Consider the following 922,746-nt stretch of genomic DNA (forward strand, 5'->3'; position numbering starts at 1 on the left):
CGAAACGCGATAAGCAACCGGATTGTCGAAAACGACCTGATGCTCAGGCCACTTGACCTTCCATCATCAAAGCCAGGAGCGCTCGCATTGCAGCCCTGGACTGCTGACCGACCGGCGGCACCTGCGCCATAATCCGCCACCAGCCCTGGGAGGTCACCATGATCCGCCTATGCGCCTCGGACGAACTGGCCGAAAGCCGGAGCCGGGGCTTCAACCTCGATGATCTGCATCTGTTCGTGGTGCGCAAGGACGGCCAGGTGCATGCCTACCGCAACCGCTGCCCGCATCGTGGCGTGTCCTTGCAATGGCAGCCGGACGACTTTCTCGACGACAGCGCCAGCCTGATTCGTTGCGCCACCCATGGTGCACTGTTTCTCATCGACTCCGGTGAATGCGTGGCCGGCCCCTGTGCCGGGCAGGCACTGCAGGCCCTGCCCTGCCGCGAGGAAGCCGGCAGCATCTGGCTGCTGGGCAGCGAATCTTGATCCCTGTCAGGCTCGGGCCCAGCCAAGCGACTAGACTGCAATCAGGGTCATCGCGCGGGAGACGGGCAATGGATCACTATCATCTGATGTTGGCACTGCTGATTGGCGGCTTTCTGCTGCTGGGGGTGGGTTTCAACTTTCGCGAGCACGAGTGGGGCGTGCGCCTGCTGGGTTTCGGCGTACTGATCATGCTGGTGCCCATTGCCCTGCGGGTGCACCTGGCGTTGGCATAGGGCTCTGACCACCGTAGGGTGCGCCATGCGCACCGATCGCTATTCATGCAGGCATGGCGTTACGAAGAGCCGGTGCGCGCAGCGCACCCTACGGCCGTTGCCAGCGCTCGGCAGCGGCCTGATCGCTGTCGCGCCCTTCCACCCAACGCGGGCCCTCGGCGGTATCTTCCTTCTTCCAGAAGGGCGCCCGGGTCTTGAGATAATCCATGACGAAGTTGCAGGCATCGAACGCGGCCTGTCGGTGAGCGCTGCTGACGCCGACGAAGACGATGGGCTCGCCCGGCTCCAGGCGACCGATGCGGTGAATGATCTCGGTACCCAGCAACGGCCAGCGCTCGCGCGCTTGCTCGGCAATCTTGGCCAGGGCCTTTTCGGTCATGCCGGGGAAGTGTTCGAGAAACATGCCGCCGACTTCGCGCCCCTCGTTGAAGTCGCGCACGTAGCCGACGAAGCTGACCACCGCGCCGATGCCGAGGTTGGCGGCATGCAGAGCATTGAGTTCGCTGCCGGGATCGAAGGGTTGGGCTTGGACGCGGACGGTCATGCGCTGGTTCTCTCGAGGGTAGCGATGGTCAGGGGCGGCATCAGCCACCGGTAACGGTGGGAAAGAAGGCCACCTCGTCGCCTTCGGCCAGCGGCTCGTCGAGGCTGCACAGTTCCTGATTGCGCGCGCACATCAGGTTCTGCTCGCTGAGCACCTCCCACTCGCCGCCACGGGCCAGCAGGTGCAGGCGCAGGTCGTCGAGGGTGACGAAGTCGCCGCTGACCTGTTCCTCGTCACGGCCCAGGGCTTCACGGTAACGGGCGAAATACTGCACGCGGATCATGCTTGCTCCTCCAGCTTGTAGTGACCGCTCTTGCCGCCGAGTTTTTCCAGCAAGCGTACTTGCTCGATGACCATGCCGCGATCCACCGCCTTGCACATGTCGTAGATGGTCAGCGCGGCGACGCTGGCAGCCGTCAGCGCTTCCATTTCGACCCCGGTCTGGCCGGACAGTTTGCAGCGCGCGACGATGCGCACCGCGTCGTCACCCTCGGCGCTCAACTCGACCTTGACCCCGGTAAGCATCAGCGGGTGGCACAGAGGGATCAGATCGCTGGTTTTCTTCGCCGCCTGGATGCCGGCGATGCGCGCCACGGCGAACACATCGCCCTTGGGGTGCTCACCGGCGACGATCATCTGCAGGGTGGCGGGCAGCATGCGCACGCGCGCTTCGGCGCTGGCCTCACGGAAGGTGGTCGCCTTGTCGGTGACATCGACCATGTGCGCACGGCCTTGGGAATCGAGGTGGGTCAGCACGGCAAAACTCCTGACGGGAATCGACCGATTGTAGCAATAGCAGGCGGCAAGTACCGTAGCCCGGATGCAATCCGGGGATTGGGGTGCCAAACGTCCCCGGATTGCATACGGGCTACAGGCTGAAAACGAAGACCCGGAGCCTGCGAAGGCTCCGGGTCTTTTACTTGCAGCTTGTAGCTACATGTGGCTTTCGGCGTACTCCGCCAGGATCGAGCGCGGTACGCCTTGCAGGGTGATGTGAACGCCGTGGGGGAAGTCCTTGAAGCGTTCGGTGAGGTAGGTCAGGCCCGAGCTGGGCGCCGACAGGTAGGGGGTGTCGATCTGCGCCAGGTTACCCAGGCACACCACCTTCGAGCCGCTGCCGGCGCGGGTGATGATGGTCTTCATCTGGTGTGGGGTGAGGTTCTGGCACTCGTCGATGAGGATCAGGCTCTGTTGGAAGCTGCGCCCGCGGATGTAGTTGAGGGATTTAAATTGCAGCGGCACCTTCTGCAGGATGTAGTCGACGCTGCCATGGGTGCTCTCGTCGTCCATGTGCAGCGCTTCGAGGTTGTCGGTGATGGCGCCGAGCCAGGGCTCCATCTTCTCCGCCTCGGTGCCGGGCAGAAAGCCGATCTCCTGATCCAGCCCCTGCACGCTGCGGGTGGCGATGATGCGCCGGTAACGCTTGCTGACCATGGTCTGCTCGATGGCCGCAGCCAGCGCCAGGATGGTCTTGCCGGAGCCGGCGGCGCCGGACAGGTTGACCAGATGGATGTCCGGGTCGAGCAGCGCGAACAGCGCCAGCGCCTGGTGGATGTCGCGCGGTTTCAGGCCCCAGGCTTCCTGATGCAGCAGCGGCTCCTGGTGCATGTCGAGGATGACCAGTTCGTCACCCTTGATCGCCTTGATCCAGCCGACGAAGCCTTGCTCATCGAGGATGAACTCGTTGACGTGCACCGCCGGCAGGTTGTCGGTGAGCTGCACGCGATGCCAGGTGCGGCCGTGATCCTGGCGCGTCTCCACCTTGCTCACGCGATCCCAGAACGAGCCGGGCAGATCGTGATAGCCCTTGGATAGCAGCGAGACGTCATCCACCAACTGGTCGGTGTGGTAGTCCTCGGCATCGATGCCACAGGCACGAGCCTTGAGGCGCATGTTGATGTCCTTGGTCACCAGCACCACGGACAGACCGGGATTGCGCGTCTTCAGCTCGACGAGCTGGTTGATGATCTTGTTGTCGTTGAGGTTCTCCGGCAGCCAGGTCACCGGCGAGGCACTCTTGCTCATGAGGATCGACAGGCTGCCGCATGGGCCGCTCTTGCCGCGCTGGATGGGTACACCGAACTCGACGTCTTCGGGTTCGGCCCCGGCGAGGATCTGATCGATCAGGCGGATCGCCTGGCGGCATTCGGCGGCGACGCCATGTTTGCCGGATTTCAGTTTGTCGAGTTCCTCCAGCACCGTCATCGGAATGGCGACGTGGTGTTCCTCGAAGTTCAGCAGGGCATTGGGGTCGTGGATCAGGACGTTGGTGTCGAGGGCGTAGAGGGTTGGAGCGGTGGGCTTGGAGCGTCCGTGGTCATCCATACGTCGGTCACCTTCTTGTCGTAGCCGGGCGACGCAATACCTAGGGCGGTGCTGCGCCGGACAGAGACCGCCGATTTTTCAGATCGGGGCCGAAAGGTGGCAAGCAAGGTGAGGGCCAATGGCCGCCACCTGTCTGCAGGTTTCGGCGGTCTTGCTTTTTAGATACTCCAAAAAAGATGACAGGCAAAAGAACTTTTCAGCTTTTTGAACTTTATTTTTCTTCTCGACGAAAAGCGCTTGGCGACCCCAGGTGACAGGGTTACAGTCCGAAGTCCTACCTGCTGCGATTCGTTTCACCCACCCGCCCCCATTTGCAGCACGCCGCGCCAATCGGGTGCAGGGCACCTCTAAAAACTACCTGCGTTGCCATCGCGGCGTTAAAAACAGGCTCGTGCGCGAGTCCGATCAAAATGCTCATTTACAGCGCGTAAACTGCGCTTTTTCGCCTGTTTTTGCCTTGCGCTGGCTGTCTCGCCTACGTTTTTAGAGGTGCCCTGCAGAGGGTGCTCCACCCGAATCCTTGCCAGCCCCTTCGCGAGCAGAGCTCGCTCCTACAACGCCTTGCTCAATCGCACCGATAGGTGGCCTTGCCTATCGCCATGCTTCTAGAATCGCCGTCACGTTTTCTGGAGACCTGCACATGCTGATGGTGATTTCACCGGCCAAGACCCTCGACTACGAGACACCGCCGGCAACCCCGCGCTTCACCCAACCCGAATACCTCGACCACGCCCAGGAACTGATCGCTCAACTACGCGACTTCAGCCCGGCGCAGATTGCCGAGCTGATGGGCCTGTCGGATAAGCTCGCCGGCCTCAATGCCGCACGCTTCGGTAGCTGGCACCCCGAATTCACCCCAGAGAACGCCAAGCAGGCCTTGCTGGCATTCAAGGGCGACGTCTATACCGGCTTGAATGCCGAGGATTTCTCCGAGGCAGATTTCGACTTCGCCCAGGCGCACCTGCGCATGCTCTCCGGCTTGTATGGCGTGTTGCGCCCGCTGGATCTGATGCAGCCCTACCGCCTGGAAATGGGCACCAAGTTGGCCAACCCACGCGGCAAGGATCTCTACGCTTTCTGGGGCGAGCGCATCAGCACCTGGCTGAACGAGGCACTGGCCGCACAGGGCGATGACGTGCTGCTCAACCTGGCGTCCAACGAGTACTTCAGCGCGGTCAAGCGCAAGGCGCTCAATGCACGCATCATCGACACCGAGTTCAAGGATCTGAAGAACGGCCAGTACAAGATCATCAGCTTCTACGCAAAGAAGGCCCGCGGCCTGATGGCGCGCTACGTGATCAAGGAACGCCTGCGCGACCCTGCTGGCCTCAAGGACTTTACCTATCAGGGCTATCGCTACTCGGCCGAACACTCGAAAGCCGACAGCCTGGTGTTCCTGCGCGATCATCCCGAGGGCTGATCGCTCACACCTCCCCCCGTGCCGCGTCCTTGCGGCACGCCCCTCCCCGCTCAAACCCCGCACTACTTCACACTTTCAGCTTTAACTTCCCAAACATAGAACTTATCCGCACGGGTTTTATCCCATAACAGCCAAGGCATTAATACGGCGCGTGCCATCATGCAACTTGCAAAGTTGCCATCATGCAAGCTGCAATAATGCCATTATTTTAATAGCCACTACCGTTCAGCTCCGGTTCAGCATTTTGACGAACGGTCGGAACTATCAAGGAAGCCCCGAACTCATACAGCGCACACCATGATCGCTCGTAACTTCTCGTTACGCCTGATAAGCCAAGCGCTATTAAGGTGATATCGAAAGTTCCAACCGAGCCAACTTCAACTGCGCATAAGGGAGAGACCGAAGCACTGCAGACCATTGATATAGAGCCCTCCATCAGGGCAATCGAAACAATATCCAAGGGCCATCACCCAATATAAAGGCCCCATTCTGGTGCTCCATCCAGCACCACACTCTACTTATGCCTAAACGAACTCGCTGACTGCCGTACAGCAAGTTCAAGGACTCGCTTGGCCTAAATAAAGTGGCCAGGTTTTAAATTGCATCAAACGGACGAGGTGAAAACCATGCGTATCAGTATCTTCGGTTTGGGTTATGTGGGCGCAGTTTGTGCCGGCTGTTTGTCGGCTCGCGGCCATGACGTAATCGGTGTGGATATATCCGCGAACAAGATCGACCTGATCAACAATGGCAAATCGCCCATCGTCGAGCCGGGCCTGGAAGAACTGCTGCAACAGGGTCTGCGCCAGGGTCGCCTGCGTGGTACGACCGATGTCATCGCAGCCGTACTGGAAAGTGATGTGTCGTTCATCTGCGTCGGCACGCCGAGCAAGAAGAACGGCGACCTGGAGCTGAACTACATCGAAGGCGTGTGCCGCGAGATCGGCCTCGCTCTGCGCGACAAGGCCGAGCGCCACACCGTGGTGGTACGCAGCACCGTACTGCCGGGCACCGCGAAGAACGTGGTACTGCCGATTCTCGAAGACTGCTCGGGCAAGAAGGCCGGCGTCGACTTCGGCCTGGCGGTGAACCCCGAGTTTCTCCGCGAAAGCACCGCGATCAAGGACTACGACTTCCCGCCGATGACCGTCATCGGTGAGCTGGACAAGGCCTCCGGCGACCTGCTGGAAAGCATCTACAGCGAGCTGGACGCGCCAATCATCCGCAAGGACATCGAAGTCGCGGAGATGATCAAGTACACCTGCAACGTCTGGCATGCGGCCAAGGTCACCTTCGCCAACGAGATCGGCAACATCGCCAAGGCAGTCGGCGTCGACGGCCGCGAGGTGATGGACGTGGTCTGCCAGGACCACAAGCTCAACCTGTCCAAGTACTACATGAAGCCTGGCTTCGCCTTCGGCGGCTCCTGCCTGCCCAAGGACGTACGTGCCCTGAACTACCGCGCCAGCAGCCTGGACGTGGAAGCCCCGCTGATCGGCTCGCTGATGCGCAGCAACGCCGCCCAGGTGCAGAAGGCCTTCGACATCATCGCCAGCCACCATTCGCGCAAGGTCGCCCTGCTCGGCCTGAGCTTCAAGGCCGGCACCGATGACCTGCGCGAAAGCCCGCAGGTGGAACTGGCGGAAATGCTCATCGGCAAGGGGTTCGACCTGAGCATCTATGACCGCAACGTCGAATACGCCCGTGTCCACGGCGCCAACAAGGACTACATCGAGTCGAAGATCCCGCACGTTTCCTCGCTGCTCAACAGTGATCTGGACGACGTGGTGGCGAAGGCCGACATCATCGTCCTGGGCAACAGCGACGAGCGCTTCGCCAAGCTCGCCGAGCAGGCACCGAGCGGCAAGCGGGTGATCGACCTGGTGGGCTTCATGCCTCACGCCAGCAATGGCGTGGCCGAAGGCATCTGCTGGTAACGAGGCCGCGAGCTACCGCCTGGTCAATCCCGGGCGGTAGCCGGAGACGCATATGGACAAGCTCAAGAACGGCCTCAATCAGGCCAGCGGCTGGATACTCTATCTCAGCCTGCTGATGCTCCTGGCACTGGCTCTGCCCCGTACGGTGTTCGACCCCGATTCGCGGAATTTCCTCCTGCTCATCGGCATCGTCGGCATCTGGCGTTATTCCATGGGCGCCATGCACTTCGTGCGCGGCTGCCTGTTCCTTTACCTGGTGTACCCCTGGTATCGCCGCAAGGTGCAAAAACTCGGCAAGGACGCCGACCCCTCTCATGTATTTCTGATGGTCACCAGCTTCCGCATCGAGGCGCTGACCACCGCCATGGTCTACCGCTCGGTGATCCGCGAAGCGATCGACTGCGGCTACCCCTGCACCGTGGTCTGCTCGATCGTCGAGCTCTCCGACGAGCTGCTGATCAAGAACCTCTGGGCCCAGGCCCAGCCGCCAGCACGGGTCAAGCTGGACATCGTACGCATTCCCGGTACCGGCAAGCGTGACGGCCTGGCCCACGGCTTCCGCGCCATCTCCCGGCAGATGCCGGATCGCGATGCGGTGGTGGCGGTGATCGATGGCGACACCGTGCTCGAAGCCGATGTGGTGAAGAAGACCGTGCCCTGGTTCAAGCTCTTCCCCAACGTCGGCGGCCTGACCACCAACGAGTTCTGCGAGGTACGCGGCAGCTACATCATGAGCGAGTGGCACAAGCTGCGCTTCGCCCAGCGTCACCTCAACATGTGCTCCATGGCGCTTTCCAAACGCGTGCTGACCATGACCGGGCGCATGTCGGTGTTCCGCGCCAGCGTGGTGACCGACCCCGAATTCATCCGCGACGTCGAAGCCGACCACCTGGAGCACTGGCGCCTGGGCCGCTTCCAGTTCCTCACCGGTGACGACAAATCTAGCTGGTACAGCCTGATGCGCCTGGGCTACGACACCTTCTACGTGCCGGACGCCGCCATCAACACGGTGGAACACCCGCCGGAGAAGAGCTTCATCAAGGCCAGCCGCAAGCTGATGTTCCGCTGGTACGGCAACAACCTGCGGCAGAACTCGCGCGCCCTGCGTCTGGGCATGGGCCGCCTCGGTGCCTTCACCAGCCTGGTGCTGTTCGATCAGCGCGTGTCGATGTGGACCTGCATCCTCGGCCTGTGCGTGGCGATCATCGCCAGCATCAAGTACAGCGTGATGTACCTGCTGGTCTATCTGCTGTGGATCGGCCTGACCCGCCTGATCCTGACCCTGCTGCTGATGCTGTCCGGCCACCGTATCGGCCCGGCCTACCCGGTGCTGCTCTATTACAACCAGATCGTCGGCGCCCTGGTGAAGATCTACGTGTTCTTCCGCCTCGATCAGCAGTCCTGGACGCGCCAGAACACCAAGCTCAACCGCGGCCTGTCCAGCTTCGCCAACTGGTTCAACAGTTGGTCGTCACGCGCCATGACCTTCTCTGCTGCCTCTGTATTCATCGCCGCGCTGCTGGCGCTGGTATGACCGAACTCGAATAGGAATTAGCCACCATGAACTCCGTCGCCAATCTCAACGTCGTCCATGAGTCCGAAGCCCAGCGCCAGCACGCCCGTGTCAAGCTGCCCGGGCGCCTGCGCTACACCACCGCCAAGGGCGAACGCGTCGATGCACGCCTGCAGGATGTCTCTGCCGGCGGTTTCAGCTTCACCAGCGAGAAAACCACACACAAGGTCGGTGACTATCACCGTGGCCAATTGCAGTTCCAGCTCGACGGCCTGGTGCTGGGGCTGGATGTGGAATTCCAGGTCAACGCCGTGCAGGCCGAACACAACCGTGTCGGCTGCCAGTTCCATAACCTTGGCGCACGTGAAGCGGCGGCCCTGCGCCACCTGATCAGCGCGCATCTGGGTGGTGAGCTGATCAACGTCGGCGAGGTGCTGCACATCCTGCAGCGCGACAACTTCACCAAGGCACGCAAGAACGGTACGGGCGGCGGCATGAGCATGCTCGGTCGCCTGCGCGCCGTGACCTTCAGTGGCGCCATCTTCCTCGTCGGCCTGGCGGCCTTCGGCTACATCGGCAAGTCGGTGTATGGCCTGTACTTCGTCACCCATGCCAAGTCGGCGCAGATCAGCCTGCCCGCGCTGCAGGTCACCATGCCGCGTGAAGGCAGCGTGCAGGCCCTGGTACAGCCAGACGCCGTGGTGGAAAAAGGTGCGCCCATCGCCACCTTCACCACCAGCATGCTGGAGATGCTCAAGGGCCACCTGGGTGAAGACCAGCTCGAACCGAGCCAGATCGAGGCCCTGTTCGCCCGCGAGATGCAGGGCACCCTGACCAGCCCGTGCAACTGCAAGGTTGCTCGCCAACTGGTGGCCGACGGTCAGTTCGCCAGCAAGGGCGACGTGATCTTCGAGCTGGTGCCACAGGACGGCGTCGCCACCGTCGCCGCCAGCTTCCCCTATCGCAACCTGGAACAGGCACGCCCCGGCACCCCGGTGACCTTCAAGGTGGCCGGTGAGGACGAAGCCCGTCATGGCCAGATCATCAGCACCAGCCTGCACGACGGCGGCCTGAGTTCGGACATCCGCGTGGTGATCAAACCGCAGGACGTACTGCCGGCCAGCCTCGCCGGCCAGCCGGTGGACGTGGTCATCGACCGTGGCCCGTCCCTCGGCGGTCTGGTCGACCACGCCGTAGCCGCCGGCCGCTGAGGAGATCGCCGTGAGCATGCCTCTACTTCGCCCTGCCCTGCTCGGCCTGGCCGTCAGCGCCACGCTGGTCGGCTGCGCCGGCCTGCCGGACGAGCGCCTGGCCCGCGAAGCCCTGCAAAGCGGCGATCAGCAGACTGCCGAATGGCATTTCCGCCAACTCGCCGAGATGGGCTACAGCAACGCGCAGATCGGCCTGGCCGATATCTACGCGGCCAGCGGCCAGAACCAGGACATGCAGGAAGCCGAGCGCATCTATCGCCAGGCCCTGGATGGCTCACCGCGCGCCGAAGCGCGCCTGGGCAAGCTGCTGGCGCGCAAGCCCGGCAGCACCCTGGTCGAGCGCCGCGAGGCCGCCGAACTGCTGGAACGTGCCAACCGCGCTGGCGAGCCCAGCGCGCTGCTGCCCCTGACCGAACTCTACCTGTTCTACCCACAGGACTTTCCCACCATGAACGTTGCCCAGCGTATCCATGACTGGCGCCAGCAGGGCCTGCCGCAGGCCGAACTGGCGCAGATTCTCCTGTACCGCAGCGAAGGTTCCTACGATCAGCACCTCGGCGAGATCGAACGCATCTGCCAGGCGCGCCTGACTCAGGAAGAAGCCTGCTATGCCGAACTGGCCACGGTCTATCAGAAGCAGGATCGCGCCGATGCCCGCGATGCCCTGACCGAGCGGCTGCTGGCCGGCTACCGCGCCGGTCGCGTCTCGCCCAACCAGGTCGAGGCCGTGGCCGGGGTGCTGAGCGACCCCGAACTGGGCCAGCCGCAACCACAACGCGCGCAGGAGCTGCTGGAAGCCATCGCCCCGGATTACCCCGCCGCCTGGGTCAGCCTGGCCCGCCTGCTCTACGACTACCCGCAGCAGGGCGATACCGAAACCCTGCTCGGCTACCTGGACAAGGGCCGCGAAGCCGCCCTGCCGCGCGCCGAACTGCTGCTCGGACGCCTGTACTACGAGGGCAAGCTGCTGCCCAAGCAGCCGCACAAGGCCGAGGAACACCTGCGCAAGGCCGCCCCCAGCGAGCCCAGCGCCAACTACTACCTGGGGCAGATCTACCTGCGCGGCTACCTCGGTGAGGTCTATGCGCAGAAGGCCCTCGACCACCTGCTCAGCGCCGCCCGCGCCGGCCAGCTCAGCGCCGACTTCGCCCTGGCGCAGATGTACAGCCAGAAACGCGGCATCAAGCCGGATCCGGTCAATGCCTACGTCTTCAGCCAACTGGCCCTGCCCCGCCAGACGCCGCAGACCCAGGAGCTGGCCGACGCCATCGCCGCCAGCCTGACCCCAGCCCAACTGGCCGAAGGCCAGCGCCTGCTGCGCGAAGAGCGCGAGGTGCGCGGCAACGTCCTGCAGCAGCAGGCCGCCCTGCAGGTCAGCCAGCCATGAACAAGGATTTCTGCATGCAGTTAAACAGGATCGTCAGCCAACTGGGCCTGAGTGCCAGCCTGCTGGTCGCCAGTGCCGCCAGCACCGCCTGGGCGGCGGAGGTACCGAGGAATTTCGGCCTGGACGTGAAGATCACCGCACAATCGGAAGACGACCGTGACCTCGGCACCCGCGAGGGTGGCGACGTCAGCGGTCTCGGCCTCGACCTGCGCCCCTGGGTCTATGGCGAACGTGGCGACTGGAGCGCCTTCGCCATGGGTCAGGCGGTCACCGCCACCGACACCATCGAAACCGACCCGTTGCAGGACGACGGCGAAGACAGCACACAGCGCGGCGACGCGCGCCAGCCGGACAAGAGCTACCTGGCCATGCGCGAGTTCTGGGTCGACTACGCCGGCCTCACCGCCTATCCCGGCGAACACCTGCGCGTGGGCCGCCAGCGCCTGCGCAGCGATGACGGGGCCTGGATGGACACCAATATCGAAGCTGTGCAATGGCAATTCGATACCACCCTGTTGCGCGCCAAGGCCGGCGTCGCCGAGCGTTTCTCCGAATACCGCACCGACCTCGATGACCTGGCGCCCGAGGACGAGGATCGCCGCCACTACTTCGCCAGCCTCGACTACCAGTGGACGCCCGGCCACCGCATCGGCGCCAACCTCCATCACAGCCGCGACGACGGCCATCTGGCGCGGCCCGGCGAGCGTCTCGACGAACTGAGCAAGCGCTACACCGGCGACCTGACCTGGTACGGCTTGCATGCCGATGGCGGTTTCTTCGAGCGCAACTCGCGCAACCGTCTCAACTACTGGGCGCAGTTCACCTGGCTCAAGGGCGACACCGATCAGTTGCAACAGCAGGTGGTCGGCAACGAACGCCAGGCCACCGGCTCGCGCAGCCAGGACGTGGATGCCTGGGCCGTGGATCTGGGCCTGCGCTACGACCTCGACGACAACTGGAAGGTCGGCGCCGCCTACTCCCGCGGCAGCGGCGGTGGCGACGAGGACAAGTCGCGGCAGTTCATGCAGACCGGCCTGCACAGCAACCGCGCCAATTTCACCGGCGTCGAATCGCGCCTGCACCGTTATGGCGAGGCCTTCCGTGGCGAGCTGTCCAACCTGCAGGTGGCCAGCGCCTTCAGCTCCTGGGAGCTGAACGAGGACTACGACGCCAGCCTGGTCTACCACCGCTTCTGGCGCGTCGACGGCGATCAGGACGTCGGCGACAGCGGCATCACCGCGCCCCTGGTGGCCGGCGAGAAAGACCTCGGCCAGGAGGTCGACCTGGTGCTGACCCGCTACTTCAAGCAGGGCCTGTTGCCGGCGGCCGTGGCCGAACAACTGGACGAGCGCTCGGCCCTGGTACGCCTGCGTGCCGGCGTGTTCCGCCCGGGCGATGCCTACGGCAGCGGCACCGACTCGGTGATGCACCGCGCCTTCGTCGATTTCATCTGGCGCTTCTGAGGGATCGGATCATGCAACCCAATGGCTTAGCCCTACCCCTGCTGCTCAGCGCACTGTGCCTCACGGCGCCGCTGGCCCAGGCCAACCCCGAGCAGCAACAGTTCGACTACCGCGTGCGCAGCGCCCCGGCCGACGAGCTGCACATGGAAGCGCCCAAGCTGCCGGATCTGTCCGGCTACACCAAGGAGGCCGTGCTGGCGAAGATCCCGCACGGCGCCAAAGGCAAGGTGGTGGTACGGCGCATGCTGCGCCAGGACGCCCTCAAGGACTTCACCGGCGGCAACGAGCGTCTGCGCGAATGGATCAAGCGCCAGCAGGGCATGCCCCAGGCGATCTTCATCGAAGGCGGCCTGGTCACCGCGCAGGATCTGGCCAAGGCCCTGCCCGACAGCCAGTTCGCCGAGCAGGCGCCGGGGGTGTACATCGCCCGCCTGCCCATAGTCGTGGCCGAGGGCGCGGCGCTGCACATCGGCCAGGACACCCGCGAACTGCGCCTGTCACAGGAGCGCGGTGCGTTCCTGATCAACGACGGCCTGATGTTCATTACCGATACCCGCGTCACTGCCTGGCGCGAGGCCGACAACGGCCCGGCCACCTTCCGCGATCCCAAGGAGTTCCGCCCCTTCCTGGTGTCCTGGGGCGGTAGCGAGCTGTACATCGCCAGCAGCGTGATCACCAGCCTGGGTTACGACAACTCCAAGTCCTATGGCGTGTCGATCACCCAGTACACGCCGAACATGCATGCACGCCTGCAACGCCCGGAACCGACCGGCTGGTTGATCGACTCGGAATTCGTCGACCACTGGTACGGCTTCTACTGCTACGAGGCGCAGAACGTGGTGATCAAGGGCAACACCTACCGCGACAACATCGTCTACGGCATCGACCCGCACGACCGCTCGCACGGCCTGATCATCGCCGAGAACGAGGTGTTCGGTACCAAGAAGAAGCACGGCATCATCATCTCGCGCGAGGTCAACGATAGCTGGATCATCAACAACCAGAGCTACGACAACAAGCTCTCGGGCATCGTCATCGACCGTAACAGCGTGCGCAACCTGATCGCCCACAACCGCGTGCACGGCAACCACTCCGACGGCATCACCCTGTACGAGAGCGGCGACAACCTGCTGTGGGGCAATCAGGTGCTGGGCAACCAGCGCCACGGCATACGCATCCGCAACAGCGAGAACATCCGCCTGTACGAGAACGTCGCGGCGCTCAACCAGCTCACCGGCGTCTACGGCCACATCAAGGATCTGTCCGACACCGACCGCAACCTGAAGCTCGACCCGTTCGACACCAAGGTGTCGATGATCATCGTCGGCGGCACCCTGGCCGGTAACGGCTCCAGCCCCATCAACATCGACTCGCCGCTGTCGGTCGAGCTGTACCGCGTGAAGATGCTCGCCCCGAGCAAGAGCACCGGCATCCAGCTGGCCGGCATTCTCGGCGAGAAACAGGACGAAATCCTCGACCTGCTGCTGCGCAAGCGCCAACCCGTGCTGATCGACCCGGTCGGCCCTGCGCAGATGACCAACTGACGAGGCCCAAGCATGAGCGTATCCAAACTCAAGACCCTCGCCCTGGCGGTGACCTGCGCCGCCTACGGCAGCCTGCTGCAGGCCGCCGAACGCCCCGCTCCAGAGTATCAGGTGCAGGACTGCTGCTCGCTGTGCCCGGCCGCGCACGATGCCAGCAACTACACCACCAACTACATGAAGAACTTCGTCACCCTGCTCGACGCCCGCGATGGCTGGCTGTTCCGCAGCGTGGAAGACCTGCGCACCGAGTTCGGCACCAACGAGACCGGCTACCGCTACCTCAAGGAACTGCGCGACGGCCTCAAGCAACGTGGCGTGGAACTGGTGGTGGTCTACCAACCCACGCGCGGCCTGGTCAATCGGGAAAAGCTCGCCCCCGAGGAGTACCAGCGCTTCGATTACGACAAGGCCCTGCGCAACTACCGCCAGACCCTGGCGCGCTTCGAGCAACTGGGCATCTGGGTGCCGGATCTGACGCCGCTGACCGACGAGAAGGACGCCAAGGAGTTCTACTTCCGCCGCGACCAGCACTGGACCCCCTACGGCGCCGAACGCACCGCGCGCCTGGTGGCCGAGACGATCAAGCGCATCCCCGGCTTCAGCGATCTGCCGCAGAAGGAGTTCGTCACCGAGCGCATCGGCCTGATGGGCAAGACCGGCACCATGCAGAATGTCGCCAGCCAGCTCTGCGGCACCGGCTATGCCGTGCAGTACGTCGACCAGTTCCTCACCGAACCCAAGGATGCCAGTGGCGGCGATGCCCTGTTCGGCGACGAAAGCAGCCCGCAGATCGCTCTGATCGGTACCAGCCACAGCGGCAAGAACTACAACTTCGGCGGTTTTCTCGAACAGTACCTGGGCACCGACGTGCTCAACGCCGCCTTCCCCGGCGGCGGCCTGGAAGGGGCGATGCTCGAATACCTGGCCAGCGATGCGTTCCAGAATGACCCGCCGAAAATCATCGTGTGGGAATTCTCACCGCTCTACGACCTGGCCTCGGACAAGACCCACCGCCAGCTCATGGCGGCGCTGAACAATGGCTGCAGCGGCCAGACCGCGTTGCTGAGCAGCGAGAAACGCCTGCGCCCCGGCAGCAACGAGGTGCTGGTCAATGGCCAGAACAAGTTGCTGACCCTGCCCGGCAACCGCCACCAGCTTGACCTGCGTTTCAGCGACACCTCGATCAAGCGCATCGACGCGACCATCTGGTACCTCAATGGCCAGCGCGAACAGCTCAAGCTGGAAAAGCCCAACACCGTCGACACCGACGGGCGTTTCACCTTCGAGCTGCGCGACGGGCCGGGCTGGGGCGAGGAGAACTTCTTCGCCCTGGAACTCCAGAAGCCCGAGGACAGCGCCGACGACGTCAAGGTGCAGGCCAGCCTGTGCCAACGTCCCTCCGGCCCTGCCCAGCAGGTCGCCCACAACGCCACCGAAAGCTGAGGTTCGCCATGCACAGACTCTCGCCACTTGCCCTGCTCAGCGCCCTGCTGCTCAGCAGTGCGGCGCATGCCGCCCTGCAACCACCCGCCGGTTACCGCGCCCCCGTGGAGCAGCGCCAGGGACATGCCGCGCCCTGCTCGGCAGCGCCGCAGCCGTACATCGGCGAGATGCACTTCACCAGCAAGTACGCCGGCTCCGACAGCGCGCGCGCCACGCTCAATGCCCGTGCGGAGAAGAGCTTCCGCCAGCAGACCTCCGACATCACCCGCCTGGAGAAGGAAGCCGGGCGGCTGATCACCGGCTACATGCGCACCGGCCAGCGCGAGCGCCTGGACTGCGCTATCCAGTGGCTGGATCGCTGGGCCAGTGCCGATGCCCTGGAATCCGAGCGTTTCAATCACACCGGCAAGTCGATCCGCAAATGGGCGCTGGGCAGCCTCGCCGGCGCCTGGCTACGCCTGAAGTTCTCCGAGTCGCAGCCGCTGAAGGACTACCCCGAGCAGAGCGAGCGCATCGAGCGCTGGTTCCTCAACCTGGCCGAACACACCGTGCGCGAGTGGAGCGACCTGCCGCTGAAGAAGATCAACAACCACAGCTACTGGGCCGCCTGGTCGGTGATGGCGGTGGCGGTGGTCAGTGACCGGCGCGACCTGTTCGACTGGTCCGTGGAGCAGTTCCGCGTCGCCGCCAACCAGGTGGACGACGAAGGCTTTCTGCCCAACGAGATACGTCGCCGCCAGCGCGCCCTGGCCTACCACAACTACGCCCTGCCACCGCTGGCGATGATCGCCGCCTTCGCCCAGGCCAACGGCGTCGATCTGCGCGGCGAGAACCATGGCGCCCTGCAGCGCCTGGCCGAGCGAGTGCTGGAGGGGGCGCAGAACCCGAAGATCTTCGCCCAGCGCAGCGGCGCCAAGCAGGACATGGGCGAACTGCGCAAGGACTACAAGTACGCCTGGCTGGCACCCTACTGCAGCCTTTACGACTGCGGCCCGCAAGCCCGCGAACTGAACAAGGACATGGGGCCGTTCAACAGCTTCCGCTTAGGTGGCGAGGTGACCCAGGTGTTCGGCAAACCGTAGGAGCCGGCTTGCCGGCGATCTGCCTTGCACAGCGTCGCCGGCAAGCCAGCTCCTACAGGAAGTAGCAAAAACAAGCCCCTCGCAGGCGGGGGGAAAGGGGGGCGCTGCCCCGAGTCTTCACGGAGAAGCAAGGATGGTCTTTTCATCCAACGTCTTTTTGTTCCTGTTCCTGCCGATCTTCCTCGGCCTGTACTACCTGTGCCCGAACCGCGGGCGCAACCTGCTGATCCTGATCGGCAGCTACATCTTCTACGCCTGGTGGCGGGTGGACTTCCTCCTGCTGTTCGCCGCCGTGACGCTGTGGAACTACGTCTTCGGCCTGCGCATCCAGGCCAACGCCGGCACCGAGGCGGCGCGGCGCTGGGTGGTGGCCGGGGTGGTCGGCAACCTGGCCACGCTGGGCTACTTCAAGTACGCCAACTTCGGGGTGGCCAACATCAATGCCGTACTCGAATCCATGGGTTTCGAGCCCTTCGTGCTGACCTCGGTGATCCTGCCAATCGGCATCTCCTTCTACATCTTCCAGTCCATCAGCTACCTGATCGACGTGTACCGCAAGGACACCGAGCCGACCCGCAACCTGATCAACTTCGCTGCCTTCATCGCCCTGTTCCCGCAACTGATCGCCGGCCCCGTGCTGCGCTACAAGGATCTGGCCGACCAGTTCACCGACCGCACCCACAGCCTGGACAAGTTCAGCGAAGGCGCCACACGTTTCATGCAGGGTTTCGTCAAGAAGGTGTTCATCGCCGACAGCCTGGCGCCGCTGGTGGATCACTGCTTCGCCCTGCAGAACCCCAGCACCGGCGATGCCTGGCTGGGCATGATCGCCTACACCGCGCAGCTATATTTCGACTTCTCCGGCTACAGCGACATGGCCATCGGCCTGGGCCTGATGATGGGCTTCCGTTTCATGGAGAACTTCAACCAGCCCTATATCAGCCAGTCGATCACCGAGTTCTGGCGGCGCTGGCACATCAGCCTGTCCACCTGGCTGCGCGATTACCTCTACGTGCCCCTGGGCGGCAACCGTCACGGCACCTTCAACACCTACCGCAACCTGTTCCTGACCATGCTGCTCGGTGGTTTCTGGCACGGCGCGAACTGGACCTTCCTGATCTGGGGCGCCTGGCACGGCACCTGGCTGGCCATCGAGCGCGCCCTGGGAGTGAAGGCCGCACCGACCGTCTTCAACCCGCTGAAATGGGCCTTCACCCTGCTGCTGGTGATGCTTGGCTGGGTGATCTTCCGCGCCGAGAACCTTGAGGTGGCCGGGCGCATGTACGCCGCACTGCTGCCCTTCGGCGACTGGCACCTGAGCGAGCTGACCGTGGCACAGATCAGCAGCCTGCAGATGGTCACCCTGGCCCTGGCCTGGGGGGTGATCGCCGTCAACGGTGCACGCCAGTTCCTCGGCCAACGCCAGGGCACGGCCGAGCAATGGCTGCCCAGCGGCGTCGGGGTGATGAGCCGCGTGCACCACCGCACCCTGGTGCTGCAAGGCGCCCTGCTCCTGCTGTTCTGCGTCTCGCTGCTCAAGCTCTCGGCGCAGAGCTACTCCCCCTTCCTCTACTTCCAGTTCTGAGCGGAGGCCCTGTCATGACACGTTCATTCAAGACCCTTTACGTCGCCCTGTTCCTTCTGGCCTTGCTGCCCACCAGCCTGCTGGCCCTGTCCAGCCTGGCCAGCTACGACATGCCGGCAGACCCCAAGGTGCTCGACGGCGAACTGGCCAGAAGCATCGAGCACCACTACGACGAGGAGTTTCCCCTCAAGCAGTTCGGCATCAACCTCTGGGCCGCCCTGGAGTACCTGGCCTTCGGCGAGGGCCGCGCCGGCCTGGTGATCGGTGAGGACGGCTGGCTGTACTCGGACGAGGAATTCGATGCGGTGGCAGACGGTCAACGCCAGATCCGCGACAACCTGGCGCTGATCCGCGGTGTGCAGCGTCAGCTCGAACAGCGCGACATCCACCTGCTGCTGGCCATCGTCCCGGCCAAGACCCGTCTGTACCCGGAGCACACCGGCAGCCATAGCCCCAGCGCTCTGCAACGCAACCTCTACCCGAGCTTCCATCAGGCCGTGCAGGCTGCCGGCATCGCCGCACCGGATCTACTCGGCCCGCTGCAGGCGGCCAAACGGGACGAACAGGTGTTCCTGCGTACCGACACGCACTGGACACCGGAAGGCGCCGAGGTGGCCGCCCGCACCCTCAGCGAGGTGATCCGCAGCGCCGTACCGCTGCGCGGCGAGCCGCAGCAGTTCGTCACCGAAACCGTGGAAACCCGCGATCACCAGGGCGACCTGACCCGCTTCCTGCCACTGGCGCCGCTGTTCGACAGCCTGATGCCGCGCGCCGACCGTCTGCAGCAGCGCGAAACCCACGCCGCCCAGGCCGGCGGTGGCGATCTGTTCGGCGACAGCGACATACCGGTGGCCCTGGTCGGCACCAGCTACAGCGCCAATCCCTCGTGGAACTTCGTCGGCGCCCTGCGCCAGTACCTCGAGCGCGATGTGGTCAACCACGCCGAGGAAGGCCAGGGCCCGCTGGTGCCGATGCTCAAGTACCTGCAGAGCGATGAACTGAAGAACAACCCGCCGCAGGTGGTGATCTGGGAATTCCCCGAGCGCTACCTGCCGATGGCCGGTGACCTGAACGATTTCGACCCGAACTGGCTCGCCGCCCTCAAGGCAGACGGCGAGCAGCAAAAACTGGCTGCGGCCAATCGCTGATCCATCCCAAGGAGGACTACCCATGAAGACTCAAACCACCCTTCGTCGCTTCACCCTCGGTGCCTGCGCCCTGGCTCTCGGTCTGGGCATGCTCCAGGCTCACGCTGGTGACGCGGCCCTGTACGGGCCGAAAGCGCCCAAGGGCTCGGCCTTCGTCCGCGCCTACAACGCTGGCAATGCCGAGCTGGACGTCAAGGTCGGCGAGGTGCAGCTCAAGCAGGTCGCGCCGCTGGGCTCCAGCGACTTCAAGTTCCTGCCCGCGGGTAGCTACCAGGCTCAGGTCGGCAGCAACGCCCTGCCGGTGAAACTGGAAGCCGCGCACTACTACACCCTGGTCAACCAGACCGGCAGCGCGCCGCGCCTGGTGGAGGAGCCGGCCTTCAGCAACAAGCAGAAGGCCATGCTGCGCGTGCAGAACCTCAGCGACAGCAAGCTCAGCGTGAAGACCGCCGACGGCAAGACGCCGGTGGTCGCCGACGTGGCGCCGAACGGTCGCGGTGAGCGCGAGATCAACCCGGTCAAGGTCGGCCTGGCGCTGTTTGCCGGCGACAAGAAGATCACCGACCTCAAGCCGGTCACCCTCGAGCGCGGCGAAGTGGTCAGCCTGTTCGTCACCGGCGGCCAGGGCAAGTTGTCGCCAGTGTGGGTCAAGCGCCCCATCGACGGTTGAAGCAACAGGTTTCTAGAACAAGGAAAACGGCGGGCACACGCCGCACCGACACGACACGGGCATCCATCTCGCAATGAACGTTAAGGAGAGACACATCATGACCCCCATCATCCTTTCCGGTGGCAGCGGCTCCCGACTCTGGCCTCTTTCGCGCAAGCTGTATCCCAAGCAGTTCCTCGCCCTGACCGGCGAGCAAACCCTGTTCCAGCAGACTCTGCAGCGCCTCGCGTTCGACGGCATGCAGCCGCCGGTACTGGTGGCCAACCAGGAACACCGTTTCATCGTCCAGGAGCAACTGGAGCAGATCGGCCAGCAGGCGCAGTTGCTGCTGCTCGAACCCTTCGGCCGCAACACCGCACCAGCGGTGGCCATGGCCGCCCTGCAACTGCTGGCCGAAGGCCGTGACGAGCTGATGCTGGTACTGCCGGCCGACCACGTGCTGGATGACCAGCAGGCCTTCCGCCAGGCCCTGGCCCTGGCCACCGTGGCCGCCGAGAAAGGTGAAATGGTGCTGTTCGGCGTGCCGGCCAACCGCCCGGAAACCGGCTACGGCTACATCCGCGGCCAGGCCGACGAGGAACTGCCCGAAGGCGTGGCGCGGGTCGCCAGCTTCGTCGAGAAACCCGACGCCCAGCGCGCCACCGAATACGTGAAGAGCGGCGACTACTTCTGGAACAGCGGCATGTTCCTGTTCCGCGCCAGCCGTTTCCTGGAAGAACTCAAGCATCACGACGTGGACATCTACGACACCTGCCTGCTGGCCCTGGAGCGCAGCCAGCGCAAGGACGTCGAGATCGCCATCGACCCGGCCACCTTCGCCTGCTGCCCGGACAACTCCATCGACTACGCGGTGATGGAGAAGACCAGCCGCGCCTGCGTGGTGCCGCTGGCCGCCGGCTGGAACGACGTCGGTAGCTGGTCGTCGATCTGGGAAGTGCACGACAAGGACGACGCTGGCAACGTCACCAAGGGCGACGTGGTGGTCGAGGACAGCCGCAACTGCCTGATCCACGGCAACGGCAAGCTGGTCTCGGTGCTCGGCCTGGACGACATCGTCGTGGTGGAAACCAAGGACGCCATGATGGTGGCGCACAAGGATCGCGTGCAGGACGTCAAGAAGCTGGTGAGCAGGCTCGACAAGCAGGGCCGCAGCGAAACCCAGAACCATTGCGAGGTGTACCGCCCCTGGGGCTCGTACGACTCGGTGGACATGGGCGGGCGCTTCCAGGTCAAGCACATCACCGTCAAACCGGGTGCGCAGCTCTCCTTGCAGATGCACCACCACCGCGCCGAGCACTGGATCGTGGTCTCCGGCACGGCCAAGGTGACCTGCGACGACCGTGAGTTCCTGCTCACCGAGAACCAGTCCTGCTACATCCCGATGACCTCGGTGCACCGCCTGGCCAACCCGGGCAAGATCCCGCTGGAAATCATCGAAGTGCAATCGGGCACCTACCTGGGTGAGGACGACATCGAGCGCCTGGAGGATGTCTATGGGCGCAGCGATGCGCTAGCCGTCGGCGCCGCCCATTGAGCTGTTCGTAGCCCGGATGCAATCCGGGTCGATCCCGGCCCCGGATTGCATCCGGGCTACGCCTCTCCCACCGTTCATGCCCACCTCCGGGCCTGTCACACCCTGCGACAGCCCATGCGGTTACCCTGACCTGACAGCTTGTGTAGGATGAAGGCAGACTTTGCAAAAGGTTGCTCTCATGCTGTTCGGTGCCGTACTCGTCATCACCTGGCTGATCCTGCTGATCCGCTACCCGAGCAAGGCCCTGCCCGTCTCGGCAGCGGCGCTCATCGGCCTGGGCCTGGTGGCGACCTGGGTGATCTGGCAGGAAAGCCGCGAGGCCCGCGATCTCGCCCATCTCGAACTGCGCATCCAGTACGCACCACAACAATGCCCGGCTGACCGACCATTGGCCGTGGAGCTGAAGAACGGCAGCGACGCGGCTCTGCAGGAACTGCATTGGCAAGTGGCCGCCTACCGCCCCGGCACCAGTACCAACCTGGCTCAACGCCTGTACGAATCGCCGCGCTACGACGGCCCTGGCGAGCTGTTACCCGGCGAAACCTGGGAAGACTGCCTGCCCCTACCCGACTTGCGCAGCGGCTACCGCCCGCAAACCCTGGAGTTCCGCGCCGAACGCCTGCAGGGCAGGTTCGTCCGCTGATCCGCGCCGAACGTCTGCCGAGCCGGTCCGAACACTCGCTCCTACCTGCACAGGGGCTAGCCAATGCCGGGCATGCCCGAGGCCTGCCAGCTAAAGTTGAGTCTGCTCTCATTTTTCCCTTTGCGACCCAAGCGGCCTGCTAAGCTGATCGTCCATCACTTTTTCAGGGAGTCTTGCGCATGGCTGATCAACCCAACGTCCTTATCACCGGCTGCTCCAGCGGCATAGGTCGCGCTCTGGCCGATGCCTTCCAGGCGGCCGGCTACGCTGTCTGGGCCACCGCACGCAAGGAGGCGGATTTGGCCAATCTGCAACAGGCCGGCTTCCATGCGCTGCACCTGGACGTCAACGATGCCGAGGCCGCGCAAGCCCTGGCCAAGCGCCTGGAAGGTGAAATCGGCGGCCTCGACGTGCTGATCAACAATGCCGGCTACGGCGCCATGGGGCCGCTGCTCGATGGCGGCGTGGAAGCCATGCGTCAGCAATTCGAGACCAACGTCTTCGCCATCGTCGGCGTGACCCGCGCCTTCTTCCCGCTGCTGCGTCGCAGCCGTGGTCTGGTGGTCAACATCGGCAGCGTCTCGGCAGTACTGGTCACACCATTCGCCGGCGCCTACTGCGCCTCCAAGGCCGCCGTGCATGCCTTGAGCGACGCCCTGCGCATGGAGCTGGCGCCTTTCTCCATCGATGTCATGGAAGTGCAGCCGGGCGCTATCGCCTCCAGCTTCGGCAGCAACGCCACCCAGCAGGCCGAGGCGCTGATCCGCCAGGACTCACCCTGGTGGCCGCTGCGCGAAGGCATCCGCGCCCGCGCCAACGCCTCGCAGGACAAACCTACGCCGGCCAGCGATTTCGCCACGCAGCTTCTGGCCGCCGTGCAGCGTGACAAACGCCCGCGCCTGCTACGCCTGGGCAATGGCAGCCGTGCCCTGCCGCTGACCGCCACCCTGGTGCCCAAGGCACTGCTGGAACGGATACTGCGCAAACGCTTCGGCCTGGCTCGCGCGCTATGACCCCCGCGGTGCAGGTGCGCCATTACGCCCTGGCCGGGGTGATCGCGGCCGTGCTGCTGAACCTGCTGCTGCGCACCTTCGTGCGTCTGGGCGGGGTGTTCACCACCCTGCTGATCGCCGCCGCCATCGCCACTGGCCTGGCCCTGGTGTTCCACTGGCGCCAGGGCCGCGCGCCGAGCGCTGCCGAACGCTGGCGCTTGACCCTGCTCTACGGCGGCATGCTGGGTTTGCTCTATCTGGGTCTGCTGGGCATGATGGCCCTGCAGGACACGCCCAGCCCCATGGGCCTGCTTCTGTTCAGCCTGCATTACCTGTGCTACCCGCTGCTGGCCTGGCTGGCGTTCTCGCCACGTTACGGCCGCTGACTCCTGGTCAGGACGACACTCATGCTGCACACCCTTGCCGTTGCCAACTACCGCTCGATCAACAACCTGATCCTGCCGCTGGGCCGGCTCAACCTGATCACCGGCGCCAACGGCAGCGGCAAGTCCAACCTCTATCGCGCCCTGCGTCTGCTGGCGGAAACCGCCCAGGGCGGCGTGGTCAACGCCCTGGCCCGCGAAGGCGGGCTGGAGTCGAGTTTCTGGGCCGGGCCGGAGAAGATTTCCCGACGCATGCTCAAGGGCGAGGTACCCGTGCAGGGCGGCCCGCGGCAGAACGTGATGCGCCTGCGCCTGGGTTTTGCCGGTGAGGATTTCGGCTATGCCATCGCGCTGGGTCTGCCCGAGCCGAGCAACTCGGCCTTCTCCCTCGACCCGGAGATCAAGCGCGAGTGCATCTGGGCCGGCGCCAACTACCGCCCCGCCTCGCTGCTGGTGGATCGGGGCGGGCCTCTGGTGCGCATGCGCGAAGGACGCAGTTGGCAGGTACTGGCCCAGCACGTGCCGAACTACGACAGCCTGTTCGACCAGATCGGCAACGACCCCAATTGCCCGGAAGTCTTCCAGCTACGGGAAACCATTCGCCGCTGGCGCTTCTACGATCACTTTCGCAGCGACGCCGAGGCACCCGCGCGCCAGCCGCAACTGGGCACGCGCACGCCAGTGTTGCACCACGATGGCCGCGACCTGGCCGCCGCGCTGCAGACCATCCGCGAAATAGGCGACCGCGCCGCGCTGGACGCCGCCATCGACGACGCCTTTCCTGGCAGCCGTCTGCACATCGATTTCCAGGCCGGTGGGCGCTTCGCCGTCGAGCTGCGCCAGGAAGGTCTGCTACGCCCCTTGAGCGCCGCCGAGCTGTCCGACGGCACCCTGCGCTATCTGCTGCTGATCGCCGCCCTGCTAACACCCAGGCCACCGTCGCTGATGGTGCTCAACGAACCCGAAACCAGCCTGCACCCGGATCTGCTACCGGCGCTCGGGCGCCTGATCATCGCCGCCTCGCACCACACGCAGGTGTGGGTGGTATCTCACGCCAGCCGCCTGATCGCCACGCTGAAAGAAAGCCCCGCCTGCAACACCCTGGAGCTGGACAAGCAACTCGGTCAGACCTGCATCCGCGGCCAGGGCATGCTGGATGAGCCGGTCTGGCGCTGGCCGGACTAGCAGGCCGTTGAAAGCCACCTAGGTTGCCATTGCTGCGTTAAAAACAGGTTCTTGGCATTTTCAGGGGGAATGCTTGGTTGATACCGGACTGGCAATAAGGTGTTGGTTGTTCTTGTGTCTGTTCCGGCTTGCCGCGTTTTTGTTGATGTTTCTGGTTTCGCCCTCCCGGGCGAGTCACTTTTGACGGGCAAAAGTAACCAAAACCCTCCGCCCGGTCATCCGGCCCTGGCTTCGCCAGGGTTCGCTCACTCCATCGCCGCTCCAGAGGCCCGCCACGGTGGGCCATCCATGGCCCATCGTGGCTCTCGCGACATCCATGTAGCTCGACCTCTTCCACGACGACTCCGTTCGCCCTCCTGGGCGGGCTCTGCAGGCGCCTGAACCCGAGGTAACCCAGAATTAGCACGGAGTTTTGAGTACAGGGTCAGCCTTAGGGCTGACCTGAATGCCGGCTGCAAGCCGGCAAGCCGTTCAATACATGAAACTGCGCGAATGAAACTATTGGTTTAATTCGACAGCCACGTCGTGCTTCCACTGCTACCAGAACACGCCGCGCATGCTCGGAACAACTGTACGTTCAGGCGCGCTAACTCCCCCTTCAGGAGGCCGAACGTAGGCATTGCGCAGGGGGCGAGCGGCATGGATGCCGCGAGAGGCTTAAAGGGCCAGGGATGGCCCTTGTAAGCCGACCCCGGAGCGATGCCGGAGTGAGGGAAGTCGAGCGAAGCGAGACCCGGATGGCGGGGGTGCGTTTCTTTTGCTTACTTTTCTTTGCGCAGTTCAAAGAAAAGTGAGTCGCCCGAGGGGGCGAAACCCGGAATATCTGGACACACCCAAGGCGGCGTCCAGAAGACCAACACAGACCAACAAGACAACACACAAACTTGCCAGTCCGGTATCAAGCAAACGATCCCACGCAAAATAAAAATAGGCTCGTGTGCGAGCCCAAGCTAGGCGCCCCCGTCAAAAATGCTCATTTACAGCTCGTAAAGTCGAGCGCGACTCCGACCGTTTTGACTCACTGCGTTCGCCCTTCGGCTGTTACTCCCGTTGGTCGTTTCGCCTGTTTTTGCGGGGCCGCCATCGGTATTGCACTGGCGGCCTCGGCTCGGACTTCCTGCTTCGCTCCCTGCATCCATGCAGTCGTCGCCTACGTTTTCAGCAGCCTGCCAGGCTCAGCGCATCCAGGGCGGCGTGGGCTCGGCATCCTTGGGCGCGTCCTCGGCTTCCAGCAACGCCTTGCGCCGCGCCTCCTCGGCCAGCGCAGCCTTGATCTCGCGCATCACCGCATCAATGTCGGCGGCATCTTCTGGCTCGGCGAACTCGCCGGTGAGCTGGCTATCGGGCTGCAGCTTGCCGGCCTCGTAGAGCGCCCACATCTCCTTGGCGTACTTGGTGTACCTGAGCTCCGGAGCGAACTGGCCGAAATACTCGGCCATGTTGCGCACGTCGCGCTCGAGCATGGCGAAGGCATGGTTGTTGGCAGCGGCATCCACCGCCTGGGGCAGGTCGATGATCACCGGGCCTTCGGCGCCGAGCAGCACGTTGAATTCGGAGAGGTCGCCATGCACCAGGCCGGCGCAGAGCATCTTGACGATCTCCTGGATCATGAAGGCATGGAATTCGCGGGCGTCGTCCGGGTGCAGCTCGACATCGTTGAGGCGTGGCGCCACATCGCCCTCGCCATCGTCGACCAGCTCCATCAGCAGCACGCCGTCGAGAAAATCGTAGGGCTTGGGCACGCGCACACCGGCACTGGCCAAGCGGAACAGTGCAGCCACCTCGGCGTTCTGCCAGGCCTGTTCCTGTTCCTTGCGCCCGTACTTGCTGCCCTTGGCCATGGCGCGCGCCTGGCGGCTGCCACGTACCTTGCGGCCTTCCTGATACTCGGCGGCCTGGCGGAAGCTGCGTTTGTTGGCCTCCTTGTAAACCTTGGCGCAGCGCAGCTCGTCACCACAGCGCACCACATAGACCGCGGCTTCCTTGCCGCTCATCAGCGGGCGTAGCACTTCATCCACCAGTCCATCCTCGACCAGGGGTTCGATTCGTTTGGGCGTCTTCATCGGTGTGAATCGTGGCTCCTGCGTGGCGAAAAGCGTAAAGGCTGGTTGCCATCGTCTCACAGCCTGGAGGCGATGCCGACCCTCGATCTGCATGAGCATCCCGACGATGGTCGGAGCCGCGCGGCGGAACATCCACGCCGACAGCTACGGGCAGAAACGCAAACGCCCACACGAGGTGGGCGTCGCTGACCTGCAAGGCGTTACAGGTAGTAGGACTTCAGCGGCGGAAAGCCATTGAACTCCACGGCGCTGTAGCTGGTGGTGTAGGCACCGGTGGACAGCCAGTACAGGCGGTCACCGCTGGCCAGGTTCAGCGGCAGACCATACTTGTAGTTCTCGTACATGATGTCGGCGCTGTCGCAGGTGGGACCCGCGATCACCACTTCTTCCATCTCGCCCTTCTTCTCGGTCCAGATGGGGAACTTGATGGCCTCGTCCATGGTTTCGATCAGGCCGCTGAACTTGCCGACGTCGGCATACACCCAGCGCTCCACGGCGGTACGCGACTTGCGCGCCACCAGCACCACTTCCGATACCAGCACACCGGCGTTGGCGATCAGCGAACGGCCCGGCTCGAGGATGATTTCCGGCAGCTCGTCGCCGAAGTCTTCCTTGAGGAAGCGGGTGATTTCCGCCGCGTAGGTTTCCAGGTCGTTGGTGCGCTGGATGTAGTTGGCCGGGAAGCCACCACCCATGTTGATCATCTGCAGGGTGATGCCGTCTTCTTCCTTGAGGCGCTCGAAGATCACCTTGACCTTGGCGATGGCCGCGTCCCACACGTCGATGTCGCGCTGCTGGCTGCCAACATGGAAGGAGATGCCGTAGGGCACCAGGCCCAGTTGCTTGGCCAGGATCAGCAGATCCAGGGCCATGTCCGGCTGGCAGCCGAACTTGCGCGACAGCGGCCAGTCGGCGCTGGTGGAGCCTTCGGTGAGGATACGCACGTAGACCTTAGACCCCGGTGCGGCCTTGGCGATGTTGCGCAGGTCGGCTTCGGAATCGGTGGCGAACAGGCGCACACCCTTTTCATAGAAGTAGCGAATGTCGCGCGCCTTCTTGATGGTGTTGCCGTAGCTGATACGCTCGGGGCCGACGCCGGCGCCCATCACCTTGTCCAGCTCGTAGATCGAGGCGATGTCGAAGCTCGAGCCCTTGTCGCGCAGCAGTTCGATGATCTCGATGGCCGGGTTGGCCTTGACCGCGTAATAGGTCTTGGCGAAGGGGAAGCAGGTGCCCAGTTGGTCATAGGCATCGGCGATGATCTGCCGGTCGATCACCACGAAAGGGGTGTCGTGCTGATCGGCGAACGCCTTCATGCGCTGGAAAGTGGCGGGTGCGTAGTAGTCTTCGACCTTGATCGACATGCGGGACTCCATTGGCTAAACCGGGAACACATGGATTCGGGCAGCGAAACACCTGACAGGTTCCGCTACGTGTAGGGGGTGGCCGCGCAACGCGCGTGCCTGAACGTCTGACAGTTTCCCCACTTTGGTTCGCCTACTTCCCAAGGCATGTCGCCGAGCATCGCCGATCGCGGTGAGCCACCTGCGATCTCTCGTCGTCAGTACTTGAGCCGGATGGATCGTTTCCAGCATGGACGTTCGGGCGCGGACTTTAAGACCATGCGCCCCTCCAGATCAACCGGAAATTCCCGCTAATTTCACATCGTTCCGGATATCGCACGAAATGCCCTGGAATGCTGAACAGGCGCGGCTTTCAGCCAGTTTGGCGCAGCCGTGTTTCAATGCCATTGCAGTGCCGTTTCAACCAGCGCATCGACCCGCCCGAAACACAGGCCAGACCAGCGGGATCAATACACGTCGCGGCGATAACGCCCGTCCTCGACCAGCTCCTGCACAACCTGCTCACCGAGCAACTCGCGTAGCGTCGTATCGACGCCGCCGGCCATGCCCTGCAGGCTGCCACAGACGTAGATGGCCGCCCCTTCGGCCAGCCAGGTGTGCAGGCGCTCGTGCTGTTCGCGCAGCAAATCCTGCACGTAGCGCCTTTCGGCCTGGTCGCGGGAGAAGGCCAGATCCAGATGCTGCAACTCACCCGCGACCAGCGCCGCCTGCAGTTCGTCGCCACAGAAGAAGTCGCAAGCGCGGTTGCGCTCGCCGAACAGCAGCCAATTGCGCCCCTGCCCGGCCAGGGCGCGTGCCCGCAGCAGCGAACGCAGCCCGGCCAGACCGGTGCCACTGCCAATCAGGATCAGCGGGCAGTCGTCCTCCGGCAGATGGAAGCCACGGTTACGCCGCACCCGCGCCAGCAACTGGCCGCCCTCGGGCAGGTGCTGGCTCAGCCAGCCGGAACCGAGGCCCAGGCTGCCGTCGGCTAGCCGGGTCTGGCGCACGATCAGTTGCAACACGCCGTCGGCCACCACCGAAGCGATGGAATATTCCCGTGTGCTCAGCGGCACCAAGGCATCAACCAGAGCCTGGGCATGCAGCCCGACCAGATGGGCGAAGCTGTCCGGCAACTGCCGTTCGGCCAGAGCCTCGCGCAGCTCGAGATGCTGCCCATCCAGCGTCACCGCCTCGCCACCGGCTAAACCGGAATGCTGCAGCCAGGCCTGCACCCGCGCTGACGCATGGCGCGGGCGTATCTCGAGAATGTCGCCGGCCTGCCAGGTGCTTTGTGCCGGCGGCGTCAAGCCGATGAAATACACCGGCGCGCCCTGGCTACCGGGGTTGAGCAAACGGCGCTCGGCCAGCGTCCAGCGCTGCCAGGGCGCCTGCTCGAAGTGTACCGGCGCGGCACCGGTCAACTCGCTGAGGTGCTGCTGCCAACGCTGCAGCGCGGCCTGATCGGCACCATCGACCTCGACACTGTCGAACAGCCGCTGCGCGCCCTGCAGCCCCAGCCAGTGGTTGATACGCCGGGCGAAGCCGCAGAAGTGCTGATACTGCCGATCCCCCAGGGCCAGCACGGCGTAGCTCAGTTGCTCCAGCGGCAGCGAAGCGCCGAGTACCTTGCGCTCGAAGCCCTGGGCGGCGTCCGGCGCCTCGCCATCGCCGAAGGTGCTGACCACGAACAGCGCCTTGCGCGTCTTGCGCAAACTGTCGGCATCGACCCGCGACAGCGGCTCGACCCGTACCGGGATGCCGGCGGCCTGCAACTGCCCGGCGCTCTGCCAGGCCAGTTGTTCGGCGAAGCCGCTCTGACTGGCGAAGCCCACCAGCCAGCCTTCACCTGAATCGTCAGCCTGCAGCCCGGCGCGAGCCGCCAGCGCCGCACGTTTCTTGCGTCGCCGATCCAGGTACAGCAGCCAACCGGTGATGAAGAACAGCGGCATGCTTGCCGAGGCCAGCAGCATCAGGATGCGCCCCGGCATGCCGAAATATTCGCCGACGTGCAGCGAATACAGACTGACCAGCAACTGTGCCTTGAGGCTCTTGTCGGCATAACGCTCGTGGCCGCTGACCTCGCCGCTCTTCGGGTCGATGTGCAACTGGTTGAAGGCCCGTGGGTGCTCGGCGTCATCAAGCAGGTAGAAGACTGTCGCTGGCTCCCCGGCAGCGGCCGGCAGACGCAGGTTCCAGGCCACCAGATGAGGCCCGGCCGCCTGCTGGATGCCCTGCCACATGGCCTCGTAGTCAACCTCGGGCACCGGGCCATTGGAGACTTTATGGGCACCCCGACCGCCACCCTGCTGTTGCGGCGTATCGGCGAGCAGTCGCGTCAGCCCTTCGCGGTACCAGTCATAGGACCAATAGAGGCCAGTGAGGCCGGCACAGAGGTAGAACAGCAGCGCCCAGGTGCCCGCGACGGCATGCAGATCCCAGTTGAAGCTGCGGCCTTTCTTCTTCCAGTCCAGGGTCAGCCAGACGCGCCAGTTCAACGCCTGGCGCGGCCAGCGCAGGTACAACCCGGACAGACAGAAGAACAGCAGCGCCAGGGTGCTGGCGGCAGTGATCTGCTTGCCCACCTCGCCCATGGCGAGAAAGCGATGCAGGTTCAGCATCAGGCGGAAGAAACCCTGACCGACGGGCTCGGCCAGCACCTCGCCAGTGTAGGGGTCGAAGACGATACGCGGGCCGCGCCGCTCGCCCGGCGGTGGCGACAGGAAGGCCGTGCCGGGCCCGTCATGCCGGCCATCGACCCACAGGCTGGTAACACGGTCGGCGGTGGCGGCCTCGATCCGTGCCGCCAGTTCGGCAGGTGTGAGGTAGCCCTGCGCACTGGGTCGGCTCTGCTCGGCGTTCAGCGCTCGGGTGATCTCGCCCTCGAAGCTGTAGAGCGCGCCGGTGATACCCATGATGGCCAGCACCAGCCCCGCGCTGATGCCGAAGAACCAGTGCAACTGGAAGACGATTTTCTTGAACACGACGGAGCCACCCCTACCTGACCCTCACGACGGGCGGCTACTCTATATAAGAATAATTTTCATAACCATTCATTTACGTGTTTTTTACGCATCGCGAGTCGCCTGCCAATGCCCGCACCGCAGGCCTATCCACGCCCCTCGGCCAGAGCCTGCAGTTATCGGTATAATCGCCAGTTTTCCGGGCGCCAGGTTCCATGCTAGGGCGTCCTCAACGATTCAACCCAGGCACGCATCCATGACCACCCAGGCCGCCGAAGTCGCCAAGCGCCGTACTTTCGCCATCATTTCCCACCCCGACGCCGGTAAGACCACCATCACCGAGAAGCTGCTGCTGATGGGCAAGGCCATCGAAGTGGCCGGCACCGTGAAGTCGCGCAAGTCCGACCGCCACGCCACCTCCGACTGGATGGAGATGGAGAAGCAGCGCGGCATCTCCATCACCACCTCGGTGATGCAGTTCCCCTACCGCGAGCACATCATCAACCTGCTCGATACCCCCGGCCACGAAGACTTCTCCGAGGACACCTACCGCACCCTGACCGCTGTGGACAGCGCGCTGATGGTGCTCGACGGCGGCAAGGGCGTGGAGCCACGCACCATTGCCCTGATGGACGTGTGCCGCCTGCGCGACACGCCCATCGTGAGCTTCATCAACAAGCTCGACCGCGACATCCGCGACCCCATCGAGCTGCTCGACGAGATCGAGGCGGTGCTGAAGATCAAGGCCGCGCCGATCACCTGGCCAATTGGCTGCTACAAGGACTTCAAGGGCGTCTACCACCTGAGCGGCGACTACATCGTGGTCTACACTCCAGGCCATGGTCACGAGCGCACCGAAGCCAAGATCATCCAGAAGCTGGACTCCGACGAAGCCCGCGCGCACCTCGGCGACATGTACGAGCGCTTCGTCGAAGAGCTGGAGCTGGTGCAGGGCGCCTGCCACGAATTCGAGCCTGACGCCTTCCTCAAGGGCGAGATGACCCCGGTGTTCTTCGGCACCGCACTGGGCAACTTCGGCGTCGACCACGTACTCGACGCCGTGGTCGACTGGGCGCCGCGCCCGCTGGCGCGCGCCGCCAACGAGCGCAGCGTGGAGCCGACCGAGGAGAAGTTCACAGGCTTCGTGTTCAAGATCCAGGCGAACATGGACCCGAAACACCGCGACCGCATCGCCTTCATGCGCATCTGCTCAGGCAAGTACACCCAGGGCATGAAGATGCGCCACGCCCGTCTGGGCAAGGACGTGCGCGTCGGCGACGCCCTGACCTTCTTCTCCAGCGAGCGTGAGCACCTGGAAGAGGCCTATGCCGGCGACATCATCGGCCTGCACAACCACGGCACCATCCAGATCGGCGACACCTTCACCGAAGGCGAGAACCTCGGTTTCACCGGTATCCCGCACTTCGCCCCGGAGCTGTTCCGCCGCGTGCGCCTGAAGGATCCGCTGAAATCCAAGCAGTTGCGCCAGGGCTTGCAGGAACTGGCCGAAGAAGGCGCCACTCAGGTGTTCTTCCCCGAGCGCAACAACGACATCATCCTCGGCGCCGTCGGTGTGCTGCAGTTCGACGTGGTGGCCAGCCGCCTGAAGGAGGAATACAAGGTGGAGTGCGCCTACGAGGCGATCAACGTCTGGTCGGCGCGCTGGATCGAATGCAGCGACGAGAAGAAGCTCAAGGAATTCAAGGACAAGGCCCATGAGAACCTGGCCGTCGACGGCGGTGGCCACCTCACCTACCTGGCGCCGACCCGGGTCAACCTCAGCCTGATGGAAGAGCGCTGGCCGGACGTGAAATTCCGCGCCACCCGCGAGCATCACTGATCAAGCCAGCGAACAAGGCCCGCGCTGCGGGCCTTGTGCCGCTCACTCCTTCTCCAGCGTCCAGGCCACCAGCGAATCGCCCATGCGGGTGCCGAACGAGCCGTGGCCGCCCGCCATCACCACCACGTACTGCTTGCCGGTCTTGCCTGACACGTAGCTGATCGGCGTGGCCTGGCCGCCGGCTGGCAGGCGGTCTTTCCACAGTTCCTCGCCAGTGCGCATGTCGTAGGCGCGCAAGTAGTAGTCCAGGGTGCCGCAGAGAAAGCCCAGGCCACCGCCGGTGATCAACGGCCCGCCGAGGTTCGGCACGCCGACGGTCAGGGGGATACCCAGCGGCGCGCTGTCACGGCTGGTGCCGTTCTTGTGCTGCCAGACCTTGTCCATGCTGCGCAGATCCACCGCCGTCACGTAACCCCATGGCGGTGCCTGGCAAGGCAGACTCAGGGGCGACAGGAAGGGCTTCAGGCTGACCATATAGGGCGCCCCGCGATTGGGTTGCAGGCCGTGTTCGCTGCCACCGGCAACGGCCTGTTCATCGCCCCCCTCACGCTTGACCAGACGCGAGACGAACGCCAGGTAGTTGGGCGCGCCGAAGAGGATCTGCCGCTGCGGATCGACCGCCACCGACGGCCAGTTGAATACGCCGACGTTGCCCGGGTAGATCAGCGAGCCCTGTTCCGACGGCGGGGTGAAATCGCCCTCGTAGCGCAGGCGGTGGAACTGGATACGGCAGGCCAATTGATCAAACGGAGTGCCGCCCCACATGTCGCGCTCGCGCAATGGCTCCTGCGGGGCATAGCTGAGCTTGGACGCCGGCTGGGTCGGCGCGGTGAAATCGCCCTCCACCGTGCCCTGCGGCACCGGATGCTCGCTCACCGGCACGATGGGCTGGCCGTTGCGCCGGTCGAGCACGTAGAGGTCGCCGCGCTTGGTCGGCTGGATGATCGCCGGCACCGGGCCGTCGGGTCCTTGGATATCGACCAGGGTGGGCTGCGACGGCAGGTCGCGATCCCAGAGGTCATGGTTGACCGTGCGCAGCTCCCAACGCACCTTGCCGGTGGCCAGGTCGAGGGCCACCAGCGTCGCGGTGAAGCGCTCGGCCTCGGGGCTGCGCTGCACTGCCCACTGGTCGGGCGTCTGGTTGCCCATGGGGATGTACACCAGGCCCAGCGCCTCATCCGCCGTGGCGATGGTCCAGGAATTGGGCGTGCTGCGCACGTAGGTTTCACCGGCCGGCAGCGGCTCGGTGGCGTCTGGACGGCCGGGATCGAAGTTCCACACCAGCTCGCCGCTGTTCACGTCGTAGGCACGGATCACCCCGCCAGGAGAATCCACCGAACCATTGTCGGTGATCGAACCACCGACTATGACCAGGTGCTCGGTTACCACCGGCGGCGAGGTGGGCAGGTAGACGCCGAGGGCATCGTCGCCCAGCCCCACCTTGAGGTCGACCTTGCCACCCTCGCCGAAGTCCTCGCAGGGCTTGCCGTCGTACAAGTCGAGGGCATAGAGGGTAGCGTCGTTGGTTGGCAGGAACAGGCGCTGGGTGCAGCGTGGCGGTGCCGCGCTGCCAGCGGCGGCCACGGCGTCAGGCTTATCCGCAGCGTAGGCGGCGGCATCGTGGTAGGCCAGGCCACGACAGGTCATGTGCTGGTAATACTCGGCCTGGCGGTTGATCGCCGGGTCGAAACGCCAGCGCTCCTTGCCAGTATCGGCATCCACGGCGATGGCGATGCTGTGCGGGGTGCAGATGAACAGGTTGTCACCGATCTTCAGCGGCGTCACCTCGTTGGTCAGCTCGGAGGGGTCGCCCTCACCGGGCAGATCGCCGGTATGGAACTCCCAGGCCTTCTTCAGGCGGCCGACATTGTCCGGGGTGATCTGCGCGGCGCTGCTGTAGCGGTCACCCTGCGCCGAGCCGCCGTAGGCCGTCCAGTCTCGGGCCGAGGGCTCGCCTGGAGGCGCGGCCATGCGCTCCGCCTCGAAGCTGCCCGCCAGGCGATGGTAGTCCTGCGTCAGCGAATAGCCCGCCATGCCTGCCCCTGCCAGTAGGCCGAGGCCCAGCAGAACGCTGGCACCATCGCGCCAGGAACGTCCCGGTGCGATATGCCGGTTGATCCACGGCAGCAGCAACCACAACCCCAGCACGCACCACAGGTCGATGCGCGGTGCCAGTTGCCACCAGTCGAAACGGACTTCGTAAATGGCCCAGGCCAGGCTAGCCAGTAGCAACAGGGCGTATAGCCATAGTCCTGCGCGGCGACCCTGGAGGATCAGCACCGCCACCGCCAGCAGGCCGAGACCAGCGAGCAGGTAATACCAGGAGCCACCCAGCCACGCCAGATAAGCGCCACCGAGCGCCATCAGCACACCCAGGATACCGGCCACCCAGGCCGTGACTCTTACCCGCAGGGGCTGCGTCATCTTGTTTTCAGTCATTCTCCATTCCCCTTGCCGCTTCCCCGCCGACAGTCGGGGACACATGGTCAATGGATACGGAGCTGGGATGAGAGTTCAGCGATTCTGAACGATTGGCGAGGGTTACAGGCCGTTGAAAGGATTCTTTGCGGGAACTCGGGAATTTCAGTGTTGATACCGGACTGGCAAGTTTGTGTGAGTGTTCGGTTGCTTTCGGTGTTCAAGCTGCTTATCGGCGTTCTGCTGAGGTTTCCCGTTTCGCCCTCCCGGGCGAGTCACTTTTGGGGCAAAAGTAACCAAAACCTCCGCCCTTTCATCCGGCCCTCGCTGCGCGAGGGTTCGCTCACTCCATCGCCGTTCCAGAGGCCCGCCGCGGTGGGCCATCCCAGGCCCATCGCGGCTTTCGCGACATCCATGCCGCTCAACCTCCTCCACGACGATTCCGTTCGCCCTCCTGGGCGGGCTCTGCACGCGCCTGAACCCTAGGTAACCCAGAAGTAGCACGGAGTGCTTGAACATGGGTCAGCCTTAGGGCTGACCTAAATGCCGGCTGCAAGCCGGCAAGCGATCCAAGCGCATGAAACTGCGCGAATGAAAGTTTTGGTTTAACCCGGCGGTCACGTCGTGGTTCCACTTTTACCAGACACGCCGGGCAGCCCATGGCATGCCAGTTCGTTCAGGCGGGCGAATGGCCCCTTCAGGAGGGTGAGTGGAATCGTTGCGTAGAGGGGCGAGCCGCAGGGACGCGGCGAGAGGCGTAATGGGCCAGGGATGGCCCATGTACGCCGACCCTCGGAGCGACGATAGAGCGAACGAACCCTGGCGAAGCCAGGGCCGGATGGCGGGGCCATGCCTTTTTGCCTTCTTTTGTGGCGTTTGACAAAAGAAGGTCGCCGGGGGGCGAAACGGGAGATATCAACTAAACACCGATAAGCAGCTTGAACACCGAAAACAACCGAAACCAACACAAACTCGCCAATCAAGTATCAACCCAACACTCCCCCCAAAAATACGAAGACCATTGAAAACCACAGACGATTGCACGAATGCAGACATCAGTGCGGCGCAGGATGCCAAAGCCGAGGTAGTTTTCAACGGCCTACCGAGGCACAGGCCCTCAATGCCCATCGAGATAACGCTCCACATCCAGCGCCGCCATGCAGCCGGCCCCCGCGGAGGTAATGGCCTGGCGGTACACCGAGTCGGCCACGTCACCAGCCGCGAATACGCCGGGGATATTGGTGGCCGTAGCGTTGCCGTCGCGCCCGCCGTTGACCACCAGATAGCCGTCCTTGAGAGTCAGTTGCCCCTCGAACAAGGCGGTGTTGGGCGTATGGCCGATGGCCACGAACAGCCCTTCCACCGCCAGCTCGCTGCGGGCGCCATCCTGGTGTTTCAGGCGTACGCCGGTGACACCGCGGGCATCGCCCAGCACCTCCTCGACCTCGGCATTCAGGCGCAGCTCGATCTTGCCCTCGGCGACACGCGCCTGCAGCTTATTCTGCAGGATCTTCTCGGCACGGAAGGCGTTGCGGCGATGGATCAGGGTCACCTTGCTGGCGATGTTGGCCAGGTATAGCGCCTCTTCCACCGCCGTGTTACCCCCACCCACCACAGCCACTTCACGGCCCCGGTAGAAGAAGCCATCGCAGGTGGCGCAGGCCGACACACCACGCCCCATGAAGGCTTCCTCGCTGGGCAAGCCCAGGTAGCGCGCGCTGGCGCCGGTGGCGATGATCAGGGCATCGCAACTGTAACGCCCACTGTCGCCGATCAGCGTGAAGGGCTTGCCCGCCAGATCCACGGCATTGATATGGTCGAAGACGATCTCGGTGTCGAAGCGTTCGGCATGTGCCTGCATGCGCTGCATCAGCGCCGGGCCGGTCAGGCCATGGGGGTCACCCGGCCAGTTGTCCACTTCGGTGGTGGTGGTCAACTGGCCACCGGCCTGGATACCGGTGATCAACAGGGGCTTGAGGTTGGCTCGCGCGGCATAGACCGCCGCGCTGTAACCGGCCGGGCCGGAACCGAGGATGATGACCTGGGCGTGACGAAGGTTGCTCATGCAGTGACTCCTGGCTGGCGCGAACGGCCAGCACGTAATAAAAAGGGGACTCTCGAAGCACTTGGGGAAGGCTTGCGGGGGTGAGAGCCCCCGGAAAGCGAGGCTGCGCCCAAGGCTACCGAGCCGCTCTGGCGCCAGGAAATTTGCATTGCCAATTTCCGGCATAGAGCGGCCCTATCGCCGCCCGCTGGCGCGCTGAACTTTCGCCGCAACGATGAAGTCGGTATGGTCGCGCCAAACCATCATCAGGAGGCCATCATGCCCGCCGCTCCCGTCCTGTCCGGCCCGCAATACCTGCGCGAAGGTCTGAAGCTGGTGCTCAGCCCTGGCTTGCGCCTGTTCGTGCTGCTGCCCTTGGCGGTCAACTTGCTGCTGTTCAGCCTGCTGATCGGTTTTGCCGTGCGCGAATTCGGCGGCTGGGTGGATACCTTCATGCCCACCCTGCCGAGCTGGCTGAGCTTCCTGCAGTACATCCTCTGGCCCCTGTTCGTGGTGTTGGTACTGCTGATGGTGTTCTTCACCTTCACTCTGCTGGCCAACATCATCGCCGCGCCGTTCAACGGTTTTCTCGCCGAGAAGGTGGAAGTGGTGGTACGCGGCGAGGATCACTTCCCGCCGTTCAGCCTTGCCGAGCTGACGGCCATGGTGCCCCGCACCCTGGGCCGGGAGATGCGCAAGCTGGCCTACTTCCTGCCGCGCGCCATCGCCCTCTTGATCCTCAGTTTCATCCCGGTGGTGAACCTGGTGGCCGCGCCCCTATGGCTGTTGTTCGGCGTGTGGATGATGGCCGTGCAGTACATCGACTACCCGGCCGACAACAACAAGATGAGCTGGCAGGACATGCTCGCCTGGCTGCGCGAGAAGCGCTGGCAGAGCCTGAGCTTCGGCGGCATCACCTACCTGGCCTTGCTGGTGCCGGGGCTGAATATCCTGATGATGCCGGCAGCGGTGGCCGGTGCCACGCTGTTCTGGGTGCGCGAGCGCGGCTAGCCGGCGTCGTCACAAAAGCGCCACGACAACGACACATTGGTTACATCGGCCAGGCAGAGACTGCTCCCATGAACGCATCCTCTCTGCATATTGCGCTGATCAGCGAAACCTTCCCGCCGGAAATCAACGGCGTCGCCAATACCCTCGGCCGCCTGGTCGAGGGGCTGCGCGGGCGCGGCCATCGTGTGCAACTGGTGCGCCCGCGCCAGGCGGACGACGCAGGCACGCAAAGCGATGCCGAACTGCTGCTGACACGCGGCTGGCCATTGCCCGGTTACCCCGGCCTGCAGTGGGGCCAGTCGTCCTTGCACAAGCTCCTGCGTCGCTGGCAGCGGCAGCGCCCGGATGTGCTCTACATCGCCACCGAAGGCCCGCTCGGTCTTTCCGCCCTGCGCGCTGCGCGGCGTCTGGGGGTGCCGGTGGTCAGCGGTTTCCACACCAACTTCCAGCAATACACCGGGCACTACGGGGTCGGCCTGCTGACCCGCGCGCTGACCAATTACCTGCGCTGGTTCCACAACCGCACGCAATTGACCCTGGTGCCCAGCGTCGGCCAGAAGGTGGAACTGGAACGGCGTGACTTCGAGCGCCTGGCCCTGCTCGCCCGTGGCGTCGACAGCCAGTTGTTCAACCCCGGCCGGCGCAGTGATGCGCTACGCACAAGCTGGGGTCTGGGGCCGGATGAGCTGGCCGTGGTGCATGTCGGCCGCCTGGCGGCGGAGAAGAATCTCGGCCTGCTGGTCAAGGCCTACGAGCGCCTGCAGGCAGCCTATCCGCAGCGGCGCATGCGCCTGATTCTGGTCGGTGACGGCCCGCTGCGCAGCAGCCTCCAGGCGCAACTGCCGGAAGCCCTGTTCTGTGGCCTGCAACGGGGCGAAACCCTGGCGGCACACTATGCCTCGGGCGACCTGTTTCTCTTCCCCAGCCTGTCGGAGACTTTCGGCAACGTGGTGCTCGAAGCCCTGGCCTCGGGGCTGGCGGTGGTCGCCTTCGATCAGGCCGCAGCGGCCCAGCACATCCACCACGGTCACAATGGCGCCCTGGCCCGGCCCAGCGACGAGCAGGGTTTCTGCGAGGCCGCCATCTGGCTGCTGCACGATGCTGAAATGCTGCGCCGAGTACGCCTCAATGCCAGGCGGCATGCCAGCCACCTGAGCTGGGATGGCATCGTCAGCCAGTTCGAGCAGCACCTGCACAGCGCCCTGCAGGCGCCTGCACAGGCCAACGGCAACGCGGCCATCGGCAGCCGTGTCTCCCGAGGCTGAAGGCCGGCTCAGTCGATACCGAGTTTCTTCAGGCGATAGCGCATCGAGCGGAAGGTCAGCCCCAGGCGCTGGGCCGCCGCCGTGCGATTCCAGCGGGTTTCCTCCAGCGCCTGCATGATCAGCTTGCGCTCGATGTCCTCTAGGTAGTCCTCGAGGTTGTCGATCTGCGCCAGGCTGGCCTCCCCGGCCTCCCCCGCGGGGCTGCAGGCATCGGCCAGGCGCAGGTCAGCGGCGCTGATCTGGTCGTCCTCGCAGAGGGTGTAGGCGCGCTCGAGCATGTTCTCCAGCTCCCGCACGTTGCCAGGGAAGCGGTAGTTCTTCAGCTTTTCCAGGGCCTCGGCTTGCAGCCTGGCTGGCTCCAGGCCGCTGCCTTCGGCCAGCCGCGCCAGCATCACTTCGGCCAGTTGGGCGATGTCCTCGCGGCGCTCGCGCAGGGGCGGCACGCGCAGCTCGATGACATTGAGGCGGTAGTAGAGATCCTGACGAAAACGCCCCGCCGCCACCTCGGCTGCCAGATCCTTGTGCGTGGCGCAGAGGATGCGCACGTCGACCACCACTTCCTGCTGCCCGCCCACCGCGCGCACGGCCTTCTCCTGGATGGCACGCAGCAGCTTGACCTGCATCGGCAATGGCAGGTCGGCCACCTCATCGAGGAACAGGGTGCCGCCGTTGGCCGCCTGGAACAGGCCCTGCTTATCTTCGATAGCGCCGGTGAAGCTGCCTTTCTTGTGGCCGAAGAATTCGCTTTCCATCAGCTCGGTGGGAATCGCCCCGCAGTTGACCGGGACGAAGGGCCGCTCGGCGCGCGGGCCCTGCTCGTGAATCAGGCGCGCCACCAGTTCCTTGCCGCTGCCCGACTCGCCGCTGATGTACACCGGCGCCTGACTGCGCGCGAGCTTGTGGATCTGCTTGCGCAGTGCCTTCATCGGCGGCGACTCGCCGAGCAGGCGGCTGTCGACGGGTGCCTCCTGATCCTCCGGGGTGCGCAGGCGCATGGCAGCGGCCACCAGTTCGCGCAGCCGGCCCAGCTCCACCGGTTTGGTGACGAAGTCGAAGGCGCCAGCCTTGAGCGCATTGATCGCGGTATCGAGGCTGCCGTAGGCGGTGATCATCGCCACCGGCACCTGTGGGTGACGCTGCTGGATGTGCTGCACCAGATCCAGACCGGTGCCATCGGGCAGGCGCATGTCGGTCAGGCACAGGTCGAAGGGCTCGCGGGCCAGCCACTCGCGCGCTTCCTTGACGTTGCGTGCGCTACGGGTGTCCAGCTTCATGCGGCCCAGGGTGATTTCCAGCAATTCGCGGATATCCGGTTCGTCGTCGACGATCAAGGCTCTCTGGCGGGTCATGGTCAGCTCAGTTTGCGCGGATGGGCGAAGGTGATGCGGAAACAGCTACCGCCCTCTTCGCGGGGTTTGTAATCGAGGCGGGCCTGGTTGCTTTCGCACAGCTCGCGGGAGATGTACAGGCCCAGGCCGGTGCCCTTGTTCTCCGTGGTGTAGAACGGCTCGAAGATATGTTGCTTCTGCTCGGGCGGCACGCCTGGGCCGTCATCGAGTATCTCCAGCACCGGCAGGTCGCTGGCCTCGTCGCGGAACAGGCGCAGCCAGACCTGGCCGAGCCGGTGCTTCTGCGCGCTGTAGCGCAGGCCGTTCTGCACCAGGTTGGTCAGCACCTGGTTCAGTTGTTGGGGATCCATGCGCGTCTGCAGGCTGCCGCTCTGGGTCTGCAGGTGAAGCTGCCGGTCGGCCGGCGCCGAGCTGCGGAACTCGCTGGCGAAGCGATGCAGCCAGTACTTGAGGTCGAGCAGTTGCGGCTCGGCCTGGCGCCGCCGGGAAAGCTGCAGCACGTTCTCGATCACCAGGTTCATGCGCTTGGAATGATCCTGAATGATCTGCGCCAGACGCTGATCCGGCCCCTGCAGATCCTCGGACTCCTGCAGCAATTGCGCGGCATGGCTGATGGCGCCGAGCGGGTTGCGGATCTCATGGGCAATACCGGCGGTCAGGCGCCCGAGCGAGGCCAGCTTGAGTTGCTGCGCCTGCTGGGCGATCTGCGAGATATCGTCGAGAAACACCAGGGTGTGCTGCTGCATGCCGCGCTGCAAGGAGATGAAGCTGGGTTGCAGCACCGGGCCGTCGATCTGGGCCTGCAGGCTTGCCGGGCGCAGGGTGGGGTTGTGCTGCCATTGCTGCAGGCGTTTGACCAGCTCAGGGCAATGCGGGTCGAGGATCTTGCCGGCCAGTTCGCCCTGCCCCAGCAACTGTGTGGCGCCCTGATTGGCCAGCAGCACACGATGCTGGGTATCGAGCACCAGGATGCCGGTGCGCATGCGCTGGATGATCTGGGTGTTGAGCTCTTCGAGGTTGGCCACATCCGCTGCGCGCTGTTCGGCCAGGGTCTCGCTCAGGCGCAGGCGCCGGGTGATGCCCTGAATGAACAGGGCGCCGGCGAAACACAGCGAGCCCAGGGCCCCCGCCTGCACGTACTGGGACGAAGCGGCGGGGTAGCGCAGACTCAGGTAGAAGGTGGTGAAGATCAGCGCCAGCGCGGCGATGGCGGCGATCAGCAGACCGATACGGCCGCGCAGAAGGATATTGGCAATGGCCACCGCCACCACCAGCAGGTTGCCGATACCGCTGGGCGTGCCACCGGCGGCGTAGAACAGGGCCGAGAGGAAGATCACATCCACCAGCGCCAGGCTGAACAGTTGCAGCATGTGCCGGGGTTTGTGCACCAGCACGGCGATGAAGATATTGGTGATCAGGTAGATCCAGCTACCGGTGCGAAACAGCTCGATATGCACCAGATCGAGCAACTGCTCGTCGAGCTTGCTGGAAATCAGCAGCACCAGCGCCAGGCCGATGCTCAGCCGATAGAAATGGTAAAGCCTGAGAATCCGCCGGGCCGGTACGCTGTCCAGGCCTGCGAAGCTCTCAGCGATCACCGGCATGCGGGCCTTGCTCGAGGTGTGCCTGGCTGCAGAACCACTGCTGATCCTGGCTCAGCGCCTCGCTCTGGGGGACGTGCACGCCACAATGAGCGCAGCGCACCATGGGCGCGGCGGCATCGGCCGGCGGCGCCTGCCGGCTAGGTTTGGGCGCGCTGATGTAACGGCGCCAGACCCAGACCGCCGCGCAGATGATGGCGATCCAGAACAACAGGCGAAACAGTCCCATGGTGCATGCTTTCCTTTGGTCGAGGCTAGCAGTTTAGCCAAGCGCAGGCCGTCGGCACAGAGGCCAAATGGCAAGCCGTGCGCAGTTCGGCAAAGGCAGCGCGCCACTGGCGCTTCATCACGCCCATGAAAAAGGAGGCCGAAGCCTCCTTTGTCTGCGGTGATGCCTGAATCAGTCGAACAGGCCGAAGGTCAGGTAGCTCCAGAAGGAACGCTTCTTCTCGGTCTGGCCGGTCTTGGCATCCTGCTGCAGCTCACGCGGAATCTGCTGCACAGCGTCTTCGTACTGACGGATCACGTCCTGGCTGGCGCGGGTCTCGCCCGGCGGCAACGGCGCTTCGGAATCGAGCAACCCGAGGGTGGCCTTGGCCAGCCAGGAGTGCTCGTCGTCACCCTCTTCCAGCGGTACGAACTGGCCGTCCTGCAGGCTGGGGTGATCCGGGTAGTTGAGCTTGAGGGTTTCCAGGCTGGTGGCAGCCAGGTCATCCAGGGAAAGGTGCTGGTAGGCCTCGGTCATGATCGCCAGGCCATCACCGACCGACGGCGTTTCCTGGAAGTTCTCCACCACGTAGCGACCACGGTTGGCAGCTGCTACGTAGGCCTGTCGCTTGAGGTAATAGTGAGCGACATGCACTTCATAGGCCGCCAGCAGGTTACGCAGGTAGATCATGCGCTGCTTGGCGTCCGGCGCGTAGCGGCTAGTCGGGTAGCGGCTGGTGAGCTGGGCGAACTCGTTGAAAGAGTCGCGCGCCGCGCCCGGGTCACGCTTGGTCATGTCCAACGGCAGGAAGCGCGCCAGCAGGCCGCGATCCTGGTCGAACGAGGCCAGGCCCTTGAGGTAGTAGGCGTAGTCGACATTGGGGTGCTGCGGATGCAAGCGGATGAAACGCTCGGCCGAGGACTTGGTGGCCTCCGGCTCGACGTTCTTGTAGTAGGCGTAGATCAGCTCCAGTTGCGCCTGCTCGGCATAACGGCCGAAGGGGTAGCGCGACTCCAGCGCCTTGAGTTTGGCGATAGCCTGGGTATAGCTGCGGCTGTCCAGGTCGGCCTGGGCCTGCTGGTACAGCTCCGCCTCGCTGAGGTTTTCATCGACCTCCGGCTGCTTGGAAGAGCAGGCGGCGGTAAGGGCGAGGATGGCGATCAGCAGCAGGTGTTTCACTTGCATAGCGGCTTGCGTCCCTGTGACGGCTGCAGGGCCGTCCTGTTATGATGAGCGCCCCCTGGAAACCCCTGGGGCAAAGACGCCGTATTTAACCACAAGCCTATCGCCGAAACCAAAGGCCGGGCGCCCGCCGTTGCCGAAGATGACTTCCACGATCAAACAGCCCATCCAACTCCAGGCCGAAGTGCCCTTCGAACTGGGCGGCCAGCGCCTCGATCAGGTCGCCGCACAACTGTTCGACGAGTTCTCCCGCTCGCGCCTCTCCTCCTGGATCAAGGACGGCCGCCTGACCGTCGACGGCGCCGTGGCGCGCCCACGCGACACCGTGCATGCAGGCTCCAAGCTGGTGCTCGATGCCGAGCAGGAAGCCCAGGGTGAGTGGCTGGCGCAGGACATCGAGCTGAACATCGTCTATGAGGACGAACACCTGCTGGTGATCGACAAGCCGGCCGGCCTGGTAGTGCATCCGGCCGCCGGGCATGCCGACGGCACCCTGCTCAACGCCCTGCTGCATCACGTGCCGGACATCGTCAACGTGCCGCGCGCCGGCATCGTTCACCGCCTGGACAAGGACACCACCGGCCTGATGGTGGTGGCCAAGACCCTGCAGGCGCAGACCAACCTGGTCGAGCAGTTGCAGAAACGCAGCGTCAGCCGCATCTATGAATGCATCTGCATCGGCGTGATCACCGCCGGCGGCACCATCGACGCGCCCATCGGCCGTAGCTCCAGCCAGCGCCAACGCATGGCGGTGACCGATGGTGGCAAACCGGCGATCAGTCATTACCGCGTGCTGGAACGCTACCGTTCGCACACCCATGCACGGGTCAAGCTGGAAACCGGGCGTACCCACCAGATCCGCGTGCACATGAGCCATGTCGGCTATCCGTTGGTGGGCGACCCGGTGTACGCCGGGCGCTTCCGCATTCCCCCAGCAGCCAGTCAGAGCCTGGTGCAGAGCCTCAAGGAGTTTCCGCGCCAGGCCCTGCATGCACGCTTCCTCGAACTCGATCACCCGGCCACCGGCCAGCGCATGAAGTGGGAGTCACCGTTGCCGGACGACCTGGTCTGGCTGCTCACCCTGCTGCGTCAGGATCGCGAGGCCTTCGTCGGGTGAGCGCCCACGACTGGCTGCTACCCGACTGGCCCGCGCCGGCCAATGTGCGCGCCTGCGTGACAACGCGCAGCGGCGGGGTCAGTGCGGCGCCGTTCGACAGTTTCAACCTCGGTGACCATGTCGACGACGACCCGGCTGCCGTCGCCGCCAATCGCGTGCATCTGGTCGACACCCTCGGCTGCCAGCCGGCCTGGCTGCGTCAGGTGCATGGCATCCTGGTGGCCGAGGCCGATCCCGCCACAGTGATCGAAGCCGACGGCAACTGGACAACCACGCCCGGTATCGCCTGCACGGCGATGACTGCCGACTGTCTGCCAGCCCTGTTCTGCGACCGCGCCGGCAGCCGTGTGGCAGCGGCCCATGCCGGCTGGCGCGGGCTGGCCGGGGGCGTGCTGGAAGCCACCGTGCAGGCGCTGAACGTTGCGCCGCAGGAACTGCTGGTCTGGCTCGGCCCGGCCATCGGCCCGGCTGCTTTCGAGGTGGGTGGCGAGGTGCGCGAAGCCTTCCTGCGCCAGCATGCCGAGGCCGAGCAGGCGTTCGTGCCAGGAGCGGTCGCAGGCAAGTTCATGGCCAATATCTACCAGTTGGCACGCATCCGCCTGGCGTCTATCGGCGTCACGGCCGTCAGCGGTGGCGGGCTGTGCACCTATCACGACCCGCGCTTCTATTCCTACCGCCGCAGCGCCCGCACCGGGCGCTTCGCCTCGCTGGTCTGGCTGCAGCCCTGAGCCCTGGGGCTCAGGGCCCACGATACGCCTCACATGCACTGAGCCTTAATCACTCCCATCAATAGTGCTGTGCCAAGCGCAGCGACTGACCTTATTCTCGCCGGCATCCAGCACATCCGATCCGCGCAGCCAGACCAGTAAGAGGAAAGATGATGAGCGCCCCCGTACAAGCCCTGTTCACCCCCTTTCAGCTCGGTAAGCTGGAACTGCCGACCCGTGTGGTCATGGCACCGATGACCCGCTCCTTCTCGCCCGGTGGCGTGCCCAATGCCAAGGTCGTCGAGTACTACCGTCGCCGCGCTGCTGCGGGTGTGGGCCTGATCGTCACCGAGGGCACCACCGTCGACCACAAGGCCGCCAACGGTTACCCGAACGTGCCGCGCTTCTACGGCGAGGATGCCCTGGCCGGCTGGAAGCAGGTGGTCGAGGCGGTGCACGCCGAAGGCGGCAAGATCGTCCCGCAACTCTGGCACGTCGGTAACGTACGCCGCCTGGGCACCGAACCCGATGCCAGCGTGCCCGGCTATGGTCCCATGGAAAAGCTCAAGGACGGCCAGGTGGTGGTGCACGGCATGACCCAGGCCGACATCGACGAAGTGATCGCCGCCTTCGCCAAGGCCGCGCGCGATGCCCAGGCCATCGGCATGGACGGCGTGGAGATTCACGGTGCCCACGGCTACCTGATCGACCAGTTCTTCTGGGAAGGCAGCAACCAGCGCACCGACCAGTACGGTGGTGACCTGGCTGCACGTTCGCGTTTCGCCATCGAACTGATCCAGGCCGTGCGTGCGGCGGTCGGCCCGGACTTTCCGATCATCCTGCGTTACTCGCAGTGGAAGCAGCAGGACTACAGCGCGCGCCTGGTGCAGACCCCACAAGAGCTGGAAGCCTTCCTCAAGCCGCTGTCCGAGGCCGGCGTGGACATCTTCCACTGCTCGACCCGGCGCTTCTGGGAGCCGGAGTTCGAGGGCAGCGACCTCAATCTGGCCGGCTGGACGCGCAAGCTCACCGGCAAGCCGACCATTACCGTCGGCAGTGTCGGCCTGGATGGCGAGTTCCTGCAGTTCATGGTCAAGACCGACAAGGTGGCCGAACCGGCCAGCCTGGAAAACCTGCTGGAGCGCCTGAACAAGCAGGAATTCGACCTGGTGGCCGTGGGCCGTGCCCTGCTGGTGGATCCGGACTGGGCACTGAAAGTGCGTGAAGGTCGCGAGCAGGACATTCAGCCCTTCAGCCGCGAAGCCCTGAATACCCTGGTGTAAAAGCAAAGAACGCCGCGCCCATGCGCATGGGCACGGCGTTCTTTCATGCGTCAGGCCAGGCGGCCATCGACTGCATAAGGACGCGGATCGATGATCGGCCTGTTGCCCAGCATCAGATCGGTCAGCAGTCGACAGGACGCCGGCGCCAGCACCAGTCCGTTGCGGAAATGCCCGCAGTTGAGCCACAGTCCCGGGTGCGACACCAACTCGCCAATGAAGGGAACCCCGGCTGGCGAGCCGGGCCGTAGCCCCGCCCAATGCCCGACCACCTCGGCATCCGCCAGCGCCGGCAACAACCCTTCGGCGGAAGCCTTGAGGCTTGCCAACGCGCTATCGGTCGGGGTCTTGTCGAAGCCTTCATATTCCAGAGTGCTGCCCACCAACACATGACCATCGCGCCGTGGGATGGCGTAGCGCCCCTTGGCCAGTACCATGCTCGGCAGGAAATCCTCGGCGCATTTGTAAAGAATCATCTGTCCCTTCACCGGCTCGACCGGCAGCGCCAGGCCCAGCGTCTTGAGCAGCTCGCCGCTCCAGGCCCCGGCAGCCAGCACCACACGCTCGGCGCGCATATCACCGCTGTCGGTGAGCACTCCGCATACACGCCCCCACTCCTGGATGAAGCCACGCACCGGGCAGTGTTCATGCACCTGCACGTTGGGCAAGGCCGCCAACGCCGCGCGCAGTGCCCTGACCAGACGCGGGTTGCGCACATTGGCCACGCCCGGCATATGAATGGCGCGCTCAAATCCAGGGCCCAGCACCGGCACCTGCCGATACACCTGCGCCATCGCCACAGAATCCAACGCCCTCCCCTGCTGCCGCGCCCAGGCCAACGCCTCGGCCTCGTCGTCCAGATCGAGCCAATACAGGCCCGTGACATGCACCTGCGGATCGATGCCCGTCATGGCCAGCAACTCATCGGCCAGATGCGGGTAGAAATCCTGCGACCAATGCGCCAACGCCGTTACCGGCGCGCTGTAGCGCCAAGGATAGAGCGGCGAAACGATCCCGCCACCAGCCCAGGAGGACTCACGGCCGATTTCGCCGGCTTCGAGCACGGTCACTGACACACCCTGGCGCGCCAGGATCACGGCAGACAGCAGACCGATGGCACCTGCGCCGACCAAAATCACATCTCTAAGCAACGCCTACCCCCGAAAAAAATTGACAGCACCCGGCCAGGGTGTAAAACAAAAGAGCGGTCAGGAAGACCGTGGATCATACGCGCAGAGGAAGCCACCCATGAAAATGCATTTGCAGAACGCCCTTAGCCTGCACGAGTTACTGGTCACCATTTCGATCCTAGGCATTCTGATCAGCCTGGTTCCACCTTCTTACAGTTATTTCATCGAACACAATCGGGCTCACAGCATTCGCAATGAATTGGTCGCCTTCGTCAACCTTACGCGCATGAAAGCCATCACCGAGCGACAGGCACACATGCTCTGTGGCTCCAGTGATGGGCAGACCTGCGATGGAGATTGGCAACATCATTGGCTTGTGATCCGCCTGAGAGATGACCAACTGCTCAAACGCTTCACTCTGGATCATCAATACAATCTCTGCTGGCGTGGCTTTGGTGGCGAAAACGTCACTTTCAGAGCCAACGGCATGACCAGCGCCAGCAATGGTCGCTTCACCTTTTGCAACCACGATACCCAGTGGCAACTGGTGATCAATCGGCAAGGCCGGCTGAAAATCGAGGATGTCGCACCTGATTCAGGTTGCTGTCAGACCGATCATACCGATAGCTGAACCAGTCATCTCGATAGAGCGGACATGTGCAACTGAGAGCGGCAGTATTTCGCTGCCCTTACCTAACCAGAAGCCATGCCATGCCTATCTTCCTGGCGAATCCGTGCAAGCGGTTCACATGCCGACCTCTACTCCAGAGAGGATTCACCCTGGTCGAACTCATGATCATCGTGACCCTGATCGGTGTCTTCGCGATGATCGCAGTACCCAGCTTCACCCAATTCATTGCCAACAACCGCACACAGTCGGTCAACAATGAAATGCTCGCCCTGCTGCAATTTGCTCGCAGCGAGGCGGTTGCACGACGCACGCTGGTCAAGGCTTGCCAAGAGGATGGGCAATGGAGCGTAAAGACCGATTGCACGGATGACGAAGCACTCAGAAGCATGAGCGTACCTGCTGACACCACCATCAGTGCCAGCACGAGCGAGCTGACCTTTCGTTACAACGGCAGCGGCACAGAGGCCAGCCTGATCACCTGCAAAGGTAACGATGCCGTCAATGGTTACACCATCGAAGTCAGATCGAGCGGGGGCATACGCACCTGGCCCCGTGGCAAGAACGGCCCTCAGGCCAGCAATAGCATGAGTAGCTGCACTCAACCGGAGCCAGAGGAATCCAACGATGATACGTAGAGCTGAACGTGGCTTTAGCATGATCGAGGTTCTGGTGACGCTGCTGCTCATCAGTGTCGGCGTTCTCGGTATGGTCGCCCTGCAAACACGCACCATCCAGTACACGCAGGACTCGGCTCAACGTAACGTCGCCATCATGCTCGCCAATGATCTGGTTGAAATGATGCGAGCGATGCCAGGGTCCTCTGACTTCTACAAGGACGCAGTAAAGGACTTCCCCGATAAACCCGACACTTGCACACCGCTGCCCAGTAACGCTTCCGGACAACTCGGCTGCTGGGCAGACAAGGTTGCCAAGACGCTTCCGGTGGGGGCACTCAGCGAAGAAGGTGAGAGTTTGCTGGAAAGCGACTTTCACATCTGCCGCACGAGCGTGGCCGGCACCTGCGATAACAGTGGCAGTACCGTTGAAATCCAGATCGCCTGGCACGCCAAATCAGGCGAGTGCATAAACGCCGATGGTACAAGCTCGGCGGTCTGCTACTACCGCCTGCGGACTCAGATATAAGGTGCCGAGATGAATCAGCAACGCACACAAGCAGGCTTGTCGCTGGTCGAGCTCATGGTCGCGCTCGCGATCAGCAGCTTCCTCATTCTGGGCGTCACCCAGATTTATATCGATAACAAGCGCAGCTACTCCTTCCAACAGAATCAGGCGGAAAACTTGGAAACTGGCCGCTATGCGTTGTTGATGCTGCAACAGGAACTGACCAAGGCCGGCTATCGTCGCCGACCAGACGAGCAACCTGCATTCGCATTTCCGGCTGCAGGTAACTTGGCCGGCTGCGGCGCTTTCCCTGCCGGGGAAACCGTCAAACGAACCGCACTGGACTCGGTTTGCATCCGCTACCAACCCAAGGATCATCTTGAGCGCAACTGCCTTGGTGAACGCCCGGTAACAGTCGCTGCATTGGAAACAGGCCCTTACCGGAATGCAGATGAAATCATCATCGAGCGGCTGTTCTTCGAGAAAGACACCGGCAACCTTTCAGGCGCACTCAAATGCACTAGGGTTCATACCAATCTTGCAGGCACTACTCTCAGCGGCCGTGAGGCTCAGACTGGCGAACTTGTTTCCGGGATTGTCGACCTGCGCTACGAATTCGGCGTGGGTAATGCTGCAGATCCGCGCAGCATCAGCCAGTACACCACAGGAGCAACGACGAGTCCCATCCTGGCAGTCCGCTACACCGCTCTATTACGCAGTGCTGGGGTGAACCTCAGAGAATCGGTTGCCGTGGGCGATGCCCTCGGAAATTGGCAAGCACTGACCGGCCTGGCGAACAGCGACAGCCTGGTGGCGGCATTGAAAGCAGATGACAAAGGCCAGCTTTATCAAGTGTCACAAAGCACTGTGATGTTGAGGAACCTAATGCCATGAAAACCCAACACTTTCCTGAGAAAGAACGCGGTGCAGCGCTGTTCATCGCCTTGATTATGCTCTTGGTCATTACTCTACTGGCACTTTCAGGCGCGCGCGAAACCGCTCTGGAAAGCCGCATCACCGGCAATCTGGCAGATCAACAAAAGCTTGTGAACTATGGAGAAGCAGCACTTCGACAAGGAGAGCGGCTTCTGACCTCGCCAATGAAACCTCGCGAACAAAATGACTGCACAGGCAATTATTGCTTCCTGAATCAACAACCCGCCTACCTTCAAGACTTTGACACTTCCCTGAGCTACTCACCTGTGACTGGAGAAAGCAACCAACAAGTGCAATGGTATGCAGTCCCAGCCCCCTCAGGAGCAGCACAAGGCCAAGCAGAAAATCCTGAATACGGCAACATGATGCTGGGTATCGGTACCTTCCGCTATGAGATCAATACGAAAGCAACGAACACCGATACCGAGCAAAAAGCCAGCCTTCGCTCCACCACAGCCAAAGTATTCAACTGAAGGTAAAAAACCATGCGAACTCATGCACTCCTTCAGGCCAGCGCCTTGGCAATGGCAACGCTGGCAACTCAGGCCTTCGCGGGCGCAAACAACCCTGCACAGACGCCGCTGTTTGTAAGCCGGGCTACCCCCCCCCTGAACATGTTGGTCATGGGGCGAGATCACAAGCTTTATTACGAAGCCTATAATGACGCCTCCGACCTCAATGGCGACGGCATCATTGATGTTGGCTACAAAGGCTATCTTAGTGCGGCCCAGGGTGGTATCGACTACTTCGGCTACTTCAACTCCCAAGTCTGCTACACCTATACCGATGGCACCTTCGTTCCGACAGCCCTGGCCACGAACAAACGCTGCAGCGGCCAATGGAGCGGTGACTACCTCAACTATCTGACCACCTCACGCATGGATGCACTGCGTAAAGTGCTCTATGGTGGTTTCCGTGTCACCGACACGGAAAGCAAAACCTTGCTCCAGGGCGCATATATTCCTCGCGATGCACACGCATGGGGTAAGGAATACAAAGCCACAGATGGCTACAACATCACGGATTTTACCCCGCTATCCCAGCCTGCATCTGGCTTCCATCATATGTTCGCGGTGGTTTCCAAGACACAGGATACAGGTATTCCACAACTACGCGTTCTCACCAATACAACGTTCCGAGTCTGGAACTGGGTGTCAAAAGAGCGCCCAGTTGCTATGGACGAGTGCGTAACCAGTACAGGTGGCACGGCGAGCTGTACATCCGGCGGCCCATCTCCAGCAGGCTGGACACTGGTTCCAGCCGAGGTACTCAGTAATGTCACTGTAACCACCTGGAAAGATAACGTTGGTAGTCCTAGCAACAGATCCGGGATGAACTCACTATTTGATAATAATAGTGGCAACTCCGCACGATGTGGAAGCGGCCCGGCCGCCCAGATATTCAAGGATAGAGACGGAAACCCGTTCAAGGGTAACGGTTGTACCGATGATAATTATCACACTCTGATTACCGCAACCCTTACACCCCCAAGCACAGCCACCTATACATTTGCCGTGGATGGTGACGATGCTGTCGATCTGCAGATCGGCAGCACTTATGTCGCCTCCTGGTATGGCGGGCATGGAAACGACAAATCTGACAATGGGCTTAACCAGCACTCGGGCAGTATTGCCCTGACAGGTGGCCAAAGTTATCAAATAACTTTTCGCCATGAAGAAGGTAGTGGAGGCGATAACTGGGGACTTTACTGGAAGCTACCAAATGCGGCGGCCAGCACACTGACGGATTACAACGTCCGCGTTGAGGTTTGCCCATCCGGCAATTCAGCGCTGCGAGACAGTACCTGCAAGGTTTACGGCAGCGGAGCAGTAAAACCCACCGGCATCCTTCATGATTTCGGCGAAACCAACAGGATGCACTTTGGCTTGCTGACCGGCTCTTACGAAAAGAGCATGAGCGGCGGCATATTGCGCGCCAATATGGGCAGTTTCACTCGCGAGGTCGATCCTTACACTGGGCAGTTCTGCTCATCTGACGCCAACTATTGCTCGAACCCGATAAATAATCCCTCGCCTGAGCGCAACGGTATAGTCGCGACCATCAATAAATTACGCATCTATGACTTTCGCTATGGCGACAATACCTATGGCTGCTGGATTACTGATAGAACGATCACACAAGACGATCATTGCTATATGTGGGGCAACCCTGTAGGCGAAATGATGTATGAGACGCTACGCTACTTCTCTGGTGCAAGCGCCCCCACGTCTCTATACAACTACACAGGTAACAGTGGCGCAGACCAAACACTAGGCCTGGCCAAGCCTTCATGGGTTTCGCCATATAGCCAAAGTGGCGGAAATTACCCTGCCTGCTCCCTTCCGGCAATGACTGTCATTAGCGACATCAACCCGTCTTATGACTACAAACTGCCCGGAGGAAAATCTAGCTGGCAAGCCAATGGCGAAGCGTTCTCCAACTCAAATGACCCAGCCGCCATACAAAATCTGAATGTATCTACTGAAACCAATGCGATTGGCGTAGCAGAAGGGCTGGTTGGCAAGAGCGTCTTTATTGGTGAGTCCAATGGTACTGCCGATAATGCCCCAACGGCCAAGACAATCGCTGACCTGGCGACCGCTCGTGGGCTTGCCCCCGAAGAACCGAGCAAGCAAGGGACTTATTACTCGGCTGGTGTTGCGCGCTTTGCTGCCAAAAATGCAATCGGCGGGAATCGCATGTTGCAAACCTACGCGGTCGCCCTAGCCTCACCATTACCGCAGATAAACTTCCCCGTGGGAAACAGCCGCATCACCCTGGTTCCTTTTGCTAAATCTGTTGGCAATAATAATTTTCAACCAACCAACCAGATCGTCGACTTCTACGTACAGAGAATTGCCAATACCGATCCAGATGGCAGCGATCGAGACATGTCGGTCAATGGCGGACGCCCCTATGCGGTTTTCCGTATCAATTATGAAGACGTCGAGCAAGGCGCTGACCATGACATGGATGCCATTGCGCTCTATACCCTGTCAGTCACTGCCGATAATCAACTTCAGGTCAACCTGCTCTCGGAATATGCCGCTGGTGGTATGCAGCAACATATGGGCTATGTCATCTCCGGCACCGGAGCGCAGACAGATGGCATCTACCTGGAGATATGCGACCTGAGAGACGGAACTGCCAACAACGGCAACAGAGCCAGTTGCGACGGACAAACCCGCTATCGCCTCAATACCCCACCTGGCCGCCCGGCTGGCTGGTGCGTTACCAATACCAGCAGCTCGGAATGTGAGGGGCTGCCGCCTACCGCATCGCGAACCTTCACCCCGTCCGCCAGCGCCAGCAATGCCGTGCTGCTGAAGAGCCCGCTGTGGTACGCCGCCAAATACGGCATGCCGGATCGCGATACGACCACGATCACTGGCGACCCGGACAACTACTTCCTGGTCACCAATGCCTTGACCCTGAAAGAACAATTGACCAAGGCCTTCAACAACCTTGAACAGTCAAACAACTCGGTAACCAGCCCTGCCGTTTCCGTGGCTGGCAACGAAGCCTCCGACGATCTTTACATCTACCGCACCGATTACAGAATCAATACTTGGAGCGGTGACCTGATCAAGGAGCAGCTCAATAAAGTCGACGGAACCAGAACCCGCCTGTGGAGTGCCAGCTCCGCGCTTACGGCATCTGGACGTACGATCCGCATACCGGCTGCAAACGGTACAAGCCTTCAGGAAATGACCTGGAACAATCTCGCCAACCGAGAGGCATTCAACAATGCCGGTCAACGGGTCAACCTGCAAGCAGCGATGGCCACGGATCTGGCAACGGGTACCCCGGCGCCAATGGTCAATGGCACGATGAGCAGCGAGAATCAAACGCTTGGTCAGAACAGACTCAACTTCGTCAAAGGCGAAGCGAACGCCAATTTCCGCGCACGCGACTCGTTACTCGGCGACATCATCAACTCCAACCCTACAGTCGTCGCCGGGGCGCAGTACCTGGCCTACCTGGCAGACAGCATCGAGCCAGGCGGCAACTATGGCAACTTCGTGACCGCCCAGGCGAATCGCAGCAAGCGTATTTATGTGGGTGCCAACGATGGTATGTTGCATGCCTTCAATGACAGTGGCACGGAACAGTTTGCCTTCGTGCCTACAGCAGTCATTCCCGAGCTCTATCGGTTGACTGACCCGCGTTACAACGAACAGGGCGGCGCCCACAAGTTCTATGTCGACGGCTCACCGGTGGTGCGTGACGTCTACATCAACAATCAGTGGAGAACCGTTCTGGTCGGCACCCTACGTGCTGGTGGGCGGGCGCTCTTCGCCCTGGACATCACTGACCCGGCCAATATCTCACTGCTCTGGGAGTTCAACGTCGGCAAGGACATCCCTGACAATGCGCCTGCCAATACCCCCAGCGACATGGGTTACAGCTTCCCGACGCCCACCATTGCCAAGCTGCACAGTGGTCAATGGGCAGTGGTCACGGGCAATGGTTATGACAGTGACAGCGGCCGCGCCGTGCTGATGTTGATCGATATCGCCACGGGCAATCTGATCAAGAAGATCCCGACCGCTGCAGCGGATGCCAACAATGGGCTGTCCACTGTTCGGGTAGCCGATAACAACAGCGATGGCTACGCCGACTATGTCTATGCAGGGGACCTGAAAGGCAATCTGTGGCGCTTCGATCTGATCGACAATGCGGGCACCAATGCAGACGGTACGGAGCGTAATCCTCTGCGTCACACTAGCAACATCAATGTGAGCAACTTCAAGGTCTCTTACGGGGGAACTCCGCTGTTCACGGCCCGCAACGGCAATGATGAGGTTCAGCCCATCACAGCCCCTCCCTCCCTCGTTCGTCATCCCAGCATGAACGGCTATATCGTCATGTTTGGTACAGGCCGTTACTTCCGGGAGGCGGATAAATCCAGACAGGAGAATGCTGTCATCCAGACCCTCTACGGCATCTGGGATCGGAAAACGACCGGGCAAGCAACGGCCAGCGGTGATGTTCCCAGCAGCTCACGCTCAGATCTGCAACAGCAGACCCTGACGAATGCTACCGCTACCTTCCAGAATGGCCAAACGACCACCAGCCTTACAGTCAGAACGCTGAGCGCTAATGCCGTAGCCTGGCGCAATGGAAGTACCGGAAAATATGGCTGGTATCTGGATCTGGTCGTCGGTAGCTCAGCGGAGGGGGAGCGCATTGTCAATGAGATGGCAGCCAGAGGCCAGGTGCTCTTCCTCAGTACACTGACCCCCTCCAGCGACCCCTGCAAGGCAGGCCTGATAGGTCGAAACTATGGCATTGACCCCTTTACTGGAGGACGCACCAGTTTTGCGGTTTTCGACCTCAACAACGATGGCGTTGTAAACGCCAGCGACAACTACAACAGCCAGAGCGTTTCGGGCTTCGAGAGCCCAGCGGGTGGCTTTACCCTCAGCGGTGACAAGTTCTTCACCACCGATGGGGCTTCTGTAAATATCAACTTTGGCCCGACCGTATCAGGTCGGCAAAGCTGGCAAATTCTCCCGGAGAACGATTGATGAAGGTTAGAACTGCAGCAGGCTTTACCTTGCTGGAAGTCATGATCACCGTGGTGATCATCGGCATCCTTGCGGCCATCGCCTATCCCAGCTATCAGGATTATGTGCTGCGCAGCAATCGTGCCGAAGGCATGGCCCTGCTGAATGACGCTGCTGCTCGCCAGGAACGCTATTACGCCCAGACCAATGCCTATGTCACTGCAACCGCTGACATAGGCAAGCTCGGGCTCTCCAGTGCCAACTCGCAAACAGGCAAATACAGCCTGAGCATCGGAAGCGGTGGAGGCGGCTATGTATTGACCGCCACGCCGCAAGGCGTGCAAACAAACGATACCAAGTGCGGGAACCTGACGCTCAACGCGCAAGGTACAAAAGGCAAGAGTGGTAGCAGTAGCGTGAGTGACTGCTGGCGCTGATTGAGCGAAACCGACTGCACGCTGAAAAGAAACGCCGCACTCCTGAGGAGTAGCGGCGTTTTTATTGAGTTCATGATCATAACCGTGCTGGCATGTCCCGGAAAGATCAGCCCGCCCAGCGTTTTATATTCAAACCGCCCTCACCCGCAACTCCTTGGGCATGGAAAACGTGATGTTCTCCGGCCTGCCATCGAGCTCGGTCTCACCCGTCGCGCCCCAGGCGCGCAGGCGTTCGACCACGCCGCGCACCAGCACTTCCGGGGCAGAGGCGCCGGCGGTGATCCCTACTCCGCCGACACCCTCGAACCACTCGAGCTGGAGATCCTCGGCGCCATCGATCAGATAGGCCGGGGTGCCCATGCGCTCGGCCAGCTCGCGCAGGCGGTTGGAGTTGGAGCTGTTGGGGCTGCCCACTACCAGCAGCACGTCGCATTCGCTGGCGAGCTGTTTGACGGCATCCTGGCGGTTCTGCGTGGCGTAGCAGATATCGTCCTTGCGTGGCCCGCCGATGGCGGGGAACTTGGCACGCAAGGCGTCGATCACCTTGCTGGTGTCATCCATGGACAGGGTGGTCTGGGTGACGAACGCCAGGTTCTGCGGGTTGCGCACCTGTAGCTCGGCAACATCCGACTCGTCCTCCACCAGGTAGATGGCGCCGCCGTTGCTGGCGTCGTACTGGCCCATGGTGCCTTCCACTTCCGGGTGGCCTTCATGGCCGATCAGGATGCATTCGCGCCCTTCGCGGCTGTAGCGCACCACTTCCATGTGCACCTTGGTCACCAGCGGACAGGTGGCGTCGAAGACCTTGAGGCCACGGCGCGCGGCCTCGTCGCGCACGGCCTTGGAGACGCCATGGGCGCTGAAGATGACGATGACGTCGTCCGGCACCTGATCCAGCTCCTCGACGAACACGGCACCACGGGCGCGCAGGTCTTCCACCACGAACTTGTTGTGCACCACTTCGTGACGCACGTAGATCGGTGGGCCGAAGACTTCCAGGGCGCGATTGACGATTTCGATGGCGCGGTCGACACCGGCACAGAAGCCGCGGGGGTTGGCGAGTTTGATATGCATGATGACTCTCGGCACGCGGTCGTTGCAGGAGGAGGCAAGTGTAACGCGGGAGCGAACATCGTTCCCGCTTGGCATGGCCCGGACGCATCCGAGGTATCGATGGCAGCACCCGGATTGCATCCGGGCTACTGACGCTTACAGCGCTTTGACTTCGATGATCTCCACCTCGAAGTCCAGCACCTTGCCGGCCAGCGGGTGGTTGAAGTCGATGGTCACCTGCTGGTCGTCGAAAGCCTTGACCACGCCCGGCAGCTCGGCATTGGCGGCGTCATTGAAGATCACCAGCAGGCCTTCGGAGAGCTCCATGCCCTCGAACTGGCTGCGCGGCATGACCTGCACATTCTGCGGGTTCGGCTGGCCGAAGCCCTGCTCGGGCTGCACCTGCACGCTGCGCTTGTCACCGGCCTTGAAGCCGTACAGCGCCTGCTCGAAGCCAGGCAGCAAGTTGCCATCGCCGACCTTGAAGGTAGCCGGCTGCTTATCGAAGGTGCTGTCCACCACGTCGCCGTTTTCCAGCTTGAGGGCAAAATGCAGGGTCACCTGCCGATCCGGGCCGATGCGTACCTCGCTCATTGCGCCACCTCCTTCTTCGCCGACTTGTCGCTCTTGAACATGTCCAGCGCCAGCAGGATGGCGCCAATGGTGATGAAGCTGTCGGCCAGGTTGAAGGCCGGGAAATACCAGCGGTTCTGCCAGTGCACCAGGATGAAGTCGACCACATGGCCCAGTACCACGCGGTCATAGAGATTGCCCAAAGCACCGCCAAGCACCATGGCCAGGGCCACGGCCAGCAGGGTTTCGCTGGGTTTGAGGCGCTTGAGCCAGATCACCAGCACGGCGCTGACCAGCACGGCGATGCCGGCGAAGAACCAGCGCTGCCAGCCAGCGGCATCGGCCAGGAAGCTGAAGGCGGCGCCGGTGTTATAGGCCAGCGTCCAGTCCAGATAACCGGGGATCACTTCGATGCGCTGATACATACTCAGGCCGCCCTCGAAGATATCCTTGGTGATGCGGTCACCGATCAGGATCAGCAGGCTCAGCAGCAACCAGGGCAATTTGCCGAAACGGGCTTCACGCATGCTTGCGCACCTCGCCGCTGCCTTCGATGTTGCTCACGCAACGCCCACACAGCTCCGGGTGCTCGGCATGGCTGCCGACATCGGCGCGGAAGTGCCAGCAACGACCACACTTGGCGTGAGCCGACTTGACGATCTTCAGCTTCAGCCCCGGCGCCTCGGTGACCACGGCATCGGCCGGCGCCTCGGCTAGCGGTGCAGCCTCGGCAGCGGAGGTGATCAGCACGAAGCGCAGCTCGTCACCCAGCTTGGCCAGGTCGGCACGCAGGGCGTCATCGCCATACAGGGTGACTTCGGCCTGCAGGTTGCCGCCAATCGCCTTGGCCGCGCGCAGGTTCTCCAGCTCCTTGTTCACCGCCCCCTTGACCGCCATGACGCGCTGCCAGTAGGCCTGATCCAGCTCGAAGCCCTGCGGCAGGCGGGGGAGGTTCTCGTACCAGGTGGCCAGCATCACCGACTCGGCGCGCTCGCCCGGCAGGAACTGCCAGATTTCCTCGGCGGTGAAGGCCAGGATCGGCGCGACCCAACGCACCAGCGCCTCGCAGATATGGAACAGTGCGCTCTGGCAGGAGCGACGCGCCACGCTGTCGGCCGCGGTGGTGTACTGACGATCCTTGATGATGTCCAGGTAGAAGCCGCCCAGCTCCTGCACACAAAAGTTGTGCACCTTGGAGTAGACGTTCCAGAAGCGGTACTCGGCGTAGGCCTCGGTCAGTTCGTCCTGCAGCCGTGCGGTGGCGTCCACCGCCCAGCGGTCGAGGTCGAGCATCTGCTCGGGTTGCAGCAGATCCCGGGCCGGCTCGAAGCCGTTGAGGTTGGCCAGCATGAAGCGTGCGGTATTACGGATGCGCCGGTAGGCATCGGCGCTGCGCTGCAGGATCTGGTCGGAGACGGCCATCTCGCCGGAGTAGTCGGTGGAGGCTACCCACAGGCGCAGGATGTCGGCGCCCATGCTGTCGATCACCTTCTGCGGGGCGACCACGTTGCCGAGGGACTTGGACTGCTTGCGGCCCTGCTCGTCGACGGTGAAGCCGTGGGTCAGCAGTTCCTTGTAGGGCGCGTGGCCGTCGATGGCGCAGCCGGTCAGCAGCGAGGAATGGAACCAGCCGCGGTGCTGGTCGGAGCCCTCCAGATAGAGGTCGGCAACCGGGCCCTGGGCATGCGCCAGTTCGGCATGGGAGCCACGCAGCACATGCCAGTGGGTGGTGCCGGAGTCGAACCACACGTCCAGAGTGTCGCGGCTCTTGTCGTACTGCTCGGCCTCGGCGCCGAGCAGCTCGGCGGGATCCAGCTTGAACCAGGCCTCGATGCCCTCCTGCTCGACGCGCCCCGCCACCTCTTCCATCAGTTCGACGGTGCGCGGGTGCAGTTCGCCGCTTTCCTTGTGGGTGAAGAACGGGATCGGCACGCCCCAGTTGCGCTGACGCGAGATGCACCAGTCCGGGCGGTCGGCGATCATGCTGTGCAGACGCGCCTGGCCCCAGGCCGGGACGAACTTGGTCTGCTCGATGGCCGCCAGGGAGCGCTCACGCAGGGTGCCGCCCGCTTTCGGCTGGGTGTCCATGCCCACGAACCACTGCGCCGTGGCGCGGTAGATCAGCGGCGTCTTGTGGCGCCAGCAGTGCATGTAGCTGTGATTGATGGTCTCGTGCTTGAGCAGCGCGCCGACTTCCTCGAGCTTGGCGACGATGGCCGGGTTGGCCTTCCAGATGAACTGGCCACCAAAGAACGGCAGCGAGTCGACGTACACGCCGTTGCTCTGCACCGGGTTGAGAATCTCGTCATTGCTCATGCCATAGCGCTTGCAGCTATGGAAGTCGTCCTCGCCATAGGCCGGCGCCGAGTGGACGATGCCGGTACCGGCGCCCAGCTCGACATAGTCGGCCAGGTACAGCGGCGACAGGCGGTCATAGAACGGGTGGCGGAAGTTGATCAGTTCCAGTGCCGCGCCCTGAGCGGTGGCAACCACCTGGCCTTCGAGGCCATAGCGCTGCAGGCAGCTTTCGACCATTTCCTCGGCCAGCAGCAGCAGGCGGTCGCCCACGTCCACCAGCGCGTAGGTGAATTCCGGGTGCACGTTCAGCGCCTGGTTGGCCGGGATGGTCCAGGGCGTGGTGGTCCAGATGACGATGGCGGCTGGTTTGCTCAGGCTGGCCAGGCCGAAGGCGGCGGCCAGCTTGTCGGCATCCGCGACCGGGAAGGCCACGTCGATGGCTTCGGACTTCTTGTCCATGTACTCGACCTCGGCCTCGGCCAGTGCCGAACCGCAATCGAAGCAGAAGTTGACCGGCTTGAGGCCCTTGAACACGAAACCGTTCTTGACCATCTCGGCCAGGGCACGGATCTCGCCGGCCTCGTTGGCGAAGTTCATGGTCAGGTAGGGATTGTTCCAGTCCCCCAGCACACCGAGGCGGACGAAACCGGCCTTCTGCTCTTCCACCTGTTCGGCGGCATAGGCACGGCAACGCTCGCGGGTCAGGTCGGCCGGCTGGTTCTTGCCGAAGGTGGTTTCCACCTTGTGCTCGATGGGCAGACCATGGCAGTCCCAGCCCGGCACGTAGGGCGCGTCGAAACCGGCCAGGGTCTTGGAGCGGGTGATGATGTCCTTGAGGATCTTGTTCAGCGCGTGGCCGATATGGATGCTGCCGTTGGCGTAAGGAGGGCCATCGTGCAGGATGAATTTCGGGCGACCTTCACCCGCCTTGCGCAGCTTCTCGTACAGGCCAATGTCAATCCAGCGCTGCAGGGTCTGCGGCTCGCGTTGCGGCAGGCCAGCCTTCATCGGGAAGGGGGTGTCGGGCAGGTTCAGCGTGGCTTTGTAATCGGTCATGTCGGGCTCTTCATCAGCGGGTGGCTCTGCCAATATTCACGGGCAGCGGCAATATCGGCGGCAATCGCCGCCTTCAGGGCCTCCAGCGAGGCGAAACGCTGCTCATCACGCAGCTTGTGGTGGAAAGCCACCGAGAGGCGCCGGCCATAGAGGTCGCCGGCGAAATCCAGAAGGTGCACTTCCAGATGGGCGCTGCCGTCGCCGGCAACGCTGGGGCGCACGCCGATATTGGCGACGCCTGGTTGAATCACGCCATCGATTTCACAGCTCACCAGATAAACGCCGGTCAGCGGCACCTTGCGCCGCTTGAGCTGGATGTTGGCCGTTGGTGCATCAAGCTGGCGGCCGAGCTTCTGCCCGTGCAGCACTCGCCCGGCGATGCGAAACGGCCGCCCCAGCAGGGCTTCGGCCAGGTCGAAATCGCCAGCGGCCAGCGCCTCGCGTACGCGGGTGCTGCTGACGCGGCCACCGCGCACCTCGATGGTGGTCGAGGCATCGACGCTGAAGCCATGGCGCTTGCCAGCGGCCTTGAGAAACTCGAAATCCCCGGCACGGTCGCAGCCGAAGCGGAAGTCGTCGCCGATCTCCAGATCCTTCACCCGCAACCCGTCCACCAGCACGCGCTGGACGAACTCAGCCGCCGATAGCTCGCGCAGGCGGCGGTTGAAGGCCAGGCACAGCACCAGGTCGACGCCCTCGGCCGCCAGCAAGGCCAGCTTGTCACGCAGCCGGGTCAAGCGCGCCGGCGCGGTGTCGGGGCCGAAGTACTCACGTGGCTGTGGCTCGAAGATCACCACGCAACTGGGCACGGCCAACTCCGCCGCACGCTCACGCAGACGCGCCAGGATGGCCTGGTGCCCACGATGAACGCCGTCGAAATTACCGATGGTGACCACACAGCCCCGCTCGGGCGGCTGCAGGTTATGAAGACCTCGAACCAGCTGCATAACAGGCTTCTTGTTCACAAAGTGGCCGATTATACGCACAGCGCGTGGCGTACAACAGGCATCACAGCGCCTTGCGGGCAAAGTCGCGCGGGCGAAAACCCAGCAGCAACAACATGCCGAAGTATACCGCCGCGCCCACCGTCACCAGCGCGCCGAGGCGCAACAGGCGCACAGGCATCTCGCCCTCGGCCCAGGCCGGCATGACCTGCAGCAACCCCAGCAGCGCGGCGACCATCACCGCCACCGCCAGCAGCAGCTTGAGCAGGAACGCCCCCCAACCCGGCAACGGCTGGAAGATGCCCGCGCGGCGCAGTTGCCAGAACAGCAAGCCCGCATTGAGACAGGCCGCCAGGCTGATGGATAGCGCCAGACCGACGTGCGCCAGTTCCAGGCCGAAGACGAACAGCGCATTCATCGCCTGGGTCGCCAACAGGCTGATCACGGCGATGCGCACCGGCGTCTTGATGTTCTGTTGGGCATAGAAGCCAGGGGCGAGGATCTTGATCAGGATCAGCGCCAGCAGGCCCACCGCATAGGCCATCAGCGCCTGCTGGGTCATCAGCGCATCCTCGGCGCCGAACTTGCCGTACTGGAACAGCGACACCACCAGGGGTTCGGCGAGGATCGCCAGCGCCAGGGTGCAAGGCAGCACCAGCAGAAAACATAGGCGCAGCCCCCAGTCGAGCAGGCGGCAGTACTCGTCGCGATTCTGGCTGGCGTAGGTCTTCGACAGGGCCGGCAGCAGGATGGTGCCGAGGGCCACGCCGAGCACCCCCGAGGGCAACTCCATCAGGCGGTCGGCGTAATACATCCAGGACACCGAGCCGGCCACCAGAAAGGAGGCGAATACGGTATTGATGATCAGCGAGATCTGGCTCACAGAGACGCCGAAGATCGCCGGTCCCATCTGCTTGAGCACACGCCACACCCCTGTGTCGCGCAGGTTCAGGCGCGGCAGCACGAGCATGCCGATGCGCCTGAGGTGCGGCAGTTGCCACAGCAGTTGCGCCAGGCCACCGGCCAGCACCGCCCAGCCCAGGGCCATGATCGGCGGGTCGAAATAAGGGGCGAGAAACAGCATGAAGAGGATCATGCTGAGGTTGAGCAGAGTCGGCACGAAGGCCGGCACGGAGAAGCGGTTCCAGGTATTGAGGATGGCCCCGGCCAGCGAGGACAGCGAGATCAGCAGGATGTAAGGAAAGGTCACCCGCAACAGGTCGACGGTCAGCGCGAAACGCTCGGCATCCTCGGCGAACCCCGGCGCGCTCACCCACACCACCCAGGGCGCGGCCAGCACGCCGAGGGCGGTGACCAGCGCCAGGGCCAGGGTCAGCAGGCCGCTGACATAGGCGACGAAGGTGCGCGTAGCCTCCTCACCCTTTTGCATCTTGTACTCGGCGAGAATCGGCACGAAGGCCTGAGAAAATGCACCTTCAGCGAAGATCCGCCGCAGCAGGTTGGGCAGCTTGAAGGCGACCACGAAGGCGTCGGAGGCCACGCCGGCGCCGAAGGTACGGGCGATGAGGGTGTCGCGCACGAAACCCAGCACGCGCGAGACCATGGTCAGGGAACTGACGGCAGCCAGGGATTTGAGCAGATTCATGAACGTGGGGCTTTCCCGATCGAGCGCGAGAGCGGAGAATCCCCTGTTCGCGCAAAAGCGTCGAGTGTAGCGAGCCGCCATTGGTCAGGCCAGCGGCGAAAACTGCCAGCGGACTTGACATCGGCCCGGCAGCCCGGCAAGATTCGCGGCCTTAATTTGTGTAACCCCCCAGTTTTCGAGGAGCTTGACGGTGGCCAACTCACCTTCTGCCAAAAAACGCGCCAAACAGGCTGAGAAGCGCCGTAGTCATAACGCCAGCCTGCGCTCGATGGTTCGTACCTACATCAAGAACGTGGTCAAGGCTATTGCTGCCAAGGATCTCGAGCTTGCCAAGACCGCCTACACCGCTGCCGTTCCGGTCATCGACCGCATGGCTGACAAAGGCATCATCCACAAGAACAAAGCCGCTCGTCACAAGAGCCGCCTGAACGCGCACATCAAAGCGCTGGGCGAAGCTGCTGCCGCCTAAGTCGCGCGCAGGTTCTTGAAAAACCGGCCCTCGCGGCCGGTTTTTTATTGGCCGTAGTAAACCCCGTGCAGGCGCGAAATTATTCGAGCTCCCGACGGGCGCGGTGCCAGCCCTTTCACGGATAAATCCGCTCCTACCAACCGCGCCCCCAGGCACCCACGGGCGGGAAACCCTGTAGGAGCGAATTTATTCGCGATCCCGACGAGCGCGGCGGCATCGCAGATCGTTTCTAGAGAGCCCCTTCAGCGGCGCGCCGCCTCGATCACCTCGATATAAGGCTCGGCATTGCGCTGATCCTGAATCAGGGCGACGAAGTCGTTGCCCTGCGCATCGCGCGCCGAGAGATCGTAGCCGGCCTCGACGAAAAAGCCGACGAAACGCTCGAAGTCATCGACGCGCAGGCCACGATAGGCCTTGATCAGCTTGTGCAGGGACGCGGGCGTGGCATCGGCCGGCTCCACGTCGAGGAACAGCTTGATGGCGTCGTCGCTGATCTCTTCGCCAATCACCTGCTTCTTGTCTTTACGCATCGCCCACTCCGCCAACTGTAGAAAAGGGGCGGCAGTGTAACGCCGCCGCCCGCCACGCTCAACGCACCCACATGCCACAACGCCCGTGACAGAGGCGATCCAGGTCAATGCAGGTTATAGGGCCACTGGCTTTATAATGTCGGCGAGCTTTCAGGGGGCCCTCATGTCGCGCCGATCCTTACCGCTGTTCTCCGCCTGGCGCCAGGTTCTGCGCGTCGGCTATTCCTGGCCGGCCCTGCGCGGCGATCTCAGCGCCGGGCTGACGGTGGGCATCATCGCCATCCCTCTGGCCATGGCGCTGGCCATTGCCGTTGGCGCCCCGCCGCAGCATGGGCTGTATACCGTGCTGATCGCCGCCCCTCTGATCGCCCTGTGCGGCGGTTCGCGCTTCAATATCTCCGGCCCCACCGCAGCCTTCGTGGTGATCCTGCTGCCCATCACCCAGCAGCACGGGCTTGGCGGTCTGTTGCTGTGCACGCTAATGGCCGGGCTTATCCTCATTGCCATGGGCCTGCTGCGCGCCGGGCGCCTGATCGAATTCGTACCCTACCCGGTCACCCTGGGCTTCACTGCCGGCATCGGCATCGTCATCGCCGTGTTGCAGGTCAAGGATCTGCTGGGCCTGACCCTGCCCGGCAGTGCCACCCACCTGACCGACACCCTGGTGCTGCTGGTGCGCGGCCTGCCTAGCCTGAGCCTGGGCGATAGCCTGGTGGCACTGTGCAGCCTGGCCGTTCTGCTGCTCTGGCCGCGCCTGGTGCCCAGGGTGCCGGCACATCTGGTCGCCCTCACCCTGGGCGCCTTGCTGGCGCTGCTGCTGGAATATTTCGGCCTGCATGTGGCCACGCTGGGCGAGCGTTTCAGTTACAACCTCGATGGCATCGAACATCCCGGCATCCCACCTTTCCTGCCCAGCCTGGCACTGCCCTGGACACTGCCGGGCGCCGATGGCCAACAGCTAGTGGTGAGCTTCGAGCTGATCCGCCAGCTTATCGCGCCGGCGTTCGCCATCGCCATGCTCGGTGCCATCGAGTCACTGCTGTGCGCCGTGGTGGCCGATGGCATGACCGGCAGCAAGCACGACCCCAATGCCGAACTGATCGGCCAGGGCCTGGGCAACCTGGCCGCGCCCTTCTTCGGCGGCATCACCGCCACTGCTGCCATCGCTCGCACCGCTGCTAACGTGCGCGCCGGGGCCTTCTCACCACTGGCGGCCATCGTCCATGCCGGCGTGGTGCTGGCCGCCATCCTGCTGCTGGCGCCCTTGTTCAGCTACCTGCCGATGGCAGCCTTGGCAGCCTTGCTGCTGCGGGTGGCGTGGAACATGAGCGAACCCCAACACGTGGTCCACACCCTGCGCATCGCACCACGGGGCGACGTGCTGGTGCTGCTCACCTGCCTGGTGCTGACGGTGCTGTTCGACATGGTGCTGGCGGTGGGCGTCGGCCTGTTGCTGGCCGCCGGCCTGTTCATCAAGCGCATGAGCGAGCTGACCGACACCGCCGCGCTGGATCGCCAACAACGCCAGGCACTGCTCGACATGCCCGAGCAGGTGCTGGCCTACAGCATTCGCGGCCCGCTGTTCTTCGGCGCGGCGGAAAAGGCGCTGAGCGTGCTGCGCCGCTTCAGCCCCGGGGTGAAGGTAGTGATCGTCGACATCAGCGCCGTGCCGCTGCTGGACATGACCGCCATCGCCGCCCTGGACAACGTGCTACGGGACTATCGCCAGCAGGGCGTGGCGCTGATTCTCAGCGGCTCCACCGCGCAGGTGCGCCTGCAACTGCGGCGCGCCGGGGTGCAGCGCCACGAGGGCGAGCTGGCCTACGTGCGCAACCTGGCACAAGCGCGGGAGAAGGCCCTGCGCTGGTTGGGCGAGCGGCAGCCGGCATAGCCCAGCGGCAGCCGGCCCCGGATTGCATCCGGGCTACGCGCTGGGTGAGCAGCAGCGCTGCGGCAAGCGTAGGGGGGCACCGTGCGCACGCTCCCCTTGCGAGCGCCCGGTGCGCGCAGCGCACCCTACTGCCTTACAGGCCCTTGACCGCGTAGATGCCGGCGGCGTTGCGCCAGTAGCCCTTGTAGTCCATGCCATAACCAAAGATGTAACGGTCGATGCACTTGAGCCCGACGTAATCGGCCTTCAGATCCGGGCGCGCCTTGCGCTCGTGCTCCTTGTCGATCAGTACCGCCGTGTGCACGGCACGCGCGCCGGCATGGCGGCAGAAGTCGATGATGGCGCCAAGGGTGTGCCCCTCGTCGAGAATGTCGTCGATGATCAGCACATCACGGTCGATGAACGAGACCTCCGGTTTGGCCTTCCAGAACAACTCGCCGCCGCTGGTTTCATTGCGATAACGGGTGGCGTGCAGGTAGGAGGCTTCCAGCGGGAAATCCAGTTTGGTCAGCAGCTTGCCGGCAAAAATCAACCCACCGTTCATCACGCAGAACACCACGGGGTTGCACTCGGCCAGCTCGGCATTGATACGTGTCGCCACCTGGTCGATGGCAGCCTCCACCTGGGCTTCGCTGAACAGGCAATCGGCTTGTTCCATGACTTGGCGTATGTGCGCGAGATCGGCGGACATGAGGTTTTCTCTCTTCGGCTGGCAATGGCGGCGGCCGAGCAGCATGAAAGCTGATCGAGCCGTCAGATAAAAGCGGGCAAAGGTACAGACCCGCGCGGCCCTGAACAAGCCCGGACGGACAAGCGTAGCGCCTTGCCCGAGTTTTGCCGTGTGCCGGGCCTGTCGGTCAACACTTGGCCGCAGCAATGCTTTACTCTATCGCGATTTTTTCAAAATCCACCCACCACCTCCCTCCTGCCCGAACGCCCGGTACGAACAGGTGAGGCCGTGGGTGGACGTTCAGCCAGCCGGAGAGATGCCCCCATGCCCATTCGCGAGATTCGCCACCCGCTGATCCGCCACAAGATCGGTCTCATGCGCCGCGCCGACATCAGCACCAAGAACTTCCGCGAGCTGGCTCAGGAAGTCGGTGCCCTGCTCACCTACGAGGCCACCAACGATCTGCCCCTGGAGCATTACGAGATCCAGGGCTGGGCCGGACCGGTACAAGTGGAGAAGATCGCTGGCAAGAAGATCACCGTGGTACCGATCCTGCGTGCCGGCATTGGCATGCTCGACGGCGTGCTCAGCCTGATTCCCGGCGCCAAGGTCAGCGCCGTGGGCGTGGCGCGCAACGAAGAAACCCTGCAGGCGCACACCTACCTGGAGAAGCTGGCACCGGAGATCGACTCGCGCCTGGCGCTGATCATCGACCCGATGCTGGCCACCGGCGGCTCCATGGTCGCCACCATCGACCTGCTGAAGAAGGCCGGCTGCAAGGAAATCCGTGCCATGGTGCTGGTCGCTGCCCCAGAGGGCATCAAGGCGGTGAACGACGCGCACCCGGACGTGGTGATCTACACCGCCTCCATCGACCAGCGTCTCAACGAACAGGGCTACATCATCCCCGGCCTGGGCGATGCCGGCGACAAGATCTTCGGCACCAAGCAGAAGGACGCCTGAGCATGAGCGAGTACAACGATCCGCTGCCACGGCAGATCATCTCCGGCGCGCAGATGCTCTTCGTGGCCTTCGGCGCCCTGGTGCTGATGCCGCTGATCACGGGCATGGATCCCAACGTGGCGCTGTTCACCGCCGGTATCGGCACCCTGCTGTTCCAACTGGTGACCAGGCGCCAGGTGCCGGTATTCCTGGCCTCCAGCTTCGCCTTCATCGCGCCGATCCTGGCGGCCAAGGGCCAGTTCGGCCTGCCGGCGGTAATGGGCGGCATCGTCGCCGCTGGCCTGGTGTACATCCTGCTCTCGGCCTTGGTGAAACTGCGCGGGCCGAGCTTCATCGACCGCCTGCTGCCGCCGGTGGTGATCGCCCCGGTGATCATCTCCATCGGCCTGGCGCTGTCGCCGGTGGCGGTGAACATGGCCATGGGCAAGGCCGGTGACGGCAGCGTGGCGCTGGTGCCCTACGCCACGGCGATGATGATTTCCATGCCGGCACTGATCACCACCCTGCTGGTGGCCGTGCTCGGCCGTGGCATCTTCCGCCTGGTGCCGATCCTCGCCGGTATCGCCGTGGGCTGCGCCATCGCCGCCTTGCTCGGGGTGATCGATACCAAGGCCGTGGCGGCAGCCTCCTGGCTCGCCATGCCCAACTTCATCGCCCCCGAACTGCACTGGGGCGCCATCCTGTACATGGTGCCGGTGGCACTGGCGCCGGCCATCGAGCACATCGGCGGCGTGGTGGCCATCGGCAACGTCACCGGCAAGAACTTCATCAAGCAGCCCGGCCTACACCGCACCCTGCTCGGTGACGGCCTGGCCACCTCGGCAGCCGGTCTGTTCGGCGGCCCGCCCAATACCACCTATGCCGAAGTGACCGGCGCGGTGATGCTGACCAGGAGCTACAACCCCAAGATCATGACCTGGGCGGCGCTGTTCGCCATTGCCCTGGCCTTCATCGGCAAGTTCGGCGTGGCCCTGCAGAGCATCCCGGTGCCAGTGATGGGGGGCATTCTCTGCCTGCTGTTCGGTTCCATCGCCGTGGTCGGCCTCAACACCCTGATCCGCCATCAGGTGGATCTGTCCGAGGCGCGCAACCTGATCATCGTTTCGGTGACGTTGGTGTTCGGCATCGGCGGCATGGTCATCGGCGGCGAGGAGTTCGCCCTCTCGGGCATTTCCCTGTGCGCCATCAGCGCGCTGCTGCTCAACCTGCTGTTGCCCGGCGGCAAGGGCTGGAACAAACGCCAGCCGGAAGAAGATCGAGGCTGAAAACGCAAAGGCCCGCGAACAACTCGCGGGCCTTTTGCATTACAGACGACATGACGCTTACCAACCAACCCCGAACCCCAGGGTGTAGCGTGTCTCGTCCAGATCGCCCTCGGCACCACTGACCACGTCCTTCTCGGCCTTCATGTTCAGCGATGCCCAGTCGGTGACCTTGTAGCGCAGGCCCACCTCGGCATCTAGGCTGAAATCGGCAGCGCCACTCAGCGGCCTACCCACCTCGCCAGTGCTGAACAACTCCACCGTCTTGCCGATCAGATAACGGTTGTAGTCCCACTTCACACTGAGCTCGTAGAAGCGATTCTGCTCGCCGTTGCTGAAGCTGTAGTCGCTGCGGTTGACCAGCGTGGCCACCGACAGCGCGCCCAGCTCGTCATCCCAGAACTGGTAACCCGGGCCGGTACCCAGGGTGCGCTGGCGCTCCAGCTCCTCGACCCGGTCACGCTTGTATTCGGCACGCCCCTGCCAGAAGAGCTTTTCCCCCAGGAAGCGATCGAGGGCATATTCGGTCGACCAGTTGTCGGTACTGACCACCTCGTTCTTCAGCTCGCGGTTGTATTCGACCTGCGCGTTGTGCCGCCACAGCCCATGGCGCGCCTTGGTGTTGATATCGACGTTGTAATCGTCGGTATCGCTCTCGGCCCGCTTGTAATCCAGTGCCAGGTCGATATTGCCCTTCCAGACGAAGTCCTCGACCAGTGGCTTGGGCTTCATGATCTGCTCGATCTGCGCCAGTTCCACGGTCTTCGGCGCCTCGCCGTTGGCCAGGGTGACCTTGCCCGGTTCCGCCGCAAGCAGTGACTTGGCACGCTCACCATCGATCGGCCCCATCTTGACCAGCAGTTCATGGTCGCTTTCCAAGGTGGCGACCTTCTTCCAATCCAGAGGGATGGAGCCACCATAGTCGGTCTGCAGCAGCAGCTTGCTGCCATCGAAGACACGGATGGTGCCGCTGAGGCGGTCACCGTTCTTCATCCAGACGGTATCGGCAAGGACGGGGGCGCTGAACAGGACGATGCTCAGACTGAGCAGGGATAACGAAGTTGGGCGCGACATAAGAGACAATCAGCTCGGTTGGGCGAAAAGCCGGGGATTATGCGGATACCCGGCAGCAGAGCAAGAGCTGACCGACGTAGCGCAGCAGAGTTCAGCACCGCCCGCCCAATGGCAGTGTCGAATGCGCGGCACCGTGCAGAGTATGATCGAAGCGCAATCCCTCCGAGACGAGCGCATCTGCGCCCTGTGAGCGCCCCACATGACAGGACGAGAACACATCCAGGAGTTGGGCATCGCCAACCCCGACACTCGCCGCGAAGCCCTGTACCTGGCACTGGCGCAGATTCCCCCTGGACGAGTGATCAGCTATGGCGAACTGGCGGCGCTGGCAGGGCTCGGGCGCGCCGCGCGCTGGGTCGGACGCACCCTCAGCCAACTGCCGGAAGGCACACGCCTGCCCTGGCACCGCGTGATCGCTGCTGGCGGGCGCCTCAGCCTACCGGCCGGCAGCGCCTCCGGCGCCGAACAACGCGCCCGCCTGCGCGCCGAGGGCATCAGCATACTGAACGAACGGGTGGATATGCGTCGTCATGGCTGGCGCCCGATGGAGCACAGCAGTTAGAGTGCGCTACCGATCCGCTGACCCAGCCCTGATTCGAGTCTGATGCCACGCAAATCCTGGCGAGAAGCTCTCGCTACCTATGCCAACCCCGCCACGCTGGCGTTATTGCTCCTGGGCTTCGCCGCCGGCCTGCCCTACATGCTGGTGTTCTCCACCCTTTCGGTCTGGCTGCGCGAGGCCGGCGTGGCGCGCGAGACCATCGGCTTCGCCAGCCTGATCGGCCTGGCCTATGCCTTCAAGTGGGTGTGGGCGCCGATGCTCGACCAATGGCGCCTGCCGCTGCTCGGCAAACTCGGCCGCCGCCGCTCCTGGCTGGTACTGTCGCAGGGCCTGGTCGCCATCGGCCTGGTCGGCATGGCCAACTTCGACCCGCAGACGCACCTGTCCTGGCTGATCGCACTGGCCGTGCTGGTGGCCTTCGCCTCGGCCACTCAGGACATCGCCGTCGACGCCTACCGTCTGGAAATTCTCGGCGACGAGCATCAGGCCGCCCTGGCCGCCGCCTACATGACCGGCTACCGGGTCGCCGCCCTGCTGGCCACGGCCGGCGCCCTGTACTTCGCCGAAGGCTTCGGCTCCACCGCGCAGAGCTACCAATTCAGCGCCTGGACCGGCACCTACCTGATGTTCGCCCTGCTCATGCTACCGGGCCTGCTGACCTCGATCTGGATGCGCGAGCCAGCGGCTCCGCCTCATATCCACGCAGCGCCACCCAAGCACGGTTTCTTCCACCAGTTGCTGTCGATCCTGGCAGTGATCGTACTGGTGATTTCCGTGCCGACCCTGTTCATCCAGTTCTACCAGAGCGACTTGGTGCCGATGCTGCTGGGCGACGTCAGCGCCCAGGAGCTGCTGTACAACGACCGCGCCTTCCTGCGCGCCATGCTCTACACCACCCTGGCCTGCGTCTGCGCCTCGGGGTTGTTCTGGGGTGGTCTGGCGCCGGTGCTGAAGACGGCGGCGGCCAAATACGGCTTCTTCCACCAGTTGCTCTCGGTGCTGCTGCTGATCATCCTGCTGATCTCGGTGCCGGCGATGCTCACGCAGTTCTACGAAAGTGATCTGGGCCTGGTGTTCCAGGGCCAGATGAGCCTGCAGGAGCTGCTGTACTACGACCGCGCCTTCCTCCGTGCCCTGCTCTATACCCTGCTCACCGGGCTGTCGATTTCCAGCCTGTTCTGGGGCGGCATGGCGCCGGTGCTGACGCCGGTCAACGACTTCATCCTGCGCTACCGCTGGCAGGCCCTGCTGCTGCTGACGCTGATCGCCACCTATCGCCTGTCGGATACGGTGATGGGGGTGATGGCCAACGTGTTCTACATTGACCAGGGCTTCACCAAGGAGCAGATCGCCAGCGTCAGCAAGGTCTTCGGCCTGATCATGACCCTGCTCGGCGCCGGCGCCGGAGGCCTGTTGATCGTGCGCTTCGGCATCATGCCGATCCTCTTCCTCGGCGCCCTGGCCTCGGCGGCGACCAACCTGCTGTTCATGGCCCTGGTGGGCATGGGCGCCCACCTGCAGATGCTGGTGGTGACCATCAGTTGCGACAACTTCAGTGCCGGCCTGGCCACCTCGGCCTTCGTCGCCTACCTGTCGAGCCTGACCAACCTCAAGTTCTCCGCCACCCAGTACGCCCTGCTCAGCTCCATCATGCTGCTGCTGCCCAGGTTGATCGGCGGCTACTCGGGGGTCATGGTGGAGAAACTGGGTTATGCCCACTTCTTCCTGGCCACTGCGCTGTTGGGTATTCCCACGCTCATCCTCATCGTCCTGCAGTGGCGCCGCGACCAGCAGGCGCCCAGCCAGCCGAGCGACACGCCCGACCTTGTAGAGAAAACCTGAGCTCGAAATGACAAGCGTCAGATGAAGCCCCTTGGAAGATTTGTGCGTTGTCTTGCTTTGGTGTTCTTGACGCTACTTCGTTTTTTTTAGGTATTCCGGGTTTCGCCCCCTCGGGCGCCTGAAATTATCGGTTTGATTCGACGACCACAGTCGTTCGCTGTTGCTCTTGCCAGAGTATTCCGAGCTCCACCTGAGTTACCGCAGGTTCAGGCGCGTGCAGAGCCCGCCCAGGAGGGTGAACGGAGTCGTCGTGGAAGAGGTTGAGCGACATGGATGTCGCGAGAGCCACGATGGCCGGGGCCGCCTAGGTAGGGATGGCCCACCGTGGCGGGCCTCTGGAGCGGCGATGGAGTGAACGAACCCTCGCGCAGCGAGGATGATCGGGCGGAGGGTTTTGGTTACTTTTGCCCGTCAAAAGTGACTCGCCTGGGAGGGCGAAACGAGAGCCATCAGCGAAACGCCGATAAACAGCTTAAAGGCTAAAACAACCAGTCACACAACCTTGCCCACCCCGAAAACAAAAAATCCGATGCCAGAACCTGACATCGGATTTTCGAGGAAGCCCCAGCAGGGTCTTCAGTCGGCCTTGGCCATATGCACCACACGCTGCGGGAAGGGAATACCGATACCGGCAGCGCTCAGGCGCTCCTTGGCCAGTTCGATGAACTCGAAGGTCACCGGCCAGAAGTCACCGGTGTTGACCCACACGCGCAGCGACAGGTTCACCGCGTTGTCGCCCAGTCCGGTGACGAACACCACCGGGGCCGGATCGCGGTGCACGCGCGGGTCGTTGGCGATCTCCAGCAGCACTTCGCGGGCACGCTTGATGTCGCTGGAGTAATCGATACCGACGACGATCTCGGCACGGCGTGTGGCCTCGCGCGAGTAGTTGGTGATGTGGCCATTGGACAGCGAGCCATTGGGCACGATCACCACCTTGTTGTCGGCGGTCTTCAGCGTGGTGTGGAAGATATGGATGCTGTCGACGCTGCCCGACACACCCTGGGCCTCGATCCAGTCACCAGCGCGGAACGGGCGGAACAGCATGATCAGAACGCCACCGGCGAAGTTCGCCAGGCTGCCCTGCAAGGCCAGACCGATGGCCAGACCGGCCGCACCGATCATGGCGATGAAGGAGGTGGTCTCCACGCCGATCATCGAAGCCACGCTGATCAGCAGCAGAATGCGCAGGATGATACTGACCAGGCTACCGATGAAACTGCTCAGGGCGCGGTCGACCTTGCGCGCCTCGAGCAGGCGGCCGACGTTGCTGGTCAGTTTGCCGATCAGCCACCAGCCGATCAGCAGGGTGAACAGTGCCAGGGTCAGCTTGCCGCTGTACTCCAGCACCACGGGCAGCCAGGCTTCGGACAGCTTGACCAGTTCATCGACGTTCATCTCCATGGGGTGCTCCTGTTTCCCGTACATGAAACGAAACCGCCATGGCAGGCCATGGCGGTCAAAGTGCTATCAACCTAGAGTGCGATAGCGAAGCGGCGCAAAGGTTCAATCGCGGAAGTTGTTGTACTGCAGCGGCATGCCGAATTCGTGACCACGCAACAAGGCGATGGCTTCCTGCAGATCGTCACGCTTCTTGCCGGTGACACGCACCTGCTCGCCCTGAATGGCGGCCTGCACCTTGAGCTTGGCATCCTTGATGTGAGCGACGATCTTCTTCGCCAGCTCCTTGTCGATGCCTTCGCGGAAAGTGACTTCCTGCTTCATCACCTTGCCCGAGGCATAGGGCTCCTTGGTCTCCATGCACTGGCAGTCGATCTTGCGCTTGATCAGGCTGCTGCGCACGATGTCGAGCATCTGCTCGAGCATGAATTCGGCTTCGGCGGTCAAGGTCAGCGCCTTGTCCTTGCTCTCGATGCTGCACTTGCCGCGCAGATCGAAACGACGGTCGAGTTCCTTGATGGCGTTGTCGACCGCATTGGTCAGTTCGTGTTTGTCCAGTTCCGACACCACGTCGAACGAAGGCATGAGTAAGCTCCTGATGGACGGCGCGATCCGCTTCACGGAGGGAGCACGCCTGACTTGACGATAACTGTAGCCGGCTCATTATACCCGGACTGATTATCGCCGTTTGGCGTCCTTCCTTCTGCCGTGAGCCAGCCCCATGCCCAACCCCCATCTCAGCATTCTGGTGGTGGACGACGCCAAGTTTTCCAGTGCCATGATCGGTCGCGCGCTCGCCCAGGCCGGTTATCAGGACGTGCGCTTCGCCAGCAGCGCCGCCGAAGCCCTGCAGCAACTGGAGCAGCGCCCGGCCAGTGTGCTCCTGGCCGATTGGCTGATGCCGGAAATGGACGGCCTGGCGCTGACCACCCGGGTACGCCAACTGGACGAAACCGCCGATCACTACACCTACGTCATCCTGCTCACCGGCAAGGAAGGCGAGAACGTGCTCGGCGAAGCCTTCGACCGTGGTGTCGACGATTTCATCAGCAAGGCGGCGATGAACGAGCAACTGGTGCCGCGCGTGTATGCCGCTGACCGTCTGTGCAATACCCTGCAGCGCCTGCTGCAGGAAAACCGCATGCTCACCCAGAGCGTCGCCAGCCTGGAACGGCGCAATCTGGTGGATCCGCTTACCGGCCTGGGTAACCTGCGCTATCTGCGCCAGAAGATGACCGACAGCCTGCGCCAGATCGAATCGCGCGGCGGCGCCCTGTGCTACCTGCTGATCGGTCTGCAGGAGGTGGAGCAACTGCGCAGCAAGCATGGCGAGCGCTTCTACAACGAACTGATCCACGGCGTAGCCCGACGCCTGCAGCAACTGGTGCGCCCGCTCGACGTATTGAGCCGCCTGGACGGCAACCACTTCGGCCTGCTGACCCTGCTCGAAGACCTCCACGAGTGCTCACCGAGCAGCTTCAAGCGCTTGCACGAGGGACTCAACCTCAAGGCCTTCAAGACCAGCGAGGGCTTCATCACGCTGAAGGCCGGCATCAGCCTGGTAGGCCTGGATGCCAAGGCACTGCCACTGGAGGCCGACAACCTGATGCAACATGCCGAGAAGGCGCTGCCCGACGCCTATGCCAGCGGCCGGGTCGCCGCCACGCGCCTGCCGCTGGCATGAGCTGGCACGTACTCGGCGCCGGCAGCCTGGGCACCCTGTGGGCCACCCGCCTGGCCCGCGTCGGCCTGCCCGTACGCCTGATCCTGCGCGACCGCCAACGCCTCACCGCGTTCGCGCAGGCCGGTGGCCTGACCCTGGTCGAGCAAGGCCAGGTGCAACGCCATGCCATAGGCGCCGAGCTGGCCGATGCCGAGACGCCAATCCAGCGCCTGCTGTTGGCCTGCAAGGCTTACGATGCCGAAGCGGCGATCCTCGAAGTACTGCCGCGCCTGCAGCCTGACGCCGAGATCCTCCTGCTGCAGAACGGCCTCGGCAGTCAGGACGCCGTGGCGCGCCATCTGCCGACTCAACGCTGCCTGTTCCTCTCCAGTACCGAAGGCGCCTTTCGCCAGGCAGATTTCCAGGTGGTGTTCGCCGGCGCCGGGCATACCTGGCTGGGCGACCCGCAGGATGCCAGTCCGCCCGCCTGCCTGGCCGATCTGCAGGCCGCCGACATCCCCCATCAGTGGAGCCCGGACATCCTCGGCCGGCTGTGGCGCAAGCTGGCACTGAACTGCGCGCTCAACCCGCTGACCGTGCTGCATGATTGCCGCAACGGCGGCCTGCACGAGCATGCCGACGAAGTCGCCGGCCTGTGCCAGGAACTCAGCGAGCTGCTGCAGCAATGCGGCCAGGCAGCCGCCGCCGAGCAGTTGCACGAAGAGGTGCTGCGCGTCATCGACGCCACCGCCGCCAACTACTCATCCATGCATCAGGACGTGACGCAGGGGCGCCGTACCGAGATCAGCTACCTGCTCGGCTACGCCTGCACCGCAGCCCGGCAGCAGGATCTGCACCTGCCACGGCTCGAAGCCCTGCTGCAACGGCTGCGTGCCCACCTGGCCAAACGCGGCCTGCCCCTGGATTAGGGGCTGTTGCCGTTTCGACGCGAGCCGCATTGCTGCGCCAAATGGCAACAGACCCTAGATGGCAATGACGACGCGAGCGCGCTAACCTGCCAGTTCGCCCGACGACGCCCCCAGCCATGACCCTGCGCCAGCACCTCGAAAACCTGCCCGTCGGCCGCAAGCTGCTCGCGGCCTTGCTCGTACTGCTCAGTGCGGTGCTGCTGATCGCCAACCTGGCCTTCATCAGCGCGGCCTACTGGATCACCCAGCAGAGCATGGCACCACAAGCCCTGCACACCCTCGGCCGGCTGATCGCCAGCCCGGCGCTAAGCGGTGAGGCGCTGCACTCGGCAAACTCGGCGCAAGCCGTGCTGCGTCGCCTGGACGACTATGCGCCGCTGCGCGCGGCGGTGATCTACGACAGCAATGGCGACAGCCTGGCGCAACTGCAACGCGGCGAGAAACTGAAACTGCCACAACACCTCGGCGAACTGGAAAGCTGGCGGGAAACGGCCTTTCGCACCAACCTGCTGGTAGAGCTGCCGCACCCCAGCGGCCGCCCGGGCGCCCTGCTGCTGGTGGCCTCCAGCGAGCTGCCCGGCGCCTTCTACACCGGCACCCTGACCGCCAGCCTGGCGATCCTGGCGCTGAGCGTGGCGCTGTGGTTCCTGGTAGCGCGGCAGATCCGCCGCCTGGTGACCAAACCCATCCGTCGCCTGGAAGAACTCTCGCGCCAGGTCACCCGCGAGGAAAACTACGCCCTGCGCGCCCAGCGTGGCCACAAGGACGAGATCGGCAGCCTGGCCGACGCCTTCAATACCATGCTGATGCGCATGGAGGCGCGCGAACAACAGCTCAAGCGCGCGCGCGACGATGCCCAGCAGGCCTTCGATCAGGCGCAGAGCCTGGCCGAGGAAACCCGCCACTCCAACCGCAAGCTGGAACTGGAAGTGCAGGTGCGCAGCAAGATCGAGAAGAAACTCACCGGCTTCCAGAACTACCTCAACAGCATCATCGACTCCATGCCCTCGGCGCTCATCGCCCTCGACGAGCAGCTCTACGTCACCCAATGGAACCAGGAGGCCAGCGCGCTTTCCGGCACCCCCATGAACGAGGCGCTGAATCAGCCGGTGTTCCTCGCCTTCCCCCTGCTCAAGCCCTTTTTGCCGCAACTCAAGCGCACCGCCGAGCAGCTACGAGTGGAAAAGATCGAGCGCATCACCTGGCCCAAGGACGATGAACCACGCTACTACGCCCTGACGTTCTACCCGCTGATGGGCGGCATTGGCCATGGTGTGGTCATTCGCATCGACGACATCACCCAGCGCCTGTCCCTGGAAGAAATGATGGTGCAATCGGAAAAGATGCTTTCGGTCGGCGGCCTGGCCGCCGGCATGGCGCACGAGATCAACAACCCGCTCGGCGCCATCCTGCACAACGTGCAGAACATCCGCAGGCGCCTGTCGCCGGAGCTGGAAAAGAACCTGGAGCAAGCCGAACAGACGGGCGTGAGTCTGCAGGCCATCGACCAGTATCTGCAGGCGCGGGACATCCCGAGACTGCTCGACGGTATCCAGCAGGCAGGCCAGCGTGCGGCCAAGATCGTCAGCCACATGCTCAGTTTCAGCCGTCGCAGCGACCGGCAACTAGCCCCTTGCGATCTGCCCGGATTGATCGACCAGGCCCTGGAGATCGCCGGCAACGACTTCGACCTGGCCGATCGCTTCGACTTCAAGACCCTGCAGATCGTCCGCGACTTCGACCCGCACCTGGGCCCGGTACCGGCCACCGCCAACGAACTGGAACAGGTGCTGCTCAACCTGTTGAAGAACGCCGCCCAGGCCATTCACCAGGTCGAGCAGCGCAGCGAACCGGGGCGCATCACCCTGCGTACACGTCAGGTCGGGCATTGGGCGGAGATACAGGTAGAAGACAACGGTACCGGCATGAGCGAGGCCACCCGCAAGCGCATCTTCGAGCCCTTCTTCACCACCAAGGAGGTCGGCCAGGGCACCGGCCTGGGCCTGGCCGTGTCGTATTTCATCATCACCAACAACCACAAGGGGCAGATGGAAGTGCACTCGCGCCAGGGCCAGGGTACCTGCTTCACCCTGCGCCTGCCCCTGAATGCTCCTCACGACAGCAGTACAGGACTCTGAACCATGGGTTACCGCCTTTCCAAGATCTACACACGTACAGGCGACAAGGGCGAAACCGGCCTCGCCGACGGCCGCCGGGTCGGCAAGGATCACCCACGCATCGAAGCCATCGGCGAGCTGGATACCCTCAACAGCCAGTTGGGGCTGTTGCTGGCCGAGCTGGCCGAGGCGACAGCGCAATACCCGGCGCTGAATGAGCTGATCGAGGTGCTCGGCCCCTGCCAGCACCGCCTGTTCGACCTCGGTGGCGAACTGGCGATGCCCGAGTACCAGGCATTGCAACCTAGCGAAGTGGAGCGCCTGGAGGCGGTGATCGACCGCTGGAACGAAGAGGTCGGGCCGCTGGAGAACTTCATTCTGCCAGGTGGCTCGCGACTGATTGCTCAGGCCCACGTCTGCCGCAGTTTCGCCCGCAGCGCCGAGCGCCGCTGCCAGCACCTCAACGCCGTCGAGCCGCTGCGCGCCGCAGGCCTGGCTTACGTCAACCGGCTCTCCGACCTGCTGTTCGTCGCCGCACGCCTGATTGCCAGGCGCCAGGGCATCGACGAAGTCCTATGGAAAGCCGCAGACAAACCGTAGAAGCGATTACGCCCGGCACGCCAGGCCTGTAGGAGCGAATTCATTCGCGATCATCACGGCCTCGGCGCCAACCGCTCTTCGCGGATAAATCCGCTCCTACCGAGCGTGCGGCCAGAACGCGCGGATGCCCGCCACCCCCTGGGCGCCAACCTGCCAGGCACGCTCGATATCCGTCGGGCCGACGCCACCGAGCAGGTATGTCGGCAGATTGCAGGCCAACAGCATCTCGCGGGCTGCCTCCCAGCCCAAAGGCTGCGCCTCGGGGTGAGTGGCGGTCGCCTGCAACGGGGAGAGGGTGACGAAGTCCACCCCCATCTGCGCCGCCAGGGCCAGCTCCTCGGCGCTGTGGCAGGACGCAGCCAGCCAACGCTGCTCAGGGAAGGGTCGGCCACCGGCGGCATACTTGCGCAACTGCTCGGCTGTCAGATGCCAGCCGGCTGCCGGGAAATCCCCCAGCCACTCCAGCGGCCCCTTGAGCATCAGTTGCGCCTTGCCGGCACACAGGCCCTGCACGTCCACCGCCAGGTCACGGTACTGCGCATCGAACATCTTCGGCGCGCGCAACTGGATCAGCCGCACGCCTTCTGCCAGGGCACTGCGCACCCCGGTCAGCAACTCGCCCGGCTCCAGCCCATCGGGGGTGATCAGGTAGCGCTCGGGCAAGCGTGCCGCTGCCACTATGGGTTTGTTGGCCGCGGGAAATTCGTACTCCAGCAACTGCCGCTCGCTGACCCAGGCCAGCGGCTGACCTTCGGCGCCGTGCGGTTCGCCGGTGAAGGCCGTGACTTCCCAGACATCCAGCAATACCTGCTTGTCGGGGTAGTCATGGCGAATCTGGATCAGCGGACGCGCCGCCGCGGGGCGAATGGCCAGCTCCTCCTCCAGCTCACGGGCCAGAGCGAGGCTCACCGCCTCGCCCTCCTCCACCTTGCCGCCGGGAAACTCCCACAGGCCGCCCTGGTGTTTGTTCTGCGGACGTTTGGCGATCAGGATGCGACCATCGACACCCCGAATCACCGCCGCTGCGACATGTACACGCTTCACCCCTTTATCTCCTGCAACGCCGCCTGGTGCCAGCGTTGGAAGGCCGGCCAGCGGTAGATGGTTTCGACATAGGCCGCTGCTGTCTCCGGCAGCGCCACCCGATAGCTGCGCAAACGCGCCGCAACCGGCGCGTAGAAGGCATCGGCGATGCTGGCCTGGCCGAACAGGTAGTCACCCTGATCGGCGAAACGTTCGCGGCAGTCAGCCCAGATCGCACACACGCGCTCGATATCGGCCTTGGCATCCGCCGGAATCTCGGCCAATGCCTGGTCACGGGCCAGATCCATCGGCAGGTGGCTGCGCAAGGCGACGAAACCGCTGTGCATTTCCGCACAGACGCTGCGTGCCAAGGCCCTGGCAGCAACGTCCCGGGGCCACAGCCCGGCCTCGGGAAAATGTTCGGCCAGGTACTCGGCAATCGCCAGTGAGTCCCACACCGGGCCATGCTCGGTGAGCAGCACCGGCACCTTGCCCGCCGGCGAATGGCTGAGCAGGCGGGCGCGACTGTCAGGCTGGTAAAGCCGCACCCGCACCTCATCGCAGGCAGCCCCCGCCAGCTCGACGACCAGCGCCGCACGCAACGACCAGGAAGAGTAATTCTTGTCGCCCACCACCAATTGCAAAGCCATTTCGCGCCCCTGTCAGATGAAAGTCCTGATTCGACGTTAAAAGTCCGCCGCCGCAATAGCAAATTCCCGCGCCTCATGGGGTCATGAGGCGCGGGAATGGCAGAGTAGCTGCAAGCTGCAAGCTGCAAGCTGCAAGCTGCAAGCTGCAAGCTGCAAGCTGCAAGCTGCAAGCTGCAAGCTGCAAGCGAAGGGCGACTCCGACTTCAGTGTCAAGTATCCAGGCCTTTACTTGCAGCTTATGGCTTGCAGCTTGTAGCTGCTTTTAAGTCCGGTATTCGGCGTTGATCTTGACGTATTCGTGAGACAGGTCGGTGGTCCAGATGGTTTCGCTGCAGTCGCCACGGCCCAGCTCGATGCGGATGGTGATTTCCTCGCGGGCCATTACCGCCGCGCCCTGCTCCTCGGTGTAGGTGATGGCACGGCAGCCCTTGCTGGCGATGCAGACCTCGCCGAGGAAGACGTCGATCTTGCTCACGTCCAGTTGCGGCACGCCGGCATAGCCCACAGCGGCGAGGATGCGCCCCCAGTTAGGGTCAGAGGCGAATAGCGCGGTCTTGATCAGCGGCGAGTGGGCCACGGCGTAGGCCACGTCCAGGCACTCCTGATGAGTGCTGCCGCCATTGACCTGCACGGTGACGAACTTGGTCGCGCCTTCACCATCGCGGACGATGGCCTGCGCCACTTCCATGAACACCTCGAACACCGCCTGCTTGAGCTTGGCGAACAGCTCGCCACTGGCCTCGGCGATTTCCGGCAGTGCGGCCTGACCGGTGGCGATCAACATGCAGCAGTCGTTGGTGGAGGTGTCGCCGTCGATGGTGATGCGGTTGAACGACTTGTTCGCCGCGTCGCGCACCAGATCCTGCAGCACACCCTGGGCGACCTTGGCGTCGGTGGCGATGTAGCCGAGCATGGTGGCCATGTTCGGGCGGATCATCCCGGCACCCTTGCTGATACCGGTGACGGTGATGGTGATGCCATCGTGCTGGAACTGACGGCTGGCGCCCTTGGGCAGGGTGTCGGTGGTCATGATGCCGGTGGCGGCCGCTTCCCAGTTGTCGGTTCTGAGATCATCCAGCGCCGCTTGCAGAGCGGACTCGATCTTCTCCACCGGCAGCGGCTCGCCGATCACCCCAGTGGAGAACGGCAGCACGGCGCTCTCCGCCACGCCGGTCAGCTCGGCCAGGCGCGCGCAGGCACGGCGCGCACGGGCCAGGCCATCGTCGCCAGTACCGGCGTTGGCGTTGCCGGTGTTGGTCAGCAGGTAACGCACCTCACCACCCAGGCGCTCACGAGTGAGCAGCACGGGCGCGGCGCAGAAGGCATTGGTGGTGGTCACCCCGGCGATGCGCGAACCTTCGGCGCAGCGCATCACTACCACATCCTTGCGCCCGGGACGCTTGATGCCGGCCGAGGCGATGCCCAGCTCGAAACCGGGAACCGGGTGCAGGGTAGACAGCGGGCCAAGACCAACAGCCATGAGATGCGCTCCTTCAAGTATGCGGTGATCGCCTCGGCGACCGGATGAGATGGTAAAACGCCGCGAGCGGCAAAGCCGTCGCGGCGTTGTCAGGGCGCTGGCAGCATAGCCGAAGCGCCCGCTACTGCAAGTGGCGCGATCAGCCGATCTGACCGTGGCAGTGCTTGTACTTCTTGCCCGAGCCACAGGGGCAGGGCTCGTTGCGGCCGACCTTCTGCTCGGCGCGCACCGGGGCGGTAGCGACTGCGACATCGCCCTCCTCGGCGGCACCTTCGGCAGCGGCCAGGGCCGAGGCGTCGGCGTGCTGGAACTGCATGCGCTCGGCCATGGCCTCGGCTTCGCGGCGCAGACGTGCCTCTTCCTCGGCCGGATCTTCGCGGCGTACCTGCACGTGGCAGAGCACGCGGATGGTGTCGCGCTTGATGGAATCCAGCAGTTCCTGGAACAGGGTGAAGGACTCGCGCTTGTATTCCTGCTTGGGGTTCTTCTGCGCATAACCACGCAGGTGAATGCCGTGACGCAGGTGATCCATGGTGGACAGGTGATCCTTCCACAGGTCATCCAGCACGCGCAGCAGGATCTGCTTCTCGAAGGTACGCAGGGCTTCGGCGCTGGCCTGGGTCTCCTTCTCGTTGTAGGCGGCGATCAGCTCGGCGAGGATGCGCTCGCGCAGAGTCTCTTCGTACAGCTTGTCGTCTTCGTCCAGCCACTGCTGGATCGGCAGCTTGAGACCGAAGTCGCTCTGCAGGGTGGATTCCAGGCCAGCGACATCCCACTGCTCGGGCATCGACTGCGGCGGAATGTGGCCGTTGATGGCAGCGGTCAGCACTTCCTCGCGGAACTCGGCGATGGTGTCACCCACGTTCTCGGCCGCCAGCAGGCTGTTGCGCATGTGATAGATCACCTTGCGCTGCTCGTTGGCCACATCGTCGAACTCGAGCAGTTGCTTGCGCATGTCGAAGTTGCGGCCCTCGACCTTGCGTTGCGCCTTCTCGATGGCGTTGGTCACCATGCGGTGTTCGATGGCCTCGCCGGACTGCATGCCAAGGGCCTTCATGAAGTTCTTCACCCGGTCGGAGGCGAAGATGCGCATCAGGTTGTCTTCCAGCGACAGATAGAAGCGGCTGGAACCCGGGTCACCCTGGCGGCCGGCACGACCGCGCAACTGGTTGTCGATACGCCGCGATTCATGACGCTCGGAGGCAATCACATGCAGGCCGCCGGCCTCGATCACCTGCTGGTGACGCTTCTGCCATTCGGCCTTGATCTGCGCGATCTGCTCGTCGGTGGGGTTTTCCAACGCGGCGACTTCCACTTCCCAGTTACCACCGAGGAGGATGTCGGTACCACGACCGGCCATGTTGGTGGCGATGGTCAGTGCCCCCGGACGACCGGCCTGGGCGATGATCTCGGCTTCCTTGTCGTGGAACTTGGCGTTGAGCACCTTGTGCTCGATGCCTTCCTTGTTCAGCAACTGGCTGACGTACTCGGAAGTCTCGATGGTCGCGGTGCCGACCAGAATTGGCCGGCCCTGGGCCTGGCAGTCCTTGATGTCGGCGATGATGGCTTGGTACTTCTCTTCCTGGGTCAGGTAGACCAGGTCATTGAAATCCTTGCGCGCGACCGGCTTGTTGGTCGGAATCACCATCACGTCCAGACCGTAGATCTGGCGGAACTCGAAGGCCTCGGTATCGGCGGTGCCGGTCATGCCGGAGAGCTTGGTGTACAGACGGAAGTAGTTCTGGAAGGTGGTCGAGGCCAGGGTCTGGCTCTCGGCCTGGATGTTCACCCCTTCCTTGGCCTCGATGGCCTGGTGCAGGCCCTCGGACAGGCGGCGGCCCGGCATGGTACGGCCGGTGTGCTCGTCGATCAGGATGACCTGGCCGTTCTGCACGATGTACTCGACGTTGCGGTGGAACAGCGTGTGCGCACGCAGGCCCGCATAGACGTGAGTCAGCAGACCGAGGTTGTGCGCCGAGTAGAGGCTCTCCCCCTCGGCCAGCAGACCGACTGCGGTGAGCATTTCTTCGACCTGCTGGTGGCCGGCTTCGTTGAGCTCGACCTGACGCGATTTCTCATCGACCTTGTAGTGCCCTTCCTGGGTCACCACGCCTTCCTCCTCCTCGATGTGCTGCTTGAGGCGCGGAATCAGCTTGTTGATCTCGATGTACAGCTTGGAGCTGTCTTCGGCCTGACCGGAGATGATCAGCGGAGTACGGGCTTCGTCGATGAGGATGGAGTCGACTTCGTCGATCACGGCGAAATTCAGCTCGCGCTGGAACTTGTCTTCCAGACTGAAGGCCATGTTGTCGCGCAGGTAGTCGAAACCGAACTCGTTGTTGGTGCCGTAGGTAATATCGGCAGCGTAGGCAGCGCGTTTCTCTTCCGGCGGCTGGAAGGGAGTGACGATGCCCACGGAGAGGCCGAGGAACTCGTACAAGGGACGCATCCAGTTGGCGTCGCGGCGTGCCAGGTATTCGTTGACCGTGACCACGTGCACGCCCTTGCCGGAGAGTGCGTTGAGGTAGACGGCCAGAGTGCCCACCAGGGTCTTGCCCTCGCCGGTGCGCATCTCGGCGATCTTGCCTTCGTGCAGGGTCATGCCACCGATTAGCTGCACATCGAAGTGGCGCATGCCCATCACCCGCTTGCCAGCCTCACGAGCCACGGCGAAGGCTTCGGGCAACAATTGATCGAGGGTTTCGCCCTTGGCCAGACGGGCCTTGAACTCTTCGGTCTTGCCCCGCAGTTGCTCGTCCGAGAGCGCGATCATCTGCTCTTCCAGGGCGTTCACGGACTGCACCGCTTTGAGCATGCGTTTGACTTCACGCTCATTCTTGCTTCCGAAAAGTTTTTTCAACAAAGGCGCAAACATATCGGCAGGGTCTTCCGGCGAAATGGATGGAGGTCGGCGCAAATCGCGACCTGGCAGCCAGCATGGCTGCTGGACGAAGGGAGCATTCTACCCGGAAAAACCCGGGAGGAAAGTGACGTTCTCAGCTCGCTACAGGCATCGACCGAGGTACGCCACACCGCCTCGGTAGCGCCGAGGCGAGTGATCACGGGGTTCTAGATGGGGGCGCGCAAGGAGAATTCAAGGTCGTGACAGGGCAAGGCATCACTCGACGCCGCTGTTACGGGCGATGTACAGCGCCGGGTTGACCGCACGGCCGTTCTTGGTCACCTCGAAATGCACGTGCGAGCCAGTGGAACGCCCGGTGCTGCCCACCTTGGCGATGGTCTGGCCACGCTGCACCAGATCGCCAACCTGCACGACGTTGCCGCGGTTGTGCGCGTAGAGAGTGGTGTAGCCGTCGGAGTGGCTGATCTCCACGACATTGCCGTAACCCGATTTGCGCCCGGCGAAGGTCACCACGCCTGCTGCCACGGCCACCACATCGCTGCCGGGCTTGGCGGCGAAGTCGATGCCCTTGTGCACGCTGACCCGTCCGGTCAACGGATGCACCCGCCGGCCGAAGGGCGAAGAGATGTAGCCCTGCAGCACGGGCCGCCCGGAGAGGGTTTCCGCCTCATTCAGGCGACGCTCGCCAAGCAGTTGTTCAAGTACTTCCAGTTGTTGTTCGCGGCTATCCACGCGCAGCGCCAGTTCATCGAGTGCAGTCATGAAAGGCGGCGGCGCATAAACCGAAGCGCCGAGCGAATCCTCGGCACCACCCTGACCGACATCGAGAGAGAAGTCGAACTCGCTGGAGTCGAGGTCGGCCAGCTCGGTGAGACGCTCACCCAGGGCATCGAGACGGGTCAGGCGGGCCTGCAGCTCGGCCACGTGCGCGGCGAAGGCGTCCAGTTGGCGCTGAGCATCCTCGCGCACCGCACCAACCTGCTGGCGCTGCTGATCGAGCGCCGCGGCCAAGCGGCTGTCGGACAGCGGCTCGGCGGTCAGCCACTTGGCGCCCAACGCGGCACCTGCCGCCAGGCTCGACAGCACCGCCAATACGGCAGCCAGCGCCAGCCAGCGCAGATTGATATGAATGGATCTGGCCGAACCCTGTCGACCATTGAGCAAGATGATGTGCATGGCTTCCCCTAATGACGGAGGATCAGCCGATGGAGGGTTCTGCTACCATGGCGACTCCGTAACTCAAGGCTTCCTGCCATGTCGTTCCGTCCCTTGCCGGCCCAGGCACCCGCTACGCTGTTACGCGAAGCCAAGCCCCTGAAAGCGCTGTTCGATGAGGCCCAACGCCTCGCGCATCTGCAGCGTCTTGTCGAAAGCCAGCTACAACCTGCCGCCCGGGAACACTGTCATGTCGCGTCCTGGCGAGGCGGTTGTCTGTTGTTGATCGTGACCGATGGCCACTGGGCAACACGATTGCGCTACCAGCAACGCCGACTGCAGAGGCAGCTACAGCTACTGGAAGAGTTCGCGACCTTAACGAAAATACTGTTCAAGGTGCAACCACAAAGCGGACATAATCGTGGAACTCGTCACGCCCCTTACCTGTCAAAGGGCGCCGCGCAAGGTATCCAGACCAGCGCCGAAGGCATCAGTGACCCCAGACTGCGCGCGGCTCTCGAGCGGCTGGCCAGTCATGTTCGTGAAGACGAATGAGGCTGTTGCCGCTCGTCGGCAAATTTGACGTCAAATCGCCATCAGGCACCGGATTGATCTGATTGAGGCCGACTGGCCATGGCTAGTGGCCTGATTTCGTTATGGTCAGGGGTCGGTTCATGCTGGGCTGGCGAGCTTGTGTTGGTTGTTCTTGTGCCTGTTCCGGATTGCCGCGTTTTCGTTGATGTTTTTGGTTTCGCCCTCCCGGGCGAGTCACTTTTGGGGCAAAAGTAACCAAAACCTCCGCCCTTTCATCCGGCCCTCGCTACGCGAGGGTTCGCTCACTCCATCGCCGTTCCAGAGGCCCGACCGGATGCGGCCCACCGACGAAGGGCCATCCCTGGCCCATCGCGGCTCTCGGCTTTGGCATCCTGCGTCGCTCTACCTCCTGCATCCATGCAGTCGTCGCGGCATCCATGCCGCTCAACCTCTTCCACGACGATTCCGTTCGCCCTCCTGGGCGGGCTCTGCACGCGCCTGAACCCGAGGTAACCCAGAATTAGCGTGGAGTGCTTGAACCTGGGTCAGCCTTAAGCCTGACCAGGATGCCGGCTGGAAGCCGGCAAGCTGTTCACTGCATGAAATTGCGCGAATGAAACTATTGGTTTAATTCGACAGCCACGTCGTGGTTCCACTGTTACCAGAACACGCCGAGCATTCTTTGGAATGCCGGTTCGTTCAGGCGCGCGAATGGCCCCTTCAGGAGGGTGAGTGGAATCGTTGCGCAGAGGGGCGAGCGGCATGGATGCCGCGACGACTGCATGGATGCAGGAGGTAGAGCGACGCAGGATGCCAAAGCCGAGAGCCGCGATGGGCCAGGGACGGCCCTTGTAAGCCGACCCTCGGAGCAACGATGGAGCGAAACGTAGCGAAGCGGAGTAACAGCCGGAGGCTGGCCCGAAGGGCGAGCGAAGCGAGTAACGAACCCCGGCGCAGCAGGGCGGGGGCGCCTAGCTCGGATGGCGGGGCCAAGCCTTTTTGCCTTCTTTTGTGGCGTTTGACAAAAGAAGGTCGCCGGGGGGCGAAACGGGATATATCAGCTAAACGCCGATAAGCAGCTTGAACACCAAAACACACAATTGCCAGTCCGATGTAAAGACTGCCCTTCCCGAAACTCCGCGAAGAATCATAAAAAAAGGCCACCCGAAGGTGGCCTCAAATAAAGCTGGAAAGAGAGTTTTCTACACCGCCGCAGCCGGGCGCATGTAGGAGATCGGCGCGAGTGTGGCGTCCTCGAAGGTCACCATTTCCCAGGCATCGGTCTGCTCGATCAACGTACGCAGCAAACGGTTGTTCAGTGCGTGACCGGACTTGAAGCCCTTGAACTCGCCGATCAGGCTGTTACCCAACAGGTACAGGTCACCGATGGCATCGAGAATCTTGTGTTTGACGAATTCGTCCTCGTACCGCAGGCCGTCTTCGTTCAATACGCGATACTCGTCGACCACGATAGCGTTTTCCACACTGCCACCGAGTGCCAGGTTCTGCGAACGCAGGAACTCGATGTCACGCATGAAGCCGAAGGTGCGGGCCCGGCTGACTTCCTTGACGAAAGAGGTGCTGGAGAAATCCACACTGGCGCTCTGCGTGCGATTGCGGAACACAGGGTGATCGAAGTCGATCTCGAAGCTCACCTTGAAGCCATCGAAAGGCACGAAGGTGGCGCGCTTGTCGCCCTCCTCCACCGTGACCTCACGCAGGATGCGGATGAACTTCTTCGGCGCGTCCTGCTCCTGCAGGCCAGCCGATTGAATCAGGAATACGAAGGGACCAGCGCTACCATCCATGATCGGCACTTCGGATGCGGAGAGCTCGACGTAGGCGTTATCGATGCCCAGGCCTGCCATGGCCGAAAGCAGGTGCTCTACCGTATCTACCTTGACATCACCGTTGATCAATGTGGTCGACATGGTGGTTTCGCCGACGTTTCCGGCCAGTGCGCGGATTTCCACGACAGGGTCGAGATCGGTGCGACGAAACACGATGCCGGTATCCACAGGAGCCGGCTTCAGGGTCAGGTAAACCTTTTCCCCCGAATGCAGGCCAACGCCGGTGGCACGGATGATGTTCTTCAGGGTGCGTTGTCTGATCATGGCTTGGCCGCTATATCGCTAGTTGCGAACTGTTTTCAACAATGGTCGGGGATGATAGCAGAACCGACCTTTGCTGAACACCAATCACCTTCATACTCCTGATACATTCCATCAATCAGCCTGACGACGCAGGAAAGCCGGAATATCCAGGTAATCGAGATCGTCCTGGGTATTGAGCTTGGCTGCAGTGGCCGCACCACTATGACTCTGACGCTGTACGGTCGGGCGCTCGTAGTCCTTGTAGTTGACCGACTGCTCGCCGCGCGGCTGGGTCACGGGCTGCTGGGCAACCGGCTGGCTGGCAGCGACCTGCACGGTATTGTCGACCACCTTGACCGGCTTCTCCATGCGCGCACCGAGGCCGGTAGCGACCACGGTGACGTGCAGCTCGTCGCGCATGTCGGCGTCGATCACGGTACCCACCTTGACGGTGGCGTGCTCGGAGGCGAACTGCTCGATGATGTTACCCACGTCGGAGTATTCACCCAAGGACAGATCCGGGCCGGCGGTGATGTTCACCAGGATGCCACGGGCGCCCTGCAGGTTGACGTCTTCCAGCAGCGGGTTGCGGATGGCCGCTTCGGTGGCTTCACGCGCACGGTTCGGACCGCTGGCGCAGCCGGTGCCCATCATGGCCATGCCCATCTCGCTCATCACGGTCTTCACGTCGGCGAAGTCGACGTTGATCATGCCCGGACGCTTGATGATGTCGGAGATACCGCGCACGGCACCAGCCAGTACGTCGTCAGCCTTGGCGAAGGCGGACAGCAGGCTGGCGTCCTTGCCGAGGATGGTCAGCAGCTTCTCGTTGGGAATGGTGATCAGCGAGTCGACGCTCTCGGCCAGCGCGCGGATGCCTTCATCGGCGATCTGCATGCGCTTGCGCCCCTCGAAGGGGAACGGACGGGTCACCACCGCAACAGTGAGGATGCCCAGCTCCTTGGCCACTTCGGCGATCACCGGGGCAGCGCCGGTGCCGGTACCGCCGCCCATGCCGGTGGTGATGAACACCATGTCGGTGCCCTGCAGGACTTCGGCGATGCGCTCACGGTCTTCCAGCGCGGCCTGACGACCGACCTCCGGATTGGCGCCAGCGCCCAGGCCCTTGGTCACGCCTGGGCCGAGCTGCAGCACGGTGCGCGCACCGATGTTCTTCAGGGCCTGCGCATCGGTGTTGGCGCAGATGAACTCAACGCCCTCGATGTTGCTGACCGCCATGTGATTGACCGCGTTACCGCCGCCACCACCGACACCGATGACCTTGATCACCGCGCTTTGTGGAACGTTATCTACCAGTTCAAACATGATCTCTCTCCTTCCCTTCTAGTTGTGTAACGCCTACTGCAAAAATCAGAAATTGCCTTGTACCCAGCGCTTGATGCGCTCGAATACCGGGGTCTTGCCTTCGTCCTGATAAGGACTGCCAACCGACATGGAAATGCCGTCGTGCTGCTTCTGCAGCCCGTACAACAGCAAGCCCACACCAGTGGAATAGATCGGGTTGCGCACCACATCGGCCATGCCCTTGACGCTATGTGGCACGCCTAAGCGCACCGGCATGTGGAAGATCTCCTCGGCCAGCTCTACTGCGCCTTCCATCTTCGCCGTGCCACCGGTCATGACGATGCCGGCGGGAATCAGGTCTTCGTAACCGCTGCGACGCAGCTCGGCCTGGATCAGGGTGAACAGCTCGTCGTAACGCGGCTCGACCACCTCGGCCAGGGACTGACGCGAGAGGTCGCGCGGCGGACGATCACCGACGCTGGGCACCTTGATGGTTTCGCCAGCACCGGCCAGCTTGGCCAGGGCGCAGGCATAGCGGATCTTGATTTCCTCGGCGTACTGGGTCGGCGTACGCAGGGCCATGGCGATGTCGTTGGTCACCTGATCACCTGCGATCGGGATCACCGCGGTGTGACGAATGGCGCCCTCGGTGAAGATGGCGATGTCGGTGGTACCACCGCCAATGTCCACCAGGCACACGCCCAGTTCCTTCTCGTCCTCGGTCAGTACCGAGTAGGCCGAGGCGAGCTGCTCGAGGATGATGTCGTCAACTTCCAGGCCGCAGCGGCGCACGCATTTTTCGATGTTCTGCGCGGCGTTCACCGCGCAGGTGACCACATGCACCTTGGCCTCCAGGCGCACGCCGGACATGCCAAGCGGCTCGCGCACGCCTTCCTGGTTGTCGATCACGTAGTCCTGCGCCAGGGTGTGCAGCACCCGCTGGTCGGCCGGAATGGCAACGGCCTGGGCGGCGTCGAGCACGCGCTCGATATCCGCGCCACTGACCTCACGGTCGCGAATGGCGACGATGCCATGACTGTTGAGGCTACGGATATGGTTGCCAGCCACGCCGACGAAGGCCGAGTGGATACGGCAGCCGGCCATCAGTTGCGCCTCTTCCACGGCGCGCTGGATCGATGCCACGGTGGACTCGATATTGACCACCACGCCCTTCTTCAGCCCGCGCGACGGATGAGTGCCGATGCCGACGATTTCCAGTTGGCCATCGGCCGTCACCTCGCCCACCAGCGCCACTACCTTGGAGGTGCCGATGTCCAGGCCGACGATCATCTTGCCGCTTTGCGCGCTACTCATAGTGTCCTGCCTCTTCTCAATTCACTTTCTGCTCGGCCGTGGCCGGCTCCACCGGCTCACGCCAGGCCACGGCCAGGCCGTTGGCATAACGCAGGTCGATGCGCGCGATGTTCGCGCTCTGTTCCTTCAATTCACGCTCGTAGATGGCGGCGAACCGACGCATCTTCTCCACCACATGGTCGCGCCCCAGGAGTATCTCGATGCGCTGCCCGCTGGCATTCTCGGTGGCCGAGAGGTACCAGCTACCACGCTCGCGCAACTGCAGCCCGACCACGGTGAACCCCATGGGGCGCAGCAACTGGCTGAGCATCTGGTACTGCTGCATCACCTGCGGCTGCGCCCGCTTGGGACCGGACAGTTGCGGCAGGTGCTGATAGTTGTTCAGCTCCTGCGGGGCGAAGGCCTGGCCCTGGTTGTTGAGCAGCGCCTCGTCGCCCCAGCGGGCGATGGGTAGTTGTTCTTCCAGGCGCACATCGATCTGATCCGGCCATACCCGGCGCACTTCGGCATGGGCGATCCAGGGCATGCGCTCCAGTTCCTCGCGCATGCTGCGCAGATCGACGCTGAAGAAGCTGCCCTGGGTAAAAGGCGCGATGCGCCGCTGCACCGCGTCCTGGCTGACATAAGCCAGATCGCCCTGCACACTGATGCGCGCGATCGGCCGATCCATGTAAGGCAGCAAACGTTGTGCGCCTTCGTAGGCACCGAAGCCGAGGCCAACCAGCAACAACGGCCAGGCCAGACGGGTAACCCAGGAGAAGTCCGCCTTGGGCAGGCGCAGACGCACCGGCTCCTTGGCCACCAGACGGCTGGCGCCACGCGGCACGGGCTTGCCGCGTAGCGGAGCCCTCAGCGAATCCTGATGACGCACGGCGGTGACCATGGCTTAACCCCTCGCCTCGACGCTGTCGGCCAGGATCGCCAGCACCAGTTGCTGGAAATCCAGTCCGGCGGCGCGCGCGGCCATCGGCACCAGGCTGTGATCGGTCATGCCCGGAACGGTATTCACTTCCAGCAGCCAGAACTGGCCATTGGCGTCCTGCATCACGTCGGCGCGCGCCCAGCCCTGGGTACCCACGGCTTCGCAGGCACGCGCGGTGAGGTCTTTCAGCTCGGCTTCCTTCTCCGCAGACAGGCCGCAGGGAATGCGGTACTGGGTGTCATCGGCCAGGTACTTGGCGTCGTAGTCATAGAAAGTGTGCGGTGTACCCAGGCCGATGGGTGGCAGCACCTGGCCACGCAGCACAGCGATGGTGTACTCGGGGCCGGCGATCCACTGCTCCACCAGCACCTGGCTGTCATAGCGCGCGGCGTCCTGCCAGGCCGCGATGAGCGCCTCGATGCTGTCGACCTTGGCCATGCCGATACTGGAACCTTCATGGGTCGGTTTGACGATCAGCGGGAAGCCAAGTTCGAGCGCAGCGGCCTTGCAATCGGCCTGCGAGCTCAGCACGGCATGGCGCGGTGTCGGCAGACCGAGGCTGTGCCAGACCTGCTTGGTACGCAGCTTGTCCATGGCCAACGCCGAAGCGAGGATGCCGCTGCCGGTGTAGGGAATACCGGCGCATTCGAGCAGGCCCTGCATGGAGCCATCCTCGCCACCACGGCCATGCAGCACGATGAAGGCACGGTCGATCTTCTCGCTGGCAAGGCGAGCCAGGAAGTCATCGCCCACGTCGATGCCGAAGGCGTCCACGCCGGCCGCCTGCAGGGCACTGAGCACGGCATTGCCGGATTTCAGCGACACCTCGCGCTCGGCGCTCTTGCCGCCGAACAGCACGGCGACGCGACCGAAGGCCTTGGGATCGAGGGTACTGTGCAGGCTCATTTCGACTCCCCGACGAACAGTGGGTGCTTGATCAGTTGCGGCGCCACCGCGCCGATATCGCCGGCGCCCTGGCACAGCAGGATGTCGCCGGCACGCAGCAGCGGTTTGAGCAGCGGCGCCAGATCCACGCCGCGCTCGACGTAGATCGGGTCGAGCTGGCCACGCTGGCGAATGCTGTGACACATCTGCCGGCTGTCGGCACCGGGGATCGGCTCTTCGCCGGCCGGGTAGACCTCCACCAGCAGCAACACGTTGGCCTCGCCCAGCACCTGCACGAAGTCGTCGTACAGATCACGGGTGCGGCTGTAGCGGTGCGGCTGGTAGACCATCACCAGGCGGCGCTCCGGCCAGCCACCACGCACGGCCTTGATCACCGCCGCCACTTCACGCGGGTGATGGCCATAGTCGTCCACCAGCATCACGCTGCCGCCGTCCACCGGCAGTTCACCGTAGACCTGGAAGCGCCTGCCGACACCCTGGAAGCCCGACAGCCCGGCGACGATGGCGCTGTCGTCGATACCCTCGTCGGTGGCGATGGCGATGGTGGCCAGGGCATTGAGCACGTTGTGGTTACCCGGCATGTTCACCGACACATCGAGCGGCTCGCAGTCCGGGCGCAGCACGGTGAAATGGGTGCGCATGCCTTCCTGGCGCACGTTGATCGCGCGCACGTCGGCGTCCTCGGAGAAACCGTAGGTGACGGTGGGGCGGCCCACCTGCGGCAGCAACTCGCGTACCACAGGGTCGTCCACGCAGAGCACGGCCAGGCCATAGAACGGCAGGTTGTGGAGGAACTCGATGAAGGTTTTCTTCAATACATTGAAGTCGCCGCCATAGGTGCTCATGTGGTCGGCGTCGATATTGGTGACTACCGAAACCATCGGCTGCAGGTGCAGGAAGCTGGCGTCGCTCTCGTCGGCCTCGGCGATCAGGAAGCGGCTGGAACCGAGCTGTGCGTTGGTGCCAGCGGCGTTCAGCCGGCCACCGATGACGAAGGTCGGATCCAGGCCACCGGCAGCGAACACCGAAGCCAGCAGGCTGGTGGTGGTGGTCTTGCCATGGGTGCCGGCCACGGCGATGCCGTGGCGGTAGCGCATCAGCTCGGCGAGCATCTCGGCGCGGCGCACCACCGGGATACGGCGTTCCAGAGCAGTGGCCACTTCCGGGTTGGCGGTGTTGATGGCGCTGGACACCACCAGCACGTCGGCCTGCTCGGCGTTTTCCGCACGGTGGCCGATGAAAATGGTGGCGCCGAAGTTCGCCAGGCGCTCGGTCACGGCCGAGGCCTTGAGGTCGGAGCCGGACACTTCGTAGCCCAGGTTCATCAGCACTTCGGCGATGCCGCACATGCCGGCGCCGCCGATGCCGACGAAGTGAATGCGGCGGATGCGGCGCATGCGCCGGACTTCGGCCTTGACCGCAGCGGGAGACTTAGCCACGGGCCACCTCCAGGCAGATGTCGACCACCGTGCGGGTGGCATCGGGCTTGGCCAGGCGACGCGCGGTGGCGCCCATGACAGTGAGTTTTTCCAGGTGCATCAGAACCTCGGTGAGCTGCGCGGCGAGCTTGGCCGCGTCAGTGGCATGTTGCGCAAGCAGGACGGCAGCGCCCTCCTTCGCCAGGTATTCGGCATTGCGGCTCTGGTGATCGTCGATGGCGTGCGGCAGCGGTACGAGCAGCGAGGGCAGGCCGGCGGCGGCCAGTTCGCTGACGGTCAGCGCACCGGCGCGGCAGATCACCAGATCGGCCCAGCCATAGGCCCGCGCCATGTCCTTGATGAAGGGCGCGACCTCGGCTTCGACCGCAGCATCGCGATAACGCTCCGCGGTGATCTCGGCGTGTTGCTTGCCGGCCTGGTGGAAGACCTGCGGACGAATCTCGCCAGGCAGTTTTTCCAGCGCGGCGGGCAACAGCTTGTTCAGCGGCTCGGCGCCCAGGCTGCCGCCCAGCACCAGCAGCTTGGGCTTGCGCCCGGCCAGCGGCTCGCGCGGCGTTTCCAAAAACAGCTCCTCGCGCACCGGATTGCCGGTGGTGCGACGCTTGGCGGAGGCCGCGAAGGTGTCGGGGAAGGCCTCGCAGATGCGCGTGGCGATACGCGACAGCAAACGGTTGGCGGTACCGGCCACAGCGTTCTGCTCATGGATGATCAGCGGCACACCGGCCATGCGCGCGGCCAGGCCGCCCGGCCCGGTGACATAACCGCCCATGCCGAGCACGCACACCGGCTGCAGCTCACGCACGATGCGCCGCGCCTGCAGCAGCGAGCGCAGTAGCTGGAACGGTGCCTTGAGCAGGGACAGCTTGCCCTTGCCACGCAGGCCGCTGACATTGATCAGGTGCAACGGCAGACCGGCCTGCGGCACCAGCTCGTTCTCGATGCCGCGCGGCGTGCCCAGCCAGTGCACGGCATAGCCACGGGTCTGGAATTCGCGCGCGCAGGCCAGCGCCGGGAACACGTGCCCGCCGGTGCCGCCGGCCATGATCAGGACGTTACCGCGCATGACGAGGCTCCTCCAGGACGAAGGAAGGCGGCTCGATGGCGAAATCCGATTCGTCGAACTCCACATCCTCATTGCCCAGCACGTGACGGCTTTCCCACTCGATACGCAGCAGGATCGCCAGGCTGATGCAGCAGATCACCAGGGACGAACCGCCATAGCTGAGGAACGGCAGGGTCAGGCCCTTGGTCGGCAGCAGGCCGGTGTTCACCCCGATATTGATGAGGAACTGGCCGATCCACAGGAACGACAGGCCATAGGCGACATAGGCGGAGAACAACTGCTTGGCCTTCTCGGCCCACAGACCGATGTACAGGCCGCGCACGCAAACGAAGACGAACAGCACCAGGGTCGCCAGCGAGCCGATCAGCCCCAGCTCTTCGGCCAACACCGAAAACACGAAGTCGGTATGCGCTTCGGGCAGGTAGAACTGCTTCTGCACGCTGTTGCCCAGGCCGACGCCGAACCATTCGCCACGGCCGAAGGCGATCAGCGCCTGGGTCAACTGGTAGCCGGCGCCGTACTGATCGGCCCAGGGATCGGTGAAAGTGATCAGACGCTGCAGGCGGTATTCCTGGGTCTGCACCAGCACGAACACCGCGCCCACGGCCAACACCACCATCAGGCCGAAGCGCAGCATACCGACGCCGCCGAGGAACAGCATGGCCATGGCCGAGCCCATCATCACTACGGTGGCACCGAAGTCCGGCTCCAGCAGCAGCAGCCCCGCCATCGGCAGCAGCACGATGAAGGGCTTGAAGAAGCCCATCCAGCTCTCGCGCACTTCTTCCTGGCGTCGCACCAGATAACCGGCCAGATAGACCACCACGAACACCTTGGCGATTTCCGAGGGCTGCACGTTGAACGCACCGAAGCCGATCCAGCGCCGCGCACCGTTGACCTCGCGGCCGATGCCGGGAATCAGCACCAGCACCAGCAGAGCAAAGGCGGCCAGCAGCATCATCCAGCCATAGCGCTGCCAGAAGCTCATGGGGATCATCAGCACCACGCCGGCTGCCCCCAGCCCGATCAGCAGGTAAACGATATGGCGGATCATGTAGTACAGCGGATTGCCGGACAGCGCCGCCGCCACTTCCGAAGAAGCCGAGGTGATCATCACCAGACCCAGGCCGAGCAGGCCGAGGCAGCCGGCCAGCATGGGGAAGTCGACATCGAAGCCACGACCCAGCAAAGGTGAAGGACGAACACGCAGGAAGCTCAACATCAGGCGAGCCCTCCCACGGCCTGGGCGAACAGGCGCCCGCGTTCCTCGAAATTCTTGAACATGTCCAGGCTGGCGCAGGCCGGCGACAGCAGCACGGCGTCGCCATGCTCGGCCAGCTCGCTGCAGCGCTGCACGGCTTCGTCCAGGGTTTTCACCCGCACCAGCGGCGTGGCGTCACCCAGCGCCTCGGCAAGGCGCTCGGCATCGCGGCCCAGCAACACCACGGCGCGGCAGAAGCGCGCGGCCGGCTGCTTCAGCGCGGAGAAATCGGCGCCCTTGCCGTCGCCACCGGCGATCAGTACCAGCTTGCCGGCGATATCCGCACCGAGGCCTTCGATGGCTGCCAGCGCCGCGCCGACATTGGTGGCCTTGGAGTCGTCGTAGTAGTTCACGCCGGCGCGTTCACCGACCCACTGGCAGCGGTGCGGTAGCCCGGCGAACTGGCGCAGGGTGGCCAACATGGCCTCCATCGGCAGGCCGACGGCATGGCCGAGGGCCAGCGCCGCCAGGGCATTGGACTGGTTGTGCGCGCCGCGGATCTTCAGTTCGCTCACCGGCAGCAGGGCCTCGAAGCGGAACGCCAGGCACTTTTCGCCGTTCTCTTCCAGCAGGCCGAAACGTTTGAAGTCGGGTTTGCCCAGGCCAAATTCCCAGCAGCTCACCTGGTCGGCGATCAGCGGCCGCGACAAGGCGTCGTCACGATTCACCACCACCTGACGCGCACCACGGAAGATGCGGTGCTTGGCCTGATGGTAGGCCGGCAGGCCAGTGTAGCGATCCATGTGGTCTTCGCTGAGGTTCAGGCAGGTGGCCACTTCCGCGTTGAGCTGATCGGTGGTTTCCAGTTGGAAGCTGGACAGCTCCAGCACGTACAGCTCGACATCGTCGGCCAACAGATCCAGCGCCGGCGTACCCAGGTTGCCGCCGACGGCGACACGCTTGCCAGCGGCGGCGGCCATCTCGCCCACCAAGGTGGTGACGGTGCTCTTGGCGTTGGAGCCGGTGATGGCGACGATCGGCGCCTTGGCGTGGCGGGCGAACAGGTCGATATCACCAGACAGTTTGACCCCGCGCGCAGCCGCTTCGGCCAACGCTGGAGTCGCCACAGCCAGGCCCGGGCTCACGTACAGTTCCGAGGCGCGGCAGAGGAAGTCCACGTCCAGCTCGCCGCAACGTACTTCCACCTGCGGGTAGTCACGCTTGAGCGCTTCCAGCTCCGGCGGATTCGCGCGCGTATCGGCCACGGCAAAGCGCACGCCCTGACGCGCCAGGAAGCGCACCAGGGACATGCCGCTCTTGCCGAGGCCGACAACGATGCGGAATTGGTCGGAAGCGATCAACGACACGCGTAATTACCTCAGTTTCAGGGTGGCCAGGCCGATCAGCACGAGAATCACGGTGATGATCCAGAAACGGACGATCACACGTGGCTCGGGCCAGCCCTTGAGTTCGAAATGGTGATGGATCGGCGCCATGCGGAACACGCGCTTGCCGGTCAGCTTGAAGCTGGCGACCTGGATGATCACCGACAGGGTTTCCATGACGAAGACGCCGCCCATGATGAACAGCACGATTTCCTGACGCACGATCACGGCAATGGTGCCCAGTGCTGCACCCAGCGCCAGCGCGCCGACGTCGCCCATGAACACCTGCGCCGGATAGGTGTTGAACCACAGAAAGCCCAAGCCGGCCCCCACCAGCGCGGCGCAGAACACGATCAGCTCACCGGCACCCGGTACGTAGGGAATCAGCAGATACTGGGAGAAATTCACGTTACCCGACAGGTAGCAGAAGATGCCCAGGGCACCACCGACCATCACCGTGGGCAGGATGGCCAGACCGTCGAGGCCATCGGTGAGGTTCACCGCGTTGCTCGAGCCGACGATGACGAAGTAGGTCAGGACCACGAAGCCGATGCCCAGCGGGATGCTCACGTCTTTCAGCAGCGGCAGGATCAGGGTGGTTTCCACCGGGCTCTGCGCAGTCATATAAAGGAAGGCAGCAGCGCTCAGGCCAAATACCGACTGCCAGAAATATTTCCAGCGGCTCGGCAGGCCACGCGAGTTCTTCTCGATCACCTTGCGGTAGTCGTCGACCCAGCCGATGGCGCCGAACGCCAGGGTCACGGCCAGCACCACCCAGACGTAGCGGTTGGACAGGTCGGCCCAGAGCAGGGTGCTGACGGCAATGGCAGTGAGAATCAGCGCCCCGCCCATGGTCGGCGTGCCCTTCTTCGACAGGTGCGATTGCGGGCCATCGTTGCGCACGGCCTGGCCGATCTGGCGCACCTGCAGGGTGCGGATCATCCAAGGGCCAAGCCACAGCGAAAGCGCCAGGGCGGTGAGCACGCCGAGGATGCCGCGCAGGGTCAGGTACTGAAAGACCGAGAAGCCCTTGTGGAACTGTTGCAGGTACTCCGCCAGCAGCAGCAGCATTTATTGATTCTCCCCAGCTACGTCGCACAGCGCCGCCACTACTTTTTCCATGGCAGCGCTGCGAGATCCCTTGATTAGTAATGTGCTGCCGGCCTGCTCGGCGCGAAGCGCTTCGATCAGCTCGGCCTGGTCGGCGAAGTGGCGGCCTGCGGCGCCAAATGCCTCGACTGCGTGACGCATCAGTGGGCCAACCGCATACAGCGCGTCGACCTTGCCCACGGCATGGCGGCCGACATCGCGATGGCCCTGTTCGGCCCACTCGCCCAGCTCGCCCATGTCCCCCAGCACCAGAACGGTGCGCCCGGAAAAGCCGGCGAGTATGTCCACCGCCGCGCACATCGACACCGGGTTGGCGTTGTAACTGTCGTCGATCACCCGCACACCGCTCGGCGCCAGTTGCGCGACGGCGCGGCCCTTGACCGGCTGCAAACCCTGCAGACCTTCAACCATCGCCGTCAGCGGCATGCCCAGGGCATGGGCTGCGGCGCAGGCGGCCAGGGCGTTGGCGACGTTGTGCTCACCCAGCAGATTGAGCTGGATACGCGCGCTGCCAGCCGGGCTGCGCAAGGTGAAACCCTGGCAGCCGCGCTCGTCACGGGCCAGATCGACGCCGTGGAAATCGGCGCGGCTGTCGTGCAGGGCGAAACTCAGCACCTGGTGCCCAGCGACACGGCGTTGCCAGATGGCGAAAGCCTTGTCATCGAGATTGAGCACAGCCACGCCCTGTTCGGAAAGCCCATCGAGAATCTCGCCCTTGGCTTCGACTATCTTCTCCGGCCCACCGAACTCGCCGACATGGGCATTGCCGGCATTGGTGAGGATGGCCACCTGCGGCCGGGTCAGGCTGACGGTGTAGGCGATCTCGCCGACATGGTTGGCGCCCAGTTCGATCACCCCGGCGCGATGCTCAGGCGCCAGCTCCAGCAGAGTCAGCGGTGCACCGAGGTCGTTGTTGAGGTTGCCACGGGTGGCCAGCACGGCGCCGCCCAGGCCAGCACGCAAGATGGCGGCGAGCATTTCCTTGACGCTGGTCTTGCCGCTGGAGCCGGTGACGGCGGCCAGCGGGCCGGTGAAGGCCTGGCGATTCAAGGCACCGAGCTGGCCGAGGGCCAGGCGGGTATCGGCAACAACCAATTGCGGCAACGCCACGCCTGCGACCTCGCGCTCGACCAGCGCGGCAACGGCGCCCTTGGCGGCTACGTCGGCGAGGTAATCGTGACCGTCGAAACGCGGCCCGGTGAGCGCCACGAACAGTTGCCCGGCAGCGATGGTACGGCTGTCGGTGCCGACGGCGGAAAAGGCCACATCGGCACCGACCAGGCGCGCACTGAGGTCGGCGGCGACGTCGCTGAGCAGCCAGGATTTAAGCATGAGCAGCCTCCCAGGCCGCCAGGGCCTTGTTCGCTTCGATCAGATCGGAGAACGGCTGACGCACGCCCATGATTTCCTGGTAGTCCTCATGCCCCTTGCCCGCCAGCACCAGCACGTCGCTGGCTTCAGCCTGGGCGACCAGACGGGCAATGGCATCGCCACGGCCGTGAATGAACTGCACCTTGTCCGGCGCACCGAAGCCGGCACGGATGTCCGCGATGATCTGCGCCGGATCCTCGCTGCGCGGGTTGTCATCGGTCACCCACACCCCATCGGCCAAGCGTTCGGCCACCGCCGCCATCAGCGGGCGCTTGCCGCGATCACGGTCGCCGCCGCAGCCGAACAGGCAGAGCAGACGGCCTTCGACATGCGGGCGCATGGCTTCGAGTACTTTTTCCAGGGCATCCGGGGTGTGCGCGTAATCCACCACCAGCAGCGGCTTGTCGCCGCCACCGAGGCGCTGCATGCGGCCAGCCGGCCCCTGCAATTGCGGCAGCACCTTGAGAATTTCGTCGAGGGGGTAATCCATGCCCAGCAGTGCGCCGACCACGGCCAGCAGGTTGCTCAGGTTGAAGCGGCCGAGCAGATTGCTGCGCAGCACGCCCTCGCCACGCGGCGTGACCAGGTGGGCACGTACGCCGTGATCATCGAACTGCGCATCGCGGCAATAAAGGAAGGCGCTGGCATCGCTGAGGCTATAGCCGATCAGGCGTGACTCGTGCGTTTGCGCGGCGAGCTCACAACCAAAGGCGTCATCGAGGTTGATCACTCGACAATGCAGGTTCGGCCAGGCGAACAGCTTGGCCTTGGCTGCGCCATAGGCCTGCATGCTGCCGTGGTAATCGAGGTGATCGCGCGACAGGTTGGTGAACACCGCCACGTCGAACTCCAGCGCCGCGACGCGGCCCTGATCCAGACCATGGGAGGAAACCTCCATCGCCACGGCGCGTGCGCCGGCCTGCTTGAGCGAGGCCAGGGTGGCCTGCACCCCGACCGGATCGGGGGTGGTGTGCTTGCCCTGCTCCAGCGCGCCATGGAAACCGGTGCCCAGGGTACCGACGATGCCACAACGCTGACCGAGCAGATCCAGTGCCTGCGCCAGCAACTGGCTGACGCTGGTCTTGCCGTTGGTACCCGTAACACCGATCAGATGCAAAGCGCGGCTCGGCTCACCGTAGAAGCGCCCGGCGATGGCCGAGAGCTGGCCAGCCAGGCCCTTGACCGGCACCAGCACGGCACTATCGGCATGCATGGGCGCAGCCCCTTCGGCCTCGAAGGCCACCGCAGCGGCACCGCGGGCGATAGCATCGGCGATATGCACACGACCATCCTGCTGGGTGCCGGGCACAGCCAGGAACAGATCGCCCGGGCGCACCTTGCGGCTGTCCAGAGTCAGCTCACGCACCAGCACACTGCTCTCGGCAACAGGCAACAATTGATTGAGCGGCATGGGCATCAGTTGCGCCCTCCCTGACTAGCTGCGGCCACTTTCTGCTCGTCCGACGGCAGGTTATCCGGAGCGATGTTCATCAGACGCAGGGAACCAGCCATGACCTTGCTGAATACCGGCGCCGAAATCAGACCACCGAAGTAGGCGCCCTTGCCCGGCTCGTCGATCACCACCACCAGGGCGATGCGCGGATCCTGCGCCGGGGCGAAACCAGCGAACAGCGAGCGGTAGGCGTTCTCACGATATCCTCGGGTGCCGACGCTGCTCTTGCGCGCAGTACCACTCTTGCCGGCCACGTGATAACCCGGCACCTGAGCACGGAACACGCCGCGCGGCGCCTCGATCACCTGCTGCAGCATGCCTTGCAGGGTGGTCGCGACATCCTTGGGCACCACCTGCATCGAGCTCGGCTTGCCATCCATGCGAATCATCGACAGCGGCACCATGGCGCCGCCATTGGCCAGGGTCGCGTAGGCATGAGCCAGTTGCACCGCAGTAACCGACAGGCCATAGCCGTAGGACAGCGTGGCCGTTTCCGCCTCGCGCCACTTGCGATGGTTGGGCAGGTTGCCAACTCGCTCACCAGGGAAGCCCAGGCCGGTATCACGGCCGAAGCCCAGCTTGCTCATGGTGTCGTAGATGCGCTCACCGCCGACATCGAAGGCCACCTTGCTCATGCCGACGTTACTGGAGTTGATCAGGATGCCGGTCAGATCCAGCGCCGGCCCTTCGGTGCGGGATACGTCACGGATGGTGTAACGACCGATGCGCAGCGTGCCGTTGCCGACCTGCACCACATCGCTGGGCTTCCAGCGCCCGGTTTCCAGGGCTGCAGCCATCGACAGCGGCTTCATGGTGGAGCCCGGCTCGAACACATCGATCATGGCGCGGTTGCGCATCGCCGCCGGCGTCAGGCTGCGACGGTTGTTGGGGTTGTAGGTGGGATGGTTGACCATCGCCAGCACTTCGCCAGTCTTCACGTCGACCATCACCAGGCTGCCGGCCTTGGCGTCGTTCTCCAGCAGCGCGTTACGCAGTTCGCGATGGGCCAGATACTGCAGGCGCAGGTCGATGGACAGCGCCAGGGACTTGCCGGCCTTGGCGTTCTGCGCCACCTGCACATCTTTGATCAGCTTGCCGCGACGATCCTTGAGCACCTGGCGCTTGCCCGGCACGCCGGCCAGCCAGTCTTCGTAGGCCAGCTCCATGCCTTCGCGGCCACGGTCGTCGATGTCGGTGAAGCCGACGACATGGGCGGCCACTTCGCCTGCCGGATAGAAACGGCGGAACTCTTCGATGGAATAGACGCCCGGCACTTTGAGATCGAGCACGCGCTGACCGTTCTCCGGGGTCAGACCACGCACCAGGTACATGAACTCGCGTTCCTTGTTCTGCTCCAGGCGCTCGGCGAAGCTGGCCGGATCCTGACCCAGCGCGGCAGCCAGCACCGGCCATTTGTCGCGCGCGCTCTGCAGCTCCTTGCCATTGGCCCAGAGGGTGATGACCGGTGTGCTGACCGCCAGCGGCTCGCCGTTGCGGTCGGTGATCAGGCCGCGGTGCGCCGGAATCGGAATGTGTCGCACGCTGCGCGCATCGCCATGGGCCTTGAGGAAGTCATGGTCGAGCACCTGCAGATCGAGCATGCGCCAGGCGATGGCGCCCACCATCAAGGCGAGCAGCGCCAGCACCAGGCGGAAACGCCAGGGATAGAGCGCGCCTTCGAGACCGATCATGGCTGCACCATGCGCACGGCGGCGGGATCGGGAATGTGCATCTTGAGCTGCTCGCTGGCCAGCGTCTCGATGCGGTTGTGCGCCGTCCAGGTGCTCTGCTCGAGAATCAGGCGCCCCCATTCGGCCTGCGCCTTGTCACGCACGCTCAGCTCGCCATAAAGGTCATTGAGCAACTGGCGACTCCAGTGGGCGCTGTAGGACACGGCCACCGCCGATACCAGAATGGCGAGAAACAGCGCCAGCAACAGCAGGCTGCCGCCGGGCATGGACTTGCCGAAACGCCGGCTCATCGCAGCTTCTCCGCGATGCGCATGACTGCGCTACGCGAACGCGGGTTGGCCTTGAGTTCGGCCTCGCTGGCGAATACCGGCTTGCCGATCAGCTTCAGGCGTGGCTCGAAGGCCTTGGGGATGATCGGCAGATCACGCGGCAGCTTGTCCGCCTCGCCTTTGGCCTGACGCTTCATGAACTGCTTGACGATGCGGTCTTCCAGGGAATGGAAGCTGATCACCACCAGGCGGCCACCGATTTCCAGGGCGTCCAGCGCCGCATCGAGGCCGCGCTCGAGATCGCCCAGCTCGTTGTTGACGTGAATGCGAATGCCCTGGAAGGCGCGGGTTGCCGGGTTCTTGCCTTTCTCCCAGGCTGGGTTGGCATCGGTCAGCACCTTGGCCAGATCGGCGGTGCGTGTGAACGGCTGTTCGGCACGGCGCTGCACCACGGCGCGGGCCATGCGCTTGGCGAAACGCTCCTCGCCGTACTCCTTGAGCACGCGGGCGATTTCGTCCTCGTCGGCGCTGGCGATCCAGTCGGCAGCACTGACCCCGACCTGCGGATTCATGCGCATGTCCAGCGGGCCGTCATTGAGGAAGCTGAAGCCACGCTCAGGGTCATCCAGTTGCGGCGAGGAAACCCCCAGATCCAACAGAATGCCCGAGATAGAGCCGGCCAGCCCACGGACAGCAACTTCCTCGGCAAGTTCCGCAAAACTGCGCTGTACAACGACAAAGCGGCCGTCATCGGCCGCCAATGCTTTCCCGGTGGCTATTGCCAGGGGATCCTTGTCGAACCCCAGCAGCCGTCCTCCCGGGCCAAGCTTGTGCAAGATGAGCCGGCTGTGCCCTCCACGACCGAAGGTGCCATCGATGTAGCAGCCATCGGCGCGCACCGCCAGCCCCTCGACGGCTTCGTCGAGCAGCACGGTGATATGGCGGAGGTCGCTATCGGTCATGGTCACAGGATCAGGTCACGGAGGTCATCGGAAAGAGCACCTGGTTCCTTGATGGCAGCCAGGTCGGCTTCAGCTACGGCATTCCAGGCATCTTCATCCCAGAGTTGAAACTTGTTCAGCTGGCCAACGAGCATCGCTCGCTTGTCCAGCTTGGCGTAGCCGCGCAAGCGCGGCGGAACGAGAAAACGGCCACTGCCGTCGAGTTCGAGGTCGACGGCATTACCGATCAGCAGACGTTGCAGGCGGCGGTTCTCTTCACGAAAGGAAGCCAGCTCACGCAGCTTGCTCTCGATCAGTTCCCATTCGGGCAGGGGATAGACGCAAAGACAGGGATCGACGGCATCGATGGTCACGATGAGCTGCCCAGCACAACGCGCAACGAGCTCATCGCGATACCGACTCGGCATCGCAAGGCGCCCCTTGGCGTCAAGACTGATGGCGTTAGCTCCGCGAAACACGGCTGCGCTTCCCCTGTAATTAGCTTCCCATGCCCATAAATACCCACTTCGTACCACTTTTCACCACTCGCGCACACTATAGGAACGCAGCCGCCCCACAGTCAAGGCGCGCCAGAACGGAAAAATCCTTACAGGACGGAGATTTAGCGAATAAAAGCGAGGAAGAAAGCGATGCCAGAACAGGCAAGACTGTACAAAATCCAGCCAATCCATAGAGCTGAATTTCAAACTTAAAGTAATTTGTTAAGAGTAAGATTTTTTCGGTATCAAACCGACGAGAACTAGAAGCGCATCACAAAGGAAGGAGGGAGGAGAGTCGATCTGTAAGCCGGGTTCTGTCGAGGACAGCCATTCCTCTACGGCGTACATCACTGCACGCCTTTAGCAACCTACCCGGTTCCAGCGCGGGCCACGCCGATGGAACCCTATTTGGTCTTGCTCCGAGTGGGGTTTACCTAGCCACGGACTGTTGCCAGCCGTGCGGTGCGCTCTTACCGCACCTTTTCACCCTTACCGGCACTTGCGTGCTTAGGCGGTTGTTTTCTGTGGCACTTTCCGTAGGCTCGCGCCTCCCAGGCGTTACCTGGCACTCTGCCCTATGGAGCCCGGACTTTCCTCCCCCTTCTTGCGAAGGCAGCGACTGTCCGATCGACTCTCCGCTGCCAAGGGTAACAAAGCCGCAAGCCGCAAGCCACAAGCTTCAAGTGGAACGCGTGCCGACCTCTGCTCTTTCTTGCAGCTTGAAGCTTGCCGCTTGTGGCTTAATTCTGGCGCTCCAGCGCCACCTGATAGAGCAGGTTCTTGCGCACACCGGTGATCTGCGCAGCCAGCGCGGCGGCGCGCTTGAGCGGCATCTCCGCCAGGAGCAGGTCAAGCACGCGCAGAGCTTCTGCGCTGACTGTTTCTTCACCTTCCGGCGCCTGCCAGCCGGCCACCAGCACCACGCACTCGCCGCGCTGTTGATTGCTGTCAGCAGCCACCCAGGCGCACAGCTCATCCAATGGCAGCCCCTTGAGCGTCTCGAAGGTCTTGGTCAGCTCACGCGCCAACAAGGCCGGGCGCTCACCACCGAACACCGCGCGCATGTCTTCCAGGCATTCGAGGATACGGTGCGGCGCTTCGTAGAAGATCAGCGTGCGCGGCTCCTCGCGCACCTGCTCCAGGCGCGCGCGACGCCCCGCCGCCTTGGCCGGCAGAAAGCCCTCGAAGATGAAGCGATCCGAAGGCAGCCCCGCCGCCGACAGCGCGGCGATCAGCGCACAGGCGCCGGGCACCGGCACTACCGGCATACCCGCGGCGCGTACCTGGCGCACCAGGTGGTAACCCGGATCAGAGATCAGCGGTGTGCCGGCATCGGAAATCAATGCGACATCCTCGCCGGCCTGCAACCTGGCGAGGAAACGCCCCCCCTGCTCACGCTCGTTGTGCTCATGACAGGCCGCCAGCGGCGTCTGAATGCCGAAGTGCTGCAGCAATCGCGCCGAATGACGGGTGTCTTCGGCGGCGATCAGCGCCACCTCGCGCAGGATCCGCAATGCCCGCGCGCTGATATCGTCGAGATTGCCAATGGGCGTGGCGACCACATAGAGGGTGCCGGGCTGGGCACTGGTAATGGCGCTCTGACTCATGGGGCCTGCAGCCCCGCTAACTGATACATGTCTTTCTCCGCTATGAAGCCGCAGCTTACCTGATCCAGGCGTCCGGCCTCGTTCATCAGGGCGACAGCTTGCCTGCCAATCCAGGCGATTGCGACCCGACCACTGCCTATTATGCGCGCTCATTCATGGCAAACGAGCCTGGGCTCATCGAGGCCTGCATGCGAGCACCGAGCGTGGCCTCGTAGCAAGCGGCCTCATTCTCTCCTGACGCGGCCATACCGGCAGTCATCATGACTGTGCCGGCGTCTGGAGCAACGCTTCGACCGCCCAGATCCATTGGCCGATCAGTCTCTGGTCGTGCTCAGGATGGCTGACCAGGACGCTCGAGAGAGACAAGCCGCGCAGGAAAGCGATGCTCAAGGCCTTGACTGCCGCGTAGTTGGGATTGTCAACAATGGCCGAGAACAGGCTGTCGACCACTCGCTCGCGCTCGATTCGGGCATCGCGCTCCGCGCTTCTGACTGCGGCCTGCAGATCAGGGTCGGTTCTGGCCGCTCCCCAGAGCTCCAGCTCCGCCAGATAGGCGGGCTGCACGCTCATGCTGGCCAGGGTGCGGACGGCCCGCTCCACAGGATTCTCGATATGGCTCATGGCCGACTCTGCCCGGCGCACCGCCTCGTCGTTGCGCCGCACCAGTTCGGCGATGGTGGCCGACAGCAACGCTGCATGGGTCGGGAAGTGGTGCAACAACGCACCACGACTGGCTCCGCAGCGGCGCTGCACTTCCAGCGTGGTGGTGCGCGCAACGCCGCATTCGATCAATGAAGCGACCGCCGCATCCAGAAATCGCTGGCGCGTGGCCTGTGCCTTGGTAGTGAGGGGTGTGGTGTTCTGCATGAAGACTCATCAAAGAAGTGAATGAGACAAACAGTCAGCATTGACTGTTTGCCGGCGGACTCCTACAGTCAATTCTGACTGTTCCATCCCCGAACGAACAACACTGGAGCCTCCGATGCCCGTCTTCACTACCGTCACCATCGAGCAAGACCCGCAGTCGCCCCGCGTAGCCCGCCTCCTGCTCAACCGCCCCGAACGCCTGAACGCGATCACCGAGCAGACGCCCGGCGATATCCGGGCGGCGGTGGAATGGGCGGAGGCCAAAGAGGAGGTTCATGTCATCATCGTCGAAGGCGCCGGCAAGGGTTTCTGTGGCGGCTATGACCTGAGCGACTACGCCGAACAGCTCACCGACCACCCGTGCCAGCAGGAAGGTCATCCGTGGGATCCGATGGTCGATTACGCCGCCATGAAGCGAAACACCGAAGATTTCATGAGCCTGTGGCGCTGCAGCAAGCCGACCATCGCCAAGGTTCATGGCCATGCGGTGGCCGGCGGCAGCGATATCGCGCTGTGCTGCGACCTGCTGGTGATGGCCGAGGATGCCAGGATCGGTTACATGCCCACCCGTGTCTGGGGCTGCCCGACAACCGCGATGTGGACGTACCGCCTCGGCTTCGCCCAGGCCAAGCAACTGATGTTCACTGGCGATGTGATCGATGGCAGGCAAGCGGCGCAATGGGGGCTGGCCAACGAGGTGGTGCCATACAGCGAGCTGGAATCAGCCACCATGGCCCTGGCCAATCGCATCGCCGGAGTGCCCAAGTCCCACCTGGCGATGCACAAGCTGGTGGTGAACCAGGTGATGCTGAACATGGGAATCGAACAGAGCCAGATGATGGCCACCCTGTTCGACGGTATCACCCGCCACAACCCGGAGGGCCTCTGGTTCCGCCGCTACGCCCAGGCCGAAGGCTTCAAGGCTGCCGTCGAATGGCGCGATAGCGGCCGACCGATTCCCGAGCGCGACGAAGCCCGTGAACGCATCCGCGAACTCGACCAGCGCCGGGGCCAATAACCCGGTAATTGGCCTGCCCGCCCTGAGCGATGCCGTACCCCGGCAGGTTCGACCACTCCACGCAGCGCTGCGGGCTGACCAAGGCTCGCTCGCAGCCTGCCTGCACGGCCCGCAGCGCGCCTTGCGCAACGAAGGAGACTTCTGTGTCAACGACCCTCCCGAACACCAGCGTCTGCCTGCAACAGCGCATGCAGTCGTGCCCTACTCCCTTCGACCTGCTTGCCTGCTCGGCGGCGCAGCATCCCCATCACCCAGCTCTCGAGTACCTGTGTGTCGACGGCATGGGAGCCGGCGCAACGCTCGACTATGCTGCACTGCTTGCCGAGGTTCGGGCGGTCGCCCAGGCGCTGGCGGCACGCGGCATCCAGCGCCACGATTGCGTGGCGATCCTGCTGCCCTTCGTGCCCCAGGCGGTAACGGCCCTGATTGCCGCCACCTGCTTAGCCGTCGCGTTCCCGGTCAACCTGTTGCTGTCGGCAGAGGCTCTGCGCAGTCAATTGGCACTCTCGGGTTGTCGTGTGGTGATCAGCATGGGGCCGCATCCGGCGCTGGATGTGTGGGAGCGCCTGCAGATGGCCCTCGACGGCATGCGCAACCCGCCTGAGGTCATTGCAGTCTCCGTTGGCGGCGGCAGCGGCACGGCGCAACCCTGGGATGAACTGCTCGCACCATCGACAGCGCCCCTGCCGGCCAACGACCCCGAGCGCGTGGGGTTGCTGATTCATACCGGCGGCACGACAGGCCTGCCGAAGCTGGCCCGGCTCTCCCTGCGCAACATCGCCTCAGCCTCGCTCATGGCTGCTTCAGGCCTGGGCCTGGGCGCTAGCGAGAGGTTGCTCAGTGGCCTGCCGCTGTTTCACGTCGGCGGCGCCATCGACGCGCTGCTCGCCACCTTGTCGACAGGTGCGACCCTGGTATTCCCCTCGCTGCTCGGCATGCGCAGCCGCAAGGTCATCGATGACATATGGAAGATCGTGGATGCCCAGCGCATCACCTTGCTCGCCGGAGTGCCCACGACCCTCGCAGCCATCGCCGAAACCTCAACCGAAGGGGCCGATCTCCATGAGCTGAGGGCGCTCATGACAGGCGGCTCACCTTTACCCCAGGAGCTTTTCCTGCGTCTGCAGGAAAAGACCGGCAAGCCGGTTTGCCAGCTTTACGGCATGACCGAATCCAGCGGCATCGCAACGGCGCAACGCACCGATGGCAGTCCCGTTTCACACAGCACGGGCAAGCCCGTGCCGAACGTCGAGATCTGTCTGGGGAGCCCCGACAGCGGTTTTCACCCAGGGGCCAGAGGGGAAATCCTGGTGCGTGGCCCCAATGTGTTCAAAGGCTATCTGACCGCCGAAGGGATCATGGGGGATCCCAACGGGAGTTGGCTGTACTCGGGGGATCTGGGCGAAGTCACAGCGGCAGGTGAACTGCGAGTGGTAGGCCGCGCCAAGGACGTGATCATACGCAGCGGCCATAACATCGACCCGCAGATGATCGAGGACGCCGCCCTGGCGCATCCGGGTGTGCTACAGGCAGCCGCCGTCGGCATGCCGGATGACTATGCCGGTGAAGTGCCAGTGCTGTACCTCGTGCCCCGAGCAGAGGCTGCGCTCGCGCTGGATGAGCTGATGACCTTCATCGCTGCCCGGATCGCAGAACCGCCTGCGCGCCCCCGCCATGTGTTCATGCTCGATGAACTCCCCCTGACCCCGTTCGCCAAGGTGGCAAGATTTCGCCTGCGCCAATTGGCCGTGGAATATCGCGCGAACGAGATCATCGCAGGCCTGGCGGCAGGTATTGGCGTTAGCTGCGACGACCCGGCAGCGAAAGAGATTCAGCTCTATGGCGGCTCGAGCATCGCACCGCAACGACTTGAGGAGATCAGGCGGGCACTGGCCAGGTTCGACCTTCGGATAAAGGCCTGCGACAAGGGCTGCGCGGGAGGCGATGAACCGAGAGAGCGCTGAGGGCAAGGCTCTGCGCTCGAAACACCCATGGCGCCCGGCGCCATCGGCGAACCACCCTGCTTCCTCGATGGCTTCGGCATATACGATCGGATAGCCGCCAGCACCTTCGGCACGCAAGGCCTCGGCCATTCGCAGGTCGCACATCAGGGCGCGTCCAGCCCGCCCGCGACCGCGAAACAACTCGTTGCTTGAATGGGTGCTCATTCTGATGGCTTGCACACCCAGCGACATCGCGCCGATCTCAGCCCTTGGGTACAATCGCCGCTCGTTTTGCTCAAGTATCAGGATGACCCGATGATCGCTAGCCTGCGCCCTCTCTCAGCACTCTTCCTAGCGGGCTTGCTCGCCGCCTGCGCCAGCTCGCCCTCCAACAACCTGGGCCAGCTACCGCGTACGCCACAAGCCAGCATCGAGCAGATGCTGCAACAGGCTGCCGAGAGCAAGCCGGAACAAGCCGCCCTGCTGCGTCTGTCGGCTGCCGACCAGGCCTACCAGCAGAAAGACATCGCGCGTGCCTCGCGCATTCTCGAGCAACTCGACCTCAATGGCCTGCAACCGGCGCAGCAGATCTTCGCCAGCACCCTGAGCGCCGAGCTGGCCATGGCCCGCAAGCAGCCCAAGAGCGCCCTGCAGGCCCTGCAGCACCCCAGCCTGGAGCGTCTGGCAGAACTGCCGGTGGAGCAGCAGGTGCGCACGCAACTGGTTCGCGCCCGTGCCCTGGAGGCCGACGGCCAGATACTGGCCGCAGCCCGCGAGCGCGTGTTCATCGCGCCGCTGCTGAGCGGCCAGGTCGCCAGTGATAACCAGGAGAAAATCTGGGAACTGGTTTCCAGCCTGCCCCCGCAGACCAGTGCCGGTACCGACAACGACCTGGCCGGCTGGCTGGAGCTGGCCCGCCTGATCAAGGAAACGCCGACCCTGGAGCAACAGCAGGCCGCCATCGACGACTGGGTGGCGAAAAACCCGCAACACCCGGCCGCCGAGCAATTGCCGCAAGCCCTGGTCAAGCTGCGTGAGCTGGCCAGCCAGCCGCTGACTCGCGTCGCCCTGCTGCTGCCACAGGAAGGTCAGTTGGCCGGCGTCGCCCGCGCCCTGCGTGACGGCTTCCTGGCTGCGCACTTCCAGGCCGAGCAAGCCGGGCAGAACCCACCGCAGATCAAGCTGTACGACAGCTCGCGCATCGGTTCGCTGGACGCCTTCTACCAACAGGCGCAGGCCGATGGCGTGCAACTGGTGGTCGGCCCGCTGGAGAAGCCGCTGGTCAAGCAGCTCAGTGAACGCGAGAAGCTGCCGATCACCACCCTGGCGCTCAACTACAGCGATGCCGGTCAGGAAGGCCCGGCGCAACTGTTCCAGTTCGGCCTGGCCGCCGAGGACGAAGCCCGTGAGGTTTCCCGCCGCGCCTGGGCCGATGGCATGCGCCGCGCCGTGGCCCTGGTGCCGCGTGGCGAATGGGGCGACCGCGTGCTGGATGCCTTCCGCCAGAGCTGGCAGGCCCAGGGCGGCACCCTGATCGCCGCCGAGCACGTCGACCAACCCGTCGAGCTGGCCCGGCAGATCGCCGACCTGTTCCAATTGCGTGAAAGCGAAGCCCGCGCCCGTCGCCTGCAGAATACCCTCGGCACCAGCCTCGACGCGCAGCCGGCACGGCGCCAGGACATCGACTTCATCTTCCTTGCTGCCACTCCGCAGCAGGCCCAGCAGATCAAGCCCACACTGGCCTTCCAGTACGCCGGCGACGTGCCGGTGTACGCCACCTCGCACCTGTTCACCGGCGCCCACAGCCAGGCGCAGTACCAGGATCTGGAGGGTATCCGCTTCTGTGAAACGCCCTGGCTGCTGGATGCGCAGGACCCGCTGCGTCAGCAGGTCGCCGAACAGTGGCCGCAAGCCGGTGGCAGCCTGGGCCGCCTGTACGCCATGGGCGTCGATGCTTACCGCCTGGCACCGCGCCTGGGCCAGCTCAAGGCCCTGCCGGAATCCCGCGTCGACGGCCTCTCCGGCACCCTCAGCCTGAGTGCCACGCAACGCATCGAGCGTCAGTTGCCCTGGGCCGAGTTCCACGACGGTCAGGTGCAACGCCTGCCCGACAGCCTCAATTGAGCGCCCATAACGAGCTGGGTCGAGCCGCCGAACAGGCGGCTCGGCAGCATCTGGAACGTAATGGCCTGCGCCTGATCGAACAGAACTGGAGCTGTCGCTGTGGCGAGCTCGATCTGGTCATGCTCGATGGCGATACAGTAGTATTCGTCGAAGTCCGCGCCCGTCGTCACAGCGCCTGGGGCGGCGCCCTGGAAAGCATCGATGCCCGCAAACGCAACAAGCTGATCAGCGCGGCCGAACTGTTTCTCCAGCAACACGTTCGCTGGACTCGCCACCCCTGCCGCTTCGACGTGGTCGCCATCAGCACTGGCGATACCGCGCACCTCGACTGGATCAAGAACGCCTTCGACGCCTGACGGCCGCACACTCAAGGTTTTAACCGATGGACATGCAATCGCGAATCCGCCAACTCTTCCAAGCCAGCATCGACACCAAGCAGCAGGCCATGGACGTTCTGGTGCCTTACATCGAACATGCCAGCCTGATCATGGTTCAGGCGCTGCTCAACGAAGGCAAGATTCTTTCCTGCGGCAACGGCGGCTCGGCCGGCGATGCCCAGCACTTCTCCTCCGAGCTGCTCAACCGCTTCGAGCGTGAGCGCCCCAGCCTGCCGGCCATCGCCTTGACCACCGACAGCTCGACCATCACCTCGATCGCCAACGACTACAGCTACAACGAGGTGTTTTCCAAACAGATTCGTGCACTGGGCCAGCCCGGAGACGTTCTGCTGGCCATTTCCACCAGCGGCAACTCAGCGAATGTCATCCAGGCCATCCAAGCTGCCCATGATCGCGAGATGACCGTCGTGGCCCTGACCGGCCGCGACGGTGGCGGCATGGCCTCGCTGCTGCTGCCGGAAGACGTGGAAATCCGCGTACCGGCGAAAGTCACTGCACGAATCCAGGAGGTTCACCTGCTGGCCATCCATTGCCTCTGCGACCTGATCGACAGTCAATTATTCGGGAGTGAAGAATGAAGCGTTCCGCAGTTATCCTCGCCACCCTGGCCGTTGTCCTGACCCTGGCCGGCTGTGGCAGCCGCAGCATCGGCAACAAGATCGACGACCAGTTCCTCGGCCCCGACGTGGCCACCAGCATCAGCAACGCCAACCCCGACCTGAGCAGCCCCACCTCGCGCATCGTGGTCACCGCCTACAACGGCGTGATCCTGCTGGCCGGGCAGACGCCGCGCGCCGAGCTCAAGGATCTCGCCGCGCAGCGTGCACGCAGCGTGCAGGGCGTGAAGAAGGTCTATAACGAACTGCAGGTGCAACAGCCCGCCTCGCTGCTGGCACGCAGCAACGACTCGCTGCTGACCACCCGCATCAAGGCGCAGATGCTGACCGACAGCAGCGTCCCCAGTGCCGACATCAAGGTGATCACCGAGAACGGCATCGTCTACCTGATGGGCGTGGTCAACCGCGCCGAAGCCAACGCCGCCACCAACGTGGTACAGGGCGTCTCCGGGGTGCAGAAGGTGGTGCGACTGTTCGAGTACACCAACTGATAGCTACAAGCTGCAAGCCTCAAGCTGCAAGCAAGAGCAAGAGCAAGAGCAAGAGCAAGAGCAAGAGCAAGAGCAAGAGCAAGAGCAAGAGCAAGAGCAAAAACAACGGGCGCCTAAGGGCGCCCGTTTTACTTGCAGCTTGAAGCTTGCCGCTTATTTGACCACTTTCAGGCTCGGCCGCCCGCTCGGGCGTGGCGGTTCGCCGCCATCATCCGGGCCATCGTCTTCCGGGCCCTGCTCCTCGGCCTGAGGCGCGGTATGTGGCTCGGCATCGAAGACCATGCCCTGGCCGTTCTCCCGCGCATAGATCGCCAGGATCGCCTGGGACGGCAGGTAGAGGCTGTGCGCCACACCACCGAAACGCCCCTCGAAGCTCACCGCCTGGTTGTCCATGTGCAGGTCGCGCACCGCAGTGGGCGATGCATTGAGCACGATCTGCCCATCATTGGCGAAACCTGGCGGCACACGCACGCCGGGGTATTCGGCATTGACCAGCAGGTGCGGGGTACAGTCGTTATCGACGATCCATTCGTACAGGGCACGGATCAGGTAGGGACGACTGGAATTCATGGTGTCTCCTCCTCGCGCGTCAGCGCATGTCTCGTTCGACGCTGGAAAGGCTGGCCCGGAAGCTTTCACGGGCGAACTGGCGCTCCATGTAGTCGAGCAACGGCTTGGCCGGCCGTGGCAGTTCGATGCCCAGCACGGGCAAGCGCCACAGTATCGGTAACAGGCAGCAATCGACCAGGCTCAGTTCTTCACTGAGAAAGAAAGGTTTGTCGGCGAACAGCGCCGATACACCGGTCAGACTCTCGCGTAGCTCCTTGCGCGCCAGGGCCTTGTCGGCCTCCTTGCTGCGCGCATCGAGAATCCGGTCGACCAGCGAACACCAGTCGCGCTGGATGCGATGCATGAGCAGACGGCTGTTGGCCCGCGCCACCGGATAGACGGGCAACAGTGGCGGGTGTGGATAACGCTCGTCCAGATACTCCATCACCACGGAGGATTCGTACAGCGCCAGATCACGATCGACCAGAGTGGGCACGGTGCCGTAGGGGTTGGCTTCGGCCAGCTTGGGCGGGCAACGCCCGGACTCGACCTCGATGATCTCGACGCTGACGCCCTTCTCGGCGAGCACCAGACGCACCCGATGACAATAATGGTCGGCGGGGTCGGAGTAGCAGGTCAACCTATTGGTCACCGCCATGGCGATCCTCCTCGCTTTTATATTCCAGAAACACGAAAAATGATCAGAAGCGGTTTTGCCATCGCCCGCCACGGCAAGCGATGAGAGACGCAAACGCTTCGAGCAACTCCTGACTCGCAGGCACTTGCCATGCTAGGCAGCACCAGGATCCTCAAGCACAAAAACCTGCGCGCCCATCAGGGCGCGCAGGTTTCGGGCAGAGTCGCAACGACTTAGTGAACGTCCTTCCAGTACTCGCGCTTGAGCAGGTAGGCGAACACGAAGAAGAACGCCAGGTACAGCAGCACGTAGGTGCCGATGCGCTGGGACTTCAGCTTGACCGGGTTGGCCGAGTAGGCCAGGAAGGTCACCAGGTTCTTGATCTTGTCGTCGAACTCGGCCTCGCTCAGGGTGCCGGTGTTGGGCTCGACGACGAGTTGATCGCAGGCCTCATGGGTGATCGGCGTGCCGGTCAGCGGGTCGAACTGCTTCTTGCCGTCGGTGACCACCTGAACCTGCTTGCAACCGATGACCTGGTTGCCCTGCAGACCAGCCAGCACGTTGGGCATGCCCACGTTCGGGAATACCGTGTTGTTGACGCCCAGCGGACGGGTCGGGTCGGCGTAGAAGCTGCGCAGGTAGGTGTACAGCCAGTCGTTGCCACGTACACGAGCCACCAGGGTCAGGTCGGGCGGAGCGGCACCGAACCAGACCTTGGCATCTTCCGGATGCATGCCGTTCTTCATATGGTCGCCGATCTTGGCGCCGGTGAAGACCAGGTTTTTCATCATCACTTCTTCGGGGATGCCAAGATCCTTGGCAACCCGCTCGTAACGCTGAAACTTGGCCGAGTGGCAACCCATGCAGTAGTTGGCGAAGGTACGTGCGCCGTCCTGCATGGCAGCCTTGTCGGTCAGGTCGATATCGACCTTGTCCAGATGCACATCCTCACCACCAGCAGCGAACGCCAGAACAGGCATCGCAGCGAATACAAATGCAGCAAATAGCTTTTTCATCAGCCAGTCACCCTTTCCGGAACCGGTTTGGTCTTCTCCATCCTGGTGTAGAACGGCATCAGGATGAAGTACGCGAAGTACAGGACGGTGCACACCTGCGACAGCAGGGTACGGCCCGGAGTCGGAGCCAGCACACCCAGTACGCCGAGGATGACGAAGGAGACGCAGAAGATCAGCAGCCAGATCTTGCTCAGCCAGCCCTTGTAGCGCATCGACTTGACCGGGCTACGATCCAGCCAGGGCAGGACGAACAGCACGGCAATGGCCGCGCCCATGGCGATGACGCCGAGCAACTTGTCCGGCACCGCGCGCAGAATCGCGTAGAACGGGGTGAAGTACCAGACCGGGGCGATGTGAGCCGGGGTCTTGAACGGGTTGGCCTGCTCGAAGTTCGGCTTCTCGAGGAAGTAACCGCCCATCTCCGGGAAGAAGAACACCACGGCGCAGAACACGAAGAGGAAGACCACGACACCGACGATGTCCTTCACGGTGTAGTACGGATGGAACGCGATGCCATCGAGGGGCACGCCGTTCTCGTCCTTCTTCTTCTTGATGTCGACGCCGTCCGGGTTGTTCGAGCCGACTTCATGTAGCGCCAGGATGTGCAGCACCACCAGGCCGAGCAGGACGATCGGCAGTGCGATCACGTGCAGGGCGAAGAAGCGGTTCAGGGTGATGCCGGAGATCAGATAGTCACCACGGATCCACTGGGTCAGGTCGTCGCCGATGACCGGGATGGCACCGAACAGCGAGATGATCACCTGGGCACCCCAGTAGGACATCTGGCCCCAGGGCAGCAGGTAACCCATGAAGGCTTCGGCCATCAGGCACAGGTAGATCAGCATGCCGAAGATCCACACCAGCTCGCGCGGCTTCTGGTAGGAGCCGTAGAGCAGACCGCGGAACATATGCAGGTAGACAACCACGAAGAACGCCGAAGCGCCGGTGGAGTGCAGATAGCGGATGATCCAGCCGTACTCGACATCACGCATGATGTATTCGACGGAGGCGAAGGCCTCTTCGGCGGACGGGGTGAAGCTCATGGTCAGCCAGATGCCGGTGAGGATCTGGTTGACCAGCACCAGCAGTGCCAGGGAGCCGAAGAAGTAGAAGAAGTTGAAGTTCTTCGGTGCGTAGTATTTGGAGAGATGGTCTTCCCACATCTTGGTGGCGGGGAAGCGCGCATCCACCCATTCCATGAATTTGCTCATCAGGCCTTCTCCTGGTCCACACCGATGACGATGACGTCATCCGTCTCGTAGCTATACGGCGGCACCGGCAGGTTCAACGGCGCCGGCTGGGCCTTGTAGACGCGCCCGGCGAGGTCGTAACGGGAACCGTGACACGGGCAGAAGTAACCACCCACCCAGTCAGGCCCCAGATCGGCGGGCGCCACTTCCGGACGGAAGGACGGCGAGCAGCCCAGGTGGGTGCACAGGCCAACCAGCACCAGCAGCTCGGGCTTGATCGAACGGGTCTTCTTGTCGACGTAGGGGGGCTGTACGGAAGCCTCGGAGTCCGGATCGGCCACGCGATCTTCGATCTTGTTCAGGTTGTTCAGAATCTCCTCGGTACGGCGCACGATGAACACCGGCTGACCGCGCCACTCAGCAACCATCTGCTGACCCGCCTCGATCTTGGCGACGTTCACCTTCACCGGTGCCCCGGCCGCCTTGGCCTTGGCACTGGGGAACCATGACCCCACGAACGGAGTCGCAGCACCTACCGCCCCTGCAGCGCCCACCACGGAGGTGGCCGCTACCAGGAAGCGACGCCGGCCTGCATTCACGCCGTCATTGCTCATTCAGTCGTCTCCCATCAGCTTTGTGGCCTGTTGTTCAGGCCTCTACTAAGTAAAAATCGGGCCGCGCAAAAAATTCGCCAAATGGTAAAGAAAACCCCCTTTTCTGACAAGGTAATTACCTAGCACAAGGCCAGCGAAAGCCTTGTCGGGCGCGGCCTGCGCATATGCGGCACGTTGTCGCAGGATTTTTCCAGCCCCATAAAAAACGCCCAGCTCCGTAAGGAAACTGGGCGCTTCTGACAAGCGTAGTCGCGATTAACGCTTGGAGTACTGCGGACGCTTACGCGCTTTGCGCAGACCGACCTTCTTACGCTCGACCTCACGGGCGTCACGAGTGACGTAACCGGCTTTACGCAACGGGCTGCGCAGGGTCTCGTCGTACTCGATCAGAGCGCGGGTGATACCGTGACGGATCGCACCAGCCTGACCACTGACACCACCACCGGCGACGGTGACGAAGATGTCGAACTTCTCGACGGTCTCGGTCAGCTCCAGCGGCTGACGCACGACCATGCGAGCGGTCTCACGGCCGAAGAAGGTATCCAGGCTGCGGTTGTTGATGGAGATGTTGCCAGTACCCGGACGCAGGAAAACGCGTGCGGTTGCGGTCTTGCGACGGCCAGTGCCGTAGTTTTGAGTCGCCGACATAGTGAACTATTCCGTTAAATCTTCAGTTCTTGGGGCTGCTGAGCGGTATGCGGGTGAGCGGCACCCTTGTACACCTTCAGCTTGCGGTACATGTCGCGACCCAGCGGGTTCTTCGGCAGCATGCCTTTGACCGCGGTCTCGATCACACGCTCAGGGGCACGAGCGATCAACTTCTCGAAGTTGATCTCTTTGATGCCGCCCGGGAAACCGGAGTGGGAGTAGTACTTCTTGTCGCTCGCCTTGGCACCGGTTACACGAACCTGCTCGGCGTTGATCACGACGATGTAGTCGCCGGTGTCAACGTGCGGGGTGTACTCGGGCTTGTGCTTGCCGCGCAGACGGCTGGCGATTTCGGTGGCCAGACGACCCAGGGTCTGACCTGCAGCGTCGACGACGTACCAGTCGCGCTTAACAGTTTCCGGTTTTGCAGTAAAAGTCTTCATTCGCTATAGCCTCAGGGGCCGCCCTGAAAATAAGACGGCGGATCTTACTGAATAGTGCTTGCTTTGACAAGTCAAAGACAGCCGGAAACAGACGCTATCGGGGGCTCGGGTCAGCGCGTCCGCCACGGCAGGGGGTTCGGTGGGCTAGGCATCCCCACCTTCTCTGTCGGCGAGCTAGGCGTTCCCGCGTCGAGAGCCGCGGAATTATGCCGATTGCAGCGAAAATAGCAACCTGCTTTGATGGATCCTTTTTTCCATGAGCAAAAAACGAGGAGATCGCCATGCAATACCGTCAGCTCGGCCGCACCGACCTCAAGGTCAGCGCCATCTGCCTGGGCACCATGACCTGGGGTGAGCAGAACAGCGAAGCCGAGGGCCATGCTCAGATCGAACGCGCCAAGGCCTGCGGCATCAACTTCATCGATACCGCCGAGATGTACCCGGTACCGCCTCGCGCCGAAACCTACAGCAAGACCGAGCAGATCATCGGCAGCTATTTCAAGCAACGCGGTGACCGCGTCGATTGGATCCTGGCCAGCAAGATCGCCGGCCCCGGCAACGGCATCACGCACATTCGCGACGGCCAGCTCAAATTCAATCGCCAGCACATAGTGGCAGCGCTGGACGCCAGCCTGAAACGCTTGCAGACCGACTGGATCGACCTCTACCAGTTGCATTGGCCAGAGCGCCCCACCAACTTCTTCGGCCAACTCGGCTACACGCACCGGGACGCCGACTTCACCCCGCTGGAAGAAACCCTGGAAGTGCTCGACGAGCAGATTAAGGCAGGCAAGATCCGCCATATCGGCCTGTCCAACGAAACGCCCTGGGGCACCATGAAGTTCCTGCAACTGGCCGAGAGCCGTGGCTGGCCGCGTGCGGTGTCGATCCAGAACCCCTACAACCTGCTCAATCGCAGCTTCGAGGTGGGTCTGGCGGAAGTGGCGATTCGCGAACAGTGCGGCTTGCTGGCCTATTCACCGCTAGCCTTCGGCATGCTCAGTGGCAAGTACGAAGGCGGCGCCCGCCCCGCCGGTGCACGCATCAGCCTGTTCAGCCGCTTCGCCCGCTACACCAACCCGCAGGCGGAGGCGGCCTGCTCGCGCTACGTGGCCCTGGCCCGCGAGCATGGGCTGGACCCGGCGCAGATGGCGCTGGCCTTCGTCACCGCGCAACCCTTCGTCACCAGCAACATTATCGGCGCCACCAGCCTGGAGCAACTGGACAGCAACCTGGCCAGCGCCGAGCTGAAGCTATCCGAGGAAGTGCTGGCCGGCATCGAAGCGATTCACAAGGAGCAACCCAACCCGGCTCCCTAAAGAAGTGAAGGCTGATCGCTGCTGGCATCGCGTCGCGACGCCAGGCGATCGGCCAGGCGGGTCGGTTCGGGCAGGCGATGACGTCTGACACAGGCCATCACCAGCTCAGGCGCACGCTCGAGGCTGACCCGATTACCCGGCGAGACGATCAGCGGCCGTACACGATCCTTGCTGCGCAACACCCAGCCGATTCGCTCGCCCCTCCTGCTCAGCAGCTCGACGCATGCACCCTGCGTCTCATCCAGCTCGGCGTGATGCCCCGTAAGAATCTTCTTGGCCACGCCAATGGTCGGCAAGCCGCTGACCACACCCAGGTGCGCAGCGATGCCCAGGCCGCGCGGGTGGGCGACGCCATGGCCGTCGACGAAGATCAGATCCGGCTCCTGCGACAAGCCGGCCAATGCCTGCAGCAAGGCCGGCAGCTCACGAAAGGATAACAGCCCAGGCACGTAGGGCATGCGAGTGGGGATACGCGCCACGCATTCGGCCAGCGGTTCCAGCGTTGTGGCGTCGAGCAGTACCGCCGCCGCGCGGGTGATGGCACCGCCCTCCTCGAAGCCGACATCAACGCCCGCCAGGCGCCGCAGCGGCGGATAATCGTCCTCCAGCCGCACTTGCTGGGCCAGGCGCGCCTGCAGTTCACGGGCAGCCGCCGGGCTGCCGTCCCAGCCCGCGAAGGGGGACGCTGCCAGTTCACTCAATCGGGTCATGAGGTTCTCCAGGCCTTTATGCCTTGGAGCCCTGCGCCGATGGCCGAGTTCGCCACGTGACGTGCAGGCTCAAAGAGCGCGGGCGATGATCTCTTTCATGATCTCGTTGGTGCCGGCGTAGATGCGTTGCACCCGCGCATCGGCCCAGGCGCGTGCCACTGGATATTCCCACATGAAGCCGTAGCCACCATGCAGTTGCACGCATTCGTCGAGCACCTTGCATTGCAGATCGGTGCTCCAGTACTTGAGCATCGCCGCAGTGGGTACGTCGAGCTTGCCCTCAAGGTGCAACTCCAGACAGCGGTCGATGAACACCCGGCCAACCTGAAGCTCGGTGGCCATCTCGGCCAGCTTGAAGCGGGTGTTCTGAAAATCCGCCACGGCTTTGCCGAACGCCTTGCGCTCGCGGGTGTAGTCCAGTGTCCATTGCAGCGCTGCCTCGGCCGATGCCAGCGCGCCGACACCCACGGTCAGGCGTTCCTGCGGCAACTCCTGCATCAGGTAGGCGAAGCCCATGCCCGCCTGACCCAGCAGATTCTCCTTGGGCACACGCACGTCCTGGAAGAACAGCTCCGAGGTGTCCTGCGCCTTCATGCCCACCTTCTCCAGGCGCTTGCCCTTGGAAAAGCCCGGCGTGCTGGCCTCGACCAGAAACAGGCTGGTGCCCTTGGCGCCAGCCTTGGGATCGGTCTTGGCCACGACTATCACCAGATCGGCCAGCCAGCCATTGGTGATGAAGGTCTTCGAGCCGTTGATCACGTACTCGTCACCATCGAGCACAGCGCTGGTCTTCACGCCCTGCAGGTCGGAGCCGGCCCCCGGCTCGGTCATGGCGATGGCGGTGACCATCTCGCCGCTCACCAGCTTGGGCAGGTAGTGCTGCTTCTGCGCCTCGCTGCCGTAATGCAGGATGTAGGGCGCAACGATATCCGAGTGCAGGGAGAAGCCGATGCCGGTCAGCCCCAGACGACCGATCTCCTCGATCACCACGGCGCTGTAGAGAAAATCCGCGGCCATGCCGCCATATTCCTCGGGGAGGTGCGAGCAGAGCAGGCCGGCCTCGCCCGCCTTGTTCCACAGGGTTCGATCGACATGGCCGTCCTTCTCCCACTGCGAGTGATAAGGCACGGCTTCGCGCTCGAGAAACTTGCGCACGCTATCGCGGAACAGTTCATGGTCGGAGCTGAATATCGTTCTGGGAATCATGGCGCTACCTGAAATCCGGGGGCAGAGAAGGGTTGCTCGACTTTAGCCAAGCAAACGCTTGGTCACACTGGACACATGCGCCAAAAAATAAGACGATCCAGCCAGTGTATGACCACTTAGCCTTCAACAAGAATAAAAAACATGGTTACCCCAGCCCCCCACGCGACCTTGCGCTGTGTCAGCATTCTCGCCACCGACGGTGTATTCGCTTCAGCCATGCTGCAGGCCAAGGACTTCTTCCACATGGCCGGCATCCGCTACGCCAGGCAGCAAGGCCTGGGCTTTGAACCGCCCTTCGAGATCCGCCTGGTCAGCCCGGACGCCCTGCCCATGAACAGTTTCAGCAAGGTTCAGGTGCCCGTGGACGGCGGCCTGGATAGCTGCGACGTGATCATCCTGCCAGCCTTCTGGGACGACTTCGACGCCCTGCGTCAGCGTTATCCACAGGTATTGGACTGGCTCAGGCGCCAGCATGCGGCCGGCACGGCGATCTGTGGCGAAGCCACGGGGGTGTTCTGGATGGCCGAGGCCGGCCTGCTCGACGGCAAGGAAGCGGCCACCTACTGGCGCTTCTTCGGCGAATTCGCCGAACGCTTCCCGAAAGTGCAACTGAATCGGGACAAGCACCTGTCCGATGCCGACAACCTCTACTGCGCCAGCGGCGCCACCTCGGCCTGCGACCTGTACATCTACCTGATCGAACGCTATTGCGGTGTCAGCGTGGCACAAGGCGTGGCCCGCGACATCCTCTACGAGGTGCAGCGCAGCTACACGCCGGGGCGCATCGGTTTCGGCGGTCAGAAGCTGCATCAGGACGTCGCCATCCTGCAGATCCAGCACTGGCTGGAAGAGCACTACGCCGACAAGTTCCGCTTCGAGGACGTGGCCCGCGAGCACGGCATGAGCATCCGCAATTTCATGCGCCGCTTCCAGGCTGCCACCGGCGACAAGCCCCTGCACTACCTGCAGCGTCTGCGCATCGAGACCGCCAAGAGCCTGCTGTCCTCCACCCGCAAGAGCATCAAGACCGTCAGCTACGAGATCGGTTACGACGATGCCAGCTTCTTCGCCCGCCTGTTCCGCCAACATACCGGGTTGTCTCCCAACCACTATCGCCGGCAGTTCCAGCAGCAACCGTGAAGATGCAGCGCGGCAGTCCATCTCGCCGCGCTCGTTCGGCTCGGTAACGCCTGCTACTAGACAGCCTGTCTACCGACAGGCCACACCCACCAGAAGATTGGGTATCAGCCCAACCCGCTGCCAGTAGAGTGATTGCCGTAAGTCGCCCGCCGCCGCGTGGTAGACACATGCGACTGTGCGCTTGGATGCGCGCTCACAACAACAATAAAGAAGGAGAGTGTCATGGGAGTTTCTCGTGCGCTGCGCCTGGGTGCCATCGTATCCCTGGTGCTACTGACAGCCTGTACCCCGATCAAACGTTTTGGTGCCAACCAATCGTTGCGCTTCGTGGAGAACAATCTGGTCGGCCCCATGCTGGAAAGTCATGATGCCGACATGGCCTGTTATTCCGGCGCGGCAGTCGCCCCTCTGATCCAGTCCACCAGCGGCCTGGGGGCAGACAACCATCAACTGCTCACCCTGCTCTACCTCACCGCCGGTAGCTGTGCCGAGCAGACCGCCTTCGAGCAGGAACTGCGCTACCTGCGCGCCTCGCGCAGCAAGCAGGTCGAAGAGGCGCAGGACGCACGCATCACCCAGAAGCGCTATGCCGAACTGGCAGCACGGCGCCAGTACCAGTCCTATCAGAATTTCGTCCGTTACTACGAGCAGCGCTTCGACATCAGCATCGGCGCCGGCTGCCCGGCCTTCGACAAGGACATCGACGAACTCGTCTACCTGCTCGGCCTGATCCAGGGGCTGCAGGCCATCCAGAACGACATCAACTCGCAGAACACCGTCGGTGTGCCCAAGGACATCGCGGCCAAGACCGAACGCGCCATGGCCTGCCTGGACAACGAAAAGTGGTGGGGTGCGCCGATGGCAGCCCGTGCCCTGGTCTGGAACATGCTGCCGGGCAGCGGCGATGGGCAGGATCCCTGGCAGGTACTCGAACAGTCGCGGCAGATCGCCGAGCGCCATGGCGTGCGCCTGGCTCACGCACTGTATGCGATCTCCGCCACGGCGAAGAACGATGAACAGCACCTGCGCACCGTCCTGCGCGCCTTCGGCGCCACCGAAGCGCCGAGCAGCAGCTTCAAGCTAGACCAGACCTATGCCCAGGTCGACGCCATCAGCAGCAGCATCGTCATGAACAATGCCGATCGCTACTGGACGGCCAACACCGGCACCCGCACGCCGATCGGTGGCCTGCTGCGTTTCTGGGACGAGAAGCAGCCGGTCGATACCGGCATCGAGATCGACGACCTGCTCTAAGGCAGGTCGTCACAAGCCATCCGCCTCAGCGGCATGACCCGGAGTATCTGCCATGAAGTTTGCCAACCTAGTCGCCCCCGCCCTGCTCAGCCTGGCGCTGGGCGCCGCCCCGCAGGCCTTCGCTCAGAAGATTTGCGTGTTCGACATCCTCGGTGCCCAGGGCGATATCTACAGCATCATGAAGGACTACCAGCTAGCGGCCAATAATTTCGGCGCCAGCATAGAGCTCAAGCCCTACACCGACGAGAAGATCGCTGCAGAGGACTTCAAGGCCGGGCAATGCGACGGTGTGATGATCATGGGCCTGCGCGCCCGCCAGTTCAACACGTTCACCGGCAGCCTGGAGGCCCTGGGCGCCCTGCCCAGCTACGCGGCACTGAAGACGGTGATCACCACCCTGAGCGCGCCCAAGGCCAGCAAGTTCATGATCAACGGCCCCTACGAAGTGGCGGGCATCGTCCCCATGGGCGCGGCCTACCTGTTCGTCAACGACCGCACCATCGACAACATCAGCAAACTGTCGGGCAAGAAGTTCGCGATCATGGACTACGACAATGCCCAGGCGAAGATGGTGCAGCGCATCGGCGCCCAGCCAGTCGCCTCCGACGTCACCAACTTCGCCGGCAAGTTCAACAACGGCTCGGTGGATGTGGTCGGCGCACCGGCAGCCGCCTACAAACCGCTGGAATTGCAGAAGGGCATGGGTGAACGCGGCGGTGTGGCGCGCTTCCCGGTATTGCAACTGACCTACCAATTGGTCATCCGCCCGGATCGCTTCCCCGAGGGTTTCGGGCAGAAGTCCCGCGAATATGCCCTCGGCCAGTACGACCGCGCCATGAGCATCATCAAGCAGTCGGAAAGCGAGATCGACAACCGCTACTGGATCGACATTCCGCCCGAGGACATGGAGAAGTACACCGTGATGCTGCGTGAAGCACGTATTTCGCTGACCGAAGAAGGCATCTATGACAAGCGCATGATGGCCGTGATGAAGCGCGTGCGCTGCCAGCTCAACCCGGCCGATGCCGAGTGCGCGCAGAACCTCGAATAACGACAACGAAACGGGGCGCTCGCGCCCCTCTGCCTTGACCGTAGAGCCCGCCATGTCCATTGCCTCGACCATGACCAGTCATGACCAACCTGCACCGCCCCAGGCCCTGGAGCGTCCTCGGCTTGGCCGATGGCTTTCCACCCTGCCAGTGTTCCTTCTGCTGACCCTCACCCTGGTTATCGGCACCGGGGAAATGCTCCATGGCCAACTGTTGCGCATGGGTGAGCGCCTGTTCGGTGATCCGGCTGCCGGCGTGCAGTACTTCATGCTGCGCGCCGACCCGGTGGCGCCGACCTGCGACCCCAACCCCGACATCGATGCCCTGATGGCCAAGCAACCCGCCCAGGCCAGCAGCGATATCGACGACCTGTTCGGTGATACCCAGGTCGATCCGCAAGCGCAGCGCAGCGCCCTGCAGCGCGCCGCTCAGCTCTGTGCCCAACGCCATGAAATGTACGGCACCGTCGTCGCCCACATCACCCCCGAGCTGAAGCTGTACCGGGGCCTGGAAACTTCGTTCTTCGGCATATTCCGCTTCGGCACCGACAATCGCGCGCTGCTCCTGCTGCTGCTCATTTCCATCGCCGGTATCACCACCACCCTGCGTCATCACCATATCTCGCTGCGCCCAGCCAGAACCCGGCTCGACCACCGTGTTTCGTCCGCTGGCATGGTCATCGCCAACGCCTTGCTGGTGTTTTCCTGCAGCCACTACCTGCATACCCTGCTCAACGCCGACCTGCCGCTGAGCAAACCCTATCTCAATGGTTTGTGGATCGCCCTGTTCAGTTGCCTGTTCCTGATCAGCGTCTATCACTTCCTGAAACCACCGGCAGATGCCGAGCCTGGCGGCAATTTGGGGCTGGCGCTGCTCTCCACGCCGCTTTACGCCGTCATGGCAATCAGTTCCTTCACCTCATTCTCGATGAAGGGCCACTATGGCGGCATCGCCATCTACCTGGGCCAGCTCGTCGAGCTCTCGGGCATCTTCCTCAATCTGGCGCTGTTCATCTGGTCCGGTATGCTGCTCAAGCAGACCAACGTGGTCGATCGTTTTCTCGATCTGGTTCGTCCCTGGCGTCTGTCGCCGGAACTGCTGACCTGGATCCTGCTGATCGGCGCAGCGGTGCCGACGGCCTACACTGGCGCGTCGGGTATCTTCGTCATCGCCGCCGGGGCCATCATCTACCGCGAAGTGCTGCTCTCAGGCGGTCGTCGTCAGTTTGCCCTGGCGGTGTCGGCGATGTCCGGCTCGCTCGGCGTGGTGCTGCGCCCCTGCCTGCTGATCGTGGTGGTCGCGGCCCTGAACAAGCAGGTGACTACGGCCGAACTGTACAACTGGGGCATCGCCGTTTTCGTCCTGACCTCGACGCTGTTCTTCATCGCCTCGCAGGTGTTGCGTCAACAGCCCATCAACATCGCCCACCCACGTGACGCCATGCCCGCCATGGCCCGCGCCCTGGTGCCAGTAGCGCCGTACCTGCTCATCGCCATCGTGGTGATCTGGATCTACGGCTACATGCTCGACACACGCCTGAACGAATTCACCGCCCCGGTGATGCTGCCAGTGATCCTGCTGGTGGTGCTGATCTTCGACAAACTGCGTGGCGAAAAGCTGGTGGAAGCCCCCAGCGCCGTCGAGAACGACCAGGGCAACAGCCAACGCAACTTCACCCAGGCCGTGGGCGCAGCGACCTACGACACCGTCGGCCATATCGGTGCGCTGACCCTGCTGATGGCCTTGTCGGTCTCCACCGGCGGGGTAATCGAACGCTCCGGCCTCATGGAACTGATGCCGCAGGACTTCCAGAGCATCTGGCTGGCACTCACCGCATTGATGCTGGTGCTGTTCCTCATCGGCATGGTGATGGACGCCTTTGGCGTGGTGATCCTGGTGTCGGCCACCATCGCACCGATCGCCTATGCCAACGGTATTCACCCGGTGCATTTCTGGATGATCACCCTGACCGCCATGGAGCTGGCCTACCTCTCACCACCCGTGGCACTCAACCACCTACTGGCCCGGCAGGTGGTGGGCGAGGCGGAGATAGACGCCGCCAACGCGGAGGTGCGCGACAAGAGCTTCTACTACCGCTATGAGCGCTGGATCCTGCCGATGGCGGTGATGGTCGTGGCGCTGCTGATCGTCACCTACGGTGGTGAACTGATCGTCCAGCACGGCGCGCAGGCGCTGGAACTGGGGCGAAGCTTGCTGCCCCAGTGATCGCACTACGCCCGCACTGGACAGTGCGGGCGTTTTCCTTCAGGGCGCCTCTAAAAACGTAGGCGAGGCAGCCAGCGCAAGGCAGAAACAGGCGAAGAAGCGCAGTTTACGTGTTGTAAATGAGCATTCTGAGCCTGTTTTTAACGCCGCGATGGCAACGTAGGTAGTTTTTAGAGGTGCCCTTCAGGGACGGTGCGGACGGGTGAGGAACTCGTGCGACTGCATCTCCAGCAGACGGCTCAGCGTGCGCTGGAACTCGAAGCTCAGACGACCGCCGGTATAAAGATCCTTGAGCTCCACCTCGGCAGAGATGATCAGCTTGACGTTGCGGTCGTAGAACTCGTCCACCAGATTGATGAAGCGCCGCGCCATGTCCTCCTTGGCCACCCCCATCTGCTCGACGTTGGCCAGGATCACCGCATGGAAGATCTTGCCCAGCTCGATGTAGTCGTTCTGGCTGCGGGGCCCGTCGCACAGCTCGCGAAACTCGAACCAGGCCACGTCCTCGCACACACGCACGGCATTGATCGTGCGGTTTTCGATCATCAGCGCCTCGTTCTCCACCATATGGGTGCAGTCCGGCAGCAGGCTCTGGAAGCTCTTGCGCAAGCTCTCCTCGGCCTCCGGGCCGAGCGGGAAGTGGAACAGCTCGGCCTGCTCCAGCGCACGCAAGCGGTAATCGACGCCGCTGTCGACATTGACGATGTCGGTGTGCTGCTTGAGCAGGGCGATGGCCGGCAGGAAACGCGCGCGCTGCAGGCCGTCCTTGTACAGGCCGTCCGGCACGATGTTGGAGGTGGCTACCAGCGACACACCGTTCTTGAACAGTTCTTCGAGCAGCGTGGCGAGGATCATCGCGTCGGTGATGTCGCTGACGAAGAATTCGTCGAAGCAGATCACCCGCGCCTCGTCGGCGAAGCGCTTGCCGATGATGGTCAGCGGATTCTTCTCGCCCTTGAGGGTCTTCATCTCCTCGTGCACGCGCTTCATGAAGCGGTGGAAGTGGGTGCGCATCTTCTGCTCGAAGGGCAGCGCATCGAAGAAGGTGTCGACCAGATAGGTCTTGCCACGCCCCACGCCGCCCCAGAAATACAGCCCCTTGACCGGCCCCTGCGGCTTCTTGCCGAACAGTTTGCCGAGCAGACCGGATTTGTCCTGGTCACGCGCGATCAGATCGTCGTACAGACGCTGCAAATGGCGGACGGCATTTTCCTGAGCCGCATCATGGAAGAAGTCGGGCCGCTTGAGGTCGGCCTGATAACGCTCGAGGGGAGTCATGATTCGTTAGAGCCTGTTCAAAGTCTGCTGCGCGTCGGGCCTGCTGCGTTAGAAACAGGCTCGGAGTGCTCATGTACACCAGTACACTCCGCCTCCTCACCTGTCTCTGCCTTGCATGCCTCTAGCTCGCGAGCCTTTCAACAGGCTCTCGGCCGGCAAGTAAAAACGGGGGCGTCACTTTAGCGACGCCCCCGCTGCTTGGCAATCTGCCCGTAGCCCGGATGCAATCCGGGGAATGCTGGCGATGCTCGTCCCGGATTGCATCCGGGCTACTTCATTCCTGCGGCACCAACGCCTCGCGCAGGCGGGCAATGGCCGCTTCCAACGCCTGGCCATCGGCGAACTCGGGGCTGCTCGCCACGCTTTCACCATCAACCCACACCGAGAACGCCAGGCCTTCGGCGCGCACATCCAGTGGCTCGCCAGACTGCAGGCGCTTGTTGACCAGACCCGCCGACTTGCCATCGGCGAAGGCTTTCGACAGCAGCAACTGCTCACCATCGGCATCCAGCAGACGGAAGCGGAAGCTGCCATCCTCGTCGCGGAAGCTGACGAAGCGCGCACTCTTGACCACTTTCTTCTTCTCGCCAGCGAAAACCTGCACCTGCTTGCGGAACGAACGCAGGCCTACGGCCTCGCGCAGTTCGCCGAGGAACGGCGTGGCGATCTTGCGCGCCTTGGCCGCACCAGCGAGGAGGATATCCTCCAGGTCGGCCGGCCTGGCGATCAGCGCGTTGTAGCGCTCGCGCGCCTCGCCCAGGGTGTCTTCGAGTAGTTGATACAGGCGATTCTTCGCCTCGCCCCAGGCCAGACCACCTTCCAGCTCGGCGCGGAATTCGGCCTGCTGCTCCTGGCTGGCGAAAGCCTGGTACAGGGTGAACAGGTGCGAGCCTTCGGCATCCTTGGGCTCGCCCGGCAGCCTGGAGTCGGTGACGATGCGCGCCACGGCCTCTTTGAGCTGCTTGGCCGTGCCGAACAGCGGGATGGTGTTGTCGTAGCTCTTGCTCATCTTGCGCCCGTCGAGACCGGGCAGCGTGGCCACTTCTTCCTCTATCACCACCTCCGGCAGGACGAACAGATCCTTGCCCTGGCCGAACAGGTGGTTGAAGCGCTGGCCGATGTCGCGGGCCATCTCCACGTGCTGGATCTGGTCACGACCGACCGGCACCTTCTGCGCGTTGAACATCAGGATATCCGCTGCCATCAGCACCGGGTAGCTGAACAGGCCCATGGTCACGCCGGCATCCGGGTCTTCACCGGCTTCGACGTTCTTGTCCACCGAGGCCTTGTAAGCGTGGGCACGGTTGAGCAGGCCCTTGCCGGTAACGCAGGTGAGCAGCCAGCACAGCTCGGGAATCTCGGGGATGTCGGACTGGCGGTAGAAGGTCGCCTTGTCGGTATCCAGGCCCAGTGCCAGCCAGGTCGCGGCAATCTCCAGACGCGAGCGCTGGATGCGCGCCGGGTCATCGCACTTGATCAAGGCGTGGTAGTCGGCGAGAAAGTAGAAGGAGTCCATCTGCGGATCGCGGCTGGCGGCGATGGCCGGGCGGATGGCACCGGCATAGTTGCCCAGGTGCGGCGTGCCGGTGGTGGTGATGCCGGTAAGGATACGGGTGGTCATGATCAGATTCGCTTTGCTTGAACTGTTTCGGCGCTCGCGCGGGTCGCCTCGCGGAATGCCTCGAATGCCAGGTTGGTCGTAGGGTGCGCCATGCGCACCACACGAATGCAGGTGCGCGCAGCGCACCCTACGCCAGGCTCACAGACGCGGCAGAAGAAGTTCCTTCAGATCCGTCAGCTTGCCGTGAAAGAAGTGACCGCATTCTGCCACTTTCAGCAGCTCATGGGCACGCTCGAGATTGGCCGACCAGTCATACACGGCCTGGGGCTCGACCACTTCGTCCGCTTCGGGCTGGATCACCACCAACGGGCACTGACTGGCCGGCGGCGTCTCGGCGGTCAGGCGATGCACGGCGGGGGCGACCATGAACAGCTTGCTCGGCACCCGGCCTTGCGCCTCCAGGCGCGCGCCCAGTGCAGCAGCGACGAAGCCGCCAAAGGAAAAGCCCAGCAAGGTGATGGGCAGGTTCGGGTAGTGTGCCTGCAGCCAGGCGGCGACGGCTTCGGCATCATCCACTTCGCCGGTGCCCATATCATGGCTGCCAGCGCTGGCACCCACGCCACGATAATTGAAACGCAGGGTGTTGTAGCCGCAATCGCGCGCGGTACGCTGCAGCGTGGAGACCACCTTGTTGAGCATGGTACCGCCCTGCACCGGGTTGGGATGGCAAACCAGCGCCACGCCTCGGGCGTTCGGCACTTCCAGTTGAAGGGCTTCGAGTTGGCCCACAGGGCCTTGAATGAAAAGAGGGGTTTCGCGACTGAGCAACACTGAACTCCGTGACCCCGCAACGGGTCGACTCGTCTAGCAAACTGCCTGCGCGGTAAACATATACAGCACAGGCTCAAGCCGCTAACGTAAAGCAAAGCCGTTTTGAGAGGAAGGACTCGTGGAACAGACCGTTACAGCCTGGTTGATACCTGCCCTGACCCTGGTGGTCGGCATTGCCGTGGGCTTTGTGCTCGCCCGTCTGGCGCCCAATGCCGCGCCGAGCCGGACGCAGCGGCAGATGGATGAAATGCAGGCGCGCTTCGAGGCCTACCAGAACGAAGTGGTGACTCACTTCAACACCACCGCCAACTTGGTGAAGAAACTCACCCAGAGCTACCAGGACGTGCAGGAGCACCTGTCCGACGGCGCCAACCGCCTGGCCCTGGACGAGCTGACCCGGCAACGCCTGCTGGCCAGCCTCAACAATGCCGAAAGCGGTGAGAAGCGCGAGCGACTGACCCCGCCGAAGAATTATGAAATGCCCAAGGACTATGCGCCCAAGAGCGATGGCCCAGGCATGCTCGATGAAAGCTATGGCCTGAAGAAGCCCTGATCATATCTGCATGACCAACAACGCCCCGCTCTGCCGGGGCGTTGTTTTTGGTTCTTCGAGGAATCTCGGGAATTCAGGCTTGATACCGGACTGGCAATACGGTGTTGGTTGTTCTTGTGCCTGTTCCGAATTGCCGCGTTTTTGCTGATGTTCTTTGTTTCGCCCTCCCGGGCGAGTCACTTTTGACGGGCAAAAGTAACCAAAACCCTCCGCCCGATCATCCGGCCCTGGCTTCGCCAGGGTTCGCTCACTCCATCGCCGTTCCAGAGGCCCGACCGGATGCGGCCCACCGACGGTGGGCCATCCCTGGCCCATCGCAGCTCTCGCGACATCCATGTCGCTCGACCTCTTCCACGACGATTCCGTTCGCCCTCCTGGGCGGGCTCTGCACGCGCCTGAGGCCGAGGTAACCCAGAAGTAGCGCGGAGTGCTGGTCAGCCGTAGGGCGGACTCAGGAGCGCCAGCAAACAGTCCGCCGGGCCATGCCAAGTTCGGCACCACGGCTCACGCCCAATACTCCTCAACGGCGTACTGCTTCGCGAGTACGCGGATGAAACTATTGGTTTAACCCGACGGCCACATCGCGACCTTACAGCCTCCAGAGCACGTAAAACTAACCTGGCATACCTCTCCGTTCAGGCGCGCAAATGGCCCCTTCAGGAGGGTGAGTGGAATCGTTGTGTAGAGGGTTGAGCGGCATGGATGCCGCGAGAGCTGCGATGGGCCATGGATGGCCCTTCGCAGCGTGCCCTCGGAGCAACGATGGAATGAACGAACCGCGGCGAAGCCGGGGCCGGATGGCGGGGCAAGCCTTTTTGCCTTCTTTTGTGGCGTTTGACAAAAGAAGGTCGCCGGGGGGCGAAACGGGAGACGTCAGCTAAACACCGATAAGCAGCTTGAGTACCAAAAACAATACACAAAATTGCCAGTCCGGAGTCAACCAGCTATTCCCCTGAAATTGCGAAGAACCTTATTTTTGCTCCATACATGCTCTGCAGGACAAGGCCGGCTATGATCGGAAGCGTTTCCCTTCCCAAGGACACCTCATGTCGCGCTGGCAATGGCTCCTGACAAGACTGACCCGGCAGCTCTGGTTTCGCGCCACGCTGATCGGTGCACTGGGCATCGCCGCCGCCGGCCTGGCCGCGCTGACCGAACACCTGGCGCCCTGGGACTTACCCACTACCATCGGCTCCGATGCGGTCGACGGCATTCTCAATATCATCGCCTCGAGCATGCTCGCGGTAACCACCTTCAGCCTCAGCGTGATGACCTCGGCCTACAGCGCTGCCACCAGCAACGTCACGCCCCGCGCGATCAAGCTGCTGATCGAAGACCGCCTGACGCAGAACGTACTGTCCAGCTTCATCGGCTCCTTCCTGTTCAGCATCGTCGGCATCGTCGTGCTCAAGACCGGCGCCTATGGCGACAAGGGTCGCTTCGTCCTGTTCATCGTGACCATCGTCGTGATCGCCCTGGTGGTGGTCAGCCTGCTGCGCTGGATCGATCATCTGACCCGCCTGGGCCGCGTCGGCGAAACCACCGAGCGCGTCGAGGAGACCACCCAACGCGCCATCGACTGGCGCTGTGCCAATCCCTACCTGGGCGGCAGCCCGGCGCCCGCCAACCAGGCGATCCCAGAAAGTGCCCTGTGCCTGACGGCTGATACGGTCGGCTATGTGCAGCATGTCGACATGGCCGCTCTGGCCGAACAAGCCGATTGCCTGGACAGCGATATCCACCTGCTGGCAGCGCCCGGCACCTTCGTCTATCCCGATACGCCGCTGGCCTGGATCCCAAGCCCGTGCCAGGACGACGAAGCCCCGCACGCGCTGAAATGCATCCGCGAGGCGTTCACTATCGGCAAGGAACGCAGTTTCGAGCAAGACCCGCGCTTCGGCCTGGCAGTATTGAGCGAAATCGCCTCCCGCGCCCTGTCACCGGCGATCAACGATCCGGGCACAGCAATCGACGTGCTGGGCCGCCAGGCGCGCATTCTCTGCACCTGGGCACGGGATCAGAAAACCGGCCAGGAACCACGCTTTCCCAGGGTCTGGGTGGAGGCGCTGCACACGCAGAGCCTGTTCGAGGATGCCTTCAATCCCATCGCCCGCGACGGCGCCGCCCTGATCGAGGTGCAGATGAAGTTGCGCAGAACGCTCCTGGCGCTCAGCCAGATGGGCGATACGGTTTTCCGCCAGGCCGCCTTCGAGCAAGCGCAGCGCGCGCTCGAGCGAGCCGAGCAGGCCCTGAGCCATGAGGCGGACAGACAACGCCTGCGTGACCTTCGTTAGCGGCTGGCAGATAGCACAACGCCAGGCATGAGCCCGGCGTTATGAAGGTACAGCGGCGAGTCAGATCGCGCCGCGGCTGCGCAGCAACTCCAGCACCGCCTTGACGCCCTCCTCGACCGACTGCGTCTGGGTGTCGATCACCAGATCGGCATCCAGCGGCACATCGTAGGGGAAGCCCTCGCCCGGGATATTGTCACCGCCGGCGGCATACAGGCCTTGCGGGTCGCGCTCGGCGCAAATCTGCGGCGACGCCTGAACGTAGACAGTGACCAGACGTTCGCTACCGATCAGCGCCTTGGCCTGCTCACGCCCCTCGGCATCCGGGGCGACGAAGGCCGCCAGAGCGATCAAGCCGGCCTCGTTGAACTGCCGCGCCACGTGAGCGGCGCGGCGCCAGTTCTCGGCACGCCCGGCGCGATCCTGCGGCAGGCCCTTGTTCAGGTCGTGACGCAAATTCTGGCCATCGAGCACGTAAACGGCACGGCCCATGTCGAACAGCTTGCGCTCCACGGCATAGGCCAGGGTGCTCTTGCCGGCGCCGGACAACCCGCTGAACAGCACGGTGGCCGGCTGCTGGCCAAAGCGCGAGGCGCGCTCCTCGGTGGACACGTGGGCCAGACGACCATGCTGACCACCGCCATGGCCGACCGGGTCGGCGATGATCATGCCGGCACCGACGGTGCCATTGGTCAGGCGGTCGATGACGATGAAGGCGCCAGTGGTGCGGTTGTGCTCGTAGCCATCGAGGGCGATCGAGGCATCCAGCGCCACCTTGACCCGGCCGATCTCGTTGAGCTTGAGCTCGCTGGCCGCGCCCTGCTCCAGGGTGTTGACGTCGACGCGATGAACGATGCTGGGGATCGAGCCCGGCACATAGCTGGTGGCGCGCTTGATGTCGTATTTCTTGCCCGGCAGCATCGGCTCTTCGCCCATCCACACCAACATGGCCTCGAAGCTGTCGGTGACCTGCGGGCGATTGTCGGCATGCACCAGCATGTCGCCACGGGACACGTCGATCTCGTCCTCCAGGGTCAGGGTGATGGCCTGGCCCGGGCCGGCGTGCTCCAGCTCGCCCTCGAAGGTGACGATGGACTTGACCCGACTGCTCTTGCCCGAGGGCAGCGCCATCACCTCGTCGCCCTTGCGCACGATGCCGCTGGCCAGCGTGCCGGCGAAGCCACGGAAATTGAGGTTGGGGCGGTTGACGTACTGCACCGGGAATCGCAGGTCGTCGAAGTTGCGGTCGCCCGCCACTTCCACGCTCTCGAGAATCTCCATCAGCGACTGGCCGGTGTACCAGGGCGAGCGCTCGGACTTGTTCACCACGTTGTCGCCCTTGAGCGCCGACATCGGCACGAACTCGAGGGTGGTCGGACGCAGGTTGATCTTCTCGGCGAAGGCCAGGTAATCGGCCTTGATCTGCTCGAACACGCCCTGATCGAAGTCTTTGAGATCCATCTTGTTGACGGCGACGACGATGTGCTTGATGCCCAGCAGCGAGGCGATGAAGCTGTGCCGACGGGTCTGGGTCTGCACGCCGTAGCGGGCGTCGATGAGGATGATCGCCAGGTCGCAGGTCGAGGCACCGGTGGCCATGTTGCGCGTGTACTGCTCATGGCCAGGGGTGTCGGCGATGATGAACTTGCGCTTGGCGGTGGAGAAGTAGCGGTAGGCCACATCGATGGTGATGCCCTGCTCGCGCTCGGCCTGCAGGCCGTCGACCAGCAGCGCCAGGTCGATGTCATCGCCGGTGGTGCCGACCTTCTTCGAGTCCTTGGTGATGGCTTCCAGATGATCCTCGTAGATCATCTTGGAGTCGTGCAGCAGACGGCCGATCAGCGTGCTCTTGCCGTCGTCGACGTTGCCGCAGGTAAGAAAGCGCAGCAGTTCCTTGCGCTCGTGCTGGGCCAGGTAGGCGAAGATGTCCTGGCTGATCAAATCGGATTGGTGACTCATCTTTCTTAGCTCCAAGCTGCAAGCTTCAAGCGGCAAGCCAAAGCGGTGGCTAACCTGAAATTCTGTTGATCAACCCGCTGAGCATTCTGGAAAGCTCTCGGGTTTCCTGTATCCACGCTGCTGCAAGCGAATCGGGAACGTAGCCTATTTCACTGCCTATCATTAGCTGGGTTCGCAGTTCCGCACACGAGCCCTTGGCAATGCGCAGGTAGTGGCACTTTTCCTTACCGCTACCTCGCTCCATGCCCTCGGCGATATTGCTGGGAATGGACAAGGCCGAACGCCCTAGCTGATCACGAAAGCCATAATCACGGCAGTCCTGAAATCCTCGGTAGATCTGCACGGCCAGTGACTTCGACCGTTGCCAGACATCCAGTTTCTCGAAATCCATTTCGCCTTGCTCCATTCCACTTGAAGCTTGTCGCTTGCAGCTTGTGGCTTAGAAGTATCCCTGACGTTTCTTTTCTTCCATCGACCCGGCAGCGTCGTGATCGATCACGCGGCCCTGGCGCTCGGAAGTACGGGTCAGAAGCATTTCCTGGATGATCTCCGGCAGGGTGGTAGCGGTGGACTCCACCGCGCCGGTCAGCGGGTAGCAGCCGAGGGTGCGGAAACGCACCATCTTCTTGGTGATGCTGGCCTTCTGCTCGGGCGTCAGATGTTCGAGAATGCGCTCGTCATCAATCATGATCAGCGCGCCATTCATCTCGATCACTTCGCGCTCGGCGGCGAAATACAGCGGCACGATGGGGATCTGCTCCAGATAGATGTACTGCCAGATGTCCAGCTCGGTCCAGTTCGACAGCGGGAAGACGCGGATCGACTCGCCCTTCTTCACCTTGCCGTTGTACACGTTCCACAACTCGGGGCGCTGGTTCTTCGGATCCCAGCGATGCTTGCTGTCGCGGAAGGAATACACCCGCTCCTTGGCCCGCGACTTCTCCTCGTCGCGGCGCGCACCACCGAAGGCGGCGTCGAAGCCATACTTGTCCAGCGCCTGCTTGAGGCCCTCGGTCTTCATCACGTCGGTGTGCTTGGCACTGCCGTAGGTGAAGGGGTTCATGTCCTGCGCCACACCATCGGGGTTGATGTGGGTGAGCAGATCCAGACCGTATTCACTGACCATCTTCTCGCGGAAGCGGTACATATCCTGGAATTTCCAGCGGGTGTCGACGTGCAGCACCGGGAACGGCAGCTTGCCGGGGAAGAAGGCCTTGCGGGCCAGGTGCAGCATCACGGCGGAATCCTTGCCGATGGAATAGAGCATCACCGGGTTGTCGAATTCGGCGGCCACTTCACGAATGATGTGGATGCTTTCCGCCTCTAGCTGCTTGAGATGGGTCAGTTTGTCGAGCATGGCTACTCACGGTTTGCTGTTATGGGCCGGCGGGCCGTGGACGAGCGGGCACTCTAACACAGCGTCTGCTTATAGCCAGGACGCTGGTTAGACCAAAAGGTTCTAGTGTTATATCGGGAGGAAAGCCCGGTTCACACCGGGTTCGGACAATCGACGAACAGGTGCTCGAGGGCGAAACGTCGCGCCAGGTAGTCACCCAGCGCCTGTACCCCGTAACGCTCGGTGGCGTGATGGCCGGCGGCGATGAAGCTCACGCCATTCTCGCGGGCGCTGTGGAAGGTCTGCTCGGAAGCTTCGCCGGTGAGGTACAGGTCGACACCCGCGGCAATCGCCTGGTCGATATAGCCCTGACCGCCGCCGGTGCACCAGCCGACCCGACGGATCGGCCCGTCGCCCTCGACCAACAGCGGCTCACGACCCAGTACCTGCTGCACGTGACGGGCGAAGTCGGCGGCACTGAGCGGCTCCTCCAACGAACCGACCAGGCCGACGGTACGCGGATTGTCCGGCTCCAGCGGGCCCTCGACGACGATGCCGAGCTGGCGCGCCAACTGCACGTTGTTACCCACCTCGGGGTGCACGTCCAGCGGCAGGTGATAGGCCAGCAGGCTGATGTCATGGGCCAGCAACGCCTTGAGGCGTCGCTGCTTCATGCCGGTGACGCAGGGGTTCTCACCCTTCCAGAAATAGCCATGGTGCACCAGCAATACATCGGCCTCAGCCTCGATGGCCGCTTCGATCAGCGCCTGGCTGGCGGTCACCCCGCTGACGATGCGCAGCACCTGGGGCCGCCCCTCGACCTGCAGGCCATTGGGGCAGTAATCACTGATACGCGATGAATTGAGCAAACGGTCAGCTTCGCCAACCAGGGTAGACAAGGCAATGGCCATTAAGATTCCTCTCAAGCTATTGCGAGGCCGCTGCCTTATTGCGGCGTACCTCACTATAATGCGCCACCTTAAGGGGCGCCTCTAACCCCCGCAACCCTCAGGATTGTCTCGATGCCACAGGCACTGCGTTTTCTCGGCTGGCCCCTGCTGGTCGGCGTGCTCATCGCCCTGCTGCTGATTCAGCGCTACCCGCAATGGGTCGGCCTGCCCAGCACGGATGTGCAACTGGTGCAGGCACCTGCCTCCAAACGCGCGCAGGCAGGCCCGGTGTCCTATGCCGATGCTGTGGACATCGCCTCGCCCGCCGTGGCCAACCTGTACACCACCAAACTGGTGAGCAAGCCGAGCCATCCGCTGTTCGAGGATCCGGCCTTCCGCCGTTTCTTTGGCGATAACCTGCCCCGCCAGCAACGCATGGAGTCGAGTCTGGGTTCGGCCGTGCTGATGAGCAAGGAAGGCTATCTGCTGACCAACAACCATGTGGTCAGCGGTGCCGACGAGATAGTCGTGGCCCTCAAGGACGGCCGTGAAACCCACGCGCGCCTGGTCGGCAGCGACCCGGAAACCGATCTGGCAGTACTCAAGATCGACCTCGACAACCTGCCTGCCATGACCCTGGGACGCTCGGACAGCCTGCGCATCGGCGACGTCGCCCTGGCCATCGGTAACCCCTTCGGCGTCGGCCAGACCGTGACCATGGGCATCATCAGCGCCACCGGGCGCAACCAACTGGGCCTCAACACCTACGAGGACTTCATCCAGACCGATGCCGCCATCAACCCGGGCAATTCCGGCGGCGCACTGGTGGACGCGCGTGGCAACCTGGTGGGCATCAACACCGCGATCTTCTCCAAGTCCGGCGGCTCGCAGGGCATCGGCTTCGCCATCCCGGTCAAGCTGGCGCTGGAAGTGATGCAGGCGATCATCGAGCACGGCCAGGTGATTCGTGGCTGGCTGGGCATCGAGGTGCAGCCACTGACCCCCGAGCTGGCCGAGTCCTTCGGCCTGGAAGGGCGCCCCGGCATCGTGGTGGCCGGCCTTTACCGCGATGGCCCGGCGCAGAAGGCTGGGCTGCAACCCGGCGATCTGATCCTCAGCATCGACGGCCAGCCGGCAGGCGATGGACGCCGCTCGATGAACCAGGTCGCGCGCACCAAGCCAGGCGACAAGATCCGCATCGAAGTCCTGCGCAATGGCAAAACCCTCGACCTGACTGCCGAAATCGGCGTCCGCCCTCCCGCCAACGGTAATTGACTCAACGCGACCTGACCTCAGTCAAGGTCGCTTGCAGCACAAATGAAACGTTATTACATTTGCATTCCTGCATCAGCCCGACCAGGAACTGATGCCCCGCCCCTATCTGGAGATTGTTCATGCGTCTGAGTACCTGCCTGCTGCTCACCGGCCTGTTCGCCTGCGGTAACGTCCTGGCCCACGGTCTGTGGACGGAACAGCGGCGCGGCAATATCGAAACGGTTTACGGGCATGGTGAAGAAGACAATGCCTTCGACGCCACGAAGATCAGTGGCGCCTGGGCCTATGACAGAAACGGCAAGATGATTCCGGTGACGGTCGAGCGCCTGGCCGACCACGCCCGCCTGCAACCGCTCAAGCCACCGGCGATCATGGCCGTGGCACTGGATAATGGTGCCTGGTCGAAGACCCCGGATGGCCAGTGGATCAACCAGGGGCGCAGCCAGGTGCCGAACTCCACGCAGTCGCTGCACACCTACAAGTACAGCCTGGCGATCTACAGCGAAGGCGCCAGGCTGCCGGAATTGAAACAACTGAAAATGGTGATCGTGCCGGAAGTCGATCCCCTGCAGGTTGGCCCGGGCAAACCGCTGCCGGTGCGCGTGCTGGTGGACGGCAAGCCCATGGCCGGTATCAAGCTGGTGGGCGATTACCGGGGGGCGCCGGACGAGATCAGCGCCACCACCGATGCCGAAGGCCGCGCCAAGGTGCTGGTACGCAATCAGGGCCTCAACATCATCGCCGCCGAGGTCGAGCTGCCGGTCAAGGATGACGCCGATATCGAAACCCGCGGTCTGTTCGCCTCCCTGACCTTCGTCGGCCAGGGTCATCATCACTGATAGAGCGCTGCAGGAGCGACTTCGCGCGCTCCTGCAGCGAGCCGTTACAGGCCCTGCAATGCGTCCAGCAGGGCCTGGTTCTGCTCCGGCGTACCGATGGTGATGCGCAGGAACTGAGCGATGCGCTCCTGCTTGAAGTGACGCACGATCACCCCTTGCTCGCGCAGGCCGGCCGCCAGGGTGGCGGCATCCTTGCCCGGGTGGCGGGCGAAGACGAAGTTGGCCGCCGACGGCAACACCTCGAAGCCCAACCCTTGCAGGCCAGCTACCACCGCTGTGCGGCTGTCGATCACCTGCTGGCAGGTATTCTCGAAGTAGGCGCGATCCTTGAACGCCGCCGCCGCACCGGCAATGGCGATGCGATCGAGCGGGTAGGAGTTGAAGCTGTTCTTGATCCGCTCCAGCGCTTCGATCAGATCCGGGTGACCGACCGCGATACCGACGCGCAGGCCAGCCAGCGAACGCGACTTGGACAGAGTCTGGGTGACCAGCAGGTTGGGGTACTTGTCGACCAGGGCGATCGCCGTCTGGCCGCCGAAGTCGATATAGGCCTCGTCCACCAACACCACGGAATCCGGGTTTGTTTGCAGCAGGCGCTCGATGGCGTCGAGCTGCAGCAGACAGCCGGTCGGCGCATTGGGGTTGGGGAAGATGATGCCGCCATTGGGCCGGGCATAGTCGTCGACGCGAATCTGGAACTGCTCGTCCAGCGCCACCTGCTGGTATTCGATGCCATACAGGCCGCAATACACCGGATAGAAGCTGTAGCTGATATCCGGGAACAGCAAGGGGGCATCATGCTGGAACAGGCCGTGGAAAGCATGTGCCAGTACTTCGTCGGAGCCGTTGCCGACGAATACCTGCGCCGGCTGGATGCCGTAATACTCGGCCACCGCCTGCTTCAGCCGATCACCGTTGGGATCGGGGTACAGGCGCAGGTTGTCGTTGACCTCGGCCTGCATGGCTTCGATGGCCTTCGGCGACGGGCCGTAGGGGTTCTCGTTGGTGTTGAGCTTGACCAGCTTGCTCAGCTTGGGTTGCTCGCCTGGCACATAGGGCACCAGGTCTTTGACGAAGGGGCTCCAGAATTTGCTCATCTGCCCTTCTCTCCTCGAAATGCGTTACATGGGCGATGGATATCGCTTCGTTCAACCTGCGAAGCGGGATCCCGTATGGTGCGCCGTGCGCACCAAAACATTCACAAGGTGCGCACGGCGCACCCTACCCTCAGGGTTTGATGCGGTATTCGGCGCTACGGGCGTGCGCGGTCAGCGACTCGCCACGAGCCAGCACCGAGGCGCTCTTGCCCAGCTCCGACGCGCCATCCGGCGAGCAGAAGATGATCGACGAGCGCTTCTGGAAGTCGTACACCCCCAGCGGCGAGGAAAAGCGCGCAGTGCCAGAAGTGGGCAGCACATGGTTCGGCCCGGCCACGTAATCACCCAGTGCTTCTGCGGTGTAACGGCCCATGAAGATGGCGCCGGCATGGCGAATCTCGGGCAGCCAGGCCTCCGGATCAGCCACCGACAGTTCCAGGTGCTCGGGGGCGATGCGGTTGGCCACCTCGATGGCCTGGGCCATGTCGGCCACCTGGATCAGCGCGCCACGCCCCTCCAGCGAGGTGCGGATGATCTCGGCACGCTCCATGCTCGGCAACAGCTTGGCGATGCTTGCAGCCACGCGATCGAGGAAGGCGGCATCCGGGCTGACCAGAATCGACTGGGCGTCTTCGTCGTGCTCGGCCTGGGAGAACAGATCCATGGCGATCCAGTCCGGGTCGGTCTGGCCGTCGCAGACCACGAGAATCTCTGACGGGCCGGCAATCATGTCGATGCCCACCTTGCCGAACACATGGCGCTTGGCGGTGGCGACGTAGATATTGCCGGGCCCTACGATTTTATCGACCGGCGGCACGCTCTCGGTGCCATAGGCCAGCGCGGCCACGGCCTGAGCGCCACCGATGGTGAACACACGGTCGACGCCGGCAATGGCGGCGGCAGCCAGGACGATCTCGTTGATCTCGCCGCGCGGGGTCGGCACCACCATCACCACCTCGGGGACCCCGGCGACCTTAGCCGGGATGGCGTTCATCAACACCGAGGACGGATAGGACGCCTTGCCGCCCGGCACGTACAGGCCGGCGCGATCCAGCGGGGTGACCTTCTGGCCCAGTACGGTGCCATCGGCCTCGGTGTAGCGCCAGGAATCCTGTTTCTGCTTCTCGTGGTAGCTGCGCACGCGCTCGGCGGCGACTTCCAGCGCCTCGCGCTGAGCCGGGCTGATACGGGTCAGGGCCAACTCCAGGCGCTCGCGCGGCAGGATCAGGTCGGCCATGGAGGCGACCTCCAGGCCATCGAAACGCTGGGTGTATTCCACCAGGGCAGCATCGCCACGCTGGCGCACGGCCTGGATGATTTCCAGTACGCGCTGGTTGACGCCATCGTCGGACACACTCTCCCAGCTCAGCAGATGATCCAGGTGTCGGGCGAAATCCTGGTCAGCGGCGTTGAGTCGGCGAACAGCAATGGGAGCGGTCATAGCGAAAGCCTCATTAAATGGCGGTTTCTCGGGCGCCCGTAATGTAGCAAGCCCACCGTGCGGGCACCCAAGAAAAATGGCTATGACACGGATAGGCTGCCGCGACCAGAGGTCGCGGGAAGGAGTCAGCCTTGGTGTCGCGCCTCGATGGCGCCACGCAGGGTTTCGATCAGGGCCTGGATGCGCGCGTGCTGCATCTTCATCGAGGCCTTGTTGACGATCAGCCGCGAACTGATGGTAGCGATCAGCTCTTGCGGCTCCAGACCGTTGGCACGCAGGGTGTTGCCGGTGTCGACCACGTCGATGATCTTGTCGGCCAGCCCCACCAGCGGCGCCAGCTCCATCGAGCCGTACAGCTTGATGATGTCGACCTGACGGCCCTGCTCGGCGTAGTAACGCTTGGCCACGTTGACGAACTTGGTGGCCACGCGCAGGCGCCCCTTGGGCTCCGGCGCCCCCACCTTGCCGGCGGTCATCAGCTTGCACTGGGCGATCTGCAGATCCAGCGGCTCGTAGAGGCCCTGACCGCCGTATTCCATCAGCACGTCCTTGCCCGCCACGCCGAGGTCGGCAGCACCGTGCTCGACGTAGGTGGGTACGTCGGTAGCCCGCACGATCAGCAGGCGCACGTCATCCTGGGTGGTGGGGATGATCAGCTTGCGGCTCTTGTCCGGGTTCTCGGTCGGCTCGATACCGGCCGCCGCCAGCAACGGCAGGGTGTCGTCAAGAATGCGGCCTTTGGACAGGGCAATGGTCAGCATGGAACGGTTTCCTTGAGCGGAAGCGGCCACTCCAACGGGAGCGGCCCTACGACAACGGACGCAGGCAATCAGCCCGGGACGCGACGAATTTTAGCGCCGAGTAGCTGCAGCTTCTCTTCGATGCACTCGTAGCCACGGTCGATGTGGTAGATGCGGTCGATCAGCGTGTCACCGTCAGCCACCAGCGCAGCCAGCACCAGGCTCGCCGAAGCGCGCAGGTCGGTGGCCATCACGGGCGCGCCCTTGAGTGCCTCGACACCGGTGACGACGGCGGTGTTGCCCTCGACCAGGATGTTGGCGCCCATGCGCAACATCTCGTAGACGTGCATGAAGCGGTTCTCGAACACCGTCTCGATGATGGTGCCGGTGCCTTCGGCAATGGCATTGAGGGCGATGAACTGCGCCTGCATATCGGTGGGGAATGCCGGGTAAGGCGCGGTGCGCAGGTTGACCGCCTTGGGCCGCTTGCCCTTCATGTCCAGCTCGATCCAGTCGGCGCCGGTGGTGATCTCCGCGCCCGCTTCCTGCAGCTTGGCCAGCACGGCCTCCAGAGTCGACGGATCGGCGTCCTTGACCTTGACGCGACCACCAGTGACAGCGGCGGCGACCAGGTAGGTGCCGGTCTCGATACGGTCGGGCATGACGTCGAAGCGCGCACCATGCAGGCGCTCGACGCCATCGATGATGATGGTGTCGGTGCCGGCGCCCTGGATCTTCGCGCCCATGGCGATCAGGCAGTTGGCCAGGTCGACCACCTCAGGCTCGCGCGCGGCGTTTTCCAGCACGCTGCGGCCCTTGGCCAGGGTCGCGGCCATCATGATGTTCTCGGTGCCGGTCACGCTGACCACATCGAAGAAGAAGTGCGCACCGCGCAGGCCACCTTCCGGCGCCTTGGCCTTGATGTAGCCGCCTTCCACGTCGATTTTCGCCCCCATGGCTTCGAGGCCACGGATGTGCAGGTCGACCGGGCGCGAACCGATGGCGCAACCGCCAGGCAGGGCCACTTCGGCCTCACCGAAACGGGCGACCATGGGGCCGAGCACCAGGATCGAGGCGCGCATGGTCTTGACCAGCTCATAAGGCGCGACCAGGGTCTTGATGGCGCGGGCGTCGACTTCCACCGCCAGCTTCTCGTCGATCACCGGCTCGATGCCCATGCGCCCGAACAGCTCGATCATGGTGGTGATGTCGTGCAGGTGCGGCAGGTTGCAGATGGTGATGGGCTCGTCACCCAGCAGGGTAGCAGCCAGGATCGGCAGCGCGGAGTTCTTCGCACCGGAGATGCGAATCTCGCCATCGAGGCGCACGCCACCGGTAATGATCAGTTTGTCCATAGGAGTCTCGTCGCCCGCAGGCTCAGGAACGCGCGGCCCAGTCGGCCCGGCTGAAGAATTTCATGGTCACGGCGTGGATGCTGCCATCGGCGATCCAGGCGTTGAGATGGGCATAGATCTGCTGCTGACGCTTGACCGGGCTGAGAGCGGCCAGCTCGTCGCTGATCAGGTTGAGCTGGAAGTTGCAGCCTTCGCCTTCCACTTCCACCTGGGTATTCGGGAGTTTTTCCTCTAGGAGGCTTTTCACTTCTGCAGCCTGCATGCTCGACCTCGTTTGACGCAGTTGGGCCCTGGGCCCGCGGGTCGGCCATCATACAAAAAAGCCCCTCGCCTGCGAAGCCCGCATGATGCGCCAGCGACGGCAGGCCTGCCGACCCGTTCGCAGATTCAGCCCTGCAGCGGCAGCAGCTCCAGCAAGCCGCTGACCTCGGCCACCTCGCGCATGTCTTCGGGCAGCTCGCTGATCACCAGCTCACGCCCGGCTTGCCGCGCATCGCGCATGAAGGCCAGCAACAGGGCCAAGCCAACGCTGTTGGACTTGCTCACCGCACTGCAGTCGAGCTGCAGCCGGGCAGCGCCACTGGCGAGGATCAGCCGGCCACCCTGCTCGCGCAAGGCAGGCCCACTGAGATGATCGATCACACCGCTGAGCACGAGCTGCCCAGGGGCACGCTCGACGATCTCGGCCCGACTCACGATTGGCCCCGTGCCTGACGCGCCTTGGCCACGGTGTCGGCCCAGGTGTCGATGACCTTGTCCAGGTCGTTGCGATTGGCCTGCATGGATTGGGCGAACTGATCGCGGAACAGCTTGCCGACGTTGATGCCATTGATGATCACGTTGCGCAGCTTCCAGGTGCCATCCTCCGCGACCATGGTGTAGGACAATGGGTAGACCACGCCTTTGCCGTCACGGATTTCCATGCCGACCGAAGTCCGCTGCGGCTCCTCCGCGGCGCCTGGCAACACACGGATGTCCTGGTTGTCGTATTCGAGCAGGGCATTGCCGTAGAACTGCATCAGGCTACGCTTGAAGTTTTCCTGGAATCGGCTCATCTGTTCCGGCGAGGCCTGGCGCGAATAGCGCACGGTCATCACCCCACGAGAGATGCCTTCGACGTCCACCACGGGCCCGAGGATCTCGTTGAGCGACTCATAAAAGGCATTGGGGTCGCTGCGATAGCGCTCCTTGTTGGCCTTGAGATCGGCCAGCAGGGTCTCGGTGGTCTGCTGCACCACCTCATGCGCGCTGGGCGCAGCGAACGCCAGCAGCGGCAATACCGCCAGCATGGCCAGCAGGGAGTTACGCAGGGTCTTGAGCATGGTTTTGCCCCTCATCACTTGGCTTCGTCTTTATTGACCGAATTGAGCAGGAACTTGCCGATCAGATCCTCCAGCACCAGCGCCGACTGGGTGTCGTGGATGGTGCTGCCGTCCTTGAGCACGGCCTCCTCTCCCCCCACGCTAATGCCGATGTATTTCTCACCGAGCAGGCCAGCGGTCAGGATCGAAGCGGTGGAATCGTCCGGTAGATTGTTGACCTTGCTATCGAGTTCCAGGGTGACACGCCCCATGTAACTGTCGTGATCCAGGTCGATCGCACTGACCTTGCCGATGGTCACACCGGCCATGGTCACCTTGGCCCGCACCGTGAGCCCGGCGATGTTGTTGAAATAGGCATAGACCTTGTAGGTATCGCCAGCGGTACCGACGCTCAGGCCACTGACACGCAGGGCAAGCAGCAGCAAGGCCAGCAGACCGGCCAGGAGGAACAGGCCGACACCAATCTCCAGCGTGCGGTTTTGCATCAGAAATCTCCAAACATCAAAGCGGTCAGAATGAAGTCCAGCCCGAGCACGGCCAGCGAGGCGTATACCACCGTACGCGTGGTGGCGCGGCTAATGCCTTCGGATGTGGGCTCGCAGTCGTAACCCTGGAACACGGCGATCCAGGTCACCACGAAAGCGAAGACGACGCTCTTGATCACACCATTGAGCACATCGTCGTAAAAGGAAACGCTGTTCTGCATGTTGACCCAGAACGAGCCCTCGTAGACACCGAGCCAGTCCACGGCGACCATCGCCCCACCCCAGATGCCCACCACGCAGAAGATCATGGCCAGCAATGGCATGGAAATGAAACCCGCCCATAGGCGTGGTGCGACGATGTACTTGAGTGGATCGACGCCGATCATCTCCAGGCTGGAGAGCTGTTCGGTGGACTTCATGTTGCCGATCTCGGCGGTCAAGGCCGAACCGGCACGCCCGGCGAACAGCAGCGCCGTGACCACCGGGCCCAGCTCGCGCAGCAGGGTCAGGGCGACCATCTGCCCCACCGCCTGCTCCGAACCATAGCTGACCAGGATGTTGTAGCCCTGCAGCGCCAGCACCATGCCGATGAAGATGCCTGACACGACAATGATCGCCAGCGACAGCACGCCCACGGCATAGAGCTGCTTGATCAGCAGTTGCAGGGGCTTGCCAGCCCGACTGCGACCGAACACGGCATGCCCGAGGAATAGCACCGAACGCCCCAGCGTGGCCACCACATCGATACCCGCACGGCCGAACAGGCGCACCCGCTCCAGCGGAGAAGTTCTACGCATCAAGGTTTCCCCAACAGGTCATCGCGATAATCGGGAGCCGGATAATGGAACGGCACCGGGCCATCCGGAATGCCCTTCATGAACTGGCGAATGCGCGGGTTATCGGAATTCATCAGTTCGTCCGGCGTGCCATGCCCGAGCACCTGCGCATCGCCGACCACGTAGAGGTAATCGGCGATGCTGGCGGTTTCCGCCAGGTCATGGGAGACCACCACGCTGGTGATACCCAGCGCATCGTTGAGCAGGCGGATCAGGCGCACCAGCACTCCCATGGCGATGGGGTCCTGGCCGACGAACGGTTCATCGTACAAGAGGATCTGCGGATCCAGGGCAATCGCCCGGGCCAGAGCCACCCGCCGCTTCATGCCACCGGACAGCTCGTCCGGCATCAATTCGACGGCACCGCGCAAACCGACCGCCTGCAGCTTCAACAGGACGATGTCACGAATCATCTCTTCCGGCAGCTTGGTATGCACGCGCAAGGGAAAGGCCACGTTCTCGAACACATCGAGATCGGTGAACAGCGCACCACTCTGGAACAGCACACCCATCTGCTTGCGCATGTCGAACAGCTCATCGCGCGACAGCTTGGGCAGACTGACCCCGGCAACCCGCACGTCACCGGCGGACGGGCGCAGCTCGGCGGCGATCAGGCGCAGCAGCGTGGTCTTGCCACAACCGGACGGCCCCATGATGCCGGTGACCTTGCCGCGCGGAATGCGGATGTCGACCTTGTCGAAAATGGCTCGCGAACCACGCTGGAAGCTGACGCCCTGCAGCTCGATCGCGTAATCGTGTTCGGCGCTCATCTGAACTCCTTGAGAATCAAGCCTTCCTGGCAGACGCCACCTCCCATGCTCGGAGACACAACTGCTGGATGGCCGAAATGGCCGCGGACTATAGCATTTGCAGCCCCCAGGGCCCAGAGTACGGATTTGTAACGTTCAGATTCATGACAGCTTTGCGAGCCAGTTTGCGAATTGGAAAAGGTGAGCACGTCATCCTTTATCGGTATAATCCCCGCCTTTTCACCCGAAGCAGCCGCCGTACATGAGCCAACGCCCCGATCTGATCGAAACCGCCCGCCGCACCATCCGCATGGAAATCGAAGCCGTGCAGGATCTGCTGCCACGCCTCGACACCAGCTTCGTCAAGGCCTGCGAGATGATCCTCGACTGCAAGGGGCGCGTGGTCGTGGTGGGCATGGGCAAATCCGGGCACATCGGCAACAAGATCGCTGCGACCCTGGCCAGCACCGGCACCGCCTCCTTCTTCGTCCACCCCGCCGAAGCCAGCCACGGTGACATGGGCATGATCACCAAGGACGACATCGTCCTGGCCCTGTCCAACTCCGGCACCACCGCCGAGATCGTCACCCTGCTGCCGTTGATCAAGCGTCTGGGCATCCGTCTGATCAGCATGACCGGCAACCCCGAGTCGCCGCTGGCCAAGGCCGCCGAGGCCAATCTCGATGCCCGCGTGGCGCAGGAAGCCTGCCCGCTCAACCTGGCCCCCACCTCCTCGACCACCGCCAGCCTGGTCCTGGGCGACGCTTTGGCCATCGCCCTGCTGGAGGCGCGCGGCTTCACCGCCGAGGACTTCGCCTTCTCCCATCCCGGTGGAGCCCTGGGCCGACGCCTGCTGCTCAAGGTGGAGAACGTCATGCATGCCGGCGATACCCTGCCGCAGGTGCAACGTGGCACCAGCCTGCGCGACGCCCTGCTGGAAATGACCCAGAAAGGCCTGGGCATGACCGCCGTGCTGGAGCGCGACGGCCGCCTGGCCGGCATCTTCACCGACGGTGACCTGCGCCGCGCCCTGGACAAGGGCATCGACGTACGCCAGGCGCTGATCGACGAGGTGATGACCCCACACGGCAAGACCGTACATGGTGAAATGCTCGCCGCGGAAGCCCTGAAAATCATGGAAGACAACAAGATCAGCGCCCTGGTGGTGGTCGATGCAGAAGACCGCCCGGTGGGCGCCTTCAACCTCGGCGACCTGCTGCGCGCAGGAGTGATGTGATGAATACCTTGCTGCAGCGTGCCCGCGCCGTGAAACTGGCCGTGTTCGATGTCGACGGCGTGCTCACCGACGGCCGCCTGTACTTTCTCGAAGACGGCAGCGAGTTCAAGACCTTCAACACCCTCGACGGCCATGGCATCAAGATGCTCATGGCCTCGGGCGTGCGCACCGCCATCATCAGCGGGCGCAAGACCCCGGTGGTGGAGCGGCGTGCCAACAACCTCGGCATCCAGCATCTGTTCCAGGGCCGCGAGGACAAGCTCGTGGTACTCGACGGCCTGCTCGCCGAACTCGGCCTAAGCTATGAACAGGTCGCCTATCTGGGCGACGACCTGCCGGATCTGCCGGTCATGCGCCGCGTCGGCCTGGGCATGGCCGTGGCCAGCGCCGACGGTTTCGTCCGCCAGCACGCCCATGGCGTGACCCAGGCGCGTGGCGGCGAAGGCGCTGCGCGCGAATTCTGCGAACTGATCATGCGTGCCCAGGGCACGCTGGACGCGGCTCAAGCCGCTTACCTGTAGGGCACGACATGCCACGCAAAGCGCTCAACCTGCTGATATTCGCCTTGATCGCCGTACTCGTCGGCGCACTCGGCTACTGGAACATCGCTCCGGAAACCAGCCGCACGCCGCAACAGACGGACAGCGACGAGACCATCGACTTCTACGCCATCGGCGCGCACACCGTGCAGTTCCAGGACGATGGCAAGCTGCACTACCGCATGACCGCCGACAAGCTCGAGCACGTCAAGAGCACCGACATCACCCAGGTGCAAAACCCCAAACTGGATCTGTACCGCGGCACCAACCTGCCGTGGAAGGTCACCAGCCAGCGCGCCGAGGTATCCCCCGGCGGCAAAGAGGTGGAACTGATCGACGACGTGCGCATTGCCCGTACCGATGCCAAGAACCGCCCCACCATCATCACCAGTAGCCGCATGACCGTAATTCCTGACAAGGAATATGCGCAGACCGAGCAAGCCGTTAGAATCGTCGCGGCCAACGGGGTGACCACGGCACAAGGAATGAAAGCGTACTTGAATGACGGCAGGATGCTCCTGCTGTCCAACGTAAGAGGCCAGCATGAGGTTCGTTAACACCCTCCCCCTGATTCTCAGCCTCGGCGCCGCATTTGGAAGCGCGGCCGCCTGGGCTCTGCCCTCCGATCGCGACCAGCCGATCCGCATCCAGGCCGATACCGCCGAACTGGATGACAAGCAGGGCGTGGCGGTCTATCGCGGCGACGTGATCATCACTCAGGGCACCCTGAAGATCACTGGCGACACCGTGACCATCACCCAGACCGCCAGCGGCGACATCGACGTGTTCACCTCGGTCGGCAACCTCGCCTACTACGAGCAGAAGCCCGCCGTGGACAAGGAAATCGTCAAAGCCTACGGCAAGACCATCCAGTACTTCGCCAGCAACGAACGCATCGTACTGATCGACCAGGCCAAGGTGATCCAGGAAGGCAATACCTTCGAGGGCGAGAAGATCGTCTACGACACCCGCCGCCAGATCGTCAACGCAGGACGCGCCACCGGCAACAACGTCAGCGTGCCGCGTCCGCGCATCGACATGGTCATCCAACCCAAGAACAAACCCGCGGATCAACAGCAGTAATGGCCATTCTCAAAGCCCAACACCTGGCCAAGAGCTACAAGGGCCGCCAGGTCGTACGCGACGTCAGCCTGAACATCGAGAGCGGCCAGATCGTCGGTCTGCTCGGCCCCAACGGTGCCGGCAAGACCACCTGCTTCTACATGATCGTCGGCCTGGTGCAGGCCGACCAGGGACGTGTGCTGATCGACGACCTCGACGTCAGCCACCAGCCCATGCATGGTCGTGCCCGCGCCGGCATCGGCTACCTGCCGCAGGAAGCCTCGATCTTCCGCAAGCTGTCGGTGGCCGACAACATCATGGCCATCCTCGAAACGCGCAAGGATCTCGACCGCGCCGGGCGCCAGGCGGAGCTGGAGAACCTGCTGCAGGAATTCCACATCCACCACATCTCAGGCAACCTGGGCATGAGCCTGTCCGGTGGTGAACGACGCCGCGTGGAAATCGCCCGCGCCCTGGCCACCAACCCCAAGTTCATCCTGCTCGACGAACCCTTCGCCGGTGTCGACCCGATCTCCGTGGGCGACATCAAGCAGATCATCCATCACCTCAAGACCAAGGGTATCGGCATTCTCATCACCGATCACAACGTACGCGAGACCCTGGACATCTGCGAAACGGCCTACATCGTCAACGATGGCCAACTGATTGCCGAAGGCGACGCCGAGACCATCCTCGCCAACCAGACGGTGAAAGAGGTTTATCTGGGCCACGAGTTCCGTCTGTAAACATCCATATTTAGATGACGGAAATAGGACAGCCCCTAGGCAAGGACGAGATTTTCAGGCATATAATTTGCTTCCTGGCGGCGCTTCGGCGCCCTGATGTGGAAGGCGTAACTCGCCGGTAAATTAAGGTCTGCAATGAAACCATCGCTAGTCCTCAAGATGGGCCAGCAGCTGACGATGACCCCGCAGCTGCAACAGGCCATCCGCCTCCTCCAACTGTCGACTCTGGATCTGCAACAGGAAATTCAGGAGGCGCTGGAATCCAACCCCATGCTCGAGCGCCAGGAAGACGGCGACGACTTCGACAACAGCGACCCGATGGCCGACGGCGCCGAAAGCGCTGCTCCCGCGCCGAGCAAGGAAGAGAGCTACCAGGAAGCCACTCCGACGGTTGATAACCTGGAGGAAGGCGAGTGGGGCGAACGCATTCCCAACGAGCTGCCGGTCGATACCGCCTGGGAAGACATCTACCAGACCAGCGCCAGCAGCCTGCCAAGCAACGACGATGACGAGTGGGACTTCACCACCCGCACCTCCAGCGGCGAGAGCCTGCACAGCCACCTGCTCTGGCAACTGAACCTCGCGCCCATGTCGGACAAGGATCGGCTGATCGCCGCCACCCTGATCGACTGCATCAACAACGATGGCTACCTCGAAGAAACCCTCGAGGAAGTGACCGAGTCCTTCGACCCGGAATTGGACGTCGAACTGGACGAAGTGGAAGTGGTGCTGCACCGCATTCAGCAGTTCGAGCCGGCCGGCATCGGCGCCCGCGACCTGCGCGAGTGCCTGCTGCTGCAACTGCGCCAACTCCCGGCCAGCACGCCCTGGCTCAACGACACCCAGCGCCTGGTCAGCGAACACCTGGAACTGCTCGGCAGCCGCGATTACGCCCAGCTCATGCGCCGCACCAAGCTCAAGGAAGACGAGCTCAAGCAGGTCATCGAGCTGATCCAGCGCCTCAATCCGCGCCCGGGCTCGCAGATCGAATCCAGCGAGCCGGAATACGTGGTGCCGGACGTCATCGTGCGCAAGCACAACGGCCGCTGGCTGGTGGAGTTGAACCAGGAAGCCATGCCGCGCCTGCGCGTCAATGCGCAGTACGCCGGCTTCGTCAAACGCGCCGATTCCAGCGCCGACAACACCTTCATGCGCAACCAGTTGCAGGAGGCGCGCTGGTTCATCAAGAGCCTGCAGAGCCGCAACGAGACCCTGATGAAGGTAGCCACGCAGATCGTCGAGCACCAACGCGGCTTTCTCGACTATGGCGACGAGGCGATGAAGCCCCTGGTGCTGCACGACATCGCCGAGGCGGTGGGCATGCACGAGTCGACCATCTCGCGCGTCACCACGCAGAAATTCATGCATACCCCGCGTGGCATTTACGAGCTGAAATACTTCTTCTCCAGCCACGTCAGCACCTCCGAAGGCGGCGAATGCTCGTCGACGGCGATTCGCGCCATCATCAAGAAACTGGTGGCCGCGGAAAACGCGAAAAAGCCGTTGAGCGACAGCAAGATCGCTGGTTTACTGGAGGCACAAGGCATCCAAGTCGCCCGTCGCACGGTGGCCAAGTACCGTGAATCCCTCGGTATCGCCCCCTCCAGCGAACGCAAGCGACTGATGTGAGCAAGATCGACTGCTCGTCCATGGCGAGCAGGCCACAGTGTTCCGGTGGTGGGCCTCGTTAAGGCCTATCTCTTACACAAGGCAACAAGGAGAAAGCGGTATGCAAGTCAACATCAGTGGACATCAGCTGGATGTGACCGACGCCCTGCGTGACTACATCGGCGAGAAACTCGGCCGACTGGAACGCCACTTCGACAAGATCACCAATGTTCAGGTGATCATGGAGGTCGAAAAGCTCAAGCAGAAGATCGAAGCCACCCTTCACGTTGCTGGCGGTGAGGTCGTCGCCAACGCCGAACATAACGATATGTACGCTGCCATCGACCTGCTGGCAGACAAACTCGACCGTCAACTTATCAAGCACAAGGAAAAGCAGCTCGATCGCCTGCAAGGCGCCACAGCCCGCTGACATTTCCCTTCCATGATCCGACTTGAAAATATCCTGACCCCCGGCCGTTCCCTGGTGAACGTGCCGGGCGGCAGCAAGAAGCGTGTGCTCGAACAGATCGCCAGCCTGGTCGCCCGCGACCTCGATGAGCTGGACAATCAGGACATCTACGAGAGCCTCATCGCCCGCGAGAAGCTTGGCTCCACCGGCTTCGGCAACGGCATCGCCATCCCTCACTGTCGCCTGGCCGGCTGCAACGCACCGATCAGCGCCCTGCTGCGCCTGGACACGGCAGTCGACTTCGACGCCATCGACGGCGCGCCGGTCGATCTGCTGTTCGTCCTGCTGGTGCCGGAAGCCGCCACCGACGCCCACCTCGAACTCCTGCGCCAGATCGCCAGCATGCTCGACCGCCAGGACGTGCGCGAACGCCTGCGCCAGGCGCCGACCAGTGAAGCGCTCTACCAGGTGGTCGTGGACATCCAGAACGGTCAATAACCATGCGCCTGATCATCGTCAGCGGTCGCTCCGGCTCCGGCAAGAGCACTGCCCTCGATGTACTCGAAGACAACGGTTTCTACTGCATCGATAACCTGCCGGCCAGCCTGCTGCCGGATCTGGCCGAACGCTTCCTGCCGCAGAGCGATCTGATGCTGCCTCAGGTCGCGGTATCCATCGATGCGCGCAACCTGCTCAGCCAGCTACGGCGCTTTCCCGAACTGCTCGACGAAGTGCACAAGCGCGGTATTCGCTGCGAGGTGCTCTACCTCGACGCCGAAGACGACACCCTGCTCAAGCGTTTCTCGGAAACCCGTCGGCGCCACCCGCTGACCAACGACAACCGCTCACTGGCAGAAGCCATCGCTTACGAAAGCCAGTTGCTGGCGCCGATCATCGACCTGGCCGACCTGAAGATCGACACCACGCGCCTGAACCTCTACCAGTTGCGCGACACCCTCAAGCTGCGCCTGCTCGGGCAAACCCAGAGCGGCACGGCCTTTCTCGTCGAATCCTTCGGTTTCAAGCGTGGCATGCCGGTCGATGCCGACCTGGTGTTCGACGCCCGCTGCCTGCCCAACCCCTACTGGAAGCCGGAGCTGCGCGACTTCTCCGGTCTCGATCAGCCGGTCATTGACTACCTGGCCGCGCAGCCGGAGGTCGAAGATATGTATCAGGACATCCTCACCTACCTGGAGAAGTGGCTGCCGCGCTTCGCCGCCAGCAACCGCGCCTACGTGACCATCGCCATCGGCTGCACGGGTGGACACCATCGTTCGGTGTACCTGGCCGCACGCCTGAGCGAAGCCCTCAAGCATTCGTTGAAGAACGTCCAGGTTCGCCACCGCGACCTCAGCTAAGGAATCCCTGCCGCGATGCCAATCCGCGAAGTCACCATCATCAACAAACTCGGCCTGCACGCTCGTGCTGCCGCCAAATTCGTCGGTGTTGCCAGCCAGTACCCCTGCCAGGTGCGTATCGGCCGTAGCAGCGACAGCCTGGTGGACGGCAAGAGCATCATGGCGGTGATGATGCTGGCGGCCGGCAAAGGCACCCCGGTGCATCTGCACACCGAGGGCGAGCAGGACGAAGCGGCCATGCAGGCGCTGATCGCGCTGATCGACAACTATTTCGACGAGGGCGAATAAAGCAGCTGCAAGCTGCAAGCTGCAAGCTGCAAGCTGCAAGCTGCAAGACATCCATCGTGCACGGAGCGCCCGGTATACGCGACGCCGTAGGGTGCGCCGTGCGCACCAAGCCGCTGCATCCGAAGCACAAGCGGTGCGCACAGCGCACCCTACGAACTGTAGGAGCGAGCTCTGCTCGCGAACGCAGGTAACGCCAAAAGCTTCGCGAGCAGAGCTCGCTCCTACACATGTACAAAGGTAGCCCGGATGCAATCCGGGAGCCCTCCCCCGGATTAATGCGGGCTACGCCAGGGCCGTATCCAGCACCATCATCAGGCAGAAGCCTGCGGTCAGGGCCAGGCAGGCTTCGCTGCCATGCCCTTCGCGCTGCGACTCGGGCACGACTTCATGGATCACCACGAACAGCATCGCCCCCGCTGCCAACGCCAGGCCCCAGGGCAGCAGTAGCTGCGAGATGCCCACCAACCAGGCGCAGAGCACCGCGAACAACGGTTCCACCAGGCCCGAGGCCACACCGATCAGCACCGCCTTGCCGCGCGCCATGCCAGCGCTGGCCAGGCCCAGTGCCACGATCAATCCCTCGGGCATGTCCTGCAGGGCAATGCCGATGGCCAACCCCTGCGCACCACTCAAGCCTGCACCAGCGGCGACGCCGACCGCCATGCCTTCGGGCACGTTGTGTGCGGTGATGGCGATGACGAACAGGACGAGCCCGGAGGCCAGGCTCTGCTCACCTTGCCGTTGCGCCAGGCGGCGCCCCAACAGGTGCATGGCAACCACCCCGAGCAACACGCCGATACTGGCCAGAGCGCCCGCGCCCCAGGCCGAGAAGCCTTGTTCCCTGGCCACCTCGAGTGCTGGCACCAGCAGGGAAAACACCGTGGCCGCCAGCATCACCCCGGCGCCGAAGCCCAGCAGCCTGTCACGCATGCGTGCGGACAAGTTGCCCATGCACAACACCGGCAAGGCCCCCAGGGCCGTGCCGGAAGCGCACAGCAGGCCAGCCTGCAGCGCTTGCAGCAGACGAGGTTGCGCGCTCTGGTCGAGCAGCACCAGGGCCTGGATCAGCAGCAGCAGGCCACCACAGAACAGGATGGTGCCACCCAGCAGGTAGCGGAAGATGCGGCCATTACGGCCAAGCGCAACAGCCTGCGTCACGCGCATACCTTGCCAGCTCAACCCATGGCCTGGCGGTAGCGACGCGCCACTTCGTCCCAGTCGATGACATGGTAGAAGGCGCCGATGTATTCCGGTCGACGGTTCTGGTAGCGCAGATAATAAGCGTGCTCCCACACATCCAGGCCGAGAATCGGCGTGTTGCCATGCATCAGCGGGCTGTCCTGGTTGGCGCTGCTTTCCACCGCCAGACGCTTCTCCGGGGTCAGGCTCAGCCAGGCCCAGCCACTGCCGAAGCGGCTCAGGGCAGCCTTGGTAAAGGCCTCCTTGAAGGCAGCAAAACCACCCAGTTGACTGTCGATGGCCGCAGCCAGCTCGCCACTCGGCTCACCGCCACCACTGGGCGACATGACCGTCCAGAACAGGCTGTGGTTGGCATGCCCACCGCCCTGATTGATCACCGCTGCATGCAGCGCTTCGGGCAGCTCAGCCAGTTCGCGCAGCAGGGTTTCCACCGGCACCTCCTCGTACTCGCTGCCCTGCAGCGCGGCATTGAGGTTGTTGATGTAGGTCTGATGATGCTTGCTGTGGTGGATCTCCATGGTCTGCGCATCGATGTGCGGTTCCAGGGCGTCGTAGGCATAAGGCAGGGCTGGCAGACTGTGCGGCATGGACGAACTCCTTCAGTGATAGACAGGGCCCGGGCCGCACGAGCAGCTCGGATGAGGCGTACAGGCATGACGCCGGGCAGCACCGAGCAGGCGATCAGTACGCGGAAAGGTGCCGTACTCGGCGATGAACTGCAGCAGCTCGAGATAGGTGCGCTGGCTGTGCCTGAGCGCCGCTTGCTGCAGTGCTTCGGGCAGCGCGCCATTGCCAAGGATGCTCAGCAGGCGCTCATGGCAGGCACAGAGGTTTTCCGCGGCCGACTCCGCTTGCTCGAGCGTCAGGTGCAGGTCGGCCAGGTTGTGGTGGGAAACGACGAACGCCGCCACTGCCTGCTCGTGATCGGCCCAGCGCCCCAGCAGCACCTGCGCCTCGGCCAGCGCCTGCAGGTACAGCTCGCGCGCCTGAACCCAGTTCCCCTCGGTAAAGCAGCGATTGCCCGCTTCGATGACGGTCTTCCAGTGCTCCATGACAGCCCCTTGCCGAAACGGCAGTTGCGATGAACGAATCGAGGGCAACGGTGGTGGCCGACCACGCGCTGCCCCTGTCAGGCCTTCAGAGCCCGCCTTCGGTGAGCCTTTCCGGGTTCAGCAACTGCTCCAGTTGCTGGCGCGACAGATCCGTGTGCTGCAGCGCGACCTCGATGATCGGCCGCCCCTCTCGGTAGGCCTGCTTGGCGATTTCGGCTGCCTTGAGATAACCGATGATCGGGTTCAGCGCCGTGACCAGGATGGGGTTGCGCTCCAGCGCCTCCCTGAGCTTGGCCTGGTTGACCTTGAAGCTGGCGATGGCACGGTCGGCCAGCAGACGGCTGGCATTGGCCAGCAGGTCGATGCTGCCCAGCAGGTTGTCGGCGATCAGCGGCAGCATGACATTCAGCTCGAAGTTGCCGGACTGCCCGGCGATGGCGATGGTGGCGTCATTACCCATCACCTGCGCGGCGACCATGGCGGTGGCCTCGGGAATCACCGGATTGACCTTGCCCGGCATGATCGACGAGCCCGGCTGCAGGGCCTCCAGCTCGATCTCGGCCAGGCCAGCCAGAGGGCCTGAGTTCATCCAGCGCAGATCGTTGGCAATCTTCATCAAGGACACAGCCAGCGTCCTGAGCTGCCCAGACAACGCCACGGCGGTGTCCTGCGAGCCGATCAAGGCGAAGAAATTCTGCCCAGGGGTGAAGGTGATGCCACTCAGAGCGCTCAGCTCCAGGCAGAACGACTCGGCGAAGCGCGGGTGTGCATTGACCCCGGTGCCCACCGCCGTACCGCCCTGCGCCAGCGCCTGCAGGCTCGGCTGCAGAGCGCGCAGATGCTCGATGTTGGCCTGGATCTGCTGGCCCCAACCATCGAGCACCTGGCTCATGCGTACCGGCATGGCGTCCATCAGATGAGTGCGCCCGGTCTTGACGTAGGGCTGCACCTCCAGGGATTTCTCGCACAGCACCTTGAGCAGATGGCCCAGGGCCGGCAGCAGGCGCTCGTGCAACTCGATGGCGGCGCTGACGTGGATGGCCGTGGGGGTGATGTCGTTGCTGCTCTGGCCGCAATTGACGTGGTCATTGGCGCTGACCGGGCTACTCAGAATACGGCTGGCCAGGGTGGCGATCACCTCGTTGGCGTTCATGTTGGAGCTGGTGCCGGAGCCGGTCTGGAACACGTCCACCGGAAAGTGCGCGAGGTAGTCGCCGGCCAGCAGTTCCTGACAGGCCGCGACTATGGCATCGCCCATGGCCGCATCGACCTGCTGCAGCTCGACGTTGGCCCGCGCCGCTGCCGCCTTGGCCAGCAGCAGAGCACGGATGAAGGCCGCCGGCATGCGTCGCCCGGACACTGGGAAATTGTTCACTGCACGTTGCGTCTGCGCGCCGTACAGGGCTGCGCTCGGCACCTCCAGCTCGCCCATGCTGTCGCGCTCGATGCGCGTGGCCATGTCATTCATAGGGATGTCCTTGTGCGGGTTCATCGAAACGGAGGGAAGGCTGCAGACGCAGGGTCGCCAGCCGGTTGCGGAGATGGTTCAGGCGCTGCTGACGCTGGCGCGTGACGGCCAGTCGATCCAGGGCATAGAGCGGCCGCCAGGCATGGTCGAGACACAGGCAGCGCCAGTGCCAGGGCAAGGCCCGATCCACGGCGCTGTCGAGAAGCAGTTCGAGCAGGCGCTGCCACATGCTCCAGGCCTGCAGTTGGCCACTGCGCACCAGCTTGCAGCCGTGGAGTTGATGCAGGTCGAGCAGACGCGGCTCGTCAGGCTGCAAGGCGCAACGAATGCGCCAGCCTTGCCAATGCCAGCAATCCAGACAGGAAGAGGAATGATGAGGGAACATGACGACCCACACGACGATTACGTAATGATATTTATTACCATTTGGTAAGCATAATCAACACGTGATCTGTGTGGGCTTGTGCTGATCCGGCGCCCGCAGGGCGCCGGAGCATTCGAGGAAACTCAGCTACCAGCGACGGTCATCTTGTCGATCAGCACCGAGCCGGTGCAGATGTTGCCGCGCCGCTCCAGGTCGCTGCCGACCGCGAGGATCTGGCGGAACATGTCACGCAGGTTGCCGGCGATGGTCACCTCCTGCACCGGGAACTGGATTTCACCGTTCTCCACCCAGAAGCCCGCTGCGCCGCGGGAGTAGTCGCCGGTCACCAGGTTCAGGCCCTGCCCCATCAGCTCGGTGACCAGCAAACCACGGCCCATGCGGCGGATCAGCGCCTGCTGATCTTCGTCGCCATGGCTGACGAACAGGTTGTGCACGCCACCGGAGTTGGCCGTGCTGGGCAGCCCCAGCTTGCGCCCGGAGTAGGTGCCAAGCACGTAGGACACCAGCTCGCCCTTGTCCACGAAGGGCTTGGCGTAGGTAGCCAGACCGTCGCCGTCGAAGGCCGCACTGCCCAAGGCACGCGGCAGGTGCGGGCGCTCGTCGAGGCTCAGCCACTCGGGGAACAGACGCTGGCCTAGCGCCCCTTCGAGGAAGGAAGAATGGCGATACAGGTTGCCGCCGGAAATGGCCGCCAGCAGATGGCTGAACAACCCACCGGCCAGCTCGGCGGCGAACAGCACCGGCACCTCGCAGGTCGGCACCGGTCGCGCGCCCAGACGACTGACCGCCCGCTCGGCGGCGCGCTGGCCGATACCGGCCGCATCGGCCAGCAGCTCACCCTGGCGATTGACGTCGTACCAGTAGTCGCGCTGCATCTGTCCCTCACCCTCGGCGATCATCACGCAGCTCAGGCTGTGCCGGGTGCTGGCGTAACCGCCGATGAAACCGTGGCTGTTGCCGTACACGCGGCAGCCCTGATGGGTGTTGAGGCTGGTGCCATCGGCATTCTTGATGCGTTTGTCAGCCGCGAAGGCTGCCGCCTCACAGACCAGCGCCTGCTCCACGGCCTGTTCCGGCGTGATCGACCAGGGGTGGTAGAGATCCAGCTCCGGTAACTCGCGCGCCATCAGGGCGGCATCGGCCAGGCCCGCGCACTCGTCCTCGGAAGCATGCTTGGCAATCGCCAGGGCCGCCGCCACGGTCTCGCGAATGGCCGCCGCGCCAGTGGCCGAGGTGCTGGCCGAGCCCTTGCGCTGGCCAACGTACAGGGTGATGCCAAAGCCCTGGTCACGATTGAATTCGACGGTTTCCACCTCGCCCTGGCGTACCGTGGTGGACAGCCCCTGGCCAGCCGACACGGCCACCTCGCAGGCACTGGCGCCCTGGCGTGCGGCCTCGGCGAGAATCGCCTCGACCTGCTCCTGCAGCGCCGGCAAGGCCTGCGGCCCGATCAGTTCTACGTCACTCATAACCTCTCCTAAAAAGCAGCTTCAAGCTACAAGCCTCAAGTAAAAGCCAAATCCGCTCCTGGCTTGAAGCTTGCCGCTTGTAGCTGCTGTTATCATGGCGGCGTTTCCCTCTGGACCCGCCCCATGTCTGATTCCTACGACGACTTCTCCCTGGAGAAAAGCAAATCCCAGGTCAAGCGCGAGCTGCATGCTCTGCAGGATCTCGGTGAACGTTTGACCACCCTCAAGCCGGATCTGCTGGCCAAGCTGCCACTGACCGACGCCCTGCGTCGCGCCCTGGCCGAAGCCCCCAAACATACGGCCAACGCCGCACGCAAACGTCACATCCAGTTCATCGGCAAGCTGATGCGTGAACAGGATGTCGAGGCGATTCTCGCCCTGATCGACCAGGTGGACAGCTCCACCCGTGAATACAACGAGCGCTTCCATGCCCTCGAACGCTGGCGCGACCGCCTGATCGGCGAAGGCGACAGCGCCCTGGAAAGCTTCGTCGAACTCTACCCCGAGGCCGACATCCAGCACCTGCGTGGGCTGGTTCGTCATGCCCAGCACGAAGCGGCGCGCAACAAACCACCAGCCGCCGCGCGCAAGGTGTTCAAGTACATCCGCGAGCTTGACGAGATTCAGCGCGGTTTGCGCTAAAAAAGCAGCTATAAGCTGCAAGGCGGGTAACCGCCCCCCGCAAGCTGCAAGTAAAAGCGACTTTGCTCCTCCCTTGAGGCTTGTCGCTTGAAGCTTGCCGCTGCTTCATGCGCCCGTTCCACCGACCGTTATCGCGTCGATCTTCAGGGTCGGTTGGCCGACGCCCACCGGCACCGACTGGCCGTCCTTGCCACAGGTGCCGACGCCGCTGTCCAGAGCCAGGTCGTTGCCGACCATGGACACCCGGCTCATGGCCTCCGGGCCGTTGCCGATCAGGGTGGCGCCCTTGACCGGCGCGGTGATCCTGCCGTCCTCGATCAGGTAGGCCTCGCTGGTGGAGAAGACGAACTTGCCGCTGGTGATGTCCACCTGGCCGCCGCCGAGATTGGCGCAGTAGATGCCCTTCTTCACCGAACGGATGATTTCTTCCGGGTCGCTCTCGCCGGCCAGCATGTAGGTGTTGGTCATGCGCGGCATCGGCAGGTGCGCGTAGGACTCGCGGCGGCCATTGCCAGTGGCGGCCGCGCCCATCAGGCGGGCATTGAGCTTGTCCTGCATGTAACCCTTGAGCACGCCGTTCTCGATCAGCGTGGTGCACTGGGTCGGCGTGCCTTCGTCATCGACGCTGAGCGAGCCACGACGCTCGGCCAGGGTGCCATCGTCGACGATGGTGCACAGGCTCGACGCCACCTTCTGCCCAATCTTGCCGCTATAGGCCGAACTGCCCTTACGGTTGAAATCCCCCTCCAGACCATGGCCAACCGCTTCGTGCAGCAGCACGCCGGACCAGCCAGCGCCCATCACCACCGGCATGCTGCCGGCCGGCGCGGCGATGGCTTCGAGGTTGACCAGTGCCTGGCGCAGCGCCTCGCGGGCATAGCCCATGGCACGGTCTTCTGCGAGGAAGAAACGGTAGTCGGTACGCCCACCACCACCATGACCGCCGCGCTCGCGACGGCCGTTCTGTTCGACGATGACGCTGACGTTGAAGCGCACCAGCGGGCGGATGTCGGCACTCAGGCTGCCGTCATGGGCAGCCACCAGAATGCGATCCCAGACCCCGGCCAGGCTCACCGTCACCTGTTTGATGCGCGGATCCAGCACCCGCGTGGCGCGGTCGATACGCTGCAGCAACTCCACCTTCTCCGCGCGGCTCAGCACATCCAGCGGATTGTCCTCGCCGTAAAGCTGGCTCACCTGCGGGCTGACGAAGGCCTGCACGCGGCCCTGCTGGCCGGCGCGGGAGATCGAACGCGCAGCGCGGGCCGCCTGGTTCAGCGCATCGAGGCTGATGGCATTGCTGTAGGCGAAGCCGGTCTTCTCACCGGACTGGGCGCGTACGCCAACGCCCTGGTCGAGGTTGAAACTGCCTTCCTTGACGATGCCATCCTCCAGCACCCAGGTTTCCGAGACCTGGCTCTGGAAGTACAGATCGGCGGCATCGATTCCCGGCCCAGCGACCTCGCCGAGCACGCTGGCGAGGCTGTCGAGCGTGAGATTGCCGGGGGCGAGCAGGTGCTCGCTGACGGATTGCAACATGGTATTCATGGTAACTCCACAACGGACGCGGGAACGTCCGACAAATCAAATCGGCGGTGCTGCTGCACCGGCATGCGTTGACGAATGGCCGCCTGTTCGGCGGCATCACGGGCCCCCAGCAAGGCGCCCTCGCCCTGATCCTGTTCAACCAACACCTTACCCCAGGGATCGATGATCGCCGAATGGCCGAAGGTCAGGCGCGCTCCCGGGTGCTCGCCACCCTGCCCGGCCGCCAGCACATAACACTGGGTCTCGATGGCGCGAGCACGAGTCAGCACCTGCCAGTGCGCGGCGCCGGTAACGGCGGTGAAGGCCGCTGGCACGCTGATCAGCTCGGCACCGGCTTCGCGCAGCAGCACGAACAGCTCGGGGAAGCGCAGGTCGTAACACACGCTCAGGCCCAGGCGCCCCACCGGAGTATCCGCCACCACCACATGCTGGCCATGGGCGAAATCGTCCGATTCACGGTAACGGCCACGGTTATCGGCCACGTCGACATCGAACAGGTGCAGCTTGTCATAGCGGGCCGCACGCTCGCCCTGCTCGTCGATCAGCAGCGAACAGGCGCGCGGCTTGCCTTCGGCATCATCGTCCGGCGGCAACGGCAAGGTGCCGGCCACTATCCATAAGCTGAGGTCACGGGCGGCGCGTTTCAACCAGGGCAGGATCGGCCCCTCGCCCAAGGCCTCGGCACGGCCGATGGCGGCCAGGTCACGGCGGCCCATGGCGGCGAAGTTCTCCGGCAGTACGGCGAGGCGCGCCCCGCCCTGTGCGGCACGCTCCAACATGCGCCGCGCCAGGCGCAGGTTGGTTTGCACGTCGTCCTGGCTGACCATCTGGATCACGGCGAGGTTCATGGCTGGGCTCATGGCTTAGGGTTGCCCCAGGGTACGCCAAGACGCGACCTCATTGCGGTTTTTCAAAGGGTTTGTCGAAGGTGATCTCGGGATTCTGCAGGGGGCCCTTGACGTCGTACTGCACGCTGGCGAAACGTGCCACCTTGTCGCCCAGCAGTTTGTCGACGACGAACAGTGCGCCACCGATGGCCGGTGCGCCGACGATCAAGGCCGCCAGTGGCAGGTTGTTGGTCACCGGCAGGGTCACCAGCAACTTGGCATCGATCTGCTCGTTGCGCATGTCGAGCTTGCCATCGAGTTCCAGGTTGCTCGAAGGGCCGGTCAGGGTGATGGGCTCCTGGGTGACGAACAGGCCGTCGGTGGCTTGCAGGTTGCCCTTGACCCGATCGTAGCTCAGCCCCTTGCCCAGTAGGTCGGAAAAGTCCAGACGCAGACGGCGACCAATGGAGTTGAAATTGAGCAGGCCGAATACGCGCAGGGCCTGAGCCGAGCCCTGCACCTCGACGAACTGCCCCTTGCGCAGGGACGGGTCGAGGTTGCCGGAGAAGCGCTTGAGCGAAAGCCAGGCGGGCGAGCCAGGCCAGGTGCCATCGACATCCACACGGAAGCGTTCGCTGGTCACGCTCGGCGCGAAGTTCCAGGCCAGCAACACCTTGCCCAGGTCTTCGCCCTGTACACGGCCCTTGTACCAACTGCTGGTATTGCCCGGCATGCCGCGCCAACCGGCACTGCCACCGATCTTCAGCCCTTGCAGATCGAGATCCAGATCCTCGAAACGCACGCCTTGCGCCTCCGGCCGCACTTTCAGCGACCAGGCGCCGAGCAGTTTGTCGCCACGCCAGACCTGGTCGATGCGGATGTCCAGCACCGGAATCCGCCGCAGGTCGAAATCGCCCAGAGGGTCGGGGGCGTCGGCCGGTTTGGCAACGCTCGGGTCGGCAGCAGGCAGGCGCACATGCTGCAGGTCGGCGGTGATCGGCGTGGCCTTGGCATCGGGTAGCAGCACACGTCCGGCGGCCAGTTCGCTATCGACTTGCAACGCCCAGGCTTCGCCTTGCCGGCTCAGGCCCACACTCAGCCCCTGGATCTCCTGGCCAAAACCGCGGAACAGGCCGATGTCCAACTGCGCGCCTTTGAACAGGCGCTGGCTCTGTTCGTCCACCGCCACCTTGTGCTTGTTCAACACGCCCTGCCAGGCGTCCCAGTCCAGCTCGTCCAGGTGCCCGCGCAGGCGCAGGCCTGGCTGGCTCGGCAGGCTCGCCGTGGCGTTGCCCAGCAGCAGCTCACCGCGCCCCTCGGCCAGGGCGCCCGGCGGCGCCGCCAGGCTCAGGCTGGCCAAGTCGGCGTATTGCGCCCAATAGCGCCGCTCATTGCCGGAGAGGGTCATGCGCCAGTCGGCATAACGCTCTTCGCTGGCCGCCTTGCCGAACGGCGCCGGCAGCTCGACGGCCACGCCACGCAGATTGGAGTCGACGCGCAACTGGCTGTCATCACCTGCCAGCGTCAGGCGCAGGCGATAGGGCAGCAAGCCACTCACCGGCAGGCTCGGCGGCGCCTTGAGCCACTGCTGCAGGGCAGCGACCTCCACCTGGCCACGCAGATCGAAGCGGGTACGTGCCTCGCCGCGCGAGCCATCGGCAATGATGCGGCCGCTGATCGGGCGGCCGAACACCTCGGCACTCACCTTGGGCGCGCTGAGGCCCTTGGCACTGTCGAAACGGAACGCGCCCTTGATGCGGCTGAGCTGCAGATCGGGGTTGGCCAGTGTCAGGCTCGCCCCTTCGCTGGCGAAGTCGACCACCACGCCAGGCGCCGGGCCTTTCTGCAGGGGGATGTCCAGTTGCAGGCGCCCGCTCAGCGGGCCTTCGCCGCGCCAACCGGCGAATATCTGCTGAGTTCCCAATGGCGCTTCCTGCAGTAGCTTGAGGGCGTCGGGCAAGCTGCTTTGCACCTCGCCTTCGAGCTTCAGATGCGGCGGCTTGCCGTCGTGCAGCAGGGCGATATCGGCATTGACGTCGCTCACCTGGCTGTCCAGCAGGCGCCCTTGCTGCAGGCGCACGCGCACGGTATCGGGCTCGATCAGCACATCGGCACGCCCCTCGCGCAGTGCCGGCCAGCCAGGCTGGAAGGCCAGCTCGGCATCGCTGACGCGGAAGAACAGGCTCATGCTGTGGGCTTCACGCGGCGCCCCCTTGTTGATCGAGCCCTGGTACTGGAAGTAGCCCTCCTGCACCTTGCCGCCCTTGATCGCCGTCTGCAGCCAGTGGGCGAGCGCTTCGTTCATGGCCGTCGAACGGGTCGGCAGGTACTTGCGGGTATAGGCGGCATCACCATCGTGCAGGCCCACGCGCAAATCCATGTAGTCCTCGGCCTCGGGATCGCTCAGCAGGCGGATGAGCATATCGCCGGCGAGTTGCCCTTCCTCGCCCTCCACACGCATGTAAGGGCTGGCCAGAGTCAGCCCCTGCGCGTTCCATTGCCAGGTCAACCGCGCCTGGGCGTGACGGTAACGCCAGGGCTCGGGAAACAGATGATCGAGGTGCAGGGCGAAATCATCGGCATTCAGGCGCAGCTCGCCATTTTCCAGATTGCCGGCCACGCTGCCGGTGACGTTTTCCACGGCCGGCGCGCCTTGATAGGCCGATACGCCCACACGCTCGAGATTGGCGGCGAACTTGAGGCGCTCGGCGCCGCTGGCCACCGGGAAATAGTCGAGCGACAGATTGCTCACCGTGCCGACCGGCGCCAAGCCCGCCAGCGCCTGCTCGCCGGCCTCCGGCATGGGCGCCAGGGCTGCCACCAGCGGCGCCCAGGCGGCCAGGTCGAGATGATCGGCGGTGAGCGCCCAATGTGGCTGATCGGCCTCGCCACGGCGCGACAGCCCGATGTGCAGCTCGCCGAGGCGCTGCTGTCCGTGCGTCAGCGCCAGGGAGTCGATCTGCGCGGTGAGGCCATCGTCGTTCTGCTCGAAGAAGGCGTTGAAGGCCAGATCCTCGAGGCTCAGCGGTGCGCGCTTGGCATAGCCGACCTGCACCTGCGGCGCGTGCACGCGCAGGGCGCCGCGCTGCACCTGAGTACCCTGCGCGGTCAGCCACAGTTCGCCACCGCCCTGCAGGCGTTGCAGGTGCCAGTCGCCGGTCAGACGCGGCGGCAGCCAGGTGGCCCAATCACTCTGCGGCAGGCTGAGGTAAAGCTCGGAGGCCGCCTCGCGCCAGTGCTGTGGCTGCATGCGAGTGCGCAGACGCAGCGCCACCGGCTGGCCATCGGGTAGCAGGAAACGGCCATCGAGTCGCTGGCTGGAACCACCGTAACGCAGGCTCAGGTTGACATAGCTGAACAGCAGCGGCTGGTGCTGGTAGGGCTGCAGCACCACACGGCTGTCGAGCAGGGTGGCGCGCTGCAGCACCTGCAAGCGTTCGAGTAGCTGCGCCACGTCCAACGAGGGAGTCGCCCGTTGCGGCATGCCGCGCAGGTGCCAGGCGCCCTGCTCGTCCTCGCGCAGGTCGAGCTGCAATCCTTGCACCTGCAGGTGGGCGAGACGCGGCGCACGCGCCAGCAGGCTGGCCAGCACGTCGGGAATCACCTGCACCTGATCCAGGCTCAGCCCTTCGCCAGCGGCGCCCAGTTCGACATCATGGGCCACCAGCAAGGGGGCAAAGCCCTGCCAGCGCCCCTCCAGACGGCCGATGCGCACCGGCATGCCCAGCTCGGCGCTGGCGCGATCCTCCAGTTCCAGGCGGTACTCGGCCACCAATGGCAGCAGTTGGCGACCCAGGCTGACATAGAGCGCGGCCAGTACCAGCAACGCCGCGCACAGGCCCAGGCCCCAGCGCAACAGCGTGGCCAGCAGAACTGCGAGACGATTCATCTCAACCCCCACGCTCAGAGCAGCACCACATCGTACTGTTCCTGGGAGTACATGCTTTCCACCTGAAACTTGATGGTGCGGCCGATGAAGGCCTCGAGGTCAGCGACGTTGCCCGATTCCTCATCCAGCAGGCGATCGACCACCTTCTGGTTGGCCAGCACCCGGTAGCTTTCCGCCTGGTAGGCGCGGGCCTCGCGCAGGATCTCGCGGAAGATTTCGTAACAGATGGTTTCCGCCGTCTTCAATTTGCCGCGTCCCTGGCAGGCGCTGCAGGGCTCGCAGAGAATCTGTTCGAGGCTCTCGCGGGTGCGCTTGCGGGTCATCTGCACCAAACCCAGTTCGGTGATGCCGATGATGTTGGTCTTGGCATGATCGCGTTCGAGCTGCTTCTCCAGAGTGCGTAAAACCTGGCGCTGGTGCTCTTCGTCGATCATGTCGATGAAGTCGATGATGATGATGCCACCCAGGTTGCGCAGGCGCAGTTGCCGAGCGATGGCCGTGGCCGCTTCCAGGTTGGTCTTGAAGATGGTTTCTTCGAGGGTGCGATGGCCGACGAAGGCGCCGGTGTTGACGTCGATGGTGGTCATCGCCTCGGCCGGATCCACCACCAAGTAACCGCCGGACTTGAGCGGCACCTTGCGCTCCAACGCCCGCTGGATCTCGTCCTCGACGCCGTACAGATCGAAGATCGGCCGCTCCCCCGGATAGTGCTCCAGGCGGTCGGCGATTTCCGGCATCAGTTCGGCGACGAACTGCGTGATCTTGCCGAAGGTTTCCCGCGAGTCGACGCGGATCTTCTCGGTACGCAGGCTGACCAGGTCACGCAGGGTGCGCAATGCCAGCGACAGATCCTCGTAGATCACGCTGGGCGCCTTGGCGCTCTGGATCTGCGCGCCGATCTGGTCCCACAGGCGGCGCAGATAGCGGATGTCGATGAGAATTTCATCGGCCCCGGCGCCTTCGGCCGCGGTACGCAGGATGAAGCCGCCGGCCTCCTCGATACCCTCGGCGGCCACGCAATCGGCGACCACCCGCTTGAGGCGCTCACGCTCGGCCTCGTCCTCGATCTTCAGGGAAATGCCCAGGTGGCTGGTGCGCGGCATGTACACCAGATAACGCGAGGGAATCGACAGTTGCGTGGTCAGGCGCGCACCCTTGCTGCCGATGGGGTCCTTGGTCACCTGCACCACCAGGCTCTGGCCTTCGTGCACCAGGGCGCTGATCGGCTCCACCGCCGAGCCCTCACGGGTGGAGATTTCCGAAGCATGGATGAAGGCGGCGCGTTCCAGGCCGATATCGACGAAGGCTGCCTGCATGCCCGGCAACACCCGCACCACCTTGCCCTTGTAAATGTTGCCGACGATGCCACGCTTCTGCGTGCGCTCGACATGCACTTCCTGCAGAACGCCGTTTTCCACCACCGCCACGCGCGACTCCATCGGCGTGATATTGATCAGAATCTCTTCGCTCATGCATCCGTCCTGATGGATTAGCTGCCCGCTCGGCGTGGCAGAAAGTTTAAGTCGCGGGCCGAGTTTGCCAGCAGGCGATGCCGAAATCGCCCAGCAATTGCGCCGTTTCGCACAGCGGCAGGCCGACCACCGCCGAGTAACTGCCCTCGATGCGGCTGACGAACACTGCCGCCAACCCTTGAATACCATAACCACCGGCCTTGTCGCAGGGCTCGCCACTGGCCCAGTAGGCCGCGATCTCGGCCTCGCTCAGGGCACGAAAGGTGACATCGCTGCTCACCACCTGCGCCACCTCACGCTCTCGACTGACCAGGGCCACGGCCGTCATCACCTGATGAGTACGTGCGGACAGCCTGCGCAACATCTGCTGAAAGTCGGCGAAATCCTGCGGTTTGCCAAGAATCTCGTCATCGATCACCACGCTGGTATCCGCACCCAGCACCACGGCATCGGCAGGCGCGCCCAGCGCCTGCAGGCCGGCGCGCGCCTTTTCCCGAGCCAGGCGCTCTACATAGGCCTTTGGCAGCTCATCTGGCAATGGGGTTTCATCTATCGAGGCGATTTGCGTGACGCAGGGCACGCCGATCTGGACCAACAGTTCACGACGGCGGGGCGAAGCGGAGGCCAGGAACAGCTCGGCCATGCGGGTATCTCCCTTGGCGAACCGCGACCGGCCCGGAGGCGGGTCGCGCTCAGTTGACGTTGAGGCGCAGGTGCAGGCTACGCAGGGCGACGCACACCCAGGGCCAGAGCAGCGCACTGACCACGGCAGGCAGAATGAACGCCAAGGTCGGCGGGCGGTTGCCGGTCAGGGCGTTGAGCCATAGCTGCACCAGTTGCGCCAGGCCGAACACCACCAGCAATACCATGCTCTGCTGCCACATGGGGAACATGCGCAGGCGCTGATGCAGGCTCAGCACCAGGAAAGTGATCAGGGTCAGGATCAGCGCGTTCTGCCCCAACAGCGTGCCGAACAGCACGTCCTGCGCCAGGCCGAGTATCCAGGCGGTGGTCATGCCGACGCGCTGCGGCAACGCCAGCACCCAATAGGTGAGAAACAGTGCAACCCACAAGGGCCGGCCGATCTGCATGAATTCCGGCATGGGCGATACGCTGAGCAACAGGCCGATGGCCAGGCTGAGCCAGATCACCCAGCCATTGCGTGCTTGGCTTGCGACCATCAGTGGGCCTCCTGAGCGGGTGCGCCCGCGGCCGGCGCGGCGGCCTCGGCAGCCGGGGCCGGCGTGCGCCCCTGCTCGGCCTCGCGGTCGGCGGCCTCCTGAGCCTCGGCCGAATCGGTGGCGCGCTGCTCCGGGGTGCGCCGATCGGAGAACACCAGCAGCAGGTAACGGCTGCGGTTCAGCGCAGCGGTCGGCGTGGCGCGGACGATGGCGAATGGTTGGCCGGAATCGTGGATGACCTGCTTGACCGTGGCCACCGGATAACCCGCCGGAAAGCGCTGGCCCATACCGGAGCTGACCAGCAGGTCGCCTTCCTTGATGTCGGCGGTATCGGCGACATGGCGCAGTTCCAGGCTCTCAGGGTTGCCGGTGCCGACGGCGATGGCGCGTAGGCCATTGCGGTTGACCTGTACCGGAATGCTGTGGGTGGTGTCGGTGATCAGCAGCACGCGCGCGGTGTAGGGCATGATTTCCACCACCTGGCCCATCAGCCCGCGGGCATCGAGCACCGGCTGGCCGAGGAACACGCCATCCTTCTCACCCTTGTCGATGAGGATGCGGTGGGTATAGGGGTTGGGGTCGACACCGATCAGCTCGCTGACCAGCACGTCCTCGTCCACCAGCGCGGCGGAATTGAGCAGTTCGCGCAAGCGCACGTTCTGCTCGGTGAGCGTGGCCAGTTTCTGCAGGCGACGTTGCAGCAGCAGGGCTTCGGCCTTGAGCTTCTCGTTCTCGGCCATCAGCTCGTTGCGCGAGGAGATCTGCTGCGTGGCATTCTCCCAGGCACGCACCGGTAGGTCGGCCATCCAGTAGAAGGGCGTGAGCACCAGGCCCATCTGGCTGCGCACTGGCTTGAGCGCATCGAAGCGCGCATCTACCACCATCAGCGCAGCCGACAGCACGGCAAACACCAGCAGGCGGATACCCAGCGAGGGGCCTTTGGCGAAGAGCGGCTTAATGACCTGCTCCTTGGGCGCCAGTGGATTGAACAGCGCGCGAAATCATGCGTACGGCGAACCAGTCAGCGGAAATAGGGCCGAGTGTACTGCAATGCTTGAATGTGCGCGTGCCGCCCGGAGGCGGCACGACAAGCGAACCAAGGCAGCACCACTCACTCGGTGGAGAGCAGGTCCATGGCATGGCGATCCATCATCTCCAGCGCCTTGCCGCCACCGCGGGCGACGCAGGTCAGCGGGTCTTCGGCGACGATCACCGGCAGGCCGGTTTCCTGGGAGAGCAGCTTGTCCAGGTCACGCAGCAGCGCGCCACCGCCGGTCAGCACCAGGCCGCGCTCGGCGATGTCCGAGGCCAGCTCGGGCGGCGACTGCTCCAGGGCGCTCTTGACCGACTGCACGATGGCCGCCAGGGATTCCTGCAGTGCTTCGAGCACTTCGTTGGAATTGAGGGTGAAGCTGCGCGGTACGCCCTCAGCCAGGTTGCGGCCACGCACGTCCACCTCACGGATCTCGCCGCCCGGGTAAGCGGTGCCGATTTCCTGCTTGATGCGCTCGGCGGTGCCTTCACCGATCAGCGAGCCGTAGTTGCGGCGCACGTAGGTGATGATGGCTTCGTCGAAACGGTCGCCGCCAACGCGGACGGATTCGGCATAGACCACGCCATTGAGGGAGATCAGGGCGATCTCGGTGGTGCCGCCGCCGATATCGACGACCATCGAACCACGGGCTTCCTCCACCGGCAGGCCGGCGCCGATGGCGGCGGACATCGGCTCTTCGATCAGGAATACCTCGCGGGCACCGGCGCCCAGAGCGGATTCACGAATGGCACGACGCTCCACCTGGGTCGACTTGCACGGCACGCAGATCAGCACGCGCGGCGAGGGCTGCAGGAAGCTGTTCTCGTGCACCTTGTTGATGAAGTACTGCAGCATCTTCTCGCAGACGCTGAAATCGGCGATCACGCCGTCCTTCATGGGGCGAATCGCGGAAATGTTGCCAGGGGTACGGCCGAGCATGCGCTTGGCCTCGGTGCCGACGGCGACGACGCTCTTCTGGTTGCCGTGGGTACGGATGGCGACCACGGAAGGTTCGTTCAGGACGATACCGCGCTCGCGCACGTAAATAAGGGTATTGGCAGTACCCAGGTCGATCGACAGATCGCTGGAGAACATGCCACGCAGTTTCTTGAACATTCGGAGAGGACCCTAGGCAACGCGTGGGTAAAAAGTCAGACGCGGAAAAAACGCGCGGGTAAAAAGTGCGGCAAACTCTAACAACGGCAGGGATTTTGAGCAAGGCGGCAATATGATAGATTGCCTGTTTTTCCGGGCCTTGCAGCCGCACGCCGCGGCCTTTGACCGCCAGCACGCGATATCCGTTCCCTGCAGCCTGTACTGCGCAGCCTTTCTGCCAATCTTCCACTGGAGACCCCCATGGCGCTTGAACGCTCCGAGGTGGAAAAAATCGCCCACCTGGCCCGCCTGGGCCTGAATGAAAGCGATATTCCGCAAACCACCGAAACCCTGAACAGCATCCTCGGCCTGATCGACCAGATGCAGGCTGTCGACACCCAGGGTGTCGAGCCCCTGGCTCACCCGTTGGAGGCCACCCAGCGCCTGCGCGCCGACGTGGTCAGCGAGAGCAACCAGCGCGACGCCTATCAGGCCATCGCCCCGGCCGTGGAAAGCGGCCTGTACCTCGTGCCGAAAGTCATCGAATAAAGGAAAGGGCCCGCCATGCATCAACTGACCCTCGCCGAGATCGCCAAGGGCCTCGAGGCCAAGCAGTTCTCCGCCGAAGAGCTGAGCCGTGCCCTGCTGGCACGCATCAAGCAGCTCGACCCGCAGCTCAACAGCTTCATCACCGTCACCGAAGATATCGCCATCGAACAGGCCAAGGCCGCCGACGCCCGCCGCGCCGCCGGCGAGAATGGCGCCCTGCTCGGCGCCCCCATCGCCCACAAGGATCTGTTCTGCACCAACGGCGTGCTGACCTCCTGCGCCTCGAAGATCCTCACCGGCTTCAAGGCGCCCTACGACGCCACCGTGGTCGAGAAATTCAAGGCCGCCGGCAGCGTCATGCTCGGCAAGCTGAACATGGACGAGTTCGCCATGGGCTCGGCCAACGAATCCAGCCACTACGGCCCGGTGAAGAACCCCTGGGATCTAACCCGCGTGCCAGGCGGCTCCTCGGGCGGCTCGGCTGCCGCCGTGGCCGCGCGCCTGCTGCCGGCCGCCACCGGCACCGACACCGGCGGCTCGATCCGCCAGCCGGCGGCGCTGACCAACCTCACCGGCATCAAGCCCACCTATGGCCGCGTGTCGCGCTGGGGCATGATCGCCTACGCCTCCAGCCTCGATCAGGGCAGCCCGCTGGCCCGCACTGCCGAGGACTGCGCCCTGCTGCTCGGTACCATGGCCGGCTTCGATGCCAAGGATTCCACCAGCGTCGACCAGCCGGTGGACGACTACCTGGCGGCGCTGGCTCAGCCGCTGGCTGGCCTGCGCATCGGCCTGCCCAAGGAATACTTCGGTGCCGGCCTCGACGCGCGCATCGGTGAGAAGGTAATGGCCGTGGTCGAGGAGCTGAAAAAGCTCGGCGCCAGCGTCAAGGACATCAGCCTGCCGAACATGCAGCACGCCATTGCGGCCTATTACGTGATCGCACCGGCCGAGGCCAGCTCCAACCTGTCGCGCTTCGACGGCGTGCGCTTCGGCTATCGCTGCGAGAATCCGGTCAACCTCGAAGACCTGTACAAGCGTTCGCGCGGCGAAGGCTTCGGTGCCGAGGTCAAACGCCGCATCATGGTCGGCACCTACGCCCTGTCCGCCGGTTACTACGACGCCTACTACATCAAGGCGCAGCAGATCCGCCGACTGATCAAGAACGACTTCGTCGCGGCGTTCAAGGATGTCGACCTGATCCTCGGCCCGACCACGCCGAACCTGGCCTGGAAACTCGGTGAGAAGAACGCCGACCCGGTGTCCGCCTACCTGGAAGACATCTACACCATCACCGCCAACCTGGCCGGTATTCCTGGCCTGTCGATGCCGGCCGGCTTCGTCGATGGCCTGCCGGTGGGCGTGCAATTGCTCGGCAACTATTTCCAGGAAGGTCGTCTGCTCAACGTCGCGCACCAGTACCAGCAGGTCAGCGACTGGCATAAACAAGCACCGAGCGGCTTCTAGGCCATGGCGCAGCCATGCGGCCTTTTCCCCTCTCCCATTCATGGGAGAGGGTGGCGCGTAGCGCCGGGAGAGGGCTTGTCCATGCCATACAGGATCGAGGAACACTAAAGATGCAATGGGAAACCGTGATCGGGCTCGAGATACACGCTCAGCTCAGCACCCAATCGAAGATTTTCTCCGCCAGCGCCACCAGCTTCGGCGCCGAGCCCAACACCCAGGCCAGCCTGATCGACCTGGGCATGCCCGGCACCCTGCCGGTGCTCAACGCCGAAGCCGTGCGCATGGCCTGCAAGTTCGGCCTGGCCATCGACGCAGAGATCGGCCCGCGTAACATCTTCGCGCGCAAGAACTACTTCTACCCGGACCTGCCCAAGGGCTACCAGACCAGCCAGATGGATCACCCCATCGTCGGCAAGGGCCATCTGGACATCACCCTGGAAGACGGCACCGTCAAGCGCATCGGCATCACCCGCGCGCACCTGGAAGAGGACGCCGGCAAGAGCCTGCACGAAGACTTCCACGGCATGAGCGGCATCGACCTCAACCGCGCCGGTACGCCGCTGCTGGAGATCGTCTCCGAGCCGGACATCCGCTCGGCCAAGGAAGCCGTGGCCTATGTGAAGGCCATCCACGCCTTGGTGCGCTACCTGGGCATCTGCGACGGCAACATGGCCGAAGGCTCGCTGCGCTGCGACTGCAACGTTTCCGTGCGCCCGAAAGGCCAGGAGGCCTTTGGCACCCGCGCCGAGATCAAGAACGTCAACTCCTTCCGCTTTATCGAGAAAGCGATCAACCGTGAGGTTCAGCGGCAGATCGAGCTGATCGAGGACGGCGGCAAGGTGGTGCAGGAAACCCGCCTGTACGACCCGAACACCGACCAAACTAAAGCCATGCGCAGCAAGGAAGAAGCCAACGACTACCGTTACTTCCCCTGCCCCGACCTGCTGCCGGTGGTGATCGAGCAGAGCTTTCTCGACGAGGTACGCAGCCAGTTGCCGGAACTGCCGACGCAGAAACGCGAGCGCTTCCAGAGCCAGTACGGCCTGTCTGTCTACGACGCCAGCGTGCTCTCCGCCAGCCGCGAGATGGCCGAGTACTTCGAGCAGGTGGCCAAGGTCTGCGGCGATGCCAAGCTGGCGGCCAACTGGGTGATGGGCGAGCTGTCCAGCCTGCTCAACAAGGAAGACCTGGAGATCGAGCAGTCGCCGGTTTCCGCCGAGCACCTGGGCGGCATGATCCTGCGCATCAAGGACAACACCATCAGCGGCAAGATCGCCAAGATGGTGTTCGAGGCCATGGCCGCCGGTGAAGGCAGCGCCGATGCCATCATCGAAAGCAAAGGCCTCAAGCAGGTCACCGACTCCGGCGCCATCGACAAGATGCTCGACGAGGTACTGGCCGCCAATGCCGAGCAGGTCGAGCAGTACCGCGCCAGCGACGAAGCCAAGCGCGGCAAGATGTTCGGCTTCTTCGTCGGGCAGGCCATGAAGGCCTCCAAGGGCAAGGCCAACCCGGGGCAAGTGAACGAACTGCTGAAGAAAAAGCTCGAAGACTGAGCCTCGAGCCAACGAAACGACGCCGGGCCTGCCCGGCGTCGTTTTATCTGGAGAAAACCACCATGATGATCCGTAGCCCGGATGCAATCCGGGAAATCACCAGCCCCCGGATTGCATCCGGGCTACAGGCCTGGGCCTTACTCGGTGCGTTCGCCCTGCTCGGCGGCTGCTCCACCTTTGGCGGCGGCGCGGGCAGCAGCGAAACCGGCAAGGCGTCCTACTACGCCCAGGCGCACCATGGCAAACGCACCGCCAGCGGCGAGCGCTTCGATCAACATGCGTTGACCGCCGCCCACCGCACCCTGCCGTTCGGTACGCAAGTACGGGTAACCAACCTGAACAACGAGCGCAGCGTGGTGGTACGCATAAACGACCGCGGCCCTTTCGTGCGCGGGCGCATCATCGACGTATCGCGCGCCGCCGCCGAGCGCCTGGGCATGCTGCGCTCAGGCGTGGCGCCGGTACGTATCGAAGCGCTGGACTGAACAGAGCCTGTAACAAATCGCTGCGCCGCCCCTCTGGCGCCGTGATAGGCCATGGCTACACTAGCCGCACTTTTCTCGGAGCTTCCCTGCAATGACCCTGATGACCTACGTCTACCTGATCGCCGGCCTGGTGCTACTGGTGGCCGGTGCCGAAGTGCTGGTGCGCGGCGCCGCCAAACTGGCCGCGCAATTCGGCATTCCACCCCTGGTAATCGGCCTGACCGTGGTGGCCTTCGGCACCAGCGCGCCGGAAACCGCAGTCAGCGTGCAATCTGCCCTCAATGGCAGCGGCGACCTGGCCATCGGCAACGTGGTCGGCAGCAATATCGCCAACGTTTTGCTGATTCTCGGCATGACTGCCCTGATCGCGCCGCTGATCGTCTCGCGCCAACTGATCCGCCTCGATGTACCGATCATGATCGGCGCCAGCCTGCTCACCTTCGGCCTGGCCTGGGATGGCGAGCTGAGTCGCCTCGACGGTGCTTTGCTGTTCGCCGGCGTGCTCAGCTACACCGGTTTTCTGATCTACAGCGCACGCAAGGACAAGGGCAGCCAGGACGATGAGTTCGCCAAAGAATTCGGCCTCGACGAGCAGCCAAAACCCTACGCCTGGGCAATCAATCTTGGCCTGGTCATCGTCGGTCTGGTACTGCTGGTGGCGGGCTCCAACTTCCTGGTCGAAGGCGCCGTGACACTTGCACGAGCACTGGGTATTTCGGAGCTGGTCATCGGTTTGACGGTGGTCGCCGTCGGCACCTCGCTGCCGGAGTTGGCCACTTCGATTCTGGCGGCCATCAAGGGCGAACGCGACATCGCCGTCGGCAATATCGTCGGCAGCAACATCTTCAACCTGCTCTGCGTGCTGGGTCTGGCCTCGCTGGTGTCACCAGCCTCCATTGCGGTATCACCCAATGCCCTGGCCTTCGACTTCCCGGTGATGATCGCGGTGGCCGTGGCCTGCCTGCCGATCTTCTTCGCCGGTTACCGCATCAACCGCTGGGAGGGTGCGCTGTTCCTCGCCTACTACGTGGCTTATACCCTCTACCTGGTGCTGTTCAGCACAGGTCGCCCATTCGCGCAGACCTTTGGCGAGGCGATGCTCGGCTATGCCCTGCCGCTGACCGCCATCACCCTGGTGGTGATCGCCGTGCGCGCCTGGCACAAGCAACGCGGACAGGAACTGCAGCCATGAGCGACGCCCAGGATCGTGGCCTCCAGGTGCGCAGAGAAGTGATGGGCGATGACTTCGTCGACCGCGCCCTGGGCAATGCCAGCGCCTTCACCCAGCCGCTGCAGGACTTCGTCAATGAGCACGCCTGGGGCGGCGTCTGGACGCGCGAAGGCCTGCCGCGCGCGACCCGCAGCCTGATCACCCTGGCCGCGCTGACCGCACTGAAATGCCCACAGGAACTCAAGGGCCATGTGCACGGCGCGCTGAACAACGGCTGCACGGTCGAGGAAATCCGCGAAACCCTGCTGCACTGCGCGGTGTACGCCGGCGTACCGGCCAGCATCGACGCCTTCCGCGCCGCGCAGGACGTGATCGAGGAATGGCAGAAACAGTAGGGTGCGCTATGCGCACCAGTTCTTGCTAGCAGCCTGGCTGTAGACCTTCGCTAGAACCAGGCTGCGCTCTCGACAGCGATGCCAGGCGTCATGGATGGGCATGAACCTGCCGCACATCCGCCCCCAGTTCCGCGAGCAGCGCCTGGGTCAGGGCTTCATCCAACCACCAGTTACAGAAGCCCACCCCCAGGTTACCGAACGCCCAGGGCATGGGCAGGAACTGCCAGTCATGCAAGCGGCTGGCGTGGCTACAGGCTGGACAGCTCAGCGTCACATCATCTTGCCCAGCGAACCAACTGCCGACAGCGTCGTCCCAGGCAATCGCTTCAACGGCTGCGACCTGCCGACAGCTCGGACAGGCCAAGCCATCCAGACCACTGTCGCCGGCATGGAACACTGTACGCTCCTGCACGAGCTGAACGCCGCAGTACTCGATGCGCGGATCATACCCCTGCGCCCCGGCCCCCGGCGGATAAAGGCCGGTATTGGGACAAGGTGACGCCACGACTATCTTGTGCTCGATCAGCCAATTCAGTATTCGACTGGCCCGTACCTGCGCCTCATCCTCGGAGGCACACTGCACAACGAACCAATGAACGGAATCCCCCATTTTTCTCTCCTTGAAAAAACACCCAGGGCCAATGCTGAAAGCCTAGATCCAGCCACCCCACTGCAACAGCAGCAAACCGGCGTTGATGCACAGCACGGCGGCCAGGGTGGTGATGACGATGATCGCCGCCGCCAGTTCGTGGTTGGCGCCCACGGCACGGGCCATGACGAAGCTGGCGGCGGCCGTGGGGCTGGCGAAGTAGAGAAAGAGGATCGCCAGATCCGCTCCGCGAAAGCCCCACAGCCAGGCGCCCAGGGTGCTCAGCAGCGGCAGCCAGACCATCTTCATCAGGCTCGCGCCGATGGCCACACCACTGCTGCGCCGTAGCGAGGCCAGGCTCAGCGTGCCACCAATGCAGATCAGCGCCAGCGGCAGGGTCATCTGCGCGAAATATTCCGCCGAGGTCAGCAGCCACTGCGGCAGAGGGATCTGCCAGTAGGCGAAAGGCACGGCCAGCAGCACGCCGATGATCAGCGGGTTCTTCAGGATGCTCAGGGCGATGACCTTGATGCCGGGCTTCACCCCTGGACTGTAGATGGCCAGGACGACCGCCGACAGGGCGTTGTAGCAGAGGATCACCACCGCTGCGAGCAAGGAACCGACCGACAGGCCGTAGTCGCCGTACATGCTGGTGGCCAGGGCCAGGCCGACGATGCCGTTGTTGCCGCGAAAGGCCCCCTGGGTGTAGATGCCGCGCTCGGCGAACGGCACCCGCCAGACCGCCCAGGCCCAGGCGACGAAGAACGAGACCACGGTGGCCAGAAAGAAGTAGCTCAGCAGTTCCGGCTGCAGCGCCGTATCCAGATCGGCCTTGACCACTCCGAGGAAAAGCAAGGTCGGCATGGTGCCGCGAAAGACCAGGCTCGAGGCGATATCGATGAAGGCACCATCGATCCAGCGCAAACGCTTGAGCACCACGCCGAGAAACAGCATGGCGAATACGGGGGCCGTGACGGCGAGGGTTTGGGCAGCGACGGCGAACATAAGCACACCAGCGGGAGGTCTGGCGACCTATGTTAGCTGGCTAAGTATTTATCGGCCATGGGCAAGCCGGAGGAACCTGCCTGCCAGCTTGTAGGGTAGAGCGAGCGGCGATCCGCGTAGCCCACGCCGAGCAACGCTGGCGGGCTAAAGCCCACCCTACGGCCTAATGCCCATCCCACATCTCAGCGCCGCACCGGGCGTTTCTGCAGTTTGCGCTGCAGGGTGCGGCGGTGCATGCCCAGCGCGCGCGCGGTGGCGGAAATGTTGCCCTCGTGCTCGGCCAGCACGCGCTGGATGTGCTCCCACTGCAGACGATCCACCGACATCGGGTTTTCCGGCACCAGGCTGTCGAGGTCGGCATGTTGTGACAGCAACGCGGTGAGCACGTCGTCGGCGTCGGCCGGTTTGCACAGGTAGTTGGCGGCGCCACGCTTGATCGCCTCCACCGCCGTGGCAATGCTGGAGTAGCCGGTGAGGATCACCACGCGCATTTCCGGATCCAGCTCCAGCAGCTTGGGCAGCAGCACCAGGCCGGAGTCGCCTTCCATCTTCAGGTCGACCACGGCGTAGTCGGGCAGGTCTTCCTTGGCCAGGGCCAGGCCCTCGTCGGCGCTGGAGGCGGTGGAGACGCGCAGGCCGCGGCGGCTCATGGCGCGCGCCATGACGCGGGTAAAGGTGGGATCATCGTCCACCAGCAGCAGGTGCGGGTGTTCTTCACCCTCGAACAGGGATTCTTCGCTCATGCTTGGTTTTCCTTGTCAGGCCACGCCGTAGGTACGCGGCAACTTCAATTCGGTGAGGGTGCCGCCTTCTTCGTGGTTATACAGCTTAACCGTGCCGCCGGCGCGGGTCACGCTGGCCTGGCTGAGGAACAGCCCCAGGCCGAAGCCCTTGCCCTTGGTGGTGAAGAAGGGCCGGCCAAGCTGTTCGGCGATGGCCAGCGGCACGCCGACGCCATGGTCGCGGATGCTCAGGCGCAGCCATTGGTGATCCCAGTCGAGGCGGATATCGAGCTTGTCCGGGCAGGCGTCGGCAGCGTTGTTGAGCAGGTTCAGCAACGCCTGGGTGAGATCGGCCGGCGGCATGATGCGCGGTGGCGTACCACGGCCCAGACACTGGTAGCGGTAGCTGGCCTCGGGGCGCATCAGGTGCCAGCGGTTGAGGGTGGTTTCCAGCCACTCGACGCTGGATTGCTCCACCACCGCCTGGCGCCGGTCATTCTCGGCGGCGCGCACCAGTTGCTGCAGGGTGTACTTGCACAGCTTGACCTGTTCCTGAAGCAGGGCCAGGTCGTCCTGCAGGGCCGGTTTGTCGCTGTATTCCTGGCGCAACTCCTTGAGCAGCACGCTCATGGTGCCCAGCGGCGTGCCCAGCTCATGGGCAGCGCCAGCGGCCTGGGTGGCCACGGCCAGCAGTTGCTGGTCACGCAGGCTTTCCTCGCGGCGTTCGGCGCGCATTTCGTCCTGGCGGCGCAGTTCCTCGGCCATCTTGGCGACGAAGAAGGTGATCAGCGCAGCGGCCAGGGCGAAGCTCAGCCACATGCCGTAGACCAGCAGGCTCTCGCGGGCAGCGGGCAGCTCCAGCGGGTGCGTCCAGATCAGCAGCAGGGTGTAGCCGGTCAGGGCCAGGCCGGAGAGGGCGATGGTGAACATCCACGGCAGAATCGCGGCAGCGATGGTCAGCGGCACCAGATAGTAGGAGACGAAGGGGTTGGTCGAACCGCCCGAGTAGTACAGCAGAACGCTGTGGATGATCAGGTCGCAGGCCAGTTGCACCGCGTACTCCACCTCGGTCACCGGCCAGGGCCCGCGCAGGCGCAGGGCCGTGCCCAGGCACAGCAGCAGCGAGATGCCGAGGGTCACCGACAGTTGCATCCAGGGCAGCATGAGGATGCCCGACTTGTAGGCCAGGCCCACCGAGCCGGCCTGGGCGGCGAGCACGAGGATGCGGATGAGGGTCAGGCGCCAGAGGTTCTGGCGGCTGGCGGACAGTAGCTGAACGGGTTCGAGCATGACGACTCCATTGAATGCAGGCGAGTATAACCAAGCCTGTCGCGGCCTTCCGCCGCTGCGGCAACCGGACGCACACCTTGGCGGCAAGCCCCGCCAGAACCAAAATCCTCATGCGGGTTTAACCCGAATGCACAACTGCTTTCGTCTACCCTCTGGAAACGGCCATCGCGGCCACTGAAAAGGAACTGTCTCATGCGAAAAATCACCCGCCTCGCCACCGCCCTCGCCCTGACTGCCGCCAGCCTGGCCAGCAGCGCCCTGTTCGCCGACGAGGCGCGCTACAACCAGATATCCCTGCGCGCCGAGGTCAATCAGGAAGTGGCTCACGACCTGATGCACGTCGCCCTCTATACCGAGTCGCAGAACACCGACCCGGCCAAGCTCGCCGCCGAGATCACCAACACCCTCAACAAGACCCTGGAGCAGGCGCGCCAGGTCAAGGGCGTAGCGGTCAAGCTGGGCAGCCGCAACAGTTACCCGGTCTACGATGACAAGGGGCAGAAGATCACGGCCTGGCGCGAGCGCGCCGAAGTGCGCCTGGAAAGCGCCGATTTCGCCCGCCTGTCCACCCTCACCGGCGAGTTGCTGCAATCGATGAAGATGGCCGGCATGGATTTCAGCATCGCCAGCGATACCCGCAAGGCGCGCGAAGATGCCATGCTCAAGGACGCGGTCAACGCCTTCAAGGCACGCGCGCAACTGGCCACCGAGGCGCTCGGCGGCAAGGGTTACAAGCTGGTCAGCCTGAGCCTCAATACCGGCGGTTTCCAACCGCCGATGCCCATGCGCGCCTACGCGGCCAAGGGCCTGGAAAGCATGGACGCAGCGCCGACGCCGCAGATCGAAGCTGGCACCAGCCAGGTCACGGTCAGTGCCGATGGCGTCATCGAAGTGCAGATGCCCTGAGCCACGCCCCATGTCGAAGCAACGCCGCTATCGAGCGATAGCGGCGTTCTGCCACCTGGCACCGCTGTTCTTTCATAAATGCGACAACGGGTTACAGAGTCGTCACACAACCCGAGCTGAACGCCGCCTGCCTCTTGCCTCAGGCACATGCCCTGCATAGCTTGCCAGGAGGCCCTCACAAGGGGCTCCTCGCCAACAAGCAAAAAAACGATGAGGTCATGATGCGCAAGAACGCCATTATCCAGGCTTTGCTTACCGCTGGGCTGATTGCCAGCGCCCCCCTCGCCAGCGCCGCCAACCTGGTGTTCTGCTCCGAGGGCAGCCCCGCCGGCTTCGATCCGGCCCTGTACACCACCGGCACCGATTTCGACGCTTCGGCGGAAACCATCTTCAACCGCCTGACCCAGTTCGAGCGCGGCGGCACCAAGGTTCAGCCCGGCCTGGCAGAAAGCTGGACAGTCTCGGACGACGGCCTGATCTACACCTTCAAGCTGCGCCCCGAGGTGAAGTTCCACACCACCGACTACTTCAAGCCCAGCCGCGAATTCAACGCCGACGACGTGCTGTTCACCTTCGAGCGCATGCTCGACAAGGATCATCCGTTCCGCAAGGCCTACCCCAGCGAGTTCCCCTACTTCACCGACATGGGCATGGACAGCAACATCGCCAAGGTGGAGAAGCTAGACGACATGACCGTGCGCTTCACCCTCAACCAGGTGGATGCCGCCTTCATCCAGAACCTGGCCATGAGCTTCGCCTCGATCCAGTCCGCCGAGTATGCCGACCAGCTTCTCAAGGCTGGCAAGGCCGCCGACATCAACCAGAAGCCCATTGGTACCGGCCCCTTCGTGTTCAGCCGCTACCAGAAGGACGCGGTGATCCGTTACAAGGGTAACAAGGACTACTGGAAACCCGAGGACGTGAAGATCGACAACCTGATCTTCGCCATCAACACCGACGCCTCGGTGCGCATGCAGAAGCTCAAGGCCGGCGAATGCCATGTCACCCTGTTTCCGCGCCCGGCGGACATCGAGTCGCTGAAGAAGGATGCCAACCTGCAGATGCCCGAGCAGGCCGGTTTCAACGTCGGCTATATCGCCTACAACGTCACCCACCCGCCGCTGGACAAGCTGGAAGTGCGCGAAGCGCTGGACATGGCGGTGAACAAGCCGGCTATCCTCAACGCGGTGTACCAGAGTTCTGGGCAACTGGCGGTCAACGGCATGCCGCCGACCCAGTGGTCGTATAACGAAGACATCCAGGATCCGCCCTTCGATCCGAAAAAGGCCAAGGAGCTGCTCAAGGCCGCTGGCGTCAAGGAAGGCACCGAGATCACCCTGTGGGCCATGCCGGTGCAGCGCCCGTACAACCCCAACGCCAAGCAGATCGCCGAGATGCTGCAGGCCGACTGGGCCAAGATCGGCATCAAGGCGCGCATCGTCAGCTACGAATGGGGCGAGTACCTCAAGCGTGCCAAGGCCGGCGAGCACGACGCCATGCTAATCGGCTGGAGCGGCGACAACGGTGACCCGGACAACTGGCTCGGCACCCTCTACGGCTGCGATGCGGTCGACGGCAACAACTTCTCCAAGTGGTGCTTCGAGGACTACGACAAGCTGGTCAAGGCCGCCAAGCGCACCACCGATGTGGACAAGCGCACCGAGCTGTACCAGCAGGCGCAGGTGATCCTCAAGCGCGAGGTGCCCATCACCCCGCTGGCGCACTCCACTGTGTACCAGCCGATGCGCAAGGAAGTGCATGACTTCCGCATCAGTCCCTTCGCGCTGAACTCCTTCTACGGCGTAAGCATCGACAAGTAGTGATGCGTGCGGCGCCCGTGAGGGCGCCGTCTTGAGGAGTTCCCATGCCAACCCTGCCTTTTCTACGTGCCGGCCTGGTGCTGGCCGCGCTATTTACCGGGCCCGTGCTGGCTGCCAGCGACAGCCTGGTGGTGTGCACGGAAGCCAGCCCCGAGGGCTTCGACATCGTCCAGTACACCGCTGCAGTAACCGCCGATGCCTCGGCGGAAACCCTGTTCGAGCGCCTGGTAGCCTTCGCTCCCGGCAGCAGCGAGATCGTCCCGGCCCTGGCGCAGAGCTGGACGATCAGCGATGACGGCCTGAGCTACATCTTCACCTTGCGCCAGGGAGTGAAGTTTCACGGCAACGCGGATTTCACCCCGAGCCGAGACTTCAACGCCGACGATGTGCTGTGGAGCTTTCAGCGCCAGCTCGACCCCAACCACCCCTGGCACAAGCTGTCGCCACGTGGCTTTCCCTTCGCCGAGGCCATGGGCCTGGCGCAGTTGATCGAGCGCATCGACAAGCTCGACGAGCACCGCGTACGCTTCGTACTCAAGCATCCGGAAGCGCCCTTCCTGGCCAATCTGGCCATGGGTTTCGCTTCCATCTACTCGGCCGAGTACGCCGATCATCTACTCGCCGTCGGCACGCCCGAGCGCCTCAATAGCCAGCCAATCGGCACCGGCCCATTCATCTTCGAGCGCTATGCCAAGGATGCCCAGGTGCGTTTTCGCGCCAACCCCGACTACTGGGACGGCCCGCCCCAGATCAAGCGATTGCTGCTGGCCATAACCCCCGAGCCCAACGTGCGCCAGCAGCGGCTCAAGGCCGGCGACTGCCAGGTCGCCCTGTACCCGCGCCCGGTAGACATCCCCGAACTCAAACGCGACCCGCGCCTGCAGGTGCTGGAGCTGGACTCGCTGCTGACCGCCTACATCGGCATCAACACCCGCCACCCACCACTGGATGACGTGCGCGTGCGCCAGGCGCTGAACCTGGCCTTCGACAAGGCCACCTATGTTCGCGCGCAGTTCGGCGAAGGCAACGCCACGCCGGCCGTGGCGCCCTATCCGAGCACCCTGTGGGGCAGCGACCCGACGCTGCAGGACTGGCCACACGACCCCGAGCGCGCCCGTCAGTTGCTGGCCCTGGCCGGCCTTGGCGAGGGTTTCAAGCTGTCGATCTGGACCCGCCCAGGCGGTGGCCCGACCAACCCCAACCCCGGCATCGGCGCGCAGATGCTGCAGGCCGATCTCGCCGCCGTCGGCATTCAGAGCGACATCCGTGTGTTCGAGTGGGGCGAACTGATCAAACGGGCCAAGAATGGCGAGCATGACCTGGTATTCATGGGCTGGGCCGGCGACAACGGTGACCCGGACAACTTCCTCACCCCCAACCTGTCCTGCGCCGCCGCCGAAAGTGGCGAAAACCAGGCCGGCTGGTGCGACGAGACCTTCGATGCCCTGATCACCCAGGCGCGCCAGGAGCCCGAACAGAGCAAACGCGCCGCACTCTATCGCCAGGCACTGGCGATCTTCCATGAGCAGGCGCCGTGGATTGCCCTGGCCCACCCTAAGCAGTTCGCAGTCATCCGCAAGGGCATCGAGGGCTTCGTGCTCAGCCCGCTGGGCTCGAACAATTTCGCTCGGGTGAAGCTGCAGTGAGCCGTCCGCGCCAAGCCTTTGTGGGAGGGGCTTTAGCCGCGAACCTATCGCCGCTGAAGCGCCTCCCACGAGGCGCATACCGATCCACCAATGCCCCGGATTGCATCCGGGCTACGCAATGCCCAAAACAACGCCGAGCCATGCAGCCCGGTGCGTACATACCGTCATGGAGTAGAACCGCCTGATGCTGTCATTCATCGCCAGACGCCTGGGGCTGCTGATCCCCACCTTCTTCGGCGTCACCCTGCTGACCTTCGCGCTGATCCGCCTGATTCCCGGTGATCCGGTGGAAGTGATGATGGGCGAGCGTCGCGTCGACCCCGAGATGCATGCCCAGGCCATGGAGCGCCTGGGTCTGAACAAGCCGCTGTACGCGCAGTATCTCGACTATATCGGCCAACTCGCCCAGGGTGACCTGGGCAAATCGCTGCGCTCGAACGTGGGCGTCTGGAACGAGTTCATCACCCTGTTCCCGGCCACCCTCGAACTGTCCCTGGCCGCCCTGCTGTTCGCCGGCACTCTGGGCCTGATCGCCGGCGTGGTCGCCGCGCTCAAACGCGGCTCGCTGTTGGATCACGGAGTGATGGGCATAGCCCTGACCGGCTACTCCATGCCGATTTTCTGGTGGGGCCTGCTGCTGATCATGTTCTTCTCGGTGAACCTGGGCTGGACGCCGGTTTCCGGGCGCATCGACCTGCTTTACGACATCCCGCCGGTGACCGGCTTCATGCTCATCGACACCCTGCTGGCCGACGAGCCCGGCGCCTTCACCGATGCCCTGCGTCACCTGATTCTGCCGGCCATCGTGCTCGGCACCATCCCGCTGGCGGTGATCGCCCGCATGACCCGCTCGGCCATGCTCGAAGTGCTGCGCGAGGACTATATCCGCACCGCGCGGGCCAAGGGCCTGTCGCCGGCGCGGGTGGTGTTCGTGCACGGCCTGCGCAACGCGCTGATCCCGGTGCTGACCGTGTTCGGCCTGCAGGTCGGCGCTCTGCTGGCCGGCGCGGTGCTGACCGAAACCATCTTTTCCTGGCCGGGTATCGGCCAATGGCTGATCGAAGCCATCCGCGCCCGCGACTACCCGGTGGTGCAGAACGGCATCCTGCTGATCGCCTGCCTGGTGATCCTGGTCAACTTCACCGTGGATGTCCTCTATGGCCTGGCCAATCCACGTATTCGTCATCAGAAGTAAGGAAGGCGTGATGAATCGTCTCGTAGGGTGTCGCGGGGCCGCCCAGGCTGTGCGCACCATGATTGTGGGTCAACATTCGGTGCGCACAGCGCACCCTACCAAGTTCATCTTCATGGAGGGGGCATACCCATGACCACCGCCACCACTATCGACCAGAGCCTGCTCTACCCCTCGCCGCTCAAGGAGTTCTGGCAGGCCTTCGCGCAAAACACCGGTGCCCTCGGCGGCCTGGCGTTCATGACCCTGCTGGTGTTCTGCGCGCTGTTCGCCCCCTGGGTCGCACCGCACGCCCCCAGCGAGCAGTACCGCGACTTCCTGCTCACCCCGCCGGTGTGGCTGGAAGGTGGCCAATGGCAGTTCCTGCTCGGCACCGACGAGCTGGGCCGCGACATGCTCTCGCGGCTGATCCATGGCGCACGCCTGTCACTGCTGATCGGCCTGGCCTCGGTGCTGATGTCGCTGATCCCCGGCATCCTCCTGGGCCTGGTCGCCGGCTTCTTCCCGCGCCTGTTCGGCCCCGGCATCATGCGCCTGATGGACATCATGCTGGCCCTGCCCTCGCTGCTGCTGGCGGTGGCCATCGTCGCCATCCTCGGCCCGGGGCTGATCAACACCATCTTCGCCATCGCCATCGTCTCGCTGCCGTCCTACGTGCGCCTGACCCGCGCCGCGGTGATGAGCGAGCTGAACCGCGACTACGTCACCGCCGCGAAACTGGCCGGTGCCAGCCTGCCACGGCTGATGTTCGTCACCGTGCTGCCCAACTGCATGGCGCCGTTGATCGTGCAGGCCACCCTGAGCTTCTCCTCGGCCATTCTCGATGCCGCCGCCCTGGGTTTTCTCGGCCTTGGCGTGCAACCGCCGACACCCGAGTGGGGCACCATGCTGGCCTCGGCACGCGACTACATCGAACGCGCCTGGTGGGTGGTGACACTGCCCGGCCAAGCCATCCTGCTCAGCGTGCTGGCGATCAACCTGATGGGCGATGGCCTGCGCGACGCGCTCGACCCGAAACTCAAGAATGCGCAATGAGGAGCCCGGAATGAGTAACCGCATAGTCCGGATGCAATCCGGAGCATTCTCGGTGCGCACGGCGCACCCTACCTCTGCAGTGATGCCAATACCTCGCCGCTCCGTAGGGTGGATGACGCTCTGTTCATCCACCCTGAACGCACGACGGTGGACGGGTGAAGCGTCGTCCACCCTACGCCTGGAGGCACGCCCATGAGCCTGCTGAATATCCGCAATCTGTCCGTACGCTTCGGCTCCGCCATGCCGGTGGTCGATAGCCTCGACCTGAGCGTGGACAAGGGCGAGGTGCTGGCCATAGTCGGTGAGTCCGGCTCCGGCAAGTCGGTGACCATGATGGCGCTGATGGGCCTGATCGATGCCCCCGGTATCGTCCAGGCCGACTGCATGCAGTTCGACGGCACCGACATGCTGCGCCTGAAAGGCCGGCAGCGCCGGCAAGTCGTCGGCAAGGATCTGGCCATGGTCTTCCAGGATCCCATGACCGCCCTCAACCCCAGCTACACCGTGGGTTTCCAGATCGAGGAAGTACTGCGCCAGCACCTCGGCCTCAAGGGTAAGGCGGCACGCGCCCGCGCCCTGGAGCTGTTGGAGCGGGTAGAAATTCCCGCTGCCGCCAGCCGCCTCGACGCTTACCCACACCAGCTTTCCGGGGGTATGAGCCAGCGCGTGGCGATTGCCATGGCGATTGCCGCCGAGCCCAAACTACTGATCGCCGACGAGCCCACCACGGCGCTGGACGTGACCATCCAGGCGCAGATCATGGAGCTGCTGCTGAGCCTGCAACGCGACCAGGGCATGGCCCTGGTGCTGATCACCCACGACCTGGCAGTGGTCGCCGAGACCGCCCAGCGCGTCTGCGTGATGTATGCCGGCCAAGCGGTGGAGCTGGGCCAGGTGCCGACCCTGTTCGACGCCCCCAGCCACCCCTATACCGAGGCGCTGCTCAAAGCCATCCCGGAACACAGCGCAGGTGCCAGCCGCCTGGCCACCCTGCCCGGCATCGTCCCCGGCCGCTATGACCGCCCACTGGGCTGCCTGTTGTCGCCGCGCTGCCCCTACGTGCAGGAGCGCTGCCACCAGCAACGCCCGACGCTGGACGAACATGCCCGTGGCGCCGCGCGCTGCTTCTTTCCCCTGGAGGTGGCCTGATGAGCAACGTACTCGAAGCCCGTGAGCTGACCCGCCACTACAGCGTTTCGCGCGGCCTGTTCAAACCGGCAGCCACGCTGCAGGCACTCAATGGCGTGTCCTTCACGCTGGCGGCCGGCAAGACCCTGGCGGTGGTCGGCGAGTCCGGCTGTGGCAAGTCCACCCTGGCCCGTGCCCTGACCCTGATCGAGCAGCCCAGCGCCGGCAGCCTGCAGATTGCCGGGCGCGAAGTGGCCGGCGCCAGCAAGGCCGAGCGCAAGCAACTGCGCCGCGACGTACAGATGGTGTTTCAGAACCCCTACGCCTCGCTCAATCCCCGGCAGAAGATCGGCGATCAACTGGCCGAACCGCTGCTGATCAACACCGAGCTGTCGCGCGCCGAGCGCCGCGACAAGGTGCAGGCGATGATGCAGCAGGTGGGCCTGCGCCCCGAGCACTACGCGCGCTACCCGCACATGTTCTCCGGCGGCCAGCGCCAGCGCATCGCCCTGGCCCGCGCCATGATGCTGCAGCCCAAGGTGCTGGTGGCGGACGAGCCGACCTCGGCGCTGGACGTGTCGATCCAGGCCCAGGTGCTCAACCTGTTCATGGATCTGCAGGAGCAGTTCGACACCGGCTACGTGTTCATCTCGCACAACCTCGCCGTGGTGCGCCATGTCGCCGACGAGGTGCTGGTGATGTACCTCGGCCGCCCGGCGGAAATGGGCCCGGCCGAAGCGCTGTACAGCCGGCCATTGCACCCCTACACCCGTGCTTTGCTGTCGGCGACGCCGGCGATTCACCCCGACCCGAACAAGCCCAGGGTGAAGATCAGCGGCGAGCTGCCCAACCCGCTCGACCCGCCGTCGGGCTGCGCCTTCCACAAGCGCTGCCCGCATGCCGACGAGCGCTGCAGCAGCGAGCGCCCCGAGCTGAGGCTGATCGATGCCCGCCAGGTGGCTTGCCACCATGTCGAGCGGATCGTCTGACACGTGAGTATTGCTGCGCGGCGCGGTGCCAGCCCTTTTCGCGGCTGAAGCCGCTCCTACCGGTCAGGTGTGCTCGGCATCTTTCTGCTTTGGGAGCGGTTTCAGCGAGAAACCCTAGCCTGACGCCAATCGATCAGCACAACACGACCCCGTGGGAGGGGCTTTAGCCGCGACAAAAAACTCGCGGCTAAAGCCCCTCCTACCGATCACGCCACGATTCGGTTTGAAAGCGCGATACGGATTGGCAGACGGCGAAGCGCGCAGGACAATCCAGCTATCGTCATTAAATGGAGCGCGCGCCATGCTCGACCCGGATCGCTGCTGGCAGGCCGTCTGCGACCGCGACGCGCAGCACGATGGTCGCTTCGTCTTCGCCGTGCACAGCACCGGCATCTACTGCCGGCCCAATTGCCCAGCGCGCAGGCCGCGACGCGACAACGTCAGCTTCCACATTGACGCCGCCAGTGCCGAAGCCGCTGGTTTCCGTCCCTGCAAACGCTGCTCGCCGCAGGGCCAGAGTCCGGCGCAGCAGCTCGATGCCCTGGTCGCGGCTGCCTGTGAGCTGCTGCGCGGCGAACAACGCCTGACCCTGACGCAACTGGCCGCGCGCATCGGCCTGTCGCCGTCGCACCTGGCCCGCGCCTTCAAGGCGCGCACCGGGCTCACCCCCAAAGCCTGGGCAGCCGCCGAACGGCGCAAGCGTCTCGAGGCGCAGTTGCCCGGCTCGCCCAGCGTGCTGCAGGCAGCCTTGGCCGCCGGCTATTCCGGTACCCGTGCCCTGTACGAAAAGCCGCAGGCCCTGAGCCCCAGCCAGCGCCGCCAACATGGTGCCGGCGAACACCTGCGCTATGCCATCGCCCCCTGCCCGCTGGGCCTGGTGCTGCTCGCCAGCAGCGCCAAGGGCGTCTGCGCCCTGCTCTTCGGTGACAGCGCCGAGGCCTTGCACAGCGAGTTGCAACAACGCTTCGCCGCCGCCCATCTGGAGTGGGACGACCAGGGCCTGCAGGCCTGGCTGCAACAGGTGCTGGCGCAACTCGAAGAACCCGAGCGCGCCGCCCACCTGCCGCTGGACATTCGCGGCACGGCCTTCCAGCAGCGCGTCTGGCAGGCCCTGCAGCGCATCCCTAGCGGTGAAACGCGCAGCTACGGCGAACTGGCCAAGCAACTCGATAGCCATCCCCGCGCCGTGGCCCGAGCCTGCGCCAGCGATGCCATAGGCCTGCTGCTGCCCTGCCACCGTGTGCTGGCCAGCGATGGCAGCCTCGGCGGCTATCGCTGGGGATTGGCGCGCAAGCGACAATTGCTGGAGCAGGAAGGCGCCTGAGAGTGGCTCGGCAGGTGCTGACCTGAGGCCGCGCAGAGCCGCGACTCACGGGTAGTAAGCTGTCCGCCTGGTCATAAATTCACCGGAAAAAATCTTGCTGCTATGATGCGCGGCTTTCGCGGAACCAAGCCTGTTCGAGGCGCATTCTGGTGGATGTGCTTTGCTTGGATTCTGACCATTGCCGCGCGCTCGCGCACCGGGGAGCCCCACATGCTGGAAAGACTGTTCCAACTCCAAGCCCACAACACCAACGTGCGTACCGAGGTACTGGCCGGGGTCACCACCTTCCTGACCATGGCCTACATCCTCTTCGTCAACCCGAGCATCCTCGGCGAGACCGGCATGGACAAGGGCGCGGTGTTCGTCGCCACCTGCCTGGCCGCAGCCTTCGGTTCCGTGGTCATGGGTCTGATCGCCAACTACCCGATCGCCCTGGCACCGGGCATGGGCCTCAACGCCTTCTTCACCTACACCGTGGTACTGGGTATGGGCCACACCTGGCAAGTGGCACTGGGCGCGGTATTCCTCTCGGCGTGCCTGTTCTTCCTGCTGTCGATCTTCAAGATCCGTGAATGGATCATCAACAGCATCCCGCTCGAGCTGCGCTCGGCCATCGCTGCCGGTATCGGCCTGTTCCTGGCGCTGATCGCCCTGCAGAACGCCGGTATCGTCGCCGCCAACCCGGCGACCATGGTCGGCCTCGGCAACCTGGCCAGCCCGCAGGCGATCCTGGCGATCCTCGGCTTCTTCCTGATCATCGGCCTGGAAGCGCTGCGCGTGACCGGCGCGGTGCTGATCAGCATCCTGGTGGTCACCGGCCTGAGCATCCTGCTGGGCGTCAGCCAGTTCGGCGGCCTGGTGTCGATGCCGCCGTCGCTGGCCCCGACCTTCCTGCAACTGGACATCGCCGGCGCACTGGACGTGGGCCTGATCAGCGTGATCTTCGCCTTCCTCTTCGTCGACCTGTTCGACAACTCCGGCACCCTGATCGCCGTGGCCAAGAAAGCCGGGCTGATGCGCAAGGACGGCCACCTGCCGAAGATGGGCCGCGCGCTGATCGCCGACAGCACCGCCGCCCTCGGTGGTTCGCTGCTGGGCACCAGCACCACCACCAGCTACATCGAATCGGCGGCGGGCGTAAGCGCTGGCGGGCGCACCGGCCTGACCGCCATCATCACCGCCGTGCTGTTCCTCCTCGCCCTGTTCTTCGCCCCGCTGGCCGGCAGCGTACCGGCCTTCGCCACCGCTCCGGCGCTGCTGTTCGTTGCCGTGCTGATGGCCTCGGGCATGGCCGAGATCGAGTGGGACGACATCACCGTCGCCGCCCCGGTGGTGGTCACCGCGCTGGCCATGCCGCTGACCTACTCCATCGCCACCGGCATCGCCTTCGGCTTCATCACCTGGGTCGCCGCCAAGACCCTGGCCGGGCGCTTCCGCGAACTGAACGGCATGCTGGTGGCGCTGGCCATCTTCTGCGTGATCAAGCTGTCGCTGTTCTGAAGGCAGGCGCTCATGTCATCGCAGGTATCGGTGGGCTGAAGCGGATCGCTGCCCGGCCCACCCTACATCTGTGCGGATCGGGACGCTGGCCGCTCGTAGCGCCAGGCGTAGGGTGGACATCGTTTTTCATGTCCACCAACACCTTCTTTCCGGCCACGCAGAGGGTGGATGAAAAAAGCGTCATCCACCCTACGACTCAGGGGCTTGCGCGCCGCCGACGAGCAACCCCAGGCACGCGACCATCGCCTCCGCTACAATGGCGCCCCGTTTTTCAGCCTGCATGAGTGACCGATGAGCCGCCCCGCATTCGACCCCGCCACCTACGACGCCCAACTCGCCGAGAAGAAGGCCCGCCTGGTCGCATTGCTGGCACCCTTCGCAGCACCCGAGCCCGAGGTGTTCGACTCGCCGCGCGAACACTACCGCCTGCGCGCCGAATTCCGCCTGTGGCGTGAAGACGGCCAGCGCCACTACGCGATGTTCGCCCCGGGCGACAAGCACACGCCGATCCTGCTGGACGACTTCCCCATCGCCAGCCGGCGCATCAACGAGCTGATGCCGCGTCTGCGCGCCGCCTGGCAGACCAGCGAGGCGCTGTCGTTCAAGCTGTTCCAGGTGGAGTTCCTCACCACCCTGGCCGGCGATGCGCTGATCACCCTGGCCTACCACCGCCCGCTGGACGCGGCCTGGCAGGCCGAGGCCGAACGCCTGGCGGCCGAACTGAACGTCAGCCTGGTCGGCCGCTCGCGAGGGCAACGCCTGGTGATCGGCCGCGATTACGTGGAAGAAGAACTGAGTGTGGCCGGGCGCAGCTTCCGCTACCGCCAGCCGGAGGGCGCCTTCACCCAACCCAACGGAGTGGTGTGCCAGAAGATGCTCGGCTGGGCCCATGAGGTGCTCGGCGAGCGCGCAGACGACCTGCTGGAGCTGTACTGCGGCAATGGCAACTTCACCCTACCGCTGGCCACCCGCGTGCGCCGTGTGCTGGCTACCGAGATCAGCAAGAGTTCGGTGAACGCGGCCCTGGCCAACCTGGCCGACAACGGCGTGAGCAACGTCGAGCTGGTGCGCCTGTCCGCCGAAGAGCTGACCCAGGCGCTCAACGAGGTGCGCCCGTTCCGCCGCCTGGCCGGCATCGACCTGAAGAGCTACGACTTCGGCAGCGTCTTCGTCGACCCGCCACGCGCCGGGATGGATCCGGACACCTGCGAGCTGACCCGGCGTTTCGAGCGCATTCTGTACATCTCCTGCAATCCGGAGACCCTGGCCGCCAACATCGCCCAGCTCGCCGACACCCACCAGGTGACGCGCAGCGCCCTGTTCGACCAGTTCCCCTACACCCACCATATGGAAGCCGGGGTGCTGCTGGAAAGACGCTGAGTGTCGGGAACCTGGTCGCGTGGAAATCCCCGGATTGCATCCGGGCTACACAACCTGGCCGATTGACACTGGGCGGGCAAGTTTGTGTGGTCTTGTTGGTCTGTGTTGGTGGTTTAGACGCCGCTTTAGGTGTCTTCAGAGATTCCGGGTTTCGCCCCCTCGGGCGACTCACTTTTCTTTGAACTGCGCAAAGAAAAGTAAGCAAAAGAAACGCACCCCCGCCATCCGGGTCTCGCTTCGCTCGACTCCCCTCACTCCGGCACCGCTCCGGGGTCGGCTTACAAGGGCCATCCCTGGCCCTTTAAGCCTCTCGCGGCATCCATGCCGCTCGCCCCCTGCGCAATGCCTACGTTCGGCCTCCTGAAGGGGGAGTTAGCGCGCCTGAACGTACATTGGTTCCGGGCATGCCCGGCGTGCTCTGGTAACGGTGGAACCATGACGTGGCCGCCGGGTTAAACCAAAACTTTCATTCGCGTAGTTTCATTCGCTTGAATAGCTTGCCGGCTTTCAGCCGGCATCCCGGTCAGCCCTAAGGCTGACCCATGTTCAAGCACTCCACGCTAATTCTGGGTTACCTCAGGTTCAGGCGCGTGCAGAGCCCGCCCAGGAGGGCGAACGGAATCGTCGTGGAAGAGGTTGAGCGGCATGGATGCCGCGAAAGCCGCGATGGGCCAGGGATGGCCCACCGCGGCGGGCCTCTGGAGCGACGATGGAGTGAGCGAACCCTCGCGCAGCGAGGGCCGGATGACCGGGCGGAGGGTTTTGGTTACTTTTGCCCTGCAAAAGTGACTCGCCCGGGAGGGCGAAACCAAAAACATCAGCAAAAACACGGCAATTCGGAACAGGCACCCGAACAACCAACGAGCCACACATAAACTCGCCAGTCCCGTCCCAATACTGATTTTCCCGAGACTCCGCGAAGAACCTTCTTTGTCCAGCATCCCCTACCGCCCGGAGGCTAATCAGCCCTCGCGCCGAATGCCGCGCAACGCCCACCAGGCCAAACCAGCCGATACCACCTCCAGTAGCAGCGCGGTGAGGTTGAAGGTCTGTTGCGCACCGCCGTCCAGCCACAGCCCGGCGACACGTGCCAGGGCCAGCGCGGCATAGAGCAAGACCAGCAGCATCAGGGCTGGGCGCAGCAGATCCAGGCGCGTCAGCGCCATCGCCAGGTAGGCCGCCAGACCCAGTTGCAGGCCACCGTAATAGGCGCGCACCTCGGTCACCGCGGCATTGCCCATCAGCAGCGCGCCGCTGAAGCTGGCCATCTCCTCGGGGCGAATGAAGTAGGCCAGTCCCAGGCCGGCGAGGACGACGATCTGGATCGTCAATACGATTCGGGCGAACAGCATGCCAGGACTCCTCGTTCGGTTGAGACACAGAGCATACGACGAAAATCGCCATGCCCTGCACCAAGCTTGGCTCGATTGCACTTTCGCCAGGGTGATCTACACCTAAGGGTGTAACCGTACTCGACAAGGAGGTCGACATGCCTGCCCGCGAGAAGTCCGTAGTACGCCTCCAGCGTGACCCCTCAGTTCCTGTCGAGTGCATTCTGCCACCTGCCTCCAGGAGCCCCCACGCAACACCGTGAAGCGGCCCTGCGCCGCACCTAGCCGAAAACCATAAAGGACGCCCCGCCAACGGACGACCCGGCAGGCGCGTTCCATCAAGGAGATGATCATGCGTAACGTAAAAGGAACCCTGATCCGCGCGTTGGCAATCACCACGCCGCTGCTCGCCACTGCCGCCCAGGCCGGGGTCTATCCCGACTTCGGCTTCAAGCCATCGGAACAGGAATACGATGGCCCGCTGTTCCAGCTCAGCCAGACCTACCCCACCTCAGCGCCACCGGCCTCGGCCCTGCCGGCCTTCTTCAAGCTGCTGCCCAAGGAGCGCAACAACGACTTCGAGACCTGGCGCGCCTACATGGACGCAGTGAAGGAGTATTGCCTGGAAGGCAACGTGGAAAACGACTGGAACGTGCAGAAGAACAAGGTACGCGGCTGGTTTCACATGCCCTGGCAACACTACGGCCCACTGGGCCGCGAAGGCATCCACGGGCTGACCAAGGAAGCCCAGATCCAACCCAAGCAGCTCGCCCCGACCCAGACCACCTCCGGGCAAACCTACGCGGTGGGCATCTACAACGATATCGGCGCCTACACCATCGGCCAGGTGTGGAAGGATCCCAGCAACCCCAACCCGGATTTCACCTCCAAGCCCAACAGCTTCGCCAACGGCACCGTGGTGTGCAAACCGCTGTTCGCCGACGTCGACCGCAGCCAGGTGCCCTTCCTGCAGAACCCGGTGCTGTGGCAGGGCTATATCACCAAGACCTTCGACTCGGGCGATCGCGTGGTGAAGGAGGTGGCTCTGATCCAGATGGACATTGCCGTGCGTGATACGCGCATCGACGAAACCGGCTGGATCTTCGGTACCTTCCAGTACAACGGCGCCATCACCGGCAAGCCGGGCTGGGACAATCTGGTGCCGGTGGGCATCATGTGGGGCAACGACCCGCAGGACAACGGCAACGATTACAGCAACCCGAAGCCGACCGAGACCCGCATCAACCCCAACCTCAAGCAAACCGCGATCAACGCCAACACCCGCGAGCTGCCGCCGACCCACCTGGGCTGGAACGGTCGCCTCAACGGCCCGGTGGACAACCCGGTAAGCTCCTGCATGAGCTGCCACATGACCGGTGAGTACCCGCAACTGGCAATCATGAACCCGACCTTCCAGGCCAACCCGCCTGCCGTCGGCTCGCCGGAGTGGATGCGCTGGTTCCAGAACATCCCGGCCGGCCAGCCCTTCAGCGAAGGTACCAAGAGCACGGACTACAGCCTGCAACTGGCCGGTGGCCTGGCCAACTTCTATGACTGGAAGTGCAACCAGGGCGGCGTCTTCGTCGATGGCAAGAACGCCTGCCAGAAAGCCAGCCAGTTGAAGCTGATGCTCAAGGGTAGCGTGGATATGGACGACATCAAGCCGGTGCAGCGTGACCCGAGCCTGATGGAGCTGCTGGAGTGACCTAGAACCTGTTGAGGTTGCGTAGCAACATCAACAGTCCCTACCCGTAGCTGCGAAGCCTGGCTTCGCAGCTACGGATGCTTGGGCCTGCTCAGCCATGGGGTTATCCTCGACACCATCGCCCTCAGGAGCCCCATCATGCGCCCTACTCTTCTCGCTCTCTGCCTTTTCAGCTCGCTGGCCCAGGCTGGCGAAACGCTGACCATCGACGTGCACCGCGACGCCAACTGCGGCTGCTGCACCGCCTGGATCGATCATCTGCAAGCCAATGGTTTCGTGGTCAACGACCATGTGGAAAAGGACATGAGCGCGGTCAAGCAGCGCCTCGGCGTGCCGCCACGCCTGGCCTCGTGCCATACCGGGGTGATCGACGGCCAGTTCGTCGAAGGCCATGTTCCGGCCGCCGACATCCTCAAACTGCGCCAACGCCCCGACCTGCTCGGCGCCGCCGTGCCGGGCATGCCCATGGGCTCGCCCGGCATGGAATACGATGGGCGGGTGGACGCCTACCAGGTCATCGGTCTGGATCGCCAGCGCCAGGATGTGGTGTTGAGCGACCATCCCGCCAACTGAGCAAACGGGGAACACAACCATGCGCTGGCAACGGGGTAGACGCAGTGACAATGTCGTGGACGCACGCGGCCGCTCGGGCAGGCGCATCGGCGGCGGGCTGAGCCTGGGGGCGGTGGCGCTGATCGTCGCCTTTGGCCTGCTCACGGGGCAGGATCCGCTGCAGATTCTCGGCCAGATCGCCGGTCAGGCCAGCCAGCCGCAGATCAACCAACCCGCCAATACTCCGCCGGCTCAGGACGAGCAGCGCGACTTCGTCAGCGCCATCCTCGGCGACACCGAGGACACCTGGCGCGAACTGTTCCAGCAGGCCGGCAAGCAATACCGCGACCCGCAACTGGTGCTGTTCTCCGACGGTGTCGATTCGGCCTGCGGTTTCGCCAGCTCGGCAGTCGGCCCCTTCTACTGCCCGGGCGACCAGCGCGTGTACCTCGACATGGCGTTCTTCCGCGAAATGGAGCAGCGCTTCGCGGCCGCCGGCGATTTCGCCCAGGCCTACGTGATCGCCCATGAGGTCGGCCACCATGTGCAGACCCTGCTCGGCGTCTCCGCCAAGGTCAACGCTGCACGTCAGCGCGGCGAACGCATCGAGGGCGACGGCGGCCTGCTGGTGCGCCAGGAGCTGCAGGCCGACTGCCTGGCCGGGGTCTGGGCCCATCACGCCCAGCGTCGCCACGCCTGGCTGGAGCCCGGCGACCTGGAAGAGGCGCTGAACGCTGCCAGCGCCATCGGCGATGATCGCCTGCAAAAACAGGCCCGTGGCCAGGTGGTGCCGGACGCCTTCACCCATGGCACCTCGCAGCAGCGCGTGCGCTGGTTCAGCACCGGCTTCGACACGGGCCAGCCAGGGCGCTGCGACACCTTCAAGGCGACGCGCCTGTAAGCGGCTCGGCTCAGGCCTGCGAAGGTGTCAGCCGCGCCGCCCGGCGTGCCGGCAACAGCAGCAGCAAGAACAGCGCCGCCACCACGAACACCAGGGCGAACCAGCCATACAGCTCCAGCGGCTGCCAGCCACCATCGAGCATCAGCCCGGCCACGGTGGGTGAAAGTATCGCCCCGCCACGGCCGATACCGATGGCCCAGCCCACGCCGGTGGCACGGATCGAGGCACCGTAGAGCAGCGGCGACAGCGCATACAGGCCCGCGACGCAGCCGTTGGAGAACAGCCCAATCAGCAGCCCCATGCCCAATGCCGCCAGGTAGGACGAGCCGATACCGGTGAACAGCAGCAGCAACAGCGCGGTGATCAGCATGAAAGCGGCCAGCACCCGGGGCAGGGCGAAACGTGCCGAGAGCAAACCCAGCAGCGTGGCGCCGAAGATGCCCCCGATGCTCAGCAAGACCCCGCCGGTGACGCCCTGCTGCACCGACAGCCCGGACGAAGTCAGCAGCTTGGGCGTCCAGCTCATGATGAAGTAGAAGCCGAACATCACCAGGAAGAACAGCAGCCAGATCAACAATGTGCCGCGCAGCAATGACGGCGTGAACAGCCGCAGTACGGCATTGCCGTTGCTCTCGGTGGCCTGTGCGGGCCTGGCCGGCAATGCCGCCAGGCCCGGCTGGCGCAGGCGTGCGGCCAGGGCATTGACCCGCTGCAGCGCATGGCGCGGCTGCTTGCTCAGAAGAAAATCCAGCGACTCTGGCAGCCATGGCAGCACCAGGGCGATGGCGGCGAAGGTGATCAGCCCGCCGGTGAGGAATACCGAGCGCCAGCCCCAGTGCGACAGCAGCCAGACCGCCAGCAGGCCGCCAAGCGTCGCGCCCAGGGCGTAGCCGGTCGATTGCAGACTGACCGCCAGGCCCCGCCAGCGCGTGCTGGCGTACTCACTGGCGATCACGTTGCTGCTGGCCAGGATGCCGCCGATGCCCAGCCCGGTCACCCCGCGTAGCCAGGCCAGTTGCGTGGGCGACTGGCTCAGCGACGACAGCACCATGCCAGTGCCGGACAACACCAGGCACAAAAGGATCAGCGGACGCCGGCCAATGCGGTCGGCCCAGGGGGCGATGAACAGCGAGCCGAGCGCCATGCCGAGCAGACCGGCACTGAGCAGCATGCCCAGTTCGCCCCCGCTCAGTTCCCACTCCGCCGTCACGGAGGAAGCGGTGAAGGCCATTACCAGCACGTCGAAACCGTCGATCATGTTGAGTACCACGCACACGGCAATGGCCACCCACTGGAAGCCACGCATCGGGCCTTGATCGACGACCTGTCGCAGATCGCTCATGGCGCCCCCCCTTCGCCGGTTACCGGCAGGCGCACAGCCAACGAAGGGAGAGAGGAAGACGGCCAGGCACAGCCTGCCGCCGGGAAGAAGGCGTGAGTCATCAGCGCAAACCCTTGATTGTTCTTGTCGGGACTACTGCTGCGAAGCTGGCAGAGTTGGATCCAAAGAACAATTCATCGGCACCGCAGCGGCGCCAGGCCGACTCGATTGAAAACGCTCGAAAGGCGCGCGAATCCTGACTGAAAGCCCTGTTTTAGGGCAACGATATTGTGTTCGCTGATCGAACGGCGGCTCCTTGAAGGAAAGACCAGACGGTATTTCCTTCCATGGCCCAGGCTCCACTGGATCCAAACCATGGCCCGCATGCAATCCGGGAATGCCTGGCACTCTGCCCCCGGATTGCATCCGGGCTACGCTCCCAGAGATCGCCTCAGCCCAGACGGGCCAGCAACTGCGCGCAATCCACGGCATGCAGTTCGGTCAGGTGCGGCCAGGGGTTGTCCGGCAGATTGACCAGCACGCTGCGCGCGCCGGCGGCCTGGGCGCACTCCAGGTCGAAACGGTAGTCGCCCACCATCAGCAGCTCGCTCGGCGCCACCTGCCAGCGCTCGGCCAGGTGCAGCAGGCCACCGGGATGGGGCTTGGGCGGTGCTTCGTCACGGCCGAGGATGTCCTCAACGGCGAAGCAGTCGTCCAGGCCGATGGCCTGCAGGGTCAGCAGCGCCAGCTCATGGGCGTTGCGGGTGAGGATGCCGAGCCGGCAACCGCGCTCGCACAGGCTGCGCACCAGCTCGATGGCGCCGGGTGCCGGGCGCGAGGTCACGGCCAGCTCGCGTTCGTGCTCCAGCAGCCAGGCATGCTTGGCCGCCGCCTCCTCGGCCGGCAGCGCGGCCAGGTAATGGAGGATGTCGGCTTCCTGAGGGATGCCCAGCACCCGCTTGATCGCCGGGAAGTCGTGCACCGCCAGGGTCAGGGTGCCGTCCATGTCGAACACCCAGTGGCGCACGGCCCCGAGGCTCACTTCCAGTCCTCGCGCACGCGGGTCAGGCCCTCCTGCGCCACCGAGGCCACCAGTTCGCCCTGGCGGTTGTAGATGCTGCCGCGTGAAAAACCACGAGCATTGCCGGCCCAGGGGCTGTCCATGGCGTACAGCAGCCAGTCGTCCATGCGCAGGTTGCGGTGGAACCACAGCGAATGATCGAGGCTGGCCACCTGCATGAACTTCTGGAACACCGACACGCCATGGGGCTGCATCGAGGTGGTGAGCAGGTTGAAGTCGCTGACGTAGCCCAGCAGGTACTTGTGCAGTTGCGGGTCGTCCGGCAGCGTGCCCGCAGCGCGGAACCAGACATGCTTGACCGGCTCGCAGGGCTTGGGCGCGAAAGGGTTGATCAGGGTGACCGGGCGGATCTCGATGGGCTTGTCGCTGGTCGCCTGCTCCCGCATGCGCTCGGGGATCATCGGCGCCACCATGCGCGCCAGCTCGAGTTCCGATTTCAGCCCCTCGGGGCCGGGCACGTCGGGCATAGCGCTCTGATGGTGAAAGCCCTCTTCGTCATACTGGAACGAGGCGCTGCAGAAGAAGATCGGTTTGCCCTTCTGTACTGCAGTGACGCGCCGCGTGCTGAAGCTGCCGCCGTCACGGGTACGGTCGACCTGATACACCACCGGCAGGCTGGCATCGCCAGGGCGCAGGAAATAACCGTGCATGGAGTGCACATGGCGCGCTTCTTCCACCGTCTGACTGGCGGCGGAAATGCACTGGCCCAGCACCTGACCACCGAACAACTGGCGAAAGCCCAGATCCTGGCTACGGCCACGGAACAGGTTTTCCTCGATCTGCTCCAGGCTCAGCAGCGCGACCAGATCATCGAGCACCTGGGTCATGGGGTCTCTCCTCGTGCAGGGGGGAATAGGTTGGCAAGGTGTGCGATGGTAAAGAATTTGCGTGCTGCTGTCGGCATCGGTTTGCCACTAGCCAGCAATACCCATCGAAGCGCCTGCCTGCCACTCGCTGCGCTGGATACGGTAGAGCACATGCGCTTGCAAGGGATGGCCGCTCGGCAACAACGGATGGAGGAAGTCGCCGGCCTGGTCACGACGCATACCGATGGTGCGCATCACCGCCTGCGACGGCAGATTGACCGGTACGGTAAAACTCACCACCTGCTCCAGCCCGAGCCGCTCGAAGGCCACGGCCAGCGCCGCACGCGCCGCTTCGCTGGCATAGCCCTGGTGCCAGTGGGCACGGGCCAGGCGCCAGCCGATTTCCACGGCCGGCACGAAGGGCGCCTCGAAACCGACGTGCGCCAGGCCAGTGGCGCCGATCAGCTCGCCATTGTCGCGCCGCTCCAGCGCCCAGAAGCCGAAACCGTACTCATCGAAATGCGCCTGTATGCGCGCCAACATCTGCGCACTCTGCTCGGCATCCAGGGGTGCAGGGAAATGGCGCATCACCTCGGCATCGGCATTGAGCGCGACCAGCGCGGGCAGGTCGGCATCGCGCCAGGCGCGCAGCAGCAGGCGCTCGGTGGAGGTTTCGATCAGGGGCATGGCGATTGACTCATGAGACTGCGACCATAGGTCGTCGATTCAACAGGATAACGACGGCAGGTAGCATGTACCACGGAGAAAGATTCAACGCCTGGAGCCACCTGATCGGCGCCGTTCTGGCCGCCATCGGTGCAATATGGCTGCTGGTACTGGCCAGTGCCACGGGCGACGCCTGGAAAATCGTCGCAGTGGCGATTTACGGCGTCACCCTGATACTGCTGTACAGCATCTCCACCCTCTACCACAGCATGCGCGGCCCGGCGAAACGGGTGATGCAAAAACTCGATCACCTGTCGATCTACCTGCTCATTGCCGGCAGTTACACCCCGTTCTGCCTGGTAACCCTGCGTGGCCCCTGGGGCTGGACCTTGTTCGGCATCGTATGGGGCCTGGCGCTGATCGGCATGCTGCAGGAAATCAAACCCCGCTCCGAGGCACGTGTGCTGTCGTTGATCATCTACGCGGTGATGGGCTGGATCGTGCTGGTGGCGGTAAACCCCTTGATCGCCGCTCTGGGCATGAGCGGTTTCAAATGGCTGGCCGCCGGTGGCGTGCTCTACACCGTGGGTATCATCTTCTTTGCCTACGACAGCCGCTTTCGCCATTGGCATGGCATCTGGCACCTGTTCGTGATGGCTGGCAGCCTTCTGCACTTCGTGGCGATTCTGTTCTACGTGCTGTGAGGTTTTTCTTGGTTTATCGCGTTTTCAGGGGGAATGCCTGGTTGATACTGGACTGGCAAGTTTGTGTGTTGGCTCTTATGTCTGTTCCGAATAGCCGCGTTTTTGTTGATGTTTTTGGTTTCGCCCTCCCGGGCGAGTCACTTTTGTAGGGCAAAAGTAACCAAAACCCTCCGCCCGGTCATCCGGCCCTCGCTGCGCGAGGGTCCGCTCACTCCATCGCCGCTCCAGAGGCCCGCCGCGAAGGGCCATCCCTGGCCCATCGCGGCTCTCGCGACATCCATGTCGCTCAACCTCTTCCACGACGATTGCGTTCGCCCTCCTGGGCGGGCTCTGCACGCGCCTGAACGCAAGGTAACCCAGAATTAGCACGGAGTGGTCGCACATGAGGTCAGCCTTAGGGCTGACCTGAATGCCGGCTGCAAGCCGGCAAGCTATTCAAGCGAATGAAACTACGCGAATGGAAGTTTTGGTTTAACTCCACGACCCAATCGCGATTTCATAACCACTAGAACACGCCGAGCAACCTATGGCGTGCCTGTTCGTTCAGGCGCGCGGATGCCCCCTTCAGGAGGCCGAACGTAGGCGCTGCGCAGGGGGCGAGCGGCATGGATGCCGCGAGAGGCTTAAAGGGCCAGGGACGGCCCTTGTAAGCCGACCCCGGAGCAGTGCCGGAGTGAGGGAAGTCGAGCGAAGCGAGACCCGGATGGCGGGGGTGCGTTTCTTTTGCTTACTTTTCTTTGCGCATTTCAAAGAAAAGTGAGTCGCCCGAGGGGGCGAAACAAGGAGTTTCCGAACACACCGAAGCGGCGTCCAGAACACCAAAAAACAAACAAACTTGCCAGTCCGATATCAAAACTGGCTTTCCCGAGATTCCGCGAAGAAACCTTTTTCTTCCATCGCTTGAAGGACGTTCAACGCGACAGCGCCAGTGGCTGCCCGGCGAAAAAGCGACGGCCTGGTGATTGCCTCGATTGGCTGCGACCATAGGGCGTCGTCGACTCGATGAATACAGTTCCTATGCCCCTACCGCTGGTCTACCACGAGGATTACAGCCCGCCCTTCCCCACCGGGCATCGCTTCCCCATGGAAAAATTCCGCCTGCTGCGCGACCACCTGGTGGACAGCGGTCTGACCACCGATGCCGAGCTGCAACGCCCCGAGCTGTGCCCAACGGAGATTCTCGCCCTGGCCCACTGCCCGGACTACATCACCCGCTACATGTCGGGCGAACTGTCCCAGGAAGAGCAGCGCCGCCTCGGCCTGCCCTGGAGCGAGGCGCTGGCGCGGCGCACCGTGCGCGCCGTAGGCGGCTCGCTGCTCACCGCCGAACTGGCGCTGCGCCACGGCCTGGCCTGCCACCTGGCCGGCGGCACGCACCATGCGCATTACGACTTCCCCTCCGGTTTCTGCATCTTCAACGATTTGGCGGTGATCGCCCGTTACCTGTTGGCAGCCGGTCGCGTACATCGTGTGCTGATCTTCGACTGCGACGTGCACCAGGGCGACGGCACCGCGCGGCTGCTGGAAGACGAGCCGGATGCCATTACCGTGTCGCTGCACTGCGAACAGAACTTCCCGGCGCGCAAGGCGCAGAGCGACTGGGACATTCCCCTGCCACGAGGCATGGGCGACGCCGATTACCTCAAGGTGGTGGACGACACGCTAAATTACCTGCTGCCGATCTACCAGCCGGACCTGGTGCTCTACGACGCCGGTGTCGATGTGCACAAGGACGATGCCCTGGGCTACCTGCAACTCACCGACGCCGGCCTGGCCGCGCGCGACGAAGCCGTGTTGCAGCACTGCCTGGGCCGCGACATTCCGGTACTGGGGGTGATCGGCGGCGGCTACTCCAAGGATCACGTCGCCCTCGCCCGCCGTCACGGCATCCTCCATCACAGCGCCGCCCGGGTGTGGGCGGCGCGAGGGTTGGGCTGAGGATCAGCCCAGTACCTTGTCCAACGCCTGCTCCAGGGTCTTCACCGTGCGCTCGATATGGCCCAGCTTGTCCAGCCCGAACAGGCCCAGGCGGAAGGTCTGGAAACCCGCCGGTTCGTCGCATTGCAGCGGCACGCCAGCGGCGATCTGCAGGCCGACGGCGGCGAACTTGGCGCCGCTCTTGATCTGCCCATCGTCGGTGTAGCAGACCACCACGCCCGGCGCCTCGAAGCCCTTGGCGGCAACGCTTTTGAAGCCGCGCGCGGCCAGCAGGGCGCGCACCCGGTCACCCAGTTCCTGCTGTTGCTGGCGCACCTTGGCGAAGCCGATGGCCTTGGCCTCCAGCATGGCGTCGCGGAAACGCGCCAGGGCATCGCTGGGCATGGTGGCGTGGTAGGCATGGCCGCCCTGCTCGTAGGCCTGCATGATCTGCAGCCACTTCTTCAGGTCGCAGGCGAAGCTGGTGCTCTGGGTCGCCTCGACGCGCGCCTGGGCCGCCTCACTGAGCATCACCAGGGCGCAGCAGGGCGAGGCGCTCCAGCCCTTCTGCGGCGCGCTGATCAGCACGTCGATGCCACAGGCCTGCATGTCCACCCAGAGAGTGCCGGAGGCGATGCAGTCGAGCACGAACAGGCCGCCGACCGCATGCACCGCATCGCTCACCGCGCGCAGGTAGTCGTCCGGCAGGATCATGCCCGAGGAGGTTTCCACGTGTGGGGCGAACACCACCTGCGGTTTCTCGGCGGCGATGGTGGCCAGCACTTCCTCCAGCGGTGCCGGGGCGAAGGCGGCCTGCGGACCATCGGCGACCGGGCGCGCCTTGAGAACTATGGACTCGGAAGGAATCCGGCCCATATCGAAGATCTGCGTCCAGCGGTAGCTGAACCAGCCGTTGCGGATCACCAGGCACTTCTGCTCGGTGGCCAACTGGCGCGCCACCGCCTCCATGCCATAGGTGCCGCTGCCCGGCACCACCGCCACGGCATGGGCGTTGTAGACCTGCTTCAGGGTGGCGGAGATATCGCGCATCACACCCTGGAACGACTGCGACATATGGTTCAGCGAGCGGTCGGTGTAGACCACCGAATATTCGAGCAGGCCATCGGGATCGATGTCGGGGCAGATCTGGGACATAGCGGGCTCCAGCCGAAAAGGTTCGAGCTGAACCTGCCCCAACCCGGGGCAAATGACAAGACCGGGAAGCACTCGGGTAGAATGCGCAGCCTTTCTCCTGCCTGCTCATCACCATGACTACAGCCGCTCAGCCCAGTGCTCATCAAGTCGCCATCATCGGCGGCGGCCCGGCCGGGCTGATGGCCGCCGAAGTGCTGGCCCAGGGCGGTGTGCGCGTGGAGCTGTTCGATGCCATGCCCTCGGTGGGGCGCAAGTTCCTGCTGGCCGGTGTCGGCGGCATGAACATCACCCATTCCGAGCCCAAGGCCGCCTTTGTTGGCCGTTACGGCGAGCGCCAGGCCGAGATCGCGGCGCTGTTGCGCGAGTTCGATGCCGACGCCCTGCGCGCCTGGATTCATGGCCTGGGCATCGACACCTTCGTCGGCACCTCCGGCCGCGTGTTCCCTACCGACATGAAGGCTGCGCCGCTGCTGCGCGCCTGGCTGCGCCGTCTGCGCGAGCTGGGCGTGACCATCCATACCCGCAGCCGCTGGCTGGGCTGGAACGCGGACGGCAGCCTGCGTATCGCCGGCACGGACGGCGAACGCGCACTGGCCGCCGATGCCTGCCTGCTGGCCCTGGGCGGCGGCAGTTGGGCACGACTGGGCTCCGACGGCGCCTGGGTGCCGCTTTTGCAGGCGCGCGGCATCGAGGTGGCAGCGCTGAAGCCGAGCAACTGCGGCTTCGAAGTGGCTGACTGGAGTGAATATCTCAGGGAGAAATTCGCCGGGGCGCCGCTGAAGAACGTCGCTTTGAGCCTGCCCGGCCAGTTGCCTCGCATCGGTGAATTCGTGCTGACCGCAGGCGGCATCGAAGGCAGCCTGGTGTACGCCTTCTCCGCCGATATCCGCCGCGCCATCGAGGCCGACGGCCTGGCCGTGATCCACCTCGACCTGCTGCCACAGATGCCGCTGGCCAAACTGCAGCAGGCGCTGGGCAAACCGCGCGGCAAGCATTCCATGGCCAAGCACCTGCACCGCCAGGCTGGGCTGGACGGGGTGAAAGCCGCATTGCTGCGCGAATTGGCCCCCGCCGAAGCTTTCGCCGAGCCAGCCGCGCTGGCGCCTTGGATCAAGGCGCTGCCGATCACCCTGCTGCGCCCCCGTCCACTGGACGAAGCCATCAGCAGCGCTGGCGGCGTGCCTTTCGCGGCGCTGGATGACAGCCTGATGCTAAATACCCTGCCCGGCGTGTTCTGCGCAGGGGAAATGCTCGACTGGGAAGCCCCCACCGGCGGCTACCTGCTCACCGCCTGCTTCGCCAGCGGCCGGGTGGCGGCGCAGGGGGTAATGAAGTGGCTGCGATAGCGATCTACACGACGAGCGCTCCTCGGTAGGGTGCGCCGTGCGCACCGAAACCACAGGCGGCAACGGGTAACGCGGCGAAGCTGGTGCGCGCAGCGCACCCTACGAACTGGCAGCAGTAGTCTGGGAAGCCCCCACCGGCGGCTACCTGCTTACCGCCTGCTTCGCCAGCGGCCGGGTGGCCGCGCAGGGGGTAATGAAGTGGCTGCAATAGCGATCTACACGACGGGGGCTCCTCGGTAGGGTGCGCCGTGCGCACCGCACAGGCCACACCGGGTAACGCGGCGAAGCCGGTGCGCGCAGCGCACCCTACGAAGGAACCTGGTCGGCAGACACGCGTGGATTTCATCCGGGCTACGCTTGAAAAAGCGCTGTGACACGCCACGGCATGCAGCTATGCTCAAATCCAGCGCTTCTTCACACAGGTAATCCCCCACCGTGATTCCCCTGCTGGTCTGCGACGACTCCAATATGGCGCGCAAGCAACTGATCCGCGCGCTGCCGGCCGAGTGGCCGGTCACCCTCAGCCAGGCGAGCAATGGCGAGGAAGCCCTGGCGCTGATCCGCCAGGGCCAGGGCCAGGTCATGCTGCTCGACCTGACCATGCCGGTGCTGGACGGCTACCAGACCCTGGCCGCGTTGCGTGCCGAGGGGCTCAATTGCAAGGTGATCGTGGTTTCCGGCGACGTGCAGGACGAAGCCGTGCGCCGCGTGCGCGAGCTGGGTGCGCTGGCCTTCATCAAGAAACCGGCCGACCCCGAGATCCTGCGCCAGACCCTGATCGAGCTGGGCCTGTTCAACCCCCAGGGCAGCCCGACGGCACAGGCGCAGATACAGGCCCTGGCCGAACTCAAAGTCAGCTTCCGCGATGCCCTGCGCGAGGTGACCAACGTGGCCATGGGCCGCGCCGCCGCGCTGCTGGCCAAGGTGCTCGGGGTGTTCGTGCAGCTTCCCGTGCCGCAGGTGAACATCTTCGAGGTCAGCGAACTGCACATGACCCTGATGGACGCCCAGCGTGGCGAGCGCTTCAGCGCCATCTGCCAGGGCTTTATCGGCGAAGCCATCGCCGGCGAAGCGCTGCTGCTGTTCCATGACTCGGAAGTGGGCGACATGGCGCACCTGCTGGGCTGGCAACCGAAGGACGAGACGCAGACCTCCGAGATGCTGCTGGATCTGGCCAGCATCCTGATCGGTGCCTGCCTGGCCGGCATCGCCGAGCAGCTCGACCTGCGCTTTTCCCAGGGCCATCCGCAACTGCTCGGCCAGCATGCCAGCCTCGACCAGCTCATCCAGGTCAACAAGCAACGCTGGCGCAAGACCCTGGCCGTGGAGATCAGCTACAGCCTGGAGGGCCACGCCATCCATTTCGACCTGCTGCTGTTGTTCACCGAAGATTCGATCAAACGCCTGACCGGCAAGATCGGCTACCTGATGGAGTGAGGCGATGCCCGCGCAGATCGATATCAAGGAAGTCCACTGGCTGCTGGACATCGTGCAGTGTATCGATGTCGGCGTGGTGGTGCTCGACCGCCAGTACCGCGTCGAGGTGTGGAATGCCTTCATGGAAAACCATTCCGGGCTGGGGCCGGATCAGGTGCAGGGGCGCTCGCTGTTCGAGCTGTTCCCGGACATCGATCGCCCCTGGCTGGAACGCAAGGTGGAAAGCGTGGTGCAACTGGGCACCCGCGCCTTCAGCCTGTGGCAGCAACGCCCCTACCTGATGCGCTTCAAGAGCTACCAGCCGATCACCGGCCAGGCCGACTTCATGTACCAGAACGTCACCCTGCTGCCGCTGGCCGGCCAGCCGGTGGAGCACGTGTGCCTGGTGATCTACGACATGACCGCCGTAGCCGTGGCGGCACAGGCGCAATCCACGAATTGAGGCCGTAGCCCGGATGCCATCCGGGGATGCGGCAACCAGACCACGACTCTAGAGAAAAAGGAATTTACATGCTGCGCAGCGTCGAGCTGAAAACCTTCGTCCCGGCACGGGACTTCAGGCTCAGTCAGGACTTCTACCAGGCGATGGGTTTCAAACGTGGCTGGGGGGACGAGCAAATGACCCACTTCAGCCACGGCAACCACTGCGCCTTCCTGCTGCAGAATTTCTACGTGAAGGAACAGGCAGAGAACTTCGTCATGCACCTGCTGGTGGAGCAAGTCGATGCCTGGTGGGAAGGCATTCAGGCGGCGCGCCTCGACCAGCGTTTCGGTACGCGCCTGATAGCGCCGCAGGATCAGCCCTGGGGCATGCGCGAGTTCATGGTGTTAGACCCCAGCGGCGTGCTTTGGCGAATCGCTCAAGACGCCTGAGCCCTCCCCCTCAATCGATCAGGCCATTGCCGTCATAGAACGGATAGGGCCCGGGGTACTGGCCCAGCACGGCCGTGTGGGTCACCAGGCCATGCTCGGCCTGCCAGTGGTGCAGCAGGTAACCGGGCGGCTCCAGATTGAAATGCGCCGGCGCATCGGATCGCAGATCCAGCACGATCTGATGGGACACGCCCGGGCATACGCAGCACAGGCTGCCGGCGAAGCGCCGCTGCATCGGACGATGCAGGTGCCCGCAGAGCAGACGCTCCACCTGCGCATGCCCGGCGATGACCGCCTGCAGGGCCGCCGCGTTGAGGAATGGTTCGCGATCCATATGGCCGATGCCACTGACGAACGGCGGGTGATGCAGGATCAGCACCGTGGGCGTGTGCGGGCGCGCCGCGAGCTGCGCATCCAGCCAGCGCAACTGGCCGTCCTCCAGTTGCCCGCCATGGCGCCCCGGCGCCGTGCTGTCCAGGCCGATCAGGCGCAGCGGATGCGTCTCGACCACCCAGTCCAGCGGTGCCTGCGGCGATGACGGCAGGTAGTCGTGGTCGGCGAATGCCGCCAGCAGGTGGGCGCGCTCATCGTGGTTGCCGGGCACCAGGTAATAGGGCATGTGCAGGCGCTCCAGCTCGGGGCGCAGCACGGCGTACTCCTCGGGCTGGCCGAAGTCCACCAGATCGCCGCTGACCACCACGATATCCGGGCGCGGCTGGCTGGCATTCAGTTGCTCGACGGCCCGGCGCAACGCCGCCAGGGTGTCGACCACGCCATAGCTGAGCTTGCCGTGGGCCTTGAGGTGCAGGTCGCTGATCTGCGCGATGAGAAAGGACGAGCCAGCTGCCTGGCAGGTGATGGCATCAGGCATGGAGGCTGAACACCCGTTGCGGCTCGATGGCCAGGTTGATCAACTCGCCCGGGGCGAGCAAGCGCTCGTCGGCGCTGTCCACCGTCAGCGGCTGGGCGCCGCCCACATCCACCAGCAAGCGGCTCTGCGCGCCCTGGAAGAACTGCCCGAGCAAGCGCCCGCGCATGTGGCCTGGCTCGCAGGTGACCCGCAGGTGCTCGGGGCGACAGTACAGGGTGCTGGGCAGCTCGCTGCCCGTCCAGGGCAGTTCGCCGCCGCTGACCTGCACGCCGTTGGCCGTGCGCCCCAGCACGACGAAGGTGTTGAGGGTGCCGACGAAGCTGGCCACGAAGCGGTTGGCCGGCTGCTGATAGAGCGCACGCGGCGTGGCCAACTGGGCAATGCGGCCATGCTGCATGACCAGAATGCGATCGCCCAGGGCCATGGCCTCGTCCTGGTCATGGGTAACGAACACGGCGGTCATCCCCAGCTCACGCAGGATCTGCCCCAGCTCGGCGCGCAGGTGCTCACGCAGTTGCGCGTCCAGGGCCGCCAGCGGTTCGTCGAGCAGCAACACCCGTGGCCGGGGAGCCAGGGCCCGCGCCAGGGCCACGCGCTGGCGCTGGCCACCGGACAGTTCATGGATGGCGCGCCGGCCATGGCCCTGCAGGCCGACCAGCTCCAGCAGCTCTGCACAGCGCCGCTCGCGCTCGGCGCGCTCCACCTTGCGTACCTTGAGGCCATAGGCGATGTTGCCGGCCACGTCGAGGTTGGGGAACAGCGCGTAGTTCTGGAACACCATGCCCACGTCACGGCGCTCGATGGGCAGCGCCGTGACATCGCGCCCGGCGAACAGCACCTGGCCCGCATTCGGTCGCTCCAGCCCGGCGATCAGGCGCAGCGTGGTGGTCTTGCCACAGCCGGACGGGCCGAGAATGGCCAGGGTCTCGCCGGCCTGGATGTCCAGCGAAAGGTCATCCACGGCGACGGTGCCATCGGCGAACGCCTTGCGGCAATGGTGCAGGCGAATCGAGGTTGCGCTCATCGTTGGTCTCCACGGGCCAGCCGCGCGCTGATGGCCTGCAAGGCAATCAGCAGCGGCACGATCATCAACAGGAACAGCAGGGTGTAGGCGCTGGCCACCTCCAGCCGCGCCGAGGCGTAGCTGTCGGCCAGGCCCACCGGCAGGGTCTTGGTCAGCGGCGTATGCAGCATCCAGGTCAGGTTGAATTCACCCAGCGACAGGGTGACCACCATCAGCACCCCGGCGAGAATGCCGGCGCGGCAGTTGGGCACCACCACGCTGAAGAAGCGCCGCAACGGCCCGGCGCCGAGGCTGGCGGCGGCCTCCTCCAGCACAGGCAACTGCTGGCGCTGCATCACCGCCATCACCGGGCGCACCAGAAACGGCAAGGTGAACAGCACATGCCCCACCAGGATGAACAGCCAACTGCCGCGAAAGCCGCCGAGGTGGCCGTAGGTGAGCAGCAGCGCCAGGGCGCTGGCCAGGCCGGGCATGGCCACCGGCAGCACCATCAGTTCCTCGAAGGCGCGGCTGAAGCGGTTGCTCATCCGCACCAGGGCGTAAGCCGCCGGCACGCCGATCATGCAGACGCACAGGGCGCAGGCCAGCGCCAGTTGCAGCGACAGCCACACCGTCGGCGAGTAGGCCTGCCACACCTGTTGCAGCCAGGCCAGGGTCAGGCCGCTGGACAGCCCCTGGAAATAGTTGCGGGTCAGCCCGGCGAGCAGCGACAGCAACACCGGCACCAGCATGAAGGCGCAGACCAGGCAGGTGAACGCCAGTTGCGCGGCGAACAGGCGCGAGCGCTTCATAGCAGGCCTCCGGATCGCCTGACCCATTTGCGCACCAGCAACAGCACGGCCCAGGTCAGCGCGCCGAGGATCACCGACAGCGCGGCGGCCACGGCGAAGTTGGCGTAGTTGGTGAACACGTTGTAGATCGCCACCGGCGTGACGTTCAGCCGCGTGCCCAGGGTGAAGGCGGTGCCGAACGCCCCCATGGCCGTGGCGAAGCAGATGGCGCCACAGGACACCAGCGCGGGCGTCAGCCCCGGCACCAGCACGTCCCAGGTCACCCGCCAATGGCCTGCGCCGAGGGAATGCGCGGCCTCCTCCAGGCTGACGTCCAGGCTTTCGCTGGCCGCCATCACGGTGAGGATCACTCGGGGAATGGAAAAATACAGGTAGCCGAGAAACAGCCCGGCCAGCGAGTAGGCGAAGACCCAGCGCTCGCCGGTCAGGCTCAGCCCCAGGCTGGCGAACAGGCCCTGGCGCCCGGCCAGGAGGATCACCAGAAAACCCACCACCACGCCGGGAAAGGCCAGCGGAAAGGTCAGCAGGGCAACCAGTGCCGAGCGCCCGAGGAAACGCTGGCGGGCGAGGAACACCCCACTGATGCTGCCCACCAGCAGCGCGGCCAGGGTCACCAAGACCGCCAGCAGGCAGGTCTGCGCCAGCCCGCTCAGGTACTGGGCACTGCTCAGTACCTGCCAGTAGCCGCTACCCGCCTCGCCCCGGCGCTCGCCACCGAGCAAAACCAGATGGGCCAGCGGCAGCAGCCAGAAGGCCAGCAACACCGCGACAGCCGGCAGCAAGGCGATGGCGGCGCCGGGTCGCCAACGCCACGCCGGGTGGCGGGCGATCGGAGCGGCGGCGGCGCGCAACGTGCTGCTCATCTCAGCGGATCTCTTTCAGATAACGCGCGGCGAAGGCTTCCTGCACGGCAGCCATCTTCTGGTAATCCACCACGTCGGCACGGGCGTAGTCGCTGGCCGGCAAGAAGCGCGCACTCACCTCGGCCGGCATCGGCACCGGCCGTACCGGGCGCAGGTAGGCATTGGCCCACAGCGCCTGGCCCTGGTCGGAGAGCACGAAGTCCAGCACCTTCTCGGCGTTGCCCCGGTGCGGCGCGTTCTTCACCAGGCTCATCACGTAGGGCACGCTGATGCTGCCCTCCGTGGGGATCACGAAGGCGACGTTGGCCTGATCCTTGTACCGCGCGCGGTAGGCATTGAAGTCGTAGTCCACCAGGATCGGCAGCTCACCGGACAGCACCCGCGCATAGGCGGTCTGCTTGGGCACGATCGGCGAATTGGCGGCCAGCTTCCTGAAGTAGTCGATGGCCGGGCCGAAGTCGTCCAGATCGCCGCCCATGGCGCGGTTGATCGCCACCGCCGAGACATAGCCGACGAAGGCGCTGGACGGGTCGAGGTAGCCGACCATGCCCTGGTACTCAGGCTTGAGCAGGTCGGCCCAGCTTTGCGGCACCGGCCGGCCGCCCAGGGCATCGACATTGACCATCAGGCCCAGGGTGCCGGAATGGATGGCGAACCAGTGCCCCTCGGGGTCCTTCAGCCCTGCCGGGATCTCGTCCCAGCCCTTGGGCTTGTAGCTGCCGACCACCCCGGCTTGCTGCGCCTGCAGGCCGAAGGTGACGCCGTAATAGACCACGTCGGCCATGGGCGCGGCGCGTTCGGCCACCAGTTGCGCCAGGGCCTGGCCGGAGTTCTTGTTGTCCAGCGGCACCCGGATGCCGGTGTCCTGGGCGATCGCCTCGAGCTGCGTGCCCCAGTCCGCCCACTCCGGCGGGCAGTTGTAGCAGATCGCCGTCTCGGCGGCCTGGCCGAAGCTGGAAGCAGCGCAGAGCAGCAGTGTCGCGAGGGTTTTATGCAAGCGCGTCATGGGTCGTGTCCTCGTAGGGGCGGATGCTCTCGCCTGGCTGGATACGGCAAGGCAGGCAGTAGGTAACGGGTGGGGCACCGGTGATCTGCGCCAGCAACTGGTCGATGACGGTGTGCGCCAGCTCGGCGATGGGCTGCACCACGCTGCACAGCGTCGGGTGCACCTGCGAGCCCAGGGCGATGCCGTCGAAGCCCATGACCGAGAGCTGCTGCGGCACGCTCCAGCCATTGCGGCGCAAGGCATTGATCAGGCTGATGGCCAGCAGGTCGTTGGAGCACAGCAGCGCGCTGGGCGCCTGCGGGCCGCGCAGCCAGGGCTCGATGGCGGCGAAGTCGGCCTGGGTATGGGCCGGCATCTCGATCAGCGGCAAGGCCGCCAGCCCGGCAGCGTGCATGGCCTCCTGATAACCGGCGTAACGCAGGCGGGCGCGGTCGGACTGCAAGGCCGAGCCGGCCACCATGCCGATGCGCCGATGCCCGGCGGCCAGCAGATGCCGGGTGGCCAGGGCCATGCCCGCGCGGTTATCCACCGAGACGGCGCTGTAACGGGGGTTCTCCGGCTGATGGTAGGCCAGCACGAAGGGCGTGGCCTCCCGCGCCAGCGCCTGCAACACATCACTGCTCCGGGCATCCGTGACGGTCAGCACCAGGCCATCGACGCGCTGGCGCAGCAGGTCCTCGACCACCTCGCTTTCGCGATCGGCCATATAGTCGGTGGTGGCCAGCAGCAGGTTGTAGCCGCGCGCACGCGCCGCCTGCTCCATGGCCTGGAACTGCTCGGCGAATACCGGGTTGAGCAGATTGGGCACCACCACGCCGATCAGGTTGGTGGTTTGCAGGCGCATCTGCCGCCCCAGGCGATTGGGCCGGAAACCCAGCTCACGCGCCGCCGCCAGCACCCGCTCGAGGGTGTCGCGACGCAACAGCCCGGGTGAGGCGAAGGCCCGCGCTGCCGTCGCCCGGGAAACCCCCGCCAGCCCTGCCACTTTCTTCAGATCCGTCATGTTCGCTCACCTGAGATCGATCTCATTGGCGAGCAAATTAACGGGCGGACATGGCGGTAACGCGACACGGGTGTGACAGTTCGGTGGCAGACGGCCCCCGCAATTGCCCAACGCGACAAGTATCACTAAAGTGACACTCTCACCTAAGCATCGAGCCCTCCGCATGAAAGTCGAACTGGTCACCAACCTGAAGCGACAAGCCACCAAGATCCTCGCTGACCTTCACGAGTCCAAAGAGCCCGTGCTGATCACCGAGCATGGAGTGCCCTCGGCCTATCTGGTGGATGTCGATGATTACCAGTTCATGCAGAGGCGCCTCGCCCTTCTGGATGGCCTGGCCTGCGGTGAACGGGCCGTACTGGAGGGCAATACCCTCAGCCATGAACAGGCCAGGGAACGGCTGGGCAAATGGCTGAAATAGTCTGGACGAGTCCCGCCCTCGAACAACTCGACGAGCTGGCGCACTACATCGCCCTCGACAAACCCGACGCTGCTCGCGCGTTGGTCAGGAAGGTCGTCGAAGCCGTCGCGCGCCTGGCGGAGTCCCCCCTGTCAGGCCGCGCTCCCGGAGAACTGCCGAACTCCGTGTATCGCGAAATCGTCGTCCCGCCCTGTCGGGTCTTCTACCGCCCGGCAGAGGGCAAGGTGTTCATCATCCACATCATGCGAGAAGAGCGGGCGCTACGCGCCCACATGCTCGAGTGACGTCACAGGGTCAGGGTAAAGCGCGACAGCAGCGCCCCCGGCAGCGCCATGGAGCCGGTCTGCCGGGCGCCGTAGGTGCCGCTGGGCAACAGCAGCTCCGGCTCGCGGGTCAGCGCCTCGAGGTGGGCACCGAGCATATCGAACAGCGAATCGTCGAAACGCATGCTCTCCACCGGCGCCTGGATCTGCCCGTCCTCGACCCAGAAGGTGGCGAAACGGGTCATGCCGGTCAGCCGCCCGGCGGGCAGGTCGGAGAAGTTGCCGTACCACAGGTTGCCGATATACAGGCCGCTGCCGAGCCGCTGCAGCACCTCGGTCTCGGCCAGGTCGCCGCCCTGCATCTGCAGTGACAAGGGGTATTCGCCCCGGCATGCGCCATTGGCGCTCAAGCCGTATTCGGCGGCGCTGCGCGAGCTGACCATACGCTCGCCAGGGCGGCCGCGCTCGATCAGCCGCAACGGCTGACGCGGCCCTTCGGCGGTGAAGGCCGGGGCCAGGCCGCCTTCGATGCGCTCCTCCAGGCTCACCTGCGCGCTGAGTTCGGCCTTGCCAGTGAACAGGCGCTGCCAGGGGCTGCCGCCGGAGGCCAGAGCCTGGGCACCAAAGCCCCAGCAGCACAGGCTGATCAGTTCCTCCAGGGCCGCCGGCGCCAGATAGGCGCGATAGGCCCCTGGCGCCAGCGCCCTGGCCGGACGACCGAGAAATGTCAGTTGCTGCCGCGCGGCATCGAGCTTGCGGGCAAATGCCTGGGCGTCCCAGCGCTCGCCGGCATAGGCGCTCTTCACCGCCTGGCCGTTGTCATGGAACAGGCTGAACTCGAGGCTGAAACTGCTGGCGGCATACCAGCCGAAGGCGCCCCAGGAGCTGGCGAAGCCTTCATGTTGCGGGCCGACGGCGAGAAAGCCGACCAGATCCAGGCCACTCGCTGCCTGAACCACCTGTGCCGCCATGGCCGCGCCATCCAGCGCCGGTGCAGCAGCCGTCGACTCGCTGCGCCAGGCCTCGCGATCGAGCCGCAGGTAGGGGTCTTCGGCCAGGCTCGGCAGCAGCGTGCGCAACTGCTGCAAGGCCTGCAGCAGAGCAGCCGCATCCTCGTCGAGCAGCCCGCTCAGGGCCAGCTTGTGTTCGCCATGGCGCTGGCCCTGATACAGCGACAGGGTGACGTACGCCTGCTGCACCTGCCCGGCCTGACGTACCCGCCCCTGGTTGAAGCGGATGAAGGTGGAATCCTCCGCCGCGTAGGCCAGGGTGAAGCCTTCGTCGCCGCCGATCTGCCCCTGCAGATGCGCCAGCAACGCGTTGAAATGCTCACGTGCATCCATCAGGCCGCCCCTCCGAATACGTCGACAGCGGCGAACACGCAGGCCGGCGAGGCATGCCCGACGCGAATCACCTGATTGGGTTCGCCCTTGCCGCAGTACGGTGTGCCCAGTATCTCGAAGGTGCTGGCATCGCCCACCGCACGAAGGCTGCGCCAGAAGCGTGCGCTGATGCCGCGATAGTTGGGGTTCTTCACCACGCCCTTGAGCTCGCCATTCTCGATCAACTGGCCCCATTCGCAGCCGAACTGGAATTTGTTGCGCGCATCGTCGATCGACCAGGAGCGGTTGTTGCTCATCAGGATGCCGTGCTCGATGCCGCCGATCAGCTCGGCCAGGGTCTGGTCGCCCGGTTCCAGATTGAGATTGGCCATGCGGTCGATGGGTGGCCGGTTCCAGTTGCAGGCACGGCTGTTGGCCACGCCCGGCAGGCCGCTGCGCCACTGCGACAGCGCGCCGCCCAGCGGGCGCTGGAGAATGCCGTCCTTGATCAAGTACTGGCGCTCGGCCGGGGTGCCGTCGTCGTCATGGCGGTAGCTGGCCAGCTCGCCCGGCAGCGCCGGATCGAAGGTCACGTCGAGCAACGGCGAGCCGTACTGATAGCTGCCGAAATCCTCCTGGCGGATAAAGCTGGTGCCGGCGAAATTGCGCTCGTCGCCGAGGATGCGATCGAGCTCCAGCGGGTGGCCGATGGATTCATGGATCTGCAGGATCATCTGATCGGGCAACAGCAGCAGATCACGCGCACCGCTCGGGGTATTGGGCGCCAGCAGCAGTTGCAGCGCCTCGTCGGCGATACGCGCGGCGCTGCCGCTCACGCCGAGCTGCTGCAGCACCTCGGCCCCGCCCTGGCGCGCCAGATGCGTGCCGCCGAAGCTGCGGCTCTGGCTGTCGTGCTCGTCGCTGGCGGTCACCCCAAGCTGCGGAAACACATAGCGCTGGGCACGCCGCAGGCAGGCACCGGCACTGTTGAGGTAGATCTGCTCGTGGCTGGTGAGAGTCAGCCCGACATGGCTGTCCACCAGGCGCGCGTCGCGGGGAATCAGCGCCGACTCGGCCATCAGCAGCTCGAACCAGTGCGCAGCGCTGGCCTGCGGCTGCTCGTAGCCCGGCAGCACATCATCGGCCTGCTCGGCAGGCTGCGGCAGGTCACCGAGATTCAGCAGGTTATGCCTGGCCAGCGCCCGCGCCATCTGCTCGGCCCGTTCCAGCGCAGCCTGCAGGCCGGCCTGGCTAAGATCGCTGGTGGCCGCATAGGCTTCGATGCCGCCGACGCGGGCCGTGAGCATGGCACCGCCGTCATCGACGAAGGACGGCGCCTGCGCCACGTGTCGGCGCACCCAGTAGGATTGCCTACGCTCCTGTACATGGCGCAACGACCAGAAGTCGGCAGTGGCATGCAGCGCGGCGAAGCGGCGTTGCAGGGTTTCGCTGAAGGCGAACATTGGGCACCCATCGAATGGCGGCAAAAGGAACAGTCTAACAACCCTGCAAGGCCGCACGTGACAGAGGCTATTGCGTGTCACTGCAACGCCTGAAACTCAGGCAGGCAGGAGTCCGGCCTTCCGATAACCCTCCAGAAGCGAATCGAACAACGTGATATCGGCGCGACTGCGGGCCATAAGCTGGGCACCGGCAATGGCAGCGAAAATAGCCTTTGCTCGTTCCTCGCACGCTGCCGGCTCACCGACACCGGCCGCAAGCAGAACCTTGGAAAGCCAGGCCACGTTGACGGTGGCGAACGCCTGCACCTCGCTCTTCACTTGCGAGGGAAGGTCTTCGTACTCTGCGGCCATGAAGCTGCACAGGCACAACCTGTTTTCGCTCTCGAGCGATCGTCGAAAAATCGAGGGATATCGTTGCAGGCATTCAAGCGGACTGTCAGCCCCTTCCAGCATTGCCTGCAGTGCGGCTGCCGTATCTTCCCAGTAGCGCCTGGCTACCGCAGCACCGAGATCGGCCTTACTGGGAAAGTGGTAGTAGATACTCGCGCTCTTGATACCGACCGCAGCCGCCAGATCACGGAAATTCAGCCCGCTGTAGCCATGAGACTGTGCCGCCTTCCTTGCAGCCGTCAGGATGGCCTCTTTTGCGTTTGCACTCACGCCATCGCCTCACCGGTTAAAAGATGACCGGAATGCTAACCGCAACCCTTAAACCTGCCAACTGATAGATAGGCGTTGACAGCAAGTAAATGGCGCCTATAACTGAATCTACCAATTGATAGGTAGATATACATATGAACACTACTCCACATCACCAAACCGACGCCCGCCAATTGCCGATGAAAATCTACGATTGGTACAACGGCCCCTATCCGGCGCGAGTTCGCATAGCGCTCGCAGAGAAAGGCCTTTTACCAAGAATTGATTTCGTGTCGATCAACCTCTGGAAAGGTGAGCACAAGACGCCTGAATTTCTCGAAATGAACTACTCGGGCACGCTCCCGGTTCTGGAGCTGGAGGACGGCACCCGCATCGCGGAATGCACGGCCATCACTCAGTATCTGGACGACTTGGAGGGCTCACCGACGCTTACTGGTAAAACCGCCGTTGAAAAAGGGCTGATCCACATGATGACCAAGCGCGCCGAGATCGAGTTTCTCGATGCCGTAAGCCTGTACTTTCACCATGCCACCCCAGGCCTGGGCCCACACGTCGAGCTTTATCAGAATGAGGAATGGGGCCTGCGCATGCGTGACAAGGCTTTACGAGGCATGCGCTATTTCAATGGCGTACTGAAGAACCAGCCATTCGTTGCCGGGGCATCCTTTTCCATGGCGGATATAGCCGTCATTGGCGGCATGATCTTCTCGACGCTGGTGAAGTTACCGATCCCCGACGAGTGCAAGGCACTTCGCGAGTGGTATGCCCGGATGCAAAAGCGCCCCAGCGTAGCTGCATGGGCAGCGATGGTTGAAAAAGGCGAGCCGCTAGCAGGCCGTTGAAAAACGTAGGCGAGGCAGGCTGGCCTAGGCAAAAACAGCCGAAAAAGCGCAGTTTACGTGCTGTAAATGAGCATTTTGAGGCTGTTTTTAACGACGGCCAGGCAACGCAGGTAGTTTTCCAACAGCCTGCTAGGCTGATGCTTGCAGCCGACACACCTCATCGCCGCAGCAAGTAGGGTGGGCAACGCGAAGTTTGCCCACCCTCTCGGGGGAGGCTGACACGTCAGCCCCTAGCGCCCGCAGGGTTAAGCGACTACGGCGTGCTCAACCCCGCCGCACTCATGAACAGGCGCAGCAGCCAGGCCACCACGCCCAGGGCGGTGACGCTGCAGGCCCAGATCAGTACCAGCCAGCCCAGGCGCTGCCACAGCGGTTTCTTCTCTTCGGTTTCGGTCATGGCCGAGCCCTCAGTGATAACCGTCATCCACCGTCACCTTGCCTCTGAACACGTAATAGCTCCAGGCGGTGTACATGAGGATGAACGGGATGATGAACAGCGCCCCGACCAGCATGAAGCCCTGGCTCTGTGGCGGCGCAGAGGCGTCCCAGATGCTGATGGATGGCGGAATCACGTTCGGCCACAGGCTGATGCCCAGGCCGCTATAGCCGAGAAAGATCAGCACCAGGGTGAGAATGAACGGCGCGTAATGGGCATTGTTCGCCACCGCCCTGAGCAGCGCCCAGGTACACAGCAGCACCAGTACCGGCACCGGCATGAACCAGAACAGGTTGGGCAGGCTGAACCAGCGCTCGGCGATGGCCGGATGGGCAAAGGGCGTCCACAGGCTGACGATGCCGGTCACCCCCAGCAGCACCAGCACCAGCGGCCGTCCCAGGTCGTGCATCTGCTGCTGCAGACGGCCCTCGGTCTTCATGATCAACCAGGTGCAGCCGAGCAGCGCGTAGGCGGCGATCAGCGCCACGCCACAGAACACCGAGAACGGCGTCAGCCAGTCGAAGGCGCCACCGGCGAAGCGCCGATTGACCACCTCAAAACCGTCTATGTACGCCCCCAGCGCCACACCCTGGAAGAAAGTGGCAGTCAGCGAGCCGCCGATGAAGGCCTTGTCCCACAGATGGCGCTTGGCGGCCTTGGCCTTGAAGCGGAACTCGAAGGCCACGCCGCGGAAGATCAGCCCCAGCAGCATCAGGATCAGCGGCAGATAGAGCGCATCCAGCACCACCGAGTAGGCCAGCGGGAAGGCGCCGAACAGCGCCGCGCCGCCGAGCACCAGCCAGGTTTCGTTGCCGTCCCAGACTGGCGCCACGGTGTTCATCATCACGTCGCGCTCACCCTTGTCACGGACGAACGGAAAGAGGATGCCGATGCCCAGATCGAAGCCATCCATCACCACGTACATCATCACCCCGAAGGCGATGATCACCGCCCAGATCAGCGCAAGGTCGATACCCATGTTCAGTTCCTCTCCGGCAAGCTGTCGGTTTCACCCTCGTCCATGCCCTCTTCGGCCGCAGACAGCGGTCGCGCCGGCGTACGCGGCTGCCCCGGACCACCGGACGACACTTCCTTGCCCTCGTCGAGCTTCGGCCCCTTGCGCACCAGGCGCAGCATGTAGCCGATACCGGCCCCGAACAGCAGGAAGTAGACCACCACGAACAACACCAGGGTGAAGCCAAGTTGCGTCGCACTGTGACCGGAGGCGGCATCGGCGGTGCGCATCAGGCCATGCACGATCCAGGGCTGGCGGCCGATTTCGGTGGTGTACCAGCCGGCGAGAATGGCGATGATGCCGCTCGGCCCCATCCACAAGACCATGTGCAGGAACGGCCGGTAGCTGTACAGCCGGCCACCACGGCGCAGCCAGGTGCTCCACAGGCCGACGAAGATCATCAGCAGGCCCATGGCGACCATGATGCGGAAGGTCCAGAAGACGATGGTGGAGTTGGCTCGATCCTCCGGCGGGAACTCCTTGAGCGCCGGCACCTGCTTGTCCAGGCTATGGGTCAAGATCAGGCTGCCGAGCGCGGGAATCTCCACCTTGAAGCGAGTTTCCTCACGCTGCATGTCCGGCCAGCCGAACAGGATCAGCGGGGTCGGTTCGTCACCGACGTTCTCCCAGTGGCCCTCGATGGCAGCGATCTTGGCCGGCTGGTGCTTGAGCGTATTGAGGCCGTGCAGGTCACCGATGAAGGCCTGCACCGGCGCCACCAGCAGCGCCATCCACAGCGCCATCGACAGCATCTTGCGGATCGCCGGGTTGTCGCGCCCGCGCAGCAGGTGCCAGGCCGCCGAAGCGCCGACGAAGAAGGCGGTGGCGAGGAAGGCCGCCGTGGCCATGTGCGCCAGGCGATAGGGGAACGAGGGGTTGAACACCACGGCGAACCAATCCACTGGGATCACCCGCCCGTCGACGATCTCGAACCCCTGCGGCGTGTGCATCCAGCTATTGGAGGCAAGAATCCAGAATGTGGAGATCAGCGTGCCGATGGCCACCATCACCGTGGAGAAGAAGTGCAGCCCCGGCCCGACACGGTTCCAACCAAACAGCATGACGCCGAGGAAGCCCGCTTCGAGGAAGAACGCGGTGAGCACCTCGTAGGTCAGCAGCGGCCCGGTGACCGCCCCGGCGAAGTCGGAGAAGGCGCTCCAGTTGGTGCCGAACTGGTAAGCCATGACCAGGCCGGACACCACCCCCATGCCGAAGTTGACTGCGAAGATCTTCGACCAGAAATGGTAGAGATCGCGGTACACCGTGTTGCTGGTCTTCAGCCACAGCCCTTCGAGCACGGCCAGATAGCTGGCCAGACCGATGGTAATGGCAGGAAAGACGATATGAAAGGAAATGGTGAAGGCGAATTGAATCCGGGCGAGTTCGAGCGCCTCTAGACCAAACATGACACGTCCTCATTCAGGGTTATCTCGGCCCCGGCACGCAAAGCCGAGCCACAGGCTCCAGACGTTGGAGTCACACGAACGGTAGTTGTTCTTATCGAATGAAACGGCCCGCAGGCCTGAGATGCTATGCGCGAAACATGACATTGATCTGGATCAATGCACGTTAGAAGACTAGCTGTTAACCGCGCAGCCTGCGCTGTGGTCATTTGCCGCGCGACAGGCCACCGCAGCGAGGCATTGCAGCTCTGCTGCCTCTCGCTCGACGGTAGACAAAAAAGAGGGCGGCCATGCTCGAGGCAGGCCGCCCTAATCGTGGAGCCATTGGCGCGGCCGAGCGCCAGCAAGGCACCGGCCGCAGACCATCAACGCTCGATGATGGCAGTCACGCCCTGCCCGCCTGCCGCGCAAATGGAGATCAGCCCGCGCCCTTCTCCGGCCACGGAGAGCAGCTTGGCCAGGTTGGCGACGATGCGCCCGCCAGTGGCAGCGAAGGGGTGGCCGGCGGCCAGGGAGCTGCCCTTGACGTTCATCTTGCTGCGGTCGATGGCGCCCAGCGGGGCGTCGAGGCCCAGGCGCTCCTTGCAGTACTCGGCGTCTTCCCAGGCCTTGAGGGTGCACAGCACCTGGGCAGCGAAGGCTTCGTGAATTTCGTAGTAGTCGAAGTCCTGCAGGCTCAGGCCGTTGCGCGCGAGCATGCGCGGCACGGCGTAGACCGGCGCCATCAGCAAGCCTTCCTTGCCCTTCACGAAGTCCACCGCCGCCGCCTCGCCATCGCGGAAATAGGCCAGGATCGGCAGGCCACGGGCCTTGGCCCACTCTTCACTGGCCAACAGCACCACCGAGGCGCCATCGGTCAGCGGCGTGGAGTTGGCTGCAGTCATGGTGCCACGCGGGCCGCGCTCGAAGCAGGGCTTGAGGCTGGCGAGCTTCTCGGCGCTGATGTCCGGACGCAGGTTCTGGTCGCGGGTCAGGCCCCGGAACGGCGTCAGCAGATCGTCCTGCCAGCCTTCGGCATAGGCCGCCGCCAGGTTCTGGTGGCTGGCCAGGGCCAGTTGATCCTGTTCGTCGCGCGGGATGGCCCAGCGCTGTGCCATCAGCTCGCAGTGCTCGCCCATCGACAGCCCGGTGCGCGGCTCGCCGTTGCGCGGGATGGCCGGGGCCAGGTGACGCGGGCGCACCTTGAGCAGACTCTTGATCTTGTCCGCCGTGCGCTTGCCGCGATTGGCCTCGAGGAGGATCTTGCGCAGACCTTCGTTGACGCCGATGGGCGCATCGGAAGTGGTGTCGACGCCACCGGCGATGCCGCATTCGATCTGCCCGAGGGCGATCTTGTTGGCCACCAGCAGGGCCGCCTCCAGGCCGGTACCGCAGGCCTGTTGCAGGTCATAGGCCGGCGTTTCCGCGGCCAGGCGCGAGCCGAGCACGCATTCACGGGTCAGGTTGAAATCCCGCGAGTGCTTCAACACGGCACCGGCCACCACCTCGCCGAGGCGCTCGCCGTGCAGGTTGAAGCGCTCCACCAGGCCTTCGAGGGCACTGGTCAGCATCTCCTGGTTGCTCGCCGTGGCGTAGACGGTGTTGGAGCGGGCGAAGGGGATGCGGTTGCCGCCGACGATGGCGACCCGGCGTAACTGGGTCATGCTGACTCCTTACGGGTGATAATTGGGTTCAAGGCTAGCGCCTGCGCACCGGCCCGCATTGGCCGCCTTGCCGATCGACCAGTCAGAGCGGTCAATTGCGCTTTGTGCGTCACTGCGTACAGTGACATGACTTCCGATCCGCCTGCAGGAGCCTTTCATGTCCGATCGTTACCTTGCCTTCGCCAACTCCCCTACCGGTCGCCGCCTGGTCGGCACCCTCGGCCTGCCGGCACCCGTGCGCCTGGAGCGCTGGATGGCAGGCCGGGTAAGGCCCGTGGACGGCGCGCTGCTGCTCGGTGGCGATGGCGACCTGCTCAAGGCCGTGCAGCCTTTCGCCAGCAAGCTCACCGACCAGGTGTTCGTCGCCCGTGAAGGCCAGTTGGAGTTGCCTCGCTGGACGGCCGAGCACGGCCCCAAACTCAAGGCGCTGGTGTTCGATGCCAGCCATCTGACCCGCTTCGAGCAACTGATCGAGCTGCGTGATTTCTTCCAGCCCACCTTCAAGGGCCTGGCGCAGTGCCCGCGCGTGGTGGTTCTGGGGCGCGCTCCGGAATCGCTGAAAGACCCCATCGCCGCCAGCGTGCAGCGCTCGCTGGAGGGGTTCACCCGCTCGCTGGGCAAGGAGATCCGCCGTGGCGGTAGCGTGCAACTGCTCTATGTCGGCAAGGGCGGCGACCAACAACTGGAAGGCGCGCTGCGCTTCTTCCTCTCGCCGAAGAGCGCTTACGTGTCCGGCCAGGTGCTGCGCCTGGGCGTCTGTGGCGAACAGGTCAAGGACTGGACGCGCCCGCTGATCGGCAAGAAGGCGCTGGTCACTGGCGCCTCGCGCGGCATCGGCGCGGCCATCGCCGAAGTGCTGGCACGCGACGGCGCCGAGGTGGTGCTGCTGGATGTACCGCCCGCAGCCGAGGCCCTGCAGGCGTTGGCCGCACGCCTGGGCGGGCGCGCCGTACCCCTAGACATCTGCGCCGAGGACGCGCCGCAGCGCCTGGTCGAGGCACTGCCCGACGGCCTGGACATCGTCGTGCATAACGCCGGCATCACCCGCGACAAGACCCTGGCGAAGATGAGCGACGCCTTCTGGAGCTCGGTGATCGACGTCAACCTCAAGGCCCCACAGGTACTGACCCAGGCGCTGCTGGACGCCGACAAGCTGCACGACAACGGCCGCGTGGTGCTGATCGCCTCGATCAGCGGCATCGCCGGCAACATGGGGCAGACCAACTATGCGGTGAGCAAGGCTGGCGTGATCGGCCTGGCCCAGGCCTGGGCACCGGCCCTGGCGAAGAAGGGCATCAGCATCAACGCGGTGGCGCCGGGCTTCATCGAAACCCAGATGACTGCCGCCATTCCCCTGGGCATCCGCGAAGCCGGCCGGCGTATGAACTCCATGAGCCAGGGCGGCCTGCCGCAGGACGTGGCCGAAGCCGTGGCCTGGTTCGCCCAGCCGGGTTCGGGTGCGGTGACCGCGCAGGTGCTGCGCGTGTGTGGGCAGAGCCTGTTGGGGGCATAAGAGCGGCTGCAAGCTGCAAGACGGATGGCCGCCCCCAGCAAGCTGCAAGCGAGCGTGTCCCTTTCTGTAGCCCGGATGCAATCCGGGGAGTTGCGTGCCATGCGCTTCCCGGATCGCATCCGGGCTACGAGTTGCAAACGAACCTGCTCTTGCCTGTAGCTTGCGGCCTGTAGCCGCCTTAGCCCTTGCCGCGCTTGCGGAATTCCACTGGCGTTTCGCCGACCCAGCGCTTGAACGCGCGGTAGAAGGTGCTGGGTTCGGAAAAGCCGGTGCGCTCGACGATCACTTCGATGCGCTCGTCGGTCTTGAGCAGCAGTTCCTTGGCCAGGCGGCAGCGGTAGTCGGTGATCAGGTCGTTGAAACGCACCCCGGCCATGGCCAGGCGCTCGCGCAGGCGCCGTGCCGGCATGTTCAGACGCGCCGCCACCTGTTCCAGGGTGGCGCCGCCATCGACCAGCAGTTCGGCGATCAGCTCGCGTACCTGGCGCACCAGATCCAGGCGCTCCACCTCGGCCAGTTGCCGCCGCGCCAGCGACTCGTGCATGCGCAGCAGCTCCGGTGCGGCATGCCGCGACGGCTTGTTGAGCACGGCGGCGTCGAACACCAGCGCGCAGGATGCACAGGCAAAACGTACCGGGCAACCGTAGACGGCCTGGTAACGCTCGGCAGGCGCGCCCTCGGCGTGCATGAAGCGCACCTCATGCGGGCGAAAGTCGTTCTCGGTAAGCGCGGCGAACAGGCGGATCACCGCGCCGGCGAGCATTTCCGGGAAGTGACGTGGCGTATCGGGCTCCATGCCCAGGGTCAGCACGGCCTGGTCGCCATTGACCTCCAACCGGGCACTGAGGGTATCGGAGAGCAGGCGCACGTAGCGCAGGGCATGGCGCAGGCCGGCGCCGAAGGTTTCGCTGGAGAGGAACAGGTACTCCAGCAGCAGGCCGTGAAAGGCCGGCAGGTGCTGGGCCAGGTACAGCCCTACATGCTCCTCACCGCATTCTTCGCTGGCAGCTTTCCAGAACGCCACCTGCGCACTGTGCGGAAAGCGCCCAGCCGGCAACCCGCCTGGCGGCAGGCCAACACGCAGCAGCACGCGATCAGGGTCGGTTCCGCTGGCACGCAGAGCATCAATTACCGGGCGCATCAGCGCCACATCGTCGGTCAGGTCTCGCATGATTTCCGGCTGTTGTTGTTATTCGTCAACCGCGCCATCTTAGGGGCTCCGAGCCACGCTGCGCAAACCGGCGCGGCAGACGGATTGGCTGCCCGGCGCAGATACCGGGCAGCACAGCCAATGTCTGCACGCCTGGGCTCGTTAAGCTGCCGCCATCCACTCGCCAAGGAGTTCGCCCCAATGGCCATCGACTGGCTCGATCTCGATGTTCCGCCGGCCCTGCCCGGCCTCTTCCTGCGCGCGGCCCTGCGCCGCAAAGTCACCGGCCGTCAACTGCCCGAACTCGGCCTGCGCTGCCGGGTGGAGGTGGATCCCAAGCACCTGGCGCGCTACCGCCAGGTCTGCGGCATCAGCGCTGGCAGCTACCTGCCGCCAGTCTACCCGCATATCCTCGCCTTCGGTCTGCAGATGCAGTTGCTCACCGACAAGCGTTTCCCCTTCCCGCTGCTCGGCCTGGTGCATCTGGAAAACCGTATCCGCGTGCTACGCCCGCTGGGCGGCCTGGGGCCATTCCAGGTCAGCGTGCAGGTGGCCGACCTGCAACCCCATGACAAGGGTGCCACCTTCAGCCTCATCACCCGTCTGGAAGATCAGCTCGGCCTGCTCTGGGAAGGTGACAGCCGCATCCTCTGCCGCGCCCTGCGTCTCGATGGCCAGGCGCAGCCACGTGCCGAGCAGGCGCCGCTGCCACTGGCGCCACTGGACGACTGGTCGGCACGAGCCGATATCGGCCGCCGCTACGCCCGTGTGGCCGGCGACTACAACCCGATCCATCTCAGCGCACTCAGTGCGCGCCTGTTCGGCTTCCCCCGCGCCATCGCCCACGGTCTGTGGAACAAGGCGCGCAGCCTGGCCGCGTTGCAGGAACACCTGCCGCAGGCCGGCTATCAGGTGGAGGTGCGCTTCCAGAAGCCGGTGCTGCTGCCCACCCATGTCGCCTTGCAGGCCAGCGAACCGGGGCCCAGCGGCCAGTTCCGCCTGATCGGCGAGAACGACACGCCGCACATGGTGGGCAGTTGGCAGCCGTTGGAGGACTGACGCAGGTGCCTCCTCAGCCCGCCTGTGGGAGGGGCTTTAGCCGCGACGGCCCTCGTAGGAGCGAGCTCTGCTCGCGAAGCACGTAGCCCGGATGCAATCCGGGAGTTGCGCGCCATGGGCTTCCCGGATTGCATCCGGGCTACGGTTTGATGATGCGCTGCTTGCAGCGCATGGCGTTCGCGCAGAAGCTATGCGGCTCGAAAGGAGCCGCTCCGATGAACCTGCCCGAACTCACCGCCCGCCTGCATGCCATTCGCGACGCCAACCAGTGGCGACGCTTCCACAGCCCGAAGAACCTGGCCATGGCCGCCAGCGTGGAAATGGCCGAACTGGTGGAAATCTTCCAGTGGCTGAGCGAGGACGAATCACGCGCGCTGCCGGCCGACAAGCTCGCCCATGCTGGCCAGGAAGTGGGCGACATCGTGCTCTATCTTCTGCTTCTGTGCAGCGAGCTGGGGCTGGACATGAACGAAGTGGTACGCGCCAAGCTGACCGACAGCGAAAGGCGTTTCGGCCGATGAGCGACCGCCACTTCGACGAACTCGCCACCCGCTTCGCCGAGAAGATCTATGGCGGCGCCAAGGGGGCCATCCGCCTCGCCGTGCTGCAGGCTGACCTGGCCGAAGCCCTGCCGGATCGACCGCTGCGCGTGCTGGATGTGGGCGCCGGCCTCGGCCATATGAGCCTGTGGCTGGCCCAGCGTGGCCATCAGGTCACCCTGGCCGAACCGGCCGAACCCATGCTGGAAGGCGCGCGCCAGCGCTTCGCCGAGGCTGGCCAACACGCCACCTTCATCCAGGCGCCCTGGCAAGACCTGCTCGGCCAACTGCAGCAGCCCTACGATCTGGTGCTGTGCCATGCCGTGCTGGAATGGCTGGCCGAACCGGCGGCTATCCTGCCGGTGCTGCACCAGCTCACGGCCAAGGATGGCTGGCTGTCGCTGGCCTTCTACAACAAGGACGCGCTGATCTACCGTAACCTGCTCAAGGGCCATTTCCGCAAGCTGCGCAAAGAGCGCTTCGCCGGCGAGGGCCAGAGCCTGACGCCGCAGCGCCCGCTCGACCCACGCGAACTGGCCACGCAACTCGGCGCGCACTGGCAGGTCGAAAGCCGTAGCGGCGTGCGCGTGTTCCACGATTACATGCCGCCGGAATTTCAGGCCAAGGCCGAGCTGGTCGACCTGCTGGAGATGGAGCTGGCGTACCGACGCCACCCCAGCTTCGCCGGCCTGGGTCGCTACCTGCACTGGATCTGTCGGCCAAGCTGAACGCCTTTCGCGGCAGGTTGGACGAACCGCAGAGCCCGGCGTAGCCTGAGCCCATATCGTGATGTCGAGCGCGACCACGGAGCCCACCATGCGCTGCCTCATAGCCTTGCTCGTTCTGCCCCTGCTGGCCGCCTGCCAGAGCCCGAACCCCTATCAGGCCGAATCCCTGCCCATGCCTCCGGCACCGCCGGGGGCCGCCAATACCTTCGACCGCAGCGCCTACCCGGCGCCACCGCGCGACTACGGGCGTTACCGCACCTGGAGCTGGGACGGTGGCCGGCCACCGTCCGGCGCCGCCTGGATCGGTGGCGAGCAACTGGCCGACAGCGTCAGTGCCGGCCTCGACCAATTTGGCCTGCGCCCGGCGCAGAACGGTCAAGGCGATCTGCTGGTCAGCGCCCGCCTCAACCAGGAAACCCGCCTGCGCCAGTACTACGACGACAGCGGCGCCTACTACGGCGGCGGCCCCTGGGGCCGTCAATATGGTGCCTGGGGCAGCACACCCATCGTCCGCACCTACGAACAGAAGGTGGCAGTGGTGCGCCTGGAGCTGATCGACCCACGGGATCACCAGGTGGTCTGGTCAGGCAGCGGTGAAGCCCTGGCCGGCAAGGATCAAAGCGACCAGGCCGAAGCCATCCGTTCGGCCATTCGTGCTGCACTCGCCGGCTACCCCCCACATTGATTATCAGGAGTTCAGCATGCGTACCCTGCCCTGCCTGCTTCTCGCCCTGCTGCTGAGCGGCTGTGCCAGCGTCAGCCTGGAGCGCGACTTCGACCCCAGCCGCGATTTTGCTGCCTACCGCACCTGGAGCTGGATGAGCGACAAGCTGCTCTATCAACCCGACGATGCCCGTCTCAAGAGCGATCTCACCGAGCAACGCATCAGCCAAGCGGTGAACGATCAGCTCGAACAACAAGGCCTGCGCCAGGCCCGCGACGGCCAGGGCGACCTCAAGGTGCAGGCGGTGCTGATCGTCGACGAACGCCAGGATCAGATCACCACCCAGTACGGCGGTGGCTGGGGTGGCTATTGGGGCGGTTACTGGGGTGGCCCGGCCTTCACCGAGACGCGCCGCGTGGACTACAAGGTGGCCACCCTGCAGATCGACCTCTACGACGCCAAGGACGGCAAGCTGGTCTGGCGCGGCAGCGGCGAACAGATCATGCGCAGCCAGCCACCCAGCCCGGCCGAACGCGAACGGGCGATCCGCGAGACGGTGACACAAATCCTCTCGCAATACCCACCGCGCTAACAGGCCGTTGAAAAACGTAAGCGAGGCGGGCTGGCCTAGGCAAAATCAGCTAGAAAACGCTCGGAGTCGCGTTCGACTTTACGAGTTGTAAATGAGCATTTTTGACGGGGGCGCCTAGCCTGGGCTCGCACGCAGGGCTGTTTTTAACAATGGCCAGGCAACACAAGTAGTTTTTCAACAGCCTGCTGAGCGAGGAGACGAACACTTGCCCACAGCCCTGCAACACCGCCCGGCCATCGCCGCCGACCTCGACGAGGTGATCGGCTTCCCACAGAGCGCCGAGGAACTGTTCTTCTGCTACCCCAAGGCTGCCTGGCCACTGGACGTCGGCCAGCTTGCCGCCGCCATGGCAGAGCGCCGCGAAAGCACGGTGGTCACGCTCGACGGCAAGGTCGCCGGTTTCGCCAATTTCTACCAATGGCAGCACGGCGAGTTCTGCGCCCTGGGCAACCTGATGGTCGCCCCCTGGGCGCGCGGCCAGGGCGTGGCGCAGTATCTGCTGGAAGTACTGGAAGGGATCGCACGCGATCAGTACAAAGCCCCCGTGATGAAGGTGTCATGCTTCAACGCCAACACCGGCGGCCTGCTGCTCTATACCCGTCTGGGCTATCGCCCCGCCGCCATAGTCGAAAGGCGCGCGTCGGATGGCGCTCGCATTGCCCTGGTACAGTTGGAGAAGAGTCTTTAACCAAGGCGCACCCTTGCAGCCTGAAATGAACCGTTCGGGATTCGCGGTGCGACTCGATAAGTGGCGGAAGGCAGTGAGAGTCGAACTCACCCAGGAACGGATGCCGTCCCCCACCGGGTTTGAAGCCCGGCCACGCCACCGGGCGTGATTGCCTTCCTTGATCGGTAGCTGCACTTTGCATGGCAGCCGTTGCGTTCGTCGTGCAGGGTAGCCCATGGCGACCAGTGGTCGTCAATCCGGCGCCGGCATGCCCTCCTCGCTCCGTCTGCCCATCAGTTGAATCGCCAGTGCCGAGTCGCTGCGGATGCGCCGCTCATTGGCCAGGCGACGGGTGAAGCCGATGCGGTCGAAGTATTCCAGCAACTGAATGCTGCGCTTGCGGCCGATGCCGATGCGGTTGCGCCAGTCGACCACGCGCAGGCTACCGTGTTGCTCCAGCAGGTGCAGCGCATGGCAGCCCAGGGTGTGCAGGGTTTGTTCGGGGTAGAACAGATCCTTGACCACCTGATGCAACTGGCCGAGGCGCGCCAGTTTGCGCAGTAGCAGGCGCACGGTCGCTTCGTCCTGCTGCACGGCGTCGGCCAGATTGCGCACCCAGGGCGGGTCGAAGCCGCCGGCGAGCAACAGCGGCCAGAGTCGCTCCCGTAGTGCTTCGTCTTCCGGCCCCAGTTGCACGCGGTGATCCGGCAGGTGCAGCCAAGGCCCACTACTGGCAATGCGGCCGTCGGCCAGCGCCTCTTCCAACAGGGCGATGAACACCGGACGTTCCAGTTCGCTCAGGGCATAGCGGCGCAGACGATCGCGGTCAGGGCCGAGCTCGTCCGGCGATTCGTCATGGAAGCGGCGCAGGCCTTCCAGCAGAGCATCACGCAGTGCCTGCAGGCAGGCCCCATCGAACAGCCGTGTACCCTGTCGGGTGGGCAGCTCGCACAGCCCGTCGGGTAGGTTCCAGCTTGCGCGCAGGCGATTGAACTGGCGCTCCAGCAGGCCGGGGTCGAGGCCGTTGGGTGCCGCTTGCAGCAGCGCCGGCAAGGCCTGTTCCAGGCTGGCATCACGCAGCGCCCGCAGTTGCAGCAGGCGTGAAGGCGCACGACGAGCTCGGGCCGGGGCGAAGGGGTCGAGCACGCTGCCGCCACCCAGGGTGCGCTGCGCCGATTGGTCACGCAGCACCACACGGTCGCCATGCACGGCATGCGCCGGGGCATTGAGCACCAGCTGCGCCAGGCACGACTGCCCGGGCGCAAGGCTCTCCGTATCAAGCAGGGCGACGCGGCCTGTAACGTCCTGCGCGGCCAGGTGCACGTGCACTGGCGTCCAGTGCGCCAGTGCGCGTGCCTCCGAGGCCAGTAGCTGCAACTCGATATCGATACGGCTGCTGGGGGCCAGCAATGCTGGCGCCAGCAGCCAGTCGCCGCGATGCAGGTGTTCCAGCACCAGGCGCTCGCCCGCCAGGTTCAGGGCCACGCGCTGGCCGGCGACGGCGCTGTCGGCCGGACGATTCTGCGCATGCAGGCCACGTACCCGTACGCGCCGCCCGGAGGGGCTGAGCAGCAGTTCGTCAGCCAGCGCTACAGACCCGGCGAAGGCGGTGCCGGTGACCACCACGCCAGCACCCTCGACGCTGAAGGCGCGATCGATGGGCAGACGAAAATAGCCCTGAACGCTGCGCACATCATGAGCCGCCGAGAACGTCAGCAGGCGTTCGCGCAGGGCTGCGATACCCTGCCCCCCAAGGCTGTCCACCGCCAGCAAATCGGCCCCCGCCAGCGGCCCCGGAGCGAGCAAGACGTCGACCTGATCGCGCACCTGTCGCAGGCGCGCGGCATCGACCCGGTCGATCTTGGTCAGCGCCACCAAGGCCTGACGGATGCCCAGCAGTTCGGCGATGGCCAGATGCTCGCGGGTCTGCGGCATCACCCCATCGTCAGCGGCCACCACCAGCAACAGCAGGTCGATGCCAGAGGCGCCAGCGAGCATATTGTGGACGAAGCGTTCGTGACCGGGCACGTCGATGAAGCCGGTGAGCTGGCCATCGCCCAGGTCGGCGTAGAGGTAACCCAGGTCGATGGTGATGCCACGGGCGCGCTCGGCCGGGCGGCGGTCACCCTGCTGGCCGGTCAGCGCCTGCAGCAGCGCGGTCTTGCCATGGTCGATATGGCCGGCGGTGCCGACGATCACGCCTGCGCCTCGCGTAGCTGCGCCAATTGCGCGACGAAGGCGGGTTCATCGTCGAGCTGGCGCAGGTCGAGCCACAGGGCGTCGTCGTCGATACGACCGATCACCGGGATCGGCAGCTCGCGCAACTGCCCTTCCAGCTCGCGCAGCACCCGACCACGCAGGCGCTTGGAGGTCTGCGGGCGGACGCACAAGGCCGCGCTGGGCAGGCGCGCCACCGGCTGCGCGCCGCTGCCGATCATGCCCAGGGCGTTCTCCACGCTGACCTGCCAGGGCTCGCCAAGGCTGCTGGCCAGTGTCGGGGCGACGCGTTCGGCCTGGGCACGGATATCCGCCTGCGGACGGCTGAGCAGGCGCAGGCTGATCAGGCGCTCGCCGAGGCGATCCGGGTCGCGGTACAGGCCGAGCACCGCTTCCAGCGCGGCCAGGGTCAGCTTGTCCACACGCAGGGCACGCTTGAGTGGGTTCTTCTTGATTCGCCCGATCAGTTCCTTGCTGCCGAGAATGATGCCGGCCTGCGGGCCACCGAGCAGCTTGTCGCCGCTGAAGGTGACAATATCGGCCCCATCGCGCAGCGCTTCCTGCACCGTGGGTTCCTTGGGCAGGCCCCAGCGCGACAGGTCGATCAGGCTACCGCTGCCGAGGTCTTCCAGCAGCGGCAGGCCATGAGCGTGGGCGATGACGGCAAGGTCGCGGGTGGCGACACTGGCGGTGAAGCCCTGCACGCTGTAGTTGCTGGTGTGTACGCGCATCAACAAGCCGGAACGCGGGCCGATGGCGGCTTCGTAATCCTTGCCATGGGTACGGTTGGTGGTGCCGACTTCCACCAGCTTGACCCCGGCGCGGGCCATGATGTCGGGGATGCGAAAGGCGCCGCCGATCTCGATCAGCTCGCCACGGGAGATGATGCCTTCCTTGCGTGCGCCCAGGCTGTTGAGCGCCAGCAGCACGGCGGCGGCATTGTTGTTGACCACGGTGACGGCCTCGGCGCCGGTCAGCTCGCGGATCAGGCCGATGATCAGGTCGTCGCGATCACCACGCTTGCCGCTGGCCAGGTCGAACTCCAGGTTGAGCGGGTAGCGTGCGGCCAGGGTGATGGCGTCGATGGCCTCCTCCGGCAACAGAGCGCGGCCGAGGTTGGTGTGCAGCACCGTGCCAGTGAGGTTGAACACGCGACGCACACGGCTGGCATGGCGCGCGGCCAGGCGTTCGCCAGCGCGCCCGGCGAGTACCGCCTCGCTCAGTTCCACGGCGGCGAGCTGGCCGCTGCGGGCGGGTTCGCGCAGTTCGTCGAGCAGGTCACGCAGTGTGGCCAGCAGGGCATCGCGGCCGTAGCGCTGTTGCAGGGGGGCGACGCTATCGCAGCGCAACAGACGGTCGATGGAGGGTAGACGGGCAGCGTTGGCGTTCATCGTTAGCCTCAGTCAGCCGTCGCTGCCGGGAGCCAGCAGCAGGTTCGGCGCACGGCGCAGGTGCCCTTCCTCACTCAGGCGCATGTCCAGGTCGAGGCTGGCCAGGTCATCGGCAATGGCATCGGCCTGGTCGTCGAACTCCAGGTAGCACTGTTTGAGGTAACCCTGACAGCTCGGGCAGACCTCGGCGCGGATCACCGCCCGCTCGGGTGCCACACCCTCACGTTGCAACGACAGGTAGGCCAGGTGTCTGGATGACTCGCAGTGGCTGCACTTGACCCGCACGTGATGCCATTCGCAGGCGCACAGCGAGCAGCACAGGTAGCGCAGGCCGGCGTACTGGCCGCGATGGCGCAGCATACCGGCCACCGGCGGCGAGCCACAGGCTGGGCACAGCGTCTGGCTGCTGGCCTCGACCAGGCGTTCGCTGGGCAGAGCCAGCAGCCAGTGGCTGAACGCCACCTGCAGGGCCGCGCCGAGAAAGGGCACCAGCGCCGCCGGCAGCAGATCGAACTGCCCGCCCAGCAGCGCGATGGCCCAGGCCTTGCGCTGGCCACTGTCGGCTTCGCGCAGGGCCACCAGGGCCGCGCTGACGGACGGGTTGCCGACATGCGAAAAACTCGTCAGCAGCGCGTCGAGCGCTGGCAGCCAGGCATCACCGCGTACCAGAGTATCGAAGCCCAGCGGCGGCATGCGGTGTTCGAGGCTGCGTGCCAGCGCTTCGGCCGAAGGGCCAGGCAGCGCCGGAGGGGCATCCAGTACGCGCTGCTGGGCATCGCACAGCTCGGCCATCAGCAGCAGGTAGGCCGACAGAGGGTGATCGGTCGCCAGGCTGCGCAAACGATGGGCACGGCGACCGAACAGATCCGCTTCGGGCAGGTGCAGAAAAGGCGGGACATTGGCCGCGGCTTCGATCTGCCCCGGCTCGAGAATCTGGCCTGACACGCAGGACTCCTTAGGGACTGTTCCCGTGATTTCGCTAGATCAGCCTAGACCAGGCCGATGAAGTTTGCTGGCAGTGGTTCAGGCGCTTTGGCGGCGAGCTTTTCTCGCCGCTGAAGTCCTTCCGCATCAGTGGTGCTTGTCGCTGTCCTTGCTCACCTCTTCGTACCAGGCGCCGTGGTGCTTGCGCGCCCAACCGCGGCTGACCCAGCCACTGAGCATGGCACCGATGGAGCCCTTGACCCAGATGCCGGCGTAGATGTGCACGATGATGCTGACGATCAGCGCCCAGGCCGCCGCCGCGTGCAGCAGCGAGGCCAGACGGATCAGCTCGATGCCGAACAGGTGGCTGAAGTACTGCCGCCACATGACCATGCCCGTGGCCAGCAACACCAGCATGCACAGCAGCAACACCCAGAACAGCAGCTTCTGCCCGGCGTTGTAGCGTCCCACTGGCGGCAGGCGCTCCTCACGATTACTCAGCACGTCGCGCCATTGCGCCAGCCACTGACGATCACGCGCTTCGAGGCGGTTGTGCCCGGCGAAGCGCATCACCAGCCAGAGGAAGAACAGGAACATGGCCAGGCCGAGAAAGGGATGCAGGATGCGCGTCCACACCCCACCGCCAAACAGGTTACTGAGCCAGAACAGCGCCGGGTGGAACAGCGCCAGGCCGGACAGGCCGGCGAGGACGAAGAAAATCGCCACCACCCAGTGGTTGCTGCGTTCGCCGGCCGTATAGCGTTGGATATCGTGTTTCATGCTGGTCTCCTACGGCCGCTGCTTCGGATCATAGGTGTGCACCGTCGGGTCGACCTGGTGCACGGCAGAATCACCTGTCACGGGCTCGTCTTCCTCCACGCGGTTACGCCCGACACGCAGGTAATGAAAGAAGCCAATCAGCGCCGTGGCGCCCATGGCCAGCAGGCCGAGCGGCTTGGCCACGCCCTTCCACAACGCCACCATGGGGCTGATCTGTGGCTCGTCCGGCAGGCCGGCGTAGAGCGAGGGCCGGTCGGCGTGGTGCAGCACGTACATCACGTGGGTACCGCCGACGCCGGGCGGATCGTACAGCCCGGCGTTGTCGTAGCCGCGTGACTTGAGATCGGCGATGCGCCCGTCGGCGTGCTCCTTCATGGCGTCCTTGCTGCCGAAGACGATGGCGCCGGTCGGGCAGGTCTTCACGCAGGCCGGCTCCATGCCCACAGCAACGCGGTCGGAACACAGGCTGCACTTGTAGGCTTTGTGATCCTTCTGCGAGATGCGCGGAATGTCGAACGGGCAACCGGTGATGCAGTAGCCGCAACCGATGCATTTGTCCTGGTTGAAGTCGACGATGCCGTTGGCGTACTGGATGATCGCGCCGGGGCTCGGGCAGGCCGCTAGGCAGCCTGGCTCGGCGCAGTGCATGCAGCCGTCCTTGCGGATCAGCCATTCCAGCTTGCCGCTTTCATCCTCGTGCTCGGTGAAGCGCATCAGCGTCCAGGAACTGGCAGTGAGGTCGGCCGGGTTGTCGTAGGTGCCGTGGTTGTGGCCGACCTCGTCACGCAGGTCGTTCCACTCCGAGCACGCCACCTGGCAGGCCTTGCAGCCGATGCACTTGGACACGTCGATGAGCTTGGCCACCTCGCCCAATTCGCGCACCGAGGGCGCCGGCGTGGTGGTGGCGGAGCGGGCAATGATGTCTTGTGAGGCCATGGCGCTGCTCCTATGCCTTTTCCACGTTGACCAGGAACGACTTGAATTCCGGGGTCTGCGTGTTGCCGTCGCCAACGAAGGGCGTCAGGGTGTTGGTCAGGTAGCCGTTGCGCGCCACGCCGGCAAAGCCCCAGTGCAACGGAATGCCGATCTGATGCACGGTCTTGCCATCCACTGTGAGCGCCTTGATGCGCTTGGTCACCACCGCCACGGCCTTGATGTAGCCGCGGTTGGACGACACCTTGACACGCTCGCCAGCGACGATGCCCAGCTCCTTGGCCAGCGCCTCGCCGATCTCGACGAACTGCTCGGGCTGAACGATGGCGTTGAGCCGGCAGTGCTTGGTCCAGAAGTGGAAGTGTTCGGTCAGGCGATAGGTAGTTGCCGCATAGGGGAAGGCATCGGCCTTACCCAGATGCTTGAGGTCGTCCGCGAACACGCGCGCCGCCGGGTTGCTCACCGCCACCGGGTTATCCGGGTGCATCGGGTTGCGCCCGATGGGCGTCTCGAACGGCTCGTAGTGCTCGGGAAACGGCCCTTCGGCCATCTTGTCCACGGCGAACAGGCGCGCCACCCCTTCGGGATTCATGATGAAGGGGTTCATCCCGGCATCCGGTGGCGAATCGGCCTTGAAGTCGGGCACGTCGGTGCCGCCCCAGGCCTTGCCGTTCCACCACACCAGGCGCTTCTTCTCCACGTCCCAGGGCTTGCCGCTGGGGTCGGCCGAGGCACGGTTGTAGAGGATGCGCCGGTTGGCCGGCCAGGCCCAAGCCCAGCCGAGGGTCTGGCCCATGCCATAGGGGTCGGCGTTGTCGCGCCGCGCCATCTGGTTGCCCTGGGTCGTCCAGGAACCGCAGAAGATCCAGCAGCCACTGGCGGTGGAGCCATCGGCGCGCAACTGGGCGAAGCCGGAGAGCTGCTCGCCGGCCTTGGCCTGCAGGGCGCCGCTGACCGGGTCGTGGAGGTCGGCCAGGGCCTTGCCGTTGAACTCGCGGGCCAGTTCGTCCGGGCCGGGTTCATCCGGTCTCAGGTAGGACCAGTCGAGGTTGAGGATCGGCTCGGGGAAGGCACCGCCCTCGCTGGCATAGGCCCGGCGCAGGCGATGGAACAACCCGGCCATGATGGCGATGTCGGTGCGCGCCTGGCCGGGTGGCTCGGCGCCCTTCCAGTGCCACTGCAGCCAGCGCCCGCTGTTGACCAGCGAGCCGTCCTCCTCGGCGAAGCAGGTAGTGGGCAGGCGGAACACCTCGGTCTGGATGCTGGCACTGTCGACATCGTTGAACTCGCCGGCGTTGCGCCAGAACTCCGAGGTCTCAGTGGCCAACGGATCCATGATCACCAGGTACTTGAGCCTGGCCAGCGAGGCACCCACCTTGGCCTTGTCAGGGAACGAGGCAAGGGGGTTGAAGCCCTGGCAGAAATAGCCGTTGACCTCGCCCTGGTACATCATGTCGAAGACCTTGAGCACGTCGTAACCGGGAATGTCCAGCTTCGGTAGCCAGTCGAAGCCCCAATGGTTCTCGGCCGTGGCGTTCTTGCCGTACCAGGCCTTCATCAGGCTGACATGGAACTTCTCGTAGTTCTGCCAGTACGACAGTTGCCCCGGCCGCAAGGGCTTGGGCGAGCGCTTGGCGATATAGGCGCTGTAGTCCTGCTCGGCATCCAGCGGCAGGCTGAGGTAGCCCGGCAGCAGGTTGGAGAGCAGGCCCAGGTCGGTCAGCCCCTGGATGTTGGAGTGACCACGCAGGGCGTTCATACCGCCACCGGGCATGCCGATGTTGCCGAGCAGCAGTTGCAGCATGGCGCCGGTGCGGATCATCTGCGAGCCCACCGAGTGCTGCGTCCAGCCCAGGGCGTACATGATGGTCATGACCTTGCCCGGCGCCGAGCACTCGGCGATGGTCTCCCACACCTGCAGCATCTGCGCCTTGGGTGTGCCACAGATGCTGCTGACCAGATCCGGCGTGTAGCGGCTGTAGTGTTTCTTCAGCAGGTTGAAGACGCAGCGCGGGTGACTCAGCGTCGGGTCGACCACGGCGTAGCCGTCTTCGCCGATCTCGTACCCCCAACTGCTCTTTTCGTAGCGTCGCTTCTCGGCGTCGTAGCCGCTGAACATGCCATCCTCGAAGGCATAGTCCTCGCGCACCACGAAACTGACGTCGGTGTAGTTGCGCACGTACTCGTGCTGGATCTTGTCGTTTTCCAGCAGGTAGTTGATCAGACCACCGAGGAAGGCGATATCGGTGCCGGTGCGGATCGGCGCGTAGAGGTCGGCCACGGAAGCCGAACGGGTGAAGCGCGGATCGACCACCACCAGCTTGGCCTGGTTGTGTGCCTTGGCCTCGGTCACCCACTTGAAGCCACAAGGGTGGGCCTCGGCGGCATTGCCGCCCATGATCAGTACCAGATCGGCATTCTTGATGTCGGTCCAGTGGTTGGTCATGGCACCACGGCCAAACGTCGGGGCAAGACTTGCCACCGTCGGGCCATGTCAGACACGTGCCTGGTTATCGAACCCCAGCATGCCAAGGGAACGCACCACCTTGTGGGTGATGTAGCCGGCCTCGTTGCTCGATGCCGAGGCGGCCAGGAAGCCCGCGCTGAGCCAGCGGTTGACCGTCTGGCCCTGCGCGTTCTTCTCGATGAAATTGGCGTCGCGGTCGGCCTTCATGTGCCGGGCGATGCGGTCGAGCGCCTCGTCCCAGTCGATGCGCTTCCACTCATTGGAGCCGGCTTCGCGCACCTGCGGGTATTTCAGGCGGTTGGGGCTGTGGATGAAATCCAGCAGGCCAGCGCCTTTGGGGCAGAGGGTGCCCCGGTTGACCGGATGGTCGGCGTCGCCCTCGATATGGATGATGTTCTGCGCCACGTTCTTCGCAGCGTCGCCCTGGCTGTACAGGATCAGGCCACAGCCGACCGAGCAGTAGGGGCAGGTGTTGCGGGTTTCGGTGGTGCTGGTGAGTTTGAAATGCCGCACCTGGTCGGCGAAGGCTGCCGGGGGTGCGCCCCCCAGAGCCGCCAGGCTCGATGCTCCAAGGCCTACACCACAGACCTTGAAGAACTGTCGACGGTTCATGTCCATCTTGGGTTCTCCCACATCAGGCTGACGCTCGGTACGTTGCCGAGCGAATCGCTAGTCAAGCCTAGATCATCCGCGTGGATTCGCCAGGCACTTCGTCGCATGGCGCGAGCCCTCAGCGCCGCTCCAGGCGATAGAACAGATTGGGCTCGCTGGCCAGGTAGAGGTTGCCCTGCGGGTCGAAGGTCAGCCCCTCGGCCTGTGGCACGCTGTCATGCAAGCCGGCGAAGCCGCGCAGCAGCGAGCGGAAGCTGATCAGCTCGCCATCGGCGCCTAGCTCCACCATCAGCTTGGACTCGTCGCTGAGCAATACCAGATGGCCGGTGCGCTCATCGAAATGTGCAGCGGACAGATCACGGGCGAATGACGCCTGGTCAACCCAGGCCTGGCGGTCTATCACTTCCAGGCCGAAGTCGCCCTCCAGGCTGCGCCGCAGGCCGCGTATCTCGTAGAGCTTGCGCGGTTTGCGCTCCTTGACCACGAACAGGCGGTCGCTGCCAGGATCATAGGCGAGCCCCTCGAAACCCTCGTTGTCGCCGGCATCGATGGTCAGGGTAAGGGCGCGTTGGCCCTGGCGCTGCAGCGTGCTGCCGGGTGCAGGCACCGGCACGATCACCAGCGCGTGCCTGCGCTCTTCCACCAGCAGCAACAGGTCATCGCCCAGGTAGGCGACATCCTCGACATCATCGAAGCCCTGCAGCACATGGCGGTCGAGCACCTCGCCGTCGAGGCTCAGGCGCAGCAACTGCTCCGGGCCGTTGAGCACGGCCCAGAGCTGCTGGCGGTCGGTGTCATAGCTCAGGCCCGAGAAGTTCTTGTCCACGCCGGCGACCGGCTTGGCATCGATGCTGACCCGGTACTGTGGCAGCCACAGACTACGGCTCTGCCACTGCTCTTGATGCAGGGAGGTCTTGATCCAGTAATACAAACGCTCGTCCAGATGCATCACGCGGATCTGGTAAGCGAACAACAACAAGGCCAGCAACAGCGTCCATTTCCATGGACTGAGGGCATTCAGCTTTCCCAGCATCCCCTTGGCAACAGCGATCATCACGACGTGCTCGTTTGCAGGTAGACGAACGCCAGTCTGCCGAGTTTCTGTTGCAATACGTCGCATGGGCATGCCTAGCAGGCCGTTGAAAAACGTAGGCGAGGCAGGCTGGCCTAGGCAAAAACAGCCGAAAAAGCGCAGTTTACGTGCTGTAAATGAGCATTTTGAGGCTGTTTTTAACGACGGCCAGGCAACGCAGGTAGTTTTTCAACAGCCTGCTATGGCCCGACGCTGAACTCCAGCTTGGCCGTCTGCCCAGCGGCATCGAGCACGCTGAGCTGGTGCCGACCGGGCGCGAAACCGTGGTTGAAGCTGCCATTGGCCGGGGTTTCGCCCTGTGGCTCACCATCGACGAACCACCAGCGCTGACCGCTGCCGCCCAGGGTGGATAAGCTCAACCGCAGCGGTTCGCTGCTGCCCTGCGGTCGACGCAGACGGTCACCCTCACGCACGCCGACGATGCTCAGTGGCGCTGCCTGGCCGCTGGGTGGCGGTGGGCAGTTCGGGTCGCCAGCCGGCAGGCGCGCGGTACGCCGTTCGCGGCGCGGCAGCCAGGGCTCCAGTGGTGCCGGCCAGAGCAGCAGCTCGCGGGCCTCGGCACCTGGGCAACCGGGCGCCACGCGCAGCCCCTTGGCATTCACCCAGTAGCGCTCGCGCAGGCCGCTGCCCAGGGGCTGGTCGGTCGCCTGCAGGGTCGGCGGCGTGGTGCCCTCCAGCGTCCAGGCGAAGCGCTGCCGGCGGCAATTGGGATCATCCTTGGCCAGTGGTTGGCCCAGTGGCCAGCAGATGGCCGCGACGCCGACCTCAGCCGGCTGCGGGTCGGGCGGCGGCGCCAGGCCGCGCTGGCTGTCGCGGCCCACCAGCAGATCATGCACCTGCAGCAGCAGGGGCGCGGCGGACGCCAGGCCGAACTGACCAGGCACCGGCGTGCCGTCCGGGCGACCGATCCACACGCCGATCAGATGACGCGGGCCGACGCCGATGGCCCAGGCGTCGCGAAAGCCATAGCTGGTGCCGGTTTTCCAGGCCAGGGTGGGGCGCTGCGCCAGTTGCGCGCGCGGGTCGCGATCAGGCCGCGCCTGACCGCTGAGAATACGGCGGATGATCCAGGCCGCACCCGGCGACAGCAGGCGCCGCTCGCGCAGGGTATCGCTCGGTTGCAGGCGCACCCGTGCGGCCATGCCGCCTCGGGCAAAGGCGCTGTAACCGCTCACCAGCGATTCCAGGCGCGTGCCGCCACCACCGAGAATCAGCGCCAGGCTGGGCTCGGCCAGGGCCGGCAGGCGGATCGGCACACCGGCGCTGCGCAGCTCACCGGCGAAGCGCTTGGGCCCATAGGCTTCGAGCAGTTGCACCGCTGGCAGATTGAGCGAGGTGGCCAGGGCAGTGCTGGCCGACACCGGGCCGGTGAAGCCGGCGGCGAAGTTGCCGGGACGGTAATCGCCGTAATGCCGGGGCACGTCCTGCAGCAGCGACTCGGAATGGATCAGCCCGGCGTCCAACGCCAGGCCGTAGAGGAAGGGTTTCAGCGTCGAGCCGGGCGAGCGCAGCGCACGCACCATGTCGACATGGCCGAAGCGCGCGGTATCGGCGATATCCACCGAGCCGAGGTAGGCGCGTACCGCCATACTTTCGTGCTCGACCACCAGAATGGCCACCGAGGTGCGCTCCGGCAGGCGTGCGCGCCAGCCCAGCAGCAGATCTTCCAGGCGTAGCTGCAACGCGGCATCGAGGGTGGTGCGAATCAACGGCGGGCTGCCTGGGCGGTTCAGCCGCCGCGCCAGCAGGGGCGCCAGGCTCGGTTCGCGGCGCGGGGCGAGGAATACCGGTTCCTCCAGGGCTTCATCGATACGCGCCTGCGGCCACACCCGGAACTCGGCCAGTCGCCTGAGCACCTTGTCGCGCGCGGCCTGGGCCCGCTCGGGGTGACGATCCGGGCGCAAGCGGCTGGGCGCCTGCGGCAGTACCGCGAGCAACGCCGCCTCGGCGCGGGTGAGCTGGCTCGGCGGCTTGCCCAGGTAACTCCAGCTCGCCGCCGCCACGCCTTGCAGGGTGCCGCCGAAGGGCGCGCGATTGAGGTACAGCGTGAGGATCTCATCCTTGGACAGGTGCCATTCCAGTTGCGCGGTACGCCAGAGCTGCTTGAGCTTGCCGGACAGGTTGCGGCCATGCGGGTCGAGCAGGCGCGCCACCTGCATCGACAGGGTGCTGCCACCGGACACCACGCGCCCGCCGGAGAGGTTCTGCCAGGCGGCGCGACCCAGCGCCAGCGGGTTGACCCCGGGGTGCTGGCGGAACCAGCGATCCTCGTAGGTGAGCAGCGCTTCGAGGTAATAGGGCGAGACCTCCTGCGGCGTCACTGGGTAACGCCATACGCCATCGCGATCGGCGAAACGCCACAACGGCGTGCCGTCCTCGGCCAGCACCACACGGGCCAGGTCGTCCTCGGGCAAGGGCAGCGGGAACAGGCGGTCGGCGAGCCAGAGCAGGGCCAGGGGGAGCAGGAGGATAAGGAGCCAGCGGCGAGTCAGGCGGCGCATGCAAGGCCCTCTCCCCCAGCCCCTCCCCCATAAATGGGAGAGGGGAGCGGATCAGCGTTTTGCCAAGACAGGTGGCGACACTCACAAACCGTCTTGCTCGCCGACTGCAAGACGAATCCGTTCAAGTACCGCCTCCGTTTCCGCCAGTACCTGATGATTCCAGAAACGCAGTACACGATAGCCTCGACCTGCCAGATAACGCTCACGTTGGTGGTCGTACTCCGCCTGCTGCTGATGCTGGCCACCGTCGAGTTCGATGACCAGCCATCGTTCGGTGCAGATGAAATCGACGATATAGGGGCCAATGGGTTTCTGCCGTTTGAACTTCAAGCCAAGAAAGCGGTGAGCACGCAGGTGATGCCAGAGTCGTTGCTCGGCGTCGGTCATTTCACGGCGCAGGCGCTTGGCGTTGTCGAGTAGTGTCATGGTTCCTCCTTGAACCGGGTTTGCCCTCTCCCCCAACCCTCTCCCATAAATGGGAGAGGGAGTTTGCACGTGCCAAGCCCACAGCCGCGTGCCCATGCGCTCCCCTCTCCCGCTTGCGGGAGAGGGGCTGGGGGAGAAGGGCGGCTTTTATCTTCCCCGCACCACCATCCCCTGCGGCGCGCTGCCCAGGGCCTGCCAGTTCGGCCGATACATGGACTCCACCTGCGGTGGCGGCACGCGGTAGCTGCCTGGGGTCACGGCGCGGGCCAGGTACAGCAGGTGGGTGGTGTCGTAGCCATCCACGTCCACCGCTGCCACGTAGCGGTCGCCACGGTATTCCTGATGCTTGATGCGCGCGTTCTGCATGGCCCGGCCCCACTCCTTGACGTTGCTGCCGGCGTCCTCGAGGCTCGCCGCACTCGAAGCCAGGTTCTGGTTCTCCAGCTCCAGGCCGGCCGGCAGCAGGTCCACCACCAGGGCATCGGGCACGCGCTGCTTGGCACGCACGGCCAGGTGCACCAGCACCAGTTCGCCGCTGTTCAGGCGCTGCAGGTCGAGCGGGCGGCCATCCATGCCGAGGTATTCGCGCTCGATGCTGAGGTTCTCGCCACCGGCACGCGGCGCCTGGGTCGGGTAACCGGACAGGGTCAGTTGCTGGTACAGCGTGGCGCTGCCGGCGTTGCTCACACTCAGCGGCTCGGCCAGTTCGTCACGTTCGAGCTTGAGGCCCGGCTGCTGATTGCTCAGCTCGAACTGGAAGGCACCGCTGGCCAGTTTGGCGCTCCAGGCCTGCTCCGGCTTGCCGAGGATGCCGCGCCCGGCGAGGAACAGCGCGTTGCGCTCCTGGGTCGACAACCAGCGCTGGCTGGCCAGTTCGTCGGCCAGATCGAACAGCCGCTGCTCGCGCTGACCGGCTGCCATGTCCTGCTCTTCCAGCACAGCGAGGATCAACGCCTGGTCACGCAGGGCGCTGCCGTAGTCGGCCATCCAGCGCTCGCCATCGCGCTGCAGGATCAGCCCCTGGTTCAGCGCCTGCTCGGCGCGCGGCGCATCGCCCATCAGTTTCAGCGCGGCGGCCAGTTGCACCAGCGGCAGGCCAGAGCGCGCGTCACCACGGCGCTCGAACAGGCTGCGCAGCGCGCCCAGGGGCGCCTGTTGGCTGCGCGCCAGCACGTAACCTGCGTAGGCCTGCACGGCGAAACGGGTATGGGCGGAATCCTGGCTGTAGCTGGCTTCGATCAGGCTGCTCTGCTGCAAGTAGCGCAACAGGCGGTCGGTGGCCTTCTTCAAGGCCTCGGCGGGTACGCCGAAGCCCTGTTCGCGGGCGCGCAGGAGGAAGTCGGTGACATAGGCGGTGAGCCAGTACTCTTCCTCGCTCTCGGCGCTCCACAGGCCGAAACCGCCGTTGTGCCGCTGCATGCCGAGCAGGCGTTCGATGCCCAGCTCGATGCTCTTGCGCCGCTGCTCGTCCGGCTCACCTGCGAGGCCCAGTTTCTTCAGGCTGGCGGCATCGGCATAGAGGGATGGATACAGGCCACTGGTGGTCTGCTCCAGGCAGCCGTAGGGATAGGCCTTGAGCGCGCGGATCTGCTCACCCAGGTTCAGCGGCGGGCGGCTCGACAGGGCCAGCACCGCCTCCAACCCAGCCGGCTCGAACTGGTTCAGGGTGCCGGCCGGCATGCTCCAGGGCTCGCCCTCGTTGAGCACCGCACGGAAGTGCTGCAACTGCGCCGGGTAGGCCGGGCGCACGCCCAGCGTCCAGTCGCGGCTGAAGCTGCCGAGCTGCTCGTTGGGCAGGCTCAGGCCCTGCACCTTGACCTGGATATGCCCCTGGCCCAGACCACCCTCGGCACGCACCGGGATGCGCAGGGTGGTGCGTTGGCCGTCCTTGAGGCTCAGCGGTGCCTGGGCGTTGCCCAGCAGGCGCAACTGGCCGCTGACGTCGAGCTGCACGTCGAGCTTCTGCGCGGCGCCGGAGAGGTTGGTGACGTCCAGCGCCAGAGTGGTTTCGTCGCCCCCGGCGAGAAAGCGCGGCATCGACAGTTCGGCGATCAGCGGCGCGGCCACCACCGTCTTGGCCTCGGCCATGCCGAAGCGCTCGTCACTCCAGGCCTGGGCCATCAGGCGCAGCTCGCCGTTGAAGTCGGGGATGTCCAGGCTGACTTCACCCTCACCCTGCTCGTTCAGCTTCAGCGCATCGCTCTGCAGGGCGACGATCAGCACGCTGGTGTCCGGCCGTTTGCCGCCGGCTTCGAGACCGGCATCACCGCCGAAGGCCAGGCTGGCGATGCGGCCCTGGGCCTCGATCAGTTGCCCGTAGATGTCCATTTGATCGGCACCATAGCCCTTGCGCCCGAAGAAGCTGGCGAAGGGGTCGGGCGTGGCGAACTCGGTGATATTGAGGATGCCCACGTCCACCGCCGCCAGAAGTACGTGCACCTTGTCGGGGATGCTGCCATCGGCGTTGCGCGCGCTGACCTTGACCTTGAGCGGCTGCTTCGGCCGCATCTTCTCGGGCGCCTGCAGGCTCACCGCCAGCTTGCGCGGTGCGCGCTCCAGCGGCAGGTGCAGCAGGCCCACCGCACGCTTGGGCGTGACCTGCGCCTTGCGCTCGCCGGGGCGGATCACCAGAGCGCTGAGGTACAGGTCATGCCGTGCCCACTTCTCGTCGATGGGCAGCTCGAAGGTCTTGCCTTCAGCCGGCACGCTGATTTCCTGCCACCACAGCGGGCCGTCGCTGGATTCCACCAGCAGGTAGCCATTGCCAGCAGCCGGCGGGGTGACGGTGATCCTGGCCACATCACCTGCGGCATAGCCAGGCTTGTCCAGCGCCAGCTTGACCTGATCGGGGCGCACGGCGCCGCCGTCGGCGTTGTCCTGCCAACGGTAGCCAGCCCAGAAGCGCAGGCTGCTGACCAGGCCGGTCTGGTTGTCCACCACCTCGACGCGATACGGCCCCCACTCCACCGGGAAGCTGACCTTGGCCGTGCCACCCGCCGCCACCTTGAGCGGCTCGTCGCTGAGGGTGAGGAATTTCTCGGTGTAGTTGTGGCGCCAGCCTTCACCGTCGGAGAAGCTCCAGAAGTAATCGCGGCGCTCGCGCACCAGGCGCACGTTGAGGTTGTCGGCAGCCAGCTTGTTGCCCTCGGCATCGGCCACCAGCACCTCGAATTCGGCCATGCTGTCGGCATCCACTTCTTCGCCATCGAACAGCCCGCGCACACCTGGAAGACGTTCGGCTGGCCATACCGGCTGGATCACCCGACGGGTGATGGGCCGGCCACCGGACTCCTGCAGGCTGGCCTGGAGAATCAGGCGCAGCGGCGAGCGGGCATCGCCCCAGCGGTTTTCCGGTGTGAGGGTGGCATGGCCCTGCTCATCCAGATTCTGCTCCTCCAGCTCCTGATCCTGGGTCAGATCCGCCTCGGTGATGTCGCCGAACTGGTAGCCCGGCAGGCTCGCCACCGCCTCGCGCAGCGGACGCACGTAAAGCTGCCCGGACAGGCGATTGCCCGCCGCCGGGGCGCCATAGAGATAGCGCCCGGTGACGCTGAAGCTGGCTTCGTCGCCCGGAGCGATGGGGCCATCCTGACCTTCGAGTTCCAATGCCATGCGCTCGGGCAGGAAGTCTTCGACCAGGAATTCGTAGAGCTGCCGATGGCCGTCACCGAGGTCCAGCAGCAGTTGCCAGCGCCCAGTCGGCGCCTCCTCGGCCAGTGGCAACTGGTATTGATAGAGGCCATCGTCATCCGCGTTCCAGACGAACTTGCGGCTGACCTGCTCGTCCGGGCGGCGCACCTCGACGCTGACCGGCTGGGCCTTGACCGGCTTGCCGTCGGCATCGCGCAGCAGGCCGTTGAGCAGCACGGTTTCACCCGGGCGATAAAGGTCGCGCGGGCCGAACACGAAGAACTGCAGTGGATGCGCGGCCGGGCCGGTGATGTCGAACTCGGCCAGATCCAGCGCTGGTGCGTTCAGGCGCAGCAGGCTGGTCTGCTCGTCCTGCTTGGCCAGCAGCACCTCGGCCTTGGCCGGTAGCGGCAGTTGCGCGTGGCCAGCGGAATCGGTCTTGCCTTCTGCCAGCAACGCGCCATCGCCATCGAGCAGTTCGAGCTGCACGCCGGACTGCGCTGCCCCTCCCTCCAAAGCCTGGGTAAAGACGTCCAGACGGTCGCGGTAACGGTGCGCCGAGAGGCCGATGTCACTGAGGCTGAACAGCGTCGCCGGTTGCGAATAGCTGTAGCTGCCGGCCTCGCGCATCACCGCCAGGTACACCCCTGGCTGTTTGAACGGCTCCAGGCCGGCAATCGGCAGCAGCAGGGTTTCGCGGGTGTTGCGCGCCGGGTTGAGGTCGAAGCGGCCACCATAGACCAGGTCGGCCATCGGCAGCAGCTCACGCGCCTCCCAGGTATCCAGGTTACTGGCGCGGCCCCAGCGCGAGAGAAAGCGCGGCAGTGCCTCGGGCTTGATGCGGAAGAACTCGACGTTGACCTTGTCGACGTTCAGCGCGATCACCGGCAGGCCCTCGGCCAGGCGGGTCGGCAGCAGCGAACCGCGGCTGGCGAAACCGACGCTGGCCTGCAGGTCGCGGGTCTCGAAACGGCTGATGTGTTCGGCGGCCAGCTTGCTGCCGTTGATCGCCTTGAGCCCAGCGTCGATGGTCAGCACCAGTTTGCGCTGCGGCTCCAGGTGGCGCAGGCGCAGCTCGTTGAGGCTGTCGGTGATTTCCCAGGCGCCATCGACCTTGCCGTCCTTGCTGTCGACCAGGTGCAGGCGCTCGGCGAAGCGCTGGTCGGGATCCAGCGGCACGGAAAAGGTCACCGACAGCGCGCTGGCACCATCGAGCTGCACTTCGGAAACGTCCACCACTTCCAGCTCACGACCGGCATAGCGCTTGGCCAAGGCCTCGCGGTCGACCGCTGGCTTGGCCGCCTGGGTCTGCTGCGCGGCAGGCTCGGGGCTGGTCACCGTGGCGGGAGGTTGGGAGGAATCACAGGCGCTGAGCAGGCTCAGCACCAGGGCCAGAAGCAGTCCTTTGTTCGGCATTGCGGGCTCCGGGAGAAAGGTGCGCGAAAGGCCACACTATAGCCGAGCCGCCATGACAGGACGTGATGCAGCGACGAATTTCGCCAAGCCGTGCACAGTCCACACAGCCCCTTATAGGGCACCTCTAAAAACGTAGGCGAGGCAGCCAGCGCAATACCGATGGCGGCCCCGCAAAAACAGGCGAAAAAGCGCAGTTTACGAGTTGTAAATGAGCATTTGACCAGGCTGGCGTTCCAGCCTGTTTTTAACGCAGCGATGGCAACGCAGGTAGTTTTTAGAAGTGCCCTATACTCGGCGTTTTGCCGGAGCCTCTGATGTCCGCCCTGCTCGATGCCTGGCGCCATGCCCCGACCCAACGCAAGGTCTGGGCACTGGCCGCGCCGATGATCCTTTCCAACCTGTCGATCCCACTGGTGGCGCTGGTCGACACCGCCGTGATCGGCCACCTGCCGCACGCCCATCAACTGGCGGCGGTGGCGGTCGGCGGCAGCCTCTATACCCTGCTGACCTGGGCCATGGGTTTTCTGCGCATGGGCAGCACCGGCTTCGCCGCACAGGCCGCCGGACGCGAGGATGGCGGCGCCTTGCGCCAGGTGCTGCTGCAAGGGCTTGGTCTGGGCGTGCTGCTCGCCCTGCTGCTGAGCCTGGTGGCCCTGCCCTTCAGCCAGGCCGCGCTGGGCCTGATGCAACCTTCGGCCGAACTGGATCAGTTGGCCCGCGCCTATTTCCACATCCGCCTGTTCGGCCTGCCCGCCAGCCTGGCGACCTACGCCCTGATCGGCTGGCTGCTGGGCACGCAGAGCGCGCGTGGCCCGCTGCTCATCCTGCTGACCGCCAACCTGCTCAACGTGAGCCTGGATCTGCTCTTCGTACTTGGCCTGGAATGGGGCGTGGCCGGCGCCGCCTGGGCCTCGGTGATCGCCGAATGGAGCGGCGCGCTGATCGGCCTGTGGCTGACGCGCGCGGCGCTCGCCCGCTACCCCGGCCAGCTCGATCGGGCGGCGCTACGCCGCTGGCGCAACTGGCGCCCGTTGCTGGCGGTCAATCGCGACATTTTCATCCGCACCCTGGCCCTGCAACTGGTGTTCTTCCTCATCACCGTGCAGGGCACGCGCCTGGGTGATGCCACGGTGGCCGCCAATGCCCTGTTGCTCAACGGCCTGACGCTGACCGCCTATGCCCTGGACGGCCTGGCGCATGCGGTGGAGGCGCTATGCGGCCATGCCCTAGGGGCGCGCGACCGCCTTGCCCTGCGCCGCGCCCTACTGGTGGCCGGCGCCTGGTCGCTGCTGGCCAGCCTCGGCTTCGCCCTGTTCTTCCTGCTCGGCGGGCAGATGTTCGTCAACCTGCTGACCAATATCGCCGAGGTGCGCGAGCTGGCCGCGCAATTTCTGCCGTACCTGGCCGCGCTACCGCTGCTGGCGGTGTGGAGCTATCTGCTCGATGGCCTGTTCATCGGCGCCACCCGAGCCCGCGAGATGCGCAATGCCATGCTCGCCGCGCTGCTGCTGGCATTACCGATCGCCCTGGCCCTGCACGGCCTGGGCAACCATGGCCTGTGGCTGGCCTTTCTCAGCTTCATGGGACTGCGCGCGTTGCTACTGGGCGTCTATGCTTGGCAACTGAGCCGCCATGGCCAATGGTTCCCGCCTCGTAGCCCAGGAGAGACCGCCAATGCTCAGAGCCCAACTACCCGTCAATGAGGTCGAGCGTCAGCAGGCATTGGATCGCCTGGAACTGGTGGATACCCCTGCCGAGCCGTGCCTCGATGCGATCACCCGTCTGGCGCGCGAGCTGTTCGGCGTGAAGACGGCGCTGGTCAGCCTGGTGGACAACGACCGCCAGTGGTTCAAGAGCCGCCAGGGGCTGGACATAGCCGAAACGCCGCGCAGCATCTCCTACTGCTCCTACGCCGTGCTCAAGGACAAGCCCTTGTTCATCGAGAACAGCGATAAAGATCCGCGCTTCGCCGGCAAGGAAATCGCCCTGAGCAACCCTGGGGCGCGCTTCTATGCCGGCTGGCCGCTGCACGATGGTGAAGGCTTGCCGCTCGGTACGCTCTGCCTGGCCGACCCGCAACCCAGGCGCCTCACGGCTCGGCAGAAGTGCCAACTCCGTGATCTGGCCTACCTGGCCGAGAGTTATCTCCACCTGCAGCACAACGCGCAGCAGGCGGACGAGCTGCGTGACGCGCTCGATCGTGAACAGCGCAAGGCCATGCTCGACCCTCTGACCCAACTGTGGAATCGCGCCGGCCTGCTGCACTTTCTGCCCCTGCAGCGCGCCGCCACCGAGCGCAACGGTCTGCGCCTGGGGCTGATCTACTGCGACCTCGATCACTTCAAGCAGGTCAACGACCGCCATGGCCATGATGCGGGTGACCGGGTGCTGTGGGAAAGCGCCCGACGCATGAGCGCTGCAGTGCGGCCGCAAGACGTGGTGACGCGCAATGGTGGCGAAGAGTTCGTCATTCTCACCCAGGTGCGCACACCGCAGGAGCTGCTGCAGATCGCCGAGCGCATCCGCCTGGCCATGGCCGAACAGCCCATCCCACTCGATGACACCGAACTACGCCAAACCGTCAGCCTCGGCTGCGCCCTGCTAGGCAGCGAGGAAGACAGCAACGACGCGCTCAAACGAGCCGACCAGGCGCTGTACCGAGCCAAGGACAGCGGACGCAATCGCAGTGAACTGGCCCCCTGACCCTCTGGACATGAACATGACCAACGCCTTCTTCGCCTACCTGCACTTCATCGCGATCTTCGCCCTGTTCGCCCTGCTCAGCATCGAGCACGTGCTGTTCAAGGCGCCGCTGGATCTGCTGCGCGCGCGTAGCCTGATGATCACCGACATCGCCTACGGCGTCTGTGCCAGCGTCGTGCTACTGACCGGCCTGGCGCGGGTACTGTGGTTCGGCAAGGGTACGGCCTACTACCTGGGCAACGCCCTGTTCCATGCCAAGGTCGGGCTGTTCATCCTCGCTGCCCTGCTGTCGATCATGCCCACCTATGTGTTCTTCAACTGGCGCAACGCCCTGCGGGCCGGCCAGGTGCCCGAGCCCAGCCCCCGGCAGATCACCCTGGTGACCTGGAGCATCCGCCTGGAGCTGCTGCTGTTGCTGGTCATCCCGCTGCTGGCCACATTGATGGCGCGTGGCTTTGGCGTGATGGGCTGACAGCCTTCAGGCTTTCTTGCCGCCCTTGGGCTTGCCACCAAAACTCGGCACCTTGCGCACTGCCTTGGCTTTCGGCTTGGCGTCATCCTCCTCGAACCAGCGGCCCAGGTGGATATTGCCCTTGCCGGCGGGTTTGCCCGCGCCGGGAATCAGTTTCTGCTTGGGCTTCTTGGGTTTCTTCAGCACCTGGCCGTCGAGGGTGGTCTGCGGCACCCGGTGGTCGGGGATGAAGTCCGGCTCCTCGCGGCGCGGCAGTACCTGGCGGATCAGCCGTTCGATGGCGGCGAGCAATTCCACTTCATCGGCACACACCAGGGAAATGGCCTCCCCCGTGCTGCCGGCACGGCCGGTACGGCCGATGCGGTGCACGTAGTCTTCGGCGTTGATCGGCAGGTCGAGGTTGACCACCAGCGGCAGGTCGTCGATGTCCAGCCCGCGCGCGGCCACGTCGGTGGCCACCAGAATCTGCACCTCGCCGGCCTTGAAGCGCTCCAGAGCGCGCAGGCGGCTCGGCTGCGGCTTGTCGCCGTGGATCGAGTCGGCGGCCACGCCCATGGCCAGCAGCTCCTGTTCGAGCTGGTCGACGCCCTTGCGGGTCTTGGCGAATACCAGCACCTGGCCCCAGCGCTTTTGCCGCAAGAGGTGCAGGAACAGCTCGGATTTGCGCTTCTTGTCCACCGGAATCAGCCACTGCTTGACGCTCTTGGCCGCGGCGTTACGCGGGCTGACTTCCACCGACAGTGGGTCGCGCAGCAGCTCGCCAGCCATCTGCCGAATGGCGTCGGAGAAGGTGGCGGAAAACAGCAGGGTCTGGCGCTTTTTCGGCAGCGCGCTGAACAGCTCGTCCAGCTCGCGGGCGAAGCCCAGGTCGAGCATGCGGTCGGCCTCGTCCAGCACCAGGGTCTGCACCTGGGCGAACTTCACCGCATTCTGCCGGTACAGGTCGAGCAATCGCCCCGGCGTGGCCACCAGCACATCGACGCCCTTGCGCAGCTTCATCATCTGCGGGTTGATGCTGACCCCGCCATACACCGCGTAGCTGCTCAGCGGCAGGTGCTGGCCGTAGCTCAGAAAGCTCTGCAGCACCTGCTCGGCCAGTTCGCGGGTTGGCGTCAGCACCAGTGCGCGCACCGAGTTGCTCGCTACCTGCGGGCCTTCCAGGGTCAGGCGCTGCAACAGCGGCAGGGCGAAACCGGCGGTCTTGCCGGTGCCGGTCTGCGCGGCGGCCATCAGGTCGCGGCCCTTGAGCACGGCGGGAATGGCCTGGCTCTGCACCGGGGTCGGGGTCTGGTAGTCGAGCTCGACGAGGGTGCGCAGCAGCGGCTCGATCAAACCAAGGGAGGCGAAGGTCATGGGGCAACCGAATCGGAAAGGAAACAGGCGCGCAGTTTACCCGCGTCAGCCTTCCTGTAGGAGCCCGCTTGCAGACCCTAGGTAGCCCGGATGCAATCCGGGAAATCGGCAAGGCAATCCCCGGATTACATCCGGGCTACGCTGTGGCTAACAGCGCTCGCACCTTGGCGGCAGAAAGGTTCTGCAACTGGCACAGCAAGGCATGGTCGGCCTGGTGTCGGCCATAGCGCTCGCGCAGCAGGCCGAACAGGTGCAGGGTCAGGTTCGCCGCCATCTCGGCATCGGCCAGGGCGCGGTGGGCGCGGCCGGTGTCCGGCAGGCCGGCCCAGGCATTGAGGTTACCCAGCTTGTAGCTCGGCGCTTCCGGCAGCAGGCGCCGAGACAGCAGCAAGGAACAGGCGAAAGGCTGCGTGCGACGACGGCGCACCCGCGCCAGTTCGGCATCCCAGAATTTCTGATCGAAGGCGGCATTGTGCGCCAGCAGCGGCCGCTCGCCGATGAAGTCGGCCACTTCGTTCATCACTTGCTGCGCCGGCGGCGCGCTGCGCAGCATGGCATTGCTGATGCCGGTGAGCTGCTCGATGAAGGGGGGCACCCAGGAGCCACTGTTCATCAGGCTCTGATAGCGGTCGACGATACGCCCACCTTCGATGATGGCCACGCCGATCTCGGTAGCGCGCGCCTGGCTCGGCGACACGCCGGTGGTCTCGAAGTCGATGACGGCAATGGATTCCACGTAAAACCTCAGTTATTGCGTAACAACAGCTCACCCTCTATGGGCACGTACAAACTGGCGGCACGAATCAGCGACTGCGCCGTCAGCCCCGGCACGCCGAAGGCGATGGCTTCCACGCCACGGCTGCGCACGCGTTCGAGCAACAGGTCGAAGTCGCCATCGCCCGAAGCCAGGACGATCTCGTCGACGCGCGCGGCGGCATCGAGCACGTCGATGGTGATGCCCACGTCCCAGTCGCCCTTGGCCGAGCCGTCGCTGCGCTGGATATAGGGCTTGAGCTTCACGGTGAAGCCGAGCTTGCGCAGGATCTGCTGGAACTGCTGCTGCTTGGCGTCGCCACGGTCGATGGCATAGGCATAGGCCTCGACTATCACACCACGGCGGCTGACTTCCGCCCACAGCACGCTGTAGTCGAAATGGCAGCCATACACCTGGCGCACCGTGTAATAGAGGTTCTGCACGTCGGCGAATACGGCGATCTTCTTCACCGGGACTCCTCTGGGGAAAATGAGTCGAGTCAGTATGCCAGAGCCTGATGGGGCTGGTCTGGTCATGTCACGCGCCCTATCCTTGCGCCATGCTCGATTGCCTCCCAGGAGTTCTCTTGAATCGCTTTGCCCCCTTCGCGCCACAGGTAGCCCACCGATGAATGCTCTGTCCGTGCTGAGCGACGCCTGGTTCTTCTTCAGCCGCAACCTGTTCAGCATTGCCCGCCTGTGCCTGCCACTGCTGCTGCTCGAGGCCATCTGCCAGGCCCTGCTCGCCGCGCAGCTCGGCGAGAACGCCAACCCGGCCTACGCCATCCTCCTCGGGGCGCTGTTCTACCCGCTGTATGCCGCACCGCTGATTCTCTTCCTGCATGCCCGTAGCCATGGCCAGCAGGCCGACCCGGGCCCATTGCTGGCGGCAGCCCTGCAGCTCTGGCCGCGCTTCGCACTGCTGGTTGGCTTGAGTACGCTGGCGATCATGCTCGGCCTATCGCTGTTCATCGTGCCGGGCATCTGGATCATGGTGCGCCTGGCCTTCGCCGAACTCTTCCTGGTGTTGCACCAGGCGCCACCGCTGCGTGCCTTGCAGAATAGCTTCGCGATGACCGAGGGGCGCTTCCTGCCAATATTCACCTGCCTGGCCTGCGTGCTGGTGCCACTCTGGCTGCTGAACTGGTGGACGCTGCCGGAGCGCACTGACAGCCTGCCTTGGGTGCTGCAACAAACGGCCAGCGGTTTCGCCCAACTGCTTGCCGTGGTAGTGGCCTTCCGCCTATTCATGCTGCTCGAACCCGAGCCGGCGGCAGAGCCGCGAGACAGCGACTAGGCTTGCACACTCGACACACGAGGACGCGACCATGAGTGACAGCAACCCCAGCATCCTGTCTCACGTTTCCATCGGCACCAACCAGTTCGAGGCGGCCAGCACCTTCTATGCCCAGGTACTGGCCACCCTGGGCTGCCGCGAGATCATGCGCCATCCCGGCGCCGTGGCCTTCGGCCGCGACTACCCGGAGTTCTGGGTGCAGACGCCCATCGACGGCCAGCCGGCGACGCTCGGCAATGGCTGCCACTTCGGCTTCATCGCTCCGGACAAGGCTGCGGTGCATGCCTTTCACCAGGCGGCACTGGCAGCCGGTGGCAAGGACGAGGGCCAACCAGGGCCGCGCCCGGACTACGGCGCGCCCTACTACGGCTGTTTCGTGCGCGACCTCGACGGCCACAAGATCGAGGCGGCATTCTGGGATCAGAGCCTGGCTTAGGGCACTCCGGGGCCTCGCCGGCCCGCTAACGCTGCGCCGCACGCGTGCCCCAGCCGTCGGCAAGCATGCTGTCGAGCGCCGCCTGTAGCTGCTCCAGGTGCGTCAGCCGCCAGGACTCATCAAAACCGCTGCGAACGTGCCGGTTTGAGCCCGGACAGGCGCGGCAGCAGCGCCCGCTCGAACAGGCGCGGGAAGAAACGCGCAAGAATCCGCGCGCGCCAGTCGACGTTGGACAGCACCAGCAGACGCCGGCGCTTGAGCGCGCCCCGGTAGATGGCTTCGGCCACGTCCCTCGGCGAGGCCACCTTGCCCATGGCCAATGGCGGTTGCGCGGCCACCGAGCCGTCGCCCACCAGGGCGTTCTTGCGCAGGTCGGTGGCGGTGAAACCGGGGCACACCAGCATGACGTTGACTCCCGAGCCCTTGAGCTCGTAGCGCAGGGTCTCGAAGAGGCCATGCAGCGCATGCTTGCTGGCGTTGTAGGCGCTGCGATAGAGCAGCGGGGCGATGCCCGACAGAGAACTGAGCACGATGATCTGGCCGCCACGTGCGATCAGGCTGGGCAGCGCCGCCTGGGTGCAGTGCAGGGCGCCGAAGTAGTTCACCGCCATGACCCGCTGGAATACCGCCAGGCTGGTATCGGCGAAGGTACTGCGGTGGGTGACGCCGGCATTGTTGATCAGCACGTCGATGCCGCCGAAGTGCTCGACCGCCAGCGCCATGGCCCGCTGCACCGCGTCGGCGTCGGCCACGTCGCAGAGCAGGCCGAGGGCTTCGACGTTGTGGTGGTCGGCCAGGTGCTGCACCAGGCTGTCCAGCGCCGCCTGATCCAGGTCGAGAATCACCAACCGCGCCCAGGCCTGGGCCATGCGTAAGGCCAACGCCCGGCCGATCCCGGCACAGCCACCGCTGATCACCACCACCTTGCGCTCGAATACCTTGTTGGTAAATACCTTGCGATGCATGAGCGTTCTCCTGTCCTCGATTCTTTCTAGCACCCCGGCATGCTGCACACCACCCTTGCCTGGGCGTTACCGGCGCAGTCGGTTATCCTGCCCCGCTCCTGAAAGCCGATCGCCGTCACCGCCATGCCTCTCCCTCGCCTCGTTCGCCTGCTCGCACTGGCCCTGGTGCTACTGCTCGGCGGCCTGTGCGCGCTGATCTACGCCCTGACTTGGCAACCCCAGGCGCGCGAGCCGGCAGCGACCGCCTGCAACGGCCAGGTGCCAACACTGCAACCGGGCCAGGCGCTCAAGGTGATGACCTGGAACGTGCAGTATCTGGCCGGTAAGCGCCACGTATTCTGGTATGACCTGCCCGATGGCGATGGCCCCGACGAACGCCCCAGCGCTGCCGACCTGGCCACCAACCTCGACGAGGTGGTGCGCATCCTGCGCGAGGAGAAACCGGATCTGGTGCTGCTGCAGGAACTGCACGACGGCGCTCGGGCCACCGACTACCAGGATCAGCTCGCGCTGCTGCAAGAACGCCTGAGCGACCTCTACCCCTGCGCCAGCCAGGCCTTCTACTGGAAGGCCGGTTTCGTCCCGCACCCGCGCATCCTCGGCAGCGTCGGCATGAAGCTCGGCACCCTGAGTCGCTTCCAGATCGCCCGTGCCGAACGCCTGCAACTGCCGGAAATGCCCAGCGACCCGATCAGCCGCCTGTTCCAGCTCAAACGCGCACTGCTGCTCAGCTACCTGCCGATCCGTGGCGGCGGCGAGCTGGTGGCCATCAACACCCATTTCGATGCCTTCGCCCAAGGCGATGACACCATGCAGCGCCAGGTGGCGATGACCGATACGCTGTTGCAGCAGCTAAAGAAAGATGACCTGCCCTGGATACTGGGCGGCGACCTCAACCTGCTGCCGCCTGGCCAGTTCCAGCATCTGCCGCCCGCGCAGCGTGGCTGGTACGCCGCCGACAGCGAACTGCTGGCCCTTGCCAGTCGCTACCCGATGATCCCCAGCCTGTCTCAGGCCAACGGCGCCGAACAGGCGCAGTGGTACACCCACTTCCCCAACGACCCCGCCGCCAGCGGCCCGGATCGCACCCTCGACTACCTGTTCTACAGCCAGCGCCTGACGCCCTTCAGCAGCCAGGTACGACAGCACGATACGCAGCGCATCTCCGACCATCTGCCGGTCATCGGGCGCTTCTTCCTGCCGCATCAGGAGTAGGCACGGCAGGCTGGACAGGCCGCCACGACTTCTCCATTCTCAGCTTCAGTACCACCTCTCCAATGACAAGACGGCCAAGAGCCGCGACTCTGGATGCCAAGACGCCTCTGCCTGTTAAGCCTCGCCTTGCTGTGGCCGCTCCTCATCCAGGAGGCCATCGCCAAGCCGCGCATTCACGTGGGCTACTACGAATTCGCCCCCTATACCTATACCGATACCCAGGGCCTGCCCAGCGGTTCAGGGCTGGAACTGGTCGCACGCCTGCTCGACGAGGCGGGCTACGAGGCCGAATTTCGCGCCTACCCCGGTGCCCGCCTGTACAACGGTCTGCGCGACGGCAGCGTGCAGCTCTGGTTCGGCGCGCCCGGCAAGCCGGAGCTGGCCGGGCATACCCTGGAAAGCCACCACCTGCTCGGTGAGATCACCCTCAACCTGTATTTTCGCTACGACACGCCGGCCCCCATCATTCCAGACGAGTTGCAGGGGCGCGGGGTCATCCTGATCACGGGCTACAGCTACTGGCAGGAGATCAATCAATGGCTGCACGATCCGGCACGCAACATCATCCAGCACCGCACCGGCAGCCACACCGCGGCACTGGAAATGCTCCAGCGGGGGCGCGCTGACTACCTGCTGGACTATCGCGCCCCCGTCGAGCAGGCCATGAACACGCTGGGCATTGGCAATCTGCCCTTCGTCGAGGTGCAGCACCTGCCGCTGCGGCTGATCTACTCACGCCATGCGCCGGGTGCCGAGCGCCTGCGCGATGAACTCGACCAGGCCTATCAACGGCTGAAGGATGCCGGCCAGGAGCTGTGGCTGTATTGAGTCATCAATCGCCACGCAATCGGGCCAAGGCTCGCTCCAGGCTGGCGTGCGACAGCTCGCCGAGATGGCTGCCGACCTGTCGCCCCTCGGCATCGTAGAACAGCGTGGAGGGCAGTGCGCGCGAGCCCACCAATTGCCCCAGTCTGACCTGCTCGTCGAGCAGCAGGTTGTCCAGACTCAGTTGCTGGGCAGCCAGAAACTCATGCACCAGCGCGGCGCTTTCCCCCTGATTGACGAAGAGGAAGGCGATTGCGCCCTCGCGCTGCTGCGCCTGCATCAACACCGGCATCTCGCGCCGACAGGGTGGGCACCAGGTGGCCCACAGATTGACCACCAGCGGCTGACCGGCGTAATCGCGCAGATTCACCGGATTACCCTGCATGTCGCGCACCTGCAGATCAGGCAATCGTGTGCCCTGCTCCAGCGCATGCAACATCAGGTTGCCACCGAGCCATAGCGCCAGGCCGACGCCCATCGCCACGCCCAAGGAGCGCCGCAACTGCACCTGCCGCCAGCAGTACCAGGCGCCCAACGCCAGCCCGGCGAGCACGCCCGGCCAGGCGATGAAACCACCATCGCGGATATCCAACGCGCGCCACGGCGCATCGCGGTAGAACTCGGCATACACCAGCACGAAGGCCAGCCGCGCCACCAGCAGCCCGAGCAGCAGTGAGCGAAACAACTGGCGCTCGGGGTTGCAGCCATGACGGCGACCGATCAGCCAGCCGACCAGCGTCGCCACGAGCAGGCTGCCGAACAGCAGCACATGGGTAATACCCAGGGCCAGCGGCCCGACGTTCAGGGTCAGCATCGGTTTCTCACTTTCTCGGTTTGGCTCGCGCCGTGGGCTCGGCGATCAAGGGGTCATCCGGCCAGTAGTGCTTGGGGTATCTGCCCTTCAAGTCCTTTTTCACCTCGATATAGGTATTGGCCCAGAAGCTGGCCAGATCCTGAGTCACCTGCACCGGGCGGCGTGCCGGCGACAACAGGTGCAGCTTGAGCCCCAGGCGGCCACCCGCGATACGCGGCGTGGCGGCCAGGCCGAACAGCTCCTGCAGGCGCACGGCGAGCACCGGCGGGTGCTCCGTGTAGTCGATGGCGATGCGCGAGCCGGACGGCACGCTCAGGGTGCGCGGCGCCAGCTCATCCAGGCGTTGCGGCAGCGGCCAGGGCAGCAGCGTCTGCAAGATAGATGGCAGGTCGAGGCCTGCGAAATGGCTGAGGCGATTGACCTTGCTTAAGAATGGCGTCAGCCACTGCTCCAGGCTGGCCAGCAGCGCGGTATCGGACAGATCCGGCCAGTCGCTCTGCCCCTGCTGCTGCACGTCCAACTCGCGCAGCAAGGCCACGCGCGCCTGCCATTGGCGCAGCTCGGGCGTCCAGGGCAGCAGTTCCAGGCCCTTGCGCCGTACCAGGCCGACCAGGGCGCGGCCACGTGCCTCGTCGTCCAGCGCAGCCAGCGCCTGGCGCTCCAGCACCAGTTCGCCCACCTTGCGCTGGCGCTCGGCACGCAGCACGCCTTCGCGCTCGTCCCAGTCGAGCACCTCCAGCGTCGCCACCTGCTCGGCCAGTTCGCCCTCGAACAGCGCCGGGTCGAGATCGGCGGCGAGATAGATGCGCTCCTCGCGCTGGCCCTGACGGCTACCCAGGTCGGCCACCACCAGCCATTCGTGCTTCATCAGCGCATCGGCTTCAGCGAACTGCGCGGCGCGGCCATTGGCCAGGCGGTAGTCGGCACCACCAGCGCGGCGCTGCTGGGCGATGCGATCCGGGTAGGCGAAGGCCAGCAGACAGCCGAGCCAGCGCGGGTGTTCGGGGTCGCTCACGGCCTGGCTCACCGCCCGCCCCCTGAGTAGCCCCTGAAACTGCCTGGCCAATTGTCGGGCGCGCTGCACGCCGCCCATGGCGTAACGCCCGGCGCGGCTTTCGCCGCTGAGCAGAGCCAGTCGGCTGTGCAGATCGGCGCCACCGCCACGCAGAATATCGCGCTCGGACAGCAGCGCGGCCAGGTCGCAGGCCAGCGCGCCGAGGCCCAGCGCCTGGCCACGTAGCAGCAGATGGGCGATGCGCGGGTGGCTGGGCAGCTCCGCCATGGCCTGGCCATGGGCATTGAGTGCGCCGCGCTCGTCCAGCGCGCCGAGGCGGCCGAGCAGATCCAGCGCCTGGGCGTAGGTAGCCGGCGGCGGCATGTCGAGCCAGCTCAGCTCCTGCGGCGTCACGCCCCAGCGCAGCAGTTGCAGGGCCAGCCCGGACAGGTCGGCCTGGAGGATCTCCGCACTGGAATAGGCGCTGAGCTGCTCATGCTGCGCCTGCGACCACAGCCGATAGCAGGCGCCAGGCTCAAGACGCCCGGCGCGACCAGCGCGCTGAGTAGCGGACGCACGGGAGATGCGCTGGGTATCGAGACGGGTCATGCCGCTGGCCGGGTCGAAGCGCGGCACCCGCGCCAGGCCGGCATCGATCACCACGCGCACGCCGTCGATGGTCAGGCTGGTCTCGGCGATATTGGTGGCCAGCACCACCTTGCGCTTGCCCGTCGGCGCCGGCTCGATGGCCGCACGCTGGGCGGCCAGCTCCAGTTCGCCATGCAGCGGGCAGAGCAGGATGTCGTCGCGCCCCGCCAGTACCTCGCCGAGTTGCTCGGCCACGCGGCGGATCTCGGCCTGCCCAGGCAGGAACACCAGCAGGCTGCCAGGCTCGTCGGCCAGGGCCTGCTGCACCGCCTGCACGACGCGCGGCTCGATCCATTCGCCCGGCTGAAACGGCGCCCCCCAGCGGATATCCACCGGGAACATGCGCCCTTCACTACGCAATACCGGTGCCTCGCCAAGCAGCGCGGCCAAGCGCTCGCCTTCCAGGGTGGCGGACATCAGCAGCACCTTGAGCGGTGCCTCGCCGCTGTCCGCCGCGCGGAACATGGCGCGACCATTGAGCGTCAGGGCCAGGGCCAGGTCGGCATCCAGGCTGCGCTCGTGGAACTCGTCGAAAATTACCAGGCCGACGCCGTCCAGCGCCGGGTCGTCCTGCAGGCGGCGGGCAAGGATGCCCTCGGTGACCACCTCGATACGCGTGTTCGGCCCCACCTTGCTGTCCAGGCGGATGCGGTAGCCGACCGTCTCGCCCACGCGCTCGCCCAGCTCGCTGGCCAGGCGCTCAGCAGCGGCACGGGCGGCCAGCCGGCGCGGTTCGAGCATGAGGATGCTTTGCCCGGCGAGCCAGGGCGCATCGAGCAAGGCCAGCGGCACGCGAGTGGTCTTGCCAGCGCCGGGCGGCGCCTCCAGCACCACTTCGTGGCGGGCGCTCAGGGCATCGCGCAGGGCAGGTAACAAAACATCGATTGGCAACGAACTCATGGTCACTCCGGCGACAAGGCCCGAAGTATACAAAGGTTCGCCGTTAGCCTTATGCCCCGCCCCACCGATACGGCGCCCGCAGAGTAAGCGCCGGATGCCATGAAAACTACGCAGCTACGCTCGCACGCTCAAGCCTGAGCTGCCGCTCGGTAAAGAAACCGGAAAATGCCAGGAACAACAGCACGCAGCCCCCATAGATGTAAGTAGCGCTGGAAAGACCAATGAACCGCACCAGCACGCCTACGGAGACGGAAGGAACAATCAACGCGAGCTGGCTGACGATATAGTACGAAGACGCTAGCGCAGCCCTCTGATCGGGCGGTGAAAGCGGCAGCAAGCACTTCGAGATACCGACATAGACCGCACCGGAACCGGCCCCGGCGATAAGGGTAAACACGCAGAACAGGTACGCCTTGGCAAAATAGCAAGCGCCCAATATACCCAGCACGCCCATGGCCAGCAGCAGCACACCCAGGCGAAGCACCAGCCGGTAGTCTCGCCCCTTCAAGGCGATGACAGCCAAGGCAGCGGAAAAGCTCATCAACGCCACGACGAGCCCCGACGCCAGGGCGGAACCGCTGGCAATGCCGCCCAGCAGAAGAGACGGCACCAGGGTCAAGAAGAAACCGTTCAAGGACCATACGGCGGTATTCATGGGCAGTATGCTGAAAAACACCTTCCTGGCCGGCAAGGGAATTCCAATGACCGGCCTCAAGGATTGCCACGCCCCATCCCGACGCCTAACGGGCTCGACGAGCAAGAACATCATGATCAGTTGAACGACGAAACACACCCCGAATACGCCATATACCAGGCGCAACGGAGCTGCGGAGTGATCTATCAGCACGCTGGAAAACACGACGCCACAGGCGACGCCGCATAGCGGCAAGACGCTGCTATAAACAGGTGCACGTCCCTCGTCGATATCCAATAGAAAAGCCATCAAGACAGCCGTCGCCGTTCCAGTGGCAAGGCCTTGAAAAAACCTGGCGAGAATCAAGAGCTGTACATCGAACGCCCGCATGAACAACAGCATGGCAATCAGCTCAAGCAACAGAGCGGCTGCCAGAACAGGCTTTCTTCCCAGGTAGTCGGACAAGGTGCCCACGACCAGCAAGGAAGACAGCATGCCCACTGCATAGCTGGCGAAGATCACGCTCAGGACGACAGCGTCAAAACCCCACTCGCGTTGATATAGCGGATAGAGAGGGGTTGGCGCGCTGGACGCGGCAAAGAATGTCCAGAACACCCACGACACGCAGGAAAAGGACAAGACACATTTCTTATCTACTGCAACACGCTTGACGAGCATGATAGGAACTCGATTCGCCCTGAACCTCGCAGAGCCTTCAAAAGATCAGCGCCCAATGACTATTGGGCGCTGCCACCTCAAGGATCGAGCAGGCCTCAATCCTTGTATGAAGGTTCAAGCGCATCCAGCTTGCGCAACAAGCCGGGCCACGGATTAGTCGTACCCTCACCCTGCCCGAGACGTGTCAGCTCGTATTTGAACGAGCCCAGCATCTCATCGCTGAAATGAAGCAATTCCTCCTTGCCTGCACTGGCGGCCAGCAGTTGAATCCGGCATGCCTTGCGCACGTTGTAGTGCCGCATGAATGCATGACTGGCTTCCCAACCGACCGTCAGCAAGCCATGGTTACGGAGCAATACGGCGTTGTTCTCGGTGCCCAGCGCGCGCTGCAGAGATGGGATTTTCTCCTCGTAAGTTTCCACACCATCATAGGCGTGGTAGCCGAGCCCATCCGCCATCGCAAAAGCGGCAGACTGAGAAATCGGCAGCAGGCCGTTCTTGTTGCAGGCCACCGCCGCCAGAATGTCATCATGCGTATGGATGACGAAATTCACGTCGTCACGCACCTCGTGAACGGCGCGCATCGGGTACCAAGTGGTCTTGACGATACCAAAAGGCGTATCGGAAAGGACGTCACCCTCCAGATTCACCTTGACCAGGCTAGAGGCCGTGACCTCTTCAAACAGGGGTCCATTGGGAATGAACAGATATTCATTGCCCACACGTGCCGACACCAACTGCATGGAAAGGTCATCCCAGCCCATCATCGGAATCAGGCGGCAGAGCGCAGCCAACTGAACGCGCGCATCCCACTCTTGCGCTGAAACCTTTCCCTTCAAACTAGGGTATGACACATCACCGATCTTCAGACTCATGGCCAACCTCGCAGCCGATTAATGTTCTTCAAATAAGAATGATCTTGGGCATGCTTGCATCCCACCCGGCTGCTGCCGCCTTCATTTGCGCAAAGCCCTCCAGTACCAACGGGGATGCCCCTATCAACTCGATCACGGAGCCATTTTGGCCATCCCTGTCGAACAGGATCGTCTCCACACCTGCGCTGGAAAGCATTCGCTGAATCTGCATGAAGCCTGCGGCCTCAAGCTTCTTCGCGTCCTCGCAGAGATCATGAGAAAGAATTCCGAGGTGCTGGACACCGAAGCCTTTCTCAGCGGCAAAGTCCTTGTATGACGAGGGTTGGTCATTCAGTTGCTGAACCAGCTCCAGTTGAAGGTCGCCAAAATAGGCAAAGGCTGCACTGATCTCGAATCTCGTCGGCTGCCCACGGTAAGTCTGCTCGGCGTAGGCCACATTGCGCTGGACGAAAAAAGGCCCGACGCCAAGCCTGGCCCAGTGCTCGATGGCCTCGTCCAGATCGGGAACCAGATAGGCCACCTGCATGACAGAACCGATACACGAATCCATGGCACACCTCTTTCTGACTTAAGTCAGTTTTTTTTAGCATGAAGCATCAACAGGAGCAACCGCCTAACCAGGTGAAAAAGCAGGGTAGCTACCGGCTATACCTTTCTATTCAGGTTCATGCCACTGGGAAAAGCAAGGATAAATCTGCATATCTCGGGCCTCACAGACTCGGCCACTGAAAGGATGGCCCATTCCCCATCGCACGATAGAGTGTCATTTGTTCTCGCGCATTTATTGACTTATGTCCATTTTTGCAGGCAGCCTACGCCATGCCTGCATCGATGGGCGGGCATCAATGGAACGTCAGCTTCAGCCTAAGCAGATAGGAGTCACTCGCGTGTCCACAAGAATCAATGCCACCACCTATGACTTCATCATCGTCGGGGCGGGTACCGCTGGTTGCGTGCTGGCAAACAAGCTTTCTGAAAACCCCAACAACAGGGTCCTGCTGCTGGAAGCTGGCGGCTGGGATACAGACCCTCTGATTCGTTTGCCCGCCGGCCTCCAAATCATGACCATGAAAGGGCTGTATCGCTGGAATGACTTCTCGGAGCCCGATCCGCAGTTGAACGGGCGCACGAACTACATTCCCCACGGCAAAGTGATTGGCGGCGGCTCGTCGATCAACTACATGGCCCATACGCGATGCCACCCCAACGATTACAACAGTTGGGCAGACGGCGGCGCCAAAGGCTGGGCCTGGGAAGACGTGGCTCCCACCTTCAGCGAGCTGGAGTGCTGGCGTGGCAGCCCCAATAAACAAAGAGGAGCCCATGGGCCGGTAGGTGCCATGCACGGACGCCTGCGCAATGACCCGCTGAGCGAAAGCTGGATGGAGGCCTGCCGGCATCTGGGGTATCCACTGACGCACGACCATAATGGCGAGTCGCCCGAGGGGATCGGCCCGATCCAGTACACCATTCAGAACGGTAACCGCTGCTCCTCCGCGAAAGCCTTCCTGCATCCAGTCATGGATCGACTGAATCTGAGCGTTCTGACCGACTGCATGGTCTCGAGGCTCATCGTTGAAAACGGCCAGGCGCAGGGCGTCGAGTTCGTCAGGAACGGACAGGAGCTGGCAGCCTATGGCAACCGCATCATCGTTTCGGCCGGAGCGATCAATTCACCGCATCTCTTGATGCTTTCGGGCATCGGCCCGGCAGACCATCTACGCGCGATGGGTATAGCCGTCATCCAGGATCTGCCTGTCGGCAAGAACCTTCAGGACCACCTTGCCTACTCGATCCTCGTTGAACGCAATGAAGCCAGCCCACTGCATAAATCCTTGCGTCTGGATCGCGCCGCGAGAAACATGCTTAGAGCCCGCCTGCTCGGAACTGGCCCTCTGACCGAGCTGCCGGGCGTGCTCCTGGCATTCCTCAAGACCTCGGCGTCACTGCCCCAGCCGAACCTGCAGTTCTACTTGAATATTCCGCCGCCGACAGCGGATGTATGGGTACCCGTCCTCAAGCCCGCTTATCAGGATTGCCTGCACGCCAAAGTGCAGTTGCTCAACGCCAAAAGCCGCGGCGAAATTCTGCTGGCCTCCAATGACCCCTCCTCACGCCCCAGGGTTTTCTACAACTCGTTGAGCCACGAGAACGATGTGGAAGTCCTGCGCGAGGGCTACAGGAAGGCCTGGGAAATTCTCATGTCCGAAGCGTTGGCCCCGCACCGGGGCAGTCCACTAGCCCCGCCGGAACCACTGGCTTCCGACGAGCAGATCGACTCGTTCATTCGCAGCAACGCCATCCAGCAATATCACCCGGCAGGCACTTGTCGAATGGGAAGCGACGATCAATCCGTCGTGAGCCCAAATCTTGAGGTTCATGGCGTAGACGGCCTGAGCGTCGTTGACGCCTCCATCATGCCCACACTCGTATCGGGCAACCCCAATATCCCCATCATGATGATCGCGCTGCGCGGCGCAGAGAAAATGCTGCGCCAGTAACGCCCCAGCACGTCCCACGTTATAACTATTTGAATCAACGGGCAGGAACATGACGAACAAGCACTCCAGCACAGAAGACGTTAAGGCCTCATTGTCCAACGGCACCCCTACGTTCTGGACAAACCCGAACCGCAATGGCGACGGGAAACCAGGGAATGCCTGGGAAGGCCAACGTATTGGACGCCAGGAAATCCTTGACGCAGCCGATCGTTTTCATCGTTTCAGAAAGGTGCTGACAGCGCTATTCCCGGAGCTTCAGGCAAGCGAAGGCGTCATCGAGTCGGAACTCGTCCGTACCCAACAACTACAGCAGGCACTTGGGCTAGACCTTGCCCATGGCCGCCTCTATGTCAAAGCGGATCACAGCCTCCCTATCGCCGGCTCGATCAAGGCTCGAGGTGGCATTCATGAGGTGCTTCAGTTCGCCGAGCAGGTTGCCCTCCAGCATGGGCTGATCACCCCGACAAATGCGGACAACATCTCAAGCCTCGCGAGCCGGGAGCTGCTCTCGAAGTATCGAGTCGCAGTCGGCTCCACAGGCAACCTTGGCCTGAGCATCGGAATCATCGCCTCGGCCCTGGGATTCCAGACGACAGTCCACATGTCTTCTGATGCAAAGGAATGGAAGAAAAAGCGCCTGCGCGATCGTGGCGTCAGCGTGGTGGAACATGAGGGCGACTACGCGGCTGCGGTTGCCGCGGGCAGAAAGGAAGCCGAGGCCGACCCGTTCTGCCACTTTGTCGACGACGAAAGCTCCTTGTCACTGTTCTGTGGCTACAGCGCCGCGGCCCTGGCACTCAAAAACCAGATCGCCGAGCACGGCATCACAGTGAACGCAGAGAACCCCCTCCTTGTTTATCTGCCCTGCGGCGTGGGTGGCGCACCTGGTGGGATCGCTTATGGCTTGGCGCACATCTTCGGCAAGGATGTGCATTGCTTCTTCGCGGAACCCATCGCATCGCCCTGCTTTCTGGTTTCGATGCTTGCCGAGGATGGAAGCACACCCAGCGTCTATGACCTGGGCCTGGACAACAAAACCGAAGCCGATGGCCTCGCGGTGCCGCGCGCATCGGAATGCGCCTCCCAGGTAATGAGATCCGCACTGGCCGGGGTATTCACGGTTGCCGATGAAAGCCTTTTCCAGCACCTGCATCGCGTGGCCGAGACCGAATCCCTACGCATAGAACCTTCGGCTGCGGCAGCCTTCGACGGCCCCAGGTGGCTCGTGGAGTCCAGCGCAGGACGCGAATACCTGGACAAGCACGGCCTTGCTCCATACATGCCCAATGCCACACATATCCTGTGGACGACAGGGGGGCTGTTCGTACCGGAGGAGGAGTACGAAACATTCCATCGCCGGGGAAAAGAGCTGAACGCGAACGCGCCGCAACGCTGACGGAGCCACTGAAACATGACATTAGTCAGCCTTTTTTACTGACTAATGTGCATTACGTGGCGATTCGATACGAGGCGCCTCCCCTAGCGTCTCGGCATCGTTTCCGGGAAGTAACAACGCAGGTAAGCAATACAGGCCCGAACCGACTCCTCGAACGTCTCGTCATCGACTCGCCCGTGACGAGCATAGGAACCTATCCATAGACCGTCGGACATTTCGGCAGCATACATAAGGTAGGTCGCCATATTCGGGACGTCAGGCACGACGAAGAACTTGTCGAAAAGCTCCCTAGCAGCCTTGCCGTGGTAGCGGTTCATCTCCAGGTTATTCACACGCATCGACCGGTGAAGAACTGGCCCCAACATGATTTCAGCCATGGGGCGACTTGAGTTCAGCTCATCCCTCGCTAGCGACATCGCCCTACGCACGAGTTCCTGCCAACTCGAGACTTCGGAGAACCCCTGGGCGAGACTGAAATCCAGGATTCGCTGGGTCAACAGATCGTTGAAATAAGCATTCAGTTCGATATGTATCGCCGTCATCGTGCTGAAGAGATAATGCACGGAAGGCGGCGGCAATCCTGTCGCCTTGCCGATGTCATGCAGGCTTATATCTTCGACATTCGAGCTCTTGAGGAGCTCGATAGTGGCATCCAATATGGCCTGATATCTCTTCCTGCTGCGCTCCTGTGCAGGAACACGCGCAGCACGCACCACTTGCGATGTACGCCCCTTACGGTGCGAGGCCTTTTCCCTGACTACAGCAACCTCGGTTTCACTCGACTCAGGCTCAGTGCTCTTCACTTAAATAATCACTTTTTGATTCATTGGGAGTGAAGAGCCGATCATTAACCTCTCAACACTCGCTCTGCTGCCCGCAGACCACTTTGCACAGCGGACTCCATGTGCACGCCATCATAATCGTTACTTGCAAATGAGACGCCCTGTAACTGTTCAGCATGCTTCTTGAACGCCAGGATCTTAGCATGCTGCCCAGGCGAGAGGCGACCCAACCCCCAGTGGTGCCGCTGCACCTTGACCTCGTCCAGCATCGACGCGATGCCGGGAAAGAAATCATCCATCTCGTTCAATGCCTTGGTCATCACCTCGGCATCCGACATATTCACCAGGGCCGCGGCGTCTGGGTAGCTCGGCCAGGCCGAAATGATGCCCTTTCCGCTGGGAACAAGATGCGGGGTCTTGACCGTGTGATTGATCGCCATATTGAACGTCATGTTTCGGTAGGCATGGCCCATGTATATGAAAGCCTTCGTATCCAGAGGACGATCCAAGAAGAAATAGACCAGCGTCATTGGAATGTTGGGGAAGGCCATCAGGAACTCCCGCTGGGCAACGAACTCATCGGGCATTATCTTCGCGGCAGCGCCGACAGGGCATGCAACTATTACATGATCGGCTTTGAGCGTACTGCCGTCGGCCAATTGCACCCCAGTGACACGCCCCTTTTCGCACAAGAGTTTCTTGACCTCAGTCTCGTACCTCACATCCAACGAGGCGGCAATCGCTTCTGCCAGAGAGCTGTTGCCCTTGCGCAGCGTTGCAACCTTCGTTGTGCTTATGAGCTTCATGAGATTGAGAAAATGATAAAGGTTCGTGTGCTCCAGATCGGTGCCGACCATGGCATGAGCAGCCGGCCGGAGCACATAGTCGGTAAATGCCTTACCCGCCCAGGCAAACTCTTCGGCGGTCGAGATATTGTCATAGGCGGGAATATCGAGATGAGTCTCGTATAACGAGAACTTCTTCATCGCCACCAGGTATTTCGCGACAAACCAAGCGAAATCTGCCGTGCCGCGCACACCCAGAAGTTTGGCCAGCCCCATGTTTCCGAGCGGATAGACGGGCTCTCCCTGCCGATTGAGATAGCACGCCTGCTGGTTGACCTGTGGAACCAGATCCCGGGTCAAGCCGAACCTGTCGATCAACCCGAGCGTCTGGGCATAACCGTGGCTTCCAGAGTGAAAACCCTGAGCGCCTGCCTCGACCATGTCGCCCTTGTGCGAAAGGTGAACCACACGCCCCCCTGGGCGCTCCGTTGACTCAAGCACAACGACTTTCTTTCCTGCTGCCTGGAGCTTGTCTGCCGCCGCCAAGCCCGACAGCCCGGCACCAATTACTAGGGTGTGATCACTCATTCTGGGTACATCTGCATGGGTCTTTAGGAGAGGCGATGATGCAGGCACGGAAATCAGATCGCAACATTTTCTTGACTAACGTCAGCTTTTGAATAGTCTAGGCCTCATCTGAGTGAAGTCCGTTCGGAGACCCATCGTGGAAAACCCACCCCTGGCTAACAAGCGCGAACAGAGCGGCACCTTCGAGTCATCTACGGGAGCAGAGCTCTATTACAGGGACTTCAAGCCGGCTCAAGGCCTTGATGTCATCCCGCTGCTCTGTCTTCACGGCTTCATGCGTACCTCCCGTGATTTCTGCGAACTGGGGGAGACGCTCTGCGCAGCGGGGGTACGCGTAATCGCGCCGGATCTGCGCGGCCGTGGGCTTTCAAGCCGCTTCGAGGATGCCAGGCAGTATCACTACGACCTGACCAAGCAGGATGTCGTCGAACTCCTCGAACACCTCGACATCGATCGAGTGGCGATAGTCGGCGTTGCACTGGGTGCAATCATCGCTCAGGACCTGGTTGCCGAACGACCGGATCTGGTCAAGGGAATCGTGCTCAACGACCAGGGCGCCGAAGTCGGCGAAGCCTCGGCCAAGAAGATGGCGTCGAACGTAGAGAATGCCGATTACAGCTGGGAAGAAGCGGTGGCTCGGATGAAGAGTCAATTCGGAGAAACCTATCCCGGGCTGACCGACGAGCGCTGGGAGAATCTCACGTGGCGAGCCTACAGAGAAACGCGCCCAGGGCGATGGGCGCGTGACTTCGATCTGAAAACTTTCGAGGACATCCCTCGCCTGAAAGCGGAGCACGCCGATGGCTGGACGTCCTTTCTGAACACGCGCGGCACCCCCGTAGCCATTCTGCGCGGGGAGCTCTCCAGCTATTTCCCGGCAGACTGTGCCCAGAAAATGATCGACAGGCACCCGGACGCCGTTCTGACCGTCGTAGCCGGCCGTGGCCACCCGCCGTTACTAGACGAGCCGGAGTCAATCGCCGCTCTCTTCACGTTATTGGAGCGAGCAAGCGATAGGAAGCCTGACAACCTGGTATCCAATCACCAGCGGGGCGCCCCCCGCTGAACAACAAGAAATAAAGCAAACGATAACAACAAGAACTCGCCATTTGCCCCAACAAGCAAGCGGTACTTTTCAGTTAAGCGCTTCACTCGCTACCCCCTTCCCACTGGGAAGGCGCGTCACTGCCTAAAACTACAACAGCAAACAGTCTCTACAGCCAAGAATCGTAGGGGCTACCGCATAAGGGCTAAACAATGACAAGCAAGAACCGCCTTGTGAACTTTCCTCTCTATACGATTGGAGATCTTTCCTCAGGAATCTATGGCATAGGGCCCGCCATCCTCCTGATGTTCTATATGACCAATGTGCTAGGCATCCCTGTTGCCATTGCCACGGTCGCAGCCTCACTCCCAAAATTCCTGGATCTTATATTCAGCCCGTTCATCGGTAGCTGGTCCGACAGAACCTCCACCCGCATGGGTCGGCGCAGACCTTATCTGCTTGCTTCCGCTATCCTCATATTCCCCTTGTTCCTCGGCATATGGGCGGCTCCCTTCAAAGACCCTCTCCTGTCGGCCTGCTTCATCGCCGTGACCTATACTGCCTGCTCATTCTGCTATGCCGCGTTCCTGGTTCCCTACTGCGCACTCAATAGCGAAATCACCACCACCTACAACGACAACTCCGTACTCAACTCATATCGCGCGTCCTACTCCATGATGGGCTGCCTATTAGCCGGTGCTGGCGCCCCCATGATCGTGGAACATTTCGGAGGCTCTCGCACCGGTTACGCGGCCATGGGGATCAGCCTGGCCGGGATCATGTGCGTCAGCATGCTGATCACCTTCTTCGCATCCAAAGAGCCAATAAGAACCACTATCACTGAAAAGATCCCACTCAGGGATACACTGCGCGCAATCGTAGGAAACAGGCCTTTTTCCTACCTGACGTCCACATATATTCTTCACATGATTGCAGGCGGCATTGTCAGTGCATCCCTTGCATACTTCGTAACCTATGTGCTCGGCAAAGATGTTTCTACGGTTGCGTCCATCTTCTTCTTGTCCTTTGCCGTTTCCATTGCCACCATCCCGATCTTTCTGGCCGTTGGCAAGAAAGCAGGAAAACATGCCACATTCACCAGTGCATATGTGATAGCTGTATTCGCAAGTCTCGGCTTTGCCTCTTTGGATCACCAGTCAAGCATGCTGCATATTTATGCGGTAGGTGCATTCGCGGGGTTGGCTGAGGGGGCTATTCAGGCCTTCGGCTATGCCATGCTATCGGACTGCATCCGACACGGGGATTCCCGCCAGGGCGCCCTGCTCAGTGGCGTCTTCATTGCCGGTGAGAAGACCGCACTTGCAATAGGCGCAGTCGTGGCAGGGAGCGTATTGAGCATTTCCGGTTTGATCGAAACCGAAGATGGCTCTATCGCGCAACCCGACTCCGCGATCAGCGGCATTCGCATGGCGGTCGTCATGCTTCCGATCGTCTTGAACATTCTCGGCGCCCTGCTCTTCATCAAATACAGAACGTTCGATACGAGAATCGCCCAGCAAGACGCAGAAAACCAATTGAAAGAAGCCGCGCTTACAGCCATCACAAGCGAACCGGCACTCGCCAACTCCAAGCTGTAAAACACCCGCTTTTCTCATAAAGGCTCGCCAGCCGGCGAGCCTGATGAATTACCCAGCATAAAAACCCTTGTTCAAAGGGAGGGCCAACTCATACCTGAAATCCGAAAATAACAAACCGCACAACGATATAAAACTGCAAAAAAGCCTCTTAGAACTGCCCTTACTAATACAAAACCAATGGGACTCGAAAATGCTCAAGAATTTTTCTGGTTTTAGTGTCGGACTCATCACCCTTGCAGCGCTGCCAGCGCACGCAATCGAAATCAATGACAGCACCAATGCCTATCTGACGATCAACCTGCTTTCGGACTACCGCAGCAACGGCATGTCTCAGACCCAAGGCGACCCAGCCGTTCAGAGTGAACTGAGCATCCTGCACGACAGCGGTGCACTCCTTGGCTTCTGGGCATCCAGCGTCGATTTCGGTACCAAGACCCGGCTGGAGACAGGGGGCTACCTCGGTATATTCAAGCAGTTGAACGATGACATCAGCGTCACTACAACCATGGGCAGGTATATTTACCCCAAGAACTCGTCGTATTCATTGAATGAGTTCTACGGCGCCCTGACCTACAAGAATCTTAAATATACTTTCATTTACGATTTCGCCATGGAAGACGCACCGAACGCCAAATACCAATATCTTGGCTATACCTTCTCGACCCCCTACGACACTTCTCTTCTGCTTGAGGTCGGCTACCACGACGTTGGTGAGATCCTGTATAGCTCCGATGGCGACACGCGCAACAACTATACGACCAGAAAGGTATCGCTAAAGAAGAACGTCGTGGGTATCGACTGGTCCGTCAGCTATATCGACACCGACCTGTCGAAGACCGAATGTCTGTATACGGTAGGCACGGCGGAATCCTGCAGCGCCGGCCTGGTCTTTGGCGCGAGCAAGACCTTCTAACCTGCTGCATTCAAGTGCGCCCACGGCGCACTTTCCAGCACAGTCAACACATGTTCAGTAATCCGGCTTAACGCGGGAAATCCCACCACCTGTCCATTGCCACTCAGGGCACCAGCAGCCTGAGCGTGCTGGCACCCGAGCCCTCATCAGGCTACGCCAAGAACATCGACTTGGTTTCCAGGAACTCCTCGATCCCAGCAGCCCCCCATTCGCGCCCATTTCCGGATTGCTTGTAACCGCCAAAGGGCGCCGCAGGGTCGACGTTCGCGCCATTCAGATGAACCATCCCCGTGCGCAACCGTCGAGCGACACGCTCGGCATCGGCTGTATCAGCACCGAAAACGTAGCCTGACAAACCGTAGATCGAGTCATTGGCCATTTCGATGGCATGCCGTTCATCATCGTAGGGAATGATCACCAGTACCGGCCCGAAGATTTCCTCTTGAGCGATGATGCTTTTCCCATCAGGACAAACGAATACCGTCGGCGCAATGTAAAAGCCATTGGGCGGCGTATCCGGCATGGCCACACCACCGGTAACCAGCCGCCCGCCCTCCTTGAGGCCTGTATCGATGAGCTCAAGGACTTTCAGATACTGCCTGCGGTTAGCGATCGGGCCCATCTGGGTGTCAGGCGCCAGGGGGTCGCCAACCTTTATACCCGCGCATACGGCCTTGGCTATTGTCTCTACAGCGGCCAATTTGTTGCGAGGCACCAGCATTCGGGACGGCGCCGTGCAGCTCTGCCCCGAGTTGGCCATCATCAACAGAACGCCGTGCGTCACTGCAGCCGTCAGGTCTGCGCTATCGAGAATGATGTTCGCAGACTTGCCACCCAACTCCAGGCTGACTCGCTTTATGGTATCCGCTGCGGCCTTGGAGACCTGGGTACCCGCCCCCGTGGAACCGGTGAGCGAGATCATGTCGATCAATGGGTGGGAGGCCAGTATCTGGCCAAGCCGGCTGCCCTCCCCATGGATCATGTTGAACACCCCGGCGGGTACGCCGGCTTCGGCCAGGATTTCAGCGAGTAGCTGCGATGAGTAGGGGGCGTTCTGGCTTGGCTTCAGTACAACGGTGCATCCCGTTACCAGGGCCGGTGCAAGTTTGCATGCCACCTGATTCATAGGCCAGTTCCAGGGCGCAATCAGCGCGCACACGCCGACCGGCTCCTTGATCACCCGCGCTGCGCCAGCGCTTGTCTCGAAGGGATACTCACGGGCAATGGCAGCCGCCACCCTGAAGTGCATCAGCCCCGCCGCTGCCTGAGCAGGAATCGACAGACTGTGCAGGGGAGCGCCCATTTCCAGGGTGATCGCTCGAGCCATCTCCTCCAGTCGGCGCTCATAAATGTCGCCAATGCGATCAAGCAGCTCAATTCGTTTGCTCAAGCTCGCCTGCGAGTAACTGGGGAATGCCGCATGAGCAGCCTGTATGGCCTGCACGGCATCGCGCTCGTCACCGAACAGGAGAACACCGGATTTCTCTCCGGTCGCAGGGTTGGTGATGTCATGGGGCCTACCGCCGTCGACCGGGTCGACCCATTGCCCATCGATGAAGAATTTATTCAGCTGTTTGAAGGTTTCGTTAACCATTGTGTCCTCGATAAAAGTCATGACCGCTCGTGGTGGTAAAAGGAGGTCGTCGCGCCTCGTCAGACGGCACGCATGGCCTCGTACAGTGATTTCAGATCAACGCTTCAATCAGGCGCGGCCCACGAGCGTTCATCGCGGACTGGTACTGCTGGTTGAACTCTTCGGCGGTGGTAGCACGGCTCGCTTCCACACCCATGCCTTCGGCAAGCTTCACCCAGTTCATTTCCGGGTTGTGCAGGTCGAGCATCGACAGCGCCTTGCTGCCTGCGGCCTCAGCGCCAACACGTTGCAGTTCGATATTCAGAATGCTGTAGGAACGATTGGCGTAAATGACCACCGTGACATCCAGGTTCTCCCGCGCCATCGTCCACAACGCCTGCATGGAAAACGCTGCGCCACCATCGCCATGGGGGCATATGACCTTGCGATCCGGCGCGGCAACCGCCGCACCTATGGCGAGAGTGATACCCGAGCCGATCGCGCCACCGGTCAGGGGCAGATGAGTGAAGGGACGAGCCGCGGCCATGGCTGTATGCAGCGCCACCCCAGCCGTTGTGGACTCATCCGCGAATATCGCATTTTCAGGGGTGAATTCGGCTATCGCCTGAGCGACTGCCTGTGCAGTCAGTTGCCCGCTGGCAAGGCCTGGAAGATGGAAAGGGGTACGGCGAACGTCCTGTCTGGATGCGTTCAAGGCTTCTGAAAGACCCTCGAGTGCGCCAACACTGTCCTCGTGAGGGAGCGTCAGATAGCTGATGGAACACTGGTCGGGGGTGCACCAGCTCGACTTTCCTGGATAGGCAAAGAATGAAACCGGCGGCTTGGTTCCTACCAGGATGAGTTGCTCGACATCGGCCAGCGACTCGACGATTTTTTCCGCCAGATACGGAACACGTTCCACCGTGACCCGACCCGCACCGAGCTCCATATGAGGAGAGAAGGTATCGCACAACAGCCGTGCGCCCGTTGCCGCCTGGATCCGCCCGGCTGCCTCCAGGCCGTCACCATGGAGAGCAGCTCCGCGCATGAGAAGTGCAGTCTTCTTGCCGTTACGTAGCAGCGCAGCCACGTGCTCGACAACAGAAGAGGAAACCGCTGCAGGGCTGATGTCCGGCAACAAGCCTGCCGCGTGGTCGGCTTCATTCCAGGCCGTGTCGGCCGGAAGGATCAAGGTTGCCACACCACCTGGCGCGGAGCGTGCTGCCTGCACGGCTCGCGCGGTATCACCCGCTACTGTTTTCGCGCTACGAGACTCATGAATCCAGGCGGATACCGGCCGGGCAAACCCCACGATATCGGATGTGAGCAGTGCATCGTACTGCAGATGGTAGGTGGCATGATCACCCACGATGTTCACGATAGGTGTATTGGCACGCCGGGCGTTGTGCAGATTGGCCAGGCCGTTGGCAAGGCCGGGCCCCAGGTGAAGCAACGTTGCGGCCGGCTTCCCGGCAATGCGCCCGTACCCATCCGCAGCCCCCGTAACGATCCCCTCGAAGAGACATAGAATGCTGCGCATCTCTGGCACGGAATCCAGAGCCGCGACGAAATGCATTTCTGAAGTTCCTGGGTTTCCAAAACAAACATCGACATCGCAATTGACTAACGTCTGTAAAAGGGATCTGGCACCGTTCATTTTTGTTTTCATGCAAACACCGTCATGGAAGGGAGTTCAGGCGTCGCAGTCCCAATCAAGGCAATGATCTAAAGGCTCCGTCACGCCTTGGCTCGAGCATGCGATTGCACGCCACCGGTAAGGCCTTCAGCTATGCGAAAGAATCACATCGGCTCAAGAATCCTGACTTTAGTCAGGTTAAGGCGAAGAATGCTTTGCCCGCAAGAGGCAATCGCCCTATCCGCCATTGCCTGCGGCGCCACGCGATAACGGCGAACCGCCAGCGTGCTGGCCGGTCTGAGAAGTACCGGTAAAGCCGGCACGATGAAGCCCCCTGGCTCAGCCGAGCCGGCCCGAACAACGGTTTTGCAATGTCGAACTGCTATAGTTGCGCCACTTTTTCCTGGAGGTGCTCATGCGCACGAAATCCCGTGTCATCGCTGGCGTCGTCGCCGCAACCCTGCTCGCTCAACTCAGTGCCTGCGGCACGATCTTCTACCCGGATCGTCGCGGCCAGATCGAGGGCAAGATCGACCCGCTGATCGCCGGTGCCAACGCCATCGGCATCCTCTTCTACGTGATTCCCGGCCTGATCGCCTTCGCCGTGGACTTCGCCACCGGCGCCATCTACCTGCCGGAAGGCAAGACCGCCCAGGTCGATCCACAGCAACTCAAGCAGGTCATCGGGGCCGATGGCCAGGTCGACCAACTGGCGCTCAAGCAACTGATCGAGAACAGCACCGGCCAGCAACTGCCGCTTGACGACCCGCGTCTGATCCAGCACAGCGGCAGCAGCCAGCAACTGGCCGCCTACGGCCTGCGTCCGGCCGCCTGAGATCATGCACAACCCGCAGCATGCCAGGCTGATGCGCCTGGCCACCCGGGCAGCGCTGGCGGTGGCGCTGACCCTGGTGCTGGCTAAAGCCATCGCCTGGTGGCTGAGTGGTTCGGTGAGCCTGCTGGCGGGGCTCACCGACTCGCTGCTCGATAGCGCCGCTTCGCTGATCAACCTGATCGCCGTGCACTTCGCCCTGCGCCCGGCAGACGACGATCACCGCTACGGCCATGGCAAGGCCGAAGCGCTGGCCGGTCTCGGCCAGGCGCTGTTCATCGGCGTCAGCGCCATCCTCATCGGCCTGCAGGGCGTCGAGCGTCTGCAATCGCCACAGACACTGGCTGCCGAAGGCGCCGGTATCGCCGTGATGCTGCTGTCACTGGCCCTGACCGTCGCCTTGCTGATCTTCCAGCGCAAGGTGGTACGCGAAACCGGCTCCACGGCCATCCATGCCGACTCCCTGCACTACCGCTCCGACATCATGCTCAACAGCAGCATTCTGCTTGCCCTGCTGCTGACCCGCTTAGGCTGGCAGCAAATGGATGCGCTCTTCGCCATCGGCATAGCCTTCTACATCTTCTGGAGCGCCATCAGCATCGTGCGCGGCGCCATCGCCGTGCTGATGGATGAAGAACTCCCCAGCGAAACCTCCCGGCACATGTACACGCTGGCCACAGCCGTACCCGGCGTACTGGGTGCCCATGACCTGCGCACGCGTATCTCCGGCACGCGCTGGTTCGTCCAGTTGCACCTGGAACTGCCCGGCGAGATGAGCCTGTCCGAGGCCCACGCGCACTGCGAAGCGGTGGAAGCAGCGATCCGCCAGAACTACCCGCAGGCCGAAGTGCTGGTGCATGCCGACCCGCCCGAAGTAGTCCACCACTGAGCCGCCGAATCGCACGCATTAAAAAGGGGCCTTGCGGCCCCCTCGGGAAATCTGTCCGGTGCTGGCAATGGTGTCGCCGCTTTCGTCGCCTGCCTGGTTGGGCAGTGCGGGCCCGGGTGCCGGTGCGATCCGGTGGGATCGTCGGCGCCGGCTCGCCTGGTTGGGCGAGGCCGGTAGGACTTTTCGTCCGGGCCGTGAAACTGAGAGAAAGCTTACGCCTGCTGCGCCGAGAGAAGATTGCGAATATTGCTTACAAACTTACCGATTGCGCAACCAATCACCAAAGGAGCACTATCTAGCGCAATCAAATAATGAGCCACTGAAAAAATGGACAAACTCGACCGTTACGACCTGAACATTCTTGCCGAATTGCAGCGCAACGCTGCGCTGTCCAATCAGGAGCTGGCCGAACGCATCGGCCTGTCGCCCTCGCCCTGCTCGCGGCGGGTCAAGCAACTGGAAGACGACGGCTATATCATCGGCCAGGTGGCCCTGCTCGATCGCAAGAAGCTCGGCCTGAGCCTGACCGCCTACGTGCTGATTGGCATGGATCGCCACACTCCCGAGCGCTTCGAGCACTTTCAGGATGAGATTCGCAAATGCCCCGAAGTGCTGGAATGCTGCCTGGTCACCGGAATGGACGCCGACTACCAACTCAAGGTGGTGGTGCCGGACATGGATCATTACCAGAAGCTGCTGCTGGGTACGCTGACGCGGATCGACGGGGTTTCCAGTGTGCGTTCGAGCTTCGTGCTGCAGCAGATTCTCTCCAGCACGCAGTTGCCCTTGCAGCACCTACGCGACTGAAAGTCGCAGGGTGAAACCGATCATGCCGCGCACCAGGTCAGGGCGCGTATAATTTTCGCCCTGCGCTTTCCCTGCGAATAACGAGGCACCATGGAAACCGAACAATTTGAAGCCCTGATGATGTACGTCCTGGTGGGCGGGCTGATCCTGTTCATGTTCTTCATCATCTGGGATCTGGCGAAGAAGTCCAAGGCCGGTCGCCTGGGTACCGCTATCCTGTTTCTCGGCCTGGGGCTATGCTTGTTCGCATTCCTGGCCAAGCCCATCATCACCTACATCATCGAGGTCACCCGCGGCATTCACGGCTGAACCTCACCCGGAAACCCAGGCTGCCTGCCACTCGTCATTCACAAGGAACCTCAATGACCGCCGCCGATCGTGTGATGCAAAGCTATGGCCGCTGCTGCGCCAGCCCGGATTTCTTCGATGCTTTCTACCGCCACTTCCTCGCCAGCTCGCCGCTGATCCGCGAGAAATTCGTCGATACCGACATGACTGCGCAGAAGCAATTGCTACGTCAGGGCATCCTCAATCTGGTGATGCACGCCCGCGGCATGCCTGACACCAAGCTGCGTGCCCTCGGCGAATCGCACTCGCGCCAGCGTCTGGACATTCGCCCCGAACTCTACGACCTGTGGCTCGACGCGCTGCTGCTGACCATCAGCGAGCACGACAAGGAGTACGATGCCAACGTGGGCCAGGCCTGGCGTGAAGTGCTGAACAAAGGTATCGCCGTGATCAAGGCCGGTTATTGATCCAGGTCATTTGTGCCAGGGCCGCCACCTGCGACAAATCGCCCGCGTCCCTGAGCGCGCTGCCAAATTAGGTGCGCACGGCACACCCGACCCACCCCGTAGGGTGCGCCATGCGCACCAAGGCCTCTGCTCTCGGCCACGCCATCCTCACGGGAGCAGCGCCGGCACCTCACGCCACTGCCCAGGCTGCAGGCCATCGAGCCGCCAGGGGCCAATGGCCACGCGCACCAGGCGCAGGGTGGGCAAACCCACCGCAGCGGTCATGCGCCGCACCTGGCGGTTGCGCCCCTCACGGATCACCAGCTCCAGCCAGGCCGTCGGCACGCTCTTGCGAAAGCGCACCGGCGGGTTGCGCTGCCACAGCTCGGGCTCATCCAGGCGCCGCGCCTCGGCCGGCAGGGTCGGGCCGTCATTGAGCGTCACGCCATCACGTAGCTGCTGCAGTTGTTCCTCGCTCGGCTCCCCCTCCACCTGCACCCAGTAGGTCTTTGGCAACTTGTGCTTGGGGTCGGCGATGCGTGACTGCAAACGGCCGTCGTTGGTCAGCAGCAGCAGGCCTTCGCTGTCTCGATCCAGACGCCCGGCCGGATAGACGCCAGGTACTTCGACGAAATCCTTGAGGGTGGCACGTCCCTGATCGTCATTGAACTGGGTGAGCACATCGAACGGCTTGTTGAGGATCAACAGGCGCGGCTGTGCAGGTGGCGCCTTGGCCACGCGACGAGGGGCAACGGGGCGGCGACTGGAGAGGGAACGAGGGCGCGACATGCAACGAACTTCGGTCAGACAGGGCTACGCAGTGTAACTCACGATAAACGCCGCTGATGGTGCTTCCCTGATCGACAATGGCAGCTAAGCTGCTGATTCACCCTCTGCATGCAGGAGCCACCGATGAGCAATAGCGCCGAACTCGCCACCTTCACCGGCTGGGCCGCCACCACGCCCAAGGCGCCACTGGAGCGCCTGAGCTATGACCCTGGCCCGCTCGGCGCCGAAGAAGTCGAGGTCGCGGTGGAGTACTGCGGCATCTGCCATTCCGACCAGTCGATGATCGACAACGAATGGGGCAATGCACGCTACCCCTTCATCCCCGGCCATGAGGTGGTCGGCACCATCGTCCGCCTCGGCGAGCAGGCGCGCGGCCTCAAGCTGGGCCAGCGGGTCGGCATCGGCTGGTACAAGGGTAGCTGCATGCATTGCGGCTCGTGCATGGAAGGCTCACACCAGTTGTGCCGCTCGGTGAAGCCGACCATCGTTGGCAGCCACGGCGGTTTCGCCGACCGCCTGCGCTCGCACTGGGCCTGGGCCGTGCCACTGCCCGATGGCCTCGACCCAGCGCTGGTCGGCCCGCTGTTCTGTGCTGGCTCGACAGTGTTCAGCCCGCTGCTGGAATTCGACATCAAGCCCACCGACCGCGTCGGCGTGGTCGGCATCGGCGGCCTCGGCCATCTGGCGCTGCGCTTTCTCAACGCCTGGGGCTGCGAGGTGACCGCCTTCACCTCGTCGCTGAACAAGCAGGATGAAGCCAAGCGCCTGGGTGCGCACAAGGTGGTGGCTTCCACCGACAGCGCGGCGCTGAAGGCCATTGCCGGTACCCTGGATTTCCTCCTGGTCACTGCCAGTGCCGACCTCGACTGGCCAGCGCTGATTGGCACCCTGCGCGGCAAGGGCCGGCTGCACTTCGTCGGCATCGTGCCCAGCGCCATCCCGGTGCATGTGTTCAATCTGATCCCGCAGCAGAAGAGCCTCTCCGGCTCGCCGGTGGGCTCGCCGAAAACCATGGCCACCATGCTCGAGTTCTGCGCGCGGCACCAGATCCTCCCGCAGGTCGAGCAGTTCCCCATGAGCCAGGTGAACGCGGCCATCGACCATCTGCGCAGCGGCAAGGCGCGCTACCGCGTGGTGCTGGACGCCAGCAAATGACAGCACGGGCGCAGAGCTGGCACGCTCTGCGCCCTGCTTTGCTCAAGATAACTGCCATCATGCCGCTGATTCTCGACACCCCTACCGACGCCGAACTGCCCACCCTGGTAGAAATCTGGGAGGCCGCCGTGCGCGCCACCCATCACTTCCTGCCGGAAAGCGACCTGCAGGTGATCAAGCCGTTGCTGCGCGGGCAGTATTTCCCGGCCGTGCAATTGACCTACGCACGCGATGAGTCGGGTCGGATACTGGGCTTTCTCGGCACCAGCGAAGGCATGGTGGAAATGCTCTTCGTCGACCCGGCCTGCCACGGCCAGGGCGTGGGCAAGCGACTGATGCGCCATGCCATCGACGAGCTGGGCGCCACCCGCGTCGACGTCAACGAACAGAACCCGCAGGCCGTGGGTTTCTACCAGTATCTGGGCTTCGTCGTGACCGACCGCTCACGCCTGGATGGCGGCGGTAGGCCCTTTCCCATCCTGCATATGCAACTCGCAGGATCGTAACCCCCCCCGAAAACACGCCCACCTATCCCAGCGGCCAGGCCGCTACTATCCCCTCCAACGCCTGCTTGAGTTCGACCCGGCTGGCTGCCGCCGCGAGGCTGACACGCACCGCGTGCCCCGGATTGGCCTCCACCGCGAACACCTCGGCCGGTACCACTTCCACGCCATGCTGCCGGCAGGCCTCGGCCAAACCGGCCGGCGGCGTGCCATCGAGCCACAGATGCGGTGCCACCGCCCTGCCCTGCGGCATGCGCGGCCCGAGCACGCGCGCGGCCAGGCGCCAGCGCTGCTGCAGCTCGTCGATCTGCCAGGCCAGGCGCTGTTCGGCGATGCCGCTTTCGATCCACTCACAGGCCAGCGCCAGGCTCAGCGGCGTGACCGCCCAACGCGTGGCCTGGGCCTCGGGATCGATACGTTCGAGCAGCTCCGGCGCCCCCGCGATAAAACCCAGACGCAAGCCCGGCGCAACGCTCTTGGACAGACTGCTGATCAGCAGGCAGCGCTCCGGCGCCTGCACGGCCAGCGGCGCCTCGTTGCCCAGTACGCCGTAGACGTCATCCTCGACGATCCACAGCCCGCGCCGCCGTGCCACCTCAGCAATGGCCGCGCGGCGTTCGGCATCCAGGCTGGCGCCCGTAGGGTTCTGCAGACAGGGTGTAAGCACCGCGACACGGGCTCCGGTGGCACGCGCCAGGCGGTCGAGGTCATCGGGCAGGATGCCGCGTGCGTCCATCGCCACGCCGTGCAACGGCAGGCGCAACTGACGCGCGGCGGCCTTGATTCCCGGCGCCGTGTAGCGCTCCACCAGAATCGGCTCGCCAGCTTCGCACAGCGCCAACAGCGCCGCCGACACCCCCTGCTGGGCACCGGCGCAGAGCAGCAGGCCGCCTGGTGCCAGCTCCAGTCCACGGCGGCGCAGCCAGGTGGCGCCGGCCAGATGCGCACGCTCGACCAGCGCTGCTGACGGGTAAGCCTGCAACGCCTCCAGTTCGCCCCGTTCAGCCAGCGCAGCAAGGCTGGCGGAAAGATCGTGGTTGTCCGGATCATGCACCGGCACGTTGGTGGACAGGTCGATGACCTCGCCCTGCGCGGCCGGTTGCTTGAGGCGAAACAGGCTCGCCTCACGGCTGCCGGCCAGCACGTAGGTGCCACGCCCGACCTCACCGGAAACCAGGTGCCGGCGCGCCGCCTCGCGATAGGCGAGCATCACCGTGCTCGGGTTGATGCCCAGCGTCCAGGCCAGGCGGCGCTGCGGCGGCAGGCGTTCGCCAGGCTTGAGTTCGCCACGGCCGATAGCGGCGGCGATGGCCTCGACCAGTGCCAGGTAAGTGGGTAAGGAGCTGTCTTGCAGATCAGGAAGCCACATTGCTTGCCATGCAATATAAAGATTTACCCATACAATGCGCCGCACTAGCATCCGGGTCAACGCCACCCGGAGCACCCGCCATGTTCGACCTCGCCCAACTGCGCCAGAGCGCCCAACTGGTTCACCGCCATATGGCCCCCACGCCACAGCTAAGTTGGCCGTTGCTGTGCGAGCGCACCGGTTGCGAGCTATGGGTCAAGCACGAGAACCACGCCCCGACTGCCGCCTTTAAGGTTCGCGGCGGGCTGGTCTATATCGACGCCCTGCTGCGCCGCGAGCCGCAGGTGCGTGGCCTGATCACCGCCACCCGTGGCAACCATGGCCAGAGCCTGGCATTGGCGGCACGCGCAGCCGGTCTGGCGATTCGCATTCTGGTGCCGCACGGCAACGCCCGCGAGAAGAACGCGGCAATGCGCGCGCTCGGTGCGGAGGTGATCGAACATGGCCGCGACTTCGACGAAGCCCGCGCCGAGGCCGCGCGCCTGGCCGAACGCGACGGCCTGCATTGGGTGCCGTCATTGCATGAGGATCTGGTGCGCGGCGTGGCCACCTATGCCCTGGAGCTGCTGGAAGCCGTGCCCAATCTGCGCCGGGTCTATGTGCCCATCGGCCTCGGCTCGGGCATCTGCGCGATGATCCGCACCCGCGACCTGCTCGGCCTCGACACCGAGATCGTTGGCGTGGTCGCCAGCGGCGCCGATGCCTATGCACGCAGCTTCGAGCAAGGTCGCCTAGTGCAGACCGAACGCGCCGAGACCCTGGCCGACGGCATGGCCTGCCGCCAGCCGCAACAACTGACGCTGGACATGCTCCGCGCCGGCGCCGCACGCATCGTGCGAGTCGATGATGAGGAAATTCGCGCCGCCATCCGCGCCTACCACGAAGACACCCACAACCTCGCCGAAGGTGCCGGCGCTGCCGCCCTCGCCGCCATGATGCAGGAGCGCGAAGCCAACGCCGGCCAGCGCGTGGCCGTGGTGCTCAGCGGCGCCAATATCGACCGCCAGGCCCTGGCCGAACTGCTGCGCGACGAAACCCCGGCAGCAGCCTGAGCTACGCCTACCAGCGGTGGCTGAATGTGTAGGGTGCGCTGTGCGCACCACTGGCAAACAGCAACCTGCTGACCCCGTTCAAGCCTTCACCACTGGATTGCCCATCAGCGGAACGGCGGCTCGTCGAAGCTGCGCAGCTTGCGCGAATGCAACGAATTGAGCTGGCTGCGCATCAGCTCCAGCGCGGCGATGCCGATATGCAGGTGCTGGGTCACCGCGCGCTCGTAGAAGGCGCCGGCCGCGCCGGGCAGCTTGATCTCGCTGTGCAGGGGTTTGTCCGACACGCACAGCAGCGTGCCGTAGGGCACCCGCAGGCGATAGCCCTGGGCGGCGATGGTGCCGCTCTCCATGTCCACCGCCACCGCCCGCGACAGGTTGATCAATGGCCGTTCCTGCGCCCAGCGCAGTTCCCAGTTGCGGTCGTCGTAGGTCAGCACGGTGCCGGTACGCAGGCGCTTCTTCAGATCGTCGCCCTGTTCGCCGGTGACCAGCTTGGCGGCCTCCTGCAACGCCTGCTGCACCTCGGCCAGCGCCGGCAGCGGGATATTCGGCGGCAGCACGCGGTCGAGAATGCCATCGCGGCGCATATAGGCGTGGGCCAGCACGTAGTCACCGATGGTCTGCGACTGACGCAGGCCGCCGCAGTGGCCGATCATCAGCCAGCAGTGCGGGCGCAGCACGGCCAGGTGGTCGGTGATGTTCTTGGCGTTGGACGGGCCAACGCCGATATTGACCAGGGTGATGCCGTGGCCGTCGGCGGCCTGCAGGTGATAGGCCGGCATCTGGTAACGATGCCAGACCACGTTCTCGATGATCGCCTGCATCTCGCCTTCGGCCATGCCGCGCTCGACCACCACGTTGCCCGGTAGCACCATGCGGGTGAAACGCGAGTCGCCCTGCAGCATGTCCAGGCCATGGCGGATGAACTGGTCGACGTAGCGGTGGTAGTTGGTCAGCAGAATCCACGGCTGCACATGACGCCAGTCGCTGCCGGTGTAGTGCTGGATGCGCTTGAGCGAGAAGTCGGTGCGTGCCGCGTCGAACAGCGCCAGCGGCAGCGGGTCGATGTTCTCCCAGTCGTACAGGCCATCGGCGGTGCCGTCGGTGGCAGCAGACAGATCGGTGCTGGGGAATACCCGCGCCAGTTCGGCGGCGGTCACGCCACTGCCGGCCAGCTCGTCACCGCCCTCCACTACGTAGGGATAGGGGATATTCTGCTGGCTGCGGCCGACCTCGACGCGCAGGGTGAAGTCGTTCATCAGCGGGCGCAGTTGCTCCAGCAGGTATTTGCGGAAGGCCGCCGGCTGGGTCACGGTGATGGCGTAGATGCCCGGCACCTGAATCTTGGCATAGGCGCGCACGGTGGTCGGCACCTCGCCCTGACACAGGTAGGCCAGGCGCAATTCGGGATAACGGAACAGGCAGTGCTCGTCGGCATCCGGGCGCACGCGCGCCTTGAGATAGCGCTTGAGGGCCTGGCTCAGAGCGCCGGTAGCTTCCTCATACAACGCGGCCAGGCGGTCGACCGCCTCTTCGGGGGTGTGAACAACGACGAAATCATCGGAACAGACTTTCACGTGGGCGTATTCCTGACTGAACGAACGCCCCTATCTTGCCTGCAACCTCGCGGCAAAACATAGCGCGGCGACCGAAGAATTCGGCCGCCGCGCCCCCTCATCAGGCCGCCGCCTGATGCAAACGCACGTTGAACAGCGGCCCCTGGCTGAAACGCGCCAGCGCCTTGGCCCCGGCCAGCACACCCAGGTCGATCAATGGCTCGACCAGGATCACGCTCATATAGGCCAGGCCGAAGCTGCCCACGGCTGCCAGGTTGTCGCTGGTGAAGCCGTGGCCGTAGAAGGCCCAGAAGCCGACCCAGGCGACGATGCCACCCTGATAGGCAGTCGACAGTGCCAGCGCCTGCTTGTAGGAAAGGTCGACATAGGCGGTGCCTGGCGCAACGATGCGCTTGGCCAGCACGCTGATGGCCCACAGCGGCACCAGCAGGGTGGTGACATTCATGCCGTACTGCGGCAGATCGAACGGGGCGAACAGCAGGCCCTGCAACAGCAGCCCAGCGGCCAGGCCTATGGCGGTGGCACCCGCACCGAACAGCAACAGCAGGGTGGAGCCGAGGATCAGGTGCACCTCGGAAACGCCCACGGGATGGTGCGGCAACACCTCGAAGAAGCAGAACACCAACGCGGTGGTCAGCAGGCTGCGCAGGGCCAGGGCAGCCGCCCCGCCATTGTCGCGAATGGCATCGCGCGCCAGTTTGGCCGTCAGGCCGAAAGCGCCGACTGCCGTTGCGTAACTGAGGAAGATCTTGGCGCCTTCGACGACGCCCGGTTCGATATGCATGCAAGTTCCTTGGCCGCGCCCACCGCGCGACGAGTTGGAGGATCGATGGGTTCGATGGCAGGTCTCCTGGCTCACGGCTTGGTACTCCGCCCGCCTTCCCGACCGCAGTCAGTGGCATGAAGGGCATCGTTCGCCGTTTACAGTTGCGGGGGCAGCCAGGGCATTGGCGAGATTCGCCGCACCCTGTTCCCTTTTCATCCACACGCGCCGGGGCACGGAGGAACCATCGCTGGCAACCTTACTCCGCAGCTTGGGCAAAAGACAGTACTCGCGTTCAAGGCACCGCCCACCTCAGCCCTGTGCGATGTGCTTCTTCGGCAATCCGAGCTTTCCCCCATACGCCTGCTAGCTACGCGAGGCTCCGAGATGCTCCCGTTGCCAAAACGCCTAGCACCTGAACGGATACTGTCTTGAACGCAGCCGAAGCTGCCGCGGATAAGCGCTGCGTCACACCACGCCCATGCGGATGTAACTTTTTATTACAAGCCATGCGTAGTATTTCCGAACTCGCACCGGCTACGGGCCACGCGGGCCTTTAGAACCCTCATCCAGTAACGAGAGCGCACATGAAGAAGACCCTGATCGTTGCGTTAACAGCTCTGTTCACAACCGGCGCCATGGCAACCGAACAGCAACCGCACTGGAGCTACAAAGGCAAGGAAGGCCCCGAACACTGGGCACAATTGGATCCAGGCTACGAAACCTGCGCGCTCGGCCATGCGCAATCGCCGATCGACATCAGCCATGCAACCCGCGCATCGCTGCCTCGCATTGCCTTCGACTACCAGGCCAGCCCAGCCGAAGTGGTGAATAATGGTCACACCGTGCAGGTGAATCTGAGCAATGCTGGCGGCATCGAGATCGACGGCAAACCCTACCGCCTGGTGCAATTTCATTTCCACACCCCCAGCGAAGAGCACATCGCAGGCAAGGGCTTCCCGATGGTGGCGCACTTCGTTCACCAGTCTACCGATGGTCATTTGGCGGTCGTGGCTGTGCTGTTCAAGGAAGGGGCGAAAAACCAGGCACTGGACTCAGTGTTCAAGGCCATGCCGGACAAGGCAGGGGAAAAAGTCGAGTTGGCAAGCAACTTCGCGCCACAAACCGTACTCCCGCAGCAACAGGGCTACTACGCCTTCGCCGGCTCGCTGACCACCCCGCCATGCAGTGAAGACGTGCAATGGCGCGTACTTAAACAGCCAGTCGAGCTGTCCCACGAACAACTGGCGCAGTTCCAGCACCTGTACGCGAAGAACGCCCGCCCGATCCAGGCGCTCAATGGGCGAGCCGTCCTGGAGAGCGAAGACTGAAACGCTCTGATGCACCGGCTGAATGACCGGTGCATCGCATCATCGCGGACTTGACCTGAGCCCCTGGCTACTTCGGCGTGAGAAACACGCCTCCACGCTCCGGGTTGAGCATTACCTGATTGGTTCAACCTCGCTCACGCGGGGAACACACTTAGCGTAATCAACTGTTCCGAAAGGGAAAAATCAGCCGCTAAAAATCTACCAACTTTTCCCTGTTAAAGAGCGCTCCGGCATCAAAGCAGATGCGGCGTGCTACGCGCCAGCAGCGCCTCGACATCGACACCACGCGGCAAGGTGCCGTAGACACGGCCACGGCCTTCCAGGCGGCTGGCGATAAAGGCATCGCTCACCACGCTGTTGCCGGCCTCCAGCAGCAGTTTGGCCTGCAATGCCACAGCCATGTCTTCGGTGAGCTGGCGGGCGCGATACTGGATGTCGGCGGTGTCGGCGAAGTCGGCTTTCAGGCGCTGGATATGGGCCTTGAGGCGGGCATCGCCATGACCGTCGCCCAGTTCGGCGAACAAGGCATCGAGCACGCCGGGCTCCTTGGACAGCGCACGCAGCACGTCCAGGCATTGCACGTTACCCGAGCCTTCCCAGATGGAGTTGACCGGCGCCTCGCGGTACAGGCGCGGCATGATGGTTTCCTCGACGTAACCGGCGCCGCCCATGCATTCGCTGGCTTCATAGATCATTTCCGGCGCGCGCTTGCAGATCCAGTACTTGCCCACGGCGGTGACCAGGCGGGCGAACTTGTCTTCCTGTTCGTCATGCAGGTGATCGAGCGCGCGGCCCATGCGCATGCACAGCGCCAGCGCGGCTTCGCTTTCCAGCGCCAGGTCAGCGAGCACGTTCTGCATCAGCGGCTGGTCGGCCAGCCGCTTGCCGCCCACCTGGCGGTGTGCGCAGTGGTGCGCGGCCTGGGTCAACGCCTGGCGCATCAGGCCACTGGAGCCAACCATGCAGTCAAAGCGGGTCATGGCCACCATTTCGATGATGGTGGGTACGCCACGCCCTTCCTCGCCGAGCATCCAGGCGAATGCACCGCGATATTCCACTTCGCTGGAGGCATTGGCCCAGTTGCCCAGCTTGTTCTTCAGACGCTGGATGTAGAAGGCGTTGCGCGTGCCGTCCGGGCGGTGACGCGGCAGCAGGAAGCAGGAGAGGCCCTTGTCGGTGTAGGCCAGGGTGAGGAAGGCATCGCACATCGGCGCCGAGCAGAACCATTTGTGCCCGACCAGTTCGTAGCCCTGCCCCGGCCCACCGATGCCGATGGGATAGGCGCGGGTGGTGTTGGCGCGCACGTCGGTGCCGCCCTGTTTCTCGGTCATGGCCATACCGATGGTGACCCCGGCTTTCTGCTCCATCGGCAGGTTACGCGGGTCGTACTCGGTGGCCAGGATCTTCGGCAGCCACTGCTCAGCCACGTTGGGCTGCAGGCGGATGGCCGGCACGGCGGCGAAGGTCATGGTCAGCGGGCAGCCACTGGCCGCCTCGGCCTGGCTGTGCATGTAGGTGAGGCCGGCGCGTACGACATGGGCGCCAGCACGCGGGTCGATCCAGGGCAGCGAAGGCAGGCCATGCTCGATGGCCGTGCGCATCAGTTCGTGATAGGCCGGGTGGAATTCCACCAGGTCGATGCGGTTGCCGTAGCGATCATGGCTCTTGAACTGCGGCTTGTTTTCGTTGGCGAGAAAGCCTGCCTGCATCAGGGAACCACCGGCGAGGGCGCCATAGGCAACAAGGCGCTCGTCCGCCCAGGCGCCGCCATAGCGGCGCACCCACTCCTGCAGCGGCAGGTCGAGGCGATAGAGATTGGCACCATCCAGGCTAGGCACCTGGTTGAACACCTCGTGGGTTTCGGCGAGCAGGCTGGGTTTCATCGCATGGTCTCCTTGGCGCCAACGGCGCGCAGGCAGAAGGTGGCAAGGCTGGCGCTGACCTGGGCCAGTTCCAGGGTGGGATATCCGGCTTCACGGGCAGCGCGCGCCGGCGGGGAAAGCGGCCCGACCAACGCCTCGGCGATGGCGCCGACCAGGCAGGCCGCCACCAGGCCGATCTGCTCGACCTGAAACTCGCCGCTGCGCGCACCTTCCTCGAGCAGGTCGATGAACAGTTCGGCGTAGGCCTCACGGTAGAGCAGGCGTTGCTCGTCGACCTGGGTATCCACCGGCTCGGCGATCAGCGCGAAGGCCAGGCGCCGGCTATGCCAGGCGCGGGCGGCGAATTTTTCCAGGCCCAGGCACAAGCGCTGAGCGGCACTCCCTGGCCCGCGTAGATCCGCGGCCAGGGCATCCACCTCACGCTGACTGGCCACGGCAAAGACCTCGGCAGCCAGTTCGCCCTTGCTGCGAAAGTGCCGGTACAGGCTGCCGGTGGCGATGCCAACGTCCTCGGCCAGGGCCTGCATGGTCAGGGCGGCGAAACCGCCTTCCGCCACCCGCAGCAGGGCGCAGTCGAGTATGCGCGCGCGCAGGGCTTGGTCACGGTCGAGTTGAGCTTCGCTGAGGCGGTAGGCCATGGTCTGAATCCTCGTTCACTGGCTTGAGTGAATCAGGATTCAGACCTTGGCTAAAGAGGCGTTTCGGCCAAACAGGCGGACGAACCAGGCATTGGGGTGCTGTTTGTAGGAGCCAGCTTGCTGGCGATCATCGCGCCACCGACGAAGAGCATCGCCGGCAAGCCGGCTCCTACAGGAAGGGGAGTTTGGACGCAGGGGTCAGGCGTTCGCCGGGGCGCGGCACAGCACCCAGTCATGCAGCAGCACGCGCAACTCGTCGAACTTCACCGGCTTGGCCAGGTAGTCGCTCATGCCGGCCGCCAGGCAGCGTTCGCGGTCGCCGCTGTGGCTATGGGCAGTGATCGCCAACACCGGCACCTCAGCACAGCCTGGCAGCGTGCGCAACGCGCGGCAGGTAGCGAAGCCATCCATGATCGGCATTTGGCAGTCCAGCAGTACGGCATCCACCCGTTCGTTGCGCAGTAGTTCCAGGGCATCGGCGCCGTTGTCGGCAGTGCGCACGCGGTAGCCGAGCTTGAGCAGCATGCCGCGCGTCACCAACTGGTTGATGGCATTGTCCTCGACTACCAGTACCGTGCATTGCTGTGGCGTGCGCACGGCCTTGCCCACCGGGCCACGCGCCGGGCGCGGTACGCTGCCAGCCACCTGCTGCGGCTGCGTCAGTGGCACCTCGACGAGAAAGCGACTGCCCTGTCCTGGCACGGAATGATGCTCCAGGCTGCCGCCGAGCAGATCCACCAGTTGCCTGCACAATGCCAGGCCGATGCCGAGGCCGCCGTACTTGCGCGTCATGGAACCATCGATCTGGCGGAAGCGCTGGTAGAGCATGTCCTGGTCAGGGTCGAAACCAATGCCGGTGTCGCTGACCTGAACCCTGAGCGGCACGCTGTCGCCCGCCCGTCCAGCGGCCATGACCTGCAGGCGAACCTCACCTTCATGGGTGAACTTAATGGCATTGTCCAGCAGGTAACCCAGGGCCTGGGCCAGCTTGTCGGCGTCGCCTTCGACAACGTCCGGCAGGCTGTCGTCGAGGCTCAGATGGAACACCAGGCCTTTGTCTTCGGCCCGGGGGGCGTACTGCGCGCGCAGGTCATCGAACAGGCTACGCAGGCTGAAGACCTGCCGCCGTGGGTAGAGCTTGCCGGCCTGCAGCTCGGTGAGCGCGAGGATGTCGTTGACCATGCGCATCATGTCGCGCGCCGAGGCGGCAGCGGTCTTCTGGTACTGCTCCAGCTCGACATCCATCTTCACCGTCTGCATCAGCTCCAGCGAGCCGATCACACCGTTCATCGGCGTGCGCAGCTCATGGGTGACGGTGGCGAGGAACTCGTCCTTGAAGCGGTTGCTGTCGGCCAGTTCCTGGTTCAGCGCTTCGAGTTTGTGGCTGGCATCCTGGAGGATCCGCGCACGCTCTTCCTTCATCGCGTTGATACGGTCGGCCAACGCCAACGACAACAGACCGACCTCGATGGCCGAACCGATCTGGCTGGCGTACATGGTGAGGAATACGTTGGGCAGATAACCCAGCACCATCAGTGTGTTGATCGCGCCACCGGCTAGGAAGGCCGTCCAGGCGAAGATGAAGTAACGCGCCACGCGCATGCCGCGCAGCCAGGCCAGGATGCCGGCGGCGAAGATCAGCACGGTGAAACACAGCGCCAGGTAGGTGGCCAGGCGCAGCGCCGTGGCGTAGCTGATGGTCAGTGCCAGCACCATCACCGTCGCACCACAGGCCATCAGCAACATCAGCCCGCGGTCGACCCAGGGGCTGTGCTCGGCGGTGTGCAGGAAGCTGCGGGCGAACTGGCAGCCGAACAAGGACGCCGAACCGATCAAAAAGGGCGTGGCGGCATTGGCCCACCAGGGGCTGTTGGGCCAGAAGTACTCGATGCCGGCACCGTTGACCGACACCTGATACAGGCCGAACGAAGCGATGTAGAGGATGTAGTAGAGGTAGCTGGTGTCACGCACGCTGAGGTAGATGAACAGGTTGTACACCAGCATCACCAGCAGCACGCCGTAGATGATGCCGAGCACGTAGATGCGCCCTGGCTGGTCTTCCAGATAAGCGTTGGGTGCCCACAGGGTCAGCGGCGCCTGGATCGACCCCTGGCTCTCCAGACGCAGGTACAGGCGCTTGGGCTCACCGGGGTGCAACAGCAGCTCGAACAGGTAGTTGTTCTGGCGGAGCTGGCGACTGTCGAATGGCAGGGCATCGCCCGTGCGCTGGGTCAGATGGAAACGTCCGCCACCTTCCTGCTCGTAGAGCTCCACATGGTCGAGAGGCGGGTAGGCCAGCTCCAGCAACCAGGAACGCGGGCCGCTCGACTGCTGCGGCCGATACTCCAGATCCAGGCGCAACCAGAACACCGAGCGCGAGTAACCGGCATTGAGCACGGACTGGTCATGCTGGATGAAGCTGCGCTCCAGCGCCGGCGAGACGATATCGTCGATGCTGGCGTCGCCGCGCACGTCCTCGAACACATAGATGCTCTGCCCCAGCGGCAGCGCGCGCATCTGCTCGTCGAAGGTGGCTGCAGCGACGAACGAAGAAAGAACCAGGCTCAACACGAGCAGGAACAGGCGACCCATACGACCCCACGAAGCCTGTCGAGCGCCAGCGGGAGTGCGTGACTCCACCGCCCGAATCGCTGCGCCAGGGAAACTTGATAAACGAAACGCACTACTCTAGGGGCTGCCTGGGCACTTGGCCAGATTCGCCCCACTTTTCTGCCGGACAGCGTCACAGGAGCGGCCCGTAACAACGGTTAGTGATAAGCTCGCGCACCATGAAAACGCCAAACTTTCGCCCCGTAGTGCTGTGCATGTCCGGTCACGACCCCAGCGGTGGTGCTGGCCTGCAGGCCGATATCGAAGCCCTGCTCGCCCAGGGCTGCCACGCTGCCCCGGCAGTGACCGCGCTGACCGTGCAGGACACGGTCAATGTCAGTGATTTTCGCGTACTCGACCGCGGCTGGGTACTGGCCCAGACCCGTGCCGTGATCGCCGACATGCCGGTGGCCGCCGTCAAGCTGGGCATGCTCGGCTCGGTGGACATGGTCGACACCGTGCTCGAAGTGATGAGCCAATTGCCAGGCGTGCCGCTGGTCTGCGACCCGGTACTGCGCGCCGGCGGCGGCGGCGCGCTGGGCAAGGACGACGTCGGCTATGCCATGCGCGAACGCCTGTTCGCCGTCTCCACCATCGCCACGCCGAACCTGCCGGAAGCGCGCATCCTCGCCGAACTGCCGCAAGGCAGCGCGGATGAATGCGCCGAAAAGCTGTTGCCCTTTATCGAGCACCTGCTGATCACTGGCGGCCACGGCGACGAAGCCGAGGTGCACAACCGCCTCTATAGCCGCGATGGCAGCCGTCATACCTTCACCTGCGCGCGCCTGCCCGGTAGCTACCATGGCTCCGGTTGCACCCTGGCCAGCACCCTGGCCGGTCGCCTGGCCCTGGGCGAAGAACTGGTCAGCGCCGTGAACAGTGCCCTGGATTACACTTGGCGCACCCTGCGCGATGCCGAGCAACCCGGCCACGGCCAGTACGTGCCACGCCGCCTGCCTTTGGATTTCGGTGCATGAATCTTCGCGGCCTCTACGCCATTACCGATACGCCTTTGCTGGCCGGCGGCAAGCTGCTGCCCTACGCCGAAGCGGCGCTGAGCGGCGGCGCGCGTCTGCTGCAGTACCGCGACAAGTCCGCCGATGCCGTGCGCCGTTTCGATGAAGCCCAGGCCCTGGCCGAGCTGTGCCAGCGCCACGACGCCACGCTGATCATCAACGACGACCTGGAACTGGCCGCGCGCCTGGGCGTCGGCCTGCACCTGGGCCAGAGCGACGGCTCGCTGGCCGCCGCCCGCGCCCACCTCGGCGCAGATGTGGTGCTCGGCGGCACCTGCCATGCCCAGCTAGAGCTGGCCGAACGTGCCGTCGTCGAAGGCGCCAGCTATATCGCCTTCGGCCGCTTCTTCAATTCCCACACCAAGCCCGGCGCACCGGCTGCCACCCTGGAGCTGCTGGATCAGGCCCGCGCACGCTTTACCCAGCCCATCGTTGCCATCGGCGGCGTGACCCTGGACACCGCCCCTGGCCTGATCGCCCACGGCGCCAGCCTGGTCGCGGTGATCCACGCCCTGTTCGCTGCGGACTCCGCCCTTGAGGTGGAAGACCGCGCCCGCGCCTTCGCCGCGCTGTTCGATTGACCTTTTGCAGAGAGAACCTGTCATGTCCCGTTCCGAAATCCTCTTCGCCAACGCCCAGAAGCACATCCCCGGCGGCGTCAACTCACCGGTGCGCGCCTTCCGCAGCGTCGGTGGCACGCCGCTGTTCTTCAAGCACGCCGAAGGCGCCTATGTGGTGGACGAAGACGACAAGCGCTACGTCGATTACGTCGGCTCCTGGGGCCCGATGATCCTCGGCCACAGCCACCCGGACGTGCTCGACTCGGTGCGCCGGCAACTGGAGCATGGCCTGTCCTACGGCGCGCCGACCGCGCTGGAAACCGAGATGGCCGAGCTGGTGTGCTCGCTGGTGCCGTCGATGGAGATGGTGCGCATGGTCAGCTCCGGCACCGAGGCGACCATGAGCGCCATCCGCCTGGCCCGTGGCTACACCGGCCGCGACAGCATCATCAAGTTCGAGGGCTGCTACCACGGTCACTCCGACAGCCTGCTGGTCAAGGCCGGCTCTGGCGCCCTGACCCAGGGCGTGCCGAACTCCGCTGGCGTGCCGGCGGCCTTCGCCAAGCACACCCTGACCCTGCCGTTCAACGACATCGACGCCGTGGCCGAATGCCTGACGCAGGTCGGTAAGGAAGTGGCGTGCATCATCGTCGAGCCGGTGGCCGGCAACATGAACTGCGTGCCGCCGGCGCCGGGCTTCCTCGAAGGCCTGCGCGAGCAGTGCGACAAGCATGGTGTGGTGCTGATCTTCGACGAAGTGATGACCGGCTTCCGCATCGCCCTCGGTGGTGCCCAGGCGCACTACGGCGTCACCCCGGATCTGACCACCTTCGGCAAGATCATCGGTGGCGGCATGCCGGTCGGCTGCTTCGGCGGCAAGCGCATGATCATGGAGTGCATCGCCCCGCTCGGCCCGGTGTACCAGGCCGGCACCCTGTCGGGTAACCCGCTGGCCATGGCCGCTGGCCTGACCACCCTCAAGCTGATCAGCCGTCCTGGCTTCCACGCCGAGCTGAGCGACTACACCACACGCATGCTCGATGGCCTGCAACAACGCGCCGATGCCGCCGGCATTCCCTTCGTCACCACCCAGGCCGGTGCCATGTTCGGCCTGTACTTTAGCGGCGCCGACGACATCGTCACCTTCGCCGACGTGATGGCCAGCGACAGCGCGCGCTTCAACCGCTTCTTCCACCTGATGCTGGACGGCGGCGTATACCTGGCACCGAGCGCCTTCGAGGCCGGTTTCACCTCCATCACCCATGGCGACAAGGAGTTGGAAATCACCTTCGCCGCTGCCGAGCGCGCCTTCGCCGAGCTGAAAAAAGCCTGATGCAGTACAGCACCGCCTTCAGCGATGCCTTGCTGGCCCTGGCTTGCGCCACCTGCGCCTGGCTGATTGCTCGGGCACGCAGGCGGCATGGCGAGGGCGATCAGCCGGCGCTGTTCTGCGCCCTGCTCGGTTTCCTGCTGCCGGCGGCAGCGGCCAGTGTCGGCGTGATTCGCTACGGCTTCGACCCGAGCTGGCAGGCCGCGCACCTGTGGCTCTCCCAGGCCAGCGCCTTTCTCGGCCTGCCGCTGCTCGGCGCCGCCGCCTTGGCACTGGGCCGTGGCTGGGCCTGGAGCCGGCCGAACTGGGGGCGCATCGTCCTCGGGCTGTGCGCCTTCTTCGAGCTGTTCCGCCAGTTCGGCCATCTGGAGGACTATCGCCTGGCGCTGCATCTGGCGACGCTGGCGCTGATCCTCTATGCCGGTGCGCTGCAGTGGCCACGCCGTCCCCCCGCGATTACTGCAGCCGCCGTGGTGGGCCTGTTGCTGCTGGCTGGCCTGGCGGTGGGCAGCGAGGGCGTGATCGGGCCACTGCGCCGTGTCGACCTGTTCCACCTGCTGCTTGCAGCGGCTTACCCCTTGCTGGCCTGGCTACTGCTGAGCCTGCCGGGGAGCGCCCGCAACCCGGTGCGGTAAAGGCTTTGTAACAAGCGCGCGGTTTATTCCATAATGCATCGGTCGGCACGTATCGCGCCGGCCGGGCCCGTAACCCGCCCCGAACCGCTGAGGCACCGTTATTCAGATGACTCGCACCGGCCGCAGCCTGTCCATGGGCTGCCTGTTGCTTTTCCTCCCGCTGTTTGCGTTCGCAGGCGGCAACTCACTGCTGATCCCGGCGACCGGCAGTTGTGCCCTGAGCGGCCCAGCCGAAGACATGCCCGAAGCCCTTGCCAGTTGCCAGGAGATGGCGCGCAGCGGCAACGTTCAGGCCGCCTTTGATCTGGGCGAGTACTACTACGACGGCAAGCGCACCCCGCGCGACCTCAAGCAGGCGCTGAGCTGGTTCGAGCGCGCCTCGCTGCAGGGCCATGCCGAAGCGCAACTGCGCCTGGGCACCATGTTCTTCCGTGGCGAAGGCGTACCAGCCAACAACGTGCAGGCTTACATCGTGTTGAAGATGGCCTCGGTCAACGGCTCGGACGAAGCCATGGACACCGCCGACCTGGTGTCGGCGCAGATGCGTCGAGACGAACTGGAAATCGCCACCCAGGTGCTGGGGCAGATCTTCCGCAGCTACCTGCTGGAATTGCAGACCGCCGAAAGCCGCTCACCTTTCGCGCCCTTGCCCTGAAAGAGCAGCCGCAAGCTGCAAGCCTCAAGCAGCAAGTAAAAGCCAAGACATGCACCTAGCCAGCTTGAAGCTTATGGCTTGCAGCTTGTCGCTTACTTGTCCGGCATCGGCATGGGGAACGGCATCACGTTGCCGCCGCCCTTGGCCTCGCTGATCTTCGCCGTGCCCAGGCGCTCCACCTCGTCGATACGGATGATCGCGTGCATCGGCACGAAGCTGCGCACCACGCCCTCGAACTGCGCCTTGAGCTTCTCCTCGCTGGGGTCGACCACCAGTTGGCTGCGCTCACCGAAGACGAACTCCTCCACCTCCAGAAAGCCCCAAAGATCGCTCTGGTAGATCTGCTTGGCATACATCTCGTACACCTGGCTCTGGTTGAGGAAAATCACCTTGTAGATGGGATCACGCTTGCTCATGAAGACTCGAAGTCAGGAAAAACGGGGCGCGAAGAATAGCACAAGGTCGGAAGCTGCAAGCTGCAAGACGGATGGCCGCCCCCTGCAAACTGCAAGCAAGCGTAGCCCGGATGCAATCCGGGAATGAACGGCGCAAGCCCCCGGATTGCATCCGGGCTACCCGACTACGGTTTTGTGCGCTTGCCTGCGGCCTGAAGCTTGTAGCCTGTCGCCCGCCGCTCCCCTATAATGCGCGGTCATTTTTTAACCACCTCAGACAGTGCCATGACCAAGAAGCTCTATATCGAAACCCACGGTTGCCAAATGAACGAGTACGACAGCTCGCGCATGGTCGACCTGCTGGGCGAGCATCAGGCCCTGGAGGTCACGGAAAAACCCGAAGAAGCCGACGTGATCCTGCTCAATACCTGCTCGATCCGCGAGAAGGCGCAGGACAAGGTGTTCTCCCAGCTCGGCCGCTGGCGTGAGCTGAAGCAGGCAAACCCGGATCTGGTGATCGGCGTCGGCGGCTGCGTGGCCAGCCAGGAAGGCGCGGCGATCCGCGACCGCGCACCCTATGTCGACGTGGTATTCGGCCCGCAGACCCTGCACCGCCTGCCGGAAATGATCGACGCCGCGCGCGTGACCAAGACCGCCCAGGTGGACATCAGCTTCCCCGAGATCGAGAAGTTCGACCGCCTGCCCGAGCCACGCGTCGACGGCCCCAGCGCCTTCGTCTCGGTGATGGAGGGCTGCAGCAAGTACTGCACCTTCTGCGTGGTGCCCTACACCCGTGGCGAGGAAGTCAGCCGCCCGCTGGTCGACGTACTCATGGAAATCACCTCCCTTACCGAGAAGGGCGTGAAGGAAGTCACCCTGCTCGGGCAGAACGTCAACGGCTATCGCGGGCAAGCCCCGGACGGCCATATCGCCGACTTCGCCGAGCTGCTGCATGCCGTGGCCGCACTCGATGGCGTCGAGCGCATCCGCTACACCACCAGCCACCCGCTGGAGTTCTCCGACGCCATCATCCAGGCTCACGCCGAGATTCCGCAGCTGGTGAAATACCTGCACCTGCCGGTGCAGTCCGGCTCCGACCGCATCCTCGCGGCGATGAAGCGCAACCACACCGCGCTGGAGTACAAGTCGCGCATCCGCAAGCTGCGCGCCGCCGTGCCGGACATCCTGATCAGCTCGGACTTCATCGTCGGCTTCCCCGGCGAGACCGAGAAGGATTTCGAGCAGACCATGAAGCTGATCGAGGACGTCGGTTTCGACTTCTCCTTCTCCTTCATCTACAGCTCGCGCCCGGGCACTCCGGCCGCCGATCTGGCCGACGACACCCCGGAAGAGGTGAAGAAGCAGCGCCTGGCCCTGCTGCAGCACCGCATCAACCAGAACGGCTTCGAGAACAGCCGACGCATGGTCGGCACGGTGCAGCGCATCCTGGTCAGCGACTACTCGAAGAAAGACCCCGGCATGCTCCAGGGCCGCACCGAGCAGAACCGCATCGTCAACTTCCGCTGTGATAATCCACGCCTGATCGGCCAGTTCGTCGACGTGCATATCGACGACGCCCTGCCCCATTCGCTGCGCGGCACCCTGCTGGATACGGACACCCTCCACTAACGTCGCGGGCGCCCCCACTTTGCGTTGTCGGCGCCCGGCGTTATGCTGCCTTTCCATACCCAGACAAGTGACGATCACACCATCACCTTGAACGCTTCCCTAGAACCTCATCGCTTCACCCTCGAGCCCTTCGAGGCCCACCGTTTCGCCAACCTCTGCGGCCAGTTCGACGAGCACCTGCGCCTGATCGAAGAGCGCCTCGGTCTGGAAATCCGCAACCGTGGCAATCAGTTCGAGATGCTCGGCAGTGCCGACAAGGCCCAGGCTGCCGAGACCCTGCTGCGCAAGCTGTACCGCGAAACCAAAGCCACCGAGCTGTCGCCCGACCTGGTGCACCTGTACCTGCAGGAGTCCGGCGTCGAGGAGCTGGTCAACCCCAGCAATGCGCCGCAGGTGACCCTGCGCACGCGCAAGGGCGTGATCAAGCCGCGCGGCGCCAACCAGCAGCGCTACGTCAAGGCGATCCTCGACAACGACATCAACTTCGGCATCGGCCCCGCCGGTACCGGCAAGACCTACCTGGCCGTGGCCTGCGCGGTGGACGCGCTGGAGCGCGAACAGGTAAGGCGCATCCTGCTGGTGCGCCCAGCGGTGGAAGCCGGCGAGAAACTCGGTTTCCTGCCCGGTGACCTGGCGCAGAAGATCGACCCCTACCTGCGCCCACTGTACGACGCTCTGTATGAAATGCTCGGCTTCGACCACGTGGCCAAGCTGATCGAGAAGCAGGTGATCGAGATCGCGCCGCTGGCCTACATGCGCGGCCGCACGCTTAACAACAGCTTCATCATTCTCGACGAGAGTCAGAACACCACCGTCGAGCAGATGAAGATGTTCCTCACCCGTATCGGTTTCGGCTCCACCGCCGTGATCACCGGCGACATCACCCAGGTCGACCTGCCGCGCGGCACCAAGAGTGGCCTGGCCCACGTCATCGAAGTACTGCGCGACGTGCCGGGCATCAGCTTCACCCACTTTCAACCCAAGGACGTGGTGCGCCACCCATTGGTGCAGCGCATCGTCGAAGCGTACGAGCGCCACGATGCCCGTGTGAACGCCAAGGTCGAGAATAAGGATGCTTGAACTCGACCTGCAACTGGCCACTGATGGCCAGCACCCGGACGAGGCGCAACTGCGCCGCTGGTGCGAACTGGCCCTGCGCCAGCGCACAGCCGACTCGGAGCTGACCATCCGCCTGGTCGACGAAGCCGAAGGCCGCGAGCTGAACCACACCTGGCGGCACAAGGACTACGCCACCAACGTCCTGTCCTTCCCCGCCGAGATTCCCGATGGGATTCTCGACATCCCGCTGCTGGGCGACCTGGTGATCTGCGTGCCGGTAGTCGAGCGCGAAGCGGCCGAACAAGGCAAGGCACTGGAAGCGCACTGGGCACATCTGGTGATCCACGGCTGCCTGCACCTGCTGGGCTATGACCATATCGAGGAGGACGAAGCCCTCGAGATGGAAGATCTGGAACGACAATTGCTCGCCGAACTGGGTCATCCCGACCCTTATGCCGGTGACGAACCTCCTAATGAAAAGGACCCCGAGTAAAACGCCATGAGCGAAGACCGATCGAGCAACGAGCAGAAGTCCTGGTTCAACAAGCTGACCCAGGCTTTTGCTCATGAGCCGAGAAACCGCCAGGAACTGCTGGAAGTCCTGCGCGAAGCCCACCAGAACAAACTGCTCGACAGCGAAGCGCTGAGCATCGTCGAAGGCGCCATTCAGGTCGCCGACCTGCAGGTACGCGACATCATGGTGCCGCGCTCGCAGATGATCAGCATCAAGGCCAGCCAGACGCCGCAGGAGTTCCTCCCGGCCATCATCGAGGCGGCCCACTCGCGCTACCCGGTGATAGGTGAAAGCCTCGACGACGTCATCGGCATCCTCCTGGCCAAGGATCTGCTGCCGCTGATCCTGCAGGGCGACCAGCCCAACTTCAACATCAAGGACCTGCTGCGCCCGGCCACCTTCGTGCCCGAGTCCAAGCGCCTCAACGTGCTGCTGCGCGAGTTTCGCGCCAACCACAACCACATGGCCGTGGTGATCGATGAATATGGCGGCGTCGCCGGCCTGGTGACCATCGAAGACGTGCTGGAGCAGATCGTCGGCGACATCGAGGACGAGCACGATGTCGAGGAAGACGGTTACATCAAGCCACTGCCCTCCGGCGACTACCTGATCAAGGCGCTGACCCCCATCGACAGCTTCAACGAGGCCTTCGACAGCCAGTTCTCCGACGACGAGTACGACACCGTCGGCGGCCTGGTGATGAACGCCTTCGGCCATCTGCCCAAGCGCAACGAAGTCACCGAGATCGGCGAATTCCGCTTCCGTGTGCTCAACGCCGACAGCCGGCGCATCCACCTGCTGCGCCTGACCCCAGTCAGCCGCTGAGCCTCCGGCCCGAGGCGCGACGTTCGCGTCCTCGGGCAATCCCCCCTACAATCGCGCCCTTGAGCAGCAACGGGATCGCAACCTCGTGATGAAACCCTGGATTCTCGGCCTGACCGGCGGCATCGGCAGCGGCAAGACCGCCGTCGCCCAGGCCTTCATCGACCGCGGCGTGCACACAGTGGACGCCGACCATGCCGCACGCTGGGTGGTCGAGCCGGGCCGCCCGGCGCTGGCGAAAATCGTCGAGCACTTCGGCGCGGACATCCTGCAGGCCGACGGCACGCTGGATCGCGCCGCCCTGCGCCAGCGCATCTTCGCCGCCCCTGAAGAGCGGCGCTGGCTGGAAGCCCTGCTGCACCCGCTGATCGGCCAGGAGATCGTGCAGGTGCTGGCCCGTGCCGAGTCGCCCTACGCGATTCTGATGTCGCCGCTACTGATCGAGTCCGGCCAGCATCGCCTGACCGACCGGGTGCTGGTAGTGGATGTGCCGCAAGAACTGCAGATCGAACGCACCATGGCCCGCGATAGCGCCAACGAAGAGCAGGTGCGCGCCATTCTGCAGGCGCAGGCCAGCCGCGAAGAGCGCCTGCGCCATGCCCACGACGTGCTGTGCAACGACCGTGATCTGGCCTGGCTGGATCGCGAAGTCGAGCGCCTACATGACTTTTATCTGACCCTGCGTGGAGGCCAAGCATGACCACCCTCGTTCAATGCCCGACCTGTGGCGCACCCGTGGAATGGAAAGCCGAGAGTACCTATCGGCCGTTCTGCAGCGAACGCTGCAAGCTGATCGACCTGGGCGCCTGGGCCGCCGAGGAGCACGCCATTCCTGGCAACGATCTGGAAGATGAGCTGTTCAGCGGTGATCTGCCGACCAGGCCGCACTGAGCGGCGCGCACCCGCTAGAGTGCATGCAGCAGCCTTGTGGAGGGTTGATACCGGACTGGCAAGTTTGTGTGTTGTTCTTGGTGCTCAAGCTGATTATCGGTGTTCTGCTGAAAGCTCCCGTTTCGCCCCCCCGGCGACCTTCTTTTGTCAAACGCCACAAAAGAAGGCAAAAAGGCTTGGCCCCGCCATCCGGCCCCGGCTTCGCCGGGGTTCGTTCGCTCCTGAAGGGGCCATTCGCGCGCCTGAACGAACAGGCATGTCATGGCTTGCCCGGCGTATTCTGGTAGCTGTGAAACAACGATGTGGTCGTCGAGTTAAACCAATACTTTCATTTGTCTAGTTTCATTATTGCTGTTTTTGTCTTGGTCAGCCCTAAGGCTGACCTCATGTTCAAGCACACAGAGTTCCATAGAGTTACCGCAGGTTCAGGCGCGTGCAGAGCCCGCCCAGGAGGGTGAGCGGAATCGTCGTGGAAGAGGTTGAGCGACATGGATGTCGCGACGACTGCATGGATGCAGGAGGTAGAGCGACGCAGGATGCCAAAGCCGAGAGCCGCGATGGGCCAGGGATGGCCCACCGCGGCGGGCCTCTGGAGCGGCGATGGAGTGAGCGAACCCTGGCGCAGCAGGGCGGGGGCGCCTAGCTCGGATGACCGGGCGGAGGGTTTTGGTTACTTTTGTCGGGCCGGCCATCCGGGGCAAAAGTGACTCGCCCGGGAGGGCGAAACCAAAGACATCAGCAAAAACGCGGCAATTCGGGACAAGCCCCAAAAACGACAAACCGCATTGCCAATAAGGGACAGGCCCTACGGCCGCATAAAGACATACTCCCGCTCATCATCAAGATTATCGGCAAGAAACTGCAGCTCATGCGCCAGCTCCTGCGCCTCGCGCTGCGCCTTGTTCATCTGCACCACTTCGCTGAGCAGCGTGCGCAGCACCAGCAGCCTGTCGAAACCCTGCTCTTCAGCGGCCTGCAGGTCGGCCTGCAATGCCGCCCTCGCCCATGCATGAATCCCCATGATCACCTCCTGCGCTTTGCCACAGGATGGCGCCAGCGACAGCGACACACTTGACACGGATCAACACGAAACCCTGCATTCAGCAAGCTGATGAAGACCGATCAGCCATCACGCTCGTTGTCCTTCCAGGGCGCCTGCAGGTAGCGGCTGCGATTGAAGGTTTCCAGCCAGTCCGGGTAGAACACCACCAGGGCCGTGACCACGGTGCCGTTGATGAAGGCCTCGGGGAAAATGACCAGCCACAGGTAGCCGGCGAAGTCTTCGAGCCAGGGCGGCATGGGGAACAGCCCGTCCATCCACAACAGCGCCAGGCCGCTGAGCAGCGTCACCAGGGTGGCCAGCGCCGCCGGAAAGAAGCCGCAGCAGAAGATGTAGACGAACAGGTTGCGCGGCTGCCGGCGCTCGACGTACAGCGCGCACAACTCGGTGATCAGTACGGGGAGCAGGATCAGCAGGATGCCGTTGACGCCCAGTGCGGCGAGATCCAGACGCCCCATCAGCAACAGGCCGAGCTGCGCCGCCAGGCCGGCGAGGATGGCCAGCGGCCAGTCCAGCAGCAGGGTCACGGCGGTCATACCGATGAAGTGATAGGACAGGCCGGAATCGAAGTCGCGGCGCACCAGCCACAGCAGGAACAGGCCAAGCATGGTGCCAAACAGCAGGTGCTGACGGCGCAGATCGCTGAACAGCTCCAGCCAGGGCGCACGCAGCACGGCCCAGAGCAGCACCGGCAAGTAGATCAGCCAGCCCACCAACAAGGTGCTGAACGCCAGCAGGTTGGAAGCGATCATGCATGGCCCTCTCATTCGTTCATCGCGCCCGCAGTCTACACCGAGGTGCTTGCGCTGCCGACGCTGGCATGACGCCCCGGCATGCGGCTAAGCTGGCGCCATGGACGATTCAGACTATCTGCGATTGCTCACCCATCAAGCCGAACAGGCCAACGCCTTTCTCTCCAACGCCAAGAAGTGGGAGCGTGAGCGTTGGGTCTGCCAGCGTCTGTTGCAGGCGTTGAACGTGCGCCAGCGCAGCGAAGACTTCACCCCCAGCGGCCAGGAGCCGCCGGACGTGCTGTTCCGTGACGCCAACTTCGAGGTGTTCTTCGTGCTCGACGAAGGCCGCCGCCTCAACGATGAATGGCGCGCCGAGCTGGAACGCCGCCGCAGCGCCTTTTCCCTCAGCCAACTGGTGCGGCGCGAGGCGCGCCCCAAGCGCATCCCCGCCAGTGAGTTGCAAGCGCGCCTGGCGCCGACGCTGCGCAAGAAGGCGCATAACTACCAGGAGCGCGGCATCGACCTGGGCGAGCTGGATCTGGTCGCCTTCGTCAGCCTCAAGCGCGCCGAGCTGGACTGCAACAGCTTCTTCCCGCCGCCCACCGAATACCTGCGCCAGGGCTGGCGCTCGCTGTCGATGGTCGGCCCGCGCTTCGCTCGTGTGCTGTTCGCCCACCCGGACGCCCCGGACTTCCTGCGCCAGAACCTGGGGCGCAGCCTGCTGTTCGACGTCGGGATCGGCCTGTGAATACGCTGCCGGAACTGCTCGCCGAGGTGCCGCAGATCGGTCAGGTGCGCTGGCTCGGTGTGCGCCCGCAACGCGGCGCGCCGATGATTGAAGTGGAGGTGGTGGAAAGCCGTCTGCAGGCAGGCCTGACCGGTGACCACAGCCGCCCCGGCCCGCGCAACGCCAGACAGGTGACGCTGATCCAGTGGGAGCACCTGGCGGTGGTCGGCGCCCTGCTCGGCCGTGACGCGCCCCTGCAGCCGAGCGAACTGCGGCGCAATATCGCCGTGGCCGGCATCAACCTGTTCAGCCTCAAGGGCCGGCGTTTTCGCATCGGCCAGGCGATTTTCGAGACCACGGGTTGGTGCCAGCCCTGCGCCAAGCTGGAAGCCCGCCTGGGCAAAGGCACCTTCCAGGCCATGCGCGGACACGGGGGCATTACCGCACGGGTGGTGCAGGGCGGCATCATTCGCCAGGGCGACGCGGTGCAAAGCCTGGAACCTATACTCGCCAATACCACCGGCCAAGCCTAGAATGGCCGCCATATCAGAGAGGCCCCGATGACCAGCCGCCTTAGCCCCGACGACCAGCAAAAGGTCGACCAGTATCTGAGCACCCCCCAGCACCAGGTCGAACGCCCACCCTTCCGGGTCTGGCGCCTGCTGGCCTTCATCCTGCTGGTGGTCATCGGCCTGGGCATTCTCAGCCGTCTTCTGAGTCGACTGGTGCTATGAGCTGCCCCGCACTCGCCCGGCTCGACTCGCAACGTCTTTTTCAAAGCCTTGTGAGCATTCACCATGACCCATCGCATCGTGATCGTCGGCGGCGGCGCCGGCGGCCTGGAGCTGGCTACCCGCCTGGGTAGAAAACTCGGCAAGAGCGGCGCCGCGCGCGTCATTCTGGTCGACGCCAACCTGACCCATATCTGGAAGCCGCTGCTGCACGAAGTCGCCGCCGGCTCGCTGAACTCCTCGGAAGACGAGCTGAACTACGTGGCCCAGGCCAAGTGGAACCACTTCGAGTTCCAGCTCGGGCGCATGGCCGGCCTCGATCGCGCCGGCAAGACCATCACCCTGGCGCCGACGCTGGACGAAGACGGCAAGGTGCTGATGCCCGAACGGCAGATCGCCTATGACAGCCTGGTGATCGCAGTCGGCAGCACCACCAACGACTTCGGCACCCAGGGCGCCGCCGAGCACTGCCTGTTCCTCGACACCCGTGCGCAGGCCGAACGCTTCCATCGCCAGCTCCTGAGTCATTACCTACGCGCCCACGCCAACGAGCAGGCCCAGGGTACGCAGATCGACGTGGCCATCGTCGGCGCCGGCGCCACTGGCGTCGAGCTGGCCGCCGAGCTGCACCACGCCGCGCAGCAACTGGCGGCCTATGGCCTGAACCGGATTCGCCCGGAAGACATGCGCATCACCCTTATCGAAGCCGGCCCGCGCGTTTTGCCCGCCTTGCCCGAACGCATCGCCGCCCCGGTGCACCAGACGCTGCTAAAGCTGGGCGTCACCGTGCTGACCGGTGCCGCCGTCAGCGAGGTCACGGCCGATGGTCTGAAGACCGCCGATGGCCAGTTCATCAAGGCCAGCCTCAAGGTCTGGGCCGCCGGCATTCGTGCGCCGGGCTTTCTCAAGGCGCTCGACGGCCTGGAAAGCAACCGCATCAACCAACTGCTGGTGCGCCCGACCCTGCAGACCACGCTGGACGATGACATCTTCGCCTTCGGTGACTGCGCGGCCTGCCCGCAGCCTGGCAGCGAGGGGCGCAATGTCCCGCCACGTGCCCAGGCCGCGCATCAGCAAGCTTCGATGCTGGTGAAATCGCTGCGCCAGAAGCTGGTCGGTGGCCCGCTGCCGGAATACCGCTATCGCGACTACGGCTCGCTGATCTCGCTGTCACGCTTCTCCGCCGTGGGTAACCTGATGGGCAACCTCACCGGCAGCGTGATGCTCGAAGGCTGGCTGGCGCGGATGTTCTACGTGTCGCTCTACCGCATGCACCAGATGGCCCTGTACGGCCCGCTGCGCACGGCCCTGCTGATGCTCAGCGACCGCATCGGACGCAGTACCGAACCACGCCTCAAGCTGCACTAGAGGCCATCTACACTGGGCAGGGATGCCCACTTTCAGGACAGCTCACTTGGCTAACGACAATTCGTCGGCTTCACCTCAGTCAGCCCTGGCCCTGCTCATCGCCGCCACCGGCGTGGTCTATGGCGATATCGGCACCAGCCCGCTGTACACCCTGCGCGAAGTGTTCAGCTACGGCGTGCAAGCCAACCACGACGGCGTGCTCGGCGTGCTGTCGCTGATCATCTGGTCGCTGGTGTGGGTGGTGTCGATCAAGTACGTGCTGTTCATCCTGCGTGCCGACAACGACGGCGAAGGCGGCGTGATGGCGCTCACCGCCCTGGCCCAACGCGCCGCCCGCGACTATCCGCGCTTGCGCCGCGTCCTGCTGATGCTCGGCCTGTTCGGCGCCGCGCTGTTCTTCGGCGACAGCATGATCACCCCGGCCATCTCGGTGCTTTCGGCGGTGGAAGGGCTGGAGGTGGCGTTCGATGGCATCGATAGCTGGATCGTGCCGCTGGCCCTGGTCATCCTGATCAGCCTGTTTCTGATCCAGAAACACGGCACGGCGCGCATCGGCATTCTCTTTGGGCCGGTGATGCTGGTCTGGTTCCTCACCCTTGCTGGCCTCGGGATTTACGGCATCGCCCAACACGTCGAAGTCCTGCGCGCCCTCAATCCTTACTGGGGCGTACACTTCTTCATCGCCCACCCGGGCATCGGCGTGACCATACTCGGCGCCGTGGTGCTGGCGCTGACCGGTGCCGAGGCGCTGTACGCCGATATGGGCCACTTCGGTCGCCAACCCATTGCCCGCGCCTGGTTCTACCTGGTGTTGCCGGGCCTGCTGCTCAACTACCTGGGCCAGGGCGCGCTGATCCTCAGCGACCCGGAGGTGGCGCACAACCCCTTCTTCCGCCTGGCACCTGGCTGGGCTTTGCTGCCGATGGTGCTGCTGTCGACCCTGGCCACGGTGATCGCCTCGCAGGCGGTGATCTCCGGCGCCTTTTCCCTGACCCGCCAGGCCATCCAGCTCGGCTACGTGCCGCGCATGTTCGTGCAGCACACCTCGGAAACCGAGCAGGGGCAAATCTACGTCGGTGCGGTGAACTGGGCCTTGATGATCGGTGTGGTGCTGCTGGTGCTGGGCTTCGGCTCGTCCGGCGCACTGGCCTCGGCCTACGGCGTGGCGGTGACCGGCACCATGCTGATCACCACCCTGCTGGCGGCGGCGGTGGTCTTGCTGCTGTGGAAGACACCCAGGTGGCTGTCGATCCCGCTGCTGCTCGGTTTCCTGCTGGTGGACAGCCTGTTCTTCGCCGCCAACCTGCCAAAGATCGTCGCCGGTGGCGCCTTCCCGTTGATCGCCGGGGTGATTCTGTTCACCCTCATGATCACCTGGAAGCGCGGCAAGGAAATCCTCGTCGAACGTCTGCTGGAAAACGCCCTGCCGCTGGCCACCTTCATCGACAGCATCAGCCGCCAGCCGCCGCTACGCGTGCGTGGTACCGCGGTGTTCCTCACCGCACGCGTGGATGCCGTACCCCACGCCCTGCTGCACAACCTGCTGCACAATCAGGTGCTGCACGAACGTGTGGTGCTGCTCACGGTGGTCACCGAAGACAGCCCCCGCGTCGCCCCGAGCCAGCGCCTGGAGATGCACGAGCATGGTGAGGGCTTCTACCGGGTGATCCTGCATTTCGGCTTCAGCGAACGCCCGGACGTGCCGCGCGCCCTGGCACTATGCCAGGACGAGGCGGTGGACTTCACGCCGATGCACACCACCTACTTCCTCAGCCGCGAAACCGTGATCGCCAGCCCCCGTACCGGCATGGCGCGCTGGCGCGAGCTGTTGTTCGCCTTCATGATCAAGAACGCCAACAGCAGCCTGCGCTTCTTCAACCTGCCGCTGAACCGAGTGATCGAGCTGGGCACCCAGGTGGAAATCTGAGGAGAATACAAGGCACAGAAACGACGAAGCCCGCACAAGGCGGGCTTCGTCGTTCTATATGGTGGGTCGTGTAGGATTCGAACCTACGACCAATTGGTTAAAAGCCAACTGCTCTACCAACTGAGCTAACGACCCTAAAAATGGTCGGGGTAGGGGGATTCGAACTCCCGACATCTTGCTCCCAAAGCAAGCGCGCTACCGGACTGCGCTATACCCCGTTAGGAAGTTGGCTCCGCGACCTGGACTCGAACCAGGGACCCAATGATTAACAGTCATTTGCTCTACCGACTGAGCTATCGCGGAACTTCGGTCTTCCATCTCTTGGCGTTTCGGCTTTTGCTTTACCGCTTCAGAGGCGCGCCATTTTACGCAGCAAATTACCCCTGTCAACCCCCACAAACTGCTTTTATGACAATGCCTTGCGTCGGGCATATCGACTACACTGGAGAGCATTGCCGAGTACTGGGCACCTCTAAAAACGTAGGCGAGGCAGCTAGCGCAAGGCAAAAACAGGTGAAGAAGCGCAGTTTACGTTTTGTAAATGAGCATTCTGATCGGACTCGCGCACGAGCCTGTTTTTAACGCCGCGATGGCAACGTAGGTAGTTTTTAAAGGTGCCCTACTGTCGGCAAAGGGCCGCACGCACAGCTTTCAGGATCGTCCATGAGCACTCAGGACAAGCCGCCGAGTCAGCCGAAGGTGATCAACCTCGCCAGCCGAGGCATACAGCCGCGCTTCGGTGATCTGGCGCAGGCCTGTCGCAAGCTGGTGATGAATCGCCTGGCCGAACACCTGAACGGGGTCTTCGGCCAGGTCGACGACACCCTCTTCGAGTGCGCCGAGAAAGCCGAGAACAACAGCGTACAGACGCTGTTCTTCGACAACATGCGGGAAATCCGCCGCCAGCGAGCGCAGATCGAGCGCCGCTATCATCAGCACGTCACACACAACCTCGCCGACTTCCTCGAAGGCAAGCTGCAGACCATCGCCCCGACGGAACTGGACGCCGAGCACCTGACCCTGGTGCAGAACGAGGATTACGAAGAAAGCCTGCTGGTGACCAACATGGCCAGCCGCGTCAAGGCACGCTGCAGCCAAGCCCTGTTCGCCCTGGATCAACGCCTGGCCCTGCTCAACAATGGCCAGAAACTCGACGAGGACAGCAACCCCTTCGGCCCGCAGGCCATTGCCCAGGCCTTCCGCCAGGCGCTGGCGCCCTGCCCTTTTCCGCTGCAGATCAAGACCGTCCTCTACACCCTCTTCGACCGCCACGTGATGCACGGCCTGGACGACCTGTACGAGGCCCTGAACCAGCGCCTGATCGACGCCGATATCCTGCCCAACCTCAAGTACCGTGCGCGCATCAGCCCCAGCGGATCGCAGCCCGAAACGCCGCCACCGGCGCCAGCCGAGCAGACGCCAGTGGCCGCGCCGACGCCCGGCGGCCAGAGCGCCAGCGCCCCGACCACGGTCGCCGGCATGCTCGACCTCAACGCACCACCGCCCAGCGACCCAGGCGCACTGTTCAGCGGCCTGGCCAGCCTGCTGGGCGAGCATCGCCGGCAAAACCCCGAGCAACCGCTGCTCGGCGGTACCCCCAGCATCATCAGCTTCTCCCCACGTAGCGCCAGCCGCACCTACAGCGCAAGCGAGCTGCTCGAGGCCCTCAACCGCATGCAGCGGCAATCGGCGCAGGAGCTGGCGCAGCGCCTGCACAAGCCGCAGCCGGTAGAAGGGCTCAAGGCCGCACTGCAAGCGCAACTGGCCACGCACAGCGCGCGAGCCCAGCAGAGCAAGGTGGCCGACCAGGAAGCCGACGTGATCGACCTGGTGGGCATGTTGTTCGACTTCATCCTCGACGACGGCAACCTGCCGGACAGTTGCAAGACCGCCCTGTCGCACCTGCACACGCCCTATCTGAAGATCGCCCTGCAGGACAAGGCGCTGTTCACCCGCCACGATCATCCAGCCCGGCGCCTGCTCAATGCCATGGCCCAGGCCGGCGTGCTGCATGCCAACGAGGTTGAGGAACACGGCCTGCTGGCGAAGATGCGCTGGGTGGTGGAGCGGGTCATCCAGGATTTCACCGGCGACCTGGCCTTGTTCGACGAACTGCTGCGTGAATTCAACGAGTACGCCGACACCCTGCGCCACAAGATGGAGCTGCGCGAGCGCCGGGTGGTGGAGGCGGCCAAGGGCCGTGACCGCCTGCTGGCCGCCCGCGAACGGGCGCTTGGGGTGATCCAGCAGAGCGTTGCGCAGCGTGACCTGCCATTGATCATCCGCAACTTCCTCGAGCTGACCTGGGCCGATGTGCTGGTCTTCGGCCTGCTGCGCCATGGCGAACGCAGTGAAGAATGGCAACGCGCTTGCGAAGTGGCCGAGCAACTGGCCTGGAGCGGCACCCCGCTGCCCGAGACCGAGCGCCAGCGCTTGCAGGAGCTGCGCATCCCATTACTAAGCGACCTGCGCAAAGGCTTGGAGCTGCTCGGTGGCTATCACGAGGACGGCATCCGTCGCCTGCTGCAGGATCTGGTGGCCTGCCAGCACGCCGTGCAAGCCAGGCAGCCGCAACTGGCCGCCCAGCTCAAACCGAACCTGCCACAGAGCCCGCTGGGGGCCATGCTCGGCGAAGACGCCGACCTGGCGCGCCAGGCACCGCCCAGAGCGGAACTCTCGCCCCGAGCGCAAGCCTTGAGCCAGGAGTTGGCCAAGCTCGAGTTCGGCACCTGGTTCGAGTTCGTCAGCAATGGCCAGCGCCGCCTGCTCAAGCTGTCCTGGTTCAGCCCGACGACGCACAACTACATGTTCGTCGACCATCAGGGCCAGCGCGTCGCGGTCAAGCCGTTGACCCTGCTGGCCTGCGAGATGGAACAGGGTCTGGCGCGTATCCTTCCTCCCGAGCATGCCACGCCCCTGATGGATCGTGCCCTTACCGCCATTTACCGGGTGCTGCAGCGCTTTACCGGGCGCGCGGCCGAGCCTCATTAGCAGGCCGTTGAAAAGCGTAGGCGACGACTGCCTGGATGCAGGAGGTAGAGCGAAGCAGGAAGCCCGAGCCGAGGCAGCCAGTGCAATACCGATGGCGGCCCCGCAAAAACAGGCGAAAAACGGTCGGAGTCGCGCTCGACTTTACGAGCTGTAAATGAGCATTTTGAGCCTGCTTTTAACGCAGCAATGGCAACGTAGATAGTTTTTCAACAGCCTGCTAGGAGCCCACATGCAAGAACGTCGCCGACACAGCCGTCACGGCACCGAGCTGCAACTGGAGGTCTTCGATGTCAATACGGGGCTGCGCCTGGGCCGTGTCGTCGACCTGTCGATAGATGGCTTCATGCTGTTCAGCGACACTCCACTGGCAGCCGATGCCGTCTGCCAATGTCGTCTGGTGTGCCAGGCTGGCAACGAGCGATTCGATGAAGTGCGCCTGGGCGCCGATTGCCTGTGGAGCCGGCCAGGGGCGGACAACCAGCATTGCTGGGCAGGCTTTCATATCATCGACCTGTCCGAGGATCAGGCCCGAGCGCTGGAGAGCCTGCTGGCTAAGCTCTGAGGACACAGGATAAGCCGTGCGCAACGACTATGATCCCCGCAACCGGTACGCACAGCGCACCCTACGAGATTGAGCACCCTCCACAACGAAAAACGGAGCCCGAAGGCTCCGTTTTTTATGACCGACGCTTACTGCGCCAGCTTCTTGTAACGCACGCGGTGCGGCTGCGCGGCGGCATCGCCCAGGCGTTTCTTGCGGTCGGCCTCGAACTCGCTGTAGTTGCCCTCGAAGAAACTGACCTTGCCATCGTCCTCGTAGGAGAGGATGTGGGTGGCGATACGGTCGAGGAACCAGCGATCGTGGGAGATCACGATGGCGGCGCCGGGGAAGTCCAGCAGCGCCTCTTCCAGCGCGCGCAGGGTTTCCACGTCGAGGTCGTTGGACGGTTCGTCGAGCAGCAGCACGTTGCCGCCCTGCTTGAGGGTCAGCGCCATGTGCAGACGACCGCGCTCACCGCCGGAGAGATCCTTGACGAACTTCTGCTGATCAGCGCCCTTGAAGTTGAAGCGACCGACGTAACCACGCGACGGCACCTCGTAGTTGCCCACCTTGATCATGTCGAAACCGTCGGAAATCTGCTCCCACACGGTCTTGTTGCCTTCGAGCTGGTCACGGCTCTGGTCGACGCTGGCGATCTGCACGGTTTCGCCAATCTCGATGGTGCCGGAATCCGGTTGTTCCTTGCCGGTGATCATGCGCAGCAGGGTGGACTTGCCCGCACCGTTGCCGCCGATCACGCCGACGATGGCGCCTTTGGGGATGCTGAAGGACAGGTTGTCGATCAGCACGCGGTCGCCGAAGGACTTCGACACGTTGTGGAAGTCGATGACCTTGTCACCCAGGCGCGGGCCGGCCGGAATGTAGATCTCGTTGGTCTCGCTGCGCTTCTGGAATTCCTGCGACTGCATTTCCTCGAAACGCTGCAGACGCGCCTTGGACTTGGACTGACGCGCCTTGGCACCCTGACGTACCCATTCCAGTTCAGCTTTCATGGCCTTGGCGTGCGAGGCCTCGGCCTTGGCTTCCTGGGCCAGGCGGTTGGCCTTCGATTCCAGCCAGCCGGAGTAGTTGCCCTCGTAGGGAATGCCATGGCCGCGGTCGAGTTCGAGGATCCAGCCGGCAACGTTGTCGAGGAAGTAACGGTCGTGAGTAATCGCTACCACTGTGCCCGGGAAGTCGTGCAGGAAGCGCTCCAGCCAGGCCACCGAGTCGGCGTCCAGGTGGTTGGTCGGTTCGTCCAGCAGGAGCATGTCGGGCGCCGACAACAGCAGGCGGCACAGCGCCACGCGGCGCTTCTCGCCACCGGACAGGTGTTCGATCTTGGCGTCCCATGGTGGCAGGCGCAGGGCGTCGGCGGCGACTTCCAACTGGCGCTCCAGGTTATGGCCGTCGGAAGCCTGCAGGATGGCTTCGAGCTTGGCCTGCTCGGCGGCCAGCGCATCGAAATCGGCGTCCGGCTCGGCGTAGGCGGCGTATACCTCGTCGAGGCGTGCCTGGGCCTGCTTGATCTCGCCTACCGCCTCTTCGACGATATCACGCACCGTCTTGGCCGGATCGAGCTGCGGCTCCTGCGGCAGGTAGCCGACCTTGATACCGGGCATCGGCCGGGCTTCGCCGTCGATCTCGGTGTCGACGCCGGCCATGATGCGCAGCAGCGTGGACTTACCGGCACCGTTGAGCCCCAGTACGCCGATCTTGGCGCCCGGGAAGAACGACAAAGAAATGTCCTTGAGAATTTCACGCTTCGGCGGGACGACCTTGCTGACCCGATGCATGCTATAGACGTACTGAGCCATGAGAACCTGACTTGAATAAAAAGAGTGAAAACGCTGCGCGAAGGCTACAATGTGCAGAAATTTCAGCAGCCTGAGGCGGCGAACGCCACCTGGGTATCGCGCGGATGATGCACGGGCCGATGCAGCCCGTGTGCGTCGCAAAGCTACCGGAATGTGCCGGGCAGGGCAAACCCATGCTCGGCCTCGCACTGGCACTTCGCCACATTTATAGGCATGCTAGCCCGCTTGCACGCTGCCCGCGTTCTCTCCTTACCGCTCAGTCGTTGTCAGTAGCAGGTCCACCAGACGTGTCGATGCCCCCCACACCGCCTTCATCGTCGCCGGGAGAAGCGCAACCCAGACGTCGCGAGCCATTGCGACGAGCCCTGATCGTGCTGGTGCTGGCCATGCTCGGTCTGCTCGCCTGGCAGCTACTGCAGGAGCATCAACAGCTTCTGGACAACCAGCGCCGTCTGAGTCAGCACTACGCCAGCCAACTCGCCCTCCACCTGAACCAGAACATGCGCCTCAAGGCTCGTTCGGCCCAGGCCATTGTGCAAGGTGATGCGCAACCGCTCAGTGCAGGACAGCTCAACGCTCTGCATAGCCTGTTCCCTTCGCTGAGCGCCGTGGTTCAGCTCGATGCCGAAGGTCAGCAACTCGATACCGAGGCGCCAGCGCGCAGCGACCTGCCGTTCATCCGCAGCCTGCAACTACGCAGCGGCAAGGCGCCTTACCATTACAGCCTCAACCCCTACGACAGCCAGATGCTCTACCTGCTGCTACGCCAGCCAGACGCTAGCATCAGCGTGCTGTGCCTGAGCAGCAGCGCGGTGAGCCAATGGCTCGGCGAAACCGGCCAGAGCGATAACGACTGGCTGCTGGAAGATATCGCCAGCCGCCGCGTACTGGCCCGCGCCAAGACCTTCGCAGCGGCCCCGCCGCTGCTGTCTCAGGTAACCGCTCAGGAACATGCCAGCAGCCTGCAGTTCTTTCCCCTGGAGGGCAGCGACTGGCAACTGCGCACCCTGTTCGATTCCGCGCAGATCAGCCGCCAGCTCATGCCGATCCTCGCCGGCAAGCTCCTGCTGTTCGGCCTGCTGGCCCTGCTGACGCTGATCGCCCTGCATGGCCTGCAGCGTGAGCGGCGTAGCCTGCAGCGCCTCAATGCCGAGTCACGGCGCTCGCTACGCCAGGCCGCCAGCGCGCTGGCAGCGGTCGAAGAGTGCATCCTGGTGACCCAGACCGATGGCACGTTGAACTATCTCAACCCCAAGGCCGAACAGGTCTTCGACCTGGACAACAAGGCCGCCGGCACTACCCATCTGCTGGATCTGCTGCCCGATCTCGCCCCCCTGCTGCTGATCGGCTCGCAACAGGCCTGCAACATGGCCGCCGAACTGGTGCGCCTGGAAACCCCTGGCCGCGTGCGTCTGTTCGCCGTGACCCGCAACGACATCAGCGATGGCTCCCGGCTGGGCGGCTTCGTCTGGGTGCTGCGTGATGTCACCGATGAACAGCAGGCCATGCGCGTGCTGCAGGAAACCCGGCGGCGCTATCAGGATATCTTCGAGGGCACCGGGGTCGCCCTGTGCGTACTCGACCTGTCGGAGCTGCGCAGCTTCCTCCTGCAACAGCGCATACGCGACAGCGCCGGCTTGCAACGCTGGCTGGCCGCCAACCCGGAGCATCACGCGCAACTGCTGCAGAACCTGCACATCACCGAAGCCAACCAGGTGGCACTCAACCTGCTGGGCGCCAACACCACCGAGCAGGCGTGGCAGCAGCTCTTCGAGAGCGCCGCGATGGGCGCCGATGACCTGCCTTTCAGGCTGGCCGTGGCCATAGCCGAAGGCCCCAATCTGGTTGAGCTGGAAACCCAGCTCGTCACCCGCCAGGGCCTCAAGCGTCACGTCTGGCTGGTGCTGCGCCTACCCGAGATGATCCAGGACTACCAGGCGGTAACCCTGAGCATCAGCGACATCACCAGCCGCAAGCGCATCGAGTTGTCGCTGATCGAACGCGAGCGTTTCTGGTCCGAGGTGGTGCGTTCGGTGCCCGACCTGCTCTACGTGCATGACCTGCAGAACAAACGCGTGCTGTTCAGCAACCACAGCCTGGGACTCAAGCTGGGCTACAGCAGCGATGAACTCAAGGCCATGGACGATGACTTCTGGGTGGAGGTGCTGCACCCCGACGACAGCGACTATTACTGGCGCATCCGCAACCTGCAGAAGGTGGTGGGCGACGGCATGTTGCTCGAATCCGTGCTGCGCTGGCGTCACCGCAATGGCCAATGGCGCTGGTTCAGCATTCGCGAACAGGCCCTGGCGCGCGACGAGCATGGCCGAGTCAGCCGCCTGATCGGCGTGGCCAAGGACATCACCGAACAGATCGAACAGAACCAGTCGCTGCGTGACAGCGAACAGCGCTATCGACTGCTGGCCGAAAGCATCAGCGACGTGATCTTCTCCACCGACAGCAGCCTCAAGCTCAACTACGTCAGCCCCTCGGTGGAACCGGTGCTGGGCTACACGGTGAACTGGATGATGAGCCACGGCCTGCAGCGCCTGGCGGCCAACCCGCAGCAGCTCAAGGGCCTGAACCTGCTGCTCGAACGCATCCGCGATGCGCTGGACGAACGCTCACGCCTCGACCGCCTGCGCGAGGAACTGCCCGATCAGCTCTTCGTCTTCGACTGCCTGCGCGCCGACGACCACAAGATCCCCGTGGAACTGCGCGTGGTGCTGATGTGGGACGAGAATGGCCGCTTCGAGGGGCTGCTCGGCGTAGGCCGGGACATCAGCCAGCAACGCCGCGCGGAAAAGGATCTGCGCATGGCCGCCACCGTGTTCGAGCACTCCAGTGCGGCGATCCTGGTCACTGATCCGGCAGGCTACATCGTGCAGGTCAACAAGGCCTTCAGCCGCATCAGTGGCTACTCCGCCGGCCAGGTGCTGGATCAGCTACCGAGCATGCTCACCGCCGACCGTCAGCAGGCTTCCCACGTGCAGTACATCCTCGGCCAGCTCAACCAGCGCGGTAGCTGGGAGGGCGAGGTGTGGCTCAAGCGCCGCGTCGGCGAGAACTTCCCGGCCTGGGTCGGCATCACCGCCGTGCAGGATGAAGAAGGCGATCTGGTCAGCTACGTGTGCTTCTTCAGCGACATCAGCGAGCGCAAGGCCAGCGAGCAACGCATCCACCGCCTGGCCTACTACGACGCCCTGACCCACCTGCCCAACCGCACCCTGTTCCAGGATCGCCTGCACAGCGCCCTGCAGCACGCCGAGCGCAATGACGATTGGGTGGTGCTGATGTTCCTCGACCTCGACCGCTTCAAGCCGATCAACGACTCCCTCGGCCATGCCGCTGGCGACCGCATGCTCAAGGACGTGGCCGTACGCCTGTCGGCCTGCGTCAACGGCGACGACACCGTGGCGCGCATGGGGGGTGACGAGTTCACCCTGCTGCTGCAGCCACAGAACAGCCGCGAAGGGGCGCTGACGCGCGCCATCCACGTCGCCGAACAGATTCTCTCCAGCCTGGCGCGCCCCTTCGTGCTCGAAGGTCGCGAGTTCTTCGTCACCGCCAGCATCGGCATCGCCCTCGCTCCCCAGGATGGCGACGAGCTGAGCCAACTGATGAAAAACGCCGACACCGCCATGTACCACGCCAAGGAACGTGGCAAGAACAACTTCCAGTTCTACCAGGCGGAAATGAACGCCAGCGCGCTGGAACGCCTGGAACTGGAAAGCGACCTGCGCCATGCCCAGGAGCAGGGCCAGTTCGTGCTGCACTACCAACCGCAGTTCTCCGGCGATGGCCAGCGCCTCACCGGTGTCGAATCCCTGCTGCGTTGGGATCACCCGACCCGAGGCCTGGTGCCGCCCGACCAGTTCATTCCCGTGCTGGAAGAACTCGGCCTGGTGGTGCAGGTCGGCGAGTGGGTGCTGGAGGAGGCCTGTCGCCAGCTCAAGCGCTGGCACGAAGAGAAGATTCGCATCCCCAAGGTCTCGGTCAACCTCTCCGCGCGTCAGTTCGCCGAAGGCGATCTGGCCAACCGTATCGCCGCCATCATCGACGCCATCGGCATCCCGCCCGCCTGCCTGGAAGTGGAACTGACCGAGAGCATCCTGATGCGCGACGTGGCCAGCGCCATGCAGACCCTCAATGACCTCAAGCGCCTGGGCCTGTGCATCGCGGTGGACGACTTCGGCACCGGCTACTCGTCACTGAACTACCTCAAGCAGTTCCCCATCGACGTGCTGAAGATCGACCGCAGCTTCGTCGACGGTCTGCCCGATGGCGAACAGGACGCCCAGATCGCCCGTGCCATCATCGCCATGGCCCACAGCCTGAACATGATGGTGATTGCCGAAGGCGTGGAGAGCCAGGCGCAACTGGACTTCCTCCGCGAACACGGCTGCGACGAGGTGCAGGGCTTCCTGCTGGGACGGCCGACAGCGGCCGCCGAGCTCGGCGAGCAGCTCAGCGGCAGGACGCTGTTCATGCTGGACTAAGGCTGCAGGCGTTTCGCCCTGGGCTTTTACTTGAAGCTTGCAGTTTGAGGCTTGTAGCTGCTTTTAAGCTGCTCTTGAGCCGCTTTCGTCCGTCTCATGACCGACCTTCATATGCCTTTTTGCGACCCTTGCGGTAGAATCCGCCCCCTCTCTCATTCGCCTAGCTGATTTTCAGGGGACCGCCATGTTCAGCCGTGATTTGACCCTCGCTCGTTTTGACGCCGAACTCTTTGCCGCGATGGAGCAAGAAGCTCAGCGCCAGGAAGAGCACATCGAGCTGATCGCCTCGGAAAACTACACCAGCCCGGCGGTGATGGAAGCCCAGGGCAGCGTACTGACCAACAAGTACGCCGAAGGCTATCCGGGCAAGCGCTACTACGGTGGCTGCGAGTACGTCGACGTGGTCGAGCAACTCGCCATCGACCGCGCCAAGGAGCTGTTCGGCGCCGACTACGCCAACGTCCAGCCGCACTCCGGCAGCCAGGCCAACAGCGCCGTGTACATGGCCCTGCTCAACGCCGGCGACACCGTGCTGGGCATGAGCCTGGCCCACGGCGGCCACCTGACCCACGGCGCCAGCGTCAGCTTCTCCGGCAAGATCTACAACGCCGTGCAGTACGGCATCAACGACCAGGGCCTGATCGATTACGACGAAGTCGAGCGCCTGGCCGTGGAACACAAGCCGAAAATGATCATCGCCGGCTTCAGCGCCTACTCGCAGGTGCTGGATTTCCCGCGTTTCCGCGCTATCGCCGACAAGGTTGGCGCCTATCTGTTCGTCGACATGGCGCATGTGGCAGGCCTGGTCGCCGCCGGCCTGTACCCGAACCCGGTGCCGTTCGCCGACGTGGTTACCACCACCACCCACAAGACCCTGCGCGGCCCGCGCGGCGGCCTGATCCTGGCGCGCAAGAACGAAGAGCTGGAGAAGAAGTTCAACTCCGCGGTATTCCCGGGTGGCCAGGGTGGCCCGCTGGAGCACGTCATCGCCGCCAAGGCCGTGTGCTTCAAGGAAGCCCTGCAGCCGGAGTTCAAGGCCTACCAGGCCCAGGTGATCAAGAACGCCCAGAGCATGGCCCAGGTGTTCATCGACAACGGCTTTGAGGTGGTGTCCGGCGGCACCCAGAACCACCTGTTCCTGCTCTCGCTGATCAAGCAGGACATCACCGGCAAGGACGCCGACGCTGCCCTCGGCCGCGCCTTCATCACCGTGAACAAGAACAGCGTACCGAACGACCCGCGCTCGCCGTTCGTCACCTCCGGCCTGCGCATCGGCACCCCGGCCGTGACCACTCGCGGCTTCAAGGAAGACGAGTGCCGCCAGCTCGCTGGCTGGATCTGCGAAGTGCTGGCCAACATCGGCAACGACGAAGTCGAAGGCCGCGTGCGTGAGCAGGTCAAGGCGCTGTGCGCGAAGTTCCCGGTCTACGGCAACTGAGGCTGCATCTAAACGAAAGAAGCCCGCCAAATTGGCGGGCTTCTTTTTGCCTGGGATTTGCCTCAGGCCGGTTGTTTCACATAGCGCGCCAGTTGCACGTCGCGGCTCATCACATCCAGGGTGGCGGCCAGCACCTGCTCGCTGGTGGCGTCGGCCTGGCTGAAGATGGTGCCGAAGTTGTCATGAGTCACCTTGGCGAAATGCGCGCGATCCTTGGCCTCCACACCCAGCAGGGTGGCATAGGCATCCAGCGCCTCGCCCTGGCCCATGGCCATGTCTTCGGCGATGGAATCGAGCATGCCGTTCATCGCCAGCATGGAGCGGCCGTTGTAGCCCAGCGCGCCGCTGGTATCGCAGCCGTTGGTGCCGGAGGTCATGCCGAAGGTGGCATTACCCGAGGTGCCATTGGTGGTGGTGGCCAGGAAGTGCGGAGCCATGCCACGCTGGCCCTCGAACAACATGTTGCCCCAACCGCAGCCATTGCCCCCTGCCGCATCGGCGAAGGCACCGACGCTGGCCATGCTCAGCACACCAAAGATCAAACCCTTGCTCAGAAGTCGCTTGTCCATATTGTCGCTCCGCAATATCGAGTAATAAAAACCGCACCAACAGCTTTGGCGAGACTTGCCCAACTGTCAAACAATTGAAAGAACTACTCGCGGCCTTGTGCACGAATTCACAACGTGTTCGGCAGCCTTGACTATAGTTGTGAGAAATCTGAATCGGAGTTCCAGCATGAGCGATACAGCCAACGAGCGTCGGCGCTTCCAGCGCATCGCTTTCGACGCCCCCACTGTCCTCGCGCAGGGCGATCGGCGTTGGGAGGTGGTGCTGCACGACCTGTCGCTGAAAGGCCTGCTGGTGGAAGAACCCGCAGGCTGGGACGGCGATCCGGAGCAGGGCTTCGAGGCATCGCTGCAACTGAGCGACGGCACGCCGGTGAAGATGCAGGTCGCGCTGACCCGCACCCAACCCGGTTTTCTCGGCTTCGTCTGCCACCATATCGACCTGGAGTCGATCAGCCACCTGCGCCGCCTGGTGGAACTCAACCTTGGAGACGAAGAGCTGCTGGAGCGCGAACTGGCGGCACTTGGCAGCAAGGCCTGAAGCGGCTCGGCTCAGCCAGGCTGGGTCAGTTCGGCGAAGCCCTGGCGAATCTCCTGCTCCGGCAAGTCGTCCCCGATGAACACCAGCACGCTTTCGCGTGGCTCGTCCACGCCCCATTCGCTACCCCAGTCGAAGCTGTACAAGCGCAGCACGCCCTGGAACACCAGGCGTTGCGGCTCTCCCGCCACAGCCAGCACCCCCTTGTAGCGCAGCAGCGCATTGCCGAAGCGCCCCAGCAAGCCTTCGATGAAGGCGCTGAGGCGCTGCGCATCGATGGCTTCGGCGCTTTCCAGCACCAGGGTCTGGATACGATCCGGCTTGTTCGCCACAGGCGCCAGCGGCCGCAGCATCAAGCCGCGCGTCGGCCTGGGCTCGAAGTCGAAGCCACGCAGGTCGAGCAAGGTAGCGAGCTCGATGCGGCCATGCTCGACCGCCTGGATCGACGCACGCCGGTTGATCCGTTGCAAACGCGCCCGCAGCGCCTCGACGCTGCCAGCAACGGCCAGATCGGTCTTGCTCAGCAGGATGAGATCGGCAAAGCCGACCTGGGCCTGGGCGATGGTTTCGCTCAGGTGGCGCTCGGCGTTGACGGCATCGACCAGGGTGACGATGCCATCGAGCCGATAGCGTTCACTCAGCTCCGGTGTGGACAAGAAGGTCTGCGCCACGGGCGCGGGGTCGGCCAGGCCGGTGCACTCGATCACCAGGCGCTCGAAGGCCAGCTCGCCCTTGTCGAGCTTCTCCAGCAGCAGCAACAAGGCTTTCTCCAGTTCGCCAAGGATCGAGCAGCACAGGCAGCCGTTGGCCAGGGTGACCAGCTTCACCGGGTCGTCGCCGAGCAACTGCCCATCGATGGGCGCGGCGCTGAATTCGTTCTCGATCACCGCCAGGCGCAGCCCATGCTCGGCCTTGAGCATGTGGCGCAGCAGAGTGGTCTTGCCGGCCCCGAGAAAGCCAGTGAGCACGGTGACGGGAATGGCGGCAGGTGACATGCGGTGAATCCTCGCGGGGGCGTCAAGATTGAAGGTGACGCGCATTTTAGGGAGGGGAATGCTTGGTTGATACCGGATTGGCAATACGGTGTTGGTTGTTTTTGTGCCTGTTCCGCATTGCCGCGTTTTTGTTGATGTCTTTGGTTTCGCCCTCCCGGGCGAGTCACTTTTGACGGGCAAAAGTAACCAAAACCCTCCGCCCGATCATCCGGCCCTGGCTGCGCCAGGGTTCGTTCGCTCCATCGCCGCTCCAGAGGCCCGCCACGGTGGGCCATCCATGGCCCATCGTGGCTCTCGCGACATCCATGTCGCTCAACCTCTTCCACGACGATTCCGCTCACCCTCCTGGGCGGGCTCTGCACGCGCCTGAACCTGCGGTAACCCAGAAGTAGTGCGCAGTGCTTGAACATGAGGTCAGCCGTAGGGCTGACCGGGATGCCGGCTGAAAGCCGGCGAGATGAAACTACGCGAATGAAAGTATTGGTTTAACTCGGTAGCCACATCGCTACTTCATAGCTACCAGAACACACTGCGCATACCCTGAAATGCCGGTTCGCTCAGGCGCGCGAAAGTCCCCCTTCAGGAGGGTGAGTGGAATCGTTGCGCAGAGGGGCGAGCGGCATGGATGCCGCGAGAGGCGTAATGGGCCAGGGATGGCCCATGTACGCCGACCCTAGGAGCGACGATGGAGCGAACGAACCCCGGCGCAGCCGGGGCCGGATGGCGGGGGTGCGTTTCTTTTGCTTACTTTTCTTTGCGCAGTTCAAAGAAAAGTGAGTCGCCCGAGGGGGCGAAACCCGGAATATCTGAAGACACCCAAAGCGGCGTCCAAAACACCAAGCAAGCCACCACCCAACACACAAACTTGCCAATCCGGTATCAAGACCGACTTTACACCGACACCTTGACCCACGGGCTGACCACCGTGAAAGGAAGCCACAAGGATTGCGGGTTCAGACAGCGTCCGTCCGAACCCTGGGGATGCCACCCTACCCCGCTGCTTGCAAGCCTACCTCAGTGAGCGCGGCAGGCTGCCTCGGCGGCCTGGCGACGCTGCCGGCGCGCCGCGATACGCTGCCGCTCACGTTGCGCGTCATCGCGTGGCTGCACGGCCTGGGCGTCGAAGTTGAAGGCACGAGAGAAGAAGTCGAAGAACAGGAACATGATGGTGTCTCCTCGTTTGGATACGCCTTCATGCTGCGCGTCGATAGCTTGCTACTCATTGATCCCGGTCAATTTTCACCAGAGCCGGTTCGCGACAGAACGCCGCATACCTGAATCGCGGCTAACAGGCAGAAACGTAGCCCGGATGAAATCCGGGAAGGACTGCGCCACAAAAGCCCCCGGCTTGCAGCCGAGCCACATCACTCGAACAAGGCATCCAGCGCCTGTTCCAGGCGCGTCACGGCGATGATCTGCAGGCCGGGCGGGGCTTCCTTGGGGGCATTGCCCTTGGGCACGATGGCGCGCTTGAAACCGTGCTTGGCCGCCTCCTTGAGGCGCTCCTGGCCACTGGGCACCGGACGAATTTCGCCGGACAGGCCGATCTCGCCGAACACCAACAGATCGTGCTGCAAGGGGCGGTTGCGCAGGCTGGAGATCACCGCCGCCATCAGCGCCAGGTCGGAGGCCGTCTCCAGCACCTTGACCCCACCGACCACGTTGAGGAACACGTCCTGGTCATAGGTGGGGATGCCACCATGGCGGTGCAGCACGGCCAAAAGCATGGCCAGGCGGTTCTGATCCAGACCCAGGGTGACCCGCCGGGGGTTGCCCAGGTGACTGGTATCGACCAGCGCCTGCACCTCCACCAGCATCGGTCGCGAGCCCTCCCAGGTGGCCATCACCACGCTGCCGGACACTGCCTCCTGGGCGCGCGTGAGGAAGATCGCCGAAGGGTTGGAGACTTCCTTGAGGCCCTTGTCGGTCATGCCGAACACACCCAGTTCGTTGACCGCGCCGAAACGGTTCTTCACCGCTCGCAGCAGGCGCAGGCGGCCGTCGGACTCACCCTCGAAATACAGCACGGTGTCGACCATGTGCTCCAGCACGCGCGGCCCGGCCAGCGCACCTTCCTTGGTGACGTGGCCGACGAGGAAGATCGCCGTGCCACTCTGCTTGGCGAAGCGCACCAGCAGCGCCGCACTCTCGCGCACCTGGGCCACGCCGCCAGGGGCCGATTGCAGTTGTTCGGTGAAGATGGTCTGGATCGAGTCGATCACCATGACCTTGGGCTTTTCCTGGCGCGCGGTGGCGATGATCGACTCGATGCAGGTCTCGGTCATCACCTTGAGCTTGTCCTGCGGCAGATCCAGCCGCCGTGCGCGCATGGCCACCTGCTGCTGCGATTCTTCGCCGGTGACGTATAGCGCCGGCAGGCGTTGGGCGACGTTGCACAGGGTCTGCAGCAGAATGGTCGACTTACCGATGCCGGGATCGCCACCGATCAGCACCACCGAGCCATCCACTAGACCGCCGCCGAGCACCCGATCCAGCTCGCTGGAGGCGGTGGAAAAACGCGGAATTTCCTCGACACTGACCTCGGCCAGGGTCTTGATGTTGGCTTTGTCCCCCGCCCAGCCGGTACGCCCGCTGGGCGCGGCGCCCTCGACCAGGGTTTCCACCAGGGTGTTCCAGGTTCCACACTCGCCACACTGCCCCGCCCATTTGGGGAAGGTGGCGCCGCACTCGGTGCAGCCGTACATGCGTTTTGCCTTGGCCATTGAGGAAGTCGTCCTGCCTGCTGAGCGAAGGCTGGAACGATACCGAACAACTGGATAAATTTACAGACCACGACCTTGACCAAGGACTGCCATGCAGATCGAACTGCTGCCGACCCGCGCCGAACAGGCGCCCCTGATCCGCAACCTGTACCAGTTCTATAGCTATGACAGCTCGGACTGGGAAGAGGAGGATGTCGAGGCGGACGGCCGCTTCTACATCCACGAGGAACATCTGCTGCGCTACTGGCAGGAGCCCGGCTGGAGCGCCAGCCTGATCCTGGCCGACGGTTTCATTGCCGGCTTCGTGCTGATCGAGCGCAGCGAACTGCCGGGCATCGATGCGCCGGAGTTCGCCGATCTGTTCGTGCTCAAGCGCTACCGCCGCCTGGGCATTGGCCGCGCCGTGGTACAGAGCGTGATGGGCGATGGCAGCCCCTGGCTGCTGCGCTTCTACCGCCAGGACGAAATGGCCCTGGCCTTCTGGCAGCAACTGTTCAGCGAATTACCCAGGCCACCCCGGGCAATCTGGACGGAGGATGAGGCACAGGGGTTGCTCAGCTACCTGGTAAACCCGCCCGTGCATTGATGCCGGGCGCCGCGCACTGAGCGAGTCTGGCGCTCAGCCCTTGCAACCATTGCCACAGCCGCAGCATTGACCATTGGCCCGCTTGAGCTGCCGCGCCAGATCGTCCTTGAGCGCTACGCGATTGAGTTTGAGCGCCTGCAACGATAGGTCGTCGAGCGGCTCGATGCCGTCCTCGACGCGGCAGATGCGCTTGTCCAGCGCTTCATACTCGTCGGCCTGACGGGCGAATTGGCTATCCTCCTGGCGCAGCCGGTGCAAGGCTTCGCGCAGCTCGGGAAAATCATGAACCAGCGGGTGATGTTCGATATGCATGGCCAGGCTCCTGTAGAAAGGGTGCCACCAGCTTAGCCGCGGCCCTGCCCGGCCCTGTTGACGCCGATCAAGCTCAGCTCGCCTTGGCCAGCAACTGGGCGATTTCGTCCTTGAGCGCCACGCGCTGCAACTTGAGCCCTTGCAGCACCAGATCATCGACCGCAGCACGGCCGTCCTCGATCTCGTAGATGCGCTTATCCAGTGCCTCGTACTCGCTAGCCAGCCGGGCGAAATGACCGTCGTTCTGCAACAGCCAACGCAGCATCTCGCTCTGCTGGGGGAACTCACGGGACAATGAGTGATGTTCGAGCGCCATGGAAACCTCCGAATGCAGTGATCCCCTTCAGCCTAGCCGATGTCATGGGACCTGCCGCTGCCAGCAAGGCAAATGAACGGCGCCGCCTGACGGACGTCGAAACAACAGCCATAATCAGGGCGAACACCAACCCAGGGAGCACGCATGAGCATCATCAGTGAATTCAAGGCCTTCGCGGTCAAGGGCAACGTGGTCGACATGGCCGTGGGGATCATCATCGGCGCCGCCTTCGGCAAGATTGTCTCGTCCTTCGTCGGCGACGTGGTGATGCCACCACTGGGCCTGCTGATCGGCGGTGTCGATTTCTCCGACCTGGCCATCGTGCTCAAGGCCGCCGAGGGCGACACCCCCGCCGTGGTGCTGGCCTACGGCAAGTTCATCCAGACCGTGGTCGACTTCACCATCGTCGCCTTCGCCATCTTCATGGGCATCAAGGGCCTGAACCGCCTCAAGCGCGAGGAAGAAGCCGCCCCGGCTGCACCGCCTGCGCCGACCAAGGATCAACAGTTGCTCAGCGAGATCCGTGATCTGCTCAAGGCGCAGCAAGACAAGGGCTGAAGGGTACGCGGCTGGCGGAGCAGGTGCCCGAGCTTCGCCAGCCATGACACGATTTGTTGCAGCTTGACGGGTCTTTTTCTGCGCGTTTTTCGGTAGATTGAACAGCCCTTGGCCACTTACCCCCTTACATGACACTCCTGATAGCGTTCGCTGTCCTCTCCATCCTGGTTTCGTTCCTCTGCTCCATTCTCGAAGCCGCCCTGCTTTCCCTCACCCCCAGCTACATCGCCCAGCAGAAGGTCGATAGGCCTCGTCTCTACGAGCGCCTCAAGGCACTCAAGGACAAGATCGACCAGCCACTGGCGGCCATCCTGACCCTCAATACCGTGGCGCATACCGTCGGTGCCACCGGTGTCGGCGCGCAGGTGGCAATCGTCTTCGGCGACGGTTACCTGGGTATCGCCTCGGCGGTCATGACCCTGCTGATCCTGGTGCTGTCGGAGATCCTGCCGAAGACCATCGGCGCCCGTTACTGGCGCGCCCTGGCGCCCTGGCTGCCGAGCCTGCTGCGGGCGATGATCCTGGTGCTCAAGCCGTTCATCGTACTTTCGGACCTGATCATGCGCCTGTTCGGCGGCAAGGAGCCGGAGCACGACATTCGCCAGGAGATCAAGGCGCTGACCCTGCTCGGCCGCGAGGTGGGTAAGCTCGACGAAGACGAGCAGCGGGTGATCGGCAATATTCTCGACCTGCACGAAATTCGTCTGCGCGACATCATGACGCCGCGCATCGTCTGCGAATCGGCGGCGCCGGACGAGTCCATCGCCGCGTTCAAGGCCCGTGCCCGCGAAAGCCAGTTCTCCCGCTACCCGGTGATAGGCGAAGACGAATCGCCGCTGGGCGTGGTGTTTCGCTACGACGCCCTGGCTGCCGAGAACGATGCCGAGCCCATCACCCACATCATGAAACCGCTCAAGGTGGTACCGGAAAGCATGAACGTGGAGAACCTGATGACCCTGCTGATGCAGGAGCGTCAGCACATGTGCCTGGTGTACGACGAGTTCGGTAGCTGGCGCGGCCTGGTGACCCTGGAAGACATCATGGAAACCATCATCGGCAAGCCGATCCTCGACGAGACCGACGATATCCCCAACATGCGCCGCTTCGCCAAGCGCCGCTGGGAGCATCGGATCAAGGCTATCCGCGAGGACTGATCACCAGTAGTTCTCCACCGCCACCTGGCCCGGCCGCCGCGTCAGGCTCAGGTTCAGCCCGCGAGCCTTCAGGCGCTGGCGCAGGTCGTCGATCATCTGCGGATTGCCGCAGATCATCACCCGCGAATGCTCGGGCGTCAGCTCGAGCCCAGCGACGCGCTCCAGCTCGCCGCTGTCGAGCAGTTCGGTGATGCGCGCATTCAGGCACCCCGGCGCCTGCTCGCGGGTGACCACCGGCAGATAGGTGAGCTTGTGCGCGAACTCGGCCAAGTGCTCAAGCTCGACCAAGCCACGAATCAATGGCTGATAGGCCAGCTCGGCGGCGGTTCGCGCGCAGTACACCAATACGATGCGCTCGAAGCGCTGCCATACCTCGAAGTCCTGCAGGATCGACAGGAAAGGCGCGACGCCGGTGCCACTGCCCAGCAGCCAGAGATCACGACCATCGACGAAGCGATCCAGGGTCAGGTAGCCGGTGGCCAGCTTCTCCACCAACAGGCTGTCGCCGGCCCGCAGGCGGCTCAGCTCGCTGGTGAACTCGCCACCCGGCACCACGATGGAGAAGAATTCGAGAAACTCGTCGTGCGGCGCCGACACCAGCGAATAAGGGCGCCAGACCAGGCTGCCATCGGCCTTCTCCACGCCGAGGCGGACGAACTGCCCGGCGCGAAAACGGAAACCCGGATCCCGGGTGGTGCGCAGGGTAAACAGGCTCGGGGTCAGGCTGTGTACTTCCAGCAAGGTCTGACGGGTGAACTTGTCGTCGCTGACGGTCATAATTGCCCCCTTGTCCGAATCTGCTGTCAGTGTCGCGCATTGTGCGACCGGCAAACACCGACGGTTTCCATGCCTATTTTCACGACCCCCTTCGCCAGCCTCGAGCTGGAGCGCCAGCCGCACCAGGCCAATGAACCTCTGCAAGCCTTCGACGCCGCGGATGAATACCTGCTCAATCATTTGCACGAGCAAGGCATCGAGCCAGACAGCCGGGTACTGCTGCTCAATGACAGCTTCGGCGCCCTCGCCTGCTCGCTGGCCGGGCACTGCCGGGTGACCAGCAGCGGCGACTCGCACCTGGGCTTTCTCGCCCTGCACAAGAACCTCGCCCGCAATGGCTTGAGTGGCGACGCGCTGACCTTCCTGCCGAGCAACGAAACACCGCGGGGGCCGTTCGACTGGGTACTGATCCGCGTGCCCAAGACCCTGGCACTGCTGGAGGAACAACTGATCCGCCTGCACAGCCAACTGGCGCCCGGCGCACGGGTCGTGGCCGGGGCCATGGTCAAGCACCTGCCGCGCGCCGCCGGCGACTTGCTGGAAAAGTACATCGGCCCGGTACAGGCCTCGCTGGCGCTGAAGAAAGCCCGCCTGCTCAGCGCCACGCCAGAAGACAAGGCCGCGCCCCGCTCGCCCTACCCGACCCGCTATCGCCTGGACAAACCGGCACTGGAGCTGGTCAACCATGCCAATGTGTTCTGCCGCGACGGCCTGGATATCGGCACCCGCGCCTTCCTGCCCCATCTGCCAAGGCATCTGGACGCACGCCGCGTCGCCGATCTCGGCTGCGGCAATGGCGTGCTGGGCATCGCCTACGCCCTGGGCAGCCCGCAGGCCGAGCTGACCCTGGTGGACGAGTCGTACATGGCCGTGCAGTCGGCGCGGGAAAACTGGCAGGCGGCCCTGGGCCAGCGCCCGGTGACGATCCGCGCCGGCGATGGCCTGGCCGAACAACCCGCCGACTCGTTGGAGCTGGTGCTGTGCAATCCGCCCTTCCACCAGCAGCAGGTGGTCGGCGACTTCCTCGCCTGGCGCATGTTCCAGCAAGCCCGCGCGGCGCTGGTCACAGGCGGCGAGCTGTGGATAGTCGGCAACCGCCACCTGGGCTATCACGCCAAGCTCAAACGTCTGTTCCGCGGCGTCGAGCAGGTGGCGGCCACACCCAAATTCGTGGTGCTCAAGGCAAGCAAGTAGACGGGGCAAGCTGCCCCGCCTTGGGCGTGGATTTACGACGACAGGTACGAGGAGCGGGTCAGGCCCAGGCGCAGGGCGTCGAGGAACTGGGTGCGCTCACGGGCGCTGATCTTGGCGCTGGCCACCTTGTCGCGATAGTGGGTCATCAGCTCCTCGGGCGACAGGTGCACGTAGCGCAGCATGTCCTCGATGGTGTCGTGAGTCTCGATGCCGGCGTGCACCACGCTGCCGTCGGCGGCCTGGTAGATGTTCACCGAATCGGTATCACCAAACAGGTTGTGCATGTCGCCGAGGATTTCCTGATAGGCGCCGACCAGGAAGATGCCCAGCACGTAATCCTCGCCTTCACGCAGTTCGTGCACCGGCAGGCTGGTCTCGATGGATTGCTCGTCGACGTACTGGCGGATCTTGCCGTCGGAGTCGCAGGTCAGATCCTGCAGCACGGCACGGCGCAGCGGTTCCTCGTCCAGGCGCGACAGCGGCAGGATCGGCAGGATCTGGCCGATGGCCCAGGTGTCCGGCAGGCTCTGGAACACCGAGAAGTTGCAGATGTACTTGTCGGCGAGCTTGTCGTTGAGCTCGTCGAGTACTGCCCGGTGCGAACGCTGGCGGGCCTTGAGCTGGTTGTGCAGGCGACGGCAGATGGCGAAGTAGTACTGCTCGCCCAGGGCCTTCTGCGCCAGGCTCAGCTTGCCGGCCGAATACTGTGCGGCCACTTCCTCGATGTAATGGGTGGCGCGCCAGTAGGTCTCGGCGACCATTTCCGGGTCGCTGTCGTCGAGCAACTCGATCAGCCAGCGCAACACCTCCGGCTGCTCCACGTCCGGATCGATCTCCGGCACCTTGTCGTTGTGCCGCTCCACATCGGTGACCTGCACCAGCAGCACGGCGTGGTGTGCGGTCATCGCCCGGCCGCTCTCGGAGAAGATGTGCGGATGAGGGATTTCCTGGCGGTCGCAGAACTCCTTGAGCATGTCGACCACGGCGTCGGCATAGTCCTGCATATCGTAGTTGATCGAACTGGCATTGCGCGAGTGGGTGCCGTCGTAGTCCACGCCGAGGCCACCACCAACGTCGATGTGATCGACCGGCAGGCCCATGGCGCGCAGCTCGCCGTAATAGCGGATGGCCTCGCGGAAGCCCTTGCGGTAGTCGGCGATATTGGCGATCTGCGAGCCCATGTGAAAGTGCAGCAGGCGAATGCCCTGATCCAGCCCGGCGGCGCGGAAGCGCTCGACCACCTGCAGAATCTGCGCGGCGGACAGGCCGAACTTGGACTTCTCGCCGCCGGTGTCGGCCCACTTGGAGGACGCCAGCGAGGACAGGCGCACACGCAAGCCGATCTGTGGCGCGACCTTGAGTTCGGCCGCTTCCTCGATCACCAGGGCGACCTCCGATTCCTTCTCGATGACAATGAACACGTTGTGGCCGAGCTTCTGCCCGACCAGCGCCAGGCGGATGAACTCGCGATCCTTGTAGCCGTTGCAGACGATGGTGCCACCCTTCGGCGCCAGCGCCAGCACGGCCAGCAGCTCGGGTTTGGAGCCGGCTTCGAGGCCGATGGAGACGTTCTGCGTGGCGATGATGTTCTCCACCACCGCCTCCTGCTGGTTGACCTTGATCGGGTACAGCGCGGTGTAACGGCTCTGGTAATCCAGGCGCTGGATGCTGGCATCGAAGGCCCCGGTCAGACGCCGCACGCGATCCTGCAGGATGTCCGGGAAACGCACCAGCAAAGGCAGCGACAAACCACTCTGACGCAGCTCGTCGACCTGCTGGGTGAGGTCGATCGGCTGGCTGTCCGGGCCATTGGGGCGCACTTCGACACGCCCGGCATCGTTGATCGAGAAATAACCGGCGCCCCAATGGCGAATGCCATAGACACTGCGGCTATCGGCTACGGTCCATTGGCTGCCGTCGTCTTTGCGTGTACGTCGTGCGGACATCGAGTTCTCCTGGGAAATGGTAGGCGCCCCCTGCAGGCAAGCACTGTGAAACAAAAATATGACGAATGACAGCCGCAGCTTTGCTCGAAGCCTGTGGCTCGCCGCTTGAGGCTGCTGTTAACCGCCGGACTTCTTCGCGGTAAAGCCGCGCTTGCTCAGCTCGGCCAGCAGCAGTTCGACATGATCGCCCTGAATCTCGATCACCCCGTCCTTGAGCGCACCGCCGGTGCCACAGCGCTTCTTCAGCGCGCTGGCCAGCTCCTTGAGCGGCTCCTCGGCCAGCGGCACGCCGCTGACCGTGGTCACGGTCTTGCCGCCACGGCCCTTGGTTTCACGGCGCACGCGGGCGATGCCATCGCCCTCGGGGATGCGCGTGTGCTTGCAGATGCAGGCATCGACGGGCTGGTTGCAATCCGGGCAATGGCGACCGCCATCGGTGGAGTAGACGAGACCGCCCAGGGCGGAGAATGAAGAGGCTTTCTTGACCACCGGCTTGTCCTCATAGGGGTCAGGATAGCGACTGGCCGACGACCGAGGTCGACCGCGAGGCCCCACTCAGGCAGGGGCAGCGCTGGCGGACAGACGTCCGCCGCAAAGGCCGCGCAGTGTAACGACAAAGACTGGGCTTGCTAAGACCAGATTTGCGTCATTGTGCGGCACTTTGGCGACGCTGTTCGTCATGCTGCGCGGAGCACCGGAATCCGCGACGCCGTAGGGTGCGCCGTGCGCACCAAGCCCCTGCATCCGAGGTACAGGCGGTGCGCACAGCGCACCCTACGAACGAATACAGGCGCCGACACGACCACCCTCTCCCATAAATGGGAGAGGGACATCAGCTAGCCGCAAGCGGCCTTTTTATGTAGTGCTGCAGCGCCACCAACGAGTCCGGACAATAGGGCAGTCGACGGCTTTCCTCCAATAGCTGATCGAGGCTGATGAAGCGCGCCTCCAGCACCTCCTCTGGCTGCAGCACCAGCGGCGCATCAGACACGGCCGAGTAGACCCGGCACCACAGCCGGCTTTCCGGTGCGTCGTAGAAGAAATGCGCGTGCTCCACCAGCTCGGCATCGCTGATGCCCAGCTCCTCGGCCAGCTCACGCTGGGCGGAGAGCCGATAATCCTCATCGGCCAGCACCATGCCGCCGGCGGCCAGATCCCAGTAGCCGGGATACAGGGCCTTGCTCAGGGTGCGCCGATGCACGCAGAGCCGGCCGGCGGAGTCGAACAGGAGGATATAGGTACAGCGCCCGATCAGACCGCGCTCGCGCAGCTCGGCACGGGCCATGCTGCCGAGCGGGTGATCACGTTCGTCGACCCAGGCCACCTGCTCGCCATCGGAGGCGGCGCGATGCGCCGCCTCGGCCGCCGAGATCGCGACCATCAACCCTGGCTCAGCAACTGGCGCAGGTCGATCAGGCCGGCATTGGCGCGGGAGATGTAGTTGGCCATCACCAGCGAGTGGTTGGCGAGGATGCCGTAGCCACTGCCATTGAGCACCATCGGGCTCCACAGGGTAGCTTGCGCCGCTTCCAGCTCGCGGATGATCTGGCGCACGCTGACGGTGGCGTTCTTCTTGGCCAGCACATCGGCGAAATCCACTTCGACCGCACGCAGCAGGTGGGCCAGCGCCCAGGCCTGGCCGCGGGCTTCATAGAAGACGTTGTCGATCTGCAACCAGGGCGTCTCGTATACACCGCCCTCGCCCACCAGCCCGGACTCTTCGACGTCGTTACCGACCTTCTGGCTCTCGTTCAGACGCACCTGGCCGACGCTGGCGGACAGGCGCTGTGACAGCGAACCAAGACGGGTACCGGCATCACCCAACCAGTTGTTGAGATTGTCGGCACGGGCATAGAACTGCGCCTTCTGCTCGCTCAGGTCGGCCAGGTAGCGATCCAGGGAGCGGATGCCATCGCGGTATTCGGACTCCGAGGCCGGCAAGGCCCAGCTCTTGTTATCGAAGTGGAAGCGCGGCTCGGCCTTGGCCAGATTCTGGTCTTCGGTCGATTGCGACTGGGAACGGGAGAAGTCCTTGCGCAGCGCCCGGGAGAAGTCGCGCACCTGCACCAATACGCCATATTCCCAGCTTGGCATGTTGTCCAGCCACAGACCGGGGGGCGCCAGGTCGTTGGAGAGGTAACCGCCCGGCTTGTCGAGCAGCGTGCTGGCGACCTGCTTGAGGGTTTCCACCGTGGTATAGCCGGTGACCATCTGCCGTTGAGCCTGCTGCGCGGCTGCCTGGGCGTGCTGCTGTACCTGAAAGGCTGCCGGTTCCTGACTCCAGTACCAACCGATGACCAGGGTAACCAGCAGGTAGACGCCGATCAGCCCTCCCACAGCGCGAACCATCAGCTTGCTGCCGCTACCATCGGCAGCCTTATCGGCTCTTTCGGGTGAGGGCTTGTCGCGATTCTTCCAGTCCAGCATGGCTGTGTCCTTCCATTTAGCGAGTTCGTGTGTTCGACCGCTAACTGCAAAACAGGTTGCGACCTGCTCCGCACTATAAGACATGCACGCAGCAAAACGCAGGGCATGAAGGCAAACTTACCACTGGAAAAAAGAAAGGCTGTTTCTGTCGCCTGATCGACGAAAAATGCTGGCGTCAATTGAGCGACAGCAATGTCCATCCATGGTCGCCAGTGATAGCATCAAGCCACTAATCGCTTGCCATCGGAAATCGGCCATGCTCGAGTCGCCAGAGCCCAATCACGATCGCCTCAAGCACCACTTCGCCCAGCGCGTGATCCATCAAGCCCGGCAAGTGCTGGAGGTCTGGCAGCGCCTGCAGCGCAGCGAATGGAACGAAGCCGGCATGAGCGAACTGCGCGAGGCCAACACGCGCCTGCTGCGCTATGCCGAGCGCTTCGAGCAGACCGAGCACAGTGCGCTGGCCCAGGCCATCGCTGAGTGCCTGGAAGCCGTGACGGAAAACCGCGGACGTCTCAACAGCGCGCTGATCGCCTCGCTCAACCAGATCATGCAACGCATGTCGCGCACTGGCCTGCGGCATGGCGACCAGTACGAGCAGACTTTCCTGCCGCCGCTGCGCAAGCCGGTGTACCTGGCCCTGCAGGATCACGAGCGGGCCAAACGCCTGGCCCAGCAACTGGAATTCTTCGGCCTGGTGGCACACGCCCTGGACAATGCGGACGCCTTCCGCGCCGCCGTCAGCGAGCGTCACCCGGCCGCCATCATCATGGACGTGCACTTCTCCGGCATTGGCCTGGAGTTGGCCAACGCTGCCCAGCAAGGCCTGGAACACAAGATTCCCGTGCTGTTCTACAGCCATACCGATACCGACACCCCGACGCGCCTGGCGGCGGTACGCGCAGGCGGACAGGAGTTCTTCGTCGGCGCGCTGGATGCATCGAGCCTGCTCGAACGTATCGAGGTACTCACGCATGTCGTGCAGTACGACCCCTACAAGGTGCTGATCGTCGACGACTCCAAGGCCCAGGCGACCCATACCGAACGGGTGCTCAACAGCGCCGGCATTCTCACCCACACCCTGACCGAACCGATCCGGGCGATGGACGCGCTGGCCGAGTTCCAGCCGGATCTGATCATCCTCGACATGTACATGCCCGAGTGCAACGGCACCGAGCTGGCCAAGGTGATTCGCCATAACGACCGCTACGTCAGCGTGCCGATCATCTACCTGTCGGCCGAGGATGATCTGGACAAGCAGCTCGACGCCATGAGCGAAGGTGGCGACGACTTCCTCACCAAGCCGATCAAGCCACGTCATCTGATCGCCACCGTGCGCAACCGTGCGGCGCGGGCGCGCAGCCTCAAGGCGCGCATGGTGCGTGACAGCCTCACCGGGCTGTACAACCACACCCACACCCTGCAACTGCTTGAAGACGCCTGCTTCCGCGCGCGCCGCGATGGGCAGCCGCTGGCCTTCGCGATGCTCGACATCGACCACTTCAAGAGGGTCAACGACACCTATGGCCACCCCATGGGCGACCGCGTGATCAAGAGCCTGGCCCTGTTCCTCAAGCAACGCCTGCGCAAGACCGACCATATCGGCCGCTACGGCGGCGAGGAATTCGCCGTGGTACTGCCCGACACCGACGAGCAATCGGCGCTCAGGGTACTGGACGAGATCCGCCAGCGCTTCGCCGAAATCCACTACCCGGCCCAGCCGCAGGACCTGAGCTGCACCTTCAGCGCCGGCATCGCCATGCTGCGCCCAGGGCTGGAAAGCAAGGCATTGTCGAAACAGGCCGATGAGGCGCTCTACAAGGCCAAGCATGGCGGGCGCAATCGCGTGGAGCTTTATCAGAGCGACCGCCCGGCCTGTGGCGCCTAACAAAAAAACGACGCCATAAAAACGTCATCGAACAGCAATATATTTAGCGCTCATCGTTCAGTTGTCGATCGAGCCCCTCATGCGCCTCAAGCTGCTCACCAACCTCAATACCGCACTCTTGCTGACCGTCTGCGTGGCCCTGGCCGCCACGCTGTGGTGGTCACAGCGCGCCCTGCAACAACCAATGCTGCTGATGGAGCGTTACCTCGGCTTGTCGCAGCAGTTCCAGCATGATGTGGCCGACAACATCCAGGCCTACCTCAGCAGCGGCAATGCCCTGCAGCACAGTGCGGCCAATCAGGCCCTGGAAAACCTGACCCAGGCCGTCGACGAACTGCCCCAGCAACTGGCCGCCGAACTGCGCCCCAGCCTCAAGCGCCTGCGCAGTTTCAGCGCCAACGAACTGCTCGCCGTCGGCAAGCTGGCCGGCGACCCGCAAGCGCTGCTGGTACAGGCCGAACGGGAAATGGCCGGCAGCCTCGAACAACTCGCCAGTTATGCCAGCAGTGCCAGCGGCAGCAATGCCGAGCGCTATCGCCAGCCCCTGTTCGAGGCCAGCAACCGCCTGCTGCGCCTGGCCCATGCGCGCAACCGTTTCGTCAGCCAGGGCAACAACGAACTGTTCGCCGATGTCGAGCGCGAACTGAATGCCTTCGGCCAATACGCCAGCGCACTCGATGGTCTGCCCCTGCTGGGCGTGCAGGATGACTCCAGTTCGGCCAGCGAGGGCTTCGCTGCCCTGCTGGGGCTCGATACCAGCGAACAGACCAGCCAGGCGGAGGATCGCGGCGTCGGCCTCAAACGTGAGCTGGCCTCCCTGGTGCGCCGCTACCCAGGCGAACTGCAACGCACCCGCGAGCTGGTCGAACAACGCCATGAGCTGGCCACCGCCACCGCCGAGCGCATCGCCAAACTGCAACAGGCACTGGCCGCGCTGGAGCCGCTGATCAAGGCCGAGTACGGGCGCATCCAGAGCGAGGTGAGGCTGGCCCAGGGGCTGATGATCGGCCTGATCCTGCTCATCGCGCTGACCATCGACCGCATCCAGCGCCGCCTTTCGCGCGTGCTCGCACAACTGGTTCCAGCCCTGTCGCAATGGGCCGCCGGCAACTTCTCCTCCAGCATCGCCATCGATTCGCGCATCCGCGAACTGCGCGACATCGAAGACTCGCTCATGCACCTGCGCCGCTATCTGGTCGAACTGGTCACCAGCATCAACGGCCATGCCGGCCAGGTTGCCAGCTCCAGCCGCTCGCTGGCCGAACTGAGCAGCGGCCTGCACGGCAGCGCTCAGGATCAGGCCAGTGACACCGCCTTGATCCGCGATGCCCTGAGCGAACTGGAGGCCACCATCGGCCAGGTGGCCGAGGATGCCAGCCAGACCGCTCAGGCCAGCAGCGCCGCCGACCAGGCGCTGGTACAGGGGCAAGAGGTCATCGGCCAGAGCCTCGAAGGCCTGCATGCGCTGGTCGGTGAGGTACAGGAAAACGCCCAGGCCATCGAGCGCCTGGCCGACGAAACGGCCACCATTGGCAGTGTGCTGACGGTAATCCGTGGCATCGCCGAACAGACCAACCTGCTGGCCCTGAACGCCGCCATCGAAGCGGCGCGCGCCGGCGAGGCCGGTCGTGGCTTTGCCGTGGTGGCCGACGAGGTGCGCTCGCTGTCGCAACGCACCGGCAGCGCCACGGCGGAGATCCAAGAACTGATCGGCCGCCTGCAGAAGGCCGCGCACCAGTCGGTGCAGGCCATGCGCGCCCAGGTCGAACATGCCGAACTCACTGCGACCAAGGCCGAAGCCGCCGACGGCGCCCTGGACGAGATCGTTGCCTCGATCCGCACCATCGCCAACATGGCAGGCCGCATTGCCGGCGCGGTGGCGCAGCAGAGCGAGGCGGTCGGTGAGATTCGCCAGCACGGCGAGCGTATCCATCACCTCGGTGAGGACAACCTCGGGCGCATCGCCGAAGGCCGCCAGGAAAGCGAGCGCCTGCTGCAACTGGGCAAGCAGTTACATGCTGCGGTGCAGGTGTTTCGCGTCTAGCCGGCGGCGACAAGGCAACGCAGGCTCGCTCGGGAACTCGGCTCGCCAGGGACCCTCGAAAGCTCCGCTCATCAGCCGCAAGGAGCTGCCCAGCGCCGCGACGGCGCGGTCGATGGGCGCTTTCCGGTATGATGCCGCCATCTTCTCGCCGAGATATGTCCTCGATGTCACTGCGTCGCCTTCTGCTTCCGCTGCTTCTGCTCTGCCTGAGCCTGCCCGCCACCGCCGGCCTGCTCGACCAGCGCCCGGCCCCTGCGCCGCTGGGGGCGCCGCTCAATAACAGCAGCGACTTCCTGCCGGTGCGCGAAGCCTTCAAGCTGAGCCTGGTGAGCAGCGACGCCGAGTCGGTGACCCTGCGCTTCGTCGCCGCCGAGGGTTATTACCTCTATCGCCACCGCCTGAACTTCAAGGTCGAGCCGGCCGACCTGCAACTGGGCAGCCCCGAACTCCCCCCTGGCAAGCCCAAGCATGACGAGTTCTTCGGCGATACCGAGGTCTACTACGGCGTGCTGGACGTGCGCCTGCCGCTGAACAACCCGGATCAGCGCCCGCTGCGCCTGCAGGTCGGCTACCAGGGCTGCGCCGACAAGGGCCTATGCTACCCGCCGGAAACCGAGTTCATCGAGATCGGCGATATGCCCAGCGCCAGCGCGAACAGCGGGCTGAGCCAGGTCGCCACGGTCGCGACCGCGTTGCAGTGGAAAGAGCTGCTGCTGTTCTTCCTTGGTGGCCTGGCCCTGACCTTTACCCCCTGCGTGCTGCCAATGCTGCCGATCCTCTCCGGTGTGGTGCTGCGCGGCCAGCTCGGCGGCCGGCGCGCGTTGACCCTGTCGCTGGCCTATGTGCTGCCCATGGCCATCTGCTTCGCCATTCTCGGCACGCTGATGGGCCTGTTCGGCGCCGGTCTCAACCTGCAGGCACGCCTGCAATCGCCTTGGGTACTGGTGCCTTTCGCCGCCTTCTTCGCGCTGTTCGCCCTGGCCATGTTCGGCCTGTTCGAGCTGCGCCTGCCGCGCGCCATCAGCGAGCCGCTGGATCGCCTGGCGAGCAGGACTCAGGGCGGCTCACACCTCAATGCGGCCCTGCTCGGCATACTCTCCAGCCTGCTGGTGAGCCCTTGCGTATCGGCCCCGCTGGCTGGCGCCATGCTCTATATCAGTGCCAGTGGCGATGCCCTGGGCGGCGGCCTCAAGCTCCTCGCCTTGGGGATGGGCATGGGCATGCCGCTGGTGCTGTTCGCCGTCGGCGGCGGCGCCCTGTTGCCCAAGACCGGCACCTGGATGGTCACCGTGCGCAATGCCTTCGGCGTACTGCTGCTGGCGGTCTCGGTCTGGCTGCTCGAACGCGTCTTGCCAGGCAGCCTCAGTCTGGCCCTGTGGGGCCTGCTGGCCGGTGGCGTGGCGGTGTTCCTCGGCGCCCTGGAGTTCGGCCCCAAGACGCACCGGCAGAAGCTCGGCCAGATTGCCGGCCTGGCGCTGCTGGTGTACGCCCTGGCCGCCTGGGTCGGCGCCCTGCAGGGTGCCACCGACCCACTCAGGCCGCTCGGCCAGTTGCAGGCCAGCGCCAGCCCGGCGAGCGCCAAGAGCGACGCCTGGCAAACCCTCAGTACTCCCGGCGAACTGGATGCTGCCCTGGCCGAAGCCAAGGCGGCCGGCCAACCCCTGCTGCTGGACTGGTACGCCGACTGGTGCATCAGTTGCAAGGTGATCGAGCGCGAGGTGTTCGGCAACGCCGAAGTGGGCAGCAAGCTGGCCGGCTGGCGCCTGATCCGTTTCGACATCACCGAGAGCAATGCCGCTCAGCGTGCCCTGCTCGATCGCTATCAGCTATTCGGCCCACCCGCCATCCAGCTGTTCGCCGGTAGTGGTGACGAATGGCATGATCTGCGTGTCGTAGGGGAGATCGATGCGCCGGCATTTGCCTCCCGCCTGGATGCAGCAAGCGCCCGGTAACGACCAGAACCCCTGCTATAGTCATATTTCTGCCGCAAATGGCAGGCATCGTGCCGACTATTGCTGATAACAGGTCGCTGCGGCATAGTCCTGCGCAGTTCGACCCACAAGGAACCTGAGCATGGCCACCCTCTTGGTGCTGCACGGCCCCAACCTCAATCTGCTGGGCACCCGCGAGCCCGACAAATATGGCGCCACCACCCTGGCCCAGATCGATCAGGATCTGGAGCAGCGCGCCCGCGAGGCGGGTCATCATCTGCTGCATCTGCAGAGCAATGCCGAGTACGAACTGATCGACCGCATCCACGCCGCCAAGGGCGAAGGCGTCGACTTCATCCTGATCAATCCTGCCGCTTTCACTCACACCAGCGTCGCATTACGTGACGCATTGCTGGCGGTGAGCATCCCATTCATCGAAGTGCATCTGTCCAACGTGCACAAGCGTGAACCTTTCCGCCATCACTCCTACTTTTCCGACGTTGCCGTAGGGGTGATCTGCGGCCTGGGCGCCAGTGGTTATCGGCTGGCCCTGGAAGCGGCACTCGAACAACTGGCCGGGCGCGCCTGAGGCGGCGCTCGGTAGACAAGTCCTACCTCACCTCTGGGAGTTGAATCTGCATGGATATTCGTAAAGTCAAGAAACTGATCGAGCTGCTGGAAGAGTCCGGTATCGACGAGCTGGAGATCAAAGAGGGCGAAGAGTCCGTCCGCATCAGCCGCCACAGCAAGCAGCCGGCCTATGCGCCGCAGCCGGTCTACGCCCAGGCCCCGGCTCCGGCCGCTGCCCCGGTAGCCCCTGCCGCCGCGCCGAGCGCCGAAGCCGCTCCGGCCGCCGCCCCCAAGCTGAACGGCACCGTAGCCCGCTCGCCGATGGTCGGCACCTTCTACCGCGCCGCTTCGCCGACCTCGGCCAACTTCGTCGAAGTCGGTCAGACCGTGAAGAAAGGCGACATCCTGTGCATCGTCGAAGCCATGAAGATGATGAACCACATCGAGGCCGAGGCCAGCGGCGTGATCGAATCCATCCTGGTGGAAAACGGCCAGCCGGTTGAGTACGACCAACCCCTGTTCACCATCGTTTGATGCGCGGGGAGCCTGCAATGCAGAAGCTGGAAAAAGTCCTGATCGCCAACCGTGGCGAAATCGCCCTGCGCATCCTGCGCGCCTGCAAGGAACTGGGCATCAAGACGGTGGCCGTGCACTCCACCGCCGACCGTGAGCTGATGCACCTGGGCCTGGCCGACGAGTCCGTCTGCATTGGTCCGGCGCCTGGTTCGCAGTCCTACCTGAACATCCCGGCCATCATCAGCGCCGCTGAAGTGACCGGCGCCACCGCCATCCACCCGGGTTACGGCTTCCTCGCCGAGAACGCCGACTTCGCCGAGCAGGTGGAGAACTCCGGCTTCGCCTTCATCGGTCCGAAAGCCGATGTGATCCGCCTGATGGGTGACAAGGTGTCGGCCAAGGACGCCATGATCAAGTCCGGCGTGCCGGTGGTGCCCGGCTCCGAAGGCCCGCTGCCGGAAGACGAGGCCGAGGCCCTGCGCATCGCCCGTGAAGTGGGCTACCCGGTGATCATCAAGGCCGCTGGTGGCGGTGGTGGTCGCGGTATGCGCGTGGTGCACAAGGAAGAAGACCTGATCAAGTCGGCCAAGCTGACCCGCACCGAAGCCGGTGCAGCGTTCGGCAACCCGATGGTCTATCTGGAGAAATTCCTCGGCAACCCGCGTCACGTCGAAGTCCAGGTGCTGTCCGACGGCCAGGGCAATGCCATTCACCTGTACGACCGCGACTGCTCGCTGCAGCGTCGTCACCAGAAGGTGATCGAAGAAGCCCCGGCCCCGCAGATCGACGAGAAGGCCCGCGCCGAAGTGCTCAAGCGCTGCGTCGATGCCTGCGTCGAGATCGGCTACCGTGGCGCCGGCACCTTCGAGTTCCTCTATGAAGACGGTCGTTTCTACTTCATCGAGATGAACACCCGCGTGCAGGTGGAGCACCCGGTCACCGAGATGGTCACCGGCATCGACATCGTCAAGGAGATGCTCAGCATCGCCGCTGGCAACAAGCTGTCCATCAAGCAGGAAGACGTGAAGATCCTCGGCCATTCCATCGAATGCCGGATCAACGCCGAAGACCCGGACAACTTCATGCCCAGCCCCGGCAAGGTCAAGCACTTCCATGCTCCGGGCGGCAACGGCGTACGCGTCGACTCGCACCTGTACAGTGGTTACAGCGTTCCGCCGCACTACGACTCGCTGATCGGCAAGCTGATCACCTACGGTCGTGACCGCGACGAAGCCATGGCACGCATGCGCAATGCCCTGGACGAGATCGTGGTCGACGGCATCAAGACCAACGTGCCGCTGCACCGCGACCTGACCCGCGACAAGGGCTTCCTCAAGGGTGGTGTGAACATTCACTACCTGGAGAAGAAGTTGGGGATGGACAGGCACTAAAATCGAGCGGCAAGCTGCAAGCCTCAAGCGGCAAGCTGTACGATATGCGACTCAAGGGAGCGGCCTAGGCCGCTCCTTTCTTTTCTTGCAGCTTGAAGCTTGACGCTTGAAGCTGCTCCCGAAGGGAGCCTCCCCCATGCCCTGGTTACAAGTCCGTCTCGCCATCACCCCCGAGCAGGCGGAGACCTACGAAGACGCCCTGCTCAGCATCGGCGCCGTGTCGGTGACCTTCATGGACGCCGAAGACCAGCCGATCTTCGAGCCGGATCTGGGCACCACCCCACTGTGGTCGAACACCCACCTGCTGGCGCTGTTCGAGGCCGACACCGACGAGGCGGCGCTGATCGCCCACCTGCAACTGCTGTGCGGCGGCACTCTGCCCGAGCATCAGCTCGAACGCATCGAGGATCAGGACTGGGAGCGTAGCTGGATGGACAACTTCCAGCCGATGCGCTTCGGCCAGCGCCTGTGGATCGTGCCGAGCTGGCACGCCGCGCCGGAGCCTGATGCAGTCAACCTGCTGCTCGACCCCGGCCTGGCCTTCGGCACCGGCACCCACCCGACCACCGCCCTGTGCCTGGAGTGGCTCGACGGCCAGCCACTCGAAGGCTGCAACGTGCTCGACTTCGGCTGTGGTTCGGGCATTCTCGCCATCGCCGCCCTGCTGCTCGGCGCACCGCAGGCCGTGGGCACCGACATCGACCCGCAGGCGCTGGAAGCCTCGCGCGACAATGCCTCGCGCAACGGCATCGACCCGACCCGCTTCCCGGTCTACCTGCCCGCCGACCTGCCCCAGCAGCAAGCCGATGTGGTTGTGGCCAATATTCTGGCCGGCCCACTGGTATCCCTGGCACCTCAGATCACCTCGCTGGTCAAAGCCGGTGGACGCCTGGCGCTCTCTGGCATTCTGGCCGAGCAGGCAGAAGAAGTGCGTGCGGCCTATGCAGACGCCTTTGCCCTCGACCCGACCGCCGAGAAGGAAGGCTGGGTGCGCATCAGCGGCGTCAAGCGCTGAAGGCTGCAAGCGAAACAGGATAGGGGCGCGCTTCTTTCTCTTACTTGCAGCCTGAAGCCGCTCCTTTAGACTAAGCGCCTCGATCGACCGGACTCCTGCATGAGCGAAAGCCACGTCACCCAGTGCCCCCATTGCCGAACCAGCTTCCGCGTCAGTCAGGCGCAGCTGGCTGCGGCCCATGGCGTGGTGCGCTGCGGCGCTTGCCTGCACGTGTTCAATGCTGCCGAGCAACTCTTCGGCACCTCTACGCCCAAGGCAGCCGTCGCGCCGGACAAGGCAAAGACCTCCAGCAGCAAGCCCGCCAGCAAGGCCAAGCCGGACGATACCCTGTGGATCCACGACGACCTGGATCTCGACAGTCTCGACCTCGACGAAGAGCTGGCCAAGCTGGAAGCCCAGGAGCAACAGCTTTCGCAGCAGTTCCTCGCCCTGGAAAACACGCCGCGCCCGGCACCAGGCTTCGCTGCGAGCGAGCCCGACGAGGTGCAGGATGAAACCTGGGCAGAAGCCCTGCTGCGCAAGGAAACGGCTGACGAGTCGCCCAGAACCGCGCCGACGCCCACGCCGGTAGCCCCAGCCCCGCGTCCGGCCATACCCAGCACGCCGGCCAAGCCCGAGGCTACGCCCGACGAGCAACGCGAAGAGCCGCCCCTGGGCCTGCTCGAGGGTGATGACGAGCCAGAGCAGCCGCTCAGCGTCGGCCCGGCGACCAACACGCGCGGCGAAGCGCCACGCAGCGAACCCAACCTGGGCCGCGATCACCTGTTCGAGCTGGACGACGAGCCTCTGCAACTGGACTGGCAGCCGCAACGCAGCATCTCCTGGGGCCGCGTGTTCGGCTGGAGCCTGCTCAACCTGCTCGCCGTCGCTGGCCTGCTGGCGCAGTATGCGGTCTACAACTTCGACGAGCTGGCACGCCAGGATCGCTACCGCCCCTGGCTCGAGCAACTCTGCCCGAGCATCGGCTGCAGCCTGCCGTCGAAGGTGGATATCAGCCAGATTCGCAGCAGCAATCTGGTGGTGCGCAGTCACCCGGAATTCTCCGGCGCCCTGGTGGTGGACGCTATCCTCTACAACCGCGCCCCCTTCGCCCAACCCTTCCCGCTGCTGGAAATGCGCTTCGCCGACCTGGGCGGACAACTGGTGGCCAGTCGCCGCTTCAAACCCAGCGAATACCTGGCCGGCGAGCTGGCCGGGCAGAGCGAAATGCCGCCGCAGACGCCCATCCACATCTCCCTGGACATTCTCGACCCAGGCCCACGGGCGGTGAACTACAGCCTCAGCTTCCACTCCCCGGAATAGCCCTTAGCCCCCGTCTTTCCTGCCGTCAAGAGGCTTTTTCTAACTCTCGGCAATAAGCCTGGCGCTGTTCAGAATTTGTTCAAAACAGCCTTTATCCGGTCATCCAGAGCGGGTATCATGCCCACCCTTTCGCGAGCACCAACCCACCATCGTCCTCCCCGTGAAGACAGTGGAGGACAGGTGTTGATCGCCAACAACTCAACCGCGAACCAACAAGCAGGGACGCCCCATGTCGGCCCCACGCATCGGCACCTACACATTGCCCAATCGCCTGATCCTGGCCCCCATGGCCGGTGTCACCGATCGGCCCTTCCGCCAGCTATGCCGCCGCCTCGGCGCCGGTCTGGTGGTGTCGGAGATGGTCACCAGCGATGTACGCCTGTGGAACAGCCGCAAGTCCAGCCTGCGCCTGCTGCACAGTGGCGATCCCGAGCCGCGCTCGGTGCAGATCGCTGGTGGCGACCCGCAGATGATGGCCGAGGCCGCGCGCAGGAACGTCGAGCTGGGTGCACAGATCATCGACATCAACATGGGTTGCCCGGCCAAGAAGGTGTGCAACAAGGCCGCCGGCTCCGCCCTGCTGCGTGACGAGCCGCTGGTGCGCGACATCCTCGCAGCGGTGGTCGGCGCGGTGGACGTACCGGTTACCCTGAAGATCCGCACCGGCTGGGATCGGCAGAACAAGAACGGCGTGAACGTGGCGAAAATCGCCGAAGATGCCGGTATCGCCGCATTGTCGGTGCACGGCCGCACCCGCGCCGACCTGTACACCGGCGAAGCCGAGTACGACACCATCGCCGCCATCAAGCAGGCGGTATCCATTCCGGTGTTCGCCAACGGCGACATCGACTCTCCGCAAAAGGCCCGCGCCGTGCTCGACGCCACTGGCGCCGATGCCCTGCTGATCGGCCGCGCCGCTCAGGGCCGGCCGTGGATCTTCCGCGAGATCGAACACTACCTGCGCACCGGGGAACTGCTCCCGGCACCCACGCTGCACGAAGTGGAACGCATTCTGCTAGAGCACCTGACCGCCTTGCACGCCTTCTACGGCGACGAGATGGGCGTACGTATCGCCCGCAAGCATGTCGGCTGGTATCTGGCAACCCTGCCGGGCGCCAGGGAGTTTCGCGCCCAATTCAACCGTCTGGACGATAAGGACGCTCAATGCGCCCAGGTTCGCGCGTTTCTCCGCGAGCGCTATGAAGAAGGAAACGAGGTGGCCGCATGACGTTGATGAATGAGACCTTAGTGAGTGGAATTGCACCCGTGAGTGACAACACCAGCCTGAAACAGCACCTGAACACGCCGAGCGAAGAGGGCCAGACCCTGCGCGGCGCCGTGGAAAAGGCGCTGCACAACTATTTCGCCCATCTCGAGGGCGCGGACGTCACCGATGTCTACAACCTGGTACTCACCGAAGTCGAAGCACCGCTGCTGGAAACCGTCATGAATCATGTGAAAGGTAACCAGACCAAGGCCTCCGAACTGCTCGGTCTGAACCGCGGCACCCTGCGCAAGAAACTCAAGCAGTACGACCTCCTCTGAGCCGCAAGCAGCAAGCTTCACGCGGCAAGCAAATGCGCTTGCTCTTGTAGCTTGTAGCTTGTGGCTTGCAGCTAACCTCTGATGGAATCGTTATGACCGACCAAACCACCCGCCTTCCCGTCCGCCGCGCGCTGATCAGCGTTTCCGACAAGACCGGTATCCTCGAGTTTGCCCGCGAACTGGCCGCCCTCGGTGTCGAGATCCTCTCCACCGGCGGCACCTACAAGCTGCTCAAGGACAACGGCGTGGCTGCGGTGGAAGTCGCCGACTACACCGGTTTCCCGGAGATGATGGACGGCCGCGTGAAAACCCTGCACCCGAAGATCCACGGCGGCATCCTCGGCCGTCGCGCCCTCGACGGCGCAGTGATGGACGAGCATGGCATCAAGCCGATCGATCTGGTGGCGGTCAACCTCTATCCCTTCGAGGCCACCGTGGCCAAGCCTGACTGCGACCTGGCCGACGCCATCGAGAACATCGACATCGGCGGCCCGACCATGGTGCGTTCGGCTGCGAAGAACCACAAAGATGTGGCCATCGTGGTCAATACCGGCGACTACGCCGGCATCCTCGAAGCGCTGAAAGCTGGCGGCCTGACCTATGCCCAACGCTTCGACCTGGCCCTCAAGGCCTTCGAGCACACGGCTGCCTACGACGGCATGATCGCCAACTACCTGGGCACCATCGACCAGGCCCGTGAAACCCTGTCCACCGAAGGCCGTGGCGCCTTCCCGCGCACCTTCAACAGCCAGTTCGTCAAGGCTCAGGAAATGCGCTACGGCGAAAACCCGCACCAGAGCGCAGCGTTCTACGTGGAAGCCAAGAAGGGCGAAGCCAGCGTTTCCACCGCCGTGCAGTTGCAGGGCAAGGAACTGTCGTTCAACAACGTGGCCGACACCGACGCCGCGCTGGAGTGCGTGAAGAGCTTCGTCAAACCGGCCTGCGTCATCGTCAAGCACGCCAACCCCTGCGGCGTGGCCGTGGTACCGGAAGACGAAGGCGGCATCCGCAAGGCCTACGACCTGGCCTACGCCACCGACACCGAGTCGGCGTTCGGCGGCATCATCGCCTTCAACCGTGAGCTGGATGGCGAAACCGCCCAGGCCATCGTCGAGCGTCAGTTCGTCGAAGTGATCATCGCCCCGAAAATCTCCGCCGCCGCCCGTGAAGTGGTGGCCGCCAAGGCCAACGTGCGCCTGCTCGAATGCGGCGAGTGGCCGGCTGAGCGCGCTGCTGGCTGGGACTTCAAGCGCGTTAACGGTGGCCTGCTGGTGCAGAGCCGCGATATCGGCATGATCAAGGCAGAAGACCTGAAGATCGTCACCCAGCGCGCGCCGAGCGAGCAGGAAATTCACGACCTGATCTTCGCCTGGAAAGTGGCCAAGTTCGTCAAATCCAACGCCATCGTCTACGCCAAGAACCGCCAGACCGTGGGCGTCGGCGCCGGCCAGATGAGCCGCGTCAACTCCGCGCGTATCGCCGCGATCAAGGCCGAGCACGCCGGCCTGCCAGTACCGGGCGCGGTGATGGCCTCGGACGCCTTCTTCCCCTTCCGCGACGGCATCGACAACGCCGCCAAGGCCGGCATCACCGCGGTGATCCAGCCGGGCGGCTCGATGCGCGACAACGAAGTGATCGCGGCGGCCGACGAAGCCGGTATTGCCATGGTGTTTACCGGCATGCGCCATTTCCGTCACTAACAGCGAGTTGCAAGCTGCAAGCTGCAAGCTGCAAGCAAGAGCGGGCATCCACCTGCTTTCACTTGCAGCTTGAGGCTTGAGGCTTGCAGCTCTCTCCGCAGGAGAGACTTAATGAACGTACTGATCATCGGCAGCGGCGGCCGCGAGCACGCCCTGGCCTGGAAAGTGGCGCAGGATCCGCGCGTCGAGAAGGTCTTCGTTGCCCCGGGCAACGCCGGCACCGCGGTAGAAGCCAAGTGCGAGAACGTCGCCATCGACGTGCTGGCCATCGAGCAGCTTGCCGATTTTGCCGAGAAGAACGTGCAACTGACCATCGTCGGCCCGGAAGCACCGCTGGTCAAAGGCGTGGTCGACCTGTTCCGCAAGCGCAGCCTGGATATCTTCGGCCCGACCGCCGCTGCCGCACAATTGGAAGGTTCCAAGGCCTTCACCAAGGATTTCCTGGCCCGGCACAAGATCCCTACCGCCGACTACCAGAACTTCACCGAGATCGAACCGGCGCTAGCCTACCTGCGCGAGAAGGGTGCACCGATCGTGATCAAGGCCGACGGCCTGGCCGCTGGTAAAGGTGTGATCGTCGCCATGACGCTCGAAGAAGCCGAGGACGCCGTGCGCGACATGCTCGCCGGTAACGCCTTCGGTGAAGCCGGCTCGCGTGTGGTGATCGAGGAGTTTCTCGATGGCGAAGAGGCCAGCTTTATCGTCATGGTCGACGGCGAGAACGTGCTGCCGATGGCCACCAGCCAGGATCACAAGCGCGTCGGCGATGGCGACAGCGGCCCCAACACCGGCGGCATGGGTGCCTACTCCCCGGCGCCGGTGGTCACCGCCGCAGTGCACCAGCGGGTGATGGATGAAGTGATCTATCCCACCGTGCGCGGCATGGCCAGCGAAGGCAACGTCTACACCGGCTTCCTCTACGCCGGCCTGATGATCGACAAATCCGGCGCGCCGAAAGTCATCGAGTTCAACTGCCGTTTCGGCGACCCGGAAACCCAGCCGATCATGTGCCGCCTGGAATCCTCCCTGGTGCTGCTGGTCGAAGCCGCGCTGGCCAAGGCCCTGGACAAGGTGGAAGCCACCTGGGATCCGCGTCCGACCGTGGGTGTGGTGCTGGCCGCCGGCGGCTACCCCGGCGACTACGCCAAGGGCGACGTGATCGAAGGTCTGGATGAAGCTGCCCAGCTCGACGGTAAGGTGTTCCACGCCGGCACCGCGCTGAAGAACGGCCAGATCGTAACCGCCGGTGGCCGCGTGCTCTGTGCCACCGCCATCGGCGCCAGCGTCGCCGATGCCCAGCAACAGGCCTACCGCCTGGCCGAGAAGATCCGTTGGAGCGGTATGTTCCACCGCAACGACATCGGCTACCGAGCCATCGCCCGTGAGCGAGGCGAAAGCTGATCCTTTCACCGAAGAACGGGTACAGGCGGGCCAAAAAACGCCGCCTGTGCCGTATTCGCCCGGGCAAATGCTTGGCTATAATCCGGCCACTCGTTTAGAAGGAACTTGCCCGTGAAGCGGCTGTGGATCGCCATAGGATTACTCGCCAGCGTGCTGCTTGCCCTTCCTCTGGCAGCCAGCGCCACTATGCAGATCGGTCTGCAGAACTGGTCTTACCTGGTCGACAGCAGCGCCCGCCTGAGCCTCGACGAAGTGCGCGCGCAACGTCAGCAATTCAAGCCTCTCGCCAAACAGTCCTTCACCTTCCCACCCAGCGACCATGCCGTCTGGCTACGCGTCGAGATACCAGCGCAGAGCGAGCCGACCTGGCTGTGGATCTTCTCGCCGCGGGTGCAGTTTCTCGACTACTACCTGCTCAAGGACGGCCACCTGGAGCAGAACCTGCACACCGGCGAGGCCATGCCGCTGGAGTCGCGACCGCTGCCTTCGCGCTTCTATCTGATGCCGCTGCCCAACGACCAGCAGGCACGGGTCGCCTATGTCCGCTTGACCTCCAACCACCCGCTGATGACCTGGTTCAAGATCATGGATCAGGCCGAGCTGGTGGGGCTGGAGAAACCCGCCTACCTCTACGGCGTGCTGTTCGGCGCACTGTTGCTGCTGACCCTGTACAACCTCATTCGCTTCCTCTACAGCCGCAGCGCCAGCAGCCTGTGGCTATCGGGAGTGAACCTGAACCTGGGCATCTGTTCGGCGGCCAACCTCGGCGTATTCGCCCAGTGGCTGCCGCAACTGGGTTACAACCAGTCGCTGGTGGCCGACCTTTCCGCGCTGTCCGCCGCCTTCTGCGTGCTGGCCTTCGGCCTGTCCTTCGTACACGGCTCGCACGTTCAGCGCAGCCCACTCAACCGCCTGCTGCAGATCAATGCCCTGCTGGTGGCAGCCTATGGCCTGCTGATCGCCGTGACCGGGCTGTTCTGGTTCAGTTCGCTGGTCTACCTGCTGGTAGCCCTGAGCACCCTCAATCTGCTGCTGGTGAGCAGCCTGCACTGGCGTGCCGGCTATCGGCCGATCCGCCTGGTGATGGTGGGCACCCTGGTGTTCAACATGGGTTTCGGCTTCTTCGTGCCCGTGCTGTTCGGCGTCGAGCAGCTCAATCCCGGCTGGCTGGTACTGGGCGTATTCAGCGTAGCCACCCTGGCCGGGCTGATCCTCAGCGTGTCGCTGACCGAACGCCAGCGCGAGATCACCTCTGCCACCCTCGACAGCCGCACCGCGCTGGCCGCCAGCAGCGCCGAACTGCGCGCCAAGGCCGAGTTCCTGGCCAAGATCAGCCATGAAATACGCACCCCGATGAACGGCGTGCTGGGCATGACCGAGCTGTTGTTGGGTACGCCGTTGTCGGCCAAGCAGCGCGATTACGTGCAGACCATCCACAGCTCAGGCAACGAACTGCTCACCCTGATCAACGAGATCCTCGACATTTCCAAGTTGGAATCCGGGCAGATCGAGCTGGATGACGTGCAGTTCGACCTCGGCGCGCTGATCGAGGACTGCCTCGACATCTTCCGCGCCAAGGCCGAGCAGCAGCGCGTGGAACTGATCAGTTTCATCCAGCCGCAGGTTCCGCGCGTCATCAGCGGTGACCCCACGCGCCTGCGTCAAGCCCTGCTGAGCCTGCTGGACAACGCTTTCAAGCAGACCGACGAGGGCGAGATCCTGCTGGTGGCCGCATTGGACGGCAGCAATGGCCAGCATCGCCTGCGCATCGCCGTGCAGGACAGCGGCCGCCCCTTGCAGCCCGAAGAGCGCGATGCCCTGCTCAACGCCGAGCTGCACAGCCGCGATTTCCTCGCCGCCACCCGCCTGGGCGGTCGCCTCGGGTTGATCATCGCACGGCAACTGGTGCGCATGATGGGCGGTGATTTCGGCATCCAGGCCAGCAATAGCCAGGGCAGTACCCTGTGGCTCAGCCTGCCGCTGGACGCGGCCCGCCTGGAGCAGCCGGAAACCGATCTGGACAGCCCGCTGCAGGGCGCCCGTCTGCTGGTTGTGGACGACAACGACACCTGCCGCAAGGTGCTGGTGCAGCAATGCAATGCCTGGGGTCTGCAGGTCAGCGCCGTGCCTTCGGGCAAGGAGGCCCTGGCACTGCTGCGCACCAAGGCGCACATGCGCGAATACTTCGACGCGGTACTGCTCGACCAGGACATGCCCGGCATGACCGGCATGCAACTGGCGGCGCGGATCAAGGAAGACCCCAGCCTCAATCACGACATCCTGATCATCATGCTCACCGGCATCAGCAACGCACCGAGCAAGGTGATCGCGCGCAATGCCGGGATCAAGCGCATCCTGGCCAAGCCGGTGGCCGGCTACACGCTCAAGACCACCCTGGCCGACGAACTGGCGCAGCGTCCCAACGACACCCCTGCCCAGGCCGCACCGACCCTGGTGAGCGCCCCGCTGAACGTGCCGGCCGACTTCCGCATCCTGGTAGCCGAGGACAACAGCATCTCCACCAAGGTCATCCGTGGCATGCTGGGCAAGCTCAACCTGCAACCGGACACCGCCAGCAACGGCGAGGAAGCCCTCGGCGCGATGAAGGCCAAGCACTACGACCTGGTGCTGATGGACTGCGAAATGCCAGTGCTCGATGGCTTCTCCGCCACCGAGCAACTGCGCGCCTGGGAAGCCCGCGAAGGCCGCCCACGCACCCCGGTGGTGGCTCTGACCGCGCATATCCTCGACGAGCACAAGGAGCGCGCCCGCGCCGTGGGCATGGACGGGCACATGTCCAAGCCGGTGGAGCTGTCGCAGTTGCGCGAGCTGATCGAGCACTGGATCGCCGAGCGCGAGCTGCAACGCCAACGTGACGCGCAGCCACACTGATCGTCCATTCTTTCTCTTCACGTTTTCTGCGAGCCTGCCCAATGGCGTCCGAGTTGTTCAGCCTCTACCTGAAACTGCTGGTGCTCTACAGCCCCTTCTTCGTCCTTTCCTGCTTCATCGGCCTGAGCCGTGGCTACACCCTCAAGGAGCGCAAGCGCCTGGCCTGGAAGGTGGCACTGGGGGTACTGATCGCCAGCGTGCTGCTGTACCTGTTCGGCAAGCACATCTTCACCCTGTTCGGCATCACCATCGACGCCTTCCGCATCGGTGCCGGCTCAGTGTTGTTCATCTCAGCCCTGGGCATGGCCCAGGGCAAGTCGGCGGTGCAGAGCGACAACGTGCAGCAGGACGTGACCATAGTGCCCTTGACCATCCCCCTGACCGTCGGCCCAGGCACCATCGGTGCCCTGCTGCTGATGGGCGCCAGCCACCCGCAATGGGAAGACAAGCTGGTGGCGCTGGCGGCGATCCTCCTCGCCAGCCTTACCGTCGGCGTGGTGCTGTACCTGTCCAACCGTTTCGAGCGCCTGCTCGGCGACCAGGGCCTGCAGATCGTCAGCCGTCTGATGGGCCTGTTCGTCTGCGCCCTGGCCGCGCAGATCATCTTCACCGGGGTGAAGAACTATCTGATGCCTTGAGGCCGCAGGTGTAGGGTGCGCTATGCGCACCAGTACCATAGAACGGGAGCGGTGCGCACGGCGCACCCTACAAGGCAGGCAAGCGTAGGGTGCGCTGCGCGCACCGCCAGCCGCTAAAATCTTGCACCATTGGCTTGCAGGTCAGCCCCGCCTCGGTGCAACGCCTCGCGCCAAAAAACCTGCCGCGCCCCTGAAATCCCCAAAAATACAGGCCTGCACAGACCTGGCACCCTCATTGCTCTGCTGATCCCAACTTGGATACAAGATGGGATCTCAACACATGCATAGCGCACCTCACGCCTTCACCCTCGCGCAATGGCAGCAGGCCTACCGCGATGGCCAATCACCTCCCGAGCTGATCAGCGCCCTGCGCGCGGAACTGGACGACGCCGACAACGCCTGGATCGCCCTGGCCAGCGACGCGCAGCTCGATGACCAGCTCGCGACCCTGGCAGACGCCTTGCAAGCCGCCGACGGCGATATCGGGAAGCTGCCGTTGTACGGCGTACCCTTCGCCATCAAGGACAATATCGACGCCGCCGGCTGGCCCACCACGGCCGCTTGCCCCGAGTTCGCCTACACCGCCGCAGCCGATGCCACCGTGGTGGCGCGCCTGCGCGCCGCCGGTGCCATCCTCATCGGCAAGACCAACCTCGACCAGTTCGCCACCGGCCTGGTAGGCACCCGCTCACCCTATGGCGCAGTACCCAACAGCTTCGACCCGGCTTACGTCAGCGGCGGCTCCAGCTCCGGCTCGGCCAGCGTGGTAGCACGCGGCCTGGTGCCCTTCGCCCTGGGCACCGACACCGCCGGCTCGGGCCGCGTGCCGGCCGGCTTCAACAATATCGTCGGGCTCAAGCCGACCAAGGGCTGGCTGCCCAATACCGGCCTGGTGCCGGCCTGCCGCACGGTCGACTGTATCTCGGTGTTCGCCCTGACCGTCGCCGATGCCCTGGCCGTGGCCAATATCGCTGGCGGCTATGACGCCGCCGATGCCTACAGCCGCAAGCACCCGAACAGCGCCAAGGTCGGCATGCCGCCCCAACCGCGCCTGGCCGTGCCGGCCAACCCCGAATTCTTCGGCGACAGCCAGAACCAGGCGGTCTATGAGCAAGCGTTGGGCAAACTGCGTGAACTGGGCGCCGAGCTGGTGGAGATCGACTTCGCCCCCTTCCAGCAACTGGCCGAGCAGCTCTATTACGGCTCCTGGGTCGCCGAACGCACGGTGGCAGTGGAAGGGATCGACCCGGCGCACATCAACCCGGTGGTGCGCGGCATCGTCGAGAACGGCCACCAGTACAGCGCCTGCGATGCCTACAAGGCGGAATACACCCGCGCTGAACTGAGCCGCCGCATCAACGACACCCTGGCTGGCTTCGATGCCCTGGTGGTGCCCACCTCGCCCACCATTCGCACCCTGGCCGAGATGCAAGCCGAGCCCGTGCTCTACAACAGCCAGTTCGGCACTTACACCAACTTCACCAACCTCGCCGACCTGTCTGCCTTGGCCCTGCCGGCGGGCTTTCGCGAAGACGGCCTGCCGGCCGGCATCACCCTGCTCGCCCCGGCCTGGCATGACCAGGCGCTGGCCGCCTTCGGTCAACGCTGGCAGCAAGCCCTGGCCCTGCCGCTGGGTGCTAGCGGCAAACCGCTCCCGACTCAAGCAGCGAGCACCGAGCCGGCGCCGGGCAGCATCCGCGTGGCGGTGGTCGGCGCCCACCTGACCGGCATGCCGCTGAACTTCCAGCTCACCAGCCGCGATGCCGTCTTGGTGGAGCAGACCACCAGCGCCGCGCATTACCGCCTCTATGCCCTGCCCGGCACCGTACCGCCCAAGCCGGGCCTGGCGCGTGTCACTGCCGATGGTGCCGAGATCATCGTCGAGCTATGGGACGTGCCGCAGGCGCGCTTCGGCGAGTTCGTCGCGGAGATCCCGCCGCCTTTGGGCATCGGCAATCTGCAGTTGGCCGATGGTCGTTGGGTCAAGGGCTTCATCTGCGAGCCCTATGCGCTGGATGGCGCCCGTGACATCACCAGCTTCGGCGGCTGGCGCGCCTTTATCGCCAGTACCAAGGCCTGACACCGCTCATGTCACGTACTGCCGAGCGCCCGCAGAGCCTGGCCGAGCGCATCTACGCCCGGCTCAAGGACGACATCTTCGAGTTCCGCCTGCTGCCGGGAGACCGCTTCAGTGAAGGCGAAGTCGCCGAGCGCATGGCCGCCAGCCGCACGCCAGTGCGCCAGGCCCTGTACCGCCTGCAGCGCGAAGGCTACCTGGACGTGCACTTTCGCAGCGGCTGGCAGGTGCGGGCGCTGGACTTCGTCCAGTTCGACGAACTCTACGAGTTGCGCATCGTGCTCGAACTGGAAGCTGTGCGCCGAATCTGCCAGCGCCCCATGGATGAACATTGCGCTGCACTGCAGATGCTCGAGCGCACCTGGATGGTGCGCAAAGAACAGCAACTGCAGGACGGCAGCCAGGTTGCCCAGCTCGACGAGGCCTTTCACGGCCTGCTGATGGAAGCTGCCGGCAATCAGGAAATGGCCCGCGTGCACCGCGAGGTCAGCGAGAAGATCCGCATTCTAAGGCGCCTGGACTTCACCCAGGCGCCGCGTATCGAGCTGACCTACGCCGAACACGCGCAGATTCTCGCGGCAATTCTCAGCCATCGCCCAGAAGAGGCACAGCTATTGCTCAAGACCCACATCGAGGTCAGCAAGGCGCAAGTACACAAGATCACCCTGCACATGCTGCACAGCGCCCGCCAACGGGCACTGCCGGTGCAAAGGTGACGCAAATGACCTTTGCATCACTGCCGAACAAGAAAGAGTTGCCCACTTACTCAAGATGAGAATGGAGAACGCACCATGCAACGTCGCAGCCTGATCAAGGCCTTCACCCTTTCCGCATCCATCGCCGCCATGGGCCTGTCCTGGACCATCCAGGCGGCCGAGACCATCAAGGTGGGCATTCTGCACTCGCTGTCCGGCACCATGGCCATTTCCGAAACCTCGCTGAAAGACATGGCTTTGATGACCATCGACGAGATCAACGCCAAGGGCGGCGTGCTCGGCAAGAAGCTGGAGCCGGTGGTGGTGGATCCGGCCTCGAACTGGCCGCTGTTCGCCGAGCGTGGCCGCCAGTTGCTGACCCAGGACAAGGTGGCCGTGACCTTCGGCTGCTGGACCAGCGTGTCGCGCAAATCCGTGCTGCCGGTCTACGAGGAACTCAACGGCCTGCTGTTCTACCCGGTGCAGTACGAGGGCGAGGAAATGTCGCCGAACGTCTTCTACACTGGCGCGGCGCCGAACCAGCAAGCCATCCCGGCGGTGGAATACCTGCTCAGCGAAGATGGCGGCGGGGCCAAGCGCTTCTTCCTGCTCGGCACCGACTACGTCTACCCGCGCACCACCAACAAGATCCTACGCGCCTTCCTGCACAGCAAGGGCATCGCCGACAAGGACATCGAAGAGGTCTACACCCCCTTCGGCCACAGCGACTATCAAACCATCGTCGCCAACATCAAGAAGTTCGCCGCTGGCGGCAAGACGGCCGTGGTCTCCACCGTCAACGGTGACTCCAACGTGCCCTTCTACAAGGAGCTGGCCAACCAGGGTCTGAAAGCCACCGACGTGCCGGTAGTGGCCTTCTCCGTGGGCGAGGAAGAACTGCGCGGCATCGACACCAAGCCGCTGGTCGGCCACCTGGCGGCCTGGAACTACTTCCAGTCCGTGGAAAACCCGGTCAACGACAAGTTCGTCGCCGACTGGAAAGCCTACGCCAAGGCCAAGAAGCTGCCGAACGCCGACACCGTGGTGACCAACGACCCGATGGAAGCCACCTACGTGGGCATCCACATGTGGGCACAAGCCGTCGAGAAGGCCGGCACCACCGACGTCGACAAGGTGCGCGAAGCCATGGCCGGGCAGACCTTCGACGCGCCGAGCGGCTTCACCCTGACCATGGACAAGACCAACCACCACCTGCACAAGCCGGTGATGATCGGTGAAATCCAGGAAGACGGTCAGTTCTCCGTGGTCTGGGAGACCGAGAGCCCGATCCGCGCCCAGCCGTGGAGCCCGTACATCGAAGGCAATGACAAGAAGCCGGATCACCCGGTCAAGTCGAACTGAGGCAAAAGCCCCTCCCTGCGCCGACCGCGCAGGGAGAGGACAAAAGTAGCCCGGATGCAATCCGGGGAGAGTTGTCCCGGATTGCATCCGGGCTACGCCAAGGACACACCTGATGCACACTGCCCTGATCCGAATTCTTCTGAGCCTGCTGCTGTTGCTGCCATTGGCTGCGGGCGCTGGCGAAGCCGACGACTTCGCCGCCGCCAACTCCAGCCAGCAGGCCAAACTCCTGCAAGCCTGGGCCGCCGCGCCCAAGGCCGAGCGCCTGCCCCTGCTGCTGGCCCTGCAACAAGGCCGCGTTGGCCGCGATGCCGACAAACGCGCCTTCATCGAACAGGACGGCATCTGGCTCGCCGCCACGGGCGATGCCACTGCCAACGGCACGCCTCGCAAACTGCGCCTGAACAACCGCCTGCGCGGCCTTGCTGCCGTCGCCGTGGCCAGCCACCGCTTGCTCGCTGACGATGCCGCCCTGCGCCTCGACGCCGCCCGGCAACTGCAACGCAATACCCCGCCGGCACTGCTGCCCTTGCTGGAAAACCGCCTGAGCATCGAAGCCGACGAACAGGTGCAGGACGCCCTGGCCCTCGCTCTGGCCAACCTGCAACTGGACGCCAGCGACCCGGCCGTGCGCCTGGCTGCCGTGCAGCGCCTCGGTGAGACCGGCGACCCACTGGCTCTCACGCGCTTGCAGGCGCTGATCGACGGCGGCCAGGAGAGTGATGCCCAGGTACTGACCGCCGCGCGCCAGAGCCTGGCGCAGATCAACAACAAACTGCTGATCGGCGAGCTGCTCGGCCAGGCCTTCAGCGGCCTGTCGCTGGGCTCGATCCTGCTCCTGGCGGCCCTGGGCCTGGCCATCACCTTCGGCCTGCTCGGGGTGATCAACATGGCCCACGGCGAGATGCTGATGCTCGGTGCCTACACCACCTATGTGGTGCAACTGAGCTTCCAGAAACTTGCCCCCGGCTATCTGGCGCTTTACCCGCTGGCTGCATTGCCCATCGCCTTCGTCGTCACCGCAGCAATCGGCATGGCCCTGGAACGCACGGTGATCCGCCACCTCTACGGCCGCCCGCTGGAAACCCTGCTGGCCACCTGGGGCATCAGCCTGATCCTGATTCAACTGGTGCGCGTCACCTTCGGCGCGCAGAACGTCGAAGTGGCCAACCCGGCCTGGCTGTCCGGCGGCGTACAGGTGCTGCCCAACCTGGTGCTGCCCTACAACCGCATCGTCATCATCGGTTTCGCCCTGTTCGTCGTGCTGCTGACCTGGCTGCTGCTAAACAAGACGCGCCTGGGCCTCAACGTGCGCGCGGTGACGCAGAACCGCAACATGGCGGCCTGCTGTGGCGTGCCCACCGGCCGCGTGGACATGCTGGCCTTCGGCCTCGGCTCAGGCATCGCCGGCCTCGGCGGTGTGGCCCTGAGCCAGATCGGCAACGTCGGCCCGGACCTCGGCCAGAGCTACATCATCGACTCCTTCCTGGTGGTGGTGCTCGGCGGGGTCGGCCAGTTGGCCGGCAGCGTGCTGGCCGCCTTCGGCCTGGGTGTGATGAACAAGTTCCTCGAACCGCAGATCGGCGCCGTACTCGGCAAGATCCTCATCCTCGCGCTGATCATTCTGTTCATCCAGAAGCGCCCGCAAGGCCTCTTCGCTCTCAAAGGACGTGTGATCGACTGATGAATGCACCAAACCAAACCCTGCTGGCCCGTGCCAGCACCAAACTCGGCCCGCAGGTCTCCATTGCCATCGGCCTGCTGGTTCTGGCCGTGCTGATAGCCATGCCGCTGCTGCACCTGCTGCCGGCCGAGCACCCCCTGCATGTGACGGCCTACAGCCTGACCCTGGTGGGCAAGATTCTCTGCTACGCCATCGTCGCCCTGGCCCTGGATCTGGTGTGGGGCTATGCCGGCATGCTGTCGCTGGGCCATGGCCTGTTCTTCGCCCTCGGTGGCTATGCAATGGGCATGTACCTGATGCGTCAGTCGGCGGGCGATGGCCTGCCGGCCTTCATGAGCTTCCTGGCCTGGAACGAGTTGCCCTGGTACTGGTACGGCACCTCCAGCTTCCTCTGGGCGCTGTGCCTGGTGGTGCTGGCCCCCGGCCTGCTGGCCCTGGTGTTCGGCTTCTTCGCCTTCCGCTCGCGGATCAAGGGCGTGTACTTCTCGATCATGACCCAGGCGCTGACCTTCGCCGGCATGCTGCTGTTCTTCCGTAACGAAACCGGCTTCGGCGGCAACAACGGCTTTACCGGCTTCACCCGCATCCTCGGCTTCGACATCACCGCCCAGGGCACCCGGGCGGCGCTGTTCCTGGCCACCGTGGTGCTGTTGCTGGGCAGCCTGTACCTGGGCCTGCGCCTGGCGCGCAGCAAGTTCGGCCGGGTGCTCACCGCCCTGCGCGACGCCGAGAACCGCCTGATGTTCTGCGGCTACGACCCACGCGGTTACAAGCTGTTCATCTGGGTATTGAGCGCAGTGCTGTGCGGCCTGGCTGGCGCCCTGTACGTGCCGCAGGTGGGCATCATCAACCCCAGCGAGATGGCGCCGACCCAGTCCATCGAGGCCGCCGTGTGGGTCGCCCTGGGTGGGCGCGGCACGCTGATCGGCCCGCTGCTCGGCGCAGGCATCGTCAATGGCATGAAGAGCTGGTTCACCGTGGCCTTCCCCGAGTACTGGCTGTTCGCCCTGGGCGCCCTGTTCATCGTCGTTACCCTGTTCCTGCCGCGCGGTGTAGTCGGCCTGCTGAAAAAGGAAAAGGATCAATGAGAGCCACGCCGATCCCGGAAACCATGCTCGAAGCCGCTCTGGATCCCAGCGCACTGGACACCCGCCCTGTGCTGGGCAAAGGCGTCAACGTGCGCCACGGCACCATCCTCACCCTGGAAGACATCAACGTCAGCTTCGATGGTTTTCGCGCGCTGACCGACCTGACCTTGTACATCGGCGTCGGCGAACTGCGCTGCATCATCGGCCCCAACGGCGCTGGCAAGACCACCATGATGGACGTGATCACCGGCAAGACCCGCCCGGACAGCGGCGTGGCCTACTTCGGTGAGCAGTTCGACCTGACCCGCATGAGCGAAGTGGAAATCGCCCAGGCCGGCATCGGCCGCAAGTTCCAGAAGCCCACGGTATTCGAGGCGCTCACGGTGTTCGAGAACCTGGAGCTGGCGCAGAAGACCAACAAGTCGGTATGGGCCAGCCTGCGCGCCAAGCTCAGCGGCGAACAGCAGGATCGTATCGAGGAAGTGCTCAATACCATTCGCCTGGAGGCCTCGCGCAACCGTCCGGCCGGGCTGCTCTCCCACGGCCAGAAGCAGTTCCTCGAAATCGGCATGCTGTTGATGCAGGAGCCGCACCTGCTGCTGCTCGACGAGCCGGTGGCAGGCATGACCGACGCCGAGACCGAGTTCACCGCCGAGCTGTTCAAGTCACTGGCGCGCAAGCACTCGCTGATGGTGGTGGAGCACGACATGGGCTTCGTCGGCTCCATCGCCGACCACGTCACCGTACTGCACCAGGGCAGCGTGCTGGCCGAAGGCTCGCTGGAGCAGGTGCAGAACGATGAGCGGGTGATCGAGGTTTATCTGGGGCGCTGACGCGCCAGCTACAGGCTGCAAGCCTCAAGCTGCAAGTAGAAGCAGGCCCCGTGCCGCTTTCACTTGTGGCTTGCAGCTTGAAGCTTGCAGCTCCAAGAACGAGGAATTGAAGTCATGCTCCAAGTCGAAAAACTGCATCAGTACTACGGCGGCAGCCATATCCTCCGTGGCCTGTCGTTCGACGTGAAGGTCGGCGAGGTCACCTGCCTGCTCGGCCGCAACGGCGTGGGCAAGACCACCCTGCTCAAATGCCTGATGGGCCTGATCCCGGCCAAGGACGGCAACGTGCAGTGGGAAGGCAAGGCCATCACCGCCTACAAACCACACCAGCGCGTGCAAGCCGGTATCGCCTACGTGCCGCAGGGCCGCGAGATCTTCGGCCGCCTGACGGTGGAAGAGAACCTGCTGATGGGTCTGTCGCGCTTTCCCGGCAGCCAGGCCAAGGCCGTGCCGGAATTCATCTACGAACTGTTCCCTGTGCTGCGCGAGATGAAGCATCGCCGAGGCGGCGACCTCTCCGGCGGCCAGCAGCAACAGCTAGCCATCGGCCGTGCCCTGGCCAGCCAGCCGCGCCTGTTGATCCTCGACGAGCCCACCGAAGGCATCCAGCCCTCGGTGATCAAGGAGATCGGCGCGGTGATCAAGAAACTCGCCGCTCGCGGCGACATGGCCATCCTGCTGGTGGAGCAGTTCTACGACTTCGCCGCCGAACTGGCCGACCAGTATCTGGTGATGAGCCGGGGCGAGATCGTCCAGCAGGGCCGTGGCGCCAACATGGAAGCCGAGGGCGTGCGCGGGTTGGTGGCGATCTAGCCCCGCACCCGCACCCGCTCAGCCTGGCAACGCTCTTTCTGTCCACCATTGCGCACCTGTAGGGCAAGCTCGCCTCCAGACTCCTGAGCTGCGCAGTGATACCCTTCGAGACACCATCCTCGGCAATCGTTGCGGAATCACAGGCGCCTCCCCCGCAACCGAGCGAGTACGCAGGTTCCTCGAACTGTCCGCATCAATCTGCGGCCAACTGTGAGCGCAGCGACTCGGTTAAGGTCTTACACTTGCGCCCTGCCCCTGATGCAACGGGGCGAGTGCACGGCCCGGCATGTGCCCGACAGCCCAGGCTCAAGCAGGCCATACACCCTAACAGCGAAATGAGGTTATCCATGAGCAAGGTGGCATTCATCACAGGCGCGACATCCGGTTTTGGCCGCGCCGCGGCACGACGCTTCGCCGAGGCCGGCTGGGCCCTGGTGCTCAGCGGTCGGCGCCTGGAGCGACTGGAGGCACTGCAGCAAGAGCTGCAGGACAAGGTGCCGGTGCACATCGCCGAACTGGACGTGCGCGATGCCGCTGCGGTGAAGGCCCTGGTCGACGGCCTGCAGGCGCCCTTCGCGCGCATCGACGTGCTGGTCAACAACGCCGGCCTGGCCCTGGCCCCGGAAGCGGCGCAGAAGGTGGCCCTGGAAGACTGGCACACCATGATCGACACCAACGTCACCGGCCTGGTCAACGTCACCCACGCCGTGTTGCCCAAGCTGCTGGAAATCGGCAAGGGCACCAGCATCATCAACATCGGTTCGGTGGCTGGCGAATGGCCCTACCCGGGCGGCCACGTCTATGGTGCAACCAAGGCCTTCGTCAAACAGTTCAGCTTCAACCTGCGCTGCGACCTGGTGTCCACCGGCGTGCGCGTCACCGACATCGCCCCCGGCATGGCCGAAACCGAATTCACCCTGGTACGTACCAAGGGCAATCAGGCCGCCTCCGACGCGTTGTACGGCAACACCACACCGCTGAGCGCCGAGGACATCGCCGAGCAGATCTTCTACGTCGCCACCCTGCCGGATCACATCAACATCAACCGCCTGGAAATCATGCCCAGCCGCCAGGCCTGGTCGGCCTTCGCCGTAGACCGCGATTGAAGGTAGGATTTACCCGCGAAAAGGCTGCCCCCTTGCATACACGGGGGCAGAGCCGGACGGAGCAGCGCAACTGGCCAGCGGAGAGGGCCGCACGCAGAGAACGACACCCTAAGCCAGCCCAGTCCAATTGGCGGACATGCACATCGAAAGGTGCAACGAAGGGCTCGCAGCCCAGCAGGTTGCGACAGACCTCACCAGGCCATCAGGACGCCTGCTTCAGCTCGTCGTAGGCATTGAGATACTCACCGGCCAACTGCTCCTTCTGCTTGTCGCGCAGCAGCTTGCCGGCCATCTGGAAAAAGCGCTGCTCCTCTTCCTTGAGGTGATGCTCGACCTTCTCGGCCAGAGCCTTGGCCTGCGCCAACCAACTGGAGCTGCTGGGGTCGGTTTCCTCCAGATCCTCGATCATTTCGTCCATCTGGTGATGCTCGGCAATGGCGTGGCGCGACAGATCGACGCCCGCTTCCTGCTGCATCAGGGGAATATAGAAGTGCCGCTCCTCAGCCACCGAATGTACGGCCAGCTCCTGCTTGAGCTGAGCGAACAAGGCATGCCGCTCGGCCGTATCACCATGGGTAGCGACCAGTTTCTGCGCCAGCTTGCGCTGGATGTCATGGCTGATGCGCAGGGCTTCGAAAATCGTCATGCAGGCACCTCTTATTCGGTCACGGTCTTAGTAGCACTAGACCATCAATGAAAAGATAGGTGCCGCATCGCTTGCTCAGCGCAACTGGCTGTCCTTGCTGCCACGGCGGTTGTAGCCACTGCTGGCCGCTTGCTGTTTGTCGACCTCGGCCTGGCAATTGACGCACAGGCGCACGCCGGGAATCGCTTGGCGACGGGCTTCGGGAATCACCGCGTCACATTCCTCGCAGCGATGCAGACTCTCGCCTTTCGGCAACTGGCTACGGGCACGCGCGACGGCGTCCTCGATGCTGCTGTCGATCTGTTCCTGCACCGCGCTGTCACTTGCCCAACCGCCTGCCATGTTCCGGCCTCCTCGCCTGCATGGGCCATGATATGCGCCCAATGTCGGCGAAGTGCAAGTGCCGTTCATGCAGGCGCCTCTGCGCTTATTCGCGCACTTCCATGAACTCCTTGGCCCAGAGGATGTAATCCTCGGGCATGGTGTACTTGTGCGTCAGCTCGGTGGCATTGAGGTCGCAGGGCTGGGCACCGCGCTGCTCGCGCAGGCAGTCGTAGGTGGCCTTGATCGCGGCGAAGTAGGCGCCATGGCCGTTGACCACGATGCGCACGCCCAGACGTGCCAAGCGCTGGTTGTCGCGTAGTTCCGGGTTGCCGTAGGTGACCAGCATCAGCGGCACCTTGAGGCCTTCGGCGATCTGCTCCAGATGGGCGAAATCCTTCACCCCGACCAGGCAGATACCATCGGCGCCGGCCGCCTCGTAGGCGCGGGTGCGCTGGATCACTTCGTCCACCTCCAGCACGCCGGCGTGGGTGCGGGCGATGATGGCCAGATCCGGGTCGACGCGCGCCTCCAGGGCCGCGAGGATCTTGCCCACGCCCTCCTCGACCGAGATCAGGTCGGTGGATTTGCGGCCGAACTGGGCCGGCAGCAGGGTGTCTTCGATGGTCAGCGCGGCGATGCCGGCGCGCTCCAGCTCGACCACGGTGCGCATCACGTTGAGCGCATTGCCATAACCGTGGTCGGCGTCGGCGATCACCGGCAGGCGCGCCGCGCGGCCGATACGTGCGGCCTGCTCGACGAATTCGCTGAGGGTGATCAGGGCGAAGTCCGGCGCGCCGAGCACCTGCAGAGAAGCGACGGAACCACCGAGAATGCCGACCTCGAAGTCGAGATCGGCGGCGATACGGGCGGACATGGGGTCGAAGACCGAAGCGGTGTGGTAGCAGCGCTCGGAAGCCAGCAGGGCACGAAAGGCACTGCGCAGCTCATGATGGGATGCACGTTGCAAGATGGGCATGGGGCGTATTCCAAAGTCGGTTGAATCGCTTTTTCTCTTTTTGGTAATCGTGTAGACGTGACCAATGCTAGCGCAAGGCACTTGCGCCAGGCTTTCGTCGCACCATTGCAGTCACGTCAGCGATGTTTCCTGGGCGTCTTGCCAGCAATTTACCGGCCAGCCAGCTCTGCCGGCAGCCGGGGGATAAAAGCGCCACTGTCGATCAGGGAATAGGCCATCCAGCCGGCGACGGCCAGGTAGAACAGACGTGGCAACCAGACGGCCAGCCATTGCTGCCGCGCAGCGAGCTGCTGAGCCTGTAGCCGGGCAAAGCGCAGCAGCGCCTCGCCCGGCCGCCCAGTCGCTTCGCCGCTGTTGAGCATGGCCGTCAGCATGCCCTGCCCCGGCAAGGACAGGGCGATCAAGGCCTGCGTCAGCGACTGCCCGGACTGAATACGCGACGCCAAAGTGGCGAAATCCCGCCGCAGGCGCGCATTGCTCATGGTGCCACAGGCTCGCGGCAAGGCATCGAGTACGGCGATACCGGCCTCGAGCTGCAGGCCCAGGGCATCGCAGAAGTTACGCAGGTCGGCCTTGCGCTGCAGCGTGCCGAGCAGCGGCAGTGCCAGCAGAAAATCATCCAAACGGCCCGGCTGCACACTGCGCCGCTGCTGCCAACGCCGCCACGCCACAGGCACCAGGCGATACAGGCCGAACAAGCTCAGCAGTGGCAACAATGCACATGCCAGGTAGCCGGCCAGGCTCAGCGAACCGCCCACCAGCGCCGGTAGGGGCTGGACGATCAGGGCCAGCAGCAGCACCCCTGCCGGCAGCCATAGGCGCGCACGCAGGGCCGCGAGTTGCTGCACCTGCTCGGCATAACGTTGAGCCAGTTGTTCGTGCATTTGCGCCAGACCGCCGGCCTGTTGCGCGGCGCGCAGCAGGCTGGCCTCCAGCGGCGTGAACACGCCACTTAGCTGGCCGGAAACCGCCAGATCACGCCCGGCACCGACGAGCTGACGCAGGCGCTGCAGTGCCCGCGCCTGCCGCGCACCCAGCGCCAGGCTGGCCAGGGCTCGATCCAGCGGCACACCGGCACGCTCCATGGCGGCCAGATGGGCAAACAGCCGGGCGCGCGCCTGCAAGGGCAAGGCCCGCTCACTCATGCAGCAACGCGGCGACGTGCGCTTCGTCGGCGTGGGGAAACCACTGCCGATAGAGACGCTCCAGGCTGCCATCGGCACGCATGCCAGCGAGCAGTTGTCGCCAGCGTGCGACCCGCTCCGGCGGAGCCGCCTTGGAGAAAGCGATATAGGAGGCATTGGGCATCAGGTCGAATTGCCACTGCACCTGGTCAACGCTCATGCCCTCCCCGGCCAACAGCGCCTCCAGAATCAGGTCATTGGCCACGATCAGTTTCACCCGTCCATGATGGAACAGACGCACCATGTCGGAAGGCTTGGACACCCCATGCAGGTTGTCCATGCCCAGCATCAGCAACTGCTCATGGATATACCACTGCTTGGGCACTGCCAGAGTGCCGAAGCGGCGCACATCGTCGAGGTTATGCACGCGGATGTTGTCCGCGCGCCGGCTGTAGAAGCCGGTACGTCCCACAACAATTGGCCCGACCCACTGGAACAGCGCTTCGCGCTCCGGCGTGCGCACGACCGGGAACAAGGCTGCATCAGCCTCACGCTGCACCTGATGATAACCACGCGTCCAGGGCACCAGCTCGATCTGCGCAGGCTGGCCGCTGCGGCGTACCAGCTCCTTGACCACCTGCACGGTCATGCCATCGAGCTTGCCCGCCTCGAGGAAGCCGTAAGGCCGGTTGTCCTCGGTGTACAGGCGCAATTCGCCAGCAGCGTTCGCAGCACTACAGCAGCAGAGGAGGACGGCACATACGACGGATTTGAACATAGAGTGTGTCACTGACCTGAGCGATGCTCGACAACAAACTGGATGATAGGTCACTGCGCTGCAAGCGTCATCCCACCGAGCCAGGCCTTATGATCGGTCGGCCAAGCCTGCCATAACTGTCCACAAACTGTCAGTGTGCACATTTTTTCACACTCGCGACGACGGCCGGGCTGGCCCTATGCGCCCGCTCGGGCGATGATCAGTGCCCCTTTTCGTCTTTCGTTCGCCATGACCACCACAGACAGCTCGACCCCGACCCACAAGCCGCGCCCGTTGATCGACCTGGCCATCAGCATCCTGATCCCCTCGTTCATCCTGATGAAGCTCAGCGCTGAACATCGTCTGGGGCCCGATGGTGCCTTGCTCCTGGCCCTGACCTTCCCACTGGGCTGGGGCGCCTTCGAGCTGATCAAGTACCGCAAATTCAACTTCATCGCCCTGCTCGGCCTGATCAGCGTGGCGCTGACCGGCGGCATCGGCCTGTTGCATCTCAGCACTCAGTGGCTGGCAGTCAAGGAGGCGACCATTCCGGGCATCATCGGCATCGCCGTGCTGGTGTCGACACGCACCCGCTACCCGCTGATCCGCACTCTTCTATTCAACAAGACGGTGCTCAACGTCGACAAGATCCATCAACGGCTCGAGCAGGGCGGCCATGTCGAACATTTCGAGACGCGGCTGATGCGCGCCACCTACTGGCTCAGCGGCACCTTCTTCTTCTCCTCGTTCATGAACTACGTACTGGCCAAGTGGATAGTGGTCAGCCCGTCCGGCACCGAGGCCTTCAACGATGAGCTGGGGCGCATGACCCTGCTCAGCTACCCGATGATCGCCATTCCTTCGATGATCATGCTCATGGCCATCTTCTATTATCTGTGGAAGACCATCCATGGCCTCACCGGGCTGAGCCTGGAAGAGATCATGGCCAATCAGGAGCGCCAGTCCTGAACCGCTGAGCCAGGGCCATGTTGTTCACCTCGGCCTACCTGGGGCTATTTCTCTCGGCATTCGGCGCCGCCACCCTGTTGCCCTTGCAATCCGAGGCGGTGCTGGTGGCATTGCTGCTCAGTGGCGCTCACGCCACCTGGGCCTTGCTGGCGGTTGCCACCCTGGGCAACGTGTTGGGCTCCTGGGTCAACTGGCTGCTGGGCCGCTCACTGGAACATTACCGGGGGCGACGCTGGTTTCCGGTCAGCAACGCCCGCCTGGCACAGGCTCAGGGCTGGTATGCGAAGTACGGCCGCTGGTCGCTTTTGTTGAGCTGGATGCCGCTGATCGGCGATCCACTGACACTGGTGGCCGGCGTGATGCGCGAGCCGCTGTGGCGTTTCCTGCTGCTGGTGAGCCTGGCCAAGAGCGCTCGTTATGCCGTGTTGGCCGTACTCACCCTGGCCTGGTTGTAAGCTGTTTCGCGTCCACACAGGCTGCATGGACATACGGGGTTACGCCAATGACGCGTATTGCAGTTGAGCAACGGACGCGGCTCCGTGATACTGCGCACCGCGCCATGCAGGCAGAATCCATTCGCGGGCGCTGCAGGATCGGCCCACAAGGCCCGCCATCATCGAGCCCGGCCAAGGCTCAAGGCCCCGTCAAACGCCTCGGGGCTCTCGATCGAGGATTTGTAGTGTCCGTTGTTGAAGCCAAACCCAAACTGAAACGCAGCGACCTGATCTGGACGCTGATCGGTCTTGGCGCTGTGGTGCTGTCCGGCTTCCTGCTCTACCGCGAACTGCGCAATATCTCCATCCACGAGATCAAAGGCAGTCTCGAAGCCATCTCGCATATCAGCTGGCTGCTGGCCGGTGCCGCCACCCTGGGCGCCTACTGGGCGCTGGCCTGGTACGACCGCATCGCCGTGGCCCACCTGGGCAAGCGGATTCCCTGGCGCTTCATCACCCTGTGCTCCTTCACCACCTATGCGCTGGCGCACAACATCGGCGCCTCGGTGTTTTCCGGCGCGGTGGTGCGTTACCGCGCCTACCGCAGCAAGGGCCTGACGCCGCAGGAAATCGGCATCCTCATCGTCTTCTGCTCCTTCACCTTCGCCATCGGCACCCTGCTGGCCAGCGGCTGCGTGCTGATCGCCCAGCCGGATCTGGTGCACCGTGTCGCCAACGTCACACCACTGGTATCGGTGGTCATCGGCAGCGTCCTGCTGACGCTGGTCGGTCTCTACGTGCTGGGCTCCTGGCGCCAGTTCAAACCCTGGACGCTGGGCAAGCTGCATGTCGAGTACCCGCGCCTGCGCATCGTCGGCCGTCAGTTGTTGGCCGGCCCACTGGAGCTGCTGTGCGCGGCGGCGATCATCTACTTCGCCCTGCCTGCCGACAACCACCCTGGCTATCTGGTGGTGCTGGGTGTGTTCCTCGCCTCCTTCTCGCTGGCCCTGCTGTCCCATGCGCCCGGTGGCCTGGGTGTGCTGGAAGTGACCTTCCTCGCCGCCATGCCGGAAGTGCCTGCCGCCGATGTGCTGGCGGCGTTGATCGTGTTCCGCGTGTTCTACTTGCTGCTGCCGTTCGCCCTGTCGCTGCTGGTGGTACTGGGCTTCGAGTGGAGTCAGTGGAAGGCACGACAAAGCAGCGCCAATCTGCCCTCCTGAATCACGACTCGCGATGACGGCAGCGCTGACATAGAATGCGCGGCCGTTTTCGTGGCCTGCCCTCGTTGGCAGCCACCCTCCGGGTCGTCGCCATGCGACGTCGTCATTCATCCCGGCAATCTTTCTGGCGGTCTGCACCATGTCCTTCTCTACTCCCGCCCGCGCCTGCGGTATCGACTTCGGCACCTCCAACTCCACCGTCGGCTGGTTTCGCCCAGGCCAGGACAGCCTGCTGCCTCTGGAAGACGGCAAGATCACCCTGCCTTCGGTGATCTTCTTCAACACCGAGGAGCGCCGCCCGGTCTACGGCCGCCTGGCCCTGCACGAGTACCTGGAGGGCTACGAAGGCCGCTTGATGCGCTCGCTGAAAAGCCTGCTGGGCTCCAAGCTGCTGAAGAGCGAAACCACGGTGCTGGGCAGTGCTCTGCCATTCAAGGATCTGCTCGGCTTCTTCATCGGCGAACTGAAAAAGCGCGCCGAAGCTCAGGCCGAACGTGCCTTCGAGGAAGTGGTGCTGGGCCGCCCGGTGTTCTTCGTCGACGACGACCCAGCCGCCGACCAGGAGGCGCAGAACACCCTGGTGGCCGTGGCGCACAAACTCGGTTTCAAGGAAGTGTCCTTCCAGTACGAGCCCATCGCCGCGGCCTTCGACTACGAGTCGAACCTCGACCGCGAAGAGCTGGTGCTGATCGTCGACATCGGCGGCGGTACGTCGGACTTCTCCCTGGTGCGCCTGGCCCCGCAGCGCCACCACCTGGCCGAGCGCCAGGGCGACATCCTCGCCACCGGCGGCGTGCACATCGGCGGTACCGACTTCGACAAGCAGCTCTCGCTGGCCGGAGTGATGCCGCTGTTCGGCTACGGCAGCCGGATGAAGAGCGATGCCTTCATGCCCACCAGCTACCACCTCAACCTGGCCACCTGGCACACCATCAACGCGCTGTACGCACAGAAGACTCAGCTAGCCCTGCAGAACATGCGCTACGACATCGTCGACGCCACCGGCATCGACCGCCTCTTCGCCCTGATCGAACAACGTGCTGGGCACTGGCTGGCGATGCAGGTGGAAGACAGCAAGATCGCCCTGAGCGAACAGGACGCACGGCCCATCGACCTGTCGCGCGTAGAGCCGGGCCTGGTCGCCGAGCTGACCCAGCCGCTGTTCGAGGAGGCCATCGAGCCACTGCTCGAACGCATCCGCGCCAGCCTCACGCAGTTGCTCGCCGATGCCAGCATCGCCGCCGATCAGGTCGACACGCTGTTCTTCACCGGTGGCTCCAGCGGCGTGCCGGCCCTGCGCCAGAGCGTGGCCGCCATGCTACCCAAGGCGCGCAGCGTGGAGGGCAATACCTTTGGCAGCATCGGCAGTGGCCTGGCCATCGAGGCCAAGAAGCGCTACGGGTGACGATCTGCTGCGCGTCGGTCCTGCCACGGATCGTAGGGTGCGCTGTGCGCACCGATTACCGATGCCCTGGTGCGCACGGCGCACCCTACCCAGGCGATGATATTCTTGCCGCCCCTTCCATACCCGAGGAATAGCCTGATGAAAGCCCAGCTGGAAGAACTGATCGCCAAGATAAGCTCCGGCTGCCTGCCCGAGGACGAGATCGCCCGCATCGCCGACGAAGCCGCGCAGGCCTACGCCGACCCGGCTGCCTTCCTCGCCGCCAACCCGGACGTCAACTACGACGACGAATTCCCCATCCCGCTGGGCGAGTGGGTGGTGGTCGGCAGTCTGCCGGACACCGTGCTGTTCCAGGCCGACAGCTATGAAGAGCTGTTCCAGCGCATCACCGAATCTTTCGGCCCGCAGGTACAGTTCGTGCTCAAGCCCAAGCAACTGGCCAAGACCGAACCACTCAAGGCGCTCAACCGCATTCAGGTGCAGCTCTCGGCGCTGTCGCCGGAAACCGGCGGCTACGTACTGGTGGATTTCAGCGAGCCACTGGACGACGAGCTGCAGGCAGTGCTGGTGTACGCCAACGACCTGCCACGGGTGCTGGAACTGGCGGTGGAAGTGGGTATCTACGCTGCACCCGCGCTAAAAGCGCTGCAGGAAGGGTTGGACGACTGAGCGGAACACCCGTCACCACGAGTAGTCACTAAAGCTACTCGATCAGCCCAAACCGCAAGGAAATCCTCATGAAGATTCTGCTGGTACTGACTTCCCACGACCGCCTCGGCGACACCGGCCACAAGACCGGCTTCTGGCTGGAAGAGTTCGCCGCACCTTACTACTGCTTCAAGGATGCCGGCGCCCAGCTGACCCTGGCCTCGCCCAAGGGCGGGCAGCCGCCCATCGACCCGAAGAGCGATGACGAGAGCGCGCAGACCGAGGCCACCCGCCGCTTTGCCGGCGATGCCGAAGCCCAGCGCGACCTGGCCAATACCCTGCCGCTGGCGCAGGTGCGCGCCGAAGACTTCGATGCGCTATTCTACCCAGGTGGCCATGGCCCGCTGTGGGATCTGGCCGAAAGCCCCGACTCCATCGCCCTGATCGAAGGTTTCCTGGCACTCGGCAAACCGGTCGGTGCGGTCTGCCACGCGCCTGGCGTGCTGCGCCACGTCAAGGGCAGCGACGGCAAGCCGCTGGTCGCCGGCAAGCGCGTCACCGGTTTCAGCAATAGCGAAGAGGACGCGGTGCAACTGACCCAGGTGGTGCCCTTCCTGGTCGAAGACATGCTCAAGGCCAACGGCGGTCAATATGCCCGCGGCGATGACTGGCAGAGCCATGTCGAGGTCGACGGCCTGCTGGTCACCGGGCAGAACCCGGCTTCTTCCGAGGCCAGCGCCGAAGCCCTGCTCGCCCTGCTCGAGGCGCGCGCATGAGCATCGCCATCTTCGCCAGCATTCATGCCAAGCCCGAGCACCGCAACGCGGTGCTGCAGGCGTTGCAGCAGATGGTCAGTGCCAGCCGCAGTGAGCCCGGCAACCTGCGCTACGACCTGTTCGAGCGCGACGGTGCGCCGGGCACCTTCGACCTCTATGAGCTGTACGTGGATCACGAGGCGGTGGAGGCACACCGACAAAGTGCGCATTACGCCGACTACCGCCAGCGTACCGCCGCCTGGCTGGCCAGCCCGCCCGAGGTGAAGCTGAGCCTGCCGCTGGATCTGGCGCCCTGATCCGCCCGGCGGGCGCCTAGAATGGCGCCCGCTCTCAGAACCCCATCAACATCATCCAGGCCGGCAGGCTGACGGCGGCCAGCAGCGTCGACAGGGAGATCGCCGCGCTGACGCTGCGGTTATCCTCGGCCGTGCGGGAAAAGGCCATCACGTTGACCCCGCTCGGGCAGGCCGCCAGCAGTACCAGCACCGTGCGCGCGGCATCGTTGAGCCCCGGCAACAGGCCAGTCAGCGTCCAGACCAGGGCCGGGAACAGCAGCAGCTTGACCAGCGCCACGCCCCAGGCCTCAAGGGTTGGCCGTAAGCGATAGCGCGACAGGCTGGCACCGAGCACGATAAGCGCGCAGGGCAAGGCCGCCTGCCCCAGCCAGGTCACCGCGCGCCACAGGCTGTCCGGCACCATCAAGCCGGAGAGGTTCAGCAGCGCACCCAGCAGCAGGCCAATGATCATCGGGTTGGCCAGGTTCTTCAGCAGCGCGCGGCCATCGACCCGCTCCTGACTGCCGAAGGCCGCATAGAAACTCTGCAGGGAAAACAGCGTGAGGCTGTGGAACACCAGGATGGCGAACACGTACACCAGACCGGCAGCGCCCATCAGGCTGGTGACCAGCGGAATGCCCACCAGCACATTGTTGGAGAACGCAGCCACCAGGCCCAGCGGCGTGGCACGGCCACGTCGCCAGTGGGCGACGCCGTTGACCAGGGCAAACACAAACAGTACCGGCAGGTAGTAGCCCAGCAGCAACATCGGCGACAGGCCTTCGGCCAGATGCGCCTTGGCGATGCCGGTGAACAGCAGCGTCGGCATGAACAGCTTGAAGGTGATATTGGCCAGCCCGGCGACCGACTCGGCATTGAGCCACTGGCGCCAGCCCAGCACGTAGCCGAGCACGATCAGGGCGAAGATCGGCAGGATCGCCTGTACCGCAAGCATCGATGAAGCAGCCTCAATCATTGCAGGAAAACGGATCGCAAGCGACCCGAAAGGCCGCACAGCATACGCTGCGAACCTCGCACTTGCGATGCCGGCTGCATCGCCGCAAGTACTTAGCGCCCACCCGAAAGGCTCGAGATAGAGCGCTCTGATCAAGTATTGCGGCCATCGATGTTCACTATCAGGCCAGTCAAGTTCTTATCCGAGCGGTCAGCTAGGACAATTACTTCCGTAGACACGAATCACGCCCAACGGAGGCACGGACATGAAAACTCGACTGACCCTGACCGCCCTGGCTCTGACCCTGCTGACCTCCACTGCTTTCGCCCTGCCGAGCAATGCACCCTTCCCGCTGGTGGGTGAGCATCAGGACAGCCAGATCCAGCAAGATCAACCACTCACCCCGCTAGCGGAGAACGGCTCCGAGCGCACGCCCGGCCAGCAGCGCTTCAAGCTGGCAGAAGATGGCTATGAGCGTACCCCTGGTGCCCAGCATGTGCAGCTCGCCGAAGACGGCTATGAACGTACCCCCGGCACGCAGCATGTGCAGCTGGCCGAGGACGGCTATGAGCGTACCCCTGGTGCTCAGCACGTCTGAAGCAACTCAGCGATACCCCCAAGCCCGGCGCACGCCGGGCTTTTCTTTGGTTATTCGGATTTGATGTAGGGTTGGTTGATACTGGACTTCTCCGAAGCCCTCACCTCAACTCATAACAACCGGCGGCAGCCGATAGATCCAGATACGCCGCAACACCGTCCGAAACTGCCCCCACAAGGTTCCACAGTTGTAATGCTGCCCATAACGCTCGGCGATGCGCCGTACCTCGCGCGCCAGTTCGGCATAACGCCGCGCCGGCAGATCGGGGAACAGGTGATGCTCGATCTGATGGCTGAGGTTGCCAGTGAGGATATGCAGCAGCGGCCCACCAGACAGGTTGCTCGAACCGCGCAACTGGCGCAGATACCAGTGACCGCGCGTCTCACCCTCCAGCACTTCGGGCGCGAATACCGCCGCCTTCTCGGTGAAGTGACCACAGAAGATCACCAGAAAGGTCCACAGGTTACGCAGCAGGTTGGCCAGCAGATTGCCCGCCAGCACGGCCAGGGCATTGGCGCCGAGCAGCAGCGCCAGCAAGGGGAAGAACAGATAATCCTTGCCCCACTGCCGTGCCAGCTTGGCACCGAACTGGCGAGCCAGTGGACGCACCTCGTCCTGGCTGATACGCCCCTTGATCAGCTTGTCCAGGCGTAGGTGCTGGATGGCCACGGCGTACTGGAACAGCAGCGCCTGGATCGTCACCCACAGTGGCTGCCAGCGGTAGAAGGGCTTCCAGCGTTGTTCGGGGAACAAGCGCACCACGCCATAGCCGACATCGTCATCCATGCCCAGCACGTTGGTGTAGGTGTGGTGCACATGGTTGTGCGTGTGCCGCCAGAAATCGGCGGGGCCGACGATATCCCACTCGTACTGGTGCCCGGCAAATTCCGGGTCGTTCATCCAGTCGTACTGGCCATGCATGACGTTATGGCCCAGCTCCATATTCTCGAGGATCTTGCCCAGGCCCAGCAGCAAAGTGCCGAGCAACCAGGTGGGCGGGAACCAGCCCAGCATCAACAACACCCGGCCGCTCCAGCAGCACAGGCGCACGGCAGCGCGTACACGGCGAATGTAACGCGCATCGGCCTCGCCCAGGTCGGCCAGGGTGCGCTGGCGCAGGGCGTCCAGCTCGGCGCCGAAGGCCTCCAGTTCGGCAGGGCTCAGTTCGCGATCAAGACGGGCACTCACAGATCGATCTCCACATCCCCATGCGGGACACTGACACACAAACGAATGGGCTGGTTAGGCTCGGCGAACAGCGCGCCACTGCGCAGGTCACGCACCGCGCCGCTGAGCAGGGTGCAGGTGCAACTGGCGCAGATGCCCTGGCGGCAGCCGTGAGCCGGGCGCAAACCACTGGCCTCGGCCTGCTCCAGCAGGCTGCCCTGATTGTTGCCCGGCACCTGCTGGCCGCTGCGGGCGAAGCGCAGGCGCACCTCGCGCCGTTCATCCACGGTGAGCGGTTCGTGTGGGCTAAAGCTCTCCACCTGCAGGGTGCCGCCACGCGTCCACCAGCCTTGCAGTTGCTCGACGAAACCGCGCGGGCCACAGGTGATCAGGTGTTCGCCCGGCAACTCATCCAGTTGATCACGAGTGATACGCCCGCCCGGTTCGCCACTGATGACCCACCGCAGGTGCAGATTGCGATGCCGCTCGGCCAGCCCCTGCAGTTCTTCGACGAAAGCCCGCTGGCCAGGCCGGCGCACCTGATGCAGCAGCGTTATCGGCGCTGCGAAGCCTTGCGCCAGGGCCTCACGCAGCAACCCCAGCAACGGCGTAATGCCACTGCCGGCAGCGGCCAGTAACACTGGCCGCCCGTCATTCGGCCACTGCAATTCGCCGAAGGCCGGCGCCAGTTCCAGTAGCTGCCCCACCTCAAGATGATCGAGCAAGGCAGTGGATAGACGCCCACCCGGCTGGCGCTTGATCGCCAGTTCGACACGGCCATCGGCGCTGACCGCCGTGAGGCTGTAGCTGCGGCCATGACGCACACCCTCCTGTTCGAGGTAGACCTGCACGTGCTGCCCCGCACGCCAGCCGCGCTCATTGCCATTGCAGCGCAGGGTCAGCACCAGCATGTCCTCGGCCACCCAACGGCGCGCCGCGACCCGGGCGAACACCCGCTGTACCCGCAACGCGGGATGCAGCAAGCGCAGCAACAGATCGACATCGGCCTCGCGTAGCCAGCCGCGTCGGCACAGCGCGCGTAAAGGCTGCAGGGCTGGCACTAGGTGCCGGGCCAGGGAAAGCGACAGGATGGGCATGCAGCGACTCTTTTCAGTGAACGACTGTTCACAATGCTGGCAGTCAACTCAAAACGAGTCAACAGTCGTTCACTGAAGTGCCCCGCATGGTTCGACGCTGCCCAACCGCATTTGCTAGAGTGCGGCATCGTTCCCTGATCCCACTCGCATGACACCACGCGCCGAACAGAAGCAGCAGACCCGCCAGGCCCTGATGCACGCAGCTCTCACCCTGATGGAGAGTGGACGCGGCTTCGGCAGCCTGAGCCTGCGCGAGGTCACCCGCCTGGCCGGCATCGTGCCCACCGGGTTCTACCGCCACTTCGCCGATATGGACGAACTGGGCCTGGCCCTGGTGGCGGAAGTCGGCGAAACCTTCCGCGCCGCCATTCGCCAGGTGCGCCGCCATGAGTTCGAGGTGCGCGGCATGATCGATGCCTCGGTGCGCATCTTCCTCGCCGAGGTGGCCAACAACCACGCCCAGTTCCTCTTCCTCGCTCGCGAGCAGTACGGCGGCTCGCAGCCCGTGCGCCAGGCCATCGCCGCCCTGCGCGAGCGCATCACCAGCGACCTGGCCGCCGACCTCAAGCTGATGAGTCGCATGCCGCAGCTAGATCAGGCCGCGCTGGAGGTGATCTCCGACCTGGTGGTCAAGACCGTGTTCGCCACCCTGCCCGAACTGATCGACCCACCGGCGGCCACGCTCCCTGCGCACCTCACCGCCGAAGCCAAGGTCATCCAGCAGTTGCGCTTCATCATGATCGGCGGCAAGCACTGGCTGGGACTGGGCAAGCCAGATAGCTGAATTGCACCAAAATGGTGCCGACAAGCCAGCGCGCGCACCAAATAAAACCTATCCACCCCGACAGCTTCCGGAAGTATCGCCTGCAAGCGCCTGCATGCAGTGCTCAGGCGCATTGGCAAGGCCCTTGCACTATTTGCGGGCACACTGCCCCGGAATCGATACACATGCTGGTAATCCACAGCCACATCGCACCACAGAACACCTGTGACGCCGAACTGGAACTGACCTTCGAGGCCCGCAGCAAGAGCCGCCTGCGCTGTTTCACCACTGCCGGCGAAGAGGTCGGCCTGTTTCTCGAACGTGGCCAGCCGGCCCTGGCCGATGGCGACTGCCTGCAAGCGCAGGACGGCCGTGTGGTGCGCGTGCGCGCCAAGGCCGAACCCTTGTTGCACGTCACCTGCGCCAGCCCCTTCGAGCTGATGCGCGCCGCCTATCACCTGGGTAACCGCCATGTCGCCCTGCAACTGGGCGATGGCTGGCTGCGCCTGCCCGACGACTACGTGCTCAAGGCCATGCTCGAACAGCTCGGCGCGACGGTCGAGGCCATCGAGGCCCCCTATCAGCCCGAACAGGGTGCCTATGGCGGCGGTCACCACCACTCCCATCATGGCGAGGCCGAGTTCAACTACGGCCCACGCCTGCACCAGTTCGGGGTGCGCAAGTGAGCAAGGCCATGTCGACTGCATTCGCCGAGGCCGCCGCGTGAAACCGGCCTGGGCCCTGTTGCGCCTGGCCAGCCCGCAGCTCCCCATTGGCGGCTACAGCTACTCGCAGGGCCTGGAATGGGCCATCGATAGCGGCCTGATCAAGGATGCCGAAAGCGCCGAGCGCTGGCTGAGCGACCAGTTGTCGCTGAACCTCTCGCGCTTCGAGGCCCCGTTGCTGCTGGCCCATTGCCGAGCAGCGGTAGAGGGTGACTGGAGCCAACTGCAACAGCTCGCCGAGCAGCACCGCGCCAGCCGCGAAACCCGCGAGCTGGCACTGGAAAGCCGGCAGATGGGCTACTCGCTCAGACAGTTGCTAGAGGGTTTGCCGGAGCTGGACGAAGCCGCCCGCAAACTGCTGGCGAGCCAGGACGAACCCGGCCTGGCCATGGCCTGGGCATTGGCTGCGCGCGCCTGGCAGATCCGCCCGGACGACGCCCTGGCCGCCTGGCTCTGGGGCTGGTTGGAAAACCAGCTCGCCGTGCTGATGAAAGTGCTGCCCATGGGCCAACAGGCCGCCCAGCGCCTGACCAGCCGCCTGCTGCCGCAGCTCGATGCTGCCCAGCGACAGGCCGCCGAACTCTCTCCCGAACACTGGGGCAGCGCCGCCTTCGGCCTGGCCCTGGCGAGCATGGCGCACGAGCGCCAGTACTCACGTCTCTTCCGCTCCTGACGAGGAACAAAGCAAATGAACAGCCAACCCCTGCGTGTCGGCATCGGCGGCCCGGTCGGTTCCGGCAAGACCGCCCTGACCCTGGCGCTGTGCCGCGCCCTGCGCGAGCGCTACAACATCGCCGTGGTCACCAACGACATCTACACCCAGGAAGACGCCCAGTTCCTGGTGCGCAACGAAGCTCTGGAGCCCGAGCGCATCATCGGTGTGGAAACCGGCGGCTGCCCGCATACCGCCATCCGCGAGGACGCCTCGATCAACCTGGAGGCGGTGGAGCAGCTCAACCGGCGCTTCCCCGGCCTGGACCTGATCATCGTCGAATCCGGCGGCGACAACCTCTCGGCCACCTTCAGCCCGGAACTCTCCGATCTGACCCTCTACGTGATCGACGTCGCCGCCGGCGACAAGCTGCCGCGCAAAGGTGGGCCGGGCATCTGCAAGTCCGACCTGTTGGTGATCAACAAGATCGACCTGGCGCCCATGGTCGGCGCCTCGCTGGAGGTGATGGAACGCGACACCCTGAAGATGCGCGGCGAAAAGCCCTTCGTCTTCAGCAACCAGAAGGTCGGCCAGGGTCTCGACGAGATCATCGCCTTCATCGAACGCCAGGGCATGCTGACCGCGGCCTGAACCTCCCCTGTCCCGCCTGCGGGAGAGAGGGCCGCCTCTCTCCTTACCCATTGAGTCAAGGAGACCTCCATGAATCTGCGCAAAACCCTTTCCGCCATCGCCCTGTTCTGCACCCCAGCGCTGGCCTTCGCCCACCCCGGCCATGGCGAATCGGGCCTGCTCTCCGGCCTGGCCCACCCGGTATTCGGTCTGGATCACCTGCTGGCGATGCTCGCCGTCGGCCTGTGGGCCGCACAGCAAAACGGCGCAGCACGCTGGACACTGCCGCTGACCTTCGTCGGCACCATGCTCATCGGCGGCCTGCTGGGTTTCTCCGGGGTGGAGATTCCGCTGATGGAAACCGGCATCGCCGGCTCGGTGCTGGCCTTCGGTCTGCTGGTGGCGGTAGCCGCGCGCCTGCCGATGGTCCTGTCCATTGCCCTGACTGCCCTGTTCGCTCTCACCCACGGTGTTGCCCATGGCCTGGAACTACCGGACTTGGCCAGCCCGCTGGGCTATGCCGCTGGTTTCGTCATCGCCACGGCGGCCCTGCACGCCTTCGGCTATGCCCTGGTGCGCTTCCTGCCCCAGGCCGCTGCACCGCTGGTGCGCATCGCCGGCGCCGCCTCGGCACTGACCGGCGTCTGGTTGCTGGCCAGTTGAGTCCCTGCCGTCCGCCTCTGCCCCGAGGCGGACGAACTTCGCCTGAGCTGGCTGCACGAATGTTCGCCAGCTCGGGATACCCCCATATCCTCTTGCCCGAGCCAGGTTATCCCCATAAAGCTCACAGAGGCATGCACAGAATCTGAGGATAACCTGCGCGGCGCTTGTCCCAATGCACCATGGAAACGCCCTCCCGCCTGTCTCAAGCACGCTCCTGCCCACCTGCTCATAAATCCATCAACAGCTTCGAGCCCGCATATAATCTGGCCTAGCGGCTGCCTTGCAGAGCTTATCCACAAGACGACCCACAGCTTCCGGGGAAAACTCGACAAACTGGCGGCAATCGCCGAATCAAATGTCAAGCCCTTGTGAACAAAGGATTTTATGCCCTGATCAAAGATTGCTCAGCCTTTGCCAAGCGGCAGGATTTCGGCCATTCATGAAGGAACCACCAGCTTATCCACAAGATTGCCCACAGCTACCGGGGAAAACTTTTGGTTATTCGGATTTGAAGGGGGGAATGCTTGGTGTGTCACCGGGCTGGCAAGTTTGTGTGTTGGTTTGCTGGCTGTCCGGGAGTCTGTTCCGGATTGCCGCGTTTTTGTTGATGTTTTTTGTTTCGCCCTCTCGGGCGAGTCACTTTTGACGGGCAAAAGTAACCAAAACCCTCCGCCCGATCATCCGGCCCTGGCTGCGCCAGGGTTCGCTCACTCCATCGCCGTTCCAGAGGCCCGCCGCGGTGGGCCATCCATGGCCCATCGCGGCTTTCGCGGCATCCATGCCGCTCAACCTCTTCCACGACGATTCCGTTCGCCCTCCTGGGCGGGCTCTGCACGCGCCTGAACCCTAGGTACCCCCCTGCCCCAACGGCGTACTGCTTCCGAGCGGCCGGCGTCCCGGGACGCCCTACGCGAACGGGTCGCCGCCCGCTCCTACGCTGCTGCTTGGCAGCCGTAGGGCGGATCGGGGCGCCGACCGCTCGTAGCGCCAGCGAACAGTCCGCCGGGCCATCCCGAGTTCGGCACCACGGCTCACGCTCAATACTCCCACCAACGGCGTACTGCTACGCGAGTACGCGAATGAAACTATTGGTTTAATCCGACGGCCACAGCGCAACTTCATAGCGACCAGAACACGCCGGGCATACTCCGAAATGCCCCGGCGCAGCAGGGTGGGTATCAAAACTGACCTCCCCGCCCCTAGAAGAAGCCAATTTTCTGGATGCCCCTATGACCCTGATCGAAACAATCTAAGGGCAGCCCGACGGCATCCCGGCTAGCCTTCTGATCACCGCCAGATAAGGAAGCCTTGCCATGTCCCTCGACGATCTACGCCAATTGCTCGCCAGCTACGCCTGCGCCGCCTGTGGCATCGATACCCGTCATTGACCCTTGGTGACAACGCGGCGACTCGCTAACCTTGGCGCTTTTCCGTCGAGGAGTCGCGGCATGTCCCTGCGCAGCATCTGTGTTTTCTGTGGCGCCAGCCCTGGTGCCAGCCCGGTTTATCGCGAGGCCGCCGAAGCGCTCGGCCAGCACCTGGCCGAGCGCGGCCTGCGCCTGATCTATGGCGGTGGTGCGGTCGGCCTGATGGGAGTGGTGGCCGATGCGGCGCTGAATGCCGGCGGCGAAGTCATCGGCATCATTCCGCAAAGCCTGGAGCGCGCCGAGATCGGTCATCGCGGCCTGACCCACCTGGAAGTGGTCGATGGCATGCACGCACGCAAGGCGCGCATGGCAGAACTGGCCGACGCCTTCATCGCCCTGCCCGGCGGCCTCGGCACCCTGGAAGAGCTGTTCGAGGTGTGGACCTGGGGCCAGCTCGGCTATCACGCCAAACCGCTCGGCCTGCTGGAAGTGAATGGCTTCTACGCCAAGCTCGGCGACTTCCTCGACCATCTGGTAGCCGAGCGCTTCGTCCGTCCGCAGCACCGCGAGATGCTGCAAATAGCCGACTCGCCACACAGCCTGATCGACGCCCTAGCGGCCTGGCAGCCGACCGTGGCACCCAAGTGGGTGGACAGAACGCCGGCCTGAACCCAGCACGTGAACCAATGCCGGCTTTCGACGCACGGCGCGGTACTGCCGTGGCCGAGGATGCTAGGCTCTGCCTCTTTCTTCAACACGGAAGCCCGACAATGGCCGGAAGCAGCCTGCTCGCCCTGATCGACGACATCAGCACGGTACTCGACGATGTCGCCACCATGACCAAGATCGCCGCGCGCAAGACCGCTGGCGTGCTCGGTGATGACCTGGCGCTCAATGCCCAGCAGGTCACAGGCGTGCGTGCCGACCGTGAACTGCCGGTGGTCTGGGCGGTGGCCAAGGGTTCGCTGATCAACAAGGCGATCCTGGTGCCGGCAGCGCTGCTGATCAGCGCCATCGCCCCTTGGCTGGTGGTGCCACTGTTGATGCTCGGCGGCCTGTTCCTCTGCTACGAAGGCGCCGAGAAACTCCTGCACAAGCTGCTGCATCGTCACGACGCTGATGAGGAGAAACAGGCGCACAGGCAAGCCCTGGCCAACCCCGAAGTGGATCTGGTGGCCTTCGAGCGCGACAAGATCCGTGGTGCGGTGCGCACCGATTTCATTCTCTCGGCGGAGATCATCACCATCACCCTGGGCACCGTCGCCACCGCCAGCTTTCTCAATCAGGTGCTGGTACTCAGCGGCATCGCCCTGGTCATGACCCTTGGCGTTTATGGACTGGTGGCCGGCATCGTCAAGCTGGACGACGCCGGGCTCTACCTCAGCCAGCGCGGCAGTGCCTTCGCTCAGGCCTGTGGGCGCGGCATTCTGGCATTCGCGCCCTGGCTGATGAAGACGCTCTCGGTGGTCGGCACGGCGGCAATGTTTCTGGTCGGTGGTGGCATTCTCAGCCATGGCCTGCCGGCCGTGGACAGCGCCGTGCACCTTGCAGCCGAGTGGGTCGCCGAGGATGCCGGGCACCTGCTTTCGCTGGCGGTACCCGCCCTGCTCAATGCCCTGCTGGGCATAGTCGTGGGTCTGCTCAGCGTGCCACTGGTCAGCCTTGCCACGCGCCTATGGCAAAGGCTGCGCCCTTCCCAGACCAACTGAGGCGAACATTTTTCGAGCAACCGGTCGCGCCCTCTGCCAGGCGCGGCCGGCACGCACTTTCCCCAGGCTTATCCACAGCTTGCCTCACAGGTTTCGGGGATAAGCCACAGCAGCACGGCCGCACGCCACTCAGCCCCTTCATGGCCGGCCAATCGATTCATTACAAAGGACTTTTCACTCGGCACAGGAGCCCTGGGCAAAACCTGACCAAGCGCCCAAAAAGCCCAAGAGATAGCGCTCTGGAAGAGCCTCCCAGAGCTTATCGACAGAGTTATCCACAGATTTTCGGGATAACCAGACGTGGCGTTCGGTCGCATCCTCGAAGGTATCGAGCTGTGCGAACCTGTCCAGACCTGACCGGAAACTCAGAATCTGGAGGCTTCAAAGATGTTGCGTAAATTTGCTCTGCTGGCTGTGCTAGGCCTGGCCAGCACTCCGCTTCTCGCTGCCGAATGCGCGGTGGATGTCGAATCCACCGACCAGATGACTTACAACACCCAAGCCATCTCCATCAGCAAGAGCTGCAAGACCTTTACCGTCAATCTCAAGCACGTAGGCTCCCTGCCCAAGACGGCCATGGGGCACAACTGGGTACTGAGCAAGACCGCCGACATGCCCGGCATCGCCAGCGACGGTATCGGTGCCGGCCCTGCCGCCAACTACATCAAGGCCGGCGACGGGCGCGTGATCGCCCATACCGACCTGATCGGCGGTGGCGAAAGCACCTCGGTGACCTTCGACGTGAGCAAACTGGCAGCCGGCGAAGACTACAGCTTCTTCTGCTCCTTCCCTGGCCACTACTCACTGATGAAAGGCAGCGTGAAGCTGGTCGACTGAGCCCCCCGGCAAGGGCCTCGAGCGAGGCCCTTGATCCCGCCTACCCAAGCGGCAATACCGTGACCTGCACTTCCGGGTCGTGGCTGCCACCTCCCAGGATCACTCCGCGCAGCGGCGATACATCAGCGAAATCCCGGCCCCAGGCCAGGGTGATGTGTTCCAGCGCCGGACGCACGTTGTTGGTCGGATCGAAATCCACCCACCCCTGACGCGGACAATACAGCGACACCCAGGCATGCGAGGCATCGGCACCGATCAGCCGTGGCTGACCGGGAGGCGGCTGGGTCAGCAGGTAGCCGCTGACGTAACGCGCCGCCAGGCCGCGCGAGCGCAGGCAGGCAAGCATCAGGTGGGCGAAGTCCTGGCAGACCCCGCGCTTTTCCTCCAGCACCTGCAGCAGGGGCGTCGCCACCTGGGTGGCACCGGCGTCGAAGCTGAATTCGTCGAAGATCTTCTGCATCAGCGCCTGGCCCGCCTCCAGCAGCGGTCGCCCCGGCGTGAAGCAATCGTCGCCATAGTCGGCGAACACCTGCTTGAGGCGCACGTAGGGCGACTCGAAGCGATAACGCGCCGCCTCCAGCAGCGCCGCCTCCATGGGCTGGCCCGCGTAGCTGAGTGCGGCACAGGCCGCCTCCCAGGCGGGCGAGTCCTCCAGCTCCAGCGGCGGGCGCGCCAGCACCTCGACCCGCAGCCGCGCACTGACGCTGAGCGCCTCGTGCGGGCGCTCGAACACCAGGCGCGTCAGCGGATTGCCGAACACGTCCAGGCCATCACGGCGCTGGCAGGGCTGCGGGTCGATGCGCAGCTCCCGTTCATGGCAACGCTGCCAGGGACATTCGCGCGGCCACAGGTGGGCCAGTTGCTGGGCCAGGGAAACCGGCGCCGAATAACGGTAATGGGTGTCGTGAAGGATCTGATACGAGGCGCTGCTCATGAGGATTGCGTCCGCTGGCTGACATCGACGTGGGCGAAGAAACGCAACCCCAGGTGATCGGAGGCCGTACCGGCAGCCTCACTGATGGCGCCCAGCAGGTCGGCGAGGCCTTCGAGCACGGCACGGGTGCTGCCCGGGCCGAACAACGGGCTCTCCAGGCTGTTCAGGTTGAAGGCGGCGAGCTGCTGTTCGAGATAGACCAGGTAGCGTTCGACCGGCAGCTCGAAACGCTCGTTGATCCCCTGCAGGGAGCGCAACAAGGTGCGTAGCTGGAACATCACGGCATGCGGGTTCTGATCGTCCAGCAACAGCAGATCGAGCACCGGAATCAGTTGTGCCGAGGCCAGGTAGCGGGTGCGGTAGGTGATGCTGCTGTTACCCAGCTCCAGCAGCCACTCCAGCGCCGACTGGTCGGTGGCCGAACTGCTGCGCAGGAAGCCGGCGAAGCTGTCGCAGAGAAACTGCAGGCGCTCGACGTAACGCCCGAGCATGAGGAAGCGCCAACCATCGTCGCGGGTCATGTCGTCCAGGGCGAACCCCGACAGCGCCGCCAGCGACATCAGCATGCGGTTGAGAAAGTCCAGCAGTTCACCAAAGTCGGCCGGCTGCCCCTCGAGCAGTTGCGCCTCGCGCTGCAGCTCCACCAATGCCTGCCAGTTGGCCTGGGACAGCTTGCCGCGCACGCTGCCGGCGGCCCACTGCAGGCGTTGCAGGTTGGCGCGCAGGCTGGCTGGCCAGTCGCTGCCGAGCAAGGCTTGCAGCAGGCGTGCCTCCAGTTCACCTTCATCCGGATCGGCCAGCAGCCCCAGGCTCTGCGCCAGGGCCAGGGCGCTCTGCAGTGCCTGCGGGTCGTCGTCGTCATCGACATAGCGCGCCAGCATGATGCGCAGCAGGCGCGCGCTGTCTTCGCAACGCTCGGCGTAACGGCCGAACCAGAACAGGTTTTCCACCACCCGTGACGGCAGGAAGGGGTCGCTGCGTACCAGGTCGGCGCTGCCCAGGGTGCGCGGAGTGTGCCAGGGCTCGCCGCTACTGTTGCGGGTGCCGAGCACCCAGGTGTCCTTGCTCGCCCCGCCACGCTGCATCGACACCACTTCGGCATCGGCTTCGCCCGCCACGCGGGTCAGGCCACCGACCATCACCCGGTAGCCCTCGCTGCTGGCCACAGCGAACACGCGCATGCCAATGGCGCGCGGCTGCAGGCCGCTGCCATCCCACACCGGCGCCTGCGACAGCTTGGCCCGCGCCTGCGCCACATAGGCGTAGGGGCGCTGCCTGAGGCGTGCGGCCAGCTTGGCCCGCTGCGCTTCGTCCAGGTCGCGACCGAATACCGGGGTGAAGCTCTGCGAGGGGAAGGCCGGGCGCACCAGTAACTGGTCGAGTTTTTCCAGCGCCTCTTCCAGTACCGGCGGCTCACCGCACCACCAACTGGCGATGGACGGCAGCAGCAGTTCCTCGCCCAGCAGGTGTTCGCTGATCGCCGGCAGGAAGCCGGGCAGGCCGGGCGACTCGAGCACGCCGCTGCCCAGGGCGTTGGCCACCAGCACGCGGCCACGGCGCACCGCTTCGAGCAGGCCGGGTACGCCGAGGGCGGAGTCGGTGCGCAGCTCCAGCGGGTCGCAATAGTCGTCGTCGAGACGGCGCAGCACCGCATGCACGCGGCGCAGGCCGGCCAGGGTCTTGAGGTAGAGGGTGGCGTCGCGCACGGTCAGGTCGCTGCCTTCCACCAGCGGGTAACCGAGCTGACGCGCCAGGTACAGGTGCTCGAAATAGCTTTCGTTGAAACGCCCCGGCGTGAGCAGCACCACCAGCGGCGTCTCGCCACCGCTCGGCGCCTGGCGCGCCAGGGTGTCCTGCAGGGTGCGGAAGAAGTTGCCCAGGTGCTGCACACGCAGGTCGCGGTACAGCTCGGGGAAGGCGCGCGAGACGATCTGCCGGTTCTCCAGCGCATAACCGGCGCCGGACGGCGCCTGCGTGCGGTCGGCGGTGACCCACCAGCGGCCGTCCGGTGCGCGGGCCAGATCCACCGCGTACAGGTGCAGCCAGGTGCCGCCCGGAGCCTGCATGCCCTGACAGGGCCAGAGGAAGTTGTTGTGGCCGAACACCAGTTCGGTGGGCAGCAGTCCTTCGGCAATCAGCTTCTGCGGGCCATAGAGATCGGCCAGCACGCGGTTGAGCAGGGTCGCGCGCTGCGCCACGCCGGCGGCGATCTGTTGCCACTCGTCGAGCGGGATCAGGTTGGGCAGCAGGTCGAGTTCCCAGGGTCGGTCGGCCCCCTCGGGGTCGGCATAGACGTTGTAGGTGACGCCGTTCTCCTGAATCTGCCGCGTCAGCATGGCTTCACGCTGGGCCAACTGCTCCGGGCGGCTGCGCGCTAGCTGTTCGTAGAAGCGCCGCCAGTGCGGGCGCACGTTGCCCTTGCCGTCGAGCAGTTCGTGGTAGGCCCCGGCAGTAGGCGGGTAATCGGCTAGCAGGTCGTGCATGGCAGGCTCGGCAGTGGCAAGGCGGTACGGCTTGACGCTCCCCTCTCCCTAGCCCTTTCCCCAGAGAGGCGAGGGAACTGATCGCGGCAACCGACATTCATGTGCGCAACATGTGGTCAGACGCGCCGCAAATCCAGGGTCATCGGCAACTCATTATTGTCTATCGGCTGCAGGGCCGGGCGCTTGCCCGGGCTGTGGCCCAGGCGGAAGAAGCGCGCCAGGCGCCGGCTCTCGGCCTCGTAGGCGTTGACCGGCAGGCTGTCGTAGTTGCGCCCGCCGGGATGCGCCACATGGTACTGGCAACCGCCCAACGAGCGCTGCATCCAGGTGTCGACCAGATCGAACACCAGCGGCGCATGCACGCCGATGGTCGGCTGCAGGCAACTGGCCGGTTGCCAGGCGCGGAAGCGCACGCCACCGACGAACTCGCCGACCTTGCCGGTGGGCCGCAGTGGCACCGGCACGCCGTTGCAGGTGAGCACGTAGCGATCCGGCGCCATGCCGCCCACCTTCACCTGCATGCGTTCCAGTGACGAGTCGACGTAGCGCACCGTGCCGCCGACGGCCCCCTCCTCGCCCAGCACATGCCAGGGCTCCAGCGCCTGGCGCAGCTCCAGGTCGATACCCTTGACGGCGAAATCGCCAGCCTTGGGGAAACGGAACTCCAGGTGCGGCGCGAACCACTCGCTACGCAGGCGATAGCCGAAACTGCCCAGCTCCTGCAGCACGTCGGCGAAATCCTGCTCGACGAAATGCGGCAGCAGGAAGCGGTCGTGCAGTTCGGTGCCCCAGCGCACCAGCTTGGCCGGGCGGTAGGGCTCCTGCCAGAAACGCGCGATCAGTGCACGTAGCAGCAGTTGCTGAGCCAGGCTCATCTGCGCATGCGGCGGCATCTCGAAGGCACGCAGTTCCAGCAAGCCGAGGCGACCAGTGGCCGAATCCGGCGAGTACAGCTTGTCGATGCAGAACTCGGCGCGGTGAGTGTTGCCGGTGACGTCCACCAGCAGGTTACGCAGCAAGCGGTCGACCAGCCAGGGCGGGCAATCGCGACCCGGCTCGGGCATCTGCGCGAAGGCGATTTCCAGTTCGTACAAGGCATCGTTGCGCGCTTCATCCACACGCGGCGCCTGCGATGTCGGGCCGATAAACAGGCCGCTGAACAGGTAGGACAGCGACGGATGGTTGTGCCAGTAGCTGATCAGGCTGCGCAACAGGTCGGGGCGACGCAGGAAGGGTGAGTCGCTGGGCGTCGCGCCACCGAGGACGAAGTGGTTGCCACCGCCGGTGCCGGTATGGCGTCCGTCGATCATGAACTTCTCGCTGGACAGGCGTGATTGGCGCGCGGCCTCGTAGAGGAATTCGCAGCGCTCCACCAGTTCGTCCCAGTTTGCAGCCGGATGGATGTTCACCTCGATCACGCCGGGGTCGGGAGTAACGCGAAAGTGCAGCAGGCGCGGATCCAGCGGTGGCTCGTAGCCTTCCAGCAGCACCGGGCAGTTCAGCTCGGCAGCCACCGTCTCAATGGCCGCGACCAGCTCCAGATAGTCTTCGAGATGGCTCAGCGGCGGCATGAACAGATACAGACGGCCCTCGCGCGGCTCGGCGCACAGCGCGGTACGCACGATGCCCGCTGCAGACTGCCCGCTGGCAGGGCGTGTACTCTGCACGTTGGCGTTGGCGCCACGCCAGACCCCACGCACCTGGCGCTGGATCTGCGCCGGGCTGGGCAGCGGTGGCAGCGCCTGGCTGGGGTCGAGCGGATTGATATAGGGGTAGTCGGTCTGGCTGACCCAGGGCAGCGAATCCAGCGGCAGGCGGTAGCCCAACGGCGAATCGCCCGGCAGCAGGCGACAGTGTTCGTCACGCAGGAACCAGCGCCCGCTCTGCCAGCCCTCGCCCACCACCTGGCGCGCCAGCGGCAGCACGTGGCCAACCACGGCGTCGAGGCCCTGATCGAACACCTTGCGCAGGCGCTCGCGCTCCAGCGGGTCGCTCAGGCGCGGGTCGTCCGGGGTGACGTTGTCCGGCAATTTGCGCTCACGCCACAGGTAGTAGAACCAGTCCTCATAAGCCGGGAAGACGTTGTCGCCATCCACTCCCAACCGTGCGGCCAGGCTGGCGAGAAAGCGCGCGGCGGTTTCGGCGGTGGCGCCGTAACCGCGCTTCTCGTCGGCCAGCAGCCTGGGGTCGTGCCACAGCGGTTCGCCATCGCGACGCCAGAAGCAGTTCAGTGACCAGCGCGGCAACTGCTCACCCGGGTACCACTTGCCCTGGCCGAAATGCACCAGCGCATGCGGCGCGTAATGCTCACGCAGGCGATGGAACAGGTCGGCGGCCAGGTGCCGCTTGTTCGGCCCCAGCGCGGCGGTGTTCCACTCGTCGTCATCGGGATAGTCGAGGGCGACGAAGGTCGGTTCGCCGCCCATGGTCAGGCGCACGTCATGCTTGCTCAGGTCATCGTCGATCTGCCGTCCCAGGGCCAGGATCGCCTGCCACTGCGCCTCGCTGTAAGGTTTGGTGACGCGCGGCGCCTCCCACACACGCTCGACGCTCATCAGGTGCTCGAATTCCACCTCGCATTCGTCCAGGCCGCCGGTGATCGGCGCCGCCGAGGACGGCTCCGGGCTGCAGGCCAGGGGGATATGGCCCTCACCGGCAAACAAGCCGCTGGTAGGATCGAGGCCGATCCAGCCGGCGCCGGGCAGGTACACCTCGCACCAGGCGTGCAGATCGGTGAAGTCCTTGTCGGTGCCGCTGGGCCCGTCGAGGGCTTTGACGTCGGCGGTGAGCTGGATCAGGTAGCCGGAAACGAAACGCGCGGCCAGGCCCAGGTGACGCAGCAACTGCACCAGCAGCCAGGCCGAGTCGCGGCACGAGCCGGAAGCCAGCTCCAGCGACTGCTCGGGCGTCTGCACGCCCGGCTCCATGCGGATCAGGTAGCGGATGTCGCTGGACAGACGCTGGTTCAGCTCGACAAGAAAATCGACGCTGGGCTTCGGCTCACGGGAAATGCCGGCCAGGTACTTGGCGAACAATGGCGTCGCCGGCAGCTTGACCAGGTAGGGCGCCAGCTCACGCTGCTCGCCTTCGGTGTAGGCGAAGGGAATGCGCTCGGCGTAGGGCTCGAGGAAGAAGTCGAAGGGGTTGAACACCGCCATCTCGGCGACCAGATCCACCTCGACCTTGAACTCGCGGGTCTTTTCCGGAAAGACCAGACGCGCCAGGTAGTTGCCCTGCGGATCCTGCTGCCAGTTGACGAAGTGCTGACCCGGTTCGACCTTCAGTGCGTAGGAGAGGATACGTGTGCGGCTGTGCGGTGCCGGGCGCAGGCGCACTACCTGTGGGCCAAGGTTGACCGCGCGGTCGTAGCGGTAGTGGGTAACATGGTGCAGCGCGACATGAATCGACACGGCGGCCTCCTGCTAGCCTGGACGATGCTCCGTGCAGCGCAAGACTTATGCCAGAGCGCGGGGCACGACTCAATCAGGCGCAATCATAACCTCAACGCACCAGCAAGGAGCCAGGTGCGCACCAGAGCCGCGTTGACGCACCAATAACGAACATCGCATTGGATTTGCCATAGCCGCAGCCTGCCTTAGACTGCACACATCTCATCAAGGATGTGTGTCATGCCCCTCCGCTCTGTCCGCTGGTTGCCCCTCGCTATCCTGACGCTCGTCCTGAGCCCCTCGCTCTGGGCAGAAGACCCGTTGCTCGCCCCCCTCGATCAAACCACCGCCAGCAGTGGCGAACGCCAGGTGCGCGGGGTACTGCGTGCGCGCAATCAGGCGGTGATCAGCAGCGAACTGGCCGGGCGCATCGTCGAGATGCCCTACAGCGATGGCCAGAGCTTCGCCAAGGGTGATCTGCTCGCCCGTTTCGACTGCAGCGCCTACCAGGCCCAGCTCAACGCTGCGCAGGCCGCCGCGCGCGCCACCCGTGAAGAGCTGAACCACAAGAAGCAACTGGCCGCCCTCAACTCGGTCGGCCGCTTCGAGGTGGCGCTGGCCGAAGCCCGCCAGGCCCAGGCCCAGGCCGAGACCCAGGTGTACCAGGTGCAGGTCAGGCGCTGCAGCGTCACCGCGCCCTTCGCCGGCAACGTGGTACAGCGCCGTGCGCAACCCCACGAAAGTGTCGCCAGTGGCGCGCCGCTGCTGGAAGTGGTGGATAACACCACGCTGGAAATCTACCTGCTGGTGCCCTCCAGTTGGCTCAGCCGCCTGCAACCGGGGCAGGCCTTCGAGTTCATTCCCGACGAGACCGGCAAGCCACTGCAGGCCAGGATCAAACGCCTGGGCGCACGCATCGACGAGGGCAGCCAGACCCTGCTGCTGATCGGTAGCCTGCCCGAGGATGCCAAGGGCCTGCTGGCCGGCATGAGCGGCACTGCGCAGTTCCAGGAGTCACCATGAACGCGCCACTGCCGGCCACGGCGGAGCGCATCTTCGCCCTGTTTCTCGGGCTCGAGCAGCAGGCACGCAAGGCTGCCAATACCGAGCAACTGGCCTTCGCCATGGTCAATGACGGCCAGGCGCTGTTCGGTTTCCGTCATGCCGCCCTGCTGATCGCTGGCAAGGTACAGGCGCTGACCGGCATCAGTGTGGTGGAAGCGCACTCCCCTTTCGTCGCGTTCGTCGAACGCGCCACCTCGGCCCTGCGCGACCAAGAGCGCCTGGACGAGGGCCATAATGTCGACCCGGCGCAGATGGACGAGCAGACTCGCCTGGACATGAACGAACTGTCCACCCCACACGCCTACTGGCTGCCGTTGAAGAACCGCAGCGGCGAAACCTTCGGCGGCCTGTGGCTGGCCCGCGAGCAACCCTTCAACGACGCCGAGCAATCCTTGCTGACGCAGTTGGCCGGCAGCTACGCCCATGCCTGGCTGGCCCTGCAACCACACCAACCCTGGCGCCTGCGTTGGCCACGCAGAAAGCTGCTGGCCATGGCGGCCGCGCTCTGCTTGCTGCTGCTGATCCCGGTACGCCAGTCGGTACTGGCCCCTGCCGAAGTGGTGCCCCTAGGGGGGCGTGTGGTGGCAGCCCCACTGGATGGGGTGATCGCCGAGTTCCTGGTCAAACCCAACCAGCAGGTGGCCGCCGGAGACGTACTGGTGCGTTTCGATGCCACCAGCCTCAAGGCCCAGGCCGATGTTGCCGAACGCACCCTGGGCGTGGCCGAGGCGGAACTCAAGGCCAACAGCCAACGCGCCTTCGCCGATGCCGAATCCAGTGCCCGCCTGGATCTTCTCGCCGCGCGCGTCGAGCAGAAGCGCGCCGAGCGCGACTATGCCCAGCAGTTGCTGGCGCGCAGCGAGGTACGCGCCGAGCGCGCGGGGATCGCGGTGTTCGCCGATGCCGAGCGCCTCACCGGCAAACCTGTGCAGACCGGCGAGCGACTGATGCAGATTGCCGATCCGAACCAGGCCGAACTGCGCATCGAGCTGCCAGTGGGTGACGCCATCGCCCTGCAGCCCGGCGCCGAGGTGGCGCTGTTTCTCGACAGCGATCCTCTGCATCGTCATGCGGCTCGGCTGGAGCGCGCCGCCTACGAGGCGCAAAGCACCGCCGCCGGACAACTGGCCTATCGCCTCGACGCCGCCTTCGTCGAAGCGCCGCCGCGTATCGGCTTGCGCGGCACCGCCAAGCTGTTCGGCGACCGCGCGCCGCTGGCCTACTACCTGCTGCGCCGGCCTTTGGCCGCGCTGCGGCAGAGCCTGGGCCTGTGATGCTGCCCGCGCTGCGGCCTGACCTGCAGCTATCACCGGCCGCCCCCGGCCTCGATGGCGCGCCACAATGGACGCTGGCCGATCCCCTGCGCGGCCGCTACTTCAAGCTTGGCGCCGCGGCCGTGCGCCTGCTGCGCCACTGGACGCTGGGCGAGCCGCAGCGCGTGCTGGCAGCGGCCAACGGCGAGCCCGGCCTGCCCCTGGGCCAAGCCGAGCTGGAAGAAATGCTGAGCTTTCTCAGCCAGCATGACCTGATCGCCGCCCAGGATGACAAGCAGCGCGCCAGCTACGCCATGAAAGCCGCCGCCCAGCGCCAGAGCCCATGGAAACGGGTACTGCATCAGTACCTGTTCTTTCGCATCCCGCTGTGGCGCCCGGATCCCTTTCTCAATCGCGCCTGGCCGGTGCTCGAGCGTCACGGCCCCTGGCTGCTGCGCTGGGGCCTGCCGCTGGTCTTCTTACTCGGCCTGTTCCTGGTGATTCGCGACTGGCAGCGTTTTCTCACCACCTTCCCCCATCTGTTCAGCCTGGGCGGCGCCCTGGCCTTTGGCGTGGCGCTGACCTTCGCCAAGCTCTGTCACGAATTCGGCCATGCCTTCATGGCCAAGCGCGCCGGCTGCCGGGTGCAGAGCATGGGCCTGGCGTTCATGGTGCTGCTGCCGATGTTCTACACCGATGTCAGCGACGCCTGGCGCGTGCGTGACCGCCGCTCGCGATTGCTGATCGGCGCCGGCGGCGTGCTCGCCGAGCTGTCGCTGGCGGTGCTGGCGCTGCTGGCCTGGTCGCTGCTGCCGGACGGCCCGGCGCGCACCGCGGCCTTCATGCTGGCCAGTGCCACCTGGATCACCACTCTGGTGATCAACCTCAACCCCTTCATGCGCTTCGATGGTTACTTTCTGATCAGCGACCTGTGGGGCGTGGACAACCTGCAGCAACGCGCCTTCGCCCTGTGCCGCTGGCGCCTGCGCGAGGCGCTATTCGGTTATGGCGAGCCGGCCCCCGAGCCCTGGTCGCCGGCCATGCGCAAGCGCCTGCTGATCTGGGGCTATGGCTCGTGGATCTGGCGTGCGATCCTGTTCCTCGGCATTGCCCTGGCGGTCTACCACCTGTTCTTCAAGGTACTGGGCATCTTCCTGATGCTGGTGGAACTGCTCTGGTTCATCGGTTTGCCGATCTGGCGCGAACTGGGCGAGTGGTGGCAACGCCGCGAACAGGCCAATCCGCGCAAGGCATTGCTCACCGGCCTGGGTCTGGGCGCGGTGCTGCTGGTGCTGGTCGTGCCCTGGCGCAGTTCGGTGGAGATACCAGCCCTGCTCGAAGCCTCCCGCACCCATGCCCTGCACGCTCCGCTGGCCGCGCGCCTGAAGGCCGTGCACGTACAGGACGGGCAACCTGTGGCCGCTGGGGATCTGCTGCTGGAGCTGGACTCGCCGGATCTGGACTCGCGACAAGCCATCGTTCGCCGCGAGATCGATATTCTGCAATTACAACTGCGCCGTCTGTCGGCGCGCAGCGAAACGGCGGCAGACGCTGGCGTCCTCGAACAGCGCCTGGCCGAGGCCGTGGCCGAGTACCGTGGCCTCGCCGCGCAACGTGAGCGCCTGCAGCTACGCGCGCCGCAGGCTGGCGTGGTGCGTGATCTGCAACGTGACCTGAGTGTGGATCGCTGGCTGCATCCTGCCGAGCCGTTGGCGCGCATCGTCGAGCCTGGGCTGCGCCTGCGCGGCTACCTGGCCGAGGAGAATCTCTGGCGGGTCGAGGCCGGCAGCAGCGGGCGCTTCATTGCCGATGACCCAGCACGCCCGGCCATGCCAGTGCGCCTGGACGAAGTGAACCCCACCGCTGCCGCCTACCTGGAGCTGGAGGCGCTCAGCTCCGATCATGGCGGTCCCATTGCCGTGCGTCGCGACGCGCAACATCGCGCCGAGCCCGTGCAGGCACAATACGGGGTACGCCTGATGCTGCTCGAAGACGACATCCACCCCGATCATCCGTTACGTGGCGTGGTGCTGCTCGAGGGTGAGCGCCAGTCCCTGCTGGGCGCGGCCTGGCGGCGAATCGCAGCGCTCGGTGTGCGCGAAAGCGGTTTCTGAGGTGCGTTAGACCACTGGCTGCGGCTCACGGCGCATCTGGAGCTGAACCTCATCCTCCGCACTGGCTTGCGCACGAAACCCCAAGCGCTGGTAGAGACGCAGCGCGGGGTTGTGGCGCATCACCGCCAGCTCCAGCGCCTTGCCCTGCAGGTCGGCCTGGTCGATCAGCGCCTTCAGCAGTCGCTCGCCCAGGCCCTGCCCGCGGTAGCGTTCCTGCAGACCGATATCCAGCAGGCGAATGGCTTGTGCCCCCTCGTGCCAGGTAAGTGCTCCGACCGGCTCAGCATCGAGCAGCACGACCTCAGTACGGGCATCCGGGTAATGATTGGCGAACACTTGGCGCTGCAGTTGCCATTGCTGCTCCAGCAATTGAGGACAGACTGCCAGCAGTTCAGGCTGCAGCCCCCGCAGTTGGGCGAAGAGTTGGCGCAGCCAGGGTTGGTCCGCCGCGCAGGCGACACGTCGCTTGAGCTCTCCGCCGGCCTTCATCTCGCTCATGGGCTGCTATATTTCCCCTGCCTGGCGGCAATGCCAATTATTCCTAAGCACAGGGAGTGACCCATGCTCATCGATACCCAAGGCCTCACGGCTCGGTCTTTCAACGCGGAAATCGGCCAGTTGTTCACGGCAGAGACCGTTCCCGATCCCGTCCAACTGACCCTGCACAGGCTGGTAGAGGGAGCCGTGGCGAGCAATGGTTATCGCACACCCTTCTCGCTGATCTTCACCACACCCATGAACGTGCTGTTGCTGGAAGCACAGTACCGCCTCAAGAGCGCCAGCGGTCGCGAATACATGCTCTACCTGAGCCCGATCGTCTCCCCTGGCGACGGCCTGCGTCACTATCAGGCCCAGTTCAACTAGGCCTGATAGTGGCGACCGATCACTGCCGAGGTGGATAGAGCCCCTCGACACAGATGCACTGCGTCAGGGCCAGTACTGGCTGCACTATGCTCACCGGCTGGTTCTGACCACTGACGGCTAGCTGAACGTTTAGCTGCAGTTGCGCGGGCAACTGCACAGACCCTGGCGCGGGCGCGTAGATCTGTACCGCGGCGCTCTCGCGACCATAGTTGCCAAGGCTTTGCCCGAGCGTGCTGGTGGCCGAGGCCTGGCTTGCAGTGGCGGGGACGTCCGCTTCCTGCAGGGCCACGCTCAACTGGCTAACGGCATCGTGCTGGTGCTGTGGCAGATTGTTCATCAGCAGTGTGGTGCTTTCCGTCCCGGTCATCTCGCCAAGTTCATATTGCCCGCCGGCCCCCACCGCCACCCGTCCATTGAGGTTGGGCAAGCCGAAGGTGGTCGTGCCATTACCTCCATAGGTAGTACCTAGCAGAGAAAACAGTGCATCGAACTGGGCAATCGACAAAAGCTGCCCACTACAGGTCATCCAGCCGCGCGGCGCGAAGTTGCCGGCAAAGGGGGCGACTACCCCCATGTAGCTGTCGATATCCATTGCAATACTCCTCGAGCCATCAGTCGCGTGGGGGGAAGATCCCTTGCAGGCAGATGATGTAGTTGATGACGGTGAAGGGCTGGAGGATGGAGAAAGGCTGGTTGCCGCCAGTATTAGCCACGGTGACCGTAGCCGTCGTGCTGAGGGGTACGCTGACCGAACCGGGGGCCGGCGCGTAGATCTTCACATCGACTGTCTCGCGGCCATAAGCGCCGGTGGCACTGGCAAGCACGGTGCTGGCTGTCGGCGTGGCCGTGGTGGCCGCCGCGCTGCTGGCCGGCAAAGACGCGCTGGCCGAAACCGTGGCGGCATGGTTGTGCGCGGGCATCTGCAGTTGTGTCAGGGTCACGGTTTCCTGGCCTGCCTGCTGCCCCAGGGGATGCAGCGTGGTGCCTGGCGACTGCCCTGCCCCCATAGGGACACGGCCTTGCAGGTTGGGCAGGGCGAAGTTGTTCTGGCCGTTCCCCCCATAGGTCGTGCCAATGACGGCAAAGAGCGCCTGGTTCTGAGTGATGGGTAGCAACTGCCCCTGGCAGAAAGCCCAGTTACGGGGCGCGAAGTTGGGTGCCCAACCACTGATCGCACCAATGTAGGACTGATCGCTCATGACTATTCCTTTTCGATTATGGTCGCGTGATCACGGAGTCGCCCGAGCCGCCGACTTCTTCCTTGCGGCCCGAGCCGTAAAGAACCATAGCTGACATCCGTGCAGGCGAAGATTTATTTCTCGGCCCTCCTAGTCATTGCCGGAGAAACAACTAGACTGCTTTTACGGCCACTGAAGGCATACCGCCACCAGTCACACTTGCATGCCCATTCACCAACCCACGTAGAGCCTCGGCAGTAGAGGAAACATGAGCGGTGAGTCCAGGGAGGAAGTTCAAAATGTTCCGCAATCTGCCGAAAGTCTCGACCCGCAGCAAACCCCAGACTGACTCACTGCATGCTCCTCTGGCCATCAGCCTCGAAGCCCGCATGATGTTCGACGGCGCCGTGGCCGCTACCGTCGCCGAGACCACCGCCAGCCAGCCCACCGATACCCCGGATGCGGCAAGCAGCCCCGACGCCTCGCACGACACCCTGGCCGCAGCGTCAGAAAGTGCCACGGCCGATCAGCGTCAGGATCTGGTGTTCATCGATGGCAAGGTGGCCGACAAGGAGCAACTGATCGCCTCGCTACGCCCGGGAGTCGAGGTGGTGGTACTCGACGGCAACCGTGATGGCCTGCAACAGATCGCCGACTATCTGCAAGGCCGGCAGGACATCGATGCCATCCATATTTTCAGCCATGGCGAGCAGGGCCTGCTGAAACTGGGCAGCGCCACGCTGGACAACCAGAACGTCGCCAGCCGCTCGACCGAGCTGGCCGCGATCGGTGCCAGCCTCAGCAGCGACGGCGACATCCTCCTTTATGGCTGCGACATCGGTCGTAGCGACAGCGGTGCCGCCCTGGTGGAGCAACTGGCGACGCTGACCCAGGCCGACATCGCGGCCTCCTCCGACAGAACCGGCGCTGCCGCCATGGGCGGCGACTGGGAGTTGGAGCGGCAGAGTGGCGAAATCGCCGCTCATGACGTGCTGGACATGGCGCAACTGGCAAACTACGACAACCTGCTAGCGCTGCCCTCAGCTACCCAGTCGTTTGGCGATACCTACTGGAACAACAATACCGGCGGCAACACCGTCGACGGTTTCAACATTACCGAATCAACCGGTGCAACCCGGGCCAGCTCACCTGATTCCATCTATTTCAATACCAGCCCGCAGATGGATGGCGACGGCAATTATTATTACGAGCTGACCTGGACCGCAGACAATGTCGACCTGGGCACATTCGACCTCGACGGCATGGTGATCCAGAGCTTCGGCGGTGAATATCGCCTCGATTTCAGCGCCACCTCGGGCGGAATCGCTGTCGATGACTCATTTACCTACAGCGGTGCTCAGGGGCCGCTGACCATCGACCTGAACGCCTCCAAATACAACGACATCTCCTCCTTCACCCTGCGCGTGACCAATCTCGTTGGTGCCTCATCGGTAGCCAACATGGATCTGCAGCAACTGATCCTGGCCGACCTGAAAGGGGCCAACAGCGCTCCCACAATCGGCAATCTGAATGGCGACAGTGTCGCCTGGAACGGCGCCGGCAATACAGTGCACCTCGACCTGGGCAGCAATGCCAGCCTGACCGACACCGAGCTGGGCGCGTTGAACGGCGGCAACGGCAACTGGTCCGGCGCTAGCCTGGTGATCCAGCGCAACGGCACGGCAGTGGCCAGCGACATACTGGGCTTCGACACCGATGGCGCCCTGTTCACCGTCAGCAACGGCAACCTGCAAGCGAACGGGCAGACCTTCGCCACCTTCACCAATAGCAATGGCGTGCTGACCGTCAACTTCACCAGCAGCGGCACCAACGCCACCACGGCCTTGGTCAACGACGTGGCACAGCGCATCACCTACCGCAACGACACCCCAGCGGGCGACGCCACCATCCGCTTCACCCTCAATGACGGCGCAGGGGGTAGCGCCAGCGCCACAACCACGGTCACCAGCGATACCATCTACGTGACCAACAACACCGACACGGCCACCATCAACGTGAGTAACGGTGTGAGCTTCAGCGAGGCCGTCGCCATCGCAGCCGCTGACAACACCGGCAGCCAGACCATTGTCTTCGACTCCTCACTGGCCGGGCAGACGCTGAACCTCAACGCCGTATCGATCAACGAGAGCCTGACCTTCGATCTGGATCAGGTCAGTGGCCTGACCCTCACCGGCGGCACCATCACCCTGGGCGGGGGTACCACCCAGACCTTCAGCAACGGTTCGGGTGATACCGCGTCCATCATCAGCGTGGTCGCCGGCAGTGGCGCACTGACCAAGGCCGGGGCCGGCAACCTGACCCTGAGCGGCGCGGCCAACAGCTTCTCCGGGGCCACCAACATCGCCGCCGGCACCCTGACCGTCGCCAACGGCAATGCCATTGCCGATAACAGCAGCGTGTCGATCGCCGCAGGCGCCACCCTGGCGCTGAACAGTAACGAAACCATCGGCAATCTCTCCGGGGCGGGGGCGATCAACCTGGGCAGCAGCACCCTGACGACAACCCAGACTGCGGACACCACTTTCTCCGGCAATATCAGTGGCAACGGTGGCCTGTCTGTCAACCAGACAGGCTCGGCCAGCCATGCACTGACCCTCTCCGGCAACAACAGCTACAGCGGCAGCACCACGCTGCTCAATTACGGTTGGCTGAAGCTCGATGGCGACGCCTCGGTGTCCAGCAACAGTGCGGTACGGGTCAACGGCAACAGCGTGCTGACCCTGCTCTCGGATCAGACCATCGGCAGCCTGGCCAGCAACAACGCCAACGCCAGCATCCAGCTTGGCAGCCATACCCTCACCAGTGGGGGCGACAACACTTCAACCAGCGTCTCCGGGATCATTTCCGGGAGCGGTTCGCTGATCAAGCAGGGCAATGGCGTTCTCACCCTGGCTGGCAGCAACAGCTACAGCGGCACCACCACCGTCTCCGCCGGTACGCTGTCGATTGCCGGTGATGGCAACCTCGGCACGGGCGGCCTGACCCTGGCTGGCAGCACGCTCGCAATCACCGGCGCCACGACCATCGACAATGCCATTGCCCTCACCGGCAACAGCACCATCGACAACAGCAACGCCGTCACCAACAGCGGTGCCATCAGCGGCGCCTACGACCTGACGAAAACCGGTGTAGGTACCCTGACCCTGTCCGCCAACAACAGCTATGGCGCCACTTTCGTCAATGCCGGCACCCTGAGCGTAAGCAGCGACGGCAACCTGGGCTCGGGAACGGTCAATCTGGCTGCGGGCACCACGCTGGCGCTCACCGGCGCGGCCACCATCGACAACGCCATCGTCCTCGGCGGCAACGCCACGGTCACGGCAGCGGCCAACGCCACCCTGTCCGGCGTGGTCAGCGGTGCCTATACCCTGACCAAGGCGGGCGCCTCGACCCTGACCCTGTCCGGCACCAACACATACGGCGCCACTACCGTCAGCGCCGGCACCCTGAGCGTGGCTAGCGACGCCAACCTGGGCAACGGCACGCTGACTCTGGCGGCTGGCAGCACCCTGGCCACCAGCAACGCCACCACCATCGACAACGCCATTGCCCTGAGCGGCAACGCCACGGTCAATACTGGCGCAGACACCACGCTCTCCGGCGTGATCAGCGGCAGCAACAACCTGACCAAGACCGGCGCCGCGACCCTGACCCTGAGCGGCAGCAACAGCTACAACGGCAGCACCAACGTCAATGCCGGCACCCTGAGCGTCGCCGGTGACGGCAACCTCGGCGCCGGCAGCCTCAACCTGGCCAATGGCACCACCCTGCTGATCACGGGCAACACCACCATCGACAATGCCCTGGCATTGACCGGCGTGGCCACCATCAATGCTGGCGCCGCCGCGACGCTCTCCGGGGTAATCAGCGGCAGCGGCGGCCTGACCAAGACGGGCAGCGGCAGCCTGAGTCTCTCGGCCAGCAATACCAACACCGGCAGTACCACAGTTTCCGCCGGTACTCTGCTGGTCGACGGCAGCACCAGTAGCGCCACCACCGTGGCCAATGGCGCCACCCTGGCTGGCGGCGGCACCCTGGGTGGCGACGTCACCGTGCAGAACGGTGGCACCCTCTCCCCAGGCAACGGCGGCGCCGGCACCCTGACCGTGAATGGCAACCTGACCCTGGATGCAGGCAGCACCCTGGCACTGGATATCAATGGCACCAGTGCGGGCAGCGGCTACGATCAGATCGTGGTCAATGGCAACGTCGACGTTTCCGGCGCGACGCTGTCGGTCACCCACGGTTATGCGGCCGGCAATGGCGAGATCTATGAGGTCATCCTCAATGATGCCGCCGATGCCATCGTCGGCACCTTCAGTGGCCTCAGCGAGGGTGGCACCTTCAACGCGGCGGGCAATGGCACCCAATTGACCACCAGCTATGCCGGCGGCACTGGCACCAATGACCTGACCCTGACCGCCCCCACCGCGCCGACGGTCACCAACGTCTCGTCCAGCACGGCCAACGGTACCTACAAGATCGGCGACACGATAGTCGTCACCGTCCAGTTCAGCAGCACCGTGAACGTCACTGGCACCCCGACCCTGACCCTGGAAACCGGCACCACCGATCGCGTACTCAACTACCTCTCCGGCTCGGGCAGCGACACCCTGAGTTTCAGCTACACCATACAAGCCGGTGACAGCTCCGCCGACCTCGACTACGCCTCCACTTCGGCCCTGAGCCTAAACGGCGGCAGCATTCAGGACGGCACCAGCCAGGCCGCCCTCCTCACCCTGCCAACACCCGGCGCTGCCGGTTCCCTGGGCGCCAACAAGGCCCTGGTGGTGGACGGCGTGCGCCCGGCCGCCAGCAGCATCACCCTCAGCGATACAGCCCTGCGCATCGGCGAGACCGCCACCGTCACCGTGACCTTCAACGAGGCCGTGCAGGGTCTGGACATCGCTGACTTCAGCGTGGCCAACGGCAGCCTCAGCGGCCTCAGCAGCAGCGATGGCGGCCTGACCTGGACCGCCACCTTCACGCCCAGCAGCAACATCACCGATGCCAGCAACATCATCACCCTCGACAACAGCGGCGTGATGGACCTTGCCGGCAACATCGGCAGCGGCAGCACCGACTCGGCCAACTACGCCATCGACACCCAGCGCCCGACCGCCAGTATCCTGGTCGCCGACAGTGCGCTGAAGGCAGGCCAGAGCACCACGGTCACCATCACCTTCAGCGAAGCGGTCACCGGACTGACCACGGGTGACTTCAGCGTGGCCAACGGCACCCTCAGCAATCTGTCCACCTCGGACAACATCACCTATACCGCCACCCTGACGCCCAGCGCCAATGTCACCGACAGCAGCAACCTGATCACCCTGGACAATACCGGCATAACCGACCTGGCCGGCAACACCGGCACGGGCAGCACCGATTCGGGCAACTACGCCATCGACACCCAGCGACCCACCGCCACCATCGTGGTCGCCGATACTGCGCTGAAGGCCGGGCAGAGCACCACGGTCACGGTTACCTTCAGCGAGGCGGTGACCGGCCTGACCACGGGTGACTTCAGCGTGGCCAACGGCGCGCTCAGCAACCTCAGCTCCAGCGACGGCGGCATCACCTGGACAGCGACCCTGACGCCGAACGCCAACGTCACCGACACGACCAACCTGATCACCCTGGACAACACCGGCTACACCGATGCCGCCGGCAATACCGGCACCGGCACCACCGACTCCAACAACTACGCCATCGATAGCCGTTCCCCAGCAGTCACCTCCGTCAATGTCCCCACCAACGGCACCTATGTAAACGGGGACACCCTTGATTTCACGGTGAACTTCGATGAAGCAGTGACCGTCGATACCAGCGCTGGCACCCCACGCCTGGCGATCACACTGGATACTGGCGGTACCGTCTACGCCAATTACCTCAGTGGTTCGGGCAGCACTGCGCTGGTGTTCCGCCTGACGATCGGTAACGGTCAGCAGGATACCAATGGCATCACTATTGGCACCGGGCTCCAAGCCAACGGCGCCACGCTGCGTGACGGTGCCGGCAACAATGCGCAAACGGCACTGAATAATATCGACGCCACCAGCGGGGTTCTGGTAGATGCCGCTCCGCCCCAAGTCGCCTCAATCGTCATCGACGGTTCCTCACCGACCACTAGCAGCAGCCTGAGCTTCACCATTACCTTCACGGAAGACGTCAGTGGCGTCGCACTCAACAATTTCTCCCTGGTCAGCAGTGGCAGCGCAAGCGGCGTCTTGCAATCATTGCAACAGGTAGATGCCCGCACCTACCGCGTCACGGTAGGCGGAGTGACCGGACAAGGCACCTTGGGGCTATCCATTTCAGCCGCTGCCAACCTGATTACCGATGCCATCGGCAACGCTTTGGTAAGCGACTTCGCCATACCGGGCTTCCTAATCGGCGGCTTGAACGATGGTGACCCCGAGTTCCGTAGCAACCCAGGGGACAACATCCTGCCTACGGAGCCCGGTTCGCAGCCCGATACGGTTCTACCGCCAGCCCCGGCTCCGATCATCGCCTCGCCACTGTTACCACCGCCCTTGTTCGATCTACCGACCCTGGGCAGCGGTATTCCTACCCTCGGCAACATCTTCATCAACAATGGTGCTCTGGCGCCCAGCTACATTGCCCAGGTCTTCTCCAGCAGTGACAGCGGGAGCAGCAATGGCAGCGCCGTGGGCTTCCTCGGATTTGGCGGTGGCGATGCCAGCGTATTCGGCAGTAGCAGTTTCTCCGGCCTGTTCAGCAAGGAGGTGCCCCAGCAATCGGGAGATATCCAGCTACGCTGGGGCGGCAGCCTTGGCGGCAATGACCTCGGAGCGGTGACCGGGGCACCGACATTGGGCCAGCAGTTGCAAGAGATAGGCGCAAGCGAACAACGCCAGATAAGAGACCTCGCCTGGGCGCTGGGGCAGTTGTCCGCGCAAATGCCACAGGCCTGATCGGCGAAACCTATAAGAATCGAATGAACACCGTACTAGGGGGCAGTTCAAGGATGGGTAACACGAAAACATTGTTCACGATCAGCTTGTTGACGCTGGCCATCAGCGGCTGTGCCGTCACCAGCAAGCCGATTGACCGCAGCGTCAGTGAACAAAGGGCACAACAGGATCTGGCGGTCATGTTCAAGGATCAGGAGCCGCTCAATGGCCCGCTGACCTTGCATGAGGCCATGGCTCGTGCGGTGAAGTACAACCTCGAGGCGCGCCTGAAGGTCATGGAGGAGGCCATGGCGCAGCGCCAGGTCGACCTGGCCACCTTCGACATGCTGCCACGCATGGCGTTGTCGGCTGGCTACGCCGGGCGTAGCAACATGAGTGCTTCCAGCAGCGAGAGCATCCGCACCGGCACCCAATCGCTGGAGCCCTCCACCTCGCAGGATCGCGACCGCGACGTCGCCGACCTGACCATGGTGTGGAACGTGCTCGACTTCGGCGTCAGCTACGTCAGCGCCAAGCAACAGGGCGACCAGCGCCTGATCGTGCAGGAACGTCGGCGCAAGGTGCTGCACACCATCATTCAGGATGTGCGTTCGGCCTATTGGCGCGCAATGGCAGCCGACCGCCTGCTCACCCAGATCGACAGCCTGATGAACCGGGTCGCCCAGGCCCGTGACAACAGCCAGCGCCTCAGCGAACAGCGCATCGGCGACCCGATCCAGGCCCTGAGCTACCAGCGCGCCCTGATCGAAGCCACCCGCCAACTGGAAGAACAACGCCGCGCGTTGTCCCTGGCCAAGACCGAACTGGCGACCTTGATCAACCTGCCCCTGGGCACCGACGTCGAACTGGCGCCCGATGCCGGCTATCAGATGCCGGAGCTCAAGGTCGAACTCAGCCAGCTCGAACAGGAAGCCCTGGCCAGCCGTCCGGAACTGCGCGAGCAGGATTATCAGGCACGCATCAGCGCCGCCGAAACCCGCAAGGCCATGCTGCGCCTGCTGCCTGGCCTGGAGTTCTCGGCTGGCGGTCATTACGACAGCAACTCCTTCCTGGTCAATCAGAGCTGGGCCGACTACGGCGTGAAGGTCACCTGGAACCTGTTCAACGTGCTTTCCGCGCCAGCGGCCATCGACGTGGCCAAGGCCGGCCAGGAAGTCGCCGACGCGCGCCGCCAGGCGATGTCGATGGCGATTCTGGCGCAACTGCACGTGGCCAATGCCAACTTCCGCGAAGCTCAGCGCCAGTTCCAGACCAGCCAGCAACTGGCAGGCCTGGATAGCCAGATCGTCGAGCAGTTGCGTAACCGCTACCAGGCCCAGGGCATCGGTGAACTGGAGTTGATCCAGGGCGAGTTGAACACCCTGCAGGCCGACCTGCGGCGCGACCTGGCCTATGCCGAGCTGCGCAACAGCTATGGCCAGTTGTTCGCCAGCGTGGGCTTCGACCCGTTGCCGGAGAGCATCGCCTCCGACAGCATCGAGGACATCGCCGCCGCGCTGGCCAGCCGCGAAGCGCAATGGCAGTCAGGGCAGATGTAATCTCGACAGGCGTGTCTGTCGGTCACTGAGGCCGACAGACACGCCCAGCTTTGCCCCTCAGCGCGGCGCTACCGGGCGTGATTTCTTCTTCCCGCCTGTGCCCTTGCCGCTGCCCTTCTTCTGTTCCTGCAACTTGGCGAAGGCCGCGGCCTTGGCCTGTTCACGCTTGTCCCAGGGCTTGCTGCCATCACTGGCGCGCGGCGGCAGGCCATTGTGCTGGGTGAGCAACTTGCCACCACCGCCTACCTTCTTGCTGCCGGCCGGCGTGGAGTTCTTGCGCCGCGCGCTCTGGTACTCGTCGGTCTGCGGCTGGTAGGTGGGGATCAGGTGGTGCTTGCCGTTGCCGATCAGATCGCTACGGCCCATGCGCTCCAGCGCCTCGCGCAGCATCGGCCAGCCCTTCGGGTCGTGGTAGCGCAGGAAGGCCTTGTGCAGGCGGCGCTGCTGCTCACTCTTGACGATGGTCACGCCGTCGCTCTTGTAGGTGACCTTGCGCAGTGGGTTCTTGCCCGAGTGGTACATGGCGGTGGCGGTAGCCATCGGTGACGGGTAGAAGGCCTGCACCTGGTCGGCACGGAAGCCGTTGCGCTTGAGCCACAGGGCAAGGTTCATCATGTCTTCGTCCGTGGTGCCGGGATGCGCAGCGATGAAGTAGGGGATCAGGTACTGTTCCTTGCCCGCTTCCTTCGAGTACTTCTCGAACATCTGCTTGAAGCGGTCATAGCTGCCAATGCCCGGCTTCATCATCTTGTCCAGCGGGCCACGCTCGGTGTGCTCCGGGGCGATCTTGAGGTAACCGCCGACGTGGTGAGTGACCAGCTCCTTGACGTATTCCGGCGACTCCACGGCCAGGTCGTAGCGCAGACCGGAGGCGATCAGGATCTTCTTCACACCGGGTAGTGCGCGCGCCTTGCGGTACAGCTCGATCAGGGACGAGTGATCGGTGTTGAGGTTCTCGCAGATGCCGGGGAACACGCAGGACGGCTTGCGGCAGTGACGCTCGATTTCCGGATCCTTGCAGGCGATGCGATACATGTTGGCGGTCGGCCCTCCGAGATCGGAGACCACGCCGGTGAAGCCTGGCACCTTGTCGCGCATCTCCTCGATCTCGCGGATGATCGACTCGTGCGAACGGTTCTGGATGATGCGGCCTTCGTGCTCGGTGATCGAACAGAAGGTGCAGCCGCCGAAGCAGCCACGCATGATGTTCACCGAGAAACGGATCATCTCGTAGGCCGGGATCTTCTCCTTGCCATAGGCCGGGTGCGGCACCCGTGCGTAGGGCATGCCGAACACGTAGTCCATTTCCTCGGTGGTCATGGGAATGGGTGGCGGGTTCAGCCAGATGTCCATGTCACCGTGCTTCTGCACCAGCGCGCGGGCGTTGCCCGGGTTGGTTTCCAGGTGCAGCACGCGGTTGGCGTGCGCATAGAGCACCGGGTCGTTGCGCACCTTCTCGAAGGACGGCAGGCGGATCACCGTCTTGTCACGGGTCATGCGCGGGCTTTCGAGTATCTGCACGACCTTGGCTTCGTTGGGGTCTTCGACCTCGCCCTTGGCCTGCTCGATGGCGCAGGCCTCGGTGTCCTGGGTATTGACGTAGGGGTTGATGATCTTGTCGACGCGGCCGGGGCGGTCGATACGGGTGGAATCCACCTCGAACCAACCCGCTGGCGTATCGCGACGAATGAAAGCGGTGCCGCGCACATCGGTGATGGCCTCGACCTGCTCGCCCCGCGACAGGCGCTGGGCGATCTCCACCACAGCGCGCTCGGCGTTGCCGTAGAGCAGGATGTCAGCGGTGGCGTCCATCAGGATCGAGCGGCGCACCTTGTCCTGCCAGTAATCGTAATGAGCGATCCGACGCAGCGACGCCTCGATGCCGCCGAGCACCACCGGCACGTGGCTGTAGGCCTCCTTGCAGCGCTGGCTGTAGACCAGGCTGGCACGATCCGGGCGCTTGCCGGCGAGGCCACCTGGGGTATAGGCGTCGTCGCTGCGAATCTTCTTGTCCGCGGTGTAACGGTTGATCATCGAGTCCATGTTGCCCGCTGCGACACCGAAGAACAGGTTCGGCTCGCCGAGCTTCATGAAGTCGTCTTTGCTACGCCAGTCCGGCTGGCTGATGATGCCGACGCGAAAGCCCTGGGCCTCGAGCAGACGGCCGATGATGGCCATGCCGAACGACGGATGATCCACATAGGCATCACCGGTGACGATGATGATGTCGCAACTGTCCCAGCCGAGCTGATCCATCTCTTCCCGGCTCATCGGCAGGAAGGGTGCGGGCCCGAAACATTCGGCCCAGTACTTGGGATAGTCGAACAGGGGCTTGGCGGCTTGCATGGACATGGAGAGAGACCGGCGGTAGCGAACGGGTAGGAAAAATCGCGGGCGCGAAATGTAGCACAAATTTTAACCAAACCCGAGCCCTCCGCTCGGGCTTTTACCTATCTGTCCCCCTCCGGCAGCCGTCCTCCCCCATCCAAAAGCGGGTGCGCGCGCCAAGGCGTCGAGCCGTTTGGGTCGTTTGGCAACACGCCGCCCAGGACGGGAAATGGCACAGCGCGCAAGTTTGACGCTGCCGAACTTTGGATCAATGGCCCCGCCTGGCCATCGACTGAAAACTCCTCCCTCGCGCAGATCTCTCCAATCTCGTTGCGTGGTTGGAGAGGCCCTGAGAGATGCAGGCCCACCCAGCAGTTAGAGGAAACACCTGCCCAGATAAATGACAACGTCCATTGAGGGACACACCCATGCTTGTACCTGCCGAAAAACTTAGCAGCCGCTATGTACCCCTGCAGCGCCTGACTCCTGCCGATACCCAGCAGATGTACGCGGTCTTCTCGCAGTACTACCAGAACACCACGCAGCAGACCTTTCTCGACGACCTCTCGCGCAAGAGCGGCGTGATCCTCGCACGCACCCGCAAGAGCAAGCGTATCGTCGGCTTTTCGACCCTCACGCACTTCGACATCAACGTCGGCGGCAAACGCGCCAGGGGGTTGTTCAGCGGTGACACCATAGTCGAGCCGGCGTACTGGGGCTCTCGCTGCCTGCATGTGGCCTTCTACGCGCAACTGATACGCGCACGCCTGCGTCATCCGCTGACCCCGCTCTACTGGTTGCTGATTTCCAAGGGCTACAAGACCTATCTGCTGCTGACTCGCAACTTCTACGCCTACTACCCCGACCGCAACACGCCCGACAGCCCGCTGAAGCAGGTGGTCGCGGCCTACAGCCAACAGCTCTTCCCCAAGGCCTTCGACCCACAACGCATGCTGCTGGACTTTGGCGAGGGCGCACAGCATCTGAAAGAGGAAGTCGCCAGCATTACCCCAGAGCTGTGCGAACAAGACGCCGACATCGCCTACTTCGAGCAACGCAACCCGTCCTGGCGGCGCGGCACCGAGCTGCCCTGTGCAGGGGAAGTGTCCTACTCCGCCCTGCTACGCTATTGCTCGCGCCTGGCGCTGAAGCTGCTGCGCCGCAATCTGAATTGGCGAGCGGCCACAACTGCCGCGCAGCCCTCGGCACAAGCCAGCGTCATCCAGGACGGCTCGGCCGAGCTGAGCCAATGAGCGCAGTGATCGCCAGCCGTTGCGGCCACGGCCTGCTCAAGGCCTTCATGCAAGGTGGGCTGCAGCGTTTCGAGCGTCAGGCACACGACCTTGAGGCCGTGCAGCGCCGCCTGCTGCGCGACTGGAGCCAACGCTTCGTACGCTCCCCGCGTGGCCGCAACAGCGGCATTCGCCCCGATGATAGCTGGGAGCAGATAACCGCACGCCTGCCCGGCAGCCATTACCGCGACTATCAGGACGACCTCGAGCGGCAACGCCGGGAGAACCAGCAACGCCTGATCGACAGCCCCATCAGTCGCTATCAGCCCACCAGCGGCTCCACCTCGGCGATCAAGTGGATCCCCTACACCCGGGCCTTTCTCGGCGAGCTCGACCAGGCGATCAGTCCCTGGATCGGCGACCTCTACCGGCAATACCCGCAGATCGCCCAGGGCAGCCATTACTGGTCGCTGTCATGGATTCCCAGCGCATTGCGCGAAAGCAGCAGCGCCGACCTCAACGACGACATGCAGTTGATGTCGCTGGGCAAACGCCTGATCGCCGGCCTGACCCAGACCGCGCCACCCGGCATCGCCCTGGCCGGCAGCGCCGACGACTCGCTGTTCGCCACCCTGGCCTTCCTGGTCGCCGATACACGCCTGAGTGTGATGTCGATCTGGAGCCCGACCTTCGGCCTTGGCCTGTTGGAACAACTGGGCCAGTGCCGCGAAGAACTGGCCGAGGTGCTCAGCCGCGGCCATTGGGGCCAGCGCAGCACCGCCATGGCCACGCTGCGCTGCCCACGCTCGACAGCCGCCGCCCAGCGCCTGCGCGCCTGGGATGGCCAGGCGGATCCAGCCTTCTTCGCCGAACTCTGGCCACAACTGGCCCTGGTCAGCGCCTGGGATACCGCCGCCGCCGCGCCCTGGGCCCAACGCCTGCGCCAGCTACTGCCGCAGGCGGGCTTCCAAGGTAAAGGACTGTGGGCCACGGAAGGCGTGGTCACCTTCCCGTTTCGTGGCTGCTACCCACTGGCCTACCGCAGCCATGTCTATGAGTTCGAGGATCTCGACAGCGGCAAGATCCTGCCACCCTGGGCCCTGCGCCAGGGCCAGCAGGTGATGCCGCTGCTGACCACCGGCAGCGGCTTCGCTCGCTATCGGATGAACGACATCCTCGAGGTCAGCGGCCACTGGCGCACGCTGCCCTGCTTCCGTTTCCTCGGGCGCAACGATGGCGTCGATCTGGTCGGTGAGAAGATCAGTGCGACCCTGGCGCAAACCGTACTCGATCGCCTCGACTATGCCGGCTACCTGCCGATCACCCTGCTGGCCCTGGATGACAGCGGCGAGGGGCGCCCCGGCTATGTGCTGCTGCTCGAAAGCAACATCGAGCCACGCTCGCTCGCCCTGCAGGACCTGGCCCAGCAGTTGGAAAACGCCTTGCTCGACAACTTCCACTACCGCCTGGCCCGCGACCTCGGCCAGCTCGCTGCCGCGCGCTGCATCGCCCAGCCGCAGATGCGCCAGCTATATCTGGAGCAGGCCCGGGCGCGCGGCATGCTGGAAGGCAATATCAAGCTCGAAGCTCTGCGCCACTGGCCCGGCGAACTGCCCGCCAGCCTGCGCCCACTGTTGCAGGTGAGCTGATGGCGAACGATCACGAGATTCTGGTACGCCCGGCCCGGCCCGATGACAATGCGGCGCTGCTCGACCTGCTGCGGCGCACGCCACAGATGGGCAGCGTGACCCTGACCTTCGAGCGCGAGCCGGATTTCTTCAGTGGCGCCCTGGTGGCCTGCGAAGCGCCGCAGGTGCTGGTCGCCGAACACGGCGAACGCCCAGGCCACTTGCTCGGCATGGTGGATATCGGCCAGCGCCAGCAGTACATCAATGGCCAACCCTGCAGGGTCGGCTACCTGCATGACCTGCGCATCGCCGCCGAAGGACGCGGCGGCCGCGTGCTGGGCGCACTGTTTCGCGCCATCGCCACGGCCATGCAGACGCCCGGTAGCTGGATGGAAGCCGTCATTCTCGAAGACAACCTGATCCCCCTGGGTATCGTCGGCCGCGGCCGCGCCGGGCTGCCCAACTTCTATCCGAACGGGCGCATCACCACCAGCCTGTTGCCCGGTCGCCAGTCCCGCCGCCACGCCGACAGTGGCCTGCAGATCCGCGCTGCGAGCGCTGCGGATGCGCAGGCCATGCAACAGCTCTGGCAGCAGGCCGCCAGCCGCCAGGGCTTCCCGGTCTACGAGATCGAGGCGCTACTGGCGGGCAGTCCTTATTACTTGGGGCTGCGCATCGAAGACTACTGGCTGGCCTGCCTCGACGGGCAGGTGGTCGGCGTGGTCGGCGTCTGGAAGCAGAAGGCTTTCAAGCAGACCCGCGTGGCCCGCTACAGCCCATGGCTGGCCGCCCTACGCACGCCCTACAACCTCTACAGCCGATTGTTCGGCGGCCTGCACCTGCCCGCCGTCGGCGACACCTTCGACTACCTGCACCTGCACGGGTTGAGCGTGCGCAACGACGACCCGCTGGTTTTCCAGGCACTGCTCGAGCACGTCCTGGCCCACCAGGTACAGCCTCGGCAAAGCCTGGTGTGCGGCTTCTTCGACGATGACCCACTGGCGCAAGTCGTCAGCCGTTACCGGCGCCAGACCCTGCACAGCCGCCACTTCCTCCTCAGTTACGACCACGACCCGCGCCCGGCCCAGGCGCACGGCCACCGCCATGTCGAAATCGCCCGCTTGTGAGAGTCGCACCACCATGACCCACGCCGAACCTGCACGCCCCCTCGCAGCCAAACCAGTCGACCTGGATTCAGGCTACGCCATGGATGCCAAGACCCTGCGCCGCCTCGCCCTGTTCGCCGCCATGCTGCTCTGCATTGCCCTGGCTTTCGGGGCGTACTGGCTGCTGCAAGGACGCTTTCTGGAAACCACCGACAATGCCTATGTCCGCGCCGATATCGTCGAGGTCTCCAGCCAGCTTGCCGGGCGCATCACGCGCGTACAGGCGCAGGACAACCAATGGGTCGAGGCCGGTGACGTGCTGGCCCGCCTCGACGACGCCGATTACGTCTATCAGGAGCAGCGCATCCAGACGCAGATCAACGACCTGCAGGTTCAGTTGCACAGCCTGTCCAATCAGCAGGAGCAGCAACAGGCGCGAATCGAGGCGCAGGCCGCCGAGGTTCAGGCCGGCAGCGCCGAACTCGGTCGCCAGCAGGACAATCTCGAACGCCTGCGCGCCCTGCGCCGCAACGGCTTCGTCTCGGAGGAGCAGTTTTCCAGCCTCAGCGCCAATGTCGCAGTAGCCCGCGCCAACGTCGACAAGGCCAAGGCCGGGCTAAAGGCTTATCGCCTAGAACTCGAGCAGCTCGATAATCGCCGCCAGCAATTGCAGAATCAGCTCGACGGCGCCCACAACGACCTGGCCCAGGCACGTCTGAACCTGGCCCGCACGCGGATAGTCGCGCCGATCGCCGGACGGGTCGGCAACCGCTCGCTACGCGAGGGGCAGTACGTGCGTCCGGGCGAGGCGCTGCTCGCCCTGGTGCCACGCGAGCTTTGGGTGCAGGCCAACTTCAAGGAAACCCAGGTCGCGCGCATGCACCCACAGCAAAAGGTCGAGCTGCGCTTCGACGCCCTCCCCAACCTGCGCCTGCAAGGCACCCTCGATAGCCTGTACCCGGCCACGGGCGCCGAATTCAGCCTGCTGCCGCCGGACAACGCCACCGGCAACTTCACCAAGGTGATCCAGCGCGTGCCGGTGAAGATCCGCCTGCCGGAAAACATTCCCGAACTGGAGCGCATACGCCCAGGCATGTCGGTCATCGCGACGGTGGACAGCCGTGACTGAGCAAGCGCTGGCGCAACGCGAGCCCAGCCTGCGCGACTGGATCGCAGTGCTCAGTGCCATGCTCGGGGCCTTCATGGCGGTCATCGATATCCTCATCACCAACGCCTCGCTCAAGGAGATCCAGGCCGCCCTCGGCGCCACCATCAGCGAAGGCTCGTGGATATCCACCTCTTATCTGGTCGGCGAGATCATCATCATCCCGCTGACGGTCTGGCTGACCAACCTGTTGGGCGCGCGCCGCCTGACCGTCTGGCTGTCGATCGGTTTCATCGTCTCCTCGTTACTCTGCTCGCACGCCTGGTCGCTGCACAGCATGATCGCCTTTCGTGCCATGCAAGGGCTGTGCGGCGGCGCCTTCATTCCGCTGGCCTTCAGCATGGTGCTGACGCGCCTGCCGCCCCATCGCCGCCCGATCGGCATGGCGCTGTTCGCCGTCACCGCCACCTTCGCCCCAGCCATCGGCCCGTCCATCGGCGGCTGGCTGACGGAGCACCTGGGCTGGCAATACCTGTTCTACATCAACCTGCCGCCGGGCCTGCTGATGATCTGCGGGCTGCTCTACGGCCTGGAGAAACGCGCCATCGACTGGCGGCAGATACGTCGTGCCGACTACGCCGGTATCTGCAGCATGGCGCTCGGCCTGGGCTGCTTGCAGGTATTTCTCGAGGAGGGTTATCGCAGCGACTGGTTCAGCTCACGATTGATCGTGGTGCTGGCACTGATCGCCTTCGTCAGCCTGGGCTGCTTTCTCATCATTCAGCTATCGCGCCAGCATCCACTGCTCAACCTGCGCATTCTCGCGAACCGTAACTTCGCCCTCAGTTGCATCGCCACCGTGGGCCTGGGCATCGGCCTGTATGGCTCGATCTACGCGCTGCCGCTGTATCTGTCGCAGATTCAGAATTACAGCCCGCTGCAGATCGGCGAGCTGATCATGTGGATGGGCCTGCCGCAATTGGCGCTGATCCCCTTCGTGCCGCTGTTGATGCGCTTCATCGACCCACGCCTGCTGTGCGCCATAGGTTTCATGCTGTTCGGCTATGCCAGCTTCATCAGCGGCTCGCTCAACCCCGACCTGTCAGGCCCGCAGCTACTGCATATCCAGCTAATCCGTGCCATCGGTCAGCCGCTGATCCTGATCACCTCGTCGCTGATTGCCACCAGTTACATCGAACACAAGGACGCGGGCGACGCCTCGGCGCTGTTCAATATCCTGCGCAATCTCAGCGGTGCGATCTTCATCGCCCTGCTGATGACCATGCTGCAGAACGACACCAGCCGCAATTACCAGTACCTCGGCGAATCGCTCAGCAACCTCAACCCTCAGGCCCTGGAGCGACTCGAATGGCTCACGGAAAAACTCGGCAGCACGCAGCGCGCCCTCGCCGTGCTCAGCCAGGAAACCCGCGAGCAGGCCTCGATCCTTGCCTACAACGAGGCCTTCCATATCATGGGCTGTGCGCTGGTGATCAGCGTGGTGGCAATCCTGTTTACCCGCCGCCTGCCGCCAGGCCTGAAGCCTGGAGAGGTGCATTGAAGCAAAGCGGGATCATGGCGATCGTCAGGCTGGGCTATACCTGTCACCAAGCTTGTGATCACAGTCCCCCTTATGGCTTACTCGACGCAGCAAAGCATCGGCAGCGACAGCCGGGTTCACGGAGTGCGTGTAGTGCAGCGATTAGTCTTATCGATCGTCCTGCTGCTCGGTCTGGTGGCCGCTGCGTGCGCAGCTCCTGCCGTGCTGGAGGACAATAGCAGCGGCCATTCGCTGAACGGATACATCGAGCTTCTGGAAGATGTCGGCGGCCGGCTCAGCATCGCTGACATGGCCGACCCACTGGTGCAGAACCGTTTCCAGCCGGGCAATGGCCGTGCCAGCGTCGGTCAGAGCCTCAACCCCTGGTGGATCAGGCTCAGCCTGCAACGCGAGACTACTGCCCCCTCACGTTGGGTACTGGAAGTCGGCTCGGTCACCCAGCTCGACCTGCAGCTCTATCAGGCCGATGGCCAGGGCGGCTGGCACCAGCGCCAGGCTGGTGAGCGCGTGGCCTTCAGCGAGAGTCGTGACCACCCTTACCGGCGCATGGTGTTCGATCTACCCGAAATCGGCGAACAACCGAGCACCTTCTACCTGCGCGCTTTCGACCCCGCCGGCAACTCCTTCCCGCTGCGCATCTGGCAACTCGATGACCTCACGCAACTGGCCGTGCGCGAGAATCTGGGGCTTGGCGCCATCTACGGGGTGGTCTTCGCGCTGTTGCTGTACAACCTGTTCATCCTCATCTCGCTACGCGACAAGGCCTACTTCTGGTACGTGCTGACCACCGCCTTCGCCCTGCTCTTCATCATGAGCATGACCGGCCATGGCGCGCAGTACCTGTGGCCGAACCATCCGGTGCCGGCCTGGCTCGACCGCATCACCCTGCCCTCGCTGTGGGGGCTGTGCGCCAGCCGCTTCACCCAGACCCTGCTGCAGACACGCATTCACGTCCGCTGGGCGCATCACCTGCTGAACATGGCCTGCGTGGTCTACCTCATCGCCATCGCCCTGACCCTGTTTGAACACCGCTACCTGGCTGCCTGGGCCATCGCCCTGCTGTCGCTGACCAGCATCCCTGCGGCACTCGGCAGTGCCATAATTCGCTGGCGCCAAGGCTTCTTCCCGGCGCAACTGTATCTCTATGGCTATGGCCTGGTGCTCGGTGGCGTGGCCATTCTGCTGCTGCGCACCACCGGCGTGCTGCAACCGGCCGAATGGAATGCCTATGTGTTCCCACTGGCGGTGGCAGCCGAATCGATCCTGTTCTCCTTCGCCCTCGCCTACCGCATCCAGATCCTCAAACAGGAGCGGGCCGAAGCCCTGCAGCAGGCCGACCGCGAGAAGACCGCACGCCTGGCACAGTTGCAGGCCAGCGCAGAAGAGCTGCAGAACGCCGTGACCGAGCGCACCGCCGAACTGGCGGCGACCAATGCCCAGTTACGCGAACGTGAGCGCGAGCTGCAGCATGCGGCCTTTCATGATCCGCTGACCGAACTGCCCAACCGTCGCTACCTGGTCGAGCGCTGCGAATCAGCCCTGGCCCATGCCGAACGACACAAGGAGAGCGTCGCGCTGCTGCTGATCGACCTGGATCACTTCAAGCCGATCAATGACCGTTTCGGCCATGCCGCCGGCGACCTGATGCTGCAGGTGATTGCCAAGCGCCTGCGCGAACATGTTCGCGCTGGCGATGCGGTGGCCCGCCTGGGTGGTGACGAGTTCGCCGCGCTGATCTGCGGCAACGACGCCGAGAACCAGGCCCGGGAGATCGCCCAGCGGCTGCTGGCAGAGCTGTCCGAGCCGGTGCATTACGGTGCCGAACGTCTGCGCGTGACCATCAGCATCGGCGGCGCCCTGTACCCGCGCCACGCGAAGAACTTCACAGGCCTGTACAAGGCCGCCGATCAGGCGCTGTATCGGGTCAAGGAGCTGGGCCGTTCGGGCTCGCGCATCTACGGCGACGATGGCGAGCTCAGCGAACAGGCCTGCCTGCAGCTCGACGTGCTCAAGGTGCCGAGCGGCCTGGCCTAGGAGTGCATCAGGGCTACATCAACTCAACCGATATAGCGCCGGGGCACGCGTGTGGTGACCTTGGTCAGCAGTTCGTAGCCGATGGTGCCGCAGGCGGCTGCCACCTCATCCACCGGCAGGTTCGCGCCCCACAGCTCCACTGGCGAATCGATACCGGCTTCGCTCAGCTCGGTGATATCCACGGCCAGCATGTCCATCGACACCCTACCCGCCAGTGGCGCACGCTGCCCCTCGACCAGCACCGGCGTCCCGCTCGGCGCGTGGCGTGGATAACCATCGGCATAGCCGCAACTGACCGTGGCGATGCGCGATGGGCGCTCGGCAATCCAGGCGGCGCCATAACCGACACTCTCGCCCACTGCCACCTCACGTACGGCGATGACTCGCGCCGCCAGGGTCATGGCTGGCCTGAGGCCGAGATCATGGGCGCTGAGCTCAGCGAAGGGGGTGGCACCGTAGAGCATGATGCCGGGGCGCAGCCAATCCATGTGCGCGGCGGGAATGGTCAGTACCGCCGCCGAGTTGGCCAACGAGCGATGGTTGAAATCCAGATCCAGCAAATCGAGGAAGCGCTCGACCTGCAATTCGGTGAGCGGATGGCCACGCTCGTCAGCGCAGGCGAAATGGCTGAGCAGGTTGAGTTCGGCAACCTGAGCAGCATCCTGCAGACAGGCATGCCACAGACGCAACTCAGTAGGCTCGAACCCCAGACGGTGCATGCCGGAGTCCAGCTTGAGCCAGACGTTGAGCGGACGCGCCAATTCACTGGCGATCAGCGCCCTGGCCTGTGCCGCACTTTGCACCACCAGATCCAGACCGAGCTGCGCCGCGATGGCGTATTCGCTGGACTCGAAGCAGCCTTCGAGCAGCAGGATGCGCGCCTCGCCGTGCATCGCCCGCACCTCAGCCGCCTCCTCCAGGCTAGCCACGGCGAAACCGTCGGCGACATCCTGCAGTGCCGTCACCACCTCCCGCACGCCGTGCCCGTAGGCATTGGCCTTGACCACCGCAAACGCCTGCCGCCCCGGCGCACAGCGCTTGGCAGCGGCGTAATTGTGGGCAATGGCGGCAAGATCGACGATAGCAGCAAGCGGACGCATAGGGAAAAGCCTGAACGAAAAAACGGGTGCCCATCTTAACCGTTGGGCACCCGTTTTCATTGAGCAGGATCAGCTACAGGCTGCAAGCTGCAAGCTGCAAGCTGCAAGCTGCAAGCTGCAAGCTGCAAGCATCTAGCCCGCGACCAGAATCGGCAAACATGCCGTATCGCTTTTGGCTCTTACTTGTGGCTTGTGGCTTGAAGCTGCTTTATTCATCGTCGAACTGATAACTACCCGGCGCCAGATTCTCGAAGCGCGAATACTTGCCAAGGAAGGCCAGGCGCACGGTGCCGATGGGGCCGTTACGCTGCTTGCCGATGATGATCTCAGCCACGCCCTTGTATTCGGTTTCCGGGTGATACACCTCGTCACGGTAGACGAACATGATGATGTCGGCGTCCTGCTCGATCGCTCCGGATTCACGCAGGTCGGAGTTCACCGGACGTTTGTTGGGGCGCTGCTCCAGCGAGCGGTTGAGCTGCGACAGGGCGATGACCGGGCAGTTGAACTCCTTGGCCAGAGCCTTGAGCGAGCGCGAGATCTCGGAAATCTCGTTGACCCGGCTGTCGCCGCTGGAGCCGGGAATCTGCATGAGCTGCAGGTAGTCGACCATGATCAGGCCGATCTCGCCGTGCTCGCGAGCCAGGCGTCGGGTACGGGCGCGCATTTCGCTGGGGGAGATCCCCGCCGTATCGTCGATAAACAGCTTGCGGTCGTTGAGCAGGTTCACCGCACTGGTCAGACGCGGCCAGTCGTCGTCGTCGAGTTGGCCGGCACGCACCTTGGTCTGGTCGATACGCCCCAGCGAGGCGAGCATACGAATCACGATGGACTCCGAAGGCATCTCCAGCGAGTAGACGAGGATCGCCTTGTCACTGCGCATCAGGGCATTTTCCACCAGGTTCATGGCGAAGGTGGTCTTACCCATGGACGGACGGCCGGCGACGATCACCAGATCGGCAGGCTGCAGGCCGCTGGTCTTCTCGTCCAGGTCGTCGAAGCCGGTGGACAGACCGGTGATCGCATCACCCATGTTGAACAACTGGTCAATGCGGTCGATGGCCTTGACCAGGATATCGTTGATGCCCACCGGGCCACCGGTCTTGGGCCGGGCCTCGGCGATCTCGAAGATCTTGCGTTCGGCCTCGTCGAGAATCTCCTCGCCGGTGCGACCTTCAGGCGCGTAGGCGCTGTCGGCGATCTCGTTGCTGATGCCGATGAGCTGACGCAGCGTGGCGCGCTCGCGAATGATCTGCGCATAGGCCTTGATGTTGGCCACCGATGGCGTGTTCTTCGCCAACTCGCCCAGATAGGCGAGACCACCGACTTGGGAAAGCTGCCCCTCCTTGTCCAGTTGCTCGGAGAGGGTCACCACGTCGAAGGGGTGGTTACGCTCGGCCAGCTTGTAGATGGCACGGAAGATCAGGCGATGGTCGTGGCGGTAGAAATCGCCATCGGACACCGCATCGAGCACGCGCTCCCAGGCGTTGTTGTCCAACATCAGGCCACCCAGCACCGCCTGTTCTGCCTCGATGGAGTGCGGCGGCACCTTCAGGGCAGCGGTCTGCAGATCGTATTGCTCGGGAATGCTGATGTCGTTCATAAGCTCGGGGCGCAAAGATACGGCGGTAGAAAAACAACGGGCACGTCACCGCTTGCGCAATGACGTGCCCGATTTTGGCAGACCGGCACCTGAGTGCAAGGGCTGCCATGACCACTGCTACAAGAGTCAGTTCGTGATCTGGCGAGCTAGAGCCCTGCAAGGCGAGAGTGGGTGAGCAAGCGCAGTTTATGAGTAGTAAATGAGCATTGCGAACCCACTTTCAACGCAGCAGAGCCGACGCGCAGCAGATCAGGGGCGGCTCTTAAGCAGCGACCACGATCACTTTCACGGTGGCTTCGACGTCGGTGTGCAGGTGCAGCGCAACGTCGTACTCGCCGACCTGACGGATGGTACCGTTGGGCAGGCGAACTTCGGCCTTGGCCACTTCCACGCCGGAGGCGGTCAGGGCGTCAGCGATGTCGTGGGTACCGATCGAACCGAACAGTTTGCCTTCATCGCCAGCGACGGCGGTGATGGTGACTTCCAGCTCAGCCAGTTGAGCAGCGCGAGCTTCGGCAGAAGCCTTCTTCTCGGCAGCGGCTTTTTCCAGCTCGGCGCGGCGGGCCTCGAATGCAGCCACGTTCTCAGCGGTAGCAGCGGTGGCCTTGCCTTGCGGCAGCAGGTAGTTACGGCCGTAACCGGCCTTGACGTTCACTTTGTCGCCCAGGTTGCCCAGGTTGGCGATTTTTTCCAGCAGGATGACTTCCATTTGGGTCTTACCTCTTAACTTTTAACCTTCACCGTCCGTAGAGCCTGGGCCGTTCTTGCGCGCCAGGCGACCACGGAAATCAAACAGACTGTCGACGATGGCCAAGACCACCAGAAGCGGATAGATCAGCTGCATGAACAGCAGGAGCGTGATGTACATGCCCACCAGCCAGAAGCGAGCGAGCCCCCCCTTGTCCACCAGGCCGTGCACCAGGGCAATCCCGGCGAACAGCAACGGCACGCTACACAACGGCGTGAGCATGGCCAGTTGCGGCCCCAGATTGGGCCCCAGCAGCATGCCCGCCAGCAGCAACGACGCCTGCGGCAGCGACAGTCTCAGTTCGCGGAACTCGCGACCGAAACCGCCTGGGTTGTACAACACGGCCTGCCAGTAACGCCCAAGAATCAGGCTCAGCAAGCTGAGGATCTGCAGCAGAGCCGCCAGCAATCCGGTCAGCACCGGTGCGATCAAGGCCTCGAAGCGCTCGCGCTCGCTCACCGTCATCTGCTGGTGAGCCCCCTCGAACATGGTCGGCAGCAGCTTTTGCAGCTCACCGGCCATGGCCGCGATGGGTTCGCGGAACACCGCCCCAAGAACCAAGCCATACACCAGGCCCAGCGCCACACTGCACAGCAGTATGCGGCTCCAGGACCAACTGGCGCGCAACAACAACGCCAGGCTCAGCGCACCGACGAGCACCAGCAAGGTGCGCGGTTCGCCGAAATACCACCAGGCAATCGCCGGTAGCATGGCCCAGGCCAGGATGCCCAGGGCATCACTGGCTCCGCGCCGCAGCAGCACCAGGCTGCCGGCAGCGGCACTCAACCAGAACAACAGCGGCATCGCTGCCGATCCCACCACCACGAGGGTGGCCTGCATGCGGCCGCGCATGATGTATTCAGCCAGGGCACGCATGTGATCTATTCCTTAACGCTTGTCGACTGTCCGATCTCAGCGGCCGTGGCTGTCGGTGTAGGGCAGCAGGGCCAGGAAGCGGGCGCGCTTGATAGCGGTGGCCAGCTGACGCTGATAACGAGCCTTGGTACCGGTGATACGGCTAGGAACGATCTTGCCGGTTTCCGAGATGTAGGCCTTCAGCGTGTTGAGATCTTTGAAATCGATCTCTTTCACGTCTTCAGCGGTGAAACGGCAGAATTTACGACGACGGAAGAAACGTGCCATGTGATTGGCTCCTCAATAGATCCGTGAATTACTCGTCAGCGTTGTCGCTGTCGTTGCTGTCGCTGTCATCGCTGTCGTTGCTTTCAGCGTTTTCAGGACGTTCACGACGCTCGCGGCGCTCACTGCGGTTTTCTTCGGCCTTCAGCATCTCGGACTGGCCAGTGACGGCCTCGTCGCGACGGATGACCAGGTTACGGATCACGGCGTCGTTGTAGCGGAAGTTGTCTTCCAGCTCGGCCAGGGCCTTGCCGGTGCACTCTACGTTGAGCATCACGTAGTGGGCTTTGTGGACGTTGTTGATGGCGTAAGCCAGCTGACGACGGCCCCAGTCTTCCAGGCGGTGAATCTTGCCGCCGTCTTCTTCGATCAGCTTGGTGTAACGCTCGACCATGCCGCCGACTTGCTCGCTCTGATCCGGGTGAACCAGAAAGATGATTTCGTAATGACGCATAAATGCTCCTTACGGGTTGTAGCCTGCCAACTCAGGTGGTCAGGCAAGGAGTGGTTTTTTCTCGTGATGAGCTCACCGGCCGACAGGCGCAAAAAGGCCTGCCGTCACAGCAAGGGGCGCCATTCTAGAGAAGCCCCTAGCTGCACGCAAGGTGAATTGGTGAATATTTGAACAGAAGCTCCAAGCTCCAAGCTCCAAGCTCCAAGCTCCAAGCTCCAAGCTCCAAGCTCCAAGCTCCAAGCTCCAAGCGAATCAGGGTAAGAGCCGGCCCGGGACGATCAAGCGCTGCGCTCTTGCCTCTACTTGCGGCTTGCAGCTTGAAGCTTGCCGCTGCTTCTCTGGCGCACCGCCTCGAACAGGCAGACGCCGGTGGCGACCGAGACGTTGAGGCTGCTGACGCTGCCGCCCATGGGCAGCTTGACCAGGTAATCGCAGTGCTCACGGGTCAGACGACGCATGCCCTTGCCTTCGGCGCCCATCACCAGCACTGTCGGGCCGGTCATGTCGAGCTGATACAGCTCCTGCTCGGCCTCGCCAGCGGTGCCGACCACCCATAGCCCCTTCTTCTGCAGCTTCTCCAGGGTGCGCGCGAGATTGGTCACAGCCACCAGCGGGATGACCTCGGCCGCACCGCAGGCCACCTTGCGCACGGTGGCGTTGAGGGTGGCGGACTTGTCCTTGGGTACGATCACCGCCAGCGCGCCAGCGGCATCGGCGGTGCGCAGGCAGGCGCCCAGGTTATGCGGGTCGGTAACGCCATCGAGCACCAGCAGCAAGGGCACGCCCTCGCTGCGCTCGAGCAGCTCGTCGAGCATGTTCTCGCCCCAGACCTGGCTCGGGCTGACCTCGGCGACCACGCCCTGGTGCACGCCTTCGGCCCACTCGTCCAGCTCCTGACGCTCCTTGTGGCCGACCGGCACCCGGTACTGCGCCGCCAGTTCCAGCATGGGCTGGATGCGCGGCGCCTGGCGGCTCTCGGCCAGCCACAACTGCTTGACCCGTTTGGGGTGGTGGCGTAGCAGCGCCTCCACGGCATGCACGCCGTAGACCTTTTCCAACTGACTCATCGTTTCGCCTTACGCTTGCTCGGCTTGCTGGCGGCCGTCTCGGCCTTGCCCTTGGCCGCCGGGGCTCCCTTGCGATGGCCAGAGGCCTTGCTGGACGCTCCCTTGCCGCCGCTCTTCTTGGCGCTGTCGAGCAGCGCCTTCTTCACCTCGCGGCTCTTGTGCACGTCGGTATTGCCCATACCGCCACGACGCCCATCGTCGCCCTTGATCGCCTTGCCCTGGCTCAACTCGAAGTCGATCTTGCGCTCGTCCAGATCGACGCGCATGACCTTGACCTCGACGCTGTCGCCGAGACGGAAGCTGCGGCCACTGCGCTCGCCGGACAGGCGATGATGAACCGGATCGAAGTGGTAGTAGTCCGCCGGCAATGCGGTGACGTGCACCAGCCCCTCGACATAGATATCGCGCAGCTCGACGAAGATACCGAAGCCGGTCACGGCGGTAATCACCCCGGCGAAGGTCTCGCCGACACGATCCTGCATGAACTCGCACTTGAGCCAGTTGACCACATCACGGGTCGCCTCGTCGGCGCGGCGCTCGGTCATCGAGCACTGCTCGCCGAGCTTTTCCAGGGCGGCTTCGTCGTAGGGATAGATGCGCGCCTTGGGCATGCTCGCCGCGCCCGCACGCTCCACGTGCTTGGTTTCGCGCTTGGAGCGGATCACGCTGCGAATGGCGCGGTGCACCAGCAGGTCGGGGTAGCGACGGATCGGCGAAGTGAAGTGGGTGTAAGCCTCGTAGTTGAGGCCGAAGTGCCCTTCGTTCTGCGCGCTGTACACCGCCTGGCTCAGCGAGCGCAGCATCACGGTCTGGATCAGGTGATAGTCCGGGCGCTCGCGGATGCTTTCCAACAGACGCTGGTAGTCCTTGGGCGACGGGCCGTCCTTGGGCTTGCCACGCTGCAGCGACAGGCCCAACTCTCCCAGGAACTGCTTGAGCTTTTCCAGACGCTCCGGCGGCGGGCCATCATGCACACGGTACAGCGAAGGAATGTCGTGATCCTGCATGAAACGCGCGGTGGCCACGTTGGCGGCCAACATGCACTCCTCGATCAGCTTGTGCGCATCGTTACGCTGGGTCGGGCGAATCTCGTCGATCTTGCGGTCGGTACCGAAGACGATGCGCGTCTCCTGCGTCTCGAAGTCGATGGCGCCGCGCTCGTGGCGAGCCGCGACCAGCACCTGATACAGCGCATAGAGCTGATTGAGGTGCGGCAGGACGTCCTTGTACTCGCTGCGCAGGGCCTTGCCCTCGCTGCTCTTGGGATCTTCCAGCATCAGGCTGACCTTGTTGTAGGTCAGGCGCGCATGGGAGTGGATCACCGCTTCGTAGAACTTGTAGTCGACCATCTGGCCGCTCTTGGACATGGTCATTTCGCAGACCATGGCTAGGCGATCGACATGCGGATTGAGCGAGCACAGGCCGTTGGACAGCTCCTCCGGCAGCATCGGCACGACGCGCTCGGGGAAGTACACCGAGTTGCCACGCTCTACCGCCTCGGCGTCCAGCGCCGAACCAACCTTGACGTAGTGCGACACGTCGGCGATGGCCACGTAGAGCTTCCAGCCACCGGAGAACAGCTTCCAGCGACTGTTGTTCTTCTCGCAGTACACCGCATCGTCGAAATCGCGCGCGTCTTCACCGTCGATAGTGACGAAGGGCAGATGACGCAGGTCGACGCGCTTCTCCTTGTCCTTGTCTTCCACCTCGGGCTTGAGCTTGCGCGCTTCCTTGACCACCGCCTCGGGCCAGACGTGGGGGATGTCGTAGCTGCGCAGCGCCACGTCGATCTCCATGCCTGGCGCCATGTAGTTGCCGATCACCTCGACGATGTCGCCCTGCGGCTGGAAGCGCTGCGTGGGCCAGTGGGTGATCTTGATCTCGACGAACTGGCCGACGCGTGCACCGGCGGTGCGACCGGGGGTGACCAGCACTTCCTGCTGGATCTTGGGGTTGTCGGCGACGACGAAGCCGATGCCGTTCTCTTCGTAATAACGGCCGACGATGCTCTCGTGGGCACGGCTGATCACTTCGACGATGCCGCCCTCGCGGCGCCCGCGCCGGTCGAGGCCAGCCACGCGCACCAGGGCACGGTCGCCATCGAAGACCAGGCGCATCTGCGCCGGGCTGAGGAACAGATCGTCGCTGCCGTCGTCCGGCACCAGGAAGCCGAAGCCATCGCGGTGGCCGCTGATGCGGCCGCAGATCAGGTCGAGCTTGTCCACCGGCGCGTAGGTGCCCCGACGGGTGTAGATGAGCTGGCCGTCACGCTCCATGGCGCGCAGACGGCGGCGCAGCGCTTCGAGCTGATCATCGGTATCGAGGCCGAACTCTTCGACCAGTTGCTCGCGGCTGGCAGGCGAACCACGTTCGGCCAGATGGGCCAGGATCAGTTCGCGGCTGGGAATGGGGTTGTCGTATTTTTCCGCCTCGCGGGCGGCCTCGGGATCGAGGGATTGCCAATCGGCCATGTAAGAAGGATTACCTATGCTTATGTATAGAGGTGTATGCCATCTGCCTATTGAAGCGCGAAAACGGCGTTCACGGCAGCTTTTCCGGCGACAATAATTTTTTCAGGGTCAGGGGTTTACAAGGTAAATGCCCGCCCGTATAGTTCGCGCCCACAGCGTCGAGGAGACGTTGTAACACGAAGCGGATGATGATTCATCGGTTTCAGTGCCCAGGTGGCGGAATTGGTAGACGCGCTGGTTTCAGGTATCAGTGGTGGCAACACCGTGGAAGTTCGAGTCTTCTCCTGGGCACCAAATTTCGTGAAGTGGTTTGATAAGCCATTTTGCAAATAACGGATGCAACGCTCCGTGTCGGCAACGACGAACATTGCAGTGTGCCCAGGTGGCGGAATTGGTAGACGCGCTGGTTTCAGGTATCAGTGGTGGCAACACCGTGGAAGTTCGAGTCTTCTCCTGGGCACCAAAATTCAAAAAACCGAGTCGAATGACTCGGTTTTTTATTGCCCCAAAGAAAGCTGCAAGCTGCAAGGCGGAGGGCCGCCCCCCCCCTGCAAGCTGCAAAGATCAGCGTGTTTCGCGAGCCATTACCCAGCAAGCCTTTCGGCCACTGCCAGGCGACCCCGGAGCGCATTTTAACTTGGGGCTTGCGGCTTGTAGCTGCCCCTATACCCTGAACTGCCCCAGGCTGGCCTTGAGTTGCGCTGCCAGTTCGTCCAGCGCACGCGCATTATCGGCAATCGCCGCCACGGCCTCGGCGGCATGCTGCGCCTCGGCATGGATCACCTCGACACGCCCGCGCACCGCGCCCGCCCCTTCGGCCTGGTGAGCCGCCGCCTGAGTGGCCGCATTGATGGCGCCATGCACTTCGTCCACCGACTGCTGCACCGACTGTTGCAGTCGCGCACTGTCGCGCAGCACCTGCAGACCCTCACTGCCCTGCGCGCCCGCCTGAGCGATGGTCGCCACCGCCTCCTGCGCGCCCTGCTGCAATGCCGTGATATGGGTCTGGATGTCACCGGTCGATTGTTGCGTCTTGCTCGCCAGCGCACGCACTTCGTCGGCCACCACGGCAAAACCACGGCCGCTTTCGCCTGCACGCGCCGCCTCGATGGCAGCGTTGAGCGCCAACAGGTTGGTCTGCTCGGCGATGGACTGGATCACCGTCAGCACCACTTCGATCTGCTCGCTCTGCCTGGCCAAGCGTTCGATCACCGCCGAACCATCCGCGACACGCGCCACCAGCCCTTCGATCAGGGCCGACAGACGCTGAGCAATAACGGCATTCTCATGAGCCGCCTGACGGATGCTATCGACTCGCAACAGCGCCTCCTGCATGGCCTGGCTTTCGGCCTGCGCCTCATCGGCCATCTGCTCCAGCGCCTGCAGACTGCCCGCCACCTCGTCACGCTGGCGCGCAGCCGCAGACTCGGCCGCGGCGCCGCGCTGGGTCAGGCTGCGAATCTGCTCGCCGGTACGCAGCGCCACTTCGCCGGATTCACGCACTATGGGCTGCAGCTTGTCCATGAAGCGGTTGACCGCAGCCGCCATCTCCCCCACTTCATCGCGACTGTGGATCTCGACTCGCCGGGTCAGATCGCCCTCACCGGCAGCCAGATCGTTGAGCGCATCGCTGAGCAGACGCAGACGACTCAGCACCCGCCAACCCAACACCAGAGTCACCACGCCCAACGCCAGGGCACCGACCAGAAGCAGCCCCAGAGCGATACTCCAACGCAGGTCATCGGCTGCCAGGCGCACCGACTCGCCGCCATTGCGCGCCATCTCGTGGGTGTAATGCTCGGCCGCCTGCAGGCGTTCACGCAGCGCCCGTGTGGCCTCCTCCGAGGCACCGGACAAACTGCCATCGACCAGGGCTCCGGCACCGCTGACCAGCTTATTGAAACGGCCATCCAAGGCCTTGAGTTCTTCTTCCACTCGATCCAGGGAAAGTCCTAGCTGGACCTTGCCGATGGACGCCCCCATGGGGCTGATATCAGCCTCGACCACATAGACCTGCGGGTCGCGCGAGGCGGCTTCCACCAGTCGATCCAGAGGCGTATCGCCCTGCCCGGCAGCGACCAGCTCACGCACCTTGGCATTGCTGCGGTTGAAATTGCGGGTCAGACGTTTGCCTTCGCCATCGTAGATCACCGCGAAGAGTACCGCCGGATCCTTCTGGGCGATACGCGTCAGTGCCGTCAACGCTGGAATGTCCAGATCCCAGATGGCCTTGGGGGCGACCCCGGCCAGCAGTTGCGCCAACGACTGGCCGGATTGCTTGAGGCTGCCTTCGAGCACCTGGCGCAACTGTGCCTGCTCGCTCTTGAGCTGCCCGGACAAGCCATCGACCAGGCGCACTCGGGTGTTCTGCGACAGCGTCGTCAACCCCTGGCTCATTTCCTGCTGCGCGCCCTTGAGCTCCTGCCCCAGGCGCTGACTCTCACCGCCCAGGCGCTGCGCCAGGTTTGCCACCATTTCGTCCACCGAGGCGCGCATCAACCACAGCGCCAAACCCACCTGCACCAACATGGCGAGCCCCAGCGCGATGAAGACAGGGCGCAACAAACGGCTGCGCAACATGGAAAGCATGGCGAACACAGGCATTACTCCTCGAGACCCAGGCCATTTATAGCGGCGGTTGGCGAAAAACATTTAGCCCACGCAAGCTTCATGCCCGAGCCCGGATACGAAAAGACCGCCTGCGAAGGCGGTCTTTTCAGCGATCGAACCCGCGATCAGGCGAACGGATGACGCAGCACGATGGTTTCGTTGCGATCCGGGCCGGTGGAGATGATGTCGATCGGCGCACCGACCAGCTCTTCCACGCGCTTGATGTAGGCGCGAGCATTGGCCGGCAGGTCTTCCAGGGTCTTGGCGCCCAGGGTGGATTCGCTCCAGCCTGGCATTTCCTCGTACACCGGTTGCAGACCGAGGTAGCTGTCGGCATCGGTCGGCGCATCGACCAGCACCTGGCCATCCGCATCCTTGTAGCCGGTACAGATACGGATGGTTTCCAGACCGTCGAGCACGTCCAGCTTGGTCAGGCATAGACCGGAGATGCTGTTGATCTCGATGGCGCGACGCAGGATCACGGCATCGAACCAGCCGCAACGACGGGCACGGCCAGTGGTGGCACCAAACTCGTGACCACGCTTGGCGAGGAAGGCGCCGACGTCGTCGAACAGCTCGGTCGGGAACGGGCCGGAACCGACGCGGGTGGTGTAGGCCTTGGTGATGCCGAGGATGTAATCCAGGTACAGCGGGCCGAAACCGGAGCCAGTGGCGATACCGCCAGCGGTGGTGTTGGAGCTGGTGACGTAGGGGTAGGTGCCGTGGTCGATGTCCAGCAGCGACCCCTGGGCGCCCTCGAACATGATGTCGCGACCGCTGCGACGCAGGTCATGCAGCACGGCCGTCACGTCAGCCATCATCGGCTTGAGCAGCTCGGCGTACTCCATGCACTCGTCCAGGGTCTTCTGGAAGTCGATGGCCGGTTCCTTGTAGAAATGCACTAGCTGGAAGTTGTGGTAATCCAGCAGCTCACCCAGCTTGGCAGCGAAGCGCTCACGGTGGAACAGGTCACCGACGCGCAGCCCGCGACGCGCCACCTTGTCTTCGTAGGCCGGGCCGATGCCACGGCCGGTAGTACCGATCTTGGCATCGCCACGCGCCTTCTCGCGCGCCTGATCCAGGGCCACGTGGTAGGACAGGATCAGCGGGCAGGCCGGGCTGATACGCAGGCGCTCGCGCACTGGCACACCCTTCTCTTCCAGCTTGGTGATCTCGCGCAGCAGGGCGTCGGGGGCCACCACCACGCCATTACCGATCAGGCACTCGACGCCTTCACGCAGGATACCGGACGGAATCAGGTGCAGGACGGTCTTCTCACCGTCGATCACCAGGGTGTGGCCGGCGTTGTGACCGCCCTGATAACGCACCACGGCAGCGGCCTGCTCGGTGAGCAGGTCGACGATCTTGCCCTTGCCCTCATCACCCCACTGGGTGCCCAGGACGACGACATTCTTACCCATAAACTTGTCCTCTTCGCGCAAGCTTCGATGCCGGCCTGCAGCCGGCGAAAATGAAATCAGAGCGCCAACGGCGCCACTTGCCAACGACCGTCGCGCAGCGTCAGCAGCCGATCACAGCCTGCCTCACGCGCATCCGCCTCGCTTTGCCCGGGCAGCGCCTGAACCACACGCACGCCCTCACCGCGCAGGCGACGCACGGCCTGCCACAGATACAGATCATGATTGTCCGGCGCCCAGACCCCTGCCGCCGGCTCTTCCAGGCGCATGCTGCCCAGGGTCACCAGGGTCTTCAGATCGGTGGAAAAGCCGGTCGCCGGACGCGCACGGCCGAACACCGCACCAGTGTCGTCATAACGCCCCCCCTGAGCGATGGCGCCACCCTCGCCCGGCACGAAGGCAGCAAACACCACGCCGGTGTGATAGTTGTAGCCACGCAGCTCGCCCAGATCGAAATACAACGGCAATTCGGGGTAACGCAGCTCCAGCGCATCGGCAATGGCCATCAGCTCGTCCAGTGCGCCGTGTACCGCATCCGGCGCTTCGACCAGAGCCGCCTGAGCCAGATCCAATACTTCGCGCCCGCCGCACAGCTCGGCCAGCGAGCGCAGCATGTTGCCCAGACCAGCCGGCAGGGCTGCGGTCAGTGTCCCGATCTCGTCCATGGCCTTGCGCTGCAGGGCATCGAACAGTTGCTGCTCGGCCTCGCCAGACAAGCCGGCGGCCTGAGCCAGGCCGCGATAGATGCCGACATGACCGAGATCCATGTGCAGATCCGGCACGGCCGCCAGCTCCAGGGTTTCCACCAGCAGGCTGATCACCTCGATGTCACTGGCCGGGCTGGCATCACCATACAGCTCGGCGCCGAGCTGGATCGGGCTGCGCGAGGTGGTCAACGCGCGCGGCTTGGCATGCAACACGCTGCCGGCGTAGCACAGGCGGCTCGGCCCTTCACGGCGCAGGGTATGGGCGTCGATGCGCGCCACCTGTGGCGTGATATCGGCACGAAAGCCCATCTGCCGACCCGAAAGGGGATCGGTGACCTTGAAGGTGCGCAGGTCGAGATCCTGACCTGCGCCGGTCAGCAAGGATTCCAGGTATTCGATATGGGGGGTGACGACGAACTCGTAACCCCAACGTTGAAACAGATCCAGCACCTGACGGCGGGCTGCCTCGATACGCGCCGCCTCCGGCGGCAGAACTTCTTCGATGCCATCTGGCAGCAGCCAGCGGTCTACCGTTGCCATTTCGCCATTCCCCTCTTGATCCGGGCGGCACAAGCCTTCAGTGAAGCAGATAAAGAAGAGCTGTTCCCAGCAACATGCTGGTCAGCCCCATCAGGCGCAATCGACGGTCGGGCAGGCGTGCCGCCAGCATGACCGCCCCGCGCCAGTGGCGCGGATAGAGGAAGGGCAGGATGCCTTCCAGCACCAGTACCAGACAAAGAGCGATGCCGAGTTCCTGCCACATGATTCCCACAGACGCAAAAAAGCCGGGATTTTCCCGGCTGCCGCATGATAACACGCTCGAAGCTACAAGCCGCAAGCTTCAAGCCGCAAGTAAGCGACCGGCGCCCACTTGCAGCTTGTGTCTTGCAGCTCGGAGCTGTTTTCAGGGTTTGGCTTTCTCCAGGTAGCGGAAGAAATCGCTGCCCGGATCGAGCACCAGCACGTCGCGCTTGTCGGCGAAGCTCTCGCGATAGGCCTTCAGGCTGCGATAGAAGCCATAGAACTCCTGATCCTGGCCATAAGCCTTGGCGTAGATGGCAGCCGCCTGCGCATCACCATCACCGCGCAGCTCCTCGGACTGACGATAAGCTTCGGCGATGATCACCCGGCGCTGACGGTCGGCATCGGCGCGAATCCCCTCGGCCAGCTCACGGCCCTTGGCGCGGTGCTCGCGGGCTTCACGCTCACGCTCGGTGCTCATCCGCTCGAACACGCTGCGGTTGACCTCCCGCGGCAGGTCGATGGCCTTGACCCGCACGTCCACCACCTCGATACCCAGCTCACGCTCGGCAGCACGGTTGAGGGTCGCGGTCACGTCCGCCATCAGCGCGTCACGCTCGCCGGACACCGACTCGTGCAGGGTGCGCTTACCGAACTGGTCACGCAGCGAGGCCTCGAGACGACGCGCCAGGCGTTCGTCGGCGACCTGCTTCAAGCCGGATGTCGACTGATAGAAACGCTCGGCATCCTTCACCCGCCACTTGGCGTAGGCGTCCACCATCAGCGCCTTCTTCTCCAGGGTGAGGAAGCGCGACGAGGTGGAATCCAGGGTCAGCAGGCGACCATCGAAGATGCGCACCTGGTTGACGTAAGGGATCTTCACGTGCAGACCGGGCTGGACGTCCGGGTTGACCACGCGACCGAACTGCAGCAATACCGCACGCTCGGTCTGCGCCACGATGTAGAAGCTGTTCCAGGCCACCAGGGCCAGAACCACGGCCACGATCAGGCCGATCAGGGACTTGTTGCTCATCAACGGCTCTCCCGGGTACGCAGGTTACGCTGGGATGGATCGCTGCTCATGGGCACGACCGAGTCTCTTGCCGCAGCACTGCTGCCGCTTGCCGAGCTGCCGGTCGAAGCACCGCTGCGGCTGCTGTCGATCATCTTGTCCAGCGGCAGATAGAGCAGGTTGTTCTGCCCCTTGTCGCCAGTGACCAGCACCTTGCTGGTGTTGCTCATCACTTCCTGCATGGTGTCGAGGTACAGACGCTCACGAGTGACCTCGGGGGCCTTGCGGTACTCGGTCACCAACTTGGTGAAGCGATCCGCCTCACCCTGGGCGCGGGCGATGACCTCATCGCGATAACCGTTGGCCTCTTCCAGCATACGCTGAGCCTGGCCGCGCGCCTCGGGAATCACGCCGTTGGCGTAGGACTCGGCCTGGTTCTTCTCGCGCTGTTCGTCTTCACGGGCACGGATCACGTCATCGAAGGCTTCCTGCACCTCACGCGGTGCGGCCGCACTCTGGATGTTCACCTGGGTGACGGTGATGCCGGTGGCATAGTTGTCGAGGAAACGCTGCAGGCGCTCGCGTACCTCGCTGGCCATCAGCTCACGCCCTTCGGTCAGCACCTGATCCATCTCGGTGGAACCCACCACATGGCGCACGGCGCTGTCGGTGGCGTTCTGCAGGCTGACTTCGGGTTGATCGACGTTGAGCACGAAGTCCTTCAGATTGCTGATGCGGTACTGCACCGTCAGCGGCACTTCGATGATGTTTTCGTCCTCGGTGAGCATCGCCCCCTGCTTGGTGTAGGCACGCTCGCGAGTGACGTTCTCCTGATACTTGCGGTCGAACGGCGGGAAGTAGATGTTCAGACCCGGGCCGACGGTTTCATGGTACTTGCCGAAGCGCAGCACCACCGCCTGCTCCTGCTCGTCAACGACATAGATGGCGCTGTACAGCCAGATCACGGCCAACAGGCCGAGACCGACGAACAGCAGGCCGAAGCCACCGCCACCGCCGCGCCCGGAGTCATCGCCACCGCGCTTCTTGCCGCCGCCGAACAAGCCGTTGAGGCTTTCTTGCAGTTTGCGGAACGCTTCGTCGAGATCCGGCGGGCCCTGGCGCCCACCGCCTTTGCGGCCGCCCCAAGGGTCTTGATTGTTCGAGTTTCCACCCGGCTCATTCCAAGCCATAGCGTTCTCCGTACTGATAAAGCGAAGGCGCGCCCACGGCGCGCCGGCCAATGCTACCCAAAGCCCTGTCCCGACGGCAAAGCACGCGATCCAGGCTTTATTGCAAAGTATGTTGTTCAATGAAGCGTTGCGGCTCCAACCCCTCGCGACTGACCAGGCGATTGAGTTCGACCCGTGGCAGCCTCACTGACAGCAGGCTCTGCCCTTGCTCGTCATACACTTCGTCCTGCACCGCCCCCAGGGCGAAGAATTGCGCCCGCAGGCGCCCCAGCGCCTGCGGCAACTGCAGGGTCGCGACGAACAGATCCTCGCCGAGCAACTCGGCAACCGCCTGACGCAGGCAATCCAGGCCCCGCCCTTCGCGCGCCGACAGCCAGACCCTGACGGGCTTGCCATCCCCATCGCGCTGGATCTGCGGTTCGACACCTTCCAACAAATCCAGCTTGTTGTATACCTCGAGCATCGGCAACTCGTGCGCACCGATCTCCTGCAGCACATTCTGCACCTGCTCGATCTGCGCCATGCGCTCGGGCTCGTGGGCATCGATCACGTGCAGCAGCAGGTCGGAATTGCTCGACTCTTCCAGCGTAGCGCGGAAGGCCTCGACCAGCTTGTGCGGCAGATGGCGGATGAAACCCACGGTATCGGCCAGCACGATGGGCCCCAGGTCATCCAGCTCGAGGCGACGCAGGGTCGGATCGAGGGTGGCGAACAACTGGTCGGCGGCGTAGACCTCGGAGGTGGTCAGGGCATTGAACAGGGTAGATTTGCCAGCGTTGGTATAGCCCACCAGCGACACCGAGGGAATATCCGCACGCCTGCGCCCACGACGCGCCTGTTCACGCTGGCTGCGCACCTTTTCCAGCTTCTGCTTGATCTGGCGGATGCGCACACGCAGCAGGCGGCGGTCGGTTTCCAGCTGGGTTTCACCTGGGCCGCGCAGGCCGATACCGCCCTTCTGCCGCTCCAGGTGAGTCCAGCCACGCACCAGGCGCGTGCTCATGTGGTCGAGCTGCGCCAGCTCTACCTGCAGCTTGCCTTCGTGGGTACGCGCGCGCTGGGCGAAGATGTCCAGGATCAACCCGGTACGGTCGAGCACACGACACTCGAAGGCGCGCTCGAGGTTGCGCTCCTGACTGGGCGTGAGGGTGTGATTGAAGATGACCAGATCGGCCTCGACGGCCTGAACCTGGTCGCGCAGCTCCTCGACCTTGCCACTGCCGATGAGATATTTGGCGGTCAGGCGGCTGCTGGGGACGCTGAAGAAAGCGACCATGTCGGCACCTGCCGACATGGCCAATTCCTGAAACTCCTGGGGATCTTCGCTCGCCTCGGAGTCCTGGCCCTCCAGATGCACCAGAATGGCCCGTTCACCGCCTTCATGACGCTCGAAGAACAAAGCAGCCCCCTTTAGGCGTTACCCGCGTCGCCTTCGCTGTGCTCGGAGTCGCCAGCGCTGGGCAAGCGCACCGGACGGCTGGGCACGACGGTGGAGATGGCATGTTTGTAGACCATCTGGCTGACAGTGTTCTTCAGCAGAATGACGAACTGGTCGAAAGATTCGATCTGACCCTGCAGCTTGATGCCGTTGACCAGATAAATGGAAACCGGGACGCGTTCCTTACGCAGGGTATTGAGGTAAGGGTCTTGTAGCGAATGCCCTTTTGACATGTGCCGCACTCCTTTCAAGGATCAATTTTCAATAGTTTTAGTAGGTGAACAATGGCTTCAGGCCGCCATCTTCGAGGATAGACGGTCAGCGGCGGCAAGGTCTTAGTCCAATATGGAGACGCTGGCCAGGTATTTCAAGGTGCGAGACAGATTGTCGCAGGCCAGACTGTCCAGCCAGTGCAGACTCTCCCACCCCCGCAGCCAGGTAAACTGCCGCTTGGCTAGCTGTCGAGTGGCAATGATGCCGCGCTCCAGCATTTCGCTTCGAGAAAGCCTGCCGTCAAGGTAATCCCAGACCTGGCGATAGCCCACCGCCCGTATAGACGGCAACCCCGAATGCAAGTCACTTCGTTCGCGCAGGGCTTCGACCTCGCCGATCAGGCCCTGTTCCACCATCGCATGAAAACGCTGGGCGATACGTGCGTGCAGAATCTGCCGCTCGGCCGGCGCGATGGCGAACTGCGCGACAGTATAGGGCAATTGTCCGCCGCCCGGCGCGTCGCAATCGGGATTTCCTGCAGCCTGACGACGCCGGTGCTCGCTCATGCTCAGGCCGCTGACACGATAGACCTCCAGGGCGCGCACCAGCCGCTGCGGATCATTGGGATGGATACGCGCAGCCGACTCCGGGTCGACCTCAGCCAGCTCACGGTGCAGTGCCTCCAGGCCTTCTGCCGCCGCGCGCGCCTCCAGCTCGGCACGCACGGCCGGGTCGGCGCTGGGCATATCAGCCAGCCCATCGAGCAAGGCCTTGTAATACAGCATGGTGCCGCCAACCAGCAGTGGGATGCGCCCGCGAGCCGTGCTGTCGGCCATCGCCGCCAGCGCATCGGCGCGAAATTCGGCTGCCGAATAGCTCTCGGCCGGGTCGCGAATATCGATCAGGGCGTGGGGAAATTCGGCGAGCACAGCCTTGTCCGGCTTGGCCGTGCCGATATCCATGCCGCGATAAATCAGCGCCGAGTCCACGCTGATCAGGTCGCACGGCAGCACGCGCGCCAGCTCCAGGGCCAGATCGGTCTTGCCGGCGGCGGTCGGGCCCATCAGGAAGATTGCGGGAGGAAGCGAAGACATCGACATGACTCGAAACACGAAAATGGGAGAAGCCCTGACTGCAGGGCCTCACGGGCTCGATTACTGGCCGCGCATGAACAACTTGTCGAGCTGATCCATGCTCAGTTGCGTCCAGGTCGGACGACCATGGTTGCACTGACCACTGCGCTCGGTCTGCTCCATGTCACGCAGCAGGGCGTTCATCTCCGGCAGGGTCAGGCGTCGGTTGGCACGCACCGCACCGTGGCAGGCCATGGTCGCCAGCAACTCGTTGAGGTGGGCCTGAATACGGTCGCTGGTGCCGTATTCGAGCAGATCGGCCAACACGTCACGCACCAGTTGCGTGGCCTGCGCCTGCTTGAGCAAGGCCGGAATCTGGCGGATCGCCAGGCTTTCCTCGCCCAGGCGCTGCAGCTCGAAGCCCAGGCGCTGGAACCACTCGGCGTGCTCCTCGGCGCAATCAGCCTCGCGCTGGCTCAGGGCGATGGCTTCCGGCACCAGCAGCGGCTGGCCGCGCAGGCCCTCGCTGGCCATGGCCTGCTTGAGGCGCTCGTAGGTGATGCGCTCATGCGCGGCGTGCATGTCCACCACCACCATGCCCTGGGCATTCTCGGCGATGATGTAGACGCCCTTGAGCTGCGCCACCGCATAGCCCAGCGGCGGAATATCGCCCTGCTCCTGCGGCAGCGGTTGTGCCGGGGCAGTAGGCAGCGGCGCGTAGTAGTCGCGGTAGGCCGCCTGCGCTTCGGCAACCGGCACCCCCGGATTGCTGGCAGGCGCCTGGTAACCCGCCCCGGCACCGCGCCAGGCCGGCTGCGGGCTGGCCTGCGGGGTTTCCAGCACGCTGGCAGCCAGGCCCATCTCACCCTGCGGGCCAAACTCGCCAGCCGCCGCGCCGCTTGCGCGCACCATGGGCGTCACGGCTGCCGGCGCCGCCACCTGATCCTCGGGGCGCACGTCGGCCAGGGCGCGATGCAGGGTGCCGTAGAGGAAGTCATGCACCATGCGACTGTCGCGGAAGCGCACTTCGTGCTTGGTCGGGTGCACGTTGACGTCCACCGTGCTCGGGTCGATCTCGAGGAACAGCACGAAGGTGGGATGGCGACCGTTGAACAGCACGTCGCGATAGGCCTGGCGCACGGCATGGGCCACCAGCTTGTCGCGCACCATGCGCCCGTTGACGTAGAAGTACTGCAGGTCGGCCTGACTGCGGGAGAAAGTGGGCAACCCTACCCAGCCCCACAAACGTAGGCCGCCACGCTCGATCTCGATGGGCAGCGCCTGCTCCAGAAAGGCCGGGCCACAGACCGAGGCCACACGTCGCGCGCGGGTCATCTCGTCACCGGCCTCGTGCAGGGCGAGCACAGTCTTGCCGTTGTGGCGCAGGTGGAAGGCCACGTCGAAACGGGCCAGCGCCAGGCGCTTGATGACTTCCTGCAGGTGATCGAACTCGGTTTTCTCGGCGCGCAGGAACTTGCGCCGCGCCGGGGTGTTGAAGAACAGGTCGCGCACTTCCACCGAGGTGCCCACCGGATGGGCGGCCGGCTGCACCCGGGGCTCCATGTCGCGGCCTTCGGTTTCCACCTGCCAGGCCTGCTCGGCACCTTCCGTGCGCGAGGTCAGGGTCAGGCGCGACACCGAACTGATCGAAGCCAGCGCCTCGCCGCGAAAGCCCATGCTGATCACCGCTTCGAGGTCTTCCAGCTCACGAATCTTGCTGGTGGCGTGGCGCGCCAGTGCCAGGGGCAGGTCGTCGGGAGCGATACCGCTGCCGTCATCGCGCACCTTGAGCAGCTTCACCCCACCCTGCTCGACTTCCACATCGATGCGCCGGGCTCCGGAGTCCAGGCTGTTTTCCAGCAATTCCTTGGCGACGGAAGCCGGGCGTTCGACCACCTCGCCTGCGGCGATCTGGTTGGCCAGGCGAGGGCTGAGCAAATGAATACGGGACATGGAACTCACTACTGGGCAGCCAGCGACGTGGCGGGTATCTGCAGAGTCTGGCCGATCTTGATGACGTCGCCGTTGAGCTGGTTGGCACTGCGCAGGGCAGCCAGGCTGACCTGATAACGCTGGGCGATCAGCGCCAGGCTGTCGCCACGCGCCACCACATGCTCGCGCGGGCCCGAGGCGATCTTGCCTTCGTCACGCAGCCAGGCGATATAGGTGCCGGGCGGCGGATTCTGGTGAAAGAACTGCTTGACCCCGCTTGTGATCGAACGCGCCAGCGCCTGCTGATGGCTGGCGGTGTGCAGCTTCCTCGCCTCGTTGGGGTTGGAGATGAAGCCGGTCTCCACCAGGATCGACGGAATGTCCGGGGACTTGAGCACCATGAAGCCGGCCTGCTCGACGCGCCGCTTGTGCAGCGGGGTGATGCGCCCCATGTTGCTCAATACCTTCTGCCCGACATTCAGACTGGAGGTCAGCGAGGCGGTCATCGACAGATCCAGCAGGACGCCGGCGAGCATCTTGTCCTTGTCGTCGAGGCTGACGTTGCCGGCACCGCCGATCAGGTCGGACTGGTTCTCGGCATCGGCCAGCCAGCGCGCGGTCTCCGAGGTGGCGCCACGTTCGGACAAGGCGTACACCGAGGCGCCAAACGCCGAAGAGCGCGGCGCGGCGTCGGCATGGATGGAGACGAACAGGTCGGCGCCCTTCTTGCGTGCTATCTCGGTGCGCTTGCGCAGTGGAATGAAGTAGTCGCCGGTGCGCACCAGTTCGCCGCGGAAGCCCTTCTCGGCATTGATCTGCCGCTGCAGCTCCTTGGCGATGGCCAGGGTCACGTTCTTCTCGTACTGCCCCTTGACCGGCGACAGCGCCCCCGGATCCTCGCCACCGTGGCCGGCATCGATGGCGATGACCACATCGCGCTTGCCATTGGGTACAGGGGTGAGCTTGGGCGGCGCCTGAGTCGGCGTCACCGGCATGGCTGGCGTGCTGGCAGGCGGGCTCGGCGGCTGGGTCGCGGCGTCGGCGGCGCTGGGCTGGTCGAACAGGTCAACCACCAGGCGATTGCCATACTGCTGGTTGGGCGCCAGGGCGAAACTCTTGGGGGTGACCTGCGCCGACAGGTCAATGACCACACGCAACTGATCGGCGCTGCGCTGCGCCGAACGAATGCTGGTGATCGGCGTGTTGCTCAAAGCAAGTTGATCCAGATTGGTCGCCAGCTTGGCGCCGCTGATATCGATGACGATGCGATCGGGCGCAGCCAGGGTGAATACGCTGTGCTCCACCGGCCCGGACAGGTCGAACACCAGCCGCGTATTGTCGGGAGCGCGCCAAAGCCGCACGCCGCGCACGTCGGAGGCGGCCAGCGCCTCGGCGACGAGGGCCGCCCACAACAGCATCACAGCGGTAACCAGCGCGCCTATGCGCATAACCAACCCCATCGACTCTTGTTCATTGCTTGCCGCTCAGGGCCTTGCACCAGGCCTCCCCTCGAGCCCCATGCCCCTGCAGCAACAGCGAACGGCCGCCCGCTTGGGGGCTAATGGTAATGTCCATGTCCGGCTTTGGCAAAACGCCGGCGCCACGCTGCGGCCACTCGATCAGGCACAGGGCGTCGCCCTCGAAGTAATCGCGGATACCCAGGAACTCCAGCTCCTCGGGATCGACCAGGCGATAGAGGTCGAAATGAAAGGCGCGCACTGTGCCGATTTCATAGGGTTCGACCAGGGTGAAGGTAGGACTCTTCACCGCCCCGGCATGGCCTAGCCCACGCAGGATGCCGCGCGACAGGGTGGTCTTGCCGGCCCCCAGGTCGCCATGCAGATAGATGATGCCAACGCCGGCGCTGACCTGGGCGATACGCGCCCCCAGCTCCAGCATCGCCGTTTCGTCGGCGGCTTCGAGGGTCAACTCAGACAAGGACAGAACTCCTCCAGTAACAGACGAATGGTCGCCGGCAGATCACCGGCGGCCAGACCACGGCCCTGCAACGCGAGTGCTTCGCCCGCGCAAGCATGCAGCCAGACCGCCAGGCAGGCGGCATCGAAGGCGACCATACCCTGCGCCAGCAAGGCAGCAATCAAGCCGGTCAGGACATCGCCCAGGCCCGCCCCCGCCATGGCCGGATGGCCCCGGTCGCACAGTGCCAGGCGCCCATCCGGGGCAGCGATCAGACTGCCAGCCCCCTTGAGCACCACCACCGCGCTGTAACGTTGCGCCAGAGCATGCGCGGCGCTCGGGCGATCAGCCTGCACGGCAGCAGTATCCAGCCCCAGCAAGCGTGCGGCCTCGCCCGGATGGGGCGTCAGCACGATTTGGCGCGGCGCGGTGACCTGGCCGGCAGCCAGCAGATTGAGCGCATCGGCATCCCACACCTGGGGCAGGCTGCGCCCGGCGACGGCGGACAGCAGGCTGCGTGACCAGCCGCCCTGCCCCAGGCCCGGGCCAACTGCGCAGACATCGGCGCGCTCGAGCAACGCCAGCAACTGATTGGCCGACGCCACGCCCGTGCACATGATCTCGGGGCGCCGCACGAGGGACGCGCCAACATGCTCCGTCCGTGTCGCCAGCGACACCAGCCCCGCACCGGCACGCAAGGCGCTGTCGGCGCAGAGCAGGGCCGCACCGCCCATGCCCAGGTCGCCGCCTACCACCAGCAGATGGCCGAACTGGCCCTTGTGCGCCAACGGCGAGCGTGCCGACAGCCGCGGCACGTTGGCAGAATCCAGACGCTGCGCCAGGCAGGGGGCCTGCGCCAGCAACTCGGCATCCCCCTGTAGGTCATCGAACTGCAGCTCGCCGCATAGCTGCGGCCCCAACCCGGTGAACAGGCCGAGCTTGAGGGCGATGAAGGTCAGGGTCAGATCCGCCTGCACCGCGACGCCCAGGCAGGCGCCGTTGTCGGCATGCAAACCGGAGGGAATGTCCACCGCCAATACCGGCAGGCCACTATCATTGATCGTCTCGATGGCCTCGGCATAAGGCGCGCGCACAGCGCCGCTGAGGCCAGTGCCGAGCAAGGCATCGACCAGCACCCCCGCCAGGGGCGCAGAGATGCTCCAGGGCAGGATCTCGACGCCCGCATTGGTCGCCTCGCGGCAGGCCTGGGCGGCATCACCCTGCAGCGTTTGCGGGTCGCCCACGGCCAGCACGCGCACCCGCCAACCGGCGCGCTGGGCCAATGCGGCGATCAGGTAACCATCGCCGGCATTGTTGCCACGCCCGGTCAGAACGGTGATTTCGCCCGCCTCGGGCCAACGCCGGCGCAGCGCGCGCCAGGCGGCATGGGCGGCTCGGCTCATCAGCTCGAAGCCGGGGGTGCCAGCGGCGATCAGGCGGGCATCGAGCTGGCGCACCTGTGCGGCACTGTGCAGGCTGCAGGGTAAGGGTGTGGAATGCGGTTGCATGGCTCGCTCACGGCTGATGTCTGGCAGAATTATACCCACCTCAACCATCCGCGCCCGCCTCATGCCTGAACACAGCCTCGATCTCGACAACCTGGCGCAGTCCATCAAAGACTGGGGGCGCGAGCTGGGCTTTCAGCAGGTCGGCATCAGCGATGTCGAGCTGGGCGAGCACGAGGCCCATCTGCAGCGCTGGCTGGAGGCCGGCTATCAGGGCGAGATGGACTATATGGCCGCCCACGGCAGCAAGCGCGCGCACCCGGAGCAACTGGTGCCCGGCACGCTGCGTGTGGTGTCGCTGCGCATGGACTACCTGCCGGGCGACACGCAGATGAGCCAGCGCCTGGCCCAGCACGAGCAGGCTTATATCTCGCGTTATGCCCTGGGCCGCGACTATCACAAGCTGATCCGCAAGCGCCTGCAGCAACTGGCCGAGCGCATCCAGCAGGCCATCGGCCCGTTCGGCTACCGCGCCTTCGTCGACAGCGCCCCGGTGCTGGAAAAAGCCATCGCGGAAAAGGCCGGCCTGGGTTGGATCGGCAAGAACACCCTGGTACTCAATCGCAAGGCCGGTAGCTGGTTCTTCCTCGGCGAGCTGTTCGTCGACCTGCCGCTGCCAGTGGACGCCGCGCATGGCAGCGAGCATTGCGGACGTTGCAGCGCCTGCCTGGACATCTGCCCGACCAATGCGTTTGTCGGGCCTTACCGCCTGGATGCGCGGCGCTGCATCTCCTACCTGACCATCGAACTGAAAGGCTCGATCCCCGAGGAACTGCGCGCGCCCATCGGCAACCGCGTATTCGGCTGCGACGACTGCCAGATCGTCTGCCCCTGGAACCGCTTTGCCCGCCCCACCGAACAGGGCGATTTCCAGCCGCGCCACGGCCTGGACAATGTTGGCCTGGCCGAGCTGTTCCTGTGGACGGAAGAAGAGTTTCTCAGCCGCACCGAAGGCTCGCCGTTGCGCCGTGCCGGCTACGAGCGCTGGCTGCGCAACCTGGCGGTCGGCCTGGGCAACGCCCCCTCCACCATCCCGGTGCTGGAGGCCCTCAATGCACGCCGCGAACATCCGTCCGAGCTGGTGCGCGAACATGTGCAATGGGCGCTGGAGCGCCATGGGGAAAGCAGCCACAAGCCTCAAGCTGCAAGCAACAAGTAAAAGCCGCACACCCCGCCATCCCCGGATTGCATCCGGGCTACGCCGCTCTTGCTCTTAGCTTGCGGCTTGAAGCTTGCCGCTGCTTTCAAGCCTTGAGGAAATGCTGACGGTAGTGCTTGAGCTCGGCGATGGATTCGCGGATGTCATCCAGCGCCTGGTGGGTGGCGGTCTTCTGGAAGCTGTCCTTGACCTCCGGCGCCCACATGCCGGCAAGAATCTTCAGGGTTGAGACGTCCAGGTAGCGGTAGTGGAAGTAGGCTTCCAGCGCCGGCATGTACTTGTACAGGAAGCGCCGATCCTGACCGATGCTGTTGCCGCAGATCGGCGACTTGCCCTTGGGCACCCACTGTTCAAGGAAGGCGATGGTCTGCGCCTCGGCCGTGGCCGTGTCGATGCGGCTTTCACGCACGCGCTGGGTCAGGCCGCTCTGGCCATGGGTGCGGGTGTTCCATTCATCCATGCCAGCCAGGGTCTCGTCGCTCTGGTGAATGGCGATCACCGGGCCTTCGGCCAACACGTTGAGTTCGCTGTCGGTGACGATGGTGGCCATCTCGATGATCACGTCGCGCTCCGGCTCCAGGCCGGTCATTTCCAGGTCGATCCAGATCAGGTTGTTGGGGTTCTGCATGATGGGAGGCTCCTTGGCTCAGACGCGCAGTCTAACAGGCCGTTGAAAAACTACCTGCTAACGGATATCGGCACCCTTGATCTGCCACAGCAGCAACTGGGTCTGCCGCCCCTCGTTGATTGCCAGCAGCCGATCGGCCGGCACACCGAGAATCTCGAAGCTGTTGCTGATCAACCAGCTCCCCGGGCGCATCTCGGCCTGCGCCTTGGCCCACAGGCGCGGCATGGGCACGGGGGAGAGAAAGCAATAGACGACATCGAAATCCGCCAGATCCACCTGCCACAGGTTCAGGTAGCGGACGCGGCAATTGCCCTGCAACAAACAACGCAGCCAGGCGCAGAGAAACACCAGCGGCGCCGTCTCGACACCAACGAACTGGCCACGCGGAAAACGCCGCGCCAACTGCAGCAGGGTGCCGGCCGTGCCGCAGCCCAGATCGATGAAGCGCAGCGGCGGCTCGCGCTCGGCCAGCAAGTCCTGCAGATGCTGTTGCGCACGCCGCCCACTGAGGTACAGCGGCACCTGCTCACGCAAACTGTTCCAATTGACCAGCAGCAACACCACGAAACCCAGCAGATAGACCCAGCCGGGCAGCCCGAAGCGTTGCATGAGCAGCAGCGCCGGCACGAAGGCGAAATTGATCCAGCCCCACCAGCGCGACAAGCCCAGACGCCAACCGATCAGCGCAGCCAGCGCGCCCTGCAGCACGGCCACCGACAGCCACGACAGGCGCCAGGGCCACAGCGCCAGCAGATAGACCAGCACCACCACCAGAGCAACGGCGACTCCCTGCGCCAGCAAGGCTCGCATCACCGGCAGGTGTACCAGGCTCATCCGCTCATCTGTCTGCATTGCACGTCCTCGATCAAGGCGACCGAATCGGCGCCAGAGCGCCATGCTAAACTCGCCGCGACCGACACTCCACCACCCGGACGCTCCATGGCCAAACGCCAACTCAACCGCCGCCAGAGCTGGCGCATCGAAAAAATCCAGGGCGAGCGCGCCGCCCGCGCGGCCAAGCGCGAATCTCGTGCCGTCGAAGCCTTGGAAGGCGGCGATCTGGGTCCCGAGCAGACCGGCCTGGTAATCGCCCACTTCGGCGTACAGGTGGAAGTCGAAGCGCTGCAGGGCGAAAGCAGCGGTCAGGTGTTTCGCTGCCACCTGCGCGCCAACCTGCCAACCCTGGTGACCGGCGATCAGGTGGTCTGGCGCCCAGGCAACCAGGGTGACGGTGTGATCGTCGCGCAACTGCCGAGAAACAGCGAGCTGTGCCGCCCAGACATGCGCGGCCACCTCAAGCCGGTGGCGGCCAACGTCGACCAGATCGTCATCGTCTTCGCGCCCCTGCCCGAACCCCATGCCAACCTGATCGACCGCTACCTGGTGGCCGCCGAGCATGCCGGCATCCAACCCCTGCTGCTGCTGAACAAGGCCGACCTGATCGACGCTGGCAACAGCGAGGTGCTCGGCGCCCTGCTCGAAGTCTATCGCGAGCTGGACTATCCGCTGCTGGAGGTGTCGGCACGCCAGGGCGGGGGCATGGAGCGACTGCAGGAGCGCCTGAACGGCCATGTCAGTGTCTTCGTCGGCCAGTCCGGTGTCGGCAAGTCTTCGCTGGTCAACAGCCTGCTGCCGGGCGTCGATACCCGAGTCGGTGCATTGTCGGAGCTGACCGGCAAGGGAACGCACACCACCACCACGGCGCGCCTGTTCCACTTCCCTGGCGGCGGCCAATTGATCGACTCGCCCGGCATCCGCGAATTCGGCCTGGGGCATGTCAGCCGTGACGACGTGGAAGCGGGCTTCATCGAGTTCCACGAACTGCTCGGGCGCTGCCGCTTCCGCGACTGCAAGCATGACCGCGAACCGGGCTGCGCCCTGCTGCAGGCCCTGGAGGATGGGCGCATCAAGCCGCAGCGCATGGCCAGCTACCGGCACATCATCGCCAGCCTGCCACAGGACGATTACTGACGGTTGAGCTGGTCGAGCGAGGTGCCGCCGCTGTCGAAGATGTTCAGACGCTGACGTAGCTGGTCGGCGGGCAATGCGTCAGTCTCGGGGGTGCCCTTGGCACCACTGTCCGGCGCACTGCCAGGCGTTCCTGCTGGCGCCGCTCCCTCTTGTGCAGGCGCGGCCTCACTGCCCTGCTCACCCTCGATATCGCGCTGGGCACGCTTGGTCAGAACGACGATATCGATGCGCCGATTGACCGGATTGAACGGATCTTCACGGTCGAACAGCGCCGACGAGGCATAGCCCACCACCCGTGCCACCTGCTCGTCCGGGTAGCCACCGGCGACCAGAGTACGCCGCGCTGCATTGGCGCGGTTGGCCGACAGCTCCCAGTTGCCGAAGTCGCCGCGCCCAACGAAGGGCTTGGCATCGGTATGGCCGCTGATGCTGATCTTGTTCGGCACGGCCTTGATGGTGTCGGCCATGGCCAGCAGGATGTCCTCGAAGTAGGGTTGCAGCTCGGCACTGCCAAGGGCGAACATCGGCCGGTTCGCGGCATCCATGATCTGGATGCGCAGGCCATCCTGAGTGATCTCGAACAGGATCTGATCCTTGAAGCGCTGCAGCTCGGGGTTTTCCTCCACCTTGTTCTGCAACTCCTGCAGCAGCAGCTCCAGACGCTCACGCTCCATCTTGTCGGCCAGGGTCTCGATCTGATCGGCGCTGACACTGGTTTCGTCCGGCTGACTCTCCGGCGTTTCCGAGACATCCGGGTTGAGGGTGCGCTCGGGTGCCGGCGTCGGCGTGCCACCCAGGTCGATGGCGTAGGGGCTGGCACTTTCGGTGAAGCCGATGGGATCCTGGAAATAACCGGAGATGGCCTTCTTCTGCTCGGGGGTGGCCGAGGTCATCAGCCACATCACCAGGAAGAACGCCATCATGGCGGTGGCGAAGTCGGCGAAGGCGATCTTCCAGGCACCACCATGGTGCCCGCCCGCGGTCTTCTTGACCCGCTTGACGATGATGGGTTGGTTGTTCTCCATCGCTTAGCTGCCGCGCATGGCCTGCTCGAGCTCGCTGAAGCTCGGGCGATGGGCCGGGTACAGCACCTTGCGACCGAACTCCACGGCCAGCGTCGGCGGCATGCCGGAAGCAGAAGCGACCAGGCTCGCCTTGATCGCCTCGTAGAGATTCACCTCTTCCTTGGCATCGTGCTCGAGCGCGTTGGATAGCGGCCCGAAGAAACCGTAGGAGGCAAGAATGCCGAGGAAGGTCCCCACCAGTGCCGTACCCACCTTCTCACCGATCTGCGCGTTGTCCGCCTCGGCCAGGATCGACATGGTAATCACGATACCCAGTACCGCCGCCACGATACCCATGGCCGGCATACCGTCGGCCACCTTGGCCACAGCATGGGCCGGGTGTTCCAGTTCTTCCTTGAGGCTGGCCAGCTCCATGTCGAACAGCCCCTCCAGCTCGTGCGGCGCCATGTTGCCGGACGACATGATGCGCAGGTAATCGCAGATGAACGCGGTCATGCGCGCATCCTTGATCACCCCGGGGTACTTGCTGAAGATCGCGCTGGCGTTGGGATCCTCGATATCGGCCTCGATGGCCATCATGCCTTCGCGTCGGCTCTTGTTGAGAATCTCGTAGAGCAGCTTGAGCACTTCAAGGTAATAGGTATGGGTGAAGCGGGTGCCGAACATGCTCAGGGATTTCTTGAACACCAACATGAACATGTTGCCCGGGTTGGACTGCAGGAACGCCCCTAGTGCCGCACCGCCGATGATCAGAACCTCGAAAGGGTGGATCAATGCCATGAACTTCCCGCCCGAAAGTATGAAGCCACCGAGCACGCAGCCAAAAACGACAATGATGCCTATGATTTTTACCATGGAATAAACGCTTGCAGAGCCTAGTGGATGGGTTATTGAAAACAACCCTTCTAATTATCGGAACTTATACGCCAGACTATAGCCAGTTAAGGTCAAAAGCCAGTTTGGCTCACGTTGAAGATGCCGACCCCCAAACCCATGCCGCGCAGTCTCGATGCCTGGTTGCAGCTACTGGGCCCTTTACGCCTGCCTCTCGAGCAGACGCAGCATGCGCATCTTTGCCGCACCCTGGCCGACAGCCGCAAGACCTGGCGCGACATGGCCGACCAGATAGAGCTTAGCCCAACCTTCGCGCTGCAAATATTGCGTGAGGCCAACCAGTCCGGCGGCAGCCTGAGCGAGCCGGCCGACAGCCTGGAAGCCGCCCTCGCCCGCCTGGGCCTTGCACGCTGCGAAAACCTGCTCAAGCAGACGCCTTCGATACCGGAAGCGGAAATTCCCCAGTCCCTGCGCCAGATCCTGCTGATCAGCCAGCATGCCAGCCAACAGGCGCGCGGCCTGTTCGGCACGCGCCTGGCCCGCTTGTGGAATGAGCTGCATGGTTGCAGCCTGCTGTTTCTCGCACCGCTGTGGCCCCTGCTCAACAGCTACCCACAACTGTTCAACACCTGGGAGCAGCGCGTGCTGGTCAAGGGCGAGCCGGCCAACAAGGTCGAACATGAACTTCTGGGTGTTTCGCTGATCCAGCTCTGCTTGAAACTGGCCGAGCGCTGGCGCCTGCCGGAATGGATCGTGCGCAGCTACCAGCTACTGGCCCGCGATCGCCGGCAACTGGTCAAGGCGCTGCATATCGCCCGTGACAACGAACATCCTCTGCATCAGCAGCAGATGCTCGACGCCGACATTCCTCTGCGCCACTGGCTGACCCAGCCCAGCAATTGCGTATTGCTGGCCAACGGCCTGGCCGTGTCGGCGCACCATGCCTGGAATACCGACCACTGCCTGCGCTGGCAACGCCTGGTCGGGCTCTATCTGCAGATACCGCTGAGCGACGTGCAACAGCAGGTGCACCAGCAGGCAGTCAGTAGCGCCAGAACCGGGCACGATCCCAGCCTCTGGCACCCGGCACAAGCACTGCTGTGGCCCTGGCAGGCACGCCATCTGGTGTCCGCCGAGCCGCGCGCGGGCGCGGCCAAGCAGGCCGTGCCCGAGGTCTGGCGCCAGCAGTGCATGCGCCTGATTCGCGAGCCCAGCGACTTCAGCAACTCGCAACAATTGATCACCTGCGCTCGCGATGCCCTCCAGGCCTGTGGTCTGCAGCGCATCCTGCTACTGCTTGCCGACCGCCAACATACGCGCCTGCAAGCGCAACAGAGCGCTGGCCTGGGCAAGGCCGCACAAGGGCTCAACCTCGACCCGGCCAAGAGCCATATCCTGCGCCGCCTGCTCAGCCAGCCAGGGCAGTTGCGCCTGACCCCGGACAATGCCGCGCAGTATTCGGCCCTGCTGCCAGGCGAACTCAAGGCGCTGTTCGTGGGCGAGCACCTGCTGCTGCGCTCACTTGCCAACAATGGTCGAGTGGTCATGCTGCTGCTCGCCGACCAGGGCGGGCAGCCGTTCACCGAGAGCGGCCTGCAGGCCTTTGCCAAAACGGCGCAATGCATCGAGCGCGCCCTGAGCAACTTCAGCAAACGCTCACGCTGAGGGCAAAGCCACAAGCCTGGCGACCTTTCCGCTACAATCGGCCTCTTTCCATTGCGGGAGGCCCCATGTCCCCCTTCGCCGATCTGCCGCTGGTCATAGAGCCCGCCGAGCTCGCCGCACGCCTGGATGCGGACGACTTGATACTGGTCGATCTCAGCAGCGCTGCACGCTATGCCGAAGGGCATATTCCCGGCGCGCGCTGGGTCGATAGCAAGCGCACCCAGCTCGGCCAGCCCCCGGCGCCTGGGCTACTCCCGGAGTTGCCGCAGTTGCAAGCGCTGTTCAGCGAGCTGGGCCATCGTCCGGATGCCACCTACGTGGTGTACGACGATGAAGGCGGCGGCTGGGCCGGCCGCTTCATCTGGCTGCTGGACGTCATCGGTCATCCCCGCCAGCACTTTCTCAACGGTGGCTTGCGCGCCTGGATCGGCGAAGGCCGCCCGCTCAGCCAGAGCGTGCCAGAGCCGGGCGACAGCCCCGTGCAGTTGAGCCTGAGCGAAGCCCCGACCGCCACGCGCGACTACCTGCAAGCACGCCTGGGCGCATCCGACCTGGCCATCTGGGATGCGCGCAGCGCCGAGGAATACCGCGGCGAAAAGCTCAACTCGGCAAGGGGCGGGCATGTTCCAGGCGCAATCAACTTCGAGTGGACAGCCGGCATGGATGGCCAGCGTGATCTGCGCATCCGCACGGACATGGCCGAGGTGCTCGACGCACTCGGCATCACGCCAGACAAGGAAGTGATCACCCACTGTCAGACCCACCGCCGCTCCGGCTTCACCTATGTGGTCGCCAAGGCGCTCGGTTATCCACGAGTCAAGGCCTATGCCGGCTCATGGTCGGAATGGGGCAACCTGCCCAATACGCCGATCGAACGCTGAACCTTCAAGGACACACGATGAAACAACGCCTGTTTATTCTCAGCCAGTACCTGCTGCCTCATCACCTGCTCTCGCGCCTGATCGGCTGCGTGGCCGAATGCCGCATCGGCTGGTTGAAGAATCCGCTGATCGACTGGTTCGCCAAGCAGTACCGCGTCGACATGAGCGAGGCCCAGGTCGAAGACCTGCATGCCTACGAGCATTTCAACGCCTTCTTCACCCGTGCTCTGAAAGAGGGTGCGCGCCCACTGGACGAGACGCCGGGGGCCATTCTCTGCCCCGCCGATGGCGCCATCAGCCAGCTCGGCGCCATCGAGCACGGCCGACTCTTCCAAGCCAAGGGGCACAGTTTCAGCGCCGTGGAACTGCTCGGTGGCGACACCGAGCGCGCCGCGCCCTTCATGGGCGGCCAGTTCGCCACCGTCTACCTCTCGCCCAAGGATTACCACCGCGTGCATATGCCGCTGGCCGGCACGCTGAGGGAAATGGTCTACGTGCCGGGGCGCCTGTTCTCGGTCAACCAGACCACGGCAGAGAACGTGCCCGAGCTGTTCGCCCGCAACGAGCGCGTGGTCTGCCTGTTCGACACCGAGCGCGGGCCGATGGCCGTGGTGCTGGTGGGCGCGATGATCGTCGCCAGCATCGAAACCGTCTGGGCCGGCCTGGTCACGCCGCCCAAGCGTGAACTCAGGAGCACCCGTTACGACGCCGAGGCACGCGCCCCGATCGAGCTGGCCAAGGGGGCCGAGCTGGGTCGTTTCAAACTCGGCTCCACCGCCATCGTCCTGTTCGGCCCGCAGCAGGTGCAGTGGGCCGAGGCCCTGGGCGCCGGCAGCAACGTGCGCATGGGGCAATTGCTGGGCCAGGCACACGATGCTACCTGACGACACGGCATCTGCACCGGGCAATCCAGCGTCAGCCCGTCACCCACCCCGGGTATGGGCTGCCATGAGCGACAGATGCTGCTAGAGTGCAGGAAAACATGAGGTCGATGAACCTCGAAGCCGCTCGCCTTTTTCAGTGGCCTGGAGCATCCAAGCTTTATGGATAGACAGAGTCCTCACCTGCTTTCATTACGCGTGCCAACCCCAAGCAAAGAGCGCTTGGGGTTCTGCGACGGGACACCGCGTGACCTGAAACGCTGGATCGCTGGTCTACCCAAGGCCAACATCGGTGAAACGGCACGCCAGCTCTATCAGAGCCTGGTGGAGATCAACCAGCTCCTGACGCCTTCCGAGAACCGCCTGCAATTGCTGGAACTGCTGCGACCGGAAATCTACTTCGTCTGCCAGCATCTGGAACGCCACTTCCTCAACCAGGCCATCGTCCTCGACGAGCGCCCACGCAAGGTGGCCAACCTGTGCCAGGCCCTGCAGAATCACCTGGCCATCGGTTACAAACTGATCATCACCCGCACCATCAATCGTAGCGGCAAGGATCGTGAACAACTGCTGGCCGTGGCCCTGCAGCGCGCCATGCACAGCCTGTACAGCCCACTGATCCGCGCCAGCCAGCTCTATTGCCCGGTGCCGGAGGGGCTGTGGCTGGAGCTGCACCTGCTCTATCAGATCGCGGTCGAGCAACGCATGCAGAACCTGGTCATCCGCGACCCACTGGCACGCCAGACGCAAGGTCTGAGCACGCAGCAGACCTACAGCATGGCCCTGCTGCTGGGCTGCGCGCGCACCAACCAGATGCGCCAGAGCGGCATCGCCCGCCTGGCCGAAGCGCTGGAGCCCTGGAGCGCACTGGTACGCCTGCAACCTGGCGATCACCCCAGCAGCCTGTTCGTGCTGGCGCCACAGGTCGACGGTCCGCCGCGTTACAAATCGCTGTATCAGAGTAGCGAGCTGCCCAAGCTGCTGGGCATCGATCCGCAGCCGCTGGTCGACACCATCAAGGATTACCTGACGCAACCGGAAGAGGAGCGCAAGAAATCGCTCCTGCCAATGCCCGAGGGTATCAGCCTGGATCTGCTGCAACATGTCGCAGCCGCCTGGGGCGATATCGCCGAGCGTACCTTCCAGCGCACGCCAGGCCAGGGCACCCTGACGCTGTGCATCGGCATGACCGCCCTGCACTTCTTCCTTTCCGGGCAGCGCTCGTTCGCCGAACTGCTCAGGCGCCCGGTGGAAGTCGGTGCTGCCGTGTTCAAGCCCAGTACGGGCGAGCCGGATATCTGGTCGAATGCCTTCGATGCCCAACGCACGGCCAGCGAAGAGATTCACTTCGAGGAAATCCAGTACAGCAAGACCACCCCAGGCGAGCAGGAACCCGCAGCCAGCGTCGAGGAAAGCTATCCCACCTACCCGCTGCTGATCGTCAACCACAGCCCGGGCGGCTACTGCCTGTCCTGGGTCAAGGACGTGCCCAGCCAGCTTCAGGCTGGCGAGTTGCTCGGCGTCCAGGACAACCCCAGCCAGGGCTGGAGTGTGGCCATCGTGCGCTGGATTCGTCAGGTGCGTGGCGGCGGCACGCAAATGGGCATCGAGCTGATCGCGCCGCACGCGCAACCTTGCGGCCTGCAATTGCTGCGCAAGACCGAGCAGAACAGCCAGTACCTGCGTGCCTTGCTGCTGCCGGAGATCGCGGCCATTTCCCGCCCGGCCAGCCTGATCACACCCCGCCTGCCCTTCCAGGAAGGCAGCAAGGTGCTGATCAACAACCAGGGCGTGGAGCATCGCGCCACGTTGACACGGCGCCAGCTCAGCACCGGCAGTTTCAGCCAGTTCGAGTACCACCGCGCCAACCAGGAAGAGGTCACGGGCGGGACTCCCGTCACAGCCTCGCAAAGCCAGAAGCCTGCTGGAGAGGAAGATTTTGACTCGCTCTGGAAGTCGCTGTAGGCTGCCGAAACTTCACCATTCGTCGCCTTTTCGCGCCCGTTCGGCGCGGTATTGACCCTCCCCTATGGCCATCGACAAGAAAACCATCCGCCTGCTGATCCTCGAGGATTCGCAGAACGAGGCTGAGCGCCTGGTCAGCCTGTTCCGCAACGCCGGCCATGCCACCCGCGTGCACCGCCTGGTCTCCAGCGATGACCTGGCCGAAGCCTTGCAGAACACCTGGGATCTGCTGATCTGTGCGCCAAGCAGCGAACTGCTGGAGCCCAGCGAAGCGATCACCGCCATTCGCCGCCTAGCCAAGGACATTCCGGTCATTCAGCTCGTCGCCGACAACGAGTCCGAAGCCATCACCGAGGCCATGATGTTCGGCGCTCAGGATGCGCTGCCCCAGGGCGAGGACGAACGCCTGGTGCTGGTGGCCAAGCGCGAGCTGGCCAACCTGGCCGAGCGCCGTGCCCGCCGCGCGGCCGAACTGGCCCTGCGTGAAGCGGAAAAACGCTGCCAGTTGCTGCTGGAAAGCTCGGTGGACGCCATCACCTATGTGCACGACGGCATGCACATCTATGCCAACCGTGCTTATCTCGAGCTGTTCGGCTACAGCGATGCCGACGAGCTGGAAGGCATGCCGATGATCGACCTGATCGCCAGTGCCGACCAAGGGGCGTTCAAGGACTTCCTCAAGCATTACCAGAACGATGAAGGGAGCGCCGACCTCAGTTGCCACGGCGTGCGCGCCGACGGCAGCAGCTTTGCCGCGCAGATGAGCCTCTCCCCTGCCACCTACGATGGCGAACCCTGCATTCAGGCGGTCATTCGCGCAGAAACCTCGAATGCCGAGCTGGAGGAAAAACTGCGCGAGATCAGCAGTCAGGATCTGGTGACTGGCCTGTTCAACCGCGTGCACTTCATCGAGCTGATGGATGTCGCCGCCGAACGCGCGGTCAAGGGGGAACAGCCGGCCACGCTCGCCTATATCCGCGTCGACCGTTATGCCAGCCTGCAGGGTGATATCGGCCTGGCCGGCATCGACCTGCTGCTGACCGACCTCGCCGGCCTGCTGCGCGCGCACTTCCCGGTGGAAACCCAGCTGGCTCGCTTCGGCGACGATGTGTTCGCTGCGCTGCTACCCGGAAAAACGCCCGAACAGTGCACACCAGCGCTCAAGGAACTGCTGAAGAAAGTCGAAGGGCATCTCTTCGACATCAGCGGGCGCACGGCGCAAACCACGCTGTCCATTGGTGTCGCCGGTCTTAGCGAGAAGACCGCCAAGGTTCAGGAAGTCATCGAGCGCGCCCATCGCTGTGCCGATGAGCTGAGCGACGGCAATGCCATCAAGATCTTCAACCCCGCCGAGGAACTGGCCGCTGCTGCCAACCGTGGCAACCTGCAGGCCATGGTGCAGCAGGCGCTGGAGAACAACAGCTTCCGCCTGCTGTTCCAGCCCATCATCAGCCTGCGTGGCGACGCCCACGAACACTACGAAGTACTGCTACGCCTGCTCAACCCACAAGGTGAGGAGGTGCCGCCGCCACAGTTCATGGCCGCTGCCCGCGATGCCGGCCTGGGCGAGAAGATCGACCGCTGGGTCATCCTCAACTCGATCAAGATACTCACCAGCCATCGCGCCAAGGGCCACAACACCCGCCTGTTCGTGCACCTGTCCACCTCCAGCCTGCAGGATCAGACCTTGCTGCCCTGGCTCAGCGTGGCGCTCAAGGCCGCCCGCCTGCCGTCCGACTGTCTGGTGTTCCAGTTCAGCGAACCCGATGCCATCGCCTACCTCAAACAGGCCAAGGCACTCACCCAGGGGTTGGCCGAGCTGCACTGCAAGGTCGCGCTGAGCCAGTTCGGCTGTGCAATCAACCCATTCAATGCGCTCAAGCACCTGCATATCGACTTCGTCAAGGTTGACGGCTCCTTCACTCAGGATCTGGGCAAGGCCGAGAATCAGGAGGCGCTCAAGACCCTGCTTGCCAGCCTGCATTCCCAGGCCAAGCTGACCATCGTGCCCTTCGTCGAGAGCGCCAGCATGCTGGCGACCCTGTGGCAGGCCGGGGTCAACTTCATCCAGGGCTACTACCTGCAGGGCCCCAGCCAGTCCATGGATTACGACTTCTCTGCAGGCGACGAGTAGCAATCGCCCACCTCACGCACAAAGCCGCGCAATGCGCGGCTTTGTGCGTTCTGCTAGGAGGTAAGTGGGGAGGGACAGGACTAAGGCGTGAGCGGCAAGGCTCATGCCGAGTTGCGCGATTCCTCGAGCTGATTGGCCAGCAACTGCACCAGTTGTTTCTGGTGTACCAGTTCGGCTTCGCAATCGACCGACCGCTCCAGGCGGAAGACGATTTCGCTGTTCATGCTGCGATAGTTGTATTCAGCTTTTTCGTGAATCTGGTTACGTAGTGCCTCGGGCATTCGTAGAACGAACTTGTCAGTGATTTTGGGCATAAAGACTCCATTATGGTTGTCATTACCAATTGATGAGTGGCAAAGACAACCCCCTGCGGATTCGCTATTTTCTTTCCATCTAGCACCTCTCCGCGCATGAAATTCGGCTCGACCGAGCATCCTCTCGACGGCATAGAATTATTTCTCTTGTCTATACAGTCGAGTATTCAGATGCTCAGGAGTTCAGTAAAAAATCGTCCCAGGCATCTTCAGTATTCCTGCCCGAAGCCGTCTATCCTGGCTGTTTGCGGGCGTTTCTCGACCTACTTCTCGCGCAGCCGTGGGCTGTATAGCCTCCCAACAGTCAAGCCGAAGAGGGACGCTCGGAGCGTCATTAACCGCACCTCTGGTAGACAGGCTAACGACACAGGCCTTTACACCGCGTAGCCCAGCACGCGCGGCAGCCACAGGGCGATTTCCGGGAAGATCGCAACCAGCAGCAAAGCGCTGGCCATCACCACGACGAACAGCGCCGCCCAGCCGACGGTCTGCTCCAGGCGTATCCTGGCCACCTCCGTCGTCACCATCAGGTTGATCGCCACCGGCGGGGTGAACTGGCCGATGGCGATGTTCATCGCCAGCAGGATGCCGAACCACACCGGGTTCCAGCCGAAGTGCTGCATCACCGGAATCAGGATCGGCATCAGGATCAGGTAGATGGAGATGGCATCGAGCAGCATGCCGGCCAGCAGCACCGCGAGCATCACCAGCGCCAGCAGCACCCAGCCGTTGTCCGACAGCGAGATCAGCCATTCGGCCAGGTGGCGGAAGGTGCCGAGCAGGGTGCCGGCCCAGGCGAAGATGCCGGCCAGGGCAATGATCAGCATGACCACGCCGGAAATCACACCCGCCTCGCCGCACAGGCGCCAGAGGCTGCGCCAGTCCAGCTCGCGGGTGACGAACAGGCCGATCGCCACGCCGTAGGCCACGCCGACCACGGCGGCTTCGGTCGGTGTGAACAGGCCACTGCGCAGGCCGCCGAGGATCAGTACCGGGGCGAACAACGCCGGCAGCGCCTGCTTGAAGCTCGCGCCGATGGCCGGACGCTCGCCCTGCTCCGGGGATTCCCAACCATAACGACGTGACAGCAGCCAGGCCGGCAGCAACAGCACCAGGCCGGCAAGAATGCCGGGGAACAGGCCGGCAGCGAACAGCGCGCGCAGGTCGACGCCTGGCACCACGATGGAGTAGAGGATCAACGCAATCGACGGCGGAATCAGGATGGCGGTGGAGGCCGAGGCGGCGATCAGGGTGGCCGAGAACGGCTTGGGATAACCCGCCTTGGTCATGCTCGGCAGCATCACCATGGCCACGGCCGCAGCATCGGCCGGGCCGGAACCGCTCATGCCGCCCATGATCAGGCACACCAGCACCGCAACCAAGGCCAGGCCGCCATGCCGTGGGCCGATCAGCGCCTGGGCGAAGCGCACCAGTCTGAGCGCCACGCCGGCTTTCTCGAACACCAGGCCGGTGAGGATGAACAGAGGAATGGCGATCAGCGGGTACTTGGCCACGCCGTTGTAGGTGTTGGTGCCGAGGGTGGCGAGCATGTCCGGCGACAGGCCGGCGATGATGCCGATGGCGCCGGACAGGCCGAGGGCGAAGGCCACCGGCACGCCGAGCGCCAGCAGCACGACGAAGCTGAGGATCAGCCAGAGATCAGGGCTCATCGCTGATCCTCCCACGCAGACGATCAAGGGTCATCTGGGTCAAACGCACGAATACCAGCAGCGCCAGGATCGGCAGCCAGATCACGTACCACCAGTTGGGCAGGCCGAGGCCGGGCGATTCGGAATCCCACTGGAACTCCTCCCAGGCGAACTGGCCGCCGTACCAGCACACCAGCCCCAGCACCAGCACGCCGGCCAGCCACTGCAGCAGGATCAGCGGCGTGCGCAGGCGCGGGAACATCCGCTCGAGCAGGCCGATGCGGATATGCCGGTTGCTGCGCATGGCCACCGAAGCACCGGCGAAGGTGAGGATGACCAGCAGGAACACCGAGATTTCCTCGGTGAAGGCGAAGGATGCATCGGTGAAATAACGCACCGCCACGTTGGCCAGGCTGATCAGGCTGATGATCACCAGGGCCAGGGTGGCGAGCACGCGCTCCAGCGGCGCGTCGACTTGTTTGCTCATAGGAACCTCGAATGACCGGAGCAATGTGATCGCGCGGCGGCGCCCCCCTGCCCTCTCCCCGCCCCCTTCCAGGACTGGGAGAGGGGAGCGGAGCAGGCTAAGGGAGCCTCCGGTCAGATAAAACGAATCAGGGCTGGGCCACGGCCTTGCGCGCGGCTTCCATCAGCGCGTCGCCAATGCGCGGTGCCCATTTCTCCTGCACGCTGGCAGTGGCCTCGACGAAGGCGGCGCGCTCGGCGTCGGTCAGCTCGATCACTTCCACACCACGCTCGCGGATGTCGGCCAGGCGCTTCGACTGAGCGCCACGCGACAGCTCGATCTCCCACTTGCCGGCGTCACGCGCGGCCTGGCTGAGCAGCTCGCGATCTTCCTCGGGCAGGGATTTCCACACGCGCTGGTTGACGGCGAAGATCAGTGGATCGGCCATGTAGTCCCACAGGGTCAGGTACTTCTGGCCAACCTGGTCGATACGCGCCACGTCGAAGACCGACAGCGGGTTTTCCTGGCCGTCCACCGCGCCGGTGGTCAGCGCCGGCTTGGCGTCGGCCCAGCTCATCTGCGTGGGGTTGGCGCCGAGGGCGGTGAAGGTGTCCTGGAACAGCGGCGAGCCGACCACGCGGATCTTCAGGCCCACCAGATCGGCCGGGCTGCGTACCGGCTTGGCCGAGTTGGATAGTTGGCGGAAGCCGTTCTCGCCCCAGGCCAGCGGCACGATGCCGCGCTGCTCGATGGCGGCGAAGGCCAGCTTGCCGGCTTCACCCTGGGTGATGGCGTCGAGGTCGGCGTCGTTCTTCATCAGAAACGGCAGAGAGAACAGGTTGAGCTCCGGCACCTGCGGCGACCAGTTGATGGTCGAGCCCACGGCCATGTCGATCAGGCCCGAGCGCATGGCGGAAAATTCCTTGGTCTGGTCGCCGGCGACCAGTTGCGCGTTGGGGTACACGCGCAGGGTGATGCGCCCCGCAGAGCGCTCGTTGACCAGATCGGCCCACTTCTGCGCGGCCTGGCCCCAGGGAAAGGCATCCGAAAGCACGGTGGAAACGGAGTATTCACGCGCCTGCGCGGTGGCGCACAGGGCGGTCAGCGCAGCGCCGGCGGCGAGCGCGGAGAAGAGTCGCTTGAGTTTCATGGGGCGTCCTTGTGTGGATCTTGGTGTTGTCGTTGTGGCACCGGCACAGCGGTGCGGATCCAGCGGCGGGCGGTTGGCTCGCCAGGCATGCCCGGTCGGCATGCGAAAGGGACACGGCAGGTGTCTCGGCTGCCGGGCAGGCCTTGTGGGCGTTCGGCAGGTGCCGGCGGGTTACGCGCAGCCGCCCAACTATTCCAGAAGCGTGCAACGAATGCCATTGTCTGATGTCCGTCGACATTGCCCGTCGTGATTGGCACTGCCCATAATCGGCGGCATTTCATACCGGACATTCGCCCATGGCCATTTCTCGCGACGACCTCGACCAGCACGGCCTGATCATCGGCGTGTCGCCCGAGCGCTTTCGCGCCGTGGCCATGCCACTGCTGTTCGATCACCTCGATGCCCAGTGCGAGGGCACCATCGCGGTCAATCGCCAGGCGCGCATCGTCTGGATCAACGACAAGTACGCGCAGAAGGTGGGCATCGCCGATGCGCGCACGGCGCTGGGCAAGGAAATCGAGGAAGTGCTGCCGGCCAGCCGCCTACGTGAGGTGGTGGAAAGCGGCCAGCCGAGCATGCTCGATCTGATGGCCTTCGGCGACGAGCATTTCGTGGTCACCCGCATTCCGCTGCGCGACGAGGACGGCACCCTGGTCGGCGCCCTGGGCTTCGTATTGTTCGACCGCGCCCGCCATCTCAAGCCGCTGATGGCCAAGTACGCCAACCTGCAGACGCAACTACTCGCCACCCAGCACGAGCTGGCCAAGGCGCGGCGGGCGCGCTACACCATCGCCGGCTTCATCGGCGCCAGCGGTGCGGCCAGCGAGGTCAAGCGCCAGGCCCGCCGTGCTGCGCAACTCGATGCCACGGTGCTGATCCGCGGCGAGACCGGCACCGGCAAGGAGCTGCTGGCCCAGGGCATCCACAACCTGTCGCCACGGGCCAACGGGCCCTTCGTCGCGGTCAACGTCGCGGCGATCCCGGAAACCCTGGTGGAGGCCGAACTGTTCGGCACCGCGCCGGGCGCCTTCACCGGCGCCGAGCGCAAGGGGCGCATCGGCAAGTTCGAGGTGGCCAACGGCGGCACCCTGTTTCTCGATGAAATCGGCGACCTGCCGCTGCCATTGCAGGCCAAGCTGCTGCGCGTGCTGCAGGAGCAGGAGGTGGAGCCGCTCGGCTCCAACCAGGTCAAGCCGCTCAACGTGCGGGTGATCGCGGCGACTCATATCGATCTGGAAGCCAAGGTGGCCGCCGGGCAGTTTCGCGACGACCTCTACTACCGCCTCAACGTGCTGACCCTGCGCGTGCCGCCGCTGCGCGAGCGTGCCAGCGACATTCCGGCACTGATCGAACACCTGCTGGACGACCTGGCCAACCGCTCCGGCCTGGCCCCCATGGAGCTGACGGACGATGCCCTCGCCCTGCTCTGCGCGCAGCCGTGGAAGGGCAATGTGCGTGAGCTGCGCAACCTGCTGGAACGGGCGCAACTGGCGGTCGATGGGCGACTGGATGAAGAAGCTTTGCGTGGTTTGCTGGTCGATCCAGTGGCGCCGAGCGAACCGGTGCCCGTTGCGCCGCTGATAACGAGCACAGCGCAGACCTTGGCCGAGCAGTTGGCGCAGGCCGAGCGCCAGGCGCTGCTGGCGGCTCTGGCCGCTACCGACGGCAATCGCCAATTGGCCGCCGAACGCCTGGGCATTTCCCGCGCCGGGCTCTACGCCAAGCTGGCACAGCATGGGCTGGGGCGCAGGGGCTAAGCGCCTCATCCTGTAGGAGCCGGCTTGCCGACGATGTGCCCAACAATGCTTCGCGGCTAAAGCCGCTCCTAGAGATAACGTTGTCGGCCGCAATTGCGTAGCCCGGATGAAATCCGGGGATCAGGCCCCGCAAAAGCCCCGGATTGCATCCGGGCTACGCGTCCAGAATTCTGGAATCCATATCAAATAGAGTCCAACAATATGGACTTAATCCAGAAAACTGGACAGTCACCTACATCCATCCTGGCAGCACTGTATCCGACATAAACGCCTGAGACCCGCTGGCCATCAGCCCTCCAGCCTTATCGACGAAAGCCTCACCCCAGCCTGGCACGACTCTGGCTCTATATCCGGCAAAGGCGCGCTGACGCATCTGCGCCTTCCCGATAAAACGGCCTCGAGCCGCTAGAACAACAACAAAAGGAACCGCCCATGGGTACCCTCGGTATTCTGATTTCCCTCGCCTTGTTGATGTACCTCGCCTATCGCGGCATCAACGTCCTGATCCTCGCCCCGCTGCTGGCCCTGCTGGCGTTGCTGTTCGCCGGCGACATCGCCCTGCTGCTGCCCACCTACACCCAGGTGTTCATGAAGGCCATGGGCGGCTACGTGATCCAGTTCTTCCCGCTATTCCTGCTCGGCGCGCTGTTCGGCAAGCTGATGGACGACTCGGGGTCGGCGCGCGCCATCGCCCACGGCATAGTCGCCAAGGTCGGCAGCGAGCGCGCCATCCTGGCCATCGTGCTGGCCTGCGGCATCCTCACCTACGGCGGTGTGTCGCTGTTCGTGGTGGCCTTCGCCGTCTATCCGATCGGCGCCGCACTGTTCCGCGAGGCGGGCATTCCCAAGCGTCTGCTGCCCGGCGCCATCGCTCTCGGTGCGTTCACCTTCACCATGACCGCGCTGCCCGGCACCCCAGCGATCCAGAACGCCATCCCCAACCCCTTCTTCGGCACCGACGCCTTCGCCGCACCGGGCCTGGGCGTGATTGGCGGCCTGATCATGTTCGGCCTCGGCACCTGGTGGCTTACCGCGCAGTCGCGCAAGCTGATGGCCGCGGGTGAAGGCTATGGTGAGCACCGCGACGACCCGGTGAGTGAGGAGCGCCGCGACATCCCAGGCTTCTGGCTGGCACTGCTGCCGATCTTCGTGGTGATCGTGCTGAACTTCCTGATGGCCAAGCAGATTTTGCCAGCCGTCGACACCAGCTACCTGGCCAAGCCGGAATACGGTGGTCTGCAGGATGCCAAGTCGCTGATCGGCATCTGGTCGATCATCGCTGCCCTGGGCGCCGCCATCGTGCTGCTGATCGCCCTGCACTGGAAGCGCTGGATGGATCTGAAGAAGAGCGTCAACGACGGCGCCTTCGGCTCCATGCTGCCGATCCTCAACACCGCCGCCGAGGTGGGTTACGGCACGGTGATCGCATCCTTGGCCGGCTTCGTCATCATCCGCGACCTGGTACTGGGCGTCTCCAGCAACCCGCTGATCTCCGAAGCGGTCGCGGTGAACATCCTCGCGGGTATCACCGGCTCCGCCTCTGGCGGCATGTCCATCGCCCTGAAGACCCTCAGCGCGCAGTACCTGGAAATGGCCAACGCCGCCGGCATCAGCCCCGAATTGCTGCACCGCGTCGCCGCCATGGCCTCGGGCTGCATGGACACCCTGCCGCACAACGGCGCGGTGATCTCGCTGCTGGCGATCTGCAAGCTTACCCACCGCGAGTCGTACAAGTTCATCTTCGTCAACACCGTGGCCTTCCCGCTGATGGCACTGGCTGTGGTCATTACCCTAGGCACGCTGTTCGGCAGCTTCTGACAGGACGCGACAAAGCTACTGCGCTCGGTCATACGGCGTTGCGCTCAGACTCGGATTGCTCATGTACATCAGTACACTGCGCATCCTCACCTGAACGCGCCTTGCCTGACCTTCGCTCGCTACGCTTTGACGCGCCCTGTACCGAACTCTGTTCAATCGCTTTCGAGTACCCGCAATGAGCAAGATCATGACCGCCGCCGAAGCCGTGGCGCGCATCCCGGACAACGCCAACCTGGCCACTGGCGGCTTCGTCGGCATCGGCTTCGCCGAGCAGATCGCCATCGCCCTGGAGCAGCGCTTCATGGCTGAACAGGCGCCGCGCGATCTGACCCTGGTGTATGCCGCCGGCCAAGGCGACGGCAAGGGTCGCGGCCTCAATCATCTGGCCCACGAAGGCCTGGTGCGCCGGGTGATCGGCGGCCACTGGGGCCTGGTACCCCGGTTGCAGAAACTGGCGGTGGATAACCGCATCGAGGCCTACAACCTGCCGCAGGGGGTGATCTCCCAACTGTTTCGCGATATCGCCGCCGGCAAGCCGGGGCAGTTGTCGCGCGTCGGCCTGGGCACCTATGTCGACCCGCGCCATGGCGGCGGCAAGCTCAACGAACGCACCCGCGTCGATCTGGTGCGGCTGATGCCCATCGATGGCGAGGATTACCTGTTCTACCCAACCTTCCCGATCAACGTCGGCATCGTTCGCGCCACCAGCGCCGACCCTGACGGCAACCTCAGCTTCGAGCGCGAGGCGCTGACCATCGAGAGCCTGGCCATCGCCATGGCCGCGCGCAATAGCGGCGGCCTGGTGATCGCCCAGGTCGAGCGCATCGTCGAGCGCGGCTCGCTGAATGCGCGCCAGGTGAAGATCCCCGGCATCCTGGTGGATTGCGTGGTGGTGGCCGAGCCGGCCAATCACCAGCAGACCTTCGCCACCGCCTACAACCCTGCCTTCGCCGCCGAGACCCGCGTACCGGTGGACAGCCTGGCCCCGATGCCGCTGGACGTGCGCAAGCTGATCGCCCGCCGCGCCGCGCTGGAGTTGCAAGCCGGCGCGGTGGTCAACCTCGGCATCGGCATGCCCGAAGGCGTCGCCGCAGTCGCCGCCGAAGAAGGCGTGATCGAGCGCCTGACCCTGACCGCCGAGCCTGGCGTGATCGGCGGCGTGCCAGCCTCGGGCCTGGACTTCGGCGCGGCGAGCAATCACAGCGCCCTGCTCGACCAGCCTTACCAGTTCGACTTCTACGACGGCGGCGGCCTGGATATCGCCTTCCTCGGCCTGGCCCAGGCCGATGCGGCGGGCAACCTCAACGTATCGAAATTCGGCTCGCGCCTGGCCGGCGCCGGTGGCTTTATCAATATCAGCCAGAACGCCAAGCAGGTGGTGTTCGTCGGCACCTTCAGCGCCGGCACGCAGGATATCCGCATCGAGCACGGTCAGTTGCGTATCGTCCAGGACGGCGACTTGCGCAAGTTCGTCACCGAAGTGGAACACCGCACCTTCGCCGGGCGTCTGGCCGCCGAACGTGGCCAGCCGGTGCTCTACGTCACCGAACGTTGCGTGCTGCGTCTGACCGGCGAAGGGCTGGAACTGATCGAAGTGGCGCCGGGCGTGGACATCGAGCGCGACATCCTCGCGCGCATGGACTTCGCCCCCCTCGTGCGTGAGCCGAAGCTGATGGAGGCGCGGCTGTTCAGGCCAGAGCTCATCGGCCTGGCGCGGTGCCTGCAAAGCCTTTGAGCGTGAACTTGCGGGCCTGAACGGGCCCGTTTTTTTGTATCTACCGATGCGACGGAGGCTAGCGAGCGGTGCTCGCTCGGACGCATCCAGCGCCCTGATGATGCCCATGCCCGGCACCTGCGGAAACATCCGGGGTCTATAGTGATTGTTCCTTTCCCACCACAGCCTCTGGAGTAAACATGAGCAAGACCTACAACGTCGCCGTACTGGTTGGCAGTCTGCGCAAGGCCTCCATCAACCGCAAGCTGGCACTGGCGCTGGCTGACCTGGCGCCCGCCTCGCTGAAGCTGGAACTCCTCGAGATCGGCGACCTGCCGCTGTACAACGAAGATGCCGACGGCGATAACGCACCGGCGGCCTACGCGCCCTTTCGCAGCAAGCTCAAGGCGGCCGATGCGGTGCTGTTCGTCACCCCCGAGTACAACCGTTCGATTCCCGGGGCGATGAAGAACGCCATCGACGTGGGCTCGCGTCCCTACGGCCAGAGCGGTTTCAGCGGCAAGCCGGGCGCCGTGCTCAGCGCCTCGCCTGGTGCCATCGGTGGCTTCGGTGCCAACCACCATCTGCGTCAGTGCCTGGTGTTCCTCGACGTGCATGTGTTGCAGCAACCGGAGGCCTATCTCGGCGGTGCCGGCAATTTCTTCGATGATGACGGCAAGCTCAGCGACGATATCAAACCCTTCCTGCAGAAATTCATCGACGCCTATGCGGCGTGGGTGGCCAAGCACCTCGGTTAAGCCAGGATCAGGCACTGCTCAGCACAAGGCAGCGAGCAGTGCCTGAATCATCCCGAATAGCCTAAGCAGGCCTATTTCACTCAGAGAATGACGCGATATGGAAGTCCATTTTGAACTAACCCCGGAGGACGTTCAGACACTGATCGACGAGACCGTCGATGCTCGGGTGAAACGCAACGGCACATACTTCACTGCATTAACCGACTGGCAAGGACGTTACCTAGCCAGGCTGCTCATGGGCTTGGGCCTGCTCGGCGCAGCACTGTCGCCCTGGCTGCTATATGGCCGCTATACGGTGGAGAGCATCATTGCTCTGGTGCTCGTATTACCATTGGCGTTCATCATCCTGCGGCGTTACAGCACTGACCTCGTAGCGTTCTGCCAAAAAAGAGGCCAGGAACGGGAACAGCGTATCCGTCTGCGCAGCCATACTTCTCTGAGTGCCAGCATGCGCAAACGGATGGAACATGCTCGTACCACGTTGCCAGGCGTGCATACCTGGCACATCACCCCCGACACGCTGCAGATCGTATTGCCCAATGGGCAACAGAGCGTGATTCCCAGACGTCCTCTCGTTCACTTAAGCCAGACAGCCAGCTTTTATCGCCTGGCCACTCGGGCTCAAAAGTTGATGGGCGTTGCCTATGTGCTGCCCAAGCAAAGTCGCGTGATGGATACCGACGATTATGAACAAGGAGTCGCCATGCTTCTGGAACGCTGCATGCCAGACGCAGATAAGGATAGAAAAACGCCCCGTCGGTAGACCGGGGCGTGCGACAGACTCGCAAAAGGGTGTTCAGGTCATATGGGCGTGGGCACCCGAGAGGTAATCGAGCAGGCGGAACAGGGTGGCGTTGGTCGATGCGGCATGTGGCGCGCCGTCACGAATGCTGGCGCGATCCTGCACCTCGCCCGGCAGAGCGAGATCGGCAGACGCCCGCTGCAGGCGCTCATCGAGACTCTCGGCATCGCTTTCTAGCTGGCAGAGCAAACCGATGGCGCGTTCCTGCCAGACGAAGCCCTGCAAGGCCGCAGCCGTAGAGCCGTACAGGGCGATCGCGCCGTGCGGCAGGCTGCAACTTTCACGCTGCCAGTGCAGCGCCAGCAGACGCTGCGGCAGCATGCGGCCAAGGGGCGACTGGCGCGATTGCGGGTCCTTTTCCAATTGCCACCAGCCGATTAGCGCTGCCTGCGGGCCACCTGCGATGCGTGCGCCCAAGGCTTCGGCCAGGAGCAAGGCGCCAAAGCCGCTGCCGAACACCCGCTTGCGCGCCATCAGCGACTGGTGAATCAGGCACTTCTCTGCACCCATCCAGCCGTGCTGGCGTTCGTCATGTACGCTCAACGAGCCGTCGAGCAACAGCAGCAGCTCGAAATCCTCCAGGCTCGGCAAGGGCTCACCGGCGAACACCCGGTGCCAGCTAACCTGGTGCCCGCCAAGCCACTGTTGCATTGCCGCAGGGCCTACACCCGCACTGTGCTGAATCACCGCAATACGCATCAGGCCACCTCCTCGCAGCGCTGCTCGCCCCGCTGCAATGCCCGGCCCAGTCGGCGCAGCATTTCCTCGACGTTGCCATGGCTCACCGTCAGGGCCGGCGACAGGCAGAGGCAGTCACTACGTGCAACGCCGATCAACAACCCCTGTTCACGTGCGGCACGCTGCAGCACAGGCGCCGACAGCCCGATCAGGGGCAAGCCAAGCAACAGGCCGTGACCGCGCAGCGAGCCATGGCCATGACGCCGAGACAATCGCGCCAGGCCTTCGCGCAAATGCTCGCTCACATCGCGCACCTGGCTGAAGAAACTACCTTCGAGCACAGCGCCGAGCACCGCAACACCGGCGGCCGTCAGCAACGCTTCGGCTGGATAGGCGGGCAGCAAGGCCGCAGACGCCTCGGCGATCCGCCCACGGGCCAGCACGGCGGCCAGGGGCAGGCCGCCGCCGAGCGCGCCGCCAAGGGTCAACAGGTCGGCGCGCACGCCGTACAGCTCCTCGGCCAGCAGCGCGCCACAACGCCCCATACCGCTGCCAGTCTCGTCGAGGATCAATACGGCGCCCTGCTCGCGGCAGAGCCGCTGCGCGCCTTGCAGGTATTCCAGAGTCGCCGGTACCACGCCAGCAGCCTGTTGCACCGGTTCGAGCAATACGGCGGCGCAATGCAGATCGACCACGGCGGCCAGGGCGTCGAGATCGTTGAACGGCACCCGCACTACCCGCTTCGCCCCCGGCTGAGGCGATAAGCCGAGGTGGCTGCCATCGAGCAACACCAGGGTATCGGCCGCGGGTTTCTGTTCTGCCGCCGTCTGCAAGGCCAGGCGTACGGCCAGCGCATTGGCCTGCGCGGCGTCGCTGCAGAACGCTGCCTGCTCGCTACCCGTGGCCTGGCATAGGCGTGAGGCAAGCTTGAGCTGCCCCCGGCTGCACTGCTCGCGCCCAAGGCCGATCAATTGCTCGGCCTGACGGCGCAGAGCATCCAGCAGCAGGGTCGGGCTGTGGCCCTGGCTGTTGCCTCCCTGCGCCTGGTCGAAATCCAGATAGGCGCGCCCGTCGGCGTCCCACAGCCAGGAGCCCTGCCCGCGCACGAACAGAGGTGCAGCGTGCTCGCCCATCAGTTGCAGCCGTGCCATGCCATCACGCATAACGACGCTCCACCTCGGCGACCGCCCCCTCCAGCGGCAGGCCGAGCAGACGCGCCGACCAGCTTTCCAGACGGCCGCTGCGCAAACGTTGCGCGGCGATTTCACGCCAGCGCGCCGATAGCGCCGGGCACAGCTGCAACTGCTGCAGGCCGGCTCGCTCCATGGGCGAGTGATAGAAATGCTGCAGCGCCCGCGCCACGCTCAGGCTGGGATAGCGGCGCTGCACCAGCTCGAATGGCAGCTCGACACTGACGAAGCCCGGCTTGAGTACGCGATAGAACCAGCCGCAGCGACCACTGTCCTGAACCACCTGGGCCAGTTCCGGGTGCAGCCCCTCACGGTTGAGGCGATAGCAAGGCGAGCGTGGCTGGCTGACCTGCAGCAGCACCTCGCCCCACCGAAACACATCGCCAATGCACACCTGTGCCTCGGTCAGCCCCTGGCTGGAGAGGTTCTCGCCGAAGCTCGGCCGTGACCAGTCCAGCTGCGGGTAAAGCGCTTGCCAGTGCTCATAGTGCTCCGCCGGGTAGTGGTGCAGGGCGCGCTCGGGGCCGCCGTGGAAGCGGGCGTCGCCCTGCTCGTCCTGGCCGAGGCCCTGCGGCCACAACCACAGGCGATGATCGACCCGTTGCTTGCGTTGCGCGACACTGAGCCCACCGCCAATTTCTTCGGCTTTCCCTATGAATACACCTTGAATCTCGACCTGCTTCACCGACCGCTCCGGCCTTATCGGCTGTTGATCATGCCGCTAGACTAGGGAGCTTCGGGCCATTTTGACATTTCGATTTCCCTGCTTGATTCATAACGGAATCTTATGGATTTTCGTCAACTTCGCTATTTCGTCGCGCTCTATGAGGAGGGCCATGTCGGCCGTGCTGCCGAGCGCCTGAGCATTTCCCAACCGGCACTGTCACAACAGATCCGCCAGCTAGAAGGCGATCTGGATGTCGGCCTGTTCCAGCGCAGCGGCAGGCGCCTGTTGCCCACACTGGCCGCACACACCCTGTACAACCACGCCGTACCGTTGCTCGATGGCATGGAGCGCGCGCGCGAGGCATTGCGCAGCTTCCGCGGACCGGGGCCACGCAGCCTGTCCATCGGTGTCCTGCAGACGGTCAACGCCAGCCTGGTGCCGCTACTGCTGGAACGCCTGCAGCAGGCCCAGCCGCAGCTAGTGGTCAAGCTCTACGAACTCTCGGGCGTGGACATCGAGCGGCGCCTGCTCAGCGGCGGCCTGGACATTGGCATCGGCTTCCTGCCGCCGCGTCAGCCGGGCTTGCATAGCCTGGCGCTGTACGAGGACGAGCTACAGCTAGTGGTGCCGGAGAACCATCCCCTGCGCGACTTCCGCAAGGTGTCGCTGAGCCAGGCAGCGGACCTGCCGATGCTGCTGCTGGGCGAGGAGTTTCGCATCCGCCAGATCTGGCAGGAGCAGCTCGCCCTGCTCGGCCGAAGGCCACACGTGCAGGCGGAGCTGAACCACATGAACGGCATTCTTGACAGCCTGCCGCACACCACCCTGGCCAGCGTGCTGCCCGGGCGCGCCAGGCAGATGCATGCCCACCACGGCCTGCTCTGGAAGCCCCTGAGCGAGCCACGCATTCCACTACAGGTCGGCCTGGTGTATCGCGATGCACAGCGCCAGCAGGCGATGATCGACCTGCTGCGCAGCGCGCTCGACGGCGCCTGGGAAACGCCCTGAAGCGGGACCGATGCCGATATGGCCTGATCAGCGGCCTGCATGGCCTCGGCCTGTACGAACTGCTGGCCATCGCCGAAGCGCCCAAGGGCAGCCTTTACCACCACTTCCCCGGTGGCAAGACAGCGCTCGCCCTGGAGCCGGCCGAACGCTTCGCTCAGGTGCCTCCCCATCGTGGCGCTCAATACGCTGGACGACCTGTGGCTCCCGCCTCACGCGCTGCCTTCATGGCTGCCTACGTCAACGCGCCCTATCAGGCGCGCACGCTCGACTCCGAAGCCAAGGGCCTGGGCACTATCGGTCATAGGGGATATTTCCGCCCTGCGGCGCAGCGGCTATGGGACGAGCCCCTGGACTGGTTCGAGTGCTTGCGCCTCGAACAGCGAGCGGCTCGAAAGCAGGAGCCAGTGGAAAAGCGCCAGGCAGAAAAAAGAAAACCCCGCATTAGCGGGGCTCTGCAGACTGTTGTCCTGACGTCCTTGATCTGCTCACCGTCCTGGTGGCTGTCCAATGTGTCCTTGATCGTCGATGCGCTTCCTGCGCCGAATCCATGGATGCACAGTACGCCCGTACCGCATCGCCTGAAAGCGGCGATCATCGCGACAACATGTAAGCCATGGCTTACATGGCCTCGAACCACGACGTCTTCACGATCGAGCCGTGACCCAGCCCGCAGCACGACGCTGCCATACCCTAGGATTGGCAATCGATAGAGCGCGTTTATTCCCTACAAGCCTCTTGCTAGACTGCCCGCGTCGTAGAACAACAACAGACCCCCGACCACGGCGGTCACCGAGGCTAGAGCATGCGCGTCGTCACCCTGCTTCTGGGTTGCCTGGCAACCTGCATCGGCACTGTCGTCCTGGCCGGCGGCCAGAATCAGCTAAGCGACCCCAAACAGGCCATCTCCCAGGCCTTCTGGAAAGATCTCTACGGCCAGGGTGGTAGCACGCTCTATTGCGGTAAAACCTTCACCGGTGAAGACGGTACGCTGGTTGCCAGCCCGATCTACAGCATCAAGCAGCTCAAGCGCGCAATGCGCTGCATCACCGAACGCCAATGCACCATCATGAATCCGCGCTATCCCTTCATCGAGGCGGATCTGCACAACCATTACCCGGCCCTCGCGCGGGTCGAGCTGAAGCGGCGCAACGCGCAATTCGCCGAACTGAGCGACGACGTACCGAGCACCTTCGCCGATATCGACTGCGACATGAAGACCAGCTACCAGTTGGTGGAGCCGCGCGACGAAGCCAAGGGCAATATCGCCCGGGCGATCTTCTACATGCATGTCGAGTACGACTTGCCCATCGTCGGCCTGGTGCCGATGTACAAGGCCTGGCACCGCCTGGATCCGCCAGATGCCGAAGAGAAAGCCCGCAACGACAGGATCGAGGCGCTGCAAGGAACGCGTAATCGCTTTATCGACGACCCGTCACTGGTGGATCGACTGATCGCCGATTGAGGTCTCGCTGCTTTCGATATCGCCGCCGCGTAGGGTGCGCTGTGCGCACCACCGGCAACCGAGGGCGCGGTGCTCACGGCGCACCCTACAGCGGTTATCCCCGCCGCTTGTGCAGCGAACGCAGCTTGTAGCGCTCGCCAGGGTGGAGCAGCCGCGCGTAGCTGATCAGGTGATCGCCGGACCAGGTGCGACGAATCACGCTGAGACAGGGCATGGCCGGATCGATCTGCAGATGCTCGGCGGTTTGCGCATCCACCAGCACGGCCTCGACCACATGCTCGACGTCCGACATTGGGCTGCTGGCTACCAGCACCTCGTTGGGCGTGCGCTGGCTGAAGTCGGTTTGCAGGTAATCGGGCACCCAGCGCGGGTTGACGAAGCGATCCTCCAGCTGGATCGGCAGGCCGTCCTGCAGGTGCACCAGCACGCTGTGGAACACCTCGGTACCCAGGCGCACTCCCAGACGCAAGGCGACCTCATCGTCGGCGGCGATGGCTTCGCAGCGCAACACGCGGTTGCCGTAGGTGTGACCACGGCCGCGCACTTCGCTGGCGATGTTCATCACCTCGTGCAGCGGCGACTCGGCCTTGCGGTCAGTGACGAAGGTGCCCAGGCCGGCCTGGCGTATCAGGTAACCCTGCTGCACCAGATTCTGGATTGCCTTGTTGGCGGTCATGCGGCTGACGCCGAAGTCGCGCGCCAGTTGCTCCTCCGGCGGGATCTGATGATGGACCGGAAACGCGCCGCCCTGGATGCGATCCAGCAGGAATGCCTCGATGGCCTTGTAGCGCGGGGTGGTGGTCACGAAAGCTCCTTGGCAAGACCGAGTGCGCGGATGATAGCGGAGCTAAGCGCTCCGCTCCCAGCGCCGTAGCCCGGATGCAATCCGGGGCCTGGGTTTGAGGCTCCCGGATTGCATCCGGGCTACGCAGTTCAGCTCACGGACGGCAACATGCCGGCCGGCAGCAACGGCGTCAGCACCCGCTCGGCCAGCAGCTCGTCGGCGGCGGCGATATCCGGGGCGAAGAAGCGATCCTCGACATAGTACGGCACCTTGGCGCGCAGCGCCTGCCGGGCCTGCTCCAGTGCCGGCGTACTCTTCAGCCCTTCGCGGAAGTCCAGGCCCTGGCAGGCGCCCAGCCATTCCACGGCCAGCACGCCACGGGTGTTGGCGGCCATGTCCCAGAGGCGCTTGCCGGCAGCCGGGGCCATGGACACATGGTCTTCCTGGTTGGCCGAAGTTGGCAGGCTGTCGACGCTGTGCGGGTGGGCCAGGGCCTTGTTCTCGCTGGCCAGGGCTGCCGCCGTCACCTGGGCGATCATGAAACCGGAGTTCACGCCGCCGTTGGCCACCAGGAACGGCGGCAGTTGCGACATGTGCTTGTCCATCATCAGCGAGATGCGCCGCTCGGACAGCGAGCCGATCTCGGCGATGGCCAGGGCGATATTGTCGGCGGCCATGGCCACCGGCTCGGCATGGAAGTTACCACCGGAAATCACCTCGCCTTCGGCAGCGAACACCAGCGGGTTGTCCGACACCGCATTGGCCTCGACGCCGAGCACTTCGGCAGCCTGGCGCAACTGGGTCAGGCAAGCGCCCATGACCTGCGGCTGGCAGCGCAGCGAATACGGGTCCTGCACCTTGTCGCAGGCGGCGTGGGAACGGCCGATCTCGCTGCTGTCGCCGAGCAGGTGACGGAACGCAGCCGCCGCGTCGATCTGCCCGCGCTGACCACGGGCGGCATGAATGCGTGCATCGAAGGGCGAGCGCGAGCCGAGCAGCGCCTCGACGCTGAGCGCGCCGCAGACGCTGGCGGCGGCGTACAGGTCTTCGCCCTCGAACAAGCCGCGCAGGGCATAGGCAGTGGACACCTGAGTGCCGTTGAGCAGGGCCAGGCCCTCCTTGGCAGCCAGGGTCATCGGCTCCAGGCCGGCTATGGCCAGCGCCTCGCTGGCCGGCAGCCATTGACCCTTGTGGCGCGCCTGGCTTTCGCCGAGCAGCACCAGCGACATATGGGCCAGCGGCGCCAGGTCACCGGAGGCGCCGACCGAGCCTTTCAGCGGGATATGCGGATAAACCTCGGCGTTGACCAGGGCGATCAGCGCCTCGATCACCTGGCGGCGAATGCCGGAGAAACCGCGCGCCAGGCTGTTGATTTTGAGCAGCATGATCAGCCGCACCATGGCGTCATCCAGCGGCTCGCCGATGCCGGCGGCATGGGACAGCACCAGCGAACGCTGCAGTTTTTCCAGGTCGTCGTTGGCGATGCGGGTCGAGGCCAGCAGGCCGAAACCGGTGTTGATGCCGTAGGCGGTGCGACCCTCGGCGATGATCTGGTTGACACAGGCGACGCTGGCGTCGATGGCCTGATGGGCGCTGGCGTCCAGGGTCAGGTGCACGGGGGCCTGGTAGGCAGCGCGCAGGTCGGCCAGGGTCAGTTGGCCGGGTTTCAGGTTAAGCGTATTCATGGAATCTCTTTCCTCAGCCGATCATCGGCAGGTTCAAACCCTGCTCGCGGGCACAATCGATGGCGATTTGGTAACCCGCATCCGCATGACGCATCACGCCGGTGCCCGGGTCGTTGGTCAGCACGCGGGCAATGCGCGCGGCGGCTTCGTCGGTGCCATCGCAAACGATGACCATACCCGAATGCTGGGAGAAGCCCATGCCCACACCACCACCGTGGTGCAGCGATACCCAGGTCGCGCCACTGGCGGTGTTGAGCAGGGCGTTGAGCAGCGGCCAGTCGGACACGGCATCGGAGCCATCCTGCATGGCCTCGGTCTCGCGGTTGGGACTGGCCACCGAGCCGCTGTCCAGATGGTCGCGGCCAATCACCACCGGCGCGCTCAGTTCACCGGACCGCACCATTTCGTTGAAGGCCAGGCCGAGCTTGGCGCGTTGGCCCAGGCCAACCCAGCAGATACGCGCCGGCAGGCCCTGGAAGGCGATGCGCTCGCGGGCCATGTCCAGCCAGCGATGCAGGTGGGCGTCGTCCGGGATCAGTTCCTTGACCTTGGCGTCGGTCTTGTAGATGTCCTCCGGGTTGCCGGACAGCGCCGCCCAGCGGAACGGGCCGACGCCCCGGCAGAACAATGGGCGGATGTAGGCCGGGACGAAACCGGGGAAGTCGAAGGCGTTGCTCACGCCCTCTTCCTTGGCCATCTGGCGGATGTTGTTGCCGTAGTCGAATGTCGGCACGCCCATCTTCTGGAAGTCGAGCATGGCTTTGACGTGCACGGCCATGGACTGCTTGGCGGCCTTGACCACACCAGCCGGATCGGTGGCTGCACGATCCTTGTATTCGGCCCAGGTCCAGCCGATCGGCAGGTAGCCGTTGAGCGGGTCGTGAGCGCTGGTCTGGTCGGTGACCATGTCCGGGCGCACGCCACGGCGTACCAGTTCCGGCAGTATCTCGGCGGCATTGCCCAGCAGGGCGACGGAGATGGCCTTGCCCTCTGCGGTGTACTTGGCGATGCGCGCCAGGGCGTCGTCCAGATCGGTGGCCTGCTCGTCGACGTAACGGCTGCGCAGGCGGAAGTCGATACTGCTCTGCTGGCATTCGATATTCAGCGAGCAGGCGCCAGCCAGGGTGGCGGCCAGCGGTTGGGCACCGCCCATGCCGCCGAGGCCTGCGGTGAGCACCCAGCGGCCCTTGAGGTTGCCGGCGTAGTGCTGGCGACCGGCCTCGACGAAGGTCTCGTAGGTGCCCTGAACGATGCCCTGGCTACCGATGTAGATCCAACTGCCGGCGGTCATCTGGCCGTACATGGCCAGGCCCTTGGCGTCGAGCTCGTTGAAATGCTCCCAGCTCGCCCAGTGCGGCACCAGGTTGGAGTTGGCGATCAGCACGCGCGGCGCGTTGCTGTGGGTCTTGAACACGCCGACCGGCTTGCCGGACTGCACCAGCAGGGTCTCGTCGTCGTTCAGGTTGGTCAGGCTCTCGACGATCTTGTCGTAGCACTCCCAGTTGCGCGCGGCGCGGCCAATGCCGCCGTACACCACCAGCTCCTTGGGGTTCTCGGCCACGTCGGGGTCGAGGTTGTTCATCAGCATGCGCAGCGGCGCCTCTGTCAGCCAGCTCTTGGCGGTGAGCGTGGTGCCACGCGGGGCGCGGATTTCGGTGTCGCGGAACTTGGTCATGTCACGGGCTCCTGTGGGAACGGGTCAGGGGTGGGCGGTCAGAGCCAGCCCAGAAATTGGGCGAGGTAGGCCAGCGGAATGGCCAGCAGCAGGCTGAGCAGGGTGCGTTGCAGCCAGATCAGCAGCAGGTGGCCCAGGCTCAGGGGAATTCGCGTGGCCAGCACGCAGGGAATCGAGGCGGAGAGAAACAGCACGCTGCTGACCGAGACGATGGCGGTGACGAACTTCACCAGCACGTCGGCATCCTTGAGCAGCATTGCCGGCAGGAACATTTCCGCCAGCCCGGCGGACAGGGCACGGGCCACCTGCATCGGCTCGTCCAGGCCGAACAGCCAGGTCAGCGGGTAGAGCAGCACGCCGAGGGCGTCGAACAGCGGCGTGTACTTGGCGGCGAGCAGCCCGAGCAGGCCGACGGCGAGAATGCTCGGCAGGATGGCGGCGGTCATGCGCAGGCCATCGACGAAGGTTTCACGCAGCGCCGAGCCCAGCGACGGCGCCACGCTGGCCTGCTGCATGCCGGCGCGCCAGGCGCTGCCCAGGCGGCTTTCACCGGGTTGCAACTGCGCCTCGGGGGGGGACTCGGACGGCAGGCGCGACAACGGATAGATGCGCGCGCTGATGGCGGTGACGGCGAAGGTCACCGCCATGGCGCCCCAGAAATACAGGTTCCACTGGCCCATCAGGCCCAGGGTCTTGGCGATGATCACCATGAACGGCGCCGAGACGGTGGAGAACCCGGTGGCGATGATCGCCGCCTCGCGCACGCTGTAATGGCCCTGCTGGTACATGCGGTCGGTGATCAGCAGGCCCACCGAGTAGCTACCGACGAAGGACGCCACGGCGTCGATGGCCGACTTGCCCGGCGTGCGCCAGATTGGCCGCATCACCGGCTGCATCAGCACGCCGATCAACTCCAGCAGGCCGAAGCCGATCAGGAACACCAGGGCCAGCGAGCCCAGGGGCACGATCAGCGCCAGGCTGAGCACCAGCTTGTCGAACAGAAACGGCAGCATGCCCGGCTGGTACAGCGCCTGCGGGCCAAGCTGCAGCAGGTAGGCGGCGCCGATCAGCAGGCCGCACACCTTGAGCACACTGAATACGCCATGGGTCAGGCTGCGGCGCCAGCTACCGTCGAGCCAGGGCGCCAGCGCGCCATAGAGCATGAACAGCAGCGCCACGCCGATCACCAGTGGCCGCGCGTGCTGCTGCAAAGCGCTGGCCGCGTGGTCGAGGAGGATGGTCGAGCGCCCGGCGATCTCGAACGGCACGAAGAACAGCAGCAGGCCGATCAGGCTGTAGCCCAGCAGGCGCGCCAGGGCACGTGGGCGCGACACGCTGCCGCTCAATGGCAGGGATTCAGACATGACGCGGCTCCTGGCCGCGGCGGGCGGTGATGAACATCGGGGTTTCCTCGTAATTGTTGTTGTGCGGGAAAGCGTCGGGCGTTCGGCTCAGAGGCTGAGCAGATGGATCAGCCGCGCCGCCACCTTGGCGGTGCGGTTGTCGATGTCGTGTTCGGGGTTGAGCTCGGCCAGGTCGGCCAGGCGCAGCTTGCCGCTGGCCTTGAGCCGTTCGAGCAGCGGCTCGAGCAGCTCCAGGCGCACGCCACGGGCGGCCGGCGCGCTGACGCCCGGCGCTTCGCAAGCCGGCAGCACATCGATATCGATGGTCAGGTAGAGCGCGTCGCATTCGGCGGTGAAGGCGTCCAGCTCGGCGCCGATGCTCTCCAGGGTCGACTCGCGGATCTGGTGATCCTCGCGCACCAGCACGTTCAGCTCGGCGGCGCGGGCGAACAGCGCGAGGGTGTTGCTGGCGCGGCTGACGCCGAGGCAGGCGTAGCGAAACGGCCAGCCGCGTGCGGCGCACTGCTCGGCGATCTGCGCGAAGGGCGTGCCGGAGGAGTGCACATGGGCCGGGTCGCGCAGGTCGAAATGGGCGTCGAAATTGATGATGCCGATTTTAGGAGCTGGGTTGCCAGACAGATGCTCGGCCAGGCCCGACCAGCTACCGAAGGCCACTTCATGCCCGCCGCCGATCACCAACGGCAGATGGCCGGCGTCCAGCAGCGCGCAGACGTTTTGGCCGAGACGCGTCTGGGCGGCTTCCAGGTCGCCGTCTTCGCAGGTCACGTCACCGGCGTCAAAGGCCGGCGCCTGACGATGCCAGGCCAGGTTGGCCAGGGCCTTGCGCACGCTTTGTGGCGCAGCGGCGGCGCCGACCCGGCCATGGTTGCGGCGCACACCTTCATCGCAGGCGAAGCCCAGCAAGGCCAGGCCCGGCTGGCTGTCTTCGGCGAGCACCTGGATGCGCTGGTGCCAGCGCGCGCTGTCGGCTTCCGGGTCGGTGCGACCGCTCCAGGCGGCCATCGAGTGACGATCAGCGAGCATAGGTCACGACTCCATTGAACACGCGCTGACGCAGGCGCCCAGCCTGCACCGCGTAGGCCAGTTCGGCCGGTTGCTGGATATCCCACAGACACAGATCCGCCGGCGCGCCGACGGCGATGCGGCCCAACTCGGGCAGCCCGAGGGCACGGGCGCCATGGGTGGTCATGCCGGCCAGGGCTTCGCGCGGGGTGAGGCGAAACAGGGTGCAGGCCAGGTTGGCCATCAGCGTCGGCATGCAGATCGGTGAGGTGCCGGGGTTGGCGTCGCTGGCCACCGCCATCGGCACGCCGTACTGACGCAGCAGGTCGATGGGCGGCAGTTGGGTTTCGCGCAGCACGTGGAAGGCGCCGGGCAGCAGCACCGCCACGGTGCCCGCCTCGGCCATGGCTTGCACACCGGCCTCATCCAGGTACTCGATATGGTCGGTGGACAACGCGCCATAGCTTGCAGCCAGGGCGCTGCCACCGAGGTTGGACAGTTGCTCGGCATGGGCCTTGATCGCCAGGCCGTGGGCCTGGGCTGCCTGATAGATGCGCTCGCACTGCGCCGGGGAAAAGCCAATGCCCTCGCAGAACACGTCCACCGCATCGGCCAGCCGCTCACGAGCAGCGGCCGGAATCATCTCGTCGCAGACCAGGCTGACGTAGTCGTCGGCGCGGCCGGCATATTCCGGTGGCAGGGCATGGGCGCCGAGCAGCGTGGTAAGCACCCGCACCGGGCGCAGCTCGCCGAGGCGGCGGGCCACGCGCAGCATCTTCAGTTCGTCTGCGACGGTCAGGCCGTAGCCGGACTTGATCTCCAGCGTGGTCACGCCATCGGCCAGCAGCGCATCGAGACGCGGCAGGCTGGCGGCGATCAACTCGTCCTCGCTGGCGGCACGGGTAGCGCGCACGCTGCTGAGAATGCCGCCGCCATTGCGGGCGATGGTTTCGTAGCTGACGCCTTCCAGGCGCTGCTCGAATTCACCGGCACGATTGCCGGCGTACACCAGATGGGTATGGCAATCGACCAGACCGGGAGTCATCACGCCGCCGCGCCCTGCTTCGACAGCGCCCTCAGCCAGCGCCTCGTCGAAGGTGCGCGACGGCCACAGGCCGGCAATACAACCGTCCTCGACCAGCAGGTTCATTGCCTCGTCCAGTTGCGTCAGGCCATCGAAGACCTGCACATCGCGCCAGAGCTGTTTCGCGGTGGATTGCATCGGCATGGGATTCTCTCGGCTCAATTTGTATATACATTATGAGTGGATCGAATGGACGTCAAGCGACATCCGTCTGGATCGTCGCTCTCGTATAAACCAATGCACCACCGGAGTCTTCTTAGCGTCTGCTGTGGAAAGGGCACCTCTGGTGAGAAAGGGCCAGAGCAATATGTATATACATTAAACAAGGCAAGGCGACTACGTCAGTCCACGACCAACCTCCCCGCCTGTCGACAGGAACGCCGCCCCCTGAAAACAAGAAGGTTCATCGCATTTTGTGGGGAATGCTTGGTTGATACCGGACTGGCAAGTTTGTGTGCTGGTTTTCAGTTGTTTCGGTGTTTAAGCTGCTTATCAGCGTTTAGCTGATGTCTCCCGTTTCGCCCCCCGGCGACCTTCTTTTGTCAAACGCCACAAAAGAAGGCAAAAAGGCTTGGCCCCGCCATCCGGCCCCGGCTTCGCCGGGGTTCGTTCGTTCCATCGTCGCTCCGAGGGTCGGCTTACAAGGGCCGTCCCTGGCCCTTTAAGCCTCTCGCCGCATCCCTGCGGCTCGCCCCTCTGCGCAACGATTCCACTCACCCTCCTGAAGGGGCCATTCGCGCGCCTGAACGAGTATGCACTCCATAAGTTGCTCGGCGTGTTCTAGTAGCGATGAAGTAGCGATGAAGTCGCGATTGGGTCGTCGAGTTAAACCAAAACTTTCATTCACGTAGTTTCATTCGCCTGGATAGCTTGCCGGTTTTCAGCCTGCATCCCGGTCAGCCCTACGGCTGACCCAATCTTCAAGCACTCCACACTACTTCTGGGTTACCTAGGGTTCAGGCGCGTGCAGAGCCCGCCCAGGAGGGCGAACGCAATCGTCGTGGAAGAGGTTGAGCGACATGGATGTCGCGAGAGCCGCGATGGGCCAGGGATGGCCCACCGCGGCGGGCCTCTGGAGCGGCGATGGAGTGAGCGAACCCTGGCGCAGCCAGGGCCGGATGATCGGGCGGAGGGTTTTGGTTACTTTTGCCCGTCAAAAGTGACTCGCCCGGGAGGGCGAAAGCAGAAATATCAGCAAAAACGCGGCAATCCGGAACAAGCACCCGAACAAGCCAACACACAAACTTGCCAGTCCAGTATCAGATTGACTTCCCGAGCCCCGCACGAACAACCCATAAAAACCCCGGCACGAAGGCCGGGGTTCGGGATGCAGCGACAGCGCTTAGAACTGCGCAGCATCCAGCAGATACAGCGACTCGCTACCCGCCTTGACCGAAGCACTCAGCGAATGAATGCGCGGCAGCAGGCGGGCGAAATAGAAGCGTGCGGTGCCCAGCTTGCTGGCATAGAACTCGTCCTCGCCTTCCTTGCCCAGCGCAGCTCGCGCCATCAAGGCCCACATGTAGGCATAGGCGGTGTAGCCGAACACCTGCAGGTATTCGACCGAGGCCGCACCGATCTCGTTGGGGTTGTTCTTGGCCTGTTCCAGTACCCAGGTGGTCAGCTCATCGAGGTTCTCCACGGCCGCGGCCAGTGGCTGGGTGAACTCGGCGAGGCTGGCATCGGCCGAAGCGATGAAGGCCTTGATCTCGTCGGCGAAGTGCTTGTAGAAGCTGCCGCCGCTGCCGACGATCTTGCGCCCCATCAAGTCCAGCGACTGGATGCCGTTGGTGCCTTCGTAGATCTGGGTGATGCGGCAGTCGCGCACCAACTGCTCCTGACCCCACTCACGGATGAAACCGTGGCCACCGAAAATCTGCTGGCCATGCACGGTGGTTTCCAGCGCCATGTCGGTGAGGAAGGCCTTGGCCACCGGGGTGAGCAGCGCCACCAGTTCGTCGGCACGCTTGGCGGTGTCCTTGTTCTCGCTGTACTTGGCCGTATCGAGCTGCATGGCGACGTAGCTGGAGAAGGCACGCCCCCCCTCGTTCAGCGCCTTCATCGTCAGCAGCATGCGACGCACGTCCGGATGCACGATGATCGGGTCGGCCGCCTTGTCCTTGGCCACCGGGCCGGTCGGGGCGCGGCTCTGGATGCGCTCGCGGGCGTATTCGATGGCGCTCTGATAGCTGCGCTCGCCAAGGGACAGGCCCTGGATGCCGACGCCCAGGCGCTCGTAGTTCATCATGGTGAACATGGCCGCCAGGCCCTTGTTCACTTCGCCCACCAGGTAGCCGGTGGCGCCGTCGAAGTTCATCACGCAGGTGGCCGAGGCCTTGATGCCCATCTTGTGCTCGATGGAGCCGCAGCCCAGGGCGTTCTTCTCACCCAGCGAGCCGTCGGCATTGACCATGATCTTGGGCACCAGGAACAGCGAAATGCCTTTCGGGCCAGCCGGTGCGTCCGGCAGCTTGGCCAATACCAGATGGATGATGTTCTCGGTCAGGTCGTGCTCACCGCCGGTGATGAAGATCTTGGTGCCACTGACCTTGTAACTGCCATCGGCCTGGGGTTCGGCCTTGGTACGGATGATGCCCAGGTCGGTGCCGGCGTGCGGCTCGGTCAGGCACATGGAGCCCGCCCAGACGCCGGCATACATGTTCGGTAGGTACTGCGCCTTGAGCTCTTCACTGGCGTGATTGAGGATCGACAGGCAGGCGCCAGCAGTCAGCATCGGGTACAGGCCGAAGGACAGGCTGGCCGAGTTGACCATCTCCTCGACCTGGGCGCCGATCACCTTGGGCATGCCCATGCCGCCGAACTCCGGCGAACCACCGACGCCGACCCAGCCGCCTTCGGCGTAGGTGCGATAGGCCTCGGGGAAACCGGCGGGGGTCTTCACCACGCCGTTGTCCCAGGAACAACCTTCCTCGTCGCCGCTGCGGTTCAGCGGGGCGATGCTGCCGGCAGTGACCTTGCCGGCCTCTTCGAGAATGGCATTGGCGGTGTCTTCGTCCACCACCTCGGCCAGGGCCGGCAGCTCGGCCCAGAGCTTGGAGACCTCGAATACTTCATTGAGCACGAAGCGCATGTCGCGCAGGGGGGCTTTGTAATCGGCCATGGCATATCCTCGGGAAACGGACTGACGACAGGAGACCGAGCTTAATACAACAACTCGACAGACACATAGGGTCGTGTTGTGACCAAACATTCAGCACCCGTATGCATTCTGCCAACATGGGCGAACGCAGCCAGGCTCAGTCCCCGTCAACCACCACCCGCACCGCGCCACGCCGCTGCGCGGCACTGCGAATGCAGTTGCGCCCGGCCGCCTTGGCACTGTACAGGGCCTTGTCCGCCTCCTTGATCACCTCCTGCGGGCGGCGCTGCTGCGCCTGGCGCTCGGCCGCCCCCATGCTCACGGTCACCGAAACTTCGTTGGCACTCTTGCCGGTACGATGCTGCTTGCCCTGACGATCGTCGCGCGGCCGGTTCTGCTTGTCACGCAACTGCATGCGGTACTGCTCGATGGCCAGGCGCACGGCTTCCATGTGCGGCATGCACTGCTCCAGGCTCTTGCCGGGAAAGAGCAGGGTGAACTCCTCGCCACCATAACGATAGGCCTTGCCACCGCCGCCCACCTTGCGCAACAGGCTGGCGACCAGGCGCAGCACCTGATCACCGACGTCATGTCCGTGGGTGTCGTTGAATTTCTTGAAGTGATCGACGTCGACCATGACGATCACGTAGTCACGCCCCAGACGCTGCAAACGCTCGTTGAGCGCACGCCGCCCCGGCAGGCCGGTGAGTTCGTCGCGAAAGGCCATCTGGTAGGCCTCGTGGGCCACGGCGGCAACCAGCACCAGCATCACCATGCTGCTCATCACCTGCAATGCATGGGGCAGGATGAACACTTGCGGCAGCATCCACAGCAGGCCGAGCAGCCCCACCAGTTGTGCGGCATGCAGCGGCCTGGGTAGACGCAGGTACTGCACCAGCAAGGCGATGAAGGCGAGCAGGAACATCCCATAGCTCAGTTGCGCCAGGCTCATCCAGCTACCGTGCAGCGCCGGCCAGTGCACCTGCACCAGCCAGTCGGCGATGCCCTGCGGATAGCGTCGCGCCAGGCCGAGCGCCACCGCGCCAACCGCCAGCAGCACCAGTGCGCGGGCGAACAGATCCTGCAGCAGATGCGAGCGCTCCTGCCAGCAGCCATACAGGGTATAGAGCGCAGGCAGCAGCAGGCAGATCAGGTGGAACACCAGCACCGCATCGCTGCGCACCTGGCCATGTTCGCGGAAGTGATCGACCTGGATATCGAGCAGGAAGTAGCCGATATAAAGCAGCGCCAGCAGCACGACTTCGCGTTGCCGGCCATAGACCATGCAGAAGGCGCCACCGAGCAGCAACAGCAGGGTCGGCAACACGTTGAACAGGGAAATGAAGAATTCGTTGAGCACGGGCAGGCGCGCGGCCACCATGCCACCGAGCAGAAACGGCAACGACGAGACGAAATGGCTGAAGCGCAAGCGGGCCAGACGAATCACGGCGGCACCCGAGATGGAAGATGCAAGCATTCTGCCTGCTTCCCAGGAGGAAAACAGCGACGGAATGCGACATTCCTAGCAGGCAGTTGAAAAACGTAGGCGAGGCAGGCAAGACAAGGCAAAAACAGCCGAAAAAGCGCAGTTTACGTGCTGTAAATGAGCATTTTGACTGGGCTCGCACACGAGGCTGTTTTTAACGCAGTATTGCCAACGCAGGTAGTTTTTCAACTGCCTGCTAAGGCAGAAACGGGAACGCCGCCCAGTGGGCGGCGCTCCTCTTGCAGCAGGCTGAAACTTAGAAGCCGAGCGCGAAGTGCTCTTCGTCCATGTCCATCAGGTTGCTGGCACCCGAAAGCATGGCTTCGACATGGGTACGGGTACGCGGCAGGATGCGCGCGAAGTAGAAGCGCGCAGTCTGCAGCTTGGCCTGATAGAACGCGGCATCGCCTTCGCCGGCTGCCAGCTTCTCGGCGGCCACACGCGCCATGTCGGCCCAGAAGTAGGCCAGGCAGGCGTAACCGGAGTACATCAGGTAATCCACCGAAGCGGCACCGACTTCCTCGCGATCCTTCATCGCCGCCATGCCAATCTTCATGGTGACGTCGCCCCACTCCTTGTTCAGCTTGGCCAGCGGCTCGACGAATTCCTTGACGGCTTCGTTGCCTTCGTTGGCCTGGCAGAACTTGTGCACGATCTTGGTGAAGTTCTTCAGCGCACCGCCCTGGGTCATCAGCACCTTGCGGCCCAGCAGGTCGAGCGCCTGAATGCCGGTGGTGCCTTCGTACATCATGGAGATGCGGCAGTCGCGCAGGTTCTGCTCCATGCCCCACTCGGCGATGAAGCCGTGGCCGCCGTAGATCTGCATGCCGTGGGAGGCGGACTCGAAGCCCACTTCGGTCATGAAGGCCTTGGCGATCGGGGTGAGGAAGGCCAGCAGTTCGTCAGCGGCCTTCTTCTCTTCTTCGCTCTGGCTGTACTTGACGATGTCCACCTGCTTGGCGGTGAAGTAGACCATGGCGCGGTTGCCTTCGGCGAAGGCCTTCATGGTCAGCAGCATGCGACGCACGTCGGGGTGCACGATGATCGGGTCGGCGGCCTTGTCCGGCGCTTTCGGGCCGGTCAGCGAACGCATCTGCAGACGCTCGCGAGCGTACTTGATACCACCCTGGAAACCGGCTTCGGCATGGGCCAGGCCTTGCAGCGCGGTGCCCAGGCGAGCGGTGTTCATGAAGGTGAACATGCAGTTCAGGCCCTTGTTGGCCGGGCCGATGAGAAAGCCGGTGGCGCCATCGAAGTTCATCACGCAGGTGGCGTTACCGTGAATGCCCATCTTGTGCTCGATGGAGCCACAGGCCACGGCATTGCGCTCACCCACGCCGCCTTCGGCATTGGGCAGGAACTTGGGCACGATGAACAGGGAGATACCCTTGGTACCGGCCGGTGCATCGGGCAGGCGCGCCAGCACGATATGGACGATGTTCTCGGCCATGTCGTGCTCACCCGCGGAAATGAAGATCTTGGTACCGCTGACCTTGTAGGTGCCGTCGGCCTGAGGCTCGGCCTTGGTGCGCAGCATGCCCAGGTCGGTGCCGCAATGCGGCTCGGTCAGGCACATGGTGCCAGTCCACTCGCCGGACACCAGCTTGGTCAGGTAGGTGTGCTTCTGCTCGTCGGTGCCGTGGGATTCGATGGTGTTCATCGCGCCATGGGACAGACCGGGGTACATGCCCCATGCCCAGTTGGCGGTACCGACCATCTCGCTGACGGCCAGGCCGAGGGATTCCGGCAGGCCCTGGCCACCGTGCTCGACGCTGTGCGCCAGGCTCGGCCAGCCACCTTCGACGAACTGCTGATAGGCTTCCTTGAAGCCGGTCGGGGTCTTCACGCCAGACTCGCTCCAGGTGCAGCCTTCGGTGTCACCGACGCGGTTCAGCGGTGCCAGCACCTGCTCGCAGAACTTGGCGCCTTCTTCGAGGATGGCGTCGACCATGTCCGGAGTGGCGTCCTGACAACCTGGCAGGCTCTGGTAGTGAGCTTCATAGCCCAGCAGCTCGTCACGAACGAAACGAATGTCACGCAAGGGGGCCTTGTAGTCAGGCATAACGGTAAACCTCTGCGATGGAGTCAGTTGTCAGGGTGACCGGATTCTCGGTCTCTGCGGGATCGCTCCCGGCTGCCTAGCCACTGAAAGCGGGCCGGCAATCAAACAGGCGTTTGAAACATACGTTTAGGGCTCACCCTTTGTCAAGCACTGGCAATCGGCCGGTCAGGCGACCTGATCGATGCGCGATACCACCGTCTGCTCGGCACCGATACGCCGATATAGATCAAGACTAGGTGCTGCCGTGGAGGGCTGCTGGGAATCGCTGCTGGTGGGCTTCTCGCCATCCGCCGCCTGCTCCTCGCCCTGCTGCGTTTCGTCGCTGGCTTCGGTGGTTTCTTCGCGGCGCTGTTGCGCCAACTCCACGCGCGCCTGGGCCGCCTGCGCCTGCGCCATGGCGGCAACGCTCAGATCCTGGGCGGAGGGTTCGGCAGGGGCCAGCGCGGCGCGCCGGACGATCTCCATTTTCTGCAGGGTCGCTGCGGGATCGTTGGGCACCGGGCTGACGTCGATGCTGACTTCACCGGATATCGCATAACGCTGGCCATCGGGCCCGCGTTTGAAGTCGTAAGTGGGGGCGCCGGCGTATTGCCCCCCCACGGCGGCGTGCGCCTGCTCGTGCGCATGCACCTCGCGGTCACGTCGGCTCAGTTGGGAGATTTCGGCTTGTTCCTGGAGCAGTTGCTGATCGCGCCTGGCGGACTGGCCATCTGTAGGGGACTGATCGGCCTCTTCGCGGGGTGAAGCGGCATTATCGGCCTGCGCCTCCTGCGTCGGCGCGACCGGAGCCAGATCGGAGCGAGCGAGGTCGGGAGTGGCGTCGGAAGAAAGCGGCCGGGCCGCTGAGGCTATCGGCTGGGCGGGGATATAGGCCGTGCTGCTGGCAATCTGCATCTGTGCCTACCTTCCCGCATGACAGCCAACGACCGGGGCACGAGGCCGCCGTCAGGCGCGGGTATCGATCAGGGTGCCCAACGCCTCGTCGGCGGTCTTGACCACCTTGGAGTTGGCACGTACTTCGTTTTCGGCAACACGTAGCGAGACCAGGCTTTCGGTCAAATCGGGGCTGGTCGGCTCGGCGCTCTGCCGGGTCGGATTGACCTGATTCTGCGCAGGGTTCGGGTTCGCCGGTTGGGTAGCGGGCAGGCTGTTGCCGGCAATTTCGGCGGCGGCTTGCTCAGCGCGGCGCTGACCGGACTGAATGCCACTGAGACCGGAACTGAATGCGCTGGAAGAAATTTCCATATGAACGCCCTCGCGGGGTTGGAAGCTGATGGACTGTATTGAAGCAGATACTGCCTAAAAAATGTACAGAGAAATGGCTATGCTCGCGTTACCGCTTATTACGATAGCGACAGGCCATCAAGGTATAGGTGCTTGGCGACAGCCGCTGGCGTGGCCTGCTTCAGCCAGGGCACCTGCCCCAGACAGGGGGCTGGCAGGCGTTCGCCAAGAGTGGCGAGGTTGTCCGCGAGGCGCGAGGTATCGGCATCGACGATATTGGCCACCCAACCGGCCAGGTGCAGGCCGTCACGGGCAATGGCCTCGGCACTGAGCACAGCGTGGTTGATGCAGCCCAGGCGCACGCCCACCACCAGAATCACCGGCAGGTTCAATGCCACGGGTAGATCGGACAGGGTCTGCTGTCCGGCCAGCGGCACGCGCCAGCCACCCGCCCCTTCCACCAGGGTGAAGTCCGCGCCACGCTCCAGTATGGCCTCCACCGCCTTTTGCAGCGTGGCGACATCCAGCGTCACCCCCGCTTCGCGGGCGGCCAGGTGCGGGGCGATGGCAGGGGCGAAGGCCAGCGGGTTGACCTCCTCGTAGCGCAGCGGCAGCGAGCACTCACCGAGCAGTGCCAGGGCGTCGTCGTTGCGCAGGCCCTGCGCCGTCATCACGCAGCCGGAGGCCACCGGCTTGGCCGCCGCCGTACTCAGGCCGCGCAGGCGCGCGGCATGCAGTAGGCCGGCGGCGATGGTGGTCTTGCCGATCTCGGTATCGGTGCCGGTGACGAAATAGGCATGGGGCATGGCAGGTTGTTTCTCCGTTGCGCAGGAGGGTTCAGAAGGGCTTGAGCAGGACGCCATAGACCACCTGGTAGGTGGCCGGCAGGCCGTCCGTCTCGCGATAACGCTCGTAGGCCGACAGCAGCGCGGCGATACGGGCACGGCCGGTGAGGCCATCCGGGCGCCCGGGGTTGAGGTTGTGCGCGCCGATGTCCTTGAGCGAACGGGTCAGGCTGCGCAGATCGGGAAAATGCAGGCGATGGGCCTGGCGTTGCAGGCTCAGCACCTGCAGCTCGCTGGCCGCGCACAGACGCTGGTAGTCCTCGAAGTGACGGAAACGGTTGACGTGGACGAAGCCATCGACCGCCTGCCAGCTATCACGCAGTTCCTGCAGGGTACCGACGCACAGGCTGGAAAAGGCCAGCACGCCACCTGGCCGCAAGACCCGCGTGGCCTCCTGCAAAACCAGGGCGAAGTCGGCGCACCATTGCAGCGCCAGGCTGGAGAACAGCAGGTCGAGGCAGGCGTCCTGCAAGGGCAACGCCTCGGCATCGCCGACGATGAAGTGCGCAGCGCCACCCTGAGGTCTGGCGTGGCGCAACATGCCCTCGGCAATGTCCAGGGCCAGGCCCTCGGCGTTGAAGAGCGCGGCCAAGGCCCGGGTAAAATGCCCGGTGCCGCTGCCCAGATCCAGCCAACGCCTTGGCTGCATATCCGTCGGCAAGCGCGCCAGCAACTCGTCACCGACACTGCGCTGCAATTCGGCGACGGCATCATAGCTGGCCGCCGCACGGGAGAAGGACGCCGCTACCTGGCGTTTGTCCGGCAGCAGTCCGGGCTGTGCTTCCTGAGATTCAGGCAGCCGGTGCGCAGGGCGCACCCTACAGGTCACCATCATGGGCCTCGCAGATGAAGTCGAGCATCAGTGCGGCCAGGCTGGCTGGCTGCTCCAGCACGAAGCCATGGCTGCACCCCTCCAGCACGTCCACTTCGCCTGCCGGCAGCAGCGCCAGCAAGGCTTCGCCGGCCGCCGCCGGCACCAGGGCGTCCTGCTCGGCCAGCAGATGCAGTTGCGGCCCGGCATAGCTCGCCAGGGCGTTGCGGTTGTCCAGGCGGGCCAGCACCTCGAGCCCGGCGAGCAGGTGCTCGTCAGCGTTCGTCTGCAGGTGAGCCTGCAGTTGTCGTGACAGGCCGCGTGCATCGGCAGCGCCCTGGGCGCAGAGCAGGGCGAAGCGCTTGAGGGTGGCGGCTGGAGTGGCCTCGCAGCCGGCATGGAAGGCGGCATAGGTGTCAGCAGGCATTGCACTGAGCCAATCCTCGCGCGCGACGAAGCAGGCATTGCTGGCCAGGCTGATCAGCCCACGACAGCGCGCGCCACGGCGCGCCGCCAAAGCGCTGGCCAGCATGCCGCCCAGCGACCAACCGGCCAGCCAGCAATCGCTGGGCAGCCGCGCCTCCAGCTCGTCGAGCCAGGCGTTGGGGTCTGCCGTGGTCAGCCTTGGCAATGGCGCAATCTCTGCCTGCAGGGTATCGCCCAGGGCTTGGGCCAGAGGTTGCAGCAGCGCACCGTCCAGCCCCCAGCCTGGCAACAGGATCAGCCGCTCAGTCATCGGGGCTCACCAGCGGCCAGCACTCGGACAAAGCCTCCAGCAGGCGTTCGAGCTGCGCCTCGCTGTGCGCGGCGGACAGCGTGACGCGCAACCGCGCGCTGCCTGCCGGCACCGTCGGCGGGCGAATGGCGCCCACCAGCAGACCGCGTTCCTTGAGCAGAGCGGAAAGCTTCAGCGCACGGGCACTGTCGCCCACCAGAATCGGCTGGATCGGCGTAGGACTCTCCATCAGGTGCAGACCGATCTCGGCAGCCCCCTGGCGGAAGCGGGAGATCAGCCGGTTCAGATGCTCCCGACGCCAGTGCTCGCTGCGCAGCAGCTCCAGGCTCTTCAGGGTGGCGCAGGCCACGGCGGGTGGTTGGCTGGTGGTGTAGATATAGGGCCGGGCGAACTGGATCAGGGTTTCGATCAGTTCCTCGCTGCCGGCGACGAACGCCCCGGCCGTGCCGAAGGCCTTGCCCAGGGTGCCGACCAGCACCTGCACGTCATCCTGGCCCAGACCGAAGTGCTCGACGATGCCGCCACCGCTCCCCCCCAGCGGGCCGAAGCCATGGGCATCGTCCACCATCACCCAGGCCTGGCGGGCGCGTGCCTCAGCGCAGAGTGCCGGCAGATCGGCCAGGTCGCCGTCCATGCTGAACACCCCATCGCTGACCACCAGGCAGTTGCCGCTGGCCTTGCGCAGACGACTGGCCAGGCTGACCGCATCGTTGTGCAGATAACGGGAGAAGCGCGCGCCGGACAACAAGCCGGCGTCGAGCAACGAGGCGTGGTTGAGGCGATCCTCCAGCACGCTGTCGCCCTGCCCCACCAGCGCGGTGACGGCAGCCAGGTTGGCCATGTAGCCGGTGGAGAACAGCAACGCGCGGGAACGGCCAGTGAATTCGGCCAGCGCCTCTTCCAGCTCGTGATGTGGTGTGCTGTGGCCGATCACCAGATGCGAGGCACCGCCGCCGACGCCCCATTTCTGCGCCCCCTGTTGCAGCGCGCGTATGACGTCCGGGTGATTGGCCAGGCCTAGATAGTCATTGGAACAGAAGGCCAGCAGTTGCTTGCCATCGGCATGCACCTGCGGCCCTTGCGGGCTCTGCAGCAGCGGGCGCTGGCGGAACAGATCGGCGGCCTGGCGCTCTGCCAGGCGGGCGGATAAATCGAAAGGCATTACAAAGCTCCAAGCGGCAAGCCACAAGCTTCAAGAGGCAAGCAAGCGACACTTGCGGCTCATGGCGGCCGTCGTCAGACGGCCGAGTAGAACAGCTTGGAGTCGCGCTGCTCGACCAGTGCCTGCTCGATGGCCGCCTGGTGTACCTCATCAGCATGCTCCTCGCGTTCCTCCGGCTTGATGCCAAGACGTTTGAACAGAGCCATGTCCTTATCCGCCTGGGGGTTGCCAGTGGTCAGCAGCTTCTCGCCGTAGAAAATCGAGTTGGCGCCGGCCATGAAAGCCAGGGCCTGCATCTGCTCGTTCATCTGCTCGCGACCGGCGGACAGGCGCACGTGGGACTTCGGCATCATGATGCGTGCCACGGCCAGGGTGCGGATGAAGTCGAAGGGGTCAACGTCCTTCTCCTCGGCCAGCGGCGTGCCCTTGACCTTGACCAGCATGTTGATCGGCACGCTTTCCGGGTGCTCCGGCAGGTTGGCCAACTGGATCAACAGGCCGGCGCGGTCATCCAGCGACTCGCCCATGCCAAGGATGCCGCCGGAGCAGATCTTCATCCCCGCCTCGCGCACGTAGGCCAGAGTCTGCAGGCGCTCGCCATAGGTGCGGGTGGTGATGATGTTGCCGTAGAACTCCGGCGAGGTGTCGAGGTTGTGGTTGTAGTAGTCCAGGCCGGCGTCGGCCAGCGCCTGGGTCTGCTCCTGATCCAGGCGGCCGAGGGTCATGCAGGTTTCCAGGCCGAGCTTCTTCACGCCCTTGACCATCTCCAGCACGTAGGGCATGTCCTTGGCTGACGGATGCTTCCACGCCGCGCCCATGCAGAAGCGCGTGGAGCCGATGGCCTTGGCCTCGGCGGCCGCCTCCAGCACCTTCTGCACCTCCATCAGTTTTTCCTTGTCCAGGCCGGTGTTGTAGTGGCCGGACTGCGGGCAATACTTGCAATCTTCCGGGCAGGCGCCGGTCTTGATCGACAGCAGGGTGGAAACCTGCACGCGGTTGGGGTCGAAGTGCTCACGATGCACGCTCTGCGCCTGGAACAGCAGGTCGTTGAAGGGTTGCTCGAACAGCGCACGCACTTCGGCGAGCGTCCAGTCGTGACGGGTGGGGGTGGCGGTTGCGCTCATCAGCGAAGTCCCTCGACGCTTGCTTGCGTCTGTTGTCGGGCCCATGGGGGGCATTCAGGCTGAGGCCATCATAGAAAGCCTTGGAACGCTGTCAACCACCAAAAAGACACTGGTTTACATATGAGCAAAAAATAGCCACAGAACTTCCCTGATGGCCCAAGGCCCAATGATCAACGCAGAACAGGAAGCACGACATGCAGGTAGAAGGTTTCTTCGAGGGACTGGGCGAGGCGCTCGGCCGGGTCATCCGCTTCGTCGTCGACATGCTCTCCGGCGCGCTGAGCGCCGTGGCCGATGCCATCGACGACTTCCTCCATGGTCTGGCCAACGCCATCGGCATGGACAGTTCGATCTTCAGCATCCTCCTGCTGATCATCGGCCTCTTGTTTCTCTACAACGGCGTGCGCGCCCTGCTCAGGCGCTCCATCATCGGCGGGGTGATCTGGCTGCTGCTGGGGCTGATGGTGATGGGCTGGCTGATTCGCTGATGTGCGACTAGGCTGAGGGCTTCGCCTCAGGGAGGAGCGAGCATGGCCCCGCTGCGACTTTTCCCCCTGCAACGCCCCGCCTGGCTGGCGCCGCGCCGTCATTGCCAGCTCTGCGACGAAACCACCGATCATCCGCGCCATGACATCTGCACGGCCTGCGAGGCCGAGCTGCCCTGGCTTGGCAGCCACTGCCAGATCTGCGCGCTGCCATTGCCCGCTCAGGGCATGATCTGCGGCGCCTGCCAGAAGAAGCCACCCGCCTTCGCCCGTGTCGAGGCGCCCTGGCGCTACGCCTTCCCGGTGGACAACCTGATCACCCGCTTCAAGCATCAGGGGCAATGGCCCTTCGGCCGTCTGCTCGGCGAGCTGCTGGCCGAACACCTGCAGCATGCCTACGACGAGGGCCTGCCACGCCCACAGGCGCTACTGGCCGTGCCCTTGGCGCGCAGACGTGAACGCCAGCGCGGTTTCAACCAGGCGCGCATGCTCGCCGATTGGCTGAGCCGCGCCTTGCAGATTCCCGCGTCCGACGACTGGCTGGTGCGCACGCAGGACACACCCGCCCAGCAGGGCCTGGACGCCGCCACGCGCAAGCGCAACCTGCGCCAGGCCTTCCAGGTGGTCGACGCCGCGAAGATCGCAGGGCAACATCTGGCTCTGGTCGACGATGTGCTGACCACCGGCACCACGGCCAATACCCTCGCCCGCCTGCTGCTGCGCGCAGGTGCCGAGCGCGTGGATGTCTACTGCCTGGCGCGCACGCCGCCACCCGGAGACTGAACGAGCGCCAGCGATTGGGTATGCTTGTCGCCCACGCTTGCCGACTCCATCCGCCATGCCGCAGCTCGACCCTCTCGCGCAGATGCTCAACCGCCGCCCGCAGCGCCTGGCCCTGCTGGAACAGATCGCCAAGCAGGGCTCGATCACCCGCGCCGCCAAGGCCGCCGGGCTGAGCTACAAGGCCGCCTGGGACGCCATCGACGAGCTGAACAACCTGGCCGACCAGCCGCTGGTCAGCCGCAGCGTCGGCGGCAAGGGTGGCGGCGGCGCCAGCCTGACCCCGGCCGGTGCCCGCCTGCTGGCCCTGCACCAACGGCTGCAGGCCTTGCAAGCGCAATTGCTGCAGGCCGCCGAGGACGATGCCGACCTGCAACTGCTGGGGCGTCTGATGCTGCGTACCAGTGCGCGCAACCAACTGGCCGGGCGGGTAAGCGGCATCGAGGCCCAAGGCCACAACCACCTCATCGACATCGAACTGCCTGGCGGCCTGAGCCTGCGCGCGCAGATCACCCGCGGCAGTACCGAGCGCCTGCAACTGGCGATCGGCAGTAGCGTGGTGGCCTTGATCAAGGCCGGCTGGCTGGAGCTGCAGCCTGTCTCGCCAGTTGTCCCGGATGCCGACAATTGCCTGGAGGGGCTGATCGAGCAGGTACTGCCGGCCAGCGACGGCCCCAGCGAAGTGCGCATCGCCCTGGCCAACGGCCAGACCCTCTGCGCCCTGGCCGGGGCCGAGCGCTTGCAGCGCCTGGGGCTGGCGGTCGGCACGGCGGTACGCGCGCAGTTCGCTGCCAGCCAGGTGCTGCTGGGTACGCAGTTGTAGCCCGGATGCAATCCGGGAGTCGCCCCGGATTGCATCCGGGCTACGGGCTGCGCTAGGTGGCGTGAATTTTCCGCGAAGCGAACCCGCGCCCCTGACAAGCCGCTAGACTGTGCAGCCATGCCCAAGGAGCCCGCCATGAGCCATCCCTTCGCCACCCTCACCCCGGATCTGGTGCTCGATGCCGTGGAGAGCCTCGGCTATCTGAGCGATGCCCGCGTGCTGGCACTGAACAGCTACGAAAACCGCGTCTATCAGGTGGGTATCGAAGGGGAAACGCCACTGATCGCCAAGTTCTACCGCCCGGATCGCTGGAGCGATGCGGCCATACGCGAAGAGCATGCCTTCAGCCTGGAGCTGGCCGAGCACGAAGTGCCGGTGGTGGCGCCCCTGGTGCGCGATGGAGAGACGCTGTTCGAGCATGGCGGCTTCCGTTTCGCCCTGTTCCCGCGCCGCGGCGGGCGCGCGCCCGAGCCGGGTAACCTGGATCAGTTGTATCGCCTCGGCCAACTGCTCGGGCGCATGCATGCCATTGGCGCCAGCCGCCCCTTCGTCCATCGCGAAACCCTGGGTGTGGACAACTTCGGTCACGCCGCCCTGGCCTCGCTGCTCGAGGGCAGTTTCGTGCCCAAGAGCCTGCTGCCAGCCTATTCCTCGGTGGCCCGCGACCTGCTGGCGCGCCTCGACCAGCTCTTCACCAGCGTGCGTTACCAGCCCATTCGCCTGCACGGTGACTGCCACCCCGGCAACCTGCTGCACCGCGACGACGCCTTTCACATGGTCGACCTCGACGACTGCCGCATGGGCCCGGCGGTACAGGACTTGTGGATGATGCTGGCAGGCGAGCGCCATGAACGCCTCGGTCAGCTCGCCGAACTGGTGGACGGTTATCAGGAGTTCCACGATTTCGCCGCGCGCGAGCTGCCGCTGATCGAAGGCCTGCGTGCGCTGCGCCTGATGCATCATAGCGCCTGGATCGCCAAGCGCTGGGACGACCCGGCCTTCCCCCTGGCCTTCCCCTGGTTCGCGGGCGAACGTTACTGGGGCGACCAGATCCTCGCCTTGCGCGAGCAGTTGGCAGCGCTGGATGAGGAGCCGCTGCGCCTGTTCTAGAGCGACATGGCGTGCTGTCGGCGCCGCCGGCTGACAAGCTGACGCTCCAGCTCGACGAGGCTGTCGATGCCCTGGCGCCGCGCCTTGCTGAACAGCATCAGGGCCAGTTCGGCGGTGACCAGTGCATCGGCGCTGGCATGGTGACGCTGCTGCACCTGCAAGCCGAAGGCATCGACCCAGGCGTCCAGGCCGCGTAGCTGCGACGCGCTGTCGGGGCACAGCAGCGGGGCGATCTCGGCCACGTCGAAGAAATGATGCTGCAGGCGATAGTCCAGGCTCTGCTTGAGGGCCCGGGCCAGCATGCGCTGATCGAACCCGGCGTGAAATGCCAGCAGCGGGCTGTCGTCGACGAACTCCATGAACTCCAGCAGCGCCTGCGCCGGATCGACGCCACGTGCCACCTCGCTGGGGGCGATACCATGGATCAGGGTACTGACGCTGGCCTGGTGGTTCGGCCGGCACAGGGTGCACTCGAATTGCTCGGCGAAGTCGATGGCGCCGTTGTCGATCACCACCGCGCCGATGGCCAGCACCAGGTCGCGGCGCAGGTTCAGACCGGTGGTTTCCAGATCGAGGACGACGAAGCGCTGCTGGTGCAGCGGGCGCTCGTCCAGCGGCACCGGTAGCGCCAGGGCCTGGCGACGCTCCAGTTGCTGCTGGGTCAGGGCCGGGCCACGGCCACTGAACCAGGTGAACCTGCTCATAGCTGATACCTCATGCTCAGGCTGCTCTGCAGGCGCTGCGCCTGGCGAAAGGACTCGCGCAGGATGCGCCGATCCAGCAGGTTGAGGCTGTCGGGATCGAGACGATTGGAGTAAGGCAGCTCGTCGCGCGCCTGCAACTGATGCTGCTGCATGCGCGTCTGCTGGATGAAATGATAGGCCTCCTCGAAGGCCGCGCCATCTTGCGCATCGATCACCCCGCGGCTGACCAGCACGCGCAGACGCTCCAGCGTACCGACGGCGCCGATGCCATTGGCCAGCGCCAGCAAGCGCGCACCGTCGACGAAGGGTGTCAGGCCCTGCACCTTGAGGTCGAGGGTGTCCTTGTCGGCCCCCGAGCGGGCCACCACGAAGTCGCGGAAGCGCCCCACCGGCGGGCGCTGGCGCAAGGCGTTCTCGGCCAGCATGCGCTGGAACAGACTGTTGCCGGCGACCCGCTCGAGCAGCTCGCTGCGCAGTTGCTCGCAGCCCTCGGCCGGCCCCCAGACGCTGCGCAGGTCGAAGTAGATCGACGACCGCAAAAGGTTTTCCGGCGTGGCCTCGCTGACGAAGCGGGCGAAGCGCCGCGACCATTCCTGGCGCGACAGGCACAGCTCGGGATTGCCGGCCATGATGTTGCCCTTGCACAGGGTGAAACCGCACTGCGCCAGACGCTGGTTGATCTCGGCAGCCAGCGGCAGCAGGCGCCCACGGATGGTGGCAGCTTCGGCAGCATCGGCGGCCTCGAAGAGAATGCCGTTGTCCTGGTCGGTATGCAGGGTCTGTTCGCGGCGACCTTCGCTGCCGAAGCACAGCCAGGTGAAGGGCACGCCGGGGTCGCCCAATTCCTCGAGGGTCAGCTCGATCACCCGGCATACGGTGTGGTCGTTGAGCAGGGTGACGATATGGGTGATCTGCGTCGAGCTGGCGCCGTGGGCGAGCATGCGATCGACCAGCAGGCGGATATCGCTGCGCAGTCCGGCCAGGGTCTCCAGCCTGCCGGCATGGCGGATGGTACGCGCCAGATGTACCAGATCGACCCGCTGCAGACTGAACAGATCACGCTCGGAGATCACCCCGCAGAGTTGCCCGTTCTCCACCAGGCAGACGTGGGCGATATGCCGTTCGGTCATGGCGATGGCGGCATCGAAGGCGCTGGCATCGGGCGGCAGATGGAAAGGCTCGGTGGTCATCAGCGCGCTGATCGGCTGTGCCAGGTCGACGCCATCGGCCACCACCCGACGCAGGTCACGCAGGGTGAAGATGCCTTGCGGGCGACGCTGCGGGTCGAGCACCACGATGCTGCCGACATGCTGCTCGTGCATCAACCGTACGGCGTCGCGCAGCGAGGTGTCCGGGGCGCAGCCGATGGGTTGGCGCATGGCCAGTTCGCCCAGGCGGGTGTCCAGCGAGTATTGCGCGCCGAGGGTTTCCACGGCGCGCAACTGCACCTGCTGGTTGACCTGATCGAGCAGGCTGCTGACGCCGCGCAGGGCGAAGTCGCGCAGCGGGTTGGAAATGGCGAACAGCTTGACGAAGGCGTGCTTGGCCAGCAGCAGGCAGAAGGTGTCTTCGGCGGCCAGGTGCTCGGTACGGGTGGCCCGCTCGCCGATCAGCGCGGCCAGCGGAAAGCACTCGCCGGCGGTGATCTCGAAGGTGGTCTCGGTGCCGCGCCGCGCCGAGTGCGGGCGCTCGCCATGCACCCGCCCCTGCTTGACGATGTAGAAGTGCTCGACCGGGCCATCGCTGGGCTTGATGATCGAATCGCCCTCGGCATAGAAGCGTAGCTGGCAATGCTCGACCAGATACGCCAGGTGGGCGGTGTCCATCTGGTTGAAGGGGGGAAATTTCTGCAGGAACTCCATGGTGCCATGGATGTTCTGCAGCACCGCCGTTCTGCCCGCCTGGGCGAGCGTGTCCGCTTTGCTCATGGCGCGGTCTCATGATCTTGTTTGCCTGCATTGTGCCCGTTGTTCGGCCAAATGCCCATTGCACCTAAGTCGCAGCGCTCATCAAAGCGATGGAGTTGAATTATTTTGACGAAATTTTGACGTGCATTGCATCACACTGCGACTCTGGCGCCTCGCTCCTGCGCAGCGCGCCGGACGCAGATCTCATATCTCAGACCAAGGCCATTTCATGCAGTCACCCGCATCCACCGCCCACCCGACGGTGCAGGTCAGTATTGGCAGTCACCTGGCATTCATACTCGGCAGCGCGCTGTGCATGCTGCTGCTCTTCGCCCTGGCCCGTGCCGGCCTGCTGGCCTACAACCACGCGATGATCGGGCAGACGCCGCTGGCCAGCTTCGGCGAGGCCTTCTTCAATGGCGCTCGCTTCGACCTACGCCTGATCGTCTACCTGTGCATTCCGCTGACCCTGTCGCTGTTCAGCCTGCGGGCCATGGCCGCGCGTCGCCTGCACGTTGCCTGGCTGACCGTCGCCACCAGTCTGTGCCTGCTGCTGGCGGTGGCGGAGCTGAACTTCTATCGCGAATTCCACCAGCGCCTGAATAGCCTGGTGTTCCAGTACATGCAGGAAGACCTCGGCACGGTGTCGAGCATGATCTGGCACGGCTTTCCGGTGCTGCGCCTGCTGCTGGGCTGGGCACTGGCCACTGTGCTGCTGGCCTGGTTGTTTCGGCGCATCGAGCAGGCAACTCGCGCCTCGGCTGAGTCGCTCGCGTCGCGCTGGTCGACGCGTATTGCAGTGTTCTTGGTGCTTCTGCTGGTCTGCGTGGCGACCGCGCGTGGCACCCTGCGTTCCGGTCCGCCGCTGCGCTGGGGCGATGCCTATACCACCGAATCGATGTTCGCCAACCACCTCGGCCTCAACGGCACGCTGACCCTGGTGAGCGCCGCCAGCTACTTCTTCTCCGATCAGGGCGACAACCGCTGGAAGGCGACGCTGCCTGAAGCCGAGGCGCTGCAGACGACGCGCAAGTTGCTGCTGACGCCGAACGACCGCCTGATCGATGCCGACCAGGCGGCGATCCGCCGTATCACCACGCCACCTGCCGCCGGGCGCCTGCCGCAGGTGCGCAACGTGGTGGTGATCCTCATGGAGAGCATGGCCGGCCGCTACATCGGCGCCATGGGCAATGCCGACGGCATCACGCCGAACTTCGACGCCCTGGCCAAGGAGGGCTTGCTGTTCCAGCATTTTTTCTCCAACGGCACCCATACCCACCAGGGCATGTTCGCCACCATGGCCTGCTTCCCCAACCTGCCGGGGTTCGAGTACCTGATGCGCATGCCCGAAGGTGGCCACCAGTTCTCCGGGCTGCCGCAGCAGCTCAGCGTGCGTGGCTATGACGACGTCTACGTCTACAACGGCAGCTTCTCCTGGGACAACCAGTCGGGTTTCTTCGGCAACCAGGGCATGCGCAACTTCGTCGGCCGTGAGGACTTCGTCGATCCGGTGTTCATCGACCCGACCTGGGGCGTATCCGATCAGGACATGTTCGACCGTGCTACCACCGAGCTGGCCAGCCTGGACAAGCAGGGCAAGCCGTTCTACGCGCTGCTGCAAACCCTGTCCAACCACACGCCTTACGCCCTGCCGGAGAACCTGCCGGTCGAGCGCGTCACCGGCCATGGCTCGCTGGACGAGCACCTGACCGCCATGCGTTACGCCGACTGGGCGCTCGGCCAATTCTTCGCCAAGGCGCGCCAGGAGCCGTACTTCAAGGACACCCTGTTCGTGATCCTGGGCGATCACGGTTTTGGCAACGACGAGCAGATCACCGAGATGGATCTGTCACGTTTCAGCGTCCCGCTGCTGATGATCGGCCCTGACGTGCAGGAAACCTTTGGTAGCAGCCGTGATGTCGTTGGCAGCCAGATCGACGTGGTGCCCACCATCATGGGCCGCCTGGGCGAGCCGACGCAGCAGCAATGCTGGGGACGTGACCTGCTGAGCCTTCCTGAAGGCGATGCTGGCGTGGCGGTGATCAAGCCTTCAGGTAGTGACCCGACCGTGGCACTGGTCAGTGGCGAGCACATCCTGGTCAAGCCGCGTGATCGCGACGCGCAACTGTATCGTTACTGGCTGGGGCGTGAGGCCGGTGGCAAGGTGGTCGATGAGCCGCAACTGCGCAGTGAGCTGGAGCACAAGCTCTCGGCGTTCGAGCAGACGGCTACCGACAGCCTGATCAACAACACCACGGGGGCTCACCCGAAGCAGGTGCCGGGCAACCGGTGAGGGCTGGTTTTGGGTATCAGGGAGGTTCTGCGGAGTCTCTCTGATACTAGATTGGCGAGTTTGTGTTTTGGCTTGCCTTGGTGTACTTGCCGCCGCTCCGGTGTTTTCAGGTATTACGGGTTTCGCCCCTCGGCGACTGACTTTTCTTTGAAATGCGCAAAGAAAAGTAAGCAAAAGAAACGCACCCCCGCCATCCGGGTCTCGCTGCGCTCGACTCCCCTCACTCCGGCACCGCTCCGGGGTCGGCTTGCAAGGGCCATCCATGGCCCTTCAAGCCTCTCGCGGCATCCATGCCGCTCGCCCCCTGCGCAATGCCTACGTTCGGCCTCCTGAAGGGGGACTTTCGCGCGCCTGAAACTATCGGTTTGACTCGATGGCCACAGCGGCTCGCTGTAGCTCTTGCCAGAGCACTCCAGCTACATCTGAGTTACCACACGTTCAGGCGCGTGCAGAGCCCGCCCAGGAGGGCGAACGGAATCGTCGTGGAAGAGGTTGAGCGGCATGGATGCCGCGACGACTGCATGGATGCAGGAGGTAGAGCGACGCAGGATGCCAAAGCCGAGAGCCGCGATGGGCCATGGATGGCCCATCGCGGCGGGCCTCTGGAGCGGCGATGGAGTGAGCGAACCCTGGCGCAGCAGGGCGGGGGCGCCTAGCTCGGATGATCGGGCGGAGGGTTTTGGTTACTTTTGCCCGTCAAAAGTGACTCGCCTGGGAAGGCGAAACCCAAGACATCAACAAAAACGCGGCAATTCGGAACAAACACCTAAAACACCAACACAGTATTGCCGGTTCGGTATCAAAAAATCAGGCGTAGGACTGATCGGAACGCCGCCCGCCCGTAGCGCCAGCGAACAGTCCGCCGAACCATACCAACGCCGGCACCACCACTCGCAATGATCCACCGCCCATAAAAAAACCGCCTCATCGAGGCGGTTTTTTGTTGGCGTCTTACAGCCCGTTCTTGGCCTTGAACTCACGACGACGACGATGCAGCACCGGCTCGGTGTAACCGTTGGGCTGCTTGGTGCCTTCGAGCACCAGCTCCAGCGCGGCCTGGAAGGCGACGTTGTTGTCGAAGTCCGGCGCCATCGGGCGGTACAGCGGATCACCTGCGTTCTGCCGGTCGACCACCGGTGCCATGCGCTTGAGGCTTTCCACCACCTGCGCCTCGGTGACGATGCCGTGGCGCAGCCAGTTGGCCAGCAACTGGCTGGAAATACGCAGGGTGGCGCGGTCTTCCATCAGGCCGACATCGTTGATGTCCGGCACCTTGGAGCAGCCCACGCCCTGGTCGATCCAGCGCACCACGTAACCGAGGATGCCCTGAGCGTTGTTGTCCAGCTCGTTGCGGATCTCGTCCTGGCTCCAGTTGGTGTCCTTGGCCAGCGGGATGGTCAGGATGTCGTCCACGGAAGCCGGGGTGCGCTTGGCCAGTTCGGCCTGACGGGCGAACACGTCGACCTTGTGGTAATGCAGCGCATGCAGGGTGGCGGCGGTCGGCGACGGCACCCAGGCGGTGTTGGCACCGGACAGCGGGTGGGCGATCTTCTGCTCGAGCATGGCGGCCATCAGGTCGGGCATGGCCCACATGCCCTTGCCAATCTGCGCGCGGCCCTGCAGGCCGGTGGCCAGGCCGACGTCGACGTTGTTGTTCTCGTAGGCACCGATCCAGGTTTCACTCTTCATGGCCGCCTTGCGCACCACGGCGCCGGCTTCCATGGAGGTGTGGATCTCGTCACCGGTGCGGTCGAGGAAGCCGGTGTTGATGAATACCACGCGCTCGGCGGCGGCCTTGATGCAGGCCTTGAGGTTGACCGTGGTGCGGCGCTCCTCGTCCATGATGCCGACCTTCAGGGTATTGCGCGGCAGGCCCAGCACGTCTTCGACGCGGGCGAAGACCTCGCTGGCGAAGGCGACTTCTTCCGGGCCGTGCATCTTCGGCTTGACGATGTAGACGCTGCCGGTCCGGGTGTTCTTGCGCGTGGTGTTGCCATTGAGGTTGTGAATGGCGATCAGACTGGTGAACAGGGCGTCCTGAATGCCTTCCGGGATCTCGTTGCCCTCGGCGTCGAGGATGGCCGGGTTGGTCATCAGGTGGCCGACGTTACGCACGAACAGCAGGGAGCGGCCGTGCAGGGTCAGCTCGGAGCCGTCCGGGCGGGTGTAGACGCGATCCGGGTTCATGGTACGGGTGAAGGTGGTGCCATCCTTGGACACTTCCTCGGCCAGGTCGCCCTTCATCAGGCCCAGCCAGTTGCGGTAGACCACCACCTTGTCGTCGGCATCGACGGCGGCCACGGAGTCTTCGCAGTCCATGATGGTGGTCAGCGCGGCTTCCATCAGCACGTCTTTCACGCCGGCGGCGTCGGTGCTGCCGATGGGGCTGTTCGGGTCGATCTGGATCTCGAAGTGCAGGCCGTTGTGCTTGAGCAGCACGGCGATCGGCGCGCTGGCCTCGCCCTGGAAGCCGACCAGTTGCGCGTCGTCACGCAGGCCGCTGTTGCTGCCGCCCTTGAGGGCGACGATGAGCTTGCCGCCTTCGATGCGATAGCCGGTGGAGTCAGCGTGCGAGCCCGCAGCCAGCGGCGCGGCCTCATCGAGGAAGGCGCGGGCAAAGGCGATGACCTTGTCGCCGCGTACCTTGTTGTAGCCCTTGCCCTTCTCGGCGCCACCTTCTTCGCTGATCACGTCGGTGCCGTACAGGGCATCGTACAGCGAGCCCCAGCGGGCATTGGAGGCGTTCAGGGCGAAGCGTGCGTTCATCACCGGCACCACCAGTTGCGGGCCGGCCAGGCGGGCGATTTCTTCGTCGACATTGGTGGTAGCGGCCTGGAAGTCGGCCGGCTCCGGCAGCAGGTAGCCGATTTCCTGCAGGAAGGCCTTGTAGGCAGCGGCGTCATGGGCCTGGCCCTTGCGCGCCTGGTGCCAGGCGTCGATCTGCGCCTGCAGCTCGTCGCGTTTGTCCAGCAGAGCGCGGTTCTTCGGTGCCAGCTCGCCGATCACCGCGGCGGCACCGGCCCAGAACTTGTCGGCAGCGAGGCCGGTGCCAGGAATGGCTTCGTTGTTCACGAAGTCGTACAGGGCTTTGGCGACCTGCAGGCCACCGACTTGAACGCGTTCAGTCATCACTTGCCTCACTCTCTAGAGCTTTACGATAGCCGCATCGGAGACGGTCTGGCCGTCTTGTAGTCCTTGGCGCGGCATACTACATCAAGATTTCTGGAAAATGCACCGGAAGGGCGTCAGTCCGCGACCAAAGTTCTAATTTCAGTCACATGCAAAATCCTGAAGCCAGCAGTCCAAGGCATTGCAGCATACAAACCTGTTTTTTGTATACAAGATTACTGACTATTGAGAACAATGCCCTGAGCGCCTGCCCGCCTATACTGCAACGACCCCGTTGGAGAATGCCATGCTCGTTACCGCCGCGACCCCATCCGACCTGAGCGACCTCGTCCCGTTGTTCGCGGCCTACCTGCGCTTCTATGAGGTGCCACGCGGCGCTGAGGACATCCATGCCTTCCTCGGTGCACGGCTGGCTCAGGGCGATGCGCAATTGTTGATCGCCCGCGATGAGGGCGGTCGAGCGCAAGGCTTCGTCCAGCTCTACCCCTTCCACTCGTCCCTGGCACTGCGCCCGGCCTGGCTGCTCAGCGATCTGTACGTCGAGGAGCACGCGCGCCGTGCCGGTGTTGGCGAAGCGCTGATGAATGCTGCTCGTGCCCATGCCGAAGCGCATGGCGCCTGTGGCCTGCAACTGGAAACGGCCAAGACCAACCTTGCCGGGCAGCGCCTGTACGAGCGCCTGGGTTACATTCGGGACGAGCAGTTCTTCACCTACTGGCTGGCGCTTGGCGATCAGTCCACTGGAACTCAATGAGAGAGGCTGTACATGGATCATCTGGTATTGACAGTGATTGCCGAAGATCAACCGGGCCTGGTCGAGCGCCTGTCCGGCTGCGTCGCCGCCCACGGCGGCAACTGGCTGGAAAGCCGCATGGCACGCATGGCCGGGCAGTTCGCCGGGATCGTGCGGGTGGAACTGCCGGCCGAGGCACATGGCGGCCTGATCAAGGATCTAGAAGCGTTGAGCGCACAGGGCATCCGTGTGCAACTGGCGGCCAGCGGCAGCGAGCCGGGTGGGCGTTTCAGCTCGATCCGCCTGGAGCTGGTGGGCAATGACCGCCCCGGCATCGTGCGCGACATCACCCGCGTGCTGGCCGAACAGGGGGTCAACCTGGAAAGCCTGCTCACCGAGGTCGCCCCGGCGCCGATGAGCGGCGAGTTGCTGTTCACCGCCGAAGCTCTGCTGGCGGTGCCCGAAACCTTGCCACTGGAGCAGTTGCAGGCGCGCCTGGAAACCCTGGCCGACGATCTGATGGTGGAGCTGAACCTGCGCCAGGAGGAATGAAGCCAGGGCGGATGCAGCGCCCAGCTATCCACGGCTTGCGTGGATCAACCTGTGGATAAGCTGGGGAGCCTCGACGCCCTGACTAGTGCGCCGGGGCTTTCCGCTGAGCGAACAAAAAGCGAGCAGTATCAATGACTTGCACTGGCTCACTGGGGCAGGTGCAACACCACCTGCCCGGCACGTGCCTTCCACGCACCGATTTGGTTCAGGGCACGCCTCTTGCTTGCCCACTCGGTCAACTACCCGTGGAATCCCTGCCCTGCCATGAATCTGCCTGCCACCCTGTTCACGCCGAGCTGGCCCGCCGAGCTGGAGCTGGCCTACGCGCGGCATGGCGAACGCACCACTCCAGTGCATAGGCGTCATCTCGGCCCTCTTAGGGTGCAGAAGCATCTGTATGCCGAAGGGCCACAGGTCTGCCAGCACATCATCGTCCACCCGCCTGGCGGCATCGCCGGGGGTGACCGCCTGGACATCTCGGCCCATGCCGGCGAAGGCACCTGGGTACAGCTCACCAGCCCTGGCGCGGCCAAGTGGTACCGCGCTGCCGGTATCGCCCGGCAGGATCTGCGCCTGCACGTCGAAGCCGGCGCCACGCTGGAATGGCTGCCGCAGGAAACCATCATTTACGCCGGCGCCCAGGCCGAGCTGCACACGCAGATCGAGCTGCGCGGCGACGCCCGCCTGCTGTACTGGGACATCATCGCCCTCGGTCGCCCCGCTGCCGACGAGCGCTTCACCAGCGGCCACTTCCAGGCCGCGCTGGATATCCGCCGCGACGGCAAGCTGCTGTGGCACGAACGCCAGCGCGTGAGCGGCGGCGACGGCCTGCTGGATTCGCCCATCGGCCTCGACGGCCAGCCGGTGTTCGCCACCCTGCTGGTCAGCGGTGAGGTGGACAGCGACCTGCAGGAACGCTGCCGCGAGCTGAAGATCGACGGTGTGCGCGGCGATCTCAGCCAGCTCTCGGGCCTGCTGGTGGCCCGTTGCCTGGCCAGTGAAGCGCTCAAGGCGCGTGCCTGGCTGATCGCCCTGTGGCGCCTGCTGCGCCCGGCGCTGCTGGGGCGCGAGGCGGTACCACCGCGAATCTGGAGCACATGACGGCGAACGTAAAAAGCGACATCCGCCCTACCCCACGACGCATTCCGGCGATGCCAGGCATACGCCCCAATGGAGTAACACGATGGATCTGAGTCCACGCGAGAAAGACAAGCTGCTGATCTTCACCGCTGGCCTGGTGGCCGAGCGCCGCCTGGCCCGTGGCGTGAAGCTGAACTACCCGGAGGCCATGGCCTATATCTCCGCTGCCCTGCTCGAAGGCGCCCGCGACGGCCAGACAGTGGCCGAGCTGATGCACTTCGGCACCACCCTGCTAGCCCGCGATCAGGTGATGGAGGGCGTACCGGAGATGATCCCGGAAATCCAGATCGAGGCCACCTTCCCCGACGGCACCAAGCTGGTGACCGTCCACCAACCGATCGCCTAAGCCATGAACCACGCCATAGCCGACGCCTGCGAAGCCGATCTGCCCGGCATCCTGGCCATCTACAACGACGCGGTGGAATTCACCACGGCGATCTGGAACGAAACCCTGGTGGATCTGGCCAACCGCCGCGCCTGGCTGGCCGAGCGCACGGCAGCGGGCTTCCCCGTGCTGGTGGCGCGCGATGCAGCCGGCGAGGTGCTCGGCTATGCCAGCTATGGCGCCTGGCGCCCGCACGACGGCTATAAACACACCGTCGAGCACTCGGTCTACGTGCGTGCCGACCAGCGCGGAAAAGGCCTGGGGCCGGTGCTGATGCAGGCGCTGATCGAACGGGCCAGAGCGGCCAAGCTGCATGTCATGGTGGGGGCCATCGAATCGGAAAATACCGCCTCGATCCGCCTGCACCAGCGCCTCGGTTTCGTCACCAGCGGGCAGATGCCCCAGGTCGGCCGCAAATTCGACCGTTGGCTGGATCTGACCTTTATGCAACTGATCCTCGGTGAGTGACCCCATGGACGTGACACCGCACATGCTCACCTCCGACGACTTCGCCGCTTACCGCCAGGGCCTGATCGCCCTGCTGCTCGATGCGGTCGAGCACGGTGCTTCGGTGGGGTTTCTCGCCGACCTCGACGCCCAGGGCGCCCATGCCTATTTCGCTCAGGTAGAGGCGGCGCTACTGGAGGGTTCACTGCTGCTCTGGATCGCACACGAACGCGGCGAGGTATTGGGCAGTGTGCAACTCAGCCTGTGCCAGAAGCCCAATGGCCTGAACCGCGCGGAAATCCAGAAGCTGCTGGTGCTGAGCGAGGCGCGCCGACGCGGTATCGCCCGCCTGTTGATGCAGGCCGTCGAACAGGAAGCGGCGAGCCGCAAGCGTGGCCTGCTGTACCTCGACACCGAAGCTGGCAGCGACGCGGAACAGCTCTATCGCCACCTTGGCTACCAGTGCATCGGTGGCCTACCCGACTACGCCTGCGGCCCGGACGGTATCTATCGGGCCAATGCCATCTACTACAAGACGCTTGCGAGGCCTGAACCATGATTCCTGGCGAATACCAGATTGCCGACGGCGAGATAGAACTCAATGCCGGTCGCCGCACCCTGACCCTCTCCGTGGCCAACAGCGGCGACCGGCCGATCCAGGTCGGCTCGCACTACCACTTCTTCGAGACCAACGACGCCCTGCTGTTCGACCGCGCCGCCGCGCGCGGCATGCGCCTGAACATCCCGGCCGGCACCGCCGTGCGCTTCGAGCCTGGGCAGAGCCGCGAGGTGGAACTGGTGGAACTGGCCGGCGCGCGCCGCGTGTTCGGCTTCGCCGGCCGGGTGATGGGGGCGCTTTAAGCGCAGCCACAAGCTACAAGCCTCAAGCTGCAAGCAAGAGCAGCTCGGCTTTCGTTTTTACTTGCGGCTTGCAGCTTGTAGCTTGCAGCCCGATTTCCGAGGATCGAGGAATGAAGATTTCCCGCCAAGCCTACGCCGACATGTTCGGCCCCACCGTCGGCGACAAGGTGCGCCTGGCCGATACCGACCTGTGGATCGAAGTGGAAAAAGACTTCACCACCTATGGTGAGGAAGTGAAATTCGGTGGCGGCAAGGTGATCCGCGACGGCATGGGCCAGGGCCAGCTCTGCGCCGCCGACGTGGTCGACACCCTGATCACCAATGCGCTGATCATCGACCACTGGGGCATCGTCAAGGCCGACGTCGGTCTCAAGGACGGGCGCATCGCTGCTATCGGCAAGGCCGGCAACCCTGATATCCAACCCGATGTGACCATCGCCATCGGCGCCGGCACCGAGGTGATCGCCGGCGAGGGCATGATCCTCACCGCTGGCGGCATCGACACCCATATCCACTTCATCTGCCCGCAGCAGATCGAAGAGGCGCTGATGAGCGGGGTGACCACCATGATCGGTGGCGGAACCGGGCCAGCCACCGGTACCAACGCCACCACCTGCACCTCCGGGCCCTGGCACATGGCGCGCATGCTCCAGGCCGCCGACGCCTTCCCGATGAACCTGGGTTTTACCGGCAAGGGCAATGCCTCGCTGCCCGAGCCCTTGATCGAGCAGGTCAAGGCCGGCGCCATCGGCCTCAAGCTGCACGAGGACTGGGGCACTACTCCGGCCGCCATCGACAATTGCCTGAGCGTGGCGGATCAGTACGACGTGCAGGTGGCGATCCACACCGACACGCTGAACGAATCCGGCTTCGTCGAAACCACCCTCGGCGCCTTCAAGGGCCGCACCATCCACACCTACCACACCGAGGGTGCTGGCGGCGGCCACGCGCCGGACATCATCAAGGCGTGTGGGTTCTCGAATGTGCTGCCCAGCTCGACCAACCCGACCCGGCCCTTCACCAAGAACACCATCGACGAGCACCTGGACATGCTCATGGTCTGCCACCACCTCGACCCGAGCATCGCCGAGGACGTGGCCTTCGCCGAGAGCCGTATCCGCCGCGAAACCATCGCCGCCGAAGACATCCTCCACGACCTCGGCGCCTTCTCCATGATCAGCTCCGACAGCCAGGCCATGGGCCGTGTCGGCGAGGTGATCACCCGCACCTGGCAGACCGCCGACAAGATGAAGAAGCAGCGCGGCGCCCTGCCCGAGGACGCACCGGGCAACGACAACTTCCGAGTCAAACGCTATATCGCCAAATACAGCATCAACCCCGCCATCACCCATGGCATCAGCCACGAGGTGGGCTCGATCGAAGTGGGCAAGTGGGCCGATCTGGTGTTGTGGCGCCCGGCTTTCTTCGGCGTCAAGCCGACGCTGATCCTCAAGGGCGGAGCGATTGCCGCCAGCCTGATGGGCGACGCCAACGCCTCGATCCCGACGCCGCAGCCGGTGCACTACCGGCCGATGTTCGCCAGCTACGCTGGCAGCCGCCATGCCACCAGCATCACCTTCATCAGCCAGGCGGCGTTCGATGCCGGCGTGCCCGAGCAGCTCGGCCTGCAGAAGAGGATCGGCGTGGTCAAGGGCTGCCGCGAGGTACAGAAGACCGACCTGATCCATAACGGCTACCTGCCGAATATCGAGGTGGATGCGCAGAACTATCAGGTCAAGGCCGATGGCCAGTTGCTCTGGTGCGAACCGGCCGAGGTGCTGCCGATGGCGCAGCGGTATTTCCTGTTCTGATCATGCTGGCTCGCCTACCGGGCAGGCGAGCCGGGGGTTTCGCATCTTATTGGTTGGCACCGGACTGGTGAGTTTGTGTGTTGGCTCGTTGAGTGTTTTGGACGCCGCCTCGGTGTTTTCAGAGACTCCGGGTTTCGCCCCCTCGGGCCCTGAACGAGTGGGCATTCCATAGGTTGCTCAGCGTGTTCTAGTGCCTGTGAAATCGCATATGGGTCGTCGAGTTAAACCAAAACTTTCATTCGTGCGGTTGCTCTTCGGTCAGCCCCTAGGCTGACCTTATATTCAAGCAGACAGAGTCCCAAAGAGTTACCGGAGGTTCAGGCGCGTGCAGAGCCCGCCCAGGAGGGCGAACGGAATCGTCGTGGAAGAGGTTGAGCGGCATGGATGCCGCGAAAGCCGCGATGGGCCAGGGATGGCCCACCGCGGCGGGCCTCTGGAGCGACGATGGAGTGAGCGAACCCTGGCGCAGCCAGGGCCGGATGACCGGGCGGAGGGTTTTGGTTACTTTTGCCCTACAAAAGTGACTCGCCCGGGAGGGCGAAACCAAAAACATCAGCAAAAATGCGGCAATTCGGAACAAGCCCCCCATAAAAACGACAACCGTATTGCCAATCCGGTCTAAAACCACCAAGCCCCCCAGCAATTCACACCACCACACGTCGGCGCGAATTAATCCAGATATCCAGGCTATAGACCACCAACCCCGCCCAGATGCAGGCGAACGCCATCAGCCTGGCCGGATCGAGGCGCTCGCCGAACAGCAGCACCGCCTGCAACATCACCAGGGTCGGGGCGATGTACTGCAGAAAGCCCAGGGTGGTGTACGGCAGATGCCGCGCGGCGGCGTTGAAGCACACCAACGGGATCAGGGTGATGGGGCCGGCCAGGGCCAGCAGCAGCACCTCGCCGCTGCTCCAGAAGCCGGCCTGGCCACTCATCGCCGCCGGGTGCAGGGCCAGCCAGATCAGCGCCACCGGCAGCAGCAGCCAGGTTTCCACCACCAATCCAGGCAAGGCCGCCACCGGCGCCTGCTTGCGAATCAGCCCGTAGAAGCCGAAGGTCAGCGCCAGCGCCAGCGACACCCAGGGCAGGCTGCCCACCTGCCATACCTGCTGCAGCACGCCCAGCGCCGCCAACCCCACGGCCAACCACTGCAGACGACGCAGACGCTCGCCGAGGATGAGCAAGCCAAGCAGCACGTTGACCAGCGGGTTGATGTAGTAGCCCAGGCTGGCTTCGAGCATGCGGTCGTTGTTCACCGCCCAGACGTAGATCAGCCAGTTGCTGGCGATCAGCAGGCCGCACCCGGCCAGCACCAGCAGGCGTCTGGGGTGCTCACGCAGTTCGCGCCACCAGCCTGGATGCTTCCATACGGCCAGCAACAGCGCACCGAACAACGCCGACCAGAGTGCGCGGTGAACGATGATCTCCAATGCCGGAACGGCCTGCAGGGCCTTGAAGTAGAGGGGGAACATGCCCCAGATGATGTAGGCGGTCAGGCCCAGCAGATACCCGCGCTGCGGGTTGACGGTGGTCATCACGGATCCTTGCAACGAATGACGAGCGCCGAATTCTAGTCTGCAAAGGCCGTGGCTGTCTGGTCATCTGGCACGAGCGTGCGTCGCTGCCAACATGAAAAAGGGCAATCCGAGGATTGCCCTTTTGCTGACACCTGGCCGGGTCGTCAGTGCGAGACGGCACCGCTGGCACCCAGGCCGGTCTGCGAGCGGACGAACTGCGGCAGGAAGCGGGCGCGCTCCTCGCCAGCCGCTGCCGAGCTGTCGGTGATGGAGAAGAACCAGACCCCGATGAAGGCCACGGCCATGGAGAACAGCGCCGGGTACTCGTAGGGGAAGATGGCCTTCTCGAAGCCCAGCACCTGCACCCACACGGTCGGGCCAAGGATCATCAGCGTCACTGCGGTGACCAGGCCCAGCCAGCCGCCGATCATGGCGCCACGGGTGGTCAGGTTCTTCCAGTACATGGAAAGGAACAGCACCGGGAAGTTGCAACTGGCGGCGATGGAGAAGGCCAGGCCCACCATGAAGGCGATGTTCTGCTTCTCGAACAGGATGCCCAGGCCGATGGCCAGCACACCCAGGGCCACGGTGGTGATCTTCGACACGCGCAGCTCGTCACGCTCGTTGGCCTTGCCCTTCTTGATCACGCTGGCGTACAGGTCGTGGGACACCGCCGAGGCGCCAGCCAGGGTCAGGCCGGCGACCACCGCGAGGATGGTGGCGAAGGCCACGGCCGAGATGAAGCCGAGGAAGATGCTGCCGCCCACGGCGTTGGCCAGGTGCACCGCGGCCATGTTGTTGCCGCCCAGCAGTGCGCCGCTGGCATCCTTGAAAGCCGGGTTGGTGCTGACCAGCAGGATCGCGCCGAAGCCGATGATGAAGGTCAGGATGTAGAAGTAGCCGATGAAACCGGTGGCGAAGAACACCGACTTGCGCGCTTCCTTGGCGTCACCAACGGTGAAGAAGCGCATCAGGATATGCGGCAGGCCAGCGGTACCAAACATCAGCGCCAGGCCCAGGGAGATGGCCGAGATCGGATCCTTCACCAGGCCGCCCGGGCTCATGATCGCCTCGCCCTTGGGGTGCACCTTGATCGCTTCGCTGAACAGCGTGGCGAAGTCGAAGTTGACGTGCTTCATCACCATCAGCGCCATGAACGAGGCACCGGACAGCAGCAGCACGGCCTTGATGATCTGCACCCAGGTGGTGGCCAGCATGCCGCCGAACAGCACGTAGCAGACCATCAGGATGCCCACCAGCACGACGGCCACGTGGTAGTTGAGGCCGAACAGCAGTTCGATCAGCTTGCCGGCACCGACCATCTGCGCGATCAGGTAGAAGGCCACCACCACCAGCGAACCACTGGCCGACAGGGTGCGGATTTCCTTCTGCTTGAGGCGGTAGGAAGCCACGTCGGCGAAGGTGTACTTGCCGAGGTTGCGCAAGCGCTCGGCGATCAGGAACAGGATCACCGGCCAGCCGACCAGGAAGCCGATCGAGTAGATCAGGCCGTCATAGCCGCTGCTGAACACCAGCGCGGAAATGCCCAGGAAGGACGCCGCCGACATGTAGTCGCCGGCAATCGCCAGGCCGTTCTGGAAGCCGGTGATGCTGCCGCCGGCGGTGTAGAAATCCGAGGCCGACTGGCTGCGCTTGGAGGCCCAGTAGGTGATGTACAGGGTGGCGCCGACGAAGGCGACGAACATGGTGATGGCTGAGACGTTCAGGGGCTGACGCTGAACCTCACCCTCCAGAGCGCCAGCGGCCCACAGGGCAGGACTGATAAGCAGCAGGGCGAAGATGCCGAGAAGACGGGCGATCATTTCTGCACCTCATCCAGGATGACCTTGTTCAGCGCGTCGAACTCGCCGTTGGCACGGTAGACGTAAACACCGGTGAGCACGAAGGCGGACAGGATCAGGCCCACACCCAGCGGGATGCCCCAGGTGGTGGGCGAGCCTTCGCTGATGCGCGTGCCGAGCAGTTGCGGATCGAAGGCGATCAACAGGATGAAGGCCACATAAAGGCCCAGCATGATCGCCGACAGCGTCCAGGCGAAACGGTCACGCTTGGCCACCAGGTTCTTGAAATGCGGATTCGCCTGAATCCGCGCGTAGCTATCGTCGTGCATCTTGTTCTTATCCTCACGAGAGGGGGCTGGTGGCTCTACTCTAGATCCGCCCCTGGCGCACGACAGACGACCTTAGTAGTACATCAGCGCCTCTAACACGCGCCATCCAGCGTTTCCGCCCCTCCCCTGCCGCGCTCTACGACCAAGGTCGGGGGTTAGAGATCGCGCAGCAGCAACCCATGGCCGAGGTCGACACCCGCTGCAACCGGCAGGTACACCCGATGCCCGTCACCGGGCGCTACCGCGATGCGCTCGCCGGAACGGTTCTCCAGGTATTCGAGCGAGAAGCGCAGATTGCCTTGTGGGGTCATCAGCTCGATGCCGTCGCCCACCTCGAAGCGGTTCTTCACCAGCACTTCGGCCAGCTCGCCACGGCGCTCACCGGTCAGCTCACCGACGAACTGCTGGCGCTCGGCGAGGGAGTTGCCGCGCTGGTAGTTCTGGTATTCGTCGTGCACGTGGCGGCGCAGGAAGCCCTCGGTGTAACCACGGTTGGCCAGGGACTCGAGGTCATGCATCAGGCTTCTGTCGAAGGGGCGCCCGGCCACGGCGTCGTCGATGGCGCGGCGGTAGGCCTGGGCGGTGCGCGCGCAGTAGAAGTGGCTCTTGGTGCGCCCTTCGATCTTCAGCGAGTGCACGCCCATGGCCACCAGGCGCGGCACGTGCTGCACCGCGCGCAGATCCTTGGAGTTCATGATGTAGGTGCCGTGCTCGTCCTCGAAGGCGGCCATCTGCTCGCCGGGGCGGCTCGCCTCCTCCAGCAGGAAGGCCTGGCCGGTGGGCGCACCCTGGCCCAGGGTCGGCTCGACGAGCTGGACGATATCGCCGCTTTCGTTCTCGGCAGCCGGGCTGGCCTGGTACTGCCAGCGACAGGCGTTGGTGCAGGTGCCCTGGTTGGGGTCGCGGCGGTTGATGTAGCCCGACAGCAGGCAACGTCCGGAATAGGCCATGCACAACGCCCCATGGACGAACACCTCCAGCTCCATGTCCGGCACTGCCTGGCGAATCTCCTCGATCTCTTCCAGCGCCAGCTCGCGGGAGAGGATCACCCGGCTCAGCCCCTGGCGCCGCCAGAACTCGACACTGGCCCAGTTCACCGCGTTGGCCTGCACCGACAGGTGGATGGCCATGTGCGGAAAGTGCTCTCGCACCAGCATGATCAGGCCGGGATCGGACATGATCAATGCGTTCGGCGCCATCGCCACCACTGGCTCGAGATCCTTGAGGAAGGTCTTCAGCTTGGCGTTGTGCGGGGCGATGTTGACCACCACGTAGAACTGCTTGCCCTGAGCGTGCGCTTCGGCAATGCCGATGGCCAGGTTGGCGTGATCGAACTCGTTGTTGCGCACCCGCAGGCTGTAGCGCGGCTGACCGGCATACACCGCATCGGCGCCGTAGGCGAAGGCATAACGCATGTTCTTGAGGCTGCCGGCCGGCGACAGCAGTTCGGGAAAACGGGGCATGACCGCAAGCTCGGGAATCTGGGGGGCTGGCGATTCTAGAGAGCGGCACGACGCCGGCATTGATCTGGGTCTATCGATGCGCGGAAAAGCGCCCGAGTGAACGCCGTGGTGGTGCGCACAGCGCACCCTACGCAATATCCGCCGTGAAAGGCACCCGTAGGGTGCGCCGTGCGCACCGATGCCGCCACGCTCAGCGCAAGGGCGCGCTAGCGACAAACCTGGCGATAGAGCACCTCGTCCTTGCCGATACGCTTGAGCTGCGCCAGTACAGGTTGCTGCTGGGCATCCAGCGGCAGCAGTTCGGCCGTCTGGCAGTTGAGCAGATGGGCCTGGTGCGAGACATGGTCGATGTGCTGCTTCTCGAAGCGATAGAGCATGAATTCGGCCACCTGCGCCTCAGCCACCTGGCGGCGCACGACGCTCTTGCTGTCGAGCACGGTAAAGGCCGTGGTGATCGGCATGAAGTAGCTCCAGGGGCGCCAGAACACGTGCCCGGCCTCGCTGGCCACCACCACCGACTCGGGCGGCTGGCGCTCGAGCTGGTGCTCGAACCAGGAATACTCGTAGACGATCTGGTAGCCCAGCATGCCCAGGCCGCCGAACAGCGGAACGATCCATCTCGGCAATCGGTTGCCGGTGAGTTTGCGCAACAACAGAGCCACACCGGCAGCGCCGAGCCCCGCTACCAGAATGGCGAGCAAAGTCCACAACATAAGACTGTTCCTGAAAGAAGACGGGCCTCCACTGGAGGCCCGCCTGCTGAAGCCCTGGCCACCCTGCTGGTGGCGTCAGGCCGGGATTATGCTCAGTGGCTCAGAGCCACGCCAGCACCTTTGGGGGTACGCACGCTTTCCACCAGATCCTGGATGTGCTGCGGCGGTGCGGCGGTTACCCGAGACACGGCGTAAGCCACGGCGAAGTTGATCAGCGCACCGACGGAGCCGAAGGAAGCCGGGGAAATCCCCATGAACCAGGCATCCGGGGTGTTCGGCAGGCTGTTGGTGCCCGGGATGAAGAACCAGCCCAGGTAGGTGAAGATGTACAGCAGCGTCACCACCAGGCCAACCACCATGCCGCAGATGGCGCCCTTGTCGTTCATGCGCTTGGAGAAAATCCCCATCATCAGCACCGGGAACAGGGTTGCCGCGGCTATCCCGAAGGCCAGCGCCACCACCTGCGCGGCGAAGCCAGGCGGGTTGAGCCCCAGGTAGGTGGCCAGCAGGATCGCCGCCGCCATGGACAACCGCGCCGCTATCATCTCGTTCTTCTCGCTGATCTTCGGATTGATCAAGGTCTTGATCAGGTCATGACTGATCGCCGAGGAAATCGCCAACAACAGCCCCGCCGCAGTGGACAGCGCCGCCGCGATGGCACCTGCGGCGATCAAACCGACCACCCAACCAGGCAGGTTGGCGATCTCCGGGTTGGCCAGCACCAGGATGTCGTTGTTGACGGTCAGCTCGTTGCCGTTCCAGCCGCGCTCCTGAGCAGTCGCGGTGAAGGCCGGGGCGGCATCGTTGTACATCTGGATGCGGCCATCGCCGTTCTTGTCTTGCCACTGGATCAGGCCGGTCTGCTCCCAGGTCTTGACCCACTCCGGACGCTCTTCGTACGCCAGCGCCGGGGCAGAAGCGCCTTGCGGATAGATGGTGGTGACCAGGTTCAGACGTGCCATGGAGGCCACGGCCGGTGCGGTGAGGTACAGCAGGGCGATGAAGATCAGCGTCCAGCCGGCGGACCAGCGAGCATCGGCCACGCGCGGCACGGTGAAGAAGCGGATGATCACGTGTGGCAGACCGGCGGTACCGATCATCAGCGACAGGGTGAACAGCACCATATTCAGCTTGTTGTCGACATCGGCGGTATAGGCCGCGAAGCCCAGCTCACGCACCACCTCATCGAGTTTCTGCAACAGCGGCACGCCGGACTCGACATGATCACCGAACAGACCCAGCGGCGGGATCGGGTTGCCGGTCAGTTGCAGGGAGATGAAGATGGCCGGGATGGTGTAGGCGATGATCAGCACCACGTACTGCGCCACCTGGGTATAGGTGATGCCCTTCATGCCGCCGAACACGGCGTAGGCGAACACCACCGCCGCAGCGATCCAGATACCCGTGGAGTTGCTCACCTCGAGGAAGCGCGAGAAGGCCACACCGGCACCGGCCATCTGCCCGATCACGTAGGTGACGGAGATGATCACCAGGCAGATCACCGCCGTCAGGCGCGCCCCCCGGCTGTAGAAGCGATCGCCGATGAAATCCGGCACGGTGAACTTGCCGAACTTGCGCAGGTACGGCGCCAGCAGCATGGCCAGCAGCACGTAGCCACCAGTCCAGCCCATGAGGAAGGTGGAGTTGGCATAACCGCCAGCGGCAATCAGGCCGGCCATGGAGATGAAGGACGCGGCGGACATCCAGTCGGCGGCGGTGGCCATGCCGTTGGTGACCGGGTGTACCCCACCGCCCGCGACGTAGAATTCCTTGGTGGAGCCGGCGCGGGCCCAGATGGCGATACCGATATAGAGCGCAAAGGACGCCCCGACGAACAACAGGTTGATGGCGAATTGGCTCATGAGCGCTTACTCCTCGACGCCGAATTCTTTATCGAGTTTGTTCATTCGCCACGCGTAGTGAAAAATGAGCCCGATGAAGACGAGGATGGAGCCCTGCTGAGCGAACCAGAAGCCGAGATCGGCTCCGCCAACCATGATGCCCGCGAGCATGGGTCGCAGGATCATGGCGAATCCATACGAGGCCAGAGCCCAGACGATCAGGCTCAGGGTGATCAAGCGTACATTCGCCTTCCAGTACGCCGCTGCATTTGCTTTATCAGTAGTCATGGATGCCTCCGGTTATTGTTATTCTGATACACCTTCAAGCTAGCAGTAGCTGAGCAAAAGCCAATAGATAGACATTGGTATTAGCCGCTCCCTCCCCCAGCACAGCCTCCCTCGCCATTACCGCACAGCGCCAGGTAGCAGTCTGACGTCGATTATCCTGATTACAATTGATAATAGTTCTTCATAACACTACTATGCCGCCCAAAATCAACCCACCTTGTCCAAGGATCTGCAAATGCGTCGCCTGGTCGTTCCGCTCCTTGCTCTCCCCGCCATTACCTGTCACTCCAGTTTCGCCGCTACAGCGGGTAGCGATGCACCACTGGCGCTGGAAGAACTGCAGATCAATGCCGCTGGCGAGCGTGCCGATGGCCCTGTGGCTGGCTACCGCGCCACCCGTTCAGCCAGCGCGACCCGTACCGACACGCCGATCCACGATATCCCTCAGTCGATCAGCGTGGTGCCGGCGCAGGTGGCCGAAGACATCGGTGCGGTACGCCTGGAAGATGCCCTCGACTACGCTGGCGGAGTGGAGCGTGGCAACAACTTTGGCGGCCAGGGCCTGACCGAATTCCTCATCCGCGGCTTCAACAGCCAGGAGTTCTACCGCAACGGTTTCGCCGTCAACCGCGGCTACCCGAACATGCCCGACGCCAATACCATCGAGCGCATCGAAGTGCTGCGTGGCCCGGCGGCCATGCTCTATGGTCGTAGCGACCCCGGCGGTACCTTCAATATCGTCACCAAGCAGCCGCAGGCCGAGCGCCGTACCGTGCTGGGCAGCCAGGTCAACACCCAGGGCCTGCGTCGCGGCACGCTGGACACCACCGGCGCGCTGGACGAGCAGGCCGCCTTCACCTATCGCCTGAACCTGGCAGCCGAAGGCGCCGACAGCTTCCGCGACGACGTCGAGAGCGAGCGCTACAGCGTCGCCCCGGTGCTGCGCTGGCAGCTCAGCGATGACACCGCCATCACCCTCGAAGGCGACTACCTGCACAACCGCCACCCGCTCGACCGTGGCGTCACCCGCTACTCCAATCAGGACGGCAAGCTGCCGCGTGATCGCTTCCTCGGCGAAAAAGCAGCCGGCAAGCTGACCAACGAGAACGCCACCACGCAACTGCGCATCGAGCACCTGCTCAACGATAGCTGGACGCTGCGCGGCGGTGTGCAGTACCTCGATGGCGAAATCTACGGCGGCGCCGTGGAGAACAACAGCAACGCCTATACCGGCCTGGTAGCTGGCAGCAGCACCGTCGGGCGCAACTACAACGAGCGCTGGCTGAACTGGAACGACGTCAACGTCCAGGCCAACGCCGAAGGCAACTTCGACCTTGCCGGCTTCGCCCATACCCTGCTGGTAGGCGTGGAGTACGACAAGTTCAACTACAACTCGCTGATCATCCGTTCGCCGGGTGGTGGCGCCTACCCCATCGATCTCTACGCCCCGGTGCATGGCCAGCCGCTGCCAGCGCTGACACGTACCACCACGCATGATGCCGAGACGCTGGAGTCCTACGCCTTCTACCTGCAGGATCAGATCGCCCTCACCGAACGCCTCAAGGCCCAGGTGGGTGCGCGTGTCGAGCGTTTCGAGCAAAGCTATGTGGACAAGCTCAACCCCAACGGCGACTGGGATCAGGCACATAACGCCGTGACCCCGCGCTTCGGCCTGATCTATGACCTCACCGACGAGCTGGCGGTATTCGCCAACACCTCGCGCTCGTTCAAGCCCAACCGTGGCGCGGATCGCTCCGGCAATGCCTTCGACCCGGAAAAAGGCATCGCTCATGAGGTCGGCATCAAGTACGACATGTTCGACCGCGACTTCAGCCTCACCGCTGCCCTGTTCCATATCGTCAAGGAGAACGTGCTGACCAGCGACCCGCTGGACAGCACCCGCAGCATCGCGGCTGGCGAAGTGCGCAGCCGTGGTTTCGATATCAACCTGGCCGGCAACATCACCCCGCAGTGGCGCGTGATCGGCGGCTATGCCTACGTCGACGCCGAGGTCACCGAAAGCACCAGCGCCACCATGCCGGTGGGCTCACGCCTGGGCAACGTGCCGCGGCACAGCTTCAACCTGCTCGACACCTACGAGTTCGACAGCGGCAGCCTGGCCGGCCTGGGCCTGGGTGTTGGCCTCAAGTACGTCAGCGAGCGTCAGGGTCAGACCAGCAACAACACCTTCGACATGGACGGCTACAGCGTGGTCGACCTGCTGGCCTACTACCCGCTGACCGAGAACGTGCGGCTGAACCTCAACCTGAACAACGTGTTCGACAAGCACTATGAAGAGCGCGCCTGGAACGTCTGGGCCTACCCGGGCGAGCCGCGCACGCTGCAGGCAGGGATTTCGGTCAGTCTGTAAAGCAGGCGCCAGGTGAACGCTGTTCACCTGGCCTGTCACCTCGTAGCCCGGATGCAATCCGGGGATGGCCTGTTACGCCGTGCCCGGATTGCATCCGGGCTACGTGCCTTCAGAGCGGGTCGGAGACCAGCTCGATTGGCAGCAGATAGCGTTCATCGCCGTATTCAAGACGAAACTGATCGGAGCGGGGTTCATCCTCGAGCGTCCGGCATTCGCCATCGACCGCCACCATGCGCCTGCCGGTATGACTACGCTTGAAAATCAGGTCGCGGTAACCATCGCGGCCGACCTTGCCCGTGACGATAAGCACGCCCTTGGCCTCGCCAAACGAGGCAATGCAATCGTCGTCTCGTTCACCGCCAAAGCTCTCCACCACCAGCGCCCCCATCAACGAGCGCAACCCTTTCTCTTTCAACTCGTAGAGTGTTAGCTCGGTTTCACTGAAGGGATTCATGCGCGACCAGTTGCGGCGACTGATGCGAACACCAAAGGCCAATTCATCACCACGCAGGCGATAAGGCGCGGTATCGAAGGTCATCTCGTCGATGAAGATCGCATCCCAATCCAACTTATCGGGCTCGACCAAACGCGCCACGAAGCGCTGCTGGTGGTTATCGAGCACCAGCACTTCCAGATCCGTCTCCCCATAGCCATCATGCTCTGCGCGAATCAACGGCATCGCCACCAGCGTGAGGTGCGGGCGCGCCGGCCATACCTTGCAGATGCTCCGTTCGGCATCCACCCGGTAGTGCCCGCGCTCGTCCTCCAGCGCCTGACCAGCCCCGTGACCCGGATGGGCCGTTTCGATCCAGGTCGGCAGTTGCTGCCGGCAATCATCGGCCTGCGCCAGGCTCGCCAGCAGCAAACCGCCAAGGGCAATGAGTAGTCTCTTGTTCATCCTTGAAGCACTCCCGTTCAATGTGCCGCGAGTCTACGCCGCCAACCGACCACTGCCCATGACGGGCATCGCGAAACAACCAGGTGATACGCCGCGCCAGCAGGTGCCCGGCACGCGCCTCCTCACGCAAGCCGATATGCCCGCTCATGGCCGGTACCACAGGCGCATGAAGCCCAGCGCCAGCAGCAGGCCGACCTGGCCCAGCGCCGCGCACAGCGCCAGGAAGGAATGCAACGTGCTGTTGTTGGCGGCGTCGTGCAGGCCGGTCAGGCCGCTCCAGAAACCTTCCGGCAAAACCATCAGGCTCAGGCTGGCCAGCGGCTTGCCGGTCAGCAGCAGGCCATCGATCAGGCTGAACCAGCCGAAGAACATCAGGCCAATCAGGATCATCACCGCCACCACCAGGCCAAGGCCCAGGCACGCGGAAAACTGCATGAGAAGTCGCATGGGATCACCTCCGGAAATGGGGCGCGGCCCTTGCCGCGCCATTGCTCATCAAGCGCTGCGACCAACGCCGTACCAATCCAGCCTGCGGGTCAGCACCATCACGCTGCCGAGCACACCGAACACCAGCAGCGAGCCCATCAGCAGGGCGTAATCCTCGGCGCTGAGCAGGCCGAAGAGCATCCCGTACAGCGCCGCCAGCAGCGCGGCGAAACCCAGGCCGCGCTGCCAGCTCTGCAGCACGAAGCTGACGTAGAAGCCGATCAGGCCGACGCAGGCCGTCGCCGATATGCCATAGGCCAGCGCGAACGGCAGGTGCTCGGAAAGTGACAGCAGCAGCAGGTAGAACAGCGCCAGCGACAGGCCGACCAGGGCGTACTGCACCGGGTGCACGGCCAGGCGCTTGAGCACCTCGAAGAGGAAGAAGGTGGCGAAGGTCAGGGCGATGAACAGCAGCGCGTATTTGATCGCGCGGTCGGTCTTCAGGTACTGATCCACCGGGTCGACGAAGCTCACCCCGAAGCTGCGTTGGAACAGGCCTTGGCACAGGCTCTGGCCTTCACAGCCACGCAGCGTCTCCTCAAGGTTGGTGGCGAAGAAGCTGGTCTGCCATTCGGCGGAAAAGCCCTGGGCGGTGATCTCGCGACGGCTCGGCAGGTATTCGCCGACGAAGCTCGGGTGCGGCCAGTCGGACTTCAAGCTGACGCGGCTGTCGCGCCCCACCGGCACCACATCGAGCTGCTCGGTGCCCTGCAGCTTGAGATCGAAGGCAAAGTCCAGCACCTGCCCGCCCTGGCTGTCCAGCGCCGGCAGCGGTACGTGCACGCCATCGCCAAAGCGGCTGTCATGGGTGCCTGGGGCGAAGCTCAGGGTCTGGCCATTGAGACGCAGTTTGAGGTCATTGTTGATGCCACGGATATCGCTGATACCCACCGCCAGGAAGGGCGTCCCGAAGCTGTAGAAGCCCAGGTCGTCGCCCAGGCCGAAACGCGCTGGCAGGCGGAACTGACCACGGATCAGGCTATCACTGTGGTACAGGCGCGCCTCGTAGATACCACGGGCGCGCAGCTCGGTACTGACCTGGCCGTCGAGCTCGAAGCGCTCCGGCAGGAAGTAGAGCTTCCCTTGCTGCTGGCGCTCCTCGGTATAGCGCTCGCCGGTCTGCTCGCGGGTCTTCCAGACATGGGTGGTCTTGACGTAAGGCAGCACGAGGATTGGCCCGGTGATCTGCTGGCGGTAGCTGGAGCTGCGGGCGATGTCCTGCAGCACCTGATGGCGCAGGCCCTGGCGCTCGTCCACCAGGCCATCGATCATCAGCAAAGGGATCAGCAACAACAGCATCAGCAGGGCGATGGCGCCCAGTTTGAAACCCAGGGTACGGCTCATGGCACGGCTCTCCGTAGCGATTTAAGGTACGGCAGAGTCTGGGCAGCGACGGTGGGCGGCGTATGGGGCCAGCGTGGAGATTGTGTGGAAAGTGCGTGAACGAAAAAGGGCGCTGATTCACAGCGCCCTTTCTAACTGCAATGCGGCATCAGACGGCTCCCGCGTGATGGATGATCGAATCAGCTGATGCGGCTGGCACCCACGCGATCGGCGCCGTCTGCGGCAACACGGTTGACGCCTACACGGTCAGCGCCATCGGCAGCAACACGGTTCGGGCCAACGCGACCGGCACCGTCTTCGGCTACGCGAAAGCGCTCCAGGGAACGTTCGGCACCGCCTTCGGCGACACGATTGACACCTACACGGTCAGCGCCATCGGCGGCTACGCGGTTCGGGCCAACGCGATCAGCACCGTCTTCGGCTACGCGAAAGCGCTCCAGGGTACGTTCGGCACCGCCTTCGGCGACACGATTGACACCTACACGGTCAGCGCCATCGGCGGCTACGCGGTTCGGGCCGACGCGATCAGCACCATCTTCGGCCACGACGGGAGCGCTGGACTGCTCGACGGTGATCTGTGGCAGGGCGAAAGCACTGGCGGACAGGCTGGCAACGAAGAGGCTGGCGAGGATTTGCTTTTTCATGGTGGTTCTCCTTGAGAGGGGTGGCTAACTGGCTACGGGACTCATGTTCCTGCACGCCTCGAAACGGCAAAAGGGACAGAACGGGATAGTGAAAATCGACGCCATCGATAACTGAAAAAGCGCTTTTCGCTCAGGCAGATAGCCGTTGATGACGAGGTTCTGGCACACGCCCCGCTTGCATTGCAGCCGCCCAGCGGCGCTGGAATCTGTATAAAAAACCAGTAACATTCCGCCCCATGCTCGCCCTCGACGCCCCCGAACTCTATTACCTGGCCAACTTCCGCAAGGCCCTCGCCTGGCTCGACGCCCATCACCGCGACCTGATGGACGACGCCGAGCGCGCCTTCCTCGCGGATTTCCCCCAGCTCCCCCTGCCCGCCCAGGCGCTGCTGGTGCGCCTGGTGATGCGCAAGGGCGTGCACTTTCGCGTGAGCAAGCTGCGCTATGCCGAGATCGGCGATATCCCCACTGCGGCAGCGCCATTGCTGGAACTGGGCTGGCTGATCGACTGTGCCGCGCTGAGCTTCGACGAGCTGGGCGCCCTGCTGCTCAAGGACGAGCTGGCCACGCATTTCGCCAACGACCTGCCGCGCAGCAACCTGAAAAAGAGCGAAGCGCTCGACCACCTGCGCGAGCTGCACAGCGAACCCCGCAGCCTGGCTGACTGGTGCCCGCATCTGCACGAGTGCCTGCTGAGCCTGGCCATAGGCCCGCTGTGCGACCGCTTGCGCCTGATGTTTTTCGGCAACCTGGCACAGGACTGGTCGGAGTTCGTGCTGGCCGACCTGGGGATATTCCGCTACGAGCAAGTGCCGATCACCCCGGGCTCGCGCGGCTTTCGCCACCGCCAGGACGTGGACGACTACCTGCACCTGCGCGCCTGTCGCGAGGCCTTCGAGGCCGGCATGGCGGTTACCGAGGTGCTGCAGCAGCTCGGTGATTTCAGCAGCGACAGCACGCATATCGGTGAGCGTCACCAGCGCCTGCTGCTGCAACTGGCGCAGCATCTGGAACGTGCAGGCGAGCTGGACTCGGCGCTGGCGCTGTACCGCGACACCCGCGCAGTGGGCTCGCGACAACGGCAGATCCGCGTGCTGGAACGCCTGGGCCAGGATGCCGAAGCGCTGACCCTCGCCGAACAGGTGATCGCGGCGCCGCACAATGCCGAAGAAGCACAACTGGCCGAGCGCGCATGCACCCGCTTGCGCAAACGCCTCGGCCTGCCGGCAGCGCCCAAGGCGGCGAAGCTGATCGAGGATCGCCTCGACCTGCGCCTGCCGCGCGCCGCCAGCGTCGAGCTGGCCGTGGCCATGCACCTGGCCGAACCCGATGCGCCGGTGCATTACGTGGAAAACACACTGATCTGCGGGTTATTCGGCCTGCTCTGCTGGGAAGCGATCTTCGCCCCGCTGCCCGGCGCCTTCTTCCACCCCTTCCACATCGGCCCGGTGGATCTGCACCGCGCCGACTTCCACGCCCGGCGCAGCGAGCTGTTCGCCGCCTGCCTGGCACGCCTGGAGGATGGCAGCTACATCGACGCCATGCGCCGCACCCACGCCGAGAAATTCGGCACCCAATCGCCCTTCGTGTTCTGGGAACTGCTCGATGCCGAGCGCCTGGAACAGGCCCTGATCTGCCTGCCGCCCGTGCACCTGAGTGCCTGGTTCCGCCGCCTGCTCGCGGACATCCGCGAGAACCGCGCCGGCATGCCCGACCTGATCCAGTTCTGGCCCAGCGAAGGTCGCTACCGGATGATCGAAGTGAAAGGCCCCGGCGACCGCCTGCAGGACAACCAGAAACGCTGGTTGGCCTTCTGCGCCGAGCACGACATGCCGGTCAGCGTCTGCTACGTGGAGTGGAGCGATTGAACCTGCGCGTCGCCGTGCGCGAGCTGTGCGAGTTCACCGCCAAGGAAGGTGACCTCGACCTGCGCTTCACCCCCTCGCCCACCGCGCAGGAGGGCATGGCCGGGCACGCCACGGTGGTGGCCCGGCGCGGCCCGGATTACGTTTCCGAACTGCCGCTGATCGGCCAGTTCGAGGAGCTTACGGTCAGCGGCCGCGCCGATGGCTTCGACCCCGAGTTTCGCCTGCTGGAAGAGATCAAGACCCATCGCGGCGACATCTCGCGCATCCCCGCCAACCACCGCCTGCTGCACTGGGCGCAGGTCAAGGTGTACGGCTGGCTGCTGTGCCAGGAGCTGGGTTTCGATGAGCTGGATCTGGCAGTGGTCTACTTCAACGTCATCACTCAGCAGGAAACGGTATTCCGCGAACGCCATAGCGCAGCCTCGCTGGGTGAGTTCTTCGCCCTGCATTGCCGCCGCTATATCGACTGGGCGCGGCAGGAACAGGCGCACCAGCAGGCACGCAACCAGGCGCTGGAGAGCTTGAGCTTCCCCTACGGCGAATTTCGCCATGGCCAACGGCAACTGGCCGAGGCCGTGTACCGCGCCGCCCGCGACGGCCACTACCTGCTGGCGCAGGCCACCACCGGCATTGGCAAGACTCTTGGCACCCTGTTCCCACAGCTCAAGGCCATGCCCGGCCAGCAACTCGACCGCCTGTTCTTCTTGAGCGCCAAGACGCCGGGCCGGCGCCTGGCACTGGATGCCCTGCAACGCCTGCGCGAGCCGGATACACCGCTGCGCGTGCTGGAACACGTCGCCCGCGACAAGGCCTGCGAACACCCGAGCAAAGCCTGCCATGGCGACTCCTGCCCGTTGGCCAAGGGCTTCTACGATCGCCTGCCGGCGGCGCGTAGCGCGGCACTCAAGGAACGCTGGCTGGATCAGCAGGCGGTGCGCAATATCGCCATCGCCCACGGCGTATGCCCCTACTACCTGAGCCAGGAGCTGTGCCGCTGGAGCGACGTGGTGGTGTGCGACTACAACTACTACTTCGACCTCGGCGCCCTGCTGCACAGCCTCACCCTGATCAACCAATGGCGCGTCTGCCTGCTGGTGGACGAGGCGCACAATCTGGTGGAGCGCGGACGCGGCATGTACAGCGCCGAGCTGGATCAGGCGCGCTTCAAGGCCATGTGCCGCGAAGCGCCGAAGCGCCTGAAGAGCGTGCTGGAGCGGGTCGACCGCCACTGGGATCAACTGCACCGCGAGCAAGAGGTGCCCTATCAGGTCTACCCGCTGGCGCCGGACTTGCTGCTGGCCGCCCTGGGCAAAGCCGTTAGCGCCATCACCGACCTGCTTACCGACCAGCCCGAAGGCAATGGCGGTGAGCTACTCAGCTTCTATCTGGACGCCATGCTGTTCTGCCGCCTGGCGGAAAGCTTCGGCCCGCACTCGCTGTTCGATATCAGCCGCGTCGAGGCCGGCAACGGGCGCAGCTACTCGACCCTGTGCATCCGCAATATCCTCCCGGCGCCCTTCCTCGGCCCGCGCTTCGAGGAGGCCCACAGCGCCACGCTGTTCTCCGCCACCCTCAGCCCCAGCCACTACTACCTCGACCTGCTCGGCCTGCCGGAAGAGACCCAGTGTCTGGACGTTGCCTCCCCCTTCAGCGCCGAACAACTGCACGTGCAGGTGGTGCGCAACCTCTCCACCCGCTACCAGCACCGCGAAGCCTCGCTGGCGCCGATCTGCCAGTTGATGGCACGCCAATACGCCGAACGTCCCGGCAACTACCTGGCCTTCTTCAGCAGCTACCAGTATCTGGAACAGGTGCTGCAGGAGCTGCGCCGCGACCACCCGCAGATTCCGGTATGGACGCAGTCACGGCAGATGGACGAAGCGGCGCGCCAGGGCTTTATCGAGCGCTTCCAGATCGGCGGGCGCGGCATCGGCTTCGCCGTGCTCGGCGGCGTGTTTGGCGAGGGAGTGGATCTACCCGGCGAACGCCTGATCGGCGCCTTCGTCGCCACCCTCGGCCTGGCCCAGCTCAACCCCATCAACGAAGAAATCCGCCAACGCATGGACACCCTGTTCGGCAATGGCTACGACTACACCTACCTCTACCCCGGTTTGCAGAAAGTGGTGCAAGCCGCTGGCCGGGTCATCCGAACCCCGGAAGACCAGGGTGTGCTCTACCTGATCGACGACCGCTTCGCCCGCCCGGAAGTCCGCCGCCTTCTGCCAACCTGGTGGCAAGTGGAGCTGCTGCGTTTGCCGCACAGAACATCCACCCCCGAACCGCAACCCGATCTGTAGGAGCGGCTGGGCGGCATTCCGTTTTATCCGCGATCATTGCCGCCTGAGAGGCCGTAGCCTGGGTAGAGCACCGCGCAACCCAGGAATCCACAGACGATGGGTTTCGCTGTGCTCTACCCATCCTACGCGAGCCCGAGGCCCCTCGTAGCTGAGGCCTCTCTCACGAGGCACCGGTGCGCACAGCGCACCCTACGTGGGGAGTGTCAGCCGCACTTCCACGCCGCCTTTTCCTGCACGAAATTCAGGCCCAGGCCGGTGCTTTGTGGCCCCATTGGGGCGCGGCAGGGAGTAGAAGCGTTCGGTCAGCAAATAGTCCGGACAACCTCTGCCAACGGTGAAAGCATCATCCACCCACGCCGGAAATCCTGGCGTAGGGTGGACAACGCGAAGCTTGTCCACCCTGCCTGGGTCGAGCACTGCGAAACGGATGATGGGCGGCGACACTTGCCGGCAACGAAGCCTGAGTACCTATCGTCCATTTGAACGATAGCCGGCACGCGAGAATTGCGTAGACTCGAACCCTGACTTCCGCGCAATTTGCAGCCTGCGCGCTTTCTACCCAGAAAAATAACAAGGGGGATAGCATGGCAACCGATACTGCGCCTGTGGACGGGCTCTCCAGCCAGGTATTCACGGCATTCAGCCTGGCCATCCTGGAGCTGCACACCAAGGTTCGCGGCGCTTCGATCTCGACCTTCCATCAGCAGGCACTGCAACTGCTGGGCTCGCTGATCGCCTTCGACAAGGCCTGGTGGGGCCGGGCGGCCTGGCGGGAGAACCTGCCAGTCGAGCACAGTTCCTTCCTGCTCGGGCTGCCCAAGCGTTATGCCAGTGACTGGGAGCAGCTCAAGAAGAACGATGCCAGCCTCGGTGAGATGCACCAGCGCCAAGGCACTTGCCAGGTCATCCACTGCACGGCCCCTGACGCCCATCCCGGCCTGGCGCAACTGGGCCGCCAATACGATCTCGCTCATGCACTGGCTATCGCCATCACCGAGGCGCAGACGCAACTGGGCGTGCATCTGACCCTGTTTCGCTCACCCGGCCGCCCGCCTTTCACGGCGACCGAGCAGCATCTTCTCGAGCTGCTCATGCCCCACCTGATCGCCGCCGAACAGGAAAGTTATCTGCGCACGCTGGCAACCCTGCGTGACAGCGACGGCGCGTATGACGAAACGGCCCTGGCCGTGTGCGACCGCTACGGCGTGTTGATGTCGATGGAGCCGAACTTCGTGTCGATGCTGGCGGCGGAATGGCCTGATCAGCAAGGTAACCGCCTGCCTGCGCCATACGTCCCGCAACGGGCCTACGTCGGCCATTGCATCCATATCGAGCCACAGCCGATAGGTGACCTCGTGCTGCTGAGGGCGCGCCGCCGCAGCAGCATAGAGCGGCTCAGCACGCGCGAACTGGAGGTCGCGAAAGGCTTCGCCGCCGGACAGACCTACAAGGAAGTTGCCCGTAGCGTTGGTGTTTCGCCTTGTACCGTTCGCCATCATTTACGCAAGGTCTACGACAAACTGGGTATCAGTCGCAAAGCACAGATCGCCCAACTTATCCCCATCGACAAACACTGTTAATAACGCGCCCGCGCCCCCTTCATAACTATCCGCCTCGACATGGGTCATTGCCCGTGCACAGGCTCGTACGCGCCCAACAATAAGAACAAGGAATATACGATGTCATACAGACGATGGTTTGCCGCGCCTTCGATAATAGGTTTGAGCCTTGCCCTGTTATCCCCTGCGTTATACGCCACCGAGAATGGCGCCCCGACGACGGCTGCGGGCGTGCTCGACTTCGGCGCAGGCTTCATGCCGCCCTCGACGCCCTACGGCACCCTTGGCATGCGCGTCAGCCATTATCGCGCGCATGCCTTGAAGGATGACGACGGCAATGACAGCCCGAATGATTTCGCTATCGATGTCACGGCCATTGGCCTGGCGTATATCCGCATGACGCAGCAAGAGTGGCTGGGTGCCCGTTACGGCTTCGCCATCGTGCCGGTGTTTTTCAAGATGGACGCCGACCTGGGCGTCAATATAGGTGGGCAGCGCGTATTCAGTGACAGTGCCGAGGTCTTTCGCCCGGCGGATCTGCAAGTGGCGCCGCTGATACTGGAGTGGCGGCCCAGACCCAATCTGGGCATCAACACACAACTGGTGGTGCAAATGCCCACTGGGGATTATGACAAGGATCGCCTGGTGAGCCCTGGCACCAATCACTGGACGCTCTCGCCAGTGTTGAACTTCACCTACATTACGTCGAGCGGCCTTGAACTTTCATCCAGTTTCCAACTGGACATCAATGCCCGCAACTCGGCTACGGATTACCGCAGCGGCATCGAATACCGCCATGAATTTGCCGTCGGCCAACACCTTGGCAATTGGACACTTGGCATCGGTGGCTACCACTACCGGCAATTAACCGACGATGACGCGCCGGGGCTGACCAATGGCAACCGCGCCAGGACTTTCGCCATTGGCCCGGCCCTGAGTTACTTCAAACCAGACTCCGGTTTACCGCCGATCTGGTTACACGCCTACAAGGAATTCGATTCTCACAACCGCACCGAGGGTTACACCCTGGCCTTGCGCACGGGTATCAGTTTTTAAGTAACGAGCCTGCTCTTCAACCGAGGGAAGTTTCATGAAAGACATTCAAAACCTGTTCGATACGCTCGATGGTCGCGGTCTGGCTGCACTGGTCAAAAAGGGTGAAGTGCACCCCGGCGAGCTGCTCGAAGCCGCCATCAGCCGTGTCGAACAGGTGGAGCCACACCTGGCAGCGGTAGCCGAGCGCCTGTATGACCAGGCCCGTGAACGCACCACCAATGGCCAGCCATTCCAAGGCCCGCTGGCCGGCGTGCCGACCCTGGTAAAGGACATGTTCTCCCCGATGGCCGGCGCCCGGATGACCAACGGTTCCAGAGCCCTGGGCGAGTTTCGCGCAGACAGTGACTGCGAAGTCGTTGCCCGGCTCAGGGCAGCAGGCTGCCAACTGATTGGCACCACCACCGCACCCGAGTTCGGCGTTTCCTACACCACGGAGTCTCAACGCTTCGGGGCGACACGCAACCCCTGGAATGTAGAACACAGCGCTGGCGGCTCCAGCGGCGGCGCGGCCGCTCTGGTCGCGGCACGCGCCATTCCCTTTGCCCACGGTAACGACGGCGGTGGCTCCTTGCGCGTTCCCGCCTCGTGCTGCGGGGTGTTCGGCTTCAAGCCATCACGCGGCCTGCTGCCATCAGGGCCGATGGTGGGTGAAGGCTGGGCCGGCCTGAGTACGGCCCATGCCATCACGCTCTCGGTGGGCGACAGCGCAGCGCTGCTCGATGCCACCGCCGGCATGGATCTCGGTGCGCCCTATGCCGCGCCGATGCCGTCGACCTCCTTCTCCCAGGCCTTGGAGCACTCACCCAAGCCGCTGAAGATTGCCCTGGTGGCCGAGCTGGCGCCCTGGCAAACCCAGCCTGACGCCTTGCAGGCCGTACAGCGGACGGCTGCGCTGCTGGAGTCGCTCGGGCATAGCGTGACCAGCACGACGCTGCCGGTGCACCTGCTCGAATTTCTCGACGCGACCTTCGACATCATCGGCTCCCATACCCGCAGCTTCCTGGACATGCTGGGCAAGCTGCGCGGTGCTCCGGTGGCGCCCGAGGAGCTGGAGCCGCGCACGCGCGTGATCCTGCGCGAGCGCGGCCAACTGTCGGCAACGCGCTATATCGCGGCGGTCGAATACATGCACGCCCTCGGTCGCACCATGGCGGCGTTCCTCCAGGATTACGACCTCATCCTGACCCCGACCCTGAACAGGGCACCGCCCCGCCTGGGTGAGCTGACACTCGAAGACGACAGCCATTCCCTTCAGGACTTCATCGAGCTGTCCCATGGTTATTCACCCTATACGGCCATCTTCAACGCCACGGGCCAGCCTGCGATGTCGGTGCCCCTGTACTGGACAAGTGAAGGGCTGCCGCTGGGCTCTCACTTCGCCGGCCGCTTCGGCGACGAGCGAACGCTGCTGAGCCTTGCCCGGCAACTGGAGGATGCCCAGCCCTGGGCTGCCCGCCGCCCGGCCGTGAATGCCTGCCAGCGGTCATAAGGCGGGGCCCCGCGCGAACCCGGATAACCACTCCCAACGGTGGATGAAAAAGCGTCACCCACCCTACGGGGGAAATCGTGCCCTAGGGTGGACAAGGCGAAGCTTGTCCACCATGACTGGGTTGAGCACTGCGAAACCCGGGAACCCGCCGATGATGGGTTTCGCGTTGCTCTACCCCTCCTACGTGTTGCCTCCCTCACCAAAACGACGAAGGCGCCCAAGCGGGCGCCTTCAGTCGAAGCAGGTGTCGCGGGGCGGTCAGGCGGTGCGGTTGACACCGACGCGGTCTGCGCCGTCTGCGGCTACGCGATTGGCTCCGACGCGATCAGCACCATCTGCAGCTACACGGTTGGCACCTACACGGTCTGCACCGTCTTCGGCTACTCGGTTCGGGCCGACACGGTCAGAGCCATCTTCGGCTACCACAGGGACAGCAGTGGATTGAACGGCAATCTGCGGCAGGGCGAATGCGCTGGCGGACAGGGTGGCGATAACGAGGCTGGCGAGGATTTGCTTTTTCATGGTTCGGCTCCGGATCAAGGCTGGAAGGTGACTACGGGGCCCATGTTACCCATAAAAATTTGATTTAAAATCGCAAAATAACAAACATAAGAATCGAATTAATAGATAAATCAAGATCGCCGTGACGGTGGTGCGCATAGCGCACCCTACGGCGTGGTCTCCGGGGTATGGGTGTAGGGTGCGCTATGCGCACCGATAGCACCTGGCAGAAGCAGGAGATATGAGCGGTACGCACGTAACGCCAGCAAGTAGACTCGACCACCACTCTCAACGGTGGATGAAAAAGCGTCATTCACTCTACGGGGGAAATGGTGCCGTAGGGTGGACAACGCGAAGCTTGTCCACCATGCCTGGTCTAGCCCCCGTCGCAGCTACGACTGCATGGATGCAGGATGCCAGAGCCCCACAGGGTAGCCGGTGCGCGCAGCGCACCCTACGTGGGGAGTGTTAGCTGCACTTCCACACCGCCTTCGACATTGCCGATATGCAGTTCGCCGCCATGCAGCTCGGCCACTTCCTGCACGAAGTTCAGCCCCAGGCCGGTGCTCTTGCGGCCACCGTTGGGGCGCGGCAGGGAGTAGAAGCGTTCGGTCAGCCGACCCAGCGCGTAGCCGGGGATGGCTTCGCCCTGGTTGAACAGGCGCAACTCGATGCGCTCGCTCTGGCGTTCGGCGGCGATGCGGATGCGTCCGCCGCGTGGAGTGAAGTCCAGGGCATTGTCCAGCAGGTTGGCCAGGGCCTGGCGCAACAGGAAGCGTTCGCCGCGCAGGTTGAGGCCGGGCGGTAATGCCTGTTCGATCTGCAGGTTGGCGGCGGTGATACGTGCCTGTTGGGCTTGCAGCAGTTCGTCCAGCAGTGGCGCCAGCGGCACCGTCACGCGCTCTTCCAGGCCCTGGCGTTGTTCCACCTGGGCCAGGTGCAGCAGGCGTTCGATGAGGTTCTGCAGACGCGCGCTTTCCTGCTGGATATTGGCCACGAAGCGCTGGTGCTGCTCTACCGGCATGTCGCCGTCGAGCAGTTCGGCGGCGCCACGAATGGCAGCCAGTGGGCTTTTCAGTTCATGAGTCAGGGTGTGCACGTAGCGCTCGACGTAAGCCTTGCCCTCCAGCTCGGTGCGCATGCGCTCGACCGCCTGGGCCAGTTGCGCGAGTTCGCCGCCGCGCACTTTCGGCGCCTCGGCGCGTTGGCCCTCGCTGACCGCCTGGGCGTAGCGGGTGAGCTTGCCCAGAGCGGCACTCAGCCACCAGGACAGCGCTGCGCCGATCAGCAGGCCAAGGGCGATCAGCCCGGCGCCGAGCCAGCTCAGGCGGTTCTGCGAGCGTTCGATATAGGGCAGCAGGGTGCGGTTGGGTTTGGCCACCGAGACCACGCCGATGATGCGCTCGCCGTCCTTGATCGGCGCCGCCACGTACATCACCGAGGAATCCGGGTCGTTCGGGTCTTCCCGGGTCGAGCGCGCGCCGTACTGGCCACGCAGGGTCAGCAGCACGTCATTCCAGCGCGAGTAGTCCTGGCCAACCGCCAGGCCGGTGGAGTCGAGCAGGACGATGCCCTTGTCGTCGGTGACGTAGATGCGGTGGTTGACCTCGGCCTTGGTCAGGCCCCAGATGGTCGCCTGCGGTTGGCGCCGGCCGTAGGCTTCCAGCGCCTCGGTGAGGCGGCCCTGGCCCAGCGTGCCGTCCTTGACCTGATCGCGCAGGATCTCGGCCAGCAGGTTGGCGGTATCGACCAGGGTTTCCTCGGTGCTCTGGCGCACGCCGGGGCGGATCTCGTCCATCACCGTGCTGAGCACGAACCAGCCGGCCAGGCCGACGAAGAGGAAATAGACGAGGAAGATGCGTACGCCCAGCGGCATGCTAAGAGCCTCTCTAGGTTTCTGGCTCGAAGCTGTAGCCCAGGCCGCGATGGGTCTGGATCGGCTCTTCGCTCGGGGCGATGGCGCGCAGCTTGGCGCGCAGGCTCTTGATATGGCTGTCGATATTGCGCTCGTAGCCGGCTTCGCTGGCCACGCCGAGGGCATCGAGCAACTGCTCGCGGGAATAGACCCGGCGCGGCTGGCCGAGCAAGGTGCGCAGCAGGCGAAATTCGTGGCGGGTCAGGCTCAGCGCCTGGCCGTGGTAGTGGATACGAAAGGCCGCGTCGTCGATCTGGAAGGCGCTCGGCGCAGTGGTTTGCGGCGTCTCACGCGGGGCGATGCGCTTGAGGATGACCTTGACCCGTGCCGCCACCTCGCGCGGGCTGAAGGGTTTGACCACGTAGTCGTCGGCGCCGATTTCCAGGCCCACCACACGGTCGATCTCTTCACTGCGCGCAGTGAGAAAGATCACCGGTACTTCGGAGAAACGGCGCAGACGCTTGCACAGCTCGAAGCCGCTGATATCCGGCAGACCGACGTCGAGAATGGCCAGGTCGAAGGCGCCGTTTTCCAGCAGGCTCAGCGCTTCGCCGCCCAGGCTCGACCAATGGGTGAGGAAGCCTTCGGCCTGCAGGGCATAGACCAGCGTATCGGCAATCGCGGCTTCGTCTTCGACTATGAGTATCTGCGGCATCGGGCGTCCTGCACCTGGGGAGTGACGGCAGGAGCCTGCCGGGGGCGGTTGCGGGCGTCAAGGTTCGGGCGTGAGGGCGCCCGCGCATAGGCCCCGGATTGCATCCGGGCTACGTCGATGGTTTGCCGTGATCGACGCCTCGGCGCCAGCCCCTACCGCGGATAAATCCGCTCCTACCGATCGTGCGCCCGGGCAGCTACTCAGTGCTCGCCGCGGATGTACTGTTCGAGCTGGCGGATCAGGTCGGCCTGTTCGGCGATGGTTTCTTTCACCAGGTCACCGATGGACAGCAGGCCGATGAGCTCGCCCTCAGCCAGCACCGGCAGGTGGCGCAGGCGGCGTTCGGTCATCAGTTCCATGCAGTGCTGTAGGCTGTCGCGCGGGCCGACGCTGATCACGTCGCGGGTCATGATCTCGCTGACCTTGGCGTTCAGCATGGAGCGTTCGGCAAGGGCCACCTTGCGCACGTAGTCACGCTCGCTGACGATGCCCACCAGGCGGCCAGCGGACATTACCACCAGGGCGCCAATGCTCTTTTCCGCCATGATGCGCAGGCCGTCGAGCAGGGAGTCGTCGGCGTCGATGCTGTAAAGAAGGCCGGTGGGCTTGGTTCTGAGGACTTCGGCGACGGTTTTCATGCTGGGGCTCCTTGTTGTGTGCTGTGTTTTTAGCAGAGTTGCCCCGCCACAGCCAAGCTGGCTGCGGCATCAATCGAGGCGAAAGCGCCCGGTGTTGCGCGTCAATTCGTCGCTGCCACGGCGCAACTGCTCGGCAGCCTGGCTGACGGTCTGGGCGCCATCGAGCAATTGCCCGGAGGCTTGATCCACTTGCTGGATATTGCCACTGACCTCATCGGCGGTGGCCGCTTGCTGCTCGGCGGCGGTGGCGATCTGCGCCAGACGGTCGCTGACGCCCTGCACCGAGGCGACGATGCGCTGCAGCTCCTCGCCCATGGCCAGCACGTTGCCGATGTCGCCATCGGCCTGGCTGCTGGCCTCCTCCATCAGGCTCACCGCCTGAGCGACCACGCGTTGCAAGCCGTCGACGGTCTGCACGATTTCCTGGGTCGAATCCTGAGTGCGTTGCGACAGCGAGCGTACTTCGTCGGCTACCACGGCGAAGCCTCGGCCCGCATCGCCGGCACGCGCAGCCTCGATGGCGGCATTGAGCGCGAGCAGGTTGGTCTGGTCGGCGATGCCCTGGATCACGTCCACCACGCGGTTGATCTGCTGGGTCTGCTCGCGCAGTTGCTGCAAGGCCTCGGCACTGCTGCGCAGGCGCGTGCTGAGCTGACGCATGCTGGCGCTGGTGCGCTCGCTGCGCTGGTTGCCACTGAGCGCCACTTCGCGAGTCTGCCGAGCCTCCACGGCGGCCTGCTCGCAGCTCTGCGCCACGCTCTGCGCGGTGGCCGCCATCTGCGTGGCGGCGGTGGCGATCTGGCTCATCTGCGTCTGTTGCTGCTCCACCGCGCCCAGCGCTTCATGGGCCTGGCCGCTGAGCCGCTGCACGGTGCCATCGAGCTGATGACTCTCACGGTTGACACCCTGCAAGGACTCGCGCAGTTGCTCGACCGCCGTGTTCAGCGCCTGGGCGATGGCGGCCAGCTCATCGCGCCCCGCGACCTGCATGCTCACGCGCAAGTCGCCGTCACGCAAGCCGCGCGCCGCCTCGATGATGCTGCGGGTACCCTGGCGAATCGAGGCATTCAGGCACAACAGCACGTAGAGGGCGAGCAAGGTGAGCACGCTGAAGGCACTGATCACTTCGATCATCGCGCCCAGTGCACGGTCGCGGTAATCCCCAAGGCTGGTAGCGAACTGTTGGTAGAGCGCCTGCTGCAGGTCTTGCAACAGACTTTCCAGACTCGCCACGCGCTGGATGAACTGCTCCGGCGTGAGCGTCATCGGGCTGTTGTCAAACATGTCACGGTCGATCTGCGCGAGGAAATCGTCGAAGCCCTTGAGCGACGCCTCGAACGGCCCACTCAATTGCCGCATGGCTTGTGGCGCCTCACGGGCCAGGGTGGTCTGCGCCTTGATCAGTTGCACGCGCTGTTCCTCCAGGCCGCGCCGCAGATCGCGCATCAACACCCGGCTCTGCAGGGTGAAATGCTGCGCCACCACCGCCCCATGCCCCTGTGCGGCAAAGGTGCCGAGCTGATCGAGCAGGCGCGGCATCACGTAGGTGATCTGCTCCATCATCAGGTAGGTGTCGAGGTAAGGATCGAGGATCAGGGTGCTGTCGGTGGCCACCTGCTCGCGCAGGGCGATCAGATATTGCAGGGCCTTCTGATAACGCTGCAGGGCATCGGGCAGTGCCATCCTGCCCAAAGCGTCGGCACGCAGGCCTTCGCGCTCCCCCTGCAAGGCCTGGAAATGCTGGCGCGCCTCAGCGCTGATCAGCGCACTCTGCAGGGGCTCGCCCGCCCCTTGCAGGGCTTCGTCGAGTCGCGCTTCACGTTGTTTCAGCGATTCGGCAGCGCCCTTCTCGTTGCCCTTCCAACGTGCCAGCAAGGTGCGCTGGGCGATCAGCTCCTGCTGCAACCCGGCCATGCGCTCGAGCGCCCGCGCGCCTTCGAGCTCCTTGTCGATCGAGTCGATGCCGGCCATGTAGCCCCCGGTAACGGCCCACAGGGCGTAACCAAGCGGTAACACGAAGAGCAGGAAGAGCAGTTGGAATTTCTGAGCAAAACTGAAACGCTGCAGCAGCCAGACACCCGGCCCGAGCAATCCCGACATCTTTGCACCCCTGTAATCATGGGCCGGAAGGCCTGGCAGACGATTGCATTTAGCAAAAAGCAGGCCCGCGACGCATCGACTACGGAAGCAGGATGGTGGCGGTGCACTCGCGGCGAGTGTACTGGCCAATGAGCATCAGCATTGTTTCTGAATGCGACAATTAACTCAGCATTGCGGACGCTCGCGGGTGTAACGCTCGGCGGGATTGACCGCCGCCCCCATGTCGCGCATGGCGCTGGCACCGATCAGCAGCGGATAGCTGAAGGTGCTGCGGTCGGTGAGGTTGACCTCGATGGTGCGCTTTTCCTCGCCCAGGCAGATCGGCATTTCGATCACCGGGCGTTGCGAATAGGTGGCCTCTTGAGCGTCATCGTCGCCCTCTTCGGCGCGGTTCTTGATCTCGGCAACGCGGATCAGGGGGTGTTCGTAGAGGGTGTCATCGGCGCCATCGACGGCCAGACGGAAGCGCACCCAGTCCTCGCCGTCACGTTTGAAGGATTCGATGTCCTTGGCCGACAGCGATGCCGTCATGGCGCCAGTGTCCATCTTGGCTTTCAGCGTCTTGCCCAGGGCAGGCAGCTTGATCAATTCGTAGCGACCGTACAGATCCGGTTGTTCGTCGGCCAGCGCCGGCAGGCTGATGGCGCTGGCCAGCAGAAGCGCAAGGTATTTCAAGGTTCGGCCCTCTCGTGGTGATTGACCGAAACTCCGACCGAGCAAGCCTGAGCAATGTTCCTGTACGAAGCGTTACAACATGCTGCTAGCAGGCCGTTGAAAAACGTAGGCGACGACTGCATGGATGCAGGAGGTAGAGCGAAGCAGGAAGCCCGAGCCGAGGCAGCCAGTGCAATACCGATGGCGGCCCCGCAAAAACAGGCGAAAAAAGCACTGGGCCCGCACTCGGGTTTACGAGTTGTAAATGAGCATTTTGATCGGACTCGCGCACGAGACTGTTTTTAACGCAGCAATGGCAACGCACGACTGCATGGATGCAGGAGGTAGAGCGACGCAGGAAGCCAAAGCCGAGGTAGTTTTTCAACAGCCTGCTAACGCCCGCGCCCATTCAGCTCCATCCCCGCCCACAGCTCGTCGAGACGCTCGAAGCCCCATTCCTCCGCCGACTCACGGCCGACGATGCGATCCTGATCGCCGATCTTGCTCAGGTCGACCACGGTCTGCGCCAACGGCAGGCGCGACTTGGCCGAGAAGAACACCTTGACCTTGGGCGCCAGCAGCGCCTTGGGATTCTGCTCCATGACCACGGCCAACCGCCCGCTCTGCAGCCGCACCAGAGCACCAACCGGGTAGATGCCGACGGTCTTGACGAAGGCCTGGAAGACCACCTCGTCGAAGTGCCCCTTCCATTCAGCCATCTTGCGGATCGACTCGGCAGGATCCCAGCCGGGCTTGTACGGCCGATTGGAGGTGATGGCATCGTACACGTCACACACCGCGCCCATTTTCGCCAGCAGGCTGATCTGCTCGCTCTGCAGGCGGTGGGGGTAACCGCTGCCGTCGACCTTCTCGTGGTGATGCAGGCACACGTCCAGCACCAACGCACTGACCTGCTTGCATTTGATGAGGATGCTGCCGCCCTCTTCCGGATGACGGCGGATAATGGCGAACTCTTCGTCACTGAGCTTGCCGGGCTTGTCCAGCAGTTCGGGCGGCATGGCCATCTTGCCGATATCGTGCAGCAACCCGGCCAGGCCGGCTTCACGCACTGCCGCCGTCGGCAGGCCGAGCTGCAGGCCCAGGGCGATCATCAAGGCGCAGACCGCCACCGAGTGCATGTAGGTGTACTCGTTGACGTGCTTGAGCCTGGCCAGGCTGATGAACGCGTTGGGGTGGCGCATCACCGACTGGGAGATGTCCTCCACCAGGGTTTCGGCCTGCTCGAATTGCAGCGCCTGGCCCATGCGTGCGTCATTGAACATGTCCATCACCGCCTGCTTGGAGCGCGCGCACAGCTTCACCGCTTGCTCCAGCTCCTGATCCAGCGACACGGGCTTGACCTTGGGCGGCTCGATGGCGGCCAGCAGCCGGGCCTGGGCTTCGCATTCGGCCTCGGCCCTGCTGGCAGCCTTCACCCCAGGGGCAACGTCGCTGCCCTTGCCGACATCGATCCACAGTTCGCTGATGGCGCTGTCACGAATACGGGCAAGGTCTTTCTCGGAGTCGAGGAGGAACTTGGATTTCCAGAAAGGGTGATCCATCCAGGATCCGCAGAACTCCTGGATATACATACCGAGGCGTAGATCAGCCACCGCAATGCGCTTCAACATCGGGATCATCCAGAGCTGGTTGACGGGGTTGTCCTGGCAAGACACTTCATTCAGTGTCGGACAATCCAGGGTATTTTCCATTGACCAGCATCAAGCAACAAATGGCACATCGCCATCGCCCATTAGCCGTATTTTTGAGGCCCGCTGCGCATGTGCTTATGATGTCCGCTCGTGCCCGCCAAGGAGTCGATATGCGCCCACTGCTGACTGGCATTGCCACCATCTTGCTGCTGCTCGTCAACACCCTCGTTCTGATCGGCCCGCTGTTGCTGATCGCCCTCGCCAAGTTCGCCCTGCCCGGGCAGAGCGCCCGCGATGCCTGTTCCCGTGGGGTGATGTGGGTGGCCGAGTTCTGGGCCGAGAACTGCAAGCGCATCTTCACCCTGCTCACCCCCACCCGCTGGGATATCCGCGGCAATGCCGAGCTGCGCCGCGATGGCTCCTACCTGGTGATCAGCAACCACCAGTCGTGGGTCGACATTCCCGCCCTGGTGCAGGCCTTCAACCGCAAGACACCCTACTTCAAGTTCTTCCTCAAGCAGGAACTGATCTGGGTGCCCTTCCTCGGCCTGGCCTTCTGGGCGCTCGACTACCCCTTCATGAAGCGCTATTCCAAGGCCTTTCTGGAAAAGAACCCGCACATGCAGGGCAAGGATCTGGAGATCACCCGGGCCGCCTGCGAGAAGTTCAAGCGCCTGCCGGTCACCGTGGTCAACTACCTGGAGGGTACCCGCTTCACTCCGGCCAAGCAGGCCCAGCAGCAGTCGCCCTACCGTTACCTGCTCAAGCCCAAGGCGGGTGGCGTGGCCTTCGTGCTCGCCACCCTGGGTGAGCAGATCGACGCCGTGCTCGACGTCACCCTGGTCTACCCCGAGGGCAAGGCGCCGGGCTTCTGGGCATTGCTCAGTGGCCAGGTGGACAAGGTGGTGGTCGACATCCAGACCCGCAACCTGGCCCCCGAGCTGTGGCAAGGCGATTACCAGAACGACCCGGTATTTCGCCAGTACATGCAGGACTGGGTGACCCAGCTCTGGCAGGAGAAGGATGCGCGCATCGCGCAGATCCGCGCTGCACAAGAGTGATCGCACCAAAGAAAAGGGAGCCCGTAGGCTCCCGAAAGAAGGCGCGGACCAATGCGCCTGGCCGTGAACAAGTCAGGAACAGGCCCGGAACGCTTCCGGGCCACGGGCATCACGCCGCGCTGAAGGTCTTGTGCGGGTCGATGACGAATTTCTTCGGCACGCCAGCGTCGAACTCGCCGTAACCGCGCGGTGCGTCGTCCAGGCTGATGACCTCTACACCAACGATTTCCGCGATATTCAGGCGATCCCACATGATGGCTTGCATCAGTTGGCGGTTGTACTTCATCACCGGAGTCTGGCCGGTGTGGAAGCTGTGCGACTTGGCCCAGCCGAGGCCGAAGCGAATGCTCAGGCTGCCGATCTTGGCAGCGGCATCCACCGCGCCCGGATCCTCGGTGACGTACAGGCCGGGAATACCGATCTTGCCGGCGACACGGGTGATCTGCATCAGCGAGTTGAGCACGGTGGCCGGAGCCTCGTGCTTGGCGCCTTCGTGACCATGACCACGGGCCTCGAAGCCCACGCAGTCAATGGCGCAGTCCACTTCCGGCTCGCCCAGCAATGCGGCGACCTGCTCGTGCAGCGGGGTGTCCAGCGACAGATCGGCGATCTCGAAGCCCTGAGCCTTGGCGTGAGCCAGACGCGCCGGGTTGAGGTCACCAACGATGACCACGGCCGCGCCAAGCAGGCGAGCCGAGGCAGCGGCAGCCAGACCGACCGGGCCGGCACCAGCAACGTAAACGGTGCTGCCCGGGCCGACGCCAGCGGTAACGGCGCCGTGGTAGCCGGTGGGCAGGATGTCGGACAGGCAGGTCAGGTCACGGATTTTCTCCATGGCCTTGTCGCGATCCGGCAGTTTGAGCAGGTTGAAGTCGGCGTAAGGCACCAGCACGTATTCGGCCTGGCCGCCGGTCCAGTCGCCCATGTCGACATAGCCGTAGGCACCGCCGGCACGCGCCGGGTTGACGGTCAGGCACACGCCAGTGTGCTGTTCCTTGCAGGAACGGCAACGGCCGCAAGCGACGTTGAAGGGAACGGAAACCAGATCACCGATCTGCAGACGCTCGACGTCACGCCCCTTCTCGACCACCTCACCGGTGATCTCATGGCCCAGCACCAGGCCGACCTGAGCGGTGGTACGACCGCGCACCATGTGCTGGTCGGAGCCGCAGATGTTGGTGGAAACGACTTTCAGGATGACGCCGTGCTCGATCTTCTTGCCGCGCGGATCCTGCATTTTCGGGTAGTCGATCTTCTGCACTTCGACCTTGCCCGCGCCGAGGTAAACCACACCACGATTACCAGACATATCTAACTCTCCTTTCTTTTTGTGGACACAAGACGCGGCTGACAGCCGCGCGGCCTTGCACTGGAGCTTCTTTCGTCTGTTGCCGGAAACCGCCGTTGAAACCTGGCAGGGCGGGTTCCCGTAGGGTGCGCTATGCGCACCAATGTCTTTGCGTTGCCTCCCGGTGCGCGCAGCGCACCCTACGATTGCCCTCAGGCGTTGAGCACCACCGTGCGGTTGGCGTTGAGGAACACGCGGCGGTCGATGTGGTAACCCACCGCGCGCGCCAGGGTCAGGCATTCAATGTCGCGCCCCTTGGCGATCAGATCTTCAGGGTAGTGCGCGTGATCCACCGCTTCCACGCCCTGGGCGATGATCGGCCCTTCGTCGAGGTGGTCGTTGACGTAGTGAGCGGTGGCGCCGACCAGCTTGACGCCCTTCTGGTAGGCCTGGTGATAAGGCTTGGCGCCCTTGAAACCGGGCAACAGCGAGTGGTGAATGTTGATCGCCCAGCCATCCAGCTTGCGGCATAGCTCGGGCGACAGCACCTGCATGTAACGGGCGAGCACCACCAGCTCGGCGCCGCAGTCCTCGATCACCCGCAGCACGCGACGCTCCTGCGCCGGCTTGTCGGTCGGGTCGAGCGGGAAATGGTGATAGGGAATGCCATGCCAGCGCGCCAGCGGCTCCAGATCCGGGTGGTTGGACACCACCGCCACCACCTCCATGGACAACTGGCCGATGCGCTGCCGGTAGAGCAGATCGTTCAGGCAGTGATCGGCCTTGGACACCATCAGCACCACCTTGGCGCGATACCCCGGCGGCGTCAGCTCCACCTGCATGTCGAAGGGTGCCAGGCGCTCGTCCAGGCCGGCGCGGAACGCCGCCTCGTCGAAGTCCTGCGGCTGGCGGAACTCGACGCGGATGAAGAAGCGCGAAGACAGGCGGTCATCGAAACTGCGGTGCTCGGTAACGTAGCAGCGCTGCTCGAACAGAAAGCGCGTCACCGCGTCCACGGTGCCGAGCACGCTCGGGCAGTGGGCGGTGAGGATCCAGGTGTCGGGGGTGCGGCTCATGACAAACTCCGAGACAAACTCCGTTGCTGTTCACCCCTCTCCCATTCATGGGAGAGGGGCCGGGGGAGAGGGCCGACGGTACAACGCGATCCGCCCGCCCCCTCTCCCCAACCCTCTCCCCAAAGGGGAGAGGGAGCCGTTCGTGTCAGCCTCAGGCCTCGACCGCCAACCCATACTCGGCGCTGGCATCCTGCAGCCAGAGCCAGAAGTAGTCGGAGAAGCTGCGGCGGATCAGCAGTTCCCAGGTGTCTTCGCCGGTGTGACGAATCACCAGTTGCGACTTGGCGAACACCGTGCCAACCGCCTTGCCCACCGGGAAGTTCTTCGGATGCACGTCATAGCTTGTGGACTTCATCAGCAGTTCGCGCACCTTGGGCCCGGATAGCTCCAGCAGGGTCTGACCGCCGCTGACGTTGACCACCGAAATATGCTGACCGGCCAGGGCCTCACGCAGCTTGCCTTCCACCTCGAATTCGCTGCCACCGGGCACGATCAGCAGCCACTCGTCCGGGCCCAGCCACTGCAGCGAGGTGTCGCCGTTGGCCACCAGGGTCAGCGCCCCCGGCAGCTCCAGGCCCAGGGCCTTGTGCACGCCACCGGCGAAGTTGGTGTCATCGGCGTCGCCACGCAGGATCAGATGACCCAGCAGCTTCTTCTCGCGCAGCGTGACGCCGGCGCCCTTGCGGCCCTTACCGGCCAGCTCGTGCAGACCGGCATGGTGCAGGGAGGACTGCCCTTCGATGTTGGCGGGGCGTTGTTGGTACACGTTCACTGCGCTCATTTCTCACCTGCCTGGTGCGCCTGGGCACCCTCGGATTCTTGCGGCTTGACGCTTGCGGCTTGCAACTCGACGTCAGACATTCTGGCGATCCCCTTTCGGGTCATAGAACACGGGGCTGACGATTTCGGCTTCGATCACGCTGCCATCAACCAGCGGCGCGAAGACGCGCTCGCCGATGCGCTTGAGACCACCGCGCACCAAGGCCATGGCGAAGGAATGACCCATCGCGGCGCTCATGTAGCTGGAGGTGACGTGGCCAACCATGGTCATCGGAATCGACTGCTTGGGATCGAACACCAGTTGCGCACCTTCCGGCAGCACCTTGTTCGGATCCAGCGGCTTGAGGCCGACCAGTTGCTTGCGGTTCTCCTTCAGGCAATCCTCGCGGTTCATGCCACGCCAGCCGATCCAGGAGAACGGCTTGGTACGGCCAACGCACCAGCCCATGCCGAGGTCGTCCGGAGTCACCGAACCATCGGTGTCCTGACCGACGATGATGAAGCCCTTCTCGGCGCGCAGCACGTGCATGGTCTCGGTGCCATAAGGCGTCAGACCATACTTCTCGCCTGCGGCGATGATCTGCTCCCACACGCCCAGGGCATAGTTGGCCTGCACGTTGACTTCGTAGCTCAGCTCACCGGTGAAGGAGATACGGAACACCCGCGCCGGTACGCCGCCCACGTTGCCTTCCTTCCAGCTCATGAAGGGGAAGGCGTCCTTGTCCAGGTCGATGTCGGTGACTTCGGCCAGCAGCTTGCGGCTGTTGGGGCCGGACAGGGTCATGGTGGCCCAGTGGTCGGTGACCGAGGTGAAGTACACCTTCAGCTCCGGCCATTCGGTCTGGTGGTAGATCTCCAGCCACTCCATCACGCGGGCGGCGCCACCGGTGGTGGTGGTCATGACGAAATGGTTGTCGGCCAGGCAGGCGGTCACACCGTCGTCGAAGACCATGCCGTCTTCCTTGCACATCAGGCCGTAGCGAGCCTTGCCCACGTCCAGCTTGGTCCAGGCGTTGGTGTACACACGGTTGAGGAACTCGCGCGCATCCGGGCCCTGAATGTCGATCTTGCCCAGGGTCGAGGCATCGAGGATGCCCACCGCGTTGCGCACGGCCAGGCACTCGCGGGCCACAGCGGCGTGCATGTCTTCGCCGTTTTTCGGGAAGTACCAGGGACGCTTCCACTGGCCGACATCCTCGAACTCGGCACCGTTCTCCAGGTGCCATTTCTGCATGGCGGTGTAGCGCTTGGGCTCGAACAGCTCGCCGCAGTGACGGCCGGCGATGGCGCCGAAAGTCACCGGGGTGTAGTTCGGGCGGAACATGGTGGTGCCCATCTCGGCAATGCTGATGCCGATGGAACGAGCCGCGATGGCCAGACCGTTGATGTTGCCCAGCTTACCCTGATCGGTACCGAAGCCCAGCGCAGTGTAGCGCTTGACGTGCTCGACCGACTCGAAGCCTTCACGCGTGGCCAGTTCGATACCGGCGGCGGTGACGTCGTTCTGCTGGTCGACGAACTGCTTGGGCGCACGGGCGGTGCCCTTGTCATGCGGCACCTGGAACAGCGCAACGGTGGCTTCCTCGATGCGCTTCTCAGCCTTGGGCAGAGTGCCGGTCACGGCGTTGAAGCCCACTTCGGCAGCCGCCTTGGCACCGGCCTCGAAACCGTCGGCCAGGGCGTCGCCCAGGCCGAACACACCGTTGACCGCACCGGCGCAATGACGCTTCTGGAAGCCTTCACCCGGCACGAAGGCGAGGATGTCTTCGCGCCAGACCGGACGACCGCCCAGGTGCGAGGCCAGGTGCACCACCGGGCTGTAGCCGCCGGAGCTGGCGATCAGGTCGCAGTCGACCACTTCCCCCGGGCTGGTGACCTTGTGCTTGACGGTGTCGATGGCGCAGATGCGCGCACCGCTCACACGCTTGCTACCACGCGCTTCGACCACGGCACTGCCGGTGAGGATACGCACACCACGTCGGCGCGCTTCTTCGACCCAGCTACCGCGCGGGTTGCTGCGCGCGTCGGCCACGGCCACCACCTGGCGACCGGCATCGAGCCAGTCGAGCACCACGCGGTAGGCGTAATCGTTGTTGGTCGACAGCACCAGCTTCTGGCCGGGCGCCACGCCGTAGCGGCGCACGTAGGTCGACACGGCGTCGGCCAGCATGTTGCCGGGCACGTCGTTGTTGGCGTACACCAGCGGCCGCTCATGAGCGCCGGTGGCCAGCACCACACGGCCGGCACGCACACGGTGCATGCGCTGACGCGGCTGGCCCATCGGGGCGACTTCACCGAGGTGGTCGGTGAGGCGCTGGTGGATGGTGAGGAAGTTGTGGTCGTGGTAACCGTTGACCGTGGCGCGCGGCAGCAGGGTCACTTCCGGCATCTTTTGCAGCTCGGCGATGGCCTTGGCAGCCCAGTCGGCGGCCGGCTTGTCATCGAGCATCTCGCGGGTGGACAGCAGGCTGCCACCGAATTCTTCCTGTTCGTCGGCGAGGATCACCCGTGCGCCACTGCGACCGGCAGCCAGCGCTGCGGCCAGACCGGCAGGGCCGGCACCGACCACCAGCACGTCGCAGTGCCGGTTCATGTAGTCGTAGATGTCCGGATCGTTTTCCTTCGGCGAACGACCGAGACCGGCGGCCTTACGAATGTACTTTTCGTAGGTCAGCCACAGGTTCTGCGGATACATGAAGGTCTTGTAGTAGAAACCGGGCGGCATCATGCCGCCGCCAACCTTGCCGAGAATACCCATCAGGTCGGTGTTGACGCTCGGCCAGCCGTTGGTGCTGGCAGCCGTCAGGCCCTGGTACAGCGCCTGCTGGGTGGCACGCACGTTGGGAATCTGCGCCGCTTCGGTGGAGCCGATCTGCAGCACGGCATTGGGCTCTTCGGCACCGGCGGCGACGATGCCGCGCGGACGCGAGTACTTGAAGCTACGACCGATCACGTCGACACCGTTGGCCAGCAGCGCAGCGGCCAGGGTATCGCCGGCGTAACCCTGGTAGGTCTGGCCGTTGAAACTGAAGGTCAGGGGCTGGCTGCGGTCGATACGGCCACCCTGGGAAAGACGATTGACCTGGCTCATGCCGTTACTCCTTGGTCGGCGGCCTTCTTCGCAGCGACAGTGGCTTCAGTCACGCTGGGGCTCTCGCCGATCTTGTAGGTTTCGAGAATCTCGTAACTCACCGTGTGGCGAGTGACGTTGAAGTACTGACGGCAGCCCGCCGCGTGAATCCACAACTCGTGGTGGATGCCGCGCGGGTTATCGCGGAAGAACAGGTACTCGCCCCACTCCTCGTCGGTGCAGGCGTTCGGATCCAGCGGGCGCGCGATGTGCGCCTGGCCGCTGACGTGAAACTCTTCTTCGGAACGCAATTCGCCGCAGTGAGGGCAGAAGATATGCAACATGGTGGAGCCTCCGCTTTACTCCCCTCTCCCGCTTGCGGGAGAGGGGCCGGGGGAGAGGGTGCTCAGCGCACCAGCACTCCCGAACTCTGTTATCGGGAACGGGAATGCCGAACCTGGCCCCCTCTCCCGCCCTTCGGGCACCCTCTCCCATAAATGGGAGAGGGGCATCAGCCTTCGCGCTACGCGCGACCTTTAATGCGCCACACCGGCCGCGCCGTGCTCATCGATCAGCGCACCGTTGTGGAAGCGCTCGATGGAGAAGGGCTTGGCCAGCGGATGCATCTCGCCCTTGGCCAGGCTGGCCGCGAACACGTTGCCCGAACCCGGCGTGGCCTTGAAGCCACCGGTACCCCAACCGCAGTTGATGAACAGGTTCTTCACTGGCGTCTTGGCGATGATCGGGCAGGCGTCCGGCGTGGTGTCGACGATGCCGCCCCACTGGCGGTTCATGCGCACGCGCGACAGCACCGGGAACATCTCGACGATGGCCTGCAGGGTGTGTTCGATGGTCGGGTAGGAACCACGTTGGCCGTAGCCGTTGTAGCCGTCGATACCGGCGCCGATGACCAGGTCGCCCTTGTCCGACTGGCTGATGTAGCCGTGTACGGCGTTGGACATGATCACGGTGTCGATGATCGGCTTGATCGGCTCGGAGACCAGGGCTTGCAGCGGGTGCGATTCCAGCGGCAGGCGGAAGCCAGCCAGCTTGGCCAGGTGCCCGGAGTTACCGGCGGCGACCAGGCCGACGCGCTTGGCGCCGATGAAGCCCTTGGTGGTCTCGACGCCGATCACCGCACCGTTTTCCTTGCGGAAGCCGATCACTTCGGTCTGCTGGATCAGGTCGACGCCCAGGGCGTCGGCGGCACGGGCGAAGCCCCAGGCCACGGCATCGTGGCGGGCCACGCCGCCACGGCGCTGCAGCGAGGCACCGAGAATCGGGTAACGGGTGTTCTTCGAGCAATCCAGGTAGGGGATCATCTCCGCCACCTGCTTGGCGTCCACTACCTCACCGTCGATACCGTTGAGGCGGTTGGCGCTGACGCGGCGCTCGATGTCACGCATGTCCTGCAGGGTGTGGCCGAGGTTGAACACGCCACGCTGGGAGAACATGACGTTGTAGTTGAGGTCTTGCGACAGACCTTCCCACAGCTTCATCGCATGTTCGTACAGGTGCGCGGACTCGTCCCACAGGTAGTTGGAACGGACGATGGTGGTGTTACGCGCGGTGTTGCCACCGCCAAGCCAGCCCTTCTCCACCACGGCGACGTTTTTCACGCCGAATTCCTTGGCCAGGTAGTAGGCCGTGGCCAGGCCGTGACCGCCACCGCCGACGATGACCACGTCATAAACCGGCTTGGGCGTCGGATTGCGCCACATGCGCTGCCAGTTCTCATGATGGCTGAACGAGTGCTTGAACAGGCCGAAGCCGGAATAACGTTGCATGGGCATGCTCCAGGGTTCTACTGCCCTCTCGCGACTGCGCGAGAGGGGCTGAGAGAGAAGGTTGGCTTAGCGATAGACCGGGTAGTCCGCGCACAGCCCGGCGACCAGCTTGGCCACCTGCGCCTCGACATCGGCATCGCCAAGGTGGTCGAGGATGTCGCAGATCCAGCCGGCCAGGCTCTGGCACTGGGCGACCTTGAAGCCACGGGTGGTCACGGCCGGGGTACCGATGCGGATACCCGAGGTGACGAACGGCGACTGCGGGTCGTTCGGTACGGCGTTCTTGTTCACAGTGATGCCGGCGCGGCCCAGGGCAGCGTCCGCATCCTTGCCGGTCAGGCCCTGCTTGATCAGGCTGAGCAGGAACAGGTGGTTGTCGGTACCGCCGGACACCACTTCGTAGCCGCGCTCGACGAATACCTTGGCCATGGCCTGAGCGTTGTCGATGACCTGCTGCTGGTAAGCCTTGAACTCAGGCTCCATGGCTTCCTTGAAGCACACCGCCTTGGCGGCGATCACGTGCATCAGCGGGCCGCCCTGGGCGCCTGGGAACACGGCGGAGTTGAGCTTCTTCTCGATCTCCTCGTTGGCCTTGGCCAGGATCAGGCCGCCACGCGGACCGCGCAGGGTCTTGTGGGTGGTGGTGGTGACCACGTCAGCGAACGGAATCGGGTTCGGGTACAGACCGGCAGCAACCAGGCCAGCGACGTGGGCCATGTCGACGAACAGGTAGGCACCGACCTTGTCGGCGATGGCGCGGAAGCGCGGGAAGTCCAGGGTTTTGGAGTAGGCGGAGAAGCCGGCAACGATGATCTTCGGCTTGTGCTCGACGGCCAGACGCTCGACTTCGTCGTAATCGATCAGGCCAGTGGCGGTGTCCAGACCATACTGCACGGCGTTGTACAGCTTGCCCGAGGACGACACCTTGGCGCCGTGAGTCAGGTGGCCGCCATGGGCCAGGCTCATGCCGAGGATGGTGTCACCGGCGTTGAGCAGTGCCAGGTAGACGGCGCTGTTGGCCGAGGAGCCGGAGTGCGGTTGGACGTTGGCGTAATCGGCACCGAACAGTTGCTTGGCGCGATCGATGGCCAGTTGCTCGACCTTGTCGACGTACTCGCAGCCACCGTAGTAGCGCTTGCCCGGGTAGCCTTCGGCGTACTTGTTGGTCAGGCCGCTGCCCTGCGCTTCCATCACGCGCTGGCTGCAATAGTTTTCCGAGGCGATCAGCTCGATGTGCTCTTCCTGGCGACGCTCTTCCTGGTCGATGGCGGCGAGCAATTCATCGTCATAACCCTGGATCTTGTCCTGTTTGCTGAACATCTCGGTCTCCCGGCAACCCGTCAGGGTCGCATCTGTGTTGGTGAGGCTCCCGTCGCAGCGGCTCACGGAGCCACCGACAAGGCGTCTGTTGGAGGCGATTGTGCGAAATAGCCTGGGGGGTCATTTGCCTAATTACGACTTCAAAATGCTCAAACTGACCTGCCCCGAATCACGCGATGAGCGGTAATGGCGCTGCCTGGCGGCGCTTCGCCTGGTATGTCGTGTAGAGACAGGTTGCGACCCCCGTCACGGCGCCGGACAGCCGGCGAATGAGGGTAAGATCGAGCCTGCCCCGCCTGGCGGGTGCGTAGCGCCATCCCGACGCCCGCACTGGCAAGCAACGGACAGGAGCCACCCATGAAGCATGCTGAGCCTCAGCGCCTGCAATTACCTGATTGCGACAAGTTGAAGACCTTCGGTTTCCTGCTCATCCCCAACTTCACCACCATCGGCTTCGCCTCGGCCATCGAGCCTCTGCGCATCGCTGGCCTGGCCGCTGGAAGGCCGCTGTATCGCAGCGTACTGATCTCCAGCGACAACCAGCCGGTGGCGGCCAGCAACGGCGTACGCGTGATGACCGACAGCAGCCCCGAACAGGCGCCAGCTCTGGACGCCCTGTTCGTCGTCGGCGCCAACCCGATCCCGGAGAAATACGACCGTGCCCTGCTCGCCTGGCTGCGTCGCCTGGCCGAACAGGGCGTGCCCCTGGGCGGCATCTGCACCGGCGGCCACCTGCTGGCCAGCGCCGGCCTGCTCGAAGGCTATCGCTGCACCCTGCACTGGGAGAATATCGAACAGATCAAAGCACGGTTTCCGCGCATCATCGTCTCCCACCAGCTCTACGAGCTGGATCGCGATCGCTATACCTGTTCGGGCGGCACCGCAGCGCTGGACATGACCTTGCAACTGATCAGCCGCGAACCCGACGGTGCCGAGATCGCCAGCCGCGCCGCCGAACTGCTGCTGTGCGAGCGGGTTCGCAACGCCCGTGACCCACAGCGCATCCCCTTGCGCCAGAAAATCGGCAATACCCAACCCAAGCTGAGCCAGATCGTGACGATCATGGAAGCGAATCTGGAAGAGCCCCTGGAACTGGCAGAGCTGGCACGCCTCAACGAGGTGTCGGTGCGCCAACTGGAGCGGCTGTTCCACAAGTACCTGGCGCGCACGCCCAGCCAGTACTACCTGGAGCTGCGCCTGCAGCGGGCGCGCGAGCTGTTGCTATGCAGTGAAGCCCCGGTGGGTGAGATCGCCCTGACCTGCGGCTTCTCGTCAGCGGCGCATTTTTCCAAGAGCTACAGCCGCCAGTTCGGACTGTCGCCACGCCGCGAACGCCAGCACAGCGGCATGGCCGTGCCGGCGCGCTCTTAGCACCATTGCCATAGCAGCGGCACGGCAGCTCACTATCGAGCGATGATGTTGTGCTCCGGGCCATAGGGGAAGCGGGTGATATTTTCGGCGCCGCTCTCGTGGACAATGAGGATGTCGTGTTCGCGATAGCCGCCGGCGCCTGGAAGGCCCTCCGGCAGCATGATCATGGGCTCCATGGACAGCACCATGCCCGGCTCCAGCAGGGTCTCGACATCCTCGCGCAGCTCCAGCCCCGTCTCACGCCCGTAGTAATGGTTGAGGACACCGAAGGAGTGGCCGTAGCCGAAGGTGCGGTACTGCAGCAGATCATGACTGAGGTAGATCTCGTTGAGTGCATGGGCGATATCGCAACAGCGCACGCCTGGTCTGATCAGGGCGAGCCCGGCCTCATGCACTTCGACGTTGGCCTGCCAGAGTCGCAGATGCGCGTCACTGCAGTGATCGAGGAACAGAGTGCGTTCCAGAGCCGTGTAGTAGCCGGCGATCATGGGGAAACAGTTGAGGCTGAGGATGTCGCCTGCGTTGACCTTGCGCGTGGTCAAGGGGTTGTGCGCACCGTCGGTGTTGATGCCGGACTGGAACCAGGCCCAGGTGTCCATCAGTTCCACCTCCTCGAAGGTGGCGGCGATGGCGCGCACCATGGCCTGGGTGGCATGCAGGGCCACTTCGTACTCCGGCACCTGATCGCACAGCGCTTCCAGCGCCGCCGCACCGCCGATATCGGCGATGCGCGCGCCATGGCGGATCAGTGCCTGCTCCTCGGCGGACTTGATCATGCGCAGGTGCATGCAGGGTGCGGCCACATCCACCAGTTCGGCATTCGGGTAACGGGCCGCCAGCCTTTCACGGTTGTGTAGGGTCAGGTGATCGAACTCGATACCGATACGGCGAGCCTTCGGCAGCGCCTGCTTGATAGCGGCGAGGTCGTTGTCACGCTGCCAGTCGCTGTAGACGATGTTGTCGGTAGCGACGGCGCGCCGCCACGGCCTGCCGCCGTCGATCTTGGCGCTGATGCTGACGATGGCGTCCTGGGTCACCACCAGCGCATAGCAACGGCCGAAGGCGCAGTAGAGGAAGTCACTGTAGTAATTGATGTTGTGGTACGAGGTGAAGACCGCCGCATCGATGTTCTCGCTCGCCAGGTGCGCGCGCAGCCTGGCGTGACGATTGGCGTACTCCTCGGCGGAGAAGGTCGATTTGACCTTTTCGCCGTTTTCAATCCGAAGCGTTTGCGGCATCTGCATGGCATCAATCCCTTTGCTGGTGACGCGGCCCATCGGACTGATGAGCCGTTGCAATGGATTGCAGCAGAAGCACCCCGAACTTTTTTGTACGCCTGCGACCCGAAGTTGGCCGGATCCGCTTTGCCACTGCAGGCGAATTCATTCGCGATCATTGCGGACATGGAGCCAGGCCCTATCGCCAATGAATTCGCCCCTGCATCTCCGTGACGGCGCTCAGTGCAGCAACTGGCTCGGGGTCGGCAACGGCTCGAATGCCAGCCCCTCACTGATCGCCCTGGTCAGCATTCGGCCATGGCGGCCGCCGATCATTTGCAGCATCGGCTCCAGGCCGGGCGCACCAAGAAACACGCCGGCTCGTGCCAGGTCACACAACTGGCACTCCAACTCGGGCCTGTGCGCCTGCGCCTCGTCATCGCCACGACAGAGGATCAAGCCATACAGCTTATCCACTGCGCCCAGGGCGCGATCCGGGGTGACCCACATGCCATTGTTGGCACGCCGTGCTCGCCCATCCAGACTGAGCGTCTGCCAGCGGTAGAGCGTGCACCCAGCCAACTGGTTGGCCATACGCAGCGGTTCCAGAGCAGCAGCCAACGCCATCAGACAGAAGCCTTCATCCAGCAGGAAACCGATAGACGCCACGGCGGCATCCGCCACCTTCTGCGCTGCGCTCATGCCGCAACGCCTTGCACAAGGCCGGGAGCAGGTACATCGGCTCGCGACAGAGGCGAGGGTGAGACTGCGAATTTGCTCGGGTGGAAAACGCAGATGACCATGACAGGACTCCTTGGCGGCGACGCGCAGCAGGACGTAATGCTGCGATTGTCACGGCCAGCCAAGTTGACCTGTTGCTCAGAATCGACGCCAAGGTATTAAACGCCGCCCCGGCCTTATCCACCCCACAGGTGGATCAAGCTGTGGATAAGCCGTGCACACAGCGCTCATCGCCAGGCTTCACGCAGGCTCCGGCCAATCGTTCGTTTCCTGATCGATATCAAACAGTTAGCGACTACCAATAATGCACAGAAACCGTGGATCACCCTGTGGAAAAGTTGTAGTCAGATCATCGCAGCCCCCGTGGAGACTGGAGCTTCTGCCGCTGTTCGTTGTCCATACACCCACCGCAGCGTGCCGGCTTACCCACCCGTTGCGGATGCCAGCAAGGAACGATGCCTGGGGATATGCACAGAAGCTGTGGATGAAGCTGTGCGCAGCTTGTTCGAGGAGTGCTTCAGGCCAGGAAAACCAAGGCCTGCCGCCGGACGATCAAAAATCGAACAAGATCAATCAGATAGAGATCTGTTGTGCACAAATACCCTGGACTTCTCTGTGCGCTGCCTGTGGACACTTGACGCCAGGCCGGAGCCCACGGGGCTCCGGCGCAAACGCACAGCATTTGCTCAGCAGGCGATCAGGGCTTGAGTTCGCCACTGCAACTGCTGGAGGCCTTCACCAGGCGCTGCTGCATGGCCTGATCCGGTGGCGACTGGCGGCTCATGGCCTCCAGCTCCTCTTCGCTGAACTCCTCGCTGACCTTGGTCGCCGCACAGTCGCAATAGGCCCGCAGTTGCGGCTCTTCGTAGCCAGCCGGGGCGCCGTTGATGCACTGCTGCACGAAGTCGTTCTTGGCCTTGTCCGACCACTCGGCAGCACTGACGGGCAGCGCCAGAACCAGGGGTAGAGCGGCGGCAAGCAGATGACGATAAGGCATGGAAAACTCCTTCTCTGGATGACGGAAAGCGGACCGAATGCCGCTCTCTGTAAGGTGTGAACCCCATGCAAAGCCTCTAGTTCCATCCCGGAGCCGAACGGCTGTGCACGCCCCCCCCATGCAGGGCGCATCGCATCAGCGCAACAACACGTCGCTGCAACGGACGCCGCCAGCGCTGCGCGGGCAGTATAGTGAGGATTTGCCGGCACCCTTGCCGGCTGCTTTTCAGAAGGAACGCGCCAATGCCCGACAATGCCCAGCAATTTGCCAGCGACAACTATTCCGGCATCTGTCCCGAAGCCTGGGCCGCCATGGCCGAGGCCAACCAGGGCCACCAACGCGCCTACGGTGACGACGAATGGACGGCGCGCGCCGCCGATCATTTCCGGCGCCTGCTCGACACCGACTGCGAAGTGTTCTTCGCCTTCAACGGCACCGCCGCCAACTCCCTGGCCCTAGCCTCGCTGTGCCAGAGCTACCACAGCGTGATCTGCGCGGAGACCGCCCACGTCGAAACCGACGAATGCGGCGCACCGGAGTTTTTCTCTAACGGCTCCAAGCTGCTGCTGGCCAGCACCGAGAACGGCAAGCTGACACCCCAGGCGATCCGTGAGATCGCCCTCAAACGCCAGGATATCCACTACCCGAAACCGCGCGTGGTCACCCTCACCCAGGCCACCGAAGTCGGCACCGTGTACCGCCCGGAGGAAGTCCGCGCCATCAGCCAGACCTGCAAGGAACTGGGCCTGCACCTGCACATGGACGGCGCGCGCTTCTCCAACGCCTGCGCCTTCCTCGGCTGCAGCCCGGCCGAGCTGACCTGGAAAGCAGGAGTCGACGTGCTGTGCTTCGGCGGCACCAAGAACGGCATGGCGGTAGGCGAGGCCATCGTCTTCTTCGACAAGGCGCTGGCCGAGGACTTCGACTACCGCTGCAAGCAGGCCGGCCAGCTAGCCTCGAAAATGCGCTATCTATCGGCGCCCTGGGTCGGCATCCTGCAGGACGGTGCCTGGCTGCGTTATGCCCAGCACGCCAACCGCTGCGCTCAGTTGCTCGCTTCGCTGGTCGCAGACATCCCCGGCGTCAGCCTGATGTTCCCGGTGGAGGCCAACGGCGTGTTCCTGCAGCTCTCGGAGCCGGCCATCGCCGCCCTCAGCGCCCGCGGCTGGCGTTTCTACACCTTCATCGGCGCCGGTGGCGCGCGTTTCATGTGTAGCTGGGATAGCGACGAAGCCCGCGTGCGCCAGCTCGCTGCCGATATCCGTGAAGTGATGAGCGCCTGAAAACGCCAGAGGCCCCGCAAGCGGAGCCTCTGATTGTGCAGCCAGGTAGCCGGATGCAATCCGGGGAAACGGATCGACCGTCCCGGATTTCATCCGGGCTACAGACCCGTAGGGTGCGCTGCGCGCACCAGCCCCAGAGCAGACGTGGCGATCAGTAATCGATCGCCACGTCGCCCTTGGGCACGCTGCAGCAAGACAGGATGTAACCCTCGGCCACATCTTCGTCGGTGATGCCGCCGTTGTGCTCCATGTCCACCTCGCCGGCGGTCTTCATCACCTTGCAGGTACCGCAGATGCCCATGCCGCAGGCTTTGGGAATGTGCAGACCGAGCTTGGCAGCGGCAGCATGGACGGTCTCGCCAGGCGCGACCCGAATGCTCTTGCCGGTGCTGATGAATTCCACCTGATTGAGCTCGCCCACCGGCACTTCCGGGGCATCGGCAGCTTCGGCGGCCAGTTCCTTGACCTCGGCACTGATCTCCGGCGGCGTGGGGCCGAAGGCCTCCTCGTGGTAGCGGCTCATGTCGTAGCCGGACGCCTCGAGCAGACGCTTGACCGCGCTCATGTAGGGCGTTGGGCCACAGCAGAAGATCTCGCGCTCGAGGAAGTCCGGCGCGATCAGTTCCAGCATCGGCTTGTTCAGGTAACCACGATAGCCTGCCCAGGCCTCACCCAGGCCATGCTTCTCGCAGATCACATGCACGCTGAAGTTGCTGATGCGCGCCGCCATGTGCTCCAGCTCACGCTGGTAGATGATGTCCTTGGGCGAACGCGCGCTGTGCACGAAGACCATGTCGACGTTGGCATTGGTGTCGTAGAACCAGCGCGCCATGGACATGACCGGCGTGATGCCGACACCACCGGAGAGGTAGAGCACCTTGTCGGATGGGAAGTCGATGGCGTTGAACAGCCCCACAGGGCCATGCACCGGCACCTCGTCACCTTCCTTGAGGTTGTCGTGCAGCCAGTTCGATACCTTGCCGCCCGGCACGCGCTTGATGGTGATGGAGAAGCTGTAGGGCACCGAAGGCGAGCTGGAAATGGTGTACGAACGCATGATCGGCTGGCCGTCGATCTCCAGCTCCAGGGTGACGAACTGCCCCGGCTTGAAGAAGAACAGCACCGGTTGATCGGCCATGAAGCAGAACGTACGGACATCCCAGGTTTCCTGGATGACCTTGACGCAGCGCACCAGGTGGCGGCCATTGGTCCAGGTCTGCGTGGTAACCGGGTTGAGGAAGGCGTTGGTAGTGGTCATGAACAGCTCTCCACGTGGCCGGATATCGGCCTATATGCGGCGGATTGTGCGAAAGGCAGAGAGTCGTCATTTATCTACCAACGACATCCACATACTTATCGCGACCTGCCCCATGACACGGGGCCTGGCGCGTCGGAAACGCATCCGGCCATGTCGCCCATGGACAAGGTTTCCCCTTTGCCCGGCTCCACACTCCGCCTCACCAAGCATGCACGCCCATCGCAGGCAGCAGCGATTGACGAACACCTTGCGGCATTTACCGTAACAGCCACTTTTACCGGCCGGCGCGACGCGTCGACCAATTGAGGAGCCATTCATGGACTGCACCCAAAACCTGAGCCTGGGCGACCCACTAGAGCCCGTCCGCAAGGCCACCGCGGAGATGCTGCACGAGCGCGATCACACCTTCTCGCTGCCGCAGCCTTTCTACAACGATGAGCGCCTGTTCCAGGTCGACATGCAGGAGATCTTCCACAAGGAGTGGCTGATCGCCGGCATGGTCAGCGAGATTCCGGCCAAGGGCAACTTCCTCACCGTGCAGATCGGCGACAACCCGATTCTGGTCATCCGCGGTGCCGAAGGCCAGATCCATGCCTTCCACAACGTCTGCCGCCATCGCGGTTCGCGCCTGTGCGTGTCGGACAAGGGCAAGGTCGCCAAGCTGGTCTGCCCCTACCACCAGTGGACCTACGAGCTGGACGGCCGTCTGCTGTTCGCTGGCACCGAGATGGGCGCCGACTTCAAGATGTCGGACTACAACCTCAAGCCGGTTCACTGCAAGACCGCTGGTGGCTTCATCTTCATCAGCCTGGCGGCAAACCCGCCGGCCATCGACGAATTCCTCGCGACCCTGGCTCACTACATGGAGCCGTACGACATGGAGAACACCAAGGTCGCGGTGCAGAGCACCATGCGCGAGCAAGCCAACTGGAAGCTGGTGATCGAGAACAACCGCGAGTGCTACCACTGCAACGGTTCGCACCCGGAACTGCTCAACACCCTGCTGGAATGGGACGACGTCACCGATCCGCGCGCCAGCCAGGCGTTCAAGGATCAGGTCGCCGAGTGCACCACCCGCTGGGAGAAGGACAACATCCCCTACGCCCATGCCAGCTTCGGCCTGCGTAACCGCATCGTGCGCATGCCACTGCTCAAGGGCACCGTGTCCATGACCCTGGATGGCAAGCAAGGCTGCAAGAAGCTGATGGGTCGCATCACCGACCCGGATCTGGGCTCCATGCGCATCCTGCACCTGCCGCACTCGTGGAACCACTGCATGGGCGACCACATGATCAACTTCACCGTGTGGCCGGTCAGCGCCCAGGAGTCGATCGTGATCACCAAGTGGCTGGTGCACAAGGACGCGGTGGAAGGCGTCGACTACGACGTGGCTCGCCTGCGCGAAGTCTGGGATGCCACCAACGACCAGGATCGTCGTCTGGGCGAGGAAAACCAGCGCGGCATCAACTCCACCGCCTACCAGCCCGGCCCGTACTCCAAGACCTACGAGTTCGGCGTGATCAACTTCCTCGACTGGTACAGCGAGCGCATGCTCAACAACCTCGACGACACCCCGGCGCAGAACCTGCGTCAGGTGGCAGGTGAGTGATGACCCTCAGCCTGCTGCTGTTGATCGGGTTGACGGCCTACGGGCTGCTGGCCTGTAGACCGCAGTGAGGCTGACGTAGAAAAGCCCCGGTGTTCTTACGGACACCGGGGCTTTTTTATGGGCATCGCATGTTCAGGGGAATGCCTGATTGACACCGGACTGGCAAGTTTGTGTGCCCTTGTTGGCTTGCGTTGGCGTTCTGGACGCCGCTTCGGTGTGTTCGGAAACTTCTTGTTTCGCCCCCTCGGGCGACTCACTTTTCTTTGAAATGCGCAAAGAAAAGTAAGCAAAAGAAACGCACCCCCGCCATCCGGGTCTCGCTGCGCTCGACTCCCCTCACTCCGGCACCGCTCCGGGGTCGGCGTACATGGGCCATCCCTGGCCTATTACGCGGGGCCGCCATCGGTATCTCGTGGCATCCATGCCACTCGCCCCCTGCGCAGCGCCTACGTTCGGCCTTCTGAAGGGGGAGTTAGCGCGCCTGAACGTACATCGGTTTCGGGCATGCCCGGCGTGCTCTGGTAGCAGTGGAGCCATGACGTGGCCGCCGGGTTAAACCAAAACTTTCATTCGCGCAGTTTCATTCGTCTGGATAGCTTGCCGGCTTCCAGCCGGCATTCTGGTCAGCCCTGAGGCTGACCCATGTTCAAGCACTCCACGCTAATTCTGGGTTACCTCGGGTTCAGGCGCGTGCAGAGCCCGCCCAGGAGGGCGAACGGAATCGTCGTGGAAGAGGTTGAGCGACATGGATGTCGCGAGAGCCGCGATGGGCCAGGGACGGCCCACCGCGGCGGGCCTCTGGAGCGGCGATGGAGTGAGCGGACCCTCGCGCAGCGAGGGCCGGATGACCGGGCGGAGGGTTTTGGTTACTTTTGCCCGTCAAAAGTGACTCGCCCGGGAGGGCGAAACCAAAAACATCAGCAAAAACGCGGCAATTCGGAACAGACACAAGAACAATCAACAAGCCAACACAAACTTGCCAATCCGGTATCAAGCCCGACTTCCCCATGATTCCGCGATGAGCCTGTTGTATGCGCTAGCGAAAGATATCCATAGGCGCCCATGCGCCACAGGATCACCCCGAAAATCTCTGCCCTCAAACGGCCTCCAAGCTTCGTCCCGCCACATGGCGTGCCCGCTCGCGACGCTTCTTGTTGGCCAGGCTCAACCTGCGCATCAGGTGCCTTACTCGCCAGATCAGGGGCTTGTCAATAGCGGCCAGCAACAACGGAACCTCTTCGGCGAAATCGACATCATCCGTTTCATCGTGAATATCCACGAAGAGCCGACGCTCGATGGCCTTGCGATCAGCCAATGGCAATCCCGCCATCAAGCGATAGAACGACCAGAAGCTCTGGTTTCCCGTGTCCTGGTAGAACCTGATGGCACGCTCCAGCGCAGCGCGCGCACGGCCACGATCAGCTTCGGCGATACGCACCGCGAACAGCTCGCCATAGTCCTTGAAGGTGTAGGCACTACGCCCGTCGCGCCCGTAGAAGCGAGTTTCTGAGCACGCCAGGATGGTGTCGATGGCCGCCTCGGAGTAATACACGTCGCTGTAGAGCACCAGCAGATCCCCGGCTCCCACCACGGCTTCAGCCGCGAGCAGGCTGTGAGCCTTGGTTTCTCGCCACAGCGGGCACCAGCTCGGCACTGGATAACTCGCCAACGCCTCACTGGCAGTCAGCAACCAGGGCGCCTTCACGCCGCGCTCTGCGAGCAGGCGCAACGTGCGTGCGAGAAGGGTTTCACCACGCACCTGGATCAATTGTTTGGGGGCTGGCTCAGCCCAACGCGTCTGTTTTACACCACTCTCCGCAGCCAGAATCAGCACTGCCAGACCATTCATTGGTTTACACCTCCCTGGACGCCGTAATGCAGGCACCGAACCGAAGCAATCGACGCCAGCCCCGATGATACCAATTCGCCATCCTCGATCACGAATAAAGATCCCGCAGGCAACTTCAACGCCACAAACCCGAAGCTGGATATGAAACGCAAAGACCCCGCCAGATCACTCCGGCGGGGCCTTGCTCTTCACTTGTCGCTTGCAGCTTGAAGCTTGCAGCCGCTCTTAGACCTTGGCGCGCTCGAAGCGCTTGCGGTCGTTCTCGTTCAGGTACTTCTTGCGCAGGCGGATCGACTTCGGCGTCACTTCCACCAGTTCGTCGTCGGCGATGAACTCCAGCGCCTGCTCGAGGGTGAACTTGATCGGCGGCACCAGAGCGATGACTTCGTCCTTGCCGGAAGCGCGCATGTTGTCGAGCTTCTTGCCCTTGGTGGGGTTGATCACCAGGTCGTTGTCACGGCTGTTGATACCGCACAGTTGGCCTTCGTAGATCTCCTGGCCCGGCTCGAGGAACAGCTTGCCGCGCGCCTGCAGGGTTTCCAGCGAATAGGTCAGCGCGGTGCCGGTGGCCATGGAGACCAGTACGCCGTTCTGACGGTTGGTCACCTCACCGGCCTTGATCGCACCGTAGTGGCTGAAGGTCGAGGTCAGGATGCCGCTGCCCGAGGTCAGGGTCAGGAAGTTGTTACGGAAGCCGATCAGGCCGCGCGCCGGGATGGTGTATTCCAGGCGGATACGGCCCTTGCCATCGGGCACCATGTTGGTCAGATCGCCCTTGCGCAGGCCCATCTGTTCCATCACCGAACCCTGGTGCTGCTCTTCGATGTCGATGGTGACGTTCTCGTACGGCTCCTGCTTCTCGCCGGCTTCGTTCTCGATGATCACCACTTCCGGACGGCCCACGGCCAGCTCGAAGCCTTCACGGCGCATGGTTTCGATCAGCACCGACAGGTGCAGTTCGCCACGGCCGGAGACCTTGAATTTCTCCGGGGTCTCGCCCGGCTCGACGCGCAGGGCGACGTTGTGCAGCAGTTCCTTCTCCAGGCGATCCTTGATGTTGCGGCTGGTGACGAACTTGCCTTCCTTGCCGGCGAACGGCGAGTCGTTGACCTGGAAGGTCATGCTCACGGTCGGCTGGTCGACGGTCAGCGGCGGCAGAGCCTCGACGTTGTTCTGGTCGCACAGGGTGTCGGAAATGTACAGCTCGTCCATGCCCGATACGCAGACGATGTCACCGGCAGTGGCTTCCTGCACTTCCACGCGCTGCAGGCCGGAGTGGCCCATGATCTTGAGGATACGGCCGTTACGGCGCTTGCCGTCGGCGCCGATGGCGGTCACCGGGCTGTTGGCCTTGATGGTGCCACGGGCGATACGGCCGATGCCGATCACGCCGAGGAAGCTGTTGTAGTCCAGCTGGGAAATCTGCATCTGGAACGGGCCGTCGACGTCGACGACCGGGGCCGGTACGTGGTCGACGATGGCCTGGAACAGGGCGTCCATGTTGTCGTCCATCTTCTCGTGGTCCAGGCCGGCGATGCCGTTCAGGGCCGAGGCGTAGACAATCGGGAAGTCTAGCTGCTCGTCGGTGGCGCCGAGGTTGTCGAACAGGTCGAAGATCTGGTCGATGACCCAGTCAGGGCGCGCGCCCGGACGGTCGATCTTGTTCACCACGACGATCGGACGCAGGCCGGCCTTGAACGCCTTCTGGGTCACGAAACGGGTTTGCGGCATCGGGCCGTCCTGGGCGTCGACCACCAGCAGCACGGAGTCGACCATGCTCATCACGCGCTCCACCTCACCGCCGAAGTCGGCGTGCCCGGGGGTGTCGACGATGTTGATGTTGTAGTCGTTCCACTTCAGCGCGGTGTTCTTGGCCAGAATGGTGATGCCGCGCTCTTTTTCCTGGTCGTTGGAGTCCATGACGCGCTCGTTTTCCGCTTCTTTGCGGTCGAGGGTGCCGGACAGACGCAGGAGTTTGTCGACGAGGGTGGTTTTGCCATGGTCAACGTGGGCGATGATGGCGATGTTGCGCAGTTTTTCGATCACTGTGTGTATCTCGATCAGAGGATTCGGTGTGTCGCCCAGCCTGGACGACGAATATGAACAAAACTGTTTCAGCGAACCAGACAGGGCATCGCTTGAAGCGCCAGGTCGGGAGGGCGATGGCGGATACTCCCGCCATTCAACCCCGGCGTCCTATGCCGGACGATAAACGCGCACATTGGCATGCCCCTCGCTCAGCAGGTGATGGGCATGCAGGCGGCTCATGACGCCCTTGTCGCAATACAGCAGGTACTGGCGGTTCTCATCCAGTTCCTTGAATTTGTTGTTCAGCGCGTAGAACGGCAGCGCCTGCACCTCGACACCCGGCACGTCCAGCGGCTCGTCTTCGGCGGCATCGGGGTGGCGAATGTCGATGACGATCTGCCCGGCCAGGGCCTCGCGCACTTCCTCGACCTGCACGTCCTTGCCCAGCTCATCGATCACCCGATCGATGGGCAGCTGGGTCGCGCGCTCCAGGGCACGATCGAGGATGGCCATGTCGAACTGCGCCTCCTCCTTCTCCACGCGGTAACCGCGCGCCTTGGTGGTCGGGTTGACCGAGATCACGCCGCAATACTCGGGCATGTTCTTGGCGAACTCAGCGGTGCCGATCTGCGTGGCGGTGTCGATGATGTCCTGCTTGTGGCTGGCGATCAGCGGGCGCATCACCAGCATGTCGGTGGCCGAATCGATCACCGCCAGGTTGGTCAGCGTCTGACTCGACACCTGACTGATCGCCTCGCCGGTGACCAGCGCCTCGATCTGCAGCTTCTCGGCAATACGGGTCGCGGCACGCAGCATCATGCGCTTGAGGATCACGCCCATCTGGCTGTTGTCGACCTTGCCGAGAATCTCGCCGACCACTTCCTCGAACGGCACGCTGATGAACAGCACGCGCTGCGAGCGGCCGAACTTCTGCCAGATATGGTGCGCCACTTCCATCACGCCCAATTCGTGTGCACGGCCACCCAGGTTGAAGAAACAGAAATGACTGACCAGGCCGCGGCGCATCATCTGGTAGGCCGCCACGGTGGAATCGAAACCACCGCTCATCAGTACCAGCGTCTGCTCCAGCGAGCCCAGCGGGTAGCCGCCCAGGCCTTCGTGGCGGTTGTGCACCACGAAGAGGCGCTGATCGCGAATCTCCATGCGCACTTCGACTTCCGGCTTCTTCAGATCGATACCGGCCGCCTCGCACTCGCGGCGCAGGCGCGAACCGACATGGCGTTCGACGTCGATGGAGCTGAAGGCGTGCTTGCCGCCGCGCTTGCAGCGCACGGCGAAGATCTTGCCCGGTAGCTGCTCGGCATAATGGCGCTTGCAGTGTTCGGTGATGTCATCGAGATCGCCCAGCGGGTATTCGTTGACCTCGAGGAACAGGCCGATACCAGGGGTGTTACGCAGGCGCTCGGTCATCTCGGCGAGCAGCTTGGGATCGTCCAGGTCGGTTTCCACCTCCAGGTTGTCCCATACACCCGTTACCCGCAGGGCGGGGTCAAGATCGCGCAGCACGGCGCGGATGTTCTTCCCCAACTGGCGGATGAACTGCTTGCGCACCGGGCGACTCTTGATGGTGATTTCCGGGAAAACTTTGACGATCAGCTTCATGAAATAAGCGCCCGAACAGGCAGCGGAAAAACAGGGGCGCGGATTATAGCGGAAATTGTTCAAGCTTTGACCAAAAATACTGCGCCATGCAGACGATGCACCAAAATTGCACATATAAGGAATTTGCAGCCCTTAAATGGTGCAAAACCACCGGCATAAATACCGCGCAAGCGGCACGGCGCCTGAGTTTCGCGGCCTCTGCCCAATAAAGGGCACTGGCATGCAATTTGCTCCCTTGTGAGGCAGGTCGCCCTGGAGGACTATCCCGCCGGGCTTCACCGTACATATCGGGGCTCATCGATACGAGCCTTTCCATCTGGAGGACAACATGTCTAAGGCTGTTCAACTGATCAAAGAACACGACGTGAAGTGGGTAGACCTGCGCTTCACCGATACCAAGGGCAAGCAGCATCACGTGACCATGCCGGCCCGTGACGCCCTGGACGAAGACTTCTTCGAGCACGGCAAGATGTTCGATGGCTCGTCCATCCATGGCTGGAAAGGCATCGAAGCCTCCGACATGATCCTGATGCCGGTCGACGAAACCGCCGTACTGGATCCGTTCACCGAAGAGCCGACCCTGATCCTGGTCTGCGACATCATCGAGCCGAGCACCATGCAAGGCTACGACCGCGACCCGCGCTCCATCGCCAAGCGCGCCGAAGAATTCCTGAAAACCACCGGCATCGGTGACACCGTATTCGTCGGCCCGGAGCCCGAGTTCTTCATCTTCGACGAAGTGAAGTTCAAGTCCGACATCTCCGGCTCGATGTTCAAGATCTACTCCGAGCAAGGCTCCTGGATGACCGATCAGGACGTCGAAGGCGGTAACAAGGGCCACCGTCCGGCCGTCAAAGGCGGTTACTTCCCGGTTCCGCCGTGCGATCACGACCATGAAATCCGTACCGCCATGTGCAACGCCATGGAAGAGATGGGCCTGGTCGTCGAAGTGCACCACCACGAAGTGGCCACTGCCGGTCAGAACGAAATCGGCGTGAAGTTCAACACCCTGGTCGCCAAGGCTGACGAAGTTCAGACCCTGAAGTATTGCGTGCACAACGTCGCCGACGCCTACGGCAAGACCGCCACCTTCATGCCCAAGCCCCTGTACGGCGACAACGGTTCGGGCATGCACGTGCACATGTCGATCTCCAAGGACGGCAAGAACACCTTCGCTGGCGAAGGCTACGCCGGTCTGTCCGAGACCGCTCTGTACTTCATCGGCGGCATCATCAAGCACGGTAAGGCCCTGAACGGCTTCACCAACCCGTCGACCAACTCCTACAAGCGTCTGGTTCCGGGCTTTGAAGCACCGGTGATGCTGGCCTACTCGGCTCGCAACCGCTCCGCCTCGATCCGTATCCCCTACGTTGCCAGCCCGAAAGCCCGCCGCATTGAAGCGCGCTTCCCGGACCCGGCTGCCAACCCGTACCTGGCCTTCGCTGCTCTGCTGATGGCCGGTATCGACGGTATCCAGAACAAGATCCACCCGGGCGATGCAGCCGACAAGAACCTGTACGACCTGCCGCCGGAAGAAGGCAAGCTGATTCCGCAAGTGTGCGGCAGCCTGAAAGAAGCCCTGGAAGAGCTGGACAAGGGCCGCGCGTTCCTGACCAAGGGCGGCGTGTTCTCCGACGACTTCATCGATGCCTACATCGAGCTGAAGAGCGAAGAAGAAATCAAGGTGCGCACCTTCGTGCACCCGCTGGAATACGACCTGTACTACAGCGTCTAAGCCAGCTTGCGCCGCCTCGTGCGGTGCTCTCGAAAGCCCCGCCTGGCCAAGCCTGGCGGGGCTTTTTTATGGCTTTTCGCGGAAGCTCGGGGAAGGTCAGTCTTTGATACCGGACTGGCAAGGTTGTGTGTTGTCTTGTTGGCCTGTGTTGGTGTCCTGGGCGCCGCTTCGGTGTGTTCAGATATTCCGGGTTTCGCCCCCTCGGGCGACTCACTTTTCTTTGAACTGCGCAAAGAAAAGTAAGCAAAAGAAACGCACCCCCGCCATCCGGGTCTCGCTGCGCTCGACTTCCCTCACTTCGGCACCGCTCCGGGGTCGGCTTACAAGGGCCGTCCCTGGCCCTTTAAGCCTCTCGCGGCATCCATGCCGCTCGCCCCCTGCGCAATGCCTACGTTCGGCCTCCTGAAGGGGGAGTTAGCGCGCCTGAACGTACAGTTGTTCCGAGCATGCGCGGCGTGTTCTGGTAGCAGTGGAAGCACGACGTGGCTGTCGAATTAAACCAATAGTTTCATTCGCGCAGTTTCATGTATTGAACGGCTTGCCGACTTGCAGCCGGCATTCAGGTCAGCCTTAAGGCTGACCCATGTTCAAGCACTCTTCGCTAATTCTGGGTTACCTCGGGTTCAGGCGCGTGCAGAGCCCGCCCAGGAGGGCGAACGGAATCGTCGTGGAAGAGGTCGAGCGACATGGATGTCGCGACGACTGCATGGATGCAGGAGGTAGAGCGACGCAGGATGCCAAAGCCGAGAGCCGCGATGGGCCTGGGATGGCCCACCGCGGCGGGCCTATGGAACGGCGATGGAGTGAGCGAACCCTGGCGCAGCCAGGGCCGGATGATCGGGCGGAAGGGTTTGGTTACTTTGCCCGCAAAGTGACTCGCCCGGGAGGGCGAAACCAAGAACATCAACAAAAACGCGGCAATCCGGAACACACACCCGAACAAACGAGAACCCAACACACAGCTGTCCCGCCCCGGCACCAACCAAGCACTCCCCGAGAACGCGAAGAACCGTTCTGATAAAAGCACCCTGCTTTTGCAGGCAAAGATCACAGCCAAAGCGCCCCGCGCTTGCCAGGAACCCATAGCAGTGCAAGGCTTAGCCCATCATCCGAGCAAGGATAGGCCCATGCGCCCATTACTCGTCTGCCTGCTGCTTGCCCTGGCCCTGCCGGCCAGCGCGCAGATCTACAAATACACCGACGCCAACGGCAATACGGTGTACACCAACCAACCACCGGACGGCACCGCTGCCGAGAGCGTCGAGCTGCCGCCGACCAATACGGTGGATATGCAGACGCCCAAGCTTCCCCCACCCACATCCTCTGGCGAAGAGAAGGCAGAGGCGCCCTACAAAGTGCTGCGGCTCACCGGCATTCCCGACGACGAAGCCATGCGCGCCAACAACGGCTCCTTCGTCGTCGGCGTGAACATTCAGCCGCGCCTGCAGCCAGGTCACCGCCTGCGTCTGATCCTCGACGGACAACCCTACGGCCAGGCAAGCAATGTGACGAGCCTGCAATTGACCAATATCGACCGCGGCGAGCACAGCCTGGCCGTGGCGGTGCTGGACGGCGATCGGGTGATCCAGCAAAGCGCGACTGAGACCTTCACCGTGCAACGCATCAGCCTCAACAGCCCGGCCAGGCAACCAGCCGCTCCGCCGCCCCCTAAGCCAGCCCCCAAACCCGCCAAACCTGCAAGCAACGGATGATGATGCGAACACTCCTGCTGGGCCTGCTATTGCTGGCCCAGGGCGCTCAAGCGCAGGTCTACACCTATATCGATGCCGAAGGTAATCGCGTATTCACCGACAAGCCTCGCAGCAGCAGTGCCGAGCGTGTATATATCGCGCCCTCCAACAGCACCCAGATGAATACGCCCCAATCCAGCGTCCGCGTTGCCCCACCAGCCGTGACCAAGCCGGTGGTGCACTACCAGCTCCTGCGCATCCTGCTGCCCGAGCCGGATGCTTCGATCCACCATGCTGCGGGCGACATGATCGTCACCCTGACCAGCGAGCCCGGCCTGCTGCCCGGCCATAGCTACCGCCTGTTGCTCGACGGCGTGGTCCAGGGCGAGCCCAGCCGCAGCCCGGTGTTTTCCCTGCAGCACATCGACCGTGGCACGCACCAGTTGGTGGGCGAGATCATCGATTCTGCTGGCCTGATCGTCGAACGCACCCCAGCGCAGCCCTTCCACATGCACCGCATGTCGCTGGCGCAGAAGCGCAAGATCAGACCGTGCAAGAAGGACGACTATGGCGTGCGCCCGGAGTGCCCGCTGAAAGACAAGCCCCCGGAAAAGCCCAGTATCCTGCCATTTCTCTAGGGCCTGCTGCCGTTTCGCGCAGGACGTCGAAGTGGCAACAGCCCCAACGAGCACCATTTTGGTGCATTAAATCGCACCAAACTTTATTCTCTCCCTGTTTTGGGTCGAAACGTCCCGCCTGATCGCCTTGCAGTCCGCCCTGATCCCGAGATGACGCAGAAAAAATGCGTCTTTTCGGGGCCTTGGTTTGCTTCTTGCATTTTCCTGCCCATTGCCGGAAAGCACTGCCTATGACCATCAATGACGCGCTGCACCGCCTGCTACTCGACAACCTGACCACTGCCACCCTGCTACTCAACAGCCAGTTATGCCTTGAGTACATGAACCCGGCGGCGGAAATGCTCCTGGCCGTCAGCGGCCAGCGCAGCCATGGCCAGTTCATCAGCGAGCTATTCACCGAATCGCCCGAGGCGTTGTCGTCCCTGCGCCAGGCGGTGGAACAGGCGCACCCGTTCAACAAACGCGAAGCGGTGCTGACCTCGGTGACCGGGCAGACGCTGACCGTGGACTACGCGGTGACGCCGCTGTTCAGCAAGGGTGAAACCTTGTTGCTGCTGGAGGTGCACCCGCGCGACCGCCTGCTGCGCATCACCAAGGAAGAAGCCCAGCTATCCAAGCAGGAAACCACCAAGCTGCTGGTGCGCGGCCTGGCTCACGAGATCAAGAACCCGCTGGGCGGCATCCGTGGCGCAGCGCAACTGCTGTCGCGCGAGCTGCCCAACGAAGAGCTCAAGGACTACACCAACGTCATCATCGAAGAGGCCGACCGCCTGCGTAACCTTGTCGACCGCATGCTCGGCTCGAACAAGCTGCCGTCGCTGGCGATGACCAACGTGCACGAAGTGCTGGAACGGGTGGCCAACCTGATCGAGGCCGAGGCACAGGGCAGCGTCATTCTGGTGCGTGATTACGACCCGAGCATCCCCGACCTGTTGATCGACCGTGAGCAGATGATCCAGGCCGTGCTCAATATCGTGCGCAACGGCATGCAGGCCATCGCCGGGCAGAAGCACGACATGGGCCTGGGCCGCATCAGCCTGCGCACCCGAACCCTGCGCCAGTTCACCATTGGCCATACCCGCCACCGCCTGGTGGTCAAGGTGGAGATCATGGACAACGGCCCCGGCATCCCGCCGGAACTGCAGGAAACCATCTTCTACCCCATGGTCAGCGGTCGTGCCGACGGCACCGGCCTTGGCCTGGCCATCACCCAGAACATCATCAGTCAGCATCAGGGCCTGATCGAATGCGAGAGCCACCCAGGCCACACCGTGTTCTCGATCTTCCTGCCACTGGAACAAGGAGCGACCACGCCATGAGCCGCAACGAAACCGTCTGGATTGTCGACGACGATCGTTCCATCCGCTGGGTACTGGAAAAGGCCCTGCAGCAGGAAGGCATGAGCATCCAGAGCTTCGACAGTGCCGACGGCGTCCTCGCCCGCCTGACCCGCCAGCAGCCGGACGTGATCATCTCCGACATCCGCATGCCGGGCGCCAGCGGCCTCGACCTGCTGGCCCGCATCCGCGAGCTGTATCCGCGCCTGCCGGTGATCATCATGACCGCGCACTCGGATCTGGACAGCGCCGTGGCCAGCTATCAGGGCGGTGCCTTCGAGTACCTGCCCAAGCCGTTCGACGTCGACGAGGCGGTCTCCCTGGTCAAGCGCGCCTTCCAGCACGCCCAGGAGCAACAGAGCCTGGCCGCTCCGGCCGCCCAGGCACGTACCCCGGAAATCATCGGCGAAGCGCCGGCGATGCAGGAGGTGTTCCGTGCCATTGGCCGCCTGTCCCACTCCAATATCACCGTGCTGATCAACGGTGAATCCGGCACCGGCAAGGAGCTGGTGGCCCATGCTCTGCATCGCCATAGCCCGCGCGCGGCGGCTCCGTTCATCGCCTTGAACATGGCGGCGATCCCCAAGGATCTGATGGAGTCCGAGCTGTTCGGCCACGAAAAAGGCGCCTTTACCGGCGCAGCCAACCAGCGCCGTGGACGCTTCGAGCAAGCCGACGGTGGCACCCTGTTCCTCGACGAGATCGGCGACATGCCGGCCGATACCCAGACGCGCCTGCTGCGCGTGCTGGCCGATGGCGAGTTCTACCGGGTCGGTGGCCACACCCCGGTGAAGGTGGACGTGCGCATCATCGCCGCCACCCACCAGAACCTGGAAACCCTGGTGCAGGCCGGCAAGTTTCGCGAAGACCTGTTCCACCGCCTCAACGTCATCCGCATCCATATTCCACGCCTGGCCGACCGCCGCGAAGACATCCCCACCCTGGCCAACCACTTCCTCGCCCGTGCGGCGCAGGAGCTGGCAGTCGAGCCCAAGCTGCTCAAGAGCGAAACCGAGGATTACCTCAAGCACCTGCCCTGGCCGGGCAACGTGCGCCAGCTGGAGAACACCTGCCGCTGGATCACCGTCATGGCGTCGGGGCGCGAGGTGCATGTCGACGACCTGCCGCCCGAGCTGCTGACCCAGCCGCAGGACGCCGCCCCGGTAACCAACTGGGAGCAGGCGTTGCGCCTGTGGGCCGATCAGGCCCTGGCACGCGGCCAATCCAACCTGCTCGACAGCGCCGTGCCGGCCTTCGAGCGCATCATGATCGAGACCGCCCTCAAGCACACCGCAGGCCGTCGCCGCGATGCCGCCCTGTTGCTGGGCTGGGGCCGCAATACCCTGACGCGCAAGATCAAGGAACTGGGCATGAAGGTCGACGGCGGGGATGACGACGACAGCGACGACTGAAGCCTCCAGGCGGATGACGGCAGCCTGTGCGATGCCGTCATCCGCGTCGTTTAGCTGAAAAAGCTGTCGTCACCACCGTCGAAGAAATCACCACCGTCGAAGTAGCTGTCATCGGCATAGCTGTCGCCTGGCGAACCCGCATCGAAATTGCCGGGATCCTGCTGCAGCGGAGGCTCGACCACCTCGACGATCTCCGTCGGGCTGCCGTGATGGAACAGGCCGCTGAGCATATCGGCCATCATCACACCACCGGCCACACCGGCCGCCGTCTGCAAGGCACCGCGCATGAAACCACCACCCTGCCCCGGCAGTGCAGCCGGTTGCGCCGGTCGCGGGTCGCTGGCGGCAGCGCCCTGGGAAAAGCGCGTTTGCCCCCAGCCGTCCGGGCGCGAGCTCGGCTGCGGCTGAGCATCACGCGCACCACCACCGAACAAACCGGAAAGAAAGCCGCCGCTGCTGGGGCGTTGTTGCTGCATCTCGGCCAGTTGCGCTTCCAGCTCCTTGACCCGCTGATCCTGGCGCTTGAGTGCCGCCTCCTGAATCAGGATGGTCTGCGCCATGTAATAAGGTGCCGCCGGCTGGCGCGCGACATGCTCGGCGATATGCGCATCGGCCTCGGCATCGCGGGCAGCGCTCTGCCGCTCGGCGTCGTGCAAACGCGAGAACAGGCCATCGATCAGGGTTCGTTCTTCGGAATTCATGGGTGCCTCGTTTACTGCAAGTGGCACATCCCTGTAGGGAATTCCTGCGAGGCAGATGCCTCGCTCTGCAGCGTTTGAGCGAGACGCCAGAACGCAGTTCCCTGCCGATCAGCCGCGCTGAGCGTTCTTGATGGAAATTTGCGTATTGAGTGTCCAGAAGTCATAGAGCACGCCAACCAGAAACAGGCCGCCGGTCAGCAGATAGATGATTCCGGTGATCCATTTGCCCTGGTACATGCGGTGCACGCCGAACACGCCGAGGAAGGTCAGCAGTATCCAGGCCACGTTGTAGTCGATCTCACCGGCGGTGAAACGCAGGTCGGCCTCGCGATCCATCGCCGGAATCAGGAACAGGTCGATGATCCAGCCGATGAACAGCAGGCCCAGGGTGAAGAACCAGATGGTGCCGGTCACCGGTTTGCCGTAGTAGAAGCGGTGCGAACCGAGAAAACCGAATATCCACAGCAGGTAGCCGATCAGCTTGCTGTGCGTGTCCTGTCGTTGCATGGCGACCCCCTTGTGCGACATAGCATTATGACGCCACGGTTGTTGAAAAGGTTTCCTCCGCCGGCCTCACGGAATGACCGCACGAATGGCTTGATAGCATTGCGGCACCCGGATACTGTATATAAAAACAGTATCGATATTCTCCGCATGCAACTGATCGAAAAGCTCACCATCCTCGCCGACGCCGCCAAATACGACGCCTCTTGCGCCAGCAGCGGCGCACCGAAACGCAGCTCCAAGGGCAAGGCAGGAATCGGCTCGACCAATGGCATGGGCATCTGCCACAGCTACACACCGGACGGGCGTTGCGTGGCGCTGCTGAAGATCCTGCTGACCAACTTCTGCCTGTACGACTGCCAGTACTGCATCAACCGTCGCTCCAGCGATGTGCCTCGGGCGCGCTTCTCCCCCGAGGAAGTGGTGACCCTGACCCTGGACTTCTACAAACGCAACTGCGTCAGCGGCCTGTTCCTCAGCTCCGGCATCATCCGCTCCGCCGACTACACCATGGAGCAGTTGATCCGTGTCGCCAAGCTGCTGCGCCGGGAGCACCAGTTCCGTGGCTACATTCACCTCAAGACCATCCCCGACGCCGCGCCGGAGCTGATCGCCGAGGCCGGCCTGTATGCCGACCGCCTCAGCGTCAATATCGAACTGCCCACCGAGACCAGCCTGCTGCGCCTGGCGCCGGAGAAGAACGTTGGTAGCATTCACCAGGCCATGCAGCACATTCACCTGGGTGAGCGCGAGGCCAAGGAAGAGCGCCGTGCGCCGCGCTTCGCCCCAGCCGGGCAGAGCACGCAGATGATCGTCGGCGCCGACGCCACCGACGACAGCACCATCCTGCACAACGCGCAGACGCTTTACAGCGACTATCGCCTGCGCCGCGTCTACTACTCGGCCTTCAGCCCCATCCCGCAAAGCCCGAAGACGGTGCCCTTCGAGGCGCCGCCATTGCTACGCGAACACCGTCTGTATCAGGCCGACTTCCTCATGCGCGGTTATGGCTTCAGCGCCACGGAGCTGCTGGCTGGCCCCGGTAACCTGGCGCTGGACATCGATCCCAAGCTGGCCTGGGCGCTGGCCAATCGCGAGCAATTTCCCGTCGACCTGAACCGCGCCGATGAGTCCTTGATCGCCCGCGTGCCTGGCATCGGCGTGCTCAGTGCGCGGCGCCTGGGTGCGCTGCGGCGTGAGCGACGCATCCGCTATGAAGACCTTACCCGCCTGCGCTGCGTACTAGAGAAGGCCAAACCCTTCATCGTCACCCAGGACTACCGCCCACCGCGCGCCGAACACGAATCCATGGTGCTGCGCCAGCAACTGCGCGACACCCCGGCACAGATGGCGCTGTGGTGATGCACAGCCTGCGCTTCGACGGCACCTTCGCCACCTGGCGCCAGGCAGCACGCCGCGCCTTGCTGCAGGGGCTGGCGCCGCATCAGGTGCAATGGCTGGACGAAGAAAGCGCGCCCGGCCTGTTCGATGAAGCGGCCGAGCGCGCACCGGAGCCCAGCGGCCGCCTGCGCGTTTCTCCCGAGTTGCTGGACCTATTGGAAAGCGCCGCGCAATACCGTGGCGACGAGCGCTGGAGCCTGCTGTACCGGGTGCTCTGGCGCTTCGTGCAGGGCGAGCGCAGCGCCATCCTGGCCGGCGACCCCGACGGCAGCGAGCTGCAGCGCCGGCTCAAGGCCGTGCGCCGTGAAGCGCACCACCTGCACGCCTTCGTCCGCTTCCAGCCGTGCAAGACCGAAGGCGCGCCGGACTTCGTCGCCTGGTTCGAGCCGGCGCACGACATCCTCGCCTCGGCCAGCGGCCACTTCGCCGAACGCCTGGGCAAGCACAGTTGGTTGATCGCCACCCCACGCGATGGCGTGCTCTGGGATGGCCAGCACCTGCAGCACGAGCGGCGCTGCCCGGCGCAGTGGCAAGCCTGGGCACAACAGCCCGAGGATGACGGCCAGGCGCTATGGCGCGCCTACTACGGCAGCACCTTCAACCCGGCACGCCTCAATCGCACGGTGCTGCAGCAGCATCTACCGCTACGCTTCTGGAAACATCTGCCGGAAGGGCCGCTGATCCCGCAGTTGATGAGCGAGGCACGCGCCGGCGCGCAGCGCGACGGCCAGGCTCTGGTGCTGGTCGGCAGGAAGGGCAAACGCATTGCCCGAATGAACGAAGGGGACGCATCGCGTCCCCCGTCTGGCAGCGTCAGCGGAAACGACGCCCCGGATCTTCCTCGCTGATCTCCAGCGACAGGCCCTGCGCCATGCTCGTCAGGTGGTCGCCATCGGTTTCCGAGCCCAGCTTGATCATCAGGCGCAGGTCGTTGGCCGAGTCGGCATAGAGCAGCGCGTCCTCGTAGGTAATCTCGCCCTGGGTGTAGAGGTTGTACAGCGCCTGATCGAAGGTCTGCATGCCCTGCTCGGTGGAGCGCTTCATCAGGCTCTTGAGTTCGTGGATCTCGCCCTTGCGGATCAGGTCGGCGGCCAGCGGCGTGTTGATCAGCACCTCGATCACCGCACGACGGCCCTTGCCGTCCGGGGTCGGCACCAGTTGCTGGGCGACGATGGCCTTGAGGTTGAGCGACAAATCCATCCACACCTGGTTGTGTCGATCCGGTGGGAAGAAGTTGATGATGCGATCCAGCGCCTGGTTGGCGTTGTTGGCGTGCAAGGTGGCCAAGCACAGGTGGCCGGTCTCGGCGAAGGCCACGGCGTGATCCATGGTTTCGCGGGTACGCACCTCGCCGATCATGATGACGTCCGGCGCCTGGCGCAGGGTGTTCTTCAGCGCCACCTCGAAGGAGTCGGTGTCGATGCCCACCTCACGCTGGGTGACGATGCAACTCTGGTGCTGGTGGATGTACTCGATCGGATCCTCGATGGAAATGATATGGCCACTGCTGTTGCGGTTACGGTAGCCGATCATCGCCGCCAGCGAGGTGGATTTACCCGTGCCGGTGGCACCGACGAACAACACCAGGCCGCGCTTGGTCATCGACAGTTTCTTGAGGACTTCCGGCAGCTTGAGGTCGTCGAGGGTGGGAATGTTGGTTTCGATGCGGCGCAGCACCATGCCCACCAGGTTGCGCTGGTAGAAGGCACTGACACGGAAGCGGCCGATGCCGCGCGCGCTGATGGCGAAGTTGCACTCGTGGTGCTCGGCGAAATCGCGGCGCTGGGCATCGTTCATCACCCCCAGCACGGTTTCGCGAGCCTGCTCCGGGGTCATGGGGTTCTTGGTCACCGGCATGATCTTGCCATTGACCTTCATCGAAGGCGGCACACCGGTGGTGATGAACAGATCCGAACCACCCTTTTCCACCATCAGACGCAGCAGCTTCTCGAATTCCATCGTCGCTCTCGTAGCTTCGTGTGCAATACCGCCGGCAGGTGACTGCCGAATCGTAGGAGCGAGCTCTGCTCGCGAACAGGCTAACGCCAAAAGCTTCGCTCGCGATGTTCGCTCCTACACCAGTTCCTATAAGTTTTCCGGACTCTTGGCCTTTTCCCGCGCGCTGTCGCGGCTGACCAGGCCCTTGGCCACCAGGGTCTTGAGGCAGGCATCGAGGGTCTGCATACCCAGCGCGCCTCCAGTCTGGATCGCCGAATACATCTGCGCCACCTTGTCCTCACGGATCAGGTTACGGATGGCCGGCGTACCGATCATGATTTCGTGGGCCGCCACGCGACCACCACCGATCTTCTTCAGCAGGGTCTGCGAGATCACCGCCTGCAGCGATTCGGACAGCATCGAGCGCACCATGGATTTTTCCTCGGCGGGGAACACGTCGACCACGCGGTCGATGGTCTTGGCCGCGGAGGTGGTGTGCAGGGTGCCGAATACCAGGTGGCCGGTTTCCGCCGCGGTCAGCGCCAGGCGGATGGTCTCCAGGTCACGCATCTCGCCCACCAGGATGATGTCCGGGTCTTCCCGCAGCGCCGAGCGCAGGGCTTCGGAGAAACCATGGGTGTCGCGGTGCACCTCGCGCTGGTTGACCAGGCACTTCTTCGACTCGTGGACGAATTCGATGGGGTCTTCGATGGTGAGGATATGGTGGTACTTGTTGCTATTGAGGTAGTCGAGCATCGCCGCCAGGGTGGTCGACTTGCCCGAGCCGGTGGGGCCGGTGACCAGCACCAGGCCGCGCGGCACGTCGGTGATCTTGCGGAATACCTCACCCATGCCCAGGTCGTCCATGGTCAGCACCTTGGACGGAATGGTACGGAACACCGCACCGGCGCCCCGGTTCTGATTGAAGGCGTTGACCCGGAAGCGTGCGACACCCGGCACCTCGAAGGAGAAGTCGGTCTCGAGGAATTCCTCGTAATCCTTGCGCTGCTTGTCGTTCATGATGTCGTAGATCAGCGCGTGCACCTGCTTGTGATCCAGCGGTGGCAGGTTGATGCGGCGCACGTCGCCGTCGACGCGGATCATCGGCGGCAAACCGGCCGAGAGGTGCAAATCCGACGCGCCTTGCTTGGCGCTGAAGGCAAGCAGCTCGGTAATATCCATGGGACTCCCCAATTGCAGGCAAGCAGGTAGAATGCCGCGAACGCTTAACGGCCGGGCCGCAAGTAATGTCCACGATAGCAGAGAATATTGCAAAGGTCGGAGCGCGCATCCGTGAGGCGGCGCAAGCATCGCAGCGCGATTTTGCAGGGATCGGCCTGCTCGCGGTGAGCAAGACCAAACCCGCCGAGGCCATTCGCGAGGCGCATGCCGCCGGTATCCGCGACTTCGGCGAGAACTACCTGCAGGAAGCACTGGAAAAACAGGCCACCTTGAGTGACCTGCCCTTGATCTGGCACTTCATCGGCCCCATTCAGTCGAACAAGACCCGGCCCATCGCCGAGCATTTCGACTGGGTACATTCGGTGGATCGCCTGAAAATCGCCCAACGCCTGTCCGACCAACGCCCTGCGCACCTGCCCGCGCTGAATATCTGCCTGCAGGTCAATGTCAGCGGTGAGCAGAGCAAATCCGGCTGCAGCCCTGCAGAGCTGGCGGAGCTGGCCCAAGCCGTGGCCGCTCTGCCCAACCTGCATCTGCGCGGGCTGATGGCGATACCCGAACCCACCGATGATGTCGCCGCGCAGCACGCTGCCTTCGCCCGTCTGCGCCAGTTGCGTGACGACCTGGCGCTGAACCTCGATACCCTGTCCATGGGCATGAGCCATGACCTGGAAGCCGCCATCGCCGAAGGCGCCACCTGGGTACGCATCGGCACCGCCCTGTTCGGCGCCCGCGACTATGGCCAGCCCACTCACTGAATGAAGGAATTCCCGCAATGAGCAACCCGATCATCGCCTTCGTCGGCGCCGGCAACATGGCCGCCAGCCTGATTGGCGGCCTGCGCGCCCAGGGCGTGGCGGCCAGTGCCATCCGCGCCAGCGAGCCTGGCAGCGAACAACGCGCACGGCTGCAGCAGGAACAGGGCATCGCCACCTTCGCCGACAACGCCGAAGCCATCAAAGGCGCCGACCTGATCGTGCTGGCGGTAAAGCCGCAGGTCATGAAGGTAGTGTGCCTGGATCTGGCCGCACACCTCACACCGAACCAGGTAATAGTCTCCATCGCCGCCGGCATCAGTTGCGCCAGCCTGGAGAAATGGCTGGGCGAGCGCCCTGTGGTGCGCTGCATGCCCAACACACCGGCGCTGCTGCGCCAAGGCGTATCCGGCCTGTTCGCCAACCCGCGCGTCAGCGCCGAGCAGAAGGCGCAGGCCGAGCAGGTGCTTAGCGCGGTCGGCCTGGCCCTGTGGCTGGACGAGGAAAGCCAGCTCGATGCCGTCACCGCCGTTTCCGGCAGCGGCCCGGCCTACTTCTTCCTGCTGATCGAGGCCATGACCGCAGCCGGCGAACGACTCGGCCTGCCACATGAGACCGCCGCCCGCCTGAGCATCCACACCGCCCTGGGCGCCGCACGCATGGCCAGCGAAAGCGACGTGGACGCCGGCGAGCTGCGCCGCCGCGTCACCTCGCCGAACGGAACCACCGAAGCGGCGATCAAAACCTTCCAGGCCGGCGGCTTCGAGGCGCTGGTACAACAGGCACTCGATGCCGCCGCCAACCGTTCGGCCGAACTGGCCGAGCAACTGGGCTAGGGTCTGTCGACGACGACCACGCCGAAGTATCAAGTGCCCTTAAAAGGAGACAGCATGTCCGGACTCATCGAAGCCCTCATCTACATCATCCAGACCCTCGGCAGCCTGTACCTGCTGATCGTGCTGCTGCGCTTCATCTTGCAACTGGTGCGCGCCGACTTCTACAACCCGCTCAGCCAGTTCATCGTCAAGGCCACGCAGCCGCTGCTGACGCCGCTGCGCCGCATCATCCCCGGCATCGCCGGGCTGGATCTGGCCTCGCTGATCCTGGCCATCGTGGTGCAACTGCTGCTGATGATCGTCACCCTGACCCTGATGGGCTACAACGTCGGCGGCTTCATCCTGCAGCTGCTGGTGTGGTCGATGATCGGCGTGACCTCGCTGTTCCTCAAGGTGTTCTTCTTCGCCCTGATCATCAGCGTGATCCTCTCCTGGGTCGCGCCCGGTAGCTACAACCCCGGCGCACAACTGGTGAACCAGATCTGCGAACCGCTGCTGGCGCCCTTCCGCCGCCTGCTGCCTAATCTGGGCGGCCTGGATATATCGCCGATCTTCGCCTTCATCGCCATCAACCTGGCGGATCGCTTCATCATCGGCGGCCTGGCGGCCTATACCGGCCTGCCGCCCATGCTCAGCCCCTTCCTCTGAGGATGAGTTTCTACCGCTGGGACGGCGAGGATCTGATCCTCGACTGCCACCTGCAGCCCAAGGCGAGCAAGGACGAGTTCGCCGGGCTGCACGGTGAGCGGCTGAAGATCCGCCTCACCGCCCCGCCCGTGGAGGGCAAGGCCAACGCCCACCTGCAGGCCTTCCTGGCCAAGGCCTTCGGCGTCGCCAAGAGCCAGGTGAGCCTGGAAAGCGGCGAGCTCAACCGGCAGAAACGCCTGCGCATCCGCGCCCCCCGCTGCCTGCCCTCCCTGCCTGGTCTGCAGCGCCCCTGACGACCGCTCGGCCACCCCAGCCGACCATAAGGCGGGACTGTCGCAGCAGCGATTGACGCTTACCTCGTACCTCGCATAATGCAGGCTAACCGCATGACCCCATGCACCCTGGCGGCTGAATGACGCGCCCGTGCCAGGCCAAGGCCGAGCACTGCAGCTATCGAACGCCCTGAACCGTGTTGCTGTACGTATCGCCCGAGAGGAGAGCCAGGATGAGCATGGAACGTCTCAGTCAGCAGGTGGATGCCTACGTAGGTTGGAAGCGCGAACTGATCCGCGAGATCACCCGCTACCGGGGCTGGCTCGAACACAACCGCCTCAGCTCCGACGCCGTCACCAGCAAACTCGAGCGCGCCCTCAAGCTGCTGCGTACCGACCATATCACCCTGGCCTTCGTCGGCGAGTTCTCGCGCGGCAAGACCGAACTGATCAACAGCCTGTTCTTCTCCGAATATGGCCAGCGCATGCTGCCATCCCAGGCCGGACGCACCACCATGTGCCCCACCGAGCTGTTCTTCGACCCGCGCTCGGAGCGCTCCTACATCCACCTGCTGCCCATCGAGACGCGCAGCACCTCTGCCAGCGTGGCCCAGTTCAAGCGCATCCCCCGCCACTGGGTGAGCATCCCGCTGGACAGCAGCGACCCGGAGAACATGGCTCAGGCCTTCAGCCAGGTAGCCAAGACCAAGGTCATGCCCGTGGAACAGGCGATCCAGCTCGGCTTCCACCCCGACATGCTGGAAAGTGCGGACAAGCGCGGTCATGTACTGGTGCCGGCCTGGCGCCATGCCATGGTCAACTTCGACCACCCCTTGCTGCGCCAGGGCCTGCGCATTCTCGATACGCCCGGCCTCAACGCCCTGGGCAGCGAGCCGGAACTGACCCTGTCGATGCTGCCCAATGCCCAGGCGATCATCTTCCTGCTGGCCGCCGACACCGGCGTCACCGCCAGCGACATGCAGATCTGGCAGCAGCACATCCGTCAGCTCGATGAAGACACGCCTACCAGCCTGTTCGCCGTGCTGAACAAGATCGACATGCTGTGGGACGACCTGGCCGGCGAAGCCTTCGTACACAACGCCATCGCCCAGATGCAGAGCGCCACGGCCAAACAACTTGGCCTCGACCAGGCCGACGTGTTGCCGTTGTCGGCCAAGCAGGCGCTGCTGGCCAAGGTGCGCCAGGATGAAGCGCTGCTGGCGCGCAGCCAGATGAGTGAACTGGAAAACCTGTTGTGCGAACGCATCGTCGCGCAGAAGGAACGCCTGATCGAAGAACAGGTGGTGCGTCAGGTGCTGGCACTGCTTAACAACAGCCAGCACGTACTTGGCCTGCGCCTGGAAAAGGTCAACGAACAACTGGCCCTGCTCGGCAACCACCAGCAGGACAACGGCCAGCTACTGCTGGAACTGACCGCCAAGACCAAGGACGATCACAACCTGCACCACAAGCGCCTGCTGGGGCTGAAGACCAACCAGCGCCTGCTGCAACGCCAGGGCCAGTTGCTGCGCCATGCGGTACGCGCCGAACGCCTGCAGGAGCACCTGGAAAAAGTTCGTCGCAACCTCAGCGGCAGCTGGACCACCCTGGGCATCAACCAGGCCATCGTCAGGTTCTTCCAGGCCGTGGAGCAGGATCTGCACAACCTGCAGCACGAAGCCGACCTGGCCAACAAGATGGTCGCCGCCATCTACCAACGGCACAACGAAGCGAGCCCACTGCACGGCGTCGACGCCCCGCAGTTGCAGATCAAGCGCTACTGGCGCGAGCTGCGCCAGCTACAGGCCAAGGGCGACCAGTTCCGCCTGCACCTGAAAACCCTGCTCACCGAACAGCGCAGCCTTACCCGCCGCTTCTTCGCCACTTTGGCGCAGGAGGCCATCGGCCTGCACCAACGCCTGCGCCACGACGCCGAACAATGGGCCGCCGACGCCCTGATGCCGCTGATGCAGCACACCCTGGAACACAAGCAGATGCTGGAAAGCCACATGCTGCGCCTCAAGGCCCTGGCCCAGGAAACCCAGCAAAGCCGCAAACGCAGCGAGCAACTGGCGCAATACCAGGAAGAACTGCAACAACAACTGGCCCAGGCCGCCGACATGCTCCGCACCCTGCGCCGCCCGGCGCCGGTGCAGCGCCAGGGCAAGGTGGTCAGCTTGCCGGTGGCGGCGCGGTTGTAGGAGTTTTGGGGCGAGAGAAGAACTTCTTACGCGCGGAACGCTTGGCTAGATATGATGAGCTGGATTGGTTTACCACCAACCAAGCCTCATGTTGCTCATCAAAACCCAAGTTTGGGAGGAAAATAAGACAAAGGCGGATGACTAGCCTTCCACTCCTCGGCAAACACCTTGGCTTCTTCGATTTGCTCAGGGGTCATTTTGGCTGCGATGTCCGGGAGCACATCCTCTGCAAAATCCTTTGAGCTCCCCCCACCATCCAACTTCAATAACAGAGACATCAAGCCATATCCCTTTACAAGATCCAGCGGAAAGCCAAGCCTATTGTCTGGCGTGTGAGCTAAGTCAGCCGCATATTCGCCTATAGCGCGGGCGTCCCCCGCCTCAGCCATCTTGACAAGCCAATACCTGGCCTTTTCAAGTTCGCCTCGCTCCTGAAAAATAATCATATATTGATTCATGCCATCTATACTGCCACCTTCAGCCGACTTCTTGATTAGCTCCTCAATACGCTGAGACTTATTCCACGGCCACTGAAAGGGACCTTCACCTTCTTTGTAACGCATAGCCAGTAGATATTGGGCCTGTGGATATCCAGCCTCGGCGGATTTTTCCAACCAATCGAAGTCACTGATGCCTAGATACAATACATACATGGCTTCAGCATCGCCCTTGGCGGCGCGAGCTTTGGCTTCCCTTTCAAACATAACAATCCAGTCACTAGAAGTCTTGGCGTATTCAGGGCACTCGTTAGCCAAACTACAGAGATTTCCTCCGTGATAAGCTAAACGCACCATGGCATACAAGTCGCCCTGATTAGCAGCGGCTGCCAACCATTTATAAGACTCTTCCGTTACGAAGCCTGCCTGGCGTAGCGACTCGCCCAAATAATATTGGGCCTCTCTATCGCCAGCCTCTGCAGCAATGCGCAAATACTTATCGCCATTTTTATATTGATTATAAAGCGCAATACCCTTTTCCTTGGCTGCCCGTTGCTCAGCCGTCAGATTACCTGCTGATAACGCCCCAACAAATAAAATAGATACTAAAAAGATCGCTATTTTTGCTTTCAACATCCTTTGCCCCCTTAAACCCAGCTTATTCCTCAGAACCTATATAATGTGCAATAGGCTGTCGCCAAGACTGCGCAGGGCTATACCATGAGGTCACCCTGCATATTTTTTCAAAATTCTGATCCAGAATATTCATATGCTTCTTGTAGCGAGCACGCATAAGGTCATTATCACTCCCCTCTCTGCCTACTCGTTCAACCCCCTCCCGCATAAACTCATCGATTGCCAGGCGATTGCTGCAGTAGGCTTGGCCAGCTTTGGGCTCGGGTTCACCAAAGGCATTCATTCGGATGCAGGCCTGGTAGAACTGAATTCGAGCATCTGCCAGCGAGTTGGTGCTTTGCGCATGCTGCACGACCCAGCCTAATACCCGCTCGATAGCCCGTTGTTGAACCAGCCAGCAGCCTGAATGCGTATAGGGTTTTTTCAGCTCGCGATAACTTTGGGTTTCTTCGTTGTAGACATAATCCACCGCAGTAAATGCCTCTGCCGGACTGCTCAGAGTCCAGAGAATCGGCCCCAGGGCAGCGGGGGTGGCCTCGACGATCCAGCGGCGTAGTTCTTCCGGATTGCTGTAGGTCATAAGCGAATGCGCGATTGGGCCGCCCTTGCCACCACGGGTCAGAGCTTCGTACAGGCTCATGACCAGGTCGTAGCCCTTGAGGAAGATCATCGCGGTATCGAGGCCCACCAGGCTCAGCAGGTTGAGCTTGTCGAGAAATTCGCGTGTTTCCTGATCGACCCAGTCCAGTGGGTAACCCTGATTGCGGTAGAGCTCGCGACGGTAGATATCGAGCAGGCCGGCAATGGCCTGATAGCCAACGGCAAAGGTGAACTCGCCTTCCACGCCCGGCCCGACGATGAGCGCTGCACGCATCTTGAGCACCAGGCATCTGTTGACCAATGACAGGCTGAAATCACCCTTGGCACCAATACCAAGCGCAGCACTGATGCTGCCGTCCAGTTGCGCCAGTGGCATCCACTGCTTCTTGGCTTGCTCGGCCAGGGCTGCGCCGCTCTTGAGGGGGGCCTGGAACCGGGCAGCGACGTCTTGCGGTGGTGCCCAGTTGAGAGCCCCCACCAGCTTGATGCCAGCCTGGATGCCAGCGAAGACGTCGAACTTACCCGTTAAGCCGCCATCGACGGGTGGATGACTTTCAGACATGGGGCCGCTGGAGTAGGTGCGATTTAGAACACCTCGCTCGGCTTCCTGCTGAGTATCGATACTGGGAGCCTGGCTATTCTTGCTGGGACCCAGACGCAGGCTGCCGTTGAGCATCAGAGAAGCGCCGGCAAAGCCCCAGGCGACCAAATTGAAATAGAGCGCAAAGCGGCCCAGCTCGATGAAGACTTTTTCGTTGCGATAGTTGTAATAATGCGCCGACAGTGATTTAGCCGTTTCCATGGACGGCAATTCAACGTCGCATAACTGCACTTCACCACGGGCCGGGCTCCAGTCGAGGGTCAGGCCTGCTGAGGCGGTAAAGCCTTCGGCCATGCTGAAAGAGGGAGCAGTGGTGGTAACCACCTTGTGAACGTTACTCACCGGAGGGGTAAGGCAGCGAATTAGCTGGGACTGAGGGCTGGCATTGAACAGGTTCAAACCTAGCCCTGCTTTGTCTTGAAACAACACCTGGCGCAGGGTGTCACCCCAACTCTTGCGCGAAGCTTCATCTTCCAGAGTGGTGACCTGGTAGCCACGCTTTTGCAGTTCGCCATGGAATCTGTCGATGTCGAACAGGCCTTCCTTGTCGAACCAGCCGCCCTCCTGGTCTTCAAGACGCAGCCCTCCCTGCTCCTTCAGCCAGGCTTCAAGGGCTGTGCTGGTCTGACTCGCCACACTACCCGCTCCCGAGACCGCATCGCCGTACTGCAGCCCTTCGGTATTGAGTTTGTCGATATCCTTGCCAAGGTGGGTCAGCATCTTTTGCAGGCTGAACTGTTCGAGAATACGCTCGCCTTTCGGCGCACTGAATTCCCGGAGTGGGAAGTTGGTCTTGACCAGGCGTTCGACCGGCACGGGCGCAAAGCTTTCCGGCTCCCACAGCAAGGTGCGGCGAGGCTCGCTGTTGACCACGTTGCTTTGCGCCAATTGACGCAGTTCATCGAGCGCTTGCTGCAGCTCATCCCACTTGGCTCGCTCGGCATCAAACAGGCCAGCAGGCGCGGCAAGATTCTTGCCGGTTGCGTTCAGCCATTGCTCATAACGGTCAGCGATGCGCTGGTTGATGGCTTTCTGTTCCTGAAGCAGATCGAGATAGCGCTGATAGGCGCTGACGCCTTCCGCCAATTGAGCTTCGCTCCCAGCCAAGGCGAACTCGGGCAGCGCCAAACCATACTGCGCAGCCTTGAGCATGGCTTCGACATAGGCCTTGTGCTTTTGCACCGTTTCCAGTCTTTCAGCCTTACGCCGCTTGTAGCTCATGAGTTGTGGGCGACAATCTACGCTGCATTGCGCGAGCACTTCGTCGAGCTCGACTTGGCTTTCCTTAATGGCTTTATCCAGATCGCTAGTCAGTACCTTGGGTAGTGGCCCATCTTCCAGCAGGGCATCGCGCGCCTGCAGGTAGGCCTGCACAGCGTCACGGGCAGCGATTGCCTCGGGCATGAAGATTTGCTCGTTTTCCACCACATAACCCAGGATCTTGGCTTTTTCGTGGGCGACCTTCCGTAATTCCAGCCACTCGCGATGCAGGATCTGCAATTGGCGCAACTCCTCCATGCGCCTGAGCATGTCTTCATGCTGCGCCATGGCCTCGTCACGGTCGGTGGTGGTGCGGTAGTCAGGCACCGTGTCTTCGCGCAGATCTCGTTGATGCAACTCCAGCGCCGGATCTGCAATGCTTGGATACTCGCTCTCGAAGTACTGCATACGAGCCCGCTGCTCGCCTTCGAGGAAGTTGCTGAGCTTGGGCTCGAGGAAGTATTCCAGCAACGCGTAATCGTCTAGTGCGAGCTTGCGGGCATCCGCGTCGAGATCAGGCGAGAGGGCTTGTGTCAGTTGATGGCTGGACTCCTGCATGGCGTCCACCGCCGTTTGCGGTAGAAGCCAGAACGCTCGTTCCCCAGTGGCATAGATGATGCTGTCGTATTGCGTGGTGCAGGGCTGACGAGGCTGCTCCTGGAGGTTTTCTTCCTCACTGTGACTAGCCTGCTCTTCACAACGCGCAGGCAGTTTGAGGGTGTTATCCACGCGAGTGCTGTTTGCGGTATCCGTGCTTTGCATGCTGCGTTCCTTCAATCAATCTGCCAATGCGGCGAGTCGCTCGACCTTGATATAGACCTTGTCCTGGCTGGCGAGAATATCCATGACATCGGCGCGCTCCCGCAGATGGGTACGCTGAGCTAGTGGCGTGACGGCCGTTAAATGGCGCCCTTGAGTGATGCCATAAGTTTCTAGAAGTGCCAGATTATCCAGCCAGGTGAGTAGCTGGCCGGGTAATGGGTCGTGGAAGTGGGTATGCCTGCCTTCGAGCCAATAGAGGCGCCGCATGGTGTCATGGACGGGCTCGATTCCATCGGCAAGGCTGTAATGCATCTGCTGGTAGGGTGCGTTGGCTGGCGCGCTCCAGCGGTACCAAGGTTCCTGACACTCAAGCAGATGCCGAGGAACTGGGCTGTATACCTCCAGCCAGGAACCAAACAAGGTGCCTGGCTCTGTCAGCGCCAGAGTCGCCCAGAGTTCGGGCAGCCAGTATGTAGCCAGGCTTTGTCCACCCGCATGATCATTGACCACCAGTAACCAACGGGCATGAGCCAACGCCGAAGTCTCGTCAGTAGCCACTATGGCGATACCCGCTCGATTTTCCAGGCACAGGGTGGCAGCCTGGGAAGCCAACTCAGTATCAACCTTGGCAGAGAACCAAAGAGGCCCGTCCTTCAAGAACTGTGGATAGTCCGTGCTTGCGAAGAGGTATTCGATTCGTACCAAGTCCCCCGTGGAGGCAAGCCGTGCGCGAGCGTCAGGGCTACGGCGCTGATCGATGATGAAAAACAGCTCACACCCTGGCGGAACGGCAAGAGGGCCACAAGCTGTGGCCTGCAGTTGACTCAGGCCTGCTGACATGTGCATGCCTCCCCGCGCGTACACGGCTTACCAGCCTTTTTGCCACACAAAGGTGTAAAACCGGGCAACAACTGCTTAGGCGCGGGAACCAGTAAGGCGCCTGGCCGATCTCTGTCCGCCGCGTTGGGCAGCAATGGCGCCAGTATCTTCAACCCCGAACCACTGCCCGGCGCCCCGCCCGTGTTCATCTTGATGGTCGCGCCGCTGATGGTCACGCCACTGGGGTCGAGCTTGACGAAGCTGCCGCCACCGGCTGCGGTCAGTTCCATACCAGCGTCGATGACGACCTTGCTACCAGCGTTATAGTGCAGCTCGTTGCCGGCCTCGATAAACAGGCCGCTGCCGATCTTGTTGTGCTGGGTAGTAGCGACGGTGAGATGGTCGTTGGCGCGTACTTCCACCTTGCGGTCGAGGTCGGTGGTGCGGTGTTCTTCAGCTTTCAGCTCGGTGTAGGTGTTGGCCTCGACGGTGTCGTGGCGCTCGTTGCCGACGCGGATCTTCTGGTCGTGTTCGATGTTTTCGTCCCAGTCGCGCTGGGCGTGGATATAGATCTGCTCGGCGCCCTTGCGGTCTTCGATGCGAAATTCGTTGTAACCGCCACCGCCTGGGCTGCTGAGGGTCTTGAACACGCTGCGGGTCTTGTTCGCCGGCAGGTCGTAGGGCACTACGTGCTCGGCGTGATACAGACAACCGGTGACCAGCGGCTGGTCGGGGTCGCCTTCGAGGAAGGTGACCAGCACTTCCATGCCGACGCGAGGGATGGCCACGCCGCCGTAGGCCTTGCCGGCCCAGTTGGAGGCCACGCGCAACCAGCAACTGGTCTTGTCGTTGCCCTGGCCGTCGCGATCCCAGAAGAACTGCACCTTCACCCGGCCATATTGGTCGCAATGAATCTCTTCGCCGGCAGGGCCAGTGACCACGGCAGTCTGGCTGCCCAGTACCTTGGGTTTGGGGTGTTCCAAGCCGGGGCGGAAGGGGATGTCCCAGGGGGTGGCGGTAAAACGGTTGCGGTAGCCCTGCTGGAAGCCGTCGCCCGGCTGGGTGTTGCTGGTAACCGACTCTTCCAGCACCTGTGGTTGCTTGCCTTCGTGGATCACTTCGGTGAGTAACCAGAGGTCGTTCCACGGCTGGCGCGGATGGCCGGTCAGGGCAAGGAAGTGGCCGCAGCACAGGTAGGCGTCGCTCTTGCCTTCGGCCAATTCGTAGTCGCTGCGCAGGCGTTCCAGGCTGCGCTTGGCCAGGTGCTTGCCGCGAGTACGGTCGGTGAAGCGGCCGGGGTAGTCGTACATTTCCAGGACGGGAAAGAATTCGCTGCTGTAGCCGGCTTCCATCTGCAGCTTGGGCTGCTCGAAGTCGTAGTCGCGCCAGGTAACCTGGGTGGTGCGAGTTTCCAGGCGCACGCCGAAGGCGCGCACCACTTCGTGGCTGGCGGCCAGGCCGCTGTCCTGCTGGTAGTTGAGCGGGTCGAGCCGGGGGAAGACGGTGGCGTCGTCGCCGAACACCAGGACGTGGCCGTCTTCGCTGTGCTGGAAATGGAAGCTGATGCCTTCCTCTTCGCACAAACGCTGGATGAAATACAGGTCGTTTTCGTCGTACTGGGTGCAGTAGATGCGTTCGGGGTAGACGTAGGGGCCGAACTGCATGCGGTAGTCGGTGCCTTCGAGCAGGCCGTGTTCTTCGAGCACGGCGGCGATGATCTGCGGCGCGGTCATGTGCTGGAAGATGCGCTGGTCGAAGCTGTGGCCGAGGTAGGCCAGGGTGGGGCGCAGGTCGATGTGGTAGCGGGTCAGGCGCTTGCCGGAGTCGCCCTGCTCGACGCCATAGATGATGCCGTGCACGCCCTTGCCGCTGGGGCCGAAGGCCAGGTAGGCGGGCTGGTTGATCAGGGCGTGGAGGTCGAGGTCGGCGCGCGGGCTGACCAGGTCGATCTCGAAGCGGTAGGGCTTGTTGAGCATTTCCCGGCCAGTGAAGGACAGCACTTGCAGGTCGCTGTCGACGGCGGGAATGGTCAGGGTGATATGCGCCTGGTTGGCATCCAGCATGCTGTGTTCTCCATCCATGAGTCGGGCAAGATCGGAGAGTGCCGGACACTGGATGAAGGTTCAATGCTGGCGGGGCGATAGCATGACCTCGTTCACGTAAAAGGTGCCGTGCCGCGATAGCCGGCGTCAGCAGCGTTCAGGCGGGCATGGTCTGCGAACTTGCCGCTGGGGGCGGTGCTCTTTAGACTGGCGCCCTCCCCCGATTCGTTAGCCACGCTCCCATGCCCACTGCCTTTCCCGAAGATTCCGTCGGCCTGGTCAGCCCCCAGGTATTCAAGTTCACCGAGCCGCTGGCACTGGCCTGCGGGCGCAGCCTGGCCGAGTACGAACTGGTCGTCGAGACTTATGGCGAGCTCAACGCCAAGCGCTCCAATGCCGTGCTGATCTGCCACGCCCTGTCTGGCCATCACCACGCCGCCGGCTACCACAGCCCGGATGATCGCAAACCCGGCTGGTGGGATAGCTGCATCGGCCCCGGCAAGCCCATCGACACCAACAAATTCTTCGTCGTCAGCCTCAACAACCTGGGTGGCTGCAATGGTTCCACCGGCCCCGGCAGTGCTAACCCGGCTACCGGCAAGCCGTATGGAGCGGATTTCCCGGTGATGACGGTGGAGGACTGGGTGCACAGCCAGGCGCGCCTGGCCGATCAGCTCGGCATCGCCCAGTGGGCCGCAGTAATCGGCGGCAGCCTCGGCGGTATGCAGGCCCTGCAATGGACCATCAGCTACCCGGAGCGCGTGCGTCACTGCCTGGCCATCGCCTCGGCACCCAAGCTGTCGGCGCAGAACATCGCCTTCAACGAGGTGGCGCGCCAGGCCATCCTCACCGATCCGGAATTCCACGGCGGGCACTTCATCGAGCAGGGCGTGATCCCCAAGCGCGGCCTGATGCTGGCGCGCATGGTCGGGCACATTACCTACCTGTCCGATGACGCCATGGGCGAGAAATTCGGCCGTGGCCTGAAGAGCGAGAAGCTCAACTACGACTTCCACAGCGTCGAGTTCCAGGTGGAAAGCTACCTGCGCTACCAGGGCGAGGAGTTCTCCGGGCGCTTCGACGCCAACACCTACCTGCTGATGACCAAGGCGCTGGACTACTTCGACCCGGCCGCTACCCACGACGGTGACCTGGCCAAGACCCTGGCCGTGGCCAAGGCGGATTTCTGCCTGATGTCCTTTACCACCGACTGGCGCTTCTCCCCCGCCCGCTCGCGGGAGATCGTCGATGCGCTGACGGCGGCGAAGAAGAACGTCTGCTACCTGGAGATCGACGCGCCGCAAGGCCACGATGCCTTCCTCATGCCGATCCCGCGCTACCTGCAGGCCTTCGGCAGCTATATGAAACGGATCGAGGTATGAGCATGCGAGCGGATCTGGACATCATTCAGGAGTGGATCGCCCCGGGCAGCCGTGTGCTCGACCTGGGTTGTGGCGACGGCGAGCTGCTGGCCTGGCTACGCGACAATAAACAGGTCTCCGGCTACGGCCTGGAGATCGACCCGGACAAGATCGCTCTGTGCATCGAGCGCGGCGTCAACGTCATCGAGCAGAACCTCGACCTGGGCCTGGGCAACTTCGCCAGTGACAGCTTCGACGTGGTGGTCATGACCCAGTCGCTGCAGGCGCTGCACTACCCGGACAAGGTGCTGGCCGAGATGCTGCGCGTCGGCAAGACCTGCATCATCACCTTCCCCAACTTCGGCCACTGGCGCTGCCGCTGGTACCTGACGACAAAAGGTCGCATGCCGGTGTCGGACTTTTTGCCCTACACCTGGTACAACACGCCGAACATCCATTTCTGCACCTTCGAGGACTTCGAGCGCCTGTGCCATGCTCAAGGTGCCCGCGTGGAAGAACGCCTGGCGGTGGATCGCGACCACCGCCACGGCATTGCCAGCCGCATCTGGCCCAACCTGCTGGGCGAGATCGGCATCTACCGCATCAGTGCGGCAGGCCTGGCCGGCCACCCCGTCGCGGTCTGACAACGAGGAGCCCATCATGCGTCGCATCATTCCCTTCCTCATCGCCCTGTGCCTGGCCCTGCCGGCCGCCGCCGAGCGCAAGCAAAGCTTCGGCGATCTGGACATGCACTACAGCGTGTTCAACTCCAGCTTCCTGCAGCCAGAGATCGCCAGCGCCGCCGGCCTGGTGCGCAGCAAGACCCAGGGCGTGGTCAACGTGGCCGTGCTCAAGGCCGGCAAACCCAGCACTGCCGTGGTCGCCGGTGAGATGAAGGATCTGCTGGGCAAGAGCACCGCCTTGAGCTTCCGCCAGGTCACCGAGGGTGACGCTATCTATTACCTGGCGCAGTTTCCATTCAAGACCCGCGAAGTGCTGAGCTTCACCCTGAACGTACGCCAGGGTGACGAGTCACACCGCATCACCTTCAATCAAGAGATGTTCCCGGACGAATGATGCCCTTCACCGAACTGGTACTGGCCAGCCACAACGCCGGCAAACTCAAGGAACTGCAGGCCATGCTCGGCGATGCCGTGCGCGTGCGCTCGATCGGCGAGTTCAGCCAGGTCGAACCGGAAGAAACCGGCCTGTCCTTCGTCGAGAACGCCATCCTCAAGGCGCGCAACGCCGCGCGTATCTCCGGCCTGCCAGCGCTGGCCGACGACTCCGGCCTGGCGGTGGACGCCCTCGGCGGTGCGCCGGGCATCTACTCGGCGCGATATGCCGATGGCCAGGGCGACGCGGCGAACAACGCCAAGCTGCTCGCCGCACTGAAAGACGTAGCGGATGCCGAGCGCGGTGCCCAGTTCGTCTGCGCCCTGGCCCTGGTGCGGCATGCCGACGACCCGCTGCCGATCCTCTGCGAAGGCCTGTGGCACGGCAGCATCCTGCACGAGGCGCGTGGCGAGCACGGTTTCGGCTACGACCCACTGTTCTGGGTGCCGGAAACCGGCTGCTCCAGCGCCGAACTGCCCGCCGAGCAGAAGAACCGCCTCAGCCACCGCGCCCGCGCCATGGCCCTGCTCAAGCAGCGCTTGGGGCTATGAAAGCTGCAAGCGACAAGCCTCAAGTTTCAAGTGAAAGCGGCTTGCAGCTTGCGGCTTGCGGCTTCGAGCTGCCGCCTCTGGCGGCCTACATCCATATCCCCTGGTGCGTGCGCAAGTGTCCCTATTGCGACTTCAACTCCCATGCCGCAGGGCCGACGCTGCCGGAAGAGGAATACGTCGACGCGCTGCTGGCCGATCTCGATAGCGACCTGCAGCACGTCCACGGCCGGCCGCTGAGTTCGATTTTCTTCGGCGGCGGCACGCCAAGCCTGTTCTCCGACCGTGCGCTGGGGCGCCTGTTGGAGAGCATCGAGCGGCGCATCGCCTTCGTGGCGGATATCGAGATCACCCTGGAAGCCAACCCCGGCACCTTCGAGCAGGCCAAGTTCAAGGGCTATCGCAGTCTGGGCATTAATCGCCTGTCCATCGGCGTGCAGAGTTTCCAGCAGACCAAGCTCAAGGCGCTGGGGCGCATCCACGACGGTGAAGAAGCCATTCGCGCTGCCGACATGGCCCGCGCCGCCGGCTTCGACAACTTCAACCTCGACCTGATGCACGGCCTGCCCGAGCAGAGCCTCGAGGACGCCCTGTTCGACCTGCGCACCGCCATCGCCCAGGCGCCCACGCACCTGTCCTGGTACCAGTTGACCATGGAGCCGAACACGGTGTTCTGGAGCCAGCCACCCACGCTTCCCGAAGACGATCTGCTGTGGGACATCCAGGAAGCCGGCCAGGCCCTGCTGGCCGCCGAAGGCTACGCGCAGTACGAAGTGTCGGCCTATGCCCGCCCCGGCAAGCAGGCCCGTCACAATCTCAATTACTGGACCTTCGGCGACTTTCTCGGCATCGGCGCCGGTGCCCACGCCAAGCTGAGTGCAGCGGACGGACGCATCCAGCGCACCTGGAAGACGCGCCTGCCCAAGGACTACCTCGACCCGGCCAAGGCCTTCCAGGCTGGCGAGCGCCTGCTCGAGGCCGACGAGCTGCCCTTCGAGTTCCTGATGAACGTGCTGCGCCTGAGCGATGGCGTGCCGATCGAGCTGTTCACCCAGCGCACCGGCCTGCCGCTCGCCCAGCTCGAGATGGCACGCCGCGAGGCCGAACGCCTGGGGCTGCTGCAAGCCGACAGCGCGCGGCTGGTGGCGACGGACAAGGGGCAGTTGTTTCTAAACGACCTGCTGCAGTTGTTCCTGGCCTAGTTCACCCACGGAGAGAAAGGAATCCGGTAGGCTACCGCGCTCGATTCGCACGGTCATCGCTCATACCGCACTCAAGGAGCCCGCATGGATCTGCTACTGGATCTGATCGTCACGCTTTCGCGCTGGAGCCGCAGCCACCTCGGCGACATCTCTCTGGCCATCATGGCCACCCTGCTGGTGCTGTTCGGCCCGGCCATCAACGCCTGGGTGCAACGCACCATCGGCAACCTCAACTTCGTGTTGCGCACCCTGCTGTTCGTGGTGTTCTGCGCGGTGGGCTATGGCCTGGCCATGATCTTTCTCACACCCTGGCTGGCCAAGGGCCTGGCGCAATTCAACAACTACACCCTGGCGCCGGTGCTGATCCTGATCTTCGCAGTGATCGGCATTCTGGCCGACCGCAACTAGCCTGCCATGGGTCAGGTCTGCAACCAGTCCAGCACGCGAGCAGCAAGTTGTTCCGGCGTCTCGTGAGTCGAGTCCAGGCGCAACAGCGGGCAGCTCAAGCGCTGGGCGATCCAGGCCTCATGCATGCGCAGGCTGCGGGTCTGCAGATCGCCCTGTTCGTAGCCCGCCGCCCAATGGAGAAAGGCCAGGCTCTGTTCATGCATATCGCCCCCTGGCTGAATGCGCTCGCCGTAGCGCTGTACCTCGCGCTGCTGCAGGCGCTGCATGCGTTCGGCATCATCCAGGCGCAGGAACAGTGCATGGCTGAACGAAGGGATCAAGGCCTCGCCCCAACTGCACAGCGAACCACTGAGCACCCAGGAGCAAGCCTGCGCAGCCTGCTCACGGATCAAGGCAACACGCTCTTCGGGCGGACGCTTGTGCAGATAAGGCGGCTCGCTGGGCTGCCAGTAGAAAGCGTCGGTGTCCAGGTGCAGCCAGCCGCAGTGCTCGGCCAGCGTGCGCGCCAGGGTGGTGGTACCAGCGCCGGATGCGCCGAAGATATGTAACCTGACCGCCATGGACTTCCCTCCCCCGAACTGGACTTCATCATGATTCGCACTTTCCAGCCAAACGACAGTGACGCCGTTCTCGACCTCTGGCTGGCTGCCTCGATCCAGGCCCACGACTTCGTTCCGCCAGCCTTCTGGCGGGAGCAGTTGCCGGCCATGCGCGAGCACTACCTGCCCAATGCCGAAACCCTGGTACTGGATGTCGAGGGGCAGATTCTCGGCTTTCTCTCATTGCACGAGCAACGCCTGGCAGCGCTGTTCATCAGCCCCGCCGCGCAGGGGCGCGGCCTGGGTCGAGCCCTGCTCGACGCCGCCAAGCAATGCCGCACAACCCTGGAGCTCGACGTCTACCGGGCCAATGCCCGAGCCGTGAATTTCTACCAGGCAGGCGGCTTCCGAGTGCTCGATGAAGGGCCTGACCCGCACACCGGCCAGGCGCAACTGACGATGCGCTGGCCAGGCCCATGATGCCGACTCAGTTGCCTGCGCGACGCAGCGCCTGTGGGGTGAAGTCGCGTGGCGTCAGCTTGGCGTTGAAGTCGTACATCGGCTCGTTGTTGTCCAGGCCATCGACGAAGTAGCGACCGCCCTTGAGGTCGTAGAGGGTTTCCAGCGTCGAGCCGAACATCGGCACCTCGTAATAGCTGATCGGATGCGCCTCCTGCAGGCCGATCAGCGCGCCGCTGCTGTCGTACAGATCGACAGCGAGGATCTGCCAGCTATCCTCGTCCAGGTAGAAACGACGCTTGCCGTAAGGATGGCTGAACCCCTTGCGCAACGTCGCCTCGACCACCCAGACACGGTGCAGCTCGTAACGCAGCAGCTCGGGATTGACGTGCTTGCTCTGCAGGATGTCGCCATAGGCAATGCCCTGCTGGTGCACCGCATAGCTGTTGTAGGGCATGAGCATTTCGCGCTTGCCCAGCAGTTGCCATTCGTAGCGATCCGGCGCGCCGTTGTAGGCATCCACCTGGTCGGCAGTGGCCATGCCATTGGTGTCCGGTTGCAGGCTGTCATAGGCCAGCATCGGCAAGCGCCTGACACGGCGTTCGCCACGGTTGAAGCGCCAGGCCTTGCGGATGGCCAGAACCTGATCGAGGGTTTCCTGTACCACCAGGGCCGAGCCGGCCAACTTGGCCGGCGCCGCTACCCGGTACTTGTAATAGAACAGGGTGTTGTCCAGATCCTTGGGGGTGACGCCCTCGCGCCCATAGAGGAAGTAGACGTTGCGCTCCAGTTTGAGCAGGTTGTAGCTGCCGTTGGCCAGCACGGCCGCCTGGTTGGTAATCATGCTGATCTGCTCGCCACGGTAACGCATGATGTGGTTCCAGATCGCCTCCTGGCCATTCTGCGGCAGAGGGAAGGGAATCCCGGAGGCCACGCCCTGCACGCCATTGCCGCCGGAAATCAGCTCGGCATTCAGCGCATTGAAGCGGGTGGCGTCGTAAATGCGCTGCGGTGCGGCCGCGCTGCGCCGAGTGGGGAACACCCGCAGGTAGAAACCGGGGTTCTGCTGCAGCAGGCTGTGCATGCCAGGCGGCAGCAAAGCCTCGTATTGCGCCAGGTTCTGGCTGTCGACCCGGTACAGAGGTTTGTCACTGGCGAAGGGATCCGGGTGGTGCATACCCACCTGATAACCGGCCGGCGGCGCGCTCACACCGCCGCTCCAGGCCGGGATGCTACCGGCCGCGTTGCCGGCCATTTCCCCACCCAGCGGCGTCAGGTCGCGGCCCAGACGCTCGGCCTGCGCCGCATCGACCTTGGCCTGAGCCTGTAGCGCCAAGGCGCTCAGCAACACAATGGAAACCGATCTCAACACAATGCTCTCCTCGCTGCGCCGAAAATCATCGCGCGGCTGTCGTATGACCACCCTTGAGGGTGGGCTTTATTGTTGTGTGCGGTGAGGAGCCGTCCTGGCTGTCGGGTGGGCCCGATCTGATGGTGCATCCTGCCGGTTCTGCTACTGATGGAGACGGGCAGTCGTCATGCCTGGCGCTGGAACTTGAGATCCCAGACACCGTGACCAAGGCGCTCGCCACGACGCTCGAACTTGGTCACCGGGCGCTCCTCGGGGCGCGGCACATAGGTGCCGTCGGCGGCCAGGTTGCGGTAGCCCGGTGCGGCGTTCATCACCTCGAGCATGTGCTCGGCGTAGTTTTCCCAGTCGGTGGCCATGTGCAGCACGCCACCGATCTTCAGCTTGCTGCGCACCAGCTCGGCGAAGGCCGGCTGGACGATACGGCGCTTGTGGTGACGCGCCTTGTGCCAGGGATCGGGGAAGAACAGCAGCACGCGATCGAGGCTGGCATCGGCCACGCAGTCGCGCAGCACTTCCAGGGCATCGCAGCTATAGACGCGCACGTTGCTCAGGTTCTGCGCCATCACACCGTTGAGCAACGCGCCCACGCCGGGCTTGTGCACCTCGACGCCGATGAAGTCCTGCTCCGGCGCGGCGGCGGCCATCTCCAGGGTGGAATGGCCCATGCCGAAGCCGATCTCGAAGGTGCGCGGCGCGCTACGGCCGAACACCTGATCGAAGTCACGCAGGCCCTCTTCCAGTTCCAGGCCGAACAGCGGCCAGCCTTTGTCGAGGCCGCGCTGCTGGCCCTCGGTCATGCGCCCGGCACGCATCACGAAGCTCTTGATGGTACGGCGCTGGCGACCGTCTTCGGTCAGTTCGGGCTGTTGGGTATCGGTCATGCTGGGCTCTTGTAGAGTGCTTTGCGACATGACGGGCCGGCGAAGCGGCCCGTAGCAAATCGTCATTCTTACTTGATCAGGCCATCCAAGGGGGAGGAGGCACTGGCATAAAGTTTCTTCGGCATCCGCCCGGCCAGGTAGGCCAGGCGACCGGCCTCCACTGCATGCTTCATGGCACGGGCCATCAGGATCGGGTCCTGGGCATGGGCGATGGCGCTGTTGAGCAGCACCGCTTCGCAGCCCAGCTCCATGGCGATGGTGGCATCGGAGGCGGTGCCCACGCCGGCATCCACCAGCACCGGCACCTTGGCCTCTTCGAGGATGATGCGCAGGTTGTAGGGGTTGCAGATGCCCAGGCCCGAGCCGATCAGGCCGGCCAGCGGCATTACCGCGATGCAGCCGATCTCGGCCAGTTGGCGGGCGATGATCGGGTCGTCGCTGGTGTACACCATCACGTCGAAACCGTCCTTGACCAGAATCTCGGCGGCCTTGATGGTCTCGATGACGTTGGGGAACAGGGTCTTCTGGTCGGCCAGCACTTCCAGCTTGACCAGCTTGTGACCGTCGAGCAGCTCACGGGCCAGGCGGCAGGTGCGCACGGCCTCGACCGCGTCGTAGCAGCCGGCGGTGTTGGGCAGGATGGTGTACTGCTCGGGGCTGATCACGTCGAGCAGGTTCGGCTCGCCAGGGTTCTGGCCAATATTGGTACGGCGCACGGCCACTGTGACGATCTCAGCGCCGGAGGCGGCGATGGCATCACGGGTTTCGTCCATATCCTTGTACTTGCCGGTGCCCACCAGCAGGCGCGACTGATAGGTACGGCCAGCCAGGGTAAAGGGCTTGTCGTTGCGAACTGGGCTCATGGAAAACTCCTCGTGAGGTCAACCGCCGCCGATGGCATGCACCACTTCCACCTGATCGCCTTCGGCGAGCAGGGTGCTGGCATGCTGGCTGCGTGGAACGATGTCCAGATTGAGCTCCACCGCCACCCGACGCCCGACCAGATCGAGACGCTCCAGCAGGTCGGCGACGCTCTGGTTGTCGGGCAGCTCGAAGGCTTCACCATTCAAGCGAATATGCATGGCGGCTGGCTCACAACTGTGGAGAGGGGCGGCATTCTAGCCCGAGAGCGGGCCACGACCAAGGTCAAAAGACGTCAACGGTCACCGGGCACGAGGCCCGCTCACACCAGCCTCCAGGCAGCCAGCCCCAGGCACAGCCAGCCGACGAGAAAGGCCACGCCACCGAAGGGGGTGATGATGCCCAGCTTGCCGATGCCGCTGAGCGTCAACAGGTAGAGACTGCCGGAAAACAGCAAGATCCCGAAGGTGAAGGCGCCGCCGGCCAGGTTGACCAGGCGTCCAGGAGCATGCAATGCCAACAGGCCGATGCCGAACAGCGCCAGGGCGTGGATCAGTTGGTAATGGGTGCCGGTCTGGAAGACCACCAGGTAATCGGAGCTCAGCCGATTCTTCAGGCCATGGGCGGCAAAGGCCCCGAGGGCGACGCCGGTAAAGCCGGCGAAGGCGGACAACAGCAGCCAGAGACGAGCCATGCAACCTCCCATGAATGAAATGAACGGCTATGCCGTGCAGTGTAACCCCTTGCCGCGTCAGAAAAAGTAAGCTGCGTTGTCACACCGCACCCTGATACGCGCCTCAGGCCATGAAGAAATTCGCGTGTAGCGTCCACGGCTGGGCTAACCATCTGGTTTAATAGCCGCCATGCTTCGTTCCCTGACCCGCCGCCTACTCAAACTGCTGCTCTGGCTGATGCTCGCCAGCGCATTACTGGTGCTCGTGCTGCGCTGGGTGCCGCCGCCCGGCACGGCGCTGATGGTCGAGCGCAAGCTCGAAGCCTGGGGCAACGGCCAGAGCCTGGAGCTGAAACGCCAGTGGCGCCCCTGGAAGGAGCTGCCGGACGATCTGAAGATGGCGGTGATCGCCGGCGAAGACCAGAAGTTCGCCGAACACTGGGGCTTCGACCTTGGCGCCATCCAGGCGGCATTAGTGCACAATCAGAGCGGCGGCTCGCTGCGTGGCGCCAGCACCCTCAGCCAGCAGGTGGCGAAGAATCTGTTCCTCTGGTCTGGCCGCAGTTGGCTGCGCAAGGGCCTGGAAGCCTGGTTCACCGCGCTGATCGAGCTGCTTTGGTCGAAGGAGCGCATCCTCGAGGTCTACCTCAACAGCGTCGAGTGGGGCGATGGCATCTTCGGCGCTGAGGCTGCCGCGCGCCACCACTTCGGTGTCGGCGCGCCCTATCTCAATCGTCAGCAGGCCAGCCAACTGGCGGCAGTGCTGCCCAACCCGCTGCGCTGGAGCGCCGGTCGCCCGGATGGCTATATCGCCCGTCGTGCGGCCTGGATTCGCCAGCAGATGCGACAACTGGGCGGTAGCCACTACCTCGATCAGCTCGAGCCGGTCAGGCCGAGTTGGTGGCCGCAATGGCTATAGCGCCCGCCGGTGAAGCGCTTTAGTCGGTGCGCGCGGCGCACCCTACGGATCGCCACCGATGTAGGGTGCGCTGTGCGCACCAAAAAACCACACAGCGACCTATGGGCGTGGAGCGAATACCCGTTTAGGCACGGCATGCAACAGCGCGACATCATCGCCTCGCAGATGCACGGTCAGCCCCCATTGCGGATAGACCCAGGCCTGCCCCTCGGCCAGCTCCAGGGTCAGGCGCGGTTGCCCCAGGCTGGCTGCCAGGCGTTCGCTGGGCAGGGAGGGCGGTGCGCCGAGATTGACTTCGGCAATGGCAAAATCCGCCATCTGCCCGAGCAGTGCTTCACTCAGTTCAACCTCGGCATCGCCGGCTTGCAGCCCCTGCGCGGCCATCAGGCTGTCACGCTGCTTGCCACTCAAGGCCACCTCGGCCTGCAGCGACCAGTCGCCCTCCTCGTCTTGAAGCTGGGCGCGATAGAGCAGGCGCGCGCCATCCAGGCGCGGCTGCAGCCACAGCTCACCAGGCGCCAGCGCTTGCACGTCGCGTAACGCCAGCTCGTCATCCGCCAGAGGTTGCAGCAGGGCATCGCGCCATTGTTGCAGACTGGCCAGCGGGTGCACCTCGCCACTGCGCATCAACCAGGCACCCCAGGCGAAGAACGCCACGGCTACGACGATGAACAGGAGCCAGTGCTGCGCTTTCAGAGGCGGCTTGTTCACGCTATTTCTCCAGACAGAAAAAAGCCGCACCTGGGTGCGGCTTTTCGGGTAAAGCGGGCTCAGGCGGCGATACAGCCCTTGAGCTTGTTCATGGCGTTCTTCTCTAGCTGACGGATACGCTCGGCCGAGACGTTGTATTTGGCGGCCAGGTCGTGCAGTGTCGCCTTCTCTTCGGCCAGCCAGCGCTGGTAAAGAATGTCGCGGCTGCGCTCGTCCAGGCTTTCCAGCGCCTCGTGCAGGTTGCTGCTGGAGCTGTCGCTCCAGTCGGCGTCCTCAAGCTGACGGGCCGGGTCGTAGCGGTGGTCTTCCAGATACTGCGCGGGCGACTGGAAGGCGCTGTCGTCATCGGCATCGTTGGCCGGGTCGAAGGCCATGTCCTGGCCGGTCAAGCGGCTTTCCATCTCGCGTACTTCATGCGGCTCGACGCCCAGGCTCTCGGCCACGGCCTCGACCTCGTCGTTGTTCAGCCAGGCCAGACGCTTCTTCTGGCTGCGCAGGTTGAAGAACAGCTTGCGCTGGGCCTTGGTGGTGGCCACCTTGACGATGCGCCAGTTCTTCAGGATGAACTCGTGGATTTCCGCGCGGATCCAGTGCACGGCAAAGGACACCAGGCGTACGCCCATTTCCGGGTTGAAACGCTTGACCGCCTTCATCAGGCCGACGTTGCCCTCCTGGATCAGGTCGGCCTGAGCCAGACCATAACCGGAGTAGCTGCGGGCGATGTGCACCACGAAACGCAGGTGGGCCAGCACCATCTGCCGGGCGGCCTCGAGATCCTGCTTGTAATAGAGACTCTCGGCCAACTCACGCTCCTGCTCGGGCGTCAGCAGCGGAATGCTGTTGACCGCATGCACGTAAGCCTCCAGGTTGGCGCCTGGAACCAGAGCATGAACAGGTTGCAAGGAAGTGGACATTGGAATCCTCCGATTCACGAACTCGTGCAGTGTAGCACTGCGCTATCTGATGCAGAGCCTGTGGATAAGTTCCTGTTCAGATAGTCAATATCAACCAAAACAATGACTTGTCAGCTTGCGTTCAGCCTTGCCGGCAGGCGCCTCAACGCGGCGCCAGCTCGTTCAGGTGTCGAGCAACCGCCAGCCAGGCGCCAATATAGCCCAACAGCACGGCGCCGAGCAGCAGGGAAAAACCATCGGAAGAAGGTACGCCACCCAGGGCGAAATCGCTACCGTAAAGACCAGACAAACGTACTACAGCATCGTTCAGCCAATCCAGCCCGAAGGCCAGCAGCAGCCAGGCGAACAGTCCGGCACCGAGGCCATACAGCGCGCCCATGTAGAGGAAGGGTCGGCGCACGTAGCCATCGGTGCCGCCCACCAGCTTGATCACCTCGATTTCGGCGCGGCGGTTCTCGATGTGCAGGCGGATGGTGTTGCCGATCACCAGCAGCAGGGCCAGCACCAGCAGCACGCTGAGACCGAAAACGAAGCGATCGCCCAGTTTGAGGATGGCGGTCAGGCGCTCGACCCAGACCAGATCGAGCTGTGCCTGCTCAACCTTGGGCAGTTCCGCCAGACGCTGGCGCAGGGCTTCGAGCTTGGCCTTGTCCACTTCCTTGGGCGTTACCAGCACCACGCCGGGCAGCGGGTTTTCCGGCAGCTCCTTGAGCGCCTGGCCCAGGCCGGAGAGCTGCTGAAACTCTTCCAGCGCCTGCTCGCGGCTGATCCACTCGGCATCGGCAACATCGTCCATCGCGGCGATCTGCTCGCGCAGCGCCTGGCCTTCGCGCTCGCTCGCGGACATGTCGAGGAACAGGGAAATCTGCGCGGCGCGCTGCCAGGAGCCGCCGAGTTTCTCGACGTTGTCCAGCAGCAGCGACAGGCCCATGGGCAGGCTCAGCGCCACGGCCATCACCCAGCAGGTGAAGAAGCTGCCGATGGGCTGGCGCGCCAGGCGGCGCAGGCTGTCCACCAGGCTGGCGCGGTGGCTTTCCAGCCAGGCGTTGAGCAGGGTACGAAAATCCGGCTCGTCTGCCGGGCCATCCACCACCTTGTTGCGCGGCGCGGCGCCGACCCGTTCGGCCGGCTGCGGCTTGGGCATCTTCGACGCGCTCATCAGGCCGCCTCCCCGTCACCGATCAGGCGACCGCGTTGCAGGGTGAGCATGCGCTGGCGCATGCGCGCGATCAGCGCCAGGTCGTGGCTGGCGATCAGCACCGTGGTGCCCAGTTGGTTGATGTCCTCGAACACGCCCATGATCTCGGCAGCCAGGCGCGGGTCGAGGTTGCCGGTGGGCTCGTCCGCCAGCAGCAGAGCCGGACGATGGACGATGGCGCGGGCGATGCCGACGCGCTGTTGCTGGCCGGTGGACAGGTCACCGGGTGCCTGCTCGGCCTTGTCGCTGAGGCTGACCCGCTCCAGCGCGGCGCCGACCCGCTTGGCGATTTCAGGCTTGGACAGGCCGAGAATCTGCAGCGGCAGGGCAACGTTGTCATAGACCGTGCGATCGAACAGCAACTGGTGATTCTGGAACACCACGCCGATCTGCCGGCGCAGGAAGGGAATCTGCGCGTTGGTGATGGTGGACAGATCCTGCCCGGCCAGCAGCAACTTGCCGCTGGTGGGCCGCTCCATCGCCAGCAGCAGGCGCAACAGGGTGCTCTTGCCAGCGCCGGAGTGGCCGGTGACGAAGAGGAACTCGCCGGGGCGAACGCGGAAGGTCAGTTCGTGCAGCCCGACATGGCCATTGGGGTAACGCTTGGCGACCTGCTCGAATCGGATCATGCCCGCTCGCGCTCCTCGAAGAGTGCCTGAACGAAGGCCTGCGCCTGGAACGGGCGCAGGTCATCGATGCCCTCGCCCACGCCGATGTAGCGAATCGGCAAGCCGAACTGCTTGGCCAGGGCGAAGATGACGCCGCCCTTGGCGGTGCCATCGAGCTTGGTCAGCGCCAGGCCGCTGAGGTTCACCGTCTGGTTGAACTGCTTGGCCTGGTTGATGGCGTTCTGCCCGGTACCGGCGTCGAGCACCAGCAGCACTTCGTGCGGCGCCGTTTCGTCCAGCTTGCCGATCACCCGGCGCACCTTCCTCAGCTCTTCCATCAGGTTGTCCTTGGTGTGCAGGCGCCCGGCGGTGTCGGCGATCAGCACGTCGACGCCACGGGACTTGGCGGCCTGCACCGCGTCGAAGATCACCGAGGCCGAGTCGGCGCCGGTGTGCTGAGCGATCACCGCGATGTTGTTGCGCTCGCCCCAGACCTGCAATTGCTCCACGGCAGCGGCGCGGAAGGTGTCGCCAGCGGCGAGCATGACCTTCTTGCCTTCGAGCTGCAGCTTCTTGGCCAGCTTGCCGATGGTGGTGGTCTTGCCCACGCCGTTGACCCCGACGACGAGGATCACATAGGGCTGCTTGGCGCTGTCGATCACCAGTGGCTGTTCCACCGGCTTGAGCAGGGTCACCAGCTCTTCCTGCAACGCCTTGTACAGCGCGCCGCTGTCGGCCAGTTCCTTGCGCGCCACGCGCTTGGTCAGGTTGCCGATGATGGCGGTGGTCGCCTCGACACCGACGTCAGCGGTGAGCAGACGGGTTTCCAGATCGTCGAGCAGGTCGTCGTCGATGCTCTTCTTGCCGAGGAACAGGCTGGCCATGCCCTCGCCGAGGCTGGCGCTGGTCTTGGACAGGCCTTGCTTGAGGCGGGCGAAGAAGCTCGGCTTTTCCTGCGTGGCAGGCACGGCGACAGGAGCAGGCGGGATGGCCTCGACCATGGGTTCGGGGGCCGCTAGCGGCACCTCAGCGACCACAGGCGCGGCCTCGACAACGCTTGGCGCTGGCTGCGGCGCTGGCGTGGTTTCGGCGGCTTCCGGCTCGGCTGCCGGCACGCTCTCGGAAACCGGCTCCGGCGTCGCCGGCTCGGCAGGTGCCAGAGCGGACTCAGGCTGCTCGGCTGGTGCTGGCTCGGTGGTGCTGTCCGCCGGTTTCTTGCGCCACCAACTGAACAGGGATTTCTTTTCTTCGGTCACAGGCGGATTCTGCGCGCCAGCCTCGGCCGGCGACTTCTTGTCGTCTTTGGAACCAAACATGGGTCGCTGCATCTCAGGGGAGCGGACGCCAACAGGCTGAAAAGCCTTGCCGCGCCGCCCCGGAAAAGGATGGGGTATCCTAGCACCTCTTCGCCCGCCGGCGGTACGACCGCCCAGGCTATCCGACAGGTCAGACTCTCGATGAATGCCATTGCCCGCCGCTCGCTCGGCTTGCTGTTCAGCTTGCTCTGCGCTCCGCTGACAACCTTCGCCGCCACCGCCCAACCCACCCACGAATTCGCCCTGGACAATGGCCTCAAGGTCATCGTCCGCGAGGATCACCGCGCCCCGGTGGTGGTCTCGCAGATCTGGTACAAGGTCGGCTCCAGCTACGAGACGCCCGGCTCCACCGGCCTGTCCCATGCCCTGGAGCACATGATGTTCAAAGGCAGCGCCAAGCTCGGCCCGGGCGAGGCCTCCGAAGTGCTGCGCAAGCTGGGCGCCGAAGAGAACGCCTTCACCAGCGACGACTACACCGCCTACTACCAGGTGCTGGCCCGCGACCGCCTACCGGTGGCCCTGGAGCTGGAAGCCGACCGCCTGGCCAGCCTGAAGCTGCCAGCAGACGAGTTCGCCAAGGAAATCGAGGTAATCAAGGAAGAGCGCCGCCTGCGCACCGACGACCGCCCCTCGTCCAAGGCCTTCGAGCGCTTCAAGGCCATGGCCTACCCGGCCAGCGGCTACAGCATTCCCACCATCGGCTGGATGGCCGACCTGGAGCGCATGCACATCGACGAACTGCGTGCCTGGCACCAGAAGTGGTATGCACCGAACAACGCCACCCTGGTGGTGGTCGGTGACGTGACCGTGGATGAGGTCAAGAGCCAGGTACAGCGCTACTTCGGCGACATCCCGCGCGGCGAAGTGCCCACTGCCAAACTGCCGCTGGAACTGGCTGCGCCGGGCGAACGCCGCATCACCCTGCACCTCAAGACCCAACTGCCGAGCCTGCTGATGGGCTTCAACGTGCCGGGCCTGGCCACCGCTGCAACGCCACGCCAGGTCTACGCCCTGCGCCTGGCCGCCGCCCTGCTCGATGGCGGCTACAGCGCGCGCCTGTCCACCCGCCTGGAACGCGGCGAAGAACTGGTTTCCGGCGCCAGCGCCTGGTACAACGCCTTCACCCGTGGCGACAGCCTGTTCATTCTCTCGGCCACCCCCAACGTGCAGAAGGGCAAGACCCTGGAACAGGTCGAGGCCGGCCTGTGGCGCGAGCTGGAAGCGCTGAAGAAAACGCCGCCGTCCGCTGCCGAACTGGCGCGGGTACGCGCCCAGGTCATCGCCGGTCTGGTTTACGAGCGCGACTCAATCAGCAGCCAGGCCACCAGCATTGGCCAACTGGAAACCGTCGGCCTGTCCTGGCAACTGATCGACCAGGAACTGGCCGAGCTGAGCGCCGTGACCCCAGCCGACATCCAGCAGGCCGCCCGCACCTTCTTCGTTCGCGACCGCCTGAGCGTCGCCCACGTACTGCCCGAAGAGTCCCGTAATGAGGAGTCCCGCCCATGAAGACTGAGCAACGCCGCCTGGGCCTGCTCGGCCTGATCCTGTCCAGCGCCCTGGCTCTGGGCGCCTGCGCCAACCTGTCCGACAGCACCGTGACTGGCGATGCCGCCAAGCTGCAGTCGCTGGCTGCGCTAGACGGCAAGGCGCCAACGCGCCGCACTCTGGATATCCAGACCTGGAACACCGCGCAAGGCGCCAAGGTGCTGTTCGTCGAAGCCCACGAACTGCCGATGTTCGACCTGCGCCTGACCTTCGCCGCCGGCAGCAGCCAGGACGGCGGCGTGCCAGGCCTGGCCACCCTGACCAACGCCATGCTCAACGAAGGCGTGCCAGGCAAGGATGTCGGCGCCATCGCCGCCGGCTTCGAGGGCCTCGGGGCCGAATTCGGCAACGGCGCCTACCGTGACATGGCCGTGGCCAGCCTGCGCAGCCTGAGCGCGCCGGAACAACGCACACCCGCCCTGGCACTGTTCAGCGACGTGCTGGGCAAGCCCACCTTCCCCGCCGACTCGCTGGTACGGATCAAGAACCAGTTGCTCGCCGGCTTCGAGTTCCAGAAGCAGAACCCAGGCAAACTGGCCAGCCTGGAGCTGTTCGAGCACCTGTACGGCCAGCACCCCTACGCCCACCCGAGCGATGGCACACCGCAGTCGATCCCGGGCATTACCCGCCAGCAACTGCAGGCCTTCCATGCCCGCGCCTATGCCGCCGGCAACGCGGTGATCGCCCTGGTTGGTGACCTCTCGCGCAGCGAGGCCGAGGCCATCGCCAATCAGGTTTCTGCTGCCCTGCCGAAAGGCCCGGCACTGGCGAAGATCCCCCAGCCACAAACACCCAAACCCGGCACCAGTCATATCGAGTACCCGTCCAACCAGACCCACCTGATGCTCGCCCAGCTCGGCATCGACCGCCGCGACCCGGACTACGCCGCCCTGTACCTGGGCAACCAGATCTTCGGCGGCGGCGGCTTCGGTACCCGGCTGATGAGCGAGGTGCGCGAGAAGCGCGGCCTGACTTATGGTGTCTACTCCGGTTTCAGCGCCATGCAGGCGCGCGGCCCGTTCATGATCAACCTGCAAACCCGCGCCGACCTCAGCGAAGGCACCCTGGCCCTGGTCAAGCAACTGCTCGCCGACTACCTGCGTGACGGCCCCACCCCACAGGAGCTGGACAACGCCAAGCGCGAGCTGGCCGGCAGCTTCCCGCTGTCCACCGCGAGCAATGCCGATATCGTCGGGCAACTGGCGTCGATGGGCTTCTACGACCTGCCGCTGAGCTATCTGGACGACTTCATGCGCGACGTGCAAAGCCTGACCACCGAGCAGGTCAAGGCGGCGATGGCCAAGCATCTCGACCCGAATGCGATGGTCGTGGTCACCGCTGGCCCGACTGTGCCGCAGAAAGAGCTGCCGCCGCCCACCGAGCGGCCAGCCGAGCGCCCCAGCACGGTGCCACACTGATGCGCGGGCGCACTCCGCAGAAACCGGCCGCCAAGGCCCATGGTGGCCAAGGCCAGTTGCGCATCATCGGCGGCCAGTGGCGTTCGCGGCGCTTCGCCTTCCCCGACGGCCCGGGACTGCGCCCGACACCGGATCGGGTGCGCGAAACCCTGTTCAACTGGCTGGCGCCTTATGTCGAGGGCGCCCATGTGCTCGACCCCTTCGCCGGCAGCGGCGCACTGCTGCTCGAAGCGCTGTCGCGCGGCGCCGCCAGCGGCCTGGCCTGCGACCTCAACCCAGCCTCGGTGGCAGCCTTGCGCGGACACCTGGCGACTCTGCAGTGCAGCGCTGGTGAAATCCAGCTAGGCGATGCTTTGCAGTTGCTGGCACGCCCGGCGCCGCGTCGCTTCGATATCGTCCTGCTCGATCCGCCGTTCCACAAGGATCTGCTGCAAGACGCCTGCAATCTGCTGGAGGCACAGGGCTGGCTAGCCGATGACGCCTGGATCTACACCGAAAGCGAAACCGCGCCCTCGACCCTGGGCCTGCCCGGCAACTGGCGCCTGCATCGGGAGAAACACACCGGCCAGGTGCATTACGCGCTGTGGCAAAGAAGTGCGTAGGGTGGATGTCGCCTTTTACATCCACCATGACGGCGTAATTGGTTTTATGGGAGGGTAGGCAAGCTCCGTAGCCTGGATGAAATCCAGGGCCGCCGCTCCCGGATTGCATCCGGGCTACGTCTAACGCCGATGATCGACCGCACCATGAACACTGACTTTCGCCCCGCCTGGTGGCTCCCCGGCCCGCATCTGCAGACGCTGTGGAACCCCTTCTGCCGCAAGCCGCCGCAGCTTGAACGCCAGCGCGAACGGCTGTGGCTGGACGATGGCGATTTTCTCGACCTCGACTGGCATGGCCCACACGATGCCCACGCGCCGCTGGTGCTGGTGCTGCATGGTCTGACCGGCAGCTCCAGCTCGCTCTACGTGCTCGGCCTGCAGCAGGCCCTGGCCGCAGGTGGCTGGGCCAGCGTGGCGTTGAACTGGCGCGGCTGCTCCGGCGAGCCCAACCTGCTGCCACGCGGCTACCACTCCGGTGTCAGCGAGGATCTGGCCTCGGTGGTGGTGCACCTGCGCGCACAGCGACCAATGGCACCGCTGTACGCCGTGGGCTATTCCCTGGGCGGCAACGTGCTGCTCAAGTACCTGGGCGAAAGCGGCGCGCGATGCCCGTTGCAAGGCGCCGTGGCGGTCTCGGTGCCCTTCCGTCTGGATCAGTGCGCCGACCGCATCGGCCTGGGCTTCTCGCGGGTGTACCAGGCGCATTTCATGCGCGAGCTGGTGGCCTACGTGAACAACAAGCAGCGCCTGTTCAGCGAGCAAGGCCGTGGCGAACACCTGTCGGTACTGGAGCGCCTCGGCCCGCTGGACGGCATGCGCACCTTCTGGGACTTCGATGGGCGCATCACCGCACCGCTGCATGGTTTCAGCGATGCCCACGACTATTACCGGCGCGCCTCCAGCCGCTTCTACCTGGGCGACATCCGCACGCGCACGCTGATCATCCAGGCCGAGAACGACCCCTTCATCTTCCGCCACAGCCTGCCGGCAGCCAGCGAGCTGGCGCCTGGCACCGAGTTCGAGCTGCACGCCAAGGGCGGCCATGTCGGCTTCGTCGAGGGCAGCCCGCGCCGTCCGGTCTACTACCTGGAGCGACGCATTCCGCAGTGGCTGGCCGCGCTGAACACAGGATCTGCGTAGCCTGGATGAAATCCAGGGGTCTATACACGCAATGCCCCGGATTGCATCCGGGCTACGGCTCTACCTCGGTGTTGTAGCCCGGATGGAAGCCGGGACGATACCAATCAGCCCAACACCTGCCCCAGGGGGACGTGCAGGCGCTCATACAGGGCCTCGACCGCCTCGCGCGCGGCCGGGGCGATATAGCCGCCTTCCAGCGCCAGCACCTGATAGATGCCACGGCGCAGCATGTCCTGGCTGAGGTTGTCCGGGTTGGCTCCGGCAGTGCAGAGAAAGCGCACCCAGGAGGTCATGATGATCCAGGCGTTGAGCGTCAGCGCCTCGATCTGCGCCGGGCCCATCAACAGGATCTCGGCGTCGACGAAACCCTGATAGATCGCCTGCGCCCCCACCAGGCAGCGCTGGGCGAAGGCGCGATAACGCTCGGCCAGCTCGGCATCGGAATCGAGCAGGTGTTCCAGATCGCGATGCAGGAAGCGGTAGTGCCACATCGCAGCCAGCAGCGCCTCCAGATAGAAGGTCTTGTCGTCCACGGTCAGCGCGCGCCCCTCGGGTGGGCGCAGAAAGCTGTCGACCTGCGCCTCGTACTGGGCGAACAGCTCGGCAATGATCACCTGCTTGTTGCGGAAGTGGTAGTACAGGTTGCCCGGCGAAATGCCCAGGTGGGCGGCGATATGGTTGGTCGTCACGTTGCGCTCGCCCTGGCTGTTGAACAGGCTCAGGCTCGCGGCAACGATGCGGTCACGGGTCTTTGGCGGCGCCATGCTCGGCTCGTTCTCGACTGCAAAATGGCAAAGGTACAGGCAGAAACAGGCGAAGTGTTACCTCGCCAGCTCGCCAAGGCCACGCGCTGACCTTTGGTTAGGGTGCAGGCAGATCGAGGGCGCGGCATCCTATTTGACAGACTAGAGCAATTACTCTAAACATCCAGTACCCCCAGACTGGAACGTTCCGGAGCAACGCCATGGCCAGCAACATCGCCTACCTGCAGCACAGCCAACAGCAGATCGATCAGCTAGACGACACCTTCGCCCTGCAGCGCTCGGCGTTCGCCGCCAATCCGATGCCGTCGGCCGAGCAGCGCATCCAGTGGCTGAGTTCCCTGCGCGAACTGCTGACCGAGCAGCAGGAGGCCCTGGTGGCAGCGATCTCCGAGGACTTCAGCAATCGCTCGGCCGACGAAACCCGTCTGGCCGAACTGATGCCCAGTCTGCACGGCATCCACTATGCGACCAAGCGCCTGCGCAAGTGGATGAAGCCTTCGCGGCGCAGCGTCGGCCTGCAGTTCATGCCCGCAGCGGCCAAGGTGGTCTACCAGCCGCTGGGAGTGGTCGGCATCATCGTGCCCTGGAACTACCCGCTGTTCCTCGCCATCGGCCCGTTGACCGGCGCGCTGGCCGCCGGCAACCGGGTGATGATCAAGATGAGCGAATCCACGCCGGTCACCTCGCTGCTGCTCAAGCAACTGCTGGCGCGCATCTTCCCCGAAGACCTGGTCAGCGTGGCCCTGGGCGAGGCGGAAGTGGGCATGGCCTTCTCCAAGCTGCCGTTCGATCATCTGCTGTTCACCGGTGCCACCAGCATCGGCAAGCACGTGATGCGCGCCGCCGCCGAGAACCTCACCCCGGTGACCCTGGAGCTGGGCGGCAAGTCGCCGGCCATCGTTTCCGCCGACGTACCGCTGGCCGACGCCGCCGAGCGCATCGCCTTCGGCAAGACCCTCAACGCCGGGCAGACCTGCGTGGCGCCCGACTATGTGCTGGTGCCAAGGGATCGTGTCGAGGGCTTCGTCACCGCCTATCGCGAGGTGGTGCAGCGCTTCTACCCGACGCTGGCGGACAACCCGGACTACACGGCCATCATCAACGAACGCCAGTTGGCCCGCCTCAATGGCTACCTGCAGGATGCCGAGACCAAGGGCGCGCGCATCGTCCCATTGTTCCCGCAGAGCCAGGGCCGGCGCCTGCCGCAGAGCCTGCTGCTGAACGTGAACGACGAGATGAAGGTGATGCAGGACGAAATCTTCGGCCCGCTGCTGCCCGTGGTGCCTTACGACCGCCTGGAAGACGCCTTCGCCTACGTCAACGCCCGACCACGCCCGCTGGCGCTGTATTACTTCGGCTACGACAAGCGCGAACAGCAGCGCGTGCTGCACGAGACCCACTCCGGTGGCGTGTGCCTCAACGACACCCTGCTGCACGTCGCCCAGGACGACATGCCGTTCGGCGGCATCGGCCCCTCGGGCATGGGCCATTACCACGGCCATGAAGGCTTCCTGACGTTCAGCAAGGCCAAGGGCGTGTTCATCAAGCAGCGCTTCAACGCCGCCAAGCTGATCTACCCGCCCTACGGCAAGGCGATCCAGAAGCTGGTCTACAAATTGTTCGTACGCTGATCCACGCGGGCCAGCGGCCCGCTCTGCCAGGTGATAACAACAATGCACGACACCGCCCTACAACCGCCGCACCTGTCGCGGCGCAACCTGCTCAAGATCGGTCTGATGGGCACGGCCATGCTCGGTACCGTCGGCCTGACGGCCAGCCTCAGCGGCTGCTCGGCCAGCACGCCGGCCAGCGGCTACCTGATCCTGCGCAGCAGCGACATGCCCTTCCTGCGTGCGCTGATCCCGGTGATGCTGGACGGCGCAGTGCCCACCGGGCAGATGCCACAGGCCGTCGAAGGCACCATCAAGAGCCTCGATCATAGCCTGGCGCACCTGTCGCCGGAGATGCTGAAGCTCACCATGCAGCTATTCGACGTGCAGAGCATGGCCGTCACCCGCGGCCCGCTGACCGGCGTCTGGGGCAGTTGGGAAAACGCCAGCGCCAATGACGTGCGCAACTTTCTCGAGCGCTGGCAGAACAGCAGTCTGAGCCTGCTGCGCATGGGCCATTCCTCGCTGCTGCAGTTGGTGATGATGGCCTGGTACAGCCGGCCCGAGGCCTGGGCGCACTGCGGCTATCCGGGGCCACCCACCGTCTGAAGACCTGTCGCGGCTCCCGTTGGGTGCGCCATGCGCACCACAAAACGGGGTTGAGCCTCGGTGCGCGCAGCGCACCCTACCCGCCCTGTCTCGCTCGCAGTGAATGACAAGAAGAGAGCCTGAAATGCCCGTACCCGATCTGTTCAAGCAAGGCCTGGCCAGGGGTTGGAAGACCCATGATGGCTCGCGCCTGGAAAACGACCTGACCCTGGAAGCCGATGTCGCCATCGTCGGCAGCGGTGCCGGTGGTGGCACCACGGCGGAAATCCTCAGCGCCGCTGGCTACAAGGTGCTGCTGATCGAGGAAGGCCCGCTCAAGACCAGCGATGACTTCAAGATGCAGGAGGCCGAGGCCTACCCGACGCTCTATCAGGAAGGTATCGGCCGCATGAGCAAGGATGGCGCCATCACCATCCTGCAGGGCCGGGCCGTGGGCGGCACCACCCTGGTCAACTGGACCAGCAGCTTCCGCACCCCGCCACAGACCCTGGCCTACTGGGCCGAGGCCTTTGGGGTCAAGGGCCATGACGTCGAGTCCATGGCGCCCTGGTTCGAGAAGATGGAACAACGCCTGGGCGTCGCCCCCTGGATGGTGCCACCGAATGCCAACAACGAGGTGATCCGCACCGGCTGCGACAAGCTCGGTTACCACTGGGCGGTGATCCCGCGCAACGTGCGCGGCTGCTGGAACCTCGGTTACTGCGGCATGGGCTGCCCGACCAACGCCAAGCAATCGATGCTGGTCACCACCATCCCTGCCACGCTCGATGCTGGTGGCGAGCTGCTCTACCTGGCACGCGCCGACAGGCTTGTGATCGAAGGCGACAAGGTGGTCGGCCTCGACTGCCTGGGTATGGACGAGCGCTGCGTGGCCCCCAACGGCAAGCGCATTCGCGTCAAGGCGCGGCATTACGTGCTGGCCGGCGGCGGTATCAACACGCCTGGCATCCTCCTGCGCTCGGAGGCGCCCGACCCGCACAAACGCGTGGGCCGACGCACCTACCTGCACCTGGTGAACTTCTCCGCCGGGCAGTTCGATCAGGTGATCAACCCCTTCTACGGTGCGCCGCAGTCGCTGTACTCCGACCACTTCCAATGGGACGACGGCACCACCGGGCGCCTGTCCTTCAAGCTGGAAGTACCGCCGCTGCAACCGGCCCTGACCGCCACCCTGCTCGGCGGCTTCGGCCAGGACAACGCCCTGCGCATGGAGCAACTGCCGCACACCAACATGATGCTCGCCCTGCTGCGCGACGGCTTCCACCCCGAGAGCGCCGAAGGGCGGGTGGAACTGCGCGGCGACGGCAGCCCGGTGCTCGATTACCAGATGACCGACTACACCTGGGACGGCGTGCGCCGCGCCTTCCTGACCATGGCCGAAATCCAGTTCGCCGCCGGAGCCAAGGCGGTGCTGCCGATCCATGCCGATGCGCGTTTCGTCGACAGTTGGAGCAAGGCCAAGGAGATGATCGAAGATCTCGATCTGGCGCTGTACCGCACGCGCCTGGGCAGTGCCCACGTCATGGGCGGCTGCGCCATGGGCGAAGACCCGCAGCAAGCGGTGGTCGACAGCCTCGGCCGGCATCATCAGCTCGGCAACCTGTCGATCCACGACGGCTCGCTGTTCCCCACCAGCATCGGCGCCAACCCGCAACTGTCGATCTACGGGCTCACCGCCAAGCTCGCCACGCTCCTGGGCGAGCGGCTGAAAAGCCCGAGCTAGACGCTACCAATCTGGCGCTGGGAAACACAGCGCAGGCCGCGGCTTGGCCGCTGGCATGCGCTGCGCTACCATCCGAGTCCTTTTCGACCCGCCAGGACGTACCGATGAATCGAGTGTTATACCCCGGCACCTTCGACCCCATCACCAAGGGCCATGGCGATCTGGTCGAACGCGCTGCACGCCTGTTCGATCACGTCATCATCGCCGTCGCCGCCAGCCCCAAGAAGAATCCGCTGTTCCCCCTGGAGCAACGTGTCGAGCTGGCCCGCGAGGTCACCAAGCACCTGCCCAACGTCGAAGTGGTGGGTTTCTCCACCCTGCTCGCGCACTTCGTCAAGGAACAGAACGCCAACGTCTTCCTGCGCGGCCTGCGTGCGGTTTCAGACTTCGAGTACGAATTCCAGCTAGCCAACATGAACCGCCAACTGGCACCGGACGTGGAGAGCCTGTTCCTCACCCCGTCGGAGAAGTACTCCTTCATTTCCTCGACCCTGGTGCGTGAAATTGCCGCCCTGGGTGGCGACATCACCAAGTTCGTCCACCCGGCCGTGGCCCAAGCCCTGCAGGAGCGCTTTCGCAAGGCCTGACGCTCTGGGCAGGCTCCAGCGCCTGCCCTGCGCAGCAAGGTCGCATGGCGCAAGACGCGGCAATCCGGCACAATTCGCGCCATCGTTCTCTGCCTGTGTCGAGGCCGACGCCTCGACAGGAGTTGTTCCATGTCCCTGATCATCACCGACGATTGCATCAACTGCGACGTCTGCGAACCCGAGTGCCCCAACGGCGCCATCTCCCAGGGTGAGGAGATCTATGTGATCGACCCCAACCTGTGCACCGAATGCGTGGGCCATTACGACGAGCCGCAGTGCCAGCAGGTCTGCCCGGTGGACTGCATCCCCCTCGACGAGAACAACGTCGAGAGCAAGGATGAACTGATGCAGAAGTACCTGATCATCACCGGCAAGGCCTGAGCCCGAGCCTCGCACCTGCACCTGAGCAATCAGGCGCGCACGCCAGGGCAAGACTGTTAAGCTGCGGCTTCCTTCAGTCGACCTAGGTAGATCGCATGCTGCGCAAACTTCTGCTATCGACCCTGCTGCTCGCTGCCAGCCTGCTGGCGCAGGCCGCACCACATCAGGCCGCCATCGCCACCGCCCACCCCGCTGCCAGCGCCGCTGCGCAAAAGATGCTCGATGCCGGCGGCAACGCTTTCGATGCCGCCGTGGCTGCCAGTGCCGCACTGGCCGTGGTCGAGCCCTATGGTTCGGGGCTGGGTGGCGGCGGGTTCTTCCTGCTGCGCAGCGCTGGCGAAACGCCAACCTATGACTTTCTCGATGCCCGCGAGCGCGCCCCGCTGGAAGCCAAGCCCGACATGTACGTGCGCGAGGGCCAGGTGCAGCGCGAACTGTCGCTCGATGGCGCCCTCGCCGCCGCCATTCCCGGTCTTCCCGCCGCGCTGGTGGAACTGGCCGAGAAACATGGCCGCCTGCCGCTGAAAACCAGCCTGGCCCCGGCCATCGCACTGGCCCGCGACGGTTTCACCATCGACCGCATCTACCGCGAGCGCGCCACCTGGCGCCTGGCGGCACTACGCGATGATCCGGAAAGCGCGCGCCTGTTCCTCAACCAAGGCCAGGTGCCCGCCGAAGGCTATCTGCTGCGCCAACCGGAACTGGCCGCCACCCTGCAGACCCTGGCGCAACAAGGCCGCCCCGGCTTCTACGATGGTGCCCTGGCCGAGCGCCTGATCGAGGGCGTACGCCGCGCCGGGGGCATCTGGACGATGGATGACCTGCGCGGCTACCAGGTGCAGCGCCGCAAGCCCCTGCGCTTCACCCTGGAAGACGGTCACGAACTGATCAGCGCACCGCCGCCCTCGGCCGGAGGTGTGGCCCTGGCGCAGAGCCTGGCCGTGCTCGAGCAACTGCCCTGGCGTGATGCCGAGCCCGTGCAGCGCGTGCATTACGTGGTCGAAGCGTTGCGCCGCGCCTACCGTGACCGCGAACTGCTGGGCGATCCGGATTTCGTCAAGAATCCGCTGGACGAGATGCTCTCCCCCGGCCATCTGGCCGTGCTCGCCGGCAGCATCGAGCCCGAGCGCGCCACCCCCAGCGCCAGCCTGCCGCCTGCCGGCACCTGGAACGAGGGCGATAACACCACCCACTTCGCCGTGCTCGACGCCGAAGGCAATGCGGTGGCGGCTACCCTGTCGGTCAACCTGCCGTTCGGCGGCGCCTTCACCGTGCCCGGTACCGGCATGCTGCTCAACAACGAGATGGACGACTTCGCCGCCGCAGTCGATGAGTCCAACGCCTACGGCCTGGTGGGCAGCCAGGCCAACCTGATCGCCGGCGGCAAGCGGCCGCTGTCGTCGATGAGCCCGAGCTTTCTCGAAAGCACTGACGAGTTCGCGGCCTTCGGCACGCCGGGGGGCAGCCGCATTCCCAGCATGGTGCTGCTGGCGATGCTGCAATACCTAGACGACCAACCCGTCACAAGCTGGCCCGCCGTGGCCCGCTATCATCACCAGTTCCTGCCCGACGTGATCGAGCATGAGCCGGACACCTTCACTGACCAGCAGGTCGCCGAGCTGCAAGCGCGCGGCTACAGCCTCAAGCGTCTGGATCAGCAGTACGGCAACCAGCAGGTGCTGTTCTGGAACAAGGTCAGCGGCGAGGTGCAGGCCGCGAGCGATCCGCGCGGTATCGGGCAATCGCTAGTCGTGCCGGGCAAGCAGTAGGATCGTAGCCCGGATGAAATCCGGGGAGGCTCTCACGTCACAACCCGGATTGCATCGGGGCTACGGGGTTTCGATCAGGCTTTCCTGCTCATGGGCGAAACGTCGCAGCTCACGGAACAACGTCTGCTCGTCGCCCAGCATCAGCACGTTGCGCAAGCTCTGGAAGATACGGCTGACGTAGCCCAGGTCGTTCATCAGCGAGCTGGTCTGCAGGCCATCGAGGTGGCCGTAGCGCACTTCGCTGAACAGCCGCTGGCGGAACTGAGCGTCGAACTCCGCGGCCTGGTCGTCCAGCCAGGCCAGGCGTGAGCGCCAGGCCTCCTCTTCCAGCTCACTGCGGGCCAGTTCGCGCAACTCGTGCAAGGTCAGCAGCAGATGGCGGCGCAACTCGACATAACAGGTGCGCGCGCCCGAAGGCGGCTGCTCCAGGTAATGGCCGAGGTTCTTCTGCAGGTGCTTGGCATCCTTGACCGCATCCACCAGTTGCAGCGCCGCCAGTTGGCACGTGTTCCAGAACTGCTGGTGCGCCTCGTCCATGGGCAGCTCCATGCGCCCCATGAAGCTCAGCAGATCGCCGTACACCCCCTTGATGTGGCGTTGGTAGAGACGGTCGGCGTCGAACCCCGGCTGCTGCGGCCGGGCCTGCAGCAACTGCTCGTCGGCCTTGGCCTGCGCCAGTTGCTCCACCGGCAGGTAGAGGGCATGGCAGATCACCTCCAGGCTCAAGCGGCCCAGGTGCCCCAACTCCTGCACCACCGCGACCGAGGCCGACTCCACCGAATCCAGCGCGCGCTCGTTGAGGTAACGGGCGTGGCTACGCTCGGGTTCGACCACCTGTATCGGCGCCATCTCGGTGATCAGCACCTGCGGCTCGACCCGCTCCGGCAGCCAGCGAATCAGGTACTGCGCCAGACGCGCCTGCAACGGCCAGAACAGGGCAACGCCCATGGCGTTGAACAGGGTGTGGAACATCGCCAGTTGGATCAGGCTGTTGCCACCCAGGCCCAGCGGCTCGGCCAGCGCATGCACCAGCCAGGTCAGCGGGCCGAGCAGGCAGAAGGCGATAACGCCAGTGGTGATATTGAACAGCACATGGGCCAGGGCCAGACGCTGGCCGCTGCGGTTGCCGCCAAGGGAGCCGACGAAGGCGGTGGTGACGCTGCTGCCGACGTTGGAGCCGATGGCGATGGCCAGACTCTGGCCCAGCTCCAGTTGCCCACTGGCCAGGGCAGCCAGTGTCAGCATCAAGGCTGCGTGGCTGGACTGCAGCACCACGGTGATGGCCATGCCGATGCCAGTGAACAGCAATGCTCCCAGAACGCCGTCGACATGCAGACCCGTCATGTCCAGACCATCGTCGAAGCTGGCGAAGCCCTCCTTGATCTGATCGATGCCGAGGAAGATGAAGGCGATGCCCAGCACGATACGCCCGGCCGCCTTGCTTCTGTCGCCGAAGAAACCGGCCAGCACACCGAACACCAGCAACGGCAGGGCCAAGGGGCTGAGGCTGAGGTTCTGCCCGGCCAGCGCCAGCAGCCAGATGCCACTGGTTGCGCCGAGGTTGGCGCCGAAGAGAATGGCGATACCACCGGCTAGCTGGATCAACCCGGTACTGATGAAGGCGATGGTCAGTAACGACACCAGTGTGCTGGATTGCAGCAGCAGCGTGCCACTCACGCCAAACATCAAACTCTTGAACGGCGTGGCCGTGCTACGCCCGAGAATCTGCTCCAGTTTGCTACCGGCGAGCTGCCGCAGCCCTTCCTCCAGGCATTGCATGCCGAACAGGAAGATCGCCAGGCCGGCACAGAGTTGCAGCCAGCCCTGGCTGAACCAGAACGAGGCGAGCAGCCCTGCCACGAGCAGAACCAGCATCAGCCCACGTACATACTTGATGATCACCGCTTCATCCCTTTAGGGCACCTCTAAAAACTACCTGCGTTGCCATCGCGGCGTTAAAAACAGGCTCAAAATGCTCATTTACAGCGCGTAAACTGCGCTTTCTCGCCTGTTTTTGCCTTGCGCTGGCTGCCTCGCCTACGTTTTTAGAGGCGCCCTTTATCGGCGCACGAACGCAAGCGGCCTCTCACCCCCATGCGGGCGAGAGGCCGCTTGAAAAACTATCTGCGTTGGCAATACTGCGTTAAAAACAGCCTCAAAATGCTCATTTACAGCACGTAAACTCCGCTTTTTCGGCTGTTTTTGCCTTGTCTTGCCTGCCTCGCCTACGTTTTTCAATAGCTAGCTTATGAGTCGAATCAGTCCTGCTTGTAACCGCTGCTGGTGCAGCCCAGGCAGCGCACGAAGGCTTCGCGACCGGGTTCGACCACCAGCGACTGCGCCGCTTCGCCGACGTTACCGCCGAGCGCGGTGAACGGTAGGCTGACGATGAAGGCCGCCGTGCCGATGGCGGTGGCACCGATCAGCAGGGGGCGGGCAATGACCAGGTCACCGACCATGGCATAGCCCTTGGGGGCTTCGACGGTGTAGAGCGGGTCGCCACTGACGTTCTGCTGCGCCACTTCCGCCTGGGTCGGCAGTGCCAGCAAGCCAGAGGTCAACGCCAGAACGGCAGCGCAGGTGCGGAACGCTTTCATGGATCGATCCTTAGGTTGTGCGAGTAAGTGCCAGTAACTATAACAGCGCCCTGGCAATTGTCAGCGTGACGGACGTCAATCGCCGTGAAAGGCGTATTCCGGCTTTTTCGGCACGTAAGGCCGGAAGAACGCCAACATGTTGGCCAGATCAGCCTGCTCGTCCCCCGTTGGATGGAAGGTGGGGCCAATCACCACGCGGCGGTTCTGGTAATCCAGCGCACCCATGACGATGGGCACGCCGGCGCCACGGGCGATATGGTAGAAGCCCATCTTCCAGCGCTCTACCTTCTTGCGCGTGCCCTCCGGCGACAGCACCAGGATGAACTGCCGGTTGTCACGGAATGCCTGTACCGCCTGCTCCACCGTATTGAGCTGGCGATCCCGACGGATGGCAATGCCGCCCCAGGCACGCATCAGCCCGCCGAACGGCCAGCGAAAGATGCTGTGCTTGCCGAACCAGCGAGCATTCAGGCGCAGCACGAACTTCAGGGCAATGAAGATGACGAAGTCCCAATTGGACGTATGGTGGGCGCCGATGGCGACGAACTGGTCGATCTTCGGCAACTCACCCTCGATGCGCCAGCCCATGAGTTTCAATACGCTACGCCCCAGCCATTCGGCCACAGGATTGGGCGGCAAGTAGTTACCGGACATCGATCCACCTCGGTGCTTCTTGTTCTTATGAAAGTGAGGGTTCGCTCAGCGTTGGCACTTGGGACAGTAAACGCTAGCTCGCTGGCCCAGTTTGACCTCGCGCAGGGTGCTGCCACAGACCTTGCAGAACTCGCCGCCGCGCCCGTAGGCGAACAGCTCCTGCTGGAAGTAACCGGGCTGGCCATCGCCACCAACGAAATCACGCAAGGTGGTGCCCCCCCGCTCGATGGCATGGGCGAGGATGCGCTTGATCTCCTCGGCCAGGCGCAGATAGCGTGCCCGCGAAATCGAACCGGCTTCACGGCGCGGGTCGATGCCCGCCGCGAACAACGCCTCGGTGGCGTAGATGTTGCCCACCCCGACCACCACCGCGTTGTCCATGATGAAAGGTTTGACCGCCATGCTGCGCCCACGCGAGAGCTGGAACAGCCGCTCGCCATCGAACAGCCCACCCAGCGGCTCCGGGCCGAGCCTGGCGAGCAACTCGTGGCGCAGCGGATCCTCGCACCACAACAACGCCCCGAAACGGCGCGGGTCGGTGTAGCGCAGCGCCAGGCCGGACTCCAGCTCGATGTCCACATGCTCGTGCTTGGCCGCCACCAGCCCGGACTCGACCAGGCGCAGACTGCCGGACATGCCCAGGTGGCTGATCAGGCTGCCCACCTCGGCCTTGATCAGCAGGTACTTGGCGCGGCGCTCCACGCACTCGATACGCTGCCCGGACAGGCGCACGTCGAGGTCTTCGGGAATGGGCCAGCGCAGGCGCCGCTCGCGCACGATCACGCGACTGACGCGCTGCCCTTCCAGATAGGGGGCGATGCCGCGCCGGGTGGTTTCGACTTCGGGTAATTCGGGCATGGCGATACGACTGCAAAACGAGGGAGCGCAACCTTAGCAGGATTGCCGCTGGCGGATAAGCCGCAGGCAGCGGCGCGCAGGCCGTCGCCGGCTACAGCACGGCCAGATCGCGAATGCTCTCGTGCAGGTTCTCGAAATCGTATTCCGACAGCCCGACGTACTCGAGGATGGGCTGTTCGATGCAATGCCACTCCAGATCCACGCCCTGCCCGCCCAGCACCCGATGGGTGGCACAGATGTGCTCGGCCATCTTGAGGATGGCCAGCAAGGTCTTGAGCTGGGCATCGCGCCCGGAGTCATCGCTGAAGATGGCCAGGGCATTGTGGTGATTGGCGATCACCTGGCAGAGGTGCTCCGGCAAGCGCCAGGAGCGCGCCGTGAAGTAACCGACCACGGCGTGGTTGGTGCTCAGGCGCTCGTTTTCCGTATCGACGATGCGGTGCTCGTCGGTGGCATTGGCGTAGGCCTCCTCGAGCACCTGCATGTAGTCGGGAAAGCGTTTGATCATCAGCGGGATGCCACAGTTGTGGAACAGCCCCAGGCTGTAAGCCTCGTCCGGGGAGTGGTAACCGAGGCGCTTGGCCAGGGTCAAGCAGGTCATGGCCACGTCCTGCGCGCTGTCCCAGAAACGGTTGAGCACCAGAATGGCCTCGTCGGTCAGCTCGCCCTTGATCGACTGCGCGTTGATCAGGTTGATCACCGTGTTGCAGCCCAACAGGTTGACCGCCTGCTGAATGGAGGCGATGCGGTTGGCCAGGCCGAAATGTGGCGAATTGACGATCTTCAGCAGCGCACCGGAAAGCCCGGGATCCTGGCTGATGAGCTTGGCGATGGCGCGCAGATCGGGGTCGGGCATGACCTGCTCCATCTGCAGATCGACCATGATCTGGGGCTGCGGCGGCACGCTGATGCCATGCAGCACTTGCTGGATCTGCTCGGCAGTGAGTTCGTAGGTCATCGGAGGGGCTGTCATGCGTGAATGAGAAATACCGCACAGTCTAGCCAAAGCCGGGGCATCACGGCAGCCGACTTTTCCAGACGGTGGGGTCAGGTTTACGAGTGTCGCGCCAATACGGCGTTGTTTTCCAGATATCGTCAGGAGTCGTTCAGCTTCTGATACGGACGGCCAGGTTACCTGTCGAACCTGCCAATCCACAGCAGACGCAAGGCCCCGTTTTCCCTCACAGCCCAGCGGCATGACCCGCTATAATCCCGCCCTTTTTCTCCTGGAGCCCAACGCCATGTCCAGCCTGCCCAGCCTGCGCCTGAAAGCCAATGCCGATCGACGCCTGCGCGCCGGCCATCTGTGGGTCTACAGCAACGAGATCGATGTGGCCGCGACACCGCTCACTGCCTTCGAGGCCGGTGACCAGGCCATACTCGAAGCCGCCGGTGGCAAACCGCTGGGCATCGTCGCCATGAGCCCGAACAACCTGATCTGCGCCCGCCTGCTGTCGCGCGATCTCAAGCACGAGCTGGACAAGTCGCTGCTGGTGCACCGCCTCAACGTCTGCCTGAGCCTGCGCGAGCGCCTGTTCGACACGCCCTGCTACCGCCTGGTCTACGGCGACTCCGACCTGCTGCCGGGCCTGGTGGTCGACCGTTTCTTCGACATTCTCGTGGTGCAACTGGCCTCGGCCACCATGGAGCGGCACAAGGACGAGGTACTCGCCGCGCTCATCCAGGTGCTCAAGCCCAGCGGCATCCTGCTCAAGAACGACTCCAGCGCACGTGACGCCGAAGGCCTGCAGCGCTATGTGGAAACCGCCTACGGCCAGGTGCCGGAGTGGGTGGCCCTGGAAGAGAACGGCGTGAAGTTCGAGGCGCCGGTGATCGAAGGGCAGAAGACCGGCTGGTTCTACGACCACCGCATGAACCGCGCGCGCCTGGCGCCCTACGTACAGGGCAAGCGCGTGCTCGACCTATTCAGTTACATCGGCGGTTGGGGCGTGCAGGCGGCTGTCTTCGGCGCCAGCGAGGTGTTCTGCGTCGACGCCTCGGGCTTCGCCCTCGATGGCGTGGAACGCAACGCCGCGCTCAATGGCCTGGCCGAGAAGGTCACCTGCGTCGAGGGTGACGTCTTCGCCGCCCTGCGTGAGCTCAAGGCCGCCGAGGAACGCTTCGACGTGGTGATCGCCGACCCACCCGCCTTCATCAAGCGCAAGAAGGACATCAAGAACGGTGAGGCTGCCTACCGCCGCCTCAACGAGATGGCCATGCGCATGCTCAACAAGGATGGCATCCTGGTCAGCGCCAGTTGCTCCATGCACCTGGCCGAAGACAGCCTGCACCAGATCCTGCTGCAGAGCGCACGCCACCTCGACCGCAACATCCAGTTGCTGGAGCGTGGTGCTCAGGGCCCGGATCATCCCGAGCACATGGCCATTGCGGAGACCCGCTACATCAAGAGCCTGACCGTTCGCCTGCTGCCCAATAGCTGAACATCAGCCCCTGCCGAAACGGTTTCGGCGGGGGCATGCCATTTGGCACGCCCCCACTGCTCCCTTGCCCTCTGACTCGCCCGTGACGGCGCAATGCCGTTCATACTCTTAGTTGGACGCCGGAACATCCTCGCCCGTTAGCATAGGGCAGAAAAAACGCCAAGATATCGTCGAAATAAAAACATAACGTCAAAAATAAATCTCGACGATATGCTAGCTCCGCAGGTGCGCATGACTTCGTCGCCTAAGGCGATAAGCGGCATTCCAGCGCCAGACACAAAGAGACAATGCCCGCCGCCGAGTCTGGTATGTGTTGCGCAATGAATGGGTTATTGCATGATTCTCCAGGCCTGGCGAGGGAATAGCGACGCCATACCCTCGTGCCGGACATCAAGACCACAACGGGCTCATGTCGGCTAGCCACGCGAGCGGACTCGCATGTCGAATGCGCAACACGAGGAGAACACTGCAGTCACCGTGTATCGAGTAGCACGATCAACTGCACAGAAAGAAAGAGAAGCGCAAAGGTGACCACTGCAACGAGGCTCTCAGAGCTACACGACGACGCTCAGCTACCGCATGAAAGCGCCACTTGCCCCAGATGTCGCGCACACCTGATCCACATGTGCAGGCAGGCACGCCTCAGGGAACGCAAACGTATCGCCCGCGAACTGCACGATGAGCTGGGCCAGCAACTGACCGCTCTCTTGCAGGGCCTCGGCGTATTGCGCATGCGCATGGGTCACGAGTCTCCCGACCTTCTGGAACAGGTGAGCCGTCTGGCTGCACTGGCCCATGGCGCCATCGACGCCATACGCAACATCGACTGCAGCGACACGCAGCGATTCGCCAGTGATCCGAACCAGGCCCTGGCGAACCTGATCGAGGATTTTCGCCAGCTCTGCGCCATCGACCTGCACTACCAGCCTCCACAGCAGGGCATCGACCTGGATCCCGAACGTGCCTGCCACCTGTACCGCATCGTGCAAGAGTCACTGACCAATATCCTGCGCCACGCCAATGCCCGCAGTGCCAAGGTCAGCATCGAGCGGCGCGAACAGGAGTACGTGCTGGAGATCAGCGATGACGGCCAGGGCTTCGCCCTCAACGACATCACGCCGGCCTCCAACGGGCTCTGCGGCATGCGCGAACGCGGCCAGCACCTGGGCGGCCCTGTCATCATATTCAGTCATCCGGGGCAAGGAACGCTCGTGCAGAGCATTTTCCCCCGCCAGATCACGCCACCAAGGAAACCCCATGATCAACCTGATGATCGTCGATGACCACACGATCATGCGCGAGGGCCTCAAACGAATTTTCGAGTTGGATCAGGAGATTCACATCGCCGGAGAGGCCGCCTGCGGTCAGCAGGCTCTGGAACACCTGCGCACCCTGGACGTGGATATGCTGCTGCTGGACATCAGCATGCCGGGCCTCAGCGGCGAGGCACTGATTTCACGACTCACCCATCAGTATCCCAGGCTGGCTATCCTGGTGCTGAGCATGCACAGCGACGTGCAGATCGCCATACATGCCTTGCGCGCCGGCGCGGCTGGCTATGTGACCAAGACCCAACCCCCCGAGACCCTGATCGAGGCGGTGAGGAAAGTCGCAGCCGGCGGCCGCTTCATCGACCCCGACCTGCTCGAGCGGATTGCCTTGAACAACCTCAAGCCACACGCCAGCCGCGGGCTCGACAGCCTGACCAATCGAGAGTTCCAGATCATGCGACTACTGGCAGATGGCATGAGCGTGAATCAGATCGCCGAGCAACTCATGATCAGTAACAAGACCGTCAGCACCCATAAGATAAATCTGATGGAAAAGATGGGATTTACCAGCAATGCAGACCTGGTCAAGTTCGCTTCCCTACTCACGAAGTCCGATATCAGCTAAGGATATTCCTACTCGGCGAGAGGGATTGTCCGAGTGAAAATCCAGAAATAACCCGATGCCTGACAGTCGTGGCGCTCCTGCATCCTGAATTGGCCGATGGAACGAAACGAAAAGGCAGGGGCTGCACCGCTCGACGCCTGGAAAGTCCTTCGCGCCACTCCCCCATTGACTGTCGCGGAGCCACTCGTGCGCGCTCATCTTCACCCTCGGCTTATCCCGACACTGATCCTACTTTGCGGTATCCTGGCCATCCTGGCCGTGCAATTTGACTGGCTGGCCCCGCTCCATGCTCTTCTACCCCTGCTCCTGGTCGGTACTCTGCTGCTGTTGCAGATTCCCGCGAGCGCGCCCGCCAGAACCACAGGCGCAGAGCCGGACAGCCACGAGCCAAACGTCAGCAGCAATCTGGAAAGCGATCTGACGCGGCTCTGCGAACAGACCCTACCGCTCTGGTCACAGCAGATCGAAAGCGCGCGCAGCCACACCGAAGAGGCCATTTCCGCGCTCAGCGAGCGCTTCTCCAACCTCGCCGGGCGCATCCAGCAGAGCCTCGGCAACAATTCCGAGCGCGAAGCGGGTAACCGTCTGGTGGGCCTGCTCTCCACCAGCCAGCACGAACTCGACCTGATCATCATGGCCCTGCGCGAAGCCCTGGCCAGCAAGGAAACCATGCTGCAGGAGGTGATGCAGCTCTCGAACTTCACCGAGCAGTTGCAGGCCATGGCCAACGAGGTGGCCGAGATCGCCAAGCAGACCAATCTGCTGGCGCTCAACGCGGCCATCGAAGCGGCCCGTGCCGGCGAGAGCGGCCGCGGTTTCGCCGTGGTCGCCGACGAGGTGCGCAAGCTGTCGACGCTGTCGGGGCAGACCGGGCAGCGCATCAGCGAAACCGTCGGCGTGGTCAACGGCGCCATCGGCAAGACCCTGACCATCTCCCAGGAATACGCCAAGACCGACGCCCTGACCCTGAAGAACGCCAGCGAAGTGATCAATGGCGTGATCAGCCGCTTCCATCACAGCGCCGGCGCCATCGTCAGTCATAACGAGGCGATGCGCAGCCAGAACGTGATCGTCGCCAACGACATCGCCGAAGTGCTGGTGGCCTTGCAGTTCCAGGATCGCACCAGCCAGATGCTCGGCCATATCCGAGGCGACCTGGACAAACTGCAGCGTCACCTCACCGATAGCCAGGAGCGGCGTGCTCAGGGCCTGCCCCCGGCGACCCTGGATGTACAGCACTGGCTCGATGAACTGGCGCAGACCTACACCATGCCCGAGCAACACGCCATCCATCAGGGCAACGCTCCTGGCAAACGCAACGATTCCGATATCACCTTCTTCTGAGGTTTCTCATGGGCAAGACCGTACTTATCGTCGACGACTCAGCATCCATCCGCCAGGTCGTCAGCATGACGCTCAAGGGTGCCGGCTACGACGTCATCGAAGGCTGCGACGGCAAGGACGCGCTGACCAAGCTCGACGGGCGCAAGGTGCACCTGATCATCAGTGACGTGAACATGCCGAACATGGACGGCATCACCTTCCTCAAGAACGTCAAGCAACTGCCGGCCTACAAGTTCACCCCGGTGATCATGCTCACCACCGAGGCCGGGGAAGCGAAGAAAAGCGAAGGCCAGGCGGCCGGTGCCAAGGCCTGGGTGGTCAAACCCTTCCAGCCGGCACAGATGCTCTCTGCCGTGTCCAAGCTGATCCTGCCCTGAGGTTGCCGCCATGACGGACGCGCCCGGAGAAAACCTGTACCGCATCCTGCCGCTCGAAGGTGGGTTGACCATCTACAGCGTCGGCGAACACATGAGCCTGCTCCTGCGCGCCCTGACCCCTGGCACGGAAGTCGAACTGGATCTGGCCGCCCTGGATGAGCTCGACAGCGCCGGCCTGCAACTGCTGGTGCTGGCCAAGCAAGAGGCCGAGCGAGTGGGCAGCAAACTGCGCCTGAGCCACCACAGCCCGGCCGTGATCGAGGCCCTGGAGCTCAGCGGTCTGGCGTCCTTCTTCGGCGACCCCATCCTGATCAAACCTGCGGCGAGTGACCCAGCATGAACATGGACGAAGTGCTCAAGACCTTCATCGCCGAAAGCCGCGAACTGCTGGAACAGATGGAGGAGGCGCTGCTGCAACTGGAAAGCGCGCCCGACGATGCCGACATCATCAACGCCATCTTCCGCGCGGCCCATACCATCAAGGGCTCGGCCGGCCTGTTCGGCTTCGACCTGATCGTCGCCTTCACCCACATCGCCGAGAGCGTGCTCGATCGGGTGCGCAATGCCGAGTTGCAGTTCGACGAAACGCTGACGGCGCTGTTCCTGGAAACCGGTGACCACCTCGGTCAGTTGATCAACCAACTCGACGAGCACGGCGACCTGGAGCAGGTCGATGCCCCGACCCTGGAACAGAATCGCCTGCTGGCCGAGCGCCTGAGCCAGTACATGGCCAGCGCGCCAGCCTCGCAGAACCTGCCCAGCCACAGCGAGCGCCCGATCGAACGCAGCGTGGCCGGCGGCCTGAGCGCCGACCACTGGCACCTGTCGCTGCGCTTCGGCCCCGATACCCTGCGCAACGGCATGGATCCGCTGTCGTTGCTGCGCTACCTCAACACCTTTGGGCAGATCGTCAGCATCGTGCCGCTGCTCGACCGCATCCCACCGGCGGCGGAGATGGATCCGGAGACCTGCTACCTCGGCTTCGAGCTGGCCTTCGTCAGCGACGCGGACAAAGCCACCATCGAGGGCGCGTTCGAGTTCGTCCGCGAAGACAGCCTGATCCGCATTCTGCCGCCGCACAGCAAGTCCGACGAATACCTCGAGCTGATCCGCGCCCTGCCCGAAGAAGACATGCGCCTGGGGGAAATTCTCATGCGCTGCGGCACCCTGACCACCGCCGAACTGCAGGAGGTACTGCACGCGCAGGTGCAGAGCCAGCAGCAGGACGAACCGCGCCCCATCGGCCAGGTGCTGATGGAGCAAAGCCTGGTGCAGCCGCCGGTGATCGCTGCCGCCCTGCACAAGCAGCAACAGGTCAAGGAAAACCGCAGCAACGAGAGCAGCCTGATCCGCGTCGATGCCGGCAAGCTCGACGAACTGATCAATCTGGTCGGCGAGCTGATCATCGCCGGCGCAGGTGCGCGCATGACCGCCCAGCAAGTCGGCCACGCGCAGATGCTCGAATCCACCGAGCTGCTCTCGCGCCTGGTCGAGGAAGTGCGCGACTCGGCCCTGACCCTGCGCATGGTGCAGATCGGCGCCACCTTCAACCGCTTTCAGCGCGTGGTGCGCGACGTCTCGCGTGAGCTGGGCAAGGACATCGCCCTGTCCATCAGCGGCGGCGACACCGAGCTGGACAAGACCGTGGTCGAGCGCATCACCGACCCGCTCACCCACCTGGTGCGCAATGCCATGGATCATGGCATCGAGCCCCTGGCCGTGCGTCTTGAACGCGGCAAGCCGGCGCAGGGCAACGTGCGCCTGAACGCCTACCACGATGCCGGTAGCATCGTCCTGGAAGTGGCCGACGACGGTGGTGGCCTCGACCCGCAACGCATCCTGGCCAAGGCCCGTGAACGCGGCCTGATCGCCGAAGGCCAGGTGCTGACGGAAAAGGAAACCTTCAACCTGATCTTCGAGCCCGGCTTCTCCACTGCCGACCAGGTCAGCAACCTGTCCGGGCGCGGCGTCGGCATGGACGTGGTCAAGCGCAACATCACCGCCCTGCGCGGCAGCATCGACCTGGAAAGCCAGCTCGGCAAAGGCACCTGTGTGCGCATCCGCCTGCCGCTGACGCTGGCCATCATCGACGGTTTCCTGGTCGGCGTCGGCGAGGCGGGTTATGTCATCCCGCTGGATCTGGTCGAGGAATGCATCGAGCTGGAACCCGGCACCCAGCAAGGCCGTGGTCACCTTTCACTGCGTGGTGAGGTACTGCCGTTCATTCGTCTGCGCGAATTGTTCGACGAACAAGGCCAGCCGCCGCGCCGCGAGAACGTGGTGGTGGTCAGCTATGCCGGCCAGCGCGCCGGGCTGGTGGTTGATCGCTTGATGGGCGAGTTCCAGACGGTGATCAAGCCCTTGGGCAAGCTGTTCGTCAACTGCCGTGGCATTGGTGGCTTCACCATCCTCGGCAGCGGCGCCGTGGCGCTGATTCTCGACATTCCCAACCTGCTGAACGAACTCAGCACCCCTGCTGCCAACACGGCGCTGCCAGTTGCCAGCGAAGCCTGAAACCACCGATAGAGCCCACAACATGAGCAGTTCCAGCAGCCAGGCCAGCGCCGCGCAGAAACCGCCAGAGAACACCGCCACGGCAGTTGCGGTAGTGGCGTCGGAGCCCGACACGCCGCAGCAATACCTGAGCTTCGAGCTTGGCGCGCAGCGTTACGCCCTCGACGGCCTGTGCGTGCGCGAGATCATCGAGTATCCCCAGTTGACTCGCGTGCCCATGGCAGCTTCCTGCATCCATGGCGTGATCAACCTGCGCGGCGCCGTGGTGCCGGTGATCGACCTGAGCCTGCGCTTCGGCCAGGGTGCCAGCCGTATCGACAAACGCACCTGCATCATCATCGTCGAGGTGACCGATGAAGAAGACACCCAGGTGCTGGGCATCATCGTCGATGCCGTCAGCGAGGTGCTGGAAATCGATGCGGGCCAGATACGCCCTGCACCGGCCTTCGGCAACCCCATTCGCGACGACTTCATTCACGGCATGGTGCGCAAAGGCGATGACTTCATCGTTCTGCTGACCATCGAAAACACCCTGGCGGTGGCTGAGATAGCGTCCTCTGGCAGGCTGAGCCGATGACATCAAATTACCTTTCATGCGAAACGCGAGCGCGCGCAGGAGCAAACAAATGACTATCAGTAAAAAGATGATTCTTCTGGTTCTTTCGGCTTTGCTCGGCATCCTTATTCTGGCTGGAGTGGGTTACCACCAGATGAGCCAGGTATTCACTGCCGCCAACTACGGCAACGTCAACTCGGTTCCCAGCATCGTCGCCTTGGAAAAGCTGGGCAGTGCGGTCAACGCCCAGATACAACTGACCTACCGGCATATCCTGACGATTGATGCCAGCGCCATGGCGCAACTTGAATCCCAGATAAAGAACAGCCGAGAAGACATCCAGCAGGCAATCGATGAGTACACCAAGGTCTTGTCCGATGACCAGGACAAACAACTACTGGATGCTGACCGCCGAGGGATCTCCGCCTTCTTGCAGGGCGCCGACGTGGCTCTGGAGCACTCACGCAGGAACGAGAACGATGCAGCTCGCGATGCCCTCATCGCCTTGCAACAAGAGGCCATCGCGCCACTGAGCGAGGCTCTCAATGCCCACTTGGAATATAACGTCAACGCTGCCAACAAAGGCAGTCAGGCCGCTGAAGAGACGCTGCAGCAGGCCACTCTGGTCTCCATTCTCGTATCCCTGATTACTTTGCTGGTGATCAGCCTGCTCGGCACCCTGATTACCCGCAACCTGCTGCGTCAACTCGGAGGTGAACCCAGCTACGCCGCCGAAGTGGTGACTCGTATCGCCGAAGGTGATCTGCGCGTGCAGATCAATACCCGCCCAGGCGACACCAGCAGCATGCTGGCCGCGATCCACAACATGTCGCAACGTCTGGCACAGATCATCGCCGAAGTCCGCAGCAACGCCGATGCCCTGACCAGCGCCTCCGAAGAGATCTCCGCCACCGCCCAGAGTATGAGCCAGGCCGCCTCCGAGCAGGCCGCCTCGGTGGAGGAAACCAGCGCCTCGATGGAGCAGATGTCCGCCTCCATCGCGCAGAACACCGAGAACGCCCGCATCACCGACGGCATGGCGAGCAAGGCCAGCGGCGAAGCCAGCGAAGGCGGCCAGGCGGTCAAGGAAACCGTGCGTGCGATGAAGACCATCGCCGACAAGATCGGCATTGTCGACGACATCGCCTACCAGACCAACCTGCTGGCGCTCAACGCCGCCATCGAAGCGGCCCGCGCCGGCGAACACGGCAAGGGCTTCGCCGTGGTGGCCGCCGAGGTGCGCAAGCTGGCCGAACGCAGCCAGGTGGCGGCGCAGGAAATCGGCGAAGTGGCCAAGTCCAGCGTGCAACTGGCCGAACGCGCCGGCACCCTGCTCGACGAGATCGTGCCCTCCATCGCCAAGACCTCCGACCTGGTGCAGGAGATCGCCGCCGCCTCCGAAGAGCAGAGTTCGGGTGTCGGCCAGATCAGCACGGCGATGAACCAGCTCAACGAAATCACCCAGCAGAACGCCTCCTCGTCCGAGGAACTGGCCGCCACCGCCGAGGAAATGAGCGGCCAGGCCGAGCAACTGCAGCAGTTGATGGAATTCTTCAAACTCAACAACAGCGCTGGAGTACGCAACCCGCAACGCCAGGCCCAGCCACCACGGCCCAGCAATTCGCCGCGCCACGCCTACGCCGATGACGACGCTGGCGCGCCCATGGCCGGTGGCCTGCCGGCCGGTTACGTGCGCTTTCAGGAGTAAGCGATGGCCACTGCCAACGCCGCCGGCCAGTACCTGACCTTCACCTTGGCGCAGGAGCTGTTCGCCGTCGACATCCATGCCGTGCGCGAGATCATCGAGTACGGCCAGCTCACCAGCGTGCCGATGATGCCACCGAGCATCCTCGGCGTGATCAACCTGCGCGGCGCAGTGGTGCCGGTCATCGACCTCGGCCTGCGCTTCGGTGGCCAGGCCACTCTAATCGGCCCGCGCACCTGCATCGTCATTCTGGAAATCACCACCGCCGAGGGGCTGCGGGTGATCGGCATGGTGGTCGATGCAGTCAACGAAGTGCTGGAGCTGGGCAGCGAACAGATCGAGCCGGCGCCCAGTTTCGGCAAGCGCATCCGCGCCGACTTCATCCGCGGCATGGGCAAGCTGAACGAGCGCCTGGTAGTACTGCTGGAGGTCGGCAAGGTGCTTTCCGACGACGAAATCGCCCTGCTCGATCAGGCTGGCGCGCCAGCCGACCCGACGCCGGCGGATTCATGAGCAGTGCCACGGCCATCAGCCTGAGCGATCAGGAGTTCGCCCAGTTTCGCCAACTGATTTACGACATCGCCGGCATCAGCCTGTCCGAGGCGAAGAAACCCCTGGTCGCCGGGCGGCTGAGCAAACGCCTGCGCGAATTCGCGCTCGCCAGCTATGGCGACTACTTCCGCCGCCTGCACCAGAACCCGGCGGAACTGCAGACCTGCGTCGACCTGCTGACCACCAACGAGACCTACTTCTTCCGCGAGCCCAAGCACTTCGACTTTCTCCGTGAGCGTCTGGGCCAGCCTGGGCTCGTGCCCAGTGGCCGCCCCTTGCGCATCTGGAGCGGTGCCTGCTCCAGCGGCGAGGAGCCCTACAGCATCGCCCTGCTGCTGGCCGACGTGCTTGGCGACAAGCCCTGGGAAATTCTCGCCTCGGACATCAGCCAACGGGTGCTGGAACGTGCCCGCGCCGGGGTCTATGACCTGCAGGACAGCGAGAACATCCCGAGACACATGCTGGTGCGCCATTGTTTCCGTGGCGTGGGCGCCAACGAGGGCACCCTGCTGATCGATCCGGCCCTGCGCCGTCGCGTGCGTTTCGAGCAGATCAACCTGAACAACGCGCTACCGGAGATCGGCCAGTTCGACGTGATATTCCTGCGCAACGTGATGATCTACTTCGACGGCGACACCAAGCGCCAGGTGGTCAACCGCCTGCTCGGCCGCCTGCGACCGGGCGGTTACTTCATCATCAGCCACTCGGAAAGCCTCAACGGTATCGATGACAGGCTCAAGGCCGTGAAACCTTCGATCTACCGCAATCCCGATGTCTAGGCCCGCTACGACCCATGATGTCTACCTGAACCCCGGCGAGTTGCACTTCGCGGGGGCCGGTACCCGTATTCGCACCTTGCTGGGCTCCTGCGTCGCCCTGATGTTCTGGCACCCACGCCATCGCCTGGGCGGCATGTGCCACTACATGCTGCCAACACGCGGCCTGCCCGGCCTGCCGCTGGATGGGCGCTACGCCGACGAGGCCATGCTCCTGTTGTTCAAGGCCATGAGCGCCCATGGCACGCGCCCTAGCGAGTATCACCTGCGCATCTTCGGTGGCGGCAACATGTTTCCCGACCTCCAGCCACGAACCAAGAGCCACATCGGCCAGCAGAACGTCGACATGGCTCATAAGCTTATTGCCCAGCATGGGCTGGTGAGTCATGGCGAACTCGTCGGTGGTACCAGCCACATCCACCTGCTATTCGATATCTGGAGCGGCCAGTTGGCACTGAAACGGTCTTCTCTTCCGACGGACAGCGGCACTCCCCATGGAATCCAACCCAGATGAAACCCATCAAAGTCATGATCGTCGACGACTCGGCGGTGGTTCGCCAGGTACTGGCGTCGGTGCTCGCCGCCGACCCGGCCATCGAAGTGCTCGGCACGGCGGCCGATCCGCTGTTCGCCCTGAGCAAGATGGAGCGGCAATGGCCTGACGTGATCGTGCTCGACGTGGAAATGCCACGCATGGACGGCATCACCTTCTTGAAAAAACTCATGGCCGAACGCCCCACGCCCGTGGTGATCTGCTCCACCCTCACCGAGAAAGGCGCCAGCACCACCATGCAGGCCATGGCCGCAGGCGCGGTGAGCATCGTCACCAAGCCACAGATGAACCTGAGCAAGTTCCTGGTCAATGCCAGCGACGACCTGCTCGGTGCGGTCAAGGCGGCTGCTCGCGCCAACCTGCGTCAGCTCAAGAACAGAGCCACGGTCACGCCCAAGCTCGGCGCCGACGCCGTGCTACCAGCAGTCGAGGGCAGCGCCATGGCGCGCACCACCGAGCGGGTCGTGGCCATCGGCACCTCCACCGGCGGCACCCAGGCCCTGGAATACGTGCTCACCGCCCTGCCACGCGTGTGCCCGGGCATCGTCATCGTCCAGCACATGCCCGAGCGTTTCACCGCTGCCTTCGCCGAACGCCTCAACGGCCTGTGCCAGATCGAGGTGCTCGAAGCCCGCCATGGCGACCGCGTCATCCCTGGCCGCGCCCTGATCGCTCCGGGTGGGCGGCATATGTTGCTCAAGCGCAGCGGCGCGCAGTACCTGGTCGAGGTGGTCGACGGCCCGCCCGTCAGCCGGCACAAGCCCTCGGTGGATGTGCTGTTTCGCTCCACCGCCCGCGCCGCCGGGGCCAATGCCACCGGCATCATCATGACCGGCATGGGTGACGACGGCGCCCGGGGCCTGCGCGAGATGTCCGAAGCCGGTGCCCTCACCCTCGGCCAGGACGAAGCCAGTTGCGTGGTCTACGGCATGCCCAAGGAGGCGATGAAGCTCGGTGCGGTCAGCCGCGAGATTCCCCTGGAGCAGATACCGGGCCATATCCTGCGTAGCTGAGCGATGGCGCGGGTAGGCGACGTCGAAGACGACTTGAGGAAAATTGACCCATACTGGAAAAATCAGTCACCGGGGGAACACCGTGAAGGATCATCACGCGAGAAATGCCCTGCTCGAGGCGACCTGGCGCTCGGCCCCTCTTGGCCTCGGCCTGCTCGGTCTGGATGGTTGCCTGCAATACGCCAACCCCGCGCTGCTGGAACTATTGGGCGCCGATGTGCAACTGCCCTCGCACGAACCGCTGGTGCACTGGCTACACCCACAGGACAAGGACGCCTTCGACTACGCAACCGAGCGCGCCAGACGCCAGCAGACGGACATCCCTTGCGGGGAACTGCGGCTCAACTGCCGACAGGAGGGCTATCGGTGGCTGCGCACCAGCGTCTGCTGGATACCGGAGACCGAGACCAGCGCCGCCCACCTGTTGATACGCTTCACCCCGGCACGCTCGACCCAGGAGCGCGCCGAGCAGGTCTACCTGCTCAGCTCCGCCCTCGACTACACCGCCGACGGCGCCCTGCTGCTCGACGAAGACCTGCACATCCAGTACCTCAACGACGCCGCCAGTCGCCTGCTCGGCCAGGCCCACCAGTACCTGATAGGGCAAGGCATCGAATATGCGCTGCCGCCGCTGGCCAAGCACGACGAGCCGGCCTTGCGCGAACTGGTGCAGCAGCAACAGAGCGTCCAACTGAAACTGAGCAATCCCGTCGACGGCGCCCACTACCACGTCTTGGTGAAGTTCACCCGCTTCCACTACGACCGGCGTGGCTACAGCCTCGCGGTGCTGCACGATCTCACCGAGCAGCAGCGCCTGACCGACACGCTGCAGCAGAATGAACGTCAGTTCCGCGCCCTGATCGAGAACACCCCCGACGCCATCGGACGCCTCACTCCCGACTTCCGCCTGCTCTACGCCAACCCGGCCCTCGTGGCCCTGTGCCGCATGCCCCTGGTCGAGGCCAGGGGTCGCCCCGCACGGGATGCCTTCGGCGATAACGCGCAGGTCGACATCCTCGCCGACATGACGCGGGAAGTCGCCCGCCGTGGCGTTTCCCTCGAGGAAGAGCTGATCCTCGGCCTCGACGCCCCTAGCGACCAGCAACAGCACTATCTGGTACGCCTGGTGCCCGAACGGGACGACAACGGCGAGATCGTCAGCATCCTGTCCCTGGCCCGCGACATCACCAATATTCGCAAGGCCGAGCGGCGCCTGGCCGAGAGCAACCAGCAACTGCGCGAGCTGACCTCGCGCCGGGAATCGGCGCGCGAAGAAGAACGCAAGCTGATCGCACGGGAAATCCATGACGAACTGGGCCAGCACCTGACGGCCCTGCGCATGGGTATTTCCATGCTGCACCTGCAGTTCGGCTCCCAGGCGCCTGGCCTGAACGAGGCCGTGGATGGCCTGATGGGCCTGTGCGACCGCACCATCCAGGTGGTGCGCTCCATCGCCACCAGCCTGCGCCCAGCGGTGCTCAACATGGGCCTGTACCCGGCCCTGCAATGGCTGATCAGCGAGTTTCGCCAGCACAGCCGGATCGAGTGCGAGCTGACCACCCACAGCGACGAACCGCCCCTTACCGACGACCAGGCCACCACAGCCTTTCGCATCGTCCAGGAGGCCCTGAACAACATCGGACGCCATTCCGGCGCCAGCCGCGCCGTGGTCAGCCTGGAACACCTCGACGGCGTCTGCCGCCTGGACATCACCGACAACGGCCGCGGCTTCGACCAGGCCTCGGTCAGCAAGCGTTCGCTGGGGCTCGCCGGCATGCGCGAACGTGGCATCAGCCTGGGTGGCGAAGTGGTCATTTTCAGCCATCCTGGGCAAGGCACCACCGTACAGGCAACCTTACCCATCAAGTCCAAACGGAATACCCCATGACGCGCATCATGATCGCTGACGATCACACCATCATGCGCAATGGCCTCAAGCAACTGATCGAATTCGACAGTGGCCTGCAGGTCGTCGCAGAAGCTGAAAACGGCGGCCAGGTCCTGGAAAACCTGCGCCATATCGAGGTCGACCTGGTTCTGCTGGACATGAGCATGCCTGGCATCAGCGGCGAGGATCTCATCGCTCGCATCCGCAGCCACTACGAGAAGCTGCCGATCCTGGTGCTGAGCATGCACAACGAAGCGCAGATCGCCCAACGCGCCCTGCGCGCCGGCGCCAGCGGCTACCTGACCAAGGATCACAATGCCGAAACCCTCCTCGCGATCATCAACAAGGTGGCCAAGGGCGGCCGCTATCTGGATCCACGCATTGCCGAGCAACTGGCGTTCGCCAATGCCGAGCAGCGTGACAGCGGCCTGGACAGCCTTTCGGATCGGGAATTCCAGGTGCTGCGCCTGCTCGCCGATGGTTTGAGCGTCAACCAGATCGCCGAACGCCTGGCCATCAGCAACAAGACCGTGAGCACGCACAAGACCCGCCTGATGGAAAAGATGGGCTTCAACTCCAACGCCGACATCATTCGCTTCGTGCTGACGGAGCAATTGTCCCGGTAGCAGGGCGTTGATACAGGTTCTTCGTGGAGTCTCGGGGAAGTTCGGTGTTGATAACGGACTGGCAAGGTTGTGTGTTGGCTTGTTGGTTGTTCTTGTGCCCGTTCCGGATTGCCGCGTTTTTGCTGATGTTTCTGGTTTCGCCCTCCCGGGCGAGTCACTTTGCGGGCAAAGTAACCAAAACCTTCCGCCCGATCATCCGGCCCTGGCTGCGCCAGGGTTCGCTCACTCCATCGCCGTTCCAGAGGCCCGCCGCGGTGGGCCATCCCTGGCCCATCGCGGCTCTCGCGACATCCATGTCGCTCAACCTCTTCCACGACGATTCCGTTCGCCCTCCTGGGCGGGCTCTGCACGCGCCTGAACGTGCGGTTATTCCCAAGGGCTCTGAGTGCTTGAGCATGAGGTCAGCCTTAGGGCTGAACAGAATGCCGGCTGAAAGCCGGCAAGCTATCCATGCGGATGAAACCACGCGAATGAAAGTTTTGGTTTAACCGACGGCCACGTCGTGACTTCGCTGTTACCAGAACACGCCGGGCATGCCCGAAACCGATGTACGTTCAGGCGCGCTAACTCCCCCTTCAGGAGGCCGAACGTAGGCATTGCGCAGGGGGCGAGCGGCATGGATGCCGCGAGATACCGATGGCGGCCCCGCTTGAAGGGCCAGGGATGGCCCTTGTAAGCCGACCCCGGAGCGATGCCGGAGTGAGGGAAGTCGAGCGAAGCATGACGGGGACGCCTAGTTCCGGATGGCGGGGGTGCGTTTCTTTTGCTTACTTTTCTTTGCGCAGTTCAAAGAAAAGTGAGTCGCCCGAGGGGGCGAAACCCGGAATAACTGAACACACCGAAGCGGCGTTCAGAACACCGATAAGCCAACACATAACCTCGCCACCCCGGCACCAACCAATCCTCCCCCCTCAAACAAGAAGAACCTGGAAAACCTTAGGCAACGACTGCACGGATGCAGGAGGTAGAGCGACGCAGGCAGCCAACGCCAAGATGGTTTTCAACGCCCCTAGGAAAATCCCTACAAAGAAACAGAGTGTCCCTAGGCCATCATCGGGAACTGACGATGCCCCGCTCGCCGCGCATACGCCATTCTGACAGCCATGAACGGGCCATCCGCGCCCAGCCACGTTGCCCGATGGAGTGTGAAGGTGACCTCTCAGACGACTGCCCCACGAACCCCCTGGCTGCCAACCATCCTGGCCGGCCTTGGCTGCCTGTCGCTGGCCTGGCTGGTGCTGCAGTGGCCCAGCTACTACTGGCTGCTGGCAGCGGTGCTGCCCGCCGCCCTGGTGCATCTCAGCCTGCATGGCCTGAGCGGCCAGCACGCCAAGGCCATCGACCTGGCCCACGAGCAGGGGCTCGCGCTCGGCCAGGCGCAGGAGGCCAAGCGTCATGTCGAGGGTCTGGACGACCTCTGCCGCCTGCTGTCACCGGTCTGGTCGCAGCAGATCGAAGCGGCACGCCAGCACACCGAGACAGCCATCGAATCACTCAGCGCCCGCTTCACCCAACTGGCCCAACGCATCAGTGCGGTGATCAGTGCCGACCAGCAGGGCGACGAGCAATCACTGCTCGGCCTGCTGGGCAGCAGCGAGCGCGAGCTGAAAGAGATCGTCAGCCAGTTGCGCCAGGCCCTGAGCAGCAAGGAAACCCTGCTGGCCGAAGTAGTCAGCCTCAGCGGCTATACCAGCCAACTGCGCGCCATGGCCAAGGAGGTGGGCGACGTCGCCAAGCAGACCAACCTGCTGGCCCTCAATGCCGCCATCGAAGCCGCCCGCGCCGGCGAAGCCGGGCGTGGCTTCGCCGTGGTCGCTGACGAAGTGCGCAAGCTCTCCACCCTATCCGAAGCCACCGGCAAGCGCATCGACGACACCATCGAGACCGTCAGCGCGGCCATCGAGCGCACCCTGCAGGTTTCCAACGAGCACTCCGACCGTGACGCCAACACCCTGAAAAATGCCAGCGAGGTCATCCGTCAGCTCATCGATGACCTGCGCGGCAGCGCCACTCGCCTGGTCGAGCACGGCTCGGTGCTGCACCAGGAGAACCAGGCCGTCGGCGCGGAAATCTCCGAGGTGCTGGTGGCGCTGCAGTTCCAGGATCGGGTCAGCCAGATGCTCGGCCACATGCGTGACGACATCCAGCGCCTGGGCCTGCACCTGAGCGAGCCCTGCGAGCGAGTCGACGCCCGCACCTGGCTCGACGAGCTGTCGCACAGCTACACCATGCCCGAGCAGCACGCCATCCATCAGGGCCGTAGCGTCGGCAAAGCCGACACCGCCTCCGACATCACCTTCTTCTGAGGACACGCCTCATGGCCAAGACCATTCTCATCATCGACGACTCCGCCTCCATCCGCCAGGTGGTAGGCATGACCCTCAAGGGGGCCGGCTACGACGTCATCGAAGGCTGCGACGGCAAGGACGCGCTGACCAAACTCGACGGGCGCAAGGTGCACCTGATCATCAGCGACGTGAACATGCCGAACATGGACGGCATCACCTTCCTCAAGAACGTCAAGCAGCTACCCAACTACAAGTTCACCCCCGTGATCATGCTCACCACCGAGGCGGGTGATGCGAAGAAGAGCGAAGGCCAGGCGGCCGGCGCCAAGGCCTGGGTGGTCAAGCCCTTCCAGCCGGCGCAGATGCTGACCGCCGTTTCCAAGCTGATCCTGCCCTGATCCAAGAGGTGCACCATGCACGCCACACCCAACAGCAATGCTCCCCAGAAACTGGATCTCGATGGAGCGCTGAGCATCTACACCGCAGCCGATACCAAGCCACGCTTGAGCTCGGCCCTGCAAGGAACGCTTGCGCTGCAAATCGACCTGAGCGCCGTCGATGAATTCGACTGCGCGGGGCTGCAACTGCTGCTGGCCACCTGCGAGCAGGCCCGGCGCATGGATATCGACCTGCATTTCACCGGCGTGAGCCCTGTCGTGACCGAGCTGTTCAAGCTCGCCGGGCTGGGTGAGCTACTGCTCACGCGGGAGAGCAAACAATGAACCTCGACAGCATCATCGGCACCTTCATCGCCGAGAGCCAGGAACTGCTGCTGCAGATGGAAGACGCCCTGCTGCAGATCGAACACAGCCCCGATGACCCGGAGCTGATCAATGCCATCTTCCGCGCGGCTCACACCATCAAGGGCTCGGCCGGGCTGTTCGGCTTCGACGGCATCGTCGCCTTCACCCATGTCGCCGAAAGCGTGCTCGACCGCGTGCGCGGCGGTGAACTGCACCTCGACGCCGAGATGATCGCCCTGCTGCTCAAGGCCGGTGATCACCTCGCCGGGCTGATCCGCCATCTGGCCGCCGAAGGCGACCTGGCGCACCTGCCGCCAAGCGTGCATGACAACGACCGCGAGCTGGTCACGGCCCTCGGTCGCTACCTGCAAACCGAGCCTGCAGCCCAGCAGTCCATGCAGCCTGCCGCCGCTCACCCGGCAGCGGGCACGGCCGGCGGCAGCGAGCACTGGCATCTGTCGCTGCGCTTCGGCCCCGACACCCTGCGCAACGGCATGGATCCGCTGGCCTTCATCCGCTACCTGAGCACCCTCGGCCAGGTGCTGCACATCGAGACGGTGCTCGATCACCTGCCTGCGCTCGAGGCGCTGGATCCGGAAACCTGCTACCTGGGACTGGAAGTCAGCTTCGCCAGCGACGCCGAGCCGAGCGCCATCGAAGGCGCCTTCGAGTTCGTCCGTGACGATGGCAGCATCCGCCTGTTGCCGCCCGGCAGCAGCCTGGGCGACTTCCAGGCGCTGCTGCACGAGCGCGCTGACGAAGGCCAGGTGCAGCTCGAGCGCCTGCTGCGCTGCACGGGCCTGAGCCGCGACGAACTAAGCGCCAGCGCCGCCGTACCGAGCGTCCTGCAAACACCCGCAGCGGCCGAGAGCAGCGTCCCGGCCGTGGCCAGCGAAACACGCGCCAGCAGCGGCAAGGAGATGGCTCGCAGCAATGGCGACGCCAACCTGATCCGCGTCGATGCGACCAAGCTCGACCAGTTGATCAACCTGGTCGGCGAGCTGATCATCGCCGGTGCCAACACCCGCATGCTGGCTCAGCGCAGCGGCCTGAGCGAAATGGGCGAGTCCGCCGAGACCCTCTCACGCCTGGTCGAGGAGGTGCGCGACAGCGCCCTGACCCTGCGCATGGTGCAGATCGGCGCCACTTTCAACCGCTTCCAGCGCGTGGTACGCGACGTGTCCAAGGAGCTGGGCAAGGACATCGTCCTGCAGGTTAGCGGTGGTGACACCGAGCTGGACAAGACAGTGGTGGAAAAGATCGGCGACCCGCTCACCCACCTGGTGCGCAATGCCATGGATCATGGCATCGAGCCCGCCGAGGTGCGCCGCGCCGCTGGCAAGCCACTGCAGGGCGTGGTGCGCCTCAATGCCTACCACGAGGCCGGCGGCATCCTCATCGAAGTCTCCGACGACGGCGGCGGTCTCAACCCGCAGAAGATCCTCGCCAAGGCCACCCAACGCGGCCTGATCAGCGAAGGCCAGCAGCTCACGGACAAGGAGATTTTCAACCTGATCTTCGAGCCCGGCTTCTCCACCGCCGAGCAGATCAGCAACCTCTCCGGCCGTGGCGTCGGCATGGACGTGGTCAAGCGCAACATCACCGCCCTGCGCGGCACCGTCGAGCTGGACAGCAAGCTGGGCCAGGGCACCTGCGTGCGCATCCGCCTGCCGCTGACCCTGGCCATCATCGATGGCTTCCTCATCGGTGTCGGCCAGGCAAGCTACGTGGTGCCGCTGGACATGGTGGAGGAATGCATCGAGCTGCCCAGCGACGAGATAGCCGGGCAACAGCACCTGGATCTGCGCGGCAACGTGCTGCCCTTCATCCGCCTGCGCCAGATGTTCGATGACCAGAGCCAGCCGCCGCGCCGCGAGAACGTGGTGGTGGTGAGCTACGCCGGCGTGCGTGCCGGGTTGGTGGTCGACCAGTTGCTCGGCGAATTCCAGACCGTGATCAAACCCCTGGGCAAGGTGTTCTGCCAGGTGCCGGCGCTGAGCGGCTTCACCATTCTCGGCAGCGGTGCCGTCGCCCTGATCCTCGATATCCCAGGCCTGCTGGCCGAAGTCACGCAGCACGGCAGTGCGCGTGCCATGCCCCAATCCAACCCACTGAGGAGTACCGTGCAATGAACCTCTCCATTCGTATCGCGGCTCTGCTCGCAACCGCCATCCTCCCCCTGCTGATCCTGGCATTCGGCCTGGCGCCCGGCGCAGCCATGCCCCTCGCCATCCTGGCGGCTCTGGCCGTGGTCATCCAGGGCCTGCTGCTGCAGCGCAGCCTGCAGCCACTGGGCGCGGAGCCCCAGGCTCTGCTCGAATTCGCCGGGCAACTGGCGCGCGGCGAAATCAGCCGCCAGCCGCAGCCATCGGCCGCTGCTGGCTCGCTGCAGGAGCAACTGCACCAGATCGCCGGCCAGCTTGGCGGCCTTGCCCGGAACCTGCACCAGGTCAGCGATGAACACGCCCGTGGCGATATCGATGTGACCCTCGATACCCGTCTTCCCGGCCTCTATGGCGAAGTGGCCCAGGGCATCAACGCCCTGGTGAGCAGCCATATAGACGTGAAGAAAAAGGCCATGGCCTGCGTGCGCTCGATCGCCGAAGGCGACCTCAAAGCCCCCCTGGAACAGTTCCCTGGCAAGAAGGCCTTCATCAATGACAACATCGAGACCCTGCGCCGCAATATCGCCGGTCTGATGGACGAGATGCGCCACATGTCCGACGAGCACGACAAGGGCGATATCGACGTGACCATCGATGCCTCGCGCTTCCCGGGCAGCTATGCCGAGATCGCCCAGGGCATCAACGCCATGGTCGCCGGCCATATCAGCGTGAAGAAGAAGGCCATGGCCTGCATCAAGGCCTTCAGCGAAGGCGACCTCAAGGCGCCGCTGGAACAGTTCCCCGGCAAGAAGGCCTTCATCAACGACAACATCGAAACCCTGCGCCGCAATGTCCTGGCGCTGATCGAAGACACTCAGATGCTCAGCCAGGCCGCACTCGACGGCCGCCTCGACACCCGTGCCGATGCCAGCCGCCATCAGGGCGACTTCCGCCGCATCGTCGAGGGCATCAACGACACCCTGGAAGCCATCATCGCGCCGCTGCGCGAAGCCATGAACGTGATTGCCGGGCTGGCCGAAGGCGACCTGACCCAGACCATGGAGGGCCATTACAAGGGGCATCTCGCCGACCTGCAGCAATCGCTCAATGCCACGGTGAACAAACTGGCTGACGTCATTGGCCAGGTGCATCAGTCCACCAGCATGCTCAGCAGCGCCGCCGAGGAAATCTCCGCCACCGCGCAGAGCCTCAGCCATGCTGCCTCCAGCCAGGCTGCCTCGGTCGAGGAAACCAGCGCGGCGATGGAGCAGATGTCCGCCTCCATCGCGCAGAACACCGAAAACGCCAAGATCACCGACGGCATGGCCGGCAAGGCCTCCTGCGAGGCCAGCGAAGGTGGCCAGGCGGTCAAGGAAACCGTGCGCGCCATGAAGACCATCGCCGACAAGATCGGCATCGTCGACGACATCGCCTACCAGACCAACCTGCTGGCGCTCAACGCCGCCATCGAGGCGGCCCGCGCCGGCGAGCACGGCAAGGGCTTCGCCGTGGTCGCTGCCGAGGTGCGCAAGCTGGCCGAACGCAGCCAGGTAGCCGCCCAGGAAATCGGCGAAGTGGCCAAGTCCAGCGTGCAACTGGCCGAGCGTGCCGGCACCCTGCTCGACCACATGCTGCCGTCGATCTCCAAGACCTCAGACCTGGTGCAGGAGATCGCTGCCGCTTCCGAGGAGCAGAACACCGGCGTCAACCAGATCAGCTCAGCCATGACCCAGCTCAGCGACATCACCCAGCAGAACGCGGCCGCCTCCGAGGAGCTGGCCGCCACCTCCGAGGAGATGACCGGGCAATCGATGAATCTGCAGAGCCTGATGCAGTTCTTCCAACTGTCCAGCCAGCGCAGCACGGCCAGCGTCGTGAAGGCCACGCCAGCCACACGCAGTGCCAAGCCGGCTCAGGCCGATGAACAGGAAAGCGGCTTCATCCGCTTCGGGAGCTGATCATGACCACCGATCTCGCCCTGCTGGTCAGCCAGGAACAGCAAAGCCAGTACCTGACCTTCCGCGTCGGCCAGGATGCTTACGGCGTCGCCACCCGCTACGTGCGGGAGATCCTCGAGTTCGACCAGATCACCCTGGTGCCGATGATGCCCAGGCTGGTGCGCGGCGTGATCAATCTGCGCGGCGCCGTGGTGCCGATCATCGACCTGGCCGAGCGCTTCGGCCATGGTCGCACCGCCCTCGGCGCGCGTACTTGCATCGTCATCGTGGAGATCCTCGACGAGGAGGAGACCCATCTGATGGGCGCCCTGGTCGATGCGGTCAACGCGGTGGTGGAAATCGAACCGGGGGCCATCCGCCAGGCGCCCGCGTTCGGCAGCCGCATCCGCGGCGAATTCATCGAGGACATGGCTCGTCTCGACGAGCAGTTCCTCACCCTGCTGCGCATGGAGCAAGTGCTGTCGGTCACCCAGATCGCAGCCATGGCAGGCCAACCCCATGACCTCTCTCTCCTTCCATGCGATGCGCGCGAGCGCGCAGGAGCAAGCAAATGACCATCAGCAAAAAAATGATCCTTCTGGTGCTTTCGGCACTATTCGGCATCCTGTTGTTATCCGCAGTCGCCTACCAGCAAATGAATCAGGTCTACACCGCCGCCAACTACGGCAATGTCAACTCGGTGCCCAGCATCGTGGCCCTGAACAAGCTGCGCAATGCGGTAAACAGCGAAATCCAACTGACCTACAACCACCTGCTCAGTAACGATGCTAAGGAAATGGCTGAGCTGGAGGACGCTATCAAGTCCACCGACAGCGACATTCAGGAAGGCATCCGGGTCTATAGCACACTGCTCTCCGACGATCAGGATCGTCAGTATCTGGATCTGTCTCGCAAGAGCATTGCCGACTTTCAGAAAGGCGCCGCCACTATCATCACGCTGTCTCGTGCCGACAGGAACGAGGAAGCACGGGTAGCCATGCTCAACCTCACCAGGGACGCTATCGAGCCGCTGCGGCAAAACTTCAACCTGCACCGCGACTACAACGTAGAGATGGCCCACAAGGCCAGCCAACAGGCCGTGGATACTCTCCAGCACGCCACGCTCATCTCCATCCTGGTTTCTGTCATCACCCTGATCGTGATCGCCCTGCTCGGCACCTTCATCACCCGCAACCTGCTGCGCCAACTGGGTGGCGAGCCCGCCTACGCTGCCGAGATGGTGAGCCGCATCGCCGCCGGCGACCTGACCGTCAACGTCGAGACCAAGGCCGGCGACACCAGCAGCATGCTGGCCGCGATCAAGGGCATGGTGGAAAAACTCGCGCAGATCATCAGTGAGGTACGCAGCAACGCCGATTCGCTGTCCAGCGCTTCCGAGGAGATCTCCGCCACGGCCCAGAGCATGAGCCAGGGCGCGTCGGAACAAGCCGCCTCGGTGGAGGAAACCAGCGCCTCGATGGAGCAGATGTCCGCCTCCATCGCGCAGAACACCGAGAACGCCAAGGTCACCGACGGCATGGCCAGCAAGGCCGCACGCGAAGCCGACGAAGGCGGCCAGGCGGTGAAGAATACGGTGGCAGCCATGAAGACCATCGCCGACAAGATCGGCATCGTCGATGACATCGCCTACCAGACCAACCTGCTGGCGCTCAACGCCGCCATCGAGGCGGCCCGCGCCGGCGAGCACGGCAAGGGCTTCGCAGTAGTGGCCGCCGAAGTGCGCAAGCTGGCCGAACGTAGCCAGATCGCCGCCCAGGAGATCAGCGAAGTGGCCAAGAGCAGCGTGTCGCTGGCCGAACGTGCCGGCCACTTGCTCGACGAGATGGTGCCCACGATCAACAAGACCTCCGACCTGGTGCAGGAAATTTCCGCCGCCTCCGAGGAACAAAGCTCCGGAGTCGGGCAGATCAACAGCGCCATGACCCAGCTCAACAGCATCACCCAGCAGTCGGCATCGGCCTCCGAAGAGCTGGCCGCCACCGCCGAGGAAATGAGCGGCCAGGCCGAGCAACTGCAGCAACTGATGGACTTCTTCAAGATCAACAGCAGCGGCAACAAGCGCCCCGAACGCAGCAAGCAAACGACTACCCAGCACGACAGCGGCGATAGCGGCGGCAAGTCGTTCGCCCAGCCATCGATGTCTGGCGGCTTCATCCGCTTTCAGCACTGATCCGTCCCACCTTCGCAGCCGGGCACCAGGGGGTGCCCCAGGAGCGATTCATGTCCAGCTTCAACTCAGCGACGGCCACGGACACCCGCCAGCAGTACCTGACCTTCTCACTCGGTGAGGAAATCTTTGCCGTGGGCACGCGCAACGTGCGCGAGATCATCGAATACGGGCACCTCACCCCGGTGCCGTTGATGCCAGCGAGCATCCTCGGCGTGATCAACCTGCGTGGCGGCGTGGTGCCGATCATGGATCTGCGCCAGCGCTTCGGCCAGGGCGCCACCCAGGTCGGCCGGCGCACCTGCATCGTCATTCTGGAAGTGCAGCGCGAGGGCGCCGAACAGGTCATCGGCATCGTCGTCGAAGCGGTCAATGCCGTGCTGGAGATACCCGAAGAAGATATCGAGCCACCGCCCAGCTTCGGCAGCCACATCCCCACCGATTTTCTCATCGGCATGGGCAAGCTCGAAAACCGTCTGGTGGTGCTGATCGACATTGGCCGCGTGCTGTCGCTCGACGATCTGCACCTGCTGGCCAGCGCCGAACTGCCCCGATCAGCCTGACCCCTGGAGCCCGCAATGACCGCCACCAGCCTGAGCAACCGCGAGTTCCAGCAGTTTCGCGACATGATCTACGAGATCGCCGGCATCGCCATGGGCGAGGCCAAACGCCAACTGATAGTCGGACGCCTGAGCAAGCGTCTGCGCCATTACGAGCTGGACAGTTTCGACGACTATTTCCAGTTGCTGCTCAAGGACAAGACCGAACTGCAGACAGCCGTGGATCTGCTGACCACCAACGAAACCTACTTCTTCCGCGAGCCCAAGCACTTCGACTTCCTCCGTGAACGCCTGCAGGATGATCTGCGCACTGGCAGCCAACCCCTGCGCATCTGGAGCGCGGCCTGTTCCAGCGGCGAAGAGCCCTACACCCTGGCCCTGCTGCTGGCCGACTGCCTGGGCACGCGGCAATGGGAGATACTCGCCTCGGACATCAGCACGCGCATTCTCGACAAGGCACGTGCTGGCATCTACCCGCTGGAAGACTCCAGCGGCATCCCCCGTGAGCTGCTGCACCGTCACTGCCTGCAGGGCACCGGCCAGCATGCCGGCATGTTCACCCTGGAGCCTTCGCTGAAGAAACGCATTGGTTTTCGTCAGATCAACCTCAACAACGCCCTGCCCGAAGTGGGCCTGTTCGACGTGATCTTCCTGCGTAACGTGATGATCTATTTCGACCAGCCCACCAAGCGCCAGGTGGTACAGCGCCTGAGCGCGCGACTGCGCCCCGGTGGCTATTTCTTCGTCAGCCACTCGGAAAGCCTCAACGGCATCAGCGACGAGCTGCAGCCGCTGCGCCCGTCCATTTACCGGAAGCCCCATGCATAAGCCCGACGGCGTCATCGAAGTCTTCCTGCAGCCAGGCGACCTGTACTTCGGCGACCGTCACACGCGCATCCGCACCCTGCTGGGTTCGTGCGTATCGCTGGTGCTGTGGCACGAGCGTGAATTGCTCGGCGGCATGTGCCATTACATGCTGCCCAGCCGCCGCAATCGCGGCACCCGATTCGATGGCCGCTACGCCGACGAGGCGCTGCACCTGTTGCTCGGCGAGATTCGCGCCAGCGGCACCCAGGCCAAGGACTACCGCATCAGCCTGTTCGGTGGCGGCAACATGTTCGCGAGCCTGACGCAGAGCAACATCGGCGACTCGAACGTCAACGCCGGCCTGGAACTGCTCACCGCGCACGGCCTGCGTTGTCATGCCCGAGATGCAGGAGGCGCAGGTTATCGCAACCTGATTTTCGACATCTGGAGTGGCCAGGTCGCAATGCGCAGCCCCTCCCAACAACAGATCGCTACACGCCGCTACGAGGCGCAGAAATGAACAAGATCAAGGTGATGATCGTCGACGACTCCGCCGTCGTACGCCAGGTATTGAGTGGCACCCTGTCCGAGCACGCCGGGATCGAGGTGATCGGCACGGCCGCCGACCCCCTGTTCGCCATGGACAAGATGCAACGCGAGTGGCCCGACGTGATCGTGCTGGATGTGGAAATGCCACGCATGGATGGCATCTCCTTCCTCAAGAAGCTGATGGCCGAACGCCCCACCCCGGTGGTGATCTGCTCCACCCTCACCGAAAAAGGCGCCGCCACCACCATGGAAGCCATGGCCGCCGGGGCCGTGGCCATCGTCACCAAGCCCCAGGCCGGACTGCGCCAGTTCCTCCTGGAAGCCACCGAAGAGCTGGCCAGCGCCATCCGCGCCGCCGCCCAGGCCCGTCTCAAGCGGCTCACGCCCAAGCCGCCGCAGCCGCCACCACCAGCGCCCAAGCTCAGCGCCGATGCGATCCTGCCGGCCGGCGGCGCAGGCGCCATGACCCGCACCACCGAGCGCATCGTCGCCATCGGCACCTCCACCGGCGGCACCCAGGCCCTGGAATACGTGCTCACCGCCCTGCCGCGCGTGTGCCCGGGCATCGTCATCGTCCAGCACATGCCGGAGAAATTCACCGCCGCCTTCGCCGAACGCCTCAACACCCTGTGCCAGATCGAAGTGCGCGAAGCGAAGCATGGTGATCGGGTCATCCCCGGTCGCGCCCTGATCGCCCCCGGCGGGCGCCACATGCTGCTCAAGCGCAGTGGCGCGCAGTACCTGGTGGAAGTGGTCGACGGCCCGCCCGTCAGCCGGCACAAACCCTCGGTGGACGTGCTGTTCCGCTCCACCGCCCGTGCCGCAGGCGCCAATGCCACCGGCATCATCATGACCGGCATGGGCGACGACGGCGCCCGTGGCCTGCGCGAGATGCACGAAGCCGGCGCCCTCACTCTCGGTCAGGACGAAGCCAGTTGCGTGGTCTACGGCATGCCCAAGGAAGCCATGAAACTCGGCGGGGTCAGCCGGGAAATTCCGCTGGAGCAGATTCCAACGGCCATTCTGCGTGGTTAGCGCCTCTACAATCTGAGCATCGAACGCCTGAAGCTCCGCCCCACAGGGCGGAGCATGACGCAGCGCTATACAGGCCGTTGAAAAACGTAGGCGAGGCAGGCAAGACAATACCGATGGCGGCCCCGCAAAAACAGCCGAAAAAGCGCAGTTTACGTGCTGTAAATGAGCATTTTGAGGCCGTTTTTAACGCAGTATTGCCAACGCAGGTAGTTTTTCAACAGCCTGCTAGAGCCCGCGGCGCTCGACCGACCATAACAGGCTGGTGCACAGGCTGCACCGCGTGCCGTAGAAAGTGCTGCGGGCGCTTTGGTCGTCCATCAACTGGAAGCGGAACCAGGCCGTGCTCGGGCCACGATAGGCGCCACCGCCACCGACCGGCTCGAAGTGGCTGACGTAACGTCGCTCCCCCCAGAACACCGGCACATTGGCGCGCTGGTAGACCGGCTGGGCGTTGAGGTAGGGAAAGGCGATGGTGTCGCCGCCACCGGACATCAGGAACATCGGCCCTTGCTGACGCCGCTGCGAGGCGCTGTCGTGACCCAGGCCGAGGGTGTAGGGCTGGATCGGCGCCGTGGTACGTACCCTCGTATCCTGCCCCGCCATGATCGAGCCGCCACCGCCCTGGGAATGCCCCGAGGTACCGACTCGCCCGGTATTGAGCTTGCCGGCATAGGTGCCGTAGGGGGTGTCGTTCTCACGCACCAGATAATCCAGGCAGGCAAGCATTTCCCGCCCGGTACCGGCATTGGAGGTTTCCGCCGCCGCCACCACGAAACCGTGGCTTGCCCAGTGCGACAGCAAGCTGGCATAGGTGGACGGCCCGGCACCGGTGCCATTACCCCAGAGGATCAGCGGATGACGCACGCCACCCTGACCCAGGTCGCGGGGCCGATAGATGCGACAGCTCGGCCCCTCGCTCTGGCTGCTGACGGCGTAGGGGCCACTGCGGTCGAAATTGGCGACAGCCGGAAATGGCGCTCCCGGTGTATCCGGCAGGGGAGCAGCCGTGACGGTGGCGCAGACGGACAGGCAGGAGACCGCCAGGCCAGCGAGTTTCAAGTTAAGCATCGAAGGTTCCTCATTCCATTGTTGTACGAGTCGCCATCGCCCCGCGAACGACCAGATCGGATAGGGCGGCGCAGCACACCTCCTAGCTTGCGCTGGCGAACGTGGGCCCCTGCCGATGAGCAGAGCGCCCGTGAGGCAGCCTAGATGAGCAAATGGTGACGTCAACAGTCGCCCGAACAGCGCAACCGGATGAACGGCATGACACCAAGGAGCGACAGCCATCGGCACCGGCAATCAGCCGCGCCTTGGCGCTGCGCCGGTGGCCGGCGTAGAATCACCGCATCTCTCGCCACTCATCCCCTGGCGGGCCCTGAGCACGGGCCAGACGCGCGGCCACCCCGCAGCGTCCTGCGGCCCCGCCGAACGCACGGCCACCTCCCGTTTGCATCCGGTTCAGTCGACGCTCAGCATACGAACATCACCTGATCAGCCGCAGGAACCGTGTCATGCCCGATTACCGCTCGAAAACCTCCACCCACGGCCGCAACATGGCCGGCGCCCGCGCCCTGTGGCGCGCCACCGGGATGAAGGACGAAGACTTCAAGAAACCGATCATCGCCATCGCCAACTCCTTCACCCAGTTCGTGCCCGGCCACGTACACCTGAAGGATCTCGGCCAACTGGTCGCCCGCGAGATCAAACGCCATGGCGGCGTGGCCAAGGAATTCAACACCATCGCCGTGGACGACGGCATCGCCATGGGCCATGACGGCATGCTCTATTCCCTGCCGAGCCGCGAGATCATCGCCGACTCCGTGGAGTACATGGTCAACGCCCACTGCGCCGACGCCATCGTCTGCATCAGCAACTGCGACAAGATCACCCCCGGCATGCTGATGGCCGCCCTGCGCCTGAACATCCCGGTGGTGTTCGTTTCCGGCGGGCCGATGGAAGCCGGCAAGACCAAGCTGGCCAACCATGGCCTGGATCTGGTCGATGCCATGGTGGTGGCTGCCGACGATTCCTGCTCCGACGAGAAGGTCGCCGAATACGAGCGCAGCGCCTGCCCCACCTGCGGCTCCTGCTCCGGCATGTTCACCGCCAACTCGATGAACTGCCTGGTCGAAGCCCTGGGCCTGGCCCTGCCGGGCAACGGCTCCACCCTGGCCACCCATGCCGACCGTGAGCAACTGTTCCTGCGCGCCGGCCGTCTGGCCGTCGAGCTGTGCCAGCGCTACTACGGCGAAGGCGACGAATCGGTGCTGCCGCGCAACGTCGCCAGCTTCAAGGCGTTCGAGAACGCCATGACCCTGGACATCGCCATGGGCGGCTCGACCAACACCATCCTGCACCTGCTGGCCGCCGCCCAAGAAGCCGAGATTCCCTTCGACCTGCGCGACATCGACCGTCTGTCGCGCAAGGTGCCGCAACTGTGCAAGGTGGCGCCGAACATCCAGAAGTACCACATGGAAGACGTGCACCGCGCCGGCGGCATCTTCTCCATCCTCGGCGAGCTGGCCCGTGGCGGTCTGCTGCACACCGACGTGCCCACCGTGCACAACCCGAGCATGGCCGACGCCATCGCCCAGTGGGACATCACCCAGACCAATGACGAAGCCGTGCACACCTTCTTCAAGGCCGGCCCGGGCGGCATCCCCACCCAGGTGGCGTTCAGCCAGAACACGCGCTGGCCGAGCCTGGACGATGACCGTGAGAACGGTTGCATCCGTTCGGTGGAGCACGCCTACTCGCAGGAAGGCGGCCTGGCCGTTCTGTACGGCAATATCGCCCTCGACGGCTGCGTGGTGAAGACCGCCGGGGTGGACGAATCCATCCACGTCTTCGAGGGCCGCGCGAAGATCTTCGAGAGTCAGGATGGTGCGGTCAAAGGTATCCTCGCCGACGAAGTGAAGCCCGGCGATATCGTCATCATCCGTTACGAAGGCCCGAAAGGTGGCCCGGGCATGCAAGAGATGCTCTACCCCACCAGTTACCTGAAATCCAAGGGCCTGGGCAAGCAGTGCGCCCTGCTCACCGACGGCCGCTTCTCCGGCGGCACCAGCGGCCTGTCCATCGGCCACGCCTCGCCGGAAGCGGCTGCCGGCGGCGCCATCGGCCTGGTCAAGGACGGCGACAAGATCCTCATCGACATCCCCAACCGCAGCATCAACCTGCTGGTCAGCGATGAAGAACTGGCCGAACGCCGCGCCGAGCAGGACAAGAAGGGCTGGAAACCGGCGCAGCCGCGCGCACGCAAGGTGTCCACCGCGCTGAAGGCCTACGCCCTGCTGGCCACCAGCGCCGACAAGGGTGCGGTGCGTGACAAGACGATGCTGGAAGGCTGAGCCCTCAGCGCCGCTGTAATGAAAAGCCCGGCCATGGTTGCCGGGCTTTTTCTTGTCGCAGGGTTTTGCATTCGGGCCTGATCGCCAGCAAGCTGGCTCCTAAACCCCATGCTCAGGAGCCCATCATGCGCATCGGCCTGATCGCCGACACCCACAACCTGCTGCGCCCCGAGGCGCTGGCGGCGTTGCAGGGCGTCGACCACCTGATCCATGCCGGCGACATCGGCGGGCCGCATATCCTCGAGGAGCTGGGGCGCATCGCGCCACTGTCGGTGGTGCGCGGCAACAACGATCAGGAGGCCTGGGCCGAGGCCATCCCCGAGCGCCTGACGCTGCGCTTCGGCGCCATCAGCCTGCATGTGCTGCACGACCTCAAGCAGCTCGACATCGACCCAGCGGCCCAGGGCATCGATGCGGTGATCGCCGGCCATTCGCACAAACCGCTGCACGAAATGCGCGATGGCGTGCTCTACCTCAACCCTGGCAGCGCCGGGCCTCGGCGCTTCAAGCTGCCCATCGGCGTGGGCCTGCTGCATATCGACGGCCAGCAGATACGCGCCGAGCTGATCACGCTACAGGTCTGAAATCCGTCCATCGCTGTGCCAATCCATGGTGGACAAAAACAGCCTTGTCCACCCTACGCGCAAAGTCCGTAGCCCGGATGCAATCCGGGGAACCCAGCAGAGCGCTCGCTGCCCTATTCCCAACCACCTGCCTTGAAAAACGCCACCGCCGCGTCCATCTAGGCAGGTATCGCTTTTTCACGCCTGATGGAGAATCCCATGACCCTCGACGAACTCAACGCCCTGCCCGGCGTGACCGCCAAACCCGACGCCGCCACCGCCGACTTCGTCTACAACCACACCATGATCCGCGTGAAGGATCTCGAGAAGTCCCTGGATTTCTACACCCGCGTGCTGGGCTTCACCCTGCTGGAGAAGAAGGACTTTCCCGAGGCCGAGTTCAGCCTCTACTTCCTGGCGCTGATCGCGGACAAGTCGCAGATTCCGGCAGACCCGGCCGCCCGTCACCAGTGGCGCAAGTCCATCCCCGGCGTGCTGGAGCTGACCTACAACTACGGCACCGAGAAGGATCCGGAGTTTTCCTACCACAGCGGCAACAGCGACCCGCGCGGCTTTGGCCATCTATGTGTGGCGGTGCCGGACATCAAGGCCGCCTGCGAGCGTTTCGAGGATCTCGGCGTGGCCTTCCAGAAGCGCCTGAGCGACGGCCGCATGCGCGACATCGCCTTCATCAAGGATCCGGACGGCTACTGGGTGGAGATCATCCAGTTCACCGAGGTGAACTGAGCCCCCGGCGGCTGCCGGCCTGGCGACAACGCCAGGCCGCTCGCCATCAAGCGCTACGGCGCTGCCACACCTCGAAGGCGTAGAAAGGGGTATCCCCCGTGCTCGGGTGCTCGACGCTGGAGCTCAGGTGCCAATCGGCCTCGCTCACCTCGGGGAAGAAAGCATCGCCTTCGGGCTCCAGCCCCACACGGGTCAGGTACAGGCGCTCGGCCAACGCCAGGCCCTGGGCATAGAGCTGAGCCCCGCCAATCAGCATCAGTTCGTCGGCCTCCTCCTGGCGCGCCCACTCGTCGGCGCGGGCGATGGCCGCCTCCAGGCTGTCGAACACCTCGGCGCCTTCGAGCTGCAGGCCCGGCTGGCGGCTGACTACCAGATTGAGCCGGCCCGGCAGCGGGCGCCCCAGTGAATCCCAGGTCTTGCGCCCCATGATGATCGGCTTGCCCAGGGTCAAGGCCTTGAAGTGCTTGAGATCCGCCGGCAAGTGCCAGGGCAGTTGATTGTCGCGGCCAATCACCCGGTTATGGGCGAGGGCAGCGATCAGCGAGATAGGCAAGGTCTTTTTCATGCTGGCGAGCATAGCAGAGCCATCCTGTGACGAGCAGCACAGGCAAGCCATACCAATTATCGGTTTGTCGCCTGATCGTCATGTTCGTTCAGGCAGGCTTTGGCTTCCCCCATGAGCAAGGAGATGCCTCCATGATGTCCAACCTTCTGCGCACCGGCCTGTTATGCGCCGGCCTGCTGCTTGGCAGCACCCAAGCCCTGGCCGGCAACGTCCAGTCTGCCATCGACTGGGCTCAACAACAGCCGGGCGCCAAGCACGCCGCCGGCAAGGGCACCCGCTCGCCACTGGTGATCGCCCACCGTGGTGCGAGCGGCTACGTGCCCGAACACACCCTGGCCGCCTACGCTCTGGCCGTGCTACAAGGCGCCGATTACATCGAGCCGGATCTGGTGATGACCCGCGACGGCCAACTGGTGGCCCGCCACGACAACGAGCTGGGGCTGACCACCGACGTGGCGCAGCACCCCGAATTCGCCAGTCGCAAGCGCACCCAGACGGTGGATGGCGTCAGCCTGGAAGGCTGGTTCAGCGAGGACTTCACCCTGGCCGAACTCAAGACTCTGCGCGCCATCGAGCGCATCCCCCAGGTGCGCCCGGCCAACACCCGTTTCGACGGCCAGTTCGAGATTCCCACTCTGCAGGAAATCATCGACCTGGTGAAAAGCCTGCAGCTCAGCCAGCAGCGGGTCATCGGCCTGTACCCGGAAACCAAGCACCCCACCCACTTCCAGCAACTCGGCCTGGCCATGGAAAAGCCGCTGCTGGCGGTGCTCAAGCGCAACGGTTACGCCAGCGCCAAAGCGCCGGTGTACATCCAGTCCTTCGAGGTACAGAACCTCAAGACTCTCAGCCGCATGACCTCCATCCGCCTCATCCAACTGCTGTGGACGGAGGGCCAGCCCTACGATCAGCAGGCCCTGGGCACCGACCTCAGCTATGCGCAGATGATCACCCCCAAAGGCCTGCAAGCCATCGCCCGCTACGCCGATGGCATCGGCCCGGAGAAAGGCATGATCATCCCGCGTGACGCCGCCGGTAACCTCACCACGCCCACCAGCCTGGTGCGCGATGCCCACGCCGCCAAGCTCAAGGTGCACCCCTACACCTTCCGCGCCGAGAACGCCTTCCTGCCCACCAGCTTGCGCAGCGGCAACGACCCGACCGAGCGCGGCGACATCGACACCGAGCTGCGCACCTTCCTCGCCACCGGCATCGACGGCCTGTTCATCGACCAGCCGGATATCGCCGTGCGTCTGCGCGATAAGCCCTGATTCGCGTCCCGGCGGATCAGGGGTTATCCTCAACCCCTGATCCGCACGACGAGACGCCACGTGACTGACGCCTCCTCCCCTACGCCTTTGCAACACCTCTGGCTCAGCGAAACCATTCGTCTGCGCGAGGAACACACCGGCCCGCTGGAAGACACCGAGGCCAATCGCCTGGCCCGTGCCGAGTACGGTGAACTGGTCGAGCGCATCCAGCATCGTGCCCTGCTCCTGGCCCGCCGCGATGGCCAATGGCAGGCCCTGTTGCACTGGTTGCAAGGGGCACGCCTGGCCGGCCTGCTGCTAGTGCTGCTGGCCCTGCTCAGCGGCGCCGGCCTGGCACTGGCGGCGCTGGGTGACGGGCGCCAGCCGGTCAATGTGTTTTGGGCCCTGGGTAGCCTGCTGGGGCTGAACCTGCTGATGCTGCTCGGCTGGCTGCTGGGCCTGCTGCTGACCCGTGACAGCCCCGGCGCACTGGGCCGCCTGTGGTTGTGGCTCAGCGAGAGGCTGGCGCGCGACGCCAGCGCCGCGCAACTGGCCCCGGCCCTGCTGCTGATGCTGCAACGCCAGCGCCTGACCCGCTGGGGCCTGGGCCTGCTGATCAATGGCCTGTGGACACTGGCCATGCTCGCTACGCTGAGTACCCTGTTGCTGCTGCTCGCCACCCGCCGCTATGGCTTCGTCTGGGAAACCACCATCCTCGGCGGCGACACCTTCATCACCCTGACCCAAGCCATCGGCGCCCTGCCCGCCCTGCTCGGTTTCAGCCTGCCGGACGTGGAGCTGATCCGCGCCAGCGGCGACGCCGCCATCGCCAGCGAGGCCGCCCGGCAAAGCTGGGCCGGCTGGCTGGTGGGCGTGGTGCTGGTCTATGGCCTGCTGCCACGCCTGTTGCTGGCGTTGCTGTGCCTGTGGCGCTGGCTATCCGGCAAAGCCTCGCTGCGCCTGGATCTCGACCTGCCCGGCTATGGCCTGTTGCGCCAGCGCCTGCAGCCGGATAGCGAACGCCTCGGCGTCTGTGACCTGGCCCCCGCTGCCCTGCACCAGCCGCAGGGCGGCAGCAGCGACCAACCCAGCAGCGGTGCCCTGCTGCTCGGCCTGGAGCTGGACGATAGCCGGCCTTGGCCTCCCGCCACGTTACCCAGGAGCGTGGCCGATGCCGGGGTGATCGACAGCCGCGAACAACGTCGCCAGTTGCTCGAACAGTTGACCCGCTTTCCGCCCGAACGCCTGGCCATCGCCTGCGACCCGCGCCGCTCGCCGGATCGCGGCACCCTGGCGCTGCTCGGCGAGCTGGCGCGCTGCGCAACCGCCACACGCATCTGGCTGCTGCCACCTGCCCCCGGTGAAAGCCTGGACAGTGCGCGCCTGGCGGACTGGCACCAGGCCCTCGCCAGCCTGGGCCTGGCGCACCGCGATACGGCGCCCTTGAGCTGGCTGGAGAGCGGGCATGACTGACGCTTCCATTACCCTCTCCCCCAACCCCTCTCCCGCAAGCGGGAGAGGGGAGCCTCAGCCCGTAGCCCGGATGCAATCCGGGAACACCATGTCAGGGTCTGCCCCATGAGCGCACCGCTGAAACTGGCCCTGGTCGGCCACACCAATGTCGGCAAGACTTCACTGCTGCGCACCCTGACCCGCGACATCGACTTCGGCGAAGTCTCGCCGCGCGCCAGCACCACCCGTCATGTCGAAGGCGCGCGCCTGTCGGTGGACGGCCAGGCGCTGCTGGAGCTTTACGACACCCCCGGCCTGGAAGACGCCATCGCCCTGCTCGACTACCTGGAACGCCTCGACCGCCCCGGCGAGCGTCTGGACGGCCCGGCGCGCCTGGCTCGCTTCCTCGACGGCAGCGAAGCACGCCAGCGCTACGAACAGGAAGCCAAGGTGCTGCGCCAGTTGCTGGCGTCCGACGCGGGGCTCTACGTCATCGACGTGCGCGAGCCGGTGCTGGCCAAGTACCGCGACGAACTGGCGGTGCTCAACATGTGTGGCCGACCCTTGCTGCCGGTGCTCAACTTCGTCGCCAGCGCCAGCCACCGCGAAGGTGAATGGCGCGAGGCCCTGGCCCGTCTTGGCCTGCATGCCCTGGTGGCGTTCGACAGCGTGGCACCGCCGGAAGACGGCGAACGGCGCCTGTACGAAAGCCTGGCCCTGCTGCTGGAACGCGCGCGCCCGCAACTGCAGAGGCTGATCAAGGATCACGAAGCGCAGCGCCAGGCCCGGCGCCAGGCTGGCCATCGATTGATCGCCGAACTGCTGATCGACTGCGCCGCCTGCCGCCGTAGCGTCGCCGCCCAACCGCTGCTGGAGAAGGGTGCGGTCGCCGAACTGCGCGATGCGATTCGCCAGCGCGAGCAACGCTGCGTCGAAGCCCTGCTGCGCCTGTATGCCTTTCGCAGCAGCGATGCCAAGGCCGGCGACCTGCCCCTGCTCGATGGCCGCTGGGGTGACGACCTGTTCAACCCGGAGACGCTGAAACAGCTCGGCATCAAGGTGGGCGGTGGCATGGCCGCCGGTGCCGCCACCGGCGTCGGCGTCGACCTGCTGGTCGGCGGCCTGACCATGGGCGCCGCTGCTGCGCTGGGGGCGGTGATCGGCGGTAGCGCCCAGACCCTGCGTAATTACGGGGAAAGATTGAAAGGCAAATTGAAGGGCCAGCGCGAACTGACCGTGGACGACGCCGTACTGCGCCTGCTGGCCCTGCGCCAACAGCAACTGCTGGCCGCCCTGGACGCCCGTGGCCACGCCGCGATGGAAGCCATCACCCTCGGCGCCCCGCAGGAAAGCCTGTGGCGCCAGGGCAAACTGCCCGCCCCGCTCAATGTGGCGCGGGCGCATCCGGAATGGTCGTCGCTCAATCCCGGCGCCCGCCTGGAAGAGGCCGAGCGTGCCGAGCAGGTAGAGCGCCTGCGTAGCGACCTCGCCATACAACCGCTGGGCTAAAGCGGAGCGCCGCCCTACGCCCACCCTGTTTCATCTCAGACGGCTACCGGCGCCTTGATATGCGGATGCGCCTGGTAACCGACCAACTCGAAGTCCTCGTACTTGAAGGCCAGCAGATCCTTCACCTCGGGGTTGAGCTGCATGGTCGGCAGTGGCAGCGGCTCACGGGTTAACTGCAGGTCGGCCTGCTCGATATGGTTGGCGTACAGGTGGCAGTCGCCACCGGTCCAGATGAACTCGCCCGGCTGCAGGCCGCAGACCTGGGCCACCATCAGCGTCAGCAACGCATAGCTGGCGATGTTGAAGGGCACGCCGAGGAAGATGTCCGCCGAACGCTGATAGAGCTGGCAGGACAGCTTGCCGTCGGCCACGTAGAACTGGAACAGCGCATGGCACGGCGGCAGCGCCATCTGCTCGACCAGCGCCGGGTTCCAAGCCGAGACGATCAGGCGGCGCGAGTCCGGGTTGCTCCTGATCATCTCGATCAGCTTGGCGATCTGGTCGATGGACTCGCCATTGGGCGCCGGCCAACTGCGCCACTGATAGCCGTACACCGGGCCGAGGTCGCCGTTCTCGTCGGCCCACTCATCCCAGATGGAAACGCCGTTTTCTTTCAGGTAACGGATGTTGGTGTCGCCCTGCAGGAACCACAGCAGCTCGTGGATGATCGAGCGCAGGTGGCACTTCTTGGTGGTGACGAGGGGAAAGCCTGCGGCCAGGTCGAAGCGCATCTGGTAGCCGAACACGCTGTAGGTGCCGGTGCCGGTGCGGTCTTCCTTGAAGGTGCCGTGCTCGCGCACGTGGCGCATCAGGTCGAGGTACTGTTTCATCAGGCAGCTCCTTGAACGGGCTGACGCTTGTAGGCGTAGACGATCAGGCCGATGCCGCCGAGCACCATCGGCACGCAGAGAATCTGCCCCATGGTCAGCCAGCCCCAGGCCAGGTAGCCGAGCTGGGCATCGGGTACGCGGACGAACTCGACGATGAAGCGGAACACCCCGTAGCAGGCGGCGAACATGCCGGACACGGCCATGGTCGGGCGCGGCTTGCGCGAGTAGAACCAGAGGATGAGGAACAGCGCCACGCCCTCCAGGGCGAACTGGTAGAGCTGCGAAGGGTGGCGCGGCAAATGCTGCGGATCGGTGGGGAAGATCATCGCCCAGGGCACGTCGGTGGCCTTGCCCCACAGCTCGGCATTGATGAAGTTGCCGATACGCCCGGCCCCCAGACCGATGGGCACCAGCGGCGCGATGAAATCCATCAGCTCGAAGAAGCTCTTGCCGTTGCGCTTGCCGAACCACCAGGTGGCCAGCATCACGCCGATCAGGCCGCCGTGGAAGGACATGCCGCCTTCCCAGATGCGCAGGATCTTCGCCGGTTCGGCGATATAGGCCGGCAGATCGTAGAACAGCACGTAGCCCAGGCGCCCGCCGAGGATCACCCCCATGGCCACCCAGAACACCAGGTCGGACAGCTTGTCCTTGTTCCAGGTGGGGTCGAAGCGGTTCAACCGGCGCGAGGCCAGCCACCAGGCACCACCGATGCCGACCAGGTACATCAGACCGTACCAGTGGATTTTCAGCGGGCCGAGGGCGACAGCCACCGGGTCGATCTGCGGATAAGGCAGCATGCAGAACTCCTTAGATGAGAAAACTCAGGCCCACGCTGAAAAGCAGCAGGGCGAACAGACGCTTGAGCAGGCGCGGCGACAGGCGGTGAGCCAGGCGCGCGCCGAAACGGGCGAAGAACATGCTGGTCAGGGCAATGCCCAGCAGCGCCGGAAGATAGACGAAACCGACGCTCCATGGCGGCAGATCCGGGTTGTTCCAGCCCGTGTACATGAAACTCAACGCCCCGGCGATGGCGATGGGCAGGCCACAGGCCGCCGAGGTCGCCACGGCCTGCTGCATCGGTACGCTGCGCCAGACCAGAAAGGGCACGGTCAACGAACCACCGCCGATGCCGAAGATCGCCGAAGCCCAGCCGATCACGCCACCGGCCAGGGTCAGTGTGGGCTTGCCTGGGACACCACGGCTGGCCTTGGGTTTCAGATCCAGCAGCATTTGCACGGCTATGACGATGGCGAAGGTGCCGATGATCTTCTGCAACAGCGGCCCCTGGATCAGCGCTGCAGTCATGGCCCCCAGCGCCGCGCCGAGCAGGATGCCGCCGGTGAGCCAGCGAAACAGCGGCCAGCGCACGGCCCCCATGCGGTGATGCGCCAACAACGAGTTGATCGAGGTGAAGACGATGGTGGCCAGCGAGGTGCCTACTGCCAGGTGCGTCAGAATCTCCGCCGACATGCCGTGCGAGGCGAAGCTGAACACCAGCACCGGCACGATGATCAGACCGCCGCCCACGCCGAACAGCCCGGCCAGCACACCGGCCGCCGCGCCCAGCACCAGGTAGAGCAGCAGTTCCATCGACACCCCCGAAAACAAAGCCGCATGTTAGCGGAAATGCCCCCGAAACGGCAGGCGCCAGGTGTCGGGCACCTGTCTGCATGCCACTTCGTGCTAGCCTGCCGTGGTCATCGCTCACAAGGAGCTGCCCATGTGTCTGATCGTCTTCGCCTGGCAACCCGAGCATCCCCAGGTTCTACGCCTGGTCGCCAACCGCGACGAGTTCTATGAGCGCCCGAGCGCCGCGCTGAGTGAATGGCAAGAGGCACGCGGCGTCTTCGCCGGGCGTGACCTGGAGGCCGGCGGCACCTGGCTGGGCATCAGCGCGGAGGGGCGCTTCGCCGCCCTGACCAATATCCGTGACCCCAAGCAGCGCGCAGGCCTGCGCTCGCGCGGCGAGCTGAGCGCCGACTACCTGTGCGGCCAGCTTGGGCCACAGGCCTACCTCGAAGCGGTGATGGCGCGGGCGGCGAGCTACGGCGGCTTCAATCTGCTGCTGGGCGACAGAAGCCAGCTCTGGCACTTCAACTCCCATAGCGGTCAGGCGCGCCGCCTGGAGGCAGGCGTCTATGGCCTGGGCAACGCCAACCTGGACACGCCATGGCCCAAGCTGCTGCGCGCGCGCCAGAGATTGCAGGACGAGCCGCATGCCGACGATCAACGGCTGCTGGCGCTGATGGCCGACACCCATCGGCCAGCCGACAGCGAGCTGCCGGACACTGGTGTTGGCCTGGCAGCAGAGCGCCTACTGTCGAGCATCTTCATCGCCAGCGCCACCTACGGCACGCGCGCCAGCACGGTGCTGAAGCTTGGCCGGGACGAGCAGTGGAGCATCACCGAACGCAGCTTCGGCCCACATGGTACCCCTTTGGGCGAGGTGGCCTTGCACGGGTAGCCCGGATGCAATCCGGGAAAACACCAATGGTGGGATAGCTCCTACCTAGGCGAATCAGGCCTGGATATTGGAGGCCGGGTTGATCACTCGGCCCAGGCCGAGGTTACGCAGCGCCAGATGCAGAGTGCTGTAGATCAGGTGCGGGTTGTCCATGGTCATCACCTGCCCCAGCAATTCCCTGGCCTTGCTCTGGGTGATCTGGCGCAGCAGCCATTTCACCTTGGGCAGGTTGGTGGCATTCATCGACAGCGAGTCGAAGCCCATCGCCAGCAGCAGCACGGCCGCCGCCGGATCACCGGCCATCTCGCCGCAGATGCTCACTGGCTTGCCTTCCAGATGGGCGTCGTGCACCACCTTCTGCAGCGCCTGCAGTACCGCCGGGTGGAGGAAGTCGTAGAGGTCGGCCACGCGCGGGTTGTTGCGGTCAACCGCCAGCAAGTACTGGGTCAGGTCGTTCGAGCCGACCGAGAGGAAGTCCACCTGCCGCGCCAGTTCGCGGGTCTGGTAGACCGCGGCGGGAATCTCGACCATCATGCCGATGGGCGGCAGCGGCACGTCGGTGCCCTCGTCACGCACCTCGCCCCAGGCGCGGTGGATCAGGTGCAGCGCTTCTTCCAGCTCCTGGGTGCCGGAAATCATCGGCAACAGGATGCGCAGGTTGTTCAGCCCCTCGCTGGCCTTGAGCATGGCGCGGGTCTGCACCAGGAAGATTTCCGGGTGGTCAAGGGTAACGCGGATGCCACGCCAGCCGAGGAAGGGATTCTCTTCCTTGATCGGGAAGTAGGACAGCGCCTTGTCACCACCGATGTCCAGGGTGCGCATGGTCACCGGCAGCGGGTGGAAGGCCTGCAACTGCTCGCGGTAGGTGGCGAGCTGCTCCTTCTCGCTGGGGAAGCGCTCGTTGATCATGAACGGCACTTCGGTGCGGTACAGGCCCACGCCCTCGGCGCCGCGCTGCTGGGCACGGGCCACGTCGGCGAGCAGGCCGGTATTGACCCACAACGGCATGCGATGGCCGTCGAGCGTCTCACAGGGCAGCGCGCGCAGGGCGTCGAGACCTTCGGTGAGCTGGCGCTCCTCCTCGACCACGTCGGCGTACTGCTTGCTCAGCAGCTCGCTGGGGTTGGTGAAGACTTCGCCGTGATAGCCGTCGACGATCAGCTTGATGCCGTCGATCTTCGAGTACGGCAGGTCGACCACGCCCATCACCGTGGGAATACCCATGGCGCGGGCGAAGATGGCCACGTGGGAGTTGCCCGAACCGGTCACCGAGATCAGGCCCACCAGTTTGCCTTCCGGCACCTCGCCGAGCATTGCCGGCGACAGCTCCTCGCTGACCAGAATGGTGTTGTCCGGGTACACCAGCGAGGTCTTGCGTTCTTCCTGCAGGTAGGCGAGCAGGCGCCGGCCGAGGTCGCGCACGTCACTGGCGCGCTCGCGCAGGTAGGCATCGTCCATCAGCTCGAAGCGTTTGACGTGGTCGAGTACTACCTGGCGCAGGGCGCCCTGCGCCCATTGCCCGGTCTTGATGACCTTGCGCACCTCGTTACCCAAGGCAGCATCGTCGAGCATCATCAGGTAGACGTCGAACAGTGCGCGCTCTTCCTTGCGCAGTTGCGTGGCGAGCTTCTCGGACAATTCCTGCATGTCCTCGCGCACCCAGCCCAGGGCCTTGTCGAACAAGGCCAGCTCGGCTTCGATGTCATCGACGCTGCGATCGGGAACCACATTCAGATCGGCCGGGGGCAGCACCACCACAGCGGTGCCCACCGCTGCCCCCGGTGCCCCCGGCACGCCGACGAACTTGGCCTCCTGCACACCCTTGCCCTGACGGCCCAGGCCGCGAATCGAGCCGGTGGCCTCGGCATGGGCGATGACGCCGGCGAGCTGCGCGCTCATGGTGACCAGGAAGGCCTCTTCGCCTTCGTCGAACTGGCGGCGCTCCTTCTGCTGCACGACGAGAACACCCATCACCCGACGGTGGTGGATGATCGGAGCGCCGAGGAAGGAAGCGAAGCGCTCCTCGCCGGTCTCGGCGAAGTAGCGATAGCGGGGATGGCTGGCGGCGTCCTCGAGGTTCAGCGGCTCCTCACGGGTACCGACCAGGCCCACCAGGCCTTCGTTGGGCGCCATGCTGACCTTGCCGATGGAGCGCTTGTTGAGGCCCTCGGTGGCCATCAGGACGAAACGGTTGCTGTCCGGGTCGAGCAGATAGACCGAACAGACCTGGCTGCCCATGGCCTCCTTGACCCGCTGCACGATGATCGACAACGCCGCCTTGAGATCCTTGGCGGCGTTCACTTCCTGGACGATCTTGCGCAGCGTGTTGAGCATGCTCGGTCAGAATCCCGTAATCAGTCGCGCACACTGAGGCGCGGTGCAAGTTCCTTGAGGGCCCGGCGGTAGACCTCGCGCTTGAAGGTGACCACCTGGCCCAGCGGATACCAGTAGCTGACCCAGCGCCAGCCATCGAACTCCGGCTTGCCGGTCAGATCCATGCGCACACGATCTTCGGAGCCGGTCAGGCGCAGCAGGAACCACTTCTGCTTCTGCCCGATACACAATGGTTGACTGTGCGTGCGCACCAGTCGTTGAGGCAGACGATAACGCAACCAACCCCGGGTGCAGGCGAGGATCTTCACGTCCCGCTCTTCGAGCCCGACCTCCTCGTTCAGTTCACGGTACAGCGCTTCTTCAGGCGACTCACGGTCATTGATGCCGCCCTGGGGGAACTGCCAGGCGTCTTGGTTGATGCGGCGCGCCCAGAGCACCTGGCCGACATCGTTGGTCAGGATGATGCCGACATTCGGGCGGAAACCATCGGAATCGATCACGGCAAGCAACCTCATAGACGCAAGTTAGGGCATTGTTCCATAAAGCCGCCGACAGCAGCAACGCAGGTTTTGGCGCAGTTTGAAAGCCCTGGCAAAGCGGCTATTCTGGCGCGCCCAAAACATTTGCAGAACAGGTACAGAACCGTGCGCTTGGCCCTTTTCGACCTCGACAATACCCTGTTGGCTGGCGACAGCGATCATAGCTGGGGGGAATTCGTCTGCCAGCGTGGCCTGGTGGATGCCGCCGAGTACCTGGCGCGCAACGATGCTTTCTATGCCGACTACTGCGCCGGCAAGCTGGACGTGGTGGCCTACCAGAACTTCAGCCAGGCCATTCTCGGTCGCAGCGAGATGACGCAACTGGAGCGGTGGCACCGCGAGTTCATGGCCGAGGTGATCGAGCCGATCATCCTGGCCAAGGGCGAAGCGTTATTGGACGAGCATCGCTCCGCGGGCGACAAGCTGGTGATCATCACCGCCACCAACCGCTTCGTCACCGCGCCCATCGCCGAGCGCCTGGGTGTGGAAACGCTGATCGCCACCGAATGCGGCATGCAGGACGGTCGCTACACCGGCCAGATCACCGGCACGCCGTGCTACCAGGGCGGCAAGGTCACGAGGCTGAACGAGTGGCTGAACGAGACAGGCCACAGCCTGGACGACGCCTACTTCTACAGCGACTCGCGCAACGACCTGCCCTTGCTGGAAGCGGTAGCCAACCCGGTGGCGGTCGACCCGGACGACGTACTGCGCGCCACGGCCATCGAACGTGGTTGGCCGGTGATTTCGCTGCGTTGAGCCTCGGTTCGCCCTGCGCATCGTCCCTTTTTCAGGAGCTGGTGCGCATAGCGCACCCTACGAATCCGAGCGCACGCCGTGCAATGACGTAGGGTGCGCTGCGCGCACCGAGGCAGCAGCGGCGGACTGGGACGCCCGCCGCTCGTAGCGCCAGCGAACAGTCCGTCGGGCCATACCGAGTTCGGCACCACAACCTACGCCAGCCCCCTTGGCAGAAGCTGGTGCGCATAGCGCACCCTACGAATCTGAGCGCACGCCGCGCAACGACGTAGGGTGCGCTGCGCGCACCGAGGCAGCAGATGCCTCGTCACGCAGAATCGCAAAGAGGGAGTTAGCCCGTAGCCCGGATGCAATCCGGGTCGTAGCCTCGATCAGGCCGGCTTGGCCCCCATCAGGGCCATGATGACGAGCAGCAACAGCAGTATCAGCCCAGCATGGATCAAGCACAGGCGCTTGAGCGCTGTCGGCGCCGGCGTATCACCCAGCGCCCGCCAGGCGGCCAGACGACCGGCCAGCAGCAGGCCAAGCAGCATCATCAGGCCATAGAGAATGCTGCCCAGCAGCAGCCAGGTCTGCCCCAGCGGCCAGCCGGCGGTGTCCACCAGCCAGTAGCCGGTAATCGGCAGGCTCAGCGCCAACACGGCAAAGGCCGGCAGGCTGAACAGCAGGGTCACGCGCAGCTTGCGCGCCAGCACCGCCGCATCACCGCTGCGTTGCGCCTTGAACAGCATGACGCCGTGGGCGATCAGGCCGAGCAGCAGCAACACACCCGGGGCGCTGTGGAGAATGCGAACCAGCAGATAGTGTTCCATCAGGGAATCCTTGTTCAGCCCAGAAACAGGCGATAAGCCGGGTTTTCGCTCTCGTCCCAGTAGGGATAACCAATGGCGTCCAGCGCCTCCGGCACCAGATGGCGTTCGTCTTCCGGCACCTGCAGCGCGGCCAGCACACGACCATCGGCGGCACCATGGTTGCGGTAGTGGAACATCGAGATGTTCCAGCGCCCGCCGAGCTTCTGCAGGAAGTTGAACAGCGCGCCCGGACGCTCGGGGAACTCGAAGCGCAGCACCATCTCGTCACCCACCCCAGCGGCATGGCCACCGACCATATGGCGGATATGCAGCTTGGCCAGCTCGTTGTCGGTCAGGTCCAGCACCGGGAAGCCCTGCGCGCGCAGCCCTTCGACCAGCGCCTGGCGCGGGTCGTTCTCCGGATGGGTCTGCACACCGACGAAGATGTGCGCTTCGCGATCAGTGTGATAGCGATAGTTGAACTCGGTGATCTGGCGCTTGCCCACCGCCTCGCAGAAGGCCTTGAAGCTGCCCGGCTGCTCGGGGATGGTCACGGCGATGATCGCTTCGCGCTTCTCGCCCAACTCGGCGCGCTCGGCAACGTGGCGCAGGCGGTCGAAGTTGACGTTGGCGCCGGAGTCGATGCCCACCAGCACTTCGCCGCTGGCGCCCTGACGCTCGACGTACTTCTTGATCCCGGCCACGGCCAGCGCGCCGGCCGGCTCGGTGATCGAGCGGGTATCGTCGTAGATATCCTTGATCGCTGCACAGATCTCGTCGGTGCTGACGGTGATCACCTCGTCGACGTGATGCTTGCAGATATCGAAAGTGTGCTGGCCAATCTGCGCCACCGCCACGCCATCGGCGAACAACCCGACCGTCGGCAGCACCACGCGCTCGCCCGCCGCCATCGCCTGCTGCAAACAGTTGGAGTCGTCCGGCTCGACGCCGATCACCTTGATCTCCGGGCGCAGGTACTTTACGTAGGCGGCGATGCCGGCGATCAGGCCGCCGCCACCGACCGGTACGAAGATGGCGTCGATGTGGCCCTGATGCTGACGCAGCACCTCCATGGCCACTGTGCCCTGGCCGGCGATCACCAGCGGATCGTCGTAAGGATGGATGTAGGTGTAGCCCTTCTCCTCCACCAGCTTCAGCGAATGCGCCAATGCTTCGGGGAAGGCATCGCCGTGCAGCACCACCTTGCCACCCCGCGAACGTACGCCCTGCACCTTCAGCTCCGGCGTGGTACGCGGCATGACGATGGTCGCCTTCACCCCCAGGTGCTTGGCCGCCAGAGCCAGACCCTGCGCGTGGTTGCCGGCCGAGGCGGTGACCACCCCGCGCGCCAGTTCTTCGGCCGAGAGCTGTGCCAGCTTGTTGTAGGCGCCACGAATCTTGAACGAGTACACCGGCTGCAGATCCTCGCGCTTGAGCAGAATCTGGCTGCCCAGCCGCTCACTGAGCTGACGGGCGGGTTGCAGCGGGGTTTCCACCGCGACGTCGTAGACGCGCGAGGTGAGGATCTTCTTCACATACTGTTCGAGCATGGCGATTTCGCAGGCGGTCGGGCTTTGAGGGACTGCCGAGTCTACCCCAGCGCCGCGCAGGGCGACCATACGAAACGCACGGCTTTTAGGGGCAGACACCCCCGTCAGCAAGCCATTTACGGCTATAGCAAGTCACTTGCGGCTATAATTCGCGCCTTGTCCTCCCACCTTCCCAGGCATTCCCCCGCGATGAACCAGGATCAGCTGAAACAGGCCGTGGCCCAGGCCGCCGTCGACCACATTCTTCCGCGCCTCGACAGCAAGAGCATCGTCGGTGTCGGCACCGGCTCCACCGCCAACTTCTTCATCGACGCGCTGGCCCAGCACAAGATGGAGTTCGACGGTGCCGTGGCCAGCTCCGAAGCCACCGCCGCGCGCCTGAAAGGTCATGGCATCCCGGTATACGACCTCAACGCCGTCAGCGACCTGGAGTTCTATGTCGACGGCGCCGACGAGAGCGACGAGCACCTGCACCTGATCAAGGGCGGCGGCGCCGCGCTGACCCGCGAGAAGATCGTCGCAGCCGTAGCCAAGACCTTCATCTGCATCGCCGACGCCAGCAAACTGGTGCCGGTGCTGGGCGAGTTCCCGCTGCCGGTGGAAGTCATCCCCATGGCCCGCAGCCACGTGGCCCGCGAGCTGGTCAAGCTGGGCGGCGACCCGGTGTACCGCGAGGGCGTGCTGACCGACAACGGCAACATCATCCTCGACGTGCACAACATGTCGATCACCGACCCGGTGAAGCTGGAAGCGGACATCAATGCCATCGTCGGTGTGGTCACCAACGGCCTGTTCGCCGCCCGCCCGGCCGACCTGCTGCTGCTCGGCACCGCCGAAGGCGTGAAAACGCTCAAGCGCTAAACCGTAGCCCAGATGCAATCCGGGAACATTGCGTCAGGCATCCCCGGATTTCATCCGGGCCACGCAGGGTGGTGTTCACTTGCGCAACAACCGCAGGCCGTTGAACACCACCATCAGGCTGACGCCCATGTCGGCGAACACCGCCATCCACATGGTCGCCTCGCCGGCCAGGGTCATGCCCAGGAAGATCGCCTTGATTCCCAACGCCAGGACTATGTTCTGCAGCAGGAGCGCGTGGGTCTGACGGGACAGACGGACGAATGCCGGAATCTTGCGCAGATCGTCGTCCATCAGCGCCACGTCAGCCGTCTCGATGGCCGTGTCGGTACCGGCGGCGCCCATGGCGAAGCCGATCTCGGCCCTGGCCAGCGCCGGGGCATCGTTGATGCCGTCGCCCACCATGCCCACCACCCTGCCCTGCGCCTGGCGTGACTCGACCCAAGCCAGCTTTTCCGCCGGCAGCAGATCGCCGCGCGCTTCATCCACACCCACCTGTTCGGCGATGGCCGCGGCGGTGTGGGCGTTGTCGCCGGTGAGCATGCAGGTGCGCACGCCCAGCTCATGCAATTCGGCGACGGCCTCGCGGCTGGTCTGGCGCAGCGTATCGGCCACGGCGAAGAGCATCAGCGGGCGCTGCTCGTCGCACAGCACCACCAGGCTCTTGCCCTGGCGCTCCAACGCTTCCAGGCGCTGCTCCAGTTGCGCCGAGCAGAGCCCGAGGTCTTCCACCAGGCGATGGTTGCCCAGGTACAGCAACCTGCCATCGATCCGACCTTTGGTGCCCCGCCCCGCCAGCGCCTCGAATTCTTCCACCTCACGTAGCGTCTGCCCCTGCTGTTCGGCGTGCTGGGCCAGCGCCCGAGAAACCGGGTGATCGGAGCGCGCCGCGAGGCTCGCCGCCCAGATGGCATGCACAGGGTCGTCCACCTCTAGCAGAGGGAGACTGTCGGTCTGCACCGGCTTGCCGTGGGTCAGGGTGCCGGTCTTGTCCAGCGCCAGCAGGGCCAGATGCCGGCCATTCTCCAGGTAGACGCCGCCCTTGATCAGGATGCCCTTGCGCGCTGCCGCCGCCAGACCGCTGACGATGGTCACCGGGGTGGAGATCACCAGCGCACAGGGGCAGGCCACCACCAGCAGCACCAGCGCCCGGTAGATCCAGTCGAGCCAGGCACCGCCAATCAGCAGCGGCGGCAGCACGGCCACCGCCAGGGCGAAGGCGAACACCGCCGGGGTGTAGATACGCGAGAACTGGTCGACGAAACGCTGGGTCGGGGCGCGCGAGCCCTGCGCCTCTTCCACCGCATGAATGATGCGCGCCAGGGTGGTGTCGCGCGCCGCTGCCATGACGCGGAACTCCAACGAGCCGGCCCCGTTGATGGTGCCGGCGAACAGTGAATCCCCCGTGCGCTTCTCCACCGGCAGGCTTTCCCCGGTGATGGGTGCCTGGTTGACCGTCGAGCTGCCGCTGACCACCTCGCCGTCGAGGCTGATGCGCTCCCCAGGGCGCACACGCATCACGGCGCCCACCGCGATGCTCTGCACGTCCACCTCCTGCCAACTGCCATCGGCCTGCCTGACCGTGGCGCGCGACGGCGCCAGATCCATCAAGCCACGGATGGCGTCGCGCGCCCGATCCAGCGAGCATGCCTCGATCAGCTCGGCCAGATTGAACAGCACCATCACCATCGCCGCTTCCGGCCATTGGCCGATCAACACCGCCCCCGTCACGGCAATGCTCATCAGCGCGTTGATATTGAGGTTGCGGTTCTTCAGGGCGATCCAGCCCTTCTTGTAGGTATTGAGGCCACATAAACCGATGGCCGCCAGGGCCAGCACGGCCACCAGCCAGTCGGCGCCGAGCGCAGCGAAGTGCGCGACCTCGGCAGCCGTCGCCAGCACACCCGCCAGGGCCAGCGGCCACCAAGACGCTTTTGTCGACGCGGCGTCTGGCTGCTGCATCGCGCCCTCGTCCTCCACCTGCGGGGTAAAGCCCAGCGTGCGAATGGCGGGCAGAACCTGATCCAGCACCCCGGCGTCATGGCTGACGGTGAGTACCCGCTGCAGCAGGTTGAAGTGCAGCCCCGCGACACCCGGCAGACGGCCCAAAGCATCGCGGATCAGGCGCTCCTCCGTGGGGCAGTCCATCTGCTCGATGCGAATGAGGGTGTTCAGCGCGCCCGTCAGCGGCTCGTCGCTCGCCGAGCGGGTAGCGCCCTGGTGATCATGCCCAGAATGGTCATGCGGGACAGGTGTCTGTTGGTGCGTGTGATCGCAGCAGCGACTCATGGCAACTCTCCGTCAGGTCTCTGTTGCCGAGTACACACCCTGTAGTCACTATAGGGTCAAGCACTCGGGAGGAGATCGCATGAAAATCGGAGAATTGGCGAAGAAGGCCGGCTGCCAGGTGGAGACGGTACGTTACTACGAGCGCGAAGGCCTGCTGCCAGCGCCCGCGCGCAGCGAAGGCAACTACCGCCTGTACGGCCCCGAACACCTGGAGCGCCTGGTGTTCATCCGCAACTGCCGCACCCTGGACATGACCCTGGAGGAAATCCAGCGCCTGCTGGCGCTGCGCGATCTGCCCCATGAGAGCTGCGCCGGCATCAACAGCCTGGTGGACGAACATATCGAGCACGTACAGGCGCGCATCGACAGCCTGCTGGCCCTGCGCGATCAACTGAGCGAGCTGCGCGACCGCTGCAACGGCCCGCAGGAGGCGGAGGACTGCGGCATTCTGCGCCAGCTCAACGTCAGCGGCGGCGTGCAGCCGCTACCGGACGACAACCATACCCATGTCGGCAAGAGCCATTCGCACTGATGAGCTACGCTTCCAGAGCACCGCTTCGGCATACCGCCGGGCACTCAGGGAGAAACGAAAATGCCAGGTAAGTTCGAACTGAAGAAGGCCAAAGACGGCCAGTACCATTTCAACCTGCTGGCCACCAATGGCCAGGTCATCCTCAGCAGCGAGATGTACAAGGCCAAGGATTCGGCGCTGGGCGGTATCGACTCGGTGAAGAAGAACGCCCAGCGCGAGGGCGCCTTCGAGACCAAGACCTCAAGCAACGACAAACACTACTTTCTGCTCAAGGCCAGCAATGGCCAGGTAGTCGGGCAGAGCCAGATGTATGCCAGCGCCGCCAGTTGCAAGAGCGGTATCGAGTCGGTGCAGAAGAATGCGCCCGATGCACAGACGGACGACCAGACGGGCTAGTCGCCCTGCTTCCTGAATAGGTAGAACAGGTTGGGCTCGCTGATCAGGTACAGGTTGCCGGCATCGTCGCTGGCCACCCCCTCGGCCTGGGGCACGCTGCGTCTGAGGCCATGCTGGCCCGTCAGCAGGGACAGGGTGCTGATCGGCTTGCCTGCGGCACTGAGTTCGATCACCAGGCGCGATTCGTCCGACAGCGCCAGCAGATGCCCGGTGGCCGCATCGAAATCCAGACTCGACAGGTCACGCACGAACAACCGCGCATCACGCTTGGGGTCGGTATTGACCTGCAACGCCAGGGGTTTGCTCTCGTCGACATGAGGGAAGCCCAGCACCTCGAAGATGCGCACCGGGTCGCGCTCCTTGGCCACCAGCAGGCGGTGGTTGGCAGCATCATAGGCCAGCCCCTCGAAACCCTTGTTGCCGTTGAGCCCGATCCCCAACGAAAGCTGCTGGTAGTCCGCCGCATCGAGCACCCGTGTGGCATCGTCAATGCGCACCTTGACCAGGCGCTGCTCGCGCTCGTCGGCGATCACGTAGGTGCCGGGCGCGACGTACTCGATGGCCTCGGGATCGCCGAACCCCTGCAGGTCGATAGTGCGTTTGAGATCACCCTCCAGGCTCAGCTCGATCACTCTGGCCGGCTTGTTGGTGACGCTGAACAGGCTGTGCCGATCCGGGTCGAAGGTCAGCGCCGAAACATCGCTGATGTCGCCGATGGGCTTGGCCTCGATCACCACGCGGTAATCGCCCAGCCACAACGAGCGCTCACGCCACTGCTCGCCATGCTGCCACTCTTGCACGGTGAACCAGGCACGCTCGAAAAGACGGTATTGCTGGGCAGCCAAGGCGACGGCCAGCAGCGCCAGGCCGAACAGGTAGAACCAGGGGTTGATGGCAAGCAGGCGGCGCATAGGCCCTCTCACGAAAAAACCCGCCACAGCTCGTCTGTGGCGGGTGGGCGGAACAGCGGGAATCAGTTGATCAGTTCGACACGGTCGACATCGATCTCACGATTATTGAAGTCCTTGTCGACTTCGCCGGTCAGGCGCACCTTGGCGGTTTCCGAGACGGTCTGGTTCGGCCAGTCTTCGTCGTCGATCTCCACCTGGATGGTGCCGGTGGCGTCCTTGAACTCGTAGAGTTCGTCCTGCAGGCGCTTGACGATCTGGCCTTCGAGCACGACATGGGTGTCATCGGCAGCCTGCAGCGCGGCGGCAACGGTAGTGACCTGCGGGGTGGCACCCGGGCCGGTGTAACCGGTGGCGAAAGCGGCGGTGCTGAGCAGCGGCAGAACCATCAGAGCGAGAGCGGTACGTTTCATGGTGTGAACCTCGTTGTTCGTAAGTGACGGGCTCAGATTAGTGCCGCTAGCTGAAGCCAGACTGAATCGCCGCTTAAGCCAAGCTGAACGCGCAAGCCGGCTCAGCCCGCATCCGGCAGCGGCTTGCGGAAGCGGTAGAACAGATTGGGTTCGGCGACGATATAGATGTCGCCATCCTCGTCCATGGCCACGCCTTCGGCCTGCTGGATGCCGCTGTCCAGACCATTGAGGCCACCACTGAGGCTGAGGAAGCTGACCGGCTGGCCGGCACGGTCGAGTTCCAGCAGCATGCGCGACTCGTCGGACAGCAGCAGCAGGTGGCCGGTGCGCTCATCGACGCTGAGCGAGGATATATCGCGCAGTCCCAGGTTGCCGGCCACCAGCGGCCGCAGCGTACCGGCCCGGCCACCCGCATCGGGGAACGGCAGGCTGAACAAGCCCATCGGGCTGCGCTCCTTGCCGAGCAGCAGGCTGTGGCTGCGCGAGTCCCAGCCCAGGCCCTCGAAGCCCTTGTTGCCGGCATCGGCGAACCCCAGGTCGAAGCCGGGGAAATCAGCGGCATCCAACTCCAGATCATCGACCTGCAGGGTGAAGGTGGTGAGCTGACGCCGGCGCTCGTCGACGATGGCCATACGGCCGTTGTCCATCATTTCCACGCCTTCCGGATCGGAGAAACCGTTCAGGCGGATGCGGCGCAGGATTTCGCCGTCGCGGGAGAGTTCCACCAGCAGCGGGTTCTTGCCGGTGACGGTGAACAGGGTGCCGGTGAGCGGGTTGTAGGTCAGCCCGGAGGTCTCGTCCTTTTCCAACCCATCGAGCGTTTTGGCCTGGATCACCGCGCGATAACCAGGCAGCCAAATACTGGCGAGGCGGCTGACCAGCGGCGTGGAGCGCTCCTGCCACCAGAGCTGGGCGCGGTCGTCCCAGTGCTGGGTCTGCGCCAGCACACCGAAGGCCAGCAATGCACAACCCGTGAGCCAGTAGCCAGGGTGTTTCAGGCGGAAGCGGAGAGAGGACATCGCGACGACTCGACTGCAGGATAGCCATGCGACTCCCGCTATCGACGGGAGTTCCGCCGCAGTCAGGCGGCGGTCATCGCTTATAGCACGCGACTGGTAAAGCGGCTATGACCGACCAGCTCCAGCTCCAGTTCGTCGCCTTTGTTCAGCGCGCCGACACCCACCGGCGTGCCGGTGAGGATCACGTCACCCGGCTGCAGAGCGAAATGCCCGGCCATGTGCTGGATCATGCCGACGATGGGGTTGAGCATATCGCGGCTGTTACCGTCCTGGCGGGTTTCGCCATTGATGACAAGGCGAATGCCGATATCGGCCAGGTCCTCGATGGCATCCCCCGGCACGAAAGGCGCCAGCACGCAGGCGCCGTCGAAGCTCTTGGCGATTTCCCAGGGATAGCCCTTTTCCTTGAGCTTGGCCTGTACGTCACGCAGGGTCAGATCCAGTGCCGGAGCGAAACCGTTGATGGCATCGCGCACCTCCTCGGCATCCGGCCTCGATGACAGGGGTTTGCCGATCAGCACGGCGATCTCCGCCTCGTAATGCACCGCGCCGCGATCGTCAGGAATGCTGAAACCGCCATCGAGCGGCACTACACAGGAGCCCGGCTTGATGAACAGCAGCGGCTCGCTGGGCACCGGGTTGTTCAGTTCCTTGGCGTGCTCGGCGTAGTTGCGGCCGATGCAGACCACCTTGCCAAGGGGAAAGTGCACGGTGGTACCGTCGACGTACTGGTGCTGATAGCTCATTTGGGTTGCTCCGCAGCTTCAAGCCCCAAGCTGCAAGTATGTCCGCGCCCTGCTTTTCTTGCGGCTTGCAGCTTGCAGCTTGCGGCTTTAATTGAAGATCTTTCCGGGATTCATGATGCCATTGGGGTCGAACACGGCCTTGATCGCCTTCATGCAGGCGATCTCGGCCGGTGAGCGGCTGTACTGCAGGTAATCACGCTTGGTCATGCCCACGCCATGTTCGGCGCTGATCGAGCCGTTGTACTTCTCGACGATCTCGAACACCCACTTGTTGACCACCGCGCACTTGGCGAAGAAGTCTTCCTTGGCCAGATTCTCGGGCTTGAGGATGTTCAGGTGCAGGTTGCCGTCACCGATATGGCCGTACCAGAGCACGTCGAAGTCCGGGTAGTTGGCCGAGACGATGTCGTCGATGTCCTTGAGGAAGGCCGGCACCTGGCCGACGGTGACGGAGATGTCGTTCTTGTACGGAGTCCAGTGACTGATGGTTTCGGAGATGTACTCGCGCAGCTTCCACAGGTTCTGCAGTTGCTGCTCGCTCTGGCTCATCACGCCGTCGAGCACCCAGCCCTGCTCGACGCAGTGCTCGAAGGTGGCCAGGGCCTCGTTGGCCACGTCCTCGTTGAGCGCCTCGAATTCCAGCAGGGCGTAGAACGGCGTGCGGCTCTCGAACGGAGCCGGCACGTCGCCACGGCCGAGGATCTTCTCCAGGCAGCGGTCGGAGAAGAACTCGAAGGCGGTCAGGTCGAGCTTGCCCTGGAAGGCATGCAGCACCGGCATGATCGAATCGAAATCCGGCGTGCCGAGCACCATCGCGGTGAGATTCTTCGGCGCACGTTCCAGGCGCATGGTGGCCTCGACCACGAAGCCCAGGGTGCCTTCGGCGCCGATGAACAGTTGGCGCAGGTCATAGCCGGTGGCGTTCTTGACCAGGTCGCGGTTGAGCTCCAGCAGCTCGCCAGTGCCGGTGACCACCTTGAGGCCGGCGACCCAGTTGCGGGTCATGCCGTAGCGAATCACCTTGATACCGCCGGCATTGGTGCCGATATTGCCGCCGATCTGGCTGGAGCCGCTCGATGCGAAGTCCACCGGGTAGTACAGGCCCTTTTCCTCGGCGAACAATTGCAGTTGCTTGGTCACCACGCCCGGCTGGCAGACCACGGTGCGGTCGTATTCGTTGAAGGCGACGATGCGGTTCATGTAGTCGAAGGACACCACCACCTCACCATTGGCCGCCACGGCAGCAGCGGAGAGGCCGGTACGGCCACCCGAGGGCACCAGGGCGATCTTGTGCTGATTGGCCCAGCGCACGATGGCCTGCACCTGTTCGGTGCTCTTGGGGAAGACGATGGCCGAAGGCGCGGGCGCGTACTGCTTGGTCCAGTCCTTGCCATAGGTTTCCAGGGAATCGGCGTCGGTCAGCACCTTGCCGGGCTCGACCAGGGTCTTCAGCTCTTCGATCTGCACCGCAGTAGTCATCAAGTGAACTCTCAAAGGATTCATGGTCGCCCTGAGAACCATTCAGGTCGCAACCGAGCATTGAAAAAGGCGAACATGCTAGCATACGCACCCCGCGAATCGTGACATGCAGCGATCTGCGGGTGCTGGCTGATTTTCTCAGCCCTTCCCTGAAAACATCCCGTGGGACACAGGTACTCCGATGAGCAAGACCTCTCTCGAAAAGAGCAAGATCAAGTTCCTTCTTCTCGAAGGCGTGCACCAGAACGCCGTGGATACGTTGAAGGCCGCCGGTTACACCAACATCGAGTACCTCAAGACTGCCCTGTCAGGCGAGGAGCTGAAAGAGAAGATCGCCGACGCCCACTTCATCGGTATCCGCTCGCGTACCCAACTGACGGCCGAGGTCTTCGACTGTGCGAAGAAGCTGGTCGCCGTCGGCTGCTTCTGCATCGGCACCAACCAGGTCGACCTGGACGCCGCCCGCGAGCGCGGCATCGCCGTGTTCAACGCCCCCTACTCCAACACCCGCTCGGTGGCCGAGCTGGTACTGGCCGAAGCCATCCTGCTGCTGCGCGGCATCCCCGAGAAGAACGCCTCCTGCCATCGCGGCGGCTGGATCAAGTCGGCGGCCAACTCCTTCGAGATCCGTGGCAAGAAGCTGGGCATCATCGGCTACGGCTCCATCGGCACCCAGCTCTCGGTGCTGGCCGAAGCCCTGGGCATGCAGGTGTATTTCTATGACACCGTGACCAAGCTGCCGCTGGGCAACGCCACGCAGATCGGCAGCCTGCACGAGCTGCTGGGCCTGGCCGACATCGTCTCGCTGCACGTGCCGGAGCTGCCGTCCACCCAGTGGATGATCGGTGAGAAGGAAATCCGCGCCATGAAGAAGGGCGCCATCCTGATCAACGCCGCCCGTGGCACCGTGGTCGAGCTGGATCACCTGGCCGCGGCCATCAAGGACGAGCACCTGATCGGCGCTGCCATCGACGTGTTCCCGGTCGAGCCCAAGTCCAACGACGACATCTTCGAGAGCCCGCTGCGCGGCCTGGATCGCGTGATCCTCACCCCGCACATCGGTGGCTCCACCGCCGAAGCCCAGGCCAACATCGGCCTGGAAGTGGCCGAGAAGCTGGTCAAGTACAGCGACAACGGCACCTCGGTGTCCTCGGTCAACTTCCCCGAAGTGGCCCTGCCGGCCCATGCTGGCAAGCACCGCCTGCTGCACATCCACGAGAACGTGCCGGGCGTGATGAGCGAGATCAACAAGGTGTTCGCCGACAACAATATCAACATCTCTGGCCAGTTCCTGCAGACCAACGACAAGGTCGGCTACGTGGTGATCGACGTCGACGCCGAGTACTCCGATCTGGCGCTGGAGAAGCTGCAGCAGGTGCATGGCACCATCCGTAGCCGCGTGCTGTTCTAAGCAGCAGGCGGTAACGAAAAAAGGGCGACCCTCGGGTCGCCCTTTTCGTTTGGATGGGGGTGAATCCGGGCTACAGGATCACTTCACCGTGACGCTGATCTTCTCCGACATCACCGGCGGATCCAGCGGTACGTGGTTCTTGTCTCCCACCAGCAACTGCAGCGTGTGCTTGCCTGGCGGCAGGGTCACCTGGGTTTCGGTCTGGCCCTTGCCGAAGTGGCGGATGGCATCGGTCATTGGCAGGGGCGCGTTCATCGGCGGCAGCTTGTCGACATCGATCAGCAGGTGATGGTGCCCGGTACCCGCGACATCGACGCCCGCCGGCGCCACTCCCATGCCCTGGAGGCCGAACTTGACGGTGAAGGTCTGGCCCACCGTGGCGCCATCGGCCGGCTCGATGAAGTACACCTTGGCCCCCTCCGGCGCCGCGGTGCGTGGCATGTCGGCCCAGGCAGTGGCACTGGCGCCCAGCAGCAGGGCAGCGCAGAGAGAGATGGCATTCAGCGTTCTGGTCATCACGGCGTCCTCGAGAGAAACAGGGAAACGGTGGACTCTAAACGGCGCCAGACGTTCCCGTTTCGCTCTCCAGCGCCAACAAGGCCTGCCGTGCCTCGTCCAGTTGCTGCTCGTTGAATACCCGCACCCCGGCGCGACGCAACAGCGCAGCCGTCACCCCCTCACCGGCAACCCGCACGCCACTGAAGGTGCCGTCGTAGTTCTCCAGATTGCCGCAGGAAGGGCTGCGCGCCTTGAGCAGCGCCATACGGATGCCGTGTTCACGCACCAGCGCCAACGCCTGCTGCGCCCCCTCGACGAAGGCATCGGTGACATCGCCACCCTCGACGGTCAGCACCGGCAGGCGCCCATCCAGCACCTGTGCGCCCTGCCCGCCGGCGATCTCGGCGGGCGCCCTGGGGGTCGGCAGGCCGCCAGCCACTTCCGGGCACAGCGCAACCACCCGTCCCTCGTCCAGCCACTGCTGCAGCAGCTCGTAAGGGCCGTGGGCACCGCCGTCGTAGCGCACGCGATGGCCCAGCAGGCAGCGACTGACGAGAATCTTGTGCATGACTCAGAGCGGGCTCTCGCCACGGCGGCGGAACCAGCCGGTCAGCGACAGGCGCTCGCGCGTGGCCGCCAGCACTTCATGGGGCATCTCGGCGGACATGAACAATGCCAGGGTGCCGGCCTGCGGCAGCACGTCGTGCGCGCGACCATCGGCCAGGTGCAGGCGCAGCGCCCCACCCTGCTCGGGCCGCCAGTCGTCGTTGAGGTAGAACACCGCCGACACGGTACGGCGGTCATCATCACGGAAGCGGTCGAGGTGACGCTGATAGAAAGCCCCCGGTGCATAGCAGGCGAAATGGCACTCGAAGTCTTCCAGCCCCAGATAGAAGGCCTGGTTGAGCGCCTGGCGCAGCTCGTCCATCAGCCCCAGGTAGCGGTCGCAGGCCTCGCTCTGACCGGGCTCGAGCCACTGGATGCGATCGCCACGAATGCCCTCCTGCACCTGCTGGGCCCCGCCGCGACCCACGGCTGCGGCGTGCAGGTCGCCGTTCTGCGCACGGCGGTGGCACTCAACGGCCAGTTCGCGGGTCAGACCCTCTGGGGCGAATAGCCCATGTTGGGACCAACCTTGGCTGGCCAGGTCATCGATGAGAGCAGAAAAGGGGGTAGGAATGTCGGTCATGCCGGCGATTCTAGCAGCCCCCGGTGAAGCGCTCGACAAGCCAATGCCAGCCACTGAAAATAGCCCGCCGCCGAGTCCTCGTCCCGTGCAACGGTCAGGCGGTCTGCCAAGGAGTTTGCGATGCGCGTTCTGTTTGCCCTGTTGCTCTGTCTGGCCTTGCCGGCCATGGCCGACGACCATCTGCGCCTGTACCAGGCGGCCGGCTGGCCGCAACAGCGCGAGCATTTCAACCAAGCGCTGGACGCCGCTCAGCAACGCTACCGCAGCACCCTGCCGCCGGCCGTCTACCAGGCACTGGTGGACAACAGCAACCAGCGCTTCGCCGCGGCCTCCATCGACCGCCGTGCCGAGTACAGCATGCGCATGGAGCTGGCCAACCCCAAGCCGGCCCTGACCTTCTTCGAGTCCGAACTGGGCCGCAAGATCGTCGCTGCCGAGGTACGTGCCACCAGTAGCGACCAACTGGCGCGCTACGCCAATGGCCTGCCCCGCACCGAGGCCGATGCCACCCGCCGCCTGCTGATCCGCCACCTGGCCCAGGCCCTGCCGGCCAAGGAGGCCGGTGCCGAGGTCAGCCTGGCCCTGGCCGGCGTGGCCGCCGACAGCCTCAGCCAGATGATCCCCGGCCTGCTCAGCGGCGGCCAGGCACAGAGCCTGCTCAACGGCCAGCGTGAACGCCTGATGGCACAGATCGAGCAGGATCTCGACAACACCCTGCTGCATGTCTATCGCGACCTGTCCGACCCGGAGCTGGAGCAGTTCGTCGAATTCGCCCAGTCCGCCGATGGCCAGGCCTACTACAAGGCCGCCCTGGCCGCATTGCGCGCCGGTCTGGCCGTGGGCCTGAGCACCAGCGAGCTGGAGCCACCGCCGCAGGGTATCTGAAGCATTAAGTAGGGCAGCGCTCAGGAGCGCCAGCGAACCGCCCGCCAGGCCATGCCCAGCTTGGCACCACAACGCTCCAGCGAAACTCCGCCAGCGTACATCTTCGCGTGCGGATCGCGCCCGGTACGCCCTGCGACACCAACACCCATCGCGGATAAATCCGCTCCTACCACCTGTGCCAGCGACTCCAACCTACGCCAAACGCTCACTGAGAAAGTCGAAGTAGCGCCGGCGCAGCGCTTCGTTCTCGTTGGCCAGGTGATGGCGCGCCTCGGGCAGGCGCAGGATGCTCGGCTGGCGGAACTTGTCCTGCAGTACCTCCAGGTTGTGCTGCCAGTCCACCGTCATGTCCTCTTCACCCTGCACGATCAGCGGGCTGTGCGAGCTGCGCGCTGCCGCCTCGATGCGCGGCACCCAGCGTTTCAGTGCACCGACCCAGAGTGTGGGCAAGCTACGCGGTTGCAGCGGGTCGAGGTTGTGGACGAAATCGATGAAGGCCGCGTCGCTGGAATTCTCGCTGAAGCGTCGGGGTATCTCACGGACGAAGGGGCTGAGCATCAGGTAGCTGAACTTCGACCAGTTCCAGGCACGCGGCCGCACCAGCGGTGCCAGGAGGATGCTCTGGCCCAGCTCGGGCCGCTGGCCATCGGTGAGCAGGTAATCCAGCAGGATCGCCCCGCCGGTGCTCTGTCCACATAGATGCCAGGGCTGCGGCAGGCCCAGCTCGGCGGCTTGCTCGAACAGGCCGAGCAGCACCTGCTGGTATTCGGCGAAGTCGTCGATGCTGGCCCGTGCGCCGCTGGACAGGCCATGCCCCGGCAGGTCACAGGCCAGCACGGCGAGGCCCATGCTCAAGGCCCAGTCGATGACGTGGCGATACAGCCCCATATGGTCGTAATAGCCATGCAGCAGCAGCAAGGCACCGCGCGGCTCGGAGGGTGCCCAGAGCTGCACGGCAATCTGGTAGCCGGCAGCGTTGAAGCTGCCCAGGCGGCAGTCCAGCCCGGCATGGCGCGTCGCCAGGTCGAGGCCATAGAAGCTGCGGTAAGCCTGCACGGCCGGCAGATCGAGACGCGCTGCGGCCAAGGGTCGCAGCAAGGGGCGTAGCAGCTCGGGCTGGAAAGGCTCTGACATGGGGCTTCCGACGGGGTTCGCATGAGGCGAAGCGAGTTTCTCGATGCAGCGATATTCTGCTGCCGAGCGCGGCATGGCAAGCTAGGCGCCCGTTTGCCGGTCCTGCCCCATGCCTCGTCCATCACGCACCACCTGGATCGTTCTGCTGCTGGCCACCGTCTGCGCGGTGGCCTTGCTCATGGCCTACCGCTGGTTCGAGGCCCGCTATCTGCGCCCCTTCGACGAGCGCGCGGCGGTCTTCTCCGGCGCCGCCCTGCGCCTGCCCGAGGAACTGGCCGGCCCCGGCCCGATCCGCTTGGTGCATTTCTGGGATCCGGCCTGCCCGTGCAACGTTGGCAACCAGCAGCACCTGGCCGAGCTGATCGCCGGCTATGCCCCCAAGGGGGTGGCCTTCTACGCCGTACAACGCCCCGGCAGCAAGGGCAGCCTGCCAGCCGATCTCGGCGGCCTGCAGGTACTCGAAACACTCCCGGGCAGCGACGCCATCCCCGCCAGCCCTGCGGTGGCGATCTGGGATCGGCAGGGCCAGCTCGCCTATTTCGGCCCCTACAGCGAGGGGCTGGTGTGCAATTCGAGCAACAGTTTCATCGAGCCGATCCTCGAAGCCCTGGCCGAAGGGCGCCGCGTGGATGCCAGCAACACCCTGGCGGTGGGCTGCTTTTGCGATTGGCAGGCCGCCGACTAGCGTCCGCGCGGCGTGCCACCCTGCCAACGGCGAAAGGCCCGGTAGAAGGGTGATAGTTCGGCGAAACCACAGGCACGGGCCACATCGCGCACCGCCGCCCCCTGTTCGAGCAGGTGCAGCGCCTTGAGGCGGCGCACCTCGTCATGCAGGGCACGAAAGCTGCTGCCATGCTCACTCAGTGCGCGCTGCAACGTCGAATAGGAGAAACCCAGCGCTGCAGCGCAGCCTCTCAGGTCGCAGCGGGCCTGACCCAGATTACGTTCCAGCCAGTAGCGCACGCGCGCCAGCAACTGGTTTTCCACCAGTTCGCCCAGTTGCCGCTGCGCCTCTTCGCAGAGCACCTCGAACAGCCGCGCATTGGCACTGCGCAGCGGCCTGCCAAGCGCCCCACGCGGCAGAATCAAGGCATCGTGGGGCTGCTCGAATAGCGGCGTAACGCCCAATAGGCGCCGATGCTCGTGCAGCCGGCGCGGGGCAGGATGACGAAACTCGACGCCCAGCAGCGGCAAGGGCACCGGGCAGACCGCCAGCAACATCTTGTGCAGCAGCAGGGCCAGGCATTCCATCTGCTGGCGCAACGAAGCGAAGCCCCGGTAGTTCAGATCGATCACCAGGCGCACCTGCTCGTCGCCCTCCTCCAGCCGCGCGGCAAAGCCACCGGAAAGGATGTGCTGAAAACGCACGAAGGCCTGCAGCCCCTGGCGCAGGTCGGATGCGCTGAGCAGCAGGTAGCCGACCACATCCATCGGCCTTGGCTGCATGACCTCGGCCAGGTGCAGGCCGATATCGGCATCACCGCTGATCCCGGCAATGGCCTGCCAGAAGCGCGGGGCATTGTCGTGATCCTCTCGCGCCTCGAGCAGCGGCGAGGCCAGCGGTACCCCGGCATAGGCCCGCCGGTAGCTCTCGGTGGGATCCAGGCGTAGCGCGGCCAGGGCCTCGTAGAGCAGGCGGCGCAGGGTGGCGGAGTGCGTCAGAGCGGTGAATGCGGAGCGCTCGGCATCAGGCATGGCAGAATCCGGGGCAAAATTGACCATAGACTTTCAAGCCTGCTGCATTTAGTCAATGCCAGCGCCGAGGCAGCTACGCAGAATGCCGACCTGCTGCCCCACAAGAACAAGGATCTCGATGAAACGTACCCTCACCGCCCTGGCCCTGATCGTTGCCATTGGTGCCGCCGGCGCTGGCTGGTATCTGCATGGCAAACAACCGCAACGTGACGGCGAACTGGCCCTGGCAGGCCTGCATGCACCCGTGACGGTGCGCTACGACGAGCGCGGCGTACCGCATCTCAAGGCGCAGAATCAGGACGACCTCTACCGTGCCCTGGGTTTCGTGCACGCCCAGGATCGCCTGTTCCAGATGGAATTGCTCAGGCGCCTGGCGCGCGGCGAGCTGGCCCAGGTGCTGGGAGAAAAGCTGCTGCCCACCGATCGCCTGTTCCGCACTCTGGAGATCGGTCGCCACGCCGACGCCCGCGCCGCCCAGCTAGATGCCAGCAGCCCGTCCGTGCGTGCCCTGCAGAGCTACCTGGACGGCATCAACCAGTACCAGGCCAGCCGCCCGCTGCCGGTGGAGTTCGACCTGCTGGGCATCGAACCGCGCCCCTTCAGCGTCGCCGACACCCTCAGCGTCGCCGGCTACATGGCCTACAGCTTCGCCGCCGCGCTGCGTACCGAGCCCCTGATGACGCATATCCGCGACCAGCTCGGCGCCGACTACCTCAAGGTCTTCGACCTCGACTGGCACCCCGAGGGCGTACTCGGCACGCCCCTGGCTGCTGGCGACTGGCAGGATCTGGCCGCACTCGCCCAGCTCAGCGATGCCGCGCTGGCCGGCAGCGGCCTGCCGCAATTCGAGGGCAGCAACGCCTGGGCCGTTTCCGGCAGCCGCACCGCCAGCGGCAAACCGCTACTGGCGGGCGATCCACACATCCGCTTCTCCCTGCCAGCGGTGTGGTACGAAGCGCACCTGCAAGCGCCCGGTTACGAGCTGTACGGCTACCACCACGCCCTGATCCCCAGCGCCATGCTCGGTCACAACCGTGACTTCGCCTGGAGCCTGACCATGTTCCAGAACGACGACCTCGATTTGATCGCCGAGCGGGTCAACCCGGACAACCCTAACCAGGTCTGGTATCAGGGCCGCTGGGTCGACCTCGAGCAACGCACGGAAAGCATTCAGGTCAAGGGTGCCGAGCCGGTGCAGATCACCCTGCGCCGTTCGCCCCATGGCCCTATCGTCAACGACGCCCTCGGTCAGAGCAGCGGCAGCACCCCCATCGCCATGTGGTGGGCCTTCCTCGAAACCGACAACCCCTTGCTCGATGCCTTCTACCAGCTGGATCGCGCCGACACCCTGGACAAGGCCCGCGCCGCCGTCGAGAAGATCGAGGCACCCGGCCTCAACGTGATCTGGGCCAATGCTGCCGGCGATATCGGCTGGTGGGCGGCGGCCAAGCTGCCGCTGCGCCCGGCTGGCGTCAACCCGACCTTCATCCTCGACGGTGCCAGCAGCGAGGCAGACAAGCTCGGCTGGCAGCCTTTCAGTGCCAACCCGCAGGAAGAGAATCCGGCACGTGGCTATATCGTCTCGGCCAACTACCAGCCGGTGCCGGCCAGCGGCATCGAGATTCCCGGCTACTACAACCTGCCCGACCGTGGCCAGCGCCTGAACCAGCGCCTGAGCGACGCCTCGGTGAAATGGGATGTGCGCAACAGCCAGGCCTTGCAGCTCGACACGGGTACCGGCTACCCCAGGCGCGTGCTGACGCCGATTCTCGACGAGCTGCGTAGCGCCGCCCAGGGCGAGCAGGAACAGGCTCTGGTGCAGCGGCTGGCCGAATGGAATGGCGAGCACCCGCTGGATTCGGTCACCGCGACGCTGTTCAACCAGTTGCTCTATCAACTGGCCCACGAAGCCATGGCCGACGAACTGGGCGAAGCCTTCTTCGACAGCCTGCTGCAAAGCCGATCACTCGATATCGCCTTGCCACGCCTGACCGCCGATGCGGATTCGCCCTGGTGGCAACGCAAGGACGGCAGCGGCACGGCAACTCGCGCGCAGATCGTCGCCGAGGCCTGGCGCGCCAGCCTGTCACACCTGCGCGAGCAGTTCGGGGATGATTCGCAAAGCTGGCAATGGGGCCGCGTCCATACCCTGACCCACGCCCATCCGCTGGGCCAGCAGCCCTTGCTCGGTCGCCTGCTCAACGTCGGCCCCTTCGCCGCCCCGGGTAGCCACGAGGTGCCGGACAACCTCTCGCACAGGATCGGCCCGGCGCCCTGGCAGGTGGTCTATGGCCCCTCGACGCGGCGCCTGATCGACCTGGCCGACGCGAGCCAGGCACTGGGCGGTAATCCGGTCGGCCAGAGCGGCGTGCCGTTCGACGCACACTACGCCGACCAGGCCGCTGGCCATGTGCTTGGCCTCTATCGGCCACAGCATCTGAGCGAAGCGGACATAACGAGCCATACCCAGGGCACCCTCGAGCTGCTACCGCGTTGAGCAGCATGGTGCACCAGAGAGCAGCATGCCGCTCTCTGGTGCACCGCCATCATCCCCACGCCCCGGCCAGTCCTTTGCCAGGGCGCTCTGAAGCCCGCCAGATCTGGCCTTCTCGCTTCGGTCACGAAATTGGCACACGCCCTGCATAGGCTAAGGCAAGCCCAGTTTCGGGGACCTTGGTACAGGCAGGCCGGGGAATCCCCCTCTTTATTCGACGTGACCTCTGCGTCACATGCCGCGCGCCGCAACCCACTCGATGGGCCAGGCGCCACCCGTTTCGGGGACCTTGGTACAGGCAGGCCGGGGAATCCCCTCTTTATTCGCCGTGACCTCAGCGTCACGTGCAGTGCGCCGCAACCCGCCCGACGGGCCAGGCGCCACCCATTTCGGGGACCTTGGTACAGGCAGGCCGGGGAATCCCCCTCTTTATTCGGGGCGCAGCGTCAGTTGCACGCGCCAACGTCCATCCACCTCACTACCACGCCACTCCCCGCTCAGCGGGCGAGTCGACACCAGCACCAGCAGCAGATCCCGACCGTCGCGCTCGATGCGCCAGTTCACCAGGCCCAGGGGCAGCTTCAACTGCCCTTCCCGCACCCGCCCATAGGCATCCTCGAAGCGATATCTCAGCGCACCGTCGACCGGCTCGGCCTGTGCCTCTGGCGCCCGGTTGAACCAGAGCTGCAGCCCCTGCTCCCAGGGCTCGGCAGCCTCGACGCGCAGGCGCGGCGGGTCGAACACCCGGCCGATCATCACGCCGACAAGAAAGGCGATGAGCATGATCGAAGCCACGAAACGCCAGCGCAAACGCGGCCGCGGATCCTCCGGCGGCGTAGAATGGCGCCCGTCCCAGTGCTCGGAGTGCTGCATGTTTCACGTCATCCTGTTTCAACCGGAAATTCCGCCCAATACCGGCAACATTATCAGGCTGTGCGCCAACAGCGGCTGCCAGTTGCACCTGATCGAGCCATTGGGCTTCGAGCTGGACGACAAGCGCCTGCGCCGCGCCGGCCTGGATTATCACGAATACGCCACGCTCAAGCGCCACGCGGATCTGCAGAGCTGCCTCGACAGCCTCGGCCAACCGCGCCTGTTCGCCTTCACCACCAAGGGTTCGCAGCCGTTCCACGAGATTGCCTACCAGCCAGGCGATGCTTTCCTGTTCGGCCCGGAGAGCCGTGGCCTGCCGGAGGAAGTGCGCAACGCCCTGCCGCCCGGGCAACGCGTGCGCCTGCCGATGCGCGCCGGCTGTCGCAGCCTGAACCTGTCCAATACCGTGGCGGTGACCGTCTACGAAGCCTGGCGGCAGAATGGCTTTGCCGACGCCGATTGAGGCGGCAGGCGGGCAAGTTTGCTTTTTTTCAGTGACTTGGACGCCGCTTCGGTGTTTTCGGAAACTCCTTGTTTCGCCCCCTCGGGCGACTCACTTTTCTTTGAGCTGCGCAAAGAAAAGTAAGCAAAAGAAACGCACCCCCGCCATCCGGAACTAGGCGTCCCCGTCATGCTTCGCTCGACTTCCCTCACTCCGGCATCGCTCCGGGGTCGGCTTACAAGGGCCATCCCTGGCCCTTTAAGCCTCTCGCGGCATCCATGCCGCTCGCCCCCTGCGCAATGCCTGCGTTCGGCCTCCTGAAGGGGGAATTTGCGCGCCTGAACGAACAGGTGTGCCAGGCTAGTCCTGCGTGCTCTGGCGGCTGTGAAGTCGCGATGTGGCTGTTGAATTAAACCAATAGTTTCATTCGCGCAGTTTCATTCGCTTGAATAGCTTGCCGGCCTTCAGCCGGCATTCTGGTCAGCCCTACGGCTGACCTCATACTCAAGCACTCCATGCTGATTCTGGGTTACCTCGGGTTCAGGCGCGTGCAGAGCCCGCCCAGGAGGGCGAACGGAATCGTCGTGGAAGAGGTTGAGCGACATGGATGTCGCGAGAGCCGCGATGGGCCAGGGATGGCCCACCGCGGCGGGCCTCTGGAGCGGCGATGGAGTGAGCGAACCCTGGCGAAGCCAGGGCCGGATGATCGGGCGGAGGGTTTGGTTACTTTGCCCGCAAAGTGACTCGCCCGGGAGGGCGAAACCAAAGACATCAGCAAAAACGCGGCAATTCGGAACAAACACCCGAACAACCAACAAGCCGACACCCCACACAAAACTTGCCAGTCCAGCATGACGCCACAAAACGCAAAAAGCGCCCCGAAGGGCGCTTTCTCACTCAACCAACATGCTCTTACTGAACAGTGGTCTCGCCAGCCTGCTGCATGCGCTGCAGCTCCTGGGCGTACAGAGCATCGAAGTTCACCGGCGACAGCATCAGCGCCGGGAAGGAGCCGCGGGTCACCAGGCTGTCCAGTGCTTCACGGGCATAAGGGAACAGGATGTTCGGGCAGAAGGCGCCGAGGGTGTGGCTCATGGAGGCGCCATCGAGGCCCTTGATCAGGAAGATACCAGCCTGCTGCACTTCGGCGATGAAGGCGACTTCTTCACCGTTCTTCACGGTCACCGACAGCGTCAGCACCACTTCGTGGAAGTCACCTTCCAGGGCCTTCTGGCGGGTGTTGAGATCCAGACCGACGCTCGGCGTCCACTCCTGACGGAAGATTTCCGGGCTCTTCGGCGCCTCGAAGGACAGATCCTTGACGTAGATGCGCTGCAGGGAGAACTGAGGGGTCTGCTCGGCGGCGGCGCCGCTGTTGGCTTGCTCGGTCATGGCGTTGGCCTTCCTTAACGTTGAGGTTTCAAGCGGGGCTCTGCAGCAGGGCGTCGAGCTTGCCGGCGCGCTCCAGGGCATAGAGGTCGTCACAGCCACCCACGTGGGTGCTGCCGATCCAGATTTGCGGTACCGAGGTGCGCCCGGCCTTGCGGGTCATCTCCGCGCGCACGGCCGGCTGGCCATCGACGCGAATCTCCTCGTAATCCACCCCTTTGCTGGCCAGCAGTTGCTTGGCCCGTACGCAGAAGGGGCACCAGTCGCTGGAGTAGATGACCACCTGGGCCATGTCACTTCACCAGCGGCAGGTTGTCACCACGCCAGGTGGCGATGCCACCGGAGAGTTTGGCAGCGGTGAAACCGGCTTTCTTCAGCTCGCGCGCGATGCTGCCGGCCTGCTGGCCCATGGCATCGACGATGACGATGGTCTTGGCCTTGTGCTTTTCCAGCTCGGCGATACGCGCGTTCACCTTCTCGTAGGGAATGTGCAGCGAATCGACGATATGCCCGGCGGAGAAATCCTTCTGCGAACGCACGTCGAGTACCACGCCCTGGTCGCTGTTGACCAGCGCGGTCAGCTCGCGAGTGGACAGGCTCTGCCCGCCCTTGCGCATTTCGGTGACGATCAGCAGCACCAGCAGAACCACGAAGGTTCCGGCCAATACGTAGTGGTTGGTGACGAACTCAATCAGGTTGGCGAACATCTATAAGACCCAGGACGGTAAAATGCCGGCCAGTATACACAGCCCCACAGGTCGGCCAAACCCCGTCCGGCAGTGACGTGCCAGGCGCTTGACCGTAGAATGCCCGGCCTTGTCTTCCGCCAATCGACCCAGAGCGAGCCAGCTAAATGAGCGCCACGCCCAAACCCTTGGTTCTGATCATCCTCGACGGCTTCGGTCACAGCGACAAACCCGAATACAACGCCATTTATGCGGCCAACACACCGGTCTACGATCGCCTGCGCGCCACCTACCCACACGGCCTGATCTCCGGCAGCGGCATGGATGTCGGCCTGCCGGACGGGCAGATGGGCAACTCCGAAGTCGGTCACATGAACCTCGGTGCCGGGCGCGTGGTGTACCAGGACTTCACCCGCGTGACCAAGGCGATCCGCGACGGCGAATTCTTCGACAACGCCACGATCAACCAGGCCGTGGACAAGGCCGTGGCTGCCGGCAAGGCCGTGCACATCCTCGGCCTGCTCTCCGATGGTGGCGTGCACAGCCACCAGGATCACATCGTCGCCATGGCCGAACTGGCCGCCAAACGCGGCGCCGAGAAGATCTACCTGCACGCCTTCCTCGATGGCCGCGACACCCCGCCGAAGAGCGCGCAACCCTCCATCGAACTGCTTGACGCCACCTTCGCCCGCCTCGGCAAGGGCCGTATCGCCAGCCTCACCGGCCGCTACTTCGCCATGGATCGCGACAACCGCTGGGATCGCGTCGAACAGGCCTACCACCTGATCGTCGACGGCGCTGGCCAGTTCAAGGCTGCCTCAGCCGTGGAGGGCCTGCAGGCTGCCTACGAGCGTGGCGAGAGCGACGAGTTCGTCAAGGCCACCAGCATCGGTGAGCCGGTACGGGTCGAGGACGGCGACGCCGTGGTATTCATGAACTTCCGCGCCGACCGTGCCCGCGAACTGACCCGCGCCTTCGTCGAGCCCGGTTTCAAGGAATTCGAGCGCAAGCGTGCGCCACAGGTCAGCTTCGTCATGCTCACCCAGTACGCGGCGAGCATACCGGCACCGGCGGCCTTCGCCCCGGAGGCGCTGACCAACGTGCTCGGCGAGTACCTGGCGAAGAACGGCAAGACCCAGCTACGCATCGCCGAAACCGAGAAATACGCCCACGTCACCTTCTTCTTCTCCGGCGGCCGCGAAGAGCCGTTCGAGGGCGAAGAGCGCATCCTGATTCCCTCGCCGAACGTCGCCACCTACGACCTCAAGCCGGAAATGAGCGCACCGGAAGTCACCGACAAGATAGTCGACGCCATCGAGAACCAGCGTTATGACGTGATCATCGTCAACTACGCCAACGGCGACATGGTCGGCCACACCGGCGTGTTCGAGGCGGCGGTCAAGGCCGTGGAAACCCTCGACACCTGCGTCGGCCGCATCACCGAAGCGCTGGAAAAGGTCGGCGGCGAGGCGCTGATCACCGCCGACCACGGCAACGTCGAGCAGATGGAAGACGAGTGCACCGGCCAGGCGCACACCGCCCATACCTGCGAGCCAGTGCCGTTCATCTACGTCGGCAAGCGCCCGGCGCGCATCCGCGAAGGCGGCGTGCTGGCCGACGTGGCGCCCACCCTGCTCAAACTGATGGGCCTGCCGCAACCGAGCGAAATGACCGGCAAGCCCATCGTCGAGCTGCAATAAGAGCAGCTTCAGGCCACGAGAATCGTAGCCCGGATGCAATCCGGGGAGTCCGCTCCCGGATTGCATCCGGGCTACCCGTCGTTTTCGCTCTTCTTGCCGCTTGTGGCTTGCAGCTTGCCGCTGCTTTTTTAGGCATACTAGGCGCCATTGCCGCCCCGTCTCAGGTGTCGCTCACTCCATGCGTCGTGTCCTCATCTTCGTTCTACTCAGCAGCCTGCTCGCTCCGGCCATGGCCGATCAGCGTGCCGATACCCAGCGCCAGCTAGAAGCGGCGCGTCAGGACGTCACCGAGCTGAAGAAGATGCTGGAGAAACTGCAGCAGGAGAAATCCGGCGTTCAGCAACAGTTGAAGAAAACTGAAACCGAGATGGGCGACCTGCAGAAGCAGGTCAACGAGCTGAAGCGTGAGCTCGACAGCAGCGAGACGGAAATCCAGCGCCTGGATCAGGAGAAAAAAAAACTCCAGAGCGCACGCAGTGAACAACAACGGCTGATCGCCATTCAGGCCCGCGCCGCCTATCAGAGCGGCCGCCAGGAATACCTCAAGCTGCTGCTCAACCAGCAGAATCCGGAAAAGTTCTCGCGCACCCTCACCTACTATGACTACCTGAGCCATGCGCGCCTGGAGCAACTCTCGGCATTCAACGAGACCCTGCGCCAACTGGCCAACGTCGAACAGGAAATCAGCAATCATCAGGCCCAACTGCAGGCGCAGAAGGCCGAGCTGGATCAGCGCCATGCCCAGCTCGCCGAGGCGCGCAAGGAACGCCAGCAGGCCCTGGCCAAGCTCAATAGCGAATTTTCCAGCCGTGACAAGCGCCTCAAGGCCCGCCAGCAGGAGCAAGCCGAGCTGGGCCGCGTGCTCAAGACCATCGAAGAAACCCTGGCGCGCCAGGCGCGCGAAGCGGAAGAGGCGCGCAAGCGCGAGCTGGCCGCCCGCGAAGCCCGCCCCAGCAGTAGCGGCAAGCCCGCTGCCAGCGCCCCCCTGGTCAGCTCCGGGGCCATCTATGGCGGGCCTTTTGCCAGCGCACGGGGCAAGTTGCCCTGGCCCGTCGATGGCCGATTGGTAGCTCGCTACGGAACCCCACGCGGCGATGATGCTCGTACTAAGTGGGATGGCGTCCTGATCGGCGCGCAGGCGGGCAGCCAGGTGCGCGCCGTGCACGGGGGACGCGTGGTTTTCGCAGACTGGTTGCGCGGCGCCGGTCTGTTAGTCATTCTCGACCATGGTAACGGCTATCTGAGCCTGTACGGCCATAATCAGAGCCTGCTCAAGCGAGCCGGTGACCTGGTCAAGGCGGGCGAAGCCATTTCCACGGTCGGAACCAGCGGCGGCCAGGCTACCCCGGCACTGTATTTCGCCATCCGCCAGAACGGTCGCCCGAGTGATCCGGCACAATGGTGCCGCGCGCAGGGATAACCAGGCTTGCTGCCTGGTGGCGCCTCATCCACTTAGGAGTTGTCTTCATGCCCCATCGCTTCCGCCCCACCTGCCTGGCTCTGGCCCTTGGTCTGTTGCTCGGCGCTCCCGCCCTGCAGGCTGCCGAGCCTGCCCCCGCGCCAGCGGCGAGCAGCAAGGCGGCGCCACTGCCACTGGATGAGCTGCGCACCTTCGCCGAGGTGATGGATCGCATCAAGGCCGCCTATGTCGAGCCGGTCAGCGACAAGACCCTGCTGGAGAATGCCATCAAGGGCATGCTCAGCAACCTGGACCCGCATTCGGCCTATCTGGAGCCAGACGCCTTCGCCGAGCTGCAGGAAAGCACCAGCGGCGAATTCGGTGGCCTGGGCATCGAGGTGGGCATGGAGGATGGCTTCGTCAAGGTGGTGTCGCCGATCGACGATACTCCGGCCTCGAAAGCCGGCATCCAGCCAGGTGACCTGATCATCAAGATCGACGGCCAGCCGACCAAGGGCCTGTCGATGATGGAAGCCGTGGACAAGATGCGCGGCAAGGCCGGCAGCGAGATCGAGCTGACCCTGGTGCGCGATGGCGGTCGCCCATTCGACATCACCCTGACCCGCGCGGTGATCAAGGTGCGCAGCGTCAAGAGCCAGTTGCTGGAAGATGGTTACGGCTACCTGCGGATCTCGCAGTTCCAGGTCAACACTGGCGAGGAAGTGGGCAAGGCGCTGACCAAGCTGCGCAAGGAAAACGGCAACAAGAAGCTGCGCGGCCTGGTGATGGATCTGCGCAACAACCCGGGCGGCGTGCTGCAGGCGGCGGTGGAAGTGGCCGACCACTTCCTCAAGAGCGGCCTGATCGTCTACACCGAAGGGCGCCTGGCCAACTCCGAGTTGCGCTTCAACGCCGACCCGGCCGATGCCAGCGAGGGCGTGCCTCTGGTGGTATTGATCAATGGCGGCAGCGCCTCGGCCTCGGAAATCGTCGCCGGTGCCTTGCAGGATCACAAACGCGCCGTGCTGATGGGCACCGACAGCTTCGGCAAGGGCTCGGTGCAAACCGTGCTGCCGCTGAACAACGACCGCGCGTTGAAGCTGACTACAGCGCTGTACTTCACCCCCAACGGCCGCTCGATCCAGGCGCAGGGCATCGTTCCGGACATCGAGGTGGAGCGCGCCAAGGTCACCCGTGAGCAGGATCCCGAAGGCATCAAGGAAGCCGATCTGCTCGGCCACCTGGGCAATGGCAATGGCGGCGCCGACCGCCCGAGCAAGGCCGCGCAGGCCTCTCGCAAAGAGCGCCCGCAGGATGACGACTATCAACTGAGCCAGGCGCTGAACCTGCTCAAGGGGTTGAACGTCACCCGCGACGAGTGAGGCCAGACGCGCAATGAAAAAGCCCGGACATGCAGTCCGGGCTTTTTCATTGCGCAGCCGTTACAAGTAGTTGTTGGTCACTTCGTCGATGTAGCCCTCAGCGCGCATGGCGTCCAGCGCCTGCTGCAGCCGCTGCACCACCTCGTCGGGAGTATCCTTGTTCAGGGCCAGGTACAGCTCGGCATCCTTGAAACGCAACACGGTATTGAGGCCGGTAACGTCTTCCTGCTTGGCCAGGTAGCGGCCTACCGGGTCGGTGGTGGCCCACAGGTCGATCTGCCCGCGCACCAGCTTCTTCACGTTCTCCTGGTCACGCAGGGCGTTGATCGGCGCCAGGCCCTGGCTTTCCAGATTCTGGCTGACGGCGTCGTTCTTGTAGGCACCGATACGATACTTGGCCGCCTCCTTCAGGCTCGACACCTTGATGTCGCTACCCGGCGCCGCGAGCAGCACCCAGCCGGTCTTGGCGATGGGGCCAACCCACTTGAACAGCGGCTTGCGCTCCTCGGTGTAGGTGGTGGAGAACAGGCCGTAGTTGGGCTTGTCCAGGGTCAGGCGATACAGGCGATCCCAGGGAAAGCGCAGGGTCAGGGTGTAGTTGATGCCGGCGCGCTTGAACATCTCACGGACGATATCGGCACTGATGCCATCGATCGAGTCGTCACGGGCGAAGTTCTTGTCATCGATCGCCATGTTGAACGGCGGGAAATTCTCGGTCAGCAGGATCACCTTGTAATCCTGCGGCAGTTCCGCATGGGCGATACCGGCGCCGAGGCACAGGACAAACAGCAGACGTTGACTCAGTTTCTTCAGCATAAGAGCGACTCCCCAGACTTCATATCGATAGGATCGGCCCACCGCCGAGAGCACCCGCTCCCGCACGGCGCACTCACATGTAGTTTCTCTGTATCTCGTCCAGCACACCTTCGGCACGCATCTGTTCCAGAGCGGCCTGCAGGCGCTTCACCAGCTCATCCGGGGTTTCCCGGTTCAATGCCAGATAAAGTTCGGCACTGTTGAAACGCAGCACCACCTTCAAACCGCTGACGCCCTCCTGCCTGGCCAGGTAGCGCCCAGCGGGATCGCCCGTGGCCCACAGGTCGATCTGCCCGGTCATCAGCTTGCGCGCATTTTCCTGGTCGCGCAGCGAGGTGCTGTGCTCGACCCCGTGCTCGCTCAGGTACTCGGAAATGGCATCGCCCTTGTAGGCACCGATCCGGTACTGGCTGGCCTGTTCCAGGCTGTCGAGCTTCATATCGCTATCGCCCTTGGCCAGCATCACCCAGTCGTCCGGGCCGATGGGCCCGACCCACTTGAAGAGCTGTTCACGCTCGGGCAGACGCGCCGCGACGAATACGCCATAGCCCGGCTTTTCCAGCGCCAGCTTGTAGATGCGATCCCAGGGAAAGCGCAGGGTCAGACTGTAGGGCACCTCCGCCCGCTTGAACATTTCCCTGACGACATCCACGGCAATGCCTTCGATGTTTTCCTCATGCGCGAAATTCTTGCCATTGGTGGCCATGTTGTAGGGCGGGAAATTCTCGGTCAGCAGCACCACAGGTTCGCTCAACTCGGCGCGCACACTGCTGGCCAGCACCACAAGCGTGCTTCCCAGCAACATCAACATGCGTTTCAACATGGTATTTCTCGTATTCAGCAAAGCAGACCGCGCGAGGATAACCCCCATACCGGCCTCGGCACAGTGATCGATAGCCGTCTGCTGCCATCATCTGGACGAATGTGCCACTACGTGACGAAGTTCACAGTAGCAAGTTCTGCACCAGGGCCATTAGCCCCGGGAATAGGAGAAGCGCAGGGAGCGAACGTGGCCAGGGGCGCCCTGCCCGCCCCTGGCAGCGCTGCGATCAGCGCACCACGATACCGCGACTGGCCAGGTAGGCCTTGGCTTCCGGCACGGTGTATTCGCCGAAGTGGAAGATGCTCGCGGCCAGCACCGCATCGGCCTTGCCTTCGAGAATGCCGTCGGCCAGGTGCTGCAGGTTGCCGACACCACCGGAGGCGATCACCGGCACGCGCACGGCCTCGCTGATGGCGCGGGTCACGCCGAGGTCGTAGCCGCTCTTCACGCCGTCCTGATCCATGCTGGTCAGCAGAATTTCACCGGCGCCCAGACCTTCCATCTTGCGTGCCCACTCCACGGCATCCAGGCCGGTGGGTTTGCGCCCGCCATGGGTGAAGATTTCCCAGCGGCCCGGCTCGCCCGGCGCGGAGACGCGCTTGGCGTCGATGGCGACGACGATGCACTGCGAGCCGAAACGTGCAGCGGCCTCACCAACGAACTCGGGGTTGAACACCGCAGCGGTGTTGATCGATACCTTGTCGGCGCCGGCATTGAGCAGGTTGCGGATGTCCTGCACAGTGCGCACGCCGCCACCGACGGTGAGCGGGATGAACACCTGGCTGGCCATGCGCTCGACGGTATGCAGGGTAGTGTCACGGCCATCGACGCTGGCGGTGATGTCGAGGAAGGTGATCTCGTCGGCGCCCTGCTCATCGTAGCGACGAGCGATCTCCACCGGATCGCCGGCATCGCGGATATTCTCGAACTTGACGCCCTTGACCACGCGGCCATTGTCCACGTCGAGGCAGGGGATGATGCGTTTAGCCAGTGCCATGTCGACTTCTCTCGTAGGGTGCGCCGCGCGCACCGATAAACCGTCAGCGGTGCGCACTGCGCACCCTACTCATTAACCTTTGAAGCTATCGCAGAAGCTCTGCGCCTCGGCCACGTCGAGGGTGCCTTCGTAGATAGCACGGCCGGTGATGGCGCCGATGATGCCGGGCGCACGCGCCAGCAGCAGCTTCTCGATATCGCCGAGGTTGTGGATGCCGCCGGAGGCGATCACCGGAATGCGGCTGGCAGCGGCCAGCGCGGCGGTGGCTTCGACGTTGCAGCCCTGCATCATGCCGTCTTTGGCAATGTCGGTATAAACGATGGCCGACACGCCATCGGCCTCGAAGCGCCTGGCCAGGTCGGTGGCCTGCACGCTGGACACCTCGGCCCAGCCATCGGTGGCGACGAAACCGTCCTTGGCATCCAGGCCGACGATCACCTTGCCGGGAAAGGCCTTGCACGCCTCGCTGACGAACTCGGGCTCCTTCACTGCCTTGGTGCCGATGATCACGTAGCTGACGCCAGCGCGCACGTAGTGCTCGATGGTTTCCAGGGTGCGTATGCCGCCGCCGATCTGGATCGGCAGGGTCGGATAACGCTTGGCGATGGCGGTGACCACTTCACCATTGACCGGCTGCCCCTCGAAGGCGCCGTTCAGATCGACCAGGTGCAGACGACGGCAGCCACCCTCGACCCACTTGGCAGCCATGCTCACCGGGTCATCGGAGAACACCGTGGAGTCTTCCATGCGGCCCTGGCGCAGACGCACGCAAGCGCCGTCCTTGAGATCGATAGCGGGGATAATCAGCATGTCTTTTTTCCTAACGTCAAAAAGAGCGGCAAGCTGCAAGCCTCGAGCTGCAGGCAGGCGCATTCGTTTCTCTTGCAGCTTGCGGCTTGTCGCTTTCAGCTACCTTTTTCGAGTGCCCAGAGGTCGCTCTCGATGCTCTCGAACCTGTCTTTCAGGTGCGCCTGCACATCGAGAATCGCCTTGTTGTAGTAGTGTGGTGCCAATTCGCGGGTGATCAGGTCGAGCACTTCCTGCACCTCGAAGGTGCCTAGCTGCAGCTCGAAACGCTCATCGAGAAAACGCTGCAACAGCAGCAATGCGGCCTGCTCCTGGGCAGGCTCCAGCGCCAGGCTCGGCACCTTGGCGCGGGCCATTACCAGCGGCCGTCCCAGGCGATGAAGTTCTGCAGCAACTGCAGGCCGTGGCTGTGGCTCTTCTCCGGATGGAACTGCACGGCGAAGCGCGAGCCTTCGGCCAGCGCGGCGGCGAAGTCCTTGCCGTAGTGGCCGCGACCGACCACCTGCTGCGGCTTGCCGGCCTCGATGTAATAGCTGTGCACGAAATAGAAACGCGCATGATCGGGGATGTCGTGCCACAGCGGGTGCTTCACCGCCTGCGCCACTTCGTTCCAGCCCATGTGCGGCACCTTGAGGCGTTCGCCGTCCTCGGCCAGATCCTTGCCGAAGAAGCGCACCTGGCCGGGGAACAGGCCGATGCAGTCGACGCCGTCGTTTTCCTCGCTGCGCTCGAGCAGCGCCTGCATGCCGACGCAGATGCCAAGGAACGGTCGGTCGGCGCTGACTTCACGCACCAGCTCGTCGAAGCCCAGGCGTTTGATCTCGGCCATGCAGTCGCGGATCGCGCCGACGCCGGGGAACACCACCCGATCCGCCTCGCGGATCACCTTGGCGTCCGCGGTCACCAGCACGCGGCCGGCGCCGACGTGCTCCAGCGCCTTGGCCACCGAGTGCAGGTTGCCCATGCCATAGTCGATGACGGCTACGGTCTGCATCAGAGGCTTCCCTTGGTCGACGGCATCTGCCCAGCCATGCGCGGGTCGAGTTCCACCGCCATGCGCAGGGCACGGCCGAAGGCCTTGAACACGGTCTCGATCTGGTGGTGGGTGTTGTGCCCACGCAGGTTGTCAATGTGCAGGCTGACCTGGGCGTGGTTGACGAAGCCCTGGAAGAACTCCTGGAACAGGTCGACATCGAAGCCACCGACCACGGCGCGAGTGAACGGCACGTGCATCTGCAGGCCGGGGCGACCGGAAAAGTCGATCACCACGCGCGACAGCGCCTCGTCCAGCGGCACGTAGGAGTGGCCGTAGCGGGTCATGCCCTTCTTGTCGCCGACGGCCTTGGCGAAAGCCTGGCCAAGGGTGATGCCGACGTCTTCGACGGTATGGTGGTCGTCGATATGCAGGTCACCCTTGCAGTGGATGTCGAGGTCGATCAGGCCATGACGGGCGATCTGGTCGAGCATGTGCTCGAGGAAGGGCACGCCAATGTCGAAGTTGGCCTTGCCAGTACCATCCAGATTGATAGAGACCTTGACCTGGGTTTCCAGGGTGTTGCGCTCGACGGATGCCGTACGTTCGGCCATCACCAGCTCCACGAATTGCCAACGGAAAAAGGCCAGCATTATAGGCGTGCCGCGGCCGCAACGGCTACCGGCGATGGTCGGACGGCCAGAATGAAAAAGCCCGTGCAGGCGCGGAGCCTGCACGGGCTTTTCGGCAAACGCGGCGTTACTGGAACAGTACGACGGTCTTCTGCAGGGTAATCCATACACCCCAGGCCAGCGGAATGCCCACCACCAGCCAGGCGGCGATGACCAGCGGCTTGCTCGACGGATCGGCCGACCACTCCAGCGCGCCCGCTGCCGGGGTGGATTTCTCGCCATGGGCACGCTCGGCGGCCAGCTCGGCCTCGCTCATGAAGTACTTGGGCGCAACCGGGCGCACCAGGGCGTTGCAGATGAAGCCCAGCACCAGCAGGCCAGCGAGGATGTACAGGGTGATGTCGTAGGCTGCGGCCTTCTCCACACCGATACTCAACTGGTACTCGCGCAGGTAGTTGACCAGCACCGGGCCGAGCACACCGGCTACCGCCCAGGCAGTCAGCAGACGACCGTGGATGGCCCCGACCATCTGCGTGCCGAACAGGTCGGCCAGGTAGGCCGGCACGGTGGCGAAGCCACCGCCGTACATCGACAGGATGATGCAGAAGGCCAGCACGAACAGCGCCAGGCTGCCCAGATGACCGAGCATCGGCACCGAAGCGTAGAGCGCCAGACCCAGGCCGAAGAACACGAAGTAGGTGCCCTTGCGGCCGATGAAGTCCGAGCAGGAGGCCCAGAAGAAGCGGCCGCCGATGTTGAACAGGCTGAGCAGGCCGGTGAAGCCCGCCGCGATCGCGGCGATCTGCGCGAGCTGAGCCGCGTCGAGCTGGTTGAAGCTCAGGTCGACACCGATCAGCTTGCCGGCGAAGACTTCCTGCAGCAGCGGCGAAGCCATGCCGATGATGCCGATGCCCGCCGATACGTTCAGGCACAGTACGGCCCAGACCAGCCAGAACTGCGGCGTTTTCAGCGCGGTATCGACGTGCACGTGCCCCTTGGTGATCATCGCGTTGTTGGCCTTGGCCTCTGGCGCAGCCCAGCCTGCCGGCTTCCAGCCGGTCGGCGGCACGCGATAAGCCAGTGCACCGCCCATCATGAAGATGAAGTAGATCACCGCCATGACCACGAAGCTCTGCCACACGCCGACGCTATCCGGGGTGGCGAAGTGGTTCATCAGCATCGCTGCCAGCGGCGCACCGACCATGGCACCGCCGCCGAAGCCCATGATCGCCATGCCGGTGGCCATGCCGCGCTTGTCCGGGAACCATTTGATCAGGGTGGACACCGGCGAGATGTAGCCCAGGCCCAGGCCGATACCGCCGATCACCCCCGAGCCCAGCCACAGCAGCCAGATCTGATGGGTGTAGACGCCCAGCGCGGAAATCAGCAGACCGCCACACCAGCACAGCGCCGATACCATGCCGGCCTTGCGCGGGCCGGCATGCTCCAGCCAGCCACCCCAGATGGCAGCCGAGCAGCCGAGGAAGACGAAGAACAGGGTGTAAACCCAGCCGAGCATGGAAATCTGCCAGTCGCAGTTGCTGGCGAATATCTGCTCGAAGAAGCCCATTTCCGGGGCGCAGGCCGTGGCGGCGGTGATACCCACAGCCTTGGACAGCGGCAGCCAGAACACCGAGAAGCCATAGGCCATACCGATACACAGGTGAATAGCGAGCGCGGCTGGCGGAACCAGCCAACGGTTGAAGCCGGGGCGCGCGATGATGCGTTCCTTGGAGAGGAATGCAGGCTTCGCCGCAACGCCGTTCAATGCAAGGGCGTCAGTCATAGCAGAGTCTCTATTTATGGTTGCAGACAAAGGCGCACGCGACAGCAGCCTGGCGCCAAAGTTTGCAGAGAGTAGCACCGAGCCGCGACAAAACGTCGCATAAGAATGATCTTTTTGCTTTTTTTTGCTTTTTTTCCGAGTTTTCGGCAAATCACAAAAGACAGCCTCTATTGCATGATAGAGGCCATCGATTCAAAGGCCATTACGGCCAGGTGCAATCAAGGTTGCCCAGGTTCGAGTGCAGACTCCTCGAACAAGGAACCGCTCATCCTCTTCCCGATCCAACCCCCTGCCGGTTCTCTCTGTGGCCAGGCTGTGGCACGGCCACAGGCCAACCGAACCTATCGCGACGGCGCTTGACGTTATACTGGGCGCCCTTTCATTCCAGCCATCGAAACAAGGACTCGTCCATGAAAGCGCTTGGCAAGATCCTCGGCCTCTTCCTTCTCGGATTGCTGCTGATCATAGTGGCGCTGCTGTTCGCCCTGACCCACCTGTTCGACCCCAACGACTACAAGGATGAGATTCGCCAGATCGCTCACGACAAGGCCAATCTCGACCTGCAACTCAAGGGCGACATCGGCTGGAGCCTGTTCCCCTGGCTCGGCCTGGAACTCACCGACGCCACCCTGGCCAGCGCCGACACCCCGGACAAGCCCTTCGCCGACCTGCGCATGATCGGCCTGTCGGTACGTGTACTGCCGCTGCTGCGCAAGGAAGTGCAGATGAGCGATATCCGCGTCGACGGCCTCAACCTCAACCTGCAGCGCGACGCCAAGGGCCATGGCAACTGGGAAGGCGTCGGCCGCCCGGCCAAGACCGACGGCAGCGAACAGCCCCCGGCCGAGCAGCCGCCGGTGGCGGACACCGAGCCCGGCACTGAACCGGGCAAATCCACCGCGCAACCGCTGAAACTGGATATCGACAGCCTGACCCTGAGCAACTCGCGCATCGACTACAACGATGCGCAGAAAGGCCAGCAATTCACCGTAGAGAACATCGAACTGAAGACCGGTGCTATCCGCGAAGGCGCCAGCATCCCGCTCAAGCTCAGCGCCTTCTTCGGCACCAACCAGCCGGTGCTGCGTGCGCGCAGCGAACTGGAAGGCTCGCTGCGCTTCGACCGTGCCCTCAAGCGCTACCAGCTCGAAGATCTCAAGCTGGCCGGCGAAGCCTCGGGCGAGCCACTCAATGGCAAGACCCTGAATTTCTCCGCCCAGGGGCAGTTGCTGCTCGACCAGGCCGCCAATATCGCCGAATGGAACGGCCTCAAGCTGTCCGCCAACCAATTGCGCGCCCTGGGCGAGCTCAAGGTGCGAGAGCTGGACAAGGACGCCAAGCTCGCCGGCGGCCTGTCCATCGCCGCACTCAACCTGCGCGAATTCCTCGATGGCATCGGCGTCGAACTGCCGCCCATGCGTGATGCAGGCAGCCTCAGCCAGTTCGAGCTGGTCAGCCGCCTCAACGGCTCGAGCAAGGGGCTGATGCTGGAAAACCTCGACCTCAAGCTCGACGGCAGCAGCTACAGCGGCAGCCTGGGCGTGGCCGACTTCGCCAAACAGGCGCTGCGCGCCGATCTCAAGGGCGACAAGCTCGACCTCGACCGCTACCTGCCACCCAAGAGCAAGGACAGCGCCGCCGCCGCGCGCCAGTCGGAGGTCAAAGCCAGCATCGCCGATGCCGGTTCCAGCGGCACCACGCCGCTGCCCAACGCCCCGACTCAGCAGGCCTGGAGCGACGAGAAAGTGCTGCCTATCGAGCGCCTGCGCAGCCTCGATCTGCAGCTTGCGCTGAGCCTCGGCCAGCTCACCTTCGACCAGCAGCCCTTCACCGACGTGACCCTCAAGGCCAATGGCCGTGGCGGCCTGATCACCCTGGAAGACGTGCGCGGCAAACTGCAGGGCGGCAGCTTCAGCGGCAGCGGGCGCATCGACGTGCGCCAGGCCGAGCCGATGATCAGTGTCGAGAAGCGGCTCAGCCGCATCCCCGTGGAACCCTTCCTCAAGAAGGAGGATCAACCCTCGCCCATCCGCGGGCTGCTGGATCTGGACGCCAAGTTCAACACCCGCGGCAACAGCCAGAAAGCCTGGATCGAGGCGCTCAACGGCAATGCCAGCTTCGTCCTCAACGATGGCGTGCTGGTCGGCGCCAACCTCGAACAGCAACTGTGCCGTGGCATCGCCACCCTCAACCGCAAGACCCTGAGCAACCCGCCGAGTGGCAAAGACACCCCCTTCCGCGAACTCAAGGGCAGCCTCAGCGTGCGCGATGGCGTGGCCCACAACCCGGATCTGGCCGCGCAGGTGCCAGGGCTGGCGGTCAGCGGCAACGGTGACCTGGATCTGCGCGTGCTCGGCCTGGACTACAAGGTGGGCATCACCATCGAGGGCGACCAGCGGGAAATGCCCGACCCGGCCTGCCAGGTCAACGAGCACTATGTCGGCATCGAATGGCCGCTGCGCTGCCGTGGCCCGCTGGAGCTGGGCGCCAAGGCCTGCCGCCTGGATCAGGACGGCCTGGGCAAGATCGCCGCGCGCCTGGCCGGCAACAAGCTGACCGAGAAGCTGGAAGAGAAGCTCGGCGACAAGGTCAGCCCGGATCTGAAGGACGCACTCAAGGGCCTGTTCAACCGATGAGCCCCGAGCAGTTCAACAGCGCCGTGCTGGCCTGGTACGACCAGCACGGGCGCAAGGATCTGCCCTGGCAGCAGAACATCACCCCCTACCGCGTCTGGGTTTCGGAAATCATGCTGCAGCAGACCCAGGTCAGCACCGTGCTCGGCTACTTCGACCGCTTTATGGCCGCGCTCCCCACAGTGCGCGACCTGGCCGAGGCGCCCGAGGACGAAGTGCTGCATCTATGGACAGGCCTGGGCTACTACACTCGTGCACGCAACCTGCAGAAAACCGCGCAGATCGTCATGCGCGAGCACGGCGGCGAATTCCCCCGCAGCGTCGAAGCCCTCAGCGAGCTGCCCGGCATCGGCCGCTCCACGGCCGGCGCCATCGCCAGCCTGAGCATGGGCCTGCGTGCGCCGATCCTCGACGGCAACGTCAAACGCGTGCTGGCGCGCTACGTGGCGCAAGAGGGCTACCCAGGCGAGCCCAAGGTGGCCAAGCAACTCTGGGACGTAGCCGAGCGCCTCACCCCGCACGAGCGCGTCGGCCACTACACCCAGGCGATGATGGATCTTGGCGCCACCCTCTGCACCCGCAGCAAACCCACCTGCCTGCTGTGCCCGGTGCGCAGTGGCTGCCAGGCGCACCTGCTCGGCCTGGAGATTCGCTACCCGGTGCCCAAGCCGCGCAAGGCACTGCCGCAGAAGCGCACCCTGATGCCGCTGCTGGTCAACCAGGCGGGCGACATCCTGCTCTATCGCCGCCCGGCCACCGGCCTGTGGGGCGGGCTGTGGAGCCTGCCGGAGCTGGACGACCTGGCCCAGCTCGACGACCTCGCCGGGCAGCAGCAGTTAAGCCTCGGCAAACGCCGCGAACTGGAAGGCCTGACCCACACCTTCAGCCACTTCCAGCTAGCCATCGAACCCTGGCTGATCGAGGCCACCGAGCAGCCCGGCCGCGTGGCCGAGGCCGACTGGCTCTGGTATAACCTCGCCACCCCGCCGCGCCTGGGCCTCGCCGCCCCGGTGAAGAAGCTACTGAAACGCGCGGCGCAAGCCATTACCGCTGGAGAATCGACATGACCCGCACCGTACAGTGCCGCAAATACAAACAGGAACTGCCCGGCCTGGATCGCGCGCCCTACCCCGGCCCCAAGGGCGAAGACATCTTCAATAACGTTTCCAAGCAGGCCTGGGACGAGTGGCAGAAACACCAGACCATGCTGATCAACGAACGCCGCCTGAACATGATGAACGCCGAGGATCGCAAGTTCCTCCAGGTGGAGATGGACAAGTTCCTTTCCGGTGAGGAATACGCCCAGGCCGAAGGCTACGTACCGCCGAGCGAGTAAGGGCAACCATGGGACGGCTTCGGGTAGGGTGCGCCATGCGCACCAGCCGTCAGGCTCTCGATAGCGGTGCGCACAGCGCACCCTACCGCCATGAACCTAAGCGCCCGAAATAATTAAATATTTTTCAAACCTGCGCTTGACACTGACCCTTCAAATCCGTCTAATAGCGCCCCGTTGGCCCAGGTAGCTCAGTTGGTAGAGCAGGGGATTGAAAATCCCCGTGTCGGCGGTTCGATTCCGTCCCTGGGCACCACTGATTGATTACAAGAAGCCTCAGCCATGCGCTGGGGCTTTTTGCTTTCTGCTCCGACAATAATCGCGCGTCATTTTTCGCCTGCGCGACAAGCTGCTGCAACCAGGCGACACCCTGGGCACGGACCCGCCTTCAGGCCGGCAAACGGCTTGGCGGTCACGAAACCGCTATGCTAGCTTGGCCGCCTGCCAGGACGGTCTGCAGCCCGCCGGAGCGCTATCGAAGAAGAAGAGGATTCCACCCCATGGCCGAGGCGACGCCCGCGCTGGACATTCGCAACCTGCACAAACGCTACGGCGACCTCGAAGTGCTCAAGGGCATTTCCCTGACGGCCAAAGACGGCGACGTCATCTCCATCCTCGGCTCCTCTGGCTCCGGCAAGTCCACCTTCCTGCGCTGCATCAACCTGCTGGAGAACCCGCACGAAGGGCAGATCTTCGTCGCCGGTGAGGAGCTCAAGCTCAAGGCCGCGAAGAACGGCGAGCTGGTGGCCGCCGACAATCAGCAGATCAACCGCCTGCGCAGCGAGATCGGCTTCGTCTTCCAGAACTTCAATCTGTGGCCGCACATGAGTGTGCTCGACAACATCATCGAGGCACCGCGCCGCGTGCTCGGCCAGAGCAAGGCCGAGGCCATCGAAGTGGCCGAAGCGCTGCTGGCCAAGGTCGGCATCGCCGACAAGCGCCACGTCTACCCCAACCAGCTTTCCGGTGGTCAGCAACAACGCGCGGCCATCGCGCGCACCCTGGCCATGCAGCCCAAGGTCATCCTGTTCGACGAACCCACTTCGGCCCTCGACCCGGAGATGGTACAAGAAGTGCTTAACGTGATCCGCGCGCTTGCCGATGAAGGGCGCACCATGCTGCTGGTGACCCACGAGATGAACTTCGCTCGCCAGGTATCCAGCGAAGTGGTGTTCCTGCATCAGGGTCTGGTCGAGGAACAGGGGCCACCGGCCCAGGTGTTCGACAACCCGCTATCGGCTCGCTGTAAACAATTCATGTCCAGCAATCGCTAACACGGAGCAAACCCCATGCACAGTTACAAGAAGATCCTGCTGGCTGCGGCCGCTACCCTGGCCTTCGGCACCCAGGCCATCGCTGCCGACAAGCTGAAGATCGGCACCGAAGGCGCCTACCCGCCCTTCAACCTGATCGACGCCAGCGGCAAGGCCACCGGCTTCGACGTCGAGATCGGCCAGGCCCTGTGCGCCAAGATGAAGGTCGAGTGCGAGGTGGTCACCTCCGACTGGGACGGCATCATCCCGGCGCTCAATGCCAAGAAGTTCGACTTCCTCATCGCCTCCATGTCGATCACCGACGAACGCAAGCAGGCCGTGGACTTCACCGATCCCTACTACACCAACAAGCTGCAGTTCATCGCCCCCAAGGATGCTGACTTCAAGACCGACAAGGCAAGCCTCAAGGGCAAGGTGATTGGCGCCCAGCGTTCGACCATCGCCGGCACCTGGCTGGAAGAGAACCTCGAAGACGTCGTCGATATCAAGCTCTATGACACCCAGGAAAACGCCTACCTGGATCTGGCTTCCGGTCGCGTCGATGGCGTGCTGGCGGACAAGTTCGTCAACTGGGAATGGCTCAAGAGCGATGCCGGCAAGGACTTCGAGTTCAAGGGCGAGCCGGTGTTCGATAACGACAAGATCGGCATTGCCGTGCGTAAGGGCGACCCGCTGCGCGAGAAACTCAACACCGCACTGAAGGAAATCGTCGCTGACGGCACCTACAAGCAGATCAACGACAAGTACTTCCCGTTCAGCATCTATTGATGCGCCCCGGCGCCCCGAACCGGGGCGCCCCTGCACCGACTAGAAACCAAGACCATGATTCTTGACCTGCATGGCTTCGGCAACCAGCTTGCCGAAGGCACGCTCATGACCATCAAGCTCTCGCTGGCCGCCGTGTCGGCGGGACTGCTCCTGGGTCTGCTGGGCGCCGTCGCCAAGACCTCCCGCTTCCGCGCCCTGCGTGCGCTGGCCACGCTCTACACCACGGTGGTGCGTGGCGTGCCCGAAACGCTATGGGTGCTCATGGTCTACTTCGGTACCGTCAGTGGTCTGAATGCCCTGGGCAGCCTGTTCGGCCATCCCGACCTGGCGCTGTCGCCCTTCGCCGCTGGTACCTGCGCCCTGGCGCTGTGCTTCGGCGCCTATGCCACGGAAGTGCTGCGCGGCGCCCTGCTGGCGATCCCCAAGGGCCACCGTGAAGCCGGGCAGACGCTCGGACTTTCCTCGGCACGGATCTTCTGGCGCATCATCCTGCCGCAGGTCTGGCGTGTCGCCCTGCCCGGCCTGGGCAACCTGTACCTGGTGCTGCTCAAGGACACCGCGCTGGTCTCGCTGATCTCCCTCGACGAGATCATGCGCAAGGCCAGCATCGCCTCCAACGCCACCAAGGAACCCTTCACCTTCTACCTGACGGCGGCGCTCATCTACCTGGGCCTGACCGTCGTCGCCATGACCATCATGCACCTGGCGGAAAAACGCGTCAGTCAGGGCTTCACGAGGAACGAGCTATGAGCGAGTGGGAACTGCTCGCCAAGTGGACGCCCAAGATGCTCGAGGGCGCCCTGCTCACCCTGGAGCTGCTGGGCCTGTCGGCCATCATCGGCCTGATACTCGCCGTGCCGCTGGGTATCGCCCGCGCATCCCGGCACTGGTACGTGCGCGCCCTGCCCTACGGCTACATCTTCTTCTTCCGTGGCACCCCGCTGCTGCTGCAACTGGCCCTGGTGTACTACGGGCTGGCGCAGTTCGAGGCCGTGCGCAAGAGCATGCTCTGGCCTTACCTGCGCGATCCGTTCTTCTGCACCCTGCTGGCCATGTCGCTGCACACGGCAGCCTATATCGCCGAGATTCTGCGCGGCGCCATCCAGGCCATTCCCAAGGGAGAAGTGGAAGCGGCGCGTTCGCTGGGCATGTCGCGCAGGCAGGCGCTGCTGTACATCATCCTGCCACGCGCCGCGCGCATCGCCCTGCCGGCCTACAGCAACGAGGTCATCCTCATGCTCAAGGCCAGCGCCGTGGTCTACACCGTGACCCTGTACGACCTGATGGGCATGGCCAAGACCATTGCCGCGAAGAACTACCAGTACATGCTGTTCTTCTGCTACGCCGGCCTCTTCTACCTGCTCATCACCCTGGTGCTGACCCTGATGTTCCGCTGCCTGGAGCGCTGGCTGCGGGTCGACGCCAGCCAAGGCCGCTGATACGCCGCCATGCCGGTGTAGGCGCGAACATTCGCGATAGGCTTTGGCTCCGTGCCTGGCCAGATCGCGAATGAATTCGCTCCTACAGGATTGGGCAGTCCCCTGACTGACTGGCATCAGGCGCTACCCGGTAGTTCTTCCACAGCCTGCTAGAATCCGCGATTCCCGACCCTGCCCAGTTGTGCACCATGCCAGACACCATCCTCCAAGGCCCTGTACTGCTCGAACGCTTTCAGGCACTCGACGCCTGGATCGATGAGCACCAGCGGCTCTGGCGCCCCAAGCCCTTCACCCACTTGCAACTGCCCTGGGAAGGCGACTGGCCCGAACTCGCCACCTGGCTGCGCAGCCGCACCCTGGAACAAGCCGAGGCCGACCACGGCGAACCCTGGACGCTCGATGCCCCCGCCCCGTTCCGGAAATGGGCAGTGCAAGCGCGTGAGCTGGCCAGCGTCGGCAGCCTGCCAGGCAGAGCCGATGAGATTCCACCCAGTGCGCGCCATCTGCACGATATTCCCGGACGTAAACTGGAGCAGATCCAAGCCTTCGCCAGCCGCCTGCAGTTCAATACTGCTCCCAGCCACTGGCTCGATTGGTGCTCGGGCAAAGGCCACCTGGGACGCTGGCTGGCCCGTGGCGGACAACAGCTGACCTGCCTGGAATACGACCCAGCCCTGGTGACAGCGGGCGCCGCCCTCAGCCAGCGCCTGAACATCGCCGCCGAGCACCTGTGCCAGGACGTCATGGCTGATGACGCCAGCTTGCGCCTGCAACCCGAGCACAGCCCGGTGGCCCTGCATGCCTGTGGCGACCTGCACGTGCGCCTGCTGCAACTGGCCAGTACCAAGGGCTGCATGCACCTGGCCGTGGCACCCTGCTGTTACAACCGCATCAGCACGGCGCACTATCGGCCACTCAGCATTGCGGCCCAGGCCTCCAGCCTGCACCTTTCCCGCGATGACCTGGACCTGCCCTTGAGCGAAACCGTCACCGCCGGCGCCCGCACCAGACGCCAGCGAGATCGCTCGATGGCCTGGCGCCTGGCGTTCGACCTGCTGCAGCGACGCCTGCGCGGCACGGATCAATACCTCACCACCCCCGCTCTGGCCAGCCACTGGTTCGATAAGCCCTTCGCCGAGTTCTGCCGCGACCTGGCCACCCTGCGAGATGTCCCCGCCCCTGGTGATGAAGATTGGCCTGCGCTGGAGGCCCAGGGCTGGCAACGCCTGGCCATGGTGCGCAACCTGGAGCTGGTTCGCGGCCTGTTTCGCCGCCCGCTGGAACTCTGGTTGCTGCTCGACCGCGCCCTCTACCTGCAGGAGCAGGGCTACGACGTACGCCTGGGCAGCTTCTGCGATTACCGCCTCAGCCCACGCAACCTCCTGCTGCTGGCCGAGCGCTCCTGAGTTGCTCACAGAAGCTGTGGATAACTCTGTTGATGCTGACTGGGCAACTGCCTGCAACGACCGCGCAGAAAGGCCCGCGCATAGCTGATCATTTTCTGAACAGTAACGCTAAACCCTAGATAAAACAGCCACTTGCAGAAAAGCGTGATGAAAGTCAAACCTTTCATGCCTGCCGCTGGAAGATAAATTCCGATTGTGCATAAGCCAGCGGACGCTGATAGCGCGCAACAGGAATCTTGGGCAAGATCGTGGCTTTATTTGGATCCAATGCGGCACTACCGCCGCCCTAGCTCAGTTACTTCCTGCTTAGAAAATGCATCACCACACCTATCGCGGCGGCCTACTCCACCATAAGGTGCCGCTGAGCTTGCAAAAAGCAAGAGTGCCGGTGTATTCTTCGGCACTGAGTCAGGAGCGCTGTCGATTACGGTGCGATGGACGATTGCTCCACCTGGCTTACCGAACTCTAACGGGCTGCTTATTGCAGCCCGTTTTCGTTTGTCTGGGAGAAAGGGATGTACCTACTGTATTTGGACGAATCAGGTCACGAACACGATCCGAACACCGACTTCTTTGTTCTCGCCGGATTTGCCATCTTTGAACGGCAGACGCATTGGCTTGAGTCGAATATAACTCCAATTGCAGCTCGTTTTAATCAGCAAGATCCAGCAGACATTGAGTTCCATGGCTCACCGATGTATGGAGCCAAAGAGAGCTGGTCAGGGATCGCACCAACAGAGCGCGTCCAAGCGCTCGTCGACGTCCTATCGCTGCTTCAAAATCACCAGCTCCAACTACGTGTGTTTGCCTCAGTAATCGAAAAATCCACGATGCCTGCTAATCAGATCCTGGAGCGATCCTTTGAGGCAGTTGCCCATCAGTTTGACCAGTACTTGGCAGATATGTGGACACGAAAGAAAGACGCCCAGAGAGGATTGGTCGTTTGCGACAAAGCCTCCTATGAGCAGAAACTCCAAGCTCTGTCGTCTCTATTCAAACACAAAGGCCACAACCTAGGCCGCCTGCGAAACTTCGCTGAAGTACCGCTATTCCTCGATTCAAAGGCGTCCCGCTTGATCCAAATGGCCGACCTGATTGCTTACTGGATTTTTCGTTACTACCAATCGAAGGACGACCGTGGCTTCAAGCTAATCGAGCCATATATTCTTCGCCGGCAGCAAGCTAGGGTTGGCTTGGTGACATCCGTGACACAGCAGACCGAAGATGCCCTAGCCGCCATCCAACCGCACAAATACCCCTTCCCGGATCCAACGCCCTGCCGCACACCACACGGGAACGAAGAGGGATAATCGTAGTCGCTTCGTCAACTCGTTCCGTAGGTGGTTCAAATACCTTTAGCTTCATCTAGCTGGGAGTTATCACCAGCGCACTAATGAGAGCTAGATCAGACATCTGAAATCGTGCCAACAAAGCTGGCCATCAAAGCATCGAAACAGGTCAGAACTGGTTTACAGCTCTTAACCAATCGCTATAATGGCGCCCCCACCTATGCCGGTATAGCTCAGCTGGTAGAGCAACTGACTTGTAATTCGTTGCATCAGATCGGCCAGCACATTCAGCACTCGTCATGGCGACAAGCCATGAGTTCTCGTTTGATCCATCAAACGAGGCGAGTGTCATGCAAGTTACAGCTACCTATTCGACGAAAGGCGGCACCGGAAAAACCACTGGGTCGGCCAACCTCGGTGCGCTTTCAGCCGACGCGGGTCTACGTACCCTTCTGATCGATCTCGATACCGGTCAGCCTACCCTCTCTAGCTATTTTCCCCTCGAGTACACAGCGCCTGGCGGCGTGTACGACCTGCTTGTTCACAACACGGTCGATGCTGAAAAGATCATCTCCAGGACTGAGATCCCAAACCTGGACATCATTCTCTCGAATGACCCTCACAATCAGCTGGAAACCTTGCTGCTACATGCGCCAGATGGCCGGCTTCGCCTGCGTACTCTGCTTGCGCGACTTCCAAACAACTATGACCTGGTGATCATCGACACCAAGGGTGCAGCAGCAGTCACTGTCGAAGCAGCACTGGTCGCAGCCGACAACGCCATTTCCCCGCTCTACCCCGAGATGCTGGCCGCGCGGGAATTCAATCGCGGAACGTTGCAACTGCTCCAGGGCGTCAACAACCTGCGCCGCACCCTGGGCCTCTGTGAGTTACCGTTGAACGTCGTGTTCAATCGCCAGGACAAAACAAACGATGCTCGTGACATCGCCCTGGAAATTCGCGACATGCTCAGAACGATGGGCGCTAGCGTCAAAGTGCTGGGGACTCATATCCCTGCATTGGTGACTTACCGAGTAGCGGCCTCGAACGGCGTGCCGGCACATCACCTCGAACGCTCCACCCCCTCCAATCGACGTACAGCATCTGCCCTCCAGACGATGAAGTCTGTCGCTTGCGAGGTTTGGCCAAGCTGGACACAACGCTTCGAGGGGGTGTGACATGCCCAAGATGTCAAACCTCACTCGAGCAGATGGCATCACTGCGGATGTCGTCGTCGAGCTGAGCCAGTTCTACAGCTCCAATGAGCTCCGCTCGGTTCAATCCAAGCTGACAGGCAATGCCCGCGAACTTCGCAACCTGGTAGACAGCCACACACTACTGGGCCGTATAGGCGCAAAACTATCGCTTGAACAGCGGCAACTGCTCAAGAATGCAGCTCAACTCATCGACTCGGTCAACGAGAACATCACGCACGCCAAAGAACGCAAGAAACGCAGCGAGGATGCGAAGGCTGCGTGGAGGAAACAGCGCGAGAAAGAAGCCCAAAACGTATGTAACAAGGCGTTCCCGTTGCCGCATGAAACGCTCGAGCAGAAGCTGGAGATCATCAAGCTGGCTCTGGTGCTTCACCGTCTTGGTGTCTACCAAGACTTCCGCCCCGGTTTGAAATTCCATCACGCGCTCCGTGAGGAGGTCACAGACTTTTCCAGGCTTATTGGCTGGTCGATCCCAAAGTGGAAGCTATCTCGACTCGCCGATCACCGACGAGACATTCTCCAGAGCATTCAATCTGCAATCACCTATGAACTGGACGACCGCAGCGTCCAGGAACAGCTCGAAGAGCTCCAACAGCGCGTTGCCAATTCTAGGGATCATGTGCTCGCGGATCCGCTGGCGGTCGAGACCCTCCGCATCTGGTCAGAAGCATTAGCTGAAGACGCGAATTCGGAGGGTCAGCCATGAACCGCTCACTTCCGAAGCTAGCGGCTTATGCAGTCGCATTACTCTCGCTTTCCGTCGTTACTGGCGCCATGTACACGAGCTGGATGCTGGCCAGCTTGGCGAAAGCCAGAGCCTCAATTTCGGATGTTCCGGCGCCCGACGCTCTGTACCTACATGCCCTGTTGATGCTGCCTCTTTTCTTCCTGATCGGACTGCTCCTAGGCGTAATGGGCACAGCCATCACTCTTGAGCATCCCGTTACAGCCTCTGGGGAGAAGACCGAGGATGCCCTGCCAACAGCCAAACGAGGTAATGCCTGATGCCAAGCGCAATCATTCATTTTCAAGACCACGGACAGGACTTTCTGCGTTGGCAGGTTGATGAACAGGGTGTTGTAACGGGCTGCTGGCCTTTTCAAAAGCAGATCTGGTGCGGCCTGCAGATCACGAATCTTTCCAAGCTGAAAGCGGGCGAACTCGTTCACCACAATCGTTTCGGTGAAGAGGGAAGCATTCGCTATCCAGTCAAAGCGATGATTCCCCTTTCCCCTGTGGAGGTAACGGTTCGTCTTGACGGGGATGGTTACATCACCAGCTCTGTCAGGGGTTTCAAGGTGTCCTGCACACATAGCTCTGAGTACCCCGTACATGCGCTGGCTAGAAAGCTCTTCCCAGATCACGAATGCAAGGTGGAACAGCTCCCCTGTGAGCGATCAGACCGCATCGACAGCAAGTGGTTGATTACACCGTTCCTGGAGGGCTCCCTGCATGCCTCTGATCAGTAACTCCGATTTCAACCAAACCACGCTCAAGCAACTGGTCGACACAATAGGGCTGCTGTCAGGGGGCATCGGGACTGCCATCACTCTCAAGTATCCCTCGGCAGCATCTGGCACGAAGACAGAGCAGGCCGGGCCGTATGAATGTGGAGGGAACTGCAATGGCAACGGCTGAAATTGCGACTTGCATTGGCTGCGGATGCGATGACAACCACGCCTGTTGGGACAATAAGGCGGGCCAACCGTGTGGTTGGCTTCGGATCGATCGTGAGACGGGCCTGGGCGTTTGTAGTGCTTGCCCAGAGCATACAGATCGCTGGGATCTGGGTGATACAACGAGTGCCGGCAGCATAACGCTGATCAGTAACTCTGACTTTGATACCACTACCCTCAAGCAGCTAGTCGACTCGGCGGAGGGGATGAGCAGGGACACCTACGATCTGGTGCATCTGACGCTCGAATCTGGCCGAGAGATGATCCTGCTAGCGGTTACAGGTGAAAACCTAGATTCGGTTGGAATGATCCTGGATGGCGTTCGCGAACTGCGGAGGGCCATATGATGGATCAGGATAAGGCTCTCGAAAAAGCACTCAAATGCCTCGCGCGCGCCGAAGGAACAGACTCGGAGCATGAAGCCGAAACAGCCCTGCGCCAGGCCAGAGCGCTCATGGACAAGTATCACCTCGATATGGGTGACGTACTCGCTGCCGGCGTAGTCGAGCACCAGGTTCGTTGCGGCACCAAATCCAAGCCTACGAACTGGATGTTTCGGCTGGCCAGCGTCTGCGCAGACGCCTTCAACTGCCAGGTGGTTGGCTCCCCCTACCAAGCCCGAGGCTGGCATTTCCGTTTCTACGGTATCGGCATGTCGAGCGAGCTGGCCAGCCACGCTTACTCAATGCTTCATCACCAATTGGTGAAAGCCCGTAAAGCCTTCGTTGCTAAACAGTCGCGTTGCAAGCTCGCAACCAAACGCAGGCGTGGCGATCTCTTCGCGCAAGGGTGGATTGATGCGGTCTCCACGAAGGTTCAGCAGTTTGCAGGAGCTGATCAGACCACGATCACAGCACTACTCGCATACGAAGCCAAACACTTCGCAGATGCGACTACCCAGGAGCTGAAGCGAGTAGAGGCCCGCCGCGCTCATGACGCCAAAGCATCAGAACATGGCCGGTCTGCAGGCCGTCATGCTCATTTGCTCAGAGGCGTCCACCAGACTCCGCCGGCTGCCCTCCAGTACGGAGGGGCCGGTCGATGAGCGATATTCAATTCCTACCCCCTCACTCCATCGAGGCCGAACAATCGGTACTCGGCGGGTTGATGCTGGATAACTCGGCCTGGGATCTGATCGCAGACATCGTTGGCGCCGACGACTTCTATCGCGCAGAGCATCGGCAGATCTTCATCGCCATCACGCGACTGGCTGACCAAGGTCAACCAATCGACGTGGTGACCGTTGGGGAAGAGCTGCACAAAGACAGCAGCGACGTCGGCCTGGCTTACCTGGGAGAGCTCGCGAAGAACATACCTTCGGTGGCCAATATCGTGGCCTACGCGAACGTGGTCGCCAAACGCGCACATCTCCGCAAGCTGATCAGTCTCGGCAACGATACTGCACGCATGGCCTATGAGCCGGACGCAAGCGTTGAGGCAGTTCACGAGGAATGCGAGGCACGGCTCTTTGCACTGAACCAGGCGAACTCGAAATCTGACTTCGTCAACCTTACTGATGCACTGGTGGGTGTCGTCGATGAGATCGACCGAAATTTCAATAGCGACTCCAGCCTGACCGGAGTGCCCACCGGGCTCGATGACCTCGATGCAGTAACGGCAGGCCTACAGCCCGCGGATTTGATCATCGTGGCTGGCCGTCCATCCATGGGTAAAACCTCACTGGTGCTCAACTGGATCAAGCCGATCCTGGACGCTAAGCCTGACAAGACAATCCAAGTGTACAGCCTGGAAATGCCTGCGCGCCTGCTGCTCTATCGGATGCTTGCCCAGATAGGACACCTGGACGCGAATGCTCTGATGAAGGGTGACCTGCAAGACGAAGACTGGCCAAGGCTGACCCATGCAGTAGCGATGATGAAGCAGATGGAAGGTCGCTTGATCATCGACGACGAGGCCGGGATATCGCCAACCGCGCTGCGTGCTCGAGCACGCCGGGCTGCCCGCAAGTTCGGCGCTCCCGCCGCCATCATGATCGACTACCTGCAACTGATGCGCGTAACCGGGCGCGAGAACCGCAACCTCGAGATTGCGGAGATCAGTGGCGCTCTGAAGGGCGTGGCCAAAGAGTTCAACTGCCCGGTCATCGCTCTTTCTCAGCTCAACCGCGCAGTAGAGCAACGCCCCAACAAACGCCCGGTGAATGCTGATCTTCGGGAGTCAGGAGCAATTGAGCAAGACGCGGACATCATCATGTTCGTGTACCGCGACGAGGTCTACCACCCCAACACCGAGGACAAGGGGGTAGCCGAGCTCATTTTCGGCAAGTTCCGAAATGGCCCGACAACGACCGTTCGCACGGCCTTCATTGGCCGCGAAACCCGATTCGCCAACTTGTCAGCTCGGTCGCTGGCTGAAGGAGTCCGCGTATGACGCTGCTCTCCCCCACCCACTGGTGCAGACACTGCAATCACCACCTACGGCCTCGCTACTTGGCCGAGGCGGCCTGCTGCCCTATCTGCTTCACCATCGAGCTCGAGGAGCTCCAGGAGTTCGGCGATGAACAGTAGCGCGCTGCAACTTCGCAACATCCCAGCCGCTGCACAGTTCGACCAGTCTGCGCTGGTGTATGCCCATCAGCTTGGTATCAATGCCGTCGAACTGGACGCCATTGCACTGGTGATCAACCGCCTGGCCCGCGACGAGAGCACGATCGCTCCGCTCCACCTGCAGGAGGATATGCGCTCCCTGCAGGAGTTGGGCTACATCGATCTTGCGCCCACCAACCATGACACGTTGGAAGTAACAAGGCGAGGCGCGGCTGGCCTTCTATCCGCCTATTTCTGGGCGGTATGGGTTCCGCAGCACCTGCTTGCTCGCTCCATGAAAGTCGCGGTGTTGCCCCAGGTTCCTACGCAGGGTGATGCGCAGCACTGCACCGTGGTGTTCCGGATCTCAGGTGCAAGAGATGAGGTCAGGACGTTCCTGAGCGACCTCTGCAAAACCTACCCCGACCGCACACCCGAGATCGTTGCGATCCAAGTAGGCAAGCACATCTCCAAGGAGGCCAAATGATCAATTCCAAGCCGGTTGAGTCAGCAGAAAAACTTGGCTGTGATGCTTCTCCCTCTGAATGCGCTATCCAGGCTGTGCCTGTTGAGCGAGATGAGCACGGTTTCTGGACGCACCCGCAATACCCCCACTTCTGGGACGAAGGAACCACGTCGTCTGAGATCAATGCCTGGTTCTCCGCTAGAGGACTTCAGAGCCAAGTCACGGAATACGAATACGACGCCCCCGATGATCTGCAGGCGATCTGGATGGAAACAGGCACGCCTGCCTGCAGCCTTTGGCAACCCACCGAGCCAAGTGGTAGCGGCTGGTTCATCTTTTCGCTCCACGACACTGAGCGTGGGCCAGTGTGTGTTTGGGTACGGCAAAAGCCTCTATCAGACGAAAAGGAGGCACGCTAATGCCTATCCGTCATTGCATTGTTCATCTGCTCGACAAGAAACCCGACGGCACGCCCGTCGTGCTACATGCCCGCGACAGCGAGCTGGCCAGCTCGCAAGCCATGGAAAACCTGCTGGCCGACCTCAACGAAAGCTACAACGCCAAGCAGGGCAAGGCCTGGGGCCTGTTCCACGAGGAGTCCGGCGCTTACCCCTTCAGCGGTTGGCTCAAGGCCTACCTCGACGGCGAACAGGACTTCACCACCTTCAGCCGCCAGGCCGTGGAACACCTGCAACAGCTGATGGAAGAATCCAACCTGTCCACCGGCGGCCATGTGCTGTTCGCTCACTACCAGCAGGGTATGACCGACTACCTAGCCATCGCCCTGCTGCACCACAGCGAAGGCGTGGCAGTGACCGACGCGCTGGACGTGACCCCGGCCAAGCATCTTGACCTCGGCCAACTGCACCTGGCCGCGCGCATCAACATCAGCGAGTGGCAGAACAACAGCCAGTCCCGGCAGTACATCTCCTTCATCAACGGCAAGAACGGCCGGAAGTCTTCAGACTACTTCCGCGACTTCATCGGCTGCCAGGAAGGCCTCGACGTGCCTGGTGAGACACGCACCCTGCTCAAGGCCTTCAGCGATTTCGTCGAAAGCGAGGACTTGCCCGAAGAGCAGGCCCGCGAGAAGACCAAGACCCTGGTCGGCTACGCCACCAGTCAGGCCAAGCTGGGCGAGCCGATCACCCTCGACGAACTGTCCGGGCTGATCGACGAAGAGCGCCCCAAGGCCTTCTACGAGCACATCCGCAACAAGGATTACGGCATGGCCCCGGAATTTCCGGCGGACAAACGCACCCTGAGCCAGTTCCAGCGCTTCACCGGACGCGCCGAAGGCCTCGCAATCAGTTTCGAGGCGCACATGTTGGGCTCGAAGATCGATTACGACGAGGGCCGCAACACACTGGTGATTCGCCAAGTGCCTACGCAACTCCGTGAGCAGCTTCGGCGCGCCCAGAAAGGAGCTGACCGATGAGCATTAAGCCTATTGAGGTGAAGTCGTGACTTCCGATCCTCTCCTGCAAGAGCCCCCTACCCCAGCGCCAGCCTGGCTGACTACCGACATGGTTGATGCAGGCATGCGCGCATTGAACTCTGCTGCAGCCCAAGGCAACTCCCCTGCAGCAGCACTTTCATGCGCGTTCAAGGCAATGCTGAAGGTCGGCGAGACAGCGTCTGAGGGGCCGTGGCCTTTGCTCAGTGGCAACGACCTACTGGTCTGGAACAGCCTCTGGCTCAGTCAGCCTTCCATGCTCCCCCCCTTTGTCGTCACGGCTATGTTTCAGCGCCTGATGCAACTGCTCAAGGAAGTAGGAATGCTGCGGCAGTCACACGACGAACAATTGGTGCTGCGCGCTACGGCATATCGGCAGATCGAAGCTTTGCAGGCCAAGGTTGAGCGTGCAGGCGAGCTGCTGTCCAGCGCCTGTACTGGCGAGCTAGATCCTCAAGAAGTCGATGTGTGGATCTCCGAACCTGAGCTTTCCTGTTCGGAGCTCGTACTGGGTCGCGCGGCTACCGAGGCACAGTCGGAACGGCTGCGCCTGCAGGAGACGCTGGCCGGGCAAGAGCTATGGAATGCTGGAGCACTGGTCGCGGTACAGCAGCTTCTCTTCGCTGCGTTCAACCACCTGGGGACGGCTGCTCGAATCGGCGACCAGCCCGACTCTGCCGCCGTCGAGACTGCCTCGAAACCATCCCGCTCAGAACTCATTCAGGGTCTGGCATACGCCCTTTACGCCGTCGACGTGCTGGACGCCAACTCGCCTCCAGCGCCTTTGGATCACCTCGCCCTGGAAACCTATCTCTGCAGCCTCAAGCGCGAGCACACGGACACGGTGACGTTGCCTCGCCACCAGTTCGAGGCTCTGGTGCAGAGCGGGAAACAGCGCGAGGCGGAGGTCTACGAGCGAGTTCGACAGATGGCGACCTTCCACGAAGCGCCTGAGGGTTTTCACGAGTGGATTGATCTGATGCAGAGCCTAGTTCGTGAGGGAGTGGCCCCAGCGGGAGAGTGATAAAGGCGCTCCCCAAACGAGCCCCCAACACCAGCCCGATGCCGGGCTCGTTATGGAAAGCGCCGAAACGTGAGACCCAAGAACCGGGTTCCGGTTCCACTGGGCGAGCAATCGGGCTCAACAGTTGTTATTGGAGGTAATACATGAGCCATGTGAAACACCAGAACCTTGCACCCAAACACAGTCGCGAGCAGGACAAGTTCGTTCTCCGTTTGCCGGACGGCATGCGCGAAACAATCGCCGACAAGGCGAAGGCACAACATCGCTCCATGAACATGGAAATCATCCAGCGCCTGGAGCAAAGCCTGCAGGCCGACCAGGAGTTGCAGCGCCTGCAGTCGGCGCTCGACGACGCACACTTCCGTATCCGCGTGCTGCAAACACAAGCACAGGCAGAAGGAGCCGCGGCATGAAGCCTGTCGCCAACAAATCCTCTCTGCGTGACAAGCTACTAGTGGGCCACTTCACCACGACCTCGCCGCAGCCGTCTTCGCTGAGCGACCCGCTTGAGCCGGTACAGATGGTGCTGACGCTCGATCAATTGCGCCCGTACAGCCTCAACCCACGGGTCAAGAAGAACGAGAAGTACGACGAGATCAAGGATTCGATCCGTGCTCGAGGTCTCGACAGCCCACCACAGGTGAGCCGACGCCCCGGGGAGGAGCATTTCATCATCCACAACGGCGGGAACACCCGCCTGCAGATACTGGGCGAATTGTGGCAGGAAACCCGTGACGAGCGCTTCTTCCGTATCCCGTGCCTGTTCAAGCCCTGGAAAAGCGAGATATTCGCCCTCACCGGCCACATGGCTGAAAACGATACGCACGGTCGGCTGATCTGGATCGAGCGCTGCCTGGGCGTTGCGCAGGCCAAGGCGCTGTATCAGGAGCTGGATGGTGGGAAAGAGATATCCCAAAGCGAGCTAGCAAGGCGCCTGAAGGCGGATGGCTACCCGATCAATCAATCACACATCAGTCGCATGGAGCAGACGCTCCAGCATCTGTTTCCGTACATTCCCAGCATCTTGTGGGCCGGCGTCGGTCGTGATTCAACAGACAAACTGCTTCAGCTTCGCTCCAATGCCGAGAAGGCCTGGACAAAGCTGATAGAAGAGAAAGGCGAACCCGCGTCTGGCATCCAGTTCGACCAGCTCTTCAGCACCACCCTCAGCGTCTATGACCAGGAGCCCGAAGGGTACGTCTTCAGCCACTTCAAGGACGACCTCATCGGCGCTATGACCGACGCGCTGCGCGCGAACGACGTCAGCTATGAGCACATCCTGTTTGAGATCGAAGTGGCTCAGGATCCCAAGCGTGCGCCACAACAGCAGGAGAGCGGCTATCAATCTCCTGCAAACCTTCCCCCAGCAGTAGCGACGTCTGACAACAACGTCGGCGCCGGCAATTCGGGTGGCGGGCTCCCGTCGACACATCCTCCAGAGCATCCTGCAGGCGCCCAGCTCCCGGCCGCGAACTCCACCGACAGTTCTACAGGAACCAGAACCAAGCAGCCGCCTACCCCGCCGGCCAATTCAGGTACTGGGCCAGTCGTTTCAATCCCAGTGTCCACGGGCGGCCTCGCCCCTGTCAGCGATATCTGGGCGATCTACCCGCAACAGGACAGCATCGAAGCACTGCGAAACCTGGCGGATCTGATCGCAATGGAAGTTGCGTCATGGGCCGGCATCCTCGATCACATGACCTCGACACAGCATCAAGGCCTGGGATTCACACTGAGACGCCCTGAAGCCTTCACGTCGGCAGCATCAGAAACCACCTGGCAGTTTCTCGCCAGCCTCTCCGGCAATTCGCCGGCAGCCGACATTCAACCTGTCGCACCAGATGACCTTGCCGAGCTGCTGCTCCATCACCTGCCGGACGACCTGATCATCAAGGTCTTCCGCATGATCCGGCTGGCTCGCCGAGCAAAGGAATTGAACGGGGAGAAATGAGATGTCCGACAGCCCACTGAATACCGCAGTGCTGCACCAGGTCATGACCCACCTGCGCGACGGTGACTTTCGCCGCTGCCTGGAGTTCGGATTCAAGGAGGACGAGTTGGTTCGCCTGAACCAGCTATCGTTCAGCGACATCACCGAATTGACTCGGATGCCCGTGCGCTTCGTGAAAATCAGCATCAATCACGACTTGCTGGGGAAAGCTCTCGGGCGCCTGCAGGAGGAAGGCCAGCGCGCCCAACTGGTTCAGAGGGCGATCCAGCTCGGCGCGAGCATCGAGATGCTCAACAAGCTCTTCGGCATCACCTCCGAAGAGGTGAGCGCTCGCCGTCGCCTGCTGGGCATCAGCATCCGAACCGGGCGTCCCAAGATGCCTGAGGTGGAAGAGCTTCACCTGATCTGGGGCCGCTGGCAGAGCCTGATCGCGCACGCGGGAATCAAGCCCGAGCTGATAGACGCAAATTCCATCGAAAGCCTGGACATCATGATGATGCTGGCCGAAGAGACCGGCAAACCGTTGTCGGTCATCTGGAAGCTCGTTCACGAATGGCACGCCGACGTGAAGAAGATGCTGGAGCGTTCCTCCAAGGGCAGACCGAAAACACTACGCAAGACCTCAACCTCGAGCAGCAAGGAGGCTGTTCGATGATTGATTTGCAGGCACTGATTGGCCGGGCCTGTGGGCAACTGACACAGAGGGAAGCAGATCGAGCAGCCGGGCGCACTGACCATGACGACATGGGTGGGTTGCTGTTCTTCGGCAACCCGATGGAAACCACCCCCAGAAGGCTGCTGGTGGACGAACGACTGTCCCCGGTCGACAAGATCGGCTGGATGGCATTTCGCATGATGGCGTCGAAGGATCGCGAGACGTCATTCCCCAGCTACGACGCCCTCCAACGCCTCCTCTCCTCCAGGGCGGACAGTGGCCAGGCCAGCAAAAGCACAGTCAACCGGGTGGTCTACATCCTGCGCCTGACTCGCTGGCTCAGCTTATGCCACCAGGCCAGGAACACCGCCAACGGTCGAATGGTCGGCAACATCTACGCATTGCACGACGAACCCGTGTCCATCGTTGACGCCGCCGGCATCGACACCGACTACATCGCTTTCGTTGGGCGTTGCCGCAGCCATGGCAACCAGGCTGTGCGCAAAGCGGCCAACATCGTCTTCGATGAGCTGGCAGACGATTCTACTGCTCGATACCTGATGACTCGGCTCGGCCTGTTCGAGGAGCGACTCAGTGATCATGAGCTGAGCAAACCGCGCCCGAAAACCAAAACGTCCAGGGCAAACAAAAAACGAACTCAGGGCACTCAGCCCGAACCCACCGGGTTTGAAAATCGAACCGGGGCAGAACAGCCGAGTTCAAATTTCAAACCCAGTGGAAACGAAATTCAAACCCAGGATGCCGCCCATGAGTTTGAAAATGAGACCTGGGCTCACGCTGCAGCAACAAAATCGAACCCAGTTGATAACACTGGGCCTGCTGACAGAGTTCGATTTTCAAACCCATATACAGTACGTACTTTACAAGAAACTGTTTCTGTAAAAGTACGTACCGAGGAGTTGGACTGGTCGAGCCTGACCCTCAATTCGGATGAGCAACAGGTCATCACGCGCTACATGAGCGCAGTCCCTGAAGACCTTCACCAAGCGATCATCAACGAGGCTGCGGCACGTCGAAAGTCCGTACGCAACATGAGCGGTTACCTGATCGGACTGATCGACCGGGCCAAGACAGGACAGCTCAAGCTAACCGTCGAAGTGCCACAGCAACCAACAGCTCTGCCACCTGCACAGCCGCACGCATTACCCCAAGCCACCGCTCCGACGCCGAAACGCCCTCCCCTGGGCAAACCAGTCGATATCGCTTCGGAAATTCAAGCTATCCGCAGTCTGGTCGGCATGAAGCCCTCACAGCACCCGCAACCCGCTACGACGGAGACTCAGACCGATGAGTGAGCATGATCAAGAATTAGGAGCCCTGCTGTTCTTCGGAAACCCGATGGAGGTCATTCCGCGCCGGCTCATCACTGCGAGCACGCTCTCGCATGAGGAGAAAATCTGCTGGATGGCGGTGAAGGTCCTGAGTGAGCACAACCGTGTTCACGACCTCGAGAGCAGCACTGAGCTGGCCCAACTGCTGTACAACAACCCGGATGAGCTACCGGCACTGCGAAACGTTTTGCTCAAGCTCCGGCTCAGCAGGTGGCTGACCCGATGTGGTGACGCCATGGGCGGTGGCACGCTCTACGGGGTGCATGACGAGGTGGCCAGCATCGCCGAGGTGGTCAAGCTGGATCCTGATTACCCACAGCTGGTGGCAGAGGCAGCCGAACATGAGCGCGAGGATATCCGTCAGTTGGCCAAAGCCACGTTGCCACTGTTGCTGCCTCCTCCCTCCATGGAGACCTGGGGTTCGCTATGACACACGAATCGTATTCGGTAGCGATTGTTCATGGGCCTGCTCTCTCGCCTGCCGCCGACTTGGATCTTGAGCATGTTTGTCGTTTGGTTGAATCCATATTCAATGCCGTCGGCGAACGTCCCAAATCAACGCTATGCATTCAATCATTTGTACCGCCCTACAGAGATCCTGCAGATTCACCGAACGGCTACACGCAGTTATGGCTTGAAGAGCAAGGGCAAGTCCCACTGATGTTTGCAGTCGAGTTCGGAGGAAAAGAACACAAGCGCTACAGCTTTGACGATCACCTCTCACAGCAACAAATGCAACTCGACGCGGACATGATGACGCCGACCCAATACGCCTCGACCGCGTCACACGACGAGTACTGGATGTTTGTCGTAGCTGTTGCTGCTCGACTTCGCGTGCGGTCTATCAAGATCGCTTATGGGGCCTGAGCCTTGGGAGTGTTAGGGAGTGGTGCAGGCCGCACCAACCATGGAGCCAGCCGGTAGGTGGATGCTCCATAAACGGGCTGACCTGCGCTTCCACAGATTGACGAGCAATGGCCTGACCTATGCGGCCCGCATAGAACGACACGCGCCACCCGACCTATGCGGCCCGCATAGAAAAACACGCACCACCTGAACTATGCGGCCCGCATAGAACAACACGCACCACCCGACCTATGCGGCCCGCATAGAACAACACGCACCACCTGAACTATGCGGCCCGCATAGAACGACACGCGCCACCTGAACTATGAGTGCGGGCTCCACAGGGGGAAGCATGATTCAGCGTCACCGGGTTATTGGTTTTCTATAGAAAGCCCTCTTCCTTGCAGGCGAGATTGCTCGCACCGATAACTGACAAGGAGCCAGATGCGTATGACTGCCAAACTTCCCATGTGGAAACAAGCCCTGAACTACCACAAGCAAATGTACCCGGATGATTTCGGTGTGGTGGTCAAGGATGAGCACTACTACCCCAAGCTGGCCGAACTGCTGATCACTCGGCGAACCCAGAAAGCTTTCAGCTATCTGGATATAGAGCCAATCGAGTCCAGTTTGATGGTGTCGCGCAGCAGCCCGGTTGTGGTTCGGGCGCAGGGTGGCAACAAGCTGATGTTCAAGGACGCCTCAGGCGCCTTTCGTGTGCGCCTGAGTAAAGACGAGGTTGTCCATATTGTGCGTTGCCGGCTCAACAGCTCGCTGTGCATTGAGTACGCTGTTGGCCGACAGAGCGCGATACTTCAATTGCACAACCTCTGCCGGACGGGATCGAAGAACTTGCGCCGCAACCTCCCCAAGAAGGGGTTGTGGGACTGCGAGAAAGACAATGGGCTGATCTATCACAGGCCAAAGCCTTCACTGGTGAAAGAGGCCTCTGCCTTCTCTGGGCATCCCCAGTACGAAAATCTGGAATCGGACTTCATCCAGTTCTTTGAAGACATCGACTTCTACACGCGCTACGGCCAGGCAGGCATGCGCAAGGTTCTGATGGCAGGGCCACCTGGTACTGGGAAGACCACCCTCGCCCGTGTGCTGGCAGCGAACTACAGCAGCAAATACGCATTCATTCAGGCGGACGGCAGCACCTTCCGGGATGTGTGCTATGAGGCCGCACGTCGCTCCACGCCAACCATTGTGATCGCTGAAGAAGTCGATCACCTCTACAAGGGTTATGCAGGCGCCGAAATTCTCAGCTTCCTGGATGGAATCAAGACACCCAGGAATGTCGCAGGCACCTACGTCATTTTCTCGACCAACTATCCCAAGGCCATCGATGAGCGAATCCTCAAGCGCCCAGGCCGCATAGACCGTGTGATACCTGTTGGGGCTTTCCGGCGAAAAGCTGCGGCTGTATGCGCCCAGCATTACCTACCAGACGATTGCCATATACCGGCCAAAGATCTGGGAGCTGTGCTCGATCGCTGCACTGCTGCTGAGATCAAAGAGATCATCGTGACCGCCTTCGGTGTTACCCGTGTCACCCGAGAAGAGCTGACGGCCAAGACCTTGGAGCACGCTCGCGAACTGCTCACTGGCCGGTTGAAACGAGCGGCGGAGACCTGTGAAGAGGACATGGATGATCGACAGAACGAGTTCAAGGAGCGCGGCCCTGGTGTTGATCACGATGAGCTCATCGAAGAAGTCAGAAACATGAAGGACTGACCTGAACCTGGCTACGAACAAGGACGTTCAGAAACTCCCCCCTCTTGGGCTTTTGATTATCCGTTGAGTGGCGTAGCGGCTACATCGACCATCGGCGCACAACTCCTCACAACGTCATTAGTAGGAGGCCATGTGGCCGAAAACATCGCTCTCAACCTCGGCAGTCTGCGCAGCGACATGAGTATCACCATGCATACTCATCACGCTGCCCGTTTGTGGTTCGGTCGCCGCAAATCCGAAGAGACCGGACAACACACCATCATCGGCATGCCGCGCTTCATCACGCTGATGGATCAGATGAAGAATGCCGCTGCGCAAAACGATCCATACGCCGACCACTGGCTCATACGTATGGAGGAGCGTCTGGAGACAGCTCGCTCCGAGATCCAGCAACTGGCACAGCAAGTCGATGAACTGCTGAAGAAAGTCCCTCCCGCCATCAGCATCGCCGAAAACCTCAACGTTCAGCCGGTTCGGCTTCCGCTCTTCATTGGCTGCCAGTTGGGCTACATCGGCGTTTACATGCTCACCGAATACGACACCCTCGCCCGTCGCATTCTGCTGGCTCATCACACGGCCCTGATCGGTCGCAAGCTGATGGAGCAGATGCTCGATCGCGGCGCGCACGAGATCCGCAGTTGCTATGGGCTGGCCCAGCAGTACCGCCATGCCGGCGTCACTCGTGACGATATCGCGGCCAACAATGCACGCGCTCGCGACGCCATCGAGAAGTTCGGCCAACTGCCCCAGGACGTACTGGAAGGCACTGTGCGTTCGAGCTACGCACCGGCGCTGCCGCAACTACGCAATGGCACGGCCTCTGCCGCAGATCTGGATGCGGACGATTCGGTGCTGGAGCAGAGCGCAGGTCTGGAGGCTGAGGGCGAGCCCAATGGCGCATGACCTCTCCCAGGAAGGGGCGAACGACCTCTACCGGCGCATGGCGCACGACTCCTCCCTAAAAGGCCTTTTAAAACCTTTTAAGGGTAAGGGGGACTACCGCGAGTTGGAGCAGAGCGCGAGGGAGGCATTGGTCACGTTGAACCAGATGATGGATCGTCTGGTGAGCGTTTCTGATCACCAGCAGATAGCTCACCGCAACATCGTGCTCCGGGTTCACAAGGCCAAATCAGGTGTTGGGTACTTGCGCTGGCGAACCATGCGTCACGCAGCAGACCAGAGCATGGGATTCCAGCTCTGGAAGAAGGTGGTGCAAGACCCGCTCACAGGCCCGCAGACCCGCACCAATTTGCTCATTCTGGAGAAACAGCGAATGGCGCTGAACATGCAGGCATCAGTCATGCAGTACATCGCACGCCAAGCCGCCGAATGCGCCCAGAAAGCTGAGATGGCCGACCAGGCTTTCTCCCTCAACTGAATCATCACAACGCAATAGCGCAAGCTACAAGGAGGCTTCATGGCAGCACCAGTCAACGGCTGGGTCGGCAACATCGGCTCGGATCCTGAATTCCGCGAGTTCCCCAACGGCAACGAACAGCCGCGCCGGCTCTGTCGACTCAACGTGTACTTCGACAATCAGGTTCCGGATGGAAAAGGGGGGCGCGAGGATAAAGGCGGCTTCTGGATGCAGGTCGAGTGGTGGCACCGCGACGCAGAGCGTTACTCGCAACTGCTCCAGAAGGGCATGCGGGTGACGGTCTTTGGTCGCCAAGTGAAGGATACTTGGCGTGATCGTGACTCCCAGGAGGAGAAGTCGGCGTTGAAGATTCAGGCCACCCAGGTCACTGTTGGCCTGCACCGAATCGTTGATATCGTCATGGAAGCGAAACAACCTCAAGGGCAATCTGGCCAAGCACCGCGTCAGGACCGACCGGCACAGCAGCATAGCCAGGACTATCCCGACAACTTCGACGACTACCCTGCTTAAAATCGCGTTTATCGCCAAGCCCCTGGATAACTGGGGGCTTTCTCATCGTGGAGCAGGCGTCCATGGCCAAAACCTCTACCTGCACGGACAACCGCCGCTTCAACAATCCCCATGCGGCAATCTTTGAGGCCGGGCGCAAAGCAGCCATTTCAGGGCTGCCAGTTCATTCGTGCCCGTACTCCCACCATCCGCTGAAGGCTTCCTGGCTGCGTGGCTACAGCGCAGGCAAGCAGATGCCGCTGTTTATCTAGCCATCCGCTGACAGAAGTAAGCGTACCGATGAAAAAGAGGCAGTTAATTTGGCCCCTACAGTGGAAAAAATTTCGTATGACCTGTCGGGAAATGCCAAATAGATTGAGCCTATGATTGTAAGGACACCTGCGACAATGATGATTCCAGCCCCTTGTCCAAGTATCCGTGGGAGGGTCACGTCTTCGTGATAGCTCAGGCGTGCTAAGGCTATATCTACTCTGCGGCTAGTGAACTCGAACAAGCTGCGAAAGTCTTTCTCATCTTGGATGGCAACCCTCTTAATCTCGTCTATCTGCTTTTGCAGGTAGCCAATGGGGTCTCTCGTATCCACGCCGCCGAGAGTGCTCACGAATTTAAAAGAGCTGGATTTATTCGAATCGTTCTCCGGAACATAAGATTCAAAGTCAATATTCTTGGCCTTTGCGGCCTTTCGTGCATTAAGGGCCGAAAGCAGTATTGTTGCTGTGGCAGCGATCACAACAATAGCCAACCCTGCCTCGATGAATCTGTTTTCTTTAAGCAAGCCCAGGTAGATCGAAGCTACGACAACGATGGCTGGTGCAGTCCAAAGCAGGACGGGCATGCTTTCTCTCCAATGTCTAGTACGGGGCGGACTCATACTGCCATACAAATGCCATATCCGGCATTTCGGTTACTTGGCTACTTGCAGAAAGCCAATGGCTTGTTAATCAACCCCATACCAAAAAAGACCTTTCCATTGCAGCACTGGCTGTCAGTTAACAACCATGCGCCCTACGTCATCCGTTAGGCACATGCTCATGACTATTCTTGTGATTGTTGAGTCGCCGGCAAAGGCAAAGACCATCCAGAAATACCTTGGCTCGGGCTACGACGTGCGGGCCAGCATAGGACACATCCGAGACCTCCCCGAGGGAGCTCTTGGAATTGACTTGGAGACATTCTCGGCTGAGTACAGGATCTTGCCAGGTAAAAACAAGGTCGTGAGCGGACTACGCGCGCGCAAAGACGCTGCCTCTGAGGTTCTGTTGGCAACTGACCCTGACCGCGAGGGCGAGGCGATCGCCTGGCATCTGGCCCAGGTACTCAAGCTGAGTAATCCGAAGAGGATCACCTACCAAGAGGTCACGAAGAAAGCTCTGCTATCAGCCATCGAGCATCCCCGTGGACTCGACATGGCGAAGGTCAACGCTCAGCAGACTCGACGAATGATTGACCGCTTTGTGGGATGGCTTGTGAGTCAGCGGATCTCCGAGCTACGGGGGCAGAGACTGTCCGCTGGCCGGGTGCAGAGTGTCGCCGTCTTGCTAGTGGCTGAGCAGTGTCACAAGGTCGGCCAGTTCAGGGCGGTGTCCCATTTTGGAGCCGAAATCCATTTGCCTGGGCCAGATGGAACCTGGAAGGCGAAATGGCAAACGAAGGCACTCCTGCAGCAGCGCAACCTGGAATACTGGCTAGATGGCGATTTTGCCCAGCGTGTCGCCAATTTGAATCGATTCAAGGTCATCACATGTGACCAGAAAGCGCGCTCAGAGGCTCCGCCAGCCGCGCTCACTACCGACACCATGATGGTGGAGGCGTCGAGCATGCTCAAGCTCGATAGTGACGCGACAATGAAGGCGGCGCAGAAGCTCTTCGATGCTGGCCTCATCACCTACCACAGAACGGACAGTCCCAACCTATCGGCGACTGCCTTTACGGCAATCGCCGAATACTGCAGCAGCAAAGGCCTGCCGGTTGTTGCCGAACAGCGCGTATGGGACTCGGCCGAGCTGGCCCAGGAGGCGCACGAGGCTATAAGGCCAACAAACTTCCAGATGCTTGAGGCAGGCGACGACGCCCAACAGCAAGCGCTCTATCAACTGATATGGCGTCACGCCGTGGGTTCCCAGCTTGAGAGTGCGGTGTGGAATATCCGTGTCGCGCACCTGCAGGCGATGGACGAAGTTGATGGGGTAACACCCATTTTCGCAGGCACAGGCAAGGTCTTGGTAAAGTCAGGGTGGCGTTCAGTGCTGCAGACCCGCTCCGAAGAGCAGGACGGACAGGAGCAGGACGCAATGAAAAACCCTGTTCCCCCGCTCGAGCCAGGTCAGTTGCTGCAGTCATTATCTGGCCGTCTGCTGCAGCTCAAGACATCGCCGCCGAAACTCTTTACCGAGGGGAGTCTGATCAAGGCGCTCAAGGCGCAAGGCATTGGACGACCAAGTACATACGCAGCAATCATCAAGACGATCAAGCAACGAGACTATGTGCGGCTCAGCAAAAGTTATTTCCATGTCACTGAGCTGGGGCTGATCGTCCTCGCCAGTCTGGTCAACCAATTCAGCTTCATGCAGCTCGACTTCACCAGGAAGATGGAGGAGTTGCTCGATCAGATTGCACGCTCCCAGATCGAGCACGTCCCCGTGATTCGGGGCTTTTATAACCGTATTGCCCGTGAGCTTGAGGGCGTGCAGATCCAGGCAGCCACATCGCATCCCTGCCCAGACTGTGGTCGTCCCATGTACCTCAACCCCAAGGGAAAATTTGGCCCTTACTGGGCGTGCTCGGGCTTCAAGGAACATGGTTGCAAGACCATGTTGCCCGACGAGGACGGTGTTCCTGGGCAGAAGAAGCCGGCAGGTGCTGCGCCCATTCCCACGGATATAGATTGCCCCAAGTGCAAGAAGGGAAAGCTGGAGCGCAGGACTCGTCCCTCCATGCCTGGGGTCAGGGGCTACGACTTCTTCGGGTGCGACAGGTACTCCAAGGGATGCAAGTTCATCTGCAACGTAGAGAATGACCAGCCGCTGCTTGGCATTGGAGAGGATCAATGACTCCTGTGCTGATTGGCTACGACTACTGGCGGCGCAAGAACGACCAGAAAAACGAGCTTGTTCAGTGGGATCCCAGTCGATTGGCCAACCACCATATCGGCATCGCCGGCACATCTGGCGCGGGCAAAACACACTGGATCCGCAACTTCATCCAGGGCCAGGCCGATGACGTGGTGATCGACATCTTTGATTACCACGGCGATATCGAAGTACCTGGCGCCAAAACCGTGCTTTTCAGCGAGTCCACCAAGTACGGCTTCAATCCGTTGGTGCTGAACCCGGATCCACACTTCGGTGGGGTGAGGCGCGCCATCAACGACGTGATTGCGGCCATCGGCAATACGTCCAGGGCACTCGGCACCAATCAGGAGGGCGTCCTTCGAGCGCTGTTGACCGATGCGTACGCTCTCAAAGGTATTTCAGCTACCAACCCTTCAACTTGGTACAGGAATGAAGCCACAGACGAGCAGATCCAGCAGCTCATCGAAGCGCACGATTGGAGCGGTCTTCGTCAGGTCTACCCGACGCTCCTCGATGTCACCACTCTGGCCAGACGGAAGCTAAAAGCGCTCTGGATGGGGATCGAAGACAAGGAGGATGGGCGGCAAGTGCTCACGGCCTTCGATGAGTTCTGTCGCGTCATGGCGACGCTGAATCAGCGCAAGATGAAGAATGCCACGCAAGCCGCCGACGAAGCGGAATTGGCCCAGCTCGACAGCAAGCTCGGTAGCCTCAAGATGCGCGCCCTGGATGGCTTCAGCACCTTTCTCGATCGCATGCAGTCAGGCCGCGAATTTGAGGAGGTTGTGAAATACAACTCCCGCGACGTGCTGCTGAGCGTCATCAATCGCCTAGAAAACCTGCAGGCCATTGGTATCTTCAACAGCAATCCTCCGCCGTTCGGGAATGCCAGGATCCGGCGATACAACCTCAAGCCAATTGCGCAATCTGAAGACGAGCTGCGCATGTTCGTCCACTTCCGCCTGCAGGCAATCATTCGCGAAGAGATGCAACGTGGCGAGTCCCATGGCCGGATCAGGCGTTTCGTCGTGATCGATGAGTGCGTACTGTTCAACGATGAGTCCAGGAGCAACCCGATCAACGTCATCGCCAACCAGATGCGGAAGTTCGGCCTGGCGATACTCCAGGCCGGGCAGTCGCCCACTCACATGAGCGAGGAATTTCTCTCCAGCGCCGGTACGATGCTGCTGCTCAACCTTGCACCTACCAATTGGGACAGTGCGGCTCGTCGGCTGAAGATCGATACCAAAATGCTCCAGTACCTGCAGCCACAGCATACTGGGGCCGTCAGGCTGACCGAGAAGGGGCAAATACCTGCATTTCGGCAGGTTTATTTTGCTTGAGTGGTTGAACTGCTATCACGTCGTGACGATAATCCGAAGCAAGGATTTCACCCGTTGGCAACTGACGTTCAGTTGTGCCCCTAGGACAAGCGGCTCCCGACTGACACTCGCCGGTCGTTATGTCCAAACCCAAGCACGCCATCACTCAGGGAAGCGCGTGCGAACCCAGCACATCGTGCACACGAAGCCTCCAACTTCCGGGTTCTGAGTTTCCTCTCCTTCGGGCCGGACTGGTGTTCTGACCCTTCCTTTTTACCTTTCAGCGTCGTGAGACGGTTGTCGTGGGCCTCCCTGAGGTGGCCCACGACAGCCGCTCTTGCGGACATATTCATTGCCGGTGCCCGCCGGCGAACACTGGGATCCGTTTGTGTGCGGATGCATGCCTGAAAATGCCGATCCAGGTCACACGAGGGTCGGATGTTAGATACGTGATCTTGCGAGGGGCACAAGTCTCAACATGGTGGCCATCCTGCTCTTCGCTGTGCCCTAAAACGCACAGCAACCTGGTCAAAACATGCCAGCCAGCGGCCTCATAGCTGGCCAGAATTCCAAGCTGCTGTCGTTGACAGCAACTTCCCAAGCCTGTCACGCATCCGGTGGCGCAGGCGGTCGCCGTTGGCGATGGATGCTCACTCAACTCAACCCCATCAGGGCGCTCTCCTGTGGGGGGCGCTCCAATCCCAATTGGAGAAACGCCATGACTCTGAACAATGCCCTTTCGCTCCCCTCAAACGAATTGCACCTGGTGCAATCCATCCTCGACGAAGCCATTGCCATGCACACCGATCCTATTGCAATTCGCGATCAGGTAATCGACGTGCTTCAACTCAATCTGCAGCAATCCAAGGAATTCGTGCTCGAGCGCTTCGGCGGCATCGTGGACGAGTTGATCAAGAATGCTGACGATGAAGAATGCCTGCCGGTTTACCGGGGTACAGGTGACGCTGCCGTCATCAAGCGCAAGATAGAAGCGCTATACGCGGTAGCAGCAAAGACCTACTCAACCTATGAAACCATGGTTCAGTCTTCTTTCTCGGAGGCTGTGCGTAACGAGTTCGGTGAGGACGAGAATGCAAACCCCGATGTGGCCTATGCGTTTGCCTATGCCCGAGATGCTTTCGGCTACCTCTCCAGTGAAGAGCTGGAGCAGGAAAACGCAGAAGCTGCCAAAGAAGGCATCTGCCAACATGGCCTGACTTCCTCGACCTGCCCGTGTGGTTGTTTCGAGTACGAACCTGAATGAACAACAGCCCCCAAATCTGGGGGCTTTCAGGTATTGACAACGACTGAAACTGCACCCATATTTTCAAGCGTGTGTTGCTGACGTTGTCGGCCCATGCCCAGGCAGTAAGGATCTTCAAACTGCGTCCGCTTTTGCGGTGATCCACCTCCCCAGTCCGTTACGCATCCGGTAGTACGGACAATCGCCCCAGGCGATGGATGCCTCTTCTTCCAAACATCTACTCACCCTTGCGGGAAACACTCTCCCGCAAGGGATACGTGTTTCTCCGCTTTCCCGTACCTGGAATCTGGAGAACCACCATGACTACCAACACCAACGCTCAAAAAAGCTTCTTCGACCTGCACATCACTGGCCTCGGCTATCTGAATCGTATCCGCGAAGTGCCCATCCGCAAGGGTGAGCCCTTCCTGGCATGCGATATCGTTGCCCTGCATGGTGATGCCACCGCACCTGAAAAAACCCGGTTCGACTGCAAAGTCGCTGGCGGCGAAGCTGACAAGCTCATCCGCCGTTGCATGCCAGCCGTTGCAGCCGAGAAGAAAGTCCTCATCGGCTTTCGTCTTGGTGACCTGACCCCCGATATCTTCACCTACAAAGGTGGCGAGAAGAAGGATCAACCCGGCGTCAGCCTGAAAGCCCGCCTGCTGTTCGTCAGCTGGATCAAGGTCGACGGCGAGATGGTTTACAAGGCAGAACCGAAAGGTGATGCAGAGCAATCCCAACAAGCTCAGCAAGCTGCTGCAGAGCCGCAACAACCCGAACCAAGCAGTCAGCAGGAAGCGCCTGCCGCTGCAAGCTTCTGAACAACCGGCCCTCTCCGAGGGCCATCACTGATCTCAGCTAACCCATCCGGGGGGCACCATCCCCCCGCTGGCGGGCTTGGTGTTCTCCAAAAATCCCTTTTGGAGAATCCATCATGAGCAACGCCAACATCCAAGCTGTAGAACTGCCCGCCCTGCCGGAAGTCACCGAGATTTCCGAAAGTGATGCCCTCGAGGCGCTGCTCGAAACCGAGCAGTTCTGCGAGTATGCATGGGCCGTCCTGGCCGCTTAATGCCTGACCTCAAGGCACCTTCGGGTGCCTTTGGCTTTTACATGCTTCCTAACCTCAACCCTCGCGGGAATCACTTCCCGTCTGGGATCAGTGATTGTCTGCTTTTTGGAGAATCACTATGAACACTCATAACCTCGTTGCTTTCCTCGCTGCTGCACGCACTGGCCAGATCCAAGAGATCGATCCTGATGTGTTGCAAGGTTTCGGCCTGGATGGCTCCGTGCTGAACCTTACGGTCGAGAACATGGCTGACCACCTGGTTGCCCATGACCGACTGCTTCATGAAGAGCACAAGCAGGACGGCCTGAAACTCGTCCAGTTGGCTCAGCTCGAGATCGAGCGACTGCAGAACGAGCTCGAGCGTAAGCACGAGCGCTTGCAGCATGAACGGGCCTGGACTGACGGCCAGATCCAGATGCTCACCCATCGCTGTGAACAATACGAGGCAATCCTTCCCGGCCTATCTGGGGGGAACACTCGCTGGATGTCCTTTCGCACCTGGTGGTTCGCTATCGGCGTTCTGTTCCTGGTGCTGTGGGCATTCAAGTCGGACTACGCGGTGGACAGCTTGATCTTCTCCATCGGCTGGATCGCGTCCTACTCGGGCGTGTTCCTGGGCAAGGTGCTCAGCTTCTGTATGAAGCCGCTACGCGACCTGATCCGACTGCCTGCGTTCCGTCATTACGCGCCTAGGCTGGAGCGTGAAAGTCCTCAACCTGTTCGTGTCGGCTGACATGACCTCAAAGGCACCTTCGGGTGCCTTTTTCATTTTTGGTTCCCCAACAAATTAATTCCCGCCATCGGGATTTTGATTAGTCGTTGTTGCGATAGGGGCAAGACGCAACCCTATGCACATACCGAAGTTGGAGAACCTCCTGATGCGTCACATCATGCTGCTCGCCATGGCTCTAGTCGCTGTGGCTGGTTGCGCGCTACAGCGGCAACCAGCACCTGCAGAGCCTGCTGAAGCCATCTCAAATCCGACCTTCATCGCACCTGACATCTACGCAGATAAAGGCGCAATGAATCCCGGTCGGGAGCGAGACCAAGTCAGGAGCGGGCGCTACACGCTCACCAGCACGCTGCCGCTGCTCTCTCAGGAAGACCTGATGTCGCAGATCATCGAGGTCACCATTCCTGGCACGCTGAATCCGACTGTTGGAGATGCCTTGAAGCATGCATTGGCACGCTCCGGGTATTCACTCACGGCCCCGAACAACGTGACGGAAGTCCTGTACTCCAGGCCACTGCCGGCAGCGCACTACAAGCTTGGCCCCATGAAGCTGCGCGATACCCTGCAGGTACTCGCAGGGCCGGCGTGGAGGGTGCAGGTTGATGAGGTGACTCGGCACGTGCAATTCAGCCTGCGTTCTGGTTATCAGGTGCCGGCGCAGCAGACCGCCGCCATTGCCAAAGTCGAGCCGGCCACGCTTCAAGAGCCGGCGCCGGTTTTATCCAGCGAATCCTTTCCTGTCACTCCACACTCCGCAACTAGCGTTGCGAGTGCCGAGCAAAAACCCGTGGAGATCGCCAAGGATGGCGCCACTGCGCCTGTAAGAGGTGCTCCCGCAACCGCCATGAAGGCATCGACTAGCGCTTCAGCCTCTGCACCTATGCATGCCGGCGTCAGCAAGCCTCCTTTGCCGATCACTTCGTCAACTGTCGTGCCACAGGTGCGCGAGATTTGGGTAGCTGACGCCGGATCCACACTGCGTGACAGCGTCGAGGCCTGGGCCAAGAAAGCGGGCTGGAAAGTGATCTGGGATCAAGATGACCTCAACTACCCCATCGCCGCTGCCTTGAGGTTTGAAGGCTCATTCAAAGACGCGATTTACCAGTTGTTTCCCCTCTACGACAACGCCCCTCGCCCGTTCATCGTGGACGGCAGCTCAGTTCAGAAAATCGTGCACATCGCCGAGAGGAAGAAGAAATGAACCGACGCCCATGGGTACACCTGGCGACACTGCCGGCTCTGCTGGTGCTGCTATCGAGCTGCAGTCTCCAGCGCGTCGAAGAATCCATCGGGCGCACTGAGCAGACTGGTGAGACGGCTCGTCAGTACACTGCGCTGCTGCGTAACCAACGGGCCGAGCCATCGCGTGAAACGGTTGTATTCAGTGATAAGCCTTGGGTCTCGACCCAGCCCTTGATCACCAAGCGCGGGCTGCCACAGTCGTTGAATCGCGACATCGCCTACCGTCCCTCATCCCCGGTGACAATCACGGAGATTGCACAGTACATCACGTCGGAAACCGGGCTGCCTGTCGTTGTAGCACCGGATGCCATCAATCCCAGCATTCTCGACAGCACTTCCACAGCGTCTACCCAGATTCCTGGTAGCTCGAACACTAGCGCCTCAGCCAGTGGTTTGGAGGGACTCTTTCCGGGAAGCGCCTTATCGCCGGCCTCGGCAATGGCCTTTTCGGGCAACAGTTCGCTGGGACTGCCCCAGACAATCCAAGGTTTGAAGTACGCGGGAGCTGTTTCAGGACTACTGAACCAGGCAACCAGCCGCCTGGGCCTGAGCTGGCACTACGATCCTGACATCAAAGGGGTTCGGATTACCTACTTCGATACGAAGGTCTTCGATGTTTGGGCTTTCGGGGACGACCAGGAGATCGAGAGCACCGTTCGCTCAGGGCTGACCACGTCCACTGGATCAGCGGCAGGGATGTCTGGAGGCAGCTCATCCGGCACTGGCGCCTCTGGCGAGTCCGGTAGCAGCCAGAGCACCAAGGTGAAAATAGTCACCTCGCTGCTTGGTGACATCGAGTCGAACGTCAGGTCAATGCTGAGTACGCGACCGGCCGGACGCATGTTCCTGTCGCGGACAACCGGAACGCTAACCGTCAGTGATCGCCCCGAGGTACTGCGTCGAGTCGAGGCGTACTTGTCGAGTATCAATCGCAGCATCACTCGGCAAGTTTCGTTCAACGTCACCGTTTTCGAGGTAGTCCTGACAGACCGGGATCAACTCGCGCTGAATTGGGCAGCGGTTTATCAGTCGATCTCCAGCAACTGGGGATTCCAACTTGCCAACACTGTCGCGGGTATCGGCAGCGAAGCTGTGACAGGGTCGGTCGGCATCCTGGACACAGCCGATTCGCCCTGGGCTGGCTCTGAGGCGGTGATACAGGCGCTGGCGCAGCAGGGGCGGATCTCGAACATCCGTACGCCAAGCGTTACAACCCTGAACCTGCAGCCGGCCCCCATACAGATTGGCAACGTTCAGAGCTACATTGCATCAAGCACGACCTCGACAACCGCTTCGGTTGGCTCCACCACCTCCCTGAATCCCGCGACCATAACCAGTGGCTTCAACATGATGCTACTGCCCAAGGTACTCGACCGAGACAATCTGCTGCTGATGATCAACCTCAGCATGAGCAGCAGGCCTACCTTTCAGACGTTCGAGAGCAACGATTCGCGCGTTCAAACCGCTGATTACGACACGAAGAATGCTGCCCCGAAAGTGAAGCTGCGTAGCGGGCAGACCTTGGTGTTGACGGGCTTTGAAGAGAACCGCGAAGACGCCACACGATCCGGGGTCGGTAGCGCTCGATTCCTGGGGCTCGGTGGGGGCCGATCAAGGACGTCGGAGCACAGCGTTCTGGTCGTGCTGGTTACCCCCATCGTGGAGGCGGATAGCCTGAGCAGTCAGAGCCAATACGTGCCCAGCATCCGTAACGCTGCGAACAACCTGGTCGCAAATGAACCCGCCATCGGGCTCATGAACTGTCGCCAGCCGCTGCGCGCCTGCTCTGTCTTCTGAGGAGTTGGGTATGAGCACAGAGCAGCTTCAGCCCCAGCGTGCCTCGCGCACTCAGATCATCACGCATCAGGGCAAGGCCTTCGTGACAGGGTTGCGCTGGCACCCTCTGGGCAGCGTTACGGGTTACATGAAAGAAGCCCGCCAGTTCGGCAAGGAAAATAACCTCGATATCGTTGCAATACGCAGGACGCCGGGGATCATTCAGGCGGGCTTTGTCTCCCGAAGCGACGGAGTGACGAAGGGCATGTACTCACTGGCCGCCACACTGGCCGGACAGCTCGGGGACTCCTGGATTGCTGCGTGGCGCATTGAGCGGGACGAAGACCGCTTTGCCGTGGTCGCCGTTCACAAGGGAGGGATAATTCCGGGCTGCGATCTCATTGGCACAGAAGCTGAGGTTCGGCGCCGCGTTGCCCAGCAACGCAGCAGGGGCATCGAGTTCGAGGAATGGTATCTACCCGCTGACTTCGATATGGGTGGTTCGCCCATCGACATCGAGGAGCTGCTCCACCCTTCCAAGCTGAAACGTGAATACCGCCTACGCCCACTGATGTTCGGCCTTTCCAAAGCAGAGCTGGCTCAGCTCATTGTGGTCGCACTCGTCGCCGGCATCGCGCTGACCGCCTGGTTTCAATGGCAAGCATATCAGGCGCGAATCGCCACGGAGGCTCGCCTCGCGGCTGAACAGGCACGCCTGGAAGAGCTGGCCAAACTACATCAAGAAAGTGGAACAGAACAGCCGCCCCAGGCGCTTGAGCACCCTTGGGCAAAACGCCCTTCTGTCATGTCATTTGTCAACGGCTGCAGCCAGGTGATGTATCAACTGCCGCTGAGCATCCAAGGCTGGATTTTCGCCAGCGCGACCTGTGACGGCACCCAGGTTCTGGCCTCGTATAAACGCACAGGCAATAGTTCGGCGCTGCAGCTCATTTCGGCCACCTCCGGCCAGACCTCAGAACGCCCAGCGTTCTTCGATGAAGGCAACTCTGCGACGTTGAAGTTCGTGATGTCGCTGCCGGCCGCCGGCGACGAACCTTTGGCACCCGCTCTTGATGCACTGACCGCATTGTCATCGTGGCTTCACGGCTTTGCCCAGGAACCAACCCTGAAGGAGGTTCCTGTGATCGTTCCTCATCCTGAAGCTCTGCCTGGGGAGCCCGCACCACCGCCACCACAGCCACCTCAGTGGAAGCAGTTCGAGCTGCGCTTCGTTTCAGGTCTTCTTCCCTACGACTCTCTCAGCGGCGCCCCGAGCCAGGGCCTGCGTCTACGCGAAATCAAAACAGAGCTGCAGTCCGAGCTCCTCATGTGGTCAGTAACAGGTGATCTGTATGCCAAATAACCCTCCTGATCTGAAGCTGCCTTTCTGGCTGCCCTTGGTACTGCTCGTAGCCATGCTTGTGGCGTCTTGCATTGCAAACGATGCCCAGGCAGATGTCGTGGATCTATCCGGCATTGATGTTGGAAACCTCGGCAAGGTGCAAAGCCAGACGATCCTGTTCAACGCTCAGGCAGAGCGGGCGAAAGCAAGGCGCTCGATAGCAGAGAACGGCGGGAGCAGCGGGCAATCGGGAGACTCGAACACCCAAGTGCATATCCACTCACCCGTGCCAGGCAATTCGGCTCAGGTCACAACCCAGTTCCAGGATTTGCCGGTAATCAAAGCCATCACCGGGTCGCCCAGGAAGCTGAGCGCGACGCTCCTCTACAAGTCAGGGGTGGAGTTCGATGTGGTTGCTGGCTCCAGCCTCCCAGGCAACTTCCGGGTCAGCAATATCTCTCTGGAGGGTGTGACCGTAGAGGGCAACGGCAAGCAGTTTCTCCTGGGCTTCTCTGGTATCAGCCCGAGCACGTCCGGCTCGACATCTTCTCCTGTAGCGCCGGCACTACCGGGCCAATTCTGAGGTTCACCCCAATGACGACTCACATTCCTGAACGCACTGCCATTGAGTCGGAGATTCCGACCTCTGAAATCTTCCCTCTTGTCACCGTACTCACGGCCCCAGGGGGGCGCTATGAGTTGAAGCCAGAGTTGCGCCAAGTTTGCGCGCTCACATCGGATGGCAAGCTCTATGTCTCAGCTCAACACAGCACTGATCCGTATGTCATGGCTTTCATGGATCAGCTCGAACACGCGGGGTTCGACTATCAGATCCAGAGCTGCTCGATGACCGATATCAAAGCAATCTACCAATCGTCATCGCAAATCGGGCGAATGTCCAAGCAGGTTGAAACCGATCGGCAGGCGCATGCAGTTGCAATCCTTGAGGATGCCCACCGTCGTGGGGCCAGCGACGTTCATATCGTGGTCGGGCATGAGATCACCCGGATCAAGTACCGCATTCACGGCCTGCTGTGGGAAGCCGGCCAGGAAAAAAGCGAAGTAGGCCGCGAGTTGTGCGCAGCGCTGTACAACAGCATGTGCGACGTCACCAAGGATCACTTCCAGCCCCAGATTCCACAAGATGCCCGTGTGAGCCGTCAGTACGTCGAGCAGCTCGGTCTGTTCGGCGCACGTATCGCCACACGCCCGCTCGTTGAAGGGCCGTTGATGGTGATGCGCTTGCTCTACGACGACATGTCGAAGATGACCCTCGAAGACCTGGGCTTTCTTCCCGAGCAAATCAGTCAGTTCGCCCGACTGCGCAGCCTGCCCTATGGCGTGAACCTGATCACCGGGCCGACTGGATCAGGCAAGTCGAAAACGCTCCAGGTCAATATGGATCTCCTGGATCAGGAGGCCTCGAGCACCAAGCATATCCTCACCGTTGAGGATCCACCCGAGTACCGTATCAGAGCTAACCAATCCCCACTCGGGGCCAGTGAGACCTGGGATTCCGCCATCACCAACTCGATGCGACTCGACCCAGACAACCTGATGTATGGCGAGATCCGCGACCTGGCGTCGGCACAGGCTGCGTTTCGGGGCGGCATGACAGGCCACCTGGTCTGGTCAACCCTGCATACGAACAACGCTGTCGCTTCGCTGCAGCGGCTGGCCGACATGGGTGTCGATCAGTATCTGATCACTGACCCCGCCTTGATGACTGGTGTGATCAATCAGTCGTTGCTACCTGTGCTTTGTCCTAAATGCCGCTTACCGGCAAAGGATCATGCAGAGCGGCTGGACAGCGGGCTTCGCGACAGACTCGAGCACCTGCAGATACTCCACAACACGAGCCTCAAGGGGGACGGCTGCTCGAGCTGCAAGGGCCTGGGCGTCGTGGGCCGAACCGTTGTAGCCGAAGTTCTACTGACAGATCTGTCATTCATGCGGGTATTCGCCGAGAGCGGGGCCAGTGCGGCTCGACGCTACTGGGTCAAAGAGATGGGCGGGGTCACGAAGATCGCCCATGCAATCACCAAGATTGCAGCCGGTGAAATCGACCCCCGGCATGCCGAGACGATCATTGGCCCCCTGGACTTCGACCAGCAAGTAGTGGAGCTCACCCATGCTGGCTGAGCTATTGGACATCGTCGATGGGCTGAAGGAGGCATTTCGCGGAAAAATCGAAGGCTTCTATGCGGCGCAGTTCGGCAAGCCTGAGCGAATTCAGTTCTACGAGAGCCTGATGGGCGTGCTCGAGGACAGCATACCGATCGAGGAAGCACTCGAAACAGTAGAGAAAGCATTCAGCAACGGAGGCCGCGATCTACACCCTGTTTCGATCATCTGCAACGAAGTGGCCATGGGGGTACGCGGGGGCAAGACCCTCGCGGATGCTTGTCGGGCCAGGTTCCCCAATGACGAGACGTCGCTCATTCAAACTGGCGAAGACTCAGGAGATCTTGTGCAAGCATTCCGCGATTGCGTGCGCATCATCGAAGTTCGACAGCAGATTGGCCGGCTGGTGGCTTCCGTGGTGCTTCTACCATCGCTGACCTGGAGCCTGATGTGGGTTCTGCTGTACGTGATTGCGCTGTGGCTCGTCCCCTCGATGTCTCGCCGCGATGATCCGGAGAACTGGACGGGGATACCGGCACTCCTGCACATGCTCTCCTACGTGGTCAGTCACTACGGTGTGTTCATCGTGATCACTGTTGTCATGGTGATCATCACCTCGATCCTGACCCTGCCTTACTTCTGCGGCCTGAAGATCTCGCCCACGAGCCCCATGTGGAAGATTCAGCTCAGTAGGATCCTGCAGAGCGCCCGGATCCGGCTCGAGGGAATTCCGCCCTGGTCAATCTATAAAACCCTGCAGGGCTCGGTCTTCCTTCTCAACATGTCGGTGATGCTACGTGCCGGCATCAATCAAAACGCAGCGCTCGACACACTGAAGCGTAGCGCCACCCCATGGCTCCGGGAGCGTTTAGATGCAATCCGCTACGGCGTCAGCGCAGGCAAAAATTTTGGCGAAGCACTGAAGCTCGCCGGCCATCAGTTCCCCGACCCGATGGCCATTCACTTTCTCGAAGTGCTTTCGGCACACACCGGCTTCGCAGCGTCGATGGAACGGTTTGCGAACCGCTGGCTGGATCAAATGCTCAAGCGCGTCGACGCCATGGCCAAAACCATGATCGCTCTTTCAGCCGTATGCATGGGCTCCCTGATGATCCTGGTAGTGATTGGGGTCTTCATGCTCGCTGGCAACGCAACCGAATCGTCAGGTTTCTAACAACACACCAAGGGGTGATGAATATGCAGTTTCCAGGTAACTACAAGCAGCGCGGCTTCTTGTCGATCGACGGCTTGTTCTGGTTGATGTTGATCGTGGTCGCACTCGGTTTCATCATCTGGATGAGCTCACGAATGCTCGGGAGCTCCGACGTGGCCATCGAGCAGAGCAACATCAGCACGCTGATCGCCAATACCAAGAAGTTAAAGGGTTCCACTGGCTACGGAACCGCCGGACAGAACCTGGTGCCGTCTCTCATTGCAATCGAGGGGGCGGGCTCTATGGGGATATCAGGCACAACGCTGGTGAATCAGTGGAACGGCAGTGTCACTGTAGTCAGTAACGGCATGACCTTCACGATCACTGAAAGCGGTGTTCCGAAGAGCGCATGCATCACGCTCGCAACGAAAGTCGCGAAAGATCGCCAGACGACCACCAGCATCAACGGTGGCTCTGCCACTACCGGCGAGGTTCATGCCACCACGGCCACGACGAGTTGCTCCAACGACGCCAACAGCATCACCTGGACCACCTACTGAAGGTTCGTAGCGTGAGCCTCATTGCTGGAGTCGAGTTCGTCGACCTGTACCTTGGCGACGGCTTTTCAGATGTGAAGGGGCTGCCTGGCCAGCCTCGACGCGTCCCTGCACCTGATACTTGGTCAGAGGAACTGGAAGGCCTGCTGCAGCGTTGTATCGATCACTTCAACGCAACCCAAGAACCTGAGTTTTCGTTGATTCTGGAGGGTGTGGTACTCAGGGTCACTCAACTCCAGGATGTGAATGCCAAGCAGGTATTCGTGCTGAACAAGTCGTCGGTGAAGATCCTGCCGCTCGATAACCTTGGGCTGCCGGAAGAGATACACGTCACGCTGATGCAGGAATCCATTCGCGGGCTCATCTTCATTTGCGGGGAAATGGGCTCGGGGAAAACCTCCAGCGCTGCCTCGATCGTCAAAGCCCGACTGGAAGCACACGGCGGCACTGCACTGACGGTCGAGGATCCGCCCGAGCCTCTTCTGCACGGTGAGCATGGACTGGGGCGCTGCATCCAGATCCCGGTATCGCGGCGGAATGGCGGCTATGAAGAAGCACTGGTGCGAGCATTGCGCACCCGAGCAGACCTACTGCTTGTTGGCGAAGTACGGGATACACCTACAGCCGTTCAGGTCGTGCAAGCCTGTATCAATGGCCACCTGATCATCTGCACAGGGCACTCAGGTAGCGTCATCCAGGGCATAGAACGTTTGGCTGTTCTCGCACAACCCCTCCTGCCAAATGCCAGGCAAATCCTCGCCCAGGGGCTCATTGCCGTGATCCATCAGACGTTGATCACGAATGCCTCTGGGATAAAGCGGCTCAAGCTGCAGTGCCTCTCCTTCACGGGGCATGACAGCGCAGCAATTCGCGAAAAAGTCCGCTCGGGCCAGCTATCTACCCTCGAGCAAGAAATTGCTCATCAATCCTCAAGGAGCCTCTGGAATGATCAGTAAACGCAGTCAGTCTGGTTTTTTGGGTGTCGATGCAGTGATCACCTTGATAGTGCTGTCGATCATGATTGCTCTGGCAACTGGCTGGGTAACCAGGCAGATGGATCAACAGGACTACCGCATAGCCGCCGATCAGCAACGCACAGTGGCAGAAGCGTTCTCGAAATATCTGAAAGATCACTACAGCACGGTGCTGGCCAATGCAACAGCGACCGCGCCTGCGCAGATCACTGTGGCCATGCTGCGCAGCACCCAATACCTGCCCGACGGCTACAGTGACACGAACCTGTTCGGACAAACGATCATCGGCCTAGCCAGAAGACCGAACCCCAACCAGCTCGAGGCCATCGTCATCACAACCGACGGTCGTGCAATCCCTGAGATTGGGGTGCGGACGATAGCCGAGAACCTCGGTGGCCCAGGGGGATTCATCTCATCGTTGAATAGCAATGTCATTCAGGGCATTCGGGGAGGGTGGCAACTCGCGTTGAGTAATTACGGGATATCTCCCGGCCCAGGTCACACAGCTAGCGCCCTGTTCCTGATGGATGGAGAGCTGGCAAACGACTACCTCTACCGTAACGCCGTACCTGGCCGCCCCGAGCTCAACACGATGAATACCGCCATCAATATGGGCGGTAACGACATCAACAATGCCGACCAGGTGAATACCCGAGCTGTCACGGCGTCAGAATCGGTAACGGCTGAAACAGTTGAGGCAAGTAGCTGGTTTCGATCGACAGGTGATACTGGCTGGTATAGCGAGAAGTGGGGTGGTGGCATCTATCAGTCGGATGCCGAATGGCTTCGGGTATTCAATGACAAGGGACTACTCACCGGCGGGAGAATCCGTGGCGGCACGATTGAATCGCAAGGTCGAGTCGTTGTGGGGGAGTATCTGGATATCGAGAGTGTTGCTCAGGTGGATGGGGCTTGTGCAAAAACGGGTCTAGTATCGAAGAACTCACAGGGGGGGCTGTTGACCTGTCAAGGAGGGGTATGGCGGGCAAGTGGCGGAGCTTCACTAGGAGCCACATGGGCCATGACGAACACATATGGGCAGGGATGGAGACCCCTAGAATGTCCAGATGGTTATGTCATGACAGGACTCACAGCGCCAAACGAAGACTGGAAAAGTGTCCGGTGTCGCCAGCTCAAATAATAAACAAAGCGAGAGTCTCCAGAATTGAACTTTCAATGGATCGTCATCACCTTCCTAGTAATAGCGAGCGGTGTGCTCGTTAATGTTCTGCACGACGACGCCATAACGTCTGAACAGGCCAGCCTGGATGCGTTGAGCAGAGGCATGCTCGTGTATCGGTCAGCTGTTGCTGAGTATGCTCACAACAACCCTGGCTTCACTGGAGTTCCCTCTACCCTTTCACTGCCGGCCTGGTACAACCGCCCGGCAGGGGTTTCTGCGTATATCGAAAATGGTCAGGCCTTCACGTACTACAGTGATATGGCCCCAGGCCTACCTGCGGCTCTGTCGTCGCTCACAGAGTCTATAGCTGTAGGGGTGAACCGTGCCGGCATCCTCATTTCACCGAACGGTGGCACAACTGGAATAGCCGTGCCTGGCACGGTTCCGAACGGTGCTGTCGTGGCGGTCAACTAGCCGCACTGAAAGCGGTTTCTCAGCCTCCCGAATAATTCCCCCTCCGCGCATTTTTGAATTCGCATTGAGACCGACATGCATCTCCAGCAGCCTATCGCGCATCACCGAAGGCACGGCAAGAGGTCACCATGTCGAAGAAACGGATCAGTACAGCGACGGCGCTGCTGGTTGCACTACAGCTAGGGCAGCTCGGTTGGCTGGGCTGGTTTCAATACGACAAATCAGCAGCGACCTCAAGGCAGCAAGAACAGCTCACGCAAACGTCTGCAGAACTTGATGGCTTGCGAGCCGCCAATACAGAGCTCGCTGAGGCAGTCAGCAGCCTGAAGGGCACTACAAATGCGCAACTAAGCTCTCTGGACACCAAGGTCGCAGAGCTGAAGCAGCTCGCTGATTCCCTGGGCGCGTCCCAAGTTGACACCTTGGAGCTACGGGTCGTTCTCGCTGCGAAGGTAGAGCAGCTCGTCGAAGACGTTACAGCGCTAAAGCGCATTCCTGCTTCGCTTCCTCAGCCAGCGGCCCCCGCCATTCCGACACCAGTTAAATCGCCACCCAAGAAGCGACCGGCTCCTGCCGCCCGCATCGCGAAGGCGAAGCCAAAACTGGCATCACCTCCTCCGTTTGTGTTGCTCGGCATCGAGACCAGGGCAGGGGAACCATTCGCGTCCATCGCCCGTGACGGAGCCGCCAGCCTGGGAGATGTTCAGTTGTTGAGGCCCGGTGAGGCGTATCAAAGCTGGAAGCTGATCCGAGTAGAGGATCGTGCTGCTGTCTTCTCCGCCGGCGGGGAAGAGCGAGTGGTGAGCATCAGATAAATCGGGGCAAGGAATCTGAACATGCAATTGAAATACATCGCACTGGCTGCCGCTCTGTTGCTGTCCAATACAGCGATCGCCGATGAAACCAGTACGACGCGTAAAACCACCACCCAGGAAGCTTCTGCTGCGAAGGCCTGGCGTCTAAACGCTTCGGATTGGCAGCGATACCAGGATCTCCAGGCTGGCCCGCGAGGTACATGGTCTCCAGGCCTTGATCCCATCACTACCCTGGGCCTCAGTGCTGAAACCGATGCTGAGCGCCGACGCTTTGCCGAAATGCTTGTCGAGGCTGAGAAACTGCGTATCGAGCAGGAGCTTGCATTTCAGAAGGAATATGACGCCGCCTGGAAGCGCCTATACCCTGACCTGATACCGGTCATGCGGAGTGGATCCAGCGTCCCTGGCACCGATGCGGCCTCCCCCGCCCAGGCGTCACGCCTGCTGGTATTCGTTTCACAGAAATGTGAAACCTGCGCGGCTTTGGTTAAGCGCTTGGTCACGAGCGGCGCAGCATTCGATCTGTTTCTCGTAGGAACTGACAATGATGACCAGGTGATCCGTGCTTGGGCCAAATCCGTGGGTATCCCACCTGATCGGGTGCGTACCCGCCAGATAACGCTGAATCACGACAATGGCCAATGGTTCGACCTCGGTGGTCTAACCGGCACTCTTCCCGCTGCGTTCAAGCGAGCTGGTGATCAATGGCTACCTGTCGAGCTTTGATTGCAGCGGCAATCTGCGCTGTGGGTGATGTGGAGGCACAGGACTGGCCTGAGATACCGCCGCCGGCGTACCAGGTCGCAGCGCACGCGGGAGGCACTCCATCCGAGCTGCTCTATGCCGTGGCCAAGACCGAGAGCAACACGAAGCTGCGTATTGGGTATTTCCCGTGGCCATGGACGTTGAACATCAAGGGTAAGTCCTTTTACTTCGCAACTCGCCATGAGGCATGCAGCGCTGCCCTGGAGGGTATACGCGAGCATGGCGAGTTCGGTGTCGATATCGGCTTGACCCAGCAGAATTGGGGCTATGTCGGAAAGTTCTGGTTCGCCCATCCCTGTGACGCCCTCGATCCGTACGCGAATCTACAGGCCGCGTCCAAGCAGCTTCGACGTTACTTCGACTCGTCCGGCGACTGGGTAACTGCAGCGGGGCAGTATCACCGCCCTGCCGGAGGACAGCCCGCAAAGCGCTATCGAGCTGCAGTGAGATCACGCCTACGCCAGATCTGCGCTCAGCTCTGCACCTTCCCAATTTCAAACCATTGAGGGCGCGCTGATGCGATCTCTAGTTCTCTCTCTGCCAATGCTTATGGTCTCCGGCGTATGCACAGCGATGACCGTCGTGGCAGATTTCGGTGGCATCCCTGCAGCCCCCTTCTACGCGGGGATATCTGCGGAACCAGCAGATAGTCACAGCGCAAGTCAAATGCAGCCCCATCCTCCAGTCGGCCCAGCAGGAATTGAGGACATGCTGCCTGTTCCGAGCCAGCTCACACCTGGTGAGGTCGAGCGTAAAGCCGTGCAGCTCCCCATGTTGCCAGCCCCTCTTTTCATCGTCGGTGACGACAACCGATCTCTCGCATGGATCCAGCGCAATCAAGCAGCCCTTCATCAACTGCAGGCTGTGGGTTGGGCGGTCAATGTTCGTGACAAGGCGGCTCTCGGTCGTATCCGGGCAGCCGCTCCAGGTCTTGGCGTCATACCCATGCACATTGACGACTTCGCTGCCCGGGTTGGCCTGAAACACTACCCTGCCCTGATCACGCGTACTGCCGTGGAGCAATGATCATGTCACGTCAGCATGTGATTGAAGCGCTGCTTCGCCCAGCGGTGGAGCTCTACACGACAGCAATATGCCTTCTGTGTGCAGTGCTATGCCTATGGGCACCATGGTCGGTGGCGCTCAAACCGACAGTCGGCGCTGGAATGGCCGCAGCATTTTTACTGTTGGCATTCCATCGGGCGATGGATGCCTGGCAGGTGCTCATGTACCAGCGAAACATCAGGAGACTTCCCAAGTACGAAATGGCCAGTGCCAACGTGCCTGTAAGCTCCTCCCACCTGTTCCTCGGCAGGGGGTTCCAATGGACGCAGAAGCACACGCAGCGCCTCTACAGCACGTTGAAACCGGAAGTCGCGAAGTATGTGACCCCGAGCAAGCTCTACCGATCCGCCCGCCGGCTTGAGAAGCGCCTTGACCGTGAAGGCCAGAAGCTTTTGCCACATCCGCTGGCAAGAGCCGTCAGGCGCGGGCTCCAGTGGGACAGTGCTTTCAACCCGGTTCGGCCACTTCCGCCGGTCGGTGGTTCACCGATCCTTCATGGCATTGAGCCTGACGAAGAGGACGTACTACTACCGCTCGGTGAGCGGGTGGGTCACACCCTCGTCCAGGGCACGACTCGGGTGGGTAAAACCCGCCTGGCCGAGCTGCTCGTCACGCAAGACATCAGGAGGGTCAAAATCGTCCAGGGCAGGAAGGAACATGAAGTGGTCATTGTCTTCGACCCGAAGGGGGATGCTGACCTGCTGCGACGGATGTATGCAGAGGCCAAGCGTGCGGGCCGACTCGACAGCTTCTACATGTTCCACCTTGGCTGGCCGGAAATCTCGGCTCGCTATAACGCCGTAGGTCGGTTCGGTCGAATCTCCGAAGTCGCCTCGCGTATTTCTGGGCAACTGGCCAGTGAGGGTAACTCGGCAGCATTCAAGGAGTTCGCTTGGAGATTCGTGAACATCGTGGCGCGTGCCAGAAACGCTCTCGGCCAACGGCCTGACTACCTGATGATTCAGCGGGACGTGGTCAACATCGATGCGCTGTTCATCGAGTACGCCCAGTTCATGCTGCCTCAGAAAGATCCAAAAGCCTGGGAACTGATCGTGGCCATCGAGAACGGCCTGAACGACAAGAACATCCCGCGCAACATGCACGGTCGAGACAAGCGTGTGGTGGCCATCGAGCAGTATCTCGCCATGCGCAAGATCCACGACCCCGTGATGGATGGCCTGCGCAGTGCTGTGAGGTATGACCGCACCTACTTCGACAAGATCGTTGCGTCACTCCTACCGCTCCTGGAGAAACTCACCACCGGCAAGATTGCCCAGTTGCTTGCTCCAAACTACACCGACCTCGAGGATCCACGCCCCATCTTCGACTGGCAGCAGATCATCCGTAAGCGCGGCATCGTCTATATCGGCTTGGATGCTCTCTCTGACCCAGAGATTGCATCTGCCGTCGGCAACAGCATGTTCGCTGATCTGGTATCGGTCGCAGGCCACATCTACAAGCACGGGATTGATGACGGGCTGCCGGGGGAAGGCGCGAGCAAGGTGGCGATCAACCTGCATTGCGACGAATTCAACGAGTTGATGGGCGAAGAGTTCATCCCGTTGATCAACAAGGGGGGAGGTGCCGGCATGCAGGTAACGGCCTACACCCAGACCATGAGCGACATCGAGGCCCGCATCGGGAGTCGAGCGAAAGCCGGCCAGGTCGTGGGTAACTTCAACAACCTCATCATGCTGCGTGTTCGTGAAACAGCCACTGCAGAGCTACTGACAAACCAGTTGCCCAAGGTCGACGTATACACCACGACGCTCGTGTCGGGAGCGACCGACTCATCTGACCCCACAAGCGATACCGACTTCACCTCAGCGACACAGGATCGGGTAAGCACTTCAAGCGTTCCGATGATAGAACCCGCCAGTGTTGTTCGGCTCCCTAAAGGTCAGGCGTTTGCGCTGCTCGAGGGCGGGCAGCTCTGGAAAATCCGGATGCCACTCCCTGCCTCGAATGACGATGACCTGATGCCAGAGAACCTCGAAGCGTTAGCGGGCTACATGCGCAAGAACTATCGAACCAGCGGCCAATGGTGGTCTGGTACAGCGGCTCCAGACTACAACGAGGAGTCGCTGCTCAATGATTTAGAGGAGGCATCCTGATGCCAATCCGGGAGGCGGCAAACAACGGGCACTCGCTCGTTCGCACGGCTCAGGCGGTACTCCAAGTCCAATCCATTACGCTGCCAGCATCGAGTAGATACCTGGATTCGCTGCTGCAACTTCAAACAAGGATCCAGCTCGGGCTGGCAGCAGATGAGTTACTCAGCTTGCTCGAAGTCCACGGCCTGGCTCCTCGTCTGGTTGGGCCTATCCCTGACCCGGAATCGAACTGCTCCCTGATGATCACCATTGAACCACCAGAGTTCGCACCGCAGCTCATCACCTGCACAACAACCAGCATCACTCTGCACTGAATCAGGTAGCCACCATGGCAGATCAATCACGCGCGCCGGCACAGCCAAAGGAGCCCCCAAAGGGGATACTTGGACTCATCCACAAGGCGAAAGTAGCAGTCGGCGTGCTGCTGCTCTCCCTGTGCGTGAGCATCCTGATTGAATGGCTGGGTATTGCATTCGATCTGTGGGACGAAGAGGGCTACCTGCACGCGAAGGCCATGCTCACCATCGAGCTCGGCTGGATCTCTGACGATTTCACGCGATCTCTCTTGATGTCTGATCCAGGCCAAGCAGCGCAGCAACTGACCTTCACAGCCTACGAATGGCTGTTCGTGAAGACGGGCTTCCTCGACTGGATCGTGAGCGCTCGGCAACCGTTGCCGCAGGGCACATCCGTCCTCAAGGTCTACTCGAACCAACTTGCGGTGGCCATCGAGGACTACCTGCTGGCGACGCTATACGTCACGCTGACATTTATGGTTCGCCTGGTCATCCTCACATTGACCAGCCCGTTGTTTGTAATGGCAGCGATGGTCGGGCTGGTGGATGGACTGGTGCGACGTGACATTCGGCGGTTCGGCGCCGGCCGCGAGTCTTCGTTTGTCTATCACCACTCGAAGCGGCTGATCGTTCCACTCTTCCTCTCGGCCTGGCTGATCTACCTATCACTGCCCTTCTCCGTTCATCCGAACTGGGTGCTTCTACCGTGCGCGCTGTTGCTTGGCCTTGCTGTCTCGATCACGGCGGGCTCGTTCAAGAAATACCTCTAACCATTACCAGGAGGCTCACATGACCTATGAATACGCAACCTCGTACGTCGAACTGGACTACAAGCGCGAACGTTCGGGGGTCTGGATCTTCAAGACCGATTTGCCTTTGACTGAGCCAGATATTTCTTCAACGGGTGACTGGCAAAAACAGCTCAACAAGATGGGGGGAGCGGGCTGGGAACTGGTCAGCGCGCAGCCGCTGCTGAGGGGGGTGTACCAGATCCCCGAAAGTACACAGGCCGGCGGCAGCGCCATCAGCTACCCGATAACGGCAGGGTTTTGCCTGTTCTGGAAGCGTCCGAAAGAGGCTGCGAATTAATTCTCGGCTGGCAAAAAAGAGTTATCTGTTCATCTGTCGATGCATTTCCGTGAGGCTTTCACCCGTACATTCATGACGGGTCAGCCTCGATGCAACCAAGCCATACCTACGTGCGCCGTGTCAGTCAGTGCTTCGTACTGGCAGGCGTATTTCTACTCTCGGCGCAGACGTGGGCAAGCGGTAATCCTCAGGAAATCCGCGAAATATCCCTTGCGCTGAAACAGCTCGAAAACGTCAAAGCGATCATCAAGCGTGCGCAAGCCCAGGCGCGCGCGTCTCGTGACGTGCGCGGCAGCCGTTACGAGCTTGATTACGACCTGATCCAGTCTGACCTCACTCGCATCGAGGCTGGGTTACAAGGCTATCTCGCCCCATCAAGAGCTCAGCCTCGAGACATCCAGGAAATCACTGGCGACTACAGCCGTGATCGAGGAGCCCCGCAATGAACCAGGAGCAGAAGGCAGCTTTTGAACTGGGCGCAGGATATTCAGCGGATGACCTGTCGCTTGCGATCTCCGGTTTCGTCGCAGTTTTACTCTTCCTGTTCGTTGCGTGGGTGTTGCTGTCCGCCTATCGCGGCTGGGCTGACCGAAGCCTCGCCCTGAAAAAGTTCGGGGGCACCCTGCTGCGCCTGGCCGTCCTTCTTTTCGTTGTCCTTCTGATTATTTCTCGCTAGGAGTGTTTTCAATGCACAAAGTCCAAATCCTGTGGCTTCGCCTCATCGCCGGCATCACGGCTCTGCTCGCCTCGCCGGCATTTGCTGCACTCCCTAGACCAGATGCACCTAGCCGCGGAACAGAAGGCGGCTTCCTCAAGATGCTCCAGAACTATGGATACGACATTGCCGTAGTGTTCGGCCTGGGAATCGCGGTGGTCGGCTTCAGCATCGTTGCGATAAACGCTATTCAGAAATTCCATGAAGTGACTCAGAAGAAAGCAACCTGGACTGAGTTTTTCACCGTCGTCCTGGTCGGCGGTGGTCTGCTGATCATCGTGATCTGGTTGGTAAACAAGGCATCCGAGATCCTCTGATGGCTGTCGAATTCTTACCAGAGCGCTTGAACCGCCCGCCTGTGGTCTTTCGTGGCCTGACCTCGGCTGAGATGTTCATGTCGTTTTTTTCCGGCGCTGCCTTAGGGATTGGGCTGGGCATCGCGATCTTCATCCTGTCGGGTTACTGGGCGGTGATTCCCACAGCAACACTGTTGGCGGGTTTTCTTTGTGTCTTTTTCGCCGGCAAAGCGCTGGCGATCAAGAAGCGTGGCCGGGCAGTGATGTGGCTCTACCGATCTCTGCAGGCCCGCCTGACCCTCTCTTCGTATGCCTCTTTTTTCGAGGCCCTTGGTGTAGCTGACCGCAGGCTCGTCCTGCAGGAAAGCTCCTGGTCCCTGCGCAGGAAGTGATCTCATGAGTCGGTACAAACGTGCTCTGGATGAGCGAGATTCACATATCAAAACACTCCGCATTGGGTGCGGGATCCTCATCGGCTTTTGCCTGTTGCTCGCCTATGGGTGGTACTCCGCCCCGAAGAACCTGACCGTACACAATCCACCAGACCTTCGCTCTGGCAGCACCAGAGAGTGGTGGGTTGTTCCACCGAGCACTGTCTATTCGTTCGCCTATTACATCTTCCAGCAGCTCAACCGCTGGCAAACAGATGGCTCTATCGAATACGAGCAGAACATCTACAACCTGCAGGCGCTGCTGACTCCATCCTGCCGGGCATTTCTTGAAGCAGACGCGAGCAGGCGCAAGGCCGCGAATGAGCTGCTCAAGCGTGAGCGATCCGTGTACGAGATTCCCGGACGGGGATTCAAGAACAGCCGAGTCGATGTCGAGGGGAGAGACAGTTGGGTGGTCTATCTGGATCTGGTGACCGACGAACACTACATGGCTGAGCCCGTTAAGAGCACGCTCGTTCGCTACCCTATCCGTGTCGTGCGCAATGACGTCGATCCAGAACTGAACCCTTGGGGGTTGCAACTGGACTGCTATGCCGAAGTGCCTCAACTACTGAGTGTGGTGCGGGAGGGCGAGCAGTGAGAGCGAAACTACTCCTAACGCTAGCGGTTATTGGGCTCTGCACCAGCGCCTCCATCGCTCATGCGGTTGAAGTGTTCAAGTGGAATCGCGTACCTCTACCGATTCAGCTCTCTGTTGGCCATGAGCGTATCGTCTTCATTGATCGCAACGTGAGTGTTGGAGCACCTCGTTCCCTGACCGGCAAGCTGCGTATCCAGAGCGTTGCAGGTGCAGTGTATCTGCTTGCCAATGAGGCGTTTACGCCAAGTCGGCTACAGCTACGAGACGATGAATCTGGTGAGATCATCCTGCTCGACATCGCCACCACTGATAATGCCGGCCAGCTCGAACCGGCGAAGGTCGTCACGGGCGATAGAGTCTCGACTGGCGCCCAGGGCGATTCGACGGGGCAGGCAAGCAGGGAACCTGCAGTAGAAGCTGCACCTGCCAGAACACCTGCCCCGGTCGCGCTGACCCGCTATGCCGCGCAGATGATGTATGCCCCCCTCAGAACAGTGGAGGCCTTACCCCATGTGCAGCAAGTTCCGGTCAGGTTGACTGGGCATATCCAAACGCTTGCCCCCACTCTCGATATCGATGCTATGGCACTGGGGGCGTGGAGCCTGGGGTCATTCACGGTTACTGCTGTTCGACTCGTGAACCGCCGCCGTGAGCGCCTTCAACTGGATCCGCGAGACCTGCAGGGTGATCTTTACGCTGCGACCTTCCAGCACAACGACCTCGGCCCGGCCGGCACGCCGGCAGATACGACAACGGTCTATGTCGTGACGCGCGACAAGTCTTTAGAGCTGGCTTTGCCACCAACGCCGGGCGTGGGAGTTTCTGACCGTGAGTAATCCCATCCTGAAGCTCATCGTAGCCCTGGCGCTGGTCATAACCCTTGTGGTCTTCGTTCTATGGCCGAGCAGTGAGCTGCCAGAAACTGCCCCAGCAAAACAGGCCGCTCTTGATAAAACACTGACTGTCGAAGAGCTCGAGGCGCTTGGGCTTGTAGGTGATACACCGAAGGATACGGTGGCCACCCTCGTCGGTCAGGTGAAGGCTATGCGAGAGGATCTAGAGCACGTCGCACAGGAAAACAAGCGCCTCATCGATGAGAACGAACGACTGCGTGGAGAGCGCAGGAATATTGATCAGACCGTGGAGCGCGCAGTAGAAAATGTCAAACAGGAGAGCCAGAGCCAGGCCAACCAACTGACATCCGTTCTGGACAAACTGCAGGGCGAGCTTGATCAGCTCAAGCAACGCGGCAGTGGGTACGATGACATTCCTCTGGGGCTGGGACTGGAAGGTAACGGGCTGGGGGCTGAATCGATCAGTCCTGGCAAAGCCGACGAGCTCGTCTGGCATTCGCCGCTCGACACCATTGCAACCGACCGCTCCGGTAACAGGAAGGAACCGTCAGCATTCCCCAGCTCGTTCTCGAGCCTGAGCGGTTCTCTCGCTGATCTCGACGACAACCCCATCTCCGACTCACAGCGCAGCCTGAGGGCCAACCTGAAAGGAGAGCGGGACATTGGCGAGGCAACACCACGCTTCACCATCCCGGAGAACTCGACACTCATGGGATCGGTGGCCATGACGGCGATGATTGGACGTGTGCCGATTCAAGGCTCGGTGACCGACCCCTACCCTTTCAAGGTGCTGATCGGCGCCGACAATCTGATTTCCAACGGCATCGAACTCCCCGACGTAGAGTCTGCTGTCGTATCCGGTACTGCCACCGGCGACTGGACGCTGTCATGCGTGAGCGGTGCCATCAACAGCATCACTTTCACATTCCAGGATGGCCGTGTACGCACTGTACCGGCACCACAAGCTGTGGCGAGCGGACAATCCAACAGCAGTCAACGCAGCACGATCGGCTGGATCTCAGATCCTTATGGCGTGCCGTGCATCGCAGGCACTCGTAAGTCCAACGCCAGTCAGTTCATTGCCAGCCAGTTCCTGATGGGCGGACTGGCAGCCGCTGGCGAGGCGTACGCTAATCAAGAGACCACCACGACTGCGGACTCCTCAGGATCTTCCTCTGCAGTAACCGGAAACCTGGGCAATTACATCCTGGGTAAAGCCGGCGCCGGCGGCATGGAGGACGTGCGGAAGTGGGCGATGGAGCGCTATGGCCAGACCTTCGACGCCGTCTACGTCCCACCGGGCCAAGAGGTGGCGATTCATATCACGAGCCAAATCCCAATCGACTACGAACTCAACGGACGAAAGGTGAAGTATGAAAGCAGCCAGTCTGCCCTTCTGGATCTTGATTAGCCTGGCTCTGTCGGGCTGCTCAACCACCTCCGAGGAGATGTTGCCGCGCGGCGATAAAACCATGATGGATCTCTGGAACAGCAGCGGCCACGGCACTAAGCAACAATTCGCCGACGCGCGCGCCTCACTGCGCCGGCCTCTTACAGACCAACAGATGCAGCAGTATCCCGCCGAGCAAGAAGCCTATACGCGCTCGGCCCAGAACGAGATCTACAACCTGTTCCCAAGGTTACCGAACCCTGACCTGGTGATGTACGTGTACCCGCACCTGGTCGGCAACGAGCCGGCGCCAGTCCCTGGATATTCAACCGTTTTTCCCTTCTTCTCTAGGGTGCAATACGCCATGCCAGGTGAGCGCACGGAGGATTACTGATGCTGCAGAAACTGCTGTCGTTTGCTGGTTTTCCAACAGTCTCTCGTACACCGACGCCAGCGCGAAGGCTCTTTGCCGATCCCGGCCAGCCCACTCGCCCCTTGATGCAGTCTGACGTCGACGCGATGTACAAACCGCTGCCCAGCTTTGCCTCCCAACTGCCATGGGTCGAATACCTCAAGGACGAGCAGGCGATCCTGCTGAGCGATGGTATCTCTGTCGGCGCCGCATTCGATGTAGGGACGATCCCCACCGAGGGGCGCGGCGAAGCCTGGTTGGAGCAGGTTCGCGACGTCATAGAAGATGCCCTGCAGGACAGCTTCAACGAGAAAGAGGACAGCCCCTGGGTCGTGCAGTTTTACTGCCAGGACAGTGACGACTTTCGGGACTACCTGGAAGCGTTAAAGGCTCACATCAAACCGGAAATCCTGGATAGCGAGTTCACCCAAAGCTTTCTGGAGCAGACACGAAGGCACATGCAGGCGATCGCCAAAGAAGGTGGATTGTTCAAAGACGAAATGGTGACCCGCACGCCCTGGCGAGGAACCATCCGCAAGGCACGCATCGTGGTGTACCGCTGGATACCCAAAGGCGAGGGAGTTGATCTCTACGATATGTCCCCACTGGAGGCCCTGAATGATGCCTGTGCGCGACTGACTGCATCTCTGGCAGGTGCCGGAATACCAATAACACGCATGTCGAAGCGACAGTTTCATCGCTGGATGTTGCCCTGGTTCAACCCCGCCCCGGATGCTGGTGATCCACAGGCCTGGTATGACCTGGTCGACAAGAGCCACCTGGCGGCTGAAGAAGCACCGCCCCCGGGCTCACTCCCGATACCTGAAGATGATCTAGCTGAGTCCCTGCTTTTCACCTCGCCCAAGTCACTGCCAGAGATAGGCTGGGCGTTTGATGGCATCTACCACCAGATCGTGACGGTAGAGCGGCTGCGCAAGCAGCCTAGCCCCGGCCATTTCACGGGTGAGGTAAAGCGTGGCGATGCAATCAACGCGCTGTTCGACCTCATGCCAGATGGCTCCATCTTGGCCATCACCATGCTGGTCACTCCTCAGGACGTGCTCGAGGAGCACCTGGCCCAGCTCTCGAAGAAGTCGATCGGGGAGAACCTTGAGTCGGAGCTCACCGCTCGGGACTGCGCTGAAGCACGTCAGTATCTTGGGGAGCGCCACAAGCTCTACCGAGGCAGTATTTCGGTATACATCAAGGGGCATACGCGCGAGGAGTTACGCCGGCGCCGCCGACAGGTTGTCAACGCTCTGCAGCAGGCCAACCTGGAGCCCACCGCTGAAGCAGACGAAGTCGCTCCCTGCAGCAGCTACCTACGCTGGCTCCCCATGGCATTCAATCCCATGGACGACAAGTACAACTGGTATTCCAAGTTCATGTTCGTCCAGCACATTGCTGGATTTGTGCCCCTATATGGCCGTTCGAGAGGAACTGGCACCCCGGGGCTGACATTCTTCAATCGTGGCGGGGAACCGCTGTGCTTTGACCCAACCAGCAAGCATGACCGGCAAGCCAACGGCCACTTACTCCTTCTGGGGCCAACTGGCGCCGGTAAATCTGCCACGCTGGTCAAGCTGATGATGGAGCTGATGGCCATACTCCGGCCGCGCATGTTCGTGATCGAGGCCGGCAATAGCTTCGGGCTGCTAGCCGATGATATGGCCAGGAAAGGCCTCACAGTGAACAGGATCACCATCAAGCCGGGCGGACTTGATCACAACGGTCATCAGTTGAGCCTGAATCCATTCGCCGAAGCCTGGAAGCTGCTGGAACTGGCGAAGGTCGAGCTCGACGAACCAGAGTTGGATGATGCCGATGAACTCGCAGCGGATGATGACGACGCGCAGCGTGATCTCATGGGGGAGATGGAAATTGCTGCGCGCCTCATGATCACCGGCGGCGAGCCTAAAGAGATCGAGGCGATGACGCGCGCTGACCGGAGCATGATTCGCACGGCCATTTTCAATGCTGCAATGGCCACGCGTGAACTCGGTGTGCAGACACTGCCTTCGCACGTTCGCGACGCCCTCTTCGGGTTGTCACGCGATGAGGACAAGCCAGAACGCCGAAGAGATCGGGCAGCAGAAATGGCTGAGTCGATGAATCTGTTCTGCCAGGGGTTTGAAGGCGAGCTGTTCGACCGGCCATCGGCGCCTTGGCCGGACGCCGACTTCACACTGGTTGACCTGGCGACCTTTGCGCGCGAGGGCTACGACGGCCAGATGGCCATCACCTACATTTCCCTTCTGAACCGAGCCAACAACATTGCCGAACGGGAACAGCATGCTGGTCGCCCCCTGATCGCGCTGACCGACGAAGGACACATCACAACGACGAACCAGCTAGTGGCTCCCTATGCGGTCAAAATCACCAAGATGTGGCGCAAGCTTGGGGCCTGGTACTGGATTGCCACTCAGAACCTGGCGGACTTCCCGGACATCGCGGAGAAAATGCTCAACATGATCGAGTGGTGGCTGTGCCTGACTATGCCGCCTGCAGAAGTGGAACAGATCGCACGCTTCAAGCGCCTGACAGATGCGCAGAAGGAGTTGCTGCTCTCGGCCACCAAGGAGCCTCGCAAATACACCGAAGGGGTCGTGCTTTCAAAACGGGTCGAAGCGCTGTTTCGGGTCGTACCGCCGAGCATCTACCTGGCTCTGGGTATGACTGAGAATGAAGAGAAGGCAGAGCGTCGTGAGCTCATGCGTGAGCACGGTGTATCAGAGGTTGAGGCCGCCTATATGGTTGCCAACAAAATCGACCTTGTTAGAGGAATCAAACCTCATGACCAGGTAGAAGCCTGATGGCACTGCGCAGAACCCGTCTCATGGATACGACGCTTGGTGAACTGCGTCGGCTCAAAGAGATGGGGCCTGAGTCGAGCTACCGGGCAGCATTGAAGATTTCTGCCCCCACGATCCTCGAGGAGCTGATCGTCTTCCAGGACAGCCTAGAGGCGACCTCGAGCGAACGAATTTGCGAACTGGTTGCCGACTGGCTCTGGCTCCGGATCCTCGGTTGGTGTCAGAAGAACCAGGTATCGGAAGCGCAGCAAGATGAGCTGTTCAAGCTGTTTGAGTCGGTACGGCAAGGCCTACCACTCAATGACACGGGCCAAGGAAAAATTACCCCCAGACCAAAAACTAATTAAGTAGTTCTTTGCAGCGCGCGTTTGATCAGGATGGCTCCATTGAAACTGAGGAGCCGTCCCATGCATGCGAATCGAACTCACCTGATCCCTACGCTAATGCTGGGGTTGCTTTTCCCTCCCACAGTGGCCCAGGCCGCCCCAGACCAGGTCATTGTCTACACCACCAGTGATATTCACCTCAGCGGAGTCCCTGCCGACGCCAAGATCATTTCCCTGGATCGTGTGCAGGTGCTGGAGGAGCAGATCTCGCACGGACTATCTGCCAATCCACAGCAAGCGCAGGCGCAGATCAATCAGCTAATGGGAAGCTCGCGTTGGCTCAAATTCAAAGACGAGATCAAAGAGGCCAACAGAGGTTTACAGCAAGCCTGGGCCGTGAAGATCGACAAGCTCCCCGCCGTCACCGTCAATGACAGTCACGTCGTTTATGGCCAGCCCAACGTCGCTGTCGCCCTGGAGATGATCCGTAAAGCGAGGGGGCTGTGATGCGTATGACAGTCTCCTCGAAAGCACTGGGTGTCCTGTGCTTGAGTTTCTGCGGCAACACCTTCGCCCTCAATACCGCCACGATCACAGCTTCAACGCTGTCTCCTACATGCCTGGATTATCGGGTTGTGGGTATCTGTTATTGGCTCTTCTGCACTGTCGCGGGTTGCAAGGTCAGAACATCGGTCAAGGTGCGTCATTACATTCCCGAGACGGTGGTATCGAGCTACTCGCAAACGGGAAATAACCCTTGGGTAGAAGTCGCACCATTGAGCATGCCCAATCCGCTGGCAATGGACGGTGGAGAAGACCAGTCATCGTCTAAATACAGCAGCCTGCGCTTCAAGAACGCAGATGTGGTTGGGCACCCTGGTGGTTATGCCCTTTCACAATTCGCCTCACAGTCTGGATACGCCTGCGCCACCGGCGCCTCACCCTACATGCCCTATTTCCTGAGCACTCTGGACTCGCTCGCCTGGCGACATAGCGTCCCGGAGTTGATGTATCCAGAAGCACTGATACCGGGTATGCGCGAGATCGGCTCGACTGCAGACAACTGGGGGCATCTCTACCCACGCACTGGCTGGGTCAACCAGACCAACGATTACAAAGCGGCCGCAGTGGTCGCACAGCGCGCTGCAGATATCTTCACCCAGCGTTTTCAGCCCCATGTCTACCAACCTCTGACCCCCTCATCCCGTGCCGGTTATTGGCCCCCAGGGAAGATCAAAGAGGGCGACTCCAGCACTCATAAATGGCAAGCACTGTGGCCAAAGCTGGAGATGACGTGCGCAACCTTCCCCGATACTGGTCTGCTGGATCCGGTCATCAGTGATAGCGCTTTCAACCACTCAGAGGAAGGCAGCTATGCCTGGTCGCTTTGGAGGCCTTATTCATGCTGCCAGCGACGTGGGCAGATTTTCCTCGGCTCAGTGGATTTCCAATAGGAGTTCATGGGATGAAGACTAATTTCATCAATTACGCTGGCCTTTGGGTTGTACTTTCACTTCATTCGCTACCAGCAATGGCGCTCATGGACGCAGGGGTCAGCGTGAATGATACGGGTGTCGGTGCAACAGTATCTGATGACTTGTATTACAAGATCGGAGGTGCGGAAGTAGCGACTCGCTCATCCAGCCGCATGAATACCATTGGGTTTGGTATTGGTGCAGAGTGGGAAGGCTTCCAGATGTGTAGCAAACTGGATTTGGAGGCCACTGTTGCTAACCAGTTGAATGGTTTGTCCAATGGCTTCAAAAGCATGATGTCCGAAATCATGCAGGGAGCCACTGCAGCAATAGGCTCATTACCTGCACTCATCATTAAGCGCGCCAACCCAGATCTCTATGACCTATTAAATAACGGGGTTCTACAAGCCCGAGTTGATTTTGATAAGGGTCAGCTCAACTGCCAGCGCTTCACCGAGATCATGGAAGGGGCCATGTCTGGTACGGGCTGGGACAGAATGGCAGCGCTGAAAGCCTGGCAAGAAAAGATTGGAGAGATGCGTGGCGATGCAGTGGCCGTTCAAGAAGAAGTGGCCAAGGAGTCGGGCAACAAGGGTGTCCCGTGGGTCGGTGGCGAAACACGCGGTGGCCGTGGTCAGGCTCCCGTTTCCATCACCAAGGATACGGTGATCGCCGGCTACAACATTCTGAATGGACGTCATCAGGCCGACGATCTCTCACCCGTTCCATCCAGCTCGTGCACCGGCGAGCTATGCCGGCATTGGCCTACTCCCGAGGATGCCGCCGCGTTCATGACTCGAGTGGTCGGCGAGCAGCTCGTTCGTACCTGCGAAGGATGCGAGAAATCCAAGACCACCGCTGGCGTTGGGCTGATGCCTCTTATCGCGGAAGAGCAAGAGAAGATTCAGGTCGCTCTTGAGGACTTGGTCACCAAACGTGCGCCAATCAACGACGAGAACCTGGACAAGGCAAGTGGTGGGTCGATGCGTACTAATCGAACGCTCATCGAAGCGCTGCAGCGAGATCCAGACCAGAACGTACTGATTCAGCGTCTATCAGGCGAGATGGCCCTGGTTCGTGTTCTGGAGCTAGCGGTATCGGTCAGTCGGGCGATGCTCGCCGGCATGAAGGAGCCCAACATCGCGAATGTATCGGAAGCGATGGCGACCAACGATCGCAGCCTCTCCATGCTCGAGCGCGAGATCAACATGATCAAGCTGGAGCTCGACCTGCGCAACAGCATCGCCAACAACACTGCGGTGACCATCCTAGAGCGACGTGCTGGCCGACGCGAAGCAGGCAAGCCTATTGATCAATATGACCCAGTCATAAATCGTCCGGCCCAGACAGATGAGTCGAGGGGCCAGTAATGAAGAGCTGGTTCATTCGCTACCTTACCAAGACGAGCTTCACAGCCATCTTCCTCACTTGGAGCTTTGTGGCACTGGGACTGGCCATGGCCATGCAGTTTGCCGGCGCGACTTTTGCCGGGGCCGGTCGGTTCAGTGAATCCGTGCAGACGGCCATGCCCTGGTTGTTTCCGCTCAGGGCCCTGATCTACATGTGGGGTGCCCGCTACTGGTGGACTCGTTACCGAACGCTCATCGAGGCGGGCCCACTTCCTGACCTGCAGCGACGTGCCCGAAACCGCATTGCGGTAGCCTGCTTCTTCTACATTTTGTTGGTCGAGTACGCCGCCTGGTCGGGCGTCCTGGAGGCTCGCGCATCATGATGACGCACAGCTACTTGGAGTATTTCCTCACCCTGCTGGGCTGGATCCTCAACAACAGCCTGACAGACCTCCTGATCGGAACCGGCCTGGCCGTACTCCCCTTGGCATTTGTGATCGCCAGCAGCTTCCTCAAAGCGCGTGACCAAGGGGCTGACGAAGGCAACAAGGGTGTGCTGGCCATGACCTGGGTTGAAACTCGGGTCTACACCATGGTCTTCATCAGCATTTTTGGCTTCATTCCCTTCGTGCCCATCCAGCTCGGGGTGATCAAGATCGACAGCAGCCGATCCGATCAATGCGGTCGATCCGTCGTGCAACCTGCTAATACGGGGTGGGGTCAGAGTTTCAGCTCCCTGAATGGACAAAGCGCCAAGGTGCCAATGTGGTGGTTCCTCGTTCACACAATCTCCAAAGGTGTGACAACCGCTGCGGTTGCCAGCATCCCTTGTGGAACAGAGCTTCGTCAGGCGCAGATCGAGATCGACGAAATGCGCCTGACTGATCCTTACCTGCGCCAAGAGGTCGGTGATTTCGTAAGGGACTGCTATGCGAACGCCCGAGTGGCGCTATTCGATGAGCGCCCAGCCCTGACCGAGGAACAGAAGATCGATGTCGGCTGGATTGGTAGCAAGTTCTTCATGAGCACCGCTGGCTACTACGACCAGGAGTACTCGCGCACTCCTCGAGCTAACTGGCCGTATGACTCAACGCGTGATGCTGGCCTGCCCCAGAACGCCGGCGGAGGCTTTCCCAAATGCAAGCAGTGGTGGGCTGACTCAGGCATCGGTCTTCGAGATCGGTTGATTGAGCAGATACCGCCTACGACCTGGGAGCGGGTGCGCAACGCCATTACCTTCACATCCCAGGCCGAGTCCGAGAATGCACTGATTCGCACACTGGTAAGCCCCAAGCGGCAGCGCCTGACAGAAGGCGGCATTTACCCCAGCTACAGCTCTCTCGATCCGTCTGCCCTCGGCTACGTTGGCGGAGCTGCTGCTGCCGTAGGCACCGGACTGGGCAGTGTCGCGTTCTTCCCGATGATGCATGCAGTGAGGGAGACAATCCCATCGGTGCTCGCCTACACCATCATGATGGCCATCATTGCCCTACCCCTGGTGCTCGTCATTAGTGCATTTGACATCAAGGCATTCGTTACTTGCACCATCCTGATGTTCGCTCTGTACTTCCTGCACTTCTGGTTTGAACTTGCACGCTGGCTGGACAGCCGATTGCTTCAGGCGCTTTATGCTAGCGGCGGGCCGAATTTTGGAGAGGGAATACTCGACTTCTCCGCCGACCCTGCCGGAGACATGTACATGGACTTCGCTACAGCTTTGATGTTTCTAGTTGTCCCGGCGATATGGCTGGGACTGTTAGGATGGGCAGGCGTCAAAGGAGGTAACTTTGCCGGAAACGCAATAGACTCTGCCGGAAAGGGTGTAGGCAATGCTCAAAAGAGCGGACAGGACAAAATAGACCCTGTATGAGACAAGCGGCCATACCCAGAGGGCCACTCTAGTTCGATTTCAAGATTTCCAGAAGTCCCAAGGATTCCAGGCGGTATTAAAGCCATCATCAAAAAAAGATTGATCTTGCTGCCTGCCTCTTGACCCAAAAGTGACAAGGACAAAAAGACCAATGATTGCTGCGGCGATCCAGAATGCAGCTAGCAATAAGGCAGCTACTCCTGCCACGCCCATCATTACTTTCAACACTAGCAAACAAGCTCTCAACATCTTGCCACGCTCACCAGCCCTTTGAATCAGGTTGTTCTCCATCCGGAACCAGGCTACACGAAAGCGCTTGACCGCATTCCCCAGCTCGAAGCCGAAGCGATGGGCGAGAGATGGCTTATGGGCGCGGTACTGAGAGCTTGCCATGATCGATTCCTCTGGGCAGCCACGTTTCGATTGCATAGTGCCACAATTAGGGCATGCCGGCGACCCAGTCAAGCTTTTTCGACGCGACGACATAGAGGCTGATGCAGTGCTATTGCAATGGCATCTGCTACAACTTAGATATCCCCACGCAAAGCAACCATGATCTTTTTAGCTACATCTGCTGCTGATACTGGCCACTCACCACGACCGTGCGAGCTCTCCAAAGCCAATCTCGGTCTCAGCAGTTTCTCTCGCAACTGATCAAGCCCGTAAGTAAACAGCACATCCGGCACGCCCAAGAATGCACTCAGATACTGAGCAACAGTTCCCTCTCTCAGAACCCCATTGCGATTGTATTTCCGGCCAGAGTCATGCCCGGTTTCGGCCATACGCCTCCGTTTAGCTAGATTGTCGATTATCCCCGGAATAAGGTTACCAGCATGATCAGGTGAGTTCACCCTCCCTTCAACCAGAGCATCTTTTGCACTAGCACATGCTCGCCAAATCATCGCGTAAATAGCCGACAACGGGAACTCCCTGACGAGTACCGCTAACGAAACATTTAAGCGATTGTGCGCCCTAAACGTGACCAGCCCCTCTCGCAAGTGATATTCAAGGAAGGCTATAGCCTCATCAAGTACCAAAGATTGTGCCAAATCATAAACATCGTCTTCCCAGTATGGTCTGAACTCATTTGTCAGCTTGCGCTGTAGAAGTACCGACAAAGTTGAACGTGTAATTCTCTGCCCCTGCTCATCAAGAACGTTAAGTTCCCAAGTAAAACGTTCAAACCTACCAGCACGAGCATGACTCTCAGCCTCGCTAGGGATGTCCTGCTCACATGCCTTAATTAGGCCGCTTTCACATAATTCTGCAAGGAAGTCGCGCGTGAGTTTTAGCGACGTTGCCATCAGGGGCGCACCTTTGTCACCTGTACGAACCACATCGCCATTGAGGTTCTCCTCGCAACTCATAAGTCCCAAGAGGAGGAACACCTTACGAATGGACAGCAATGCAAGCCCGACTCCCTCGGGTTTAGTATTTAAAATACGGGCTGCCTTGAGATCCCTATCCAGTTGGGCACGTGCCTGTTTCTCTCGAAAAATCTTCCGCGCCGCCATGCAATTAACACATGCACACTGCCTTCGGATGCCATAGGCAACTTCTACTTTATGGCCACAAAGCAAGCACTTCAGCGGCTTTTCTTCTCGGCTACTCTTGGCCCTGCGCTTCTGCTCCATCGCCGAATGGCAGTATGGGCACGGTTTGTCTGTACGAAATACAGCAGGCAAGAGTACATTCAGCCGGTGATCCGTCGACAAAATCCCATATTCATTCGCCAGATCAACCAGCTTTTCTCCATGTAAATAGCGAGAGTAAATTTGCTCAATCTGAGCCTCAGTCAGATGACATAAGGCATCTTCGTCCCGAGGAAGGTTGCAATACAATCGAATTTCATCTTGCTTCGCCACACATAACCCCAGCACTGTCGCCCCAAACCAATTGTGTACAAGCATAAAGCTCGTTGCTCTACCGCAACAGATGGTTTTCGGCCCTCGACGCATGGCCGACCAACCCTATGCAGACGATCTGGCTCAGGTATTGACAGCGCATACGCTTCTTGCTGATTCTATTGGTGAGGTCTGCTGTCGTTGACAGCACCCGCCCAGGCAGCATGGATCTTCAAGCTGCGTCCGCTTTTGCGGTGATCCACCTCCCCAGTCCGTTTCGCATCCGGCAGCACGGACAATCGCCCCTGGCGATGGATGCTTCTCTTACCCTCTGTTCTTCCCTGCGGGATTCACTACCCGCATGGGTCTGTGCATCTCCGTATCCCTCACTTGCATATCGGAGATTTCACCATGGCTGGCACCAGCACACGCCCATACCTCTATATCGCCCTGTTGGTCTTGATGGTTCTCATCATATCCATCGGTGGCATTTTTAAGCTTTTCAACGAGCCCCATGCTGAGCGTGAAACTTATTCTCAGTATGTGGAACGTTGCCTGAACCCAGATCGCGACGGTCTGCGGGAGTTGAACTGCATTACAGCTCCCAGCCAGTTCCGGCATCGCTCCATTCCTGAGGGCTAACGCCCAGACAATTCGCCCTACTTCACTTTCGGTATTCAACCCATGCGGGGACTCTATCTCCCGCACGGGCGACCTGTGTCTCTGCATTTCATTCGGAGATACACCATGTCGCGTACCCATAAGTTCGGCCCGCTGTCCGTTACCCCAGCAGAGGCACGGATCCTGTCCTTGCCGGTGGTATTCACTCCCGAGGCATGGCATGAGGCAGTTCACATCGAAGCATGCCAGCCAAGCATTGACCTCGATGAGCGCCTCAGCACCACGCTGATGGCCGCTTACCTGGCCGTATTGGCATCGCCCTCTGTTGCAGTAGTCGACTTCGGCCTGCACCGCCTGCCGCCCGATGGCGACAAGCGCAAGCCTCTCTGGCTCGACCTCCAGGTCAGCCACGGCGAGCTGTCGCAATCCACTCAGTTGCTGATCTCGCTGAAGCAGGATCACGGCCAACTGGCAGCCTAACCCCCTGAAGCCATCTGGACTCATCTCCAGGTGGCTCTTACTCTGAAGGACGTTCTGTATGGAGCGATTCGTTTCGTTTTTCGTGCCGATACTGCAGAACATCAGTATCGGCACGCTGCTCAGCGGTCTGTTCTACCTGCTGCTGAGTAACCACAACGACCCTGCTGCGCTGTACCATGCAGTAGTAAGTTTACCCGTTGCGGTAATTTTCCTCGGCGTCGCAGCTTGGCTGCACTGGAGGCACTAGATGAACAACATCCTGATCTACGCTGGCGGTGTTCTGCTGGTTCTGGCTGTCACCGTGTTGTGGGCCATGTGGTTGGATAAGCGCTCAAAGCAACACAACCACTCACACCATTAACCCTCTCGGGGCTGCGACTGCAGCTCCATTCTCTGTAGCAACCGGCCCTGGCTTCGACCAGGGCTTTTCATATCCGACCAATCCGTCTTGGGAAGCGCATTCCCAAGGGGAAGTGCGTACCCCCTGCCTGGAGGTATCGCCATGCAACAACTCCGCTTGATTGAATCCTGTGATCGAGCAGCATCCAAGCTAGCTGATGAGGATCTCACCATAGGCCAGGCGATCCAGATTCTGGAGCGTCGGCTTTTTAGCCGCGGCCCTGAGCTGACATCCCCAGAAGCGGTGAGAAACTACTTGAGGATCAAGCTTGCGCCCATGGAAAACGAGGTTTTCGGCGCTGTCTTTCTCGACACCAAACACCGAACGTTAGCGTTCGAGATTCTGTTCCAAGGCGGCATTGAGAGCGCAAACGTGTACCCACGCGAAGTCGTCAAACGAGCGCTGGCCCACAACGCCGCAGCAATGATCCTCACACACAACCATCCCTCTGGATGCTCTACCCCAAGCGAGGCTGATCGCGTGCTCACTCAGCGCTTGAAAGAAGCGTTGGCCCTGGTCCAGGTGCGCGTCCTCGATCACCTGATCGTCGGCCAAGGCGCTCCGCTATCGATGGCGGAACTTGGCTGGGTTTAACCCTCACACCTACGTCTCAATCCACCCAAATCGGGGCATTGCCCCAGCTCGGGCGTGCCTCCTAACTTCCCTCTGGAGGACTCATGATCCGCGTCGATGGCCAACTGGTCATTAAATCCATCTCCGGCCGCTATGGCTCATTCAACGTCGCGCGCTTGCTCACCAGCATCGGTGAGTTCGCTGTCAAAGACTCGATGCTCGAGCAGTACACCGAGGGGAAGTACGAAGGCAGCTTCGTGATTGCTCATATCGGGCCGTCGAGCTACTCAACCAGCAGCGGCAGAACAGTCATCGAGGTGCGGGCCAAGCTGGACAGCATGACCCTCAACGAGATGGACACGCTGTCGGTGGCCGACTCGGAGCGCCTTGAACCCAAAGAACCGGATCCTCTTGATGAGGAACGGGGTAGCCCTCCAGCAAGCTCGGTGACGAGCTCCTCTAAATCTCTAGCAGATGCCCCAGCTAGTGCATCCCCTACTTCGCATCCAGCCGCTGATGAGATGCCTTTTGGCATGTCAGCATCCGAGCTGGCCAGCACACCTCAACCTGGGCAAAGCGAGCGCTCTGCAGACGATGCAGACGCAGACCTGTTCGGCACCATCTGGCCCTTGGCCGAGATAGTAAAGCTGGATACCACCGTCGATCGTCAGCGCTTGCGTGAGCAATCCCGGCGCCTCGACCAGCTCGGCTACACCCTGGACTACAAAGCCCAGCTCTGGCGCCGGCACAACTGATACCGGCCTGAACGATTACCTACTCATTACTCAACCCAGAGGGGCCGCCCGCCCCTTGTGGGCAGACGCCCCTCCCTTGCGGAGGTCGCCATGCCTAAGTCGAACAAACTCTTCCGTATAGACGAATGCCCTGACCTGTATGTAGATGCCTGCGCGTTCGACGAGCAGAGCAATCTGGTCTTTCTATCGACCTGGGGTCGCGACACGGCCCTGCAGGAATTCATGGCCAGGCTGACCCTCGGCAGCGCCGAGAACGGCCTGAACCAGTTTCACATCATCGCCGGCGGCCGCAGCCTGCCGGTCTTCCCGAACACCGATCTCCTGGAGAAACGCACCACGCGCCAATTCAGGGGAACGCTTTTCGGGAGCCTGCTGCATTGCTGGTTATTCGACCGGCGCTGCTCGCAGCCCGACCTGGCCAATCACTTCGCCTATGCGCTCCTGCAGCGTGAACGCACAGATCCCATTCAGAGGCTTTGGCCACTGGTCATGGAAACCTGCCCTCTTCCACTCCTGCAGCACTGGCGTGAGCCGGTGATGGAGCTCCTCACCCAACACGAAATGCTCGCCCCGCTTCCTGGGGCAATTGGCGACGTCAGTGCCTGGCGCCTCGCCCTGCAGCTCGACGTGCTTGAACCAATCCTCGGCGACCTCATCCGCCGTGGCCTTTTGACCACTGAGGCTCGGGCGATTGCCTGAGCATCCTTCCCCAAACAAGGAGGCCACATGGCCCTGATGTTCCCGCGCCTGGCGCGCAACTTCGCCCGAAACGGGTACTACCCCACCGACGAAACCACCCTGGAGCGCATTCTGCAGGCGCTCTCCCCCACCACCGGCCGCATGAGGATCTGCGATCCATGTGCCGGTGAAGGGGTGGCGCTGGCCGAAACTGCGCACGCCCTCGGGCGCGAGCAGGTCGAGGCCTGTGCAGTGGAGTACGACAGTGAGCGAGCGGCACACGCACGTATGCTGCTCGACAAGGTGCTGCACAGCGACCTTTTCGACACCATGATCAGTCGCCAATCATTCGGGCTGCTCTGGCTCAACCCACCCTATGGCGACCTGGTGGCCGACCACTCGGGCGCCTCACAGTACCAAGGCAGCGGTCGCAGGCGGCTGGAAAAGGCTTTTTACCAGCGCTGCCTGCCGCTCCTGCAGTACGGGGGAGCCTTGGTCTTCATCGTGCCCCACTACGTCCTGGACGACGAACTCTGTGGCTGGCTGTGCAACCACTTCACCGAACTGCGTATCTACGCCGCCGCTGACTCAACCTTCAAGCAAGTCGTGATATTCGGCATCCGTGTACGGCGCCAGGATCTGGCTAGGCCCAGAGACGTTGCCCAGGTGCGTGATCGCCTGCAGGCGATCGGCGCCGGCCAAGAGCAGGCCGAGGAGTTGCCCGAATGCTGGCCGTGGGAATCCTATTCGGTTCTCTCGACCAGCAGCGAGTTGACTCACTTCTACCAACTCACCCTGGAGCCAGAGCAGTTCGCCAACGAGATCCACCGACTGGGTGGCCTCTGGCCTGACTTCAACCTGCACTTCGGACAAGCAGGTGTTCAGCCACGACCGCCCGTGAGGGAGTTGTCTAGTTGGCACCTGGCCCTGGCGCTCGCCGCCGGCGCAATATCCGGCGTCGTCACCTCGAGCACAGGTCGTGTCCTGGTTCTGAAAGGGGACACCTACAAGGACAAGGTTCACAAGACCGAATTCACCGAGGATGAAAAGGGGAATGTCAGCGAGGTGCGAATCCTAACTGACCGATTCATTCCGATAATCCGCGCTTGGGAAATGACCCCTGGTTCCCCCAACCACGGCAGGGTGCTGACCATCAGCTCCTCACCATCAATCAACGACGAGCCCGCACCGCCAGCGCAGGCATCCGAACCGCCTCAGGAGAGACCACAACCTCTGTTGTTCCCCCCTGGGCAGATCGTGATGACGGCAGCCGTCCACCATCTAGTCGAAACGGGCCAGCTCAACCCAACCTCTTTCCTCCAACGTCACCTGAACGGCGACTGGGGCAATCTGGACGCGGACGACTGGAACCTGAACCGACAGGCACTGACCCACGGCGATAGGTTGTTCTCCAGCTACGACGTCGACGCCGGCGACGAATCCAGGCTCTGGATCATCACCGAGTCCGATCGAAGCCAGACAACCCTTCTGCTGCCCAGCGACTACTGACCCAGCAATATCCCTTCCACACCACCCTGCAGGGTATGCCGATACCCTACGGGATTCGTGCGTGCCCTGCTTTTCCCTTGGAGAAGCTTCATGAACACCCTGACCCAGTCCTCGATGGCCACCTCTGCACCGCTGACCATCAACCTCACTGACTTCATCGACGAGTTCGGCGACGAGCTGCTGAACTCGCTCAACCGCTCCAACCCTCCGGTCTACACCGGCATCGCCAATGGCGCACGCCAGATGGTGATGGACAAGCTGAAACGCCGCCAGCCATTCCCAGCTCAAGCCGACGTCGTGCAAGCCATCGCGGCGTTGCTCCTCGATCGCAACGAGCAGGCTGGCATCATCAACGCCGAAATGGGCACAGGTAAAACCATGATGGCCATAGCCGTTGCAGCCGTGATGCACGCTGCAGGCTACCGTCGCTCCTTGGTCATTTCACCGCCTCACCTGGTCTACAAGTGGCGCCGCGAAATCCTCGAAACCATTCCAGATGCACGCGTGTGGGTACTCAACGGCCCAGACACCCTGATCAAGCTGCTGAAACTGCGTGAGCAGTTGGCCCAGCCCTACGATGGCCGCCAGGAGTTCTTCATCCTCGGGCGCGTGCGGATGAGGATGGGATTTCACTGGAAGCTAGCGTGCTGGAAGAAGCGCGCTGCCGGCGGACAGCGACTGGCAGCCTGTCCAGACTGTGGCAAGGTACTCGAGGATCTAGACGGCAACCTAGTCACCGTGGATGAGTTCTACCGAGGTGATCGCCGGCAGAGCTGCTCCCGTTGTCATGGCGCTCTCTGGACGTTGATGAGGCCGGGCAAAACCGATAGTGGGGATCGACGCACGACGATCCTAAAGTCGATGTGCCGCATCCCCACCATCGGCCCAGTCCGCGCCGAACGACTGCTACAGGACTTCGGTGAAGACTTCATCGCCTCAATGCTGGTCGACAACGTCTCCGAGTTCGTGAACCTCATGGACGCCAAGGGCAACTTCGTCTTCAGCGACCGCCAGGCCCGCCGTATGGAACGCGCCATGGCCAACATCGAGTTTGGTTTTGGTCAGGGCGGCTACCAGCCCACGGAGTTCATCAAGCGCTACCTGCCTGATGGATTCTTCGACCTGCTGATCGTTGACGAGGGGCACGAGTACAAGAACAGTGGTTCGGCTCAAGGCCAAGCCATGGGGGTGTTGGCGGCGAAAGCGCGGAAAACCGTGCTGCTGACTGGCACGTTGATGGGCGGCTACGCCGATGACCTGTTCTACCTCCTGTTCCGCATCCTGACCCGGCGAATGATCGAAGACGGATATCGACCAAATGCCCGTGGCAGCATGGCTCCTGCAGCGATGTCGTTCATGCGCGACCACGGTGTTCTGAAGGACATCTACACCGAGCGTGATGGCGACTCTCACAAGACCGCCAAGGGCAAGAAACTCTCGGTACGAACAGTGAAGGCCCCTGGCTTCGGCCCGAAAGGCATCCACCGCTTCGTACTGCCCTTCACCGTCTTCCTGAAGCTCAAGGACATAGGGGGCAATGTGCTGCCGACCTACACAGAAGAGTTCGTCGATGTCCCCATGGCACCGGAACAGCTCTCGACCTACCAGAAGCTGGCGGGCACGCTCACAGCAGAGCTCCGACAGGCCCTGGCTCGAAGAGACACCACGCTCCTGGGCGTTGTGCTCAATGTGTTGCTGGCCTGGCCGGACTGCTGCTTCCGCCCGGAGACGGTAAAGCACCCCCGTACCCGTGGATTACTGGCCTTCGTGCCGACAATCTTCGGGGAAGAGGAGCTGATGCCCAAGGAGCAAGCGCTGATCGACCTCTGCCTGCAGGAGAAGGCGAATGGCCGCAAGGTCTTGGCCTACACCGTCTACAGCGGGACACGCGACACCACCGCAAGGCTGAAACGAGTCCTCGAGCAGGCTGGGTTGAAAGTGGCGGTACTGAGAGCATCGGTGGACACGGCCAGGCGCGAGGATTGGATCCTCGACCAGGTCGACCGAGGCATCGACGTGCTGATCACAAATCCGGAGCTGGTGAAGACCGGGCTGGATCTCCTGGACTTCCCGACCATCGCGTTCCTGCAGACAGGGTACAACGTGTACACCCTGCAGCAGGCGGCGCGGCGGTCATGGCGGATTGGACAGAAACTTCCAGTGAGGGTGGTTTTCTTCGGCTATGCCGACAGTTCGCAGATTACCTGCCTGCAGCTTATGGCCAAGAAGATAGCAGTGGCACAGAGCACGTCGGGAGACGTACCTGAGTCTGGCCTCGATTCGCTGAACCAGGATGGTGATTCGGTCGAGATGGCCCTAGCGAGACAACTCATCGCAGCATGATTTCAAGGCCACCTTCGGGTGGCCTTTTTTATGACAATCTGCGCATCGTGCTTTTCAACTAGCCGGTAACGCCGGCAGGGACTGCAATGAGCCTTGACTACTTCGCCTGAGTGTACCGACATTCTCTGGCAATGCCCTTGCTGTACGCCAGTATGAACCGCCCATCTGAATCCTAGCCAGAAGAAATATCACCACATGGTTTAAGGCTACTTCCTGCGGCCTACTCAACGCCCCTTAAAACCACACTCAAAATGCGAGCCAAAATTTCCTTCTTTAACAAATTTAAACCATCAACACCTTGAATCAACTCAATGACATTCTCAGCTGAAATCTCACCCCGACCAGACCTCGTATAAATTTCACACGCCAACACCTGACATGAAGCCTGGAGCATTGCCGTTGTTTCATAACTCAGACCATTACTCGACTCTGGACAGTCCGACACAAAACAACGCAGGTAATTTACAATCGGATCATACTGAGCCCCCAAACTAGCAAAGTAGCTTTCAGCATCCTTGACTAACCTCCTGAACTGCTGCAATACATAACCGCTATAGCGATCAACAATCTCCAAACACAAATTGAAACGCTCTTCATAAGCGACACTTTTCAAAACCTCCAAATCCTCTCGCAGTGCATTCAACAACTGCTCTGATCTAACATCTGAAACACGGCGTAGGAAATCCCCCATAGCGGCCTCTGCCTTCCCGCCCCGAATTAACATATCGAGACTCATGAGCCTCTCCCCTACTCGCCCATCCAACTCAAAACCTTTCTGTTCTCGACAGCTAGCCGCTGCAGTTTGTGCTTCCGGATCAATGTACACAACAACAGACCTAACTTCCGTCAATGGTTCCACATATCCAAGCCGGACGCTAAAATTTAGACATGAAAAGAATGATATATAAGCACTTGCCTGATTGCTCCCTGATTGAATTCCAACTATCACGGTATGACCGAACCTATATGGATTTGCTCGAACGATATCAACCGGCCCGCCACCTTCCCACCAAACAAACTCCCCAGCCCATACATCTTCATCACTTACTGGCCTTACAAGAAGCCTTTTGAATTCCGCCAAAGATTCTTGCCGAGCCTCGCGCGGAAAATATTGCGCAAAGAAACTTAACGCCAAATACGCCACAGCATGCAATACCTCATGACCGCCAAACTTCAACGTTATTTTATATGGTTGCACCTTATAAACCCTTCTCGACTCCTGCTTTTGCACTATTTTTATTTTCACCCCATGCCTTTCAATTTGGCGACCCCATTCCTCAGCCTCACTGAGAGATAAAAACTCCCTGTCAACAGGCACACCGATGGGAGGAACACTCGAAGGATCTGAAGGATCCGGAGGAGCAATAAAAACATTGTCACCTAATAACCGATACCTAGCCCCATCGGAATCAAAGTAAAACGGCTTTGCACTATCTTGCCTATCCGGACGTATTTCCAAACATGCATTCATCATCAAAAGGTCTTCTTGAAGATACGCAACCAGCGGCCCAAAATGCTGATTATGCTCACCACAATAGATGCCATTACTTGTCCGACGCCCACCTAGGGCTGCGGGAAAAACATGCTCACCAGAGCCAGCAGCCTTACCGCAAATAATACAATCACGGGGTCTTTTCATATCAAATCATCCTTGGCAAATAAATATCACTCTTACATTCAACACTAGAGTCAAGCTTTAACCCCTGACGCAAATGAGCTCCTCCCAATCAGTCGTCGCACGCTGACTCAGCATATCCCGACGCATCCCCCAGCCCGGGAGTGCCGGCACTCGCCCAAGCCTCAAAGTCCCACGACCGCTCTTCTGGTTGATCTCATCCATGACCTGCATGAGGCGATCAGCTCCTGGCTTAGGAGCTGGAGCAAACAGATCAACCGTTACCTCTCCGCGCTGGCTCAAATTCATTAGAAGTACAGCGCATTTCGCATAGGCATAGCCTGGCCGGTAAATCTGATCAAGCGCTTCCAGTGCAGCCTTCAAAAGATCACGGGTATCGTCTGTCGGCGTCGGTAGCGCGACGCTAATCGAGTTTGAGTAGCGAGGCATATCGGGGTTGTGAATCTGCGTCTGTAGGCTTACCTGAAGCCCTCCAGCTAAGGAAGCCTGACTACGCAGTTTTTCTGCAGCCCTGCTTACATAGGAAGCCAAGGCCTCGCAGATGGGCTGGATTTCATGGAGCTTCCTACCAAACATTTTGCTGGAGCAGATGGCCTGCTTCGGAGGTGGCCCATCATGCATACTGAGGCAGCTCACTCCGTTGAGTTCTCGGGCTGTACGCTCCATAGTTACGCCGAAATGCTTGCGCAGGGTCGGCACGTCAAACTGGGACAAATCCCAAGCAGTCTGGATGTTGAGCGAGGCAAGCTTGGCAGCAGATCGCCGGCCTACCCCCCAGACCTCGCTCACAGGTGCAATTCGTAGAAGTTTCTGCTGTCTTGCAGGCTCTGAAAGGTCGACAACTCCTCCCGTAGCTGGCCATTTCTTTGCCGCCCAATTCGCGAGTTTTGCGAGAGTTTTGGTCGTGCTGATACCGACTCCGACAGGCATTCCAATCTCCTGAAGCAACCTGGCTCTAGCCTGCCGGCCGAGTGATTCTGGATCAGCAACGCCGGTGAGATCCGCCCAGCATTCATCGATCGAGTAAACCTCAATCGCCGGCATCATGCTTGCGATCACCCGCATGACTCGATTGCTGATATCCGCGTACAGGGTGTAGTTGCTTGAGCGCACAGCGACGCCTGCCTGAGCCAACTGCCCACGAACCTGGAAGTACGGCGCCCCCATTGCGATACCAAGCGCCTTTGCCTCCGATGTTCTGGCGATGACACACCCATCGTTGTTGCTGAGCACCACCACGGGCCGGCGCTTCAGAGACGGCTCACAAATTCGTTCGCAACTGCAGTAGAAAGAGTTGCAGTCGATCAGTGCATAAAGCTGACGCATCAGAATGGCCTCGCACTCCAATAGCCACCGATCACCATACCGAAGATCTCAACGTCGCCCAGGGCCTGCTCTCTCGCTCTCTGCGTTTCAACTGGCGGCTTGAGCAGCAAAGCACCGTCGCGACGAATGACCATCCTGACGAGGTAGACCCCCTCGATGTCAACGACCAGGTAACAGTTGGCGACAGCATTGGCCGCACGATCCACGATCAGGATGTCCCCTTGATACATCCCAAATGGCTCCAGAGAGCCATCATCGACGCGAACAGGCCAAATATGCGGCGCACCTAGGCCTATCAACGCATCCAGAGACAACGGCCTCTCGGCCTCGTCCACAGCAGGACTTTGAAAGCCCGTAATGCGTAACTGATGGGCGTCATCGAGCAGGTATTGGCGCCTGGCCTGTCGACCTAGGATGGTGAGAGACATCTGATGCTACTCGGCTATACTGTACATACGTACAGTAAAACCTAAGCGCAAAATCCCGGTCAACTGACAAACGACGAAGGGATGCACGACTGGTCACGACGCGCCATGATGTCGATGGACGTAAGGAGCCCTAAATCCTTCCCGCCTCCTCGATTAGAGCGTCAGGAGATATCGCTCATGACGCACTCGAGGAAGCGATCATAATTAATTATGATGTACTGGATTGTTGAAGGTTAAACATAAAACCAGGAAATTGGATCAAATGATCAACACAGGATAGCTGAGCAATACAAGAATATGGTATCAACCTAAAAAGTCAGGCATCGATAACAAATCGTTTTCTAACAACATCTTGTTTCTCAAGCGGAACCAGAACCACATTCCCATAATCTTGAGCAGCATCGAACTGCCCCAACCTCACCCTAGGCTTGAGAAATTTCCTTGAGAATTTTCTCGAAAGCTTGGCCAGTTTGCTCTCACCTCCTGCTGGCTTCTCATGATTAGAGGACACAGAAAAAGCACTGTATCCGTATAATATCTTAGAAAACAACTCTTTATCTCGAAACCCCTCTCTTGTTGCGGAACTATTCCACTCAAGCATTATTATTGGCTTATAAGAAGCTATGGATTCGCGCAGCCCCTCGATAACGAAGGTCTCAAGACCCTCTACGTCAATTTTAATAAAATCGATGCTAGAGATACCCAAACGCTTGACTTCATCATCACCCCGTCGAAGCTCAGCTTCTATCGATTCTGCTGCACCAGCATGAGAAGCAAAAGAGGTAGCCCCTGTATTTGAGGCATCGACAACGTTCATACTCGCCTGACCTGACCAATCTGACAAGCCGAACTGTAATGGCTGTACGTTTAGAATTTTATTATCTTCTAAATTCTTTACCAGCACTTTGAAAACGGCAGGCTGAGGCTCAAAAGAAATAACTTTGGCAGAGTATCGCGACATTACCAGAGAGTGATTCCCGATATTAGCCCCAACATCCAAACACACTGGACTTTCCAGACCAGAGAGCAAACGCTCTATTAAAAACAAGCCAGCTTTATCATAAGCACCATGCTTCAGAATCTTCCTTCCAATCAGGTCGCCTTTAATAACGGTGATCTTCTGATCGAATATGTTTCGAGTTTGCACTAGTTCCATGGTGCTCACTGCCTTACCAATTACCGATTTAGTTAATCCAAAAGTACATCAATAGGTTACAGCATTTCGGCCCACCCTTCACCTCGTGACGTCGGACGAGTGCCGTGTGGCCGCACGAGATTCAAGCGGGCTTGGGCTGACAACCCAGAGGACGCAGTAGAGGGTTACAAGCGCTGTCGCAAGGGCGACGCAGACATAGCGGAAATGAGTCATATTGAAATCCTTTCATGTCATGTCCGTTGGCATCCAAGCAAGCCACCTCAGGCGGCTAGTTCACTTTTTGCACAAATCCCCCCTCCCCGCAAGACACATGCGCATTGAATTTACCCCAGGAGCAACTTTTGAATACCCATTGCCCCAGCACCTGGCATTGCGAGGAAATGGCCCAGAAAGGCTGATAAGGGGAAGGGAAGGGTGATCAATGGGAAAGGCCCTACCCGTAAATGGCCCTGATTCAGCTGACAGGAAAAGCAAAAGGCTGCCAGGTGCCATTCATGAAGAAACTGCTGTCGTTCCTCTCGCTGAAGCCCGCGCGCGCACCAGAGGAAAAGCAAAAGGACATCAGCCCTGGCGGCTACACACGCCCTGAGTCAGCCACCTCGCTGCTGGACACACCGCTGCGGCAGCGCCTGCTGGAGATCATCTGGCAGCGAACCTCTATGTCGAAGCAGCACTTCGAGCAGCTCTATCTGGATCCCATACGCCGATACGCCGCCCTGGTTCAGTTACTACCAGCGTCGGAAATGCATCACCACGCTTATCCTGGAGGTCTGCTCGATCATGGACTTGAGATCATCGCCTACGCAGTGAAGCTGCGGCAGAGCCATCTTCTACCTCCTGGAGCTGCTCCAGAAGACCAAGCCGCACAGGCCGAGGCGTGGACTGCCGGCGTGGCATACGGCGCACTCCTCCACGACATAGGCAAGATCGCGGTCGACCAGCGAATTGAACTGGCCAGTGGGGAAATTTGGCGCCCATGGCACGGCCCTATCAGCGAGCCCTACCGCATGATGTTTGTGCGTGGGCGGGACTACCACCAGCACCCTGCGGCAGGCAGCCTGCTGATCCACCAGGTACTGACGCCTGCAGTTCTCGACTGGATCGCAAACGTTCCTCTTCTGTTCGGCCAGCTCGCATTCGTGCTGAGCGGGCACTACGACCAAGCCGGCGCGCTCGGTGAAATCGTCATCAAGGCGGATAAGGCGTCTGTGGCCAAGGCGCTGGGCGGCAACACGGCCAGCGCCTTGGCAGTGGCAAGCGCCCCGCAAGACTCGCTACAAGCACGGCTACTGCGAGGCCTGCGGCAGATGATCCGTGACTCGGCAGGAGATACGCCATTCAGGCTCAATCAACCAGGTGCAAGCGGCTGGCTGACCGATGACGCGCTATGGCTGGTGAGCAAGCCGACCTCTGATCGATTGCGCGCGTTGTTGATGAGCCAGGGCATGGATGGCGTACCAACGCGGAACTCAAGACTGTTCGATGAAATGCAGGGGCACGGCATCATCCAACCGACTCCGGGTGAGGATCCTAAAGCAATCTGGAACTGCACAATCCAGGATCCCAGTGGCTGGAAGCAAACGCTGACCATGCTGAAAGTGTCGCCGGCATTAATTTGGGCTGCAGGCGAAGAGCGTCCTGCTGCTTTCACGGGCTCAGTCATTGTTGAGTCTGCGACAGAGACTCCAACTGCTAGTCCCCAGCAAGGCGAGCCGCATGCTTCAGCTCACCAGTATGTACCTGAGCTCATTCTGGAGACATCGCCTGAACCTCAAAGCATGGACTTTGAGATCCCATTCGACGACATCGATGGAGAACTCTCGTCCCTGTACTTATCGGCGATCCCTGTATCAGGCCCGACAGAGCGAGAGCCAGATGAGCTGGACTTGCTAATGCAGAGGGTTGCGCCGCTTGAGCATCAGGAGGTAGTAGCCAATGCTGCAAGCAATGATGGCAATAGGGCATCATCCCCCGCTAGCGCCCAAGCCATAGCAGAAAATGCTGCGGCAGAGCGTGAATCACGTAGTGCTGGCACAGCACCTTCATGGACAGGCAGAACACTTGAAGGGGAAGCGCTGGGTCAGCGATTCATAGCATGGCTGAAGGAGGGGTTGAGCGCCCGAAGAATTGTTATAAACGATGCAAAGGCTAAGGTTCATACTGTCAGCGGAACAGCGTTTATTGTTACGCCTGGTGTATTCCAGCGGTTCGTGATGGAGCATCCCTCACAAATTAAATTGAGTGAGGGGCAGAAGGACTCTGAAAGCTGGAAGATCGTTCAAAAGCAATTCCAAAAACTAGGACTGCATAAGAAAACTGACACAGGACTAAACATTTGGAAATGCCGTGTAATTGGGCAACAAAAGAGCAAAGCCCTGCTGCAAGGCTACTTGCTTATTGAGCCCAGCACACTCTTCAATTCTACGCCGCCCGACAACCCCTTCCTGAGCCTAGAGCAGGGAGAGTAGTCGCTCATGCTGACATTTGACCAACTATTAGAAGAGTATTTTTTCTTACGCCACTTGCGCCCAAGATCGCAAACCAGCTACAGATCGGCAGTTGCACAGCTACAAAAATTCATGTCCATTTGCGGCATGAAACTTCCAGACGAGCTAACAAATAGGGATGTATTTTCCTGGAGAAAAGTAGCGCTCACGCAAATGAGGGAAGTCAGTTGGAACAGCTACGTTAGACATCTTCGCGCACTGTGGAGCTTTGGAATAGATCAAGGGATGCTTGAAACCAAGGTAAACCCTTTCAAAGGTGCCCAAGTCGGCGAGCCGAAACGCCCCAAGAAAATTCTGACGACCACCCAGATTCACCAAGCCAGGCTGGTTCTTGAGCAGATGGAAGCCTGGGAGCAGGAAAACAAGGAGCGCAGCCGGATCACGCCTGCCTGGTTTTGGCAGGTTGTGAACGAAACGTTCTATTCGACTGGCCTAAGACTAAATCAGGTGCTCAATGTGAGGTTGGCGGATGTAGATCTGAGTGACAGGCTAATAATGGCGACCGTGGAGGGCTCAAAAACAAAGCGCGAGTATCCAGTACCGATCTCCAGTCACTACCATCCATGGATATCCATGCTGGTAGAGAGAGCCAAGTTCCAAAAGTTCAAACAGAGCGATCAGCTTTTTAACGTCAACCGTTTCAGCCCTTACCACCGACGGAAAACAATGAATGATTGGCAGGTTGAATCATGCTACGCGAAGATATCCAACATAACGAACTCTAAAATATCGCCACATAGATTCCGACACACGATAGGCACTGACCTAATGAAGAAACCTGAGAGAAACCTTCATCTGGTCAAAGAGCTGCTAGGGCACACCAATATTAAAACCACTCTTGAATATGTACATGTAGATGTGGAAATGCTACGTGAATGTGTGGAAAGATAGGTAACCATCACCTGCGCCACTTCACGACTCAAGGAAAATAAGCAGATGTCTAAAATCGCCGAATACAAGGCACTCGAAGACCAACTGGCTGAACAACTGAAGCAGCTCGATGCGCTAAAGAATGACAAGGCCATGCAGCGAGAGATCGAGTTCGAGAGCAAGCTGCGTGCACTGATGGACGAATATGGAGTGAGCCTGCGCGGACTGATCTCCATCCTGGATCCGCAGCCCGGCGCTGTTGCAGCGCGCCCGGCAGCTAGCAAGGCTCCCCGCAAGGTCAAGACCTATAAAAACCCCAACACGGGTGAAGTGGTCGAGACCAAAGGCGGCAACCACAAGGTGCTCAAGGCCTGGAAAACGGAGTTCGGCGCCGACGTGGTGGAGGGTTGGCTGCAGAGCTGATCGATACCAGAAACGCAAAAGCCCGCGAAAGCGGGCTTTTGTTTGTGACAATCGACCCAGAGAAAGCACAACCCTCCCCTGGGGAGCAGCGACCTGAAACAGAGAAGCATGGTGTTGTGACCAACAACCCTGAATCCGCGCGCAGCGCCATAGTACACCATAACGCTCAGACTGCAACGGTGTAGCATTCGTGGTAAAACGCCACCACACACATGCTTAGGCCGTATCAAAATTGGGAATCGACGTTTCTGCGACCAAGGAAGTCCAATTCAATGGAACACACCAAAAGCTGGTCGATACTTCAGTAACCAACAACCCTCGCCGCCACGTTCTTAACCTAGACGCTGCAGCGCAACTGTCCGTTCAGTCGATCTTTCGCCGCAGAAACTCTTCTGACAAGCAGGACAAACGGGACGGTAACCCTCTCATCTATGCGCTGAAACGTACTAATGGGTACACAATTACTCTCGATGAGATGATGCGCTTCAGACCGAGTTTCCAGGGAATACTTGAACGGGCGATGAACCAGGCCAACTATGATGCGATTGTGCCAATGCCATCGAGCCACCCCATCGCGCTAATGCTTGCAAAACGTGCAGCACGTTACCAGCTTGGTCTTGAGGTCTGGACAGGCTTTCTCGCTAAGCGCACGACCACAGAAGCAGCACAGGATCTCTCTGCAATGCTTGCCGCTCGGCAATTTCCCAAGGAACTTGTGGCAGAGGTAAGGGCATTGATTGCAACGTGGGCTGCGACACCAAACGCGCCACTGGCTCTCAAGCATGTGGGTGCGAAGCTGAGGCCATACATCAAACCGCTCAAGCTTGCAGGCCCTCCTCCAAGGAAAAACCTTTCAATTTTACTAGTTGATGACTTGCTTGCCACTGGCACTACACTAAAAACCGCTGCAGATATTCTGATCGCTTCGGGGTGCGCTGCAAGCGTGGATGGACTATGCCTATTGAGCCCGAAAGGTCGGCCTCGCCACTGAGCTCCAGACATCATGCTTGAGCAACAGATGCTAGCCCCGTTGTGTAGCACCTGCTTGACACGCTGACCAGCAGATGATCAAATCTGATCAAGACCGTTCCTATGCCCGACGGTCTCTAAATCATTAGGCAGGCTTGTCCTGTGGGCCCGAGCGAGCACCTAGAGCGAGGTCAGGCGTTAAGAGCCAAATATCGCTCAGTCAGGTATCGGCTGGCTATTATGGGGAGGTATCTCAGAGATGAGTACCTCCCCGCTTCATTTCTGCCCCCCCTCAGAACTGCCATTCTCCCAGCTATACGTCTCTATGCTCGGGAGCTAGGCGCTCTCGCAAGCCGCGAATAATCTGGCGAAACTCACGCACCGCCTCTTTGCATTCTGATTTTGTGATCCCCTCATCCTCGAGGTAGCTTTGAAGATCACTCTCATCCTGAAGCACCTTCACGGCATACTGCAGTGCGAGCCTGCGTGCTAAACCTTCGCGTACCATCCTCTCTCCAAGCTGAAATACTGCACCAATCCCTATGCCGATTTGCCGACCATTTGGCGATGGCAACTTGACACACGCCCGCAGACTTTGCCACATTCCGCCCCGGAGGATTCGTGTGCCCCAAGCCATAAGACGTCGTGCTGACGCAGCAGGCCATCGAAGCATCGAAACAGGTCAGAATCGGTTTACAGCGCCTAACCAATCGCTATAATGGCGCCCCCACCTATGCCGGTATAGCTCAGCTGGTAGAGCAACTGACTTGTAATCAGTAGGTCCCGGGTTCGACTCCTGGTGCCGGCACCATATTAGAAAGCCCCGCAATGCGGGGCTTTCGTGTTTTTGCGGCCAAGGCGTCGCTGACCTAATCAGCCATCCCGATGCCTGAGCAAGGCCATGGAGATCAGCGCGGCGGCCAGCACGAATGCGCTGGATAACCACAGGCAGGCCTCCAGGCCATGAGCCTGGTAGACCCAACCCGAGAGCAACGTGCCGATCAGCCGGCCCAGGGCGTTGGACATGTAGTAGAAGCCCACGTCCAGGGACACGCCGTCTTCCTTGGCGTAGCTGACGATCAGGTAGCTGTGCAGCGAGGAGTTGATCGCGAACAGCACGCCGAACAGCATCAGCCCACCGAGCAAGACCACCTGCGCCGACCAACCGGCGCCCAGCCCCAAGGCGATCAGCGCCGGCAGGCCGGCCAGCAGCGCCGCCCAGATAAAAGCCGCGCGGCCATCCGGTACTCGCCCACTGCGCTTGCCGGTGATATGCGGTGCAAACGATTGCACCATGCCGTAGCCGATCACCCAGGCCGCGAGAAAGCCGCCCACCAGCCAGAAGTCCCAGCCGAACACACTGCTCAGGTACACCGGCAACGCCACCACGAACCAGACGTCACGCGCACCGAACAGGAACAACCGGGCAGCGGAGAGAATGTTGATCGCCCGGCTCTTGGACAGCAGGTCGCGGAATTTCGGCTTGGCCTTGGCCTTGCCCAGATCCTTCGTCAGCAGCATCAGGCTGGCCAGCCAGATCAGCGCCAGCGCAGCGGCCATGGCCAACACCGCGCCGCTGAAGCCGAGCAGAGCGAGCAACGCGCCACCGAGAAAGAAGCCCACGCCCTTGAGTGCATTCTTCGAGCCGGTGAGGATGGCCACCCACTTGTACAGCGTGCCCTGTTGACTGTCCGGCACCAGGAGCTTGATCGAGCTCTTGGCGCTCATCTTGTTCAGATCCTTGGCGATGCCGGACAGCGCCTGGGCGCCCATGACCCAGGGCACGGTCAACCAGACAGCCGGCACGGTAAGCATCAACAGCGCGAGCACCTGCAGGCCCAGGCCAAGGTTCATGGTGCGGTTGAGGCCCAGGCGCGCGCCCAGGTAACCGCCCACCAAGTTGGTGACCACGCCGAAGATCTCGTAGAACAGAAACAGCGCGGCGATCTGCAGCGGCGTGTAGCCGAGGCTGTGAAAGTGCAGCACCACCAGCATGCGCAGGGCGCCGTCGGTGAGGGTAAAGGCCCAGTAGTTGCCGGTCACCAGCAGGTACTGGCGGATCTCCGGAGAGAGTCGTGCGAGGGCGTGCATGGCGTGATTTCCTGATCGAGCGTGATGGCGTAGGGTGCGCTGCGCGCACCAAGGCGCTCCTTAAAGGGCAGATGATTCGTACCTGGCCGCAGGAAGGAGGCCCCGTAATATGCGGTGCGCGCAGCGCACCCTACGGGTCAGCCAGCCTGGCCGACCAGGCGCGCCAGTTCCACCGCGCGGTTGGCATAGCCCCATTCGTTGTCGTACCAGGCATAGATCTTCACCTGAGTGCCGGCCACCACCATGGTCGACAGCGCATCAACGATGGACGAGCGCGGATCGGTGCGGTAGTCGATGGACACCAGCGGGCGCTCCTCGTAACCCAGGATGCCTTTGAGTGGCCCTGCGGCGGCGGCCTTGAGCAGCGCGTTGACTTCCTCGGCGGTGGTGGCACGCTCGACCTCGAACACGCAGTCGGTCAGCGAGGCATTAGCCAACGGCACACGCACGGCATGGCCGTTCAACTTGCCACGCAGCTCGGGGAAGATCTCGGCAATGGCGGTGGCCGAGCCGGTGGTGGTGGGGATCAGGCTCATGCTGGAGGCACGAGCACGACGCAGATCCTTGTGCGGCGTGTCGAGGATGCTCTGGGTATTGGTCAGGTCGTGGATGGTGGTGATCGAGCCGTGACGAATGCCCAGCGCCTCGTGGATCACCTTGACCACCGGGGCTAGGCAGTTGGTGGTGCAGGAGGCCGCGGTGACGATGCGGTGTTGCACCGGGTCGAACAGGTGCTGGTTGACCCCCATCACCACGTTCAGCGCGCCCTGCTCCTTGACCGGCGCACAGACCACCACGCGCTTCACGCCCTGCTGCAGATAGCCTTGCAGCACGGCGACCGTCTTCATCTTGCCGCTGGCTTCGAGCACCAGGTCGCAGCCGCTCCAGTCGGTGTCGGCGATGGCCTTGTTGGCGCTCACCGCAATGCGCTTGCCGTCGATCACCAGATAGTCACCGGCGCTGCTCGCCTCATGCTGCCAGCGGCCATGCACCGAGTCGAAATTGAGCAAGTGCGCGTGGGTGGCGGCGTCGCCTGCCGGGTCGTTGATCTGCACGAACTCCAGCTCGGGCCAGCCCCAGGCGGCGCGCAGGGCCAGACGGCCGATACGGCCAAAACCGTTGATGCCTACTTTGATGGTCATGTCGATGCCTCTGTCAGTGGGTCGTGTCGAACTGGTTGATCCAATTGAGGTGTGCCGGATGCTGGATGGCCTTGGGCCGCAACGCCTGCACCAGGGCGATGGCCTCTGAGCGCACGATACCGGCTTCGATGAGAAGGCGTGCGGCAATCAGGCCGGTGCGCCCGGAGCCGCCCTTGCAGTGGATGGCCAGCGAGCGACCGCCACGCAGGTGCTCGACGAGCGCCTGACGGGACGCCCTCCAACCCTCGCCGAAGTCCTCCAGTGGCACTTGTTCGTCGGCCACCGGCAGGTGGTACCAAGCCAGATCCAAAGCCTGGCACTGCTGAGCGATCTGCCCGGCACCGCTGGCGGCCAGCTCGTTGTGCGGCATCAGCGTGATCACGCCGGCTGCACCGGCTTGCTTGAGCGCCAACAACGCCTGTTCGAGCGTGGTCTCACGGGTGCCTGGACAGGGCGTGAAGATCAGCGCGCCAGCCAGGCCGGGCACGCGCAGGATGTCGTAGGGATGAGTCATGGCGGGCAGTTCCTTCGCTCAGATGGCGCGCTGGTTGACACGCTTGGACAGTTCTTCGGCCGACTCCTTGCGCTCGGAATAACGGTCGACCAGGTAGTCGGAGCGGTCACGCAGCAGCAGGGTGAACTTGACCAGTTCCTCCATCACGTCCACCAGGCGGTCGTAGAACGAGGACGGTTTCATCCGACCCTCGGCGTCGAACTCCATGAAGGCCTTGGGCACCGAGGACTGGTTGGGGATGGTGAACATGCGCATCCAGCGCCCCAGTACGCGCAACTGGTTGACCACGTTGAACGACTGCGAGCCACCGCAAACCTGCATCACCGCCAGGGTCTTGCCCTGGGTCGGACGAACCGCGCCCATGGCCAGCGGCACCCAGTCGATCTGCGCCTTGAACACGGCTGTCATCGAGCCGTGGCGCTCGGGGGAGCACCACACCTGGCCCTCCGACCACTGCATCAGTTCGCGCAGCTCCTGCACCTTGGGGTGGCTTTCCGGCGCATCGTCCGGCAGCGGCAGGCCGCGCGGGTCGAAGATGCGCGTCTCGGCACCAAAGTGCTGCAACAGGCGCGCGGCTTCCTCGGTCAGCAACCGGCTGAAAGACTTCTCGCGAGTCGAGCCGTACAGCAGCAGGATGCGCGGCGCATGGGTCGAGGCCGACTCGACGGCGAGTTTGTCCTCGCTCGGCAGATCGAGCAGTTGCAGGTCGGCGTTGGGCAGGTCGTCTTGCACGATGTCGCTCCAGGAATGGGGTCAGAACAGGATCTTCACGAGGCTCGCCGCTCAGTCACAGGCCGGCTTGCGCCCAGGGCGCTCGCGCATCTGCCACAGACGCTGGACATCCGGGCGCAACCACTCGGCATTGCTGTCGAGGGTTCGTTTGAGCACATCCCTGACCCACTCGGGCAGTTGCGGGTGCAGGCGGTAGTACACCCACTGACCGTTGCGGCGATCTTCCAGCAGGCCGCAACTGCGTAATAGCGCCAGGTGCCGCGAGATTTTCGGCTGGGCCTCTTCCAGGGCCTCGGTCAGCTCACAGACGCACAGCTCCTGCTCCAGGGTAACGAGCATGGCGATACGCGCTCGTGTCTCATCGGCCAGGCACTTGAACAGCTCAGTGGGGGTCATGTCGTCATTGGCAGCACTGGCTGGCTTGCTCTTGATCAGCACGAACATTTTTATCCGCTCGTGGATCTCGTGCAGTGTCTTGCGATAGGCGTCCCTCTGCGAGCTGGTCACCGGGTCCTCGAAGTTCCAGGCGATGTACTCGCCAGTACCGGGAAGCGCCAGGCACTCCAGCGCCGACTTGTCGCATAGCGTGATCACATAGTCGAACGGCTCGCCCGCCACCTGCTCGACGGACTTGCTGAACAGCCCGGCGGTGGAAACGCCAAGGTGCTCCAGCGCATCGCGGGTGCGCGGGTCTACCTCAGTGGGCGCGGTGCCCGCACTGAAGGCTTCAAAATGTTCGGAGTCGGTATGGCGCAGCAGCGCTTCGGCCATCTGCGAGCGCGACGAGTTGGCCACGCAGAGGAACAGGACACGCTTTTTCTGACTCATGTTGATTTCCGTCAAGGAGGCACATGAGCAAATATATTATTTTACATATATGCAGTAAAGCGAATATGTTGAGTCATTCGGTCATGACGAGCATAGGCAACCAAGATGACAAATACGTGTGAAACCGCCCTGAAGCAATCCGCAGGTGCGCCCCTGGGGTTCTTCGAGCGTTACCTGACTCTGTGGGTGTTCCTCTGTATCGCGGCCGGTACGGCACTCGGCCTGGTCGCTCCGCAGGCCGCCCAGGCGGTGGGCGCCATGGAGATTGCCCAGGTGAACATCCCGGTCGGCCTGCTGATCTGGGTAATGATCATCCCCATGCTGATGAAGATCGACTTCGGCTCGCTGCATGAAGTGCGCGGGCAGAAAGCCGGCATCGGCGTCACCCTGTTCATCAACTGGGTGGTCAAGCCTTTCTCCATGGCTCTGATCGGCTGGCTGTTCATCAAGATCCTGTTCGCCGACTGGCTGCCGGCCGACCAGCTCGACAGCTACATGGCCGGGCTGATCCTGCTTGGCGCCGCGCCCTGTACGGCGATGGTGTTCGTGTGGAGCAACCTGTGTGGCGGCAATGCCAACTTCACCATCAGCCAGGTGGCCCTCAACGATCTGGTGATGGTGTTCGCCTTCGCCCCCATCGTTGCCCTGCTGCTGGGCGTGTCGTCGATCCCGGTACCCTGGAATACCCTGCTGCTGTCGGTGCTGATGTACATCGTCATCCCCCTGGCCATCGCCCAGGCCGTGCGCGCCCACCTGCTCAAACGCGGCAAGCCTGCCTTCGACGCAGCCCTGGCGAAGATCGCTCCCTTCTCCATCCTCGCCCTGCTGGCCACCCTGGTGTTGCTGTTTTCCTTCCAGGGCCAGGCCATCGTCGAGCAGCCCCTGGTGATCGGCATGCTGGCCGTGCCGATCCTGCTGCAGACACTGCTCATTGCCGCGCTCGGTTACTGGCTCAACCGTTCGCTCAAGGTGCGCCATGATGTGGCCGGCCCCTCGACCATGATCGGCGCGTCCAACTTCTTCGAGCTGGCCGTGGCGGTGGCCATCGTGCTCTACGGTTTCGACTCCGGCGCCGCGCTGGCCACCGTGGTCGGTGTGCTGATCGAGGTACCGGTGATGCTCTGGCTGGTACGCATGGTCAACAAGAGCCGCAACTGGTACGAACGCGCCCTGCCATCGCGCTGAGGTAAGGATCCATGGAGATTTTCCAGTGGCTGAATGACCAGCTCCTGCGTATGGACTGGCTGGCCCATCTCGTCCAGTTGCTGGTGGAAGAGGTGTTTGGCCTGAACATGAGCAGCCGCCTCGGCGGCAGCCTGCACTTCTTCATCTACGACGTGATCAAGATCTTCATCCTGCTGTCGGTGCTGATCTTCAGCATCTCCTGGGTGCAGAGCTACTTCCCGCCAGAGCGTACCCGCAGGATTCTGGGCGGCATGCGCGGCTTGCGCGCCAACCTCACCGGCGCACTACTCGGTACGGTCACCCCCTTCTGCTCGTGCTCGTCGATTCCGTTGTTCATCGGTTTCACCAGTTCGGGGCTGCCGCTGGCGGTGACCTTCTCCTTCCTGATTTCCTCACCACTGGTCGACCTGGCCTCGATGATCCTGCTGGCGAGCGTCTTCAACTGGTCGATTGCCCTGGCCTACGTGGTCGTCGGCATCGTGCTGGCGGTGCTCGGCGGTACCCTGATTGGCCGGGCGCGAATGGAAGGCTACGTCGAGTCGTTCGTCACCCAGCACAAGGCGCTCGACCTACCCCAGGAAGAACTAAGCCTGGCTGATCGCATGAGCTACGCCCGCGAGCAGGTTGCCGAGATCATCCAGCGCGTATGGCTGTATATCCTGATCGGCGTTGGTATCGGCGCGGCGATTCACAACTGGATTCCACAGGACCTGATCAGTGCCCTGATCGGGCGAGATAACTGGTGGTCGGTGCCATTGGCGACGCTGGTCGGTGTGCCGATGTACGCCGACATTTTCGGCACGCTGCCAATAGCCGAAGCACTGGTCGGTAAAGGTGTAGGTCTGGGCACCGTGCTGGCGTTCATGATGGCGGTGACTGCGCTGTCTCTGCCCTCGCTGATCATGCTCAAGAAGGTCGTCAAGGCTCCGCTGCTGGCTCTGTTCTTCGCCATCGTGGTCATCGGCATCATGCTGATCGGTTATCTGTTCAATAGCTTCGCCTACCTGTTCCTCTGATCCACTCTCCCCAAGAGAACCACCATGATCATCAAAATCCTCGGCACGGGCTGCAAAAAGTGCGTCACCCTCACCGAAAATACGCGGGCCGCGTTGGCCAACCTCAAGTGCGAGGCCGAGATCGTCAAGGTCACGGATATCGCCGAAATCGCGGCCATGGGTGTGATGTCGACCCCCGCACTAGCCATCGACGAGCAGGTAGTCTCGATGGGCAAGGTACTCAGCCCCGCTGAGCTGGAAGCGCTGCTGAAGAAGAGCTGAGCACGGTGAAATCTATGGCAGATGTCAATTTGACATAGAACCTTACAGGCGCTTAGCCGGCACCGCGCTGGCCAGCCAGTACGACAGGCCCGGCCTCGTCACCGAAATCGAGGACGGCCGTCCGTGGGTATTTCGCGAGAAGTTTCAGGAACTGAAGGACTTCAAAGCCAGCGGCGAGCCGGCCAAGCAGTTCACCGACATTGGTAGCGGCCCGGATGGCATGACGGTCAAATGAGCTGATGAGCAGGCCCTCAAGGATTACCTGCGGCAGTAGCGATCAAGCGCCTGGAGGCAATCCCGCCAGTACTCGCAGCCGCCTTCGGGCGGCTTCTCTTTTTTCAGCGTCAGGCCGAGCAGCCTTATATGCTGCCCTTAGCGTCTGAGCGCAGGTGATGCGCAGCATCTTCAGGCTGTCCGGATAATCTGCGTCAGCACATACCACCCATTCGGTAGCCGTGATACCGAGCAACTGGATACCTTTGAATATGCCTCAAGCTGCCCCCACTGAAGCCCAGCTCAACCGAGTTCGCCTGGTGGGTGCCATGGGGGTTGGTCAGATACTGGCCTGGAGTTCGACCTACTATCTACCTGCGGTGCTGGCCAGTCCTATCTCTCAGACCACCGGTTGGTCGATTACGCACGTGGTGATGGGGCTTTCCCTGGGCTTGCTGGTTGCAGGGGCATGCTCACCCAAGATCGGGCGCATGATCGACCGATATGGCGGTCGCTCGATTCTGGCAGCCAGCTCGATCTTCATGGCATTGGGCCTTGCTCTCATGGGCGCAGCTCAATATCTCGCAGTCTACTACCTGGCATGGACGATTATCGGCTTCGCCATGGCAGCGGGTTTATATGACGCCGCATTCGCCACGCTGGGCCGCTTGCTGGGCTCGACGGCACGCTCATCCATCAGCGGTCTCACGCTGCTGGGAGGCTTCGCTAGTACTGTGGGATGGCCCCTTCTAGCCTATCTGGAGCATGAGCTGGGCTGGCGAGGCGCTTGTTTCGTGATGGCGGGAGCCCACCTACTAATAGGCGTGCCGATATATCTGTCTTTTGTTCCCAGAACGCAGACTGCCCCTGCCACCGCTACTGGCAGCACCGAGATAAACGTGGGGAACCTCCAACCATCTGCCTACCGCCAACTATTTCTTCTGCTCGCGTTGCTACTAACACTTCAATCGTTAGTGACATCGAGCGTTTCGGTACATCTGCTGGATGTACTCAAACTGCTCGGCATAGCGGCCACCACGGTCTTGGCCATCGGGATGGTCATCGGGCCGGCACAAGTCGCAGGACGCATCGCCGAATTCACCTGGGGCCAGGGGCTACATCCCACCTGGGCCACCCGACTGGGTGTGCTGCTATGCCTGATCGGAATAGTTCTGCTGCTACCGGCGCAGCCTTGGCTGGCATTCATGGCAATTGCTTTATACGGCGCAGGCAATGGCATCCTGACCATTACCCGAGGCACCTTGCCACTGGTGCTGTTCGGCCCCGCAGGTTATGGAATACGAATGGGCTTGCTCGCCAGGCCGATGCTGGTTGCACAGGCGGTTGGGCCAATAGGCGCTGCGATGATCCTGGACGCTTTCAGCGCTGAGACATTACTGGCGCTGCTTGCTGGGATCGCTTTTGTGGGGTTGCTGTCATGCTGGCGCCTCCCCAGCAAGTAACTAGACATAGCCTGCGGGCCTGACAAGGAGCCTTGAACCTGCAGTTCGTCCCATCACGAATCCTGTGATAGGCCCCGGTCCCGCTTATCGCTCTGGCTGCTCAGGGCCTGACAGCATGACTGCTTTGAACCTGATCGCCGTGATGATCATGGTGGTGGTCAAGCTGCGCCGCGAAGGCACCGAGGTCGAAGTGCTCGGCTTCAACCAGGCCAGCCCTGGCCGCCATTGTCGTACTTCATTCACCAAATTCGATTATCGTGGCCGCTTATCTATAGCCGAACGAATGCTCATGCACGCTCCTCTCGCAACCGATCGATCGCCCTGGGCCGTATTTCTGATCTTTCTGCGCCTAGGGCTGACCGCCTTCGGTGGACCGATCGCGCATCTCGGCTATTTTCGCGACGAGTTCGTGGTGCGCCGGCAATGGCTGAGCGAGCGCAGCTATGCCGATCTGGTCGCCCTCTGCCAGTTCCTGCCCGGCCCGGCCAGCAGCCAGGTCGGCCTGGCGCTGGGGCTGTCGCGTGCCGGTTATGGCGGCGCCCTGGCGGCCTGGCTGGGCTTCACCCTGCCCTCGGCGCTGGCCCTAATCCTCTTCGCCCTCGGCATCGCCAGCTATGGCGATGTGCTGCCCGCTGGCGTGCTGCAAGGGCTCAAGGTGGTGGCCGTGGCGGTGGTGGCGCAGGCGGTGTGGGGCATGGCACGCAACCTGTGCCCCGATGCGCCGCGCATCAGCATCATGGCAGCGGCCACTTGCCTGGTACTGCTGCTGCCTTCCGCCTGGAGCCAGGTCGGAGTCATCCTGCTGGCCGCCATCCTCGGCCTGCTGCTGTTCAAGCCGCAGCAAAGCGAAGCCCATGAAGCCCTGTCGATCAGCGTTCGGCCTGGCGTTGGCCTGTTCTGGCTGGCGCTGTTCGTCCTCCTGCTGGTCGGGCTGCCGCTGCTGACAGCGCTGTTCCCGAGCCAGACCCTGGCACTGGTGGACGCCTTCTACCGCGCCGGCTCGCTGGTCTTCGGTGGCGGCCATGTGGTGCTGCCGCTGTTGCAGGCCGAAGTGGTACCCAATGGCTGGGTGGACAACACGGCCTTCCTCGCCGGGTATGGCGCGGCGCAGGCGGTGCCGGGGCCATTGTTCACCTTCGCCGCCTTTCTCGGCGCCTCGATGAACCCGGCGCCCAACGGCTGGCTGGGTGGGCTGATCGCCCTGCTGGCGATCTTCCTGCCAGCCTTCCTGCTGGTGGCCGGCGCGCTGCCGTTCTGGGAGCGCCTGCGCCACAGCCTGCGCACCCAGGCCGCCTTGCAAGGCGTCAATGCCGCCGTGGTCGGCCTGCTACTGGCCGCGCTTTACCAGCCAGTGTGGACGAGCGCGATTCACGGCCCGCTGGACTTCGCCCTGGCCCTGGTGGCGCTGGTCGCGCTGCTGTTCTGGAAGCTGCCGCCCTGGCTGGTGGTGATCGCCAGTGGTGTTGCGGGAGGACTGCTGAGCCTGGCTGTGTGATCGGTCAGCCCTGCATACGCCAGGGCCGTAACCAGACAGCGACACCCGCCAGCACCAGCGCACTACCGGCCGTGGCCAGCAGCAATTGGCCGATACCCGCCGGCAGCGGATGCACCAGCACGGCAGCCAGGCCCAGCAGCAGCACGCTGACGATGCCCTGCTGGCGCCAGCGCACGGCACCCAGCAGCCCCTGGCGTTGCAACAACGCCAGCCCCGTGGTGATTACCCCACCCAAGGCAGCCAGGGCGATGCCAGGCGCACCGAAGAGAAACGGCAGGCTCAACAGCAACAGAGCATTGATGGCGCCACCGAACAGCTCGCAGCGCAAGGGTAACGCGGTATCGCCAGCGGCATAGGCGTAGCGCGCCAGCAATGCGTTCCAGGCGCCGAACACCAGCGGCACGGAGAACCAGGCCAGTAACAGCGGTAATGGCCCGGCCGCCACGTCGGTCGGCAGCAGCCACAGAATGAAGGTGGGGCTGGCGGCGATCAGGCCGAAGGAGGCCGGCAAGCTGAACAGGGTGGCGGCGGCCAGGCCCTGGTGCAGCAGCGCCAGACGGGCACCCGGCTGACGCGCGCTCATCATGCCGAGCAGCACCTGATTGAGATTCATCAGGGCGATCAGCGGCAGGTTGATCAGCTTGCGCGCCAGGTTGACCCAGGTGACCACGCCCTCGCCCAGCAGGCTGGCGACCATGCGCTCCAGCAGCGCCAGGCCGTGGCTGGCCAGGTTGCTGGCCAGCAGTGGGCCCATTCGCCCCAGCAATTCGCGCGCGGCGCCATGCTCACGTTCCCGCGCCAGGGGCCGCCAACCCAGGCGCCACGCCGAGGGTAGCAGCGACAGCGGCATCAACAGGCTACCCAGCACGCAGGCCAGTGCCAGTTCCGCCGGCTGGCTGGCAGCGCCGCGCCAGGCCAGGTAGGCGACGGCCGGCAGGTTGAACATCAGCGAGCCCAGGCCCACCAGAACGAAACGCTCGCGCGCCTGCAGCGGTATGCTCAGCAGCGCGTGCAGCATCAGGCCGGGCACGCAGGCCGCCAGCAGCGCCAGGCTGTCGCCGGCCACCTGCCGCGCCTGCTCGCCGAGGCCCGGGCCGATCAGGCGTACCCACAGCGGCGCGGCCAAAGCCAGCAGCGCCCAGAGCGCCAGGGCAATCAGCAGCAACCCGGGGCTGACCGCATTCAGCCAGCGCCGGCGCTGCTGCTCGTCACGCTGGCCATACAACGGCAGCGCGGCAGCGGCCAGCAAGCCACCGGCCAGCGCCATGCGCAGGGCCTCCGGCAGGAACAGCGCGACGATGAAGGCGTCGCTGCGCCCCCCCGCGCCCCAGGAGGTGACCAGCAGCCATTCGCGGGCAAAACCCAGGCCCAGACCGGCCAGGGTCGCCAGCGTCAGCCACAGCGTGCTGTTGAACATGGCTATTAGTGGAACAAGGTGAACAGGCCCTTGCCGCCGACCTTGTAATTGAGGTCGTGCGGGCGCTCGCCCATGATCTTGGCGCCGCTGCCACCGACGATCTTGTACGGCGCCACCTCCTTGGCCACCACGGTGTTGGCGGTGACCACCGCGCCACGGCCGATGTGCGAACCCTGGCCGATCAGCGCGCGGCTGGCGATCCAGGCATAGTCGTCGATGTAAATGGGCGCGGAAATCGACCAGAACTCGGGGGCGGCCAGATCATGGGTGCCGGCGATGATCAGCACGTGCGAGGCGATCGCCACATGGTCGCCGATCACCAGCCCGGCACGGGCATCGACCTGGCAGTGCCAGGCAATCACGCTGTCGTCGCCGATCACCAGGTTCTCCACCCCCAGCACCTCGGTGTTGCGCCAGATCGAGCTGCCCTTGCCGATCTTCGCGCCACCGGCACGTAGCCACCAGATGCGCACATGGTGGCTGGGGATCTTGTTGATCAGGATGTTGTAGGCCTGCTCCCAGGCGCGCAGCCAGCGATCCCTGAGCGTCGCCCAGTTCTTGCCATACAGCGGCACGAAGTAACGCGCGGGAATCTCGGTCTTGAGCAAGGCGTAGAAGCGTCGCGCCAGGGGGTTCTCGATACGTGGCTCTATATCCACCGAGCTGATGGCGTAGACGCCGCTCTCGTCGAAGGCCACGTCATGCTCGAACATCCACTGCAGCGCGCGCTCCAGCTCGTCGCGCGTCACGCCCAGCTTGGCGGCGTAATCATCCAGTTGCGCACGCAGATCCGAACGCAGCCTGACACGGTGTTTCATGGCGAGGATTCCCTGTGAGAGTCGCTGGCATCACGCAGTTCCGGGTGCAGGCGAGCCACCTGCAGGCTGAGGCCCATGAGCAGCCAGAACAGCGCGATGATGACGTAGGTGAAGCTGTAGTAATGGTCGAACAGGCCGGTGAGGATGGCCGCCAGCACACCCGCCGTGCTGCCGAGCCAGATGGCATTGTCGGCATCGATGCGGCGTACCGCGCCCATCGGCCTGACCTCACGCCACCACAGCAGGGTCACGGCGACGAACAGCAGCATGCCGGGAATGCCGATCTTGTAGATGAAGTTCAGCCACAGGTTGGAAATGCCCAGCAGGCCGCTTCCCGGCACAGGCGGGTCGACCTTGAAGCCGATGCCCAGCGGATAGCGCGCCATCGCCTCGGGGAACATGGCGTACTCCAGGAAGCGCACCTCGGTACTGGCGTTGCTCGGCGAGAACATGGTCAGCAGACGCTCCTGCAGCGGCGGGTAGAACAGCACCAGCGCCGCGCCGAAAGCGATGCCCAGACCGAGGATGCGCCCGCTGTAGGGCGTGCGCTTGTAGGTCAGCCACAGCAGCACCAGAGCCAGCGAGACGATGGCGCCACGGGAGATGCTGAACAGCAGGCCGGCGCAGCCCAGCAGCGCCACCGACAGCCCCAGCAGGCGCCGCCAGCCCTTGCGCGTCCAGCCGTAGAGCAGCGCCAGCGGCACGAACAGGGCGAGGATGCCGCCGGTCAGGTTCGGGTGCACCCAGGGCGAGGCCATGCGCTGGTAGTTGGCCGAGAAGATGTCTCTGACCGCCTCGGGGTGGGCGTACTTGAGGTCGGTGAGAATCGGGATCATGGTGGTGGCGTCACGATCCTTGAGGAAGATGAATATCGACAGGCAGAGCATGGCCAGGTTGCCCAGCAGCAGGGCCACGATCAGTTGATCGCGGTCACGCTCGCTGCGCAGCAACAGCGGCACCATGAACAGCAGCGACAGGTTCATCAACCAACGCACCCAGTTCACCGGGCCGTTACCGTCGGCATCGATGATGATCATGCCAACCACGAACGGCAGGGTGCTGAACAGCATCAGCCACAGCAGGGTGCGCTCCACCGGGCGCCATTGCAGCAGGCCACGGCTGCGGCCGATGAAGGCCTGCCAGAGCAGCGCCAGCCAGGTCAGGCCCAGTACCGCCTCGCTGATGGTGGTGCGGATGCCCACCTGCACCGTGGTGTAAGGGATGCTGGTGGCCAGCACGGCGAACAGCAGCAGGCCCCACAGCGGCTTGCGCAGCAGGGTCAGGGTCAGGGCGCCGCCGGCCAGCAGCACCAGCAGCTTGCCGACGCTGAGGAACCACAGCAGCACACCGAACAACACGCCGAGAATCAGCGCGACAGGTAATCCCATGGCCATCAGCGCGACAACTCCATGACAAGTTCATTCAGACGCCGGCTGTAGGCCGGAAACTCATAACGCCGCGCCCATTCGGCCAACTCTGCCGTGCGTGCAGGTGGCTGCGCGGCTACCTGCAGCAGGCAGCCGAGCAGGGCCTGGCGATCGTGCGGGGCGAAGCGCGGGCTACCGGGCGGCAACACTTCATCCAGGGCCGAGCCAGTGGCGGCAGCGACCGGCGTGGAGACGCTCAGCGCCTCCACCACCGGCAAGCCGAAGCCTTCGCCATAGGAAGGCTGCCACAGGCATTCGGCGCGCTGATACAGACCGCATAACTGCGCCTCACTCAAACCGCTGCGCCAATGCAGGCCGGGCAGTTCGCGCAGCTCAGGCGCCACATCCTCGGCATGGCCGACCAGAACCAGCGCCGGCACCTGCGCCGACTGCCGGCGCGCCTGCTGCCAGCAGTCGAGGAACAGCGCCATGTTCTTGCGCGGCTCGCGGGTGCCCACGGCCAGCCAGAAGCGCTCGGGCAGATCGTCCGGCAACTGCGCCGCCGCGGTGGCGAAGCCCGGCACCAGATTGGGCAGCACGCGCAGCTTGTTGCGGGCGAAGGGGAACAGCCGCGCCGCTTCGTCCGCCGAGAACTGCGAGGGGCACCAGATGCGATCGGCCATCAGCACCGACCAGGCGATGGACAAGCCGTCGATGCCGCGATAGACCAGTGCCTTGAGGCGTGAGCGATGGAAATTGCGTTCGGTGAGCTGGAACAGGTCATGCAGCACCAGCACCTGTTTGCGCCCGCGCTTGCGCCCCAGGGGCAGGCCCATGTTGGCCGTGGCGATATACAGGTCGATGCGCGCCTCGTGCAGGGCGCGGGGCAGGAACCTGGCCTCGAAGCGCCAGCGCACCTGCGGTCGTTGCAGGCCCTGCAAGGGGCTGGCCCACTCCGGGCAGCAGGCCGTGGCACGCTGCGGATGATCCAGCGGCGCTTCAGTGAAGCGCACCAGCTCGGTGTCAGGCAGCGTCAGTAACGCCTGCTCCTGCGCCAGCACCTGGCGCCCGATACCCGAGGCCGGGGCGACGGTCGCCGGTCGGTAATCCAGGCCTACGCGCATACCCGCTCCTGCTCGATCTGCCGATAAACCGCCTCGAGCCGCTCGGCCGCACCGGCCCAGTCATGCTCGCGGCGCACGTAGGCGCGGCCATTGGCAGCCAGAGCGGCGGCCTGCTCGGCATCGGCCAGCACCTCGGCCAGGGCGGCGGCCAGCTCAGCAGCCGTCTCGCCGGCCAGGTAGTCACGCCGCGCCTCGACCGCCAACCCGGACACCCCCTGCGCCGTGCTCACCACTGGCAGGCCAGCGGCCAGGGCTTCGATCACCTTGAGCTTGGAGCCGCCGCCATGGCGCAACGGTGCGAGAAACGCCGCACACTCGGCCTGCACGCTCGGCAGATCGGCGACGAAGCCCAGCCACTCGATACGCGGATCGGGCCAGCGCTGCGCCCAGGCCGACGGCAGGGCATGGCCGGCGACAACGAAGCGCGCCCGCGGGCAGGCCTGCCAGAGCCGTGGCAGGATTTCGTCCAGCGCCCACTGCACGGCATCGCAGTTGGGCGCGTATTCGTAGTTGCCGACGAACAGGATGCGCTGGCTGCCGGTCGCCGCCTGCACCTGGGCGAAGGCCTGGCAGTCGACACCATTGACCACCACCGCCACCGGCGTGTCGGTCAGGCGGCGCATGGCCTGGGCATCGGCCTCGGTCACGGCGACCACATGCCGTGCCTGGTCGAAAACGCGGCGCTCCCAACGCCGTGCGCGCCATTGGTCATACCGCACGAAGGGCGCCAGCCAGTCAGGGAAGCGGTCATAGGTGGCCGCACCCAGTGCCGACTCCAGGTTGTGTTCGGTGAGCACGAAGGGCTGGCCGCGCCGCGCCAACGGGCCGGCCAGCGGCTGGAAGCCATAACTGTGCTCGACCTGCACCACGTCCCAGCCGCCCTCGGCCAGCAGGCTGTCGAAGCGCTCGCGCAGGGCGCCGGACAGACCATTGACCGAAGCCAGCAGCGGCCAGGGGGCAAACAGCGCCGCCAGCAGGGTCAGAGGGCTGCGCAGGTTGCGCCGCGGCAGCACGACCAGGCGTTCGAGCAAGGGTTCGAGGCGCTGCCGGCACTCATCGTCCAGCGCCGTCTTGGACTGCACCAGCAGGGTGATGCGATGGCCGCGCGCGGCCAGGGCGCGCAGCAACTGGTACTGGCGCGTCTTGCCGCCACTGGTGGTTGGCCAGGGCAGATAGGGCACGATCCACAGCACGCGCATGCTCGCTCTCACCACACCAGCATCTGCAGGCTGGGCTTGGCCTGCAGGCGAATGCCACCTGCCTCGCTCAGGGCCGTCTGGTTGCCTGCCAACGGGTCGTGCAGTTCGGCGGCGCTGATCTGCGGCAAGTGCAACGGTGCCGAGCTTTCGCTCCAGAACAGCCAGACATGCTTGCCGTCCTCGCGCTGCCAGGCAACGCTGAACAGGTCATCGGGGGTCGCTTCCAGCGTGGGGGCGTCCGCCGGTTCCAGGCGCGGCCCGGTCAGCTTGAGGAAGCGCTGCAGGGCCAGATAGACCGGCTTGGGTTTGCCTTGCAGATCGAGCAGGCCGTAATGCTGATCACGCGCCGACGCGCGGCTGTCAAGGTCGGACAGGGCGAAGAGGAATACCTTGTCGTAGTCCAGCGCGCTCATCAGTGCCAGACGGCGCAGCACGTAGTCCGCCTGGCCCTGATCACCGATAATTTCCTGCAATTCCTTCGGCCCACTGTAGCTCGACCAGCCCCATTCGGTGGCCCAGATCTGCGGCACCTGCGCACCGCGCAGGGTGGCGTTGAGCTGCTGGCTGCGCAGCACGAAATCGCGCGCGCCGGGCTCGTCGGTTTCCGGAGTCTGTGAATAGGGGTGATAGGCGACGATGGTGCCCAGTTGCTGCACACCCAGCTTGCCCAGGCTTTCCAGCATCAACCCGCCCTTGACCGGCATCTGGCTGTAGTAGGCCATGCCACCCATCACCACCGGCTTGTCCGGCACGGCCTGGCGTAGCGCCTGGGTGGTCACCTGCAACAAGCGGCCATAGCCTTCTGGATCCTCGTGGGGGCGCCAGAACGAGGGCAGGTTCGGTTCGTTCCACACCTGCCAGGCATCGACACTGGGGTAACGCTTGGCCAGCATGGCCATGCGCTCGGCGAACACGCGCGGGTCGCGCGGTGGGTACTGATCCGGCGTCGGCGAGCCGGGCGGCGCGCTGGTGGCATGGGGCGCCGAACCGACCAGGTAGAACACCGACTTGAGCTGCTGCGCTTTGAGGTCAGCGACCAGTTGATCCAGCTCACCCAGGCGGTAGCGACCTTCCTTGGGCTCGTGGCGATCCCAGTGCAGATCGATGCGCGTCCACTCCAGGCCCAGATCGCGCAGGCGCTGCATCTGCTCGCGGTATTGCTCGGGGCTGAACCAGAGAAAGTGCGCATTGACCCCGAGAAAGTCCTTCCAGACCACCGCACGCGGCGCCTTCAGTTGCGTGGCCTCGGCCTGGGCCGGCTGGCTCATGCCACAGCCGGCCAGGCCGAGCGTCAGCCCCGCCAGCAGCGCCAGACGGGAAAACCATGGGCTGATCATGCACATACCTCTGCGAAGAGTTGGCGAAAACGCTCGGCCGTCTTGGGCCAGGCACGGGCCGCGCCGATCTCGGCCGCGCGCTCGGCCCACTGGGCGACCCGCTGCGGCGTCTCGGCCGCCTGTTCGATGCAGGCCGACAAGGCTTCGACGTTGCCCTGCGGGTAGGTCAGGCCATTGCCGCCGCGCACTTCTTCGGCGAAGGCGCGGGCGTCGGAGGTGATCGCCCCGCGCCCGCAGGCATTGGCCCAGGACAGCGCGCCGCTGGTGCCACGCATCTCGCCGAGCAGGCTGAGCTTCTTCGATTCACGATAGGGCAGCACCAGCACATGGTGCGCCTGAATGCAGGCGGCGATGTCGCTGGCCGGCAGATCCAGCGACCAGTCCAGGCACCCCTCCAGACGCAGGGCACGGGCCCGTGCACGCAGCTCGTCGAGGTAGTTACCACGGGGGCCGAAGGCGATCTCCGGGGCGCTGCCACCGGCCAGGGTGAGACGGATGCGCCCATGCAGCTCGGGGCGCCGTTGCAAGGTGGCTGCCAGGGCATCGAGCAGATCCTCGATACCCTTGCCGCGATAGATGAAACCGAAATACAGCAGGCGCAACGGCTCGGCCGCTGGCAGCGGTTGCGGCGCGATCTGCAGGTTGCCGTGGGCGATGCTGAGCTGACGCCCGGCGGGCAGGCGCATGCGCCGGGCCAGCAGGCCGCCACCCAGTTCGGTGAGGGTCACCACCCTTGCCAGGCCCTGCGCCACCTGGCGCTCTTCGCGCAGGGTCAGCGGGTCGGCCAGCAGCGCCGCCAGTTGTGGCAGCGGGCTGGGTAGCCGCCCCAGCCAGCGCAGCGCCCAGGGCAGGCTGGCGCGGCGCCAGACCAAGCGCTCCGGGTCGTGCACGGTGGCGGTCAGGGGCAACTGCGGTTGATGCTTCTGCAACCAGCGCAAGGCCTGAAACTCCCCCAGGCGTCCACCGCCCAGCTCGGCATGCGCCAGATCCACCGAACTCCAGTCGAAGGCGGCGAGTGCCGCAGCATTACGCTGCGCATCCATGCCACAACCGCGTAGCGGGCACAGCACCTCGACACCGGCGGCCTGCAAGGCCGTACTCAGGTGCCAGGCGTAATCGGCGATGCCGGTCTGCTCGGGCGGCAAGGGCGCCAGCAGGGCAATGCGCATCAGGCTCCGCCCCGCAGACGCCTGAACAGATCCAGCACGGCGCCCGGCACCTCGAAGCGGCGCTTGTTGAGGATGATGCCGTCGACCTTGCCGAAGCCAGTCTGCAACAGCGACAAGGCGTTCTGCACCACCGGGATGGTGCTGGTCTTGGCCTCCACCACCAAGGCGATCAGGTCGGCACGGCGCAGGGCGAGGAAGGCGTCCTGGTTGCTCAGCAACGACGAGGCATTGAGGATCAGCACCTCGCCCGGCCTGGCCGGCTCGCTGCCCAGCAGGCGCACCTGGTAGCCATGCTCGATCAGCAGGCGAGCAAGGTGCTCGGTGACGAAACGCACCCCCTCCCCCGGTCGCGCCGACGCCAGCGCCAGGGTCAGGCCCTGCTGCTGTACACGGTCGAGCGGCAAATGACTGTAGAGCCGATAGAGGCTGGCGGTAAAGGCGCTGTCGAGCTTCCACGGCTGCGGCCCGAGATCCTGCAGGGTGCTCCACAGCGGCACCTTGAACACGGTCTCGATGCGCGCGCCGTCATGAATGCGCTGGTCGATCAGGTAGCACAGATACAGCGTCAGCAGGCCCACCGCCAGCGCCGCCGGCAGGGCCAGCAGCAGCATCATCAGGCTCTTGGGGAAGACTCGGCTGGGGTTGAAGGTAGCCTCTTCGATCTTGGCGATATTGCTGATCTGGCTGTTGTCCAGCGCCTGGTCGATACGCGCCTTCTCCAGGGTTTCGGCATACAGCGCATAGCTCTTCTCGGCGTTGGCCAGTTCCAGCAACAGGCGGGTGATCGCCGGTTCGTCGGCCATGACGCGCAGGCGCTCCTGCTGCAACTGGGCGAGCTGCGCATCGTAGTCCTTGACCTGCCCAGCCAGCTGCTTGGCGCGCAGCTCGGCGTCGATGATCTGCTGCTGCAGATTGGCCACTATGGCGTTCGGCGCGAAGTTCTTCGAGCGCTCGATGCGCTCGGCTTCCTTGGCGATCATGGCCTTCATCTGCTCGATGCTCTGGTCGACTTCACGCACTGGCGGCGTGTCGGGCAGGAAGGTGCGCAGCAGGCCGGCGCGCTGCTCCTCCAATGCATTGAGGCGGCGCTTGAGGTCGAGCTGGTTGGGGTTGAGGCTGACCTCACGCGCGGTCACCACCTCCTGCGGCTGACGCTTGAGCTGCAGGCGCGCATCGGCCAGGAAACTGGCGATACCGGCCTGCTCGTTGAGACTTTCGGCGCGAGCATCGGCCAGGCGGTTGATCTGGTTGGTGAGGTTCTCCAGACGTTCCTGCACGCTGACCGCATTGACCTCCTGCAAGCGCGTGCGCAGGTCGTTCTTGAGGCCGTCGATCTGCGCCGCGACCTGCTGCATCTCGTTCTCGTAGAACACCTGCAGGCTCTTGCGCCCCAGGGTACGGGCACGCTCCGCGAGGTAGACATCGACCCAGGTCTGCACCACTTTCTGGGCAATGGCCGGGTCGTTCCAGGTGAAGCTGATTTCCATGACCGCCGAACCGGGTTCATGGCCGACGGTGAAGTTCTTCTCCAGCTTCTTGGCCAGACGTTCGACCGGCGATTGCGCCTCCACCAGCCCGAGCAACTGCAGCACGCTGCGCAGCGCATCGATCACCGCATTGACCGCCTTGCCGACCTCGAACTTGATGGTCTTCCACACCCCCTGCGGTTGGTAATTGGCCATCAGCTCGATATAGCGCTCGGCGACCATGCGCACGATGGGCCGCCCGGTGAGCATCTTCTCTTCGTCGACTATCGGGTCGCGTTGGGTGCTGGGGGCGATCAACGCCTGGCGGTTGGCCACTTCCAACGGCAGCGTGGTGCTCTCGCGGCCCGGTTTGACCAACAGGCGCGCGTTGGATTCGTACTTGGTCGGCAGCAGGAATGCACCCAGCAGCACCAGCACCAGGGTCACCACCACCGCCGCCTCGAACTCTCGCCGGAAGATGAAGAACAACCGCAGCAGGTCGCGGAAGGAGCGGATATCGATCATCTGGACATACTCATGACAGGCGAGAGAGAAATCGAACGCGACGTGCCGCCGGACAGGCGCGACGCGCGGGTGAAACAGGGCACCGTGCAGGCCGCTCGCGAAGAGCGCCAGCCGCCATCGCGCCAGTCATCAGACTGTTCGACAGGGCCGTGGCAGGGTAGCGATCCGATCATGCAGAGCTCCTGGCACAGGTGGTATCGATTCAGGCCGCGAGCGCCCGGTCAGACCAGGGCGCCGAGGCGACGGCACTCAGACGTAGGTCACGTCTTCCGCACCGAAATAATCACCGCTCTGCACTTCGTAGAACTGCACCGGGGCCACGCTCGGGTTGTTCATCGCGTGCACCTGCTCCAGGGCCACGTTCAGCCCCTCGCCGCTGCGCAGGCGATGCACCTGGCCGTCGATGTCGACGTGGAGAATGCCGGACAGCACCAGCAGGCGCTTGCTGCGGTGCTGGTGGTAGTGCGCGGGCAGGCCCTGGCCCGGAGCGATGGTCACCTTGACCAGGCAGTGGCGCGGCGACTCCTCCAGTGCCTGACTGGTGCCCCATGGGTACTGGCAAAGGCCTTTGGGAGAGGTGCTGGCGGGGTGGAAGAATTCGTTGGACATCTTTTGCTGTTCCTTGTCGGTCAAATGTTGTCGTGGTTGGCAGGACGGTCTCTGCGCCCTGGCCGCGGTTATCTCACGCTATGCAGCGTCTGGCTGGCAAGGCCGATGATGACATCATCGGCCGTCTACCCGCCTCATTGAACGAAAACGCAATCCTCGTCGGCGAGGAACTCACCCAGACGCACCTCGAAGAAGGTCGCCGGGGAAACACCCGCATTGCTCAGCGCATGCACCTGCTCCATGGCGATATCGATGCCATCGCCCTCACGCAGGCGCTGTACCTGGCCGTCGATCTCAACCTGCAATATCCCGGAAAGCATCAGCAGGTGCTTGCTGCGGTGCGCATGGTAATGCGCGGGAATCAGCGCTCCCGGCTTGAGCTCGACCAGCAGCACGCTGTGCAGCGGCGTTTGCTCGATCAGGCGGTTGCTGCCCCAGCCATGCACCTGGCTGGGGGCATCGACCAGCATGGCCGGCTCGGCCGCCAGCGGGCGAGCCGGCGCAGGCGCGCTCTGCGGCTGAGCAGAAGTGACGCGAGCCGGCGGATGCGCCACGAGGCCGGCCGTGGTGCTGACCAGCGGCGGCAGCGGACTGCCTGGCACGCTGGCAGGTGCCGAGGCCGCTTGCGGCGCGGCTGAGGGTTCAGGCGTAACGACGGGTTCAGGCGCGGCGACAGGCTCAGGCGTGGCGACCGCTATGGGGGCCGGGGTCGCGACAGGCGCGGCAGCCGCTGCCGGCGCCTGTGTCCGCTCGGTCAGCAGTGGTGGCTGGCTCGCTGCCTCGGGCGCTGGCGCAACGGGCGCCGGCTCGGGCAGCACGCGGCCGCCGGCGAGCAGATTGAGCAGGCGCGCCGGCACCTCGAAACGGCGTTTGTTGAGGATGATGCCGTCGATCTTGCCGAATGCCGTGTTGAGTACCGACAAGGCGTTCTGCACCACCGGGATGGTGCTGGTCTTGGCTTCCACCACCAGGGCGATCAGATCGGCGCGGCGCATGGCCAGGAAGGCATCCTGATTGCTCAGCAAGGAGGACGCATTGAGCAGCACCACTTCACCGGGGCGAGCCGGCTCGCTGCCGTCGAAACGCACGGCATGGCCGCGTTCGATGAGCAACTGCCCCAGGTGCTCGCTGACGAAGCGCACGCCCTCCCCCGGCCGCGCCGAGGTCAGGGCCAGGGTCAGGCCTTCGCGCTCGATGCGCTCCAGGGGCAACTGGCTGTAGAGCCGGTAGATGCTGGCGGTGAAGGCGCTGACGATCTTCCAGGGGCGCGGCCCGAGGTGCTGCAAGGTGGTCCACAGCGGCACCTTGAACACCTCCTCGACGCGCGCGCCATCGTGGATGCGCTGGTCGAGCAAGAAGCACAGGTACAGCGTCAGCAGCCCCACCGCCAGGCCCAGCGGCAGCGCCAGGGCGAGAATCAGCAGGCTCTTGGGAAAGACCCGCGAAGGGTTGAGCGTGGCCGCTTCGAGCAAGGCGATATTGCTGATCTGGCTGCGATCCAGGGCCTGGTCGATGCGGGCCTTTTCCAGGTTCTCGCCGTAGAGGCTGAAGCTCTTCTCGGCGTTGTCCAGCTCCAGCAGCAAGCGGTTGATTTCCGGCTCGTCGCTCATCACCTTCAGGCGCTCGGCACGCAGGGCCGCCAGTTGCTCGGCATAGTCCTTGATCTGCCCGGCCAACCGGCGTTCACGCAACTCGGCGTCGACGATCTGCTGGCGCAGGTTGGTGGCGATGCTGTTGGGTTCCAGGTTCTGCGAACGCTCGATGCGCTCGGCCTGTTTGGCGATCAGGGCCTGCATCTGCTCGATGCTCTGCTCCACCTCGCGCACCGGCGGGGCATCGGGCATGAAGGTGCGCAGCAGGCTGGAACGCTGCTCCTCCAGCGCATTCAAGCGGCGATGCAGGTCGAGCTGATTGGGATTGAGGCTGATCTCGCGGCTGGTGACCAGCTCTTTGGGTTGGCGCTTGAGCTGTTGGCGTGCATCGGCCAGGAAGGTGGCGATCCCCGCCTGTTCGTTGAGCTTCTCGGCACGCGCATCGGACAGCCGGTTGATCTGGTTGGTGAGGTTTTCCAGGCGTTCCTGCACGCTGATGGCATTGACCTTCTGCAGACGGTCGCGCAAGGCGTGCTTGAGGCTGTCGATCTGTTCGCCGACCTTGTCACGCTCACCCTCATAGAAGGAATACAGGCTGTCGCGGCCCAGGGCACGGGTGCGCTCCTCGAGGTAGGCGTCGATCCAGGTCTGCACCACCTGCTGGGCGATATAGGGGTCGTTCCAGGTGAAGCTGACCTCCATGACCGCCGAGCCCGGTTCGTGGCCGACGCTGAAGTTCTTCTCCAGCTTCTTGGCCAGGCGCTCCACGGGCGTCTGCGCCTCCACCAGCCCCAGCACCTGCAGCACGCTACGCAACGCTTCGATGACGGCATTGACCGCCGCACCGACATGGAACTTGACCGTCTTCCAGAAGCCTTCCGGGCGGTAGTTGGCCATCAGCTCCAGATAGCGCTCGGCGACCATGTGCACGATGGGCCGGCCGGTGAGCAGCTTCTCTTCGTCGACCACCGGATCGCGTTGCGTGCTGGGAGCGATCAGCGCGGCTCGACCAGTGGCGTCGATCGGCATGGTGGCGTTGTAACGCCCAGGCTTGACCAGCATGCGCGCGGTGGACTCGTACTGGGTCGGCAGCAGGAAAGCGCCGAGCACGGCCACCACCACGGTGGCGATCACCGCGAGCTGGAACTCCCTGCGGAAGATAAAGAACAGCCGCAATAGATCGCGGAAAGATCGAATTTCAAGCATGTTTTAGGTCTGCTCTTATCTGCCGAAATTGCAGGTATTTCCCTGGCACTGATAGGTGTTACCGCTGTTGCTGACGTCAGGCGAGTTCAGGTCATAGTTGAACCCGACCCCGATCCCCTTGTTGATCGGAAAGAGCCGCGTGAAATACATGTCCACCGCCTCGACGGTGCTGCCGATCCCCGACTGCGGCACGTAGATGAGATCGCCACGCTGCATGGCGATCATCGGCCTGTCCTTGTCCTGCAGTAGCGAGGCCAGGCTGAAGAAGTACATCTTGTACTTGCCGTCGTCACCCGCGCGCAGCAGGGCGATATTGTCGCTGTCGGCCGAGGGCAGCACGCCGCCGGAAGCCAGCAGCACCTGCTCCAGCGTGGCGTGGCCGACCAGGTCGAAGAAGGCCGCATTGGGCACCGCGCCACCGATGAACACCTTGTTGCTCGGCGCGATGGCGATGTTCACCGTGGCGTTGGGGCGGCGGTAGATCTTGCTCAGCTTGCTGGTGACCTCCTTGGCCACGTCCTCGGGGGTACGCCCGTCGGCTTTGATCAGGCCCACGTAGGGCATGGAGAAGTAGCCGTCCGGGCGTACCACGAACAGGGTCATGTCGTCCTTCTCGGAGGGCTCCTGAGCGTCACGCACGATGCGCAGGGTGTCGCCACTCTGGATGCGTACCTGCGGTGGCGGCAGGTCGGCCAGCTTGTAGATTTCCTGGTGGCGCTGCTTGAGCGCCTCGTCGTCGGGCAGGTGTACCCGCGCCGGCGTGCTGCAACCGACCAGCAACAGCGTCAGCAAGGCGACGACGACAGAGGACTGAACGAATGACTTCTTGGTATGAGCGAACATGGGTCTAGGTCCAGTAAGTGGAAAACATGCTGAGACGACGCTTGATGGAGCATGGCAGATGGGCTTCGAGATGACCGAGACGATAGCCCAGCAGTTTGCACGCGGTACGCAACAACACCTCGGGAATGCGCCAGAGGGCACCGGCGCCCTGCAAGGTTCGCAGCTCTGCCTTGACGTAACGCAGGCCTTCGCCACCGGCAGCGCCGAAGGCCTGGCCGATCCAGCGCTCGCGACCATAGAACACGCCGATGTCGAAATAGCGGCGAAACTCGTCGAGCACGCGATAATCGTGCGAGTGCCGCACCTCGGCATCGGCGGCGTAGCGCACCGCATGACCGGCCAGCAGCAGGCGCGCTGCGACGTAGGCATCCTCGCTGCCGATCACGTCCTCGGGAAAGCCGCCCACGGCCTCCAGCGCCTCGCGCCGATAGGCGGCGAAGGAGTCGGAGCTGAAGCAGGTCTTGATGCCCAGTTCGGCGGCATCGGCCAGGCGCTTGGTACGCGACTGCGGCGGGTAGTTGAAGCGCCGCGCCTGCGCGCCCAGCAAACCGGCATCCGCGTGCGGCAACTGGCGGCCATAGGCGACGCCGATGTCCGGCTCGCTGAGCAGGTTCGCCAGCAGGCGGGCAAAGCTCTGCGGGTTGGCTGGAATGGCGTCCTGGGTCAGGTAGATCAACACGTCGGCCTGCACCTGCTGGCTGGCCCAGCGTCGCGTGCCGCCATGGTTGAACTGGCTCGGCTCGATCACCTCGACCCGCGCACCGGCAGCGCGCATGCGCGCCACGGTATCGTCATGCGAGGCGCTGTCGACCACCAGGAATTCGTCCGCCTGCAGGGTCTGCTCGGCGAGCGCCGGCAACAGCCGGTCGAGGTGCGCACCGGCATTGCGGGTCGGAATGATCAGAGCCACACGCATCAGGTCTTGGGCTCGCTGGCCGGCGCACGGCCGTAGATGTCGGTGAAGCGGACGATGTCGTCCTCGCCCAGGTACTCGCCGCTCTGCACCTCGATCATCACCAGGTCGATCACCCCGGGGTTGACCAGGCGATGGCTGTGCCCGGCAGGAATGAAGGTGGACTCGTTGGTGTTGAGCAGAAAGTCGCGCTCGCCATTGACCACCCGCGCCATGCCGCTGACGACTATCCAGTGCTCGCTGCGGTGGTGGTGCATCTGCAGCGACAGGGATTCGCCAGGGCGCACCATGATGCGCTTGATCTTGAAACGCGAGCCTTCCTCGAGCACGGTGTAGGTGCCCCAGGGGCGGGTGACCGTGCGGTGCAGGCGATAGGCCTCGTGGCCGCGCTTCTTGAGCTCCTGGGCGACGTACTTGACGTCCTGGGTGTTGTTGGCATCGGCGATCAGCAGGGCGTCGGGGGTGTCCACCACCACCAGGTCACGCACGCCGACAGCACCGACCATGCGCTTGGGCGAATCGATGTAGCAGCCCTGCACGTTGTGCAGCACCGCCTCGCCACGGATCTGGTTGCCATTGGCATCGGCCGGGCTCAACTCACGCAGTGCCTGCCACGAACCGATATCGCTCCAGCCCAGGTCGCAGGGCACCACGGCTACCTTGTTCGAGCGCTCCATCAGGGCATAGTCGATGGAAATATCGGTCACCTGGGCAAAACGTTCGGCATCCAGCTCGCACTGCACGCCCAGCTTGCCGGTCGTCGAGGTACTGGCAGCCAGGCAGCGCTCCACGCCCTCCACCACCTCGGCGGCATGCTCGCGCAGTTCGCGCAGCAGCACATCGGCACGGAAGCAGAACATACCGGCATTCCACAGATGCTGACCGCCGTCGAGGTAGGCCTGGGCGGTGGCCAGATCCGGCTTCTCGACGAAACTGGCCACGCGCAGGCCGCCGTGCTCCAGGGCTTCGCCCTGGCGGATGTAACCATAGCCGGTCTCGGCATGATCCGGGCGAATGCCGAAGGTCACCAGCCAGCCGGCTGCGGCCAGGGCTCGTGCCTGCTCCACGGCGGCGCTGAAGGCGGCCTGGTCACGAATCAGGTGATCGGCCGGCAGCACCAGCAACTGGGCGTCTTCGCCATGCTGTTCGAGCACGTGCAGGGCCGCCGCAGCGATGGCCGGAGCGGTATTGCGCCCCATGGGTTCCAGAAGGAAGTCCAGCCCCCGGCACTGCAGCTTGAGCACGCGATAGTCGTCGAGCGTGCGAAACAGCAGCTCGCGGTTGATCACGCTGAGCAACTGGCTGACGTCGGGCAAGGCGGCGACCCGCTCGAAGGTCTTCTGCAACAGGCTGCGGCCATCGGCCAGACGCATGAAGGGTTTCGGCATGGCCTCCCGCGAAACCGGCCACAGACGGGTTCCCGCGCCACCGGCGATGATGCAGGGAATCAGGGCAGTCATGGTCAATAAGCCTCTCGCGTGAGCAGAACCGCCGGCAGGGTGCGGAACAGGATGTAAAGGTCGAACCAGACCGACCAGTTCTCGATGTATTGCAGGTCGAACTCGACGCGCTTCTCGATCTTCTCCAGCGTATCGGTCTCGCCACGATAGCCGTTGATCTGCGCCCACCCGGTGATGCCCGGCTTGACCCGATGGCGCGCGGTGTACTCCTTGACCGCATCCTCGAAGAGGATGCCTGCCGCCTTGGTCGCCGTGGCATGAGGCCTGGGGCCGACCATGGACATGCTGCCGAGCAGCACGTTGAATAGCTGCGGCAGCTCGTCCAGGCTGGTGCGGCGAATGAAACGCCCGACCCGGGTGATGCGATCATCGCCACGCGTGGTCTGGCGCTCGGCATTGGCATCGGCCTTGTGGCAATACATCGAGCGGAACTTGAACACTTCGATCAATTTGTTGTTGTAACCATAGCGTTTCTGCCGGAACAGCACGGGCCCAGGTGAGTCGAGCTTGATCGCCAGAGCGACCAGAGTCATCACGGGCAATGCCAGCATCAGCGCCAGAGAAGCCAGACACAGATCCTCCAGACGCTTGATCAGTGGCGACCAGCCATCGAGCGGCCGTTCGGACACGTTGAACATCGGCAGCCCAGCCACCTCGGTGATGCGATTGCGCGCGTGCCGGAACGCCAGCATGTCCGGCACCAGCAACACATTCACCGGCAACCTGCGCAACTCCCGCACGATCTGGCCGATACGGCTTTCCGCAGACCAGGGCAAGGCCACCAGCACCTGAGTGATGCGCTCCTCGCGCACCAGGCGCTCCAGCTCACGGCTGTTGCCCAGCAATGGCAGCCCCGCCACGCGCTCGGGCAAACGCCCGATACGATCGTCGATGAAACCGATCAGCCCAGAGCGCACATCGCGATGGCGCGACATGAATTCCGCCAGGCGCACACCGTTATCGGTCGCGCCGAGAATCACTGTAGCCTGCAGGTACTGCCCCGTGCTCATCCAGTAGCGGTACAGCGTCAGAATCAGCAGGCGCTCGGCGACGAACGCCATGAAACTGGCCAGGAACCAGAAGCTCAGGTAGTACCACTGCATGAAATTGAACATCGACAGCGCCTGGTGCATGAACAACATCAGACAGAACGCAGCCGACCAGGCGAAGAACATCACCCGAAAACGCAGCAGGTTGCTGAAAATCTCATCCGAGTAGACGCCGAGCGCCTGAAACATCATTACCGTCAGCACGCTGAAGAACAGCAGTACCGCCGCATAGCTATGGGTCAGCGCCGGCTCTTCGGACAACCACAGCAGCAACAGCAATCCCGGTAATGCCGCCGTCAGGCCATGCAACAGCCGACAGCCAGCCAGGAAATATTCGATGAAGCCAGGACGCGCCAGCAATGAACTACCACCTGACAGCTGACGCATGAAACCACTACCCCGCCGTGACTTGCGACTCGAATCCACGAGACGTCAGAAAAAAGACAGTCATAATTCGCATTTCGCCACAACGACAGAATTTCGTCGAAACAACCATGGCGCGACTAAACCATTTTTATAGTGGCATTTCAATATTCTACTTAACCAATAGCACAGTTAATTCATGGCGCCATAAAACCAGCGACATATCTCATGTCGCCATGCCCTGAGCGCTCGGCGCAAGCGCCCATCTGGCCTATGATTGGCACCCAGACCCATTCACCCCTTAAGCGAAAGGCTCAGCATGCGCATCTTGATCACCGGCGGTGCCGGCTTCATCGGTTCGGCACTGGTTCGTCACCTGATTCAGGACACCGAGCACGAGGTACTCAACCTGGACAAGCTGACCTACGCCGGCAATCTCGAATCACTGCTGCAAGTATCCGGCCATCCGCGCTACCGCTTCGTCCAGGCCGACATTGCCGACAGCGCCGTGGTCGCACAGACCCTGGCCGAGTTCCAGCCGGAGGCGATCATGCACCTGGCCGCCGAATCCCATGTCGACCGCTCCATCGACGGCCCGGCCGCCTTTATCCAGACCAACATCGTCGGCACCTACGCCCTGCTGGAAAGCACCCGCGCCTACTGGCTGGGGCTGGACGGCGAACGCAAGGCCGCCTTCCGCTTCCACCACATCTCCACCGACGAGGTGTACGGCGACCTGCACGGTGCCGACGACCTGTTCACCGAGACCACGCCCTACGCCCCCAGCTCACCCTACTCGGCGAGCAAGGCCGCTTCCGACCACCTGGTTCGTGCCTGGCAACGCACCTACGGCCTGCCGGTGCTGATCACCAACTGCTCGAACAACTATGGCCCCTACCATTTCCCCGAGAAGCTGATCCCGCTGATGATCCTCAACGCCCTGGCGGGCAAACCACTGCCGGTCTATGGCAACGGCCAGCAGGTGCGCGACTGGCTGTACGTGGAGGATCACGCCCGCGCCCTGCTCAGGGTGGTCAGCGCCGGCAAGGTGGGCGAGACCTACAACATCGGCGGGCACAACGAGCAGAAGAACCTCGATGTGGTGAAGGCCATCTGTGCCCTGCTGGAAGAGCTGGCACCCGAGAAACCGGCCGGTGTCAGCCGTTACGAAGACCTGATCAGCTACGTCAAGGATCGCCCCGGCCATGACCTGCGCTACGCTATCGATGCCAGCAAGATCGAACGCGAACTGGGCTGGGTACCGCAGGAAACCTTTGCCAGCGGCCTGCGCAAGACCGTGCTCTGGTATCTGCACAACCTCGACTGGTGCCGCCACGTTCAAGATGGCAGCTACCAGGGCCAACGACTCGGCACCGTTTAAGGAACGCCCGCCATGAAAGGCATCATCCTCGCCGGAGGTTCCGGTACCCGTCTGCACCCCATCACCCTTGGCGTATCCAAGCAACTGCTGCCGATCTACGACAAGCCGATGATCTACTACCCGCTGTCGGTGCTGATGCTCGCCGGCATCCGCGACATCCTGATCATCTCCACCCCCGAGGATCTGCCCAACTTCGCCAAGATGCTCGGCGACGGCAGCCAGTTCGGTGTTCGCCTGCAGTACGCCGAGCAACCCTCGCCGGACGGCCTGGCCCAGGCCTTCCTGATCGGCGAGGCGTTCATCGGCAGCGATCCGGTGTGCCTGATCCTCGGCGACAACATCTTCCATGGTCAGCACTTCACCGAGAAGCTGCTGCGTGCCGCCAGCCAGCCCAGCGGCGCCACGGTGTTCGGCTACTGGGTCAGCGACCCCGAGCGCTTCGGCGTGGTGGAGTTCGATGCCGCCGGCAATGCCCTGTCCATCGAGGAAAAACCGCCACAGCCGAAGTCCAGCTATGCCGTCACCGGCCTGTACTTCTACGACAATGACGTGGTGCGCATCGCCAAGGCGGTCAAGCCCTCGCCACGCGGCGAGCTGGAGATCACCGACGTCAACAACGCCTATCTGGCCCGTGGCGACCTGCGCGTCGAGCGTTTCGGCCGCGGCTTCGCCTGGCTCGACACCGGCACCCACGACAGCCTGCTCGACGCCTCGCAATACGTGCAGACCGTGGAGAAGCGCCAGGGCCTGAAGATCGCCTGCCTCGAGGAAATCGCCTACCAGCAGGGCTGGATCGACCACACGCGCCTGTTGAGCCAGGCCAAGGCCTTCGGCAAGACCGGCTATGGCCAATACCTGTACAAACTCGCCGAGGGACATGCATGAAGATCATCGCCACCGACCTGCCCGACGTGCTGATCATCGAGCCCCAGGTGTTCGGCGACGAGCGCGGCTTCTTCTACGAGAGCTTCAACGCGCGGCGCTTCGCCGAACTGACTGGCGTGCACGGCGAGTTCGTCCAGGACAACCACTCGCGTTCGGCGCGCGGCGTGCTGCGTGGCCTGCACTACCAGGTGCAGCAGGCGCAGGGCAAGCTGGTGCGGGTGACTGCCGGCGAGGTGTATGACGTCGCCGTCGACCTGCGTCGCGGCTCGGCGCACTTCGGCCAATGGGTCGGCGTCCACCTGTCCGCCGAGAACAAGCGCCAGCTCTGGATTCCGGCAGGCTTCGCGCACGGTTTTCTGGTGCTCAGCGAGCATGCCGAGTTCCTCTACAAGACCACCGACTATTACGCCCCCGCCCACGAACGCTGCATCCGCTGGGACGACCCGCACCTGGCCATCGCCTGGCCGCTGGCCGGGCAGACGCCGCAACTGTCAGCCAAGGATCAGCAGGGCATGCCATTCGAGGAGGCCGACACCTTCCCATGAAGATTCTCATCACCGGCCATACCGGCCAGGTCGCCCGCGAGCTGCAGCGTGCGCTCGCCGGCCATGAGCTGCTCAGCCTGGGCCGTGCCGATTTTGACCTGGCCCAGCCACAGCGCCTGGGCGAGGTCATCCTCCGCGAGCGTCCGGCACTGGTCATCAACGCGGCCGCCTATACCGCCGTCGACCAGGCCGAGCAGGAGCGCGAGCTGGCCTTCACCATCAACGCCGAGGCGCCAGGCGCCATGGCCGATGCCTGCTTCGAGCTGGACATTCCGCTGATTCACTACTCCACCGACTACGTCTTCGACGGCAGCAAGGCCACCCCCTACCGCGAGGCCGACACACCGCACCCGCTGGGCGTCTATGGCGCCAGCAAGGCGGCCGGCGAGCAGGCCCTGCGCATCAGCGGCTGTGATCACCTGATCCTGCGTACCAGCTGGGTCTACTCACGGCACGGGCGCAACTTCCTGCTGACCATGCAACGCCTGCTGCAGGAGCGCGAGCAGCTCAAGGTGGTGGACGACCAGATCGGCGCGCCCACCTGGGCCGGCAGCATCGCCAGCGCCACGGTCGAGCTGATCGACAAGTGGCAGCAGGGCCGCTACCACTGGGGCACCTATCACCTGACCTGCCAGGGCCAGACCAGTTGGTTCGGCTTCGCCAGCGCCATCGCGGAACGCCTACGCGCCGAGGGCAAGCGCTGTGCCGAGCTGCTGCCGATTCCCTCCAGCGAATACCCCACGCCTGCGCAACGACCGCTCAACTCGCGCCTGGATGGCGAACGACTGGCGCAAGCCTGGCAGGTGAGCCTGCCGCCTTGGGAGCAGGCGCTGGACGCCTGCCTGGCGCGCCAGGACTGAAGGCACGGGCCTGCTGCCGTTTACGCGCGAAACGGCAGCAGAGCGGGCGGGAATGTGCATAATGCGCCGATCATCTCGGCGCCCGTCCTCGCTCCATGACCATTGCTCCTTCCACCTTACGTCGCCCCCGCTGGCGCAGCCTGCTGCTCCTGGCGCTGCTGCTCGCGCCGCTGTTGTGGCCGGTGCACTACCTGGCCGAGCGCTATTACCGCGGCGTACTGATCGAGCAGAACCGCCAGACTCTCGACCTGTACGTCGCCAACCTGCTGGGCACCCTGCGCCGCTACGAGGTGCTGCCGCAGATTCTCGGTGACCTGCCTGGGGTGCGCGCGGCGCTTCACGAACCGGATGATCCCGCCATCCTCGACGGCGCCAACCGCCTGCTGGCCCGCACACGGGTACAGACCGGTGCCGACGTCATCTACCTGATGAACAGCCGTGGCGTCACCCTGGCCGCCTCCAACTGGGACAAACCCGACAGTTTCGTCGCCGGCAATTTCGCCTTCCGCCCTTATTTTCGCGAAGCCCTGGCCGGGCGCCTGGGGCGTTTCTTCGGCCTCGGCACCACCTCGGGCAAGCGCGGCTACTACTTCGCCTACCCGGTACGCGAAGACGAGCGCAACATCGGCGCGCTGGTGGTCAAGGTCGACCTCGACCACACCGAGACGCTGTGGGGCAACACCCCCGAACAACTGCTGGTGACCGACACCAACGGCGTGGTGATCCTCACCTCGCGCCCCGACTGGCGCTTTCATGCCAGCCGCCCACTGGATCGCGTGGAACAGGCCGCCATCGCCGCCAACCAGCCCTACCCGACCCAGGCGCCACCGGCGCTGGATCTCGACCCGAGCGCCTGGCTGGTGCAAAGCCGGGTGCTGGAGGAAACCGGCTGGACGGTGAACATCCTCGCCCCGCGCATTCTCCTCGACCGCCCGGTGCGCAGCGCCGTGGCGGTGGGCGCCACGGCGCTGCTGGTGCTGTTGCTGCTGCTCGGCCTGCTGATGCAGCGGCGCCGCCACTACCTCGAACGCATCGCCCTCGACAGCCGCGCCAAGGCCGAGCTGGAACAGCGCGTGGCCGAACGCACCCACGACCTCGAGCTGCTCAACAGCCGCCTCAAGCAGGAAGTGCTGGAGCGCGAGCAGGCCCAGCAGGAGCTGGTGCGTGCCCAGGACGAGCTGGTGCAGGCCGGCAAGCTCTCGGCCCTGGGCACCATGAGCGCCAGCATCAGCCACGAGCTCAACCAGCCGCTGGCGGCGATCCGCAGCTATGCGGAGAACGCCACCACCCTGCTCGACCATCAACGCAGCGAGGACGTGCGCGCCAACCTCGGCCTGATCCGCGAGCTGACCGAGCGCATGGCCTCGATCATCGCCCACCTGCGCGCCTTCGCTCGGCGGGACCGCCATGCCCCGGAGCGCGTGGCCCTGCAACCGGCGCTCGATGATGCCCTGGCGCTGCTGGCCAAGCGCCGCCGGGCCATGGACGTGGAACTGATCCGCGACCTGCCGGACGCCACCCTCTGGGTGCAGGCCGGCGAGACGCGCCTGCGCCAGGTGCTCGGTAACCTGCTGGCCAACGCCCTCGACGCCCTCGTCGACAAGGCGCCGCCACGGCGCATCTGGATCAGCGCGCACACCCAGGACGAGCAGCTCGAACTGCTGCTGCGCGACAACGGCCCAGGCTTCTCCGCCGAATCGCTGGCGCGCGCCCGCGAGCCTTTCTTCACCACCAAGACCAGCGCCCAGGGCCTGGGCCTTGGTCTGGCCATCTGCGAAAGCCTGATGCGCGCCCTGGACGGCGAGCTGCTGCTCGACAACCATGCACAAGGCGGCGCGTTGATCACCCTGCGCCTGCGCCTGGCCAGCCCTGGCGTCAACCTGCAACCCCCGGAGGATCCCTCGCCATGACCAGCGATAGCGCCATCGACAGCCGTATCCAGGTTCTGCTGATCGACGACGACGCCCATCTGCGCCAGGCGCTCAGCCAGACCCTCGACCTGGCCGGGCTCAAGGTGCTCAGCCTGGGTGATGCCAAGGGCCTGGCCGAACGCATTCCTGCTGGCTGGCCCGGCGTGGTGGTCAGCGATATCCGCATGCCCGGCATCGATGGCCTGGAACTGCTGCGGCAGTTGCACGAACAGGACGCCGAGCTGCCGGTGCTGCTGATCACAGGCCACGGCGACGTGCCCCTGGCCGTGCAGGCGATGCGCGCCGGCGCCTACGACTTTCTGGAAAAACCCTTCGCCAACGACGCCCTGCTCGACAGCGTGCGCCGCGCCCTCGACCTGCGCCGCCTGGTGCTGGACAACCGCAGCCTGCGCATGGCCCTGACCGACCGCCAGCAACTGGCCGGGCGCCTGGTCGGTCAATCCCCAGCGATGCAGCGCCTGCGCGAACAGATCGGCGCGCTGGCTGGCATCGCCACCGACGTGCTGATCCTCGGCGAAACCGGCGCCGGCAAGGAGGTGGTGGCGCGCGCCCTGCACGACCTGTCCAACCGCCGCGATGGCCCCTTCGTCGCCATCAACGCCGGCGCCCTGGCCGAGTCGGTGGTGGAAAGCGAGCTGTTCGGCCACGAGGCCGGCGCCTTCACCGGTGCGCAGAAACGCCGCATCGGCAAGTTCGAGTTCGCCAACGGCGGCACCCTGTTCCTCGACGAGATCGAGAGCATGAGCCTGGACGTGCAGGTCAAGCTGCTGCGCCTGTTGCAGGAACGGGTGGTCGAGCGCCTCGGCGGCAACCAGTTGATCCCCCTGGATATCCGTGTCATAGCCGCGACCAAGGAAGACCTGCGCCAGGCCGCCGACCAGGGCCGCTTCCGCGCCGACCTCTACTACCGCCTGAACGTCGCGCCGCTGAACATTCCGCCGCTGCGCGAGCGCGGCGAAGATGCCCTGCTGCTGTTCCAGCATTTCAGCGAAAGCGCGGCTGCCCGCCACGGCCTGCCGGTACGCGAGCTGCAACCTGGCCAGCGTGCCCTGCTGCTGCGCCACCCCTGGCCGGGCAACGTGCGCGAGTTGCAGAACGCCGCCGAACGTTTCGCCCTGGGCCTGGAACTGGCCCTGGACAGCAACGCGCCCAACCTGCCGCCGGTTCAAGGTGGCTTGAGCGAACAGGTCGAGGCCTTCGAGCGTGCCCTGATCGCCGGCGAGCTGAGCCGTCCGCACGGTTCATTGCGCAGCCTGGCCGAGGCCCTGGGCATTCCACGCAAGACCCTGCACGACAAACTGCGCAAGCACGGCCTGAACTTTTCCGGTTCTGGCGGAAGCTCGCCAGAGGAATTCGACTGATTGGCGGCAAACCGCCACTTCATTCCCACCCCTCACCGACCGGAACCGGCGCCCGCCAGCCGCAGCGCCCTGCGCGTCTTGGCCGAAGGCGCGCAGGTATGCGCCTTTTAAGGGCCTTTCATGCTTCTGTAGTGACCACGATGGCACTCTGGCACAAGGGTTGCTCTGAGCTAGCCTCAAGCGAACCCACAAGTACAAGTCCAGGCCTCGCTGCCCAATGACGGCGTTTTTCCCTCAGCCGCCTAGACTTGCTCTTGTCCGTTCGTTGCGACGCACCGGCGTCAACGCGATAAACACAACAAGAGGAAGCATCCGCATGTTCAAAACCACTGCCAAGGCGCTGGCTTGCGCCCTGTCCCTGTCCATCGCCGGCATGGCCCAGGCCGCCGATCCGATTGTCATCAAGTTCTCCCACGTCGTTGCCGAGCACACCCCGAAAGGTCAGGGTGCCATGCTGTTCAAGCAACTGGCCGAAGAACGCCTGCCTGGCAAGGTCAAGGTCGAGGTCTACCCGAACTCCTCGCTGTTCGGTGATGGCAAGGAAATGGAAGCACTGCTGCTCGGCGACGTGCAGATCATCGCCCCGTCCCTGGCCAAGTTCGAGCAGTACACCAAGCAACTGCAGGTATTCGACCTGCCGTTCCTGTTCGACGACATGGCAGCGGTCGATCGCTTCCAGAAGGGCCCGGAAGGCCAGAAACTGCTGGGCTCCATGACCGACAAGGGCATCACTGGCCTGGCCTACTGGCACAACGGCCTCAAGCAACTGTCGGCCAACAAGGCCCTGCTCGAGCCCAAGGACGCCCGTGGCCTGAAGTTCCGCGTACAGGCCTCCGCCGTGCTGGAAGAGCAGTTCAAGGCCGTGCGCGCCAACCCGCGCAAGATGAGCTTCGCCGAGGTCTACCAGGGCCTGCAGACTGGCGTGGTCAACGGTGCCGAGAACCCCTACTCGAACATCTACAGCCAGAAGATGCACGAAGTGCAGAAGTACATCACCGAGTCCAACCATGGCCTGCTGGACTACATGCTGATCACCAATACCAAGTTCTGGGACGGTCTGCCGGCTGATGTACGCGACGAGCTGACCAAGATCATCGCCGAGGTCACCGTCGAGGTGAACAAGCAGGCCGAAGCCCTGAACCAAGGCGACAAGCAGCGCATCCTCGACGCTGGCACCACCGAGATCCTGACCCTCACCCCCGAGCAGCGCAACGACTGGCGCCAGGCCATGCAGCCGGTGTGGAAGAAGTTCGAGGGCGAAATCGGTGCCGACCTGATCAAGGCTGCCCAGGCCGCCAACCAGCAATAAGGCCGGAGAGCCGTAGGGTGGGCAGAGCGCTACGGCTCTGACCCACCAAGACGCCCGCGATGGGCGTCGTTCAATGCTGTAATCGGTGGGCCAGCTACCCCGTCCCACCCTACGCCCTTTCCATTCGGGAGAACCAACCATGAACGCCTTGCGGCGCGTCTGGGAGCACTTCGAGGAAGGCTTCATCGCCTTCCTCCTGGCGGCCATGACGCTGATCACTTTCATCTATGTGATCCTCAACAACCTCTACACCGTTTTCTACTGGCTGGGTGACACCTTCGGGGGCAACGAAACCCTGCTGGGTATCGGCGATGCCATCCTCGACCTGGCCCAGGCCATGACCTGGAGCAGCGCCCTGACCAAGGCCCTGTTCGGCTGGCTGATTTTCTTCGGCCTGGCCTATGGCGTGCGCACTGCCGGCCATATCGGCGTCGACGCCCTGGTCAAGCTCGCCCCGCGCGGCATCCAGCGCATCATCGGCGTGATCGCCTGCCTGTGCTGCCTGGGCTATGCCGGCCTGATCGCGGTCGGCAGCTTCGACTGGGTGCGCACCCTGTTCATCGCCGGCATCGGCGCCGAAGACCTCGGCCACTACGGCATCCAGCAATGGCATATCGGCATGATCGTGCCCTTCGGCTACGCCATGGTGTTCATCCGCTTCCTGGAAATCCTCGTGCGCATCCTGCGCAACGAGCAGACCGGCCTCGGCCTGGCTGACGAAGCCGCCGATGCGCTGAAAATCAACGAGCACGAGGAGGCCAAATAATGACCGTTCTGTTCCTCTTCCTGCTGCTGTTCCTGCTGATGTTCATCGGCGTGCCGATCGCCGCCTCGCTCGGTCTGGCCGGCTCGATCACCATCATGCTGTTCAGCCCCGACTCGGTGCGCTCGCTGGCGATCAAGCTGTTCGAGACATCCGAGCACTACACCCTGCTGGCGATTCCGTTCTTCCTGCTGTCCGGCGCTTTCATGACCACCGGTGGCGTGGCCAAGCGCCTGATCGACTTCGCCAACGCCTGCGTCGGCCACATCCGTGGCGGCCTGGCCATCGGCGCGGTGCTGGCGTGCATGCTGTTCGCCGCGCTGTCCGGCTCCTCGCCGGCTACCGTGGCTGCAGTGGGCTCCATCGCCATCGCCGGCATGGTGCGCTCCGGTTACCCGCAGGCGTTCGGCGCCGGCATCGTGTGTAACGCCGGCACCCTGGGCATCCTGATTCCGCCGTCGATCGTGATGGTGGTGTACGCCGCCGCCACCGAGCAGTCGGTGGGCAAGCTGTTCATGGCCGGGGTGATTCCGGGTGTGCTGCTGGGCGTGGTGCTGATGGTGGCGATCTACATCGTCGCGCGCATCAAGAAGCTGCCGGCCCTGCCGCGCGCCAGCTTCCGCGAGTGGCTGCGCGCCGCCCGTGAGGCGATCTGGGGCCTGCTGCTGATGGTGATCATCCTCGGCGGCATCTACACCGGCATGTTCACCCCGACCGAAGCGGCCGCCGTGGCCGCCGTGTACGCCGGCTTCGTCGCCCTGTTCGTGTACAAGGATCTGACCTGGCGCGAGTGCCCGAAGGTGCTGCTGGAGTCCGGCAAGCTGACCATCATGCTGATGTTCATCATCGCCAACGCCATGCTCTTCGCCCACGTACTGACCACCGAGCAGATCCCGCAGCAGATCACCGCCTGGGTGGTGGAGCTGGGCCTGCAGCCCTGGCAGTTCCTGCTGGTGGTGAACATCGTGCTGCTGGTGGCCGGTGCCTTCATGGAGCCGTCGGCGATCATCCTGATCCTGGCGCCGATCCTGTTCCCGATCGCCATGCAACTGGGCATCGATCCGATCCACCTGGGCATCATCATGGTGGTGAACATGGAGATCGGTCTGATCACGCCGCCGGTGGGGCTGAACCTGTTCGTCACCTCGGCGGTGACGGGAATGTCGCTGACGGCGGTGATCCGCGCCGCCATGCCGTGGCTGATGCTGCTGCTCAGCTTCCTGATGATCATTACCTACATCCCGGCCGTGTCCATGGCCCTGCCGAACTGGCTCGGGATGAACTGAGCATCGCTGCTTCGGGTACCACTGGTACCCATTGCGCCCGGCCTCGTGCCGGGCTTTTTTATGGGGTGGGGGGCGGCGGGGAGTAGGCTTGATACTGAGCTGGCAAGTTTGTGTTCTGAGGGTGGGCTTTTTTGGTGTTCTGGACGCCGCTGTTGTGTGTTCAGTGATTCCGGGTTTCGCCCCCTCGGGCGACTCACTTTTCTTTGAACTGCGCAAAGAAAAGTAAGCAAAAGAAACGCACCCCCGCCATCCGGGTCTCGCTGCGCTCGACTTCCCTCACTCCGGCATCGCTCCGGGGTCGGCGTACATGGGCCATCCCTGGCCCATTACGCCTCTCGCGGCATCCATGCCGCTCGCCCCCTGCGCAATGCCTGCGTTCGGCCTCCTGAAGGGGGAGTTAGCGCGCCTGAACGTGCATCGGTTCCGGGCATGCCCGGAGTGTTCTGGTCGCTGTGGAGCCGCGATTTGGCTGTCGAATTAAACCAATACTTTCATTCGCGCAGTTTCATTCGCTTGAATAGCTTGCCGGCTTGCAGCCGGCATTCAGGTCAGCCCTAAGGCTGACCTCATGTGCAACCACTCCGTGCTGCTTCTGGGTTACCTCGGGTTCAGGCGCGTGCAGAGCCCGCCCAGGAGGGTGAGCGGAATCGTCGTGGAAGAGGTTGAGCGACATGGATGTCGCGAGAGCCGCGATGGGCCAGGGATGGCCCACCGCGGCGGGCCTCTGGAGCGGCGATGGAGCGAACGAACCCTGGCGCAGCCAGGGCCGGATGAAAGGGCGGAGGTTTTGGTTACTTTGCCCGCAAAGTGACTCGCCCGGGAGGGCGAAACCAAAAACATCAGCAAAAACGCGGCAATTCGGAACAAGCACCCGAACAACCAACAAGACAACACACAAACTTGCCACTCCGGTATCAAATTCCCCGACCCAACGAAAAACGGGCCCCAAAGGCCCGTTTCTCGCACCACTAAGGATCGATCAGGCCTTTTCCGCCTGCAAGCTAGTGGCCTGGCCCGTGGTTTCGTCCATCGCCTGCTGCAGGGCCTTCTTGCGTTTTTCCTCGGCGCGCTGGGTGAAGAACCAGGCCAGGAAGGTGGCGAAGGACACCGCCAGCAGGATCAGGCTGGCCACGGCGTTGATCTCCGGCTTCACCCCCAGACGCACGGCGGAGAAAATCTCCATCGGCAAGGTGGTGGAACCCGGGCCGGAGACGAAGCTGGCCAGCACCAAATCGTCCAGCGACAGGGCGAAGGACATCATGGCACCAGCGGCCAACGACGGCGCGATCATCGGTACGGTGATCAGGAAGAACACCTTCCACGGCCGCGCCCCAAGGTCCATGGCCGCCTCTTCGATGGACATGTCCAGCTCGCGCAGGCGTGACGACACCACCACCGCCACGTAGGCCGAGCAGAAGGTGGTGTGGGCGATCCAGATGGTGCTCAAGCCACGCTGCGCCGGCCAGCCGAACAGTTGCGCCATCAGCACGAACAGCAGCAGCAAGGACAGACCGGTGATCACTTCCGGCATCACCAGCGGTGCGGTGACCAGGCCACCGAACAGGGTACGCCCCTTGAAGTGGGTGATACGGGTCAGCACGAAAGCCGCCAGAGTGCCGAGAACCACCGCCGAAATGGCGGTGTAGAAGGCGATCTCCAGCGAGCGCATCACCGCGCTCATCAACTGGGTGTTGTCCAGCAGACCAACGTACCACTTGACCGACCAGCCACCCCAGACCGTCACCAGACGCGAGCCGTTGAACGAGTAGATGACCAGAATCACCATGGGCAGGTAGATGAACGCCAGACCCGCCCAGAGCATGACATTGGAGAAACTCAGACGCTTCATGGCCGGCCCTCCAGTTCTTTCGCTCCGCTTATGGTTGGAAAGCCGGTTGAACAGGATGCCGGGCTCATCACGATTGGATAACTCATGGCCGCCCCTCCAGCTCTTTCGCCTGGTTACGGTTGAACAGGATGATGGGCACCATCAGGATCGCCAGCATCACCACTGCCAGCGCCGAGGCTACCGGCCAGTCGCGGTTGTTGAAGAATTCCTGCCACAGCACCTTGCCGATCATCAGGGTCTCCGGGCCACCGAGCAGTTCGGGGATGACAAACTCGCCCACCACCGGAATGAACACCAGCATGGAGCCGGCGATGATGCCGTTCTTCGACAGCGGTACGGTGATGCGCCAGAAGTTGTTGAAGTTGCTCGAGCCCAGGTCGGAGGCAGCCTCCAGCAGGGTCGGGTCGTGCTTCACCAGGTTGGCGTAAAGCGGCAGGATCATGAACGGCAGGTAGGAATAGACCACGCCGATGTAGACCGCGAGGTTGGTGTTGAGGATCTGCAGCGGTTGATCGATCAGACCGATGCTCTGCAACAGGCTGTTGAGCAGGCCGTTGTTGCCGAGAATGCCCATCCAGGCATAGACGCGAATCAGGATCGCGGTCCAGGTCGGCATCATGATCAGCAGCAGGAAGACGGTCTGCTTGTCCTTGGGCGCCCGGGCGATGGCGTAGGCCATGGGATAGCCGATCACCAGGCACAGCAGGGTGCTGAACAGGGCGATACGCAGTGAGCCGAGGTAGGCCGACAAGTACAAGGCATCCTCGGAGAGGAAGATGTAGTTACCCAGGTTGAGCAGGATGGTCAGCTTGTCGTCCGCCCACTCGTAGATTTCCGTGTAGGGCGGAATGGCTACGTCGGCTTCGGCGAAGCTGATCTTCAGCACGATGATGAAGGGCAACAGGAAAAACAGGAACAGCCACAGGAACGGAATGCCGATCACGACATGCCGCCCGCTGGGCAGGTAGCGCGAGAGTTTGGCCAGTTTCATGATTGCAGTACCACGCCGCTGTCGTCTTCCCAGTACACCACCACTGGCTCGTCCCAGGTGGGGCGCTTGCCGCGGCGCTCGGCGTTGGCGATGAAGCATTGCACAATCGGGCCGGTGTCGAGCTTGACGTAGAACACCGAGTGGCCGCCGAGATAGGCGATATCGTGCACGTGACCCCGGCTCCAGTTGTATTCCGGGTGTTCGTGATCGGCCGGCAGCTCGGTGGCCATCAGCAGCTTTTCCGGGCGCAGGGCATAGGTGACCCGCTTCTCTTCGGCACGGGTACTGATGCCGTGGCCGATGTAGATGGGCTTGTCCAGTTGCGGGCAGGCGATGATGGCGTGGTCGGCATCATCGGTGGTGATCTCGCCGTCGAACAGGTTGACGTTACCGATGAACTCGCACACCAGACGGTTGGCCGGGCTTTCGTAGACGTCCACCGGGCTGCCGGTCTGGGCGATCCAGCCCAGGTGCATGATGGCGATACGCTGGGCCATGGTCATGGCCTCTTCCTGATCGTGGGTCACCATCACGCAGGTCACGCCGACGCGTTCGATGATTTCCACCAGCTCGAGCTGCATCTGCGAGCGCAGTTTCTTGTCCAGCGCGCCCATGGGCTCGTCGAGCAGCAGCAGTTTGGGCCTCTTGGCCAACGAACGGGCCAGGGCCACGCGCTGACGCTGCCCGCCGGAGAGCTGATGCGGCTTGCGCTTGGCGTACTGGGTCATGTGCACCAGCTTGAGCATCTCAGCCACGCGCTCTTCGATCTCGGCCTTGGGCAGGCCGTCCTGCTTGAGGCCGAAGGCGATGTTCTGCGCCACGGTCATGTGCGGGAACAGCGCGTAGGACTGGAACATCATGTTGATCGGCCGCTGGTAAGGCGGCATGTCGGTGATGTCCACACCATCGAGGATGATGCGCCCCTCGGTGGGCCGCTCGAAGCCGGCGAGCATGCGCAGCAGCGTGGATTTGCCCGAACCCGAGCCACCGAGCAGGGCGAAGATCTCACCCTTGTTGATGGTCAGGGAGACATCGTCGACTGCCACTGTCTCGTCGAATTTCTTGGTTACCCGATCGATCTTCACCAGCACCTCTTTCGGTGTCTGGCTTCCCTCGAGGGCTTTTTTGTAGGCGCTGGAAGCGACAGCCATTATTGGAAAACTCCCGGAAGATTGTGCCCGGCCCCTGCGGCCAGGCAGGAACTGTTACTGACCCGACTTGACCTTGGTCCAGGTGCGAGTCATCAAACGCTGCACACGCGGCGGCAACTCGGCCGACACGTAGAGTTTGTCCAGCACCGCTTGTGGCGGGTACACGGACGGGTCATTGCGCACGTCCTGATCCATCAGCTCGGCCGCCTTGGTATTGGGGTTGGCGTAACCGACGTAGTCGCTGACCTGGGCGATCACCTTGGGATCGAGCAGGTAATTGATGAAGGCGTGAGCCGGCTCGACGTTCGGTGCGTCGGCCGGGATGGCCAGCATGTCGAACCAGAGGTTGGCGCCTTCCTTGGGAATGGCGTAGCCGATGTCGATGCCCTTGCCGGCCTCTTCAGCCCGGTCGGCGGCCTGCAGCACGTCGCCGGAGAAGCCCGCCGCGACGCAGATGTTGCCGTTGGCCAGATCGCTGATGTACTTGGAGCTGTTGAAGTAGGTGACGTAGGGGCGCACAGCCATGAGCTTGGCTTCGGCCTTGGCGTAATCGTCGGGATTGGTGCTGTTGGGATCCAGGCCGAGGTAATTGAGCATGGCCGGGATCATCTCGTCGGCCGAGTCGAGGAAGGCGACGCCACACTGACTGAGCTTCTTGATGTTCTCCGGCTCGAACAGCACGGCCCAGGAATCGATCTCGTCGACACCCAGCACGGCCTTGACCTTCTCGACGTTGTAGCCGATGCCGTTGGTACCCCATAGGTAAGGCACGGCGTACTGGTTGCCGGGATCGTTCTTCTCCAGTTGCTTGAGCAGCGCCGGGTCGAGGTTGTTCCAGTTCGGCAGCTTGCTACGGTCGAGCTTCTGGAAGGCCCCGGCCTTGATCTGCTTGCCGAGGAAGTGGTTGGACGGCACCACCACGTCATAGCCAGTGTTGCCGGCCAGCAGCTTGCCCTCGAGGGTTTCGTTGGAGTCGAACACGTCGTAGACCGGCTTGATGCCGGTGGCGCTCTCGAACTCGGCCAGCGTCTGCTCGCCGATGTAGTCGCTCCAGTTGTAGATATGCACCGTCTGCTGGGCCAGCACGGCGCCACTCAGGCTGGCGGCAGCCAAGGCGATCAGGGTCTTGGGCAGAGTCACTCGCACAGGTTCATCCTCGCATTGCTGCGCCGCCAAAAAAGCGCGGCACTTTATAGGAAATCGCGTCGTGAAGCAGCGACTACCTGGCGGCGCTGGCCGCCAGGTGTCGCGAGATCCGATCAGCGACCGGATTTGATCTTGGTCCAGCTACGGGTCATGTTGCGCTGCACGGCAGGCGCCAGATCCGGGAAGGTGTAGATCTTCTTCAGCACTGCCGGGCTCGGGTACACACCCGGGTCGTTGCGCAGGGCTTCATCCACCAGCGGCGTGGCAGCGGCGTTACCGTTGGGGAACTGCACGTAGTTGGTGATGCTGGCCATCACTTCCGGCTTCATCAGGTAGTTGAGGAAGACGTGAGCGGCCTCGACGTTCTTGGCATCGGCCGGTACGGCGAGCATGTCAAAGAAGGCGCCGGCGCCCTCTTTCGGGATGTTGTACTTGACCTGCACACCGTTCTTGGCTTCTTCGGCACGCGCCTTGGCCTGGTAGATGTCGCCGGAGTAGCCGATGGCGACGCAGATGTTGCCGTTGGCCAGGTCGGAGATGTACTTGGAGCTGTGGAAGTAGGCCACCGACGGACGAATCTTCATGAACAGCTCTTCGGCCTTCTTCAGCTCACCCTTGTCGCTGCTGTCCGGGGCGTAGCCGAGGTAGTGCAGCGCGGCCGGCAGAATCTCGGTCGGCGAATCGAGGAAGGACACGCCGCAGGATTTCAGCTTTTCCATGTTCTCCGGCTTGAACACCAGATCCCAGGAGTCCACCGGGGCGTTGTCACCCAGCGCAGCCTTGACCTTCTCGACGTTGTAGCCGATGCCGATGGTGCCCCACATGTAGGGGATCGAGTACTGGTTGCCCGGATCGCTCGGCTGCAGCGCCTTGAGCAGATCCTTGTCCAGGTTCGACCAGTTCGGCAGCTTGGACTTGTCCAGCTTCTGGAACACGCCGGCCTTGATCTGCTTGGCCAGGAAGGGGTTGGACGGCACCACGATGTCGTAGCCGGAGCTGCCGGCGAGCAGCTTGGCTTCCAGCACCTCGTTGCTGTCGAAAACGTCGTAGACGACCTTGATGCCGGTTTCCTTCTCGAAGTTGGCCAGGGTGTCTTCGGCGATATAGTCGCTCCAGTTGTAGACATGCAGCACTTTGTCTTCAGCCTGGGCAACGCCTGCCAGGGTCGCGCTCAGGGACAACGCGAGAAGGGTCTTGCCGATTGTTTTCATGCGTACAGCTCCTGTTGTTGTGTCGGTAATCCAGAAGTCGCGCAAGCCGTTGTCATCACACCGGCTCATGCACTCTGGCGCAGTCTGGCAAGGTCATGGCACCGCTGACAACTTTCCGTGACTGCGGACGTTCAGACCGAAAGGTCACGCAAGGTCAGATCCAGGCACTTGCGTGCTTTTTCCACCAGTTCGTCTATCTCTGCCGGGCTGATCACCAAGGGCGGCGCGATGATCATGGTGTCACCCACGGCACGCATGATCAGACCGTTGTCGAAGCAGTGGCCACGGCAGACCATGCCAGCAGCCATTTCATCCGGGTAACGCTTGCGCGCGGCCTTGTCCTGCACCAGTTCGATGGCGCCGAGCATGCCCAGGCCGCGCACTTCCCCCACCAGCGGGTGATCGGCCAGCTCACGCAGACGACGCTGCAAATAGGGTGCCGTTTCTGCCTTGACCCGCTCGACGATGCCTTCCTCCTTGAGAATGCGCAGGTTCTCCAGGCCCACCGCCGCTGCCACCGGGTGGCCGGAGTAGGTGAAGCCGTGGTTGAAGTCGCCGTGCGCCTCGATCACCTCGAACACCTTGTCGCTGACGATCAGCCCGCCCATGGGCACGTAGCCGCTGGTCAGGCCCTTGGCAATGGTCATCAGGTCGGGTTTCAGATCGTAGTACTGGCTGCCGAACCACTCGCCGGTACGACCAAAGCCACAGATCACCTCGTCGGCGACGAAGAGGATGTCGTACTTGCCGAGGATTTCCTTGATACGCGGCCAGTAGGTTTCGGGCGGGATGATCACGCCGCCAGCGCCCTGCACCGGCTCGGCAATAAAGGCCGCCACATTGTCCTCGCCCAGTTCGAGAATCTTCTTCTCCAACTGGTCGGCAGCCCAGATGCCGAATTCCTCGGGCGATTTGTCGCCGCCCTCGCCAAACCAGTAGGGCTGCGGGATATGGGCAATGCCGGGGATCGGCAGGTCGCCCTGCTCGTGCATGAACTTCATGCCACCGAGGCTGGCACCGGCCACGGTGGAGCCGTGGTAACCGTTCTCACGGCCAATGATGATCTTCTTGCTCGGTTGGCCCTTGCACGCCCAGTAGTGACGCACCAGGCGCAGCATGGTGTCGTTGCCTTCCGAGCCCGAGCCAGTAAAAAACACATGGTTCATGCCGGCCGGCGCCAGTTGCGAGATGGCATGCGCCAGCTCCAGCACCGGCGGGTGGGCGGTCTGGAAGAAGGTGTTGTAGAACGGCAACTGGCGCATCTGCCGAGCAGCGGCCTCGACCAGCTCCTCGCGGCCATAGCCGACCGCCACGCACCACAGGCCGGCCATGCCGTCGAGGATCTTGTGGCCCTCGCTGTCCCACAGGTGCACGCCCTTCGCCTCGGTGATGATGCGCGGGCCCTTCTCGGCCAGTTGCCTGTAATCACTGAACGGCGCCAGATGATGGGCCTGGCTCAGGGCCTGCCAATGGGCGGTCTTGGGGTTGTTCGCTTGCTTGTTCATTACCAACACCTTGCTGACACACAGCGCCATCGGCGCTACGCAGAAATTATTGGCAGCGGCCGCGCCAGGCGCGGCCGACGGCCCGTTACACCGACAGCAACAGGAACTCACGCTCCCAGGAGCTGATCACGCGCTTGAAGTTCTCGTGCTCGGCGCGCTTGACCGCGACATAGCCCCGCATGAACTTCTCGCCGAGGTACTTCTCGGCGGTCTTGCACGCCTCCATGCGCTCCAGCGCCGCTTCGATGGTCAGCGGCAAGCGCAGGTTGCGACGCTCGTAGCCGCGACCCTTGACCGGCGCACTGGGGTTTATGCCCTCGACCATGCCGATGTAGCCACACAGCAACGACGCCGCCAGCACCAGATAGGGGTTGGCGTCGGCACCGGCCAGACGGTTCTCCACGCGGCGGTTCTGCGGGCTCGCCTCCGGCACCCGCAGGCCCACGGTGCGGTTCTCTTCGCCCCATTCGACGTTCACCGGCGCCGAGGTATCGGGCAGGAAACGGCGGAACGAGTTGACGTTGGGGGCGAACAGCGGCAGCAGCTCGGGGATGTACTTCTGCAGGCCACCGATGTGGTGCAGGAACAATTGGCTCATGGTGCCGTCCTCATTGGAGAACAGGCTCTTGCCGGTCTTGATGTCCACCACGCTCTGGTGAATGTGCATGGCACTGCCCGGCTCGTCGGTGATCGGCTTGGCCATGAAGGTGGCGGCCACGTCATGCTTGAGCGCCGCCTCGCGCATGGTGCGCTTGAACACGGTGATCTGGTCGGCCAGGTGCAAGGCCTCGCCATGGCGGAAGTTGATCTCCATCTGCGCCGGGCCGTCTTCGTGGATCAGCGTGTCGAGATCCAGGTGCTGCAGTTCGCACCAGTCGTAGACGTCCTCGAACAGCGGGTCGAATTCGTTGGCAGCGTCGATGGAGAATGATTGCCGGCCTACTTCCGGGCGGCCGGAGCGGCCCATCGGTGCCACCAGCGGGAAGTCCGGGTCGCTGTTGCGCTTGGTCAGGTAGAACTCCATCTCCGGCGCGACGATGGGCTTCCAGCCCTTGTCGGCGTACATCTGCAGCACACGCTTGAGGATGTTGCGCGGCGACAGTTCGATAGGGTTGCCCTGCTTGTCGAAGGTGTCGTGGATCACCATGGCGGTGGGCTCGATGGCCCAGGGCACGAGGAACACCGCATCGGAGTCGGGACGGCAGAACATGTCGATGTCCGCCTCGTCCAGCAACTCGTAATAGATGTCGTCTTCGACATAATCGCCGGTCACTGTCTGCAGCAACACACTTTCGGGCAGGCGCATGCCCTTTTCATCGAGGAACTTGTTGGTCGGCGATATCTTGCCGCGGGCAATACCGGTCATGTCACTGATCAGGCATTCGACTTCGGTGATTTTGCGTTCTTTCAGCCAGCTGGTGAGCTGGTCTAGCTTGGTACTCATAGAGACCTCGGGGTTGTAGAACCGGCTTGAGTTATAGCCGCTTCAGCGTTGCTCCGTCCTCCCCCTGCAAACCTCACCAAAGGCCTGGGAGAGCACGACAAACTCAAGATGCTAACTGCTAGCGATGAAAGATAGTGCACTCCGAGCACGACGCTTTTGCTGCAATCACTCCGGCATGCGGCACGGCGACGCGGGCCTGCAAGAGCACTGCACAAGATGCGCCAGCAGCAGAAGCCGGCAGAGGCGAACTCGACGCACTATCTTGAACATCCAGGGAGGAACGGGTGACGCCAGCAGGAGAAAGGGTTACGCAGAAGCCTGATGGCGCATCGACAGGCCATCGGCACAAGATCGCAGCGCGCTCGACTGGTATTCCCCGAGAGACCGAAGCGAAGCCCCTGGAGCGAGCGCTGAAGCCGATGATCGGCAAGCGAGACATGAGACACCCGTGTTATTGCTGTTAGTGGGTTTGATCGGAGCTTAGCCTTGTTCATTTTTTTACACAATAGGTCTGTAAAAAATCGAACACACCCCATTGAGCACCGCGAGCGGCTAAGGCTGGAGCCCACCTGCAATGCCCTGAAACGCCCCAAAAATGGCCGCAATGCCCCACTTGAGGGCACCATGGCGCCTGCTTGACAGCAATGTGCGTTTCGGATTGACTCACACCCATGCAGTCGCATGATTGATATATTTAACAAAAAGGTGTTGCATCATGTCGGTACCCCCGCGTGCCGTTCAGCTTAACGAAGCGAACGCGTTCCTTAAGGAACATCCTGAGGTCCAGTTCGTCGACCTTCTTATTGCAGATATGAACGGTGTGGTGCGCGGCAAGCGCATCGACCGTAACGCCCTCCATAAGGTGTACGAGAAAGGCATCAACCTGCCCGCCTCGCTCTTCGCCCTCGACATCAATGGCGCCACCGTCGAAAGCACCGGCCTCGGCCTGGACATCGGCGATGCTGACCGTATCTGCTTCCCCATCCCCAATACCCTGTGCAACGAGCCCTGGCAGAAGCGCCCTACCGCGCAACTGCTGATGACCATGCACGAGCTGGACGGCACGCCTTTCTTCGCCGACCCGCGCGAGGTATTGCGCCAGGTGGTGCAGAAGTTCGACGAACTGGGCCTGCGTATCTGCGCAGCCTTTGAACTGGAGTTCTACCTGATCGACCAGGAGAACGTGAACGGCCGTCCGCAGCCGCCACGCTCGCCCATTTCCGGCAAGCGTCCACAGTCCACTCAGGTGTACCTGATCGACGACCTCGACGAATACGTCGACTGCCTGCAGGACATGCTCGAAGCCGCCAAGGAACAGGACATTCCGGCCGACGCCATCGTCAAGGAAAGTGCCCCGGCGCAGTTCGAGGTCAACCTGCACCACGTCGAGGACGCCATCAAGGCGTGCGACTATGCTCTGCTGCTCAAGCGCCTGATCAAGAACATCGCCTACGACCATGAGATGGACTCCACCTTCATGGCCAAGCCCTATCCGGGCCAGGCGGGCAATGGCCTGCACGTGCACATCTCGCTGCTGGACAAGAAGACCGGGCAGAACATCTTTGCGGCCGAAGATCCGCTGACCAACAGTTCGCTGCGCCACGCCGTCGGCGGCATCCTCGACACCCTGGCCGCATCCATGGCCTTCCTTTGCCCCAACGTCAACTCCTACCGCCGTTTCGGTGCCAACTTCTACGTCCCCAACGCACCGAGCTGGGCACTGGACAACCGCACCGTAGCCGTACGCGTGCCCACCGGCAGCCCGGACGCCGTGCGCATCGAACACCGCGTAGCCGGTGCCGACGCCAACCCCTACCTGATGCTGGCGTCGATCCTCGCCGGCATCCACCACGGCCTGACCAATCAGATCGAGCCCGGTGAGCCGGTGGAAGGCAACGCCTACGAACAGCTCGAACCCAGCCTGCCGAACAACCTGCGCGATGCCTTGCGCGAGCTGGATGATAGTGAAGTGCTGAACAAGTACATCGATCCCAAATACATCGACATCTTCGTCGCGTGCAAGGAAGCCGAGCTGCAGGAGTTCGAGACCACCATCTCCGACCTCGAATACAACTGGTACCTGCACACCGTGTAACGGCACGCGCCATGCCCTCGAGCAGGCGCGGCATGGCTTGCATCGCCGGCATGGCCTGGCGTCCAATAGCGCCTCATGCCCAGAGGAGCTTCGCCATGTCGCGCACTGCCAGCCCGCGCAAGCCACGCGCCAGCAGCCAGGCGAGGATCGCCCAGATCCTCGCCGCCGCGCGTGAACTGCTGGCCGAACAGGGCATGGCCAACCTGTCGATCTACTCGGTGGCCGAACGCGCCGGCATTCCCCCCTCCTCGATCTACCATTTCTTTGCCAGCGTACCGGCCCTGCTCGAAGGCCTGACCAGTGACGTACATGCGGCCTTTCGCGCCAGCCTGCAGGAGCCGGTCGAGCATGCCGCCCTGCGCACCTGGCATGACCTCTCACGCCTGGTAGAACAGCGCATGCTGGCCATCTACGGCGCTGACGCCGCTGCCCGGCAACTGATCCTGGCGCAACATGGTCTGGCCGAGGTGACCCAGGCCGATCACCAGTACGACCAGGAACTGGGCCGGCTGATGCGCGCGCTGTTCGACCGCCACTTTCCCCTGCCGCAATTGCCGGAGGATATCGACGTCTTCAACCTGGCCATGTCCCTGGGCGATCGCGTCTATGCCCGCTCCGTGCAACTGCACGGCAGCATCACCCCGCGCCTGGCCGAAGAAGGCATGCGCGTGTTCGATGCCTACCTCGGCCTGTACCTGCCCGCCGCCCTGCCCAAGCGCCCCGCTCCGCTGGACTGAGCCACCCGTTTGACCGGCGAAAGCATTCACCAGGCCCACGGGCTCGGTGCCAGCCCCGTTCGCGGCCCTAAGCGCTCTCCCTTCGCCCGTGAAAACCGCATGCGGGTATGCAACCCAGATATTTATTCGACAAAATCGGAAATATTTTTATGGATGACGCTAAAACCCCTTTATTAATCGATTTTTATCGAATATAAATCGAGCATTCCGCCATGCTCGAAGCTGTCATGGCGCCCCATGCATGGCTTCCACAGGCCTGCGCACGAACCAAGAGGTGCCTTATGTCCCGTATCGTCACCGTTGCCGCAACCCAGATGGCCTGTTCCTGGGATAGCCCCGCCAATATCGCCAATGCCGAGAAGCTGGTGCGCCAGGCGGCCGCTCAGGGCGCGCAGATCATCCTGATTCAGGAACTGTTCGAGACGCCTTACTTCTGCCAGAAGCCCAATGCCGACTACACCCAGCTGGCAACTACGGTGAACGAGAACCCGGCCATCGCGCACTTCAGCAACGTGGCGGCGGAGTTGAAGGTGGTATTGCCGATCAGCTTCTTCGAGCGCGCCGGACGCGCCCGTTTCAATAGCATTGCCATCATCGATGCCGACGGCAGCAACCTCGGGATTTATCGGAAAAGCCATATCCCGGACGGCCCTGGCTACCACGAGAAGTACTACTTCAACCCCGGCGATACCGGCTTCAAGGTCTGGGACACCGCCTACGCTCGCATCGGCGTGGGTATCTGCTGGGATCAGTGGTTCCCCGAATGCGCGCGTAGCATGGCGCTGATGGGCGCGGAAATCCTCTTCTACCCCACCGCCATCGGCAGCGAACCGCACGATGCCGGCATCGACTCGCGCGAGCACTGGCAGCGCGTGCAACAGGGCCATGCCGGCGCCAACCTGATGCCGCTGGTGGCCAGCAATCGCATCGGCCGCGAGGAACAGGACGGCTACGACATCACCTTCTACGGCAGCTCGTTCATCGCCGACCAGTACGGTGCGAAGGTCAAGGAACTGGATCAGAGCGAGGAAGGCATCCTGGTGCACAGCTTCGACCTCACTGCCCTGGAGAAGACGCGCACTAGCTGGGGTGTATTCCGCGACCGCCGGCCGAACCTATACTGGCCACTTTCCACGCTCGATGGCGAAACGCCGTCGAGCCCGTAGTGCGCTGTGCGCACCTAGCCCCCAAACATTTTTCCGGTGCGCATGGCGCACCCTACGGAAGCGAAATATGACCACCCTCAGCACCACCCCTCGCGCCGATGGTTTCCACATGCCCGCCGAGTGGGCACGACATAGCCAGACCTGGATGGTATGGCCCGAACGCCCGGACAACTGGCGCAATGGCGGCAAGCCGGCGCAGGCTGCCTACGCCGCCGTCGCCCGGGCCATCGCCCAGTTCGAGCCGGTGACCCTGTGCGTCAGCGCCGCGCAGTACGAGAATGCCCGTGCGCGCCTGGACATGAGCAATATCCGCGTGGTGGAAATCACCACCGACGACGCCTGGGTGCGCGACACCGGCCCCACCTTCGTGATCAATGACAGCGGCGAAGTGCGTGGCGTGGACTGGGCGTTCAACGCCTGGGGCGGCTTCGACGGCGGCCTCTACTGGCCCTGGCTGCGCGACGATCAGGTGGCCCGCAAGATCCTCGAGATCGAAGGCTGCAAGCGCTACCGTACCGAGGGTTTCGTGCTCGAGGGCGGCTCGATCCATGTCGATGGTGAAGGCACCCTGATCACCACCGAAGAGTGCCTGCTGAACCAGAACCGCAACCCGCACCTGTCGCGCGAAGAGATCGAGCAGGTGTTGCGCGAGCATCTGGCCATCGATACGGTGATCTGGCTGCCGCACGGCCTGTACAACGACGAGACCGATGGCCACGTCGACAACTTCTGCTGTTACGTGCGTCCCGGTGAGGTGCTGCTGGCCTGGACCGACGACGAGAACGACCCCAACTACCCGCGCTGCCAGGCCGCCATGGGCGTGCTGGAAAACACCCGTGATGCCAAAGGCCGCCAATTGATCGTGCACAAGATGCCGATTCCCGGCCCGCTGCATGCCACCGCCGAGGAATGCGCCGGCGTCGACATGGCCGACAGCAGCCAGGAGCGCAGCCCGGAAGTTCGCCTGGCCGGCTCCTACGTCAACTTCCTCATCGTCAACGGCGGCATCGTCGCGCCCAGCTTCGACGATCCCAAGGATGAAGAAGCCCGCGCCATCCTCGGACGCATCTTCCCCGAGCACCGCGTGGTGATGGTACCAGGCCGCGAGATCCTCCTCGGCGGCGGCAACATCCACTGCATCACCCAGCAGCAACCGGCGCCGCAAAAGGCCTGAGCCCTGCGAAGGCACGTCGCTGAAGCGCCTCCCACAGGCGCTGGCAAGCCTGAGAACGCCCGGCACCCGCCGGGCGTTCTCGCTTAGTCAACGGGCGTCATTTCATCTTGCAGGTATTGATACCCAGCAGCGGGTAAATCGGGCAGTAACGCAAGATGCCGGTGGCCAGCGGCACCACACCGATCCAGCCCCACAGGCCAATGACGCCAGCCAGACTCAGCGCAATCAGTATCAGGCCCACGGCGATGCGCAGGCTGCGATCCAGGGTTCCCACATTGGCATTCATCGAGTATCTCCAGGTCAACGCCCGCGCCAGCCCTCCAGCGCGGTAAAGATCAGCATGCCGACCAGCATCGCCGCGACAAACAGCAGCGCTTGCCAGTGCCCGGTCAGCAGGATGGCCACGGCCGGGCCCGGGCAGATACCGGCGATACCCCAGCCGACGCCGAACAACAGACTGCCGCCGATCAGGCGGGCGTCCAGGTCACGTCGCGTCGGCAATTGCATGGCGCCGCCCAGCAGTGCCTGGCCGCGGCGCTGCGCCAGGTTCAGCGGCAATGCCGCCATACCTATGGCGCCCGCCATCACCAATGCCAGGGACGGATCCCAGGCGCCGGCCAGATCGAGAAAGGCCAGTACCTTGTGCGGATCGGCCATGCCCGCCAGCAACAGGCCCAGGCCGAACAGCAGACCGCAAACGAATGCACTGAGTCTGACCACGTTCAGGCCCCCAGAAGATGACGCAGGACAAAGACCGTGGCGAACCCCGTGCCCATGAAGCACAGAGTGGCCACCAGCGAGCGCGGCGACAGACGGGAAATACCGCAGACGCCATGACCACTGGTGCAGCCCGAGCCATAACGAGTGCCGATGCCCACCAGCAGGCCGGCGCCGATCAGCCCCAGACTGCCGGTATCGAAATGAATCGGCGGCAAGGCCGCGAACAGCCCCCAGAGCACTGGAGCCAGCAGCAGGCCGAGAAGGAAAGCCGCTTTCTCGCCGCGCCCCTCGCCACCACGCTGCAACAGGCTGCCGAGCAGGCCGCTGATACCGGCGATACGACCATTGGCCAGGGCAAACACGGCAGCCGCCAAGCCGATCAGGGCGCCGCCAGCCAGTGCGCTCCAGGGCGTGAAGCTGGCCCAATCGATATTCATGATTGCCCCTCGCAGAACAGGCGGTAGAGCGTTTCGATCACCGCCAGTGCCGCCGGGCTGCTGATGCGGTAGAAGATCTGCTTGCCATCGCGACGGGTCGCCACCAGCCCCTCACGCCGCAGCACCGCCAGTTGCTGGGACAAGGTGGGCTGCTGGATACCCAGCAGAGCTTCCAGCTCGCTGACGTTACGCTCACCCTGGGAGAGCTGGCAGAGCAGCAACAGGCGATCCTGATTGGCCAGTGCCTTGAGCAGCTGCCCGGCGGCATCGGCATTGGCGCGCAGTTGCTGGATATCGATCGGATCGGCCATAAGTTACCTTCAGTTAAAACAGTATGTATTTATATATATTGTATTCATGAGAAGTGATAGCCCAGGCGACCAACGGTCAGCCGTAGCCCCGATGCAAGCCTGCCCCGGATTGCATCCGGCTACGAGGCATTGCCCTGTCGGAGCGCATTCATTCGCGATCATCGCCGCCCCACTGCCAGCCCCAGAGGCCAGCGCTGCTAGGCATTGCCTGCTAGGGCGCCGAAAACGAAAAAACCCGCCGCAGCGGGTTTCTCGTCGGGCCACGCCAATCAGGCGTCGGCGTCAGCGGCGGCCTGATAGGCGGCGGCATCGAGCAGCTTCTCCAGCTCGCTGGCATCGCTCGGCTTGAGCTTGAAGAACCAGCTCCCGTAAGGATCGCTGTTGACACTTTCCGGGCTGTCGGCCAGGGCTTCGTTGATGGCGATGACCTCGCCACCGACCGGCGCATAGATGTCGGAAGCAGCCTTGACCGACTCCACCACGCCGGCCTCCTGGCCAGCGGCCAGTTGCTTGCCGATTTCCGGCAGCTCGATGAATACCACGTCGCCCAGCGCTTCCTGAGCGTGGTCGGAGATGCCCACGGTCACGCTGCCATCGGCCTCCAGGCGTGCCCATTCATGGCTGGCGGCATAACGCAGATCGGCGGGGATATTGCTCATGTGTCATTCCTCTAAGCGATGACGGCATGCAGGCCGTCAGGACAATTTAGCAGGCCGTGACGCGGGCGAAAGCCCGGATCACGGCCCAGGGATCAAATCAGCGTCTTGCCGTTACGCACGAAACTCGGTTGCACCACCCGCACCGGGTACCACTTGCCACGGATTTCCACCTCGGCACGCTCGCCGGTGGCCACCGGCACGCGGGCCAGGGCGATGGACTTGTTCAAGGTCGGCGAGAAGCTGCCGCTGGTGATCTCGCCATCACCCACCTCGGGCACCCGCACCACCTGATGGGCACGCAGCACACCGCGCTCTTCCAGTACCAGGCCGACCAGCTTGCTCGGGCAGCCGGCGGTGCGCTGCGCCTGCAGCGCCGTGCGGCCGATGAAGTCACGCTCGGCCGGCTCCCAGGCGATGGTCCAGGCCATGTTGGCCGCCAGCGGCGAGACGTTCTCGTCCATGTCCTGGCCGTAGAGATTCAACCCGGCCTCCAGGCGTAGGGTGTCACGCGCGCCCAGGCCGATGGGCGAGATACCGGCGCCCACCAGCTCGTTGAGAAAGGCCACCACCCCGGCATTGGGCAGGATGATCTCCAGACCATCCTCGCCGGTGTAGCCGGTGCGGGCGATGAACCAGTCGCCCTCGGGCAGCCCCTGGAACGGCTTGAGTTCGTGGATCAGCGCAGCGCGAGCCTGGGTCACCAGTTCGGCGACACGGGCACGGGCCTTGGGGCCTTGAATGGCCAGTATCGAGAGGTCGCGGCGCTCACGCAGCTCGACAGCGAAGTCGCCGGCCTGAGCGTGCATCCAGGCCAGATCCTTGTCGCGGGTGCCGGCGTTGACCACCAGGCGGTAGCCCTGCTCCTGGGCAGAAGAGCCGGTGAGGTAGACGATCAGATCGTCGACCACTCCGCCGCGTTCGTTGAGCATGGCACTGTACAGCGCCATGCCGGGATTCTGCAGACGCGCCACGTCATTGGCCAGCAGGCGTTGCAGATAGGCCTGCGCCTGGCTGCCGGTGACATCCACCACGCACATGTGGGAAACGTCGAATACGCCGCACTCGCGGCGTACCTGATGATGCTCCTCTACCTGCGAACCGTAGTGCAGTGGCATGTCCCAGCCACCGAAATCCACCATCTTGGCACCCAGCGCCAGGTGCAGGTCATAGAGGGGTGTACGCTGTCCCATGGGTAATCTCCTTCCGGGCTTGGCGAAGCGATTCAGACCCCCGAGAAGCTAGCTGCGTTGCCATTGCTGCGTTGCAGACAAGCTTGAAATGCTCATGTGCAGGAGCACACTGCGCTTTCTCGCTTGCCTGCGCCTTGCGCTGGCAGCCTCGGCTTGAGCTTCCTGCTTCACTCTACCTCCTGCGTCCATGCAGTCGTCGCCTACGCTTCTCGACACGTCTGCCGGGTGGGCCGGCTCGCGAATGGCGCGCATTGTAGCCGCAAGGTGGGCAGGGGTCACCCGACCAAAGGTCGTCCCGCAGTCTTGGCCCGGATGCAATCCGAGAATGCTCCATCGAGCCTGCCGCCAGCTTCGTCGCCCTCAACCGAAACGCCGCGCCGAGCGGCGGATCAGCAGGATCACCGGCAACAGGCCGACCGCCACCAGGGTCAGCGCCGGCAGCGAGGCACGTGCCCATTCGCCTTCGCTGGTCATCTCGAACACCCGCACGGCCAAGGTGTCCCAACCGAAGGGGCGCATCAGCAGGGTGGCCGGCATTTCCTTGAGCACGTCGACGAACACCAGCAGCGCCGCCGACAGGGTGCCGGGCAGCAGCAACGGCAGATAGACCCGCAGGAACAGGCCGAGGCCACCGACGCCCAGGCTGCGCGAGGCCTCCGGCAGCGACGGGCGGATGCGCGCCAGGCTGGTTTCCAGCGGCCCGTAGGCCACGGCCAGGAAGCGAATCAGGTAAGCCACCAGCAGCGCCGCCAGGCTGCCCAACAGCAGCGGCTTGCCGACGCCACCGAGCGCGCCGGCCAACGGGATCACCAGTTCGCGGTCGAGAAGGCTGAACGCCAGCATGATCGCCACCGCCAGCACAGATCCCGGCAACGCATAGCCGAGGTTGGCGAAGGCCACGCCGGCGCGTATCGCGCGCGTCGGCGCCTGGCGCCGGGCGAAGGCCAGCAGCAGCGCAACGCTCACCGTGATCAGCGCCGCCATGCCACCCAGATAGAGCGTATGCAGGATCAGCCCGGCGTAGCGCTCGTCGAGGTCGAAACGCCCACGCTGCCAGAACCAGACCAGCAACTGCAGCATGGGGATGACGAAGGCACAGGCGAATACCAGGCCGCACCAGGCGCTGGCCGCCACGGCCTTCCAGCCTCGCAGGTGGTACAGCGCCCGGCCACGGGCACGCTCGTTGGCAGGGCGCGCGGCACCGCGTGCACGACGTTCGCCGTAGAGCACCAGGGCGACTGCCAGCAACAGCAGGCTGGCGAGCTGGGTGGCGCTGGTCAGGCTATAGAAGCTGTACCAGGTCTTGTAGATGGCGGTGGTGAAGGTATCGAAATTGAAGATCGACACCGCGCCGAAATCAGCCAGCGTCTCCATCAGCGCCAGGGCCAGGCCGGCGCCGATGGCCGGGCGCGCCATCGGCAAGGCAACGCGCCAGAAGGCTTGCCAGGGGGTCTGCCCGAGTACCCGCGCCGCCTCCATCAAACCCTTGCCCTGAGCCAGAAAGGCAGTACGCGCGAGCAGGTAGACGTAGGGGTAGAACACCAGCACCAGAACGATGATCACCCCACCGGTGGAACGCACCCTGGGTAGCCGCACGCCGCTGCCGAACCATTCACGCAGCAACGTCTGCACCGGGCCGGCGAAATCCAGCAGGCCGACGAAGACGAAGGCCAACACATAGGCGGGGATGGCGAAGGGCAGCATCAGCGCCCAGTCCAGCCAGCGCCGGCCAGGAAACTCGCAGAGGCTAGTGAGCCAGGCCAAGCTGACGCCGAGCAGGCTCACCCCGACGCCGACACCGAGCACCAGGGTCAGGGTATTGCCGATCAGCCGCGTCATCTGCGTCTGCCACAGGTGCGCCCAGATCTGCGTGTCCAGGTCTTGCCAGCTGAGCAGCAGCACGGACAACGGCATCAACACCAGGGCAACGGCGGCAAGGACGATAGGATACCAGCGACGCTGGACAGGATGCGGCACGCGGATTCCTCGAACACAGAAAAGACGACGCCCCGACCAGGCGGGGCGTCGAAGTAAAACAGCCGGAGGCTGCAAGCTGCAAGCTGCAAGCTGCAAGCTGCAAGCTGCAAGCTGCAAGCTGCAAGCTAAGTCAGTGTGCAGACGGGCTATCGAAGCTGATCAACTGCTACACAGCGCTTTTGCTCTTACTTGAAGCTTGTCGCTTGCAGCTTGTAGCTTGTAGCTGCCTCACTGCCACCCAGCGCGATCCATCAGCATGGTCGCCTCGGCCTGGCGCTTGCCGGCCACTTCGGTGGCCACGGTGTCGGCCTTGAAGCTGCCCCAGGAAGCGACTTCAGCGGACGGCTCGACCGCCGGGTTGGCCGGGTATTCCTGGTTGACGCCGGCGAAGATGGTCTGCGCTTCCGGAGTGGTCATCCACTCCAGCAGCTTCCTGGCCTGCTCGGCATGCGGCGCGTGCTTGGTCACCCCGGCACCCGCCAGATTGACGTGCACGCCACGGCCATCCTGGTTCGGCCAGAAGGGTTTAACCTTGAGATCCGGGTTCTGCTTGTGCAGACGGCCATAGTAATAGGTGTTGGTGATGCCCACGTCGCACTGGCCGGCATCGATGGCCTGCAGCAGGGCGGTGTCGTCGGCGAACACGTCGGTGGCCAGGTTGTTGACCCAGCCCTTGATGATTTCCTCGGTCTGCTCGGCACCGTGGGCCTCGATCAGGGTGGCGGTCAGCGACTGGTTGTAGACCTTCTTGCTGGTACGCAGGCACAGGCGGCCTTCCCAGTTCTTGTCGGCCAGGGCTTCGTAGGTGGACAACTCCTCCGGCTTGACCCGCTCGGTGGAGTAGAAGATGGTGCGCGCACGCAGCGACAAGCCCGTCCAGCTATCGGTACTGGAGCGGTACTGGGCCGGGATGTTGGCGGCGATCACCGCGGACTCGGTCGGCTGCAACACACCAGCCTGTTCGGCCTGCCAGAGGTTGCCGGCATCGACGGTGATCAGCAGGTCGGCCGGGGTATTGGCGCCTTCGGCCTTGAGACGGGCGATCAGCGGGGCTTCCTTGTCGGTAATGAACTTCACCTCGACCCCGGTTTTCTCGGTATAGGCATCGAATACCGGCTTGATCAGCTCGTCGATGCGGGCGGAGTAGACCACAACCTCATCGGCGGCCTGCACGGCAGTTGCCAGGGTGCCGAGGGTGAATGCGGCAAAGAGCGCGTTGCGAGCCTTCATGGAACCAGCCTCTATCGTCGTGAAAGTGGCTGAATACTAGTGAATAGCATTTAGCTTCTCAACGAAACGCGACGCGCAATGATGGCCAGTTGTTACAAGGCATTTACAAGGCTCTTCGCATTTCGGGGGAATGCCTGGTTAACTCCGAACTATTGGGTTGTTCAGGTGTTTGTTCCGGATTGCCGCGTTTGAGCAGAACACCGATAAGCGGCTGGAACACCGAAACTCACACATAAACTTGCCAGTCCGGTATCCAAACCAGCCGCAAAGAATCCCTCTGCAAAAGCACTACAACCCTCGCAAGGTAAGCGCTGCCAACGCCAGCAACAACATCCCGCATCCGGCATAACTCAGTCGATGCCAAAGCAGCGAAGTATTGCGCCGCAACCAATCCACCAGCGCCGCGCAGACGAAGCACCAGAGCAACGAAGCCAACATGAAGCCGGCGAAGAACACCAGCATCTGCTCCCCAGTCGGCGCGCCCTCTACGATGCCGGCCAAGGCGCTACCCAGGGCGCCCCAGAACACGATGTTCTTGGGGTTGGACAGCGATAGCAGCGCGCCAGCGGCGAAGGCGCTGCGGGCCTGCGCGCCACCCTCTTCTCCCTGTTGCGGCGGCTGCCAGGCATCACGCAGGCCCTGCACGCCGAGCCAGGCCAGATAGGCAGCACTGGCCAGCGTCAGCGGCACACGCACGCTGTCCTGGCTCAGCAACAGCACCAGGCCGCTCAGGCCGATCAACGCCCACAGCGCATCACCGATCAACGAGCCCAACTGCACCAGCAGCGCTGGTCGGTAACCACCACTGAGCCCCCGGCGCAGGGTTTCGCTGAACACCGCCCCTGGCGAAACCACGAACGCCAGGCCGAACAGCACGGCGGCGAGGAAAACCGTCAACATCGTTAGCACTCCACTGCAACAAGGCGCCGATTATGGACGGCCGCGACGCACCTGGCTTGAACCGGATTGCTCAGCGGCGCAGCAGCGCTGATAGCGCCCAGGGCTGAGGCCATAGGCCGCACGGAAATGGCGATTGAGATGGCTCTGATCGGCAAAGCCCAAGGCATGCGCCACCGCGCTGGGTGCCATACCCTGACGCAGCAGGCCCTGGGCACGCCGGGTGCGCAGTTGCATGGCCCATTGCCGGGGGCTGAGGCCGGTGTGCTTCTGGAAGCTGCGCAGTAAATGGAACTTGGACAGGCTCAGTTCGGTGGCCATTTCATCCAGGCTGGGAGTGGCCTCCAGACGCGCCGCCAGCAACTCCTGCAAGCGTCGCACCGCCAGGTGCCCAGCCTCGCGCGGCGCGGCCAGGCTGACACCGGCACCCCGCACCACGCGCCCGAGCAGCAGCGTCACCTGCTCCTCGCCACGCTCGCGCAGCAGGGCATCATCGCTCAGGCAGGTGTTGACTGCAGCCGCCAGCTCGCCGGTCAGGCCCGGGGCGTATTGCCAGGGCCGCACGAACTGCAGCCGCTCATGGCCAAGGCTATTCGCCAGATAGTCCACCGGCACATACAAGCCGACATAGTGCCAGGGCTGGCCCGGCAGCACCCCACCGCTCTGGATCTCGCCGGGGTTGTAGGTGGTGATGCAGCCAGCGCCGGCGCTGAAGGTGCGACCATCGAGCCACACCTGCTCCTCGCCGAGCAGATTGGCGCTGATGACGAGTTCGTCATGACTGTGCTTGTCGAACTGCTGGCCCAGCGCCGCACGGCTGGCCACCTCGATGGCGCCCAGACGCGCCAGGCGCAGGCTGCCGTCAGATGAGCCCGGCATCTTCGAGCAACTGCTCGAGACCGATCAGATCGGGAATGCGCACCACGTCCTCGCCGAGGCGCGCCGCGCCCAGCTCCAGTGGCGCCAGGTCGACCTCGGCGGCCGGCAGCTCGCGCTCGACCTTCAGCGAGCGCGGAATGCCCTGCACCAGCAAGGCGATGAACTTGACCTTGGGGCGCCCGCCCAAAGCATTGAGCACCGCCACCCGCGCCCGGCTCGCCACCTGGGCTTCGCCGCCGCTGGCCGCCTCGAAGGACAGCAGCGGCAGGCGCAGGTCACGCCAGGCGATCTCGCCGAGGTACCAGTCCGGCATGCCCTCGCTGGCTTGCGGTGCACGGTAGGGAATCAGCTCGGCTACCGCCACGTTGGGCAGCAGCAAGGTGCGGTCGGCCAGCGGCACCAGCAGGCCGGTGAGGCTGTCGGCGCTGTTCTGGGTAGCAACGGCTTGGCTCATGAAAACGTCCTCAACTGCAATGTTCGGCAAGCTGATCGACCAGCGCCGAGGCCAGTTCGCGGGGGTCGCCGCTGAAGCTGCTGTAACCGCCCTCGCGCAGGCTGTCCGGCATGCTCGGGCTGGCGCAGCTCTCGCCGCGTTGCGTCCAGATCACCCCACCCTGGCGCTGGACGTAGGCCGCGGCGGCACTGCCGTCGCTACCCATGCCACTGAACACTATGACACCACACTGGGCACCGTAATGCTGCGCCAGGTTGAGCATCATCTGGTCGATGGAAGGGCTGTAGGGTTCCGGCCAGCCACGCTCGGCAATCTGCATGGCACCATCGTCGGCAAAACCCAGTTCATGGCTGATCGGCACTACCACCACTTCGCCACAGCGCACCAGGTCGCCATGCCGCGCTGGGTTGACGTGCCACTGGCTGTGCCGACCGACCGCCTGCGGCAGCACCGCCTCGAAGCTGGCATCGATGTGCTGGGCATAGAGAAAGCCGATGGGCAGACCGCCCGGCAAGGCATCGAGAAACGCCTTGACCGCCGCCGGCCCGCCCAGAGAGGCCGCCAGCAACCAGACCTGACGCGCCGGTTCACCAGCCCGTAGCTGGGTTTGTGCCAGCACCTGCGGTAGCTCTAGGCGGGCCGGGCGCTGCGCCTCGTCGAGCAATGCCTGCAGGCTCGGCCCCACCGCCTGGGCCGAGTCACCCACCAGCCGCTTGAGCTTGCCGAACAGGCTGCGCTCCCAACGCGGATAGTTTTCCGAATGCCGCTCCGGAGCATGCCCTTCGCCGAACAGCACAGGCGCGCTGGCGCGCTCGAGCAGGCTGTCGACCAGCGGCGAGTCCTCGGATTGCGCCAGATCCACCAGCCACAGGTCGGTTTCACAGGCAGCCAGGGCCGCTTCATCGAGGCGCGCCGGATCGCTGTTGAGCACCACCTGATAACCACCACTGATCAGCGCCTGCTGCAGCACATGACGCTGCAACGAGGTGTCGGCGATGACGGCGATACGTGCTGCGGTTCTTGGCGTCATGCTCGCTTACCCCGCTGGCTATCCACCAGCTTTGCGATGCTATCGAGCAACAGGGACTCCTGATAAGGCTTGCCGAGGTACTGGTTGACGCCGATGCTCATGGCACGCTCGCGGTGCTTCTCGCCGGTACGCGAGGTGATCATGATGATCGGCAGATCCTTGAGCTGTTCGTCATGGCGCACCAGGGTCGCCACCTCGAAGCCATCCATGCGCGGCATCTCGATGTCCAGCAGCATGATGTCGGGCTTGTGCTCCTGCAATTGGGCGATGGCGTCCACCCCGTCCTTGGCGGTCATCACGTTCATGCCGTTGCGTTCGAGCAGGCGGCTGGTGACCTTGCGCACGGTGACCGAGTCGTCCACCACCATGACCAGGGTCGGCCGCTCGGCTTCCACCTCTTCGCCGGCCACGGGCGCCTGCTCGAGCAGACGCGGTGCCAGTTGGCCGAGCAGGCGGGCATGCAGGCTGCGGATGGTGGCCAGCAGATCGAGGATCACCACCACGCGGCCGTCACCGAGGATGGTCGCACCGGAAATACCGGGCACCCCGGCGAACTGCGGGCCGAGGCTCTTGACCACGATCTCGCGCGAACCGGCCAGGCTGTCGACCTGCACGGCCACCGCATGTTCGCTTGAACGCACCAGGATCACCGGCAGCGGCAGGCTCTGGCCCACCAGCTTGGGATGCTGGCCGTTGTTCAGCAGGTCACCCAGGTATTTCAGCTCGTAGGCCTGGCCGGCGTACTCGAAGCGCGGCGCATCGGGTGCGTAGTAGGCTTCCAGCTCGTAGGGCGACACCCGCACGATACCTTCGATGGTGTTCAGCGGAATGGCATAGAGGTCTTCGCCGGAATAGACCATCAGCGCGCGGTTGACCGACACGGTGAATGGCAGACGGATGGTGAAGCGTGTGCCCTGGCCCGGCTCCGAATCGATGCTCATGGCACCGCCGAGCTGCTTGACCTCCGAGTGCACCACGTCCATGCCGACGCCACGTCCGGAGATCTGCGTGACCTTCTCCGCCGTGGAGAAACCGGCCTCGAGGATGAACTGCAGCACCTCGTGGTCGCTGAGATCGCTGCCTTCAACCATCAGGCCACGTTCGATGGCCTTGCGTCGCACGGCGTCGAGGCGGATACCGCCACCATCGTCGTCCAGGGTGAGGACGATATCGCCCCCCTCGCGGCTCAGGTTCAGGCGAATGGTGCCGACCTCGGGTTTGCCGGCGGCACGGCGTACCTCGGCGGCCTCGATGCCGTGGTCGACGGCGTTGCGCAGCATGTGCTCCAGGGGCGCGACGATGCGCTCGAGCACGGAGCGATCCATCTCGCCTTCGGCGTTAGCGACGACGAATTCCACCTGCTTGCCCAGCTCGCTCGCCACCTGGCGAACGATGCGACGCAAACGCGGCACCAGACGGTCGAAGGGCACCATGCGCGTGCGCATCAGGCCTTCCTGCAACTCGGTGTTGACCCGCGCCTGCTGCAGCAACAGGGTTTCAGCGTCGCGGTTCTTCGCCGCCAGGGTTTCCTTGAGGTCGAGCAGGTCGGACGCCGACTCGAACAACGCGCGGGAGAGCTGCTGCAGTTGCGAGTGACGGTCCATTTCCAGCGGGTCGAATTCTTCGTAGCCGGCACGTTCGGCCTCGGCCTGGTAGCGGCTGAGAATCTGCGCCTGGGTTTCGGTATCGAGGCGGCGCAGTTGGTCACGCACGCGGTCGATGGTCGCCTCCATCTCGCTCAGGGTGAAGCCGACATCGCTCACCTGCTGCTCGACACGGCCGCGGAAGATCGAGGTTTCACCGGCCAGGTTGACCAGCCCCTCGAGCAGTTCCGCCGGCACCTTCACCAGTTCCTGCGGGGCGCGGCGGGCAAGCGCTTCCTGAGCGGCCTGCTGGGCGCGCTGAACGAACGGCAGCACCTTGTCGGCCTGTACCTGCACGGGCTGCTCGCTGGCCGCGACTATGGCGCTGGCGGCTTTCGGCGCTGACGGCCTGGGCGCTTCATCGGCGCTGGAGGCCGCAGCCGGTTCGGGGCTGCTGTCCTGGCCGGCGTCGAGACGCTGACGCAGTTGATCCAGTTCCCGCTGCAGCCCCTCGAAGGCGGACTGCACATCGACGGACAGGCTCTCGGACCAGGGCGCATCGCCTTGCAGAGCATCGCTCAGGCGCTGTTCCAGGGCATGGCTCATGTCGCCCAGGCGCTTCTGCCCGGCCAGACGTGCACCGCCCTTGAGGGTGTGCAGGATGCGCTGCATCTCGTCGATGGCACTGGCGTCGTCGCGCTGCGCTTGCCAACGGTCGATGGCCGCTTCCATGGCCTGCAGCAGGTCGTCGCCCTCTTCCAGGAATATTTCCAGGATGTCGCTGTCGGCCTCGCTGTCCGCGCTGGCCTCGGACGCGGGCTTGAGCTGCACGGCCGTGGGAATGCTCAGTTGCTCGTCCGGGTTGGCGCGGAAGCGTTTGATGGTTTCGATCAGGGCATCGCCCTGCGGCACGGCCTGCTTGTCGCGAACCGCCTCGAGCATCTGTGCCAAGCGGTCATGACAAGCCTGCAGCAGGTCGAACAACACCGGGCTGGCGCGCAGTTGTCCAGCACCCAAGCCCTCGTAGAGGAATTCCAGCTCATGGGCCAGGTCGCCGATCTCGCGCACCTCGGCCATGCGCGCCCCACCCTTGAGGGTGTGCAGGTCACGCTGCAGGGCTTCCAGCTCCAGGCTGTTGTCGACATCGTCCATCCAGCGCAGCAAGGCCGCACCGGCGCTGTCGATGATGTCGAAACCTTCCTCGAGGAAGATTTCCACCAGTTCGGGGTCACGCTCGTCATGCCAGTTCGCGGGCACCGCAGCCTGCGGCTCAGGCGCTGGCACGAATTCCGTTTCCAGCACATCGGCTACGGGCTCGGGCTCGGGCTCGGGCTCGGGCTCGGGCTCGGGCTCGGGCTCGGGCTCGGCAACAGCATCACTGGTGGGTGACGGCTCGGGCAACTCGGGCTCATCGGAGTCGAATGGCGTCTCATCGGCTACGACCGGCTCGCTCTGCGGCTCATCAGCCAGGGCAGCCAACTCATCGACCTGCTTCTCGGCTTCGCTCGCCGCGGCGGACTGGTCAAGAGCAGTGGGTTCGTCCAGCGCCGTGACGGGGCTCAGCCCCTGGGCCGCACCGCCCTGACGAAAACGTCGGATGGCCTGGATCAGATCCTCGCCGCTGCTCAGTGCCTGGCGCGCTTGCAATTGTTCGAGCATCTGCGCCAGGCGGTCATGACTACGCTGCAGCAGATCGGCCAATTCGGCCGAGTAGCCATAGCGACGATCCACCAGGCCTTCGTAAAGCGACTCCAGCTCGTGGCCCAGGTCACCGATGGGGCGAATCGCTGCCATCCGCGCGCCACCCTTGAGGGTGTGCAGGTCACGCTGCAGAGAGGACAGCGGCAGGGTGCTGTCCGGCTCGCCAAGCCAGCGCTCCAGTGCCTGGCCAGCGCTGTCGAGGATGTCCACCGCCTCTTCGAGGAAGATCTCCACCATTTCGTCGTCGAGATCGGCGTCCGGCATTTCGGCCGCCAGCTTGTCCAGGCTGACATCCGCCGCATCTTCGGCCTGCAACGCTGCGGTGACGCTGTCCAGGTCGACGACTTCGAGCCCCTCGGCGCCCGGTGCCAGCAGGGCCAGCTTGGCCGGATCGAGGGCCTCTTCGAGCAGGCTGCGTAATGCCGCGACACGCTCGGGCTGAGGGGTGACCTGCAAGGCCGCCGCCACCTGATCCATCATGCCGATCAGGGCCTCATGAGCCTTTTCCGCCTCGTCGAAGAAACGCTCGCTGACCGCCAGGCTGCCTTCTTCGACGGCGCCATAGATATCCAGCAGCGCCTCGCACAGCTCATCGATCTGTGGCAGCTCGGCCATCTCGGCCCCCCGACCGAGGGTGGTCAGCTCTTCCAGCAGGGCGGACAGCTCCTGGCGCTCGGAAGGGTGTTCACGCCATTTGCGCAACAGCTCCTCGGCATCGAGCAGGATGTCCATGCCTTCGGCGAGGAAAATCCCGATCAGTTGCGGATCGCGCGCCTCACCGCTGCGCCCCAGCCGTTCGCCTTCGGCCTGATCCAGGCGCGACTGGTGCATGGCATGCACACGCTCGATGAAGGCTTCGGCCCCCTCGATGGGCGCCAGCGGCTGGTTCTCGAGCTGATCGAGACCAATACGGAAGAGCTGCTCGGCCTCGCTGAGCAGTTCGGCACAACTCAGGTCGATCTCGACCAGGTTGGTCTTGAACTCCTTGACCAACTTCTCCAGCGGCGCGGCGATTTCCGCCATCGGCAGGATACCTGCCATGTAGGCGCTGCCCTTGAGCGTATGCAAAGCACGCTGCAGTGCATCGGTCACCGGCTGCGGCAATTCACGGGCACAGTCGGCCAGGAAGCCGACCAGGGTTTCCAGGTGGGTTTCCGCTTCGTTGCGGAAGATTTCCAGCAACTGTGGATCGAGGGGCTCGCCATCGAGCGGCTCGCTGTCCAGTGGCTGCTCATCGCTTGGCTCGACCTCGGCCGGGGCGACCTCATCGGCAGTGACGGTAGCCTCGACAGCGCCCACGGGCTCGGCTACCTCATCGGCTTCCGGGGCGTCAAACTTTGGGGCAGGCTGCCCCTTGGCCAGGGCATGCGCCGTGGCGGCCAACTGGTCGACATCGTCACGCTGGCGCTGGGCCTTGGCGGCGAACTCGTCGACCAGCGCCGGCATCAGCGCCACCACGTCGAGCACCACCTGCTGCACCGGGGCACTCGGTTCGATGCTGCGATCGAGCAAGCGGTTGAGCAGGTTCTCGATGGACCAGGCCAGCTCGCCGATGACCAGTGCCCGCACCATGCGGCCACTGCCCTTGAGGGTATGGAAGGCGCGACGCACCTCGATCAGGGCATTCTTGTCGTCATTGTCGGCCTGCCATCTGGGCAGGTACTCGGCGATGGTCTCCAGCACCTCGCCGGCCTCTTCGATGAACACCTCGAGCAGGTCTTCGTCGACCGGTTCCTCGTCGGCAGGCGGCGGTAGCAGGCTGGGCGGCACCTCGGCAGCGGGCGGGTTGATGGCCTGCACCGGGGCGGCCATGACATCGGCCATCGACAGCGGCTTCGGCTCCTCGTCCGGAGCGGCGGCGACCGGCTCGGGCGCGCTGGGCAGCTCCACCTCCGGCAGGTCGAGATCCGCCAGCTCCAGATCATCCCAGTTGCTCTCGGCGGGCGGCTCATCCTCGGCGAGCTGCCAGGATTCGTCCGCCAGCTCGAAACTGCCTTCATCCAGGGATTCGCCATCGGCCTGGGGCTCTGGCAACGGCTCGAGCGGTTCCAGGTCGAGGGAGAAATGCTCCAGCGGCTGGTCGATGACCGTCTCGTCGAGCTCCAGTGGCTCGGCATCGAGCAGCCAGTCGCCGTCCTGCGCTAGCTCGGGCGTGGAGGGTTCTTCGCTCAGGGGCTGTTGCAGCAGGCTGTCCTCGGCACCGAGCAGCTCGATCTCCTGCAGCGGATCGGCCAGCGGTGCCAAGGGCTCGGGTTCGGACTCGGGGACGTCGAGGATCGACGGCTTGGCCTTCAGCGGATAACCGAGCGATTCCAGGCTCTCTTCGGCGACATCGAGAATCATGTCCCCCGCTGCGCCATGGTCTTCGCTGAGGCGTTCGAGGTAATACTCGACGCTGGTGATGGCATCGGCCAGGGTGTCCAGGCTTTGCCAGTTGGGCACCGCCTTGCGCGCCAGCAGTTGCTCCTGGATGTAGCGGTTGCAGGCCGCGAGCAGCTCGGCTGCACGCGGCAGCGGGATCATCGCCAGCCCACCGCGTACCTGGGTCAGCAGCTCCGGGGCACGCGCCAGATGCTCGTGGTTCCACTGCGAGGCGATGAACTCGATGATCGCGTCCTTGGCCTGCTCCAGGCCGTTGCGCGCCTCCTTGATGACCAACTGGTGAATCTGCCCCACGTCGGTGGTGGGCAGATGGCTCTGTTCGCTCTGGCTGTCTTCGCTGGGGCCAACCATGCCGGCCAGGGTCGCTTCGACGTAGAGCAGGGCACCGGCCACATCCATCAGCACCGCATCGCTGGGCTCGCGCTGCCCCAGGGAGAGGCCATGGACGACATCGATCTGGTCGAGGATCACCTTGCGCGGTTGGGCGAAACCGAGCACGGCCAGGGTATCGGCGATCTGCTTGAGCGGCGCCAGCAGGGCGTCCAGTTCGCTGGGGCGGCTGCGGTCGCTGCGCACGAACAGGTCGAGGCTGTCCTTGACCCGCACCAGCTCCTCGCACAGCGCTGCCACCACCGAACGCATGGCGTCGCGGTCGGGGCCGGCCAGGCGGGCGCGCTCCTCGTCCACCACTTCGCTATCCGGCAGCGCGTCGTCGAGGCGGTACTGTTCCTTCAGGGCACGAATGCGCGGCGACTGCGCCGGTGCCTTGGCCACGTAGAAGAGCAGGTTCTTGGTCAGTTCGTCGGGGGCAGGCTGGTTGATGCCATCGGCGCCCTGCTCGACCAGGCGTTTGAGTTCCTTGTCCACCTGACGCAGCAGGGTGCGCACCGAGGTGCCGTTGACCACGCTGCCATTGGCCAGGCCTTCGACCATGCCCGAGGCGATCTGCCACAGGGCGCCCAGCGGAGCGTCCTTGCACAGGTTTTCCAGGCGCGCGAAGACCCGCGCCATGTAGCCCAGATTGGTGGCCAGATCCTGATTGCGGATGATGCCGACCAGAGCCATCTGCAGCATCTGCCGCAGCTTGCGCAGCAACACCGGCAGCTCGGCGGTGCGCAGGCGTGCCAGGCCACCTTCCGGCAGTGCCGGCTGGCGGGTGGACATGTCCGGGGAGAACAGGCTGGTTTCCGACAACAACTTCTCGCCACGAGCGGCGCGCAGGTCGTTGAGCAGCGGCAGCACCACCATGGGCAGGTCGCGCCGCGCACTCTGGATGCGGTCAAGGTAGGCCGGCAGTTGCAGGATGGCCTGCATCAGCACTTCCAGAGCCTCGCCCTGGTTGGCCACGCGGCCTTCCATCAGAGCCTTGGCCAGTTGCTCCATTTCTTCGGCGAGCAGCGCGGCGCCGTAGAACTCGACCATCTGCAAGGTGCCGTGAACCTGGTGCACGTAGGTCAGGCAGAAGCGCATGCGCGTCGGATCCTGCGGGTTCTCGACGAACGCCTCCAGAGCCTGCCGCGCCTGCTTCAGGGTTTCCGCAATCTCGCCTTTGACCCACTCCAGGGCGACATAATCATGCCGATCACCCATAGCCACTCCACTCATAAACTTGGCCTTATCCCTTGCGGGTAAACGCCAGAACTCGCTCGTCGGCCAGCGGCACCAGTTGCGGGTGCTGCCAGCCGGCTACCTCACCCACGCCCACGACCAGCAATCCTCCCGGCACCAGGCTCTCGACCAGGCGATTGAGGATGTCGCGACGGCGCCAGCGGCGGAAATAGATCAGCAAGTTCTGACAAAAAATCACATCCATGCCGGACATCGGCGCCGTGGCCAGTTCCAGCACATTGAGCCGGGCACAGCACACACGTGCCGCCAGGCTCGGTACCACCTTGAAACGTCCATCGGCCTGCGCGAGAAAATAGCGTTCGCGCAGCTCACTGCTCACCTGTTCCAGGCGGCGCGCCGAGTAGCAGCCTTCGCGGGCCTTCTCCAATGCGCCCAGGCTGATATCCGTGCCGGTTACCGCGAAGTGCTCCGGCGCCTCGCTGCCCTGCAATGTCTCGGCCGCCAGGATGGCCAGGGAATAAGGCTCCTCACCACTGGAGCAGCCCACGCTCCATAGCTCCCAGGGCTTGCCCAGCCCGCCCGCCAGGCGCTCCTGCAGGTACTGCCCGAGCACCTCGAACGAAGGCTGATGGCGGAAGAAGCGGGTCTCCTGCACGGTCAGACGATCCAGCAGGGTGGACCACTCCACCGCACCACGCGGCCCATCGGTCACCTGGCGGTAGTAGCTGGCGTAATCCGTCACGCCCAGTTCGCGCATGCGCGCGCTCAGGTTGGTCTGCAGGAATGCACGGCGTTGCTCGCTGACGACCACGCCGGTGCGCTCTTCGAGGAGCGTCTGCCAGTCGTGGAAATCGGCTTGCGACATGTCGGCCACGGGCGACAACGCCCAGATGCCGGCTGGCTGCATACCCTGCCCCTCGCCCTTTGTCATGGCTGTCACGCGGCAGTCGCGTCGGCCCGCCGCTCTCCTTTATCAGGCGTCCGGGAGGGTGAAACCGGAAACCGACTTGCGCATCTCACTGGCCATCTTGGCCAGGTTACCGATGCTGCGCGCGGTGGCGGTGGTACCCGAGGACGTCTGCGAGGTGATTTCCTGAATCACGTTCATGGTGTTGGAAATGTGGCCGGCCGAAGAGGCCTGCTGCCGTGCAGCGTTGGAGATGTTCTGGATCAGCGCCGCGAGGGTTTTCGATACCTTCTCGATCTCCTCCAGAGCCACCCCGGCGTCCTGCGCCAGGCGGGCACCGCGCACCACTTCGGAAGTCGTCTGCTCCATGGAGATAACGGCTTCGTTGGTGTCGGTCTGAATGGTTTTCACCAGCGCCTCGATCTGCTTGGTCGCCGCCGAGGAACGTTCTGCGAGGCGTTGTACCTCGTCCGCTACCACGGCGAAGCCGCGGCCTGCATCACCGGCCATGGACGCCTGGATCGCGGCGTTCAGGGCGAGAATGTTGGTCTGGTCGGCAATGTCGTTGATCAGGCTTACGATGTCACCGATCTCCTGGGACGATTCACCGAGGCGCTTGATCCGCTTCGAGGTGTCCTGGATCTGCTCACGGATGTTGTCCATGCCGGTGATGGTGTTGTGTACGACTTCGTTGCCCTTGTTGGCGATGGCTACGGAACGTTCCGCTACCGCCGAGGATTCGCTGGCGTTGGCCGATACCTGGTCGATGGACACGGCCATCTCGTTGATCGCCGCGGAAGCGCCGGCAATTTCCTGTGCCTGGTGCTCGGAGGCCTCGGCCAGATGCATGGCAGTGGCCTGGGTTTCCTGGGCGGCCGAGGCCACCTGCACGGCAGTCTGGTTGATGGTGGCCACCAGGTCGCGGAGCTGGTCGATGGAGTAGTTGATGGAGTCGGCGATGGCGCCGGTGAAGTCTTCGGTCACCGTCGCGGCCACTGTCAGGTCACCGTCGGCGAGGTCGGCGATCTCGTCGAGCAGACGCAGAATCGCCGCCTGGTTGCGTTCGTTCTTCTCGGCGGTTTCGGCCAGACGGCGGTTGGTTTCACGCACCATCACCAGGCCGATGAGGATGATCGAACCCAGTGCCAGAACGCCCAGCGCATAACCGAACAGGGTGTTGATGGTGCGCCCTTCGGCCTGCCCCTCGAAGCCGACGGCCAGTTCCGAGGCCTTGTCCAGCAGGGTCTGCGAGACGGTGAAGATGGAGTTGGCCGATTCACGCACCTGGAACAGTTCCGGCGAGGTTTCCAGAATCTCGTCCACCGAACCGGAGACGAACTCGAACAGCTCGGAGATTTCCGAGAGGCGCTCCTGGGCCTCTGCGTCGGTCACCTGGCTGATCTCCATGGCCGCATTGCCTTCGAGCATGGCATTGAGCACGCGGCCGAACAGGCTGGCGTCACGACCGAACATGTCGGCGGCCTGCACCGAATCCTCGTCGCCGGCCAGCACCTTGTTCACCGAGCCGAGAATACGCTCGGCCAGCAACGACTGACGCTGGGCCACGGCCACCTGGGCCGCCGGCGCGCCACTTTCCAGGAGGATGTCGACCACCTCCTCGTACTCGACCTGCAACTGCGGAATGGTTTCGGCCAGGGTGGCAGCCACCTGGTGCAACGACAGTACGGTCTGCTCGCTGGCCAGGATGGCGTCGGCATTCTGCCGCAGGCTGTCCCAGTCCTGCTGCACGGCTGCCATCTGCGGCGCCACCGCCTCGGGTGCCGGCGGCAGCCCGGTTTCGGCGTCCCCGTCGGTGAGGAAGTTCCAGCGCTGCTGGAAGTCGTTGCGCGCATCGCGCAGCAGGCCGAAAGCCTCGGACTTGCCGGTGGCCGCTTCCGTGGCGTTCTTGGCGATACGCTGGGACAGGACGCGCAGCTCACCGGAGTGACCGATGTACTCGGTGTCGTAGTTCGACTGCGTATTCATGTACGCGAAGTTGGCGAACTCCAATATGATGGAGACGATCAGCACCACGAACAGGCCCGCGATCAGCGCACTGCTACGCGCTCCGCCCAACAAGTTGCTTGCATTGAGTTTCTTCATTATCTGGCCCCCGCCTGGACCAACCGCACAACGGCTTTCGTGTAACGCCAAAAGGCCGACAAAGCCGACCCAACCGAAAATCTTCTAATAAGCGACATCGAGGAACGCCTGGTCTCGTATCAGAGCCTGTGGACTGAAGACCAACCAGGGTTGCTCACGCTGGAATAGCCCGTGGATGAAGGGCTGCATGCTCGCCTCCAGAGGCGGTAGCTGCTCGGAAAAGCTATCCACGGGGAAATGCTGCATACCGAAGACTTCGTCGACCGTAAGGCCTGCGAAGATGTCCTGGTGATCAACGACCAGCACGCGGCGCAACTTGCGCAGCGGCGACAGCTCATTGCCGAAGAAACCACACAGATCCATCACCGGCAGCAAACGACCACGAACGTTGGCCACACCCTTGACCCAGCTCTTGACCCCCGGCAACTGGGTATAACGCGGCTCGTGGAGCACCTCGCCCACTTCCCCCATCGGCGCCACGAAATAGCGCTCGCCCATGCGAAAACCGATGCCGCTCCAGGTCTGCACCGCCGCCTGCTGGGATGGCAGGCCGGCTGCCAGCGCACGACAACGCTGGTCGATGTCGAGCAGAATCTGGAAAGGGGTCAATACGTCCGACATGCCCGCCCTGGCCTTCTTATGGAGTATTCGGACGACACGGCATCAGGGCACCTCTAAAAACGACCTGCGCTGCCATCACTGCCTCGCCTGGTTTTTTAGAGGTATCCATCAACCGGCCAGTACCGAGTTGAGGGTTTTCAGCAGCGTATCTTCGTCGACCGGCTTGGTCAGGTAATCCTTGGCGCCCTGGCGCTTGCCCCAAACCTTGTCGGTTTCCTGATCCTTGGTGGTGACGATGATCACCGGGATATGACTGGTTTCGGCATCCTTGGTCAGTTGACGAGTCGCCTGGAAACCATTGAGGCCGGGCATGACGATATCCATCAGCACGACGTCGGGTTTCTCCTGGCGGGCCAGGGCCACGCCGTCAGCACCATTTTCCGCCTTCAGCACCTGATGGCCGTGCTTTTCCAGCATGGCGGTCAGTTTGTACATCTCGGTCGGGGAGTCATCAACTATCAGAATTCGAGCCATGGTGTTTCCCAATACAGAAGAGGCGTACGACCCGTGGGCCGCGACGTCAGGAGGCTTGTTCTACCGGAGTGAAGTCCGGCACATGAGTCTTGATGGCACCGAGCAGCTCTTCCTTGCTGAAGGGCTTGGTCAGATACTGATCGGAACCCACGATGCGTCCTTTGGCCTTGTCGAACAGACCATCCTTGGAGGACAGCATGATCACCGGGGTGGATTTGAAAGCACTGTTGTTCTTGATCAGGGCACAGGTCTGATAACCATCGAGACGCGGCATCATGATGTCGACAAAGATGATGCTTGGATGGGTGTCGGCGATCTTGGCCAAGGCATCGAAGCCGTCGACCGCAGTGATGACTTCGCAGCCCACCTTCTTCAGCAAGGTTTCCGCAGTGCGACGAATCGTCTTCGAGTCGTCGATCACCATCACTTTCAAGCCGTCGCAATGCTGTTCCATGTTTGCCCTACCATCGCCTCGGTGAGTCGTTCATTTACTTGCTTTCAGTATGCCTGAGGCCCTGTTACCGGAGGGCGTGCGCACCACCGACGGGCCTTTGTAGCACACTCTCCAGATGCAATCTATAAGCCCGCCGGGGCGCTCAGCACCCTTGACCACCGCCCCGCCTGACGCCACCCTGACAGCCCTTACCCGGCACAATCCACAAGGCTTGCGCCCCTATCTTTCCTGCGGAGAGTCACCCCATGAGCCTTCGTCTCGGGATCGTCATGGATCCCATCGCGGACATCAGTTTCAAGAAAGACAGCTCGCTGGCCATGCTGCTGGCGGCCCAGGCTCGCGGCTGGTCGCTGCTCTACATGGAACAACGGGATCTTTACCAGGCCCGCGGCCAAGCCCGAGGCCGCATGCGCCCGCTGAAGGTATTCAACGACGCGCAGCACTGGTTCGAGCTTGCCGACGAGCAGGACAGCCCCCTTGCCGAACTGGACGTGATCCTGATGCGCAAGGATCCGCCCTTCGATAACGAGTTCGTCTACTCCACTTATCTATTGGAACAGGCCGAGCGTGACGGTGTACTGGTGGTCAACCGGCCACAGAGCCTGCGCGACTGCAACGAAAAATTCTTCGCCACCCAGTTTCCTCAATTCACACCACCGACCCTGGTCAGTCGCCGGGCCGATATTCTGCGCCAGTTTGCCGATGAGCACCGTGACATCATTCTCAAACCCCTGGATGGCATGGGCGGATCACAGATATTTCGCCACCGTGCCGGCGACCCCAATCTCTCGGTGATTCTGGAAAGTCTCACTCAGCATGGACAGCAACAGATCATGGCGCAAGGCTACCTGCCAGCGATCTTGGAGGGCGACAAGCGCATCCTGATGATCGATGGCGAGCCGATCCCCTACTGCCTGGCGCGCATTCCCGCTGCTGGCGAAACGCGCGGCAACCTGGCTGCAGGCGGCCGCGGCGAAGCTCGCCCACTGACCGAGCGGGACAAGGAGATCGCCGCGGCCGTCGGCCCCACGCTACGGGAAAAGGGATTGATCTTCGTCGGCCTCGACGTGATCGGTGAGCACCTGACGGAAATCAACGTCACCAGCCCCACCTGCATCCGTGAGATCGATGCGGCCTTCGATACCCGTATCGGCGAACGCCTGATGGCCTGCATCGCCGAAAAACTTGGCGCAAAAGCTTGACGCAAGTGGCAGCCTGGCGCTTCAAGCTTGCAGCCTGAAGCGCCGCGCCGCAGACTGCGCGTCACTCAAAGCAGACCCGATGTGCGATGAACGCAGCAACCCCTACACCCACCGCCAGCTCGACCAAAGTGCGCCCGGCCGACCGCCTGGGCTTCACCCTGTTCGTCGCGGCAGCGCTGCACATCGCCCTGATTCTCGGGGTCGGCTTTACCCTGGAGCCGCCGCCGCAGATCAGCAAGACCCTGGAAATCACCCTGTCCACCTTCAAGAGCGAGGACAAGCCCAAGGAGGCGGACTTCCTCGCTCAGGATAACCAGCAGGGTAGCGGCACCCTGGAACAGGCGGCCGCGCCGAAGACCACCGAACAGGCTCGCTTTCAGGACAGCGAGGTACGCAAGGTCACCCCACCCAGCGCACCGCAGCAACCGGCCAGCAAGCAGGAAGCGCCGAAGGCGGCCGTTGCCACCCGCGCGCCCCAGCAGCAGAAAACCCCGGTCAAGCGCGAAGAAAGCAAACCCGTGCGCGAAACCAAGCCGGCGCCGGTCTTCGACTCCGCGCAGCTCTCGGCGGAAATCGCCAGCCTGGAGGCCGAGCTGGCCCAGGAAGTTCAGGCCTACGCCAAGCGCCCGAAGATCTACCGCCTCAGCGCCGCCTCGACCATGCGCGACAAGGGCGCCTGGTACAAGGACGAGTGGCGCAAGAAGGTCGAACGCATCGGCAATCTCAACTACCCCGATGACGCCCGTCGCCAGCGCATCTACGGCAGCCTGCGCCTGCTGGTGTCGATCAACCGCGACGGCAGCCTCTATGAAGTGCAGGTGCTGGAGTCCTCCGGCCAGGCCGTGCTCGACCAGGCCGCCCAGCGCATCGTGCGCCTGGCCGCGCCCTATGCCCCCTTCACCGGCGACCTGGCCGACATCGACCGCCTGGAGATCATCCGCACTTGGCGCTTCGAGCGCGGCGACCGGCTGTCGAGCAATTGATAGGAGCAGCTGCAAGCCGCAAGCTTCAAGCCGCAAGAAAAGCCACCCTCACCCACCAGGCTTTTCGCTTTTACTTGCAGCTTGTGGCTTGCAGCTTGCGGCTTCAAACTACCCGTCATGAAGACTTCAGCCCCCACTTCGCTCAAGCATCACTTTCTGATCGCCATGCCGCACATGGCCGATCCGAACTTCGCGCAGACCGTCACCTACCTGGTCGAGCACAACGATCAGGGCGCCATGGGTCTGGTGATCAACAAGCCCAATGGTCTCAACCTGGCCGACGTTCTGGAGCAATTGCGCCCTGACGAAGAGCCGGCGGCGCTGTGCCACAGCCTGCCGATCTTCGCCGGCGGCCCGGTGCAGACCGATCGCGGCTTCGTCCTGCATCCGGCTGGCCAGCAGTTTCAGGCCACCCTGGATCTGGGCGAGCTGGGCCTGTCCACCTCGCAGGACGTGCTATTCGCCATCGCCGACGGCAATGGCCCGGAGCGTTACCTGATCACCCTCGGCTACGCCGGCTGGGAAGCCGGGCAACTGGAAGCCGAGCTGGCCGAAAACGCCTGGCTGACCTGCCCGGCCGATAACGCCATCCTCTTCGATCTGCCCTTCGACCAACGCCTGAATGCCGCCGCCGCATGCCTCGGCGTCAACCTCAGCCTGCTCACCTCGCAGGCCGGGCACGCCTGATGAGCGACAAGCCACTACGCCTGCTGCTGGGCTTCGATTACGGCACCAAGCAGATCGGCGTCGCTGTCGGCCAGGTGATCACCGGCCAGGCCCGCGAGCTGTGCACGCTCAAGGCGCAGAACGGGGTGCCGGACTGGAGCCGCGTCGAAGCGCTGATCAAGGAATGGCAGCCGGACGCCGTGGTGGTCGGCCTGCCACTGAACATGGACGGCACGCCCAGCGAGATGAGTGCCCGCGCCGAGAAATTCGCCCGTCGCCTCAATGGCCGCTTCAACCTGCCAGCCTATACCCACGACGAACGCCTGACCACCTTCGAGGCCAAGGGCCAGCGCCTGCGCGAGGGTCAGAGTGGCGGCTACCGCGAGCGCCCGGTGGATGCCCTGGCCGCGGCGCTGCTGCTGCAAGGCTGGCTCGAGGAACATTGCCCGGGCTGAACCTGTCGGCCCGCAACGAGGAGTCTGTGATGCTACCCAACCCCAACGACCTGCTGCCAGCCATGGCCAGCGCGCTGACCCAGCACCTGAACCAGCGCCAGATCGGCGAACCCCGCTTCATCGGCATCCGCACTGGCGGCGTCTGGGTCGCCCAGGCCCTGCTGGCCGCACTGGATCGCGATGACGCCCTGGGCATCCTCGACGTGTCGTTCTACCGCGACGATTTCACCCAGAACGGCCTGCACCCGCAGGTGCAACCGTCCGAGCTGCCGTTCGAGATCGAGGGCCAGCACCTGGTGCTGATCGACGACGTGCTGATGAGCGGCCGTACCATCCGCGCCGCGCTGAACGAACTGTTCGATTACGGCCGCCCGGCCAGCGTCACCCTGGTCAGCCTGCTCGACCTCAATGCCCGCGAGCTGCCGATCCGCCCCGACGTGGTCGGCGCCACCCTGTCGCTGGCGGCCAACGAGCGGGTAAAATTGTCCGGCCCCACGCCGCTGACCCTCGAACTCCAGACGCTCGCCAACTGAGACTCCCTGCGATGACGCCACTCGCCGCCAAGCGCCCGCTGCAACTGAACGACCAAGGTCAGTTGCGCCACTTCCTCTCACTCGACGGCCTGCCCCGCGAGCTGTTGACCGAAATCCTCGACACCGCCGACTCCTTCCTCGAAGTCGGCGCGCGGGCAGTGAAGAAGGTCCCACTGCTGCGCGGCAAGACCGTGTGCAACGTGTTCTTCGAGAACTCCACGCGCACCCGCACCACCTTCGAGCTGGCCGCCCAGCGCCTGTCGGCCGACGTCATCAGCCTCAACGTTTCCACCAGCTCCACCAGCAAGGGCGAGACGCTGTTCGACACCCTGCGTAACCTCGAGGCCATGGCCGCCGACATCTTCGTCGTGCGCCATGCCGATTCCGGCGCCGCGCACTTCATCGCCGAGCACGTGTGCCCGAACCTGGCGATCATCAACGGTGGCGACGGCCGCCATGCGCACCCGACCCAGGGCATGCTCGACATGCTCACCATCCGCCGCCACAAGGGCGACTTCGAGAAGCTCTCGGTGGCTATCGTCGGCGACATCCTGCACTCGCGGGTGGCGCGCTCGAACATGCTGGCGCTGAAGACCCTGGGCTGCCCGGACATTCGCGTGATCGCACCGAAGACCCTGCTACCCATCGGCCTGGAACAAAGCTACGGCGTGCGCGTGTTCAGCGACGCCAACGAAGGCCTCAAGGACGTCGACGTGGTGATCATGCTGCGCCTGCAGCGCGAGCGCATGCAGGGCGGCCTGCTGCCCAGCGAGGGCGAGTTCTACCGCCTGTTCGGCCTCACCGAGCAGCGCCTCAAGCTGGCCAAGCCGGATGCCCTGGTGATGCACCCTGGCCCGATCAACCGGGGTGTGGAGATCGAATCGGCAGTGGCCGACGGCCCGCAGTCGGTGATCCTCAACCAGGTCACCTACGGCATCGCCATCCGCATGGCCGTGCTTTCCATGGCCATGAGCGGGCAGAACGCCCAACGTCAACTCAATGCCGAGGAGGCCAACTGATGCGTACCGCAATCCTCGGCGCCCGCGTGATCGACCCGGCCAGCGGCCTGGATCGGGTCAGCGACCTCTATATCGATGGCGGCAAGCTGGTCGCCATCGGCCAGGCACCAGCCGGTTTCGCTGCCGACAAGACCCTCGACGCCCAAGGCCTGATCGCGGCACCCGGCCTGGTCGACCTGTCCGTGGCCCTGCGCGAACCAGGCTACAGCCGCAAGGGCAGCATCGCCACGGAGACCCTGGCCGCAGCGGCCGGCGGCGTCACCAGCCTGTGCTGCCCGCCGATCACCAAGCCAGTGCTGGATACCCCCGCAGTGGCCGAGCTGATCCTCGACCGCGCTCGCGAAGCCGGGCACACCAAGGTCTTCCCCATCGGCGCGCTGAGCAAGGGTCTGGCCGGAGAGCAGCTTGCAGAGCTCGTTGCGCTGCGCGATGCCGGCTGCGTGGCCTTCGGCAACGGCCTGGACAACTTCCGCAGCGCCCGCACCCTGCGCCGCGCCCTGGAATATGCAGCCACCTTCGATCTGCAGGTGATCTTCCACTCGCAGGACTTTGATCTGGCCGAAGGCGGTCTGGCGCATGAGGGCCCGACCGCCAGCTTCCTCGGCCTGGCCGGCATTCCAGAAACCGCCGAAACCGTGGCCCTGGCCCGCGACCTGCTGCTGGTGGAACAGAGCGGCGTGCGCGCGCACTTCAGCCAGATCACCAGCGCTCGTGGCGCCGAGCTGATCGCCAACGCCCAGGCGCGCGGCCTGCCGGTGACCGCCGATGTGGCGCTGTACCAGTTGATCCTCACCGATGAGGCGCTGATCGACTTCTCCAGCCTGTACCACGTGCAGCCGCCGCTGCGCTCGCGTGCCGACCGTGACGGTCTGCGCGAAGCGGTGAAGGCGGGTGTGATCTCGGCCATCGCCAGCCACCACCAACCACACGAGCGCGATGCCAAGCTGGCGCCCTTCGCCGCTACCGAGCCAGGTATCAGCAGCGTGCAACTGCAACTGCCGCTGGCCATGACTCTGGTGCAGGACGGCCTGCTGGATCTGCCAACCCTGCTGGCACGCCTGTCCAGCGGCCCGGCCGCCGCGCTGCGCCTGCCGGCAGGCAGCCTGAGCGTCGGCAGCGCAGCCGATATCCTGCTGTTCGATGCGCAGGCCTCCACCGTCGCAGGTGAGCAGTGGTATTCCAAGGGCAGCAACTGCCCCTTCATTGGCCATTGCCTGCCCGGCGCGGTGCGCTACACCCTGGTCGACGGGCATATCAGCTACCAGGGCTGAGCCGACGCAAGCCCACCAGCCGGCGGGCTTGCGTAGGGTGCGCTATGCGCACCAGCCTCTAGAGGGTTCTTGGTGCGCACGGCGCACCCTACCCCCGGTTCATAGTCCCGCCCATCCGCGACACACCCCATTCTCGCCACGACATTGGACGCGAGCGTGACTCGACAGTCATGATCCACGTCAGGTTAGGCAGCCGAAATTTTCCAAACGCCACCGCCCTATGACCCCACCCGCGCCCACTGGCGCCGGTTCGGCGTCGCGCTGGCCTTGTTCAGGAGCTCTTGAGTTATGTCGCGCTTACCTGTGATCGTGGGTTTTGGGGGTTACAACGCAGCCGGGCGCAGCTCCTTCCACCATGGTTTCCGTCGCACCGTGCAGGAGTCACTGGAACCCCAGGCGCGCCAGGAGACCCTGGCCGGGCTGGCGCAAATGATGAAGCTGGTGCGCGTGGTCGATGGCCAGTACCAGGATCAGCACGGCCAGCCGCTGAGCCTGGCCGAGATCGAAAGCCGCTACGCCAAGGACATTCTCGCCGGCACTCTGGTGCGCCGCATCGAGCAGCAGCACCTGGATCCGGACGCGGCGCACTGGCAGAAAAGCATCGGCGTCGCCCCCGCCAATGGCGCGAGCCTCAGCTTCGTCACCCTGCGCAAGCAACTGCCCGAGCCACTGCCGGCCAACTGGTCGGTGGAGGAGCTGGAGGGCAACGAAGTGCGCGTCACCCTGCACGATAGCTGCGAGTTCAAGGTGGACAGCTACCGCCCACTGGCGGTGAAATCCGCCGGCCAACTGCCCACCGGCTTCGAGCCGAGCGAGCTGTACAACTCGCGCTTCCATCCGCGCGGCCTGGCCATGACCGTGGTCGGCGTCACCGACGCGCTGCGCTCGGTGGGCATCGACTGGCAGCGCATCGTCCAGCACGTGGCCCCGGACGAGATCGCCGTGTTCGCCAGTTGCATCATGAGCCAGCTCGACGAGAACGGCTTCGGCGGCATGATGCAGTCGCGCCTCAAAGGTGGCCGCGTCACCGCCAAGCAACTGGCCCTGGGCCTGAATACCATGCCGGCGGACTTCATCAACGCCTACGTGCTCGGCAGCGTCGGTACCACCGGCAGTATCACCGGTGCCTGCGCCAGCTTCCTCTACAACCTGCAGAAAGGCATCGAGCAGATCGCCGCGGGCAAGGCGCGCGTGGTCATCGTCGGCAGCAGCGAGGCGCCGATCAACCAGGAGTGCATCGAGGGCTACGGCGCCATGGGCGCGCTGGCCACCGAGGAAGGCCTGCGCCAGATCGAAGGCAAGAGCGAGGTGGACTTCCGCCGCGCCAGCCGCCCGTTCGGCGACAACTGCGGCTTCACCCTGGCCGAAGCCTGCCAGTTCGTGGTGCTGATGGACGACGAACTGGCCCTGGAACTGGGCGCCGACATCCACGGCGCGGTACCGGACGTGTTCATCAACGCCGATGGGTTCAAGAAGTCCATCTCCGCCCCCGGCCCGGGCAACTACCTGACCGTGGCCAAGGCCGTGGCCAGCGCCGTGCAATTGCTCGGCCTGGACGCCGTGCGTAACCGCAGCTTCGTTCATGCCCACGGCTCCAGCACCCCGGCCAACCGCATCACCGAGTCGGAGATTCTCGACCGCGTCGCGGCGGCCTTCGGCATCGAGCAGTGGCCGATCACGGCGGTGAAGGCCTTTGTTGGCCATTCCCTGGCCACTGCCAGCGGTGACCAAGTGATCGCCGCCCTTGGCGCCTTCAAGTACGGCATCGTGCCCGGCCTGAAAACCATCGATGCCGTCGCCAGTGACGTCCATCAGGCCCACCTGAGCTTGTCCACCGAGGATCGCAAGCTGGGTGAGCAGGCACTGGACGTGGCCTTCATCAACTCCAAGGGCTTTGGCGGCAACAACGCCAGCGCGGTGATCCTCGCACCACATGTGGCCGAGCGCATGCTGTGCAAGCGCCACGGCCAGGCCGCTTTCGACGCCTACCTGGCGCGCCGCGAGGGCACCCGTGCCGCCGCCGCCGCTTATGATCAACAGGCGCTGCAGGGCAAGCTGGACATCATCTACAACTTTGGCAACGACATGATCGACGACCAGGCCATCTCCATCACCACCGAGGAAGTGAAGGTGCCCGGCTTCGAGCAGCCGCTGGTGTTCAAGAAGGATGCGCGTTACAGCGATATGCTCGATTGAGCAAAGCGCCGCGATGCCGAATCCGTAGGATCGAGGGATGCCGCTACCGGCGCTCAGTCGTAGGGTGCGCCATGCGCACCAGCCGTATGACCGTGCCAATCAGGGTACGCACGGCCTAGTCGGCCCCGCGCACCCTACAGGTCACAGACTGCGCGCCAGCTCGATCAGCTCGCCACGCCACTCGGCAGCAGCAGGCAAGGCCAGAAACGAGGAGTTGAGGAAGGATTCGCGCGCCTCGTAGGTCAAGGGTGCGCCGGCCAGATCCAGGACCTCGCCACCCGCACCTTCCAGCACCCCCTGCGCCGCTGCGGTGTCCCATTGTGAGGTGGGCGCCAGGCGCGGGTAACAGTCGGCATTGCCTTCGGCCAGCAGGCAGAACTTCAGCGAGCTGCCGATATTTGCCAGTGCCGGCTCACCAAAACGGGCGGCCAAACCGGCGAGCAAGGTTTCTTGGGCGGCACTGGAGTGACGCTTGCTGGCCACCAGGGTAAAGCCCTGCGCAGGTGCCAGGCGCACGCGAATCGGTTGTTCATCACCCGACACATCGCTGCGCCAGGCACCCAAACCGGCGCCGCCGTAATAGCAGCGCCCGCTGGCGGGAATACCAACCACGCCGAAGACCACGCGGCCACGCTCGATCAAGGCGACATTGACGGTGAACTCTTCGGAACCGGCAATGAATTCCTTGGTGCCATCGAGCGGATCGACCAGCCACCAGCGCGTCCAGGCAGCGCGCTCGGCCAGCGGGATATCGGCGGCCTCTTCCGACAGCACCGGCACCTCCGGCGCCAGCGCCTGCAGGCCATCGAGAAGAATATGGTGCGCGGCCAGATCGGCGGCGGTCACTGGCGAGGCATCGGCCTTCTCCGTTACCGCAACGTCGCTACGCCAATAAGGCAAAGTCGCCGCGCCGGCTTCACGCACCAGCTCGATCACCTGGGGAATATAGGGATGGCTCACGGGCGGAACTCCCCGCGCTGGGTCAGCAGGTCACGCACCAGGTACAGCGCGGCCAGTGCCCGGCCTTCGCTGAACTGCTCATGCTGGGCCAGGCTGGACAGCTCACGCAGGCTGATGCGATCGACCCGCATCGGCTCGGGCTCATCACCCGGCAGACGCTCCTCGTACAGATCACGCGCCAGCACCACCTTGATCTTCTGGCTCATGTAGCCGGGCGACAAGCTCAGCTCGGTGATGTACTCCAGCTCGTGAGCGCCAAAACCAGCCTCTTCCTTGAGCTCGCGGTTGGCCGCTACCAGCACGTCCTCGCCCGGCTCGATCAGCCCCTTGGGCAGCGAGAGCTGGTAGTCGTCGGTACCGCCGCAGTATTCCTCGACCAGCACCGCATGCTCGGCATCGAGCATGGCCACCACCATCACCGCGCCGTAGCCCGGCCCCTTGCCGACCAGTCGCTCGTAGGTGCGCTCGGCGCCATTGGAAAAACGCAACTGCACCTCCTCGACACGGAACAGGCGACTGCTGGCGACGATCTCGCGAGCGAGAACCGTGGGTTTTTGACGCATGGGGCGACTCCTTGGCGAAACCTGGTCGGTTATCATACAGCGGCTTTGACGATTATCCCCGGCGCAGATTGCGCGTTCGCGACGCTGGCCGGCAGATTCACGACCTCTACTCATCAGGCGCGCCTATGCCCCATCTGCCCTGGCACCAGATCGACACCGTCCTGCTGGACATGGACGGCACCCTGCTCGACCTGCACTTCGACAATCACTTCTGGCTCACGCACCTGCCCCAGCGTTACGCCGAGCACCATGGCATCAGCCTGGCGCTGGCCGAGGCCGAGCTGCTGCCGCTGTTTCGTGAACATGCCGGCACGCTGAACTGGTACTGCACGGACTTCTGGAGTCGCGAGCTGAACCTTTCGATCCGCGAACTCAAGCGCGAGGTGGCCCACCTGATCGCCCCGCGCCCGGATGCCGAGGCGTTTCTGCGCGCCCTGCGCGAAGCCGGCAAGCGGGTGGTGCTGATCACCAACGCGCACCGCGACTCGCTGTCGCTGAAGCTGGAGCGGGTGGAACTGGCGCCCTGGTTCGAGCGCCTGATCAGCTCCCACGACTACGGTTTCCCCAAGGAAGATCAGCAGTTCTGGTTCGCCCTGCGCCAGGACGTCGGCTTCGACCCGGCGCGCAGCCTGTTCATCGACGACAGCCTGCCGATCCTGCGCAGCGCCGGTCGCTTCGGCGTCGCCCATCTGCTCGCCGTGCGCCAGCCGGACAGCCAGGCCGGGCCGAAGGACACCGAGGAGTTCGCGGCGGTGGAGGATTACCGCGCACTGCTGCCCTGAGCAGCCTGCTAGAACTCGGTGACCACGGTGACCCCGGCCACACTCGAACGCTCCATGGCCATCAGCGCCGCCACCGACTGTTCCAGGCTGATGGTCTGGCCGATCAGCCTTTCCGGTGCCAGCTTGCCGGAGCGCATCATTGCCAGCATGGCGTCGTAACGATGCGCCTGCATGCCATGGCTGCCGATGATCTCCAGCTCGTGAGCGATGACCCTGTCCATCGGCACGCTCGGATTGGCGTGATCGGCCAGCATCAGGCCGACCTGAATATGCTTGCCGCGCTTGCGCAGGCTCCTGATCGAGTTGACGCAGGTAAGCGGATGGCCCAGGGCGTCCAGCGAAACATGCGCGCCGCCACCGGACAGCTCGGCGACAGCAGCGGCGACGTCGTCGCAGCGGCTGGCATCGAGGGTGGCCACCGCCCCCAGCGAGCGGGCCAGGGCCAGCTTATCCTCGGCGATGTCGATGGCCACCACATTGGCGCCGATGGCATTGGCGATCATCACCGCCGACAGCCCGACGCCACCACAACCATGCACCGCCACCCATTGCCCGGCGCTTACCCGGCCCTGATCGACCACGGCACGGAACGAGGTAACGAAGCGACAGCCCAGGCTGGCCGCCGTGGCGAAGTCGAGCGATTCAGGCAAGGGCACCAGGTTGAGATCGGCATGCTGAATGCCGACGTACTCGGCGAACGAGCCCCAGTGGGTAAACCCCGGCTGGAACTGATGATCGCATACCTGATGATTGCCGCTATGACATTGCCCGCAATGGCCGCAGCCGCTGACGAAGGGCACCGTCACCCGGTCGCCCACCTTGAAGCGGCGCACGTCACGGCCAACCGCTGCCACGATTCCGGCGAATTCATGCCCCGGAACATGCGGCAACTGGATATCGGGGTCGTGCCCCATCCAGCCATGCCAGTCGCTGCGACACACGCCCGTGGCCATGACCTTGATCACCACACCATCGGCCACCGGTGTCGGGTCGGCCACCGTCATCACCCTGGGAGGAGCGGAAAAACGCTCGTAAACCACCGCTTTCATGTTGCTGAGCCTCGCGTTGCGTCGATGGCTCCATGCTAGAGCGAGAGCCAGAAATTACCTTTCCATTTGCGCCTGGCCATCTGCCAGAATGGCAAGAATCTTTCAGCATTGACATCAAACAGAGCAGACTCTCGCCATGATCATCTTGGACAGGGTGGATATCGGCATTCTCGAACGCTTGCAGCGCGATGGCCGCCTGAGCAACGCCAGGCTCGCCACGGCGCTCTCGATCAGCGAGACCCCTTGCTGGCGACGCCTCAGGCGCCTGGAAGAAGAAGGAGTCATCGAGGGCTACCAGGCCAATCTCAATCGCCGCAAGCTGGGCCTGGGCGTCATGGCCTTCGTCCAGCTCACCTGCACCGAGCATGACGAAGCCACCACCCGTGCCTTCGAGGCCATCATCGCCACTTCGGCCAATGTCCTGGCCTGTCACAACACAACGGGCGAAGCCGACTTCCTCCTGCAGGTGGTGGCCAGGGACCTGGACGACTACAGCCTGTTCGTCGAGCAGGTGCTGAGAAAGCTCCCGGGTGTCTCGGCCATTCGCTCCAACCTCTCGCTGCGCGAACTGAAATCATCCAGCCGCCTGCCGCTTTCCTATGGCGGGCTCGACTGAGCCAGCAGCATGCTTGCCACCGAGCTGTAATCGGTTACCACTCGCCCACTAGAATCCGGGCAGACCAGGAGTGCCCATGGATATCAAGCAACTGAAATTTCTCGTCGCCCTCGACGAAACCCGCCACTTCGGCCAGGCCGCGGCGCGTTGCCACGTGACCCAACCGACCCTGTCCATGCGCCTGCGCCAACTGGAAGAAGAGCTGGGCCTGGAGCTGGTACGGCGTGGCCAGCGCTTCGAGGGTTTCAGTGCCGAGGGCGAGCGTATCCTCGCCTGGGCCCGCAGCCTGCTCGCTGCCGAGGATGGCCTGTACGCCGAGGCCGCCGCCTGCCGTGGGCACCTGGTGGGCACCCTGCGCCTGGGCGTGGTACCACTGGCCAGCTTCGACCCGATGCACCTGGTCAGCCTGTTCGCCGAGCAGCATCCCAGCCTGAACTTCCAGTTGCACGCCCTGAGCAGCGAACGGATCATCGAGGGCCTGGGGCGCAACCAGCTCGATCTAGGCCTGTCCTACCTCGACCGTCTGGATCGCCAACACTTCGCCTGCCTGGAACTGGCCGAAGCGCGCATGGGGCTGCTGTTCTCACCCCAGCACTTCCCCTTCGCCAGCAACAGCCTGCGCTGGGACGAGCTGGCAGCCGTGCCACTGGGCCTGCTTTCCAGCGGCATGCACTTTCGCCAGTCCATCGATCACAGCTTCCGTGCGCGCGGGCTGAGCCCCCGAGTGCGCCTGCAAACCGACGCCGTGCATCAGTTGACCCGTGCTGTCAGTGCCGGCTTGTGCTGCAGCATCATGCCACTACAGACCGGCGACTGGCCGGCCGCTCCGCACCTGCGCCTGCTGCCCATCGAAGACGCGCACACCCTTGCCCCCATGGGCCTGATCCGGCGTCGTGGCGCTCCCGATTCGCCGCTGGCGCAGGCCTGCTTCGAGGCCGCGGAACAGTGGCTGGCGCGTCATTCGGCAGATTGATAGACCCTGTCGATCAGGATATCGAATCATACGATTAGACGACCGCCGAGCAACGGCTTAGGCTAGCTGAGTCAAATTGTCTCAGGGAGTCAACGATGCCCCAGCGCAAAGCCTCCCCAGCCGCTTCCAGCGCCTACAGCTACGCCGAACTGGGCTCTCGCCAGGCCCATCAGGCCGCACTGGCCGAAGAATGCGCCCTGGCCATCAGCTACAACGATCTGAACCAGGCGGTGATGATGGTTTCGCCCCATCACCTGGAAGATTTTGCAATAGGTTTCAGCCTCGGCAATGGCTTGATCAGCTCTATCGATGATATCTATGACATCAGCATCCGCGGCCTCGCCGAGAGCCGCGAGGCGCGTCTGGAAGTCAGCAGCCGCTGCTTCTGGGCGATCAAGCAACAGCGCCGGCAAATGGCCGGCAGCAGCGGTTGCGGCCTGTGCGGTGTGGATGCTCTGGAACAGGCACTGCCTAAGCTGCAGGCACTGCCCGGAGCGCCGCTGCCCCCTCTGGCGCACCTGCAGGGCCTGCGTGAACGCATTGGCGAACAGCAGCAACTGGCCCGCAACAGCGGCGCCCTGCATGCCGCCCTGTTCATCGATGGGCAAGGCGAGATCCGCCTGTGCCGCGAGGACATCGGCCGCCACAACGCCCTGGACAAACTGATCGGCGCCCTGGCCCGCCAGCGTATCGACACTGCCACCGGCTTCGCCCTGGTCACCAGCCGCTGCAGTCTGGAGCTGCTGCACAAGGCCGTGCGCGCCGGCCTCGGCACTCTCGTCAGCCTGTCGGCGCCCACCGCCCTGACCGTCGAGTGGGCACGCCGCCATCGCCTCAACCTGATCCATCTTCCCCATCACAGTACGCCACGGGTCTACAGCCCGGCGCCCGTTCCTGAAGAATCCGCATGAGCCTGCAACCCGTCGACCCGCGTTACAAACCCTACAGCGGCCCCGCCGCCGGCTGGGGTGCGCTGAAGAGCGTCACCCGCTTCTGGCTGGACAGCAAGCAGCCGTTCAAGAACCTGCGCGCCCTGCTCAAGACCAACCAGAATGGCGGCTTCGACTGCCCCGGCTGCGCCTGGGGCGATTCGCCCGAGGACGGCCGCATCAAGTTCTGCGAGAACGGCGCCAAGGCGGTCAACTGGGAAGCCACCAAGCGCCGCGTGGACGCCAGCTTCTTCGCCCGTTACACGGTCAGCCAACTGCGCGAGCAGAGCGACTACTGGCTCGAATACCAGGGTCGTCTGACGCACCCGATGCGCTACGACGCCAGCACCGACCGCTACGTGCAGACCTCCTGGGACGAGGCCTTCGCCCTGATCGCCGAGCACCTCAAGGCGCTGCCGAGCCCGGATCAGGCCGAGTTCTACACCTCCGGTCGCGCCAGCAACGAGGCGGCGTACCTCTATCAGTTGTTCGTCCGCGCCTACGGCAGCAACAACTTCCCCGACTGCTCGAACATGTGCCACGAGGCCAGTGGCGTGGCGCTGATCGAAAGCATCGGAGTCGGCAAGGGCACCGTCACCTTCGCCGACTTCGAGCATGCCGACGCCATCTTCGTGTTCGGCCAGAACCCCGGCACCAATCACCCGCGCATGCTCGAACCGCTGCGCGAGGCGGTCAAGCGCGGCGCCCAGGTGGTCTGCTTCAACCCGCTCAAGGAGCGCGGTCTGGAACGTTTCCAGCACCCGCAGCATGCCCTGGAGATGCTCACCAACGGCTCCGAACCGCTCAACACCGCGTTCTTCCGCCCGGCCCTGGGCGGCGATATGGCCGCCGTGCGCGGCATCGCCAAGTTCCTCCTGCAATGGGAACGCGAGGCGCAAGCCAAGGGCGAGCCGCCCGTGTTCGACCACGCCTTCATCGCCGAACACACCGATGGCCTGCAGGCCTATCTGGAGACGGTGGACGCCACCGACTGGCAGCATATCGAGCAGCAATCCGGGCTGCCTCTGGCCGAGATCGAGCAGGCCGCGCGCATGTACCGCCGCGCCGAGCGGGTGATCATCTGCTGGGCCATGGGCCTGACCCAGCATCACCATTCGGTGCCGACCATCCAGGAAATCGTCAATCTGCAATTGCTGCGCGGCCAGATCGGCCGCCCCGGTGCCGGCCTGTGCCCAGTGCGCGGCCACAGCAACGTGCAGGGTGACCGCACCATGGGCATCAACGAACGCCCGCCGGCAGCATTGCTCGATGCCCTGGAAAAGCGCTTCGGCTTCAGCGTGCCACGCCACGACGGCCACAACACGGTGGAGGCGATCAACGCCATGCTCACGGGCCAGGCCAAGGTGTTCATCGGCCTCGGCGGCAACTTCGCCCAGGCCACCCCGGACAGCCCGCGCACCCATCAGGCCCTGATGAACTGCGCGTTGACCGTGCAGATCAGCACCAAGCTCAACCGCAGCCACCTCACCGTCGGTCACGACGCGCTGATCCTGCCCTGCCTGGGGCGTACCGACATCGACCGCCAGGCCAGCGGCCCGCAGGCGGTGACGGTGGAGGACTCGTTCAGCATGATCCACGCCTCCTACGGCCAACTGGAGCCGCTGGCCGGCAGCGACATGCGCTCGGAGCCGGCCATCGTCGCCGGTATCGCCAAGGCCACCCTGGGCAACCACCCGGTGGACTGGGAGGCGCTGATCGTCGACTACGACCGCATCCGCGAACTGATCGCCGACACCATCCCAGGCTTTCAGGACTTCAACCGCCGCGTCGCCCATCCCGGCGGCTTCTACCTCGGCAACTCGGCTGGCGCGCGCACCTGGCAGACCAGCAGCGGGCGCGCCCGGTTCATGGCCCATGCGCTGCCGCAGAGCCTGATCCACGCGCGCATCCGTGACAGCGGCCAGCAACCGGATCTGATCCTGCAGACCCTGCGTTCGCACGACCAGTACAACACCACCATCTATGGCCTCGACGACCGTTACCGCGGCGTGCGCGGCCAGCGCAACGTGGTCTTCGCCAACGAGGTCGATATCCGCCGCCTGGGCCTGAGCCCGGGGCAGAAGGTGGACATGCTGTCACTCTGGGACGACGGCATCGAGCGCAAGGTGGAGGGCTTCACCCTGCTGGCCTTTGACATCCCCGCCGGCCAGGCTGCGGCCTACTACCCGGAAACCAACCCGCTGGTGCCGCTGGACAGCTACGGGGTCGGCAGCCACACCCCGACCAGCAAGTTCGTCGCCATCCGCCTGCTGCCGGCGCAAACGGGCAACCTGCTGGCGGCGAGCTGACGGGAGGCGCGGAACCTCGCTCGGGGCCAGCAGGTCAATGGCATGACGCCGAAACACGGCTCCCTGACGAGGTTTTCATGAAGTCACTGCAACTCTTCTTCCTTTCCCTGGGCATCGGTAGTGGCGGCTACGCTTTCGCCGACAATACCGAGGCCGGTCTGGGCGGCGCATTGGGTGGTGTGGTCGGCGCGATGGTTGGCCAGCAGGTCGGCGGCAATACTGGCGCGGCGGTGGGTGCGGGCTTGGGCGGCGCAGCCGGCAGCATGGTCGGTGCGGATCGCCGCAGCCGCACCGAAGCAGCCATTGGCGGCGGCCTGGGCGCGGCGGGCGGCAATGTGCTCGGCCAGCAGGTCGGTGGCAATACCGGCGGCCTGGTCGGAGCCGCCGTCGGTGGCGGCGCCGGCGGGGCGCTGGGCAACCACATGGGCAACGCCAGCTACGACGACGATCGGCGTGGCAAGCACCACCACGGCAAGAAGCATCGCCACGGCAAGAAACACTGGCATCGTCGCTGATGTGTCAGTGCGGGCCGACCGCGCAAGGCCGGCCCGCGTTTATCCCTCGCTCAGCAGACGCTGCAACGCCGCTCTCAGGCTCGCCGGCATACTGACCGGCCGGTTGCTCGAACGATCCACGAATACGTGCACGAAGCGCCCGGCGGCACAGGCCTGTTCCTCGCCGACCTTGAAGATCGCCAACTCGTACTGCACCGAACTGTTACCCAGCTTGCCAACGCGCAGCCCGACCTCGATGGCCTCGGGGAAGGCAATGGAAGCGAAGTAGTCGCAGGCCGAGCTGACCACGAAACCCACCACCTCGCCTTCATGAATATCCAGCCCACCTTCGGCGATCAGGTAGGCATTCACCGCGCTGTCGAAGTAGCTGTAATAGGTGACGTTGTTGACGTGGCCATAGATGTCGTTGTCGTGCCAGCGCGTGGTGATCGGCTGGAAGTGGCGGTAGTCGCCACGCAGGTGTTGAGGTTGGCTCATCGAGAGTCCTTTTGGATGGCATGGTGCGCGCGGCGCACGCCGACATGTAGGGTGCGCCGCGCGCACCAGCGGCAATCTCGCGTCAATAGGCAGCCTGGTAAATGGCCAGCGCCTGCTGCTCGTTCATCTCGCGCGGGTTGTTCACCAGCAGGCGCTGCTGCAGCATGGCGTCCGCCGCCAGTGTCGGCAACATGGCCTCGCTCACCCCGGCATCGCGTAGGCGCGTCGGCAGGCCGCTGCGTTGGCTGAAAGCGGCCAGGGCCTCGATCAGTTGCTCGGTCTGCGCCACCGCACTGCCTGCACGCAGGCGTTCGCCCAAAACCAACGGCGCCAGCTCGGCATACAGCGGCGCGGCGGCGGGCGCATTGAAGGCCAGCACCTGCGGCAGCACCAGGGCGTTGGACAACCCATGAGGGATATGGAAGTGGCCACCCAGGGGATAGGCCAGGGCATGCACCGCCGCCACAGGCGCATTGGCGAAGGCCTGGCCGGCCAGGCAGGCGCCGAGCAGCATGGCCTGGCGCGCCTCGCGGTTGCCGCCGTTGTGCACCACCTCATCGAGATTGGCCGCCAGCAGACGCAGCGCCTCACGCGCCAGCAGGTCGGAAAGCGGGTTCTTCTTCAGTGCACTGGTGTAGGCCTCGATGGCATGCACCATGGCGTCGATGCCGGTGGCCGCAGTGACCGCCGCTGGCAGGCCGAGGGTCAGGTCGGCGTCGAGCAGGGCCAGATCGGGCAGCAGCAGCGGCGACACCACACCCATCTTGGTGGTTTCGCCGGTGGTGACGATGGCGATGGGCGTCACCTCGGAGCCGGTACCGGCGGTGGTCGGCACCTGGATCAGCGGCAGGCGCCGGCCACGGGCATTGCCGACGCCATAGATATCACCCAACGCCTGAGCACAGTCGGGATGCGCCAGCAGCGCCACCAGCTTGGCCACGTCCATCGAGCTGCCGCCACCGAAGCCGACCACCAGCTCCGCCCGCATCTCCCGGGCCTGTGCCACGGCCGTCAGCACCACGGCCTCGGGCGGGTCGGCCAGCACCTGGTCAAACACCTGCACGGCCATGCCAGCGCGGGTGAAGCCCGGCAACAGTGGTTCAAGCAGGCCCAGCCGGGTGATGCCGGGGTCGGTGACGATCAGCACGCGCTGGGCGCCGCGCTCGCGGCAAAGTTCGGCCAGGCGCAGGCTGGCGCCGGATTCGCAAAGCATCTGCGCGGTGGTGGCGAAGCTGAAGGGATGCATGGGATTGCTCCTCTTGTTGTAGCCCGGATGCAATCCGGGGTTGATCGTGCAATCGGTGGCGGATGGTGCGCACAGCGCACCCTACTTCTGTAGGGTGCGCCGCGCGCACCAATCACCCACGTTAGAAGGCGAAGCTGTCCTCGGCCATGGCCATCAGACACCCCGCTCCACCCAACAGCGCCTCGCGGTGCGCGCTGGCGCGCGGCAGCATGCGGCGCAGGTAGAACTCGGCGCTGTGCAGCTTGGCCTGGTAAAAGTCCGCCTCGCCGCTGCCCGCGTCCAGCACATCCTGCGCCCGCGCCGCAGCCTGCAGCCAGAAGCCGGCCAGCAGCACATAGGCAGAGTACTGGAGAAAATCCACCGAAATGGCACCGATCTCCTGCGGATCGCGCTGGCAGGCGGCAATCACGTCACTGCTCAGTTCACGCCATTCGCCCAGGCGGGCCTGCACGACGGTCGCCATTTCCTTCAGCGCCGGGCGCGAGGCCTGGACATCGCACAGTGCGCTGAACTCGCCCTGCAGGGCACTCAATTCGGCGCCACCATCAGCCAGCAATTTGCGGCGGATATAGTCCAGTGCCTGGATGCCATTGGTGCCTTCATAGAGCTGGGTGATGCGGCTGTCGCGCATCAGTTGCTCCATGCCCCACTCACGAATGAAGCCGTGGCCGCCATAAACTTGCACAGCATGGCTGGCCACTTCCTGGCCCATGTCGGTGAAGAACGCCTTGACGATGGGAATCAGCAGCGCCGCGCGCTTGCCGGCCGCCTTGCGTGCCTCGGGCAAGTCGGCGCCGTGCTCCAGGTCGAGCTGGCGCGCGGTATAAGCGGCCAGCATGCGGCAGCCTTCGACCAGGGTCTTCTGGGTCAGCAGCATACGCCGCACGTCAGGGTGAACGATGATCGGGTCGGCCGCCTTGTCCGGCGCCTGCACCCCTGCCAGCCCACGCGATTGCAAACGCTCGCGGGCGTAGCGTAGCGCACCCTGGAAGGCCGCCTCGCCTATGCCCAAACCCTGCAGGCCGACCTGAAAGCGCGCGTCGTTCATCATGGTGAACATGCAGGCCAGGCCCTGGTTGGCCTCGCCCACCAGCCAGCCCGTGGCACCGTCGAAGTTCATCACGCAGGTGGAGGCGCCCTTGATGCCCATCTTGTGCTCGATGGCGCCGCAACTCAGGGCGTTGCGTTCACCCGGCGCACCCTCGGCAGTGGGCAGGAACTTGGGCACCAGCAGCAGGCTGATGCCCTTCACCCCGGCCGGCGCATCCGGCAGGCGTGCCAGCACCAGGTGGATGATGTTCTCCGACAGATCCTGCTCGCCGCCGCTGATGAAAATCTTGTTGCCGGTAACCCGGTAGCTGCCGTCGGCCTGTGGCTCGGCGCGGGTGCGCAGCAGGGCCAGGTCGGTGCCGGCCTGCGGCTCGGTCAGGCACATGGTGCCGGTCCACTGACCGCTGACCAGCTTGTCCAGATATTGCTGCTTCAGCGTTTCGCTGCCGTGCTTGTGCAACGCCAGCACGGCGCTCTCGGTCAGCCCGGAGTAGATGCGGAAAGACAGCGACGCGCCCATCAGCATCTCATGGAAGGCAAAGGCCACCAGTTGCGGGAAGCCCTGACCGCCATATTCCACCGGCCCGGTCATGCTCGCCCAGCCGTTATCCACGTACTGCCGGTAGGCCTCGGCGAAACCCTTGGGCGTGCTGACCTGGCCGTTCTCCAGGTGGCAGCCCTCTTCGTCGCTGTTGCGATTGAGCGGGGCTATCTCGCCAGCGGCGAATGCCGCCGCTTCTTCCAGCACGCCGTCGATCAGCTCGCGATCCAGGCCGTTGCCCAGGCGCTGGCAGTGCTCCGCTGCATCGAAGAGTTCGTGCAACACGAAGCGCATATCGCGCAATGGTGCCTGATAGCTCATACCTGGCCCTCCTGTACGTCACTGAAACGCTTGTTGTCGCTGGCCAGGCGCTCGATCAGCGCCGCCGGCTGCCAGTGTGCGCCGAAACGTTCGGCCAGGTGCAACAGGCGCTGACGGATGGCCGCGACGCCCTCGCCATCGGCCCAAGCCATCGGCCCGCCGCGCTCGGCAGGGAAGCCGTAGCCATTGAGGTAGACCAGATCGATGTCGTGGCTATTGGCAGCGATCTTCTCTTCGAGAATCTTCGCCCCCTCGTTGACCAGCGCCAGCAGGCAGCGCTCGAGAATCTCCTCGTTATCGATGTCACGACGGGCGAAGCCCAGGCGCTCGGCCTCGGCCTGCACCAGGGCGTCCACCTCGGGGTCATGCTCGGCCTGGCGGCTGCCTGGTGCGTAGAGGTAGTAGCCCTTGCCGCTCTTCTGGCCGAAGCGGCCCAGCTCACAGAGGCGGTTGTCCACTTGCACCGCTGGGTCGTCCTGGCCCTGGCCGGCCAGCTCGCGGGCACGCCATTCCAGGTCGATACCGACCACGTCGTACATGCGGAACGGCCCCATGGCGAAGCCGAAGCCCTGCAAGGCAGCGTCCACCTGATGCGGCCAGGCGCCTTCGAGCAGCAGCATGCGCGCCTCGCGCACGTAGGTGTGCAGCATGCGATTGCCGATGAAACCGTGGCAGTTGCCGGCCACCACCGCCACCTTGCCCATGCGCGCGCCCAGTTCCTGAGCGGCCTCGAGCACGGCCGGCGCAGTCCTGGCACCGCGCACGATTTCCAGCAGTTTCATGATGTGCGCCGGGCTGAAGAAGTGCAGACCCAGCACGAATTCCGGCCGCGAGGTGACGGCGGCGATGGCGTCGATATCCAGCGCCGAGGTATTGCTGGCGAGGATGGCGCCGGGCTTCATCACCGCGTCCAGCTCACGGAAGATGCTTTGCTTGAGTTCGAGGTTCTCGTACACCGCCTCGATCACCAGGTCGGCCTCGGCCAGCGCCGCGTAGCCGTCCACGGCCTCGACGCGCGCGCGCCGCGCTGCGGCCTCGGCCGAGTCGATACGGCCCTTGGCGACGTTGTGCGCCCAGGTTTGCTCGGCCATCTCCAGGCCGGCCTCGACCATCTGTGGGTTGTTGTCCAGCCACAGCACGCGCAGGCCGGCATTGGCCAGGCTGATGACGATACCGCGGCCCATGGTGCCGGCGCCGATCACGGCGGCACAGCGAAGCGGCGAGACGATGTTGTTCATTGTTGTTCCTCTCGAAAGGCGCCCAGAAGCTTGGGTCACCATAAGCAAGCGGCTACTATTTTTGAAATTTAGTCTTGTGATACGACGTATTCAGTAGATGAATTTCGCCAATTTCGACCTCAACCTGCTGCGCGTGCTCGATGCCCTGCTGCGCGAACAGAACGTGTCCCGCGCCGCCGAACGTCTGGCTCTGAGCCAGCCGGCGGTGAGCAACGCGCTGAATCGCCTGCGCGAGCTGCTCGGTGACCCGTTGCTGGTGCGCGTCGGCCGGCGCATGCAGCCCACGCCACGGGCGCTGGCGCTGGAAGCGCCGATCCGCAGCGCCCTGCGCCAACTGGAGCAGAGCCTGAGCGCCGGCGAGGCCTTCGAGCCGGGCGAAAGCCGCCAGCGCTTTCGCATCGCCGTCACCGACTACGTCGAACTGGTATGCATGCCGCGCCTGCTCGACCGCCTGAGCCGACGCGCACCGAACATCGGCATCGATATCCACCACCTCGGCCCCGGCCTGCCGCAGGAGGCCCTGGACAAGGGCGAACTGGATCTGGTGCTGGGCCGCTTCGACGAGATACCCGCGCGCTTCGCCCGCCGCCCCTGGATGAGCGAGACTCTCAGACTGGCGGCACGCAACGACCACCCGCTATTGCAGGGCCAACCGGATCTGGCCACCTTCCTGCGTCTGCGCCATCTCTGGGTGCACGGCGGGCAGACCCGCGGCATGGTCGACCAATGGCTGGGCGAGCAGGGCCTGGCGCGGCAGATTCTCTACACCACGCCGAACTACCTGCAGGCGGCGCACATCGTCGCCGGCAGCGAGCTGACCGCCGTGCTGCCCACCGCTCTGGCCCGGCATTTCGCCACGCTGCTGCCGCTGCGCCTGTACGACCTGCCGTTCTTCCTCAAGCCCTTTCACCTGGAGGTGATCAGCCTGGCGCAACGCCAGCGCGACGCTGCCTTGCACTGGCTGATCGAGGAAATCGTCGCACTGGCCGCACCAGGCGCATCCTAAACGCGGGTCTGCCTATCCGCGCGCCCTCCCAGGTACCAGCCCAGCGCCCCCCACAGGGCGGCGCACAACGCACCGACCATGGCCACCAGCCAGGCGCCATGGCCGAGCATGTCCAGCCCGGCCTTGGCCCAGCCGCTGAGGGCGTCGCCGCCGCGATAGACCACCGTGTCGATGAAGTTCTTCGCCTTGTACTTGCTCTCGGCATCCAGCGGCGCGAAGAGCATCTCCCGCCCTGGCCGCACGAAGGCGTACTCGCCGATGCGCCGCACGATCATCAGGCCCGCCAGCATGGCGAAGGTCGGCGCCAGCGCCAGGCCGATGAAGCCCAGGCAGACCAGCGCCGGCACGGCGGACAGCAGCACGCGTACGCCGAGCCTCTGCGCCACCCGGCCGGTGATCAACACCTGCGTCACCAGAGCCCCTGCCTGCACGATGAAGTCGATGATGCCGAAGATCCGCACCTGAACCGCGCGCTGCGGGAACAACTCGGCAACCAGGCGCGCCTGCTCGAAGTAGAGAAAGGTACTGACCGAGGTGAGCAGCAGGATGAACGCAGCGATACCCAGCAGGTAGCGCGAGCCCAGCATGCGCGTGAAGCCGCTGAAAGGGTTGCCCGGCACCGGCCTGCACGGGTTTTCGCTGGACGGGGCCCCCGGCCGGCCGGCACCTGCCTGTTCACGCCAGCGCATCAGGTAGCGCTTGAGCGCGACGGCCAGGCCCAGGAGCACGGCGGCCAGCAGCATCAGCCCCGACTCGCCGAGGCTGCCGACCAGCACGCTGCTGAGCAGCGGCCCGCACAAGCCGCCGACACTGGCACCGGCGGCGATGAAGGCGAACAGGCGGCGCGCCTGGGCCCCGTCGAACACATCGGCCATCAGGCTCCAGGCCACGGAGACGACGAACAGGTTGTAGACCGAGATCCACACGTAGAACACCCGTGCCAGCCAGACGCTTTCATGGTCGAGGCGAAACAGCAGGACGAACGCCAGCAAGTTGAGGCAGAAGAAGCCGTACACCCAGTCGATGAAATGCAGGCGCGGGACGTTCGAGTTGAGCCAGGCCAGGAGCGGAACCGCCAGCAGCATGACGACGAAGGTGGCGCTGAACAGCCACTGCAGGTTGTTCACCCCGCCGGCAATGCCCATCGCCTCGCGGATGGGGCGCAGCATGAAATAGCCGGCGAACAGGCAGAAGAACAGGGCGAAAGCGGCCAGCACCGCGCCCAGCTCCCCCTCTTCGGCATTGATCGCCCGCGCCAGGCGCCGGCCGAGCACCTGCATCTCAGGCGAACAGCTCGACGATGCGCTTGCGCTGCGCCGCGTCGGGCAGGCGGCCCTGCCCGGCCTGCAGGTTGTCGGCCATGTAGCGCGGGTTGGAAGTGGCCGGGATCACCGCCGTCACGGCTGGGTTGGCAAGGATGAACTTGAGCATCAGTTGCGCCCAGGAGGTGGCGCCCAGCTCCACCGTGACCCAATCGGGCAGCGTTTTACCGCGCACGCGCTCGAACAGCGCGGCGCGCTGGAAAGGGCGGTTGATCAGCACGGCGATGCCCTTGTCGGCGCAGTAGGGCAGCAGCTCGCGCTCAGCGTTGCGCTCGCCGATGGAGTAGTTGAACTGGACGAAATCCACCGGCTCCTCACGCAATACCTCGAGCAGGCGCTCATGGGCGGAATCCAGGTAATGGGTCACACCGATGTAACGCACCCGTCCCTGCTCCTTGAGCTGACGCAGCAGCTCGAGCTGGGTGCGGGTGTCCTGCAGGTTGTGCACCTGCATCAGGTCGATGGTGTCGCTGCGCAGGGCGGCAAAGCTGGCCTCGATCTGCCGCCGTCCCGCCTCACGCCCGGTGGATGACACCTTGCTGGCCAGGAACAGCTTGCGCCGCAGGCCGTTCTCGGCCGCCAGCGCCCCGCACACGGCCTCGGCACGGCCATAGCTGGGCGCGGTATCCACCAGGCTGGCGCCACTGTTGGCCAGGGTACGCAGCACCTCGCGCAGCGGTTTCAGGGCCTTGTCGTCCAGCGCCACGTCATGGGTGCGCGAGGTGCCCAGACCGATCACCGGCAACGCCTCGCCACTGCTGGGAATGGGCCGACTGAGCAATGTACCGGCGGCGAAGCTGGCGGATAACGACCAGGGCGTCAGGGCGGCCAATACCGCCAGGCTGGCACCACCCTGGAGAATCTGTCGACGACTGGCCATGACGGGACTCCTCTGGAAGGCAATCCATTGGTTATAGGCACAGAAGAGGATCAGACCAAGGCGCAGGGGATGCGCGATGTCATCAGAATGAAATGTCCGAAGCGGGCTAGAGGCCCATCATGCGGGGGAGTTGAGGCAGGATGCGGCCTAGACCGCGCAATATGCGGTTACGAAAAACCCTGCTGCGCCAAGGCGGGCGACGCAGCAGCGGGGCAAATGGCTCAGGCGACGCGGGCGGACTGTTCGCTGATCAACATGCCGTGAGCGACCGTGTAGCAGCGATGACCGTTCTGCAGCGTCAGCGGGCTGCGGTTGGCAATGATCCACCCCCTGCTCAGCAGCAGTTCGATGTGGGCACGCAGCGCGGGCAGGTGGCGTTGCTCTTTCATGGCAGTAGTTCCTTCACTGGCAGGTCATGTGTCGCCCACAGGGCAGCCGCATGCGTGATATGGGTCACACAAGTGTACTGGCCTCCTGCCAGCCCCACCAGCGCCCGGTTCATACAAAATCTTGTAGGAAATTCGCCATGCCCGGCCCGCGCCATGGCTGCGCCAACGCCGTCCCCCGGGGTATGCCGGCTTGGCCACAGCCTCTTTCATCCCGCATCTGCTGTGGTTAGAGTCAGCCACGAACCTCCTGCGAGCACCTTCATGAGCCTGGCCACCTGGGAACTGCTGTCCTACATCGTCACCGTGGTGGCGCTGCCGTTCGCCATCACCGTGTTCCTCGTCGAGCAGCGCAAGGAAAGGCAGAACGAGGAAGACGCCACCTGGCAGCAGGTGTCCGATGCCTACATCGACTTTCTCGAAGTGGTGCTGGCCAATCCGGACCTGCGCCTGCGCAGCCAGCACGCCACCGCCAACCTCAGCGAGGAACAGCAAGAGCGCATGCTGGTGATCTTCGACATGCTGGTCTCGCTGTTCGAGCGCGCCTACCTGCTGCTCTACGAGCCGAAGATGGACGCGAAACGCCAGCGCCGCTGGCATTCCTGGGAGGATTACATGCGCGAATGGAGCCGCCGCGAGGATTTCCGCGAGCGCCTGCCGCACCTGTTGCGCGGTGAAGACCCGGACTTTGCCGCCTATATTCAGCAACTGGCCCAGGAAGAGGCACAGAGCGCGGGATGAGCGGCGCAACTGGCCTGAGGCGCCCGTGCGGCGCTAAGCTGTGGCGATGACCACTCCCTACCTGACTTCGCATCAGACCAGCGGCCTGCGGCTGGGCGGCGACTGGACGCTGGCCCACTACGGCCTGCTCGAGCCGCAGGTGCTGGCTCTGCGCGAACGCCTGCGAGGCGAGGAAGCCGTCGACCTGAGCGCCCTGGCTGCACTGGATACCGCCGGCGCCGGGCTGCTGGTGGAGCTGTTCGGCAGCCAGCGCCTGCGCCAGTTGAGCCTGCAGGCCGAACTCAGCGAGCAGCGCCGCGCCCTGCTGCTGGCCGTGGCCGACGCCATGGCCGGTGAAGAACCGCCGGTGGAGCACGCCAAACCCTCGGCCATGCGCGAAGTGCTGGGGCATATCGGCGTGGAAATGCAGGAGATGTGGGAGCAGACCACCGCCCTGCTCGGTTTCATCGGGCTGACCCTGAGCAGCCTGCTGGCATCGCTGCTGCGGCCCCGAAGCTGGCGCGTCACGGCGCTGCTGGCCAACCTGGAACAATGCGGCCTCAATGCCGTACCCATCGTCGCCCTGTTGACCTTCATGGTCGGCGCGGTGGTGGCCTTTCTCGGCGCCACCATCCTCGCCGACTTCGGCGCCAGCATCTACACCGTGAACCTGGTGGCCTTCTCCTTCCTGCGTGAGTTCGGCGTGCTGCTCACCGCCATCCTGCTCGCCGGCCGTACCGCCAGCGCCTTCACCGCGCAGATCGGCTCGATGAAGGCCAACGAGGAGATCGACGCCATCCGTACCCTCGGCCTCGACCCCATCGAGTTGCTGGTGCTGCCACGCCTGCTGGCCATGCTCATCGCCCTGCCCATGCTCACCTTCGTCGCCATGCTCAGCGGCCTGCTCGGCGGCGGTATGGTCTGCGCGGTGGCCTTGGACATTCCGCCGGTGATGTACCTGTCGATCCTGCAGGAGAACGTCGAGCTGCAGCATTTCCTGGTAGGCATCCTCAAGGCGCCGATCTTCGCCTTCCTGATCGCCCTGATCGGTTGCCTGGAGGGCTTCAAGGTCAGCGGCAGCGCGCAGTCGGTGGGTGAGCACACCACCTCGGCGGTGGTGCAGTCGATCTTCGTGGTGATTCTGCTCGACGCCCTGGCGGCGCTGTTTCTCATGGAGATGGGCTGGTGAGCCGGGAAAGCATCATCGAGGTACGCGACCTGGGCAATCGCTTCGGCAGCCAGGTGGTGCACCAGCATCTGGATCTCGACCTGTACCGTGGCGAGATCCTCGGCGTGGTCGGCGGCTCGGGTACCGGCAAGTCGGTGCTGCTGCGCAGCATCGTCGGCCTGCGCCAGCCCAGTTCGGGCAGCGTGCGGGTGTTCGGCCAGCAATTGTCCACGCTGCCGACCACGCAGCGCTCGCAACTGGAACGACGCTTCGGCGTGCTGTTCCAGCGCGGTGCGCTGTTCTCCTCGCTGACCGTCACCGAGAACATCGCCCTGCCGCTGATCGAGCATGCCGGGCTGTCGCGGGCCAGCGCCGAGCGCCTGGCCCAGGTCAAGATCGCCCTCGCCGGCCTGCCGCAGAGCGCCGGCGACAAGTATCCCAGCGCGCTGTCCGGCGGCATGATCAAGCGTGCCGCCCTGGCCCGTGCCCTGGCGCTGGATCCGGACATCCTGTTTCTCGACGAACCCACCGCCGGCCTCGACCCCATCGGCGCGGCGTCCTTCGATCAGTTGATCCGCACCCTGTGCGACAGCCTGGGTCTGAGCGTATTTCTGGTCACCCATGACCTGGACACCCTCTACAGCATCTGCGACCGGGTGGCGGTGCTGGCGCAGAAGAAGGTGCTGATCGCAGACCGCCTGGAAGCGGTGGCAGCCAGCGACGACGCCTGGATTCAGGATTACTTTCACGGCCCGCGTGGACGCGCAGCCGCACAGGCCGCCAACGCGGCCAGGAGCGATTGAATGGAACCCAGAGCCCATCACGTGCTGATCGGCCTGTTCACCGTGATCACGGTGGGCGCCGCCCTGCTGTTCGCCCTGTGGCTGGGCAAGGTCGGAGCCGACAAGGCCTTCAGCGATTACGAGGTGGTCTTCCACGAAGACGTGACGGGCCTGTCCAAGGGCAGCGCGGTGCAGTACAACGGCATCCGCATCGGTGACGTCATCGCCCTCGGCCTGGATCCCAGGGATCCGAGCATCGTCCGGGCGCGCATCCGCGTCGGCGGCGACACCCCGATCAAGAGCGATACCCACGCCCGCCTGGCAATCACCAGCATCACCGGCCTGGCGGTGATCCAGCTCTACGGCGGCACCACCGGCAGCACCCTGCTCAAGGGCGAAGACGGCCACCTCGGCGTGATCATCGCCGACCCTTCGCCGCTGTCACGGCTGATGTCCAATGGCGAGGATCTGGTGCTGGGCATCACCCGCCTGCTGGATCAGGCCAACCGCCTGCTCTCGGACGACAACACCGCGCACGTCAGCCGCACCCTGGCCAATCTGGAACAGGCCACCGCCGGCCTGGCCGGGCAGCGCCAGGAACTGAGCAGCGCACTGCAGCAGGTGGCCAGCGCCACCCGGGAAGCCGGCGAACTGCTGCGCACAGCCAACCATCTGCTCGCCGGCCAGGGCAGCCAGACCCTGGAGAACACGGAACGCCTGACCGCCTCGCTGGAGCGCAGCAGCCGCACTCTGGAGAAGCTGCTCGACAGCAACCGCCAGGCGCTGGACAGTGGCATGCAGGGCCTCGGCCAGCTCGGCCCGGCCATCGGCGAGCTGCGCGACACACTTGGCGCGCTGCGCAGCTTCTCGCAGCGCCTGGAACAGGATCCAGCCGGCTACCTGCTGCGCAACGACAGCATCAAGGAGTTCCAACCATGAAGCGTCTTTACCTCCTGCTGCTGGCCAGCCTGCTCGGTGCCTGCTCACTGCTGCCGCAGAGCGAACCGCTGGACACCTACCTGCTGCCCGCCACGCCGCTGCCAAGCCAGACGCCCGCCGTCGACTGGTCGCTACGCATCAATACCCCGAGCAGCGGCCAGCTACTCGACGGCACACGCATCGTGGTACTGCCCGAGCCCGGCCAGATCAACACCTACCAGGGCGCGCGCTGGAGCGAACGCACGCCGCAACTGCTGCGTCAGCGCCTGCTCGACGCCTTCAACGACGACGCCCGAATCGCCGCCCTGAGCACCGAGGATCAGCACCTGAAAGCGGATCTCGAACTGGTCAGCGATCTGCGCCGCTTTCATAGTCAGTACCGCGACGGCCGCCCCGAGGCGCTGATCCAGCTCGATGTGCGCCTGGTGGACGTGCGCGATCAGCGCATCCTCGCCAGCCGCCGCTTCAGCGTCAGCCAGCCGGCGAGCGATACCTCGGTGGCTGCGGTAGTGGTCGCCTTCGGCCAGGCCGGCGACCGCCTGGCGCAGGAACTGGTGAACTGGACAGTGAGCGAAGGGCAGCGCGTTACTCCGTAGGGTGCGCCGTGCGTACCGAGCACATCAATCCTTGGTGCGCGCAGCGCACCCTACACGGGCAGGCGGCGCGGCGACGAGTATGGCGTTTGCCGCACGGCAAAGCGCACGCGCTGTGACTAACCGCCCTGCAACCAGGCGCGAACCTCGGCGTAGGGGTAATCCTCCAGCGCGGCAAAGCCGGCCAACTGGCGCGCCTTGAGCTTGGTCAGCAGCGGCGTGGTCACCCCACAGAGAAAGCGCGTCAGGCACTCGTGGCTGGGCATCTGCCCGGTGTGCTGTTGGTGCTTCTCGACGAAGGCGGCGCACAGCGCCTGGGGATCGCGCGCGCTCAACGGCGGCAGCTCAGGGGCTGGCGGCAGCGTGGCAACCTGGCCCTGGCATACCGAACAATGGCCACAACGCTCAGGCGCCTGTTCATCGCCAAAGTACAGCGCCAGGCGCCGACTCAGGCATTCACGGCTCTCGAACAAGGCGAGCATGGCCTGGATGCGGGCGATTTCACTGGCCTCGTGGGCGCGAAAGTGCGCGTGCAGGTCACTGGCCAGGGTGTCCAGCGCGAACTCGGCATCGAGCACGGCATAGACCTCGGTCATCTGCTTGCTTTCCACCTCGACCCAGCCCTTTTCCTGAAAGTAATCCAGCGCCTTGACCACCCGCGCCCGCTCGGCGCCGTGGTCGCGATAGAGCGCATCGAAGTCCAGGGTGCTCCAGGTGCGGGCACGGCGCGAGCTGATCAGAATGGCTTCGACGAACTGCCGTCGCTCACCCTCGAACTTCGCCAACAGCACGTCGTCCTCCAGCAGCAGCTTGAAGCGGTACTCGGCGAAATAGGCATAGCGCGGCGCGATGATGCCGCGCAGTTCCAGTTGCACCAGCAGGGTCTTGAGCGGCAACGCGCGGATATTGCTCGCCTCCGATAGCTGATTGAGCATCAGCTCCCACTGCCCGCCTGCGCCCGCCGCACGCAGCTCCTCCAGCACCACGCGAATCCCGCCCAGCTCCGGGGTATCGCCGTAGACGAAGTTCTCCAGCACGCTGAGGCCGTCGCGGCTGGCCAGCACCAAGCAATCGGAAGCCTGGCCGTCACGCCCGGCACGGCCGATTTCCTGGCTGTAGTTCTCCACCGACTTGGGCAGGTCGAAGTGCACCACATTGCGAATGTCGCGCTTGTCGATGCCCATGCCGAAGGCGATGGTGGCGACGATGCACTCCAGCTCACTGGCCATGAACCGGCGCTGGATCGACTCGCGCGCCTCATGGGCCATGCCGGCGTGATAGGCGCTGACGGCCAGGCCCTGCCCTTGCAGGCGCTCGGCCACCTGCTCGGCGGTCTTCTGCTGGGTGACGTAGACGATGCTCGCCTGGCCGCGACGCGGCGCCAGCCACTGCTGCAAACGCTGCAGCTTGGCGCCACCGGGCACGGGCTCGACCAGCAGGTTGAGGTTGGCGCGATAGAAGCCGGTGGTGACCACGTCCGCCTCGGCGATGGCGAACTTCTCGCGCATGTCGGCGATCACCTTGGGCGTGGCCGTGGCAGTCAGCAGCAGCACCTGGGCGATGCCGAACTGGCGCTGGTAGTCGGGCAGCTTGAGGTAGTCGGGGCGGAAGTTATGACCCCACTCGGAGATGCAGTGCGCCTCGTCCACCACCAGCAGGGAGATCGGCACCTGAGCGATGAAGTTACGAAAGCGCTCGTTCTTCAGGCGCTCCACCGAGATCATCAGGATCTTCAGCTCGCCACTGCGCGCGCGGGCCATGACCTCGGCGCTCTGCTCGCGGCTCTGCGCCGAATCGATGCTAGCCGCGGCGATGCCATGGGCATGCAGGAAGGCAAGCTGATCCTGCATCAGTGCCAGCAGCGGCGAGATCACCAGGGTCAGGTGCGGCAGGTGCAGGGCCGGTAGCTGATAGCACAGCGACTTGCCCGAGCCGGTGGGGAAGATCGCCGCCGCCGAGCGACCGGCGAGCACGGCACTGATCACAGCTTCCTGGCCGGGACGCAGACTATCGAAACCGAAGACGCGTTTGAGGGTGGACATCTGCTTTCACTCCTTTGAAGCAGCTACAAGCGGCAAACCTCAAGTGACAAGCCTACCGAGTCGGCTTCGAGCATATCGCCAAAAACGAAAGTCCGCTTTTGCTTTTACTTGCAACTTGTGGCTTGCAGCTTGCCGCTAAAAGAAAGAAACCGCCCGAAGGCGGTTTCTTTTTGGGGCTCGGCTTAGAGTTGCGGGCCGGCGTTCTTGATCGCGTCGCTGACATCGAACTTGGCGAAGTTGTCGATGAACAGCTTGGCCAGGCCCTTGGCGGCTTCGTCGTAGGCGTTCTTGTCTGCCCAGGTGTTGCGCGGATTGAGCAGGTTGGTCTCGACGCCCGGCACCGACTTGGGCACGTCCAGGTTGATGATCGGCAGGTGCTCGGTCTCGGCACCGATCAGCGCACCGCTCTGGATGGCGGCGATCACACCACGGGTGGTGGGGATGTTGAAACGCTTGCCAACGCCGTAGCCACCGCCAGTCCAGCCGGTGTTGACCAGATAGACCTTGGAGCCGAAGGCATTGATGCGCTTGATCAGCAGCTCGGCGTAGACGCCGGCCGGGCGCGGGAAGAACGGCGCGCCGAAGCAGGTGGAGAAGGTGGACTTGATGCCGCCGCCCGAACCCATCTCGGTGGAACCGACCAGCGCGGTGTAGCCGGAGAGGAAGTGGTAGGCCGCCTGCTCGTTGTTGAGGATCGACACCGGCGGCAGTACGCCGGTCAGGTCGCAGGTCAGGAAGATCACCGCATTCGGCTCGCCGCCCAGGTTCTTCTCGCTGCGCTTCTCGACGTACTCCAGCGGGTAGGCGGCGCGGCTGTTCTGGGTCAGGCTGTCATCGGCGTAGTTCGGTACACGCTCTTCGTCGAGCACGACGTTTTCCAGCACGGTGCCGAACTGGATGGCTTTCCAGATCACCGGCTCGTTCTTCTCGGACAGGTCGATGCACTTGGCGTAGCAACCGCCCTCGACGTTGAACACCACGCCTTCGCCCCAGCCGTGCTCGTCGTCACCGATCAGGTAACGCGACTCGTCGGCAGACAGGGTGGTCTTGCCGGTGCCGGACAGGCCGAAGAACAGAGTGACGTCGCCTTCTTCGCCAATGTTGGCGGCGCAGTGCATCGGCAGCACGTCCTTTTCCGGCAGCAGGAAGTTCTGCACGGAGAACATGGCCTTCTTCATTTCACCGGCGTAACGCATGCCGGCGATCAGCACCTTGCGCGCAGCGAAGTTGATGATCACGCAGCCATCGGAGTTGGTGCCGTCACGCTCAGGCACGCACTCGAAGTTGGCGACGTTGAGGATCTGCCACTCGGCCTTGGCAGCCGGGTTGTAGGTCTCGGGATTGATGAATAGCTGACGGCCGAACAGGTTCTGCCAGGCGGTGGCGGTGGTCATCTTCACCGGCAGGTAGTGGGCTTCGGCAGAACCTACGTGAACGTGGGAGACGAAATGATCCTGGGCGGCGTTGAACGCCTCGACGCGATCCCACAGGGCGTCAAACTTGTCGGCCGGGAACGGGCGGTTGATATTGTCCCAGGCGATCTGCGCCTCGGTGCTCGGCTCCTGAACGATGAAGCGATCAGCCGGCGAGCGGCCGGTGCGGTGGCCGGTGCGTACGACCAGCGCGCCATTGGCGGCCAGTTCCCCTTCACCACGGCGAATGGCTTCTTCGACCAGTTGCGCGGCGCTGATGTCGGTGTACACGGCATTGTTGGCTTGCGTCATGAGGATCCCCGTCGGCCGCTGGCCGAGTCTTCCGAACGTTGTGTAGTACAGGGGCAACTGCAACTACACGGTAAAAAAGTCGCGGGAGTATGCCAGAAAAGCGAACGGCTTGGCAGCCTCCGATCCGATCCAGCGCCAATAGTGACAGTCTATTGGCGCGAGAGGTTCATCAGTGACGGGTCTGCGACGGCGCTTCGCTGCCGGCCCCAGCGAACAGTTGGGCGATGTCGGCGGCATCGAACACATAGCGCTCGTTACAGAACTGGCAGTCGATCTCCACGCTGCCGCCCTGCTCGGCCAGCAGGGCTTCGGCATCGGCCTGGCCGAGGCTGGCCAGGGCACTGGCGGAGCGCTCGCGGGAGCAACTGCAGCGAAACTGCAGGGGCTGCTCATCGAACAGGCGCACGTTGTCCTGATGGTAAAGGCGGTGCAGCAAGGTCGGGTTGTCCAGCGCCAGCAACTCCTCGCTGCTGAGGGTGTCGGCCAGGGTCAGCACGTGGTTCCAGCTTTCGCTGCGCGCCTCGGGCTCGGTCTGGTGGTGCGGCGGCAGTTGCTGCAGCAGCAGGCCACGGGCACGCTGGCCGTCAGCCTTGAGCCAGAAGCGGGTGGGCAATTGCTCGGAACTGGCGAAGTAATTGGACAGGCACTCGGCCAGATCCACGCCGTCGAGGGCGACGATGCCCTGGTAACGCTGGCCCTTGGCCGGATCGATGGTGATGGCCAGCACGCCATCGGGCATCAGGCTCTGCAGATCGGCATCGGCGCCGATCTGCTCGCCGTCGTAGCGGGCGATGCCGCGCAGTTCACGGGCGCTGGAGCATTCGACCATGAGCAGCGGCAGCGGCCCTTCGGAACGCGCCTGCAGCACCAGCAGGCCGTCGAACTTGAGGGTGCCGACCAGCAGCGCGGCAGCGGCCATCATCTCGCCGAGCAGTTGCGCCACCGGCTGCGGATAGGCGTGCTTGGCCAGCACGTGGGCATAGCTTTCACGCAGGGCGACCAGCTCGCCGCGCACATCGGTGTCGTCGAATAGGAAGCGTTGGCTGAAGTCGTTCATGGCGGTCTGCCCAGGGTCTGCAAAAAAGGCTGGCGATTTTATGCACAAATGCCTCTGCAACCAAGGCCCGGACGTCGAGCGCCTTCTGCCTGAACACGGCCTGAACCAAGCACCAAGTCACATTGCATGCCCGAGACAAGGGCCTAATATGCGCGCGCTTAGGGTAGAGCCGTCATATTTCTGCAAAGGGACTTTTCATGCCAACCCCATTCCTCAATACGCAGTGGCGCCCAAAACCACTGTTGACCTGCCATATCGTCAGCCTGCTGCTGCTCGCCAGTTGGCTGTGGCAGCCTACGCGGCAACTGTGGGACGCCTTCGATCTGTGGCTGTTCCACCTGCTCAACGACCCGGTGCATGCCGGCGGGCTGTGGGCGCATATCTGGGCCATCGGCAGCATGCGCCCGGTGGATGCCGGCGTCGGTGTGGTGATGCTGGCGGTGATGCTCAAGGCCGGCCTGGTGTTCGAGGGGCCACAGGTACGCCGCGCGCTCTATGCCTTCCTGGCCATGCTGGTGATGATGCTGCTGATTCGCGTGCTGTTTTCCGACCTGGTCGAGTACATGGGCTGGCAACGCCAGAGCGCCTCGCTGGCGGTGGAAGGCAGCGCCCGGTTGACCGAGATGTTCCCGGCCTGGGAAGAGCGCTGGGATCTCAAGGACAGCGCCAGCCGCAGCTTCCCCGGCGACCATGCTTCGGTACTGATGATCTGGGCCTACTTCATGACCTTCTTCGCCCGTGGCTGGCGCCTGGCGCTGGTCTGGACGATTGCCGTGATCGGCATGCTGCCGCGCCTGGTGGCCGGCGCGCACTGGGGCTCGGACGCCTTCGTCGGTGGCGTGCTGCTGAGCCTGATCGGCATGGCCTGGGGCTGCTACACACCGCTGGGTTACCGCGCCAGCGAGTGGCTGGAGAAGATCAGCCTGCCGTTCACCTCACGCCTGGCCAGGCTGCCGCTGTTAGGCAACATCAGCGTCGTCAGCGGGCGCTGACACGCTCCTACAAATCTTCATCGTCCCAGGGGTGGCGCAGGCCGCCGCTCTGCTGTTCATTGAACTGATGGATCTGCCGGCGCTGCTTCTTGCTCGGTCTACCCTCGGTCTGCACGCCAAGGGCGCCGGCCTTGCGTAGCGCCGCAGCCTGCTCGCGGCGGGCAATGCTTTCTTCCGTCTCGCGATAGAGCAACTGCGCCTCCGGCGCGCCACGGCGCACGGCGGAAAGCGCCAGCACCTGCACGGTGCGCTCGTCGAAACCGGTGCGCAGCACGTACTCGTCACCCACCTTGGGCTCCTTGCCGGGTTTGCAACGCTCGCCGCGATGATGCACCTTGCCCCCTTCTATGGCCGCCTTGGCCAGGGCACGGGTCTTGTAGAAGCGTGCCGCCCACAGCCATTTGTCCAGCCTGACCTTGTCGTCGTCTTTTTCGCTCATCTCACACTCTGTTGGTTCAAGCATGCCGCTCATGCGTGCATCCCTGATGCAGTTGTCACACAGCGCATCTAGAATGCGCGGAACTATAGGCCCTGTCAGTCACGGGGGAACACTGTCGTCGTGAAAAACATCGACCCTCTCAGCGTGATCGGCCTGCGCGAATGGATCAACCTGCCCGAGCTCGGCATCATCGGCCTGCGTGCCAAGATCGATACCGGCGCCAGTACCTCCAGCCTGCATGCCAGCGATATCCAGCCGTTCCAGCGCGACGGCGAGGACTGGGTGCGCTTTACCGCCTATCTCGGCACCCAGGTGCAGCGCCGCCACCGCTGCGAAGCGCCGCTGGTGTCGGTGCGACGCATCAAGAGCTCCAATGGCCAGGTACAGAACCGCTACGTGATCCGTACCGAACTGGCCCTGGGTGATCGCCTGTGGCCTGTGGAATTCACCCTGGCCTGCCGCAAGACCATGCGCTACCGCGTGCTGCTCGGCTCCAAGGCGCTGGTCGCCGGTGGCTTGCTGGTCAACCCGGCGCTGAGCTACGTGCAAGACAAACCCGCCCTGCCCTCATCCCTTTCATCAGGTGCCCAATGAAAATCGCCGTGCTGTCGCGCAACCCGCGTCTGTATTCCACCCGCCGTCTGGTGGAGGCTGGCGAGCAACGCGGGCATGAGATGCAGGTGATCGACACCCTGCGCGCCTACATGAACATCGCCAGCCACAAGCCGCAGATCCACTACCGTGGCCAGGCGCTGGAAGGCTTCGAGGCGGTGATCCCGCGCATCGGCGCCTCGGTGACCTTCTATGGCTGCGCGGTGTTGCGCCAGTTCGAGATGATGGGCGTCTACCCGCTCAACGAATCGGTGGCCATCAGCCGCTCGCGCGACAAGCTGCGCGCCCTGCAACTGCTGTCGCGCAAGGGCATCGGCCTGCCGGTGACCGGTTTCGCTCACTCGCCGGACGACATTCCCGACCTGATCCAGATGGTCGGCGGCGCGCCGCTGGTGATCAAGGTGCTGGAGGGCACTCAGGGCATGGGTGTGGTGCTGGCCGAGACGCACAAGGCCGCCGAGTCGGTGATCGAGGCCTTCCTCGGCCTCAAGCAGGACATCATGGTGCAGGAATATATCAGCGAGGCCGGCGGCGCCGACATTCGCTGCTTCGTGGTCGGCGACAAGGTGATCGCGGCGATGAAGCGCCAGGCCAAGGCCGGCGAGTTCCGCTCCAATCTGCATCGCGGCGGCAGCGCCAGCCTGATCAAGATCACCCCGGAAGAGCGCATGACTGCCGTGCGTGCGGCCAAGGTGATGGGCCTGAACGTGGCCGGTGTGGATATCCTGCGCTCCAACCATGGCCCGCTGGTGATGGAGGTGAACTCCTCACCGGGCCTCGAAGGCATCGAGACCACCACCGGCAAGGACGTCGCCGGCATGATCATCGAGCACCTGGAGAAGAACGCCGAGCACGGCCAGACTCGCACCAAGGGGCGCGGATGAGCACGCCGTTCGACGGTAGCCTGGCGCTGATCGCTCCCGCCTCGGCCATCGCCGAAGAGGTGCTGGAAGCGACCCTGGCCCAACTCGACGTCTTGGGCATCCGCTATCACCTGGGCCGGCACGTACGCACCCGTCACCGCTACCTGGCCGGCACGCCTGAGCAGCGCCTGGACGACCTGCATCAGGCCTTTACCCTGCCCGACATCGACGCCGTCTGGTGCCTGCGCGGGGGCTATGGCTGCGCGCAACTGGTGACGGATATCGACTGGACGCTGCTGCAGCAGGCCAGCCCACGCCCGCTGATCGGCTTCTCCGACCTGTCGATCCTGCTCGAAGCCTTTGCCCGGCATGAGCTGCCGGCCATCCATGGCCCGGTGGCCACGGCCCTGGGCCATCAGGCACTGGCGGCGCCGGGTGGCCAGCGCGAGCGGCTGGCCTCGATGCAGGCGCTGTGGAGTCTGCTCGCGGGGCAACACCGGCAGTTGCCGGTACGACATATCAGCGGCCCGCAACAGGCCATCGAAGGCCGCTTGCAGGGTGGCAACCTCACGGCTCTGGCCAGCGCCTGCGGAACCCCTGCCGGGCTGCGCCTGGCAGAAGACTCGATCCTGATTCTGGAAGACGTCGGCGAGCCCTACTACCGCCTGGAGCGCAGTCTCTGGCAACTGCTGCACGGCTTCGCCGGGCGCAAGCCGCGGGCATTGTGCCTGGGCAGTTTCACCGACTGCCCTCGGCGCGGGGTGCATCACAGCCTCGAAGAAATCTTCGCCGAGTACCTGGCACCACTGGGCATCCCGCTGTATGGCGACCTGCCCAGTGGCCACGGCGATGCCAATTTCCCCTGGCCCTACGGCCAACACGCCCGTCTGTTCGGCGACAGCCTGACCTGGTAATCCGCCGCCCCGTTCTCAGACCGCATCGCGCGGCAACAACAACCCCAGTGGCAAACGCACCCGCGCCTCCAGGCCACCGCCGCTGCGGTTGCGCAGCTCGACGCTACCGCCGTGCTGCGCGGCGATGCGCTTGACGATGGCCAGGCCCAGGCCGGTGCCACGTCCGCCACGGGCGCGATCGCCGCGAATGAAGGGGTTGAAGATGCTGTCCAGCTCGGCCGGGTCGATGCCGGTACCGCGATCGAGCACGCTCAGCACCACGTAGGGCGCGTTCTGGTCGCCGGCCAGGCTGGCGACCACTTCCACCGCATCGCCACCGCCATGATTGAGGGCGTTTTCCACCAGGTTGGTGAGCAGGCGCTTGATCGACACGCGCCGTAGCGGGAAGGGCGGAATGCTCTCAAGGCACAGGCGCACGCGCTCGCTGCCCTGGTTGTAGGGCGCCAGGGTTTCGCGCACCAACTCGGGGAAGTCGGCTTCCTCCACCGGCTCGCCGCGACCATCGCGGATGAAGGCGAGGAACTGGTCGAGGATCGCGTCCATGTCCTCGATATCGCGCACCATGTCGTCGGTCAGCTCGGAATCGTTGTCCATGAACTCCAGAGCCAGGCGCAGGCGCGTCAGCGGCGTGCGCAGGTCGTGGGAGACGCCGGCCAGCATCAGCTCGCGCTCGCGAGAGGCCTGCTCGACATCCTCGGCCATCTGGTTGAAGGCGCGGTACACCTCGGTCATCTCGCTTGGCGTATCGCTGATCGGCAGGCGCACGCTGCGCCCCTGGCCAAGCTGGCGGGCAGCGAACACCAGACGCTTGAGCGGGGCGTTGAGCTGGCGCACGAAGATCCAGGCGGCGCCAGTGGAAATCAGGCCGATGCCGAGAAACCAGCCGAGCACGCTCCAGATACGCTGCCCGCGCAAGGGGTGCGGGTACATGGGCACCCGCACCCAGCCGTCGCCAAGGCTCGGCGCGCGCACCCAGAGCGCGGGCGGCGTGGTCGCACGCACCCGGGTTTCGGTGTCAGGGCCGAGTTCGGTCTGCATCTGCCGCTGGAAGATTTCGCTGTACGGCCAGTGTTGCTCGTTGGGCGGCACCTGATCGCTGGGCGTGCGCTTGAGGCCGGCGGCCTCGGCGATGTGATCGCGGTCGTCCGGATTGGCGGCCCAGTAGGCGCGCAGGGTCAGGGCTGCGCCGTGGCTGTACTGGCGGTCGACCAGTACGTCTTCGTTCATCATCAGATAAACCAGGGTCAGCGCCTTGGAGAACAGCACGACGACGAGCACCAGCCAAAGGGTACGGGCGAAGAAGCTTTGCGGGAACCAGACAGGAGCCTTCACGAGCGGCAAGCCCCGGAGGTGCAGCTACAAGCCTCAAGCCTCAAGCTACAAGTGGTTGTACCGCCCGCTTTTTCCTGCAGCTTGTGGCTTGCAGCTTGCAGCTTCATTTATTCCCGTCCGGCACGAAGACGTAGCCTACGCCCCAAACGGTCTGGATATAACGCGGCTTGGACGGATCCGGTTCGATCAGGCGGCGCAGGCGGCTGATCTGCACGTCGATGGAACGCTCCAGCGCATCCCACTCGCGGCCACGGGCCAGGTTCATCAGCTTGTCGCGAGTCAGCGGCTCGCGCGCATGTTGTACCAGGGCCTTGAGCACGGCGAACTCGCCGGTGGTGAGCATGTGCACCTCATCGCCCTTCTTCAACTCGCGGGTGGCCAGCGACAGCTCGTACTCGCCGAAGCTGACCTTCTGATCCTCGGTGCCCGGCGCACCCGGCACCACGGGAGCCTGCCGGCGCAGTACGGCCTTGATGCGCGCCAGCAGCTCGCGCGGGTTGAAGGGTTTGGCCAGATAATCGTCGGCGCCCAGTTCCAGGCCCTGGATGCGGCTGCCCTCGTCGCCCTTGGCGGTGAGCATGATGATGGGCATTTGATTGCCCGCCTCGCGCAGGCGGCGGCAGGCGGAAAGGCCATCCTCGCCCGGCAGCATCAGGTCGAGCACCACCAGATGGAACAGCTCGCGAGCCAGCAGGCGGTCCATCTGCTCGACGTTCTCCACCGCGCGCACCCGATAGCCCTGCTCATCGAAGAAGCGCTCGAGCAAGCGGCGCAAACGGGCGTCGTCATCGACGATGAGAATCTTCTCGCCTTCGGCAACTGGGGCAGCGGACTGGGTCATGGCGTCTCCTTGGGCAGCCGTACTGATGACGGCAAGTGGCGGCATTATCGCTCAGGCGCATGGCTGGGCGCCTCAGCCATTGTTAGCAGATTTTTCCCCGAATGGTTCTCAGCACGGGCGAATGCGGTGTTTATAATGCGCCGCTTTCGTCTCTGGCCTGCATTCTTGCGGCCACCCTAGTCGTTCCAGTGTGGGTAGCTTTATCTATGGACAGCATCAACAACCGCATCGCCGAAGAGCTGGGCGTGCGCCCGCAGCAAGTCGCCGCCGCCGTGGCCCTGCTCGACGAAGGCTCCACCGTGCCTTTCATTGCCCGTTACCGTAAAGAGGTAACCGGCAGCCTCGACGACACCCAACTGCGCCATCTGGAAGAGCGCCTGCGCTACCTGCGTGAGCTGGACGAGCGCCGCGTGGCGATCCTCGCCAGCATCGAGGAACAGGGCAAGCTGACCCCGGAGCTCAAGCGCGAGATCGACCTGGCCGACACCAAGACGCGCCTCGAAGATCTCTACCTGCCGTACAAGCAGAAGCGCCGCACCAAGGGCCAGATCGCCCTGGAGGCCGGCCTCGGCGAACTGGCCGACGCGCTGTTCGCCGACCCGAGCCTGGCACCGGAAGCCGAAGCCGAGCGCTTTATCGACGCCGACAAGGGCTTCGCCGATGTAAAAGCCGTGCTCGAAGGCGCCAAATACATCCTCATGGAGCGCTTCGCCGAAGACGCCGCGCTGCTCGACAAGCTGCGCAGCTTCCTCAAGGACAACGCCACCCTCAGCGCACGCCTGGTACCGGGCAAGGAAAACGAAGGCGCCAAGTTCAGCGACTACTTCGAGCATGACGAGCCGCTCAAGGGCGTACCATCGCACCGTGCGCTGGCGATCTTCCGCGGCCGTAACGAAGGCATTCTCAGTGCCAGCCTGAAAGTCGGCGAAGAGCTGCCAGGCACCCTGCACCCGTGCGAGCTGATGATCGGCGAGCGCTTCGGCCTCGAGAACAAGGGCCGCGCTGCAGACAAGTGGCTGAGTGAGGTGGTGCGCTGGACCTGGAAGGTCAAGCTGTACAATCACCTGGAAACCGACCTGCTCGGCGAGCTGCGCGAGAAGGCCGAAGACGAGGCGATCAGCGTGTTCGCCCGTAACCTGCATGACCTGCTGCTGGCCGCCCCGGCCGGCCCGCGCGCCACCCTGGCGCTCGACCCGGGCCTGCGTACCGGCTGCAAGGTGGCCGTGGTCGACGCCACCGGCAAGGTACTGGAAACCGCCACCGTCTACCCGCACGCCCCACGTAACGACTGGGACGGCACCCTGGCGATCCTCGCCAAGCTGTGCGCCAAGCATGGCGTCGACCTCATTTCCATCGGCAACGGCACCGCCAGCCGCGAGACCGACAAACTGGCCGCCGAACTGATCAAGAAGGTGCCGGGCCTCAAGCTGACCAAGGTGATGGTCTCCGAGGCCGGCGCCTCGGTGTACTCGGCCTCGGAACTGGCCGCCCGCGAATTCCCCGATCTCGACGTGTCGCTGCGCGGTGCAGTAAGCATCGCCCGCCGCCTGCAGGATCCGCTGGCCGAGCTGGTGAAGATCGACCCGAAATCCATCGGCGTCGGCCAGTACCAGCATGACGTCTCCCAGCTCAAGCTGGCGCGCAGCCTGGACGCCGTGGTCGAGGACTGCGTGAACGCCGTTGGCGTGGACGTGAACACCGCCTCTGCCGCCCTGCTGGCACGCATCTCCGGCCTCAATGCGACCCTGGCGCAGAACATCGTGCAGTACCGCGACGCCAACGGCGCCTTCGCCTCGCGCGCCGAGCTGAAGAAGGTGCCGCGCCTGGGCGAGAAGACCTTCGAGCAGGCTGCCGGCTTCCTCCGCGTGATGAACGGCGACAACCCGCTGGATGCCTCGGCGGTACACCCGGAAACCTATCCGCTGGTCGAGCGCATCGCCCAGGACACCGGCCGCGATATCCGCTCGCTGATCGGCGACTCGGGCTTCCTCAAGCGCCTGGATCCGGCCAAGTTCACCGATGAGCGCTTCGGTCTGCTGACCGTCGGCGACATCCTCAAGGAACTGGACAAACCCGGCCGCGACCCGCGCCCGGAGTTCAAGACCGCCGAGTTCCAGGAAGGCGTGGAAACCCTCAATGACCTCAAGCTGGGCATGGTGCTCGAAGGCGTGGTGACCAACGTCACCAACTTCGGTGCCTTCGTCGACATCGGCGTGCATCAGGACGGCCTGGTGCACATCAGCGCGCTGTCGGAGAAGTTCATCAAGGACCCGCACGAGGCGGTCAAGGCCGGCGACGTGGTCAAGGTCAAGGTGATGGAAGTGGACATCCCGCGTAACCGCATCGCCCTGTCCATGCGCATGGGCGACACCCCCGGCGAGAAAGTCGAGGGTGCGCGTGGCGGCCAGCGCAGCAGCGGCAACCGTGGCGGCAACACACCGCGCAGCGAGCGCCATTCCAGCCAGGACAAGCCGGCTCCGGCCACTGGCGGCATGGCTGCCCTGTTCGCCAACGCCAAGCAGTTGAAGAAATGAGCGACGCACAGGAAATAGGCGCCAGCAGCGCCTTTTCCCGCCTGCTCGGCCTGGAGATTCTCCAGGTCGGTGGCGGTGAGGCGCGCGTGCGCCTGACTCTCACCGATGAGCTGCGCAACCTGCACGGCAAGCTGCACGGCGGCGCGCTGTTCTCGCTGATCGACACCGCCATGGGCCAGGCCAGCCACAGCCTGGGCGATGGCAACCCGAACAGCGTGACCCTGGAATGCAAGATCAACTACATCCGCCCGGTGTCCGAAGGCAGCGTGCTGTGCCATGCCAAGGTGCTGCATGCCGGGCGCCGCACCCAGGTAGTGGAAGCCGAAGTGCTGCAGGGCGACAAGCTGGTCGCCAAGGCACAAGGCACCTTCGCCTGCGTATAAGCAGCAGCAAGCGGCAAGCCATAAGCTGCAAGGAAATGTCCAAGCGCTGTTACTTGAGGCTTGCAGCTTGAAGCTTGTTGCTGCAGTCCTCATATTGTGGCGACCGCCCAGTTAGGAATTGCATCTTGAGCGACCTTCTCTCCCGCCGCCTGGCCCAGCTCGGCGAGCCGGCCAACCTGTCCCTGCTGGGTGAATGCCTGCACGGTATCGAGCGCGAATGCCTGCGCATCGACCACGACGGCCAACTGGCTCTGACCCCGCACCCGCAGGCACTGGGCTCGGCGCTGACCCACGCGCAGATCACCACCGATTACTCCGAGTCACTGCTGGAATTCATCACCGGCACCGCCACCGATCCGGCGCAAACCTTGGAAGAGCTGGAACGCATCCACCGCTTCACCAATGGCAAGCTCGACGGCGAGCTGCTGTGGAGCGCCTCGATGCCCTGCCAGTTGCCGGACGAGGAGACCATTCCCATTGCCCGCTACGGCAGCTCGCACATCGGCCGCCTCAAGTACGTGTACCGCAAAGGCCTGGCGCTGCGTTACGGCAAAACCATGCAGTGCATCGCCGGTATCCACTACAACTTCTCCCTGCCCGAAGGGCTGTGGCAGTTGCAGCAGCAGAGCGAAGGCAGCGAGCAGAGTGCGCGCGACTACCAGTCGGCACGCTATATCGCACTGATCCGCAACTTCCGCCGCTATAGCTGGTTGCTGATGTACCTGTTCGGCGCCTCACCGGCGCTGGACAAGGGCTTCATGCGTGGTCGCCCGCACCAGTTGCAGGAGCTGGATGCCAGCACCCTGTACCTGCCCTATGCCACCAGCCTGCGCATGAGCGACCTGGGCTACCAGAGCAACGCGCAAGCCGGCCTGACTCCCTGCTACAACGACCTGGCCAGCTATACCGACAGCCTGCGTCTGGCAGTCGGTACGCCCTACCCGGCCTATGTCGAAGCCGGCACCAAGCGCGGCGACGAGTGGTTGCAGCTCAATACCAACATCCTGCAGATCGAGAACGAATACTACTCGAGCATCCGTCCCAAGCGCGTCACCCATAGCGGCGAACGGCCGATCCAGGCGCTGATGAGCCGTGGCGTGCAGTACGTGGAAGTGCGCTGCCTGGACATCAACCCCTTCCTGCCGCTGGGCATCGACCTGGCCCAGGCCCGCTTCATCGACGCCTTCCTGCTGTTCTGCGCGCTGGAAGACAGCCCGCTGCTGGAAAACGGCGAGTGCAGCAACTGCACCAGCAATTTCCTCAAGGTGGTCAAGGAAGGTCGGCGCCCCGGGCTGCACCTGCAGCGTGGCGGTCAGCCGGTGGAACTCAAGAGCTGGGCCGGCGAGCTGCTCGAACGCATCCTGCCGCTGGCCGAGATGCTCGACCGCGCCCAGGGCAGCACTGCCCATGTCGAAGCCCTGGCCCAACAGCAAGCCAAGGTGGCGGACGTAGAGATGACCCCCTCGGCGCAGGTACTGGCGATTCTGCGTCAGGGCCAGAGCTTCACCGAGTTCGCCCTGCAGCAAAGCCGTCAGCATGCCGAGTATTTCCAGTCCCAGCCGCTGGAGGCCGGACAACAGGCTGCGCTGGAACAGGCCGCGCGCCAGTCGCTGGCCGAGCAGGCCGAGCTGGAGGCACAGGAAGAAGGCGATTTCGACGCCTTCGTCGCCGCCTACCAGGCCAGCATTCTCGCCCTGGCCGTGTGAACCTCGTCACAAAGCCTGCCAGCGGAGCAAAAGGCCGGACGGGCGGCCAGACGGCCGCTCAGGCGACCAACTAGCATGAATTCAACGGACTGAAATGGGAGCACGCCAGATGGCGCCCGAGCGACACGATGCCTCGCCGCAATGGAGCCTGGAAGGCCTCACCAAGGCGTACCAGCAGGGCTACATGGCCGGCCTCACCGGCCAGGCCAAAGCCCGCCAACCCTACACCGAAGACATTCCGGCCGCCGCCTGGGAGGCCGGCTGGGACGATGGCCAGGAGAAGTGGCGCCTGCACCAGCACAGCGCCTGACGCCAGGCACAGGGCGGACCGGAACGCCGGCCGCTCGTAGCGAAGCGAACAGTCCGCCGGACCATGCCAGGTTCGGCACCCCAACTCACGCCCAAAACTCCCGCCAACGGCGTACCACTTAGCGACGACCGCAGGAGTTAGAGCGGCGCAGAATGCCAAAGCCGAGTACGCGCTGCCATTCGGTGCGCACAGCGCACCCTACAGTCCGCCGGATAGGCTCCGGGGCTTGTCCTTGCTATTCGGTGCGCGCAGCCCGTAGCCGGATGCAATCCGGGGATTTTTCTGCGCACAGCGCACCCTACAATGCCTTCTCGAACACCTTGGAATTGCGCTGATAGTTGTACAGCGAGGCGCGCGCTACCGGCATGCGCTCGACGCTGCTGGGCTCGAAGCCACGCTCGCGGAACCAGTGCGCGGTGCGCGTGGTGAGCACGAACAGGGTCTTGATGCCCTGCGCCCGCGCCCTGGCCTCGATACGCTCGAGCAGTTCGTCACCCCGGCCGCCGTGGCGGTAGTCGGGGTTGACCGCCAGGCAGGCCAGCTCGCCACAGTCCGAATCGGCGATGGGATAGAGCGCGGCGCAGGCGATGATCAGCCCCTCGCGCTCGACGATGCTGAACTGCTCGATCTCCCGCTCCAGCACCTCGCGCGAACGGCGCACCAGAATGCCCTGCTCCTCCAGCGGGCGAATCAGCTCGATCAAGCCGCCGACATCCTCGATGGTCGCTTCACGCAACGACTCGAACTGTTCCTGAGCCACCAGGGTGCCATTGCCGGCGCGGGTGAACAGCTCGCTGAGCAACGCGCCGTCCTCGGCGTAACTGACGATATGGCTGCGCTTCACCCCTCCCCGACAGGCCTGGGCAGCGGCATCGAGCAATTCGCCCTGGTAGTTGCTGCCCAGGCGCGCCAGATGCGCCGGCACCTGCTGTGGGCGCAGCTCGCGCACCAGCTTGCCGTGCTCGTCGAGCAGGCCGTCCTCGGCGCCGAACAGCAGCAGCTTGTCGGCCGCCAGGTCGATGGCGGCGCGGGTGGCGACATCCTCGCAGGCCAGGTTGAAGATCTCCCCGGTGGGCGAATAGCCCAGCGGCGACAGCAGCACGATGCTGCGCTCGTCGAGCTGGCGATTGATGCCCTTGCGGTCGATGCGCCGTACTTCGCCGGTGTGGTGATAGTCGATGCCATCGACCACGCCGATCGGCCGCGCGGTGACGAAGTTGCCGCTGGTCAGGCGCAGGCGCGAGCCCTGCATCGGTGAGGCGGCCATGTCCATCGACAGGCGCGCCTCGATGGCGATTCGCAACTGGCCGACGGCGTCGATCACGCACTCCAAGGTCGGCGCATCGGTGATACGCAGGTCGCGGTGGTAATGCGGAGTCAGGCCGCGAGCCGCCAGGCGCGCCTCGATCTGCGGGCGCGAACCATGCACCAGCACCAGGCGCACGCCGAGGCTGTGCAGCAGCACCAGGTCGTGGACGATATTGGCGAAATTGGGGTGGGCGACACCCTCACCCGGCAGCATGACCACGAAGGTGCAGTCGCGGTGGGCGTTGATATAGGGCGAAGCGTGGCGTAGCCAGGTGACGTAGTCGTGCATGTAGAGATCCGTGGGCTTCGAGACGTTTTGGGCGGGTGCGAGCCGCCATGTTCGGTTGGAAAGTCGGTCTCATCGTCGCTGCACGTCGTCACTCCGGGTCAGGCAATAGTGCTGGATCAGTTGCCGTAGCAGCGCCACGGTCGGTTCGATGCGGGCCAGCTCCAGGTGTTCCCCGGGCTGGTGCGCGCATGCGATGTCACCGGGGCCGAGCACCAGGGTCTCGCAGCCAAGGTGCTGAAGATAAGGCGCCTCGGTGCCGAATGCCACCGCTTGCGCCGTATGCCCAGTCAGCCGCTCGGCCAGGCGCACCAGCTCGGCGTCAGCGCTTTGCTCGAAGGGCGGCACGGCCGGGAACAGCGGGCCGTAGTCGATGCGCACTTCATGCTTGAGCGCCAGCGGCTGCAGCTTGCCGCGGATGGCCGCACGCAACTGCTCCGGATCCATGCCCGGCAGCGGGCGCAGGTCGAACTCCAGGGCACACTGGCCACAGATGCGGTTGGGGTTGTCGCCGCCGTGTATGCAGCCGAGGTTCAGCGTCGGTTGCGGCACGCTGAACTGCGGGTTGTTGAACTCACGCTGCCACTGCGCGCGCAGGCCACGCAACTCGCCCATCACGTCCTGCATGGCCTCCAGCGCGCTATGGCCGAGCGCCGGATCGGAGGAATGGCCACTTTGGCCGAGGATGTCGATGCGCTCCATCATCACGCCCTTGTGCAGGCGAACCGGCTTGAGGCCGGTCGGCTCGCCGATCACCGCCGCGCGGCCAAGCGGCCTGCCGGCATCGGCCAGGGCACGGGCGCCGGCCATCGAGCTTTCCTCGTCGCAGGTGGCGAGAATCAGCAGTGGTTGCTGGAAAGGCTGATCGAGCAACGGACGGACAGCCTCGATGACCAGGGCGAAGAAGCCCTTCATGTCGCAACTGCCCAGGCCCACCCAGCGGTCGCCCACCTCGGTCAGCTTGAGCGGGTCGCTCTGCCACAGCGCGGCATCGAAGGGCACGGTATCGCTGTGCCCGGCCAGCACCAGGCCACCGGGGCCGGTGCCACGGCTGGCGAGCAGATTGAACTTGCCCGGAGCGATCTGCTGGGTTTCGCAGGCGAAGCCCAGCTCACCGAGCCAGGTGGCGAGCAATTCGATGACGGGGGCGTTGCTCTGATCCCAGTTGGGCTGGGTACAGCTCACCGACGGCGCGGCGATCAGCGCGGCGAACTGCTCTCGAAAGGACGGCAAAGGCATCGGCGCTCTCCTGGGTCGGAGCCCCCATGATAGGGGCATCCAACCTCAGGTGAAACCGCCAGAGCGGAATCAGACGCCGCCGAACAGCCCGCGCAGAATGAAGAAGAAGATGATCGACAGCACCGCGCCAGCCGGCAGGGTGATGATCCAGGAGAGGAAGATCTTGCCGATCATGCCCAGGTTCAGCGCACCGATACCGCGCGCCATGCCGACACCGAGAATGGCGCCGACCAGGGTGTGGGTGGTGGACACCGGCAGGCCCAGACCCGAGGCGCTGACCACGGTGGTGGCGGCGGCCAGTTCAGCGGCGAAGCCACGGCTGGGGGTCAATTCGGTGATTTCCTTGCCGATGGTGGCAATCACCTTGTAGCCGTAGGTGGCCAGGCCGACCACGATGCCCAGCGCGCCCAGCAGCAGGATCCAGCCCGGTACGATGGATTTTTCGCCAGCGGCCAGGTCACCGCCGCTCTGGATCACGCCGACGATGGCGGCCAGCGGGCCGACCGCGTTGGCCACGTCGTTGGAGCCGTGAGCGAAAGCCATGGAACAGGCAGTGAAGATCATCAGAATGGCGAACACCTTCTCCACGCTGGAGAAGTGGAAGGCCTTGTCCGCTTCGGCATCGACATGGATGCGGCTGAGCAGGGCGATACCGATCAGCATGACCAGCACGCCGATGCCCAGCGAGAGGAAGAAGCCCTCGGTGCTGGAGAGGTTCAGACCAACGTGCTTGAGGCCCTTGCTCAGGGTCATCAGCGAGATCATGAAGCCGGTGATGAACATGTACAGCGGCACGAAGCGCTTGGCATTCTTGAATGGGTTATCGGTGTCGATGATCAGCTTCTGCACGCTGACGAACAGGCAGAAGGAAATGATGCCCGCCAACATGGGGGTGACCACCCAACTGGCGACGATGGGACCGACGCCGCTCCAGTGCACGGCATCTACCGACACGCCGACGGCGGCGAAGCCGATCACTGCACCGACTATGGTGTGGGTGGTGGACACCGGCCAACCGCGCATCGACGCCACCAGCAGCCAGGAACCGGCGGCCAGCAAGGCCGACATCATGCCCAGCACCATCAGGTTGGGGCTGATCAGGTTGGCATCGACGATGCCGTTCTTGATGGTTTCGGTCACCTCGCCGCCGGCCAGATAGGCACCGGCGAACTCGAAGACCATGGCAATGATGATCGCCTGTTTGATGGTCAATGCACGCGAGCCAACGGATGTACCCATGGCGTTGGCTACATCGTTGGCCCCGACACCCCAGGCCATGAAAAAACCGAAAAGACAGGCAAGTACGAGCAGAACCAGCCCGTAGTCCGCAATCAGAGACATAAAGTTAGTTTCCGTAGATCCCAGAAAGGACGCTGGCGCTTAGCGCGCCAGCAGTTGTTCCAGTCGGTTGCCCACTCGTTGGGCACGGTCGGCGACATCGCCGACCCAGTCGATGATCTGATAGAGGAACATCACATCGACCGGGGGAAGATCCTTCTCCAGCGTGAACAGGTTGCGGCGCACCTCGATCTGCAGGCGATCGGTGTCATTCTCGATCGCACCGAGCTCCTCGATCAGGTTTTCCACAAGCTCCGCCTCGCGACCGGCGAAACCGGTCTCGAGCAGTTCGTCCAGCTCGTTCATCGCCTTCAACGCTTGCGCGCTGGCGTCCACGCTGCGCTGCACGTAGGTGCGCATCAAGGGCTGCAACGCCTGCGGAATGGCCATCTGCCGACCAAGCATCAGGCCGGCGATGTCCTTGGCACGGTTGGCGACTTTGTCCTGTACACTGAGCAGTTCCAGCAGATCCGAACGCGGAACCGGCAGGAACAGGCTCTTGGGCAGGTGCAGACGCACGCTCTTCTTGAGCTTGTCCGCCTCTTGCTCGAGCCGGGACATTTCCTGTTGTACCTGTTCCACCTTGGCCCAGTCTTCGGCCATCACGGCCTCGAAGAAAGGCACCAGGTTCGCCGCGCATTCATGCGCCTTGGCGATATGCTGTTGCATGGGGCCGATGGGAGAACGGCCGAACAGGCTGACAAAAGGGTTGATAGGCATAGGGTAAATCCCCGTTTTGTGAAGGGCGCAAGTATAGGGATCGGCCTTGCCGACCGCCAGCGCGCATCATCGGACTGTCACAATTTCATATCTAGGCGTCATACCTGCTGACCATGGTCAAAGAAACCGAAATCAAACTGCGCGCCAGCCGTGCCACCCTGGCCGCACTGCGCGAACACCCGCTGCTGAAGAAGCGCAACAAGAGCGGCTGGCAGCGTACCCCACTGTTCAACCAGTACTACGATACGGTGGATCGCCAACTGGCTGGGGCCAAGGTCGCCCTGCGCCTGCGCCGCGATGGCGAGCAATTCATCCAGACCCTCAAGTCACGCGGGCAGAGCGTGGCAGGCCTGTCCGAGCGTAACGAATGGGACTGGTACCTGGACAAGCCCGAGCTGGATCTCGGCAAGCTCGATGATCAGTGCTGGCCGGCCAGCCTGGCAGAGCTGGACAAGAGCAGCCTGATGCCGCTGTTCACCACCGACTTCGTCCGTGAGAAGGCCGAGATCGCCTGGGGTCGCGGCAAGGCCAAGGTGGTCATCGAAGCCGCACTGGATCTGGGTAAGGTAATCGCCGGCGAAGGCGAGGAAGAAATCTGCGAGCTGGAGCTGGAACTGCGTCAGGGCGAACCGGCAGCCCTGCTGGAGCTGGCCTGCGAGCTGGCCGAAGGCCTGCCGCTGATGCCCTGCGACATCAGCAAGGCCGAGCGCGGCTATCGCCTGTTCGACGCCGGCAGCTACAGCCTGAGCCTGCCGGCACCTAGCCTGAGTGGCGAAATGAACCTGGACGATGCCTTCACCGCCCTGGCCTGGCACCTGCTCGGCGCCAGCCAGCGCCTGGCCGAACAGTATCGCTGGAACGGCCATTGGCGCCTGCTGGCCGACTGGATCGAGCGCCTGGGTGAACTGCGCGCGCTGCTCGGCAGCCTCGGCCAGGCCGTGCCGCGCGCCAGCAGTCGTGAGCTGCGCCAGGGCCTGGACGCCCTGCTCGACGACTGGCGCCCACGCCTGCAAGCCGGCCAGGCCGACGAGTCGATGCGCCAGGCGGCGCCAGCCCTGTTCGCCAGCGAGCTGGATTCGCCACGTTGGGGCCTGCTCTCGCTGCAATTGGCGCGCTGGCTGCTGGCCGGAGCCTGGCGCGAAGGGCGCAATGCCCGCGGCCAACGCCAGGGCGAAGCCGCCGTGAGCAACTGGCTGAGCACGCAACTGGCCGAAGAAGCCAATGCACTCAACCTGCGCCATTACCAGAGCCAACCGCAGCGCCTGGTGGAACAGTCACCACGCCTGGAACGCCTGCTGGTCTGGCTGCGCCTGGCACGCCAGGTGCTCGACCTGAGCGAGGCCGATCGCCTGTATGGCGAGCTGAGCAAACTGAGCGAACTGGCGCAACAGCACGCCGAAGCCGAGGCCATCACCGAGCAGTGCATAAAAGTGCAACAGTTGCGGGCCTGGAAAGCTCTGCTGCGTTGAGCCAGCATATGAGGCCGGCGGCCCGCTGCCGCCCGGCCTTGCCTGTCCCTCGACGGAACGACCCCACATGCTCCGAAGCAGCCTGAAATCGCTCCTCACCACCTGGCTGACCGGCCTGCTGGCCCTGTTGCCGCTGGCCCTGACCCTGGCGCTGCTGGCCTGGATCGTCGGCCTGCTCAACCGCCTGATCGGCCCGGCCACCCCCATCGGTCAGGTGTTCGCCGCCCTCGGCCAACCCTTCGTCAGCAACAGCTACATGGCCTGGCTGCTGGGCACGCTGGTGTTGGTGGCCAGCCTCTATCCTCTGGGCCTGGCCGTACAACTGGGCCTGCGCAAACCCCTGGCCTGGCTGCTCGACCGCACCCTGCGGCGCACGCCGGTACTGGGCAATCTGTATAACCTGGCCGACCGCTTCGTCGGTCTGCTGGACAAGAGCAAGAACCCGGACATCGCCACCATGGCGCCGGTCTGGTGCTTCTTCGGCGGCGACGGCGCCGCCGTGCTGGCCCTGCGCCCCAGCTCGGAGAGCATCGAGCTGGAGGGCCGCGCCTATTGCGCCATTCTCGTGCCCACCGCGCCCATCCCCATCGGCGGTGGCCTGCTCTACGTGCCGGTGGACTGGATACGCCCGGCGGACATGGGCGTCGAGCAATTGACCAGCATCTATGTGTCCATGGGCCTTACCCCACCGACCAAGCGCGAGCCGGCAGCGCCGAAGCCAACTCCCGCCCCCTGAAGCCGCAACAGACCCTACCCCAGCGGCAGACTGGTGGTGGACTTGATCTCCGACAGGGCAACGATGGAGTTCACCTCCTGAATGCCCGGCACCAGCGACAGCTTCTCGAAGAAGAAGCGCTCGTAGGCCTCGATATCGCGGGTGACGATGCGCAGCATGAAGTCCACCGCGCCCATCAGTACGTGGCATTCCAGCACCTCGGGAAACTCGCGCATGGCCTCGGCGAACTCGGTGAGATTGGAGCGACCATGGGCATCGAGCTTGACCTGAGCGAACACCTGGGTCTGCAAACCGATGCGCTTGCGATCGAGCAGGGTCACCTGCTTGCGGATCACCCCCTCCTCCTTGAGGCGCTGGATACGCCGCCAGCACGGCGACTGGGACAAACCCACCCGCTCGGCGATCTCGGCGGTGGAGAGGCCGGCATCCTCCTGCAGCAGGGCAAGAATGCGCTGATCGTAGGCATCCAGAGTGACGGACATAAAAATTCCTAGATATCATGCTTATCAGGCAAGTTTATCCACGAAAACTGCCAAAACCCAGAAAATCAGGCAGAACTTTTGTTCGCGCAAGGCAGAAACTTGAGCAAAACCAGCTCGAGTCACCGCCATGCCCGACACCACGCCCTTTCCCACCGTCCAAACCCGTCGCGATCCCTGGCAGGAACGCCCCGCTGCCGGCGTGGCCTACCACCTGCGTACCGACGCCGAAGCCGAGGTGCTGTGCCGCCTGCTGGGCCTTTTCGCCCAGTTGCAGTTGCTGCCCGATGCCCTGCAGGTGACACGCCGCCAGGACGATCTGCATATCGAGCTGCAGGTGCAGGGCCTGTCTGTACACCGCGCTGGCGTACTGGCGCAAAAACTGCGCGGCCTGGTGTGCGTCTGGGAGGTGGACTGGCGCCACCTGGATCACAGCTTGAGCAGCGAAGTGGCCTGAAACGGGCTTTCACCCCTGCCAGGCCTTCGCCCCACCCCTGCTTTTCGGGCATGCTAGGGTCTGTTGCCAATTCACGCCCCACGCGTCGAAACGGCAACGGAGCCTAATCCGGCTACCCTTGTTCAGGCCGATCCCGAGGAGCTCGCATGTCCGCCTTACACACCACCACCCCCGACCGCGTGCTGGATCTCGGCGATCTGCTGCGCGAACTGGTCGCCGAAGGGCGCGTGGAGCAGGACGTCGCCGAGCAATGCCTGGCCATTCGCCGCAGTGCTGTGAACAACCAGCAGCACCCGCTGGAATTCCTCGCCGCACAGCAGGTGGACGACCTGGCGCGACCGGGTAAGAAACTCGACCTGGAAACCCTTACCGTCTGGCTGGCCAAGTTCGCCGGCCAGCCCTACCTGCGCATCGACCCGCTGAAGATCGACGTGCCGGCCATCACACCGCTGATGTCCTACGCCTTTGCCCAACGTCACAAGATCTTGGCCGTGGCAGTGGACAGCGAATGCGTCACCATCGCCAGCAGCCAGCCGCTGGTGCATAGCTGGGAAGCCAACCTGATTCACGTGCTCAAGCGCCCGATCAAACGCGTGGTAGCCAACCCGGTGGACATCCAGCGTTTCACCACCGAGTTCTACCGCCTGGCCCGTTCGGTCAGCGGCGCCAGTGCCACCGACCAGAAGATCAGCGGGGTCGGCAACTTCGAGCAACTGCTCAGCCTCGGCGCGCAGGATCAGGAGCCGGACGCCAACGATGCACACATCGTCAATATCGTCGACTGGCTGTTCCAGTACGCCTTCCAGCAGCGCGCCAGCGATATCCACATCGAGCCGCGCCGCGAGCAGGGCACGGTGCGCTTTCGCATCGATGGCGTGCTGCACACCGTCTACCAGTTCCCGGCGCAGGTCACCATGGCGGTGGTCAGCCGCCTGAAGAACCTCGGCCGCATGAACATCGCCGAGAAACGCAAACCGCAGGACGGCCGGGTCAAGACCAAGACCCCGGATGGCAACGAGGTGGAACTGCGCCTGTCGACCCTGCCCACCGCCTTCGGCGAGAAGATGGTGATGCGTATCTTCGACCCGGAAGTGCTGCTGAAAAGCCCCGACCAACTCGGTTTCTCCCCCGAGGATCTGCGTCGCTGGGCCAGCATGACTAGCCAACCCAACGGCATCATCCTGGTCACCGGCCCCACCGGCTCGGGCAAGACCACCACGCTCTACACCACGCTCAAGCAGCTTGCCACCGAGGAGGTGAACGTCTGCACCATCGAAGACCCCATCGAGATGATCGAAGGCGCGTTCAACCAGATGCAGGTGCAGCACAACATCGACCTCACCTTCGCCAGCGGCGTGCGCGCGCTGATGCGCCAGGATCCGGACATCATCATGGTGGGCGAGATCCGCGACCTGGAAACCGCGGAAATGGCCATCCAGGCAGCGCTGACCGGCCACCTGGTGCTCTCCACCCTGCATACCAACGATGCCCCCAGCGCCATCACCCGCCTGCTCGAACTGGGCGTGCCGCACTACCTGCTCAAGGCCACCATCCTCGGCGTCATGGCCCAGCGCCTGGTGCGCACCCTGTGCCCGCACTGCAAGGCGCCGGTGCAACTGGACGAAGATACCTGGAACGGCCTGACCCGCCCCTGGAGCTCGCCCCTGCCGACCCAGGCGCACCATGCCGTGGGCTGCCTGGAATGCCGCGAAACCGGCTACCGGGGCCGCGCCGGGGTGTACGAGATCATGCTGCTCAACGACGCCATCAAGCCGTTGATCACAGCCGATACCGACCTCACCGCCCTGCGCCGCGCCGCCTTCAAGGACGGCATGCGCAGCCTGCGCCTGTCCGGTGCGCAGAAGGTCGCCGCCGGGCTGACCACCATCGAAGAGGTATTGCGCGTCACGCCACAGAGCGAACAGCGTTAGGCTCTGTTGCCGCTTCGCGCACGGCCGCGACAGAGCGACAACAGCTCCTAGCCGCGCCCGACAATGTGACCGATTTCCCATGCCTGCGCCCGGCAGCGCCTGGGTCTGCACAACATGCGTAATGGTCGGCAGTTGGCCATCCACGGCTATGCTTAGATGCGGAATTCAGGCAATGGAGTCCGCAATGCATCACAACGGGATCGAAACAGGCGCACTGACCATGCGAGCCAGGCGTACATGACGGAGTATCTGCACCACCTTGCGTTCTGGGACTGGCTGGCCCTGGCGACGCTGCTGCTACTCATCGAGGTATTCGGCGCCGGCGGTTATCTGTTGTGGATCGGCCTGGCCGCCGTGATCACCAGCGCCCTCACCTTCCTGCTGGGGCTGTCATGGGCCTGGCAGATCGGCCTGTTCGGCCTGCTGGCAGTGGTTACCGCCCTGCTCTGGCGCAGCCATCAACAACGCCGCGTACAGACCTGAGCCACTCGCGACCTGCCCCTGCGCCGCCTATCGGCCAAGGGGAACCATCGTGCCAATTGGCCACTCTCAGGATCATCGATCACTGCATTTAGGAGTGCCACCATGCGCTTTCTGAACCGAGCCGCCCTGGTGCTGGGCGGCTGCATGCTGGTCCAGGCGGCCTCGGCCGATGGACTGCTGCGCGACATCCTCTCCTCGGGCGCCACCACGGCGTCTACCTACCTCACCTTCAAGGATCGCAAGCTGGTGGCCGCTGCCGAAGAAGACGCCAGCAGCTTCGTCGCCAGTGCCGGAGAGATCCGTGGCCCGCATCTGGAGGCGGCACTGCAGAAGCTGCGAGCAGACAACCCGCAGTTGCAGCAGGCGGACGACATGGCGCTGGCCAGCGCCATCCTCGCCACCTCGACGAACGCGCCGCAACGTCTGGCTGCGGAGTGAGGAAAGGGGGGCGTGGATATGTAGGTCGGCCTTGATACCGGACTTGGCTAGCTGGTTTGATGGCTGCTTGGGTGTCCGTTCCGGATTGCCGCGTTTTTGCTGATGTTTTTGGTTTCACCCTCCCGGGCTATCACTTTTGTAGGGCAAAAGTAACCAGCGTTTCTTTTGCTTAATTTTCTTTGCGCTGGGCGGCAAACCGATTTCAAAGAAAAGTGAGTCCCCGAGGGGGCGAAACAGGGCGTTTCTGCACACACCGCAGCGGCGTCCAGACACAAACTTGCCAGTCCGGTATCAAGACCGACTTCCCCGAGATGCCGCGAAGAACCATAAAAAACCCGCCACGCTGGCGGGTTTCTTATAGCGAGCCGTCCTCAGATGGGGCGGCTGCCGTATTTGCTGTCGGGCTTCTTGGGTGGGTCGGCGACCACATTGGGCTCCACCTCCTGCACCTTGCCGCCACGGGCGAGAAACTCTTCCATGGCCTTGGCCAGAGCATCGCGCTCCTTCTGCTTGGCCTCGATGCTAGGCATCTCGTCGACCTCGACGGCCTTGGCCTTGCTTTTCTTGCCAGGCGCTACGGCCTCACTCTCGCCGTCATCATCCCCGGCGTCGCCGTCATCGGCTGCCGCCAGCTCCTCACCATCATCCTCGTCGGAGGCTTCCAGATCATCTTGTTCCAGGTCTTCGTCGCTCATGTTCAACCTCATGACTTGCGAAAAGCAGGTTAGTTATAGACCAGTCATGCAGCGTGCACCGCACGACCGGAAAAAATTCAAATAGCCTCGCCCTGCAGCGTCGCCATCACTCGCCGAGCCCCGCCATGATCACGGTGCTCGCCGAGATAGATGCCTTGCCAGGTGCCTAACGCCAGGCGTCCATCCTGTATCGGCAGGAGCAACTGAAACCCCAGCAGACTGCCCTTGAAGTGCGCCGGCAAATCGTCCGGGCCTTCGTAATCGTGTTCGTAACCCGCCTCCCCTTGCGGCACCAAGCGGTTGAAGAACCGCTCGAAATCGCGACGCACAGCCGGGTCGGCATTCTCGTTGACCGTCAAGGACGCCGAGGTGTGCTGCAGCCACAGGTGCAACAGACCCATGCGTATCTGCGTCAGTTCAGGCAATCCTCTGACGATCTCTTCGCTCACCAGATGAAAGCCGCGACTGCGCGGCGACAGTTCGATCACACGCTGCATCCACATGGCACTCTCCCAGGCTTTAGCGCGCGCATTCTAGCGCGCTGCCAGAAAAAACAAAGGGCGCCGAAAGGCGCCCTTGTATTTTCCACCGACGCTTATTTCTTGCCGGTGAACTCCGGGTAAGCTTCCATACCACACTCGGCAATGTCCACACCCTCGTATTCCTCTTCTTCGCTGACGCGCAGGCCCATCACCGCCTTGATGATGCTCCAGACGATCAGGCTGGCGACGAATACCCAGGCGAAGATGCAACCGATACCCAGCAGTTGCGCGCCCAGGGAAGCATCGCCGTTGGTCAGGCAGACCGCCAGCAGGCCCCAGATGCCGACCACGCCATGCACGGAGATGGCACCGACCGGATCGTCGAGCTTGAGCTTGTCCAGAGCGAGGATGGAGAACACCACCAGCACGCCACCGACCCCACCGATCAGGGTGGCCTGCAGGGCGCTCGGGGTCAGCGGTTCGGCGGTGATGGCCACCAGACCGGCCAGCGCGCCGTTGAGCGCCATGGTCAGGTCGGCCTTGCCGAACAGGATGCGCGCCACGATCAGTGCGGCGATCAGGCCGCCGGCAGCAGCCATGTTGGTATTGGTGAACACCTGAGCCACGGCGTTGGCGTCTTCGATGGTGCTCATTTTCAACTGCGAGCCACCGTTGAAGCCGAACCAGCCCATCCACAGGATGAAGGCGCCCAGGGTCGCCAGCGGCAGATTGGCACCCGGAATGGCATTGACCTGGCCGTTGGCGCCGTACTTGCCCTTGCGCGCCCCCAGCAGCAACACACCGGCCAGAGCGGCGGAGGCGCCCGCCATGTGCACCACGCCGGAACCGGCGAAGTCGAGGAAGCCGGCTTCGTTGAGGAAGCCCGAACCCCATTTCCAGAAGCCCTGCACCGGATAGATGAAGCCGGTCATGACCACGGCGAAGGCCAGGAAGGCCCACAGTTTCATACGCTCGGCGACAGCACCTGAGACGATCGACATGCAGGTCGCGGCGAACACCACCTGGAAGAAGAAGTCCGAACGAGCCGAGTAGTAGGGGGCGTCATCGCCACCGGCCAGAACGGCTTCTGCGGTGTTCTCGTCACCGATCAGGAAACCCAGGCTGGGGAAGATGCCGCCTTCCGGGCTGGAGTACATGATGTGGTAACCGATCACCAGATACATGACGCTGGCCACCGCGTAGAGGGCGATGTTCTTGGTCAGGATCTCGGTGGTGTTCTTGGCGCGTACCAAACCGGATTCGAGCATGGCGAAACCAGCCGCCATCCACATCACCAGAGCCCCACAGATCAGAAAGTAAAAGGTATCGAAACCATACTGCAATGCAGTCAATGCTGTGTTGTCCATTGTTCACCTCTTGCCGGTGCGCTTATTGGTGCGCTCTTCGGTAGAAGACGCCCGGGTTGGCGCCGGGCGCGCTCCATGTGTAGGCCTGTCGGACTCCGTCAGGCCACCTGGTTCTTACAGGATGTAACCACGCTCGTTGTGCTGGGCCAGGTCGAGGCCGACGTTCTCGTCCTCCTCGCTGACGCGCAGCCCCATCACCACATCGATCAGCTTGAGGATGACGAAGGTGACGATGGCGGTGTAGACCACAGTGACCAGCACGCCGACGAACTGGGTCCAGACCTGGGCGCCGATGTCCTCGACGGTGCCGAAGCCACCCAGCGCAGGCGCAGCGAACACGCCGGTGAGGATGGCGCCGACGATACCGCCGACACCATGTACGCCGAAGGCGTCCAGCGAGTCGTCATAGCCCAGCTTGCGCTTGAGGCTGGTGGCGCAGAGGAAGCAGATCACACCTGCAGCCAGGCCGATGGCCAGGGCGCCCATGGGGCCGGCGGTACCGGCTGCCGGGGTGATGGCGACCAGACCGGCTACCACACCGGAAGCGATGCCCAGGGCGCTCGGCTTACCGTGGGTCAGCCACTCGGCGAACATCCAGCCCAGCGCTGCAGCGGCGGTGGCGATCTGGGTCACCAGCATGGCCATGCCGGCAGTGCCGTTGGCGGCAACCGCGGAGCCAGCGTTGAAGCCGAACCAACCAACCCACAGCATCGCTGCGCCGACCAGGGTGTAACCCAGGTTGTGCGGCGCCATCGGCGTGGTCGGGAAGCCCTTGCGCTTACCCAGCACCAGGCAGGCCACCAGGCCGGCGATACCGGCGTTGATGTGCACCACGGTGCCACCGGCGAAGTCCAGCACACCCTCATCCCACAGGAAGGCGCCGTCACCAGACCAGACCATGTGGCAGATGGGGGCATACACCAAGGTGAACCAGACGCCCATGAACACCAGCATCGCGGAGAACTTCATGCGCTCAGCGAAGGCGCCGACGATGAGCGCCGGGGTGATGATGGCGAAGGTCATCTGGAAGGTGATGAACACGCTCTCCGGGAAGGCGCTGACCAGACTGTCGACGGTCAGGCCGCTGAGGAAGGCCTTGTCCAGGCCACCGATGAAGGAATGGAGGTTGGTGACGCCCTTCTCCATGCCCGTGGTATCGAACGCCAGGCTGTAGCCGTAGACCACCCAGAGAATGCTGATCAGACCTGTGATGGCGAAGCACTGCATCATCACCGACAGCACGTTCTTCGAGCGCACCATACCGGCGTAGAACAGGGCCAGGCCCGGGATGGTCATGAACAGAACCAACGCGGTGGCGGTCAGCATCCAAGCCGTGTCACCGGAATTCAGCGTGGTTTCCGCGGCCATGGCCAAGCCCGGGGAAAACAGGGACAAAAGGGCTCCAAGCCCTGCGATTTTTCGCAGAGTCATGATTTAACTCCTGGGACGATTCTGGGGGTGGGCCGACGATTGGGCTTAGATCGCGTCGGTATCGGTTTCGCCGGTACGGATACGAATCGCCTGCTCCAGATTGACCACGAAAATCTTGCCGTCACCGATCTTGCCGGTGTTGGCCGCCTTGGTGATGGCTTCGATCACACGATCGAGCTGATCGTCGGCGATGGCCACGTCGATCTTGACCTTGGGCAGGAAGTCGACGACGTATTCGGCGCCACGGTACAGCTCGGTGTGGCCCTTCTGACGGCCAAAGCCCTTGACCTCGGTGACGGTGATGCCCTGCACGCCGATTTCCGACAAGGACTCGCGCACGTCGTCCAGCTTGAACGGCTTGATGATGGCAGTGACTAGCTTCATGAAACTCTCTCCCGTGTAAGGTGGACTTGCCCCAGGAATTTTCGGCCCGTCGCAAGTCTAAGCGCAGTGTCCGGCTTTTGTAATGCACCGACCGCCCAACCTGGTCTGGCCGATACCCACCAACCGCTTCCGACGGAGCACTCCTGCGCTTCGCCTGACGCCCCGGAACTGCATCGGTGCATGCGTCACGAGGGGTTAAGCAGAAAGCTTGCCAGCTCGCTGAAAGGCCCTTTGTTTCAGGCAGTTAGCCCAGAGGGCGGGATACTAGCCAGGGGCATCCCCACAATGCCCGCACCAAAATAAGGCATTCAGGAGCGCCATATCGCCCGAAAATCGTGCAAAGGATCGCAGCAAGCCAGAAAAAGCATGCGTGCTACACTGCCGCGCAACTGGATCTGGAACACAACCATGCTGCCGCCCAAAGCCCTGCTCGACACTCTCAGTAGCCACGCCTCACGCCTGTTCAGCGGCGACAGCCCGTTGCCGCGCGCCGAGTTGGAAGCCCAGTTCAAGGCCTTGCTGCAAAGCGGTTTCGCCAAGCTGGATCTGGTCAGCCGTGAGGAATTCGACAGCCAGATGGTCGTCCTGGCCCGTACCCGCGCCCGCCTGGAGGCGCTGGAAGCCAAGGTCGTCGAGCTGGAAGCCAAGCTGAACCCACCCGCCGAATAAGCTCGGCGGGCTGATCAAGGAGCGATCATGTCCCTGGCCATCGTCCACAGCCGTGCCCAGGTCGGTGTCGAAGCACCGGCCGTCACCGTCGAAGCCCACCTGGCCAACGGTCTGCCGGCACTGACACTGGTGGGGCTGCCGGAAACGGCGGTGAAGGAAAGCAAGGATCGCGTGCGCAGCGCCATTCTCAATAGCGCCTTCGATTTCCCCAATCGCCGCATCACACTCAACCTGGCACCGGCTGATCTGCCCAAGGATGGTGGGCGTTTCGACCTCGCCATCGCCCTGGGTATTCTTGCCGCCAGCGGCCAGATCCCCGCCGATACGCTGAATGAGTACGAGTGCCTGGGTGAACTGGCGCTTTCCGGCGCCATACGCCCGGTGCAGGGCGTGCTGCCAGCCGCCTTGGCGGCACGCGCGGCCGGGCGCACCTTGCTGGTGCCCCAGGCCAATGCCGAAGAAGCCAGCCTGGCCTCCGGCCTGAAGGTCATCGCTGTCGATCATCTGCTGCAGGTGGCCGGCCACCTCAACGGCAGTCAGCCACTAGAGCCCTACCAGGCCAAGGGCCTGCTCAGGCAGAGCCTGCC

834 protein-coding genes, 8 tRNA genes, 1 other RNA gene, 7 pseudogenes and 1 riboswitch (1 of these 851 running past the window's edge) are annotated in these 922,746 nt (G+C 63.6%); of the genes and pseudogenes, 455 read left to right on the top strand and 395 right to left on the bottom strand.

The annotated features are described in order from the left end of the window. Window positions 1–158 precede the first annotated feature (158 nt). Window positions 159–485 carry a Rieske (2Fe-2S) protein gene (locus OU800_RS18640; protein ID WP_268178827.1) on the top strand — a complete coding sequence of 109 codons (327 nt, stop codon included), beginning with the start codon at window positions 159–161 and terminating at the stop codon, window positions 483–485. Between the two features lie 68 nt (window positions 486–553). After that, entirely contained in the window at window positions 554–718 is a 165-nt protein-coding gene (locus tag OU800_RS18645; RefSeq protein WP_268178828.1) for a hypothetical protein, read from the top strand. 88 nt (window positions 719–806) lie between these two features. Here the strand turns inward: OU800_RS18645 and moaE are convergent, their stop codons facing one another. From moaE to OU800_RS18665, 4 genes are all read right to left on the bottom strand, one after another. Continuing rightward, entirely contained in the window at window positions 807–1,262 is a 456-nt protein-coding gene (gene moaE / locus OU800_RS18650) for a molybdopterin synthase catalytic subunit MoaE (RefSeq protein ID WP_268178829.1), read from the bottom strand. A gap of 40 nt (window positions 1,263–1,302) precedes the next feature. Next, window positions 1,303–1,545 carry a MoaD/ThiS family protein gene (locus tag OU800_RS18655; RefSeq protein ID WP_268178830.1) on the bottom strand — a complete coding sequence of 81 codons (243 nt, stop codon included), beginning with the start codon at window positions 1,543–1,545 and terminating at the stop codon, window positions 1,303–1,305. Further along, window positions 1,542–2,018 (bottom strand): cyclic pyranopterin monophosphate synthase MoaC, encoded by a 477-nt coding sequence (gene moaC, locus OU800_RS18660; RefSeq protein ID WP_268178831.1) that lies wholly within the window; start codon window positions 2,016–2,018, stop codon window positions 1,542–1,544. The genes OU800_RS18655 and moaC overlap by 4 nt, the downstream gene beginning before the upstream one ends. A 177-nt stretch (window positions 2,019–2,195) precedes the next feature. Beyond that, window positions 2,196–3,587, bottom strand: a complete 1,392-nt coding sequence (locus OU800_RS18665) for a PhoH family protein (protein WP_268178832.1) — start codon at window positions 3,585–3,587, stop codon at window positions 2,196–2,198. 640 nt (window positions 3,588–4,227) lie between these two features. Here OU800_RS18665 and yaaA point away from each other — a divergent pair. From yaaA to OU800_RS18750, 17 genes are all read left to right on the top strand, one after another. Then, on the top strand, window positions 4,228–5,007 hold the full coding sequence (yaaA, locus tag OU800_RS18670) for a peroxide stress protein YaaA (protein ID WP_268178833.1): 780 nt from the start codon (window positions 4,228–4,230) through the stop codon (window positions 5,005–5,007). 626 nt (window positions 5,008–5,633) lie between these two features. After that, window positions 5,634–6,944 carry a GDP-mannose 6-dehydrogenase gene (gene algD / locus OU800_RS18675; RefSeq protein WP_268178834.1) on the top strand — a complete coding sequence of 437 codons (1,311 nt, stop codon included), beginning with the start codon at window positions 5,634–5,636 and terminating at the stop codon, window positions 6,942–6,944. Between the two features lie 52 nt (window positions 6,945–6,996). Further along, the gene (gene alg8, locus OU800_RS18680) at window positions 6,997–8,478 is read left to right on the top strand and encodes a mannuronan synthase (RefSeq protein WP_268178835.1); all 1,482 of its coding nucleotides are present in this window, start codon (window positions 6,997–6,999) and stop codon (window positions 8,476–8,478) included. Between the two features lie 26 nt (window positions 8,479–8,504). Then, on the top strand, window positions 8,505–9,668 hold the full coding sequence (locus OU800_RS18685; RefSeq protein ID WP_268178836.1) for an alginate biosynthesis protein Alg44: 1,164 nt from the start codon (window positions 8,505–8,507) through the stop codon (window positions 9,666–9,668). A 10-nt stretch (window positions 9,669–9,678) separates the two neighbouring features. Beyond that, a complete protein-coding gene (gene algK, locus OU800_RS18690) occupies window positions 9,679–11,055 on the top strand; it encodes an alginate biosynthesis TPR repeat lipoprotein AlgK (RefSeq protein WP_277372764.1) in 1,377 nt (458 codons plus the stop codon). A 14-nt stretch (window positions 11,056–11,069) separates the two neighbouring features. After that, window positions 11,070–12,518: an alginate export family protein gene (locus tag OU800_RS18695; protein WP_268178838.1), complete on the top strand. Its 1,449-nt coding sequence runs from the start codon at window positions 11,070–11,072 to the stop codon at window positions 12,516–12,518. Between the two features lie 11 nt (window positions 12,519–12,529). Beyond that, complete coding sequence (gene algG, locus OU800_RS18700) at window positions 12,530–14,062, top strand: mannuronan 5-epimerase AlgG (RefSeq protein WP_268178839.1); 1,533 nt, start codon at window positions 12,530–12,532, stop codon at window positions 14,060–14,062. 12 nt (window positions 14,063–14,074) lie between these two features. Then, on the top strand, window positions 14,075–15,505 hold the full coding sequence (locus tag OU800_RS18705) for an alginate O-acetyltransferase (protein WP_268178841.1): 1,431 nt from the start codon (window positions 14,075–14,077) through the stop codon (window positions 15,503–15,505). 8 nt (window positions 15,506–15,513) lie between these two features. Further along, window positions 15,514–16,587: a mannuronate-specific alginate lyase gene (locus tag OU800_RS18710; RefSeq protein WP_268178842.1), complete on the top strand. Its 1,074-nt coding sequence runs from the start codon at window positions 15,514–15,516 to the stop codon at window positions 16,585–16,587. Between the two features lie 133 nt (window positions 16,588–16,720). Next, window positions 16,721–18,172, top strand: coding sequence for an MBOAT family O-acyltransferase (locus OU800_RS18715; protein WP_268178844.1), 1,452 nt, complete (start codon window positions 16,721–16,723; stop codon window positions 18,170–18,172). Window positions 18,173–18,186: 14 nt separating this feature from the next. Next, on the top strand, window positions 18,187–19,320 hold the full coding sequence (locus OU800_RS18720) for an alginate O-acetyltransferase (protein ID WP_268178845.1): 1,134 nt from the start codon (window positions 18,187–18,189) through the stop codon (window positions 19,318–19,320). Between the two features lie 22 nt (window positions 19,321–19,342). Further along, window positions 19,343–19,990: an alginate O-acetyltransferase AlgF gene (locus tag OU800_RS18725; protein ID WP_268178846.1), complete on the top strand. Its 648-nt coding sequence runs from the start codon at window positions 19,343–19,345 to the stop codon at window positions 19,988–19,990. Window positions 19,991–20,087: 97 nt separating this feature from the next. Continuing rightward, complete coding sequence (locus OU800_RS18730; protein ID WP_268178847.1) at window positions 20,088–21,524, top strand: mannose-1-phosphate guanylyltransferase/mannose-6-phosphate isomerase; 1,437 nt, start codon at window positions 20,088–20,090, stop codon at window positions 21,522–21,524. Between the two features lie 178 nt (window positions 21,525–21,702). After that, complete coding sequence (locus OU800_RS18735; RefSeq protein ID WP_268178848.1) at window positions 21,703–22,167, top strand: multidrug transporter; 465 nt, start codon at window positions 21,703–21,705, stop codon at window positions 22,165–22,167. Between the two features lie 179 nt (window positions 22,168–22,346). Further along, window positions 22,347–23,180 carry an SDR family oxidoreductase gene (locus OU800_RS18740; RefSeq protein ID WP_268178849.1) on the top strand — a complete coding sequence of 278 codons (834 nt, stop codon included), beginning with the start codon at window positions 22,347–22,349 and terminating at the stop codon, window positions 23,178–23,180. Further along, window positions 23,177–23,545 (top strand): hypothetical protein, encoded by a 369-nt coding sequence (locus OU800_RS18745; RefSeq protein WP_268178850.1) that lies wholly within the window; start codon window positions 23,177–23,179, stop codon window positions 23,543–23,545. The genes OU800_RS18740 and OU800_RS18745 overlap by 4 nt, the downstream gene beginning before the upstream one ends. Window positions 23,546–23,566: 21 nt before the next feature. After that, window positions 23,567–24,727, top strand: coding sequence for an AAA family ATPase (locus tag OU800_RS18750; RefSeq protein ID WP_268178851.1), 1,161 nt, complete (start codon window positions 23,567–23,569; stop codon window positions 24,725–24,727). Between the two features lie 1,175 nt (window positions 24,728–25,902). Here the strand turns inward: OU800_RS18750 and OU800_RS18755 are convergent. The 3 genes from OU800_RS18755 to OU800_RS18765 all read right to left on the bottom strand — a co-directional run bounded on the left by OU800_RS18755 (window position 25,903) and on the right by OU800_RS18765 (window position 31,117). Further along, on the bottom strand, window positions 25,903–26,790 hold the full coding sequence (locus tag OU800_RS18755) for a PA4780 family RIO1-like protein kinase (RefSeq protein ID WP_268178852.1): 888 nt from the start codon (window positions 26,788–26,790) through the stop codon (window positions 25,903–25,905). Window positions 26,791–26,990: 200 nt separating this feature from the next. After that, window positions 26,991–28,154, bottom strand: a complete 1,164-nt coding sequence (locus tag OU800_RS18760) for a type III PLP-dependent enzyme (RefSeq protein WP_268178853.1) — start codon at window positions 28,152–28,154, stop codon at window positions 26,991–26,993. A 446-nt stretch (window positions 28,155–28,600) separates the two neighbouring features. Continuing rightward, window positions 28,601–31,117, bottom strand: a complete 2,517-nt coding sequence (locus OU800_RS18765; RefSeq protein WP_268178854.1) for a sulfite reductase flavoprotein subunit alpha — start codon at window positions 31,115–31,117, stop codon at window positions 28,601–28,603. Window positions 31,118–31,352: 235 nt separating this feature from the next. Here OU800_RS18765 and OU800_RS18770 point away from each other — a divergent pair, with 235 nt between their 5' ends. After that, window positions 31,353–32,936, top strand: a complete 1,584-nt coding sequence (locus tag OU800_RS18770) for a peptide chain release factor 3 (RefSeq protein WP_268178855.1) — start codon at window positions 31,353–31,355, stop codon at window positions 32,934–32,936. 42 nt (window positions 32,937–32,978) lie between these two features. On the opposite strand, the gene OU800_RS18775 is transcribed toward OU800_RS18770, so the two are convergent. Further along, a complete protein-coding gene (locus OU800_RS18775) occupies window positions 32,979–35,375 on the bottom strand; it encodes a membrane-bound PQQ-dependent dehydrogenase, glucose/quinate/shikimate family (protein WP_268178856.1) in 2,397 nt (798 codons plus the stop codon). A gap of 1,096 nt (window positions 35,376–36,471) precedes the next feature. Beyond that, on the bottom strand, window positions 36,472–37,419 hold the full coding sequence (trxB, locus tag OU800_RS18780; RefSeq protein WP_268178857.1) for a thioredoxin-disulfide reductase: 948 nt from the start codon (window positions 37,417–37,419) through the stop codon (window positions 36,472–36,474). A 258-nt stretch (window positions 37,420–37,677) separates the two neighbouring features. Here trxB and cysZ point away from each other — a divergent pair, with 258 nt between their 5' ends. Then, window positions 37,678–38,409 carry a sulfate transporter CysZ gene (gene cysZ, locus OU800_RS18785; protein ID WP_268178858.1) on the top strand — a complete coding sequence of 244 codons (732 nt, stop codon included), beginning with the start codon at window positions 37,678–37,680 and terminating at the stop codon, window positions 38,407–38,409. Between the two features lie 68 nt (window positions 38,410–38,477). Beyond that, window positions 38,478–39,674 (top strand): glycosyltransferase family 4 protein, encoded by a 1,197-nt coding sequence (locus OU800_RS18790; RefSeq protein ID WP_268178859.1) that lies wholly within the window; start codon window positions 38,478–38,480, stop codon window positions 39,672–39,674. 8 nt (window positions 39,675–39,682) lie between these two features. On the opposite strand, the gene OU800_RS18795 is transcribed toward OU800_RS18790, so the two are convergent. The 4 genes from OU800_RS18795 to OU800_RS18810 all read right to left on the bottom strand — a co-directional run bounded on the left by OU800_RS18795 (window position 39,683) and on the right by OU800_RS18810 (window position 44,017). Further along, on the bottom strand, window positions 39,683–41,023 hold the full coding sequence (locus OU800_RS18795) for a sigma-54-dependent transcriptional regulator (protein ID WP_268178860.1): 1,341 nt from the start codon (window positions 41,021–41,023) through the stop codon (window positions 39,683–39,685). A gap of 2 nt (window positions 41,024–41,025) precedes the next feature. After that, a complete protein-coding gene (locus tag OU800_RS18800) occupies window positions 41,026–42,627 on the bottom strand; it encodes a sensor histidine kinase (protein ID WP_268178862.1) in 1,602 nt (533 codons plus the stop codon). After that, window positions 42,611–42,853 carry a PP0621 family protein gene (locus OU800_RS18805; protein ID WP_268178864.1) on the bottom strand — a complete coding sequence of 81 codons (243 nt, stop codon included), beginning with the start codon at window positions 42,851–42,853 and terminating at the stop codon, window positions 42,611–42,613. The genes OU800_RS18800 and OU800_RS18805 overlap by 17 nt, the downstream gene beginning before the upstream one ends. A gap of 171 nt (window positions 42,854–43,024) precedes the next feature. Further along, window positions 43,025–44,017, bottom strand: coding sequence for an outer membrane protein assembly factor BamD (locus tag OU800_RS18810; RefSeq protein WP_268178866.1), 993 nt, complete (start codon window positions 44,015–44,017; stop codon window positions 43,025–43,027). A gap of 139 nt (window positions 44,018–44,156) precedes the next feature. Between OU800_RS18810 and rluD the strand changes: the two genes are divergently transcribed. From rluD to OU800_RS18825, 3 genes are all read left to right on the top strand, one after another. Continuing rightward, window positions 44,157–45,131, top strand: coding sequence for a 23S rRNA pseudouridine(1911/1915/1917) synthase RluD (gene rluD, locus OU800_RS18815; protein ID WP_268178868.1), 975 nt, complete (start codon window positions 44,157–44,159; stop codon window positions 45,129–45,131). After that, window positions 45,128–45,859, top strand: coding sequence for a peptidoglycan editing factor PgeF (gene pgeF, locus OU800_RS18820; RefSeq protein ID WP_268178870.1), 732 nt, complete (start codon window positions 45,128–45,130; stop codon window positions 45,857–45,859). Before rluD ends, pgeF begins: the two co-directional genes overlap by 4 nt. 152 nt (window positions 45,860–46,011) lie before the next feature. Continuing rightward, window positions 46,012–47,121: an NADH:flavin oxidoreductase gene (locus OU800_RS18825; RefSeq protein ID WP_268178871.1), complete on the top strand. Its 1,110-nt coding sequence runs from the start codon at window positions 46,012–46,014 to the stop codon at window positions 47,119–47,121. 50 nt (window positions 47,122–47,171) lie between these two features. Here OU800_RS18825 and thiO read toward each other — a convergent pair whose 3' ends face one another. After that, entirely contained in the window at window positions 47,172–48,269 is a 1,098-nt protein-coding gene (gene thiO, locus OU800_RS18830) for a glycine oxidase ThiO (protein ID WP_268178872.1), read from the bottom strand. A gap of 97 nt (window positions 48,270–48,366) precedes the next feature. Here thiO and OU800_RS18835 point away from each other — a divergent pair, with 97 nt between their 5' ends. From OU800_RS18835 to OU800_RS18865, 7 genes are all read left to right on the top strand, one after another. After that, the gene (locus tag OU800_RS18835; RefSeq protein ID WP_268178873.1) at window positions 48,367–48,879 is read left to right on the top strand and encodes a GspH/FimT family pseudopilin; all 513 of its coding nucleotides are present in this window, start codon (window positions 48,367–48,369) and stop codon (window positions 48,877–48,879) included. 161 nt (window positions 48,880–49,040) lie between these two features. Continuing rightward, window positions 49,041–49,514, top strand: coding sequence for a GspH/FimT family pseudopilin (locus tag OU800_RS18840; RefSeq protein ID WP_268178874.1), 474 nt, complete (start codon window positions 49,041–49,043; stop codon window positions 49,512–49,514). Window positions 49,515–49,533: 19 nt separating this feature from the next. Then, on the top strand, window positions 49,534–50,022 hold the full coding sequence (gene pilV, locus OU800_RS18845) for a type IV pilus modification protein PilV (RefSeq protein WP_330221394.1): 489 nt from the start codon (window positions 49,534–49,536) through the stop codon (window positions 50,020–50,022). A 9-nt stretch (window positions 50,023–50,031) separates the two neighbouring features. After that, window positions 50,032–50,895 carry a PilW family protein gene (locus OU800_RS18850; RefSeq protein ID WP_268178877.1) on the top strand — a complete coding sequence of 288 codons (864 nt, stop codon included), beginning with the start codon at window positions 50,032–50,034 and terminating at the stop codon, window positions 50,893–50,895. Beyond that, on the top strand, window positions 50,892–51,410 hold the full coding sequence (locus OU800_RS18855) for a pilus assembly PilX family protein (protein WP_268178878.1): 519 nt from the start codon (window positions 50,892–50,894) through the stop codon (window positions 51,408–51,410). Before OU800_RS18850 ends, OU800_RS18855 begins: the two co-directional genes overlap by 4 nt. Before the next feature lie 12 nt (window positions 51,411–51,422). Further along, a complete protein-coding gene (locus tag OU800_RS18860) occupies window positions 51,423–56,468 on the top strand; it encodes a PilC/PilY family type IV pilus protein (protein ID WP_268178879.1) in 5,046 nt (1,681 codons plus the stop codon). Further along, window positions 56,468–56,884 (top strand): type IV pilin protein, encoded by a 417-nt coding sequence (locus OU800_RS18865; protein WP_268178880.1) that lies wholly within the window; start codon window positions 56,468–56,470, stop codon window positions 56,882–56,884. The genes OU800_RS18860 and OU800_RS18865 overlap by 1 nt, the downstream gene beginning before the upstream one ends. Window positions 56,885–57,013: 129 nt before the next feature. Here the strand turns inward: OU800_RS18865 and ispH are convergent, their stop codons facing one another. The 6 genes from ispH to murJ form a co-directional block, all read right to left on the bottom strand. Beyond that, the gene (gene ispH / locus OU800_RS18870) at window positions 57,014–57,958 is read right to left on the bottom strand and encodes a 4-hydroxy-3-methylbut-2-enyl diphosphate reductase (RefSeq protein WP_268178881.1); all 945 of its coding nucleotides are present in this window, start codon (window positions 57,956–57,958) and stop codon (window positions 57,014–57,016) included. A 135-nt stretch (window positions 57,959–58,093) separates the two neighbouring features. Then, complete coding sequence (locus OU800_RS18875; RefSeq protein WP_268178882.1) at window positions 58,094–58,531, bottom strand: FKBP-type peptidyl-prolyl cis-trans isomerase; 438 nt, start codon at window positions 58,529–58,531, stop codon at window positions 58,094–58,096. Beyond that, the gene (lspA, locus tag OU800_RS18880; RefSeq protein ID WP_268178883.1) at window positions 58,528–59,037 is read right to left on the bottom strand and encodes a signal peptidase II; all 510 of its coding nucleotides are present in this window, start codon (window positions 59,035–59,037) and stop codon (window positions 58,528–58,530) included. The genes OU800_RS18875 and lspA overlap by 4 nt, the downstream gene beginning before the upstream one ends. Then, a complete protein-coding gene (gene ileS, locus OU800_RS18885; RefSeq protein ID WP_268178884.1) occupies window positions 59,030–61,864 on the bottom strand; it encodes an isoleucine--tRNA ligase in 2,835 nt (944 codons plus the stop codon). The genes lspA and ileS overlap by 8 nt, the downstream gene beginning before the upstream one ends. Next, the gene (gene ribF, locus OU800_RS18890; protein WP_268178885.1) at window positions 61,861–62,811 is read right to left on the bottom strand and encodes a bifunctional riboflavin kinase/FAD synthetase; all 951 of its coding nucleotides are present in this window, start codon (window positions 62,809–62,811) and stop codon (window positions 61,861–61,863) included. Before ribF ends, ileS begins: the two co-directional genes overlap by 4 nt. Window positions 62,812–62,872: 61 nt before the next feature. Beyond that, window positions 62,873–64,414 carry a murein biosynthesis integral membrane protein MurJ gene (gene murJ, locus OU800_RS18895; protein ID WP_268178886.1) on the bottom strand — a complete coding sequence of 514 codons (1,542 nt, stop codon included), beginning with the start codon at window positions 64,412–64,414 and terminating at the stop codon, window positions 62,873–62,875. A gap of 190 nt (window positions 64,415–64,604) precedes the next feature. On the opposite strand from murJ, the gene rpsT reads away from it, so the two are divergent. Then, window positions 64,605–64,883, top strand: coding sequence for a 30S ribosomal protein S20 (gene rpsT, locus OU800_RS18900; RefSeq protein ID WP_003243036.1), 279 nt, complete (start codon window positions 64,605–64,607; stop codon window positions 64,881–64,883). Window positions 64,884–65,125: 242 nt separating this feature from the next. Here rpsT and OU800_RS18905 read toward each other — a convergent pair whose 3' ends face one another. Further along, window positions 65,126–65,413 carry a PA4642 family protein gene (locus OU800_RS18905; RefSeq protein ID WP_268178887.1) on the bottom strand — a complete coding sequence of 96 codons (288 nt, stop codon included), beginning with the start codon at window positions 65,411–65,413 and terminating at the stop codon, window positions 65,126–65,128. 163 nt (window positions 65,414–65,576) lie between these two features. Here OU800_RS18905 and dauA point away from each other — a divergent pair, with 163 nt between their 5' ends. Beyond that, window positions 65,577–67,304: a C4-dicarboxylic acid transporter DauA gene (gene dauA, locus OU800_RS18910; protein ID WP_268178888.1), complete on the top strand. Its 1,728-nt coding sequence runs from the start codon at window positions 65,577–65,579 to the stop codon at window positions 67,302–67,304. A gap of 133 nt (window positions 67,305–67,437) precedes the next feature. Here dauA and OU800_RS18915 read toward each other — a convergent pair whose 3' ends face one another. Continuing rightward, window positions 67,438–67,995 (bottom strand): hypoxanthine-guanine phosphoribosyltransferase, encoded by a 558-nt coding sequence (locus OU800_RS18915; protein WP_268178889.1) that lies wholly within the window; start codon window positions 67,993–67,995, stop codon window positions 67,438–67,440. Between the two features lie 303 nt (window positions 67,996–68,298). Here OU800_RS18915 and upp point away from each other — a divergent pair, with 303 nt between their 5' ends. Both upp and OU800_RS18925 read left to right on the top strand, forming a co-directional pair. Beyond that, on the top strand, window positions 68,299–68,937 hold the full coding sequence (gene upp / locus OU800_RS18920) for a uracil phosphoribosyltransferase (protein ID WP_268178890.1): 639 nt from the start codon (window positions 68,299–68,301) through the stop codon (window positions 68,935–68,937). A gap of 2 nt (window positions 68,938–68,939) precedes the next feature. Then, the gene (locus tag OU800_RS18925; RefSeq protein ID WP_268178891.1) at window positions 68,940–70,202 is read left to right on the top strand and encodes a uracil-xanthine permease family protein; all 1,263 of its coding nucleotides are present in this window, start codon (window positions 68,940–68,942) and stop codon (window positions 70,200–70,202) included. Window positions 70,203–70,259: 57 nt separating this feature from the next. Here the strand turns inward: OU800_RS18925 and OU800_RS18930 are convergent, their stop codons facing one another. Next, complete coding sequence (locus tag OU800_RS18930; RefSeq protein ID WP_268178892.1) at window positions 70,260–71,273, bottom strand: DUF481 domain-containing protein; 1,014 nt, start codon at window positions 71,271–71,273, stop codon at window positions 70,260–70,262. 199 nt (window positions 71,274–71,472) lie between these two features. Here OU800_RS18930 and OU800_RS18935 point away from each other — a divergent pair, with 199 nt between their 5' ends. Next, window positions 71,473–71,835, top strand: coding sequence for an MGMT family protein (locus tag OU800_RS18935; RefSeq protein ID WP_268178893.1), 363 nt, complete (start codon window positions 71,473–71,475; stop codon window positions 71,833–71,835). Window positions 71,836–71,877: 42 nt separating this feature from the next. Beyond that, window positions 71,878–73,677: an AmpG family muropeptide MFS transporter gene (locus OU800_RS18940; RefSeq protein WP_268178894.1), complete on the top strand. Its 1,800-nt coding sequence runs from the start codon at window positions 71,878–71,880 to the stop codon at window positions 73,675–73,677. 576 nt (window positions 73,678–74,253) lie between these two features. Here OU800_RS18940 and OU800_RS18945 read toward each other — a convergent pair. Beyond that, window positions 74,254–75,081 carry a mechanosensitive ion channel family protein gene (locus OU800_RS18945; RefSeq protein ID WP_268178895.1) on the bottom strand — a complete coding sequence of 276 codons (828 nt, stop codon included), beginning with the start codon at window positions 75,079–75,081 and terminating at the stop codon, window positions 74,254–74,256. Window positions 75,082–75,183: 102 nt separating this feature from the next. After that, window positions 75,184–75,663, bottom strand: coding sequence for a YajQ family cyclic di-GMP-binding protein (locus OU800_RS18950; RefSeq protein WP_003459380.1), 480 nt, complete (start codon window positions 75,661–75,663; stop codon window positions 75,184–75,186). Window positions 75,664–75,799: 136 nt separating this feature from the next. Between OU800_RS18950 and OU800_RS18955 the strand changes: the two genes are divergently transcribed. From OU800_RS18955 to OU800_RS18970, 4 genes are all read left to right on the top strand, one after another. Next, window positions 75,800–76,762, top strand: a complete 963-nt coding sequence (locus OU800_RS18955; protein WP_268178896.1) for a GGDEF domain-containing response regulator — start codon at window positions 75,800–75,802, stop codon at window positions 76,760–76,762. Further along, complete coding sequence (locus tag OU800_RS18960; protein ID WP_268178897.1) at window positions 76,759–77,670, top strand: putative 2-dehydropantoate 2-reductase; 912 nt, start codon at window positions 76,759–76,761, stop codon at window positions 77,668–77,670. Before OU800_RS18955 ends, OU800_RS18960 begins: the two co-directional genes overlap by 4 nt. Before the next feature lie 116 nt (window positions 77,671–77,786). After that, entirely contained in the window at window positions 77,787–79,808 is a 2,022-nt protein-coding gene (locus tag OU800_RS18965; protein ID WP_268178898.1) for an ATP-binding protein, read from the top strand. 3 nt (window positions 79,809–79,811) lie between these two features. Continuing rightward, on the top strand, window positions 79,812–80,387 hold the full coding sequence (locus OU800_RS18970; protein ID WP_268178899.1) for a cob(I)yrinic acid a,c-diamide adenosyltransferase: 576 nt from the start codon (window positions 79,812–79,814) through the stop codon (window positions 80,385–80,387). A gap of 96 nt (window positions 80,388–80,483) precedes the next feature. Here OU800_RS18970 and OU800_RS18975 read toward each other — a convergent pair whose 3' ends face one another. The 5 genes from OU800_RS18975 to OU800_RS18995 form a co-directional block, all read right to left on the bottom strand. Further along, the gene (locus tag OU800_RS18975; protein ID WP_268178900.1) at window positions 80,484–81,431 is read right to left on the bottom strand and encodes a Nudix family hydrolase; all 948 of its coding nucleotides are present in this window, start codon (window positions 81,429–81,431) and stop codon (window positions 80,484–80,486) included. Continuing rightward, on the bottom strand, window positions 81,428–82,060 hold the full coding sequence (locus OU800_RS18980) for a glutathione S-transferase family protein (RefSeq protein WP_268178901.1): 633 nt from the start codon (window positions 82,058–82,060) through the stop codon (window positions 81,428–81,430). Before OU800_RS18980 ends, OU800_RS18975 begins: the two co-directional genes overlap by 4 nt. Before the next feature lie 262 nt (window positions 82,061–82,322). Further along, complete coding sequence (gene argJ / locus OU800_RS18985) at window positions 82,323–83,540, bottom strand: bifunctional glutamate N-acetyltransferase/amino-acid acetyltransferase ArgJ (protein ID WP_268178902.1); 1,218 nt, start codon at window positions 83,538–83,540, stop codon at window positions 82,323–82,325. 139 nt (window positions 83,541–83,679) lie between these two features. Continuing rightward, window positions 83,680–86,415: a preprotein translocase subunit SecA gene (secA, locus tag OU800_RS18990; protein WP_268178903.1), complete on the bottom strand. Its 2,736-nt coding sequence runs from the start codon at window positions 86,413–86,415 to the stop codon at window positions 83,680–83,682. A gap of 243 nt (window positions 86,416–86,658) precedes the next feature. After that, the gene (locus OU800_RS18995) at window positions 86,659–87,579 is read right to left on the bottom strand and encodes a M23 family metallopeptidase (RefSeq protein ID WP_268178904.1); all 921 of its coding nucleotides are present in this window, start codon (window positions 87,577–87,579) and stop codon (window positions 86,659–86,661) included. Window positions 87,580–87,657: 78 nt separating this feature from the next. Here OU800_RS18995 and OU800_RS19000 point away from each other — a divergent pair, with 78 nt between their 5' ends. After that, window positions 87,658–88,113, top strand: a complete 456-nt coding sequence (locus tag OU800_RS19000) for a DUF721 domain-containing protein (protein ID WP_268178905.1) — start codon at window positions 87,658–87,660, stop codon at window positions 88,111–88,113. A 1,181-nt stretch (window positions 88,114–89,294) separates the two neighbouring features. Here OU800_RS19000 and lpxC read toward each other — a convergent pair. The 19 genes from lpxC to OU800_RS19095 form a co-directional block, all read right to left on the bottom strand. Continuing rightward, window positions 89,295–90,206, bottom strand: a complete 912-nt coding sequence (lpxC, locus tag OU800_RS19005; protein ID WP_268178906.1) for a UDP-3-O-acyl-N-acetylglucosamine deacetylase — start codon at window positions 90,204–90,206, stop codon at window positions 89,295–89,297. Between the two features lie 111 nt (window positions 90,207–90,317). Further along, a complete protein-coding gene (ftsZ, locus tag OU800_RS19010) occupies window positions 90,318–91,511 on the bottom strand; it encodes a cell division protein FtsZ (RefSeq protein WP_268178907.1) in 1,194 nt (397 codons plus the stop codon). A gap of 45 nt (window positions 91,512–91,556) precedes the next feature. Then, window positions 91,557–92,804: a cell division protein FtsA gene (gene ftsA, locus OU800_RS19015; protein WP_268178908.1), complete on the bottom strand. Its 1,248-nt coding sequence runs from the start codon at window positions 92,802–92,804 to the stop codon at window positions 91,557–91,559. Between the two features lie 16 nt (window positions 92,805–92,820). Next, on the bottom strand, window positions 92,821–93,687 hold the full coding sequence (locus OU800_RS19020; protein ID WP_268178909.1) for a cell division protein FtsQ/DivIB: 867 nt from the start codon (window positions 93,685–93,687) through the stop codon (window positions 92,821–92,823). A 3-nt stretch (window positions 93,688–93,690) separates the two neighbouring features. Continuing rightward, complete coding sequence (locus OU800_RS19025; RefSeq protein ID WP_268178910.1) at window positions 93,691–94,632, bottom strand: D-alanine--D-alanine ligase; 942 nt, start codon at window positions 94,630–94,632, stop codon at window positions 93,691–93,693. Then, a complete protein-coding gene (gene murC, locus OU800_RS19030) occupies window positions 94,629–96,029 on the bottom strand; it encodes a UDP-N-acetylmuramate--L-alanine ligase (RefSeq protein ID WP_268184377.1) in 1,401 nt (466 codons plus the stop codon). The genes OU800_RS19025 and murC overlap by 4 nt, the downstream gene beginning before the upstream one ends. Before the next feature lie 34 nt (window positions 96,030–96,063). Beyond that, on the bottom strand, window positions 96,064–97,134 hold the full coding sequence (gene murG / locus OU800_RS19035) for an undecaprenyldiphospho-muramoylpentapeptide beta-N-acetylglucosaminyltransferase (RefSeq protein WP_268178911.1): 1,071 nt from the start codon (window positions 97,132–97,134) through the stop codon (window positions 96,064–96,066). Continuing rightward, entirely contained in the window at window positions 97,124–98,356 is a 1,233-nt protein-coding gene (gene ftsW / locus OU800_RS19040) for a putative lipid II flippase FtsW (RefSeq protein WP_268178912.1), read from the bottom strand. The genes murG and ftsW overlap by 11 nt, the downstream gene beginning before the upstream one ends. Further along, window positions 98,356–99,702 (bottom strand): UDP-N-acetylmuramoyl-L-alanine--D-glutamate ligase, encoded by a 1,347-nt coding sequence (gene murD / locus OU800_RS19045; RefSeq protein WP_268178913.1) that lies wholly within the window; start codon window positions 99,700–99,702, stop codon window positions 98,356–98,358. The genes ftsW and murD overlap by 1 nt, the downstream gene beginning before the upstream one ends. Window positions 99,703–99,708: 6 nt before the next feature. Then, window positions 99,709–100,791, bottom strand: a complete 1,083-nt coding sequence (mraY, locus tag OU800_RS19050) for a phospho-N-acetylmuramoyl-pentapeptide-transferase (RefSeq protein WP_268178914.1) — start codon at window positions 100,789–100,791, stop codon at window positions 99,709–99,711. Continuing rightward, window positions 100,792–102,162 carry a UDP-N-acetylmuramoyl-tripeptide--D-alanyl-D-alanine ligase gene (locus tag OU800_RS19055; protein ID WP_268178915.1) on the bottom strand — a complete coding sequence of 457 codons (1,371 nt, stop codon included), beginning with the start codon at window positions 102,160–102,162 and terminating at the stop codon, window positions 100,792–100,794. It abuts the gene before it with no gap. Next, window positions 102,155–103,618, bottom strand: coding sequence for a UDP-N-acetylmuramoyl-L-alanyl-D-glutamate--2,6-diaminopimelate ligase (locus tag OU800_RS19060; RefSeq protein WP_268178916.1), 1,464 nt, complete (start codon window positions 103,616–103,618; stop codon window positions 102,155–102,157). Before OU800_RS19060 ends, OU800_RS19055 begins: the two co-directional genes overlap by 8 nt. Then, window positions 103,618–105,345 carry a peptidoglycan D,D-transpeptidase FtsI family protein gene (locus OU800_RS19065; RefSeq protein ID WP_268178917.1) on the bottom strand — a complete coding sequence of 576 codons (1,728 nt, stop codon included), beginning with the start codon at window positions 105,343–105,345 and terminating at the stop codon, window positions 103,618–103,620. The genes OU800_RS19060 and OU800_RS19065 overlap by 1 nt, the downstream gene beginning before the upstream one ends. Beyond that, the gene (gene ftsL, locus OU800_RS19070; protein ID WP_268178918.1) at window positions 105,342–105,635 is read right to left on the bottom strand and encodes a cell division protein FtsL; all 294 of its coding nucleotides are present in this window, start codon (window positions 105,633–105,635) and stop codon (window positions 105,342–105,344) included. The genes OU800_RS19065 and ftsL overlap by 4 nt, the downstream gene beginning before the upstream one ends. After that, window positions 105,632–106,576: a 16S rRNA (cytosine(1402)-N(4))-methyltransferase RsmH gene (gene rsmH / locus OU800_RS19075; protein WP_268178919.1), complete on the bottom strand. Its 945-nt coding sequence runs from the start codon at window positions 106,574–106,576 to the stop codon at window positions 105,632–105,634. The genes ftsL and rsmH overlap by 4 nt, the downstream gene beginning before the upstream one ends. Before the next feature lie 2 nt (window positions 106,577–106,578). Continuing rightward, a complete protein-coding gene (gene mraZ, locus OU800_RS19080; RefSeq protein ID WP_268178920.1) occupies window positions 106,579–107,034 on the bottom strand; it encodes a division/cell wall cluster transcriptional repressor MraZ in 456 nt (151 codons plus the stop codon). Between the two features lie 308 nt (window positions 107,035–107,342). Next, an RNA gene (rnpB, locus tag OU800_RS19085) (RNase P RNA component class A) lies at window positions 107,343–107,690 on the bottom strand. Between the two features lie 105 nt (window positions 107,691–107,795). Further along, window positions 107,796–108,662, bottom strand: coding sequence for a 16S rRNA (cytidine(1402)-2'-O)-methyltransferase (gene rsmI / locus OU800_RS19090; protein WP_268178921.1), 867 nt, complete (start codon window positions 108,660–108,662; stop codon window positions 107,796–107,798). A 258-nt stretch (window positions 108,663–108,920) separates the two neighbouring features. Then, window positions 108,921–109,529 (bottom strand): TetR/AcrR family transcriptional regulator, encoded by a 609-nt coding sequence (locus tag OU800_RS19095; protein ID WP_268178922.1) that lies wholly within the window; start codon window positions 109,527–109,529, stop codon window positions 108,921–108,923. Window positions 109,530–109,644: 115 nt separating this feature from the next. On the opposite strand from OU800_RS19095, the gene OU800_RS19100 reads away from it, so the two are divergent. The 6 genes from OU800_RS19100 (at window position 109,645) to OU800_RS19125 (ending at window position 116,120) form a co-directional block, all read left to right on the top strand. Then, window positions 109,645–110,547 (top strand): crotonase/enoyl-CoA hydratase family protein, encoded by a 903-nt coding sequence (locus tag OU800_RS19100; protein ID WP_268178923.1) that lies wholly within the window; start codon window positions 109,645–109,647, stop codon window positions 110,545–110,547. A 143-nt stretch (window positions 110,548–110,690) separates the two neighbouring features. Beyond that, window positions 110,691–112,511, top strand: a complete 1,821-nt coding sequence (locus OU800_RS19105) for an AMP-binding protein (RefSeq protein WP_268178924.1) — start codon at window positions 110,691–110,693, stop codon at window positions 112,509–112,511. A 294-nt stretch (window positions 112,512–112,805) separates the two neighbouring features. After that, entirely contained in the window at window positions 112,806–114,614 is a 1,809-nt protein-coding gene (locus OU800_RS19110) for a penicillin-binding protein activator (RefSeq protein WP_268178925.1), read from the top strand. Continuing rightward, window positions 114,611–114,970, top strand: a complete 360-nt coding sequence (locus OU800_RS19115) for a YraN family protein (RefSeq protein WP_268178926.1) — start codon at window positions 114,611–114,613, stop codon at window positions 114,968–114,970. The genes OU800_RS19110 and OU800_RS19115 overlap by 4 nt, the downstream gene beginning before the upstream one ends. A 26-nt stretch (window positions 114,971–114,996) precedes the next feature. Continuing rightward, window positions 114,997–115,590, top strand: a complete 594-nt coding sequence (locus tag OU800_RS19120; protein ID WP_268178927.1) for a phosphoheptose isomerase — start codon at window positions 114,997–114,999, stop codon at window positions 115,588–115,590. Further along, window positions 115,587–116,120, top strand: coding sequence for a BON domain-containing protein (locus OU800_RS19125; protein WP_268178928.1), 534 nt, complete (start codon window positions 115,587–115,589; stop codon window positions 116,118–116,120). The genes OU800_RS19120 and OU800_RS19125 overlap by 4 nt, the downstream gene beginning before the upstream one ends. 153 nt (window positions 116,121–116,273) lie before the next feature. On the opposite strand, the gene OU800_RS19130 is transcribed toward OU800_RS19125, so the two are convergent. From OU800_RS19130 to rplM, 7 genes are all read right to left on the bottom strand, one after another. Continuing rightward, window positions 116,274–116,690, bottom strand: coding sequence for a ClpXP protease specificity-enhancing factor (locus tag OU800_RS19130; RefSeq protein ID WP_268178929.1), 417 nt, complete (start codon window positions 116,688–116,690; stop codon window positions 116,274–116,276). Between the two features lie 19 nt (window positions 116,691–116,709). Then, window positions 116,710–117,327 carry a glutathione S-transferase N-terminal domain-containing protein gene (locus OU800_RS19135; RefSeq protein WP_268178930.1) on the bottom strand — a complete coding sequence of 206 codons (618 nt, stop codon included), beginning with the start codon at window positions 117,325–117,327 and terminating at the stop codon, window positions 116,710–116,712. A gap of 212 nt (window positions 117,328–117,539) precedes the next feature. Next, window positions 117,540–118,322 carry a cytochrome c1 gene (locus OU800_RS19140; protein ID WP_268178931.1) on the bottom strand — a complete coding sequence of 261 codons (783 nt, stop codon included), beginning with the start codon at window positions 118,320–118,322 and terminating at the stop codon, window positions 117,540–117,542. After that, window positions 118,322–119,533 (bottom strand): cytochrome b, encoded by a 1,212-nt coding sequence (locus OU800_RS19145; protein ID WP_268178932.1) that lies wholly within the window; start codon window positions 119,531–119,533, stop codon window positions 118,322–118,324. Before OU800_RS19145 ends, OU800_RS19140 begins: the two co-directional genes overlap by 1 nt. Next, window positions 119,533–120,126: a ubiquinol-cytochrome c reductase iron-sulfur subunit gene (petA, locus tag OU800_RS19150; protein ID WP_268178933.1), complete on the bottom strand. Its 594-nt coding sequence runs from the start codon at window positions 120,124–120,126 to the stop codon at window positions 119,533–119,535. The genes OU800_RS19145 and petA overlap by 1 nt, the downstream gene beginning before the upstream one ends. A gap of 255 nt (window positions 120,127–120,381) precedes the next feature. Then, complete coding sequence (rpsI, locus tag OU800_RS19155) at window positions 120,382–120,774, bottom strand: 30S ribosomal protein S9 (protein ID WP_013714129.1); 393 nt, start codon at window positions 120,772–120,774, stop codon at window positions 120,382–120,384. Between the two features lie 14 nt (window positions 120,775–120,788). Next, on the bottom strand, window positions 120,789–121,217 hold the full coding sequence (gene rplM, locus OU800_RS19160; RefSeq protein WP_268178934.1) for a 50S ribosomal protein L13: 429 nt from the start codon (window positions 121,215–121,217) through the stop codon (window positions 120,789–120,791). A 281-nt stretch (window positions 121,218–121,498) separates the two neighbouring features. Between rplM and OU800_RS19165 the strand changes: the two genes are divergently transcribed. Next, window positions 121,499–122,536 carry an NADP(H)-dependent aldo-keto reductase gene (locus tag OU800_RS19165; protein ID WP_268178935.1) on the top strand — a complete coding sequence of 346 codons (1,038 nt, stop codon included), beginning with the start codon at window positions 121,499–121,501 and terminating at the stop codon, window positions 122,534–122,536. Here the strand turns inward: OU800_RS19165 and nfi are convergent. Continuing rightward, a complete protein-coding gene (gene nfi / locus OU800_RS19170; protein ID WP_268178936.1) occupies window positions 122,533–123,246 on the bottom strand; it encodes a deoxyribonuclease V in 714 nt (237 codons plus the stop codon). The genes OU800_RS19165 and nfi overlap by 4 nt on opposite strands. A gap of 69 nt (window positions 123,247–123,315) precedes the next feature. Then, window positions 123,316–124,452, bottom strand: coding sequence for an acyl-CoA dehydrogenase family protein (locus OU800_RS19175; protein WP_268178937.1), 1,137 nt, complete (start codon window positions 124,450–124,452; stop codon window positions 123,316–123,318). A gap of 216 nt (window positions 124,453–124,668) precedes the next feature. Here OU800_RS19175 and OU800_RS19180 point away from each other — a divergent pair, with 216 nt between their 5' ends. The 4 genes from OU800_RS19180 to OU800_RS19195 all read left to right on the top strand — a co-directional run bounded on the left by OU800_RS19180 (window position 124,669) and on the right by OU800_RS19195 (window position 130,121). After that, window positions 124,669–125,592, top strand: a complete 924-nt coding sequence (locus OU800_RS19180) for a GlxA family transcriptional regulator (protein WP_442964789.1) — start codon at window positions 124,669–124,671, stop codon at window positions 125,590–125,592. Window positions 125,593–125,814: 222 nt separating this feature from the next. Beyond that, the gene (locus tag OU800_RS19185) at window positions 125,815–126,846 is read left to right on the top strand and encodes a hypothetical protein (RefSeq protein WP_268178938.1); all 1,032 of its coding nucleotides are present in this window, start codon (window positions 125,815–125,817) and stop codon (window positions 126,844–126,846) included. A gap of 52 nt (window positions 126,847–126,898) precedes the next feature. After that, window positions 126,899–127,897 carry a putative solute-binding protein gene (locus tag OU800_RS19190; protein ID WP_268178939.1) on the top strand — a complete coding sequence of 333 codons (999 nt, stop codon included), beginning with the start codon at window positions 126,899–126,901 and terminating at the stop codon, window positions 127,895–127,897. A 52-nt stretch (window positions 127,898–127,949) separates the two neighbouring features. Next, the gene (locus OU800_RS19195; RefSeq protein ID WP_268178940.1) at window positions 127,950–130,121 is read left to right on the top strand and encodes a TRAP transporter large permease subunit; all 2,172 of its coding nucleotides are present in this window, start codon (window positions 127,950–127,952) and stop codon (window positions 130,119–130,121) included. A gap of 183 nt (window positions 130,122–130,304) precedes the next feature. Here OU800_RS19195 and zapE read toward each other — a convergent pair whose 3' ends face one another. The 3 genes from zapE to OU800_RS19210 all read right to left on the bottom strand — a co-directional run bounded on the left by zapE (window position 130,305) and on the right by OU800_RS19210 (window position 133,788). After that, window positions 130,305–131,399 carry a cell division protein ZapE gene (gene zapE / locus OU800_RS19200; protein WP_268178941.1) on the bottom strand — a complete coding sequence of 365 codons (1,095 nt, stop codon included), beginning with the start codon at window positions 131,397–131,399 and terminating at the stop codon, window positions 130,305–130,307. 274 nt (window positions 131,400–131,673) lie between these two features. Further along, on the bottom strand, window positions 131,674–133,020 hold the full coding sequence (locus OU800_RS19205) for a tryptophan--tRNA ligase (RefSeq protein WP_268178942.1): 1,347 nt from the start codon (window positions 133,018–133,020) through the stop codon (window positions 131,674–131,676). 138 nt (window positions 133,021–133,158) lie between these two features. Then, window positions 133,159–133,788 (bottom strand): alpha/beta hydrolase, encoded by a 630-nt coding sequence (locus OU800_RS19210; protein ID WP_268178943.1) that lies wholly within the window; start codon window positions 133,786–133,788, stop codon window positions 133,159–133,161. Between the two features lie 121 nt (window positions 133,789–133,909). On the opposite strand from OU800_RS19210, the gene OU800_RS19215 reads away from it, so the two are divergent. Beyond that, window positions 133,910–134,344: a YhcB family protein gene (locus OU800_RS19215; RefSeq protein WP_268178944.1), complete on the top strand. Its 435-nt coding sequence runs from the start codon at window positions 133,910–133,912 to the stop codon at window positions 134,342–134,344. A 1,046-nt stretch (window positions 134,345–135,390) separates the two neighbouring features. After that, the gene (locus OU800_RS19220; RefSeq protein WP_268178945.1) at window positions 135,391–136,638 is read left to right on the top strand and encodes a DUF2254 domain-containing protein; all 1,248 of its coding nucleotides are present in this window, start codon (window positions 135,391–135,393) and stop codon (window positions 136,636–136,638) included. A gap of 60 nt (window positions 136,639–136,698) precedes the next feature. Here OU800_RS19220 and cysN read toward each other — a convergent pair whose 3' ends face one another. The 4 genes from cysN to OU800_RS19240 all read right to left on the bottom strand — a co-directional run bounded on the left by cysN (window position 136,699) and on the right by OU800_RS19240 (window position 140,841). Beyond that, the gene (cysN, locus tag OU800_RS19225) at window positions 136,699–138,594 is read right to left on the bottom strand and encodes a sulfate adenylyltransferase subunit CysN (protein WP_268178946.1); all 1,896 of its coding nucleotides are present in this window, start codon (window positions 138,592–138,594) and stop codon (window positions 136,699–136,701) included. A gap of 49 nt (window positions 138,595–138,643) precedes the next feature. After that, window positions 138,644–138,985 carry a four helix bundle protein gene (locus OU800_RS19230; protein ID WP_268178947.1) on the bottom strand — a complete coding sequence of 114 codons (342 nt, stop codon included), beginning with the start codon at window positions 138,983–138,985 and terminating at the stop codon, window positions 138,644–138,646. 48 nt (window positions 138,986–139,033) lie between these two features. Beyond that, window positions 139,034–139,951, bottom strand: a complete 918-nt coding sequence (gene cysD, locus OU800_RS19235) for a sulfate adenylyltransferase subunit CysD (RefSeq protein WP_268178948.1) — start codon at window positions 139,949–139,951, stop codon at window positions 139,034–139,036. Window positions 139,952–140,082: 131 nt separating this feature from the next. After that, on the bottom strand, window positions 140,083–140,841 hold the full coding sequence (locus OU800_RS19240; RefSeq protein WP_268178949.1) for a Nif3-like dinuclear metal center hexameric protein: 759 nt from the start codon (window positions 140,839–140,841) through the stop codon (window positions 140,083–140,085). 111 nt (window positions 140,842–140,952) lie between these two features. On the opposite strand from OU800_RS19240, the gene algW reads away from it, so the two are divergent. Next, the gene (gene algW, locus OU800_RS19245) at window positions 140,953–142,095 is read left to right on the top strand and encodes a Do family serine endopeptidase AlgW (RefSeq protein ID WP_268178950.1); all 1,143 of its coding nucleotides are present in this window, start codon (window positions 140,953–140,955) and stop codon (window positions 142,093–142,095) included. Window positions 142,096–142,214: 119 nt separating this feature from the next. Continuing rightward, the gene (locus OU800_RS19250) at window positions 142,215–142,934 is read left to right on the top strand and encodes a DUF4198 domain-containing protein (RefSeq protein ID WP_268178951.1); all 720 of its coding nucleotides are present in this window, start codon (window positions 142,215–142,217) and stop codon (window positions 142,932–142,934) included. Window positions 142,935–142,978: 44 nt separating this feature from the next. Here OU800_RS19250 and hisC read toward each other — a convergent pair whose 3' ends face one another. From hisC to OU800_RS19300, 10 genes are all read right to left on the bottom strand, one after another. Next, the gene (hisC, locus tag OU800_RS19255; RefSeq protein ID WP_268178952.1) at window positions 142,979–144,031 is read right to left on the bottom strand and encodes a histidinol-phosphate transaminase; all 1,053 of its coding nucleotides are present in this window, start codon (window positions 144,029–144,031) and stop codon (window positions 142,979–142,981) included. Between the two features lie 130 nt (window positions 144,032–144,161). Next, window positions 144,162–145,472 (bottom strand): histidinol dehydrogenase, encoded by a 1,311-nt coding sequence (hisD, locus tag OU800_RS19260; protein ID WP_268178953.1) that lies wholly within the window; start codon window positions 145,470–145,472, stop codon window positions 144,162–144,164. Window positions 145,473–145,597: 125 nt separating this feature from the next. Continuing rightward, complete coding sequence (gene hisG, locus OU800_RS19265; protein ID WP_268178954.1) at window positions 145,598–146,233, bottom strand: ATP phosphoribosyltransferase; 636 nt, start codon at window positions 146,231–146,233, stop codon at window positions 145,598–145,600. A 68-nt stretch (window positions 146,234–146,301) separates the two neighbouring features. Then, a complete protein-coding gene (gene murA, locus OU800_RS19270; RefSeq protein ID WP_268178955.1) occupies window positions 146,302–147,567 on the bottom strand; it encodes a UDP-N-acetylglucosamine 1-carboxyvinyltransferase in 1,266 nt (421 codons plus the stop codon). Between the two features lie 22 nt (window positions 147,568–147,589). After that, window positions 147,590–147,829: a BolA family protein gene (locus tag OU800_RS19275; RefSeq protein ID WP_220802712.1), complete on the bottom strand. Its 240-nt coding sequence runs from the start codon at window positions 147,827–147,829 to the stop codon at window positions 147,590–147,592. Window positions 147,830–147,954: 125 nt separating this feature from the next. Next, window positions 147,955–148,263 (bottom strand): STAS domain-containing protein, encoded by a 309-nt coding sequence (locus tag OU800_RS19280; protein WP_268178956.1) that lies wholly within the window; start codon window positions 148,261–148,263, stop codon window positions 147,955–147,957. After that, entirely contained in the window at window positions 148,260–148,889 is a 630-nt protein-coding gene (locus OU800_RS19285) for an MlaC/ttg2D family ABC transporter substrate-binding protein (RefSeq protein WP_268178957.1), read from the bottom strand. Before OU800_RS19285 ends, OU800_RS19280 begins: the two co-directional genes overlap by 4 nt. 14 nt (window positions 148,890–148,903) lie before the next feature. Next, on the bottom strand, window positions 148,904–149,374 hold the full coding sequence (gene mlaD / locus OU800_RS19290; protein ID WP_268178958.1) for an outer membrane lipid asymmetry maintenance protein MlaD: 471 nt from the start codon (window positions 149,372–149,374) through the stop codon (window positions 148,904–148,906). Then, complete coding sequence (mlaE, locus tag OU800_RS19295) at window positions 149,374–150,171, bottom strand: lipid asymmetry maintenance ABC transporter permease subunit MlaE (protein ID WP_268178959.1); 798 nt, start codon at window positions 150,169–150,171, stop codon at window positions 149,374–149,376. The genes mlaD and mlaE overlap by 1 nt, the downstream gene beginning before the upstream one ends. After that, a complete protein-coding gene (locus OU800_RS19300; RefSeq protein ID WP_268178960.1) occupies window positions 150,171–150,980 on the bottom strand; it encodes an ATP-binding cassette domain-containing protein in 810 nt (269 codons plus the stop codon). Before OU800_RS19300 ends, mlaE begins: the two co-directional genes overlap by 1 nt. A 241-nt stretch (window positions 150,981–151,221) precedes the next feature. Between OU800_RS19300 and OU800_RS19305 the strand changes: the two genes are divergently transcribed. The 10 genes from OU800_RS19305 to OU800_RS19350 all read left to right on the top strand — a co-directional run bounded on the left by OU800_RS19305 (window position 151,222) and on the right by OU800_RS19350 (window position 158,206). Next, window positions 151,222–152,196 (top strand): KpsF/GutQ family sugar-phosphate isomerase, encoded by a 975-nt coding sequence (locus OU800_RS19305; RefSeq protein ID WP_268178961.1) that lies wholly within the window; start codon window positions 151,222–151,224, stop codon window positions 152,194–152,196. After that, window positions 152,196–152,717, top strand: a complete 522-nt coding sequence (locus OU800_RS19310; protein WP_268178962.1) for a KdsC family phosphatase — start codon at window positions 152,196–152,198, stop codon at window positions 152,715–152,717. The genes OU800_RS19305 and OU800_RS19310 overlap by 1 nt, the downstream gene beginning before the upstream one ends. An 8-nt stretch (window positions 152,718–152,725) precedes the next feature. Further along, window positions 152,726–153,292: an LPS export ABC transporter periplasmic protein LptC gene (lptC, locus tag OU800_RS19315; protein ID WP_268178963.1), complete on the top strand. Its 567-nt coding sequence runs from the start codon at window positions 152,726–152,728 to the stop codon at window positions 153,290–153,292. After that, window positions 153,279–153,818 carry a lipopolysaccharide transport periplasmic protein LptA gene (gene lptA / locus OU800_RS19320; protein WP_268178964.1) on the top strand — a complete coding sequence of 180 codons (540 nt, stop codon included), beginning with the start codon at window positions 153,279–153,281 and terminating at the stop codon, window positions 153,816–153,818. The genes lptC and lptA overlap by 14 nt, the downstream gene beginning before the upstream one ends. Continuing rightward, window positions 153,818–154,543, top strand: coding sequence for an LPS export ABC transporter ATP-binding protein (lptB, locus tag OU800_RS19325; RefSeq protein ID WP_268178965.1), 726 nt, complete (start codon window positions 153,818–153,820; stop codon window positions 154,541–154,543). Before lptA ends, lptB begins: the two co-directional genes overlap by 1 nt. A gap of 135 nt (window positions 154,544–154,678) precedes the next feature. After that, entirely contained in the window at window positions 154,679–156,172 is a 1,494-nt protein-coding gene (locus OU800_RS19330; protein WP_268178966.1) for an RNA polymerase factor sigma-54, read from the top strand. Window positions 156,173–156,272: 100 nt separating this feature from the next. Continuing rightward, on the top strand, window positions 156,273–156,581 hold the full coding sequence (gene hpf, locus OU800_RS19335; protein ID WP_268178967.1) for a ribosome hibernation-promoting factor, HPF/YfiA family: 309 nt from the start codon (window positions 156,273–156,275) through the stop codon (window positions 156,579–156,581). A gap of 12 nt (window positions 156,582–156,593) precedes the next feature. Continuing rightward, on the top strand, window positions 156,594–157,058 hold the full coding sequence (ptsN, locus tag OU800_RS19340; protein ID WP_268178968.1) for a PTS IIA-like nitrogen regulatory protein PtsN: 465 nt from the start codon (window positions 156,594–156,596) through the stop codon (window positions 157,056–157,058). 2 nt (window positions 157,059–157,060) lie between these two features. After that, entirely contained in the window at window positions 157,061–157,918 is an 858-nt protein-coding gene (gene rapZ / locus OU800_RS19345) for an RNase adapter RapZ (protein ID WP_268178969.1), read from the top strand. A 15-nt stretch (window positions 157,919–157,933) separates the two neighbouring features. Then, the gene (locus tag OU800_RS19350; RefSeq protein WP_268178970.1) at window positions 157,934–158,206 is read left to right on the top strand and encodes an HPr family phosphocarrier protein; all 273 of its coding nucleotides are present in this window, start codon (window positions 157,934–157,936) and stop codon (window positions 158,204–158,206) included. 282 nt (window positions 158,207–158,488) lie between these two features. Here OU800_RS19350 and OU800_RS19355 read toward each other — a convergent pair whose 3' ends face one another. The 6 genes from OU800_RS19355 to pmbA all read right to left on the bottom strand — a co-directional run bounded on the left by OU800_RS19355 (window position 158,489) and on the right by pmbA (window position 163,780). Next, window positions 158,489–159,370: a ZIP family metal transporter gene (locus OU800_RS19355; protein WP_268178971.1), complete on the bottom strand. Its 882-nt coding sequence runs from the start codon at window positions 159,368–159,370 to the stop codon at window positions 158,489–158,491. Between the two features lie 11 nt (window positions 159,371–159,381). Beyond that, a complete protein-coding gene (locus tag OU800_RS19360; protein WP_268178972.1) occupies window positions 159,382–159,993 on the bottom strand; it encodes a superoxide dismutase in 612 nt (203 codons plus the stop codon). Window positions 159,994–160,005: 12 nt separating this feature from the next. Then, complete coding sequence (locus OU800_RS19365; RefSeq protein ID WP_268178973.1) at window positions 160,006–160,458, bottom strand: hypothetical protein; 453 nt, start codon at window positions 160,456–160,458, stop codon at window positions 160,006–160,008. 85 nt (window positions 160,459–160,543) lie between these two features. Then, window positions 160,544–161,917, bottom strand: a complete 1,374-nt coding sequence (locus OU800_RS19370) for a class II fumarate hydratase (protein WP_268184380.1) — start codon at window positions 161,915–161,917, stop codon at window positions 160,544–160,546. Between the two features lies 1 nt (window position 161,918). After that, window positions 161,919–162,311 (bottom strand): FagA protein, encoded by a 393-nt coding sequence (locus OU800_RS19375; RefSeq protein WP_268178974.1) that lies wholly within the window; start codon window positions 162,309–162,311, stop codon window positions 161,919–161,921. A 122-nt stretch (window positions 162,312–162,433) separates the two neighbouring features. Beyond that, window positions 162,434–163,780, bottom strand: coding sequence for a metalloprotease PmbA (gene pmbA, locus OU800_RS19380; protein ID WP_268178975.1), 1,347 nt, complete (start codon window positions 163,778–163,780; stop codon window positions 162,434–162,436). 123 nt (window positions 163,781–163,903) lie between these two features. Between pmbA and yjgA the strand changes: the two genes are divergently transcribed. Next, window positions 163,904–164,422 carry a ribosome biogenesis factor YjgA gene (gene yjgA / locus OU800_RS19385; protein WP_268178976.1) on the top strand — a complete coding sequence of 173 codons (519 nt, stop codon included), beginning with the start codon at window positions 163,904–163,906 and terminating at the stop codon, window positions 164,420–164,422. A 105-nt stretch (window positions 164,423–164,527) separates the two neighbouring features. On the opposite strand, the gene tldD is transcribed toward yjgA, so the two are convergent. The 8 genes from tldD to mreB all read right to left on the bottom strand — a co-directional run bounded on the left by tldD (window position 164,528) and on the right by mreB (window position 175,488). After that, entirely contained in the window at window positions 164,528–165,970 is a 1,443-nt protein-coding gene (gene tldD, locus OU800_RS19390) for a metalloprotease TldD (protein ID WP_268178977.1), read from the bottom strand. Continuing rightward, a complete protein-coding gene (locus OU800_RS19395; protein WP_268178978.1) occupies window positions 165,967–166,818 on the bottom strand; it encodes a carbon-nitrogen hydrolase family protein in 852 nt (283 codons plus the stop codon). Before OU800_RS19395 ends, tldD begins: the two co-directional genes overlap by 4 nt. A 49-nt stretch (window positions 166,819–166,867) precedes the next feature. Continuing rightward, window positions 166,868–170,686, bottom strand: a complete 3,819-nt coding sequence (locus OU800_RS19400) for a YhdP family protein (protein WP_268178979.1) — start codon at window positions 170,684–170,686, stop codon at window positions 166,868–166,870. Between the two features lie 14 nt (window positions 170,687–170,700). Further along, window positions 170,701–172,158 carry a ribonuclease G gene (gene rng / locus OU800_RS19405; RefSeq protein WP_268178980.1) on the bottom strand — a complete coding sequence of 486 codons (1,458 nt, stop codon included), beginning with the start codon at window positions 172,156–172,158 and terminating at the stop codon, window positions 170,701–170,703. A 46-nt stretch (window positions 172,159–172,204) separates the two neighbouring features. Next, entirely contained in the window at window positions 172,205–172,801 is a 597-nt protein-coding gene (locus tag OU800_RS19410; RefSeq protein ID WP_268178981.1) for a Maf family protein, read from the bottom strand. 49 nt (window positions 172,802–172,850) lie between these two features. Next, window positions 172,851–173,339, bottom strand: coding sequence for a rod shape-determining protein MreD (mreD, locus tag OU800_RS19415; RefSeq protein ID WP_442445988.1), 489 nt, complete (start codon window positions 173,337–173,339; stop codon window positions 172,851–172,853). Next, window positions 173,339–174,250 carry a rod shape-determining protein MreC gene (mreC, locus tag OU800_RS19420; protein ID WP_268178982.1) on the bottom strand — a complete coding sequence of 304 codons (912 nt, stop codon included), beginning with the start codon at window positions 174,248–174,250 and terminating at the stop codon, window positions 173,339–173,341. The genes mreD and mreC overlap by 1 nt, the downstream gene beginning before the upstream one ends. 200 nt (window positions 174,251–174,450) lie before the next feature. Beyond that, complete coding sequence (mreB, locus tag OU800_RS19425) at window positions 174,451–175,488, bottom strand: rod shape-determining protein MreB (RefSeq protein ID WP_268178983.1); 1,038 nt, start codon at window positions 175,486–175,488, stop codon at window positions 174,451–174,453. A 240-nt stretch (window positions 175,489–175,728) separates the two neighbouring features. Between mreB and gatC the strand changes: the two genes are divergently transcribed. The 6 genes from gatC to OU800_RS19455 all read left to right on the top strand — a co-directional run bounded on the left by gatC (window position 175,729) and on the right by OU800_RS19455 (window position 181,090). Continuing rightward, window positions 175,729–176,016: an Asp-tRNA(Asn)/Glu-tRNA(Gln) amidotransferase subunit GatC gene (gene gatC, locus OU800_RS19430; protein WP_268178984.1), complete on the top strand. Its 288-nt coding sequence runs from the start codon at window positions 175,729–175,731 to the stop codon at window positions 176,014–176,016. Window positions 176,017–176,031: 15 nt separating this feature from the next. Beyond that, window positions 176,032–177,483, top strand: a complete 1,452-nt coding sequence (gene gatA, locus OU800_RS19435; protein ID WP_268178985.1) for an Asp-tRNA(Asn)/Glu-tRNA(Gln) amidotransferase subunit GatA — start codon at window positions 176,032–176,034, stop codon at window positions 177,481–177,483. A 110-nt stretch (window positions 177,484–177,593) separates the two neighbouring features. Continuing rightward, complete coding sequence (gatB, locus tag OU800_RS19440) at window positions 177,594–179,039, top strand: Asp-tRNA(Asn)/Glu-tRNA(Gln) amidotransferase subunit GatB (RefSeq protein ID WP_268178986.1); 1,446 nt, start codon at window positions 177,594–177,596, stop codon at window positions 179,037–179,039. A gap of 62 nt (window positions 179,040–179,101) precedes the next feature. After that, window positions 179,102–179,524, top strand: a complete 423-nt coding sequence (locus OU800_RS19445; protein WP_268178987.1) for a septal ring lytic transglycosylase RlpA family protein — start codon at window positions 179,102–179,104, stop codon at window positions 179,522–179,524. Window positions 179,525–179,615: 91 nt separating this feature from the next. Beyond that, complete coding sequence (locus tag OU800_RS19450; protein ID WP_268178988.1) at window positions 179,616–180,716, top strand: calcium/sodium antiporter; 1,101 nt, start codon at window positions 179,616–179,618, stop codon at window positions 180,714–180,716. Continuing rightward, on the top strand, window positions 180,713–181,090 hold the full coding sequence (locus tag OU800_RS19455) for a carboxymuconolactone decarboxylase family protein (RefSeq protein ID WP_268178989.1): 378 nt from the start codon (window positions 180,713–180,715) through the stop codon (window positions 181,088–181,090). The genes OU800_RS19450 and OU800_RS19455 overlap by 4 nt, the downstream gene beginning before the upstream one ends. Before the next feature lie 88 nt (window positions 181,091–181,178). Here OU800_RS19455 and OU800_RS19460 read toward each other — a convergent pair whose 3' ends face one another. From OU800_RS19460 to OU800_RS19475, 4 genes are all read right to left on the bottom strand, one after another. Next, entirely contained in the window at window positions 181,179–181,700 is a 522-nt protein-coding gene (locus tag OU800_RS19460; RefSeq protein WP_268178990.1) for a hypothetical protein, read from the bottom strand. Between the two features lie 42 nt (window positions 181,701–181,742). Beyond that, complete coding sequence (locus tag OU800_RS19465; RefSeq protein ID WP_268178991.1) at window positions 181,743–182,684, bottom strand: AEC family transporter; 942 nt, start codon at window positions 182,682–182,684, stop codon at window positions 181,743–181,745. A gap of 182 nt (window positions 182,685–182,866) precedes the next feature. After that, the gene (locus tag OU800_RS19470) at window positions 182,867–183,427 is read right to left on the bottom strand and encodes a response regulator transcription factor (protein ID WP_268178992.1); all 561 of its coding nucleotides are present in this window, start codon (window positions 183,425–183,427) and stop codon (window positions 182,867–182,869) included. A gap of 15 nt (window positions 183,428–183,442) precedes the next feature. Beyond that, window positions 183,443–184,696 (bottom strand): ATP-binding protein, encoded by a 1,254-nt coding sequence (locus tag OU800_RS19475; RefSeq protein WP_268178993.1) that lies wholly within the window; start codon window positions 184,694–184,696, stop codon window positions 183,443–183,445. 192 nt (window positions 184,697–184,888) lie between these two features. On the opposite strand from OU800_RS19475, the gene OU800_RS19480 reads away from it, so the two are divergent. The 10 genes from OU800_RS19480 (at window position 184,889) to trmA (ending at window position 197,616) form a co-directional block, all read left to right on the top strand. Next, a complete protein-coding gene (locus OU800_RS19480; protein WP_268178994.1) occupies window positions 184,889–185,602 on the top strand; it encodes an SIMPL domain-containing protein in 714 nt (237 codons plus the stop codon). 221 nt (window positions 185,603–185,823) lie between these two features. Continuing rightward, a complete protein-coding gene (locus OU800_RS19485) occupies window positions 185,824–187,422 on the top strand; it encodes an ABC transporter substrate-binding protein (RefSeq protein WP_268184382.1) in 1,599 nt (532 codons plus the stop codon). Between the two features lie 44 nt (window positions 187,423–187,466). Continuing rightward, window positions 187,467–189,068, top strand: a complete 1,602-nt coding sequence (locus OU800_RS19490; protein WP_268178995.1) for an ABC transporter substrate-binding protein — start codon at window positions 187,467–187,469, stop codon at window positions 189,066–189,068. Between the two features lie 184 nt (window positions 189,069–189,252). Further along, on the top strand, window positions 189,253–190,263 hold the full coding sequence (locus OU800_RS19495; RefSeq protein WP_268178996.1) for an ABC transporter permease subunit: 1,011 nt from the start codon (window positions 189,253–189,255) through the stop codon (window positions 190,261–190,263). A gap of 129 nt (window positions 190,264–190,392) precedes the next feature. Beyond that, window positions 190,393–191,295, top strand: coding sequence for an ABC transporter permease subunit (locus OU800_RS19500; protein WP_268178997.1), 903 nt, complete (start codon window positions 190,393–190,395; stop codon window positions 191,293–191,295). Window positions 191,296–191,487: 192 nt separating this feature from the next. After that, window positions 191,488–192,444: an ABC transporter ATP-binding protein gene (locus OU800_RS19505; protein ID WP_268178998.1), complete on the top strand. Its 957-nt coding sequence runs from the start codon at window positions 191,488–191,490 to the stop codon at window positions 192,442–192,444. Further along, window positions 192,444–193,412 (top strand): peptide ABC transporter ATP-binding protein, encoded by a 969-nt coding sequence (locus tag OU800_RS19510; RefSeq protein ID WP_268178999.1) that lies wholly within the window; start codon window positions 192,444–192,446, stop codon window positions 193,410–193,412. The genes OU800_RS19505 and OU800_RS19510 overlap by 1 nt, the downstream gene beginning before the upstream one ends. A 301-nt stretch (window positions 193,413–193,713) precedes the next feature. After that, window positions 193,714–194,736 (top strand): bifunctional DNA-binding transcriptional regulator/O6-methylguanine-DNA methyltransferase Ada, encoded by a 1,023-nt coding sequence (gene ada / locus OU800_RS19515; RefSeq protein ID WP_268179000.1) that lies wholly within the window; start codon window positions 193,714–193,716, stop codon window positions 194,734–194,736. A gap of 210 nt (window positions 194,737–194,946) precedes the next feature. Next, on the top strand, window positions 194,947–196,236 hold the full coding sequence (locus OU800_RS19520) for an NCS2 family permease (protein ID WP_268179001.1): 1,290 nt from the start codon (window positions 194,947–194,949) through the stop codon (window positions 196,234–196,236). A 291-nt stretch (window positions 196,237–196,527) separates the two neighbouring features. Beyond that, complete coding sequence (gene trmA, locus OU800_RS19525; protein ID WP_268179002.1) at window positions 196,528–197,616, top strand: tRNA (uridine(54)-C5)-methyltransferase TrmA; 1,089 nt, start codon at window positions 196,528–196,530, stop codon at window positions 197,614–197,616. Between the two features lie 962 nt (window positions 197,617–198,578). Here the strand turns inward: trmA and OU800_RS19530 are convergent. Beyond that, the gene (locus OU800_RS19530; protein ID WP_268179003.1) at window positions 198,579–198,968 is read right to left on the bottom strand and encodes a DUF4345 family protein; all 390 of its coding nucleotides are present in this window, start codon (window positions 198,966–198,968) and stop codon (window positions 198,579–198,581) included. 331 nt (window positions 198,969–199,299) lie between these two features. Here OU800_RS19530 and OU800_RS19535 point away from each other — a divergent pair, with 331 nt between their 5' ends. The 3 genes from OU800_RS19535 (at window position 199,300) to ypfJ (ending at window position 202,105) form a co-directional block, all read left to right on the top strand. Next, window positions 199,300–200,652, top strand: a complete 1,353-nt coding sequence (locus OU800_RS19535; RefSeq protein ID WP_268179004.1) for a hypothetical protein — start codon at window positions 199,300–199,302, stop codon at window positions 200,650–200,652. A 138-nt stretch (window positions 200,653–200,790) separates the two neighbouring features. Then, window positions 200,791–201,225 carry a DUF411 domain-containing protein gene (locus OU800_RS19540; protein WP_268179005.1) on the top strand — a complete coding sequence of 145 codons (435 nt, stop codon included), beginning with the start codon at window positions 200,791–200,793 and terminating at the stop codon, window positions 201,223–201,225. 19 nt (window positions 201,226–201,244) lie between these two features. Next, window positions 201,245–202,105, top strand: coding sequence for a KPN_02809 family neutral zinc metallopeptidase (gene ypfJ / locus OU800_RS19545; protein ID WP_268179006.1), 861 nt, complete (start codon window positions 201,245–201,247; stop codon window positions 202,103–202,105). A 10-nt stretch (window positions 202,106–202,115) separates the two neighbouring features. Here the strand turns inward: ypfJ and OU800_RS19550 are convergent, their stop codons facing one another. The 4 genes from OU800_RS19550 to OU800_RS19565 form a co-directional block, all read right to left on the bottom strand. Continuing rightward, window positions 202,116–203,447 carry an MFS transporter gene (locus tag OU800_RS19550; RefSeq protein ID WP_268179007.1) on the bottom strand — a complete coding sequence of 444 codons (1,332 nt, stop codon included), beginning with the start codon at window positions 203,445–203,447 and terminating at the stop codon, window positions 202,116–202,118. 430 nt (window positions 203,448–203,877) lie between these two features. After that, window positions 203,878–204,468: an HAD family hydrolase gene (locus OU800_RS19555; protein WP_268179008.1), complete on the bottom strand. Its 591-nt coding sequence runs from the start codon at window positions 204,466–204,468 to the stop codon at window positions 203,878–203,880. Next, complete coding sequence (tesB, locus tag OU800_RS19560; protein ID WP_268179009.1) at window positions 204,465–205,334, bottom strand: acyl-CoA thioesterase II; 870 nt, start codon at window positions 205,332–205,334, stop codon at window positions 204,465–204,467. The genes OU800_RS19555 and tesB overlap by 4 nt, the downstream gene beginning before the upstream one ends. 87 nt (window positions 205,335–205,421) lie before the next feature. Next, entirely contained in the window at window positions 205,422–206,000 is a 579-nt protein-coding gene (locus OU800_RS19565; RefSeq protein WP_268179010.1) for a GNAT family N-acetyltransferase, read from the bottom strand. A 65-nt stretch (window positions 206,001–206,065) separates the two neighbouring features. Between OU800_RS19565 and trhA the strand changes: the two genes are divergently transcribed. Continuing rightward, window positions 206,066–206,683, top strand: a complete 618-nt coding sequence (trhA, locus tag OU800_RS19570) for a PAQR family membrane homeostasis protein TrhA (protein ID WP_268179011.1) — start codon at window positions 206,066–206,068, stop codon at window positions 206,681–206,683. Window positions 206,684–207,700: 1,017 nt separating this feature from the next. After that, entirely contained in the window at window positions 207,701–208,621 is a 921-nt protein-coding gene (locus OU800_RS19575) for a histone deacetylase family protein (RefSeq protein ID WP_268179012.1), read from the top strand. 3 nt (window positions 208,622–208,624) lie between these two features. Here OU800_RS19575 and OU800_RS19580 read toward each other — a convergent pair whose 3' ends face one another. Beyond that, entirely contained in the window at window positions 208,625–209,755 is a 1,131-nt protein-coding gene (locus tag OU800_RS19580) for an aminotransferase class V-fold PLP-dependent enzyme (protein WP_268179013.1), read from the bottom strand. Window positions 209,756–209,868: 113 nt separating this feature from the next. Between OU800_RS19580 and OU800_RS19585 the strand changes: the two genes are divergently transcribed. The 5 genes and pseudogenes from OU800_RS19585 (at window position 209,869) to OU800_RS19605 (ending at window position 213,411) form a co-directional block, all read left to right on the top strand. Beyond that, window positions 209,869–211,101: a TIGR03862 family flavoprotein gene (locus OU800_RS19585; protein WP_268179014.1), complete on the top strand. Its 1,233-nt coding sequence runs from the start codon at window positions 209,869–209,871 to the stop codon at window positions 211,099–211,101. Between the two features lie 121 nt (window positions 211,102–211,222). After that, a pseudogene (locus tag OU800_RS19590) lies at window positions 211,223–211,312 on the top strand (hypothetical protein); the annotation flags it as partial. Between the two features lie 224 nt (window positions 211,313–211,536). Beyond that, window positions 211,537–212,538, top strand: a complete 1,002-nt coding sequence (locus OU800_RS19595) for a response regulator (protein WP_268179015.1) — start codon at window positions 211,537–211,539, stop codon at window positions 212,536–212,538. Between the two features lie 4 nt (window positions 212,539–212,542). After that, entirely contained in the window at window positions 212,543–212,980 is a 438-nt protein-coding gene (locus tag OU800_RS19600; RefSeq protein ID WP_268179016.1) for a PAS domain-containing protein, read from the top strand. A gap of 68 nt (window positions 212,981–213,048) precedes the next feature. Next, window positions 213,049–213,411, top strand: a complete 363-nt coding sequence (locus OU800_RS19605; protein WP_268179017.1) for a VOC family protein — start codon at window positions 213,049–213,051, stop codon at window positions 213,409–213,411. A 10-nt stretch (window positions 213,412–213,421) separates the two neighbouring features. Here OU800_RS19605 and OU800_RS19610 read toward each other — a convergent pair whose 3' ends face one another. The 6 genes from OU800_RS19610 to OU800_RS19635 are packed head-to-tail and all read right to left on the bottom strand — an operon-like array spanning window position 213,422 to window position 218,969. Next, window positions 213,422–214,282 carry a phosphodiesterase gene (locus OU800_RS19610; RefSeq protein ID WP_268179018.1) on the bottom strand — a complete coding sequence of 287 codons (861 nt, stop codon included), beginning with the start codon at window positions 214,280–214,282 and terminating at the stop codon, window positions 213,422–213,424. Beyond that, entirely contained in the window at window positions 214,275–215,306 is a 1,032-nt protein-coding gene (locus OU800_RS19615; RefSeq protein ID WP_268179019.1) for an ABC transporter ATP-binding protein, read from the bottom strand. The genes OU800_RS19610 and OU800_RS19615 overlap by 8 nt, the downstream gene beginning before the upstream one ends. Beyond that, window positions 215,303–216,097, bottom strand: a complete 795-nt coding sequence (locus tag OU800_RS19620; RefSeq protein ID WP_268179020.1) for an ABC transporter permease — start codon at window positions 216,095–216,097, stop codon at window positions 215,303–215,305. The genes OU800_RS19615 and OU800_RS19620 overlap by 4 nt, the downstream gene beginning before the upstream one ends. Continuing rightward, window positions 216,094–216,960: an ABC transporter permease gene (locus tag OU800_RS19625; protein WP_268179021.1), complete on the bottom strand. Its 867-nt coding sequence runs from the start codon at window positions 216,958–216,960 to the stop codon at window positions 216,094–216,096. The genes OU800_RS19620 and OU800_RS19625 overlap by 4 nt, the downstream gene beginning before the upstream one ends. A 1-nt stretch (window position 216,961) precedes the next feature. Then, window positions 216,962–217,966: an ABC transporter substrate-binding protein gene (locus OU800_RS19630; protein WP_268179022.1), complete on the bottom strand. Its 1,005-nt coding sequence runs from the start codon at window positions 217,964–217,966 to the stop codon at window positions 216,962–216,964. Next, window positions 217,950–218,969: a substrate-binding domain-containing protein gene (locus OU800_RS19635; protein ID WP_268179023.1), complete on the bottom strand. Its 1,020-nt coding sequence runs from the start codon at window positions 218,967–218,969 to the stop codon at window positions 217,950–217,952. The genes OU800_RS19630 and OU800_RS19635 overlap by 17 nt, the downstream gene beginning before the upstream one ends. A gap of 163 nt (window positions 218,970–219,132) precedes the next feature. On the opposite strand from OU800_RS19635, the gene OU800_RS19640 reads away from it, so the two are divergent. Beyond that, complete coding sequence (locus OU800_RS19640) at window positions 219,133–219,390, top strand: type II toxin-antitoxin system Phd/YefM family antitoxin (RefSeq protein ID WP_268179024.1); 258 nt, start codon at window positions 219,133–219,135, stop codon at window positions 219,388–219,390. Continuing rightward, window positions 219,378–219,674, top strand: a complete 297-nt coding sequence (locus OU800_RS19645) for a type II toxin-antitoxin system RelE/ParE family toxin (RefSeq protein ID WP_268179025.1) — start codon at window positions 219,378–219,380, stop codon at window positions 219,672–219,674. The genes OU800_RS19640 and OU800_RS19645 overlap by 13 nt, the downstream gene beginning before the upstream one ends. Window positions 219,675–219,676: 2 nt before the next feature. Here the strand turns inward: OU800_RS19645 and OU800_RS19650 are convergent, their stop codons facing one another. The 3 genes from OU800_RS19650 to OU800_RS19660 form a co-directional block, all read right to left on the bottom strand. Further along, a complete protein-coding gene (locus OU800_RS19650; RefSeq protein WP_268179026.1) occupies window positions 219,677–220,996 on the bottom strand; it encodes a TldD/PmbA family protein in 1,320 nt (439 codons plus the stop codon). Beyond that, entirely contained in the window at window positions 220,996–222,438 is a 1,443-nt protein-coding gene (locus tag OU800_RS19655) for a TldD/PmbA family protein (RefSeq protein WP_268179027.1), read from the bottom strand. The genes OU800_RS19650 and OU800_RS19655 overlap by 1 nt, the downstream gene beginning before the upstream one ends. 96 nt (window positions 222,439–222,534) lie before the next feature. Beyond that, on the bottom strand, window positions 222,535–223,098 hold the full coding sequence (locus OU800_RS19660) for a TetR/AcrR family transcriptional regulator (protein ID WP_268179028.1): 564 nt from the start codon (window positions 223,096–223,098) through the stop codon (window positions 222,535–222,537). Between the two features lie 179 nt (window positions 223,099–223,277). Here OU800_RS19660 and OU800_RS19665 point away from each other — a divergent pair, with 179 nt between their 5' ends. Then, the gene (locus OU800_RS19665; protein ID WP_268184383.1) at window positions 223,278–223,940 is read left to right on the top strand and encodes a glutathione S-transferase; all 663 of its coding nucleotides are present in this window, start codon (window positions 223,278–223,280) and stop codon (window positions 223,938–223,940) included. A gap of 253 nt (window positions 223,941–224,193) precedes the next feature. On the opposite strand, the gene OU800_RS19670 is transcribed toward OU800_RS19665, so the two are convergent. The 4 genes from OU800_RS19670 to OU800_RS19685 all read right to left on the bottom strand — a co-directional run bounded on the left by OU800_RS19670 (window position 224,194) and on the right by OU800_RS19685 (window position 228,437). After that, complete coding sequence (locus tag OU800_RS19670; RefSeq protein WP_268184384.1) at window positions 224,194–224,337, bottom strand: DUF2474 domain-containing protein; 144 nt, start codon at window positions 224,335–224,337, stop codon at window positions 224,194–224,196. Window positions 224,338–224,347: 10 nt separating this feature from the next. Continuing rightward, the gene (cydB, locus tag OU800_RS19675; RefSeq protein WP_268179029.1) at window positions 224,348–225,355 is read right to left on the bottom strand and encodes a cytochrome d ubiquinol oxidase subunit II; all 1,008 of its coding nucleotides are present in this window, start codon (window positions 225,353–225,355) and stop codon (window positions 224,348–224,350) included. Between the two features lie 2 nt (window positions 225,356–225,357). Then, on the bottom strand, window positions 225,358–226,797 hold the full coding sequence (locus tag OU800_RS19680; RefSeq protein ID WP_268179030.1) for a cytochrome ubiquinol oxidase subunit I: 1,440 nt from the start codon (window positions 226,795–226,797) through the stop codon (window positions 225,358–225,360). 362 nt (window positions 226,798–227,159) lie between these two features. Continuing rightward, window positions 227,160–228,437, bottom strand: coding sequence for an acetyl-CoA C-acetyltransferase (locus OU800_RS19685; protein ID WP_268179031.1), 1,278 nt, complete (start codon window positions 228,435–228,437; stop codon window positions 227,160–227,162). Window positions 228,438–228,594: 157 nt separating this feature from the next. Between OU800_RS19685 and OU800_RS19690 the strand changes: the two genes are divergently transcribed. Continuing rightward, on the top strand, window positions 228,595–229,950 hold the full coding sequence (locus tag OU800_RS19690; RefSeq protein WP_268179032.1) for a 3-oxoacyl-ACP reductase: 1,356 nt from the start codon (window positions 228,595–228,597) through the stop codon (window positions 229,948–229,950). Window positions 229,951–230,128: 178 nt separating this feature from the next. Here the strand turns inward: OU800_RS19690 and OU800_RS19695 are convergent, their stop codons facing one another. After that, complete coding sequence (locus OU800_RS19695; RefSeq protein WP_268179033.1) at window positions 230,129–231,121, bottom strand: AraC family transcriptional regulator; 993 nt, start codon at window positions 231,119–231,121, stop codon at window positions 230,129–230,131. Window positions 231,122–231,301: 180 nt separating this feature from the next. Here OU800_RS19695 and OU800_RS19700 point away from each other — a divergent pair, with 180 nt between their 5' ends. From OU800_RS19700 to OU800_RS19725, 6 genes are all read left to right on the top strand, one after another. Next, window positions 231,302–232,159 carry a MaoC family dehydratase gene (locus OU800_RS19700; RefSeq protein WP_268179034.1) on the top strand — a complete coding sequence of 286 codons (858 nt, stop codon included), beginning with the start codon at window positions 231,302–231,304 and terminating at the stop codon, window positions 232,157–232,159. A 215-nt stretch (window positions 232,160–232,374) separates the two neighbouring features. Then, entirely contained in the window at window positions 232,375–232,680 is a 306-nt protein-coding gene (locus OU800_RS19705) for a MazG-like family protein (protein WP_268179035.1), read from the top strand. Beyond that, complete coding sequence (locus OU800_RS19710; RefSeq protein WP_268179036.1) at window positions 232,677–233,426, top strand: methyltransferase domain-containing protein; 750 nt, start codon at window positions 232,677–232,679, stop codon at window positions 233,424–233,426. Before OU800_RS19705 ends, OU800_RS19710 begins: the two co-directional genes overlap by 4 nt. 88 nt (window positions 233,427–233,514) lie before the next feature. Further along, the gene (locus OU800_RS19715; protein ID WP_268179037.1) at window positions 233,515–234,111 is read left to right on the top strand and encodes a DUF4136 domain-containing protein; all 597 of its coding nucleotides are present in this window, start codon (window positions 233,515–233,517) and stop codon (window positions 234,109–234,111) included. 16 nt (window positions 234,112–234,127) lie between these two features. Continuing rightward, the gene (locus tag OU800_RS19720; protein ID WP_268179038.1) at window positions 234,128–234,682 is read left to right on the top strand and encodes a DUF4136 domain-containing protein; all 555 of its coding nucleotides are present in this window, start codon (window positions 234,128–234,130) and stop codon (window positions 234,680–234,682) included. 205 nt (window positions 234,683–234,887) lie between these two features. Beyond that, entirely contained in the window at window positions 234,888–235,370 is a 483-nt protein-coding gene (locus tag OU800_RS19725; protein WP_268179039.1) for a GNAT family N-acetyltransferase, read from the top strand. Window positions 235,371–235,431: 61 nt separating this feature from the next. On the opposite strand, the gene OU800_RS19730 is transcribed toward OU800_RS19725, so the two are convergent. The 11 genes from OU800_RS19730 to OU800_RS19780 all read right to left on the bottom strand — a co-directional run bounded on the left by OU800_RS19730 (window position 235,432) and on the right by OU800_RS19780 (window position 253,739). After that, window positions 235,432–235,527 (bottom strand) — tRNA-Sec (locus tag OU800_RS19730). 74 nt (window positions 235,528–235,601) lie between these two features. Beyond that, window positions 235,602–237,548 carry a selenocysteine-specific translation elongation factor gene (gene selB, locus OU800_RS19735; protein ID WP_268179040.1) on the bottom strand — a complete coding sequence of 649 codons (1,947 nt, stop codon included), beginning with the start codon at window positions 237,546–237,548 and terminating at the stop codon, window positions 235,602–235,604. Continuing rightward, window positions 237,545–238,957: an L-seryl-tRNA(Sec) selenium transferase gene (gene selA, locus OU800_RS19740; RefSeq protein WP_268179041.1), complete on the bottom strand. Its 1,413-nt coding sequence runs from the start codon at window positions 238,955–238,957 to the stop codon at window positions 237,545–237,547. Before selA ends, selB begins: the two co-directional genes overlap by 4 nt. Before the next feature lie 12 nt (window positions 238,958–238,969). Next, on the bottom strand, window positions 238,970–239,902 hold the full coding sequence (gene fdhE / locus OU800_RS19745) for a formate dehydrogenase accessory protein FdhE (RefSeq protein WP_268179042.1): 933 nt from the start codon (window positions 239,900–239,902) through the stop codon (window positions 238,970–238,972). A gap of 126 nt (window positions 239,903–240,028) precedes the next feature. Beyond that, window positions 240,029–240,661 carry a formate dehydrogenase subunit gamma gene (locus OU800_RS19750; RefSeq protein WP_268179043.1) on the bottom strand — a complete coding sequence of 211 codons (633 nt, stop codon included), beginning with the start codon at window positions 240,659–240,661 and terminating at the stop codon, window positions 240,029–240,031. Between the two features lie 9 nt (window positions 240,662–240,670). Further along, complete coding sequence (fdxH, locus tag OU800_RS19755; protein ID WP_268179044.1) at window positions 240,671–241,597, bottom strand: formate dehydrogenase subunit beta; 927 nt, start codon at window positions 241,595–241,597, stop codon at window positions 240,671–240,673. Window positions 241,598–241,607: 10 nt separating this feature from the next. Further along, window positions 241,608–244,679, bottom strand: coding sequence for a formate dehydrogenase-N subunit alpha (gene fdnG / locus OU800_RS19760; protein ID WP_268179045.1), 3,072 nt, complete (start codon window positions 244,677–244,679; stop codon window positions 241,608–241,610). Between the two features lie 112 nt (window positions 244,680–244,791). Further along, window positions 244,792–245,727 carry an SdiA-regulated domain-containing protein gene (locus OU800_RS19765; RefSeq protein ID WP_268184385.1) on the bottom strand — a complete coding sequence of 312 codons (936 nt, stop codon included), beginning with the start codon at window positions 245,725–245,727 and terminating at the stop codon, window positions 244,792–244,794. Window positions 245,728–245,945: 218 nt separating this feature from the next. Continuing rightward, complete coding sequence (gene pbpC, locus OU800_RS19770; protein WP_268179046.1) at window positions 245,946–248,267, bottom strand: peptidoglycan glycosyltransferase PbpC; 2,322 nt, start codon at window positions 248,265–248,267, stop codon at window positions 245,946–245,948. A gap of 81 nt (window positions 248,268–248,348) precedes the next feature. Continuing rightward, on the bottom strand, window positions 248,349–248,693 hold the full coding sequence (locus OU800_RS19775) for an endonuclease domain-containing protein (protein WP_268179047.1): 345 nt from the start codon (window positions 248,691–248,693) through the stop codon (window positions 248,349–248,351). 147 nt (window positions 248,694–248,840) lie between these two features. Next, entirely contained in the window at window positions 248,841–253,739 is a 4,899-nt protein-coding gene (locus tag OU800_RS19780) for an alpha-2-macroglobulin family protein (RefSeq protein WP_268179048.1), read from the bottom strand. Window positions 253,740–254,053: 314 nt separating this feature from the next. On the opposite strand from OU800_RS19780, the gene OU800_RS19785 reads away from it, so the two are divergent. The 3 genes from OU800_RS19785 to OU800_RS19795 are packed head-to-tail and all read left to right on the top strand — an operon-like array spanning window position 254,054 to window position 256,914. Next, window positions 254,054–255,442, top strand: coding sequence for an MATE family efflux transporter (locus tag OU800_RS19785; protein ID WP_268179049.1), 1,389 nt, complete (start codon window positions 254,054–254,056; stop codon window positions 255,440–255,442). Continuing rightward, complete coding sequence (locus OU800_RS19790) at window positions 255,414–256,442, top strand: sensor domain-containing diguanylate cyclase (protein WP_268179050.1); 1,029 nt, start codon at window positions 255,414–255,416, stop codon at window positions 256,440–256,442. Before OU800_RS19785 ends, OU800_RS19790 begins: the two co-directional genes overlap by 29 nt. A gap of 16 nt (window positions 256,443–256,458) precedes the next feature. Next, a complete protein-coding gene (locus OU800_RS19795) occupies window positions 256,459–256,914 on the top strand; it encodes a DUF2214 family protein (protein ID WP_268179051.1) in 456 nt (151 codons plus the stop codon). Between the two features lie 6 nt (window positions 256,915–256,920). Here OU800_RS19795 and OU800_RS19800 read toward each other — a convergent pair whose 3' ends face one another. The 3 genes from OU800_RS19800 to OU800_RS19810 all read right to left on the bottom strand — a co-directional run bounded on the left by OU800_RS19800 (window position 256,921) and on the right by OU800_RS19810 (window position 259,491). Then, on the bottom strand, window positions 256,921–258,267 hold the full coding sequence (locus OU800_RS19800; RefSeq protein WP_268179052.1) for a DEAD/DEAH box helicase: 1,347 nt from the start codon (window positions 258,265–258,267) through the stop codon (window positions 256,921–256,923). Window positions 258,268–258,403: 136 nt separating this feature from the next. Beyond that, entirely contained in the window at window positions 258,404–259,003 is a 600-nt protein-coding gene (locus OU800_RS19805) for a 3'-5' exonuclease (protein ID WP_268179053.1), read from the bottom strand. Window positions 259,004–259,011: 8 nt separating this feature from the next. Next, on the bottom strand, window positions 259,012–259,491 hold the full coding sequence (locus OU800_RS19810) for a LabA-like NYN domain-containing protein (protein WP_268179054.1): 480 nt from the start codon (window positions 259,489–259,491) through the stop codon (window positions 259,012–259,014). A 157-nt stretch (window positions 259,492–259,648) separates the two neighbouring features. Here OU800_RS19810 and OU800_RS19815 point away from each other — a divergent pair, with 157 nt between their 5' ends. After that, the gene (locus OU800_RS19815; protein WP_268179055.1) at window positions 259,649–260,317 is read left to right on the top strand and encodes a YciC family protein; all 669 of its coding nucleotides are present in this window, start codon (window positions 259,649–259,651) and stop codon (window positions 260,315–260,317) included. Between the two features lie 31 nt (window positions 260,318–260,348). Next, window positions 260,349–260,753: a VOC family protein gene (locus tag OU800_RS19820; RefSeq protein WP_268179056.1), complete on the top strand. Its 405-nt coding sequence runs from the start codon at window positions 260,349–260,351 to the stop codon at window positions 260,751–260,753. A gap of 119 nt (window positions 260,754–260,872) precedes the next feature. Here the strand turns inward: OU800_RS19820 and OU800_RS19825 are convergent, their stop codons facing one another. Continuing rightward, window positions 260,873–261,718 carry an SDR family oxidoreductase gene (locus OU800_RS19825; protein WP_268179057.1) on the bottom strand — a complete coding sequence of 282 codons (846 nt, stop codon included), beginning with the start codon at window positions 261,716–261,718 and terminating at the stop codon, window positions 260,873–260,875. 123 nt (window positions 261,719–261,841) lie between these two features. On the opposite strand from OU800_RS19825, the gene OU800_RS19830 reads away from it, so the two are divergent. Together OU800_RS19830 and OU800_RS19835 are read left to right on the top strand one after the other, a co-directional pair. Next, complete coding sequence (locus OU800_RS19830; RefSeq protein ID WP_268179058.1) at window positions 261,842–262,933, top strand: endonuclease/exonuclease/phosphatase family protein; 1,092 nt, start codon at window positions 261,842–261,844, stop codon at window positions 262,931–262,933. Between the two features lie 93 nt (window positions 262,934–263,026). After that, entirely contained in the window at window positions 263,027–263,761 is a 735-nt protein-coding gene (locus OU800_RS19835; protein WP_268179059.1) for a substrate-binding periplasmic protein, read from the top strand. Window positions 263,762–263,765: 4 nt separating this feature from the next. Here the strand turns inward: OU800_RS19835 and OU800_RS19840 are convergent, their stop codons facing one another. The 5 genes from OU800_RS19840 to OU800_RS19860 form a co-directional block, all read right to left on the bottom strand. After that, a complete protein-coding gene (locus tag OU800_RS19840; protein ID WP_268179060.1) occupies window positions 263,766–264,572 on the bottom strand; it encodes a TlpA disulfide reductase family protein in 807 nt (268 codons plus the stop codon). A 7-nt stretch (window positions 264,573–264,579) separates the two neighbouring features. Then, a complete protein-coding gene (gene hrpB / locus OU800_RS19845; protein ID WP_268179061.1) occupies window positions 264,580–267,114 on the bottom strand; it encodes an ATP-dependent helicase HrpB in 2,535 nt (844 codons plus the stop codon). 106 nt (window positions 267,115–267,220) lie between these two features. After that, on the bottom strand, window positions 267,221–268,426 hold the full coding sequence (locus OU800_RS19850) for an MFS transporter (RefSeq protein WP_268179062.1): 1,206 nt from the start codon (window positions 268,424–268,426) through the stop codon (window positions 267,221–267,223). A 95-nt stretch (window positions 268,427–268,521) separates the two neighbouring features. After that, window positions 268,522–269,301 (bottom strand): class II aldolase/adducin family protein, encoded by a 780-nt coding sequence (locus OU800_RS19855; RefSeq protein ID WP_268179063.1) that lies wholly within the window; start codon window positions 269,299–269,301, stop codon window positions 268,522–268,524. Between the two features lie 28 nt (window positions 269,302–269,329). Beyond that, window positions 269,330–269,851, bottom strand: coding sequence for a VOC family protein (locus tag OU800_RS19860; RefSeq protein WP_268179064.1), 522 nt, complete (start codon window positions 269,849–269,851; stop codon window positions 269,330–269,332). A gap of 337 nt (window positions 269,852–270,188) precedes the next feature. On the opposite strand from OU800_RS19860, the gene OU800_RS19865 reads away from it, so the two are divergent. Both OU800_RS19865 and OU800_RS19870 read left to right on the top strand, forming a co-directional pair. Further along, window positions 270,189–271,802 carry a GMC family oxidoreductase gene (locus OU800_RS19865; RefSeq protein WP_268179065.1) on the top strand — a complete coding sequence of 538 codons (1,614 nt, stop codon included), beginning with the start codon at window positions 270,189–270,191 and terminating at the stop codon, window positions 271,800–271,802. A gap of 49 nt (window positions 271,803–271,851) precedes the next feature. After that, window positions 271,852–273,198, top strand: a complete 1,347-nt coding sequence (locus OU800_RS19870) for a D-serine ammonia-lyase (protein ID WP_268179066.1) — start codon at window positions 271,852–271,854, stop codon at window positions 273,196–273,198. 83 nt (window positions 273,199–273,281) lie between these two features. Here the strand turns inward: OU800_RS19870 and OU800_RS19875 are convergent, their stop codons facing one another. Beyond that, a complete protein-coding gene (locus OU800_RS19875) occupies window positions 273,282–274,001 on the bottom strand; it encodes a TetR/AcrR family transcriptional regulator (protein ID WP_268179067.1) in 720 nt (239 codons plus the stop codon). 44 nt (window positions 274,002–274,045) lie between these two features. Further along, on the bottom strand, window positions 274,046–275,353 hold the full coding sequence (locus OU800_RS19880) for a protoporphyrinogen/coproporphyrinogen oxidase (RefSeq protein WP_268179068.1): 1,308 nt from the start codon (window positions 275,351–275,353) through the stop codon (window positions 274,046–274,048). Between the two features lie 136 nt (window positions 275,354–275,489). On the opposite strand from OU800_RS19880, the gene OU800_RS19885 reads away from it, so the two are divergent. The 3 genes from OU800_RS19885 (at window position 275,490) to OU800_RS19895 (ending at window position 278,909) form a co-directional block, all read left to right on the top strand. Further along, window positions 275,490–276,419 carry an alpha/beta fold hydrolase gene (locus OU800_RS19885; protein WP_268179069.1) on the top strand — a complete coding sequence of 310 codons (930 nt, stop codon included), beginning with the start codon at window positions 275,490–275,492 and terminating at the stop codon, window positions 276,417–276,419. A 191-nt stretch (window positions 276,420–276,610) separates the two neighbouring features. Then, a complete protein-coding gene (locus tag OU800_RS19890; protein WP_268179070.1) occupies window positions 276,611–277,996 on the top strand; it encodes an MFS transporter in 1,386 nt (461 codons plus the stop codon). Window positions 277,997–278,186: 190 nt separating this feature from the next. After that, the gene (locus tag OU800_RS19895) at window positions 278,187–278,909 is read left to right on the top strand and encodes a TorF family putative porin (protein ID WP_268179071.1); all 723 of its coding nucleotides are present in this window, start codon (window positions 278,187–278,189) and stop codon (window positions 278,907–278,909) included. A 151-nt stretch (window positions 278,910–279,060) separates the two neighbouring features. Here the strand turns inward: OU800_RS19895 and OU800_RS19900 are convergent, their stop codons facing one another. Then, the gene (locus OU800_RS19900) at window positions 279,061–280,524 is read right to left on the bottom strand and encodes an aldehyde dehydrogenase family protein (RefSeq protein WP_268179072.1); all 1,464 of its coding nucleotides are present in this window, start codon (window positions 280,522–280,524) and stop codon (window positions 279,061–279,063) included. A 70-nt stretch (window positions 280,525–280,594) separates the two neighbouring features. Then, window positions 280,595–282,151: an acetolactate synthase large subunit gene (locus tag OU800_RS19905; RefSeq protein WP_268179073.1), complete on the bottom strand. Its 1,557-nt coding sequence runs from the start codon at window positions 282,149–282,151 to the stop codon at window positions 280,595–280,597. 382 nt (window positions 282,152–282,533) lie between these two features. On the opposite strand from OU800_RS19905, the gene OU800_RS19910 reads away from it, so the two are divergent. From OU800_RS19910 to OU800_RS19930, 5 genes are all read left to right on the top strand, one after another. Continuing rightward, window positions 282,534–282,953, top strand: a complete 420-nt coding sequence (locus OU800_RS19910; protein WP_268179074.1) for a polyribonucleotide nucleotidyltransferase — start codon at window positions 282,534–282,536, stop codon at window positions 282,951–282,953. A gap of 4 nt (window positions 282,954–282,957) precedes the next feature. Next, complete coding sequence (locus OU800_RS19915; RefSeq protein ID WP_268179075.1) at window positions 282,958–283,839, top strand: cation diffusion facilitator family transporter; 882 nt, start codon at window positions 282,958–282,960, stop codon at window positions 283,837–283,839. A gap of 327 nt (window positions 283,840–284,166) precedes the next feature. Next, window positions 284,167–284,646 (top strand): Lrp/AsnC family transcriptional regulator, encoded by a 480-nt coding sequence (locus OU800_RS19920; RefSeq protein WP_268179076.1) that lies wholly within the window; start codon window positions 284,167–284,169, stop codon window positions 284,644–284,646. Window positions 284,647–284,736: 90 nt separating this feature from the next. Next, window positions 284,737–284,955 (top strand): DUF2788 domain-containing protein, encoded by a 219-nt coding sequence (locus OU800_RS19925; RefSeq protein ID WP_268179077.1) that lies wholly within the window; start codon window positions 284,737–284,739, stop codon window positions 284,953–284,955. A 53-nt stretch (window positions 284,956–285,008) separates the two neighbouring features. Beyond that, window positions 285,009–285,401 (top strand): globin, encoded by a 393-nt coding sequence (locus OU800_RS19930; protein ID WP_268179078.1) that lies wholly within the window; start codon window positions 285,009–285,011, stop codon window positions 285,399–285,401. Window positions 285,402–285,548: 147 nt separating this feature from the next. On the opposite strand, the gene OU800_RS19935 is transcribed toward OU800_RS19930, so the two are convergent. After that, the gene (locus tag OU800_RS19935; protein WP_268184386.1) at window positions 285,549–286,118 is read right to left on the bottom strand and encodes a pseudouridine synthase; all 570 of its coding nucleotides are present in this window, start codon (window positions 286,116–286,118) and stop codon (window positions 285,549–285,551) included. Window positions 286,119–286,292: 174 nt separating this feature from the next. On the opposite strand from OU800_RS19935, the gene ahr reads away from it, so the two are divergent. Together ahr and OU800_RS19945 are read left to right on the top strand one after the other, a co-directional pair. Next, entirely contained in the window at window positions 286,293–287,324 is a 1,032-nt protein-coding gene (ahr, locus tag OU800_RS19940; protein ID WP_268179079.1) for an NADPH-dependent aldehyde reductase Ahr, read from the top strand. A gap of 59 nt (window positions 287,325–287,383) precedes the next feature. Further along, on the top strand, window positions 287,384–287,830 hold the full coding sequence (locus OU800_RS19945; RefSeq protein WP_268179080.1) for an acetyltransferase: 447 nt from the start codon (window positions 287,384–287,386) through the stop codon (window positions 287,828–287,830). A gap of 22 nt (window positions 287,831–287,852) precedes the next feature. Here the strand turns inward: OU800_RS19945 and OU800_RS19950 are convergent, their stop codons facing one another. Continuing rightward, complete coding sequence (locus tag OU800_RS19950; RefSeq protein ID WP_268179081.1) at window positions 287,853–289,196, bottom strand: aminotransferase-like domain-containing protein; 1,344 nt, start codon at window positions 289,194–289,196, stop codon at window positions 287,853–287,855. An 80-nt stretch (window positions 289,197–289,276) separates the two neighbouring features. Between OU800_RS19950 and OU800_RS19955 the strand changes: the two genes are divergently transcribed. Continuing rightward, the gene (locus OU800_RS19955) at window positions 289,277–290,248 is read left to right on the top strand and encodes a threonine dehydratase (protein ID WP_268179082.1); all 972 of its coding nucleotides are present in this window, start codon (window positions 289,277–289,279) and stop codon (window positions 290,246–290,248) included. A gap of 104 nt (window positions 290,249–290,352) precedes the next feature. Here OU800_RS19955 and amn read toward each other — a convergent pair whose 3' ends face one another. Together amn and OU800_RS19965 are read right to left on the bottom strand one after the other, a co-directional pair. After that, entirely contained in the window at window positions 290,353–291,825 is a 1,473-nt protein-coding gene (amn, locus tag OU800_RS19960; RefSeq protein WP_268179083.1) for an AMP nucleosidase, read from the bottom strand. A 100-nt stretch (window positions 291,826–291,925) separates the two neighbouring features. After that, a complete protein-coding gene (locus tag OU800_RS19965; protein WP_268179084.1) occupies window positions 291,926–292,609 on the bottom strand; it encodes an energy-coupling factor ABC transporter permease in 684 nt (227 codons plus the stop codon). Between the two features lie 39 nt (window positions 292,610–292,648). Next, window positions 292,649–292,852, bottom strand: a riboswitch (cobalamin riboswitch). 323 nt (window positions 292,853–293,175) lie between these two features. Here OU800_RS19965 and OU800_RS19970 point away from each other — a divergent pair. Further along, window positions 293,176–293,919, top strand: a complete 744-nt coding sequence (locus OU800_RS19970; protein ID WP_268179085.1) for a carbonic anhydrase — start codon at window positions 293,176–293,178, stop codon at window positions 293,917–293,919. Window positions 293,920–294,152: 233 nt separating this feature from the next. On the opposite strand, the gene OU800_RS19975 is transcribed toward OU800_RS19970, so the two are convergent. The 3 genes from OU800_RS19975 to OU800_RS19985 all read right to left on the bottom strand — a co-directional run bounded on the left by OU800_RS19975 (window position 294,153) and on the right by OU800_RS19985 (window position 299,032). Then, window positions 294,153–295,802 (bottom strand): acyl-CoA dehydrogenase family protein, encoded by a 1,650-nt coding sequence (locus tag OU800_RS19975; protein WP_268179086.1) that lies wholly within the window; start codon window positions 295,800–295,802, stop codon window positions 294,153–294,155. Continuing rightward, complete coding sequence (locus OU800_RS19980) at window positions 295,799–296,440, bottom strand: TetR/AcrR family transcriptional regulator (RefSeq protein ID WP_268179087.1); 642 nt, start codon at window positions 296,438–296,440, stop codon at window positions 295,799–295,801. Before OU800_RS19980 ends, OU800_RS19975 begins: the two co-directional genes overlap by 4 nt. A 198-nt stretch (window positions 296,441–296,638) precedes the next feature. Beyond that, the gene (locus OU800_RS19985; RefSeq protein WP_268179088.1) at window positions 296,639–299,032 is read right to left on the bottom strand and encodes a hybrid sensor histidine kinase/response regulator; all 2,394 of its coding nucleotides are present in this window, start codon (window positions 299,030–299,032) and stop codon (window positions 296,639–296,641) included. Window positions 299,033–299,229: 197 nt separating this feature from the next. Between OU800_RS19985 and OU800_RS19990 the strand changes: the two genes are divergently transcribed. The 5 genes from OU800_RS19990 (at window position 299,230) to OU800_RS20010 (ending at window position 303,246) form a co-directional block, all read left to right on the top strand. After that, entirely contained in the window at window positions 299,230–300,027 is a 798-nt protein-coding gene (locus tag OU800_RS19990) for a bifunctional hydroxymethylpyrimidine kinase/phosphomethylpyrimidine kinase (protein ID WP_268179089.1), read from the top strand. After that, entirely contained in the window at window positions 300,024–300,647 is a 624-nt protein-coding gene (gene thiE / locus OU800_RS19995) for a thiamine phosphate synthase (protein WP_268179090.1), read from the top strand. The genes OU800_RS19990 and thiE overlap by 4 nt, the downstream gene beginning before the upstream one ends. A 22-nt stretch (window positions 300,648–300,669) precedes the next feature. Next, window positions 300,670–301,959, top strand: a complete 1,290-nt coding sequence (gene hemL, locus OU800_RS20000; protein ID WP_268179091.1) for a glutamate-1-semialdehyde 2,1-aminomutase — start codon at window positions 300,670–300,672, stop codon at window positions 301,957–301,959. Then, the gene (locus tag OU800_RS20005) at window positions 301,959–302,591 is read left to right on the top strand and encodes a DUF6962 family protein (protein WP_268179092.1); all 633 of its coding nucleotides are present in this window, start codon (window positions 301,959–301,961) and stop codon (window positions 302,589–302,591) included. The genes hemL and OU800_RS20005 overlap by 1 nt, the downstream gene beginning before the upstream one ends. A 106-nt stretch (window positions 302,592–302,697) precedes the next feature. Then, the gene (locus OU800_RS20010; protein ID WP_268179093.1) at window positions 302,698–303,246 is read left to right on the top strand and encodes a tetratricopeptide repeat protein; all 549 of its coding nucleotides are present in this window, start codon (window positions 302,698–302,700) and stop codon (window positions 303,244–303,246) included. A 92-nt stretch (window positions 303,247–303,338) separates the two neighbouring features. Here the strand turns inward: OU800_RS20010 and OU800_RS20015 are convergent, their stop codons facing one another. Further along, window positions 303,339–303,662, bottom strand: coding sequence for a DUF1820 family protein (locus OU800_RS20015; RefSeq protein ID WP_268179094.1), 324 nt, complete (start codon window positions 303,660–303,662; stop codon window positions 303,339–303,341). 264 nt (window positions 303,663–303,926) lie between these two features. Here OU800_RS20015 and miaB point away from each other — a divergent pair, with 264 nt between their 5' ends. The 6 genes from miaB (at window position 303,927) to yacG (ending at window position 308,556) form a co-directional block, all read left to right on the top strand. After that, window positions 303,927–305,270 carry a tRNA (N6-isopentenyl adenosine(37)-C2)-methylthiotransferase MiaB gene (gene miaB / locus OU800_RS20020; protein WP_268179095.1) on the top strand — a complete coding sequence of 448 codons (1,344 nt, stop codon included), beginning with the start codon at window positions 303,927–303,929 and terminating at the stop codon, window positions 305,268–305,270. 87 nt (window positions 305,271–305,357) lie between these two features. Continuing rightward, window positions 305,358–306,350: a PhoH family protein gene (locus tag OU800_RS20025; RefSeq protein WP_268179096.1), complete on the top strand. Its 993-nt coding sequence runs from the start codon at window positions 305,358–305,360 to the stop codon at window positions 306,348–306,350. Next, the gene (gene ybeY / locus OU800_RS20030) at window positions 306,343–306,822 is read left to right on the top strand and encodes an rRNA maturation RNase YbeY (RefSeq protein WP_268179097.1); all 480 of its coding nucleotides are present in this window, start codon (window positions 306,343–306,345) and stop codon (window positions 306,820–306,822) included. The genes OU800_RS20025 and ybeY overlap by 8 nt, the downstream gene beginning before the upstream one ends. Before the next feature lie 6 nt (window positions 306,823–306,828). Then, a complete protein-coding gene (locus tag OU800_RS20035; RefSeq protein WP_268179098.1) occupies window positions 306,829–307,668 on the top strand; it encodes an HlyC/CorC family transporter in 840 nt (279 codons plus the stop codon). An 85-nt stretch (window positions 307,669–307,753) separates the two neighbouring features. Further along, entirely contained in the window at window positions 307,754–308,365 is a 612-nt protein-coding gene (coaE, locus tag OU800_RS20040) for a dephospho-CoA kinase (protein WP_268179099.1), read from the top strand. Continuing rightward, window positions 308,362–308,556 carry a DNA gyrase inhibitor YacG gene (gene yacG / locus OU800_RS20045; RefSeq protein WP_268179100.1) on the top strand — a complete coding sequence of 65 codons (195 nt, stop codon included), beginning with the start codon at window positions 308,362–308,364 and terminating at the stop codon, window positions 308,554–308,556. The genes coaE and yacG overlap by 4 nt, the downstream gene beginning before the upstream one ends. Window positions 308,557–309,361: 805 nt before the next feature. Here yacG and OU800_RS20050 read toward each other — a convergent pair. Continuing rightward, window positions 309,362–309,577 carry a hypothetical protein gene (locus tag OU800_RS20050; RefSeq protein WP_268179101.1) on the bottom strand — a complete coding sequence of 72 codons (216 nt, stop codon included), beginning with the start codon at window positions 309,575–309,577 and terminating at the stop codon, window positions 309,362–309,364. A 101-nt stretch (window positions 309,578–309,678) separates the two neighbouring features. Beyond that, complete coding sequence (locus OU800_RS20055; protein WP_268179102.1) at window positions 309,679–310,368, bottom strand: energy-coupling factor ABC transporter permease; 690 nt, start codon at window positions 310,366–310,368, stop codon at window positions 309,679–309,681. A 100-nt stretch (window positions 310,369–310,468) separates the two neighbouring features. Between OU800_RS20055 and OU800_RS20060 the strand changes: the two genes are divergently transcribed. The 5 genes from OU800_RS20060 to OU800_RS20080 all read left to right on the top strand — a co-directional run bounded on the left by OU800_RS20060 (window position 310,469) and on the right by OU800_RS20080 (window position 315,103). Next, a complete protein-coding gene (locus OU800_RS20060; protein WP_268179103.1) occupies window positions 310,469–311,098 on the top strand; it encodes a DUF1780 domain-containing protein in 630 nt (209 codons plus the stop codon). After that, a complete protein-coding gene (locus tag OU800_RS20065) occupies window positions 311,095–311,610 on the top strand; it encodes an MOSC domain-containing protein (protein ID WP_268179104.1) in 516 nt (171 codons plus the stop codon). Before OU800_RS20060 ends, OU800_RS20065 begins: the two co-directional genes overlap by 4 nt. Before the next feature lie 27 nt (window positions 311,611–311,637). After that, window positions 311,638–311,811 (top strand): DUF3094 family protein, encoded by a 174-nt coding sequence (locus OU800_RS20070; RefSeq protein WP_268179105.1) that lies wholly within the window; start codon window positions 311,638–311,640, stop codon window positions 311,809–311,811. Window positions 311,812–311,874: 63 nt separating this feature from the next. After that, the gene (locus OU800_RS20075) at window positions 311,875–313,176 is read left to right on the top strand and encodes an NAD(P)/FAD-dependent oxidoreductase (protein WP_268179106.1); all 1,302 of its coding nucleotides are present in this window, start codon (window positions 311,875–311,877) and stop codon (window positions 313,174–313,176) included. 46 nt (window positions 313,177–313,222) lie between these two features. Further along, window positions 313,223–315,103, top strand: a complete 1,881-nt coding sequence (locus tag OU800_RS20080; RefSeq protein ID WP_442964714.1) for a potassium transporter Kup — start codon at window positions 313,223–313,225, stop codon at window positions 315,101–315,103. A gap of 59 nt (window positions 315,104–315,162) precedes the next feature. Here OU800_RS20080 and OU800_RS20085 read toward each other — a convergent pair. The 3 genes from OU800_RS20085 to OU800_RS20095 all read right to left on the bottom strand — a co-directional run bounded on the left by OU800_RS20085 (window position 315,163) and on the right by OU800_RS20095 (window position 315,406). Beyond that, window positions 315,163–315,238: transfer RNA gene (locus tag OU800_RS20085), tRNA-Lys, on the bottom strand. A 6-nt stretch (window positions 315,239–315,244) separates the two neighbouring features. Then, window positions 315,245–315,321, bottom strand: a tRNA-Pro gene (locus OU800_RS20090). A 9-nt stretch (window positions 315,322–315,330) separates the two neighbouring features. After that, window positions 315,331–315,406, bottom strand: a tRNA-Asn gene (locus OU800_RS20095). 360 nt (window positions 315,407–315,766) lie between these two features. Here OU800_RS20095 and OU800_RS20100 point away from each other — a divergent pair. Both OU800_RS20100 and OU800_RS20105 read left to right on the top strand, forming a co-directional pair. Then, a complete protein-coding gene (locus tag OU800_RS20100) occupies window positions 315,767–318,094 on the top strand; it encodes a DUF1631 domain-containing protein (protein WP_268179107.1) in 2,328 nt (775 codons plus the stop codon). Window positions 318,095–318,323: 229 nt separating this feature from the next. Further along, a complete protein-coding gene (locus tag OU800_RS20105; RefSeq protein ID WP_268179108.1) occupies window positions 318,324–318,656 on the top strand; it encodes a PilZ domain-containing protein in 333 nt (110 codons plus the stop codon). Between the two features lie 128 nt (window positions 318,657–318,784). On the opposite strand, the gene ettA is transcribed toward OU800_RS20105, so the two are convergent. Beyond that, entirely contained in the window at window positions 318,785–320,452 is a 1,668-nt protein-coding gene (gene ettA, locus OU800_RS20110) for an energy-dependent translational throttle protein EttA (protein ID WP_268179109.1), read from the bottom strand. Window positions 320,453–320,745: 293 nt separating this feature from the next. On the opposite strand from ettA, the gene OU800_RS20115 reads away from it, so the two are divergent. Together OU800_RS20115 and glyA (OU800_RS20120) are read left to right on the top strand one after the other, a co-directional pair. Continuing rightward, on the top strand, window positions 320,746–324,951 hold the full coding sequence (locus tag OU800_RS20115; RefSeq protein ID WP_442964790.1) for an EAL domain-containing protein: 4,206 nt from the start codon (window positions 320,746–320,748) through the stop codon (window positions 324,949–324,951). Between the two features lie 184 nt (window positions 324,952–325,135). Next, a complete protein-coding gene (gene glyA, locus OU800_RS20120; RefSeq protein WP_268179110.1) occupies window positions 325,136–326,389 on the top strand; it encodes a serine hydroxymethyltransferase in 1,254 nt (417 codons plus the stop codon). Window positions 326,390–326,451: 62 nt separating this feature from the next. On the opposite strand, the gene OU800_RS20125 is transcribed toward glyA (OU800_RS20120), so the two are convergent. Beyond that, window positions 326,452–326,958 carry a DUF3015 domain-containing protein gene (locus tag OU800_RS20125; protein WP_268179111.1) on the bottom strand — a complete coding sequence of 169 codons (507 nt, stop codon included), beginning with the start codon at window positions 326,956–326,958 and terminating at the stop codon, window positions 326,452–326,454. A gap of 166 nt (window positions 326,959–327,124) precedes the next feature. Here OU800_RS20125 and OU800_RS20130 point away from each other — a divergent pair, with 166 nt between their 5' ends. Beyond that, window positions 327,125–327,496 (top strand): PilZ domain-containing protein, encoded by a 372-nt coding sequence (locus tag OU800_RS20130; RefSeq protein ID WP_268179112.1) that lies wholly within the window; start codon window positions 327,125–327,127, stop codon window positions 327,494–327,496. Between the two features lie 11 nt (window positions 327,497–327,507). Here the strand turns inward: OU800_RS20130 and yjiA are convergent, their stop codons facing one another. The 3 genes from yjiA to radA form a co-directional block, all read right to left on the bottom strand. Continuing rightward, a complete protein-coding gene (gene yjiA / locus OU800_RS20135) occupies window positions 327,508–328,488 on the bottom strand; it encodes a GTPase (RefSeq protein WP_268179113.1) in 981 nt (326 codons plus the stop codon). 1,014 nt (window positions 328,489–329,502) lie between these two features. Continuing rightward, a complete protein-coding gene (locus OU800_RS20140; RefSeq protein ID WP_268179114.1) occupies window positions 329,503–329,652 on the bottom strand; it encodes a hypothetical protein in 150 nt (49 codons plus the stop codon). Window positions 329,653–329,852: 200 nt separating this feature from the next. Then, window positions 329,853–331,211, bottom strand: coding sequence for a DNA repair protein RadA (gene radA, locus OU800_RS20145; RefSeq protein WP_268179115.1), 1,359 nt, complete (start codon window positions 331,209–331,211; stop codon window positions 329,853–329,855). A gap of 91 nt (window positions 331,212–331,302) precedes the next feature. Here radA and OU800_RS20150 point away from each other — a divergent pair, with 91 nt between their 5' ends. Beyond that, entirely contained in the window at window positions 331,303–331,797 is a 495-nt protein-coding gene (locus OU800_RS20150) for a GNAT family N-acetyltransferase (protein ID WP_268179116.1), read from the top strand. 33 nt (window positions 331,798–331,830) lie between these two features. Here OU800_RS20150 and OU800_RS20155 read toward each other — a convergent pair whose 3' ends face one another. After that, window positions 331,831–332,109, bottom strand: a complete 279-nt coding sequence (locus tag OU800_RS20155; RefSeq protein ID WP_268179117.1) for a YdcH family protein — start codon at window positions 332,107–332,109, stop codon at window positions 331,831–331,833. Window positions 332,110–332,182: 73 nt separating this feature from the next. Then, window positions 332,183–332,425 carry a YdcH family protein gene (locus OU800_RS20160; RefSeq protein WP_268179118.1) on the bottom strand — a complete coding sequence of 81 codons (243 nt, stop codon included), beginning with the start codon at window positions 332,423–332,425 and terminating at the stop codon, window positions 332,183–332,185. Window positions 332,426–332,569: 144 nt separating this feature from the next. On the opposite strand from OU800_RS20160, the gene mscL reads away from it, so the two are divergent. Together mscL and OU800_RS20170 are read left to right on the top strand one after the other, a co-directional pair. After that, a complete protein-coding gene (gene mscL / locus OU800_RS20165; RefSeq protein ID WP_268179119.1) occupies window positions 332,570–332,983 on the top strand; it encodes a large-conductance mechanosensitive channel protein MscL in 414 nt (137 codons plus the stop codon). A gap of 128 nt (window positions 332,984–333,111) precedes the next feature. After that, entirely contained in the window at window positions 333,112–334,137 is a 1,026-nt protein-coding gene (locus OU800_RS20170; protein ID WP_268179120.1) for a CNNM domain-containing protein, read from the top strand. Here OU800_RS20170 and OU800_RS20175 read toward each other — a convergent pair whose 3' ends face one another. After that, entirely contained in the window at window positions 334,138–334,914 is a 777-nt protein-coding gene (locus tag OU800_RS20175; protein WP_268179121.1) for a ferredoxin--NADP reductase, read from the bottom strand. A gap of 69 nt (window positions 334,915–334,983) precedes the next feature. Between OU800_RS20175 and OU800_RS20180 the strand changes: the two genes are divergently transcribed. Next, window positions 334,984–336,108, top strand: coding sequence for a methyltransferase (locus tag OU800_RS20180; protein WP_268179122.1), 1,125 nt, complete (start codon window positions 334,984–334,986; stop codon window positions 336,106–336,108). A 32-nt stretch (window positions 336,109–336,140) separates the two neighbouring features. On the opposite strand, the gene speA is transcribed toward OU800_RS20180, so the two are convergent. The 4 genes from speA to OU800_RS20200 all read right to left on the bottom strand — a co-directional run bounded on the left by speA (window position 336,141) and on the right by OU800_RS20200 (window position 340,481). Continuing rightward, window positions 336,141–338,054: an arginine decarboxylase gene (gene speA / locus OU800_RS20185; RefSeq protein ID WP_268179123.1), complete on the bottom strand. Its 1,914-nt coding sequence runs from the start codon at window positions 338,052–338,054 to the stop codon at window positions 336,141–336,143. A 117-nt stretch (window positions 338,055–338,171) separates the two neighbouring features. Next, window positions 338,172–338,543 carry a translation initiation factor Sui1 gene (locus tag OU800_RS20190; RefSeq protein WP_268179124.1) on the bottom strand — a complete coding sequence of 124 codons (372 nt, stop codon included), beginning with the start codon at window positions 338,541–338,543 and terminating at the stop codon, window positions 338,172–338,174. 343 nt (window positions 338,544–338,886) lie between these two features. Further along, a complete protein-coding gene (locus tag OU800_RS20195; protein WP_268179125.1) occupies window positions 338,887–339,435 on the bottom strand; it encodes an NUDIX hydrolase in 549 nt (182 codons plus the stop codon). Next, complete coding sequence (locus tag OU800_RS20200; RefSeq protein ID WP_268179126.1) at window positions 339,435–340,481, bottom strand: DUF2333 family protein; 1,047 nt, start codon at window positions 340,479–340,481, stop codon at window positions 339,435–339,437. The genes OU800_RS20195 and OU800_RS20200 overlap by 1 nt, the downstream gene beginning before the upstream one ends. A gap of 256 nt (window positions 340,482–340,737) precedes the next feature. Here OU800_RS20200 and OU800_RS20205 point away from each other — a divergent pair, with 256 nt between their 5' ends. The 22 genes from OU800_RS20205 to OU800_RS20310 all read left to right on the top strand — a co-directional run bounded on the left by OU800_RS20205 (window position 340,738) and on the right by OU800_RS20310 (window position 368,972). Continuing rightward, entirely contained in the window at window positions 340,738–342,369 is a 1,632-nt protein-coding gene (locus tag OU800_RS20205; RefSeq protein ID WP_268179127.1) for a response regulator, read from the top strand. A 1,174-nt stretch (window positions 342,370–343,543) separates the two neighbouring features. Further along, on the top strand, window positions 343,544–344,413 hold the full coding sequence (locus OU800_RS24425; RefSeq protein ID WP_442964791.1) for a methyl-accepting chemotaxis protein: 870 nt from the start codon (window positions 343,544–343,546) through the stop codon (window positions 344,411–344,413). Between the two features lie 164 nt (window positions 344,414–344,577). Beyond that, window positions 344,578–346,365, top strand: a complete 1,788-nt coding sequence (gene dsbD, locus OU800_RS20215) for a protein-disulfide reductase DsbD (protein WP_268179129.1) — start codon at window positions 344,578–344,580, stop codon at window positions 346,363–346,365. A 121-nt stretch (window positions 346,366–346,486) separates the two neighbouring features. After that, window positions 346,487–346,933 (top strand): type II 3-dehydroquinate dehydratase, encoded by a 447-nt coding sequence (gene aroQ, locus OU800_RS20220; protein ID WP_268179130.1) that lies wholly within the window; start codon window positions 346,487–346,489, stop codon window positions 346,931–346,933. A 50-nt stretch (window positions 346,934–346,983) separates the two neighbouring features. After that, entirely contained in the window at window positions 346,984–347,448 is a 465-nt protein-coding gene (gene accB / locus OU800_RS20225; RefSeq protein ID WP_268179131.1) for an acetyl-CoA carboxylase biotin carboxyl carrier protein, read from the top strand. Between the two features lie 17 nt (window positions 347,449–347,465). Next, window positions 347,466–348,821 (top strand): acetyl-CoA carboxylase biotin carboxylase subunit, encoded by a 1,356-nt coding sequence (gene accC / locus OU800_RS20230; RefSeq protein WP_268179132.1) that lies wholly within the window; start codon window positions 347,466–347,468, stop codon window positions 348,819–348,821. Window positions 348,822–348,957: 136 nt separating this feature from the next. Further along, window positions 348,958–349,836: a 50S ribosomal protein L11 methyltransferase gene (gene prmA / locus OU800_RS20235; RefSeq protein ID WP_268179133.1), complete on the top strand. Its 879-nt coding sequence runs from the start codon at window positions 348,958–348,960 to the stop codon at window positions 349,834–349,836. Window positions 349,837–349,935: 99 nt separating this feature from the next. Continuing rightward, on the top strand, window positions 349,936–351,138 hold the full coding sequence (locus OU800_RS20240; protein ID WP_268179134.1) for a DUF3426 domain-containing protein: 1,203 nt from the start codon (window positions 349,936–349,938) through the stop codon (window positions 351,136–351,138). Window positions 351,139–351,367: 229 nt separating this feature from the next. Further along, entirely contained in the window at window positions 351,368–352,366 is a 999-nt protein-coding gene (dusB, locus tag OU800_RS20245) for a tRNA dihydrouridine synthase DusB (RefSeq protein WP_268179135.1), read from the top strand. After that, window positions 352,363–352,683: a DNA-binding transcriptional regulator Fis gene (gene fis, locus OU800_RS20250; RefSeq protein WP_268179136.1), complete on the top strand. Its 321-nt coding sequence runs from the start codon at window positions 352,363–352,365 to the stop codon at window positions 352,681–352,683. The genes dusB and fis overlap by 4 nt, the downstream gene beginning before the upstream one ends. Before the next feature lie 92 nt (window positions 352,684–352,775). Beyond that, the gene (gene purH, locus OU800_RS20255; protein ID WP_268179137.1) at window positions 352,776–354,383 is read left to right on the top strand and encodes a bifunctional phosphoribosylaminoimidazolecarboxamide formyltransferase/IMP cyclohydrolase; all 1,608 of its coding nucleotides are present in this window, start codon (window positions 352,776–352,778) and stop codon (window positions 354,381–354,383) included. A 111-nt stretch (window positions 354,384–354,494) separates the two neighbouring features. Next, on the top strand, window positions 354,495–355,784 hold the full coding sequence (gene purD / locus OU800_RS20260; protein WP_268179138.1) for a phosphoribosylamine--glycine ligase: 1,290 nt from the start codon (window positions 354,495–354,497) through the stop codon (window positions 355,782–355,784). A gap of 111 nt (window positions 355,785–355,895) precedes the next feature. Then, window positions 355,896–358,676, top strand: a complete 2,781-nt coding sequence (locus OU800_RS20265; protein ID WP_268179139.1) for a hybrid sensor histidine kinase/response regulator — start codon at window positions 355,896–355,898, stop codon at window positions 358,674–358,676. 41 nt (window positions 358,677–358,717) lie between these two features. Further along, on the top strand, window positions 358,718–359,314 hold the full coding sequence (locus OU800_RS20270) for a MarC family protein (protein ID WP_268179140.1): 597 nt from the start codon (window positions 358,718–358,720) through the stop codon (window positions 359,312–359,314). Window positions 359,315–359,594: 280 nt separating this feature from the next. Then, window positions 359,595–361,394 (top strand): allophanate hydrolase, encoded by a 1,800-nt coding sequence (gene atzF / locus OU800_RS20275; RefSeq protein ID WP_268179141.1) that lies wholly within the window; start codon window positions 359,595–359,597, stop codon window positions 361,392–361,394. Window positions 361,395–361,402: 8 nt separating this feature from the next. Then, window positions 361,403–362,107, top strand: coding sequence for a GntR family transcriptional regulator (locus OU800_RS20280; RefSeq protein ID WP_268179142.1), 705 nt, complete (start codon window positions 361,403–361,405; stop codon window positions 362,105–362,107). A 75-nt stretch (window positions 362,108–362,182) separates the two neighbouring features. Next, complete coding sequence (gene urtA, locus OU800_RS20285) at window positions 362,183–363,448, top strand: urea ABC transporter substrate-binding protein (protein ID WP_268179143.1); 1,266 nt, start codon at window positions 362,183–362,185, stop codon at window positions 363,446–363,448. Window positions 363,449–363,560: 112 nt separating this feature from the next. Then, a complete protein-coding gene (gene urtB, locus OU800_RS20290; RefSeq protein WP_268179144.1) occupies window positions 363,561–365,132 on the top strand; it encodes an urea ABC transporter permease subunit UrtB in 1,572 nt (523 codons plus the stop codon). Continuing rightward, window positions 365,132–366,220, top strand: coding sequence for an urea ABC transporter permease subunit UrtC (gene urtC, locus OU800_RS20295; protein ID WP_268179145.1), 1,089 nt, complete (start codon window positions 365,132–365,134; stop codon window positions 366,218–366,220). The genes urtB and urtC overlap by 1 nt, the downstream gene beginning before the upstream one ends. Beyond that, a complete protein-coding gene (urtD, locus tag OU800_RS20300; RefSeq protein WP_442964715.1) occupies window positions 366,217–367,053 on the top strand; it encodes an urea ABC transporter ATP-binding protein UrtD in 837 nt (278 codons plus the stop codon). Before urtC ends, urtD begins: the two co-directional genes overlap by 4 nt. Window positions 367,054–367,167: 114 nt before the next feature. Beyond that, a complete protein-coding gene (urtE, locus tag OU800_RS20305; RefSeq protein ID WP_268179146.1) occupies window positions 367,168–367,866 on the top strand; it encodes an urea ABC transporter ATP-binding subunit UrtE in 699 nt (232 codons plus the stop codon). 347 nt (window positions 367,867–368,213) lie between these two features. Next, complete coding sequence (locus tag OU800_RS20310) at window positions 368,214–368,972, top strand: SDR family NAD(P)-dependent oxidoreductase (protein ID WP_268179147.1); 759 nt, start codon at window positions 368,214–368,216, stop codon at window positions 368,970–368,972. A gap of 202 nt (window positions 368,973–369,174) precedes the next feature. Here OU800_RS20310 and OU800_RS20315 read toward each other — a convergent pair whose 3' ends face one another. The 5 genes from OU800_RS20315 to OU800_RS20335 all read right to left on the bottom strand — a co-directional run bounded on the left by OU800_RS20315 (window position 369,175) and on the right by OU800_RS20335 (window position 372,820). After that, window positions 369,175–369,618 carry a hemerythrin domain-containing protein gene (locus OU800_RS20315; protein WP_268179148.1) on the bottom strand — a complete coding sequence of 148 codons (444 nt, stop codon included), beginning with the start codon at window positions 369,616–369,618 and terminating at the stop codon, window positions 369,175–369,177. A gap of 75 nt (window positions 369,619–369,693) precedes the next feature. Then, window positions 369,694–369,960: a DksA/TraR family C4-type zinc finger protein gene (locus tag OU800_RS20320; RefSeq protein ID WP_268179149.1), complete on the bottom strand. Its 267-nt coding sequence runs from the start codon at window positions 369,958–369,960 to the stop codon at window positions 369,694–369,696. A gap of 85 nt (window positions 369,961–370,045) precedes the next feature. Then, the gene (locus OU800_RS20325) at window positions 370,046–370,909 is read right to left on the bottom strand and encodes an isocitrate lyase/PEP mutase family protein (RefSeq protein ID WP_268184390.1); all 864 of its coding nucleotides are present in this window, start codon (window positions 370,907–370,909) and stop codon (window positions 370,046–370,048) included. Between the two features lie 158 nt (window positions 370,910–371,067). Further along, window positions 371,068–372,063 carry a type II secretion system F family protein gene (locus OU800_RS20330; protein ID WP_268179150.1) on the bottom strand — a complete coding sequence of 332 codons (996 nt, stop codon included), beginning with the start codon at window positions 372,061–372,063 and terminating at the stop codon, window positions 371,068–371,070. Next, the gene (locus OU800_RS20335; RefSeq protein WP_268179151.1) at window positions 372,056–372,820 is read right to left on the bottom strand and encodes a substrate-binding periplasmic protein; all 765 of its coding nucleotides are present in this window, start codon (window positions 372,818–372,820) and stop codon (window positions 372,056–372,058) included. The genes OU800_RS20330 and OU800_RS20335 overlap by 8 nt, the downstream gene beginning before the upstream one ends. Window positions 372,821–373,048: 228 nt before the next feature. Between OU800_RS20335 and OU800_RS20340 the strand changes: the two genes are divergently transcribed. From OU800_RS20340 to OU800_RS20370, 7 genes are all read left to right on the top strand, one after another. Further along, window positions 373,049–373,768 carry a VC0807 family protein gene (locus OU800_RS20340; protein WP_268179152.1) on the top strand — a complete coding sequence of 240 codons (720 nt, stop codon included), beginning with the start codon at window positions 373,049–373,051 and terminating at the stop codon, window positions 373,766–373,768. Window positions 373,769–373,785: 17 nt separating this feature from the next. After that, a complete protein-coding gene (locus OU800_RS20345) occupies window positions 373,786–374,223 on the top strand; it encodes a YqaA family protein (protein ID WP_268179153.1) in 438 nt (145 codons plus the stop codon). A 224-nt stretch (window positions 374,224–374,447) separates the two neighbouring features. Next, entirely contained in the window at window positions 374,448–375,422 is a 975-nt protein-coding gene (locus OU800_RS20350; RefSeq protein ID WP_268179154.1) for a lysylphosphatidylglycerol synthase transmembrane domain-containing protein, read from the top strand. Window positions 375,423–375,561: 139 nt separating this feature from the next. Further along, complete coding sequence (locus OU800_RS20355) at window positions 375,562–376,827, top strand: Hsp70 family protein (RefSeq protein WP_268179155.1); 1,266 nt, start codon at window positions 375,562–375,564, stop codon at window positions 376,825–376,827. A gap of 138 nt (window positions 376,828–376,965) precedes the next feature. After that, a complete protein-coding gene (locus tag OU800_RS20360; protein ID WP_268179156.1) occupies window positions 376,966–377,496 on the top strand; it encodes a hypothetical protein in 531 nt (176 codons plus the stop codon). 68 nt (window positions 377,497–377,564) lie between these two features. After that, complete coding sequence (locus OU800_RS20365) at window positions 377,565–378,251, top strand: type 1 glutamine amidotransferase domain-containing protein (RefSeq protein ID WP_268179157.1); 687 nt, start codon at window positions 377,565–377,567, stop codon at window positions 378,249–378,251. Then, complete coding sequence (locus tag OU800_RS20370; RefSeq protein WP_268179158.1) at window positions 378,248–378,547, top strand: putative quinol monooxygenase; 300 nt, start codon at window positions 378,248–378,250, stop codon at window positions 378,545–378,547. The genes OU800_RS20365 and OU800_RS20370 overlap by 4 nt, the downstream gene beginning before the upstream one ends. Window positions 378,548–378,581: 34 nt before the next feature. Here the strand turns inward: OU800_RS20370 and OU800_RS20375 are convergent, their stop codons facing one another. Further along, window positions 378,582–379,481, bottom strand: coding sequence for an AEC family transporter (locus OU800_RS20375; protein WP_268179159.1), 900 nt, complete (start codon window positions 379,479–379,481; stop codon window positions 378,582–378,584). Window positions 379,482–379,746: 265 nt separating this feature from the next. Here OU800_RS20375 and OU800_RS20380 point away from each other — a divergent pair, with 265 nt between their 5' ends. Then, window positions 379,747–380,079 (top strand): hypothetical protein, encoded by a 333-nt coding sequence (locus OU800_RS20380; protein ID WP_268179160.1) that lies wholly within the window; start codon window positions 379,747–379,749, stop codon window positions 380,077–380,079. Window positions 380,080–380,184: 105 nt separating this feature from the next. On the opposite strand, the gene OU800_RS20385 is transcribed toward OU800_RS20380, so the two are convergent. Next, on the bottom strand, window positions 380,185–381,306 hold the full coding sequence (locus OU800_RS20385) for a fatty acid desaturase family protein (protein WP_268179161.1): 1,122 nt from the start codon (window positions 381,304–381,306) through the stop codon (window positions 380,185–380,187). Continuing rightward, complete coding sequence (locus tag OU800_RS20390; RefSeq protein ID WP_268179162.1) at window positions 381,264–382,343, bottom strand: flavin reductase family protein; 1,080 nt, start codon at window positions 382,341–382,343, stop codon at window positions 381,264–381,266. Before OU800_RS20390 ends, OU800_RS20385 begins: the two co-directional genes overlap by 43 nt. A gap of 148 nt (window positions 382,344–382,491) precedes the next feature. On the opposite strand from OU800_RS20390, the gene OU800_RS20395 reads away from it, so the two are divergent. The 8 genes from OU800_RS20395 (at window position 382,492) to azu (ending at window position 389,689) form a co-directional block, all read left to right on the top strand. Further along, window positions 382,492–383,127: a TetR family transcriptional regulator gene (locus OU800_RS20395; protein WP_268179163.1), complete on the top strand. Its 636-nt coding sequence runs from the start codon at window positions 382,492–382,494 to the stop codon at window positions 383,125–383,127. Between the two features lie 164 nt (window positions 383,128–383,291). Next, window positions 383,292–383,792 carry an urease accessory protein UreE gene (gene ureE / locus OU800_RS20400; RefSeq protein ID WP_268179164.1) on the top strand — a complete coding sequence of 167 codons (501 nt, stop codon included), beginning with the start codon at window positions 383,292–383,294 and terminating at the stop codon, window positions 383,790–383,792. 37 nt (window positions 383,793–383,829) lie between these two features. Beyond that, entirely contained in the window at window positions 383,830–384,504 is a 675-nt protein-coding gene (locus OU800_RS20405) for an urease accessory protein UreF (RefSeq protein ID WP_268179165.1), read from the top strand. Window positions 384,505–384,519: 15 nt separating this feature from the next. After that, a complete protein-coding gene (gene ureG, locus OU800_RS20410; RefSeq protein ID WP_268179166.1) occupies window positions 384,520–385,134 on the top strand; it encodes an urease accessory protein UreG in 615 nt (204 codons plus the stop codon). 69 nt (window positions 385,135–385,203) lie between these two features. Then, entirely contained in the window at window positions 385,204–385,776 is a 573-nt protein-coding gene (locus OU800_RS20415) for a HupE/UreJ family protein (RefSeq protein ID WP_268179167.1), read from the top strand. Between the two features lie 1,448 nt (window positions 385,777–387,224). Next, window positions 387,225–387,812: a TIGR00730 family Rossman fold protein gene (locus OU800_RS20420; RefSeq protein ID WP_268179168.1), complete on the top strand. Its 588-nt coding sequence runs from the start codon at window positions 387,225–387,227 to the stop codon at window positions 387,810–387,812. A gap of 101 nt (window positions 387,813–387,913) precedes the next feature. Then, window positions 387,914–388,852, top strand: coding sequence for a DUF808 domain-containing protein (locus tag OU800_RS20425; RefSeq protein ID WP_268179169.1), 939 nt, complete (start codon window positions 387,914–387,916; stop codon window positions 388,850–388,852). 387 nt (window positions 388,853–389,239) lie between these two features. After that, complete coding sequence (gene azu, locus OU800_RS20430) at window positions 389,240–389,689, top strand: azurin (RefSeq protein ID WP_268179170.1); 450 nt, start codon at window positions 389,240–389,242, stop codon at window positions 389,687–389,689. Between the two features lie 40 nt (window positions 389,690–389,729). On the opposite strand, the gene OU800_RS20435 is transcribed toward azu, so the two are convergent. The 3 genes from OU800_RS20435 to OU800_RS20445 form a co-directional block, all read right to left on the bottom strand. Then, window positions 389,730–390,623, bottom strand: a complete 894-nt coding sequence (locus tag OU800_RS20435; RefSeq protein WP_268179171.1) for a transglutaminase family protein — start codon at window positions 390,621–390,623, stop codon at window positions 389,730–389,732. Next, the gene (locus OU800_RS20440; protein WP_268179172.1) at window positions 390,620–393,106 is read right to left on the bottom strand and encodes a circularly permuted type 2 ATP-grasp protein; all 2,487 of its coding nucleotides are present in this window, start codon (window positions 393,104–393,106) and stop codon (window positions 390,620–390,622) included. Before OU800_RS20440 ends, OU800_RS20435 begins: the two co-directional genes overlap by 4 nt. A 116-nt stretch (window positions 393,107–393,222) precedes the next feature. Further along, window positions 393,223–396,516, bottom strand: coding sequence for a transglutaminase family protein (locus OU800_RS20445; protein WP_268179173.1), 3,294 nt, complete (start codon window positions 396,514–396,516; stop codon window positions 393,223–393,225). Window positions 396,517–396,735: 219 nt separating this feature from the next. Here OU800_RS20445 and OU800_RS20450 point away from each other — a divergent pair, with 219 nt between their 5' ends. The 3 genes from OU800_RS20450 to OU800_RS20460 are packed head-to-tail and all read left to right on the top strand — an operon-like array spanning window position 396,736 to window position 400,927. After that, a complete protein-coding gene (locus OU800_RS20450; RefSeq protein WP_442964716.1) occupies window positions 396,736–397,518 on the top strand; it encodes an efflux RND transporter periplasmic adaptor subunit in 783 nt (260 codons plus the stop codon). Then, a complete protein-coding gene (locus OU800_RS20455) occupies window positions 397,515–398,834 on the top strand; it encodes an efflux RND transporter periplasmic adaptor subunit (protein ID WP_268179175.1) in 1,320 nt (439 codons plus the stop codon). The genes OU800_RS20450 and OU800_RS20455 overlap by 4 nt, the downstream gene beginning before the upstream one ends. After that, a complete protein-coding gene (locus OU800_RS20460) occupies window positions 398,831–400,927 on the top strand; it encodes an HlyD family efflux transporter periplasmic adaptor subunit (RefSeq protein ID WP_268179176.1) in 2,097 nt (698 codons plus the stop codon). Before OU800_RS20455 ends, OU800_RS20460 begins: the two co-directional genes overlap by 4 nt. Before the next feature lie 6 nt (window positions 400,928–400,933). On the opposite strand, the gene OU800_RS20465 is transcribed toward OU800_RS20460, so the two are convergent. Then, window positions 400,934–401,425 (bottom strand): GNAT family N-acetyltransferase, encoded by a 492-nt coding sequence (locus tag OU800_RS20465; protein WP_268179177.1) that lies wholly within the window; start codon window positions 401,423–401,425, stop codon window positions 400,934–400,936. A 63-nt stretch (window positions 401,426–401,488) separates the two neighbouring features. On the opposite strand from OU800_RS20465, the gene OU800_RS20470 reads away from it, so the two are divergent. Beyond that, window positions 401,489–401,791: a DUF6916 family protein gene (locus tag OU800_RS20470; protein ID WP_268179178.1), complete on the top strand. Its 303-nt coding sequence runs from the start codon at window positions 401,489–401,491 to the stop codon at window positions 401,789–401,791. A 19-nt stretch (window positions 401,792–401,810) separates the two neighbouring features. On the opposite strand, the gene OU800_RS20475 is transcribed toward OU800_RS20470, so the two are convergent. Continuing rightward, complete coding sequence (locus tag OU800_RS20475) at window positions 401,811–402,383, bottom strand: phage tail protein (protein ID WP_268179179.1); 573 nt, start codon at window positions 402,381–402,383, stop codon at window positions 401,811–401,813. A 19-nt stretch (window positions 402,384–402,402) separates the two neighbouring features. Beyond that, a complete protein-coding gene (locus OU800_RS20480; protein ID WP_268179180.1) occupies window positions 402,403–402,990 on the bottom strand; it encodes a phage tail protein in 588 nt (195 codons plus the stop codon). A gap of 371 nt (window positions 402,991–403,361) precedes the next feature. Here OU800_RS20480 and OU800_RS24430 point away from each other — a divergent pair. From OU800_RS24430 to OU800_RS20490, 3 genes and pseudogenes are all read left to right on the top strand, one after another. Further along, window positions 403,362–403,940, top strand: a pseudogene (locus OU800_RS24430) (DUF4347 domain-containing protein); the annotation flags it as partial. A gap of 531 nt (window positions 403,941–404,471) precedes the next feature. Further along, a pseudogene (locus OU800_RS24435) lies at window positions 404,472–408,716 on the top strand (beta strand repeat-containing protein); the annotation flags it as partial. Window positions 408,717–409,978: 1,262 nt separating this feature from the next. Beyond that, window positions 409,979–411,463: a TolC family protein gene (locus OU800_RS20490; RefSeq protein WP_268179182.1), complete on the top strand. Its 1,485-nt coding sequence runs from the start codon at window positions 409,979–409,981 to the stop codon at window positions 411,461–411,463. Between the two features lie 57 nt (window positions 411,464–411,520). Here the strand turns inward: OU800_RS20490 and OU800_RS20495 are convergent, their stop codons facing one another. Then, entirely contained in the window at window positions 411,521–413,809 is a 2,289-nt protein-coding gene (locus tag OU800_RS20495) for a YgiQ family radical SAM protein (protein ID WP_268184391.1), read from the bottom strand. A gap of 410 nt (window positions 413,810–414,219) precedes the next feature. Between OU800_RS20495 and OU800_RS20500 the strand changes: the two genes are divergently transcribed. The 6 genes from OU800_RS20500 to OU800_RS20525 all read left to right on the top strand — a co-directional run bounded on the left by OU800_RS20500 (window position 414,220) and on the right by OU800_RS20525 (window position 422,457). Next, entirely contained in the window at window positions 414,220–415,044 is an 825-nt protein-coding gene (locus tag OU800_RS20500) for a hypothetical protein (protein WP_268179183.1), read from the top strand. Further along, window positions 415,041–416,672, top strand: a complete 1,632-nt coding sequence (locus OU800_RS20505; RefSeq protein ID WP_268179184.1) for a GH3 family domain-containing protein — start codon at window positions 415,041–415,043, stop codon at window positions 416,670–416,672. The genes OU800_RS20500 and OU800_RS20505 overlap by 4 nt, the downstream gene beginning before the upstream one ends. Then, window positions 416,672–417,778: a GNAT family N-acetyltransferase gene (locus tag OU800_RS20510; RefSeq protein ID WP_268179185.1), complete on the top strand. Its 1,107-nt coding sequence runs from the start codon at window positions 416,672–416,674 to the stop codon at window positions 417,776–417,778. Before OU800_RS20505 ends, OU800_RS20510 begins: the two co-directional genes overlap by 1 nt. 13 nt (window positions 417,779–417,791) lie before the next feature. Continuing rightward, window positions 417,792–418,886: an HlyD family secretion protein gene (locus OU800_RS20515; RefSeq protein ID WP_268179186.1), complete on the top strand. Its 1,095-nt coding sequence runs from the start codon at window positions 417,792–417,794 to the stop codon at window positions 418,884–418,886. Continuing rightward, window positions 418,879–420,423, top strand: coding sequence for a DHA2 family efflux MFS transporter permease subunit (locus OU800_RS20520; protein WP_268179187.1), 1,545 nt, complete (start codon window positions 418,879–418,881; stop codon window positions 420,421–420,423). Before OU800_RS20515 ends, OU800_RS20520 begins: the two co-directional genes overlap by 8 nt. A gap of 132 nt (window positions 420,424–420,555) precedes the next feature. Then, window positions 420,556–422,457 carry a diguanylate cyclase domain-containing protein gene (locus OU800_RS20525; RefSeq protein WP_442964717.1) on the top strand — a complete coding sequence of 634 codons (1,902 nt, stop codon included), beginning with the start codon at window positions 420,556–420,558 and terminating at the stop codon, window positions 422,455–422,457. Window positions 422,458–422,480: 23 nt separating this feature from the next. On the opposite strand, the gene alr is transcribed toward OU800_RS20525, so the two are convergent. The 8 genes from alr to rnr all read right to left on the bottom strand — a co-directional run bounded on the left by alr (window position 422,481) and on the right by rnr (window position 431,040). Further along, the gene (alr, locus tag OU800_RS20530) at window positions 422,481–423,557 is read right to left on the bottom strand and encodes an alanine racemase (RefSeq protein WP_268179189.1); all 1,077 of its coding nucleotides are present in this window, start codon (window positions 423,555–423,557) and stop codon (window positions 422,481–422,483) included. Between the two features lie 208 nt (window positions 423,558–423,765). Continuing rightward, window positions 423,766–425,160: a replicative DNA helicase gene (gene dnaB / locus OU800_RS20535; protein WP_268179190.1), complete on the bottom strand. Its 1,395-nt coding sequence runs from the start codon at window positions 425,158–425,160 to the stop codon at window positions 423,766–423,768. Between the two features lie 262 nt (window positions 425,161–425,422). Further along, window positions 425,423–425,869: a 50S ribosomal protein L9 gene (gene rplI / locus OU800_RS20540; RefSeq protein WP_268179191.1), complete on the bottom strand. Its 447-nt coding sequence runs from the start codon at window positions 425,867–425,869 to the stop codon at window positions 425,423–425,425. A gap of 21 nt (window positions 425,870–425,890) precedes the next feature. Beyond that, window positions 425,891–426,784 carry a hypothetical protein gene (locus tag OU800_RS20545; RefSeq protein WP_268179192.1) on the bottom strand — a complete coding sequence of 298 codons (894 nt, stop codon included), beginning with the start codon at window positions 426,782–426,784 and terminating at the stop codon, window positions 425,891–425,893. Between the two features lie 36 nt (window positions 426,785–426,820). Then, the gene (rpsR, locus tag OU800_RS20550) at window positions 426,821–427,051 is read right to left on the bottom strand and encodes a 30S ribosomal protein S18 (RefSeq protein WP_003246847.1); all 231 of its coding nucleotides are present in this window, start codon (window positions 427,049–427,051) and stop codon (window positions 426,821–426,823) included. Window positions 427,052–427,079: 28 nt separating this feature from the next. Then, window positions 427,080–427,502 (bottom strand): 30S ribosomal protein S6, encoded by a 423-nt coding sequence (rpsF, locus tag OU800_RS20555; protein ID WP_159970161.1) that lies wholly within the window; start codon window positions 427,500–427,502, stop codon window positions 427,080–427,082. A gap of 299 nt (window positions 427,503–427,801) precedes the next feature. Further along, the gene (gene rlmB / locus OU800_RS20560; protein WP_268179193.1) at window positions 427,802–428,569 is read right to left on the bottom strand and encodes a 23S rRNA (guanosine(2251)-2'-O)-methyltransferase RlmB; all 768 of its coding nucleotides are present in this window, start codon (window positions 428,567–428,569) and stop codon (window positions 427,802–427,804) included. Then, a complete protein-coding gene (gene rnr / locus OU800_RS20565) occupies window positions 428,566–431,040 on the bottom strand; it encodes a ribonuclease R (RefSeq protein ID WP_268179194.1) in 2,475 nt (824 codons plus the stop codon). The genes rlmB and rnr overlap by 4 nt, the downstream gene beginning before the upstream one ends. Before the next feature lie 207 nt (window positions 431,041–431,247). Here rnr and OU800_RS20570 point away from each other — a divergent pair. Continuing rightward, window positions 431,248–431,334 (top strand) — tRNA-Leu (locus tag OU800_RS20570). Between the two features lie 82 nt (window positions 431,335–431,416). Beyond that, a tRNA-Leu gene (locus tag OU800_RS20575) sits at window positions 431,417–431,503 on the top strand. A gap of 200 nt (window positions 431,504–431,703) precedes the next feature. Here OU800_RS20575 and OU800_RS24440 read toward each other — a convergent pair. The 14 genes and pseudogenes from OU800_RS24440 to OU800_RS20640 form a co-directional block, all read right to left on the bottom strand. Then, a complete protein-coding gene (locus OU800_RS24440; protein ID WP_442964792.1) occupies window positions 431,704–432,588 on the bottom strand; it encodes a methyl-accepting chemotaxis protein in 885 nt (294 codons plus the stop codon). Between the two features lie 21 nt (window positions 432,589–432,609). Then, window positions 432,610–433,692: pseudogene (locus OU800_RS24445) on the bottom strand (methyl-accepting chemotaxis protein); the annotation flags it as partial. 83 nt (window positions 433,693–433,775) lie between these two features. Then, the gene (locus OU800_RS20585) at window positions 433,776–435,071 is read right to left on the bottom strand and encodes an adenylosuccinate synthase (RefSeq protein ID WP_268179196.1); all 1,296 of its coding nucleotides are present in this window, start codon (window positions 435,069–435,071) and stop codon (window positions 433,776–433,778) included. Window positions 435,072–435,127: 56 nt separating this feature from the next. Next, the gene (locus OU800_RS20590; protein WP_268179197.1) at window positions 435,128–436,315 is read right to left on the bottom strand and encodes an ATP phosphoribosyltransferase regulatory subunit; all 1,188 of its coding nucleotides are present in this window, start codon (window positions 436,313–436,315) and stop codon (window positions 435,128–435,130) included. A 37-nt stretch (window positions 436,316–436,352) separates the two neighbouring features. Further along, the gene (locus tag OU800_RS20595) at window positions 436,353–436,538 is read right to left on the bottom strand and encodes a DUF2065 domain-containing protein (RefSeq protein ID WP_268179198.1); all 186 of its coding nucleotides are present in this window, start codon (window positions 436,536–436,538) and stop codon (window positions 436,353–436,355) included. A gap of 141 nt (window positions 436,539–436,679) precedes the next feature. Then, window positions 436,680–437,549, bottom strand: a complete 870-nt coding sequence (hflC, locus tag OU800_RS20600; protein WP_268179199.1) for a protease modulator HflC — start codon at window positions 437,547–437,549, stop codon at window positions 436,680–436,682. After that, a complete protein-coding gene (gene hflK, locus OU800_RS20605) occupies window positions 437,549–438,718 on the bottom strand; it encodes an FtsH protease activity modulator HflK (RefSeq protein ID WP_268179200.1) in 1,170 nt (389 codons plus the stop codon). The genes hflC and hflK overlap by 1 nt, the downstream gene beginning before the upstream one ends. A gap of 97 nt (window positions 438,719–438,815) precedes the next feature. After that, entirely contained in the window at window positions 438,816–440,117 is a 1,302-nt protein-coding gene (hflX, locus tag OU800_RS20610; protein ID WP_268179201.1) for a ribosome rescue GTPase HflX, read from the bottom strand. Between the two features lie 11 nt (window positions 440,118–440,128). After that, entirely contained in the window at window positions 440,129–440,389 is a 261-nt protein-coding gene (hfq, locus tag OU800_RS20615) for an RNA chaperone Hfq (RefSeq protein ID WP_268179202.1), read from the bottom strand. Window positions 440,390–440,491: 102 nt separating this feature from the next. After that, window positions 440,492–441,463 (bottom strand): tRNA (adenosine(37)-N6)-dimethylallyltransferase MiaA, encoded by a 972-nt coding sequence (miaA, locus tag OU800_RS20620; protein ID WP_268179203.1) that lies wholly within the window; start codon window positions 441,461–441,463, stop codon window positions 440,492–440,494. 60 nt (window positions 441,464–441,523) lie between these two features. Continuing rightward, window positions 441,524–443,404 (bottom strand): DNA mismatch repair endonuclease MutL, encoded by a 1,881-nt coding sequence (gene mutL, locus OU800_RS20625; RefSeq protein ID WP_268179204.1) that lies wholly within the window; start codon window positions 443,402–443,404, stop codon window positions 441,524–441,526. Next, on the bottom strand, window positions 443,404–444,834 hold the full coding sequence (locus OU800_RS20630; RefSeq protein ID WP_268179205.1) for an N-acetylmuramoyl-L-alanine amidase: 1,431 nt from the start codon (window positions 444,832–444,834) through the stop codon (window positions 443,404–443,406). The genes mutL and OU800_RS20630 overlap by 1 nt, the downstream gene beginning before the upstream one ends. 10 nt (window positions 444,835–444,844) lie before the next feature. Beyond that, entirely contained in the window at window positions 444,845–445,312 is a 468-nt protein-coding gene (gene tsaE, locus OU800_RS20635) for a tRNA (adenosine(37)-N6)-threonylcarbamoyltransferase complex ATPase subunit type 1 TsaE (RefSeq protein WP_268179206.1), read from the bottom strand. Further along, window positions 445,300–446,799 carry an NAD(P)H-hydrate dehydratase gene (locus tag OU800_RS20640; RefSeq protein ID WP_268179207.1) on the bottom strand — a complete coding sequence of 500 codons (1,500 nt, stop codon included), beginning with the start codon at window positions 446,797–446,799 and terminating at the stop codon, window positions 445,300–445,302. The genes tsaE and OU800_RS20640 overlap by 13 nt, the downstream gene beginning before the upstream one ends. Window positions 446,800–446,860: 61 nt before the next feature. On the opposite strand from OU800_RS20640, the gene queG reads away from it, so the two are divergent. Then, a complete protein-coding gene (gene queG / locus OU800_RS20645; protein WP_268179208.1) occupies window positions 446,861–447,955 on the top strand; it encodes a tRNA epoxyqueuosine(34) reductase QueG in 1,095 nt (364 codons plus the stop codon). Window positions 447,956–448,040: 85 nt separating this feature from the next. On the opposite strand, the gene orn is transcribed toward queG, so the two are convergent. Both orn and OU800_RS20655 read right to left on the bottom strand, forming a co-directional pair. Further along, window positions 448,041–448,583, bottom strand: a complete 543-nt coding sequence (gene orn / locus OU800_RS20650; protein ID WP_268179209.1) for an oligoribonuclease — start codon at window positions 448,581–448,583, stop codon at window positions 448,041–448,043. 57 nt (window positions 448,584–448,640) lie between these two features. Next, the gene (locus tag OU800_RS20655; RefSeq protein WP_268179210.1) at window positions 448,641–449,435 is read right to left on the bottom strand and encodes a class I SAM-dependent methyltransferase; all 795 of its coding nucleotides are present in this window, start codon (window positions 449,433–449,435) and stop codon (window positions 448,641–448,643) included. 87 nt (window positions 449,436–449,522) lie between these two features. Between OU800_RS20655 and rsgA the strand changes: the two genes are divergently transcribed. Beyond that, window positions 449,523–450,554 carry a small ribosomal subunit biogenesis GTPase RsgA gene (gene rsgA, locus OU800_RS20660; protein ID WP_268179211.1) on the top strand — a complete coding sequence of 344 codons (1,032 nt, stop codon included), beginning with the start codon at window positions 449,523–449,525 and terminating at the stop codon, window positions 450,552–450,554. On the opposite strand, the gene motB is transcribed toward rsgA, so the two are convergent. Together motB and motA are read right to left on the bottom strand one after the other, a co-directional pair. Then, window positions 450,548–451,579, bottom strand: a complete 1,032-nt coding sequence (gene motB / locus OU800_RS20665) for a flagellar motor protein MotB (RefSeq protein ID WP_268179212.1) — start codon at window positions 451,577–451,579, stop codon at window positions 450,548–450,550. The two genes, rsgA and motB, sit on opposite strands and share 7 nt — an antisense overlap. A gap of 3 nt (window positions 451,580–451,582) precedes the next feature. Further along, a complete protein-coding gene (motA, locus tag OU800_RS20670) occupies window positions 451,583–452,434 on the bottom strand; it encodes a flagellar motor stator protein MotA (protein WP_268179213.1) in 852 nt (283 codons plus the stop codon). Between the two features lie 120 nt (window positions 452,435–452,554). Between motA and OU800_RS20675 the strand changes: the two genes are divergently transcribed. The 5 genes from OU800_RS20675 to OU800_RS20695 all read left to right on the top strand — a co-directional run bounded on the left by OU800_RS20675 (window position 452,555) and on the right by OU800_RS20695 (window position 459,939). Next, window positions 452,555–454,078: an HDOD domain-containing protein gene (locus OU800_RS20675; RefSeq protein WP_268179214.1), complete on the top strand. Its 1,524-nt coding sequence runs from the start codon at window positions 452,555–452,557 to the stop codon at window positions 454,076–454,078. 65 nt (window positions 454,079–454,143) lie between these two features. Next, window positions 454,144–454,959 (top strand): rhodanese-like domain-containing protein, encoded by an 816-nt coding sequence (locus OU800_RS20680; RefSeq protein ID WP_268179215.1) that lies wholly within the window; start codon window positions 454,144–454,146, stop codon window positions 454,957–454,959. A 17-nt stretch (window positions 454,960–454,976) separates the two neighbouring features. Beyond that, on the top strand, window positions 454,977–455,843 hold the full coding sequence (asd, locus tag OU800_RS20685) for an archaetidylserine decarboxylase (RefSeq protein ID WP_268179216.1): 867 nt from the start codon (window positions 454,977–454,979) through the stop codon (window positions 455,841–455,843). A gap of 159 nt (window positions 455,844–456,002) precedes the next feature. Next, on the top strand, window positions 456,003–457,805 hold the full coding sequence (locus OU800_RS20690) for a molecular chaperone (RefSeq protein WP_268179217.1): 1,803 nt from the start codon (window positions 456,003–456,005) through the stop codon (window positions 457,803–457,805). Window positions 457,806–457,869: 64 nt separating this feature from the next. Beyond that, a complete protein-coding gene (locus tag OU800_RS20695) occupies window positions 457,870–459,939 on the top strand; it encodes an EAL domain-containing response regulator (RefSeq protein WP_268179218.1) in 2,070 nt (689 codons plus the stop codon). Between the two features lie 101 nt (window positions 459,940–460,040). Here the strand turns inward: OU800_RS20695 and OU800_RS20700 are convergent, their stop codons facing one another. The 4 genes from OU800_RS20700 to OU800_RS20715 all read right to left on the bottom strand — a co-directional run bounded on the left by OU800_RS20700 (window position 460,041) and on the right by OU800_RS20715 (window position 463,518). Next, the gene (locus OU800_RS20700) at window positions 460,041–460,253 is read right to left on the bottom strand and encodes an Arc family DNA-binding protein (protein WP_268179219.1); all 213 of its coding nucleotides are present in this window, start codon (window positions 460,251–460,253) and stop codon (window positions 460,041–460,043) included. 374 nt (window positions 460,254–460,627) lie between these two features. After that, window positions 460,628–461,923, bottom strand: a complete 1,296-nt coding sequence (locus OU800_RS20705) for a TRAP transporter large permease (protein WP_268179220.1) — start codon at window positions 461,921–461,923, stop codon at window positions 460,628–460,630. After that, window positions 461,913–462,389, bottom strand: a complete 477-nt coding sequence (locus OU800_RS20710) for a TRAP transporter small permease (RefSeq protein ID WP_268179221.1) — start codon at window positions 462,387–462,389, stop codon at window positions 461,913–461,915. Before OU800_RS20710 ends, OU800_RS20705 begins: the two co-directional genes overlap by 11 nt. Window positions 462,390–462,516: 127 nt before the next feature. Next, a complete protein-coding gene (locus tag OU800_RS20715) occupies window positions 462,517–463,518 on the bottom strand; it encodes a DctP family TRAP transporter solute-binding subunit (protein ID WP_268179222.1) in 1,002 nt (333 codons plus the stop codon). Window positions 463,519–463,814: 296 nt separating this feature from the next. Between OU800_RS20715 and OU800_RS20720 the strand changes: the two genes are divergently transcribed. The 5 genes from OU800_RS20720 to OU800_RS20740 all read left to right on the top strand — a co-directional run bounded on the left by OU800_RS20720 (window position 463,815) and on the right by OU800_RS20740 (window position 470,328). Beyond that, on the top strand, window positions 463,815–465,275 hold the full coding sequence (locus OU800_RS20720; protein WP_268179223.1) for a sigma-54 interaction domain-containing protein: 1,461 nt from the start codon (window positions 463,815–463,817) through the stop codon (window positions 465,273–465,275). A 432-nt stretch (window positions 465,276–465,707) separates the two neighbouring features. After that, window positions 465,708–467,093 (top strand): GntP family permease, encoded by a 1,386-nt coding sequence (locus OU800_RS20725; RefSeq protein WP_268179224.1) that lies wholly within the window; start codon window positions 465,708–465,710, stop codon window positions 467,091–467,093. 175 nt (window positions 467,094–467,268) lie between these two features. Continuing rightward, entirely contained in the window at window positions 467,269–468,828 is a 1,560-nt protein-coding gene (locus tag OU800_RS20730) for an acyl CoA:acetate/3-ketoacid CoA transferase (RefSeq protein WP_268179225.1), read from the top strand. Window positions 468,829–469,007: 179 nt separating this feature from the next. Then, entirely contained in the window at window positions 469,008–469,565 is a 558-nt protein-coding gene (locus OU800_RS20735; protein ID WP_268179226.1) for an NADPH-dependent FMN reductase, read from the top strand. 97 nt (window positions 469,566–469,662) lie between these two features. After that, entirely contained in the window at window positions 469,663–470,328 is a 666-nt protein-coding gene (locus OU800_RS20740; protein WP_268179227.1) for a hypothetical protein, read from the top strand. Between the two features lie 33 nt (window positions 470,329–470,361). On the opposite strand, the gene OU800_RS20745 is transcribed toward OU800_RS20740, so the two are convergent. Genes OU800_RS20745 through OU800_RS20755 form a run of 3 tightly spaced genes read right to left on the bottom strand, consistent with a single transcriptional unit; the run spans window position 470,362 to window position 472,920 of the window. Further along, window positions 470,362–471,066, bottom strand: coding sequence for a type 1 glutamine amidotransferase (locus OU800_RS20745; RefSeq protein ID WP_268179228.1), 705 nt, complete (start codon window positions 471,064–471,066; stop codon window positions 470,362–470,364). Next, window positions 471,066–472,208 (bottom strand): aspartate aminotransferase family protein, encoded by a 1,143-nt coding sequence (locus tag OU800_RS20750; RefSeq protein WP_268179229.1) that lies wholly within the window; start codon window positions 472,206–472,208, stop codon window positions 471,066–471,068. The genes OU800_RS20745 and OU800_RS20750 overlap by 1 nt, the downstream gene beginning before the upstream one ends. Further along, window positions 472,201–472,920, bottom strand: a complete 720-nt coding sequence (locus tag OU800_RS20755) for an MOSC domain-containing protein (protein WP_268179230.1) — start codon at window positions 472,918–472,920, stop codon at window positions 472,201–472,203. The genes OU800_RS20750 and OU800_RS20755 overlap by 8 nt, the downstream gene beginning before the upstream one ends. A 102-nt stretch (window positions 472,921–473,022) precedes the next feature. Here OU800_RS20755 and OU800_RS20760 point away from each other — a divergent pair, with 102 nt between their 5' ends. Then, the gene (locus tag OU800_RS20760; RefSeq protein ID WP_268179231.1) at window positions 473,023–473,910 is read left to right on the top strand and encodes a LysR family transcriptional regulator; all 888 of its coding nucleotides are present in this window, start codon (window positions 473,023–473,025) and stop codon (window positions 473,908–473,910) included. 802 nt (window positions 473,911–474,712) lie between these two features. Further along, entirely contained in the window at window positions 474,713–475,372 is a 660-nt protein-coding gene (locus OU800_RS20765; RefSeq protein ID WP_268179232.1) for an endonuclease, read from the top strand. A gap of 94 nt (window positions 475,373–475,466) precedes the next feature. Here OU800_RS20765 and hutC read toward each other — a convergent pair whose 3' ends face one another. From hutC to bioB, 16 genes are all read right to left on the bottom strand, one after another. Continuing rightward, complete coding sequence (gene hutC, locus OU800_RS20770; protein WP_268179233.1) at window positions 475,467–476,177, bottom strand: histidine utilization repressor; 711 nt, start codon at window positions 476,175–476,177, stop codon at window positions 475,467–475,469. A 128-nt stretch (window positions 476,178–476,305) separates the two neighbouring features. Beyond that, entirely contained in the window at window positions 476,306–477,841 is a 1,536-nt protein-coding gene (gene hutH, locus OU800_RS20775) for a histidine ammonia-lyase (RefSeq protein WP_268179234.1), read from the bottom strand. Between the two features lie 13 nt (window positions 477,842–477,854). After that, complete coding sequence (hutU, locus tag OU800_RS20780; protein WP_268179235.1) at window positions 477,855–479,516, bottom strand: urocanate hydratase; 1,662 nt, start codon at window positions 479,514–479,516, stop codon at window positions 477,855–477,857. 38 nt (window positions 479,517–479,554) lie between these two features. Further along, on the bottom strand, window positions 479,555–480,880 hold the full coding sequence (locus tag OU800_RS20785; RefSeq protein WP_268179236.1) for a YjiH family protein: 1,326 nt from the start codon (window positions 480,878–480,880) through the stop codon (window positions 479,555–479,557). Between the two features lie 87 nt (window positions 480,881–480,967). Next, entirely contained in the window at window positions 480,968–481,903 is a 936-nt protein-coding gene (gene hutG / locus OU800_RS20790; RefSeq protein ID WP_268179237.1) for a formimidoylglutamase, read from the bottom strand. Further along, on the bottom strand, window positions 481,893–483,110 hold the full coding sequence (hutI, locus tag OU800_RS20795) for an imidazolonepropionase (RefSeq protein ID WP_268179238.1): 1,218 nt from the start codon (window positions 483,108–483,110) through the stop codon (window positions 481,893–481,895). Before hutI ends, hutG begins: the two co-directional genes overlap by 11 nt. A 1,198-nt stretch (window positions 483,111–484,308) precedes the next feature. Continuing rightward, window positions 484,309–486,087 carry an acyl-CoA dehydrogenase C-terminal domain-containing protein gene (locus tag OU800_RS20800; RefSeq protein WP_268179239.1) on the bottom strand — a complete coding sequence of 593 codons (1,779 nt, stop codon included), beginning with the start codon at window positions 486,085–486,087 and terminating at the stop codon, window positions 484,309–484,311. A gap of 136 nt (window positions 486,088–486,223) precedes the next feature. Further along, window positions 486,224–487,513 carry a GGDEF domain-containing protein gene (locus OU800_RS20805; protein WP_268184392.1) on the bottom strand — a complete coding sequence of 430 codons (1,290 nt, stop codon included), beginning with the start codon at window positions 487,511–487,513 and terminating at the stop codon, window positions 486,224–486,226. Between the two features lie 295 nt (window positions 487,514–487,808). Continuing rightward, window positions 487,809–489,614 carry a phenylacyl-CoA dehydrogenase gene (locus tag OU800_RS20810; RefSeq protein WP_268179240.1) on the bottom strand — a complete coding sequence of 602 codons (1,806 nt, stop codon included), beginning with the start codon at window positions 489,612–489,614 and terminating at the stop codon, window positions 487,809–487,811. A 165-nt stretch (window positions 489,615–489,779) separates the two neighbouring features. Beyond that, entirely contained in the window at window positions 489,780–490,508 is a 729-nt protein-coding gene (locus OU800_RS20815; RefSeq protein ID WP_268179241.1) for a putative metalloprotease CJM1_0395 family protein, read from the bottom strand. Window positions 490,509–490,559: 51 nt separating this feature from the next. After that, window positions 490,560–490,859 (bottom strand): hypothetical protein, encoded by a 300-nt coding sequence (locus OU800_RS20820; RefSeq protein WP_268179242.1) that lies wholly within the window; start codon window positions 490,857–490,859, stop codon window positions 490,560–490,562. 98 nt (window positions 490,860–490,957) lie between these two features. Continuing rightward, complete coding sequence (bioD, locus tag OU800_RS20825; RefSeq protein ID WP_268179243.1) at window positions 490,958–491,644, bottom strand: dethiobiotin synthase; 687 nt, start codon at window positions 491,642–491,644, stop codon at window positions 490,958–490,960. Window positions 491,645–491,675: 31 nt separating this feature from the next. Continuing rightward, window positions 491,676–492,515, bottom strand: coding sequence for a malonyl-ACP O-methyltransferase BioC (bioC, locus tag OU800_RS20830; protein WP_268184393.1), 840 nt, complete (start codon window positions 492,513–492,515; stop codon window positions 491,676–491,678). Continuing rightward, the gene (locus OU800_RS20835) at window positions 492,502–493,230 is read right to left on the bottom strand and encodes an alpha/beta fold hydrolase (protein WP_268179244.1); all 729 of its coding nucleotides are present in this window, start codon (window positions 493,228–493,230) and stop codon (window positions 492,502–492,504) included. The genes bioC and OU800_RS20835 overlap by 14 nt, the downstream gene beginning before the upstream one ends. After that, window positions 493,223–494,392 (bottom strand): 8-amino-7-oxononanoate synthase, encoded by a 1,170-nt coding sequence (gene bioF / locus OU800_RS20840; protein WP_268179245.1) that lies wholly within the window; start codon window positions 494,390–494,392, stop codon window positions 493,223–493,225. The genes OU800_RS20835 and bioF overlap by 8 nt, the downstream gene beginning before the upstream one ends. Window positions 494,393–494,466: 74 nt before the next feature. Continuing rightward, the gene (bioB, locus tag OU800_RS20845; RefSeq protein ID WP_268179246.1) at window positions 494,467–495,516 is read right to left on the bottom strand and encodes a biotin synthase BioB; all 1,050 of its coding nucleotides are present in this window, start codon (window positions 495,514–495,516) and stop codon (window positions 494,467–494,469) included. A 194-nt stretch (window positions 495,517–495,710) separates the two neighbouring features. Here bioB and OU800_RS20850 point away from each other — a divergent pair, with 194 nt between their 5' ends. From OU800_RS20850 to OU800_RS20865, 4 genes are all read left to right on the top strand, one after another. Further along, a complete protein-coding gene (locus tag OU800_RS20850; RefSeq protein ID WP_268179247.1) occupies window positions 495,711–496,004 on the top strand; it encodes a hypothetical protein in 294 nt (97 codons plus the stop codon). A gap of 42 nt (window positions 496,005–496,046) precedes the next feature. Next, entirely contained in the window at window positions 496,047–496,784 is a 738-nt protein-coding gene (locus tag OU800_RS20855) for a ComF family protein (protein ID WP_268179248.1), read from the top strand. Between the two features lie 55 nt (window positions 496,785–496,839). Further along, complete coding sequence (locus OU800_RS20860) at window positions 496,840–497,604, top strand: TOBE domain-containing protein (protein WP_268179249.1); 765 nt, start codon at window positions 496,840–496,842, stop codon at window positions 497,602–497,604. Window positions 497,605–497,739: 135 nt separating this feature from the next. Further along, complete coding sequence (locus OU800_RS20865) at window positions 497,740–498,714, top strand: serine/threonine protein kinase (RefSeq protein WP_268179251.1); 975 nt, start codon at window positions 497,740–497,742, stop codon at window positions 498,712–498,714. Here OU800_RS20865 and OU800_RS20870 read toward each other — a convergent pair. Both OU800_RS20870 and OU800_RS20875 read right to left on the bottom strand, forming a co-directional pair. Continuing rightward, the gene (locus OU800_RS20870) at window positions 498,711–499,418 is read right to left on the bottom strand and encodes a 3'-5' exonuclease (RefSeq protein WP_268179252.1); all 708 of its coding nucleotides are present in this window, start codon (window positions 499,416–499,418) and stop codon (window positions 498,711–498,713) included. The genes OU800_RS20865 and OU800_RS20870 overlap by 4 nt on opposite strands. Beyond that, window positions 499,415–501,346 carry a putative nucleotidyltransferase substrate binding domain-containing protein gene (locus OU800_RS20875; protein ID WP_268179253.1) on the bottom strand — a complete coding sequence of 644 codons (1,932 nt, stop codon included), beginning with the start codon at window positions 501,344–501,346 and terminating at the stop codon, window positions 499,415–499,417. The genes OU800_RS20870 and OU800_RS20875 overlap by 4 nt, the downstream gene beginning before the upstream one ends. Window positions 501,347–501,554: 208 nt before the next feature. Between OU800_RS20875 and OU800_RS20880 the strand changes: the two genes are divergently transcribed. Continuing rightward, window positions 501,555–503,618, top strand: a complete 2,064-nt coding sequence (locus OU800_RS20880; RefSeq protein WP_268179254.1) for an LTA synthase family protein — start codon at window positions 501,555–501,557, stop codon at window positions 503,616–503,618. Between the two features lie 951 nt (window positions 503,619–504,569). Here OU800_RS20880 and OU800_RS20885 read toward each other — a convergent pair. Beyond that, on the bottom strand, window positions 504,570–506,747 hold the full coding sequence (locus OU800_RS20885) for a malate synthase G (protein WP_268179256.1): 2,178 nt from the start codon (window positions 506,745–506,747) through the stop codon (window positions 504,570–504,572). 286 nt (window positions 506,748–507,033) lie between these two features. Between OU800_RS20885 and OU800_RS20890 the strand changes: the two genes are divergently transcribed. From OU800_RS20890 to ureC, 8 genes are all read left to right on the top strand, one after another. Continuing rightward, window positions 507,034–507,501, top strand: a complete 468-nt coding sequence (locus OU800_RS20890; protein ID WP_268179257.1) for a GNAT family N-acetyltransferase — start codon at window positions 507,034–507,036, stop codon at window positions 507,499–507,501. A 12-nt stretch (window positions 507,502–507,513) separates the two neighbouring features. Further along, on the top strand, window positions 507,514–508,032 hold the full coding sequence (locus OU800_RS20895; protein WP_268179258.1) for a glycine cleavage system protein R: 519 nt from the start codon (window positions 507,514–507,516) through the stop codon (window positions 508,030–508,032). Between the two features lie 264 nt (window positions 508,033–508,296). After that, on the top strand, window positions 508,297–509,133 hold the full coding sequence (locus OU800_RS20900) for an urease accessory protein UreD (protein ID WP_268179259.1): 837 nt from the start codon (window positions 508,297–508,299) through the stop codon (window positions 509,131–509,133). Window positions 509,134–509,215: 82 nt separating this feature from the next. Further along, window positions 509,216–509,518, top strand: coding sequence for an urease subunit gamma (gene ureA, locus OU800_RS20905; protein ID WP_004425162.1), 303 nt, complete (start codon window positions 509,216–509,218; stop codon window positions 509,516–509,518). 3 nt (window positions 509,519–509,521) lie between these two features. Beyond that, window positions 509,522–510,025 (top strand): GNAT family N-acetyltransferase, encoded by a 504-nt coding sequence (locus OU800_RS20910; RefSeq protein WP_268179260.1) that lies wholly within the window; start codon window positions 509,522–509,524, stop codon window positions 510,023–510,025. 4 nt (window positions 510,026–510,029) lie between these two features. Continuing rightward, a complete protein-coding gene (locus OU800_RS20915) occupies window positions 510,030–510,563 on the top strand; it encodes a GNAT family N-acetyltransferase (protein ID WP_268179261.1) in 534 nt (177 codons plus the stop codon). After that, window positions 510,560–510,865: an urease subunit beta gene (locus tag OU800_RS20920; protein WP_268179262.1), complete on the top strand. Its 306-nt coding sequence runs from the start codon at window positions 510,560–510,562 to the stop codon at window positions 510,863–510,865. The genes OU800_RS20915 and OU800_RS20920 overlap by 4 nt, the downstream gene beginning before the upstream one ends. 110 nt (window positions 510,866–510,975) lie before the next feature. Continuing rightward, a complete protein-coding gene (gene ureC / locus OU800_RS20925) occupies window positions 510,976–512,676 on the top strand; it encodes an urease subunit alpha (RefSeq protein WP_268179263.1) in 1,701 nt (566 codons plus the stop codon). A 644-nt stretch (window positions 512,677–513,320) separates the two neighbouring features. Here the strand turns inward: ureC and rarD are convergent. The 7 genes from rarD to OU800_RS20960 all read right to left on the bottom strand — a co-directional run bounded on the left by rarD (window position 513,321) and on the right by OU800_RS20960 (window position 520,632). After that, window positions 513,321–514,214, bottom strand: coding sequence for an EamA family transporter RarD (rarD, locus tag OU800_RS20930; protein ID WP_268179264.1), 894 nt, complete (start codon window positions 514,212–514,214; stop codon window positions 513,321–513,323). Between the two features lie 146 nt (window positions 514,215–514,360). After that, window positions 514,361–516,019: a cation acetate symporter gene (locus OU800_RS20935; RefSeq protein WP_268179265.1), complete on the bottom strand. Its 1,659-nt coding sequence runs from the start codon at window positions 516,017–516,019 to the stop codon at window positions 514,361–514,363. Then, window positions 516,016–516,327 carry a DUF485 domain-containing protein gene (locus OU800_RS20940; RefSeq protein ID WP_268179266.1) on the bottom strand — a complete coding sequence of 104 codons (312 nt, stop codon included), beginning with the start codon at window positions 516,325–516,327 and terminating at the stop codon, window positions 516,016–516,018. Before OU800_RS20940 ends, OU800_RS20935 begins: the two co-directional genes overlap by 4 nt. A 155-nt stretch (window positions 516,328–516,482) precedes the next feature. Beyond that, window positions 516,483–517,790 (bottom strand): prephenate-dependent tRNA uridine(34) hydroxylase TrhP, encoded by a 1,308-nt coding sequence (trhP, locus tag OU800_RS20945; protein WP_268179267.1) that lies wholly within the window; start codon window positions 517,788–517,790, stop codon window positions 516,483–516,485. Between the two features lie 206 nt (window positions 517,791–517,996). After that, a complete protein-coding gene (locus OU800_RS20950; RefSeq protein ID WP_268179268.1) occupies window positions 517,997–518,503 on the bottom strand; it encodes a hypothetical protein in 507 nt (168 codons plus the stop codon). Window positions 518,504–518,595: 92 nt separating this feature from the next. Further along, the gene (locus OU800_RS20955; RefSeq protein WP_268179269.1) at window positions 518,596–520,365 is read right to left on the bottom strand and encodes a sodium:solute symporter family protein; all 1,770 of its coding nucleotides are present in this window, start codon (window positions 520,363–520,365) and stop codon (window positions 518,596–518,598) included. Window positions 520,366–520,371: 6 nt separating this feature from the next. Further along, window positions 520,372–520,632, bottom strand: coding sequence for a DUF4212 domain-containing protein (locus tag OU800_RS20960; RefSeq protein ID WP_268179270.1), 261 nt, complete (start codon window positions 520,630–520,632; stop codon window positions 520,372–520,374). Between the two features lie 235 nt (window positions 520,633–520,867). Here OU800_RS20960 and OU800_RS20965 point away from each other — a divergent pair, with 235 nt between their 5' ends. Next, window positions 520,868–523,003 carry a TonB-dependent siderophore receptor gene (locus OU800_RS20965; protein WP_268179272.1) on the top strand — a complete coding sequence of 712 codons (2,136 nt, stop codon included), beginning with the start codon at window positions 520,868–520,870 and terminating at the stop codon, window positions 523,001–523,003. Window positions 523,004–523,112: 109 nt separating this feature from the next. Here OU800_RS20965 and OU800_RS20970 read toward each other — a convergent pair whose 3' ends face one another. The 3 genes from OU800_RS20970 to creD form a co-directional block, all read right to left on the bottom strand. Next, on the bottom strand, window positions 523,113–523,901 hold the full coding sequence (locus tag OU800_RS20970; protein WP_268179273.1) for a hypothetical protein: 789 nt from the start codon (window positions 523,899–523,901) through the stop codon (window positions 523,113–523,115). A 144-nt stretch (window positions 523,902–524,045) separates the two neighbouring features. Continuing rightward, window positions 524,046–524,348 (bottom strand): hypothetical protein, encoded by a 303-nt coding sequence (locus OU800_RS20975; protein WP_268179274.1) that lies wholly within the window; start codon window positions 524,346–524,348, stop codon window positions 524,046–524,048. A 48-nt stretch (window positions 524,349–524,396) separates the two neighbouring features. Then, on the bottom strand, window positions 524,397–525,731 hold the full coding sequence (gene creD, locus OU800_RS20980; protein ID WP_268179275.1) for a cell envelope integrity protein CreD: 1,335 nt from the start codon (window positions 525,729–525,731) through the stop codon (window positions 524,397–524,399). Between the two features lie 170 nt (window positions 525,732–525,901). Here creD and OU800_RS24450 point away from each other — a divergent pair, with 170 nt between their 5' ends. The 6 genes from OU800_RS24450 (at window position 525,902) to OU800_RS21010 (ending at window position 534,644) form a co-directional block, all read left to right on the top strand. Beyond that, window positions 525,902–526,390, top strand: coding sequence for a hypothetical protein (locus OU800_RS24450; RefSeq protein ID WP_442964718.1), 489 nt, complete (start codon window positions 525,902–525,904; stop codon window positions 526,388–526,390). A gap of 221 nt (window positions 526,391–526,611) precedes the next feature. Then, window positions 526,612–528,243, top strand: coding sequence for a VRR-NUC domain-containing protein (locus tag OU800_RS20990; protein ID WP_268179277.1), 1,632 nt, complete (start codon window positions 526,612–526,614; stop codon window positions 528,241–528,243). Next, complete coding sequence (locus OU800_RS20995; RefSeq protein ID WP_268179278.1) at window positions 528,240–530,540, top strand: ATP-dependent DNA helicase; 2,301 nt, start codon at window positions 528,240–528,242, stop codon at window positions 530,538–530,540. Before OU800_RS20990 ends, OU800_RS20995 begins: the two co-directional genes overlap by 4 nt. Before the next feature lie 584 nt (window positions 530,541–531,124). Then, window positions 531,125–532,120 carry a helix-turn-helix transcriptional regulator gene (locus OU800_RS21000; protein WP_268179279.1) on the top strand — a complete coding sequence of 332 codons (996 nt, stop codon included), beginning with the start codon at window positions 531,125–531,127 and terminating at the stop codon, window positions 532,118–532,120. Window positions 532,121–532,219: 99 nt separating this feature from the next. Next, complete coding sequence (locus OU800_RS21005) at window positions 532,220–533,155, top strand: SphA family protein (RefSeq protein ID WP_268179280.1); 936 nt, start codon at window positions 532,220–532,222, stop codon at window positions 533,153–533,155. Window positions 533,156–533,189: 34 nt separating this feature from the next. After that, the gene (locus OU800_RS21010) at window positions 533,190–534,644 is read left to right on the top strand and encodes an amidase (RefSeq protein ID WP_268179281.1); all 1,455 of its coding nucleotides are present in this window, start codon (window positions 533,190–533,192) and stop codon (window positions 534,642–534,644) included. A 258-nt stretch (window positions 534,645–534,902) separates the two neighbouring features. On the opposite strand, the gene OU800_RS24455 is transcribed toward OU800_RS21010, so the two are convergent. The 7 genes from OU800_RS24455 to OU800_RS21045 form a co-directional block, all read right to left on the bottom strand. Next, the gene (locus OU800_RS24455; protein WP_442964719.1) at window positions 534,903–535,166 is read right to left on the bottom strand and encodes a hypothetical protein; all 264 of its coding nucleotides are present in this window, start codon (window positions 535,164–535,166) and stop codon (window positions 534,903–534,905) included. Window positions 535,167–535,599: 433 nt separating this feature from the next. After that, complete coding sequence (gene creC, locus OU800_RS21020) at window positions 535,600–537,021, bottom strand: two-component system sensor histidine kinase CreC (RefSeq protein ID WP_268179283.1); 1,422 nt, start codon at window positions 537,019–537,021, stop codon at window positions 535,600–535,602. Window positions 537,022–537,034: 13 nt separating this feature from the next. Continuing rightward, a complete protein-coding gene (creB, locus tag OU800_RS21025; RefSeq protein ID WP_268179284.1) occupies window positions 537,035–537,715 on the bottom strand; it encodes a two-component system response regulator CreB in 681 nt (226 codons plus the stop codon). Between the two features lie 200 nt (window positions 537,716–537,915). Continuing rightward, window positions 537,916–538,353, bottom strand: a complete 438-nt coding sequence (locus OU800_RS21030; protein ID WP_268179285.1) for a CBS domain-containing protein — start codon at window positions 538,351–538,353, stop codon at window positions 537,916–537,918. A 69-nt stretch (window positions 538,354–538,422) separates the two neighbouring features. Further along, the gene (locus OU800_RS21035; RefSeq protein WP_268179286.1) at window positions 538,423–540,453 is read right to left on the bottom strand and encodes a methyl-accepting chemotaxis protein; all 2,031 of its coding nucleotides are present in this window, start codon (window positions 540,451–540,453) and stop codon (window positions 538,423–538,425) included. A gap of 165 nt (window positions 540,454–540,618) precedes the next feature. After that, entirely contained in the window at window positions 540,619–541,128 is a 510-nt protein-coding gene (gene rloA2, locus OU800_RS21040) for a retropepsin-like aspartic peptidase RloA2 (protein WP_268179287.1), read from the bottom strand. A gap of 371 nt (window positions 541,129–541,499) precedes the next feature. Continuing rightward, the gene (locus tag OU800_RS21045) at window positions 541,500–542,738 is read right to left on the bottom strand and encodes an HD-GYP domain-containing protein (RefSeq protein WP_268179288.1); all 1,239 of its coding nucleotides are present in this window, start codon (window positions 542,736–542,738) and stop codon (window positions 541,500–541,502) included. 191 nt (window positions 542,739–542,929) lie between these two features. Here OU800_RS21045 and OU800_RS21050 point away from each other — a divergent pair, with 191 nt between their 5' ends. Then, the gene (locus OU800_RS21050; RefSeq protein ID WP_268179289.1) at window positions 542,930–543,820 is read left to right on the top strand and encodes an acyltransferase; all 891 of its coding nucleotides are present in this window, start codon (window positions 542,930–542,932) and stop codon (window positions 543,818–543,820) included. A 109-nt stretch (window positions 543,821–543,929) separates the two neighbouring features. On the opposite strand, the gene fdhA is transcribed toward OU800_RS21050, so the two are convergent. The 7 genes from fdhA to glyA (OU800_RS21085) form a co-directional block, all read right to left on the bottom strand. Further along, window positions 543,930–545,129 (bottom strand): formaldehyde dehydrogenase, glutathione-independent, encoded by a 1,200-nt coding sequence (gene fdhA, locus OU800_RS21055; protein WP_268179290.1) that lies wholly within the window; start codon window positions 545,127–545,129, stop codon window positions 543,930–543,932. Between the two features lie 191 nt (window positions 545,130–545,320). Then, window positions 545,321–546,184 (bottom strand): formyltetrahydrofolate deformylase, encoded by an 864-nt coding sequence (purU, locus tag OU800_RS21060; protein WP_268179291.1) that lies wholly within the window; start codon window positions 546,182–546,184, stop codon window positions 545,321–545,323. A gap of 151 nt (window positions 546,185–546,335) precedes the next feature. Next, entirely contained in the window at window positions 546,336–546,965 is a 630-nt protein-coding gene (locus tag OU800_RS21065) for a sarcosine oxidase subunit gamma (protein WP_268179292.1), read from the bottom strand. A gap of 72 nt (window positions 546,966–547,037) precedes the next feature. Continuing rightward, complete coding sequence (locus OU800_RS21070) at window positions 547,038–550,055, bottom strand: sarcosine oxidase subunit alpha (protein ID WP_268179293.1); 3,018 nt, start codon at window positions 550,053–550,055, stop codon at window positions 547,038–547,040. After that, window positions 550,052–550,378: a sarcosine oxidase subunit delta gene (locus tag OU800_RS21075; protein ID WP_268179294.1), complete on the bottom strand. Its 327-nt coding sequence runs from the start codon at window positions 550,376–550,378 to the stop codon at window positions 550,052–550,054. Before OU800_RS21075 ends, OU800_RS21070 begins: the two co-directional genes overlap by 4 nt. A 192-nt stretch (window positions 550,379–550,570) precedes the next feature. After that, a complete protein-coding gene (locus OU800_RS21080) occupies window positions 550,571–551,821 on the bottom strand; it encodes a sarcosine oxidase subunit beta family protein (protein WP_268179295.1) in 1,251 nt (416 codons plus the stop codon). A gap of 66 nt (window positions 551,822–551,887) precedes the next feature. Next, the gene (gene glyA, locus OU800_RS21085) at window positions 551,888–553,141 is read right to left on the bottom strand and encodes a serine hydroxymethyltransferase (protein WP_268179296.1); all 1,254 of its coding nucleotides are present in this window, start codon (window positions 553,139–553,141) and stop codon (window positions 551,888–551,890) included. A gap of 357 nt (window positions 553,142–553,498) precedes the next feature. On the opposite strand from glyA (OU800_RS21085), the gene OU800_RS21090 reads away from it, so the two are divergent. Beyond that, window positions 553,499–554,512, top strand: coding sequence for a GlxA family transcriptional regulator (locus OU800_RS21090; protein ID WP_268179297.1), 1,014 nt, complete (start codon window positions 553,499–553,501; stop codon window positions 554,510–554,512). A 32-nt stretch (window positions 554,513–554,544) separates the two neighbouring features. Here OU800_RS21090 and OU800_RS21095 read toward each other — a convergent pair whose 3' ends face one another. From OU800_RS21095 to OU800_RS21105, 3 genes are all read right to left on the bottom strand, one after another. Further along, window positions 554,545–555,756, bottom strand: coding sequence for a M24 family metallopeptidase (locus tag OU800_RS21095; protein ID WP_268179298.1), 1,212 nt, complete (start codon window positions 555,754–555,756; stop codon window positions 554,545–554,547). A 213-nt stretch (window positions 555,757–555,969) separates the two neighbouring features. Then, a complete protein-coding gene (locus tag OU800_RS21100) occupies window positions 555,970–556,431 on the bottom strand; it encodes a hypothetical protein (RefSeq protein ID WP_268179299.1) in 462 nt (153 codons plus the stop codon). A 736-nt stretch (window positions 556,432–557,167) separates the two neighbouring features. Beyond that, entirely contained in the window at window positions 557,168–557,467 is a 300-nt protein-coding gene (locus OU800_RS21105) for a hypothetical protein (RefSeq protein ID WP_268179300.1), read from the bottom strand. A gap of 242 nt (window positions 557,468–557,709) precedes the next feature. Here OU800_RS21105 and OU800_RS21110 point away from each other — a divergent pair, with 242 nt between their 5' ends. Beyond that, window positions 557,710–558,750 carry a threonine aldolase family protein gene (locus OU800_RS21110; RefSeq protein ID WP_268179301.1) on the top strand — a complete coding sequence of 347 codons (1,041 nt, stop codon included), beginning with the start codon at window positions 557,710–557,712 and terminating at the stop codon, window positions 558,748–558,750. Window positions 558,751–558,901: 151 nt separating this feature from the next. Here the strand turns inward: OU800_RS21110 and gbcB are convergent, their stop codons facing one another. After that, window positions 558,902–560,008, bottom strand: a complete 1,107-nt coding sequence (gene gbcB, locus OU800_RS21115; protein ID WP_268179302.1) for a glycine-betaine demethylase subunit GbcB — start codon at window positions 560,006–560,008, stop codon at window positions 558,902–558,904. 316 nt (window positions 560,009–560,324) lie between these two features. Here gbcB and gbcA point away from each other — a divergent pair, with 316 nt between their 5' ends. After that, complete coding sequence (gene gbcA / locus OU800_RS21120) at window positions 560,325–561,617, top strand: glycine-betaine demethylase subunit GbcA (protein WP_268179303.1); 1,293 nt, start codon at window positions 560,325–560,327, stop codon at window positions 561,615–561,617. A gap of 1,096 nt (window positions 561,618–562,713) precedes the next feature. On the opposite strand, the gene OU800_RS21125 is transcribed toward gbcA, so the two are convergent. From OU800_RS21125 to thiI, 3 genes are all read right to left on the bottom strand, one after another. After that, window positions 562,714–563,451, bottom strand: a complete 738-nt coding sequence (locus OU800_RS21125) for an NTP transferase domain-containing protein (protein ID WP_268179305.1) — start codon at window positions 563,449–563,451, stop codon at window positions 562,714–562,716. 240 nt (window positions 563,452–563,691) lie between these two features. Beyond that, on the bottom strand, window positions 563,692–565,512 hold the full coding sequence (typA, locus tag OU800_RS21130; RefSeq protein WP_268179306.1) for a translational GTPase TypA: 1,821 nt from the start codon (window positions 565,510–565,512) through the stop codon (window positions 563,692–563,694). A gap of 150 nt (window positions 565,513–565,662) precedes the next feature. Next, a complete protein-coding gene (gene thiI / locus OU800_RS21135) occupies window positions 565,663–567,117 on the bottom strand; it encodes a tRNA uracil 4-sulfurtransferase ThiI (RefSeq protein ID WP_268179307.1) in 1,455 nt (484 codons plus the stop codon). Between the two features lie 328 nt (window positions 567,118–567,445). Between thiI and glnA the strand changes: the two genes are divergently transcribed. The 5 genes from glnA to ntrC all read left to right on the top strand — a co-directional run bounded on the left by glnA (window position 567,446) and on the right by ntrC (window position 573,930). Then, complete coding sequence (glnA, locus tag OU800_RS21140; RefSeq protein ID WP_024309829.1) at window positions 567,446–568,852, top strand: glutamate--ammonia ligase; 1,407 nt, start codon at window positions 567,446–567,448, stop codon at window positions 568,850–568,852. A gap of 1,127 nt (window positions 568,853–569,979) precedes the next feature. Further along, window positions 569,980–570,564 (top strand): DUF4124 domain-containing protein, encoded by a 585-nt coding sequence (locus OU800_RS21145; RefSeq protein ID WP_268179308.1) that lies wholly within the window; start codon window positions 569,980–569,982, stop codon window positions 570,562–570,564. Window positions 570,565–570,566: 2 nt separating this feature from the next. Then, on the top strand, window positions 570,567–571,181 hold the full coding sequence (locus OU800_RS21150; protein WP_268184394.1) for a DUF4124 domain-containing protein: 615 nt from the start codon (window positions 570,567–570,569) through the stop codon (window positions 571,179–571,181). Window positions 571,182–571,411: 230 nt separating this feature from the next. Then, on the top strand, window positions 571,412–572,500 hold the full coding sequence (glnL, locus tag OU800_RS21155; protein ID WP_268179309.1) for a nitrogen regulation protein NR(II): 1,089 nt from the start codon (window positions 571,412–571,414) through the stop codon (window positions 572,498–572,500). Then, window positions 572,497–573,930, top strand: coding sequence for a nitrogen regulation protein NR(I) (gene ntrC / locus OU800_RS21160; RefSeq protein ID WP_268179310.1), 1,434 nt, complete (start codon window positions 572,497–572,499; stop codon window positions 573,928–573,930). The genes glnL and ntrC overlap by 4 nt, the downstream gene beginning before the upstream one ends. Window positions 573,931–573,980: 50 nt before the next feature. On the opposite strand, the gene OU800_RS21165 is transcribed toward ntrC, so the two are convergent. Beyond that, complete coding sequence (locus tag OU800_RS21165) at window positions 573,981–574,631, bottom strand: DUF2076 domain-containing protein (RefSeq protein WP_268179311.1); 651 nt, start codon at window positions 574,629–574,631, stop codon at window positions 573,981–573,983. A gap of 108 nt (window positions 574,632–574,739) precedes the next feature. After that, window positions 574,740–575,138: an NINE protein gene (locus OU800_RS21170; RefSeq protein WP_268179312.1), complete on the bottom strand. Its 399-nt coding sequence runs from the start codon at window positions 575,136–575,138 to the stop codon at window positions 574,740–574,742. A gap of 147 nt (window positions 575,139–575,285) precedes the next feature. Here OU800_RS21170 and OU800_RS21175 point away from each other — a divergent pair, with 147 nt between their 5' ends. Together OU800_RS21175 and OU800_RS21180 are read left to right on the top strand one after the other, a co-directional pair. Beyond that, window positions 575,286–576,497: a putative DNA modification/repair radical SAM protein gene (locus tag OU800_RS21175; RefSeq protein WP_268179313.1), complete on the top strand. Its 1,212-nt coding sequence runs from the start codon at window positions 575,286–575,288 to the stop codon at window positions 576,495–576,497. Then, window positions 576,497–577,384, top strand: a complete 888-nt coding sequence (locus OU800_RS21180) for a TIGR03915 family putative DNA repair protein (RefSeq protein WP_268179314.1) — start codon at window positions 576,497–576,499, stop codon at window positions 577,382–577,384. The genes OU800_RS21175 and OU800_RS21180 overlap by 1 nt, the downstream gene beginning before the upstream one ends. Here OU800_RS21180 and OU800_RS21185 read toward each other — a convergent pair. Together OU800_RS21185 and OU800_RS21190 are read right to left on the bottom strand one after the other, a co-directional pair. After that, the gene (locus OU800_RS21185) at window positions 577,350–578,495 is read right to left on the bottom strand and encodes a PilT/PilU family type 4a pilus ATPase (RefSeq protein WP_268179315.1); all 1,146 of its coding nucleotides are present in this window, start codon (window positions 578,493–578,495) and stop codon (window positions 577,350–577,352) included. The genes OU800_RS21180 and OU800_RS21185 overlap by 35 nt on opposite strands. Before the next feature lie 126 nt (window positions 578,496–578,621). After that, window positions 578,622–579,656 (bottom strand): type IV pilus twitching motility protein PilT, encoded by a 1,035-nt coding sequence (locus OU800_RS21190; protein WP_268179316.1) that lies wholly within the window; start codon window positions 579,654–579,656, stop codon window positions 578,622–578,624. A gap of 65 nt (window positions 579,657–579,721) precedes the next feature. On the opposite strand from OU800_RS21190, the gene OU800_RS21195 reads away from it, so the two are divergent. The 5 genes from OU800_RS21195 to OU800_RS21215 all read left to right on the top strand — a co-directional run bounded on the left by OU800_RS21195 (window position 579,722) and on the right by OU800_RS21215 (window position 584,368). Further along, window positions 579,722–580,414: a YggS family pyridoxal phosphate-dependent enzyme gene (locus tag OU800_RS21195; protein ID WP_268179317.1), complete on the top strand. Its 693-nt coding sequence runs from the start codon at window positions 579,722–579,724 to the stop codon at window positions 580,412–580,414. Between the two features lie 17 nt (window positions 580,415–580,431). Continuing rightward, window positions 580,432–581,247 carry a pyrroline-5-carboxylate reductase gene (proC, locus tag OU800_RS21200; RefSeq protein ID WP_268179318.1) on the top strand — a complete coding sequence of 272 codons (816 nt, stop codon included), beginning with the start codon at window positions 580,432–580,434 and terminating at the stop codon, window positions 581,245–581,247. A 54-nt stretch (window positions 581,248–581,301) separates the two neighbouring features. Further along, window positions 581,302–581,895, top strand: a complete 594-nt coding sequence (locus tag OU800_RS21205) for a YggT family protein (protein WP_268179319.1) — start codon at window positions 581,302–581,304, stop codon at window positions 581,893–581,895. 2 nt (window positions 581,896–581,897) lie between these two features. Further along, a complete protein-coding gene (locus tag OU800_RS21210; protein ID WP_268179320.1) occupies window positions 581,898–582,188 on the top strand; it encodes a DUF167 domain-containing protein in 291 nt (96 codons plus the stop codon). Window positions 582,189–582,400: 212 nt separating this feature from the next. Beyond that, complete coding sequence (locus OU800_RS21215) at window positions 582,401–584,368, top strand: dynamin-like GTPase family protein (protein WP_268179321.1); 1,968 nt, start codon at window positions 582,401–582,403, stop codon at window positions 584,366–584,368. A gap of 98 nt (window positions 584,369–584,466) precedes the next feature. Here the strand turns inward: OU800_RS21215 and OU800_RS21220 are convergent, their stop codons facing one another. Genes OU800_RS21220 through OU800_RS21235 form a run of 4 tightly spaced genes read right to left on the bottom strand, consistent with a single transcriptional unit; the run spans window position 584,467 to window position 591,546 of the window. Further along, entirely contained in the window at window positions 584,467–585,441 is a 975-nt protein-coding gene (locus OU800_RS21220) for a tetratricopeptide repeat protein (RefSeq protein WP_268179322.1), read from the bottom strand. 22 nt (window positions 585,442–585,463) lie between these two features. Beyond that, window positions 585,464–588,664, bottom strand: a complete 3,201-nt coding sequence (locus tag OU800_RS21225; RefSeq protein WP_268179323.1) for a hypothetical protein — start codon at window positions 588,662–588,664, stop codon at window positions 585,464–585,466. 15 nt (window positions 588,665–588,679) lie between these two features. After that, complete coding sequence (locus OU800_RS21230; protein WP_268179324.1) at window positions 588,680–589,504, bottom strand: hypothetical protein; 825 nt, start codon at window positions 589,502–589,504, stop codon at window positions 588,680–588,682. After that, window positions 589,489–591,546 (bottom strand): type VI secretion system Vgr family protein, encoded by a 2,058-nt coding sequence (locus OU800_RS21235; RefSeq protein WP_268179325.1) that lies wholly within the window; start codon window positions 591,544–591,546, stop codon window positions 589,489–589,491. Before OU800_RS21235 ends, OU800_RS21230 begins: the two co-directional genes overlap by 16 nt. A 221-nt stretch (window positions 591,547–591,767) precedes the next feature. On the opposite strand from OU800_RS21235, the gene metX reads away from it, so the two are divergent. The 6 genes from metX to OU800_RS21265 all read left to right on the top strand — a co-directional run bounded on the left by metX (window position 591,768) and on the right by OU800_RS21265 (window position 596,160). Further along, window positions 591,768–592,907 (top strand): homoserine O-succinyltransferase MetX, encoded by a 1,140-nt coding sequence (gene metX / locus OU800_RS21240; protein WP_268179326.1) that lies wholly within the window; start codon window positions 591,768–591,770, stop codon window positions 592,905–592,907. A gap of 2 nt (window positions 592,908–592,909) precedes the next feature. Then, window positions 592,910–593,530 carry a methionine biosynthesis protein MetW gene (metW, locus tag OU800_RS21245; RefSeq protein ID WP_268184396.1) on the top strand — a complete coding sequence of 207 codons (621 nt, stop codon included), beginning with the start codon at window positions 592,910–592,912 and terminating at the stop codon, window positions 593,528–593,530. Between the two features lie 16 nt (window positions 593,531–593,546). Continuing rightward, window positions 593,547–593,963 carry a DUF4426 domain-containing protein gene (locus OU800_RS21250; RefSeq protein ID WP_268179327.1) on the top strand — a complete coding sequence of 139 codons (417 nt, stop codon included), beginning with the start codon at window positions 593,547–593,549 and terminating at the stop codon, window positions 593,961–593,963. After that, the gene (gene rdgB, locus OU800_RS21255) at window positions 593,960–594,553 is read left to right on the top strand and encodes an RdgB/HAM1 family non-canonical purine NTP pyrophosphatase (protein WP_268179328.1); all 594 of its coding nucleotides are present in this window, start codon (window positions 593,960–593,962) and stop codon (window positions 594,551–594,553) included. Before OU800_RS21250 ends, rdgB begins: the two co-directional genes overlap by 4 nt. Then, the gene (gene hemW / locus OU800_RS21260; RefSeq protein WP_268179329.1) at window positions 594,550–595,752 is read left to right on the top strand and encodes a radical SAM family heme chaperone HemW; all 1,203 of its coding nucleotides are present in this window, start codon (window positions 594,550–594,552) and stop codon (window positions 595,750–595,752) included. The genes rdgB and hemW overlap by 4 nt, the downstream gene beginning before the upstream one ends. An 84-nt stretch (window positions 595,753–595,836) precedes the next feature. Next, window positions 595,837–596,160, top strand: coding sequence for a DUF3392 domain-containing protein (locus tag OU800_RS21265; RefSeq protein WP_268179330.1), 324 nt, complete (start codon window positions 595,837–595,839; stop codon window positions 596,158–596,160). 11 nt (window positions 596,161–596,171) lie between these two features. Here the strand turns inward: OU800_RS21265 and OU800_RS21270 are convergent, their stop codons facing one another. Then, entirely contained in the window at window positions 596,172–596,720 is a 549-nt protein-coding gene (locus OU800_RS21270; protein ID WP_268179331.1) for an AAA family ATPase, read from the bottom strand. A gap of 30 nt (window positions 596,721–596,750) precedes the next feature. Between OU800_RS21270 and OU800_RS21275 the strand changes: the two genes are divergently transcribed. Further along, window positions 596,751–597,179, top strand: coding sequence for an N-acetyltransferase (locus OU800_RS21275; protein ID WP_268179332.1), 429 nt, complete (start codon window positions 596,751–596,753; stop codon window positions 597,177–597,179). Window positions 597,180–597,186: 7 nt separating this feature from the next. Here OU800_RS21275 and OU800_RS21280 read toward each other — a convergent pair whose 3' ends face one another. The 5 genes from OU800_RS21280 to OU800_RS21300 all read right to left on the bottom strand — a co-directional run bounded on the left by OU800_RS21280 (window position 597,187) and on the right by OU800_RS21300 (window position 600,966). Then, window positions 597,187–598,530, bottom strand: coding sequence for a DUF1329 domain-containing protein (locus OU800_RS21280; RefSeq protein WP_268179333.1), 1,344 nt, complete (start codon window positions 598,528–598,530; stop codon window positions 597,187–597,189). A 164-nt stretch (window positions 598,531–598,694) separates the two neighbouring features. After that, the gene (gene trmB, locus OU800_RS21285) at window positions 598,695–599,411 is read right to left on the bottom strand and encodes a tRNA (guanosine(46)-N7)-methyltransferase TrmB (RefSeq protein ID WP_268179334.1); all 717 of its coding nucleotides are present in this window, start codon (window positions 599,409–599,411) and stop codon (window positions 598,695–598,697) included. 68 nt (window positions 599,412–599,479) lie between these two features. After that, window positions 599,480–600,274, bottom strand: a complete 795-nt coding sequence (locus tag OU800_RS21290) for a thiazole synthase (protein ID WP_268179335.1) — start codon at window positions 600,272–600,274, stop codon at window positions 599,480–599,482. 18 nt (window positions 600,275–600,292) lie between these two features. Next, window positions 600,293–600,493, bottom strand: coding sequence for a sulfur carrier protein ThiS (gene thiS / locus OU800_RS21295; RefSeq protein WP_268179336.1), 201 nt, complete (start codon window positions 600,491–600,493; stop codon window positions 600,293–600,295). A gap of 101 nt (window positions 600,494–600,594) precedes the next feature. Then, a complete protein-coding gene (locus tag OU800_RS21300) occupies window positions 600,595–600,966 on the bottom strand; it encodes a DUF423 domain-containing protein (protein WP_268179337.1) in 372 nt (123 codons plus the stop codon). A 169-nt stretch (window positions 600,967–601,135) separates the two neighbouring features. Between OU800_RS21300 and mtgA the strand changes: the two genes are divergently transcribed. After that, window positions 601,136–601,864, top strand: a complete 729-nt coding sequence (gene mtgA, locus OU800_RS21305; protein ID WP_268179338.1) for a monofunctional biosynthetic peptidoglycan transglycosylase — start codon at window positions 601,136–601,138, stop codon at window positions 601,862–601,864. A 99-nt stretch (window positions 601,865–601,963) separates the two neighbouring features. Here the strand turns inward: mtgA and OU800_RS21310 are convergent, their stop codons facing one another. From OU800_RS21310 to ftsY, 5 genes are all read right to left on the bottom strand, one after another. After that, window positions 601,964–602,575: a hypothetical protein gene (locus tag OU800_RS21310; protein ID WP_268179339.1), complete on the bottom strand. Its 612-nt coding sequence runs from the start codon at window positions 602,573–602,575 to the stop codon at window positions 601,964–601,966. 59 nt (window positions 602,576–602,634) lie between these two features. Then, the gene (gene rpoH, locus OU800_RS21315; protein ID WP_268179340.1) at window positions 602,635–603,489 is read right to left on the bottom strand and encodes an RNA polymerase sigma factor RpoH; all 855 of its coding nucleotides are present in this window, start codon (window positions 603,487–603,489) and stop codon (window positions 602,635–602,637) included. Window positions 603,490–603,631: 142 nt separating this feature from the next. Beyond that, entirely contained in the window at window positions 603,632–604,648 is a 1,017-nt protein-coding gene (gene ftsX, locus OU800_RS21320) for a permease-like cell division protein FtsX (protein WP_268179341.1), read from the bottom strand. After that, a complete protein-coding gene (gene ftsE, locus OU800_RS21325) occupies window positions 604,648–605,316 on the bottom strand; it encodes a cell division ATP-binding protein FtsE (RefSeq protein ID WP_268179342.1) in 669 nt (222 codons plus the stop codon). The genes ftsX and ftsE overlap by 1 nt, the downstream gene beginning before the upstream one ends. Then, on the bottom strand, window positions 605,313–606,611 hold the full coding sequence (ftsY, locus tag OU800_RS21330; protein ID WP_268179343.1) for a signal recognition particle-docking protein FtsY: 1,299 nt from the start codon (window positions 606,609–606,611) through the stop codon (window positions 605,313–605,315). Before ftsY ends, ftsE begins: the two co-directional genes overlap by 4 nt. 141 nt (window positions 606,612–606,752) lie before the next feature. Between ftsY and OU800_RS21335 the strand changes: the two genes are divergently transcribed. The 4 genes from OU800_RS21335 to OU800_RS21350 all read left to right on the top strand — a co-directional run bounded on the left by OU800_RS21335 (window position 606,753) and on the right by OU800_RS21350 (window position 611,319). Then, a complete protein-coding gene (locus OU800_RS21335) occupies window positions 606,753–608,120 on the top strand; it encodes a M16 family metallopeptidase (RefSeq protein ID WP_268179344.1) in 1,368 nt (455 codons plus the stop codon). Next, a complete protein-coding gene (locus OU800_RS21340) occupies window positions 608,117–609,577 on the top strand; it encodes a M16 family metallopeptidase (RefSeq protein ID WP_268179345.1) in 1,461 nt (486 codons plus the stop codon). The genes OU800_RS21335 and OU800_RS21340 overlap by 4 nt, the downstream gene beginning before the upstream one ends. Beyond that, window positions 609,577–610,179 carry a 16S rRNA (guanine(966)-N(2))-methyltransferase RsmD gene (gene rsmD, locus OU800_RS21345; RefSeq protein WP_268179346.1) on the top strand — a complete coding sequence of 201 codons (603 nt, stop codon included), beginning with the start codon at window positions 609,577–609,579 and terminating at the stop codon, window positions 610,177–610,179. Before OU800_RS21340 ends, rsmD begins: the two co-directional genes overlap by 1 nt. Before the next feature lie 144 nt (window positions 610,180–610,323). Beyond that, complete coding sequence (locus OU800_RS21350) at window positions 610,324–611,319, top strand: hydrolase (RefSeq protein WP_268179347.1); 996 nt, start codon at window positions 610,324–610,326, stop codon at window positions 611,317–611,319. Between the two features lie 104 nt (window positions 611,320–611,423). Here the strand turns inward: OU800_RS21350 and OU800_RS21355 are convergent, their stop codons facing one another. Then, window positions 611,424–612,083: a TetR/AcrR family transcriptional regulator gene (locus OU800_RS21355; RefSeq protein WP_268179348.1), complete on the bottom strand. Its 660-nt coding sequence runs from the start codon at window positions 612,081–612,083 to the stop codon at window positions 611,424–611,426. A 200-nt stretch (window positions 612,084–612,283) separates the two neighbouring features. Here OU800_RS21355 and OU800_RS21360 point away from each other — a divergent pair, with 200 nt between their 5' ends. From OU800_RS21360 to ggt, 6 genes are all read left to right on the top strand, one after another. After that, on the top strand, window positions 612,284–613,714 hold the full coding sequence (locus tag OU800_RS21360) for a coniferyl aldehyde dehydrogenase (protein ID WP_268179349.1): 1,431 nt from the start codon (window positions 612,284–612,286) through the stop codon (window positions 613,712–613,714). Between the two features lie 42 nt (window positions 613,715–613,756). Next, window positions 613,757–614,302 carry a twin-arginine translocation pathway signal protein gene (locus OU800_RS21365; RefSeq protein ID WP_268179350.1) on the top strand — a complete coding sequence of 182 codons (546 nt, stop codon included), beginning with the start codon at window positions 613,757–613,759 and terminating at the stop codon, window positions 614,300–614,302. A 124-nt stretch (window positions 614,303–614,426) separates the two neighbouring features. Beyond that, on the top strand, window positions 614,427–616,025 hold the full coding sequence (locus OU800_RS21370) for a GMC family oxidoreductase (protein WP_268179351.1): 1,599 nt from the start codon (window positions 614,427–614,429) through the stop codon (window positions 616,023–616,025). Window positions 616,026–616,129: 104 nt separating this feature from the next. After that, window positions 616,130–616,612, top strand: coding sequence for a pantetheine-phosphate adenylyltransferase (gene coaD, locus OU800_RS21375; protein WP_268179352.1), 483 nt, complete (start codon window positions 616,130–616,132; stop codon window positions 616,610–616,612). Between the two features lie 129 nt (window positions 616,613–616,741). Next, entirely contained in the window at window positions 616,742–616,993 is a 252-nt protein-coding gene (locus tag OU800_RS21380) for a YfhL family 4Fe-4S dicluster ferredoxin (RefSeq protein WP_268179353.1), read from the top strand. A 95-nt stretch (window positions 616,994–617,088) separates the two neighbouring features. Beyond that, complete coding sequence (gene ggt / locus OU800_RS21385) at window positions 617,089–618,762, top strand: gamma-glutamyltransferase (RefSeq protein ID WP_268179354.1); 1,674 nt, start codon at window positions 617,089–617,091, stop codon at window positions 618,760–618,762. A gap of 60 nt (window positions 618,763–618,822) precedes the next feature. Here the strand turns inward: ggt and OU800_RS21390 are convergent, their stop codons facing one another. The 5 genes from OU800_RS21390 to OU800_RS21410 all read right to left on the bottom strand — a co-directional run bounded on the left by OU800_RS21390 (window position 618,823) and on the right by OU800_RS21410 (window position 623,775). Continuing rightward, window positions 618,823–620,637 carry a Na/Pi cotransporter family protein gene (locus OU800_RS21390; protein WP_268179355.1) on the bottom strand — a complete coding sequence of 605 codons (1,815 nt, stop codon included), beginning with the start codon at window positions 620,635–620,637 and terminating at the stop codon, window positions 618,823–618,825. A 383-nt stretch (window positions 620,638–621,020) separates the two neighbouring features. After that, window positions 621,021–621,359 (bottom strand): multidrug transporter, encoded by a 339-nt coding sequence (locus tag OU800_RS21395; RefSeq protein WP_268179356.1) that lies wholly within the window; start codon window positions 621,357–621,359, stop codon window positions 621,021–621,023. A 75-nt stretch (window positions 621,360–621,434) separates the two neighbouring features. Beyond that, window positions 621,435–622,013, bottom strand: a complete 579-nt coding sequence (locus tag OU800_RS21400) for a lysophospholipid acyltransferase family protein (RefSeq protein WP_268179357.1) — start codon at window positions 622,011–622,013, stop codon at window positions 621,435–621,437. Window positions 622,014–622,058: 45 nt separating this feature from the next. Continuing rightward, complete coding sequence (mutM, locus tag OU800_RS21405) at window positions 622,059–622,871, bottom strand: bifunctional DNA-formamidopyrimidine glycosylase/DNA-(apurinic or apyrimidinic site) lyase (RefSeq protein ID WP_268179358.1); 813 nt, start codon at window positions 622,869–622,871, stop codon at window positions 622,059–622,061. Between the two features lie 91 nt (window positions 622,872–622,962). After that, a complete protein-coding gene (locus OU800_RS21410; protein WP_268184398.1) occupies window positions 622,963–623,775 on the bottom strand; it encodes an HDOD domain-containing protein in 813 nt (270 codons plus the stop codon). A 337-nt stretch (window positions 623,776–624,112) separates the two neighbouring features. Here OU800_RS21410 and OU800_RS21415 point away from each other — a divergent pair, with 337 nt between their 5' ends. The 27 genes and pseudogenes from OU800_RS21415 to OU800_RS21540 all read left to right on the top strand — a co-directional run bounded on the left by OU800_RS21415 (window position 624,113) and on the right by OU800_RS21540 (window position 651,324). Continuing rightward, complete coding sequence (locus tag OU800_RS21415) at window positions 624,113–625,312, top strand: class I SAM-dependent rRNA methyltransferase (RefSeq protein WP_268179359.1); 1,200 nt, start codon at window positions 624,113–624,115, stop codon at window positions 625,310–625,312. Between the two features lie 623 nt (window positions 625,313–625,935). Beyond that, window positions 625,936–626,595, top strand: a complete 660-nt coding sequence (locus tag OU800_RS21420; RefSeq protein ID WP_268179360.1) for a sensor histidine kinase — start codon at window positions 625,936–625,938, stop codon at window positions 626,593–626,595. Then, window positions 626,570–627,208 carry a response regulator gene (locus OU800_RS21425; protein ID WP_268179361.1) on the top strand — a complete coding sequence of 213 codons (639 nt, stop codon included), beginning with the start codon at window positions 626,570–626,572 and terminating at the stop codon, window positions 627,206–627,208. Before OU800_RS21420 ends, OU800_RS21425 begins: the two co-directional genes overlap by 26 nt. A 669-nt stretch (window positions 627,209–627,877) precedes the next feature. Beyond that, window positions 627,878–628,552, top strand: coding sequence for a methyl-accepting chemotaxis protein (locus OU800_RS24460; protein ID WP_442964793.1), 675 nt, complete (start codon window positions 627,878–627,880; stop codon window positions 628,550–628,552). Between the two features lie 8 nt (window positions 628,553–628,560). After that, window positions 628,561–628,929, top strand: a complete 369-nt coding sequence (locus tag OU800_RS21435) for a response regulator (RefSeq protein WP_268179363.1) — start codon at window positions 628,561–628,563, stop codon at window positions 628,927–628,929. 10 nt (window positions 628,930–628,939) lie between these two features. Beyond that, entirely contained in the window at window positions 628,940–629,269 is a 330-nt protein-coding gene (locus OU800_RS21440) for an STAS domain-containing protein (protein WP_268179364.1), read from the top strand. After that, on the top strand, window positions 629,266–631,443 hold the full coding sequence (locus tag OU800_RS21445) for a chemotaxis protein CheA (protein ID WP_268179365.1): 2,178 nt from the start codon (window positions 629,266–629,268) through the stop codon (window positions 631,441–631,443). Before OU800_RS21440 ends, OU800_RS21445 begins: the two co-directional genes overlap by 4 nt. A gap of 22 nt (window positions 631,444–631,465) precedes the next feature. Beyond that, window positions 631,466–632,020 (top strand): chemotaxis protein CheW, encoded by a 555-nt coding sequence (locus OU800_RS21450; RefSeq protein WP_268179366.1) that lies wholly within the window; start codon window positions 631,466–631,468, stop codon window positions 632,018–632,020. A gap of 49 nt (window positions 632,021–632,069) precedes the next feature. Further along, window positions 632,070–633,707, top strand: a complete 1,638-nt coding sequence (locus OU800_RS21455; protein ID WP_268179367.1) for a methyl-accepting chemotaxis protein — start codon at window positions 632,070–632,072, stop codon at window positions 633,705–633,707. Window positions 633,708–633,710: 3 nt separating this feature from the next. Continuing rightward, window positions 633,711–634,217, top strand: coding sequence for a chemotaxis protein CheW (locus tag OU800_RS21460; RefSeq protein WP_268179368.1), 507 nt, complete (start codon window positions 633,711–633,713; stop codon window positions 634,215–634,217). Beyond that, window positions 634,214–635,035 (top strand): CheR family methyltransferase, encoded by an 822-nt coding sequence (locus tag OU800_RS21465; protein WP_268179369.1) that lies wholly within the window; start codon window positions 634,214–634,216, stop codon window positions 635,033–635,035. Before OU800_RS21460 ends, OU800_RS21465 begins: the two co-directional genes overlap by 4 nt. Then, entirely contained in the window at window positions 635,028–635,546 is a 519-nt protein-coding gene (locus tag OU800_RS21470) for a chemotaxis protein CheD (protein WP_268179370.1), read from the top strand. Before OU800_RS21465 ends, OU800_RS21470 begins: the two co-directional genes overlap by 8 nt. Further along, window positions 635,543–636,598 (top strand): protein-glutamate methylesterase/protein-glutamine glutaminase, encoded by a 1,056-nt coding sequence (locus OU800_RS21475; RefSeq protein ID WP_268179371.1) that lies wholly within the window; start codon window positions 635,543–635,545, stop codon window positions 636,596–636,598. Before OU800_RS21470 ends, OU800_RS21475 begins: the two co-directional genes overlap by 4 nt. An 82-nt stretch (window positions 636,599–636,680) precedes the next feature. Then, a complete protein-coding gene (locus tag OU800_RS21480) occupies window positions 636,681–638,486 on the top strand; it encodes a PAS domain-containing sensor histidine kinase (protein WP_268179372.1) in 1,806 nt (601 codons plus the stop codon). Continuing rightward, window positions 638,483–639,112 carry a response regulator gene (locus OU800_RS21485; protein WP_268179373.1) on the top strand — a complete coding sequence of 210 codons (630 nt, stop codon included), beginning with the start codon at window positions 638,483–638,485 and terminating at the stop codon, window positions 639,110–639,112. Before OU800_RS21480 ends, OU800_RS21485 begins: the two co-directional genes overlap by 4 nt. Before the next feature lie 1,103 nt (window positions 639,113–640,215). Next, window positions 640,216–641,418 carry a methyl-accepting chemotaxis protein gene (locus OU800_RS21490; RefSeq protein ID WP_268179374.1) on the top strand — a complete coding sequence of 401 codons (1,203 nt, stop codon included), beginning with the start codon at window positions 640,216–640,218 and terminating at the stop codon, window positions 641,416–641,418. Window positions 641,419–641,429: 11 nt separating this feature from the next. Continuing rightward, a complete protein-coding gene (locus OU800_RS21495; RefSeq protein ID WP_268179375.1) occupies window positions 641,430–641,798 on the top strand; it encodes a response regulator in 369 nt (122 codons plus the stop codon). Window positions 641,799–641,813: 15 nt separating this feature from the next. Continuing rightward, window positions 641,814–642,122 (top strand): STAS domain-containing protein, encoded by a 309-nt coding sequence (locus OU800_RS21500; RefSeq protein WP_268179376.1) that lies wholly within the window; start codon window positions 641,814–641,816, stop codon window positions 642,120–642,122. After that, the gene (locus OU800_RS21505; protein ID WP_268179377.1) at window positions 642,119–644,275 is read left to right on the top strand and encodes a chemotaxis protein CheA; all 2,157 of its coding nucleotides are present in this window, start codon (window positions 642,119–642,121) and stop codon (window positions 644,273–644,275) included. The genes OU800_RS21500 and OU800_RS21505 overlap by 4 nt, the downstream gene beginning before the upstream one ends. Before the next feature lie 86 nt (window positions 644,276–644,361). After that, window positions 644,362–646,206 (top strand): methyl-accepting chemotaxis protein, encoded by a 1,845-nt coding sequence (locus tag OU800_RS21510; protein ID WP_442964794.1) that lies wholly within the window; start codon window positions 644,362–644,364, stop codon window positions 646,204–646,206. Window positions 646,207–646,208: 2 nt separating this feature from the next. Continuing rightward, a complete protein-coding gene (locus OU800_RS21515) occupies window positions 646,209–646,760 on the top strand; it encodes a chemotaxis protein CheW (RefSeq protein WP_268179379.1) in 552 nt (183 codons plus the stop codon). 14 nt (window positions 646,761–646,774) lie between these two features. Beyond that, window positions 646,775–647,227: pseudogene (locus OU800_RS24465) on the top strand (MCP four helix bundle domain-containing protein); the annotation flags it as partial. Between the two features lie 30 nt (window positions 647,228–647,257). Continuing rightward, on the top strand, window positions 647,258–648,376 hold the full coding sequence (locus OU800_RS21520) for a methyl-accepting chemotaxis protein (protein ID WP_442964795.1): 1,119 nt from the start codon (window positions 647,258–647,260) through the stop codon (window positions 648,374–648,376). A gap of 50 nt (window positions 648,377–648,426) precedes the next feature. Beyond that, complete coding sequence (locus OU800_RS21525) at window positions 648,427–648,936, top strand: chemotaxis protein CheW (protein ID WP_268179381.1); 510 nt, start codon at window positions 648,427–648,429, stop codon at window positions 648,934–648,936. A gap of 15 nt (window positions 648,937–648,951) precedes the next feature. Then, entirely contained in the window at window positions 648,952–649,761 is an 810-nt protein-coding gene (locus OU800_RS21530; RefSeq protein ID WP_268179383.1) for a CheR family methyltransferase, read from the top strand. Continuing rightward, window positions 649,754–650,260 (top strand): chemotaxis protein CheD, encoded by a 507-nt coding sequence (locus OU800_RS21535; RefSeq protein ID WP_268179384.1) that lies wholly within the window; start codon window positions 649,754–649,756, stop codon window positions 650,258–650,260. The genes OU800_RS21530 and OU800_RS21535 overlap by 8 nt, the downstream gene beginning before the upstream one ends. After that, window positions 650,257–651,324: a protein-glutamate methylesterase/protein-glutamine glutaminase gene (locus OU800_RS21540; protein WP_268179385.1), complete on the top strand. Its 1,068-nt coding sequence runs from the start codon at window positions 650,257–650,259 to the stop codon at window positions 651,322–651,324. The genes OU800_RS21535 and OU800_RS21540 overlap by 4 nt, the downstream gene beginning before the upstream one ends. Window positions 651,325–651,549: 225 nt before the next feature. Here the strand turns inward: OU800_RS21540 and OU800_RS21545 are convergent, their stop codons facing one another. After that, window positions 651,550–652,392, bottom strand: a complete 843-nt coding sequence (locus tag OU800_RS21545; protein WP_268179386.1) for a poly(ethylene terephthalate) hydrolase family protein — start codon at window positions 652,390–652,392, stop codon at window positions 651,550–651,552. Window positions 652,393–652,838: 446 nt separating this feature from the next. Here OU800_RS21545 and ilvD point away from each other — a divergent pair, with 446 nt between their 5' ends. The 3 genes from ilvD (at window position 652,839) to gloA (ending at window position 655,987) form a co-directional block, all read left to right on the top strand. After that, window positions 652,839–654,677 (top strand): dihydroxy-acid dehydratase, encoded by a 1,839-nt coding sequence (gene ilvD, locus OU800_RS21550; protein WP_268179387.1) that lies wholly within the window; start codon window positions 652,839–652,841, stop codon window positions 654,675–654,677. A 125-nt stretch (window positions 654,678–654,802) separates the two neighbouring features. Next, complete coding sequence (locus OU800_RS21555) at window positions 654,803–655,261, top strand: metallophosphoesterase family protein (protein WP_268179388.1); 459 nt, start codon at window positions 654,803–654,805, stop codon at window positions 655,259–655,261. 198 nt (window positions 655,262–655,459) lie between these two features. Next, window positions 655,460–655,987, top strand: coding sequence for a lactoylglutathione lyase (gene gloA / locus OU800_RS21560; protein WP_268179389.1), 528 nt, complete (start codon window positions 655,460–655,462; stop codon window positions 655,985–655,987). Window positions 655,988–656,033: 46 nt separating this feature from the next. Here gloA and OU800_RS21565 read toward each other — a convergent pair whose 3' ends face one another. Continuing rightward, complete coding sequence (locus OU800_RS21565) at window positions 656,034–656,564, bottom strand: dihydrofolate reductase (protein WP_442964720.1); 531 nt, start codon at window positions 656,562–656,564, stop codon at window positions 656,034–656,036. Window positions 656,565–656,683: 119 nt separating this feature from the next. On the opposite strand from OU800_RS21565, the gene OU800_RS21570 reads away from it, so the two are divergent. From OU800_RS21570 to OU800_RS21580, 3 genes are all read left to right on the top strand, one after another. Further along, on the top strand, window positions 656,684–657,823 hold the full coding sequence (locus tag OU800_RS21570) for a glycerophosphodiester phosphodiesterase (RefSeq protein ID WP_268179390.1): 1,140 nt from the start codon (window positions 656,684–656,686) through the stop codon (window positions 657,821–657,823). A 60-nt stretch (window positions 657,824–657,883) separates the two neighbouring features. Continuing rightward, window positions 657,884–659,275 (top strand): DUF2868 domain-containing protein, encoded by a 1,392-nt coding sequence (locus OU800_RS21575; RefSeq protein ID WP_268179391.1) that lies wholly within the window; start codon window positions 657,884–657,886, stop codon window positions 659,273–659,275. A 105-nt stretch (window positions 659,276–659,380) separates the two neighbouring features. Continuing rightward, entirely contained in the window at window positions 659,381–660,763 is a 1,383-nt protein-coding gene (locus OU800_RS21580) for a GTPase/DUF3482 domain-containing protein (protein ID WP_268179392.1), read from the top strand. 35 nt (window positions 660,764–660,798) lie between these two features. Here OU800_RS21580 and OU800_RS21585 read toward each other — a convergent pair whose 3' ends face one another. From OU800_RS21585 to OU800_RS21595, 3 genes are read right to left on the bottom strand one after another with little or no spacing between them, the layout of a single operon-like run. Further along, complete coding sequence (locus OU800_RS21585) at window positions 660,799–661,593, bottom strand: thymidylate synthase (RefSeq protein WP_268179393.1); 795 nt, start codon at window positions 661,591–661,593, stop codon at window positions 660,799–660,801. Then, window positions 661,593–662,393 carry a prolipoprotein diacylglyceryl transferase gene (lgt, locus tag OU800_RS21590; protein ID WP_268179394.1) on the bottom strand — a complete coding sequence of 267 codons (801 nt, stop codon included), beginning with the start codon at window positions 662,391–662,393 and terminating at the stop codon, window positions 661,593–661,595. The genes OU800_RS21585 and lgt overlap by 1 nt, the downstream gene beginning before the upstream one ends. A gap of 10 nt (window positions 662,394–662,403) precedes the next feature. Beyond that, complete coding sequence (locus tag OU800_RS21595) at window positions 662,404–663,186, bottom strand: sulfite exporter TauE/SafE family protein (protein ID WP_268179395.1); 783 nt, start codon at window positions 663,184–663,186, stop codon at window positions 662,404–662,406. A gap of 130 nt (window positions 663,187–663,316) precedes the next feature. Between OU800_RS21595 and OU800_RS21600 the strand changes: the two genes are divergently transcribed. Then, window positions 663,317–664,060 (top strand): NRDE family protein, encoded by a 744-nt coding sequence (locus OU800_RS21600; RefSeq protein ID WP_268179396.1) that lies wholly within the window; start codon window positions 663,317–663,319, stop codon window positions 664,058–664,060. A gap of 54 nt (window positions 664,061–664,114) precedes the next feature. Here the strand turns inward: OU800_RS21600 and ptsP are convergent, their stop codons facing one another. Together ptsP and OU800_RS21610 are read right to left on the bottom strand one after the other, a co-directional pair. After that, window positions 664,115–666,394, bottom strand: a complete 2,280-nt coding sequence (gene ptsP / locus OU800_RS21605; protein ID WP_268179397.1) for a phosphoenolpyruvate--protein phosphotransferase — start codon at window positions 666,392–666,394, stop codon at window positions 664,115–664,117. 20 nt (window positions 666,395–666,414) lie between these two features. Continuing rightward, window positions 666,415–666,894: an RNA pyrophosphohydrolase gene (locus tag OU800_RS21610; protein WP_159970811.1), complete on the bottom strand. Its 480-nt coding sequence runs from the start codon at window positions 666,892–666,894 to the stop codon at window positions 666,415–666,417. Between the two features lie 144 nt (window positions 666,895–667,038). On the opposite strand from OU800_RS21610, the gene OU800_RS21615 reads away from it, so the two are divergent. After that, a complete protein-coding gene (locus OU800_RS21615; RefSeq protein WP_268179398.1) occupies window positions 667,039–667,692 on the top strand; it encodes an HAD family hydrolase in 654 nt (217 codons plus the stop codon). A gap of 371 nt (window positions 667,693–668,063) precedes the next feature. Here OU800_RS21615 and OU800_RS21620 read toward each other — a convergent pair whose 3' ends face one another. Together OU800_RS21620 and ilvA are read right to left on the bottom strand one after the other, a co-directional pair. Further along, window positions 668,064–668,504, bottom strand: coding sequence for a DUF2269 family protein (locus OU800_RS21620; protein ID WP_268179399.1), 441 nt, complete (start codon window positions 668,502–668,504; stop codon window positions 668,064–668,066). Between the two features lie 14 nt (window positions 668,505–668,518). Continuing rightward, window positions 668,519–670,033, bottom strand: a complete 1,515-nt coding sequence (gene ilvA, locus OU800_RS21625) for a threonine ammonia-lyase, biosynthetic (protein ID WP_268179400.1) — start codon at window positions 670,031–670,033, stop codon at window positions 668,519–668,521. A 189-nt stretch (window positions 670,034–670,222) separates the two neighbouring features. On the opposite strand from ilvA, the gene rpiA reads away from it, so the two are divergent. Continuing rightward, window positions 670,223–670,894, top strand: coding sequence for a ribose-5-phosphate isomerase RpiA (gene rpiA, locus OU800_RS21630; protein ID WP_268179401.1), 672 nt, complete (start codon window positions 670,223–670,225; stop codon window positions 670,892–670,894). 75 nt (window positions 670,895–670,969) lie between these two features. Here rpiA and OU800_RS21635 read toward each other — a convergent pair whose 3' ends face one another. After that, complete coding sequence (locus tag OU800_RS21635; RefSeq protein ID WP_268179402.1) at window positions 670,970–673,180, bottom strand: heavy metal translocating P-type ATPase; 2,211 nt, start codon at window positions 673,178–673,180, stop codon at window positions 670,970–670,972. Between the two features lie 79 nt (window positions 673,181–673,259). Between OU800_RS21635 and cadR the strand changes: the two genes are divergently transcribed. Further along, the gene (cadR, locus tag OU800_RS21640; protein WP_268179403.1) at window positions 673,260–673,712 is read left to right on the top strand and encodes a Cd(II)/Pb(II)-responsive transcriptional regulator; all 453 of its coding nucleotides are present in this window, start codon (window positions 673,260–673,262) and stop codon (window positions 673,710–673,712) included. Window positions 673,713–673,772: 60 nt separating this feature from the next. After that, window positions 673,773–674,108 (top strand): YegP family protein, encoded by a 336-nt coding sequence (locus OU800_RS21645; RefSeq protein ID WP_268179404.1) that lies wholly within the window; start codon window positions 673,773–673,775, stop codon window positions 674,106–674,108. On the opposite strand, the gene OU800_RS21650 is transcribed toward OU800_RS21645, so the two are convergent. The 5 genes from OU800_RS21650 to OU800_RS21670 all read right to left on the bottom strand — a co-directional run bounded on the left by OU800_RS21650 (window position 674,105) and on the right by OU800_RS21670 (window position 678,673). Beyond that, complete coding sequence (locus OU800_RS21650) at window positions 674,105–675,019, bottom strand: SdiA-regulated domain-containing protein (protein WP_268179405.1); 915 nt, start codon at window positions 675,017–675,019, stop codon at window positions 674,105–674,107. The genes OU800_RS21645 and OU800_RS21650 overlap by 4 nt on opposite strands. Before the next feature lie 62 nt (window positions 675,020–675,081). Then, window positions 675,082–675,429: a NirD/YgiW/YdeI family stress tolerance protein gene (locus OU800_RS21655; protein ID WP_268179406.1), complete on the bottom strand. Its 348-nt coding sequence runs from the start codon at window positions 675,427–675,429 to the stop codon at window positions 675,082–675,084. 101 nt (window positions 675,430–675,530) lie between these two features. Next, complete coding sequence (locus OU800_RS21660) at window positions 675,531–676,448, bottom strand: SdiA-regulated domain-containing protein (protein WP_268179407.1); 918 nt, start codon at window positions 676,446–676,448, stop codon at window positions 675,531–675,533. Between the two features lie 80 nt (window positions 676,449–676,528). Continuing rightward, window positions 676,529–677,194: a fumarylacetoacetate hydrolase family protein gene (locus tag OU800_RS21665; RefSeq protein ID WP_268179408.1), complete on the bottom strand. Its 666-nt coding sequence runs from the start codon at window positions 677,192–677,194 to the stop codon at window positions 676,529–676,531. 87 nt (window positions 677,195–677,281) lie between these two features. Beyond that, window positions 677,282–678,673, bottom strand: a complete 1,392-nt coding sequence (locus OU800_RS21670) for an FAD-binding oxidoreductase (RefSeq protein ID WP_268179409.1) — start codon at window positions 678,671–678,673, stop codon at window positions 677,282–677,284. Between the two features lie 181 nt (window positions 678,674–678,854). On the opposite strand from OU800_RS21670, the gene serA reads away from it, so the two are divergent. Further along, window positions 678,855–680,084 (top strand): phosphoglycerate dehydrogenase, encoded by a 1,230-nt coding sequence (gene serA / locus OU800_RS21675; protein ID WP_268179410.1) that lies wholly within the window; start codon window positions 678,855–678,857, stop codon window positions 680,082–680,084. Between the two features lie 78 nt (window positions 680,085–680,162). Here the strand turns inward: serA and OU800_RS21680 are convergent, their stop codons facing one another. The 3 genes from OU800_RS21680 to OU800_RS21690 are packed head-to-tail and all read right to left on the bottom strand — an operon-like array spanning window position 680,163 to window position 681,771. Next, window positions 680,163–680,600, bottom strand: a complete 438-nt coding sequence (locus tag OU800_RS21680; protein WP_268179411.1) for a DUF4399 domain-containing protein — start codon at window positions 680,598–680,600, stop codon at window positions 680,163–680,165. Between the two features lie 37 nt (window positions 680,601–680,637). Then, the gene (locus tag OU800_RS21685) at window positions 680,638–681,150 is read right to left on the bottom strand and encodes a DUF523 domain-containing protein (protein WP_268179412.1); all 513 of its coding nucleotides are present in this window, start codon (window positions 681,148–681,150) and stop codon (window positions 680,638–680,640) included. 3 nt (window positions 681,151–681,153) lie between these two features. Further along, complete coding sequence (locus OU800_RS21690; RefSeq protein ID WP_268179413.1) at window positions 681,154–681,771, bottom strand: 2OG-Fe(II) oxygenase; 618 nt, start codon at window positions 681,769–681,771, stop codon at window positions 681,154–681,156. 120 nt (window positions 681,772–681,891) lie between these two features. Between OU800_RS21690 and OU800_RS21695 the strand changes: the two genes are divergently transcribed. Further along, on the top strand, window positions 681,892–682,656 hold the full coding sequence (locus OU800_RS21695) for a hypothetical protein (RefSeq protein WP_268179414.1): 765 nt from the start codon (window positions 681,892–681,894) through the stop codon (window positions 682,654–682,656). A gap of 192 nt (window positions 682,657–682,848) precedes the next feature. Here the strand turns inward: OU800_RS21695 and OU800_RS21700 are convergent, their stop codons facing one another. Next, window positions 682,849–683,790, bottom strand: a complete 942-nt coding sequence (locus tag OU800_RS21700; RefSeq protein WP_268179415.1) for an alpha/beta hydrolase — start codon at window positions 683,788–683,790, stop codon at window positions 682,849–682,851. Window positions 683,791–683,899: 109 nt separating this feature from the next. On the opposite strand from OU800_RS21700, the gene OU800_RS21705 reads away from it, so the two are divergent. After that, window positions 683,900–684,475 carry a DUF6436 domain-containing protein gene (locus OU800_RS21705; RefSeq protein WP_268179416.1) on the top strand — a complete coding sequence of 192 codons (576 nt, stop codon included), beginning with the start codon at window positions 683,900–683,902 and terminating at the stop codon, window positions 684,473–684,475. On the opposite strand, the gene OU800_RS21710 is transcribed toward OU800_RS21705, so the two are convergent. After that, entirely contained in the window at window positions 684,472–685,485 is a 1,014-nt protein-coding gene (locus OU800_RS21710; RefSeq protein WP_268179417.1) for an AraC family transcriptional regulator, read from the bottom strand. The two genes, OU800_RS21705 and OU800_RS21710, sit on opposite strands and share 4 nt — an antisense overlap. A 118-nt stretch (window positions 685,486–685,603) precedes the next feature. Here OU800_RS21710 and OU800_RS21715 point away from each other — a divergent pair, with 118 nt between their 5' ends. Next, a complete protein-coding gene (locus tag OU800_RS21715) occupies window positions 685,604–687,982 on the top strand; it encodes a penicillin acylase family protein (protein ID WP_268179418.1) in 2,379 nt (792 codons plus the stop codon). A 426-nt stretch (window positions 687,983–688,408) separates the two neighbouring features. Here the strand turns inward: OU800_RS21715 and OU800_RS21720 are convergent, their stop codons facing one another. After that, window positions 688,409–688,852: a hypothetical protein gene (locus OU800_RS21720; RefSeq protein WP_268179419.1), complete on the bottom strand. Its 444-nt coding sequence runs from the start codon at window positions 688,850–688,852 to the stop codon at window positions 688,409–688,411. Here OU800_RS21720 and trmL point away from each other — a divergent pair. Next, on the top strand, window positions 688,851–689,315 hold the full coding sequence (gene trmL / locus OU800_RS21725; protein WP_268179420.1) for a tRNA (uridine(34)/cytosine(34)/5-carboxymethylaminomethyluridine(34)-2'-O)-methyltransferase TrmL: 465 nt from the start codon (window positions 688,851–688,853) through the stop codon (window positions 689,313–689,315). The genes OU800_RS21720 and trmL overlap by 2 nt on opposite strands. Before the next feature lie 891 nt (window positions 689,316–690,206). On the opposite strand, the gene secB is transcribed toward trmL, so the two are convergent. From secB to OU800_RS21740, 3 genes are read right to left on the bottom strand one after another with little or no spacing between them, the layout of a single operon-like run. After that, complete coding sequence (gene secB, locus OU800_RS21730; RefSeq protein WP_268179421.1) at window positions 690,207–690,686, bottom strand: protein-export chaperone SecB; 480 nt, start codon at window positions 690,684–690,686, stop codon at window positions 690,207–690,209. Between the two features lie 28 nt (window positions 690,687–690,714). Then, complete coding sequence (gene grxC, locus OU800_RS21735; RefSeq protein ID WP_268179422.1) at window positions 690,715–690,975, bottom strand: glutaredoxin 3; 261 nt, start codon at window positions 690,973–690,975, stop codon at window positions 690,715–690,717. Between the two features lies 1 nt (window position 690,976). Continuing rightward, window positions 690,977–691,390, bottom strand: a complete 414-nt coding sequence (locus OU800_RS21740) for a rhodanese-like domain-containing protein (protein WP_268179423.1) — start codon at window positions 691,388–691,390, stop codon at window positions 690,977–690,979. A gap of 146 nt (window positions 691,391–691,536) precedes the next feature. Between OU800_RS21740 and gpmI the strand changes: the two genes are divergently transcribed. The 3 genes from gpmI (at window position 691,537) to OU800_RS21755 (ending at window position 695,850) form a co-directional block, all read left to right on the top strand. Further along, entirely contained in the window at window positions 691,537–693,069 is a 1,533-nt protein-coding gene (gene gpmI, locus OU800_RS21745) for a 2,3-bisphosphoglycerate-independent phosphoglycerate mutase (RefSeq protein WP_268179424.1), read from the top strand. Window positions 693,070–693,247: 178 nt separating this feature from the next. Then, on the top strand, window positions 693,248–694,489 hold the full coding sequence (locus tag OU800_RS21750) for a murein hydrolase activator EnvC family protein (protein WP_268179425.1): 1,242 nt from the start codon (window positions 693,248–693,250) through the stop codon (window positions 694,487–694,489). A 47-nt stretch (window positions 694,490–694,536) separates the two neighbouring features. Next, complete coding sequence (locus OU800_RS21755) at window positions 694,537–695,850, top strand: S41 family peptidase (RefSeq protein ID WP_268179426.1); 1,314 nt, start codon at window positions 694,537–694,539, stop codon at window positions 695,848–695,850. 60 nt (window positions 695,851–695,910) lie between these two features. Here OU800_RS21755 and OU800_RS21760 read toward each other — a convergent pair whose 3' ends face one another. From OU800_RS21760 to OU800_RS21795, 8 genes are all read right to left on the bottom strand, one after another. Beyond that, window positions 695,911–696,666 (bottom strand): substrate-binding periplasmic protein, encoded by a 756-nt coding sequence (locus tag OU800_RS21760; RefSeq protein ID WP_268179427.1) that lies wholly within the window; start codon window positions 696,664–696,666, stop codon window positions 695,911–695,913. Window positions 696,667–696,739: 73 nt separating this feature from the next. Beyond that, window positions 696,740–697,489 carry a substrate-binding periplasmic protein gene (locus OU800_RS21765; protein WP_268179428.1) on the bottom strand — a complete coding sequence of 250 codons (750 nt, stop codon included), beginning with the start codon at window positions 697,487–697,489 and terminating at the stop codon, window positions 696,740–696,742. Window positions 697,490–697,715: 226 nt separating this feature from the next. After that, on the bottom strand, window positions 697,716–698,486 hold the full coding sequence (hisF, locus tag OU800_RS21770) for an imidazole glycerol phosphate synthase subunit HisF (protein WP_004374000.1): 771 nt from the start codon (window positions 698,484–698,486) through the stop codon (window positions 697,716–697,718). A gap of 72 nt (window positions 698,487–698,558) precedes the next feature. Beyond that, entirely contained in the window at window positions 698,559–699,296 is a 738-nt protein-coding gene (gene hisA, locus OU800_RS21775; protein WP_268179429.1) for a 1-(5-phosphoribosyl)-5-[(5-phosphoribosylamino)methylideneamino]imidazole-4-carboxamide isomerase, read from the bottom strand. A 95-nt stretch (window positions 699,297–699,391) separates the two neighbouring features. Further along, window positions 699,392–699,649 (bottom strand): DUF2164 domain-containing protein, encoded by a 258-nt coding sequence (locus tag OU800_RS21780; RefSeq protein ID WP_268179430.1) that lies wholly within the window; start codon window positions 699,647–699,649, stop codon window positions 699,392–699,394. Beyond that, a complete protein-coding gene (hisH, locus tag OU800_RS21785; RefSeq protein WP_268179431.1) occupies window positions 699,649–700,287 on the bottom strand; it encodes an imidazole glycerol phosphate synthase subunit HisH in 639 nt (212 codons plus the stop codon). The genes OU800_RS21780 and hisH overlap by 1 nt, the downstream gene beginning before the upstream one ends. Continuing rightward, window positions 700,287–700,880 (bottom strand): imidazoleglycerol-phosphate dehydratase HisB, encoded by a 594-nt coding sequence (gene hisB / locus OU800_RS21790; RefSeq protein ID WP_268179432.1) that lies wholly within the window; start codon window positions 700,878–700,880, stop codon window positions 700,287–700,289. Before hisB ends, hisH begins: the two co-directional genes overlap by 1 nt. 145 nt (window positions 700,881–701,025) lie before the next feature. Next, a complete protein-coding gene (locus OU800_RS21795) occupies window positions 701,026–702,684 on the bottom strand; it encodes an OFA family MFS transporter (RefSeq protein WP_268179433.1) in 1,659 nt (552 codons plus the stop codon). 410 nt (window positions 702,685–703,094) lie between these two features. Between OU800_RS21795 and OU800_RS21800 the strand changes: the two genes are divergently transcribed. From OU800_RS21800 to OU800_RS21950, 31 genes and pseudogenes are all read left to right on the top strand, one after another. Further along, entirely contained in the window at window positions 703,095–705,320 is a 2,226-nt protein-coding gene (locus OU800_RS21800; protein WP_268179434.1) for an AsmA family protein, read from the top strand. Beyond that, complete coding sequence (gene mutY, locus OU800_RS21805; RefSeq protein WP_268179435.1) at window positions 705,317–706,384, top strand: A/G-specific adenine glycosylase; 1,068 nt, start codon at window positions 705,317–705,319, stop codon at window positions 706,382–706,384. Before OU800_RS21800 ends, mutY begins: the two co-directional genes overlap by 4 nt. Further along, window positions 706,381–706,653 carry an oxidative damage protection protein gene (locus OU800_RS21810; RefSeq protein ID WP_268179436.1) on the top strand — a complete coding sequence of 91 codons (273 nt, stop codon included), beginning with the start codon at window positions 706,381–706,383 and terminating at the stop codon, window positions 706,651–706,653. The genes mutY and OU800_RS21810 overlap by 4 nt, the downstream gene beginning before the upstream one ends. 177 nt (window positions 706,654–706,830) lie before the next feature. Beyond that, window positions 706,831–706,906 (top strand) — tRNA-Phe (locus tag OU800_RS21815). A 244-nt stretch (window positions 706,907–707,150) separates the two neighbouring features. Beyond that, on the top strand, window positions 707,151–707,924 hold the full coding sequence (locus OU800_RS21820; protein WP_268179437.1) for an ABC transporter ATP-binding protein: 774 nt from the start codon (window positions 707,151–707,153) through the stop codon (window positions 707,922–707,924). A gap of 15 nt (window positions 707,925–707,939) precedes the next feature. Then, window positions 707,940–708,692 (top strand): ABC transporter substrate-binding protein, encoded by a 753-nt coding sequence (locus tag OU800_RS21825; RefSeq protein ID WP_268179438.1) that lies wholly within the window; start codon window positions 707,940–707,942, stop codon window positions 708,690–708,692. 54 nt (window positions 708,693–708,746) lie between these two features. Further along, window positions 708,747–709,442: an ABC transporter permease gene (locus OU800_RS21830; protein WP_268179439.1), complete on the top strand. Its 696-nt coding sequence runs from the start codon at window positions 708,747–708,749 to the stop codon at window positions 709,440–709,442. After that, entirely contained in the window at window positions 709,439–710,131 is a 693-nt protein-coding gene (locus OU800_RS21835) for an ABC transporter permease (protein ID WP_268179440.1), read from the top strand. The genes OU800_RS21830 and OU800_RS21835 overlap by 4 nt, the downstream gene beginning before the upstream one ends. 188 nt (window positions 710,132–710,319) lie before the next feature. Continuing rightward, complete coding sequence (locus tag OU800_RS21840) at window positions 710,320–711,537, top strand: methyltransferase (protein ID WP_268179441.1); 1,218 nt, start codon at window positions 710,320–710,322, stop codon at window positions 711,535–711,537. Window positions 711,538–712,052: 515 nt separating this feature from the next. Next, the gene (locus OU800_RS21845; protein ID WP_268179442.1) at window positions 712,053–712,847 is read left to right on the top strand and encodes a DUF3800 domain-containing protein; all 795 of its coding nucleotides are present in this window, start codon (window positions 712,053–712,055) and stop codon (window positions 712,845–712,847) included. A 329-nt stretch (window positions 712,848–713,176) separates the two neighbouring features. Continuing rightward, a complete protein-coding gene (locus OU800_RS21850; protein ID WP_268179443.1) occupies window positions 713,177–714,004 on the top strand; it encodes a ParA family protein in 828 nt (275 codons plus the stop codon). A 1-nt stretch (window position 714,005) separates the two neighbouring features. Further along, window positions 714,006–714,749, top strand: coding sequence for a hypothetical protein (locus OU800_RS21855; protein WP_268179444.1), 744 nt, complete (start codon window positions 714,006–714,008; stop codon window positions 714,747–714,749). Beyond that, window positions 714,746–715,048 carry a hypothetical protein gene (locus OU800_RS21860; protein WP_268179445.1) on the top strand — a complete coding sequence of 101 codons (303 nt, stop codon included), beginning with the start codon at window positions 714,746–714,748 and terminating at the stop codon, window positions 715,046–715,048. The genes OU800_RS21855 and OU800_RS21860 overlap by 4 nt, the downstream gene beginning before the upstream one ends. Continuing rightward, entirely contained in the window at window positions 715,048–715,512 is a 465-nt protein-coding gene (locus OU800_RS21865) for a hypothetical protein (protein WP_268179446.1), read from the top strand. The genes OU800_RS21860 and OU800_RS21865 overlap by 1 nt, the downstream gene beginning before the upstream one ends. A gap of 550 nt (window positions 715,513–716,062) precedes the next feature. After that, on the top strand, window positions 716,063–716,764 hold the full coding sequence (locus OU800_RS21870; RefSeq protein WP_268179447.1) for a DUF2786 domain-containing protein: 702 nt from the start codon (window positions 716,063–716,065) through the stop codon (window positions 716,762–716,764). Next, window positions 716,761–718,110, top strand: coding sequence for a replicative DNA helicase (dnaB, locus tag OU800_RS21875; RefSeq protein ID WP_268179448.1), 1,350 nt, complete (start codon window positions 716,761–716,763; stop codon window positions 718,108–718,110). Before OU800_RS21870 ends, dnaB (OU800_RS21875) begins: the two co-directional genes overlap by 4 nt. Before the next feature lie 126 nt (window positions 718,111–718,236). Then, a complete protein-coding gene (locus OU800_RS21880) occupies window positions 718,237–718,752 on the top strand; it encodes a hypothetical protein (protein ID WP_268179449.1) in 516 nt (171 codons plus the stop codon). Beyond that, window positions 718,749–719,150: a hypothetical protein gene (locus OU800_RS21885; protein ID WP_268179450.1), complete on the top strand. Its 402-nt coding sequence runs from the start codon at window positions 718,749–718,751 to the stop codon at window positions 719,148–719,150. Before OU800_RS21880 ends, OU800_RS21885 begins: the two co-directional genes overlap by 4 nt. After that, complete coding sequence (gene yejK, locus OU800_RS21890) at window positions 719,150–720,169, top strand: nucleoid-associated protein YejK (protein ID WP_268179451.1); 1,020 nt, start codon at window positions 719,150–719,152, stop codon at window positions 720,167–720,169. The genes OU800_RS21885 and yejK overlap by 1 nt, the downstream gene beginning before the upstream one ends. 103 nt (window positions 720,170–720,272) lie before the next feature. Continuing rightward, a complete protein-coding gene (locus OU800_RS21895) occupies window positions 720,273–721,211 on the top strand; it encodes a hypothetical protein (protein ID WP_268179452.1) in 939 nt (312 codons plus the stop codon). A 143-nt stretch (window positions 721,212–721,354) separates the two neighbouring features. Next, a pseudogene (locus OU800_RS24140) lies at window positions 721,355–721,564 on the top strand (Arc family DNA-binding protein); the annotation flags it as partial. Between the two features lie 56 nt (window positions 721,565–721,620). Continuing rightward, window positions 721,621–723,162, top strand: a complete 1,542-nt coding sequence (locus OU800_RS21905) for a ParB family protein (RefSeq protein WP_268179453.1) — start codon at window positions 721,621–721,623, stop codon at window positions 723,160–723,162. A 1-nt stretch (window position 723,163) separates the two neighbouring features. Then, complete coding sequence (locus OU800_RS21910; RefSeq protein ID WP_268179454.1) at window positions 723,164–723,817, top strand: DUF2857 domain-containing protein; 654 nt, start codon at window positions 723,164–723,166, stop codon at window positions 723,815–723,817. After that, window positions 723,814–725,133, top strand: coding sequence for an STY4528 family pathogenicity island replication protein (locus OU800_RS21915; protein ID WP_268179455.1), 1,320 nt, complete (start codon window positions 723,814–723,816; stop codon window positions 725,131–725,133). Before OU800_RS21910 ends, OU800_RS21915 begins: the two co-directional genes overlap by 4 nt. Further along, a complete protein-coding gene (locus tag OU800_RS21920) occupies window positions 725,126–725,599 on the top strand; it encodes a hypothetical protein (protein WP_268179456.1) in 474 nt (157 codons plus the stop codon). The genes OU800_RS21915 and OU800_RS21920 overlap by 8 nt, the downstream gene beginning before the upstream one ends. Beyond that, window positions 725,596–726,036, top strand: coding sequence for a hypothetical protein (locus OU800_RS21925; protein WP_268179457.1), 441 nt, complete (start codon window positions 725,596–725,598; stop codon window positions 726,034–726,036). Before OU800_RS21920 ends, OU800_RS21925 begins: the two co-directional genes overlap by 4 nt. 429 nt (window positions 726,037–726,465) lie before the next feature. After that, window positions 726,466–727,752, top strand: coding sequence for an AAA family ATPase (locus OU800_RS21930; protein WP_268179458.1), 1,287 nt, complete (start codon window positions 726,466–726,468; stop codon window positions 727,750–727,752). A 177-nt stretch (window positions 727,753–727,929) separates the two neighbouring features. Then, complete coding sequence (locus OU800_RS21935; protein WP_442964796.1) at window positions 727,930–728,655, top strand: PFL_4669 family integrating conjugative element protein; 726 nt, start codon at window positions 727,930–727,932, stop codon at window positions 728,653–728,655. Beyond that, window positions 728,645–729,130, top strand: a complete 486-nt coding sequence (locus OU800_RS21940; RefSeq protein WP_268179460.1) for a DUF3158 family protein — start codon at window positions 728,645–728,647, stop codon at window positions 729,128–729,130. Before OU800_RS21935 ends, OU800_RS21940 begins: the two co-directional genes overlap by 11 nt. 39 nt (window positions 729,131–729,169) lie before the next feature. Continuing rightward, window positions 729,170–729,640: a single-stranded DNA-binding protein gene (locus OU800_RS21945; RefSeq protein ID WP_268179461.1), complete on the top strand. Its 471-nt coding sequence runs from the start codon at window positions 729,170–729,172 to the stop codon at window positions 729,638–729,640. 62 nt (window positions 729,641–729,702) lie between these two features. After that, the gene (locus OU800_RS21950; protein ID WP_268179462.1) at window positions 729,703–729,891 is read left to right on the top strand and encodes a ribosome modulation factor; all 189 of its coding nucleotides are present in this window, start codon (window positions 729,703–729,705) and stop codon (window positions 729,889–729,891) included. Here OU800_RS21950 and OU800_RS21955 read toward each other — a convergent pair. Continuing rightward, window positions 729,888–730,475: a hypothetical protein gene (locus OU800_RS21955; RefSeq protein WP_268179463.1), complete on the bottom strand. Its 588-nt coding sequence runs from the start codon at window positions 730,473–730,475 to the stop codon at window positions 729,888–729,890. The genes OU800_RS21950 and OU800_RS21955 overlap by 4 nt on opposite strands. Window positions 730,476–730,671: 196 nt before the next feature. On the opposite strand from OU800_RS21955, the gene topA reads away from it, so the two are divergent. The 39 genes from topA (at window position 730,672) to OU800_RS22150 (ending at window position 766,525) form a co-directional block, all read left to right on the top strand. After that, window positions 730,672–732,690 carry a type I DNA topoisomerase gene (topA, locus tag OU800_RS21960; protein WP_268179464.1) on the top strand — a complete coding sequence of 673 codons (2,019 nt, stop codon included), beginning with the start codon at window positions 730,672–730,674 and terminating at the stop codon, window positions 732,688–732,690. Beyond that, window positions 732,687–734,054 carry a helicase HerA domain-containing protein gene (locus tag OU800_RS21965; protein ID WP_268179465.1) on the top strand — a complete coding sequence of 456 codons (1,368 nt, stop codon included), beginning with the start codon at window positions 732,687–732,689 and terminating at the stop codon, window positions 734,052–734,054. Before topA ends, OU800_RS21965 begins: the two co-directional genes overlap by 4 nt. 697 nt (window positions 734,055–734,751) lie before the next feature. Continuing rightward, window positions 734,752–735,297, top strand: coding sequence for a hypothetical protein (locus tag OU800_RS21970; protein ID WP_268179466.1), 546 nt, complete (start codon window positions 734,752–734,754; stop codon window positions 735,295–735,297). A 299-nt stretch (window positions 735,298–735,596) separates the two neighbouring features. Further along, window positions 735,597–736,100: an STY4534 family ICE replication protein gene (locus tag OU800_RS21975; protein WP_268179467.1), complete on the top strand. Its 504-nt coding sequence runs from the start codon at window positions 735,597–735,599 to the stop codon at window positions 736,098–736,100. A gap of 113 nt (window positions 736,101–736,213) precedes the next feature. Beyond that, window positions 736,214–736,351, top strand: coding sequence for a hypothetical protein (locus tag OU800_RS21980; RefSeq protein WP_268179468.1), 138 nt, complete (start codon window positions 736,214–736,216; stop codon window positions 736,349–736,351). A gap of 118 nt (window positions 736,352–736,469) precedes the next feature. Then, complete coding sequence (locus OU800_RS21985; RefSeq protein WP_268179469.1) at window positions 736,470–737,084, top strand: hypothetical protein; 615 nt, start codon at window positions 736,470–736,472, stop codon at window positions 737,082–737,084. Window positions 737,085–737,229: 145 nt separating this feature from the next. Continuing rightward, window positions 737,230–738,285, top strand: coding sequence for a PFGI-1 class ICE element type IV pilus protein PilL2 (gene pilL2, locus OU800_RS21990; protein ID WP_268179471.1), 1,056 nt, complete (start codon window positions 737,230–737,232; stop codon window positions 738,283–738,285). Continuing rightward, the gene (gene pilN / locus OU800_RS21995) at window positions 738,282–740,123 is read left to right on the top strand and encodes a PilN family type IVB pilus formation outer membrane protein (protein ID WP_268179472.1); all 1,842 of its coding nucleotides are present in this window, start codon (window positions 738,282–738,284) and stop codon (window positions 740,121–740,123) included. Before pilL2 ends, pilN begins: the two co-directional genes overlap by 4 nt. Before the next feature lie 10 nt (window positions 740,124–740,133). Beyond that, window positions 740,134–741,465: a type 4b pilus protein PilO2 gene (gene pilO2 / locus OU800_RS22000; RefSeq protein ID WP_268179473.1), complete on the top strand. Its 1,332-nt coding sequence runs from the start codon at window positions 740,134–740,136 to the stop codon at window positions 741,463–741,465. Next, on the top strand, window positions 741,455–742,027 hold the full coding sequence (gene pilP, locus OU800_RS22005; protein WP_268179474.1) for a type IV pilus biogenesis protein PilP: 573 nt from the start codon (window positions 741,455–741,457) through the stop codon (window positions 742,025–742,027). Before pilO2 ends, pilP begins: the two co-directional genes overlap by 11 nt. Before the next feature lie 11 nt (window positions 742,028–742,038). Beyond that, entirely contained in the window at window positions 742,039–743,586 is a 1,548-nt protein-coding gene (locus tag OU800_RS22010) for a GspE/PulE family protein (protein ID WP_268179475.1), read from the top strand. Beyond that, window positions 743,576–744,742 carry a type II secretion system F family protein gene (locus tag OU800_RS22015; protein ID WP_268179476.1) on the top strand — a complete coding sequence of 389 codons (1,167 nt, stop codon included), beginning with the start codon at window positions 743,576–743,578 and terminating at the stop codon, window positions 744,740–744,742. The genes OU800_RS22010 and OU800_RS22015 overlap by 11 nt, the downstream gene beginning before the upstream one ends. 17 nt (window positions 744,743–744,759) lie before the next feature. Then, window positions 744,760–745,281, top strand: a complete 522-nt coding sequence (locus OU800_RS22020) for a type 4 pilus major pilin (protein ID WP_268179477.1) — start codon at window positions 744,760–744,762, stop codon at window positions 745,279–745,281. Between the two features lie 11 nt (window positions 745,282–745,292). Then, on the top strand, window positions 745,293–746,234 hold the full coding sequence (locus OU800_RS22025; RefSeq protein ID WP_268179478.1) for an ATPase, T2SS/T4P/T4SS family: 942 nt from the start codon (window positions 745,293–745,295) through the stop codon (window positions 746,232–746,234). Continuing rightward, window positions 746,224–747,393 carry a shufflon system plasmid conjugative transfer pilus tip adhesin PilV gene (gene pilV / locus OU800_RS22030; RefSeq protein ID WP_268179479.1) on the top strand — a complete coding sequence of 390 codons (1,170 nt, stop codon included), beginning with the start codon at window positions 746,224–746,226 and terminating at the stop codon, window positions 747,391–747,393. The genes OU800_RS22025 and pilV (OU800_RS22030) overlap by 11 nt, the downstream gene beginning before the upstream one ends. Window positions 747,394–747,465: 72 nt before the next feature. Continuing rightward, window positions 747,466–747,849: a type IV pilus biogenesis protein PilM gene (pilM, locus tag OU800_RS22035; protein ID WP_268184401.1), complete on the top strand. Its 384-nt coding sequence runs from the start codon at window positions 747,466–747,468 to the stop codon at window positions 747,847–747,849. Between the two features lie 128 nt (window positions 747,850–747,977). Continuing rightward, window positions 747,978–748,664, top strand: coding sequence for a hypothetical protein (locus tag OU800_RS22040; protein WP_268179480.1), 687 nt, complete (start codon window positions 747,978–747,980; stop codon window positions 748,662–748,664). 21 nt (window positions 748,665–748,685) lie between these two features. Next, window positions 748,686–749,390 carry a TIGR03759 family integrating conjugative element protein gene (locus tag OU800_RS22045; RefSeq protein WP_268179481.1) on the top strand — a complete coding sequence of 235 codons (705 nt, stop codon included), beginning with the start codon at window positions 748,686–748,688 and terminating at the stop codon, window positions 749,388–749,390. 119 nt (window positions 749,391–749,509) lie between these two features. Further along, window positions 749,510–749,935, top strand: a complete 426-nt coding sequence (locus OU800_RS22050; RefSeq protein WP_268179482.1) for a Soluble lytic murein transglycosylase — start codon at window positions 749,510–749,512, stop codon at window positions 749,933–749,935. 67 nt (window positions 749,936–750,002) lie between these two features. Continuing rightward, the gene (locus tag OU800_RS22055) at window positions 750,003–750,455 is read left to right on the top strand and encodes an integrating conjugative element protein (protein WP_268179483.1); all 453 of its coding nucleotides are present in this window, start codon (window positions 750,003–750,005) and stop codon (window positions 750,453–750,455) included. Window positions 750,456–750,457: 2 nt separating this feature from the next. Further along, entirely contained in the window at window positions 750,458–752,608 is a 2,151-nt protein-coding gene (traD, locus tag OU800_RS22060; RefSeq protein ID WP_268179484.1) for a type IV conjugative transfer system coupling protein TraD, read from the top strand. Next, on the top strand, window positions 752,608–752,922 hold the full coding sequence (locus OU800_RS22065) for a hypothetical protein (protein WP_268179485.1): 315 nt from the start codon (window positions 752,608–752,610) through the stop codon (window positions 752,920–752,922). The genes traD and OU800_RS22065 overlap by 1 nt, the downstream gene beginning before the upstream one ends. 14 nt (window positions 752,923–752,936) lie before the next feature. After that, complete coding sequence (locus OU800_RS22070) at window positions 752,937–753,674, top strand: TIGR03747 family integrating conjugative element membrane protein (RefSeq protein WP_268179486.1); 738 nt, start codon at window positions 752,937–752,939, stop codon at window positions 753,672–753,674. A gap of 19 nt (window positions 753,675–753,693) precedes the next feature. Next, window positions 753,694–753,993, top strand: coding sequence for a DUF4177 domain-containing protein (locus OU800_RS22075; RefSeq protein ID WP_268179487.1), 300 nt, complete (start codon window positions 753,694–753,696; stop codon window positions 753,991–753,993). Between the two features lie 89 nt (window positions 753,994–754,082). Further along, window positions 754,083–754,439: an integrative conjugative element protein, RAQPRD family gene (locus OU800_RS22080; protein ID WP_268179488.1), complete on the top strand. Its 357-nt coding sequence runs from the start codon at window positions 754,083–754,085 to the stop codon at window positions 754,437–754,439. Continuing rightward, the gene (locus OU800_RS22085) at window positions 754,436–754,669 is read left to right on the top strand and encodes a TIGR03758 family integrating conjugative element protein (protein WP_268179489.1); all 234 of its coding nucleotides are present in this window, start codon (window positions 754,436–754,438) and stop codon (window positions 754,667–754,669) included. The genes OU800_RS22080 and OU800_RS22085 overlap by 4 nt, the downstream gene beginning before the upstream one ends. An 11-nt stretch (window positions 754,670–754,680) precedes the next feature. After that, on the top strand, window positions 754,681–755,025 hold the full coding sequence (locus OU800_RS22090; protein ID WP_268179490.1) for a TIGR03745 family integrating conjugative element membrane protein: 345 nt from the start codon (window positions 754,681–754,683) through the stop codon (window positions 755,023–755,025). After that, window positions 755,025–755,396, top strand: coding sequence for a TIGR03750 family conjugal transfer protein (locus tag OU800_RS22095; RefSeq protein ID WP_268179491.1), 372 nt, complete (start codon window positions 755,025–755,027; stop codon window positions 755,394–755,396). Before OU800_RS22090 ends, OU800_RS22095 begins: the two co-directional genes overlap by 1 nt. 4 nt (window positions 755,397–755,400) lie before the next feature. Then, window positions 755,401–756,036, top strand: coding sequence for a PFL_4703 family integrating conjugative element protein (locus tag OU800_RS22100; RefSeq protein ID WP_268179492.1), 636 nt, complete (start codon window positions 755,401–755,403; stop codon window positions 756,034–756,036). Continuing rightward, window positions 756,033–756,872: a TIGR03749 family integrating conjugative element protein gene (locus tag OU800_RS22105; protein WP_442964721.1), complete on the top strand. Its 840-nt coding sequence runs from the start codon at window positions 756,033–756,035 to the stop codon at window positions 756,870–756,872. The genes OU800_RS22100 and OU800_RS22105 overlap by 4 nt, the downstream gene beginning before the upstream one ends. Then, the gene (locus OU800_RS22110; protein ID WP_268179494.1) at window positions 756,865–758,301 is read left to right on the top strand and encodes a TIGR03752 family integrating conjugative element protein; all 1,437 of its coding nucleotides are present in this window, start codon (window positions 756,865–756,867) and stop codon (window positions 758,299–758,301) included. The genes OU800_RS22105 and OU800_RS22110 overlap by 8 nt, the downstream gene beginning before the upstream one ends. Then, complete coding sequence (locus OU800_RS22115) at window positions 758,264–758,674, top strand: TIGR03751 family conjugal transfer lipoprotein (protein ID WP_268179495.1); 411 nt, start codon at window positions 758,264–758,266, stop codon at window positions 758,672–758,674. The genes OU800_RS22110 and OU800_RS22115 overlap by 38 nt, the downstream gene beginning before the upstream one ends. Beyond that, window positions 758,674–761,505 carry a conjugative transfer ATPase gene (locus OU800_RS22120; protein ID WP_268179496.1) on the top strand — a complete coding sequence of 944 codons (2,832 nt, stop codon included), beginning with the start codon at window positions 758,674–758,676 and terminating at the stop codon, window positions 761,503–761,505. The genes OU800_RS22115 and OU800_RS22120 overlap by 1 nt, the downstream gene beginning before the upstream one ends. Continuing rightward, on the top strand, window positions 761,505–761,852 hold the full coding sequence (locus tag OU800_RS22125) for a hypothetical protein (RefSeq protein WP_268179497.1): 348 nt from the start codon (window positions 761,505–761,507) through the stop codon (window positions 761,850–761,852). Before OU800_RS22120 ends, OU800_RS22125 begins: the two co-directional genes overlap by 1 nt. 60 nt (window positions 761,853–761,912) lie before the next feature. After that, window positions 761,913–762,338 carry a TIGR03757 family integrating conjugative element protein gene (locus tag OU800_RS22130; protein ID WP_268179498.1) on the top strand — a complete coding sequence of 142 codons (426 nt, stop codon included), beginning with the start codon at window positions 761,913–761,915 and terminating at the stop codon, window positions 762,336–762,338. After that, window positions 762,338–763,285 (top strand): TIGR03756 family integrating conjugative element protein, encoded by a 948-nt coding sequence (locus OU800_RS22135; protein WP_268179499.1) that lies wholly within the window; start codon window positions 762,338–762,340, stop codon window positions 763,283–763,285. Before OU800_RS22130 ends, OU800_RS22135 begins: the two co-directional genes overlap by 1 nt. A gap of 11 nt (window positions 763,286–763,296) precedes the next feature. Continuing rightward, window positions 763,297–764,676: an integrating conjugative element protein gene (locus tag OU800_RS22140; RefSeq protein WP_268179500.1), complete on the top strand. Its 1,380-nt coding sequence runs from the start codon at window positions 763,297–763,299 to the stop codon at window positions 764,674–764,676. Then, entirely contained in the window at window positions 764,676–765,038 is a 363-nt protein-coding gene (locus OU800_RS22145; RefSeq protein ID WP_268179501.1) for a hypothetical protein, read from the top strand. Before OU800_RS22140 ends, OU800_RS22145 begins: the two co-directional genes overlap by 1 nt. Next, a complete protein-coding gene (locus OU800_RS22150; RefSeq protein WP_268179502.1) occupies window positions 765,035–766,525 on the top strand; it encodes a conjugal transfer protein TraG N-terminal domain-containing protein in 1,491 nt (496 codons plus the stop codon). Before OU800_RS22145 ends, OU800_RS22150 begins: the two co-directional genes overlap by 4 nt. Before the next feature lie 39 nt (window positions 766,526–766,564). Here the strand turns inward: OU800_RS22150 and OU800_RS22155 are convergent, their stop codons facing one another. Then, window positions 766,565–766,918 carry a hypothetical protein gene (locus tag OU800_RS22155; RefSeq protein WP_268179503.1) on the bottom strand — a complete coding sequence of 118 codons (354 nt, stop codon included), beginning with the start codon at window positions 766,916–766,918 and terminating at the stop codon, window positions 766,565–766,567. A 134-nt stretch (window positions 766,919–767,052) separates the two neighbouring features. Then, window positions 767,053–768,390 carry a hypothetical protein gene (locus OU800_RS22160; protein WP_268179504.1) on the bottom strand — a complete coding sequence of 446 codons (1,338 nt, stop codon included), beginning with the start codon at window positions 768,388–768,390 and terminating at the stop codon, window positions 767,053–767,055. Between the two features lie 390 nt (window positions 768,391–768,780). Between OU800_RS22160 and OU800_RS22165 the strand changes: the two genes are divergently transcribed. From OU800_RS22165 to OU800_RS22200, 8 genes are all read left to right on the top strand, one after another. Next, the gene (locus OU800_RS22165) at window positions 768,781–769,011 is read left to right on the top strand and encodes a hypothetical protein (protein WP_268179505.1); all 231 of its coding nucleotides are present in this window, start codon (window positions 768,781–768,783) and stop codon (window positions 769,009–769,011) included. Window positions 769,012–769,116: 105 nt separating this feature from the next. Beyond that, window positions 769,117–769,470 carry a hypothetical protein gene (locus OU800_RS22170; protein ID WP_268179506.1) on the top strand — a complete coding sequence of 118 codons (354 nt, stop codon included), beginning with the start codon at window positions 769,117–769,119 and terminating at the stop codon, window positions 769,468–769,470. Between the two features lie 58 nt (window positions 769,471–769,528). After that, complete coding sequence (locus OU800_RS22175; protein WP_268179507.1) at window positions 769,529–769,717, top strand: hypothetical protein; 189 nt, start codon at window positions 769,529–769,531, stop codon at window positions 769,715–769,717. 255 nt (window positions 769,718–769,972) lie between these two features. Next, window positions 769,973–770,464 carry a RadC family protein gene (radC, locus tag OU800_RS22180; protein ID WP_268179508.1) on the top strand — a complete coding sequence of 164 codons (492 nt, stop codon included), beginning with the start codon at window positions 769,973–769,975 and terminating at the stop codon, window positions 770,462–770,464. A gap of 83 nt (window positions 770,465–770,547) precedes the next feature. After that, entirely contained in the window at window positions 770,548–771,198 is a 651-nt protein-coding gene (locus OU800_RS22185; protein WP_268179509.1) for a DUF3275 family protein, read from the top strand. 90 nt (window positions 771,199–771,288) lie between these two features. After that, window positions 771,289–771,897: a hypothetical protein gene (locus tag OU800_RS22190; protein WP_268179510.1), complete on the top strand. Its 609-nt coding sequence runs from the start codon at window positions 771,289–771,291 to the stop codon at window positions 771,895–771,897. Between the two features lie 27 nt (window positions 771,898–771,924). Continuing rightward, window positions 771,925–773,385 (top strand): DUF6094 domain-containing protein, encoded by a 1,461-nt coding sequence (locus OU800_RS22195; RefSeq protein ID WP_268179511.1) that lies wholly within the window; start codon window positions 771,925–771,927, stop codon window positions 773,383–773,385. 90 nt (window positions 773,386–773,475) lie between these two features. Beyond that, window positions 773,476–775,728, top strand: a complete 2,253-nt coding sequence (locus OU800_RS22200; protein ID WP_268179512.1) for a DEAD/DEAH box helicase — start codon at window positions 773,476–773,478, stop codon at window positions 775,726–775,728. A gap of 220 nt (window positions 775,729–775,948) precedes the next feature. Here the strand turns inward: OU800_RS22200 and OU800_RS22205 are convergent, their stop codons facing one another. The 4 genes from OU800_RS22205 to OU800_RS22220 form a co-directional block, all read right to left on the bottom strand. Further along, entirely contained in the window at window positions 775,949–777,367 is a 1,419-nt protein-coding gene (locus OU800_RS22205) for an HNH endonuclease (protein WP_268179513.1), read from the bottom strand. A gap of 57 nt (window positions 777,368–777,424) precedes the next feature. Continuing rightward, window positions 777,425–778,690, bottom strand: a complete 1,266-nt coding sequence (locus tag OU800_RS22210) for a Y-family DNA polymerase (RefSeq protein WP_268179514.1) — start codon at window positions 778,688–778,690, stop codon at window positions 777,425–777,427. Next, entirely contained in the window at window positions 778,690–779,118 is a 429-nt protein-coding gene (locus OU800_RS22215; protein ID WP_268179515.1) for a LexA family protein, read from the bottom strand. The genes OU800_RS22210 and OU800_RS22215 overlap by 1 nt, the downstream gene beginning before the upstream one ends. Before the next feature lie 316 nt (window positions 779,119–779,434). Then, window positions 779,435–780,274, bottom strand: a complete 840-nt coding sequence (locus tag OU800_RS22220) for an FkbM family methyltransferase (RefSeq protein WP_268179517.1) — start codon at window positions 780,272–780,274, stop codon at window positions 779,435–779,437. Between the two features lie 494 nt (window positions 780,275–780,768). Here OU800_RS22220 and mobH point away from each other — a divergent pair, with 494 nt between their 5' ends. From mobH to OU800_RS22245, 5 genes are all read left to right on the top strand, one after another. After that, a complete protein-coding gene (mobH, locus tag OU800_RS22225; protein WP_268179519.1) occupies window positions 780,769–782,742 on the top strand; it encodes a MobH family relaxase in 1,974 nt (657 codons plus the stop codon). 6 nt (window positions 782,743–782,748) lie between these two features. Further along, window positions 782,749–783,672 (top strand): site-specific integrase, encoded by a 924-nt coding sequence (locus OU800_RS22230; protein WP_268179521.1) that lies wholly within the window; start codon window positions 782,749–782,751, stop codon window positions 783,670–783,672. Between the two features lie 45 nt (window positions 783,673–783,717). Continuing rightward, window positions 783,718–784,074, top strand: coding sequence for a histone-like nucleoid-structuring protein, MvaT/MvaU family (locus OU800_RS22235; protein WP_268179523.1), 357 nt, complete (start codon window positions 783,718–783,720; stop codon window positions 784,072–784,074). A 232-nt stretch (window positions 784,075–784,306) separates the two neighbouring features. After that, window positions 784,307–785,065, top strand: coding sequence for a ComF family protein (locus tag OU800_RS22240; RefSeq protein ID WP_268179525.1), 759 nt, complete (start codon window positions 784,307–784,309; stop codon window positions 785,063–785,065). Between the two features lie 713 nt (window positions 785,066–785,778). Then, window positions 785,779–785,854: transfer RNA gene (locus OU800_RS22245), tRNA-Thr, on the top strand. 62 nt (window positions 785,855–785,916) lie between these two features. On the opposite strand, the gene arsJ is transcribed toward OU800_RS22245, so the two are convergent. The 5 genes from arsJ to OU800_RS22270 form a co-directional block, all read right to left on the bottom strand. After that, window positions 785,917–787,134 (bottom strand): organoarsenical effux MFS transporter ArsJ, encoded by a 1,218-nt coding sequence (arsJ, locus tag OU800_RS22250; protein ID WP_268179527.1) that lies wholly within the window; start codon window positions 787,132–787,134, stop codon window positions 785,917–785,919. Window positions 787,135–787,271: 137 nt separating this feature from the next. Further along, window positions 787,272–788,276, bottom strand: coding sequence for an ArsJ-associated glyceraldehyde-3-phosphate dehydrogenase (locus OU800_RS22255; RefSeq protein WP_268179528.1), 1,005 nt, complete (start codon window positions 788,274–788,276; stop codon window positions 787,272–787,274). A gap of 13 nt (window positions 788,277–788,289) precedes the next feature. Then, window positions 788,290–788,790, bottom strand: coding sequence for a cyclin-dependent kinase inhibitor 3 family protein (locus tag OU800_RS22260; RefSeq protein ID WP_268179529.1), 501 nt, complete (start codon window positions 788,788–788,790; stop codon window positions 788,290–788,292). 18 nt (window positions 788,791–788,808) lie between these two features. Then, a complete protein-coding gene (gene arsH, locus OU800_RS22265) occupies window positions 788,809–789,522 on the bottom strand; it encodes an arsenical resistance protein ArsH (RefSeq protein WP_442964722.1) in 714 nt (237 codons plus the stop codon). Window positions 789,523–789,573: 51 nt separating this feature from the next. Continuing rightward, window positions 789,574–790,350 carry a metalloregulator ArsR/SmtB family transcription factor gene (locus tag OU800_RS22270; protein ID WP_268179531.1) on the bottom strand — a complete coding sequence of 259 codons (777 nt, stop codon included), beginning with the start codon at window positions 790,348–790,350 and terminating at the stop codon, window positions 789,574–789,576. 105 nt (window positions 790,351–790,455) lie between these two features. Here OU800_RS22270 and arsB point away from each other — a divergent pair, with 105 nt between their 5' ends. The 5 genes from arsB to chrA all read left to right on the top strand — a co-directional run bounded on the left by arsB (window position 790,456) and on the right by chrA (window position 795,983). After that, window positions 790,456–791,535 (top strand): ACR3 family arsenite efflux transporter, encoded by a 1,080-nt coding sequence (arsB, locus tag OU800_RS22275; RefSeq protein ID WP_268179532.1) that lies wholly within the window; start codon window positions 790,456–790,458, stop codon window positions 791,533–791,535. A gap of 11 nt (window positions 791,536–791,546) precedes the next feature. Beyond that, a complete protein-coding gene (locus OU800_RS22280; protein WP_268179533.1) occupies window positions 791,547–792,551 on the top strand; it encodes a permease in 1,005 nt (334 codons plus the stop codon). A gap of 24 nt (window positions 792,552–792,575) precedes the next feature. Further along, on the top strand, window positions 792,576–792,812 hold the full coding sequence (locus OU800_RS22285; RefSeq protein WP_268179534.1) for a thioredoxin family protein: 237 nt from the start codon (window positions 792,576–792,578) through the stop codon (window positions 792,810–792,812). Window positions 792,813–793,297: 485 nt separating this feature from the next. Continuing rightward, complete coding sequence (locus OU800_RS22290) at window positions 793,298–794,488, top strand: MFS transporter (RefSeq protein ID WP_268179535.1); 1,191 nt, start codon at window positions 793,298–793,300, stop codon at window positions 794,486–794,488. A gap of 289 nt (window positions 794,489–794,777) precedes the next feature. Then, a complete protein-coding gene (chrA, locus tag OU800_RS22295) occupies window positions 794,778–795,983 on the top strand; it encodes a chromate efflux transporter (RefSeq protein WP_268184404.1) in 1,206 nt (401 codons plus the stop codon). A 4-nt stretch (window positions 795,984–795,987) separates the two neighbouring features. On the opposite strand, the gene OU800_RS22300 is transcribed toward chrA, so the two are convergent. The 15 genes and pseudogenes from OU800_RS22300 to OU800_RS22370 form a co-directional block, all read right to left on the bottom strand. Continuing rightward, window positions 795,988–797,400 carry a lipid II flippase MurJ gene (locus OU800_RS22300; RefSeq protein WP_268179536.1) on the bottom strand — a complete coding sequence of 471 codons (1,413 nt, stop codon included), beginning with the start codon at window positions 797,398–797,400 and terminating at the stop codon, window positions 795,988–795,990. A gap of 5 nt (window positions 797,401–797,405) precedes the next feature. Further along, a complete protein-coding gene (locus tag OU800_RS22305) occupies window positions 797,406–798,218 on the bottom strand; it encodes an acyltransferase (RefSeq protein ID WP_268179538.1) in 813 nt (270 codons plus the stop codon). Next, complete coding sequence (locus tag OU800_RS22310; RefSeq protein WP_268179540.1) at window positions 798,215–799,612, bottom strand: O-antigen ligase family protein; 1,398 nt, start codon at window positions 799,610–799,612, stop codon at window positions 798,215–798,217. Before OU800_RS22310 ends, OU800_RS22305 begins: the two co-directional genes overlap by 4 nt. Next, window positions 799,612–800,709, bottom strand: a complete 1,098-nt coding sequence (locus OU800_RS22315; RefSeq protein WP_268179541.1) for a glycosyltransferase family 4 protein — start codon at window positions 800,707–800,709, stop codon at window positions 799,612–799,614. The genes OU800_RS22310 and OU800_RS22315 overlap by 1 nt, the downstream gene beginning before the upstream one ends. Next, on the bottom strand, window positions 800,700–801,908 hold the full coding sequence (locus OU800_RS22320) for a glycosyltransferase family 4 protein (protein ID WP_268179542.1): 1,209 nt from the start codon (window positions 801,906–801,908) through the stop codon (window positions 800,700–800,702). The genes OU800_RS22315 and OU800_RS22320 overlap by 10 nt, the downstream gene beginning before the upstream one ends. Before the next feature lie 8 nt (window positions 801,909–801,916). Then, a complete protein-coding gene (locus tag OU800_RS22325) occupies window positions 801,917–803,245 on the bottom strand; it encodes a beta-xylosidase (RefSeq protein ID WP_442964723.1) in 1,329 nt (442 codons plus the stop codon). Continuing rightward, window positions 803,242–804,414, bottom strand: coding sequence for a glycosyltransferase (locus tag OU800_RS22330; protein ID WP_268179544.1), 1,173 nt, complete (start codon window positions 804,412–804,414; stop codon window positions 803,242–803,244). Before OU800_RS22330 ends, OU800_RS22325 begins: the two co-directional genes overlap by 4 nt. Continuing rightward, window positions 804,414–806,405 (bottom strand): exopolysaccharide transport family protein, encoded by a 1,992-nt coding sequence (locus OU800_RS22335; RefSeq protein WP_268179546.1) that lies wholly within the window; start codon window positions 806,403–806,405, stop codon window positions 804,414–804,416. Before OU800_RS22335 ends, OU800_RS22330 begins: the two co-directional genes overlap by 1 nt. A gap of 249 nt (window positions 806,406–806,654) precedes the next feature. Next, window positions 806,655–807,014, bottom strand: coding sequence for a phosphomannose isomerase type II C-terminal cupin domain (locus tag OU800_RS22340; protein ID WP_268179548.1), 360 nt, complete (start codon window positions 807,012–807,014; stop codon window positions 806,655–806,657). Window positions 807,015–807,148: 134 nt separating this feature from the next. Continuing rightward, window positions 807,149–807,484 carry a cupin domain-containing protein gene (locus OU800_RS22345; protein WP_268184407.1) on the bottom strand — a complete coding sequence of 112 codons (336 nt, stop codon included), beginning with the start codon at window positions 807,482–807,484 and terminating at the stop codon, window positions 807,149–807,151. 357 nt (window positions 807,485–807,841) lie between these two features. Then, window positions 807,842–809,812 (bottom strand): annotated as a pseudogene (locus OU800_RS22350) (exopolysaccharide transport family protein); the annotation flags it as partial. 15 nt (window positions 809,813–809,827) lie between these two features. Continuing rightward, window positions 809,828–810,655 (bottom strand): polysaccharide biosynthesis/export family protein, encoded by an 828-nt coding sequence (locus OU800_RS22355; protein WP_268179550.1) that lies wholly within the window; start codon window positions 810,653–810,655, stop codon window positions 809,828–809,830. Between the two features lie 4 nt (window positions 810,656–810,659). Then, a complete protein-coding gene (locus OU800_RS22360; RefSeq protein ID WP_268179551.1) occupies window positions 810,660–811,571 on the bottom strand; it encodes a glycosyltransferase family 2 protein in 912 nt (303 codons plus the stop codon). Then, complete coding sequence (locus OU800_RS22365; RefSeq protein WP_268179552.1) at window positions 811,571–813,028, bottom strand: mannose-1-phosphate guanylyltransferase/mannose-6-phosphate isomerase; 1,458 nt, start codon at window positions 813,026–813,028, stop codon at window positions 811,571–811,573. Before OU800_RS22365 ends, OU800_RS22360 begins: the two co-directional genes overlap by 1 nt. Window positions 813,029–813,030: 2 nt before the next feature. Continuing rightward, the gene (locus OU800_RS22370) at window positions 813,031–814,464 is read right to left on the bottom strand and encodes an undecaprenyl-phosphate glucose phosphotransferase (RefSeq protein WP_268179554.1); all 1,434 of its coding nucleotides are present in this window, start codon (window positions 814,462–814,464) and stop codon (window positions 813,031–813,033) included. 295 nt (window positions 814,465–814,759) lie between these two features. Between OU800_RS22370 and rfbB the strand changes: the two genes are divergently transcribed. The 9 genes from rfbB to dctM all read left to right on the top strand — a co-directional run bounded on the left by rfbB (window position 814,760) and on the right by dctM (window position 824,761). Continuing rightward, a complete protein-coding gene (gene rfbB, locus OU800_RS22375; RefSeq protein ID WP_268179556.1) occupies window positions 814,760–815,821 on the top strand; it encodes a dTDP-glucose 4,6-dehydratase in 1,062 nt (353 codons plus the stop codon). Between the two features lie 12 nt (window positions 815,822–815,833). After that, window positions 815,834–816,706, top strand: a complete 873-nt coding sequence (gene rfbA / locus OU800_RS22380) for a glucose-1-phosphate thymidylyltransferase RfbA (protein ID WP_268179559.1) — start codon at window positions 815,834–815,836, stop codon at window positions 816,704–816,706. Then, window positions 816,703–817,251 (top strand): dTDP-4-dehydrorhamnose 3,5-epimerase, encoded by a 549-nt coding sequence (gene rfbC / locus OU800_RS22385; protein ID WP_268179561.1) that lies wholly within the window; start codon window positions 816,703–816,705, stop codon window positions 817,249–817,251. Before rfbA ends, rfbC begins: the two co-directional genes overlap by 4 nt. Continuing rightward, window positions 817,248–818,111: a dTDP-4-dehydrorhamnose reductase gene (rfbD, locus tag OU800_RS22390; protein ID WP_268179563.1), complete on the top strand. Its 864-nt coding sequence runs from the start codon at window positions 817,248–817,250 to the stop codon at window positions 818,109–818,111. Before rfbC ends, rfbD begins: the two co-directional genes overlap by 4 nt. A gap of 95 nt (window positions 818,112–818,206) precedes the next feature. After that, window positions 818,207–820,021, top strand: a complete 1,815-nt coding sequence (locus tag OU800_RS22395) for a sensor histidine kinase (protein WP_268179565.1) — start codon at window positions 818,207–818,209, stop codon at window positions 820,019–820,021. Continuing rightward, window positions 820,018–821,403, top strand: a complete 1,386-nt coding sequence (locus tag OU800_RS22400) for a sigma-54-dependent transcriptional regulator (RefSeq protein WP_268179566.1) — start codon at window positions 820,018–820,020, stop codon at window positions 821,401–821,403. The genes OU800_RS22395 and OU800_RS22400 overlap by 4 nt, the downstream gene beginning before the upstream one ends. Before the next feature lie 316 nt (window positions 821,404–821,719). Next, window positions 821,720–822,712, top strand: a complete 993-nt coding sequence (gene dctP / locus OU800_RS22405; RefSeq protein WP_268179568.1) for a C4-dicarboxylate TRAP substrate-binding protein DctP — start codon at window positions 821,720–821,722, stop codon at window positions 822,710–822,712. A gap of 139 nt (window positions 822,713–822,851) precedes the next feature. Further along, a complete protein-coding gene (locus OU800_RS22410; RefSeq protein ID WP_268179570.1) occupies window positions 822,852–823,478 on the top strand; it encodes a TRAP transporter small permease in 627 nt (208 codons plus the stop codon). Continuing rightward, window positions 823,478–824,761 (top strand): C4-dicarboxylate TRAP transporter large permease protein DctM, encoded by a 1,284-nt coding sequence (gene dctM, locus OU800_RS22415; protein WP_268179572.1) that lies wholly within the window; start codon window positions 823,478–823,480, stop codon window positions 824,759–824,761. Before OU800_RS22410 ends, dctM begins: the two co-directional genes overlap by 1 nt. A gap of 979 nt (window positions 824,762–825,740) precedes the next feature. Here dctM and OU800_RS22420 read toward each other — a convergent pair. The 7 genes from OU800_RS22420 to OU800_RS22450 form a co-directional block, all read right to left on the bottom strand. Then, on the bottom strand, window positions 825,741–826,610 hold the full coding sequence (locus OU800_RS22420; protein ID WP_268179574.1) for an ABC transporter permease subunit: 870 nt from the start codon (window positions 826,608–826,610) through the stop codon (window positions 825,741–825,743). Window positions 826,611–826,692: 82 nt separating this feature from the next. Next, entirely contained in the window at window positions 826,693–827,574 is an 882-nt protein-coding gene (locus tag OU800_RS22425) for an ABC transporter permease subunit (RefSeq protein ID WP_268184408.1), read from the bottom strand. A gap of 23 nt (window positions 827,575–827,597) precedes the next feature. Further along, entirely contained in the window at window positions 827,598–828,752 is a 1,155-nt protein-coding gene (gene potA, locus OU800_RS22430; RefSeq protein WP_268179575.1) for a polyamine ABC transporter ATP-binding protein, read from the bottom strand. Between the two features lie 54 nt (window positions 828,753–828,806). Further along, complete coding sequence (locus OU800_RS22435) at window positions 828,807–829,898, bottom strand: polyamine ABC transporter substrate-binding protein (RefSeq protein WP_268179577.1); 1,092 nt, start codon at window positions 829,896–829,898, stop codon at window positions 828,807–828,809. Between the two features lie 113 nt (window positions 829,899–830,011). After that, window positions 830,012–831,109 (bottom strand): polyamine ABC transporter substrate-binding protein, encoded by a 1,098-nt coding sequence (locus OU800_RS22440; RefSeq protein ID WP_268179578.1) that lies wholly within the window; start codon window positions 831,107–831,109, stop codon window positions 830,012–830,014. Window positions 831,110–831,240: 131 nt separating this feature from the next. Beyond that, window positions 831,241–832,614 carry an aspartate aminotransferase family protein gene (locus tag OU800_RS22445; RefSeq protein WP_268179580.1) on the bottom strand — a complete coding sequence of 458 codons (1,374 nt, stop codon included), beginning with the start codon at window positions 832,612–832,614 and terminating at the stop codon, window positions 831,241–831,243. 85 nt (window positions 832,615–832,699) lie between these two features. After that, window positions 832,700–834,058, bottom strand: a complete 1,359-nt coding sequence (locus OU800_RS22450; protein WP_268179581.1) for a glutamine synthetase family protein — start codon at window positions 834,056–834,058, stop codon at window positions 832,700–832,702. 715 nt (window positions 834,059–834,773) lie between these two features. On the opposite strand from OU800_RS22450, the gene OU800_RS22455 reads away from it, so the two are divergent. The 4 genes from OU800_RS22455 (at window position 834,774) to aguA (ending at window position 839,230) form a co-directional block, all read left to right on the top strand. Further along, window positions 834,774–836,153: a glutamine synthetase family protein gene (locus OU800_RS22455; protein WP_268179583.1), complete on the top strand. Its 1,380-nt coding sequence runs from the start codon at window positions 834,774–834,776 to the stop codon at window positions 836,151–836,153. Window positions 836,154–836,248: 95 nt separating this feature from the next. Further along, the gene (locus tag OU800_RS22460) at window positions 836,249–836,890 is read left to right on the top strand and encodes a TetR/AcrR family transcriptional regulator (RefSeq protein WP_268179587.1); all 642 of its coding nucleotides are present in this window, start codon (window positions 836,249–836,251) and stop codon (window positions 836,888–836,890) included. 281 nt (window positions 836,891–837,171) lie between these two features. After that, the gene (aguB, locus tag OU800_RS22465) at window positions 837,172–838,056 is read left to right on the top strand and encodes an N-carbamoylputrescine amidase (protein ID WP_268179589.1); all 885 of its coding nucleotides are present in this window, start codon (window positions 837,172–837,174) and stop codon (window positions 838,054–838,056) included. 67 nt (window positions 838,057–838,123) lie between these two features. Continuing rightward, complete coding sequence (aguA, locus tag OU800_RS22470) at window positions 838,124–839,230, top strand: agmatine deiminase (protein WP_268179591.1); 1,107 nt, start codon at window positions 838,124–838,126, stop codon at window positions 839,228–839,230. Window positions 839,231–839,327: 97 nt separating this feature from the next. Here aguA and OU800_RS22475 read toward each other — a convergent pair whose 3' ends face one another. The 18 genes from OU800_RS22475 to pilG all read right to left on the bottom strand — a co-directional run bounded on the left by OU800_RS22475 (window position 839,328) and on the right by pilG (window position 860,808). Then, window positions 839,328–839,516 carry a YgaP family membrane protein gene (locus OU800_RS22475; protein ID WP_268179593.1) on the bottom strand — a complete coding sequence of 63 codons (189 nt, stop codon included), beginning with the start codon at window positions 839,514–839,516 and terminating at the stop codon, window positions 839,328–839,330. A gap of 14 nt (window positions 839,517–839,530) precedes the next feature. Beyond that, window positions 839,531–839,950, bottom strand: a complete 420-nt coding sequence (locus tag OU800_RS22480; protein WP_268179595.1) for a DUF6691 family protein — start codon at window positions 839,948–839,950, stop codon at window positions 839,531–839,533. Window positions 839,951–839,952: 2 nt separating this feature from the next. Continuing rightward, window positions 839,953–840,387 (bottom strand): YeeE/YedE family protein, encoded by a 435-nt coding sequence (locus tag OU800_RS22485; protein ID WP_268179597.1) that lies wholly within the window; start codon window positions 840,385–840,387, stop codon window positions 839,953–839,955. Next, window positions 840,384–840,698 (bottom strand): ArsR/SmtB family transcription factor, encoded by a 315-nt coding sequence (locus tag OU800_RS22490; RefSeq protein ID WP_268179599.1) that lies wholly within the window; start codon window positions 840,696–840,698, stop codon window positions 840,384–840,386. Before OU800_RS22490 ends, OU800_RS22485 begins: the two co-directional genes overlap by 4 nt. 269 nt (window positions 840,699–840,967) lie before the next feature. Then, on the bottom strand, window positions 840,968–841,357 hold the full coding sequence (gcvH, locus tag OU800_RS22495; RefSeq protein ID WP_268179601.1) for a glycine cleavage system protein GcvH: 390 nt from the start codon (window positions 841,355–841,357) through the stop codon (window positions 840,968–840,970). A 92-nt stretch (window positions 841,358–841,449) separates the two neighbouring features. After that, window positions 841,450–842,547, bottom strand: a complete 1,098-nt coding sequence (gcvT, locus tag OU800_RS22500) for a glycine cleavage system aminomethyltransferase GcvT (protein WP_268179602.1) — start codon at window positions 842,545–842,547, stop codon at window positions 841,450–841,452. A gap of 360 nt (window positions 842,548–842,907) precedes the next feature. Beyond that, the gene (locus OU800_RS22505; RefSeq protein ID WP_268179603.1) at window positions 842,908–844,524 is read right to left on the bottom strand and encodes an ABC transporter permease; all 1,617 of its coding nucleotides are present in this window, start codon (window positions 844,522–844,524) and stop codon (window positions 842,908–842,910) included. A gap of 228 nt (window positions 844,525–844,752) precedes the next feature. Then, on the bottom strand, window positions 844,753–845,754 hold the full coding sequence (locus OU800_RS22510) for an extracellular solute-binding protein (protein WP_268179605.1): 1,002 nt from the start codon (window positions 845,752–845,754) through the stop codon (window positions 844,753–844,755). Between the two features lie 288 nt (window positions 845,755–846,042). Then, on the bottom strand, window positions 846,043–846,654 hold the full coding sequence (locus tag OU800_RS22515) for a LysE family translocator (RefSeq protein ID WP_268179606.1): 612 nt from the start codon (window positions 846,652–846,654) through the stop codon (window positions 846,043–846,045). A gap of 30 nt (window positions 846,655–846,684) precedes the next feature. Then, a complete protein-coding gene (locus tag OU800_RS22520; protein WP_268179607.1) occupies window positions 846,685–847,530 on the bottom strand; it encodes a helix-turn-helix domain-containing protein in 846 nt (281 codons plus the stop codon). Further along, window positions 847,514–847,984: a chemotaxis protein CheW gene (locus OU800_RS22525; RefSeq protein ID WP_268179609.1), complete on the bottom strand. Its 471-nt coding sequence runs from the start codon at window positions 847,982–847,984 to the stop codon at window positions 847,514–847,516. The genes OU800_RS22520 and OU800_RS22525 overlap by 17 nt, the downstream gene beginning before the upstream one ends. 10 nt (window positions 847,985–847,994) lie before the next feature. Then, a complete protein-coding gene (locus tag OU800_RS22530) occupies window positions 847,995–849,014 on the bottom strand; it encodes a chemotaxis protein CheB (protein ID WP_268179611.1) in 1,020 nt (339 codons plus the stop codon). Continuing rightward, entirely contained in the window at window positions 849,011–856,270 is a 7,260-nt protein-coding gene (locus OU800_RS22535) for an Hpt domain-containing protein (RefSeq protein ID WP_268179613.1), read from the bottom strand. Before OU800_RS22535 ends, OU800_RS22530 begins: the two co-directional genes overlap by 4 nt. A gap of 25 nt (window positions 856,271–856,295) precedes the next feature. Next, window positions 856,296–857,156, bottom strand: coding sequence for a protein-glutamate O-methyltransferase (locus OU800_RS22540; RefSeq protein WP_268184410.1), 861 nt, complete (start codon window positions 857,154–857,156; stop codon window positions 856,296–856,298). 66 nt (window positions 857,157–857,222) lie between these two features. Continuing rightward, a complete protein-coding gene (locus OU800_RS22545; RefSeq protein WP_268179615.1) occupies window positions 857,223–859,259 on the bottom strand; it encodes a methyl-accepting chemotaxis protein in 2,037 nt (678 codons plus the stop codon). Window positions 859,260–859,343: 84 nt separating this feature from the next. Further along, window positions 859,344–859,880, bottom strand: coding sequence for a chemotaxis protein CheW (locus tag OU800_RS22550; protein ID WP_268179617.1), 537 nt, complete (start codon window positions 859,878–859,880; stop codon window positions 859,344–859,346). A gap of 108 nt (window positions 859,881–859,988) precedes the next feature. Further along, a complete protein-coding gene (gene pilH / locus OU800_RS22555) occupies window positions 859,989–860,354 on the bottom strand; it encodes a twitching motility response regulator PilH (RefSeq protein WP_268179619.1) in 366 nt (121 codons plus the stop codon). A 46-nt stretch (window positions 860,355–860,400) separates the two neighbouring features. Further along, window positions 860,401–860,808: a twitching motility response regulator PilG gene (gene pilG, locus OU800_RS22560; protein ID WP_268179621.1), complete on the bottom strand. Its 408-nt coding sequence runs from the start codon at window positions 860,806–860,808 to the stop codon at window positions 860,401–860,403. 245 nt (window positions 860,809–861,053) lie between these two features. Here pilG and gshB point away from each other — a divergent pair, with 245 nt between their 5' ends. The 8 genes from gshB (at window position 861,054) to OU800_RS22600 (ending at window position 869,133) form a co-directional block, all read left to right on the top strand. Further along, complete coding sequence (gshB, locus tag OU800_RS22565) at window positions 861,054–862,010, top strand: glutathione synthase (RefSeq protein WP_268179623.1); 957 nt, start codon at window positions 861,054–861,056, stop codon at window positions 862,008–862,010. 86 nt (window positions 862,011–862,096) lie between these two features. Further along, complete coding sequence (locus OU800_RS22570) at window positions 862,097–862,993, top strand: energy transducer TonB (RefSeq protein ID WP_268179625.1); 897 nt, start codon at window positions 862,097–862,099, stop codon at window positions 862,991–862,993. 117 nt (window positions 862,994–863,110) lie between these two features. Beyond that, a complete protein-coding gene (locus OU800_RS22575; protein WP_268179626.1) occupies window positions 863,111–863,680 on the top strand; it encodes a YqgE/AlgH family protein in 570 nt (189 codons plus the stop codon). Continuing rightward, window positions 863,677–864,114, top strand: coding sequence for a Holliday junction resolvase RuvX (gene ruvX / locus OU800_RS22580; protein ID WP_268184412.1), 438 nt, complete (start codon window positions 863,677–863,679; stop codon window positions 864,112–864,114). The genes OU800_RS22575 and ruvX overlap by 4 nt, the downstream gene beginning before the upstream one ends. Before the next feature lie 26 nt (window positions 864,115–864,140). Continuing rightward, complete coding sequence (gene pyrR, locus OU800_RS22585; protein WP_268179627.1) at window positions 864,141–864,647, top strand: bifunctional pyr operon transcriptional regulator/uracil phosphoribosyltransferase PyrR; 507 nt, start codon at window positions 864,141–864,143, stop codon at window positions 864,645–864,647. Between the two features lie 11 nt (window positions 864,648–864,658). After that, a complete protein-coding gene (locus OU800_RS22590) occupies window positions 864,659–865,666 on the top strand; it encodes an aspartate carbamoyltransferase catalytic subunit (protein WP_268179629.1) in 1,008 nt (335 codons plus the stop codon). Further along, window positions 865,666–866,937 carry a dihydroorotase gene (locus tag OU800_RS22595; RefSeq protein WP_268179630.1) on the top strand — a complete coding sequence of 424 codons (1,272 nt, stop codon included), beginning with the start codon at window positions 865,666–865,668 and terminating at the stop codon, window positions 866,935–866,937. Before OU800_RS22590 ends, OU800_RS22595 begins: the two co-directional genes overlap by 1 nt. Before the next feature lie 288 nt (window positions 866,938–867,225). Next, window positions 867,226–869,133 carry a beta-ketoacyl synthase gene (locus OU800_RS22600; protein ID WP_268179631.1) on the top strand — a complete coding sequence of 636 codons (1,908 nt, stop codon included), beginning with the start codon at window positions 867,226–867,228 and terminating at the stop codon, window positions 869,131–869,133. Window positions 869,134–869,274: 141 nt separating this feature from the next. On the opposite strand, the gene cysQ is transcribed toward OU800_RS22600, so the two are convergent. Further along, window positions 869,275–870,093 carry a 3'(2'),5'-bisphosphate nucleotidase CysQ gene (gene cysQ / locus OU800_RS22605; RefSeq protein ID WP_268179632.1) on the bottom strand — a complete coding sequence of 273 codons (819 nt, stop codon included), beginning with the start codon at window positions 870,091–870,093 and terminating at the stop codon, window positions 869,275–869,277. Next, window positions 870,090–870,656 carry an ADP compounds hydrolase NudE gene (nudE, locus tag OU800_RS22610; protein ID WP_268179634.1) on the bottom strand — a complete coding sequence of 189 codons (567 nt, stop codon included), beginning with the start codon at window positions 870,654–870,656 and terminating at the stop codon, window positions 870,090–870,092. The genes cysQ and nudE overlap by 4 nt, the downstream gene beginning before the upstream one ends. Window positions 870,657–870,781: 125 nt before the next feature. On the opposite strand from nudE, the gene yrfG reads away from it, so the two are divergent. After that, a complete protein-coding gene (gene yrfG / locus OU800_RS22615) occupies window positions 870,782–871,438 on the top strand; it encodes a GMP/IMP nucleotidase (protein ID WP_268179636.1) in 657 nt (218 codons plus the stop codon). 8 nt (window positions 871,439–871,446) lie between these two features. Here yrfG and OU800_RS22620 read toward each other — a convergent pair whose 3' ends face one another. Beyond that, complete coding sequence (locus OU800_RS22620) at window positions 871,447–872,487, bottom strand: zinc-dependent alcohol dehydrogenase family protein (RefSeq protein WP_268179637.1); 1,041 nt, start codon at window positions 872,485–872,487, stop codon at window positions 871,447–871,449. Between the two features lie 136 nt (window positions 872,488–872,623). Between OU800_RS22620 and OU800_RS22625 the strand changes: the two genes are divergently transcribed. From OU800_RS22625 to OU800_RS22645, 5 genes are all read left to right on the top strand, one after another. Then, window positions 872,624–873,103 carry an Lrp/AsnC family transcriptional regulator gene (locus tag OU800_RS22625; RefSeq protein WP_268179639.1) on the top strand — a complete coding sequence of 160 codons (480 nt, stop codon included), beginning with the start codon at window positions 872,624–872,626 and terminating at the stop codon, window positions 873,101–873,103. Between the two features lie 76 nt (window positions 873,104–873,179). Beyond that, entirely contained in the window at window positions 873,180–874,076 is an 897-nt protein-coding gene (locus OU800_RS22630) for a LysR family transcriptional regulator (RefSeq protein WP_268179641.1), read from the top strand. 95 nt (window positions 874,077–874,171) lie between these two features. Beyond that, the gene (gene fdhD / locus OU800_RS22635) at window positions 874,172–874,987 is read left to right on the top strand and encodes a formate dehydrogenase accessory sulfurtransferase FdhD (protein ID WP_268179643.1); all 816 of its coding nucleotides are present in this window, start codon (window positions 874,172–874,174) and stop codon (window positions 874,985–874,987) included. Then, window positions 874,984–877,314, top strand: a complete 2,331-nt coding sequence (locus OU800_RS22640) for an FdhF/YdeP family oxidoreductase (protein WP_268179645.1) — start codon at window positions 874,984–874,986, stop codon at window positions 877,312–877,314. Before fdhD ends, OU800_RS22640 begins: the two co-directional genes overlap by 4 nt. A gap of 77 nt (window positions 877,315–877,391) precedes the next feature. Continuing rightward, the gene (locus OU800_RS22645) at window positions 877,392–877,829 is read left to right on the top strand and encodes a glycine zipper domain-containing protein (protein WP_268179646.1); all 438 of its coding nucleotides are present in this window, start codon (window positions 877,392–877,394) and stop codon (window positions 877,827–877,829) included. A gap of 39 nt (window positions 877,830–877,868) precedes the next feature. On the opposite strand, the gene OU800_RS22650 is transcribed toward OU800_RS22645, so the two are convergent. From OU800_RS22650 to OU800_RS22665, 4 genes are all read right to left on the bottom strand, one after another. Then, window positions 877,869–878,306, bottom strand: a complete 438-nt coding sequence (locus OU800_RS22650) for an acyl-CoA thioesterase (protein ID WP_268179647.1) — start codon at window positions 878,304–878,306, stop codon at window positions 877,869–877,871. A gap of 82 nt (window positions 878,307–878,388) precedes the next feature. Next, entirely contained in the window at window positions 878,389–879,552 is a 1,164-nt protein-coding gene (locus tag OU800_RS22655; RefSeq protein WP_268179649.1) for an iron-containing alcohol dehydrogenase, read from the bottom strand. A gap of 121 nt (window positions 879,553–879,673) precedes the next feature. Beyond that, window positions 879,674–881,464 carry an acyl-CoA dehydrogenase C-terminal domain-containing protein gene (locus OU800_RS22660; protein WP_268179651.1) on the bottom strand — a complete coding sequence of 597 codons (1,791 nt, stop codon included), beginning with the start codon at window positions 881,462–881,464 and terminating at the stop codon, window positions 879,674–879,676. Continuing rightward, complete coding sequence (locus OU800_RS22665) at window positions 881,461–882,702, bottom strand: 3-hydroxyacyl-CoA dehydrogenase (protein ID WP_268179653.1); 1,242 nt, start codon at window positions 882,700–882,702, stop codon at window positions 881,461–881,463. Before OU800_RS22665 ends, OU800_RS22660 begins: the two co-directional genes overlap by 4 nt. Window positions 882,703–882,799: 97 nt before the next feature. On the opposite strand from OU800_RS22665, the gene OU800_RS22670 reads away from it, so the two are divergent. Continuing rightward, entirely contained in the window at window positions 882,800–883,708 is a 909-nt protein-coding gene (locus OU800_RS22670) for a LysR family transcriptional regulator (RefSeq protein ID WP_268179654.1), read from the top strand. Here OU800_RS22670 and OU800_RS22675 read toward each other — a convergent pair. The 3 genes from OU800_RS22675 to OU800_RS22685 form a co-directional block, all read right to left on the bottom strand. Next, window positions 883,705–884,988 carry an NTP/NDP exchange transporter gene (locus OU800_RS22675; protein ID WP_268179657.1) on the bottom strand — a complete coding sequence of 428 codons (1,284 nt, stop codon included), beginning with the start codon at window positions 884,986–884,988 and terminating at the stop codon, window positions 883,705–883,707. The two genes, OU800_RS22670 and OU800_RS22675, sit on opposite strands and share 4 nt — an antisense overlap. Before the next feature lies 1 nt (window position 884,989). Then, window positions 884,990–885,910: an aldo/keto reductase gene (locus OU800_RS22680; RefSeq protein WP_268179659.1), complete on the bottom strand. Its 921-nt coding sequence runs from the start codon at window positions 885,908–885,910 to the stop codon at window positions 884,990–884,992. 221 nt (window positions 885,911–886,131) lie between these two features. After that, window positions 886,132–886,299 carry a hypothetical protein gene (locus tag OU800_RS22685; protein ID WP_268179662.1) on the bottom strand — a complete coding sequence of 56 codons (168 nt, stop codon included), beginning with the start codon at window positions 886,297–886,299 and terminating at the stop codon, window positions 886,132–886,134. Between the two features lie 261 nt (window positions 886,300–886,560). On the opposite strand from OU800_RS22685, the gene OU800_RS22690 reads away from it, so the two are divergent. From OU800_RS22690 to OU800_RS22710, 5 genes are read left to right on the top strand one after another with little or no spacing between them, the layout of a single operon-like run. Continuing rightward, a complete protein-coding gene (locus tag OU800_RS22690; protein ID WP_268179664.1) occupies window positions 886,561–887,037 on the top strand; it encodes a hypothetical protein in 477 nt (158 codons plus the stop codon). Window positions 887,038–887,083: 46 nt separating this feature from the next. After that, window positions 887,084–888,205: an ABC transporter permease gene (locus OU800_RS22695; RefSeq protein ID WP_268179665.1), complete on the top strand. Its 1,122-nt coding sequence runs from the start codon at window positions 887,084–887,086 to the stop codon at window positions 888,203–888,205. Beyond that, on the top strand, window positions 888,202–888,987 hold the full coding sequence (locus OU800_RS22700; protein ID WP_268179666.1) for an ABC transporter ATP-binding protein: 786 nt from the start codon (window positions 888,202–888,204) through the stop codon (window positions 888,985–888,987). Before OU800_RS22695 ends, OU800_RS22700 begins: the two co-directional genes overlap by 4 nt. After that, on the top strand, window positions 888,988–889,905 hold the full coding sequence (locus OU800_RS22705) for an MlaD family protein (RefSeq protein ID WP_268179668.1): 918 nt from the start codon (window positions 888,988–888,990) through the stop codon (window positions 889,903–889,905). Further along, window positions 889,902–890,501: an ABC-type transport auxiliary lipoprotein family protein gene (locus OU800_RS22710; protein WP_268179670.1), complete on the top strand. Its 600-nt coding sequence runs from the start codon at window positions 889,902–889,904 to the stop codon at window positions 890,499–890,501. The genes OU800_RS22705 and OU800_RS22710 overlap by 4 nt, the downstream gene beginning before the upstream one ends. A 116-nt stretch (window positions 890,502–890,617) precedes the next feature. Here OU800_RS22710 and OU800_RS22715 read toward each other — a convergent pair whose 3' ends face one another. From OU800_RS22715 to hslO, 3 genes are all read right to left on the bottom strand, one after another. Continuing rightward, window positions 890,618–892,540, bottom strand: coding sequence for a RecQ family ATP-dependent DNA helicase (locus OU800_RS22715; protein WP_268179672.1), 1,923 nt, complete (start codon window positions 892,538–892,540; stop codon window positions 890,618–890,620). A 182-nt stretch (window positions 892,541–892,722) separates the two neighbouring features. Then, complete coding sequence (locus OU800_RS22720; protein WP_268179674.1) at window positions 892,723–894,264, bottom strand: phosphoenolpyruvate carboxykinase; 1,542 nt, start codon at window positions 894,262–894,264, stop codon at window positions 892,723–892,725. Between the two features lie 169 nt (window positions 894,265–894,433). Next, complete coding sequence (gene hslO / locus OU800_RS22725) at window positions 894,434–895,321, bottom strand: Hsp33 family molecular chaperone HslO (protein WP_268179676.1); 888 nt, start codon at window positions 895,319–895,321, stop codon at window positions 894,434–894,436. 197 nt (window positions 895,322–895,518) lie between these two features. Here hslO and OU800_RS22730 point away from each other — a divergent pair, with 197 nt between their 5' ends. Next, on the top strand, window positions 895,519–896,313 hold the full coding sequence (locus OU800_RS22730; protein WP_268179677.1) for a phosphatase PAP2 family protein: 795 nt from the start codon (window positions 895,519–895,521) through the stop codon (window positions 896,311–896,313). Window positions 896,314–896,320: 7 nt separating this feature from the next. Here OU800_RS22730 and OU800_RS22735 read toward each other — a convergent pair whose 3' ends face one another. Continuing rightward, on the bottom strand, window positions 896,321–896,752 hold the full coding sequence (locus OU800_RS22735; protein WP_268179679.1) for an RNA-binding S4 domain-containing protein: 432 nt from the start codon (window positions 896,750–896,752) through the stop codon (window positions 896,321–896,323). Window positions 896,753–896,872: 120 nt separating this feature from the next. Between OU800_RS22735 and rimB the strand changes: the two genes are divergently transcribed. The 3 genes from rimB to OU800_RS22750 are packed head-to-tail and all read left to right on the top strand — an operon-like array spanning window position 896,873 to window position 899,141. Beyond that, window positions 896,873–897,346, top strand: a complete 474-nt coding sequence (gene rimB, locus OU800_RS22740; RefSeq protein WP_442964724.1) for a retropepsin-like aspartic endopeptidase RimB — start codon at window positions 896,873–896,875, stop codon at window positions 897,344–897,346. Next, on the top strand, window positions 897,343–898,248 hold the full coding sequence (gene rimK / locus OU800_RS22745) for a 30S ribosomal protein S6--L-glutamate ligase (RefSeq protein WP_268179680.1): 906 nt from the start codon (window positions 897,343–897,345) through the stop codon (window positions 898,246–898,248). Before rimB ends, rimK begins: the two co-directional genes overlap by 4 nt. Continuing rightward, a complete protein-coding gene (locus tag OU800_RS22750; protein WP_268179682.1) occupies window positions 898,245–899,141 on the top strand; it encodes a S66 peptidase family protein in 897 nt (298 codons plus the stop codon). Before rimK ends, OU800_RS22750 begins: the two co-directional genes overlap by 4 nt. 15 nt (window positions 899,142–899,156) lie before the next feature. Here OU800_RS22750 and OU800_RS22755 read toward each other — a convergent pair whose 3' ends face one another. Continuing rightward, window positions 899,157–900,473 (bottom strand): ATP-binding protein, encoded by a 1,317-nt coding sequence (locus OU800_RS22755; RefSeq protein WP_268179684.1) that lies wholly within the window; start codon window positions 900,471–900,473, stop codon window positions 899,157–899,159. A gap of 103 nt (window positions 900,474–900,576) precedes the next feature. Beyond that, the gene (gene ompR, locus OU800_RS22760) at window positions 900,577–901,314 is read right to left on the bottom strand and encodes an osmolarity response regulator transcription factor OmpR (RefSeq protein ID WP_268179685.1); all 738 of its coding nucleotides are present in this window, start codon (window positions 901,312–901,314) and stop codon (window positions 900,577–900,579) included. 206 nt (window positions 901,315–901,520) lie between these two features. Here ompR and OU800_RS22765 point away from each other — a divergent pair, with 206 nt between their 5' ends. The 4 genes from OU800_RS22765 (at window position 901,521) to rmf (ending at window position 906,247) form a co-directional block, all read left to right on the top strand. Further along, window positions 901,521–903,848, top strand: coding sequence for a Tex family protein (locus OU800_RS22765; protein WP_268179686.1), 2,328 nt, complete (start codon window positions 901,521–901,523; stop codon window positions 903,846–903,848). Beyond that, a complete protein-coding gene (locus tag OU800_RS22770; protein WP_268179688.1) occupies window positions 903,845–904,231 on the top strand; it encodes a PaaI family thioesterase in 387 nt (128 codons plus the stop codon). Before OU800_RS22765 ends, OU800_RS22770 begins: the two co-directional genes overlap by 4 nt. A 125-nt stretch (window positions 904,232–904,356) precedes the next feature. Further along, window positions 904,357–905,937, top strand: coding sequence for a glutamate--cysteine ligase (gshA, locus tag OU800_RS22775; protein WP_268179690.1), 1,581 nt, complete (start codon window positions 904,357–904,359; stop codon window positions 905,935–905,937). 109 nt (window positions 905,938–906,046) lie between these two features. Beyond that, window positions 906,047–906,247, top strand: a complete 201-nt coding sequence (gene rmf / locus OU800_RS22780) for a ribosome modulation factor (RefSeq protein WP_268179692.1) — start codon at window positions 906,047–906,049, stop codon at window positions 906,245–906,247. A gap of 298 nt (window positions 906,248–906,545) precedes the next feature. Here rmf and argA read toward each other — a convergent pair whose 3' ends face one another. From argA to OU800_RS22800, 4 genes are all read right to left on the bottom strand, one after another. Further along, entirely contained in the window at window positions 906,546–907,844 is a 1,299-nt protein-coding gene (gene argA / locus OU800_RS22785; protein ID WP_268179694.1) for an amino-acid N-acetyltransferase, read from the bottom strand. A gap of 69 nt (window positions 907,845–907,913) precedes the next feature. Beyond that, a complete protein-coding gene (gene argE, locus OU800_RS22790) occupies window positions 907,914–909,080 on the bottom strand; it encodes an acetylornithine deacetylase (RefSeq protein WP_268179695.1) in 1,167 nt (388 codons plus the stop codon). Between the two features lie 69 nt (window positions 909,081–909,149). Further along, window positions 909,150–910,421, bottom strand: a complete 1,272-nt coding sequence (locus tag OU800_RS22795) for an inorganic phosphate transporter (RefSeq protein WP_268179697.1) — start codon at window positions 910,419–910,421, stop codon at window positions 909,150–909,152. A gap of 39 nt (window positions 910,422–910,460) precedes the next feature. Then, entirely contained in the window at window positions 910,461–911,138 is a 678-nt protein-coding gene (locus OU800_RS22800; protein ID WP_268179699.1) for a TIGR00153 family protein, read from the bottom strand. Window positions 911,139–911,251: 113 nt separating this feature from the next. Here OU800_RS22800 and OU800_RS22805 point away from each other — a divergent pair, with 113 nt between their 5' ends. Both OU800_RS22805 and OU800_RS22810 read left to right on the top strand, forming a co-directional pair. Beyond that, entirely contained in the window at window positions 911,252–912,607 is a 1,356-nt protein-coding gene (locus tag OU800_RS22805; protein WP_268179700.1) for a CYTH domain-containing protein, read from the top strand. Window positions 912,608–912,674: 67 nt separating this feature from the next. Next, window positions 912,675–913,343, top strand: a complete 669-nt coding sequence (locus tag OU800_RS22810; RefSeq protein ID WP_268179702.1) for a DUF502 domain-containing protein — start codon at window positions 912,675–912,677, stop codon at window positions 913,341–913,343. Window positions 913,344–913,357: 14 nt separating this feature from the next. On the opposite strand, the gene OU800_RS22815 is transcribed toward OU800_RS22810, so the two are convergent. Continuing rightward, the gene (locus OU800_RS22815) at window positions 913,358–913,825 is read right to left on the bottom strand and encodes an Lrp/AsnC family transcriptional regulator (protein WP_268179704.1); all 468 of its coding nucleotides are present in this window, start codon (window positions 913,823–913,825) and stop codon (window positions 913,358–913,360) included. A gap of 127 nt (window positions 913,826–913,952) precedes the next feature. Here OU800_RS22815 and OU800_RS22820 point away from each other — a divergent pair, with 127 nt between their 5' ends. The 4 genes from OU800_RS22820 (at window position 913,953) to OU800_RS22835 (ending at window position 917,131) form a co-directional block, all read left to right on the top strand. Further along, window positions 913,953–914,279: a hypothetical protein gene (locus OU800_RS22820; RefSeq protein WP_268179706.1), complete on the top strand. Its 327-nt coding sequence runs from the start codon at window positions 913,953–913,955 to the stop codon at window positions 914,277–914,279. A 146-nt stretch (window positions 914,280–914,425) separates the two neighbouring features. Next, window positions 914,426–916,210 carry a GspE/PulE family protein gene (locus tag OU800_RS22825; RefSeq protein WP_268179708.1) on the top strand — a complete coding sequence of 595 codons (1,785 nt, stop codon included), beginning with the start codon at window positions 914,426–914,428 and terminating at the stop codon, window positions 916,208–916,210. A 237-nt stretch (window positions 916,211–916,447) separates the two neighbouring features. Beyond that, window positions 916,448–916,693, top strand: a complete 246-nt coding sequence (locus OU800_RS22830; protein WP_268179709.1) for an NfeD family protein — start codon at window positions 916,448–916,450, stop codon at window positions 916,691–916,693. Window positions 916,694–916,795: 102 nt separating this feature from the next. Further along, complete coding sequence (locus OU800_RS22835; protein ID WP_268179710.1) at window positions 916,796–917,131, top strand: DUF2388 domain-containing protein; 336 nt, start codon at window positions 916,796–916,798, stop codon at window positions 917,129–917,131. Window positions 917,132–917,502: 371 nt separating this feature from the next. Here OU800_RS22835 and sutA read toward each other — a convergent pair whose 3' ends face one another. The 5 genes from sutA to glnK form a co-directional block, all read right to left on the bottom strand. Further along, on the bottom strand, window positions 917,503–917,826 hold the full coding sequence (sutA, locus tag OU800_RS22840) for a transcriptional regulator SutA (RefSeq protein WP_268179713.1): 324 nt from the start codon (window positions 917,824–917,826) through the stop codon (window positions 917,503–917,505). A 77-nt stretch (window positions 917,827–917,903) separates the two neighbouring features. After that, on the bottom strand, window positions 917,904–918,329 hold the full coding sequence (locus tag OU800_RS22845; RefSeq protein WP_268179715.1) for a secondary thiamine-phosphate synthase enzyme YjbQ: 426 nt from the start codon (window positions 918,327–918,329) through the stop codon (window positions 917,904–917,906). A gap of 92 nt (window positions 918,330–918,421) precedes the next feature. After that, entirely contained in the window at window positions 918,422–919,675 is a 1,254-nt protein-coding gene (locus tag OU800_RS22850; RefSeq protein ID WP_268179717.1) for an ammonium transporter, read from the bottom strand. A 114-nt stretch (window positions 919,676–919,789) separates the two neighbouring features. After that, window positions 919,790–921,106, bottom strand: coding sequence for an ammonium transporter (locus OU800_RS22855; protein ID WP_268179719.1), 1,317 nt, complete (start codon window positions 921,104–921,106; stop codon window positions 919,790–919,792). 45 nt (window positions 921,107–921,151) lie between these two features. Then, on the bottom strand, window positions 921,152–921,490 hold the full coding sequence (glnK, locus tag OU800_RS22860; protein WP_003096476.1) for a P-II family nitrogen regulator: 339 nt from the start codon (window positions 921,488–921,490) through the stop codon (window positions 921,152–921,154). Between the two features lie 408 nt (window positions 921,491–921,898). Here glnK and OU800_RS22865 point away from each other — a divergent pair, with 408 nt between their 5' ends. Next, window positions 921,899–922,159, top strand: coding sequence for an accessory factor UbiK family protein (locus OU800_RS22865; protein WP_268184415.1), 261 nt, complete (start codon window positions 921,899–921,901; stop codon window positions 922,157–922,159). A gap of 27 nt (window positions 922,160–922,186) precedes the next feature. Next, a protein-coding gene (locus tag OU800_RS22870; protein ID WP_268179721.1) for a YifB family Mg chelatase-like AAA ATPase crosses the window boundary here: on the top strand, window positions 922,187–922,746 show its 5' end (the start). The gene runs 934 nt beyond the window's last position; only the first 560 of its 1,494 coding nucleotides appear in the window; it begins with the start codon at window positions 922,187–922,189; the stop codon falls past the right edge of the window.

It is taken from the genome of Pseudomonas sp. GOM7 (assembly GCF_026723825.1).
Classification (GTDB): domain Bacteria; phylum Pseudomonadota; class Gammaproteobacteria; order Pseudomonadales; family Pseudomonadaceae; genus Aquipseudomonas.

Coding starts and splice junctions, on each gene's coding strand:
- OU800_RS18640 (WP_268178827.1), top strand. CDS start 159: ATGATCCGCCTATGCGCCTCGGACGAACTGGCCGAAAGCCGGAGCCGG.
- OU800_RS18645 (WP_268178828.1), top strand. CDS start 554: ATGGATCACTATCATCTGATGTTGGCACTGCTGATTGGCGGCTTTCTG.
- moaE (WP_268178829.1), bottom strand. CDS start 1,262: ATGACCGTCCGCGTCCAAGCCCAACCCTTCGATCCCGGCAGCGAACTC.
- OU800_RS18655 (WP_268178830.1), bottom strand. CDS start 1,545: ATGATCCGCGTGCAGTATTTCGCCCGTTACCGTGAAGCCCTGGGCCGT.
- OU800_RS18665 (WP_268178832.1), bottom strand. CDS start 3,587: ATGGATGACCACGGACGCTCCAAGCCCACCGCTCCAACCCTCTACGCC.
- yaaA (WP_268178833.1), top strand. CDS start 4,228: ATGCTGATGGTGATTTCACCGGCCAAGACCCTCGACTACGAGACACCG.
- algD (WP_268178834.1), top strand. CDS start 5,634: ATGCGTATCAGTATCTTCGGTTTGGGTTATGTGGGCGCAGTTTGTGCC.
- alg8 (WP_268178835.1), top strand. CDS start 6,997: ATGGACAAGCTCAAGAACGGCCTCAATCAGGCCAGCGGCTGGATACTC.
- OU800_RS18685 (WP_268178836.1), top strand. CDS start 8,505: ATGAACTCCGTCGCCAATCTCAACGTCGTCCATGAGTCCGAAGCCCAG.
- OU800_RS18695 (WP_268178838.1), top strand. CDS start 11,070: ATGCAGTTAAACAGGATCGTCAGCCAACTGGGCCTGAGTGCCAGCCTG.
- algG (WP_268178839.1), top strand. CDS start 12,530: ATGCAACCCAATGGCTTAGCCCTACCCCTGCTGCTCAGCGCACTGTGC.
- OU800_RS18705 (WP_268178841.1), top strand. CDS start 14,075: ATGAGCGTATCCAAACTCAAGACCCTCGCCCTGGCGGTGACCTGCGCC.
- OU800_RS18710 (WP_268178842.1), top strand. CDS start 15,514: ATGCACAGACTCTCGCCACTTGCCCTGCTCAGCGCCCTGCTGCTCAGC.
- OU800_RS18715 (WP_268178844.1), top strand. CDS start 16,721: ATGGTCTTTTCATCCAACGTCTTTTTGTTCCTGTTCCTGCCGATCTTC.
- OU800_RS18720 (WP_268178845.1), top strand. CDS start 18,187: ATGACACGTTCATTCAAGACCCTTTACGTCGCCCTGTTCCTTCTGGCC.
- OU800_RS18725 (WP_268178846.1), top strand. CDS start 19,343: ATGAAGACTCAAACCACCCTTCGTCGCTTCACCCTCGGTGCCTGCGCC.
- OU800_RS18730 (WP_268178847.1), top strand. CDS start 20,088: ATGACCCCCATCATCCTTTCCGGTGGCAGCGGCTCCCGACTCTGGCCT.
- OU800_RS18735 (WP_268178848.1), top strand. CDS start 21,703: ATGCTGTTCGGTGCCGTACTCGTCATCACCTGGCTGATCCTGCTGATC.
- OU800_RS18740 (WP_268178849.1), top strand. CDS start 22,347: ATGGCTGATCAACCCAACGTCCTTATCACCGGCTGCTCCAGCGGCATA.
- OU800_RS18745 (WP_268178850.1), top strand. CDS start 23,177: ATGACCCCCGCGGTGCAGGTGCGCCATTACGCCCTGGCCGGGGTGATC.
- OU800_RS18750 (WP_268178851.1), top strand. CDS start 23,567: ATGCTGCACACCCTTGCCGTTGCCAACTACCGCTCGATCAACAACCTG.
- OU800_RS18755 (WP_268178852.1), bottom strand. CDS start 26,790: ATGAAGACGCCCAAACGAATCGAACCCCTGGTCGAGGATGGACTGGTG.
- OU800_RS18760 (WP_268178853.1), bottom strand. CDS start 28,154: ATGTCGATCAAGGTCGAAGACTACTACGCACCCGCCACTTTCCAGCGC.
- OU800_RS18770 (WP_268178855.1), top strand. CDS start 31,353: ATGACCACCCAGGCCGCCGAAGTCGCCAAGCGCCGTACTTTCGCCATC.
- OU800_RS18775 (WP_268178856.1), bottom strand. CDS start 35,375: ATGACTGAAAACAAGATGACGCAGCCCCTGCGGGTAAGAGTCACGGCC.
- trxB (WP_268178857.1), bottom strand. CDS start 37,419: ATGAGCAACCTTCGTCACGCCCAGGTCATCATCCTCGGTTCCGGCCCG.
- cysZ (WP_268178858.1), top strand. CDS start 37,678: ATGCCCGCCGCTCCCGTCCTGTCCGGCCCGCAATACCTGCGCGAAGGT.
- OU800_RS18790 (WP_268178859.1), top strand. CDS start 38,478: ATGAACGCATCCTCTCTGCATATTGCGCTGATCAGCGAAACCTTCCCG.
- OU800_RS18795 (WP_268178860.1), bottom strand. CDS start 41,023: ATGACCCGCCAGAGAGCCTTGATCGTCGACGACGAACCGGATATCCGC.
- OU800_RS18800 (WP_268178862.1), bottom strand. CDS start 42,627: ATGCCGGTGATCGCTGAGAGCTTCGCAGGCCTGGACAGCGTACCGGCC.
- OU800_RS18805 (WP_268178864.1), bottom strand. CDS start 42,853: ATGGGACTGTTTCGCCTGTTGTTCTGGATCGCCATCATCTGCGCGGCG.
- OU800_RS18810 (WP_268178866.1), bottom strand. CDS start 44,017: ATGCAAGTGAAACACCTGCTGCTGATCGCCATCCTCGCCCTTACCGCC.
- rluD (WP_268178868.1), top strand. CDS start 44,157: ATGACTTCCACGATCAAACAGCCCATCCAACTCCAGGCCGAAGTGCCC.
- OU800_RS18825 (WP_268178871.1), top strand. CDS start 46,012: ATGAGCGCCCCCGTACAAGCCCTGTTCACCCCCTTTCAGCTCGGTAAG.
- OU800_RS18835 (WP_268178873.1), top strand. CDS start 48,367: ATGAAAATGCATTTGCAGAACGCCCTTAGCCTGCACGAGTTACTGGTC.
- OU800_RS18840 (WP_268178874.1), top strand. CDS start 49,041: ATGATCATCGTGACCCTGATCGGTGTCTTCGCGATGATCGCAGTACCC.
- pilV (WP_330221394.1), top strand. CDS start 49,534: ATGATCGAGGTTCTGGTGACGCTGCTGCTCATCAGTGTCGGCGTTCTC.
- OU800_RS18850 (WP_268178877.1), top strand. CDS start 50,032: ATGAATCAGCAACGCACACAAGCAGGCTTGTCGCTGGTCGAGCTCATG.
- OU800_RS18855 (WP_268178878.1), top strand. CDS start 50,892: ATGAAAACCCAACACTTTCCTGAGAAAGAACGCGGTGCAGCGCTGTTC.
- OU800_RS18860 (WP_268178879.1), top strand. CDS start 51,423: ATGCGAACTCATGCACTCCTTCAGGCCAGCGCCTTGGCAATGGCAACG.
- OU800_RS18865 (WP_268178880.1), top strand. CDS start 56,468: ATGAAGGTTAGAACTGCAGCAGGCTTTACCTTGCTGGAAGTCATGATC.
- ispH (WP_268178881.1), bottom strand. CDS start 57,958: ATGCATATCAAACTCGCCAACCCCCGCGGCTTCTGTGCCGGTGTCGAC.
- OU800_RS18875 (WP_268178882.1), bottom strand. CDS start 58,531: ATGAGCGAGGTACGCATCGGCCCGGATCGGCAGGTGACCCTGCATTTT.
- lspA (WP_268178883.1), bottom strand. CDS start 59,037: ATGCGTGAAGCCCGTTTCGGCAAATTGCCCTGGTTGCTGCTGAGCCTG.
- ileS (WP_268178884.1), bottom strand. CDS start 61,864: ATGACCGATTACAAAGCCACGCTGAACCTGCCCGACACCCCCTTCCCG.
- ribF (WP_268178885.1), bottom strand. CDS start 62,811: ATGCAGCTGGTTCGAGGTCTTCATAACCTGCAGCCGCCCGAGCGGGGC.
- murJ (WP_268178886.1), bottom strand. CDS start 64,414: ATGAATCTGCTCAAATCCCTGGCTGCCGTCAGTTCCCTGACCATGGTC.
- OU800_RS18905 (WP_268178887.1), bottom strand. CDS start 65,413: ATGCGTAAAGACAAGAAGCAGGTGATTGGCGAAGAGATCAGCGACGAC.
- dauA (WP_268178888.1), top strand. CDS start 65,577: ATGTCGCGCCGATCCTTACCGCTGTTCTCCGCCTGGCGCCAGGTTCTG.
- OU800_RS18915 (WP_268178889.1), bottom strand. CDS start 67,995: ATGTCCGCCGATCTCGCGCACATACGCCAAGTCATGGAACAAGCCGAT.
- upp (WP_268178890.1), top strand. CDS start 68,299: ATGCCCATTCGCGAGATTCGCCACCCGCTGATCCGCCACAAGATCGGT.
- OU800_RS18925 (WP_268178891.1), top strand. CDS start 68,940: ATGAGCGAGTACAACGATCCGCTGCCACGGCAGATCATCTCCGGCGCG.
- OU800_RS18930 (WP_268178892.1), bottom strand. CDS start 71,273: ATGTCGCGCCCAACTTCGTTATCCCTGCTCAGTCTGAGCATCGTCCTG.
- OU800_RS18935 (WP_268178893.1), top strand. CDS start 71,473: ATGACAGGACGAGAACACATCCAGGAGTTGGGCATCGCCAACCCCGAC.
- OU800_RS18940 (WP_268178894.1), top strand. CDS start 71,878: ATGCCACGCAAATCCTGGCGAGAAGCTCTCGCTACCTATGCCAACCCC.
- OU800_RS18945 (WP_268178895.1), bottom strand. CDS start 75,081: ATGGAGATGAACGTCGATGAACTGGTCAAGCTGTCCGAAGCCTGGCTG.
- OU800_RS18950 (WP_003459380.1), bottom strand. CDS start 75,663: ATGCCTTCGTTCGACGTGGTGTCGGAACTGGACAAACACGAACTGACC.
- OU800_RS18955 (WP_268178896.1), top strand. CDS start 75,800: ATGCCCAACCCCCATCTCAGCATTCTGGTGGTGGACGACGCCAAGTTT.
- OU800_RS18960 (WP_268178897.1), top strand. CDS start 76,759: ATGAGCTGGCACGTACTCGGCGCCGGCAGCCTGGGCACCCTGTGGGCC.
- OU800_RS18965 (WP_268178898.1), top strand. CDS start 77,787: ATGACCCTGCGCCAGCACCTCGAAAACCTGCCCGTCGGCCGCAAGCTG.
- OU800_RS18970 (WP_268178899.1), top strand. CDS start 79,812: ATGGGTTACCGCCTTTCCAAGATCTACACACGTACAGGCGACAAGGGC.
- OU800_RS18980 (WP_268178901.1), bottom strand. CDS start 82,060: ATGGCTTTGCAATTGGTGGTGGGCGACAAGAATTACTCTTCCTGGTCG.
- argJ (WP_268178902.1), bottom strand. CDS start 83,540: ATGGCTGTTGGTCTTGGCCCGCTGTCTACCCTGCACCCGGTTCCCGGT.
- secA (WP_268178903.1), bottom strand. CDS start 86,415: ATGTTTGCGCCTTTGTTGAAAAAACTTTTCGGAAGCAAGAATGAGCGT.
- OU800_RS18995 (WP_268178904.1), bottom strand. CDS start 87,579: ATGCACATCATCTTGCTCAATGGTCGACAGGGTTCGGCCAGATCCATT.
- OU800_RS19000 (WP_268178905.1), top strand. CDS start 87,658: ATGTCGTTCCGTCCCTTGCCGGCCCAGGCACCCGCTACGCTGTTACGC.
- lpxC (WP_268178906.1), bottom strand. CDS start 90,206: ATGATCAGACAACGCACCCTGAAGAACATCATCCGTGCCACCGGCGTT.
- ftsZ (WP_268178907.1), bottom strand. CDS start 91,511: ATGTTTGAACTGGTAGATAACGTTCCACAAAGCGCGGTGATCAAGGTC.
- ftsA (WP_268178908.1), bottom strand. CDS start 92,804: ATGAGTAGCGCGCAAAGCGGCAAGATGATCGTCGGCCTGGACATCGGC.
- OU800_RS19020 (WP_268178909.1), bottom strand. CDS start 93,687: ATGGTCACCGCCGTGCGTCATCAGGATTCGCTGAGGGCTCCGCTACGC.
- OU800_RS19025 (WP_268178910.1), bottom strand. CDS start 94,632: ATGAGCCTGCACAGTACCCTCGATCCCAAGGCCTTCGGTCGCGTCGCC.
- murC (WP_268184377.1), bottom strand. CDS start 96,029: ATGCGCCGCATCCGCCGCATTCACTTCGTCGGCATCGGCGGCGCCGGC.
- murG (WP_268178911.1), bottom strand. CDS start 97,134: ATGCGCGGTAACGTCCTGATCATGGCCGGCGGCACCGGCGGGCACGTG.
- ftsW (WP_268178912.1), bottom strand. CDS start 98,356: ATGTTGAGCTTCCTGCGTGTTCGTCCTTCACCTTTGCTGGGTCGTGGC.
- mraY (WP_268178914.1), bottom strand. CDS start 100,791: ATGCTGCTGCTGCTGGCGGAGTACCTGCAACAGTTCCACAAGGGCTTC.
- OU800_RS19055 (WP_268178915.1), bottom strand. CDS start 102,162: ATGCTTAAATCCTGGCTGCTCAGCGACGTCGCCGCCGACCTCAGTGCG.
- OU800_RS19060 (WP_268178916.1), bottom strand. CDS start 103,618: ATGCCCATGCCGCTCAATCAATTGTTGCCTGTTGCCGAGAGCAGTGTG.
- OU800_RS19065 (WP_268178917.1), bottom strand. CDS start 105,345: ATGATCGGTCTCGAAGGCGCGCTCTATCCCTGGCGTTTCCGCCTGGTG.
- ftsL (WP_268178918.1), bottom strand. CDS start 105,635: ATGAGCCGGCGTTTCGGCAAGTCCATGCCCGGCGGCAGCCTGCTGTTG.
- rsmH (WP_268178919.1), bottom strand. CDS start 106,576: ATGACCGATAGCGACCTCCGCCATATCACCGTGCTGCTCGACGAAGCC.
- rsmI (WP_268178921.1), bottom strand. CDS start 108,662: ATGAGTCAGAGCGCCATTACCAGTGCCCAGCCCGGCACCCTCTATGTG.
- OU800_RS19095 (WP_268178922.1), bottom strand. CDS start 109,529: ATGCAGAACACCACACCCCTCACTACCAAGGCACAGGCCACGCGCCAG.
- OU800_RS19100 (WP_268178923.1), top strand. CDS start 109,645: ATGCCCGTCTTCACTACCGTCACCATCGAGCAAGACCCGCAGTCGCCC.
- OU800_RS19110 (WP_268178925.1), top strand. CDS start 112,806: ATGATCGCTAGCCTGCGCCCTCTCTCAGCACTCTTCCTAGCGGGCTTG.
- OU800_RS19120 (WP_268178927.1), top strand. CDS start 114,997: ATGGACATGCAATCGCGAATCCGCCAACTCTTCCAAGCCAGCATCGAC.
- OU800_RS19125 (WP_268178928.1), top strand. CDS start 115,587: ATGAAGCGTTCCGCAGTTATCCTCGCCACCCTGGCCGTTGTCCTGACC.
- OU800_RS19130 (WP_268178929.1), bottom strand. CDS start 116,690: ATGAATTCCAGTCGTCCCTACCTGATCCGTGCCCTGTACGAATGGATC.
- OU800_RS19135 (WP_268178930.1), bottom strand. CDS start 117,327: ATGGCGGTGACCAATAGGTTGACCTGCTACTCCGACCCCGCCGACCAT.
- OU800_RS19140 (WP_268178931.1), bottom strand. CDS start 118,322: ATGAAAAAGCTATTTGCTGCATTTGTATTCGCTGCGATGCCTGTTCTG.
- OU800_RS19145 (WP_268178932.1), bottom strand. CDS start 119,533: ATGAGCAAATTCATGGAATGGGTGGATGCGCGCTTCCCCGCCACCAAG.
- petA (WP_268178933.1), bottom strand. CDS start 120,126: ATGAGCAATGACGGCGTGAATGCAGGCCGGCGTCGCTTCCTGGTAGCG.
- rpsI (WP_013714129.1), bottom strand. CDS start 120,774: ATGTCGGCGACTCAAAACTACGGCACTGGCCGTCGCAAGACCGCAACC.
- rplM (WP_268178934.1), bottom strand. CDS start 121,217: ATGAAGACTTTTACTGCAAAACCGGAAACTGTTAAGCGCGACTGGTAC.
- OU800_RS19165 (WP_268178935.1), top strand. CDS start 121,499: ATGCAATACCGTCAGCTCGGCCGCACCGACCTCAAGGTCAGCGCCATC.
- nfi (WP_268178936.1), bottom strand. CDS start 123,246: ATGACCCGATTGAGTGAACTGGCAGCGTCCCCCTTCGCGGGCTGGGAC.
- OU800_RS19175 (WP_268178937.1), bottom strand. CDS start 124,452: ATGATTCCCAGAACGATATTCAGCTCCGACCATGAACTGTTCCGCGAT.
- OU800_RS19180 (WP_442964789.1), top strand. CDS start 124,669: ATGCTGCAGGCCAAGGACTTCTTCCACATGGCCGGCATCCGCTACGCC.
- OU800_RS19185 (WP_268178938.1), top strand. CDS start 125,815: ATGGGAGTTTCTCGTGCGCTGCGCCTGGGTGCCATCGTATCCCTGGTG.
- OU800_RS19190 (WP_268178939.1), top strand. CDS start 126,899: ATGAAGTTTGCCAACCTAGTCGCCCCCGCCCTGCTCAGCCTGGCGCTG.
- OU800_RS19195 (WP_268178940.1), top strand. CDS start 127,950: ATGTCCATTGCCTCGACCATGACCAGTCATGACCAACCTGCACCGCCC.
- zapE (WP_268178941.1), bottom strand. CDS start 131,399: ATGACTCCCCTCGAGCGTTATCAGGCCGACCTCAAGCGGCCCGACTTC.
- OU800_RS19205 (WP_268178942.1), bottom strand. CDS start 133,020: ATGACCACCCGTATCCTTACCGGCATCACCACCACCGGCACGCCGCAC.
- OU800_RS19220 (WP_268178945.1), top strand. CDS start 135,391: ATGTCGCGCTGGCAATGGCTCCTGACAAGACTGACCCGGCAGCTCTGG.
- cysN (WP_268178946.1), bottom strand. CDS start 138,594: ATGAGTCACCAATCCGATTTGATCAGCCAGGACATCTTCGCCTACCTG.
- OU800_RS19230 (WP_268178947.1), bottom strand. CDS start 138,985: ATGGATTTCGAGAAACTGGATGTCTGGCAACGGTCGAAGTCACTGGCC.
- cysD (WP_268178948.1), bottom strand. CDS start 139,951: ATGCTCGACAAACTGACCCATCTCAAGCAGCTAGAGGCGGAAAGCATC.
- OU800_RS19240 (WP_268178949.1), bottom strand. CDS start 140,841: ATGGCCATTGCCTTGTCTACCCTGGTTGGCGAAGCTGACCGTTTGCTC.
- algW (WP_268178950.1), top strand. CDS start 140,953: ATGCCACAGGCACTGCGTTTTCTCGGCTGGCCCCTGCTGGTCGGCGTG.
- OU800_RS19250 (WP_268178951.1), top strand. CDS start 142,215: ATGCGTCTGAGTACCTGCCTGCTGCTCACCGGCCTGTTCGCCTGCGGT.
- hisC (WP_268178952.1), bottom strand. CDS start 144,031: ATGAGCAAATTCTGGAGCCCCTTCGTCAAAGACCTGGTGCCCTATGTG.
- hisD (WP_268178953.1), bottom strand. CDS start 145,472: ATGACCGCTCCCATTGCTGTTCGCCGACTCAACGCCGCTGACCAGGAT.
- hisG (WP_268178954.1), bottom strand. CDS start 146,233: ATGCTGACCATTGCCCTGTCCAAAGGCCGCATTCTTGACGACACCCTG.
- murA (WP_268178955.1), bottom strand. CDS start 147,567: ATGGACAAACTGATCATTACCGGTGGCGTGCGCCTCGATGGCGAGATT.
- OU800_RS19275 (WP_220802712.1), bottom strand. CDS start 147,829: ATGCAGGCTGCAGAAGTGAAAAGCCTCCTAGAGGAAAAACTCCCGAAT.
- OU800_RS19285 (WP_268178957.1), bottom strand. CDS start 148,889: ATGCTCAAGACCCTGCGTAACTCCCTGCTGGCCATGCTGGCGGTATTG.
- mlaD (WP_268178958.1), bottom strand. CDS start 149,374: ATGCAAAACCGCACGCTGGAGATTGGTGTCGGCCTGTTCCTCCTGGCC.
- mlaE (WP_268178959.1), bottom strand. CDS start 150,171: ATGCGTAGAACTTCTCCGCTGGAGCGGGTGCGCCTGTTCGGCCGTGCG.
- OU800_RS19300 (WP_268178960.1), bottom strand. CDS start 150,980: ATGAGCGCCGAACACGATTACGCGATCGAGCTGCAGGGCGTCAGCTTC.
- OU800_RS19305 (WP_268178961.1), top strand. CDS start 151,222: ATGAGCCAACGCCCCGATCTGATCGAAACCGCCCGCCGCACCATCCGC.
- OU800_RS19310 (WP_268178962.1), top strand. CDS start 152,196: ATGAATACCTTGCTGCAGCGTGCCCGCGCCGTGAAACTGGCCGTGTTC.
- lptC (WP_268178963.1), top strand. CDS start 152,726: ATGCCACGCAAAGCGCTCAACCTGCTGATATTCGCCTTGATCGCCGTA.
- lptA (WP_268178964.1), top strand. CDS start 153,279: ATGAGGTTCGTTAACACCCTCCCCCTGATTCTCAGCCTCGGCGCCGCA.
- lptB (WP_268178965.1), top strand. CDS start 153,818: ATGGCCATTCTCAAAGCCCAACACCTGGCCAAGAGCTACAAGGGCCGC.
- OU800_RS19330 (WP_268178966.1), top strand. CDS start 154,679: ATGAAACCATCGCTAGTCCTCAAGATGGGCCAGCAGCTGACGATGACC.
- hpf (WP_268178967.1), top strand. CDS start 156,273: ATGCAAGTCAACATCAGTGGACATCAGCTGGATGTGACCGACGCCCTG.
- ptsN (WP_268178968.1), top strand. CDS start 156,594: ATGATCCGACTTGAAAATATCCTGACCCCCGGCCGTTCCCTGGTGAAC.
- rapZ (WP_268178969.1), top strand. CDS start 157,061: ATGCGCCTGATCATCGTCAGCGGTCGCTCCGGCTCCGGCAAGAGCACT.
- OU800_RS19350 (WP_268178970.1), top strand. CDS start 157,934: ATGCCAATCCGCGAAGTCACCATCATCAACAAACTCGGCCTGCACGCT.
- OU800_RS19355 (WP_268178971.1), bottom strand. CDS start 159,370: ATGCGCGTGACGCAGGCTGTTGCGCTTGGCCGTAATGGCCGCATCTTC.
- OU800_RS19360 (WP_268178972.1), bottom strand. CDS start 159,993: ATGCCGCACAGTCTGCCAGCCCTGCCTTATGCCTACGACGCCCTGGAA.
- OU800_RS19365 (WP_268178973.1), bottom strand. CDS start 160,458: ATGGAGCACTGGAAGACCGTCATCGAAGCGGGCAATCGCTGCTTTACC.
- OU800_RS19370 (WP_268184380.1), bottom strand. CDS start 161,917: ATGGCCACGCGCATCGAGCGCGACAGCATGGGCGAGCTGGAGGTGCCG.
- OU800_RS19375 (WP_268178974.1), bottom strand. CDS start 162,311: ATGTTCCCTCATCATTCCTCTTCCTGTCTGGATTGCTGGCATTGGCAA.
- pmbA (WP_268178975.1), bottom strand. CDS start 163,780: ATGAGTGACGTAGAACTGATCGGGCCGCAGGCCTTGCCGGCGCTGCAG.
- yjgA (WP_268178976.1), top strand. CDS start 163,904: ATGTCTGATTCCTACGACGACTTCTCCCTGGAGAAAAGCAAATCCCAG.
- tldD (WP_268178977.1), bottom strand. CDS start 165,970: ATGAATACCATGTTGCAATCCGTCAGCGAGCACCTGCTCGCCCCCGGC.
- OU800_RS19395 (WP_268178978.1), bottom strand. CDS start 166,818: ATGAACCTCGCCGTGATCCAGATGGTCAGCCAGGACGACGTGCAAACC.
- OU800_RS19400 (WP_268178979.1), bottom strand. CDS start 170,686: ATGAATCGTCTCGCAGTTCTGCTGGCCACGCTGTTGCGCTGGGGCCTG.
- rng (WP_268178980.1), bottom strand. CDS start 172,158: ATGAGCGAAGAGATTCTGATCAATATCACGCCGATGGAGTCGCGCGTG.
- OU800_RS19410 (WP_268178981.1), bottom strand. CDS start 172,801: ATGGCCGAGCTGTTCCTGGCCTCCGCTTCGCCCCGCCGTCGTGAACTG.
- mreD (WP_442445988.1), bottom strand. CDS start 173,339: ATGGTCGCAAGCCAAGCACGCAATGGCTGGGTGATCTGGCTCAGCCTG.
- mreB (WP_268178983.1), bottom strand. CDS start 175,488: ATGTTCAAGAAACTGCGTGGCATGTTCTCCAGCGATCTGTCGATCGAC.
- gatC (WP_268178984.1), top strand. CDS start 175,729: ATGGCGCTTGAACGCTCCGAGGTGGAAAAAATCGCCCACCTGGCCCGC.
- gatA (WP_268178985.1), top strand. CDS start 176,032: ATGCATCAACTGACCCTCGCCGAGATCGCCAAGGGCCTCGAGGCCAAG.
- gatB (WP_268178986.1), top strand. CDS start 177,594: ATGCAATGGGAAACCGTGATCGGGCTCGAGATACACGCTCAGCTCAGC.
- OU800_RS19445 (WP_268178987.1), top strand. CDS start 179,102: ATGATGATCCGTAGCCCGGATGCAATCCGGGAAATCACCAGCCCCCGG.
- OU800_RS19450 (WP_268178988.1), top strand. CDS start 179,616: ATGACCCTGATGACCTACGTCTACCTGATCGCCGGCCTGGTGCTACTG.
- OU800_RS19455 (WP_268178989.1), top strand. CDS start 180,713: ATGAGCGACGCCCAGGATCGTGGCCTCCAGGTGCGCAGAGAAGTGATG.
- OU800_RS19460 (WP_268178990.1), bottom strand. CDS start 181,700: ATGGGGGATTCCGTTCATTGGTTCGTTGTGCAGTGTGCCTCCGAGGAT.
- OU800_RS19465 (WP_268178991.1), bottom strand. CDS start 182,684: ATGTTCGCCGTCGCTGCCCAAACCCTCGCCGTCACGGCCCCCGTATTC.
- OU800_RS19470 (WP_268178992.1), bottom strand. CDS start 183,427: ATGAGCGAAGAATCCCTGTTCGAGGGTGAAGAACACCCGCACCTGCTG.
- OU800_RS19475 (WP_268178993.1), bottom strand. CDS start 184,696: ATGCTCGAACCCGTTCAGCTACTGTCCGCCAGCCGCCAGAACCTCTGG.
- OU800_RS19480 (WP_268178994.1), top strand. CDS start 184,889: ATGCGAAAAATCACCCGCCTCGCCACCGCCCTCGCCCTGACTGCCGCC.
- OU800_RS19485 (WP_268184382.1), top strand. CDS start 185,824: ATGCGCAAGAACGCCATTATCCAGGCTTTGCTTACCGCTGGGCTGATT.
- OU800_RS19490 (WP_268178995.1), top strand. CDS start 187,467: ATGCCAACCCTGCCTTTTCTACGTGCCGGCCTGGTGCTGGCCGCGCTA.
- OU800_RS19495 (WP_268178996.1), top strand. CDS start 189,253: ATGCTGTCATTCATCGCCAGACGCCTGGGGCTGCTGATCCCCACCTTC.
- OU800_RS19500 (WP_268178997.1), top strand. CDS start 190,393: ATGACCACCGCCACCACTATCGACCAGAGCCTGCTCTACCCCTCGCCG.
- OU800_RS19505 (WP_268178998.1), top strand. CDS start 191,488: ATGAGCCTGCTGAATATCCGCAATCTGTCCGTACGCTTCGGCTCCGCC.
- OU800_RS19510 (WP_268178999.1), top strand. CDS start 192,444: ATGAGCAACGTACTCGAAGCCCGTGAGCTGACCCGCCACTACAGCGTT.
- ada (WP_268179000.1), top strand. CDS start 193,714: ATGCTCGACCCGGATCGCTGCTGGCAGGCCGTCTGCGACCGCGACGCG.
- OU800_RS19520 (WP_268179001.1), top strand. CDS start 194,947: ATGCTGGAAAGACTGTTCCAACTCCAAGCCCACAACACCAACGTGCGT.
- trmA (WP_268179002.1), top strand. CDS start 196,528: ATGAGCCGCCCCGCATTCGACCCCGCCACCTACGACGCCCAACTCGCC.
- OU800_RS19530 (WP_268179003.1), bottom strand. CDS start 198,968: ATGCTGTTCGCCCGAATCGTATTGACGATCCAGATCGTCGTCCTCGCC.
- OU800_RS19535 (WP_268179004.1), top strand. CDS start 199,300: ATGCGTAACGTAAAAGGAACCCTGATCCGCGCGTTGGCAATCACCACG.
- OU800_RS19540 (WP_268179005.1), top strand. CDS start 200,791: ATGCGCCCTACTCTTCTCGCTCTCTGCCTTTTCAGCTCGCTGGCCCAG.
- ypfJ (WP_268179006.1), top strand. CDS start 201,245: ATGCGCTGGCAACGGGGTAGACGCAGTGACAATGTCGTGGACGCACGC.
- OU800_RS19550 (WP_268179007.1), bottom strand. CDS start 203,447: ATGAGCGATCTGCGACAGGTCGTCGATCAAGGCCCGATGCGTGGCTTC.
- tesB (WP_268179009.1), bottom strand. CDS start 205,334: ATGACCCAGGTGCTCGATGATCTGGTCGCGCTGCTGAGCCTGGAGCAG.
- OU800_RS19565 (WP_268179010.1), bottom strand. CDS start 206,000: ATGCCCCTGATCGAAACCTCCACCGAGCGCCTGCTGCTGCGCGCCTGG.
- trhA (WP_268179011.1), top strand. CDS start 206,066: ATGTACCACGGAGAAAGATTCAACGCCTGGAGCCACCTGATCGGCGCC.
- OU800_RS19575 (WP_268179012.1), top strand. CDS start 207,701: ATGCCCCTACCGCTGGTCTACCACGAGGATTACAGCCCGCCCTTCCCC.
- OU800_RS19580 (WP_268179013.1), bottom strand. CDS start 209,755: ATGTCCCAGATCTGCCCCGACATCGATCCCGATGGCCTGCTCGAATAT.
- OU800_RS19585 (WP_268179014.1), top strand. CDS start 209,869: ATGACTACAGCCGCTCAGCCCAGTGCTCATCAAGTCGCCATCATCGGC.
- OU800_RS19600 (WP_268179016.1), top strand. CDS start 212,543: ATGCCCGCGCAGATCGATATCAAGGAAGTCCACTGGCTGCTGGACATC.
- OU800_RS19605 (WP_268179017.1), top strand. CDS start 213,049: ATGCTGCGCAGCGTCGAGCTGAAAACCTTCGTCCCGGCACGGGACTTC.
- OU800_RS19610 (WP_268179018.1), bottom strand. CDS start 214,282: ATGCCTGATGCCATCACCTGCCAGGCAGCTGGCTCGTCCTTTCTCATC.
- OU800_RS19615 (WP_268179019.1), bottom strand. CDS start 215,306: ATGAGCGCAACCTCGATTCGCCTGCACCATTGCCGCAAGGCGTTCGCC.
- OU800_RS19620 (WP_268179020.1), bottom strand. CDS start 216,097: ATGAAGCGCTCGCGCCTGTTCGCCGCGCAACTGGCGTTCACCTGCCTG.
- OU800_RS19625 (WP_268179021.1), bottom strand. CDS start 216,960: ATGAGCAGCACGTTGCGCGCCGCCGCCGCTCCGATCGCCCGCCACCCG.
- OU800_RS19630 (WP_268179022.1), bottom strand. CDS start 217,966: ATGACGCGCTTGCATAAAACCCTCGCGACACTGCTGCTCTGCGCTGCT.
- OU800_RS19635 (WP_268179023.1), bottom strand. CDS start 218,969: ATGACGGATCTGAAGAAAGTGGCAGGGCTGGCGGGGGTTTCCCGGGCG.
- OU800_RS19640 (WP_268179024.1), top strand. CDS start 219,133: ATGAAAGTCGAACTGGTCACCAACCTGAAGCGACAAGCCACCAAGATC.
- OU800_RS19645 (WP_268179025.1), top strand. CDS start 219,378: ATGGCTGAAATAGTCTGGACGAGTCCCGCCCTCGAACAACTCGACGAG.
- OU800_RS19650 (WP_268179026.1), bottom strand. CDS start 220,996: ATGGATGCACGTGAGCATTTCAACGCGTTGCTGGCGCATCTGCAGGGG.
- OU800_RS19655 (WP_268179027.1), bottom strand. CDS start 222,438: ATGTTCGCCTTCAGCGAAACCCTGCAACGCCGCTTCGCCGCGCTGCAT.
- OU800_RS19665 (WP_268184383.1), top strand. CDS start 223,278: ATGAAAATCTACGATTGGTACAACGGCCCCTATCCGGCGCGAGTTCGC.
- OU800_RS19670 (WP_268184384.1), bottom strand. CDS start 224,337: ATGACCGAAACCGAAGAGAAGAAACCGCTGTGGCAGCGCCTGGGCTGG.
- cydB (WP_268179029.1), bottom strand. CDS start 225,355: ATGGGTATCGACCTTGCGCTGATCTGGGCGGTGATCATCGCCTTCGGG.
- OU800_RS19680 (WP_268179030.1), bottom strand. CDS start 226,797: ATGTTTGGTCTAGAGGCGCTCGAACTCGCCCGGATTCAATTCGCCTTC.
- OU800_RS19685 (WP_268179031.1), bottom strand. CDS start 228,437: ATGACCCAGTTACGCCGGGTCGCCATCGTCGGCGGCAACCGCATCCCC.
- OU800_RS19690 (WP_268179032.1), top strand. CDS start 228,595: ATGTCCGATCGTTACCTTGCCTTCGCCAACTCCCCTACCGGTCGCCGC.
- OU800_RS19695 (WP_268179033.1), bottom strand. CDS start 231,121: ATGCGAGACCTGACCGACGATGTGGCGCTGATGCGCCCGGTAATTGAT.
- OU800_RS19700 (WP_268179034.1), top strand. CDS start 231,302: ATGGCCATCGACTGGCTCGATCTCGATGTTCCGCCGGCCCTGCCCGGC.
- OU800_RS19705 (WP_268179035.1), top strand. CDS start 232,375: ATGAACCTGCCCGAACTCACCGCCCGCCTGCATGCCATTCGCGACGCC.
- OU800_RS19710 (WP_268179036.1), top strand. CDS start 232,677: ATGAGCGACCGCCACTTCGACGAACTCGCCACCCGCTTCGCCGAGAAG.
- OU800_RS19715 (WP_268179037.1), top strand. CDS start 233,515: ATGCGCTGCCTCATAGCCTTGCTCGTTCTGCCCCTGCTGGCCGCCTGC.
- OU800_RS19720 (WP_268179038.1), top strand. CDS start 234,128: ATGCGTACCCTGCCCTGCCTGCTTCTCGCCCTGCTGCTGAGCGGCTGT.
- selA (WP_268179041.1), bottom strand. CDS start 238,957: ATGAACGCCAACGCTGCCCGTCTACCCTCCATCGACCGTCTGTTGCGC.
- OU800_RS19750 (WP_268179043.1), bottom strand. CDS start 240,661: ATGAAACACGATATCCAACGCTATACGGCCGGCGAACGCAGCAACCAC.
- fdxH (WP_268179044.1), bottom strand. CDS start 241,597: ATGGCCTCACAAGACATCATTGCCCGCTCCGCCACCACCACGCCGGCG.
- OU800_RS19765 (WP_268184385.1), bottom strand. CDS start 245,727: ATGATCGCTGTTGCCAAGGGGATGCTGGGAAAGCTGAATGCCCTCAGT.
- pbpC (WP_268179046.1), bottom strand. CDS start 248,267: ATGCGCCGCCTGACTCGCCGCTGGCTCCTTATCCTCCTGCTCCCCCTG.
- OU800_RS19775 (WP_268179047.1), bottom strand. CDS start 248,693: ATGACACTACTCGACAACGCCAAGCGCCTGCGCCGTGAAATGACCGAC.
- OU800_RS19780 (WP_268179048.1), bottom strand. CDS start 253,739: ATGCCGAACAAAGGACTGCTTCTGGCCCTGGTGCTGAGCCTGCTCAGC.
- OU800_RS19785 (WP_268179049.1), top strand. CDS start 254,054: ATGTCCGCCCTGCTCGATGCCTGGCGCCATGCCCCGACCCAACGCAAG.
- OU800_RS19790 (WP_268179050.1), top strand. CDS start 255,414: ATGCTCAGAGCCCAACTACCCGTCAATGAGGTCGAGCGTCAGCAGGCA.
- OU800_RS19795 (WP_268179051.1), top strand. CDS start 256,459: ATGACCAACGCCTTCTTCGCCTACCTGCACTTCATCGCGATCTTCGCC.
- OU800_RS19800 (WP_268179052.1), bottom strand. CDS start 258,267: ATGACCTTCGCCTCCCTTGGTTTGATCGAGCCGCTGCTGCGCACCCTC.
- OU800_RS19815 (WP_268179055.1), top strand. CDS start 259,649: ATGAATGCTCTGTCCGTGCTGAGCGACGCCTGGTTCTTCTTCAGCCGC.
- OU800_RS19820 (WP_268179056.1), top strand. CDS start 260,349: ATGAGTGACAGCAACCCCAGCATCCTGTCTCACGTTTCCATCGGCACC.
- OU800_RS19825 (WP_268179057.1), bottom strand. CDS start 261,718: ATGCATCGCAAGGTATTTACCAACAAGGTATTCGAGCGCAAGGTGGTG.
- OU800_RS19830 (WP_268179058.1), top strand. CDS start 261,842: ATGCCTCTCCCTCGCCTCGTTCGCCTGCTCGCACTGGCCCTGGTGCTA.
- OU800_RS19835 (WP_268179059.1), top strand. CDS start 263,027: ATGCCAAGACGCCTCTGCCTGTTAAGCCTCGCCTTGCTGTGGCCGCTC.
- OU800_RS19840 (WP_268179060.1), bottom strand. CDS start 264,572: ATGCTGACCCTGAACGTCGGGCCGCTGGCCCTGGGTATTACCCATGTG.
- hrpB (WP_268179061.1), bottom strand. CDS start 267,114: ATGAGTTCGTTGCCAATCGATGTTTTGTTACCTGCCCTGCGCGATGCC.
- OU800_RS19850 (WP_268179062.1), bottom strand. CDS start 268,426: ATGCTCGTCAAGCGTGTTGCAGTAGATAAGAAATGTGTCTTGTCCTTT.
- OU800_RS19855 (WP_268179063.1), bottom strand. CDS start 269,301: ATGAGTCTGAAGATCGGTGATGTGTCATACCCTAGTTTGAAGGGAAAG.
- OU800_RS19860 (WP_268179064.1), bottom strand. CDS start 269,851: ATGGATTCGTGTATCGGTTCTGTCATGCAGGTGGCCTATCTGGTTCCC.
- OU800_RS19870 (WP_268179066.1), top strand. CDS start 271,852: ATGACGAACAAGCACTCCAGCACAGAAGACGTTAAGGCCTCATTGTCC.
- OU800_RS19880 (WP_268179068.1), bottom strand. CDS start 275,353: ATGAGTGATCACACCCTAGTAATTGGTGCCGGGCTGTCGGGCTTGGCG.
- OU800_RS19890 (WP_268179070.1), top strand. CDS start 276,611: ATGACAAGCAAGAACCGCCTTGTGAACTTTCCTCTCTATACGATTGGA.
- OU800_RS19895 (WP_268179071.1), top strand. CDS start 278,187: ATGCTCAAGAATTTTTCTGGTTTTAGTGTCGGACTCATCACCCTTGCA.
- OU800_RS19900 (WP_268179072.1), bottom strand. CDS start 280,524: ATGACTTTTATCGAGGACACAATGGTTAACGAAACCTTCAAACAGCTG.
- OU800_RS19905 (WP_268179073.1), bottom strand. CDS start 282,151: ATGAAAACAAAAATGAACGGTGCCAGATCCCTTTTACAGACGTTAGTC.
- OU800_RS19910 (WP_268179074.1), top strand. CDS start 282,534: ATGCGCACGAAATCCCGTGTCATCGCTGGCGTCGTCGCCGCAACCCTG.
- OU800_RS19915 (WP_268179075.1), top strand. CDS start 282,958: ATGCACAACCCGCAGCATGCCAGGCTGATGCGCCTGGCCACCCGGGCA.
- OU800_RS19920 (WP_268179076.1), top strand. CDS start 284,167: ATGGACAAACTCGACCGTTACGACCTGAACATTCTTGCCGAATTGCAG.
- OU800_RS19925 (WP_268179077.1), top strand. CDS start 284,737: ATGGAAACCGAACAATTTGAAGCCCTGATGATGTACGTCCTGGTGGGC.
- OU800_RS19930 (WP_268179078.1), top strand. CDS start 285,009: ATGACCGCCGCCGATCGTGTGATGCAAAGCTATGGCCGCTGCTGCGCC.
- ahr (WP_268179079.1), top strand. CDS start 286,293: ATGAGCAATAGCGCCGAACTCGCCACCTTCACCGGCTGGGCCGCCACC.
- OU800_RS19945 (WP_268179080.1), top strand. CDS start 287,384: ATGCCGCTGATTCTCGACACCCCTACCGACGCCGAACTGCCCACCCTG.
- OU800_RS19950 (WP_268179081.1), bottom strand. CDS start 289,196: ATGTGGCTTCCTGATCTGCAAGACAGCTCCTTACCCACTTACCTGGCA.
- OU800_RS19955 (WP_268179082.1), top strand. CDS start 289,277: ATGTTCGACCTCGCCCAACTGCGCCAGAGCGCCCAACTGGTTCACCGC.
- OU800_RS19965 (WP_268179084.1), bottom strand. CDS start 292,609: ATGCATATCGAACCGGGCGTCGTCGAAGGCGCCAAGATCTTCCTCAGT.
- OU800_RS19970 (WP_268179085.1), top strand. CDS start 293,176: ATGAAGAAGACCCTGATCGTTGCGTTAACAGCTCTGTTCACAACCGGC.
- OU800_RS19975 (WP_268179086.1), bottom strand. CDS start 295,802: ATGAAACCCAGCCTGCTCGCCGAAACCCACGAGGTGTTCAACCAGGTG.
- OU800_RS19980 (WP_268179087.1), bottom strand. CDS start 296,440: ATGGCCTACCGCCTCAGCGAAGCTCAACTCGACCGTGACCAAGCCCTG.
- OU800_RS19985 (WP_268179088.1), bottom strand. CDS start 299,032: ATGGGTCGCCTGTTCCTGCTCGTGTTGAGCCTGGTTCTTTCTTCGTTC.
- OU800_RS19990 (WP_268179089.1), top strand. CDS start 299,230: ATGAAAACGCCAAACTTTCGCCCCGTAGTGCTGTGCATGTCCGGTCAC.
- thiE (WP_268179090.1), top strand. CDS start 300,024: ATGAATCTTCGCGGCCTCTACGCCATTACCGATACGCCTTTGCTGGCC.
- hemL (WP_268179091.1), top strand. CDS start 300,670: ATGTCCCGTTCCGAAATCCTCTTCGCCAACGCCCAGAAGCACATCCCC.
- OU800_RS20005 (WP_268179092.1), top strand. CDS start 301,959: ATGCAGTACAGCACCGCCTTCAGCGATGCCTTGCTGGCCCTGGCTTGC.
- OU800_RS20010 (WP_268179093.1), top strand. CDS start 302,698: ATGACTCGCACCGGCCGCAGCCTGTCCATGGGCTGCCTGTTGCTTTTC.
- OU800_RS20015 (WP_268179094.1), bottom strand. CDS start 303,662: ATGAGCAAGCGTGATCCCATCTACAAGGTGATTTTCCTCAACCAGAGC.
- miaB (WP_268179095.1), top strand. CDS start 303,927: ATGACCAAGAAGCTCTATATCGAAACCCACGGTTGCCAAATGAACGAG.
- ybeY (WP_268179097.1), top strand. CDS start 306,343: ATGCTTGAACTCGACCTGCAACTGGCCACTGATGGCCAGCACCCGGAC.
- OU800_RS20035 (WP_268179098.1), top strand. CDS start 306,829: ATGAGCGAAGACCGATCGAGCAACGAGCAGAAGTCCTGGTTCAACAAG.
- yacG (WP_268179100.1), top strand. CDS start 308,362: ATGACCACCCTCGTTCAATGCCCGACCTGTGGCGCACCCGTGGAATGG.
- OU800_RS20050 (WP_268179101.1), bottom strand. CDS start 309,577: ATGGGGATTCATGCATGGGCGAGGGCGGCATTGCAGGCCGACCTGCAG.
- OU800_RS20055 (WP_268179102.1), bottom strand. CDS start 310,368: ATGATCGCTTCCAACCTGCTGGCGTTCAGCACCTTGTTGGTGGGCTGG.
- OU800_RS20060 (WP_268179103.1), top strand. CDS start 310,469: ATGGACGATTCAGACTATCTGCGATTGCTCACCCATCAAGCCGAACAG.
- OU800_RS20070 (WP_268179105.1), top strand. CDS start 311,638: ATGACCAGCCGCCTTAGCCCCGACGACCAGCAAAAGGTCGACCAGTAT.
- OU800_RS20075 (WP_268179106.1), top strand. CDS start 311,875: ATGACCCATCGCATCGTGATCGTCGGCGGCGGCGCCGGCGGCCTGGAG.
- OU800_RS20100 (WP_268179107.1), top strand. CDS start 315,767: ATGAGCACTCAGGACAAGCCGCCGAGTCAGCCGAAGGTGATCAACCTC.
- OU800_RS20105 (WP_268179108.1), top strand. CDS start 318,324: ATGCAAGAACGTCGCCGACACAGCCGTCACGGCACCGAGCTGCAACTG.
- ettA (WP_268179109.1), bottom strand. CDS start 320,452: ATGGCTCAGTACGTCTATAGCATGCATCGGGTCAGCAAGGTCGTCCCG.
- OU800_RS20115 (WP_442964790.1), top strand. CDS start 320,746: ATGCCCCCCACACCGCCTTCATCGTCGCCGGGAGAAGCGCAACCCAGA.
- glyA (WP_268179110.1), top strand. CDS start 325,136: ATGTTCAGCCGTGATTTGACCCTCGCTCGTTTTGACGCCGAACTCTTT.
- OU800_RS20125 (WP_268179111.1), bottom strand. CDS start 326,958: ATGGACAAGCGACTTCTGAGCAAGGGTTTGATCTTTGGTGTGCTGAGC.
- OU800_RS20130 (WP_268179112.1), top strand. CDS start 327,125: ATGAGCGATACAGCCAACGAGCGTCGGCGCTTCCAGCGCATCGCTTTC.
- yjiA (WP_268179113.1), bottom strand. CDS start 328,488: ATGTCACCTGCCGCCATTCCCGTCACCGTGCTCACTGGCTTTCTCGGG.
- OU800_RS20140 (WP_268179114.1), bottom strand. CDS start 329,652: ATGTTCCTGTTCTTCGACTTCTTCTCTCGTGCCTTCAACTTCGACGCC.
- radA (WP_268179115.1), bottom strand. CDS start 331,211: ATGGCCAAGGCAAAACGCATGTACGGCTGCACCGAGTGCGGCGCCACC.
- OU800_RS20150 (WP_268179116.1), top strand. CDS start 331,303: ATGCAGATCGAACTGCTGCCGACCCGCGCCGAACAGGCGCCCCTGATC.
- OU800_RS20155 (WP_268179117.1), bottom strand. CDS start 332,109: ATGCATATCGAACATCACCCGCTGGTTCATGATTTTCCCGAGCTGCGC.
- OU800_RS20160 (WP_268179118.1), bottom strand. CDS start 332,425: ATGGCGCTCGAACATCACTCATTGTCCCGTGAGTTCCCCCAGCAGAGC.
- mscL (WP_268179119.1), top strand. CDS start 332,570: ATGAGCATCATCAGTGAATTCAAGGCCTTCGCGGTCAAGGGCAACGTG.
- OU800_RS20170 (WP_268179120.1), top strand. CDS start 333,112: ATGACACTCCTGATAGCGTTCGCTGTCCTCTCCATCCTGGTTTCGTTC.
- OU800_RS20175 (WP_268179121.1), bottom strand. CDS start 334,914: ATGACCGTCAGCGACGACAAGTTCACCCGTCAGACCTTGCTGGAAGTA.
- OU800_RS20180 (WP_268179122.1), top strand. CDS start 334,984: ATGCCTATTTTCACGACCCCCTTCGCCAGCCTCGAGCTGGAGCGCCAG.
- speA (WP_268179123.1), bottom strand. CDS start 338,054: ATGTCCGCACGACGTACACGCAAAGACGACGGCAGCCAATGGACCGTA.
- OU800_RS20195 (WP_268179125.1), bottom strand. CDS start 339,435: ATGGTCGCGATCTCGGCGGCCGAGGCGGCGCATCGCGCCGCCTCCGAT.
- OU800_RS20200 (WP_268179126.1), bottom strand. CDS start 340,481: ATGCTGGACTGGAAGAATCGCGACAAGCCCTCACCCGAAAGAGCCGAT.
- OU800_RS20205 (WP_268179127.1), top strand. CDS start 340,738: ATGCTCGAGTCGCCAGAGCCCAATCACGATCGCCTCAAGCACCACTTC.
- OU800_RS24425 (WP_442964791.1), top strand. CDS start 343,544: ATGCACCTGCGCCGCTATCTGGTCGAACTGGTCACCAGCATCAACGGC.
- dsbD (WP_268179129.1), top strand. CDS start 344,578: ATGTCACTGCGTCGCCTTCTGCTTCCGCTGCTTCTGCTCTGCCTGAGC.
- aroQ (WP_268179130.1), top strand. CDS start 346,487: ATGGCCACCCTCTTGGTGCTGCACGGCCCCAACCTCAATCTGCTGGGC.
- accB (WP_268179131.1), top strand. CDS start 346,984: ATGGATATTCGTAAAGTCAAGAAACTGATCGAGCTGCTGGAAGAGTCC.
- accC (WP_268179132.1), top strand. CDS start 347,466: ATGCAGAAGCTGGAAAAAGTCCTGATCGCCAACCGTGGCGAAATCGCC.
- prmA (WP_268179133.1), top strand. CDS start 348,958: ATGCCCTGGTTACAAGTCCGTCTCGCCATCACCCCCGAGCAGGCGGAG.
- OU800_RS20240 (WP_268179134.1), top strand. CDS start 349,936: ATGAGCGAAAGCCACGTCACCCAGTGCCCCCATTGCCGAACCAGCTTC.
- dusB (WP_268179135.1), top strand. CDS start 351,368: ATGTCGGCCCCACGCATCGGCACCTACACATTGCCCAATCGCCTGATC.
- fis (WP_268179136.1), top strand. CDS start 352,363: ATGACGTTGATGAATGAGACCTTAGTGAGTGGAATTGCACCCGTGAGT.
- purH (WP_268179137.1), top strand. CDS start 352,776: ATGACCGACCAAACCACCCGCCTTCCCGTCCGCCGCGCGCTGATCAGC.
- purD (WP_268179138.1), top strand. CDS start 354,495: ATGAACGTACTGATCATCGGCAGCGGCGGCCGCGAGCACGCCCTGGCC.
- OU800_RS20270 (WP_268179140.1), top strand. CDS start 358,718: ATGGCGTCCGAGTTGTTCAGCCTCTACCTGAAACTGCTGGTGCTCTAC.
- atzF (WP_268179141.1), top strand. CDS start 359,595: ATGCATAGCGCACCTCACGCCTTCACCCTCGCGCAATGGCAGCAGGCC.
- OU800_RS20280 (WP_268179142.1), top strand. CDS start 361,403: ATGTCACGTACTGCCGAGCGCCCGCAGAGCCTGGCCGAGCGCATCTAC.
- urtA (WP_268179143.1), top strand. CDS start 362,183: ATGCAACGTCGCAGCCTGATCAAGGCCTTCACCCTTTCCGCATCCATC.
- urtB (WP_268179144.1), top strand. CDS start 363,561: ATGCACACTGCCCTGATCCGAATTCTTCTGAGCCTGCTGCTGTTGCTG.
- urtC (WP_268179145.1), top strand. CDS start 365,132: ATGAATGCACCAAACCAAACCCTGCTGGCCCGTGCCAGCACCAAACTC.
- urtD (WP_442964715.1), top strand. CDS start 366,217: ATGAGAGCCACGCCGATCCCGGAAACCATGCTCGAAGCCGCTCTGGAT.
- urtE (WP_268179146.1), top strand. CDS start 367,168: ATGCTCCAAGTCGAAAAACTGCATCAGTACTACGGCGGCAGCCATATC.
- OU800_RS20310 (WP_268179147.1), top strand. CDS start 368,214: ATGAGCAAGGTGGCATTCATCACAGGCGCGACATCCGGTTTTGGCCGC.
- OU800_RS20315 (WP_268179148.1), bottom strand. CDS start 369,618: ATGACGATTTTCGAAGCCCTGCGCATCAGCCATGACATCCAGCGCAAG.
- OU800_RS20320 (WP_268179149.1), bottom strand. CDS start 369,960: ATGGCAGGCGGTTGGGCAAGTGACAGCGCGGTGCAGGAACAGATCGAC.
- OU800_RS20330 (WP_268179150.1), bottom strand. CDS start 372,063: ATGAGTGAGCGGGCCTTGCCCTTGCAGGCGCGCGCCCGGCTGTTTGCC.
- OU800_RS20335 (WP_268179151.1), bottom strand. CDS start 372,820: ATGTTCAAATCCGTCGTATGTGCCGTCCTCCTCTGCTGCTGTAGTGCT.
- OU800_RS20340 (WP_268179152.1), top strand. CDS start 373,049: ATGACCACCACAGACAGCTCGACCCCGACCCACAAGCCGCGCCCGTTG.
- OU800_RS20345 (WP_268179153.1), top strand. CDS start 373,786: ATGTTGTTCACCTCGGCCTACCTGGGGCTATTTCTCTCGGCATTCGGC.
- OU800_RS20355 (WP_268179155.1), top strand. CDS start 375,562: ATGTCCTTCTCTACTCCCGCCCGCGCCTGCGGTATCGACTTCGGCACC.
- OU800_RS20360 (WP_268179156.1), top strand. CDS start 376,966: ATGAAAGCCCAGCTGGAAGAACTGATCGCCAAGATAAGCTCCGGCTGC.
- OU800_RS20365 (WP_268179157.1), top strand. CDS start 377,565: ATGAAGATTCTGCTGGTACTGACTTCCCACGACCGCCTCGGCGACACC.
- OU800_RS20370 (WP_268179158.1), top strand. CDS start 378,248: ATGAGCATCGCCATCTTCGCCAGCATTCATGCCAAGCCCGAGCACCGC.
- OU800_RS20375 (WP_268179159.1), bottom strand. CDS start 379,481: ATGCTTGCGGTACAGGCGATCCTGCCGATCTTCGCCCTGATCGTGCTC.
- OU800_RS20380 (WP_268179160.1), top strand. CDS start 379,747: ATGAAAACTCGACTGACCCTGACCGCCCTGGCTCTGACCCTGCTGACC.
- OU800_RS20390 (WP_268179162.1), bottom strand. CDS start 382,343: ATGCCCATCCTGTCGCTTTCCCTGGCCCGGCACCTAGTGCCAGCCCTG.
- OU800_RS20395 (WP_268179163.1), top strand. CDS start 382,492: ATGACACCACGCGCCGAACAGAAGCAGCAGACCCGCCAGGCCCTGATG.
- ureE (WP_268179164.1), top strand. CDS start 383,292: ATGCTGGTAATCCACAGCCACATCGCACCACAGAACACCTGTGACGCC.
- ureG (WP_268179166.1), top strand. CDS start 384,520: ATGAACAGCCAACCCCTGCGTGTCGGCATCGGCGGCCCGGTCGGTTCC.
- OU800_RS20415 (WP_268179167.1), top strand. CDS start 385,204: ATGAATCTGCGCAAAACCCTTTCCGCCATCGCCCTGTTCTGCACCCCA.
- OU800_RS20420 (WP_268179168.1), top strand. CDS start 387,225: ATGTCCCTGCGCAGCATCTGTGTTTTCTGTGGCGCCAGCCCTGGTGCC.
- OU800_RS20425 (WP_268179169.1), top strand. CDS start 387,914: ATGGCCGGAAGCAGCCTGCTCGCCCTGATCGACGACATCAGCACGGTA.
- azu (WP_268179170.1), top strand. CDS start 389,240: ATGTTGCGTAAATTTGCTCTGCTGGCTGTGCTAGGCCTGGCCAGCACT.
- OU800_RS20435 (WP_268179171.1), bottom strand. CDS start 390,623: ATGAGCAGCGCCTCGTATCAGATCCTTCACGACACCCATTACCGTTAT.
- OU800_RS20440 (WP_268179172.1), bottom strand. CDS start 393,106: ATGCACGACCTGCTAGCCGATTACCCGCCTACTGCCGGGGCCTACCAC.
- OU800_RS20450 (WP_442964716.1), top strand. CDS start 396,736: ATGCCCCTCCGCTCTGTCCGCTGGTTGCCCCTCGCTATCCTGACGCTC.
- OU800_RS20455 (WP_268179175.1), top strand. CDS start 397,515: ATGAACGCGCCACTGCCGGCCACGGCGGAGCGCATCTTCGCCCTGTTT.
- OU800_RS20465 (WP_268179177.1), bottom strand. CDS start 401,425: ATGAGCGAGATGAAGGCCGGCGGAGAGCTCAAGCGACGTGTCGCCTGC.
- OU800_RS20470 (WP_268179178.1), top strand. CDS start 401,489: ATGCTCATCGATACCCAAGGCCTCACGGCTCGGTCTTTCAACGCGGAA.
- OU800_RS20475 (WP_268179179.1), bottom strand. CDS start 402,383: ATGGATATCGACAGCTACATGGGGGTAGTCGCCCCCTTTGCCGGCAAC.
- OU800_RS20480 (WP_268179180.1), bottom strand. CDS start 402,990: ATGAGCGATCAGTCCTACATTGGTGCGATCAGTGGTTGGGCACCCAAC.
- OU800_RS20490 (WP_268179182.1), top strand. CDS start 409,979: ATGGGTAACACGAAAACATTGTTCACGATCAGCTTGTTGACGCTGGCC.
- OU800_RS20495 (WP_268184391.1), bottom strand. CDS start 413,809: ATGCAAGCCGCCAAGCCCCTGTTCGACTATCCCAAGTACTGGGCCGAA.
- OU800_RS20500 (WP_268179183.1), top strand. CDS start 414,220: ATGCTTGTACCTGCCGAAAAACTTAGCAGCCGCTATGTACCCCTGCAG.
- OU800_RS20505 (WP_268179184.1), top strand. CDS start 415,041: ATGAGCGCAGTGATCGCCAGCCGTTGCGGCCACGGCCTGCTCAAGGCC.
- OU800_RS20510 (WP_268179185.1), top strand. CDS start 416,672: ATGGCGAACGATCACGAGATTCTGGTACGCCCGGCCCGGCCCGATGAC.
- OU800_RS20515 (WP_268179186.1), top strand. CDS start 417,792: ATGACCCACGCCGAACCTGCACGCCCCCTCGCAGCCAAACCAGTCGAC.
- alr (WP_268179189.1), bottom strand. CDS start 423,557: ATGCGTCCGCTTGCTGCTATCGTCGATCTTGCCGCCATTGCCCACAAT.
- dnaB (WP_268179190.1), bottom strand. CDS start 425,160: ATGAACGACATCAGCATTCCCGAGCAATACGATCTGCAGACCGCTGCC.
- rplI (WP_268179191.1), bottom strand. CDS start 425,869: ATGGAAGTCATCCTGCTGGAAAAAATCGCCAACCTGGGCAACCTGGGC.
- OU800_RS20545 (WP_268179192.1), bottom strand. CDS start 426,784: ATGCGTGCCCTGGCTGAATACATCATGCGCGGCCGCATGCAGGCCACC.
- rpsR (WP_003246847.1), bottom strand. CDS start 427,051: ATGGCACGTTTCTTCCGTCGTCGTAAATTCTGCCGTTTCACCGCTGAA.
- rpsF (WP_159970161.1), bottom strand. CDS start 427,502: ATGCGTCATTACGAAATCATCTTTCTGGTTCACCCGGATCAGAGCGAG.
- rlmB (WP_268179193.1), bottom strand. CDS start 428,569: ATGAGTCAGTTGGAAAAGGTCTACGGCGTGCATGCCGTGGAGGCGCTG.
- rnr (WP_268179194.1), bottom strand. CDS start 431,040: ATGGCCGATTGGCAATCCCTCGATCCCGAGGCCGCCCGCGAGGCGGAA.
- OU800_RS24440 (WP_442964792.1), bottom strand. CDS start 432,588: ATGGCGGCTGCGGTCAACCGCTTCATGGACAAGCTGCAGCCCATAGTG.
- OU800_RS20585 (WP_268179196.1), bottom strand. CDS start 435,071: ATGGGTAAGAATGTCGTCGTCCTGGGCACCCAGTGGGGTGATGAGGGC.
- OU800_RS20590 (WP_268179197.1), bottom strand. CDS start 436,315: ATGGCAACGGTAGACCGCTGGCTGCTGCCAGATGGCATCGAAGAAGTT.
- OU800_RS20595 (WP_268179198.1), bottom strand. CDS start 436,538: ATGTGGCAGGAACTCGGCATCGCTCTTTGTCTGGTACTGGTGCTGGAA.
- hflC (WP_268179199.1), bottom strand. CDS start 437,549: ATGAGCAACAAGTCCCTGATCGGCCTGATCGTGGCCGTGGTTCTGGCC.
- hflK (WP_268179200.1), bottom strand. CDS start 438,718: ATGGCTTGGAATGAGCCGGGTGGAAACTCGAACAATCAAGACCCTTGG.
- hfq (WP_268179202.1), bottom strand. CDS start 440,389: ATGTCAAAAGGGCATTCGCTACAAGACCCTTACCTCAATACCCTGCGT.
- miaA (WP_268179203.1), bottom strand. CDS start 441,463: ATGTCTTCGCTTCCTCCCGCAATCTTCCTGATGGGCCCGACCGCCGCC.
- OU800_RS20630 (WP_268179205.1), bottom strand. CDS start 444,834: ATGGGGTTGGTTATGCGCATAGGCGCGCTGGTTACCGCTGTGATGCTG.
- OU800_RS20640 (WP_268179207.1), bottom strand. CDS start 446,799: ATGCAACCGCATTCCACACCCTTACCCTGCAGCCTGCACAGTGCCGCA.
- queG (WP_268179208.1), top strand. CDS start 446,861: ATGCCTGAACACAGCCTCGATCTCGACAACCTGGCGCAGTCCATCAAA.
- orn (WP_268179209.1), bottom strand. CDS start 448,583: ATGCAGAACCCCAACAACCTGATCTGGATCGACCTGGAAATGACCGGC.
- OU800_RS20655 (WP_268179210.1), bottom strand. CDS start 449,435: ATGCAGACAGATGAGCGGATGAGCCTGGTACACCTGCCGGTGATGCGA.
- rsgA (WP_268179211.1), top strand. CDS start 449,523: ATGGCCAAACGCCAACTCAACCGCCGCCAGAGCTGGCGCATCGAAAAA.
- motB (WP_268179212.1), bottom strand. CDS start 451,579: ATGGAGAACAACCAACCCATCATCGTCAAGCGGGTCAAGAAGACCGCG.
- motA (WP_268179213.1), bottom strand. CDS start 452,434: ATGGTAAAAATCATAGGCATCATTGTCGTTTTTGGCTGCGTGCTCGGT.
- OU800_RS20675 (WP_268179214.1), top strand. CDS start 452,555: ATGCCGACCCCCAAACCCATGCCGCGCAGTCTCGATGCCTGGTTGCAG.
- OU800_RS20680 (WP_268179215.1), top strand. CDS start 454,144: ATGTCCCCCTTCGCCGATCTGCCGCTGGTCATAGAGCCCGCCGAGCTC.
- asd (WP_268179216.1), top strand. CDS start 454,977: ATGAAACAACGCCTGTTTATTCTCAGCCAGTACCTGCTGCCTCATCAC.
- OU800_RS20690 (WP_268179217.1), top strand. CDS start 456,003: ATGGATAGACAGAGTCCTCACCTGCTTTCATTACGCGTGCCAACCCCA.
- OU800_RS20695 (WP_268179218.1), top strand. CDS start 457,870: ATGGCCATCGACAAGAAAACCATCCGCCTGCTGATCCTCGAGGATTCG.
- OU800_RS20700 (WP_268179219.1), bottom strand. CDS start 460,253: ATGCCCAAAATCACTGACAAGTTCGTTCTACGAATGCCCGAGGCACTA.
- OU800_RS20705 (WP_268179220.1), bottom strand. CDS start 461,923: ATGAGCCCTGATCTCTGGCTGATCCTCAGCTTCGTCGTGCTGCTGGCG.
- OU800_RS20710 (WP_268179221.1), bottom strand. CDS start 462,389: ATGAGCAAACAAGTCGACGCGCCGCTGGAGCGCGTGCTCGCCACCCTG.
- OU800_RS20715 (WP_268179222.1), bottom strand. CDS start 463,518: ATGAAACTCAAGCGACTCTTCTCCGCGCTCGCCGCCGGCGCTGCGCTG.
- OU800_RS20720 (WP_268179223.1), top strand. CDS start 463,815: ATGGCCATTTCTCGCGACGACCTCGACCAGCACGGCCTGATCATCGGC.
- OU800_RS20725 (WP_268179224.1), top strand. CDS start 465,708: ATGGGTACCCTCGGTATTCTGATTTCCCTCGCCTTGTTGATGTACCTC.
- OU800_RS20730 (WP_268179225.1), top strand. CDS start 467,269: ATGAGCAAGATCATGACCGCCGCCGAAGCCGTGGCGCGCATCCCGGAC.
- OU800_RS20735 (WP_268179226.1), top strand. CDS start 469,008: ATGAGCAAGACCTACAACGTCGCCGTACTGGTTGGCAGTCTGCGCAAG.
- OU800_RS20740 (WP_268179227.1), top strand. CDS start 469,663: ATGGAAGTCCATTTTGAACTAACCCCGGAGGACGTTCAGACACTGATC.
- OU800_RS20745 (WP_268179228.1), bottom strand. CDS start 471,066: ATGCGTATTGCGGTGATTCAGCACAGTGCGGGTGTAGGCCCTGCGGCA.
- OU800_RS20750 (WP_268179229.1), bottom strand. CDS start 472,208: ATGCGTGATGGCATGGCACGGCTGCAACTGATGGGCGAGCACGCTGCA.
- OU800_RS20760 (WP_268179231.1), top strand. CDS start 473,023: ATGGATTTTCGTCAACTTCGCTATTTCGTCGCGCTCTATGAGGAGGGC.
- OU800_RS20765 (WP_268179232.1), top strand. CDS start 474,713: ATGCGCGTCGTCACCCTGCTTCTGGGTTGCCTGGCAACCTGCATCGGC.
- hutH (WP_268179234.1), bottom strand. CDS start 477,841: ATGAATACGCTTAACCTGAAACCCGGCCAACTGACCCTGGCCGACCTG.
- hutU (WP_268179235.1), bottom strand. CDS start 479,516: ATGACCAAGTTCCGCGACACCGAAATCCGCGCCCCGCGTGGCACCACG.
- OU800_RS20785 (WP_268179236.1), bottom strand. CDS start 480,880: ATGTCTGAATCCCTGCCATTGAGCGGCAGCGTGTCGCGCCCACGTGCC.
- hutG (WP_268179237.1), bottom strand. CDS start 481,903: ATGCTCGCTGATCGTCACTCGATGGCCGCCTGGAGCGGTCGCACCGAC.
- hutI (WP_268179238.1), bottom strand. CDS start 483,110: ATGCCGATGCAATCCACCGCGAAACAGCTCTGGCGCGATGTGCAGGTC.
- OU800_RS20800 (WP_268179239.1), bottom strand. CDS start 486,087: ATGGCCGATTACAAAGCCCCCCTGCGCGACATGCGCTTCGTGCTCAAT.
- OU800_RS20810 (WP_268179240.1), bottom strand. CDS start 489,614: ATGCCTGACTACAAGGCCCCCTTGCGTGACATTCGTTTCGTTCGTGAC.
- OU800_RS20815 (WP_268179241.1), bottom strand. CDS start 490,508: ATGCAGATTGCCAGCAGCACGGCCTATATCCCCGCCCAGCCGATAGCC.
- OU800_RS20820 (WP_268179242.1), bottom strand. CDS start 490,859: ATGGAAATTTCTTCCAGCGCATTCAGTTCCGGTCTCAGTGGCATTCAG.
- bioD (WP_268179243.1), bottom strand. CDS start 491,644: ATGCCCCATGCCTATTTCGTCACCGGCACCGATACCGAGATCGGCAAG.
- bioC (WP_268184393.1), bottom strand. CDS start 492,515: ATGGTGACCTGTAGGGTGCGCCCTGCGCACCGGCTGCCTGAATCTCAG.
- OU800_RS20835 (WP_268179244.1), bottom strand. CDS start 493,230: ATGACTGAGCGGCTGATCCTGTTGCCAGGCTGGGGGCTGGACGGTGCG.
- bioF (WP_268179245.1), bottom strand. CDS start 494,392: ATGCCTTTCGATTTATCCGCCCGCCTGGCAGAGCGCCAGGCCGCCGAT.
- bioB (WP_268179246.1), bottom strand. CDS start 495,516: ATGAGCGCAACCGCCACCCCCACCCGTCACGACTGGACGCTCGCCGAA.
- OU800_RS20850 (WP_268179247.1), top strand. CDS start 495,711: ATGCAGGTAGAAGGTTTCTTCGAGGGACTGGGCGAGGCGCTCGGCCGG.
- OU800_RS20855 (WP_268179248.1), top strand. CDS start 496,047: ATGGCCCCGCTGCGACTTTTCCCCCTGCAACGCCCCGCCTGGCTGGCG.
- OU800_RS20860 (WP_268179249.1), top strand. CDS start 496,840: ATGCCGCAGCTCGACCCTCTCGCGCAGATGCTCAACCGCCGCCCGCAG.
- OU800_RS20865 (WP_268179251.1), top strand. CDS start 497,740: ATGAGCCATCCCTTCGCCACCCTCACCCCGGATCTGGTGCTCGATGCC.
- OU800_RS20870 (WP_268179252.1), bottom strand. CDS start 499,418: ATGAGCAGGTTCACCTGGTTCAGTGGCCGTGGCCCGGCCCTGACCCAG.
- OU800_RS20875 (WP_268179253.1), bottom strand. CDS start 501,346: ATGAGCAAAGCGGACACGCTCGCCCAGGCGGGCAGAACGGCGGTGCTG.
- OU800_RS20880 (WP_268179254.1), top strand. CDS start 501,555: ATGCAGTCACCCGCATCCACCGCCCACCCGACGGTGCAGGTCAGTATT.
- OU800_RS20885 (WP_268179256.1), bottom strand. CDS start 506,747: ATGACTGAACGCGTTCAAGTCGGTGGCCTGCAGGTCGCCAAAGCCCTG.
- OU800_RS20890 (WP_268179257.1), top strand. CDS start 507,034: ATGCTCGTTACCGCCGCGACCCCATCCGACCTGAGCGACCTCGTCCCG.
- OU800_RS20895 (WP_268179258.1), top strand. CDS start 507,514: ATGGATCATCTGGTATTGACAGTGATTGCCGAAGATCAACCGGGCCTG.
- OU800_RS20900 (WP_268179259.1), top strand. CDS start 508,297: ATGAATCTGCCTGCCACCCTGTTCACGCCGAGCTGGCCCGCCGAGCTG.
- ureA (WP_004425162.1), top strand. CDS start 509,216: ATGGATCTGAGTCCACGCGAGAAAGACAAGCTGCTGATCTTCACCGCT.
- OU800_RS20910 (WP_268179260.1), top strand. CDS start 509,522: ATGAACCACGCCATAGCCGACGCCTGCGAAGCCGATCTGCCCGGCATC.
- OU800_RS20915 (WP_268179261.1), top strand. CDS start 510,030: ATGGACGTGACACCGCACATGCTCACCTCCGACGACTTCGCCGCTTAC.
- OU800_RS20920 (WP_268179262.1), top strand. CDS start 510,560: ATGATTCCTGGCGAATACCAGATTGCCGACGGCGAGATAGAACTCAAT.
- ureC (WP_268179263.1), top strand. CDS start 510,976: ATGAAGATTTCCCGCCAAGCCTACGCCGACATGTTCGGCCCCACCGTC.
- rarD (WP_268179264.1), bottom strand. CDS start 514,214: ATGACCACCGTCAACCCGCAGCGCGGGTATCTGCTGGGCCTGACCGCC.
- OU800_RS20935 (WP_268179265.1), bottom strand. CDS start 516,019: ATGATCGCCCGTCTTCTCGGCATCTTCGCCCTGCTGCTTATCAGTCCT.
- OU800_RS20940 (WP_268179266.1), bottom strand. CDS start 516,327: ATGCACGACGATAGCTACGCGCGGATTCAGGCGAATCCGCATTTCAAG.
- trhP (WP_268179267.1), bottom strand. CDS start 517,790: ATGCCCCGTTTTCCCGAACTGCTGTCGCCGGCCGGCAGCCTCAAGAAC.
- OU800_RS20950 (WP_268179268.1), bottom strand. CDS start 518,503: ATGTTGTGGACTTTGCTCGCCATTCTGGTAGCGGGGCTCGGCGCTGCC.
- OU800_RS20955 (WP_268179269.1), bottom strand. CDS start 520,365: ATGAGCCAATTCGCCATCAACCTGTTGTTCGTCGGGGCGTCCTTTGCG.
- OU800_RS20960 (WP_268179270.1), bottom strand. CDS start 520,632: ATGACTACTGATAAAGCAAATGCAGCGGCGTACTGGAAGGCGAATGTA.
- OU800_RS20965 (WP_268179272.1), top strand. CDS start 520,868: ATGCGTCGCCTGGTCGTTCCGCTCCTTGCTCTCCCCGCCATTACCTGT.
- OU800_RS20970 (WP_268179273.1), bottom strand. CDS start 523,901: ATGAACAAGAGACTACTCATTGCCCTTGGCGGTTTGCTGCTGGCGAGC.
- OU800_RS20975 (WP_268179274.1), bottom strand. CDS start 524,348: ATGCGACTTCTCATGCAGTTTTCCGCGTGCCTGGGCCTTGGCCTGGTG.
- creD (WP_268179275.1), bottom strand. CDS start 525,731: ATGAGCCGTACCCTGGGTTTCAAACTGGGCGCCATCGCCCTGCTGATG.
- OU800_RS24450 (WP_442964718.1), top strand. CDS start 525,902: ATGATCGAATCAGCTGATGCGGCTGGCACCCACGCGATCGGCGCCGTC.
- OU800_RS20990 (WP_268179277.1), top strand. CDS start 526,612: ATGCTCGCCCTCGACGCCCCCGAACTCTATTACCTGGCCAACTTCCGC.
- OU800_RS21000 (WP_268179279.1), top strand. CDS start 531,125: ATGGCAACCGATACTGCGCCTGTGGACGGGCTCTCCAGCCAGGTATTC.
- OU800_RS21005 (WP_268179280.1), top strand. CDS start 532,220: ATGTCATACAGACGATGGTTTGCCGCGCCTTCGATAATAGGTTTGAGC.
- OU800_RS21010 (WP_268179281.1), top strand. CDS start 533,190: ATGAAAGACATTCAAAACCTGTTCGATACGCTCGATGGTCGCGGTCTG.
- OU800_RS24455 (WP_442964719.1), bottom strand. CDS start 535,166: ATGAAAAAGCAAATCCTCGCCAGCCTCGTTATCGCCACCCTGTCCGCC.
- creC (WP_268179283.1), bottom strand. CDS start 537,021: ATGCCGCTGGGCGTACGCATCTTCCTCGTCTATTTCCTCTTCGTCGGC.
- creB (WP_268179284.1), bottom strand. CDS start 537,715: ATGCCGCAGATACTCATAGTCGAAGACGAAGCCGCGATTGCCGATACG.
- OU800_RS21030 (WP_268179285.1), bottom strand. CDS start 538,353: ATGAAAACCGTCGCCGAAGTCCTCAGAACCAAGCCCACCGGCCTTCTT.
- OU800_RS21035 (WP_268179286.1), bottom strand. CDS start 540,453: ATGTCGGGATTGCTCGGGCCGGGTGTCTGGCTGCTGCAGCGTTTCAGT.
- OU800_RS21045 (WP_268179288.1), bottom strand. CDS start 542,738: ATGTTGAAGCGCATTGCGGTGGCTGATCTACGCCTCGGTATGTATATC.
- OU800_RS21050 (WP_268179289.1), top strand. CDS start 542,930: ATGCGCCCACTGCTGACTGGCATTGCCACCATCTTGCTGCTGCTCGTC.
- fdhA (WP_268179290.1), bottom strand. CDS start 545,129: ATGTCTGGTAATCGTGGTGTGGTTTACCTCGGCGCGGGCAAGGTCGAA.
- purU (WP_268179291.1), bottom strand. CDS start 546,184: ATGAGCCGCACCCCCGACACCTGGATCCTCACCGCCCACTGCCCGAGC.
- OU800_RS21065 (WP_268179292.1), bottom strand. CDS start 546,965: ATGAGCGCAGTGAACGTGTACCAACAACGCCCCGCCAACATCGAAGGG.
- OU800_RS21070 (WP_268179293.1), bottom strand. CDS start 550,055: ATGAGCCAGGTCAATCGTCTTTCCCAGGGTGGCCGTATCGACCGCAGC.
- OU800_RS21075 (WP_268179294.1), bottom strand. CDS start 550,378: ATGTTGCATATCTTCTGCCCTCACTGCGGCGAATTGCGTTCCGAAGAA.
- OU800_RS21080 (WP_268179295.1), bottom strand. CDS start 551,821: ATGCAACGTTATTCCGGCTTCGGCCTGTTCAAGCACTCGTTCAGCCAT.
- glyA (WP_268179296.1), bottom strand. CDS start 553,141: ATGTTCAGCAAACAGGACAAGATCCAGGGTTATGACGATGAATTGCTC.
- OU800_RS21090 (WP_268179297.1), top strand. CDS start 553,499: ATGAAGCATGCTGAGCCTCAGCGCCTGCAATTACCTGATTGCGACAAG.
- OU800_RS21095 (WP_268179298.1), bottom strand. CDS start 555,756: ATGCAGATGCCGCAAACGCTTCGGATTGAAAACGGCGAAAAGGTCAAA.
- OU800_RS21100 (WP_268179299.1), bottom strand. CDS start 556,431: ATGAGCGCAGCGCAGAAGGTGGCGGATGCCGCCGTGGCGTCTATCGGT.
- OU800_RS21105 (WP_268179300.1), bottom strand. CDS start 557,467: ATGCCTTATCGTCATCTGCTTGCCGCCGCTCTACCCCTGGTTCTGGCG.
- OU800_RS21110 (WP_268179301.1), top strand. CDS start 557,710: ATGCCCGACAATGCCCAGCAATTTGCCAGCGACAACTATTCCGGCATC.
- gbcB (WP_268179302.1), bottom strand. CDS start 560,008: ATGACCACTACCAACGCCTTCCTCAACCCGGTTACCACGCAGACCTGG.
- gbcA (WP_268179303.1), top strand. CDS start 560,325: ATGGACTGCACCCAAAACCTGAGCCTGGGCGACCCACTAGAGCCCGTC.
- thiI (WP_268179307.1), bottom strand. CDS start 567,117: ATGAAGCTGATCGTCAAAGTTTTCCCGGAAATCACCATCAAGAGTCGC.
- glnA (WP_024309829.1), top strand. CDS start 567,446: ATGTCTAAGGCTGTTCAACTGATCAAAGAACACGACGTGAAGTGGGTA.
- OU800_RS21145 (WP_268179308.1), top strand. CDS start 569,980: ATGCGCCCATTACTCGTCTGCCTGCTGCTTGCCCTGGCCCTGCCGGCC.
- OU800_RS21150 (WP_268184394.1), top strand. CDS start 570,567: ATGCGAACACTCCTGCTGGGCCTGCTATTGCTGGCCCAGGGCGCTCAA.
- glnL (WP_268179309.1), top strand. CDS start 571,412: ATGACCATCAATGACGCGCTGCACCGCCTGCTACTCGACAACCTGACC.
- ntrC (WP_268179310.1), top strand. CDS start 572,497: ATGAGCCGCAACGAAACCGTCTGGATTGTCGACGACGATCGTTCCATC.
- OU800_RS21165 (WP_268179311.1), bottom strand. CDS start 574,631: ATGAATTCCGAAGAACGAACCCTGATCGATGGCCTGTTCTCGCGTTTG.
- OU800_RS21170 (WP_268179312.1), bottom strand. CDS start 575,138: ATGCAACGACAGGACACGCACAGCAAGCTGATCGGCTACCTGCTGTGG.
- OU800_RS21175 (WP_268179313.1), top strand. CDS start 575,286: ATGCAACTGATCGAAAAGCTCACCATCCTCGCCGACGCCGCCAAATAC.
- OU800_RS21180 (WP_268179314.1), top strand. CDS start 576,497: ATGCACAGCCTGCGCTTCGACGGCACCTTCGCCACCTGGCGCCAGGCA.
- OU800_RS21185 (WP_268179315.1), bottom strand. CDS start 578,495: ATGGAATTCGAGAAGCTGCTGCGTCTGATGGTGGAAAAGGGTGGTTCG.
- OU800_RS21190 (WP_268179316.1), bottom strand. CDS start 579,656: ATGGATATTACCGAGCTGCTTGCCTTCAGCGCCAAGCAAGGCGCGTCG.
- OU800_RS21195 (WP_268179317.1), top strand. CDS start 579,722: ATGTCCACGATAGCAGAGAATATTGCAAAGGTCGGAGCGCGCATCCGT.
- proC (WP_268179318.1), top strand. CDS start 580,432: ATGAGCAACCCGATCATCGCCTTCGTCGGCGCCGGCAACATGGCCGCC.
- OU800_RS21205 (WP_268179319.1), top strand. CDS start 581,302: ATGTCCGGACTCATCGAAGCCCTCATCTACATCATCCAGACCCTCGGC.
- OU800_RS21210 (WP_268179320.1), top strand. CDS start 581,898: ATGAGTTTCTACCGCTGGGACGGCGAGGATCTGATCCTCGACTGCCAC.
- OU800_RS21215 (WP_268179321.1), top strand. CDS start 582,401: ATGAGCATGGAACGTCTCAGTCAGCAGGTGGATGCCTACGTAGGTTGG.
- OU800_RS21220 (WP_268179322.1), bottom strand. CDS start 585,441: ATGTTGAAAGCAAAAATAGCGATCTTTTTAGTATCTATTTTATTTGTT.
- OU800_RS21225 (WP_268179323.1), bottom strand. CDS start 588,664: ATGCAAAGCACGGATACCGCAAACAGCACTCGCGTGGATAACACCCTC.
- OU800_RS21230 (WP_268179324.1), bottom strand. CDS start 589,504: ATGTCAGCAGGCCTGAGTCAACTGCAGGCCACAGCTTGTGGCCCTCTT.
- OU800_RS21235 (WP_268179325.1), bottom strand. CDS start 591,546: ATGCTGGATGCCAACCAGGCGCATATCACCCTGACCATTCCCGCCGTC.
- metX (WP_268179326.1), top strand. CDS start 591,768: ATGCCCACTGCCTTTCCCGAAGATTCCGTCGGCCTGGTCAGCCCCCAG.
- metW (WP_268184396.1), top strand. CDS start 592,910: ATGCGAGCGGATCTGGACATCATTCAGGAGTGGATCGCCCCGGGCAGC.
- OU800_RS21250 (WP_268179327.1), top strand. CDS start 593,547: ATGCGTCGCATCATTCCCTTCCTCATCGCCCTGTGCCTGGCCCTGCCG.
- rdgB (WP_268179328.1), top strand. CDS start 593,960: ATGATGCCCTTCACCGAACTGGTACTGGCCAGCCACAACGCCGGCAAA.
- hemW (WP_268179329.1), top strand. CDS start 594,550: ATGAAAGCTGCAAGCGACAAGCCTCAAGTTTCAAGTGAAAGCGGCTTG.
- OU800_RS21265 (WP_268179330.1), top strand. CDS start 595,837: ATGGATCTGCTACTGGATCTGATCGTCACGCTTTCGCGCTGGAGCCGC.
- OU800_RS21270 (WP_268179331.1), bottom strand. CDS start 596,720: ATGGCGGTCAGGTTACATATCTTCGGCGCATCCGGCGCTGGTACCACC.
- OU800_RS21275 (WP_268179332.1), top strand. CDS start 596,751: ATGATTCGCACTTTCCAGCCAAACGACAGTGACGCCGTTCTCGACCTC.
- trmB (WP_268179334.1), bottom strand. CDS start 599,411: ATGACCGATACCCAACAGCCCGAACTGACCGAAGACGGTCGCCAGCGC.
- OU800_RS21290 (WP_268179335.1), bottom strand. CDS start 600,274: ATGAGCCCAGTTCGCAACGACAAGCCCTTTACCCTGGCTGGCCGTACC.
- thiS (WP_268179336.1), bottom strand. CDS start 600,493: ATGCATATTCGCTTGAATGGTGAAGCCTTCGAGCTGCCCGACAACCAG.
- OU800_RS21300 (WP_268179337.1), bottom strand. CDS start 600,966: ATGGCTCGTCTCTGGCTGCTGTTGTCCGCCTTCGCCGGCTTTACCGGC.
- mtgA (WP_268179338.1), top strand. CDS start 601,136: ATGCTTCGTTCCCTGACCCGCCGCCTACTCAAACTGCTGCTCTGGCTG.
- rpoH (WP_268179340.1), bottom strand. CDS start 603,489: ATGTCCACTTCCTTGCAACCTGTTCATGCTCTGGTTCCAGGCGCCAAC.
- ftsX (WP_268179341.1), bottom strand. CDS start 604,648: ATGAGCGCGTCGAAGATGCCCAAGCCGCAGCCGGCCGAACGGGTCGGC.
- ftsE (WP_268179342.1), bottom strand. CDS start 605,316: ATGATCCGATTCGAGCAGGTCGCCAAGCGTTACCCCAATGGCCATGTC.
- ftsY (WP_268179343.1), bottom strand. CDS start 606,611: ATGTTTGGTTCCAAAGACGACAAGAAGTCGCCGGCCGAGGCTGGCGCG.
- OU800_RS21335 (WP_268179344.1), top strand. CDS start 606,753: ATGAATGCCATTGCCCGCCGCTCGCTCGGCTTGCTGTTCAGCTTGCTC.
- OU800_RS21340 (WP_268179345.1), top strand. CDS start 608,117: ATGAAGACTGAGCAACGCCGCCTGGGCCTGCTCGGCCTGATCCTGTCC.
- rsmD (WP_268179346.1), top strand. CDS start 609,577: ATGCGCGGGCGCACTCCGCAGAAACCGGCCGCCAAGGCCCATGGTGGC.
- OU800_RS21350 (WP_268179347.1), top strand. CDS start 610,324: ATGAACACTGACTTTCGCCCCGCCTGGTGGCTCCCCGGCCCGCATCTG.
- OU800_RS21355 (WP_268179348.1), bottom strand. CDS start 612,083: ATGGCGCCGCCAAAGACCCGTGACCGCATCGTTGCCGCGAGCCTGAGC.
- OU800_RS21360 (WP_268179349.1), top strand. CDS start 612,284: ATGGCCAGCAACATCGCCTACCTGCAGCACAGCCAACAGCAGATCGAT.
- OU800_RS21365 (WP_268179350.1), top strand. CDS start 613,757: ATGCACGACACCGCCCTACAACCGCCGCACCTGTCGCGGCGCAACCTG.
- OU800_RS21370 (WP_268179351.1), top strand. CDS start 614,427: ATGCCCGTACCCGATCTGTTCAAGCAAGGCCTGGCCAGGGGTTGGAAG.
- coaD (WP_268179352.1), top strand. CDS start 616,130: ATGAATCGAGTGTTATACCCCGGCACCTTCGACCCCATCACCAAGGGC.
- OU800_RS21380 (WP_268179353.1), top strand. CDS start 616,742: ATGTCCCTGATCATCACCGACGATTGCATCAACTGCGACGTCTGCGAA.
- ggt (WP_268179354.1), top strand. CDS start 617,089: ATGCTGCGCAAACTTCTGCTATCGACCCTGCTGCTCGCTGCCAGCCTG.
- OU800_RS21390 (WP_268179355.1), bottom strand. CDS start 620,637: ATGCTGGTTCTGCTCGTGGCAGGGCTGCTCGCCTCGTTCTGGTTCAGC.
- OU800_RS21395 (WP_268179356.1), bottom strand. CDS start 621,359: ATGAAAGCGTTCCGCACCTGCGCTGCCGTTCTGGCGTTGACCTCTGGC.
- OU800_RS21400 (WP_268179357.1), bottom strand. CDS start 622,013: ATGTCCGGTAACTACTTGCCGCCCAATCCTGTGGCCGAATGGCTGGGG.
- mutM (WP_268179358.1), bottom strand. CDS start 622,871: ATGCCCGAATTACCCGAAGTCGAAACCACCCGGCGCGGCATCGCCCCC.
- OU800_RS21415 (WP_268179359.1), top strand. CDS start 624,113: ATGTCCAGCCTGCCCAGCCTGCGCCTGAAAGCCAATGCCGATCGACGC.
- OU800_RS21420 (WP_268179360.1), top strand. CDS start 625,936: ATGTGCAGGCAGGCACGCCTCAGGGAACGCAAACGTATCGCCCGCGAA.
- OU800_RS21425 (WP_268179361.1), top strand. CDS start 626,570: ATGATCAACCTGATGATCGTCGATGACCACACGATCATGCGCGAGGGC.
- OU800_RS24460 (WP_442964793.1), top strand. CDS start 627,878: ATGCTGCAGGAGGTGATGCAGCTCTCGAACTTCACCGAGCAGTTGCAG.
- OU800_RS21435 (WP_268179363.1), top strand. CDS start 628,561: ATGGGCAAGACCGTACTTATCGTCGACGACTCAGCATCCATCCGCCAG.
- OU800_RS21440 (WP_268179364.1), top strand. CDS start 628,940: ATGACGGACGCGCCCGGAGAAAACCTGTACCGCATCCTGCCGCTCGAA.
- OU800_RS21445 (WP_268179365.1), top strand. CDS start 629,266: ATGAACATGGACGAAGTGCTCAAGACCTTCATCGCCGAAAGCCGCGAA.
- OU800_RS21450 (WP_268179366.1), top strand. CDS start 631,466: ATGAGCAGTTCCAGCAGCCAGGCCAGCGCCGCGCAGAAACCGCCAGAG.
- OU800_RS21455 (WP_268179367.1), top strand. CDS start 632,070: ATGACTATCAGTAAAAAGATGATTCTTCTGGTTCTTTCGGCTTTGCTC.
- OU800_RS21460 (WP_268179368.1), top strand. CDS start 633,711: ATGGCCACTGCCAACGCCGCCGGCCAGTACCTGACCTTCACCTTGGCG.
- OU800_RS21465 (WP_268179369.1), top strand. CDS start 634,214: ATGAGCAGTGCCACGGCCATCAGCCTGAGCGATCAGGAGTTCGCCCAG.
- OU800_RS21470 (WP_268179370.1), top strand. CDS start 635,028: ATGTCTAGGCCCGCTACGACCCATGATGTCTACCTGAACCCCGGCGAG.
- OU800_RS21475 (WP_268179371.1), top strand. CDS start 635,543: ATGAAACCCATCAAAGTCATGATCGTCGACGACTCGGCGGTGGTTCGC.
- OU800_RS21485 (WP_268179373.1), top strand. CDS start 638,483: ATGACGCGCATCATGATCGCTGACGATCACACCATCATGCGCAATGGC.
- OU800_RS21490 (WP_268179374.1), top strand. CDS start 640,216: ATGAACGGGCCATCCGCGCCCAGCCACGTTGCCCGATGGAGTGTGAAG.
- OU800_RS21495 (WP_268179375.1), top strand. CDS start 641,430: ATGGCCAAGACCATTCTCATCATCGACGACTCCGCCTCCATCCGCCAG.
- OU800_RS21500 (WP_268179376.1), top strand. CDS start 641,814: ATGCACGCCACACCCAACAGCAATGCTCCCCAGAAACTGGATCTCGAT.
- OU800_RS21505 (WP_268179377.1), top strand. CDS start 642,119: ATGAACCTCGACAGCATCATCGGCACCTTCATCGCCGAGAGCCAGGAA.
- OU800_RS21510 (WP_442964794.1), top strand. CDS start 644,362: ATGCCCCTCGCCATCCTGGCGGCTCTGGCCGTGGTCATCCAGGGCCTG.
- OU800_RS21515 (WP_268179379.1), top strand. CDS start 646,209: ATGACCACCGATCTCGCCCTGCTGGTCAGCCAGGAACAGCAAAGCCAG.
- OU800_RS21520 (WP_442964795.1), top strand. CDS start 647,258: ATGGCCCACAAGGCCAGCCAACAGGCCGTGGATACTCTCCAGCACGCC.
- OU800_RS21525 (WP_268179381.1), top strand. CDS start 648,427: ATGTCCAGCTTCAACTCAGCGACGGCCACGGACACCCGCCAGCAGTAC.
- OU800_RS21530 (WP_268179383.1), top strand. CDS start 648,952: ATGACCGCCACCAGCCTGAGCAACCGCGAGTTCCAGCAGTTTCGCGAC.
- OU800_RS21535 (WP_268179384.1), top strand. CDS start 649,754: ATGCATAAGCCCGACGGCGTCATCGAAGTCTTCCTGCAGCCAGGCGAC.
- OU800_RS21540 (WP_268179385.1), top strand. CDS start 650,257: ATGAACAAGATCAAGGTGATGATCGTCGACGACTCCGCCGTCGTACGC.
- OU800_RS21545 (WP_268179386.1), bottom strand. CDS start 652,392: ATGCTTAACTTGAAACTCGCTGGCCTGGCGGTCTCCTGCCTGTCCGTC.
- ilvD (WP_268179387.1), top strand. CDS start 652,839: ATGCCCGATTACCGCTCGAAAACCTCCACCCACGGCCGCAACATGGCC.
- OU800_RS21555 (WP_268179388.1), top strand. CDS start 654,803: ATGCGCATCGGCCTGATCGCCGACACCCACAACCTGCTGCGCCCCGAG.
- gloA (WP_268179389.1), top strand. CDS start 655,460: ATGACCCTCGACGAACTCAACGCCCTGCCCGGCGTGACCGCCAAACCC.
- OU800_RS21565 (WP_442964720.1), bottom strand. CDS start 656,564: ATGCTCGCCAGCATGAAAAAGACCTTGCCTATCTCGCTGATCGCTGCC.
- OU800_RS21570 (WP_268179390.1), top strand. CDS start 656,684: ATGATGTCCAACCTTCTGCGCACCGGCCTGTTATGCGCCGGCCTGCTG.
- OU800_RS21580 (WP_268179392.1), top strand. CDS start 659,381: ATGAGCGCACCGCTGAAACTGGCCCTGGTCGGCCACACCAATGTCGGC.
- OU800_RS21585 (WP_268179393.1), bottom strand. CDS start 661,593: ATGAAACAGTACCTCGACCTGATGCGCCACGTGCGCGAGCACGGCACC.
- lgt (WP_268179394.1), bottom strand. CDS start 662,393: ATGCTGCCTTATCCGCAGATCGACCCGGTGGCTGTCGCCCTCGGCCCG.
- OU800_RS21595 (WP_268179395.1), bottom strand. CDS start 663,186: ATGGAACTGCTGCTCTACCTGGTGCTGGGCGCGGCGGCCGGTGTGCTG.
- OU800_RS21600 (WP_268179396.1), top strand. CDS start 663,317: ATGTGTCTGATCGTCTTCGCCTGGCAACCCGAGCATCCCCAGGTTCTA.
- ptsP (WP_268179397.1), bottom strand. CDS start 666,394: ATGCTCAACACGCTGCGCAAGATCGTCCAGGAAGTGAACGCCGCCAAG.
- OU800_RS21620 (WP_268179399.1), bottom strand. CDS start 668,504: ATGGAACACTATCTGCTGGTTCGCATTCTCCACAGCGCCCCGGGTGTG.
- ilvA (WP_268179400.1), bottom strand. CDS start 670,033: ATGCTCGAACAGTATGTGAAGAAGATCCTCACCTCGCGCGTCTACGAC.
- rpiA (WP_268179401.1), top strand. CDS start 670,223: ATGAACCAGGATCAGCTGAAACAGGCCGTGGCCCAGGCCGCCGTCGAC.
- OU800_RS21635 (WP_268179402.1), bottom strand. CDS start 673,180: ATGAGTCGCTGCTGCGATCACACGCACCAACAGACACCTGTCCCGCAT.
- cadR (WP_268179403.1), top strand. CDS start 673,260: ATGAAAATCGGAGAATTGGCGAAGAAGGCCGGCTGCCAGGTGGAGACG.
- OU800_RS21645 (WP_268179404.1), top strand. CDS start 673,773: ATGCCAGGTAAGTTCGAACTGAAGAAGGCCAAAGACGGCCAGTACCAT.
- OU800_RS21650 (WP_268179405.1), bottom strand. CDS start 675,019: ATGCGCCGCCTGCTTGCCATCAACCCCTGGTTCTACCTGTTCGGCCTG.
- OU800_RS21655 (WP_268179406.1), bottom strand. CDS start 675,429: ATGAAACGTACCGCTCTCGCTCTGATGGTTCTGCCGCTGCTCAGCACC.
- OU800_RS21660 (WP_268179407.1), bottom strand. CDS start 676,448: ATGTCCTCTCTCCGCTTCCGCCTGAAACACCCTGGCTACTGGCTCACG.
- OU800_RS21665 (WP_268179408.1), bottom strand. CDS start 677,194: ATGAGCTATCAGCACCAGTACGTCGACGGTACCACCGTGCACTTTCCC.
- OU800_RS21670 (WP_268179409.1), bottom strand. CDS start 678,673: ATGACTACTGCGGTGCAGATCGAAGAGCTGAAGACCCTGGTCGAGCCC.
- serA (WP_268179410.1), top strand. CDS start 678,855: ATGAGCAAGACCTCTCTCGAAAAGAGCAAGATCAAGTTCCTTCTTCTC.
- OU800_RS21680 (WP_268179411.1), bottom strand. CDS start 680,600: ATGACCAGAACGCTGAATGCCATCTCTCTCTGCGCTGCCCTGCTGCTG.
- OU800_RS21685 (WP_268179412.1), bottom strand. CDS start 681,150: ATGCACAAGATTCTCGTCAGTCGCTGCCTGCTGGGCCATCGCGTGCGC.
- OU800_RS21690 (WP_268179413.1), bottom strand. CDS start 681,771: ATGACCGACATTCCTACCCCCTTTTCTGCTCTCATCGATGACCTGGCC.
- OU800_RS21695 (WP_268179414.1), top strand. CDS start 681,892: ATGCGCGTTCTGTTTGCCCTGTTGCTCTGTCTGGCCTTGCCGGCCATG.
- OU800_RS21700 (WP_268179415.1), bottom strand. CDS start 683,790: ATGTCAGAGCCTTTCCAGCCCGAGCTGCTACGCCCCTTGCTGCGACCC.
- OU800_RS21705 (WP_268179416.1), top strand. CDS start 683,900: ATGCCTCGTCCATCACGCACCACCTGGATCGTTCTGCTGCTGGCCACC.
- OU800_RS21710 (WP_268179417.1), bottom strand. CDS start 685,485: ATGCCTGATGCCGAGCGCTCCGCATTCACCGCTCTGACGCACTCCGCC.
- OU800_RS21715 (WP_268179418.1), top strand. CDS start 685,604: ATGAAACGTACCCTCACCGCCCTGGCCCTGATCGTTGCCATTGGTGCC.
- trmL (WP_268179420.1), top strand. CDS start 688,851: ATGTTTCACGTCATCCTGTTTCAACCGGAAATTCCGCCCAATACCGGC.
- OU800_RS21720 (WP_268179419.1), bottom strand. CDS start 688,852: ATGCAGCACTCCGAGCACTGGGACGGGCGCCATTCTACGCCGCCGGAG.
- secB (WP_268179421.1), bottom strand. CDS start 690,686: ATGACCGAGCAAGCCAACAGCGGCGCCGCCGCCGAGCAGACCCCTCAG.
- grxC (WP_268179422.1), bottom strand. CDS start 690,975: ATGGCCCAGGTGGTCATCTACTCCAGCGACTGGTGCCCCTTCTGCGTA.
- OU800_RS21740 (WP_268179423.1), bottom strand. CDS start 691,390: ATGTTCGCCAACCTGATTGAGTTCGTCACCAACCACTACGTATTGGCC.
- gpmI (WP_268179424.1), top strand. CDS start 691,537: ATGAGCGCCACGCCCAAACCCTTGGTTCTGATCATCCTCGACGGCTTC.
- OU800_RS21750 (WP_268179425.1), top strand. CDS start 693,248: ATGCGTCGTGTCCTCATCTTCGTTCTACTCAGCAGCCTGCTCGCTCCG.
- OU800_RS21755 (WP_268179426.1), top strand. CDS start 694,537: ATGCCCCATCGCTTCCGCCCCACCTGCCTGGCTCTGGCCCTTGGTCTG.
- OU800_RS21760 (WP_268179427.1), bottom strand. CDS start 696,666: ATGCTGAAGAAACTGAGTCAACGTCTGCTGTTTGTCCTGTGCCTCGGC.
- OU800_RS21765 (WP_268179428.1), bottom strand. CDS start 697,489: ATGTTGAAACGCATGTTGATGTTGCTGGGAAGCACGCTTGTGGTGCTG.
- hisF (WP_004374000.1), bottom strand. CDS start 698,486: ATGGCACTGGCTAAACGCATCATCCCCTGCCTCGACGTGGACAATGGC.
- hisA (WP_268179429.1), bottom strand. CDS start 699,296: ATGCTGATTATCCCCGCTATCGATCTCAAGGACGGCGCTTGCGTGCGT.
- OU800_RS21780 (WP_268179430.1), bottom strand. CDS start 699,649: ATGGCCCGCGCCAAGGTGCCGAGCCTGGCGCTGGAGCCTGCCCAGGAG.
- hisH (WP_268179431.1), bottom strand. CDS start 700,287: ATGCAGACCGTAGCCGTCATCGACTATGGCATGGGCAACCTGCACTCG.
- hisB (WP_268179432.1), bottom strand. CDS start 700,880: ATGGCCGAACGTACGGCATCCGTCGAGCGCAACACCCTGGAAACCCAG.
- OU800_RS21795 (WP_268179433.1), bottom strand. CDS start 702,684: ATGACTGACGCCCTTGCATTGAACGGCGTTGCGGCGAAGCCTGCATTC.
- OU800_RS21800 (WP_268179434.1), top strand. CDS start 703,095: ATGAAAGCGCTTGGCAAGATCCTCGGCCTCTTCCTTCTCGGATTGCTG.
- mutY (WP_268179435.1), top strand. CDS start 705,317: ATGAGCCCCGAGCAGTTCAACAGCGCCGTGCTGGCCTGGTACGACCAG.
- OU800_RS21810 (WP_268179436.1), top strand. CDS start 706,381: ATGACCCGCACCGTACAGTGCCGCAAATACAAACAGGAACTGCCCGGC.
- OU800_RS21820 (WP_268179437.1), top strand. CDS start 707,151: ATGGCCGAGGCGACGCCCGCGCTGGACATTCGCAACCTGCACAAACGC.
- OU800_RS21825 (WP_268179438.1), top strand. CDS start 707,940: ATGCACAGTTACAAGAAGATCCTGCTGGCTGCGGCCGCTACCCTGGCC.
- OU800_RS21830 (WP_268179439.1), top strand. CDS start 708,747: ATGATTCTTGACCTGCATGGCTTCGGCAACCAGCTTGCCGAAGGCACG.
- OU800_RS21835 (WP_268179440.1), top strand. CDS start 709,439: ATGAGCGAGTGGGAACTGCTCGCCAAGTGGACGCCCAAGATGCTCGAG.
- OU800_RS21840 (WP_268179441.1), top strand. CDS start 710,320: ATGCCAGACACCATCCTCCAAGGCCCTGTACTGCTCGAACGCTTTCAG.
- OU800_RS21845 (WP_268179442.1), top strand. CDS start 712,053: ATGTACCTACTGTATTTGGACGAATCAGGTCACGAACACGATCCGAAC.
- OU800_RS21850 (WP_268179443.1), top strand. CDS start 713,177: ATGCAAGTTACAGCTACCTATTCGACGAAAGGCGGCACCGGAAAAACC.
- OU800_RS21855 (WP_268179444.1), top strand. CDS start 714,006: ATGCCCAAGATGTCAAACCTCACTCGAGCAGATGGCATCACTGCGGAT.
- OU800_RS21860 (WP_268179445.1), top strand. CDS start 714,746: ATGAACCGCTCACTTCCGAAGCTAGCGGCTTATGCAGTCGCATTACTC.
- OU800_RS21865 (WP_268179446.1), top strand. CDS start 715,048: ATGCCAAGCGCAATCATTCATTTTCAAGACCACGGACAGGACTTTCTG.
- OU800_RS21870 (WP_268179447.1), top strand. CDS start 716,063: ATGATGGATCAGGATAAGGCTCTCGAAAAAGCACTCAAATGCCTCGCG.
- dnaB (WP_268179448.1), top strand. CDS start 716,761: ATGAGCGATATTCAATTCCTACCCCCTCACTCCATCGAGGCCGAACAA.
- OU800_RS21880 (WP_268179449.1), top strand. CDS start 718,237: ATGAACAGTAGCGCGCTGCAACTTCGCAACATCCCAGCCGCTGCACAG.
- OU800_RS21885 (WP_268179450.1), top strand. CDS start 718,749: ATGATCAATTCCAAGCCGGTTGAGTCAGCAGAAAAACTTGGCTGTGAT.
- yejK (WP_268179451.1), top strand. CDS start 719,150: ATGCCTATCCGTCATTGCATTGTTCATCTGCTCGACAAGAAACCCGAC.
- OU800_RS21895 (WP_268179452.1), top strand. CDS start 720,273: ATGCGCGCATTGAACTCTGCTGCAGCCCAAGGCAACTCCCCTGCAGCA.
- OU800_RS21905 (WP_268179453.1), top strand. CDS start 721,621: ATGAAGCCTGTCGCCAACAAATCCTCTCTGCGTGACAAGCTACTAGTG.
- OU800_RS21910 (WP_268179454.1), top strand. CDS start 723,164: ATGTCCGACAGCCCACTGAATACCGCAGTGCTGCACCAGGTCATGACC.
- OU800_RS21915 (WP_268179455.1), top strand. CDS start 723,814: ATGATTGATTTGCAGGCACTGATTGGCCGGGCCTGTGGGCAACTGACA.
- OU800_RS21920 (WP_268179456.1), top strand. CDS start 725,126: ATGAGTGAGCATGATCAAGAATTAGGAGCCCTGCTGTTCTTCGGAAAC.
- OU800_RS21925 (WP_268179457.1), top strand. CDS start 725,596: ATGACACACGAATCGTATTCGGTAGCGATTGTTCATGGGCCTGCTCTC.
- OU800_RS21930 (WP_268179458.1), top strand. CDS start 726,466: ATGACTGCCAAACTTCCCATGTGGAAACAAGCCCTGAACTACCACAAG.
- OU800_RS21935 (WP_442964796.1), top strand. CDS start 727,930: ATGAGTATCACCATGCATACTCATCACGCTGCCCGTTTGTGGTTCGGT.
- OU800_RS21940 (WP_268179460.1), top strand. CDS start 728,645: ATGGCGCATGACCTCTCCCAGGAAGGGGCGAACGACCTCTACCGGCGC.
- OU800_RS21945 (WP_268179461.1), top strand. CDS start 729,170: ATGGCAGCACCAGTCAACGGCTGGGTCGGCAACATCGGCTCGGATCCT.
- OU800_RS21950 (WP_268179462.1), top strand. CDS start 729,703: ATGGCCAAAACCTCTACCTGCACGGACAACCGCCGCTTCAACAATCCC.
- OU800_RS21955 (WP_268179463.1), bottom strand. CDS start 730,475: ATGCCCGTCCTGCTTTGGACTGCACCAGCCATCGTTGTCGTAGCTTCG.
- topA (WP_268179464.1), top strand. CDS start 730,672: ATGACTATTCTTGTGATTGTTGAGTCGCCGGCAAAGGCAAAGACCATC.
- OU800_RS21965 (WP_268179465.1), top strand. CDS start 732,687: ATGACTCCTGTGCTGATTGGCTACGACTACTGGCGGCGCAAGAACGAC.
- OU800_RS21970 (WP_268179466.1), top strand. CDS start 734,752: ATGACTCTGAACAATGCCCTTTCGCTCCCCTCAAACGAATTGCACCTG.
- OU800_RS21975 (WP_268179467.1), top strand. CDS start 735,597: ATGACTACCAACACCAACGCTCAAAAAAGCTTCTTCGACCTGCACATC.
- OU800_RS21980 (WP_268179468.1), top strand. CDS start 736,214: ATGAGCAACGCCAACATCCAAGCTGTAGAACTGCCCGCCCTGCCGGAA.
- OU800_RS21985 (WP_268179469.1), top strand. CDS start 736,470: ATGAACACTCATAACCTCGTTGCTTTCCTCGCTGCTGCACGCACTGGC.
- pilL2 (WP_268179471.1), top strand. CDS start 737,230: ATGCGTCACATCATGCTGCTCGCCATGGCTCTAGTCGCTGTGGCTGGT.
- pilN (WP_268179472.1), top strand. CDS start 738,282: ATGAACCGACGCCCATGGGTACACCTGGCGACACTGCCGGCTCTGCTG.
- pilO2 (WP_268179473.1), top strand. CDS start 740,134: ATGAGCACAGAGCAGCTTCAGCCCCAGCGTGCCTCGCGCACTCAGATC.
- pilP (WP_268179474.1), top strand. CDS start 741,455: ATGCCAAATAACCCTCCTGATCTGAAGCTGCCTTTCTGGCTGCCCTTG.
- OU800_RS22010 (WP_268179475.1), top strand. CDS start 742,039: ATGACGACTCACATTCCTGAACGCACTGCCATTGAGTCGGAGATTCCG.
- OU800_RS22015 (WP_268179476.1), top strand. CDS start 743,576: ATGCTGGCTGAGCTATTGGACATCGTCGATGGGCTGAAGGAGGCATTT.
- OU800_RS22020 (WP_268179477.1), top strand. CDS start 744,760: ATGAATATGCAGTTTCCAGGTAACTACAAGCAGCGCGGCTTCTTGTCG.
- pilV (WP_268179479.1), top strand. CDS start 746,224: ATGATCAGTAAACGCAGTCAGTCTGGTTTTTTGGGTGTCGATGCAGTG.
- OU800_RS22040 (WP_268179480.1), top strand. CDS start 747,978: ATGTCGAAGAAACGGATCAGTACAGCGACGGCGCTGCTGGTTGCACTA.
- OU800_RS22045 (WP_268179481.1), top strand. CDS start 748,686: ATGCAATTGAAATACATCGCACTGGCTGCCGCTCTGTTGCTGTCCAAT.
- OU800_RS22055 (WP_268179483.1), top strand. CDS start 750,003: ATGACCGTCGTGGCAGATTTCGGTGGCATCCCTGCAGCCCCCTTCTAC.
- traD (WP_268179484.1), top strand. CDS start 750,458: ATGTCACGTCAGCATGTGATTGAAGCGCTGCTTCGCCCAGCGGTGGAG.
- OU800_RS22065 (WP_268179485.1), top strand. CDS start 752,608: ATGCCAATCCGGGAGGCGGCAAACAACGGGCACTCGCTCGTTCGCACG.
- OU800_RS22070 (WP_268179486.1), top strand. CDS start 752,937: ATGGCAGATCAATCACGCGCGCCGGCACAGCCAAAGGAGCCCCCAAAG.
- OU800_RS22075 (WP_268179487.1), top strand. CDS start 753,694: ATGACCTATGAATACGCAACCTCGTACGTCGAACTGGACTACAAGCGC.
- OU800_RS22080 (WP_268179488.1), top strand. CDS start 754,083: ATGCAACCAAGCCATACCTACGTGCGCCGTGTCAGTCAGTGCTTCGTA.
- OU800_RS22085 (WP_268179489.1), top strand. CDS start 754,436: ATGAACCAGGAGCAGAAGGCAGCTTTTGAACTGGGCGCAGGATATTCA.
- OU800_RS22090 (WP_268179490.1), top strand. CDS start 754,681: ATGCACAAAGTCCAAATCCTGTGGCTTCGCCTCATCGCCGGCATCACG.
- OU800_RS22095 (WP_268179491.1), top strand. CDS start 755,025: ATGGCTGTCGAATTCTTACCAGAGCGCTTGAACCGCCCGCCTGTGGTC.
- OU800_RS22100 (WP_268179492.1), top strand. CDS start 755,401: ATGAGTCGGTACAAACGTGCTCTGGATGAGCGAGATTCACATATCAAA.
- OU800_RS22115 (WP_268179495.1), top strand. CDS start 758,264: ATGAAAGCAGCCAGTCTGCCCTTCTGGATCTTGATTAGCCTGGCTCTG.
- OU800_RS22120 (WP_268179496.1), top strand. CDS start 758,674: ATGCTGCAGAAACTGCTGTCGTTTGCTGGTTTTCCAACAGTCTCTCGT.
- OU800_RS22125 (WP_268179497.1), top strand. CDS start 761,505: ATGGCACTGCGCAGAACCCGTCTCATGGATACGACGCTTGGTGAACTG.
- OU800_RS22130 (WP_268179498.1), top strand. CDS start 761,913: ATGCATGCGAATCGAACTCACCTGATCCCTACGCTAATGCTGGGGTTG.
- OU800_RS22135 (WP_268179499.1), top strand. CDS start 762,338: ATGCGTATGACAGTCTCCTCGAAAGCACTGGGTGTCCTGTGCTTGAGT.
- OU800_RS22140 (WP_268179500.1), top strand. CDS start 763,297: ATGAAGACTAATTTCATCAATTACGCTGGCCTTTGGGTTGTACTTTCA.
- OU800_RS22145 (WP_268179501.1), top strand. CDS start 764,676: ATGAAGAGCTGGTTCATTCGCTACCTTACCAAGACGAGCTTCACAGCC.
- OU800_RS22150 (WP_268179502.1), top strand. CDS start 765,035: ATGATGACGCACAGCTACTTGGAGTATTTCCTCACCCTGCTGGGCTGG.
- OU800_RS22155 (WP_268179503.1), bottom strand. CDS start 766,918: ATGGCAAGCTCTCAGTACCGCGCCCATAAGCCATCTCTCGCCCATCGC.
- OU800_RS22165 (WP_268179505.1), top strand. CDS start 768,781: ATGGCTGGCACCAGCACACGCCCATACCTCTATATCGCCCTGTTGGTC.
- OU800_RS22170 (WP_268179506.1), top strand. CDS start 769,117: ATGTCGCGTACCCATAAGTTCGGCCCGCTGTCCGTTACCCCAGCAGAG.
- OU800_RS22175 (WP_268179507.1), top strand. CDS start 769,529: ATGGAGCGATTCGTTTCGTTTTTCGTGCCGATACTGCAGAACATCAGT.
- radC (WP_268179508.1), top strand. CDS start 769,973: ATGCAACAACTCCGCTTGATTGAATCCTGTGATCGAGCAGCATCCAAG.
- OU800_RS22185 (WP_268179509.1), top strand. CDS start 770,548: ATGATCCGCGTCGATGGCCAACTGGTCATTAAATCCATCTCCGGCCGC.
- OU800_RS22190 (WP_268179510.1), top strand. CDS start 771,289: ATGCCTAAGTCGAACAAACTCTTCCGTATAGACGAATGCCCTGACCTG.
- OU800_RS22195 (WP_268179511.1), top strand. CDS start 771,925: ATGGCCCTGATGTTCCCGCGCCTGGCGCGCAACTTCGCCCGAAACGGG.
- OU800_RS22200 (WP_268179512.1), top strand. CDS start 773,476: ATGAACACCCTGACCCAGTCCTCGATGGCCACCTCTGCACCGCTGACC.
- OU800_RS22205 (WP_268179513.1), bottom strand. CDS start 777,367: ATGAAAAGACCCCGTGATTGTATTATTTGCGGTAAGGCTGCTGGCTCT.
- OU800_RS22210 (WP_268179514.1), bottom strand. CDS start 778,690: ATGCGTCAGCTTTATGCACTGATCGACTGCAACTCTTTCTACTGCAGT.
- OU800_RS22215 (WP_268179515.1), bottom strand. CDS start 779,118: ATGTCTCTCACCATCCTAGGTCGACAGGCCAGGCGCCAATACCTGCTC.
- OU800_RS22220 (WP_268179517.1), bottom strand. CDS start 780,274: ATGGAACTAGTGCAAACTCGAAACATATTCGATCAGAAGATCACCGTT.
- mobH (WP_268179519.1), top strand. CDS start 780,769: ATGAAGAAACTGCTGTCGTTCCTCTCGCTGAAGCCCGCGCGCGCACCA.
- OU800_RS22230 (WP_268179521.1), top strand. CDS start 782,749: ATGCTGACATTTGACCAACTATTAGAAGAGTATTTTTTCTTACGCCAC.
- OU800_RS22235 (WP_268179523.1), top strand. CDS start 783,718: ATGTCTAAAATCGCCGAATACAAGGCACTCGAAGACCAACTGGCTGAA.
- arsJ (WP_268179527.1), bottom strand. CDS start 787,134: ATGCACGCCCTCGCACGACTCTCTCCGGAGATCCGCCAGTACCTGCTG.
- OU800_RS22255 (WP_268179528.1), bottom strand. CDS start 788,276: ATGACCATCAAAGTAGGCATCAACGGTTTTGGCCGTATCGGCCGTCTG.
- OU800_RS22260 (WP_268179529.1), bottom strand. CDS start 788,790: ATGACTCATCCCTACGACATCCTGCGCGTGCCCGGCCTGGCTGGCGCG.
- OU800_RS22270 (WP_268179531.1), bottom strand. CDS start 790,350: ATGAGTCAGAAAAAGCGTGTCCTGTTCCTCTGCGTGGCCAACTCGTCG.
- arsB (WP_268179532.1), top strand. CDS start 790,456: ATGACAAATACGTGTGAAACCGCCCTGAAGCAATCCGCAGGTGCGCCC.
- OU800_RS22280 (WP_268179533.1), top strand. CDS start 791,547: ATGGAGATTTTCCAGTGGCTGAATGACCAGCTCCTGCGTATGGACTGG.
- OU800_RS22285 (WP_268179534.1), top strand. CDS start 792,576: ATGATCATCAAAATCCTCGGCACGGGCTGCAAAAAGTGCGTCACCCTC.
- OU800_RS22290 (WP_268179535.1), top strand. CDS start 793,298: ATGCCTCAAGCTGCCCCCACTGAAGCCCAGCTCAACCGAGTTCGCCTG.
- chrA (WP_268184404.1), top strand. CDS start 794,778: ATGCACGCTCCTCTCGCAACCGATCGATCGCCCTGGGCCGTATTTCTG.
- OU800_RS22300 (WP_268179536.1), bottom strand. CDS start 797,400: ATGTTCAACAGCACGCTGTGGCTGACGCTGGCGACCCTGGCCGGTCTG.
- OU800_RS22305 (WP_268179538.1), bottom strand. CDS start 798,218: ATGAAACACCGTGTCAGGCTGCGTTCGGATCTGCGTGCGCAACTGGAT.
- OU800_RS22310 (WP_268179540.1), bottom strand. CDS start 799,612: ATGGCCATGGGATTACCTGTCGCGCTGATTCTCGGCGTGTTGTTCGGT.
- OU800_RS22315 (WP_268179541.1), bottom strand. CDS start 800,709: ATGCGCGTAGGCCTGGATTACCGACCGGCGACCGTCGCCCCGGCCTCG.
- OU800_RS22320 (WP_268179542.1), bottom strand. CDS start 801,908: ATGCGCGTGCTGTGGATCGTGCCCTATCTGCCCTGGCCAACCACCAGT.
- OU800_RS22325 (WP_442964723.1), bottom strand. CDS start 803,245: ATGATCAGCCCATGGTTTTCCCGTCTGGCGCTGCTGGCGGGGCTGACG.
- OU800_RS22330 (WP_268179544.1), bottom strand. CDS start 804,414: ATGCGCATTGCCCTGCTGGCGCCCTTGCCGCCCGAGCAGACCGGCATC.
- OU800_RS22335 (WP_268179546.1), bottom strand. CDS start 806,405: ATGATCGATATCCGCTCCTTCCGCGACCTGCTGCGGTTGTTCTTCATC.
- OU800_RS22340 (WP_268179548.1), bottom strand. CDS start 807,014: ATGTCCAACGAATTCTTCCACCCCGCCAGCACCTCTCCCAAAGGCCTT.
- OU800_RS22345 (WP_268184407.1), bottom strand. CDS start 807,484: ATGCTGGTCGATGCCCCCAGCCAGGTGCATGGCTGGGGCAGCAACCGC.
- OU800_RS22355 (WP_268179550.1), bottom strand. CDS start 810,655: ATGTTCGCTCATACCAAGAAGTCATTCGTTCAGTCCTCTGTCGTCGTC.
- OU800_RS22360 (WP_268179551.1), bottom strand. CDS start 811,571: ATGCGTGTGGCTCTGATCATTCCGACCCGCAATGCCGGTGCGCACCTC.
- OU800_RS22365 (WP_268179552.1), bottom strand. CDS start 813,028: ATGACTGCCCTGATTCCCTGCATCATCGCCGGTGGCGCGGGAACCCGT.
- OU800_RS22370 (WP_268179554.1), bottom strand. CDS start 814,464: ATGCGTCAGCTGTCAGGTGGTAGTTCATTGCTGGCGCGTCCTGGCTTC.
- rfbB (WP_268179556.1), top strand. CDS start 814,760: ATGCGCATCTTGATCACCGGCGGTGCCGGCTTCATCGGTTCGGCACTG.
- rfbA (WP_268179559.1), top strand. CDS start 815,834: ATGAAAGGCATCATCCTCGCCGGAGGTTCCGGTACCCGTCTGCACCCC.
- rfbC (WP_268179561.1), top strand. CDS start 816,703: ATGAAGATCATCGCCACCGACCTGCCCGACGTGCTGATCATCGAGCCC.
- rfbD (WP_268179563.1), top strand. CDS start 817,248: ATGAAGATTCTCATCACCGGCCATACCGGCCAGGTCGCCCGCGAGCTG.
- OU800_RS22395 (WP_268179565.1), top strand. CDS start 818,207: ATGACCATTGCTCCTTCCACCTTACGTCGCCCCCGCTGGCGCAGCCTG.
- OU800_RS22400 (WP_268179566.1), top strand. CDS start 820,018: ATGACCAGCGATAGCGCCATCGACAGCCGTATCCAGGTTCTGCTGATC.
- dctP (WP_268179568.1), top strand. CDS start 821,720: ATGTTCAAAACCACTGCCAAGGCGCTGGCTTGCGCCCTGTCCCTGTCC.
- OU800_RS22410 (WP_268179570.1), top strand. CDS start 822,852: ATGAACGCCTTGCGGCGCGTCTGGGAGCACTTCGAGGAAGGCTTCATC.
- dctM (WP_268179572.1), top strand. CDS start 823,478: ATGACCGTTCTGTTCCTCTTCCTGCTGCTGTTCCTGCTGATGTTCATC.
- OU800_RS22420 (WP_268179574.1), bottom strand. CDS start 826,610: ATGAAGCGTCTGAGTTTCTCCAATGTCATGCTCTGGGCGGGTCTGGCG.
- potA (WP_268179575.1), bottom strand. CDS start 828,752: ATGGCTGTCGCTTCCAGCGCCTACAAAAAAGCCCTCGAGGGAAGCCAG.
- OU800_RS22440 (WP_268179578.1), bottom strand. CDS start 831,109: ATGAAAACAATCGGCAAGACCCTTCTCGCGTTGTCCCTGAGCGCGACC.
- OU800_RS22445 (WP_268179580.1), bottom strand. CDS start 832,614: ATGAACAAGCAAGCGAACAACCCCAAGACCGCCCATTGGCAGGCCCTG.
- OU800_RS22450 (WP_268179581.1), bottom strand. CDS start 834,058: ATGAGTACCAAGCTAGACCAGCTCACCAGCTGGCTGAAAGAACGCAAA.
- OU800_RS22455 (WP_268179583.1), top strand. CDS start 834,774: ATGTCGGTACCCCCGCGTGCCGTTCAGCTTAACGAAGCGAACGCGTTC.
- OU800_RS22460 (WP_268179587.1), top strand. CDS start 836,249: ATGTCGCGCACTGCCAGCCCGCGCAAGCCACGCGCCAGCAGCCAGGCG.
- aguB (WP_268179589.1), top strand. CDS start 837,172: ATGTCCCGTATCGTCACCGTTGCCGCAACCCAGATGGCCTGTTCCTGG.
- aguA (WP_268179591.1), top strand. CDS start 838,124: ATGACCACCCTCAGCACCACCCCTCGCGCCGATGGTTTCCACATGCCC.
- OU800_RS22475 (WP_268179593.1), bottom strand. CDS start 839,516: ATGAATGCCAATGTGGGAACCCTGGATCGCAGCCTGCGCATCGCCGTG.
- OU800_RS22485 (WP_268179597.1), bottom strand. CDS start 840,387: ATGAATATCGATTGGGCCAGCTTCACGCCCTGGAGCGCACTGGCTGGC.
- OU800_RS22490 (WP_268179599.1), bottom strand. CDS start 840,698: ATGGCCGATCCGATCGATATCCAGCAACTGCGCGCCAATGCCGATGCC.
- gcvH (WP_268179601.1), bottom strand. CDS start 841,357: ATGAGCAATATCCCCGCCGATCTGCGTTATGCCGCCAGCCATGAATGG.
- gcvT (WP_268179602.1), bottom strand. CDS start 842,547: ATGGGACAGCGTACACCCCTCTATGACCTGCACCTGGCGCTGGGTGCC.
- OU800_RS22510 (WP_268179605.1), bottom strand. CDS start 845,754: ATGAAGGCTCGCAACGCGCTCTTTGCCGCATTCACCCTCGGCACCCTG.
- OU800_RS22515 (WP_268179606.1), bottom strand. CDS start 846,654: ATGTTGACGGTTTTCCTCGCCGCCGTGCTGTTCGGCCTGGCGTTCGTG.
- OU800_RS22520 (WP_268179607.1), bottom strand. CDS start 847,530: ATGCCGGGCTCATCTGACGGCAGCCTGCGCCTGGCGCGTCTGGGCGCC.
- OU800_RS22525 (WP_268179609.1), bottom strand. CDS start 847,984: ATGAGCCAAGCCGTTGCTACCCAGAACAGCGCCGACAGCCTCACCGGC.
- OU800_RS22530 (WP_268179611.1), bottom strand. CDS start 849,014: ATGACGCCAAGAACCGCAGCACGTATCGCCGTCATCGCCGACACCTCG.
- OU800_RS22535 (WP_268179613.1), bottom strand. CDS start 856,270: ATGGGTGATCGGCATGATTATGTCGCCCTGGAGTGGGTCAAAGGCGAG.
- OU800_RS22540 (WP_268184410.1), bottom strand. CDS start 857,156: ATGCAGCCAGCCGGCATCTGGGCGTTGTCGCCCGTGGCCGACATGTCG.
- OU800_RS22545 (WP_268179615.1), bottom strand. CDS start 859,259: ATGAAGAAACTCAATGCAAGCAACTTGTTGGGCGGAGCGCGTAGCAGT.
- OU800_RS22550 (WP_268179617.1), bottom strand. CDS start 859,880: ATGTCGGACGTATTGACCCCTTTCCAGATTCTGCTCGACATCGACCAG.
- pilH (WP_268179619.1), bottom strand. CDS start 860,354: ATGGCTCGAATTCTGATAGTTGATGACTCCCCGACCGAGATGTACAAA.
- pilG (WP_268179621.1), bottom strand. CDS start 860,808: ATGGAACAGCATTGCGACGGCTTGAAAGTGATGGTGATCGACGACTCG.
- gshB (WP_268179623.1), top strand. CDS start 861,054: ATGAGCCTTCGTCTCGGGATCGTCATGGATCCCATCGCGGACATCAGT.
- OU800_RS22570 (WP_268179625.1), top strand. CDS start 862,097: ATGAACGCAGCAACCCCTACACCCACCGCCAGCTCGACCAAAGTGCGC.
- OU800_RS22575 (WP_268179626.1), top strand. CDS start 863,111: ATGAAGACTTCAGCCCCCACTTCGCTCAAGCATCACTTTCTGATCGCC.
- OU800_RS22590 (WP_268179629.1), top strand. CDS start 864,659: ATGACGCCACTCGCCGCCAAGCGCCCGCTGCAACTGAACGACCAAGGT.
- OU800_RS22595 (WP_268179630.1), top strand. CDS start 865,666: ATGCGTACCGCAATCCTCGGCGCCCGCGTGATCGACCCGGCCAGCGGC.
- OU800_RS22600 (WP_268179631.1), top strand. CDS start 867,226: ATGTCGCGCTTACCTGTGATCGTGGGTTTTGGGGGTTACAACGCAGCC.
- nudE (WP_268179634.1), bottom strand. CDS start 870,656: ATGCGTCAAAAACCCACGGTTCTCGCTCGCGAGATCGTCGCCAGCAGT.
- yrfG (WP_268179636.1), top strand. CDS start 870,782: ATGCCCCATCTGCCCTGGCACCAGATCGACACCGTCCTGCTGGACATG.
- OU800_RS22620 (WP_268179637.1), bottom strand. CDS start 872,487: ATGAAAGCGGTGGTTTACGAGCGTTTTTCCGCTCCTCCCAGGGTGATG.
- OU800_RS22625 (WP_268179639.1), top strand. CDS start 872,624: ATGATCATCTTGGACAGGGTGGATATCGGCATTCTCGAACGCTTGCAG.
- OU800_RS22630 (WP_268179641.1), top strand. CDS start 873,180: ATGGATATCAAGCAACTGAAATTTCTCGTCGCCCTCGACGAAACCCGC.
- fdhD (WP_268179643.1), top strand. CDS start 874,172: ATGCCCCAGCGCAAAGCCTCCCCAGCCGCTTCCAGCGCCTACAGCTAC.
- OU800_RS22640 (WP_268179645.1), top strand. CDS start 874,984: ATGAGCCTGCAACCCGTCGACCCGCGTTACAAACCCTACAGCGGCCCC.
- OU800_RS22645 (WP_268179646.1), top strand. CDS start 877,392: ATGAAGTCACTGCAACTCTTCTTCCTTTCCCTGGGCATCGGTAGTGGC.
- OU800_RS22650 (WP_268179647.1), bottom strand. CDS start 878,306: ATGAGCCAACCTCAACACCTGCGTGGCGACTACCGCCACTTCCAGCCG.
- OU800_RS22655 (WP_268179649.1), bottom strand. CDS start 879,552: ATGCATCCCTTCAGCTTCGCCACCACCGCGCAGATGCTTTGCGAATCC.
- OU800_RS22660 (WP_268179651.1), bottom strand. CDS start 881,464: ATGAGCTATCAGGCACCATTGCGCGATATGCGCTTCGTGTTGCACGAA.
- OU800_RS22665 (WP_268179653.1), bottom strand. CDS start 882,702: ATGAACAACATCGTCTCGCCGCTTCGCTGTGCCGCCGTGATCGGCGCC.
- OU800_RS22670 (WP_268179654.1), top strand. CDS start 882,800: ATGAATTTCGCCAATTTCGACCTCAACCTGCTGCGCGTGCTCGATGCC.
- OU800_RS22675 (WP_268179657.1), bottom strand. CDS start 884,988: ATGCAGGTGCTCGGCCGGCGCCTGGCGCGGGCGATCAATGCCGAAGAG.
- OU800_RS22680 (WP_268179659.1), bottom strand. CDS start 885,910: ATGGCCAGTCGTCGACAGATTCTCCAGGGTGGTGCCAGCCTGGCGGTA.
- OU800_RS22685 (WP_268179662.1), bottom strand. CDS start 886,299: ATGAAAGAGCAACGCCACCTGCCCGCGCTGCGTGCCCACATCGAACTG.
- OU800_RS22690 (WP_268179664.1), top strand. CDS start 886,561: ATGAGCCTGGCCACCTGGGAACTGCTGTCCTACATCGTCACCGTGGTG.
- OU800_RS22695 (WP_268179665.1), top strand. CDS start 887,084: ATGACCACTCCCTACCTGACTTCGCATCAGACCAGCGGCCTGCGGCTG.
- OU800_RS22705 (WP_268179668.1), top strand. CDS start 888,988: ATGGAACCCAGAGCCCATCACGTGCTGATCGGCCTGTTCACCGTGATC.
- OU800_RS22710 (WP_268179670.1), top strand. CDS start 889,902: ATGAAGCGTCTTTACCTCCTGCTGCTGGCCAGCCTGCTCGGTGCCTGC.
- OU800_RS22715 (WP_268179672.1), bottom strand. CDS start 892,540: ATGTCCACCCTCAAACGCGTCTTCGGTTTCGATAGTCTGCGTCCCGGC.
- OU800_RS22720 (WP_268179674.1), bottom strand. CDS start 894,264: ATGACGCAAGCCAACAATGCCGTGTACACCGACATCAGCGCCGCGCAA.
- hslO (WP_268179676.1), bottom strand. CDS start 895,321: ATGAACGACTTCAGCCAACGCTTCCTATTCGACGACACCGATGTGCGC.
- OU800_RS22730 (WP_268179677.1), top strand. CDS start 895,519: ATGCCAACCCCATTCCTCAATACGCAGTGGCGCCCAAAACCACTGTTG.
- OU800_RS22735 (WP_268179679.1), bottom strand. CDS start 896,752: ATGAGCGAAAAAGACGACGACAAGGTCAGGCTGGACAAATGGCTGTGG.
- rimK (WP_268179680.1), top strand. CDS start 897,343: ATGAAAATCGCCGTGCTGTCGCGCAACCCGCGTCTGTATTCCACCCGC.
- OU800_RS22750 (WP_268179682.1), top strand. CDS start 898,245: ATGAGCACGCCGTTCGACGGTAGCCTGGCGCTGATCGCTCCCGCCTCG.
- ompR (WP_268179685.1), bottom strand. CDS start 901,314: ATGACCCAGTCCGCTGCCCCAGTTGCCGAAGGCGAGAAGATTCTCATC.
- OU800_RS22765 (WP_268179686.1), top strand. CDS start 901,521: ATGGACAGCATCAACAACCGCATCGCCGAAGAGCTGGGCGTGCGCCCG.
- OU800_RS22770 (WP_268179688.1), top strand. CDS start 903,845: ATGAGCGACGCACAGGAAATAGGCGCCAGCAGCGCCTTTTCCCGCCTG.
- rmf (WP_268179692.1), top strand. CDS start 906,047: ATGGCGCCCGAGCGACACGATGCCTCGCCGCAATGGAGCCTGGAAGGC.
- argA (WP_268179694.1), bottom strand. CDS start 907,844: ATGCACGACTACGTCACCTGGCTACGCCACGCTTCGCCCTATATCAAC.
- argE (WP_268179695.1), bottom strand. CDS start 909,080: ATGCCTTTGCCGTCCTTTCGAGAGCAGTTCGCCGCGCTGATCGCCGCG.
- OU800_RS22795 (WP_268179697.1), bottom strand. CDS start 910,421: ATGTCTCTGATTGCGGACTACGGGCTGGTTCTGCTCGTACTTGCCTGT.
- OU800_RS22800 (WP_268179699.1), bottom strand. CDS start 911,138: ATGCCTATCAACCCTTTTGTCAGCCTGTTCGGCCGTTCTCCCATCGGC.
- OU800_RS22805 (WP_268179700.1), top strand. CDS start 911,252: ATGGTCAAAGAAACCGAAATCAAACTGCGCGCCAGCCGTGCCACCCTG.
- OU800_RS22810 (WP_268179702.1), top strand. CDS start 912,675: ATGCTCCGAAGCAGCCTGAAATCGCTCCTCACCACCTGGCTGACCGGC.
- OU800_RS22815 (WP_268179704.1), bottom strand. CDS start 913,825: ATGTCCGTCACTCTGGATGCCTACGATCAGCGCATTCTTGCCCTGCTG.
- OU800_RS22820 (WP_268179706.1), top strand. CDS start 913,953: ATGCCCGACACCACGCCCTTTCCCACCGTCCAAACCCGTCGCGATCCC.
- OU800_RS22825 (WP_268179708.1), top strand. CDS start 914,426: ATGTCCGCCTTACACACCACCACCCCCGACCGCGTGCTGGATCTCGGC.
- OU800_RS22830 (WP_268179709.1), top strand. CDS start 916,448: ATGACGGAGTATCTGCACCACCTTGCGTTCTGGGACTGGCTGGCCCTG.
- OU800_RS22835 (WP_268179710.1), top strand. CDS start 916,796: ATGCGCTTTCTGAACCGAGCCGCCCTGGTGCTGGGCGGCTGCATGCTG.
- sutA (WP_268179713.1), bottom strand. CDS start 917,826: ATGAGCGACGAAGACCTGGAACAAGATGATCTGGAAGCCTCCGACGAG.
- OU800_RS22845 (WP_268179715.1), bottom strand. CDS start 918,329: ATGTGGATGCAGCGTGTGATCGAACTGTCGCCGCGCAGTCGCGGCTTT.
- OU800_RS22850 (WP_268179717.1), bottom strand. CDS start 919,675: ATGGACAACACAGCATTGACTGCATTGCAGTATGGTTTCGATACCTTT.
- OU800_RS22855 (WP_268179719.1), bottom strand. CDS start 921,106: ATGACTCTGCGAAAAATCGCAGGGCTTGGAGCCCTTTTGTCCCTGTTT.
- glnK (WP_003096476.1), bottom strand. CDS start 921,490: ATGAAGCTAGTCACTGCCATCATCAAGCCGTTCAAGCTGGACGACGTG.
- OU800_RS22865 (WP_268184415.1), top strand. CDS start 921,899: ATGCTGCCGCCCAAAGCCCTGCTCGACACTCTCAGTAGCCACGCCTCA.